Source organism: Micromonospora sp. NBC_01412 (assembly GCF_045040215.1).
GTDB lineage: Bacteria > Actinomycetota > Actinomycetes > Mycobacteriales > Micromonosporaceae > Micromonospora > Micromonospora rubida.
In genome coordinates this window covers 2,006,612-2,916,296 of sequence record NZ_CP109528.1, presented here as the reverse complement: position 1 = coordinate 2,916,296, position 909,685 = coordinate 2,006,612, and the positions used below count along the sequence as shown (strand labels likewise).

Below are 909,685 nucleotides of genomic sequence, written 5' to 3'. Positions count from 1 at the left end.
CCGTCGCCGTCGAGGCCCTGGTGACCCTTACCCCCGTCGAGCAGAGCAAGAAGATCGCGAACCTGGCCAACCTGCGCCCCGAATCCACGATCGACCCCGCCATCCGGGACCGGGCGATCGAGGCCGCAGCCGGCAACCCCCGCCTGCTCGACTGGCTCAACCGGATCGTCGACGATCCCAACCTCGACATCGACGGCCTGCTCACCGCCATCGAGAACGAAACCGACCGGTTCCGCCGCGAGACCGTCCTGGCCGACAATCTGCTCGACTCCCAGCCCCTCGAACTCCGCCGCATGCTCGCCAGAATCAACGTCGTCGAACTACCCGTACCTACCGCCACCGTCCACGCCCTGCACCAACACCCCGACGCCGCCCGGCACATCCAGCGGGCCGTTCAACTGGGCCTGCTCGAAGAGGGCACCGACCCCGAAACCCGCCAGCCCCGCTACTACGTCTCCAACGTCCTGCACCCCCTCGTCCGCCCCCTGATCACCAACGACGAACACACCGAGGCATGCGCTGCCGCCGCACAGTCCCTCCACCGACTCTGGGTCCTCGACCCCACCGCCCCCGATGGCCACTGACCCCCTGACCCTCGTCCGGTGGGTCGAGGTGCATCGGCTCGCTGTCGCCGGCCGGCAGGCGGCGATCGCCCGGGACACCGGTGCCCGGGTGTGCCGGGTGTGGCTGCGTACCTCCCGGTTCGCCGCCGTCGAGGCCATGGCCACCGCGACCCTGACCCTGGGCCCGGACGCCAGCGCCCTCTACGACCGTGGCTGGGCACGGTCGTCGACCGGCCAGCCCCGGCCGGCGCTGGAGGACTACCAGCAGGCCCTGACCATGTACCAGCAGGCCGGCGACCACGGCAACGAAGCCGCCACCCTCAACAACATCGGCCACGTGCACGGCAGGTTGGGGGACCGGCGGCGGGCTCTCGGCTTCTACGACCAGGCGCTGCCCATTCTGCGGGAGGTCGGCGGCCGGGCCGGCGAAGCCACCACCCTCAACAACATCGGGTCCGTGCACGTCGGGTTGGGGGACCGGCGGCGGGCTCTCGACTTCTACCACCGGGCGCTGCCCATTCTGCGGGAGGTCGGCGGCCGGGCCGGCGAAGCTGTCACCCTCAACAACATCGGGTCCGTGCACGTCGGGTTGGGGGACCGGCGGCGGGCTCTCGACTTCTACCGCCAGGCGCTGCCCATCGTGCGGGAGGTCGGCGACCGGGCCGGCGAAGCCACCACCCTCAACAACATCGGGGGTGTGCACGTCGGGTTGGGGGACCGGCGGCGGGCTCTCGACTTCTACCGCCAGGCGCTCCCCATCCGGCGGGAGGTCGGCGACCGGGCCGGCGAAGCCATCACCCGGTACAACATCGCGATGGCCCATCGGGCGGGCGGTGACCTCGACCAGGCGATCCAGGAACTCGAACACGTCGTCGACCTGGACCGCCAGGTCGACCACCCCGGCCTCGACGCCGACACCGCCGTCCTCGAACAACTCCGCCGACAACGCGCGGAAGAGCACGGATCCGAACCGCCCGCGGGGTCGTGATGACGGCTGTCAGCGCATGGAGGCGCGGGCCGAGAAGGCGATGCTGGCCAGCAGGAAGCCGCCGTTGACGATTGTGAACGCCACGATCACCCAGAGGACGAGGGCCGGGGCGAACGCCAGCACCAGGCCGGCCACGAAGATCACCGCGCCGTAGTCGCGGATCAGCTTCACCAGGCGTACCGGCAGCGAGGTCGAGGTGACCATGCTGGCCGCGTTCGGGCCGGACTGCATCACCGAGGTCACCAGGTTGACCATCCAGGTGCCCGCGAAGACGGCGACCAGCCAGCTCGGCGTCTCCGGGTGCTGCGCCACTGCGGTGGCGGACAGGGCGGCCACCAGGGCGATCTGGGCGGCCACGTCGCAGAGCACGTCCACCCGGGCCCCGGCCGCGCTGCCCTGCCCCGTCACCCGGGCGAGCTGCCCGTCGGCGCAGTCCAGGGCGTACGCGACCTGCCAGCCGACCAGCGCGGCCAACCCGACCACCCAGGCCGGGACGTCACCGGCGGCGACCCGGCCGGCGAGGGCCACCACGGTCACCGACGTGGCCAGGCCGAGCACCAGGTTGGCGATGGACACCGCGGTCGGGCGAATCCCGAGACGCTGGGCGACCAGCGCGAACACCGCGCCCAGCCACTGGCTGATCGACTCACTGAACAGGCCACCCCCCCGGTTGACCCGGTGGAAGTCGGCTACGGAGGGGCGGGACGGCTCAGCCAAGGTCGCGGATTGCACCGGCGTAGTCTGCCAGCCGCTCCCGCGTCTCGGAAGGCGACATCGCCAGGTGCTCCAGGATCGTGTACCGGTCCGGCCGGGTCCGCGGCGCGAACTGCACCGCCTCCACGAACTGGTCGTCGCTGAGCCCCACGTCAGCGGGGAGCCGGGGCAGGCCGTGCCGGGCCAGGCAGGCCGACATCTCCCGGAACCGGCGCAGGTCTCCCCGCAGCCAGGTGCAGAACAGTGCCCCGAGCCCGGCCAGCTCGCCGTGCGAGGCGGTACCGGGGAAGAGCACGTCCACCGCGTGCATGATCTCGTGGCAGCCGCCGCTGGCCGGGCGGCTGCTGCCGCAGACCGCCATCGCCAGTCCGCTGGAGATCAGCGCCTCGGCGAGGACGATGACGAACGCGTCGTCGGTCATGTCGCCGGGGTGGGCGAGCACGGCCTCGGCGCCCATCCGGGCCAGCGAGGCGGCCAGGCCGTCGACCGGCTCCCCCCGGACCTGGCGGGCCAGTTCCCAATCGGCCAGCGCGCTGATGTTGCTCACCACGTCACCGATGCCCGCCCGGTTGTGCCGCTCCGGGCCGGCCTCCACGAAGTCCAGGTCGACGATGACCGCGATCGGGATGTGCACCCCGTATGAGCCCTTGATCCCATCGCTGACGAGGCTGGCCACCGGGGAGGCGATGCCGTCGTTGGCCAGGCTCGTCGCCACGGTCACCATCGGCAGGCCGCGCCGGGTGGCCGCGTACTTCGCCACGTCGATGGTCTTGCCGCCGCCGATGCCGACCACGGCGTCGTACGAGCGGGCGCGCAGCTTGCCGCCCAGGTCGTCGGCGGCGTCCAGGGTGCCCCCGGTGACGGTGAACACGTCCGCCGAGCGCAGCGACGGCCGGATCAGCTCGGCGATCTGCGTGCCCTGGCCTGGGCCGACCACCACCGCCACGTCGCCGCCGGAGGAGATCCGGCCGTCGGCCAGGATCGCGGCCAGGTCCGCCACCGCCCCCCGCCGCACGTCGATGTGCAGCGGGGTGAGCACCGTGCGGGCTAGCAGCGGCACGCGATCTCCCACGCCCGGGCCAGGTCGTCGTGGTTATCGACCTCGACCCAGGAGACGTCGCCGATCGGCGCCGCCCGCACCTCCCCGCCCCGGTCGGCGAACTCCTGGTAGCCGTCCTCGTAGTAGAGGTTCGGGTCCCGCCGCCAGGTCGTCTCCAAGGCGTCGGCGAGGGCGTCGGCCACCTGCGGCTCGATCAGCGTCGCGCCGATGTACTCCCCGTACGCCTCGCCCGGGTCCATCAGCTTGGTGATCCGGGTGAGCTGACCGGCAGCGTCGAAGGTGGTCTTCATCTCCTCCTCGGCCAGCGGCTTGATGGTGTCCACCGCGAGCAGGATGCCCGGGCCGCGCTCGGCCAGCAGGGTCTTCTCCACGCTCACCGGGTGCACGGTGTCGCCGTTGACCAGCAGGACGCCCCGGGCGAAGTGCTCCCGGGCCAGCCAGAGCGAGTACGCGTTGTTCCACTCCTCGGCCTTGTCGTTGTGCACGAGGGCGATCGTGACGCCGTGGCGCTTCTCCAGCTCCGCCTGGCGGGAGACGACCGCTTCCGCGGCGTACCCGACGACGATCACCACCTCGGTCAGCCCCACCTCGGCGAGGTTGCGCAGCGCGATGTCCAGGATGGTGGTCTCACCGTCCACCGGCACCAGCGCCTTGGGCAGGGTGTCGGTGTACGGGCGCAGTCGACGCCCCGCACCGGCTGCGAGAACCATCCCGATCATGCAACCGCCTCCCTCGTACGACTCCAGGTCACCGGTGGAGGATAGCGCCGGGACGGATCACGCCCGCCGTCAACCGGGGGTTCACCCCGGCAGCGCGGCCAGGTCCGCGAGCACGGCCAGCCGCTCCTCGGCGGTCAGCACCACGTACGGGCCCGCCGCCCGCCGGTCCGTCTCCTGCTCGATGGCCAGCCGTTCCGGGCCGGCCGTCAGCTCGGTGACGCTGAGCGCGGAGTGCCCGGCAGCCGTCCACGCCGCCTCGTGCGCGTCGGCCCGGTGGTAGCGCAGCGTGCCCAGCCGGTTGAGCAGCAGCACCCCCGGCGGGGCGCCGTCCGGCTCGTGCGGGGGCGCCACCACGGCGAACGCGTCGCCGGCTGAGCCCGGCTCCTCCTCGGCGGCCACCATCGCGTACGTGAGCAGCCGGCCGAGCGCCTCGATCAGCCGGACCACCCGGTCGTCGTGCCCGGCCCACAGTTCCTCGGTCACCTCGGCGTGCACCTGGTAGATCTCGGCGAGGAAGGCCTGCCCGCGTTCCGTCGCGGAGAAGCAGCCGTCGGGACGTCGGTGCAGCATGCCGTAGGCGACCTGCTTGTCCAGCGCCCGCTGGCAGGACCCCGGGTCCCGGTACCTGGTCACCGCGGCGAAGCCCGCCGGGTCGACGGTCCCGCCCGGCGCGGCCAGCCGGGTGCGGAACTCGACCAGGAAGCCGGTGGCCGCCGGCCCGCCGTACCTCTGGCTCAGCTCCTCGCCGCCCCCGTCGCGGCCGGCGAGGATGCCGGCGACGAAGACCCGGTCGACCGCCGGGGCGACCAGCCCGGCGAACCGGTGCGGCGCGAGCTCGACGTCCTCGCTCACAGACCGATCGAGTGCAGGGCCGCGAAGGCGTCCTCGGCGATCCGCCGGATCAGCCCGTCGTTGGCGTCGCGGCGCTCGTCCAGCAGGGCGACGTCCCGCTCGGCCAGCCAGCGGAACTCCGTGTGCTTGCCCACCTCCAACCGGGGGCGGCCCAGGTCGCCGTCGATCCGGACCAGGAAGTCGCTCTCGATCCGGTCCAGCCCGTCGGCGCCGGTCCAGCGGTACTCGCCGACCGGGCCGAGGACGTGCGACACGGTCCAGCCGGTCTCCTCGGTGACCTCCCGGCGCAGCGCGTCCTCGACCCCCTCGCCCGGTTCCAGGTGGCCGCCGACGATGTCCCAGGTGCCGGGGAACAGGACCCGCTGCGGGGACCGGCGCTGGATGAAGAGGCGGCCGTCGTCGTCGACGATCAGGGCGCCGGCGCAGCGGAGAGGCTCGGTGGACACCCGTCGACAGTAGCGAGCCGAGGCCGGGTAGGGCGATGCCTGGTGACCAGGGACGCCACCGGCGGGAACGCCGACGGCCCGGCCCCCGCGCGGGGGCCGGGCCGTCGGGCGCGGGTCAGCGGCTCTGCGTGAGCGTCCGCTTGACCGCAATCCGCTTCGTCGGCAGCGGGTTCGGGCTGTCGGGGCCGGTGAAGACCGCCGCGGCCCGCCAGTCGACCCTGTCGACCAGGGGGCCGCTGCGCGTCGTCCAGCCACCCGTCGGCGCCCCGTTGACCCAGCCGGCCGACGAGAGGTTGCCGGTGGTGCGGCTGACCAGGTAGATGCTGGATCCGGAGACGAACATCCCACCGGCGTCGGCGAAGCCGGTCGCGCCGGCCACGGTGAACTTGTCCGCGCCCACGGTGCCGCTGTCCGGGCTGAACCAGCGCCAGAACAGGCCGCTCTGGCCGGTCAGCGTGTAGTAGAGCCGGCCGTTGGTGTAGAACGCGCCGGTCACGTTCGGGAGCTCCGGGTAGAAGTTCACAGTGTTGCCGGCGTACGTCTGGCCCTCCGGCCCGGAGTCGGTCACCACCTTGTCCCACAGCGGGTCGTGGTACGGGTCGACCAGCTTGGGAGTGCCGAAGGTGGTGCCGTCGAAGGTGCGCCGCCACAGCGCGCCGTTCACCCCGTAGAACAGGGTGCCGCCGACCCAGAACGCCCCCCGGACCGCCGACCACGCGGTGCCGTCGGGGCTGGGGACCGTCGCGGAGAGGCTCACCCCGCGGAGGCCGTCGTAGGCCCGGGTGCGCATCGTGTTCGTCGCGCCGGGCCCGGCGAAGTAGACGTTGCCTGTCAGGGTGGTGGTGGCGGTGGAGTGTGGGGCCGCGCCGCCCGTGAGCGGGAAGAACGCGATCCGCTCCCGGCGGTACTGGAAGTTGCCGATCCACTCCTGGTCGGAGCCCAGCCACAGGCCCTGCGGGGTGACCAGCAGCTCGGCCACGCCGTAGCCGCGCGGGTGCCGGCCCGGGTTCCAGGCCAGCGGCAGGCCGCTGAGCGGGTCGAGCGCGGCGATGCTGGGCCGGGCGACGGCACCCGGGAACGCCGAGTTGGTGGCGGAGGTGTTGTTCACCCAGCGGAAGTGGCCGCCGACGTAGACCGCCTGCTCGGTGATGCCGACGGAGAGGAAGGTGTCGCCGCCGCTGTAGTTGACCCAGGTCGGCTGGACGGCCGTGCCGGTGGAGGAGGTCTCCCACCGGGCGACCGCGTCGCAGAGCGTCCCGCTGTACGGGCTGCCGGTGGTGGCGACGACGAAGTACCGGCCGTCCGGCGAGAAGCTGACATCCCGAACGTACGAGTCGAACGCCTTCGCGTTGCAGCGCGGCTCGTAGCGGTTGGTGTTCCAGCCCGAGACCGTCGCCGTGGAGGCGCCGAGGGCGAGCCGGACCACCTGGTCGTGCAGCACCCCGTTGGCCTTCTTGAAGTTGCCGATCACCACGAGCTGGGAGCCGTCGGGCGAGACTGTCAGCTTCTCGGCCCCGACGCCCGCGCTCGCCCCACTAACCCCGTCGTAGTTGTGGTGCTCGGTCAGCGTGGCGGTCAGGTAGTCGTCCACGGCGCCGGTGGTGGCGTTGAGCGAGACGAGGCCCCCACGCGGCTTGGTGGCGGCGGTGGTGAAGATGCCACCCACCAGCAGCCGGTTGCCGACCTTGGCGACGTCGTTGACCAGGCCGTTGAACGCCAGGTTGGGGAAGCTCGCGACCGGGCTGCCGTCGGACAGGTTGACCAGGGCGAGCTTGCGGCGGTTCGTCCCGTTGACGGTGTTGAACTTGCCGGCGAGGTAGACCGTGCCGGCGGTGGGGCCGGCGAGGACGTCCAGCACCTCGTCGTCGACCACCGGGGCGAACGCGGTGTCCACGTTGCCGGTGGCCTTGTCGAAGGCCAGCACGAACTTGCGCGCGATCTTCACGTCCGAGCCGCGGTTCTCCACCCCGGTGAAAGAGCCGCCGACGACGACCTTGCTCCCGGCGTCGTGGATGGCGAAGACGGTGCCGTCCACGATGTCGGGCGTTGGGCCGGACGGGACCGCGCCCACCACGGTGGCGTGGCCGGCGCCGGCGGGCGCGGGGTTGGCGACGAGGGCACCGGTGACGGTGAGTGCGGCGGCGGTCAGGACCGCGAGTGGTCTGCGACTGAGCGCGGGAATACGAGCCACGGGCAACTCCGAATGAACGGCGGAGATAAGGATGCGGATGCCTCCACCCGACCGGCCCGGCCGGTCGGTGATCCTGGTGATCCCCGATCGGGGAGGCGACGACCGGGAACACAAAGTCTCAGCACACGATGGCGCATGCGACGCGTGGCGTCTACCCCGGGGTGCCCGTTGTGTCCGTTACCGGATCGATCGGCCTTCGCTGACCGGGCCGGTCGCACGGGGAGGCGAGGTCACCGGGTACGTGGACCGTGCGCCGGGACCGGCGGGGGCGGTGCGGCGAACCACGGGTCGGCGGTCAGCTCCTGGAACGCGGCCAGCCCCTCCGGGTCCTCGTTGAACGTGCTGTCGTACACGGGCTTCGTGTTCTGCTTCGCGGCGAAGTAGACCACCGCCTTGATCTGCGGGTGCTGCTTGACGTAGCCACGGGCCTCACGCAGCCAGGCGGCCCGCTGGCCGGGCCCGCCCGGGTACGTCACCCCGAACTCGCCGATCATCACCGGCCGGGGGTGCTGGGCGGCGAACGCCATGAAGGTGTCCATCTGCTCGGCGAAGCCGTCGAACTCCTTGCCCGGGTACACGTCGGTGCAGAGCCAGTCGACCTGGTCGTCGCCCGGGTAGTACGCCGCCGCGTTGCGCTTGTCGTCGACGAACCCCTGCACGTGCGGGCACCAGACGAAGGCGGCGTTGGTGGCCCCCACCTCCGTGAAGATTCCCCGGATCCGCTTCCAGGCGGCGACGTAGTCCTCCGGGGAGTGCACGCTCTGGGTCAGGTTGGGGCGGTCCATCTCCCACCGCCAGCGCAGCAGCAGCGGCACCCCGAACTGCTTGATCTTCTCGGCCCGCTGCCGGATCAGCTGGTCGTACACCCCGTCCCGGATGGACCGGGTGTCGGCGCCGGACCAGGAGATCATCTGGAGCTTTCCGGCCGCCTGGAACGCGTGCTCGGTGGGACCGGGGAAGTCGTCCTCCCAGTCGTGGAACATGTGCGCCAGGACGACCTTGCCGCGGGTCTGGTCCGCGAACGCGGTCAGCGCCTCGACCCGGCCCTCCGGGGTCTGCCAGTCCGGCTTCACCCAGGCGCCCAGCCAGGCGCCCTCCCCGGGCAGTTCGGGGCCGCGCCCGGTGGTGCGCAGGCCGTCCGCCGCGCGAGGGCTCGCGGCCGGCGCGGTGCCGGTCGGCCCGGCCGGCGGCGGCACGAAGTCCGGAGCCGCCTCGGAGCACGCCGACACGGCCAGCGCCGACCCGAGCAGGAGTACCACCGCCGTCTGGAACCGCTTCATCGCTGCCGAACCTTCCCCGTGCTGAGGCCACCGGCGCTCCGGTGGTGGACGTTTGGTGGACGGGCCCGCGGCCGGGACCTCAGCGCCGCCGACCCCGGCGTAGCGCCCGCAGCGCGTCGAGCTGGAGCACCCGGCGCAGCCGCCACACCCCGGCGGCGTACCCGGCGGCGCCGAGCACCGCCAGCACGGCCAGCGTGACCGGCCCGGCGTCGACCACCGTGCGGGCCAGCAGCGCCGGCACGCCGAAGCAGGCCACTGCCAGCCCGGCGGCGGCGAGCGTGCCCCGGCCGAACGGGTGCAGCCGGTACGCGTGGTGCAACTGGACCAGCGGCACCAGGTTGGTGATCAGGATGGACGCCGACCAGGCGACCGCCGCCCCCATGATGCCGAAGCGTGGGATGAGCAGCACGTTGAGCACCACGTTGACGACCGTGCCGGCCAGCGCGTTGTAGAACGTCCAGGACGTCCGGCCGGCCATGTTGAGCACCGTGTCGACCATGCCGCAGCCGGTGGCCACCAGCATGCTCAGCGCCAGGAACACGGTCACCCGCTGGCCGGCCGCGTACCCGTCGCCGAACAGGTGCAGCATCGGCTCGGCGAAGACCGCGAAGAGCAGGTACGCCGGCCAGGCCAGCAGCACCAGCCACCCCGTGGCGGCCTGGTAGAGCCGGCCGGCGGCGGCCCGGTCGTCACGGACCAGGTGCTCGGCCAGCCGGTGCTGCACGGCGGTGGACAGCGCCTGCCCGGAGAGCTGCCCGAGGGCCAGGAACCGGGTGGCCGCCGTGTAGAGCGCCGCCTCCGGCAGCCCGCGCAGCGCGCCGAGCAGCACGATGTCGAGCCGCTGCACCGCCATCTGGGCCAGCCCGCTCAGCGCCCGGGGGCCGCTGTAGCGCCAGTACGGCCAGAACTCGTCGCGCAGCGACACCGGCGGGGCCTGCGCGCCCCGCTCGGCCCGCCGGACCAGCCGGGCCAGCCACACGGTGCCGAGCAGCGCGGCGGGCAGGTAGGGCAAAGCCCAGGCCAGCGGCAGGGCGGTGGTGGCGGAGAGGCCGAACAGGGCGACGAGGCCCACCCCGACCAGTTGCAGCCCGGTCCGGCCGAGCCGCTCGACCAGCAGCAACGGGCGCATCTTGCCGAACCCCCGGCAGGCGGCCAGCGCGAAGTCGCAGAGCGCGGCCACCGGCACGAAGACCAGCAGCAACCGCAGCGCCCGTACCGCCCCGGGCACCGGCTCGTCGAAGGTCAGCGCCACGATCCGCGGGGCGGCCCACCAGCCGGCCAGCGCGATCAGCGTGCCGAACAGCACCACCGGCAGCAGCCCGACCAGCACCGACGCGCGGATGCGCTCCGGCTGACCGAGGGTGCGGTAGCGGCTGAGGAAGTAGACCGAGCCGACGCCGGTGCCCAGCCGGGCCGCCGCGTACGCGATCATGAAGGCGCTGGTGGCGGCGAAGAAGAGGCCCGCGTCCGCCATGGACCAGGCCCGGGTGACGACGATGTTCAGGCCGAATCCGGCGACCGCCGCGACGGCCACCCCGAGCAGGTTCGCCACCCCGTGCCGGGCCGCCCCGCCCAGCTCGCCGGCCGGGGGCCGGGTCGGCGCTACCGTCGCCACGACGGCACGCGTCCCCACCAGGCACTCAACCGCTCGTCGTACGGGGCGAAGTGCTCCTCCAGCCGGGCCCGCAGCGCCGGGTCCATGGGCGAGCGGGACCGGGCGTTGTGCTTGCCGAACGAGATCTCCGCCCAGTGCGGCAGGCCGAGGAAGTCGCAGACCGCGTCGAACGCCGGCCGGGCGTCGGCGAAGAAGTCGTCCGCGTCGACCACGTGCAGCCGGTCCCGGCCGAAGATCGACTCCAGTCGTTCGAGCTGCTCGACGTAGCGCCCCCGGGTCAGGTAGGCGTTGTGCTGGTAGTGGTTGCTGTGCGCGGTCGGGTCGGCGAGCAGCCGCTCCCGCTCCCCGGCGATCCGCTCCTCCTCCAACTCCAGGGCGCGCTCGAAGCCCTCCGACTCGAAGCCCCGCGCCGCCTCGTGCGAGTGCGCCGAGTACGCCCGCTCCACCGGGTCGCGCAGCAGCACCAGCAGCCGCACGTCCGGCAGGTCCCGCGCGATCCGCTCGCCGGCCAGCGGGTGGAACATGTAGTACGGGCTCGACTCGCCGGTCACCCCGCGCACCCCGGCCCGCTCCCGGACCGCCTCGGCCTGGCGCACCGTCGGGAAGTGCCCCAGGTACCAGTCCATCCCCCGGTCGTAGCCGGTGTCGAAGTAGTGCACGCCCTTGTGGTAGTTCGCCGGCAGCACCGCCGGGTGCTGCGAGAGGGTCTTGAACAGCGACGTCGTGCCGCACCTCTGGGCGCCCACGATGAGGAAGTCGGGGGCGAGCCTCGACCCGGCGGTCCACCGGCCGTACGTCCGGCTCACCGACCGCACCGCGCGCCGCGCCTGTGCCTTTACCAGCGTCACTTCGCCACTCCTCCCGCGCCCGGCCGACCGGCCAGATGATCCTCCACCGCCGGCAACAGCCAGGCGGCCACGTGTCCCAGCCGGGCGCCCGCCTCGGCCTGCCGGTCGCGCAGGTACCGCGCGGCCAGCTCGACCAGGTAGAGCACCGCGACCAGATCGGCCACCCCGGCCGGCTGCCCGAACTCCGCCAGCGCCCCGGCCGCGTCGGCGATCAGCCGCCCGGCCGCCGCGCGTGGCTCCACGCCGGCCCGGGTGATCGCCGTCTGCACCCGACGGTGCAGGGCGTCGAAGCCGACCGGCACGTCGTCGGCGAACCGCTCCCAGTCCCAGACCAGCACCCGGCCGTCGGCCAGGGCCGCGCTGTTGCCGCCGTTCCAGTCGCCGTGCCAGGCGCCGAGGTCGAGCACCGGGTCGGCGCGGCGGACCTCGGCCAGCACGGCGCTCAGCCGGGCAGCCTCCGGCCGGTCGCCGAGCGCCGCCAGCTCGCCGACGAGCCGCCGGGCATGGGCGCTGTCGGCGTACGACCGGCGGTTGACGCCGGCGCAGCGGCTCACCGCGACCATGGCGGCCCGCTCCGCCTCGGCGGCCCGAGCGGGGGCGGCCCGGGGCAGGCCCACCGGCAGGGCGCTCTGCACCAGCAGGGCGTGCCCGCCCCAGGTGCCGTGGTGCAGCACCTCGGCCACCGCGATTCCGGGCAGGTCGAGCGTCGCCAGCCGGCTTAGCGCCGCCGCCTCGGCGTCGACCAGGGCCCGGGTGAGCGGGTCGACGCCGAGCTTGGCGTACCCGATCGGGTCGCCGGCGGCGTCGAGGAGCTGGACCACCGGCTTGCGGTTGGCCCGGGCCGGACCGATGTGGATGCTCAGCAGCGCCGGCCGGCCCAGCACGGCGGCGAGGTGCGCGTCGAGCGCGTCGGCGGCGGCGTCGACCACCAGCCGGTCCCGGAACGCGAGCCGGCCCAGCCCGGTGCGGAACGCCGCAGCCAGCACCGCGCGGCGCAGCCGGGCCTTCGCCCCCTGCGCCTCGGTGGAGTGCCGGACCGCGCCCGCCGCCGCCCGCCGGGAGCCGGCCGGTACCAGCAGCCGGGGTCGCGCGGCCGACGGCACCACCGCGAACCCGGCCCGGCCGCCGCGCCGCAGCGCCGGTCTGGCCGGCGCCGGCCAGACCACGCCGGCCAGCTCAGGCAGGTACGCGCCGCGCGCGTCCGCGCCCGGGGGTGGGGTGAGCATCAGTGGGACCGCCGTTCCGGCCACGCGCGCGGGCCAGTTGTCTCCAGTGCGGCGAGCCGGGCCTCGCGGCGCAGTTCGCGCAGGTGCAGGTCGTTGCGGGCGAGCAGCGCCACGCTGATCAGCCCGTACGCCAGGGTGGTGTTCAGCGAGCCGTAGAGGAACTGGAAGAACAGCATCAGGATCAGCACCAGGCTGCCGGCGATGCCGATCGGGGTGTGGTCGTGCCGGAACCGCCACAGGCACCAGAGGAAGAACGCGCTGTAGCAGAACGCGCCCACCCACCCCTGGCCGGTCAGCAGGTTCCACAGCTGTCCGTTGCTGCCCAGCTCCCGGTTGCCGCACTGCTTGCAGTCGGCCGACTTGCCGATCGCGATGGACCGGTTGCTGCCGATCAGCGCCCGGTTGCCGCCGTAGCCGAGCACCGGCGAGTGGTTCGCCGCCACCACCGCCCCGTTGGACAGGGTGGACCGGATGTCGTCGCTGTGCCCGTTGGCCATTCGCTCGTTGAGCAGGGTGCCCAACGGCGAGGCGAGCACCGCCACCCCGACCAGGCCGGTGGCCAGCGCCAACCCGACCAGGACGACGATCCGGCCGCGCAGCGCCATCCGCACCGCCACGTACACCGCGCCGACCACCAGGCCGATCCACAGCCCCCGGTTGAGCGAGTAGACGATCGGGAAGATGGCGGCGGCCACCACCAGATACCCGGTGAGCCTGCGCGGCCCCCGGCCGAGGACCACCCAGCCGACGATGAACCAGATCAGCAGGATGGCCATGTTCTCGCCCCAGGTGTTGGTGTACTCGAAGGGGGCGGCCGGGCGGGGCGAACTGGCTTCCCCGGCGAGCACCTCCTGCACCTGGGCGACCTCGACGTGCATCAGCCGGTTGACGAACGGTTCCTTGGCGATGGCGGCGGGGAGGATGTAGTTCAGCGGCGCGACGAACTTGAGCTGGGGAAACAGTGCGCCTACGTACCCACCGATGACGGTGATCACGGCCATGAAGCCGAACAGCTTCACCAGCCGCTTGCGAGGCAGCTCGCGCTCGCTGAGGTTGAGCACGTACAGCATCGTCACGGTCAGCGCGGTGTAGTTCATCACCCGGATGCCCCAGCCGATGTACCGGCCGGACCCGCTCGGGGCGAGCGTGTCGGGCGCGGTGATGCCGAGCATCAGCCCGGACAGCACCACCCAGGCCAGTAGGATCAGCCAGATCCCGAAGCCCGGCGGCACCTTGACGTTGCCGCGCCGGTAGAGCTGGAAGGCCATCGGGACGGCCAGGATGGCGAAGATGAACGAGGGCAGGCCGAGGGCCCACCACAGCGGGTAGAGCACGAAGAGTGCGGTCACCGGCCAGGAGGCGGGCAGCCGCAGCGACCAGCGGCGGGTCGTGCCGACCGGCGGGCTATCCGGCGGGTCGGCCGGACGGCGTCCGGCCCGTGCCGGCTCCGGCCCGGAGGTGGGCCGGAGCGGGGCGGCCGTGGTCATGTCACGCTGACCTTGGCGGTCTTCGGGGCGTAGATCACCCAGGCCGGGCCGGGCTGCGGGCGGACCTGGTAGCCGGCCGTGTCGGTGACGTTGCAGACCATCTTCTGCCCGGGCTTGCTCCACTGCGCCTTCGCGCTGGACGGCCCGGACACCACTACCGCGGCCCCGGACCCGTACACGTTCGCCCCGGGCAGCGAGCGGGGGCTGGGCTTGCGGACGTCGATGGTGCGGTACTCCATCGTCAGCACGACCACCGCGGCGACGCTCACCGTGGCCTTGCCGACCCGGCCGCGCCACGACGAGCTGGCCGCGTCGTACGCCCAGGTCTGGGCGGGGTGGCCGGGCGCGGTGACGGTCAGCCGGCCGGCTGGGGTGACGTCCTGGCTGGCCAGCGGGGTCCCCGGGGCGGCGTGGTCGAAGACGCGGGTCGGCGCGGCGCCGCCCTTCGGGGCCGCCTGCCGCAGCGCGGCGACGGACGCCTGGCCGGACGGGAACGCGGCCGAGCGTTGCGCCGGGGTCACCCCCGGCAGGTCCGCCGCCTCGAACTGGCGGAGGAACCCGGTGGGCCCGCCGGCGTAGCCGACGAACGGGTGCAGCACGCCGACCGTGCGGATGTCCACCGGCCGGATCTCGGCGACCGGCCCCACCCGGGCGGCGTCCCGGGACTGGTAGACCGCGGTCAGGTGCAGGCTCTCCGACTCGGCGAACTCCTGGTAGACCAGGTCGGCCTCGGCCAGCCCGGCCGGGCTGGTGCCGGCGGTCACCCGCAGCGGCACCACCACGGCCTGGCGGGCGGCCGTCGCCGCCGCGACCGGCTTTCCGGACAGCGGCGCGGCCGGCAGGCTCGGGGTGGGGCTGGGCCGGGGCGCCGGGGAACCCGGGTCCACCACGTTCGTCGCGCCGGGCGCCTGCTCCTCGGCGCAGCCGGCGACGAGCACGGCGACGAGCACGGCCGCGAGTGTCGTGCCCAGCGCTCGCCGGCGGTTCACTCCCGGTCCTCGGCCATCGAGTACCGGCCGGGGTCGGGGCCGTCGTTGTCCCGGGCGGAGCGGTAGACGGTGGACTTGCCCGTCGGCTTCTGCTGGTTCACCGGCCCGGGCGGAGAAGCCTGCATCGGCGGCGGGACCGGGGCCGGCTTGGACACGCCGGTCGGGGCGGGGGCCGGCTTTGCGGCGGTGTCCCGGGCGCCCGCGCCGGCGCGGGGCAGGATCATCGTGGACTCAAGGTTCGGCATGCCCGGCCGACCCCGCCCGGCGGGCGTCGGCCGCGGGCGGGGCGACGGCGGGCCCTCCCGGCGGGCCGGCGGGGCCGGCCGCACCGCTGGGCCCCGGTCGGCCAGCCGGGGGGTCAGCACCGCGCCGAGGACCGGCGCGTCGACCTGCTCGAACTGCCGCATCGCGGCGGTGATCTCGCTGCTGCGGGTCTGCCCGCCCTCGACCACCAGGATCACGCCGTCCACGTGCCGGGCCAGTGCCTGCGCCTCGACCGCCGCCGTCGGCTGGGCCGTCTCGATCAGCACGTGGTCGAAGCGGGCGGCCAGCTCGGCGAGGATCTCCAGCATGGTGGCGACGGGCAGCTCCACCTCGGTGTCGAGGTTGCCCGGGAACAGCACCCGGAGCTGGTTCAGGCCGGGGGCCGGGGTCAGCGCGGTGAGCGCCGAGACGTCGTGGCGCAGCACGTCGGCGAGGGTGTGCCGGGGCTGGATCCCGCCGAGCATCCCGGCCAGCGGGGAGTCCGGCTTGGTGGTGACCACCGCGACCTGGGCCCCGGTGCGGGCGTACGCCGCGGCGAGGTTGCCGACGACGAAGCCGGCGGCCGGGCCGGGGGAGGTGTCGGTGAGCAGCAGCAGACGGCCCCGCCCGGGCCGGGATTCGGGCATGGTGGACTGCAGCACGTTGCGCAGCCGGCCGAGTTCCCGGGAGACCTCGTGGGCCGCCGGCAGGACGGTCAGCCCGGTCGGACGGGGAGGCAGCTCCAGCAGCATCGGCAGGCCGAGCCGGTCGGCCACGTCCCGGCCGCGCCGGACCCGGGTGTCCAGCCGGTCCAGCACCAGGGCGACCACGATGCCGAAGAGCAGCCCGGCGCCGAGACCGCTGGCCAGGTTGAGGGTGGTGTTCGGGGAGCTGGGTTTCCGGGGCAGCGCCGCGTCGGAGATGATCTCGCCGGGGTCGAGCGCGATGCTCAGCAGCGGGCTCAGCCGGCTGTTGAGGCTGGCGAGCTGGTTGGTCAGCACGTTCCGGTCGGCCTCGGCGCGGGCCCGCTCGGCCGAGTTGGACGGCGTCCCGGCGATCTTCCCGGCGACCGCGGCGAGCTGCTTGTTGGTCTCGGTGATCTGCTGTTTGAGCGCGGTCGTCTCGTTCTCCAGCGACCGGGTGGCGGTGGCCAGCCGCAGGTCCAGGTACGCCTGGGCGAAGGCGTGTGACCCGGCCTGCGCCGCCTCGGGGCTCTGCGCCTCGTACACGATCTGGAGCACCTGGCTGTTCGGCGGCACGGTTACCGACAGTGAGCGGACCAGGTCCTCCGGCGGGATGGTCGTCTTCAGCAGCGCCCGGGCCCGTTCGGCCACCACCAGGGAGCGGACCACCTGGGCCTCGGTGTCCAGGTTGACCTTGGCGCCCGGGTTGGCGTCCTGGCCGACCTGGCGGACCAGCAGCGACGTCGTCGAGACGTACGTGCGGGTCTGCACCTGGCTGACCAGCATGCCGGCGCCCGCGCCCAGCAGCGCGGCCACCACGAGGATCCACCACCGGCGGCGCAGCCACTCGAGGTAGGTCATCAGCGTGGGGCCGTCTGAGTCGCGCAGATCGGTGTGGTGAGGCGAGGGCATCGGGCTGTGTCGCTTCCTTTGGACCGGGACCGGCCAGTCGGCCGTGGCGGGCGGCACCACGGCGGAACCATGAGTCTCCCTGATCCGGCCGGTGAGGGGAAGCCGACGAAGGTGCGCTTCTCAGCGGCCGGGTGCGGGAGGCAGGATAGGCGGGTGCGGTTTTGCTACCACATCCAGAGCCACAGGTCCCCCGAGCAGATGAACCGGCTGGTCCATGCCGTGAAACGGTACAGCCCGGACAGCGTGGTGCACATCAGCCACGACGTCAACGGCCCACCGCTCGACCTCACCGAGCTGCGCTCGCTGCCCGACGTCGTCGTGCAGACGCACGAGGGCGGCTACGGTGATTTCAGTCATGTGGACCGCTACATGGCTGCCGTGGACTGGCTGAACGACGAGGGGGTGCGGGTCGACTGGCTGGTGAACATCACCGGTCAGGACTACCCCCTGCGACCGCTCGGCGAGTGCGAGGCGGAGCTGGTCGACTCGGGCGCGGACGGGTTCATGGAGTACTGGGACGCGTTCGGCCCGGACAGCCACTGGCCGAGCAGCCGGGTCCGGTCCCGTTACCACTTCCAGCACCGCCGGCTGCTCCCGCTCACCCCCCGGGGCAAGAAGCTGCTCCGCCCGATCCAGGCGGTCAACCGGATGCAGCCGCTGGTCCGGGTGCACGTGTCGTACGGGCTGGCGGTGGGCCGCCGGGCCCGCACCCCGTTCGGGCCCGACCTGCGCCTGCACGGCGGGTCGGCGTTCGCCTCGCTGAGCTGGCCCGTGGTGGCGTACCTGCGGGAGTACTTCGACCGGCGGCCGGACGTGGTGTCGTACTTCCGACGCTGCCTCTCCCCGGTGGAGGCCGTCTTCCAGACCATCGTGTGCAGCCCTGGGCGGTTCAACCTGGTGTCGGACTGTAAGCGGTACTTCGACTTCCGGGGCAGCACCTTCAACCACCCGAAGTCGCTGACCGCCGAGGACCTGCCCCGGGCGCTGGCCAGCGGGGCGCACTTCGCCCGCAAGTTCGACTACGAGCGCGCCCCGGAGCTGCTGGACACCCTGGACGCCCACCTGGCCGCCGCCCGCCCCTGAGCCGACCGCCGCTCGTCGACCCCCCGGCCCCGTGCGGGGTCGACGGCAGTCGGGGCGGGGTGCGGCGGGCGGGTCAGCGGTAGTCGTAGCGGCGGCGCAGCGGCCAGGTCAGCGCGCCGACCAGCCGGCGGTGACCCGGGGCGTACTCCCGGCGCCACTTCTCGTCCAGCGCCAGGGTGATCGGGCCGCTGCGCATCCGGATCCGGCCACCGGCGACCGCATGCGATCCGGCCTGCTCGAACTCGTTGTCCCGCAGGAACTCCAGCGGGTCCACGACGCCGGTCACGTCGGCCGTGAGCGCGGCGATCCGGCCCAGCTCGGCGCGCGGGTCGCGGACCAGGTCCTCGTACCGGACGGTCACCCGGGGAACGCCGCGCCGGGCCAGCGCGGCCACCATCGCGTTCACGGTGACCCAGCGCCGGGCGGTCAGCCGGGCCGACCGCTGGTTCATCCGGCCCTTGGCCGAGGTGCCCTCGGGCAGCTCGACCACCTGGCTCCAGGAGTACGCCACCCCGCGCGGGTCGCGCAGCACGTGCACCAGCCGCAGGTCGATCTGCGGGGCCCGGGCCAGGATGTACGCCAGCGAGGGGCGCTTGGTCGAGTCGACCACCACCTTCGCCCCGGACACCTCGGCCACCGCCCGGTAGAGCTTCGTCAGCAGCTCGGTGTAGCGGTCCAGGTCCCGCTGGAACGCCGGGGACATCCGGGAGTTCACGATCAGCGGCAGCTTGCCGGTGGCGTCGACCCGGCGTTGCAACGCCCGCACGTCGGCCACGTCGACCTGGGTCCACCCGCCGTACGCCCGCCGGCCGACCTCGCCCCAGAACGGGCAGGCGTCGAAGTGCTCCCCGCAGGCGCAGCGGAAGTTCCGCTCGACGCCGGACTGCCACAGGTAGAACAGCTCGCCGACGTCGCAGTGCCCGACGAACTGGCCGAGCATCAGGTCGAGCAGGGTCGAGCCACTGCGCGGCATCCCGCAGACGTACAGAACGGTGACCGGCTCGGGGACCGCCCGCGTGCCGCCGCCCCGCGCCGCCTCGGCCGTGTCGGTCATCCGCCATCCTCTCGCCCGGGTTGCTGTCAGCAGGCAGTCTAGGCACGGGACGGCGGAGTGAGGCACTGGCGGAAGGGCCGTAGCCAACCATCCGACAGGTCCGATGATGGTGAGAGCCACTTATGTTTCCGGTCGGGTGGCCGATACATTGTTGCGGCGCCGCGCCGTCCGGTCGACCGCCCCTGTTGGGCGTGTCCCGGGGTGCGGCCGGGGCCGTGGGAGGCGGGTGACGTGGAGTCTGGTGAAGTCATGCTCGTCGGATCCAGCGGCGGGCACCTCGCCCAGCTGGTGGCGCTGCAACCGTGGTACCGCGACCGGGCCCACTCCTGGGTCACGTTCGACACCCCGGACGCCCGGTCGCTGCTCGACGGCGAGGACGTGGTCTGGGCACACCACCCGACCACCCGCAACGTGAAGAACCTGGCCCGCAACATGTGGCTCGCCGTCCGGGTGTTCCGCGGGCGGGACGTCGCCGCGGTGGTCACCACCGGCGCCGGGGTCGCCGTGCCGTTCGTGGTGGTGGCCCGGCTGCGCCGCATCCCCACCGTCTACATCGAGGTGTACGACCGGATCGACACCGCGACGCTGTCGGCCCGGCTGTGCCGGCCGTTCCTCTCCGCGATGCTCGTGCAGTGGGAGGAGCAGCGCCGGCTCTACCCGAAGGCGACCGTGGTGGGGAACCTGCTGTGAGCTCGCCGATCCCCCGCCAGCGCACCAACTCCCCGGCCCGGCGCACCGTGCTGGCCATGGTCGGCACCGACGTGCACCGGTTCGACCGGCTGGTCGAGTGGCTGGAGCGCTGGCACGCCGGCCGCGACGCCCTCGCCCCCGAGGTCCGCCTCGTCGTCCAGCACGGGCGCAGCCGCGCGCCCCGGCTGGCCGACGCGGCCCCGTTCTTGGCCCATGACGAGCTCCAGCGGGCGATGACCGAGGCCGACCTGGTGGTCTGCCACGGCGGGCCGGCCACCATCACCGAGGCACGCCGGCACGGGCACCTGCCGATCGTGGTGCCCCGGGACCCGACCCGGGACGAGCACGTCGACGACCACCAGCAGCTCTTCTCCCGCCGACTCGGCGCGGCCGGGATGGTCCGGCTGGCCGAGTCCGAGGCCGACCTGGTCGCGGCCCTGGACCGGGGGGTGGCCGACCCGAGAACGTACGCGCTGTCGGCCGACCCGGGCCGGCCCGATCCCCGGGTCGCCGCCGCCACGGCGGTGGGTCGGATCGTCGAGGATCTGGTCCGGACCAGCCGGGAGCCGGGGCGGCGCAGGTGGTGGCGGTGAGCGCCCGGGTGCTGTTCGTCGGCGGCCTCGGCCGCAGCGGCTCCACGCTGCTGGAGCTGATCCTCGCCCAGCACCCCGACGTCTGCGCCGTCGGCGAGGTGGTCCACCTGTGGGAGCGGGCCCTCGGCGGCGACGAGCGGTGCGGCTGCGGGGAGCGGTTCACCGCCTGCGACTTCTGGCAACGGGTCGGCGAGCACGCGTTCGGTGGCTGGTCGGCCGTCGACCGCGACGACGTGCTCAGGCTCAAGGCCACCGTCGACCGGACCCGGCACATCCCCCGGCTGGCCAGGGGCGACCTGCCCGCCGCCGAGCTGGCACAGGTGCGCCGCTACGCCGACCTCTACACCCGGATCTACGCCGCCGCGATGGCGGTGACCGGGGCGCAGCTCGTGGTGGACTCCAGCAAGCACGCCTCGACGGCGTTCGCGCTGCGCTGGGCCGACGACCTCGACCTGCGGGTGTTGCACCTGGTCCGGGACAGCCGGGCGGTGGCGTACTCGTGGGCGAAGCAGGTGCGCCGGCCCGAGGTGGTGGACTCCGAGGCGTACATGCCGACCTTCTCGCCGTTCACGGTGAGCAAGCTGTGGACGGCGCAGAACGCCGCGTTCCACCTGCTCGCCACCCGGGCGCCGGTGATCCGGCTGCGCTACGAGGACTTCACCGCCGACCCGCGCGGCACCGTCGCCCGGGTCCGCCGCTTCGCCGGCCTGGCGGACACCCCGGACGCGCTGCGGGTGCTCGACCCGACGCCCACGCCGCTGGTCCGGGCGCACAGCATCGCCGGCAACCCGCTGCGGTTCAACGCGGGGCCGCTGCGGGTCCGTCAGGACGATGCCTGGCGCACGGCCCTGCCCTCGCGCAGCCGGGCGGTGGTGAGCGTCGCGACGCTGCCGCTGCGGCTGCGGTACGGATACGTCGGCCTCGGCCGCCCGGGCTCCACGGAGGCACCATGACCGAGTCGTTGAACGCACACCCGTCGGTGACTGCGGTGGTCCCCACCCGGGACCGCCCCGAGCTGCTGCGCAAGGCCCTCGACGCGATCCTCGGCCAGGACCACCCGGGCCCGGTCGACGTGGTGGTCGTCTACGACCAGTCCGAGCCGGACCGCTCGCTGGCCGACGACCCCCGGGTCACGGTGCTGGTCAACGAGCGCACCCCGGGCCTGGCCGGCGCCCGTAACACCGGCATCCTGGCCGCCACGGGCGACCTGGTGGCGTTCTGTGACGACGACGACGAGTGGCTGGCCGGCAAGCTCGCCGCGCAGGTGGCCGCGCTGTGCGCCGCCCCGGACGGGGCGTTCGTGAGCTGTGGCATCCGGGTCGACTACGACGGCCGTCCCCCGGTCGACCGGGTGCTCTCGGTGGACCGGGTGCCGCTGGCCGCCCTGCTGCGGGACCGGCACACCGAGCTGCACCCGTCGACGTTCCTGATCCGCCGGGACGCGCTGCTCGACGGGATCGGGCTGGTCGACGAGGAGATCCCGGGCAGCTACGCGGAGGACTACGAGTTCCTGCTCCGGGCCGCCCGGCATGCCCCGCTGGTGAACGTCGTCGAGCCGTACGTGACGGTGCGATGGCACAAGCAGTCGTACTTCGCCCAGCGCTGGGAGACCATCGCCACGGCGTTGCAGTGGCTGCTCGGCCGGTACCCGGAGTTCGCCACCGTGCCGGCCGGCGAGGCCAGGGTCAGCGGGCAGATCGCCTTCGCCCAGGCGGCGATGGGCAACCGGGGCGAGGCGGTCCGCTGGGCCCGGCGAACGCTGTCCCGAAACCCCCGGGAGCCGCGCGCGTACCTGGCCCTCGCCGTGGCCAGCCGGGCCGTCGACCCCGACCGCGTCCTGCGTACGCTGCACAAACGCGGCCGGGGGATCTGAGCGTCAGGAGGCGGCGCACCAGGCCCGCCACGCGTCCCGGCTCGGCGTGTCGGTGAGCCGGAAGTCGCCGCCGGCGACCTGGTAGTCGTAGTAGGCCACCCACAGCGGGCGCTGGTCGTCGAGGTACCGGCTCATCGCCCGGATCCAGCCGGCCCGCCCGGTGCCGCTGTCCCCGGAGATCCGGACGCTGCCGGTCTCGGCGAGCCCCCACGGCTTTCCCAGCGCCTTCGACTTGGCGATCATCGGGGTGAAGACCTGCGCCGGGTCGGTGTACCGGTTGAACTTGCCGCCGCTGTTGTAGCAGTCCCAGCCGAGCACGTCGATCGCGTCGCCGCCCGGCCAGTAGTCCTCGAAGGTGCGGTGCGAGCTCGGGTTGAGCGTCCAGCACATCAGGATCAGGGTGGCCCGCAGCCGGGCGTTGCCGGCCCGGTCGGCGAGGCCGGCGAGCCGCTGCCACGCGGCCCGGTACTGCGCGGCGGTGTACGAGCCCCGGGCGATGTCGTCCTCCGGCTCGTGGAAGTACGACCAGTAGACGTCCAGGTTGTGGGGGACGGAGCGGAACCAGGCGGCGAGCCGGGAGTCGTGCCGGCCGGCGGCCACCTCGCCGGGCGGTGCCTTGAAGGAGACCACCACGGTCCGGTCGGCGGCGTCGGCGCGGCTGCCGGACCAGGCCGGCGGCAGGCCGGGGTAGAAGACCCGGACCATGCGCAGCGGGCCGTAGCTGCGGTCGGACCGGGCCAGCCCGGCGGCGAAGCTCTCCCCGCTCTGAAGGTGGATGCTCGCCCCCGGGAGGGTGTTCCGGCCGCCCGGGAACCCGCCGGACTCCGTCCCGCCGCTGACGCCCGGGCTCGGCGAGGCGGCTCTCGGGCTGCTGCCGAAGCCCTCGTTCCCGCCCGGCGTCGGCCGGGCGCCGGGGGCGGCCGGGCCGAGGCCGGCGCCCTCGGACGCGGCGTCGGTGACCGTCGGGGCCGGCCGCCCGGGCAGGTCCCCGTTGGTGGCCAGGGCGACCGTGGTGCCCAGCGCCACCGCGCCGGCGGCCACCGGGAGCAGCAGCCACCGGCTGAGCCGGCGGCGCGGGCCGCCGGGTTCGGTCGGGGCAGCGGGCAGGACGGGTGCGGTGGTGGGGCCGGGGCTCATGACCCTCCTCGGGTCGGCGGTGTCGATGGGACCGGGCGGGGGCACCACGACCGCGCCCGCCGGGCGGCGGCGGTTCCGCCGGTCAAAGGTGACGGTCGATGGCCGCCAGCAGGGACTCGGCGTGTTCCGGGCGGCAGACCAGCAGGTCGGGCAGGCGCGGGTCGTCCCGGTTGTAGCGCAGCGGCGAGCCGTCGATCCGGGACGTGTGCATGCCGGCACCCAGGGCGACCGCGACCGGGGCCGCCGAGTCCCACTCGTACTGGCCCCCGGCGTGCACGTACGCGTCGACCTCGCCGGTCACTACCGCGCAGACCTTCACCCCGGCCGAGCCCATCGGCACCGCCCGGGCGCCGATGCCCTCGACCAGTTCGCCCACGAACGCGGGCGGCCGGCTGCGGCTCACCGCGATCCGCAGCGGCCCGGCCACGGCGGCCACGGCGGGCTCGGCGGTGCCCAGGACCAGCGGCGTGCCGTCCGGCGCGGTACGGGCCGGCATGCCGACCGCGCCGGCCACCAGCGCGCCGTCCGGGCCGGCCGAGCGCTGCCAGAGCGCCACGTGCACCGCCCAGTCGTCGCGCCCGGACTCGGAGAACTCGCGGGTGCCGTCGAGCGGGTCGATGATCCACACCCGGTCCGCCTCCAGCCGTGCGGGACGGGCCCCGGCGGCCGGGTCGCCCGCCCAGGCGCGCCGGCTGTCGGCCTGCTCCTCGGAGAGCACCGCATCGGCGGGCCGCCACCGGGCCAGGGCGGTCGACATCAGGTCGTGGGAGACCTTGTCGCCGGCGTCCTTGAGCGCCGCCGGGTCGGCGAAGCCCTGCTCCGCGCGCAGCGCGGTCAGCGCCCTGCCGGCCGCGCCGGCCAGCCACTGTGCGAAGGCCTGGTCGTCGAGCCGACCCGTACCGTCCTCGGTCACGTGAATCTCACCACTCCTCCGGTGCCGGTGCCGGTGCCGTCCGTCGGCACCGCGCGGACGCCCATCCTTCGGCGGTCGCGGGGACGCGGCCAGGGACCGGTCCGATAATCGACACCTGAGTGTCGCGCACCTCCGGCCGCTTCCGCGTCGGCCGTTCCGCCGTCCGTCCGTTGCCCGCATGTTGAACTTGGCGTGTATGCCGGTCGGACCGCCGGGGCCAGGCCCTAGGCTCGTCCGCATGACCGCCGAGCAGCTGATCTCCTTCGCCCGTGGGGCTCCCTCGCTGGACATCGTCGATGTCGAGGGGCTCAAGGCCGCCGCCGTCCGCGCCTTTGACGCCGACCCTGCCGGGGTCACGGCCTACGGCACCTCCGTCGGCTACCCGCCCCTGCGGAAGTGGATCGCCGAGAAGCACGGCGTCGAGGCCGACCAGGTGCTGGTGACCAACGGTTCGCTCCAGGCCGACGCGTTCCTGTTCGACCACCTGGTCCGCCCCGGCGACGCGGTGGTGGTCGAGCGCCCGACGTACGACCGGACGCTGCTCAACCTCCAGCGGATGGGCGGCGAGATCCACGGCGTGACGATCCAGCCGGACGGCCTGGACATCGCCGAGCTGCGCAAGCTGCTGGAGTCCGGGGTCCGCCCGAAGCTCGCGCACGTCATCCCGAACTACCAGAACCCGGCCGGGGTCACCCTGTCGCTGGAGAAGCGGCGGGAGCTGCTCGACCTGGCGGCCGAGCACGGCTTCATCATCTTCGAGGACGACCCGTACGCCGACATCCGGTTCCGGGGCGAGCCGCTGCCGTCGATGCTCTCGATGGACACCCGGGGCGTGGTGGTGCACGCCTCCAGCTTCACCAAGACGGTCTGCCCGGGGGTGCGGGTCGGCTACCTGATCGGGGCGGCGGACCTGATCGCCGACATCGCGAAGAAGGCGACCAGCCTCTACATCTCGCCCGGCATGGTGTCCGAGGCGATCGTGCACCAGTTCTGCGTCTCCGGCGACATCACCCGCTCGATCGAGACGGTCAGCACCGCGCTGGGCGAGCGGGCCGGGGTGCTCGCCGAGTCGCTGCGCCGGCACCTTCCCGAGGCGCGGTTCGTGGAGCCGGACGGCGGTTACTTCCTCTGGGTGGAGCTGCCGGAGGACGTGCTGGTGGACCGGCTCGCCCCGGCGGCGGCCGAGCGGGGCGTGGCGGTGGTCAAGGGTAGCGACTTCGTGCTCGACGGCGGGCAGCACGCGCTGCGGCTGGCGTTCTCGGCGGTCACTGCGGATCAGATCGACGAGGGTGTTCGTCGTCTCGCGGAGGCGGTGGCGGCCGTCCGAGGCTGACCTTCTGTCAAATTCCTGACAGAAGGGCGGTGCTGGCCGGGTCGGGTCTCCCGCCCGGCCGGTTCGCGGCCCACAATGCTGCGAGCACCACTCACGTCGCCCGGCCGACCTGCCCCGATGCGGGCCTCGGCCACCCGACCGGTGGTGCGCGCAGCACAACCCCCGCCCCCAAGGGCGCCGGGTGGGCCGTGCCGTCCCTCACCCCCCTGACGCGGCACGGCCCGCCCCGGCGCCGTCCCCACTCCGCGCGCCCGGGGACAGCCGCCCGACTCCGCGCCCGGGGCACCTGGCGGCCACCCGCTGAGGCGGCGGCCGACGCCGGCCGGTCCGCGCCGGGCGCGGGCGTACCCTGCAACCCGCGACGGCATGCGGCTGCCGCGACAGCGTGGGGAGGGGGTCGCCATGTCAGACCGGGCGGAGCGGAGCCGGGCCACGTCGCCGGACGGCGGGCGGGCGATCAAGCCACGGGCCTGGGCCCCGGTGCGGGCGATGACCCGGATCCTCAACGCCGACGACAGCCAGCGAGCCCCCGAGCCGGTCGGGCCGGGGCGCAGCGCGGTGATGGACTGCGGGCTCTACGTCGACGGCAGGCGGCAGCCCGGTGAGCGGCACTACGCGGAGGCGCTGGCCACGGCCCGCCGCGAGCGCGGGTTCGTCTGGGTCGGCCTGCACGAGCCCGACCTGGCCGAGATGTCCGCGATCGCCGATACCTTCGGCCTGCACGAGCTGGCCGTCGAGGACGCGGTCAAGGCCCAGCAGCGGCCCAAGCTCGAACGCTTCGGCGAGGTCACCTTCCTGGTGCTGCGCACCGCCCGGTACTGCGAGCACGACGAGCTGACCGAGAACTCGGAGGTCGTCGAGACCGGGCAGGTGATGCTGTTCATCGGCCCGAACTTCGTGATCAGCGTCCGACACGGGGACGCCTGCCGGCTCGCTCCGGTCCGCGCCGACCTGGAGGCCAGGCACGAGCTGCTGGAGCACGGCCCCTGGGCCGTCGCGTACGCGATCACCGACCGGGTGGTCGACCTCTACCTGGAGGTGGCCGACCGGTTGGAGGACGACCTGGACGTGCTGGAGGCCGACGTCTTCGACCGGCAGAGCAGCGGCCGGATCCAGCGGATCTACCAGATGAAGCGGGAGCTGGTCGAGTTCAAGCGGGCGGTGGCGCCGCTGCAACGGCCGTTGATGACCCTCACCGCCCAGGTCAACCGGGAGGTCCCGCAGGAGGTGCGGCGCTACTTCCGGGACGTGCAGGACCACCTGAGCCGCACCGTCGAACAGGTCAACTCGTACGACGACCTGCTCAACTCGATCCTCCAGGCGCGGCTGGCCCAGGTCACGGTCGACCAGAACAACGACATGCGCAAGATCGCTGCGTGGGCCGGCATCGCCGCGGTCTGGACCGCGATCGCCGGCATCTACGGCATGAACTTCGCGAACATGCCGGAGCTGAAGATGACGTACGGCTACCCGGTCGTGCTCGCGCTGATGCTGGTCGTCTCGCTGGCCCTGTACCGCTGGTTCCGCCGCAACGGCTGGCTCTGAGCCGACGCCCGACGCCCGTCCCCCGACGCCCGTCGACACCGCCCGGCGCCCGTCACCCGAGGCCCGTAGACACCGCCCGACGCCCGTCGACACCACCCGTCACCCGGCCCGGCCTGCCGGCCTGGCCCGGCTGCGTGGCCAGGCGTCCGGAGGGCCCGGAACGCCCGAGGCGCGGGACGACGGGGTCGTCTCCGCGCCGCGGGCGATGGCACGAGGGTCAGCGACGGCCGCCGGACCGCGCGGTGTTCTCCTTGCCGAGGGCCGTGGTGAGGTCGTCGGCCGGCCGGCCGGAGACGTCCCGGGCGCCCTCGGCGACCGAGGGCACCTTGTCGTTCGGGTGGATCACCGGCTGGGTGCCGAGGGTGCTGGTGGAGGCGCTGTCGCCGCCGGCCACCGCCGAGCTGCCGGACATGGTGGACGAGTCGGTCACCTTCGCGCCGTTCGCCGAGGGGGTCTCCACGACCAGGGTGTCCACCTCGTCGCGCGCCGGCTCCAGGGTGCGGGCCGGGGCGTACTCGGTCCACTCCTGCTGCTCCCGGCGGCGGCGCATGGCCATCGCGCCGGCCAGGCCGGCGACGGTGCCGGCGGCCAGCAGGCCGGCCATCATCCCGCGCGACGACTTCTTCTGCTTCTTCCGCGTGACCTTCAGGTTCTTCGCCTTGACCTTCTTGCTCAGCGCGGCCTGCCGCCCGGCGGCGGCCTTCTTGCCGGCGACGGCCTTGCCGGCGGCCTCGGCCTGCGCGTTGCGGACGGCCAGGGCCAGCGGCGCGAGGGCCGCGACCGTCGACGCGACACCGCTCGACGCCCGGTCCCGCACCACCAGGGCGGTCGGCGCGACTGCGCCCCGGGCAGCCTGGACCCGCGGGCCGACCGTGGCGCCGGCACCCTTCGCGGCGTGAGTGGCGGCCTGCCTCAGGTGACCGATGCCCTGGTTCAGCTCGACCTTGGCCAGCTGCCCCTGGGTCTTGCGTCGCCCGATTCCAAACACGGTCCCACCTCCTGGGAGTTGTTCCTTCGTCATCCTCCACCTTCGGATGCCTCCGCACTGCCAGATCGGGCACATGGGAGGATCCGCATGGAACTGACCAACGAGTGAGGAGTACCCGTGGCCGACGCTCTCTACGCCACCTTGCACACCAACGCTGGCCCGATCCGGCTGGAGCTCTTCCCCAATCACGCTCCGAAGACGGTCCGCAACTTCGTGGACCTGGCCGAGGGCAACAAGGAATACACCGACCCGCGTACGGGTCAGCCGGGCAGCGGGCCGTACTACGACGGCACGATCTCGCACCGGGTGATCAGCGGCTTCATGATCCAGATGGGCGACCCGACCGGCACCGGTCGTGGTGGCCCGGGCTACAAGTTCGGTGACGAGTTTCACCCCGAGCTGAGCTTCGACCGGCCCTACCTGCTCGCCATGGCGAACGCCGGACCGGGCACCAACGGCTCGCAGTTCTTCATCACCGTCGCGCCGACCTCGCACCTGACCCACCGGCACACCATCTTCGGCCAGGTGGCCGACGAGGCGTCGGTGAAGGTCGTCGACTCGATCGCCAGCACCCCGACCGGCCCGAGTGACCGCCCGCTCTCCGACGTGGTCATCGAGCGGGTCGAGATCGAGCGCCCCCCGGCCTGACCGGGACGCGATGTACCTTTGCTCGCATGACTGAGCGCCCCGCCGGCACCGGGAGGCAGCGGCCGTGAGTGAGTCCCCACCGACCACCCCGGTCTGTTACCGGCACCCCGGCCGGGAGACGTACGTCCGGTGCACCCGCTGTGACCGGCCGATCTGCCCGGACTGCATGCGGGACGCCTCGGTCGGGCACCAGTGCCCCGAGTGCGTGGGCGAGGGACGCCGTAGCGTGCGGCCGACGCGTACCGCCTTCGGCGGCGGTACCGTCGGCCGCTACGGCTACGTCACGAAGATTCTGATCGCGCTGAACGTGCTGCTCATGGTCCTGTCCATCGCCTCCGACCGGGGCGGGGACGCGGTGGCGGGCGGCTCCGGCTTCGGCGGCCTGATGGGCGGCAGCACGCCGCTGACCGACTGGGGCTCGGTGCTCGGCCAGGCCCTCTTCGCCGACGGCAGCGTGCACGGGATCGCCCAGGGCGAGTGGTACCGGCTGGTCACCGCGATGTTCCTGCACTACGGCGTGATCCACCTGCTGCTGAACATGTGGGCGCTGTGGGTGCTCGGCCGGTCGCTGGAGGCCAACCTCGGGCCGCTGCGCTTCCTCTCCCTCTACCTGGTCGCCGGGCTCGGCGGGAACGTGGCCGCCTACCTGTTCAGCGCCGAGAACACCACCACGGCCGGGGCGTCCACCGCGGTCTTCGGCCTGTTCGCCGCGTTGATCGTGATCGAACGCCGGATGGGTCGGGACATCTCCTCGGTGCTCCCGGTCCTGGTGATCAACCTGGTCTTCACCCTGACCGTGCCGGGCATCTCCATCCCCGGCCACCTCGGTGGGCTGGTGACCGGCGGGGTGATGGCCCTGCTGCTGGCGTACGCGCCCCGGTCCCGGCGCGGGCTGTTCCAGGCCGTCGGCGCCGGGCTGTTGCTGGTGGCGCTGATCGGGCTCGCGGTCGTCCGCACGGCGATGCTCACGGGCTGACCCCCGACGCGGCCTGGCCCGAAGCGTGGCGTCAGGGGGTTTCGCGGTGGGCGGCGCGCAGCGCCTCGGCCACCTCGTCGGGCGGGGCGTCCAGGTCGTACCGGCCGAACAGGTGCAGCGAGTCGCCCGCGTCGATCTCCAGGATCTCGGCGGACAGCCCCATCCGGGATCGACGGTCCACGGTGATGGCCTCGACGGCGTCCCAGGGGAGCCGGCGCCGGCCGGCGAGGCCCCGGACCACCGTGATCCCCGCCGGGTCGACGGCGAGCCGCACCGGCACCAGCAGGTCGCGCGCCGCCCACCCAGCCAGCCCGACGGCGCCCGCCGCGGCCAGCACCAGCCGCATCCGGTCGCCCTCGGCGAAGAGCAGCCCGAGCCCGACCAGCGCGGCCGCGCCGATCAGCTTGACCACCGGCACCAAGGCCGGCACCCGCCACTGCCGCTGCACCGCCGACGACTCCGGGCTCCGCTCTGGCCGCATGCGTACAGCATGCCCTGCCGGGACCGCTTCGACCTGCCCCCACCGGCCGCAACGGGGGACGGCCGGCCGGGACAGGACGTAGTATCGAGGCCCGCCAAGTTACCGGGGAGTAAACATGAGTGACGCGGTCATCGTCGGTGCGGTACGGACCCCGGTCGGGCGGCGCAAGGGCAGCCTGGCCGCCGTGCATCCGGTCGACCTCTCGGCCCATGTGCTGCGCGCCCTGGCCGAGCGCACCGGGATCGACCCCGAGCTGGTCGACGACGTCGTCTGGGGCTGCGTGTCCCAGGTCGGCGAGCAGTCGTGGAACGTCGCCCGCAACGGCGTGCTCGCCGCCGGCTGGCCGGAGTCGGTGCCCGGCACCACGCTGGACCGGCAGTGCGGGTCCAGCCAGCAGGCCCTGCACTTCGCCGCCGCCGCCGTCGCGTCCGGCCAGGCCGAGCTGGTGGTGGCCGGCGGCGTCGAGTCGATGACCCGGGTGCCGATGGGCTCCAGCGTCGGCGACGCCGCACCGTTCAGCGACCAGATCCGCGACCGCTACCGGGGGGTCGAGGGCTTCGCCGAAGACTCCCCGCTGCCGTTCAACCAGGGCGTCGGCGCCGAGCTGATCGCCGCCCGCTGGCGCTTCTCCCGCGCCCAACTCGACGAGTTCGCCCTGGCCAGCCACGAGAAGGCCGCCGCCGCCCAGGACGCCGGGGCGTTCGATCCCGAGCTGGCACCGGTGGCCCTGCCCGACGGCGGCAGGTTCGCCGCCGACGAGGGCATCCGCCGGGACACCACGCTGGCGAAGCTCGGCGAGCTGAAGACCCCGTTCCGGTCCGACGGCGTGGTCACCGCCGGTTCGGCGTCCCAGATCTCCGACGGCGCTGCCGCGCTCGCCGTCACCACCTCCGAGTGGGCCGGTCGGCACGGCCTGCGCCCGTTGGCCCGGGTGCACACCGCCGTGGTCGCCGCCGACGACCCGGTCGTCATGCTCACCGCCCCCATCCCGGCCACCGCGAAGGCGCTGCGTCGCGCGGGGCTGGGCATCGAGGAGATCGGCGTGTACGAGGTGAACGAGGCGTTCGCCCCGGTCCCGCTGGCCTGGCTGGCCGAGACGGAGGCGGACCCGGAGCGGTTGAACCCGCGCGGGGGCGCGATCGCCCTGGGCCATCCGCTCGGCGCCTCCGGGGCCCGGATCATGACCACGATGCTTCAGCACATGCGGGACAACGGCATCCGCTACGGCCTGCAGACCATGTGCGAGGGCGGCGGCATGGCCAACGCCACCATCGTCGAGTTGCTCTGACCGTCCCCGCCGGTCGAAGGTTCCCCGCCCACCGGGCCTCCCGGTCGGCACCGGGCGGGGAGCCTTCCGTCCCGTCCCGGCTGGGCGGCGGGAAAATTCCTCGCCCCGCGCCGGCGCGGCCCCTAGTCTGCCCACCGTGACCGCCTCTCCGACGCAGCCCGCCGACTGGTCCGACCAGCGGTGGCAGGACCTGGCCCACGCCTGGGTTGCCGACCACCTCGGCAGGGCCGGCCGCCGGATCACCGGCCCGGTCCAGGCCCGGCTCCGGCCCTGGTCGCTGGTCTGGCGGCTGCCCACCGACGCCGGCCCGTACTGGTTCAAGGCCAACAACGCCGGCACCCGCTTCGAGGCGGGACTGCTCGGCGCGCTGGCCCGGATCTCCCCGGGGCGCGTCCCCGAGCCGGTGGCGGTGGACGCCGAGCGGGGCTGGACGCTGCTGCCCGACGGCGGGGAGACCCTGCGGGACGCGCTGGCCCGGGACCGCGACCCGGCCGCCTGGGAACCCGTCCTGACCGGGTACGCCGCGCTTCAGCGCGCGACCGTGCCGCGGGCCGGTGAACTGCTGGCCCTCGGCGTGCCGGACCACCGCCCGGAGGCGATGCCGGGCCTGCTCGCCGGGCTGCTCGACGACCGCGATGCGATGCGCGTCGGTGCCCCGGACGGCCTGACCCCGCAGACGCACGAGCGGCTGCGGGCGTTCGTGCCGGAGTTCGAGGCGCGCTGCCGCCGGCTCGCCTCGTTCGGCGTACCGGCCGTCGTGCAGCACGACGACCTGCACGACGGCAACATCTTCGCGGCCGACCACCGCGTCTTCGACTGGGGCGACGCCTCGCTGGCCCATCCCTTCGGCACCCTCCTGGTGACGCTGAACTCGGTCGCGGGCACCTTCGAGCTGCCGGCCGGCGACCCGGTGCTGGCCCGGCTGCGGGACGCGTACCTCGACGCCTGGACCGACCGGCACGACCGGGCCGACCTGCGGGCGGCGGCGGCCCTCGCGGTCACCGTGGCCAAGGTCAGCCGGTCGCTGTCCTGGCGGCGGGCCCTGTCCACCCCGGACCCGGCCCGCGCCGAATACGCCGAGGCGGTCCCCGGCTGGCTCGCCGAGCTGTTCGAGCCCGACATGCTGTAGCCGGGACCGGTCGGACAGGCTGCGGCGGGGAGTGTGGCACCCGTCATGGCGGCGCCGGTGCGCCCCGGGCGAGGCTGCCCGCATGGACACGGCACGGTGGTACCGGGCGTTCGGCGAGCGCGAGGCCCGGGGCGAGTCCCCCACGTACGAGCGGCTGGCCCTCGCCGTCGCCGCTGACCCCGGGCTGATCGCCCTCCTCGACGGCCTACCCGAACCGAAGCGGCAGCCCAACCTGCTCTTCGGTGCCGTACGCCACCTCGGTGGCCCGGTCGACGACCCGGCGGCGTTCCGGCGCTGGACGGCCGACCACTGGGCCGAGGTGGCAGCGACCGTGCGGGCCCGGCGGACCCAGACCAACGAGGCCGCCCGGTGCGCCGTGCTGCTGCCGCTGCTGGCCCGGCTGCCGCAGCCCCTGGCCCTGTTGGAGGTCGGCGCGTCCGCCGGCCTCTGCCTGTACCCCGATGCCTACCGGTACCGCTACGTCCGCCCCGGGGCGGAGGACCACCTGGTCGGCCCGGACGCGAGCCCGGTACGGCTCACCTGCGCGGTGACGGGTGACGTCGCGCTGCCCGAACGGGTGCCGGAGGTGGTGTGGCGGGCCGGGCTCGACCTGAACCCGCTGGACGTCACCGACCCGGACGACCTGGGCTGGCTCACCGCCCTGGTCTGGCCCGAGCAGCACGGGCGGCGGGACCGGCTGACCGCCGCCGCCCGGGTCGCCCGCGCCGACCCGCCCCTGCTGCGGCGGGGGGACCTGCTCGCGGACCTGCCGGCGCTGGCCGCCGCCGCGCCGCCGGAGGCCACCCTCGTGGTGTTCCACAGCGCCGTCCTGGCGTACGTGCCGCCCGTGGCCCGCACCGGGTTCACCCGGACCGTCGCCGGGCTGCCCGGGCACTGGATCGCCAACGAGGCGGCCGGGGTGCTGCCGGCGCCCGCCGGCACCGCCGCGCCGCCGCCCGCCGACGCCACCCGCTTCCTGCTCTCCCTCGACGGCCGTCCGGTCGCCTGGGCCGGTCCGCACGGGCAGTCCCTGCATGGGCTCACCGGCTGAGCCGCCGTCCGAACTCGACAAAGTCGTCGGGGGCCCGGAACAATCGGGGTGCCGACGCTGCGCGAGGACCGTTCGGGTCCGCCCGCCGGCTCGTTTTCTGCACGGGGAAAGATCGGGGACACGTGACGAACAGCTTCTCTGCGCCCGCGTTCGGGCGCGGCGTCCGGCGGGCCCTGGCCGCCACGGCCGCCACGGTTCTCGGCGCGGGCATCGCCCTCGCCGGGGTCACCGGCCCGGCCGCCGCGGCGGGCTACACCGGCCCGCACCCGGGCGCGTTCACCGGCCAGGGCTTCGACACCTGCGCCGCGCCGTCGAGCGCCACCATGAAGGCGTGGCTCGCCTCGCCGTACCGGGCGCTCGGGATCTACATCGGCGGGGTCAACCGGGGCTGCGCGCAGGCCAACCTGACGAAGGCGTGGGTGACCACCCAGGCGGCGGCGGGCTGGCGGTTCTTCCCGCTGTACGTCGGTCTCCAGGCGCCGTGCTCGACGTACAGCCGGACCATCGACCCGGCGCAGGCGGCGGCCCAGGGCCGCGCGGCGGCGGACGACGCGGCGACCCGGGCCGGTGACCTCGGGCTGGCCCGGGACAGCACCGTCTTCTACGACATGGAGACGTACCCGACCGGCGACGCGGCGTGCACGGCGGCGGTCAACGCCTTCGTCAGCGCCTGGACCATGCGGCTGCACGACCACGGCTACCTCTCCGGCCTCTACGGCAAGATGACCACCGGCGCCGTGACCGACCAGGTCGACGCCTACCGGCAGCCGACCCACGCCAGCCCGGACTACCTGGACTTCGCCCGCTGGGACGGCGTGGCCACGGTGACGGATCCGGGCCTGCCGGAGTCGCACTGGGCGCCGAAGCGGCGGATGAAGCAGTACCAGGGCGACCACCATGAGACCTGGGGCGGGGTCACCCTCAACATCGACAGTGACTACCTCGATCTGGCCCCGCTGCCGAGCACCGGCTTCGCCGACTTCACCGGCAACGGCTGGGCGGACGTGGCGTACCGGGAGCCGTCCACCACCCAGCTGCACGTCTACGGCGGCAACGGCACCACGCTCCGGGGCCGGGTGACCATCAGCGCCGGCTGGAACGGGCTGGACGCGATCGTGCGGGCCGGGAACTTCGACCGGGCCGGCGGTGAGGACCTCCTCGCGCGCGAGAAGTCGACCGGATACCTGTGGCTCTACCCGGGGACCGGGTCCGGCATCACCACCCGGATCAGGGTGGGCTCGGGCTGGAACGCCTTCAAGGAGATCACCCCGGTCGGGGACCTCGACGGCGACGGCAACCAGGACATCGTGGCGGTCCAGACGGCCACCGGCGCGCTCTATTTCTACCCGGGCCGGGGCGGCACGTTCGGCGCCCGGGTCCTGCTCGCTGCCGACGGCTGGAACGAGGTGGACGAGCTGGCCGGCGGGGCGGACCTCACCGGCGACGGCCGGCCGGACCTGCTCGCCCGGGAGATCAGCACCGGCGATCTCCGGCTCTACCCGGGCGCGGGGGCCGGCCTCGGCGCGCCCCTGACGGCCGGCTCCGGCTGGGGTGGCATGCGGGACCTGGTGCAGACCGGAGACTTCGACCGGGACGGCCGGCCGGACCTCGTCGCCGTGGAGACCTCGACGGGCAACCTGCTCCGCTATGTCTGGGACGGCACGGCCTGGTTGCCGCCGATCCGCCTCGGCTCCGGCTTCGGGGCCATGCAGCCGCTGCTCTGAGCGGCGGCCGGTCGGGTGCCGCCGCCGGTGCCCGACCGGCCACCCGGGCCCGCCGATTCCGCACAGCCGGTGCGACGCCGGCGGGTGGTAGTTCCGCAAGCCGGCCGTGACCCATATCACGGCGCTGCCTGCCGTCGTTGGGAAGGGCATGGACGTCTTCTCCCGAACGTTCCTGCCCGCCGCCGCCGACACCGGGCTGGCGGCGCAGACCGTCAGCCGGCACATGCCGATCTTCCGCCGCTGCGTCGGCGAGGGCGACGCCACCATCCTGGTGACCCGGTGCAGCGGGCCGCGACGCCCGGTCGACGAGTACCTCCTGCTGTTGACCCACCGGCGCCTCGTCGTCATCCGGCAGACCAGGGTGCTGCACCGCCTGTGCCTGCACCTCAACGCCGAACTGCGCGAGCTGAGCGACGTCACGTGGAGCCCGGACCCCCGGCTGCCCGCGGTCGAGCTGGCCGCCACCGCCATCGACGGCGTCCGGGAGCGGTTCGTCATCCGGCCCCAGCACCCGAGGCAGGTGTGGCAGCTCGACACCGTGCTGCACCACGCGTTCCGGACCCGGCTCCGGACGGCCCGGGAGCGGATCGTGGCCACCATCGGCGACGCCCCGGCCGCCGCCCGTCCCACCGCGTTGCGGCCCGTGGTGGCCCGCTGAGCGGTTCCTTGCCCGATGCGAACACGGCCCGGGGCGCCCCGGGCGTCGAGGTTCGGCAATCATGGGCCGGTGACCGTCGACCCGACCCGCCGCATGCGGAGCTGCTGACCTCCGCAGCTGCCCGGGACGGCGCCACCGCCCACCTCGCCCTGATCAGATAGGCGGGAGGGCGTAACCGACGTAGCCCCGCCAGGTGAGCGCCCAGCCGGTCGGCACGAGCTTCACGCAGGCCGCCCGGCTGCCGGTGCAGACGATCGCGTCCGTCGAGGCGGGTGCGGCCGGCGGGCGGTCCGGCAGCACCGACTCCAGCGCCACCAGCTCGGGCGGGCGGCCGTCGGCGTCGCGCAGCAGCAGCCACCACGGGTATTCCCAGTTGTCGTTCTGCTGCACCAGCCCGATCCGCCGGGCACCGGACGCCCGCACCGCGTCGGCGGCCACCCGGAACTCGTCCGCCCACTGCGGCCGGCGCAGGAAGCGGGCGTCCCACTCGGAGGTGGTGAAGACCGATCCGGCGCCGACCAGCCGGCGCGGGAAGCCGTACGACAGGGCGAGCACCCCGGCCAGCGCGGAGGTGGCCAGCACCGTGGCCGCCAGGCCGGCGGCCACCGACCGTCGGCCCGGCGCGAGCCGGCGGCGGAACAGCGCGTCCAGCCACAGGCCGGCCAGCGGGGCCGCGAGGATCAGGGCGTACAGCAGCAGCCGGTTCCCCCACGGCTGCCATTTGATCATCGCCGTGTGCAGCAGGACGGCGGCGACCACCACGACGGCGTACGCCCGCAGCGCCCCGGCCGTGCCCGGGGCGACCCGGGCCGGCCGGGCCAGCGCCAGCACCGCCCCGACCAGGGCGAGCGCGCCGGCCAGCGGGAACGCCACCCGGTCCTCGTCCGGGTACCAGGCCGGCACCGGGAAGACCTCCCGGCCGAAGGTGATGGCCCGGTCCTGCGGGTCCACCCCGATCGCGCGGGCCCCCTCCATGATCGCTTCGGCCGTGCCGGCGCGGACCGGGGCGAGCGGCGTGTCCAGCGCGGTGTGCCCGATGCGCAGCGCGTTCACCAGGACAGACGCCGGGTCGTGCCGCTCCATCGGGATCGACTCGCGCAGCCGGGGCGGGCCCAGCGGGTGACCGAACTCCGCCTGCACCCGGGCCAGGAACGGCCCGACCACGGCCAGGGCGACCAGCAGCACCAGCAGTGATCCGGCCGCAGTCCGGGCCACCCCGGCCGCCCGGGACGGTCCCGCCCGGGTACCCGTGACGCCGCCGCGCGGCGGCGTCACGGTCGTGGCCGCCGGGTGGCCTCCGCCCTCGACCGCCCCCGCACCGCCGGCCGCACCGACCCCGACCAGCACCGGTCGGCCCAGGGCGCCGCCGGCCGCCCGCCCCGGGTCGCCCCGGTACGCCAGCCGGAGCTGGCCGATGCCCCAGAGCAGCAGCAGCGGGCCGACCCCGATCAGCCCGCTGGTCTTCGTCACCGCAGTCAGCCCGGTCGCCGCGCCGAGCAGCAGCAGCGTGCCGGCCCCGGCCCGCCGGCGCAGCCCGTCCACCGCCAGGGTCGCCACGCAGGCCACCCAGGCGGCGCAGACCAGGTCGGTCTGGGTGCTGGTCGCCTGGAGCGCCACCATGGGGGTGGTGGCCAGCACGAACGCGGTGAGTAGCTGGGCCCGTCGGCCCCCGCCGAGCTGGGCGGCGATCCGGGCGGCGGCCAGCAGGCAGCCCACCCCGGCGGCCCACTGGACCAGGTTGTGCAGCGCGTCGCCGCCGGTGAACAGCCGCAGGTGCAGCAGCAGGTACTCCGCGCCGGGCGGGATTGTCACCTGCCGGTGGATCGCGGTGGGCCAGAACTCCAGGCCACGCTGGGCCACCCAGTGCTCCACCTTGGGCAGGTGGTAGGTCTGCGAGTCGAAGTTGTTGGGCGCGGCCAGCAGCGCGATCAGCAGCTCCACCAGGACCAGCCCGCCGACCGTGCCGGCCAGCAGCCGCTCGCCCCGCCCCGCCGTACGCCACCGGCCGGCCAGCCGGGCGAGGCCGGCGCGGGCGGCGGCGGCCGGGTCCCCCGACGCGCCGTCGCGGCGGCGTCGCCAGACTGCGGCCCCGGCGGCGGCGGTGAGGAAGATCAGCCAGGCGACCGCGAAGGCGGGCAGGGTCAGCAGGCGCAGCGCCCCGAGCAGCTCCACCGCCAGCACCGCGAACGCGCCGGTGACCACGGCGGCCCGGACCGCTGCCAGGCGCAACGGGGCGATCGCGTCGGTCCCGCGGGGCCGCAGCGCCACGGTGAGCGACAGGACGGCGGCGAATGGGGCCGCCACGAGCAGGGAGCCGGCTGCCGACATGGCGCGAAGTAAACACCATCTGGCTGGGTGTGCCGCGCTCGACGCCCGGCGGTGGTGCACCCCGTCGCGCTGACCTGCCAGGCTAGGCTGGGGCCGACGTGTCGCCGCCACCGTGGAGATTCCCGTGAAGCTCTCGATCCTGATGCCGGTCTACAACGAGGAAGAACGCGTCGCGGATGCCCTCAAGCAGGCGTTGGCGGTCGACTACCCGTGCGAGATCGAGATGGTCGTGGTCGACGACGGCAGCCGCGACGGCACCGGCGAGATCCTCGGCCGGGCCGACGACGCTCGGCTGCGGGTGATCACCCACCAGCGCAACGCTGGCAAGGGCGCGGCCATCAAGACGGCGGTCGACAATGCCGACGGCGAGTACATGGTCATCCTTGACGCCGACCTGGAGTACGACCCGCAGGACATCCCCAAGCTGCTCGACCCGGTGCTCGACGGCCGCGCCACGGTGGTCTACGGCAACCGCACCTTCGGCAGCCACAGCGCGTACAGCTTCTGGTACGTGATGGGCAACAAGGGCGTCACCATGGCGGCCAACGTGCTGTTCAACTCGTACATCGGCGACCTGGAGACCTGCTTCAAGCTGATGCCGGTCGCCCTCTACCGATCCCTCGACGTCCGCTCCCGGGGCTTCGGCATGGAGGCCGAGGTGACCGGCAAGCTGCTGCGCCGGCGCATCCGCCCGTACGAGGTGCCGATCAGCTACCGGGCGCGGGGCCGCGAGGAGGGCAAGAAGATCACCTGGAAGGACGGCGTCGAGGCGATCTGGATCCTCGGCCGGGAGCGCACCCGCCGCCGTCCCGTCGACACCCCGCGGCGCTGACCCGGGTCAGCGCCCCGCTTCGAGGAAGGCGCTGACCGACCGGCGCAGGCCCGCCGCGTCCAGCCCGTGCCAGCGGGTGTGGTCGGCTGCGGAGCCGTACCGCCGCAGCTCCTCCCGGCCCACGCCGAGCGACAGCAGCCGGTGCGGCCGGTCCGCCAGGGCGTCACCGACCAGCCGGGCGGACGTCCCGGCCAGGTAGGGCTCCACCAGGATCACCTCGGCCCCCGCCAGGGCCCGCAGCCCGGCCGAGTCGAACGGTCGCGGCCGGTGGGTGTACGCCACCGTCACCCCCAGATCGGCGACCGCCGTCACCGCCGCGTCCAGCGCCGGCCCGACCGCCACCAGCAGCGGTGCGCCCGGCCCCGCGTCCCGCACCACGGCGAGCGAACCGTCCGTGCCGCGCGGCCGGTCGTTGCCCAGCGTCGACAGCCGCAGGTACGCCGGACCGTCGCCGGCCACCGCAGCGCGCAGCAGGGCGGGCACCTCGCCGGCGTGCCCCGGCACGTGCACGGTCCAGCCGGCCAGGGTGTCGATCAACGCGACGTCGGCCGGGGACCAGTGGGTCTGCCCGGCGGCGGCCCGGTCGTACGACGCGCCGATGCCGACCAGCACAGCGCTCACGCCCTGGTGGTCCAGGTCCAGCTTGATCTGCTCGTACGCCCGATCGACGAGGAACGGGGCGTAGCTGTGCACGATCGGCCGCAGCCCGGTCAGCGCGAGCCCGCCGGCCACCCCCATCATCAGCTGCTCCCGGATGCCCACGTTGAGCACCCGGTCGGGGTGCCGCCCGGCGGCCGGGGCGAAGGACGCGGCCGAGATGTCGGCGAGCACCAGCGCGGTGCGCGGCTGCTCGGCCAGCAGTGCCGTGGTCGTGTCGACGAAGGCGTCCCGCATCATCATGGTCACTCTCCTTCCCGGACGACCGCGACGACCACGTGCGGCCGGTTCCCGTCCTGCCCGGTGAGTGCGTCGTGCAGGGCGTCGTGGTCGCGCCCGTCCACGGTCGCGGCGGTCCACCCGTTGACGGTGAACCGGGCCGCGATCCCGCCGCGCCAGCCATGGCTGGCCGAGTCGTTGTCGATCACCACGGCGGTCAGGTTCGCCAGCCGGACCGCGCCCGCGTACGCGATCGCCTCGTGGTTGGACCCCTCGTCCAGTTCGGCGTCGCCGAGCAGGACGTACACCCGGGGGGTCGCGAGGCCCTGGGCCCGCAGCCCTAGCGCGGTGCCCACGCCCAGGCCGAGGCCGTGGCCGAGCGAGCCGGAGCCGATCTCCACCCCGGGGACCAGCAGCCGGTCCGGGTGTTCGCCGAGCAGGCTGTCCGGGCCGCCCTGGTCGTCGAGCCAGTCGACGGGCACGAAGCCCTTCGCGGCCAGCACGGCGTAGTAGCCGGCGACGGCGTGCCCCTTGGAGAGCAGGAACCGGTCCCGGTCCGGGTCGTCGACGGTCTCCGGGGTGATCCGCAGTACCCGGTCGTAGAGCACCCGGAGGACGTCGAGGGTCGAGTAGACGTTCGGGCCGAACTCCCGACCTGCGCGGACCCGCTCCAGCAGGGACCCCAGCGGTGCGGGTGGGTCGCCTTCGGGGGCCCGCGTGGTGGCGCTCATGATGGTCATGCCGATAGCCTGCAAGTTGAAGTCCCCTTCAACTCAAGGCGACGTGATGCAGGAATCACTGACCATCGGCCAGCTTGCCACGCGCAGCGGCGTCGCGCAGTCGGCGCTTCGCTACTACGAGCGCCTCGGCCTGATCCGGGCCGACCGCACCAGCGGCAACCAGCGGAGGTACGCCCGCACCGAGCTGCGCCGGGTGGCGTTCGTCCGGATCTCCCAGCAGGTCGGCATCTCGCTGGAGGAGATCCGCGACGCGCTGGACTCGCTGCCCGCCTCCCGCACCCCGACGGCCGCCGACTGGACGGAGCTGTCGACCGCGTGGCGGGCCCGGCTCAGCGAGAAGATCCGGCTGATGACCAAGCTCCGCGACGACCTGGACGCCTGCATCGGCTGCGGCTGCCTGTCGTTGCAGCGCTGCACCCTCTCCAACCTGGAGGACAAGCTGTCGGGCGAGGGCCCCGGCGCCCGGCTCATGCTGCCCCCCGCCGAGCAGGCCCCGCCCGCCGGGTGAGAAGCCGGGGTCACCCGATGGTGAGCAGCACCTTGCCGACGTGGTTGTTGGACTCGACCAGCCGGTGCGCCTCGGCCGCCTCGGGCATCGGCAGCCGCCGGTCGACGACCGGGCGGACCGCCCCGGCGGCCACCAGCGGCCAGACCTGATCCCGCACGCCCGCGACGATCGCCGCCTTCTCCGCCAGCGGCCGGGACCGCAGCGCGGTGGCCGCCACCGAAGCCCGCTTCGCCAAGAGCGCGCCCAGGTCCAGCTCCGCCTTCCGGCCGCCCTGCATGCCGATCACCACGAGCCGGCCGCCGGTGGCCAGCGCGGCCACGTTCCGGGCCAGGTAGGAAGCGCCCATGATGTCGAGGATGACGTCCGCGCCCCGGCCGTCGGTGACCCGCCGGACCTCCTCGACGAAGTCCTGCTCCCGGTAGTCGATCGCGTGCGTGGCGCCCAGCTCGCGCAGCCGCTCGTGCTTGGCAGCCCGGGCGGTCACCACGACCGTCGCGCCGAGCGCCGTGCCGAGTTGGACGGCAAAGGTGCCGATCCCGCTGCCCCCGCCATGCACCAGCAACGTCTCGCCCTTCGCCAGCCCGGCGAGCCGGACCACGTTCGACCAGACCGTGCAGGCCACCTCCGGCAGCGCCGCCGCCTCGACCAGGTCGACGCCGGCCGGCACCGGCAGGAGCTGCCCGGCGGGCACGGCCACCCGCTCGGCGTACCCGCCGCCGGCCAGCAGCGCGCAGACCTCCTGGCCGACCGCCCACCCGGTGACGTCCGGGCCGATCGCGCCGACAACCCCCGAGCATTCCAACCCGGGGTACGCGGGCGCGCCCGGCGGCGGCGGGTAGTGCCCCTGCCGTTGCAGCAGGTCGGCCCGGTTTACCGCGCTGGCCCGCACGTGCACGACCACCTCGCCGGGGCCGGGCTCCGGATCGGGCACCTCCGCCCAGACGAGTGCGTCGGGTCCGCCGGGCTCCGGGATCGTCATCGCATGCATGGTCCAGTCTTACCCGATCCTGCTCTCCGCCCACGTCCGGACCGGATCTCGTCCACCGTCTCCTGCGGGGCCTGCTTCGGGGTGACCTGGCCGGAGCCCGGTCCGGGACGGGTCGGTGCGGGCGTCGAGGTCGGTCTGGATGTCGTCGTCGGTCCGTTTCGTCGACGATCCTCCGGCGGGAGAGGTCGCCGCGCGGGGCACCGGGCGGGGGAGCCGGCGGGCCGGCAGTGGGGCCACTGTGGACCCGGCGGCGGCCATGATTCGCTGGTCAGCACGATGACGGTGGTGTCCCGCGTCCGGTCGCCGGTTCAGCCACGGTGGGACAGCGGCTCACCCGCCGGCCGGCTTCTGGCAGACTAGGCAGCGGTCGCGTCCTGCGGGGCGCGGTCCGGGAGGGTTCGCCTAGTGGCCGATGGCGCTGGTCTTGAAAACCGGTAAGGCAGCGATGTCTTCGTGGGTTCGAATCCCACACCCTCCGCCCGATGTTGGGCACTTTTGCCCAGCTCAGCCCCGGCTTTGCAGCCGGGGCTGAGTGCTGATGGGGGCTGGTGGGGGACTATCGAACAACCCCACGCAAACGCCGGCCAGGGGCGCGTCGACTGCTGGTGGGGCAGTCTCACTGGTTGCCGGGCATGTCGCCGACGCGATCTAGGCTCGGCGCGACGAATGCTGGCAGCCGAAGGAGAGTGACCGTGCTCGACAACGAGACGCAGAGGTTCATGCGCGAGGTCACCGGCCTTGCTCCTGAGACGTTGGCCCGGGTATTCGATCGTGCCCTCGATCTGTGGCAACAGGGCGGGCGCGACGCCAGCAGAGCAGCCAAGGTTTCCGCGTCCCAGAACTCCGAGATCCGTAGGACCGTGCTTGCGAGCTTCCGGCCGCGTATGGAGGAACTCGATGCCCACCAGCCTGGGCTGTGGTCGAGCGCGATCAGCGGCACGGTGATCGCGGCGCGCGGCGTGCTGAAGCGCGACCGCTTGACGGCCGAGCAGTACCAGGTGCTGATGGAACCGTTTGCGTCCGCGGGCATGGTCACGCCGGAGCGTCCGAGGCATGAGAGCCGGGAGTCGGATGACACCGCCGCCTCGGCCGAGGACCGGCCGGGCCGTCCTCAGGACTTGACGGACGACCACGTGGCCGTCGCCGAGCGGATGCGGGCCTGTGGTCTTTCCACCGGGTCCGACTACTGGTTGTACGTCGCTGGCGAGCCGGCATCGGCCACGACGACGCCGGTCGAAGCAGGGGAGCATCGCCACCTTCCCCAGTAGGGCTGGTTCCCCGGCCGGCCACCTATCCGTAGGTCCTTCCGCGCCGATCCGACGTGCCGGTGGTCGATTGGCGGGGCATGGCGGGGTAAGAAGGTGCGCAGGAAATCCACGCTCACCGGAAGGACCGTCCCTGATGTCCCTGGAACGACCGATCGCCCCGGACCCGTACGAGCTGCTGCCGACCGTTGCGTCGTTCACCCTGACCAGTGACGACGTGCACAACGGCGAGCCGATGGACGCCCGGCACGCCCACGGCAGCGTCGGCGGGGGGAACGTCTCGCCGCAGCTCGCCTGGTCGGACTTTCCCGCCGAGGCGAAGAGCTTCGTGGTCACCTGCTTCGACCCGGACGCGCCGACCGGCAGCGGCTTCTGGCACTGGGTGCTGGTCGACCTTCCCGGCTCGGTGACCGAGCTGCCCCGGGGCGTCGACGAGGCCGCCCTGGGCGACGCGTTCAGCGTCCGCAGCGACTACGGCGCGGCCGGTTTCGGCGGCGCGGCCCCGCCGGCCGGAGACCGCCCGCACCGGTACGTGTTCGCCGTGCACGCCGTCGATGTCGAGCGCCTCGACGTGGGCCCGGACGCCACCCCCGCGTACGTGGGCTTCAACCTCGCCTTCCACACCCTGGCCCGGGCGGTCATCCGCCCCACGTACCAGGTCAAGGACTGAGCCACCCGACCCGCGATCTTGCACTTGCGGCCTGCGTCTCGTGGCACATGCCCGGATTGCCCGGGCCGAAGGTGCAAGATCGCGGGGTCGGTGGGGTGGGGGGTTAGGAGGGGACGCGGGCTACGGCGAAGACGGACTGGCCGAACGGGGGGCGGACCAGTTGCTCCGCCGCCTTGGTGGCGGGGAGGACGAGGGTGTCGTAGACCTTCACCATCGGGCCCTCCTTCGGCATCAGCCGGAAGACCTTGGTCGCCATGAAGTAGCCGATCAGGCCGAGCGCGTTCGCGTAGTGGATCTTCTCCACGGTCAGGCCGGCCTCGGTCATCGCGGCGGCCAGGGTCTTCTTCGTGTACCGGCGGACGTGGCCGGTGGCGATGTCGGCGGGGCCCATCGCGAACTGGAACGCCGGCACGATGATCACCACGGCGCCGCCCGGCCGGACCAGGTCGCGCATGCTGGCCAGCGCGCCCACGTGGTCCTCGATGTGCTCCAGCACGTTGTACGACACGACGGCGCTGTGGTCCCCGCGCTCGGAGTGCGGCAGCAGCATCTGCCGGACCTCGATGTTCGGCTGCGCGGCGAGACGCTCCTTCAGGGCGACCAGCCGGTCCGGGTCGGCCTCGGTGGCGGTGAACCGGGGGAAGTGGTCCGCCCACGCCAGGGCGTAGTCGCCCAGCCCGCTGCCGATCTCGATCGGGTTGTCACCGAGGTGCGGGACGGCCAGTTCGACGAACCACCTGCGGTGGTTGACCGCCGTCGCGAGGCCTTCGAGCACCTCGGACTGGACACGCTGATCCCCAGTGATTTCTGCCATGCGTCGATTCCTCACGGTGTGACTCGACCTGCCCCGGGACCGACAGAGTGAACCATCCGAAGCGGACGGTGGGGAAATCGGGGCACCGTGGTGGCCGAATTGCGGTCGGGGGTGGGCACGAGATCGGCGGTCGGCGAACCCGGCACATAGTACGCCAGTCCCCAGAAACATGTCACGTCAGTGCCATACCCTGACTACTCTATGAATTGTCATGACTACTCCTCAATCGGACCGCCCCGACGGCGAGCCCGGGGGCGGCGAGGCCGAACCCCCGGTGTCGGACGTGTCAGATAAGGGGGTGGGCAGGGGCGCGGCGTCCAGGCGGGGGCGCTGGACGGACGTCCTCGCCGTGCTCAGCTTCGCGCTGATCGCACTCTGGGTGACCATCCGGTTCTGGGTGAACCCAGCGCACGGGGTCCGGGACAACCGATCCGACCAGGCGCTCTTCGAGTGGATGATGGCGCACGGCGCGCGGGTGTTGACCGATTTCGCATACCCGTTCGGCTCGGACCAGATGAATGTGCCGGACAGCGTCAATCTCATGGCCAACACGTCCGTATTATCCATTTCCTTGCCAATGACGCCGGTCACCGTCCTGTTCGGGCCGCGTACCGCTTTTCTGGTGTTCCTCACCGGCGGCATGATCGCCACCGCGACCGCCTGGTACTTCGTCCTCTCCCGGGTGCTGGTCGGCTCCCGGGGCCCGGCCTGGCTCGGGGCCGGGTTCTGCGCGTTCGCCCCGGCGATGGTCTCGCACGCCAACGCCCACCCCAACATCGTCAGCCAGTTCGTGGTGCCCCTGATCGTCTGGCGCACCCTGCGGCTGCCCGACGGCGGCCGGTGGCTGCGCAACGGCGTGCTGCTCGGGCTGGTGATCGTCTGGCAGGCCTTCATCAACCTGGAGATCCTGCTGATGACCGCCATCGGGCTCGGCGTGGTGGTCGTCGCGCTGGCCCTGGGCCGGCCCGAGCTGCGCCGGCGGGCCCGGCCGTTCCTCGCCGGGCTGGCGGTCGCCGCCGCCCTGGCCGTGGTGCTGCTGGCGTACCCGCTGTACGTGCAGTTCTTCGGCCCCGGCGCGTACGAGGGCCTGTCCGAGCTGATCCGCGGCTACCGCACCGACCTGGCCTCGTTCACCGCGTTCGGCCGGGAGTCGATCGCCGGTGACCCGAAGGCCAACCTCAGGCTGGTCAAGAACCCCACCGAGGAGAACGGCTTCTTCGGCTGGCCGCTGGTCGTCCTGGTCGGCGCCCTGGTGTGGTGGCTGCGGCGCAGCCCTGTGGTGCTCGGCCTCGCCGCGGTCGGCCTGCTCTTCGCAGTGCTCTCCCTCGGCCGGGAGATCCAGTTCGAGGGCCGGGCGACCGGGATCGCCGGGCCCTGGGCGGCCCTGGAGAACCTGCCGATCCTGCACTCGGTGGTGCCCACCCGGTGGGCGCTGGCGACCGTCCCGGTCGTCGGGGTGCTGCTCGCGCTCGGTGCGGAACGGGCCCGCCGGCTGGCCCGGGAGCACCCGGCCGCCCGCCCGCAGATCCGCTTCGCCACCGCCACCATGCTGACCATGGCGCTGCTTCCCGCGTTCCCCACCCCGTTGCCCTCGGTACGCCTCGACCCGGTGCCCGAGTTCGTCACCTCCGGCGCCTGGCGTCCGTACGTGGCCGGCGGGCGCAGCGTGGTGACCCTGCCGCTGCCGGACACCGACTACCCCGATCCGCTGCGCTGGTCGGCGGCGACCCGCCTGGACCTGCCGCTGGCCCGGGGCTACTTCCTCGGGCCGGACACCCGGCCCCGGGCGCCGGAGGGGCGGATCGCCCTGTTCACCGCCCCGCCGCGCCCCACCAGCAGCTTCTTCATCACCATCCGGCGCACCGGCCAGGTCCCGCCGGTCACCGCGCCGACCCGGGCGTCCGCGCTGGAGGACCTGCGGTACTGGCGGGCCGGGGTGGTGCTGCTCGGCCCGCACGAGCACGCCGACGCGCTGCGCCAGGGGATGACCGAGCTGACCGGCATCCGTCCCACGTACACCGGCGGGGTCTGGGTCTGGGACGTCCGCCCGCTGACGGACTGAGCCCGCCGTCGACGGGTTCAGTCCGTCAGCGGAGGCAGCAGCCCTGGCAGACCTTCGGCCTGGGCAGGGTGAAGGCCAGGCAGCAGGTGCGGCGCTGGACCGTCGGCTCGCCGGTCGGGCCGGGCACCAGCTCGACCAGATCCGCCAGGTCGAGGGCGTGCAGCAGGGTCTCGACGTGCCGGGTCGCGGGGCCGGGCAGCACGTCGGCGGCCTGCAGCACGCCGTGCGCGATGCCGGAGGCGACGGAGCCGAGCAGCGTACGGGTGCCGATGCGGACCTCCGCCTGGATGGCGGCGACCAGCGGGGCGAGGTGGGCGTCGAGCAGCGAGGCGCGGAGCACGGCCAGCAGCGCGGCCTCGTCGGCGACGACCCGGACCTCCGGCAGCCCCGCCAGGGCCAGCGGATCGCCGGGGAGCACCGCGACGGTGGTGGACCGGCGCAGCCCGAGGGTGACCAGCGGGCGGTGGTCCTCGAAGTGGATCAGCACGTCGGCCGGGTCGAGCAGCGGCACCCGGCGGGCCGCCGCCCAGCCGAGCACGGCCGGCAGGGCGGTCCAGTAGCTGTACGCCTTCCAGGCCAGCGCGGCGCAGGCGTGCGGGGTGCCGCCCCAGCGCAGGGTGGCGGCGTGCAGCAGCTCGGGCAGCCGGGTCCCGTCGACCAGGGTGGTGGCCGGGGCCCAGCCGAACCGGTCGTCGGTCACCAGCAGGCCCGGCGCGAGCCCGGGCAGGTCGTCGGTGCCGAACATGGCGCGCAGGGTCGCGGTCACCGGGGCGAGGGGCGTCGCGGTCTCCCGCGTGGGCATCACCGCTGTCACCGCATCTCCCCCTGACCGACGCTCCGAGCCGTCAACTAAGGCTAGCCTAACCAACACCTCGGGGGTAGGGGAAGCCTCGACCGGCGGCGGCCGGGAGGCGTCCGTCACCCCGGCGGGCTCCCTGCCACGGGGGCGTGTCGGGGAACTACCCGGCCAGGAGCGGGGGAAACGCCGGTCGGGCGGGGCGGGCCAGGCCGCGGAAGCATTGACGTTCATGCGTGAGTTGTCAAGCCGAATGTCGACAAGGTGCCACTCCTGTGCGCATTCACGTACAGAAAGTGAAACTGATACTCCCCTGCGTTGAGGAAGCTGATGACGACCTCTCCCATCGAGCGGGCCGCTGGCTCGTTCGCGGCCGAACTCGCCCGGCAGCGGACCGAGCGGGGGCTGTCCAAGAAGCAACTGGCCACCCTGATGGGCTTCGACCCGTCCTACGTCAGCCACGTCGAGGGGCGCCGGCACCGGCCGACCGAGGACTTCGCCCGCCGGGCCGAGGCCGTCCTGGAGGCCAGCGGCGCGATCTGGCAGCGCTTCCGGGAGTACGACGAGCTGCGGCACGGCCGCCCCACCCCGCGGCACCGGGACCACCCCGCCCCCGGCCAGTGGATGCCCCCCGGAACCGGGCTGATCGTGGAGCGCGAGCTGGCCACCCTCACCCACACCGACGAGGGCTACCGGTGCGTCATCCGCCGGGAGCTCTACAACGCCGGCACCGAACCGGTGACCCGCTACCTGGTCCGGGTCGCCGTCGACCGGTACCCCAACGACCCCGGCCGGTCGAACCGGCACCACCGGGAACACCCGCTCACCTTCGCCGAGCTGCAACTGCTGTCGTACCGGTACGACGGCGGGGAGCCCGAGCCGATGCACTGGCGGGCCAAGCACGACCGGGACGCGTCCAAGGAGATCTGGCTGCTCTTCGAGAACGACGAGGGCCGCTTCCCGCTCTACCCCGGCGACCGGGTCACCATCGAGTACGCGTACCGCGTGGGCCGGGAGAAGTGGGGCCCCTGGTTCCAACGCGCCGTACGCCTGCCGACCCGGTACCTGGCGGTCCGGCTCGACCTGCCCACGGACCTTGATCCCCAGGTCTGGGGGGTGGAAACCACGCTCTCGTCCGAGGAAGGGCCGCTGCGCCGCCCGATCAGCCGGCACGAGCTCGGCGGCCGGGCGATCTTCGACTGGGCCACCGAGGACCCGCCGCTCAACGCCCGGTACCGGTTGCAGTGGCGGTTCCGCAGCCGCCCGCCCGAGTCCGACCCCGGCGGACCGGCCGGCGGCGGCCAGATCCGGGCCAGCGACCGGATGCAACGGCTCGGCATCGTGCAGCGCGGCGCGGACCTGCTGCGCCAGCCCAGCCGCCAGTTCGGCCTGCCGGCCGACGAGGCGACCGCCCGCGACGTGATCGACCGGCTCCGCTCGGCGTTGGTCCGTCTCGACGAGCTGCACCCGTTCAGCAAGGGCGTCGGCATCGCCGCCCCCCAACTCGGCCTCGCCTGGGCAGCCGCCGTGGTCCGCCCGCCCGACCGGGGCGCCGAGCCCGTGATCCTGCTCAACCCCCGGGTGGTCGACGCGTCCCCGGACACCGACGAGCAGTACGAGGGCTGCCTCTCCTTCTTCGACCACCGAGGGCTGGTGCCCCGGCCGCTGCGGATCGACGTGGAACACGCGCACTACGACGGCAGCCGGATCATCACCTCGTTCGAGTTCGCCATGGCCCGGCTCGTGGCGCACGAGATCGACCACCTCGAGGGCCGGCTGTACGTCGACCGGATGACGCCCGGCGTGCCGCTGGTGCCGGTGGAGGAGTACCGCGAGACCGGCAACCCCTGGCGGTACTGAGAGACGCGCAAGGGGGCGGACCGGGTCGCGTGCCCCAGGGGGCGGAGGCACGCGACCCGGTCCTTTTCGGGGGGAGGAAAGTCTTCGTCCGGGTGGCCCGGAGTATTCGACGGCGGGCGCATCCGGTGGCCCGGCGCACTTGGCGGACGCGTACGTCGCCGCGCTACAGCTCGCCGAAGGTGTCGTACCGGATGTTCGGCGGCGGCACGTCGTCCCCGGCGAGCGCCCGCAGGGTCGCCCGGACCATCCGGGCCGAGCCCGAGACGTAGCAGTCGTGGGCGGTCCACGGGCCGTACCGGGCCACCACCTCCGAGATGTCGCCCCGCTCCCCGTCGAAGTCCGGCTCCGCACTGCACGCCGGGGTGACCGAGAGCCAGGGGTGGGTGGCCACCAGCTCCCGCAGCCCGTCCAGCGCGTACAGGTCGTCGACGTGCCGGGCGCCGTAGAAGACATGCACCCAGCGGGTCCGGTTCCAGCCGGTCAGCTCCTCGACCAGCGCCTTGACCGGGGCCAACCCGACCCCGCCGGCGACGCACAGAATGTCCCGTTCCGAGGAGCGGTCCAGGGTCATCGACCCCATCGGCGCGGCGACGCGGAGCAGGTCCCCCGGCCTCGTACGGCGCACCAGCGCCCCGGACACCCAGCCCGCCCCCGGCGGCGTCCGGACGTGGAACTCCAGGACGTTGTCGTCGTTCGGGGCATTCGCCACCGAGTACGTCCGCCACACCCGGGGCAGGTGCCGGGGGACCTCGACGCTGACGTACTGGCCGGCCCGCCAGGGCAGCGGATGCTGGAGGGCGCGGACGGTCAGCACCGCCGTGTCCGCGCCGTGCCGCTCGTGGGTCAGCACCTCGGCGTGCCAGTACGGCGGGTTCTCGTCCGCCGCCGCCCCGGACAGCATCTTCTCGACGATCGCCGCGTACGCGTCCCGCCACGCCTGGTCGTACTCCAGGTTCCAGCCGTCCCCGGCGGTGCTGCGCAGCGCGTCCAGCAGGGCCACGCCCATCGTCTCGTAGTGCCCTGATTCGACGTGGTACTTCCGGTGGTCCCGGCCCAGCGAGCGCAGGTACTCGTCGAAGCTCTCCGGGTCGTCCACCACCTGGGTCGCCGTGACGATCGCGTCCAGGATGCGGTCGCCCTGGCCGGTCATCGCCGCCGGGAAGAGCGGGCGCAGCGCGGGGTCGAGGAGGAAGAGCCGGGCGTAGAAATGACCGCTCAACCGGCCCCGGTCCTCCTCGACCAGGGTCCAGCTCTCCTTCAGCAGCTGCGCGACGTTGTCCAAGACGCTCCTCCTCCTGACGGCGGATCGGGCCCTCATAGAATGTCCACGGAGCGTGCATACCGGTCGCACAGAATGTGCGATCTCCTCATACCGCCCACGGCCGTGTCCCGCCGGCCGTCCGAGTCGGGCACAGTGGTGCGGTGACCGTTGAGCTCAACCGGCCGGCGTCCCGCCGGGTCCTCGGCACGGAGACGCTGCTGGTGCTCGGGCTCTCGCTCGGGCAGTCGGCGGTCTACGCGCTCGTGTCGATCATCGCGAAGCTGACCGCCGACGGGCCGCTGTCGAAGCAGACCGCCGCGCTGAACACCTCCCAGTCGGCCCGCCCCTGGCTCGACCTGACGTACCAGCTCCTCGGCATCGTCTTCGCGCTGCTGCCGGTGCTGCTGGCCGTACACCTGCTGGCGCGCGACCCCGGCGACCCCGGCCGTACCCTCGGGGTGGACCTGCGCCGGCCCGGCTCCGACCTGGCCCGGGGCGCGGGCCTCGCGGCGCTCATCGGCCTGCCCGGCCTGGTGTTGTTCTGGGCCGCCGCGCAGCTCGGCGTCAACGCCACCCTCGTCCCGGCCGGCCTGCCGGAGGTCTGGTGGGCGGTCCCGGTGCTGATCCTCGCCGCCGTGCAGAACGCCGTGCTGGAGGAGGTGATCGTGGTCGGCTACCTGGTCACCCGGCTGCGCCAGCTCCGGTGGCGGCTCGGCGCGGTGATCGCCGCGAGCGCCGTCCTGCGCGGCTCCTACCACCTTTACCAGGGCTTCGGCGCGTTCCTCGGCAACGCCGTGATGGGCGTCGTGTTCTCCTACTTCTACCTGCGCACCAAGCGGGTGCTGCCGCTGATCATCGCGCACACCCTGCTCGACGTGGTCGCCTTCGTCGGCTACGCGCTCCTGCCGAGCTCCTGGTTCGACTGGCTCTGACGGCCGCCCCGCAACCCGCCGCCCCGCAACCGGACGCCGCGCGACGGGGTGGGGCCGTGGGCGCTGCCGTCAGCGGGCGCGCGGTGGCCGGTAGGCGGCGACCGCCCGGGCGGCCAGCCGCTCGGCGGCGGCCGAGTCGCCGATCGCGGCGGCCAGCACCGCCGCTCCCGGCACCAGCCGGGACGCCACCCGCAGCCCCAGCCACCCCCCGGCCTGCGCGGCCAGCGGGGCGGCCAACCGCCAGGCAGCCTCCGCAACCCGGGGCCACGGCTGCTCGACCGGGTCGGTCGCCGCCTCCGCCGCCGCCAACGCCAACGCCACCCGGGCGCTCTCCGCGTCCGGATGCACCCGGGTCAGCACCAGCAGCTCCACCGCCCGTTCCGGGTCGGCCGGATCCCGGCCGTACGCCGCCGCCAGGTGCAGCACCAGGCCGGACTGCGCCCAGAGCACCGCCGCCAGCTCCGCGACCGGCGCGAACAGGCCTGCGAGCGCCGCCGTCGCCCCGCCCGCGGCAGCCAGCCGGACGAACCGCCGGGTCGCGAGCCGAGCCAGCCCGTCCGGCGTCGCGTCGGGGTAGACGTCCCGGAGCGACGCCGCCCAGTCGCGCGCCCCCGGCCCCAGCGCCCGCACCGCCGCCAGGGCCAACAGTTCCGGAGCGAAGCCCGGGTGGTCGAGCACCCGCACGGCCGCCGCCCGCAAGCCACCCACGTCGGTACGCGCCGACGCCGTCCCTGGCGCCCGGCCAGCAGTCCCGGCGCCGGCCTCGATGCCTGCGGTCTCCGGACCAGCTATCGCGGGCGCAACCGTCTCGGGGGTGCCCGCCTTCGGGATGACCCCCACGGGGGTCACCGCCTCCGGGGTCACCGCCTCCGGGGTCACCGCCTCCGGGGTCACCGCCTCCGGGGTCACCGCCTCCGGGGTCACCGCCTCCGGGGTCACCGCCTCCGGGGTCACCGCCTCCGGGGTCACCGCCTCCGGGGTGGCCGGCTTCGCTGGGGTGGTGGCCTTTCTCCGGGCGGCGCCGGCCCTCTTCGGCGTGGCGGTCCTGCCGGCCGTGGTCGGGGTCGCGTCATCCTCGGCCGGGGTCGCCTTGGCCGCAGTTGCCTTCCGAGCGGGGGTCTTTCGAGCGGGGGTCTTCCGGGTGGCCCGCGCCCCGAGGGCCGAGCCGGCGGCGGTGACGACCGTCTCCGGAGCCTCGAGAGGGGCGGTGCGCGGTTCGGCCGGTTCGGCCGGTTTCGGCTCGGCCGCTGAGGGCGGCGGGTCGTCGGTGCCGCTGTGTGCCTGATCACCTTGGCTGGCCGTACCCGTTGGCGGCTGAGGCGGCTCGGCCGCCCCGGTGGCCGGGATTGGCCGGGCCGCGGCGGACCTGGGGGCCGGCAGCGGCAGAGCCGACCGGTCGGGATCTGGTGGTTGGAAGAGCACGGTGGGGGCCGCCGCCCGGGCCCGGCGTGGCTGTGACCTCGTCACGTCCGGAGGCGGGGCGTCGGCGGAGGCCGCAGCGGGATCGGGAGGGACGGGCGGCGTGAAGGCCGCGCGCGGAGGACGGCGTCGGCGCGCGCCCTCACCAGGCTCGCGGCGGGGCTGGTCGCTTGGCGGCTGCTCCTCCATGTCGATGGATCGTAGCCCTGATCCGGGTGCCGCACAGCAGGGAAACGCCTGGATGGGAAGCGGTCGACCATCGAGGCCCGGGCGGCCCTCCCAGGTGCCGCCGCCCCGGCTCCGGTAGTCGCTTTGCTCCGGACGGGTGTGGGCCTGTATTCTCGGGCGCGGTGGTCTGCTGGCCACCGAGGAGACTTCGCCTAGTCTGGTCTATGGCGCCGCACTGCTAATGCGGTTGGGGTCTTAAAGCCCCTCCCGGGTTCGAATCCCGGAGTCTCCGCGCGAAAGCCGGTGTGTAGACTGGTCGAGCAGCAGGCGCCCGTAGCTCAACGGATAGAGCATCTGACTACGGATCAGAAGGTTAGGGGTTCGAATCCCTTCGGGCGCACAAGATCAAACAACGTCTGACCTACGGAAACGCGGTCAGGCGTTTTTTGTTGATCGTCCCGGATGGACGGTGGGTGTCACGGGGGTGTCGTCACTTTCTGTAATCTTGGGTGGGTCGCACAGGCTTTGAACTGGTCTTTCGTGGTGGTGTCACCGCTGCTTGGCGGGCGGTGCGCTTGTTTTTTGGGCGGGTGTTGGGGCGGTTGCTCTGGCCCCGCTTCCTGATCTTTTCGCGGGTGCGGCGGGCTGCGGCGAGGACCAGTCGGGCGGTGGCTTCGGCGCACTTGCGCTGGGCGTATGGCAGGACGCTGGTGTAGGTGTCGGCGGTGGTGACGATGCTCGCGTGACCGAGTTGGTCTTGCACGGTTTTGAGGTCGGCGCCGGCTTCGTGGGCGAGGGACGCCGCGCCGTGGCGGAGGTCGTGCAGGCGGATCGGTGGGATGTCGGCTCGCTTGACGAGTCGGTTGAAGTGCCGGGTGGCGTACTGGGGGTGCAGCGGCCTGCCGTCGGGGCGGATGAACACGTAGCCGCTGTCGTAGCAGGCTCTGCCTGCCGCCTCGAGGGCGGCCTGTTGCTGACGCTGGCGGCGCAGGTGCTCGCGGAGCACGGCCACGGTGTGTTTGTCGAGGGCGACGGCGCGCGTGCTGGCGGCTGTTTTGGGTTCGCCCTCGATGACCTGGTAGCCGACGGTGGTGCGGCTGCGGAAGATGAACAGCACGCCGTTGTCGAGGTCGATGTCGGCCCAGCGCAGGCCGCATGCCTCGCCGCGGCGCAGGCCGCGTAGGGCGATGAGCCACCACAGGGCGAAGAGCCGGTCGGTGGTGACCGCGTCGAGGAACGCGGCGAGATGGGGCGCGGTCCAGACGGCGACCGCGGGCCGTCGACCGGTTGCCCTCCACTCTGCGACGCGCGCCGGTGTCCAGACCTGGGCGTGCGGCTTGCGGTAGGACGGAAGTTCGAGGTGCCGGATCGGGTTCGCGTCGAGGAGGCCCTCGCGCACGGCGAGGTTGAGCGCCGCGCGAAGGGTGGTCCGCAGGTGCTGCAGGCATGAGGGCGACTGTGGCTGGCCGCGTCCGTTGGTGGTCCGTGCGATGTCGTCGAAGCCGCTGCGGATTCTGCGGATGTTGAGATCGGCCAGGGTGATCCTGCCCATGTGCGGGATGAGGAACTGTTCGACGTCGCGGGCGTACTGGGCCCTGGTGGTGTCCTTGATCTTGGTGCGGGTGGACAGCCAGTACCGCAGCCACCGCTCCAGGGTCCATCCCTGCGCGGTGCGTTCCTCGCCGGTCTGGGTCAGCCACTCGTTCCGTGCCTGGGTGGCGGCGGCCTTGGATCGGAAGCCGCCTCGGCGGGCCCGTGCCGGCCTACCGAACGCGTCGGTCGCGGAGCAGGCGAAGTACCAGGTGCCGTGGCCGCGTTCCAGCAGGCGCGTGCAGTTGTTTTCGAGCCGCTTCTTTGTCCCATTGTGCCGGCAGCCACACCGCTTGTAGGTTTTTCCCAGACCAGCCATAGTTACTCCCCATTTCGCATGTCAAGGGAATTTCGTGATAACTGGTCACATTCTTTGCTGTTGCACTGGGGGGTAGACGGACTGCGGGTCCGTCGCACTGGTCGACATCGATTCGACGCCGGAGGGCGTGCCCGGCCGCTCGTCAACGCCTTCTACGTGCCAGCTGCGACGTCGACAGCGAGGGCGACGAGGGCCGTGAACGCCTGGAGGACGCCGAAGGCCAACGCCCACAACGCGATCCGGGCTTCGACCGTCATGCGCCTGCTGGGCGTCTCGGTCACCGCCGGTGAGGCGACACTGTGAGCAGCTGCTGGTGCCGGGGAGATCGGTAGCGGCGCGAACGACGGTGGCACGATGTGCAAACGATAGAACCACGGATCCAGCCAGCTAGCCGCACCCAGGTGACGAACCCACGCCACCATCTTCTGTCGCTTGTGTTGCCGACAGCCCACGAGAATCTTGCCGTCCCTCGCGCACGGCTTCCTGGTGGTCTTGGTCAGGACAAGGCACTTGGCGTCGATCCTGAAGCCGAAGTAGTAGCAGACGTACAGCAAGGCAACTGCCGACAAGAACAGGAAGCCGCCCACGTTCTCCCAGAACGTGGGCTGCGCGACGGGCTCCGGATTCGCTGCCACGAGAAGCACGACTGTGCAATCTACAGCAGGCAACCAACCAACCTCGGAACGTGAGCGCCCCTGCGGGCGATCGGAGACAGCTGCCACCCGCCGTTCGGCACGCCCGCGCCGCACCTCGCGCTGCAACGACCACCAGGGACCCCGGGCGGCATGGCGACGACGATGCCCGCCCGTCGCCACGCCGCCCGGAATCTCACCGATGCCAGCGGGATTCGTGCGTCCGCCTGGGCCGCCGACCTGCCGCCGGCCGAAGCTCGGTGGCTCTCGTGGCAGAGGACGGCTTCCACCGAGGGCGGCAGGCAGACGCCGTCGTCACCGGTCGCGCCTCGGCGGGGCGCTCCTGCGGTGGCTTCGGGTTGTGGCTGAGCTGGCGCTGGATTTCTCCGCCAGGCTTGCCAGCGTCAAGGACCAGACGCGCCGTGGCTTCCGCGGCCTCGCGCTGAGACTCGGGCAGAACACTGGTGTAGATGTCGGCAGTCAGCTGGATGCTGGCGTGCCCGAGCTGGTCCTGCACCGCCTTGAGATCGGCGCCGGCTTCCCGTGCCAGGGTCGCGGAGCCGTGTCGCAGGTCGTGCAACCGGATCGGCGGCAGCCCCGCCCGGTTGACCAGCAGCCGTAACCGCTGAGTGGGATAGCCCGGATGGATCGGCATCCCGTCGGGGCCGGTGAACACGTAACCGCTGTCGTGCCACACCTTCCCGATCGTGGCCCGCGCGCTGCGCCGCTGGGTTTGCCGGTCGCGGTGCTGGCGCAACACCCGCACGGTGTGCTGGTCCAAGGCCACGCTCCGGCGACTTGACGCCGATTTCGGTGGGCCCTCGTGCACGTCGTAGCCGGCGGTGGTGCGCTGCCGCACCACTGACAGTTGCCCCGTGTGCAGGTCGACTTCGCTCCAGCGCAGGCCGGCGGCCTCCCCTCGGCGCAGGCCGCGCAGGGCGATCAGCCACCACAGGGCGAACAGGCCGTCGTCGCGGACGTAGTCGAGGAAGGCGGCCAGCTGCACTGGTGTCCACACGGCGATGGTGGGCCGTTCACCGGTGGCCTTCCACTCGGCGACGCGGGCCTCGGTCCACACCTGGGCCTGTGGGCGGGGGCGCGCGGGTAGTTCCAGGTGGCGGGCCGGGTTATGGGTGAGCAGACCCTCGCGGACGGCGCCGGTCAGCGCCGCCCGCAACGTGGTGTGGACGTGCTGCAAGGTGCACGCGCTCTGCAGTTGCCCCGACCGGTTACGGGTGGCCGCGATCTGCGCGAACGCCGAGGTGAGCTGCCGTGGGTTCAGGTCACCGAGGATCAGCTGGCCGATGTGCGGGATCAGGAACCGCTCGACGTCGTGGGTGTAGTTCATTCGCGTCGTCGGCCGGATCCGGGTCCTGGTCGACAACCAGTACCGCAACCAACGGGCGACCGTCCAGCACCGACCGGCCTGCTCCTCACGCGACAACGCCAGCAACTCGTCGCGCGACTTGCGCGCCGCCGCCTCCGACGGGTAACCACCCCGACGGATCCGCTCTGCCCGTCCAAGCAGGTTGCGGGTTGAGCAGTGGAAGTACCAACTGCCGTGCCCGCGCTGCGCCAACAGCGGACAGGACGCGCCCCGCCGCCGGCCCGTCTCCGGGTCCACACATCGACACCGCTTCACGATGACACCGTGACCGTTCATGATCCCCCCTTGGCCTGGTAGGCACTCATCGTCACCAGGCCCGAGAGCGAACCGGCCCGCCTTTGTGTTATTTACTCACCATTTGGCCGGTAAGGGTGGTATAGGGTTTTAGCGGCTTGGATTCCCGACATGGTCATGTCTTGGCAAGCCAGTTGAGTGTCGACCTTTAGGACACGTGGGTGATGTCGTCGGAGCGACCAGGCGGGCACACTGCGTGCATGTCGATTTCGTCGACGCCGACTTCCACCTCGTGGGTGCCGTCGATGCCGTCGTGTTCGATCTCTTTGACGGTCAGGGTGGCCCGGCCCCCGATGGACCGGAGGCGGATCCACCGGCTCTCGTCGCCGGCGGCGATGTCATAGACGTTGCGGCGCAGCAGAGTGGTGTCGCGGACCTGCCGTCCTCCGCAAGATTGGATGAGTTCGGCGACCTTGACGGGCTCGATGTCGAGAACCTTTGCTTCGTACTCGGCTGGCACCGTCTTTCCTCTCGTCGGGCGAGGTATCTGGCTACGCGGCAGACAACTGACGGTACTCCGCGTCGCGGAGAGCGATGATCTCTCGACACAGGTCACTTCGAACGAACTCCTCGAGTGGCGGGCAGAGGTCCATCCGCTGGATACAGACGCCGACCTGGTACCCGCCGGCTCTGTCCCGATACAGCCGTATCCCGTAGTAGCCCTCCTGGCAGTCGGTGCCGTTATTGAAGCGGCAGCCGACACAGGTCTGGGACAGGCGGACCGGCCGGATCTGCTTGAACCACACCACTCGTCCGTCGGGCAGTTGATACGCGGTTCGCTGACCGGATGCACCAGCCGTCACGTGGCGGGTGATCGGCACCGCGTTCAACTGAGGTGATCTCGTGTGTCCTGAACGCAAGGAGGAGCCGGTGTAGGTCGGGTTCTTGATGTGGTGCTGCGTGGGAGATGAAGGTTTGGCCCTTCGGAGCCACCCTGCGGAGGGAGGCTCCAAACCGCCTCATGCTGCGTTGGTTGATGACCGTCGTGGTGAGCGATGAGGAAAAGGCGTCGTTGAGGCGTCAGGTGGGGACCGGGAAGGCGAGCGCGAGCGAATCGTTGCTGACGTGTCGAAATCTCAACAGGTGACATCAGAACCGGGGCGTGAGATCAGTTCCGGGATGAGTCTGGCGGGTGTTCCGCTTATTGGCCAGGCGGTGTCCGGCATGTAGACGGCGCGAGTCCGGTCTGCGGCTTCCATGTGGAACAGGAGAAGGCGTGCCTCGACACTGCTTGCCCGGGTATGGGTAGGTGATAGGGAGTATCTCGAAGCGGGAAGACCGTGAGGGAGTGAGTACCGTCGCGGGGCGCGCTGGCGGACCGGTTCGTAGTAGCGGTGAAGGTTCTGTAACGGGACTGGAGCGAAGGGGCCGGGTTGTTCGTGGCTGTGTTCGTTCGATCAACCGGGCGGGAGCCCGGGAGGAGTCGCGTGGACGAGTTGAAAGCATCGGGTAAGTCGTTCGATATTTCGAAGCGGGCTGTCTGGCAGGCGTGGGAGAAAGTCAAAGCGAACAAGGGTGCACCGGGTGTGGACGGGCAGTCGATCGCGGAGTTCGAGTCTGACCTCAAGGGCAACCTTTACAAGGTCTGGAATCGGATGTCGTCTGGGTCGTACTTCCCGCCGCCGGTGCGCGCGGTGGAGATCGCGAAGGCGCACGGAACGGGCACCAGGATTCTGGGGGTGCCCACTGTGGCCGATCGGGTCGCGCAGACGGTGGTAGCCGGGCAACTGGAGGGCAAGGTCGATTCGATCTTCCACCCGGACTCCTACGGCTATCGCCCGAAGCGCTCCGCTCTTGACGCGGTGGCCGCGTGTCGCCGGCGATGCTGGCAGACGAACTGGGTGATCGATCTGGATATCGCCAAGTTCTTCGACAGCGTGCCGTGGGACTTGATGGTCAAAGCGGTCGAGGCGAACACCGAACTGTCGTGGGTGCTGCTGTATGTGAAGCGGTGGCTGTGCGCGCCGTTGCAGCTGCCCGACGGGTCGTTGCAGATCCGGGAGCGTGGGACTCCACAAGGTTCCGCGGTCTCGCCTGTGCTCGCCAATCTGTTTCTGCACTACGCGTTCGATGCGTGGATGGTCCGGGAGTTCCCCGGCGTCGCCTTCGAGCGGTACGTGGATGACGCGGTGGTGCACTGCGCCAGCGAGGTCCAAGCCCGGCAAGTTCTGGCTGCCCTCGTGAAACGGATGGCAGAGGTAGGGCTGGAGCTGCATCCGGACAAGACCAGGATTGTGTACTGCAAGGACAGTAATCGGCGTGGTTCGTACGAGCACACCGCGTTCACGTTCCTCGGGTACAGGTTCAGGCCGCGTGGGGTGCGCACGAAGACTGGGAAGATGTTCACCGGCTTCAACCCGGCGATCAGCAAGGACGCTTTGACTAGGATCGGTGGCCAGGTGCGGTCCTGGGGACTGCACCGGCGCACCAACGTCTCCGAAGCGGACCTCGCCGAGCGGATCAATCCGATCGTGCGGGGTTGGATGAACTACTACGGCGCGTTCTACCGATCGGCGCTGTATCCCCTCCTGGCGCGTATCAACGCCTACTTGATGCGGTGGCTGCGCAAGAAGTTCAAACGACTGCGAGGACGCAAAAGGGCTCACGAGGCATGGACCAGAGCCGTCACCACGAGGCCGAAGTTCTTCGCTCACTGGGCCTGGGTACCTGGCGTCCCCGCCGTCTGGTGACCAGGACAACAAGAGCCGTATGAACCGAGAGGTTCACGTACGGATCTGTGAGAGCCGGAGGGTGAAACTCCCTCCGGCTACTCGCCAGCGACTTGCGGGTAGGTCGGTATTCGAAGTGGGTCAAGTGTAGAGCGGCGGCGATGATGTCACCGATCCCGCGGGGGCCGCTGGTGGTGTGATGCAACGTTTTCCAGCGTCCGCGGAGGATGGCGAAGCGCCAGCGCAGGCCGCGTAGCAGTCGGTTGGTGGTGCGGTTGGCCAGGGCGAGCCGCTGGCCGTCGGTGGTTGCTCGGGTTAGCGGGCAGGCCGGGCCCGATCAGGCGAAGTGACCGTGTGATCGGCCCGGCCTGCGCCTGCCCCGACTTCAGGCGGACCGCAGAGCGCCGGTTGGCGACATGCGGGCGGCGCGCAGTGCCGGGTACAGGCCGGCCACCGCGCCGACGACCACGGCGGTGGCGGGGCCCGCTGCGGCGGCGTACAGGGGGATGGTGGCGGGCCAGCCCTGGACGGTGGCGTAGACCAAGACCGCACATGCCCCGGTGGCGACTCCAGCGAGGCCGCCGGCGAAGCCCAGCAGGACGGCTTCAATGAGGAACTGGGCGGCGATCTGGCCGCGTCGGGCACCCAACGCGCGGCGTAGGCCGATTTCGCTTCGGCGCTCCATCACTCCGACCACCATGGTGTTGGCGATACCGACGCCGCCGACGAGAAGCGCGACCCCAGCGAGGGTGAGGACGAGCCCGGTGAGCGTGTTCTGGGTCTCGGCGCGTGCTTTCAGGAGGTCGGAGGGGCGGCTGACGGCAACGGTGGAGGGCTGGGCCGGATTGGCGGTGGCACCGGCCACGGCCTGGACACTGTTGACCCGCTCCGGAAAGACGCGCAGGTAGATGTCGGCGGCGGTGTCGTCGGAGCCGAGGCGCGTGACCGCCTGGGGCCAACCGACCAGGGCGGCCACGTCGAGGTCGGGGACGAGTTCGCTGGGTTTCAGGATGCCCGACACGGCGTACCACTGGCCGCCGAGCCACACCCGGCGGCCGGGCTGGTCCACGCCGAGGCGCCTCGCGGCCTGGTCGCCGAGGACGGTCACCGGGAGGTTCTCACTGGCGTTGTCGAGCCACCGTCCGGTGCGCAGCTCGAGGTGCAGTGTGTCGAGGAGGTTGAGACGCGCGCCGAGGATGGAGAGGGCGCTGGTCCGTCCTTCGGGCATGAGGTCGTTGCGGTAGACATGAGCGTTGGTCTTCGTCGTGGCGGTGACCTGTTGGACGGGGGCGATGTTCGCAAGCATCTTCTCGGCCGTCTGCGGCAGCGGGACTTCCTTCGTGTCGGCGCCCTTGCCGGGGCTCACGGTGAGGATGTTGCTTCCGAGTCGGTCCAGCCGCTCCAGCAGGTGGGCTTGGTTGGAGGCCGAGATGCCGGTGACGGCGACGACGGCGGCGATACCGAGCGCGATACCGAGCGCGGACAGCGCGGAACGCAGCCGGCGGGTACGAGGGCCGAGCAGACCCGTACGCAGCAGGTCCGCGGGACGCAGGCGGGCCGGGCGCAGATAATCAGGGCGCGGGGATGTCCGGCGAACATGTGGACTCATCGGAAGTCCCCCGTGGCCGCAGTGCTCATCGGTGTCGCGACGACCGGCGCCAAGGGGCCGGGCGGTACCGGCTCGTCGGGCTCGTGGCCTGCGGCGTTCCTCCCCCGCTCTGCGGCGGAGTCGTCGAAGGCGATCCGGCCGTCCTGGATGCCGACGCGGCGCGGGAATGAGCCGGCGAGGTCACGGTCGTGGGTGATGACGACAACCGTGGTGCCGTCCGCGTTCAGGCTCCGCAACAGGTCGATGATCGCGGCACCGGAGGCGCTGTCGAGTGCGCCGGTCGGCTCGTCCGCCAGGAGCAGGGAGGGGCGTCCGACCAGGGCGCGCGCGATGGCGACGCGCTGCTGCTCCCCACCGGACAGTTCGCCTGGCCGATGGTCGAGTCGATGACCGAGGCCGACCTCGCAGAGCGTGTCCCGGGCCAGCGCGCGGCGACGGCTGGCGCTGACACCGCTGTAGAGCAGCCCGGTAGCCACGTTCTCGACCGTGCTCAGCCCGGGCAGGAGGAAGAACTGCTGGAAGACGAAGCCGATCCGGTACGCCCGCAGTGCCGCGATCGCCGGTTCGGACAACGCGGACAGGTCGTGCCCCTCGAAGAGGAGCTGCCCCGAGGTGGGCCGGTCCAGGGAGCCGATGAGCGCGAGTAGCGTGGACTTACCTGAGCCGGACGGCCCGACGATGGCGACGAGTTCGCCGTACTCGACCCTGAGATCGATGCCGTGCAGGATGCGCAGGGCCGGGGAACCCGGATACTCCTTGACCACATTCCGTAGGTCAAGCAGGGCGGTGCCGCGTGTCTGGGGCTGGGTCATTCCGGGATCACCACCGTGTCACCCTCGCGGATGTCGCCGGTGACCTGGACCTTGGCGTTGGCGATCAGGCCGAGTTCAACCCGTACGAGCCGCGTGGTGCCGTCGGTGACAACCTCGACCCCGTAGCCCCCGCCGTCGAGGGCAAGCAGGGCGGTGACCGGCACGACCAGGGCGTCGTCGACGGTGGTGCCGATGAGGGTGACGGTGACCGAGGACTGTCCGGCCGTGCGCGCCGCGTCCTGGTCGGCGAGGGTGATGGTGACGGTGGGCTTGTCCTGGATACCTTCGTCCCCGCCGTTCCCGCCCGAGCCGGGTGTCATGGAGCGGACCTTGCCCGGGATCTCCGCTCCGCCGTTCAGCCGGATGGTGACCTGCCTACCAGGCCCGAACTGCGAGAGCTGATCTTCGCCCGGCTGCACGATCGCGACCAGTGCGGTCCCGCTCACTTTGACCACCGTATTGACCGCGGCGGCTGAGCCGAGCTTCCCGGGGACCTCCTGGACCCGTACGGTGCGTTGCGGGAGCATCACGACCCGACCGAGCGGCACGCGGCCTGTCTGGGTCAAGCCCGTCGCCTTCTGCCAGCGCTTGACTGCGGTGGCGGTCGCGGCCGTGAACTTCTCATCCACGGTCAACCCCAGGCCCTTCGCGTAGCCGAGGACCACGAGGTTGCGCTCGAGTTGCTTGACATCGGGCCCGTTGCTCACCCCGGCCGCCAACTCGCGCCACAGCGGTCGGCCACCGGTGAACATCACCACCGATTCACCATCGGTTTCGTACAGCTTCCCGCCCGCGTTGATGGTGTCGCCTGGCGCGGGAAGCCAGGTGATCATTCCCTGCCCCTGGGCGATGACATCGGTCGGGGCGTCGTAGGAGAGTCTTCCCGAGATCTTCATCCCGGAGGAGAGAGAGGTGCGCTCCACCTTCGTGGTGGTGTCCCGGGGGCCGGACTGCACCGCATCATGGTCCGTGTTCCAGGGCCGGGTGACGGCGAGCGAGGTGCCGGCGGCCACCACGACCGCGGCCATGGTCAGGAGCGCGGCGCGCTTGCGCCGCCGCGGCGGCTTGCGGCCGGTGCCGGCCGCCGGTTCCGTCGTGTCCGTCGCGTCCGTCGTGTCCGTCTTGGGGGCGGCGGATGGAGTACGGGGGGAGGCCGTCATGCTCACTGTCCGTCCAGCTGGGTCGTGTAGCCGGGCGAGTACGGTTCGGCCAGCTTCCCGCACAGCTCGAAGGCCTTGTCCCACCGATCGAGCTCGTTGACCTGCTCCGCGGTCCTGATGACGAGGACCCCGGTCGTGGGGTCGGGGTCCGGTGTGTTGGGGAAGCCGTTCTCGCGGGCACACTTGACGAACGCGCGGATCTTCTCGATGTACTCCCGCTGGTCCTCGGCCCGCGTCTGCTGGTACCCGGGGACCTTGGCGTTACAGGCCTTCTCCGCCTGCCCGTACGCGTCGGAGCCGGGATCGCCGCCGGCACCGGGTTGTTGCACCCCGGCGGCGGGAAAGGAGACTTTCCCGTCTTCGGTGACCTCGATGCCGGTCTGTCCCTCGTCCCGCATGCATTTCGCCCACGCCTCGACGGTTGCCCGCCGGTCCTCGGGAGGGGTCGACGAGTCGCCGTTGTCCCCGGCCACCCTCGGCGCGGAATCGCCTGAAGAGCAGCCGACTCCCACAGCGAGTACCGCTGCGGTCGCCAGCACCACCCTGGCCACACGAGTCGCTCCGTAACGCATGGTTTGCCCTCCTTGCTGTCGTGTTGGGAAAGCGTTGCGCGGCATCTGCGATGAGATCCCGAATCATTGCTACGCGGGCGTCGGTTGGGCGGCGGTGATCGAACTCCTAACCCGCGCCTAACCCTGCGAAGGCATGCTGGAAGGGCGCACTCGACACGAGGTGCGTTGGGCACATGACACGGAGGCGGAAGCGGTCGATGCGGGTGCTGGTGATCGAGGACGAGGTGGAACTGGCCGACATGCTCGGGGAAGGGCTGCGCGCTGAGGGAATGCGGGTGGACACCGTGTACGACGGAGCCCACGCACTGGAAATGGCCGCCCGGAACTCGTACGACGTCCTCGTCCTCGACCGCGACCTGCCGCACGTCAGCGGCGATGCCGTATGCCGTTCCCTGCGGTCAGTCCATTACCCGGCCCGAATCCTGATGCTCACCGCTGCGGGGGCGTTGTCCGATCTCGTGGACGGTCTCGCGCTCGGCGCCGACGACTACCTCGCCAAGCCCTTCGCCTACCTCGAACTCGTCGCCCGACTCAGAGCCTTGGCGCGCCGCGGTCCCGGCACCGCTCCGACGATCCTGGAACGGCGGGGGGTCCGGCTGGATCCGGTACGACGCTTGGCCGAACGCGATGGACGGCTGCTGCGCCTCACGCCGAAGGAACTCTCAGTCTTGGAGGTCCTGCTGGCCGCAGACGGCGGTCTGGTCAGCCCACGCACCCTGCGAGAAGAGGTGTGGGACCCGCACCTGGATCCGGCGACCACGACCGTGAAGGTCACGGTCCACCAGCTGCGCCGAAAGCTCGGTGACCCCCCGCTCATCGAGACCGTGCCCGGCTTCGGATATCGCCTGTGAGCCGCCGCGCAGAGGATGCCGCTCGCGGAGCGGGCAACCGGGTCCTCGGCGGCATGACCATGCGCACCCGACTGACGCTGCTCAACGCAGCCGTGTTCGCCCTCCTCGGCAGCACACTTCTCGTCATCAACTGGATTAGCGTCCGTGACCTGCTCCACACCCACCGGGACGTAGCCGTCCCCACCATGCCGGCCGTGCCTATGGCCGCACCGCCGTCGGACTCCGTCCAGATACCCGCCGCCGTGACGACGCCGGCCGAGCGGTTCGATGCCTTCGAGCGGGCATTCCTGACCGACCTGCTGGTGCGCTCGGTCGTCGTCCTGGTGGTCCTGACCGCCCTCGCGGCGCTGTTGGCCTGGTGGACATCCCGCCGCTCGCTGCGCCGCGTCGGCGAGGTCACAAACGCCGCCCGCCGGATCAACGACGGCAACCTGCACGATCGACTCGCTCTGACCGGTCCCCGGGACGAGATCAAAGAACTTGGCGACACCTTCGACGCGATGCTCGACCGGCTCGATCGCAGCTTCGCCGACCAACGCCGCTTTACTGCGCACGCCTCACACGAACTGCGCACCCCGCTCACCCTCCAACGCACCGCGCTGGAGATCCCGCTCGCCCAGGGCCGGGTGCCGGCCGACCTTGCGCCCGCCATCCGTCGCGCCCTCGAAGCCACCGCACGCAGCGAACGCCTCATCGCCTCCCTCCTCGCCCTGGCACGGGGTGAAAGCGGCATGGCTCATCCCCGACCGGTCGATCTGGCAGACGCCGCCCGCCGCGCCTTCACCGATGTCCGCGTCGAAGCCGAAGCGGAAGACGTGACAATCGAGACCGACCTGCACGCCGCTCCCGCCGAAGGCGACCCGGTCCTGCTCGACCAACTCGTACTCAACCTGCTGACCAACGCAGTCCGGCACAACCTGCCCGGCGGCCGCGTGCACCTGACGACCGGCATGACCGGCGACAACACAGCGGTAATCACCGTCACCAACACCGGACCGCCAGTCGACCCCGCTGACCTTCCCACCCTGTTCGAGCCGTTCCAGCGCCGTGCAGCCGGGCCCCAGTCCAGCCAAAGGCCCGGTGCCCAAGGCGCGGGGCTGGGTCTGACCGTCGTGCGGGCCATCACCGACACCCACCACGCGACCCTCAACGCGTCCCCGAATCCCGGCGGCGGTCTGACCGTCCGCGTCCGCGTCCCACCTGCTCAACAGGGGACTGCGTGCACCCCGTCGGCCTTGGCCCGTTCCACCAGTGCTGCGCGAACTCCAACTCCACCGCTGTCGGCTGCGGAAGCTGAGCAGCGGTCGTCTTCTTGTCTGCCATGACGTGGTCCTTTCCGGACAGGATCGACGTCCTGTCCAACGGACCACACCCTGTAGGGGCTCAAAACCCTGGTACCTGTGGTGAGCTGCTGTTTCTTGAGGATCTACGCGGCTCGTTCGTACTCGTTGATAAGCCTGCCGAGGATCGGTGTTCGCCGTGTCCGGCGCCGTTTGGCAAGGTCGATGACGGTGGCCGGTGGGCGTGGCGGTGACAGGTTCAGGGCCCGGTGCGGCCGTGCCTGGTTGTAGTGCCTGATGTGCTCGGCGAGGACATGGCGAAGATGACGTTGTCCGATGATGAGCATCCGGTCGGTGAGCTCGCTTCGTAGTGTCCTCACCCACCGCTCGGCGTAGGCGTTGGCCCGCGGGCACTGCGGCGGAGTCTTGATTACTTCGATGCCGGCGGCGGTGAAGACCGCGTCGAAGATGCTGGTGAACTGGCCGGCGCGGTCGCGGATGAGGAACTGAACTGGTCCGCGTGCTCGCCGAGGTCCATCAGGAGGTTGCGGGCTGCCTGCGCGGTCCAGGCCCCGTCGGGGTTGGTGGTGACACCGAGTACGTGGACGTAGCGGGTGCCGACCTCGATCACGAAGAACACGTACACGCGCCTGAGCGTGACCGCGCAGTCGACATGCAGGAAGTCACAGGCCAGTGTCCCTGCCTGGGTACGCAGGAACTGCCGCCACGTGGTCTGCGATCGTTGCGGCGCTGGTGGGATGCGCCGTCCGTGCAGCAGCCGCTGGATAGTGGCGCGGCTGACGCGATGCCCGAGCTTACGCAACTCGCCCTGGATCCGGACGTAGCCCCAGGAAGGGTTCTCGGTCGCGAGCCGTCCGATCAGATCGGCGAGTTCGCCGTCCACGCGGGGTCGGCCGCCGCGGTTGGGGTAGGTCCACTTCCGGACGACCAGCCGACGGTGCCAGCTGAGCACCGTCGCCGGGTCACCAGCCGCAACGCTTGCAACTGCTTGGGCAGCAGCCGGATCAACGCGGCGAAGACGGCACGGTCGGGCCAGGACAAGGTGGTTTCCTGCACTGCCGTCACAGGATCGCCACTTCGTGGCGCAGAACGAGGATCTCGGTGTTCTTCGTAGCCGTGGTTCGAGTGATCAGCACGAGCCAGCCGAGTAGCCGGCAGAAGATCAGGTACAGCAGGCGAGGCGACACGGTGCACCATCATCTCGCAACCTGGCCTGCCGCGTCGCTACTGATCAACGGCACACGGGAAGTAGAGAGCCCCTACAGGGCAAAGTTAGCGATAGCGGATCACCGGCGATGGTGGCGGTGTGGTTCGCATGGTGGTACCTCCGGCCCACTTATCTCGCCTCTGACCAGGCTTTTTGCTTCGGCAAGTTCAGCGGGCACAAGTCCGGCACAGATTAGTCTTGATCTTGAACCAGGTTGGTATCCCTGCTCCCACGTTGTGCCGCCGAGTTCAGAACCAACGCCCCACCAGCGTGGGTCGAGCGAGCCCATGCTTGGGGTCCATTAGGGTGTGGAGCGTCCGCCCTCCTGAAGGTACGGGACAGACACCAGAAGCCGAAGGGGAGAACACCGTGACGAAGTTTGGCCGGTTCGGCAAACTTGCCCTCCTGAGCACCGTGACCAGCATTGCGCTGGCCATCGGCGCTGCCGCGCCGGCTCACGCTGCCTGGTCGACGTTTGCCGGCCAGCCTGGCTCCGCTGTCGTGCAGGCGTGCAAGACGGCGGTTGAAAGCGGGTACGGCCCGTTGTGGGAGATCACTCTGGTGGCGGCGACCACGCCCGGCCGTACTGCGGCAGCCCGGTTCGAGGTATGGCGCGGCAGCAGCCTCGTCTCGCGCGTGGACCTCGCTGCCAGGGACGGCGCGTGGGACGTCAAGACGACCTGGGCGTCGCGCATCCTCGGCGACACGTACACCGGGGTGGCAGGCACGGGCCTCACCAGTGGTGAAGGCTCCGGCGGAGCGATCGGCGGATCGTTCTCGACCATCGCGGGCTGCTGATCGGAGCGGTACGGACCATGCCCGGCCTGGTACGTCCCGCGAGGGGAGGTGCCAGGCCGGACGACTTTGTCCTTGGTGACGTGCTCGATGGTGGCCAGTACGTACGATCGCCGATCTTGTTGTCCGCATCCGATGATCGGGAATCCGTCGGTCAGGCGGCCCGCCTGGCTACCGGCGCCGCCGTTACGACCGGCCCCTGAGCTGCTGGAATGCGGTTCGGGTTCTGCCGCATCCGGTCCACCAACAGCTCCTGAGCTGGGCAAGCGCGAAAGCAAATGTGGCGGTGCCCGAACCGCGCTCGGCCATGACCGAGCCAATTGCGGTCGCAGTGCGCCGTTGCCCAGAAAGATTCGCGGCTGCCTGCCAGGGTTCGACCCTGGCCGCGTAACCAGATACCTGAGTATCAGAGTCAGACCTACCGGGCAAGTTCGCTCTTCGCCAGACCGCCGCGCGGTCCCTCGGCGGATCCGGCTTCCCAGCGCGGCGATGGGTGGCCGTCGCACCCGCCCTGATCGGGTCTGTCGGGGTGATCGGGGGTGCTCCGTGGGTGCTCGGACGTCGGGGAACTGGCCCGGACGGACTGGACTGAGCCGGATTTTCGACTCTGCTGTTGAATGGAAAACATATTGATGAAGGTCGTCCTAATGTCGTACCTGCTATAGCGCATTCGGATCGGGTTGGACGGGGCTGGACTGGCCCGGACAAGTTGCTTTATGCATTGAAGCATGTGACTACGGATCAGAAGGTTAGGGGTTCGAGTCCCTTCGGGCGCACAAGATCAAAAGGGGTCTGACCTGCCGGAATGGCAGTCAGGCCCCTTTGCTTGTCCGTCCCTTGTGGTCGGTTGGGTGCTCGGTGGGTGCTCGTGCGACGAGCATCTCCCACGTCCCGCCCTTTCCGGTGGGGTCCGCGTGGATCCGTACGCGGGTTGGCTGGTCACCTCCGGCACTCGCGCTAGCCGGCCAGCATGACCTCGTTGAGCGGAGCGGCCCGATCGGCGCGGTGTAGGAGCCGGGGCATGCGGGCCGCACTCGCGAGAGCGGCCTCGGCTGCCACGCGGGCCCAGCCGCACCACGGTGTGCTGCGAAGGCAAGAGCCTGTAGCTCGCGGCCGGCTGGCGAGGAAATACGCGGTTGCGTTATCTGCGGCAGAAGCAGACTGCGCACGATTGCGTGCGGGGTCCGTCGACGCTCCGGCTACCCGCCGATGCCGGGGAGGTGTGCGTTGATCGCTCTGACCTGGTCGGCGATTTCAGGTATCTCGATGACCTCTGCGCCCGCCGTCTGTAGGAGTTCAACGCCGTGGCAGGTGACGAAGAGGGGTGGCTCGCGGAGGGCGAGGACGACTCGGGTGATCCCGGCGGCGATGATCAGCTCCGCGCAGGGGCGTGGATGGGACTTCCGGCTGTGGGCCTGGAACGCCACCGCTACCCGGGCCGGGTGAGCATCGGTGGCCTGCTCATCCGCCGCAACCGCAGCACCGGCGAGCTGGCCTTGTACCTGTTGGTCACCCCGCCCAATGCCGCTGCGCACCCTCGTGACTGTCGCCGGCTCCCGCTGGTACATCGAGGAGCTGTTCCAGACAGGTAGAGGCCAGATTGGCCTGGACCACTACCAGGTCCGCGGCTGGACCGGCTGGCACCGCCACGTCACCCTGGCATGCTCGCCCTGGCCGTCCTCGCCGCCCAACGCCGACCTGAAGATCATCGCGTTGACCGTCGCCGAGATCCGCCAACTCCTTAAACGCTCTCGTCCCCACCCAACCACTCCCACCAACACACACTCTGTACTGGTCGATCTGGCGACGAACATCCCAAGCCCGAGCCCGACGATCCCACTGCCAGCGCAGACAGGCGACGTGACGTTGGAGTATCAGTTTCCCTGATGGATCGAGTACGTCACACCGCCCGCACCGATGTACACGTCGACGTACTGCTCGCCGGCGCAGGCCGGCACCCGGACCCCCGCGAGCAGCACCTGGCCGGGTCCGGGGTCGGCCGCCCGCATCTGGGCGGCGGCGATGACCCGCCCGAACTCCTCGTACGCGACATTCTCGTCCTCGCAGCCCCCGACCACGTAGAGCTCGACTGGGGCGTTCCTCGTCTCCTGGCTGACCGCGGCCAGGCTCGTCAGTAGCTGGTCGATGGCGTCTTTGGCCTCCTGGAGGCTGCCCATCTCATTGGCGCTCAGGTGGCTGCAACCGACCCGCCAGCGACCGCCGTCGACGGACGCGCGGGCCAGCACGGCGACGCATGGGCTGACCCCGCCGGTGCCGGCAAGAGCAGTCGCGCCGATAGCGGCGGTCGGGCCGGTTCCCATGTCGGCCTCGGCTTCCGCGTGTAGCGCGGCGGTGTCTGCAGCGGCGATCCGGCCGTTGTGTGGTAGTGCGTCTACGGCGCGCGCGAGCGCTGACCGGTGGATCGCGTCGAACGTGGCTTGGTCGTTGTCGTCCAACTGGTATTCGTCGCCGGTGGGGACGACGGTCGGGCTGGTTTGCGCATTCTGAGCCGGGACCATCCGGAAGATCTCGCAGTCGAACGGCTGGATGAGCTCGTCGTTCTCGATCTCGTCCAGGTCGGTCAGCCACATCCACGACGTGGCGGCGAAGCGGTGGTTCGTCTCCTGGAGCATGAGGTCACGGCCCTTCAGTAGTCGATTGCGGGTAGACGCGTCGCCTGCTGCCCGGCGTCGGGTCCGCCTTGGCCATCGGGGCCTCGATGGAAGCCACGGGTGGCGCGACAGCTGTCAAGGGCCCTGGGATGCCCAGCTCCTCTACCACCCGGATCCGCTTTGCTGGTATCGCTTCCATGGTCTGGAAGTTGTTCGGGTCGCCGCTGTTGTCCTGGCGCCACTGGTCGTTGCCGTCGACGGCCTTCTTCGGCATGTCGAAGGCGAGGACGAGTCCGCCCTCGCCGGCGACGTCGCGCAGGGTCGGCTCGTTGCGTTTCCTCCCCATGGCCCATTCGGTGTGCTGCCGGGCGTAGGACAGCGCCATGTCGAAGTCGAGGGTGACGGTGTTCCAGCCCTGGTCCTTGCTCTCCCTGGCAATGTCGTGTTTCTCCCAGCGCTTGCAGCCGATGGCGCTGCCGGCTTTACTCGGCGTCAGGCCCGTGACCTGGATGCCGTCGCCGTAGAAGTTGCATCGGTTGGTGCCGTGGTAGAACCGGTACACGTCCCCGGGCGGCGGGACCTGGGGCGGGTTCGCCAACCGCCACAGCCGTCGCTGCCGCCCGTTGTACGTCTGAAGTGCCTCCGCATCGCGCGTGTTCACGCCGAGTTGTTCGAATGCCGTGGCCAACCGGTACAGGATCAGCTTGTCGGCGACGGTGGCGAGCTCTGGCGTGGCGTACTTCGTGGACAGGACGATGGTGTTGGTGGCCGGCAGGTAGTCGCTGCCGACGGGCCTGTCGAGAAGTGCCACGGTCAGCGGCATGCCGTGCGCGGTGTCGAGGGCCCCCACCACATCGGCGACCACCTGCTCGGCCGCGCACCAGTGCGCCAGACGCGCGGTCAGTGCCTGATGCGGGTGCGGGGCTGGTAGTTGGGCCGGTGCGGGGCCAGCGGTGGTGGTGTCCCATGGCGGGCGGATTGGCTCGTCGCGGTAGACCGGCACTGGCGTGGGGGTAAAGGGTTGGACGGGTGCCAGTGGGGGTCTCGAGGTCTGCGCGGGGGATGGCTCGTTCGGCTGCACTCCGTGACGCTATGCATGGCTGTTGCGATGCGTCAGCGGGAAGTCGCGAATCAGACGTGCGAGAGGACGTTCGGCTCACCGCCCCCGCGTCCGGCAGACTCGGGGTTCGTTGCCGACGCGTCGCAGCCCGGTCCCGACGGACGCCAGCTGGCGGGTGAGGCGAATGGCTTCGGCGGACAGGTCGACCCGTCCGGAATAGCCCTCGTTGACGATCAGATGCAGCACGCGCAGGACACGCGCCACCACCTCGTCCTCCAGGACAACCCGCCACCCAGCGGGTTCTCCGATCTGGCACGCGGGCACCGCACGATCCTCGGTTGTCCTCACAAACCATCGATGATCACGCGGTGGCCGTCCTCATGCCCGCTGCCGCTGCCCTAGCGATGAGCGGAGATTTACCAGTTCCGGAACGTTCCGGGGCCGGGCGGCCTCCCGGAAACCGCCGGCGATCGGCCAGGCGTGCAAGATCGTGCTCGATCCCGGAAAGCGTGGCCTCCTACCCGCAACGAGGCCACAGTTTCCCTGATCGAGCATGGTCTTGTTCCCTGATCCAGCGCGATCGTGTGTGCTCGTACGGACCCAGACCACGTCAAGGGGCTCGCTAGAGGCCCGCCTGTGCAGGGAGCAAGCTTGAACGTCCGGAGCGGGCGGGCTCGGCGACCCCCACCCCGCTCTCACCTCGCCCCGTCAGGGACGGGCTCTCCATGATCGTCTGCTGATTATGGAGAACTCGCCCGGCGTGTCGTCTCACATATCAGCAGACGATCAAGGTGCGACGCCCACAGCACCCCGCCAGGGCTTCTTCTCAACGACGTAGGTCCCGCGCTACGGCACGGTCATCACCAGGCCGGCCGCGCGTACGAAGGAGCGCCACAGCCTGTCTCACGGTTCCCCGGCAGACCCCCGTACTCTCCGCGTAGCTGTGTCTCGCTCGGGATGGGCCCAAGGGGCACCAACTTCCCGTCCTCAATCTGCTTGGCGATCAAGTCAGCAGGTTGCACATACGTCGGTACCGGCGACAGCGGATCAAGCATGTCCTCAATCCTCACCTGACGTCTTAGAACGTCCGTTACGAGGCACATCGCGGTAGGTCGGGGTACGAGACTCGGGGCGATGCGGTCGTCCGGCGCGAACTCTTCGTCTAGCCGGCCGGACTCCGGAAGCTCTCCGATCCCGCCGAGAGGAGCCGTCCGGCCGCCCCTCGGGGGCGTAGGGAGCCCTCTGGGAAGGGGTCGGTAGCCGCGAGAGGGGTGTAGGGACGTAAGGGATCTTTATGGCTTTGATCGTGCGCAGCATGTTTCCAGGGCTGATCGCTGCCCCCATGTCGGTATCCAGACCTCGGCGCCGGGTGCCTCTGCTCGTCTGGAGTCGAGGTGGTCGCGAAGTTTGGTGAGCGCGGGATGCGGGTTGTCGTCGCGCCAGATCAGTGACATGGGGTAGATCGGTGCCGGGTCGCGTACCGGTATGCGCCGCAGGTCGTAGCTGTCCGGCCACAGGTATCGCGTGCGTTCGCCGGCCAACGTCGCCAGTTCCGCGGAGTCGGCGATCTCGGCCAGCAGTGCCTCGTTTCCGAAGGCCGGCCCGACCGTGTCGATGGTGAGGCCGAACGCGGCCGCGAGTTCGTCGTAGTAGTCGGCCCATTCGGTACCGGGGGCCATGCCGGGCATCCAGATGCGGTGTTCGGCGAGTTGTGTGAGCGTGACGGCGCCGGCGTTGGCGAGCGCATGGCGTGGCCCAACGAGGATCTCGTGGTGCTCGTCGATCACGCGGGCGGTCCTGATCGCGCCAGGCAGTTGATGCGCGGGGACGGTGACGGCGTGGAAGGTGGCGTCGACCGCCCCCGCCTCGACGGCGGCGGTCGCGGCATGAACGTCGGCTTCGAGGGTCACGACATCCAGCTCGATCCGCGGATGCGTACGGTGGAAGTCCTGCAGCAGCACCGCCGGCGCGGTCCGTCGAGTGTGGACATCGACGCGGAGCGCGCGCCGACCGGGGCGCACAGAGGCGTCGGCGCGCGCTTCCACCCGGAGCAGCTCCCGGGCGTGGGGCAGGAAGGCCTGACCGTCGATCGTGAGTTGGACGCCGCGAGCTGTGCGGGTGAACAGCCGTACCTTCAAGTCCCTCTCCAGCGCGGCGATGCGCTTGGACACGGCCTGCTGGGTGATCGACAGCGCGGCGGCGGCGTCCTGGAACTGGCCGGCATCCGCGGCGGCGACGAAGGTACGGACGGCGTCGAGATCCACGGAGCAGACCCTACCCGCACAACATTTGGTTGTGGCTCACCGTCGGCGTAGTTGTTTGATCCGTCGTCGCATGCCTTGGTTTGATCGCAGCGGTCAACGGCGAGTTGTTCGATGCGGAAGGTGTGGGGCGTGGCGGCGAGACGATCCCTGGGTCGGCAGTTCGGATGGTTGTGGGCGGCGTACGCGGTCAGCGCCTATGGGTCCGGGTTCGGGTTCGGTGCGTTGCCGCTGATCGCCGTGCTGGTGTTGGATGCCAGCCCCGCTCAGGTGTCCGCGTTGTCCGCGGTGGGGCCGGCAGTGGGCGCGCTGATCGCGCTACCGCTCGGGCCGTGGGTGGAGTTTCGTCGCAAGCGGCCGGTGATGATCGCGATGGACCTGGCCCGGTTCGCGGTCATGATGACGATCCCCATCGCGTACGCCTTCGGCCTGCTCAGCTTCGTCCAGTTGCTGGTCGTCTCGGTCGTGGTCGCCGCAGCCAAGATCGCCTTCAACGCGGCCTGCGGCGCCTACCTCAGGGAGCTCGTCCGGCCGGATGACCTGCTCGTGGCCAACGCGAGGTTCGAGTCGACGACGTGGAGTTCCATCGCAGTCGGGCCGCCACTGGGCGGGGCGGCGATCGGCCTGTTCGGGCCGGTTACCACCGTGATGGCCGACGCGCTCAGCTACCTGTTCTCCGCGCTGGCGGTCACCGCTGTTCGCGGCCGAGAAGAACCCCCGCAGCGCACCGACAAGCGCCGGGTCCGGGCCAGCGAGTTGCTCGACGGCTGGCGACACCTCCTGGCACATCCCGGCCTACGGGCGCTCTACGTCAACCAGCTGCTCGTCGGCGGACTGATCATGGCCACCGAGCCGCTGTTGGCCGTGCTCATGCTCCGCGAGCTCGGATTCCCGCCCTGGCAGTACGGCCTCGCCTTCGCCGCCCCCTGCGTCGGCGGACTCATCGGCTCACGCCTTGCCCCTCGTGTCGTGGCCCGGTACGGCCAACACCGCATCCTCCGTACCGTCGGCACACTGCGCGCGATCTGGCTGATCGGCCTCGCCTTCGTCCAGCCCGGCGCCGCCGGCCTGGCGACGGTGATCGCGGTCGAACTCGCGATCATCATCAGCATGAGCCTGTACAACCCGGTGCTCGCCACCTACCGGCTGGAACACACCCCCAAAGACCGCATCGCCCGCACCCTGTCGGCCTGGTCGATCAGCAGCAGCGCTTCCATCGCCATCCTCAGCGCGCTCGGCGGACTGCTCGCCAGCGCCACCAGCCCACGCACGGCTATCACGATCGCGGGACTGCTGATCCTCGCCAGCCCGCTGCTGCTGCCCCGCCGCCAGCATTCCGCACCTGTACCCGACCTTGAGCTGGCAACAACCCGCGCCCAACCACAGGCAGCGGTTCCCGTGAAGCCGATTAAGGAGGCCATCAACAACTGACAGACGCAAAGCCATCCGACAACAGCGCGAACTGGCCCCGAGCCACCCGTGAGACACCGCGGCCGAGCCGCCGATGCAGAAAGCCACAATTCATGACTGTCACCGCATTTGACCCGTCCAGCGCGCTGGTCATCATCGACCTTCAGAACGCCATCGTCAGCGCCCCCACCGTCCCCTACACCGGCCCACAGGTAGTGGCCCGGGCGGTCGAGCTGGCCCGCGCCTTCCACGAACACAGCGCCCCGGTCGTCCTGGTCCGGGTCACGGCCCGTGCGGACGGATCGGATGCCGCACCAGGCCGCAACGAGATCCCACCCCGGCCCGCCTCCTTGCCCGAAGATTGGGATGTCATCGTCGACGACATGGTCGGCCACCCCGACGACATCACCGTGGCCAAGCGCTCCTGGGGTGCCTTTTACGGAACCGATCTCGACCTGCAACTACGCCGCCGCGGCGTCACACAGATCGTGCTGGCCGGGCTCACCACCAGCATCGGCGTGGAGTCCACCGCCCGCGCCGCCTACGAACACGGCTACCACGTCACACTCGCGACGGACGCCATGGCCGACCTGGACCTGGAGGCCCACCGCAACAGCATTCAACGGATCTTCCCTCTTCTCGGCCAGACCGGTTCCACCACCGAGATCGTTGAAATGCTTGCCAAGACCCGCAACTGACTGGGCTCCGCCTTCCCCGAGACCCGCTGATCGGGCATCGGGCACGTTGCCGGTATTCGGCTGGTTGGACGTCACCGGACAGCGCACGACACACTCTTGAGATGCCACAGTGGACTCGCTAGATTCGGTCCTCAGCCACGATCAGGGACCGGCTCCGAGATTCGGGAGAGTGACTCCATCGCACACATCGATCTAGGGGTGGATGAGGCCGAGTTCCCAGGCATCCGTGGGCCGCTGCGCTTCCGGCGGGAGACCGGCCAACCGTTGCTTGAGCTGGTCGAGGTGCTGCTGCGCGGGCCGCATCCGCTCACCCCCGGGGAACGGGAACTGATCGCCGCGTACGTCTCCGGCCGCAACGAGTGCACCTACTGCTGCTCGGCGCACTCGGCGTACGCGGCGGCGCAACTCGACGAGGGCATGACCCTGGTCGACCAGGTGCGCGCTGACCTGGACAACGCCCCGATCTCCGCGAAACTGCGCGCCCTGCTGCACATCGCCGGGGCCGTGCAGGTCAGTGGACGCGAGGTCACCCCCGAACTGGTCGCGACCGCCCGTGCCGAGGGCGCCACGGACCTGGAGATCCACGACACGGTGCTCATCGCGGCGGCCTTCTGCATGTTCAACCGGTACGTCGACGGCCTCGGCACGCAACCGGCGGGCGACCCCGGGTGGTACGCGCAGGCGTCCGAGCGCATCGTCAACACCGGCTACCGGCAGGTCGTCTGACGACGATCCGGCCGGCGCCACCGGACCGAACCCCGTCCGCCCGACGAGCAAACCCGGAGCATCAGGTCATGGCACATATCGACCTCGGCCAGGACGAGCAGGTCTACCTGGGCATCCACGGCCTGATCCGTTACCGGCCGGAGACCGGCCGCCCCCTGCTGGCGCTGAACGAGGTGCTGCTGCGCGGGCCGCATCCGCTCACCCCCGGGGAACGGGAACTGATCGCCGCGTACGTCTCCGGCCGTAACGAGTGCCGGTTCTGCCAGGGCGCGCACTCGGCGTTCGCCGCCGTGCAACTCGACGAGGGCATGACCCTGGTCGACCAGGTTCACGCCGACCTGGACAACGCCCCGATCTCCGCGAAACTGCGCGCCCTGCTGCACATCGCCGGGGCCGTGCAGGTCAGTGGACGCAGCGTCACCCCCGAACTGGTCGAGGCCGCACGCACCGAGGGCGCCACGGACCTGGAGATCCACGACACGGTCCTGATCGCGGCGGCGTACTGCATGTTCAACCGGTACGTCGACGGCCTCGGCACGCTCGTACCCGACGACCAGGAGTGGTATCTGGGGCCGGCCGGACGGGTCGCCACCCAGGGTTATCTGCCGGTGCTGGACCGCTGACCCGTACCGGTCACCCGAGCTTTCACCCGCTAGCCGAATTGGGAGCGTGACGCCATGGCACACATCGACCTGGGCGTGGACGAGAAAGAGTTTCCCGGGGTCCGGGGCCCGATGAAGTACCGGCCGGTGACCGGCAAGCCGATGATGGAACTGGCCGAGACCCTGCTGCGCGGGCCGCTCAGCCTGTCGACGGCCGACCGCGAGCTGATCGCCGCGTACGTCTCCGGCCGCAACGAGTGCACCTACTGCTGCTCGGCGCACTCCGCGCTCGCCGCCGCCCTGCTCGACGAGGGCATGCCCCTGGTCGACCAGGTACGCGCCGACCTGGACAACGCGCCGGTCAGTGCCAAGCTGCGCGCCCTGCTGCACATCGCCGGGGCCGTGCAGGTCAGCGGACGCGAGGTCACCCCCGAACTGGTCGCGACCGCCCGTGCTGAGGGCGCCACCGACGAGGAGCTCCACGACACGGTGCTGATCGCGGCGGCCTTCTGCATGGTCAACCGGTACGTCGACGGCCTCGGCACGTTCACCCCGAGTGATCCGAGCTACTACGAGGAGACGGCCCGGCGGGTCGTCAGCGTCGGCTACCGCAACACGGTCTCAACCTGATCTTCAACCCGTGCGCTGCTACGAGCAGTGATACTCAGGCCACGCTTGACGGTTTTTCCCGACGTCGTGGCGGGGTGCGGGTCGGCGGTTCCGTGAGCCGGGTGGACAAGTGGCGGGCGAGCCCCGGTCGATCGTTGGTGGATCGACCGGGGCTCGTCGTGTGAAGCCGGATCAGGTGAGGTCGAACCGGTCGAGTTCCATGACCTTGGTCCAGGCTGCGACGAAGTCGGCCACGAACTTGTCGCGCGCGTCCTGGCTGGCGTAGACCTCCGCGACGGCCCGTAGCTGGGAGTTGGAGCCGAAGATGAGGTCGACCGCGGTGGCGGTCCACTTCACCTCATCGGTGGCCAGGTCGCGGATCTCGTACACGTGCTCGTCGGACTCCGACGCCTTCCACCGGGTGCCCGGGGAGAGCAGGTTGGCGAAGAAGTCGTTGGTGAGCACGCCGGGCCGGTCGGTGAGTACGCCGTGCTGGGTGCCGCCGGAGTTGGCCCCGAGGGAGCGCAGGCCGCCGACGAGGACGGTCATCTCGGGCGCCGTCAGGTTGAGCATGTAGGCGCGGTCGAGCAGCAGCACCTCCGGCTGGGTCTTCTCGCCGGCACGCAGGTAGTTGCGGAACCCGTCGGCCCGCGGCTCGAGGAGCCGGAGGGAGTCGACGTCGGTCTGCTCCGCAGTGGCGTCGGTGCGGCCCGGGTGGAACGGCACGGTCACCTCGACGCCGGCGTCGCGCGCCGCCTTCTCGACAGCGGCCGAGCCGGCCAGCACGATCAGGTCCGCGAGCGAGATCTTCGCGCCGCCGGCGGAGTTGAACTCCCGCTGGATGCCCTCGAGGGTCTCCAGCACCGCCGCGAGCTGCTCGGGCTGGTTGACCTCCCAGCCGCGCTGCGGCTCGAGGCGGATCCGCGCGCCGTTGGCGCCGCCGCGCTTGTCGGTGGACCGGAAACTGGCGGCGGAGGCCCAGGCGGTGGAGACCAGCTGGGCGGTCGTCAGGCCGGACTCCAGGACCTTCGCCTTGAGGGCGGCGACGTCGGCGTCACCCACGAGCTCGTGGTCGACGGCCGGCACCGGGTCCTGCCACAGCTGGGGCTCGGCGACCCAGGGCCCGAGGAAGCGGCTGACCGGACCCATGTCGCGGTGCAGCAGCTTGTACCAGGCCTTGGCGAACGCCAGCGCGAACTCGTCGGGGTTCTCCAGGAAACGGCGCGAGATCTTCTCGTACGCCGGGTCGACGCGCAGCGACAGGTCAGTCGTGAGCATCGTCGGCTTGTGCTTCTTCGACGGGTCGTGGGCGTCCGGGATGATCGCCTCGGCATCCTTGGCGACCCACTGCTTCGCGCCGCCGGGGCTCGTGGTGAGCTCCCACTCGTAGCCGAAGAGGATCTCGAAGAAGCGGTTGCTCCACTGCGTCGGCACGTCGGTCCACGTCACCTCGAGACCGCTGGTGATCGTGTCCCCGCCCTTGCCGCTGCCGTGGGTGCTCAGCCAGCCCAGGCCCTGCGTCTCCAGCGGGGCGCCCTCGGGCTCGGGGCCCACGTGGTCGTCGGCGATGCCGGCGCCGTGGGTCTTGCCGAAGGTGTGGCCACCGGCGATGAGGGCGACGGTCTCCTCGTCGTTCATCGCCATCCGGGCGAAGGTCTCGCGGATGAAGTGCGCAGCCGCGAGCGGGTCCGCGTTGCCGCGGGGGCCCTCCGGGTTGACGTAGATGAGGCCCATCTCGGTCGCCCCGACGCCGGCCGCCATCTCCTTCTCGGAGGCGTAGCGCTCGTCGCCGAGCCAGGTGTCCTCCGGGCCCCAGAAGATCTCCTCGGGCTCCCAGACGTCCTGCCGGCCGAAGCCGAAGCCGAAGGTCTTGAAGCCCATCGACTCCAGGGCGACGTTGCCGGCGAGCACGAGCAGGTCGGCCCAGGAGATCTTCTGGCCGTACTTCTGCTTGACCGGCCACAGCAGCCGGCGGGCCTTGTCGAGGTTGGCGTTGTCCGGCCAGCTGTTGAGCGGGGCGAACCGCTGACCACCGTCGCCGGCGCCACCGCGACCGTCCTCGATGCGGTAGGTGCCCGCGGCGTGCCAGCTCATCCGGATCATCAGGCCGCCGTAGTGGCCGAAGTCGGCCGGCCACCAGTCCTGCGAGGTGGTCAGGACCTTGGTGATGTCCCGCTTGAGGGCCTCGACGTCGAGCTTGGCGAACTCCTTGGCGTAGCTGAAGTTCTCCCCCAGCGGGTTGCCCTTGGACGAATGGGCGTGCAACACCGAGAGGTCGAGCTGGTTGGGCCACCAGTCCCGGTTGGTGCGCGGACGACCTCCGGTCTTCGGCGTCGGCGAGTCGATCGCCGGGTTCTCGCTCTCGCTGCCGTGTGCGGTCACCGAGTCGTGCGCGACCGGGCAGCCAGCCGCCGCCATCTTGTCCACGCCCTGCGCGCTGGCGGGGGCGTTGTCCTGAGTATCGCTCATCTGTTTCCTTCCGAACCGGCGGATCACTGGGAGGTGCGTTCGGTCGCACATCCGGGGCAGGTGCCCCAGTAGACGACCTCCGCCTCGTCGACCACGAAGCCGTGGTCGTCGGAGGCGGTGAGACAGGGAGCATCGCCGACAGCGCAGTCGACGTCGGCGATCGCACCGCAGGAGCGGCACACGACATGGTGGTGGTTGTCCCCCACCCGGGACTCGTACCGGGCGGTCGCACCGGCAGGCCGGATGCGCCGCACCAGACCGGCGTCGGTGAGCGCCCGCAGCACGTCGTACACCGCCTGGTGGGAGACCGTGGGCTGATCCGCTCGTACCAGCTCGATCACCGTGTCGGTGTCGACATGCGGATGGTCACGCAGCACCGCGAGCACCGCCAACCGAGGCCGGGTCACGCGCAACGAGACCGCCCGTAACTGGGTCTCGAAGTCGGGCGTCACACGACGAACATAGCCTATTTTTCTGGAACGAATCCATTTTGGCTTCGATTCGGCCTACGCGTCTTCGACACAGACCCGGCCGCCCAACCTGGATCTTCCATGGTGGCCGCGCCCGATACGCCTCCGGCGTGTTCGACACCCTGGACGCCGGACTCGCCTGGGCGGCCCAGCACCAGGTGACCGGGATCCTGGCCGAGTACGGCCTTGTTGCAAGATACTGGCAATAGCCAAGATTCGGCAGCATCATCGGAGGGAACCCTGATGGCGGTCTACACCCTGCCCGACATGCCCTACGACTACGGCGCACTGGAGCCGGCCATGTCCGGGCAGATCCTGGAGTTGCACCACGACAAGCACCACGCCGCGTACGTCAAGGGCGCCAACGATGGCCTTGAGCAGCTCGCCGAGGCCCGCGCCAAGGGCGACTTCGGCACGCTGGTCGGCCTGGAGAAGACCTTCGCGTTCAACCTGTCCGGGCACGTGCTGCACACCATCTTCTGGAACAACCTGTCCCCCGAGGGCGGCGACCGCCCCGACGGTGAGCTCGCCGCCGCGATCGACGAGCACTTCGGCTCGTTCGACGCCTTCGCCGGGCAGCTCTCCGCCGCGACGAAGAGCGTGCAGGGCTCCGGCTGGGGCGTCCTCGCCTGGGAACCGCTCGGCCAGCGGCTGATCGTCGAGCAGGTCTACGACCATCACGGCAACGTCGGCCAGGGAACCACCCCGCTGCTGGTCTTCGACGCCTGGGAGCACGCCTACTACCTGCAGTACAAGAACGTGCGCCCCGACTACGTGGACCGGCTGTGGAACGTGGTGAACTGGGCCGACGTGATTGCCCGGTTCGACGCCGCCCGCGCCGCCGCCCCGAAGATCTGACCGCGTGACCGCACCGACCCCCGCCGGGGCGGAACTGCTCCAACGCGCCGCCGGGGTCATCGCCGCCAAACACCGAGGCGACCTCGCCGGCGCCGAGGCGCTCCTCGCCGCCTTCCCCAGTGAGCAGGCCCGCACCCTCGGCTTCTATCTGCTCGCCGACCTCGCGCTCGGCCTGGTCAGGGCCAGCAGCGGGCAGTCGATGGACGACCTGGTGCGGGAGTTGTCCCTGCTGGTCGCGGCCACGGCGGGCCAGCCACCACCGGCCGGGCACTGAGGGCAGGGTTCTCGCAGCCGGACACACCGGCTGCGAGGGCCCCGCTCCCGGCTGACGCGGCGACGGCAAGATTCGTACCCCCGCCTGCCCGCGACGGATCCACGCGGACGCCGCGTCCACCGCGGGGCTTCTACGACGCTGCCGCTCACCGCCCGGTCACTGCCGGAGGTGACCCGCGCATCCTTTTCGGCGCCAGTTGTTGTGCTTGTCGCCCGGCCTGCGTTCTGGCTGGGTTGGGCAGGGGCCGCCGGGGGAGGCTGGGGTGACGGTGTGCCCCCGATGGGTTACGGTCCGAGGTGGTCGCGGGTTGGAGTCTGGCCGAGGAGGCAGCTCATGCAGCGAGTCGAGTGCGGCCTGCTCGCGATCATGGGGTCCGGTGAGACGAGCCCGACCATGGTCAGCGTCCACCGGGCGGTCGTCGACCGGCTGCCGTCGGACCGGCCGAACGCGGTGCTCCTCGAGACGCCGTACGGCTTTCAGGAGAATGTCGCCGACATCTCCGCCCGCGCACAGAACTACTTCCACCACAGCGTCGGGCTCCGGGTGTCGGTGGCGCCGGGCATGCGCGGCCGGGCATCTGCCGGGACGGACGCCGACCGGGGTCTGGCGATGGTGCAGACCTCGGACTGGATCTTCTCCGGTCCGGGCAGCCCTTCCTACGCCCTCGACCACTGGCATCGACAGCCCCTCGCCGCCGCGCTGGTCGAACGGATCCGGCATCCGCGCGGCGCGGTCGTGTTCGCCTCGGCCGCCGCCGCCACGATGGGGTGTCTCGCCGTGCCGGTCTACGAGATCTACAAGGTCGGCGCCGCACCGCACTGGCGCGAAGGACTGAACCTGCTCGCCTGCCTTGACCTGCAGGTGGTGGTGATCCCGCACTACGACAACACCGAGGGCGGCACCCACGACACCCGCTACTCCTACCTGGGAGAGCACCGGCTGACCATCCTCGAACGGGAACTGCCGGCCGACGCCGCGATTCTCGGCGTGGACGAGCACACCGCGGTGATCGTCGACCTGCTCAGCGGCAGCGTGGAGATCACTGGCCGAGGCGGCCTGACCGTACGCCGCGCCGGCCGCAGCCGCGTCCTGCCCGCCGGCGTCACGCTGAGCCTGGCCGAGCTACGCGCGTTGACACGCAGCGACCGGCTTGCATCGACGAGGGTCGACGGTATTCCCATTCAACCGTCACGAGTGGCTCAAGCGGCAACCCTGCCGGAGGTGACCCTGCACTGCGAGCGGCGCTTCGAGATGGCCCGGCTCGCCGGAGCAGCCGACGATATGGTGCAAGCCGTCCTGGACCTCGAGGAGACGATCGGCGTTTGGGCCGCGGACACCGAGGAGGACGAGGGCACCAGCCAGGCCCGCGCGGTGCTCCGAAGCCTCATCGTGCGGCTCGGACACGCCGCCGCGACAGGTCTCCGAGACCCCCACGACCTGCTCCGCCCCCTGGTGGAACCGCTGCTCGGCCTACGCGAGCGGCTCCGCACCGAACAGGCCTACCAGGCTGCGGACGACATCCGAGCGGCCCTGACAGCCGCCGGAGTGATCATCAACGACACCCGGGCAGGCACGCAATGGACCGTGGCAGCGTCCGCCGACGCCTCCGCCACCTGAGCATTCCGCCCCGATCATCGGGGTGAACAGCCAGGGATCATCTGAGGTCCGCAGGACCGTCTCCCTAAGCTGATCACGTGCCATCCTCACCACTTGCCGCCGTCGCACCGACGGCGCTGCCGCTCCCGAGCGTCGTCGTCGAGGTGCTCCTGATCAGTGCCGACCAGGATGGCCTGCGCTTCCGGCCCCTCTCCGCCCCGCTGCGAGACGAACCCCCCGATGTCGTTGCGCGGTCGTTGGCCGCACTGCCGCCGGGGGGCCTTGACGGGCTCCTGCACTCCACGTCGTGGCGTTTCGTCGACGGTCGCCTGACCGTCACCTACGTGGCACTACCCGATCCCTGTCCAGGCGCCGCCACGACACCGGTCGCACCCACACCAGTGCTCGGGTCCGAGGACTCCCTCGCCCCCACTCCCGCCGAGATCCGACCCGTGGACGTCGCCGTGCACGCCTGCCGTCACCTCGCCTTCCTGCGGCATACCGATCCCACCGTCGCAGCCGTTGCCGCCGCCGCACCCATGACCTGGGCGCTGATCACCGAGTTCACGCCCGCCGTGGCGGGCATGCTCACCTCCGACGCAACCCCGGTGCCCGCCCGTACTGGTTGAGCGACATGGCATCCGTAACGGCACCCGGCCCAAGGCCGTGTTGACCGATACCAGCAGGCCGGTGCGGATCGATGTCCCCCAACGGGACCGTGCCGGCACGGTCGAGCCCCAGATCGTGCGTAAGAGACAGCGTCGGCTGGTGCGGTCTGACTCCCACCCGACGCGGAGGCCGACACCGTTCGCGTCGGCTGATGGATGCATCTCAAATTAGGCTGTCGCGGTGACGGCCAGCCACGGATTCATTGACCTTGACGTGCCCGGCGATGAGCCAGGAATCTCGGACGGGGGCAGGCCCGCTGGGCCGCGCGTCGGGCGGAAGGCAGCTTCGTACCTGATCGCTGTCTTCGTGCTCGGCGTGGTGATCGGTGGTGCCGCCGGCGCCGAGTTGCGGGCCTCCCGTGACGAACGGGCCAGGGCGGGCACGGTCTCGCTGGTGGCCATGCCGGGCTCGTTCGGCAGCGCGTCGGGCTCGGACGACGGTAGGACCGTGCTGCCGAACGCGCAACTGGTGCTGGTCAACGCCGGCCCGGCTCCGATCACGGTGCGGGTGGAAGGGGCACAGCGGCCAGGGGCCCTGGTACGCGACACAGGCCAGTCCCGGCTGATGCGCCCGGGTGGAACAGCCTGGATCGACGTGGAGGTCACGTTCGACTGCATGACCGCGTTCGCACCGGAGCCGCTGCCCGTCAGCTTCTCCGTGGAGACCGCCGACCACCGGGTCCGGCGGACGAGCTACCCCATCGCGCTTCGGGGCAGCCCGTGGCAGCAGGTATGCGAGCGTCCACTTGTACGCGCCGATGAGCGAGCGGGGAGTTAAGAGCCGTCGTGGCCCTTTAAGACTGTAAGCCTCCGCAGCTGCCGCTGGCTCTCGGAGGTAGTCCCGAGGCTAGGGCTTCTTCTCAGCGACGAACGTCCCGCGTCCGGTGAATGTCACGACCATCCCTCGATCACGCAGCAGCCGGATCGCCGCGCGGACCGTTCCGCGGCTGACGCCGTACTCCTGCTGCAAGGTTGACTCGCTCGGTAGCGGCTGGCGCGGCTTCAGCTTCCCCTCCTCGATCTGCTTGGCGAGGAGGTCTGCGAGCTGGACGTAGAACGCCACCGGGGACATCTCGTCAACCATGGGCAGGACCTTATGGACGCACAGCCTGGGCAGGAGGTCGGGTACGGGCATCCCGTCCTAGACAGGGTGTACAGGCTAGGCAGGCAGGACGGGTTGGACTACCCTCGGTACGCGTCTGTAAACCAGCAGCCCAGGGAGTAGTGCTGTGTCCAGGTTCAAGTGGTTCCAACGTCCTGACCAGCCCGTTGACAACGTGAACGGGGAGCCGACCCCGCAGCAGGGCGAGCCTCAGCCGCCCCCCGAGCCGCTGACGGACGCCGTTCGCTCCCGCCGGGCCGCCAAGTGCCACAACCAGGTGAAGGCCCGTCATGCACATTGAGCGGCGGCCAGAGCCACCCTTCTCCGTCGTCATGGCCGGCTACGTGATCGACTTTCATCACCGCAACGTGTGCACCAAGTGCGGCGACGACGGGTGTCCACGAATCGTGGATGCTCGCAAGACGTTGGAGGCCTGGCGGGACAGGAGGCTTCATCGTGAGGGCCGGTGACGTCCTGCACGTCACCCGGGCGGCCAGCCCGCAGTTCGTCACCCCGATCTTCTTCCGCCTCATCCGCGTCATGAGCCTGCCGACGTACCACGGGTGGTCATGGCTGGAGGGCTACCAGTTGGACGAGCGGGGCGATGCGGTCGCCCGGCGCGAACTCTTCGTGCAGCCTGCCGGACTCCGGAAGCTCTCCGCCCCCTCCCCTCGGAAGGCTCGACAGCCCCTCTCCCGTGGGCGTAGGGAGCCGGGGGCCTCCGGGCGGAGCTGACTCCCGCCGGGTCTCAGCGGCGTCGGGCCGCCACGACCTCGCGGGCGTTGTGCTGGCCCCGCCGTCGGTTCTGCCAGACGGTGACGCCGACCGCCACCATGGCGGCCAGGCCGAGCGCGATCCACAGCAGCGGGTTGGTCCGCACCGCGCCGGGAAGCTGCTGGGCGAGGACGAAGACGCCCATCACCACGACGAACGAGCCGAACGCCTTGCGCAGCACGTCCTCGGGAACCCGGCCGGCGAGCCGGCCGCCGAGCAGACTGCCGACGACGGCCGCGGCGGTCACCGCGGCGGCCAGGCCCCAGTTGATGCTGACGCTGGACAGGTAGCCGGCCAGGCCGGCGAAGGACTTCATCGCGATGACGACCAGCGAGGTGCCGACGGCGACGGGCATCGGCAGGCCGCCGAGCAGGGCGAGGGCGGGGACCACCAGGAAGCCGCCGCCGGCGCCGACCAGGCCGGTGACCAGGCCGACCACGACACCGTCGAGGACGACCCGCCCGACGGGAAGCTCGTGCGGCACGGGCCGGCCCTCGGCGCTGCGCCGGCTGCGGATCATCGCGACGGCGGTGGCGAGCATCATCAGTGCGAACCCGGTGAGCAGCACCCCGGCCGGGATGAACTCGGCCAGGCGGCCGCCTGCGTACGCGCCGGCCATGCCGGCCACGCCGAAGATCAGCCCGGTACGCCACCGGACGCGCCGGGCCCGCGCGTGCGGCAACACACCGACCGCGCTGGTGACGCCGACGACGAGCAGCGAGGTGGCGATGGCCTCCTTGGCCGGCAGGTCGGCGACGTAGACCAGCAGCGGCACGGCGAGGATCGAGCCGCCACCGCCGAGCAGGCCGAGGCTGATCCCGACCAGCACGGCCAGCCCGACGGTCAGCGCGAGGCCGCCGGTCATGCCCGCCGCCCGGTGGTCGGCCCCCCACGGAGCTGGCCGACGATGGTGTCCAGGTCGCAGCTGGCACCCCGGTTGTATGGGAGCTTGCCGAGCAGCATGCCCATCGCACAGGTGTTGGTCACGGCGGCGAAGGTGAGGCCGGCGCCGATGAACCCGGCGACCCACTTCAGCTGCGGCACGAACACCGAGCCGAGGACGCTGGCCAGGACGATGGACCCGGCGACCAGGCGGACCTGGCGCTCCAGGTCCCACCGGGGCTTGCCCTGGGCGATCGGGGCGTTGGCAGCCTGCCAGGCCATGATGCCGCCGTTGAGCACCTTCAGGTTGGGCAGACCGACCCCGGCGAGGGCCTGTTCGGCCTGGGCGGCGCGGACCCCGGAGCGGCAGATCAGCACCACGTCCTCGTCGAGGTGGCGGCGCAGCTCCTCGCGGTGCTCCTTGAGCAGGTCCAGCGGCACGTTATAGGAACCGGGGATGTGCGAGGTCTCGTACTCGCCGGGGGTGCGCACGTCCAGCAGCCGGGGCGCCCGCCCGGCGGCGATCAGCTCGCGCAAGGTCGCCGCGTCGAGCGTCGAGGGGGTGGTCGGGGTCGTGGTCACGTTCTTCCTCCATTGAAGTCGCTTCGGTACGAGCGCGGACCGCTGGTCGGACCCGCGTGGTCATGGGGGCGTCCTCGTGCCGCGCCGGCATCGGCCGACCCGGCACGAGGGCGGCGATCATCAGGCGGTGGCGGCCATCCGCACGCCGGCCTGCTCGGCGTGGCCGAACATGTCGTCGATCAGGACGACTTCGCGGCCGGCGTTGGCCAGCAGCGACGCGGCGGCGGTGGCGCGGTAGCCGGAGCCGCAGTGCACCCACACGGTGCCGGCCGGCACGTCGGTGAGTCGCTTGGGCAGGTCGGGCAGCGGCACGTGCACCGCGCCGTCGATGTGGCCGGCCTTCCACTCGTTGGTCATCCGGACGTCGAGGACGACCTGCGGGGTGGGCAGGGCCTCGGGGGTGCTCCCGGCCTGCGCGGCAGCGAGGGCCGGAAAGTCGGCGACGGTCAGCTTCCGCAGGTCGGCCGGGCCGGTCGCCCACTGGTCGGGGGCTCCGGTGGCCCTGGCGGCCGGCCGGTCGATGCCGATGCGAACCAGTTCCCGCTGGGCGTCGGCGACCTGCCCCGGCGTCTCCGCCAGCAAGACGATCGGCACCCCCCAGTCGATCAGCCAGCCGAGCCACGTCGACATGGGCCCGTCCAGGCCGAGGCTGACCGTGCCGGCCAGGTGGGAGGCGGCGTACGCCTTGCGGTGGCGCAGGTCGACCACCCACTCCCCGGCGGTGATCCGCTCCCGCAACTGCGCGGCGTCGGCCCGGGTCACCGGGCTGAGGTCGACCGGGGCGGGCCCGGCGGCGTTGACCACGCCCATGTGGGCGTAGTACGCGGGGTAGGCGTCCAGCCCGGCGAGAGTCTCGGTGACGAACTGGTCGGCGGCCAGCCGCAGCACCGTGTTGGCCTGCTTCTCCCGGCCGATGGTCGATTCCGGGGCGTCGGCCTGGCTGGCCGAGCAGAAGCTGCCGAAGCCGTGGGTGGGCCACACCTGGGCGCCGTCGGGAAGCAGGTCGGCCAACTTCCGCGCCGAGTCGTGCTGGTGGCGGGCCAGGGTGTGGGCGTGCTGCTGGCCGAGCAGGTCGCTACGCCCGGTCGTGCCGAACAGCAGCGACCCGCCGGTGAACACCCCCACCGGCGACCAGCCACCGTCCCGGGCCTCGTCCAGCACGTAGGACAGGTGGTGGAAGGTGTGCCCGGGCGTGCCGACGACTCGCAGCCGCAGCAGGTCGGACACGGCCACCTCATCGCCGTCGGTGACGGGCATGCGGTCGAAGCCCACCTCGTCGTGGGCGGAGACCAGGTACTCCGCGCCGGTCAGCCGGGCCAGTTGCAGGCCACCGGAGACGTAGTCGTTGTGGATGTGCGTCTCCACCACGTGAGTGATCCGCACACCCTTCTCACCCGCGAGATACACGATCCGGTCGATGTCCCGCTGCGGGTCCACCACCACTGCCACCCGGCCGTCCGTCGCCAGGTAGCTGCGGTCCCCGAGGGACGAGGTCGCGATGACCGACACCTGCACCGTCATCCGTCTACTCCTTCACGCCATCCCGTATACCCCGGGGGGTATACGGGGAACAGTCGTCACCCTTGGTCGAACTCGAACACTCACTTACCCGCCCCGGCGAGGAACAAGCCGCCGGGGCGCATCAGCCCTGAAGGATCACGCCAAGGCCAGGAACAGCTTCTCCAGTTCCTCTTCGGTCATCTCCGGCTGCTCGCCGCGATCGCGGGCACCGGAGCAGTGCCGCATGCCGGAGGCGATGATCTTGTAGCCAGCCCGGTCGATCGCCTTCGACACCGCGGCGAGCTGAGTCAGCGCCTCGCGGCAGTCCTGGCCGCTCTCCATCATCTCGATGACCGCGTTGAGCTGCCCTCGTGCTCGCTTCAGGCGGGTCAGCGCCTCCCCGGTCATCTCGGGACGCAACTTCATCTCATCTACCTCCACTTCCACCGTAACACCTACCCCGGGGGGTATGCCGGTGGCTCCGCGGACGCTTCCGGTGTCCTGCGTCGAAGCCGTGCTGGCCACGCCACCCACCTTCCACGATTGCCGCCTACGACCATGAGAACATACCCCCAGGGGTATCCATTCCCCGCCGGAGTGGAGCCCTGCGAGATGTTGACCTAACCACCGACCGGCGGATCGCAGTCCGCCGCGCGGCCCGGTGCGGCGCGGCAAGCACCGCCGGGTCGGGCGGGGTCAGCTTTCCGACTCATCGATGGCCGGCACGGACTCCCGGCCGGTACGGAACCGGCGGTCGCCGGCGGCAGACCCGGCGGATCACCGCCGCCCATCGACCCGGATCGACCCGGAACGCGCCTACCCTGCCGGAACTCGGCACATCCCGGCCCGGTCGACCGGGCACCGACGATTTCCCGCCCCGTGACCAATCGACGGGGGCCGGTTCGACATCCCGGAAAAGCGGGCGCACGTCAGTTCCTGGACAGCGCGCGGGGCTTCCTGTGCGGCGCCATCACTCGCTAGGGTTCGGGAGCCGCAAGCGCCTGCCCGCCGGTCGCGCCGCGGTATTCCCACGTCATCCCGCATCCCACAACCCGAACGGAGTGGTATGGGGTCGGCACTGCTTGTCCCAATTCACCTCGATGCACTGTATCTCACCGGAGATCTCGCGGTCACCGAGGGCGCGGCCGATTTCTCAAAACTGCCCTATTTCGACGGAACCCGCGACATCAATCCCGAGGTCGCCTACCTGAGCGAATCGATTGTCGCAACGCCGTTCCATGACCAGAACCTCATTCTCAAGGCCGGCGTGCATCTGCACTGGGCGCTGCCGGATGCGTTGACGAAGGGGGGGCACACGGCGGACGGCACCGCCTTCCCTGCCGTGCCGACCCACTGGCTGGTAACCCGCAGCAGGCTCGCCACCAGCGGAGACAGCGTGGTCGAGCGGCGCTGGGTGGTCGAGAGCGACTACCTGTATCCAGCCGGTGAGGGAGCACTGTCGGGCGCCATAGCCTTCCCCGTGCCTGCTTATCTGGACGATTCCACAATCCATCCGTTCCGGTTCCTCGGGCGGTCCATGCCGCTGGCTCAGTGGCTCGATCCCGACCGCGATGCCGGGCGGGTGCCGGAACATCTCGACAAGCTGACCGCAGCCGGATACGGCCATCCCGCCTTTGCCGCCGTCTATCCGAACTGCCACAGCGTGTTCGGTTTTCACGATCCCGATCCCGGGCCGCTCGGCCCGGATTTGCAGTATGACGTGATCGGCTGGTATCGGGCGTCGGGTAACGACTGCATCGGGCAACTGGTCCGCCAACTCGCCACCGAACTCGAACTGGCCTCGCCGGCTTCGGTCACGCCCGGTCCGCTGCTCGAGAGATTGGCCGAGGAATACGGCTGGACCCCCCGGGTCACCGTCACCAAGGAACAATTGCGCGCAATATCCACGGATCCCGATCCACTCTGGCGGGAGCTGCTGGCCCGGGACTGGCTGGCCCCGGTGGACAACCAGACGGCGCTGGCCACGATCACCAGCTGGCGTGCCGGGCAGCTGCTGAGCACGCCGTTCCAGGATGTGGCGGAGCGGGTCGGGCAACTGCTGGACCACGCCGCCGCCACCGCACTCGGCAACACCCCGCCCGAGCGGGTCGCCTGTCACGCCCGGCTGCGGTTCGCCCCGACCAGCACCACCGACGCTCCCGGCCTGATCCTGGCGGTCGGCAACAGCGGTGCCGAGGCGCTCGCCGCGTACCTGGCGGACGCGGACGCGGCCGGGCCGGACCAGGCCGCCGCCGTCGAGCGGCAGCTCGCCGCAGTGCTGGAGCTGACCGGGGCGCAGCAGCGAGGGCTGGACACCAACGCGAAGCTCGCCGAGGCGTACCACGAGCGGACCTTCCGGCCGGTCGACGGCGAGTCCCGCTGGACGGTCAGCTCGCAGCTCGCGGCCGGCACCGCCGACGCCACGGCCGAGCAGGATCTCGCCGACCTGCCGCCGGACATCTCCGCCGCACTCGCCGAGCTGAACCACCTCCAGGACACGTACGACCGGACCCGGCAGCGGATCGAGTCGACCCGCGGCCAGATCTTCTCCGACTGGTACAAGTACCTGCTGTGCAGCTACCCGCCGCACGACGAGGTGGACGACTATCCGGACGCCGACACGGTCCGGGCGCTGATCGAGTCGGACCTCGCGACGCTGGACGAGCAGGTGGTCGCCGCCGCCCGGCTCGACCAGCAGCGGCACCAGGCCGCCGAACAGATCCGCCGGAGCCTGGCCGAGCGGGCCACCGGCACGGACCGGGCCGGCTACACGCTGCGCCAGGTGGCCGGCCCGCGCTACTACCAGCCCGCCGAGCCGGTGGTGCTGCTGGCCGGGGACGCGGTGCGCCCCTCCACCCGCTACGGCCAGGACCACCGGTTGCGGCCGGACGACATGCTCGACACCCGGCTGCTGCCCGAGGTGGACTTCGCCGAACCGGAGGCGCTCTGGCAGGCCGTCGACGCGGTGTGGCGGGATCTCGCCGGCGCGGTGGCCGCCGGGCGGGAGACGGTCGGCTTCGCGCTCTGGCGGCGGCAGCCCTGGCATCCGGTGCTGCTGGACTGGGAGGTGCAGTTCTTCCCCCGGGCCGAGCAGGTCAACCGCGACGGCGCGTACGACCCGGACTACATCAACACCAACTACCAGCTGGACGGCGACTCGGTCGAGCTGGCCCTGCGCGACGACCGGCAGCACCTCGCGGTCGGCGCCCGGTTTTACCACGGCAGCAGCATTCTCACCTCGTTCGCCGCCGAGCAGATGCGCACGGTCATCGGCCGGTACCTGGTCGACCTGGTGCTGCACCGCGATCACGAGCAGTTCTTCGCCGCGGTGCGGATCGCCGAGGAGGACCGGACCGCCGACTTCCTGCTCCAGGACATCGACCAGGTGGTCACCTGGTACGCCCAGCGGTATCGCCCGGACGGGCCGGACGACCCGGTCGCCAACGTGGTGGCCGCGTACCGGCGGCTCGGCCCCGACTTCGCCGCGCTGTCGCAGGCGTTGAGCGGGTTCAACGAGGCGCTGCTGGCCCGCCGGCAGACCATGCAGCTACCGGTCGCCGACCCGCTGGCCTTCGCCGACGACGCGGACTTCACCCGCCGGGTACGGGCAGCGGTGCGGCACGGCAACCACAGCGCGCCGATGCCGATGGACGACTTCAACCCGATCCGGGCCGGCGCGCTACAGATCAGCCGGCTGCGCCTGGTGGACAGCTTCGGGCAGGTACGCGACCTCACCTGGGACCGGCTGGTCCGGCCGGAGCCGCTGGCCGAGCCGGCCAACACCACCTGGATCGGCCTGCCGCCCCGGCTGGTCCAGCCGGCCCGGCTGAACCTGCGTTGGCTGGCCGCGGACGCCGACCACGTGGAGGCCGGCGCGCACGCGGTCAGCAGCCCGATCTGCGGCTGGATCCTGCCCAACCATCTCGACGACAGCCTGATGTTCTACGACCGGAGCGGCGTGGCCCTGGGGCAGGTGGACCAGTCCGCGAGTTGGGAGCCGGCGCCGGGCGCGACCGCCCCGGTGAGTTCCGCCCAGGTCCACGACCAGGCCTTCGCCGGAATGAACCCGCACCTGCGCCGGGTCGCCGCCCAGCTCACCCGGGCGCCGGGTGCGCCGGACACCGGGCAGGCCGGCTTCCTGGCGACGTTCCTGGAAGTGATCGAGTCGGCGTTGGACACCGTCGCGCCGGAGAACGCCGCCCAGCAGCAGGGCCTTGGGTTGCTGTTCGGTCGCCCGGTCGCGGTGGTCCGGGCGAAGGTGAACCTGGAGCTGTGCGGGCTGCCGGCGGTCAGCCAGAGCTGGCCCTCCTTCGACCAGGACCTGCGCCGGGGCACCCGGGACTCGCAGGGTTTCACCGGGGTCCGGTTTCCGGTCCGAATCGGCGCCCGGGACCAGTTCGACGACGGCCTGCTGGGCTTCTGGAAGGAGACCGGGGACGGGTACGCCGACAACACGTTCTACGCCGCGCTGGCCGAGCCGTCCGACCACGCCCGGATCGTGCCGTACGACAGCCCGGCCGCCCTGGTCGGGCAGGCGATCGACGACCCGCCCGAGGAGCTGACCCTGCTGGTCGATCCCCGGGGCAAGGTGCACGCGAGCAGCGGCGTACTGCCCACCAAGGTGATCGACATCCCGCCGGACCAGTTCACCGCCGCGCTGGCCGCGATCGAGGTCACCTTCCTGACCGCGCCGCTGATCACCCCGCGTGACCAGGTCCGGATCTCGCTCGCCGAGGAGCCGGGGTACCGCTGGTCCTGGCTGGCGCCGGAGCCGGCGTCGAACGGGCCGGTGTGGGTCGAGACCGAGGCCGACGCCACCATCACCCGGGCCGCCTTCCTGGCCCACTTCCCCACCGCGGCGGCGTTGTGGACCCAACTGCTCGACCCGCGGACCCGGTGGCTGGTGCCGGCCGGCGCGGGCGGTGCCACCGTGCTGGCGCCGGCGCGGCGCAAGAGCGTCACCCTGCCTGGTGACTTCGCCGGCCTGGAGCAGTGGGCCGACGCGGTGCTCGGCATCGACCCGGCGACCGGTTCGGCGCCGGCCGCCCCGGTCACCCCGGCCCGGCTCAGCGCGGCGCTGCCGGCGGCGGCGGACGTCTGGGCTCACCTGGTCCGGCCGGAGACCGGTTGGCTGACGCCGCTGGACGGCGAACCGATCCGGGCCAGGATCGTGCCGGCCGACCAGCGACCGGGCGTCGTGGTGGGCGCCCCGGCCGAGGACCGGGCCGCGCCGCCGGACCTGGACGGACCGTTCGCCGGGCTTGCCGCCCGGATCGGGCTGATCTTCGACCTGTACCAGTCGGGCATCGCCGCGATGCGCGCCGACGCCCTGTTCACCGGCCCCCAGGAGATCCGGGAAGGCTGGCTCACCCTCCGCCCAGCGCGGGCGCGCAGCGACGATGCGAGGACACGATGACCGCTCTGGACCGCGGGCTGGCCCTGCACCTGACCCTCACCCAGGACGACAGGCGCACGGTCGTCGACAGCTCCGGCAACGGCAACAACGGTACGGCCCGGGGCAGGGCGCAGCCGGTGGACGATCCGACCCTGGGCCGGTGCTACCAGTTCAACGGGACCACCGACTACGTGGAGATCCCGCCGTTGGGTCGCACCGACACGGTGACCATCCAGCTGTGGGTCCGCGCCGACGTGCTGGACCGGACCCGCACGGTGCTCGCCTGCGCCGACTGGCCGACCGGCAACCTCCTGATCGAGTTCGTCAACACCAGGTTGAAGGTGAACCTGACCGGAGGCGAGCCGGGGGACCAGATCTTCGGGTACGCGTTCACGGCGAACCGCTGGTACCACCTGGCGGTCAGCTACAGCCGCCGGGACCAGCGGATCTCCCTGTACGTCGACGGCAAGCTCACCGAGACCCGGCAGTACGGGAAAACGGCCGAGGTGAACCTGACGGGCGCGTGGGTCGGCGGCCGGAACGCCGGCACCTACTTCCAGGGCCGGATCGGTTCGCTGCGGATCTACCGGCGGGCGCTGACCGAGGACCAGATCCGCCAGATCATGCAGATCGACCTGGCGAAGCTCGTACTGCACCTGCCGCTGGACGAACTGCGCGACAACGCGGCAGTGGACGCCGCCGGCTCCACCCTCGCCGCCCGAGCGACCGGCACGCCCTCGACCGTGCTCGACGAGTTCTTCGGACGTTCCCTGCGGTTCGACGGAACGAACGAGATGCTGACCATGCCCGACGCCGAGGCGTTGCGGCTCGGCGCGTACACCGTCTCGATCTGGCTCAAGCCGGACGGCCCGCCCCCCACGCTCTGGCAGGGCATCGTCGGCAAGCCCGGCCGCAACTTCAACATCTGGCTGAACAGCGCCGGTCACATCCACCACCGGTTCAATGCCGGCGGCAACTGGAACACCGGCGCCCCGGACACCCCGCCGGGCAGCATCGCCTGGAACGCGTGGAACCACGTCGCGATCACCAACGACGGTACGACCGCGACCACGTACATCAACGGGGTGCTCGCCGCGACCGGACCGACCGGTGGCGCCCCGGTGGTCAACAACGCCCCGCTGCTGCTCGCCGGCGACCTCGACGGTGCGGCGTCCGGCCACCGGTTCAAGGGCAACCTGGCCCACCTGCGGATCTTCCGGGCGGCGCTGCCCGCCGAGGCGATCCAGCGCGGCATGGCCGTGGACCAGGCCGCCGTCACCTCGGTGCGGCGCAGCCACCCGCTCGTCTTCGACCTGCTCGACGGCGACGACGAGACGGTACTGCCGATCGACAGCGACCCGACCGGCCACCAGCTCTTCCTGGAGATCACCAACAGTGCCGACCAGCCGGTCCTGCTGGATCCGATCACCACCGCACCGACCGCGACCAACCACCACCTCGCGCTGCGGTTCCGGGCCGGTACGCTGGCCGCGCCCTGCCTCGATCCGGCCAAGCCGCAACAACTGGTCCGGGTCGCCGCCGACGGGTGGCAGATCAGCAAGCCGGTGTCCGAGGACCAGACCGTGGTCTTCTACCTGGCCAGCACCAGGGGACGCACCCTGGAGCAGGGCCGGACCTGGCACCTCACCCTCGAACACGCGATCGCGGACGTGGCCGGCGGCACCCGCGCCACCCGGGTGGAGTTGCACTACCGGCAGTTGCGGTACGCCGGCCAGACCACCGCGCTGGAGGGCCACCGCCGGCGGATTCTGAAGATCATCAACCGGCTCGGCAAGCCGGAGATCCCGCTGCACGCCGGCTTCACCGGCGGCAACTCCGTGCTCAACGACAGCCGCTCCGAGTCGATGCTGGTGCTGCACGTGGCCAACCTTGCCGCCGACGGGCCGATCCCGCTCGCCCCGCGCGACACCAGCCAGAACCCGACCCGGCTGCGCATCTCCTTCGACCACGAGCCGACCACCCGGGCCACCCTGGACCGGCCGTGGGCGCTGGGCACCGGAAGCGACCTGAAGGACGTCGACATCCCGGCGAACGCCGCGGTACGCACGGGCTGGCAGGTGGAACGGACCTCGGTCGAGGGCGAGGCGACCGAGCTGGTCCTGACCCCGATCGGCAAGACCAGCCTGGGCCTGCGGGAGATCGTGGAGATTCCGCTGGCCCGGATCCGCTCCTCCCTGCCGTCCGGGCCGGCCAACCTCTACCTGCGCTACGAGAACGTTCCCGGCTACCAGGACGGCCAGTTCATCTGCCCGGTGGTCAAGGGCCCGCTGGTGGCCAACGGGTCGTACGTCGGCGTGGGCACCAGCAGCCCGGCCGCCCCGCTGCACGTACAGGAGGCGACCGGCACCGGGCACGGCCCGAACAGCGGCTCGTTGCTGATCGACCACGACAACGGCGGCGGCGCCAGCAGCATCGTGTTCCGCAGCCGGGTCAACCGGGGCAGCGACTACGGCTTCATCCAGTACCAGGACGCCGCGGCGACCGGCGGTGCCGGCGAGAGCGCCCGGCTGATCGTCGGGACCAGCAACGACCCGGACGACCACGTGATCCTGCAACCGGCCGGCAACGTCGGGGTCGGCGCCCCGAACCCGAAGGCCAAGCTGCACGTCGACGGCGACTACTACGGGCGGGGCCACCTCCACCTGTACGCCTACGAGGGCGACGGCCGTGACGGTACGGCGTTCGTGCAGGCCCGGGACGACTCGGGCCGGACGTCGCTGGGCCTGCGCCTGCGCACCCAGACCCAGGGCAGGATCGTCGACGCGATCCACCTGAACCCGGACGGCAACGTGGCGCTCGGGCACGCCGACCCACGATCCCGGCTGACCGTGCACGGCTCGACGAACATCAGCGCGGACGGCGCACCGGTCGGCCTGATGACGATGCTGTTCAACGGCCGGATGAACGACGGCGAGAGCCGCACCCACCAGCTCTACAACCTGACCAACCACTGCACGTCGTGGCTGGAGCTGACCGTGCTGATACACGACACCAACTCGAACACCCACCGGCTGCTGACCCGGGTCGAGTACGTCGCGTACCGGGAGTGGACCGAGGCTCCGAAGGTCGAGATGCTGGCCCAGCCGTACCGCAAGACCGGCGCGCGGAGCATCTACAACGCCGGCGTCGCCGTCGTCGGCAACGACATCCAGGCCCAGGTCAGCCAGAGCGGCTTTGCCACCAACAGCGTCTACAAGGTGCTCGCCCGCTACCTGATCGGCAAGTCGTGAGCCGCGTGGGACACCGGAGGGAGTGGCACCGATGACCTGGAGCCTGGAGATCCACCACATCGATCTGATCGGATCGGGCGACTCGACCCTGATCGTCGCCCGCAACGACGGCGCCGGCGGGCACGCCGCGCAGATCCGGACCGTGCTGATCGACGGCGGCCGGCTCGGCCACGCCGGGCGGATAGACGCCTACCTGACCGCCGCCGTGCCCGAGTTCGCCAACGGCACCGATGATCTCGACGTGATGGTGGTGACCCACTACGACGCGGACCACATGGGCGGTGTCAGGGGGCTGCTGGCGCGGCGCAACACGCAGCTCTACGACAACGTGCTCATCTTCGACCAGGGCGAGCCGGCCAACGCCGACGAGGATCCCTACCTGCTCTATGTCAACGCGATCGCGAGGCAGGCGGGCCGTACCCGGGTGACCCGCAACGTGGCCAGCGACACGACACCGGTGCACAAGCAGCGTGCGGCGCAGTGGTTGTTCGCCGGGCCGGTGCCCGGCGTGCGGACCCCACCGGTCATGTTCGGCGGGGGCGTGCCGGTCCCGTTGGGGGGGAACGCGGCGATCGCGCCGCCACCAGCGCTGGTCGCGCCGGGCGGAGCCGTGATCGCTCCGTTCACCCTCGCGAACTGGTGGCACCCGTACTGGCTGGTCGGCCGGGAGATCCTCTGGACCGACGCGGCCGGCGAGCCGCTCAACTCGCCCACGCCGGGCGCGCCGCCACCGACCGTCACCTGCCTTGCGGCGAACCGGTTCGTCCGCAACGGCGCCGCGACCGCCACCTACCGCAGCGGCGGCATGCTCACCCCGCCCGAGCAGGCCAAGAACGAGAAGAGCCTCGCCTTCGAGGTGCGGTTCGGCAACTTCCGGTACTACATCGGCGGGGACATCGAGTCGATGCAGGAGCAGAACGTCTCGGCGTACCTCAACCCGGCGGACTCGGTTGCCCAGCGGGTGCACATCGTCAAGGCCAGCCATCACGGGGCCAACACCGCGACCAGCCGCGCCTTCGTGGACCGGATGCGACCGGAGGTCGTGATGATCTCCTGCGGCACCAGGAACCAGTTCTCCCACCCGGCCGACCGGACCGTCGGCATCCTGGAGGGGTACGCCGGGGCCACCCCGGCGCCGCCGGCACCGGCGCCGCCCGGACGGGCGGTGCCGAGCTACCTGACCGGCTACCAGGTCCCGGGCACGCTGCTGGTGCCGCCGCAGTCACGCGGCGGGCCGACCTCGCACACCGCAGGCAGACCGGCCCCGCCCGTCCGGGGCAACCTCCGGGTCGACGTCTCCCAGGTGCAGGCCGACCGGGACGCCCGAGGGCTGTGGGCCGTCACGTTGGCGGAGACGATCATCGCCACGGCGAACGCGACCGGGCTCGCCGTGCCTGCGCCGCTGGTGCCCAACGCGATACACCGGCTGGTCGCCACCGGCCCGCGCGCCGCCCTGGTCACCACCGTCATCACCGGTGTGCTCGGTGGGCTCGGCGCCGCAGGCGCCGCCGCCCCGGCCGTGGCCGCCGGTACCGCCGCCGCCACGCTGGCCGGCGGCATGGCCGCGGTCCTTCCGGCGGTCTACGCCGCGGCCACCGGTGCCGGCGCCGCTGCGGCCCCCGCCGCGGTCGCCGCTGCGGCCGGCGGGCTCGTCTGCGACCTGGCGCTGGCCGCCGCGGCGATGGCGCCGGCCCTGGCCCAGACCGCCACCCAGGCGGCGGCGACCCTGGCCGGCGTCGCGGGCGGGCCCGCCGCCGCCGCCGGTGCCGCCGCCAACGTGGCGGTGGTCGCGGCGGCGCCGGGCGGCGGCCGGTTCACGGTCACCTTCTACGACCGCAATGCGATGGGCGGGCCCGGCCAACGAGTCATCACCCACCACTGAGGGGCTACAGATGGACATCACCAGCCTTTCGCTGGCCGAGCTGAAGACCCGGCTCGAATCCCAGGTCGACCAGGGCAAGCTGCCCCTCGCGCCGGACCTGCTGGGTGATCCGACGCTGGCCGGCTTCCTGGCCGGCCTGCCCGGTGGGCGGGCCGTGCTCACCGGGCCCCGGTTCGACCTGGCGGACACGGCCTGGCCGCAGCGCCTGACGGTCACCGGCCAGGTCGGTACCGCCTGGCCGGTGAGCGCCTTCGCCACCGACGCCTTCCACGCCGGCCCGTTCGTACTGACCGTCACCCGTGCCGCCGCCGACCGCCCGGCACAGGTCGGCGTCACCGTCGACGCCATCCTGCGGGTCGGCGCGCTGGCGCTGCCCGTCACCGGCTCGCTCACCCCGGACGGCGCGCTCGCCAGTACGCTCCGACCCGGCGACCACCCGCCGCAGGATCTCGCCGACCTGCTCACCCTGATCAGCGGGTCGGCCGGCACCACCGGCCTGCCACCGGGCACCCCGTTCGCCACCGGCCTCACGATCAACGACCTCGAACTGCGCACCCGGCTCGGCGAGGCCCCGCTGACCTCGCTCGTGCTGACCCTGGACAGCACGGTCGACTGGCCGGTGGTCGCCAACCGGTTCGTGTTGCGGTCCATCGGGGTGACCCTGGTCGCCACCCACGCCGCCGTCCCGAACAGCTTCTCCCAGGTCGGGTTCGGCGCATCGCTGCACGCCACCCTGCTCATCGGCCGCGACTTCACGGTCACCCTGGGCTTCGGCTCCGGCGGCCCGTGGGAACTCGACATCGTCCCGGCCGACGGCGCCCTGCCGAGCCTGGCCGACCTCGCCGGGCTGATCGGCGGCCAGAGCCTGCAGGATTCGGTCCGCACCGGTCTGGCCGCGGTCGGCCTCGGCGAGATCGGCATCGACGGGGTCCGGATCGGCTTCGACCCGCACGCCGGGGCCCTGCGGCACATCGCGGTCGCCGGTCACCTCGTGCTGGCCGGGGTCCGGTTCGACCTGACCGCCCAGCTACCCGGATTCCAGTTCGGGGGGCACCTCGGCGACGACGAGACGATCGAGCTCAAGCGGCTGTTCGAGCACTTCTTCGGCACCGCCGAAGGATTCCCGGACGTGGTGGTCACCGAGCTCGGCCTCACCGCGTATCCGCAGGAGGGCTCGTACGAGCTGGAGCTGGCCGTGGAGGACGACGAGTTCGTCCTCGGGCCGGTCGCCTTCCAGCAGCTCAGCGCCACCATAGCCAAGGACGCCAGCGGGTACACCGGGTCGATCAGAGCCGGCCTCACGCTCGGCGGCGCGCAACTGCTGATCGAGGCGAGCCGGCCGGACAGCGGTGGCGTCTGGGTCTTCACCGGCACCACCGGGCCGGGGCAGCAGCTTCGGGTATCGGACCTGCACACCGACCTGGACACCACATTCGACGCCTTCACCCTGCCCGCCGCCGTGCGGGACCTGCTGATCGACGAGCTGCTGATCCGCTTCGACACCCGGGGCAACTTCACCTTCACCTGTCACACCCGGTTCCCGGTCAGCGACACCGGCAACCTCAACCTGACCCTGATCATCGACGTGGCCACCCGGGACGGCGGTCCGTCGGAGATCCGGTCCCAGGCCACGGTGGTGATCGGGGAGCTGCACTTCGAGGTCGACTTCGCCCGCACCGAGGGCGCGCTGTACCTGCTGGCCGCGTACACCGCACAGCCGAAACGGACCGCCCAGAAGATCACCACCCTGCTCGCGCCGGTACTCGACGCCTGTCCGGCACTCGCCCCGCTGATACCGGAGAGCCTGGAGATCGAGCTGAAGGACGCGTTCGTCTTTCTGGACCAGGCCCGCCCGGCGACCGACGGCAGCCCCGCCCGGCCGGGCAGGGCGCTGTTCGGCCTGGACCTCGGCGCCTCGCTCGACCTCGCGCAACTGCCGCTGGTCGGCCGCGAACTGCCCGACGGCCAACGGGCCGGAGTGGACGACCTTCAGATCATCGTCGCCGCCACGGCGTTCACCGCCGCCGACGTGGCCGCGGTCAACGCCCTGCTACCGGCCGGGATCACCCGGCTGCCCGCCACCACCGGCGACGGGTCGACCCTGCCCGCCGGGATCACCGTCGGCGCGAAGCTCAGCCTCGGCGGCGACCCGTACCCACTCGTCCTGCCGGTGTCCCCGGCACCGGGCGGCAACCCGCCGGCCGCCCCGCCCGCCCCGGTCGGCGGCCAGCCCGTGGTCACCGCCGGCAACACGCAGTGGCTCACCCTGCAGCGCACCTTCGGGCCGCTGCACCTCAACCGGGTGGGTTTCCAGTACGAACGCCAGAAGCTCTGGTTCCTGCTCGACGCGAGCATCTCCCTGGGCGGCCTGACCTTCGCCCTGGACGGGTTGGCGGTCGGCTCGCCGCTGAACGACTTCGCGCCCGAGTTCGACCTGCACGGGATCGGCCTGGACTACCGCAACGGCCCGCTCGCGGTCAGCGCCGGCCTGCTCCGCGTCCCGCTCACCGGTGCCGACGGCCAGCCGTACGACGAGTACGAGGGCTCGGCCCTGCTGACCGTTCGCGAGCTGACCGTCTCCGCGCTGGGCGCGTACGCCTACGTCGGCGGATACCCCTCGCTGTTCGTGTACGCCTTCCTGGACTACCCGATCGGCGGCCCGGCGTTCTTCCAGGTCACCGGAATCGCCGCCGGATTCGGCTACAACCGCCGGCTACGCGTCCCGGCGATCGACCAGATCGCCCAGTTCCCGCTGGTCAGCAAGGTGATGTCGGACAGCTCCGGCCCGACGCCGGCTGCCGACCCGATCACCGAGTTGAGCACCCTGCGCCCGTACCTCACCCCGTCCGAGGGCGACCAGTTCCTCGCGGTCGGGATCAGGTTCACCTCGTTCAAGCAGATCGACTCGTTCGCGCTGCTGACCCTCATGTTCGGCCAGCGCTTCGAGATCGACATCCTCGGCCTGTCGACCATGAAGGTGCCAGCCGCGCCGGACGTACCGCCGATCGCCGAGATCCAGATGGCGGTCAAGGCCAGCTTCATCCCGGACGAGGGCTTTCTCGGCGTGGCCGCACAGCTCACCTCGGCCTCGTACCTGTTCTCCCGCGACTGCCATCTCAGCGGCGGCTTCGCCTTCTACAGCTGGTTCAGCGGCCCCCACGGCGGCGACTTCGTGGTGACCGTCGGCGGCTACCGCCCCGGCTTCGTCCCACCGGCCCACTATCCGGTGGTGCCCCGGCTGGGCTTCAACTGGCAGATCGACAGTGAGGTGTCGGTCAAGGGGGACGCCTACTTCGCGCTCACCCCGTCGGTGCTGATGGCCGGCGGGCACCTGGCGGCAACCTGGAACAGCGGCAACCTCAGCGCGTGGTTCACCGCCGGGGTCGACTTCCTGATCGGCTGGCAGCCGTACCACTACGAGGCGAGCCTGTACGTCGGCATCGGGGTGCGGTACACGTACCACTTCTTCGGCACCCACACCCTCTCCGTCGACGTCGGCGCCGACCTCTCCATCTGGGGGCCGGAGTTCTCCGGCCGGGCCCGGGTGCACCTGTCCATCATCAGCTTCGAGGTCTCGTTCGGCGCCGGCGCCAACCAACGCCCGGCGCCGATCGACTGGCCGGCGTTCCAGGCCGCGTTCCTGCCCGCCGACTCCGCCGAGCAGGCGATCTGCACCCTCGCGGTGCGGGACGGGCTGGTCCGCGCCGGGGACGGAGACGTCGACTGGGTGCTCAGCCCGCGCAATTTCACCCTGGTCACCGATTCCGTGGTGCCGGCCAAGACGCACGACGTCGGGGCCGGTCGGATCGACAACGCCGTACCGGCCGCCACCTTCGGGATCGCGCCGATGGACGTACCCGCGGCCCAGTTCGGCTCGACCCACGCCGTCACCATCACCCGGGACGGCATCGACGTGACGAACCTGTTCGCCTTCGACCCCGTACCGAAGCGGGTTCCCCGCGCGCTGTGGGGTGAGTCGGTCGACGCCCGGACCGACGCCGACCCGCTGATCGCGGACAGCCTCGCCGGCTTCGCGATCACGCCGATCGCCCCGGTGCTGCCCGCCGTGGACCCGCCGCAGAGCGTCCCGGACAGCCAGGCCGGGTACAGCACGGAACAGATCGGTCAAGCCTTCGACTGGGTGGACGAAAAGGTCTTCCGACCCGCCACGGAACAGGGCCGGGACGCCGTCGAGCGCGCGCTCGGCACCACCGGACGCGACACCCTGCTGGCCGATCTCGGCATCGACGAGGAGATCACGGTCGGCGGCCGTACCGCCGCTGCGTTCCTCGTCGCGCCGCTGGTCGGCAATCTGATCGGGCAGTGAAGGGAAACGGCATGACCAACGAGACCCTCTTCGTCTCCACCCACCGGCCCGCGCCGCAACTGCGCGACGGCACCTACACGGTGACGGTCCGGCAGGACCTGACCATCCGTGGCCAGGCCAAAGGGTTGCGGGCCGTCAGCAAGCGGTTCGTCGTCGCGGGCGACCACCGGGCCCTGGCCCCGGAGGACGTGGTGGCGGTCTTCCCGCCGGAGGGCAGCCTGGGCGACCACGCGAATGTGCTGCCGCACGTGCTGCTGGGCCGGGGCACGCTGCCCTGGGAACAGACCGGCGGCGGCGACACCTCCGACCTGCCCTGGCTGACGCTGCTGCTTTTCGACGAGGACGACCAGGTCGACACGGCGGTGCTCACCCTGGCCGAGATCGCCGGGCTGCCCGAGTTCGGCGACGAACCGCCGATGGTCGGGCAGCGCGACGACGACCGCGCGGTGGTGCTCGGTGTGCCGCGCGACCGGCTGGCGGAACTGATCCCGACCGCCGCCGAACTGTCCCTGCTCACCCACGTGCGGCAGAAGGTGGTGGCCGGCCGCGCCGACGGTGCCGAGTTGGCGGCGGTGCTGAGCGCCCGGTTGCCGAGGGCGGGGCGGACCAGCACCGCGCATCTCGTGTCGGTGGCCGGGCGTTACCGCGACGGCGCGTTCGGCCTCGGCACCGGCGACGTGGTCCACCTGATCTCCTTGAAGAGCTGGCGGTTCGCCTGCGTCCAGGACGGCCCCGGCTTCGCCGGCATCGCCGAGTCGCTGGACCGCACCCCGGCCACGGTGAGCCTGCCCGCCCTCGGGCGGCCCTCCGTCGACCCGTACCTCACCCGGGGATTCGTCCCGCTCCCGCACCACCTGCGCCAGGCCGACCGCACCGTCTCCTGGTACCACGGGCCGCTCAGCCCGCAGCGCGCCGCCGACCCCGGCCCGACCGGCCTGCTGCCGGTCCGGGCCGCCGACGCGCTGCTGCGGGTCGACCGGGACAACGGCATGATCGACGTTTCGTACGCCTCGGCGTGGCAGCTCGGACGGCTGCTCGCGCTGCGCAGCAAGCGGTTCTCGACCGCGTACGGGAACTGGCGGCAGGCCCGGCGGCGGGCGCACCACGTCGGCGGGCAGGTCACCCCGGTGCCCGTGCTGCGCGCCGTCGGCACCGCCGACCCGACCCCGCCCGAGGTCGTCGGCACCTGGCTCGCCGGCCTCAACCGCCTCACCGACGTGCCGTTCAACTACCTGGTACCCGATGAGCGGATGCTGCCGGCGGAGTCGCTGCGCTTCTTCCACCTCGACCCGTGGTGGATCAGGTGCCTGCTCGACGGCGCGCTCAGCCTCGGCCGGGTCACCGAGGGGGACGTCGCCTACGACCGGGAACACCTCGCCGACCTGGGCGCTCAGCGCTATCCGGTGGTCAGCGGCTTCCTGATCCGCTCCGCATTGGTCTCCGGCTTTCCCGGCATGCTGATCGACGGGTACGACGTGCCGGTGCCGGAGAACGGCGACCTGACCGGCCTGACCCCGATGACCGCGTTGCCTGCCCGGCGGTTGAGCGAGAACGTGCTGCTCTGCCTGTTCGCGGGGGACGCCAGCACGCTGCACCTGCACCTGCGACCGGAGACCCTGCACTTCGGCGTCGACCACGACCCGAACGCCCCGACCGGCTGGCGCAAGCTGCTGCGCGACGACGCGGGCAAGCTGAAGAAGGGACGTGGTGTCCCGGTGCGGTGGCGCCAGATCACCCTCGCCGGGACCGCCCGGCCGGTCGAGCAGGTGGTGGACGTGGCGGCGCTGGCCGGCGACATCGGTAGCCCGATGACCCCGGCCCGGTTCGCCAAGGAGATGATCGAGGGCGTGCCGAGCATGCTGTTCCGCCGCTCCTGAATGGCACGGCTCCACCGCATGGCCTGCTGACGGCGGTGGCGGTCGACGGCGGGGCGCTCGGCACCGCCGGCCGGCGCTCAGGGCCGGGCCAGCAGCTCGCCGTGCAGGATCGAGAGCCAGCCGTCCGGCTCGGCGGCCCAGGCCCGCCAGCCGGCCGCGATCCGCGCCAGCGCTTCCGGGGCGACTCCCGCGGCGAGGGCCTGGTGCCCCAGCGCCGAGTCGACCACCCGCTCCGCCCACAGGCCACCCCACCAGGCCCGGTCCTCCGGGGTCGCGAAACACCACGTGCTCGACGTCGCCGTGACGTCGGTCAGCCCGGCGGCGTGCGCCCAGGAGAGCAGCCGGCGCCCGGCGTCCGGCTCGCCACCGTTGGCCCGGGCCAGCCGTTGGTAGAGCGCCAGCCACTCGTCGAGTTCGGGTCGGCGCGGATGCCAGGTGAACGCCCCGTAGTCGCTGTCGCGTACCGCGATGTGCCCGCCCGGCCGGCAGACCCGGCGCAGCTCGCGCAGCGCCCGGACCGGATCACCGACGTGCTGCAGCACCTGGTGGGCGTGCACGATGTCGAAGGAGTCGTCCGGGAAGGGGAGCGCGTGCACGTCGCCGACCGCGAAGTCGACGTTTCCCTGCCGCCGGGCCCCGATCTCGGCCTGGGCCAGTTCCAGTGCCCCGGTGGTGATCTCGACGGCGGTGACCCGCCCGGTCCCGTCCGGGGCTGCCACCAGGGCCGCCAGGTCGGCGGTGATGGTGCCCGGCCCGCAGCCGACATCCAGCACGGTCAGCCCGGGCCGCAGGACCGGCAGGAGATGGCCGGCCGAGTTGGCGGCGGTGCGCCAGCGGTGTGAGCGCAGCACCGACTCGTGGTGTCCGTGGGTGTAGACGGCGGAGTCCATGTCCCACATTTTAGTAGCAATTTCCTGACAGGTGGTAGGTGCCTCGGTGCGGCATCGTTGCCGCCGGACCGGCCGCGGACCGCAACCGGATCACAACCGCCGGCTGGTTCACTCCACGGCACCGGCGGGGGGATCGCCGGGGGAAGAAAGTTGGAGGCTGAATTGTCCGAGAAGCTGCGCAGGATCGCGCTCGGTGCCGGCATGTCACTGACGGTGGGTGTGGCACACCTGCTCTGGGCCGTGGCCCCGGCCCACGCCTCGGGTGGCACGGTCCAGGTGAGCGGATCGACGGTGTCCTACGTCGCCCCGACGGGTGTCGCCAACGACGTGACGGCGGAGTCGGTCAGCGGCGGGGTCGCGGTCACCGACACCGGGTCGCCGGTGGTGCCGGGCGCCGGCTGCGTGTCGGTCACCAGCAACCGGGTGACCTGCCAGGTGACCGGGGCGGTGACCGTCGCGATCTGGACCGGGGACCTGGCCGACGAGGTGCACGTCACGGCCGCCGTGATGTTCGCCAAGATCAACCTGGGGGCCGGCGACGACCTGGTCGACCTGCAGGGGGTACGCGGCACGGCGGTCTACGGCATGGACGGCGACGACGTCGTGTACGGCAGTGAAGCCGGCGACACCATCGACGGCGGCAGTGGCGACGACCGGCTCTACGGCCTCGGCAACGCCGACATCCTGTTCGGCGGAGCGGGGGCCGACCTGATGTCCGGCGGCACCGGCACCGACACCGTCACCTACGCCGACCACACGATGTCGGTCAGCGCCGACGCGGACGGCGTGGCCGGGGACGACGGCGCGGCGCTGGAGGGTGACACCATTCGCGCCGACGTCGAGAAGATCGTCGGCGGCGGCGGTGCCGACCTGCTCGTCGGCACCGGTGGGTCGGACGTCCTGGTCGGTGGTGCGGGGGACGACACGCTCGTCGGCGGCGGTGGGGACGACCTCATCCTCGGCGAGGCCGGGGCCGACACGGTCTTCGGCGACCAGTCGCCCCGCGTGCTCGGCGGCCCGGTCGGGCGGGACGTCTGCGAACTCGGTCCGGATGGCGGCACCGCCTCCGGCTGCGAGGTCGTCCGCTGACCGGGGGAGCGGCCCTCGGCTGATCGCCCGGCGCCGCGGGCGACGTCGGACGGATTCCGGACGGCCGCTTTGCGTACGGCATCCCGTCGTGCTCTCCTCCTCCCCGGGGGAGGGGGCGCGATGGCCGCAGAGGTTGGGCCGACGGTGGTGGCGGAGGTCCGGTTGCTCGGGCCGCTGGAGGTGACCACGGGTGCCGGTGGCCGGGTCGGGCTGGGTGGGCCCCGGCAGCGGACCCTGCTCGGGCTGCTGGCCCTGCGCGCCCCGGACGTCGTCTCCCGGGCCCAGTTGATCGACGGCATCTGGGGCGAGGAACCGCCCGCCTCGGCGACCAAGACGCTGCACGCCCACGTGGCCTACCTGCGCCGGGCACTGACCGCCGCCGGCCTGCCCGAGCTGATCACCACCCGACCACCCGGGTACGCCCTGGCCGCAGGCGAGACCGACGCGCGGCGCTTCGAGGCACTGGCCCGACGGGGCAACCGGGCCCTGCGCTCCGGTGCGGTCGCCGAGGCGGCCGAACTGCTCCGGGCCGGCCTGCGGTTGTGGCGGGGCGACGTCCTGGCCGACTGCCCGATCGGCGAGTGGGCCCGGGCCGAGGCGGCCACCCTGCACGAGGCCCGGTGGAACGCCGTGGAGGATCTCTGTGCCGCTGAGCTGGCGCTCGGCGAGCACGCCCGGGTCGCCGCCGAGCTGGAGACCCTGGTCGCCCGGGAACCCCTGCGGGAGCGGCTCTGGGAACTGTTGATGACCGCGCTGCACCTGGCCGGTCGACGGGCCGACGCGCTGGCCGCGTACCGGCGGGCCCGGGGTGTCCTGGTGGCGCAGCTCGGCATCGAGCCGGGCCGGCGGCTACGGGAGGTGGAGGCGGCCGTCCTGGCCGGGGAGAGCGTCGCGCCCGTCGGGCCGGCCGCCGACCGACCGGCTGGCGGCCGACCGGCCCCCGACCGACCGGCCGGCGGCGGCGCGGGCCGGGCGGCGGTGGATCCGGCACCGGATCCGGCACCCGACGAAGCCGCCCCGGCCGGCTGGCCGACCGTCGCCGGCCCGTCGCTGCCGACACCACTGACCCGACTGATCGGCCGCCGGGCCGAGGTGGCCGAGATCGGCGCGCTCCTCACCGACCACCGGCTGGTCACCCTCACCGGTATCGGGGGGTGCGGCAAGACCCGGTTGGCCCTCGCGGTAGCCGCGGAACTCAGCGCCGGGGACGACCCGGTGGTCCGGTTCGTGGAACTCGCCGGGCTCGTCGACCCGGACCGGCTGGCGGGCACCGTGGGCAACGCCCTCGGCCTGCCGGACCAGGGTGATCCGTCGCCCGTCGACGCGATGGCGCGGCAGCTACGCCGGGCCCGGCTGCTGCTGGTGCTCGACAACTGTGAGCACCTCGCCACCGCCTGCGCGGCGCTGGTCGGCACCCTGCTGAGCCGCTGCCCGGAGCTGCGGGTGCTGGCGACCAGCCGGGAGACCCTCGGCCTGCCGGGGGAGCGGGCGTTCCCGGTGGCTCCGCTGGCGGTACCGACCGGCCCGTTCACCGGAGACCTCGCCGAGGCCCGCCGCTACGACGCCGTCCGGCTCTTTCTCGACCGGGCGGCCGTGCCGGTCGTACGCGACCTGCGGGACGCCGACGCCGCCGCGCTGGTGGCGGTCTGCGCCGGGCTCGACGGGTTGCCACTGGCGATCGAGCTGGCCGCCACCCGCACGTCGGTGCTCACCCCCCGGGAGATCGCCGACCGGCTACGTGAACCCGGGCTGCTCCGCACCGGCCCGAGTGGTGCCGGCCGGCCGTCCGCCCTCGACGCCGCCATGGCCTGGAGCTACCACCTGCTCAGCCCGGCCCGGCAACGGTGGTTCCGCCGGCTCGCGGTGTTCCGGGGCGGCGGCACCCTCGACGCGGTCGAGGCGGTGGCGCCCGGGCCGGCCGAGGAGGCCATCGACGTGCTCGGTGACCTGGTCGCCAGGTCGCTGGTGGTGACCGACCGGCACCGGGGCCGGGCCCGCTACCGGCTGCTGGAGACGATCCGGCACTACGCCGCCGAGCGGCTCGCCGAATCCGCCGTGGAGTCCGCCGAGGCGTACCGGTGCCATGCCGTGCACTACCGGCGGCTGGCCGAGGAGGTTGACCGGCAACTGCACGGCCCGGAACTGGAGGCACTACTGGACCGGCTCGCGGTGGAGCACGACAACCTGGTCGCCGCGCAGGAGTGGCACCGGCGGCACGGCTCCCGCTCCGAACAGCTCCGGCTCGCCGCCGGCCTGGGGCGGTACTGCCACCTGCGCGGCCGGTACCGGGAGGGCCGGCGGTGGCTCGCCGACGCGCTCACCGACACCGACGACGCGCCCGTGCCCGAGCTGGCCAGGGCCTGCCTCTCCGCGGCGTACCTGGCCCTCTTCGAATGCGACTACGTCGCCGCCACCGGGCACGGTGAGCGGGCGCTGGAGGTGCACCGGCAGCTCGCCGACGACAGCGGGTCCGCCCGGGCGTTGAGCCTGCTCGGCTCGGTCGACCGGGAACAGGGCCGGCTGGACCGGTCGCTCGCCCGGTACGCCGAGGCGCTGACCGTCCACCGGGCCGTCGACAACCGGCGCGGAATCGCGGACACGTTGCTGATGACCGGCTTCACCGCCTGGCTCGGCGCCGACCTGGACCGGGCCGAACCGCTCATCGAGGCGGCCCTGGCGGAGTTCCACCAACTCGCTGATCCCGAGGGGATCGCGTCCGCCCGGGTCCACTTGGCCGCCGTGGCGTATCACCGGGGCCAGGACGCCCGCGCCCGCTGGCTGGCCGAGGACGCGTTGTGCCGGTTCCGGGAGTTCGACTTCCAGGAGGGCATCGCCTGGGCACTGAACATCGTCGGCCTGGTCGAGGCCCGCGACGGCGACCGGCGGCGGGCGGCCGAACTGCTCCGGGGCAGCCTGGAGCTGCACTGTGCGGTCGGTGACCGATGGCGCGGCGCCAGCCTGCTGGAGTCGCTCGCCGCCGTCCTCGCCGCCGACGACCGGCATCCGGCGGCGGTCGAGTTGCTCGGCGCGGCCGGCGCCATCCGTGCCGCGATCGGGGCGCCGGTGCCGGCGCAGGAACACGCCGCACACGCGGCCACCCTCGACCGGGTCCACCTGGCGCTGACCGAGCGGGCCTTCTACGCCGCCTGGGCGCGTGGCGAGTCGTACCGGCTGGAGGAGCTGCCGCCCCGCCTCCGCGAGCTGGTGCCCACCGGGCGGCAACCCGTGCCCAGCGGCTGACGGACCGGGCCCCGGCGGCTGGCCGGGGCCCGGTCGGGCGTGCTCGGTCAGTTGCTGACCCAGGAGAGGTAGACGTCGCCGTCGCAGGTGTAGGAACCGACGTTCTTGACCGTCCAGTAGATCTCGAGCTCGCGGGTGTTGTCGGCGTTCCAGTTCTGCTTGCGCCACTGCCGGGTGACCTCGAGCTGGCAGCTCTGCGTCACGGTGGTGGCGACCGGCCGGACGTCCACGTTGTAGTACCGGGTGGTGGGCGTGTTGTTCCACCCTCCGGAGGTGCTCGAACCCGGCGCCAGCGCGGTCACGTCAGCGATCTTGTAGGCACCCGCGGAGCCGACCTCGGCGTCGGCGCCGGCCACGGCGGGCGCCGGACCCGCCGCCGCGCTGAGCGCCGCCACCGCTGCGGCGGCCCCCAGCATCGCCCCGATCCGGCGGGCCTTCGTGGTCTTCGACATGTCGCTCTCCTTTTCACCGGTCCCGGGAACTTCCCGTCGGGGACTGACCCATTTCTAGGCACTGGCGGCTGTGGACCGGTTGTGATCGGGTTGCGGTCGTCCGGTCTCTCTGGACTGGCGCCCCTCGGTCACAGTGTCAGTGTGAGTGAGCGGTTACAGGTGAGTCGGGCGGTGCGGGGCTTCCCCCGTAGGCCGCCCCTGCGGCAGATGCTGGCGGTGGGGCTGCTCGTCGTCGCGGTCGTGCTCCTCGCACCAGGGTGGTGGGGTCAGGTCGCGTTCTCGGCTGCCCGGTGGGTCGGCCGGTTCTGGCCGGTGGTGGTCCTGGTGCTGCTGGCCGCCGTGCTGTTGGCCGGCGGCCGACGCCGGAAGATCAGGATGGCGGTCGGAAGGCGACCTCGTACCCCCGCCATGCCCTTCCTCGTGCACGTCGTGCTGCTGCTCGTGGTGGCGGCAGCGGTCGCGGGGGTCGTCGGTGTGCTGCTGTGGCGAGTTCTTGGACAGCCCGCTGTCGGCACCGCTCCCGGCCGGCAGCCGACACCCGTGGCGCCAACGGCGACGACGTGGAGTGCGCAGGAGGCGCTCGACGCGGTGAAAATCGTACTGACCGTGGTGGGTGGCGTCGGAGCGGTGGTGGCGCTGACCGCGAGCTATCGGCGGCAGCGCCTGAGCGAAGTAGAGGCCTACCGCGAGGACACGAAGGTCATGCTCGATCGCTTCTGCAAGTCGGCTGAACTGCTGGGGTCGCCCGAGAGTGCTGTCCGCACCGCGAGCGTCTACGCCTTCGCGGCCTTGGCCAACGACGCACCCGAGGCCCGCCAGGGCTGCATTGACGTGCTCTGTGCCTACCTTCGGCAGCCCTACCGTTCTCGATCGGAGGGCGACCGCTTCGGCGCTACCTCCCAGGACCAGGCCGGGCAGGCACACGCCACGACCGACCGGGCCGACGCCGGCGGCGACCCGAGGCAGGAACGCTCGGTCCGGCTCACCATCATCCGGCTCATCCGCGACAACCTTCACCTGCCCGACGACGACCCCCGAACCTGGCGGGGCCACGATTTCAACTTCTCCGGGGCGGTCCTGGACGGAGCGGACTTCAGCGGGGCGACCTTCAACGGCGCCGGTGCCGTCACGTTCGCCGACGCCACGATCACCGGCCCGATCTCGTTCGACGGTGCCACGTTCGCCAGCGGAACCGTCTCGTTCGACGGTGCCCGGTTCGCCGGGGGCGGCATCTCCCTCACCGGCGCCAACTTCAATGGGGGTGTGGTCGATCTGTCGAGGATCGACGAGGGGCAGCCGCCACCGGCGTCGGAACTGTGGCCGGCGCGGCATCCGGTACCCGTCGGGCTACGACTTCCTCCATCTGCACTGCGCGGGCAACCCGCACTCCACCCTCACCACACTCCGCCGGCACCTGGCGGAATCACGGCCGGCCACTCCGGCTGAGATCCGGGTGCAGAGCTGGGCCGGTCTCCGCGCCTGAGCCGGACGGCACGCGCTCCGGCTGCGGCGGGTTCCCTGCCCCCACCGGTCAGGTCGCGGCCGGCGACGGCCCGGCAGGGTTGCCGAGTAGCTGCATGATGCCGGTCATGTCGAGGACCCGGCGGACCTGTCCGGCGGCGTTGACCAGGACGAGGTCCACGCCCATGCCGGCCGCGTGGTGGTGTGCGTTGACCAGGGTGCTGAGCACGATGGAGTCGATGAAGGTCACCCGCTCCAGGTCCACCTCGACCGCCCCGGCCTGGGCGATCGTCTCGTGCAGCAGACCGTCGAGTCGATTGGCTCCCGACATGTCGATCTCACCGAACAGCGCCAGGACGGTGCGGCGGGTGCTGGCGTCGACGCGCCAGTGCCAGGTCGGTTCCGGGGGCATCGTCACCGCTCTTCACCTACGGTCGATCGGGTGGGGAGCCGCGCCGTCACCGAGGCGCTGGTTCCCTGGCCGGCGTTGACGATCATCAGTCCCTCGGTGAGCTGCTGGGCCAGCCACAGGCCCCGGTGGCCGACCTCCCCCGGCGCCGGTAGGGCGACGGCCATCTCATCCAGGCCGGGCCCGTGATCGCTGACTTCGCAGGTGAGCATGTCGCGATGCTGCGACAGTCGCACCTCGCCGCTGCCCCCGCCGTGGCGCACCGCGTTGGTGACCAACTCGTGTACCGCCAAGACGAAGTCCTCCAACCCGTGGTCCACCAGACCTGCCGAGCGGGCCGCAGCGGCGACCGCGTGTCGCAACTCGGTCACCTTCGCAGCGGTGATCGATTCCGACAATAACGTCACTTCGCCGCCGATACGAGAGGCGTCCGATCCCGTACCGGCGTCGTCCGTCCCGCCGCTGCCCATGGTCGGACGCTACACGCGCCGCCGACCAGCCGCTTTCGGGTACGGCGGCCGGCCGCTCGAATGGTGGTGCCTGACCAGTCGGGCCTGGCCGCCGCCCATGCCTGACGGCCGGTGTGCCGGGAGGCGAAGCGGGCAGGAGCACCGCCGCCAGGGCCGAGGCGGGGGACGACGGGTTCGTTCTGACGGCCCACCGGCTCGGTCGCCGACTCACCGACAGCGGTACGCCGACGACCTCACGCGAAGGTGAAGCGGTCAGTCGTGTTGCCGCGTCCCACGACGCTGCTGGTTCTCGTTCTGCCGTAGGGCTTCCTCGAGTTGGTCTTCGAGGATGATGATCCGGCAGGCGGCCTCCAGGGCGGTGCCCTGGTCGACCATCTCCCGGGCCCGGGCGGCCAGGCGCAGCTGATAGCGGGAGTACCGACGGTGTCCGCCGCCGGAGCGGTGTGGGTCGATCAGTTTCGCCTCGTCCAAGCGACGCAGGAAGTCCTGAGAGGTGCCGAGCATCTCCGCGGCCCGACCAATGGTGTAGGCGGGGTAGTCCTCGTCGCCGAACATGTCATCGGGGTTTTGCCCCATGTCACCTCCACGTCGAGGGCCCCGGCGCTCGCGCGCCGGGGCCCAGGGTTACGGGTCAGAACACCATCTGCCGACATGACCGTCGGCTCGTCGTATCCGCACCAGCCGCAAGTGAGGGCTTTGGGTGCGGGGATCGCATAAGCGTGACCGGAGACCACCTCTCTTCGATGGAAACTGCGGTGTCCGCCCGGCCTGGGTTGACGGCCGGCGGCGGGCGATCCAACGGCGTTCGGCCCTCCCTTTCCTCTGTTTCCTCTTTCCCTTGCTGACGTACGGTCCGCCGGTGTCGGGGCCCACGCGACTTCATGGCCCCGTGCAGGTGCGGCGAACATCAACTGGAGCCCTGAGACTGCCTGGCCCCACCTGCGGTGCCCCGTCGCACAGTCACGTCAGGGCTGGCGTGCTTCTACTGCCGTTCGCGAGGAACGGTGAAACCGCTCCCGTTCCTCGCCGCCCGTCGTGGCCTCACGGCCGGGCGGTCCGTCTGCGTCTTTAGTGGTTCTCTGCTCTCGACGGGAGTAAGAGTATCCAGCACCACCGAGGATGTCTAGTTGATTCGACATAGATTTTCTGCCTGGCCGTCGGCAGGCTCGACGGCCGGACGGGGGTGCCAGGACGGAACATGGCGCTACGGGCCTCGGCGAGAAAGTCCTTGACTGATTCCAGAAAGCTGGCCAGATTCCTTGCCGTGGCGCGCGGAAGCAGTTCGGCCCGGCCGGTGAGCCGATCGATCCCGAGGGCTGCAACACGTCCGCCAAGTACCTGCTCGACCAGCTCGGCTGGTGGGCCACGACCCTGCGCGAGGGGCGTGAGCGTCGACCGTACGTTTCGTGATCCGGCGGGCGGGCGCCGTCAGTCGGTGGGGACGTCGTCCCGACCGGTGCCGACCGCCTCGATCAGTCGTCGCGGACCCGGCCCGTCCGCCCCGAGCCGGTCCATCGGATTGATCACCGGGCAGCGGTCCAGCGACATGCACCCGCAGCCGACGCAGTCCGCGAAGTCGTCGCGCAGCTGTTGCAGCTGGCGCAGCCGGGCGTCGAGGTCCGACTGCCAGCACTCGGTCATCCGCCTCCAGTCCTGCCGGGTGGGGGTGCGGCCGTCAGGCAGCAGCGCCAGCACCTCCGCGACCTTCGCCAGCGGCACTCCGACGCGCTGGGCGATGCGGACCAGCGCGACCCGACGCAGGGCGTCGCGGGGGTAGCGCCGCTGGTTCCCGGTGGTGCGCCGGCTGCTGATCAGGCCCTGGCGCTCGTAGAAGTGCAGGGCCGAGACGCTCACCCCACTGCGGGAGGCGAGCTGTCCGACGGTGAGTTCGGGCTGGTCGGGGCGGTGGCCGGTCATCGTGCTGCTCCCTGCCGTCGAGCCAGGTGTCGGGACCGGCCTTCGGGCCGAGGCCAGCCCTCGGAGGGCTTCAGGACGACCACCGGGATGTCCCGGGTGGTCTCGGTGGCGTACTCGTCGTACTTGGGAAGATCTTCGCCATCAGCTCCCACAGGCGCGGTCGCTCCTCGGGCAGGGGACTGTTGCGCACCCGTCGGCGTCCGGCTCGGTCGACGGGACCGCCGATCCGGCCCGGCTCGCGTCCGTCATCGCCGCGAACAACACCTCCTCCGTCTGCTCGCCGAGCATCGGTGGGGCGCCCTCGATCCGGAGGACCGGCACACCGGTGATTCCGGCCTCCCGCACGAGACGCAGCGCGCCGCGAACCTCCTCCGTGCCGGAGTCGCCGGCGGTGACGCCGACCTCGGCGGCCAGCCTGGCCAGCGTCCCGGCGTCGCCGATGTTCAGCCCGTCGGTGAAGTGCGCGCGGAAAAGCCGCTCCACCATCGCCTCTCCCCGGCCCTGGTGGGCGGCCTGGACGACGAGCAGGTGCGCCCCGAACGTCCCGGTGGCGATGGCCCGGTCGTAGTGGAGGGCCAGGCCGTCCTTCGCCGCCTCGGTGACGAGGTGACCCAACTGCCGCACCGTCATCTCGCCGAATCTCCGGGTGAGCGCCTCGATCAGTGGCATCCCCTCGGTGGGCGCGCCGGGCGCCAATTCGAAGGGGGCGAAGCGGACCTCCACCTCGCCCCCGCTGGCCCGGAACCGCTCGGCGGCCCGGGCCAGCCGGTTGTACCCGATGTAGGAGTGCACGCAGATGAGGTCCAACACCATGTCCACCCGGACCTTGGCATCCCCGATCGTCATGCGCTCAGTCTCCGACCTCAACAGCGGTAGAGGTCAATCCGGTGAGCCGAGCCGGGCCGCCCGCGGCAACGCCGGAATCAGCACGGCCGCGACCGCGATGTGCAGCAGGGCCAGCGTGAGCTGGTTGGCGGTGCTGAAGCCGGGCATCTGCCAGGGCATGGTCACGAGGAGGACGATGGTGGCGACGACGGTCCAGATGAGGGCCCCGCGACGCTTGGTGATCTTCTCCAGCACCGCGAGCGAGGCCCAGCTGGCGAGGCCGGCGAAGAGCGACGCGAAGATCACCGGACCGAGGGCCAGGTCGATCTTCTGTCCGAACCCGTACTGCTCGGGCACGGACACGTCGGTGCCGAGGACCGGCACGGCGACGACCCAGACCAGGGCCGCCGCCACCACGCCCGCCAGCACGACGAGGGCGCGGTGGCGGATCCGCCTGCCGCTCTGCGGCGGGGGACCCGACATCCACGGGTACGCCGATCTCGCACCGCGTCGCGGGAAACCGCCCGGCGGCTGTCGGGCCGGCGCCGGCACCCGACCCCTGACCTGCGGCGCGACGCATCCCGGTACCGCCGGCGCTTCCGCCGATGCCCAGGTCCCGCTGGCATACTCGCCAGCCATGGTGCTGTCACGTGGCTGGGCCCTCTTCCTTGTCGGGGTCGGCGTTTGGACCTGGGTGATCTGGCCCCGGTTCGGCGTCGCCATCTGGAACGACCCGCGCTCCTGGGCGGGCGGGACGGTGGGTGAGGGGACACCGACCGGCTTCCTGTGGGTGCACGCACTGCTGATCGCGGCGTCACTGGCGATCGGCACCACCGTGGGCGTCCTGGGCATACGGGGCTGGCTAGCGGCCCGTCGCCGGACCAACCGTCCGTGAGCTGCCCGTATTCTTGATCGCAGATGGTGTGACGCGGGCCGCTAACCCCGGATTTGACGATCAAACCCCAGACGCGTAACTTTCTCTCTGTCAGCGCGGAACGGACGAAACAGGGCGAAAAACCTGGAGGCCGGAGCGCAGGACAGGCAACCGGCACTGAGGGATCACGGTCCCTGGAGCCAGCCGGGCGGGGCCACCGAATTTGCCGCGAGGCGGATTTGGAGCGGCGGAACCGACCGGGTAAGGTTGACGACCGGCAGGGAACCGGGCGAGCTCGCGGGAGACCGCGACGGCCGGCCTGCCAAATCCGATGATCACGACAGCGGTTCGCCGCTGCATGCGAACATCGGGGCGATACCCGTACGAAGCACGACAGACCGGGATACACGGTTTGACACGGCAGAGACGGTGAGGTAACGTAGTAAAAGTGCCCGCCGCGAGAGCGGCGGGTGCGGGTACGGATTGAATGCCCCGGACGGGGCCCTCCTGGTGGGGGTGCTCGGATGGTGTGTGGTTGTTCTTTGAGAACTCAACAGGGTGCTTGATAAGCCAGTGCCAATTATGATTTATACCCCGTACTGGTCGGACTTTAGGGTTTCGGCTGGTTGGGATTCCTTTGGCAACACTTTTTGTTGTCGGGACAGTTTTTCAACAAGTTTTTGTTGGAGAGTTTGATCCTGGCTCAGGACGAACGCTGGCGGCGTGCTTAACACATGCAAGTCGAGCGGAAAGGCCCTTCGGGGTACTCGAGCGGCGAACGGGTGAGTAACACGTGAGCAACCTGCCCTAGGCTTTGGGATAACCCTCGGAAACGGGGGCTAATACCGAATATGACTGCTGGCCGCATGGCTGGTGGTGTAAAGTTTTTCGGCCTGGGATGGGCTCGCGGCCTATCAGCTTGTTGGTGGGGTAATGGCCTACCAAGGCGACGACGGGTAGCCGGCCTGAGAGGGCGACCGGCCACACTGGGACTGAGACACGGCCCAGACTCCTACGGGAGGCAGCAGTGGGGAATATTGCACAATGGGCGGAAGCCTGATGCAGCGACGCCGCGTGAGGGATGACGGCCTTCGGGTTGTAAACCTCTTTCAGCAGGGACGAAGCGAAAGTGACGGTACCTGCAGAAGAAGCACCGGCCAACTACGTGCCAGCAGCCGCGGTAAGACGTAGGGTGCGAGCGTTGTCCGGAATTATTGGGCGTAAAGAGCTCGTAGGCGGCTTGTCGCGTCGACTGTGAAAACCCGCAGCTCAACTGCGGGCCTGCAGTCGATACGGGCAGGCTAGAGTTCGGTAGGGGAGACTGGAATTCCTGGTGTAGCGGTGAAATGCGCAGATATCAGGAGGAACACCGATGGCGAAGGCAGGTCTCTGGGCCGATACTGACGCTGAGGAGCGAAAGCGTGGGGAGCGAACAGGATTAGATACCCTGGTAGTCCACGCTGTAAACGTTGGGCGCTAGGTGTGGGGGACCTCTCCGGTTTCCTGTGCCGCAGCTAACGCATTAAGCGCCCCGCCTGGGGAGTACGGCCGCAAGGCTAAAACTCAAAGGAATTGACGGGGGCCCGCACAAGCGGCGGAGCATGCGGATTAATTCGATGCAACGCGAAGAACCTTACCTGGGTTTGACATGGCCGCAAAACTCGCAGAGATGTGAGGTCCTTCGGGGGCGGTCACAGGTGGTGCATGGCTGTCGTCAGCTCGTGTCGTGAGATGTTGGGTTAAGTCCCGCAACGAGCGCAACCCTCGTTCGATGTTGCCAGCGCGTTATGGCGGGGACTCATCGAAGACTGCCGGGGTCAACTCGGAGGAAGGTGGGGATGACGTCAAGTCATCATGCCCCTTATGTCCAGGGCTTCACGCATGCTACAATGGCCGGTACAATGGGCTGCGATACCGTAAGGTGGAGCGAATCCCAAAAAGCCGGTCTCAGTTCGGATCGGGGTCTGCAACTCGACCCCGTGAAGTCGGAGTCGCTAGTAATCGCAGATCAGCAACGCTGCGGTGAATACGTTCCCGGGCCTTGTACACACCGCCCGTCACGTCACGAAAGTCGGCAACACCCGAAGCCGGTGGCCCAACCCCTTGTGGGAGGGAGCCGTCGAAGGTGGGGCTGGCGATTGGGACGAAGTCGTAACAAGGTAGCCGTACCGGAAGGTGCGGCTGGATCACCTCCTTTCTAAGGAGCACCATCCGTCGAAAGGCGGTATGGAGCCCGCGACCTGCGTATGTCGGGTTGGGGTGCTCAGATGGCGGAGACACTGGTGAGTTTTGCCCTGGCAACGGCCGGGGGACCTAGTACAGCTGCCCTTTTGGGGTGGTGGGAATGGTTCCTTCTGGTGCGGCTGGGGGAGGGCGGAGAGCACCCTGTTGGGTCCTGAAGGAACAACCGTTGTGGTTGTTTTCTTCGGAGCCATTGCCTCGCCTGTGGGTGGGGGTTGGTTGCCAGGCATGGCCTGGTCTCGCATACCGTCGGCGGTTGTCGGGTTTGGTGTGGGGCTGTGGGTTGTGGGTTGGTCGTTTGTTGAGAATTGCACAGTGGACGCGAGCATCTTTGTGGTCAAGTTGTCAAGGGCGAACGGTGGATGCCTTGGCACCAGGAGCCGATGAAGGACGTGGGAGGCCGCGATAGGCCTGGGGGAGCTGTCAACCAAGCTGTGATCCCAGGGTGTCCGAATGGGGAAACCTGGCATCAGTCATGTGATGTCACCCGCACCTGAATACATAGGGTGTGTGGAGGGAACGCGGGGAAGTGAAACATCTCAGTACCCGTAGGAAGAGAAAACAAGAGTGATTCCGTGAGTAGTGGCGAGCGAAAGCGGATCTAGGCTAAACCGGCTGCGTGTGATACCTGTCAGGGGTTGCGTGGTTGGGGTTGTGGGACCTTGCTGAATGAGCTGACACTTGTTCGAGAAGTTATAAAACCAGTTGCTAGCCGAACAGTCTGGAATGGCTGACCGTAGGCGGTGAGAGTCCGGTAGGTGAAAGTGGCTGGTCTTCTGTGGGTGTTCCCGAGTAGCGGCGGACCCCTGTAATCTGCCGTGAATCTGCCAGGACCACCTGGTAAGCCTAAATACTTCCTGGTGACCGATAGCGGACAAGTACCGTGAGGGAATGGTGAAAAGTACCCCGGGAGGGGAGTGAAATAGTACCTGAAACCGTTCGCCTACAATCCGTCGGAGCCTTGCGGGGTGACGGCGTGCCTTTTGAAGAATGAGCCTGCGAGTTAGTGGCATGTGGCGAGGTTAACCCGTGTGGGGGAGCCGTAGCGAAAGCGAGTCTGAATAGGGCGATTCAGTCGCGTGTCCTAGACCCGAAGCGGAGTGATCTAGCCATGGGCAGGCTGAAGCGCGGGTAAGACCGCGTGGAGGGCCGAACCCACCAACGTTGAAAAGTTGGGGGATGACCTGTGGTTAGGGGTGAAAGGCCAATCAAACTCCGTGATAGCTGGTTCTCCCCGAAATGCATTTAGGTGCAGCGTCGCGTGTTTCTTGCCGGAGGTAGAGCACTGGATGGTCTAGGGGGCCCACAAGCTTACCGAAATCAGCCAAACTCCGAATGCCGGTAAGTGAGAGCGCGGCAGTGAGACTGCGGGGGATAAGCTTCGTAGTCGAGAGGGAAACAGCCCAGATCACCAGCTAAGGCCCCTAAGCGTGTGCTAAGTGGAAAAGGATGTGGGGTCGCATAGACAACCAGGAGGTTGGCTTAGAAGCAGCCACCCTTTAAAGAGTGCGTAATAGCTCACTGGTCAAGTGGTTCCGCGCCGACAATGTAGCGGGGCTCAAGCACACCGCCGAAGCTGTGGCATTCATATTTTATCCTCGCTTGGACTTGATTCCTTGTGCAGGTGTGTGGATGGGTAGGGGAGCGTCGTGCCGGGGGTGAAGCAGCGGGGTGACCCAGTTGTGGACGCGGCACGAGTGAGAATGCAGGCATGAGTAGCGAAAGAAGGGTGAGAAACCCTTCCGCCGGATGACCAAGGGTTCCAGGGCCAGGCTAATCCGCCCTGGGTGAGTCGGGACCTAAGGCGAGGCCGAGAGGCGTAGTCGATGGACAACGGGTTGATATTCCCGTACCCGCGAAAGAACGCCCATGATGAACCTTGTTGTGCTAACCATGTGATCTTGGGGCGGTCTTCGGACTTAACTGGGTGAGTGTGGGAACCTGGCGGGTAGTAGTCAAGCGATGGGGTGACGCAGGAAGGTAGCTGAGCCCGGCCGGTGGTTGTGCCGGGGTAAGCGTGTAGGCCGTACCGTAGGCAAATCCGCGGTGCATTAAGGCTGAGACGTGATGCCGAGCCGATTCAGGTGAAGTCAGTGATCCTATGCTGCCGAGAAAAGCCTCTAGCGAGTTCTTAGCGGCCCGTACCCCAAACCGACACAGGTGGTCAGGTAGAGAATACCGAGGCGATCGGGCGAACTGTGGTTAAGGAACTCGGCAAATTGCCCCCGTAACTTAGGGAGAAGGGGGGCCGGAGACGTGAAGCCCCTTGCGGGTGGAGCGTTGTATGGCCGCAGAGAGCAGGGGGAAGCGACTGTTTACTAAAAACACAGGTCCATGCGAAGAAGTAATTCGATGTATATGGACTGACGCCTGCCCGGTGCTGGAACGTTAAGGGGACCTGTTAGCTCTTCGGGGCGAAGCGGAGAACTTAAGCGCCAGTAAACGGCGGTGGTAACTATAACCATCCTAAGGTAGCGAAATTCCTTGTCGGGTAAGTTCCGACCTGCACGAATGGCGTAACGACTTCCCCACTGTCTCAACCACAGGCCCGGCGAAATTGCATTACGAGTAAAGATGCTCGTTACGCGCGGCAGGACGGAAAGACCCCGGGACCTTTACTATAGCTTGACATTGGTATCCGAATTAGCTTGTGTAGGATAGGTGGGAGCCGGTGAAGTCCATACGCCAGTATGGGTGGAGGCAATCTTGAAATACCACTCTGGTTGATTTGGGTTTCTAACTTCGGGCCGTTATCCGGTTCAGGGACAGTGTCTGGTGGGTAGTTTAACTGGGGCGGTTGCCTCCTAAAAGGTAACGGAGGCGCCCAAAGGTTCCCTCAGCCTGGTTGGCAATCAGGTGTTGAGTGCAAGTACACAAGGGAGCTTGACTGTGAGACTGACAGGTCGAGCAGGGACGAAAGTCGGGACTAGTGATCCGGCACTTGCGAGTGGAAGCGGTGTCGCTCAACGGATAAAAGGTACCCCGGGGATAACAGGCTGATCTTCCCCAAGAGTCCATATCGACGGGATGGTTTGGCACCTCGATGTCGGCTCGTCGCATCCTGGGGCTGTAGCAGGTCCCAAGGGTTGGGCTGTTCGCCCATTAAAGCGGTACGCGAGCTGGGTTTAGAACGTCGTGAGACAGTTCGGTCCCTATCCGCCGTGCGCGTAGGATACTTGAGAAGGGCTGTCCCTAGTACGAGAGGACCGGGACGGACGAACCTCTGGTGTGCCAGTTGTCCCGCCAGGGGCACGGCTGGTTAGCTACGTTCGGAAGGGATAACCGCTGAAAGCATCTAAGCGGGAAGCCTGCTTCAAGATGAGGTATCCCACCCACTTTTGTGGGGTAAGGCCCCCAGCTAGACTACTGGGTTGATAGGCCGGAAATGTAAGCTCGGTAACGGGTTGAGTTGACCGGTACTAATAGGCCGAGGACTTGACTACTAAGCTGCTACGCGTCCACTGTGCAACTCTCGACAAATGAACAACAGACCAGTTGCTGGTGTTGTTTGATATGTCGATAGAGTTACGGCGGTCATGGCGGAGGGGAAACGCCCGGTTACATTCCGAACCCGGAAGCTAAGCCCTCCAGCGCCGATGGTACTGCACTCGGGAGGGTGTGGGAGAGTAGGACACCGCCGGACATCTTTCGGTCAGGGCCACCCCTTCGGGGGTGGCCCTGACGCGTTTCCGTGACCATTTCCGTGAACGCCTCCCGCCGGTGCCACCGGGATCGGTAGCGTCGTGAGGGACCCGCCGACGCGGCGTTCCCCGCGACCGTGGCCGGAAAACCGTACGTGGCGTATGCCTCCAGCACTCTTGGGACGCGCGGGTCGGGGTACCTGCCCACAGTTCGACCGGATCTGACCGCCGACAGGCGGAGGCAGGAGTGGTCATGAAGATCGGAATTATCGGATCGGGGCACATCGGTGGCACCCTCACCCGTCGGCTGCGCGCCCTGGGTCACGACGTGACGGTGGCCAACTCGCGCGGGCCGGCGTCCCTCACCGAGCTTGCCGAGGAGACCGGCGCGACTGCGGGGACCGTGGAGCAGGCCGTCGACCATGCCGACCTGGTGGTGATCGCGATTCCGCTGCTGGCGCTGCCGGCGCTGCCCGCGGAACTCTTCGAGGGCAAGGTCGTCGTCGACGCTGACAACTACTACCCGCAGCGGGACGGGGACATCGCCGAGTTGCTGGACCGCAGCCTCAGCTCCAGCCGGTGGACCGCCGAGCACCTCAAGGGCGCCCGGGTGGTGAAGGCGTTCAACAACATCCAGGCCCAGCACCTGCTGGAGAACGGTCGCCCTGCCGGTTCGGCCGACCGGATCGCCCTGCCGGTGGCCGGCGACGAGGCCGACGCCGACGCCAAGCGGATCGTGATGGAACTGGTCGACGCCCTGGGCTTCGACCCGGTCGACGCCGGCACCCTCGACGAGAGCTGGCGGCAGCAGCCGGACACCCCCGTCTACGGCACGGACCTCGACGCGGCCGGCGTACGCCAGGGGCTGGCCGCAGCACGGCCCTGAGCGACCGCCGGGGCGCTTTGCGCGTACCCGATGAAAGATGCCCCGCCGGCGATGCCGGCGGGGCATTCGTGTGCCGGGGTCCGACGGGCGTTCAGCCGCCGCAGATGTAGCGGGGCTCGGCCAGGTACCGCCAGGTGAACTTCTCCCGCTTGAGCACCTTGCCGTCCTTCTTGATGATCCGGAAGGCATCCTGGGTGAAGCCGTCGATGCCGTTGCTGGGGATGCACGACGGGCCGGCTTCCAGGTGGATCGTCTTCGGGCTGGTGATGCCCCGGCGGGGGCCGTACTCGGTCTTGACGCTGTCGTAGATCTTCGTGCTCCAGATCGACACGGTCACCGAGCTGGCGGTGTGCGAGGTGTCGATGAGGACGCCGTGCGTGGTGTTGTTGCGGAACTTGAAGTCGAGGTTCGGCCAGAAGATCGTCGACTCGATGACCGCCGGGTACCGGCTGAACCAGTACGAGTGCGGCTTGTGCTCGACGTCCTCCAGCCCGGCGTAGTAGGTCGCGTTGAACAGGGTGGTGGTGAACTGGGAGACGCCGCCGCCCACGCCGGGAACGAGCTTGCCGTCGAGGATCACCGGAGCGTCCTGGTACCCCTGGTCGTAGCCGCGCTCGCCGGTGTGGCCGTTGAGCGAGAACGTCTCGCCGGGCAGCACGACCGTGCCGTCGACCTCCTTCGCGACCTGGACGATGTTCTGGCTGCGGGGCGAGGAGAGGCCGCCGGTGAAGTGGGTGGTGAAGCGGGACACCCGCTCCTTGATGCCGAGGCCGGCGAGCTTCGCCGTGGTGACCTCCGGCTGGGTCTCCTTGAGCTGGCCGGTGACGGTGCGGTCGTCGGTGCGGGGCAGCACGGCGAGCAGGTCCCGGCTGAGTGCGGTCGCGTCGAGCTGCTGGCCGGGCCGGCCGTCGACCGGCGTCGGCTTGCCGCCGGTGACGGTCATCCGGGCGTCGCGGGGTTCCACCTCGATGGCGCCCAGCTTGTCGCCGAGGGCGGAGCGTAGCCGCTTCACATCGATGCGGGGGGTGAGCTTCCCGCTGTCGTCGGCGGTGAAGCGCAGGCTCCAGGCGATGGCGGCGGGGGGGATGGTGACCGAGCCCTTGGGCGTGCGGAGCGTCACCGGGGCGGCGACGGCGGGGCGGGCCAGTTCGGCGACGAGCCGGCTGACCTCCTCATCCGTCGTCGCCGGCTGGGTCTCCACCAGCGGCACGGTCACCGGCTGGCCGGTGAGCCAACCGTCCCGGACCGCCTGGGCCGAGCGCTGCGGGTCGAGCGCGCGGCCGGGTTTCGGGCGGACCGGCTTCGGGGTCGTGCCGGTGAAGATGATCGCCGGAACAGTCCACTCGTGGATCTGGTCGCCGGCGGCCTTGCGCAGGGCGGCGTCGAGCCGGGCGGCGTCGACGGTCACCACCGGCGCGACGGTGCGGGAGCCGACGAGGCGGCTCACCGGGTGGGCCTGTGTCCTCGCTGCCGCGTCGACGGTGGCCTCGACGTCCATCGTGAGCCCGACGTCGGCGGGCTTGACCTCGACGGTCCGTTCCCCGATGGTCACCCGCAGCGGGGCGGTGAGAGTGCCGGCCCGGCCCAGCTCCGTGTGCAGGTCCCGGATCGCGTCGGTGCGGCTGCGCCCGCCGAGCTCGGTGCCGAGGACACTGGTGCCGCGGGGGACGTCGCCGGCGTAGGCGTACACGCCGACGCCGGCCACGGCGCCCAGGACCACCGTGGTGACGCCGGCGGCGAGCAGGATCCGCAGTCGCCGGGACAGGGGGCCCGGGCTGCCGCCGGGGGCTGCCGCCGCAGTGGGCTCCGGCTCGTCGTCCGGCCACCTCACCGCGGTCACCTTGACGGTCGGCCGGTCGTCGGCGGGCGGTCGTGTTTCGCCGTACAGAGTCACAGCAACCTCGATCGGTACGTACCACGTGGGGTGTCCCCCACCCGGAAGACACCTACGGTAGCCAACGGCCGGGCGGAGCGGCAGACTGCGCCCCGACCACATTCGGGCAGCGTGTCGACGCCCACCGGACCGGGTGTGCGTCGCCGCCCCGGTGCCGGTTCGTTCCGGACCAGGCGGCCGTGGCAGGGTGGGCGGGTGCCGACGGACGAGCGGGTGCTGGCGTACGGGGGCGGATGGCTCGACCGGGCGGCCGCGCTGCGCGGGGACCCGGAGTGGGTCTCGGCGCGACTGGCGGAGCCGGAGAGCGTGCTGCTGCCGCTGTGGCGGGAGCGCTGCCTCGTCTCGGCCGACGACACGCCGGTGCGGTTGAGCGGGCCGGCCGCGGCGGAGCTGCGCAGGGTCGCCGATGAGGTGGTCTTTCTCGGGCTGGACGGCGGCGTGCCGCGGACCGGCGGGCCAGTGGCGGTGTTCGCGGCCGATCTGTCAAGCCGACCGGAGCCCGAGGCGGTACGCCTCTCCGGTGCCGCAGCGGCAATGGATGTGCGGACGCTGGTGGGCCGGCTGGGGCCGGCCGAGGCGGCCGTCCAGGCGTACGCGCGCGGGCTGCTGCACTGGCACCGCCGGCAGCGGCACTGCGGTAGCTGCGGGGCGGTCACGACGCCCCGCGAGGGCGGGCACGTGCGGGCCTGCGGCGGGGCGGACTGCGGGAGGTCGTTCTTCCCCCGGATCGAGCCGGCGGTCATCGTGCTGGTCGAGGCGCCCGGCCCGCCCGCGCGCTGCCTGCTGGCCCGGCACGGCGGGGCGCCGGAGGGGGCGTTCTCGACGTTGGCCGGCTTCGTGGAGGTGGGCGAAAGCCTGGAGGACGCGGTGCGGCGGGAGATGGCGGAGGAGGCCGGGGTGACCGTCGCCGGCCTGTCGTACCAGGGGTCGCAGGCGTGGCCGTTCCCGGCCGGTCTGATGGTCGGCTTCCGGGCCGTCGCCGCCGCCGAGGAGATCCGTGTGGACGGCGTCGAGCTGCTGGAGGCGCGCTGGTTCACCCGGGACGAGCTGCGGGAGCGGATGGCCACCGGCCGCCCGTTGGGCCGGGTCGACGCGATCGACCACCGGCTGCTCCACGACTGGCTCGCCGAGGGGGTCTGACACCCGCCGTCCCGTCGGGCGGCGTCGGCCGTGAGGGCGATCTGTGGATCACTCGCAGCGACTTTTCAGCCCCTCGTTACCAAAAAGTTACCGCCGGGTATCGCGACTACCCCACGTGAGGCACGGGGCGCACCCTGCTGCGCTCTGTCCGGTTTGTTCGGGTGGATTCCCCGGCGGGCGTTGACTCATGGTGATCGATGGCGATCGTTATGCCACGAAGCGGTTACCGGTCAGTAGCAAGGGGCTTGTGAGCCGGCTTTCTTCGCGGGAGCATCCAAACCGCAGCCCGCGCCGTCCCGCCGGGTACGGCGGACCGCGGCACCACCACACCGCAGCTTCCCCTCCCGAGCCGCCACCGCGCTCGGTGAGCTCCGTCCCAGGAGGACCCGTGAAGGAATCGGAAGACCGTCTGGCGCAGGGCGGCACCCGTTGGCGGCGCTTCGCCGCAATGATGGTGCCCGCGACCGCTGTCGCCGGCGCCATCGTCTTCGGCATGGCCAACGGCGCGATCGCGGCGTCGTTCGCCGTCTCCGGCCAGACCTTCAAGGTCGGGGCCTCGAAGCTGGAGGGCGACGGCTTCAAGCAGTACGGCGGGTTCGTCAAGGAGAAGGACGGCACGGTCCACCCGGTGGCCGTCTCCGAGATCGCCAACGCCGAGCTCTACGACCTCTGCCAGTCGGTGAAGGTGCCTGAGATGCCGATCGTGCTCACCATCAACGCCGGGGGCGGCGGCAAGCCGGCCACCGCCGAAGGGCTGCTGATCGACATGGACTCCCTCGGCGGCGACGCCGAGTTCAAGAACATCAAGATCGGCCGGGACGCCACCGACCTGAACTCCGGGGCCACCCCCAAGTCCTTCGGGCAGAGCGCCGACCACGTCACGATCATCGGTCTCGAGCAGGTGGCCCGGTCCACCAGCGCCGCGATCTTCACCCTCAACGGGCTGAAGCTGAAGGTCAACATGGGCGAGGGCGCCAAGGAGTGCTTCTGAGCCACCCCCGAGGCCCGTGGAGGGCATCCTCCACGGGCCTCGGCCTTGCTCCGTGATCCGTGAGCACTGTCAGGAGGAGCACGTGACGACCGCCAACCCGCAGCACACCCAGCCGGGCAGACTCAGCCAGGCGTGGCGCGGCTTCCGCCGCTGGCGACGGAGCCGACCCTTCTGGGGCGGACTGTTCACCGCGCTGGCCGGGGTGGAGATCTTCTCCACCACCCAGATGAGCCTCAGCGGCCTCACCTTCCAGACGGGGCCGACCGGCTTCCTGTCCTGGCTGATCCCGGTCATCCTGGTGGCCTGCGGGATGCTGATGTGGTTCACCCCGCAGCAGCGGATGTTCTACGCGATCGTCGGCGCGGTCACCGCCGTCTTCTCGCTCATCGGGGTCAACCTCGGAGGCTTCTTCGTCGGCCTGCTGTTCGGCATGGTCGGCAGCGCCCTCGGCTTCGCCTGGGTGCCGTCCCGCCGGCCGACCGCCGCCCCCGCCACTGCCCCCGCCACTGCCGAGCCGGAGCCGGCCGCCCGGCCGGACGACGGTGAGCTCGTCGACGAGCCGGCGCTCGTCGACGAGCTGATGCCCCGGTCGGAGCCGGGCGAGGACGTTACCGGCCCGCTCACCGACACCCTGCCCCGGCCCCGCAACCCCCTGCGTGAGCCGTCGCCCGCCGACCGGGACCACGACAGCACCGAGGTGCTCCCGGCGGTCGGGCCGGACGGCCGGCCGCAGGCCGGCCCGTACCCGAAGCTGCTCGCGGTCACCCTGGTGCTGCTCAGCGGCTCGGCCGCCGGGGCGCTCGCGCTGCGCGACCAGAGCCCCGTGCAGGCCGCGCCGGCCGTGCTCTGCCCCACCCCGTCACGCCCGAGCATGAGCCCGACCGCTGTGAGACCGTCACCGTCCCGCCCTGCCGGCGAGAGCCCCAGCTCCACCCCGAGCCCGAGCCCCAGCTCGGGGAAGACGTCGGGCGGCAACCTGATCACCGACATCATCGACGGCATCGGCGACCTGCTCACCGGCGGCGACGACGCGCCGGCGGCCGGCGGGACAGGGGACGCCGCCGGGGCGACGGAGGGCCCGGGGGCGCCGCCGGGGGCCACCCCCACGGCGACCGCCACCCCGACCCGCAGGCCGGCCAAGCCCACCCCGGACGCCTCGCCCGGCACCGGCAAGCCCGGGCCGAACGGCCCCGGGTGCGCCACCCCGAAGCCCACCGAGCCGGGCGAGGTCGAGGCCGGCAAACCGCTGCCCCGGATCGCCGCCGAACCCGGCCAGCCCCGGGTCGCGGCGGAACCGTCGAAGCTCACCGGCTCCGAGGTCACCATGACCGGGCTGCGGTTCGAGGGGATCGTCGAGCTGGACACCGGCGCGGGCAAGCTCAGGGCGCTCAAGTTCAGCATGGACAAGGCCGTCACCGACGACTTCCTGCTCCAGGCCGGCGGCCCGGGCGGGAAGACCACGCGGTACGCCACCGACCGGCTGACCGTCCAGGGCGACGTGGCCTTCTACGCCACCCGGTTCGTCGGGCGACTGCTCGGCATCAAGATCACCCTCAGCCCGGATCTGCCGTTCCCGGACGGCATTCCGATCACCTCGCCGATTCCGATTACCTTCACCGACCCGGTCATCGACCTGGCGTACGTCGACAGCGACGTCCTGACCGCGAAGCCGGAACTCAAGCTGACCCTGGCCTGACGCGCCCACACCGCCCGGGGAGCAGCGCCCACACCGGCCGGGGACCAGCGCCCACACCGGCCGGGGACCAGCGCCCACACCGGCCGGGGACCAGCGCCCACACCGCCCGGGGACCAGCGCCCACACCGGCCGGGACCGTGCGGCGGCCGGGAGCCGGGGGTCCGCCCCGGCTCCCGGCCGCCGTCGTCGCCTCAGATCCGGGCCAGCGCCCGGCGTAGCGGGTCGAGCCCCAGCGCCCCGAGGTCCAGCGCCTGCCGGTGGAACTCCCGGAGGTCGAAGTCGGCGCCCTTGCGGGCCTTCGCGTCCTCCCGGGCCTGGAGCCAGATCCGCTCGCCCACCTTGTACGAGGGGGCCTGCCCCGGCCAGCCAAGGTAGCGGTTCAGTTCGAAGCGCAGGTTCTCGTCCGGCACCCGGCAGTGCGCCCGCATGAACTCCCAGCCCAGCGCCGGGGTCCACCGCTCACCGGGGTGGAAGCCGAACGGGTTGTCCTTCGGGATCTCCAGCTCCAGGTGCATGCCGATGTCGACGATCACCCGGGCGGCCCGGAGCGCCTGCCCGTCGAGCATGCCGAGCTTGTCGCCCGGATCATCCAGGTAGCCCAGCTCGTCCATCAGCCGCTCCGAGTAGAGCGCCCAGCCCTCGCCGTGCCCAGAGACCCAACAGAGCAACCGCTGCCAGCGGTTGAGCAGGTCGGTCCGCACGGCGGTCTGCCCGATCTGGAGATGGTGGCCCGGGACGCCCTCGTGGTAGACCGTGGTCACCTCGCGCCAGGTGGAGAAGTCGGTGATCCCCTGCGGCACCGCCCACCACATCCGCCCGGGACGGGAGAAGTCCTCGCTCGGGCCGGTGTAGTAGATCGCCCCGTCGCTGGTCGGGGCGAGGCAGCACTCGATGCGGCGGACCTGCTCCGGGATGTCGAAGTGGGTGCCGTGCAGCTCGCTGACCGCCTTGTCGGCCAGGGCCTGCATCCAGTCCCGGAACGCCTCCTTGCCCTGGATCGTGCGGGCCGGGTCGGCGTCCAAAGCGGCCACCGCCTCGTCGACGGTCGCGCCCGGACCGACGATCCGGCCGGCCACCGCCCGCATCTCGGACTCCAGCCGGGCCAGCTCGGCGAAGCCCCAGGCGTACGTCTCGTCGAGGTCGACCTTCGCGCCGAGGAAGTACTGCGAGGCCAGCTCGTACCGTTCCCGGCCGGCGGCCTGCTTGTCCCGCCCGACCGGGGCCAGCTCGTCGCGGAGGAACTGGCCGAACCCGGCGGTGGCCGCGGTGGCCGCCGCCGCGCCCCGGCGCAGCTCCGCGCCGAGCGTGCCGTCCGCGCCGAGCCGCTCGACCAGGCCGTGGAAGAAGTTGTCGCCGTCCGGATCCGTCCAGACATCGCACTGCTTCGCGACCTCGACGAGCTGGGTCTTCGAGCTGACCCGCCCGGAGGAGGCCGCCTCACGCAGCGTCGTCTTGTAGCCCTCAAGGGCGCCGGCGAACCGGTTGAGCCGGGCGGCGATGTCGGCCTGCGCGTCGGCGCTCCCAGTCGGCATCAGGTCGAACACCATGCGGAGTTCGTGCAGGCCGCTGGCGATGACGTTGACCTCGCTGGTCGTCTCGCCCGCGTCGTACCGGGCGAGGTCCAGGCCGAGGCGCTCCTGCATGGCCTCCTTGGCCGTCCGCTCCGACTCCGACTCCGGCTCGGTGACGTCGAGGTCGGCGAGGGTGCGCCGGGCCAACTCGGCCCGGGCCGCGTAGCCCTCCGGCGACAGGTCGTCCAGTTGATCGTCATATCCGGCGATGCCGACGTAGGTTGCACCGGTCGGGCTCAGCGGCGCCCAGTCCGCGACGTACCGGTCGGCGAGGTCATCGATTCGTCCCACGGCTGCGACCCTACGCGACCATGCCGCCGCCCTGTCGACCTGTTTGGCGTGTTCAGGGCAGCAGCTCGGCCGGGTCGAAATCGATCGGGAACGGCGCGTCGGCCCGGAGCCGTTCCCCGCTGACCGCCCGCGCGAGGGTGTCGTAGCCGCCGAACTTGCCGAGGGTGAACAGCTCGACCGCCGCGTGCCGCAGCCGGCGGGAGATCTCGACCCGCATGAAGTACGGCACCCGACCCTCGGCGCACCGGCGCGGCTTGTCGACGAAGTCCTGCCGGCGGCTGCCCGGCGAGACGAACTCGACGGCCATCGTGCACAGATGGACCGGGACCCACCGGTCCTCCTCGTCGGTCTTCGGCAGGTCGTGCAGCACCGTGACGTCCGGCTGGATCCAGCGCTGCGGCGCGAAGGTCAGGTTCACCTGGCCGTAGACGTAGAAGCCGGCAGCCTCGGCGGTGGGCCCGAGGATGCGGATCAACTTGCCCTCGCCGTAACTGTTCGTGCCGACCTCAGCGGGCGTCATGACCAACCTTCCGTCGATGCACTCGTACCGTGCATCGGGCAGCTCCGGCAGCGGGAGGTAACGCTCTGCGAGCTGGGTCGTCCAGATCCCGTCGAGGTCGACGAGCGGGTCGAAACGCATCGGCATCGCCATCGGGGGCACCTCCTCGGCTGGTCAACGCACCACCACTCTAGGTGGTTTCTGTGGCGCGGGACACGGTGGCCGAAAAGCGCGGGACTTCGTCGTACCGCTCCGGCAGAGTGTCAGGGGTGACACCGGACATCACCCCTGACAGGCCGGCGCTGCGCAGCTGGCTGCCGGGCTTCCTCGCGCTCGCCGCGATCTGGGGCTCCAGCTTCCTGTTCATCAAGATCGGCGTCCGGGAGCTGCACCCGCTGCACCTCACCCTCTACCGGGTCGCCGCCGGGGCGCTGACCCTGCTCGTCCTGCTCCCGCTGCTGCGCGACCGGCTGCCCCGGGAGCCCCGGGTGTGGGCCCACCTCTTCGTGGCCGCGGCCCTCGGCGTGGCCATGCCGTTCACCCTCTTCGGGTACGGCGAGCAGCGGGTCGAGTCGATGCTCGCCGGGATCTGGAACGCCGCCACGCCGTTGATCGTGCTGCCGATGGCGGTGCTGGTGTTCCGCACCGAGCGGTTGACCTCGCGCAGCGCGGTCGGGCTGGGGCTGGGCTTCACCGGGGTGCTGGTGGTGCTGGGCGTCTGGGAGGGCGTCGGCGGGGCGCACTTCACCGGCCAGCTCATGTGCTTCGGCGCGGCGGCCTGCTACGGCGTCGCCATTCCGTACCAGAAGCGGTTCATCGCGGGCAGCTCCCACTCCGGGGTGTCGCTGTCGGCGGCCCAGCTTCTGCTGGCGACCGCCCAGCTCGCCGTGGTGGGGCCGCTGGTGGCGGGGGCACCGCCGGTGCCCACCGGCCTCTCGGCCGAGGTGCTCGCCAGCGTGCTCGCGTTGGGCGCGCTCGGCACCGGGCTCGCCTTCGTGATCAACATGCGCAACATCCGGGTCGCCGGGGCGACCACCGCCTCCACGGTGACCTACCTGATTCCGATCTTCGCGGTGCTGATCGGGGCGCTGGCGCTCGACGAGCGGCTGAGCTGGCACCAGCCGGTCGGCGCGCTGGTGGTGCTGGCCGGGGTCGCGGTGACGCAGGGACTGCTCGGCCGGCGCAGGCAGCCGGCGGTGGCCACCGGCCCGGCGGCGGTCGAGAAGACGGCCACTTCCGCGGTCGACGGGGGCGGCCCGCCCATGCCGGCGACCGGGCCCGCCGTCGGCTGATCAGCGCCGGGCCCACCCCACCAGGCGGTCCGCCGGCCAGGTGTTGACCACCCGGTCGGCGGGGACACCGCACAGCGCCGCCCGCTCGCAGCCGAACCGCTGCCAGTCGAGCTGTCCCGGGGCGTGGGCGTCGGTGTTGATCGCGAACCGGCAGCCGGCCTCCAGGGCCCGGCGGATCAGCCGCTTCGGCGGGTCCTGCCGCTCGGGGCGGGAGTTGATCTCGACGGCGACGTCGTGCTCGGCGCAGGCGGCGAACACGGCGTCCGCGTCGAAGTCGCTCTCGGCCCGGGTACGCGGCCGGTGCGCCCGGTCGCCCGGCCCCTTCACCCCGGCCGGGCGGGAGGAGACCATCCGGCCGGTGCAGTGGCCGAGGATGTCCAGGTGCGGGTCGGCGATCGCGGCCAGCATCCGCCGGGTCATCCTGCCCCGCTCGTCGCCCAGCCCGCTGTGCACCGAGCCGACCACCACGTCGAGGCGGGCCAGCAGCTCCTCGTCCTGGTCCAGCGAGCCGTCGGCGAGGATGTCCACCTCGATCCCGGTGAGGATGCGGAACCCCTCGGGCAGCGCCGCGTTGACCGCCGCCACGTGGTCGAGCTGCTTGCGCAGCCGGTCCGCGGTCAGCCCACGGGCCACCTTCAGGCGGGGCGAATGGTCGGTCAGCACGACGTACTCGTGGCCCAGCTCGACCGCCGCGAGCGCCATCTCCTCGATCGGCGAGCCGCCGTCGGACCAGTCGGAGTGGGTGTGGCAGTCGCCGCGTAGCGCCGTGCGCAGCGCGGTAGCTGCGGCGTCCAGGTCGGTGCCCTCCGTGGCGACCAGCCGGCGCAGGTAGACCGGCTCCTCGCCGGCCAGCGACTCGGCGACGCAGCGGGCGGTGACGTCGCCGACCCCGGCCAGGTCGGTGAGCGTCCCGGCGCGGGCCCGCTCGGCGACCCCGTTCGCCGGCAGCGCGGCCAGGGCCTTCGCCGCCGACCGGAACGCCCGGACCCGGTACGTCGCCTCGTTGGCCCGTTCCAGCAGGAAAGCGATCCGGCGGAGGTCGGCGACGGGGTCCCGGGCGGTCATGCCCTGCAACCTACGCGCCCGCGCCGCCGGTCGGGGGCGACCGGCGGCGCGGGGGTGGTGGTGCGTCGGATCAGGAGTACGGCAGTCTCACGACCGACTGGTTGCCGAGGCCGAGGGTGGTGGGGTTGTTGCCGATCGCCGACCAGACCTCCACCCTGACCGTGCCGCCCGTCAGGGCGCCGAGCGTCCCGCTGCTGGAGGCCAGCCCGGCGGCCTGGGTGTAGTGCTCGTACCCGGTGACCGGGTCGGTGGCGAAGTAGCGGTACGTCTCCACCCGCTCCCAGCTCCCGTTGCCGGTCAGGTCGTAGGAGATCCGCACCTGCACCCCGTTGCCGACCGCGGCGCCGGCGTCGAGGAACAGGTCGAACGACGTCTGCCCGCCGGCGTACCCGAGGTTGAGGCCGGTCGCGGTGAACACCCGGGCGTTGGTCGGGGTGCCGTCGTGGTTGCCGTTCGCCGCCGCCACCGTCGTGGTGGCCGCGCCTCCGGCCGCCCCGAGGCCGCCGTCGGTGAGCAGGTACCGCGTCGGCGAGCCGGACGGCGGCGGGGTGGTGGTGGGGCTCGGCGACGGGCTGGTGGGGGTGGGAGTCGGGGTGGTGGGGGTGGGAGTCGGGGTGGGGCTCGGCGACGGGCCCGGGCCGCCGCCGGTCGCGTTGCCACCGCTCCAGGTGTACGCCCCGGTGGTGGCCGTCTTTCCGGCCGCCACGGCGAGCGTGGTCCCGTCGGAGAACCGAACGGTGATCGGCGCGGCGGTGATGTTCGACGCCACGTACGTCCGCGCCCCGTTGCGGGTGAAGACGGCGCTCAGCGGGTGGTTCGCGCTGACCGTGGTGTCGACGGTGCCGAGCGCGGCGAGGTTGCGGATCCAGTGGAAGGTGTGCGCGCGGCTCTCACCCTCCTCCGGCGTGTAACCGGGGTTCGCCCGCAGACTCGACAGCGCTGCGTTGCCGTCGCCGAGCGCCTGGAACTGCCAGAGGATGTCCTGCCACACGGTTGGCTGCCCGCCGTTGTTGCGGACCATTTCCGCCCAGTTGGTGCGCACGTACGCCGGGTCGTAGCCGAGGTAGAGGTGGCCGCCGGTGACCGGCAGCAGGTTGATGCCCTGGATCATTTCCGGCTCGGCGCTGAACCAGGTCGAGTACGCCCCGCCGTCGCCCCACACCATGCCGACCGTGGAGTGCCCGAAGGCGGCCGGGAAGTTCTCGTTGGCGTGGTCGAACCAGTACTCCTGGATCGTCGCGGCCTGGGTGGTGTAGAGGAAGATGCCGGCGTCGCGGACGGCGGTGTCGCCGGTGGCCTGGCCCCACTGGATCAGGGCGTTGGCGAAGTTCATCCCCTCCGACGAGGACTCCTGGTTGTTGCCGGCGCCGAACGAGCCGTGCCCGGAGGCCCAGTCGTGGCCGGCGTAGATGTCGAAGTCCCGCAGGTACGGGAACCGGGTGTCGTTGCGGTCGTAGTTGTCGGCGTCCCGGATGAGCAGGTCCACCATGCCGCCGTAGCGGGCGTCGGTAGCCCACTGCGGGTCGAACTTGGCCAGCGTGGCCGACGCGGCGATGAAGTAGCCGTAGTGGAAGTGGTGGTCGTTGAGCTCCTGGTCGGACCCGTACGACGCCGGGTAGCCGATCAGGGTGCCCCAGTTCTGGTCGTAGTAGAAGACCTTCGCGGCCTTGCCGGGCGAGGCGGTGAACCAGTCGGTGAGGGTGGCCCGGATGGCGTTCAGCGCGCTGTCCCGGGTGGCGGTGTCGCCGACCAGGTCGGCCACCTCGGCGATCCGGGCGGCCCGGCCGAGGCCCTTGCCGGTCCAGTACGTGTCGCCGCCGCGCTGGTCCATCGGGTTGCCCCGGACGGCGGCGAGCTGGTCGCGCAGCGTGGTCAGGTCGGCGCCGGAGCCGTCGCCGACGGCGGGCAGCTCGGGCAGCACCCCCTGGAAGGTCATCGCGGTGCGGAACTGGCTGACGCCGGTGAGCACCTTCATCCGGCCCCGCGCCGACGGGTAGCTCTGGGCGATCGGGGTGGACCCGGTCAGCGCCTTCCACTGGTGCGGGTAGAGGCTCACCACGGTCTGGGTGGCGGTGCCCTCCCGGGCCGTGGTGGTGAACGCGAAAGTGGTGGTCATCCGGCTGCTCGCCTGGTCGTAGGCGTACGAGACCCGGGTGCCGGTGACGTGGGCGTGCGCGTACCGGCCGTAGGAGGCGGCCAGGTCGGCGCGCTCCTGCGCGGTGCTGCTCGCGGTGGTGGGCAGCAGGGCGAGGGAGAAGTAGCCCTTGCCGGCCAGCGTGGACGAGATCCGGCCGCCGCTGACCGTCCAGCTCGCGCCGGTCGGGGCGTATCCGACGTAGTCGTGGCCGGCGACGGTGAAGCCGATGGTGGCGCCGCTGTTCGACCAGACGGTCGGGGTGCTGTTGGCGCTGACCACCGCGTCGCCGCCGGTGGTCTGGAAGTACGCGAACGGCAGCCCGTGGCCGATGGTGGCGCGCATGGTCCGGGCCCCGTCGCTCCAGTAGGGGGTGACGGTCCAGTCGGTCCAGTTGGCGACCTTCACGGTCGGCGCGGCCAGCCCGGCCACCCCGACGCGGACGTCCTGCACGTACGGGTAGTGGAACTCGCCGACGCCGGTGGCGGTGCCGCTGATCGCCGGGGTGGAGTTGGCGGAGAAGCCCAGCCCGTCGGTGAACGTGTCGTAGGAGAGCGGATGGGCGTGCAGCGGCTCGCTGTAGGCGCAGTCGGTGCGCTTGAACAGCAGCGACGACCACCAGTCGTTGGTGGGCACGGCCCCGGCGGGGGCGTCGGCGGTGACGTACTGCCGGGGGTTGGTGGAGAGCTGTCCGCACCCGGAGGGCAGCGGGCCGACGGGGGTGGTGGTGTAGCTGCCCGCGCCGACCGGGGCGGCCTCGGCGGGGGCGGTGTTGGCGGCGACGGCGAGGCCGCCGGCGACGAGGGCGAGGACGGTGGTCGAGGCGAGGGCCCAGAGGCGGTGGCGGTGTGGTGCGGGAGGTGTCACGGGTGCCTCCATCGCGCGGGGACGCCGGACCGGCCGGCGGCGGCGTTTGGTGGTAATCGGGAGGTTCGTTCTCTGTGAGAGCGCTCTCTCACGACGCGACGTTAACCGCTTGCCGAGACATGCGTCAATGTGTCCGACCGGTTAAGCCGTGATGTCGCGATTGGCCGAGGGGGTGAGCCCGCTCCCGGCGGGTGGCCCGTCCGGGCCGGTCAGCCGCCCCCGCCGCCGGCCGTCGGGGCCTTCGGGCAGCCGTGCTTCCGCCGCCACGAGCCCACCTCGGCGGCCGGCTCCCGGTTGCCGTCCCGCCGCCACGAGTCGAGGTAGCGGGCCGGCCAGACCACCCCGCGCCGGATCCACCAGTCGCCCCGGCCCGTGCAGGCAGGCGAGATGCCGAAGTGCACGTGGCAGACGTTGTTCGCGTTGCCCGTCCGGCCCACCCTGCCGACCTGCTGGCCGGCCCGCACCCGGGTCCCCGCGTCGATCCCGGCGGAGATCGCGCTGAGGTGCGAGCCGTAGTAGCGCACCCCGTCGTCGCCCAGCAGCGACACCGACAGCCCCCCGTTGTACGGCCCCAGCGGCCCTCGCCGGTCGAACCGGTCCACCCGGCTCACCTCGAGGATCGTCCCGTCGGTCACCGCCACCACCGGCTCGCCGCAGTCGGCGAAGATGTCCGTCCCCGGGTACGCGGAGTGGGTCGGGTGGTAGTCGACGTTGCCGGCGCGTACCGGGAAGACGTGCCGCAGGCCGGCCCGGGTCGGCGAGGCCGAGGCCGACGGCCGGGCGGACGTCGGCGCTGGCGCTGGCACGGCCGTCGGCGCGGCCGGCTGGTCGGCGGTGGCCGGGGCGGTCCCGACCCACCCGCCGCTGCTCGGCGCGGCGGACGGCGGCGCCGAGCAGCCGGCGGCCAGCACCGGCGCGAGCAGCAGCAGAACCGGGTACGCCGCACGCGCACGGCGCCGGCGCGAGAAGCACGAGGACATCCGATCATCCTGACAGAACGGTTACGGTTGGGTCGGTACGGTCCGGGGCGCCGCCGGCACCCGTCCCGTGTGCTGGCCGGACCGCCCGGGCTGGCCGACCGCCCGGTGCGGGAGCGCCGGCTCGGAAGGAGTGACGGTGACGACGTGGCAGCCCACCCTCCCGGCCCACCCGGAACCGGGGCGTCCCGGTTCGCGTACCCCCTCGGGGCTCTTCCCCTCCGGGCCGCCGACCCGGCCGACCTGGCGCGAACCCCACCCCGTCACCGGGGCGGGCGTCGCCTCCGGCGGCGCGCTCGCCGCCGCCTGGCTGGTGCTGTTCGGCCTGCTCGGCCGCGACGTCCCCGGATACGCCTGGTGGACCGTCCTCGCCGGCGGGCTAGCCTGGCTGGCCGCCCTGGCGCTCGTCCGGCTCGGCGACCGGGGGGTGGCCACCGGGGTCGCCATCGTCACCGCCGGCGGCTGGAGCGTCGCCGCAGCGGTGGTCGCCGTGCGCTGGGCGACCGTCGGCGACTGGCCCCTGTGGTGAGACCTCGGCGGGCGGCGACGCGAGGACGGTGACACCGGAGTCCCCACCGCACCGCCCGGCACGCCGGTGACAGGTACCCGCCGCCGGGGCGGCCGGGGGTCGGTCGAGCACCGACGGTCGCGGCCCGGCTGCGCACGGAAGCCCCGTCTTGACGTACCCGCTCAGACGGCGCACCCTCGGCGGTATGGCCTGGACCACCTCCCGCCTCGACCCCGAGCGGAGCCGCCGCCGTCTACAGATCCTCGCCGAGCTGGCGGGGGCCCGAGCGGTACGCAGGCAGGACCGGCCGCAGCGCGCCCGCACCGAGCAGTTGCGGCAGCTGATCGCCACCCGGCGTCGCGTCGCCGGCTGAACGGGCCCACACCACACTTTCCACGGGATTGACCGGCCCTTCGGGGCGTTGACCGGTCGCCTGCCGACCCGACCGGTTAACGTGCACGCGTAACGAGTCGGCGAGTTGTGCCGAAGCTATTTGGGGGGACCGTGTCGTACTTCGCTGCCGCCGTGGTGCGCGACGAGGGCGGCTGGACGGCCGCCGAGGTGAACCTGCGCGGCGCCACCGACGTCGACGAGGTCGCCGACCGGCTGCGCGACGTCGAGCCGGACGCCGATCTGTCGCTGCTCTTCGTCGAGGCCGACGATGCCTACCTGGTCGTCCTGCGCCTCGACGAGGCCGAGGACCTGCGGGTCTTCGGCTCCGACTCCGCGTACGCGGAGGAGTCCCGGCTCGGCGCCCTGCTGGTCGGGGACCTCAAGGGGTCGGTCACCGGCTTCGACGACACCGAGGAGCCCCGGTCGAGCGCGACCGGCGACGACGACAACGAACAGCCGGCGGTCGACCCGGAGGCCGACCCGGTCGGCGACGCGGACCTCTTGGCCGACCTCGGCATCTCCGCGCAGCGGCTGCTGGCCCTCTGCGCGCACGAGGGGATGTTGCCGGCCGACGTCACCGCCGAGGTGTGTCAGATCCTCGGGTGCGTGGACGACGTCGAGGAACTGCGTGGCGTCTGATCCGCCGCCCTCCACCGCCGGGGCCGGGCTGGCCGGTGGCGGGTCGGCGGCGGCGGGTGCCGCCGAGCCGGCCGATGCGACCGACCCGGCGCTGGGACCCGTGCGACCGGGCCAGCCGACCCCGGGCGCGGTCGCACGGGTCGGCCCGGGCGCGGACGAGGGATTGGCGGAGCTGGACGGGCCCGGCCGCCGACAGCGACACGAGCTGTGGATGCGCCGGGCGCTCCAGGTCGCCGTGACCGGCCCGGAATCGCCCGTCACCGGCCCGGAATCGCCCGTCACCGGTCCGGCGGCGGACGACGTGCCGGTGGGCGCCGTGGTCTACGGCCCGGACGGGACTGAGCTGGCCGCCGGGCGCAACGAGCGGGAGCTGACCGGGGACCCGACCGCGCACGCGGAGGTGCTGGCGCTGCGCCGGGCCGCCGAGCGCCTGGGCCGCTGGCGGCTCGACGACTGCACCCTGGTGGTGACCCTCGAACCGTGCACGATGTGCGCCGGTGCGATCGTGCTGGCCCGGATCCCGACCGTGGTCTTCGGGGCGTGGGAGCCCAAGACCGGGGCGGCCGGCTCGCTCTGGGACGTGCTGCGTGACCGCCGGCTCAACCACCGCCCCGAGGTGTACGGGGGAGTGCTGGAGGCCGAGAACTCCGCCGTCCTGCGGGCCTTCTTCCGCTGAGCGTCGCCCCGCCCAGCCCAGCCGCGCCCCGGCCCGCCCGGCCCCGGCCGCCGCGCCTGCCGTGCCGCGCGGCGCTGGCCGTCCAGGATCGCGCTCGATCCAGGAAATAGTGGTGTCCGGAGCTGCGGGAGGCCACTGTTTCCCGGATCGAGCGCGATCTTGATGAGTGGGATGGTCAGGCGATGATGGTGTCCAGGCCGATCTCGACCATCTGGGAGAAGGTCTGCTCGCGCTCCTCCGCGGTGGTCTTCTCGCCGGTCTTGATGTGGTCGCTGACCGTGAGGATGGTCAGCGCCCGGGCCTTGAACCGGGCGGCGATCGTGTAGAGCGCCGCGGACTCCATCTCCACGGCCAGCACGCCGTAGTCGGCGAGTGTGTCGTACAGGTCGGGGCGGTCGGTGTAGAAGGCGTCCGCCGCCAGGATCGGGCCCACCCGCATGGCGACGCCGCGCCGCTCGGCCACCTCGACCGACGTACGCAGCAGCCCGAAGTCGGCGACCGGGGCGTAGTCGATCAGCCCGTCGAAGCGCATCCGGTTCATGTTCGAGTCGGTGGACGAGCCGATCGCCGCCACCACGTCCCGCAGCCGGAGGTCCTCGGCGAGCGCCCCGCAGGAGCCGACCCGGATCAGGGACTTCACGCCGTAGTCGTTGACCAGTTCGTGGGCGTAGATGGAGGCCGACGGCATGCCCATGCCGGAGCCTTGGACGGAGACCTCCACGCCGTTCCAGCGGCCGGTGAAGCCCAGCATGCCCCGAACCGTCGAGTAGCACCTGGCGTCCTCGAGGTAGGTCTCCGCGATCCACTTGGCCCGCAGCGGGTCACCCGGCATCAGGACCCGTTCGGCGATCTCTCCCGGCTTCGCGCCGATGTGCGTACTCATGGCAAAGATCCTGCCAGGCCGGCGCGGGCGATACCGGTTCGGCGTCCGGACCCGGCGTCCTGTACCCTTCTCGGCGGTGGCGTGTCCGAGTGGCCTAAGGAGCACGCCTCGAAAGCGTGTGAGGGTTAACGCCCTCCGAGGGTTCAAATCCCTCCGCCACCGCCATGTAGCAGGGCAAACGCCCGGCGGCTCCACTCGGAGCCGCCGGGCGTTTCGCTGCCCGCTTTGGGACTTCGTGTCGGCCGTCTCCTTGCGGTCGGCTTGCGCTCGGGGCAGTAGCCGCCGAGCTCTATCGGGTGGACTCGCGGTTGAACAGCTTCTTCGACCAGAGGTAGCCGCCGAGGGTGATGACGACGCACCAGCCGATGGCGATGACGGCACTGTTCCCGATCGGGGTGCCCATCAGGAGACCGCGGATGGTTTCGATGAGCGGGGTGAACGGCTGGTACTCGGCGAACCAGCGCAGTGCGGTGGGCATCGAGTCGGTCGGGACGAACCCGCTGCCGAGGAACGGAAGCAGGACCAGCGGCATGCCGACGTTGCTCGACGACTCGACGGTCTTGCTGGCCAGACCGAATGCGACCGACAGCCAGATGAAGGCGAAGGCCATCATCACCAGGACGCCGGTGAGGGCGAGCCAGTCGCCGAGACCTGCCGACGGCCGGAAGCCGATGAGCAGTGCGACGCCGATGACCGCCGCGATGCTGAGCATCGTCTGGACGAGGCTGCCGACGACGTGTCCGGTCAGGACGGAGATGCGGGCGATGGCCATGGTGCGGAACCGGTCGACGATGCCCTCGGTCATGTCCATGGCGACCGAGATGGTGGTGCCCTGAACCGCGGCGGTGATCGTCATCAGGATGATCGCGGGGGTGACGTAGTTGACGTACTCCGCCCGTCCGCCGGAGGGGCCGCCGAGCCCGGCGCCGAGTGTGCCGCCGAGGACGTAGACGAACAGCAGCAGGAAGACGATCGGCATGCCGATGAGCGTCACCGTCATGGACGGATAGCGCACCATTCGCTTGAGGTTGCGGCGCAGCATCGTCGCCGAGTCGGTCAGTGCGTACGACACAGTGCTCATCGCGTGGCCACCTTCTCGTTCTTGGGGTTGCCGGTGAGGGCGAGGAAGACGTCGTCGAGGTCGGGGGTGTGCATGCTCAGCGAGTCGACCTCGACCGCGTTCTCGTCAAGCCGGTCGAGCAGGGCCTTCAGCGCACGGAGGCTGCCGTCGTGCGGCACCCGCAGGGCGAGCGCGTCGCTGTCGCGGGACGCCTGGCCCACGGCGCGCGCGGCGGACTCGAGGTCGGGGAGGCCGGCGAACCGCAGCAGGATGTGGCCGCCGGGGATACGGCGCTTGAGTTCGTCTGCGGTGCCTTCGGCGACGATCTTGCCGTGGTCCAGTACCGCGATCCGGTCGGCGAGTTCGTCGGCCTCCTCCAGGTACTGCGTGGTGAGGAAGATGGTGACGCCACCCGCGACCAACTCCCGCACGATCTGCCACATGCCACGGCGGCTGCGCGGGTCCAGCCCGGTGGTCGGCTCGTCGAGGAAGATCACCTGGGGTGTGCCGACCAGGGTCATCGCGAGGTCAAGCCGTCTGCGCATGCCGCCGGAATAGGTCGCGGCCGGCTTCTTGGCCGCGTCGGCCAGGTCGAACTGGTCGAGCAGTTCGGCGGCCCTGCGCCTGCCTGCCGCCCGGCCCAGGTGGTGCAGGTCGGCCATCATGGTCAGGTTCTCCTGGCCGGTCAGCAGGTTGTCGACTGCGGAGAACTGACCGGTGACGCCGATCGCGGCGCGGACCGCGTCGGGCTCGGCGGCCAGGTCGTGGCCCGCGATTCGCGCGCTGCCCCCGTCGGCGCGGATCAGCGTGGACAAGATCTTGACCGTGGTGGTCTTGCCCGCTCCGTTCGCGCCGAGCAGCGAGAAGACGGTGCCCCGTGGGACGTTCAGGTCGATTCCGTCGAGCACGACGTGGTCGCCGAACGACCTGCGCAGTCCGGTCGCCGTGATCGCCGACTGGGATGGCGTGATCATGGGAGATCCCCTTCGAGAGGTCTGGTCAGGAACGGCGGACGGTGATGTCGCCGAAGGAGGTGTGCGCACGGACTTCGACGGTCTGCTCGGACTTCTCCGGTCCTTGACCGATGTCCTCCAGCGCGTTGTGCACTCGCCCGTGCCCGGTTTTCAGGTCGAGCCAGGCGGCGGTGCCCGTGGCGACACCGACCTCCAGGTCACCGGCCGCCGTGTGCAGCGTGACCGAGCCGCGCGTGACCTCGCCGATGCGAATGGTTCCGTTGGAGGTCTTGGCTTCCACTCCGGCATCGGCCCGGTCGACGGAGATGTCGCCGTTGGCCGCACGTACACGCAGTTCGCCGGTGACGGTGCCGATGTCGGTGTTGCCGTTGGAGTTCTTGATGACCGCGGCTCCGCCGATCCCGCCGATCTGAACCCGTCCGGTGCCGGTGGCGACTTCGGCGTCGCCGGCGATCGTGTCGACGGTGATGTGGCCACCGGAGGTGTCCAGGCGAAGCTGGCCGGTCCGGTCGAGTCGGAAGTGCCCGACGGACGTCTTGAACCGGCAATCCCCCAGCACGCCGGTGCTGTGGAAGTCCCCGACCGACACGTCACCGTGCACCGCCGAGCCGGTGGGAAGTTCGACGAGCACGGCGACCGACCTGGTCTTCTTGGAGAAGTCGAACGGACGGTTCTTCGGCCCGCGCACGGTCAGCTCTCCGTTGGCGTACTCGACGCGGGTCTGCTGCGCGGCCTTCACGTCGGAGTCGTCGGACTCGTCGCTCGGCCGTACCTCGACGACGGTGTCGGTGCGGTCGCTCGCGATGAGCCGCACGTTGCCGACGGAGATTTCGATCGTGACGGAAATCGATTCCGGAGTGGCGAAAACAGGCATGGCTGTCCCCTCAGGATGAGTCAGAAGGACATCCCCGCTGGTGGGGGACGTGAAAGGAAACCGAGGTGCGGCTCGGCTAACGCGCCCAGCCGGTGTAGCGCTGCGCACTGGGCTTGCCGCGCCGGTCGGAGCCGTGATCGCGCTCCGACGCTCGCAGCGCGGTCGAGGCGGCACGCACCAGCCACGCGTTGACCGACCGGCCCTCCTTGCCCGCCGCTTCCTCGACCGCGACCTTGAGCTGTTCCGGGAGGCGGACGTTGATGCGCGCCGTGACACCGTCCTCGAAGCCCATCGCGGCATCGTCGGCCGGCACCGCACCCCGCTGGGTGGTGTCTTCCGGTGGCTGCTCCACCTGATGGGGTGTCACGACGAATTCCGGGTCACGGCCACGCAGGCGAACCTGGACCGAACCGGGAGCCAGCTCCCTGGTGATCTCGTCGGCGGCGGCCGACAGTGCTTCGAGCAGGGCGAGCCGGATCGCCGGCTCCATCGTCACGGTCAACCGCTCGATCAACGCGGTGTCGTTGTCACCACCGGTCTCCGCCGCCGTCAGCAGCTCACGACCGAGAGAGGCCACGTACGGGTTCAGGTCCATGGCACCACTATGGCACACAGTGGTGCCATAGGCAACCGTTCTGGCTCAGAGTGGCTCAGAGTGGCTCAGGGCGGCAGCGCCGCGTCGATCGTTTCAGCCGTCCTTGAGGGCGATGCTGTCGACGTGTGGCGGCCGGCGCGGTCTCAGCTTTCCCGCAGTCACCTGGTCCGCGAAGAACTCCAGCAACTCCCGGTGCACGAAGATGTACCCGTCTCCGACGTCACGCAGGAAGAGACACTGCACCGCGTAGTCGAGGAACGGCCGTAGCGGTCGGGGCAGGGCATCCTCCCGGGCGAGACGCCGACGGACCAGCCACTGCTCCACGATCGGCCCGACCGCGACGGACGCCAGCAGATACAGCGCCGCCGCCGTCCCGACGAGCAGGCCGTACCGGAAGCCGTCGGCACCGGTCCGCGGCCAGGCGACGAGCAACCCGGCCTGGGTGCCGGCGATCACGCCGAGGGCCGGTGTCGCGCGGAGGGCGAAGCGGAGCCGCTGGCGCAGCGCGGGGCTCGGAACCTCGCGGCGTGGGGCGCCCCCGGGCGGGCCCACGAGGTAGAGGTGGAACGCCACGGTGTTGCCGACGCTCATGGCGAGCAGCGCGGCAAGCGCGAAACCGATCCAGTACGCCAGGCCGGTGAGCAGGCCCGCCCAGCCGCCGGAGAGGCCGAAGACCGCCCCGACCGCGAGCGTGCCGGCGACGACCGATCCGCCGACGGCCGACTTGAACAGGACCTCCGCGAACTCCTCGGCCGTGTCGGTCAGCCAGTTGACCTGGATCGAACGCCGGCCCTCGGGCCGTCGTCCCCACCGCGCGATCAGGGTGAGGTCGTCGTACTCGCCGAACGCGAGGCCGAGCGCCGTCAGGACGGCGGCCACCGGGCCGGCGGCGACGCCGAGCCGGCCGGCCAGCGCCGCGCCGCAGAGAGCGACCACCAGCCCGACGGCGATGCTGATCGCGGTCCGGCTGTACAGGTCGGCGTCCCTGCGCGGCCAGGTCGGTGACCAGTCCGGGGCCACCAGGTCCAGGACGAAGATGGACTGCTGGCGCGCCCGCATCCGGTCACCGAGCAGGGAGAGGTACCGCGTGGCCTGCTCGGGCCGGTAGCCGGGGTGCGGCCGGTGCCGCAGCATGGTCTCGGCGTACCGGGCGAAGAGCCGGTTCCGGCGGCTGCCGGTGCCGGTCTCCGGGCCGGGACCGTCGGCGTAGGCCAGCGCCATGATGCTGAGCAGCAGCGGCGACCCGGTGAACTCCCACAGCTCCTCGTCCGCCGCGAGGGCGGCCCGCAGGCCGGCGAGGGCGGGCCCGGCCCGGTCCAGGTGTCGCTCGATCTGCGGCCGGGTCAGCGGCTCGATCGTCACGGTGCCGTAGACGGGCAGGTTGGTCCGGAGCCTCTGGTACTCCGCCGCACGGCAGCAGAGGGCGATCGGGGTGAGGGGCTGCTGGGCGTGGAACGCGGCGATCGCCGCCACGCATTCGTCGCGGCGTGCCTCGACCACCTCGTCGAGGCCGTCGAGCAGGGGCAGGATCTCGCCGGCCGCGACCCAGGCCGCGGCCTGGGCCGACGGTATCCCGTACCGCTCGGTGAGCTGTTCGGCGAGCCACTGGGCGAGGGGCTGGCGGCGCGTCGCCCACGACGAGAGGTTCAGGACCACCGGGACGGGCGCGTCCCGGTCCGTCTCGGCCCCGTCGAGCAGCTCCCGCGTGAGTTCGAGCAGCGTGGTCGTCTTGCCGGCGCCGGGCGCCCCGAGGATCACCATGGCCCGGTCGAGCCGCTCGAAGAGCGCGGCGACCGACGTCCGGTCATCGAGGACGCCGGTGAAGCCGTCCCGGTGACTGGCCCGCAGCGTCCACGGATACCGGCGATCTTCGGCGGACGCCGTGATGCCCAGTTGGAGCCGCGCCTCCACGTGCAGCGAGCGGTCCAGCACGCTCGTGATCCAGTAGCGGCGTACCCGGTCGAGCAGCACCCGACGGGCCCGCGCCGCGCTCGCGCCGCCGACCGGACCGGGTTCGCGGGCCCGGCGGACCTCGACCACCGTCAGCGCCGTGGCCACGAAGGCGAGCAACGGCCAGGCGAGCCACAGGTACGGGGACCAGCGGTCGGGCAGCACCCCCGTGGCGACGTTGGTGACGACCCCCAGCAGGGTCACGCAGACCACCGTGAGGACGACCGTGGTTACCCGACGCATGCGTCGTCTCTACCGTCCACCGCCGTGGCGCACAACCCGTGATCGGGTACGCCCTCACGCCGGGTGGCGGTCGCCCAGGTCAGCAGGGGCCGTGGCCCTCGGCGAAGAGGCGGCGGGCCCAGTCGGCGTACCCCGCGATGATCTTTCGGACCGTGCGGCCGTCGTGCAGGAAGAGGTACGCGCGGTCGCCGCGGCGGGCCAGCAGGCCGTCGAACCGGTACGTCCCGTGTGGAGCGTCCAGCCGGCTGACCCGCGCGTAGCGGGCCCCGACCTGGTCGACCGGGGTGCCGACGGTGACGCCCTCCGGGGTGCGGACCGGGTCGTCGAGCCAGAGCAGCACCAGCCGCTCGTTGACGAAGACCGGGCTGGTCTCCTCGTGGCCGGCGAGCGTCGGCCCACACGCGTCGACCTCGACGCGGAGCATGCCGCGCCGGATCAGGTCCGCCTCGGTGTCGCCGAACTCGACGTTGTGCAGCCCGCGCAGGTCGACGACCTCTGCGGGGCCGGCCGGGCGGCCGGCGCCGGGCGGCGGGTCGGGCGGGCGAAGGTCGCCGACGGCGTCGACCGGCCCCTGTGGACGTACGCCGCTGCCGGCGATCGAGGCAGCCGCCAGTAGTGTCGCAATGAAAACGAATTGTCGCAATCTCATGGAATCCCCCAGTCCCCAACGGGACCGGGGCGCTCAGGTTGCTGCCGATCGGCGGATTCCCTGAATTCCCATTCCTCGGCCAGCTCGTCCCAGTAGTCGGCAGTCAGTCCGCGCCGGCCGTGGATCAGCCAGCCGTCGGTGTTCCGCTCCAGGTGCAGGCCCAGCTCGGCGAACGGGTCGATCCATCGGCCCGGCTCCGCGCCGAGGCGGACCAGCGCCGCATTCAACGGCCACCGCTCGCGCGGGGAGTCCAGCACGTCGTCGAAGTACGGCCCCCAGCTCACCGCGCCGGCCAGCCAGACCACCGACGCCTGGCGGCCGACCCCGCCGGAGAACTCGGCCTCCAGGTACGCCACCGGCCCGAGCCGCGACCACCCGGCGAAGAGTGCGGCCAGGGCCGGCGAGAGCACCAGCTCGAACGGCAGGTCGGGACCGGGCTCGCCCACGACGAAGTCCGGCAGCGCCCCGGTCAGCTCCTCGACGAACTGCGGGGTGATCGGCAGCAGCGCGAAGTCCTGGCGCAGCGCGGCGAGCACCGCGTGGTCCAGGTCGGCGGTCTGCTCGCGGAGCAACTCGACGTCGGCGACGACAGCGCTGAGCTGGTAACTCATAGTCCCTCCGTCGCGGGTTCCCGCACGAAACTGGGCGCTCGTCACGGTCGCGACAGCAGGTCTTCCCGCGTTCGCGCCCCAGGGTGTGGGCCCCCATCTGATCGTCTTCCCGTTGCTGTCTGACGCCGAGGCCGGTTTGAAGCTGTGCGGGGCGGAACATTTCATGGCCGTCCCCATGGCCCAGCCAGACGAGTCATGAAGGGCTGTCCCGATGAGCGCCACCTTAGCTATGAGTCACGGGGTCGGTGTCCTGGGTGTCGGCTACGAGGGCCGCTCCTTCGATGAGTTCGTGGCCGGCCTCGTAGACGTTGGCGTCACGCGTCTCGTCGATGTCCGGATGACGCCGATCTCCCGGAAGCGAGGCTTCAGTAAGTCGGCCCTCAGCCAGGCGCTCGCCACACAAGGCATCGTGTACGAGCACCGCCGCGAACTTGGCAACCCGAAGGAGAACCGCCCTGGATTCGGCGGCACCCGGGAGGAGTTGGAGTCGGCGCGTGCGGTGTACGCCTTTCGACATCGCGGTTCCTGCCGCAGGGTCTGCGACCTTCCGCCACACCGTAGCCACAGCGCTGGGAGACGCCCGAAGGGCCGGCCCCGTCGGAGCCAGCCCTTCGTGCCGCTCTTCCGAGCGGAGACTTCGAGATTCGCCGCCGCGCCATGCGGAGGCGGGCGGCGTCGAACTTGTTCCGGTGTCGACGCGGCCCGCCGGCTCAGTACTGGGGGCCGCCGCCCTGCGGCCCGGCGATGCGCAGGCCGTAGCGCAAGGGCCAGACGCGTTCGGTGCGCATGGTTGAGCCGTTCCACGACGCGGACTGCGGGATGAGCCCGCCGACGGAGCCCCGGAACGTGGTGATCGACCCGGACGCGTAGCCAGGGATGTCGCCGGCCACCTCCTCCCCGTACGACGCCACGACGGCGTCCAGCCCGCCGACGCCGTCGAGGTTCAGCAGCGCGACGGAGGCGCCGAACTTGTCCCCGCGCTCGGACGAGTCCGGGACGACCGCGTGGTTCTGGTCGAACTCCTGGGCGCCGCTCCCGGTCAGCCCGCCGGTGGCACCCAGGAGCAGGGTGACGACGCCGGCCTCGGCCGTCGAGCCGACGGCCTCGCCGGGCGTGCCGACCAGCACGTCCGCCCTGCCGTCACCGGTCACGTCGCCGGTCGCGAGGGTCGCGCCGAAGCGGTCATCGTTCTCGGGGTCACCCGGTACGCCGGCGGTGCGCTGCGTGATGACCCGTACGGCACTGCCGGACAGGCCGGCGGAGCGGCCCGTGAAGACCGCGATGAGCCCACCATTGAGGTGCGGGGTCTGGGCGCCGGGCGCCCCGGCGATCACCTCGCCCAGCCCGTCGCCGTCCACGTCGCCGATCGCCAGTGCCTCACCCAGGTACCACGCGATGGTGTCGCTCTGGCCCGTCGACCCGTACACCGCCGCTCCGGTCACCGACGTGGCACCAGTGGACGACACCCCGGCCGCCGAGCCCCACATCAGGGTGACCATGCCGCTGCCGTCCCAGGACACGCCGTCGTTCTCGTGCGGAGCACCGATGACCAGGTCGGCGTACCGGTCGCTGTTGACCTTTCCGATCGCGAGCGTGAAGCCGAAGTGGTCGTTGCGCTCGGCCGCGCCGGGCACCGCGGCCTGGTCCTGGTGAAGTTGCTGGGCGCCGGTGGCCGTGAGGCCCCCCGATCCGCCGAGCAGGACGGTGACCGTGCCGGCCTCCGCCGCGGCCCCGATCGACTTCCCGAACGCGCCGACCGCGAGATCGTCGCGGCCGTCCCCGTTGATGTCGCCCGCCGCGAGCGCCGCCCCGAACCGGTCGTAGTTCGCCGGGTCTCCCGGGACGCCCGGCGAACTCTGGCTGAAGTGGGTCGCCGAGTCGACGACCAGGCCCGTCCGGCTGCCCGGGACGACCCAGACGCCGCCGGCGTGGGTCGTGTTACCAGGAACCACCTCGTCCGAGTCGCCGACAGCCAGGTCGTCGTAGCCGTCGCCGTTGAAGTCACCCGCCACGAGCGCGACGCCGAAGCAGCTGCAGCCGCCGTCCGACGACAGGACACCCATGAGGTAGTCGACCTGCGGCGCGGACGAGTAGCGCACCGTCACCACACCGGTCGGGTAGTGGGGGAGGTTGAACTCGAAGGGGTCGCCGCCGGCCGCGACGTCGTCGACGCCGTCGCCGTCGAAGTCAGATCGGGTGATACCGGTGGGCTTCACCCGGATGCCTATCCTCTTCACCGGGCCGCCCGCCTTCTTCACCCGGTGGTGTTGCAGTGCGACGCCCTCCCGACTGACGGTCCCGACGTCCTCCGCCGCCTGAGCGGGGACGCTTGCTGTCAGCCCGGCCAGAACCGCCAGAACCGAGACGCTCGCAATTCTCCGACGCACCAGAACCCCCGTTCGCTGTGGACGCCCGACACCCTAGAAGGTCGGATCGACAGCCGTAACCAGATGAACGGTCACATCGCGCGACGGCCGGGCGGCACCGTCGACCGAACGGCCGGCCCGTCATCTCAGCCGTTGCGGACAAGCGTGTCCGCACCCACCCGTTTGCGGCCCTGCCGGATGTTGCCCTCGGCGAGGTACGCGCGTCACGCCCGGGTCGCGCTCGTACAGGGGAACCTCGTCCGCCAGTCGGCCATTGTCGGTTCTGCGGCGAGCGCGACCACCACCACTGCGCGGACCGATTGTATATTGACCGTGATAGGGAATCGTCCCTGCTCACACCGAAGGACACGAGTGAAACGCCGACTTCTGCATGCGCTGACGGCCATAACTGTCATTGTTGCCGGCACGGGCGTGGTGGCCACGCCAGCCTCGGCTAGCGACGCGTGGGGCATTGTCTGCAACCTCAGGGAGAACACCTGGCTCCGCGCCGCACCCCAGAGTGGCTTCGTGCTGCGGACCCTGACGGCCGGGCGCGGATTCCGCTGGCACGGTCAGGTCTGGGCCATCGACGCCGACTCCTGGCTCTACGGCCACGGCGCAGAGGATCCGTCACTGGACGGCTGGGTCCCGGCCCGCAACACCACCTGCTGAACCCATAGCTGACCGGGATGGCCGCAGTCGTCTGCGGCCATCCCGGTACCCACTCTCGCCGGCCAGCACCGGCACGACCGTCCACCCCCAGCGGTGGCATCGATCAGAAGCTGGACGGGGCTGGTCATGGCAGACGGCGGCTATCTCGGCAATTCCGAGGTAATCATCCGTACCGTGAGGCCCGCGAGCTGCCCGACCGGCAGGCCGGCCTGGACGCGCGGCGCTCGGAAGGTGCGTGCCTAGGTCGAGCGTGCCCTAGCCAGGCTCAAGTGCTTCCCGACACAGACAACGCTGGGCCGATCCGGTGAAGGGATCGGCCCAGCGTTCGTGCTGCTCAGAAGAGCGGAGGATACGAGATTCGAACTCGTGAGGGTGTAAACCCAACACGCTTTCCAAGTCTGTTGCTGACTGTTCGCAGAGAGCCGTATCCGTACCGAGCAGGGGCGCTGGCATCGGACGGGACGTAGCCGGATGACCTTGAACGTGGCCGAACGAGACGACAACTGAGACGGCTCATGATTCACAGATACTTTCGAGGTCTGCGACCGCCTGTCCGGCCCCGTCTGACCTAGGCCGTCACCAGCCGGTCGCTTAGCTGCCGGGACCCTAGCGGAGAGTGCCGTATCGCGATGAACGAGACCATGACGGAGACCGCCCACCCGCCGCGCTTCCAAGCCCCGTTCTCCCTCGTCAGCAAGGTCGCGGTCATAAAGAGCGATACACGGCCCGGTTTGTCAGTGTGCGCTGTCGTACGTCAGTATCCGTACCTATTGTCACTCAGTACGTCACGCAGACCCGACGGCTGGCATGACGGTCTCTTGCTTGCAAGTTCTGAACCCGCCGGCGGGACGAACGACGCGGTAGCTGCGGCGGCCCTGCGCCAGCAGCACCCCGGCCACCCCGGTGGTCGCCGGCCGCGTTGGAGGAATTGATGCCTACTCAGAGCCTCGAACCCGGGTAGGATTACCACAGCCCCGGTCATCCAGGTTAGGTCCCCCTATGGCGAACCCCATCCCCGAATGGCTTGAACACCAAGCCGATCGGACCTGTGCCCGACAGCGAGCGCAGGTAGAAACCGGCAAGCTTATTGTTACTTTCTCTGCCGCCGTAGCAGCAACCATTGTCGCAACTGCATTGCAGGTCGGGAAAATTTCCGCCTGGGATCGCATTGCCGCGGTGCTTCTAGGTGCGACGTTTTTAGTCGCAATAGTGGCCATATTATTTGACCGCCTATCGGAAGTAGATCATTTAACGATCATGCAAATCGGACAAATTCATGGGTGGCCCGCAACGAAACTCCTTGGTGAACTGCGCGCAGCGTCCGTAACCGCAGCGTTCGCCAATGAAGATGTGGTGCGAGCGATGCGGGTTGCAGTCATGGTGCAAGTCGCAGTCTCCTTCACGACAGGTGCAGCCGCCGTTATTTCACTGCTAGCACAGGAATAGGGGCGCCATGGTCGGAGATCATTCGTTGAAGACCGTAGGCTGGGGGCCTTGGCCAGTTCCTGGAGAGCGACGACGCCGACGCCGGGCAGCGGAGCGGGCCAGAGAGGTTCTCAAGATTGCATCGGAAGTCGAGGCGAGACCTGTACGAGAAGAAAAGGGCGATGCACCCCCGGCTTCAAGCTCAGACCGACTGCCATCCCCAACTCCGTTGAGTAGCAAGCATAGGTTTCAACTGACCGGCCAAGCTTCCAGCAAATGCGAAATTGGCATAATTGCTGGCGACATCCTTGCCGTAAATAACGTAGACATTTGGGTGAACGGCGAAAACACGGATATGGAAATGGCTCGGGTTACCGAGGACTCCATATCCGCGATCGTTCGCTATTGGGGCGCAAAGAGGACGGCAGCAGGCCGAGTGGCTTCTGATCTAATAGCGGACTCGCTGGCTTCCGAAGTCGGAGGCAATGTGCCCGTAACCCCAGGTCGAGCTTTCGTAACCAAGGCTGGCGAATTGACGCAAAGCCATAATGTTAAGCACATAATTCACGTCGCTGCAGTGCAAGGGGAGCCCGGGGCGGGATTCCGTCGGGTGCAAAATATCGGTCTATGCGTAACGAACGCTTTAGCTGCAGCCGACGGGATTGCGCAAACAAACCGAGGCGTTGAGTCGATACTTTTTCCATTACTAGGAACCGGCATGGGAGGTGCTAACCTCAAACCGACCACCAAAGCGCTGGTCGGAGCAGCAATCAACTACCTCGACGCAGTACCCGAAACAGCTTTGCGAGTTATCTACTTCCTGGCTTATAGCGACGCCGAGCATGAAACCCTTACCGACGCCTTCCACGCCACTCACCGCCTTGCGCCGACCAATGCCACAGACACTGCTGAATCGGATCTGGGAAAATGACGAGGCAATCAAGACTCGGCCTTAAGGCTCCCAGCGCTTGCCTGGCCAGGATTGGCTAGCGCCAACGCGGTCTCGGCTGCCAAATCAACAAGAAGGCGGCGAACCTCGACCGCCTGCCGCCAATCTCGATCGTCCCACACCTCGCCACTGAGATCATCTCCTGCATACAGGAGTTGGCCGAACTGAATGCTGCGAAACTCTGCAACGGCAAGCAGCGCAGAAGCCTCCATCTCCACAGTCAAGCATCCCTCGGCACGACGGCGAGCCACTCGCCTCGGTGTTTCGCGAAACAAGCCGTCCGTAGTCCAAGTGCGTCCGGCGATAGTAGGGATGCCCCGCCGGTTTACGACGGCCGTTAAGGCGGCAACCACGTCGGGGCTAGCAACTACTTCCCGCGCTGGAGGTAAATAGTGGTACGAGGTTCCCTCATCGCGCACTGCTGCGGTAACAACGATGGCATGGTGCCCCATCCGCAGGTCCTGCCGCATGGCACCAGCCCCACCGCACGCAATGATGGTCCTGCATCCGGCAGCAATGACACGCTCCATCGAATTGCTTGCGAGCGGCGCGCCAAGGCCAGGATAGAATAATCCTAACCGTTTTCCACGGTACTCAATTTCCCACAGCGGTTCTCGACTCGGCAATTCCAAAACTCTATGCCCCTGGCTGGTCATTTCCTCAATCGTTTCAGGAAAAAAGCATGCTATGGCTGCCGCAGGGGCATCAACCTTAGGCTGAGTCTTGGCGGGGTCAATAAAGGCGGATCTATCCGAGTCGAACTCTAGCAGTGGAACGTTACCGCTGGCCGGATTCACTGTCATATTATGCCAGATTACTTCTCTTTGTGGTCGACGGTTCGTCGGCTTCAGCCGTTTTGTTCACATCTTTATGGCCGGTGGTTGCAATGATTCTTAATCCAGACGTGGCCGTAACGGCGTTCACCGACGAGAGATAAAGATTAACCAAACTGTCAACTCCAGCAAGTCTGAGCGTCACCTTGACGCAATTGCGCATTCTTTCCGCGTACCGTTCAGGCTTGTGAGCCTACCCGCTGAACACGGCGACGCCGTCGCCATCCCGTAAGGCCGCTGCCACCGCTCCTTGTCCCCAGGCTCTACGTCGCGTAGACGACCGTCGCGTCATCGCTCCGCTTGTTACGCGGCCAACGCGCGCCCTGCGGGTCGGCACCCTCCAACGTCCGTACCTGGCGAATTAGCTCGGCGGGTCCGTGTGCGCTGAGGTTGTCGAGTACCGCCGGCCAGTCGAGAGCGCCGAAGAGATCCACGATCCGTGCCGCACCATCGGTGAGCACGGCCAGGCGCTGCACCTCGTCGAGCGGGACGCTGCCCACGATGGCGTGGTCGGCAGCGGATGGGATGGCGGTGGCGACCCAGAACCCACCGGGTTGGTTGCGCGCGGCCAGCTCGGCGTGCTTCATCCGCAGCAACGCCGCCTGCTTCTCCGGAGACCCGATCAGGTGCCGGTCTACCTCGTCCCGTTCGGGACGCGCGGTGCTGTCGACCCGGGTATCGGTGACGACAGCTGCCCCCCCGGCCTGCTGGTCGATGATGACGCTGATGTCACCGAGTACGAGGTATTCCCAGGAGCTGCCGTTGATCCGGAGAATCGAAACCGCTGCCGATGGCGTACCCGGGTGGTTTAGGTCGCATTCCTTGTGCATCTCGGCAACCTGCTCGATGGCAGTCTTCAGGGCTTCCTTAAGAGGCGTTTCCAGGTCAGCAGCCAGCGTGCCGGCGACCGATCCCAGCTTTGCGGCGTACCAGGAAACACCGTGCCGGCATCCGGTGTCTGTCCGGGCCGTCGCGCCGTCGAGGACGACAATCAGGCGAGGTGAAGCACTGAACCAGTCTTCATTGGCCTTGCTGGTATCACCAGGATCGGAAGCACTCAACACCCGCATTATCCCACACCCTCATTCCGAAACACCGGGGTCACCGCTTCAGTGGAGAGAATTTCATGCGTCTTCGGATCGTACTTGCATGCGATAGCCACCGAGAAGCGACGCGTCTTCACTTCCCGATACAGAGTGTCAAGATTATCTTCCAAATACCGGCCAGCACCCTTCGTGCCCAGCGCATGAATGCCGGCCAGATACAGGAACGATCCCCGACCGTCCGGGCGAGGAAGCCTGCCGACGTAGGCGTAGTCGCAAGGTTCGCCCTCATTAGCAGGCGAACGGTATTCCTCGCCGGTCACATGGTTGACCAGATACCAGCCGCCGTCATCGTTGCGGAATCCAAGGTTCGGGTCCGACTCCAACACCTGACCAACGAAGGGCAGAATCCGGGGGCTACCGCAGACAATCAGATTGGTTCGGTTTAGCTTGATCATCCCTGGCGGAGGAACCACCTCGTACTCCGCTTTGAGGCTCAGGGACCGCGCCAGTCCGGATAGCCGTTCGTAGGTGGCAAGCATTTCCGCCGAGACCACATGGCCCGGATTCTCTTTGCCAGCCTCATACTTACCGGCGACAGCAACCGTAACCGTGCCGCTTCCCAGGAATGCGCGCTCCGGTCGCGGTCCCGACGACAGTAGTTGACCCACGCGCGCACGGGTCATGCCAATCGCTTCGGCGATCTGCGTCTGCGTCATCCCACTGGACAACATCTCATCGAGTGCGCCGCGCCGGAGATGCGACAGCTCGGCGATCGCCGCTTGGTGCTCCTCAATGAGGCTGCTGGCCTGACGGGCGCGTCCCCCAGGGTCCGCCACCTCGGCCAGTGCCGCTAGCTGCGCTTCCACGGGTCTCCTTCCAGCCCTTCCCCCGGGTCGCTCACCCGGCGGCGTGCCACGCCCGGATTTTACGCCCGGAGGGGCTTGACCGACGCAAGGGGGGTTGCATACGCTCTGCACTCACCACCCCGCAAGCCCCCTTGACAGGGCAAGCGGGCTAGACAAAGGCCCTGCCGGTTGATCCCTGGTGCTGCAACACCATGGCCGGCAGGGCCACACCGAGCACTCCGAGAGGAAGCAACACGATGCCTACCAAGGCTAGCTTCAGCACGCCTGGAATGCCCTATCTGAGTAGGTCCAGGGACCTCACCGAACAGCCGATGTCGACCGAAGCAACCGGACCGACTGCGGCCGACATGGCGGAGATCGAGCGGGAGTTGCCGCTGATCGAAGCCGAAGTTCTCCTGCTGGACGCGCAGATCATCGTGTTGACCAGTGATGCCGGACCGACCGAGCTGGACTGGCAGCGGGTGCGGCGTGCGCAGCGTCGGGTGTTGCGTGAGGCGCGGGCGTTCCTGGCTGTGCAGGCCGCGTCGGGTCGGTTGGTGGCGTGATGACCGCCCGTAAGAGCCACCGCGCGGTGATGGCCGAACTGCTGTTGCTCGCGGCCCCGACCAGCATCCGCGTTCACCACGACGACGACGGCTCCATCTCCATCACGTTCGCCGCGATCGCGGAACTGCGCGCCTGGCTCGACGGGGCCGGCCTGAACGCCCCGGACCTCCTCACCGCCGAGCGAGAGCACACCGACAACGACGGTCGCCCGGTCCGGTCCATGCACGCCTACCCGACGTGGCACGGCTGGGAGATCTACGCCGACGCCACCGAGGCCATCGACGTGGCGCCGCTGGACCCGGAGACGGTCACCGCGCTTACCGGCCTGGTGGCCTGATGCGCGCCGGCTGCTGCATCTGCGACCCGGTGGCCTGCGCCGACGACGACACCGGTGAGCACTGCAACGACCGCTCGTGCGGGTCCTGCCTGCACGGCTGTCCCGCACCGCACGGCCATTGCTGCACCGCCCCCACCGACACCGAGGCGAACCGGTGAGCCCGCGCGAGCCGAAGCGGACCCGCCGGCCGTGGTCGACCAGCCCCGACGTGTTCACCTCCACCGGCCGTGCCGGCTTCACCGGCGACGCCAAGAGCGGCCGGACGTGGGGCGTCAGGGAACACCGCCCCTACACCCTCCCCCGACCCGCTACCCGAAAGGACAACACCCGATGACCGCCCCGACCCTGAACGGCACCCGCTACCCGCAGTCCGTCGATGAGCTGTTGCCTGCCGCGCGGCAGCTCTTCGTACACCTCGGCGGCCCGCCGTCGCGGAACCGGCTGATGCGGGAGTACCGCGTCGGTGCGCCGAAGGCCGACGAACTGCGGGCGCGCCTCATCGCAGAGGCGGAAGGGGCTCGGGAGCGATTCGCCGTCGAGTTGAGCGGCGACCCGTGGGACTACGCCGAGCCGATCGGCCCGGACCCGGCACCGGCACCGGCGATGGACCGGGGCGAGGCGCTGGGCACGGTGATGCTGGTCCGGGGTGCGGTGCCGCCGCCCCCGGGCACGTCCTGGACGGACCCGGTCGTACCCGAGTACGCCCCGCCGGCCGACCCGACCCCGACCAGTCCGGTGGAGATCACGCCTGCCGAGCCGGTCGAGCAGGTCACGACGGTCGGTCACCCGGGTACGCCCACCCTGACCGCGCCAGCCCGCCGGGCGGTCGCCTGGCCGGTGGTGCTGCTGGCCCTGCCCGCGTTCGTGGCCATCTGGTCCGGGTGGGTCGGACTCGGCGGACTCACCGGGTTCGGCATCGTGCACCCGCTACCGGGCATCTGGGACAGCTTCTCCATCAACTCGGCGATCACCCTGCCGATCGGGGTGGAGACGTACGGCGCTTACGCGCTCTACGTGTGGCTGTCCGGGCGGGTACCCGCCCCGGCGCTGCGGTTCGCCAAGTGGTCCGCCCTCGGCTCCCTGCTGGTCGGCTCGCTCGGCCAGGTCGCCTACCACCTCCTGGAAGCGGCCGGCATCACCTCGGCCCCGTGGTGGATCACCACCGCCGTGGCCTGTCTCCCGGTCGCCGTGCTCGGCATGGGCGCCGCTCTGGCGCACCTCGTCCGCGCCCACGACTAGTGCTCTGACCATGAACGTTCACGGTGTTGGGGTCAGGCTGCGCGGGTGGCGGGTTGGCCCCAGCGTCGTTGGCGTTCGCTGCGGATGCGGGCGCGTTCGCGGCGTTGGGCGGCTAGGACGTCGGGGTGGCGGGCGTTGGCGTTGCGCCAGCGCAGGTAGGCATGCAGCCGCCGGGTCAGCGTGGGGTGGTTGGGGTGGTTCGAGCCGGCGATGACGAAGGTGCGTAGCGGCCCGAACTGGGCCTCGATCGGGTTGGCCCAGGAGGCGTAGGTCGGGGTGAAACAGAGTTCGACCTTGTTCCGGGCCGCCCACGCCCGGATCTTTCGGCCCTTGTGCGCGGACAGGTTGTCGAGAATGACGTAGATCGGTGCCCCGTCCGGACGCGCGGCCCGGATTGACTTCAAGGCGGCGAGGGTGTTCCCGGCGCTCTTGCGGCGACGGACGACGCCCCAGAGTTGGTCGTCACCGACGGAGTAGCAGCCGTGGAACTGTCGGACGCCGTGCAGCTTGTGGTAGTTCGCGGGCAACCGGTGTGGGTGCCCGGCCGGCGCCCAGCCCGTGCCAGCCTGCGGACGGATCACCAAGGGCCCGAACTCGTCGAAGGCGAACACCCGCTGCGGGAGGTGGTTGCTCACGTGCTCGATCCGGGCGAGCTTGGCGTCCCGGTCAGGGTCGGTGGACTCCTTCCACGTCTTGGTCCGCTGGAAGGTGATCCGGTGTCGGTGCAGGATCTGCCGCAGCCGTTCCCGGCCCACCCCGACCCGTCGAGTGGAGTGAACGCGCAGGTGGTCGACGAGCTTGCGGATGCTCCAGCGGGTGAACGGCCGCCCCAGTTTCTCGGGGCGGGTGTTGGCCGTCTCGACGATGAGCTGTTCTTCGTCAGGACTGATCTGGCGGGGACGGCCACCCGCCCACTGAGGGTCCAGGCTGGCCATCCCCATCTCGTTGAAGCGGTGGATGACCTGCCGGATCGTGTCCTCGTCGGCTTGGACGAGGCGAGCGATCGCCGGCACCGTGTTCCCGCCGGCCGAGGCGAGCACGACCATCGCCCGCCGTAACCGGATCGGCGAGCCGGTACCTCTACGAGTGATCCTCAGCAGCTGCTGACCCTCCTGGTCACTGAGCCGCCGAACGCGAACAGGTTCTGCCACCGCCACAGCCTGACCGTCACGACGCCGCCCAGCCGACAGGCCAGACGGCGTGTCATCAACACCGTGAACGTTCATGGTCAGAGCACTAGCTACGCCCGGCGGCGCGGCCTCTCGGCCTAGGAACCGTGCCGCGCCGCCGGCCCTCCCCGACCAACCAACTGATCAGACGGAGGAACACCCATCATGAACCCCCGAGACGACGACGACCGTTTCGACTGGCGGGCCGCCGAGCGTGATGTGACCGGAGATGCCCCCGACACCAACGTGGTCGACCTGGACGCCGCCCGCGCCGCCCGCACCACCGACCCCGACGACGACGGCGGGCCGGCGCTGGTCGACTCGCCGGCCGCGCAACGGTCCCCGCGGTTCACCCTCGACGGCGTCCGCGCCGGTCAGCGCCGCCCGATCTTGCCCGCCTGGCTGCGCTCCCGCGCCGAGCTGGCCGACGTGATGCGGTGGGCGGTGGGGCACCTCGTTCACACCGCCGCCTATCACTCGCTGCGGCTGCCGAAGTACGCCGGCAAGCTCGCCTTGCGTGCCCCGGTCGGCGCGGTCCGGCTCGTGTCGGGGGCGGTCCGGTGGTTGTTCGACTGGGAAGGCGAGACGCTGCGCCAGTCGACTTCCCAGACCCGCGACGGTGACCTGTACCTGAAGCTGTCTCGGCAGCGTGACCGGCGTGTGCGGTGGCGCGGCATCGTCACCGTCTTCACCCTCGCGGTGACCCTGGCCGGTGGTGTCGCCGTGGCCCTGGCCCCGTCCTGGGCGCGGTGGGCGGTGCTCGCCCTGCTGGTCACCTTGTGCGGGATGTTCGGTCAGCCGGCCGATAAGCCGTTGCTCGACACCGCCGTGGTCATCCCCCGGATCGCCCGGCTGACCTCGGATGTGGTGGTGCGCGCCCTGGCCGTGCTCGGCATCGCCGGCATCACCCAGGCCATCGCCAAGCAAGGCACCCGGGCCATCGCGTTCACCGCGCCGATCACCCGCGACGGCCCCGGATGGCGGGCCGACATCGACCTGCCGCCCGGCGTGACTGCCGGGGACGTGATCGAGCGGCGGGACCGGCTCGCCGCCGGCCTCACCCGCCCCCTGGGCTGTGTGTGGCCGGAGGGACAGCCCGAGGTACACCCCGGCCGGCTGCTGCTGTGGGTCGGCGATCAGGACATGGCCGCCACCCCACCCAAGCCGTGGCCGCTGCTCAAGAGCACGGGCGGGTTCGACCTGGGGCGTCCGGTGCCGTTCGGCACCGACCCGCGCGGCCGGATCATCTCCTTCGAACTCCCGTACACCAACCTGCTGATCGGGTCGATTCCCGGCTACGGCAAGACCGCCGCCACCCAAGTCCCGATGCTCGCCGCCGCTCTCGACCCGTACGCGGAACTGTGGTGCTTCGACTTCAAGGGCACCGGCGGCTTGGACCCCCTGGAAAAGGTGTCTGCGCGGTATGCGTCCGGGCAGGACGACGACACCGCCGAAGAAGGGCTGATCGCCCTGCGGGAGCTGCGCAAGGAATGCCAGCGCCGCGCCGCCGTCATCAAGGGCCTACCCAAGGCGGTGTGCCCGGACAACAAGGTCACCCCCGAACTGGCCCGCCGCAAGAAGCTCGGCCTTCACTGGCTGGTCGTCGCCCTAGACGAAGTGCAGGAACTGTTCTCGCACCCCGAGTTCGGCAAGGAAGCCGGCGAACTGGCCGAGAAAATCATCAAGCTCGGCCGCGCCCTGGGCGTCATCCTCGTCGTCGCCACCCAACGGCCCGACGCGAAGAGCCTGCCGACCGGGGTCAGCGCGAACGCCGGTACCCGGTTCTGCCTGCGCGTCATGGGCCAGATCGAGAACGACATGATCCTCGGCACCTCGGCGTACAAGAACGGCATCCGGGCCACCATGTTCGCCAAGAAGGACAAGGGCGTCGGCTACCTCGTCGGCGCCGCCGACGACGCCCAAATCGTCCGCACCTTCTACGTCGACGGCCCCACCGCAGAAAAGATCACCGACCGGGCACGCGCCCTACGCGAGCAGGCCGGCACCCTCACCGGGCACGCGGTCGGGCAGGCCGCGCCGACCCCGGCCGCCCGCCGGGACACCCTGCTCGACGACATCCTCACCGTCGTCCCCGCGACCGAAGGCAAGGTGTGGGCCGAGACGCTGACCGAGCGCCTGGCCGACCTGAACCCCGACGCCTACGCCGACCTGACCCGCGACCAACTCACCGCGGCGCTCAAGCCGTACGGGATCACCACGGGGCAGGTGTGGGGCACCGACCCGACCACCGGCAAGGGCGCCAACCGGCGCGGCATCGACCGAGCCGACATCACCGGGGCGGTCGCGGAGCGTAACAAGCGGCGGGGAGACAAAGCCGCCTAACCCGGACGGCGTGTGGCTGCTAGGTCTAGCGGCACCCCCCGCTAGACCTAGCACCCCCGCTAGCAACCGATCCCAATCCTGATCAGCGCCCTAACAACTAGCGGCGTCGACCCTTTGCACCCTGAAACCGGCCTGTGGAGGCAATCCGTGGTCCCCATCGCCCTGCTCGCTAGCCTCGCCGCCATCATCTACGCAGCGTCATACCTCGCTCTATGCGCGGTGTCCCCCTGGGGGCGCTGCCGACGCTGCCAGGGCCGCCGCTCCCACCGCACCGCCATCGGCACTCGCCGCGACTGCCCCCGCTGCGACGGCACCGGCATCCGCGTCCGCACCGGCCGCCGGCTACTCGACTACATCCGTACCGAGTACCAGGCCGGTAACCGATGACCCGCCGCGCCGCCGGCCACACCGGGTGGTGTGGACGCGACCACCGCTGCAACCTCGGCGAACACCGCTCCGAAGAGATCGTGGTCGACCTCGCGGGGCGCGGCCGGGCCGTGCTGGTCCGCGTTCGTACCGCCGCCGGGCGGGAGCACGCCGAGGTGCGCGTCAGGGTCGCCCTCGCCCCCGGCGAGGTGGCCGCCCGCCGCCAGTTGGCCGGGCTGCTCGGCGACCTGCGCCACGCCGTCACCCGCGCCGCTCTCGCGGCCCGGCCGCGACCCGGTAGGGCCGCCTGATGGCCCGGCCGCGACACGACGGGCCGTCAATGCGCGACCCGCAGCTCACCGGGCTGGAGGTGTGGTTGTCCGGCACCCCGGCCGAGCTGGACGCCGCCGTCGGCGTCCTGGCCGCCGCCGGCCACGTCGCCTGGCGCAGCGTCCGCCGGCCGATGACCGGTGCCAACGCCGGCCGCCACCGGCTCTATCTGCGCCTAGCCGTCACCGTCGCCGCGCAGCCCCAACCGGCCACCGACACCAGCGCCGCCCGGGGCGCGCTGATCGACCTCGACACCGCCCGCGCCAGCCGCCGGCCCGCCTGAACAGGAGACACCCATGCCAGACCTGCTCGCCGCCGCGCTCGCCCACGCCGAACGTGGCTGGCACGTCTTCCCGCTGCGCCCCGACGCCCGCACCGGCGATGAGGACGAGGCCAAGCGGCCCGCTTTCCCGTCCCGCTGCACCGCCGAGCGGTGCGACCGTACCGACCGGCGTTGCCGGGCTGTCGGCCGTCACGTCGGGTGGGAGGAACGCGCCACGACCGACCCGCAGCGCATCCGCCGGGCGTGGTCGACCCGCCCCTACGGCGTCGGCATCGCGTGCGGCCCCTCCGGGTTGGTCGTAATCGACCTGGACGTGCCCAAGAACGCCGACGACACCGCGCCGCCGCGCTGGTCGGGCGCGGCCTGCGGCCTGGACGTGCTCGCCGCCCTGGCCGAGCAGCACGGCCGCGCCATCGACGCGACGTACACCGTGACCACCGGCCGGGGCGGAAGCCACCTCTACTACCAGCACCCGACCACCGGCCCCGAGCTGCGCAACACCACCAGCGACCGGGGCCGAGGGCTCGGATGGAAGGTCGACACCCGCGCGCACGGCGGCTACGTCGTCGCCGCCGGCAGCACGGTTGCCGGCCGGGCGTACGAAATGGCGTTGGACTGCGACCCCGCCCCGCTGCCCGACTGGCTCGCCGCCCTGCTCGCCCCCGTCCCGCGACCGGCGTACCGGCCCGCCGCGGTGGCGTTGCCGGCCGACCGGCGCGGCCCCTACGTCGCCGCCGCGATCCGCCGGCAGGTCGCCCACCTGGCCGCCGCTGTCGACGGGCAGCGCAACCACGCCCTGTTCGCCTCGGCGGTTGCCCTCGGGCAGCTCGCCGCCGGGGGCGCGCTCACCGAAGCGGACGTGACCGCCGTCCTGGAACCGGCCGCGCTGTCGATCGGCCTGCGACCGGGCGAGATCGCCCGCACCATCACATCCGGCCTACGCGTGGGCGCCCGCAACCCGCGCACCCTGGCCAACGCCGGGAGGGCCGCATGAGCACCCGCCTACAGATCGGCTCCGGCCCCGAGACCATTCGCGTCCTCAAGGCCGCGCTCGTTGATGGGCTGTTGCCCGACACCTACGTTTCCGCCGGCTCTCTCGTGCACATGGAAGCCGTCTCCGGCGGCCTGCCGACCGCCGCTGACGAAGACTCCCCGCTGCCGATCAGCGCGAGCAACCTCAACCCCGCCGGCTTGGCCGGGCTGCTCGCCGAACACGCCTACGTCTACCGGGTCAAGACCCGCAAGAGCGACACCGGCAACCCGGAGATGTTCGAAGACGAGGTGACCCCGCCCCGCGACATCCTGTCGTCGGTGCTGGCCGGCAAGACCTGGCCGGGCGTGCCACCGCTGCGCGGGATTATCGGCGCTCCGGTGCTGCGACGCGACGGCACCCTGCTCCAACAACCCGGCTACGACCCGGCGACCGGCCTCTACCTGGCCTCCAAGGTCGCGCTTCCGCCCGTGCCCGACCAGCCGACCCCCGAGCAGGTCGATGACGCGCGTACGTTCCTGCTCGGCCGGTTCCTGCGTGACTTCCCCTGGGCGTCCGCCGCCGACCGGGCCAACTACGTTGCCCTGCTCGCCACGCCGATCCTGCGGCACTTCACCCGATCCCTTACGCCGTTCGCGCTCATCGACGCCACCATGCCGTCATCCGGCAAGACCATCCTCACCGCCGGCCCCGGCATGCTCTACGGGCAGCGCGTCATGACCTGGGCCTACTCCGACGAAGAACTGCGGAAATCCATCACGGCCGTGCTCGCAGAGCAGGTCGGCGTGGTCATCTGGGACAACCTCGCCGAGGGAACCGTCATCGACTCCCCGGTGCTCGCCCAGCTCGTCACCTCCGGCGTGTGGTCCGACCGGCAGCTAGGCGCGTCGCGCAACGTCGCCACCGTCAACGACCGGCTGTGGATGGCCACCGGCAACAACCTCCAGGTCGGCGGAGACATGGCGAGCCGTACCGTGCGCGTGCACCTCGACCCAGACATGCCCCGCCCCGAACTGCGCGACCAACGAGGGTTCGGCATCCCCCACCTCGACCAGTGGATCACCGACCCGGCCAACCAACTCACCGTCCTGTGGCACCTGCTCGTGCTGGTCCTCGACTGGACACGGCAGGGAGCACCCCGCGTCGGCGGGTTGTCGATGCGGCAGTTCACCCCGTGGGCACAAGCCCTCGGCGGATTCCTCCACCACCACGGCATCGACGGATTCCTCACCAACGCCGCCGACATCCGTGAGATCGATGAAGACGAAACGCGCTGGCGCGCGTTCCTCACCTGCTGGCACGACCGCCACGGCGGCCGGGCGATGACCGCCGCCGACCTACGCCGCGACGCCGAACCGATGCAACTCGGCAACGACATCAACGACCCGTGGGACGGCCAATTCATCACCACCCACAACGGCCGCCTACCCAACCCGCTGCAACTCGGCCGACTCCTCACCGGCCAGGCCGGACGCTGGCGCGGCGAACACGTCATCCGCGCTGGCAAGAACGACCGAGGCGACCGGTCCGTGTTCCGGGTCGAACACCACCAGGAATGAAACCCGCTGAACCATCTCCGCATCTCCGCAACGCCGCACCAACCCACCACCACCAGCGGAAACACCCTGCGGAGATCAAAACCTTGAGGATCATCAATCTCCGCATCTCCGCAACCGCTGCGGAGATCACACCTCCTCTGCGGAGATGAACCCTCGGCAGAACTCCGCATCTCCGCAAGCATTTGCCCAGCTCACAGCCATGTTTGCGGAGATGCGGAGATGCGGAGATGGTTCAGCGGTCTCGCGCAGCGACGCACTAACCACCCGCCGCCGACCCGTGTAGACGGCCCGTTGAGACCCCTGAGCCGATCCGGCGTATCGCTTCATCGACCTGCCCGAGATCTTGGCTTTCGGGGGCTCTCGGCGGGCCCCGCTAGCGGCCTTCATCGATTCTCCTGCTCCAACCAGCAATTGCCCCTCGCCCGCTGAGAACGCCCGCCACCGGCGTTCTCAGCCCAACGGAACTACGGGGAGAAGCCGTGCCCACGCCAGAAAACCGTGTCGTTCTGACCATCGAAGAAGCCGCCCAACGACTCGGCATCGGCCGCACCACCATGTACGCCCTCATCAAAACCGGACAGATTCGCACCGTCACCATCGGCCGCCTCCGCCGAGTTCCCACCTTTTGCCTGGACGAGTACGTGCGCAACCTGCTCGCCGAACCGACGCCCCTCAACCACGCCGCCTGACGGAAGGAGTCAGCAATGGGACGCAAGCCAAACGGTGCATCGAGCATCTACAAGGGCGGCGACGGCTACTGGCACGGTCGCGTCACGGTCGGTGTGAAGGACAACGGCAAGCCGGACCGGCGGCATGTCCAGGCGAAGACCGAGGCCGAGGTGATCCGTAAGGTTCGCACGCTCGAACGGGAGCGGGACAACGGCACGGTTCGGAAGCCGGGGCAGCGCTGGACCGTTGAAAAGTGGCTTACGCACTGGGTGGAGAACATCGCCGGCCCGGTGGTCCGTACGAACACCCTCGACGGGTATCGGGTGGCCGTCCGCCGGCACCTGATTCCCGGTGTGGGCGCCCACCGCCTCGACCGCCTGGAACCGGAGCACCTGGAGAAGCTTTACGTCTGGATGATGGCCAACGGCAGCGCGGCCGGCACTGCTCACCAGGCGCACCGAACCATCCGCACGGCGCTCGGCGAGGCGGTTCGCCGTGGGCATCTCGCTCGGAACCCCGCCGCGCTGGCCAAGCCGCCCCGTCTCCCGGATACGGAGGTTCAGCCGTACTCAGTGCCGGAGGTACAAGCGATTCTCCGCGCGGCAGCATCGCGAAGGAACAGCGCCCGATGGGCGGTGGCGCTCGCCCTCGGGCTGCGGCAGGGCGAGGCGCTCGGCCTGAAATGGCCGGACGTGGATCTGAACAACGAGACGCTGACCGTGCGCCGCGCACTTCTCCGGCCGAAGTGGCGGCACGGCTGCGAGGGGAAGTGCGAGCAGAAGTTGCCCGGCCAATGCTCCGAGCGGGTGAATGAACGTCCGGTGGCGGCGGACACTAAGTCGCGCGCCGGCCGTCGCTCCATCGGCCTACCGCATGCGCTGGTTGAGCTACTTCGGCAGCACCGGAAAAAACAGGAAGTCGAGCGCGAGACCGCCGCGCAGCTCTGGCGCGACGAGGGGTGGGTGTTCGCCTCGCCGACCGGCGAGACGATCCACCAGGCGACGGACTACGACGAATGGAAGCGGCTGCTCAAACTCGCCGGAGTACGGGACGGCCGGTTGCACGACGCGCGGCACACCGCCGCCACCGTGCTCCTGGTCCTCGGCGTCTCCGGCCGCGCGGTGATGGGCATTATGGGCTGGTCCAACTCGGCGATGGCCGTCCGGTACCAGCACATGACGGATCAGGTGCGCCGGGACATCGCACAGCAACTGGGCGGGCTGCTCTGGGGAGAGACTGAAAAATAGTTTTGACGGGGTCGAATTCGGTCGACCCCGTCACCCCAAGCCCCTGCTAGCCCTGTTCTGTGGTTGGCGTTACTGGACTACTTCGTGCGTAATCCTGGCCGATCTTGGCTTCTCTTGCGCGCTGCATTTGCTGGGCGTCCGCCAGGGTATAGATAGGGCCGCTCTTCGTTCGTGCGACGGGAGGTGGAAACCACACCTGGCGCGATAATTGCTGCGCTCGTTGTCTAGACACTCCTAGCTGAACGGCGATCTCGGCGAGAGTTATGAGTTCTGGGACATGCTCCGGCGTGCCCTCTTGATGAACCGAAACTGAGATCGGGTCGATGGTTGCTTCTGCCGCCTTCTGAATCCACTCCACCGTCCGAGCGGCCTTAGATAGTGCGGAAGATGCTGTCATGCCCCGTATCGTCTGCGTGGCCACGAGGGTTGCGCCAGTCCGACGATTGATGACCTTCCAGTCCAACGCTAGGCGCTCGTTCTGCGCTCTGGATGCCTTGACTGCCGTAGCGGTTTTGGCGAAGACAATCCGAGCCGTCCAGTCTCTCATGGCGATTCACCAGCTTCCCGGCTGTTTGCGTGCATCGTTTCCCTCGGCGAGCCAGTAGCAAAGAAATCCGTGCATTGCGGGCAGGCTGGCGAGAGCGAGAAGTGAATCGTCGGTGCGTCGGTGAACTAAATACGCCGTGGCGGTGACTGTGACTGCTATGACGAAATGTCGAACGGTTATCCGGCGTCGCAGACTCAGGTTCGCGTTGTTCCCGGGGTCTTCCGGCTGCAGCTCAAAGTCGCTAAGCTTCATCGCAGCTCCTTGCTTCTTGGAGGGTAGGGAGCATGGCGGCGCCCGAGAGACAAGCTCGGGCGCCGTTCCCATTGTAGGAATCTCCTCGCTTTGTCGTCGCACAAGAAGTGCGACTTAGGGAGATAGGCCCTTCCGGCTTGAGGGAATGGAGGGTCGACTCTTGTCAGTGACAAGGAAACCGTTGTCACTGACAACCCCTTCGCCGGGGTCGTTTGAGCCCTTGGTTGGCTAAGCCGCCGTGAGGCTCGGTCGAGTGTTCACTGGTGGCCGGGGTTCATGCGCGGCTGTGAGATGGCCGGAGGCTGCGAGCGGATCGCTGTGCCTGTCGGCTCGGTGGGGCAAGCATGGGTACTGAGACGACAACTGAGACGGGGCGGGCCCGGAACGCCGCGAGGGCCGGCCCCGGTGGGGTCGACCCTCGCGTTGGTGCTGCTCAGCGGCGGAGGATACGAGATTCGAACTCGTGAGGGTGTAAACCCAACACGCTTTCCAAGCGTGCGCCCTAGGCCTCTAGGCGAATCCTCCGTGAGACAGGATACAGGTCCGTCGCGGCCCGGCCACCCCACCACCCCCCGAAGATCGACCGGCGGTCGGGTAGGGTGGGTCTCACCTCCCGTGCGGCGGTATCTCGTGAACCTCCCCAGGGCCGGAAGGCAGCAAGGATAAGCGAGCTCTGCCGGGTGCACGGGAGGCCTTTTTGTCTCCGGGCGCCGGTACCGTACCCCGAGGTCAGGGTCACGGGGTGGTGGGTGGTCACGCGTGCCCGACCGGCGCAGAATGGCTCGGTCGAGAGGAGGCGGGACGGGTGGCACTGGCGCTCTACCGCAAGTACCGGCCGCGCACCTTCGCCGAGGTCATCGGGCAGGAGCACGTCACCGAGCCGCTGTCGCAGGCGCTGCGCAGCGGGCGGCTCAACCACGCGTACCTCTTCTCCGGCCCGCGCGGCTGCGGCAAGACCTCCAGCGCGCGCATCCTGGCCCGCTCGCTGAACTGTGAGCAGGGTCCCACCCCGGAGCCGTGCGGGCAGTGTGAGTCCTGCCGCTCGCTGGCCACCGACGGCGGCTCCATCGACGTGCTGGAGATCGACGCGGCCAGCCACGGCGGCGTCGACGACGCCCGGGAGCTGCGCGAGAAGGCGTTCTTCGCGCCGGCCCACAGCCGGTTCAAGATCTACGTCATCGACGAGGCGCACATGGTCTCGTCGGCCGGCTTCAACGCCCTGCTCAAGCTGGTCGAGGAGCCCCCGGAGTACGTCAAGTTCATCTTCGCCACCACCGAGCCGGAGAAGGTCCTCGGCACGATCAAGTCGCGGACCCACCACTACCCGTTCCGGCTGATCCCGCCGAAGGTGCTCCGGCCGTACCTGGAGCAGCTCTGCGAGGCCGAGGGGGCCACCGTCGACCCGGCGGTCTTCCCCCTGGTCGTGCGTGCCGGCGGCGGCAGCGCCCGGGACAGCCTCTCCGTGCTCGACCAGCTCATCGCCGGCGCGGGTCCGGAGGGGGTCAGCTACGCCCGGGCCGCCGCGCTGCTCGGCGTCACCGACTCGGCGCTGATCGACGAGATGTGCGACGCCCTGGCCGCCGGGGACGGCGCGACCGCGTACGCGACCGTGGACCGGGTGGCCGAGGCCGGGCACGACCCGCGCCGGTTCGCCTCGGACCTGCTGGAGCGGCTGCGCGACCTGATCGTGCTCCAGCAGGTGCCGGACGCCGCCACCAAGGGCCTGATCGACGGGCCGGCCGACCATGTCGAGCGGATGACCGCCCAGGCCCAGCGGCTCGGCCCGGCCACCCTGTCCCGGTGCGCCGACATCGTGCACAACGGCCTGGTCGACATGCGCGGCACCACCGCGCCCCGGCTGCTGCTGGAGCTGATCTGCGCCCGGATGCTGCTGCCGGGCGCGGACGACTCGACCGGTGCCCTGCTCCAGCGCCTGGAGCGGATGGAACGCCGGCTCACCCTCGGCGGCACCGAGCCGCCGCCGGCCGCCGCCGGCCCCGCGCCGATCGCCCCCACCGCCGCGGTACGCCCCGAGCCGGCCGCCCCGCCTGCGGCTGCCGCCCCGACCGCGCCGGCGGCGGCGTCCGCCGCCCCGGCGGGTGACCCGCCTCCGCCCGCCGCTCCCGTGCCGGCGGCTCCGGCCGCCCCGGTCGCGCCTCGGCGGGAGGTCCCGCCGGAGGCGGTCATGCCCGACCCGGGCACCCCGGCCCCGCCCCGCCCCGGCGCGGCGGCCCCGGGGGCGCTGGACGCGGTGGCGGTGCGCCGGGCGTGGCCGGATGTCGTCGGCAAGGTGGGCCGCAAGAGCAAGAAGGTGGCGGCCTGGGCCAGGGAAGCCACCGTCCGGGAGGTCGACAACCAGGTAATCGTCCTGACGTTCCGCTACCCGTTCCACGCGCAGGCGCTTTCGAACGAGCCGGATCTGTTGGTCGAAGCGCTCTACGAGGAGTTCGGCGGGCGTTGGCAGCTCCGCTGCGAGGTCTCCGGCGAGCGGGGCGGTGGCGGCCCCCGGGCGGCGGCTCCCACGCCCGCCCGGCCCACCACGCCGGCCGCCAGCGCCGCTGTCGCCCCTCCGACGTCCGGCCCGCCGGACGGCCGGGCCGGCGCGGCTCCGGCCACGTCGGCCGGTGGGGACGAGGGGTGGCCCGAACCGGCCCGCCCCGGAGGGGCCGCGCCGGCCGTGAACGCGACGCAGGAGGACGACTGGCCGGAGGCGGCCCGCCCGGGCGGGACCGACCCCGCCGGGCAACCCGCCGACGACGCGGGGGCGACCGCCCCGCCCCGGACCCCCGCTGCCCCGACCCGTGAGCCCGCCCCCGCAGCCCCTGCGCGGGGCGCGGGCCCGGCAGCGGCGGCCCCGCCGGTCAACGGCGCCGCCGGCAACGGTGGCGGTGCGGGCGGCGCGCCGGTCAGCAGCGCCATCGCCGCCGCGCGGGCGGCGGCGGCCGGCCGTGGCCCGCGTACCCAGAACGGGGCCCGACGGTCTGCGGACGCCGACTGGGCCGGCGAGCCGCCCTACGATCCCGACTATGACGGGCCGGTGCGCGGCGGCGGACGACCGGGATCGGCGCCGGCCACCCCGACCCATGAGGGCTTCGACCCGGGCGACGAGCCGCTCGACGAGGTGATCGACGAGCGGACCGCCCGGCAGTCCAGCGAGGAGCAGGCGGTGCAGCTGCTCCGGGAGGCGTTCGGCGCCGAGAAGATCGACGAGGTGGACGCCCGCTGACGCGGGTGTCGCCCGTACCGGAGGACGGGCCACGCCCCGACTAGGCTGGGCGCGGCCGAGCAGACGAGTGCGAGAAGGAGCCATCCGTGCGCCCAGGTGGACAGCCGAACATGCAGCAGATGCTGAAGCAGGCGCAGAAGATGCAGCAGCAGATCGCCAAGGCCCAGGCCGAGCTGGCCGAGGCCGAGCTGACCGGCACCGCCGGTGGCGGCCTGGTCACCGCGACCGTCTCCGGCTCCGGCGACATCAAGAGCATCAAGATCGACCCGAAGGCGGTCGACCCGGAGGACGTGGAGACGCTGGAGGACCTGGTGGTCGCCGCGCTGCACAACGCCGCCGAGGCGGCCCGGGTGCTGACCGAGCAGAAGATGGGCCCGGTCGCGGGCGGCGCGGGCGGCCTCGGCCTCCCCGGTTTCTGAGCCGGCGACCAGATGTACGAAGGTGCCATCCAGGACCTGATCGACGAGTTGGGGCGGCTGCCGGGCGTCGGCCCGAAGAGCGCCCAGCGGATCGCCTTCCACGTCCTGTCGGCGGACCCGGCCGACGTCAACCGGCTGGCCGGCGCGCTGCGCAAGGTCAAGGATCTGGTGCGGTTCTGCACCACCTGCTACAACGTCGCCGAGTCCGAGCAGTGCCGGATCTGCCGGGACCCGCGCCGCACCGACGAGGTGCTCTGCGTGGTCGAGGAGCCGAAGGACGTGGTGGCGGTCGAGCGGACCGGCGAGTTCCGGGGCCGCTACCACGTGCTCGGCGGGGCGATCAACCCGCTGGAGGGGATCGGCCCGGACAACCTGCGCATCCGGGAACTGCTGACCCGGCTGAGTGGCGGCGCGGTGCGCGAGCTGATCCTCGCCACCGACCCGAACACCGAGGGCGAGGCGACGGCGACGTACCTGGCGCTGATGGTCAAGCCGATGGGCATCGCGGTGACCCGGCTCGCCAGCGGCCTGCCGGTCGGCGGCGACTTGGAGTACGCCGACGAGATCACCCTCGGCCGAGCCTTCGAGGGCCGCCGCGCCGTCTGACCCGTACCCGGCGTGCCGACGGCCGACACTGGGGAACCGGTGCCGGCCGTCGGTCCTTCCGGCGTCCCGATCCACTGTGGGGCATCTGACATGTGGTCGGACCAGGGCGACGGCCGATGTAACAAATTCGCATCTATGAAACAGTGCAAATCGCTCCTTTGGTGGCGGTCCGCTGGGTCGGCGCGTGCGAGCCGTACCGGTTAAGACACGATCCGGTACCAACCGGTTCCTCGGCGGTTTCCCGGCGGTCCGAACGGCGGCTAAGGTCACGGCCATCGGTGACCCCTGTCACCACGTTGTCCGTACCCCCAAGGACGAGGTGAAGCACCCATGCGTGCACCCAGCCCGAAGGTCGCAATTGCGGCCGTCGCGGTCGCGGCCCTCGCGGTAGCAGGCTGCGCCGAGAGCGACCGCGATGACAGTTCCGGCGGTAGCAAGAAGGACACTCTGGTCTTCGGCGTGGCCGGCGACCCGAAGGTCCTCGACCCCAGCTTCGCCAGCGACGGCGAGTCGCTGCGCGTAGCGCGTCAGGTCTTCGAGACCCTGGTCCGGCCGGAGGAGGGTGGCACCAAGGTCACCCCAGGGCTGGCCGAGTCGTGGACCCCGGACGCAGCCGGCACCACCTGGACGTTCAAGCTCCGCACGGGCGTGAAGTTCCACGACGGCGCCGACTTCAACGCCGAGGCCGTGTGCGTCAACTTCAACCGCTGGTACAACGCCAAGGGCCTCATGCAGAGCCCGGACGTGACCGCGTACTGGCAGGACGTCATGGGCGGGTTCGCCAAGAACGAGAACGCCGACCTGCCGCCGAGCCTGTTCAAGTCGTGCACCGCCAAGGACGCCACCACGGTCGACCTGGCGTTCACCCGGGTCTCCAGCAAGATCCCGGCCGCGCTGATGCTGCCCTCGTTCTCCATCCACAGCCCGAAGGCGCTGGAGCAGTACGACGCCAGCAACGTGGGTGGCACCGCTGAGGACATCAAGTACCCGTCGTACGCGATGGAGCACCCGACCGGCACCGGCCCGTTCAAGTTCAAGGCCTGGGACGTCGCCAACAAGACGCTCACCATCGAGCGCAACGACGACTACTACGGCAACAAGGCCAAGCTGAAGACCCTGATCTACAAGACCATCTCGGACGAGAACGCGCGCAAGCAGGCGCTGCGCTCCGGCGACATCCAGGGCTACGACCTGGTCGGCCCGGCCGACGTCGAGCCGCTGAGGTCCGAGGGCTTCAACATGCTCACCCGCCCGGCGTTCAACGTCCTCTACCTGGCGATCAACCAGAAGGGGAACCCGAAGCTCGCCGACGTCAAGGTTCGCCAGGCGATCGCGTACGCGCTCAACCGCCAGGCGCTGGTCGACTCGAAGCTGCCCCCGGGCGCCAAGGTCGGCGTGAACTTCATGCCGGACACCGTCGAGGGCTTCAACGGCGACGTGACCAAGTACGACTACAACCCGGAGAAGGCCAAGCAGTTGCTGGCCGAGGCCGGCGCGTCGAACCTGAGCCTGCGGTTCCACTACCCGACCGAGGTCACCCGGCCGTACATGCCGAACCCGAAGGACATCTTCGAGCTGCTGTCGGCGGACCTCAAGGCGGTCGGCATCAAGGTCGAGGCCATCCCGCTCAAGTGGAGCCCGGACTACCTGAACGCCACCACCTCGGGCAACAAGCACGACATCCACTTCCTCGGCTGGACCGGTGACTACGGCGACGCCTACAACTTCATCGGCACCTTCTTCGACCGGCCGAAGGACGAGTGGGGCTTCACCGACAAGGCCCTCTTCGACCAGTTCAAGGACGCGGACACCACCGCCGACCAGGCGGCCCGGGTGGAGAAGTACAAGGCCCTGAACAAGGCCATCATGGATCGCCTGCCGGGCGTGCCGATCTCGCACTCGCCGCCGGCGATCGTGTTCGGCAAGGACGTGACCGGGATCAAGGCGAGCCCGCTCACCGACGAGCGGTTCGCTACCGCCGAGTTCAAGTCCTGATCTGACGCAACGAACGCGGGCGGGCGCTGTCACCACAGCGCCCGCCCGCACCCCTCCGCATCCCCTTCCGAGGCCGCCGTGTTCCGGTTCATCGTCAGACGCCTGCTTCAGCTCATACCGACGCTGATCGGGCTCTCCCTCCTGCTGTTCATCTGGCTGCGCCGGCTGCCGGGCGGCCCCGAGACCGCCATCCTGGGTGAGCGCGGCACGCCGGAGATGCGCGCGGCCATCCGCCGCAACTTCGGTCTCGACGAGCCGATCCTGATCCAGTACGGCCGGTTCGTCCGGCGGCTGATCAAGCTGGACCTGGGCACCTCGACCTCCACCAAGCGGCCGGTCGTCACCGAGTTCATCGAGCGCTTCCCCGGCACCGTCGAGCTGACCGTGATGGCCATGGTGATCGCGATCGGGATCGGCATCCCGCTGGGCTACCTGGCCGCCCGCCGTCGGGGCCGGATGCTCGACCACCTCTCGGTCGGCGGGTCGCTGATCGGCATCTGCATCCCGGTCTTCTTCCTGGCGTACGTGCTGAAGGCGATCTTCTCGGAGAACCTCGGCTGGTTCCCGTCCAGCGGCCGGCAGGATCCGACCCTCGGGGCGACCCGGATCACCAACTTCTTCGTCTTCGACGGGCTGATGACCCGGGAGTGGGACGCCGCCGCCGACGCAATCTGGCACCTGGTGCTGCCGGGCCTCGCGCTGGCCAGCATCCCCCTGGCGATCATCGTCCGGATCACCCGGGCCAGCGTGCTGGAGGTGCTCAACGAGGACTTCGTCCGCACCGCCGAGGCCAAGGGCCTGACCGAGAACACGGTCCGCCGCCGGCACGTGCTGCGCAACGCCATGCTGCCCGTGGTCACCTCGATCGGCCTGCTCACCGGTGGCCTGCTCTCCGGCGCGGTGCTGACCGAGACCGTCTTCGCCTTCAGCGGCATCGGGGCGTTCGTCGCCGAGGCGATCAGCCAGCGCGACTATCCCGTGCTGATGGGCTTCATCCTGATCATCGCGGTGGTGTACGTGCTGGTGAACCTCCTGGTGGACCTTTCATACAGCGTGATCGACCCGAGGGTGAGGGTGCGATGACGACGATCAGCGGTAAGAAGCGCGAGAAGATCGACCGGCTCGCCGAGCTGGCCGCCCGGGACGACGAGCGGGGCGTGAGCCTCTGGCAGGAGGCTTTCCGCCGGCTGCGGCGCAACCCGGCCGCCATCGTCGGCGCGGTGATCCTGGGCCTGTTCCTGCTGGTCGCCATCGTCGGGCCGTTCCTGGTCCCGCATCCGGCGGACGCCCAGCTCTGGAAGGGCGAGATCCGGGACAACATCGGCTACTTCCCGGGCCCCCGGGCGGAGAACTGGTTCGGCGTCGACCACATCGGCCGCGACGAGTTCAGCCGGATGATCGTCGGTGCCCGGCAGACCCTGCTGGTCGGCATCATCTCCACGCTGATCGGCCTGGCCGTCGGGTCGCTGATCGGCGGCGTCGCCGGCGCCGCGGCCGGCCTCGGCGGCAAGTGGGGCCGGGCCCTCGACAACGCCCTCATGCGCTTCGTCGACATGCTGCTGGCCATGCCGAGCCTGCTGCTCGCGATCAGCATCGCCGCGCTGCTCGGCTCCAGCCTGACCACTGTGATGATCGCGGTCGGCGTGGTCTCCGTGCCGGTCTTCGCCCGGCTGCTGCGCGGCTCGATGATCTCCCAGTCCAACAGCGACTACGTGCTGGCCGCGACGTCGCTGGGCGTGAAGAAGCCGAAGATCGCGCTGACCCACGTGGTGCCGAACTCGCTCGCCCCGGTGATCGTCCAGGCGACGCTGACCCTGGCCACCGCGATCATCGAAGCCGCCGCGCTGTCCTTCCTCGGCCTCGGCAACAACGACGCGTCCATCCCGGAGTGGGGCGTGATGCTCGCCGACGCGCAGCGCTACCTCGACGCCGCGCCCCGGCTGGCCGTCCTGCCCGCCCTCGCCATCATCGTCACCGCGCTCGGTTTCACCCTGCTCGGCGAGGCGATGCGCGAGGCCCTCGACCCGAAGCTGCGGAAGTAGGCCGGTATGCGCGAAGCGCGAGGAGTGAGCTTGCGAGCCCCGCAGTCGCGAGCAGGAGGCCGGTTCATGCGCGAAGCGCGAGGACTGATCCTGCGATCCCGGCAGTCGCGAACGGAAGGTCGGTAATGGCACTGCTCCAGGTGGACGACCTCTCCGTCACCTTCGCCCGACGCGGTCAGCGCACCGTGCACGCCGTCGACGGGGTGTCCTTCGCGGTCGACGCCGGCGAGGTGGTCGGCCTGGTCGGCGAGTCCGGCTGCGGCAAGAGCGTCACCTCGTTGGCCATCATGGGGCTGCTGCCCAAGCAGCCCGGCCTGCGGGTCGGCGGCAAGGCGGTCTTCGACGGCACGGACCTGCTCCAGCTCGACGACCGGTCCCGCCGGGACATCCGGGGCCGGGACGTCGCGATGATCTTCCAGGACCCGCTCTCCTCGCTGAACCCGGTGATCCCGATCGGGTTGCAGGTGACCGAGGTGCTGACCCGGCACCGGGGGATGAGGGGGGAGGCGGCCAAGAAGGAAGCCGCCGACCTGCTCGACCGGGTCGGTATCCCCGACCCGCGCCGCCGGCTCAAGGAGTACCCGCACCAGCTCTCCGGCGGCATGCGGCAGCGCGCCCTGATCGCCATGGCGGTGGCCTGCCAGCCCCGGCTGCTGATCGCCGACGAGCCGACCACCGCGCTGGACGTCACCATCCAGGCACAGATCCTGGAGCTGCTCAAGGACCTGGTCCGGGACTCCGGCACCGCGCTCGTGATGATCACCCACGACCTGGGGGTGGTCGCCGGCATGTGCGACACGATCAACGTGCTGTACGGCGGCCGGGTGGTGGAGACGGCCCGCCGACGCCCGCTGTTCCGCGAGCCGCGGCACCCGTACACGGTGGGTCTGCTCGGCTCGGTGCCGCGCCTGGACGCGGGGCGCGGCGAGCGGCTGAATCCGATCCCCGGCTCGGTCCGGGACCTGTTGGCCTGGCCGGACGGCTGCGCCTTCGCCCCGCGCTGCGCCCGCCGCATCGACGAGTGCGTGGGGGAGCCGCCGGAGCTGGTGCTCGCCCACGACGGCCGAAGCTACCGGTGCGTCAACCCGGCCCCGGTCCCGGGCACCGTGCCCCCGGGCGTCACCAGCGGGCGGGCCGCGACGGCCCCGGCCACGAGCGCCCCGGCGGCCGGTGCCGCCGCCCCCACGGCGGCCGACGACGCGACCGCGGGCCCGGTGCCCGCCCCGCGCGAAAAGGAGAAGCCGTGACCGAGGAAGCCGTGACCGAGAGCGACATCCTCGTCGAGGTCCGCGACCTGAAGGTGCACTTCCCGATCAAGCGGGGAATCCTCCTCGACCGGGTGGTCGGCCACGTCAAGGCGGTCGACGGGGTCGACCTGAGCATCCCGCGCGGGAAGACGTACGGGCTGGTCGGCGAGTCCGGTTGCGGCAAGTCCACGCTCGGCCGGGCCCTGCTCCAGCTCACCCCGCCCACCGCCGGCGAGGTCCGGTTCGACGGCGTCGAGCTGACCACGCTCCCGGCCGGGAAGCTGCGCACCATGCGCCGCCGGATGCAGATGATCTTCCAGGACCCGATGTCGAGCCTGGACCCCCGGCAGAACGTCGAGTCGATCCTGGTCGAGGGGTTGCAGACCCACGGCATCGGGACCGACCGGGACGACCGGCGGCGGATCATCGGCGAGACCCTCGACGCGGTGGGGCTGCCCCGCTGGGCGCTGTCCCGGTACCCGCACGAGTTCTCCGGCGGTCAGCGGCAGCGCATCGGCATCGCCCGGGCCCTGGTGCTCGGCCCCGAGCTGATCGTCGCCGACGAGCCGGTCTCCGCCCTGGACGTCTCCATCCAGGCCCAGGTGGTGAACCTGCTCGACGAGCTCCAAGACAACCTCGGCCTGACCTACCTGTTCATCGCCCACGACCTTGCCGTGGTCAAGCACATCTCCGACGTGGTCGGCGTGATGTACCTGGGCGCGCTGGTCGAGGAGGCGCCGAGCGACCGGCTGTACAGCGAGCCGCTGCACCCGTACACCCGGGCGCTGATGTCGGCCGTGCCGGTGCCGGACCCGGACGTGGAGGACCGGCGGGAGCGCATCCTGCTCGCCGGGGACCTACCGTCGCCGGCCAACCCGCCGGCGGGCTGCCGGTTCCACACCCGCTGCCCGTGGGCCCAGCCCACCCGCTGTGCCGAGGAGCGGCCGGCGCTGCGGGACATCGGCGGCAGCCGGGTCGCCTGTCACTTCGCGGAGCGGATCGCCAGCGGCGAGCTGCGCTCGCACAAGGTGAGCGTGCAGATCGTCCGGCCCGAGGGCGAGGGCGAGGCCCCGGCCGTCGTCTCCGCCCCCACCGAGCCCGGCTCGTACGTGTGAGCGAGGGGCCCTTGTCGGCGCGGCTCGCGTCGCAGGGGCCCCGGGCAGGTCAGCCCTCCGGGCGGTTGAGCAGGCCGACCGCGATCGTGTGCACCGCGTCCAGCCCGGCCGGGTCGGCCAGCGGGGCCTTCCCGCCGGTCACGACGTACCACTCGTCGGCCTCCCGGTACTGCACGCGGAGGACGACCTGGCCATCGGCGTACTCCGTGCGCAGGGTCAGCTCGCCGGTCACCACGCCGGCCTCGTCGGTCATCACGCCGCCGGGGCCGGGGACGACGTCGGCAGTGCGGCTCTGCGCCCCGCCGCCGGCCGGAGCACCCGTGGGCGGGGCCGCCGCAGCGCTGGTGGCCCCCGCGTCGGCGGACATGCCGGCGCCCGAGACGTCGGCCGGGCCCGCCGGGGCACCGTCCGCGATCATCCCGGCCGTGGTGGCACCCTTGCTCGTCCCGGTCCCGGTCCCGGTCCCGGTCACGGCTTGCTCGCCCATGTGCAGCCCCCCAGCATGTCGGTCAGGGCGGCCTTCTCGGCACTGGTCACCGTCAGCCGCCAGTGGTGCTTCACCGTCACCCAGTTCTCGGCGTACTTGCACCAGTACGAGCGGTTCGCCGGTTTCCACTGGGACGGGTCCTGGTCACCCTTTGCCCGGTTCGAGGAGGCGGAAACCGCGAAGAGCTGCGGTCTCGTGAGATCGTTCGCGAAGTCGCCCCGCTTGGCGTCGTCCCACTCGTCCGCCCCCGAGCGCCACGCGTTGGCCAGCGGCACGGTGTGGTCGATGTCCACGTCGGAGGGGTTGGTGAAGACCCGGCCGTCGTACACGCTCTCCCAGTGGCCGCCGACCACGTTGCAGCCGGAGAGCCGGATGTCCTCACCGTCGCGCTTGAGGACGCTGTCCCGCACGTCGCAGTTCTTCCCGGTGTTCCGCCAGTGCGGGAAGTGGTCGCGGCTGTAGCCCTTCATCGAGCCGGCGCTGGCGACGGTCAGCTGGCCCAGCTGCTCACTGACGTTGCTGCCGCTGCCGCTGGGCGGGGCTTCGGGCTCGTCGACGGGCGAGCAGCCGGCGGCCACGAGGGCGAGCGCCGCGGCGAGCGCGGCCACCCCGGCCACACGACGTCCTGATCTGGTACGCACAGACGACACCTCTCCAGCTTGCGGGCTCCCGGCGATTGCGCACAGTACCCCGGCACCGTTTCCATGAATCGTGGCGTCCGGCAAATCGACCGGAGGAGGATGAATACCCGTGACCGAGTCAACACCCGCGCCCGCGCTCCGGATGGGCACCCCCGCCGCCCGGGGGACGCTGCTCGCCGCGATCCTCGCCTCAGGCATGGTCTTCCTGGACAGCACCGTGGTCAACGTGGCCCTGCCCCGCCTCGGCGCGGAACTCGGCGCCACGGTGGCCGGTCTCCAGTGGACCGTCAACGGGTATTTGCTCATGCTGGCCGCGTTCGTGCTGCTCGGCGGGGCGCTCGGTGACCGGTTCGGGCGGCGGCGGGTGTTCCTGATCGGGGTGGCCTGGTTCGCCGTCGCCTCGGCGCTGTGCGGCCTGGCCCAGGACACCGGCTGGCTGGTCGCGGCCCGGTTCCTCCAGGGCGCCGGGGGCGCGCTGCTCACCCCCGGCTCGCTGTCGGTCATCCAGTCCAGCTTCCACCCCGACGACCGGGGCCGGGCGATCGGGGCCTGGTCCGGGCTGGCCGGGGTCTCCACCGCGCTCGGCCCGCTCGTCGGGGGCTGGCTGATCGACGCTCTCTCCTGGCGGTGGATCTTCTTCATCAACCTGCCGCTGGCCGTGCCGGTGGTGCTGGCCGCGCTGCGCTGGGTGCCGGAGAGCCGCGACGAGGACGCCTCGCGTACCGGGACCGGGCGGCGGCGGTTCGACGTGGCCGGCGCCCTGCTCGGCGCGCTCGGCCTGGCCGGCGTCACGTACGCACTGATCGACGCGCCGGCCCGGGGCGGTTCGCTGCCGGTGTTGGCGTCGGCGCTGGTCGGGGTGCTCGCCGCCGTCGCGTTCGTGCTGGTGGAACGGCGCCGGGGCGACACCGCCATGCTGCCCGTCGGGCTGTTCGGCAGCCGGCTCTTCTCGGTGCTGAACGTCTTCACGGTGGTGGTGTACGCGGCGCTGGGCGGGTTCACCTTCTTCCTCGCCGTGTACCTGCAGAACGTGGTGGGCTGGTCGGCGCTGCTCACCGGCCTGGCCACCGTCCCCATGACGGTCCTGCTGCTGGTCGGCTCGTCCCGTGCCGGGGCGCTGTCGGCCCGGATCGGTCCCCGGCTGCCGCTGACCGTGGGCCCGGTGGTGGCCGCGATCGGCCTGCTGCTGCTGCGCGGGGTGCGGCCGGGCGCGTCGTACTGGACGGACGTGCTGCCCGGGGTGACCCTCTTCGGCCTGGGCCTGACCCTGGTGGTGGCACCGCTGACCGCCTCGGTGCTGGCCGCCGTGGCGGACCGGTTCGCAGGGGTGGCCAGCGGGTTCAACAACGCGGCGTCCCGGGCCGGCGGCCTGTTGGCGGTGGCCGCGCTGCCGCTGCTGGTCGGCCTCAGCGGCACCGGGTACGAGCAGAAGGCGGCGCTGACCGACGCGTTCCGGGGCGCGATGGCCTGGTGCGCCGGGCTGCTGCTGGTCGGGGCGGCGCTGGCCGGGCTGCTGATCCATCGCCCGTCCCGCGAGGCGCCAGGCTCGCAGCCGTGTCCGTCGCTGCCCGCCTCGACCCCACCCGACAGCCGGTAGGCGGCGCCCGGCGGGTGCCGGGCGCCGCCGGGCGGCTCAGGCGTGGGCGCGGTTGACGGCGCTGGTGACCGCCTTCACGGAGGCGGTGACGATGTTCGCGTCCACCCCGACGCCCCACACGGTGCGGCCGTCGACCTCGCACTCGACGTACGCGGCGGCCTGCGCGTCCCCGCCGGAGGACAGCGCGTGCTCGTGGTAGTCGAGCACCCGCACCGCCACGCCCACCGACCCGAGCGCGTTGACGTACGCGTCGATCGGGCCGTTGCCGACGGCGGTCAGCGACCGGACCTGTCCGCCGACGCCCACCCGGGCCTCGATCTCGACCTTGCCGTCGGCGGTGCCGATGGCGTAGCCGGCCAGGGTGACGGTCGGGTCGGACTGGTGGTCGAGCAGGTAGTGGCCCGCGAAGATCTCCCACATGGTGCCCGGGTCGACCTCGCCGCCGTCGTGATCGGTGACCTGCTGGACCACGCCGGAGAACTCGATCTGGAGCCGGCGCGGCAGGTCGAGCTGGTGCTCGGATTTCATGATGTACGCGACGCCGCCCTTGCCGGACTGCGAGTTGACCCGGATGACCGCCTCGTAGGTGCGGCCCAGGTCCTTCGGGTCGATCGGCAGGTACGGCACCGCCCAGGTGTGCTGGTCGACCGGCACACCGGCCGCCGCCGCGTCGGCGTGCAGGGCGTCGAAGCCCTTCTTGATCGCGTCCTGGTGGGAGCCGGAGAACGCGGTGTAGACCAGGTCGCCCGCGTACGGGTGGCGCTCGTGCACAGGGAGCTGGTTGCAGTACTCCACGGCTCGCTTGACCTCGTCGATGTTCGAGAAGTCGATCATCGGGTCGATGCCCTGGGAGAACAGGTTGAGCCCCAGCGTCACCAGGTCGACGTTGCCGGTGCGCTCGCCGTTGCCGAACAGGCAGCCCTCGATCCGGTCGGCGCCGGCCAGCAGGCCCAGCTCGGCGGCGGCCACGCCGGTGCCCCGGTCGTTGTGCGGGTGCAGGCTCAGCACCAGGCTGTCCCGCCGGGGCAGGCGCCGGTGCATCCACTCGATCGAGTCGGCGTACGCGTTCGGGGTGGCCATCTCGACGGTCGCCGGCAGGTTGATGATCAGCTTCCGGTCCGGCGTCGGGTCGATCGCGTCGATCACCGCCGAGCAGACCTCCAGCGCGTACTCCAGCTCGGTGCCCGTGTACGACTCCGGAGAGTACTCGTAGTAGATGTCCGTGTCCGGGGTGTGGATCTCCGCGTACTTCTGGCAGAGCCGCGCGCCGGTGGTGGCGATGTCGGTGATGCCGTCCCGGTCCAGCCCGAAGACCACCCGGCGCTGGAGGGTGGAGGTCGAGTTGTAGAAGTGCACGATCGCCCGCTTCGCGCCGCGCAGCGACTCGAAGGTCCGCTCGATCAGGTGCTCCCGGCACTGGGTGAGCACCTGGATGGTCACGTCGTCGGGGATCAGGTCCTGCTCGATGAGCTGCCGCACGAAGTCGAAGTCGGTCTGACTGGCCGACGGGAAGCCGACCTCGATCTCCTTGTAACCCATCTGCACCAGGAGCTGGAACATCCGGCGCTTGCGCTCCGGGGACATCGGGTCGATCAGCGCCTGGTTGCCGTCGCGCAGGTCGACGGCGCACCAGCGGGGCGCGGCCTCGACGTGCCGGGACGGCCAGGCGCGGTCCGGCAGGTCGATCCGGAACTCCTGGTGGTACGGCTGGTACCGGTGGTACGGCATCCGGCTGGGACGCTGTTGGGCGATCGGATCGGTGTCAGCGCCGGTGGTGCCGGTGGGTTGAGCCATGACGGAGTGCTCCCCTGAACATGTGGCGTCAGCAATCGGAAGGTCGGCGACGATGCCGGGTCGGCGCGAGGCGCCGATGAAAAGCTCGAATGTGCTGGACGGCGCGGTTCGACTCCGCGACGAGGTGCCGGCCGGTCAGGCCTCGTCGCGGCGACCAAGGAGAAGGTGCGCCTGCCACATGACAGAGTGACCCTACGTGATGAGGTGGGGGGTGGGAAGGTCGGTCCGGAGTTTGAGATCGACGTCGCAGCCACCGGCCGGCCGAGCCGGTTCGGCCTGTGTCGCCCGGTCCGCGCCGTCCGGTCCGCGCCGTCCGATTCGAGCCGGCGGGTCCGCGCCGGCCGGGTCAGCGCAGCAGCAGCTCGGCCAGCGGGCGGCGGCGGCGCAGGCCAATTTCCTGCCGGCGCAGCTCCTCGGGCAGGCCGAACGGGTCGCCGAGCCGGCCGACCGCCGCCACCACCAGGGGGCGGATTCCGGCCGGCAGCTCCAGGTCGGCGGCGAGCCCGGTGGCGTCGAAGGCGGCCAGTTGGCGTACGTACAGCCCGAGCGCGGTGGCCTGCACGGTGAGGTGCGCCACCGCCTGCCCCAGGTCGTACGCGGCCCGGCCGGCGGGACCGGGCACCGTCGGCCCGCGACCGCCGCCGACCCCGGCGGAGCGGTCGGCCCCTCCGGCCCTCTCCACGCCGTCGGCCCCTCCGACCGGGTCGGCAGGGTCGGCCGTCAGGTGGGCGCCGAGCAGCAGGGCGGCGGCGTGTCGGGCCCACCGTTGCTCGGCCGCCGGCAGGCTGACCAGGATCCGCTTGTACGTCTCGTCGTCGCGGTGCCCGAGGGCGAACCGCCACGGCTGGCGATTGCCGGCGGAGGGGGCCCAGCGGGCCGCCTCCAGCAGCGAGGCGGCCTCGGCGGGGGGCAGCGTGGCGGTCGGGTCGAACGCCCGAGGGCTCCAGCGGAAGGCGAGCAGCGGGGTGAGGTCGGCCATCGGGCAAGCGTCCCGTATCGGGCATTTTGCCCCGGGTTGGGGGTGGGAAAGTGTGGTCAGAACCACCCGTAACGGGACGCCGGGTCAGGGCGTTTCCGTGGACCGGGGCGTCGGCTCGTCCCCGCTCGGCGCCGCGATGCCGAGTGGCTCGCCGTCGGTCACCGGCCCGGCGAGCTGCACGGTCGCCGGGGCGGGCGCGGCCGGACCGGCCAGGACGAGGGTGCCGGTCACGGTCCGCACGGCGGTCGGCGTGCCGTCCGGGGCGTAGCAGTAGATCCCGATGTCCAGCGGGGCGTTCAGCGAGGCCGAGGTCGAGTCGACCGAGTAGCAGGCCCCGGTCGCTCCCGCCGGTGGCCTGGCCGGGGAGACCGCCAGCGGGGCCCGCCGGTCGGTGAGCACCTCCAGCCAGTCGGTGAACGGGTGCTGCACCCGGGGGTCCAGCCGGCCCGGAACGGCGTCGTCCGGGTCGCCGAGGCGTACGCAGCTCGCCGGCTCGGGGCGGCCGGCCGACGGCAGGCCGCACTGGAAGAGCCCGTCGGCGGTGCCGGCGAACGAGACGTCCGCAGTGCCGCCCAGCGCCCCACCCGGGACGTCGACCCGCCAGGTGCCGTCGCTCGCGCTGGTCACCGCGATCGTGCGATCGGGGCCGTCGCCGGTGAGCGTGTACCGGGCGGTGAAGTGCCGGTCCTGGGCCGCCGCGGCCAGGGCGGCCAGCTCGTCGCGGGCGGAGTCGATCGCGGCGGGCGCGGGCTCGCTCGACGGCGTCGAGGTCGTCGCGGCGGGCGGGTCGCCGACGCAGGCGGCGAGCAGGGCCGGCAGGGTGAGCGTGAGGACGCCGGTCAGGCGCCGGGCCACGCGGAGGTGGGCATGCACCGGGTCATTCTGCGGTGCGCCGCCCCCGCCGGGGGACCCGTGCGACGCCGACCCGGCCGGCGTGTCGCGTACCCCTTGCCGACCTGGTGGGACGGCGGCCGGGCCGGCCCGCGCGGGCCGGATGGTGGGATCACCTGACCCGGCCGCGCGGGGCGCCGGATACCCTGATGTGGTCTGACGCGCGTCGCCGACCGGTTTTCCGGCGGCGTCGGCACGGTCAGTGACGCTGGGAGGGAGTACACCGTCGTGGCACTCGTGGTGCAGAAGTACGGCGGGTCCTCCGTCGGGAACGCCGAGCGGATCAAGCGGGTGGCCGAGCGGATCGTCGCCGCCCGCAAGGCCGGCGACGACGTGGTCGTGGTCGTCTCCGCGATGGGTGACACCACCGACGAGCTGCTCGACCTGGCCAACCAGGTCAGCCCGCTGCCGCCGGGCCGCGAGCTGGACATGCTGCTCACCGCCGGGGAGCGGATCTCCATGGCGCTGCTCGCCATGGCCATCCACAACCTGGGGTACGAGGCCCGCTCGTTCACCGGCTCGCAGGCCGGCGTGATCACCACCTCGGTGCACGGCCGGGCGCGGATCATCGACGTCACCCCGGGGCGGCTCAAGGGCGCGCTCGACGAGGGCTCGGTCGTCATCGTGGCCGGCTTCCAGGGCGTCTCGCAGGACACCAAGGACGTCACCACGCTGGGCCGGGGCGGCTCGGACACCACCGCCGTGGCGCTCGCCGCCGCGCTGCACGCCGACGTCTGCGAGATCTACACCGACGTCGACGGCGTGTTCACCGCCGACCCGCGGATCGTGCCCAACGCCCGGCACATCCGCGACATCACCTACGAGGAGATGTTGGAGCTGGCCGCCTGCGGCGCCAAGGTGCTGCACCTACGCAGCGTCGAGTACGCCCGGCGCGCGGGGTTGCCGATCCACGTCCGTTCGTCATACTCGACCAACACCGGCACCATGGTCACCGGATCGATGGAGGACCTTCCCGTGGAACAGGCACTGATCACCGGGGTCGCCCACGACCGCAGCGAGGCGAAGATCACCATCGTCGGGGTGCCGGACGAGCCGGGCGCCGCCGCGCGGATCTTCGACACCGTTGCCGGCGCCGAGATCAACATCGACATGATCGTGCAGAACGTCTCCACCGAGGGCACCGGCCGCACGGACATCTCGTTCACCCTGCCGAAGACCGACGGCCCGACCGCCATGGCCGCGCTCAGCAAGATCCAGGAGCAGGTCAAGTTCAAGGGCCTGCTCTACGACGACCACGTTGGCAAGGTCTCGCTGATCGGCGCGGGGATGCGGTCGCACCCGGGCGTGGCGGCCGGCTTCTTCGCTGCCCTCGGCACCGCCGGCGTCAACATCGAGATGATCTCCACCTCCGAGATCCGGGTCTCCGTGGTCTGCCGGGACACCGACCTCGACAAGGCCGTCCGGGCCATCCACGACGCCTTCGAGCTGGGCGGCGACTCCGAGGCCGTCGTGTACGCGGGGACCGGGCGGTAGCGGCGATGCCGTCGCTGCCCACCCTTGCCGTGGTCGGGGCGACCGGTGCCGTCGGAACCGTGATGTGCGAGCTGCTGTCGTCCCGACGCAACGTCTGGGGCGAGATCCGGCTGCTCGCCTCCGAGCGGTCGGTGGGGCGGCAGGTGCGCTGCCGGGGCGAGGAGCTGACCGTCGGCGCGCTCACCCCGGAGGCGTTCGACGGCGTCGACGTGGCGATGTTCGACGTGCCGGACGACGTCTCCGCGCAGTGGGCGCCGGTCGCGGTCAGCCGTGGCGCGGTGGCGGTGGACAACTCCGGGGCGTTCCGGATGGACCGGGACGTCCCGCTGGTGGTCCCCGAGATCAACCCCGAGCAGGTACGCAACCGGCCGAAGGGCATCATCGCCAACGCCAACTGCACCACCCTCGCCATGATCGTCGCGATCGCCCCGCTGCACCACGAGTACGGCCTGCGCGAGCTGGTGCTCGCCTCGTACCAGGCGGTCTCCGGGGCGGGGCAGGCCGGGGTGGACGCCCTGCACCTCCAGCTTGGCAAGATCGCCGGGGACCGCGCGCTCGGCTCCCGGCCGGGTGACGTGCGCCAGGCCGTCGGCGACGAGATAGGGCCGTTCCCGGCCCCGGTGGCGCTCAACGTGGTGCCCTGGGCCGGCTCGCTCGCCGACGGCGGCTGGTCGTCCGAGGAGCTGAAGATGCGCAACGAGTCGCGCAAGATCCTCGGGCTGCCCGACCTGAAGGTCTCCGCGACCTGCGTCCGGGTGCCGGTGGTGACCGGCCACTCGGTGGCCGTGCACGCCGTCTTCGCCACCGAGGTGGACGCCGAGGGCGCCCGCGAGGCGCTACGCAACGCCCCCGGCGTGATCCTGGTCGACGACCCGGCCACCGGGGAGTTCCCGATGCCGATCGACGCCGTCGGCACCGACCCGTCCTGGGTCGGCCGCATCCGCCGCGCCGTCGACGACCCGCGCGCCCTCGACCTCTTCGTGACGGGCGACAACCTCCGTAAGGGCGCTGCCCTCAACACGGCCCAGATCGCCGAACTCCTGGCCAAGGAACTAACCCCCCACCCCTGACCCCTCCGCTCCGCACACCCGCACTTTCAGAGAAAGAGTGCCTCTGCGGCGGCGGATGGCCACGCATTCACTGAAAGTGCGGGGGTGGGGGTGGGTTAGGTGGTGGATAGGTGGACGGCGTCGCGACCCTGGCGCTTGACCGCGTAGAGGGCCTGGTCGGCGCGGCGGAGGGTCTGCTCGGGCGACTCGCCGGGGTGGGGCAGGGCGACGCCGACGCTGATCGTGCGACCGGTGCCCCGGGCCGCCTCGGCCAGCCGCTCGGCGATCCGGACCGCCTCCTCGGGGCGGCTCACCTCGATCACCGCGACGAACTCGTCCCCACCGATCCGGTACAACTCGTCGCCCTGGCGCAGCGCCGCCTCCAGCGCCCGGGCCAGCCCGACCAGCAAGCGGTCGCCGGCCTGGTGGCCGTACGTGTCGTTGACCGCCTTGAAACCGTCCACGTCGATCGCCAGCAGGGCCGTACGCCCCGGCGTGGCGCGGGCGATCCGCTGCCCGAACGGCCCGGTGTGCCGCAGCCCGGTGAGCGGGTCGGAGCTGGCCTGCTCGCGCAGCCGGGCCAGGGTGCGTAGCCGGTCCAGGCAGGTCCACGCCTGCCCGGCGAGCAACTCCATCAGGTTGACGGTGGTGGGGTCGGGCCGCAGTAGCCGCTCGTCGGCGACCAGCAGCACCCCGCCGGAGTCCGGGGGGCCGACCGGCACCGCCACCAGGGTGCGCACCCCGGCGTCGGCGAGCGGGCGGTACTCCGCCGTGGGCGGGTGCCCCGGCTCCCCGAGGGTGTAGCCGGAGCCGTGCCGGTGGGCCCGGGCGATCATGCGGTGCAGTGCCGGGGCGCCCGCCTCGGTCAGCTCGGCCCGGACGCGGGACTCCAACTCGCCGGTCTCGCCGGTCGGGGCGCCCAGCCGGGGGCCGGCCCTGCCGGCCAGCAGCAGCACCGCCGCGGAGAGGGTGGAGACCTCCCGGGCCGCGCAGATCGCCTCGGTCATCAGGTCCCACTCGGTGGGGGCGGTGGTCAGCGCGACGGCGTGTCGCAGCAGCTTCTCGCTGCGGCTCTCGGCCGGCGGGCCGCCCAGCGCCGTGATCCGCGCGCCGAGCCGGCCGGCGACACGCTCGGCGGTCTGCCGCCACAGGTCCAGCTCGACCGGCCCGGTCCACTGGAGGTCGAGCACCCCGATCGGGCGGCCCGCCGGGTCGAGCACCGGTACGCAGATCTCGGCGGTCACGCCGGGGTGGGCCGGTAGGTAGTCGGGGTCGGCGGCGACGTCGGGGACGGTGGCGCCGATGCCGGAGGCGTACACCCGGCTCACGATGCCGGCTTCCGGCGGGACGGTCGAGAAGACCTGCCAGGCGCCGGTGGCCGCGACACAGCGGAGCCGGTCCGGCGCGGGGAGCAGGACGGAGATGGTGGCCGGCGCGTACCGGGCGAGCGCGGTGACGGTCCACCGGCACGCCTCGACGGCGGTCGACGCCATCGGCAGGCGGACCGTGACGTCCCGGACGAGCCGGTGGTGATCTACGCGCACGTGGTTCCAGACAGGGGAGGGGCGGCTGTCCGATCAAGCGTACTCACCGCAGCTCAGGGGCGGTCTACCAAGATCAAAGCCCGTCGTACACATGTGCTATCCACAGGGTGTGGACAGGGCCTGTGGACCCGGGTGGCCGGCGTTAGCCTGTACCTGTCGGTCGACGTGGAGGACGCGATGCTCATCGCCCAGCCCAGTGACACCCACCTGACCGGGGCGTGCTGACGGCCGTGGACAGCCTGCTCTGGTATGTCGCGTACGGGTCCAACATGCACGCCGACCGGCTGAACTGGTACCTGGGCGGGGGCCGTCCCCCGGGCGGGCTGCGGACGTACCCGGGCTGCCGGGACTGCCGGCCGCCGCGCCGGCAGGCGGCGGTGCTGGTGCCCGGCGGGATCTACTTCGCCGGGGAGTCCCGGGCCTGGACCGGCGGGATGGCCTTCTACGACCCGGAGCTGCCCGGGGTGGCTGCGGCCCGGGCGTGGCTGCTCACCGCAGGGCAGTTCGCCGACCTCGCCGCGCAGGAGATGTACCGGGAACCCGGTGCCGACCTCGACCTGATCGAGGTCGCCGTCGCGCAGGGGCGGGCGACCCTCGGCCCCGGCCGGTACGAGACGCTGGTCCGCACCGGTGTTCGGGACGGCGTGCCGATGCTGACCTTCACGGCACCGGGGCGGGCGGCGGACGTCGAGTGGAACGCGCCCGCGCCGGTGTACCTCGCGATGCTCGCCGGGGGCCTACGCGAGGCGCACGGCTGGGACGCGCCGCGGATCGCCGGCTACCTGGCGGACCGGCCCGGGGTGACCGGCCGGTGGGAGCGTCCCGCCGTCGAGTCGTTGGTCTCCGGGGCACTCGGCGGGTGATGTGCGCCGCCGTTCGCGTCGGGTCCGGGCGCTGTTCGCGCAGGCCGGGGTGCCGTTCGGCCGTGATCGGTCGACCTGCGGCCGTTAGTTGGCGGCGAGGCTGTCGATCCGTCCATAGTGGCCGGACGAGTCGTTAGCCTCGGTGTACGTTCCACGCCGGTGCCGCCAAGGGCCGGCCGTCAACATGTGGGGGACCGAGTTCACCAGCGACTTCCGGCTCGCCTCCGGCGCCAGCGTTTACCTCCACACCGGCAGGGGCACAAGCACCTCGACCCACCGCTACTGGGGGTCGGGCGCGTACATCTGGAACAACACCGGTGACACCGCGTACGTACGGAACTCCGCCGGCACCCTGATCGACTCCTGCTCGTGGGGGAGCAGCGGCAGCTACACCAACTGCTGACCGCGGGGGCCGGACCCATCCGGTCGGTGCGGTGGTCGGCTCTCGTGAGGGGGGAGCCGACCGCCGCACCGTCGTCTCAGCCGAGCGGGCCGCGGCGCAGCTAAGGCGTCCCCCATCCGCCCGTCACCACCCGCCCGTCACGTCGGGACCGTCCCGTCGAGCGGCTCCGCGCGACCTGGGCGTTGGCGTGAGCGTGGGTCAGGCGGTCGGCAGGGGGGTTCGCGGTGGCGCGGTGGCCGGTGGGCGACCGTCCTGGGCGGGGGTGAGCAGTCCGCGCAGGGACAGCGCGAGCAGCGACGCCGCCAGGCAGCCGCCGACCACGATGGCCACCCAGATCCGTCCGTCCGCCGCGCCGATGAGCGGGCCGGCGGTCACCGGACCGATCACCCCGCTGACCCCGAAGATCATCGAGCTCATCGCGTTGTACCGGCCACGCAGCTCGTCGGTGGCCAGCGCGTTGGTGAGCGCCGGCATCACCGGCGAGAGCATCGTCTCGCCGAAACCGAAGATCGTCGCGCAGGCCACCACGCCGAGCGCGGCGACCAGCGCGTTGCCGGGCCCGATCTGGCCGGCCGCGCCGAGGACCAGCCAGGCGCCCGCGAAGACCGCCCCGACCAGGGCCAGCCCGCCCGTCCGGCTACGCCCCTCCATCCGGCGGAGCATCAGCAGTTGGGACAGCACGATCATGACGGTGTTGCCGGCCAGGGCCCAGGCCACCACCCGTGGGGTCACCTCGGCCACCCGGACGGCGTACGCGGTGAAGCCGACCTCGAGCTGGGCGTACCCGCAGGTGGTGAGGACGAGCCCGAAGATCACCAGCCGGCGGAACGGGCGGTTCCGCAGCACGGCCAGGTAGCCCCCGGCCGACACCACACGCCCGCCCGGCCCGGTGCCGGTGATCCGGTGGCCGACCCTCGGCAGGCTCAGCAGGATCAGCGCCGGTATCAGGTAGCTCAGCGCGTCGAGCAGGTAGACCAGTTGGAAGGTCACCGGGCGGGTGACGTCCACGACGGCCCCGGAGATCAGCCCGCCGACCCCGACGCCGAGGTTGAGCAGGGCGAAGTTCAGGCCGTACACCCGTTGTTGCTCGTCGGGGTCGGTCAGCGAGGCGAGGATGGTGTTCTGCCCCGGCCAGATCGCGGAGCTGCCGATCGCGATCAGCGTGATCACCGCGAACGCCGACGCGGTCCCGGAGACCAGGGCCAGCGAGCCCGTGCCCACCGCCGAGACCAGCAGGCACGGCAGCACCACCCGGCGTGCGCCGAACCGGTCGATCAGCGTCCCGCCCAGCGGGGACAGCGCCAGGGTGACCACGCCGTACCAGCCGATGACCAGGCCGGCGCGCGGGTCGGAGAAGCCGCGCACGTCGGTCAGGTAGATGAACAGGAACGGCAGGGTGAGGCCGCGACCAATCGACGAGAGCAGGGTGCCGACGAGGATCCGCCGAGCTTCCGGGCGACGGGGCAGAGCGCGGCGCAGCATGTCGGGGATTCTGGGCGGACGTGCGACAGGCCGCGAGCCGTTTTCCGGCGCGTACGCGCTCGGCGGAAGCCGGTGGTGACGTGGCCCACAGCTGTCCCGCGGGCGGCGGCCGGGGCTCCCGCCGGACCGGGTCGACGACGCCGGTGGGTCGGTCTGCGATCCTGGTCGGGATGACGACGACCTGGCGACACCTGCCCGCACCGGCCCGCGAGATCGCCGTGGCGGCCACCGAGGCCGTAACCGCGGCCCGGGGGCGCGACCGGGACGCGTACGACGAGGCGGTCGACCGGCTCGCGGGGGCGGACCGGTCCGGCCTGGTGCTGGGCGCGGTGGTCCGGCTGCTGCTGGAGGAGACCCACCCCGACGGGCTGGACGGCGACGACATCCGGCAGGTGCTGGAGGCCTGCGTGCGGGGCGCGGCGAGCTGGCAGCCGGACGTCGACCCGCACGTGGTGCTGGTGCTGCTGGCCGGCGCCCTCGGCGTGTACGACCCGGACGACGACGCCACCCGGCCCGAACCGGCCGCGCTGGCCCGGCACGCCCCGCTGCTCTTGGCCGACCTGCTGGCCGGGACCGACCGGCCGCTCGACGGCTGGCTGACCGCCGCGTTCGCCGAGATCCGGCGCACCGAGCTGCACGACTGAGCCGCGGAGGGGCCCGGCGATCGCGCCGGGCCCCTCCGCGTCGCGGGCGGTCAGGGGGTGGTGGCCGCCACCTCGAACGAGTACCAGTTCGGGTAGTCACTCCAGGTGCCGTCGGCCTTGACGGCGTGGACGATCAGCGTCACGTAACCCGCCTCGGTCGGCGTCCAGCTGATCGTGGCCCGGCCGTCCCCACCGGCGGGGGCCTCGGCGACCTCGCCGCCGTTGAACGAGTACCGGTACCCGGCCACGTCCGTCCAGCCGGGCGGCGGGGAGAACGTGAACGTGCCCGGCACCCCCACGCCGCCGACGGCGTGTCCGTCCTCGGGGGAGTAGTAGACGTCCGACTTCACCCCCGGCCAGGGCAGGAAGTAGGTGAACCACTCTACCGCCGGCGACACGAAGCCGTTGGCGCTGTGGCTGCGCACGGAGACGCGGTGCCCGTCGGGGTTGTTGGCGGTGAACAGGAAGTACGCCGTGCCGTCCTCCTCGGCCTGCCGGGTGTCCGGCTCGCCCCCGTCCAGGGTGATCTCGTACTCGATGACGCCCGTCATGCCGTTGGCCGGGACGAGTTTGAGCAGGACATCCTGCCCCCACTCCGGCTGCCCGCCCTCGACTCGCACCTCCGGCTCGCTCGCGGGCACGAAGGTCATGTACTCGATGCTCCCGGAGCGGTTGCCGGCCAGGTCGATCGACCGGACGGTGAGCCGCTGCGGCCCGGATCCGACCGGGCTGAGGGTCACCGTGGCCGAGCCACCTGGGGCGTCCGCCCTGACGGAGTTCGGCCGGCTGAACGGGGCCGGGCACTCGAGTTGCCCGGCGTCGCCGCTCCCCGCGCACGCAGGGACGCCGAGGCCGTTCCAGCTGTACTCGAAGCCCGCCACGTCCTTGTTCCCGTTGCCGGAGAACGTGAACGTCGCCGGCACGCCCACCGGGGCCGATTCACCCGAGCTGCTCGGCGGATAGTTCGCCGAGCTGACCGTCGGGGTCGTGGGCGCGGTCCCGTCGTAGGTGAAGAAGCACTTCTTCGACCAGGTCGAGAAGTCGGTGCCGTCACCGGCGCGGGCCTGCCAGCCGTACGACTTCCCGTCGACCAGGGTTCCCGCCGGCAGGTTGACCGTGCTGACCCGGCCGGGCATGCCGGAATCCGCGGTGAACACGGTCCGCGCGGTCGCGTCGTTCTTGGGCCAGACGGCGTACTCCGTCACCAGGCTCGGTTGGTCCCACTCGTCCGGGTCGGCGCCCAGGGCCTGGAGCACGTTGGCGAGTCCGCCCCGCCGGGGGTACGGCTTCAACTGGGTGCAGGGGACACCGCCGTTGTAGAGGTGGCTGCTGTCGATCGTCGGCAGCGAGTTGTAATCCACCGACGAGCGCACGCCGTAAGACCAGCTGAGCGTCCGGCCGTAGGCCGGGTCGTTCTCGAACTGCTCCGGCACCCGGATCTCGAAGGTCACCCGACGCTGCTTGTGTGCCATCGCGTCCTGCACGGCGGCCCCCACGTCGAAGGTCAGGGATCCCTTCGGGCAGAAGTTCGGGGTGAGCACCTCGTCGAGCTTGGTCAGCGGCGCGGGCCGGCGGTTCCAGGTGGGCGTGGTGCCAACCGGCTTGGTACGCCAGATCTCGACGGCCCGCTTGGTGCAGTCCGCCGCGCTGAACTCCGTGACGAAGACCTTCCCGCCGTAGATCTTCCTGCCCTCGAACTGCGAGAGGTCGAAGGTGGCGTAGACCCGGGAGGTGTGGCTCACGCCGTTCTCGTCGAGCCGGGTGCCGAGCGGCAGGTTGACCTGCTCGGCCAGGTTGTACGCCTTGGCCGGCGTCGCTGAGTCGGTCCAGCCGACCTGCACCGACGGGGGCGCTTCGATGTGCGGTGCCGCTGCGGCGGCGCCGCCGGTGGTGATGACGGCGAGGCCGGTGACGCCGAGCGTCAACGCGACCAGGCCGGCGAGGCCACGATGTGGCCAGGATCCGGTCACAGTAGATGTCCCTCCCCGTGTGCTGCGCCCGGAGCATCCGCCCGGGACAGTTACCGGCATCTAACCGTCGCGCTTCGCCACGAGGCATCAACCGTTCAGGCGGTGGTCTGCGGACCGCAGGTGCGAATCCGTGCGCTGTCGCCGGAGACATCGGTGGTGGTCAGGCCGCCACCGTGGGTCGATCATGAACGGTGATCGGATCCGGGCACCGGCGGTGGGGAGAGGGAAAGCCGGCGCGGGGCGGCGGCGGGCGCGCCGGCGACAGAGATGTCGACGGCAGACGTGCCGGCGGCGGGCGTGCCCCGATCGGTGGCGGCTACCGTCGGAGCCAGCCGCCTGATCCGAGGGGATACGAATGCTTCTTCGTGACGTCGACGCCGGTGACGTCGACGCGTACCGCCGGATGCGCTGCGATCCGGTGATGATGGCCGACCTCGGCGGGCCGATGCCACCGGAGTCCGTGCCGGGCCAGCTCCGGCACGACATCGACCTGGTGGCGCGGGGTGCCGGGCTGATCAGGATGATCGTGCCCGACCCGGCCGAACCGGCGACGGTGGCCGGCACGGTGACCCTCGTGCGGCACGAGATCGACGGCGAGCCCGGAGGCGAGATCGGCTGGATGGTGCTGCCGGAGCACCAGGGTCGGGGAGTGGCCAAGCGGGCGGTCCGGCTGCTGCTCGACGAGGTCCGCGACGACGGGCGCTGGTCGCGGGTGCACGCCTTTCCCGGGGTCGGCAACGGGCCCTCGAACGGCATCTGCCGGTCGCTCGGTTTCGTTCTCCTCGGGGAACGCGAGACTCCGTTCCGGGGCCGGGTCTTCCGTACCAGGCACTGGGCGATCGACCTCTGAGCAGGTGATCGGTCCCGGTCAGGGCGATGCCGCCCGGCGGGTTCGCGGAGCGTTCACCTGGGAGTCCTGGTTGTGGGAATACCGCGTCTGTCTATATACATGACGGACGATAGTTCGCCGACCGGACGGAGCACCATGAACCGTACGCTGCGCGTGGCCGCGACCACCCTCGCCACCACCCTCGCCGCCACCGTCGGACTGGCCAACCCCGCCTGGGCCGCCAGCTACTCCGCCCCACTGCGGACCGCGGTCGCGGCCCTGCCGGTGGCCACCGAGGTACGCACCGGCTACAGCCGGGACCTCTTCCCGCACTGGATCGACGCCGACGGGGACCGCTGCAACACCCGCAACGAGGTGCTGCTCGCCGAGGCCGTCACCGCGCCGACGATCACCGGCACCTGCACCCTCTCCGGCGGGCGCTGGTACTCCTACTACGACAACGCCTACTGGACGGCGACGGGGGACGTCGACATCGACCACATGGTCCCGCTCGCCGAGGCCTGGGACTCCGGCGCCCGCAACTGGTCCACCAGCCGCCGCCAGGCGTACGCCAACGACCTGGGCGACTCCCGCCCGTTGATCGCCGTGACCGACAACGTCAACCAGTCCAAGGGCGACCAGGACCCGGCCACCTGGATGCCGTCGTACAGCTCCGCCCGGTGCCGCTACGTCAACGAGTGGGTGGCCACCAAGACCCGCTGGCGGCTCACCGTCGACACGGCCGAGAAGAACGCCCTGACCAGCCTGGCCAACTCCTGCTCCAACGTCACCATCTCGGTCACGTACGCGTACTGACCCGTCATGTCGCCGACCAGTCAGCCACGGCTTCACCGGCAGACTGGTCGGGTGGGCGAAAGCTGCCGGCGGTGGCCCGGAACCTGTTGCGGCTGCGGAATGCCTTGACCTTGCTACCTCTGGTCGGGGTGGCCGGATTCGAACCGACGACCTCCTCGTCCCGAACTGGCGGCGAGCGGGTCGGATCGGGTGTCGTCCGAGGTCATTCGGCCTGCTGCGGCTCGTCTCGCTCGGGTGCGGCACAGGGCGATCTCGTACGTCGACAGGGCCTCCCCAATCCGCTCGACCCCTCGGCCCGCTCGGTCACCGCGGCGGGTTGCGCGTCCCGGCCGCGTGCAACACCGCCGTATCGATGCGCAGGACGACGGCGATGTCCTGGAGCATGGACACCTTGTCGAGGGACCGGACACCCCGCTCGACCTTGTCCACCCAGCTCTTGGACTTGCCGAGCCGGTCGGCGAACACCTGCTGGGACAGCTTCCGTCGCCCCCGCCAGTACGCCACCCGCCGACCGACCGGCAGGAGGTCACTGCTGTCCCGTCGAGCAGCCGGCCCACATACGCCAAGTGCTTCCGCACCATCGGAAGCAGGTCCACCGGCCGGGTGGTCGCGTACGCGCTGGCCAGGTCGTCGACGCTCGCCTCGATCCGGATAAGCGTCTCGGCGCTCACATCGCTGACACGCACCCGAGCAAGCAGATCGTCGGCTTCAGCGTCATGGTCGACAGGCTGACCAACGAGCCGTGCGAGCGCACCGCCAGCCTGAAGAACCTCATCAAGATGCCGGGCCGTTTCGGGCGTCGGAGCCTTGGCACCGGTCTCCAGATCATACAGGTGACTCTTCCCCCTAGAGCGGTTTGCGGCGCCCGCAGGTGATGGGCCGGCCTTGTCACCCGGTCGCGCCCGTCCGCAACACTCAACGCATGTCTCCTCTGGAATGGCGCCTCACGCTCTACCTCCTCGCAACGTTGCTTTTCAACGGCATACCGATCGCAGCTCTCCTCCTGGAGGTCGGCTGGAGCGCGGCGTTCCTGCCACTTATGGGTACCATCTGCGCAATTCAATACGGACGCAGTCTGCCTCGAAGAGGTGGGACGCCGTGAGATATCACCCTGCGATACCTGTGCTGTAGGAACGGTCCTCCGGTGTCCACGCTCGTCCGCTGGCATCCGCTCCGATCGTCACTCAGTTAGTCACTCAGGTCCTGCCACTCGCGCTGTTGCCGAGTACGTGCCGTCACTCGCCGCAATCAGACCGTCGTACGAATGGGGCCAACCGCTCCCCCTCCTTGAGGTCCTCCCGCCAGTAGCGGTAGACGAGACCTGTCACGATCCCGACAGAGGCCGCCGCAACAACACAGGGGACGACCCCGCCACCGCCCTCGGCGTCAACGTCAAACGCCACAACCACAGGCGGCTCTTCACCGACGTAGCGGCGTACGGTCTCACGCTCGCCAGACGTGGGCTCCCGAAACCGGGGATCAGAAAAGCGGGTCGGGCAGGCCCCTCGCAGACCTCGAAAGCGTGTGAGGGTTTACGCCCTCCGAGGGTTCAAATCCCTTCGCCACCGCTCGTGAACAGCGAGAACGCCCGGTCGATCCGCAAGGATCGGCCGGGCTTCCGCGTTCCACAGGGCCTGTGCGAGTGGGGCCGGCCCCGCAGGGCCGGCCCCACCTCGACTCAGGTGACGGGGGCGCTGGCGTCCTGGTGGGTGAGCCGGTACGCGGCGTCGACCGCGTCCGTCTCCAGCAGCACGGTGACCGGGCCCTCGGGAAGGGTGCAGGTGATCGTCCGCCCGACGGCGTATCCGGTCGGACCGCAGTATCGGGTTCCGCTGCTGTCGAGAACCGACAGGCGTGCGTCCCCGTCGCCTGAGGTCCTCGTCCAGGTGAAGGTCTCCCGGGCGGCGTGCTGGTCGGCCGGGACCGAGTAGCAGACCACGAAGCGTCCCGCGCCGGTGGTGGCCGTCGCCCCCGCCGCGTCCCGCGACAGCGCGGGGCAGGCCGGCGGGCCGCCGACCCGGGTGAAGGCCAGCGAGTACGTGCCGGTGGGGCTGCCGGAAGGGCTGCTCAGCACCGCGTAGAACGGGGCTTCGCCGGCCAGTTCGCAGCTGTACTGGACCAGGGAGGAGTAGTCGCACAGGTATGCGCCGGTGGCATCAACGACCGCGACCTCCGGCCGCCCCGCGCCGGTGGCGTCGCCGGGCAGCGACTGGACGACCCGGGAGCCGGCCGGGCTGGCCAGCTGGAGGCAGTCGTGCTCTCCGGCGGCCAGGAACGCCCCCTGGTGCGGTGCGTCGAGCCAGCCGGCGTCCGAGACGGCCGGGCAGCCCGAGGGGGTCCAGGGCAGAAGCGCCACGGCGTACGGAACGTCGGTGTCGATCACCTGGCTGGTCCCGTTGCCACCCAGCACCAGCGTGTACCTGCCGGCGGCGGGGATCTCACAGCGGCCGCTGCCGCAGACGCCTAGGCCCGCCTGGTCGTACACCCGGCCGTACATCTCATGGTTGGTGGCCGAGACTGCCTTGACCCGGTAGGCGCCGGCGGTCGGGATGTCCAGGGTGCGGCAGCGGATGCCGTCCGGGGCCCCGGACGGCGCCGTGCCGTACGCCCCGGGCGCGACGGTCGGGCAGCCCTCCGCCTCGGACAGGCGGCGCACCTGCATCCTGTACGTCAGGTCCTGGCTGCCGGTGTCCCAGTTCCACAGGAACGAGACGACCCGGTAGGTGCCGGTGGCGGGCAGCACGCACCCGTCGTGCTCCGACCATTCGGTGCACAACCGGGCGCCGGTGTCGTCGACCAACCACGCCCAGGCCTCGTTGTAGACGACCGGGGTGGTGTAGAGAAGGATCCGATCGCCGGCCTCGCCGTCGAACGGCTGGCAGTTGGTCTGCACCGGCGAGGTCTGGTGCACCAGCAGCGCCGGCTGGTCCCACGAGGTGCCGGTCGCCGCGGCGCACCCGTCGGCGCGGTGCAGTGCGGTCAGGGCGACCTCGTAGTCGACCCCGGTGCGGGAGTCGTTCTGATTCCGGACCAGCAGGGTGTAGGACCCGGCTGCGGGCAGGGCGCAGTAGCGCTGTGAGGAGTACTCGTCGCAGATCAGCTGGCCGGCGGCGTCGTACATCGTCCACCACAGGTACTGGTCCTGGAACCGGTTGAACCGGACCAGGATCGCCCCGGCCTCGTTGGCGGTGAGCGAGTGGCAGCCCACCTCGTCGTACTGGGGCAGGGAGCCCTGACCGACCGCCGCGCCGGGGTCGCCGAACGGGGCCAGCGGCACGGCCGGGCAGCCGGCCGCCTGCGAGATGCGCGGCATCCTGAGCCTGTAGGCCGTCTCGTTCCCGTAGGTCTCCTGGAGGAAGAGCCGGTAGGGTCCCGGCTGGCTTAGCGTGCACTCGGTGAGGTATCGGACCGGGCAACCCGCCGGCTCGTACTGGCCGTCCAGGATGCTGCCCTGCACGTCACCCGCGCCGCCCGGATCCGCTAGGAGCAGCTTGCTGCCGACGGGCTGGTTGAACTGGTAGCAGCGGGCGGCCAGTCCGGCCGGCAGGGTGCCACTGACACCCGCCGAGGCGAACGAGAAGAAGGACTCCGGCAGGGTGGCACACGTTGACGGCTTCCGCATCGACTCCGCGGAGAGGGTGTAGGACCCCTCCCCGGTGCCGTAGTCGGTCGTCACCCTGAGGGTGTAGGTGCCGGCTGGGCCGAGTCGGCACTCGTTGAGGTAGGAGCCGACGTAGCAGAGGACCTCGCCGATCCCGTTGGTCACCCGGGCGCCGACACCGGTGCCCGACACCTTGTTGAGCCGGATGTACAGGGTGTCCGAGGCGACGGTGGTGGTTACCGTCCAGACGTTCTCGGCCCCGCCCACGATGGACGGGCAGGTGCGCACCGCACCGAAGGTCAGCTTGCCGGTGCAGCGGGCGACCCTGCCGGGCAGCTTCTTCGGGGTCCGCGGGACGGCGGCGGTCCGCGTCGGGCGCTGCTTCCGCGTCGCCCCGGTTGCCGCGCTGCTGGCCGGGGCGGAGGGCGCCGGTGCGGCCGAGGCGGACGGTGCGGACGGGGCGGACGGGGCGGACGGTGCGGACGGTGCGGACGGGGCGGACGGTGCGGACGCGGCGGACGGTGCGGACGCGGCGGACGGTGCGGACGGGGCGGTGGCCGGCCCGGGGCTCGGATCCGCCGCGAGCGCGGCGGACGGCCCCACCAGGACGGTGGACACCACCATGGCGGCCGCCGCGACCAGCGCGAGCGGCGGGAAGACTCGGTTGGCCCGGTGTGGCGGGCGGGTGGACAGGGTTCTTCTCACATCAACTCCCCGTGACGTGCCGTGCCCATGCACGGCGGGGAGATGGTTCCACGGTGGTCAATTCCTGGCAATCGGCATTCTGTCCGACGTCGCGTTTTGTCAGCAGGGGCCGTGGCCCTCGGCGAAGAGGCGGCGGGCCCAGTCGGCGTACCCCGCGATGATCTTTCGGACCGTGCGGCCGTCGTGCAGGAAGAGGTACGCGCGGTCGCTGCGGCGGGCCCGGAGTGGATCTTCCCGTTCACGGGGTTGCAACCGCCCAGTTCCGCAGGCTGGTCCGGCTGGTCGCCGATCGGGTGTTGCTGGTCGTGACCTACTGGCGGACGAACCTGACGATGAGGCAGATCGGCCCGCTGTTCGGGGTGTCGCACTCCGCCGCCCACCGGGTCATCGACACCCTCGCACGTCTGCTCGCCCTGACTCCAGTGCGTTGCGTGTGCGACAGTGGTTCATGCCGTTGAGCACGTATCACCTCAGAACTTCGATCGCCGTGTCCGACATACAACGGGCGGTCGCGTTCTACGAAGGCCAACTGGGCCTACAGGCGCTGCAGTCGGGCCCCAGCGCTAACATCGCCGATGGCAGCCGCGTCTATGGTTCTGGCGGCGTGGCGGCACTGAACGTGTACCAGTCGGTTACTGCTGGAAAGAGCCCGGCGACACTGGCGACATGGTACGTCGACGACATCGACCAGATCGTTGACGAACTCGTCTCGTCCGGCGTCGAGTTCATCCGATACGACCAGTTCGAACATGACGCCAAGGGAATCACCGCTCGAGCCGGCGGTGGACGTATCGCGTGGTTCCAGGATCCGGACGGCAACACCTTCGCCCTCGAATCCGACGTCTGACGGCCGGGCGTCCACCCTCTCCTGACCGGCTGGGGCCCGACGCCGATACCCACCAAGCCGGTACGGTGACCAGACCCTGCGCTGCGGTTCCCGTCAAGGGTGTCCCCTCCTCGCATCGGCTGGCAGTTGCAGCGGGTCGGCGGTCAGTTGCTGCACCGCGAGACCAAGACGCAGACCTCGGACACCACGCTCCCACTGCCGGACATCTGCGCGGCGACGCTCGACCTTCGCCAGCAGGCGAGGAAGAACGACCGCGATCAGGCGGGCATCGCCTGGCAGGGCTCGCGACTGCTGTTCACCACCCGCTACGGAACCCCCGTGGAGCCGCGCAACTTCAACCGCTCCTGGGACGCCCGCTGCGCCCGAGCCGGAGTCCGCAAGATCACCGTGCACGACGCCCGGCGTACCTGCGCGACCCTGCTCGTCGACCTGAACGTGCACCCGCGCGTCATCATGCAGGTGCTCCGGCACGCCGAGGTGTCGGTGACGATGGAGATCTACTCCCAGGCGTCCTCGGACGCCACTCGGGACGCGCTCAAGCGGCTGGGCGAGAGCCTGCGATAGCCGCTGCTGTACTCAACTGCTGTACGGAAACACTAGAGGGCACATCCATCGATCGAATGTGCCCTCTGACCTCTGTCGGGGTGGCCGGATTCGAACCGACGACCTCTTCGTCCCGAACGAAGCGCGCTACCAAGCTGCGCCACACCCCGAGGCGTGCGGACAAATACTAGCCCACCCGGTGCGATGGTCAAACTCGGTACCCCCTTCGCAGCTCGCCACCCCGACGCCCTCGGGCTGTCCCGGGGTCGATGTCGCAGCCGACTCAGCTCCAAAGGCGCGCGACCAGCCCTGCCGCCCCGTCGGGCCCGCGGCACAGGGCGGCGGATGCGCCCCGGCGAACCCGTCGCCCGAGCCTGACCGCCCGCCGGGGGTCGGGGGGCGTGCCCCGGGCCGGCCGGCGGTAGCGCACGCGGACAGCGCCAAAGCGGCGCAGGTCACACCCGGACCGGCCGACCCGAACCAGTCGACCCGAGCCGGGCCGAGCGAGCCGAGCCGAGCCGAATCGGGCTGAGCTGGGCCGAGCCGAACCGGGCCGAGCCGAACCGGGCCGGGCCGTGGGTCAGCGCGGGATCAGGGTGAGGATGCTCGCCTCCGGGCGGCAGGCGAACCGGACCGGGGCGGTCGGGTGGGTGCCCAGGCCGGCGGAGACGTGCAGCCAGGAGTCGGAGCCGGGCCAGCGGTGCAGGCCCTTCGCCATCGACCGGGGCAGCCCGCAGTTGGTCACCAGCGCCCCGTAGCCGGGCACGCAGACCTGGCCGCCGTGGGTGTGGCCGGCGAGCAGCAGGCCGAAGCCGTCCTCGGCCATCCGGTCGAGCACGGCCGGCTCGGGGGAGTGGGCCAGGGCGATCGACAGGTCCGCCGAGGCGGAGACGGGGCCGGCGACGGCGGGGTAGTCGTCCCGCGCCACGTGCGGGTCGTCGACCCCGACCAGCTCGATCAGCCGGCCGCCCGCCTTGAGCGTCGTCCGGGCGTTGTTCAGGTCCGCCCAGCCGGCCCCGGTGAGGACGTCGCGCAGTTCCTCGTACGGCAGCTCGACGCCCTCGGTGTACTCCCGGTCGGGAAGGAGGTAGCTGAACGGGTTCTTCAGCACCGGCCCGGTGTAGTCGTTCGAGCCGAAGACGAACGCGCCGGGCAGGTCCAGCAGCGGGTGCAGGGCACGCAGCACGCCGGGCACCGCGCCCGGGTCGGCCATGTTGTCCCCGGTGACCACGACCAGGTCCGGGTCCAGCGCCGCGAGCGACGCCACCCACTCCTGCTTGCGTCGCTGCTCCGGCATCATGTGCAGGTCCGACAGGTGCAGCACCCGCAGCGGTTCGGTGTCGGCCGGCAGCACCGGCACGTCGAACCGACGCAGGGTGAACATGTTGCGCTCGACGAGTGACGCGTACGCCAGGGTTGCCGCTCCGGCGGCGGCGGTCCCGAGGGCGAGCCGGAATAGTGTGCGCTTTCGCATGCCAACCAGGGTAGTTTCACCGTTCATGAGCACGCTGAAGGACCGCCTCACCGCCGACATGCGCGCCGCACTCAAGGCCCGCGACGAGCTGACCACCTCCACCCTGCGGATGGCGCTGGCCGCCGTCGGCACGGCCGAGGTCGCCGGCAAGGCCAAGCGCGAGCTCACCGACGACGAGGTGCTCGCGGTGCTGACCAAGGAGGCGAAGAAGCGGCGGGAGGCAGCCACCGCCTTCGCCGACGCCGGTCGCGCCGAGCAGGCCGCGAAGGAGACCGCCGAGGGCGAGGTGCTGGACGGCTACCTGCCCAAGCAGCTCTCCGACGACGAGCTGGCCGAGCTGGTCGCGGGGGCGCTCGCCGCCGGCGGGTTCAGCGGGAAAGCGCAGATGGGCCTGGCCATGAAGGCGGCCCAAGCCGCGGTGGCCGGACGGGCCGAGGGGGGCCGGGTGGCCGCCGAGGTACGCGGACAGCTGGGCCTCTGACGCCGGGCGGGATGGCCGACCGGACGCACCCGCGAGCCCGGCTGCGTCGACGCCTGGCGCGCCTTGCCGTCGCAGGCGTCGTCGCGCTGCTTCTCGTCAGTGCCCCGTGGGCGTGGACGCAGATCGCCGCACGCGGCCACCTGTACGCGGAGTCCGGCGCGCCGGTTGCGGACGTCGTCATCGTCCTGGGCACTGAGGTGGCGGCGGACCGCAGCCAACCGGGGGACCGGCTCGCCGGCCGACTGGAAACCGCTGCGGCGCTCGTGCACGACCGGCGTGCCCGGGTGATCCTCGTGTCCGGGGACGGCGGCGGCGCGTCTGGCGACGAGCCAACCGTGATGACGTCGTACCTGACGGGGCTCGGCGTCGATCCGCGGCGCGTGGTGGCTGACCCGTTCGGCCTGGACACGTACGACAGCTGCGCCCGGGCCCGTGAGGTGTACGGGGTCACTCGGGCCCTGATCGTGACGCAGTCGTACCACCTGTCGCGGGCAGTGACGCTGTGCCGACGCCTCGGCCTCGACGTCGACGGGGTGGCCGCCCGCTGTGCCGGCTGCGCTGCCACTCTGCTCGCCGAGAAGGCGATTCGCGACTACTTCGCCAGCGGGAAGGCGGCGTGGGACGCTGTACGGCGCAGGCCGCCAGCGGTCCGCTCGCCCGCAGACCCTGCTGTCCAGGACGCGCTACGGGGTAGCTGAGCCCGTCCGGGTCGCACTGGTCGGGACTGCCGTGGTTGCGCTTCTGCTGTGTGCTGTCCCGGTTGCGGTGATCCAGTTCATGGTCAGTGACGGAACGGAACGGGCGGGCACCCCCGAAGGGGTGCCCGCCCGTTCCGTCGTGGCCTAGGGCCGGTGGGTCAGCCAGGGCGACCCGGGCGGCCACCCTGGCCGGGCCCGTTGCCGGTGCCGTCGTTGTTCGGCGGGGTGACCGGTTTGCTGCTGCCGCTGCTGACCTCGATGGTCACCACTCCGCCCTTGATGGTGCGGCCGTTCGGGCTGGTGCCGGCGGCCTTGCCGGCCGCGCAGCTCGACGCCACCCGGCTGGAGGAGACCACCACGTCGAAGCCGGCGCCCTTGAGCCGGTTCTTGGCGGTTTCGAGGTCCTGACACTTCACGTCGGGGATCGAGCGCTGGTCACCCTCCATGATCTTGCCGCTGGGCGGGGTGAACTCGATGCCCTTCTTGCCCTTCATGGCGTCGCGCAGCGTCTCGAACACCGGCGGGTTGATGCCCGTCGGTTCGTTGTGACCCATCTTCTGGTTGGTCTGCGGCCAGTCCGGGTCGGCCTGGATGCCGGCGACCGCGTACTGCTTGGTCATCGCGACCAGGGAGGACGTCTTCTCCGAGTCGGTGGTGCCGGACTTGCCGGCCACCGGCTTGCCGACGATGCCACGCACGTTCGGCGCGGTCGCGCCGGTGCACTTGGAGGTCGACGAGCGGTCGCCGACCGGGCAGCGGGCCGCGTCCACGGCGGCCCGGGCGACCTCGGTGCTGATCCGCTGCTCACAGCGCGGGTTGGCGATGTCCAGCTTCTTGCCGTCCGGGCCCTTGATCTCCTGCACCGGGATCGGCTCGCAGTACTTGCCGTCGGCGGCCAGGGTCGCGTACGCGTTGGCCAGGTCCAGCGGCGTGGTGGCCGAGACGCCCAGGGTGAACGCGCCCCACTGGTGCGCGGCCTCCTTGTTGTTGGCGAAGTTGGCGTCCTCGGCCGAGCGGAACTGGATGCCCATCTTCTGCGCCGCCTTGATCACGTTCTCCGAGCCGACCTGCTGCTGGAGCGGGACGAAGAAGGTGTTCACCGATCGGCCGAACGCGCTCCACATGTTGTGCACGCCGGCCATCGACTCCACGGAGTTGGTGGGGCAGTAGAAGTGTGTGCCCGGGCAGGCCGCGTTGCTGCTGCTGTCGATGATGTATTCGGACTTGAACTGCTTCGGCGAGTTGATCGTGTAGCTGAGCGGGATGCCCTTCTCCAGGGCGGCGACGATCGTGAAGATCTTGAACGTCGAGCCGGCCTGGTATCCCTTGATGTCGCCACCGCCGGTGAGCAGCGGGTTCACCGTGTTGGGGTAGTTGCCCCGGATCTTCTTCTTGGCCTTCGCCGGGTCGCTGTTGATCTTGTTCTGCGGCTTCTTCGGGTCGTCGATCTTGAAGTTCCGGTTCACCGCGAGCGCCCGGACCCGCCCGGTGCCCGGCTCGATCACCGAGACCATCCGGGCCGCCTTGCTGTTGACCCCGAGGCCCTTGCGGACCGCCTTGTCGGCGCCGTTCTGCGCCTGCGCGTCGAGGCTGGTGACGATCGTGTAGCCGCCGCTCTTGAGCCGCCGCTCCCGGTCGTACGAGGTCGAGCCGAACGTCTCCTGCTGCATCCACCAGCGGTAGAAGTAGTCGCAGAAGAAGCCCCACTCCTTCTTGGTGGTGGCGACGCAGCCGTTCGGGGTCTTCTTGTCCTTGACCACCATCTTGGTGGCCTTGGCGGCCTCGCCCTCCTCCTTGGTGATGGCGCCGATGTCGACCATGTTCCCGATGATGTAGTCGCGTCGGGCGAGGGCCAGCGGGTATCCGGCCTTGGTGGTCGGGTCGTTGGTGGTCGGAGCCTTCACCATGCCGGCCAGCATGGCCGCCTCTTCGATCTTGAGCTTGCTCGGCGGCTTGCCGAAGTAGACCTGGCTGGCGGCGTAGACCCCGTACGCGCCGTTGCCGAAGGAGGCGAGGTTCAGGTAGCGGGTGAGGATCTCGTCCTTGGAGAACTCCTTGTCGACCTGGAGGGCCAGCCGCATCTCGCGCAGCTTGCGGGCGCTGGTGTCCTCGGTCGCGGCGACCACGTCGGCCGGGTGGGTGGCCGAGTACGCGATGGCCAGCCGGACGTACTGCATCGTCAGGGTCGACGCGCCCTGCTGGGAGTTGGCGCCGGACTGGTTGTTGACGAACGCGCGGGCGATGCCGTTGAGGTCGACGCCGTTGTGCTTGTAGAACTCGTGGTCCTCGGCGGCGATGATCGCCTTCTGCATGAACGGCGAGATGTCGGCGAGTTTCACGTCGCGCCGGTTCTCGTCGTACATGGTCGCCAGCGGTGTCTTGCCGTCGGAGGCGAGCAGGTAGCTGATCTGCGGGGCCCGGCCCACCGTCAGCTCCTTGGGCAGGGCTCCGAAGGTCTCCGCGCCGGCCTTGGCGGCCAGCCCGGACATCGCCACCGCGGGGAAGGCCGCCGCCGCGACCACCACGCCGGCCAGCAGGCCACAGATGAGTAGCGATGCGGCGTTGGTCAGCACATTGTGGTCACGTTTCCGCATCCAGGTCACCTCGACAGAGTACGCGAGTAGGGAATGAGGGGCGCTGGGGCGTCTTTCTCCCATTTCCTGCGCGCGCCGACCTCGTTGTGCTAAACGCACGAACCCTGGTGTGAGGTTGCGTGGATCCGGCGACGAGTCTTCACCGATCGGAGGAGCGACGCGGCGTTTTCACGTACTCCGGCCGGGTAGACGGGGGCCGAAGGCCCGGGAAGCCGGGAGTGTCCGTAATGATGGTTTTTGCCGACAACGTTGCGTAATCAGTCGACTACGGAGCATGATGATGGCGGTGACCGAGCCACGTGCCGTCCGCGCCGCCCGGGGGGTCGGGCGGACGGCAGGGGATTCGACGGCTGGTCGCGCGACGTCGGTAGGTACTGCAAGGGGGGACGTGTACACATGGGCATGATCACTGACTGGCCGTCGCTGGCGGCGTGTCAGAACGGGGACCCGGACGCACTGTTCGTACAGGGCGCTGAACAGAACGTGGCGAAGCGGATCTGCCGGAGCTGCCCAGTTCGGTACGAGTGCCTGGCCGACGCGCTCGACAACCGGATCGAGTTCGGGGTGTGGGGTGGCATGACCGAGCGGGAACGCCGGGCCCTGCTGCGCCGGCACCCCCAGGTCGCGAGCTGGCGGAAGATGTTCGAGGCGGCCATGAAGAAGAACGCCAAGGACAAGTCCGGCAAGGACAATCCCGGCAAGGACAATCCCGGCAAGGACAAGGTCCTGGTCACGGCCGGTTGACGCCGGTCACGGCCGGCTGATCGCCGCGCCGATCGTCCGCAGCCCGTCGATGTCGTGCACGTCGGCGGGCTGCGCCGTCACCGACACCGCCGGCACCTGCGGGAACGCCTCGCTGAACCGGGCCGCCACCTGCTTCTCGCGGTGCGCCTGCTGGGCCAGCGCGGCGTGGGCCCGCAACACGTCGACGGCCCCGGAGTGCCCCCCGGCCTCGGCCAGCCGGTCGGCGGCGGCCAGGCTGGTCGCCGCGTCCAGGGAGTCGACCGCCGACCGGTGCACCCGGTTGAGCACCAGGCCGGCCAGCGGCATCCGCTCCTCGCCCAGCCGCCCGGCGAAGTACGCCGCTTCCCGGACCGCGTCCGGCTCCGGGGTCGCGACCAGCAGGAACGCCGTCTCCCGCGCCTGCAGGATCCGGTACGTCTGCTCGGCCCGCTGCCGGAAGCCGCCGAACATCGAGTCCAGCGCGGCCACGAAGCCGGACAGGTCGGTGAGCAGTTGGGCGCCGAGCACCTTCTGCACCACCTTCGAGAACATGCCGAAGCTCGCGGTGACGAGGCTGAACATGCTCCGCCCCCCGCTGCGGGCCGGCGCCAGCAGCAGCCGCAGCATCCGCCCGTCGAGGAAGCGGGACAGCCGGGCCGGCGCGTCCAGGAAGTCCAGCGCCGAGCGGGACGGCGGGGTGTCCACCACGATCAGGTCCCACTCGCCCCGGGCGTGCAGCTGGCCGAGCTTCTCCATCGCCATGTACTCCTGCGTGCCGGCGAACGTGGAGCTCATGGCCTGGTAGAAGGGGTTGGCGAAGATATCCGCCGCCTTCGCCGGGTCGGTGTGCTGGAGCACCACGTCGTCGAAGGTCCGCTTCATGTCGAGCATCATGGCGTGCAGCTCGCCCCCGCTGGCCTCGACGTCGATGCCCTTGACCTGGCGGGGCGTGTTGTCCAGCTCGGTCAGGCCGAGCGACTGGGCCAGCCGGCGGGCCGGGTCGATGGTGAGCACCACCGTACGCCGTCCGTGCTGCTCGGCGGCCCGCAGCGCGAGCGCGGCGGCGGTAGTCGTCTTGCCCACCCCGCCCGCCCCGCAGCACACCACGATCCGCACGCCGGGGTCGGCGAGGATCTGGTCGACGTCCAGCTGCGGCGCCGCGTCTTCGGAAGGCACCAATCGAGCGTATCGGGCTCCGGGGAATCTCCGCGCCGTGCCGGCTGCAGTGTGCGTCACTCCGCCCGGACGAGCGCCCGGGCCAGCGTCTCGAGGCCCGCCCGGTCGACCCCGTCGGGCAGCAGCGGCAGCTCGGTCAGGGGGAGCCCCAGCTCGACCAGTTCGGCGCGGAGCGAGTCCTCCAGCTCCCGGCGGATCAGCTGGTCGCGTGCCTCGGCGGCGAGCCCGGCGACGGTGTTCCGGTCGGCCGGCAGCCCGGCGGCGACCAGCCCGCGCTTCAGCTCCGCCGCGCTCACCGCCCGGCCCGCGGGGCGCGGCGGCCGGGCCGCGTTGACGACCACCCGGCCCACCGGGAAGCCGAGCTGGGTCAGCTCGGCGATCGCGTCGACGGTCTCCTGGACCGGCATCTCCTCCAGGAGCGTCACCACGTGCACCGCGGTCATCGGGGAGCGCAGCAGCGCGGCGACCCCCTCGCTCTGGGTCTTGATCGGGCCGACCTTGGCCAGCCGGGCCGTCTCCGCCGTCACGTTGAGGAACCGGCCGATCCGCCCGGTCGGCGGCGCGTCCAGCACCACCGCGTCGTACGCCCGGCGCTGGCCGACGGTGCGGGTGGTGGCCTCCTTGACCTTGCCGGTCAGCAGCACGTCGCGCAGGCCGGGGGCGATGGTGGTGGCGAAGTCGATCGCGCCGAACTTGCGCAGCGCCCGGCCGGCGGCGCCGAGCTTGTAGAACATGTCGAGGTACTCCAGCAGGGCCTCTTCGGCGTCCACCGTCAGGGCCCACACCTCGCCGCCGCCGGGGGCGTCGGTCAGGCGTCGCTCGGCGTACGGCAGCGGGTCGACGCCGAAGAGCTGGGCGATGCCCTGCCGCCCCTCGACCTCCACCAGCAGGGTGCGCCGGCCCTCGGTGGCCAGCGCCATGGCCAGCGCCGCCGCCACGCTGGTCTTTCCGGTGCCGCCCTTGCCGGTCACCACGTGGAGGCGCGCCGGCCACTCGGCACCGGTCGGATCGGCCCGCCCTTCAGCTGCTCGCACCCGTCGAGCCTATCCACCCGGCGGCCCGGGTGACGGCGGCCGGCCCCGGCGCTCCGGGGCCGGCCGCCGCCGAGCGGTCAGGCGATCTCGCAGACCCACCAGCCGGTCTTCTGTACGACCGTGAAGCGGAGATCCTGGTCGGCGACCTTCTCGTCGGACGTGGTCATGGTGACCTTGGTGCTGACCGTGGCCCGGTCGCCGGTCCGGTTGTCCACCTTCGGGCTGGGCCAGGAGAACCGGGGGCTCTTGTGCTGCTCGACGTACCCGCGCACCTCCGCCACCTTCGCGGCGATCTTCTTCTCGTCCCGTGACGCGGCGCAGACGTGGCTGGCGGCCTTCTTCGCGTCCCGCTCGCGGTAGACGGCGGTGAGGAAGGCGTCCACCGCCTCGGCCGGCTCCTTCGCGCCCTCGCCGCTCTCGACGTTGCGCAGGGTGAGGAACGCGGCGGTTCCCCCGCCGCCGCACAGCAGCAGCGCCAGGGCGGCCACGATCGAGACGATCAGCACGACGCGCCGCTTCTTCGGCGCTACCGGGGCCGGGGCGGGGTACGGCGGGTAGCCCGGTGGGGGCGGCGCGATCGCGCCCGACGCGGGGCTTCCCGGGCCGCCGGGCGCGGTGAACTGGGCCGGACCGCCGAACTGGGCCGGACCGCCGAACTGGGCCGGACCGCCGAACTGGCCGGGTGTGGTGCCGGGCGGGACCTGGCCAGGCAGGAACTGCTGGGGCGGGACCTGGCCGGGCGGGTACTGGCCGGGCGTGGCCTGCTGAGGCGGGGCCTGCTGAGGCGGGGCCTGGTCAGGTGGGGCCTGCTGGGGTGGAGCCTGGTCAGGTGGGGCCTGGCCGGGCGGGCCGGGGACGCGGTCGCCGGAGGGCGGACCGCTCGGCGTGCCGGTGGCGCCGCCGTCGGGCGGTTGGGTCATGTCGATCCCCCGGGGTGCGGCCCGTCGGCGTCGCGCAGACGCGAGGGCTGGTCGAACGAAGGTGGACGGGCCGTGCACGTCCGTCCGACGGAAGGGTAGCGGTGAACGGCGCGGCGGGTGGGTCCCCGGGCCGGACGGGTCGATGGGGCGATCCGCCGATCATGCAGTGCCGATCCCCGCCATCCGGTACCGGACCCTCGATCTGTCGCATATGTGACTTGAGGTGATCGGGCATGCGCGTCTCGTTGTTCCTGTCGGGAATCGGTCCTACGTTCGTGCCGGCGCGGGGGACGGATCGGTGGATGGTCCGAGCCAAATGGTTACGACTTGATCAGGCGCGAGGCCCGGAGGCAGTACATGCGCGACACCGAGAACATCTCCCGAGCCCAGTTCCCGTCCTGCGGCAGCGCCCGGCGGGGCGGGTCCGGTCCCGCGGGCGAGGAGGGGCCGGTCACGGGCCTGCCGTTCAACGAGCGGTCCTACCGTCGGCTCACCGACCCGGGGGAGATGCTGCGGACCCTGAGCCTCCCGGCCGAGCGCTCCCGGGACGAGGAGGAGACCGGGTACGTCATCCACCTGCCGATCCGGGTGGCCGACCTGGCGTCGGCGGCCGCGCTGGCCGGCAAGGTCGCGATCTCGCTGGGCTTCCTGCCCGAGCTGGACGCCGGCGAGACCACGGTGTCCACCGCCGACGACCAGAACAACCGGCACCGGGTCTTCTGCGACCTCCTGCTGCCCGACCGGTCCCGCTGCCCCCAGCGTTACGACCACGAGGAGCCCTGCGGCGAGCCGCCGACCGCCCCGGAGCAGCGTCCCGCGCCGCCCGGCGGCGCCGGATCGTAGGCTGGGGCGGAAACGTCACCGCCTGATAGGGAGCCCTGCTCAGATGCAGAAGTGGGAATACGCGACCGTGCCGCTGCTGGTCCACGCGACCAAGCAGATCCTCGACAACTGGGGTGAGGACGGTTGGGAACTCGTGTCCGTGGTCCCCGGCCCCAACCCGGAGCAGCTCGTCGCGTACCTCAAGCGCCCGAGGGCGTGAGCGGCGTGGGTAACGGACCACACGCGAAGCTCGCCGAGCTCGGGCTGGAGCTGCCCGAGGTGGTGCCCCCGGTGGCCAGCTACGTGCCGGCCGTCCAGTCCGGGCAGCACGTCTACGTCTCGGGGCAGCTCCCCATGGCGCAGGGCAAGCTGCTGGCCACCGGGAAGGTGGGCGCCGGGGTCTCCGCCGAGCAGGCCAAGGACCTGGCGCAGCGGTGCGCCCTGAACGCCCTCGCCGCCGTCGACGCGCTGGTCGGCCTAGAGAACGTCGTCAAGATTGTCAAGGTGGCCGGGTTCGTGGCGAGCGCCCCGGGCTTCACCGGCCAGCCGGGCGTGATCAACGGCGCGTCCGACCTGTTCGGCGCGGTCTTCGGCGAGGCCGGCCGGCACGCCCGCTCCGCGGTGGGCGTCGCCGAACTCCCCCTCGACGCCCCCGTCGAGGTCGAGCTGATCGTCGAGGTCGCCTGATCCCCGCCCTCCCCACGATCAGGCACCCGGGGCCCCGGCCAAAGCCGTGAACGGGCACAAATCCCAGGCCGTAGGTGCAGGATCGTGGGGAGCGGCGGGCGGGGTCGTACGATCGCTGACATGACGGGGCACATCACGGCGGCCGTGGGGGCGCTGGCGGGCGAGCTGCCCAGGTGGGTGACGCTGCTGCGCGCGCCGAACCCGGGGCCGATGACCCTCGACGGCACCAACACCTGGGTGCTGCGGTCCGGCCCCGGCGAGCCGGCCGTGGTGGTCGATCCCGGGCCGGCCGACGACGGGCACCTGAGCGCGATCGCGGCGCACGGCCCGATCGCCACCGTGCTGATCACCCACGGCCACCCGGACCACACCGAGGGCTCGCCCCGGCTGCGCGAGCTGCTCGGCGGCGTGCCCGTGCGAGCCGTCGACCCGGCGCACAGCCATGGCGGGCCGCCGCTCACCCCGGGCGGCGACCTCGACCAGGCTGGCCTGGTCATCCGGCCGCTCCCCGCGCCGGGCCACACCGCCGACTCGATCTGCTTCCTCGTGGAGCACGACGGCGAGCGGGTGGTGCTCACCGGCGACACCATCCTGGGCCGGGGCACCACCGTCGTGGCCCACCCGGACGGGCACCTCGGGGACTACCTGGCCAGCCTGGAGCTGCTGTCGACGTACCGGGGGGTGCCGGCGCTGCCGGGGCACGGCCCGGCGCTGGCCGACTGCGGGGTCGCGGCCGAGTTCTACCTCGCCCACCGCCGCGCCCGGCTCGACCAGGTCCGGCAGGCGGTCGACGAGGGTGCCAGCAGCGCGCCCGAGGTGGTGGCGCGGGTGTACGCCGACGTGGACCGCTCCCTGTGGTGGGCGGCCGAGTGGTCGGTCCGGGCCCAGCTGGAGTACCTGGGGGTCACCCCGGACGGGGTGGAGCGGCCGTGACCTGCCCGGTCTGCGGCACGCTGGCCGTCCCGGGGGCGCGGTTCTGCCACAACTGCGGGGTCGCCCTGCCGGCCGCCGCCGCCCTGCCGACCGCCGAGCGGCGGGTGGTCACCGTGCTCTTCGGCGACCTGTCCGACTTCACCTCCTGGTCGGAGGACCTGGACCCGGAACGGGTCGGCGCGGTCACCGACCGGGTGCTCGCCGCCCTCGCCGGGGCGGTGAAGACCTTCGGCGGGCACGTCGACAAGCTGACCGGCGACGGGATCATGGCGGTCTTCGGCGCCCCGGTCGCCCACGAGGACGACGCCGAGCGGGCCGTCCGCGCCGCCCTGTCCATGCAGCGGGCCGTGCGCCGGGTGCTCGACGACGAGCGGGGCGGCGGTGCGCCGCTCGGCCTGCGGGTCGGGCTGAACACCGGCGACGTGATCGCCGGCATCCAGGCGGCGATCGAGTACACGGTCATCGGCGACACGGTGAACACCGCCGCCCGACTGGCCGACGCCGCAGCCGTGGGCGCGGTCTACGCGGGCGCCCGCACCTCCGCCGCGACCCGGCACGTGGCGTCCTGGCGGACGCTGCGCCCGCTGCGGCTCAAGGGCAAGCGCGAGCCGGTCGAGGCGTACGAGCTGCTCGGCCTGCTCGACGCGCCGGGCACCCGGTCCGGCCTCGGCGACGAGGCGCCGTTCGTCGGCCGGGAGACCGAGGTCGGCCGGGTGGCCGGCCGGCTCGCCGAGGTGATCGACCGGGGCGAGCCCCGGGTGCTGCTGATGACCGCCGAGGCGGGGATCGGCAAGTCCCGGTTCTCCGCCGAGGTGGAACGCCTCGCCGCCGGCTACGACGTCGGCCCCGGCCGGTACGCCGCGCACACCGGCGCCCGGGTGTTCTCGGTGCGTTGCGCCGCGTTCGGCGAGCGCCGCCGGCTGGCGCCCCTGGCCGACCTGGTCCGGGCCGCCGTCGGCCTGCCCAACGACCAGGCCACCGCGCTGACCCGGCCGGCCGTGGAGGAGCGGCTGCGCCGGCTCGGCCACCGCCTCGGCCGGCTCCGCGACGACGTCGCCCCGGTCGCCGTCGACCAGTTCCTGGCCCTGCTCGGGTACGCCGACCTACCCGCCGGCAGCCCGACCGACCAGGGCGAGTGGGGTTCCGCCCAGCCGCCCGCCGACGCGGACGCCGTGCCCAACGCGGTGGCCGACCTGCTCAGCGCCCTGGCCGCCGAGGCGCCCCTGGTGGTGATCGTCGACGACCTGCACGACGCCACCGCCGAGACCATCCGGGCGCTCGGGCTGACCCTGTCCCGGATCACCGGCCCGGTGCTGGTGCTCCTGCTCGGCCGCCCCGAGCTGGTGCGTACCGCCGGGGCGCTGACCCGGGTGGCGGACGCCGAGGTCCACGCGCTGCCCCCGCTGCGTGGCGCCGACGCGGCCCGGCTGCTCACCAGCTACCTCGGCGGCGGGAAGCTGCCGCAGCCCGACGCCGACCGGCTGCTCATCACGGCCCAGGGCAACCCGTTCTACCTCGCCGAGCTGGTCACCCTGCTGATGGAGCGGGGCGCGCTGACCGCCGTGGCCGACCGGTCCGCCCCCGCCAACGCCGGCTGGCGGCTCGCGCCCGGCTCGCTCGGCAGCCGGCTGCTCTCCCGGGACCTGGCCGCCGTGCTCGCCGCCCGGATCGACGCGTTGCCGCCGGACGCCCGGTCGGTGCTGCGGGACGCCGCCGTGGTCGGCGACACCGTGCCGGCGGGCGCCCTGGAGGCGCTGCGCGAGCAGCGCGCCGGGCGGGCGGGCCGGCCGGCCGCCGTGGTCGCCCTGGAACTCGACCGGGCCGTCGAGGAGCTGCTGCAACGCCGGATGCTGCACCGGACCCGGACCGGGTTCGCCTTCGCCACGCCGTTGATGCGGGAGGCCGCGTACACCGGGGTGAGCAAAGCCGAGCTGGCCGAGCGGCACGCCGCGCTGGCCCGCTGGGCGGTGCCCGGCGGGCCCGGCCGGCCGGCCGGGCCCGCCGGGTTCACCGACGACGCCCGGGACGCGTTCGTCGCCGAGCACGTGGAACGGGCGGCCGTGCTCGCCGACGCGGTGAAGCTGCGTCCGGACTCGCCGGCGCGCACCGTCGCCCCGCTCGGGGTGGCCGCGCTGGGCCGGGCCGCCCGCCGCTCGTTGCAGGCCGGGGAGCCGTCCGCCGCCGTCGAGTACGCCGAGCGCGCCGCCGAGATGGCCCGGGACGGGGTGCCGGCGGCCGACCGGGTGGCGCACGCCCGCGCCCTGCTCCAGGTCGGCCGGGCGGCCGACGCGCTCGCCTACGCGGAGAAGATCGCCGCCAACGCCGGGGACGACGCCGGCACCCGGACCAGCGCCCTGCTGCTCGCCGGGCAGGCCCACCAGACCCTCGGCGACCAGGCCCGGGCGGTGGACTGCTGGCAGGAGGCGTTGCAGGTGGCCACCGCCGGCGAGCTGACGACCCTGCGCGCCTCGGCGATGCGCCGGCTCGGCATGGCCGACTTCGTGGCCGGCCGGCTGGGGCAGGCGAGCAGCCGGCTCGCGGCGTCGTACCAGGTCAGCCTGACCGCGCAGGACCGGCGGGGACAGGCCTGGTCGTTGCAGAACCTGGCCTGGGTGACCACCACCCGGGGCGACTTCGCCGGCACCGACGCGGTGCTCGGCCGGGCCGCCCGGCTCTTCGCCGAGCTGAAGGACCCGTACGGGCGGGCCTGGCTGCGCGGCACCACGGCGTTCGCCCGGCTGCTCGCCGGCCGGCTGGGGGAGGCGTGCCGGCTCGCGCGGGTCTTCCTCCCGTTCGGCGAGCGGGTCGGTGAGGCGTGGGCGGTGGGCACGCTGCGCGCGGTCGAGGCGTTCGCCGGCGCGGAACTGGGCGAGATCGCCGAGGCCGACCGGGCGGCCCGCCAGGCGTACCGGGACTTCGCCGAGGTCTCCGACGACTGGGGGCAGGGCTTCGCCCTGGTGGCGCGCGGGGTGGTCGCCCGAGGGCTGGGCGAGCCGGAGCATGCCGCGGACCTGCTCAGCGACGCGATGTCGTACGCCGAACGGACCTCGCACCCGCTGCTCACCGGGATGGCCGGCACGCTGCGCGGCTTCGTGGCGCTGGACCTGGGTGACTGCGACACCGCCGAGCGCTTGGCGCGCGCGGTGCTGACCGCCGTCGAGCCGCACAACCCGCAGGCGCCCGCCCAGGTGGGCCCCCGGGTGCTGCTGGCCACGGCCCGGCTGGCCGCCGGCGACTCCGCCACCGCCGTGGGGCTGCTCGCCCCGGTGGCCACCGCCTCCACGAACGCGCCGTCGCTGCTGTTCTCCCGTCGTCAGACCATGGCCCGGTACGCTTCCGCGCTGCTCGCCCACGGCCAGCACGAGCAGGCCCTGGACTGGGCCCACCGGGCGGTCGCCGTCCCGGCGGAGGACGTGCGCAGCCAGGTGGTCGCGGCGAGCGTGCTGGCCGAGGCGCTGGCTGTGTGCGGCCGGCCCGTCGAGGCGCTGGCCAGCGCCGAGGAGGCCGTCCGGCTGGCGTACGCGACGGAGCAGCGCGGCGAGCGGCTGGCGGCGAACGCGCTGCGGGTGCGCCTGCGGGGGTGAGCGAGGTGCCGGTCCGGTGCGTTCGGTGTTGCGTCCCGAACGGCGGCCGGTGGGCGAGTCGGTTAGTCTGCCGGTTCCGCCGATGCGACGGCGGGTGACACCGGTTACGGTGTCATTTCCGGATGGCGGTCCACTGTGGCGACCGTGTCGGGCCCTGGGGAGGACGTGATGAGGCTGCCACGCTCCAGTGCCGGCTGGACGATCGCGGTCTTCGGCGTCCTGGCGCTGCTGATGGGCGCGCTCGGGCTGCTCTGGCCGGAGGCCCAGCTGCGGATGCTCGGCTTCGAGGTGCCGCAGAGCCGGGCCGCCGGTGACTACACGGGCACCTTCCTGACCGCGTCCTCCATGGCGTCGTTCAACATGGGGGTCTACTACCTGCTGGCGACCGCCACCGAGTGGCGGCCCTTCTACCGGTTCACGGTCTTCTTCCGGTTGGTCACCTTCACCGTGTTCACCATCGCGGTGCTGGCCGACGTCGCGCCGGGCCGGTTCTTCACGGTGGCGCTCTGGGAAGGGCTGGGCGCGGTAGCCACCGCCGTGGCCCTGCGCTGGGACGCCCGCCGGCCGGCCGCGACACCGGCGGCTACGCACGGTGACCGGTCGGTCATCGTGGACGGTGTCGTCCCGCCCACCGGCGCGGACCGCTGAGCGGCCGAGCCATTGGGTACTTTCGAACAGTGACCGACACCCCGCCCGGCGCCCTGCGGCTGCCCATCGTGCCCGGTCTGACCGATTTGGAGGCATTTGCCCGGGGTGGCTATGCCACCGTCTACCGGGCCACCCAGATCTCCGTGGGCCGCGAGGTTGCGGTCAAGGTGGAGAACCGCACCCTGGACAACGACCGGGACCAGGCCCGGTTCCTGCGCGAGGCGCGGGCGGCCGGGAAGATGTCTTCGCACCCGCACGTGGTGGACCTGTTCGACGTCGGGGTCACCGTCGACCGGCACCCCTACCTGATCATGGAGCTGTGCGACGGGTCGTACGCCGAGCGGATGCGCACCTCGCCGCTGGGCCCGGCGGAGACCCGCGACCTCGGTGTGAAGATCGCCGACGCGCTGGCCCACTCGCACGCCAACGGGGTGCTGCACCGCGACGTCAAGCCCGCGAACATCCTGCACTCCCACTTCAACCCGGCGGTGCTGGCCGACTTCGGGCTCGCCGTGCTGGCCGAGGTGCGTGACGCGTCGGTCACCCTGGAGGTGCTCACCCCCGCGTACGCGCCGCCGGAGATGTTCAACCACAGCCCGCCGTCGCCTGCGGTCGACGTGTACGCCCTCTGCGCCACCCTCTACGCCGTGATGCACGGTCGCCCGCCCCGCTGGCAGTCCGAGCGCAACCCCAGCCTGGTCACCGTGCTGGAGATGTTCCACCAGCCGATCCCCGGGCTGCCCGGTGCGCCGGAGGAACTGCTCGACGTGCTCCGGGCGGGCATGGCGAACGACCCGGGCGCCCGCCCGTCCGCGGTGGAGCTGCGCGGCCTGCTCGCCGCCCTGCCGCTGGACCCGGTCAGCGCGCCGGTCAGCGGGGCCCCCGTGTCCGGCGGCCCGTCCGGCCCGACGGCCGGCACCACCACCGGCAGCCCGTCCACCTCGGGCGGCCTGTACGGGACCGGCCAGCCGGCCCGCCCCGCCCCGCGTCCCCCCGTCGACGACGACCACCCCACCGTGCCGACGACATCCGGCCGGCGCTGGCGGCGACGCTGGTTCCTCGGCGGGGCCGGGGCGCTCGCGCTGGCCGCGTCGGCCAGCGCCGGAGCCTGGGTGGCCGGCGGCACCCCGGCCGCCCCGACGCCCACGCCGGTCGCCAGCGCGGTCGCCACGTCGGCGATCGCCCCGTGGGGCGTGCTGCCGGGCTGCGTGCCGGGTTCGCCGGGGACCGGCGGGCTGCCGACGGGCGCGCGGTGCGTCGCCGAGCTGGAGTGCTTCGGGCCGGTGCGGGTGCGCGGCACCCGGGCCGAGGCCCCCCGGCTGCCCTGCGACGGCCGGCACACCTGGGAGACCTACGCCGCCGGCGAGCTGCCCGCCACCCTGGTCGACGCGGGACACGCCCAGGTCAGCGCCGACCCGGCGGTGCGGCGGGTCTGCAACCCGGTGACGTTCCGGCTGACCAGCGGCATCGCGTACACCAGCGGCTGGCACCTGGAGGTGCTGCCGCCGGAGGGGGCGGGCGCCGACCGCACGTACCGCTGCCTGGCCGGGCGCGGCGTCGACGGGCTCGACGAGCCGACCCTCACCGGTCGCTGACCCCGCCCGGGTGCCGGCGGCGTTCCTGGACCGCCCGGAGCGCGCTCCGGCTGTCCAGGGCCTCCAGCGTGTCCGCGTCGACGCCGCCCAGGCCGGCGATCCCCGGCGTCGGCCACTCCGCCGGCCCGTCGCCCGTGCGCCCGTGGGCCTCCTCGCGGCGCTGCCGCGCCTCGGTCACCAACACCCCGGCGACCATCACCAGCAGGACGCAGAGCAGGGCGAGCACCACCGCCAGGATGCTGCGCGGACGCCACCAGGCCAGTGTCACCAGCAGGGCGAGCGCCGCAACCGACGCGGCGACCGCCCCGGCGAGCGCGTCGGGCCGAGGAAATCGGGTCACCCGTCAAGGATGGCGGAGCCGGCGCGCGTGTCAACCGTCCCCGGCGCCCCACCCGAGCCGGTCCGCGGCTCCGCCGGCGCCGGCCTGGTTCCGGGGAGCCGGCTGACCCGCGGGCCCACCGAAGGGGAACAAGAAGCGTCGACCCCGAATGATCCGTTACATCAGTCGGGGAAATGACCCTTTCTTGGGCCTTTTGTGGGCGGTGCTCCTGGGCCCGGGTCCTTAGAGTGACGCAGGTCGAGGTTTCCCCTCGACGCGTCCTGTTCCCCACCGGAAGGCAACCGCATGCCACGGAGAACCCGGTCCCTGGCCGCAGCAGGAATCGCCGGTATCGTCCTCGCCGGAATGGCGTTCGCGCCCGCCTCGGCGGCACCGGAGACCACCGGCTGGGGTCGTCCGGCCACGTCGGACCGGACCGACCCGGTCGAGGCCCGGCGGGTCGACCGCGTGCCCACCCCGAAGCTCGACTGGTACGCCTGCTACGACTACGCCGAGTGCGCCACCGTCGACCTGCCGCGCGACTACGACGCCCCGACCGGCGCCACCACCGAGGTGGCGGTGCTGCGGGTCAAGGCCCGCGACCAGCAGCGCCGGATCGGCAGCCTCTTCGTCAACCCGGGTGGCCCCGGCGGCTCCGGGACGGACATCGCGCTCGCCGCGCCGTACTTCCTCGGCGACGACCTGCTGGACCGGTTCGACATCGTCGGCGTCGACCCGCGCGGCGTCGCGGCCAGCCAGAACGTCCGGTGCTTCCCGTCGGTCAAGGAGCAGACCAAGGCGTACGCCGGGCTGAACGTGGCCTTCCCGTGGACGAAGGCCGAGGAGAAGGCGTACGTCGCCGCGTCGAAGGCGGTCGGCAAGGGCTGCTCCACCACCGGCAAGCCGCTGACGGGGGCGATGTCCACCGCCGAGGTCGCCCGGGACATGGACGTGCTGCGGCGGGCGGTCGGCGACCCGAAGCTGACCTACCTCGGCTTCAGCTACGGCACCGCCCTGGGCCAGTACTACGCCAACATGTTCCCCGACCGGGTCCGCGCCCTGGTCGTCGACGGCGTGCTCAACCCGAACGCGTGGATCGGCCAGGGCAAGGCGCGCAACCAGCTCCAGGAGACCCGGCTGCGCAGCGCCGACGGCGCGTACGCGGCGCTGCACGAGATCCTGGTGCGCTGCGACAGGGCCGGGACGGCGGCCTGCCCGCTCGCGGCCGGCGACCCGGTCGCCTCGTTCGAGCTGGTGGCGAAGCGGCTGCGCAAGAAGCCGGTGGTGATCGACGACCCGGACACCGGGGAGATGTACACCGTCGGCTACGCCGACTTCGTCGGTGCCGCGCTGAGCGCGCTCTACGCCCCGTCCGGCTACGACGACATCGTCGGGATCACCGCGGACCTGCTGGTCCTCACCGACCCGGCCGCCGCCACGGCCGCCCGCCGCGTTGAGGCCCGGACGGCGATCGCCCGGCGCGCCGGCACCGCCGGCCAGCAGGTGCGCCGCGGGTACGACTTCCCGTACAACAACGGCCTGGAGACGTTCCTCGGGGTGGACTGCACCGACGCGTACCACCCGAAGGACGCCGGTGCCTGGCCGGCGCTGGCCGCCAAGGAGGACAAGCGGGCCCCGTACTTCGGCCGGCTCTGGGCCTGGGGCACCGCGCCGTGCGCCCGCAACACCTGGACCGTGCGCGACGAGGACGCCTACACCGGCCCGTTCACCAGGCGGACCAGCGCCCCGGTGCTGGTCGTCGGCAACTACTGGGACCCGGCGACCAACTACCAGGGCGCGGTCGGCTCGGCGGCGCTGCTGCCGAACAGCCGCCTGCTCAGCAGCGACAGCTGGGGGCACACCGCGTACGGCACGTCGGCGTGCGCGACCGGCGCGATCGACGCGTACCTGGTCAGGGGGACCCTGCCGGCCAAGGGCAAGGTCTGCGTCGGTGACATCCAGCCGTTCGTGGAACTGCCCGAGGCCGCAGCGGCCGAGCGGGCCCCGGCGTCCAAGAGCGACCTGGCCCGCCGGGCCGCCCCGGCTCGTGGCGAGCCGAAGCGGCTGCCGCCGGTGGTCGCCCCACTGCCGGCGGTCGGCTCGCTGACCGTCCGCTGAGGACAACCGGGGGTACGGCGGCGATCGGGCGCGGCCGTACCCCCGGCCCTGGCCGTGTGGATGACCACGCGGATGGACGTGAGCGGCTACCCTCGGTGTCCCGCAGATGCGCCGGTCAGCGAGGTCGCCGATGAAAATGTTCTTCACCCGGTCCCGGGTCCGCTCCGTCGCCACCACCCTGGCGGTCGCGCTGACCCTGACCCTCGCCGCTGCCGCCGGTTGCGACAGCCGGCAGGAGCCGCAGATCCCGTCCGTGAAGGAGACGCTGAGCAAAACGCACATCTACGGCCAGCCGACGCTGAAGATCGGCGTCTCCACCACCGGCCCGCTGATGGGCGAGCTGCACGGCGGCACCTACAGCGGGTTCGACGTCGAGATCGCCCGGTACATCGCCGCCCAGCTCGGCTACGAGGGCGACAAGCGGATCGAGTGGGTGCCGGTGGCCACGGAGGACCGCATTCCCGCCCTCCAGGGCGGGGCGGTCGACCTGGTGGTCGCCACCTTCTCGATGACCGAGGAGCGCGAGAAGCTGGTCAGCTTCGCCGGGCCGTACCTGGTGACCACCCAGGAGGCGATGGTTCCGACCCGGCTGAAGGACAAGATTCGCACCATCGAGGACCTGCGCGACCCCCGCTACAAGGTCTGCACCAGCGGCGGCTCGACCACCGAGGCCGAGCTGGGAAGGCACCAGATCAGGGTGTTCGTGGTCAAGGAGGTCGGCGACTGCGTCGAGGGCATCCTCCAGGGGCGCTACGACGCGGTCAGCTCGGACGAGACCATCCTCGCCGGCTTCCTCTCCAAGCACCCGAAAGACTTCACGATCATCGACATGCCCTTCGGCACCAGCGAGCAGATCGGCGTCGGGGTGCCGATCAGCGACCCGGCGCTGCGCGACCTCGTCGCGTTCTTCCTCGACAAGAGCTACCAGCAGGGGCGGAAGGGGCTGAGCAGCCCCTGGCTCACCGCGTACCACCAGACCCTCGGGCCGTGGCTGCGGGTGCCCAAGGTCCAGCCCCCGCCGCTGAAGGTGCCGGAGCTGGTGGACTTCGACGACAAGGCGCCCCGGTAGTGACCGCCCCACCCGTCACCGGCGGCGACGTGGACGCCGGAACGCCGACGCCCCGGCCCGCCGAGGCGCGGCACCTGGACGAGCGCCGGGCCCGGGCCAGCCAGTCCTTCTGGACGGCAGTGGTGGCCGTGCCCGCCGTCTTCTCGGTGCTCCGGCTCGGCGTGGAGGCCGGCGGGGAGCTCCAGACCACCCTGCTACTGGTCGCCAACGTCGGGCCGGTCAACCTGCTCGCCGGCTTCCTCACCACGGCCGCCCGGCTGCTCTCCACCGGCCTGGTCGCGGTGTTCGCCCTCGGCGCGGTCCTCGGGGTGAGCGTGGACCGGCTGCCCGGGTACCGCCGCCCGCTCTTCGCCCGCTGGGCGGACATCACCCCGGCCTGGTTCGTGGTGGCCAGCTACCTGCTCGCCCTGATCACCTGGCCGCTGCTCTACCTGCCGCTGCTGCTGCCCGCGTTCGCCGCCGCGTTCCAACTCCGCCCGGAGCGGCTGCACGACCTGCCCGCAGCCCGGGTGCTCATTGTCTCGGCCCTGCTCGGCGGCTACCTGGTCCTCCTGACGCCGGCCCTGCTGGACGCCTGGCAGCAGCGGGAACTGCTCGTCATGGCGCTGTTCGTCGTCCCGCCGGTGCTCGCGCTCGGCATCGCCGGGCCGCTGCCGGGGGCGGTGATCCGGCCGCTGGCCTCGGCCACCGAGGCTGCCGTGCTGGCCATGCTGGTGTGGGCGGCACTACCGGTGATCAGCACGCCGGTGCTGCCGCTGACCGTCACCACCGTCCAGGCCGGGACCGGCCCGACGGAGGACGTGCGCGGCCACGTGGTCGTCGTCGACGACGTGAACATGGTGCTGCTCCAGGAACAGGGCGGCGTGCGGTACGTGCCGATCGACCAGGTGAAGGCGCAGGTGCTCTGCCCGAGCGAGGAGGAACTGCCCCGGCACCGGCTGCGGGTGCACGACTTTCACGTGGAGGACTCGCTGCTGGAGGGGCTGGGACGCCGGGTCCGCCCGCAGCACCGCATCGACGCCGCCTGCCGCGCGACGGGCTGACTCTTCCGACCTCGGGCGCGTTTCGGTCAGCGTCCGGGGACGGCGGGCGGCAGCATGCCCTCCTCAAGCAGGCTCGCCCTGACCAGACGGGCGTGCTCGGCGGCGTCGGCCAGTTCGGTGGCGACCTCCGGGTCGGCCGAGGCGCCGGTGGCGGCCCGCAGCACGTCGACCGGCGTCGGGCCGGCCAGCCAACGTCGCATCGACTCCTCCGCCCCGTCGCGCAGGGAGCTGCCGTACGCCCAGTCGCTGATGACGTCGGCGAGGTGCCGGGCGGCGGCCTCCCCCGGGACGCCCGCGAACTCGGCCAGGTACGGCCCGATGTCGACCCCCAGCTCCGCGACCGCATCCAGCAGGTCCTGCGCGGGGGTGACGGACGGGTACCCGTCAAGGGTCCGGTGCCACCAGACGCGGACGAAGTGTTCGACCGCGTCCCGCTCCGCGGCCGGCCAGGCCTGCCACCGGTCGCTGATCCGGCGGGTCACGCGGTCCGGCCAGAGCCAGTGCTCCATCTCGCCGGTCGCGTACGCCTCCAGCAGCCGGGGCAGCAGGTGCGGCAACTCCGTCTCGTCCCCCCAGGTGCCCGGGTTCATCAGGTAGGTGCCGAGTTGGTCCGGGGCCAGCTCCCTCAGCGGCGTACGCGCGAAGAGCGCCACGTCGGCCGGGTCCACGCAGTGCTCGCAGGCGGTCATGTCGGCCGGCATCGAATGGTGGGCGAAGGCGGCGTACAACCGCTCCACGGCCCGCTCGAACCCGGCATCATCTAGCACGACCCCAGTATCCCGACCCGGTCAACGCGAATCTTGGAGCGAAACGGCCCCTCCAGGGGCCGCTTCCTTCCAAGATCTCGATTGTCCAGATCTTGACGGCTGTCGGCGGTGCTGGGTTACTTGCGGTGGGCGTGGCACGATTTCGCAGGTGACCAGCAGACCCACCGCCGCGCAGCACCTGCTCGACCTCGCGCGGCTGCGCCGCGTTCGCGACCGGATCGACCGGGAGTACGCGCAGCCGCTGGACGTCGAGGCGCTCGCCCGTGGCGCGCACATCTCGGCCGGGCACCTCAGCCGCGAGTTCCGGCTCGCCTACGGTGAGTCGCCGTACAGCTATCTGATGACGCGGCGCATCGAGCGCGCGATGGCGCTGCTGCGCCGCGGCGACCTCAGCGTCACCGAGGTCTGCTTCGCGGTCGGCTGCGCGTCGCTGGGCACCTTCAGCACCCGCTTCACCGAACTGGTCGGCGTGCCGCCCAGCGTCTACCGGCGCCAGGCGGCGAGTGGGACGGCGGGGATGCCGTCGTGCGTGGCGAAACAGGTGACCAGACCGATCAGGAATCGGGAAGCGCCGGCCCTCGAGCCGCACCTAGCGTGACTGCCATGGACATCACCATTCACACGAGCTTCCTGCCGCACGACGACCCCGACGCCTCCCTGGCCTTCTACCGCGACACCCTCGGCTTCGAGGTCCGCAACGACGTCGGAAGCGGCAAGATGCGCTGGATCACGGTGGGCCCCGCCGGCCAGCCCGGCACGTCCATCCTCCTGGCCCCGCCGGCCGCCGACCCCGGCATCACCGACGACGAGCGCCGCATCATCGCCGAGATGATGGCCAAGGGCACGTACGGCTGGATCCTGCTGGCCACCCCCGACCTCGACGGCACCTTCGAGAAGCTGCAGGCCAGCGACGCCGAGGTCGTCCAGGAGCCGACCGAGCAGCCGTACGGCACCCGCGACTGCGCCTTCCGCGATCCGGCGGGCAACCTGATCCGTATCCAGGAACGCCGGTAACCGTCCGTCGACCACAGTCCCGACCTGCGTGGACGGCACAGTGAAGGAGTCCGCACCAGACGCCGGTGGCCGCCAGCCTGGCGGCCACCAACGTTCTGCTCGGGCTCCTTCGGCGGCTCCGGTCAGCCGTTCTTGCTGACCGGAGCGCTACCCACCACGTACCTGGTGCCGACCTCGACGCTGTTGGGGATCTCGCGGCTGGTCTGCGAGTCGCAGTTGACGATGTTCCAGTGCAGGTGAGGGCCGGTGACGTTGCCGGTTGCCCCGGATGTTCCGATCCGCTGCCCCTGCGCTACGCGGTCGCCGTTATTGATGATGGTGGCACTCAGGTGTGCGTACTGTGAGCATCGGTTGTTGCCGTGGTCGACGAGTGCCATGATCCCGCCGCTGCCCGCCCAGCCCTCGAAGCGGATGGTGCCTGCGGCGGACGCGAGGATCGGCACGCCAACCGGCATGCCGAAGTCGATGGCGTGCCGGTTGTAGGCATCGTTGTGGGAGAAGCTGCTGCCCGCCGCCTGAGTGATCGTGTAGGCACGTCCGGCGGGGAACGGCAGCTTGAACTGGGCGGAGCTCCCGCAGAGCGGGACGACGGGCCCGTTCGATCCGGTCTCCAGGAATGCGTCGGTGACCCACCCGCCGCCCGAGAGCTGGTCCCAGATGTTGGTGACACCGCCGATGCCCTCGACGGCATCCCCTCGGACGTAGCAGGTGATGGTGACGACGGCGCCGTTGGCGAGGCTGCCGGTCACCGCCCCGCTCAACGCTGGGGCATTACGGATGTTCAGCGGCAGCCCACTGGGCACAGACACCCTGACCTGGGCGGCGGCGTGTGCCGGTACGGCGGACAGCGCTATGGCCAGACAGGAAACCATGGCAGTGACCAGGATCTGCGTTAAGCGGCGCAGGGGACTCACCTCCGACGAGCCCGCCGAGGCGGGCAATCGACGATCATCGACCTGGGTGATGGTATAGATCGGTACAGTTCAGGTCGAGGGGGCGAGGGTCACTCCGGCCTGGGGAATCGTCAGCCCTCCAAACGGGTCGGTGGGTCGACCTCCTTAGTGGAGTGGCGGGGTTTTGGCCGACGACTACGGTGGGCTCCTGCCCAGCGGCGGATGGTGAGGAGACGATCGCGTGCCAGAGCTGCCCGATCTGCCTGAGCTGCCCTTCGGCCTGCAGTACGCTGCGGTCGGGCTCTTCCTGCTCGCCATGGTCGCCGGCTTGGCGCAGCAGTTCTTCTCGGACTGGGCACAGCGGGCACTGACCCGGGTGTGGCGGCGGCTTTCGGGTCGGCGCCGTGGTATCCGGCGGGACGACTGGCGTCGCTATCGGGCCTGGGCCCTGCGCACGTACAGCAGCGTGGAGCTGGGTTTCCTGCAAAACGTGTCGGTCGCCTTGGACGAGGTCTACGTGCCGCTGCAGTACGAGCAGGACGGCCGGCGGATCGACATCCAGCGAGACCTACGCACCGGGCTCCGTACCCTCGTCCTCGGCGCGGCCGGGGCGGGAAAGTCGATGCTGCTGCGCCACTCGATGCTCCGCTGGGCCGCGGGACCGGAGGGGTCCGACCGGGTCCCGGTGCTGGTCGAGCTGACGCGGTACAACCGACAGGACCGGTCCATCCAGCAGCTCGTCGTGGACGCGCTCAACCGTCCCGACGACGAGCCTCCCGGCCGGGGCCGCCGGGGCCGCAAGCCCGCTCCGCCGCTGGTGCCCGATGCGGAAGAGGTCACCCCGCTCGCCCTCGCCCACGGTCGGCTCTGCGTCTTCCTCGACGGGCTCGACGAGGTGGTCACCGACCGGCGGGCCGACGTCGCCGGAGACATCAAGGAGTTCGCCGAGCGCTACCCGACCTGCCAGATCGTCGTCACCTGCCGGGACGCCGTGTACGACGGCGACCTGCGGCCGACGTTCGACCGGGAGATCCGGGTGGCGGGGTTCGACGACGCGGGCATCCGGCATTTCCTGCGACTGTGGTTCACGCGGCACCGCAGGCTCTCCGGTGACGAGGCGCCGACCGACCCCCGGCAGGCGGTGGAGCAGCTGATGGCGGACCTGCGCGGCAGCCCCACCGTCATGCGGCTCGCCCGCAGCCCGCTGATGCTGACCATGATCGCCACCCTGTACGAGGCCGATCCCGGCGCTGGACCGATGATGCCCAACTCTCGGGCCGAGTTCTACGAGCAGGCGGTCGACCACCTGCTCCGGCGCGACCGTGACCTCGGCCGCCACCGCAGCCTTGCCCGCTACAAGGCCGGCCACAAGCTGATGGCGCTGCGCGCCGTCGCGCTGGCCGCCCAGGGGGCGACCTCCGGGCAGGCGGACCAGCGGGTGATCTCCGAGGAGGAGATCTACGCGGCGCTCAGCCGCGTCCTGCCCCGGTTCCGGCTGGACGGCAAGGAGCTGCCGCACCTGGTCGACGAGATCATCGAGCGCAGCGGGCTGCTGCTGCGCACCGACGACAACAATCTGCTCTACGAGTTCGCCCACCTCACCCTGCAGGAGTACCTGGCGGCGGTGGAACTGGCCGACGACCCCGAACGGCTGCTCACCCTCTATGCGGAGAACCCGAAGCGCTGGCGGGAGACCGTCAAGCTGTGGTGCGCCGGCGCCAACCGGGACGCCTCCGGCCTGGTGCGGCGGATTCTCGGCGGGAACGAGCGGGATCAGCTCCTCGCCCTGGAGTGCGTGGCCGAGGCCCGGCAGATCGACGAGCTTCTGGCCGGCTACATCGTGGACGGCTTCCTGTCGCACCTCGGCGAGTCCCGCACGGACAAACATCTCGTGCTGGCCGCCCTGGGTGCGGTGGCGGGCAACGCTGGGCCCGTCGGCCAGCGCCTGTTCGACCAGCTCCGGGCTGCTGCGGCGGCTGGCGGGCCGATCGGCGAGGACGCTGCGGTTGCCCTGGCCGAGTCACGCCGCCGGGAGGCGATCGAGGCACTCAGCGAGCTCGCGGAGGACTCTCCAGCGGCCCGGGCGGCCCTTCGGTCCACCGGCGAACTCGCCATCCCTGTCCTGTTGGATCGGGCGCAGGCCGGCTCGCTGGTCGCCGTGGACGACCTCGCGGCGATCGGGACTCCGGCCGCCGCGGTGGCGATCGCCGAGCAGCTGTGGGGCGCCGAGCCGATCGCCGTGCGGGCCGCGTGGCGGTTGGCAGCGCTGATCGGTGCTCCGGACGTCGAGAGCGAACTGTGCCACTTCAACCCCGGCCCGTTCGTGCGCGACGGGGACCGGCAATGGTACGACTGGCTGTGGGCGCCCTTCACCGCCGGCGCCACCGATCCGATGGCCCGGACGATGGGACGGGTGGGCTGGCTGATCGACCAGTCGACGGCGGCGGACGTGCCCCCGGACATTGATGGAGTGGACGTCCGGTTGGCACTGGGCATCGGTGCCAAGCCGAGCCCCTTCAAGGCCGGGAAGGTGCCTGCGGAGGTGAGTGAGGCTCTGGTCGCCGCCGCCCGCCGGCTCGGGCACCGACGGCGCATCGCCGCAGCGGACCTCACCGCCGCCGACGTGGAGCAACTGCTCGAGCTGATCCACGGATCGGAACCGGAGCTGGCTCGTCGGCTCGCCCTGACGGTGCTCGACCTGCGCGCGAGTGACTCGCGCAACGCGCTGCTGAGGCAGCTTCCGGGGCCCGTACTGGTCGGCCTCGCCGCCCGACTCTGGCTCTCGACGAGCCTCGGTGCCGAGGCCCGCGACTGGCGGACGTTGCACGAACGGCCCGAGGCCCCGACCGTGCTCACGGTGTGTCGCAAGACCGCAGTCACCATCGGAGTGCTGCTCGGCGTCGCCGTCGTCGGCATCGGGGTGGCCCGTTCGGTGGCCACGCTGACCGGATCGTGGGTATGGGGACCGCTCTGGCTCGCCCTGGTGGTCGTGCTGTCCTTGGGGGCCTTCATGCTCGGCCTCGTCGCCATGTTCGCGTACAGCAGCGCTGATGACCCTCCCGTCCTCGGCATCCTCGGCGTCCTCGGTGCGATCGTGTTCCTCGCGACGAGCCCGTTCATCGGCGTACCCACCCTCGCCGGATGGATCGGAGCCTTCTCCACCGCGTTCTCGCTCGGCGCGGTGGCCACCGCGATCGCGGTCCTGACCACCTGGACCAGCCGGCGGGAACGGGCGCTGCGCAACCCCTACCGGGCGTTGCTCCAGCGGCACGATGCCGCTGCGGAGGGCCTGCTCGACTCCCCGGCCGGCTGAGACGGTTGGCTGACGGAGGCGGCCGATGCCGTGCTCGGTGCCCCACTCGGTGTCTACGGATCAGGCGCACCGCGACGTCTGACAGGGCGTGCGGAAAATGTGCGGAGCTCCGACATGCTGGGAAACCCGGCCGCCGGCTCGCGGCGGCTCGGGCCGCACCATAACCGAGGGAGTCTCATGCTTCTGCGTCGTATCGCCGGGCTACTCGTCACGGGCGGCCTCGCCGCCGCCGCGATCCTCATCCCGACCACACCGGCGGTCGCGGCCGTGACCTCCGGCGCGGTCTTCAACAACCCCACAGTGGCCAGCCAGCAGTACGCCATCGTCGAACACGTCCAGCGGCTGATCCAGGGCGCCGCTCCCGGGTCCACGATCCGGGTGGCGATGTTCCACTTCTCGCTGACCCGGGTGTCGACCGACCTAGCGGCCGCGTACGACCGGGGGGTGAACGTGCGGGTCGTGGTCGACAGCCAGTCCCGCGCCTACTCGGCGGTGACCGGCCTGATCGGCAAGCTCGGCACGACCCGGACCAACGACTCCTGGGTGACCGTCTGCACCACCGACCGGGCCTGCATCGGCAACCTCAACACGCCGATCATGCACAACAAGTTCTTCCTGTTCTCCGACACCCTCGGGTCGACGAACGTCCTGGTGCAGAGCTCGGCCAACCTGACCAACGACAACGCCGAGCGCTACTGGAACAACGCGGTGACGCTCGTCGGCAACACCGCCGTCTACAACTCCTACGTCGCCTATCACGGGGATCTGGCGGCCCAGGTTAAGAACAACGACTACTACCGGACCGTCTCCAGCGGCAACGCCAAGTCGTACTTCTTCCCCCGCGCCGGCACCACCCAGGACACCGACACGATCTACAACATGCTCAACGAGAACATCACCTGCGAGGGCAACACCTCGACGGGCACCGAGACCGGGCGGACGATCATCCGGATCGGGATGTGGCACTTCAGCCGCAACCCGATCGCGACCAAGCTGCGTGAGCTGGCCGACAAGAAGTGCTGGGTGGACATCGTCTACACCGAGTCCGACGTCGACGTGCCCAACATCCTGTCCGGGCACAGCCGGATCAAGCTGTACCGCATCAGCGGCGACTACATCGTGCACTCGAAGTACCTGCTCATCGAGGGAACGTACGACGGGCAGAAGGACACCAAGTGGGTGATGACCGGTAGCCACAACTACTCCAACGCCGCGCTCCGCGAGAACGACGAGGCGCTGCTACGGGTCCAGTCGGCGACCATCCACGACCAGTACCGGTCGAACTTCTGGGCGCTGCGGGCCGCCGCCGTGCCGGTCAGCTGAAGCCTGGAGTGCCCGCCGGTGACATCCGGGGTCGTCACGGGCGGTCGGATGGAGGTGGCCGTTTCAGGTTCCGGGCGGCACGGCACGGGTGATGCGGCCGCCGAGCTGGCGTAGGTGGTCGACCAGCGCGACTGGCTCGTGGACGGTGAAGTCGCAGCCGAGCAGGGCCAGCCGGACGGCGAGCCAGTCGATGGTGTCCTGCGGGCTGTGCCAGCGGCACGATGCGTCGTCGATAGGCCGCAGTTCGCCGGCGTAGTCGCCCAGTTGGGCCGCGGCCTGGCCGGCCGGCAGGGCGAGCGTCACCACCGCCCGGAAGACCGGTGCCAGGTCGTAGAGCTGGCTGGTGACGAACGCGGCCAGATCATCGGCCGGTGGGTCGCGCGGCGGCACCCGCGTCCCGGTGGTCTGGGCCTTGTCGATGCGGTCGATGCGAAACGTCCGCCAGTCGTTGCGCTCGTTGTCGTAGGCGAGCAGATACCAGCGACGGCCAACCACGACCAGCCGGTGTGGTTCGACGTGCCGCCGGCTGACGACGCCGTCGTGGTTGCGGTAGTCGAACCGGACTCGTTCGTTGGTCGAGCCCGCGGCGGCGAGGACTGTCAACTGCGTGGGGTCGACCAGCGAGGCCGAAGCTGCGGGCGTCGGCAGGGCGGCCGCGGTGAGGGCGCTGACACGGCGGCCCAGCCGGGGCGGAAGCACCTGCTGCAGCTTGGCCAGAGCCCGCAGCGACGCCTCGGCGATGCCGGCGACCGGCTGCCGGGCCGCCGTGCGCAGGCCGACGGCGATGGCCACGGCCTCCTCATCATCGAGCAGCAGTGGCGGCATCGCCTTGCCCGCCACGAGTCGGTACCCGCCCTGCGCGCCCATGGTGGCCTGGACCGGGTAGCCGAGCTCACGCAGTCGGTCGACGTCCCGGCGCACGGTGCGTGGGGCGACCTGGAGTCGTTCGGCGAGTTCGCTGCCCGGCCATTCCCGGGGCGTCTGGAGCAGGGACAGCAGTCGCAGCAGGCGGGCCGACGTGTCTTTCACGTTCCCATGGTGCCTCCTCATGTAGGACCGGAGCTGGCCTACATGAGCTCTAGCCTGGTTCCCGGCGGTACACAGACCGTGCGCCAGAACGAGGAGATGAGCGATGAAGGTTGTCCCCGACGGCTACCACACCGTCACCCCGTGGATGATCTCTCCGGGGAACACGGCCCAGTTGATCGACTTCGTCGTCAGTGTCTTCGACGCCACCGAGTTGGCTCGAATGGACGTGGGCGGGGTGATCGGCCACGCCGAGGTCCGCGTCGGAGACTCGGTCGTGATGATGTTCGACAAGCCGGACTGGCCGCAGACGCCGGCCTTCCTGCGCCTCTACGTCGCCGACGACGCCGAGGTGCTACGCCGGGCGGTCGAACGCGGCGCGACCGTTGTCACCGAGCCCACCGAGCTGTTCTGGGGCGATCGGGTCAGCCGTTTCCGCGACCCGTTCGGCAACCTGTGGTGGCTCCACCAGCGGGTGGCGGAGCCAACCGAGGAAGAGATGAATCGCGGGCTCAACGACCCCGAGTTCGTCAAGGCGATGGAGTACGTCCAAGGTGCCGAGTTCTTCCTCAACCGCTGAGGCCTTCAGGCACCCGGAGCGCGGTGGCGAAGCAGGTGAGCAGACCGGTCAGGAATCAAGAAGCGTTGGCCGTCGTGCCGCCCCTAGCGTGATGGCCATGGACATCACCATTCACACGAGCTTCCTTCCGCACGACGACCCCGAGGCGTCCCTGGTCTTCTACCGTGATGTCCTCGGTTTCGAGGTACGCAGTGACGTGGGCAGCGGCAAGATGCGGTGGATCACGGTCGGGCCGGTGGGTCAGCCGGACACGCGCATCCTCCTGGCGCCACCGCTGGCCGACCCGGGTGTCACCGACGAGGAGCGTCGGGTGATCCGGGAGATGATGGCGAAGGGCACGTACGGCTGGATCATCTTGGCGACCCCCGACCTCGACGGTGTCTTCGAGAAGGTGCAGGCCGGTGACGTCGAGGTCGTCCAGGAGCCGGTCGAGCAGCCGTACGGGATTCGTGACTGCGCCTTCCGCGACCCGGCGGGCAACATGGTCCGCATCCAGGAAGTGCGCTAGCCCGACCGCGACCGCGACCGCGACCGCGAGCCGCACCGGCGGCACCGTGTAGCCGCCGGTGCAGGGGCGGACGCCTCACCCGGCGAGACGCGCCGGTTGAACACTGTAAGTAATGGCGGTCGGTGAGGCCCGAGTTGCTACCTTCCGTGACAGCTGGCCGCGCCCTTCGGTACCCCCCTCGCCCGCTTTGCTCTGCTGCCCTCCCGGCAACACCAGCTGCGAGCAGGAGAATCTCCGAATCAACCCAGAGTGACGTCTGTGCGCTGGTTTCACATCGAGTGACTGTTGCCTCCGCCGCAGCAGAGCAAAGGGGTCGAGGAGGGGGTGGACTGTGCCCGGCTTCGATAACCCTTGGTGACTATCTGCGGGATTGTTGGGCTCGCCAGCACCCGCGGCAACGTCTGCCAAGTTCTGAGCCTGCTCGTATGCAATGGAGATTTCGTTGCGCTGGAACAAGTGGATTCGACAGCTCCACCGGTGGGTGTCCATCGCCTTCACGGTGACCGTGGTCATCGGCTTCGTCGCGGCGAGCGGGGCACTGCCCGAATGGGTGTTCTACCTGCCGCTGCTTCCGCTCGCTCTGCTGCTCTTCACCGGCCTGTACATGTTCGTGCTCCCGTACGCCGCCAAGCGGCGCGGCGGGCGAGGCGCGGTGTCGAGGCCAGCCGCGTTGTGACGTCCCGGCCGCCGACGTCGAGTGGCGGCTCGGGATGTCCTGCCCCTGTGTGCTCCTGAGGCAGAACGGGGACCGGTCGGTTCACGGCTGGGCCGGCCGGTCAGTGGCAGAGCACCGTCACGTGGCCGATTCCGCCCAGGTCCGTGACAGTAAGGACCGGGAGGGGTCGGTGCTGTCTTTCGCATCCGGCCAGTGAGCCGGCTTCATCCAAGACATCAAGGGCGGCAATTTTGACGCCCTGAGCAACGTTGCCGGGTGAGGGACCGTCAGTGACGCACCCGGCCGCCGCAAAACGTCTATTGGCTGGCCGTCTTGGCCTACTCCGTCAGCTCCGGCCGATGCAGAGGCTGCCGGACCAGACCGCCTTGAACGTTAACCAGTTGCAGGTAGCTGCACCTGCTGAAAGCGGGACTCCACGGCATTATGGTCCTCCCGCGAGGGATTTCCTATTCTCGTATTCCAACTGATGTCCGCCCCGTCATCTGTAGCAAAAGCAAAGCCGACAGGGAGGTAGGGATGAAGCCGAGGGCCCATAGGGTGATAAGGCCGGCGCGAGGAGCAGTATCCGCAATCCCGCTGCCGTAGATGTACCAGCCCACCCAAGTCAATGCCAGCACGCTCGCCCCAGGGAAAGTGAGTAGGAGGGGTAGCGTCGATCCCAGTATGCTCGGACCTTTTCGGTCTTTTCGCAGCCACTGCTCCCATCGCAGCCCACCTGGCACCTGCTTGCTTAGTTCTTCTGTGATGTACCTAGCCGCCGTCACCGTTCCAAAGTGATATGAAGCAAGGCGCCCGCAAAGTAGGTAAGAGGTGAATGGCACGAGAAGTAAGAGTGCTGTCAGACTCTGTCGGGAGATCGAAAACCCAAATATCGCCGCGGTAATCGTCAATTGCAGTGATAGTGTTTGGTGCTGAGTCTGCACTCTTACTTGAATCTCCTCCCGTAGGGCCAAAAATTCTGCGAGTGGTCCATCCCATTCGGTTCCAGTGCCTCTGCCCCGCGTTCGTGAGTTCATGCGGTAATCGTAGATATCAATGTCTAGGGGGAATTGCTCCACTCTGCACCTGGTGGCCCAAATGCGATGTTTACAACTCTCCCCGAATCATGCATTGGCGCAAAGCCCGGTCCGGTCTACGGACCGGGCGAGGACCGCAGTCATGACTCTCACCGCCAATACGTGGCTGTTCGGCCGGTTCGCGTTGGGCGTCACGTGCTGAGCCACGAAGGTCAGGATCATCTCCCGGCTCACCGGCGCGATCTGCCCAGCGTGTCGGAGATGACGGCGGGCCTGAGCAGGTGACTAAGCCCTTCCGACCTTCCCTCGCGGACGGTGGTGGCCGTTGGTCGAGGGTTGAGTGCAGGCGCCGTGACCGGGCTGAAGGGCCTACTGTGTATGGCTCGCCTGATCGATCTGCTTGTGTCATCATCTTCGATGAATCGGCGACGATCAGTTCGATGGGGGAGACGCATGCGGTTGATGAGGCTCTGTGTCGGCGTGCTCGGCGCGTTCGTCCTCGCCCTCACCTCGGCGGCCCCGGCCTCGGCGGCCACCACGGCAACACACGACCTCTGGGTCTGGAACGTCGCGGGCTGGACCATGCATCGGGCCTCGACCACCGACGGCCTCATTCCGGCCCTGACCGGCTCGATCCGCACCCGGGGCGCCGACTTCGTCGGCCTCAACGAGCTCTGCTACCAGCAGTACCAGGCGATCGTCGCCGACCTGAGGGCCTCCGGCTGGCCGCAGGACTCCGCCAACTTCGCCCGCTTCGAGTCGTCCCGCGACACGGTCTGCAACGGGCAGGCGTTCGGCAATGCCATTTTCAGCAAGGCGCCGCTCGGTTCGGCGAACCGCTACACGTTGCCATCGGATGGCAGTGCCGAGCGGCGGACCCTGCTCTGCGCCCCGCTGTCCGCCCGCCCGCACCTGCGGTTCTGCACCACGCACATCACGCCGTCGAACACGGTCATCAACGGCACGGTGATCAACGTGCAGCAACTGAACTCGGTGCGTAGCCGGCTGGATGCCTTCGCGGCGAACGGTGACACGGTGCTCATTGCCGGGGATTTCAACGCCCAGCCCCACTACGGCCGGCTGGACAACTGGTACGCGCCAAGTCTCAACGTGGCCAACAACGCCGGCAACACCGGCTTCTACCGTGAGTTGGACGACCTGGACTCCCGCTGCGTCGGCTACGGCGAGACCACCGTCGCGGACGGCAGTACCGGCGGGCCGTGCGGCCTCGGCAACAAGATCGACTTGATCTTCGTACGGGAGAACCGGCTCGCGGGCAGCTACACCGCCGACTCGCTGGCCATCCCGACCACCTGCACGATCGGCGCCTGCTCGGATCACCGTGTGGTGACTGGCACGGTGACGGTCAGCATCAACTGAGCATCCTCGCCCCGCCCGCGCCTACCCGGCTGTGTCCATGGCGAGCGCGGCGGAGAGGCTGAGCATGGCCGCGTCCCTGCTGACCTGGGCACACTAGGCTCGCGCAACGGATCTGCGCGGTCCCGGGCGGTGTGCCGGGAGTGGCTGCGTTTGGACGATCAAGCCCGCCGGCTGTACGAAGATCGACCGTTGCGTCACCGCGTCGCCCTTGGCGTTGAGTTGGTAGCCGTCGAGCCAGATCCAGTGGTCGTAGGTGATCCAGTCCTTGTGTACCCGGATCAGCCGGAAGAAGATCGGCTGAACGAACTGCGGGCTCGCCACCCGGGTCACGTGGAAGACCGTCCCGGCGCGGAAGTCGATCACGTCAGCCACCCGAGGAAGCGGCGACGGAGCGTCCCCGCCGGGGCCCAGCTCATGTCCTGGCTGGCGGCCACGTAGTACGAGCCCATGTAGAGCGTCAGGGCGGCCGGCGAGGCCGCGTACTCCTGGAGCAGTTCGTGTCGGCGGGTGGCGCAGGGCCAGGGGGCGGCGCAGCCGCCGCAGAGCCAGATGGGCAGGACGGGACCGTGTTCGGTCACTGGCCCTCACCTGGCCAGTGGCCCCGGTTGATCGGGATCTTGTGTCTATGCCGGCAGGGCAACTCGTTCCCGCACTTGCAGACGTACCGCCACCTGATCCACGACCACACCGGCTTGTGCCGGCGAGCCAGGGTCTGAGCAACGGCTATCAGGTACTGGTCAAAGCTGACACGTCTAGGCATGACCGCTCCTCGCTCGCACGCCGTGGGCTGCGCACCCATTTTGCGCGCGCAGATACGTGGGGTCAATAACGTTGCGCCATGTTGCGCCTACGGCGTGTGTCTGGTGCGCGCGAGGAGGACGGGCGCAGAATGTCGACCATGGAGAGCCCGACCTTCGTGCGGTTCCAGCTCGGCGCACAGCTCAAGCGAGTACGGGAAGAAGCGGACGTAACTGCCGAGCAAGCCGCCGAGGTCATCGAAGTCTCGCCAAGCACCTTGCGCCGGATCGAGCAGGGTCGGGTGGGCTTGAAGGGTCCGGCCTTGAACGCCTTGCTGGACCGGTACGGCGTCGCCGACGCCGAGTTGCGTGAGACGTTGCTGTCGATGGCGCGCACCGGCAAGCAGCGCGGCTGGTGGGCGAAGTATGGCGACCTGCCGAACTCGTACCGCCAGTACATCGGGCTGGAATCCGCAGCGTCCGAGATCCAGAACTTCGAGACGCTGGTAGTTCCCGGCCTACTGCAGACCGCCGACTACGCCCGCGCGATCACCACCGCCGACGCATCTCAGCCGACCCCGCAGGCTGTGGAGGATCGGGTGACCGTGCGGATGAAGCGACAGAAGCTGCTGACCGAGGAACAGCTACGCCTGGTCGCGGTCATCGACGAGGCAGTCCTACGCCGGCAGATCGGTGGAGCCGACATCATGGGCGGTCAGCTCTCCGCCCTGCTCGACGCGCAGAAGCGTTGGAACGTCACCATCCAGGTCATCCCGTTCCGCGAGGGTGCCTACGCCTCGATGGTGTCCAGCTTCCACATCCTCAGCTTCGCGGAAGGTCCGGGTGTGGTGTACATCGAGGGTTTGACCGGCGACCTCTACGCTGAAGGTGAGGACGTGCAGCGCTGCACTCGCGTGTTCAACTCCCTTCGGGCGGCAGCGCTGTCACCTACAGCGTCAACCTCGATGATCAAGCAGATCCGTGACAAGGAGACGCCATGAGGGCGCTTGACAGCCAGTGGCGTACCAGTAGCCGTAGCGGTGGCAACGGCGCGTGCGTGGAGGCGCGATACGTGATCAATGCTGCTCAGGTCCGCGACAGCAAGGACCGGCAGGGGCCGGTGCTGTTCTTCGCGGCCGACCAGTGGACCGGTTTTCTCCAGGGCATCAAGGCCGGGATGTTCGACGCCTGAGAGAAGTTCCGTAGCGACGGATGAATAACTGTGCTCGCTGTGTGCGAATTAGTCGCATGCTCGCGGTCAATTGCGGCTTACTGCTCAATACGACTTGTCCTGGCCGAGCACGTGCTGGGCGACGAAGTTGAGGATCATCTCCCGGCTCACCGGGGCGATTCGCCCAGCCCGCACCGCCCCCAACAGCGTCGCCACCCCGTACTCCGTGGTCATCCCCGCCCCGCCCAACGCCTGCACCGCCGTGTCCACGGCGAGCGCGGCGGCCTCCCCGGCCGCGTACTTGGCCATGTTGCCGGCCACCCCGGCCTCCAGGTCCCGCCCCGCGTCGTACAGCGTGGCCGCCTTGTGGATCATCAGCCGGGCCAGTTCCACCTGCACCGCCGCGTGCGCGAGCGGGTGCGCCACCCCCTGGTGGGAGCCGATGCTCCGGCCGCCCCAGACCTTTCGCGTAGCCGTGTATTCGCTGGCCCGCTCGATGGCGTACCTGCCGGTGCCGACGCCCATCGCGGCGACCGTGATCCGCTCCGGGTTCAGGCCGGCGAACAGCGCGGGCAGGCCGGCGTCCAGCGAGCCGCCGACCAGGGCGTCGGCGGGCAGCCGCACGTCGTCGAGGTAGAGCAGGAACTGGTTCTCCGGGGAGATGATCTCCATGTCCAGCTTGGAGCGGGTCAGCCCGGCCGCGTCGGTCGGCACCACGAACAGCGCGGGCTTGAGCTTTCCGGTGGACGAGTCCTCGGTGCGGGCCACCACCAGCACGTACTGCGCCTCGTCGACGCCCGAGATGTAGCACTTGCGGCCCGAGAGCAGCCAGTCGTCGCCGTCGCGGCGGGCCACCGTGCCGAGGCGGTGGAAGTTCGACCCGGCCTCCGGCTCGGTGATCGCGAAGACCACCTTGAGGGTGCCGTCGGCCATGCCGGGCAGGAAGCGCTCGCGCTGCTCCTCGGTGCCGTGCTTGGTGATGATCGTGGCGACGATGGCGGGGGAGACCACGAGCAGCAGCAGGGGGCAGCCGGCGGCGGCCAGCTCCTCGCAGACGATGGCCAGCTCGGTGATGCCGCCGCCTCCGCCGCCGTACTCGGTGGGGATGTTGACGCCGAGGTAGCCGAGCCGGCCGGCCTCGTCCCACAGCTCGGTGGTGTGCTCACCGGCCTTCGCCTTCTCGACGAAGTAGCCGTGGCCGTACTTGCGGCCCAGCGCCCGGACGGCGTCGCGGAGCTGGTCCTGCTCGGGGGTGAGGTCGAAGTTCATCGGGGGGCCTCCTCGGGGTTGACCACGGCCAGGACTGCCCCCGTGTCGACCTGGCCGCCGGCCGGTACCGGCAGCTCGGCCACCACGCCGTCGGTCGGGGCGAGCACGGGGTGTTCCAGCTTCATCGCCTCCAGGGTCAGCAGCAGGTCACCGGCGGCGACCCGCTGACCGACCTCGACGTGCACCCGGGCCACCGCGCCGGGCAGCGGCGCGAGCAGCGACCCGGCGGCCAGCTCCACGGTGGGCAGCGGGAAGCGCGGCAGCTCGGCCAGGCTCGCCGCCCCGTCCGGGCCGTCCACGAAGACCGCCGACCCCACCCGGTGTACGCGGAAAGCCCGCCGCACCCCGTCGACGTCGAGTGTCACCCGGTCGGGGGTGGCCCCGACGAGGGTGACGGCCGGCGTGTTGTCGCCGGAGTCGTCCCCGGTCATCGGATGGGTCGACCACTCGGCGAGCGTGCCCGCGCGGTCCAGCCGGTACCGGACCTCGATCTCCCCGTGCTGGCCGGCGTAGCGGGTGACCTGCGGGAAGGCTGGCACGTTGCGCCAGCCCGAGGGGAGCCCGGCGAGCACGGTGGCCGTCGACCGGCGGGCCGCCGCCGAGGCGAGCGCGGCGGCGAGGGCCGCGAGGGGCACCCCGTTGGGCGGCAACAGGGGGGCGAACACCTCGTCGTGCCGGTCCAGGAAGCCGGTGTCGACCTCGGCGGCGCGGAACTCCGGGCTGCGCAGCACCCGTACCAGCAGGTCCCGGTTGGTGGTCACCCCGTGCAGCTCGGCCCTGGCCAGCGCGCCGGCCAGCAGCCGGGCCGCCTCCGCGCGGGTCGGGGCCCAGGCGACCAGCTTGGCCAGCATCGAGTCGTAGTGCACGCCGACCGTCGAGCCGTCGACCACGCCCGAGTCGAGGCGCAGTCCACGGGTCGGGGCGAACTCGCCCACCACGCCGGGAACCGCGAAGCGGTGCAGGGTGCCGGTGGCGGGCCGGAAGCCCTGGCCCGGGTCCTCGGCGCACAGCCGTACCTCGATCGCGTGGCCGGTGACGGGCGGGGTGGCCGTCAGCGGCAGCGGGTCGCCCTCGGCGACCAGCAGTTGCAGCCGGACCAGGTCCAGCCCCGTGACCGCCTCGGTGACCGGGTGCTCCACCTGGAGTCGGGTGTTCATCTCCAGGAAGAAGAACTCCCCGTCGGGCGCGAGCAGGAACTCGACCGTCCCCGCGCCGACGTAGCCGACCGCCCGGCCGGCCGCGACCGCCGCGGCGTGCAGCCGCTCCCGTACCCCGTCGGGCAGGACCGCCGGGGCCTCCTCGACGATCTTCTGGTGCCGGCGCTGGATCGAACAGTCCCGCTCGCCGAGGGCCAGCACCGTGCCGTGGGTGTCGCCGAAGACCTGCACCTCGACGTGCCGGCCCCGCTCGACGTACCGCTCGACGAAGACCGTGCCGTCGCCGAACGCCCCGGCCGCCTCACGCCGCGCGGAGGCCACCGCCTCGGCCAGGCCGGCGGCCTCCCGGACGATCCGCATGCCCCGGCCGCCGCCCCCGGCGGACGCCTTCACCAGCACCGGGAAGTCGGTGATCTCGTCGGCGTCGGTCCAGGTGGGCAGCATCGGCACGCCCGCGTCGGCCAGCAGAGCCTTCGCCGCCATCTTGTCGCCCATCGCGGCGATCGCCTTGGCCGGCGGGCCCACCCAGGTCAGCCCCGCGTCGGTCACCGCCGCCGCGAACTCGGCGTTCTCGGCGAGGAAGCCGTAGCCCGGGTGCACGGCGTCCGCGCCGGCCTTCCGGGCCGCGTCGAGGATCAGGTCGATCCGCAGGTACGTCTCGGCGGGCGTGTTCCCCGGCAGGCGTACGGCCTGGTCGGCTTCGGCGACGAACGGCGCGTCCGCGTCGGCGTCGGAGTGCACGGCCACCGTCTCGACGCCCAGGATCCGGCAGGTGGCGAGGACCCGCCGGGCGATCTCGCCCCGGTTGGCCACGAGCAGTCGGGTGATCATGAGTGGCAGCCCCCTACATCCGGAAGACGCCGAAGCCGTCGGCGCCCCTCACCGGTCCGTTGTGGATCGCCGACAGGCAGAGCCCGAGGACGGTACGGGTGTCCCGGGGGTCGATCACCCCGTCGTCGTAGAGCCGGCCGGAGAGGAAGAGCGCCCCGGACTGGGACTCGATCTGCTGCTCGACCATCATCCGCATCGCGGCGTCGGAGTCCTCGTCGTACTCGCTTCCCCGGGCGGCGGCGGCCTGCCGGGCCACGATCGACAGCACCCCGGCCAACTGCGCCGGCCCCATCACCGCCGACTTGGCGTTCGGCCAGGTGAACAGGAACCGTGGCTCGTACGCCCGCCCGCACATGCCGTAGTTGCCGGCCCCGTACGACGCGCCCAGGTTGACCGTCAGGTGGGGGACCTTTGAGTTCGACACCGCGTTGATCATCAGGGCGCCGTGCTTGATGATGCCGCGCTGCTCGTACTCCGTGCCGACCATGTAGCCGGTGGTGTTCTGGAGGAAGACCAGCGGGGTGTCGGAGGCGTTGGCGAGCTGAATGAACTGGGCGGCCTTCTGCGCCTCCTCGCTGAACAGCACGCCCCGGGCGTTGGCCAGCACGCCGACCGGGTACCCGTGCAGCTCGCCCCAGCCGGTCACCAGGGCCGTCCCGTACGCGGGCTTGAACTCGTCGAACTCGCTGCCGTCCAGCACCCGGGCCAGCACCTCGCGCGGGTCGAACGGCACCTTCAGGTCGGCGCTGGCGATGCCGAGCAGCTCCTCCGGGTCGTACTTCGGCGGCTGCGGGACCGGGTTGCGCGGCGGCGGGCCCTGCTTGCGCCAGTTGAGCCGGCGGACGGACTGCCGGGCCAGCCGGATGCCGTCCCGCTCGTCCTCGGCCAGGAAGTCGGCCAGGCCGGACATCGTGGCGTGCATCGCCGCGCCGCCGAGGGACTCGTCGTCGGTGACCTCGCCGGTGGCCATCTTCACCAGGGGCGGCCCGGCCAGGTAGACCTGCGACCGGTCCCGGATCATGATCACGTGGTCGGACATGCCCGGCACGTACGCGCCGCCGGCCGTGGCGTTGCCGAAGACCACGCTGACCGTGGGGATCCGCTCGGCCGAGAGCCGGGTCAGGTCGCGGAACACCCGGCCACCCGGGATGAAGATCTCCGCCTGGGTGGGCAGGTCCGCCCCGGCGCTCTCCACCAAATTGATCATCGGTAGCCGGTTGGTGAGGGCGATCTCGCCGGCCCGCCGGGTCTTCGCGAGCGACCACGGGTTCACCGCGCCGCCCCGTACCGTCGGGTCGTTGGCGACGACCAGGCACTCCACGCCCTCGACCACCCCGATGCCGGTGACCACGCTGGCCCCGACCGGGAAGTCCGTCCCGTACGCGGCGACCGTCGACAACTCCAGGAACGGGCTGTCCGGATCGAGCAGCAGCTCGATCCGCTCCCGGGGGAGCAGCTTGCCCCGCCTGTGGTGCCGGGTCACGTACTTCTCGCCGCCGCCCGCGCGGGCCCGGTCGAGGGCCGCGTCCAGCTCGGCGAGGCGTTCCAGCAGCGCCTCCCGGTTGGCGGAGCAGACCGGCGAGGACGGGTCGAGCGCGCTGTCCAGTGTGGTCACAGGCCCATGCCCTTCGCGATGATCTCGTTCATGATCTCGGTGGTGCCACCGCCGATGCCGAGAATGCGGGCGTCCCGGTAGTGCCGCTCCACCTCGGCGTCGCGCAGGTAGCCGTACCCGCCGTGCAGTTGCAGCGAGGCGTCGACGACGAAATCGCAGGCGGCCACCGCGACGTTCTTCGCCATCGCCACCTCGGTCACCACCGGCTCCCCAACCGCGACCCGCTCGGCCACGTCGTGCACGTACGCGCGGGCTGCCTCGGCGCGGGTGTGCATCTCGGCCAGCCGGTGCCGGATCAACTGCCGGCTGGCCAGCGGCCGGCCGAACGTGGACCGGTCCCGGCACCAGCCCACGGCCAGGTCGACGCAGCGCTGCGCGGTCGCGTACGCCTGGGTGGCCAGCGACAGCCGCTCGGCGGCGAAGTGCTGCACGATCGCCAGGAAGCCGGTGTCCTCCTCGCCGATCCGGTTGGCCACCGGCACCCGCACGTCGGCGAACGCCAGCTCGGCGGTGTCCGAGCAGTGCCAGCCGAGCTTCTCCAGCCGCCGGCCGACGGTGAACCCGGGCGTGTCCTTGTCGATCACCAGCAGGGTGAGCTCCCCGCTGCCGGGGAAGCCGGTGCAGACCGCCGTGGTCACGAAGTCCGCCCGTACCCCGCTGGTGATGTAGGTCTTCGACCCGTTCACCACGTAGTGATCGCCGTCGCGGCGGGCATGGGTGCGGATCGCGGCGACGTCCGACCCGCCGTCCGGCTCGGTGATGGCCAGCGCGCCGATCATCGCCCCGTCGAGCGTGGGCCGGACGTACCGGTCGACCAGGTGCTCGTTCCCGGCCGCGACGATGTGCGGTAGCGCGATGCCGTGCGTGAACAGCGCCGCGACCAGCCCGGACGAGCCGCCCGACCGGATGATCTCCTCGGTCACGACGATCGAGTCGAGCAGGTCGCCGCCGCTGCCCCCGACGGACTGGGGGAACCCGATGCCGAGCAGGCCGAGCCGCGCGGCGGTGGCGTGCAGCTCCCGGGGCACCTCGCCGGCCCGCTCCCAGCCGTCCAGGTGCGGCAGCACCTCCCGCGTGACGAACGCCCTGGTCAGCTCGCGCAGCTGCCGCCGCTCCGGGGTGTCCACGATCGTCACGGGGTCACCTCCCCGGCCGGCCCGGCGTTGTCGGCTGGCGGCTCGGCGCTCCCGGGCGGCCCGGTGGACAGGCCCGCCGGCAGGTCGACCACGCGGGCGCGGAGCAGCTCGCCGAGCGCCTTGGCCTGCGGGTCGAACCGGGTGGACGCGGCCACCCCCTGCCCCAGCAGCCCCCGGAGCACGAAGTTGACCGCCCGCAGGTTCGGCAGCTCGTACCGCTCGACGGTCAGCGCGGCCGTCTCCGGCAGCAGCTCGGCCAGCCGCTCGACCGTCAGCCAGCCGCGCAGCCACGCCCAGGTCGCGTCGGTGCGGGCCCAGACGCCGAGGTTCGCGTCGCCGCCCTTGTCGCCCGAGCGCGCCCCCACCAGCTCGCCCAGCGCCCCTCGGCGGGTGGGGCGGGCGACAGGCCCGTCTGCCGGCGGAGGCTGCGGTACGGACGAGGCCGGCGCACGGGTGGTCGGCGGGGGAGCGATCGGGATCCGCTCGCCGGACGGGAGGACGGCGACGTGCTCGACTTCGCCCTGCGGCACCACGTCGGCGGTGAACACCCCGTACGGGGTGGCGTCGCCGGGCAGCGTGGTCAGCGTGCAGCCCGGATAGGAGGCCAGTGCCAGTTCCACCGCCGCGGCCGAGAACGCCCGCCCGGCCCGCCCCTTGTCGCCGTCGCGCAGGTGTACGTGCAGCAGCGCGCTCGCCGCCTCCGTGTCACCCACGTCCGGGTGGTCGGTGCGGGCCAGGACGAACTCCAGCCCGTCCGTGCCGACGGCCGCCTCGACCTGCCCCCGCACCAGGGCGGCCTTGGCCGGGATGTCCAGCCCGCACAGGACGAACGTCATCGAGTTGCGGAACCCGCCGAGGTTGTTCACCCCGACCTTGAGGGTGTCCGGCGGAGGGGCGCCCCGGACCCCGGTGACCCGGACCCGGTCCGGCCCGTCCGCGTTCAGCTCGACGGTGTCCAGCCGGGTCACCACGTCCGGGCCCAGGTAGTCCGGGCCGCCCACCTCGTACAGGAGCTGGGCGGTGACCGTCTCCACGGTGACCGCGCCGCCCGTGCCGGGGTGCTTGGTGAGCACCGACGAGCCGTCCGGGTGGATCTCCGCGATCGGGAAGCCGGGGCGGTGACCGCCGTCCGGCAGCTCGGTGAAGAAGCTGAAGTTGCCCCCGGTGACCTGCGCCCCGCACTCGATCAGGTGCCCGGCCACGGTCGCCCCGGCCAGCGCGTCGAGATCGTCGCGCCCCCAACAGAACCGGGCGATCGCCGGCCCGACCACCAGGGACGCGTCGGTGACCCGGCCGGTGACCACCACGTCCGCCCCGGCGTCGAGGCAGGCGGCGATCCCGAACGCGCCCAGGTACGCGTTCGCGGTGAGCGCGTCCGGCCGGGCGAGGGCGTCGCCCTCGACGTACCCGATCCTGGCGGTGAGGCCGAGCCGGTCGGCGAGCGACCCGATCGCGGCGGCCAGCCCGGCGGGGTTCAACCCGCCGGCGTTGGTCACGATCCGCACCCCGCGCTCCAACGCGGTGCCGAGGCAGTCCTCCAACTGGCGCAGGAACGTCTTCGCGTACCCGAGGCCGGGGTCGCGCAGCCGGTCCCGACCGAGGATCAGCATGGTCAGCTCGGCCAGGTAGTCGCCGGTCAGCACGTCCAGCTCGCCGCCGTCGAGCATCTCCCGCCAGGCGGTGGACCGGTCGCCGTAGAAGCCGGACGCGTTGCCGACCCGCAGCGGCGCGGTCACGCCGTAGCCCCGGCCGGCCGGCCCCGCTCGCCCTGCTCGGCTTGGTCGGCCTGCTCGGCTTGGTCGGCCTGGTCGGTCCGCTCGGCCAGTGGCTCGCGGCCGGAGCCCGGCGGCCCGGCGAACGCCTGCGCCACGTCGAGCCACTCGTCGGCGACCGGTCCGGCGGCGACCAGGGCCAGGTCGGCGCGGTGCCGGCGCTGGGTGACCAGCAGGCAGAAGTCGCGCGCCGGCCCGGTGACCCGGTCGGCGGCGTCCGCCGGGCCGTGGGCCCACGTGCCGCCGCCCGGCGCGGCGAGTTCCAGGCGCACCGGCGCCGTCGGCACCGCCCGGCCGTGGGCCGCGAAGCCGTGCCCGAGGGTACGGAAGCCGAGGTGCGCGACGTGCCGGAGTCGGCCGGTCGGGGCGCGGGTGATGCCGAGCGCGTCGGCCACGTCCTCGCCGTGCGCCCAGGTCTCCATGATGCGGGCGGTGGCCATCGAGGTGGCCGACATCCGGGTGCCGTACCAGGGCAGTTTCTCCCCGGCCGGGACGGCGGCGAGGGCCTCGGCCAGCGCGGCGCGGCCCGCCCGCCAGCGGGCCAGCAGCTCGGCCGGCGGGGCGAGGAACTGCTCCGCGCCGTCGTCGACCAGCCGGGTCAGGTCGGGGGCCGAAGCCACCGACGCGAAGAACGCGTCCGGGTCGGTGGCGGCGAGCAGGGCGACGTGGTCGGTCCAGGCCAGGTGGGCGATCTGGTGGGCGACCGTCCAGCCGGGCGCCGGGGTGGGTCGCGCCCAGCCGTCCGGGGACAGGGGGCCGACCAGGGCGTCCAGCTCCCCGGACTCGCCGGTCAGGTCGGTGAGCAGGTCCGTGAGCAGGTCCGTGCGGTCGACCATGGGACCTCCAGGGCTGGTCGGGCGGGCCTCGGCGGCCCGGTCAGGGCGTGAGCAGGGCGGCGAGCTGGCGTTTCCAGGTGCTGAGCAGGGCGGCGCGGCGGGTCGAGTCGTCGGTGAGCAGGTTGGCCACCCCGAGCCCGCGCAGCAGGTCGAGGGTGGCCTGCACGGCCTCCCGGACGCCGGGACGGCGCTCGTCGACGCCGAGCAGGGAGACCGTCAGCCGGTGCATCTCCCGGCCCACCTGCGTCTCCAGCGGGACCAGAGCGCCGCGCAGCTCGGCGTCGGTGCGGGCGGCGACCCACAGTTCGAGCGCGGCGACGAAGAGCGGCCCGGTGAACGCTGCGCCGAGCAGGTCGATCACCCGGTCGAGCCGCTGTGGCCCGGCGGGCAGCGCCTCGGCCTCGATGCGCAGCTCCTCGGCCCGACGCTCGGCGAGGTGCGTGACGGCGGCGGTGACCAGGGCGGCCTTCGTGGGGTAGTGGTGCAGCTGGGCGCCCCGGGAGACGCCGGCCCGGGCCGCCACCACGGTGGTGGTCGTGCCCGACCAGCCGTGCTCGACGAGGCAGTCGACGGTCGCCTCCAGCAGCCGGGCCTGGGTTGCGCGGCTGCGTTCCTGCTGAGGGACACGGGTCGATGCGGCGGTCACGGGGACAGCGTGCCGGTGAAGAAACAAACAGTCAAGACTGACTTTTTTGCGCGGGGAAGATGGGCGGTGCCCAACGGCCTCGGCGTGGGTGGGTGGCGCCCTCCGCGCCGGTGCGACGGGGGCGTGGGGTAGGCCTCCCGCCGGCTGCGACACGGTGCGTGGGTGCCCTCCGCGCGGTGGCTGTGCGGTGGTCCCTCCGCGCGGTGCGCGGTGGCTGTGCGTGGTCTGGTCGCGGTGTGCGTGGTGAGTGTTCTCTGCGCGGGGAGTGCGTGCGCCGTTCTCCTGCGGTGGGTGTCCTTCGCGCGCCCTTTGGAGCTGATGTCGTAAACGACTCGCCCGGGGCGATGTCGTAGACGACTCAGCTCCAAAGCGTCCTGCCGAGGGGGCCCGACCCCAGCAGGGTGCCCGGCGGCCTGCTCGCCGCCTTCGCCGACCTTGCTCGCCGTCTCCATCTGCCGGTTGGGCCGGGTGGGGCAGCCGAGCCGGCCGGCGGGGTCAGCGGCCGTCGCGGGGGCCGAAAACGGCGAGCGCGTCCGCGTCGCTGTGCCGGGAGCGCAGGTACTCGTCGGCCCACGCGGCGGCGTCCGGGAAGCCCGACTCCGCCGCGACCCGGGCGCACGCGGCGTCGACGTCGAACGCCGTCCGCCGTAGCTGCACCCCGGGCCCGAGCAGCGCCCAGTCCGCGCCGGGGCCGCCGTACGGCATGCCGACGCTGCCCGGGTTGACCACCAGGCGGCGGTCGACCAGTCGGGCGAACGGCATGTGGGTGTGCCCGCAGACCACGGCCCGGACCCCGGCCGGGACGCCGGCCAGGACCTCCGCCCAGCGGGCCATCCGGGAGTCGACGAGGACGGCCTCCTCGTCGTCGCGGGGCGTGGCGTGGCAGAACAGCACCTCGCCCAGCCCGGCGACCGACAGGGTCACCGTCGGCGGGAGCGCGGCCAGCCGGGCCACCTGGTCGTCGCGGAGCTGCCCCGCGGCCCAGTTCGACACCTCGATCGCGGACGGCTTCCCGGCCCGCGCCTCGACCAGTTCCCGGTCGGCGTTGCCGCCCACCCAGCAGGCCCGGTCGCCCAGCCCGCTGAGCAGGTCCAGCACCTCGACGGGCTGGGGGCCGGCGGCGATGTCGCCGGTGAGCACGATCAGGTCGGCGGCGGCGACGTCCGGCTCTGCCAGCACGGCCTCCAGCGGAGGTAGCGCGCCGTGGACGTCGGACAGGACGGCGATACGTTCCAGCATCGTCTCACCGTCCCGCCCGCCGGCCGCGTCGTCCAGCGTTTCTGCTCTGGACAGACGGGACGGGCCGGCCGGTCCAGTCCGTCCCGGCCCGGACCTTCGCCCAGCGGGCGCACCGGGAGCGTGGCCCCGGTGCGCCGAAAGATTCAGCAGTGCTGCGTTGGGCGGACCGCGCGGGGAGCTGTCAGACCCGCGCGCGGCGGGCCAGGCGCTCCGGGTCCAGGATGATGATGCTCTTGCCGTCCAGCCGCAGCCAGCCGCGCGAGGCGAAGTCGGCGAGCGCCTTGTTGACGGTCTCCCGGGAGGCGCCGACGAGCTGGGCGATCTCCTCCTGGGTCAGGTCGTGGGTCACCCGCAGCACGCCGCCGTCGCGGGTGCCGAACCGGCCGGCCATCTGGAGCAGGTTCTTCGCGACCCGCCCCGGCACGTCGGTGAAGATCAGGTCGGCCAGCGAGTCGTTCGTCCGGCGCAGCCGGCGGGCCAGCACCCGCAGCAGCTGCTCGGCGATCTCGGGCCGGTTGTTCAGCCACGGACGCAGGGCCTGCTTGCGCAGCCGCACCATCCGGGTGTCGGTCACCGCGGTGGCCGTGGCCGTCCGGGGACCCGGGTCGAAGAGCGACAGCTCGCCGACCATGTCCGACGGGCCCATCACGGCGATCAGGTTCTGCCGGCCGTCGGCGGCACGCCGCCCAACCTTGATCTTGCCGGACAGGAGGATGTAGAGACTGTCGCCGGGCTCGCCCTCGTTGAACACGACCTCGCCCTTGCGGACCTCGATCGTCTCCATCTCCTTGGCGAGCGCCTCGGCAGCCTCCGGGTCGACTCCCTGAAAAATTCCGCTGCGGGCCAGTACTTCGTCCATCGCGCACCTCCGCCTACGCGTGCCGTCCGTCGGCCGGGTCCGCCGTCCGCTGATCCCTCGCGCTCGGCCAGTCTAGGCGCACGTGAGCGGCAATCAGAGGTGCACCCCTGGAATCTTGATCGTTGGATGTAACCTGCCCGGCCTGATCAACCACTATGATCGCCGGTTCGGCGGCCCCCGGCCGCCCTCGACGCGCCTGGGACGTAGGGTCTGCGGCGTGCTGACCGAGCCGACCCTGACCAGCCGCCACGAGGACGGGCGGGACATACCGCTGCTCGTCTGGCGCGCCGACCGGCCGCTGCTCGCGGTCAGCTCCGCGCCGCTCGGCGGCGGGATAGGGGTACGGAACTGGGTGGTCAACGCGACCGTGCCGATGTCTTACCACCGGGACGACCCGGCCGAGCACCTGGCCGAGCTGGCCGGCCAGCTCGGCCTGGACGGGCCCGGCGTCGGGCTGCTGACCGGGGTCGACGTCGCCGACGTGGTCGCCAGGACCGACACCGGGGTGCGGGTCTGGGCCACGGTCGGGCTGGGCACCCCGCTCCAGGCCGCCGAGTCCGCTCCGGTCGAGTCCGCTTCGGTCGAGCCCGCCGAGTCCGGGACGCGGGTCGGCACCGTCAACATCGTGATCCAGATGCCCGCCCGGCTCGGCGATGCCGCACTGGTCAACGCGGTGGCCACCGCGACCGAGGCGAAGGTGCAGGCGATCCGGGAGCTGGGGCTGGCGGCCACCGGCACCCCGACGGACGCGGTCACCGTGCTCTGCCCGGTCGATGGGGCCCCGGCCGCGTACGGCGGGCCCCGCTCAACCTGGGGGGCGCCGCTGGCCCGGGCCGTGCACGCAGCCGTGCTCGCCGGCGGGCCGGGTCTCGTGGTCCCGTGGTCGCAACGACACTCGGCCTGAAGTTCGACCGATCGGCCATCGTCAGCGCGTTGTCCGGCCGGTAGGGTCGCGGGCGATGTATGCTGCCGCCCCCTCCGGAATCCGCTCGGGCCGACGGGCCACGCTCGCCCTCGGCGTGCTGCTCACCGCGCTGCTCGCCGCCGGCTGCGCGCAACCCGGCGACGAGCCGGTCTGGCAACCCGGGACCGAGGGCGGCCGGACCGGCGCGGCCGGTGCCCCGACCACGACCCCGTCCGCCACGCCGAAGGGCGAGGCGAAGAGCGTCTCGCTCTCCGCCACCGGCGACATCATCATGGGCAACGCGCCGAACCGGCTCCCGCCGGGCGGCGGGAAGGGGTTCTTCGACTCGGTCAAGGACGCTCTCGCCGCCGACCTGGTGATGGGCAACCTGGAGGAGCCGCTGACGGTGGACACCGGCACCGGCAAGTGCGGGGCCAACTCGACCCGGTGCTTCCAGTTCCGCGCCCCGCCGGAGTACGCCGCCCACCTGCGCGACGCCGGGTTCGAGCTGCTCAACCAGGCCAACAACCACGGGTACGACTACGGCCCCAAGGGCTACCAGAACACCCAGCGGGCGTTGGAGAAGTACGACCTGGCGCACACCGGCGCGCCCGACCAGATCACCGTGGTCGAGGTCGAGGGCGTCAAGATCGCCGTGGCCGGCTTCTCGTCGTACGTCTGGTCCAACAGCCTGGTCGACATCGACGCCGCCCGCGCGGTGGTCAAGAAGGCCGCCACCATGGCCGACCTGGTCGTGGTGCAGGTGCACATGGGCGGCGAGGGGGCCGACAAGACCCGGGTCCGGCCGGGCACCGAGATGTTCCTCGGCGAGAACCGGGGCGACCCGGTGAAGTTCTCGCACGCCATGGTCGACGCCGGAGCGGACCTGATCGTCGGCCACGGCCCGCACGTGCTGCGCGGCATGGAGTTCTACCAGGGCCGGCTGATCGCCTACAGCCTCGGCAACTTTGCCGGCGGCGGCAACTCGCTGAGCAACAGCGGCCGGCTGGGCTGGGGCGGGGTGCTCAAGGTGTCGCTCAAGCCGGACGGAAGCTTCGCCGGCGGATCGTTCACCTCGACGTACATGAACTCGATCGGCAAGCCGACCATGGACCCGGACGACCGGGGCCTCGGCCTGGTCAAGCAGCTCAGCGGCACGGACTTCCCGCAGACCGGCGCGCGGTTCGACGACAAGGGCCGGATCACCGAGGGGTGACCGGGCCGCACCCGCCGCAGGGGTGACGCGCCGCCCGTGTGCGCACGACGAACCGTCACCGGGTCGACGTAGGCTTTCCGTCGTGACCACCAGTCCCCCCGGAGCCACCGAGACCGAACTCGGCCGCACGCGCCGCGCCCGGAAGATCGGCCGGGTGCTGACCGAGACCCACCCCGACGCGCACTGCGAGCTGGACCACGCCAACCCGCTGGAGCTGGCCGTCGCCACGATCCTGTCCGCGCAGTGCACGGACAAGAAGGTCAACGAGGTCACCCCGAAGCTGTTCGGTCGATATCCGACGGCAGCCGACTATGCCGGCGCCGACCGGGCGGAGCTGGAGGAGCTGATCCGGCCCACCGGCTTCTACCGGAACAAGACCGACTCGCTGATCAAGCTGGGCCGGGCCCTCGTCGAGCGGTACGACGGCCGGGTGCCGGGGAAGCTCGCCGACCTGGTCACGCTGCCCGGGATCGGCCGCAAGACCGCCAACGTCATCCTCGGCAACGCCTTCGACGTCCCCGGCATCACCGTCGACACCCACTTCCAGCGGCTGGTGCACCGCTGGCGGCTGACCGACGAGACCGACCCCGTCAAGATCGAGCACGCGATCGGCGCGATGTACCCGAAGCGCGACTGGACGATGCTGTCGCACCGGATCATCTTCCACGGCCGGCGGGTCTGTCATGCCCGCAAGCCGGCCTGCGGGGCCTGCACCCTGGCGAAGCTCTGCCCGTCGTACGGCACGGGGCCGACCGAGCCGGCCCCGGCCGCGAAGCTGCTCAAGGGTCCCCGGGCGCGGGACCTGGCCGCCGCCGCAGGCGTCGACCCCGAGCTGGTGCCGCAACAGGCGGTCGTGGCGGAGGCGCCGTGACGCGTCGCCTCGCCGCTCTCCTCCTGCCGCTGGCCCTGCTCGCCGCCGGCTGCACGGCCTCGGCCGGCGACCCGGCGCCGCCCGGGCCCCGGAAGAACACCCGGCCGTCACCGTTCGCCGCCTGCGAGGCCCTGACCGCGCCGCCGGCCGCGGCCACCCCGACGCCGACCGCTTCCGGGTCCGCGCCGGCCCCGGCCGCCCCGACGCCGACTGCTTCCGGGGCCGCGCCGGCCGGTGGGTCGGTGCTGCCCGAGTTGACGCTGCCCTGCTTCACCGGCGGCGACCAGGTCGCGCTGCGGGACGTCCGGGGGCCGGCCGTGATCAACCTGTGGGCGTCCTGGTGCGGGCCCTGCCGCAAGGAGCTGCCCGCCTTCCAGCGGCTCAGCGAGCGCTCGGCCGGCCGGCTCCAGGTGGTCGGGGTGAACGCCCGGGACAGCCGGGACGCCGCCCAGTCGATCGGCGAGGACTTCGGCATCCGCTTCCCGGTCCTGTTCGACCAGGGCGACAGCCTGAGCCGAGGGCTCAACCGCAACGCCATCCCGCTGACCGTGTTCGTCGACGCCGACGGCCGGGTCCGGCACGTCGACGTCTCCGGGGCGCTGGACGACGCCCGCCTGGCCGAGCTGGTCCGCCGACACCTCGGGCTGGAGGTGCCCGCGTGACCCGGCAGCCCCCACCCTGGATCGACCCGCTGCTGGCCCGGCTCGGCACCGCGCGGGCCGAGGACTTCACCCGGATCGCCACCCCGAGCAACGGCGGTCGGGAGAGCGCGGTGCTGGTGCTGCTGGCCGAGGAGCCGGAGGCCGGCCCGGACGTGTTGGTCCTCCAGCGCGCCGCGACCTTGCGCAACCACGCCGGGCAGCCGGCCTTCCCCGGCGGGGCGGCCGACCCGACCGACGCCGACTCCGCCGCCACCGCGCTGCGCGAGGCCAACGAGGAGGTCGACCTCGACCCGGCCAGCGTCACCGTGCTGGCCGAGCTGCCGAAGCTGTGGATCCCGGTCAGCGACTTCGTGGTGACCCCGGTGCTCGGCTGGTGGCACCGGCCGCACCCGGTGCACCCCCGGGAACCGGCCGAGGTCGCGCACGTCGCCCGGCTGCCGGTCGCCGAACTCGTCGACCCGGCCAACCGCATGCGGGTACGCCACCCGAGCGGCTGGATCGGCCCGGCCTTCTCGGTGCGCGGCATGCTGGTCTGGGGCTTCACCGCCGGGGTGCTCGCCACCCTGCTGGAGATGGGCGGCTGGGCCCGGCCCTGGCCGCGCGACCGGGTCGTGGACCTGCCGCCCACCGGTGCCGCCCCGGCGCCGTCGGCCGGCACCGACTCCGTCGACGAGATGGCCGGCCCGCTCACCTGACCGTCACGTTCCGCGAGCGGCGGTCCGCCGCCGAGCCCGCTGCCCGTACCCTTGGGGCGTGTCCGCCGTGGATCTCGTCCTGCTACTGCTCATGCTCGTGTTCGCGATCAGCGGATACCGTCAGGGCTTCGTCATCGGGGTGCTGTCGTTCTCCGGCTTCTTCGTGGGCGCCCTGGTCGGCCTCCAGGCCGGCCCGCTGCTGGCCCGCCAGTTCGCGGACAACGGCGCCCGCGTACTGATCTCCCTCGTCGCGGTCTTCGGGCTGGCAGTGGTGGGCCAGGCGCTGGCTGGTTGGGTCGGCTCCCACCTACGCCAGACGATCACCAGCGACGTCGGCAGGCGGGCCGACGACATCGGCGGGGCGCTCGTCTCGCTCGTCGCCGTCATGCTGGTGGCCTGGCTGGTGGCCGTGCCGCTGGGCTCGTCGTCGCTGCCCTGGCTCGCCTCCTCGGTGCGCAACAGCGCGTTGCTCACCGTGGTCGACCGGGTGCTGCCGGACAAGGCGCAGGAGCTGTCCAACGCGCTGCGGGACACGGTCGACACGAACGGCTTCCCGGACGTCTTCGGTGACCTCGCGCCCACCCGGGCCCGGCAGGTCGACCCGCCCGACCCGGCGCTCGCCGGTTCCGAGGTGGTCGCCAACGGCCGGCGCTCGGTGGTCAAGGTGCTGGGCTCCGCGCCGAGCTGCTCCCGCCGCATCGAGGGCTCCGGCTTCGTGTACGCCGACGACCGGGTGATGACCAACGCGCACGTGGTGGCCGGCACCCGGTCGGTGGCCGTGGAGCTGGACGGCAACCGGTACGACGGGGAGGTCGTCGTCTACGACCCCGACCGGGATCTGGCCGTGCTGCGGGTGCCGTCCCTGCCCGGCCCGTCCCTGCGCTTCGCCGCAGGCAACGCGGGCAGCGGGGCGGACGCGGTCGTGCTGGGCTTCCCGCTGGACGGGCCGTACAACGCCCAGTCGGCCCGGGTGCGGGACGTCGACCGGATCACCGGGCCGGACATCTACTCCTCGGGCGACGTCACCCGGGAGATCTACACGATCCGGGCGCTGGTCCGCTCCGGCAACTCCGGCGGCCCGCTGCTCTCCTCGAACGGCCTGGTGCTCGGGGTCATCTTCGCGGCGGCTGCGGACGACCCGAACACCGGCTTCGCGGTGACTGCGGCCGAGGCCCGCCCGGTGGCGCTGGCCGGCGCCGAGCGCACCCGCGCCGTCGGCACCGGCGACTGCACCTGACGCGGCCAGCGGCCAGCGGCCAGCGGCCCCGGTCAGGCGGCGGGGACCTCGGCCCTCCGGCCGGCGGCGGGCAGCTTCTCCCGGCCCCACCGCACCCCGCGGTCCAGCACCGCCCGGGCCATGATCAGCACACAGATGCCGCCGTTGAGGAACGACGCCACCACGTCGCTCGGGTGGTGCATGCCCCGGTACAGCCGGGTCAGCGCGACGCCGACGGGCACCAGCACCAGCAGCGTCCACCAGGCGACCTTCGCCGGGGTGCTACGCGCCCGCAGGGCCAGCAGCACCGCGATGCCGACGTAGAGCGCCGCCGCGGCCGAGGTGTGCCCGGACGGGAAGCTGGAGGTGGGCGGGGAGGCGTCCATGTGCTCGACCGCCGGCCGGCGGCGGTCGATGGCCATCGTGGTCAGCAGGAAGATCAGGGCCTGCGCGCTGACCGCCGCGCACAGGAAGACCGGTTCCCGCCAGCGGTGCAGCACCAGCCGCAGGACCACCGCCACGATCACGGTGACCAGCACGATGGCCTGGGTGCTGGCCAGCGTGCTGAACACCAGCGAGACGCTGTTCCAGCCCTCCGTGCGGTCGGCGGCCAGTTCGCGGTTGACCGCGTCCTCGACGGTGAACGGCCAGGTGCGCTCGAACACCCGGGTGACGAGCACCCCGAGCAGCACCATGACGGAGAGCAGCAGGCCCACTGGGAGCAGCACCCGCTTGAGACTCTGGACCAGCACATCGGACATGGCCCCGCCAGTACCCGACCGGGCCGGCCGCTACGCCTGCCCGCCGCCCGGCCCCGGCAGGCCCGCCCCGTCGGCCAGTTCGGGTTCGACGCCCTCAGTCACCGGGTGCGACGGGCCGCGGCCCGTGTGGGCCCGCCAGGTGCGGAAGGCGGCCGTCGTGGCGGACACCGTCGCAGCGCCCAGCAGCCAGCCGCCGACCACGTCGCTGGTCCAGTGCACGCCCAGCGCCACCCGGCTCACCCCGGTCAGGCCGGCGACCACGACGGCGGCGGTCCACAGCGCCCACCGGGCGGCGGGACGCCCCCGGGCGTACGGGAGGAAGATCAGCAGTAGCACCCCGACTGCCAGGGTGGCGTTCAGCGCGTGCCCGGAGGGGAACGAGTAGCCGGCGGCCCGGGCCACCGGGTCGAGCAGGCCCGGCCGGTCCCGGCCGACCAGCAGCTTGAGCAGCGCGTTGAGCAGCCCGCCCACGGCCATCGTGGTGACCGCCCACCAGGCCAGCCGTGGGGCGCGCCGGGTGAACAGCCACACCACCACGGCGAGCACGGCGACCCGCAGTGGGCCGGGACCGAAGGCGTGGGTCCACACGGTCATGAATCCCACCCAGCCGGGATGGTCGACGGCGTACCCGTGCAGGGCGTGGGTCACCGCGGCGTCCAGCCGGTGCAGCGGTGCCCAGGAACCCAGCACCAGCAGGGCGAGCAGGGCGAACGGCACCAGGACCAGGAAGGCCGCGGTGGCGGCGAGGGTGAGCCGCAGCCCCAGCGACCGGTCCTGGTCGAGGCGGCGGGCCCGCCACGACGGGGACGTCGACCCGGGGGTGTGCTGACCGGACGTGCTCATGCCGCATCCCTACCCGGCCGGGCGCCGGATCAGGCCGATCGGCGCCGATGGAATCCGACGGCGGCGATCGGTCAGCGGACCGACCGGCGGAGGCGACGGGCCACCAGCACGGCCCCGGCGGCCAGGGCGGCGCAGACGGCGACGCTCGTCCAGAGCCGTTCCGGGTCGGAGCCGTCCGACCCGCCGGCCGGCCGGGCCGTCCAGTGGGTCTGCTGGCGGGTCGTGGTGAAGCCGAGCGGGTCCGCGCCGGCTCCGGCGACCGGCTCCTCCTCCGTGGTGCCGGGCGCCGGGCCGAAGCCCACCACGCCGGGGGAGGAGTGGTCGTCGAGCGGGTTGCGCCCCACCGACGGCACGTCGACGGTTAGCGCGGCGACCGGGTCGACCATGCCGTACCCGAAGCGGTCGTCGCGGCCGGCGGGCCCGATGTCCCGCGCGGTGCTGATCAGGCGGTTCACCACCTCGCCGGCGGACATCTGCGGCCAGTGGGACCGGATCAGGGCGGCGGTGGCGGCAACGAGCGGGGTCGCGAAGCTGGTGCCCTGCACCCGCCAGTACCCGCCCGGCCGGGCCCCGACCAGGCCGGTGGCCGGCGCGGTGAGGATCGTGGCGGGGCCGGTGATCGAGCCGGACCAGAGGTTGTCGCTGGCGCGTTCCAGGCCGGCGACGGCGATCACGCCCGGCTCCCGGGCCGGGTACCAGACCTTGGTGTCGGAGGACGCGGCCAGGTTGCCGGTGCAGGCGACCACCACCACGTCCCGGGCGAACGCGTAGTCCAGCGCCGCGGCCAGGGCGGGGCTGTCGCCGCTGCCGCCGAGGGACAGGTTGATCACCCGGGCGCCGTTGTCCACGGCCCAACGGACCCCCTTGGCGACGATCAGCGCGTCGTCGTACCGGTTCTCGTCGTCGAGGACCCGCACCGGGAGGATCTTCGCGTCGGGGGCCAGCCCGACGGCGCCGCGCTTGTCGTCGTCGCGCCCGGCGATCAGGCCGGCCACCGTCGTGCCGTGCCCGACCGGGTCCGGGCCGTCGTCGGTGTCGCCGTCGTCGACCAGGTCGATGCCGGGCAGCACCTGACCGGCCAGGTCCGGGTGCGAACCGTCCACCCCGGAGTCGATCACCGCCACGGTGACGCCGCGCCCGGTCGAGGTGCGCCAGGCGATCGACGCCCGCAGCTCGTCGAGCTGCCACTGCTCGTCGCGGACCTGGTCGGCCCGGGCCGGCGTGTCCACCGGCGACACCCGCCAGGGTGCCGCCCCGGCCTGCGGGACGGCGAGCGGCGCGAGCGCGGCGGGGCGGGCCGGCGCGGCGTGGCTGCCAGGCGCGGCGAGCGCCGACGGCGGAACCGGACCGATGAGCGACACCGCGAGCGCCGACGCGCCGAGCAGCGCGTGGCGGGTGAGCCGTCGCGCCGTCGTCGAACAGCCCTGCCGATCCCCAGTCACATTCCCAGCCATTCATCGCGGCGGACACATGCTGTTCGGAGATTACCGGTTTTCCCCTCCGACACACGCCGATCCCGCAACAGGTCACCGGAGCGCCGCCGGCCCGGGGCGGTGCTGGGGTTCACTGCGGAGGGAGATGGGCCAGCTGGACCAGGCGTACGCCCTCCCGCCGGGTCACCAGCCGGGCCCGTCCGGGCGGGAGCGGGCCGGGCCGGACCTGGCCGACCAGCGGCCCCTCGTCCGGGCTGCCGGCCATCACCAGGCCGGGGGCGGACAGCTCGCGCAGCCGCTGGAGGAACTGGTCGTAGCCGCGGGTCGCGCCGCCCGCGCGGCGGGCCAGCACCAGGTGCAGGCCGATGTCCCGGGCCTGCGACAGGTACTCCTCCAGCGCCCGCAGCGGGTTGACCGGCCCGCTGGCCACCAGGTCGTAGTCGTCGACCAGCACGAACAGCTCCGGCCCCGACCACCACGACCGCTCCCGCAGCTGCGCCGGGGTGATGTCCGCGCCGGGCAGCCGGCCCTGCATGTACCCGGCGGCCGCCTCGACCAGGTCGGCGGTGCGGGCGGCGTCGGTGCCGTAGCCGATCCGGTGCTCCGTCTCGATGGCGCCGAGCAGGCTGCGCCGGTAGTCCACCAGGATCACCCGGGCCTGGTCGGGGGTGAACCGGCCCACGATGGTGGAGGCCAGCGCCCGCAGGAACGACGACTTGCCGCACTCGGCGTCCCCGAAGACCAACAGGTGCGGTTCGGTGGCGAAGTCGAGCACCACCGGGCGCAGGTCCGCCTCGGCGATCCCGACCGGCAGCGCCAGCCCGGTCGTGCCGGCCAGGTCCAGCTCCGCGTACGGCAGCACCGGCGGGAGCAGCCGGACCCGGGGCGCGACCGGCCCGGTCCACGCCCCGGCGACCGCCTTCACCAGCGTGGCGGTCTCCCCGTCCGGCCCGGCCAGCCGGGGCAGCGCGGTGAGGAAGTGCAGGCCCTCACCGGTGATGCCCCGGCCGGGCGTCTTCTCCGGCACGCCCGCCGCAGCCGCACGCCGGACCAGCAGCGAGTCCGACGGGTCGCCGAGCCGCAGCTCCAGCCGGGAGCCGAACAGGTCCCGGACGGCGGGGCGGAAGTCAGTCCAGCGCAGCGAACTGGCCACCACGTGCAACCCGTACGACAGGCCCCGGGTGGCCAGCTCGGTGACCATGGGCTCCAGGTCGTCGTACTCGGCGCGCAGGGCACCCCAGCCGTCCACCACCAGGAACACGTCGCCGAACGGGTCGGTCGTCGGCTGGCCGGCGGTGGCGAGGGCGGCCCGCCGCTGCCGGTACGCCGCCATCGACTCCACCCCCAGCGCGGCGAAGCGGCGCTCCCGGTCGGCCAGCAGGGTGGCCATCTCACCGACGGTGCGCCGCACGGCGGTCGGGTCGGTCCGGCCGGACACCCCGCCGACGTGCGGCAGGTCGCGCAGCGCGGCCAGGCCCCCGCCGCCGAAGTCCAGGCAGTACACCTGCGCCTCGGCGGGCGTGTGGGTCAGCGCCAGCGCGCAGACCAGCGTGCGTAGCAGGCCCGACTTGCCGCTCTGCGGGCCGCCGACCACGCCGACGTGCCCGGCCGAGCCGCCGAGGGCCAGCCAGAGCAGGTCCCGACGCTGCTCGAACGGCTTGTCGACGACGGCCACCGGAACCTGGAGCGCGCCGTGCAGCTCCGGGTTGGCGGAGCCCAGCCCGCGCCCCGGGTCGGCGCCGACCGGCCCGAGCAACTCGTCGAGGGTGGGCGCGTCGCCCAGCGGCGGCAGCCACACCTGGTGGGCCGGCGGGCCCTGCCCGGCCAGCCGCCCCACCAGCACGTCGAGCAGGCTCGCGGCGCCGGTGTCCGCCTCGGCGGCGACCGTCGGGGCGGGGGCGGCCGGCTCCGACACCGGCACCGCGTGGGTGGAGAAGGCGAGCAGGCGGGGCACGCTGGCCGCGCCGCGCCCCGCCGCGCCGTCGCGGCGGCGCAGCGCCCCGGAAACGTACGCGGCCTTGAAGCGCATCAGTGGCTCGGTGCCGAAGCGCAGGTAGCCGTGCCCCGGCGAGCGGGGCAGCTCGTGCGCGTCGGGCACCCCGAGGACCGTCCGAGACTCCAGCGCCGAGAAGGTGCGCAATCCGATCCGGTACGACAGGTGGGTGTCCAGGCCGCGCAGCCGCCCCTCCTCCAGCCGCTGGCTGGCCAGCAGCAGGTGCACCCCAAGGGACCGGCCCAGCCGGCCGATCTGCACGAACAGGTCGATGAAGTCCGGCTTGGCCGAGAGCAGCTCGGAGAACTCGTCGCAGATCAGCAGCAGGGACGGCAGCGGGGCCAGCGGGTTGCCGGCGGCCCGGGCCCGCTCGTAGTCGCGCAGGCTGGCGAAGTTCCCGGCCCGGCGCAGCAGCTCCTGGCGGCGGACCAGCTCCCCGTTGATGGCGTCGACCATCCGGTCCACCAGCGGCAGCGCGTCGGCCAGGTTGGTGATCACCGCGGCGGTGTGCGGCAGCCGGTCGAACGAGGCGAAGGTGGCCCCGCCCTTGAAGTCGACCAGGACGAAGTTGAGCTGCTCGGAGCTGTGCGTGGCGGCCAGCCCGAGGACCAGGGTGCGCAGCAGCTCGGACTTGCCGGAGCCGGTGGCCCCGATCAGCAGCCCGTGCGGGCCCATCCCGTCCTGGGCGGACTCCTTGAGGTCCAGCTCGATCGCCCCGCCGTCGGTGCCCACCCCGATCGGCACCCGAAGCCGGTCCCGGGCCGACCGGGGCCCCCAGCCCTGCTCGGCGCTGAAGCCCGCCGGGTCGCCGATGCCGAGCAGCTCGGGCAGGCCCAGCTCGGCGTTGACCGGGGCGTCCGGCCCGCGTACGGCGGTGGCCAGCCGCAGCGGGGCCAGCCGGCGGGCGACCGCCTCCGCCTCGGCGGGCGCCAGCCGGTCGGCGGTGCCCACCTCGGCGTGCCCCTCGACGGAGTGCGAGTGCAGCCGGCCGCCGCGCAGGTCGAGCAGGAGGGCGTACCGGTCGAGCAGGCGCGGCGGCGGGGTGTCCAGGTCGACGACGGTGACGGCGTCGATGCCGCCGTCGCCGACCAGTTCGGTGGCGCCGGTGAGGTCGCCGCCGTCGAGCACCACCACGACGTGCGGGCCGTCGGTGGCCGGGCCGGCCGGGCTGAACCGGGATCGGCTGGCCAGCGCGTCGTCGAGGAGCCGTTCCAGGTCGGGGGCGGAGCTGGTGACGAGGCGGACCGGGCCGACGGCGTCGACGCGGGTGGGGTGGTGGGCGTGCGGCAGCCACTTCACCCACTCCCAGAGGGCCCGCCGCTCCGGACCGGCGCAGACCGCGACGAGCAGCTCGTCCGGGGCGTGGAAGACCGCGAGCTGGGTGAGCAGGGCCCGGGCGAGGGCCTGGGCGTCGGGCGAACCGGTGCCGGGCAGCACGTGCCCGTCGGTGCCCCGGGCGGCCGACTCGCCCCGGACGTAGACCCGGGCGAAGCTGCGCAGCGACAGCGCCACCGGCAGGTCCGGCACCACCGAGTACGCGTCGAGAAAACGGCGCAGCGCGCCGGCCGTCATCGGCTCCAGCTCCTCCAGCGGCCGGGTGACCGGCGGGACCAGCGGGGTGGCCAGGGTCTGCGGGCCGAGGCCCACCCGGACCACGGCGAAGTCCGGGTCGGCCGGCCGGCGCTCCCAGACCCGGTGGCTGTCCACGGTCGACCAGAGCCGGCCCGGGTCGGGGTGCCGGTAGTGCAGGCCGGCCCGCTGCTGCCCGGCGGTCCGCCTGACCCGCCGGCGCAGCGCGGTGAGGTGCCGCAGGTACTCCCGCCGGGCGGCCATCATCTCCGACTTCTTCGGGGTGCCGGAGGCGCTGCCCCACGAGGTCGCCAGCATCGCCACGGAGGACAGCCCGAACATCCCCCCGACCACGTACGAGTAGGCCCCGCCGCCCCGGCCGAACATCATCGCCATCGCGACCGTCCCGCCCAGCATGGGCAGCACCATCAGCCCCTGCTGCCAGCGGCTGCCGGTGACGGCGGGGATCTCCGGCGGCGCCTCGACGGGCAGCTCGCCGACCGGGATCTCCGGCGCGGGACGCCGGGGCGGTCGCTTGATGACGACAGTGGACACTCGCCCTCCCCAGAACGCTCGGTGACCCGAGCCTGGCTCATGGTAGGTAAAGTCCTTCCGTCCGCGCAGCCGCCGCCCCCTCGATATGGAGATGCGCCGATGACATCCGGGTTGGCCCGTGTCACGATCAGCGCCCCCCAGCGCCGGGTCGACGTCGCCCTGCCGGAGCAGGTCCCCCTCGTCGAGCTGCTGCCCGAGGTGCTCCGGCACGCCGGCGAGGGGCTGGCCGACGACGGGGAGCGGCACGGAGGCTGGGTGCTGCGTCGCGCCGACGGAGCGGTGCTGCTCACCGCCCAGGCGCTGCTGCCCCAGGGGGTCCGCGACGGCGAGGTGCTGCACCTGGTGCCGGCCCGCGCCGAGTGGCCCGAGCTGGAGTACGACGACGTGGTCGAGGCGATCGTCGACGGGGCCCGTCGCCGGGGTGCGGCCTGGTCGCCGGCCGCCACCCGGGCCGCCACCCTGGCCGGGGCGGCCGTCCCGCTCGCCGTCGGGCTACTCGCGGTGCTCGCCGCCGGGCCCGGGCACCGGGCCGGCTGGCCGGTCGCGGTCGCGGTGGCGCTGCTGCTCACCGTCGCCGGCACGGTCGCCTCCCGGGCGTACGGCGACGGCGCCACCGGCGCCACGCTGGGCGGCTACGCCCTGCCGTACGCCGCCGTGGCCGGCGCCCTCGCGGTCAGCACCGGCGACCCGGTCGGCGCGTTCCCGCCGCTGCGCTGGCTGGGTGCCCCCGAGTTGCTGGCCGGCGCGGTGGCGCTGCTGCTGGTGGCGATGTTCGGCCTGCTCGGGGTGGCCAGCCGGGCCCGGGTCTTCGTGGCCGGCGCGACCGCCGGGGCGGCCGGCGCGCTCGTCGCGCTCGGCGGGCTGGCGCTGCCGGCCGAGGCCGCCGCGGCGGTGCTGGTCTGCGTCCTGGTCTTCGCGCTGGGCGGGCTGCCGCTGCTGGCCATCCGGCTGGGCAGGATGCCGCTGCCGCCGATCACCCTGCCCGGCGACGGGAGCCCCGGCGCCGAGGCCGCCCGGGACCTGCCGGACCGGGCCCGGGTGTACGCCGCCGTGGCCCGGACCGAGGAGATGCTGACCGGGATGCTGCTCGGGCACGCCGTGCTGGCCGCCGGGGCGGTGGCGGTGCTCGCCGTGACGGGTGGGACGGCCGGCCGGCTACTGGTGGCGGTCGCGTCCGTCGTGCTGCTGCTGCGCTCCCGGCTCTTCGTGGCGCTGCGCCACCGGGTGCCCCCGGTGGCCGCCGGGCTGGCCGGGGCCGCCCTGCTCGGCGGGGTGCTCGCCGTGGGCTCCGGTCCGGCCGGGAGGCTGCTGCTGGCCGCCGGCGGGCTGGTCGTGGCCCTGGTCGCCGTGGCCGCCGGCACCACGTACGCCCGGCGGCCCGTGTCGCCGTACGTCGGTCGGCTGGCCGACCTGACCGACACCGCGCTGGTGGTCTCCGTGGTGCCGGTGGCCTGCGCAGTGCTCGACCTGTACGAACGGGCCCGGGGGCTGCTCGGCTGAGCGGCCCCCGGGCCCGTCGACGTCTGTCGGAGGTCAGTGCGTGGACTCGCCGCGCTCCTCGGCCTCCTTGGCACGCCGGTACGAGTTGTGGACCTCGGCCTCGGCCTCGACCCGGCCGACCCAGGTCGCGCCCTCGACCGACTTGCCGGGCTCCAGGTCCTTGTACACCTCGAAGAAGTGCTGGATCTCCAGCCGGTCGAACTCGCCCAGGTGGTGGATGTCGCGCAGGTGCTCCTGACGCGGATCCTCGTAGGGCACGCAGAGGACCTTGTCGTCCCCGCCCTTCTCGTCGGTCATCCGGAACATGCCGATGGTGCGGCAGCGGATCAGGCAGCCGGGGAAGGTCGGCTCGGGGACCAGCACGAGCGCGTCCAGCGGGTCGCCGTCCTCGCCCAGGGTGCCCTCGATGAACCCGTAGTCCGCCGGGTACTGGGTGGACGTGAAGAGGGTGCGGTCCAGCCTGATCCGGCCGGTCGCGTGGTCCACCTCGTACTTGTTGCGGTGACCCTTGGGGATCTCAACCGTGACGTCGAAATCCATCTCCCACGCTCCCTCGTCTGCCCACGCTGGCTAACGGAAACCAGCTGCGCCGCTCCCCAGGCAGGTGAATGCCCACCCGCCTGCTCCGGCCGCCGCATAGTCTTCGGACCGAAGTAGTGTCACCCAAGCTGTTTTCCACGTGGGAGGAGGGGGCCGTGGGGAGGGAAGATTCACACTACCGTCCGGAGGGGGTTGACGGGCGGAAGGGCGGACATCCGCGCGCCGGGGGCGCGACCGGGCGGGTCCCGGTGCCCGAGGCGCACCTGCCCCGTACCCCCGTGCCGCCCCCCGCCGACGGCATCGACCCCGATGCCACGGCCCGGCTCACCAGGCCCGGGGAGTGGCCCCCACCGCCCGTGTGGCGGCCCCCGGACCGGGCGCCCGCGGCCGACCGGTTGCCGGCTTCGGCCGGCCAGGCGGCCGGCTTTGCCGCCCCCACGCCGCAACCGGCAGCGGGAGGCGGTGCCGGCGAGCCGCCGGCCGGGCCGGCCCCGGAGTACGGCCAGCCGCCGGCCCGCCGCCGACGCCTCCCGCTGGCCGTGCTGGCCACGGTGCTGCTGCTCGCCCTGGTCGGGGCCGGGCTGGCGGTGCTCCGGCCCGGTCCGGTCGCCGGCTGGCTCGGCGCGGACCGGCCCACCCCGCAGGCGACCGCCGAGGCCGCCGAGCCGGAGCCGGTCCCGGTGCTCGCCGGCCCGGACGGTAACGCCCCCGAGCCCACCCCGGACGGGGTGCGCGCCGCCCTCGAACCGCTGCTGCGGGCCCCCGAACTGGGCAGCCGGGTCAACGTGTCGGTGGCCGACGTGACGACCGGCCGGTCGCTCTACTCGCGGGGCGGCGACGCCGGCACCGTCCCAGCCTCGGTGACCAAGCTGGCCACCGCCGTCACCGTGCTGGAGGCCCGCGGGCCCGACCACCGCATCCCCACCCGGGCCGTGGCCGGCGCGAACCCGGGCGAGGTGGTCCTCGTCGGCGGCGGCGACCCGACCCTCGCGGTGGACGGCGACGGCTTCTACCCCGACGCGGCCCGCCTCGACGACCTGGCCAAGCAGGTCAAGCAGGCGCTCGGCGGCACCGCGCCGACCCGGGTCACCGTCGATTCCTCGCTCTTCCCCGGCCCGGTGTACGGCCCCGGCTGGGACTCGGACATTCCCACCGGCGGGTTCGGCGCGGCGATCAGCGCGCTGATGACCGACGGCGCGCGCCGGGATCCGCAGACCGCGAAGAAGAACTTCGACGCCGGCCACGGCTGGGCGGAGCGGGTCCCGCAGCCGGACCTGGTGGCCGGTCGTGCCTTCGCCAGGCTGCTCGGGCTGACCGGCGCCGCCGCCGAGGTGAAGCGGGACACCGCCCCGTCCGCCGGCGCGGCCCCGTCCGCCGCTGCCCCCGCGCCCGGCGCCGAACTGGGCAAGGTCGAGTCGTTGCCGATGATCCGGCTGGTCGACCTGATGATCACCGACAGTGACAACGTGATCGCCGAGGCGATGGCCCGGCAGGTCGCGCTGGCCCGCGACCAGCCGGCGTCCTTCGTCGGTGGGGCGGCGGCGATGGACATCGTGATCGGCGAGCTGGGCCTGCCGGCCGGCGAGATCACCCTCGCCGACGGCAGCGGGCTGTCCCGGAGCAACCGGATCAGCCCCTCCCTGCTGACCGACCTGATCTCGCTCGCCGGCAACGGCACCCACCCGGAGCTGGCCGCCATCTTCGGCGGCCTGCCGGTCGCCGCCTGGTCGGGCACCCTCGGCGGGCGGTACCAGGTGCCGGCCACGGCGGCCGGGGCCGGCGTGGTCCGGGCCAAGACCGGGACGCTGACCCGGGTGCACGCCATCGCCGGGCTGGTCACCACCGCCGACGGCCGGCTGCTCACGTTCGCCGTGCTCACCGACCAGACGCCGCCCGACTCGCTCGACGACACCCGGCGTGCCCTCGACCGGATCACCTCCGCGCTGGCCCGCTGCGGCTGCCGCTGAACCGGCCCGGACCCTTTTGCGGGGTCATGTCCTGTCATCGGCGAAAGGTGGGGGTGTTCCGGCGCGGGTACGGTGGGTGCATGGCGCAGTTCGTGGACTGGGATCTGGCCGCCGCGACCGCGGGGGCGTTGAGCAAGTCGGGGCCCCGGGTGGCGTACGCCGAGGCCGCTGAGGTGGTCTCCGAGCTGCGGCGACTGACCGACGAGGCGGCCGGGCACGTGGCCGACTACACCGGGCTCCGCTCGCAGGTGGCGCACCCACCGGTGCGCGTGGTGGACCGGCGGGACTGGGCGGCGACCAACATCGCCGGCCTGCGCGAGGTGATCACCCCGCTGGTCGGCCGGCTCTCCGGCGACAAGCAACCCGGTCCGCTCACCGAGGCGATCGGCTCCCGGGTCACCGGGGTCCAGGCCGGCACCGTGCTGGCGTACCTGTCGGGCCGGGTCCTCGGCCAGTACGAGGTCTTCTCCGGCGACCCCGGCCAGCTGCTGCTGGTCGCGCCGAACATCGTCGAGGTGGAGCGGAAGCTGGGGGCCGACCCGCGTGACTTCCGGCTCTGGGTGTGCCTGCACGAGGTGACCCACCGCACCCAGTTCACGTCGGTGCCCTGGATGCGGGCGTACTTCCTCGGCGAGGTGCAGGCGTTCGTGGACGCCTCGCAGGGCGGCGAGCACCTGGTCGAGCGGCTGCGCCGGGGGGTGGCCACCCTCTCCGACGCGGTCAAGGACCCGGAGAGCCGGGCCAGCGTGCTGGACATTGTGCAGACCCCCGCCCAGCGGGCCGTACTCGACCGGCTCACCGCGCTGATGACCCTGCTCGAGGGGCACGCCGAGTTCGTGATGGACGGCGTCGGCCCACAGGTCATCCCCAGCGTCGAGCGGATCCGGGCCGGGTTCAACCGGCGCCGGGAGTCGGGCAACCCGCTGGAGAAGGCGATCCGCCGGCTGCTCGGCGTCGACGTCAAGATGCGCCAGTACGCCGAGGGCCGCAAGTTCGTCCACGGCGTCGTCGACCGGGTCGGCATGGACGGCTTCAACAAGATCTTCGGCTCCCCGCTGACCCTGCCCCGGCTGGATGAGCTCGGCGACCCGGACGCCTGGGTCGCCCGGGTGCACGGGCCGGCCGGCGCCACCCCGACCGTCGGCTGACCGTACGCCGATGGCCGCGCTCGCCCCGTCGGTTGCCGCTGTCCGGCTCGCGGTCCGCCGCGCGCTGACCGGGCTGGCCGGGGACGGGCCGGTGCTGGTCGCCTGCTCGGGCGGGGCCGACTCGCTCGCCCTGGCCGCCGCCACGGCGTTCGTCGCGCCCCGGCTTGGCCGGCGGGCCGGGCTCGTCACCGTCGACCACGCCCTCCAGGCCGGCTCAGACCGGCGGGCCGCCGCTGTGGCGACCTGGGCCGCCGGTGCCGGGTTCACGCCGGCCGAGGCGGTACGGGTCGACGTCGCCGGCCGTCCCGGCGGGCCGGAGGCGGCCGCCCGTCAGGCCCGCTACCAGGCGCTGGTCGAGGCGGCCCGGCGGCACGGGGCGGCGGCGCTGCTCACCGGGCACACCCGCGACGACCAGGCGGAGACGGTGCTGCTCGCGCTGGCCCGGGGCTCCGGCCCGCGAGGGCTGGCCGGGATGCCGCCCCGACGGGACCTGTCCGGGGTGCCGCTGCTGCGTCCCCTGCTCGACGTGACCCGGGAGCAGACCCGCAAGGCGTGCGCCGCCCTCGGGCTGTCCCCGTGGGAGGACCCGCACAACACCGACCCCTCGTACGCCCGGTCCCGGGTCCGGGCCGACGTGCTGCCCGCGCTGGTCCGGGCGCTCGGCCCCGCCGTGCTGGACAACCTCGCCCGGACTGCCCGCCTGGTGGCCGCCGACACCGCCGCCCTCGACGCCCTGGCCGCCGCCGCCCTGGCCCCGCCTGACCCTGCGGTTCTGGCCGATCCGGCCGCCACCGCCCTGCCCCCGCCTGACCCTGCGGTTCTGGCCGATCCGGCCGCCGCCGCCCTGCCCCCGCCTGACCCTGCGGTTCTGGCCGATCCGGCCGCCACCGCCGGCGGGGCGGGGGGGCCGACGCCGGCGGATGTGCGGGTGCCCGGGGGCGGGTTGTCGGTCGAGGCGCTGGCCGGGCTCGCCCCGGCGGTCCGGACCCGGGTGTTGCACGCCTGGGCCCGGGAACTCGGCGCGGCGCCCGCCGCGCTGTCCCACCGGCACGTCGCCGCGCTGGACGCACTGGTCACCGACTGGCGGGGACAGGGCGCGACCCATCTGCCCGGCGGCATCCGGGTGGTCCGCCGCGCCGGCCGGCTCACCGCCGCCGGCCCGATCGCCTGACGGTTCACCGCCGCCGGCCCGGATCCGGCCGGTGGCCGGTGGCAAGCGGTCAGCCGGTCGTGGCGCGGTCGCGGAAGGTGGCCCGGTAGGCGTGCGGGGTGGTGTCCAGCCGGCGGGTGAAGTGGTGGCGCAGGGTCGCCGCGTCGCCGAAGCCGGCCCGGCCGGCCACGCCTTCGACGCTCAGGCCGGTCTCCTCCAGCAGCCGCCGGGCCAGCAGCACCCGCTGGTTGGTCAGCCAGTCGTGGGGTGTGGTGCCGGTCTCGGCGCGGAACCGGCGGGCGAAGGTGCGCGGGGTCATCCCGGCCCGGGTGGCCAGCCCGTCGACGGTGACGGGGCGGTCCAGGTGGCCCATCAGCCACTCCAGCACGGGTTCCAGGGTGGGTGCCTCGGAGGCCTTCGGGATGGGTGCCTCGACGTACTGGGACTGGCCGCCGTCGCGGTGCGGCGGGACGACCATCCGGCGGGCCAGCCGGGTGGCGGTGGCCGAGCCGTGCTCCTGGCGTACCAGGTGGAGGCAGGCGTCGATGCCGGCGGCCGTGCCGGCGCTGGTGAGCAGCCGGCCGTCGGCCACGTAGAGCGAGTTGCACCGGACCCGGGCCCGGGGGTGGCGGCGCTGCAACTCGTCGACGTACCGCCAGTGGGTGGTGCACTCCCGGTCGTCGAGCAGCCCGGCCTCACCGAGCACGAACGCCCCGGAGCAGACGCTCAACACGTGCGCTCCGCGCGCGTCGGCCCGGCGCAGCGCGTCCAGTACGGCGGGGGACGCGTCGGTGCCGCCGTTGCGCCCGGGCACCGCGACCAGGTCGGCGTCCTCGATGGGTCCGAGGTCGGCGTGCGGGGTGAGGTGGAACCCGACGGAGGTACGCACCTGGGCGCCGTCGGACGTGCAGACGGTGAACCGGTAACCGGGGAAGCCGTCGGCGGTCCGGTCGGTGCCGAAGACCTCGGCGAGCACCCCCAACTCGAACGGGGCCACCCCGTCGAGCGCGAGGACGGCGACGGATCGGAGCATGTGACGAGGGTAACCGTACGGGTGGCAGGAAATCGAGGTCGGGTGGCATAACTGCCACTGTCCGGTGGGTGGGCAGGCGCGCAGACTGGTTCCAGTCCGGTGCGCACCGGCGGCGAAAACATCCGAAAACCCCGCGAAAGCGAGCGCCGCCATGGCCTTCCTGCCGTTCCTGCTCTTCCTGCTCCTCCTCGTCGTTGCGTCGACCTTCGGCCTCGTCGCCGACAGCCGGGACTCGGCCGACTGGAAGCCCACCGACGAGGGTCGCCGGTGGCGATCCAGTATCTGCTGACCCGGTTCGCGCCGGATGTGGAGAAAATCCCGGCGGGACCGCGTCGAAAGGGGCGGCCCCGCCGACGGAGGGCATCCGGCGTACGGCAGGCTAGGAGTCATGGCTGACGGCTCCTGGTACGACGCCGACATCGACCACGTGATCATTTCCGAGGCGCAGATCCGCGAGAAGACGGCGGAGCTGGCCAAGCAGGTCTCGGCTGACTACGCGGGCGTCGACGGACTCCTGCTCGTCTGCGTGCTCAAGGGCGCGGTCATGTTCATGGCCGACTTCGCCCGGGCGCTGGGCCGGCACGGTCCCCCCGCCGAGCTGGACTTCATGGCCATCTCGTCGTACGGCCAGGGCACCACCTCCTCCGGCGTGGTCCGGATCCTGAAGGATCTGGACCGCGACATCGCCGGACGGCACGTGGTGGTCATCGAGGACATCGTCGACTCCGGGCTCACCCTTTCCTGGTTGCTGCGCTACCTGGAGTCGCGTTCGGCGGCCAGCGTCGAGGTCGTCGCCCTGTTCCGCAAGCCGGACGCGGTCAAGGTCCCGGTGCCGGTGAAGTACGTCGGGTTCGACATTCCGACCGAGTTCGTCGTCGGCTACGGCCTCGACTTCGGGGAGCGGTACCGCGAGCTGCCCTACGTCGGTGTGCTCAAGCCCGAGGTCTACGCCCGGGCGTGAGGCCCGTTCGTACCGGCACCCGTCAAGCGGACGTTCAGCGCGCTCTCAGCTGATCGGTCTACGGTAGGGGTCGGTGGTGTGGAGTTGCCCTCTACACCCGGTCCTTCGACCCGCGTGACCGGGCGGTCGGGTGGCCGGGTGCAGAACTCCCGCCACGCCGGCTGAAACCCGGTTCGCCTTACGCGTAACTGCTGGGCTCGCAAGCTCACATGTCGCGCGCACGGTGTACCGTCGAGTGACCGTGGTGCGGCAGTTGGCGCGCCCCGGGGTCGAGGCCGGCCCGCACGGCGGCTCCGGCCGCCGCCTCGGCGGCGACAAGCCATTCAGACGGTCAGGACGTCGATCAGGAGGATGCGGGCGCCTCGGCGCTCGACGACAGCATGGAACGTACGCGTTTCTTCCGCCGACCGGTGGTCTGGATCATCCTGGTCATCCTCGGCGCCGTTGTGCTCAGTCAGCTGTTCACCGCTGGTCCCAGCTACCACCGCGTGGACACTTCCGTTGCGCTCGACCAGCTGCATACCGCCAAGATCAAGAAGGCGGTGTTCCAGGACAAGGAGCAGACGCTCCAACTCGACCTGGAGAGCAAGACCAAGTTCGGTGAGACCAACACCGACCGGATCGAGGCCCAGTTCCCGTACGAGGTGGGCGGCCAGGTCTGGAACGAGGTCCTCGACGCCAAGGCGGCCAACCGGATCACCGGACCGGCCGACACCAAGGTGTCGTCCGACAGCGTCTGGGTGAGCCTCCTGGTCAACCTGCTCCCCATCGCGTTGCTCGTGCTCCTGCTGCTGTTCTTCATGTCGCAGATGCAGGGCGGCGGCTCCCGGGTGCTCAACTTCGGCAAGTCCAAGGCGAAGATGATCACCAAGGACACCCCGAAGACGACCTTCGCGGACGTCGCGGGCGCCGATGAGGCAGTCGAGGAACTGCACGAGATCAAGGACTTCCTGCAGAACCCGGCGAAGTACCAGGCACTGGGCGCCAAGATCCCGAAGGGCGTGCTGCTCTTCGGGCCGCCCGGCACCGGTAAGACGCTGCTGGCCCGCGCCGTCGCCGGCGAGGCCGGGGTGCCGTTCTACTCGATCTCCGGCTCGGACTTCGTGGAGATGTTCGTCGGCGTCGGCGCCAGCCGGGTCCGTGACCTCTTCGAGCAGGCCAAGGCGAACGCCCCGGCGATCGTCTTCGTCGACGAGATCGACGCCGTCGGTCGCCACCGCGGCGCCGGCATGGGCGGCGGTCACGACGAGCGCGAGCAGACGCTCAACCAGCTGCTCGTCGAGATGGACGGCTTCGACACCAAGGGCGGGGTCATCCTGATCGCCGCCACCAACCGGCCGGACATCCTCGACCCGGCGCTGCTGCGCCCGGGCCGCTTCGACCGGCAGATCCCGGTGGACGCCCCCGACATGGAGGGCCGCAAGGCGATCCTGCGGGTGCACGCCAAGGGCAAGCCGTTCGCCCCCGACGTCGATCTCGACGCGGTGGCCCGGCGGACCCCCGGCTTCAGCGGTGCCGACCTGGCCAACGTGATCAACGAGTCCGCGTTGCTCACCGCCCGCAAGGACCAGCGGGCGATCAGCAACGACTCCCTGGAGGAGTCGATCGACCGGGTGATCGCCGGTCCGCAGCGTCGGACCCGGGTGATGGGCGACCAGGAGAAGAAGATCACCGCGTACCACGAGGCCGGGCACGCGCTGGTCGCCTGGGCGCTGCCGCACGCCGCGCCGGTGCACAAGGTGACGATCCTGTCCCGTGGCCGCTCGCTGGGCCACACCCTGGTGCTGCCGACCGAGGACAAGTACACCCAGACCCGCGCCGAGATGGTCGACACCCTGGCGTACGCGCTGGGCGGCCGGGCCGCCGAGGAACTGGTGTTCCACGAGCCGACCACCGGCGCCGGCAACGACATCGAGAAGGCCACCGGGTTGGCCCGCGCGATGATCACCCAGTACGGCATGAGCTCCAAGCTCGGCGCGATCAAGTACGGCACCAGCGGGGACGAGCCGTTCCTCGGCCGCAACATGGGCCACGAACGGGACTACTCCGACACGGTGGCCGCCGAGATCGACAACGAGATGCGGGCGCTGATCGAACTGGCCCACGACGAGGCCTGGGAGATCCTGGTGGAATACCGGGACGTCCTGGACAGCATCGTGCTCGAGCTGATCGAGAAGGAGACCCTCTCCACGGCCGACATGGCCCGGATCGCCGGCCGGGTGGTGAAGCGCCCGCCGATGGCTCCGTACAACGGCTTCGGCAAGCGTCAGCCCTCCACCGAGCCCCCGGTGCTCACCCCGAGCGAGAAGGACGCGCTCAAGGCGCAGGCCCAGGCGGACGGCGCGTCCGTCGGCGGCGGCACGCCCAGCTCGAACAACTCGAACAACTCGGACGGTACGCACTGAGTACCGACCCGAAGGTCGGTCCCGAGGCCCTCATCCAGGGAGCCTCGTCGACCGAGCCCGACACCGACGGGCTGGACTACCTCGCCGCGCGCCTGGTCAACGGTAAGTTGACCGGGCGCCCGGTCGAGGAGGCCGTCGACCTGCCCCGGATCGAGAAGGCGGTACGCGAGATCCTGATCGCGGTCGGGGAGGACCCCGACCGCGACGGGCTCGTCATGACCCCGGCCCGGGTCGCCCGCGCGTACGCCGAGCTCTTCGCCGGCCTGCGGGTCGACCCGGCGCAGGTGCTCAGCACCACCTTCGAGGCCAACCACGAGGAGTTGGTGCTCGTCCGGGACATCGACATGATGAGCCTGTGCGAGCACCACCTGCTCCCGTTCCGGGGCAGCGCCCACATCGGCTACATCCCCGGAACGGACGGCCGGATCACCGGCTTGTCCAAGCTGGCCCGGCTGGTCGAGGTCTTTGCCCGCCGCCCCCAGGTGCAGGAGCGGCTCACCTCGCAGATCGCCGACCTGCTGATGAGCAAGCTGGCTCCGCGCGGCGTCGTGGTGGTGCTCGAGTGCGAGCACATGTGCATGGCGATGCGCGGCATCCAGAAGTCCGGCGCGAAGACCATCACCTCGGCGGTGCGCGGCACGCTCCAACACGACGCGAAGTCCCGGGCCGAGGCGATGGCGCTGATCATCCACCGCTGACCGCGGGGATTCCCCAAACGGGCGCCGACAGGGTCGCGCCCTGTTCGACCCGCCGGGTGGGTCAGCCGGCCAGCATCGCCAGAACGAGCCCCGCCGTGGTCGACACCGCCGGGACGAGGCACACCAGGGCACCCCACCGGGGGGTCCGGTCCAACCGGCCATCGGTCGCCGGGTCCGGCACCGTATCCGGGCTCGACGTCCGGCGGGCGGCTTCCCCGGCCGCCGAGGGACCGGGCGCACCGTCGAACAGCCGGCCGACGGCGAGCCAGCCGGCGACGAAGGCAGCCGCCGGCATCGGCACCCCGCAGACCAGGGCGGCCACGCTCGCTGGGCCGGTGCCGGTGGCCAGGTAGAGCGCCACCTGGAGCAGTGGTACGACCAGCGCCAACGGCCCGTACACCAGCAGGTTGCGGACCTGCGGCGGCCAGGCCGCCGGGCGGAGCGGGCTGCGCGCGGCCAGCACGCCGTCCGCCGCGTCCGCCCAGCCCCGGGCCGCCCGCAGCGCGCCCAGCACCGCCGTCGGCCCGGCCACCATGCTCCGGGCCGCCTCCGTCAGCTCGGGCGGCGACGGCATCAGCACCATCGGGGGTACGCCCAGTTCCCGCAGCCGGGACCGCTGCGGGGCGAGTCGCTCGCGTACCGTGGTCAGCTCCTCCCGGGCAGCCCGGACCGCGCGGGCCTGCTCCGTTGCGGCGGTCGCCGCGCTCCGGCGCACACCGTCGAGCTGCCGGGCCGCGGCGACGTACTCCGTCCAGGCGGTGGTGCCGTCGGCGGGGCGGGGCGGCGCGGGATCGGCACCGGATCGCTGCCTGACCGGGGTGGCAGCCGTCGCCGCATCGGCGATGCCGGTCGGCTCCCGGCTCATGCGCTCTCCCCGGTCCCTGCGGCGTCGGCCCGGCTGCCGGCCCCGGCCCTGCCTGTGGCCTCGGCCGCGTCCCCGCCTCCGGCTTCGTTCGCGACGTCGGTTCCGCTCTCGGCCTTGTTCGCGGGGTCGGTGCCGTCCTCGGGGTCGGTTCCGTTCGTGGCGTCGGTCCCGCTTCCGGCCTTGTTCGCGGCGTCGGTTCCGTCCTCGGAGTCGGTTCGGGTCGCGGCGTCGGGCCCGTTCCCGGGGTCGGTTCGGGTCGCGGCGTCGGGCCCGTTCCCGGGGGCGGGTCCCGCCGAGGGCTCGGCGAACGGCACCAGGAGGACGCCCGGCTCGTCCGGGCCGTCCCAGAGCACGGCCCGGTTCGTGCGGGGACGCCACTGCACCGGGTGGCCGAACACCGCCGCGAGCTGTGTCCCCGGTACACCCACCGCCACGACGGCAGCGAGTTTGTCGACCTCCTCCCCGGCCTGGATGACCGCCGTGAACGGCGGCACCGTGCGCCACCAGCCGAGCAGGTGCCGACCGGCCGGGGGGCCCTCCCGTAGCAGGGCTCGCAGCCGGTCCGGCGGCAGCTCCTGCGGGGCGGGTCCGTCGAGACCGAAGACCACCAGGTAGCCCGGCTCGTCGACATCCAGCGCGGCGAGCAGGCCCGGCAGGCCGACCCGGTCCACCCGGTGCTGGCCGGCGAGGTCGGTGGCGAGCGCGTCGGCCACCGGCACCGCATCGGCGCAGAGCGTGGCCACGACGAACCGTCCCGTACCGGGCCGGTGGTGCGCGGCGACGCTGCGGGCCGCGGTCGCGAGCAGCGTGACGGCCTCCACCCCTGGGCCAAGGACTGCGATGTTGCGGCCGGCGGCCGGGCCGATCGGCACCGCCACAGTCGACCGGGACAGGTCCACCGCACGGCCGAGCAGGGCAGCCGGACCGCGGGCCCGGCCCGCGAAGGCAGCCCGGTAGCGGGGATCGTTGCGCAACAGCGGACGCGCCCAGCCGGCGAAGACGACCGGGGGCGCGGACCGCTCCGCCCGGGCCTCCCAGAGCCGGTGCCGCAGCTCCGCGATACTCTCCGGGGCCTCGTGCGGGTCGGGGAACCGGACCAGCCGTTCGTGCCCCCGGGTCGCGCCCCGGGGCCCGCCGAGCCCGCCCGCCGTGTTCACCACCGCACTGCCCACCGGCAGGCCGGCGGCGGCGTCGTTGCTCGGCTCCAGCACCGGGCCGCCGCCGGCCAGCGCCACCCGCACCGGAAACTGCCCGAGCATCGAGTCGCGGGTCGTCTGCCCACCGGCGATCCCGAGGTCGCCCTCCCCGGCCAGGACCAGGTGGACGCCGTACGCCCGGCCCGAGCGCGCCAGGGCGTCCAACCGGGCTGTCGCCTCGGCGGCCAGCCGGTCCCGGTCCGCGAGGAGCAGCGGGAGGTTGTCGATCACACACACCACCCGGGGCAGGGGCTGGTGCTCCCGCAGGGCGGTGAACCGCTGTCCGCCGGCGCGCTGCCCGGCCTCCTCCCGCCGCCGGGCTTCCCCGGTCAGCTCACCGAGGAGGTCCAGCACGTACTCCCGGTCGGCGGCCATCCCCGCCGTACGGACCTGGGGCACCCAGGACCGGTCCCGCTCGGTCTGGAGAAACTCCGCGAACGACTCACCCTCGCCGAGGTCGGCCAGGTGCAGGACCAACTCGTCCGGGCCGTACCGGGCGGAGAGACCGAGCAGTACGTTGGTGAGGAAGGCGGCGCGGCCTGCGGCGGACCGGCCGCTGACCAGCCAGTGCGGGGTCAGCTCGGTGAAGCCGACGGTCACCGGCCGACCGCCGGCGTCCCCGACCGTGGTGGCGATCCCCTCCGCCGAACTGGCCACACACAGTGGCTCGTCCGGGTCGGGGAGCAGGTTCGCCAGGCTGAGCCGGGAGCCGGCCTCCACCTCCTCGGCGAGCCGTCGGCAGACCTCGTCAACCAGTGCCGGGGGTGGATCCTCGTCGACGAAGACAGGCGAGTTGAGCCCTCCCGGCGTCTCCCCGCCCGGGCCGGCGAACGAGGTGTCGGGAGGGTCGCCCAACAGTGAGTACGCGTTGCGCACGGACAACGGTGTGGCCTGCGGCAGGGGGGCGCGGCTCGCGTACGGGCCAGCTGGGGGCCACCCCGCCACGACAAGGTGCAGCCCGGCGGCGCGTCCCTGCTCGGCCAGCGCCTCGATTCGCCCCAGGTCGGTCGGCCCGGTCAGCTCGGGTAACGCGGCGACGACCAGCAGCAGCGTGCGGTCGTGGCGGCGCGGCCGGCCGGTGCCCGGAGCCACCCACTGTTCCGCCTCGGTGAGTACCGCCCGCAGCCCGGCGACGTCCACCGCAGGCGGGGGCAGTAGCCCGGCGTCCGCGAGCGCCGCGAAAGGCGCGAAGGTGTCGGGCGGCGCTGCGGACTGCCCCGCGCCCGCACTGGTGCGGACCGTGTCGTTGGTACGGATCGCGTCGACGGCGCGGACCAGCAGGCAGCCGGCGGGCGTCGCGGCGAGCAGCCGAAGCAGGATCGCCCGGAGTAGCCCGGCCACCCGCGGGTCACGAGCGTCGGTGTCGATCGCCAAGTGCCCGATGCCGAGCAGCGGCACCAGCGCGGGGAAGCGCGCGTCTTCCAGCGGGGCGGCGGTGCCGACCCGGACGAAAACCGGTGGCCCCTCGCCCGAGGGAGTCTCCGCGGCGACCGTCTCCAGTGGTTCCCCCGCCCAGCCCGGCGCCAGCAGGGTCGCCGCGCTGCGGAGCCGGTCCGCGAGCTCGTACTGCCGGCGCTGGTCGGCCGGCGCGGGCCGGGTCTCGTCCAGGATGCTGGACGCCGCGGAGGCCGTCGCCTCCGCCCTCCGGTGCAGGGCAGCGGCGCGGTTTGTGCGTGTCCTCGGACCGGCCACCGCGTCCACCCCTCTTCCCGAGGTTGGCAACCCCTCCCCGCGCAGTGACCGTATCCCAGGTCGCCAGCCCTCTCCGGGATGCGCCACGGCGGTGCGCCCACGTGCCGAGTGATTACCGGCACGGCACCTCCCCTTGGTGGTGTGGGGCGGTTTCTCGCGCCGAGAGCAGCGGTCTTCTCATCCCGGCACGGCCATGCCCCCGTCCTCGGCGATCGGCGATCGGCGCGCGGCGGCCCGGGCCAGTCGTGTCCCCGGTCATGATCGGTGGCGTCTGGGGCATTGGGTACGAGGCGTCCAGCCGATAGCCTCAAGGGGTGGAATCAGTGCAGCCCTCCGCCGGTTCCCAGGTCTCCCGCGTACCGGCGCAACGGACCCCGCCGGAGCAACTGGCACCCCCGTCCGGGGCGCCGGCACCGGCCCGTCCGCCACGTCGGTTGCGCACCATCCTCACCGTGGTCGCCGGGGTGGCCAGTCTGCTTATGCTCGGGGGCGTGGCGACCGCCTTCGTCCTGTACGAACGCGCCACCACCCCGGACCGCAGCGCCCCCGACGTGGTGGTCGTCAGTTATCTTCAGGCCCTGCTGGTCGGGCGTGACCAGAACCGAGCGACACTCTTTACCTGTGGTGACCGGATGCCTGCGATCGAGGCATTTCGAGACCAGATCCTCGCCAAGGAAAAGGAGCTGGATGTCTCAATATCGGTGAACATTGAGAATGTTTCAGTCGCTCGAGGTGGTTCGTCGAACGCGATCGTAGACGCGGTGATTAGGAGAACCGCCCAGGTGGATGGGGTGCAGCAGAGCCTCACCGACAACTGGCGCTTCGAGTTGTTCGAGCAGGAAGGATGGCGCGTCTGCACCGCGCAACCCAGCTGACGGTTATTCGATCCACAGTAGGTGGACCGGGACCTCCAGGGTCGTCGGAGGCTGCCCCCGCCAGGCCCAGCGGTACCACTCCAACTCCGGAGTGACTCGTACGCAGATGTCTCCGTCCGTGCCCGAGTAGGTCTCGGTCACCGCACGCAGGTCTCGTTGCTCGCCGGTGTCCGTGGCATGCACGACTCGTCGCCCGGCGACGGCGCCGGCATCGAACACCGGGGTCGGCGCGCGGTGGGTCGGCGCGTCCAGGGACACCAGGTGGGCACCGGATTCCTGGGGTGCTCCGCCGCTCGGTCGGGTCCCGACGGCCTCCACCCAGACCCGCTCGACCGGCACGAGCGGGGCAAATACCTCGACCTGCTCGGACTCGGCGCGATACCACTCCTGTTCCGGGATGACCGGCACGTAGGTGCGACTGTTCTGCACCACCCGCTCGTCGGCGCGCAGGTCACCGCGCCAACCGAGACCCGGTAGTCCGATCAGGACCCGCTGGCCGCGCAGTTCGACCCGGACGGTCGCGGGCACGATCTCGATCGGCCGGGGCGGCAGAGGGGCCCAGTCGGGTTGGTCGGCGAAGGGGTCGGGGAATGGCCCGGTCATGCGTCCCGGGGCCTCACGCCTTGCCGTTCAGCGGCGCGCCCCGGTCCCGCATGAACGACACCGGGTTGACGGCGCCCCGGCTGGAGCGATCCCCGTCGAGGTGTACCTCAAAGTGCAGGTGTGGCCCGGAGGAGTTGCCGCTGGTGCCGACCTCCCCGATCACCTCGCCGGCCTTCACGAGCTGACCGGGAACTACCCGGGGCTTGACGATCATGTGGCAGTACCGGGTGACGTAACCGCCGGCGTGCAGCATGTCGACGAACCAGCCGCACCCGCCCTTGCCCGGCCAGCCGTCCACGTCGCAGCTCCTGCGTCCGCCATGGTCGGGGTCGCAGCGGGCGACCAGGACTCGACCCGTGGCGGCGGCGCGGATCAGGGTGTGCTTCGGCGCGCCGATGTCCACGCCGTTGTGGCTGGGACGACTCGCCGTCCGGAACCCGGACCCGACGCCACCGGGGATCGGCGCGGTCCAGCCCGAGGCGGCGATCTGGCCTCGGGTGGCCGCGTTGCAGATGTTCTGCTTCGCCACCTGCACCGTGCGGGCCGCACCCCCGGCGAGCGCGTCCACGATCTTGCTGGCCAGCTCCTCGTGCTTGGCGTAGGCATCCGGGAAGGCGCTGACCTGCACCCGCTGGGCGGCTCGGGTCAGCGGCATCTGCTCCCAGTTGGGGACCTTCACCAGCTTCTCGTAGAACTTCCGGGACGTGTAGGCCGGGTCCTGTAACTGTTCCGGTGAGCCCCAGCCCTGGCTGGGGCGTTGCTGGAAGAGGCCCACCGAGTCGTGGTCGTTGCGGCTGCCGAGGTGGGGGAGGCTGCGCAGACCGGACTCCTGCATGGCGGTGGCGACCGCGACGACCCACCCGCGGGGCGGAACCTTCATGTCGGAGCCGACCTTGATGATGACAGCGGCGTTGCGGATCTGGCTGTCGCCGTACTGGGCGAAGCGCGGCATCTTTCCTGAGACGTTGACCTGATGGGTCCGCCCGCAGCCGGACCGGGTCTCGGGGGAGAGATCGTCCCCACCGCCGCTCAGCTCTGTGAGGAAGAACGCCGCAGTGCCGCCGGTGCAGCAGAGCAGCGTGAAGACTGCGGTCAGCGCGGCGGCCAGGGCGCCGACGCGCAGTTGCTGGCGGCGCGGAGTCCCGCCTTCCATGTGATCGCTCATGTCCGCTCCCAGTCCACGGCGTCGACCAGCCACTGCCCGTCCGGGGCCACGAGTTCCAGCCGTAGGCGCCCCGAGTCGAGCGGTATCAATACCTCCACGAAGTGCTCCGTCCGCGGTCGGAGGCTCGGTTCTCCGGTTGTCCGCTCCGCCGGGACCCCCGTCGGGTCGGCGCCGGCAAGTTCCTCGGTCAGTTCCGGCGTGGAGAACTGGCGCAGGCTGGCGTGCCACTCCTCGGCGCCGACGCGGCCACCGCCGAGCCAGGCGGTGGTGAACCTGTCCGCGATCTGCTCGGGCGGCGGTGCGCCGGGACGGGTCACCGGTGACGGGGGCGTGGTGCTCCCGACTACACCGTCGTCACCGGTGGTCGGGTCGACGGTGGTGATCGGCTCACTCGGTTGACTCAGGCCCGCCTGGGGGTCCCCCAGACCGGAGACCAACCTGGCCGCTCCGAGCACGCCGACCACGAGGACGCCGATGGCCAGCGCGATGCCCAGCCGGGACCGCAGCGCCTTCGTGAACAGGAATTCGATCGCCCGTCGCACCGCCCTCACCGTGCCTCGGTGCGGATCCGTGGCGCGGTGGGCCGCGGTGTCGCGGGCTCGGCGGAGCCGGGACGGTAGATGACGAAGGACGGGTTCTCCTCGGGCACGTCCGGCTCGGTCCAGGCCGCCGGCTGGCGACGCCGGGGCTGAGGGGCGGCGGGACGCGCTTCGCTCCGCTGCTCCGGCACGGTGGCCTCGTCCTGTTGCCGCTCGTTCTGGGTGCTGCTGACGGTGGTGGGGACCTTGGCGTGGCTCGGATCCTCGTGCCGGGCCTCCGGCCGGAGGCTGCGCTGCTCCAGCCCCACGCCTCGCCGCCGGGCCAGGGCCGGCTCGGCGGTGCCGCCCGGCTCGGCCACGTCCAGCCGTGCGGCGGTGCGCATGTCCCGGAAGAACCGACGATGCCACGAGCCGGCCGAGCTGACGGCCTCGCTGCTGTCCTTGCCGCCCAACTGGGTGATCCGCCGATAGGGCCGCAGCAGCAGCCAGCCGACCACGCCGCAGAGCCAGACCAGCACAACTTGGAGCCAGCCCGGTAGGGTGGCCGTGCTCATGATCAGATCCACTGCGAAGAGGTAGATGGCGGCCCCGGTGCCGAAGATGGCGATGTTGAACACCGCAGCGACGACGGCGTTGGCTAGCCGCCGCAGCCCGGCGCTGGCCGGACGCATCAGGCCGACGGTGCCTAGGATCGGGGCTGCGATTACCGCCCACCGGAAGATCAGGAAGCCCAGTAGGACCAGGAGCGAGGCGGTGAGATCGAACATCGCGAAGAGCAGTGCGGCGAGCACCGCGATGAAGCCGGAACCGACCCGGTCCATGTCCCGGATGCCCTGAAGATACTCGTACGCCTCAGGGTCTTCGTTCCTGATCTGCTCGGCAACCTTCATCCACTGTTGCTTTTTGGCCTCGATCGTGGCGGATCTAGTGGCAGGGTTGGCGCGGATGGACTGGGCTTCCCCCCATGTCAGAGATCTTGCGTCATAAAGTGCTGGTCCATACTTTTTGGCCGTTTCGCTGTCAGCCGATCCCAGGACGCCGCGGAGCCAATTGCGGTACAACATGGTTTCAGTGGCGGTGTCGCTGGCGCGAATGGCCGGGGGCCGAAGGTCTTTACACCGCTCAGGTGAATCGATGCAGCGGCCTGGTGCCGGATCCTTTGCCTGGGGGCCGACAGCGTCGTGTACTACGCCAAGAGTGGTAATCAGCGTCCCGTCTGCCAAGTTGGCAGACTTGACTGGCCATGCGGCCAATGCGGTGACCGCAACCATTACCAGTAGAGCCCAACCCGCTGTCGTCATCGCGTTGCTCATGTCCGATTGGCGGGATCTCCAGAGGAGGTAAAGACCTACCACACAAAGCGTGATGATGCCGAATACGCTGAACACCTTCTGGTAGACGGCCTTAGTGGCTTGGTCTACGAGCGGATCAGCCCACCCCCACATGGACCGAGGATCCCAAGCCCTTTCTCGCGCGGCGTTTGATGCGCCGATGATCGCAGTAGCGATCATAAATTCGCCATTGGCGACGGTAGTGGTGAACTTGTAGTCCGGGTGAAGGACGGTGGAGGCACAGCCGCCTGGTATGTCGTAGGTGGTGTAGCCATAGCCGCCGTATCCATAGAGGCTGTACTGGCCAGTGACGCCACCCGGCGCCTCTTTGGGAGGTGCGCTGGCAAACCAGCCAGCCAGACCGGAGTCTGGTGCGCTGGGCGTCGGCGCTTCCAGGCACTGCGCGCGATCGGCCGCGACATCGGTCAGCTTGCCGACGCAGGTGCGGAAGTCGGCCTGCCACTCCTGGGTGGTGCACAGATCCGCGCGGGCCTGGGCCGTCGGCGGGGCGGCGTACGCCGGGTCGCCGCCCACCACCGGCCAGGCGACGGTGGCCCCGGCGAGTACGCCGAGCGCGAGCAGGAACGCCGCTAGCCGGGCCCGCACCCTCGCCATGTCACGCCTCCAGGTCCGGGAGATTGGTCGGCAGCTGCCCGGCCGTCGCGGCGACTGCGGCGGGGGTGGTGTCCAGGTGGTCCAGCAGCCCGTCGACGTACGACACGTCCACCCGGACCTTCTGCACCCGTCCGTCGACGTCGCGCATGACGAACTCGCGGAAGCCGAGCCGGGCTGACGACGTGGCATCCGCAGTCGACAGCGAGGCCAGGGTGGCCTCGTACCCGTCGTTGACCGGGACGCGGAGCAGCCGCAGCGCCTCGGAGGCGATCTCGGCGTCCTCGGCGATCCGGCCGACGAAGACGGTGGAGACGAGGTTCTGCACGTCGAGGCCGAGGATGTCCCGCGGGTTCTGCGAGGCGACCAGGGCGGCGAGGTTCCACTTGCGGGAGTCGCGGGCGAGTCGGACCAGGAAGGACCGGCCGGAGCGCCAGCCCTCCATGAAGTGCGCCTCGTCCAGGCCGACCAGTTTCCGGGACGACATCGAACCGCCGTAGCAGCGGCGCACCGCCAACCGGTGGGCGGTGTGCAGCATGGGCAGCGCGAGGGCCTCCTCGGCCGACCAGTACTCCCGTTCGATCTTGAGGTCGGGCAGCCGCAGCCCGGCCATGGTGATCACAGTGAGCGCCGCGTCGGCGCCGAGCAGCCCTTCCGGCGGGCGGCCGAAGAAGAGCATGGCCAGCGGCATCTCGGCGGTGTCCAGCAGCAGGTTTGCCAATTCCTTGCCGGCGTCGTCGTCGAGCTGACCCAGACAGGCGACCACGTCGTCCAGGGTGGACGTTTCCTCTGCCGGCACCTGGCGCACGGCGTGCCGGAACAGGGTGGCGGTGGACGCCTCCCGGGCCACCTGCGGCGGCACCAGCATCATGCAGATGTCCTGTACCAGCATGCGGCGCTCGGCGCGGGCGTTGGAGATCGCGATCTCGAACTCCCGGTCGCCGGTCGCGCCGGCGCTGAACTCGCTGCGCAGCGGTGTCGGGATGAGCGCGTACGGGGCCAGCGTCCCCTGCTCGGAGCCGGTCAGGTTGAGCACCCGTGAGTACGGCCGCAGCTCCGGCATGTTGCAGAGCCGGGCCAGCGGCCCGGAAGGGTCGAGCAGGGTCACCTGCACCCCGCGCCGGGCGGCGAGGTAGCCCAGCGCGCCGAGCAGCGTCGACTTGCCACCGCCCGGCTCGGCGACGAAGACCGCGAGCCCGGAGCGTTCCCGCACCTCCATCGGGAAGTGCAGGTCGAGGAAGACCGGCCGGCGGCAGGTGCCTGCGGTCCGCCCGATGAGGTCACCGCGCCGGTCGCCCACCGTCGACGCGGCCTGGGGCAGCGCGGCGGCGAGCAGGTTGACCGGCATCCGGCGGACGTAGCCGGTGTTGGCGATCGGCTCGCCGGGGATGAACTCCCGGGCCAGCCAGTCCTGGTTCTTCGGGTGTTGCAGCGAGACGCGCAGCTCGCGGGAGTAGAGCTGGATCAGCCGGCGGGCCCGTTCCAGGCACTCCTCCCTGGTCCGGCCGCCGACCGCGATCCGGTGCCAGCCGTGCGCCCGGGCCGAGTCGACCGGCAGGCCGGTGGTCATCTCGTCGCCGATCACCAGCGCCCGCTTGGCGAGTCGTTCCAGCTCGGGTGGGGCGTCGATGCCGTGTTCGGCGTAGTCGAGCTGCTGGGAGCGGATCATCCGCAGCCGGTGCTCAAGGTTTCGGAACGAGTCACCGGAGCCGAGGATGTCGACCCGGGTGGAGATCTCCATCGGCCAGGGCAGCCGTTCGTGGAAGTGCAGCCAGGGCTCGTGCCGCTCGGGGATCTCCAGCGGCTCCATCCGGCCGACCGCGAGCACGGCCACGTGCCGCTCCTCGCCGGTCATCCGGTTGACCAGCTTCACCGTCGACCCGTACGGGGTGCGGTAGCGCTCGACCTGCTCGGTGAGGGCGAGCAGGTCGCCGCGTTCCCACTGGCCGTTGGTGATCGGGGAGAGGGTGCCGGGTGGGGCCATGCACAGCGCGACCGAGCGGTAGAGCAGCCACTCCAGCTCCTGGGCGGTCACCCGCCGCCCACGCATGCCGAACGCGCCCAGCACCTCGTCGAACTGCTCGATGGTGCGGCCGAGCTTGCGGCGCTCGCCGTCGGCAACACCCCGGCCGAAGGTGCGCAGCAGTCGCTCGGTGAGCGAGTCGCCGAGGGAGCGCCGGGCGAAGGTGACGCCGAGGTACGTCTGCCCCTCGGCGTGGTTGACCGAGAGCAGGTGCCGTTGGGCCGCCACCAGGTGGTCGCCCCAGCCGGCGGTGCCCGGCACGTCGGGCAGCGGGGTCGCGGTGTGCGCGTCGATGGTGCGGGCCCACTCGTCGGCCGGGAAGGGGCGGGTGGTGCGGCGCAGGTGCAGCCGGAATCCGGCGAGCCCGGCGTACTGCTCGGAGATCGCGGCGAGCAGCGCCTCCCGTTCGGCGTCAGGCCGGAACGCCCAGCGCACCTCGGGCAGCCAGTACCAGGCGGTGACGGTGTTGGGGGTGAACGTCAGGTGGCCGGCGATCTCTGTGATGGCCAGCTCGACCGACGGGTCCCGGTCCCCGAACTTGATCTTCGGTGCCCGGACCGGCTTGGCCTGCCTGGTCGGTTTCGCGGCCTTGTCGGGCCGGGAAGGCTTGCCCGGCCGGTCGCGCCGGTCGACCGTGCGCTGGCGGGGCGGCGTGGCCTCCAGGCCGGCCGGTGCCGGCTCGGACGCGTGGCGGGTCGCCCGCTCCGGTTCCCGGTGCGGCTCGGCCCGGTGCGGGGGCCGCTCCGGCTCCCGGACGGCGGGCGGCGCGACGTCGCGCCAGCCGTACGTCTCGTCGTCGGGGCCGGTGACCTGGGTGACCGGGGGCGGGGGCAGATCGGGCCTTGCGGCGGGACGGACCGCCGGGAGGCGGTCCGCCGGCTGCTGAGGGACCCGGGCCCGGCTCGGCGCCGGTGCGGGGGTGCGCTCGACCGGCGAGGGGGGCCGCTCGACGGGGGCCGGCTGCACCTCCGCGCGGGCGGGCGGCGGCACGGTGGCCGGCTGCTGGTGGGGGATCGCGGGAAGGTCCCGGCCGGTCGGTCGGGCCGGGGCAGGCAGCGCGGGCCGGGACGTCCCCGGGTGTGCGCCGCCGAACAGGTCGAGGAACGGGGAGTCGATGTCCGCGTTCTCGGCGACCATCGGCGCGGGCGGCTCTGGTGCGGCCGGGCGGCCGGGCGCGGGACGCGGTGCCTGGAAGACCCCGACCCGGCCGTGACCGGGCGTGGTGGCGAGCGCCGGGTCGAGGGCGACCTCGTCCAGCTCCTCGCCCGCAGGGTAGTTGAACGAGCGCGCACGGTTACCCTGCGGCACGGTGTGACGTCCTGCCGGGGAACCCGGCGTGGAAGAGCGGCTCATGCCACCGCCTCACCCGAGTGCCGCGACCGCCCGATCGGTGTACGCCCGGTCATGCAAGTTCCTCCCGGATCCTGATCCGGCTCGCCACCATGCGCGGGTCGCGCTGCTCGACGGCCGACTCCCGGGTGCTTCGCCAGTCGGTCAGCGCGGTACGGATCACCATGCGCGCGGGCCGGTCCGGGTCGACGTACCGGAAGATGAACGAGGTGCTCACGATGGCGAGGGCGATCTCCCAGGCCGGGAAGAGCTCGACCCGCAGCGTGAACAGCCAGTGGATGAACATGTAGAGGGGTACGAGCAGCATGAACACGCCGTATTGGGCGTACGGCAGGTGCACGGGCAGGGTGTAGCCGGGCGGCCCGAGGTAGACCAGGCGGGCCCGGTAGATGTCGTCGTCGGTGCGTAGCCGCATCTGCCCGCGCCTATTCGAAGATCAGGTCGATCAGGTAGTCACCGATGAAGAAGAGTGTCGCCGCCCCGGCGATGAAGGCCAGCCCGACGATCGCGATGGCGGAGCTGGTCAGCACCTTGGAGATCTCGCCGCGGCTGGCCCGGCCGATGAAGATGACGCCGAGCACGGCCAGCAGGATCGGAGCGATCTTGCTGGCGAAGAAGGTGACGATGTTGTTGGTGTCGATGCCCTTGGGCGCCGGCTCGGCGAGTGGAGTCGACGCCAGGGTGTGGAGCGCGTGGCTGACGGCGGACGTCGTCGTCTCCATGAGCTCGATGGCGATCACTGGAACCTCCCCATGTCGCGGCCGGCGGAGCCGCGGCGGTGCAGTAGGCAAGCCTGGCGGGATGGTGCTCACTGGGCGCAGCGTCGGCGACTCTGCGTCCGTTGCCCACCACGGAGGGTGGTGAGCTTTGGGGGGATTTTTCCCGCTTTGGCCCTCCCTCCAAGCTTCGCCGTCTCGCTGCTGGGCAATTCCAAAGGGTACGGGCCGCCCCCCTTTGCGACAAGCCGCGAAGAGTCGACCCGGAAAGACCCGGACGTCCGATCGTACACCTGTTCCAATGCGCATGTCAGGGCCGTTCGCGCTGCGACGGACCGGGCCGCCGGGAGCTGCCGGAACGACCGGTACCGTGCAGTCGTGACCGATCTGGTGCGGGCGCAGGCCCCGGTGGTGATGGGTGTCCTCAACGTCACGCCCGACTCGTTCTCCGACGGCGGCCGGTACGCCGATTTCACCGCCGCCGTCGCACACGGCGTGCGACTCGTAGCGGACGGCGCGCACCTGGTGGACATCGGGGGCGAGTCGACCCGCCCCGGTGCGGACCGGGTGGACGCGGAGACGGAGGCGGCCAGAGTGCTGCCGGTGATCCGGGAGCTCGCCGCCGCCGGCGTCGTGGTCAGCATCGACACCAGCCGTGCCCGGGTCGCCGAGGCCGCCCTCGCGGCCGGGGCCGCGGTGGTCAACGACGTCTCCGGCGGCCTGGCGGACCCGGACATGGCCCGGGTGGTCCGCGACGCCGGCTGCCCCTGGGTGCTGATGCACTGGCGGGGGCACTCCCGGGGGATGCGCGAGCTGGCCCGCTACACCGACGTGGTGACCGACGTCCGGGCCGAGCTGGCCCAGCGGGTCGACGCCGCGCTGACCGCCGGGGTCCCGGCCGACCGGATCGTCGTCGACCCGGGCCTCGGCTTCGCCAAGACCGCCGAACACAACTGGCAGCTCACCGCCCGCCTGCCCGAGCTGCTGGCGCTCGGCTTCCCGCTGCTGTTCGGGGCCAGCCGCAAGTCGTACCTGGGCCAGCTGCTCGCCGACGCCGACGGCGTCCCCCGGCCGACCGCCGGGCGGGAGGCGGCCACCGTCGCCACCAGCCTGCTAGCGGTGGCGGCGGGCGCCTGGGGGGTACGCGTGCACGACGTGCTCGGCACCGTCGACGCGCTGGCCGTCTGGCGGGCCGGAGGCCGTCCGCGCCTCGTGACCGACCGGGCCGGCGGGGAACGGGCCGGCGGGAAGCTGGCCGGCGGGGAACGGGCCGGCGGGGAACGGGCCGGCGGGAAGCTGGCCGGCGGAATCCAGACGGAGGGGGACCGGTGACTGACCGGATCACGCTGACCGGCCTGCGGGCGCACGGGCGGCACGGCGTCTACGACTTCGAGCGCGAGCGGGGGCAGGACTTCGTCGTCGACGCCGTCCTCGAACTGGACCTCGCGCCGGCCGCCCGCTCCGACGACGTGACCGACACGGTGCACTACGGCGAGCTGGCCGACCGGCTGGTCGCGGTGCTCACGGGGGAGCCGGTCAACCTGATCGAGACGCTCGCCGACCGGCTCCTCGGGATCTGCCTGGCCGACCCCCGGGTGGTCCGGGCGACGGTGACCGTGCACAAGCCCGAGGCCCCGGTCCCGCACGCCTTCACCGACGTCGCGGTGACCATGACCCGCACCCGTCCCGGCCCGCCGGCCCACACGCCCAGCGGCGGCCCGGCGTCGACCACCGGCGGCCCGGTGCCGGCGCGGTCACAGTCGGGTCCGCAACCGCAACCGCAACCGCAACCAGAACCGGCCGGGAACGGGGATGCGGCGTGACCCGCGCCCTGCTCTCCCTCGGCAGCAACCTCGGCGACCGGCTGGCCCACCTGCGCTCGGCCGTGGACACCCTCGGCGAGGCGGTGCTGTTGGTCTCCGGCGTCTACGAGACCCCACCTTGGGGCGACACGGACCAGCCGGCGTACCTCAACGCGGTGGCGCTGGTCGAGGACCCGGCCGCAGACCCGCGGGACTGGCTGGCGCGGGCCCGGGCCGCCGAGCGGCGGGCCGGCCGCGAGCGCGACCCGCAGCGCCGGTTCGGCCCGCGCACGCTGGACGTCGACGTGGTCGCGGTGTGGGACGACGCGGGCGAGCCGGTGCGCAGCGACGACCCCGAGCTGACGCTGCCGCACCCCAGGGCCCACCTGCGGGCGTTTGTGCTGCGGCCGTGGATCGACATCCAGCCGTACGGGCGGCTGCCCGGGCACGGTTGGCTGACCGATCTGCTGAACGCCGAACCGGTGGCCGGTGACGCCCTGGAACTGAGCCCCCGGCCGGATCTGGCGTTAGAGTCGTCGACATGAGCCAGTGGAGCCGGCCGGCATGACCCAGGCGCAGTCCCCGCCGCCGCGCGGGACGGATCCCGAACGGTCCAGGATGGGCCCCACCCGGATCTCCACCCTGGTCGTCGCCGGCCTGGCCGCCACAGCGGTGGCCTGGCTGGCGATCAGCGGTTTCTACTACGAGGGATTCCCCCGCCTGCCGTGGCTGCCCGTCGTCACGCTGGCCGCGCTGGCGGTGCTGGAGGCGTACGCGGCGGCCAACACCCGGGGCCGGCTCCAGCGGAAGGCGGGCCGTGACCCGGTCAACCCGCTGCTGGTGGCCCGGTTCGTGGTGCTGGCCAAGGCGTCCGCGCTGGCCGGGGCGATCTTCGCCGGCTGGTGCGCCGGGCTGACCGGGTGGCTCTTCGTGGAGCGCACCCAGGCCGCCACCGAGGACCGCCCGGCGGCCGGGGCGGGGCTGCTCGCCTCGCTCGCGCTGGTGGCCGCCGCGCTCTGGCTGGAGCGGGCCTGCCGGGTGCCGGAGCAGCCGGAGGACGAGCGCGACACCGACGACCGGGAGAACCGCCCGGGCCGACGCTGAGCGCGGGGGTTACGCCCGGCCCGGCGCGCAGGTACCGTGCCTGGCGACCGGTGAGCAACGGCCGCCCCGGTCCGCCCGCGTCGGACCCTGCGGCCGTGACCTGGGGAGGGCACGCGTCATGGGGTACGACGATCCGGTGCAGCCCTCGTCGGGCGTGCCCGCGGCGGTGCTGGAGAACGTCTTCGACGACCCGACGCACGGCGAGCCGGGGCGGGACCGGGTCGCCGTGCACGTCACCTGGGAGCTGGTGCTGGCCGCCGGCCTGGCCGTGCTGACCTGGCTGCTGTGGCGGGACGACCCGGCCGCGCTGCGCGACGACGGCCTGCGGGTCCTGCTGGTCGACGTGGTGGCGGTGGGGCTGCTCGTCCTGTCCGCCGGCCTGAGCCTGCGGACGGCGGCGGTGAACCTGGCGGTCGGCCCGGTCGCGGTCGCCGCCGCGCTGCACTTCGCCGAGCAGGGCGACCAGGGGGTCGAGGTCGCGGTGGGCCACGCCGCGGCGGTGGCCGCCGTCGGCGGACTGCTGGTGGGGCTGGCCGTGGTCGTGCTGCACGTGCCGGGCTGGGCGGCGAGCCTGGCCGGTGCGGCCGGCGTGGTGGTCTACATCGAGCGGCGGGCCGCGCCGGTCCTCGTGCAGGGCGGGTACGACCCCCGCGACAGCGCGTTCTACCTCTTCGCCGGCTTCGCCGCGGTGGCGGTGCTCGGCGGCCTGTTCGGGGCGATCCGTCCGGTGCGCCGGCTGGTCGGGCGGTTCCGGGCGGTGGCGGACCCGGCCCGCCGCCGGGGCGGGACGGCCGGTGCCGTCGTCGTGGTCTCGTTCGTCCTGTCCACCGTCCTCGCCATGCTGGCCGGCATCCTGATCGCCGGCAACGGCGCCGGGCCGGTCGTCCCGACCGAGGGACTGGGCTGGACGGTGCTCGCCGTGGGCACCGCGCTGCTCGGCGGCACCAGCGCGTACGGCCGGCGCGGCGGGATCTTCGGGACCCTGCTCGCGGTGAGCCTGATCACCGTCCTGCTGGCCTGGTCCGGGGCCCGGGGCTGGCAGGTCAGCCGGTGGACGGTGGGCGGGGCCGCGCTCGGCGTCGGCCTGGTGGTGACCCGGCTCGTCGAGGCGTACGGGCGACCCCGGTCGGTGGGTGCCGACGCGGAGGCCCGTCCGGGCGGCGACGGCGCCATCAGCTCCGGCTGGTCGGTGCCCCGGCCGGCGCCGGTCGAGGACTGGCCGCCCGCCCTGCCCACCCGGTCCGACGACACGCCCGCGGACCCCTGGGACGCGTCCCGTTGGGACACCCGCCCTCCACGCTGGGACGGCGGCGACCGCTGACACCCCGCCCGTACACCGTCGACGGACGTCCCGGCCGTACGGCGGCCACCGACGGACGGCCGTACGTGTCGACGGACGCACGGCCCGCACGGTGGCCGCCGACGGACGGCCCGCGCCGCGTCCGCCGCGCCCCCGGTGATCTCGGCGGTTAGGCTCGGCGGCATGACCGAGACACCTTCCACCGGTACCGGCGGGCACACGTTCGAGGAGCTGGACGCGCTCTCCACCGAGGAGCTTCGGGAGCGGGCGTTCGCGCTGGCCCGGGGGCGTCGCGACGTCGGATTCTTTTGGTCGGTGCTGCGCCACCTGCCCAACGCCGACGAGGCCGCCGTGCTGGACGGCGCGCCGAACTCGGTCGGCCCGACCGTCGACGAGGCGTCCGCGCTGTGGCGGGAGCTGACCGGGCACGGCTACGAGGAGGCGGCTCCGCTGCTGCGGGCCAAGTTCATCGACTATCTGATGAAGCGCTAGTCAGGCCGACCATGGTGGTCCGCAGGTTTGCCCGTCGGGGCGCACCGGGAACTGGTCGCGCCATGCCCCCCACCAACCGCTCCGGCGCGGTCAGCAGGTACGGGACCGCGGCCGGCACCGGCACCCTCGCGGTGCTGGTGCTCGTCGGGGTCTGCGGCAGCCCGTTGTACGTCGGGTGGGCGGAGGACAACACTGATCCGAACGGGGCGGGCGGTTGGTTCATGCGGCTGCTCGCCTGGCCGGCCTGGCGCCTCAGCTCCGACGACCCGGGGCAGGGGGTGCTCGCCACCGATCTGCGGGCCATCCTGCTGGTGATCCTGGCGGCGGCCCTGCTCTACCTGCTCCCGGCCTCGCAGGTGGCCCGGGTGCAGGGGTCGTTCAGCCAGTTCTTCTCCGGCTGGGGGGCGTACGTGCTGGCCGCCGGCCTGGCCGCGCTGGTCAGCACGCTGCTCGGGCCGGACCCGTCGCTGCTCGCCGCACTCCAGTCCGCCGGCACCGGCGCCACCTACGGCTTCCTCTCCGGCTGGATCATCGGCACCGCCAGCCTGGGCGGCCGGGCCTGACCCGGCCGCCCGGCGCGGTCAGCGTCCCGCGCCCAGCGCGCTTTCCCGGGTGAGCACCCCGGCCGGCCGGCCGTCAACGGTCACCAGCACCCGGTCCGCTCCGGCGGTGAGCATCACGGCCAGCGCGTCGTACGCCGACGAACCCAGCACCACCTCGGGCAGCCCGGCGGGGTCGACCGGTGCCGGGTCCAGCGCGTCCCGGGTGACCGGGGTTACGGCGAGCGCCCGGATGCCCCGGTCCTCGCCGACGAACTCCCGGACGAACGGGGAGGCGGGCGCCCCGAGCAGGGCCGCCGGGGTGTCGTACTGCTCCAGCCGGCCGCCCTGGGAGAGCACCGCGATCCGGTCGCCGAGCCGGACCGCCTCGTCCAGGTCGTGGGTGACCAGCACGATGGTCTTACGAACCTCCGCCTGGAGCCGGAGGAACTCCTCCTGCAACCGGGTCCGCACGATCGGGTCGACGGCCGAGAACGGCTCGTCCATCAGCAGCACCACCGGGTCGGCTGCCAGCGCCCGGGCCACCCCGACCCGCTGCCGCTGGCCGCCCGACAGCTCATGCGGGTAGCGGCGACCGAACTGCCCCGGGTCCAGCCCGACCAGCTCCAGCAGTTCCTCGGACCGGCGGCGGACCTGGTCCCGGGCCCAGCCGAGCAGCCGGGGGACGGTGCCGACGTTCGCCAGGACCGTCTGGTGCGGGAAGAGGCCGACGTTCTGGATCACGTAACCGATCCGGCGGCGCAGCTCGACCGGGTCGACCCGGGTCACGTCCTCGTCGCCGAGCAGGATCCGACCGCCGGTCGGCTCGATCAGCCGGTTGACCATGCGGAGCACGGTCGACTTGCCGCAGCCGGACGGGCCGATCAGCACCACCAGCTCCCCGGCCCTGACCTCCAGGCTCAGCTCGCGGACCGCCTCGGTGCCGTCCGGGTAGCGCTTACGGATGCCCTCCAGGCTGATCGACGCGGCCCTCTGGCCGGCGTCACCGGTGGTTGCCGGGGTAACGTCCACGCATGTCCTTCCGCCTGAGCTACCGGGCCGACCCGGGTAACCCGTGGTTCTCCTGGCAGTACGTGCGGGACAACTCTGACACGATCGTCGCCGCGCTGCGTGACCACGCCTCGCTGACCGTGCGGGCGGTGCTGATCGCCGCGCTGGTGGCCCTGCCGCTCGCCGTGGCGGCCCACCGGTTCCGCCCGCTCGCCGGCCCGATTCTCGCATTCACCGGCGTGCTCTACACGATCCCGTCCCTGGCGCTGTTCGCCTTCCTCGCTCCGTACCTGGGGATCGGGGCGGTGACCGTGCTCAGCGTGGTGGTGCTGTACGCGCTGCTGGTCATCGTCCGCAACGCCGTCGCCGGGCTGAGCCAGGTCCCGCCCGAGGTCCGCGAGGCCGCCGAGGGCATGGGGTACGGCCGGTGGGGCCGGCTGCTGAGGATCGAGCTGCCGCTGGCCCTGCCCGGCATCCTCACCGGTCTGCGGCTGGCCACCGTGTCGACCGTGGCGCTGGTGACCGTCGGGGTGGTGGTCGGCCGGGGCGGGCTGGGGCAGCTCATCTTCGCCGGCTTCCAGAACAACTTCTACAAGGCCCAGATCATGACCGGTACGCTGCTCTGCGTCCTGCTGGCCCTGGTGCTGGACCTGGTCCTCGCCGGGATCGGCCGGGCGGTCACCCCCTGGCTGCGCGGGGCGCGATGAGCGGCCACTGGACGGGCCCGGCGAGCAGCCATCACACGCCCCCGGCGGGCACCCGGGGGCGGGGGCCGATGAACGACTGCGGGAGGGTGACCCGGTGAGCAACCCGGTCGGCCAGGCTGTGCTCTGGCTCAACGACCCGCTGAACTGGACCAACCCGGGCGGCGTCCTGGACCGGCTCGGCGAGCACCTGAGCATCTCGGCGGCGGCCGTGCTGCTCGGCTGCCTGGTGGCCTGGCCCGTCGGGCTCTGGCTCGGGCACACCGGGCGGGGCGGCGGGCTGGTCGTGCTCGTCTCCAACGTCACCCTCGCCGTGCCGACCCTGGCCCTGTTGACCATCCTGCCGCTGACCTTCCTCGGCTTCGGCCGACCGTCGGTGGTGGTCGCGCTGGCCGTGTTCGCGGTGCCGCCGCTGCTGGCCAACGCGTACACCGGGGTGCGCCAGGTCGACCCGGAGGCCCGGGACGCGGCGCGCGGAATGGGGCTGTCCGGCGGGCAGGTGCTGCGCCGGGTGGAGCTGCCGCTGGCGGTGCCGTACCTCGCGGCCGGCTTCCGGACCGCGACGGTGCAGGTGTTGGCGACGGCCGCGCTGGCGTCGTTCGTCAACGGCGGCGGGCTCGGCCAGATCATCCGGGCCGGTTTCGGCCTGGACATCGCCGCCGGGGGTGGGCAGATCATCGCCGGGGGCCTGCTGGTGGCCGGGCTGGCGGTGCTGGCCGAACTGGTGCTGGCGCTGGTCGAGCGGGTGGTCACCCCGCGCCCGCTGCGCCCGGCCCGGCGTCGGGCCAACCGCCGCGCCGCGGACGCCGTCGCCGGCACCTGAGGGCCGTCCGCCCGCCGTTCGTACGCCTCCGGTGTGACGATCCGGTGACAAAGCGGGCCTCGGGTTGGCGGGGCCGGCCGACAGGATGTTGGGTGAGAGATCGCGGGCGATGACAAGAGGGTTCGCCCGTCGGACACGCGGCCGGCCCGAACGGGCCGCGCCGGGACACGGAAGGCGGGCTTGATGCGCGCACGTACACGCCTGGCAATCGGCGCGATCGGCGTCCTCGCGGTCGGGTTTCTCACCGGCTGCGGCGGCGCCGGGTCCTCCGGGACCGAGGCGCCCGAGCAGGGCGCGTCGGGGGCCGGGTGCGCCCCGGTTGCTGGTGAGCAGCTGGTCGTTCTGACCGACGACAAGAAGCTCCAGAACAGCGACAACATCCTTCCGGCGATCAACGCGAAGGTGGCCAAGCCGCAGCTGGTCGCGGCGCTCGACAAGGTCTCCGCGGCGCTGGACACCCCGAAGCTGATCGGCCTCAACAAGGCCGTCGTCGTCGACCGCAAGACCTCCAAGGTCGCGGCGGAGGAGTTCGCCGCGGCGAACAACCTCACGCAGGGGCTGGAGAAGGGGTCGGGCGGCACGATCGTGGTGGGCGCCGGCAACTTCAGCGAGAGCGAGACCCTCGCCGAGTTGTACCGGATCACCCTCACCGCCGCCGGCTACCAGGTCAAGGTGCAGCAGATCGGCAACCGGGAGCTCTACGAGCCGGCCCTGGAGAAGGGCGAGATCCAGGTCGTCCCGGAGTACGCGGCGACCATGGCCGAGTTCCTGAACACCAAGGCCAACGGCAAGGACGCCCCGGCGGTCTCCTCGCCCGAGCTGGAGAAGACCGTGGCCGCCCTCAAGGCCGGCGGTGACAAGGCCGGGCTCGCCTTCGGCGCGCCGTCCGCCGCGCAGGACCAGAACGCGTTCGCCGTCACCAAGGCCTTCGCCGACAAGTACGGGGTCACCACCCTCTCCGAACTGGCCGCCAAGTGCTCCGGCAGCGCCACCGTGCTGGCCGGCCCGCCGGAGTGCCCGCAGCGTCCGCTGTGCCAGGCCGGCCTGGTCAAGGTCTACGACTTCAAGGCCGGCTCCTTCAGCTCGCTGGACGCGGCCGGTCCGCAGACCAAGAACGCCTTGACGACGGGGAACGCCAGCGTCGGTCTGGTCCTCTCCTCCGACGGGGCCCTCGCGGTCAGCTGAACCACCACCGGTCGTCGGCGGCCCCGCGCCGCCGGCGACCGGTGCCCGTCAGGGCGTCCACCCCGTTCCCAGCCGCTGGAACTCTCGGTAGGCTGCACACCCATGCCCGACCCGGTTGCCGTCACCGACAGGCGTGAATCCCGTCTGCTGCCCGTGCTCTTCTGGACCGGCGTGGCGTTCGCCCCGGTCGCGGCGCTGATCCTGCTGGTCGCCGACGGCAACGGGCCGCTGCGGTTCGCCGCCGTGCTCGCCATCACAGCCGTGGTGCTGATCGGTCTCTCGATCGCCCTGCGCACGGACGGCGACGGCAGCCGGGCCGAGATCGAGGCCCTCCACGACGAGATCGAGGAGCTGCGCCGCGAGTTGCGCGGCGAGATGGTCGGCGCCGCGCAGCGCGGCAACCAGGCGCTCGACGCGTCCCAGCGGGCCCAGGACCAGGTCGCGGCGCTGCGTCGCCGGCTCGACGCCGTGGCGACGGCCGCCGCCCCCGAGCCGTCCGTCGAAAAGCCGGCCGGCGCGGGCCGCGCCCGGGTCCCGCTCGCCGAGGTGTACGACGACGCGCACCGGCACCGGGAAATCGACGAAGCCCCTGCCGGGCGGGTCCGGGTGCCCGGGACGGCCCACGACGACGAGCCGCCCGTCCACCGGCCCCGGCCGACCCCGCGTTACGGGGCCGAGCGGCCAGCCCAGCCCGGCGGCCCCGGCCCGGCGCCCCGACGGGCCGTGCCCGACACCCGCTCGTCCGGGCCGGTCGCCCCCGAGCCCGCTCCCCGCCCGGTCGGCATGGTCCGGCACACCGAGACCGTGCACGTCACCACCCGACACACCGTCGTCGACGGCCCGGAATCGGGCATGGGCCTGTACGGCGCCGGTCCCGCCGGCCGGTGGCCGCCCACGCCGCAGGAGCCCGGCCGGCCCGACGACGCCGGCCGGGCAGGTCAGTACGGCGATGCCGGCCGTGCGGGCCGGTACGACCACGCCGACGGGTCCGGTCACCGTGACGGGTACGACCAAGCCGACGGGCCGGGCTGGGGAGGCCACGTCGACGAGCCCGGTCGGGGAGGCGGGGCCGGTCGGGGAGGCGAGCCCGGTCGGGGAGGCCGGGCCGACGAGTCCGGGGGAATACGGGCGGGCGTGCCCGACGGGGCCCGGCACGCCGACCGGGGCTCGTGGGCCGCGCCGGGCTGGTCCGCCGAGGCCGGGCGTGCCCGCCCGTACCCGCCCGAGCCGGCGATCGAGGGACCCGGCCAGCGGTCGGAACTGCGGGCCGGGGAACGCTGGGCGGAGGTGCACGACGACGAGCGTGGCCGGGAGGTCCGAGTCGGTGAGCGGCGAGCCGCGGCACACACGGATGCCGCCGGCAGCGGATACCGGGTCGAGGACCACTGGGCGTCGGTCCGGCGGAGCGAGCCCCGCCCCGGGCGAGGCCAGGGCGAGCGGCGGTGGGACGAGGATCTCGGCGGGCGACGGCCGGACCCGGACCCCGGGGGGCGACGGCCGGACCCGGACCGGACCGGTCCCTGGCCGGACGCAGACCGCCGCGACGCCCCGCCGGCCGGGCAGTGGCGCGCGGGGGAGCCCGGCCCGGACCGGACCGGCCGGCACCAGCACGCCGACGAGGAGTGGTACGGCCACCCGCCCCGCGACGACACGCCCCGCGCCGGTGGCACCCGCGCGGCGGACCGCCGGCCCTGACCGCCGGCCGACCGGCCGGTGCCGGCCCCGGCGGAGCGCCGCGTGCGGCCCCGGCTACTTGTCGATGTCGCCCACCACGAAGAACATCGAACCGAGGATGGCGATCAGGTCCGGCACCAGGCAGCCGGGCAGCAGCGTGGCCAGCGCCTGCACGTTCGCGTACGACGCGGTGCGTAGCTTCAGCCGCCACGGCGTCTTCTCGCCCCTCGACACAAGGTAGTAGCCGTTGATGCCGAGCGGGTTCTCCGTCCACGCGTAGGTGTGCCCCTCCGGGGCCTTCACCACCTTCGGGAGCCGGGTGTTCACCGGCCCGGTGAGCCGGTCCACCCGGTCCAGGCACTGCTCGGCGAGGTCGAGTGAGGCGTACACCTGGTCGAGCAGCACCTCGAACCGGGCGTGGCAGTCCCCGGCGGTCTTGGTGACCACCGGCACGTCGAGCTGGTCGTACGCCAGGTACGGCTCGTCGCGACGCAGGTCCAGGTCCAGCCCGGAGGCCCGGGCGACCGGCCCGGACGCGCCGAACGCGGCGGCGTCGGCGGCCGACAGCACCCCCACCCCGACCGTGCGGGCCAGGAAGATCTCGTTGCGCCGGATCAGGTTGTCCAGGTCCGGCATCCGGCGGCGCACCTCGCCGATCGCCGCCCGGGCCCGGCCGGTCCAACCGGCTGGGACCTCCTCCTTCAGCCCGCCGACCCGGTTGAACATGTAGTGGATCCGGCCGCCGGAGACCTCCTCCATCACCGCCTGGATGGTCTCCCGTTCCCGGAACGCGTAGAAGACCGGGGTGATCGCGCCGATCTCCAGCGGGTACGAGCCGAGGAACATCAGGTGGTTGAGCACCCGGTTCAGCTCGGCCAGCGCCATCCGCAGCCAGGTGGCCCGCTCGGGTACCTCCATGCCCATCAGCCGTTCGACGGCCAGCACCACGCCCAGCTCGTTGGAGAACGCCGACAGCCAGTCGTGCCGGTTGGCCAGCACGATGATCTGGCGGTAGTCGCGCACCTCGAACAGCTTCTCCGCGCCCCGGTGCATGTACCCGACGATCGGCTCGGCGGCGACCACCCGTTCCCCGTCGAGGACCAGCTTCAGCCGCAGCACCCCGTGCGTGGACGGGTGCTGCGGGCCGATGTTGAGCACCATGTCGGTGCCGAGCTGCTCTCCGCCGGCCCCGGTGCCGACGGTCAGCTCGCGCAGGTCACCGGTGTCCGTGGTCATGCCCGTCATCGTGCCATGAGCGGATGGATGGTGACGCCGACCGGTTGGAGCAGCCACCGGTGTCCGCCGAGCCCGGCCGGGTCGGTCAGTTCGGCGACCGCCGACGCGGCGGCGAGCGCCCGCACGTACCGGGCCGGGTCGGTGGCGGCCAGGCTCAGCGGCGGTCGCCCGCCGTCGGCCCCGAGCGCCCGCAGCGCCTCCCGCTGGCCCACCAGCGTGTACGCCCCGCCGCCCGCCGCCGCCCCGGCCGCGCCGGCCGAGTCCATCGCCACGTGCGCCGTGACGTCGCAGGACCCGTCGGGCACGGGCGGCACCTGCCGCCCGCCCCGGTACCCGGCCAACGTCCCGCCAACCGGCCGGCCCCCACGAAGGTGCCCATAATCAACGGCCAACGCCACCCCCCGCTCAACCCGCCGAACGGCCGCACCCCAAGCCTCATCCCGCACCCGCCCAACCTCCACCCGCCCAACCCCCACAGCCCCCTCAACCCCCTCCCACCTCTCAGCGCCGTTGATCAAGAGGTTTGCGTCTGAATCCGGGCCCTTCCCGGACGTAAACTTCTTGATCAACGGGGCTGGGGACGGGGCTGAGGGTGGGGTGGGCCACCAGTGGGCTATCCAGGCGGTGTCCTCTGGGGTTAGAGGTTCGCCGGGGGTTTCCTTGCCCGTCTTGGGGTCTACCAGGAGGTAGCGCCAGCAGTTTCCGGTGGGCATGGCCAGGTCCAGTGGGACGTTGTCGAGCCATTCGGTGGCAACCAGCAGGCCGGTGATCCGGTCCGGGATCTCGTCCACCCAGTCGATCTCCGCCGGAAGGCCGTCGGGGCGGGGTGCCTTCTCGACGGCGGTGAGGCGTACCCGATGGGCCAGTGGGACCGGTGACGGTCGCGAGGGCGACGGGCGGGTGGCGGCCGGGGTGGTTTCCCCGGAACCCCCCACCGCGGACCCGGTGGCCTCGTCACCGGCCTCCGACGCCTCGGACCCGGCGAGCCCCGCCAGGGCGAGCAGCAACTCGCCACGTCCGGCGCCCACGTCCACCACGTGGAACGGGGTGGGGAATCCGAGGTCGGCGTCGAGCCGCGAGACGAGCCGGAAGAGCGCCGACGCGAACGCCTGGGACGCGTGCACGCTGGTCCGGAAGTGGCCCGCCGGGCCGGGGCCGGACACGAAGAAGCCCCCAGGTCCGTACAGCGCTTGGCTCATCGCGTCCCGCCAGCGGACCGGCATCAGGTCATTCCGTGTTCGGGAGCCGTCACCGTGCCGACCCTACGGTCTGTGGCCACGAGGCGATTCGTGATCCCCGCGCCCGGCGGTCGTACCACTGCTGGCCGGTGCCGCCGATCCGCCGTCGGGCCCGCCGCGCGACGCCGTGCCGGGCGGACGCCCAGCGGTGAAGGTTTTCACACCTTGTTGTTGCGGGTCCGTGGCCGCGGCGCATACTTGCGATCGACCGGTACCCCCTTTTAGAGGACTGGATCGTTGCCATGAGCGCACCGCTGCGCCCGCGTCCGGCAGCCCCCTCCCGGGCCGCCGTACCCGCGGGCGGCGCCCCTGCCGGCGCCCCGCTCGTCTTTCCCCGCGTGCTCACCGTCGGCGTGATCGGCGCAGGCCGGGTCGGCGCCGTACTGGGCGCCGCGCTCGCCGCCGCCGGACACCGGGTGGTCGCCGCCTCCGGCGTCTCCGGGGCGGCCAAGGCCCGGATCGCCCTGCTGCTCCCCGATGCCCGCAACCGCTCCGCCACCTCCGTGGCCCGGGCCGCCACCGACCTGCTGCTGATCGCCGTCCCCGACGACACGTTGGCCGGGGTGGTGGCTGGGCTCGCCGAGACCGGCGCGCTGCATCCCGGCCAGGTGGTCGCGCACACCTCCGGCGCGCACGGGCTGGGCGTGCTCGCCCCGGCCGCCGCCGTCGGGGCCCTGCCGCTGGCCCTGCACCCGGCGATGACCTTCACCGGTACGCCCGACGACCTCGGCCAACTCGCCGGCATCTCGTACGGGGTGACCGCCCCGGCCGAGCTGCGTCCGCTCGCCGCCCGGCTGGCCGCCGACCTCGGCGGGGTGCCGGAGTGGGTGGCGGAGGCCGACCGGCCGCTGTACCACGCGGCGCTGGCGCACGGGGCGAACCACCTGGTCACCTTGGTCAACGAGGCGGCCGACCGGCTGCGCGACGCCGGGGTGAGCCAGCCGGAGAAGGTGCTCGCCCCGCTGCTGCGGGCGGCGCTGGAGAACGCGCTGCGGCTCGGCGACGACGCGCTGACCGGCCCGGTGTCCCGGGGCGACGCCGGCACCGTACGCCGGCACCTGGAGCGGCTGGCCGCGACCGCGCCCGAGTCGGTGGCCCCGTACCTGGCCCTGGCCCGCCGGACGGCGGACCGGGCCATCGCGGCGGGCCGCCTGCGCCCGGCGGACGCCGAGTCGCTGCTCGACGTGCTCAGCGGGACCCATCGGGAGGTGGTGGCGTGAGCGTGAGGAGTGAGCCCGTCTTGCGAGCCCCGCAGTCGCGAACCGAGGTGGTGGAGCAGTGACGGAGTTGGTGCGGACCCGCGAGGAGCTGGCGAAGGCGTGCGCCGCGCTGACCGGCACGGTCGGGGTGGTGATGACCATGGGCGCGCTGCACTCCGGGCACGAGACGCTGCTGCGGGCCGCCCGGGAACGGGCCGACCACGTGCTGGTGACGATCTTCGTCAACCCGCTCCAGTTCGGCCCGAACGAGGACTTCGACCGGTACCCGCGCACCCTGGCGACGGACCTGGAGGCCTGCCGGCGGGCCGGAGCGGACCTGGTCTTCGCGCCGGACCGGGAGGAGATGTATCCGGACGGTGAGCCCCGGGTCCGGGTGAACCCGGGCCTGCTCGGCGAGGACCTGGAAGGGCTGAGCCGGCCGGGCTTCTTCCACGGGGTGCTCACCGTGGTGCTCAAGCTGTTCCAGCTCACCCGGCCCGACCTGGCGTTCTTCGGCGAGAAGGACTACCAGCAGCTCACCCTGGTCCGGCGGATGGCCCGGGACTTCGACGTGCCGGTCGAGGTGGTCGGCGTGCCGACCGTCCGGGAGCCGGACGGCCTGGCCCTGTCGAGCCGCAACCGCTACCTCTCGGCGCAGGAGCGGGAGGCGGCGCTGAGCTTGTCGGCCGCGCTGAGGGCCGGCGTGGACGCCGCCGACCGGGGACTGGACGCCGGCGCGGTGCTGGCCGAGGCCCACCGGGCGTTCGGCTCCGGCGCGGCCGGGGCCCGGCTCGACTACCTGGTGCTGACCGACCCGGACCTGGAACCCGGGCCGGTCGCCGGTCCGGCCCGGCTGCTGGTCGCGGCCTGGGTCGGCGCCACCCGGCTCATCGACAACGCGGCGATCCGGCTCGCCCCCCGCTCCTGACCTCTCCGCGCGCGAAAGGCACCCCGATGTTCCGCACCATGCTCAAGTCGAAGATCCACCGCGCCACGGTGACGCAGGCCGACCTGCACTACGTGGGCTCGGTGACGGTGGACCAGGACCTGCTCGACGCGGCCGACCTGCTCCCGGGCGAGCAGGTGGCGATCGTGGACGTCACCAACGGGGCCCGGCTGGAGACGTACGTGATCCCCGGCGAGCGGGGCAGCGGCGTGATCGGCATCAACGGTGCCGCCGCGCACCTGGTGCACCCCGGCGATCTGGTCATCCTGATCTCGTACGGGCAGCTGGACGACGCCGAGGCGCGGACGTACCGGCCCCGGGTGGTGCATGTGGACGCCGACAACCGGGTGGTCGAGCTGGGCGGCGACCCGGCCGCGGTGGCGCCGGGCACCGCCGGCGACCCGGTCCCGAGCCCGCTCGCCGTCGTCGGCTGACCGGACGGTCGGCTCGGCCGTCTGCGAACTTCGGCCCGTACGCGGTCTGTCACCGATGGTCATCTGTGGTTACTCTGGGGTCGCCGTCGTGAGCTGGTGGCTGGGGAGGCCCGATGCGCCGTGCGATGACGACCCTGTGCGCGGCAATGGCCGTGGCGGTCGTGCTGGTCGGCTGTGGTGCCTCCACGGGGCTCGACGGCGACCTCACCGACGACTGGGCGGCCCTCGCCCCGGCCGGGCCGTTCACCCCGGCCGCGGGGGTGTGCCAGTTCGCCGACTTCACCGAGGCGGTCACCCTGGCGGCGTACGCGCCGGTGGACTGCGCCGCCGCCCACCGGGTGGAGACCGTGCACGTGGGCGCGTTCCCGGCGGAGCGGGCCGCCCCGCCGGCCGGGGGGTCGACGGAGCTGCGCGGCGCGTTCGCCGACTGCGACACGAAGGCCACCGGGTACGTGGGCGACGACTGGCGGGCCGGCCGGCTCCGGCTGGCCGTGGCGCTGCCGTCGAAGCCCGGCTGGGCGTCCGGCGCCCGCTGGTACCGCTGCGACCTGACCGAGGTGAGCACCGCCGAGGTGGGGGCCGTGCCGGTCACCCGCACCGGGAGCCTGCGCGACGGGCTGAAGGTGGCGTCGCCGTTGCGGCTGGGCTGCCAGCGCACCGGGTCCGCCGGGAGGCGGGGGGCGCAGGTGCTGACGCCGGTCGGGTGTGCCACCCGGCACGACGCCGAGTTCGTCGGGGTGTGGAAGGCGCCGGACCGGCCGTACCCGACCAGGGACGCCGACTGGGCCCCCTTCTACACCGGCTGCCGCTCGGCGCTCGCCCGCTACGTCGGGGTGCCGGACGACGATGACCTGCGTTACCGCAGCGGCGTGGTGATCCGCCCGCCCGGAGCGGGCCGGTGGGGGGTCGGCGACCGGGGCGTCCGCTGCTACCTGTGGCTCAGCGACCGCTCGGTTACCGCCTCGCTCAAGGGGGCCGGCCCGGCGGGGGTCCCGGTCCGGACGAAGTAGCGGCGCCGGGCGCTGTAGCCGAACGCTCGTCGTGCCCCCGCCGCCCGGGGCGAGGAACCTTCGGGTTGACTGTGCTCATGGACGTACCGACCGTCGACCTGCCCGCCCTGCCGTCGCTGCTGGCCGCGCCCGCACCGGGATGGGTGGAGACCACCGACGTGGTCGTGATCGGTTCCGGGGTGGCGGGGCTCACCGCCGCGCTGCACCTGCGCGAGGCCGGCCTGCACGTCACCGTGGTCACCAAGGTCAACATCGACGACGGCTCGACCCGCTGGGCGCAGGGCGGCATCGCCGCCGTGCTCGACCCGGCGGACACCCCGGCGGCGCACGCGTCGGACACCGAGCTGGCCGGCGTCGGGCTGTGCGACCCGGCGGCCGTGCGGGTGCTGGTGGCGGAGGGGCCGACCCGGCTGCGGGAGCTGATGCGCATCGGCGCGGAGTTCGACCGCCATCCGGACGGCTCGCTCATGCTCACCCGCGAGGGCGGGCACCGGGCGGACCGGATCGTGCACGCCGGCGGGGACGCCACCGGCGCGGAGGTGCAGCGGGCCCTGCACGCGGCGGTCCGCCGCGACCCGTGGATCCGGCTGTTCGAGCACGCCCTGGTGCTGGACCTGTTGCGCGCCCCCGGTGACGGGCCCGGCGGCCTCGGCCCGGCCTGCGGGATCACCCTGCACGTGCTCGGCGAGGGCAGCGAGGAGGGCGTCGGGGCGATCCTGGCCCGGGCCGTGGTGCTGGCAACCGGCGGGATGGGGCAGATCTTCTCGGCCACCACCAACCCGGCGGTCTCCACCGGCGACGGGGTGGCCCTCGCCCTGCGGGCCGGTGCGACGGTCACCGACGTGGAGTTCGTCCAGTTCCACCCGACCGCGCTGATCACCCCGGCCGGTGCCGGGGTGCCTGGGGCCGGCCGGGCTCAGCAGCCGCTGGTCTCCGAGGCGCTGCGCGGCGAGGGCGCGCACCTGGTCGACGGCGACGGCAAGCGGTTCATGGTCGGCCAGCACGAACTGGCCGAGCTGGCGCCCCGGGACGTGGTGGCCAAGGGAATCCACCGGGTGCTGCTGGCCACCGGCGCCGACCACGTGTACCTCGACGCCCGGCACCTCGGCGGGGACTTCCTCGCCGGGCGTTTCCCCACCATCGTCGCCTCCTGCCTGGCCATCGGGGTGGACCCGGCCACCGACCTGATCCCGGTCGCCCCGGCCGCCCACTACGCGTCGGGCGGCGTCCGCACCGACCTGCGCGGTCGCACCTCCATCCCCGGCCTGTACGCCTGCGGCGAGGTGGCCTGCACCGGGGTGCACGGCGCGAACCGGCTGGCCAGCAACTCGCTGCTGGAGGGGCTGGTCTTCTCCCGCCGGATCGCCGAGGACATCGCCGTCGGCCTGCCCGACCAGGCCCAGCCGGCGGCCACCGGAGCGTGGGTCGGCGGGGGCGGCTGGGTGCTGCCCGCCGACGGGACGCCGGCCCTGCAACGGACGATGACCCGGGGTGCCGGAGTGCTGCGCTCGGCGCGGACGCTCGCGGGCACGGCCGGGGACCTCGGCGAGCTGGGCGCCGGTCGGGGCGTGCCCCGCACCGCCGACTGGGAGGCGACGAACCTGATCACCGTGGCGTCGGCCCTGGTCGCCGCCGCGTACGCCCGCCAGGAGACCCGGGGCTGCCACTGGCGGGAGGACTTCCCGACGGCGGACGAGCGGTGGCTGGGCCACCTGACCGGCGCGATCGGGTCGCAGGGCCGGTTGACGTCCCGGTGGGAGGGGACACGGTGAGTGAGTCCACGCAGTCGCGAACCGAGGGAGTTCCAGTGAGGGAGACGACGGAGCAGGCGCTGCGGGCCGGCGGGCTCGACCCGGCTGAGGTGCGGCGGGTGATCGTCACCGCGTTCACCGAGGATCTGGGTCCGGACTTCCTGGACGTCACCAGCGTCGCCACCATCCCGGCGACCCAGATGGACACCGCCGACCTGGTTGCCCGCGCCGACGGGGTGGTGGCCGGGCTGGCGGTCGCGGCGGCCGTGTTCGAGGTGGTCGGCGAGGTGACCGGGGCCGACGGTGGCGCAGGTGCCGTCGAGGTGTCGCTGGTGGCCCACGACGGCCGGCGGGTGGCCCGCGGCGATGTGCTGGCCACCGTGACCGGGCCCACCCGGCTGCTGCTCACCGCCGAGCGGACGGCGCTAAACCTGCTCTGCCGGCTGTCCGGGGTGGCCACCCACACCCGGGCCTGGGCGGACGCGCTGACCGGCAGCAAGGCGATGGTGCTGGACACCCGCAAGACCACCTCGGGCCTGCGGGCGCTGGAGAAGTACGCGGTGCGGGCCGGCGGCGGTACGAACAAGCGGATGGGCCTGTACGACGTCGCGATGATCAAGGACAACCACAAGTTCGCGGCCGGCGGTGTCGCGGCGGCCTACCGCCGGGTCCGGGCGGCCTTCCCGGATGTGCCGGTGCAGGTGGAGGTGGACACCCTCGCCGAGGCGCTGGAGGCGGTCGAGGCCGGCGCGGACTTTCTGCTGCTGGACAACATGACCCCGGCAACGCTGACCGAGGTGGTGGCCGCGGTGGGCGACCGGGCCGAGCTGGAGGCGACCGGCGGGCTGACCCTCGACGTGGCCGCGCGGTACGCGGCGACCGGGGTGGACTACCTGTCGGTGGGCGCGCTGACCCACTCCTCGCCGATCCTGGACGTCGCGCTGGACCTGCGGACGGAGTGAGCCGGGCCAGTGCGCCGCCACGGGCGTGCCGGCCGCCCGCGGGCGGCCGGCACGTGTCGTCCGGCGAGCCCGGCGTCTAGGCTGCGTGCGTGCTGCTCTGCATCGACATCGGAAACACCAACACCGTGCTGGCGACCTTCGACGGCGACAAGCTGGTGCACTCCTGGCGGGTCAAGACCGACGCCCGCTCGACGGCGGACGAGCTCGGGCTGATGTTCCGGGGGCTGCTGGCCGGTGACGCCGTGGAGATCACCGGGGTGGCAGCCTGCTCGACGGTGCCGGCCGCGCTGCGCTCGCTGCGCAACATGCTGGCCCGGTACTACGCCGACCTGCCGAGCGTGATCGTCGAGCCGGGGGTACGCACCGGCGTGCAACTGGCGATCGACAACCCCAAGGAGGTCGGCTCGGACCGGGTGGTGAACACGCTCGCCGCGTACACCCTCTTCGGCGGGCCGTCGATCGTGGTGGACTTCGGCACCACCACCAACTTCGACGTGATCAGCGGGCGGGGGGAATTCCTCGGCGGCGCGTTCGCCCCGGGCATCGAGATCTCTTTCGACGCGCTCGCGGCCCGCGCCGCCCAGTTGCGCAAGGTGGAGGCGACCAGGCCCCGGTCGGTGATCGGCAAGAACACCGTCGAGTGTCTCCAGTCCGGCCTGTACTTCGGCTTCGCCGGCCAGGTCGACCGGATCGTCGAGCGGATGGTCGAGGAATTGGGCGAGGTGAAGGCGGTGATCGCCACCGGCGGGCTGGCCTCGGTGGTGATCGGCGAGTGCCGGACCATCACCCACCACGAGCCGATGATCACCCTGATCGGGCTGCGGATGGTCTACGAGCGCAACGTCTGACCGGCCCGCTGCCGGTCAGCGGCGGCGGGCGCGGAAGACCAGCGTCCGGTACGGCAGCGCGAAGCGTTCCCGGCCGGCCAGGTCGGGGTGGGTGGCGGCGAGCTCGGAGGCGGGGCGTCGGACCCGTCGAGCGCCCAGCGCGCCGCCTCCTGCGGATAGCGGGGACGGCTGCGGCCGCCCCGAAAGAGAGGGCCTGAGTGGGGTCGGTCATGGCGGGCAGGTTATCCCGTAACGACCGCCGGGGCGCTTGAGTACGCTCGGGGCCTGACCCCGCCGGAATCTCCCTACTGAGGAAGCGTGCCGTGATCGAGCAGAACGCCGTGCCAGTCGACCCCGCCGATGACCTTCCCGAGCAGATGAAGGTCCGCCGGGAGAAGCGGGACCGGATGCTCGCCGAGGGCGTCGAGCCGTACCCCGTCGGATACCCCCGGACCAGCACGCTGGCGGAGATCCGCGAGAAGTACGCCGACCTGCCCACCGACACCGCCACCGGCGACCGGGCCTCGGTCACCGGACGGGTGATCTTCATCCGGAACACCGGCAAGCTGTGCTTCGCCACCCTGCGCGACGGCGACGGCACCGAACTCCAGGCGATGCTCTCCCTGGACCGGGTCGGCGCGGCGCGGATGGAGGACTGGAAGCGCCTGGTCGACCTGGGTGACCACGTCGGGGTGAGCGGCGAGGTGATCACCAGCCGTCGGGGTGAGCTGTCGGTGCTGGTCGAGCAGTGGGCGGTCACCGCCAAGGCGCTGCGCCCCCTGCCGGTGGCGCACAAGCCGCTCAGCGAGGAGGCCCGGGTCCGCCAGCGGTACGTCGACCTGGTCGTCCGCCCCCAGGCGCGGCAGATGGTGCGGACCAGGGCCGCCGCGGTGCGCAGCCTGCGTGACTCGCTGCACCGACAGGACTTCATCGAGGTGGAAACCCCGATGCTCCAGTTGCTGCACGGCGGGGCCGCCGCCCGGCCATTCGTGACCCACAGCAATGCGTTGAACACTGATCTGTATCTCCGAATCGCGCCGGAACTGTTTCTCAAGCGGGCCGTCGTCGGCGGCGTCGACCGGGTCTTCGAGATCAACCGCAACTTCCGTAATGAGGGTGTCGACTCCTCGCACTCGCCGGAGTTCGCGATGCTCGAGGCGTACCAGGCGTACGGCGACTACGACACCATGGCCACGCTCACCCGCAATCTGGTGCAGCAGGCGGCGATCGCGGTCGCCGGGTCGACCGTGGTGACACACGCGGATGGTCAGGAGTTCGATCTGGGCGGCGAGTGGCGTTCGGTGACGCTCTTCGGGGCGCTTTCCGGGGCGCTCGGCGAAGAGGTCACGGTCCGCACCGAGCGGGCCAGCCTGGTCGAGTACGCCGACAAGGTCGGCCTGGCCGTCGACCCGAAGTGGGGGCCGGGGAAGCTGGCCGAGGAGCTCTTCGAGGAACTGGTCGTGCCGGGGCTGCGGGCACCCACCTTCGTCCGGGACTACCCGGAGGAGACCAGCCCGTTGACCCGGGCGCACCGCGGCGAGCCGGGCCTGGCCGAGAAGTGGGACCTGTACGTCCTCGGGTTCGAGTTGGGCACGGCGTACTCGGAGCTGGTCGACCCGGTGGTGCAGCGGGAGCGGCTGGTGGCCCAGGCGCAGCTCGCCGCCCGGGGCGACGACGAGGCGATGCGGCTGGACGAGGATTTTCTCCGGGCCATGGAGTACGGAATGCCGCCGGCCGGGGGTATGGGAATGGGAATCGACCGGCTGCTGATGGCGCTCACCGGCCTGGGAATTCGGGAAACCATCCTCTTCCCGTTGGCCCGGCCCGAGTAGGGGTTCCCGGGCCCCGGCCGGGGTCGGATACCGCGTCCTATTGACGTGACAAGTGGCGGGCGGGTTATTGTGCTGTCAGTTTGCAGGAAAACCCTGCTCGAAAGGAATGTGGGACGTGGCCAAGCAGATCATTCACAAGCTGGTCGATGACCTGGACGGCGGGGACGCTGACGAGACAGTCAAGTTCGCGCTCGACGGTGTTCAGTACGAGATCGACCTCTCCAAGGCGAACGCCGTGAAATTGCGTGACGTTTTCGCGCGGTACGTCGGTGCCGGCACGAAGGTGGGCCGGGGCGGCGTGGTGGTCGGCGGCCGGGCCGCGCGCGGCCGGGGTGGTGCCACCGCCGACCGCGAGCAGAACAAGGCGATCCGGGAGTGGGCCAAGGGGAAGGGCAAGGACATCTCCGACCGGGGGCGCATCCCCCAGGAGATCGTCGACGAGTTCCACGCCACGCGCTGAGCGAGGACGTCGCGGGGTCACCGCCTAGGCGTCGAAGGGCGTGCCGGGGGATCTCGGGGGCAGACCCGACACGGGGGACGCGGGCGACACCGACGCCGGACCGGAGCATGTCTCCGGCCCGGCGTCGCCGTTCCCGCGCCCTGGCGTCCTGACGTCTCGCTCCTGGTGCCTCGGCGCCCGGACGCCCCGGTGTGCCGGGGTGGGAAGAGCCGGGCCGGTCCGGGCGTTGTCCACAGCCGGTGGAGAATCTGTCCACAGCCTGTGGACGACCGCCCGTCGGGGCGACCGGAGCGGCCGCGGGGCCCGGGAGGGCCTGCGGAGGCCGCGGAAGCCGGTCCGACCGGTGGTCCGAATTTCGCTCTGCGCGTACAGCCGGGGACACCGGAACAGCGCCTGAGCGCGGACGGTTGTCAAAAACGACGCGTACCGACCTCCCGCCGAGGACACACGACCTCAGCGGAGTCGGTCGGCGGCGATAGAGTAAGGAGGCACGGACGCCCATCCCGGACGTCCGCGCACCGGCCCCGCCGAGATCTGACCATCAAGGCGCACGGCACGTGAGGAGCACGAGGGCATGTTCGAGCGGTTCACCGACCGAGCGCGACGGGTTGTCGTCCTGGCCCAAGAAGAGGCCCGGATGCTCAACCACAACTACATCGGTACGGAGCACATCCTGCTGGGCCTGATCCACGAGGGCGAGGGTGTCGCGGCAAAGGCTCTGGAGAGCCTCGGCATCTCCCTTGAGGGCGTCCGCCAGCAGGTCGAGGAGATCATCGGCCAGGGCCAGCAGGCGCCGAGCGGGCACATCCCGTTCACGCCTCGGGCGAAGAAGGTGCTGGAGCTGTCGCTGCGCGAGGCGCTGCAGCTCGGCCACAACTACATCGGCACCGAGCACATCCTGCTCGGCCTGATCCGCGAGGGCGAGGGCGTCGCCGCCCAGGTCCTCGTGAAGCTCGGCGCCGACCTGAACCGGGTCCGCCAGCAGGTCATCCAGCTGCTCTCCGGCTACCAGGGCAAGGAGCCGGCCGCCGCCGGGGCCGCCCCGGGCGAGGCCGCGCCGTCGACCAGCCTGGTGCTGGACCAGTTCGGCCGGAACCTGACCCAGGCCGCCCGCGAGGGCAAGCTCGACCCGGTCATCGGGCGCGAGAAGGAGATCGAGCGGGTCATGCAGGTGCTGTCCCGCCGCACCAAGAACAACCCGGTCCTGATCGGTGAGCCCGGCGTCGGCAAGACCGCCGTGGTGGAGGGCCTGGCCCAGAAGATCATCAAGGGCGAGGTGCCCGAGACGCTGAAGGACAAGCAGCTCTACACCCTCGACCTCGGCGCGCTGGTCGCCGGCTCCCGCTACCGCGGTGACTTCGAGGAGCGCCTGAAGAAGGTCCTCAAGGAGATCCGCACCCGCGGCGACATCATCCTGTTCATCGACGAGATCCACACTCTCGTCGGAGCGGGCGCGGCCGAGGGCGCGATCGACGCGGCGAGCATCCTGAAGCCGATGCTGGCCCGGGGTGAGCTGCAAACCATCGGCGCGACCACCCTGGACGAGTACCGCAAGCACCTGGAGAAGGACGCCGCCCTGGAGCGGCGGTTCCAGCCCATCCAGGTGGGTGAGCCGTCGCTGGCCCACACCATCGAGATCCTCAAGGGCCTGCGCGACCGCTACGAGGCGCACCACCGCGTGTCGATCACCGACGCCGCCCTGGTGGCCGCCGCGACCCTGGCCGACCGCTACATCTCCGACCGCTTCCTGCCGGACAAGGCGATCGACCTGATCGACGAGGCCGGTGCCCGGATGCGGATCCGCCGGATGACCGCGCCGCCAGACCTGCGGGACTTCGATGAGCGGATCGCCCAGGTCCGCCGCGACAAGGAGTCCGCGATCGACGCGCAGGACTTCGAGCGGGCGGCCCAGCTCCGCGACAAGGAGAAGCAGCTCCTCGGTCAGAAGGCGCAGCGGGAGAAGGAGTGGAAGGCCGGTGACCTGGACGTCGTCAGCGAGGTCGACGACGAGCAGATCGCCGAGGTCCTCGGCAACTGGACCGGCATCCCGGTCTACAAGCTGACCGAGGAGGAGACCTCCCGCCTGCTGCGCATGGAGGACGAGCTGCACAAGCGCGTCATCGGCCAGGAGGACGCGGTCAGGGCGGTCTCGAAGGCGATCCGGCGGACCCGGGCCGGCCTGAAGGACCCGAAGCGGCCGTCCGGCTCGTTCATCTTCGCCGGTCCGTCCGGCGTCGGTAAGACCGAGCTGTCCAAGGCGCTCGCCGAGTTCCTGTTCGGCAGCGAGGACGCCCTGATCCAGCTGGACATGTCCGAGTTCCACGACCGGTACACGGTGTCCCGGCTCGTCGGTGCCCCTCCCGGCTACGTCGGCTACGACGAGGGCGGGCAGCTGACCGAGAAGGTGCGCCGCAGGCCGTTCTCGGTGGTCCTGTTCGACGAGATCGAGAAGGCCCACCCGGACGTCTTCAACACCCTGCTCCAGATCCTGGAGGACGGGCGTCTGACGGACGGTCAGGGCCGGATCGTGGACTTCAAGAACACGGTCATCATCCTGACCACCAACCTGGGCACCCGTGACGTGGCCAAGGCGGTGTCGATGGGCTTCCAGGCGTCGGAGGACTCCGAGTCCAACTACGACCGGATGAAGCAGAAGGTCAACGACGAGCTCAAGCAGCACTTCCGGCCCGAGTTCCTGAACCGGATCGACGACACCATCGTCTTCCACCAGCTGCGGCAGCAGGAGATCCTGTCGATCGTCGACATCATGATCGCCCGCATCGAGAGCCAGATGCGCAACAAGGACATGGGCCTGGAGCTGACCGACAACGCCAAGAAGTACCTGGCGCTCAAGGGCTTCGACCCGGTGCTCGGGGCGCGTCCGCTGCGTCGGACGATCCAGCGTGACATCGAGGACAACCTGTCCGAGCGGATCCTGTTCAACGAGCTGACCCCGGGTCAGATCGTGGTCGTGGACTGCGAGGGCGACCCGAACGACATCGACAAGTCCAGTCTCGTCTTCCGGGGCACCGACCGGCCGGCCGCCGTGCCGGACGCCGTCCCGGCCGACCTCGGCGGTACCGCCGCCGCGGGCGCGGACGAGTAGACGACAGCGCTGGGATAGGCGACAGCGCAAGAGGGCGACGGCCCCGGTCGGCGAGAGCCACCGGGGCCGTCGCCTTTCGTCGCGCCGTCCACACACCGACGGGACGTCCGGGGGGCGGATGACCGGCTGTGTGGAGGTCGCGGACGACCTGTCGGGCAAGGTCCCCACCCCGATGGGACCGTCCGGGGGGCGGAGGCCCGGGCCGCGTCCGGGGGCGGTGGGTCAGCCGCCCGTGGGCAGCGCCGGGGCCGTGGGGCCGTCGCCGGCCAGGCGGAACTCCGCCCCGCCGACCGGCTCCACCAGGCCGTCGGTGACCAGCCCGGCCAGCGCCCGGGAGCGCTGCACGTCGTCGGTCCAGACCTGGTCCAGCCGCTGGCGCGGTACCGGGCCGGTGGCCTCCCGCAGCACCGCCAGCAGCAGTCCGCGTACCTGCCGGTCGGTGCCGGCGTACCGCTGGGGCCGGCGGGTCGGGCCGGCCGGGGCCGCCTGACCGGACGCCCGCCAGGCGCATACGGACTTCACCGGGCATCCCGGGCAGCGGGGCGAGCGGGCGGTGCAGACCACCGCCCCCAGCTCCATGAACGCGGCGCTGGCCAGCGCGGCGGCGGCCGGATCCGAAGGCAGCAGCTCCTCGGTGGCCACCAGGTCGGCGGGGCGGGTGGCCGGGCCGGCGTCCGGCTCCCCGGCGATCGCCCGGCAGACCACCCGGCGCACGTTGGTGTCCACCACCGGGTGCCGCTGACCGTACGCGAACGCGGCCACCGCGCGGGCCGTGTAGGTGCCCACTCCGGGCAGCGCCAGCAGCTGGTCCAGTCGGTCCGGCACCGCGCCGCCGTGCCGCTGGACGATCGCCACCGCACAGTCGCGCAGCCGTACCGCCCGGCGGGGATAGCCGAGCCGCCCCCACATCCGGATCGCCTCGGCGGGCGTGTCGGCGGCGAGCGCGGCGGGGGTCGGCCAGCGGGTCAACCACGCGTGGAAGGCCGGCAGCACCCGCACCACCGGTGTCTGCTGGAGCATGACCTCGCTGACCAGGATCGCCCATGCGCCCACACCGGGCACCCGCCACGGCAGGTCGCGGGCGTTCTGCTCGTACCACCGGCTGACCAGGGTGGCGAAAGTGGGTTCGGACATCGCGTCGCCGATCATGTCATGGGCGATCTTCCCGCAGGTTGGGCGGGCCGGGCGGGGCGGCACGGGGGACAGGACCGGATCGGGCAGAATGCCCGGATGAACGAGCTCGCGATCACCGTCATCGGCCGGGACCGGCCCGGCATCGTGGCCGACGTCGCCGAGGTGCTCGCCCGGCTCGGCGCGAACCTCACCGACTCCACCATGACCCGGCTGCGGGGTCACTTCGCGATGACCCTGATCTGTGTCGGCCCGGCCGCCGCCGACGTCGAGGCCGGGCTGGCCCCGCTCGCCGCCGACGGTCAGCTCCTGGCCACCGTACGGGCGGTCACCCCCGACGGCGCGACGCCGCCAGCGGGCGAGCCGTACGTGCTTTCGGTGCACGGCGCGGACCGGATGGGCATCGTCGCGGCGATGACCCGGGTGCTGACCGACGCGGGCGGCAACGTCACCGACCTGAGCACCCGGCTGACCGGCTCGCTGTACGTGGTGGTGGCCGAGGTCGAGCTGCCGCCGGGGTCCTCCGACGAGGTGGCCGGCCGGCTGGCCCGTAGGGCCGCGGAGTTGGGCGTCGGGGTCAGCCTCCGTCCGGCGGACTCGGACCTGCTGTGACCGCGGAGTACGTCGGTCTCGGCGGCTGGACACCCGAGGCGTTGGCGGTGCCCGGCGAAGTGCGTGCGGTGGTCTCGGCCCCGGACCCGGTGCTCAGCAGGCCCGGGCCGGAGGTGGACCCGACCTCCGACGAGTCGGTCCGCCTCGCCGCCGACCTGGTCGCCACGATGCGCGTCTCGCCGGGCTGCGTGGGCCTCGCCGCGCCCCAGGTCGGCGTGGGCGCCCAGATGTTCGCGGTCGACATCACCGGGCACCCGAAGGCGGTGACCGTGCACGGAACCTTCGTGCTGTGCAACGCCCGGGTGGTGGAGGCGAGCCGGTGGAAGGCGGGCCGGGAGGGCTGCATGTCGGTGCCCGACCTGACGGGCGACGTCAAGCGGGCCAGCCGGCTGGTCGTCGAGGGGGTGCTCCCGGGCACCGGCGCGGCGGTGCGGCTGGTCACCGACGGGTTCGAGGCGCGGGCGTTGCAGCACGAGATCGATCACTGCGCCGGCCTGCTCTTCCTCGACCGGGTGGCCGGTGCGCACGCGATCTACCAGCGCAAGGTGTACCTGTGAGCCTGGCCGGGCGGGGCCCGGGCCGGGAGCCGGCCCGCCCGGCGTCGGGGGCGGGCCTGGGTCGGGCGGCTGTCGTGAGTGGAGAGCCGTGCCGGTGAGCGGTGGGTCGTCCGGCGCGTCGCGCCGGACGAGGGTGGGGCACGCCGTTACGGTGGAGGCATCATGCGTCTGACGGTCGGCCCCCTGCCATCCGCCGTGTACTGGCGGCGTCGAGCCGTCGTGGTCGGAGCGGGGCTTCTTTTCCTGATTGTCCTGCTCTATTCCTGCAACAAGGCGGGCAACACCGGCACCACTCCGCAGGCGAAGGTGACCCCGACGCCGACTGTGGCCCCGGCAGCCGGCGACCCGTCCGCGGCCCCGGACCCGAGCGGCTCGGTGCTGTCCCCGCAGACCGGCACCCCGCCCGGCGGCTCGGACGACTCCGGCAGCGACTCCGGCGCCTCGGGCGATCCGGGACTTCCGGCCGGTCCGACCGGGAACGACGCTCCGGCAGCCCCGGGCGCCGACGCCGGGACGTGCACCGACGCGGAGATCTCGGTGACTCCGGCGGCGGTGCCGTCGTCGGCGCAGCGGGGCACCGTGGTCAGCCTCCAGCTCAAGATCAAGAACAAGTCGAACCGCACCTGCAGCCGGGACGTCGGCGCGGACTTCCAGGAGCTGTACGTGAAGTCCGGCGCGGAGAAGGTCTGGTCCTCCGACACCTGCGGCAACGTGAAGGGCTCGGACGTGCAGTCGTTCACCCCGGGCTTCGAGCGGTCGTACCAGGTGGATTGGAACGGCAAGGACACCAGCCGCTGCAAGGACGGGCTGGCCAATGGCCCGTTCCCGCTGGCCGGGAGTTACCAGGTCTTCGGGCGGCTGGACACGAAGCTGAGCGAGCCGGTGAAGCTGACCGTCACCGGCTGAGCCGGACAATCCGCCGCGCGGGGCCGGTCGGGCCGTATGGTGCGGGCCCCGTGCCGGGCCGTACGGTGCGGGTCGTGCGGGTCGGGCCACACGGTCGGCCAGGCGGGACCGGCGGTGCGGGGCGTGTCAGACGTAGCGTTCCAGGATGGACGCCTCGGCGAGCCGGGACAGCCCCTCCCGGACGCCCCGGGCCCGGGCGTCACCGACGCCCTCGACGGCCTGTAGGTCCTCCACGGTGGCACCGAGCAGCCGCTGGAGGCTGCCGAAGTGCAGCACCAGCCGGTCGACGATCGCCACCGGCAGGCGGGGGACCTTCGCCAGCAGCCGGAAGCCGCGCGGGCTGACCGCCGCGTCCAGCGCGTCGGAGGCCGCCGGGTAGCCGATCGCCTTGGCCACCGCGACCAGGTCGATCAGCTCGGTGGCACCCAGCAGGTCCAGCTCGACCAGCGCCTCGTCCAGCGTGCGGGGCTTGCGGCCGGTGGGCAGGTAGTCCCGGATGACCAGGGTGCGGTCGGCGTCCACGCCGGCCATCAGCTCGTCGAGCTGGAGGGCGAGCAGCCGGCCGTCGGTGCCCAGCTCCACCACGTACCCGGCGATCTCGTCGGCGATCCGGCGGACCATCTCCAGCCGCTGCACCACCGCCACCGCGTCCCGGACGGTGACCAGGTCCTCGATCTCCAGGGCGGACAGGGTGCCGGAGACCTCGTCGAGGCGCAGTTTGTAGCGCTCAAGCGTGGCCAGGGCCTGGTTGGCCCGGGACAGGATGGCCGCCGAGTCGTCCAGCACGTGCCGCTGGCCGTTGACGTAGAGGCTGATGATCCGCATCGACTGGCTGACCGAGATGACCGGGTAGCCGGTCTGCCGGGCCACCCGCTCGGCGGTGCGGTGCCGGGTGCCGGACTCCTCGGTGGGGATCGACGGGTCCGGCATCAGGTGCACGGCCGCCCGGACGATCCGGGTGCCGTCGCTGGACAGCACCACCGCGCCGTCCATCTTGCACAGCTCGCGGACCCGGGTCGCCGAGAACTCCACGTCCAGCGGGAAGCCGCCGGTGCACAGCCCTTCGACCACCTTGTCGTAGCCGAGGACGATCAGCGCGCCTGTCCGGCCGCGCAGGATCCGCTCCAGGCCGTCACGCAGTGCGGTGCCGGGCGCCATGAGCGCCAGATTGGCCCGTAGCGGGTCGCCGCTCGCGCCGCCGCCGCTCCCGGTCACGCTGACGCTGATCGGACGGGCGGGCGAGCCCACGGCACCGGTGCGGGCGTGGGGTGTCGCGCCGGCGGTTTTGCTGGCATCGCGGTCGATCGGCACCCGCACAGTCTACGGACTGGCGTGCGGTGGGTGCTGTCGTGGTTACTGTGATGTGTCACGGTGCTCCCCGACGGCCACGCCGGGTGGCCTGCCGTCCTTGTCCGGTATCGCACGGGCGGTCCCGCGCGGCGGCCACCGTCGGTCACTCCGCGGATGCGCGGGCGGCACACTGGAGCGCCGAGCGCACGTCGGTGACCTCCATCACCCGCATGTTCTCCGGGCCCGCCCCGACGCTCTCCGGGCCGCACCCGGTCGGGACGAGCGCCACCCGGAACCCGAGCCGGGCCGCCTCGGCCAGCCGGCGCGCCACCGCGCCGACCCGGCGGACCTCTCCGGTCAGCCCGACCTCGCCGATCGCCACCAGATGCGGGTTGATGGCCAGGTTGAGCCCACCGGAGGCCACGGCGAGGGCGACCGCGAGGTCGGCCGCCGGCTCCACCACCCGGATGCCGCCGACGGTGGCCGCGAAGACCTCCTTGTCGTGCAGGGTCAGCCGCTCGGCGCGGCGCTGGAGCACCGCCAGCACCATCGCCAGCCGGGCCCCGTCCAGCCCGGACACCGTGCGTCGGGGCGAGCCCGCGACCGTCGCGCCGATCAGCGCCTGGACCTCGGTGACCAGCGCCCGCCGCCCCTCCATCGCCACCGTGACGCAGGTGCCCGGCGTCGGCTCCGAGTAGCGGGTCAGGAACAGCCCGGACGGGTCGGCGAGGCTGCTGATCCCGCCCTCGTGCATCTCGAAGCAGCCGACCTCGTCGGCGGCGCCGAACCGGTTCTTCACGCCGCGCACCATCCGCAGCGAGGAGTGCTTGTCGCCCTCGAAGTGCAGCACCACATCGACCAGGTGCTCCAGCACCCGGGGGCCGGCCACCTGGCCGTCCTTCGTGACGTGACCGACCAGCACGGTGGCGAGGCCGCGCTCCTTGGCCACCGCGACCAGGGCGGCGGTGACCGCCCGCACCTGGGTCACCCCGCCGGGCACCCCCTCGGTGCCGGGGGTGGAGATGGTCTGCACCGAGTCGAGCACGAGCAGCCCCGGCTTCACCGCGTCCAGGTGGCCGAGGACCGCGCCCAGGTCGCTCTCGGCGGCCAGCCAGAGCTGGTCGTGCAGGGCGCCCATCCGCTCGGCGCGCAGCCGCACCTGGCTGACCGACTCCTCGCCGCTGACCACGAGCGACGGGCTGCCGGCGGTGGCCGCCCACTGCTGGGCCACGTCGAGCAGCAGCGTGGACTTGCCCACGCCCGGCTCGCCGGCGAGCAGCACCACCGCGCCGGGCACCAGGCCGCCGCCGAGCACCCGGTCCAGCTCGCTGACCCCGGTCGGCCGGGCCCTGGCGGGGGCGGCGCTGATGGTGGCGATGGGACGGGCCGGCTCGGCCGGCATCCGGGAGCTGACCACCCGGCCGGAGACGGTCGGACCGGTCACGGTGCACTCGACCACCGCGCCCCACTCGCCGCACTCCGGGCAGCGCCCCACCCACTTCGGGGGCTGGTGCCCGCAGGCGTCGCACTCGTAGGCCGGACGGGGCTCGCGGGCGGCCCGGCCCGCGCGCGGGGTCGCTCGGGAGGGTGTCGATCGGGGCGTCGTCACACCGGAACGCTAGTCCCCCCGTACGACGAAGCACCGCCGACGTGGCGGGTGCCACGCCGGCGGTGCCGTCGACGGTCGGTGGTGCGGGGCGTCAGCCGCCGTGGCCCGCGCCGGCCTCGGTGCCGCCCTCCTCGCCGTGCGAGCCCTCGCGCTCGACGATCTGGGAGGGCTGCGGGAGCGGGGTCAGCGGGATGCCGATCGGGGCCGGGGTGCTGATGGTCGTGCCGTTGCCGAAGTCGAAGGTCAGGCTGACCTGCTGCCCGACGAGCTGGGCCTTGTTCAGGCCGACGAGCTGGAGGGACCGGCCGCCCTGCACGTTGAGCTGGATGTAGCTGAGGGCCGGGATCTCGATCCGGGCCGGCTCGCCGGCGGGGGCCGAGGGGCTGGCCGAGGCGGACGGGCTCTCCGAAGCGCCCTCGGACGGGGACGGCGAGCCGCCCTCCGACGGGCTGGCCGACCCGGACGGGCTGGCGCTGCCCGACGGCGACGCGCTGCCCGAAGGCGACGCGCTCTCCGACGGCGACGCGCTGGCTGACGCGGACGGGCTGGCCGACCCGGACGCGCCGCCGGTGATCACGACCTCCCGCGCGCTGTCCGTGGTGACGGTCACCGTCACCGGGCTCTGCGTGTCGTTGTAGATCACCGCGTTGACGGCGGCGTTCCCGCCGGACTGGTAGCTCCCGCTGCCCGGGTATTCGACGTACAGGCCGCGTACCTTGTAGGCGTTGTCCGGAGTCTGGACGTTGACGCCCTGGACCGACGGGGTCTTGTTGGCGGTCTCGGCCACCTGGCCGGCACCGCAACCGGTCGCCAGCAGGCCGGTCGCCGCCGCCACGCCGGACAGCAGCAGGGCCGCCCGCCGGGAACCCCTGATCGAGCGCGTCACGTCGGTCCTCCTCGTCACGATCCCCACCCGGCCGTCACCGGGCACGGTGGCCATACCCGCGCAGACCGGCTTCAGGGTAGTTGGGGTTGATCGGGAGCCGCACGCCGACCCGGCACCACCACCTTCCCGAGGGCGCTCAGACCACCCGGCCGTTCGCCACGAGCAGCACCACGTCGATCAGCGCCACCAGCATCACCGCCCGGAAAGCGGCCACGCCCCGGCGGGCGCCGCGGCCGGCGTACCAGGTCAGGGGCGGCACCAGTGCGGCGGTCGCGACGGCCGACAGCCCGGCCCACGACGGCGGCCCGGGCGGCCCGACGACCAGGGTGACGGTCGCCGCGAGCAGCAGCCCGGCGGCGGCCACCCGGCTGCCGGCCGCGCCGAGCCGGTGCGGCAGCCCGCGCACCCCGGTCCGGGCGTCGTCGGCCAGGTCCGGCAGCACGTTGGCGAAGTGCGCCCCGGCCCCGAGCAGGGCGGCGGCGGCCACCAGCCAGGCCGGCGGGGCGGGCGCGCCGGGCAGGGCCAGCACCACGAAGGCGGGCAGCGCCCCGAAGGAGACCGCGTACGGCAGCACCGAGACCCGGGTCGATTTCAACGGCCAGTTGTAGGACAGCGCGGAGACCAGGGCCACGGCCGCCCAGACCGCCGCCGTCCGGTTGGTCGCCGCCGCCAACAGGACCGTGGCGAGGGCCGCCGCCCCCGCTGCCAGGCCGACCGCCCGCGCGCTGACCGCGCCGCTCGCGACCGGTTTGTCGGTACGCCCCACCGCGGCGTCCCGGTCGGCGTCCAGGCGGTCGTTGGACCAGCCGACCGCGAGCTGGCTGGCGAGCACCGTCAGCACCACTGTGGCGACCCCTGCCGGGCGGTGCCCCACCCCCTGGGCGAGCAGCCCGGCGACCACGGTCACCGCCACGGCGGGCTCGGGGTGACTCGCCCTGACCAGCCCTAACACCGTCGTCGACATAAGGGAAGTCTGGTCGTTACCGTCCAGTCGTGCCACGCTCGGTGCCATGCGCGACGGTTCGTCCCGGGTGTCCGACCGCCCCCGCCTGCTGCCCCCGAACGATCCACGACAGTACGACGACCTGGCCGACGAATGGTGGCGTCCCGACGGGACGTTCGCCATGCTGCACTGGCTGGCCCGGGCCCGGGCGGCCCTCGTTCCGCCCGCCGCCCGGCCCAACGCCCTCCTGGTCGACCTGGGCTGCGGCGCCGGTCTGCTCGCCCCGCACCTGGCCGGCAGGGGCTACCGGCACGTCGGGGTCGACCTCACCCGCTCGGCCCTGGCCCAGGCTGCGCAGCACGGGGTGACCCCCGTCAACGGCGACGCCACCGCCGTGCCGCTGGCCGACGGCTGCGCCGACGTGGTGGCCGCCGGCGAGCTGCTGGAGCACGTGCCCGACTGGCGGCGGGCGGTGGCCGAGGCGTGCCGGCTGCTCCGTCCGGGAGGGCTGCTGGTTCTGGACACCCTCAACGACACCGCGCTGAGCCGGCTGATCGCGGTCGAGATCGGCGAGCGGCTGCCGACGGTGCCCCGGGGCATCCACGATCCACGGTTGTTCGTGGACCACCGGGAGTTGGTCGCCGAGTGCGCCCGGCACGGCGTCGACCTGCGAGTCCGGGGCGTCCGCCCGGGGCTGGTCGGGACGCTGGCCTGGCTGCTGCGCCGGATCCGGTCCGGTGGTCGTCCACAGCCGACGCCGGCCGGGCGGGCGCCACGAATCAGGCCGACCTGGTCTACTGCGGTGCTGTACCAGGGGTGGGGGGTCCGGCGCGGGTAGCCGGGTCGGCACCGGCTGGGGACGCCGGGAAGGGGCCACACGAGGGTGCGCGCCACGAGCGCCCCGCCCGCGACCCGGGCGGCGTCCCGGACCGTGGCGGCCCGTCCCCTCGTTTGGTGAGCGTGAGTACGGCGGTCCCGTGGTCGTGGATGGAGGCGACGCGGGGACGACATGGGGGTTCGCGGACGAGAGGTGGGGAACGTGGCCGTACCGGTGATCGCGGGCATGGGGACGGCGCAGCCGCCAGGTGCCAGCCAGGACGAGCTCTGGGAGAGCTTCTTCTCGAAGCACTTCGCCGGCCGGACCCGGGCGCTGGCAGAGCGGATCTTCGCCAACTCCGGGGTGAAACGGCGGCAGGCGGCGGTCAACCCGCTGCTGGAGGACGTGTCGGACTGGTCGACCGAGCGCCGGCTGCGCCGCTACCAGGTCGAGGCGTTGCCGCTGGGCAAGGAGGCGGTCGGCCGGGCGCTCACGGCAGCAGGCCTGGACGCCCGTGACGTCGGCCTGTTCGTCGTCTGTTCGTGCACCGGGTACGCCACCCCAGGGCTGGACATCCTGCTCGCCCGGGACCTGGGCATGGCTCCGGACACCCAGCGCATGTTCGTCGGGCACATGGGCTGCTACGCCGCCCTGCCGGGGCTCGGCGCGGCCGGCGACTTCGTCACCGCGCGGCAGCGCCCCGCGCTGCTGCTCTGCGCCGAGCTGACCAGCCTGCACATCCAGCCGGCCACGGCCCGGCTGGACACCCAGCAGATCGTCTCCCACGCGCTCTTCTCGGACGCCGCCGTCGCCGCCGTGGTCATCCCCGGGGGCCGGGGGTACGCGCTGCGCGAGGTCACCTCGGTCACCGACACCTCCACGGCCGACCACATGACGTGGGAGGTCACCGACACCGGCTTCCGGATGGGACTGTCGCCGCAGGTGCCGCAGGTGCTCTCGACCCACGTCCGGGGGCTGGTCGACGGCCTGCTGGCCCGGCACGGCACCCAGCTCACCGAGGTGGACGGCTGGGCGGTGCACCCGGGCGGCCCGCGCATCCTCGACGTGGTGGAACGCGAGCTGGCGCTGCCGCCGCAGGCGCTGGCCGCGTCCCGGGCGACGCTGGAGGAGCACGGCAACTGCTCGTCGCCGACGGTGCTGCTGATCCTCGACCGGCTGCTGCGGGGGGCACAGCCGCCCGACCGGGTGCTGATCCTCGCCTTCGGCCCGGGCCTGACCCTCTACGCGGCCCTCCTCGACCGCGCCGCCTGACCGGGCCCGCCTGGAGGGCCTCGGCCGGGTCTCGCGGGCGGCGGGACCGGTGCCGGATGGCTAGGCTCGACCGCGTGGTGGGCGGCGACGTGGTTGACCGGCTCCGGGGCGGAGGGCTCGCCGCGCTGGCCGCCCTCGTCGTGGCCGCCAGCGCCGGATGGTGGCAGGCCGTGGCCCCGGCGGTCGGTCCGGCCGGCGGCCCCGCCGCGGCGTCCGGGGCCGACGAGCGGCGCGGTCCCGGTGACGGGTCCCGGCGCGTCCGGTCCGGGGCGGCGTCCGGAGAGCTGGACGGGATGCCCCTGAACGAGGCGCCGCTGGCCTTCACCGTCGATTCCGCCACGGGCCGGGTGACCTCCGGCGGCCCTCGCCGGGGTGTCATCGTCGACGGGGCGACCGGGCGGGTGATCGAGCGGTACGACGCGGGCACCGGCCACGGCGAGGATCCCGACGGCGGGCTCGGCGGGTTGATCGGGACGGTCTGGCAGGCCCGGCTTACGCTGCACCCCGGCCAGTCCCCGCAGCGACGGGTCGTCATGGCCGCCACGCGAACGCACCTGGTCCGGTACCGGTGCGTCGGTCCGGGGCAGCTCCTGCTGGTGACCGTCCGCTCCGGGCACCGCGACAGCCGCCGGGCGACCTGCGACGGTTCGTTCGCCACGGCGTGGCTGAGCCGCGGGAACGGCCCGATCCGGATCGAGCTGGCCGCCGTCGCCCGGGGAATCGCCCCGATCGTGGTCGACGCCCGGGTGGCGGCCCTGGCGTTCTGACCAGCCGGCGGGGTCAGGGGCCGAGGCGGGCCAGGTCAGCGCGGTAGTCGTCGGCGGAGCGCAGGTCCGGGACCACCCGGACCGGGTTGCCGGTGCGGCCGACCAGCAGCGCGGTGGCGCTGCCGGGGCGGGGCGGCACGTGCAGGAACTCGCGCAGCCCGCCACCCGGATCGGCGAGTGGACGCACGGTCGCGCCGGCGGGCACCGGAGTGGGACGCAGCGCGCGGGTGTCGTGGACGGTGACCACGGTGACCCCTGGCGGCGCGAGCTCGGCGGCCTCGGCCACCCGGTCGGGGCAGGGGCAGGCGTCCACCAGGATGATCAGCGCGGGGAGCAGCGCGCGTAACGACACGATCGAGTCGTCGGCGTCGACCAGTTCCAGGGCCGGCAGTACGCGACCGGTCAGGTCGGTCGCCGTCGGGTACGGCACGACGGTGGGGTGGTCGCCGGAGCGGGGCGTGCGGGGCCAGGTGACGGCGAACAGCCCGGCGGCGGTGGTGAGCAACGCCACCAGCAGCACCAGCAGCGGCAGGCCGAGCGGTGGCCGGCCGTCCCTCGGGACGGCCAGGCCGAGCAGCCGCCGCCACCGGTTCCGGCGGGCCCGCGGGCGCAGCTCGAGCCGGACCTGCGCAGCCTCCTCGGCCAGCGCGGACGCGTCGTCCGGCACCACCACCCGGCCCCACTCCGGGGGCAGGCCGGGAAGTCCTTCGGCGGGGCCGTGACCATCTGCGTCGGGCATGCCCATCGGACCCCCTCGAACCGGTTCGGTGCGCGGACAGCGGTTCGCCTCAAGGGTCCCGCACCGGCCCCTCCTCCCGCTACATCTGGGCGGGGCTGGTGCGGCCGGGCTACCATGGAAAGAGCGCATCGCCCAGAAATCCACGCTCCGCCCACCTCCCACCGGGGGGTCACATGTTGGTCACGGAGCGTGTTCAGACCATCGGTTTGGCCGCCTGTCAAGCTGAAGAAAGACCTCTCACAGGGCCCCTGAGCTGCGCCAACGGTCAGGACAGCGGTGGGACATCGGTGCCTGAGCGTGTTACCCTAGACACAGCGAAAGGGGTTTCGAACCTATGGTTTTCAGTGTCGGCGAGACCGTTGTTTACCCCCACCACGGGGCCGCACTCATCGAGGCAATCGAGACTCGGGTCATCAAGGGCGAGCCCAGGGAGTATCTCGTCCTGCGGGTCGCGCAGGGTGACCTGACGGTTCGGGTGCCCGCTGAGAACGCCGAGATCGTGGGCGTGCGTGAGGTGGTCGGCGAAGAGGGCCTCGGCAAGGTCTTCGACGTCCTCCGGGCTCCGCACACCGAGGAGCCGACCAACTGGTCGCGGCGTTACAAGGCGAATCTGGAAAAGCTTGCCTCCGGCAACCCGCTGAAGGTGGCCGAGGTTGTCCGCGACCTGTGGCGTCGGGAGCGGGAGCGGGGCCTGTCCGCGGGCGAGAAGCGCATGCTCGCCAAGGCCCGCGACATTCTCGTCGGCGAGGTCGCGCTGGCCGAGAAGAGCACCAAGGACGAGGCGGAGACGTTGCTCGACAAGGTGCTGACCGAGGGCTAGTCCGCACAGCATCGTCGTACCCACCCCGCAGCGAAGAAACCCGAGGACCGCGACGTGACCGCGCAGCTCAATCCGCGCGGTGACGTCGCGGTCCTCGTGCCTGCGGCCGGTGCCGGCGTACGGCTCGGCCCGGGCGCCCCCAAGGCCCTGCGCCTGCTCGCCGGGGAGCCGCTGCTCGTGCACGCGGTACGCCGGATCGCCGCCGCCGGGTCCGTGCACACCATCGTGGTGGCCGCCCCGGCCGGGGAGGTCGAGGCGGTCCGTCGGCTCCTCGCCCCGGTCGCCCCGGTGCTGGTCGTCCCCGGCGGGGCGGAACGGCAGGCGTCGGTGGCCGCCGCGCTCGCGGCCGTCCCCGCCGGCCCGGGGATCGTGCTGGTGCACGATGCGGCCCGTGCCCTGACCCCGCCCGAGCTGGTCGAGTCGGTGGCCGGGGCGGTCCGCTCCGGGCACGACGCGGTGATCCCCGTCCTCCCCGTGGTCGACACGATCAAGGAGGTCGGCACCGGCGAGGTGGTCCTCGGCACCGTGGACCGGTCCGCCCTGCGGGCCGTGCAGACGCCGCAGGGGTTCCGCCGGTCGGTGCTGTCCGCCGCCCACGCGGCGGCCGGCGACCCGCTCACCGACGACGCCGGCCTCGTGGAGAATCAGGGCATCCCAGTGGTGTGCGTCCCCGGCTCCGAGTACGCCCTCAAGGTCACCCGCCCGTTCGACCTGGCGCTCGCCGAGCACCTGCTGGCCGCAGGCGCGTGACGCGTACCCTCGGCGCATGATCGTTCCTCGGGTGGCCGTCGGCACCGACGTGCACGCGTTCGAGGCCGGCCGGCCCTGCTGGGTGGCCGGCCTGCACTGGCCCGACCAGGACGGCCTGGCCGGTCACTCCGACGCCGACGTGGCCGCGCATGCGGCCTGCAACGCGCTGCTGTCCGCCGCCGGGCTGGGCGACCTCGGGTCGAACTTCGGGGTGGCCGAGCCGGAGTGGGCGGGCGCGTCGGGGGTGGCGTTGCTGACCGAGAGCGCCCGCCGGGTCCGGGCGGCCGGTTTCCAGATCGGCAACGTGTCGGTGCAGGTGATCGGCAACCGGCCGAAGATCGGACCGCGCCGGGCCGAGGCCGAGGCGGTGCTGTCCGGGGCGGTCGGCGCCCCCGTCACCGTCTCCGCAGCCACCACCGACGGGCTGGGCTTCACCGGGCGCGGCGAGGGGCTGACCGGGATCGCGGTCGCCCTGGTCCACCAGGCCCCTGCCGCGTAGGTCCGCGATGTCCAGCGACGCCACCGCCGAGGGGTACCTCCAGCGCGCCCAGCTCCTGGCCGACCTCGGGCGCTACGACGAGGCGACCGGCGAGGTCGGCTTCGCGCTGGCCCTGGAGCCGGCGAACGCCACCGCGCTGACCACCCTCGGCCGCGTGCACCTAGCCGCCGGGCGGCCCGCCGAGGCGCGCGCCGCCGCCGACGCCGCCCTGGCCGTCGCCCCGGACGCGGTCGACCCGCTGGTGGTGCGCGGGCTGGCGCTGGCCGACCTGGGCGAGTACGCCGAGTCGGCGAGCACCGCCGACCGGCTCCTCGCCGTCGGCCCCGCCGACGCGTACGCCCAGCGCAGCGCCGCCGCCCTCCTCTCCGGCGCGCGCAACGGGCAGCCGGCGCTCAACGCCGCCTGGCGCGGGGTGGAGCTGGCCCCGGAGGAGGCCCAGGCGCACCTGGTGCTCGGCCTGGTGGCCGCCCGGCTGCGGCTCTACGACCTGGCCGAACGGGGGTACCGGGAGGCGCTGCGGCTCGACCCGGAGCTGGCTGGGGCCGCCGCCGAGCCCGGGGTGGTCCGGCTGGAGCGGCGCCGGTATGCCGAGGCGCTGGCGGAGCTGGCCGAGGCCGTGCCGGTCGGCCCGGCCCCGCCCGACCCGCGCCGGGCCGTCTCCGACGACCTGCGTCGCCTGGTGTTGTACGGGGCGGGCTGGTCACTGGCCGGCACCGTGCTGGTGGCGGTCGCGGCGGCCGGCGGGTCCGGCCCGTCCCGGTTCCTCGCGGTGCTGGTCGCGCTGGGTGGGGTGCTGGTGGGCTGGCGGCTCGCTGCCCGGGTGCCGGGGTTGACCCGCACCGTCCTGCCCGACCTGTTCCGCTCCGACCGGGCGCTGGCCCTGGCCGTGTACGCGGTGGCTGTCGCGCCGGTGCTGCTCGTGCTCTACGCGGTGGTCGGCACGCCCTGGCCGCTGGTGCTCACGATTGCCGTCACCGCCGTGGCCGAGCTGGCCGTGTTCTCCCGCACCGTGCGCTGAGGCCGTGGCCGGCGGGCCAGCCTCACCACCGCCTGTCGGCGCGGCCGTGGCCGGCGGGCTGGCGTCCCCCGCAGCCTGTCGGCGCGGATCCAGCACAGAGTCGACGCCCGGATCTCGCTGCGGGCCAGCCCTGGACAATTACAGTTAACAAACCTAATAATTAGCCACCCGTCGATACGTCTCCGGCGGGGCGATCCCCTACCGGGAGGACCGGATGAAGCGCAGTCCCCGAACACCGCTCCTGGCCGTCCTGGCGGCCCTCGCCACCGCCGCCGCGGCGACCCTGACCCTCGCAGCCCCGGCCCTGGCCGCCGGCCCGACGGCTGCCTTCACCAAGACCTCCGACTGGGGAACCGGCTGGGAGGGCCGCTTCACCATCACCAACGGCGGCCCGGGCACCATCACCGGCTGGCAGGTCGCCTTCACGCTGCCGACCGGCACGACGCTCGGCTCGTACTGGGACGCCACGGTGAGTAGCGCAGGCCAGCGGCACACCTTCACGAACCGGTCCTGGAACGGCAACGTCGCCCCCGGCGCCTCGGTGTCGTTCGGCTTCCTGGCCACCGGGGCGGGATCCCCCACCGACTGCACCCTCAACGGGGCCCCGTGCGGCGGCGGCACGCCCACCTCCCCACCCACCACGGCGCCCCCGACCACCGCGCCCCCGACGACCCCACCGCCGACCACCCCACCGCCGACCACGCCACCGCCGACCACCCCGCCGGTCGGCGGGCTGCCCAAGCACGCACTGATCGGCTACCTGCACGCCAGCTTCGGCAACGGCGCGGGTTATCTGCGGATGGCCGACGTGCCCGCCGACTGGGACGTCATCAACCTCGCCTTCGGCGAACCCACCTCGGTCACCTCCGGCGACATCCGCTTCCAGCTCTGCCCTGTCGCCGAGTGCCCCGGCGTCGAGACCGAGGCGGAGTTCACCGCGGCGATCCGGGCCAAGCAGCAGCAGGGCAGGAAGGTGCTGCTCTCGATCGGCGGCCAGAACGGGCAGGTGCAGCTCACCACCACCGCCGCCCGGGACACCTTCGTCCGGTCGGTGTCCGCGATCATCGACCGGTACGGCCTCAACGGCCTGGACATCGACTTCGAGGGCCACTCCCTCTACCTCAACACCGGGGACACCGACTTCCGCAACCCAACCACCCCGGTCGTGGTCAACCTGATCTCGGCGATCCGCTCCCTCAAGCAGCGCTACGGGGCGGGATTCGTGCTCACCATGGCCCCGGAGACGTTCTTCGTGCAGCTCGGCTACCAGTTCTACGGGTCAGGGCCGTGGGGTGGACAGGACCCCCGAGCCGGGTCGTACCTGCCGGTGATCCACGCGCTGCGCGACGACCTCACCGTCCTGCACGTGCAGGACTACAACTCCGGCCCCATCGTGGGGCTGGACAACCAGTACCACATCATGGGAAGCGCTGACTTCCACATCGCGATGACCGACATGCTGCTCACCGGGTTCCCGGTGGCCGGGAACGCCAACGCCGTCTTCCCCGCCCTGCGCGAGGACCAGGTCGCCTTCGGCGCACCCTCCTCGACCAGCGCGGGCAACGGGTACCTCGCCCCCGCAGGCGTGCAACAGGCGGTGACCTGCCTGGTCAAGGGCCAGAACTGCGGCAGCTACGCCCCGCGCAGCGGAACCAACCCCGCCTTCCGGGGACTGATGACCTGGTCGATCAACTGGGACCGGTACTACTCCTGGGAGTTCCGGCTCAGCCACGGCCCGTTCCTCAAGGTGCTGCCCTGACCCGCAGCCCGAAGAGGTTGCCCTGACCCGAAGTTCGAAGAGGTCCACTGACCCGTCGCCGGTCGCCGCCCGTAGTGGTGGCGGCCGGCGGTGGACCGGTGGCGGACCGGGCCCGTGGCACGACCCCACCGCCGCGCCCGTCGCGACGTCCCTGGCCCGGCAGAACCTCGCCGCAGCGGGTCCTAGCCGCGACGCGCCCAGGTCCAGGCGTAGCCCGGGTCCTCGCACTCGGTCGCGGCGTCGCACAGGTCGAGGGGGCGGAACGTGTCGACCATGACGGCCAGCTCGTCGAAGAAGTCGGCGCCGATCGACCGCTCGGCGGCACCCGGCTGGGGGCCGTGGGTGAAGCCGGACGGGTGCAGCGAGATCGAGCCCTGCTCGACGCCGGATCCGCGCCGGGCCTCGTAGTTGCCGCCGGTGTAGAAGAGCATCTCGTCGGAGTCGACGTTGTGGTGGTTGTACGGGACCGGGATGGCGTCGGGGTGGTAGTCCACCTTGCGCGGCACGAAGGAGCAGATCACGAAGTTCGGGCCCTGGAACGTCTGGTGCACGGGCGGCGGCTGGTGGATCCGGCCGGTGATCGGCTCGAAGTCGTGGATGGAGAACGCCCACGGGTAGAGGTGCCCGTCCCAGCCGACCACGTCGAACGGGTGGTTGGCGTAGACGTACCGGGTCCACCCGGCGCGGTGCCGGACCAGCACTTCGACGTCGGTCCCGTCGACCTGCAACGGCGCGTCCGGCCCCCGGACGTCCCGCTCGCAGTACGGCGAGTGCTCCAGGAACTGGCCCCGCACCGACAGGTAGCGTTTGGGCGGGCCGATGTGCCCGGCGGCCTCGACGGCCAGCAGCCGGACGGGCTGGTCGCCGGTCGGCACGAGGCGGTGGATGGTCGAGGTGGGGATGACGACGTAGTCACCGGCCACCGCGTCCAGCACGCCGAACGGCGACTCCACCCGCAGTGTGCCGGCCTCGACGTACAGGCACTCGTCGCCGGTGGCGTTGCGGTAGAGCGGGGACGGCCGGTCGGCGAGCACGTACGCGATCCGGACGTCGTCGTTGGCGAGCAGGTACCGCCGGCCGAGCACCGGGTCGGCCCCGGAGCCGTCGAGTTTGTGGGTGCGCAGGTGGCGGGGCTTGAGCGGCAGGTTCGGCGCGCGGGTTACGGCCGGCGGGGCGTACTCCTCGGCGGCGAGGATCGCGGTCGGGGCGTACCGGTGGTAGAGCAGGGACGAGTCGGAGGAGAAGCCCTCCTGGCCCACCAGTTCCTCCGCGTAGAGGGTGCCGTCGGGCTGCCGGAACTGGGTGTGCCGCTTCCGGGGCACCTCGCCGACGCTGCGGTAGTACGGCATGTCGCCTCCCGATTCGTCCCGTTCACCGGCCGTTGGCGTCCGATAATCGGACGCTGTTGTCCGTTCCTTGTAGCGTCCCGTAAGTTCTTGTGTCGTGTCAACGCAGGTGCCCCGCCTCTTCGCCGGACTCGTCGACGACGCCGCCGTCTTCCCGCCCGGCAGCGCGACGCTGCCCGACGCGGTCTCCGCCCACCGCGGGCACCGCGACTCCTGGTACGCCGGCATGGTCGGCCCGCTGCTCGTCCCCGCCTCGGCCGTCACCGCCGGCGAGCTGACCCCGCTGGTCGACCCCGCCGGGGGCCTCGTCGTCGGGCTGATCGGCGACACCGGCGTCGAAGGGCTGCCCGCCGCGCTGTCGTTCCTGGCACCGGCCGGCGTCACCGCCCGCCAGGTCGAGGTGGCGGTCGCCAGGCGGGGCGAGGACCCGCAGCCGGGCCTGGCCGCGCTGCTGGAGCTGATCGGGCGGCGGGACGGCGTCGACGCCTACGCCGAGATCCCGCTGGCGTTCGGGCTGATGGGGGCGCTGGACACGGTCGCCGCCGCCCGCGCCGACGGAGTGCCGGTCGCGGCCAAGTTCCGCACCGGCGGGCTGGCCGCCGAGCTGTTCCCGACCCCGGTCGAGCTGGCCGCCGTCATCTGCGCCTGCCGGGACCGGGAGCTGCCGTTCAAGCTGACCGCCGGGCTGCACCACGCCGTGCGGCACCGGGACCCGGAGACCGGCTTCACCCACCACGGCTTCGGCAATGTGCTCGCCGCGACCCTCGCCGCCGCCGACGGGGCGGAGGTGGCCGAGGTGGCCGTCCTGCTCGCCGCGACCGACCCGGTGCCGCTGGTCGAGCGGGCCCGCACCGGGCGGGACGGCGACCGGCCGCTGTGGGTGGGCTTCGGCTCGTGCAGCATCGAGGAACCACTGACCGATCTGATCCGGCTGGGGCTGGTGAACGGGGGGTACGAAGCATGACCTGGGTGACGGGGGCCGAAGGCTCGGCGTACGGGGTGCGCAACCTGCCGTACGGGGTGTTCCGGTGGGGCGGGGACGACCCCCGGGTCGGCGTTCGCATCGGGGACTACGTGCTCGACCTGGCCGGCGCCGAGGCAGCCGGGCTGGTACTGGCCGCCGGCGCGTTGGGCCGGCCCAGCCTCAACGCGTTCCTGGCGCTGGGTCGTCCGCAGTGGACGGCGGTGCGGCAGCGGGTGACCGAGCTGCTCACCGACGAGGCCCACCGGGTGGCGGTGGAGCCGCTGCTCGTCCCGCTCGCCGAAGCCGAGCTGCTGCTGCCGTTCGAGGTGGCCGACTACGTCGACTTCTACTCCTCCGAGCACCATGCCGGGAACGTCGGGCAGATCTTCCGCCCCGGCCAGCCGCCCCTGCTGCCGAACTGGAAGCACCTGCCGGTCGGCTACCACGGCCGGGCCGGCACGGTGGTGGTCTCCGGCACGCCGATCGTCCGCCCCGCCGGGCAGCGGGCCACCCCGCAGGGCCCGGTCTGCGGCCCGTCCGTGCGCCTCGACATCGAGGCCGAGGTCGGCTTCGTCGTCGGCGTGCCGACCGCGCTCGGTGACCGGGTCGCGGCGGCCGACTTCGCCGACCACGTCTTCGGGGTGGTGCTGGTCAACGACTGGTCCGCCCGGGACATCCAGGCCTGGGAGTACCAGCCGCTCGGCCCGTTCCTCGGCAAGTCCTTCGCCACCTCCGTGTCGGCCTGGGTGACCCCGCTGGACGCGCTGGCCGACGCGTTCGTGCCCGCGCCGGACCAGGACCCGCCGGTGGCGGAGTACCTGCGCGACGTGCCGCATGTCGGGCTGGACCTGCGGCTGGCGGTGGAGTGGAACGGCGAGCGGGTCAGCGAGCCACCCTTCGCCACGATGTACTGGACCCCCGCCCAGCAGCTCGCCCACCTCACCGTCAACGGCGCGTCCCTGCGCACCGGCGACCTGTACGCCTCCGGCACCGTGTCCGGTCCCGAGCGGGGGCAGGTCGGCTCGTTCTTGGAGCTGACCTGGGGCGGTGCCGAGCCGGTCAAGGTCGGTGGCGAGACCCGGACCTTCCTGGAGGACGGCGACACCGTCACCCTCACCGCCACCGCGCCCGGCCCGGACGGCACCACCGTCGCCCTCGGCGAGGTCACCGGGACCATCCGCCCGGCCCGCTGACCGGGAGACGATCCGCCCCGACGCGCCACCGGAACGCCGCTTCGACGCACTACCGAACCCCGATCGCACCCGCTGTGCGATCGGGGTTCGGCGCATCCGCGTTAGGCGTCGGGGTCGTCCGTCGCGGCGGCCCCCAGCCGGCGGCGCAGTGCAGCGGCGCCGGCCGTCGTGGACGTCCCAGCGGACAGGAGGTAACGAGCATGACCGATCTCGCGGGCGCCGTCTGGCGCACCAGCAGCCGCTCCAACGACCAGGGATTGTGCGTGGAGGTGGCGGACAATCTGGTCGACACCGTCGGCGTGGTCGCGGTACGCGACTCGAAGAACCCGGCCGGGCCGGCGCTGGCAGTGAGCCCGCCGGGCTGGACCGCCTTCGTCGACGCCATCCGGGTCGGGCGGTTCCGGGACTGATCACCATCCCCGGGGAGGGGCTCGGTCCCGCCTCGCCCCGGGATGGCCACCAGCGGCGGAATTCCCGCCGCTGGGCCCCCGCCGCACGCTCACCCCCCGTACCGTGGAGGACACGGGAGGTGTCATGTCGACGGTCACGGTCACCCAGTTCATCCAGGCACCCGCCGTCGACCTGTGGCGGCTCCTGGTCGACCTGCCGGCCCGCGCGGACTGGCTCTGCACGGTCGGCCGGGTCGAGCTGCTCACCCCGGGCCAGCTCGCCCCGGGCACGGCCTGGCGGGAGATCCGCACCCGGCCGGACGGCGGCGGGCAGGCTGAGGAGTTCGTCGTGCTGGAGGCCGCGCCGCCCCGCCGGCTGGTGCTGACCTCGTCCGGCATCGGCGTGACCTACCGGACCACCTGGACGCTGCATACCGTGCGGCGCCGTCGGCGGGCCTGCACCGCCGTCACCGTGCGCCAGGAGGCGGTGTCCACCGTCCCGTACGGTCGCGTCCTGGCCCTGCTCCTCGGTGGCCTGGCCGCCCGGGCAGTCGAGGGCGCCTTCCGCCGGGACCTCGCCGACCTCGCCCGCGCCGTCGATCCGGCGGCCGCCGCGGAGGCGGCCTGACCGGGTCGGCGGCGGCCCTCCTGGGTAGGGTGCCGGGCGGAGGTGCGGCATGGGGTTCGCGAGGGGGCGGCGGCGGGTCGCGATGGCGGTCGCGGCGCTGGTCGGCGCCGGGGCGGTCGCGGTGGTCGTGTATCGGGTGCTCGCGCCCGCCGAGGTCGACACGCCCGCCCGGGCCAGCTACCCGGCGGCGGTGACCCCGGCGGTCGGGGTGGTGGGCCGGCTTCCGGTGGCCCCGCTGATCGTGGACGGCCGGCTCCGCGTCTACGCCACCACCCGTCAGGTGTACGCCGACCAGCCGGCCGACAGCCGGTACCGGGTCACCCCGTACTGGTCGTACCGGCGCTGGCCGGCCGAGGTCAGCGGGGTGGTGGCGGAGGGGACCACCGTGGTCAGCCGGTGGTCGGACGGGAAGCTGGTGGCGCTGGACGCGCGTACCGGTCGGGTGGCCTGGGAGGCCGACGGCCCCGCGCCCACCGAGGGCTGGACCGCCCGCCGCGCCGGGGCCGGGGCGGTCTGGGACCCGCCGGGGCTCTTCCTCGCCCGGGCCGCAGACGGCCGGCCGGTGCTGGTGGTCTCCGGGGCGGACGGGGTGCGCGGCATCGCGCTCGCCGACGGCCGGCAGCTCTGGTCGGCGGACGTGGACGGCGGGTGCCGCGCCGACGTGGCCACCACGGCGGCCGGGCAGTTCGTCGCCGTGGACCGCTGCGCCGGGCCGACCACCGTCGAGTTCCGCGACGTGGCCACCGGGGCGCAGACCACCCGTTGGGCGCCCCCCGGGGCGACCGCCGAGCTGGCCGTCACTCCGGTCGGCTGCGTGAGCCACCGCTCCCGGTGCCGGGGCCTGCGGACCACCGGCCCGGCCGACGGGGCGGGGCGGGGCTGGCTGGTCGGTGCCGGTTCGCCCGTGGCCGCCCCGGCCCTGGACCCGACGGGGTCGGAGCTGGACGGTGAGCGGGTCGTCGCGGCGGCCGACGGGGCGGTGACCGGGCGGGCCGTCCGGACCGGCGAGGAGATGTGGCGCCGGGCCGACCTGGGGCCGGCCCGGATCATCGCCGCCCAGCCCGGCCGGGTGCACCTGCTCACCGAGGCGAACGACCTGGTCACCCTGGACCCGAGCACGGGCGCGGAGCGCTCCCGATTCCCGTTGGACGTGGGCCGGGACGGCATCGGCTGGGTGCCCGGGCTGGCGTACGCGGGGGGCGGCTACGTGGCGATGGAGCGGCTCCGCGAGCCGGTCGACCCGGACGCCGACGACCAGCGCTACTTCCTGACGTCCGAGCCGGTGGTGCTCGCCGCCACCTGAGCGGTCGACTGGTTCCCCGACGGGCAGGGGCCGGTCGACGCGAGGCGCGGACCGGGCCCCGGCCGTCACGACAGGGCGGACTCGGCCACCGCGAGGAAGGCGTCGTTCTCCGCCGGGGTGCCGATGGTGACCCGGACGCCGTCGCCCGGGAACGGCCGGACGATCACCCCACGCGCCTCGCAGGCCCGGCCGAATTCCACCGCCCGGTCGCCCAGCGGCAGCCAGACGAAGTTCGCCTGGCTCGACGGCACGTCCGGGACGAACTTGCGCAGCGCCTCGGTGACCCGGTCCCGCTCGGCGACGACCAGCGCGCAGCGTCGCTGCACCTCGTCGGCCTGGGCCAGCGCGGCGAGCGCACCGGCCTGGGCGGCCATGCTCGTGGAGAACGGGGTGACCACCTTGCGCACGGCGGCGGCCACCTCGGGGGCGGCGACGAGGAAGCCGATCCGCAGGCCCGCCAGCCCCCACGCCTTCGACAGGGTGCGCAGCACCACCACGTTCGGCCGGTCCAGGTAGGTCAGGCCGTCCGGCACCTCGGGGTCGGTGACGAACTCCCGGTACGCCTCGTCGATGACCACCAGCACGTCGTCGCCGACCGAGTCGAGGAACCGGTCCAGCTCCGGCCCGCGCGCCGCCGTGCCGGTCGGGTTGTTCGGGTTGCAGACCAGCACCATCCGGGTCCGGTCGGTCACCGCCGCGGCCATCGCCGTCAGGTCGTGCCCGTGCCCGGCGTCGTTGGGCACCCGCACGCTGGTCGCACCGCTGGTCGCCGCGATGATCGGGTACGCCTCGAACGAGCGCCACGAGTACAGCAACTCGTCGCCGGGCAGGCAGGTGGCCCGGACCAGGTGCTCGGCCAGCGCCACCGATCCGCAGCCGGTGGCGATCCGGTCGGCGTCCACCCCGTACCGCTCGGCGAGCGCCGCACGGAGCGCCACCACGCCCATGTCCGGGTACCGGTGCGAGCCGGCGACCGCCTCGGCGACCGCCTCCACCACGCCGGGCAGCGGGCCGTACGGCACCTCGTTGCTGGCCAGCTTGATCGCCTCGGCCAGGCCCAGCTCGCGGGCAAGGTCGGCGGGGCTCCGGCCGGGCACGTAGTTCGGCAGCGCGTCGAGGTCGGCGCGGGTCAGCCGCAGCGGCGGCTGGTGGCGTCCGGTGTCGGTCATGGGGTGTCTCCCGGAGGGTTGGCGGGATCTTTCGGGGCGGCGGTGCCGCTGCCGGCACGGGGGACGCGGGGGACCTGGACCACCACGGTCCGTGCGCGCTTGTCGTGCAGCGCCTGGCGCAGCGGATGGTCGAACAGCGGCGACAGCGCGTCGACGAGCTGGAACAGCAGGCCGAGGCCGCAGCAGTACCAGAGCAGGGTGGGCGGGCCCAGCGTGCTCCACCGGCGCAGCGCCCGGCCGAAGCCGAGCGGCTGGTCGGCCTCGACCGGCACGGCCCGTACGCCCATCACCCGCTTGCCGAGGGTCTGTCTGTTGCCGGCCATCGCCGGCACCTCGTAGGCGAACCAGAGCGCGGTGGCGATCAGCAGGATGGCGACCTGGAGCCCGCCGGTGTGCTCGCCGAGCGGGGGCAGCCCCTCGGTGGACGAGTCGCCGGCCATGGCCCGGCGCAGCGCCTCCCGGAAGTACGGGGTGACGTCCTTGACGTACCGGTAGACGAACCAGCCGTTGACGACCACGTTGAGCAGGAACACGACGCCGAAGTCGATCAGCCGGGCCATCAGCCGGGCGCCGAAGGAGGCCAGCGGCAGCCCGTGCGGGCGGGGCGCGGGCGGGTGTCCGGGCCAGTTCGGGTACGGCCAACCGGGCGGCGGCCCCTGCGGGTGCCCGTACCCGGGTGGTGGGCCCTGCCCGTGTCCCGGGCCCTGCCGCGGGCCGCCGCCCGGTCCCTGCTGCGGGCCGGGTCCCGGCCAGCCGGGGAACGGGCCGGGACCGGACGGCCCCGGGGCACCGGGCGACCCGGGCTGCTGCCCCGGGGCCGTTGCCTGCTGGCCGGGCGGCGCGGCGGGGCTGACCGGGGGCGGGGGCTCGACCGGGGGTGGGCCCTCCGGTGGGGTGGCGTCGACCGGGATCGGCGCACCGATCCAGCCCTCACCGTCCCAGTACCGCCTGGTCTCGCGGTCTGCGGGGTCGACGTACCAGCCTGGTTGCACGCTCACGGAGCAACCTTAACGACGACCGTCCGGGCGAACTTGTCGTGGAGGCACTGCTGCCAGGGCTTGTCCCACAGCTGCCAGAGCCCGTCGACGTAGCTGAGCCCGGGCACGAACATGCTTCCGACGAACTGCACCAGGTACCGCCGGCCGGCCGTGCCACGGTCCAGCGTCCCGTTCGGGTCGAGCGGGACGACCCGGATCTTCATCACCTTCTTGCCCAGCGTCTGCCCGGTCCTGCGCAGGTACTCGACGTGATAGAGCCAGTAGAGCCCGAGCATCAGGACGAACAGCCCCAGCTCGGCCAGGAACAGCGGCAGCATGAAGTCGGTCCAGAGGGCGCTCGGGTCGGGCTCGACGAGCGTGCCGTCCGGGTTGGTCCGGGTGAGCTCGCCGAACATCTTGAACCAGATGAACAGAAAAACCGGCAGGAACAGCACCATGGCGACCAGCCCGGCGACGGCGCTGTCGATCAGGTAGGCCAGCAGGCGGTCGCCGAAGCTGGCCAGCGGCTGCCCGTTGGGGGCGACCGGCACCGGCGCGAACCCGGGACGCGGCGGCGGGGCCCAGCCGGGCGGCGGAGCGTACCCGGGCGGGCCGGTCCAGCCGGGCGACGGCGGCGGGCCGGCGAAGGCGCCCGGCGGGGCGTAGCCGGTGGGGCCGGGCTGCGCCGGTACGGCGTACCTCAGCGGGGCCGGGGCGGGGGGCGGCGCGACGCCACCGGCGGCGGGCGGCTGCCCACCGGCCGGCGGCGTCGGGTACGGCGGAGGCTGGGTCACGCTGGACAGTGTCGCAGGTGGCCTACAGGTTTCCCCGCTTCTCCTGCTCCCGCTCGATGGCCTCGAACAGGGCCTTGAAGTTGCCCTTGCCGAAGCCCAGCGAGCCGTGCCGCTCGATCAGCTCGAAGAAGACCGTCGGGCGGTCCTGCACCGGCTTGGTGAAGATCTGGAGCAGGTAGCCGTCCTCGTCCCGGTCGACCAGGATCTTGCGGGCCTTCAGCTCCTCGATCGGCACCCGGACGTTGCCGATCCGGGCGCGCAGCTCCGGGTCCTCGTAGTACGAGTCCGGGGTGTCCAGGAACTCGACGCCGGCCGTGCGCATCGCGTCGACGCTGGCCAGGATGTCGTTGGTGGCCACGGCGATGTGCTGGGCACCGGGCCCCTGGTAGAACTCCAGGTACTCGTCGATCTGCGACTTCTTGCGGGCCACGGCCGGCTCGTTGAGCGGGAACTTCACCTTCCGGGTGCCGTTCGCCACGACCTTGCTCATCAGGGCCGAGTAGTCGGTGGCGATGTCGTCGCCGATGAACTCCGCCATGTTGGAGAAGCCCATCACCCGCTTGTAGAACTCCACCCACTCGTCCATCCGGCCCAGCTCCACGTTGCCGACCACGTGGTCGACGGCCTGGAAGAAGCGCTTCGGCTGGAGGCCGGCGTCGATCATCGGCTGCCGGTCCACGATCGGGGCCCGGGCCACGAAGCCGGGCAGGAACGGGCCGGTGTACCGGGACCGGTCGACCAGGGTGTGCCGGGTGTCGCCGTACGCGGCGATGGCCGCCATCCGCACGGTGCCGTGTTCGTCGGAGACGTCGTGCGGCTCGATCAGGCCGGTCGCGCCCTGCGCGGTGGCGTGCGCGTACGCGGCGTCGACGTCCGGCACCTCCAGCGCGATGTCGCTGACGCCGTCGCTGTGCTTCGTCACGTGGTCCGCGCCGGCCGCGTCCGGGCGCACCGCGCCGGTCAGCACGAACCGGGCCGAGCCGCTGGTCAGCACGTACTCGGCGTGGTCCCGGTAGCCCTGCTCCGGCCCCCGGTACGCCACGCAGGTCATGCCGAACGCGGTCGAGTAGTAGTGCGCGGCCTGCTTGGCGTTGCCGACCAGGAAGTGCACGTGGTCGAGCCCCCGGACCGGGAACGGGTCGCGGCTGATGTCGTGGTCGACTGCGCCGACCAGCACGTCGACGTCGAAGTCCTCGGTCGACTGGGGTCGGTCGATCGCCTGGGTCATGGTGACCTCCCTTGCGTACCGGCCGGCCTGGTGGGCCGCCGTCGGTGGGTTGTGTGGCGAGGATCGCCGGATTGCGGGTGGTTGGGCAACAGTTGGCCTAATCCCTGGTCAGGTTGCGCATTCGGTATGGTCTTCACCCGTGACCGCCGTACAGGATGTCCAGCTCGACGAGCTGGACGCGCGACTCATCGGGCTGCTCGCCGAGGAGCCCCGGATCGGGGTGCTGGAGTGCTCCCGGCGGCTCGGGGTGGCCCGGGGCACCGCCCAGGCCCGGCTCGACAAGCTCGTCGACCGGGGCGTGATCGGCGGCTTCGGGCCGGACGTCTCCCCGGCCGCGATCGGCTTCGGGGTGACCAGCTTCGTCACCCTGGAGATCAGCCAGCGGCTCGGGCACGACGCGGTCACCGCGCACCTCGCGGCGATCCCCGAGGTGCTGGAGGCGCACACCATCACCGGCTCCAGCGACCTGCTCTGCCGGATCGTCGCCCGGTCCAACGCCGACCTCCAGCGGGTGATCGACCAGATCGTCTCGTACGAGGGCATCCGCCGGGCGTCGACGATCATCGCGCTCGCCCAGCAGATCCCGTACCGGGTGCTTCCCCTCGTCCGCTCCGCGGCCCGGGAGGGAAGGCCGCCCTCCTAACGCCTCCGGTGGAGCACGGGCCCCCTATTAACACGTCGGCCACGCAGAAAGCACCGCGACACGGGCGCGCGGGTATTCGGCCCGGCGGTGATCGTCGCTACCGTGTCCGGTGTGGCGAAGGTGGGCGGCCTCAGGTTGCGTGGCTGGCTGCTGCTCGCCCTCGTCACGGTGGTCGTCCTCGCCGCCGCCGGGGTGTGGAACCCGTGGCCGGGGGTGTGGGACTGGGTCGACCGCAGCGAGCCGATCTCCGAGCCCGACGTGGTCTGGCAGCAGCGGATCGGCGGGACCCCGAAGAGCGTCACGATCGCCGGCGGTGCCGTCGTCGTCGAGCAGCGTACCCGGGTCGAGGCGCGCAGCCTCGCCACCGGCGTCCAGCTCTGGGAGCGCAAGGCCGACTGGTCCGCGGTGGCCGGCGGCGACCGCGACCCGGTCGTCGCCGTGGGCAAGCTCCTGGTCAAGGGGTACGAGCTGCTCGACCCGATCACCGGGGCGACCCGCCGCCGCGACGACGACGCGGTGGCCGTGTGGACGTACCGGAACCTGCTGCTCGACGCCCGGTGCGCCGAGGCGACCGACTGCACGCTGAGCGCCTGGGACCCGCGCGGCACCGCGCCCCTGTGGACGGCGTTCCTGCCCGGCGTCAGCACCGGCCTCTTCGCCGACAACCCGGGCCTGCTCGGCACCCGCCGGCTGACCACCACCCGGGTCGACGACGGGGTGGCCGGCCCGGAGGCGGTGCCCCCGCTGCTCGGCTTCCCGGTCGACGGCCGGGTGCACGTCGTGGACACCGCCACCGGGCGGGTGCTCCAGGACGTCGAGCCAGGCCGGGACGAGCGGCTCGCGGTGGTCGGCGGCCGGATGCTGCGGATCCGGGCGGTCTCGCAGGACGGGGCGTGCGCGTTCACCCTCACCGCCCACGACCCGACCACCGGCCGGGAGGTGTGGCGGCGCACCGGGATCAACCTGCGCACCGCCGACAGCGCCGGCTGCGCCCAGCGGGAGGACCCGCAGGGCGCGCGGAACGTGCTGATCGGCGTCGCCCCGAACGGCCGGGAGGCCGTCATCGACGGGTACGACGGCCGGCTGCTCCAGGTCAACGGCGAGGGGGAGAAGCTGATCGCGGTCGACGACCGGTACGCGCTGGTCCGCACCGCCGACAAGCGGTCGATCGTCGCCCGGGAGTTGGGCGGGGACCGGACCCGGTGGACCCGGGCGGCCGGCGGCAGGAGTGGTGGGACGCTCACCCCGTACGCGGCGGTGCTCGCCGAGGAGAAGCCGAACCGGCTGATCGCGCTGGACCCGCGTACCGGAAAGGAGCTGGTGGTGCTGCGGACCTCGGCGAACGCCCTGGCCGTCGGCCCGGCCGGCATGGTCATCGGCGAGGGCCGGGAGATCGGGTACGTCCGCTTCGGTGCGGGCGGGGCGGCGCCCGCCCGGCCATCCGGCGACGGTGGCGTCCCCGGCCCGGGTGACCCCGGCGGGGGCCCCGGCGACAGTGGCGATTGCGGGCCGAAGCGGGAACTCTGCCCCGAACGGGACGACAAGGACGGCTGAGCGCGACGGGTGAGAGCGGCGTCCCAGGACCGACCCGTCGGGTGTCATCGATCGACCGGTCTGCCCTAGGCTTTCCGCTCATGAGCAGTGCCGCGTTCTCCTACGCTCCCTTGCTGCCGACCGGGCCCGACCAGACCGAGTACCGACTGGTCACCGACGAGGGCGTCGACGTCGTCCACGGTCCGGGCGGGCGTCGGTTCCTGACCGTGGAGCCGGCCGCGCTGACCGCGCTGACCGCCGAGGCGATGCACGACATCGCCCACTACCTCCGCCCCGCGCACCTGGCCCAGCTCCGGTCGATCATCGACGACCCGGCGGCCTCACCGAACGACCGGTTCGTGGCGCTGGACCTGCTGCGTAACGCGAACATCGCCGCCGGCGGTGTGCTGCCGATGTGCCAGGACACCGGCACGGCCATCGTGATGGGCAAGCGCGGCCGGCACGTGCTGACCGACGGCGGCGACGCCGAGGCGATCTCCCGGGGCGTGTACCAGGCGTACACGAAGCTGAACCTGCGCTACTCGCAGCTCGCCCCGCTGACCATGTGGGACGAGCGGAACACCGGCAGCAACCTGCCCGCGCAGGTGGAGATCTACGCCGAGGACCCGGACGGCCATCCGGACGCGTACAAGTTCCTGTTCATGGCCAAGGGCGGCGGCTCGGCCAACAAGTCGTACCTCTACCAGGAGACCAAGGCGCTGTTGAATCCGACGCGGATGATGCAGTTCCTGGAGGAGAAGCTGCGGCTGATCGGCACCTCGGCCTGCCCGCCGTACCACCTGGCCGTCGTCATCGGCGGCACCAGCGCCGAGTACGCCCTCAAGACCGCCAAGTACGCCTCGGCGAAGTACCTCGACGCGCTGCCCACCTCCGGCTCGATGACCGCGCACGGCTTCCGGGACCTGGAACTGGAGGCCGAGGTGCTGGAGCTGACCCGCAACTTCGGCATCGGCGCGCAGTTCGGCGGCCGGTACTTCTGCCACGACGTGCGGGTGGTCCGGCTGCCCCGGCACGGCGCGTCCTGCCCGGTGGCGATCGCCGTGTCCTGCTCGGCGGACCGGCAGGCGGTCGCCAAGATCACCCCGTCGGGCGTGTGGCTGGAGCGCCTGGAGACCGACCCGGCGCGGTACCTGCCCGACGTCACCGACGAGACGCTCGACGCGTCCGAGGTGGTCCAGGTCGACCTGAACCGGCCGATGGACGACATCCGCGCCGAGCTGTCCAAGTACCCGGTGAAGACCCGGCTGTCGCTGACCGGCCCGCTGGTCGTCGCCCGGGACATCGCACACGCGAAGATCGCCGAGCGGCTGGACGCGGGCGAGGCGATGCCGCAGTACCTGCGCGACCACGCCGTCTACTACGCGGGCCCGGCCAAGACCCCCGAGGGGTACGCCTCCGGCTCGTTCGGCCCGACCACCGCCGGCCGGATGGACGCGTACGTGGAGAAGTTCCAGGCCGCCGGGGGCTCGATGGTGATGCTGGCCAAGGGCAACCGGTCCGCCCAGGTGACCCGCTCCTGCCAGCAGCACGGCGGCTTCTACCTCGGTTCGATCGGCGGCCCGGCGGCCCGGCTCGCCCAGGACTGCATCCGCCACGTCGAGGTGCTCGAATACGCCGAGCTGGGCATGGAAGCGGTCTGGAAGATCGAGGTGGAGAACTTCCCGGCCTTCGTCGTCGTCGACGACAAGGGCAACGACTTCTTCGCCGAGGTCACCAAGCCGGTGCTCACCGTCGGCCGCCGCTGACGTCCGCTACGGGCTGGGCCGGGCGATCATCTGCGGCCCGGCGGCGGCCGGGGCAGGATGGTGGGCGTGACGACTCCAGAGGCAGCGGGTTACCGGATCGAACGCGACTCGATGGGCGAGGTGGAGGTGCCCGCCGAGGCGCTGTGGCGGGCGCAGACCCAGCGCGCGGTGCAGAACTTCCCGATCTCCGGGCGGGGAATCGAGCCGGCCCAGATCAAGGCCCTGGCGCAGATCAAGGGCGCGGCTGCCGAGGTGAACGGCGAGCTGGGCGTGATCGACGCCGACGTGGCCGCCGCGATCGCCGCTGCCGCCGCGCACGTGGCCGACGGCGGGTACGACGACCAGTTCCCGATCGACGTGTTCCAGACCGGCTCGGGCACCTCGTCGAACATGAACACCAACGAGGTCATCGCCACCCTGGCCGGCCGCGAGCTGGGCCGGGACGTGCACCCGAACGACGACGTGAACGCGTCCCAGTCCAGCAACGACGTCTTCCCGTCCTCGATCCACCTGGCCGCCACCCAGTTCGTCGTGGAGGATCTGGTGCCGGCGCTGACCCACCTCGCCGAGGCGCTGGAGGCCAAGTCGGCCGAGTTCGAGACCGTGGTCAAGGCCGGCCGCACCCACCTGATGGACGCCACGCCGGTCACCCTGGGCCAGGAGTTCGGCGGGTACGCCGCCCAGGTCCGCTACGGCGTCGAACGGCTGGAGGGTGCGCTGCCCCGGCTGGCCGAGCTGCCGCTCGGTGGCACCGCCGTTGGCACCGGGATCAACACCCCGCTCGGCTTCGCCGCGGCGGTGATCGCCAAGCTGCGCGAGTCCACCGGCCTGCCGCTGACCGAGGCCCGCAACCACTTCGAGGCGCAGGGCGCCCGGGACGCGCTGGTGGAGACGTCCGGGCAGCTCCGCACCATCGCGATCGGCCTATACAAGATCGCCAACGACATCCGCTGGATGGGCTCGGGTCCCCGGGCCGGCCTGCGCGAGCTGCGCATCCCGGACCTCCAGCCCGGCTCCTCGATCATGCCGGGGAAGGTGAACCCGGTGGTCGCCGAGGCCGTCCGGCAGGTCTGCGCCCAGGTGGTCGGCAACGACGCCACGGTCGGCTTCGCCGGCTCCCAGGGCGACTTCGAGCTGAACGTCATGCTGCCGGTGATGGCCCGCAACCTGCTGGAGTCGATCCGGCTGATCGCCGCGTCGAGCCGCCTGCTCGCCGACCGCTGCGTGGCCGGCCTGGTCGCGAACGCCGACATCTGCCTGGCGTACGCCGAGGGCTCGCCGTCGATCGTCACCCCCCTGAACCGTCACCTCGGGTACGACGAGGCCGCCTCGATCGCCAAGGAGGCGCTGGCCAAGGAGATGTCCATCCGGGACGTGGTGATCGCCCGGGGGCACGTGGCCGACGGCAAGCTCACCGCGGACCAGCTCGACGAGGCCCTCGACCTGCTCCGGATGACCCACCCCTGACCGGGCAGGCCGGGGTGCGACCCGCTGGTCGCGCGAGGGTCGGGGCATGGATCGGCCTCCCTGTGGAGCTGAGTCGTCTGCGTCATCACCCCGGCGGTGGTGACTGCCCGTCTGGGGCAGGGCGGTCCCGGCGGACGCCCGGGCCGGGGGGACGAGTCCAGTTGATCGTCCACCCTCTACAGTCGGTGCTCGGGTGGAACGGACGGGACGTCCCGGTCGGGCAACTGCTCCGCGCGGTGCCGGGGGAGACGTCTGATGAGGGCGCCGCTGCTTTCGGAAGGGTCTCCGACGGCCGCGGGAGCCGTTTCCGCGCTGGGCCTCCCGCAGGTGGCGGAGCATCGGAGGAGATCATCAGTGTGGAGGGCGGTTGTCGGTGACCGATGAACAGACGACGACGGCGGCCTTCCTGGTCGCGGAGCTGCGCCGGGCGCGGATGCGTCGGGGCTGGAGCAAGGACCCGACAGGGCCGGTGCTGACCGTCGACCCGGCCTCGTGGCTGGCCTTCGTTGTGGCGTCGTCGCGGTGACCGGACAGGCGGTGCTCGATCCGGAGATCCTGGAGAGGCTCGAACGGGAACGGATCGTCTGGCTGTGCACGGTGCGGCCGGACGGTTCGCCGCACGTCACGCCGGTCTGGTTCCTGTACCGGGACGGCGAGTGGTGGATCTGGACGCAGGAGCGGAACCGGAAGACCCGTAACATCGTTGCCGATCCCCGGGTGTCGCTGGCGCTGCCGGACGGCGTGTACCCGGTGGTGGCGGAGGGCGTGGTCACCATCCTGCGTTCGTCCTTCCCGGAGTGGGCCGTCGACGGGTTCCGCCGCAAGTACGACTGGGACGTCGCCGCCCCGGCCGGGCCCGCCGGGGACAACGTCCTGCTCCGCATCGCCGTCTCCCGTTGGCTGATGACGGACACTTCCTCCTGACCACGCTTCTCGGTCGCCCGCCGGCTGCGCCGGTCGGCGTGGGGCGAGGGCTGGCCACCGGGAGGCCGCCGGGGACGGGGACGCCCCGGTCGTCGAGGCCGGGTAGCGGCGCGACGTGGGTCAGGGGCGGGCGGCGGCCCTGCGGGCCCGGTAGGCGGTGACCGCGGCGCGGTTTCCGCAGCCCGCGTCGCAGTACCGCCGGGAACGGTTCTTCGACAGGTCGACCAGCACGTTGTCGCAGTCCGGGTGGTCGCATACGCGCAGCCGGCCAAGCTCGCTGCTGCGTACCAGGTCGGCCAGGGCCATCGCGGCCTCGACCGCCATCCGGGTGGCCAGCGGCGCGTCCAGGGGCACGGCGTGCAGGTGGTACGGCTCGTCGTCGTGCCGGACGAACTGCGGCAGCGCCCCGGCCTCGCGCAGCAGCCCGTTGACGATGGCGACGATCTCGTCGGTGTCGGCATGCCAGATCCGGCGCAGCCGGGGGCGCAGGTCCCGGACGGACCGTAGCTCCGCCTCGGTGTGCTCGTGCCGGCCGCTCCAGCCGTGCTCGGCGAAGAACGCGTCCAGGGCCGCCACGTCGGGTAGCGCCTCGCCCTGGTCGCCGACGGTGTTGACCAACGCGGCGGCGGCGATCAGCCCGCACTCAGTGTCATGGGCGAAAAGCAACTTGACTCCTGTCAGGTGACCCGCCTAGCGTCATCAGTGTAAGCCTACTTCACTCATGACGTACTAAGGAATTCGATGCGTCCACGACCCGCCGCCGGCACCGGTCTCGGCCTGGTGCTGCTGTCGGCCGTCACGTTCGCCACCTCGGGCACCTTCGCCCGGTCGCTGATCGAGGCCGGGTGGTCCGCGGAGGCCGCGGTGGTCGCCCGGGTCGGCATCGCCGCCGCCGTCCTCGCGGTGCCAGGGGTGCTGGCCGTGCGCGGCCGTTGGGGCGTGCTGCGGCGCAACCTCGCCCCGGTCGGCGTCTTCGGGCTCCTCGGCGTCGCGCTCGCCCAGGCGTGCTTCTTCAACGCCGTCCGCTACCTCCCGGTCGGCGTGGCGCTGCTGCTGGAGTACCTGGGCATCATCCTCGTGGTCGGCTGGATGTGGCTGGTCCACGGGCAGCGTCCGCGCCGGCTGACCGTGGCCGGGGCGGTCGCCGCGCTGGCCGGCCTCGTCGGCGTCCTCGACGTGACCGGCACCGGCAGCCTCGACCCGGTCGGCGTGCTCTGGGGGCTGGGCGCGGCGGTCGGGCTCGCCGGGTACTTCGTGATCGCCGGCCGCCTCGACGACGGCCTGCCGTCCGTGACGATGGCCAGCGCCGGCATGGCCGTCGCCGCGGCGGTCCTGCTCCTGCTGGGCCTGGCCGGGGTGCTGCCGCTGCGGGCCACCTTCGGCGAGGTGACCTTCGCGGGACAACGCACCAGCTGGCTGGTCCCCATCGCCGGCCTGTCGCTGGTCGCCGCAGTGGTCGCGTACCTGGCCGGGATCGCTGGGACCCGGATCCTCGGGGCCCGGCTCTCCTCGTTCGTCGGGCTGACAGAGGTGATGTTCGCGGTGCTCATCGCCTGGCTGGTGCTGGGCGAGCTGCCGACCGTCGCGCAGCTGTTCGGGGGTGCCCTGATCGTCGCCGGAGTCGCCCTGGTCCGCCTCGACGAGCTACGCGGGTCGCCCGTCGACGACCGGCCGGGCGGCCGTCCCGTCGAGCCCGCGCTCGCCGCCGAGGGCTGACGCCCCCACGGTCGCGCCGGCGGGTGGAAGGCTGGCCGGATGCTGACCCATGTCGTGTTCGACGCCGACGAGACCCTGATCGACCTGCGCCCGGCGGTCACCGGCGGGCTGGTGGCCGTACTGGAGGAGATGCGGAGGCTGACCCCGGCGGCGGCCGGGATCAGCCTCGCGGACCTGGAGTCCGACTGGCACGTGGTGTTCGGTGCGACGAGCGCCGACCCCATCGTGGAGATCCGGCGGGCCGCGCTGGCCCGGTCGCTCGCCCGGGCCGGCCTCGCCGCACACCTGGACGACGTCGCGGCGATCTTCTTCGCCCGGCGCTTCGCGTTGACCAGCCCCTTCCCGGACGTGCTGCCGGCGCTCGCCGCCCTGCGCGGCCGGTACACCCTGGGCTACGCCACCAACGGCAACAGCCGCGCCGAACGCTGCGGCCTCACCGGCGAGTTCGCCTTCGAGTTGTACGCGCACGAGAACGGCCTGCCGAAGAAGCCCGCCCCCGAGTTCTACACCGCAGTGGTCGAGGCGGCCGGGGTGCCGCCGGAGCGGATCGTGTACGTGGGCGACTCGCCCAGCCACGACGTGCTCGGGGCCCAGCGGGCCGGGCTGCGGGCGGTCTGGCTCAACCGCCTCGGCCTGCCCCGCCCGCCCGGCGTGCCGGCCGACGCCGAGGTCCCCACCCTGGCCGACCTGCCGGACGCGGTCGACCGGCTCTGCGCCGGCCGCGAGATGAGCGAGGCCTAGCTCCTCCCACGCCGGGGCGCCCCGCCGGCGCCGCGATGACAGCGAGCCGACGAAAGCCTGATTGCCGTGTAATACGGACTCCCATCTGGCGGAACGCCCATTGGTGCTATGGGATGACTGCCACGTCCCTCAACGAGAGGATCTGATGTGGTGAGCAAGCGCTTCACTGCCGGTGCCGTCGCAACCGCAACGGCGTTGGCACTCACGGTGACCGGCGTGGTGGGCACGGCGAACGCCGAGCCGACCGCGACCCGGGAGTTCACCGTCGTCGCGGAGGCCGGCGTCTCCGCCGACGCGGCGATCGCCGCCATTACCGCCGCGGGCGGCACCGTGGTTTCCCGCACCGACGAGGTCGGTCTGTTCCAGGTCACCAGCGACCGTACCGACTTCGCCAGCCGGGCGACCGCGAACGCGGCCCTGCTCGGCGCGGCCGAGCGGAAGGCGATCGGCCGCAAGCCCAAGCTCGACCGGGTCGAGCAGGAGCACCTCCTCGCCAAGGCCCAGGCCAAGGCCCAGACCAAGGCCAAGGGTGCCGTCGCCAAGCGGGGCAAGAAGATGGACCCGCTGGACGAGAAGCTCTGGGGGCTGGAGATGATCCGGGCCGACGAGGCCCGCAAGGTGGAGCCGGGCGACCGCCGGGTAACCGTCGGCATCCTGGACACCGGTGTCGACGCCAGCAACCCCGACCTGGCGCCGAACTTCAGCTGGTCCCTGTCGCGCAACTTCGCCCCGGACATCCCCGAGGTCGACGGGGAGTGCGAGGTGGCGAGCTGCCTCGACCCGGTCGGCACCGACGACGGTGGCCACGGCACCCACGTGGCCGGCACCATCGGCGCCGCCGCGAACGGATTCGGTCTCTCCGGCGTCGCCCCGAACGTCACCCTGGTAGAGCTGAAGGGCGGCCAGGACTCCGGCTACTTCTTCCTCGACCCGGTCGTCAACGCCCTGGTGCACGCGGGCAACGTCGGCCTCGACGTGGTGAACATGTCGTTCTACGTCGACCCGTGGCTCTACAACTGCACCGCGAACCCGGCCGACTCGCCGCAGGCGCAGACCGAGCAGCGGGCGACCATCGAGGCCATGAAGCGGGCGCTCGAATTCGCCCACCGCAAGGGCGTCACCCTGGTCGGCTCGCTGGGCAACAACCACGAGGACCTGGGCGCACCACGCACCGACATCTCCAGCCCGGACTACGGCGCCGACCCGTACGACCGTCCGATCGACAACGCCACCTGCTGGGACCTCCCGGTGGAGGGCCCACACGTGATCGGCGTGTCGGCGGTCGGCCCCTCCGGCAAGAAGGCCGACTACTCGAACTACGGCACCGAGCAGATCTCGGTCGCCGCGCCGGGTGGCTGGTTCCGCGACGGCTTCGGCACGGACACCTACCGCCTCGACGCCAACATGATCCTCTCCACGTACCCGAAGCACGTGCTCCAGGAGGAGGGGTCGGTCGACGAGAACGGCAACATCGTCGAGGGCTTCGAGGAGTCGGTGTTCAAGCAGTGCAAGGCCAACGGCGACTGCGGGTACTACACCTACCTTCAGGGCACCTCGATGGCGTCGCCGCACGTCAGTGGCGTCGCCGCGCTGATCGTCAGCAAGTTCGGCAAGAAGACCCGGGATGGTCTGGGCATGGACCCGGCCAAGGTCGAGCGGCAGCTCTACCGCACCGCTGCGGAGCGTGCCTGCCCGGAGCCGCGCCTGCAGACGTACACCAACGAGGGCCGGGACGCCGAGTTCAACGCCTACTGCGCGGGTGACTCGAAGTTCAACGGCTTCTACGGCCACGGGATCATCGACGCGTACGCGGCGGTGAAGACCCGCAGGTGACCATCGGTTCCACCGGGAGGGGCCCGGGCGATCACGGTCGCCCGGGCCCCTCGTCGTCCCGGGGCTCAACGCCGCCAGCCCCGGGCGGCCAGGGCGGCGTGGACCTCCCGCGTCAACGCGGGGAAGTCGTGCCGGAGGCGGCGGCCCGGCGCGTGTAACACGATCCATCCCGCGCAGACGAGCTGGTTGAGCCGCCAGCGGTCGCGGTGCAACTGCTCGGCGTTGGCCTGCGAGTTGCCGTCGTACTCGACCGCGACGCGGAACTCCGGCCAGGCCAGGCCCGGATGCAGGACGAGCCCCGAGGCCAGTCGGACCGGGTGCCGGGCGACCGGGCGGGGCAGCCCGGCGAGCACCAGCCGGACCCGCAACTCGGACTCCGGCGGTGACTGCGCCCCGGGATCGGCCAGGCCGAAAACCCACCTCGCCCGCCGGCCCCCGGGCCGGTCCGCGTTGCGGACCCCGATCGCGGTCAAGGAGTCCCGGTTGGTCAGGCCCATGCGGAGCAGGCTGTCGACGATCCCGACGGCCCGGAGGGGCTCCAGCCAGACGGCGGTCTCCCAGGCCGCCGTCGCAGGATCGGTGCGGGGGAGCGCCCACGCCGCCGCCGCGACCGCGATCGGCGCCGCACCGGCGACGGTCGGGTCCTCCGGACGCCCCGCGGCGCCGGCGACACCCGTGGTGCCCGCGACGCCCGCCACATCCACAACATCCACAACATCCACAACACCCGCGACACCCACGGCGCCTTGGCCGATCTGCGGCCCGGTGCGAGCGGCGTCGCGCGGTGGTGGCGCCGAGCGGGTGGTGTCGCATGGCTGCGGCGGCGTGCGGGTGGTGTCGCATGGCTGCGGTCCCGTGCGGGTGGTGTCGCGCGGCTGTGGCGTCGAGCGGGAGGCGTCGCGTGGCTGTGGTGCCGTGCGGATGGCACCCGGGGCGGGTGATGGTGCCGCCCCGATCGCGGCCGGGCTGCGGGTCGGCAGCGAGGAGTGGGCGGACAGCGGAACGTGCGGGGACAGCGGAACGTCGGGGGACAGTGGGGCAGGTGCGGGCAGCGGGTCAGGGGCGGGCAGTGGGACGGGAGTGAGCAGTGCGGTGGCGGCCGGTGGCGAGGTGGAGGGGCGCAGGTCGGTCAGGTGCACCCGGAGCCCTCGCTGGCTGCGCAGCCCCGCCGTGCGAGGGCTGGCCACGTGCACCTCGTCGGAGAACTCGGCGGCGTGCTCGACGCCGTACAGCAGCGCCGCCGACGGGCCGGCGAGCGCCGAGCCGGGGGGCAGTTGCAGGGACGCCGCCCGGCAGGCCAGCGTGTGGTCAAGGTCGAGGCGGGAGTCGGCGTAGATGTCGCGGCGCAGGTTGACCCAGGCCGAACTGCGTAGCTTGTGTGCGGTGACGAGGCCCAGCCGGATCGCCTCGGAGGCACGGAAGACCTGCCAGGCGAGGGCGGACGGGCGATCAGGGTGTCGGGGCATGCGCCCAGGCTCCCGGCAGCCGCCGCGCCTGGATACCCCTGTGGACAACGCTCCGCCCGGCTGATCCGTCCCCCTGTGGACAACCAGCCGGACGCCCTCCGCCTGTGCTATTGGCCGCCTCCCGGACGCGGCGGGGCTCGGCGGCCGGGCTCAGGGGGCGAGGGCGGTGGCGACGGCGACGGCCGCCGCGAGCACCTGCTCGCCGACCACCTTCGGGTCCAGCGGGGCCAGCGCGACCACCCCGACGCTCGCCTCGAGGCCCGGCACGCCGAGCACCGGCGCGGCCACCCCGTACGCGCCGGGCTGCAACTCGCCGCTGGTGCTCACCGGGTAGGTGGAGCCCGACCGGCCGGCGAGGATGGCCCGACCGGCCGCCCCCCGCTCCAGCGGGTGCCGCGTCCCCGTCCGGTACGCCACGTGCAACGACGTCCAGCTCGGCTCCACCACCGCCAGCGCGACCCCCTCGCCACCCTCGACCATGGTGAGGTGGGCGGTCGCGCCGGCCTGCTCGGCGAGCCGGCGCAGGGCGGGCAGCGCGCCCTCTGCGAGCAGCGGCTGGGCCCGACGGGCCAGGTGCAGCACACCCGCGCCGAGGCGCAGCCGGCCGTCGCCGTCCCGCCGTACCATGCCGTGCCCGCTCAGCGCGCCGACCAGCCGGTAGACGGCCGCCCGGCCGATGCTCAGCAGGTTCGCCGCCTCGGTGACGGTCAGCCCGCCCGGGGCGTCGGCGACCAGGTGCAGCAGTCGCAGCCCTCGGTCCAGTGTCTGGGCCGTCTCGCCCCCGCGCGCCCCGTCGCCGGGCCGGGCCGTCGTGCTGTCCTGCCGTGCCGCCTCATCCACGAGAGGCAGCGTACGACCCGGCACCGGGCGACCCGGGAATGCGTGGACGGCTACCCTTGTGAGGTGACGCTACGCCTGTATGACACCGCCACCCGATCGGTGCGGGACTTCGTCCCGTGGGAAGCCGGCAAGGTGGGGGTCTACCTGTGTGGTCTCACCCTCCAGGCCCCCCCGCACATCGGTCACCTTCGCTCCGGCGTCAACTACGACGTGCTGCGCCGGTGGCTGCTGGCGAAGGGGTTCGAGGTCCGGTTCATCCGCAACCTGACCGACATCGACGACAAGATCCTGGGCAAGGCAGTCGAGCAGGGCCGGCCGTTCTGGTCGATCGCGTACGCCAACGAGCGGGCGCTGACCGGCGCGTACCAGGCGCTGAACGTGCTGCCGCCGACGTACGAGCCGCGGGCCACCGGGCACGTCCCGGAGATGCACGAGCTGATCGCGAAGCTGATCGACACCGGGCACGCCTACCCGGCCACCGACGGCTCCGGCGACGTCTACTTCGACGTGGCCTCCTGGCCGGCCTACGGCGCGCTCTCGGGCCAGTTGCCCGACGCGATGCAGGCCGCCGACGATGCCCCGGAGCGGGGCAAGCGTGATCCGCGCGACTTCGCGCTGTGGAAGGGCGCGAAGCCCGACGAACCGGCCGACGCGTACTGGCCCTCGCCGTGGGGCCGGGGGCGGCCCGGCTGGCACATCGAGTGCTCGGCGATGTGCTGGCGCTACCTGGGCGCCGAGTTCGACATCCACGGCGGCGGGCTCGACCTGACCTTCCCGCACCACGAGAACGAGATCGCCCAGTCGCAGGCCGCCGGCCTGCCGTTCGCCCGCTACTGGGTGCACCACGGGCTGCTCAGCATCGGCGGCGCGAAGATGGGCAAGTCGGCCGGCAACGCCCTCGACCTGGCGTACGTCGCCTCGCTCGGGGTGCGCCCGATCGAGCTGCGTTACTACTACGCGGTCGCGCACTACCGTTCGTTGATCGACTACACCGAGGACTCGCTGCGCGAGTGGGCGACCGGCTTCCGGCGGATCGAGGGGTTCGTCCAGCGGGCCGCCGAGCGGGTCGGCCCGGGTGGGTTCGGGGAACTGCCGGCCGCCTTCGTCGCCGCGATGGACGACGACCTGAACACCTCGGCCGCGTTCGCGGTGCTCCAGGAGGTGATCCGGGACGGCAACAGCGCGCTGGCCGCGGGCGACGATGTGACCGTCCGCACGGCGCTCGGCTCCGCGCGGGCGATGCTGGATATCCTCGGTATCGACCCCCTGGACGAGGCCTGGACGGGTGGCGGTCGCGTGGATGACCTGCGCGACGTGATGGACTCGCTGGTCGCGCTGGCCCTGGAGCAGCGCGCGCAGGCCCGCAGCCGCAAGGACTGGGCCGCCGCGGACGCCGTCCGTGACCAGCTCAAGCAGGCCGGCGTGATGATCGAGGACACCCCCCAGGGCCCCCGTTGGACTATTGGAGAGCAGGACTGATGGCCGGCAACTCGCAGCGCCGTGGCCGGCGACTGACGTCGAAGGCAGGCGCCCCGAAGGGCTCCGGAGGCAAGAACAAGGACTCCCTCGCGGGCCGGGGCAGGACCCTGCCCGCCGACGAGCGCCCCTGGCACAAGGGGTACTCGGGCACCGAGAAACTGCCGCAGCGCACCGCCTGGAAGCAGGACAAGGAGCTCCGGGCGGCGTCCGAGGAGGGGCGTGCCCCGAAGATCGGCAAGCCGGGCACCAAGGACACCACCTGGGGCAGGGGCGGCGGTCGGGGCGTTCCGATCGGCCGGGGCGGCGGCGCCGCCGGCCGGGGCGGCAAGCCGGCCGGCCGCACCGGCCCCCGGGTCGCGCCGGGCCGCAAGTCCAACCCGGCGAAGGACAGCCCTGAGCTGCTGGTCGGGCGGAACCCGGTGCTGGAGGCGCTGCGCACCCAGGTGCCGGCCACCGCGCTCTACGTCGCCCAGGGCATCGAGAGCGACGACCGGATCAACGAGATCATCCGCACCGCCGCCGACCGGGGCATCGCCAACCTGGAGATCAGCCGCGCCGAGCTGGACCGGATGACCGGCGGCGTGCTGCACCAGGGCGTCGGCCTCCAGGTGCCGCCGTTCGCGTACGAGTCCTTCGACGACATGGTCGCCGCGTCGCTGGAGCAGACCGCCCCGCTGCTGGTGGCGCTGGACGGCGTCACCGACCCGCGCAACCTCGGCGCGGTGATCCGGTCCGCCGCCGCGTTCGGCGCGCAGGGTGTCTTCGTACCGGAGCGGCGGGCGGCCGGGATCACCGCGACCGCCTGGCGGACCAGCGCCGGAGCGGCGGCGCGGGTGCCCGTCGCCCAGGTCACCAACCTGACCCGGTCGCTCAAGGCCTGTCGGGACGCCGGCTTCATGGTCGTCGGCCTCGACGCCGACGGCGAGACCGACCTGTACAGCCTGGAGGTCGCCGTCGGGCCGCTGGTCGTGGTGGTCGGCTCGGAGGGGCGCGGGCTGTCCCGGCTGGTCGGCGAGACCTGCGACCTGACCGTGAGCATCCCGATGATCTCCGAGGTGGAGTCGCTCAACGCCAGCGTCGCCGCCGCGGTGACCCTCGCCGAGGTGTCCCGCCGCCGGGCCGCCGAGGGCTGATCCCGCAGACACGGAAAGGGGCGGTCCGCCGAGATGGCGGGCCGCCCCTTTCGCCTGTCCGGGGCCTACAACTGCCGGCTCCAGGCGAAGATGACCAACGCTCCGAACAGCGCGACCAGCACGGTGGCCGGAACGAGCCAGGGAGCCCGTCGTGCGCCGTGCAGGGCCAGCGTCAGCCGGTGGTGAACGGCGGCGATGCCGGCCAGGGCGGCCAGCCCGGCCAGGGCGAACGGGATGCCGATCAAAAAGTGCGCGAGCCAGGCGCCGGCCAGGGTAGGGCCGCCCCAGGAGTTGTCGAACGGACCGGGCTCGACGAAGCCGTACAGGGCACCGCGCGCCACGATGAGCAGGATGGCCCCGAGCGGCACCAGCGCGGCGGTACCCAGCAGCAGGCTCAGCAGGGCGTGGTTGACGACGGCCACCGGCCCCGGCCGGCGTGTCGGGTCCGCGCCGGGCGTGCCCAGCAGGCGGGTGCACAGGACGTCCCACCACCCCGCGACCGACCGCCCCTGACCGAGCAGCCCGGCCGGCAGCGCGACCAGCGCGACCGGGAGCAGCGCCGCACAGTAGATCAGGCTCCGGATCGTCGACCGGACGACCCGGTGCGCCCGGCGGGGTCGGGACGGACGGGCCCGGGGCAGGGTGTCGACCGTGGTCGGCATGGTGTCCTCGATTCTCCGCAGGTCGCGTCGAACCTATGCCGCGCCGGCACGCCGGCACCTCGGTGATCACCCGGATACCGGCCCGGAGACGACAATGGGGGCACCCACCGATCGGCGGGCACCCCCATCGCGTCGTACGTCAGATCCGCTTGCCGGTGGCGGCGTTGAAGACGTGGGTACGGCCGGTCCGCGGCTTCACGAACACGGTGTCGCCCATGTTCGGCATGGTGCGCCGGTCGGTGCGGACCACGAAGCGCTCGTTGTGGCCCTCCATCGCGGCGTGGCCATAGACGTTGGCGTCCGAGCCGAGGTCCTCGACCAGCTCGACCACGACCGGCATGCCGCCCTCGGTCGGGCTCACCATGTCGCAGTCCTCCGGGCGGAAGCCCACGGTCACCTTGCTGTCGCCGCCCTCGGCGCGGGCCGCCTCGATCTGCTCGCGGGTCAGCGGGATGTTCAGCTCCGCGAACGCGGCGCCCTGCTCGTTCAGCGGGACGGTCTTGATGTTCATCGCCGGGGAGCCCATGAAGCCGGCGACGAACACATTGGCCGGGGTGTCGTAGAGCGCCCGGGGGGTGTCCACCTGCTGGAGGACGCCGTCGAGCATGACGGCCACCCGGTGGCCCATGGTCATGGCCTCGACCTGGTCGTGGGTGACGTAGACCGTGGTGATGCCGAGCTTCGCCTGCAGCGACGCGATCTGGGTACGGGTCTGCACCCGGAGCTTGGCGTCGAGGTTCGACAGCGGCTCGTCCATGAGGAAGACCTGCGGCTCGCGGACGATCGCCCGGCCCATCGCGACCCGCTGGCGCTGACCGCCGGAGAGGGCCTTCGGCTTGCGGCCGAGGAACTCCTCCAACTGGAGCAGCCCCGCCGCCTCCTTGACCCGCCGGTCGATCTCGGCCTTGGGGGTCTTGCGCAGCTTCAGCGCGAACGCCATGTTCTCGTACACCGACATGTGCGGGTAGAGGGCGTAGTTCTGGAAGACCATCGCGATGTCGCGGGACTTCGGCGGGAGGTGGGTGACGTCGCGCTGGTCGATGTAGATCGCGCCGTCGTCGACGTCCTCCAGGCCGGCGAGCATGCGCAGGCTGGTGGACTTGCCACAACCGGAGGGGCCGACGAGGACGAGGAACTCGCCGTCGCCGATTTCGAGGTCGAGCTGATTCACTGCGGGACGCTCAGTGCCCGCGTAGATCCGGGACGCCTTCGCGTAAGTGACCGTGGCCATGCTGGAGCGCTTCCTCTCACCGGCAGGAACGTGCCGGACGATCCGAGTGAAGGAGCAGCCGGGCGCCCTGTGGCGCCGGCCATCCGGGCGACGCTCCGGGCAGCGGGGGCCGCCGGAACTGTCATCCGTGTCACTGCACCGTAAACGGGTTTCCGCAGCCTGCCAAGACGAGAAGCATGGGGTGGGACGGACGGCATTCACATTCCGGGCAGTCGGGCACAGGCAGGCATCAATCTCCGCGTGGTTCCGCCCGCCCGCTGGCGGATGACAGCCGACAGGGTCGGCAAATCGGCGTTTTCCGTGCTGGGAGGGCCTGCCGAGGGACAACTCCCGAGGTCTGTCGCTTATGCTGGCCACGCAAGACCTGCCCCTGTAGCTCAGCTGGCCAGAGCACTCGCCTTGTAAGCGAGATGTCGCCGGTTCGATCCCGGCCGGGGGCTCCAATTTCACAAGGCGTTCGGTGGCACTCGCCGCCGTTGCTCGCCGGAGTGACGGCAGCGCTGACAGTAGCCGGGTTTGTGGCGGCCGGGCGAACGAGGGCTGAGGTTGGTCGACCCCATCGGGGCGCGCCACTACCTCTGCCAATCACGTAGCGCGCACTTCAACCGAGCGTTCTCTTCCCGCGCACGTACTCACCGGCGGTCGGCGATGCTTACCGCCGTACGTGCCGGTGGTGTGCGGTCCGGACCCCGGACCAGGGCCGGCGGCCGGGTCGCCCGCTGGAGGCCCGCCTTCTGGACGTAGATCTCTCGGCGGTCCAGGGCGTTGCCGGCCTGGTCGAGCAGGTACCCGGTCAGCCAGATCCAGCCGTGGTAGGTCGGCTGGTCGGGGACTTTGATGACCCGGAAGATCAGTGCCCGGTCGCCGCCGAACTGCGCCGACGCCTGCCGGTTGATTTACAGCATGTCTCCCGGCTTCGGAATCATGAACGCCTGCCTTTCGCGTGTCAGGTGGATGGCACCGGGGCGGGCGGGTTCACGACCACGGCCGTACCGGGGTTCCACCGGCACCCGCCCCGGGCCCTCTCAGGACGCGGAGATCCCGCTGCGCCGTAGTGGGAGGGCACCCTCGCCGACCCGACAGCCACGTGCATTAACTGTTTGCACGCGGGCAATTGCGGTGGGTGAGCTGTCCATGTAGGAAAAGCGTGCACGGGGCCTGAGGGACCGATCGAGGACCCGTAGCTACACCTCTGGCGGACATCGAGCGGACACCACGAGGACCTTCATCGCCGGAAGGACCTCGCCGGGGTGAGCGTGGAGAAAGCCCATCAGGAAGGCGTCGACGGATGGCACGAGAGCGCCGCGAACCTCGCACGATGCTGGAGTACCTGATCCAGCGGAGCGACCGCACGTACGAGGAACTGGCCGACGAGTTCTCCCGGATGGACCCACGGGCGGCGATCAGCGCCCGGCGTCTGGGGCGGCTGGCACTTCACCCACACCCCGGCCAACGCCCTCCCTCGATAGGGCGCCATCGGCAGCATGGACCCGATCACCATCCCCGGCCGCGTCATCACCCATCGGCTTCGCGCGGCTCGGCCTCACCGGCCACCAGGCCGCCAAACTCGGGTACGCCATCGGCGCCGACCACTGGGGCCGCGGCGACCCGACCACCGAGGAGGCCGTTGCGAGCTGGCGGACGCTGTCCGCCCGGTAGTCGTGGAATGGCGCCCCAGCCGACCCGGCCCCGAACAGCCAATTTACGCAGCTGTGGAACGCCTCCGCCGGTCGATCGCCCCCACCACGTAGAAGCCCGTCACCCGCTCCCTGTGATCCGACAACTGACGTGCGACACAACTCCTCGGCGCGGCGGGTGCGGGTCCGGCCCGTAGCAGCGGGTGAAGGGGATAAATGGCTTGCACAGGCGCCGGGCTGAGAGTTTGACTGCTCGCCATGCCTTTCCCCTCACCGATCTTCGTTGCGGGTACGGGTCGTTCGGGAACGTCACGGATCGCCGACATCATCGGCGAACATCCGCTGATCCATCGGATTCCCATGGAGACCCGGTTTCTCATCGACCCGGGTGGCCTGCGGGACCTGGCCGACGCGCTCACCGATCGATACGACCCCACCGTCGGTGAGGACGCCCTGCACCGGTTGAGCGACTTTCTCACCGTACGAGTGCCCGGCCGGCGCGACGATCGCGGCAAAACCGTTCCCGAGCTGGTCGGCGAGCGGCGCTACCGGGACGCGGTGCAACAGCTCTGGCCGCAGTTGATCGCGTACACATACGACGAACCTGCGCCCGCGGAAGGCTTCGGGAACGCCGACCGGCCTGCCGGGCCGTTCGAGCCGCTGAGCCGCCGGCGGGTACTTCCCAGGTATTTCAGTGACCGGGGCGAACTGCTCGGAATCTTGCGGGGCCTGATCGACACCATGTTCGGCGGAGCAGCCGCCGACGCGGGCAAGCCGACCTGGTGCGAGAAGACACCGTTCAACCTGCTGTGCATGGAGTTCCTCTGGGAACTGGTCCCCGAAGCGACCATCGTGCACATCAAGCGTCACCCGGTCTCAGTGCTCGCATCCCACCTGGCCCAGCCATGGGCACCGCCCACCGTCGACGGCGCGCTCGCCTACCTCAAGCCGGTCTACCACCGATGGCTCACCTGGAAGAACACGGTCGACCTGACGGGCAGGCGATACATCGAGGTGAAAGCAGAAGATCTCGCAGCCGACTGGCCCGGGCAGCGCCGCGCCCTGTTCGGACGGCTCGACGTCGACGACTTCGCCACCCCTTCAACGTTTCAGTCGCACAAGCTGACGAACCGCAACGACCAATTCGACGACGAAACCCGCGAGTTCATCGAAGAAGCACTCGGCAAGGTCATCCCGGCCATGGGATATGAGTGACGGCTCTGGCTCTCCACCTTGACGACGCCGCGTCGCGCCCCTCGAACGCCCGGTAAACGCTGCTTCAGCCGAACCGCATCGCAGACCGCTCGTTCCTAACTTTCCGGCCGTCTTTTGAGCCCGCGCTTATGGGCAGTGGCCCGAGCCATCGACCGGGCCGTTGACGAGCGCGCCAGCGGGTCGATCCTTCGCAACACCCTTGGCGGACGGATGGACCGGCACGCCGCCGCCCGCCGGCTCAAGCACCTGGCCCAAGCCGCAGGGATCCGGATGCCGAGGACGCATCCCCACATGCTGCGGCACACGTTCGTGACGACGATGCTTGACGCTGGCGTCAGCCTGCGCGACGTGCAGGTCGCCGCCCGCCATGCGACCCGCGAACCACCATGCGCTACGACCGGGCCCGCAAGAACCTCGACCGGCACCCCAACTACATCCTGGCCGCGTACCTGGCCTCCGGGACGTAGCCAGCGCTCGCGGCTTTGCCGATGCAAGTGCGTCCGCGTATCGGTGGCCAAGAATGTCAGCCGACATGTCAGGGCGCGAGCATCCGATTCCTGACGTGCGACATGATGAGGCAGCTACTTTGTGATCAAGATTGCGGCAGGTGTCCAGTCCGATGAATGCCGCGCCTTCGCCGTCCCCGGCTGGGGTAACAGCGATCAGGCAAACGGGTGCGGGTCGAAGCTGATGCCGCCCCGTTCGCCCATCCGGAGCACTCGGTGGCCGTAGCGCGGGGGTCTGCGCACGTACAGGGTGTAGCGCGACGCCTGGAACCGTAAGTCCATGTCGCGCCCCTCCAGGTGCCAGCAGTTCTCCTCCACGCGCCAGTTGGGCTCCTGACGCAGGTTCCTCAGCTCCAGCGGCATGCACAGGGAGCGCAGGCTGCCGACGATGTCCCAGACGTTGTCGAAGATCAGCGTGGCCGGCGCTACCCAGTATTCAATGCCCCGCACGGATCCCGACTCGACCCGGCGCACGATGTAGTCGAGGTCGAGATGCAGATGCAGAGCCGACGGCGCGGTGGGGTCGAGGTCGGCCAGCTCCCGGTACCCCTCCGGGGTCAGGTCGTCCCAGGGTGGATCCTCGTAGTCGGTGACGGCGAGCGCGTGAATTTGGCAGTGTTCCCACGACGTCTCCACCAGTTCCTGATCCGTCAAGGTGGCCTTCCGGAGGCCGGACTCAGGGTGCACAGCTGTCTCCATTGAATGATTATCGCCAAGCGCGTCGACAGTGCCAGATGTCAATCGTGGTTGGTACCCACGGCTCGAACGATTCGTCGTCCAGCGCCGAGCAGTCCGCCTGGATGTCACGCCAGCTCGGCGCAGATCGAGCCAGCCGTCACTAGCGCGGTACCGCATCGCGCGAACTGGCTCTGGCCGAGATCACGTGCGCGCATCTGCCGCGAAGCGCGCTCATGCCGACATGTATGCCGTCGGCGCGGCGCTGGAGCGTGCCAAATCCTCGCGAATTACGGTTCGAGAGCCGACCACGCCAGGTACTCCGCCCAGAACTCTGCGCTTGCCGACATCTCCCAGCCGTCGTATTCGTACCTTTTGCCGACATTGCCCTCGCCGAACTCCTGCAGTACATAGTCGACCAGGTCCGGCGCCCAGCAGATGATGTCGGCCCCGTACACGGACAACACCGGATGCCCGTAGGTCCCCCGACCGGCGGGCAAGTACCGACCGCCAAAGATCGGAACCAACCAGGGAACTGCGGCGAGGTGGTCCGCCGCAGCGTCTTCGGCATCGGGCACGCCGTCCGGGCGAGCGCCCCAACTCGAAGCCCAGTAGCCCTTGAACCTGACCGCCTCCAACACGCCCTTCCCCGGCAGCGCGAGCCATTGCCGCAAGCCGTCCGGATTGCCGTAGCGCCAGTCCGGCCAGCCGCCGCCCGCAGGCAGCCCCGCCGTAAGGAACGAGCGGTGATCATCAGCGAACTCGAACCCGAACTGTTCCTCGACCCGGGCCAACTCCTCACCGGTCAGGCCCGGGCCGATCCGGACCGAGCCCAGCCTCGCCAACCGCCGCGCGGCCTTCCTGCCCCAACGCATCCCCGGCGTCTCGACCACGAACACAGACTATCGACAATATCGCCGCCGGACCTCAGGCGGTAACGCACGCACATGCCGCGATCAGCGCGTTGAGGTAGCGCAGATCAGTTGGCGGATGTGTGTCGCGCATCAGTCGATGGAGGACACACCCGCTCGGCACCACATTGCCGAAGCAATCTCTGTAAGGATCAAGGGGCCGCGCAAGCGCGGTCCGCCCGCCGCACTCGGCCTGCTGGTGGCCTCCGGCTGGCATCGGCCGGCGCGGCGGGCAGTTTTCAGGCTCCGGTGGTCACGTCCGAGGTTCGATGATCGCGGCTTCGATACGTAACCCGATCCCTGCGGCGACGAGGAAACCCGCGAGGATGTGCGGCTCGGCCGTACCGGCGTCGGTCGACAGGGTGATTGCCGAGACCAGGAGGCCGGCGACGAGGGCCACATTTCCGAGCGCGCGAGCCGTCGATGCGCGCCTCGAAGGGGGGTTCACCTGGCGGACCGTACCGAAGGTCTGGCGTCGGCGCTGTCGGAACTTGTACCCGATCAGCGGTGGGACGATCGCGGGGGTGGTCGGCCAGTTCGGAGGCCGGGGCGATCGGCTGCCGCGCCGCTTCGTGGCTTGCCACCGGGTACGAGGACCAGGTCGCGGAATGCCGGCGTCACGCCAAGCCGTCCCCGGCCCGAGGGGCCAGGGGCGGGAAGCCGTACGACGCCGGACAGCCGCGCTGGGGGTGTTGCCGAAAGCTAGGAGACGTCGAAGAGCCGGAGGCCGTCGTACTCGGCGAAGTCGGCGTAGTCCTTGCCGTTGAAGGTCGCGAGCGGCAGCCGGTCGACCAGGCAGCAGGCCGCGATCCATGAGTCATTCGTCGGCCGGGGCCGTCCGCGATGCTGCGCCCGCGCCTGGAGTTGCCCCCAGGTTGTCGCCACCGCCTCGTCGAAGGGCAGCAGCACGAGTGTCCAGGACGACGAGGCTCACGCGGCGCCAGCCCGCCGGGAGGCGTAGAGGTCGGCGAGGAAGTCATCCAGATCGTCGTCCGACTCGAACAGCCCGGGCCGGGCCAGGTCGTCGACGGAGGCGACTGGCCGGATGCCCTGACGCCGCGCCAGCTCCTCAGCCGGTACGTGCTCAGCAGTCGGCCACTCGGGCATCTGCTCGGCGCTACTCGACGTCACAGCTCACCTCCGGCGTCTCGGACCGTCGTCGATTCTCGCACCTCTGACGTCGAGACGCCCGCACGTCACCACCAACCGTCAGGCGTCTCCGCCCGCCGTGCAGAGTACGTGCAATGATCTTGATCAGTGGGCGAGGTTGCCCCAGAAGCCCAGGTCACGACCATGCTCGTCGGCGCGCCGCAGTCGCCTTCCTAAACCGTGTGCCCGTACAGATGGGCAGCCGCGCTGCAGACTGCCCTGCGGGCCTCCGGCCTTCCTCGGGCGACCGCAGCGCGTCATCCGAAGGTGAGCGGATCGTCAGCGAACGCCGTACCGCGTGGCGACTCTCGATCATGCTCGACGGTGCGACCGATACGTCTGACCACGCGATACGGCACTTGATCACACTCGCTGCTACGTCAGCCCAGCGAGGAGCCCCGGTCCGGGCGCACGGCCATTGCCGGACCGGCCCGCATACTCTGCACAGAGCTTGTAAGCGAGATGTCGCCGGTTCGGTCCCGGCCGAGGGCTCCACCCGTTTCGCGGTGTCTCGCAGGACGGGATTCCGGCCTTCGTGCCGGCGTCGCCGGCCCCCGCTCAGGTCGGACGGAGGTGGGATGAGCCGCGCGGTGGAGGAGTCCAACCGGGCCATGCTCCGCGCCCGGGACGCCATGGACCGGTCGTACGCCGAGCTGCTCGACATCCCCGCCCTGGCCCGGATCGCGCACGTCTCCGAGGCGCACTTCATCCGCACCTTCCGCGCCACCTTCGGCGAGACCCCGCACCGGTACCTGCAACGGCGTCGGGTCGAGCGGGCCATGTACCTGCTCGCCCAGACCGACCGGGACGTCACGGAGGTCTGCTTCGCGGTGGGGTTCAACAGCCTCGGCACCTTCAGCCGGACGTTCCGCCAGATCGTCGGCGAGTCGCCGACGGAGTACCGCCGGCGCAGGGTGCCGACGGACGTGCCCGCGTGCTTCGCCAAGGCCTGGATGCGACCCAGCAGTTTTGGATAAGCAGCAGGTCGGGGCGGTCGAATAGCGTTCTCGGCATGACGATGAACGCGATCAGCCGCTCCCAGATCTACGTGCTCGACCAGGACGAGGCCCTCGACTTCTACGTCGGCAAGCTCGGCATGGAGGTCAACACCGACCAGGACCTCGGCTTCATGCGCTGGCTGACGGTCAACCTGCCCGGCGACCCGGAGCGGGAGATTCTGCTGGAGACGCCCGGCTCGCCGGCCCTGGACCCGGCCACGGCCGAGCAGGTCCGGGAGCTGCTCACCAAGGGGGCGCTGGGCGGCTACCTCTTCATGACCACCGACGACGCGCACAAGACGTACGAGGACCTGGTGGCCAAGGGCGTGGAGATCACCGACGAGCCGACCGAGCGCCCGTACGGCATCGACTTCGGCGTCCGGGACCCGTTCGGCAACAAGATCCGCATCGGCCAGATGTTCCCGCGCGGCTGAGCGGGACGGGTGGCGCGGGTGGGGCGGGAGGCGCGGGTTAGCATCGCGCCTCCCGAGCGCGCGAGGTGACGATGGCGAGCCGCCTGCTCTTCCTGGCCCGGCACGGCGAGCAGGACCTGCCCGCCGGCGCTACGGACGACCCGCCGGAGGTGGGGCTCTCCGCCCGGGGACGGCGGCAGGCGGCGCTGCTCGGCGAGCGGCTGGCCGGCGTGCCGTTCGCCGCCGTCCACCACGGGCCGCTGCCCCGGGCCGCGCAGACCGCCGGCCTGGTCGCCCGGTCGCTGCCCGGGATCCCGGTGTACGCGACGGAGCTGGCCGGCGACCACCTGCCGCACGACACCGACCCGGCCGGCCTGCCTCCGGCGTACGCGAGGCTCCTGGCCGGGTTCTCCGCGAGCGAGCGGGTCGACGGGCCGCGACTGACGGCGGCGGCGGTCGAGCGGTTCGCCGTGGTGCCGACGGCGGGGGACGACCGGCTGCTGGTCGTCACGCACAGTTTCCTGATCGCCTGGCTGGTCCGGCACGCGCTGGACGCCCCGCCCGGGCGCTGGCTGGGGTTGAACCACCACAACGCGGGGCTGACCGTGATCCGCTACTCCGACGGCGGCCCGCCGAATCTGATCGCCGTCAACGACGTGGCCCACCTGCCGCCCGAGCTGCGCGGCACCGGGCTGCCCCCGGACTACCGGTTCTGACGCCCGCCCGGGTGGTGCCCGCTTCGACGAAGCGCTCCTCCGGGCGGCGGCGGGTCAGCCGGCGGCGGTGAGCACGAGCGCGACCAGCGCCGACGCAGCCTGCGGCGGCGTGCCCGCGACCGGGCAGTCGGTCCAGTCGACCGTGGCGGTGCCGACCGTGAGCCGGTATTCGTAGGCGTCGGAGCAGCGGCCGACGGCGTCGGCGGTGCCACCCTCGGTGAGCCGGGGCTCGGCGGCGAGCAGCCGCAGCCGGTCGAGGTCCGCGGCCGTGAGTCGGCCGGTGCGCCGGGTTCCGGCGCGGTCGACCGCCGTCCATCGGCCGTCGGGTTCGACGGTGACCGTGTCGTTCCCCCCGGCGATGCCGCCCGAGCGTCGCACGACCACCCGGGCGGCCGGGGCCGGGGACGCCTCGGCCGGGGTGCTGGCACCGGGGGTTCCGGCGGTGGTGCCCGGCGCGGCGGTCGTCTCGGGGGAGGCGGTCGTGGCGGGCGGCGAGACGGAGACGGACGGCGTCGGCGCGGGGGCGCCGGGGTCGCCGGCGGAGCACCCGCTCGCCACCGCCAGTAGCGCGGCGAGCATGGCGACGCGGAGGGGAGTCGGGCTCATGCCCGTCGGACGTGTCCGGACTCCGCCCGGTTCCGTCACCTTGCCATCCTCATCCGTTCGGTCAGTGTTGGGGTCCGGAAGTGGTCGCCCCCTTCCCCTTTCGTCGAGAGATCACTATATCTACATGCGTGACTACCCCCGTCACACATTCCTTGCCAGGAGGGCACGTGAAGAAAACCCTCGCCGCCGCCAGCGCAGCGTTGCTTACCGGCGGCCTGCTCACCTGCGTCGCCACCACGGCGCAAGCGGCAGCCCCCACCCCGGACCCGTCGGCAGTCCGTGCCGACTCGGTCCTCCGCAGTAACCCCGGCGCCGTCCAGGGCGCCAGCGGAGAGGCATACCAGGCAGTCCGGACCAAGGTGGACGCCGACGGCGCTTCGCACACCCGCTACTCCCGGACCTACCAGGGCCTGCGGGTCTACGGCGGTGACTTCGTCATCCACGCCAAGGCGAACGGCGAGTACGCCGGGGCCTCGGTGGGCCTCGCGGCCCCGCTGACCCTCGGCGCCAGCCCGAAGGTCACCTCGGCCAAGGCCAAGGAGGCCGCGCGCAAGGAGTTCTCGGGCTCGCTCACCGCCGTGGGCGCCCCGGAGCTCTTTGTCGACGCCAGCTCCGGCAAGGGCCGGCTCGCCTGGGAGACCGTCGCCTCCGGCTGGAAGGCCGACAAGCAGACCCCCTCGAAGCTGCACGTCGTCACCGACGCGGTAACCGGCAAGGTGATCGGCTCGTACGACGAGATCGAGTCCGTCACCGGCAGCGGCACGGGCATCTACACCGGCGCGGTCAGCGTCGACACCACGCTCTCCGGCAGCACGTACCAGATGATCGACCCGGTGCGCGGCAACGGCCGTACCTGTGACATGAACAACGGCACGTCGACCTGCACCACGTTCACCGACGCCGACAACGTCTGGGGCACCGGCGCCAACACCAACCGGCAGTCCGCCGGCGTCGACGCCCACTTCGGCGCCGCGATGACGTTCGACTACTTCAAGAACGTGCACGGCCGCAACGGCATCTTCGGCAACGGCGCCGGCGTGCCGAGCCGGGTGCACTACGGCAACGCCTACGTCAACGCCTTCTGGGACGGCGCCCAGATGACCTACGGCGACGGCAGCGGCAACTCCCGCCCGCTGGTCTCCCTCGACGTGGCCGGCCACGAGATGAGCCACGGCGTCACCGAGGCCGTCGCCGGCCTGGTGTACTCCGGCGAGTCCGGTGGCCTCAACGAGTCCACCAGCGACATCTTCGGCAACATGGTCGAGTTCTACGCCAACGCGCCGAGCGACCCGGGTGACTACCAGGTCGGCGAGAAGATCAACATCAACGGGAACAACACCCCGCTGCGCTACATGTACAACCCGACGCTGGACGGCTCGTCCGACTCGTGCTGGTCGACCAGCACCAAGAACAAGGACGTGCACTACTCCTCCGGCGTGGGCAACCACTTCTTCTTCAACCTGGCCGAGGGCACCGGCTCCACCGCGTACGGCACCTCGCCGGTCTGCGGCTCCGCCCCGGCGGTGACCGGCATCGGCCGGGCCAAGGCCGAGAAGATCTGGTTCCGGGCGCTCGACGTGTACTTCACCTCCAACACGTCGTACGTCAACACCACCACCCCGGCGAACACCTCCCGCGCGTACACCCTCCGCGCGGCGACCGACCTGTACGGCAACTGCTCCACGGAGTACAAGGCCGTCCAGGCGGCGTGGACCGCGGTGAACGTGGCCGGCAACGACGTGCCCTGCTCGTCGACCGGTAACGACTTCTCCGTCACGCTGTCGCCGACCTCCGGTTCGGTCGCTGCGGGCGGCTCCGTCGCCACCACCGTGGCCACCGCCACCACCAGCGGCACCGCGCAGACCGTGACGTTCTCCGCGGCCGGCCTGCCGACCGGCGCGACCGCGTCGTTCAGCCCGGCCTCGGTGACCTCGGGTGCCTCGTCGACCCTCACCATCGCCACCACGTCCGGCACCCCGGCCGGCACGTACAACGTCACGGTCACCGGCACCGGCACGCTGCCCCACAGCGCCACCTACACGCTGACCGTCACCGGCACCGGCGGCGGCTGCACCGGCGCGGGCCAGAAGCTCGGCAACCCCGGCTTCGAGTCCGGCAACACGGTGTGGACGGCGAGCTCCGGCGTCATCGCTCAGCACGGCACCTCCCAGCCCGCGCGCACCGGCACCTACAGCGCCTGGCTGAACGGGCGCGCCACCACCAACACCGAGACGCTCTCCCAGTCGGTGAGCGTGCCGGCGGGCTGCACCTCGTACAACTTCAGCTTCTGGCTGCACATCGACACGGCCGAGACCACCACCGGCACCCAGTACGACAAGCTTTCGGTGCAGGTGCTCAACTCGTCCGGGACGGTGCTGGCGACCCTGGCCACCTACTCGAACCTGAACAAGGCCGCCGGGTACAGCCAGAAGTCGTTCTCGCTGGCCTCGTACGCCGGCCAGACCGTCACCCTGAAGTTCACCGGCACGGAGGACTTCTCGCTCCAGACCTCCTTCGTCATCGACGACACCGCGCTCAACGTCGCCTGACGTAGCCGTACCCCGGCGGGCCCGGCGGCCACCCCACACGGGTGGTCGTCGGGCCCGCCTCGTTATGGTCGCCGTACCGGCCCGACGCTCCCGCGCCGCGGACCGGGGCCGGCGAGGCGAGGGAGTTGGTGGGGTGTCGGACGCGGAGTTGACCGTCAGGACGGCCGGGCCGGTGGCCACGATCGTGATCTCCAACCCGGGGCGGCGCAACGCGATGACCGCCGCGATGTGGCGGCAACTGCCGGTGCTGTTGGACCGGCTGGAGGCGGACGAACGGGTCCGCGCGCTGGTGCTCACCGGCGCGGCCGGGACCTTCTGCGCCGGGGCCGACCTGGGCGACCTCGACGAGCTGCTGGACGCCGGGGACGCCAGCATCGCCGTGGCCGCCGAGGAACGGCTCGCCGCCTTCGCCCGGCCGACCGTGGCCGTGATCGAGGGCGCCTGCGTCGGGGGCGGGTGCCAGCTCGCGGTCGCCTGCGACCTGCGCCTCGCCGCCGCAGACGCCCGGTTCGGCGTGCCGCCGGCCCGGCTGGGCCTGGTCTACCCCGCGCCCACCACCCGGCGGCTGGCCCGGCTGGTCGGCCCGTCCGCCGCGAAGCACCTGCTCTTCACCGCCGAGCTGATCGGCGCCGAGCGGGCCCTGCGGATCGGCCTGGTGGACGAGGTGCTGCCGCCGGACGAGCTCGCCGCCCGGGTCGCCGCGGTCACCGCCACGATCGCCGAGCGCTCGCGGCTCACCGTTGCCGCCGCGAAGGAGATCGTCGACGGGCGGGCCGATGAGGAGCGGATCGCCTGGTGGCACGGGCAGGTCCAGGCCAGCGGGGAGGCTCGCGAGGGGGTGGCGGCGGCCAACGAGCGCCGGCCACCCCGGTTCGGCTGGACCCCGCCCGCCGCCGACTGACCCGGGGCGACCGCCCGGGGCCGGCGGGCGCCGCGCCGGGGCGTACCCCTGACGCGGCCCCCCGTTCCCGCCGGCCGGTCCGTCACCGCCCGGCGAGGAGCTGCCCGGTCCGCCGGGCCGGTTGACCTTGCATGATCACGGTAGGTCGGCAGGGGTGAGGCCGGCAACGTATTTCGATCCGCCGGCGACCTCGCCGGGCCCGCGCTGGCGGCGGGACCTGGCGGTGGCGCGGGCGGCGGCCAGCGGCCGGGTCACCCGGTCGGCCATCCGGACGGTCAGCTCGCCTTCCAGCAGCGGCCGGTTCACCTCCCCGGCCACCGCGAGGGCCGGCCCGGAGACCGTCCGCCAGATCGCGGTCAGCCCGGCGCCCAGGCCGACCAGGGCGACGGCGGCCCGGGTGGTGGGGGAGCCGGCCGCCGCGGCGGCGCTCACCCCGACCACGGCGAGGAGCACCACCAGCAGCGGGGCCAGTACCGGCCAGAAGATGCCCCGGGCCGCCCGCGCCACCAGCTTCCGGTCCCGGATGATCACGTTTCGCGCGACGACCGCGTAGTCCTCCTCGTCGAGCAGGTCCCGGGGGTGCAGCCCGCCGGTCAGCACGCTGCGCCACAGGTCGCCCTGGTTGCGCAGCTCGCGGGCCAGCTCGGCGAGGCCGGCCTCGGCCGGGTCGCCGACCCCGGCCCGGGTGACGGCGTCGGCCCACGCCCGCAACGACCGGCGCACCACCGCAGCCGAGTACGGCGGCAGCACGCTGGCCAGCTCGTCGAGCCAGCGGCTGATCTCGACCTGTCGGCCGGCGAAGCGCCACGGCACCTGGTCGGCGTCGCCGCGCCGGACGGTGTCGGCCAGCGACCTGCCGAGCCGGTAGGCCAGCCCGACCCGGTGGTTGGTCGCCATCGCCCAGCGCAGCACGTCCACGTTGAGGTCGTCGAGGGCCAGCAGCAGCGCCCCCGCCCCGGCCGACAGGGCGGCCCGGGTGTCCCCGGTGGACGGGGTGCCGCCGCCCGGGGCGACCACGGGCGGCGCGGCGGTGCCGCCGCCGGTCAGCCCGGCGATCTGGGCGAGCGCCACGTCGACCCCGTCCAGGTACATCCGCAGCCGACGCCGGCCGGACATCTCGGTGAGGTTGGTCAGCTTCGCCGGCGGCTGCGCCGGCCGCCCGTCCGTCGACAGGTCGGCCGTCCGCGCGTGGTGGTACGCGTCCGCCAGCCACCAGCCCAGCCGTAGCGCCGTCACGATGCAGGCCCGCTCGTCGCGCAGCAGCCCGTACGCGTCGTCGTACCGGCCGCCGCCCGCCTCGTCGCCGGGCGGCCCGCCGGCCGCGTCGCGCCGGTGCACCGTGGACACCCTCTCGACCTCCCGTGCCGGCGACGCCGGTGGACGTCAGTCGAGGATAGATCAGATTCGTGGCAGCTTGTGGTGAATCAGGGCCTTTGCGGTCCTGGCCGGGCGAGCAGGCCGCGCGGGCGAACCGAGCGGACCGGCTCGGCAGCCGCCCCCTCGGCCCGCAGGATGTGGTTCGCCGCGATGATCCCGGTCGCCGCCGACCGCTCCATCAGCGCGCTCGGGAAGTCGGTCCGGATGCCGTCGCCGGCCAGGTAGAGCCCGTCGGCGCCGGTGCGCACCCCCGGCCGCCACGCGTGACTGCCCGGGGTGAACGCCGGGGCCCGCGCCTCCACCCGGGCGCGCAACTCGCGCACCCGCAGCCGGGCCGCCTCCGGCCAGAGCGCGGCCAGCTCGACCCGCATCCGCTCGGCCAGCTCCTCGGCCGGCACACCCCCGTCGCAGGCGTACGCGTGCAGCTCCACCACCGAGCCGCCGGTGCGCTCCGCCCAGCGGCGCGACTCGTCCTCCAGCCGGTGGTACAGGGTCACCGAGTCCAGCGTGGGCTGCCGGGACACGCCACTGAACACCGCCCGCCCCCCGTCGACGTCCCCGCCGCACCAGTACCGCGCCACCGCGTACGGCGGGCCGGGGGTGCCGAACGCGGGCATGGCCGCCACCAGCTCCGGGGCGGCCCCGGTGAGCACCGGCGAGGCGCCCACCAGCAGGGCCAGCGCCGGCGGGTCGACGGCCAGCACCACGTGCCCGGCCCGGTACGCCGTGCCGTCTGCGGCGGTCACCCGCCACCCGTCCGGGCCCCGGTCCAGCCGGGTCGCGGCGACCCCCGTGACGATCCGTCCGCCGTGCTTCTCCACGTGCCGGGTCAGCGGCTGCCAGATCGCGGTGGCGTAGTCCGCGTCCGGGCTGTCGAAGGTCAACCCCTCAGGGTTGCCGAGCAGGTAGAAGTGGAACTGGGCGATCATCTCGGCGGCCGACATCTCCGCCTCGTGGTTGAAGAACGAGTGGGAGAAGACCTCGAACAGCATCGCCCGGGCCCGGTCCGGCAGCCGCAGCGAGGTGAGCAGGTCGTCGGCGGTGGCACCGTCGAACTCGGCGTACGTGCGCACCGGGTCGTAGGTGAGCAGCGGCAGCGCGGCGTCCCGGTCCATCCCCCGCAGGTCGGCCAGGCGCAGGCTCGGACTGCGCAGCAGCAGGGCGAGCAGGTTCGCGGGTGGGGCCGGCGGCAGCCTCCCGAACTCCTCCGTCGGCCACTCGGCGCTCAGGACCGGGTACCCGGGGACCGGCCTGAGGAACGCCAGCGTCGGGTCGATCCGGCGCAGGATCGACCGCCAGTTGTAGTACTGCCGGAAGAACGCGTGGAAGCCGTGCTCGTTCACCTGGATGCCGTCGGTCAGCGGCTCCGGCCACGCGCCCAACCGGCCACCGAGGGCCGGCGCGGCCTCCAGCACGGTCACCCGCACCCCGCGCTCGGCGAGCACCACCGCCGCCGACATGCCGGCGACCCCGCCGCCGACCACCACGGCCTCGACCGGGCGCGGCACGCGCGAGGCGGCACCGCCGCCAGGGTCCACCACGTGTTCCCGTACGCCGATGAAGCGGCCCATCACCCGCGACAGCGCCATGCGACTCAGTCTGCCCGAGGGGGCGGGGGAGGGTCCCCTTCCGACGCGGGGCGGCCCGCATGGGTCTTCAGTTCACGCCGGGCGGCAGTGCGGCTCGCGGTCGGAGGCGGGCCAGACGTACTCCAGGTCGGGCCCGACATCGTCGAAGAACAGGCGGTAGTGCTCCGGGTCCTTGCGCAGCAGCGAGGAACGGTGGCTGCGGTGCAGGTCGTCGCGGCCCAGCCAGGGAGGAAGCTCCCCGGACTGAGCCAGCACCCCCTGGGTGCGCACGGTGGCGACGCCGCAGGCGGCGGCGAGGTCGGTGGCCAGCGTCGCCGCGCAGGTGTCGGCCCGGCCCGGCTCGCACCACACCGCGCAGACGTCCAGGCCGTAGCGGACCAGCGCCTCCTCGTACCCGGCCCACATCTTCACCGCCGGGTGGTTGCGCCAGCCGTACCCCGGCCGGGTCAGCCCCCGCAGAACCTGGATGGCCTCCACCCGCTGCTTGCCCAGCCGCCTCTGATCCAGCGTCCGGGCGCTGGCCAGGAAGTCCGGGTACGGCAGGAACGTCTGCATGCCGCTGCTCTACCCGTCCCGGGCCGCGACATTCGTTCATGATCGTGTGGGGCTGCGCGGTAACCCGCCGGCTGACTACGATTCGGCACATGGCGGAGCCCCTGCGTGACCGCGCGCGTCGCGCGACCGGGTGGCGGCTGCGGATGAACGGGGAGAACCGCCCGCACTACGTCGTCTGCGGGTCGGACCCGCTGGCGTACTGGGTGGTGCGGGCGCTGCTCGCCACCGAGCTGGACACCGGCCGGCTCCGGATCACCCTCGTGGTGCCCGAGCGACGCCGCTCCGAGGGCCCCGACGGCCGGGACGTCGACGGCATCCAGGTCGTCCGGGCGGACCGGCTCGACGAGGCGACGTTCCGCCGGGCCGGGCTGGCCGGCGCGGACGGGCTGGCCCTGCTGCACCAGGACGACGTCGGCAACATGCACGCCGCGCTCTGCGCCCAGGAGGTGGAGCCCCGGCTGCGGCTGGTGGTGCGGATGTTCAACACCAGCCTGGCCAACGGGGTGCGGCAGCTCTTCCCCGACTCGGCGGTGCTCTCCGACGCGTCGATGGCCGCCCCCGCGTTCGTGGCCGCCGCGCTCGGCGAGGTCGCCCCGACCCACTTCCGACACGGCGGGCGCACCCTCTACGTGGCCCGCCGCGCCGACGTCCGCCCGCAGGACGTGGTGTGCGGGGTGGCCGACACCGGCGACCCCGCCCGGGCCCGGGTGCTGCCCGCCGACGAGGCGACCGCCGACGTGGTGCTCGCCGAGGCGACCGGCCAGCCGCCCGGCACCGAGCTGGCCGCCCGCCGGCTGGTCCGCGCCCGACGCCGCCGCCAGCCGGTCGCGGTGCTGCTCCGCGCGGTCCGCAGCTTCGCCACCCGCAAGATCGGCATCGCGGTGCTGGTGCTGCTCGCGGTCATCGCCGCGCTGGGCTGGCTCAACTCCCGCGCGGCCGGGGTCAGCTGGGCCGACGCGCTCTACCTCACCCTGGTCACCACGCTCACCGGCGAGGACCCGGACGTCGCGAAGCCCGTCGCCGCGCAGGTCATGCAGGTGGTGCTCAACCTGGCCGGGCTCGCGCTGATCCCGCTGATCACCGCCGTGGTGGTCGACGGGATCGTCAACGCCCGGCTGGCCCTGCACGCCGGGCGGAACCAGCCCCACCGGTCCGGGCACGTCGTGGTCGTCGGGCTGGGCAACATCGGCACCCGGGTGATGGCCCAGCTGAACGACTTCGGCATCGAGGTGGTGGCCATCGACCGGACCCCGGACGCGCGGGGCGCCTCGTTGGCCCACCGGCTCGGGGTGCCCGTGTTGATCGGCGACGCGGCGCGGGAGGAGACGCTGCGGTCCGCCTCCGTGGAGACCTGCCAGGCCCTCGTCGTGGCCTCCACCGACGACGGGGTCAACCTGCGGGCAGCGCTGAACGGCCGAGGGCTCAACCCGGACCTGAGGGTGGTGCTGCGGCTGTTCGACGGCGACTTCGCCGAGCGCATCCAGAAGGCGTTCGGGATCGGCATCTCGCGCAGCGTGTCGTACCTGGCCGCGCCCTCGTTCGCCGCCGCCCTGCTGGACCGGGCGGTGATCGCCACCATCCCGGTGGGCCGGCACGCGCTGCTGGTCACCGAGGTGCCGGTGGCCGCCGGGTCGCCGCTGGACGGCCGCCCGCTCTCCGCCGTGGCCCACCCCGGCGAAGTACGCCTGCTCGCGCACGCCCGCGCCGGGCTGAAGGCGGACTGGGCGGCCGATCCCCGGCTGGTGATCACCGCCGGCGACCGGCTGACCGTGGTGGCCCGCCGGGCCGGGCTGACCGCCCTGCTCCGCGAGACCACCCCGCCCCCGCCGGACGACCCGCCGGCCGCCCCGGGCGGCCCGCCTGTGCCCCGGTCCGGTGGGGACTGACCAGCCGTCCCGGCCGGCCCGTCCCGGCCGTCAGTGGCGCAGGGCGTACCAGGCGCCGCCGAGGGCGAGCACGCCGAACCCGGCGAGGACGCTGGTCAGGGGCAGGCTGACCGCGAGCACCACGCAGCCGACCAGCCCCAGCGCGGCGAGCAGTTGCACGGGCAGCCGCCGGGCCCGATCCCGGCCCAGGGTGAGCGCCGAGGCGTTGGCGATCGCGTAGTACACCAGCACCGTGGCGCTGGAGAAGCCGATCGCCCCATGCACGTCGCCCACGGAGACGACCAGGATCACCACGGCGGCCACCGCCAGCTCCGCCCGGTGCGGCACCCGGTGCGCGGGGTGCACGGCGGCCAGGCCGGGCGGGACGTCCCGGCGGCGGGCCATCGCCAGCAGCGTCCGGCCCACCCCGGCGAGCAGGGAGAGCAGCACGCCGGTCACCGCGACGGTCGCCCCGGCCCGGACCGCCCAGGCCAGGCCGGGCAGCCCGGCGGCGGTCACCACGTCGACCAGGGGCGCGGCGGAGGCGGCCAGCCGGTCGGGGCCGAGCACGCCGAGCGCCACCACCGCCAGCACCAGGTAGATCGCCAGCACCACGCCGAGCGCCAGCGGCACCGCCCGGGGGATGGTCAGCCCCGGGTCGCGCACCTCCTCGCCGAGGGTGGCGATCCGGGCGTACCCGGCGAAGGCGAAGAACAGCAGCCCGGCGGCGGCCAGCACGCCGTGCACGCCGAAGCTGCCGGGACCACCGGGGCCGCCGATCCGGTCCGGGGCGAAGCCGCCGCCGAGCAGGCCGGTCGCCGCGACCAGGGCCAGCACGGCGAGCACGACGCCGACCAGGACCTTCGTGGCCGTCGCGGTCTTCCCGATGCCGCGCAGGTTCACCGCGGTAACCGCGACCACGGCGGCGGCGGCGACGAGCCGGGCCTGCCCCGGCCAGAGGTACGCCCCGATGGTCAGCGCCATCGCCGCGCAGCTCGCGGTCTTGCCGACCACGAATCCCCAGCCGGCCAGGAAGCCGGCGAACGGGCCGAGCCGCTCCCGCCCGTAGACGTACGTGCCGCCGGACTCGGGGTAGCGGGCCGCCAGCCGGGCCGAGCTGGTCGCGTTGCAGAACGCCACGAACCCGGCGATGGCCAGCGCCACCAGCAGGCCGGCGCCGCCGGCCGTCGCCGCGGCCGGGGCGAAGACCACGAAGACGCCCGCGCCGAGCATCGACCCCAACCCGATGACCACCGCATCGCGTACGCCCAGCCGCCGCGCCAGCCGCTCCACGCCCCGGAGCCTAGGGGGCCGAGGTGAACAGCGCGGGCCGGTTCCAGGCGCCCAGTCGTCCGGGCAGCGGCACGTCGTCCCACGGCACCCGGCGCAGCAGCCGGTCGAGGAGCAGCCCGAGCAGCAGCCCGGCGACCGAGTCGGTCAGCCAGTGCCAGCCCAGGTACGTGGTGGTGCAGAGCACGACCACCGGCGGCACCGCTCGGACGACGGCGACCAGCGACGGCGGGACGGTCCGGCCGAAGGTGGCCAGCAGCGGCGCCAGCAACAGGGCGATGACGCCGTACCAGACGATCGCGTTGGCGACGTGCCCCGACGGGTAGGACTGGGCGAACCGCACCGGCAGGTCGTGCTGGAACAGTGGCAGGGTCGCCTCGGCGGGCAGGAAGGGCTCCTTGACGCTGGCGCTCGGGGCGGGCCGCGCGGTCCACACCTTCAGGGGACCGATGGTGAGGTACGTGAGCACGAAGGCGAGCACCGGCGGCAGCACCGGCCGCACCGACCGCACCCGGACGGCCAGCAGCACCCCCATGCCCAGCGCGATCAGGGTCAGCGGGCTGCCCTGGCCCAGGTAGTTGAACACGACCGCGACCCAGTACGCCGCCGTGGGCCGGTGCGCCTCGGCCCAGTCGGCCACCGCCCGGTCGACGCCGAACAGCCGGTCGGCGGCGAGCACCGCCGTCAGGCCGACCAGGGCGGCGACCAGCAGCGCGTCCCACCACCAGCCCGCCGGCCGTACGGGCCTGAGCTGGACATTCCGCCGTACCGTCTGGGTTTCCCGCACGCGACCACGCTACCGGCCCGCCGCCCGGCGGCTGTGGGGCGAGCCACGAAGGGAGGCGCTCGGCCGGGTTACCCTGCATGCTTGTCAGCGTGCGGATCACCTCTGCCCTTGTGGACCCGGCGTTGCTCGACCTCCCCTGGTCGACCCCGCTGGAGGAGTGGCCTGCCGAGCACCTGGTGGCGCTGCCGCAGGGCATCTCTCGGCACATCGTCCGGTTCGTCCGGTTCGGCGGGTACGTCTACGCCGTCAAGGAGACCGGCGAGCGGGTCGCCGAGAGGGAGTACGACCTGCTCCGGGCGCTGGAACGGATCGACTTCCCGTCGGTCGAGGCGGTGGCCATCGTCGCCGACCGGCAGACCGACGCCGGGGAGCCGCTGGACCCGGTGCTGATCACCCGGCACCTCCAGTTCTCGCTGCCGTACCGGGCGTTGTTCTCGCACACCCTGCGCCCGGAGACGATGGGCCGGTTGCTCGACGCGCTGGCCGCCCTGATCGTCAGGATGCACCTGACCGGCTTCTTCTGGGGCGACTGCTCGCTGTCCAACACCCTGTTCCGCAGGGACGCCGGCGCGTTCGCCGCCTACCTCGTCGACGCCGAGACCGGAGCGCTGCACAACACCCTGTCCAACGGCCAGCGGGGCGAGGACCTGGAGATCGCCCAGGTCAACATCTTCGGCGAGGCGCTCGACCTCCAGGCCGCCGGGCTGCTGCACGAGTCCATCGACCCCGAGGTGGTCTGCGAGGAGGTCGTGCAGCGCTACGAGCGGCTCTGGCACGAGATCACCTACGAGCAGCAGATCGAGCGGGAGGCCCGGCACGACATCGAGGGCCGGATCCGCCGCCTCAACGAGTTGGGCTTCGACGTGGCCGAGGTGGCCCTGTCCACCATCGCCGACGGGCGGTACCTGATCCGGCCGAAGGTGGTCGACGCGGGCTACCACACCCGCCGGCTGCTGCGGCTGACCGGCCTGGACGCCGAGGAGAACCAGGCCCGCAAGCTCCTCAACGACCTGGACGCGTACCGGGCGGAGAGCGACCTGACCGACGAGCAGCAGGCCGCCCACCGTTGGCTGACCGAGGTGTTCGAGCCGGTGGTCCGGGCGGTGCCGGCGAACCTGCGGCGCAAGCTGGAGCCGCAGGAGCTGTTCGCGCAGATCATCGAGCACAAGTGGCTGCTGTCCGAGCGGGCCGGCCGGGACGTCGGCATGGGCCCGGCGGTGCAGTCGTTCCTGTCCGACGTGCTGGTGCACCGCCCGGACGAGCAGGCCGTCCTCGGCGTCGAGGTCGATGCCCTCGGTGCCGGTGCCGGTGCCGGTGTCGGTGCCGGTGCCAGGGTCGGGGTCGGGGTCGAGGTCGACACGCTCGGGGTCGAGGACGACACGCTCGGCTGACCGACCGGCGGCTGTCGGGGGCGCCTGCCGCGGGTGGGCACCGCGCCGGGCGGGCAATGCCTCCGGTCGGCCCTTTGGAGCTGATGTCGTTGATGGATCAGCCTGCTCGGGCACCATCACCCCCGCCGCCGCCCGCTCATCAAGGGCGTGAGGCCGCTGCCCGCGCCCTGATGTCGTGAACGACTCAGCTCCAAAGGGTGCGCGGTGCCCCTGCTCGACCGGCGGTCTCGCGCCGGCCGGCCCTAGCTCCGTGGGGTGGTGTTGAGCCGGGTCACTCCACCCAGGAGCCGCCGCGCATCACCCGGACCACGTTCAGGTCGTCGTCGAGGACGACCAGGTCGGCGCGGAGGCCGACCTGGAGCGCGCCGACCCGGTCGCCGAGGCCGATGGCCCGGGCCGGGGTGGTGGCCACCATCCGGCAGGCGTCCGCCATCGGGATGCCGGCGTGCACGGCGTGCCGCAGGGCCGCGTCCATGGTGAGGGTGCTGCCGGCGATCGCGCCGTCCCGGCTCAGCCGGGCCACCCCGTCGGCCACGGTGACGGCCTGGCCGCCCAGCTCGTACTCGCCGTCGGGCATGCCGGCGGCGGCCATCGCGTCGGTGATCAGGGCGGCCCGCTCAGGGCCGGCCGTCGAGGTGGCGAAGGCGAGCATCCCGTCGTGCAGGTGTACCCCGTCGGCGACCAGCTCGCAGACCACGTTCGGGGCGTCGAGCAGGGCCACCACCGGGCCCGGCTCGCGGTGGTGCACCGGGCGCATGCCGTTGAACAGGTGAGTGCCGACGCTCGCGCCGGCCGCCACCGCGGCCCGGGTCTGGTCGTACGTGGCGTCGGTGTGGCCGACCGCGGCGACCACCCGGTGGGCGGTGAGCAGCTTGATCGCCTCCAGCGCGCCGTCCCGCTCGGGGGCCAGGGTGACCATCCGGACCGCGCCGCCGCCCAGCTCGACCAGTGCGGCCAGCTCCTCGGTGGACGGGTCGCGCAGGAACTCCGGGTTCTGCGCGCCGCACCGGGCCGAGGAGAGGTACGGCCCCTCGAAGTGGACGCCGGCCAGCACCCCCTCGTCGACGAGCGGCCGGAACGCGGCGGTGGCGTCCCGCATCAGCTCGTACGGTGAGCTGACCAGGCTGGCCAGCAGCGTGGTGGTGCCGTGTCCCAGATGGAAGGCCGCCGCCTGCCGGGCGGAGTCGGCGTCGCCGGTGGTGAACGTGTGCCCGCCCCCGCCGTGGGTGTGCATGTCCACGAAGCCCGGCACGATCCAGTGCCCGTCGCGCGCGGACGGATACTCGGCGACGGCGGTGATCCGGTCGCCGTCCAGCTCCACGCAGCCCTGCCGGACCACGCCGGTCGGGGTCACCACCTTGCCGTTCACCCGAAGCGCCATCACTTCTCCAGATTGTCGAGGGCGAGCAGGGCGGCGCCGAGGCAGCCGGCCTCGTCGCCGAGGGCCGCCGCGACGAGACGCGGCTCCCGGTGGAAGGTCATCCGCTCGTGCAGCGCCGCGCGCAGCGGGTCGAACAGGAGGGGCCCGGCCTGGGCCAGGCCGCCGCCCACCACGACGGTCTCCACGTCGAACAGGGACTGGCCGGTGGCCAGGCCGTCGGCCAGCGCCTCGACGGCCTCCGCCCAGACCCGGGTCGCCGCCGGCTCGCCGGCGGCGGCCCGGTCGGCCACCTCGGCGGCGGTCGCGGTGACGCCGGCCAGCTCGGCGTACCGGCGGGCGATCGCCGAGGCCGAGGCGACCGCCTCCAGGCAGCCGCGCCGGCCGCAGCCGCAGCGCGGGCCGCCGGGACGGACCAGGATGTGGCCGATCTCCCCGGCGGCGCCGTGCGCGCCGGTGGCGGCCGACCCGTCGACCACGTGGGCGGCGGCGATGCCGGTGCCGATCGCCACGAACAGCACATGCCCGGTGCCCCGGCCCGCGCCGAGCCGGGCCTCGGCCAGGCCACCGGCGCGCACGTCGTGGCCGAGCGCCGTGGGCAGCCCGAGCCTCGCCTCCGCCAGGTCCCGCAGCGGTACGTCCCGGAAGCCGACGTTCGCCGACCACACCGCCACCCCGGCGGCCTCGTCGACGACGCCGGGGACGGCGACGCCGAGCGCGACCGGCTCGAACCCGTCGGCCCGAGCCTTGCCGGCGAGCCCCTCGGCGATGTCCAGGATGGTGTCGACCACCGCGTCGGGGCCCCGGCCCGCGTCGGTGGGGTGGCGCTCGGCGCGCACGGTGCCGCCGTTCGGGCCGACCAGGGCGCACTTCATCCCCGTGCCGCCCACGTCCAGCGCGACGACGACGTCGGCTGGGCTCACGTGAGCACCACGGAGCGGCTCAGGTGCCGGGGCGCGTCCGGGTCGAGTCCGCGGCTGGTGGCCAGGGCGACGGCGAATCGTTGGGCGAGGATCAGGTCGGCCATCGGGTCGACCGGGGTGCGTCCGGCCGCCCAGCTCGTGAGCACGGTGTGGCAGCCGTGGGTGCGGCTGTGCACGAAGGCGGCCCCGGTGGCGGCGACGTCCTCGGCCAGCCCCTCGGGGATGTCGCCGAACGCCCAAACCAGCCGGCCCGGGGCGGCGATCGAGATCGGGCCGTGCCGGTAGTCCATGGCCGGGTACGCCTCGGCCCAGAAGGTGGCCGTCTCGCGGCACTTCAGCGCGGCCTCCTGGGCCAGGCCGACCGTCCAGCCGCGGCCGAGGAAGGTGACCTGCTCGATCCGGGCCGGGTCGATCGGCAGCGGGGCCCGGACGGTGACCTCGGCGTCGGCGGAGAGCGCGGAGAGGTTCTCGCCGAGGTGGGCGCGGAGCAGGGCCAGCGCGGTGGTCGCGAACCGGGTCTGCACGACCGAGCGCTCGTCGGCGAACGGCATGGTGACGGCGGCGGAGGCGAACTCGACGGCCGGGGAGCCGGGGTCGCCGACGATGACGGTGGTGGGGAGTTGGCCGCGCAGCGCGGCGAGCAACTCCAGCACCTCCGTGGTGGTGCCGGACCGGGTGATGGCGATCAGCCGGTCGTAGCGGCGGCCGGCCGGGAACTCGGACGCCTGGAAGGCATCGGTCTCGCCGTGGCCGGCGGCCTCGCGCAGCCCGGCGTACGCCATCGCCATGAACCACGACGTGCCGCAGCCGACGACGGCGACCCGCTCCCCGGGGCGCGGCAGGTGCTCGGCGACCGTGGGGGTCAGCAGCGCTGCCTCCCGCCAACAGTCGGGCTGACTCGCGATCTCCGCGTGGACGAACGCCATGAGAACTCCTCGCCGGGAGGCCGTGCGCAATACGGCGCAATATGGCCGTCTTTCGCGCGTCATTCTGCGCGAGACATCGCGACCCTGGCAACCGGCTGCCCGATCGCGCAGAGCGGAGTTTTGCGCCTACGTAGTTTCGCGCACTACTGTGCACGCAATCAATCACCCTTCGTGCAGAGTCAGTGGAGGCCCCCGCAGTGGACCGGTATGCCCGATGGAACGCGCTGCTGGAGATGCTCACTGACAACGGCCGGGTGAGCGTCGAGGACGCCGCAGGGCGGCTGGACGTCTCCCAGGCCACCATCCGGCGTGACTTCGACCAGCTCGCCCAGCAGCAGATGATCACCCGGACCCGGGGTGGCGCGGTGGCCAACGGCGTCTCCTACGACCTGCCGTTGCGCTACAAGACCGCCAAGCACTCGGCCGAGAAGCAGCGGATCGGCGCCGCCGCCGCCGCGCTGGTCACCCCGGGCACCGTGGTCGGCCTCAACGGCGGCACCACCAGCACGGAGGTGGCCCGGGCGCTGGCCGTCCGGCCGGATCTGAACACCAACGCCGAGGGCGCCCAGCTCACCGTGGTCACCAACGCGCTCAACATCGCCAACGAGCTGCTGGTCCGGTCCCGGATGAAGGTGGTGGTGGCCGGCGGGGTGGTCCGGCCCAAGTCGTTCGAGCTGGTCGGCCCGCTGGGCGGGGCGCTGCTGCGCGAGGTCACCCTGGACGTGGCCCTGCTCGGTGTGGACGCGATCGACCCGCAGCTCGGCGCCGCAGCCCACCACGAGGGCGAGGCGGCGATGAACAACCTGATGGTGGCCCGGGCGAAGCGGGTGGTGATCATCGCGGACTCGTCCAAGCTGGGCGGTCACGCGTTCGCCCGGATCTGCCCGGTCGACCGGGTGGAGACGCTGGTGACCGACTCCGGCGCGGATCCCGGGGTGGTCGACGCGTTCCGGGCGGCAGGCGTGCACGTGGTCTGCGCCTGATCGGCCGACACGCCGACCCACATACCGGGTATTGCCGGCCGGTGCATACCGCGTATGGTGTGCGTCGTCACTGCAGCTATCGGGGGAGGCGCAGCTTTGCCGGCTGTCCTGGAAATAGAAGGTCTACGCAAGACGTACAAGAGCCGACGCCGGGGCGTGCGACATGCCCTGGACGGCTTCGACATGATGGTCGAGCAGGGCCAGGTGCACGGGTTCCTCGGCCCCAACGGGTCGGGGAAGACCACCACCCTGCGTACCCTGCTGGGCCTGATCCGGCCCAACGGCGGCCGGATGGCGATCCTCGGCCAGGAGGTGCCGGCCGCGCTACCCGCCGTGGCCGGTCAGGTCGGCGCGATCGTGGAGAGCCCGCAGTTCTTCCCGCACTTCACCGCCCGCGACACGCTGTCGCTGCTCGCCGGGGCCGGCGAGGTGCCGCAGAACCGGGTCGACGAGGTGCTGGAGCTGGTCGGCCTGCGGGACCGGGCCGGCGAGCGGGTCAAGACGTACTCGCTGGGCATGAAGCAGCGGCTCGCGGTCGCCTCGGCCCTGCTCAAGAACCCGAAGCTGCTCATCCTGGACGAGCCGGCCAACGGCCTCGACCCGGGCGGCATCCGGGAGATGCGCAGCCTGACCCGTGACCTCGCCGCCTCCGGGATGACCGTGCTGCTCTCCAGCCACATCCTCGGCGAGATCCAGCTCATCTGCGACTCGGTCACCATCATCTCGCTCGGCCGGCGGGTCGCGTTCGGCCCGGTCGACGAGGTGCTCGCCGAGCACTCCGGCGGCGCGGTGCGGGTCCGCCTGGAGGCGGCCACCGACCTGCCGAGGGCGGCGGACGCGCTGACCCGGGCGGGCGTGGCGGTGACCGCCCAGCCCGACCACCTGATGCTCGCCGGGGTCGACAAGCCGGCCATGGTGAGCCGGCTGCTCGCCGAGCAGGGCCTCTACGTCAGCGAGTTGGCGCCCGTCACGGTCGACCTGGAGAGCGTCTTCCTGGAGCTGACCGCGACCGCCCCCGTGCCGGGGCAGCACCGCCAGGTCGACGAGTCCACGAAGGTCGGTGGCGCGGGCCAGCCCGGCGTCGCCGGAGGAGGTTGGGGCGCATGAGCCTCTATCGCACTGAGCTGCGCCGGCTGGGCAAGCGGCGCTTCACCCGCTGGGCGGCGCTGCTCGGCCTGCTGGTCCTCGGGGCGGTGCTCGTCGGGGTCTTCTTCACCAACCAGAAGATCGGTCCCGACCAGCAGGCCGCCGCGCAGCGCCAGGCCGAGCAGCAGTACCAGGAGCAGGCGCGCTGGGCTGAGCAGGAACGGGCGGCCTGCGAGCGGGCCAAGGCGTCCGGTGAGGACCAGTCGGAGGGCCGGTACCCGCCGGACTGCGCGATGATCGAGGGGCCGCCGCGGGAGAGCATCCAGGCGGAGTGGTTCCTGCCGTCGACGTTCGACTTCAAGTCGAGCTTCGAGGGGACCATCGTCACGTTCACCGCGATCCTGGCGGTGATCGGATTCGTGGTCGGCGCCTCCTTCGTCGGCGCCGAGTGGAGCTCCGGCGGGATGATGAACCTGCTGCTCTGGCGGCCCCGGCGGCTCACCGTGCTGATGACCAAGCTGGCGGCGCTGCTGACCGGGCTGGTCGCCCTGACCGTGGCCGCCGCGGTGGTCTGGACCGCCGGGTTCTGGCTCGTCGGTTCGCTGCGCGGCAGCACCGCGAAGATGACCTCCGGGGTGTGGCAGTCGTTCGCGCTGACCGGGCTGCGCGGGCTGGTGCTGATCGTGGTCGCGGCGACCATCGGGTTCGCGCTCGCCTCGCTCGGCCGGCACACCGCGATGGCCCTCGGCGGGGCGATCGGGCTCACCGTGGTCGGCCAGTTCGGCGTCGGCATCCTGTTGGCGATGGCCGGGACCCGGTTCATCGAGGCGTGGCTGCTGCCGACGTACGCGATGGCCTGGTTGCAGAAGAAGGTGACCCTGGAGGACTACCAGGCCTGCAACGCCACCTACTACGGGGAGTGCAAGCCGGACACCCTCGACCTGACCTGGCAGCACGCCTCGGTCCTGCTCACAGTCGGGCTGGTGGCCGCCCTCGGCGCGGCGCTGGTCACCATGCGTCGCCGCGACATCGCCTGACCTGCGGCGCGTCCGGCACACCGGCCGGCCCGGGCCGCACCGCTCGTCCGATGCGGCCCGGGTCGGCCCTGGTTAGGCTGGGGGTCCCGCCGGTCGGCACGCCGCTGCCGGCCCCTCGCCCGCCCGCGTGAGGAGCGCCATGCCGCCTGCCGACGCCTCCCCGGCCGCCACCGACCGGCCCGAGCCGTCGGGCGCCAACGTCCGGAAGGGCACCGGCGTCCGGGAGGGCGTGACCGTTCCCCCGCCTCGCTCCGCGCCCGAGTCGACCACCCCGGCTACCCCGGGGTCCCCGCTGCCCGGCGGGCCGGCCGGCCCCGCGGCTCCGGGCCCTGCGATTCCCGGCCCCGCGACCCCCGGCCACGACACCTCGGGCCGCGACGCCCCCGGTCACGACGCCCCCGAACCGGTGACCGTAGCCCTGGCGGAGTCCGCCGACGGGGCCGACGACGCGGATACGGCCGGCCCGGTCGCGGCCACCACCGCCGCCGGCCTGGCCGAGCGGGAGCTGCGCATCCTCGCCTTCGAGCAGCAGTGGTGGCGGCACGCCGGAGCCAAGGAACAGGCGATCCGGGACGCCTTCGGCGTCTCCGCGACGCGCTACTACCAGCTGCTCAACGGGCTGCTGGACAACCCGGCCGCGTTGGCCGCCGAGCCGCTGCTGGTCGGCCGGCTGCGCCGGCTGCGCTCCTCGCGGGCCCGCAACCGGCGGCGCTGACCGCATCCGTGCCGCCGGTGACCGGCCCGTATCGCGCTGTCGCGGCGACAGGGCATCGCTCGCGCTTTGCCCCCGGGCATTCCTACGGCCCGCCCCCGGGCCTGTCCTACGCCGCCCCGCCCCCGGGCAGGTCCCGCGCCCCGTCCCGGGCATGTCCCGCGCGACGCGGGGTAGCCGGGCCGGTGACGGAGGGAGCGCAGCGATGGCGGCGGTAGACGGGGGCACACCGCGTGGCGGCGCCCGGCCCGATGTGGCGGCGACGACACAGACGGCGTCCGCGCCGGGGACCAGGGCCGGGTCGGCCGGCCCGATGATGCGGGTACGGTCGGCGTCCGCCCCGGCGCCCGGCCGGGCGGTCAACGAGGATCTGGTCTTCCGGTTCGGCCCGCTGGTCGGGGTGCTGGACGGCGCGACCGTGCCGGACGGCTTCGACACCGGCTGCCGGCACGGGCCCGCCTGGTACGTCCGGCACCTCGCCGCCCGGATCGGGCTGGCAGTCGCGGCCCGACCGGCGGCCACGCTGATGAGCAGCCTCGCGGCGGCGATCCTCGCGGTCCGGGCGGATCACGGCGGCGGGTGCGACCTGGACCACCCCGGCACGCCCTCGTCCACGGTCTGCCTGCTCCGGGAGAGCGGCGGCGAGGTGGACTGGCTGGTGCTCTGCGACAGCCCGCTGGTGCTCGACGTCGGCGACCGGGTCGACGTGGTCGGCGACGACCGGCTGGAGACCGCGATGGCCGACCTGCGCCGGATGGTGGACACCCTGTCCGCCGACGGCGACCGGGCCGCCTGGTTCCGGCGGGCCGTCGGACTGCAACGGGGCCGGATGAACCGCACGCACGGCTACTGGGTCGCCGCCGCCGACCCCGACGCCGCGTACCACGCGGTCACCGGCACGGCCTCGCTGCACGGGCCCCACGCGGTACGCCGGGCGGTCCTGCTCACCGACGGTGCCTCCAGCGCGGTCGAGCAGTTCGGGCTGTTCGACTGGGCAGGGCTGGTGGACCTGGTGACCGCCGAGGGGCCGGGCGCGCTGATCGACCGGGTCCGGTCCGCGGAGCGCGACCTGCCGGAGCGGCTGCGCCGGCACAAGCGCACCGACGACGCCTCGGTCGTCCTCTGCGAGTTCGGTTAGGTGTGACGCCGGTCGCAGCCACGGTCCGACCGGCTCATACCCGCCGTCGCGGCGGTGGCGCCGGCCGGAAGGGTGGACTCGGACGGGCTCCGGCCGGCAGACTGCGGCACGTGGCAGGTGTGGTCCGGTTGGAGCCGGTGGACGAGCGGAACCTGGAGCCGTTGCTCTCGGTGGCGGTCGCCGAGGCCGAGCCGGACGACGTGATGCCCCCGGTCGACGCGCCGGCCGGCTGGTCGCATGCACGCCGGGAGGCGTTCCGCGACTACTACCGCACGGGCTTCGCGGGGTTCGACGGCCCGGCCCGCACCCGGATGTACGCCGTCCTCGTGGGCGGCGAGGTGATGGGGATGATCCGGATGACCCGCTGCCCGGCGCCCGGCACGGTCGAGACCGGCCTCTGGCTCGGCCGGTCCGCCCGGGGGCAGGGCGTGGGCGTCGCCGCCCTGCGCGAGTTGCTCAACCTCGCGGCGGCGGCCGGGATGCGTACCGTCGTGGCGAAGACCACCCGGAAGAACGCCGGGGCACTCTCGGTGCTGGGCAGGTGCGGCGCTGCCCTGGTCGAGGACGGCGACACGGTGCGCGCCGAGATCTCCCTCGACGCCACCCCGCCCGCCCTCTGATCCGCCCGCCCCGCAGGACCTGCGGATCTCCGGGGTCGCGGAGGGTCACCGCCGTCCGCCGACCAGGTCGCCTGGCCGGCGGTCGGCATCGGTCAGCGCGCCGCCCGGGCCTCCGCGTACGCCGCCAGCCAGGCGACCTGGTCGGGGTCCAGGGACGGGCGGACCCGCCGTCGCGCGGACTCGACGTGCCCGGCGGTGACCGTCGACGCGGTCAGCGACTCCCGCATCGCGGCGAGCGCGGCCTCCCGGACCAGCGCCGCGCAGTCGGCCGCCGAGAAGCCGTCCAGCCCGTCGGCGAGCGCGGCGAGGTCGACGTCGTCAGCCAGCGGGACGTTGCGGGCGGCGGCGCGCAGGATCTCCGCCCGGCCCGCCCCGTCGGGCGGGGGCACGTACACCAGCCGCTCCAGCCGTCCGGGTCGCAGCAGGGCCGGGTCCACCAGGTCGGGGCGGTTGGTCGCGCCGACCACCACCACGTTGCGCAGCGACTCCACCCCGTCCATCTCGGTGAGCAGGGCGGCGACCACCCGGTCGGTGGTGCCCCCGTCGCTGGCCTGCCCGCGCACCGGGGCGAGCGCGTCCACCTCGTCGAGGAACACCAGCGTCGGGGCCGCCTCCCGGGCCCGGCGGAACAGCTCCCGGACCGCCCGCTCGCTCTCGCCGACCCACTTCGACAGCAGCTCCGCGCCCTTCACCGAGAGGACGTTTGCCCGGCCCGACCCGGCCAGCGCCGTGACCAGGTACGTCTTGCCGCAGCCGGGCGGCCCGTAGAGCAGCACCCCGCGCGGCGGCTGCACCCCGAGCCGGGCGAAGGTGTCCGGGTAGGTCAGCGGCCAGAGCACCGACTCGGTCAGCGTCTCCTTGACCTCGACCATGTCCCCCACGTCGTCGAGGGTGACGTCGGCCAGCTCCAGGGTGGACCCGGCCATCGTGGTCGGCCGGACCACCTCCAGGGCGGCGGTGAAGTCGGTCATCGCCACCGTCGGCGTCTCGGCCGACTTCTGCCGCAGCGCCGCCCGTACCCCGGCCTCCCGGACGAGTGCGGCCAGGTCGGCGGCGACGAATCCCGGGGTACGCCCGGCGACCTCGTCGAGCCGGACGTCCCCGGCCAGCGGCACCTGCCGGGTCAGCACGGTGAGTTGCTCCCGGCGCAGTGCCTGGTCGGGCAGGGGCACGGTGATTCGCAGCGAGAGCAGGTCCGGCGCGCGCAGTGCGGGGTCGACCGCCTCGGGGCGGCTGGTCGTGCAGACCACCGCCGTCCCAGCCCGGACGGTCTCGGCGAGCAGCTGCCGGAAGACGGTGGACAGCGGGCCGGGGTTCTCGGCCGGGGCGAGCGCCTCGACGTCGGTGACCAGCAGCACGGCCGGGGCGTTCCCGCGTACCTCGTCGGCGGTGGCGCGCAGCCGACGCGCCGCCGCGTCGTTGGTGAGCGCCGCCAGCTCGGGGGCCCAGAGCGGGCGGACGGTCGCGCCCACCCGGGCGGCGACGGCCCGGACCAGCGCGGACTTGCCCGACCCGGCCGGCCCGGCGATCAGTACCCCGAGCGACACGGTGGTGCTCAGCCGGCCCAGCACCTCCCGGTGGTGGAACCCGAGGTCGAGCAGCTCGGTCAACTCCTCGGCCTGGGCCCGCAGCCCGGGCAACTCGTCCACGCCGGGCGCGTCCTCGACCCCGCCCGCGTCGTCGGCCCGGTCGGCCGGCTCGTCGTTCCCGGCGGCCCGGTCGGCCGAGGCGTCCCCACCTGCGGCCCGGTCGGCCGCACCGTCCGGCCCGGTGTCGGGTCCGCGCGCCGCGCCGCCGGGCCTGGCCGCGCCGGTCCGGCCGCCGGTCCGGGTGGTCTGGCCGTGCTCCCAGCCGACCACCGTGTCCATGGTGACCAGCGCCCCGAAGTCCGGCTCGGCGGCGGTCACGGTGAGCAGGGTGCTGGTCCAGGCGTACCCGACGGTGTTGGAGAGGCTGCGCCGGGCGGCCTCGACGAGGGTGCGCACGGAGGCGTCCGGCAACACGTCCTGGGGCAGCAGGGAGACGTCGTCCCCGGCGGTCACCACCTTGCCGAGCAGGGCGAGCCGCAGCATCTCCGGGGAGACGGCGGCGACCACCTGGACCGGCCCGGCCAGGGTCACCCGGCCGGCGGGGACCACCGGCGCCCGGCTCACCGTCACCTGCCCGCCGTCGCGGATGCCGAGGTTGCCCAGCAGCAGATCGTCGGCGTAGAGCAGGACGGTGCTCGCGGCCGGCCCGGCCGGGGCGACGATGCCGGCGGTCACCCGCCGCCCGGCCAGCCGGACCGGGTCGCCGGGCCGCAGCGCCAGTGCGGTCAGCACCTCCGGGTGCAGCCGGACGACGCCGCGCCGGGCGTCCAGCGCGGCGGGGCGCAGGCTGGCGGTGAGGGTCAGGTCGGGTGCGGCCACCGCCCGAGGGTAGCCGCCGGGGAAAGGAAGACCCGCACAAGCGCCTCGATGCCGGATCGGGACGCCCCACGTCGTCGCCCGTCGGTGTCGCCCCACGTCGTCGCCCGTCGGCGTTGCCCGGCGGTGTCGCCTGTCGGCGTCGGCCGGTGGGGCGGGCGGTGGGTCAGGGCGGGGGTCAGGGGCGGTCGCCGGGGTCGCTGGGGTCGCCGAGCAGGGACGGGTCGCGCCGGATCAGCTCCGCCAGCCGGGCCGACGGGTCCGCCGTGAGCCGGTCCGGTCCGGGCGTCCACGCCGGCACGGTTTTGACCGACAGCGGCCAGACCGGCGGCGGTACGGTGGCCGCCTCCGCGCCGACCGTCACCCGCCCGCCCGACCAGCCGACCCGCAGCGGGTACGCCTGCCCGTCGTGCTCCACCCGGACGGTGACCGTCACGCCGGGGTGCGCCGCCACCACCCGGGCGACCGCCTCGGCGACCTCCGCCACCGGGTCCCGCCCGGCGGACGCGTCCATCCTGCCGCCGGCAGACCCCACCGTGCCGCCGGCAGTCCCTGCTCCGCCGCCCGTAGTGCCGCCCGTAGTGCCGGTCGTAGTGCCGCCCGTAGTGCCGCCCGTAGTGCCGGTCGTAGTGCCGGTAGTAGGGCCGGCCGGCAGGGCGCGGAGGGCCCATGCCCGGGCCGGGGGGCAGGCCAGCCGGTCCGTGTCCCCGCCCGCCCGGTCCGGTGGGGCGCCGCTCGCCGCCCCGCTTGAGTCGACGTCACCGCCCCCCGGGACGGGGTCGCTCGCCGGCCGGCCCGGGACGGCTGCGTCGCCCGGCCGGCCCGGCCCGGCGTCGCCTCCCGGGGGCACCCCGAGGGTGTCGTCGGCGGCGGACGGGGCTGCCGCCTCCCGGCCGGGCTCATCGGCGGGCTCGGCGCCCCGCCGCCGGAGCGCCTCCTCGCGCCGGGCCATCCGGGCGAGTGTCTCGTCCAGGCCACCTCTCATGTCGCCACCCCTTCCGGTGAATCGGACCCCGAGGCAGGGCTCGTTCAGTCCCGTGCCTCCCGGGTGGCCCGGTCCAGCGTCCGGTCCAGGACGACCAGCAGGGCGTCCCGCACCGAGAGCCGGTCCCGGGCGTCGAACCGGATCAGGGGCACCTGGTCGCCGATGGCCAGGGCCCACCGGACCGAGGCGAGGTCCAGGGCCAGCTGGCCGTCGAAGGCGTTCACCCCGACGACGAACGGCAACCCGGCCCGCTCGAAGAAGTCGATCGCCGGATAGCAGTCGTCCAGCCGGGTGCTGTCCACCACGACCAGCGCGCCCAGCGCTCCCCGGGCCAGGTCGTCCCACATGAATCCGAACCGGGCCTGGCCGGGGGTGCCGAAGAGGTAGAGCTTGAGGCTGCGGTCGATCGTCACGCAGCCGAAGTCCATCGCCACCGTGGTGGTGGTCTTGCCGGACCGCCCGCCCGGGTCGTCGACGCCGATCCCGACGCTGGTCATCTCCGCCTCGGTGGTCAGCGGCGTGATCTCGGAGATGGCCCCGACCGTGGTGGTCTTACCGACCCCGAACCCGCCGGCAATGAGGATCTTGACCGGGATCGGTGGGGCGACCCGGCCGGGACTGCGGTCCGGCGCGGCGTGCTGCGGCCCGGCCGGCGGCCGGTACGGCGGCGGTGGGGCCATCGGCGGCGGAGCTGTCGGCAGTGGGGCCGTCGGCGGCGGGGCCGGCGGGGTGGCACGCCCGGTGGCCGGTGCGGTGCCCACCGGAGTGCCGTAGCGGGTGGTGGCGCTGTTGGCGGCGAGCCCGCCGAGCGGGGCCGCCGGCCATTCAGGAGATCGCACGGAGTCCATCAATCACTCGCAGGATGATGTCGGGGTCAAGGGCGTCCTCGGCCGTGCCGACGTGCACGTCGAGGTGGCCGGCGCCCCGCAGGTCGCCGACCAGGACCCGGGTGACGCCGAAGTGCATGCGGGTCCGGGCCGAAATCTCGGCGACCGAGATCGGCTCGCCGCAGAGCGCGATGATCGCCTGGAGTTCCGGGGCGAGCCGGGACGCGGGCGCGGCGATCCACCCTCCGGCCTCGGCCCGGGCGGTCACCTGGGTCTCCAGCCCGATCGCCGGGTCCGCCCCGGCCACCCGGCCGGCGGTCAGCACGAACGGGCGCGGACCGGCCGGCCGCTCCGGCTCCGGCTCGGCCGGCGCGTCGGGGACGCCGCCCGGCCTGCCGTCGCCGCCCGGGGACGACGCCCGCAGGTAGGGCCGGATCCGGACCACGGGTTCCGGATCCGGCCCGTTGCCGGGGGCGTCCGAACTCATTGCTGGACGGCGTTCTTCAGCTCGACGATCAGTCGCGGGGTGAGGGCGCCGCCGGCCCGCCCGGCGAAGAGAGTCATCTCGTACGCCACGGTGCCGAGGTTCGCCGACCGGTCGGCGACCACCCCGAGCACGGATCCGCTGCTGATCGCGCTGATCAACAGGTAGCCCTCCGTCATGTCGACGATCACCCGGTTCAACCCACCGAGGGCGTACCAGCTGGCCGCGCCGCCGGCGAGGCTCGTCATGCCGGAGACCACGGCGGCGAGGCGTTCGGCGTTCGACCGGTCCTTGATCGCCGACATGGCCATCAGCAGTCCGTCGGAGGAGACCGCGATCGCCTCCATCACCCCGGCGGTGCCGGAGGTGAACGAGTCCAGCAGCCAGTTGAACGTCCGGGCCTCTGGGCTGAGGTCCCCGGCGCCGGAGTGGTTCTGGTGCTCGACGTTGTCGTGCAGGAACGGGCTGGTCACCGTGTTGATCCCTCTTCATAGCAACGGGCTGGACGGACTTCGCGCAGAGCACGGGCGACGCCCGCCTCGAACTGGTTGATCAGGTCCCGCACCTCGGCCGGGTCGCCGGGGTCGGTGACCGGCAGGGGCCGGGGCGGCGAGACGGTCAGGTTGGCGCCGGGGACCCGCCGGCTCAGCCGGTGCGGGGTCGGCGGCGCGTCAGCCTCGGCCGGGTCGCCGGTCGGGCCCCGCAGTCCCGCCCGGCGTACCCCGGCCTCGAACTCCTCGACCAGGGCGCGGGCAGCGGCCGGGTCGGCGGCGGACGCGTCCACCGGGCCGGCCACCGGCCCGGTGCGGGGCAGGCTCGCCCCGGGGATGCGCTGCCGGATGCCCGAGCCGCCGCGCAGCGCGCCCGCCACCGATCCACCCGACCCGGCGACCGGCGGGGCCGACCCGACGCCCGCCCCCGCCCGGGGCGTCGGCCCGGCCGGCGGGGCGGTCCGGTCGCCGGGCCCGCCGAGCAGCGGCCCGCCGAGCAGCGGCCCGGCGGGGAAGGACGTGCCCCGGGTCCGCACGGGCAGCGGCGGCACATCGGCGGGGCCGGCCCCGCCGACCGCCGCGCCGTCATGGGGCGGCCGGGCCGCGCCGGAGGCCGCCGGGGGAGCGGCGGCACCGGACGCGACCGGCGTGACGTCGGCGGTCGGCGGGGTGATCACGGGTGGCGGCGGGCCGGCGGCGAGAGCTCCGGTCGGGCCCGGCCCGGCGGCCCGGATGGGCACGCCGGCGCCGAAGGCGTTCCAGGGTTCGCCGGACTCCATGGACCGGGTGGCCCGGCTGAGCAGCCCGGGGTCGAACCCGGTCGGTGCCGTCGGGTCGAGCAGGTCGGCCTCGACCGTCGGGTGGGGCGACGCGGCGACGGCGGCCAGGGCCCGCCCGGGGCCGATCGGCCCCGGCCGGGCGGGGATGGTCCGCCGGTCCCGGTCCGGCACCGACGCCCGGGCCACGTTGGCCCCCGCCCGGGCGGCGGGCGGGACGACCAGCAGCACCGCCGGGATCTCCAGCCGGGCGGTGACCCCGCCGCCGACGGTCGGGACGAGGTCCACGGTCCACCCGTGCCGGCGGGCCAGCCGGCCCACCACGAACAGGCCGAGCACCTCGGTCGGGGCGAGGTCGAGCCGCTCCCGGTGGGTGAACCGGGCGTTCGCCTCGGCCAGCCGCTCCTCGGTCATCCCGATGCCCCGGTCCACCACCGACAGCCGGACCCCGCCCTCGGTCGGCGCGGCGGCGACCGTCACCCGGGTGTGCGGCGGGGAGAAGACGGTGGCGTTCTCCATCAGCTCCGCAGCCGCCAGCACCAGGTCGCCGACGATCGCCGGCGCCGCGGACACGCCGGGCGGGACCTGCACGTCGACCCGGGTGTAGTCCTCGATCTCGCCGAGGGCGAGGCGTACCGCGTCGGCCAGCGGCACCGGGGCGACGTGCCCGTCGGCGTCGGTCGACCCGGAGAGCACGACGAGGCTGCCGGCGTTGCGGCGCAGCCGGCTGGAGACGTGGTCGAGGCGGTACAGGTGCTCCAGCCGGGTCGGGTCGGTCTCCTGCCGTTCCAGCTGGTCGATGAGCGCGAGCTGCCGGCCCACCAGGTTCTGCGTGCGGCGTCCCACATGCCCGAACATCTGCGCCACGTTGCGCCGCCCGGCGACCTGCCGCTCCACCAGCCGCGCCGCGGTGGCCTGCACCCGCTCGAACGCGCGGGCCAGGTCGCCGACCTCGTCCTGCCCCCGGACGTCGACCGGGTCGAGGCGGATCGGCGGGACGCTCTCGCTCTCGTCGTCGGCGATCCGGACCAGCTCGGCCTCGGCGGCCCGGGCGACCCGATCGGCGCTGTGGGTGAGCCGGGTCAGCGGGCGGGCCACCGTCCGGGCCACCGCCACGCTGAGCAGCACCACGACCAGCAGGATGGCGAACGCCACGTCGCCGACCAGCCAGGCGGCGATGAGCGCCCGCCGCTGTTCGGCCCGTACCTGCGTGGTGACGTCCGCGATGATCTTCTTCTCGACGAACTGGCCGAGGGTGATCAGCGAGCGGACCGACGGGAAGAGCGTGTCCAGCGGGATCATGGAGATCGCGGCGACGGGATCCCGCGCGCTGTGGGCGAGGAACGCCGGGCTGGTCCGGGCGGCCACCGCCGCGTCGTCGAGCCGGGCGAGCTCGCGCTGCTCCGGGGTGATCAGGCTGCGGAACCGCTCGTTGTTCACGTTGAGCCTGGCCATGCAGGCGAGGTAGCTGGCGGAGACCTCCGGGCCGCCGGCGGCGCGGACCAGGACGATCAGGGTGGCGCACGCCCCGATCGACTCGTCGGTGCGCAGCAGCGAGTCCAGGGCCAGCACCTGCTGGCCGATCGTGGTGGTCGTGTCGACCTGCCAGGGCAGCCGCAGCGAGTCGATCAGCGTCATGGAGACCGGGCCGAAGGTCTCCATGACCTGCGCCGGGGTGGCCCGGCCGGCCAGCACGGCGGTACGCAGGTCGGCCAGCCGCCGCACCCCGTCCAGGGCGGTGGCGACCGGGGCGGGGAGCTGGTCGCCGAGTTCGGCGCGCAGGTCGGCGACCAGGTCGTCCACGGTGGCCGACGACTGGATCAGCTCGGTGCGGGTGACCCGGCCGAGCAACAGCCCGACCGAGAGCAGGCGCTCCTGCTGGATGCCCTGCACCAGGGTGCCGACCCGGCTGGCCATCCGGACGCTCTCGGCGGTGTCCGCGGCCCGCCCGGCGGTGGCGATCCGGTCGAGCACCACCGGCACGGCGAGCCCGACCATGCTGAGCAGCGGAATGATCACCAGCAGGGCGAGCTTGCCCCGGATGCGGAGCCTACCGAGCAGCATCGAAGGGCCCCCACCGTTCGGTGCCGGCGGGGCCCCGCCCGGCCGGCTGGAGCGTCCGGGGCTCGGCCGGGGCGAGCGTGCCGAGCGGGGCAAGCCCTCGGGGCTCGCCCGGCAGTTCCCAGCCGGTGCCGCCGGGTGCCGCGCCGGAGTCCTCGTCGGCCCGGTGCTCCCCGACGGCCCGACGGTACGCGGCGAGCAGCACCGCCCCGAGCGCGGCGACCAGCAGGACGGCCACCCCGGCAGCCGTCCCGGCCAGCCACCGCTCCCGGTCGAGCCGGTCGATCCGTTCCCGCAGCAGCACGTCCAGCTCGTCGAGGATGACCGGCTGGAGCTGCCTGGCGGCGCTCTGCGCGTTGTTCCGGGCGGCGGTGAGCTCGGTCGGCCCGCCCGCCCCCGGGGCGCCCCCGGCCTGGGGCGGGTCGGTCGGGGCGGAGAGCGCGGCGAGCCGCTCGACGGCCCGCTGGTAACTGTCGAGCGGGGCGAGCACGTTGGCGCCGAGTTTGGTGCTCTCCGTGCTGTCGACCGCCGCGCGCAGGTCGGCGACCAGGTCGGTGGCGGGAGTGAGGGCGGCCACCCGCAGGCCGGCCAGCTCGGGCCCGGTGCGGAGCTGCTCGGCGGCCGGGCGGCGGGCGGCGAGGGTGGCCAGGTCGGCGAGGCGGCCGGCGGTCACGAGGGCCTCGGGCAGCTCCTCGCTGACGGCGTCCTGGAGGAAGAACGAGTCCGACTGCGGGTCCCGCATCAGCCCGGATCCCTCCCGCACCTTGCGGTGCAGGGCCAGCAGCAGGTCGGTGACCTCGCCGTACGCGACGAAGGCCGCCTCCGGGTCGGTCAGCGCCCGGTCGGGCAGTGCCTCCAGCTTGGCCCGCAGCCCGGTCCACCGGTCGTGGGTGCGTAGCTGGTCGCCGATGCGGGTGTCCACCGAGGCGGCGTCCTCCACCGCCCGGGTCAGCGCCTCGCGGGACGCGGTCCGCCCGGCGACGGCGGCGGACTGGGCGTCGACCAGGGCCAGGGTGACGGGGCCGAGGGCCCGCAGGTACTCCACGCCCATCCGCTCGCGGACCGCCAGCCCCCGGTCGTCCTCGGTGAGCCGCCGCTGCTGGGCGAAGAGGAACACCACCGGCGCGAGCAGCGCCACGACGAGCAGCAGCGGCAGCACGCGACCCGCGAGGGCGGGCCGCCGGGGGACCCGCTCCGGGGGGACGGTCATGGGTGGCTCCTCCGGCGACGGCGGTGGTGGACGGGCAGGTGTCGGGGGTCGCCGATGCAGTCCCGCTCACCGGACCGGAAAACTAACCGACCAGGCAGGGCATGCAGAGCCGCCGGGCGGTCAGTTTTGCGTCACTTCGAGCGACATCACGCCGTGTGCGCATCGGTTGCACTCCTGGTGTCGATAGCTCGGTTGACATAGATGGATCGGATGTGATTTTGGGAGGAACATCGGAATTCACGTGATCCGAATTCAACTCACTGGGCCGCGCCGGACCCTGCGCGGTCGATCCGATCCGGCAGCCGATCGGCCTCACCGGACGGACGTACGGAGGATCTCAGCCAACGGTCAGGAACGGCCCCGTACCGTTGTGCCCCATGAGATCGCCGTTGCGGGCCGCGCCGGTCCGACGGGCCCTGGGCACCCGCCGCCGCCGGATCGTCGCCGGGTCGGTGGCGGCCGTGCTGGTGGCCGCCGTCGTGGTGTGGGTGACCCGGTCCGACGAGGCCGGCTTCCGCACCGAGTCCGCCCTGGTCACCGTCCGGTCCGGGCCGGCCGGCGACGAGCCGGTGGACCTGGACACCACGTTCTACCTGCCGGACGACGCGTCGGCCGGCCGCAAGGTGCCCGCGGTGCTGCTCGCGCACGGCTTCGGCGGCACCAAGGAGTCGGTCCGGTCCGACGCCGAGGACCTTGCCGCCCAGGGGTACGCGGTGCTCGCCTGGACCGCCCGGGGCTTCGGCCGTAGCGGCGGCCAGATCCACCTGGACAGCCCCGACCACGAGGTGCGGGACGGCGAGCGGCTGCTGGACTGGCTGGCCGCCCGCCCGGAGGTGCGCACCGACGCCCCCGGTGACCCCCGGGTCGGCGTGGTCGGCGGCTCGTACGGCGGCGGCCTGGCCCTGCTGCTGGCCGCCCAGGACCAGCGGGTCGACGCGATCGTCCCCATGATCACCTGGAACGACCTGTCCCGCGCGTTCCTGCCCGAGAGCACCGGCAAGGACGCCACCTCCGGCGTGTTCAAGAAGGGCTGGGCCGGGATCTTCTTCGGCGGCGGTGGCAACGCCGGCTCCGGCCCCGCAGGGCTCTCCGGCACCTCGGCCGCCGAGCCGGAGGGCGCCCCCGCCTCGGCCGGGCCGCCCAGCCCGGCACCGGGCTCGGGGCCGGGCACCGGCTCCGGGCGCACCCCGGCGGGCGCGGCCGACCCGGCCTGCGGCCGGTTCGCCGCCGACGTCTGCGCCGCGTACCTGCGGATCGCCACCACCGGGCAGGCCGAACAGGCCGACGTGGACCTGCTGCGCCGGTCCAGCCCGGCCGGCGTGCTGGAGAAGATCAAGGCGCCGACCCTGCTGGTGCAGGGCGAGGCGGACAGCCTCTTCCCGCTCGCCGAGGCGGACGCCAACGCCCGCGGCATCGCCGCCGCCGGCACCCCGGTCCGGGTCGCCTGGTACACCGGCGGCCACGACGGCGGCGCGGGGCCGCGCAACGACTCCGACCGGGTGAAGTACCTGACCCTCCAGTGGCTGGACCACTACGTCAGGGGCGAGGGCGGGGCACCCGGCGACGACTTCACGTACTCGCGGATCGCCGGCTTCGACGCCCTCGACCGCGGCCTGGTCGCCACCGGCTTCCGTACCGCCGACTACCCCGGCCTGGCCGGCGACGGGCGCCGCGAGGTCGCGGTGACCGGCCCGGCCCAGCCCGTCGCCAACCCGCCGAACGGCAACCCGGCGGCCATCTCGTCGGTGCCGTTCGCCGGCGCGCTCGGCTCGCTGCTGGACGGGGTGGCCGGCGACGTACCCGGCCAGCACGCCCGGTTCGAGTCGGAGCCGCTGGCCGAGGCGGTGGACGTGGCCGGCTCGCCGACCCTCTCGATCCGGGCGGCGTCGCCCACCGGGGAGGCGGTGCTGTTCGTCAAGCTCTACGACGTCGACCCCGACGGCGCGGCGACCCTGCCGAACGGGCTGGTCGCCCCGGTCCGGCTGACCGGGCTGCCGGCGGAGGTCGGGGCCGCGACGCCGGTCACCGTGACGCTCCCGGCGATCGTCCGCCGGATCGAGGCCGGGCACCGGCTGCGGATCACGGTGGCCACCACCGACCAGGCGTACACCACGCCGGCCGAGCCGACCGTCTACACCGTGGCGGCCGGCGACGGCCCGGTCGTGCTGCCCACCGTGGCCGGCGAGCCGATCCCCACCACGGCGGTCGTCTGGCGCTGGGTGCTCGCCGGGCTGCTGGCCGCGATCGCCGTCGGGCTCGTCGCGGTCGTCCTGCTGGCCCGCCGCCGGCACCGCCGCCAGGACAGCTCGGTCCACCCCGAGTACGCGGGCGTCCCGCTGGCCGTCCGGCAACTCCGCAAGGAGTACGCGGACGGCTTCGTCGCCGTGTCGAACGTCGACTTCGAGGTGCACCCCGGCCAGGTCGTCGGCCTGCTCGGGCCCAACGGCGCGGGCAAGACCACCACGCTGCGGGTGCTGATGGGGCTGACCCAGCCGACCGCCGGGGAGATCTACGTCTTCGGCCGCAGGCTGGTCCCCGGCTCGCCGGTGCTGTCCCGGATCGGGTCGCTGGTCGAGGGCCCCGGCTTCCTGCCGCACCTGTCCGGCCTGGACAACCTCAAGGCGTACTGGCGGGCCACCGGCCGGCCCTGGGCGGACGCGCACTTCGACGAGGCGCTGGAGATCGCCGGGCTCGGCGACTCGGTGCACCGCAAGACCCGCAAGTACAGCCACGGCATGCGGCAGCGGCTGGCCATCGCCCAGGCCATGCTCGGCCTGCCCGAGCTGCTGGTGCTCGACGAGCCGACGGACGGCCTGGACCCGCCGCAGATCGCCGAGATGCGCCGGGTGCTCCAGCGCTACGCCACCGACGGGCGGGCGGTGCTGGTCTCCAGCCACCTGCTCGCCGAGGTGGAGCAGACCTGCACCCACGCGGTGGTGGTCAACAAGGGGCGGATCGTGGCGTCCGGCCCGGTCGAGGACATCGTCGGCGAGTCGCCGAGCGTGTTGATCGACGTCAGCGACCCGGCCGCCGCGCGCGACGTGCTGGGCCGGCTGGACGGGGTCACGGTGCTGCCGGACTCCGACGGGAACCTGGTGGTGGACACCAACGGCACCGCCCGCAGCGAGGTGGTGGCGGAGCTGGTCCGGGCCGGGATCGGGGTGGACCGGGTGGTGCCGCGCCGCCGCCTGGAGGACGCGTTCCTCGCCCTGGTGGGCGAGAACTCTCGGGGAAGTGGGGACCGGTGATGACGCAGTCGTCCTCCACGGTGGGCGCGGCGGCGGGCTACCGCCCCTCGGCCACCCTGCCGTTCGCGGCGGAGTTCCGCCGGCAGGCGTCCCGGCGGCGTACCCAGCTCGCGCTCGGGTTCATGGTGCTGCTGCCGTTGATCATCCTGATCGCGTTCCAGTTCGACTCCGGCGAGGACGACCGCAACGGCGGGGGCGAGTTCGCCAGCCTGTCCGACCTGGCCACCTCGGGCGGGCTGAACTTCACCCTCTTCGCGCTGCTGGTCTCGGCGTCGTTCCTGCTGGTCGTGGTGGTGGCGCTGTTCTGCGGCGACACGGTGGCCAGCGAGGCGAGCTGGGGCAGCCTGCGCTACCTGCTGGCCGTCCCGGTGCCCCGGGCCCGGTTGCTCGCGGTGAAGCTGCTGGTCGCGCTCGCGTACTCGGGGCTGGCCCTGCTGCTGCTCGCCGGCACCGCCCTGCTCGCCGGCACCCTCCGGTACGGCTGGGAGCCGCTGAGCAGCCAGGTGTCGGCCCAGTTGGAGCCGGGGGAGGGGCTGCTGCGGCTGCTGGCCGTGCTCGGCTACCTGGCGGTCGTCCTGCTGGCGGTGGCCGGGCTGGCGTTCCTGCTCTCGGTCGTCACGGACGCGGCGCTCGGCGCGGTCGGCGGTGCGGTGCTGCTCTGGATCCTGTCCAGCATCCTGGACCAGATCACCGCGCTCGGCGGGATCCGGGCGTTCCTGCCCACCCACTACGCCAACGCCTGGCTGGGGCTGCTGTCGACGCCGGTGCAGACCGACGACGTGGTGCGCGGCTGCATCTCGGCGATCGCCTACGCCACCCTGTTCTGGTCGCTGGCCTTCTGGCGCTTCACCCGCAAGGACATCACGAGCTGACGGCCGGCAGCGGGCCGATTGCCGGCCACGAGTCGGCGCAGCACCTTGATCGTTTGATGATTAATGAGACGACACGCCGGGTGTCTTCTCCAATCTCAGCAAACGTTCATGGAGAGTGCTGGCCCGCCAGGCACGTTGCGCTCAAGCAGGATTCGCCGGGTCCGGCTCGCACGGGCCGTCGTGGTCGGGCGGGCGTGGGCAGCGGTCGGAACCCTCGATGCGGGCGTCGCACCAGACGCGGGTACGCGCGAACTGGCGAGGTGCCGCCGTCGCACCTCGATGATCATAAAAACCAACCCGCCGGCGCTCGGTAAATCGCGATTCTTGGACAGTTCTCGTCCACGGTGGACGAGAACTGTCCAAGAATCGGGTGCGGTACCGGTGGTGCGACATCGTGGAGCCCCACCGACGGGCGGGCCGTGTGTCGAAGATGGGGATCGGTGGCGCCACATCGCAGTGGACGACGTTGGCCGCTGGACGGTCCGAAGGTAGCGAGGCCCGGCCGAGGGGTGTCCGGCCGAGGGAGCGACGCCCGGTCCGGCGGCTGACGCCTGTGCCCAGGTCGGCGCAGCGCAGGAGGTCGTCTCCATGCCGACCTGCGCCGGGGTGGTCAGGAGTTCACAGAATCTGCCGGATCCACCGCGCTCAACCGCTTGTAGAAGTGGTGCTTCGCGGTTCCGTCCGGCATGTCCGGCGTACGCCCGACTTCCTGGTAGCCGTGCCGTCGGTAGAAGCCGGGCGCCTGGAAGGACATGGTCGCGACGACGGCCCGGTCACAGCCGCGCCGTCGGATCTCGTCCTCGGCGGCGATCAACAGGCGGCTGCCCAAGCCTTGGCCTCGCTGTTCCGATTCCAGCCACAGTGAGGTGATGCCGCCGCAGCCGCCCCAGGTCCACCCGGTGATTCCGCCGAGGAGGACACCACTGTCGTCGGTGAGCCGGATGGAGAACGGCGTTTCGTCGTCCGAGGCGTTGTGTCTCAGTGGTTTGCGCGTTCGATGCTTCGACGGACGAGGCCGCGGATGCCGGGGAGCGTGATCGCCCGGATGGTCAGGTCGCTCATCCATACGTGGAACCGGCTGGGTGGCGCGTACTGGAGCATTCCCCGGCGGGCGAGTGCCTGTCGTTTGGTGGCTTCGGGGCGCAGCCCTGCCTCCCACTCGGCCAGGGCCGCCGGGATGTCGTCGTGCCGCTGCAGGGCGGTGCCGAGTTGGTCGGCTCCGGCCAGTGCGAGGGCCGCGCCGTGTCCGGCGAAGAGCGTGACGCACCATGCCGCGTCTCCGAGTAGCACGACCCGGCCGGTGCTCCAGTTCGGCATGACGACCTGGCTGACGGCGTCGAAGTAGGCGCTGGTCGGGTCCTTGCCGAGATGGCGGATCGCATCAGTTACGCCACCGTCCAGATCCCCGAACGCCGCGCCGAGCGAGTCCACCGGTCCGCGCCTGAGATCGGCGGCCGGGTCTTCGCATCGGTACGTGAAGAACGCCGATGATCGTTCCGGGCCCAGGTTGACGATTGCCGCTGTGCGACGCGGGCCGATGAACGTGGTGGCGGACGATTCGGGCACCCCGGGCACCGGGTGGGTCAGGGGGAAGGCGGCCACGAGGTACGGGAGGTCGACCTGGAAGCCGGAGCCAAACACGGCGGTACGGGTGGCGGAGTGCACTCCGTCGGCACCGACCAACAGGTCGGCGTGCTGGGTGGTGCCATCGCTCAGCGCCACCCGCACGTGGTCGGTGTCCTGGTCGATGGACGTGACGGTGGTGCCGAAGCGGATGTCGGCACGGTCGCGCACCGCTTCGTAGAGCCTGGACTCCAGGTCACCGCGAAACACCGTCATGGCCCGTTTGTCGAGGGCTGCCTCGGCGATGGTGGCCGGCACGGTGAACTTGGGTCGTCCGTCGGCGCGGACCAGCACGGTGGTGAACAGTCCCAGGTCGTGGGCGGACAGCGCGGGGAGCAGGCCGAGGCGTTCGGCGGCGTCGTAGCCCGGCCCGATCAGGTTCACCATGTAGCCGCTGCTGCGGCGGGCCGGGGCGCGTTCCACCACGACGGTGTGCCACCCGTCCTGTCCGAGCCGTAGGGCGGTGGCCAGCCCGGCTATGCCCGCACCCACGATCACCGCATGTTTCATCCAGCACCCCGAAACCAAGAATGAGCATCTGTTCAAACGAGTATGAGCGACTGCTCATCCTGGCGCAACGGCGGCGGGTGGCACCGCCTAGACTCAAGACATGCCGCGCGGAGTAGCCATCCCAGGGCTCAGACAGCAACTCTTCGCTGCCGTCGAGCGGTTGATCGCGCAAGACGGGCTGAGCCGGCTCACCGGCCGGGCTGTGACGCGCGAGGCCGGCGTCGCGACCGGGCTGCTCTACGCACACTTCGCGAACTTCGATGACTTCCTGACCGGATACGCGATCGACCGGGCCTTCCACATCTCCGGCGCGGTGGCCGACCTGCCGGAACGCGCCGGATCGGGCACGGTCGCCGGGAATCTGCACCAAGCCGTCCTGACGACGCCGCTGGGCACGCTGACGGCGTTGACCCGGCTGACAGCCTTCCGGCCCGAGCTGGCGGCCAACGTCGAAGCCACGCTGGGCAGCGGGATCTCCGGGTTGCAGGGGATCGAGCGTGCGATCGCCGGCTACCTGGCCGCCGAGCAGAGACTCGGGCGCGTACCCGCAGGTGCCGACACTGAGGCACTGGCATTGGCGGTGGTCGGCGTGCTGCACCACGTCGCACTCACCGGCCAGACCGACTCAACGACGGACAACCGAATCCAGCGGGCAATCGACGCACTCACCGACGGCTGCCCAGCCGCAGCCCTCTCCTGAGGAGAGGGCTGCGGGGCATTCCGGGGTGCCCATGCTCCCCAGCCGACCGGGGCCTGTTCTTTCCTGGTGGCAGAACTGGCCGAAATGGGGTCTGCTATTCCTGTGCCACGGCCCGTCGTCGCTGCCGGCGGGGCGGTGTCCGGAGTGCGAGGACATCGCCCCGCTGGCAGCGCGATCCGCTATGGCTTGTACGGCGCGTCGGTGTGGCTGACCTCGGTGAACGTGGTTCCGGAGAGCTGGTAGTACGAGGTGCGCCGGATGTCCAGCTCGGCCATGCTGCGGTCGGCGGAGCGGGTCAGCCAGACGACCTTCGCCTTGCCGCCCGACACGGTGATCGAGACGACCGGGGTCCGGTCGTCCAGCTCGGCCAGGCTGCGGTAGACCGGCTCACCGTCGGCGTTGCGCCACACCACCAGCGTGTGGAAGGTGCCGCTGCCCCCGCTGTTCAGGGTGACCGCGCCGACCGCGTCCGCCGCGCCGTCGCCGTCGAGGTCGCCGATCCCGCAGGGCTTCTGAAGGGTGACGGTGGCACCGTCCTCGCCGGACCAGACGCCCTCGGACAGCGGGAGGTAGTCGGCGTACCCCTGGTAGGGGACCTTGGTGCTGCCGACGTGGGCACCGGCGAGCTGCTTGCAGGTCAGCGCGGGCACCTTCTTCGGCGCGGGCTTCGGCGGCGCGGCGGTGGTGCTGGCGACAGTCGGTTCCGGCGGTGCGGCGGGGCCCGTCGTCGCCGGGGCCGGCTCCGGGCCGTCCTCCGCCGGGGCGGCCGGGTCGTCGGCGGCCGGGGCGGAGGTCGTACCCGCCGAGGAGGTCGACCCCCCGGGGTCGCAACCCGCGGTCAACAGGCAGGCCAGGGCGAGGATCGCGAGGCTGGGCAGGGTCCGGCGCATCGGCCAGTTCCTCTCTCGGGGGGTGGGCTTCCCGCACCGTAGCGGCCCCGCGCCACCCGGGTGATCAAGGCCTCGGCCGGGGCCCGTCGACGCAGGGGCCCGACCGGCGGGGCCACCCGGTCAGCCCCCGCAGACCCGCCAGTCGCCACCCTCCTTGACCAGGTTGATGACCCTGTTCCGGTCCGCGATCTTGATGGTCACCTCGGCGCTGGTGTCGCCGTTGGTGGTGGTGTGCACCTGGGTGTCGGTGACCTTGTACCCGTCCAGGGGTGGCTCGGCCTGCCGGGCCCGGGTGAACTCCGCCTCGGTCTGCCGGCCGCGCAGGCGCTCGCAGAGCCGGGCGTACGCGGCCGGGTAGTTGCCCGCCTCCACGTCGTCCAGGTACACGGTCGCGGCGTCCCGGGCCGGGGTGATGGTGCCCTGCACGGTGCGGAACAGCCAGAAGCCACCGCCGGCCGCGCCGGCGCAGCAGAGCAGTGCCACCACGGCGACCACGATGATCACGGTTCGGGTCGTCCGGCTGAGTCCGCGGGACTTCGGGGGTGGCGGTGGCCCGGGCATGCCGGGCATCGGGGGGTACGTCACGCGGTGAGCGTAGAAACCCCAGGCCACCCCGCACGCGGACCCCCCATTGCATCGACTGGGGCCGAATTTCCGAGCGGTGGTCACACCGACGCCGACGGTGACGGTGTGACTGATCTGCGTCCGCGAAATGGCCCACACGCTGAGAACCTCGGGTGGCGGCGCGGGGGATCCGCCGTAGACTCGTGCCCACAACTGAATACCTCATCCAGAGGGGCAGAGGGATACGGCCCGACGAAGCCCCGGCAACCACCCGCGCGCTCGACGACGAGCGGTGCGGACAGGTGCCAATTCCGTCCCCGCCGCAAGGTGCGATGCGGGGAAAGATGAGAGGACCTCCTCGATATGACGTCGACCCTCGCCGCGTCCGGCATCGACACCACCGCCAGCCCCGCCCGCGCCCTGGTCTGCCGGGCCTGCACCGCGCGCTACCCGCTCGCCGCGCAGCACGCCTGCTACGAGTGTTTCGGCCCCCTTGAGGTGGACTACGACACCGCCGCCCTGGCCCGGGTGACCCGCGAGCAGATCGAGGCCGGCCCGCAGAACATCTGGCGGTACGCCGCCCTCCTCCCGGCCGGCCAGGACCCGGCGACCCGGGTGACCGTCGACCCGGGGCTGACTCCGCTGGTCGCCGCGCCCAACCTCGCCGCCGAGCTGGGCATCACCGCCCCGCTCTGGGTCAAGGACGACAGCGCGAATCCCACCCACTCGTTCAAGGACCGGGTGGTCTCGGTGGCCCTCACCGCCGCCCGGGCGCTCGGCTTCACCCGGTTCGCCTGCGCCTCGACCGGCAACCTGGCCAACTCCGTCGCCGCGCACGCGGCCCGCGCCGGGGTCCCGTCGGTCGTGTTCATCCCCAGCGACCTGGAGGCGGGCAAGGTGGTCACCACCGCCGTCTACGGGGGCGAGCTGGTCGCCGTCGACGGCTCGTACGACGACGTGAACCGGCTCTGCGGCGAGCTGGTGGAGACCGACGAGTTCGAGGACACGGCGTTCGTCAACGTCAACGTCCGCCCGTACTACGCCGAGGGCTCCAAGACCCTCGGGTACGAGGTGGCCGAGCAGCTCGGCTGGCGCATCCCGGCCCAGGTGGTCATCCCGATGGCCAGCGGCGAGCTGCTCACCAAGATCGACAAGGCGTTCAGCGAGCTGGTCGAGATCGGCCTCGTCGAGGCCCCGGCCGGCGGCTGGAAGGTCTTCGGCGCACAGTCCGCCGGCTGCAACCCGATCGCCGCCGCCCTGCACGCCGACACCGACGTCATCACCCCGGTCAGGCCGACCGGCATCGCCAAATCGCTCAACATCGGCGACCCGGCCGCCGGCCTGTACGCGCTGGAGGCCGTCCGACGCACCGACGGCTGGATGGAGTACGCCGACGACGACGAGATCCGCGACGGCATCCGGCTGCTGGCCCGGACCACCGGGGTCTTCGCCGAGACGGCCGGCGGGGTGACCGTGGCCGTGCTGCGCAAGCTGGTCGAGTCCGGCCGGCTCGACCCGGCGGCGGAGACTGTGGTGTTCAACACCGGCGAGGGGCTGAAGACCATCGACGCCATCGCCGGCCAGGTCGGCCCGACCCACCGGATCAGGCCCTCGCTGCGCGCCGCCCGGGACGCCGGCCTGCTCGGCTGACTGTTCCATCGACCCTGGTGCGGCATGCGGCCCTTCCCCTGGCCTGCCCCGGAAGCGCCGCATGCCGCACCCCACCGCTCCGGACCCGACCGTCCGGTGGACGGGTTGATCCACCGGACGGGGGATGAGGCGGATCCACCGGGTAACGGACTTTTTGCCGTGGGTGAGAGAAACCCACCGCCGGGGACTTGACGGCAGGAACCGGACGGCGCAAGATGCTCGGTGCGGGAGGGCGTTTCGCCGAAGACTTTCAGTTCTTGCGACCCAACGCCGAAGGCGTTGTGCGATCGTCCCTCCCGACCACGTCCGATCGGGCCAGCGATTAATTCGCTGGCCCGATCGTCTTTCCCGGGTCACCCTCAGCCCATGGGCATCACGATCACGCCGGTCGACCCGGCCGACCAGGGCGCCGTCGACGCGGCGTACCGGATCAGGGCGGCGGCCGAGGCTGCGGACGTCCCCGACTTCCCGCCGCTGTGCCGGCGGCGGTTCGAGGCCGGGCTCCGCCACCCGATGCCGGGCGTGATGCCGGTCTGGGCGCTCGCCCGCCGCGACGGCGTGCCGGCCGGCTACCTCGGCCTGATCCTGCGGCAGCTCGACAACACCGACAACGCCACCGTGGACCTGTTCGTGGACCCCGAGCACCGCCGGCACGGGGTCGGCCGGGCGCTGCACGAGCACGGCCTGCGGGTGCTGCGCGAGCGGGGGCGCAAGCGGGTGGCCGGGATGGCCGTCTCGGCCCTGCCCGACGGGCCGGGCCGCGACGGGGCCGGCGGAGCGTTCGCCGCTGCGGTGGGCGGGCGACCGGTGCTCGCCCAGGTCCGCCGCCGGCTCGACGCCGCCCGGCTCGATCCGGCCGCGCTCGACGCGCTGCTCGCCGACGCCCGGCCCGCCGCCGGCTACCGCATCGTCCGCTGGCGGGGGCCCGCCCCCGAGGAGTACGTCGCCGACGTGGCCTACCTCGAAGGCCGGCTGATGACCGACGCCCCACTGGGGGACCTGGAGTGGGAGCCGGAGCGGATCGACGTCGAGCGGATGCGGGGCATGGAACGGGCGCTCGACGTCCGGGGCCGCCGCTGCTACCACCATGGGGCGGTGCACGTGGCCTCCGGCCGGCTGGTCGCCTGGACGCTGCTCGACGTCGGCCCCAGCGCGTCGTGGCACGCGTTCCAGCAGATCACCATCGTCGACCCGGCACACCGGGGGCACCGGCTCGGGCTGCTGGCGAAGGCGGAGAACCTGCGGTACGCCCTCGCCCACGAGCCGGAGCTGCGCTTCGTGGACACCTTCAACGCGGCTGCCAACGGGCACATGATCGCCATCAACGAGCGGCTCGGCTTCCGTCCCGTCGACGCCTGGACCGACTGGCAGCTCACCCTCTGACCGGCCCGCCGGTGCGACGCCCGGCTGTTCAGCGCCGCGCCGGCCCGGGCGGCGGCGTCCTCGACGAGCCGACCACCGGCCTGCACCTCGCCGACGTCCCGGCACGCCGACGGCGGTCGCCGGCCCCTACTGTCCGGTTCGCGGCTGGGGCATGATGGCTGGCATGACGGAGACCCCGCATCCCCTGCACGACAGGCACGCCGACACCCTCAACCGTGCGCTGACCGCGATCGCGGAGCGTGGGTACTGGTCCGCCTACCCGGAATCACCCAGCCCCCGGTTGTACGGCGAGACCGCCGCCGCCGACGGCAAGGCGGCCTTCGAGGCGTACCTGAACGGCGACTTCCCGCTCGACCAGCCGGGCGCCGGCGACCGGGTGGCCACCGAGGCGAGCCCGTTCGGGCTGGAGCTGAACGTCCGTTACCCGCATGCCGGCGCCGACGAGCTGGTCGCCGCAGCCTCCGCCGCGCTGCCGGCCTGGCGCGACGCCGGCCCGCAGGCCCGGGCGGGGGTCTGCCTGGAGATCCTCGACCGGTTGCACAAGCACGTCTTCGAGCTGGCCAACGCGGTGCAGTTCACCAGCGGACAGGCGTTCGTGATGGCCTTCCAGGCCGGCGGGACGCACGCGCTGGACCGGGCGCTGGAGGCGATCGCCTACGCGTACGCGGAGATGACCCGGCACCCGGGGACGGCCGGCTGGGAGAAGCCCGCCGGCAAGGGCGACCCGCTGCGGATGACCAAGACGTTCCACGTGGTGCCGCGCGGGGTGGCCCTGGTCATCGGCTGCAACACCTTCCCGACCTGGAACTCGTACCCGGGGCTGTTCGCCTCGCTGGTCACCGGCAACCCGGTGGTGGTCAAGCCGCACCCGCGCGCGGTGTTGCCGCTGGCCATCACCGTGCGCTACGCCCGGGAGGTGCTCGCCGAGGCCGGCTTCGACCCCGACCTGGTGCTGCTCGCCCCCGAGGCCCCCGGCGAGAAGCTCGCCTCGACGCTCGCCCTGCACCCGGCCGTGAAGATCGTCGACTTCACCGGCTCCACCGAGTACGGCGACTGGCTGGAGGCCAACGCCCGGCAGGCGACGGTCTACACCGAGAAGGCCGGCCTGAACACGGTGGTGATCGACTCCACCGACGACTTCGCCGGGATGTGCCGCAACCTGGGCTTCACGCTGACCCTCTACAGCGGCCAGATGTGCACCACCTCGCAGAACCTGCTGATCCCGTCCGACGGGATCGACACCGACCAGGGGCACAAGAGCTTCGACGAGGTGGCCGCCGGGATCGCCGCGGCGGTCGGCAAGATCACCGCCGACCCGGCCCGGGGCGTCGAGCTGACCGGGGCGATTGTCAACGACGGGGTGCTTGAGCGCCTCGACGAGGTCACCAAAGTCGGCGAGGCCGTGCTGGAGTCGCGGGTCGTCGAGCACCCGTCCTACCCCGGCGCGGTGGTCCGCACCCCGACGATCGTGAAGCTGGCGGCCGGCGACACCGGGACGTACTCGCGGGAGTGGTTCGGGCCGATCTCGTTCGTCATCGCGACCGACTCCACCGCGCACGGCCTGGAGATCCTGCGCTCCACGGTGGGGGAGAAGGGGGCGCTGACCGCGGCCGTCTACTCCACCGACGAGGCGGTGCTGGACACCGCCGAGGCGGCTGCGGTCGACACCGGGGTGCACCTGTCGTGCAACCTGACCGGCGGCGTCTTCGTGAACCAGTCGGCGGCGTTCTCCGACTTCCATGGCAGCGGCGCCAACCCGGCCGCCAACGCGGCCCTGACCGACGGCGCGTACGTGTCGAACCGGTTCCGCATCGTGCAGAGCCGCCGCCCCGCCTGACGGGGCGGGAAGGGGCCCTCTCGGCGCGCGGGGCGCCGGGCTGGGCCCCTGGGCGCCCACACCCCTCGGGTCGGGGTGTTCAGGCCGGGCGGCGCATCTGGAGCTCGCGCAGGGCGGGAACGCTCGGGTGGGGGACCCGGACGCCCGTGTCGACGAAGCCCAGCTTCTGATACGCCCGGTAGGCGCGGTCGTTGCCGACCACCACCTCCAGCATCAGCTCCGGCCGGCCGCACTCGCGGGACCAGCCGGCCACCGCGTCGACCAGTTCCGCGAGCAGGCCGGTGCCCCGCCGCTGCGGCGTGACGTAGACGGCGTACACCACGGTCAGGCCCGGCTCGTCCGGGGCGACCGTGCCGCCGGCGTGCCCCAGGAACCGTCCGGCGGGACCGCCGGGGCGGTCGGTGCCAGGGTCGGCGACGAACTGTGCGGTGTGCCGGCCGACGGCGACCGAGGCGATCCGGGCCGCGTAGTCGGCGTGCGGGCGGGCGGCGGCGTCCGCCAGGGTCTCCAGGAAGGCCAGCGGGGCGTCGGCGAGCATCTCCAGCCGCAGCGCGCGCATCCGGGCCGCGTCCCTCGGGGTCACCCGGCGGACGACGGCCGCCTGCGTGGCCGGAGCGACCGTCCCGTCCGGTGCGAGGCGCCCGGCGACCGACGGGCTGGAACCTGCTGTCATCCCGCATGCCTACCCCAGTGACGCCCGCCTATGTATCTCCGGGTGGAGGTCGGTCCGATATTGCCTGATTTGCGGTCGTGCGCCTCAGTGACGGCTCGTGTACCGTGCGATTTTGGTCACTGAATTCGGGGTCGTCGTCGACCCCGGAGCCGGTGGTCCGGGGCCGCCGGTTCGTGCCGGCGTCCAGCCGGGTTGGCAGGCCGCGCGACGTGAGGAAGTGCACCGTGGCACAGGGCACCGTGAAGTGGTTCAACGCCGAAAAGGGCTACGGCTTCATCGCCGTCGACGGGGGGCAGGACGTCTTCGTCCACTTCTCCGCGATCGAGATGGACGGCTACAAGGCGCTGGACGACGGACAGCGGGTGGAGTTCGAGATCGCCCAGGGGCAGAAGGGCCCACAGGCCGAGCGGGTCCGCGTAGTCGCCTGACCCTCCGACCAGGTCCGGGGCCCGCGGCTGGGCGGGCCCGGGCCGACCCGCCCGCGACCACGGCGACCGGGCACCCAGCCGGACGCGTCAGCCGGATGCGGTGGCCCCGGGCGGTACAGCGACGCGGGGCTGGGTCTCGACGCGGGGCGGGTTCTCCGGTGCGCAGGTGTGCTGCGCCGCGCAGACGGCTGCCCACCCCGCCCGGCGCCCAGTCGAGCCCCGCCGACGTCCCTGCCGATGCCCGCCCTGCTGCTGGCGGCCCGCCCCGTACCTCGATCCCCGGCCGTACCCCGCCAGCCCGCGCAAATTCAGAGAATCTGTGGCCTTTCGGCGCTCCATGACCACACGTTCTCTGAATTTGCGCCGATCGGGGGCGGGGGTCCGGCCCGTATCTCGGTTCCCGGCCGCACCTGGCCGCACCTGGCCCCGCCGCCCGGTGCGCCCCGCCGGGCCCGCAGCCCGACGGCTGCCTCGAGTTCCCCTGCCTGTCTGCCTGCCGGTCCGTGACGGTCGCGGAGCCGGTTCGGCGCGGCCGTCACGGACCCGAGCGGCAGGTGTGCGGTGGCCCGGTGACCGCCGTCCGGCAGGCGGGTGAACTTGGCCGATCCGGCGGGCGGACCGTGCTGGTCAGGGCGCGCGGGCCGGGCCCGGACGCGGCATCGTGCTTGCACTCGGCAAGGCAGAGTGCTAAACAGGTCATTGGCACTCGCATACCGTGAGTGCCAATGGTCGGGACGGTGGGGCCACGGGCTCCCGGCGGGCAACCGTCGGGTGGCACATGGCCGGTCGTCGCGGGCTATCCGGCCCGGCCGAGGAGACGTCGTCGTCGCCAGGTGGCGACGTCCCAAGGTGCGTACACCAGGCGGCCCATCCGGGACACACACTCGGGTGGCCCGTGAGTGTCCAGGAGGACAACGCCGTATGGCCAAGATGATCGCGTTCGACGAAGAGGCCCGCCGTGGCCTCGAGCGGGGCATGAACCAGCTCGCCGACGCCGTGAAGGTGACCCTCGGCCCCAAGGGCCGCAACGTGGTGCTCGAGAAGAAGTGGGGTGCCCCCACCATCACCAACGATGGTGTGAGCATCGCCAAGGAGATCGAGCTCGAGGACCCGTACGAGAAGATCGGCGCTGAGCTGGTCAAGGAGGTCGCGAAGAAGACCGACGACGTTGCCGGTGACGGCACGACGACGGCGACCGTCCTGGCCCAGGCCCTGGTCCGTGAGGGCCTGCGCAACGTGGCCGCCGGCGCCAACCCGATGGCCCTGAAGCGGGGCATCGAGGCCGCTGTGGCCAGCGTCTCGGAGGAGCTGTCCAAGCTCGCCAAGGACGTCGAGACCAAGGAGCAGATCGCCTCCACCGCCTCCATCTCCGCCGGTGACAGCACCGTCGGCGAGATCATCGCCGAGGCGATGGACAAGGTCGGCAAGGAAGGCGTCATCACCGTCGAGGAGAGCAACACCTTCGGCCTGGAGCTTGAGCTCACCGAGGGCATGCGCTTCGACAAGGGCTACATCTCCGCGTACTTCATGACCGACCCGGAGCGTATGGAGGCCGTCTTCGACGACCCGTACCTCCTGATCGTCAACAGCAAGATCTCCTCGGTGAAGGACCTGCTCCCGATCCTGGAGAAGGTCATGCAGTCGGGCAAGTCGCTGCTGATCATCGCCGAGGACATCGAGGGCGAGGCCCTGGCCACCCTCGTGGTCAACAAGGTCCGTGGCACCTTCAAGTCGGTCGCCGTCAAGGCGCCGGGCTTCGGTGACCGCCGCAAGGCCATGCTGGCCGACATCGCCATCCTCACCGGTGGCCAGGTCATCAGCGAGGAGGTCGGCCTCAAGCTGGACGCCGTCAACCTCGACATGCTGGGCCGCGCCCGCAAGGTCGTGGTGACCAAGGACGAGACCACCATCGTCGACGGTGCCGGCGACGCCGACCAGATCCAGGGCCGGGTCAACCAGATCCGGGCCGAGATCGACAAGAGCGACTCCGACTACGACCGCGAGAAGCTGCAGGAGCGCCTGGCCAAGCTGGCCGGCGGCGTCGCGGTGATCAAGGTCGGCGCGGCCACCGAGGTCGAGCTCAAGGAGCGCAAGCACCGCATCGAGGACGCCGTTCGCAACGCGAAGGCGGCCGTCGAGGAGGGCATCGTCCCGGGTGGTGGCGTCGCGCTGGTGCAGGCCGGCAAGACCGCGTTCGACAAGCTGGACCTCGTCGGCGACGAGGCGACCGGCGCGAACATCGTCAAGGTCGCGCTGGACGCCCCGCTGCGGCAGATCGCCGTCAACGCCGGCCTCGAGGGCGGCGTCGTGGTGGAGAAGGTCCGTAACCTGAGCCCGGGTCACGGCCTCAACGCCGCCAACGGCGAGTACGTGGACCTGCTGGCCGCGGGCATCATCGACCCGGCCAAGGTCACCCGGTCGGCGCTGCAGAACGCCGCCTCCATCGCGGCGCTCTTCCTCACCACCGAGGTCGTCGTCGCGGACAAGCCGGAGAAGACCCCGGCTGCCCCGGCTGGCCCGGGTGGCGGGGACATGGACTTCTGAGTCCAGCTCCACCGAACGCCGAAGGGGCGGGCCGCTGAAACGGCCCGCCCCTTCCGTCGTCTGCCGGCCCGCTTGTCACGTCGGCAGGGGCCGCTGGTTGCGTCGCTTCCGGGTCCGGTCGTACGGCGGGTGGATCCGGATCGGCTCGTCCACCAGGACCACGGGCTCCTCGGCCGGGGGCGCGTCGTCCTCCGTCATCTCCGCGAGCTGCTCGGCGTCGCCGTAGTCCAGCCGGTCGAACGGCAGCTGCCCCGGGATCTCCTCGACCGGCACCCAGGTGGCCGGCTGCGTGTCGTCGGTCTGCTCGTCGTCCGTGGTCATGACCGCCTCCTCTACCCAGACGGTAGGGGCCGTCGATGGCCGACGCGGCCGAACGGCGCTATACAGGCCCATGCCCGTTTCGTGCCCGGCCTGCCGGGCACGCAGCGCCCGGCTCGTCGCGCACCCAGCGCCCGGCCTGCCACACGTCGGCGCTCCGACCTGCTACGCCAGCCGGCGTCCCGTGGACCGGCCCGGGCGTCCCGCTCATCCGGCGGCCGGCAGCGCCTTTCGGTGCAGGAAGAAGACGCGCTCGATCCGGGCCCCCGCGCTGCCCGAGTAGAAGGACACCGGGCCCACCCAGCCGATCTGGGCGGATTCCACCCCCTCGGCCCGCTGGTCGCGCAGGCACCGACGCAGCAGCGCCCCACCGATCCCCGTGCTCTCCGCCTCCGGGGCGGTGCCCATGGGGCCGAACCAGCTCGGCCGGGACGAGCCCCAGGCGGCGAAGCCGAGAACCGTGCCGGCCCGTTCCGCCAGGTGCGCCCCGGCGCCGGGACGCCCCAGCGAACCGGCCAGCTCGCCGTCCCACGCGCCGCCGAAGGTGGACCGGGCGAACGCGGCCAGCGCCGGCAGGTCCGCCGGCTCCGCGCGCCGCACCGTGACGCCCCGCTCGGCCAGCCGCCGCTCCGCCGGCTCCGTCGTCCGCAGCGCGGGCGATTCGTCGTACGACAGGTCGGCCGTCATGTTCCACGCCGTGCGGTCCTGGGCGTAGCCGAGCGCCAGCGCGGCGCAGACCGCCGGGGTGTACCGCACGTCGATCCCCGGCCAGGCGTAGTACGGCGGGTTGCCGGCCAGCAGCACCTCGGTCGCGCCCCGTCCGGCGAGGAAGCGCTCGGCCCGGGTCAGCAGGGCCCGCCCGACGCCCCGGCGGCGCCGCTCGGGGGCCACCGCCACCAGGTCGACGTGCCCGACCGGGGGCTCCCCGCCGGAGAGCGAGGCGATCAGCACGCCGACCAGCTCCGTCCCGTGGTACGCGCCCAGCCCCAGCACCGTCCGGTCCGCCCCGGCGCGGGTGTGCAGGGTGTCCACCACGGCCGCCGCCTCGGCCGCGTCCTCCGGCAGGTCCAGCGAGCGCCGGCACAGGTCCACCACGGCGGGCAGCGCATCCGGGGTCAACTCGGCCAGGGTGGTCTCCACGTCCATGGTCGCCGACCCTAGATCACCGACCGCCCCACCGCACCTGCCGGCGTCCTGTCGCCCCGGGTGGCGGGGCGAGGGGCACTGCGAGGGGCGCCTCCCGTGTGTGGGCGTCGACGAGGGTCATCCGCCGCGGGCGGTGCGGACGGCCGCGTAGGCGTCGACGAGGCCGGCGCCGGTGATGTTCGCGTCGCCGCCGCAGGCGTCCGCCGGGTTGCGGGAGCGGTACGTCGCGCGGGCCGGGGTGGCGGTGTCCCGCAGGATCCGCCGGGTCCGGTCCAGGTCGCCCACCAGGGCCGGATTCGCCGACCACATCAGCGCCACCACCCCGGCCACCTGGGGCGTGGCCATCGAGGTGCCGTCCAGCGTGGCGTACGTGCTGCCTGGCATCGCGGAGAGCACCCCCACGCCCGGGGCGACCAGGTCGGGCTTGCTCGTGCCGGGCACCGGCCCCCGGCTGGAGAAGGAGGCGACCTTCCGGGCCCGGTCCACCGCCCCGACCGTGAGCACGTCCGGGTACGGCGCCGGGGGGTCCTCGATCGACCCGCAGCGCGGCCCCGTGTTGCCGGCCGCCGCGACGACGAAGATGCCGGCCGCGTCCAGGGCCGCCGTCGCCGGCCGCAGCGCCGCCGGGTCGCAGCCCTCGATCGGCGGGCAGCCCCACGAGTTCGTCAGCACCTGGGGGGCCCGCTCGGGCCGCCCGTCGGTGAACGGGTCGCCGCCGGTCGGGAACGGGGCCAGCATGAACTGGAGGCAGTCGAGGTAGCGGGCCGGGCTGCCGAGGTTGCGGTCCAGGTTCACGCAGCCGACCCAGCTGGCCCCCGGGGCCACCCCGATGCCGCCGCGCCCCACCGCGCTGCCCGTCGTGTGCGTGCCATGCCCGCCCTGGTCGGTCGGCGCCGTCGTGTGGTCCCACGGGTCGTACCAGGAGTCGTCGCCGCCCCGGAAGCCGGCGGCCAGCGCCGGGTGGCGGCCGTCCACGCCGGAGTCGGAGCTGCCCACCACCACGCCGGCGCCGGTCACCCCCAGCCCGGACCAGACCCGGTCCGCGCCGATCAGGGACACGTTCCAGGCCGGCCCGGCCGGCGCCGGCGCGTCGCCCCGGCTGGTCGGCGCGGCGGCCGGCAGCGGACGCAGCCGCTGGCTGACCAGCACTCGGGCCACCTCCGGCCGGCCGGACAGCCAGGCCCGCACGGCCGGGCCGCCGTCCACCTCGATCGCGTTGACCAGGTAGTACGGAGTCGGGCCGAGCCGCAGCCGGGCCAGGTCGCGGCGCAGGTCGGGCTGGGTGCGCTCGGCCGTGGCGACGAGCCGCCGGTAGACCTCCCCGGCCCGGGCGTCCCGGCCCGCCCGCCCCGGTGCGCCGGCCGGGATCCCGCTCAGGTCGGCCTGCTCGCGCAGCACCACCAGCAGCCGCTCGCCGTGCAGGCCGGGCCGGCCGGGCCCGAGGTACACCGCCGCCGCCCCGGCGAGCAGGACCACGGCCGTCGCCGCCGCCACCGGCCGGCTGGGCGTCCGGCCGCGCGGCCGGGCCAGCAGCAAGCCGTACGCGACGGACAGCACCGCGGCCACCGCGAGCCCGGCGGCGGCGGTGGCCGCCACCCAGTACGGCACGTCGCGAGTGGCCGCCAGGACGAGGGTGATCTCCTCCGGGTCGGCGAAGGCCAGCGGCCCGAACACGCCGAGCCCGACGAGCCAGCGCGCCGGGCCGGGCCCGGTGGGCCCGCCCGCGCGGACGGCGGGGGCCTGGAGGGCGGCCAGCACGAAGCCCAGCGGCGGCAGGGCCAGCAGGGCGGGCAGTTGCGCCCCGGACTGCCCGGCCCCGGCGGCGACGAGCAGCAGCGTCACCCCGGCGACCAGGCCGCCGACCAGCACCAGCCGGGCCGGCCGGGGCGGACGGCCGACCGCGAAGTGCGCCCAGAAGCGGGCGTCGAGCAGCGCCCCGGCGAGGACGCCGACCGCCGCGGCGGCGACCGCCGCGAGGACGGTCTCCAGCAGCCCCCCGAGCGCCCCGAACCACGCCCAGGGCAACACGGTCGCCACCCCGGCGGCCACCGCCAGCAGCGTCACCGTCCCGTCCCCGCCGGTGGCCGGCGGCGTCGGGCCGGGCCGTCCTGACGTGCCCGGTTCACCGACCGTCCCGGCACCCGGGGACGCCTGGGCGCGGCCCCGGGCGAGCCGGCCGACCACGGCGGCGAGCAGGCCGGCCGCCGGGGCCAGCGCGGCGAGGTACGCCTCGTGGTGCACCGGCGGCAGGGCACGCAGCAGGGTGAGCGCGCCAGCCGCCAGCAGCCCGGCGAGCCAGGCCCGGCCGGTGGCCCGGACCGCCCCGGACCGGGGCAGCAGCGTGAGCAGCAGCGCCGGCACGCCGGCCAGCAGGACAGTGACGCCGGCCACCACCGGCCAGAGCCAGACCGCCCGGTCCAGCCCGCTGGCCAGCAGGACCTGGTCGGTCAGCCAGCCGGCCAGCTCGGCGGGGACGGTGACCGCGACCGTCCAGCAGCCGACCAGCACCGCGGCCACCACGGGCCACGGGCCGGGGCGGGACGGCGGCGGCGGGCCCGGCACGGCCGGAGGGAAGGGCTGACCTGCGAACGGTGGGGGACCGACCTCCATGCCCAGACAGTACGGTGTGATCACGACATGCCGCCGGACCGCCGGGGCGGCTACCGTGGACGGGTGCGTGACCCCAACGTCTCCCGAATCGTCGCCGGTCAGCTCTCCCCGGCCCGCCGCGCCACCGACCTGCGCCGGCTGCGCGCCGAGCGGTTCGACGTCCTGGTCATCGGTGGTGGTGTCACCGGGGCCGGTGCGGCGCTGGACGCCGCCTCCCGAGGGCTGAAGGTGGCCCTGGTGGAGGCGCGGGACTACGCGGCCGGCACCTCCAGCCGGTCCAGCAAGCTGATCCACGGCGGCCTGCGCTACCTGGAGCAGTTGGAGTTCCACCTGGTCCACGAGGCGCTCACCGAGCGGGGGCTGCTCGCCACCCGGCTCGCCCCGCACCTGGTCCGGCCGGTGCCGATCCTGATCCCGCTGCCCGCCGGCCGGGGCGCACGGGACGTGCCGGCCCGCACCTTCCGCCGGTCCTACTACGGCCTCGGGGTGGCCGCGTACGACGCGTTCGCCGGGCTCTTCGGGGGCGGCCGGGGGATGCCGCTGCACCGGCACCTGACCCGGGAGGGGGCGCGGCGGATCTTCCCGAGCCTGCGCGCCGACGCCCTGGCCGGGGCGATCCGCTACTACGACGGGCAGGTCGACGACGCCCGGCTGGTGGTCACCCTGGCCCGCACCGCGGCCAGCCTCGGCGCGACCGTGGTCAGCAGCACCCGCGCGGTCGGCCTGATCCGGCAGGCCCGCGAGGTGACCGGCGTCCGGGTCCGTGACCTGGAGGCCCCACCCGGCTCGCCCGACGCCGAGTTCGAGGTGCACGCCCGCACGGTGATCGCCGCCACCGGCGTGTGGAGCGACGACATGTCCCGGATGCTCAACGACGTCGGGCTGCGCCCCGGCTTCCGGGTCCGGGCGTCCAAGGGGGTGCACCTCGTGGTGCCCCGCTCGGCGATCACCGGCGAGGCGGGGCTGATCCTGCGTACCGCCACCAGCGTCCTGTTCGTGATCCCCTGGGGTGGGCACTGGATCATCGGCACCACCGACACGGACTGGCAGCTGGACCGGTCCCACCCGGCCGCCTCGGCCCGCGACATCGCGTACCTGCTGGACCAGGTCAACACGGTGCTGGAGCGGCCGCTCACCACCGCCGACATCGAGGGCGTCTACGCCGGGCTGCGCCCGTTGCTGTCCGGCGAGGCCGACTCCACCTCCAAGCTGTCCCGGGAACACGCCGTGATCGAGCCGATGCTCGGGCTGCTGCTGGTCGCGGGGGGAAAGTACACGACGTACCGGGTGATGGCCTCCGACGTGGTGGACCGCGCGGCCCGCCGGCTCGGCGGGGTTCGCCCGTCGCGCACCGCCGACCTGCCGCTGCTCGGCGCCGACGGGTACGCCGCGATGTGGCGGGACCGGGCCGACCTGGCCCGCCGGCACGGGGTGCCGGTCGGGGTGGTCGAGCATCTGCTGGAGCGGTACGGCACCCTGACCCTCGACCTGCTCGCCCTGGTCGACGCCGATCCGCTGCTGGCGTCCCCGCTGGCCGGGGCCCCGGAATATCTCGCGGCCGAGGTGACGTACGCGGCCCGCGCCGAGGGGGCGCTGCACCTGGAGGACGTGCTGACCCGGCGTACCCGGATCTCCTTCGAGACCACCCACCGCGGCCTGGAGTCCGCCGAGCACGCCGCGGAGCTGATGGGCGCGGTGCTGGGCTGGGACGCCGCGACCCAGGCGCGCGAGGTCGAGCACTACCGGGCGCGGGTGGAGGCGGAGCGGCAGTCCCAGCTGATGCCGGACGACGCGACCGCCGACGCGGCCCGGCTCGGCGCCCCGGACGTGCGGGGCTTCGCGGCGGACCGGGGCGCCGACGGCGACCCCGTCGAGCTTCCGTCGTCCCCCCGGTGACCGACCTCCTGCCGCAGGCCGGGCTCAGAGCACCTTGCCGGGGTTGAACAGCCCCTCCGGGTCCAGCGCCGCCTTGATCGCCTGGTGCACCCGGACGCCCACCGGGCCGATCTCCCGGGCCAGCCAGTCCCGCTTGAGCAGCCCCACCCCGTGCTCGCCGGTGCAGGTGCCGCCCAGCTCCAGGCCGAGCCGCATGATCTCGTCGAAGGCCCGCCGGCCCCGGTCCAGGCTGGCCGGGTCGGCGCGGTCGACCACGATGTTCGGGTGCATGTTGCCGTCGCCGGCGTGTCCCACCACGCCGATCGGCACGTCGCACTCCTCGGCGATCCGGGCCACCCCGTCCAGCAGCGCGGCGAGCGAACCCCGGGGGACGGCCACGTCGTCGATGATCAGCCCCCCGTTCCCGCCCGGGTACGCGTCGGCCGCGAACTTCTCCATCGCCGGGTGGGCCAGCCGGCGGGCCTGGAGCAGCGCCGCCGCCTCCGCCGCGTCGGTGGCCGCGTACACCTCGTCGGCCCCGGCGGCCTCGCACACCTCGGCGATCCGGGCCAGGTCCTCGGCGGCCCGCGACCCGGTGTCCACGGCGGCGAGCAGCAGCGCCTGCGCGTCGGTGCGCAGCCCCATCGGCTGGTACGCCTCGATCGCCGCCAGGTGGGTCCGGTCGAGGAGTTCCAGCAGGCTCGGGGTGAGCCCCTTCGCGGCGATCTCCGCCACCGCCACGCCGGCCTCCGCCGTGGAGTTGTAGACGGCGACGAGGGTGAGCGACGCCTCCGGGGCGGGCCGCAGCGCGACGGTCACCTCGGTGATCACCCCGAGGGTGCCCTCCGAGCCGACGAAGAGCCGGGTCAGGTCGTACCCGGCGACGCCCTTGGCGGTGCGCCGACCGGTGCGCAGCACCTCGCCGGAGGCGAGCACCACCTCAAGGCCGAGCACGTACTCGGTGGTCACGCCGTACTTGACGCAGCACATGCCGCCCGCGTTGGTGGAGACGTTGCCGCCGATGGTCGACGACTCCCACGAGCCGGGGTCCGGCGGGTAGTACAGCCCTTCCCGCCGCACCGCCCCGGCCAGCGTCGCGTTCACCACGCCGGGCTGGGCCACCGCGATCCGGCCCACCGGGTCGATCTCCAGGATCCGGTCCATCGCCACGGTGCTCAGCAGGATCGCGCCGTCCACCGCGTTCGCCGCGCCGGCCAGCCCGGTCCGCGCCCCCTGCGGCACCACCGGTACGCCGTACCGGGCCGCCGCCCGGACCACGCCGACCACCTCGTCGGTGCCGTGCGGGCGGACCACCACCAGCGGCGTCCCGGAGGCGCACAGGTCGGCCTCGTCCCGCTCGTGCATCCGGAGCAGGTCCGGGTCGGTCAGGACGGCATCGTCGCCGAGCACGGCGCGCAGGTCGGCGAGGAGGGGTGAGGCAACCATGCAGCAGAGGCTAACCTCCGGCTAGTTTGGCCACCATGCTGTACCTTGACCGGCCCGCCTGGCCGGCGCGCGGGCGACTCTGGTCGCATCTGATCAGCGACGTCTCGCCCGCCGAGCTGCACGCCTTCGCCGAGACGCTCGGCGCGCCCCGCCGCGCGTTCGACCGCGACCACTACGACATCCCCGCCGAGCGGTACGCCATGGCGGTGCACCTCGGAGCCCGGGTGGTCCCCAGCCGCGAACTGGTCCGCCTCCTGCGCGCGTCCGGCCTCCGCCGCCCCAAACACCTGACCCACCCCACCCCCTAACCCCACCCCACTCCCCCCACCGCCCCACCCCCGCTCGCCCCACCCCGCCCTGCCGTCCCGCCCCCCGCCCCGCCCCCCGTCCTGCCCCGCGATCTTGCACTTGCGGCCCCTGTCTTGCGGCATTTGATGGCATACGTCCGGGCCACAACTGCAAGATCGCGTGGGCGTGGGCGTGGGCGTGGGCGTGGGTGCGGCGGGGCGCGGACGGGGCCGGGGCGCGGGCGCGGGGGCGGGGGCGGGGGCGGGGGCGGGAACGGGGGTGGGGTGGGGTGGGTCAGCAGAGGGTGGTGAGTTCGCGGCGGAGGTTGGCGCGGGCCGGGTGTTCCCAGCGGGCGGCAAGGACGGGCAGCCGGTAGAGGGTGGGCAGGGCCAGCAGGCCGTCGAGCACCCAGGCCCGCCCGACCCGGAACGCCGGCTCCGGCACGTGCGCGTACTCCCGGCGGACGGCGGCGGCGTACCGGTCGTACTCGTCGGGCGGACCGGCCAGCACGGCCAGGTCGGCGTCGCAGAGCAGCGCGCCGTCGCGGTCCCCGGCCATGACCGCATGCCCGGCGGTGAGCAGCACCAGCCGGCGGACCTCCGCCACCGCCCCGGCCGGCACCCCGACCCCGGTCAGCAGCGCGTCGGCGAGGTCGGCGCTGGCCCGCTCGTTGCCGTCCCCGTCGGCGCGCGGGTCGTAGACCGCGTCGTGGCACCAGGCGGCGAGCCGGACCAGGTCGGGGTCGTCGGCCAGCTCGGCGTGCGCGTCGACGACATCGAGGACGGCGGTCAGGTGCCGGACGGTGTGGTAGTGCCGGTGTGGTTCCCGCCAGCGGGCCAGCAGGCCCGCCCCGGCGTCGGTCAGCGCCGATGAGTCCCCGGCCCCGGCGCCCCGGGCCGCCGCCCGCCATCGACCGATCAGTTCCGCCGCGCTCCGGAGGCCGTCCGAGTCCGTCATTCGACCGAGTCTGCCGGAGTGGGCGAGGATTCACCGCCCTCACGGCGGGTAGTCCCCGCCATGGCCGTGGCCCGGGATCTCCGATCGTCGCTGCTACGGCGTGCCGGCCTGCACGACGGCGTGGCCGACATCGACTCGGCGCGGGTCACGGCGGCGATGGAGGAGCTGCGCCGTCGCAGCAGAGCCACCCTGCACGATCGGCTGCACCGGGTCCGGATGGCGCTGGGGCTGGCCGTGCAGGCCGGGCTGGCCGCCACGCTGGCCTGGGTCGTCTCCCACCACCTGCTGGGCAACCCGCAGCCGGTCTTCGCGCCGATCTCGGCGGTCGGCGCCCTGGCCGCGTCGGTCGGCCAGCGGCTGCGCCGGACCATCGAGCTGATCGTCGGGGTGGGGGTCGGGGTGTTCCTCGGTGACCTGCTGATCTACCTCGTCGGCACCGGGGGCTGGCAGCTCGGGCTGGTGGTGACGGCGTCCATCGTGCTGACCCTCTTCTTCGGCGGGAGCGTGTCGGTCGTCATCCAGGCCGCCGCCACCGCCGTGCTGATCGTCACGCTCAGCCCATCCACCGAGGACCTGGAGATACCGCGCTTCATCGACGCCTTCATCGGTGGCGGGATCGCGCTGGTGGTGACGGCGGTCCTGTTTCCGCTGAACCCGCTGCGGGTTCTCAACCGGGCCGCCCGGCCCGCGCTGGACCTGCTCGCCGGCCAGCTCGACGCCACCGCCGAGGCGCTGCGCAAACGGGACCGGAACAGCGCCCAGCGGGCCCTGGAACGGCTCCGTGAGAACAAGGAGGAGCTGAGCACCCTCATCGAGGCGATCGAGGGCGCGAAGGAGACCAGCATCCTCTCCCCGGCCCGTTGGCGCCGGCGCAGCGAGTTGACCCACTACGCCGAGGCGGCCGACCCGATCGACCGCGCGATGCGCAACACCGGGACCCTGATCCGGCGTTCCGTGACGATGATCGAGGACGAGGAGCCGGTGCCGGAGCCGATGCCGGACGCGGTGGCCCACCTCGCCGAGGCCGTCCGGCTGCTCTGCCACGAGTTCGCCGTCGGGGCGGAACCGGAGAAGGCCCGGGAGCGGTCCCTGCGCGCGGTCAGCGAGGCCGGCCGGGCGTACGCGCAGGGGGTCGGGTTCTCCGGCAGTGTGGTGATCGCGCAGGTGCGCACCACCGCCAGCGACCTGCTGGTCACCTCCGGCATCGACCAGGAGGAGGCCAACCGGCTGGTCCGGCAGTCCTTCGGCGAGCAGGAGAAGTCGAGCGTCTGCCCGGCCGAGAGCACCCCCGCCCCGAAGCCGCCCACGGCCCCGCCGCTGGGCTGAGGCGCGCTCAGCCCAGCTCGGCGAGGGCGGTGAGCAGGCTCTCGACGTGCTCCGGCGTGCTGCCCAGGCCGATGCTGGCCCGCAGAGCGGTCGGCGGCAGGTCCGGGTGCCCACTGCGCGCGGCGGCCTCGTTGAGCAGCCGACGGGCCAGCGGGTGGGCGCAGAACAGCCCGTCGCGGACCCCGATGCCGTGCCGGGCGGCCAGCTCCGCGGCGACCTCGGTCGAGTCCCGGCCGGCCAGCACGAACGAGGCGATGCCCACCCGGGGGGCGTCCGGGCCGAAGGCGCGCAGCTCCACCACGTGCGGCAGGGCGGCCAGCCCGTCCCTCAGCCGGGCCAGCAGCGCCTGCTCGCGGGCGTGCAGCGCGACCCGGTCCGCCCCGTCCAGCGCCGCGCACACCGAGGCGAGGGCGACCGCGCCGAGCAGGTTGGGGGTGCCGGCCTCGTGCCGGGCCGGGCCGGTGGCCCAGCGCACGTCGTGGGTGGCGGCCCCGACGTGACTGGTGGCGCCCCCGCCGGCCAGGTACGGCGGGGCCGCGTCCAGCCAGTCGCCCCGGCCGAGCAACACCCCCGCCCCGAACGGCGCGTACAGCTTGTGCCCGGAGACGGCCAGGTAGTCCACGTCCAGCGCGGCCACGTCGACCGGGGCGTGCGGGGCGAGTTGGGCGGCGTCCACCGCGATCCGGGCGCCGTGCCGGCGGGCCACCCAAGCCAGCTCGGCCACCGGCCAGCGTTCCCCGGTCACGTTGCTCGCCCCGGTCACCGCCACCAGCACCGGCGGGCGGGCGGTGGCGCCCCGGCGCAGCTCGGTCAGCGCCGCGTCCAGCGCCCGGATCGCCTCGGCGGGGCCGGCCGGCACCGGCAGCCGCACCGAGGCGCGCGGCCAGGGCAGCAGGTTGGCGTGGTGCTCCCCGGCGAACGTCACCACCGTGGTCCCGGCGGGCAGGGTCCGGGCCAGCAGGTTCAGCGCGTCGGTGGTGTTGCGGGTGAACACCACGTGGTCGCCGGCGCGGGCGCCGAAGAAGTCGCCGACCGTCTGCCGGGCCCGCTCGTACGCCAGCGTGCAGCGCCGCGACAGCGCGCCGGCGCCGCGATGCACGCTGGCGTACCAGGGGAGCAGCTCGGCCACCGCGTCGGCCGCGGCCCGCGCGCACGGCGCGCTGGCCGCGTAGTCCAGGTTGATCTGGCCCGGCACGCCGAGCACGTCGAGCGGCCGCGACGACGCCGGCACGGTCCACGCGGGCGGCGGCGTGAGCGAGGGTACGAGGGTGACGGTCATGGCCCGACCTCCGGGTCCGGGGACCCCAGGTGACACCACCGGGACGGGGTCCGCGCTTGCCCAGCGCCGGACGGGGCTGGGCCCGGTCATCACCCGGGGCACCCCACCGCGAACTCGACGAGGGTTGCCGGCCAGCAAGCCGGGGCTTGACGCTGGCGCTCGTGACCTGACGACAGGATAACGGTCGACCGATGCGGCCGGAACGGTCGGCGGGGGATGACTACGCTGATGTAATGGCCGACACCCCGCCCGGCGGCGCCGCGTCGCCGTGGACCCCGCACGATCTCCCTCCACAGCCCGGTGGGGCCGCCCTCCGGATGCCGCAGCGCCGGCCGAGCTGGCTGCGGATCCTGGTGGTGGTCCTGGTGGTGGCCGTGGCGGTGCTGTTGATCGCGGCGTGCGCGGTCTACATGCTCTACACGCTCGGCTCCAACCTGGGGCCGCAGGCGCTGCTGATCGGCGTGATCGCCGCGATCCTGCCGGTGCCGGTGCTGGTTTCCTGCTTCCTGTGGCTGGACCGGTACGAGCCGGAGCCGTTGCAGTATCTGATCTTCTGCTTCGCCTGGGGCGCGTTCGTCTCCACGGCCGCCTCGCTGACCGTCAACGAGTTCTTCTCCGTCCGGTTCGCCGACTGGGGGCTGCCCGACGCGTTGACCGCAGTGCTGGTCGCCCCGTTCATCGAGGAGCTGACCAAGGCGCTCGGCCCGATCCTGCTGCTGATCTTCCGCCGCCGGGAATGGTCCGGCATCACCGACGGCCTGGTCTACTGCGGGCTGTCGGCGGTCGGCTTCGCCATGGTGGAGAACATCCTCTACCTGGGCGGTTACGGCTACGCCTCCGGCGTCGAGGAGTACGGTCCGGCGACCGGGGCGCAGCAGGTCATCGCGATCTTCATCGTCCGGATCCTGCTGTTCGGCTTCGCCCACCCGCTGTTCACCTCGATGACCGGCGTGGGCCTCGGCATCGCCGCCCGGACCGCCGACCGTCGGGTGCGCTTCCTCGCCCCGGTCGCGGGCCTGCTGCTGGCGATGATGCTGCACGGCACCTGGAATTTGCTGCCGTCGCTGGCCCAGGCCACTGGGCAGGCGATGGTCGCCCTGTACGGCTACCTCGGGGTGATGGTGCCGATCTTCTTCGGCATGGTCGGGTTGGCGGTCTGGCTGCGTGGCTGGGAGGGGCGGCTGACCGAGCGCACCCTGCCCGACTACGTGCGGGCCGGGTGGCTGACCCCGCCGGAGGTGGCGGCGCTGGGCAGCCTGGGCCGGCGGCACGCCGCCCGGACCTGGGCCCGGCGGGTGGCCGGCGACCCGGGGCTCAAGGCGATGCGCGGGTACCAGTTCTCCGCCACCAGGCTGGCGCTGCTGCGCGACGGGATGCACCGAGGGCTCGATCGCAGGCCCGCCGACCGGGAACGGACCGCGTGGGAGGAACGGGAACTGCTGGGCGCGATCACCGCGTACCGGTCCTTCTTCGTCGGCCGGGACCCGCAGGTGCCGGTCGGGAGCTGGGACGGTCACCGCTACCACCTGCGGTTCCCCGACGGGTCGCAGCGGCCGGTCGACGCCCCGGACGAGCCGGTGGTGCCGATCCCGGTGGTGCTCGCCCCGCCGCCGCCCCCGGCCCACCCGGGGCCTTACGGCCCGCCCGGCTGGTACGGCCCCCGCCCGGCCGCCCCCTGGCCGCCGGGCACCGCCTGACGGGGGTGGGCCGACCGGTCAGGTCATCACGCCGGTGAGGAAGTCACCGATGCCCACGGCCATCGCCATCAGGCCCGCCCCGATCGCCTTGCACATCTGCGCCGCGCTGTCCGGCCGGAACGCCACGAAGTAGATCAGGAACGCGACGCTTCCCCAGAGGAACACCTTCTTCACGAATACCGGCACGATCCCTCCCCAGGGCGCTGGACGTGCCTGGCTTCCCGTCGTCGGCAGCCGCAAACGACGCGCCGCCGACCGGGGGTGGACGACGGCGAGAAGCCGGGACGGACCCGGGGAGGAGTGCGGAAGGGTCTACCGGGGGCGTTACAGGTAAAGGCCGGTGGAGCCGTTCGCCTCCGACTCGATCCGCTCGGCGGCGACGGCGTGGACGTCCCGCTCGCGCAGCAGGACGTATCCCCGGCCGTGCAGCTCGACCTCGGAGCGGTCGTCGGGGTCGAAGAGCACCCGGTCGCCGGAGACGATCGAGCGGACGTGCGGCCCCACGCCCACGGCGGTCGCCCAGGCCAGTCGCTTGCCCACAGCGGCGGTCGCCGGGATCACGATGCCGGCGGTGGAACGGCGCTCACCCTCGCTGCCGTCCACCTTCACCAGCACGCGGTCGTGCAGCAGACGGATCGGCAGGCCGGAGTCGAGGTTCTGGTCGACGGTCACGCCGGAACGGTACCGCGTCCGGCCGAGCCGTCCCGCTGGTGGTTACGCGGATGCGGGCCGGGGCAATGTGTGGCGGAACCGCCCTAGGCTGGGGCGACGGACGTATCCTGTCCCCCCTGTCCTGCGGGCAGGTCGATTCTGATGCGGGAGGTGCGCTTGAGCCGCTTCGAGCGGGTACGCGGACGGCTCCGCCGCGCGTACGAGTCGGGCCGGGAGTCGGTGCGGCGGGCCCGCGCCGACCCGACCGGCCGGGCCGGCGGGCCGGCGGGCATCGCGGCGACGGCCGGCGTCGACTCTTCCGGCGAGGCCGGGGTGGCTTCCCCCACTTCGCCGGGCCCGGCCGCCCCGCCGTCGGCGACGGTGGTCGGGGCTGAGCCGCCCGCCGCGTTGCACAACTCCACCGCCAGCCGCGACGACGCCGACGTGCCGCACGGCCTGCGGATCGCCGCCGCCTGGTCGTGGCGGCTGATCGTCATCGGTGTGGTGTTCTGGGCGCTGCTGAAGATCGTCGCCACCATCAGCATCGTGATCATCCCGCTGGCCATCGCGATGCTGCTCTCGGCGCTGCTCGCGCCGGCCGTCGGCTGGCTGCTGCGGGCGCGGCTGCCCCGCTCGCTGGCCACGGCGGTGGTGCTGGTCGGCGGCCTGGCCGCCGTCATCGGCACGCTGACGCTGGTGGTGAACGAGTTCATCAAGGGCGTGCCGGAGCTGAGCAAGAAGTCGTCCGAGGGCGTCCGGCAGATCCAGGACTGGCTCAAGACCGGCCCGCTGCACCTGTCCGACAGCCAGCTCACCCGGTACATCGACGAGGCGCAGGCCTGGATCAACAACAACACCGAGAAGTTCACCAGCGGGGCCGTCTCCACCGCGGCGACCCTGGCCGAGGTGCTGACCGGCATAGTGCTGGTGCTCTTCGCCACCTTCTTCTTCCTGCGCGACGGCAGCCGGATCTGGCGCTTCCTGGTCCGGCTGCTGCCGGTGGCCGCCCGGTGGAAGGTCGACGACGCCGGCCGGGCGTCCTGGGAGACCCTGGGCGCCTACGTCCGGGCCACCGTGCTGGTCGCGTTCATCGACGCCGTGGGCATCGGTGCCTTCCTGGTCGCCTTCGACATCCCGTTCGCGTTCCCGCTGGCCGCGCTGGTCTTCCTCGGGGCGTTCATCCCGATCGTCGGGGCGGCGCTCTCCGGCGTCGTCGCGGTGCTGGTCGCGCTGGTCGACAGCGGCCCGGTCACCGCGTTGATCATCCTGGGCGTGGTGGTCGGTGTGCAGCAGGTCGAGGGCCACATCCTCCAGCCGCTGATCATGGGCCGGGCGGTGGCCATCCACCCGCTCGGGGTGATCATCGGCATCGCGGCGGGCGTGGTGCTCGCCGGGATCACCGGGGCGCTGGTCTCGGTGCCGCTGATCGCGGTGCTCAACACGGCGGTCCGCCGGCTCGCCGCGCGTACCGTGCCGGACACCCCGCCGGACGCAGTGGTGGTCGCCGCGAAGGCGCCCTGACCGTCCCGTCGAGCCACCGGGCCCGTCCCCGCCGCCACGCGGGGATGGGCCCGTCTCTCGTCGGGCCGTGCGTCAGGGCCGGCTGGGCGCCTGCGTCAGGGCCGGCCGAGGCGTTCCAGAGCGCCCCGGGCGACCTCCGGGCGGGTGGTGTACCAGAACGGAGGCAGGGAGCGGCGCAGGAACGGGCCGTAGCCGCGAGCCGTCTCCAGCCGCGAGTCGAGCACCGCGACCACGCCCCGGTCCCCGGTGGCCCGGATCAGCCGGCCCACCCCCTGGGCCAGCCGGACGGCGGCGATCGGCACGCTCACCGCGGCGAAGCCGGAGCCGCCGCCCGCGTCCACGGCGGCGGCGCGGGCCGCCGCGAGCGGCTCGTCCGGGCGGGGGAAGGGCAGCCGGTCGATCACCACGAGCTGGCAGGCGTCGCCCGGCACGTCCACGCCCTGCCACAGCGACATCACCCCGAACAGGCAGCTCGACCGCTCCTCGCGGAACCTCCGGACCAGCAGCGGCAGCGACTCCTCGCCCTGGAGCAGCACCGGCAGGTCGGTCCGCGCCCGCAGCAACTCCGCCGCCTGCTGCGCGGCCCGCCGCGAGGAGAAGAGCCCGAGGGTACGCCCACCCAGCGCGCCGACCAGCGCCAGCAGCTCCTCGCCGGCCGCCTCGGGCAGCCCGGAGACGCTGGGGCGGGGCAGGTGTGCGGCGACGTACAGGATGCCCTGCCGGGCGTAGTCGAAGGGCGAGCCGACGTCGAGCGACCGCCAGCCCGGCCCCTCGGTGGCCGGGACGGTGCCGGTGGTGGGCCGGCTGCCCGGCGCGGCGGCGACCGGGGCGGCACCGGGCGGGGCGTCACCGCGGGCCGTGGCGACGGCCAGCGCGGCGGCGGCCGGGGACGGTGGGGTGGGCGGCGGCGCGTCCAACCCCAGCGCCCGGGCCACCGTGTCGAACCGGCCGCCCAGCGCCAGGGTCGCCGAGGTGGCGACGACGGTGCGCTCGTCGTAGAGGTGGGTGGCAAGGGTGCCGGCGACCGAGAGCGGGGCCACCACCAGCGCCCGGCGGCTGCCGTTGTCCGACTTCTCCACCCAGGCCACGTCGTGCTCGGCCTCCTCCAGCAGCCGCTGGGTGGTGGCGGACAGCTCGTCCAGCACCGCCTTGGCCTGCTGCTTGCGCACCGGGTCCGGGTCGTCGGACTTGACCTCGCCGATCGTGTCCAGGGCGGCCCGGGTGGCCGCGTCGAGCAGCGTGCACGCCTCGCGCAGCGGCCCCGGCAGCCCGGCGGTGAGCCGGCCCGCCGGCACCTCGGCCAGCCCGGCGGCGAGGGCGCCGCCGGCCTCGGCGAGCCGCTCGGCGACCTCCGGGCGCAGCAGCGGGCGGGCCCGCCGGACGGACCGTTCGATCAGCTCCGGCACCAGCTCGGCCTGGGCGGCGGAGGAGACCCGGTCGGCCAGCTCGTGCGCCTCGTCCACGATGAGCAGCTTGTGCGGTGGCACGATGTGCCGCCCGGCGAGCATGTCGACGGCGAGCAGGCTGTGGTTGGTGACCACCACGTCGGCCTCGCGGGCCCGGGCCCGGGACGCCTCGGCGAAACACTCCGCGCCGAACGGGCAGCGCGATGCCCCGACGCACTCCCGGGCCGGCATGGACACCAGCCGCCACGCCTGGTCGTCGACGCCCGGGTCCAGCTCGTCGCGGTCGCCGGTGTCGGTCTCCAGTGCCCAGTCCCGCAGCCGCTGGACCTGCTTGCCCATCCGGCCGGCCTCGCCGAGCCACTTCCCGCCCCCGCCGCCGGCCCGGGGCTCCACGGCGTCGAAGAGGGTGTCCGTCGGCTCGTCCTCGGTCGAGTTGTCCAGCCGGGCCAGGCAGAGGTAGTGGTGCCGCCCCTTGAGTACCGCGAAGGTGGGCCGGCGGCCGAGCAGCGGCTCCACCGCGTCGGCGAGCCGGGGCATGTCGTGCTCGACGAGCTGGGACTGCAACGCCAGGGTCGCGGTGGAGACCACCACCGGGCCGTCCACGGTCAGCGCCGGGGCCAGGTATGCCAGCGACTTGCCGGTGCCGGTGCCGGCCTGCACGAGCAGGTGCTCGCGGGAGGTCACGCACTCCTCGATCGCGGTGGCCATCTCCTGCTGGCCGGGGCGGGCCGCCCCGCCGGGGACCGCGCCGACCGCCGCGGCGAGCAACTCCCCGGCGCTCGCCCGCTTCCCGCGCCGCCGGGACGCGCTGCGGGGGAGGGCGGAACCGGGAGCGATGCGCGGCGGAGTCACCGTGCGACGGTACCCGCCGCCGCCGACGCCGGGCGCGCCCCGCCCCGCGTGGCGGGGTCACCCTACGGAATCCCACGGGTCGCATCCCGTTATTTCTCCCGCGCGACTGATGGGCGGTATCGACTAGGGTGCGACTCATGCCGAGCGACGTGGTCCGCGTGATCTACCGCAAGTACGACGGCAGCGCCCACCGCGACTACCCGGCCCGTCGGCTGGCCGAGGACGACCTGGGCGTCTGGCTCGGAGTGCCGGCCGGCACCGAGTCGGTCTACCACGGCCGGCCCTCGGTGGAGCGGATCCCCTTCGTGCTGCTGGTGCCGCGGCACGCCTGGTGGACAGGGATGTTCAACCCGCCGCCGCGGACCAGCGAGGTCTACTGCGACATCACCACCCCAGCCCGCTGGGAGGGCGACGACACCGTCCACCTGGTCGATCTCGACCTGGACGTGGTGCGCCGCCGGGGCACCGGGCTGGTCGAGCTGCGCGACGAGGACGAGTTCGCCGAGCACCGGGAGCGCTTCGGCTACCCGGTCGACCTGGTCGCCGAGGCCGAGGCCGCGTCCCGCCGGCTGCTGGTCGCGCTCGGCGACGGCAGCGAGCCGTTCGCGGCGGCGTACCGGAAGTGGCTGGCCCTGGTGGTCTGAGCCCGCCCGCCGGCCGGGGCGTCACCAGCGCGGCGGCCAGTCGGCCTCCGCCCCGATGTCGGGCAGCCGGGTCAGCTTGTCCGGGTTCAGCTGGTTGAAGATGCCGGTGATCCGACCGTCGTGCACGGCGAACGCGGTGACCAGGCGCAGCGTCCGGCCGCTGCTGTGCGGGGTCTCGAACTGCAACCCGAGTGACCCGTCCACGAGCACCGGCCGGGCCCGCACCCGGCCGCCGTAGCGGCCGGCCTGGCCGAACAGGCCCAGGGTGAAGCGGCCCACCGCGTCGGCGCCGGTGACCGGCCGGAGGGCGGCCGGGAAGTGCCCGCCGCCGTCGCCGATCAGCACCACGTCCGGGGCGAGCACCCGGACCAGCTCGGCCAGCTCGCCCGACTGGGTCGCCGCGACGAAGGCGGCGACCACCCGCCGCTGCTCGGCCGGGTCGGCGGTGTGCCGGGGCGCGTCCGACGCGCCGACCGCCCGCCGGGCCCGGGAGGCGAGCTGCCGGGCGGCCACCGCCGTGCCGCCGAGCACCCCGGCGATCTCGTCGAACGGCACCGCGAACACGTCGTGCAGCACGAGGGCGATCCGCTGCTCGGGGCTGAGCCGTTCCAGCACCACGAGCAGGGCGGTGCCGAGCTGGTCGGCGCGGACCGCCCGTTCGGCCGGGTCGGGGGCGAACCCGTCCGGGCCCGGCCCGGGATCATACGGGTCCACCAGCGGCTCGGGCAGCCACTGCCCCGGGTACGTCTCCCGGCGCACCCGGGCCGAGCGGAGCACGTCGAGACAGATCCGCCCGCAGGTGGTGGTCAGCCAGGCCCCCAGGTTCCCCACCTTCGCCCGCTGCGCCGGATCACCGAGCGCACCGGAGCAGCGCAACCAGGTCTCCTGGACCGCGTCCTCAGCCTCGCTCCGGCCGCCCAGCATTCGGTACGCCACGGCCGTCAGCCGCCCCCGCTCCGCCTCGAACTCCGCAACCAGCTCTCCCACGGCTCCCACCTCCCCATCCCACAATTCTCCCCAAGCCCTCGACGCCCCACCCACCCCAAACGTGACCCCACCCCTCGGGCGCTCGCCGGGCGGGAGGGAGCGGGGTGGGCGATGATCCGGGGATGGACGCGTTCGGTGGAGTGGAGGTCGTGGCGCCGGAGGGCGGCACGGTGCGGGAGTTGCTGCGGGTGGGCGGCGGCGCGGTGGACCTGGGGGCGGTCGATCCCCGGTCGACGCCGGGGCTGCCCGCGGCGGCGGGGCGCGGCGGCGCTCGCAAGGAGTGGGCGCGGCAGCAGGTGGCGTTGGTCGGCGTGGGGCTGGGGCGACAGCAGGAGATGCTGTTCGCCGCCGCCAAGGGCGCGGCCGGCCCGGATGCCCCGGCGAGCGCCCCGACGACCGCTGACGCGGGCCTGGAACGGGGTCGCCCCGGGCGGGTGCTGCTGGTGCTCCAGGCCATGGACTGCGGCGGCAAGGACGGCACGATCAAGCGGGTGGCCGGCGCGATGAATCCGCTCGGGCTGCACATCCGCTCGTTCGGCCCGCCCACGGCCGCCGAGCGGCGGCACGACTTCCTGTGGCGGGTCCGGCGTGCCGTGCCGCCGCCCGGGTACGTCGGGATCTTCAACCGCTCGCACTACGAGGACGTGCTGATCGCCCGGGTGGAGTCGCTGGTGCCGGAGGCCACCTGGCGGGCCCGGTACGACAAGATCAACACCTTCGAGCGGGAGCTGGCGGACACCGGGGTGGCCCTGGTGAAGGTGATGCTGCACATCTCGTACGCCGAGCAGGGGGAACGGCTGTCGGAGCGGCTGAGCGATCCGGCCAAGCACTGGAAGTACAACCCGAGCGACCTGGACTCCCGGGCCCGCTGGGACGACTACCAGGCCGCGTACGCCGAGGCCCTGGAGCGGTGCGGCACGGATGCCGCGCCCTGGTACGTGGTGCCCGCCGATCGGAAGTGGTACCGCGACTGGGCGGTGGCCCACCTGCTGCGGGAGACGTTCGGCGACCTGGATCTGGGGTATCCGCCGGCGGACTTCGACGTGGCGGCGGAGCGTAGGCGGTTGTCCTGCGATTGACCGGTCAAGGTGAACGGCAGGTGAACGACCAGTAAATGGCGGCTTGCCGGGGGTGGGCCGAGGAATTCGTGGTTCTGCCGTTTCCTAGCATTCCCACTGCAGGCACCCTCCGGGGCGTCCGCCGCCCTTCCACCGACACGACGAGGTCCAGGCTGTGAAGTTTTCCTTCCGCCCCACCGAGGGCGCCTTCTACGAGCTCTTCACCAGGGCCGCGCAGAACTTGGTGCGGGGCACTGCGCTGTTGAACGAGCTGGCCCTGCCCGGCGTGGACGTGCAGTCGGTGAGCGAGCGGCTCACCGAGGTCGAGCACGACAGCGACCAGATCACCCACGACCTGTACAAGAAGATCAACTCTACCTTCATCACCCCGTTCGACCGCGAGGACATCTACCGCCTGGGCTCGCTGCTCGACGACGTGATGGACCATCTGGAGGCCGTGGGCAACCTGCTCTACCTCTACGGCCTGACCAAGCTGCCGTCGCTCCCGCGTGAGCTGCACGATCTGGTCAACGTGCTAGACCAGCAGGCCAAGCTGACCGCCGAGGCGATGCCCCGGCTGAAGTCGATGAAGGATCTTGAGGACTACTGGATCGAGTGCAACCGGCTGGAGAACGACGGCGACCAGGTGTACCGGATGCTGCTGGTCCGCCTCTTCTCCGGCGAGTATGACGCCCTGACGGTGCTCAAGATGAAGGAGGTCGCCGACGAGTTGGAGGCGGCCTGCGACGCCTTCGAGCACGTGGCGAACACCGTCGAGACCATCGCGGTCAAGGAGTCCTGATCCTGTGAGTCCCGAACTCATCGCCGTGCTGGCGGTGATCGCGGTGGCCCTGCTGTTCGACTACACCAACGGCTTCCACGACGCCGCGAACGCGATCGCGACCAGCATCTCCACCCGCGCCCTCACACCCAGGATCGCGCTCGCCCTCGCCGCGGTCGGCAACTTCGTCGGCGCGCACTTCGGCGCGGGCGTCGCCAAGACCGTGGGCGAGGGCCTGGTCACCCTGCCCACCGGCATCGAGAGCCTGGGGGTCGTCTTCGCCGGGGTGCTCGGCGCGATCGCCTGGAACCTGATCACCTGGTACTTCGGCCTGCCGTCGTCGTCCTCGCACGCGCTGTTCGGCGGCCTCGTCGGGGCGACCCTGCTGGCCACCGGCGGCGTGGTGCAGTGGAGCACCATCGGCGAGAAGGTCATCCTGCCGATGGTGCTCTCGCCGATCATCGGCCTGACCCTGGGCTACCTGCTGATGCTGGCGATCCTCTGGGCCTTCCGCAACGGTCACCCGGGCAAGCTCAACCGGGGCTTCCGCTGGGCGCAGACCGCCTCGGCGGCGGCCATGTCCGTCGGCCACGGCATGCAGGACGCCGCGAAGACCATGGGCATCGTGGTCCTCGCCCTCTACACCGGCGGCTTCCAGAGCGACACGAGCCACATCCCGGGCTGGGTGTTCTGGACCTCGGCGACCATGCTCGCGGCCGGCACGTACACCGGCGGCGCGCGGATCATCCGGACCCTGGGCCGCAAGATCATCGACCTAGGCCCGCCGGAGGGCTTCGCGGCCGAGACGGTGGCCAGCGCGGTGCTCTACTTCAACGCCCTGGTGCTCAAGGCCCCGATCTCCACCACCCACACGATCACCTCGGCGATCATGGGTGTGGGCGCCACCAAGCGGCTCTCCGCCGTGCGCTGGAACGTCGCCGGCAACATCGTGATCGCCTGGATCATCACGTTCCCGGCCGCGGCGCTGATCGCCTGCGTCACGTACCTGCTGGTCCGCCCGCTCTTCGGCTGACAGCCGGGTTCGGAGGGGCTCCCCGCGTCGACGTGGGGAGCCCCTCCGCCTCACTTGTAGCGCACGCCGACCTGTTCCCGGACGGCGTCCAGCAGGGCCATCACCTCAAGGGTGGTCGAGTGCGGGACCAGCGGGCTCTCGGTCAGCCCTGCGGCGAGGCAGCGCTGCACCTCGGCGGCCTCGTACTGGTAGCCGCCGCCGGTCAGGTCGGCGGGGATCGTCTCCGGGTCGGCCCCGGCCCGGTGCAGGGTCGCCGACGGCGGCCGGAAGAACGGGGCGGGCAGGTCGATCCGGCCGGCGGTGCCGGTGATCGAGGCGACCATCGGGGTGGCCCCGATCATGCCGCAGCTCAGCGTCGCCACCGCCCCCGCGTCGTACCCGAACACCATGCCGGTGTTCTCGTCGACCCCCTCGGGGCCGAGCTTCGCCCAGGCCCGGACGTGCTGCGGGACGCCGAGCAGCAGGTGGGCCAGGCTGACCGGGTAGACGCCCAGGTCGAGCAGGGCCCCGCCGCCGAGCGCGCGGGCCCGCATCCGGTGCTCCGGCGCGAACGGCCCGGCCGCCCCGAAGTCCGCCTGCACGCCGGTGACCCGCCCGACCGCCCCCTCGGCGATCAGTTCGACCACCCGCAGGATCAGCGGGTTCGTCCGCATCCACATGGCCTCCATGAGGAAGACCCCTCGGGCACGGGCCGCCTCGACCAGTTCGGTGCTGTCCGCCAGGTCGAGGGTGAACGGCTTCTCCACCAGCACCGCCCGGCCGGCGGCCAGGCAGGTCATGGTCGCCTCGTGGTGCGCGACGTGCGGCGTGGCCACGTAGATCGCGTCCACCTCGTCGTCGGCGGCCAGCTCCGCCCAGGAGCCGTACGCCCGCTCCGCGCCGTGCTTGTCGGCGAACCGCCGCGCGCCCTCCGGCGTCCGCGAGCCGACCGCCACCAGCTCGGCTCCGGGCACCAGCCGGAGGTCCTCGGCGAAGCGGCCGGCGATGTGGCCGGTGGCCAGAATCCCCCAACGTGTCATGCGGCCACGCTAGCCGGGGCCGGTGCGGGCCCCGACGTCCGCCGAACCGGCCCATCCACCCTGCGGGACTACGCTCGGCGCATGACGATCGACAGCGACGGTTTCGCCGCCCCGCCGGCCCTGGTCGAGCACGCCCGCCGCTTCCGCGCCGAGGGCGGCCCGCCGGCGCGGCCCCGGGTCTCGGCCACCGTGCTGCTGCTCCGCCCGGCCGGCGCCGACTTCGAGGTGTACGTCATCCGCCGCGTCGCCGCGATGGTCTTCGGCGGCGTGTACGCCTTCCCCGGCGGCGGGGTGGACCCGTCGGACTCCCAGGCCCACCTCGACTGGGCCGGGCCCGAGCCGGCGGCGTGGGCCGGGCGGCTGGGCGTCGAGCCGGACGCCGCCCAGGCTGTGGTGTGCGCCGCCGCCCGGGAGGTCTTCGAGGAGTCCGGGGTGCTGCTGGCCGGCCCGGACGCCGCGACTGTGGTGGGCGACGTCAGCGGCGACGACTGGGAGGCCGCGCGGCAGGACCTGGAGGCGCGTCGAAGGGGCTTCGCCGACCTGCTGGCCGGCCGAGGGCTCACCCTCCGGTCGGACCTGCTGCTGCCGTGGAGCCGGTGGATCACCCCGGAGTTCGAGCCGCGCCGCTTCGACACGTACTTCTTCGTGGCCCTGCTGCCGCAGGGGCAACGGACCCGGGACGTCTCCGGGGAGGCCGACCACACGATGTGGGTACGCCCGGCGGACGCCCTGGCCCGGGCGGAGGCCGGCGAGCTGACCATGCTGCCGCCGACCCTGGTCACCCTGGCCCAGGTGGCCGCGGCCGGCGACCTCGCCGGGGTGGCCCGCGCGTCCGCGACCCGGGACGCCGCCACCCCGATCACCCCCCGCCTGGACCTCCCGGAGGACGGCGAGCCTCGATTCGTGCTCGGCTGAGCGCCTTGACCTGAAGGCGGCTTCAACTCCTAGCGTGGGCGTGTCGGGTCCGCCAACGGGGGAAATAGGAGTCCACAGTGGACGTCAAGGAGTACAGCCGGGAGGAGCTCGCCGCCCAGCCCATCGGCTGGTGGAGCGGGGAGACCTGCCGTCGGGTGGTGGGGGGACTGCGGGCGGAGTTGGCCGTCGAGCAGCTCACCCAGCCGCACTGGTGGACGCTCAACCACGTGGCCGGTGCCCCCGGCAGCTGGAGCCGGGCGGCGCTCGTCGAGCGGTTGACGCCGTACGACGACCTTGACACGGACTTCGGCGGCGTCTTCGACAACCTGATCGGGCGCGGCTGGATGACCGAGGAAGCCGGAACGTTCACGCTCACCGAGGCGGGCGAGGCCGGCCGGCTGCGGGCCCGCGACCGCACATCCCGGTTCCACGCGCGGGTGCACGCCGGCATCACCCCCGACGAGTACGCCGCCGCGATCGACGTCATGCGCCGGGTGGTCGCCAACCTCGGCGGCAACGGCAACCTGCCCTGACGGCCCCGCCGGAGGACGGGCGCTTTGGGGGCGGCTTCACGAGAAGCAAGCGAGTTGGCGACCTGCGCTGGGGTGCCTGATGGTCGCTTTGGGCAGCTGGGTCGAAAGCGAGGGGCGGGATGATCTCGGCGTCCTGGCTGATCTCACGTTCGGGGCCTTGGCACCGACGAACCCTTAACACGTTCGCGGCCTGCTCAGGCAAGCGTTCTTCCACGTCGACCGCGACCTGCTGGACACCCTCACGCACCCGATGGCGTCGGCCACCAGCCAGGGCGATTGCGAAGTCGGGCGGGAGCGCTTCGATCAGGAGGTCTGGGGGGTCCTGGCGTGGGTGCCGCTCCACGGCGGGTGTGTCTCCCGGTGCCTATGGAGCTGAGTCGAATACGACATCAGCCATGCTCGCCGTGCTCGGCGACCGTAAGCGACGATCCGACGGGGCGGTGGGTGACGCGACGGCGGTGGCCCGACCGGCGGTGATGACGTGGACGACTCAGCTCCATAGGCACCGCCCCACGGCATCGACCGCCCCGCCCGCAGCTCCGCCCCGGGCCACGGGCCCCGGGCCGACCGGCACCGCACCCGCGACAACGCAATGACCCTGGGCCATCAGTGCGGCCGACGACGTGGGAAGCGGCAGGGGCGGCGCGTAGCCGCCACCGTCGGGTAGCGCAGGCGTCGGAGCCAAGTGGTTGGCTCACAGTCAGCCGAAGCGGCCGGTGATGTAGTCCTCGGTCTTCTTTCGGCTCGGGTTGCTGAAGATCTTCTGGGTGTTGTCGTACTCGATGAGGCGGCCCGGGTCGCCGGTCTTCTCGATGGAGAAGAAGGCCGTGCGGTCGGAGACGCGGGCGGCCTGCTGCATGTTGTGCGTGACGATGATGATGGTGAACTTGTCCTTGAGCTGGAACATCAGGTCCTCGATGGCCAGCGTGGAGATCGGGTCCAGCGCCGAGCAGGGCTCGTCCATCAGCACCACCTGCGGCTCGACCGCGATCGTCCGGGCGATGCAGAGCCGCTGCTGCTGACCGCCGGACAGGCCCGCGCCCGGCTTGCCGAGGCGGTCCTTCACCTCGTCCCACAGGTTCGCCGAGCGCAGCGCCCGCTCGGCCGCCTCGTCCAGGACGGACTTCTTGCGTAGCCCGTTGAGCCGCAGGCCGGCCACCACGTTCTCGAAGATGCTCATGGTGGGGAACGGGTTCGGCCGCTGGAAGACCATGCCGATCATCCGGCGCACGGCGGTGACGTCCACGTCGCGGTCGTAGATGTTCTGCCCGTCGATCGTCAGGTCGCCCTCGACCCGGGCCCCCGGCAGCACCTCGTGCATCCGGTTGATCGACCGCAGGAACGTCGACTTGCCGCAGCCGGACGGCCCGATCAGGGCGGTCACCGTCTTCGGCTCGACGGTCAGGTTGATGTCCTCGATCGCCTTGAAGGCGCCGTAGTAGGCGGTGACGTTCGAGGCGTCGATGCGCTTGGCCATGGTGGTGGTACCTCCGGGGTTCATCGGCCGAGCCGGTTCCGGCGGGCCAGCAGCTTCGCCGCGACCGTCAGGATCAGCACGAGGGCGACCAGGGTCAGTGCGGCGGTCCAGGCCCGTGCCGGGGCGTACCGCGACGCGTCGCCGGCCTGCTGGTAGACGAAGAGGGCCAGCGACGACTGGTTGTTCTCGAACGGGTTGAAGTTGATTGCCGCGCCACCGCCGGCGACGAGCAGCACCGGCGCGGTCTCGCCGGCCGCCCGCGCGACGGCGAGCATGACGCCGGTGACGATGCCGGGCAGCGCGGTCGGCAGCACGACCCGCAGGATGGTCTTCCACTTCGGCACGCCGAGGGCGTACGCCCCCTCGCGCAGCGGCGCGGGGACGAGCCGCAGCATCTCCTCGGTGGAGCGGACCACGGTGGGCAGCATCAGCACGCTCAACGCGAGCGCGGCGGCGAAGCCGGAGAAGCCCGGCCGCCCGTCGTTGAACACCGGCGAGACGACCAGCACCCAGAACGCCAGCACGAACAGGCCGGAGACGATGGACGGGATGCCGGTCATCACGTCGACGAAGAACCGGATCAGGAAGGCGAACCGGCCGCGGCCGTACTCGACGATGTAGATGGCGCACAGGATGCCGAGCGGGACGGTGATCAGCGCGGCGATGCCGACCTGCTCCAGCGTCCCGACGATCGCGTGGTACGCGCCGCCGTTCGGGTCCCGGGCCCCGATGTTGTTCATCGAGGTGCCGAAGAAGTCGCCGTCGAGGCGCTCGACGCCCTTGCTGACCAGCGTCCAGACCACCGAGGCCAGGGGCAGGACGGCCAGTACGAACGCGGAGTGGATCAGCGCGCTCCAGATGCGGTTGCGGGCCGACCGCCGCCCCTCGACGGCGTTGCTGGCGGCGAAGAGGCCGGCCAGGTGGAGCAGCGCGGCGAGGACCACGACGAGGACCGGGCCGCCGATGCCGGCGCCGTACACGATCGCGGCGGCGACCACGACGGCCGCCAGGGCGATCGCCGGGGCGGCGTACCGGGGCAGTCGCTTTGCCCGGAGGCTGGGCGGCTGGGCCGGGGGCCGGGTGCGGTGGTTGGCGACGGTGGTGGTCATGCGGCCGACTCCGTGAACTCCCGGCGGCGGTGGACGATCGCCCGCGCGGTGATGTTGACGATCAACGTGATGGTGAACAGCACCAGGCCGGAGGCGATCAGCGCGCCCCGTCCGGTGTCGTTCGCCTCGCCGAACGCGTTGGCGATGTTCGCGGCGATGGTGTTACCGCCGTTCTCGATGAGGTTGAACGAGATGCCGAAGGTGATGCCGAGGGTCATCGCCAGGGCGATGGTCTCGCCGAGCGCCCGGCCCAGGCCGAGCATCACCGCGGCGATGATGCCGGGGCGGCCGTACGGCAGGACGGCGGTGCGGATCATCTCCCAGCGGGTCGCGCCGAGCGCGAGCGCCGCCTCCTCGTTCGCGGTCGGGGTCTGGAGGAACACCTCGCGGGAGAGCGAGGTGATGATCGGCAGCACCATGATCGCCAGCACCAGCGAGCCGAGCATGATCGACTTACCGAACGGGCCGTCGCCGCCGAAGATCGGGATCCAGCCGAAGTACTGGTTCAGCCAGGCGGAGAAGTCCCGGACCGGGGCGACGAAGACGTCCCGCCCCCAGAGCCCGAAGACCACGCTCGGCACGGCGGCGAGCAGGTCGATCAGGAAGCCGAGGGCGGTGCCGAGCCGGCGCGGGGCGTAGTGGGAGAGGAAGAGCGCGATGCCCAGCGCCACCGGTACCGCGATGAGCAGGGCCAGCGCGGAGCTGAGCACCGTGCCGAAGGCGAGCGTGCCGATGCCGAACCTCGGGGCGGTGTCGTTCGGCGACCAGCCCTCGTACGTCCAGAAGTTCGCGGTGTCGGCGCGCAGGGCCGGCACCGCCTTGGCGATCAGGAAGCCCGCGATGGCGGCGATGATCACCAGGACGGTGGTGCCGGCGGCCAGGGTCAGACCGCGGAACGCGCGCTCCGCGCCGAAGGCCCGCGCCCGGGGCAGGCCACCGCCGCCGCCGAGGCCGTCCCCTCCCGGGGTACGGGTGCTGACTGGTGACTCGGCCACACGCGCCGAGGCGCCGGCGGGCCGCTCCTGGCCTGAGGCCACGCGGGTCCCGCCGGTGCCGGCGTCGGCCGAGCGGGAAGGGGTTTCACCCATCTGCTCGCTCGCTTCGAGTTGAGGGAGGTGGTGTCGTGGCGTGGGTCAGGAGAGGTTCTTGACCGCGGCCTCGACCTTGGTCCGGACCGAGTCCGGCAGCGGGGCGTAGCCCAGCTCGGTCAGCTCGGCCTGGCCCTCGGCGCTGGCAGCGTGGCCCAGCAGGCCCTTGACCAGCGGCAGCTTGTCGGCCGCGAGGCCCTTGCCGCAGACGATCTCGTACGTCACCAGGACGATCGGGTACGCCCCGGCCTCCTTGGTGTTGTAGTCGACCGACATCTTGAGGTCGTCGCCCTGGCCCTCGATCTTGGCCCCGGCGATGGTCTTGCCCGCGTTCTCGGCGGTCAGCTCGGCGAACTCGCCCGCGCCGTTGCCGACCTTCGCCATCTTCAGGCCGGCGTTCTCGGCGAAGGACCACTCCATGTAGCCGATCGAGCCGTCGGCGCCCTTGACCGAGCTGGCCACGCCGTCCGAGCCCTTGGCGCCGGTGCCGCCCGGGGCCTTCCACGCCTTGGCGTTCTCGAAGGTCCAGTCCGCACTCGCGGTCTTGGCCAGGAACTTGGTGAAGTTGTCGGTGGTGCCGGACTCGTCCGAGCGGTGCACCGTCTGGATGGTGGTCGGCGGCAGCTTGGCGTCCGGGTTGTCGGCCTTGATGGCCGGGTCGTCCCACCTGGTCACCTTGCCGGCGAAGATCTTCGCCAGGGTCGCCGGCTTGAGCTGGAGGTTGTCCACGCCGCTGACGTTGTAGGCGACGGCCACCGGGCCGATCACCATCGGCAGGTGGACGGCCTTGCCGCCGACGCACTTGGCGTCGGCCTGCGGCTGCTCCTCCGGCTTGAGGGCCGAGTCGGAGCCGGCGAAGTCGGCGGTGCCGGCGATCAACGCCTGGATGCCGGCGCCCGAGCCGGACGGCTCGTAGTTGATCGTGCTGCCGGCGCACTTCTGCTGGTAAGCCTTGATCCACTCGGCCATGGCGTTCTTCTGGGCCGAGGAGCCCTGCGCGTTCAGGGTGCCGGTGGCGCAGTCGGCCGCGGCGGCCGACCCGGAGGCCGAGGCGCCGCCGGCGGGCTCGTTGTTGTCCGAGCCGCATGCACTGAGACCGAGCACCGCAGTGAGAGCGAGGCAGGCGATAGTGCCGTGCCGCTGGAGCTTCACCTGAGAGGTTCCCTTCACGTCTGGACGGGCCGCTCCGGATGGGGGCCCGGGGCCGGCGTGACCGGCTGACCTGAAAGCTAGGAGCGCCAGGTAGCCGGATCGCCCGTCAGAAGTGAACGAGGGGTGAACAGGTGCGGCCGGACAGATGGCCGTGGACTGAGGACGGGCTGTCCAATTAATGAACGCATGGCTCGGAATCACTATTAATACGATATTTCCGGGCAGCCGTTATCGCGTCGAGGTTTCCGCGTGACCTCACCGTGACGTCGACGTCGCGGGTTGGCGGCCTCAGCCGAGGTGGTAGTTGACGTGGCCGCACCAGCGGGCGAAGCCGGCCCGCTCGTACAGCGCGACCGCCGCGGTGTTCGACTCGTCGACGAAGAGCATCACCCGGTCCAGCCCTCGCTGGTCCCGCAGGTACGCCAGCCCTGCCGCGGTCAGCGCCCGCCCCAGGCCGCCGCCGTGCGCCGCCGGGTCGACCCCGAGCACGTAGACCTCGCCGATTCGGGCCGACCCGGGCCGCTCGTGCACCTTGGTCCAGTGGAAGCCGAGCAGCCGCCCCGTGGCGGACTCGACGGCAAGCAGGAAACCGGCCGGGTCGAACCACGGCTCGGTGAGGCGTACCCGCAGGTCGGATGCCGTCCATCGACCCTGCTCGGGGTGGCTGGCGAAGGCCCGGGCGTTGAGCGCGAGCCAGGCGTCGTCGTCCGTCCCGGGGGCGAACGCGCGCAGGACCACCCCGTCGGGCAGGCGCGGCTCGGCCGGCAGGTCGGCCAGCGGGCGACGTAGCTGCCAGAGCACCCGGGCCCGGATGAGGCCGAGGTCGACGGCCAGGGCGGCGGCGGACGGGTGGTCGCCGTGCGCCCAGGCCCGCACCGGCCCGGTGGCCGCGTCGAGCACCGCCCGGGCCAGCGCCCGGCCGGTGCCCCGCCGCCGGTGGGCGGGGTGGACGGCCAGCTCCACGCCGATGCCGGCCGCCGGGTCGGTGGTGTCCAGGTGGGCGTAGCCGGCCAGCGTCCCGTCCGGCGCGCGGGCGGCGAGGTGAACGGCCGGGGCCTGCGGGTCGCGCATCCGCAGCAGCGTGTGCTCGTCGAACGGGTCGGCCCCGTCGGCGTCCCCGGCCGCCCGGGCCAGGGCCAGCACGTCGGCCGCCTCGGCCGCTGTCAGCGCCTCGCTGCGGGTCACCCGGTCGGTCGTCGGCTCGGCGCTGCTCATCCCGTAACCGTAACTGGTGCGGCCCGGGCCACGGGCGGGCTGCCGTGGAGCTTCCGCAAGGGGTGCCGCCTGCCGCCGGGTTGGTCGCTCAGGTGGTACCGGTGGGGATGGGCAGGGCCGCCAGCCGGAACCGGCCGGCCAGGTCCGGCAGGATGCTGTGCAGCGCGTCCACGGTGCCCTGCCGGTCGCCACCCGCGTCGTGCAGCAGCACGACCGCGCCAGGCCGCGCGTCGGCCGAGACCACGGCGGCGACCTTCGCGGCCCCCGGCGCCTTCCAGTCCGACGGGTCGACGGTCCAGTGCAGCGGGATCATGCCGATCTCCTCGGCCGCCGACACCACCGGGTACGTCCACGCGCCGCCGGGCTGACGGAAGTAGCCGATCGGGGCGTCGGGCACGGCCTCCCGGATCGCCGCGTTGGTGCGCAGCAGGTCGGCGCGGATCACGTCCGGCGACCGCTTGCCGAGCAGCACGTCGTGCTGCCAGGAGTGGTTGCAGAGGGTATGCCCGTCGGCCACGATCGCCTGGATCAGGTCGGGGTGGTTCCAGGCGTTCTCGCCGACCACGCAGAAGGTGGCCTTGACGCCGTACTCCCGCAGCAGCGCCAGGACCTGCGGGGTGTACTGCGGGTCGGGCCCGTCGTCGAAGGTGAGCGCCACCTCCGCCGAGCCCGTGCCGGCCCGGGCGCCGAACAGGCCGTCGCCCGCTGTCTCCGGCGGTTGCCCGGTGGCGCCGTCCTGGCGGCCGGCGGTGGGCCGCCCGGTGGTGGGGGAGGCGGTGGGGGAGGCGGGGGCGGTCCCCGGCGGCTGGTCGGCGTACGGCGGTTCGTCCGCGTTCGTCGCGACTCCCGTGGGGTGGGGCCTCGGCTCGGGGGCCATGTTCTGCCCGAGCGCGTACGCGGAGCCGAGCAGCGCGGCCACCACGACCGCGGCGAGCCCGACGAAGCGCCCCCCACCAGCTGCGGGGGCCATCAGCCGATACCGCCGCTCGGGTGCCGGGACCGGCCTCTCTTCGCCCCCGTGGTCATCGCACGCACCATCGCCCCTTTCGCCGTCAACCCGGCAATCAGAATAATACTGACGAGTCGCGCAAATAGGGCAAACAGGGAACAGTGCGGCTGGCGGGAACCGCTGGGCTGGGCCGGGCTCGTGTCTCAGACCGGGATCGGGGCGTGCTCGGACTCGGGCAGCGACCGCGACGGCGGCACGACGAACTTGTAGCCGACCTGGCGGACCGTGCCGATCATCGACTCGTACTCCGAGCCGAGCTTGGCCCGCAGCCGCCGCACGTGCACGTCCACCGTCCGGGTGCCGCCGAAGTAGTCGTAGCCCCAGACCTCGCGCAGGAGCTGGTCCCGGGTGAACACCCGGCCCGGGTGCTGGGCCAGGAACTTCAGCAGCTCGAACTCCTTGTACGTCAGGTCGAGCGGCCGGCCCTTGAGCTTCGCGGCGTAGGTGTCCGGGTCGATGGTCAGCTCGCCGGCCCGGATCGAGCCGCAGGCCCCGGCGGTGGCGTTGCTCAGTCGACCGACCGCCAGCCGCAGCCGGGCCTCGACCTCGGCCGGCCCGGCGCCGGCCAGGATGACGTCGTCGACGCCCCAGTCGGCGTTCAGCGCGATCAGCCCGGCCTCGGTGACCACCGCGACCAGCGGCACGCCGAGCCCGGTGGCGTGCAGCATCCGGCAGGTGGCCCGGGCCTCGCTCAGCTCCGACCGGGCGTCCACCAGCACGGCGTCCGGGCTGGGGCCGGCGACCAGGGTGCGGACGTCGCGTGGCGCGGTGCGCACCGAGTGCGGCAGCAGGTCGAGCGCCGGCAGCACCATTGATGGTTCGCCTGCGCGTGCGGTCACCATCAGCAGGATCTCCACACGATCACCTCCGTCCCGGCGGCCCTGTGGCCGCGCGCGACCAGCGGAACCCCTGCGTGGGGGTGGCGCTGAGAACTTGCGTGGGTCCCGGCGTCGCTGACGGGCGGGTATCGGCTTGAGCGTAACCGATCGCCCTGCCTGCGCTTCCGCGCCGTTTCCTCTTTGTCTGCCTTGCCCATGATCGTGCCGCAGGTTTTAACGTTGCCGAAACCGTGGCCACCACGGTGACACCCGGGTCTGGCACGATCGGGACGTGTATCCCCCGACCTCCTCCGAGGCCGGCCGGGACCCGTGGGTCGACGACGACGTCCCACCAGGGCCGGCCGGTCGTGCGCACCCACCGGTCCCGCGCATCGGCCCGGACGTCGACGACGACGGTCCCCCGGCCAGGCGGGGTCGCCCCCGCAGGCTGCGCCGCAGCGGCGACCCGGGCCGGCGGCCCGACGACGAGGCCGTCGACGACGTCGACGAGGAGGAGTTCGAGCCGGTCGAGGTGCGCCGGCCGCTCTCGCTCACCGTCGCCGGGTTCGCCGCGCTGCTCGGCGTCGGCCTGGTGCTCGGCGCGCAGACCGCCGGGCCCGGGCACCGGTTGCCGTTCGCGTTCATCATCTTCGGCGTGCAGCTGATCTTCGTCCTGGCCTGGACGATGGCCATGCGCCCACCCGCGCTGCTGCTGGTCGCCCTGGTCAGCGCGGTGGTGGCCGCCGCTGCCGACACCGCTGCCGTGCAGTCCGACATCGCCGGCCTCGCCCCGCTCGGATACCTGGCGGCCGGCGGCTTCCTGCTCGGCGTGCTCGGGCAGCTCGTCCGCCGGGTCGACCGGGTTCGGGTCACCGACTCGCTCGGCACCACCCTGCTGATCGTGGTCGGCGTGGTCGCCTTCGCCACGCTCATCGTGCTCAGCCGGATCCCGGCCGGCACCCAGGCGATCACCGTCTGCCTCACCGCCACCGGCGTGGCGCTGACCGTCGCCCGGATCACCGACGCGGTGCTGCCCTGGCCCCGGCTCGCGCCGCAGGTGCCCCGGGGCGCGGCGGGCGTGGTGGCCGGCGCGATGGCCGGCACCCTGGCCAGCGCCGTCCTGGGCAGCTACCTGGTCAGCTTCACCCCGACCAGCGGTGCGGTGATCGGGCTGGTCACCGCCGCCACCGCCGTGCTGGCCGACCTCGCCGTCGGGTACGCCGAGGCGGGCCGGCTGATGGCCGGCGAGCCGCCGACGATGTGGGTCGCCCGGCACATGCAGGGCCCGCTCGGCGGCTTCGCCCTGGCCGCCCCGGCGGCGTACGCGATGTGCGTGCTGTTTCTGTGAGCGACCGGCCGGCGGCGCCCGCCCGCCGGCCGGGCTCGGCCAACGGTTGAGGGTTTCCCCGCCCGGGTACTGTGCGTGCGCCGCAGGGCGGCAGCAGCCGTAGGCGGCAGAACCGGAGCGTCGGCGTCCCACCGGGCGTCGGCCAGGACAGAAGGAGGCGGCGTGGCGGAGGCCTACCCGGCGTACGAGGAGCGCCCCCGGCGACGTGGGCGCAAGGTGCTCATCACGCTCCTGGTCCTGCTGGTGATCCTGGCCGGGCTGCTGGTGGCCGCCGACCGGATCGCCGCCGGGGTCGCCGAACGGGCCATCGCCGACCAGGTCAGCCAGGAGGTCGCCAAGCAGGACGCGCAGTCCTCGGCGCCCGAGGTCGAGGTGGGCGGCTTCCCCTTCCTCACCCAGGTGCTCGACGGCAGGTACGAGCGGATCACCATCAAGCTGCGCGACGTGCAGGGCTCGGTGCGGGGTGACGCGGTCAGCCTGCCGACGCTGGACGTCGACGCCCGCAACGTGCGGGCCTCCCTGGACACCCTGCGCACCCGGCAGGGCGACGTGGTCGCCGAGACCGTCGACGGCACCGGCACCATCACGTACGACAGCCTTGCCAAGCTCCTCGACCGGCCCGGCCTGACCCTCGGCGAGCGGGACGGCAAGCTCGCCGTCACCGCCCCGGTCGACATCCTCGGGCAGAAGCTGACCGTCACCGGCACCGCCGAGGTGACCGTCGGCAAGGAGGGGAAGGTGTCGCTGAGCTTCAACGACCTCGACGCCGAGGGGCTGCCGAACATCCCGCTGGCCCGCACCCTGCTCAACAACTACGCCAAGGGCATCTCGATCGACGTACCCCTGCCCGAGCTGCCCTTCCAGCTCGTCGTGCGCGAGGTCAAGCCGCTGCCCGGCGGGCTTGCGGTGACCGCCGCCGCGAAGAACGTCCCGATCAACTCGGCCGGCTGAACCGCCCGGGGTCTCGGCCGGGACGGTGTCGCCCGGCCGGGACGGCCGTCCCGGATGCTGGTCGGACCGGTGGCACTCCCCGGGACGGCTGGTAGCCTCCCTGTTCATGGGGATGCACCTCACCAAACGGCGCGCGATCGACCTGTGTCGCGTGGCCACCTGCCTGTGTCGCCCCGTCATCTGACGGCGGGGCTGTCCTCGGCCGCCTGACGGCGGCCACCGGCCACAGGGTCTGCGTACCCTCCGGTTTCCCCCTTTTCGCCCGGCAGCGGCGCCGTCGCACGAACCCGTGATCCCGTCCTTCCCACTGGGTCCCGCGCGTGGTGCGACAGTCACCTATTTGATCCCTCGCGCAGGCTCACCATCCATCCTCACCAGGGAGTGATCTGATGAGTCGCGACACCGCACTCGTTTCGGCCGAATGGGCCGAGAAGAACATCGACGCCCCGGGCGTCGTCTTCGTCGAGGTCGACGAGGACACCTCGGCCTACGACACCGGCCACATCGCCGGCGCGATCAAGCTGGACTGGAAGACCGACCTCCAGGACCAGGTCCGCCGGGACTTCGTCAACAAGAGCCAGTTCGAGGCGCTGCTCTCCGAGCGCGGCGTCGGCAACGACGACGTCGTCGTCCTGTACGGCGGCAACAACAACTGGTTCGCCGCGTACGCGTACTGGTACTTCAAGCTCTACGGCCACGGCGACGTCAAGCTGCTCGACGGCGGTCGCAAGAAGTGGGAGCTGGACGCCCGCCCGCTGGTCACCGACGCGGTGACCCGGCCGAAGACCGAGTACGTCGCGCAGGAGCCGGACAACACGATCCGCGCCTTCCGCGACGAGGTCATCGACGCGATCGGCACCAAGAACCTGGTCGACGTGCGCAGCCCCGACGAGTTCGCCGGCCGGCTGCTCGCCCCCGCCCACCTGCCGCAGGAGCAGGCCCAGCGCGCCGGGCACATCCCCACCGCGATCAGCGTGCCGTGGTCCAAGGCCGCCAAGGAGGATGGCACCTTCAAGTCCGACGACGAGCTGCGCAAGATCTACGCCGCGGCCGGGCTCGACGACGGCAAGGAGACCATCGCCTACTGCCGGATCGGCGAGCGCTCCTCGCACAGCTGGTTCGTGCTCCAGGAGCTGCTCGGCCACCCCAACGTGAAGAACTACGACGGTTCCTGGACCGAGTACGGCTCGCTGGTCGGCGTGCCGGTCGCGCTCGGCGACGAGCCCGGGGAGGCCTGAGCCATGACCGCTCCCACCGCTGCCGGGTGCGCCGCGCCCGACCAGGCCGCCCCGCTGCCGGCCGGCCTGGACCTGGAGAAGGAAACCGTCATCACCGGCGTCGTCCGGTCCGAGGCGGGCGAGGCCGTCCCGGGCGCGTACGTCCGGTTGCTCGACTCCACCGGCGAGTTCACCGCCGAGGTGGTCACCTCCCCGGCAGGCCAGTTCCGCTTCTTCGCCGCGCCCGGCACCTGGACGCTGCGGGCGCTCTCCCGGCACGGCAACGGCGACGTCGCCGTCACCGCCGCGCGCGGGATCAACGAGGTCGCCGTCACGGTCGCCTGAGTGTGTGTGGGAAGGCCCCCTGCTGTTGCTTCGTGCGCGGCAGGGGGCCTTATCGACACCTGAGGTTGTGGGTGCAGCCGTCCGGGTGGCCGGGCCGTAGCAGGCAGCGCCGCCGGTGTGGCAGCCGTCGGTCACAGAACACCTGCTGCTGCCCGCTGAGGTTGCCCTCGGCGGAGACGGTGGTCTCGCCGACCTGCACCTGCGGCAGGAACCCCAACGAGCGGGTCAGCGCGCGAGCCAGGACGTGCGCGGCGGCCAGGTCGGCCGCCAGCACCGTCAGGTGTACGACGAACCGCTCGGCCTCGCTCACCGGTACGCCCGTTGGGCGAACGGGTACGCCCGTGGGGTGAACCAGGACTGCCAGTCCCGCAACGTCTGCTTGATGCGGGCGTTCTCGTCCCGGGTGCGGTCCAGTTCGGCGGTCTGCGCGGCGAGGTCATCGGCGACCCGGTGCAGGAAGGCGCTCACCTCGCCGGGGTCCAGGCCCCGGCGGACCAGCGTGAACTGCCGCTCCCGGATCCGCCCGGCGCACAGGGGCCGGTACGCCGCCGAGCGGTAGTGCCGGCCGGTGTTGCCCGCGCCGACCGGGCGTACCTGTTCGGGTTGTCGGTGCCGGGCGGCTGTGGCTGCTGGACGGGTGTCGCGGCGGAGACGTCGGAACGGATTGCGCACGGTCGGTCCACCTTCCCGAGGTGCCCCTGTCAGGGGCGGTGTGGGAGTCGGGGCGGGCCGTCATTCCGTGCGCGGCCCGCCCCGACGGGGGAGTGAGCTCTGCCCGTTGCCACGCGAGGAGCGCTCGCCGACGAACTTAGTTGAAGAACTTGAGAGAGTCAACGACTGGTTGCGGCCGAGTGTCGGGGCGTGATCGAATCGGGGTGCCACGCGAGGAGTGCCATGCCTGCGACCCCGGATTACATCCGGATCTCCGACGAGATAGCCGCCGACGTCAGGTCGGGGAAGTACCAGCCGGGTGACAAGCTGCCCTCGATCAGCGAACTGTGCCGGCTGTTCGGCGTCAGCCCTTCCACCTTGACCCTCGTCAACGTTCGCCTCGAAGCACTCGGCGTGATCCATCGCCACCAGGGCAAGGGAATCTTCGTCACCGATCCGGAAACGTGGATGCGCAAGCCCTGATCGTGCTTCTTGCTGGCTGGGTGGCGGAAGTTCGTGCATGCCTGGCCAGGATCTACAGGAATCCTGGAGCTACCGGCAGATCGATCATCCCTACGGAACGCGGCGCTGCGCCTATCAGCCGCTCATGCCTGCTGCGCAGGCGTACGGGTGTGAGATGCCTGAGCACGCGCCCGCCCCCTCCTGGCCTTGACACTGTGGGTCCCTGGGCCGGCCCGGGACCGTGGCCGGGGTGGAGCTGTGGGCGTGGCGGTCGATGCCATGGGGCGGCCCTTTGGAGCTGAGTCGTCCACGTCATCAACGCCGGTCGGGCCATCGCCGACGCGCTACCCTCACCGCCCGGTCGGGTCGTCGCTCGCGGTCGCTGATCACGGCGAGCGTGGGTGATGTCGTATCCGACTCAGCTCCATAGGCGCCGGAAGGCACACCCGCCATGGAGCGGCACCCACGCCAGGAACCCACAGACTCCCTGATCAAAGCGCCCCCGCTCGACTTCGCAACCGCCCTGGGCCCAGGCCCCGGCAGACCAGCGTGAACTGCCGCTCCCGGGTTCGTTCGGCCCCGATACCTGGATGCGGAAGCCTGAACCCCGCTTCCTCGGGGCGGCGTCGAAGACGCGACGGGAACTTTCAAGCACCCAGACCGTGATCCGTGCCCACCGGTGCCGGCGGGGGTGGCGACACCGCGTGACACGATGGCCCGGTGAGTGGTGCTGCACAGGCGGGATACGCCCCGCCGACCGGTCCCCGAGAGCCAACGCCCGCCCGCCGTCGGTCCCACTGGCTGCTGGCCGTGACCGTGGCCTGGGCGGTGCTGCTGGGCGTACTCACCTGGGTGTCGGTCCGCGACGACGGGCCGACCGTCCGCGAGCAGCGCACCCTGGCCCAGGCCGGGCCGGTGGTCGATCGCGCGGTGGGCGAGCTGGTCGCGGCGGCTGCCGGGGACCGGGCCGTCGCGCTCGTACCGGACCGGATCGAGCGGGGCTGTGTGGTGACGCCCCTGCTCGACGGCGCGACGCTGGAGCGCGCGGTGGAGGTCGTCGCGCCCGGCGCGGACCCGCGCGCCGTGCTCACCGAGATCGCCGACCGGCTACCGGCCGCCTGGCGGGCCGGGGTCCGAGTGACCGGCGACGGCCCGCGGTTGCGTGCCGACGCGGGGGAGTTCGTGCTGGTGGATGGGCGTCCGGCCGGTGACGGCCGGGTCCGGCTGAGCGTCCGCACCGGGTGCCGCCCGGTGGGCGACGGCTACCGCGCCCCCACCGCCCAGGGCGGCCCGGAGGTGGCCGCCCTCGCCGCCGCGCTGCGGGCACTCGGCACCCCGGCCACGCCGGCTCCCGTGCTGGTCGCCGCGCCGTGTCCCGGAGGTGGGGGGCCGGCCCGCACCGCCCGCGTCACCCTCGACCCAGCCCCGGCCGAGCCGGCCCGCGCGCTCGCCCCGGTCGCCGCCGGCGCCGTCCTGTTCGACGCCACCGAGGGGTACGCCTACCGACAGGGCCCGGTCACCGTGGCCCTGGCCGGCACCGAGCTCACCGCCAGCACCGGCTGCGGGGGCTGACCAACCGGCCGGCGCGTCAGTGGACCGGCCCTCAGTAGACGAGCGCCTGCGCCCCTTCGGCCATCGCCTCCTCGACGAAGACCGCCGCCCCGGCGATGCGTACGCCCGGCAGCACGTCGTCCGGGCCGATGTCCCGGCGGGCCGCACACTGCGTGCAGGCCGTCACCTTGCCGGTGGTCATGATCACGTGCAGCAGCTCGGCCAGCGGCGCGGAGTGCGGCAGCTCGAACTCCTGCGCCCGGCCGGGCAGCGCGAACCAGGTGGACTCCCCGGTCAGCCAGAGTGAGACGTCCACCCCGGAGGCCGCAGCGGTGGCGGCGACGGTGAAGGCCTGTGCGCACCGCTCCGGCGCGTCGGCGCCGGCGGTGACCTTGACGACGAGAGTGCGGGCCATGGCGCCAGCATAGGATGGCCCGGATGGTTACCGAGATCGGGTTCGTCAGCCTGCTGGTCGCCGGCCTGGGCGCACTCGCCGGTGGCCTGGTCTACCTTGCCGTACGCATGTCGAGAGGACGTTGGTGAGCGCGAGGAGTGAGCCGGGTCTGCGAGCCCCGCAGTCGCGAACGGAGTTGAGCCGGTGAGTGACGAGAATCCTCTGCAGCCGCCGTGGTTGAACGCGCCCCCGGTCGACGCGTACCCGTACGAGGAGAGCCACGACCTGCGGGTGGGTCCGAAGCTGCACCCGACGCTGGACGGACTGCTGCCGTACGTCGGGGTGTGGCGGGGCCGGGGTCGGGGCGGGTACCCGACGATTGAGGACTTCGACTACGCCCAGGAGATCCGGATCAGCCACGACGGCCGGCCGTTCCTGTCCTACGAGTCGCGGGCCTGGATCCTCGACGAGGAGAGCCGGCCGGTGCGCCCCGGCGGGCGTGAGGTGGGCTGGTGGCGTCCGGTGCTCGACGGCGACGGCCGGGCCACCGACGAGCTGGAGGCCCTGATGTCCGTGCCGACGGGCGTGATGGAGCTGCACATCGGCAAGCGCAAGGGCACCCAGTTGGAGTTCGTCACCGACGCCGTGGTCCGCACCTCCACCGCCAAGGAGGTCACGGCCGGGCACCGGCTCTTCGGCATCGTCGAGGGCGCCCTGCTGTACGCCCAGGACATGGCCGCCGTCGGCCACCCCCTGACCCCCCACCTCTCCGCCCGCCTCCTCCGCACAGCCGGCTAACCCCCACCCCACCCCACCCCGCCCCCTCCACGGAGAGCGGGTTGATCAAGAAGTTTGCGTCACGTTGGAGCGTCCCCGTGACGCAAACTTCTTGATCAACGTGGGCGGGGCAGGGCGGGGTGGGGGCGGGCGCGGGGGTGGGGTGGGGGGTGGGGGCGAACTATAGTCGGGTGGTGCCCGAATCCTCCCTTGCGGAAGTGCTCCGTGCTCGTGGGCTGCGGCTGACGGCGCAGCGGCAGTTGATCCTCCAAGCGGTGCTGGACCTCGGGCACGCCACACCGGAGCAGGTGCACGGTGCGGTCCGCAAGGTGGCCGCCGGCGTCAACATCACCACCATCTACCGGACGCTGGAGCTGCTGGAACGCCTCGGTCTGGTGACCCACACCCACCTGTCGCACGGCTCGCCCACCTACCACACGGCCGGTGAACACCAGCACGTCCACCTGGTCTGCCGGGAGTGTGGCGCGATCGACGAGATCGACCGGGAGCTGCTCCGGCCGCTCGCCGACCGGCTGGCCGGCGAGCGGGGGTTCCGGGTGGACATCGGGCACGTGGCGCTCTTCGGCGTCTGCGGTCGCTGTGAGGACGGGGAGCGAAAATGATCGACATCGCGGGCGCGGTCGTGGCGGAGGCCATCGACGAACAGACGCGGGACCAGCCGGATCCGGCGCACCGGGCGGCCGGGGTGCGCGGGGTCGCCGCCCACTACGGCGACCCGATGCGGGAGCAGCGCACCCTCGACACCGCCGTGGGCCTGGTCGACCGGTCACACCGGGGGATCGTCGCCGTGCCCGGCGAGGAGCGGATCGGCTGGCTGCACACCCTCACCACCCAGCACCTGGCGACGCTGAAGGCCGGCGAGGGCACGGAGCTGCTGGTGCTCTCCCCGCACGGCCACGTCGAGCAGCACGCCATGGTCGCCGAGGACGGCGAGACCACCTGGCTGGACACCGAGCCGGGCGCCACGGGCGGTCTGCTGACGTACCTGGAGCGGATGCGGTTCTTCAGCAAGGTCGAGCCGCGTGACGCCACCGCGGAGCATGCCCTGCTCTCCCTGGTCGGCCCGGAGGCGGCCGGCGCGCTCGGCACGCTGGGCGTGACCGGGCTGGCCGAGCCCGACGCCGTCGGGGTGCCGGGTCCGAAGTTCCGATCCGGCGAGATGCCGCCCCGGCCCACCGTCCGGTACGCCGTCGCGCCGCTGCCGATCGGCGGGTGGGCCCGTCGGGGCCCGCTCGGCGTGGACCTGCTGGTGCCGCGGGTGGCCATGGACCAGGTGGTCGCCGAGCTGCGCGGGGCCGGGGTGCCGGTGGTCGGGCTGTGGGCGTACGAGGCGATCCGGGTGGCCGCCCGGCGGGCCCGGGTCGGGGTGGACACCGACCACCGGACCATTCCGGCCGACGTGGATCTGATCGCCCCGGCCGTCCACCTGGACAAGGGCTGCTACCGGGGCCAGGAGACCGTCGCCCGGGTGCACAACATGGGGCGGCCGCCGCGTCGGCTCGTACTGCTGCACCTGGACGGGGTGACCACCGACCTGCTGCCGGCCGCCGGCACCCCGGTGACCCTGGACGGCCGGGCGGTCGGTTTCGTCGGCACCGCCGTGCACCACCACGAGCTGGGCCAGGTCGCACTGGCGGTGGTCAAGCGCAACGTCGGGGACGACGCCCGCCTCCTGGTCGGCGAGACGGCCGCCGCGATCGACCCCTCCTGAACTGGCGTTCAGTCCGACGGTCGACCTGCCCGGGCGGGCCGTCTAGGATCGCCGACATGACGACAGGGACGTTGATCACGGTTGCCCCCACCGGCGCGGAGTCGGCCAAGGCCGAGGTCCCGGCGCTGCCGGTGACCCTCGACGAGTTGCTGCTGACCGCGAAGGAGTGCGAGGCACTCGGTGCCGCCGTGATCCACGTCCACATCCGCGACGACGACGCGCGGCCCACCCTCGACGGGGGGCGGCTGCGGGAGACGGTGGCCGCGCTGCGGGAGAGCACCGACCTGGTCGTGCAGCTCTCCTCCGGCGGGGCGGTGACCGACCCCGAGGCCGCCCGGCTGGCCGTGCTGGACGCCGGGCCGGACATGGCCTCCTGCACCATGGGCACGCTCAACTTCGGCGACGACATCTTCCTCAACCGCTGGGAGTTCATCGTCGACCTGCACACCCGGATGCAGGAGCGCGGCATCGTCCCGGAGTACGAGATCTTCGACCTCGGCCACCTGACCGCCCTGCAGCGCCTGCTCGGCAAGTACGGCCTGCCGCACGGCGGGCACGTGCACGTCGACTTCGTGATGGGGGTGCCGGGCGGCATGCCGGGCACCACGCAGGCGCTGGTCGCCGCCCACCAGGCACTGCGCGACCTGCCGGAGGGGGCCACGTTCTCGGCCACCGGCGTCGGCCGCAGCAGCATCCCGGTGATGCTGGCCTCGCTGTCGGCCGGCGGGCACCTGCGGGTGGGCATGGAGGACACCGTCACGTACGCCAAGGGGCAGCCGGTCGAGTCGAACATGCAGCTCGTCGCGCGGGCGGTCGGCTTCGCCCAGCTCGCCCAGCGCCCGCCGCTGACCACGGCGGCGGCCCGCGACCTGCTCGGCATCCGCCGGTAAGTCCCGCTTCGGCCCGCGCCCCTGTCGTCGGGCGGGCAACCGTCCTGATCACCCTCGTTCCGGCCACCGCCGTCCCGTCGGTACCGTCCACGTTGTGAGAATGACGTACGAGGGCGGCGTGCCGCTCGTCGAGGTGGTCCGGTCGGGCTTCGTGGAGGGGCTGCACCGCGGCTCGGTGGCGGTGCTCGACGCGGCCGGGGCGCCGGTGGCCGGCGCCGGGGACGTCACCTCCCCGATCTTCCCCCGCTCGGCGAGCAAGCCGATGCAGGCGATCGGCATGCTCCGCGCCGGGCTGCCGCTGAGCGATCCGGCCGACGTGGCGCTGGTGTCGGCCAGCCACGCGGGGGAGGAGTTCCACGTGACCCGGGTGGGCGCGCTGCTGGCCGCCGCCGGGCTGGACGAGTCCGCCCTCGGCTGCCCACCCGACCTGCCGATGGGCGAGCTGGCCCGGGAGGCCGTGCTGCGGGCCGGCGGCGGGCCCACCCGGGCCCGGATGAACTGCTCCGGCAAGCACACCGGCATGGTGCTCACCTGCCTGGCCGCAGGCTGGCCCCGGGAGGGCTACTGGCGGCCGGAGCATCCGTTGCAGCAGCGGCTGCGGGCGGCCGTCGAGGAGTTCACCGGGGAGCGGGCGGCGGCCGTCGGGGTGGACGGCTGCGGGGCCCCGGTGCTCGCCGTCTCGCTGACCGGGCTGGCCCGGGCGTTCCTGCGGCTGGTCACCGCCGAGCCCGGCTCGGCGGCGCGGACGGTCGCGGACGCCATGCGGGCGTACCCGGAGGTCGTGGGCGGCACCTGGGCGGAGGACAGCCGGCTGATGCGCGGCCTGCCCGGCGCGCTCGTCAAGATCGGCGCGGAGGGGGTGATCGCCGCCGCGCTGCCCGGCGTCGGCGCGGTCGCCGTGAAGATCGACGACGGGGCGGCGCGGGCCCGGATGCCGGTCCTGGTCTCCGCGCTGCGCCGGCTGGGCGCCAGGGCGCCGGTCCTCGACGAGTACGCCGAGCTGCCGCTGCTCGGCGGCGGCCTCCCGGTCGGGGCGGTCCGCCCGCTCTGGTGACCGGGGGGTGCCCTCGCCGGGCGGCGACGAGGGACCCCTTCCTCACTCCAGGAGGTGGATTCTCAGCTGAGGAAGTCGAGCAGGGCGGGGTTGACGGCGTCCGGGCGCTCCAGGGGGAGCAGGTGGCCGGCGTCCGGTACGTCCGGCAGCCGGACCGCGTCGGGCACCTCGGCGGCGATCCGGTCGGCGAGTCGGCGGATGTCCGGCACGTCGGCCGCCCCGGCGGCCACCAGCACCGGTACGCGCAGCTCGCCGAGCCGCTCGATCGCTGGTGGGTCCAGCTCGGCCACATCCACGGCGCTCAACGCCAGCTCGGCGGTGAGCGCCCGCCGGTCCATCTCCTCGGCGAACCGGATCAGCGCCGGGTCGACGTCCTCCGGGCGGCGGCCCGGGCCGACCACCCAGAACCGCACCTCACCGGCAGCGCTGGCCGCGAAGTCCTCGGGGTCGGTCTCGCCGACGAGGTCGTCCCAGAGGTCGTTGGCCTCCTCGGACCACTCGTGGCCGCCGATGGCCGTGCCGAGGAGGGCGAGCGCGCGGACCCGTCCCGGGTGCGCGAGGGCGGTGTCGACCGCCACCGCTCCGCCGAACGAGCAGCCCACCAGCGCGGCCCGGGGCAGGTCCAGCGCGTCCAGCAGCCCGACGACGTCGTCATGGTGGGCGAACGGGTCGGGAGGCAGTTCGGAGTCGCCGTAGCCGCGCAGGTCCACGGTGATCACCCGGTGCCGCGCGGCGAGGGCGGGCACCTGGTCCCGCCACATCCGCCGGTCGGCGATGCCGGCGTGCAGCAGCACGACGGGGGACCCGCTGCCGGTGTCGTCGTATGCGAGGTTCGCGCCGTTGATCTCGATCTTCGTCACGACGGGAAAAGGTACGGACCGGACAGGTGGCGCGCAAACCGGTTCTGAGACGTCGCTAACTCTGGCTAGCATTTTGCTTGCAGGAGCTAGCAGTGCCGGTTAGCGTGGGGTCATGGCCAGCTCCAAGGACCTACCCGATGTCGGCGGGTTCATCCGTGACCTGCGACGCAACGCGAAGATCTCGTTGCGGCAGCTCGCCGAGCAGGCGGGCGTCAGCAACCCGTACCTCAGCCAGATCGAGCGCGGCCTGCGCAGGCCCAGCGCGGAGGTGCTCCAGCAGCTCGCCAGCGCGCTGCGGGTCTCCACCCCCGCGATGTACCTGCGCGCCGGCCTGCTCGACGACAAGGAGGGGCAGGGCGTGCTCGCCGCCATCGCGGTCGATCCCGACCTGACCATGGCGCAGAAGCAGTCCCTCACCCAGATCTACGAGACGTTCCGCCGGGAGAACGCCCGGCTCGCCGAGGCGACCGCCGCTGCCGGCGCCCCGGCACCGGCCGCCGCGCCGCAGGCGCCCGCCACGCTGGCCCCGGCCGCCGCATCGCAGGCTCCCGCCACGCTGGCCCCGGCCGCCGCATCGCAGGCTCCCGCCACGCTGGCCCCGGCCGCGACCGGGCCCACCACGCCGGACGGCACCCCGACCGAGGCGGTCCTGGAGTCGGTCGCCGTCACCGAGGCGGGCTCGGCGCCCGCCCCGCCCAGCAACAGCCCCGCGAGGAAGGCCGCCCAGCAGGCGGCCGACAAGACCGCCGCCGCGGTCGACGAGGACAAGACCGCCGCCGCGGTCGAGGAGGAGAAGTCATGACCCAGCCGAAGAGCACCCGCATCCCCGCCCCGCTATACGCCGCCGCCGGCGCCGGTGACCTGGCGATCGAGCAGCTGCGCAAGCTGCCGACGGTCGTCACCGACCTGGGCGTCAAGGTCGTCGCCGGCCTCGGTGGCAAGGCCGTCGTGACCGGCTTCGAGCTGCGCCAGAGGGCCACCGAGACGCTGCGCACCGCCAACCAGACCGCCACCGAGCTGCGCGGGAAGGGCGTCCAGGCCGAGCTGAACCGGCTGCGCGAGGCCGCCGACCTGAACCGCCTGCGCGAGGCGGCCGACGTCAACCGGCTGCGCGAGGCCACCGACCTCGACCGGATCCGCGAGCTGGCCACCCGCAACGCCGCCGTCGTCGTCGCCGGCGCGCAGGCCGCCCAGGTGCGGGCCCTGGCCGCGTACGGCGAGCTGGTCGCCCGCGGCGAGCGGGTGGTCGGCGCCGGGGTGCTGGAGGCAGCCGACACGGTCAACGCCGACATCGAGGCGACCGAGGCGGAGCTGACCGTGACCCCGACGGCCACCCCGATCGCCACCCCGACGGCCACCGAGGCCCCGGCGGCGGCGCAGGCCGAGGTCCCGACCCCGGCCGACTTGGCCGAGGTCGTGGAGGCCAAGCCGGCCGCCGCGAAGACCCCGCGTACCCGGGCCACCAAGGCGACCGCGGCCAAGGCGACCGGCAAGACGGCTCCGGAGGCCACCACCGACACCCCGTCGGCCAAGCTGCCGAAGACCACCCGGCGCACCCGCCCGGCTGCCGAGTAGCCCAACCCGCCGACCCGTGCGGCACGACCCCGGATGCGTCCTGACGGACGGATCCGGGGTCGTCGGCATAAGCTTGCCGGCATGGCCAACGCCGCGCCGATCTTCGCCTTCGACGTCCAGTACTGGATCACCATGCTGCTGCTGGTGTTCGCCCTCGTCATCGAGGGGGTGGCACTGGTGCACGCGATCACCCAGCGAGGCGAGGGCTTCGCCGCAATCGGCACCCTGCCCAAGGGCGGGTGGATCGCCATTCTCGCGGTCTGCCTGGTGCTCACCCTGCTGACCAACAACGTGCTCAACATCTTCGGCCTGATCGGCATCGCCGCCGCCCTGATCTACCTGCTCGACGTCCGGACCGGGCTGCGCGACCTGCACGACGGCCGGGGGTCGTCCTGGTGAGAGGGTTCCGCTGGCCACCGCCGCCGGACGGCGGGCCACGGACCTGGGGTCCGGGCCCCGGCGCCCCGCGTACCGGCCGGCCCGCCCTGCCCGAGCCGGAGACCGAGCTGGTCACCACCCCGCACGGGGTCCGGCTCGAACAACTCGTCACCGGCGTCGGCGTCCCGGCCACCGTGTTCGCGCACGGGCTGGGCAACGGCATCGCCACCACCCGCCCGTTCGGCAGCGGGGTCACCGGCCGCAAGGTCTTCTTCCAGTTCCGGGGGCACGGCCGCTCCGACGCGCCGCCCGGCCCGTGGAGCTACCTGGATCTCGCCCGTGACCTGCGAGCCGTCGCCGACCTCGGCGGGGCCACCCGGGCGTTCGGGGCCAGCCTCGGCGCGGGCGCGCTCTGCCGGCTGCTGGCCGAGAGCCCGGAGCGCTTCGAGCGGCTGGTCTTCTTCCTCCCGGCCGCGCTCGACCGGCCGCGGGGCCAGGTCGCCCGGGACCGGATCGCCGACCTGGTCGACGCGGTCGGGAGCGGCGACGCCTCGGCCGTCGCCGACGTCGTCGCGGTGGAGCTGCCGCCCGCCGTGCGCAACACGCCGGCCGGGTGGGCGTACCTGCGGCAGCGGTTGGACCAGCTCCTGCGCGACGGCCTCGCGGCGGGCCTGGCCGGGCTGCCCGACCAGGCTCCGCTCGACGACCGGGCGGAGCTGGCGGCGGTGGACGCCCCGGCCCTGGTGCTCGCCTGCATGGGCGACGAACTGCATCCGGTCGAGGTCGCCGAGCAGCTCGCCGCCGCCCTGCCCCGGGCCACCCTGCACGTGTACGACCGCCCGGGCGTGCTCTGGTCGGAACGCGCCGACCTGCGGGAACGGATCTCCACGTTCCTCAATGGGTGACGGCGCCTGTCACGGGTGCCACCCGGCAGGGCCTCCGCGTCGGCCGGTGAGGTCCCGGCGGGTTCGCCCCGGCCGGTGAGGGCCAGGCAGGTTCGCGTTGGGGCGACCGGTCAGCGGCGGTCAGCGACCGGACAGCTCCGGCGGCAGGTGGGCGGCCCGCACGTCGAGCAGCCACCGCTCGACCGTGGCCTCGTCGGGCCGGTCCGGCAGCGGGGTACGCACCGTGTCGAAGTCCCGTTCCGCCTCGGCGAGCAGGGCCCGCGCCTCGTCCAGCTCGCCGCCGGCCACCCGCTCGCCGAACGCCCGGAACCGCTCCGGGTCGGCCAGCCGGATCTCCAGGACGCCGCTGGCGTGCAGCAGCCGGCCCTGGTGCAGCAGCCGGGCCAGGTGCCGGGCGTGCTTGGCCGTCCGCCGCCGGGTGTCGGCCGAGAACGTCCCGTCGCCTCGCGAGGCCAGCTTGCGGAACTGCTGGGTGGCGTACCCCAGGTAGGCGTCGCGGACCCGGGGCGCGCTCAGGAACGCCGAGCGGATGGCGACCAGCCGGTCGCCCAGCTCCGTGCGGGTCTCGTAGCAGTCGTCGGGCAGCCACATCAGCTCGGTGGCGGTCGGGTTGCCGCTCAGCGCCAGCCGGGCGTACTTGCCGGCCTCGTGCAGGGTGACGTCCGGGCCGGTGGTGACCATCGACTCGCGGGGCGGGCGCAGCCCGTGGAAGGCGACCGTCGGCGCGGCGTACACCCCGATCCGGTCGACGTCGGACCCGGGCCCGGCCAGCCCGTACGCGACCGAGCCGACGATGCCGGAGAGCAGCAGGTGCATGCCGTCGAGCATGACGCAGGACACCCGTTCGCGAAACCGGACTTCGGCTGTCAGCTATCGAGGTCAGGGCCGACCGCATGACGGCCCGGTCACTGTGTCCCGCCGCCCGGCCCGCCGTACAGCGCGGCGAGCCGGGCGGCGGCGTCGGCCACCCGCTCCCGCAGCTCGGGCGGGTCGAGCACCTCCACCTCCGGCCCGAGCCGCAGCAGCAACTCGTACGCCACCTCGACGGACTCGACGGGCAGCCGGGTGACCACCCAGCCCTGTCCGTCGGGCTCGCCGGCGGCGCGGGTCGCCTCGGCGTACCCGAAGGGGGCCTCCGGGGCCCGGCGGAGCGCGCGCAGGCCGGCGGGGCTGAGCCGGACGCCGACCTCGGCCCGCTGCATGCTCCGCAGGAATGCCTCGGCCTGATCCTGCCAGTGGCCGCCCAGGTCGAAGCCCTCGTCCCGGTCGAACGTCTCCTCGGCCGTCAGCACGTCGACCACCCGGTCCACCCGGTACGTCCGGGTGGCGTCGCCGACCCGGGCGACCAAATACCAGACCCCGCTCTTGAGCACCAGCCCATACGGCTCCACCCGCCGGACGACCTCCCGCTCGCCGCGCCGGTAGCGCAGCTCGACGACCCGGTCCCGCCACACCGCCCGGGCCAGCTCGGCCAGCCACGGCGGCGGCGTCGAGTCCCGGAACCAGCCCGGCACGTCGAGGTGGAACCGCTGCCCGACGCGGGCCGGCGCGTCACGCAGCGCGGGCGGTAGCGCGGCCAGCACCTTCAGCTCGGCGGAGGCGACCGCGTCGGCCAGCCCCAGGTCCCCGGCCGGGCCGGGCAGCCCGGCCAGGAAGAGCGCCTCCGCCTCGTCGCGGGTGAGCCCGGTCAGCCGGGTCCGGTACCCGCCGAGCAGCCGGTACCCGCCGGCCCGCCCCCGGTCGGCGTAGACCGGCACCCCGGCGGCGGAGAGCGCCAGCACGTCCCGGTAGACGGTCCGCTCGGAGACCTCCAGCTCCCGGGCCAGCTCGGCGGCCGTCATCGTCTCCCGGGACTGGAGCAACAGCACCAACGAGATCAACCGAGAGGCCCGCACCCACCCATTGTGTCGGGACGGGACGACGAGCCGGATGCGCCGGTCGCCGTTAGGCTCAGCGGTCGTGAACGTACCCCGCAACATCACCGCGCCGGTGACCGGCGCCGTCGGTCGATTCTTCTCCGGGGCCGGGCTGCTCCTGCGTGGCCTCGGCCTCTGCCTCCGCAGCCCCCGCCTGATGCTGCTCGGCATCGTCCCGGCGCTGCTCTCCGGGGCGCTGTTCGTGGGAGCGTTCGCCACCCTGGTGTACTTCGTGGACGACCTGGCCGCGCTGGTCACGCCGTTCGCCGACGACTGGTCCACCACCGCCCGCGGCCTGGTCCGGGTGGTCGCCGGGCTGGCCTTCCTCGGGGTCGGTGGGCTGCTCGGGGTGCTCGCCTTCACCGCCGTCACCCTCGTCATCGGCGACCCGTTCTACGAGAAGATCTCCGAGCGGGTGGAGGAGCGGTACGGCGGCACCCCCGGTGCGGTGGAGGTGCCGTTCTGGGTGTCGCTGCGCCGCAGCGTCGCGGACTCGCTGCGGTTGGTCGCGATCTCCGCGCTGGTCGGCATCCCGCTCTTCGCGGCCGGGTTCATCCCGGTGGTCGGCCAGACGGTCGTGCCGGTGATCGGGGCGGCGGTGGGCGGCTGGCTCCTCGCCCTGGAGCTGACCGGGGCGCCGTTCTCCCGGCGCGGCATGCGGCTGCCGGACCGCCGGGCCCGGCTGAAGGTCGACCGGCCCACCACCCTCGGCTTCGGGGTGGCCGTCTTCGTCTGCTTCCTGATCCCGCTCGGCGCGGTGCTGGTGATGCCGGCGGCGGTGGCCGGCGCGGCCCTGCTCACCCGCCGCTCCCTCGGCCAGTCCGTCGAGGAGGGCTGACGTGGAGATCGTTCTGGTCGAGGGGGACATCACCGCGCAGCGGGTCGACGTGATCGTCAACGCGGCCAACTCGTCGTTGCTCGGCGGCGGGGGCGTGGACGGTGCGATCCATCGGCGTGGCGGCCCGGCCATCCTGGCCGAGTGTCGGGCGCTGCGCGCGTCGCGGTACGGCCGGGGCCTGCCGACCGGCCAGGCGGTCGCCACCACCGCCGGTGAGCTGCCGGCCCGCTGGGTCGTGCACACGGTCGGGCCGGTCTTCTCGGCCACCGAGGACCGGTCGGCGCTGCTGCGGGACTGCTACGCCAACAGCCTTGCCGTGGCCGACGGGTTGGGCGCGGCCACGGTGGCGTTCCCGTTGATCTCGGCCGGCGTCTACGGCTGGCCGGTGGAGGACGCCGTACGCCGGGCTCTCGCCGTGCTCCGCGCGGCGGTCCCCGCGCACGTCAGCGAGGCCCGCCTGGTCCTCTTCGGGGCCGAGACGTATGCGGTGGCCCGGCGGCTCGCCTCCTCCTGACCGGCCGGGCATCTCGGACAAATATCATAAAACCGGACGCGGGCGGCCTGAGGCCCCTACCTTGATAGGTGCAAAAGGTGCAAAGCCGTCAGGAGTGCGTCGCGTGGAAGGTGCCCGGCTCAGGTCCGCCGTCTGGGTGACCACGGCCTGCCTGCTGGTGCTCGGCGCGGCCGACCTGGCCCGGGCCAGGTCGCGGGAGGCGGTACCCGCCGGTGGCGAGCGCCCCGTGCCACTCCCGCCCGGCCCCCGGACCACGATCGGGCTGGACCCCGCCGACGGGTCCACCGTCGCGGCCACCCGGGAGTCGGCCTGCACGCCGGGGCTGGGCGGCGGCCCCTACCCCGACGAGGACGTCTGGGTGTTCGGGCTGCCGGCCGGTGCGGTCGCGGCCCGGTTCATCGCGGTGACGCCCGCGTTCGCCACCGGAGACCAGGAGCGGGTCGTTCCCGCCGTCCCGGCCGAGGGCGGCGCGATCGTCGACGACCATGGCGCCAGTCTGGCGTGGCTCCGCCTGCCGGCCGGATGGACGCTGGTGGGCGGGACGGCGACGATCGCCGGGGACGCCGACCGCTTTGTGCTCGCCCGCGTCTGCGCGGCCAGTCGGCCGTCGCCCCCGGGATCGCCCTGAGGAGCGTCGCCCGGTCGGGCGACGCGGATCGTCATCGGGTCTCTCCCCGGACTGCGGCGACGGCCTCCACCTCGACGAGCTGGTCGGTGTAGCCGAGCACGGCCACCCCGAGCAGGGTGCTCGGCGGATCGTGGTCGCCGAACGCGTCCCGGACCACCTCCCACGCGGCCACCAGGTCGGCCTGCCGGGGCGACGCGACGTACACGGTGGTCTTGACGACGTCGGCGAGGCGGGCCCCGGCGGCGGCGAGCGCGACCTCCAGGTTGGCCATCACCTGCCGGGCCTGCGCCGCCGGGTCGCCCGGCGCGACCGTACGGCCCTCGGCGTCGAGCGGGCAGGCCCCGGCGGTGAACACCAGCCGGGCCGGCGGGTCGACGGTGGCCGCGTACGCGTACTCGGCGACGTCGGACAGCTCGGGTACGCGCACCAGCGCCACGGCATCGCTCATCCGCGCGACGCTAGTGCGCCCGCCGGCCCCGCCGCCACGGCATTACCGAGCACCGCAGTCACGCGGAGGCGCGAACGACCAGCTCGGTGGGGAGGACGAGAGCCGGCGCGACGTCCTCGCCGGCCGCCATCCGCAGCAGTTGGCGGGCCGCCTCCCGGCCCAGCTCCAGTATCGGCTGCCGCACCGTGGTCAGCGGCGGGTCGGTGTACGCGGCGGTCTCGATGTCATCGAAGCCGATCATCGCGACGTCGTCGGGCACCCGCCGTCCCGCCTCGCGGAGCGTCCGCATGGCGGCGTGCGCCATCAGGTCCGACGCGGCGAAGACCGCGTCCAGGTCGGGGTGGGCGTCCAGGAGTTGGCGCATGGCCGCCGCCCCCGACTCGCGGGTGAAGTCGCCGAACGCCACCCGCTCGGGCAGCCCGGCCGCGGCGACCGCCTCCCGGTACCCGGTGAGCCGCTCCACCCCGGCGAACATGTCCTGCGGCCCGGCGATGGTGGCGATCCGCCGCCGCCCCGAGTCGAGCAGGTGCCGCACCGCCCGGGTCACCCCGCCGACGTGGTCGACGTCGACGTACGGCACCCCGACGTCGCCGACCAGCCGGCCGCTGCACACCACCGGGATGCCGAGCCGGGCCAGCTTCGCCGGCAGCGGGTCGGCGCCGTGCAGCGAGGCGAAGACGACCCCGTCGACGTGCCGCCCGGTGGTGTACCGCTCCACCCGGGCGTGCCCGGCCGGCGAGCCGGCCAGCATCAGCACGAGCTGCTTGTCGGCGGCCTCCAGCTCCTGGGCGACCCCCCGGATGATGCTCGGGAACACCTGGTCGTCGGAGAACACCCGGGTCGCCTCCTCGGGCAGGACCAGGGCGACCGAGTCGGTCCGCTGGGTGACCAGGCTGCGGGCGGCCAGGTTCGGCACGTACCCCAGCTCGGCCACCGCCAGGCGGACCGCCTCCCGGATCGGCTCGGCGACGGTCGTGGAACCGTTCACCACCCGCGAGACGGTCGCCCGGGACACGCCGGCCCGCCGGGCCACCGCCTCCAGGGTCGGCCGCTGGACCGTCGTCATCCCCGTGCTCACCACCTCGTCACAGCCCGTTCCGGGAGATCACCCCCTGGTACCACCCGGCGCTGGCCTTCGGTGTGCGCCGCTGGGTCAGGTAGTCGACGTGGACGATCCCGAACCGCTTGCGGTAGCCCTCGGCCCACTCGAAGTTGTCCAACAACGACCATACGAGATAGCCGCGGAGGTCCACTCCCCGGCCAATGGCTTCGTGTGCCGCCCGAAGGTGCCCGTCCAGGTAGGCGATCCGGTCGGCGTCGGCCACCCGCCCGGCTTCGCCCGGCCCCGCCTCGCCGCCCCGGTCCGGGAACGCCCCGCCGTTCTCCGTGATCATCAGCGGCAGGCCCGGGTAGTCGGCGGCGAGCCGCTCCAGCAGGCGGGTGAGCCCGGCCGGCTCGATCATCCAGCCCATCTCGGTCAGCGGCCCGGTCGCCGGCAGGAACTCCACCGCCCGCTCGGTCCCCGGGTACGCCCCGTCGCCGGCGCCGTCCGGCCGGCCGGCCACGTACGTCGGGGCGTAGTAGTTGACTCCGAGCAGGTCGATGGGGGCGGCGATCAGCTTCTCGTCCCCGTCCCGGATGAAGGTCGGCTCCACCATCCGGGAGACGTGCTCCAGCACGTCGGCCGGGTAACCGGCGCCGGTCAGCGGGTCCAGGAAGATCCGGTTCTGCAACCCGTCGACCAGCCGGACCGCAGCGGCGTCCGCCGCGCTGTTCGGGTCCGCCGGCTGCACGTCCGCCGCGTTCAGCGTGATCCCGACGACCTCCGCGCCGGCCGCGCGCAGCGCCCGGGCCGCCAGGCCGTGCCCGAGCAGCAGGTGGTGCACGGCGGCGAAGGCCACGCCCGCGTCCCGCACGCCGGGGGCGTGCACCCCGTTGCCGTACCCGAGGTAGGCCGAGCACCACGGCTCGTTGAGCGTGGTCCAGGTGCGGACCCGGTCGCCGAGCCGGCCGTGCACCGCCGCCGCGTACGTGGCGAAGTGCTCGGCGGTCTCCCGGTTGGCCCAGCCGCCCCGGTCCTCCAGGGACTGCGGCAGGTCCCAGTGGTAGAGCGTGATGATCGGGTCGATGCCCCGGTCCAGCAGCGCGTCGGTCAGCCGGTCGTAGAAGTCCAGGCCGCGCGGGTTCACCGGGCCGGTGCCGTCGGGCTGGATCCGCGGCCAGGCGACCGAGAACCGGTACGCCTTCAGCCCCAGCTCCGCCATGAGGGCCACGTCGTCGGCGTACCGGTGGTAATGGTCGCAGGCGATGTCGCCGGTGTGGCCGGCGAAGACCTTGCCCGGCGTACGGCTGAAGGTGTCCCAGATGGACGGGCCCCGGCCGTCGTCGCGGGCCGCGCCCTCGATCTGGTACGCCGCGGTGGCCGCACCCCAGACGAAGTTCTCGGGGAATCGGAGTTCACTCACGCCTTGACCGCACCTTCCATGATCCCGCCGACAGCGCCCGGTCGGGCTCTTTGGGTCTTCCGGGGACAGCGTACGGCCAGAGGGAGTCGTTCCAGGGGGCCCGACCGATACGAGAGAGCGCTCTCACAAGAGCCTCGCGTCTCCCTCACCGGATGTCAAGAAAGCGCTCTCAGGGCCGGCGGCGGCGCAGCGCGAACAGGGGCCCTCCGGGTCGGGGGCCCCTGTCGTGTCGACGCGGTCCGGCTGGGCGCTACGGCCCTGGTGGGCAACGGTCCGGCTGGGCGCTACGGCCTCAGCCGGTGCGGAGGCCGTCGAGCAGCGCCCGGTCCCCGGCCACGCCGAGGGTTTCGAAGCTGACCCGGCCCATCAGGGCCAGCAGCAGGTCGCTGGCGGTCCCGGTGACCTCGGCCCGGGCGTGGTGCTCGTCGTGGTCGAGGATGGTGTCGGTGTCCAGCAGCGCCACGCCCTCGCCGCGCAGCCGCAGGTACCAGTCCTGGCCGGCGTCGGGCGCGGAGAGGTGCACGACCCCGTGCCACTGGCCGGTCGCGGTCCGCCTGCCGGCGGGCAGCCAGGTGTCCAGCACCTCGCTCACCCCGTCGGCCGCGAGCTTGGCCTCGATCGGCTCGCCGGAGGCGATGGCGAGCTGCGCGTCCCACCGGTGCACCGCGGTCTCGAGGGCCATCCGGCGGGGCCAGAAGCCCGCCTTCTTCGGCTGCGGCGCCCAGTTCCACGCCGGCGCCTCCGGGTCCAGCCCGTCGAAGGCCACCATCAGCCGGTCGTACCCGTGCTGCCAGAACTGGAACGGGTTCATCCCGGCGGGCAACTCGCCCGGCTCGGGGCGATCCGGGCGGGCGGTGCCGCCGGAGGTGACGACGATGTGCACCCAGCGGTAGACGTCGCCGAGGTGCAGGGCCAGTTCGTTGATCGTCCAGCCAGGGCAGGAGAGCACGGGTGTCTCGGGAGGCGCTTCCGCGACGGCGGCGGCGAACGCGGGGCCCTCCGCCCGGAGCGCGCCGATCCAGAAGTCCTTCGTGCCGTGCAGTCTGCTCATCAGGATCCTCCCGGGCGACCGGGCCACCAGTGGGTGCCGCGGCGTCCCCTCAGCCTAGGGTGAAAGGCGTGTCAGACGTTAGTGCCCAGCCGGCCACCGAAACCCACGCCGCCGACCCGACGTCGTTGGCGAAATACACCACCCTGCGCCTCGGTGGCGCGGCGGAACGGGTCGAGATCGCTGCCAGCGCCGAGGAGATCGTACAAAAGGTGCAGGAGGCGCGCCTACGGGACGACCAGGTGCTGATCCTCGCCGGGGGCAGCAACGTGGTGATCGGCGACGCCGGCTTCCCCGGCACCGTCGTGCTGGTGCGCTCCCGGGGGCTGCGGGTGGTCGCCGAGGACGCCGACACCGTCACCGTACGGGTGGAGGCCGGCGAGCCGTGGGACGACCTGGTCGCCGCGACCGTGGCCAGCGGCTGGTCCGGGCTGGAGTGCCTGTCCGGCATCCCGGGCTCCGCCGGCGCCACCCCGATCCAGAACGTCGGCGCGTACGGCCAGGAGGTCGCCGAGACGATCACCGGCGTCCAGGTGTACGACCGCGCCGACGGCACCGTGGGCCGGGTCGAGGCGGCCGACTGCGGCTTCGCGTACCGGTCGAGCATCTTCAAGTACAGCGAGCGCTGGGTGGTGCTCTCGGTCGACTTCCGGCTCGCCCGGTCCCCGCTGTCCGGCCCGGTCCGCTACGCCGAACTGGCCCGGGCGCTCGGCGTCGAGGTCGGCGACCGGGTGCCCCTGGCCGACGCGCGGGCGATCGTGCTGCGGCTGCGGGCCGGCAAGGGCATGGTGCTCGACGCCGGCGACCCGGACACCTGGTCGGTCGGCTCGTTCTTCACCAACCCGGTGCTGGACCGGGAGGGCTACGAGCTGCTCCGCGAGCGCGCCGCCGACCTCGGCGAGCCGCCGCACTGGCCCGGGGCCGGCGACACGGTCAAGGTCAGCGCGGCCTGGCTGATCGACCGGGCCGGGTTCGCCAAGGGCCACCCCGGCCCGGAGGGGGTGGCCATCTCCGGCAAGCACACCCTCGCCCTCACCAACCGAGCCGGCACCGCCAGCACGGCGGCCCTGATCGCCCTGGCCCGCGACATCCGCGACGGCGTCCACGCCCGCTTCGCGGTGAGCCTCCACCCCGAGCCGGTCCTCATCAACTGCGCCCTCTGACCCACCGTCAGACGGGGGCGACGGCGGGCCAGGGAACGGTCAGCTCGCCGAGGCGCCAGCGGCGGGGCCGGTACTCGATCGGCCAGCCCGAGGCGCGGGTCGCCGCGACCGTGCGCAGCCAGCGCTGGCGGGGGCCGAAGGGGGCGTACGGGGCGGCGGCCCGCCAGGCGTCGTCCAGGTCGCGGAGCAGGGCGTGGATGGGTTCGCCCGGCACGTTGCGGTGGATCAGCGCCTTCGGCAGCCGCTCAGCCAGCTCGGCGGGGCTGCCCAGCGTGGTGAGCTTGGCGGCCAGGGTGAGCGTGCGCGGGCCGGCGGCGTCGACCAGCACCCAGCCGCCGAGCCGGCCCAGCTCGTCGCAGGTGCCCTCGACCAGCGCCCCGCCCGGGGCCAGCCGGTCGGTGACCGTCCGCCAGGCGTCGGCGACCTCGCCCTCGTCGTACTGGCGGAGCACGTTGAACGCCCGGACCAGGACGGGCCGCAGCCCGGCCAGCTCGAACCCACCCCGGGCGAAGGTGAGCCCCGGCGGGTCGGCGGCGGGCCGGGCGGCGGCGACGCGTACCGGATCGATCTCCAGCCCGACCACCCGCACGTCGGCGCGGACCCCGGCGGCCAGCCGGGCGCGCAGCTCCACGGCGGTGACCGGCGTGGCGCCGTAGCCGAGGTCGACCACCAGCGGGTCCGGCGCCGCCCGGAGCCGGTCGCCGCAGGTCTCGACGATCCAGTTGTCCACCCGGCGCAGCCGGTTGGGGTTCGTCGTGCCCCGGGTGACCACGCCCTGGGGTCGCATCAGCGCCGCCCCCGTCCGCGGGACCGGATCACTCCGGGTGCCTCACTGGTTCGCCCGATGCACCTTGTGCTGGGCGGCCTGGGCCAGCGGGCGGACCACCAGCCGGTCGATGTTCACGTGCTGCGGGCGGGTCGCGCACCAGGCGATGCAGTCGGCGACGTCCTCGGCGACCAGCGGCTCGGCCACCCCGGCGTAGGCCGCCTCCGCCCGCCCGGCGTCGCCGCCGAAGCGGACCAGCCCGAACTCGTCGGTCCGCACCATCCCCGGATCGATCTCGATGATCCGGACCGGCCGGCCGCACAGCTCCAGCCGCAGCGTGCCGGCGATCGCCGTCTGCGCGTGCTTCGCGGCGGAGTAGCCGCCCCCGCCCTCGTACACGACGAAACCGGCGGTGGAGGAGACGACCACGATGGTGCCGGCGCCGGACGCCTCCAGCGCCGGCAGCAGCGCCTGGGTGACCCGCAGGGTGCCGAGCACGTTCACGTCGTACATCCACTGCCAGTCGTCCACCGAGCCGGACTCCACCGGGTCCAGCCCGCGTGCGCCCCCGGCATTGTTGACCAGCAGGGTGACCGGGCCGGGGGCCGCCGCGGCGGCCTCGGCCAGGCCGGCGACCGACTCCTGCGAGGTGACGTCGCACTCCACTGCGGTGGCCGCCCCGCCGGAAGCCTCGATCCCGGCGACCAGTTCGGCCAGCCGGTCGGTGCGGCGGGCGGCGGCGAGCACGTGGAATCCCTCGGTGGCCAGCCGGCGGGCGGTGGCCGCGCCGATCCCGCTGGACGCCCCGGTGACGATTGCGACAGAGGTCATCCGGCCATTCTCGCCCGCTCGGGCGGGCCCTGTGCCGCCGGGTGGGCGCGCGGTGCCGATGAGGTCCGTCACGCCCGGGGGCAGACGCGACGCATTTCCGATGTCCGATGGGGAAGATGACACCCGGCGCGCGGGTTGACCGAGAAGCGCCGGTCGTGCGGGACGGCATCAACCGTGACAGAGGGAGCGGACGTGGCGGAATTGCACACCGGTGTCGGTCGTCAGCGAGGTGCCCGGCCGTGGCCACGGCCACGGCGCATCGCCACCCTGTCGGTGCACACCTCACCCCTGCACCAGCCCGGGACGGGCGACGCGGGCGGGATGAACGTGTACATCCTGGAGGTCGCCCGGCGGTTGGCCGAGGCCGGCGTCGAGGTGGAGATCTTCACCCGGGCCACCTCCGGGGACCTGCCGCCGGTGGTGGAGATGGCACCCGGCGTGCACGTGCGGCACGTCACCGCCGGCCCCCTCGAAGGGCTGACCAAGGAGGAGCTGCCCGGCCAGCTCTGCGCGTTCACGGCCGGGGTGCTGCGGGCCGAGGCAGCCCGCCCGCCGGGCCACTACGACCTCATCCACTCCCACTACTGGCTCTCCGGGCAGGTCGGCTGGCTGGCCAAGGAGCGCTGGGGGGTGCCGCTGGTGCACACCGCGCACACCCTGGCCAAGGTGAAGAACGCGCAGCTCGCGGCTGGCGACCGGCCGGAGCCGAAGGCCCGGGTGATCGGCGAGGACCAGGTGGTCGCCGAGGCCGACCGGCTGGTCGCCAACACCGAGGTCGAGGCCCGCGACCTGCTCCACCGGTATGCCGCCGACCCGGCCCGGGTCGCCGTGGTCGAGCCCGGCGTCGACCTGGAGCGGTTCCGCCCGGCCGCCGGGGACCGGCACGCCGCGATGCTCGCCGCCCGCCGCCGGCTGGGGCTGCCCGCCGAGGGGTACGTGGTGGCCTTCGTCGGTCGGATCCAGCCGCTGAAGGCCCCCGACGTGCTGATCCGGGCCGCCGCCGCGCTGCGTGAGCGCGATCCGCTGCTCGCCGACGAGTTGACCGTGGTGATCGTCGGCGGCCCCAGCGGCAGCGGGTTGGACCGGCCGACCGCCCTGATCGAGCTGGCCGGCTCGCTCGGGATCGCCGACCGGCTGCGCTTCCTGCCGCCGTGCACGGGCGACGACCTGCCGGCCGTGTACCGGGCCGCCGACCTGGTCGCGGTGCCGTCGTACAACGAGTCGTTCGGGCTGGTCGCCCTGGAGGCCCAGGCGTGCGGCACGCCGGTGCTGGCCGCCGCCGTGGGCGGCCTGGTCACCGCCGTCCGGGACCAGGTCAGCGGGGTGCTGATCGACGGCCACGACCCGGTCGACTGGGCCCGTGAGCTGGCCCGCCTGTTGCCCGACCGGGTGCGCCGGGCCACCCTTGGCCTGGGCGCCGAGCGGCACGCCCGCAACTTCTCCTGGGACCGGACGGTCTCCCACCTGCTCAACGTGTACGGCGAGACGATCGCCGAGCAGCGCGGCCGGCTGGCCGCCCAACTCGCCGGCGACCCCGCCCTGAGCTGCTCGTGGTGAGACGGGGGGCAGGGCAGCCGGTCCACGCGGCCCCCGGTGCCACCCTTCGCCGGCGGCGACCGTCCGGTGGGCGGGGCGGGGCGGCCGTAGAGTGGGGCGGATGAGCAGCGCGAAGAGCGAAGTCGCCGCCCTGATCGAGTCGGTGTGCGCGGAGCGGGAGCTGGTCGCCGAGTCCACCGGCGAGGCGTCGTACGCGGTCACCCTGCCCGGCACCCACAAGCTCAAGACGGTCTGCAACCTCATCGTCGGCGAGCACGCGCTGCGGATCGAGGCGTTCGTGATGCGCCAGCCGGACGAGCGGCGCGAGGAGCTGTGGGCGTGGCTGCTGCAGCGCAACGCCCGGATGTACGGGGTGTCCTTCTCCATCGACGCGGCCGGCGACGTCTACCTGACCGGCCGGGTCAACCTCGGAGGGCTCGACGAGGCCGAGCTGGACCGGCTGCTCGGCGCGGTGCTGACGTACGCCGACGAGTCCTTCGACACGATGCTGGAGATCGGCTTCGGCGCCGCCATCCGGCGGGAGTGGGAGTGGCGGGTCAAGCGCGGCGAGTCGACCGCCAACCTGGCCGCGTTCGCGCATCTCTTCGAGCCGTCGTCGGCGGCGCGGGTGCCGGCGGGGGGTTCGGAGCCGTCCTGAGGGGTATGCCGCACCGCGCGGTGCGGCACTGGGACCGACCGCGCGCCGAGGACGGACTGTCGAGGAGCGTGAGCATCCCATGGCTCAGCGAAACAGCTCAGGTCGCGGCGGGACTGCGACCAGGACGAAGCAGCAGGCGGGCAACCAGACCCCGAACACTCCGGGGATCTCCGAGTCGGAGATCTCCCGGATGCGGGTAGACGACATCCGTGGCCAGTTGCGTCGCCGCGGCGTCTCCGGGATCTCCGCCCTGCGCAAACCGGAACTGGTGAAGACCCTGACCCGGACGCTGCGCGCCGAGGTCCGCTCCGGCGGCGCGGCGCGGGGCAGCACCGGGCCGGCGGGCCGGGCCCGCGGCACGAAAGCCGCGGCCGGCGCGCGCAAGGCGACCGGGGGTGCCCGCAAGGCGGCCCCGGCCCGGGCGAAAGCAGCCCCGGCCCGGAAGGCAGCCCCGGCACGGGCGAAGGCCACGGGGTCGAGGGCTGCTCCGGCGCGGGCGAAGGCCACGGGGTCGAGGGCTGCTCCGGCCCGGGCGAAGGCCACGGGACCGCGGGCCAAGGCGGCCCCGGCCCGGGCGAAGGCCACGGGGTCGCGGGCGAAGGCGGCCCCGGCCCGCAAGGCAGCTCCGGTAAGGGCCAAGGCGGCTTCCGCCCCGGCCCGGAAGGTGGCCCCGGCCCGCGGGACGACCACGGCGGCCGGCACTCGGCAGGCGCCGGCTCCGGCTCCGGCTCGCCAGGGTGCCGCGAACCGGCAGCGATCGGCCGTCCGGACCGGGGGTTCGACGTCCCGATCGGTGCGGTCCTCGCAGCCCATCACGTCGCTCCAGGACCGGCCGGAGCGCCCGGGGCGCAGCCTGGTCACCACCGACCACGACGTGATCCGGCGCTGGGCGCGGGAGCGCGGCGCGCGGCCGGCCACGATCGCCGGGACCGAGCGGGAGGGTCGGGCGGGGGTGCTGACGTTCAACATGCCGGGCTACCGGGAGAGCAGCCGGATGCGCGAGATCACCTGGGACGAGTGGTTCAACACGTTCGACGTACGCAGGCTGAACCTCATCTACCAGGAGCAGTTGCGCGACGGCCGGCAGAGCAACTTCTTCCGCACGGAGTCGCCCGATCGGGCGGACGCCTGAGGGTTTGCGGGAATGCCCAGCGGGTAGACGCTGTTGGCTCAAGCGAGGCCGAGAGTGCGGGTCCCGGTTCCGGACGACGGTGCTGTGACCGGTGAGACACCCGATCTGGGTTGAATCCGCAATCTGGGCGAACTAGCTTTATTGCACCGCGCCACGCTCGGAAACGTTCGGGGGAGCGGCGGATCGATCAGATCCGTGCACGGGCGAGGCGCAGGGGAACGGATGGGTCACACCGTTGGGGGACGGTGCCATCCGGGGGATCCGGCGGCGCGAGCGGGCGACGCTTACGGGGGTGAGTGTCGCCCGCCGCCGCCGGGCACGTTGCGAGCGTCCACCACGACCCAAGGTCGAGGTGGACGCTTTGCGCGTTCCAGAGGCCCGCCCGCCCGGCCCGCCCCCTCGCCCCGGTGATCAAGAGGTTTACGTCTGCGGGGCGTCGGATCCTGACGTAAACCTCTTGATCACCGGGGCGAGGCAGGGGTTGGTGTTCGGTTCGGGAGCGGGTGTTCGGGTTGTCGCAGGGTGGCCACGCGGCGTTCCCTAGGTGGGCCGGCCAGGAGGTGGCCCCCGGCGGCCAGCAGGCCCAGCGCGCCGACGATCAGCCAGTGCCGGTCGCCGAGGTACTGGAGGCTGAGCCCGCCCAGGGCCGGCGCGACGAACGACGCCGCCGGGAAGGCCAGATAGAACACCGACTGGTATCGGGCGCGCAGCTCGGGCGGGGCGAGGTCGGCGTTGATCTGTGCGTTCGGCGGGGCGGCGAGCATCGAGCCGACCGTCCAGACCACCGCGGCGGCCAGGTACGCCGGCAGCGTCCCGGCGAAGGCCAGGGCGCCGAAGCCGAGGGCGAGCAGCGTGGTCGACGCGGCGAGGACGACACCCTTTCGGTGCCGGTCGACCAGCCGGGGCACGAAGAGCTGTCCGAGCACGATCAGGGTGCCGCCGAGCGCCACCACCGTCCCGTACGCCGACGGCCCCAGCCCGTCCGCGCGCATCGCCAGCGGCATGATCGTCGAGGTCTGCATGGTGAGCACGGCCAGCACGAAGGTGAGCCCGACGAAGACCAGGAACGTCCGGTCGGTGAGCGCGGTGTGCAGCCCGGGCCGGCGCGGCCTCCGGGCGCCTCCCGTCCGGGCGGTCCGGTGGCCGTCCGGGGACTGCGCTGACCGGGTGCGACTGAGGGTCTCGGGGACCTTCCACCCGATCACGACGGCGGCGGTCAGGGTGGCCGCCGCGTCGACCAGGAACAGCGCCAGGAAGCTCGCCTCGGCGAGCAGGCCGGCCAGCAGCGAGGCCACGGCCATGCCCAGGTTGAACGCCCAGAACTGGAGGTTGAACGCGCGGGAGCGGCGGTGCTCCGGCACCACGTCGACGATCGCGGCGACGAAGGCCGGGCTGGGCATGGAGTGCACCACCCCGACCAGGGCGGCGAGCGCGGCGATGGCGGCCAGGTGCCGGCTGAAGGCCAGCCCGACCATCAGCCCGGCGGTGGCCAGGTGCGCGGCGAGCAGGGTGGCCCGCCGCCCCCACCGGTCGGCCAGCACCCCGCCGAGCAGTACGCCGACCGCGCCGCCGGCCCCGTAGGCCCCGACCACCGCGCCGGCCAGCGCGGTGCTCGCCCCGCGCGCCTCGGCCAGGTACAGCGGCAGGAAGAGCATGGCGAACGCGCCGGCCCGGTTGATCAGCAGACCCGCCCAGAGGTACCAGAACGTGGCGGGGAGACCGCCCGCGGAGTCATGCCACCAGCGCCGCAGGGGATGCACCCGACCTCCCGGTAAAGCTTGTTGACACTTCCGGCGTCGACGGTAGGAAAGTCGGGGCGGAGTGCGCCAGCGTGTCCCTGGTCACCGGGTCGGGGCGGCCCGGCGGTCCCGGTCGGGCTCCGGGGCGTACCCGTCGGTGGCGGAACCGACCGGCTCGGTGGGCACGGTGGCCGCGGCCTCGGCCGCCTGTGGCGCCGGGGGCCGGACGACGGTGACCGGCTCGGCCGGCGCGGCCGGCGGGCGCAGCGCGACGGCCCGCCGCTCCCGGGCCGGGCCGGAGACCAGGTGGGCGACCGCCATCACCACGCCGATCGCCGCGCAGCCCAGCCAGAGCGCGCCGTTGCCGGCCTGCTGCCGGACCAGGCCGCCGAGCAGCGGGGCGGTGGCCCCGGCGAGCTGCCAGGACAGCGAGAACACCCCCTGGTACCGGCCGCGCAGGTCGGCGGGGGAGAGTTCGGCGATCAGGGTGGAGTTGGACGGCGAGTTGAGCATCTCGCCGACGGTCCAGACCAGCACGGTCAGCGCGTAGAACCAGGCGATGTCCGCGAACGCGGTGAGCCCGAAGCCGACCCCCATCACCACGGAGGCCAGGGCGAGCACGTGCGAGCGGCTGCGCCCCCGGATCAGCCGGGGGACGAAGAGCTGCCCGGCCACGATCAGCACCCCGTTGAGCGCGATCACGGTGCCGTAGGTGGACGGGCTCAGGCCGTCGTCGCCCATGGCGATCGGCAGCATCGAGATGTGCTGGAGGAAGACCAGCGCGCCGAGCAGGTTGAGCGCGACGAAGCCCAGGTACACCCGGTCGGTGAGGATGGTGCGCAGCGCGCCCCGGGGGCGGGCCGCCCCGGCGGCGAGCGCGACCGCGACGGCCGGGACCCGGGTCTCCCGCACCTTGACGAAGATGATCACGGCGGTGGTCAGGGTGGTGACCGCGTCGATCACGAACAGCAGCAGGTAGCTGGCCTCGGCGGCGAGCCCGGCGAGGATCGCGGCGCTGGCGAAGCCGAGGTTGATCGCCCAGTAGTTGAGCGAGAACGCGCGCAGCCGGTCCCGCTCCGGGACGACGTCGATCATCATGGCGCCGAACGCCGGCCGGGCCGCCTCGGCGAACAGGCCGAGCAGCAACGCGCCGATGGCGACCGCCCAGAGTTCCCGGGCGAAGCCGAGGGCGAGCATCATGCTCGCCGCGCCGAGGTGGGAGGTGAGCAGCGTCGGTCGCCGGCCCCACCGGTCGGCGAGCATCCCGCCCAGCGTGGTGCCGACCGCGCCGCCGACGCCCCAGAGGCTGAGCACCAGGCCGGCCGCGAGCTCGTCGAAGCCGCGCTCCTGGGTGAGGTAGATGGCCAGGAAGATCAGGACGAACGAGCCGAGCCGGTTGACCAGCGTGCCGGTCCACAGGTACCAGAAGGTTCTCGGCAGCCCACCGGTGGTGTCCCGGAACCAACCCCGCATCGTCCGCACGCCCGCGCCCCCGTCTCGGTAATGACCGATATATCTTAAGCGCCTTACAACCTAGCCCCGGCCATGATCGCCGGTCATCAGCTTTTCCACGTGGTGGTCGTCACCGCCGGTCCCCGCGTGTCCGCCGGAGGCGTACGGCAGGATGATCGGCATGACTGCGAGCGAAGGGCCCACCATCGGGACGCTGGTCCTGCTGCGGCACGGCGAGAGCGACTGGAACGCGAAGAACCTCTTCACCGGCTGGGTCGACGTCGACCTGACCGCCAAGGGTGAGGTCGAGGCGCGGCGCGGCGGCGAGCTGATGCGCGAGCACGGCCTGCTGCCGGACGTGGTGCACACCAGCGTGATGCGCCGGGCGATCCGCACCGCCGAGCTGGCGCTGAACGCCGCCGACCGGCACTGGATCGCGGTGCGCCGGTCGTGGCGGCTCAACGAGCGGCACTACGGCGCGTTGCAGGGCAAGGACAAGAAGCAGACCCTGGACGAGTACGGCGAGGAGCAGTTCATGCTCTGGCGCCGGTCGTACGACACCCCGCCGCCGCCGATCGCCGACGACGACGAGTGGTCGCAGGTCGGCGACCCCCGGTACGCGCTGCTGCCGACCGAGCTGATGCCGCGCACCGAGTGCCTCAAGGACGTCGTCGAGCGGATGCTGCCGTACTGGTACGACTCGATCGTGCCGGACATCCTGGCCGGCCGGACGGTGCTGGTGGCCGCGCACGGCAACTCGCTGCGCGCCCTGGTCAAGCACCTCGACCAGATCAGTGACTCCGCGATCGCCAAGCTGAACATCCCGACCGGCATCCCGCTGCGCTACGACCTGGACCCGCAGCTGCGCCCGCTCACCCTGGGCGGGACGTACCTCGACCCCAGCGCCGCCAAGGCCGCCGCCGCCGCGGTAGCCAACCAGGGCCGCTGACGACGCTGGAAGGGCCCCTGCCGACGCCTCGCGCGCGGCACGGGGCCCCTTCCGACCCGGCTCACCCGGCCGACCCGGCTCACCCGGCTCGCTGGGCCGACTCGGCCCACCCGGCTCACTCGGCCGACGCGGCGGGCTCCCCGGTGATCAGGTAGACGACGTGCTCGCCGGCGTTGACCGCGTGGTCGGCGAACCGCTCGTAGAAGCGGCCCAGCAGGGTGGCGTCGATCGCCGTCTCCACCCCGTACGGCCAGTCGTCGCCGAGCAGCACCGCGAACAGGCTCTTGTGCAGGTCGTCCATCGTGTCGTCGTCGCGGTCCAGCTCGGCGGCGAGGTCGGCGTCGGGCTTGGCCAGCACCTTGCCGATCTTCTCGGCCATCCGGTCGGCGATCGACGCCATGTCGGTGAAGACCGTCCGCAGCTCCGCCGGGACCGCCGGGGACGGGTGCCGGCGCAGCGCGGTCTTCGCCACGTGGTCGGCCAGGTCGCCCATCCGCTCCAGGTCGGCGGCGACGTGCAGGGCGGTGATCATGGCCCGCAGGTCGGAGGCGACGGGCGCCTGCCGGGCGAGCAGGTTGCAGACCCGCTCCTCGACGTGCCGGTAGAGGTCGTCGATCTCGGCGTCCCGCTCGATCACGGTCTCGGCCGCCTGACGGTCGGCGGCGAGCAGGGCGCGGGTGGCCTGGCGCATGGCGGCGCGGATGGCCTCCGCCATGTCCACCAGCAACTGGCTGACGATCTGGAGGTCGGCCCGGAACTCGTCGCGCATCATCACGTCCTGTGTTCGGTGGTCGCCGGCCCGGTCGGCCGGGCGTCGGCGCAGGGGTTGAGCAGGTGCGCGACCACCGTAGGTCGGGGGAGATGCCTGGAGGTGAACGCCGGTGAACGGCACGGGACCGAGGAGTGAACATTGCCGGACGCGAGAGCCTTTCATCCCGTTTGTGGCGATCCCCCGGTGAACAATGACCCTACGATCGCCGGGTGGAATGGGCGGTGACGACGGCGGTGGTCGTGGCGCTGGTGGCCGGGCTGGCCATCGGGGCGCTGCTGCCCCGGCTCGTGGGGGCGTGGCGCCGCCGCGGCCCGGCCGCCGGGAGCAGCGGGTTCGGCCGCCTGCTCCGGACCAGGGGGAGGCCCGGGATGGGCGACGAGCAGCAGGCCGGCCTCTCCAGCCTCGGCCGCCGGACGGTGGACTCGCTGCGCGCCGGCGTCGTGGTGCTCGACACCGACGACGTGCCGGTCCTGGTCAACCCGGCGGCCCGGGCGATGGGGCTGCTGCGCACCGGGGCCACCCCCGGCACGATCGCCGCCCACCCGCTGATCCGTACGCTGGCCGGGCAGGTGCGCCGCACGGGCGCGCGGCGTGAGATCGAGCTGGACCTGCCGCGCGGCCGCGACAACGCCGGCCCGGGCCCGCTCGGCGTGCACCTGCGGGCGATGGCGATCGGCGGCGGGCACGTGGCGGTCGAGGCGGCCGACGTCACCGAGTCACACCGGCTGGCCCGGGTCCGCCGGGACTTCGTGGCCAACGTCAGCCACGAGCTGAAGACCCCGATCGGGGCCCTGCAACTGCTCGCCGAGGCGCTGCTGGACGCCACCGAGCCGGCCGGCTCGGTGGCCCTCGACCTCCCCGAGGACCTGGTCGCCGCCCGCCGGTTCGCCGAGCGCATCCAGCACGAGTCGACCCGGCTGGGCCGGCTGGTGCAGGAACTGCTGGAGCTGACCCGGCTCCAGGGGGCCGAGCCGCAGCCCGCGCCCGAGCCGGTCGCGGTGGACTGGGTGGTCGCCGAGGTGCTCGACCGCACCCGCACCAGCGCCGCCGCCCGCCGCGTCGAGGTGGCCACCGAGGGTGAGCGCGGGTTGATCGTGTACGGCAGCGACTCCCAGATCGCCACCGCAGTGGCCAACCTGGTCGAGAACGCCATCAACTACTCGGGCGAGGACACCACGGTCCGGGTCACCGCCCGGGCCGACGGCCGACACGTCGCGATCTCCGTCGCCGACCAGGGGATCGGGATCGCGCCGACCGACGTCGAGCGGGTCTTCGAACGGTTCTACCGCGCCGACCAGGCCCGGTCCCGGGCCACCGGCGGCACCGGGCTGGGCCTGGCCATCGTCAAACACATCGTCAGTAACCATGGCGGCCGGGTCGAGGTGTCGAGCACTCTAGGGGGTGGGTCGACGTTCACCCTCCGGCTGCCCGCCCGTCCACCGGACGACATCCTGCCGACAACGCCGTCCGGTGGGATCGAGGCCGGCCCGGCCGAGCTCCGGCAGGCATGACCGCGATGAAAGGACAAACCCGTTGAGCCGCGTTCTGGTGGTCGAGGACGAGGAGTCGTTCTCCGACGCCCTGTCGTACATGCTCCGCAAGGAAGGCTTCGAGGTCTCGGTCGCGGCCACCGGCCCGGCTGCCCTCACCGAGTTCGACCGGACCGGCGCCGACATCGTGCTGCTCGACCTGATGCTGCCCGAGATGTCCGGCACCGAGGTGTGCCGGCAGCTCCGCCAGCGCTCGCACGTGCCGATCATCATGGTCACCGCGCGGGACAGCGAGATCGACAAGGTGGTCGGCCTGGAGATCGGGGCCGACGACTACGTCACGAAGCCGTACTCGCCCCGGGAGCTGGTCGCCCGTATCCGGGCGGTGCTGCGCCGGCAGAGCCAGGAGGCGACCGATTCGGGCACGCCGACCCTGGCCGCCGGCCCGGTGCGGATGGACATCGAGCGGCACGTGGTCACCGTGGACGGGGGCAGCGTTCAGCTCCCGCTCAAGGAGTTCGAGCTGCTGGAGCTGCTGCTGCGCAACGCCGGCCGGGTGCTGACCCGGGGGCAGCTCATCGACCGGGTCTGGGGGGCCGACTACGTCGGCGACACCAAGACCCTGGACGTCCACGTGAAGCGGCTGCGCTCGAAGATCGAGCCGGAGCCGTCCGCGCCGCGGTTCATCGTCACCGTCCGCGGCCTGGGCTACAAGTTCGAGCCGTGACCGGGCCGGGCCCCGCACCGCAGGGCCCCGGCGTGCGGGGTGGCGGCCCGGCCGGCTGACCGCCGCGGGGCCTCAGCCGCTGGCCGGGTGCGGGGCGACCTGGCCCTGGCGCAGCCGGGCCGTGCACAGCTCGGCGAGCTTCGCGTACGCGGGCGCGCCGATCAGCGCGGTCAGCTCCGGGCCGTACGAGACATACATCGACTCGGTGCCGACGTGCGCGTCCGCCGACGAGGTGCACCACCAGTCCAGGTCGTGCCCGCCCGCGCCCCAGCCCCGGCGGTCGAACTCGGTCAGGGTGGAGATCAGCACCTTGGTGTTGTCCGGGCGCTTGTGCCACTCCTGGTCCCGGCGGACGGGGAGCTGCCAGCAGACGTCCGGCTTGTACTCCAGCGGGTGCACCCCGTCGCGCAGCGCCTGGGCGTGCAGCGCGCAGCCGCCGCCGGCCGGGAAGTCGGCGTCGTTGAGGAACACGCACGGGGCTTCGACGTCGCGGGTGGCGGTGCGCCGGGCCGGGTTCTTGCCGTCGATGGTGTCGTCGGAGGTCCAGTTCTTGAATCCGCGCCGGAAGTGCTGCCAGGTCACCGGGGTGAGCCGCTTGACCGCCGCGCGGACCCGCTTCTCGTCGTCCGAGTCGGTGAAGAACGCGCCGTGCGAGCAGCAGCCGTCGGCGGCCCGGCCGGCGACGATGCCGTGACAGCCCTTGCCGAACACACACGTCCAGCGGGACAGCAGCCAGGTCAGGTCGGCGCGGACCACGTGCGTGGCGTCGGCCGGGTCGACGAACTCGATCCACTCCCGGGGGAAGTCCAACCCGACCTCCCGGCTGCGCGGGTCGTCGGGGTCGTCGACCAGGACCCGGATCTCGATCTGGCTCGTCACCCGGCCCAGCGTACGCCCGGTCTCCCGGTCCCACCGGCGAGCCGACGATCCGGTCAGGCCCTACTGTCTTCAGCATGCGACTGGGTGTCCTCGACGTCGGTTCCAACACCGTGCACCTGCTGGTGGTCGACGCCCACCACGGCGCACACCCGTGGCCGGCGCACTCGGAGAAGGTGGTGCTCCGGCTGGCCGAGCAGATCGGGCCGGACGGCGCGCTGACCGAGGAGGGCGCCGACGGGCTGGTCAAGGCGGTCGGGGTGGCCCGCACGGCGGCGGCCGGGCTGGGCGCCGTCGACCTGATCGCGTTCGCCACCTCCGCCGTGCGCGAGGCCACCAACGCGCAGGAGGTGCTGGCCCGGGTGCGCGACGAGACCGGCGTACGGCTGGAGGTGCTCTCCGGCGCGGACGAGGCGCGGATGACGTTCCTCGCGGTGCGGCGGTGGTTCGGCTGGTCGGCCGGGCGGCTGCTGGCGCTGGACATCGGCGGCGGCTCGCTGGAGATCGCCGCCGGCATCGACGAGTACCCGGACGTCGCGGTGTCCCTCCCGCTCGGCGCGGGCCGGCTGACCCGCGACCGGCTCCGGGTCGACCCCGACAGCGCGGCCCCGCCGTCCGCCGAGGCCGTGGAGGAACTCCGGGAGTACGTCGACGGGCTGCTCGACCCGGTGGCGGAGAAGATGGCCGAGACCGGCTGGGAACGCCCCGTGGCCACCTCGAAGACGTTCCGCATGCTGGCCCGGCTGGCCGGGGCGGCCCCGTCCGGTGCCGGGCTGCGGGCCCGGCGCAGCCTGACCCGGGACGGCCTGCGGCAGGTGCTCGGCTTCGTCCGGCACATCCCGCCGCGCCACCTGTCCGAGCTGGAGGGGGTGAGCGTCGGGCGGGCGCACCAGTTGCTGGCCGGGGCGGTGGTGGCCGAGGCGGTGATGCGCCGGCTCGATGTGCGGTCGCTGGACATCTGCCCGTGGGCGCTGCGCGAGGGGGTCATCCTGCGCCGGCTGGATCAGCTCACGCCGATGTGAGCATCCGGGGCGTTACGGGGCGGTTTGCGGCCGCTCGTCACGATGCCGCAACCGGACCGGGCTACCCTGGCTGGTGTGACTTCCCGCGTGCCGGTGCTCCTGTCCACTTCCTCGGTCTTCCCTGAGCGGACCGCGGCGGCGTTCCAGTTGGCCGCGGCGCTCGGCTACGACGGCGTCGAGGTGATGGTCTGGACCGACGCCGTGAGCCAGGACGCCGGGGCGCTGCGCGGCCTGGCCGAGCACTACGGGGTGCCGGTGCTCTCCGTGCACGCCCCCTGCCTGCTGGTCACCCAGCGGGTGTGGAGCCCCGACCCGTGGGAGCGGCTGCGCCGGGCCGCCGAGCTGGCCGAGACGCTGGAGGCGCCGACCGTCGTGGTACACCCGCCCTTCACCTGGCAGCGGGACTACGCCCGGAACTTCGCCGACGGGCTGGCGACGATCGCCGACCGGTTCGACGGCCTGCGCATCGGGGTGGAGAACATGTACCCGGTGCGGATGGCCGGCCGGCAGTTCGTCCCGTACGTGCCGGGCTGGGACCCGACCGAGACCGGCTACCCGTCGTACACGCTCGACCTGTCGCACTGCGCCGCGTCGCACACCGACTCGCTGGAGATGGCCGACCGGATGGGCGACGCCCTGGCCCACGTGCACCTCGGCGACGGCACCGGCGAGGGGCGCGACGAGCACCTGGTCCCGGGGCGCGGCACGCAGCCCTGCGCCGAGCTGCTCCGGTCGCTCGCCGGGCGCGGCTTCACCGGCTCGGTCGCCGTGGAGGTCACCACCCGGGGCGCGAAGAGCCGCGCGGTCCGCGAGGCCGACCTGCGCGAGGCCCTGGAGTTCGCCCGCGCCCACCTCACCGCACCGTCCCCGGTCGACGCCTGACCCGCCCCCGGTGCGGCAGGCACCCAGCGGCCCTCGGCGCGCTGCCCTGGGCCGACCGGCCCGAGGAGGCTCTCCGAGCCGCCGGCAGGCCGGTCAGCTCACCGGGGTGAGGGACTCGTCGGCCGGCGCGGCGACCTGCTCGCCGATCGCCGCGCGCTTGCGGGCCCGGTGCGCGGCCACGTGCGAGCGGGTCGCGCAGCGCTCCGAGCAGAACCGCCGGCAGCAGTTCGACGAGGTGTCCAGGTAGACGTTGCCGCAGCGCTCGTCGGCGCAGACCCCGAACCGGGCGCTGCCGTACTCGCAGAGCCAGACCGACAGCCCCCACGCGGCGCCGGCCAGGTACTCCGCGCTCACCGACGCGCCCCGGCTGGTCACGTGCATGTGCCAGTCGCTGGAGTCGTGGCCGGAGATGCGCGGCTGAACCGGGTACGCCTCCAGCAGCGCGTTCAGCTCGGCCACCGCCTGGACGTCCCGCCCGGAGGTGCCGTAGTCGAAGATGTCGCGCAGGCGCTTCTGGGCCCGCCGGAAGATCGCGAGGTCCCGCTCCGCGACCTCGTCACGCATCCACGCGTTGTCGTCAGGAAAGATGGCCCGCAGGTCGTCGAGGTCGTCCAGCCGGGCGTTGACGAGGTCAACCCCGGTCCGGGCGTACGCGTCGAAGTTCACGCCTTCAACCGTAGACGACTCAGGGGAGTCGCGGTGTATCGATGTAGTGCGGCAGGAACCGGGCGTAGCCGTCGGTGATCAGACTCCGGCTCTCCCGCACCCCCGCGCCGGCCGGCTGCCCGTCGACGATCCAGCTGCCCAGCACCACGTGGTTGCCGGCGAACTCCGGCAGGGCCCGGAACTCCTGGTAGCAGAAACCCTCATCGCCGTAGATGCCCGGATTGGTGATCTCCTCGCCGCCGGTGACGATCCGCACCGAGCCGCCCTCCCGGCCGAGCAGCGGCTTGGCCACGTACTCGGTCATGCCGCGCGGCGAGTCCAGGTACGCCGGCAGCAGGTACTCGTGGCCGGGGTACAGCTCCCACAGCACGGCGAGCAGCGCCTTGTTGGACAGCAGCAGCTTCCACGCCGGCTCGATCCAGGTGGTCGGGGTGCCCGGGTCCAGCGCCAGCGGGCCGTACGGCTCGGCGAGCATCCACTCCCAGGGGTAGAGCTTGAAGCAGGTGGTGACCGGCCGGCCGGCGGCGTCGACGAAGCGCCGGCCGTCCCAGCCGACGTCCTGGATCGGCAGCAGCTCCGCCGCGAGCCCGGCCTGCCGGGCCGTCTCGGCCAGGTACCCGGCGGTGATCTGGTCCTCGCCGGACTCCTCCTCGTTCGACCAGGCCACGTGCACCTGCTTGTCGTGCAGGTCGGCGCCGAACCTCGCCCAGGCGGCGACGAGCCGCTCGTGCAGGCTGTTCCACTGGTCCGCCTCGGGGTGGGTCTGCTCCAGCCAGTACCACTGGACGATGCTCGCCTCGACCAGCGAGGTCGGGGTGTCGGCGTTGTACTCCAGCAGCTTCGGCGGCCAGGTGCCGTCGTAGCAGAGGTCGAAGCGGCCGTAGAGGCTCGGCGGCGCCTCGCGCAGCGACCGGGCCACCGCCTCGGCCGCCCAGGCCGGGATGCCCAGCTCGGCGTACCGGTTGCGGGCCACGATGTGCTCGGCCGCGGCGACGGACATCCGGTGCAGCTCAGCGGTCGCCTCCTCCAGCCGGAGCACCTCCGCCAGGCCGAAGACGTACGCCGCGGTCTCGTCCCAGTACGACATGATCCCGCCGTCGGGCAGCTCGGTGTCGATGTAGACCAGGCCCTGCGAGCGGACGGTGGCGTCCCAGTCCGGGCGGGGGGTGACCGCCTCGCGCCGCACGTCAGCCCCCGCAGGAGGCGAGGTGGGTGCCGAACCCGCCACGCTCCGGCACAGCCGCCGTCACCGGCCCCGGATCGGTGCGGGTGGCGGTGGCGGCGGCCGGCACGTTCATCGCCAGCGCCACGGTCGTCCCGCCACCGACCGGCCCGAGTGCGCAGTCGTCATCGTCGTCGTCGGAGGACATGTTGCAGCCGGAGAGGGTGAGCGCGAGGGCGGTCAGCGCGCCGAGCTGCACGGTGGCCGACCGGAGCCGGCGTCGGGGACGTTCTTCCACGTGGATCGTTGTAGCCGATCCGCGCCACCTCGGCAGCCCCGGGGACGGGATCGACGTGCGGTGCCCGCCCCCCAGCGCGGGGACACGCCCGGGCGTTACCCTCGGCTCATGCTCCGTTCCGTCATCCTCGCCGCCTCCCGGTCATCCCAGGTCGAGCGGCTCGTCGCGACGGCCCCGTTCACCCGGGACGTCGTCCGTCGTTTCGTCGCCGGCTCCGGCACCGACGACGCGTTGCGCGCGACCCGCGAACTCGTCGCGGACGGCCTCGCGGTCACCCTCGACAACCTCGGCGAGGACACCGTCACCGGAGAGCAGGCCACCGCCACCAGGGACGAGTACCTGAGGCTGCTGAGGCTGCTCTCCGCCGCCGGGCTCACCCCGGCCGCCGAGGTCAGCGTGAAGCTCTCGGCGCTCGGCCAGATGTTCGACGAGCAGCTCGCGTACGACAACGCGCGGGCGATCTGCGCGGCGGCGGACGCGGCGGGCACCACGGTCACCCTCGACATGGAGGACCACACCACCACCGACTCGACCCTGGACGTGCTGGCCAGGCTGCGCAAGAGCTTCCCGTCGACCGGCGCGGTGCTCCAGGCGTACCTGCGCCGGACCGAGTCGGACTGCCGGGAGCTGGCGTCGGTCGGGTCCCGGGTGCGGCTGTGCAAGGGGGCGTACCAGGAGCCGGAATCGGTGGCGTACCAGTCCGCCCGCGAGGTCGACAAGTCGTACGTGCGGTGCATGAACATCCTGATGTCCGGCGACGGGTACCCGATGCTGGCCACCCACGACCCGCGCCTGATCGCCATCGGCGAGGACCGGGCCCGCTGGTTCGACCGGGGGGCCGACCGCTTCGAGTTCCAGATGCTCTACGGCATCCGGCCGGAGGAGCAGGCCCGGCTGGTCGGCGAGGGTTACCAGGTCCGCACCTACCTGCCGTACGGCACCGACTGGTACGGCTACCTGATGCGCCGGCTCGCCGAGCGCCCCGCCAACCTGGCCTTCTTCGGCCGGGCCCTCGTCTCGAAGAAGTAGCCCCGCCGCCGGACGGCCGGGGCGGCGCTCGCCCGAACGGCCCGGAGGTCGTAACCTTCGCCGGGTGACCGACGGGCTGGACGGGTGGGACGAACCGAGGCGACGCCGGCCCGGGCCGCTCTGGGCAGCACTCGGCGTGGTCCTCCTGCTGCTCGCCTGCGGTCTCCCGGTCGTGGTGCTGGTCGGCGTCCTGCCCGAGGCCAACGGACGGCCGACGGTCGGCCGGCTCGGCGCGTCCGCCGAGGACCCCGCCACCCAAGCGGCACGGCAGCTCGGCGAGCGGATCGCCGCCCAGCTCGACCGCCAGGCCACCGCACTGCTCGGCGGCGACCAGGCCGGGTTCCTCGCCGTCGCCGAGCCGGCCGCCCGCCCCGCCCTCACCCGCCGGTACGCCGCCCTGCGGGCGCTGCGGGTCACCGTCTGGCGGCCCGAGCAGACCGGCCTGCCGACCACGGTCCCCGGCTGGCCGGACGAGTGGCGGATCGTCGTCCGCTTCCAGTACTGCCTCGTGGTGCCCGGCTGCCGGCCGAGTCCCGTGCTGATCGGCACCCGGTGGCGCGAAGTCGCCGGGGCACCCCGGCTGGTCGCCGTGGAGGAGTCCCGATCCGTCGAGACCGGCACCCGGCCGTGGGAGGTCAGCGAGCTGGTGGTCGCGGTCGGTCCGCGTACCGTCGTGGCCACCACCCCGGCACTGCGCGGGAAGCTGCCCGGCCTGCTCCGCCAGGCCGAGGCGGCGGCCCGGGTCGCCGACGGGTACGCCGTCGCGGGCGCGCCGCCCGACCGGTACCGGATCTTCTATGCCGGCCGCGCCGAGTGGTTGAGCTGGTACGGCGGCGGCCGGCCGCAGTGGACCGGCGGGTACGCCGTCGCGGTCGGCGGCGGGCACTACGAGGTGGTGCTCAACGCCGACGGACTCTCCGCCACCGGCGCTGACGACCTGCTCCGGCACGAGCTGACCCACGCCGCGTCACTGCCCGAGCGCGGATACCCGGGCACGTCCACCTGGTGGCTGGTGGAGGGGATCGCCGAGTACGCGGGTGTCGGCGGAACGCCGGTCGGCCGGTACGAGGGGCTGGCCAAGGTGCGCGAGATGCTCGCACCGGGCGGCGGCTGGAACGGCCGGCTGGACGACCTGGCCCCGGCCGGCGACGCCCCCGCCCAGCGGGTCGGCGGCAGCTACGGCGTCGGCTACCTGGCCGTGCGGCACCTCGTCGACCGGTTCGGCGAGCAGCGGCTCCTGGAATTCTTCAGGGCGGTGGTGCACGACCGGCGGACGCTGGAGAAGGCGTCCGTAGAGGCGTTCGGCGAGCTCTGGGCGGGGCTGCACGACGAGTGTGTCGCCTACGCCCGTTCGGTGGCCGGCTGACCGGGCCTGGCCTGGTCGCGGCTCAACGACTCCTCCGGGTCCGGCGCCGGTGGGATCGCGCCACCGGCCGACAGCAGTCTCTCCGCCAGCGCGCGACAGCGCCTCCCGAGCTCCGGGGGGTCGAGCACTGTGAAGTCGTGCCCCAGCAGGAGCACGTGCATGAGCACGAAGTCGAGGCTGCCGGCGCCACTGAGCACCTCGCAGAGCTCGCTCCCTCGCCGTCGTACTACGGCCGCCGACGCCGGAATCTGCGCGCGCACCGTGTCGGCCGACGCGTGCACGAGAAAGCGCGCCCGGTGCGGATAGGCCCGGCTCGCCACACCCTCCTGCACGTACGTCGCCGCATCGGGTGCCGCGCGCGGGCGGAAGCGCCAGGTCCGTGCCGACACCTCGGTCATCCGGTCGACGCGGAAGCTGCGCCAGTCGTCGCGGTCGAGGTCGTAGGCGAGGAGGTACCAGCGCCGGTCGGAGGCGACCAGGCGGTAGGGCTCGACCCGACGCCGCACCTCGCTCCCGGACGGGTAGTCGAAGCCGGCCTCGACCCCGTCGCGGCAGGCTCTGGCCAGCGTCATGAGCACCTCGGGGTCGACCGGCGGGTGGCCGCCGCCGAAGGACTCCACCGAGCCGGAGAGCGCACGCACCTCGTGCCGCAGCCGGCGGGGCAGCACCCGGTCGAGCTTGGTCAGCGCCCGGAGTGCGGCGTCGCCGGCGCCCGCGACCCCGCCACCCGCGCCGGCGAGCAGCGAGACCGCGGTGGCGATCGCCTCCTCGTCGTCGAGAAGCAGCGGCGGCAGCTCCTGTCCCGGGCCGAGCTGGTAGCCGCCGCCGACACCCTGGCTGGCATGCACCGGATAGCCGAGCGTGCGCAGCCGACCGACATCACGCCGTACTGTGCGCGGCGTGACCCCGAGCCGGTCGGCGAGCTCGGGGCCGGTCCAGACCTGGCGCTGCTGCAACAGCCCGAGCAGGGTGAGCACCCGCTCCGTCGTACCCCGCTCGTCACCGCGCGCCACGCCCATGTCGCCCACTCTGCCAGGAATAGCGGACCGAACCTGTCCGCCAGGGGTGTCAGGGTGGCTCCATGGACGCAGACGCATTCGACTGGAACCGGACGCTGCGCGAGCAGTGGGAGTTCCACTGGAACCATCAGCTCCGAGCCCGGCTCGACGGCCTCACCGACGACGAGTACTTCTGGTCGCCCGTGCCGGACGCCTGGAGCGTGCGACCGCGCGGCAGCTCGACGGCGCCCGTGCAGGGCGGTGCCGGGGACTTCACGATCGACTACGCCTTCCCCGAGCCGGTCCCTGCGGCCGTCACCACGATCGCCTGGCGGCTCGGTCACGTCATCGTCGGCGTGCTCGCCACGCGCAACGCAGCGCACTTCGGCGCGCTGGCTGTGTCGTACGAGACCTGGGAGTACGCCGGCAGCGCGGCCACCGCGCTCGACCAGCTCGAGGCCCAACTCGACGTCTGGCTGGCCGGGGTGCGCGACCTCGGGGAGGCCGGGCTCCGGGTGCCGGTCGGCGCGAAGGAGCCCTTCCCCGAGGCGCCCATGGCCGATCTGGTGCTGCACATCCATCGCGAGCTGATCCACCACCTGTCCGAGGTCTGCCTGCTGCGCGACCTCTACCCGCATTCGGAACCCGCTGTGAAGGGAGCAACCCGATGAGCCGCCACATCCAGGTCACCTTCGACGCCCACGACCCGCGGGCGCTGTCGTTCTTCTGGCGCGAACTACTGGGCTATGTCCATCCCGGCCCGCCCGGAGTCGACCTGCCCGAGGACGCCGACCCGCTGGCCGCGTGGGACGACTTCCTCGCGCGGATCGGCGTGCCGGAGGAGCAGCGCAACACGAGGTCGGCGATCGAGGATCCGGACGGGCACGGCCCACGGCTCTTCTTCCAGCAGGTGCCGGAGGACAAGGTCGCCAAGAATCGCGTCCACCTCGACGTCCGGGTGGCTCCCGGCCTGCGGGGAGAGGAGCGGATGGCGGCGCTGGAGGTCGAGTGCGACCGGCTCGCCGCGCTGGGAGCGACGCGGGTACGTCGTTACGAGCCCGATCCCCCGATGGGCACCGGCTTCATCGTGATGACCGACCCCGAAGGCAACGAGTTCTGCCTGGACTGACGCAGCTCAGCCGTGGTCCACGGGAGCCGCGGCCGGTCCCGCGGCCGAGGTGTGGCCGGCGGCGGCGAGGCGCTCCAGCCCTCATGATCGACCGCTGTCGGGGCCGCCGGGTGGGCCTGAGACACTATGCGCGCTCCCAGCGCGGAGCCCTGGTCCGCGTCCGGAAGCGGGCCAGGGCACCCGTCCGGTGGCTCCGGTGGCGCCGCCGGAGCCACCGGACGCCTTCCGCGCCCGACAGGCGCCCGCAGGTGGGCGCAGACGCCCCGCAGACGGCCGCAGGTGGGCACAGCACCGTGTCAGTGACGTCGAGGTCTCCGGGGGCGGGGATGCCCCCAGGTCACTGACATCGAGTCGATCATGGGGCTGGATGGGACGGCGGGTTCGTCCGGGCGGAAAACGCCAGGTGGCCGGCCGGGAAACGGCCATTCGGCATGATCAGTTGCGGGAAGGGATCGCGCCGGTCACAGCCGTCCCGCTACCGTACTGGTAACACGCGCGTAGCCCGTCCTGGCGGGAGCATCCCGTCCGGTGGCACGCGCCGGGCATGGGATGGGTCGGTGAGCCATGGCCGGGTCGCAGTCCGACGGTCGGCTGTCGGAGGTCAAGTTCCTCACCGTCGCCGAGGTGGCGACGGTGATGCGGGTGTCCAAGATGACGGTCTACCGTCTCGTGCACAGCGGTGAGCTGACCGCCGTGCGGGTCGGCCGGTCGTTCCGGGTGCCCGAGCACGCGGTGCACGAGTACCTGCGGGGCGCCTTCCAGGAGACCGCCTGATCCGTCCCCGGCCACCCGGCCGGATGCGACGTAACGGGCATCGACGGGGGCGCGTTGGCCCTGTTGACGCTCTCCGGCTACCCTGGACCGGACCGTGACCTGTCACCGGTGCGCCCCACCGCCCGCCAGTCGGTCCGGTCCGTTGTCCGCAAGCGGTCGTCGACGCCACTGCGTGGTGTCATCCGGTCCGCCCCGCACGTTGCAATCGAAAGGCTGTCGTCGTATGGGCTCGGTGGTCAAGAAGCGCCGCAAGCGCATGGCTAAGAAGAAGCACCGCAAGCTGCTGCGCAAGACCCGCGTCCAGCGTCGCCGTCTCGGCAAGTGACCCGGGCCGGGCCCCGGCCCGGCATCGACGTCGCTTGCCAACTGTCGACCCTCGGAGGCTCAGGTGATCAGGCCGCGGTTGTCCCGGCTCGATCTCCCCTGCCGAGGTAGGTGCACGACATGACCCCCGGTGGCACCCCAGGTGCCCCGGGGGTGGTTGTCGTCACCGGTACCGGTCGTTACCTCGGTGCCCACGTCGCGGCCCGCCTCGCCGCCGACCCGCGGATCGAGCGGGTGATCGGCGTCGACCCGGCCGCCCCGAACCCGGAGCTGGCCGGCCTGCTCGGCGGCGTCGAGCTGATCCGGATCGACCTCGGCTCCCTCGGCGGCCTCCTCGCCGACCTCGACGTCGACGCCGTCGTGCACCTCGCCCTCGTCACGGCCCCCGACGCGCAGCAGGGCGGGCGGTCGGCGATGAAGGAGCAGAACGTCATCGGCACCATGCAGCTCCTCGCCGCCTGCCAGCGGGCGCCCCGGCTGCGCAAGCTCGTGGTCCGCTCGTCGACCGCCGCGTACGGGGCGTCGTTCCGTGACCCGGCGGTCTTCACCGAGGAGACCGAGCCGCGCGAGGTGCCGCGCGGCGGTTTCGGCCGCGACATCCTCGACATCGAGGGGTACGTCCGCGGCTTCCGCCGCCGCCGTTCCGACGTCACCGCCACCGTGCTGCGGTTCGCGCCGTTCATCGGCTCCACCGCCGATACCACGCTGACCCGGTACTTCTCCCAGCCGTTCGTGCCCACGGTGTTCGGGCGGGACCCCCGGCTGCAGTTCGTGCACTTCGACGACGCGCTGGAGGTGCTGCACCGGTCGGTCGCCGAGGACCACCCGGGGACGTACAACGTGGCCGGGCCGGGTGTGCTCGCCCTGTCCCAGGCGATCCGGCGGGCCGGCCGGGTGGGCGTCCCGGTGTTCGAACCGGGCCTGTCCGGGGCCGCCGCGCTGGCCCGCAACCTCGGCTTCGGCCGGTACGGCCTGGACCAGGTCGACCTCTTCGTGCACGGCCGGGTGGTCGACACCTCCGCGCTGGAGCGCGAGTACGGCTTCACGCCCCGGTCAACCGTCGCCGCGTTCGACGACTTCATCCGCGCCCACCAGGGCGGGGTGGTGGTCTCCCGCAAGCAGCTCGCCGCCGCCGAACGGGCCGTCCTCGACGGCATCCGCCAGGTGCGCGCGGCCGTACGGGAGCAGCCGTGAGCAGGCCGGGCGAGCAGGGCGGGCGTGCCGGGGCCAACGGCCGGTACGACGTACCGCTGGTCGTGGCCGGCCCGGACGGGAAGCCGGCGCGGCGCAACGGCCGTCACTCGACCCCGGACGCGCCCCCGGCCTCGGACGCGGCCCCGGCCGCAGACGCCGCCCCGACGGGTGAGCCGGCGGCTTCCGTCCCACGGGAGCCGGCGGTACCGGACGGGCCCGGCGACGTGTGGGACCGGCGGGTCGCGTCCGGGCTGGCGTTCCTGCGGCGCCGGTTCTCCGGCGACTACCCGGTGGACGAGTTCGGCTTCGACCCGGACCTGACGGAGTCCGTCTTCCACCCGCTGCTGCGGATGCTCTACCGGGACTGGTTCCGCACCGAGGTCACCGGCCTGGAGCACGTGCCGGCGGACGGGGCCGGCCTGGTGGTCGGCAACCACTCCGGCACGGTGGCGCTGGACGCGCTGATCCTCTCGGCAGCCCTGCACGACCAGCACCCGGCCCGCCGCTACCTGCGGCTGCTCGGCGCCGACCTGGTCTTCCGGATGCCAGTGCTCTCCGCGGTCGCCCGCAAGACCGGCGGGACGGTCGCCTGCAACCCGGACGCCGAGCGGCTGCTCGGCTCCGGCGAGCTGGTGGGCGTCTTCCCCGAGGGTTTCAAGGGCGTCGGCAAGCTCTACTCCGACCGGTACAAGCTGCAACGCTTCGGTCGGGGCGGATTCGTCTCGGCGGCGCTGCGCACCGGCACCCCGATCGTGCCGGTGGCCATCGTGGGCGGCGAGGAGATCTACCCGATGCTCGCCGACATCAAGCCCCTCGCGCGGCTGCTCAAGCTGCCGTACTTCCCGGTCACGCCGACGTTCCCCTGGCTCGGCCCGCTGGGGATGGTGCCGCTGCCGAGCAAGTGGCTGATCGAGTTCTGCCCGCCGATCCCGACCGCCCATCTCACCGAGTCCGCCGACGACCCGCTGGTCGTATTCAACCTCGCCGACCAGGTCCGGGAGACCATCCAGCAGACCCTGCACACCCTCCTGGAACGCCGCCCCGACCCCTTCGGCCCCTAACCCCCACCCCACCCCCACCCCCACCCCCACCCAAGGCGTTGATCAAGAGGTTTGCGTCAGGAATCCTTCGTGGGATGACGCAAACCTCTTGATCAACGTGTGCCGGCGGGGTGGGGGCAGGGGGGTTGGGGTTGGGGTGGTCAGTGGGGGTGGCGGCGGCGGTGTAGGGCCAGGCCGGCGCTTACTGCGCCGGCCAGCAGCCCGGCCGCTGCCGTCGACGGCAGGGCGATCCTGAACGCCCGCCGGCCGGTGCGGAAGTCCCGCACCTCCCAGCCCTGCTGGCGGGCCTGCCGCAGCAGGGTGCCGTCCGGATTGATCGCCACCGCCCGGCCGACGGTGGAGAGCATCGGCAGGTCGTTGGCGGAGTCGCTGTAGGCGGAGCAGCGGGACAGGTCTAGCCCTTCGACCTCGGCGAGCTGGGCCACCGCCTCGGCCTTGGCCGGGCCGTGCATCAGGTCGCCGACCAGCCGGCCGGTGTACGCGCCGTCGACCACCTCGGCCACCGTGCCGATCGCCCCCGTCAGGCCCAGCCGGGCCGCGATCACCCGGCCGATCTCGACGGGCGCGGCGCTGACCAGCCAGACCCGCTCGCCGGAGTCGAGGTGCCGCTGCGCGAGGCGGCGGGTGCCGGCCCAGATCCGGGGGGCCATCAGCTCGTCGAAGATCTCCTCGGCGAGTCGTTCCACGTCGTCTACCCGCCTGCCCTCGACGAAGGCCAGCGCGGCCTCCTTGGCCTGCGACATGTCCCCGGCGTGCTCGGTGGCGAGCACCCGGAACCGCAGCTGCTGCCAGGCGAATCGGGCCAGGTCGCCGGTGGTGAAGTACTTCCGGGCGGCAAGCCCGCGGGCGAACCAGTAGATCGACGCGCCCTGCATCATCGTGTTGTCCACGTCGAAGAACGCGGCGGCACCCGGGTCGGGGGCGACCGGGGTGGCCGGCGCGCCCTCGGCCTCCGCCCAGCCGGCCGTGTGCCCGTGGCGGTCGGTGCTGACCGTCATCTTGCGGGTACGGGCCACGCGACCTCCCTCGCTCGACGACCCCGATCAGTGCCTTCCGCGAGCGTAGCCGGACCGGGTGGCCGCCCGGACCGTCGAGCGGGAACTGTGGCGCACACTGCTCGCCCGCTGGTGAGAGGCCCTGCCGGCACCTCGCGCCGGGCGGGGGCCGGGGGAGCCCCTAGGCCGCGAGCCGCCAACCGCGAGCCGCCACGCGGCAGGGCCGGAGTGGGTGGGTCAGCGGTCGCCGGGGCAGGCCGCGGGGGTCGGGCCGAGCGCGTCGCTGCCGGCCGGGGCTGGCAGCTCGCAGTCGATGGCCGCGCGCAGGGCGTCGGAGCGCTTCCGGATCGCGTCGAGCAGGGCGAGCGACCGGCGGACCCGGTCTCGCTCCGCCCGGCTGGCCCCGTCGAGCAGGTCGCCGACCGCCCGACGCTGCCCGGCGACGAAGGTGTTCACCGCGTCCAGGCCAGCCGGGTCGGTGCGCTGCGCGGCGGCGCTGGTCAGCAGCCGTACGCCCTGGCGGCTGTCCGAGTCCATGTCGTCGAGGACGGCCTCGAACCCGAGCCGGTCCCCGCGCAGCGCGGCGGCCTCGTCGAGCCGGGTGCGGGCGAAGTCGAGGAAGAGCTGGCCCCGGCTGAGGTCCGAGCTGGCCAGCGCGAGCTGGGCCCGTTCCGTGGAGCGCTTCATGCCGTACAGGGCGTCGCCGGGTACCGCGTTCTCGCTGGCGGCGGAGATGCCGGAGACGGCGATGGCACCGGCGGCCACCCCGACCAGGATGGCGGCCCGGGCGCGGGCCCGGCGGGCGGTCACGGCGGGCAGGAAGGAGCTGCGCTGCCCGGCGCCGACGGCACCCCGGTGGCCGGCCGGCCCCGCCTCGGTCGACCCGGTCGCCGTGGCGCCAGTGCCCTCCCGCTCGGCCGTGGCGACGAGCATCGCCCGCAGCCCGGTGCGGAAGCCGGTGTCGATCTCGACGGTCGGGGGATCGGCGCTGAACTGTCGGCTGACCGCGACGAGCGCGGCGAGCTGGTCGTCGGCCCGGGACCTGACGTGGTGACGTCGGCCGCCGTTGGCTTCGTCGAGAAGCTGCGCGAAGCGCTCGGCGCGCCGGCGGGAGAAGAGGTAACTGTCCACCGCAGGCACCTCCTCTCGCTGGTCACGGCCGGTCGGCCGCTGTCCTCACCAGCGACCGGCGGCAGCGCGCGCCGACGAACGAAAGGCCGTGGCCGGCCGCGCTGTCCGGACCGTGGGGCCCGGGGATGCCGGGGCAACCACCGGTCGCACCCGGAGAAACGCTCCGCGCCGGGCACGGGTTACGGGGCCGGCGGGAGCGAAACCACGAAGAGTGATGGCCGTCACGCTGTGGTGACCGTCGATCCATCGTTCGGGGGCGGGTGAGCAGGGCAGCCTTCGCTGCCGGGGGCGTCGACCGGAGGCCCCGCGTGCCGCGGCGGCCGGGTCAGGGCCGACCGGGTCGCGGCCCGCCTCGGCGGTCGGATCAGGGCTGGAAGCCGTCCGGCAGGAGCCGGGCCAGGGCCCGGACCGCGCGGTACTGCAACGCCTTGATCGCGCCCTCGTTCTTGCCCATCGCCCGGGCGGTCTCCGCGACCGAGAAACCCTGGAGGAACCGCAGCACGATGCACTCCTGCTGCTCCGGGTTGAGCTGCTTCACGGCGGTGAGCAGCGCGACGTTGGTGATGTGCTCGACGACGGCGGCCTCCGGGCTGCCCTCCGGCCCACGGTCCTCCCGGTCGGCGTCCAGCACGTCGCCAGTGGTGACCTCCAGCCGGTACCGCCCGGACTTGAAGTGGTCGGCGACCAGGTTCCGGGCGATGGTGACGAGCCACGCGCCGAGGTCCCGGCCCTGCCAGGTGAAGCTGCCGATCCGCTTGAGGGCGCGCAGGAACGTGTCGGAGGTGAGGTCCTCGGCGAGCTGTCGGTTGCCCACCCGGAAGTAGACGAAGCGGAAGACCGTGTCCACGTACCGGTCGTAGATCAGCCCGAACGCCTCGGCCTCGCCGGCCTGGGCGCGCTCGATCAGCGTCCAGACCTCGGTGGCCGGGTCGGACGGGTCGGGCCGGCTCGGGTAGCCGGTCGACGTGCCGCCAGGCCCGGTGGGCGGGCCGGCGGGCACCGCCGGCAGCACCGCGGTCTCGGTCGTCGCCGGGTCGGTCGTCGTCGGCGTGTCGCCGGTGCGCCGGCCCTGGGCCGGCATGGTCGGCCTGGCCGGCGAGGCGACCCGGCCGCCGTTGCCCCCGGGCGCGGCCGGGCGAGGTGGGGCCTCGTTGTGGTGCGAGCGGTTGGGCAGGCGTCTGGACGCCCCGTCGCCGCGCACGGGCTGGCTCCACATGTCGTCCGAGCCGCGCGACACGCCCAGCCGTTCGTTGAGGGCGGCGTGGGCCGCTGCGGCCAGCCCGCCTGGTCGCTCTGCGTAGCTAAAACTGGTCACCGTGCCTCCCCGGTCCGGTCTCGAACCGGCCGCTGGCACGCCGCCGCGCGGGCGGGGCCACGGTGGCCGGGCAGAGTCCTTCCGGGATGTGCCGACAGGCGGCAGATCCCCTTGAGGTGCGGTTCCAATGCGCTCACAGGCACGGGGGCCTCCTCGGGCTGAGGGGTGTCGACTCACGGCAAATGGGGTGAGCCGACCCGAGTGATGATAGGGCCAACGTCACCCGCGCGTGGCAAGTCCGTTACACAGAGCGGAAGTATTTCCGGCCCCGTCGCACCGATGGCGGACCGGTTGTCCGTCGCGCGTGTTTGACTTTCTCCCGGGGAGCTGGTCCGGAGTGGAACCCCAGGTCACCGGGCTGATGCCGGCCCCTCCGGTGAGCCGTCGGCCAGCGTGCGACCGGGCCGGTGGGACGGTGCCGGCGGAGGCCCGGACGCGGCGTCGGGCCCGGCTCGGGCGTGGCCGGTGAGCCGAGGCTGTGCCAGACTCTGCCACCGTGCAGGACGTAGCCGACGACCCCACGCCGAACCTCGTCGACCGGCTCCGCCGGGCGGCGGCCGACCACGGCGACCGTCCCGCGTTGCGCTGGCGGGACATCACCCTGACCTGGTCGCAACTGGACGCCTCGGTGACCGCGGTCGCGCACGCCCTGGCCGCCCCCGGCCGCCCGACCGTGCCGGCGCCCCGCTCACCCTCCGTGTCGGCCGATGTTCCACCGTCCCCCGGCGGCCCCGGGCCTACGCAGGCGGATCCCGCCCCGTGCGGTCCGGCCGCCGGTGCCGGCCGACCGGCCCGGGTCGCCCTCGCCCTGCCCAACACGCCCGACTTCGTGGTCGGCTACCTGGCCGCCCTGCGTGCCGGCCTGGTCGCGGTGCCGCTCAACCCCGGCCTCACCGGCCCGGAACTGCGGCACGCGCTGGCCGACTCGGGCGCGGCCGTACTCATCTGCACCGAGCGGGTGCGCGACCTGGTCGCCGGCCTCGCCGCCGAGCTGCCCGCACTCGCCGCCGTGCACACCTCCCCGCCGGTCGGTGCCGGGCAGCCCGGGATCGGCTTCCCCCGGCGGGGCGGTGACGACCTCGCCGTGCTGCTCTACACCTCGGGCACCGAGGGGCGGCCGAAGGGCGCGATGCTGCCGCACCGGGCGCTCGCGGCCAACCAGGCGCAGGTGGCCCGGATCGACCCGCCGGCGGTCGGGCCCGACGACACCGTGCTGCTGGCCCTGCCGCTGTTCCACGCGTACGGGCTCAACACGGGGCTGGGCGCGGTCGTCCACCATGGCGCGACCGGGGTGCTGGTCGACGACCCCGCCCCGGCCGCCGCGCTCGCCGAGATCGCCCGGCACCGGATCAGCGTGCTGGTCGGCGTACCGTCGATGTTCCTCGGCTGGTCCACGGCGGACCGCGACGCGGCGACGGCGGCCATGGCCGCCGTCCGGGTCGCGGTGTGCGGCGCGGCGCCGCTGGAGCCGGCCGTCGCGGCGCGGTTCACCGAGGTCACCGGCCGCGCGCTCCACGTCGGGTACGGCCTGACCGAGACCGCCCCGGTGCTCACCTCGACGCTGGTCGGCGGAGCGCCGAAGGCCGGCTCGATCGGCCGCCCGCTGCCCGGCGTCGAGCTGCGCCTGGTTGCCCCGGACGGGACCGACCTGTGGCGCGACGGGGTGGCAGAGCCGGACGACGACGATGCGGACGAGCCGGACTTGGCGGTCACGTCGCCCGGCACCGACCCGGGACAGATCGTGGTGCGCGGGGCGAACCTGTTCGCCGGGTACTGGCCGGACGGCCGGGGCGGCCCGGACGCCGACGGCTGGTGGGCCACCGGCGACATCGCGTACGCCGACGCCGACGGCGACCTGTACCTGGTCGACCGGCTCGGCGAGCTGATCATCGTCAATGGCTTCAACGTCTACCCGCACGAGGTGGAGGCGGTGCTCGCCGAGCATCCGGGGGTGGCCGAGTCGGCGGTACTGGGTGTGCCGCACCCGCGGACCGGGGAGACTGTCCGGGCGTACGTGGTGCCGGCGTCGGGTCGCCCGGTGACCGGGGAGGAGCTGCTCGCCCACTGCGCCCGTAACCTGGCCCGGTTCAAGTGCCCGACCGCCGTCGAGTTCGTCGACGCGCTGCCGTACTCGGCGATCGGCAAGGTGCGCAAGACCCAGCTCAGGCCGTCGCCGTCCCCGGCGGCGCCGGCCGACACCCGCACGGAGGTTCCCGATGTCCAGTGACGCCCGGCTCGCCCTGATCACCCGCCCCGGCTGCCACCTCTGCGAGGACGCCAAGGCGGCGCTCGACCGGGTGGTGGCGGTCACGGGGGACCGGTGGATCGAGCGGGACGTGACCGGCGACGTGGAGCTGGAGCGCGAGTACGGCGACCGGCTGCCGGTGGTGCTGCTCGACGGCAAGGAGCACGGCTACTGGCGGGTGGAGGAGGAGCGGCTGCTGCGGGACCTGACCACCCCCCAGCTCTGAAGCCCACGCCCCCGGTCCCCGCCCCGCCCTTCCCCGCGCGCCGGGGCGGGTCCTATCGTGCTGGGATGACCCCTGCGCGTCCCCATCTGGTGTGGGACTGGAACGGCACCCTGCTCAACGACCTCGACCTGGTGGTGGCGGCCACCAACGCCGTCTTCTCCAGCGTGGGCGGCCCGACGGTCAGCGCGGACGAACATCGGGTGCGGTTCCGCCGCCCGATCGCCGACTACTACGCCGAGGTGCTCGGCCGGGCCGTCGACGACGCGGCGTTCGGCGAGCTGGACCGGATCTTCCACGACGCGTACCGCAGCGGGCTGACCACCTGCGCGCTCGCCGACGACGCGGCGGTGGCGATGGCGGCCTGGCCGGGCGGCCAGTCGCTGCTGTCGATGTGGTTCCACGACGAGCTGGTGCCCGCGGTGCACACCCACGGGCTGACCGACCGGTTCGCCCGGGTGGACGGGCTGCGCGCCACGGTCGGCGGGGACCGCAAGGCCGAGTCGCTGGAGCGACACCTGACCGAGCTGGGGGTGGACGGCCGCGACGTGGTGCTGATCGGGGACTCGATCGACGACGCCGACGCCGCCGAGTCGGTCGGCGGCCGGGCCGTGCTCTACACGGGTGGGTTCACCGACCAGGCCCGGCTGCGCGCGTCCGGGCACCCGGTGGCCGACACCCTCACCGAGGCGGTCACCCTCGCCGCCACCCTCCGATGACCGGGGCCGGTCAGGTGCGCAGGTAGGTCAGCACGGCCAGGACGCGGCGGTGCTGGGTGGTGTCCGGGGGCAGGTCCAGCTTGGTGAAGATGTTGCGGACGTGCTTCTCCACCGCCCCGTCGGTGACCACCAGGGCGCGGGCGATGGCCGTGTTGGAGTGCCCCTCGGCCATCAGGGCCAGCACCTCGCGCTCGCGGGGGGTCAGCTCGCGCAGCGGGTCGTCGCGCCGACGGCGGACCAGCAGCTGGCCCACCACCTCCGGGTCGAGCACGGTGCCGCCGGCGGCCACCCGGGCCAGCGCGTCCATGAACTCGTCGATGTCGGCCACCCGGTCCTTGAGCAGGTAGCCCACCCCGCCGCCGCCGGCCCCGCCGGTGGTGGCCAGCAGGTCGTCGGCGTACGACACCTCGACGTACTGGGAGAGCACCAGGACCGGCGTACGCGGGACCAGCCGGCGGGCCTCCACGGCGGCGCGCAGCCCCTCGTCGGTGTGCGACGGCGGCATCCGCACGTCGACGATCGACACGTCCGGCCGGTGGGTCACCACCGCCTCGACCAGCGCGTCGCCGTCGCCGACGGCGGCCACCACCTCGTGCCCCTGTTCGGTGAGCAGCCGCACCAGCCCCTCCCGGAGCAGTACGGCGTCGTCCGCGATCACCACCCGCATGATGCTGATGTCTACCACGTCCGGGTCGGCGACCGGGCCGTCGACGCTCACAGCGGCAGTTCCGCCCGGATCTCGGTCGGGCCGCCGGCCGGGCTGACGACGTCCAGCCGGCCGCCGGCCGCTCGCACCCGGTCGGCGATCCCGGCCAGGCCGTGCCCCTTGGCCAGGTGCGCCCCGCCGTGGCCGTCGTCGGTCACGCCGACGGCCAGCCGGCGCTCGTGCCAGGTCACCGCGACCGCGCACTCCGTCGCCCCGCTGTGCTTGGCGACGTTGGTGAGCGCCTCGGCGACCACGAAGTAGGCGGTGCTCTCCACGGCCGGGTCGAGCCGTCCGCCGGGAACCTCCAGCCGGGGGTCGATCCGCAGCTCGACCGGGACCAGCCCGCGCCCGGCCAGGGCCGCCAGGGCGCTGGGCAGCCCTCGGTCGACCAGGATCGGCGGGGCGATGCCCCGGGACAGGGCGCGCAGCTCGGCGAGGGTGTCGCGGGTCTGGGTGACCGCCTCGTCGATGGTCCGGCCGGCCGCCTCCGGGTCGGTGGCGAGCTGCTGGCGGGCCCGGCTCAGGTCCATCGCCAGCCGGACGAGGCGTTGCTGCGGGCCGTCGTGGATGTCCCGCTCCAGCCGGCGCAGCGCGGCGGCCTCGGCGGAGACGGCGGCCCGCTTCTGCTCCTCCAACACGGTGATCCGGTTGCGCATCTCGGCCACCCCGGTGAGCAGGGCGCGGGCGAAGCCGGCCTGGAGCCGCGCGCAGCCCCGGACCACCATCGGCAGGGTGATCAGGAAGAACACCCCGATCGCGGTGTTCAGCCCGATCCGGGCGGCGGGCGAGTCGCCCAGGCCGAGGAGTTGGTTGAGGCCCTGGTCGCCGGGGCCGTGCGGCAGCGCCCAGTCGTACGCCCAGTAGAGGCAGCCGAGCAGGGTGCCGGCCCACCAGGTGACGGTCACCACGAAGGTGACAACGGACACGATCAGCTTGAGGATGCCGTGGGCCAGGTCGAGCCAGGACTGGGCGTCCCGGATCGGTATGAAGATCCGCCGCCAGGCGCCCGCGCCGGGCTCGGGCTGCCGGTAGTCCGGCCGGATCCGGGCCTGGCCGAGCACGGCGGGCAGCCGCAACCGCTCGATGTCGGCCAGCCCGCGGGCGAGGTACAGGGTGCCGGCGAGGACCGGAAGGCCGATCACGGTCACCACCAGCCCCAGGCCGAGCGCCAGCCCCACCACCAACACCACGAAGCTGGCCAGCGCCAGGGGCAGGCCGAGCAGCACGTAGTTGGAGTCGTGCAGGAGTTGGCGGGGGACGCTGTGCGAGGTGGTGGGTGGGTCGGCGGTGGTAACGGCGGTCATGGTTCGAGGCTAGGCAGCCGGACCGTCCGGCCCCATCCCGTCGTCCGGCCTCTCAGCCGTAGGGCCAGCCCTACCAGGCGCCGCCCGGCCGGCGCGCGATTAGTGAGGGAAGTCGGGATTGAGTAATAATCGGCGCGGCGGCGTGGCGCCACCGGATCGATCTTGTGGAACGGAGGGGCAGGTGGAGGCGGGTGACGGGTCTTCAAGATCGCGATTTGTGCGTGTCTTCACAAGCGCCTACTCTGTAGTTCCGACGCGTCCTGCTAGCACAGCCGGCAATCTCGGTCGCCAGCGGGAGTCCCGATACGGCCGGCCTCTTGAGCTGGCCGAGGATCGCACCGCACGGAGTCTCATGAGTCAGCAGCACCGTCACCCTGGCGCGCCCGGCCGCGCCGGTGCCGTACCGGCGCTTCCGGACCTGCCCGAGGCGACCGTCGCGCGGCTTCCCGAATACCTCCGCGCCCTGCACAACCTCGCCGAGTCCGGTCACGAGACCGTCTCCAGCGAGGGCCTGGCGGCCTCGGTCGGGGTCAATTCCGCCAAGCTCCGCAAGGACCTGTCCCACCTCGGCTCGTACGGCACCCGGGGGGTGGGCTACGACGTCGCCCTGCTGGTCGAGCAGATCGAGTTCGTGCTCGGGCTCACCCAACGGCGGGCCGTCGCCCTGGTCGGGGTGGGTAATCTCGGTCACGCTCTGGCCGGCTACGCAGGCTTCGCCAGCCGCGGCTTCCGGATCGCCGCGCTGCTCGACGCGGACGCGTCCCTGGTCGGCGAGGTGATCAACGGGCTGGTCGTGCGGCACGTCGACGAGCTGCCCGCCATCGTCGCCGAGGAGTCCATCGCGATCGGCGTGATCGCCACCCCGGTGCCCGCCGCCCAGGCGGTCGCCGACCAGCTCGTGGCCGTTGGCGTGACGAGCATCCTCAACTTCGCGCCGTGCGTACTCTCGGTGCCGGAGGGGGTCGACGTGCGCAAGGTCGACCTCGCCATCGAGCTCCAGATCCTGTCCTTCCACGAGCACCGCAAGGCATCCCTGACCGCGCTGCCCGCCACCGGCGGCTCCGCCCTCACAGCCCTGCCCGGCGGGCTCGCGGCCACCGATCCCCAGGAGGCGATCGGCACGTGAAACTGCTCGTTGTCGGCGCGTCCTACCGCACCGCTCCCGTCGCCACCCTGGAGCAGTTGGCGGTCGCCCCCGCCGACCTCACCCGAACACTGGACCTCCTGGTCGCCCAGCCGTACGTGAGCGAGGCGGTGCTGGTCTCCACCTGCAACCGGGTGGAGGTCTACGCCGCCGTGTCCGGTTTCCACGGCGGGCTCGGCGACATCTGCGCCGTCCTCGCCGAGCAGGCCGGCGCCCCGGCCAGCAGCCTGGCCACTCACCTCTACGTGCACTACGACGCCGTCGCCGTGGACCACGTCTTCCGGGTCGCCGCCGGGCTGGACTCGATGGTGGTCGGCGAGGCGCAGATCCTCGGCCAGCTCCGTGACGCGTATCACTGGGCGACCGGCGCCGAATCGGCAGGCCGGCTGCTGCACGAGCTGATGCAGCAGGCCCTGCGGGTGGGTAAGCGGGCGCACGCCGAGACCGGGATCGACCGGGCCGGCCAGAGCGTCGTGAGCGCCGCGCTCGGCCTGGCCGCCGCGCAGCTCGACGGCGAACTGGCCGGGCGCCCGGCCCTGGTGGTCGGGGCCGGCGCGATGGGCGCGCTGGGCGTGGCGAGCCTGTCCCGGCTCGGCGCGGGCCCGCTCACCGTGACCAACCGGGGGGCCGATCGGGCCATGCGGCTGGCCGAGTCGTACGGGGCCAGCGCGGCGCCCATGGCCGAGCTGACCGACGTGCTCTCCACAGTGGACATCGTAGTGGCCGCCACGGCGGCGACCGAACCGGTCCTCACCCGCGACGTGGTCAGCCGGGCGCTCGCCGACCGCGACCCCGACCGGGGGGCGCTCGTGCTGCTCGACCTCGCCGTCCCGCGCGACGTGGAGGCCGGCGTGGCCGCCCTGCCCGGCGTCGAGGTGATCGACATCGACCGGATGGCGGCGATCCTCGCCGACGGGCCGGCCGCCGCCGACGCAGCGGCCGTCGAGCGGATCGTGGCGGGCGAGGTCGAGTCCTTCCTCACCTGGCTGCGTGGCACCGACGTCGCCCCGACCGTGGCCGCGTTGCGCGGCCGGGCCGAGGACGTGGTGACCGTCGAGCTGCGCCGGCTGGCCCAGCGTCGCCCCGACCTCAGCGACGACCAGCGCGCCGAGGTGGCCCGGACGGTGCACCGGGTGGTGCAGCGGCTGCTGCACCAGCCCACGGTGAAGGTCCGCCAGCTCGCCGCCGAACCCGGCGGCGACCAGTACGCCGCGCTGCTGCGCGAGCTGTTCGACCTCCAGGTCCCGCAGACCTCCCCGGTCGACACCGTCCCCGACGTGGTCGACACCGACACCACCCCGTATCCCGGAGGCGACAGATGACCGCCCCTTTGCGCCTCGGCACCCGGGGCAGCGCGCTGGCGATGGCCCAGTCCGGCCACGTCGCGACGGCGCTCACCGAAGCGACCGGCCGAAAGGTGGAGCTGGTCGAGGTGGTCACCGCTGGCGACCGCTCGGCCGCCCCCGTGCACCGGCTCGGCGTCGGCGTGTTCGTCTCCGCGCTGCGTGACGCCCTGGCCGCCCGGACCATCGACTTCGCGGTGCACTCCTACAAGGACCTGCCCACCGCGCCGGCCCCCGGGCTGCACATCGCGGCCGTGCCGGCCCGGCAGGACCCGCGCGACGCGCTGGTCGCCACAGGCGGGCGCACCCTCGCCGAGCTGCCGCCCGGCGCGGTGATCGGCACCGGCGCGCTACGCCGCATCGCCCAGCTGCACGCGCTCGGGCTCCAGCTTGAGGTCACCTCGATCCGCGGCAACGTGGACACCCGCCTGGCGCGGGTCCTCGGCCCGGACGCCGACCTCGACGCGGTCGTCCTCGCCCGGGCGGGGCTGGCCCGGCTTGACCGGGCCAGCGTGATCACCGAAACGCTCGACCCGATGCTCATGCTGCCCGCGCCCGCCCAGGGCGCGCTGGCCGTGGAGTGCCGGGTCGACGCCCTGGACCTGGTCGAGCTGCTCGCTGTGCTCGACCACGCACCGTCCCGGGCCGCAGTCACCGCGGAACGGGCACTGCTGGCCACCCTGGAGGCCGGGTGCAGCGCACCCGTGGCCGCCTATGCGGAACTCGCCGAAGGTGACGTCGGCGAGGAGATCTACCTGCGCGGGGCGGTGATCAGCCCGGACGGTTCCCGAGACCTCCGGCTGTCCCGCACCGGAACGCCCGCCGACGCGGCGGAGATCGGCAAGGCACTCGCCGCCGAACTCCTCGACCTCGGCGCCGACTCGATCCTCGGCCTAGATGGACACGCCGGCCCGAGGACCCAGCAATTTGGGAGCACAGAATGACCCGCACCCGTAAGCCCGTCGGCCGCATCGCGTTCGTCGGGGCTGGTCCCGGCGACCCGGGCCTGCTGACCCGCCGGGCGTACGACGCCCTGGTGGACGCCGACCAGGTGGTGTACGACCGGGGAGTCCCCGAGTCGCTGCTCGACGCCGTCCGTGCCCAGGCCAGGCCCGACGCCCAGTTCACCCCGGCGGAGGGTGTGCCGGGAGACGTGGCGAAGGTGCTGATCTCGGCCGCCCGCTCCGGACAGAACGCGGTGCACCTGGTCGCCGGTGACCCGTTCGGCCACGACTCGGTGGTCAAGGAGGTGCAGGCGGTCGCGCGTACCGCCGCGCACTTCGAGGTGGTCCCGGGCGTCGGCCAGGCGGAGGGTGTCGCCACGTACGCGGGCGTGCCGCTGCCGGGCGTCCGCACCGCCGCCGACGTCGAGGACGTCACCACGCTGGACTTCGACGCGCTGGCCGCGGCCGTCGGCCGGGGCTCGCTCGCGCTCGCCGTGGACGCCGGCGACCTGGCCGCGGTCCGTGACGGCCTGCTCGCCGCCGGGATCGACGGCACCACCGGCGTCGGGGTGACCGGCGACGGCACCGGGGACACCCAGTACACGACCACGTCGACCGTCGACTCGTTCGTCGCGGCGGCGCTCGGCTTTACCGGCCGGGTGGTGCTCACCGTCGGCGAGGGCGTCGGCCAGCGGGACAAGTTGAGCTGGTGGGAGAACCGGCCGCTGTACGGCTGGAAGGTGCTCGTCCCCCGGACCAAGGAGCAGGCCGGCGCGATGAGTGCCAGGCTGCGCGCGTACGGGGCGATCCCGTGCGAGGTGCCGACGATCGCGGTCGAGCCGCCGCGCACCCCGGCCCAGATGGAGCGGGCGGTCAAGGGCCTGGTCGACGGCCGGTACGCCTGGGTGATCTTCACCTCGGTGAACGCCGTCCGGGCGGTCTGGGAGAAGTTCGCCGAGCACGGGCTGGACGCCCGGCACTTCGGCGGCGTCAAGATCGCCTGTATCGGCGAGGCCACCGCTGACGCGGTCCGCGCGTTCGGCATCCAGCCGGAGCTGGTCCCCGCCGGGGAGCAGTCCTCCGAAGGGCTGCTGGCCGAGTTCTCGCCGCACGACGAGATCCTCGACCCGGTGGGCCGGGTGCTGCTGCCGCGCGCCGACATCGCCACCGAGACGCTCGCCGCCGGGCTCACCGAGCGCGGCTGGGAGGTCGACGACGTGACCGCGTACCGGACGGTCCGGGCCGCCCCGCCGCCCGCCGAGATCCGGGACGCGATCAAGTCGGGCGGGTTCGACGCGGTGCTGTTCACCTCGTCCTCCACCGTCCGGAACCTGGTCGGCATCGCCGGGAAGCCGCACGCGCGTACCGTTGTTGCCGTCATCGGGCCCAAGACTGCGGAGACCGCGACGGAGTTCGGCCTGCGGGTCGACGTCCAGCCGCCGCACGCCTCGGTGCCCGACCTGGTGGAGGCGCTCGCCGCCTACGCCGTCGAGCTGCGCGAGAAGCTCGCCGCCATGCCGGCCAAGCAGCGTCGTGGCTCGAAGGTGCAGGGGCCGACCGCCCTGAGGTTCCGCTAGTCGCTAGGGAGGCCCCTCATGCCGTACCCCGAGATCCGGCCCCGCCGGCTGCGCCGCACCGCAGCCGTGCGGCGGCTGGTCTCCGAGACCCGCGTCGACCCGGCCGAGCTGGTCGTGCCGATGTTCGTCAAGGAGGGGCTGACCGAGCCGCGGCAGATCGCTTCGCTGCCGGGGGTGCTCCAGCACTCCCGGGACTCGCTGCGCAAGGCGGCGGCCGAGGCGGTCCAGGCCGGCGTGGGCGGGATCATGTTGTTCGGGGTGCCGGTGCCGGTGTCGCGTGACGAGCGCGGCTCGGGCGGCGTCGACCCGGCGGGCATCCTCAACGTCGCCATCCGGGACGTGGTCGCCGAGGTGGGCGACACGACCGTGGTGATGAGCGACCTGTGCCTGGACGAGTTCACCTCGCACGGGCACTGCGGGCTGCTCACCGGAGACGGCGCGGTGGACAACGACGCGACCCTCGCCGCGTACGCCGAGATGGCGGTGGCCCAGGCCGACGCCGGGGTCGGCATGGTCGGGACGTCCGGGATGATGGACGGCCAGGTCGGCGTGGTCCGCCGGGCCCTGGACGCCGCCGGGCACACCGACGTCGCCGTGCTCGCGTACGCGGCGAAGTACGCCTCCGCGTTCTACGGCCCGTTCCGGGACGCGGTGGAGTCGGCCCTCGACGGCGACCGACGCACCTACCAGCAGGACCCGGCGAACCTGCGGGAGTCCCTGCGCGAGGTCGCGCTGGACGTCGCCGAGGGCGCGGACCTGGTGATGGTCAAGCCGGCCCTGCCCTACCTCGACGTGGTGGCGGCGGTCCGGGCCGCCGTGGACGTCCCGGTGGCCGCCTACCAGGTCTCCGGCGAGTACGCGATGGTCGAGGCCGCCGCCGCGAACGGCTGGATCGACCGGGAGCGGGTGATGCTGGAGACGCTCACCTCGATCCGTCGGGCCGGCGCGCAGATCATCCTCACCTACTGGGCGGTCGAGGCCGCCGGGCTGCTCCGCCAGGGCTACTGACCCCACCGGCCCTCGCCTGATCGCCGCAGGTGCCGAGCGGGCCTTGCAGTTTCCCAAACCCGCTACTGGGCGTTACCTAACTCATCTCCACCCCGTCCCCTCCTTGGCTTCTTTGCTCTGCCGCAGCGGAGGCAACAGTCACTCAGTGTCCATGCTCGCGCACCGAGGCCCTCGCGGTCGATTCGACATTGATCCTGCTCGCGGCTGGTGTTGCCTGGAGAGCAGCAGAGCAAAGTCTGGGCAGGGGATGTCGGAGGACCGGGTTGCCGTAACGCGGAGTAGTTTGCCGACCCGGCTGGCTTTCGTTACCCAGCGTGCCGAGAGTTGGCCTCGCAACGCGGAGGCGGCGTGTTGGGTGAGGGCAAGTTATCCACAGGTTTGTCCACAGGGGTTGTCGACCGCCTGTCAGGGTCGGCAGGCTCCCGGTATGGCTTCCGCGCTTGATCCACCACCAACCGGTCCGACGGTCGGGCCGTTCCCCATCGCCGGGCTGGTGCGCAAGGCCCGGCGCATCGCCGGCCTGGGGCAGCGTCAGATGGCGCGCTTCGCGAAGGTGGCGCCGTCGACCGTGGGCCGGGTGGAGACCGGTGCCATGACGCCCAGCCTCGCGGTGCTGGAGCGACTCTTTGGCGCGGCCGGCCTCTACCTCGCCGTCGTCGACCAGGACGGCCGGGTGATCCAGCCGATGGCGGACTGGGACGACACCCGCGACGGTGCGGGGCGACGCTACCCGTCCCACCTGGACACCATCCTCGACCCTGAGCCGGGCGACTGGTGGGCCGACATCTACGGCCTGGCCCGGCCACCAGAGACGTTCCACCGCTGTCCAACGGACCGCGAGGCGCGTCGGCGGCGTAGCCAGTGGGAGGTGAGGGTGGCGCAGTACCGCAACGTGCCACCGCCGAAGGACATGCGGGAGCGGTACTGAGACGGCCCTCGCCCGGGTGACAGGACCGAGACGGCCCCCGCCCGGGCGGGCACCCGGGCGAGGGCCGTCGTCGGCCGGAGCAGGGTCAGTCGTCGTTGGCGATGGTGCCTACGGCGAGCGGGTCGGCCAGGCGCAGGCCCGGAATCCCGGCCACCAGCAGGTTCACCTTCTCGTCGGCCTCCCGCTTCCGGTCACCACGCACGGTCACCGTGAAGGTCAGCGAGGTCTGCCCGGCCGCGAGGGTCTTGCAGCCGACGTACGGGTCGTAGTCCGACCCGGCCTGCGCCGTGGTGCCGAACGTGGCGGCGCAGACCAGCACGGGCTGGGACAGCGGCCGGGACACGGTGACGGTGAACGTCATCGGGCGGGTGCCCTTGTGGCCCTCGACCACCATCGCGTCGCCGACGCTCAGCGACGCCCGGGACCGGAACCGGGCCACCTGCGGGTCGTGGTCGCTGGAACCGCGCGACCCGTCCCCGGTGAACTCCGCCGGCCAGTCGGCGTTGATGTGCGCCGCCCGTACCTGGACCAGGTCGTCGCGCAGCGCGTCGTTGACGAACAGGTGGTCCAGCGTCTGCGCCTGCCCCTCGAAGCTGTACGAGTACGCGGACGACGGCACGTCGGCGACCAGGTCGTCCCAGAGGCTGTGCAGCCCCGCGTCGTACAGCGAGGCGAGCTGGTCCGACGGGGTCGGGTCCGCCCCGGTGGCGATCGGGTCGTCCGGGCGGGGGAAGACGTTCAGGTCGCCGCCGTAGACCACCCGGGAGTTCCGGTCCGAATTGTGGATCGCGGTGACGAGCGCGGCCCCGTACGCGGCCTGCTCGGCGCGCTGCCCGACCCGGCTGTCCGGCCCGGACGAGAAGTGGTTGCTCAGCGCCCACAGGTGGTACCCCTCGGCGCCGCCAGGGGTCGCCCGGACCAGGAACTTACCGAGCTGCGGGGCCCGGGTGTAGACGTTGTTGCCGTCCTTGCCGGTCGAGGTGTCGGTGTCGGCCGGCAGCACCGCGTTGAGCGCCTTCGGGTTCTGCACGTCCGCGTTGGACGGCAGCCCCGCCGACCGGTACGGCACCACCGGGGCGGAGCCGAGCAGCGGGTCCGCGGCGGTCGCCGCCGCCAGCGACAGCCGGTCGGTGCGGTACAGGAACCCGGCGGTGATGCCCCGGGCGTCCGCGCCGGTCCGGTCGTACGCCGCGGCGTACGCCGGGCCGCCGGCGGCGGCGATGGTCAGCGCCAGGTCCTGGAGGGTGTCCGGGGCGCCGTCGGCGTTGTCGGTGTCCCCGCAGACCAGCTCCGTGCCGGAGACGGAGCAGATGTCCTGGTCCTCGGCCTCCTGCACCAGGATCAGGTCCGGCGCGTGCAGGTCGGTGCGGATCTGGTCGGCGAGCGCCGTCAGGTGCTCCCGGTAGTCGGCCTCGCTGGCCGGCACGTAGTCGAACGGCGGGCTGACCCCGGTGCAGCCCGAGTTGCCGGTGAAGTCGCAGCCGTCGAACGGGTCGTCCCGGTGGTCGTACAGGTTCTCCACGTTGTACGTCGCGATCGCGATCTCCTGCGACTGGTCGGCCGGCTTCGGCGGGTTGTTCCGCGACGGGTCGGCCCCGGGGGTGAAGACGGCGCTCTCGACCTGGACGCCGTACTTCTCGAACGAGTAGTAGATCGCGCCGTACGCGTCCTCGCTGAGGGTGTCGAAGGTCCTCGACGGCGGCAGGATCGCGGTGCTGTCCCCGGCGGTGCCCTTGACGCCCATGCTGCCCAGCATGATCCGCTGGCCGTTGCCGTCGTCGAAGCGCCGGGTCGGGTCGTTGTCCAGCGGGTGCGCGTCCCGGAACACCCGGCGGGCATACTGGTCGGCGCGGTCCAGCAGCGGGTCGTCCCGGTCGACCACCCAGGTCTCGGCGTCGGCCGTGGACGCGAAGACGTTCCGGCCGCTCACCGCGCCGCTGCCGGCGCGGACCCGCAGCCGGGCACCCTCGTGCCGCTCCCAGAACCGCTGCGCGGCGGCCATGTCGGCCGGGGGCACCGCGTCGTCGACCGCGACGACGGCGTTGACGTCCAGCCCCGAGGCGACCCTGCGGACCAGGGAGGCCCCGGAGAGCTGGGTGAAGTTGAAGTACTCCGACACCCGGGCCCGGAGCACCACCTCGTCGCCGACGGTCGGCACGTAGCCGCCGAGCAGCGAGGTGAACGAGCCCATGAAGACGAAGATGCCGTCCGAGGACGCCGGGTCGGAGTCGGTGGCGTCGGCGCGGCTCTGCAGGAAGAAGCCGCGCTGCTCGGCGCCGGCCGAGGTGCGGGCCAGGGTGAGCTGGGTGATCACGCCCCGGACGTCGTGCAGGATGCTGCTGGTGCCGTTGCCGGAGGCCGGCGCGAGCGGCGACCGGTCGGCCGGGCCGGACTCGGCGTCGGTGGTCGGGCCCTGCACCTCGCCGACGGTCAGCTCCCGGGTCACGGTCACGGCCAGCGCGCAGGTGGCGGTGCCGCCGTCGGCGTCGGTGGCGGTCAGGGTCACCGAGTACGCCCCGGCGGCCAGGTCGGCGCTGGTGGCGACGGTGGCACGGGCGGTGCCGCCGATGGCGTCGGCCGGGGTGAACCCGGTCCGGGTGATCGAGCCGGTGGCCGGGGCCGGGCTGACCGAGGTGACCGCCAGGTCGACGATCGTGTCGTCGGGGTCGGTGGCGGTGACCTCGCGACTGGCGGCGGTGCCGGCCGCCGTGGTCAGCGCGCCGCCGCAGGTGACGGTGGCGGGCTGGTCGATCGGGCCGCCGCCGTCGACGGTGTGGGAGCCGAGCCCGTCGAAGGTGTCGGTGGCGAAGCCGGCCCACTGGGCGGCCGGGTCGAACGCGTCCGACGGGTCGGTGTCGCCGGAGGTCACCGTGGGCCGCCGGCGCAGCGTGTCGTCGGCGGTGCTGGTGAGGCCGCTGCCCCACTCGGTGCCCGGGTCGACGCCGACCTGGCCGATCGAGTCGACCACGGCGTCGCCCCTGCGCAGCACGATCGCGTCGTCGCCGTTGAACAGGCTCGCGGTGGTGGTCTGGTCCGCCTGGGCGAGGATTGCGGGGGCGGCGGAGGCGGCGGCGAACACGAACGTGTCGCCCTGGGCCACGGTGCCGGTCAGCGCCAGGGTGGTCGCCGTGGTGCTGCCGTTGAAGTGGAGCTGGAGCCGGTAGCCGCCGGCGGTTAGGTCGACAGGGGCGCCGGTGCCGTTGTACAGCTCGATCGCCTTGTTGTTCGACGAGCCTTCGACGTACTCGGAGATGAACAGGTCGGTGGGTGCGGCGCTGGCCGCGGGGGGTGCGATGCCGATGACCGGGATGGTGACGGCAGCGGCGGTCGCTAGCGCGGCGTATCTGCGGCGCGGGCGCATGGGGCCTCCACGATGGGTGGACGGGAACCAACGCACGTTAAGGCGCGGCGCTGTCCGCCGTCCATCCCCCGAGGGCGCATTGGTGAATACCCGACCCACGCCCTTCCGCACCGGGTAGCCGAGTCAGCGGGCCGGGTCGAGTCGGTGCACCAGTTCGGCCACGTCCACGCTGTACTCGCACCACTCCCGGTCGGAGCGGTACCCCAACTCGGCATTGACCTTGAGCATTGCCTCGTTGGCCTGCGCGTTCCAGGTCTGTACCTCGGCCAGCGTCGGCTCGGCCGAGCGCAGCTCCAGCAGCATCCGCGCCTTGATCGCCCGGTCGATGCCGTAGCCCCGGTGGTCCTGCACCACGATCGTGTCGTACTGGTCGGCGCGGGTCGGGTGCTGCGCCGGCACCACCACCTCGGTCAGCCCGGCCACCTCGCCGGTGCGCTCGTGGATGGCGAGCACGATGTACGGCTTCATTCCTCGCCGGTGCAGCGTGTCCAGGCTGTCCCGCAGCCGCTGCGGGTCGTACGAGCTGGGGCGCAGTTCGCCGTCGTCCACGTCGCGCACCTCGGCCTTGGCCCGCGCGTACGCGTCGATCAGGTCGTCGGGCGGGCCGCCGGGGCAGAACTCCACCCGGTACCCCGCGCTGACGGCGGTGGCCATCTCGGCCAGCGCCGTCCAGCCCACTGCGGACAGGTCCAGCACGCTGCGGGTCTCCACGTACTCCCGGGAGAAACCGAGCGCCTCGTAGAACGCCACCGCCGGGGTTTCGCCGACCACCTCGACCCCGATCGACCGGAAGCCCTCCTGGTAGACCCGGCGGGCGGCCAGCCGGACCAGGTCCCGGCCCAGGCCGGTGCGGCGCGTCGTCGGGTGTACCAGCACCTCCAGCACGCCGATGTCGCCGAGCAGCAGCACGTGGACGTGGCCGAGCATCGCGCCGGGCCCGCCCCCGGCGGTCGGCTCGGCCTGGGCCACCCAGGAGATCCGCCGCTCGCCGGGCATCACCTCGGAGAGGTATTCCCGCAGGGAACTCTCCCGCCAGGGCGGATCCTGCGGGAGATCGGCCGCCAGAACCGCGTTCAGCGTGTCCAGCAGCGACGCGATCTCGGCGGACGACGCGGTCCGGGGATCCCACTCGCGCACCATCACCCGTCTAGCTTGCCGCTAACGGCAGCGTGACGGAAGTGTCCAGTTCGCCAATGTATGCGGATGATCACGTCATGTGCGACTGGCCAACCCGTACTCGTTGGCCTTGTCGAAGACGTCCTGGGCGTACCGGCGTACGTCGTTGTACGACAGGATGGACCCCCACCAGTCACCCGGGACGGTCAGGTTCCGGCCACCCTTGCACAGGTAGTTGCCGGCGGCCAGGGCGGCGTCGTCGATGTCGTGCGGGTCCTTGCGGCCGTCGTTGTCCGCGTCCGCGCCGATCTCCTGCCAGGTGGTCGGGATGAACTGCATCGGCCCGATCGCCCGGTCGTAGACGGTGTCCCGGTCGTAGAGCCCCCGGTCGGTGTCCAGGATCTTCGACCGGCCGCCGTTGCCGTCGAGCGGGTCGCCGATGATCTCCGGGAGCGCCCGCCCGTCCGGGCCGAGGCTGGCACCGTTGGCCTGGCCGTGCCGCGACTCGACGTACCCGATGGCGGCGAGGGTGGTCCAGCTCAGCCGGCAGCCGGGGTTGCTCTGCGAGAGGACCAGTTCGGCATAGCCGTACGCCTGCACGGCCACTGGCGCGATGCCGGCCTTCGCCCCGGTCTGTTGCGCCCACGCGGCGAGCGCGTCGGCGGGCCGGCCGGTCACCACCGGCCCGCCCGGCAGGTCACCCGGACCCGGGGTCGCGCCGGGCAGGGCCGTAGCGCCGGGCGGCAGCGCGGTGCCGGGGGCGCCGGGCACCATTCCGCCCGGGGGCGCCGCCGTGCCGCCCCCCGGTGTGCTGGCGGTCGCGTCGACCGCGACCGGACGGGACTTCGGCGCGGTCGCCGGCACCAGGAGCGCGCCGGCCGCGGCGGTCGCCCCGACCAGGGCGAGCAGGAACAGCCCGGGCAGGGTGAGCCGGCCGCTCGGGCGCCGGGACCAGGACCGGGTGGCCCGGGCGGCGGCGACCGCCGCCTGCCGGGGCGGAGGCATGCGTACGGCGTGGGCGAACGGCACCCGCCGCCGGGGCCTCCTCGCCCGCCCGTCTCCGGCCGCGGCTGTTGCCTCAGCCTTTTCGTCCCCGTCGGCCTTGGCGGTCCCGTCGGTCCCGGTGGCCTTCTGGTCCCCGTCGGCCTTGTCGGTCCCGTCGGACTTCTGGGCCGCGTCGGTCTGGTGGGTTCCGGCCGTCTTCTCGGGCGCGTCGGCCTTTTCGGTCCCGGTGGCCTTCCCGTCGGCGTCGGCCTTCTCGGTGGTGTCGGCCTTCGCGGTGCTGTCGGTCTCCTCTGCGGGGCCGGACGTTCTTCCCGTCGGGTCGGCGGCATCGGTCGTTGCTGCCGTGGTGGCGGCCGTCGCCAGGGGACCGGGCTCCGGCTTCTCCGCCGGGCCGGTGGGGTCGGTCTGTCCAGCCGTGGTCGTGGCCGTCGCCGTCGTGTCGGCTTCCGGACCGGTCACCGCTGCGGCGTCGGCCTGGCCGGCGTCGTTCTGGCCGGCGTCGGCCTGGGTGGCGACCGCCGGCCCCGAAGCGTCGGCGGGCCGGGGGGCGTCGGGCCGGGCGTCGGGCCGGGAGTCGGCGGGCCGGGGGGCGGCGTCGGCGGGTGCCGTCGACCGCAGCCAGGGCCGACGGGGGCGCGGCAGCCAGCCGCCCGCCGGGCGCCCGCCCGGGTCCTCGGGCGGCGCGGCCGGCCGTAGGGGTCGAACCGTCGATCTGTCCTCGCCGTCCACCACCCGTCGAGTATCACCCATGTCCCGCGTCCCGTCAGGACCGGTCGTACTCTTGTGCCATGCCCCGGTACGAGTTCCGCTGCCGCGCCTGCGCCGACACCTTCGAGATCAACCGTCCGATGGCGCGGGCCGGTGAGCCTGCGTCCTGCCCACAGGGGCACGAGGACACGGTCAAGCTGCTCTCCGCGGTGGCCGTGACCGGTCGGGGCGGCGCCGGCACGTCCGCGCCGGCCCCCTCCGGTGGTGGCTGCTGCGGCGGGGGCTGCGGCTGCTGATCCCGTCCGCTCCGGCCGGCGTTCCGCCCGCCGCCACCGTCGGCGCGGCGCCGACGCTCGTCGTTCCCCTCGCGCGGGAGTACCGCCCGACCTGCCGGTTGCGGCCATCGATGGCACCTTGGGTCTGACTCGGCCCGGCCGTTCTCACGATGCGTGACGGCGCGGACATGGGGCAGCATGAACCCGTCGTCACCGGGGGCGGAGGTTCGACGTATGTCGCCAGGGAACCACCTCCCGAGCGGTTGGGTGACCTTCGTGTTCACCGACATCGAGGGTTCGACACGACTGGCCCAGCTGCTCGGCCCGGAGTACCGCCCGGTGCTGCGGGAACACCGCCGCCTGCTGCGCCACACCCTGGCGGGCACCGACGGCGCGGAGCTGCTGACCGAGGGCGACTCGTTCTTCATCGCGTTCTCCGACGCCGGCGCGGCGCTCACCGCCTGCCTCACCGCACAGCGCGCGCTGGCCACCCACGACTGGCCGGCGCCCGAGGCCGCGCCCCGGGTCCGGATGGGCCTGCACACGGGCTGGGCCGAGCCGTGCGACGGCGAGTACGCCAGCCCCGAGGTGCACCGGGCCGCCCGGGTCGCCGCCGCCGCGCACGGCGGCCAGGTGCTCTGCTCAGGGTCCACCGCCCGGTACGCCGCCCCGCTGCCGGCGGGCGCGTCCCTCATCGACCTGGGGCTGCACCGGCTGCGCGGCTTCGACGACCGGGAACGACTGTTCCAGCTCGTCGCGCCCGGCCTGGAGCGGCAGTTCCCCCGGCCGCGTACCGCCGACGCGGTGGCGCACAACCTGCCGAGCCAGGTCACCTCGTTCGTCGGCCGCAAGCCCGAACGGGCCGAGCTGCGCCGCCTGGTCGAGCGGCACCGGCTGGTCACGGTGCTCGGCGCGGGCGGGGCGGGAAAGACCCGGCTCGCCGTCGAGCTGGCCACCGGGATGGTGGAGGACCACCCGGACGGGGTGTGGTTCGTCGACATCGCCGCGGTGACCGACCCCGGGCTGGTGGCGTTCGCGGTCGCCGCCGTGCTCGGGCTGCGTCCGGAGCCCGGCCGCCCGATGGTGGACACCCTCGTCGAGTACGCCGCCTCCCGCCGGATGCTGATCCTGCTCGACACCTGCGACGCCCAGCCGTCCGCCTCGGCCGAGCTGATCTCCCGGCTGCTCGCCGGAGGGGGCGGGACCCGGGTGCTCGCCACCAGTCGCGAGTCGTTCGGCCTGCCCGGCGAGGTGGTGTGGCGGATCCCCCCGCTGTCCGTGGAGCCCCGGCCCGACGGCGCGGAGAGCGACGCGGTGGCGATGCTGCTGGACCGCACGATGGCGGCCCGGGGCGGACGGCAGCCGGCCCCGGCCGAGGCTGCGGACCTGCGGCGGGTGGTGCAACGACTGGACGGTCTCCCGCTCGCCATCGAGCTGGCCGCCGCCCGGCTGCGGGTGCTCTCCGTGGGGCAGCTCGCCGAGCGCCTGGACGACGTGCTGGGCACCCTGGACGCCGGCCGGGACGACCTCGGCCCGCCCCCGCCCGAGCACGGCTGGACGGGCAACCAGCAGGACACCGTCGACCTGGTGGCGGCGTCCCGGGGCAAGGCGCCGCCCACCCCGGCCGTCCGCGCGATGCGGCGCTCGGCCGGCGAGCGGCACCTCACCATGCAGGCCACCGTCACCTGGTCGTACCGGACGCTCGGGCCCCGGTCGGCCCGGCTGCTGCGCTGGCTCGCGGTCTTCGCCGGGCCGGTGGACCTGTCGACCGTGGAGTGGCTGCTCGACGACGACCCGCTCGACCCGCTGTCGGTGCTTGTCGACAAGTCGATGATCCAGGCCGAGCCGCACGCCCCGGGAGGCACCTACCGGATGCTCGACCCGATCCGGGCGTACGCGGCGCGTCGGCTGGTGCAGGCAGGGGAGGAGCGGGCCGCCCGGGACCGGCACCTCGCGTGGTTGACGCACGCGCTGCGGCGGGCGCACCTCGGCCCCGACGGCCGGCCGGTCACCCTCTCCCTGTACGCCCTGGACCCGCTCGCCGGTGAGCTGCGGGCCGCCCTGCGCTGGTGCGCCACCGGCGGCAGCGCCCGGGCAGGGCTGCGTCTGGCCGGTGGGCTGGACCAGTGGTGGCGGGAACGTGGGCTGGCCCGGGAAGGGCGGCTCTGGCTGTTCCGGCTGTACGGCCGGATGGCCGAGACCGGGGAGGTCGTCCCGGAGGACGAGCTGGCGGCGGCGTACCACATGCACTCGCTGCATGCCGGTGCGGACGGCGAGTTCACCGAGGAGCTGCGCTACTCCCAGCGGGCCGAGGCGGCGGCCCGGCAGGCCGGCGACGCAGGCCTGCTGGCCCGGGTGCTGGCCGGGCGGGCCGGGCCGCTGATCGACATGGGACAGTTCGCCGAGGCCGAGCGGGTCTGCCGGGAGGTCATCGACTGGGCGCACGAGCGGGACGTCGTCCCCGACGCGCTGCTCGCCGTGTTCAGCCTCGCCGAGCTGCTCTGGCGGCGCGGCGCCCTGGCGGAGGCGGCGGAACTGCTCGGCGCGGCCCGTCCGGTCGAGGCGGCCCGCCCGGCCTACCGGGGACGCCGGTCGGTCGACATGCTGCTCGGCATGGTGGCGCTGGCCCGGCGTGACCTGGTCGCGGCGCACGAGCACCTGCTGGTCGCGCTGCGGTCCCGGATGACCCACGGCTTCCACCGTCGGGCCTGCGACACCCTGAACGCGATCGCGGTGCGGTGCGCCGCCGGAGGCGACCCGCTGACCGCCGCCCGGCTCTTCGGCGCGGCCCAGGCGATTCGGGCGAGCATGCGGTCGACGCCCGGCATCTGTGGCCCGTACTGGCTGGAGCAGCAGGCCGGGCTGCGCCGGACGCTGGGCGACGCGGCCTTCGACGACGCGTACGGCGAGGGCGGTGAGCTGGGGCTGGCGGAGGTGGCGGCGCTGGCGCTGGCGGTGGAGCACCCCGACCTGGGCGCGGACTCGACCCGGTTCCGGAGCACCGGCCCGGTCGGCCCGCGCCAACTCGGCTCCCGGACCGGACCGCCGCTCGGTGGGCCACCCGGAACTCGCCTGACCCGAGCCGCCCGCCCGCCGGCAGCCGGCGACATCAGTTGAGACAGGCGAATGCCCCGGGTCGCTGGAGGCGGCCCGGGGCATTCCCTCCTGCTGTCAGCGCACGAAGCGCGGTGGGCTGACGAAACTCTCGTTGTACAGCCGGTCCAGCGCGGTCACGTGGTACGTGTACCGCTGGCCGGCCTCGGCGGTGGTGTCCACCCAGGACTGCACCGCGCCGGGGGTGGCCCGGACCGTGCCGACCAGGTGGGACGCGTCGGCGAAGCCGCACTTCCCGACCAGGCCGTTCCCGTCGAACCGGTAGATGGCGTACGAGGCCGTCTTACCGAGCGGGCCCACGCCGTCGGCCAGCTGCCGCCAGCTCAGCCGCACGCCGTCGTCCTGCGGCTGAGCGCCGGTCACCACCGGGGGCAGCAGCGGCTTGGCCGGCAGGTGCGGCATCGCCGGCACCAGGGCCGGGCGGGAGTAGTGCTCGGCGGCGTAGATGTCGGTCGCGCCGAGCCGGTTCGCCCTCACCTGTACGGCGGAGAAGTGCGAGTTGCCGAGCACCTCCGGGTACGACCGGTTGAGCATCAGGTGGTCCGACAACTCGCGCGGGTTCATCCAGAACGACCCGTACGCCGGCTCGCCGCTCTTGTAGTCGGCCTGGCCGATGTAGAGCTGCACGCGGGTGCCGCGCACCGTCTCGGCCCACCACGGCACCAGCCGGGCGTAGTCGGCGGCCGGGTACTGGCCGATGTACCAGTAGAGCTGCGGCACGATGTAGTCGATCCACTCCTCCTTCACCCACTTACGGCTGTCGGCGGAGATGATGTCGTACGACTGGCTGCCGGTCGTGTCCGAGCCGAGCGGGTCCACCGACTTGTTCCGCCAGATGCCGAACGGGCTGACCCCGAACTTCACCCACGACTTCGCCGCCTTGATCTTGGCGTTCATCTCCTGGACCAGCAGGTTGATGTTGTCGCGCCGCCACTCGGCCCGATCGGTGAAGCCCCGGTTGAACTCGGCGAACGCCGCGTCGTCCGGCACCTGGTGGGTGCCGCTCGGGTACGGGTAGAAGTAGTCGTCGAAGTGCACGCCGTCGATGTCGTACCGCGTGACGGCGTCCATCATCGCGGTCTGGACGAACTCGCGGACCTCGGGAACACCGGGGTTGTAGTAGAGCCGGCTGCCGGCGACCCCGGCCGGCGGGTACGCGAAGGTCCAGTCCGGGTGCTGCCGGGCCGGGTGGTTCGGGGCGAGCTGCGAGATGTCCGCACCCGCGCCGCCGGGAGCCGGCATGGAGATCCGATACGGGTTGAACCAGGCGTGGAACTCCAGGTTGCGCTTGTGCGACTCGGCGACGAGGAAGGCCAGCGGGTCCCAGCCCGGGTCCTGCCCGCGCACCCCGGTCAGGTACTCCGACCAGGGCTCGTGCGGCGAGGGCCAGAGCGCGTCAGCGGTGGGCCGGACCTGCACCACCACCGCGTTGTGGTTCAGCTTCTTCGCCAGGTCGAGCAGGCCCAGGTACTCCGCCTGCTGGGCGGCGACCCGGTCCGGGGCGGTCTGGGACGCCTTGCTCGGCCAGTCGATGTTGACCACCGACGAGATCCACATAGCCCGGAACTGTCGCTTCGGGGTGGCCGGGTCGGTGGTGCAGGAGGTGGTGGTGGCGGCGTCGTTCGCGTCGGTCCCCGCCGCACTGGCGGCCGTGGGGGAGACGGCGACGAGCGCCCCGAGCAGGGCTACGGCCAGCCCGGCGGCTCTGAGCCGAGTTGCCTTCATCCGGTGCGTCCCTTCGTTGGGGCTCGGCGTGACGGGGTCGGGTGGCGACGGACCCCGCGCGGCCGACCCCGGCCGTTGCGCGTGGCACGCACCCTCGGCAACATTCGCCGATGGAAATCTGTCGCTGGTAGGAAATTTTCACACCGGGTGGGGGTGGCGCAAGCCCTCCGGCCAGATCCGGCCAACCGGCCACACGATCCCCCCAGCCGTGCCCCCACCCACCCGCCGCACCGTGACCTCACCGACACCGACGGTCGGCCTTCACGACCCACCCCACCCACCCACCCGGCCCCGGACCGGGCCCCGGGACCCGGCCCCGGCCCCGGCCCCGGCCCCGGCCCTGGACCCGGTTGATCAAGAGGTTTACGTCAGGACCCGGCCCAGATCTGACGTAAACCTCTTGATCACCGGGGGCGAGGCGAGGCGGGGCGGGGCGAGGCGAGGCGGGGCGGGTGGGTCGTGAAGTCCGACCGTCGGTGTCGGTGAGGGCTGGGTGAGGGTGGGGGTGGGGTGGGGTGGGGTGGGGTCAGGTGAAGAAGCGGGAGAGGTGGGGGGTGGTTGGTGGGGTGGCGTCCGGGGGGAGGGGGGTGAGGTCGGCGAAGATGCTGGCACCGTCGCAGCCCGCGTGCAGGGGGTACCAGCGCGGGGTGCCCGGTGGACGCTGGAGGCAGATGCCCTTGAACGTCTGCACGTCGAGCAGCCGGACGTGGGTCGGGTCGGCCACCGCGTTCACATGTCCCCACCAGGGGCTCATCACGTGCAGCACGCCGCCCGGCCGGAGCACCCGGTGACACTCGTCTACCAGGGGTAGGAAGTCGATAAGGTGCTCCAGGATGTGCACCGCGAAGAGCACGTCCACCGAGTCGTCGGCCAGTGGCAGCGAGCCGGACAGGTCGGCCACCGCGTCCACCCCCGGGGCGGGGAAGAGGTCCAGCCCCAGGTTGCCCGGGTACTGCTTGGTGCCGCCGCAGCCCAGGTCGACCACGACCGGGTCCCGGCCGGCCACCCTGACCCGGCCCCAGACCCCGAACACCCCGGCGAGCCGGCCGACCAGGTCCCGGACCAGCCGTAGCTGCGCCGCGTCGTCGACCTCGCCGGTCAGGTGGGCCACGCCCCGGTCGAAGCGCACCCGCACCGCGAGGTCACGTAGCCGGTTGTCGTGGGACGCCTGATCCGCCCACGCCTCGGCGAGGAAGTCGTCGACCGCCCGCAGCCGTTCGGCCGAGGGCGGGGTCAGGGCCAGCGCGACCATGGGCCACCTCCGCCGGCCGCGTTACCCGGATCCGCCAGGGCTATGCCCGCCGGGGCGGACCAATCCGGGCGGGTCGGCCGGGGCAGACCAATCCGGGCGGGTCGGCCCGGGAAGCGGCGGACCGATCCGGCAGGTCAGCCGGAGACGCGGCAGGTCAGCCGGAGACGTAGCGGGTCAGCCGGGAAGGCGGCGGGTCAGCCGGCGACGCGGCGGGTCAGCCGGGGAGGCGGCGGGCTGGGCGGCCGGGGCCCCGGACGCGCTGCCGGGGCGACGGGGCGGTCGCCTTGGGCCGCTTGAGGTGGTACCGGTGCAGCTCGCTGCTGCCCGGCATGGACGGGTCCTCGCTCATCGCCACCAACTCCCAGCCCTGGTCGCCGGCCCGGTTCAGATGGGCCAGCGACGTGTCGCCGTACGGGGTGACGTCGACCATCGAGCCGTCCGGGCCGTACCAGATGAAGACGATCTCCCAGCCGGTGTCGGTGCTGGCAGCCTGGCGACGGCGGACCAACAGCGCGTACTCCCACTTGAGCATGGGGTCATTGTCACCCCGGGACCGCCGGTCGGCACGCCGTCAGTCCTCGGCGATCCGTCCCGCGTCCACCCGCACCCGGCGGTTGACGGCCACCGCGTCGAGCATCCGCCGGTCGTGGGTGACCAGCAGCAGCGTCCCCGGGTACTCGGCCAGCGCCGACTCCAACTGCTCGATGGCCGCCAGGTCGAGGTGGTTGGTCGGCTCGTCGAGCACCAGCAGGTTCACCCCGCGCCCCTGGAGCAGCGCCAGCGCCGCCCGGGTCCGCTCGCCGGGCGACAGCGACGCCGCCGGCCGCAGCACGTGCTCCGACCGCAGGCCGAACTTGGCCAGCAGCGTCCGCGCGTCCGCCGGCGCCAGCTCCGGTACGGCCAGCTGGAACGCGTCCAGCAGGGGCTGGCCGCCGAGGAACAGCCCCCGGGCCTGGTCGACCTCGCCGACCACCACTCCGGGGCCCAGCGCGGCGTGCCCGGCGTCCAGCGGGAGCCGGCCCAGCAGCGCGCCGAGCAGGGTGGTCTTGCCGGACCCGTTCGCCCCGGTGATCGCCATCCGGTCGGCCCAGTCGACCTGGAGGGTCACCGGGCCGAGGGTGAAGTCTCCCCGGCGTACCACGGCGTCGCGGAGCGAGGCCACGACGGCGCCGGCGCGGGGCGCGGCGGCGATCTCCATCCGCAGCTCCCACTCCCTGCGCGGCTCCTCGACCACGTCGAGCCGCTCGATCAGCCGCGCGGTCTGCTTGGCCTTCGCCGCCTGCTTCTCGCTCGCCTCGGAGCGGAACTTGCGGCCGATCTTGTCGTTGTCGGTGGCCTTGCGCCGGGCGTTCTTCACGCCCTTCTCCATCCAGGAGCGCTGGGTGCGGGCGCGGGCCTCCAGCCCGGCCCGGGTGTCGGCGTACTCGTCGTACTCGTCGCGGGCGTGCCGGCGGGCCACCTCGCGTTCCTCCAGGTACGCCGCGTAGCCGCCGCCGTAGTGCCGGACCTGCTGCTGGTGCAGGTCCAGCTCCAGCACCCGGGTCACCGTCCGGGTGAGGAACTCCCGGTCGTGGCTGACCAGCACCGTGCCGGCGCGCAGCCCGGTGACGAACCGCTCCAGCCGGTCCAGCCCGGCCAGGTCGAGGTCGTTGGTGGGCTCGTCGAGCAGGAAGATGTCGTATCGGCTGAGCAGCAGCGAGGCCAGCCCGGCCCGGGCGGCCTGCCCGCCGGAGAGGGCGGTCATCGGGTGGTCCAGGTCGACGGCGAGGCCCAGCTCGGCGGCCACCTGCTCGGCCCGCTCCTCCAGGTCCGCCCCGCCGAGGCCCAGCCAGCGCTCCAGCGCCTCGGCGTACGTGTCGTCGGCCCCCGCCGCCCCGGTGGTCAGTGCCTCGGCTGCCGCGTCCAGAGCCGCCTGCGCGGCCGTCACCCCGGTCCGCCGGGCCAGGAAGTCCCGTACCGTCTCACCCGGCCGGCGCTCCGGCTCCTGCGGCAGGTGCCCGACCGCCGCGGTGGGCGGGCTGAGCGTGACGCTCCCGGCCTCGACCGGCAACAGCCCGGCGAGGGTACGCAGCAGCGTCGACTTGCCCGCCCCGTTCACCCCCACCAGGCCGATCACGTCGCCCGGGGCGACCACCAGGTCCAGTTCGGCGAAGAGCAGCCGCTCCCCGTGCCCGGAGGCGAGATTCTTGACCACCATCGTCGCGCTCATGAGAAAGCGAGCCTATCGGTCGCGCCCACCGGCGTTCGGCGGCCGGTCCGACGGTCGGTTCCGTCACCCGGCACACGCGCCCGCAGCACGCGGGGCAGACTCACCGGCGTGGCGACGACTCTGGCGATCGACTGTGGGGGCGGCGGGATCAAGGCGTCGGTGCTCGACGGGGCGGGGACGATGAGAGCCCGGCCGCTGCGGGTGCCCACCCCGTACCCCCTGCCGCCCGCGCTGTTCGTGAAGACCCTGCTGGACCTCGGCGGCCGGCTGCCCACGGCGGACCGGGTGACCGTCGGGATGCCCGGCATGCTCCGGCACGGGGTGGTGGTGGCCACCCCGCACTACGTGACCCGCTCCGGACCTCGCAGCCGGGTCGACCCCGACCTGCTGACCGAGTGGTCCGGTTTCGACGCGCGCACGGCGCTCGCCGACGCCTTCGGGGTGCCCGCCCTGGTGCTCAACGACGCGGAGGTGCATGGCGCCGGGGTGGTCGCCGGCACCGGCCTGGAGCTGGTGCTGACCCTCGGCACCGGGCTGGGCAGTGCCGTCTTCGACGGCGGCGTGCTCGCCCCGCACCTGGAGCTGTCCCACGCCCCGGTGCGCTGGGGCACCACCTACGACACGTACGTGGGGGAGCCGGAGCGCCGCCGCCTCGGCGACGCGTTCTGGTCCCGCCGGATCCGGCAGGTGGTGGACGGGTTGCGCCCGGTGTTCCACTGGGACCGGCTCTACCTGGGCGGGGGCAACTCGCGGCTGATCCGACCGGAGCAGCTCGCCCGGATGGGCGAGGACGTGGTCGTGGTGCCGAACACCGCCGGCATCGTCGGCGGCGTCCGCGCCTGGGACCTGCACAGGGGAAGGACGCCGGCCTGACGGGCCTCGTCGACCCGGTCCGGCGGGTTTCGCCGCAGGAACACTCGCGTTCGGCGCGGTGTTGTGCCAGCGTCGGATCAGTGGCGGCGCGAGACGAGGAGGTGGGTCATGGATCTTCTGGCGGAGTACCGGCGGGCGACCATGTTCTTCGAAATGGGTGACGCGTCCGGAGCGGTCCGGCTGCTGGAGCCGATCGTCGAGGCCGAGCCCGGTAACTCCTCGGTACGGCAGCTGCTGGCCCGGGCGTACTTCCAGACCGCCCAGCTCCACCGCGCCGAGGAGCAGCTGCGCGAGCTGGTCGACCGGGACCCCAGCGACCACTACGCGCACCACGTGCTCGGCCGGACGCTGGAGCGGATGAACCGCCCGGCGGACGCGCTGCGGCACCTGCGTATCGCCGCCGCGATGCACTCGACGAACACCGACTACACGACTGCGCTGCGCCGGGTGGAGAGCCGGGTCAGCGGCGGTCGCTGACCGCGTCGGCGAGGGGGAGGGTGGGACTCACCCTTCCCCCGGGCGGGTCTCCGTCTCGTCCAGGCCAGAAGCCGCTCGAACGGGCCGGATCTGGCGTACCGAGGACATCGCGGCCTGGGTCCGCGAGCACCGGCCGAACCTGGACGACGAAGCCTGAGGACTCCACGGCGGGGCCTTCGTGCGGACCTGGTCGTAGCATGGGGCTGCCATGGGAGCTGCGCAGGTGGAGGCGAAATGAAGCTCAAGCTGGACCTGCATGAGATCTTCAACAAGGGCCAGGACATCGACCGTGCGCTGCGCGGGATCATGGACGAGGCGGTGGCGAAGAAGGCCACCCTCGTCGAGATCATCCCCGGCAAGGGCTCCGGCCAGCTCAAGAAGCGGGTGCTGCGGTTCCTCGACCAGAAGGACGTCAAGCAGCTCTACCACCGCGTGGAGAAGGACTCGAAGAACTTCGGCCGCCTCTTCATCCACTTCCGCTGGAAGTAAGCGACGGGTAGGGGATCCGCCAGTTCTTGAAGTGTCCGATGACGAGGGCGTACCATTTTGCCGCTCCCGCAATGCATTCGATGGCCGATTTCTGTCATATCCGCGACAGTGTGCACATCCTCACGTCGCCACTCCGCGCCAATTTGACATATATGCGATCACAACGCGATCTAATTGACGAAACCAAGAATCTTCACACCTAAAACAATTTAGTCCGGATTGGCCTCAAGTTTCTCCATCCGCATAACGGTGAAATCCTCGATGGTCAAGTCGAACGACGTGGCTAGCCTCTCTAATTGCCAAGATCCACCCGAGAGGCAGGTACGGATGTCCTGGAAGTTACTACGTGGGCTCGTCGTGTCCACGACGTTCGCCGTGGCGGCGAGCATGGCTATGGCCGCTCCGAGCACGGCGGCGCTGACACCACCCGGCATCGATGCGCTGCTGTCGGTCGATGGGGCGGTCGGCCACGTCGGCGAGTTCAGTCCGGAGGTGGCCCGTTTGGTCAAGGGCGCCGGCATCGCCGCCAAGGAGCGGGCCCTGGCCTCGTACTGGACACCGGAGCGGATGCGTTCGGCCCGCCCTGCGGAAAAGACGATCTCCGCCACGATGGTCAAGGAACTGACAGCGTCCAGTCGGGCCGGTCGACCGCAAGGCGAGCCGTTCACTGTCCCCCCGGCCGAGCCGACGGTCGCGCCCACGCCCATCGGTCCGGCTGCCGGGCCGGCGACCAGCAGCGCGGCGACCGACATGACAATCAGTTCGACCCAGCCCCTCTACCCGATCGGGCATCCGGTGGCCCGCACCAGCGGCAAGGTGTTCTTCACGATGCGGGCAAAGGACTATGTCTGCTCGGCCGGCGTGGTCAACGCTACGGGTAAATCACTGGTCTGGACCGCTGGGCACTGTGTGATCACGTTGGACGCGAACGGAAAGAGGCACTGGGCCAGCAACTTCACGTTCGTGCCGAACTATCAAGACGGAAGCGCCCCCTACGGCCACTGGCCCGCGCTCATCCAGTATGCCGACAGCAACTGGGTATTCAACAGCGCTTGGAAAGACGACGTCGGCGCTGTCCTCATGTCGCGCAACTCGCTCGGCCAACGAATCCAGGACGTCGTGGGTGGCATGGGCATCACCTTCGGCCAGCCCATCCAGTACACCTGGGCTTTCGGCTACCCGGCGGGATCACCGTTCAACGGGCAGACCCTGTGGAAGACGAACGGCCCCGCCTATGACGACGGAGCCAGCATCATCTACATGGAAAACAACATGACAGGTGGCTCGTCCGGCGGCTACTGGCTTATCCAGTTCAACGGCAACACCGGTCTGATCAACGGGCACAACAGCTTTGGTTTGGACGCCATACCGGATCGCATGTACTCGCCGTACTACGGCCTGGCCACCAAGAACTTCTACCTGTCGGTCGAGTCGTTGACCGTCTGAGCAGCGGAGTAGGCAGCGATCCGGCAAGCGGGTGCCAGGTCGGGACCAACCCGGCCTGGCACCGAGCGGGCGAGGAGCACCGAGCGGGTCGCCGAGGAGCGCGGCCGGGGAGGGCGGACGGCCGCCCTCCCCGGCGACTCGGTCACAGCGGGTACGTGCGGGCCACCGCGAGCATCTCCGAGCTGTGCGAGCCGACCACCCCGACGCCCGGCGGGCGGGGCCGGAACCCGGGTACGCCGTCCAGGCCGTCGCTGGCGTCCATGGCCCGCAGCGTCGTCGGCCGGGAGCCGGCCGCGAGCACCAGCGTGATCTCGATCCCCTCCGCCGGTGGGGCGTGGAAGACGATCCCGAAGCCCCACTGCGCGCCGTCGGCGGGCCGGCCGCCGTCGATCCGCCGTCCGTTCACGGTCGCTGACTCGACCACGGTCGCGCCGTCGACGTGCAGGGTGGCGAGCCGGACCGGCCGCTGCGGGGTGAGCCGCACCCGCAGGGTGCGCTGCTCGCCGGAGCCCGAGCCCGAGCCCGAGCCGGAGCCCGAGCCGCTGTCGGCGAGGACCTCCAGCTTCGGCGCGGGCACGTTCGCCGCCTGGGCCGGACCGCCCCGCAGTTCGGCGTCACCCAGCCCGGGGAAGTCGCCGACCTCGGTCACCCCGTCGACGTACCCGTCGGTCCACGGCTGGGGGGCGGTCTCGCGGCTGAGCCAGCGGGCCTGTCCGGTGCCGGCGTCCAGGGCGTACATCAGGTGGGTGGGCACGGGGTGCGCGGCGTCGAACCGGTCGACGGAGAGCCCGACCCCGGCGAACACCGCCGCCGCGAGCCCGGCGGCGACGGCCGGCAGCGCGCCCGCCCGGCGGGCCCGGGCCGCGACCATGCCGCGCTGCCCGCCGGCCTCCGGGTGCAGCAGGTCCACCACCGGCAGCGCGGCGAGCCCGAGCAGCACCGCGAACAGGGCCGCGACGCCGCCCATCGCCATGCCGAGCGCCGGGAAGAGCAGCACCACGATCGGCAGCAGGATCACCACGGCGACCGCGCCGGCCAGGGTCACCGCGGCCACCGGCCAGGGGCCGTCGATCCGGGTGCCCAGCGCGACCAGCCCGGCCGCCACGCCGGCCAGGGCCGGCAGGGTCGTCAGGTACGCCCCGCCGGGCACCAGCAGCGCGAGCACCACGCCGAGCACCGCCAGCCAGCCCAGCCCGCCGATCGCCAGGGCGGCCGGGCCGACCCGGCGGCGGGTCAGCGCGTACCAGGCGACCAGGATCGCGGCGGCGAGCGCCACCACCGCGAGCCGGTACCAGGTCGGCCGGTACGGGTCGAGCAGCTCGGCGTAGCCGGGCCGCACGGCGGTGATCCCCGCCCAGAGCAGCTGCGCGGCCAGCGGGGCGGCGACGATCGGCACCAGCGCCAGCCCGAACCCGGCGGCCAGCCGCCCGTACGTGGTCCGGCCCCGCCGGCGGGCCAGCCAGCCGAGTGCGGCCACGGCGACCAGCGCCGCCAGCGCCAGCGGCAGCACCAGCCAGCTGGGGTAGCGGACCAGGCCGCCGGGGACCGGGAAGTACGTGGCGTCGTGCCCGGAGCGCAGGGCCGTCAGGTCGATGCGGCCGAACTCGCGGGCCAGCCCGAGCGCGTTGTCGCCGTGCTGCTGGAGGCTGGCCCGGTCCATCGCGGCCGGGGTGTCCAGCGGGGTGTGGTAGATCGCCCCGCCGTCGATGTACGCCGAGTTCAGCCCGACGAACCCGGCCCGGTCGAGGAACGCGGTGAAGTCGGTGTCGTTGGGCAGCGCCCGGTAGATCTCCACCGCGAACGAGGTGCCGATGGGGTGCGGGGCGGCCCGGCCGAAGACGTCCACCAGCTTCGCGTTGTCCCGGGACGTCTCGAACATGATCACCGGGCCGGTGGAGCCGCGCGCCTCCAGGTTGAGCACCACCCCGCCGTCGGCGGCGAGCGGGTGGTCCGCCGCGAACGCGGACGCCCCGCACAGGCACGCCTCCTCGGCGTCGGTGAGCACGAAGACCACGTCGTTGCGGGGGCGGGGACCGGCGGTCAGCGCCCGGGCCACCTCCAGGATCGTGGAGGTGCCGGCCGCGTCGTCGTTGCCGCCCGGCCCGGACTGCACCGAGTCGTAGTGGGCGACCAGGAACACCTTCCCGGTCGGGTCGGTGCCGGGCAGCCGGGCGACGACGTTGCGGACCCGGGCCAGGGTCGCCCCGGCGGCGGCCCCGCTGAGCTGGCCGGCCTCCTCGGCGACGGTGTCCTGCACCGTGGTCTCCAGGCCGAGGCCGCGCAGCACCGTCTCCACGTGCGCGCGGACCTGGTCGTTGGCCGGGCTGCCGGCCGGGTGCGGCCGGGCCGCGATGGCCTGCACGTTCTGGTACGCCCGCTCGGCGCTGAACGCGTCGGCCGGGGCGTCGGCGGGGGCCGGGTCGGGGGTGTCGAGGTCGTACGCGACGGTGCCGCCGACCGCGAGCAGGGCGGCGAGCGCGGCCAGGGCGGCGAGCGACCGGCGGCGGGGCCGGGTCAGCGCCCGGTCGGCGGCGCGGGTTGGGGGCGGTGCGCCCACGGGATCTCCTCGGGGGTGGGGCCAGGGTGGGCACCATCCTGCACCGCCGGAGCCTGCGGCGGGACTGCCCGTCGGGTCACTTGTTCCCCCTGCCACCCGGTTCGTGACGGACGGCATGCCGCCCGTGCCGAGCCCGTCGTGTTGTGTGCGACCGTTGTCTAATACAGGATCAGCAGGGCACTCGGAAGGAGCCCGACATCACCAGCGATCTTCCGCGCCTCGCGGCGGTGACCCGGCCGTACCGGGGGTCCGGCTCTGCCGGTCCCTCCGTTGTGCCGTACCCGCACGGTGGCCTCGGTCGGCACCCAAACCTGCCGCCCGGCGAGCGGCTACGGGTGCTGCTGGTCGAGGACGACGAGGGCGACGCCTTCCTGGTCGGCGAGCTGCTCGCCGAGACCAACTCGATGATCGAGCTGTCGGTCGCCAGCAGCCTGAGCGAGGCCCGGCAGCGGGTGATGGGCGTGGACTGCGTCCTGCTCGACCTCGGCCTGCCCGACGCCCAGGGGCTGGACGGGCTGCGCCAGGTGCTGGACATGTCCAGCGGTGCCGCGGTGTGCGTGCTGACCGGCCGCTCCGACGAGCACCTGGGCATCGTCGCGGTCGCCGAGGGCGCGCAGGACTACCTGGTCAAGGGCCAGGTCGACGGCGTGCTGCTGACCCGGGCGCTGCGCTACGCCGTGGAACGCAAGCGGGCCGACGAGAACGCCCGGCGGCTGCGCGAGGTGGAGCTGCGCCAGGCCGAGTCGGCCCGGCTGGAGCGGGGCCTGCTGCCCCAGCCGCTGATGTCGACCGACCAGGTCGCGGTGCACACCTTCTACCGCCCCGGCCGGCACGCGGCGCTGATCGGCGGCGACTTCTACGACGTGGTGCAGACCCGGCCGGACCGGGTCGACTTCATCGTCGGCGACGTCTGCGGGCACGGGGTGGACGAGGCGGCCCTCGGGGTGGAGCTCCGGGTCGCGTGGCGGGCACTGGTGCTGGCCGGGGTGCCCGACGACGAGGTGCTGCCCGCCCTGGAACAGGTGCTGATGAGTGAGCGCCGGCTCCAGGAAATCTTCGCCACGGTGGCCACCGCCCGGCTCGACCTGGCCCGCAACGCCGCCACGGTGCGGCTCGCGGGGCATCCTCCGCCGCTGCTGCTGTCCGGGGGTAAGGTCGCGCCGGTGCCGGCGCCGGGCGGCCTGCTGCTGGGCGTCCGACCGCGCCGGCCCATAGCCTTCGACCTGGAGTTCGACACCGATGACTGGTCCCTGCTGATGTACACCGACGGCCTGATCGAGGGCCGGGTGGGCGACGGCGACGAACGGCTCGACGTCGCCGGCCTGGCCACCCTGCTCGGCGAGCCGGACAATCTCGCCGTGCCGCTGGCCGAGCTGCCGGCCTGGCTGGTGGGGCGGGCGGAGCAGATCAACGGGGGGCCGCTCGCGGACGACGTCGCCATGCTCCTGCTGACCCGGGGCGGTGGCCGGTGACGGCGCGGCAGCCGAGCTGGACCCTGCGCCGCCGGGTCGTCGCGCTGCTCGCCGTGGTCGGCGTGCTGCTGGGCGTCTCGGTCGCGGTGGAGATCGCGGTGGCGGCGAAGAACCGGGCGCACATCCACACGCTGCTGGACCGCACCGGCCCGCTGCGCATCCAGTCGCAGGAACTGCTGAACGTGCTGGTCGACCAGGAGACCTCGGTGCGCGGCTACGCCGTCACCGGCGACCGCGAGGACCTCGAACCGTACGTCCAGGGTGCCGAGCGGGAGCAGCAGCTCTACCGGTCGATGGAGCCCTTGATCGATGTCCACCCGGCGCTTGCCCGGGAGCTCGGGACGGTCAAGGCCCAGGCCGCCGACTGGCGGCGGACGATCGCCGAGCCGGTGGTCGTCGCCACCGAGCGGGACGGCACGGCGGCCGGGCAGGCGTTGATTACCGACCAGGCCCGGCAGCGCTTCGACGCGATCCGGGCCTCCGTGGCCGAGCTCCAGCAGGGCATCCTCGACCAGCGGGAGAAGGGCGCGGACGACATCTACCGCACCAGCTCCACCCTGGTGGTGTTGCTGATCGCGGCGGCGCTGGTGGTGGTCGTGGCCGGCGCGGTGCTGCTGATCTCGCTGAACCGGATGGTGGTCCGGCCGCTGACCAGCCTCGCCGAGCAGGTCCGGGAGGTGGCCGAGGGTGACTACCAGCACCACATCGCCGGGTCGGGCCCCCCCGAGTTCCAGCAGCTCGCCGCCGACGTGGACGCGATGCGCCAGAAGATCGCCAAGGACCTGGCGGAGGTGCGCGAGGCCCGGGAGAGCATCGAGTGGGTCAACAGCCAGCTCCAGAAGCAGGCCGAGGAGCTGGTCCGCTCCAACCGGGACCTGGAGCAGTTCGCGTACGTCGCCTCGCACGACCTGCAGGAGCCGCTACGCAAGGTGGCCAGCTTCTGCCAGCTCCTCCAGCGCCGGTACGCGGGGCAGCTCGACGAGCGGGCCGACCAGTACATCGCGTTCGCCGTGGACGGCGCGCAGCGGATGCAGCGCCTGATCAACGACCTGCTGGCGTTCTCCCGGATCGGCCGGCTCACCACCGGCTTCACCGAGGTCGACCTGAACAAGGTGATGGGCGACGTGGCCGGGCAGACCGAGTCCGCCCGGCAGTACGCCGACGCCGAGCTGACCTGGGGCGAGCTGCCCACGATCCGCGGTGAGGAGCCGCTGCTGACCAACCTGCTGGCCAACCTGGTCAGCAACTCGATCAAGTTCCGCCGCCCGGACGTGCCGCCGAAGGTGCACGTCTCCGCGCGGCTGGTCGACGACGAGTGGGAGATCCGCTGCCAGGACAACGGCATCGGGATCGAGCCGGAGTTCGCCGACAAGATCTTCGTGATCTTCCAGCGGCTGCACTCCAAGGACGCGTACCCGGGCACCGGCATCGGCCTGGCGATCGTCAAGAAGATCGTCGAGTACCACGGTGGCCGGGTCTGGGTGGACACCGACACCGCCGAGGGCACCGCGATCCGGTTCACCCTGCCGGCCCTGCCCGAGGACGTGGAGGCGGCGCGGGCGGCCGAGCAGCAGGCCGCCGAGGCCCCGGCCGACGAGGCGTCGGACGCCGTGGAGTCGGCCGCCGCCGTGGAGTCGGCCGCCGCCGTGGAGTCGGCCGCCGCCGTGGAGTCGGCCGCCGCCGTGGAGCCGGCCGTCGAGGGCGTGGCCGGGGTGGAGCCGCCCTGCCAGGGCGGGTCACGGGTGGAGAGGGCCGACGAGGCCTCGCAGAGCGACAGCACGGGTGGCGTTAAGGAGACGGTGACATGACCGCACCGGCGGACGGCAAGAGCCCGATCGAGGTCCTGCTGGTCGAGGACGACCCGGGTGACGTGTTGATGACCCAGGAGGCGTTCGAGGAGCACAAGCTGCGCAACCGGCTGACCGTCGTCTCCGACGGCGACGAGGCGCTGGCCTACCTGCGGCGGGAGGGTCAGTTCGCGGACGCCGTCGCGCCGGACCTGATCCTGCTCGACCTCAACCTGCCCCGCCGCGACGGCCGGGAGGTGCTGGAGGAGATCAAGCAGGACGAGAAGCTCTGCCGCATCCCGGTGGTGGTGCTGACCACGTCCCAGGCCGACGAGGACATCCTGCGCAGCTACCAGTTGCACGCGAACGCGTACGTCACCAAGCCGGTGGACTTCGAGCGGTTCATCTCGGTGGTCCGGCAGATCGACGAGTTCTTCGTCAGCGTGGTGAAGTTGCCGCCGCGTGGCTGACACCCTGCTGGACGACGTCGCGGAGCTGCTGCACCGGGCCGCGGCGGACGTAGTGCTGCCACTGTTCGGAAAGCTGGACGTCGCCGACGTCGCCGAGAAGGCACCCGGCGAGCTGGTCACCGTCGCCGACCAGCGGGCAGAGGAGCTGATCAGCGCCGGGCTGCGCAGGCTGCGCCCCGGCTCGCTGGTGGTCGGCGAGGAGGCCGCAGCCGAGGACCCGGGCCTGCTGGATCACCTGCGCGACGACGGGGACGTCTGGCTGGTCGACCCGATCGACGGCACCTCGAACTTCGCCGCCGGGAAGCGGCCGTTCGCCCTGATGGTGGCGCTGCTGACCGATGGGATGCCGGTCGCCTCGTGGGTGCTCGACCCGCTGGCGGAGACGCTGGCCGTCGCCCGGGCGGGCGAGGGGACCCTCGTGAACGGCGGCCCGGTGCGCACCGCCGAGGAGGTGCCGCCGCTCGGTAGCCTGCGCGGTACCGCGATGACCCGGTTCCTGCCGCCGGAGGCCCGGCGGCGCGCCGAGGCCGGCGGGGAACGAATCGGCGAGCTGCTGCCCGGCCAGCACTGCGCCGGCCGGGAATATCTCGACCTGCTCGTCGGCTCCCAGCAGTTCGTGCTCTTCTGGCGCACCCTGCCCTGGGACCACGCCCCGGGGGTGCTGCTGGTCCGCCAGGCAGGCGGGGTGGCCCGCCGGTTCGACGGCAGCGAGTACCACCCGGCCGAAGAGGGCCAGGGCCTGCTGGTCGCCGCGAACGATCAGGTCTGGGCCGAGGCCCTCGACGCCCTCGACCTGGCCTGACCGGCCCGCTTCGCGACGGGTCGGCGACCCTGCTGGCCTGCCCGACCGGGCGGCGATCCGGCCGGTCCGACCGACCCGCTTCGCGACGGGTCGGCAACCCTGCGTCAGCATCGACATTTGGTGATATCGCGGGCCTGGCAGCGGGCCGCCGGTCCGGTATCCTGACCGGCGGTCTCCGCCCAGCAGGCCGCCACCCGGCGCCGGTGGAGGACGCCGCCGCGCCGAGGACGACCGGGGCCGGCGGTCGAGGGAAGGGACGCTGCCCGTGCCCAGTACCAGCCTCATCCGGCGTCGCGGCACCGGGCCGCTGACCGTGCTGCCCGGCCGTCGCGGCCGGCGGCCGCTGACAGTGCTGCTGGTCGCCGTCGCGCTGCTGCTCGGCGTCGGCGCGGTGCCCGCCTCGGCCGAGCCGAACGAGGGCGGGACGAAGCAGCTACGCGAGGCGCTGGAGGCCGCCGCCAAGGGGCACATCGAGGCCAAGGCGAAGCTGGACAACTCCAAGCGCCGGCAGCAGTTGCTGACGGGCCAGCTCAAAATCGTCGAGACCCGGCTGGTGGAGCTGAACGCGCAGGTCAGCGAGGTGGCCGTGCAGTCGTACCGGCTGGGGCGGGTGAGCGCTCCGGCGCTGCTGCTGCAGAGCGCGTCGCCGGAGTCGTTCCTGCGCCGCGCCGCCGAGCTGGACGTGATGGCCCAGCGGGACAGCCGCCGGCTGCGCGACCTGGCCCAGGGCCGGGACGAGGCGACCCGCGCCAAGATCGGCATCGACACCGAGGTCCGCGAGCAGCTGAAGCAGCTCGCCGCGCTCGCGAAAAAGAAGCGGGAGGCCGAGAAGGCGCTGGCAACGGTCAGCTCCGGCAGCGGCGCCGGGTTCAGCGGCGGCTCCTCCTCGGCCAAGCCGGCCCCGCGCAACTCCGACGGGTCCTGGCCCTCGGAGTCCTGCTCGGTCAACGACCCGACCACCTCCGGCTGCATCACCCCGCGCACCCTGCACGCCATGCAACAGGCCAAGGCCGCCGGCTACAAGCGGTACGTCTCCTGCTTCCGCAGCGGCGGCGGCGGCGAGCACCCCAAGGGGCGGGCCTGCGACTTCTCCGCAGCCACCAGCGGCTTCAAGGACGAGACGGCCAGCGGCGGCGACAAGGCGTACGGCGACAGCCTGGCCAACTACTACAAGAACAACGCCAGCCGGCTCGGGGTGCTCTACGTGATCTGGTACCGGCAGATCTGGATGCCGAACACCGGGTGGCGGGCGTACAGCGGCAGCGGCAGCCCCGCCGCCGACCACACGAACCATGTTCATCTCTCGATGTACTGACCCGGACTGCCCGGTCCGCTGCGTACCATCGCGACGGTGAGCAGCTCATCCTCCGACGTCGCGGTGGAGCCGGCGCGGCCCGCGCCGCCCGCCGGCCGCGCCCTGCCCAACGGTCTCGCCGCGTTCCTGGTCTTCCTCTCCAGCGGCGCGGTGCTGGTGCTGGAGACCGTCTCGCTGCGCCTGGTCGGCCCGTACGTGGGGGTCACCCTCCAGGTCACCAGCTCCGTCATCGGCATCGCGCTGGCCGCGATCGCGTACGGGGCGTGGACCGGCGGCTGGCTGGCCGACCGGCGGGACCCGCGCACCCTGATCGCCCCGGCGCTGGTGCTCGCCGGCATCGCCACCGCGATCACCCTCCCGGTCGTCCGGTACGCCGGCGAGCTGCTGCGCGGCGGGGCGGCCAGCGCCGTCCTGCTGCTCACCGCGCTCGCCGTGTTCGTGCCGGCGGCGCTGCTCTCGGCGGTCACCCCGCTGGTGGTCAAGCTCCAGCTCGCCGACCTGCGGCGCACCGGTCAGGTGGTCGGCCGGCTCTCCGGCATCGGCACGCTCGGCGGCATCACGGCCACCCTGTCGACCGGGTTCGTGCTGGTGGCCGCGCTGCCCAGCACCGCGATCGTGCTCGCCCTGGCGGTGCTGCTCGGCGTAACCGGGCTGGGCCTGGGGGCGTACCTGCACCGGCGGGGGCGTGCCGGGCTGCCCGGTCCCGGCCGGGCGAAGGTCGCGGCGGCGGTGCTGGGGCTGGTCGGGGCGGGGCTGACCACGGTCGCCCCGAACCCGTGCGACGTGGAGACGGCGTACCACTGCGCGTCGGTGGAGACCGACCCGGATCGCCCGTCCGGGCGGACGCTGCTGCTCAACTCCGCCCAGCACTCGTACGTCGACCTGGCCGACCCGACCTACCTGAAGTACGCGTACACGCAGTGGATCGGCGCGGCGGCCGACGTGGCCGCGCCGGCCGGGCAGCGGCTGGACGCCCTGCACCTGGGCGGCGGTGGCTTCACCGTGCCGCGCTACCTGACCGCCACCCGGCCCGGCACCGGCAACCTGGTCTTCGAGATCGACGGCGAACTGGTCGAGCTGGACCGCGAGAAGCTCGGCGTGCGCGCCGGCCCCGACCTGCGCACCGAGATCGGCGACGCGCGGATGCTGGTCGGCCGGGAGGCCACCGACAGCCGCGACCTGGTGGTCGGCGACGCCTTCGGGCACCTCGTGGTGCCCTGGCACCTGGCCACCCGGGAGATGGCCGACGAGGTCAACCGGGTGCTGCGCCCGGGCGGGATCTACGTGCAGAACGTCATCGACTACCCGCCCGGCCGGTTCGTCCGCAGCGAGCTGGCCACCGTCGCCGCCGTGTTCCGGCACGTCGCCCTGGTCGCCCCGCCCGACGCGGTCGCCGGGCTGGTGGGGTCCAACTTCCTCATCGTCGCCTCCGACGCGCCGCTGCCGCTGGCCCCGTTGCAACAGCGGGTGTCCGGGCTGCCCGAGGTGGCGGGCGTGCTCTCCGGCGAGGTGCTGGACGCCTTCGTCGGCGACGCGCTGGTGCTCACGGACGACTACGCCCCGGTGGACCAACTGCTCGCGACCGCCTGATCGGGTGATTGGTCGACCGATTCTGACCGTCGAGGGTTAGGAATGCCCAGGTCGGGCAAAAGCTCCGACCATGGGTGGAGCGGTCCGTAACGGCGCACAGCTGCTCGGTGAGCGGTACCGGCTGATCGAGCAGCTCGGCGCGGGCGGCATGTCCGTCGTGTGGCGAGGGTACGACGAGGTGCTGGGGCGGCAGGTGGCGGTGAAGGTGCTCGCCTCCCGGCTGGCCAGTGACCGGGCGTTCCGGCACCGGATCCGGATCGAGGCGCAGGCCGCCGCGCGGCTCTGCCACCCCAACATCACGGGAGTGTACGACTACGGCGAGTCCGAGCAGGTCGGGCTGACCGTGCCGTACGTCGTCATGGAGCTGATCGACGGCGGCCCGCTGAGCGCCCGGCTCGGCCGCGCCGGGACGCTGCCCTGGCGGGAGGCGGTGACGATCGGCGCGGAGGTCTCCTCGGCGCTGGCCACCGCGCACGCCCGGGGCGTGGTGCATCGGGACGTGACCCCGGGCAACGTCATGCTCACCTCGACCGGGGTGAAGGTGGTCGACTTCGGCATCTCGGCGCTGACCGGGGAGAGCGAGAAGGGGCCGGACGGCACCCTGCTCGGCACCCCCGCGTACCTGGCGCCGGAGCGGCTGGACAACGGCCAGGTCTCCCCGGCCACCGACGTGTACGCCGTCGGCCTGCTGCTGTACCGGATGCTCACCGGCCGGCTGCCCTGGCAGGCGAGCACCACCACCCAGATGCTCCGCGCGCACATGTACGCCGAACCGGAGCCGATGCCGGCGGTGCCGGGGCTGCCCGACGAGGTGGCCGAGCTGGTGCGCCGCTGTCTGGCCAAGAGCCCCGCGGACCGCCCGGCCACCGCCGAGGTGGCCCGTACGCTCGCCGAGGCCGCCGGGATGCTGGCCGCGGTGCCGGTGTCGCCGGCCCCCGGGTCGGCCGGCGGGACGCAGCTCGACCCGGCCGTGCTGGCCAACGCCGGCACCACGATCCTGCCCTGGTCGACCGACACCGACGCGCTGCCGTTCTCCGGGCGTACCCGCAGCCGCCGGGCCGCCACCCGTCGGCGCAGGGTCGAGGCGGGGGTGGCGGCGGCGGGCCTGGTCGCGGTGACCGCGACGATGTGGGGGGTGACCTCCCGCAGCCCGGCCAGCGGCGGCGTGGACCAGCCCACCGAGGCCCGGATGGGGCTGACCGGGCCGCCCCCCTGCGCCGTCGACTACGCGCTGCGCAAGGACTCCGGCAAGGACTTCTCGGCCGAGCTGACCCTGACCAACAGCGGCGACCGCGAGCTGCGGGACTGGACGATGAGCTTCACCTTCCCCGGCCAGCAGACGGTGACGAAGGCCGACCCGGCCGTCCGGCAGCAGGGCCGCACCGTCGAGGTCCGGCCTGCCGCGACGCAGGCGGCGCTGGCCCCCGGCGCGGCCCGCAAGGTCGCCCTCGCCGGCCGGTACACGGGGACGAATCCGCTGCCGGTGGAGTTCCGCCTCGGCGATGCGGCCTGCCGGGTGCAGGTCTCCGGGGTGGCCGGGTCGGTGCCGGCCACCGCGCCGGCCACCAAGGCCCCGGCGAAGCCCACCAAGAAGAAGGCGACGGTCGCGAAGGCCGGCTCCGGGTCTTCGGGCACCTCGGGCGGGAGCGGCTCCGGCGGCGGGTCCAAGGCGAAGGCCGAGAAGCCCGCGAAGCCCGGCAAGGCCAAGGGGGCTGACAAGGGAAAAGGACAGTGACCGCGGGGAAGGGGGCCGGAAAGGGCAAGGTCAAGGGCACGTGACCGGTCAGGTCAGCGAGGCGAAGCGCTGCACCTGGGCGATGCTCCCCTCCACGACCAGCACGCTGCCTGCGGTGAGCACGGTGGCGGGGTCCGCGTACCGGAACCGCTCACCGGGCAGCTTCGCGCCGACCACCATCACCCCGTAGCGGTCCGCCGGGGCCAGCTCGCGCAGGGACCGCCCGACCAGCGTGTCCGGCACCCGGACCTTGGCGATGGCGAAGTCGTCGCCGAACTCGATGAAGTCCAGCATCTTGCTGACGATGAGGTGCGCCACCCGCTCACCGGTCTCCGCCTCCGGGAAGATCACATGATGGGCGCCGACCGAGGCGAGGATCTTGGCATGCTTGTCCGAGGTCGCCCGGGCCCAGATCTGCGGTACGCCCAGCTCGGTCAGCGCGAGGACGGTCAGCACGCTGGCCTCCACCGAGGCGCCGATCGCCACCACCACCCGCCGGAAGCCGGTCACCCCGAGCTGGCGCAGCGCCCCCTCCTCGGTGGCGTCCGCCTGCACCACCCGGTCCAGGTACTGGGACCACCTCTGCACCTGGCCGGCGCCGCGGTCGATGGCGAGCACATCGTGGTCGAGCTGGGTCAGCGACGTGGCCAGGTGGCAGCCGAACCGCCCGAGACCGATCACCGCGACACCTCTCTCGTCCCTGTTCCTAACCGACAATGGGTTGCTCCTCCGGGTAGCGGTACAGGCGCCGTCGGGTGTTCAACGCGATCGCGGACCCGAGGGTGAGCGGGCCGACCCGGCCGACATACATCAGCAGGGTCAGGACGAGCTGCCCCGGGTCGGCGACGGTCGATGAGACGCCCGTGGACAGGCCGGTGGTGCTGAACGCCGACGTTGTCTCCAGCAGCGCCCGGTGGTAGGGCAGTCCCTCGGTCAGGAGCAGCAGGACGACCGTGCCGCCGACCACGAGCGCGACGCTGAGCAGCGCCACGGTCAGCGCCTGCCGCAGGCTCGCCGTGGCCACCCGGCGGCGGCCCACCGTGACGTCCGGCTCGCCGCGCAGCTCGGCCCAGATGGCGAAGCCGAGCAGGAAGAACGTGGATACCTTGATCCCGCCGGCGGTGCTGGCGCTGCCGCCGCCGATGAACATCAGAGCGATCAGCAGCGGAACGCTCTCCTCGTCCAGCGCCGCGATGTCGAGGGTGGCGAACCCGCCGGTGCGGAGCACCGCGTCCTGGGTGAAGACGGCCAGCACCTTGCCGGGGATGTCGTACGTGCCGATGGTGCGCGGGTCGGACCATTCGGCGGCCAGCAGGCCGACGAAGCCGACCGCCAGCAGCGCCGCGCTGCCCCAGACGGTGAGCTTGGTGGCGATCGCCCAGTGGCTCGGGCGGCGCCACTCCCGGGTCGCCTCGAACAGCGCGGGGAAGCCCAGCCCGCCGACGATCGTGCCGAACGCGATCGGCAGGCAGATCCACGGGTCCCGGGCGAAACCGATCAGGCTGTCGGAGAAGAGCGCGAACCCGCCGTTGTTGAACCCCTGCACGGCGTGGAAGAGGCCGTACCAGAGCGCCCGGCCGGGCGGGTAGTCATAGCCGAGCCAGAACCGGCCGGCGAGGACGGCGGTCATCACCGCCTCGCAGGCGCCGACGGTGGCGGCGATGCGCAGCAGCAGCCGGCGTACGTCGCCGACGCCGAACTCCGCGGTCTCGGCCTGCACGAGCAGCCGGTTGCGCAGCCCGAGCTGCCGGGCGACCACCAGGATCACCAGGGTCGCGCCGGTCAGGATGCCGAGCCCGCCGACCTGGGTCAGCACGGTGATCATCACCAACCCGAACCCGTTCCAGTAGTCCGGGGTGTCGACCACGGTCAGGCCGGTGACGGAGACCGCCGAGGCGGAGGTGAAGAGCGCAGTGGTGAACGGGGTGTGCCGGTGCTCGCTGGTCGCGGCCGGCAGCATCAGCAGGACGGTGCCGAGCATGATCATCGCCAGGAACCCGAACGGCACCAGCCGGACGGGATGACGGAAAAACCGGCGCACCAGCCAATCTTCCGTTCCGCGCCGGCCGCCGGTGCCGAAACGGCCACCTGCCGGCCGATCACGCCAGTGGGTGCGTCACGACAGTGGGTTCGGCGGGTACGGACGGCGCGGGCAGGCGCGGCGCCGGTCGCCACCGCCGCCTGTGGAGCTGATGTCGTAAATGAATCGGGCGTGCTTCGCCACCGTCCGGACATCATCAGCGTTGGTCAGTAAAGAGAACGCCTTCCACCAGGAGGAGAGACATGAGCCGGCGGGATCGGCCGATCCGGTCGCCCAGCGCTGGCCGGGACCGGCCGACACGATCGCCGAACGCCGGCTGGTACCGGCCGGAGGTGACCCGACCGTTGACCGCCGGGCAGGTCCGGGACCGGCGGTTCGCCACGGTGCGGCGCGGCCTGGACCCGGTGGAGGTGCACGCATTCCTCGCCCAGGTGGCCGGGGAATTGGCCGCAGCTCACCGCGAGTTGGCCCGTACGGCCGAGGAGAACGTCCGGATCAAGCGGGCGCTGCGCAGTTGGCACTCGCGCTTCGCGCCGCCGGCCGGTTCCGGCCCGCGTCGGGACGGTGGCCGGTGGTGAGCCGTGAGCGGTTCGTGGTGCACCTGCCGGTGCTCGCCACCGACCTCGACGCCGCCCGCGCGATCACCCGGGCGCTCGCCTTCCTGGCCGACGTGGACCGGGCGGAGACGACGGTGTCGGAGGAGGACGCCCAGCACGTACGCCACCGGGTCTTCTGCGACCGGCTGCTCGACGGCCGCCGGCGCTGCCCGCTGCGGGCCCACCACGACGGCGAGTGCCGCCCGCCTAGCGCCGCCGGACGGTGACCCCCGGGCGGGCCGGGCGCCGCCGGGCGCCGCCGGGCGCCGCCCGCGCCGGTGATCAAGAACTTTGCGTCAGGTTCGGCCCGGATCGTGACCGAAACCTCTTGATCAACGCGACGGGGCGGGGCGGGGCGGGGCGGGGGGAGGCAGAGGGGGTGGGGCGGGGTGGCGCTGGTAGACATGTCGGATGGGTCAGGATCGGGCGGCGGTACGGGAACGGGCCGAGGCGGTGCTGCGCCGGCTGGCCGGGGAGCACGCCCGGCTGCGGGAAGATCAGTGGCGGGCCATCGAGGCGCTGGTCGTCGACCGGCGCCGGGTGCTCTGCGTGCAGCGCACCGGGTGGGGGAAGTCGGCGGTCTACTTCGTGGCGACCGCGCTGCTGCGGGAGCACGGTGAGCACGGGCCGACGGTGATCGTGTCGCCGCTGCTGGCGCTCATGCGCAACCAGGTGGAGGCGGCAGCCCGCGCCGGCATCCGGGCCCGCACCATCAACTCGGCGAACCTGGACGAGTGGGACCAGATCACCGCCGAGATCCACGACGGCACGGTCGACGTCCTGCTGATCAGCCCCGAGCGGCTCAACAACCCGGACTTCCGGGACACCGTGCTGCCGAGGCTGGCCGCCACCACCGGCCTGTTGGTGGTCGACGAGGCGCACTGCGTCTCCGACTGGGGGCACGACTTCCGCCCCGACTACCGGCGGCTGCGTACGTTCCTCGGCAACCTGCCCGAGCACACGCCCGTGCTCGCCACCACGGCCACCGCCAACGCCCGGGTCACCGCCGACGTCGCCGAGCAGCTCGGCACCGAGCTGACCACTTCGGCCGCCGAACGCCCGGACGTGCTGGTGCTGCGCGGCACCCTGGACCGGGAGTCGCTGCGGCTGGGCGTGCTGGACCTGCCCAGCCCGGCGCACCGGATCGGCTGGCTCGCCGACCACCTGGACCGGCTCCCCGGGTCGGGGATCATCTACACGCTGACCGTGGCGGCGGCCGGCGAGACGGCGGAGTTCCTCCGCTCGCGGGGATACCCGGTGGCCTCGTACACGGGGCAGACCGAGGACGCCGACCGGCGGGCCGCCGAGCAGGACCTGCTGGACAACAAGATCAAGGCGCTCGTCGCCACGAGCGCGCTGGGCATGGGCTTCGACAAGCCCGACCTCGGCTTCGTGGTGCACCTCGGCGCCCCGCCGTCGCCGATCGCCTACTACCAGCAGGTCGGCCGCGCCGGCCGAGCCGTCGAGCACGCCGAGGTGCTGCTGCTGCCCGGCGCCGAGGACGCCGCCATCTGGCGGTACTTCGCCTCGCTCGCGTTCCCGCCGGAGGAGCAGGTCCGGGCCGTGCTGGCAGCCCTGCACACCGACCGCCCGTTGTCCACGCAGGCCCTGGAGCCGGTCGTCGACCTGCGTCGGGCCCGGCTGGAGCTGATGCTCAAGGTGCTCGACGTGGACGGCGCGGTGCGCCGGGTGCGCGGCGGCTGGCTCGCCACCGGGGAGCCCTGGGCCTACGACGAGGCCCGGTTGCGTCGCGTCGCCCAGGCCCGCACCGCCGAGCAGCAGGCCATGCGCGAGTACGCGACCACACCCGGCTGCCGGATGCGGTACCTGCGCGAGTGCCTGGACGACGTCGGGGCGGGCGACTGCGGCCGGTGCGACCGGTGCGCGGGGCCGCTGTTCACGCCCGAGGTGTCCGGGCCGGCGCAGGGCGCCGCGCAGGCGTACCTCGGGCGGCCCGGGGTGGAGATCCCGCCGAAGAAGCTTTGGCCGACCGGGCTGGACGCGGTGGGCGTACCGCTGAAGGGCCGGATCTCCCCGGCGGAGCAGGCGCTGCCGGGGCGGGCCGTGGGGCGACTGTCCGACCTGGGCTGGGGCGGTCGGCTGCGCGAGCTGGTCGGCCCCGGCGCGGCGGACGGGCCGGTCCCCGACGACGTGGCCGGCGCGGTGGTCGAGATCCTGAAGGCGTGGGCGCACGGCGACGACCCGTGGCCGCGCCGCCCGGTCGGCGTGGTCGCGGTCGGCTCCCGGCGGCGGTCCGTGCTGGTCGGCTCGCTCGCCGAGCGGATCGCCGCGGTGGGCCGGCTGCCGCTGCTCGGCCAGGTGGTCCCCGCCGGGCCCGCCGGCCCGGACGGGCCGCGCGGCAACAGCGCCCAGCGGGTACGCGCCCTGCACGACGCCTTCGCCGTGCCGGACGAGTTGGCCGGCGTACTCGCCGGGCTGGACGGCCCGGTGCTGCTCGTCGACGACCTGGTGGATACGGGCTGGACCCTGACCATGGTGACCCGGCTGCTGCGCCGGGCCGGCGCGCCCGACGTGCTCCCGCTCGCCCTGGCCGTCGCCGGCTGACGGCCGCTCGACCCCTGGCCGCCGCCGGCCGGCGCTGCTCGGTTCCTGGCCGGCACCGGCTGACGGCTGCTCGGTTCCTGGCCGTCGCCGGCCGGCGGCCCTCGGGCGGGGATGTGGCGGAGGCGGCTGGGTTCCCGTGTCGGGAGGTGGCCAGGGCGGCGACCCGGATGCGGTCGGGACGGAAAGTTCCCAGGCAGGGCGGATTGCGACCGGTGCCACGCTGCGGGGTTGTTGGCCGGCCGGTGGGGAACCCGGCGGTACCGTGGGCCCCATGACCGACCAGCGACCCGGCCCGGCTGAGGTGCCCGCGTCGCCGTCCTCCCCGCCCGGGGGCGGCGTGCCGGAGGCTGCCGGGGTGCTGGTGGACCGGGGCACACTGCGGCTCGCGCTGGTGGTGGGCGGGCTGATCCTCGCGGTGCTGCTCGGCTTCGGCCTCGGGCGGCTCAACCCGGCGCCCGCCGACGCGACCGGGCGGACCTCGGCCGCCGCCACGGACCACACCGACGCGCCCGGCACCGGGGCACACGAGCACGGCACCGGCACCGGCACCGACATCGACGGAGCGACCGAGGTCGGCGGCCTCGCGGTCGGCTCCGGTGGCTGGACCCTGACGCCGCTGTCCACCGGCCTCGCCGCCGGGCGGCCGGGCGAGTTCCGGTTCCAGGTCCGGGACGTCCAGGGCCGGCCGGCGGCCCGGTTCGCGGTCGTGCACGACAAGCCGATGCACCTGATCGTGGTACGCCGGGACCTCAGCGGCTACCAGCACCTGCACCCGACGATGGGCGCCGACGGCACCTGGTCGGTCCCGCTGACCCTGCCGCAGGCCGGGACGTGGCGGGCGTACGCGGACTTCACTCTCGTCACCGCCGCCGGTGGGCAGAGCGCCCGCACCCTCGGCGTCGACATCGCCGTCCCCGGCGACCAGACGCCCCGGCCGCTGCCGGAGCCGACCCGCACCGCCACCGTGGACGGGTTCACGGTGAGCTGGTCCGGCGAGCCCCGGATCGGCGCGACCCAGCCGCTCCGGTTCGCGGTCCGCGCCGGTGACGCCACCCCGACGCTGGAGCGCTACCTGGGCGCGTACGGGCATCTGGTGGCCCTGCGCGAGGGGGACCTGGGCTACCTGCACGTGCACCCGGAGCCGGGGCCGGCCGCGGACGGGGTCACCTTCCAGCTGGCCGTGCCGGGGCCGGGGCGTTACCGCCTGTACTTCGACTTCCAGGTGGCCGGCGAGGTGCGGACGGCCGAGTTCACCCTCACGGCGCCCTGACCGTCGGCGTCACCCCGGCAGCCGGCACGACCGACTGGCCGCCTTCGCGGTGCCGATCAGCCGGCACGACCGACTGGCCGCCTTCGCGGTGCCGATCAGCCGGCGCGGCGGACGGGGCGGCGGGCCAGGTATCGCAGCAGGTCGCGGATGTGGTGCTTCTCCTCGGCCGGCACGGCCGGGTCGGCAAGCCGCTGGAGGATGACCCGCACGTCGGCCTCGACCGGCCCCTCGTCGCCGCGCCGGCGTGGGGCGGGGCCCGCGTCGGGCAGGCCGAGGGCCCGGAAGGCCGCCGTCACGGGCAGGTCGAGGGCCGCACAGAAGCCGCGTACCTTCGCCAGCTCGGGATAGTCGTGCCAGTCGCCGGCCAGCCAGCGGAAGACGGTGGAACGGCCGACCCCGGTGTGCCCCGCGAGGTCGCTGACGGTCCAGCCGCGCTCTTCCCGAGCGTCGTCGATGGCCCGCCGCACGAATCGTGCGAAGGCCATCTGCGGCGAAACCTCTGACGCGGCCATCGCTGCGGGGTCTTCCTTCCCGGCTGGAGCACCGGACGGTGCCCTTCGAGCGTAGTACTCCCGATGAGGGAAGCAAGCCATCGCCCGCCCCTTGATCGTCGTCCGCACCGCCACCCCCGGATGACCTGCGAAGATCGCTCACGTTTTCTTGGTGGACGTGCCAGGGCCGGTTCTCGGCGGTCGGGATCGTGCCTGTCGGTGCTTGCCGGACGTCAACTAAGCTCGATGCTCGTCCACCTACCGGCCGCGGTCGCCCGTCCCCCATCGGCCGCGTCGATGAGGAGCAGCATGGCCGATCCGAGCCGTCCCCCGCCGTACCGTCCGGGCACGGTCAGCCTCTTCTTCGTGGCCAAGGCGGGCGTCTTCGCCGCGGGCTTCTGGATCTGGCTCCTGGTCCTCGTGCTCGGCACCGGCCAGGCCGACGGAGCCCACGTCCTGGCCGCCGCAGGCGCGGTCACCACGACGCTCGTCGGCGTGGTGCTCGGGGCCCGGATGGCCCTGCAACGCAACGCGGCCGTGCGGCACGCCGAACTCAAGCGGCTGCTGGTCGACATCTCCTGGAACGCGTTCGCCGCCGCCGGCAACGCCGAGACCCCGGGCAAGGTGGTGCCCTTCCCGACGGTGTCGGCCGACGGCGAGCGCTTCGGTCGAGGAACGGGCGACCGGGTGTCGGCGTTCGACCGCAGCTCCACCAACGAACGGGCGTCGGACCGGGACCGGGGCGGCAACGGCGAACGTCACCGCTGACGGGCCGTCGGCGCCCCGGCGGGGTCAGCCCTCCCGGGTGGCGAGCAGCGTCTCCAGGCGCGGGGTGACCTGCCACTGGTCGAGCAGGGCTCGGTACTCCGCCCGCTGCTCGGGGCCGGGCGCGGTGCCGACCCGGCGGGCCCGGATCAACAGGTTGCGGGGGGTGTGTCGGGAGTCGACGAACTCCACCACCTCGGTCCGGTACCCGTGCAGCCGCAACAACGCGGCCCGCAGCGAGTCGGTCAGCACGTCCGCGAAGCGCTCGCGCAGGATTCCCTGCCGGGTCAGCAGCTCGTACGGGGGCGGGGCCGGCCGGGCGCGTAGCTGGGCGGCGAGGTCGTGGTGGCAGCACGGCGCGGCGAGCACCCACCGGGCGTCCCACCGCACGGCGCGGGCCAGCGCCTCGTCGGTGGCGGTGTCGCAGGCGTGCAGCGCCAGCACCAGGTCGGGCGCGGGCTCGACGGCGGCGTCGGCGATCGTGCCGGCCACGAAGCTCACCCGGTCGGCCCAGCCCAGCCGTTCGGCCAGCTCGGTGTTGCGCCGCCGCTGGTCCTCCCGCACGTCGACGCCGACCAGCCGCACGTCCAGCCCCCGCTGGGAGAGGTAGCGGTACGCGGCGAAGGTCAGGTACGCGTTGCCGCACCCCAGGTCGACCACCCGCAGCGGGCCCGTGAGGTCGTCCGGCAGGGTGGCGGCCAGCGCCCGCAGGAACGCGTCCACCTGTCGACGCTTCGCCGCCGAGCCGCCGATCTCGGCGAAGATCTCGTCGCCCGGGTCGAGCAGCCACTCCTTGGCCCGGTCATGGCCGCCCGGCTCCGGCGCGGGACGCGCGGCGGCGACCCGGTGCACCTGCGCCTCACCGGACTTGGTCACCCGGAGCTGGAGCGTCACGTCGGCGGTCTCCACGTGCCAGTTGCCGAACGGCTCGGCCAGCAGGGCGTCCACCGCCGCGCCGGCCTCCGTGCCGGGCGCGACATTGCGGGTGTACGGGCGGGCCCCGTCGGAGGTGGCGATCTGCAACCGGGGGCCGGCCTTGAGGGCGACCGGGCGCAGCTCGGCGCGGACCATCGAGGGGCGGTGCCCGCGACGGCGGCCGGCGGCGACCGCCCGGGTCAGCGCGGGGTCGAGCAGCAGCGCCCGGACCTCGGTCAGGGCGGCGTCCAGCGGTTCGGGCATCTTCCCATCTTCCTCGTCGCCCGAGCGGTCCTGTCGGGCGGCCGGTCCTGTCGGGCGGCCGGTCCCGTCGAAGGGCGGGCGGGCCGGCCGGAACGGGACATCCCCCGCGCCGGGCGGGCCGGGGCGGGGGATGTCGACGTCTGGGACGTGGGTCAGTCGGCGGTCGCCTCGGCGGGCGTACCCGCGCCGGAGCCACCCCGACGGCGCCGTCGGCGGCGCGGCTTGCCCGGCTCCCCGTCGGCGGCTGCTGCGGCTGCGGCCGGCTCGGTGCCGGTCGGCTCGGCACCGGTCGGCTCGGCGGAAATCACCGCGGTCGGCTCGCCGGCCACCACCTCGCCGACCCGGCGGCGACGCCGGCGGCGCGCGGTCCGGGCACCCTCCTCGGCGGCCTGGTCGACCGGGACCTCGGCGGCGTCCGGCACGGCGGCCGGGCCGGAGCGGCCCTGGCGGCGCTCGCCACGACCGCGACCCTCGTCGCGCCCGCGTGCCTCGTCGCGACCGCGACCCTCGCCGCGTCGGGGCCCTCGGCCGCCAGCGGCGCTCTCACCGCGCCGGGGCCGGCCGCCGAGGTCCTCCTCGACCTCGGCCGACAGCCCGGCCCGGGTCCGCTCCGCCGTCGGCAGGGTGCCGGTGACGTCGGGGGAGATGTCCAGGTCGGTGTAGAGGTGCGGCGAGGTGTGGTACGTCTCCGGCGGCTCCGGCATGTCCAGCCCGAGCGTCTTGTCGATGATCCGCCAGCGGGGCATGTCGTCCCAGTCGACGAAGGTCACCGCGACGCCGGTGGCGCCGGCCCGTCCGGTACGACCGATCCGGTGGGTGTAGGTGTCCTGGTCTTCGGGGCAGTCGTAGTTGATGACGTGGGTGACGCCGCTGACGTCCAGCCCTCGGGCGGCCACGTCGGTCGCGACCAGGATGTCGATCTTGCCGGCCCGGAACGCGCGCAGCGCCCGCTCCCGGGCACCCTGACCCAGGTCGCCGTGCACGGCGGCCACGGCGAAGCCGCGGAAGTCGAGGTCCTCGGCGACCCGGTCGGCGGCCCGCTTGGTGCGGGTGAAGATCATGGTGAGGCTGCGCCCCTCCGCCTGGAGGATCCGGGCGACGATCTCGACCTTGTTCATCGAGTGGGTGCGGTAGACCAGCTGCTCGGTCTGCGGCGACGGCCCGGTCTCGGCGGTGTGCCCGGCGTGGATCGTCATCGGGCGGCGCAGGAAGCGCCGGGACAGGGTGACGATCGGGTCCGGCATGGTGGCCGAGAAGAGCATCGTCTGCCGGTCCTCCGGCAGCATCGCGAGGATCTTCTCGACATCGTCGAGGAAGCCCAGGTCGAGCATGCGGTCGGCCTCGTCGAGGACCAGCGCGCGCACCCGGTCGAGCCGCAGGTGCTTCTGCTTCTGCAGGTCCATCAGGCGGCCGGGGGTGCCGACCAGGATCTCCACGCCCTTGCGCAGGGCGTCGATCTGCGGCTCGTACGCCACCCCGCCGTAGATCGGCAGCACCCGGACGCCCCGGGTCCGGCCGGCGGCGGCGAGGTCCTTTGCGACCTGGATGCCCAGCTCGCGGGTGGGAACGACGACCAGCGCCTGCGGCACGCCGTCGCTGCCCTCGGCGGGGGCGAAGACCCGCTCCAGCAGCGGCACGCCGAAGCCGAGGGTCTTGCCGGTGCCCGTCGGTGCCTGGCCGATCATGTCGGTGCCACGCAGCGCGATCGGGATCGCGTACTCCTGGATGGCGAAGGCGCGGGTGATGCCGGCCGCGGCCAGCGCCTCGACGGTCTCCGGCCGGGCGCCGAGCTCGGCGAACGTGGGGGCCTCCGGGCGGACCGGGGCGGTCGGGGCCAGCTCGTGGCCGCCTGTGAGATCGAGAATCTGCTCGCTCATATGGATTTGGGGGTGCCCTCTCGTGGTGCGCCCCTCATGTCCTCAGGGCGCGGTCGGTAGTTGCGCGGGCCACACGGTCGGGGGCGGAATCGCCGAGCCGGACCGGGCCGCACGCGCGCCGATGGGCAGTACTTCGGGTCGACCGGACCTCGGTCAGATCGGGTGCGCCCAGCGGCAACTGCCCAATACTACCTGAGCCGCCACTGTGTCGTCCCTGCTCAGGGGTGTGGCCCGACATTCGGGGGTGCCAAGTGTGACTTGGGACACAGATCGTCGTTCGCCCGTCCGGTCAGCCGGGGCGATTTCGGGCGTCACGCAGCTCCGGAAGGGGCGGTAGCGAGCCGAAGGACTGGCTGGAGGCGGTGACCGAGGCGTACGTGGGCAACCCGGTCAGCGACGACCTCTTCCGGGGGGCGCTGCCACCACCGGACCGCACGACGGCGTCCGTGGCGGGCGGTGCACGGTGCCGCACCCCGCCACGGACGCCGGACGGATCAGCGGACGGTGAAGCCGACCGACCGCGGCGACGCCTCGGCGATCTCGACGTAGGCCACCTTGCCGATCGGCACGATGACCCGCCGGCCCTTCTCGTCGGTCAGGGAGAGCGTCCCCTCGCTCTTGGCCATGGCGTCGGTCACGATCTGCTCGATCTCGGCCGGCGACTGCGCGCTCTCCAGAACCAGCTCGCGCGGCGCGTACTGCACGCCGATCTTGACCTCCACGGTGCCTCCTCAACTGGGGCGAAAAAGCCGCCGTGGGAAGGCTATCCGATCTCGCAGCCGGATGTTCAGGCTGACTCACCCTGCAGCGGGAAGCTGGCGATGCCCCGCCAGGAAAGCGCGGCCACGAGCGCCTCGGCCTCAGCCTTGGGCACCTGCCGGCCATCGGCGAGCCAGAACTGCGCCGCCGTCTCCGCCGCGCCGACCAGCCCCGAGGCGAGCAGTTCGGCGTGCGCTCGACTGACGCCGGTGTCGGAGATGATCGTGTCGGTTATCGCCGCGATGCAACCCTGTTCCACCCGTTCCACCCGTTGCCGCACGGCCGGGTCGTTGCGCAGGTCGGACTCGAAGACCAGACGGAACGCCTCGCTCTCGTGGTCGACGAAGTCGAAGTAGGCCCGCACCGACGCGCTGACCCGCTCCTTGTTGTCGTTGGTGCCACGCATGGCGTCGTGCACCTTGGCCACGATCGCGTCGCAGTGTGTGTCCAGCAGCGCCAGGTAGAGGTCCATCTTGCCTGGGAAGTGCTGGTAGAGCACCGGCTTCGAGACCCCCGCCCGCTCGGCGATGTCGTCCATCGCGGCGGCGTGGTAACCCTGCGCGACGAACACCTCCTGCGCCGCCGCGAGCAGCTGCTTGCGCCGAGCCGAGCGGGGCAGGCGCGTGGGCCGGCCGGTGGTCTGGGCGTCGTTCCCCACAGCCGTCATGGGAACCTCCGAAACTGTTCGTACGAGCTGGCACTTATCGCCCGAACCGGTCGGGGCTCGTGAACCCCTCGCGGAATTGGCCCGCTGCTGTAACTTATCGCCACTGTCACCACACGGTAGCCTCAGCGGGGGCGACCAAGGAGCGCGCGGTGACTGAAACAGGGCAACCCGGTGCCGCCACCCCGGGAGAGCACGGCGACGGGACGGGTCAGCAGGATGACCTGGCCCGTTCCGCCAGCGGATGGGCGCCCCCGGTGGCCGGTTGGTCCACCGGCGGCGACGGGTCGCGGGAGTCGTCGATCCCTTGGCGCCGGTCCGAGCCCGTCTCCGGCTGGGGTGCCTCGTCACCGCGTTACGGCGATCTTCCGGCACCGCTGCCCGGCCTGCCCCCCGAGCCCGGGCCGCCGGCCCGGGTCAACGGCCACCCCCCGCACGTCAACGGGGTGACCCACGCCGGGGAGGAGCCGCCGGTGGGCCGCCAGGCGCCGGTCAGCGCGCCGCCCCTGGGAGGGGAGCCCGGCCGGGACGGCGACGGCGGGCGGTTGGCCGTCCCCGCGCAGCGTCCCGCCCCGGCGCTGGAACGGTCGGCCGGCCCGCAGCACGAGGGTGAGGCGGACGCCGCAGCTCGGCACGCCTCCGAGGAGGCTCCGGCGGCCCGCGCCGGCCGCTGGTCGGACGGGAGCGTCCCGTCGTCCGCGCCGCCCGCCGTGCAGGTGCCGCCGCCCGGCACGGCCGCCTCCGGCTTCGAGGTGCCATCCGGGCTGCACGCCCCCATCCCCGACCGCTCCGTCCCCGAGCCGAGCGCGTCCGTCGGAGCGCCGTCCGACTGGGCCGACCGTCCGTCCGACTGGGCCGACCGCTTCCCGCCCGACGTCGACCCGCAGGCAGACCCACGTGGCTACCCACAGGCAGACCCGTCCGGCGCCGACCGGGTGACCCGCACGTCCGGGGCGGCGCAGAGCGGTCGTCCGGCGGCCGAGCAGGGGCCCGGGCCCGCCGCCGATCCGCCCGGCGGGGGCGGCCCGCCCGCCACCGACCACCCCGCCCGGTCGCCCGCCACCGACCGTGCCGGCTATCTGCCGACCGCCGCCGACCGTCCGGGTGCCGGCGACCGCCGAGTCCCGGACGATCGCCTGGGTGTCGACGATCACCCGACTCAGGACGACCACCCGGGTGTCGACGACCGCCGAGCCGCGTGGGAGCGAGCCGCCGAGCGCGCGACGACCCCCGAGCCGGGTTTCGCCGGCCCCGACTGGAACCGGCCGAGCTGGGGCGGCAGCTGGGCGCCGCCGTGGTCCCGCGAACAGGGCGGTGGCCCCGGTCGCCGGTCCCGCGAGGAGGAGGATCCGGCCGCCCGCCGCACCAGTGCGGAGGAGGACGCCGCCGGTCGTCGGTCCCGTGGGGACGAGGAGGACGCGGCCGCCCGCCGGTCCCGCGAGGAGGAGAGCCAACCGCCCGGTCGCCGGTCCCGTGAGGACCGGGCCGTCGACTGGGCCCCGGACCCGAGCCGTGGTTACCAGCCCGAGCCGGGCCGTCCCCACACCACGGAGCCGGGCCGTCCCCACACCACGGAGCCGGGCCGTCCCTACGCGGCCGAGTCCGGTCGTCCCTACGCGGCCGAGTCGGCCCGGCCGTACGAGCCGGCGCGGGCCGAACCCGCCCGGCCCTACCAGCCGTCGCGTCCCGAGGCCGGCCCGTCGTACGAGTTCCCCCGGCCTGAGCCGCATCCCGGGTACGAGCCGGCTGCCCGGCCGGCACCTGACCAGGTCGAGCGCCCCGCCTGGGCCGGGGGGCGTCCCACCTCCGCCCCACCCGCCCAACCCGCCCCGCCCGGGCCGTCCGGGGCGCCTGTCCCACCGGCGCCGTCCGCCCCACCCGGGCAGTCCGCGTCCGGTCACGACGCTGCGGCCACCGCGGCCGTCGATTCCGCCGAGTTGCGCGCAGCCAGGCCGTTCCGGCTACGTCCCGTCCTCGATGACACCATGCCCGCCGAGGTCGCCGGCCAACCGCCGGTCCCCGGCCAACCGCCGGCCCCCACCAGCGCCGGTCCCGCCGCCGTGCCCGCCACGAGCGCGATCGGACGGCTCATCCGGACCCCACCCGCGCCCGTCCCGACGAGCGCATCCCCGTACGCGGCCCGCCGATCCGCACCCGACCCGGGATCCCCGGCCAACCCGGTCGACGATGACCGGCAGCCGGACCGCACCTCGGCGGTGTTGCCGCAGCGCGTCCCCGCCGAGCCGGACGTGCCCGTCGTGCCGGAGCTGCCAGCCGTGGAGCCACCCGCCGAAACCCCGGAACTCGCCCGCATCGCCACCCATCTACGCAGGGACGACGAGCCCGCGCCGCCGCAGGAACGGCCCGAGGGGTTCGACGTCAACGCGATTCTCGACGCCGTCCGGGGGGTCGCCGGGGTGCGGGACGCTGCGCTGCGCCGTACCCCGGCCGGGGCGCACAGCCTCCGCCTCGACCTCGCCGACGGCGCGGACCCGGCCGAGGTGAGCCGGCACGTCGCCCGCCTGCTCCAGGAGCGGATGGGGTTGGCCGCCGCGCCGCAGAACGTCCCCGGGATCCCCAACACCCCGCCGCCCCCGCCGGTGCGGCGCCGCTCGGCGGACCCGCTGCCCGACGCCCGGGTCCCCGACGCCCGGGGCCCCGGGCCGCGAGTGACCGAGGGCCGCGCGCCGGCCGAGGCCCCGCCGTACCGGGTCGACCGCCGACCCGAGCCGGCGGGTGAGCCGCCGCGCCGACGCCGTCAGCCGACCGGGCATCGTGGCCGGGCCGTCGTGGAGGAGCCGGGCCAGGTGGCGACGGCCGGCGCCGCGACCGGTAGCCCGGCGACGCTCGGCGCCTCGTACTCGGGCGGGCAGATGACCACGACGGAGACCGCGCCGTCGCGACCGCTGGACACCGGTGGCGTGCCGGGCCCCAGGGTGGTGATCGACCACGTCCAGGTCAGCACGTTCGGCCTCGACGCCACCGTCGAGGTCCGGCTCTTCGCCGGCGCGGAGAGCGCGGCGGGGCACGCCACCGGGCCCGCCGTGGACGGCTACGTGTTGCGGCTCTGCGCGGTCGCCGCCGCGGCGGCGGTCGACACGCTGCTGCGCGGCGAGGAGCAGGACACCGATCAGGGGCGGTGTTTCGTCGAGCACGCGGCGGTGGTGCCGTTCGGCAACTGCGAGGTGGCCACGGTCGTGGTGCTGCTGGTCTGCGACGGCTGGGTCGAGCAGCTCGCCGGGTCGGCGCTGGTCGCCGGCGATCCGCGGCAGGCCGTGGTCCGGGCGACCCTGGCGGCGGTCAACCGGCGGCTCGAGGCGCTGCTGGCCTGACCGGTCGCGCGGCTGCTGGCCTGACCGGTCGCGCGGCTGCCGGCCGGGCTCGACCCAGGTGCGGCGGCGCGAAGGTTGGGGCGCGGCACACACCCCGGGCCCGCTGCCGCCCGGTGCCGGGCCGGGCAGAATTGAGCCATGAAACGTGCCACCCTCGGGCCGGACCACCTCCTACCCGGGCACGAGGACCCGCCGCCGTGGCCAGGCCGGGAGGTACGCCTCGACGGCTCGGTCACCTACGTTCGGGACACCCCGGCCACCGCCCCTGGCGCGGAGCCGGCCCTCTACGTGCACGGCCTCGGCGGTTCGTCGCAGAACTGGACCGACCTGGCCGGGCTCCTCGCCGACCGCCTTGACGGCCAGGCCGTCGACCTGCCCGGGTTCGGGCTCAGCGAGCCGGGGCGCCGGTACACGATCCCCGCCTTCGCCGACCGGCTGGTCCGCCTGATCGAGCACGCCGGCCGGGGGCCGGTGCACCTGCTCGGCAACTCGCTGGGCGGGGCGATCTCGGTGCGGGTCGCGGCGCTGCGCCCCGATCTGGTGCGCACGCTGACGCTGGTCTCCCCGGCGCTGCCCTTCCTCGACTTCCGCCGGTCGTTGCAGGGGCGGATGCTGCCGGTGCTGGCCCTCCCCCGGGGGGAACGCCTCGTCGGCTGGCAGTTGGCCCGGGTGGCCCCCGAGGTGATGGAGCAGCAGATGATGGAGTCCTCCGTGGCCGACCTGACCCGGATCAGCGAGCAGCGTCGGCGGGAGGCGCTGGAGGAGATCCGGGCGCGCTACCACGCCGAGCACCACGCCGCCGCGTACGTGCGCACCTTCCGGGGACTGGTGTCCAGCTTCCTGCGCTCGTACCTGCGAGGGGCGGAGTCGCTGTGGCGGATGGCCGCGGCGGTGCCCACGCCGACGCTGGTGATCGGCGGCTCCCAGGACCGGCTGGTCGACGTGCGGGTGGCACCGCAGGCCGCCCGGGTGATCCCGGACAGCCGGCTGCTGATGCTCGACGGGGTGGGGCACGTGGCCCAGATGGAGGTGCCCCGCACGGTGGCCCGGGCGGTGCTCGGGCTCCTCGCCGAAACGGAGGACGCCGGGGCCCGCCGCGACATGGCAGGCTGACCGGGATGCCCCGATTCCTCTCCCGCCGCGCTCCTCGTACGAGCCTCCCGGCGGCTCCCCTCGCGCGCCCCGCCGGTCGCCGGTGGCGGACGGTCCTTTCGCTGGTCGCGCTCGCCGTGTGCGTGCTGGCCGGGCTGGTCGGGCAGCCGTCGGCCGGCCAGGTGCAGCGGTCGGCGGCCGGGGTGGCGGGGGCGGCCATGGACCAGTCCGCGCAGCCCTCGACGACCGCCCCGGCCGGCCCCTCCGCCCCGACCGATCCCTCAGGCCCGGCCGGCGCGTTCGGCCTGTTCGGCCCGGCCGTCGCGTCTTCCGGGCCGGTGTCCCCCCACCCGACCGCGCCGGCCTCCGGCGGTTCGGCGTCGCCGGTGCTGCGGCTGCCCGGCCCGGTGCCGTCGGCCGGCCGGGGCGGGTTCCGGTACGACGACCGGGCCGGCGAGGTGCTCGGCACGTCCGGCCGGCTGCGCCGCTACCGGGTGGCGGTGGAGCCGGAGACGGGCGAGGACGCGTCGGCGTTCGGCACGGCGGTGCAGGAGGCGCTGGCCGGGCCGGGGAGCTGGGTGGACGGCGGCCGGCTGCGGTTGCAGCGGGTGCCGGGCGGGGCCCCGCACGACTTCACGGTCCACCTGGCCACGGCGCGCACCGCGGGCCGGATGTGCGCGGCCGGCGGCGTCGACATCCGGGTGGGCGGCCGGCCGTACACCTCCTGCCGGGCGCCGGGAAAGGTGATCATCAACCTGGACCGGTGGCGGAACTCGGTGCCGCACTTCGTGTCGGCCGGCGTGCCGTTGTCGGTCTACCGGACGTACGTGGTGAACCACGAGGTCGGACACGAGCTCGGGTACCACCACGAGCGCTGCCCGAAGCCGGGCCGGCCCGCGCCGGTGATGATGCAGCAGACCCTCTTCCTGCGGGGGTGCGTGGCCAACCCGCAGCCGTACCTGGACGGCCGCCGGTACTCCGGCCCACCGCTCTGACCCGGGAGGCTGGCGACCGGGCGGCGCGAGCCGGCTTCCGGAGCGACGCGTGAGCCGGGCGACGTGAGGGCATTTCGCGGTAGCTGCGGTAAATGCCCGGAAATGACCGGCTGGTCTGGCAGGCTGGTGGCGTGACTTCGGCGTCCCCTTCCGGGCCGTCCCGCCCCGCCCGTCCGTGTCCTGACCTGGCCGGGTGGCGGGCGGGGCGGCTCCGCCCGCGTACGCTGCTCGCCGGCCTCGGTGGCCTCGCCGGGCTGGTGGCGCTCGTCGGGGCGGCGGCCCTGGTCCTCGGCGGCGGTCCTGCGGCCGGCCCCGCCGGCACCGGCGGAAGGTGGGTCCTGCCCGGCGGCGGCGCGGGGGACCAGGGCGTTCCGGCGGGCCCGGCCGCGTCGGCCGGCTGGCCGAGCAGCGGCCCCGGCCGGTTCGTCCCGGCGGCGGGCCAGACCCCGGTCCGGGGCGCGGCCGGCCCGGTGCGCCGCTATCAGGTGCTCGTCGAGCAGGGCACCGGCCAGGACGCGGACGCGTTCGCGGCCACCGTCGACGAGGTGCTCGGCGACCCGCGGAGCTGGATCGCCTCCGGGGAACTGCGGGTGCAGCGGGTGGCCGAGGCCGCCGACGCCGACTTCACCGTCTACCTGGCCACCCCGGTCACCTCCGAGCGGATGTGCGCGCTCGGCGGGTTGAGCACCGAGCGGTACACCTCCTGCCGGCTCCCCGGCCAGGTGATCATCAACCTGGCCCGCTGGATGGAGGCGGTCCCGGACTACGGCGCGCCGCTGGCGGTCTACCGCAGCTACGTGGTCAACCACGAGGTCGGGCACGAGTTCGGCGAGCTGCACGAGGCCTGCCCCGGGCCCGGCCAGGCCGCGCCGGTGATGCAGCAGCAGACGTACGGCCTGGATGGCTGCGTCGCCAACGCCTGGCCCTACCTCGACGGGGACCGGTACGCCGGGGAGCCGATCCCGGGCGTCTGAGATATTCCCGCTCCCGCATTTCGGGCGACGTGGCCCTGCTCATGGCCGAAGCCGCCGCGGCGAGCAACAATGGCGCGGTTGCCACCGCCGATCCCGGGGAGTCCACCGTGCCGTTGCCCCCGCTCGTCGAGCCCGCCGCCGAGCTGACCGTTGACGAGATCCGTCGCTACTCCCGCCACCTGATCATCCCCGACGTCGGGGTCGAGGGGCAGAAGCGACTGAAGAACGCCCGGGTGCTCTGTGTGGGCGCCGGCGGCCTTGGCTCGCCGGCCCTGATGTACCTGGCCGCCGCAGGCGTCGGGACGCTCGGCATCATCGACTTCGACACCGTCGACGAGTCGAACCTCCAGCGGCAGATCATCCACGGCGTCTCCGACATCGGCCGGTCCAAGGCCGAGTCCGCCGCCGCGTCGATCCGCGAGATCAACCCGCTGGTCGACGTGGAGATCCACAACACCGCGCTGGACCGGGACAACGTCCGCGAGATCTTCTCCAGCTACGACCTGATCGTCGACGGCACCGACAACTTCGCCACCCGGTACCTGGTCAACGACGCGGCGGTGCTGCTCGGCAAGCCGTACGTCTGGGGGTCGATCTACCGGTTCGACGGCCAGGCGTCGGTGTTCTGGGCCGAGCACGGCCCCTGCTACCGCTGCCTCTACCCGGAGCCCCCGCCGCCCGGCATGGTCCCCTCCTGCGCTGAGGGCGGCGTGCTCGGCGTGCTCTGCGCGTCGATCGGCTCGATCCAGGTCAACGAGGCGATCAAGCTGCTCGCCGGGATCGGGGAGCCGCTGGTCGGCCGGCTGATGGTCTACGACGCCCTGGAGATGGAGTACCGCAAGATCAAGGTCCGGAAGGACCCGAACTGCGTGCTCTGTGGCGAGAACCCGACGGTCACCGACCTGCTGGAGGACTACGAGGACTTCTGCGGCGGGGTCTCCGAGGAGGCCCAGGAGGCCGTCGTCGACGCGACCATCACCGCGGCCGAGCTCAAGGAGTGGCAGGACGCAGGCAAGGACTTCTTCCTGGTCGACGTCCGCGAGCCCGCCGAGTACGAGATCGTCCGGATCCCCGGCTCGACGCTGATCCCCAAGGGCGAGATCATCTCCGGCGAGGCGCTGGCGAGGCTGCCGCAGGACAAGCAGATCGTGCTGCACTGCAAGTCCGGCGTCCGGTCCGCCGAGGCGCTCGCCGCGCTCAAGGCGGCCGGCTTCGGCGACGCGGTGCACGTCCAGGGTGGCGTGCTGTCCTGGATCAAGCAGATCGATCCCTCGCTCCCCGCGTACTGAGCCTGGCGTAGGTGCCCCTTCCCGACGGAAGGGGCACCTACCCGTTCCTGTCGCTAGGCCGACCGTCCGAGGCGTGATCGCGTTTACGCCGGTAGCGTGGCTGCCGTGGTCGACTTGGAAGCCGCGATCGGCTTCGTGGTGGCGCACGGCGACGCGGTGGACCGCGCCCGGCTGTCCTGGCTGCGCGCCGGGGCCGCACCGTCGCCGGAGCTGCTCGACATCGCCGAGGTCGGCCAGACCCCCGACGGCGGCTGGCCGGCGGTCTGGGGCGGCGACGTAGCCTCGGTCGACGCCACCTGTTTCCGCCTCGCCGAGCTGGACGACCTGGGCGCCCTCGGTCGTCCCGCCGCCCGCCGGGCACTGGACTGGCTGGCGTCCCGGCAGCAGGCCGACGGCTGCTGGGAGGAGGCTCCCGCGCTGGCGGAGGCCTCCCCGGCGTGGGCCCGGCCGGGCGACCCCGAGGCCCGCCTCTATCTGACCGCCACCGCCGCCTTCTGGCTGACCGTGGCCGGCCTGGACGCCCGCGCCGCCGGGCCGCTGGACCGCCGGGTCGGTGGCGGGTACGCCGGGGTGGTGCACACCGCCGCCCAGGCGCTCGGCGCCGAGCTGAAGCCGGACGGCACCTGGCCGTCGTACCTGGCCGTCGGCTGGCTCAGCGCGGCGGTGTTCCACCGGCAGGAGATGTTCTACGAGTCGGCCCGGATCCAGGTGGTGCTCGCCGACCGGATGCCGGGGATCTCCCCGGCCGACGCCGCCTGGCTGGCCGCCGCGCTGCGCCGGGTCGGCGTCGAGGAGCAGCACTGGACTCTGGTCGCGGCGCGGCGCCGGCTGGCCGGGACCCAGCGCAGCGACGGCGGCTGGGAGAGCGACGACGGCCACCACTTCGACGTGCACACCACCCTCGCGGCCATCCGTGCCTGCCGCTGACCCGCCCGCCGCCCACGGCGGGAGCTTCCGGCGGTTCGTCGGCCGGTACGGCGGCCTGCTCATGTTCCTGGTGTTCGCGGTGCTCGCCGTCGTCCTGCTGGTGGTTTGGCGAACCTGGGACGTGGAGCTGCTGGAGTACGCCTGGTTCCAGCTACTGGTCTTCCTGGTGGTCGCCGCTCCGCTGGTGGCGCTGCGGTTCTGGGGCGAGGGCGCGCTGCCGCCGGCCGGGGGTACGGCGGGCCGGCGACGCCCCCGCGGTCAGCGCGAAAAGCCCCGCCGGTCGGGTCGCCGTCGCCGTCGCCGTCGCTGACCGGGCCCGCGCACCGCGCCTACCCCCGCAGGTGGCCGTCGCCCGTCACGACGTACTTGGTGCTGGTCAGCTCGGGCAGGCCCATCGGGCCCCGGGCGTGCAGCTTCTGCGTCGAGATGCCGATCTCCGCGCCGAAGCCGAACTCGCCGCCGTCGGTGAACCGGGTCGAGGCGTTCACCATCACCGCCGCCGCGTCCACCCGGGCCACGAACTCCCGGGCCGCCGACTGGGAGTCGGTGACGATGGCCTCGGTGTGGCCGCTGCCGTACCGGCGGATGTGCGCGACCGCCGCGTCGAGCGAGTCGACGACGGCGACCGAGATGTCGGCCGACAGGTACTCGGTGGCGTAGTCCTCGTCGGTGGCTGGCACCACCGCGTCGGAGTGCGCGGCGACCTCGGGGGAGCCGTGCACGGTGACCCCGGCCTCGGCGAACGCGGCCAGCACCGCCGGCAGGAACGCGTCCGCGATCCCGGCGTGCACCAGCAGCGACTCGGCGGTGTTGCAGGTGGACAGGCGCTGGGTTTTGGCGTTGAGGGTGATCGCGACGGCCTTGGCCAGGTCAGCGGCGGCGTCGACGTACACGTGGCAGTTGCCCACCCCGGTCTCGATCACCGGCACGGTCGACTCCTCGACGACGGTGCGGATCAGCGACGCGCCCCCGCGCGGGATCAGCACGTCGACCAGGCCCCGGGCGCGCATCAGCTCCTTGACCGAGTCGCGGCTGGAGGCGTCGAGCAGCTGCACCGCGTCCGCGGGGAGGCCCGCGTCGGCGACGGCGTCGCGGAGCACCGCGACCAGGGCGGCGTTGGAGTTCGCCGCCGAGGAGGAGCCGCGCAGCAGCGCCGCGTTGCCGGACTTCAGGCAGATCCCGGCGGCGTCCACGGTCACGTTCGGGCGGGCCTCGTAGATGATGCCGACCACCCCGAACGGCACCCGGACCTGCCGCAGCTCCAGGCCGTTGGGCAGGGTCGAGCCGCGGACCACCTCGCCCACCGGGTCGGGCAGCGCGGCCATCTCGCGCAGCGCGTCGGCGATGCCCGCCACCCGGCCCGCGTCGAGGGCGAGCCGGTCCAGCACGGCCGCGCTCAGCCCGGCCGCACGCCCGGCCGCCAGGTCCGCCGCGTTCGCGGTCAGGATCTCGGGGGTACGCGCCACCAGCGCGTCGGCCATCGCGACCAGCGCGCCGTCCTTGACGGTACGGGTGGCGACGGCCAGCGCCTCCGCCGCGTCCCGGGCCCGCCGGGCCTGCTCGTCGACGCTCATCACGTACTCCTCACGGTGTGGGGGAAAGGCCCCTGCCTACAGCAGTACCAGGTCGTCGCGGTGGACGACCTCACGTTCGTACGCCGGGCCGAGGGCCGCGGCGAGTTCGCCGGTGGACCGGCCGAGCAGGCCGGGCAGCTCGACGGCGTCGTAGTTGACCAGTCCCCGGGCGACCGGTGCGCCCCCGGCGTCGACCAGGTCGACCGGGTCGCCCGCGGTGAACGTTCCGTCGACGGCGGTGATCCCGGCGGGCAGCAGCGACTTGCGCCGGCCCACCACGGCCGCGACCGCTCCCTCGTCGAGGTGCAGCCGGCCGCGCGGGGTGGTGGCGTGGGCCAGCCAGAACAGCCGGGCGGTGGGGCGCCGCCGCCCGGCGTGGAACAGGGTGCCGACCTCCTCGCCGGCCAGCGCCCCGGCGGCCAGCGGCGCGGCGGTGAGCACCACGGGGATGCCGAAGCCGGTGGCGATCCGGGCCGCCTCGACCTTGGTGACCATGCCGCCGGTGCCGACCCCGGCCCGGCCGGCCCCGCCGACCTGCACGCCGGCCAGGTCCCGCTCGTCGCGGACCTCGGTGATCCGGGTCGACTCGGGCCGGGACGGGTCGCCGGTCCACAGCGCGTCGACGTCGGAGAGGAGCACCAGCAGCTCGGCGTGGACCAGCGCGGCGACCAGGGCGGCCAGCCGGTCGTTGTCGCCGAACCGGATCTCCTCGGTGGCCACCGTGTCGTTCTCGTTGACGATCGGCACGGCCCGCAGGTCGAGCAGCTTGCGCAGGGTCCGGTACGCGTTGCGGTAGTGCGCCCGCCGGGTCACGTCGTCGACGGTGAGCAGCACCTGCCCGACGGTCAGGTCGTGCCGGGCGAAGCCGGCCGCGTACCGGCCGATCAGCAGGCCCTGGCCGACGCTGGCCGCGGCCTGCTGGGTGGCCAGGTCGCGCGGGCGCCGGGTGAGGCCGAGCGGGGCGAGCCCGGCGGCGATCGCGCCGGAGGAGACCAGCACCACCTCGCGGCCGGCGGTGGCGAGCGCGGCGAGGGTGTCGACCAGCGCGTCGACCCGGGCGTCGTCGAGGCCGCCGGACGCCGTGGTCAGCGAGGACGAACCGATCTTGACGACGATCCGCCGGGCCGAGGTGACTGGTTCGCGCACCCGCCCATTCTGCGCGGTCGGTCCCGCCGCCACCGCCGCGGTTCCCATACTCTGGCCGGTCGGGACGGGTTGAGGAGTGGCGGACGTGACACCTGAGGAGTACGTCGAGGCGGTGCTGGACCTCGTCGAGCGGATCCCGGCGGGCCGGGTGATGTCGTACGGCGCGGTCGCCGACGCGCTCGCCGAGCGCTCGGGGCGGGCGTCGGCGCGGCTGGTCGGGTCGATCATGGCCCGGCACGGGGGCGGGGTGCCGTGGCATCGGGTGGTGAACTCCGCCGGCCGCCTGCCGCCCGGCCACGAGGTCGAGGCGCGGGCCCGGCTGCGCGCCGAGGGCGCCCCGCTGCGTCCCTCCGGGGTGGACATGGCGGCGAGCTGGTCGCCGGAAGAGGGGATGTGACCCCGGCCATAACGTGAGTAACATTCGGCGTCATGACGCTGTCGCCGGCCGGACCCGGCACGCCGCCCGGGGAGCCGACCCGCCGGGTGAACGGCGGGCTGCCCCGCCGGGTGCACGTCGGCTATGCGCTCGGCTCCCTGGCGACCGGGGCCTTCGGCACGGTGCCAGGGCTGCTGCTCCTGCCGTACCTGACCGACACCCTGGGCGTCGCCGCCGGGGCGGCGGCCCTGCTGGTGCTCCTGCCGAAGGCGTGGGACGTGCTGGTCAACCCGGTCGTCGGCCGGATCTCCGACCGGACCAGGTCGCGCTGGGGGGCCCGCCGGCCGTACCTGCTGCTCGGCGGGCTCGCCCTCGCCGTGCTGTTCGCCGCGATCTTCGCCGCCCCGTTCGGGTCGGGCCCGGCCGCCGCCGGGTACGTCGCCGTCGCGTTCCTGGCCACCGCGACGGCGTTCGCCTTCTTCCAGGTCCCGTACGTGGCGATGCCGGCCGAACTGACCGACGACCACGCGGAACGTACCCGGCTGATGAGCTGGCGGATCGCGGTGCTGGCGGTGGCCATCCTGGTCTCCGGCGCGGTCGCCCCGGCCGTGGTGACCGCCGGTGGCGACGGCGTCCCCGGGCACCGCTGGATGGGCCTGTTCGTCGCCGCGCTGATCGTGCTCGGCGCGGTCGGGGCGTTCCTCGGCACCCGGGGCGCGCCCACCGGCACGGTCGGCGAGAGCGAGCCGACCCTGCGCGCCCAGCTCGCCGTCGCCGGGCGGAACCGGCCGTTCCGGGCGCTGCTGGTCTGCTTCGTGATCCAGTCGGCCGGGGTGGCCACCATCCTGGCCGGGGTCAGCTACTTCGCCGGCCAGGTGCTGCGCGACCCGGACACCGGCCCGACCGTGCTGTTCGCCTGCTTCGTCGGGCCGGCGCTGCTGGTGATGCCGCTGTGGACCCGGGTCGGCGCCCGGGTCGGCAAGCGGGCCGCCCTGATCGCCGCGTCGGTGCTGCTCGCGGCCGGCGCGATCGCGCTGGTCGCCGCGCCGGTGCTGCCGGCCGTCGCGGTCTACCTGGTGGTCGCGGTGATCGGCGTCGGCTACGCCGGCCAGCAGGTCTTCGCGCTGGCCATGCTGCCCGACTGCATCGCGTACGACACCGCCCGCACCGGCCGTCGGCAGGCCGGCGTGTTCACCGGCCTGTGGACGGCGGGGGAGACCTTCGGTCTCGCCCTCGGCCCGGGCGTCTACGGCCTGGTCCTCCACCTCAGCGGCTACGTCTCGTCCGACACCGGCGCGGCGGCGGCCCAGTCCGACACCGCCCGCCTCGGCGTCCTGCTCGGCTTCACGATCCTGCCGGCCCTCCTGGTGGCCCCGCCCCTGCTCCTCCTGCGCCACTACACCCTCACCCCGGCCGACCTGACCACCGCCGCCCCCACGCACCGCTCCGCCGATCATGGAGTTGTGCTGGGGGAGAAAAGCCGCTGACCGCCACGAGAAGGGCACCACCACCTGATGATCGACGACCAGGACACCGGCCGGGCGCTGCCGGAGCGCGGGGTGCCGGCCGAGCGGGTGCTCCGGGAGATCCGGGGGCTGCGCGAGGGGGACCGGCCGACGCACGGGGGGCGGCTGTTCGCGTACGTGTACGACCCCGCCGTGCCGGGGCTGGACGAGCTGGCCGCCGCCGCCCACGCCGGGAGCGCACACGTCAACGGGCTCGACCCGACCGCCTTCCCGTCCCTGCTGGCGATGGAGAACGCGCTGGTCGGGGCGGCGGCCTGGCTGCTCGGCGGCGGCCCCGGCACGACCGCCCCGGACGTCGTCGGCAGCGTCACCAGCGGCGGCACCGAGTCGCTGATCCTCGCCGTGAAGGCCGCCCGGGACGCCCGCCCCGACGTCGCCGAACCCCGGATCGCGGTGCCGGTGACCGCGCACGCGGCGTTCGCCAAGGCGGCCCACTACCTGCGGATGGCCCTCGACCCGGTACCCGTCGACCCGGACACGCTGCGCCCGTCGGCCGCCGACGTGGCCGCCGCGATCCGCCCCGACACCGTGCTGGTGGTCTGCTCCGCCCCCTCGTACGCGCACGGCGTGATCGACCCGGTCGCCGACATCGCGGCGGTGGCGGAGGCTGCCGGGGTGCGCTGCCACGTCGACGCCTGCTTCGGCGGCTGGACCCTGCCCTGGCTGCGCCGGCTCGGCGCCCCGGTGCCGCCGTTCGACTTCGCCGTCGACGGGGTCACCTCGATCTCGGTCGACCTGCACAAGTACGCGTACGCCCCGAAGGGCGTCTCGGTGTTGCTGCACCGCGAACCGGGGCTGCGCGCCCCGCAGTACTTCGCGTACGCCGACTGGCCCGGGTACACCATGATCAACCCGGTGATCGCCTCCACCCGCTCCGGCGGGCCGATCGCCGCCGCGTACGCCACCCTGCGCCACCTCGGCGAGGACGGCTACCTGCGGCTGGCCGGAGCCACCCGGGACGCGGTGGCCGGGCTCGCCGACGCCGTGCGGGGCGTCGACGGGTTGCGGCTGATGGCCGAGCCCGAGTCGACGGTGGTCTGCTTCACCTCCGTCGACCCGGGGCTGGACCTGTTCGTGCTGGTCGACGAGCTGACCGTGCGCGGCTGGCACACCCAGCCCCAGCTCACGTACGGCGAGCTGCCGGCCAGCGTGCACCTCACGGTGACCGCCTCGGTGGCCCCCCGGGTGGCGGAGTTCGGCCCGGACCTGGCCGACGCGGTGGCGGCGGCCCGGGCCGCCGGGCCGGTCGAGCTGCCCCCCGAGCTGACCGCGCTCGCCGCGACCCTGACCCCGGACGCCCTGACCCCGGAGCTGGTCGCCGGCCTGGCCGCCGGCCTCGGCCTCGGCGGCCCGGTCTCCGGCGGTCCGGTCTCCGGCGGTCCGGTCTCCGGCGGTCCGGCTTCCGGCGGTCCGGCCGACGGCGGGGCGGGCGCGGGCGGGGCGGTTCCGGACCGGACGGCCACGGTCAACGCCCTGCTGAACGCCGCCCCGCCGGCCCTGCGGGAACGCCTGCTGGTCGAGTTCGTCGGGCTGCTGCAACGCCCGACGTACTGAGGCATCTCCCCGGTCGAGCCGCACCGGCCCACCCGGTCCCTTCGTGACGGTAGGGGCGACCGGCCCCGCCCCGGTCACCCCGCAAGCCGGGGCCCGCCGCCACCGTCCCGGCCAGCAGGACGACCGCTGCGGCGACGGCCGGAGCGGCGGTGCGGTTGCGCAACCGCCGGTACGCCCGGCGGCGCGGCACGTCCGGGTCGGGTGCGGCGACCCGACGCATGCCGGCGGAGCGCAGCTCGGCGAAGGCACCCACCAGCCGGTCGGTTTCCTGGGGCCAAGGATCCATCTCAGTCCACCGTCCTTCGGGTGGGGCCGTCGGCGGCCACGGCGGAGCCGTTGCCCCGTCGAGTGGGCTCCCCGCCGTCGAGGCCGCCCCGTCGTGCCGGCTCGACGTCGCCGAGGTGGGCGGCCAGTGCGGTCCGGGCGCGGTGCAGCCAGGACTTGACCGTGCCCGGAGCCACCCCGCAGTCCTCGGCGATCTCGTTGACGGTCAGATCTGCCAGGTAGAACAGCACCACCGCCCGCCGGTGGTCGGTCGGGAGCGTGGCGAGGGCGGCGGTCAGCGCGACCCGGTCCGGGCCAGGGCCGTCCACCACCTTCGGCCGCTGGCGCTGGGTGAACATCCGGGCCAGGCGGAGCCGGCGCCACCGGCTGATCGCCGTGTTCCACGCCACCCGCCGGACCCACCCGACGGGGTCCGTCGTAGTGGGCGATCCGGTCCTGGCGGGGCCACGCCCGGCTGAACGCCTCCTGTACCAGGTCCTGTGCCTCGCCCATGTCGCCGACGAACGCGTACAGCTGCACCACCAGCGGCTGGAAGTGGTGGCGATAGACCTCGTCGAAACCCGGAGCAGCACTGTCTGCCACCACGGCCCTTACCTCGATCGTCGGTCGCTCCGGGGTTGCAGGCACCGCCGGGGCGGGAGGGGTGCGCGGCCGTGGGGAGACCCGCGGTCGCGCGTCTGTCGAGGTCATCGGGTCGGCGGTGTTACGGGGAAGACACCGCCAACCCCGCCGAACGGTTGCAGCGCAGACCCGTCGCCTACCTGACAGCCCTCGGCCACCCGCGAGGCGGTCCACGGCCGCCCGCTGGCTTGTTCGCCCGCTGGCTTGTTCGCGCGTCGGCTCGTTCGCGGCCCGGGGCGGCGGAGCGACCGGTCGGCCGGGGTGGCGGCTGTGGTTGACTGGCGCGGGGAGAGAGGGGGCCGGTCGTGCAGCTGCCGGGAGTGCTGGGAGAGCCGATCCGGTTCGTGCTGAACTGGGGCCGTCGCTACTCGCTCTGGGTGTTCAACTTCGGCCTGGCCTGCTGCGCGATCGAGTTCATCGCCACCAGCATGGGCCGGCACGACTTCATGAGGCTCGGGGTGATCCCGTTCGCCCACGGCCCGCGCCAGGCCGACCTGATGGTGGTCTCCGGCACGGTCACCGACAAGATGGCCCCGGCGATCAAGCGGCTCTACGACCAGATGCCCGAGCCGAAGTACGTCATCTCGTTCGGCGCCTGCTCCAACTGCGGCGGCCCGTACTGGGACTCGTACTCGGTGACCAAGGGCGTCGACCAGCTCATCCCGGTCGACGTCTACGTGCCCGGCTGCCCGCCGCGCCCGGAGGCGCTGCTGCACGCCATCCTGCGCCTCCAGGAGAAGATCGCCGCCGAGCAGTCCGGCCTCGGCGGAGTCGCCCGCCCCGACCCGCTCGCCTCCCCGGCTGACGCACCCGTGCCACCGGCCAGCGCGCACCCGCCACGCCCGGTGGAGTCGCTGACCGCCCCGCCGGTCCGTCCCCCAGCCGACTAGGGCCTGTATCGACATCCACCGTCGTGGGTGTGAGTGCGATAGCTGCGGCTCGATCGACAAATTGCGGCGAAGGCCCTGACCATGGTGCAGGCCCTGGCCGATGTGGGTGGGCGTGTGAGGTGGGACAGCGGGCCAGCCGTCCAAGCGGCCGGGGTGCCAGGCGGGTAATGGCACCTCGTCCCTTTGCTCTGCTGCCGCCACCGCAACACCAGCACCGCCGCGCAGCACCAGCATCGCCGCAGCACCAGCATCGCGCAGCCGCTTCGCGTCGGGGCCCGGCACGAGGGGTCGGCAGAACCGTCACGCTCCGCGAGCGTTGCACAGGGGGCAGCAGAGCAAAGGGGGCGCTAGCGGTGTTGCCCGCCGGTCGGCGACGACGTCGGCGTCGGCGTTCCCGCCCCCGCCCCCGCCCCCGGGGGTGGGACTTCACGATCGTCTGCTGATTTTGGAGAACTCGCCCGGCGTGTCGCCTCACAAATCAGCAAACGATCACGCCGCGACAGGCTGCCGTGCACCCCCACGCCACCGCGCACATCGTCGCCATCAACGGGTTGGCTGCAACGATGACTTCGCCGCAGGTCCTTAACCCCACCCACCCCATCCCAACCCATTCTGCGCGATCTTGCAGTTATGGCCCGGACAAATGGGGTGGAAGACCCTCGGTGGGGGCGCTAAGTGCAAGATCGACGCATCAGGAGTGGGAACGACGGCGAGGGGAGGGAGGGGAGCGCGTTAGGGCTCCTCGTCCACCAGGCGTCGGGTGCGCCCGGCGTACGCCCGGACCTCGGCGGAATCCCAGATGCGTCCGACGGAACGGGGGCCACTGGTGACGGCCCGCGCGATCAGGGCGGGTGATCTGCTGCACCTGACCCGCGACGCGAGCCCGCAGTCGTCCGCCCGATCGTCGTGCGGGTGATTCGGGAACTGGCAGACCGGCACACGTACCACGGCTGGACCTGGGTCGAGGCGTACGAGCTGGACGCCCGCAGCGAGGCGGTCTTCCGAGCCGTCCCACCTGGCGCTGCCGGGCGTGCGGCATCGTCTGGCCCTGCTCCCCGTCGAAGCTGCGCCTCCTCGCCGAGTACAGGGGGAATCGCGTCGGCCTGCTGATCCACCTCGCCGCCCTTCAGGTGGAGGCCGCCGCGGAACTGGCTGAGGTCGTCCCGCCCGCCAGGCTGGCCGAACGCTTCACCGGCTGGGCCGGCCGCCCTGGGTAGGCAGCCCGGTGGCGGACAAGGGCTAGCCTGCGGTCCATGACCCAGTCTGCGGACCAGCGTTCCGCCTTCATCGTCGACGTGCTCACCGAGGAGTTCGGCGCGTCGATGGCGCTCGACCCGGCGGCGTTCCGCCGCAAGTTCCGCAAGATGGCCGCCTCACCGTTCGCCTTCTACCGGGGCAGCGCCTCGCTCTTCTACGCGGACCAGCGCGGCGACTTCGCCGACGACGCGTTCCTGGACGAGCGCACCAGCCGGGTGTGGATCCACGGGGACCTGCACGCGGAGAACTTCGGCACCTACATGAACGCCTCCGGGCAGCTCGTGTTCAACGTCAACGACTTCGACGAGGCGTACGTCGGGCCGTTCTCCTGGGACCTGAGGCGCCTCGCCGCCAGCGTGGCCCTGCTCGGGTACGCCAAGGCGCTCTCCGACCGTGCGATCAGCGACCTGGTCACCGGCTTCGCCCGGTCGTACCTGACCGAGCTGGGGGCGATCGCCGCCGGCGGGGACGACGCGATCGGCTCGATCACCCTGGACAACGCCGACGGGGTGCTGCGCCGGGTGCTCCAGCAGGCCCGGCTCAACACCCGGGTGGACCTGCTGGCCGCGCAGACCACCGTCGACAACTACGATCGCCGGTTCTCCCTCGGCGACGGGGTCTTCGAGATCGACGACGACACCCGGGCCAAGGTCTGCGCCGCCTTCCAGGACTACCTGGGCACCCTGCCCGAGTCCTCGGCCCGGCTGCGCCCGGTCTCCGCCCACATCAAGGACGTCGTGCTGCGTAAGGGGGTGGGCATCGGCTCGGCCGGGCTGCCGTCGTACAACCTGCTGCTGGAGGGGCACACCCAGGCGCTGGAGAACGACGTGGTCATCTACATGAAGCAGGCCCAGGTGCCCGCGGTGGCCCGGCACATCGAAGATGAGCGGGTGCGCGGCTACTTCCGGCACCAGGGGCACCGTACGGCCGAGTCGCAGCGGGCGCTCCAGGCGCACGCCGACCCGTGGCTGGGCTTCACCGAGCTGGACGGGGCCGGGCAGCTCGTCGCCGAGGTCTCCCCGTACGCGGCCGACCTGGACTGGGCGGACGTCAACGAGCCGGAGGAGCTGGCCGGGGTGCTGGCCGACCTGGGCCGGGCGGTTGCCCGGATGCACTCGGTGGCCGACGACGAGTCCAGCCACGACCTGGTCGACTACTCCACCGAGGAGGCGATCGTCGCCGCGGTGGACGCCGACCCCGACGGGTTCGTCACCGGGCTGGTCGAGTTCTCGCACGCGTACGGGCTGCGGGCCCGCGAGGACCACCAGCTCTTCGTCGACCTGTTCCGCAACGGCCGCCTGCCCGGCATCTGACGGCAGTGCCGCCCCGTCTGCCCCGGTCGGTTGCCTGGAGCCTGTTCGCGATTGCCCTGTCCAGCTTCGTGGTGGGCGTCGGCTGGGAGACGTTCGCCGGCGACAACATGCAGAACCACCCCTACCTGGTCAACGTCCTGTCCGGCATGACGGGCTTCTCCAGCAGCGCCCTGGTGGTGACCCTCGGCGTCAGCCGTTTCCTCCGGCGGGAGTACGTGCGGCGGTGGTCGCCGGTGATGGGCGACGCCGTCGGACGGGTCTCCGAGGACGTGACCGACGTGCACAGGTGGTTCCTGCTGGAGGGGGCGGTGCTGCCGCGCCAGCCCTGGCGCCGGGGTGGTCCGCTGCTCGACGACGAGCTGTACTTCAGGACCCTGCGACTGGTCAACGAGCACGGGGTGCCGGAAGCGGTCTCCCGGGAGCAGTTGGACGTCCTGCTCCGCCTGCTGGACCGGCTGATCACCCGCTCCGTGCCGGCCTTCGAGAAGGCCTTCGACGTGGTGGCGGAACCGGACCTGGACCGGGTCGTCGGCGAGTTGCGGCGGATCGCCGAGGTGCTGTCGGACGGGGTGGAGGGGAACGTGCTCCAGGGCGCCCTGCTGGAGGTGCTGCTCGGCACGGGTGAGCTGTTGAAGGCGCTCGCCGCGGGTGAGAACTACCGGCTGCACAAGGCGTCCGTGCTGCGTCGCCGAGGTTCCGCCCGGCCGCGGTGACCCCGTGCCCCGGGCGGGATCACCCGCTCAGGCGGTGAAGTCGAGCACCACCTTGATGTCGTCGGGGGTGGAGGTGTACGCCTCGGCGTACGCCTCCACCGGCACCCGCCGGGTGATCAGCGAATTCAGCCAGGCCGGGTCGGCCCGGGCGAGGGCCTCGGCGGCCAGGTCCCAGTGGCGGCGGTTGGCGTTCACCGAGCCGAACACCACGTGGTTCTCCAGCACCAGTTCCCGGTTGAGCGCCCCGGCGTCGAATTCGATGCGCCGGCCGCCGCTGGACACCCCGGTCAGGCAGATGATCCCGGTCGGCCCGGCCTTGCACATCGCGTCCAGCACGACCACCGGCGCGCCGGTGCACTCAACGATCACGTCCGGATCGAAGTCGAGCTGCGCCACCGACTCCGTGTGGTACGTCGCGCCGAGCGCCCTGACCAGGTCCGGCTTCGGCCCGGTGGTGGCCCGTTCGAGCACGTGTACGGAGAACCCGCGCTGGGTGGCCAACAGCGCCGCCAGCAGGCCGATCGGCCCGGCCCCCGTGACCAGCACCGTCTGCGGCTGCCACTCGGCGCGGGCGCCGATCCGTTCGATGTGGTCCCACGCCTTCGCCACCACCGAGGTCGGTTCCAGCAGCACCCCGACCGGGGCCAGGGCGGGGTCCAGGCCGACGGCGAACCTCGGCTGTACCCGCCACCGGTCCCGGGCGAAGCCGGGCAGCGCCTTGATCCCGTGCTCGGTGTACTCGCCGTTTCGGCACATGTCCCACTCGCCGACCGCACAGTTGGGGCAGGGCACCGGATCGGGGTGCCGGACGATGCCGGCCACCAGGTCGCCGGGTTGCAGCGTGCCGCTCGGGTCCTCCAGCACCCGGCCCAGCGACTCGTGCCCGAGCACCAGGGTCGACGCGCCGGGCTGGGCCTCGCCGTAGTCCCCGGCGACGATCTCGTGGTCGGTGCCGCAGATCCCCACCGCGAGCGCCTCGACCAGGATCGCGCCCTCCTCGGCGGGCGGCTCGGGATGGTCGTGCACCAGGCGCAGTGAGTTCGGGACCCCGGGGGTGACAGTCACGGCGCGCACGACCTCATCTTTCCCCGCCGGGCCGGCCGCCGCCGGGCAAAGCGGCGATCCGGCCGGCCGCCGCCGGGCAAAGCGGCGATCCGGCCGGCCGCCGCCGGGCAAAGCGGCGATCCGGCCGGCCGCCGCCGGGCAAAGCGGCGATCCGGCCGGCCGCCGCCGGGCAAAGCGGCGATCCGGTCCGCCGCCGCCGGGCAAAGCGGCCATCCGGTCCACCGCACGAGGACCCGTGTGGCCCGCGGCGGGGGCGGCCCGCCGCGGGTGGCCGGCGTCGGCCATAGGATCAGCGGCATGACTCCGGAAGAGGTCGGCCGGCGGCTGGTGGCGCTGCTCGCCCCCGTCGAGGCCACCGCGTCGGTCTCCGGCGGCCAGGCGTACGCCCGGGCCACCGTGGACGTACCCCCGGCAAGCTGGCGGGACGCGCTGGCCGCCGCCCGGGACGACGCGGACCTGGCCTGCGACTTCTTCGACTGGCTCTCCGCCGTCGACCAGGTCGCCGACGGCTGCGAGGTGGTGTCCCACCTCTGGTCGACCGGCCACCGGCACGGCCTGCTGCTGCGCACCAGGGTCCCGTGGGACGAGCCACGGGTGGCCTCGGTCGTCGACCTCTACCCGGGCGCGGCCTGGCACGAGCGGGAGACGTACGAGATGTTCGGCGTCGACTTCCCCGGGCACGGCGAGCTGAGGCCGCTGCTGCTGCCGCCGGAGTTCGAGGGGCACCCGCTGCGCAAGGAGTTCGTGCTCGCCTCCCGGGTGGCGAAGCCCTGGCCGGGCGCGAAGGAGCCCGGCGAGTCCGGGGCCGGCGGTGGTCGGCGCCCGATCCGCCCGCCGGGCGTACCGGCTCCGGGGGAGTGGGGGACGACGCCGACGCCCGCCGGCGCGGCCGGGGTCGGCGAGGGGCCGCGCGGCGGCACGCCCGCCCGACCGGCCCGGGAACGCCCGGCCCGCCCTGCCCCGGCCGAGCGCCCCGCCGCCCCCGCCCCGGCCGAGCCACCGGCCCACCCCGGTTCGGGACCGGGTTCGGGTTCGGCGGGCGACGACGCCGGCGGGAACGGAGGTACGGCCTGATGCCCGACTGGTTGGAGGCCGTCCTGCGGGTGGTCGGCGTGCTGGCGGCCTTCCTCGTCCTGCCGCTGGTTGTCGGGCAGACCGAGCACAAGGTGATGGCGCACATGCAGGGCCGGCTCGGCCCGATGTACGCGGGCGGCTTCCACGGCTGGGCCCAGCTCGTCGCCGACGGGGTCAAGTTCGTGCAGAAGGAGGACGTCACCCCGCGCGAGGCGGACCGGGCGGTGTTCCGGCTGGCCCCGGTGGTGGCCCTGGTGCCGTACCTGCTCGCCCTGCTGGTGATCCCGCTCGGCCCCGGTGACCTGGTCGGGCAGCCGCTGGACATCGGCCTGTTCTTCGTGCTGGCCGTGGTCGGGGTGGGCGTGCTGGCGGTGCTGATGTCGGCGTGGGCGTCGGCCAACAAGTACAGCCTGCTGGGCGGGCTGCGCGGGGCGGCCCAGCTGCTCGGCTACGAGCTGCCGCTGGTGCTGGCCGCCGCGTCGGTGGCCATGGCGGCGGGCACGCTGAGCCTGTCCGGGATCGTCGAGGCGTGGCGGCCCTGGTGGCTGCTCTGGCAGGCGCCCGCGATGATCGTCTTCTTCGTCGCCGGGCTGGCTGAGATCCGGCGGCCCCCGTTCGACATGCCGATCGCCGACTCCGAGCTGGTCTTCGGGTACATGACGGAGTACACCGGCCTGCGCTTCGCGTTCTTCCTGCTCGCCGAGTACGTCGGCATCGTGGTGATCGCCGCGCTGACCACCGTGCTCTTCCTCGGCGGCTGGCGGGGCCCGTTCGCCGACGAGCACCTCGGCTGGCTGTGGACGCTGCTCAAGGTCTTCGCCGTCGCGTTCGTGATCATCTGGCTCCGGGTGGCGTACCCCCGGCTGCGCGAGGACCAGCTCCAGCGCCTCTGCTGGCTGGTCCTGGTCCCCGCCTCCCTGGCCCAACTCGTCCTGACGGCCGCCATCCGCATCACCCTCTAACCCACCCCCCACCCCCACCCCCTCCCCACCCACCCCCTCTCTCCCGCGATCTTGCAGTTGCGGCCCCGGCACAAGGTGCGAAAGGTGCATCACGGGGGCCCAAAGTGCAAGATCGCGGGGGAGGAGGGGCGGGGGAGCGGGGCGGGGGAGCGGGGTGGGGTCAGGGGAGGGGGGTGTGGGTTGGGTCGACCTGCTCGGTGGGTGGTGGGGGTGGGGGCGGGGTGCCGTTGCCGAAGGGGCGGCCACCGAGCTGCTCGCGGCCGTGCGGGGTGAGCCAGTTGGCCAGGTCGGGGCCGAGCGGAACGATCCCGGTCGGGTTGATGTCCCGGTGCACCTCGTAGTAGTGCCGCTTGATGTGGTCGAAGTCGATCGTGTCGCCGAACCCGGGGGTCTGGAACAGGTCCCGGGCGTACGCCCACAGCACCGGCATCTCGGCGAGCTTCTGCCGGTTGCACTTGAAGTGGCCGTGGTAGACCGGGTCGAACCGGACCAGCGTGGTGAACAGCCGCACGTCCGCCTCGGTGATCGTGTCCCCGACCAGGTACCGCTGCCCGGCCAGCCGCTCGGCCAGCCAGTCCAGCCGGTCGAACAGCCGGTGGTACGCCTTCTCGTACGCCTTCTGGCTGCCGGCGAAGCCGCACCGGTACACGCCGTTGTTGACGTCGGCGAAGACCACCGCGTTGACCTCGTCGATCTCGTCGCGCAGCCGCTCCGGGTACAGCTCCGGCGCGCCCTCGCGGTGGTACGCCGTCCACTCGGTCGACAGGTCCAGGCTCATCCGGGCGTAGTCGTTGGTGACCACCTGCCCGGTCGGCACGTCCACGATCGCCGGCACGGTGATGCCCCGCTCGTACCCGGGGAACCGGGTGAAGTACGCGTCGGCCAGCCGCTCGATGCCGAGCACCGGGTCCCGCCCGCCCGGGTCCAGGTCGAACGTCCAGCTCCGGGCGTCGTGGGTCGGCCCGGCCACGGCCATCGAGATGGCGTCCTCCAGGCCCAGCAGCCGGCGCACGATGATCAGCCGGTTGGCCCAGGGGCAGGCGCGGCTGACCGCCAGCCGGTACCGGCCCGGCTCGACCGGCCAGCCGTCCCGCCCGTCGGTGGTGATCCGGGTGGCGATGTACCGCTGGTCGCGGGTGAACTCCCTGCCGGGCTCGACGTACTTCCCGCCGGTCGTCGCCTCTGCCTCGTTGCCCTCGTTGCCCACGTCGCCTCCTGGTGCCCGCCGGTCGTCTCCGTCCGTCCCATCTTGGCCGATTTCCGGCCTGAGGGCGGGGTCCGGGTCCGGGTGGCCCCCGGACGCGGACCCGCGTGCCCCGGGGCCGCCGGTCCATGGTGGCTAGGCTGCCCGGGTGAACGATGTGGAGGCGGCGGCCCGACGCTTCATCGCCGACGTGTGGAACGGCCGGCGCGAGGAGTCCGCGTACGAGCTGGTCGCGGCGGAGTGCCCGGGGCTGGGCGGGACCGGCCCGGAGGCCGCGCTGGCCTGGCACCGGGAGCGGCGGGCGGCCTTCCCGGACCTGCGCTACAAGACCGTGGACGTGGTGGCGTCCGAGGAGCGGGTGGCCGTGCACTGGCGGGCCGCCGGCACCCAGGCCGGCGCGTTCGGGCCGGTGCCACCCACCGGCCAGGTGGTCAGCTTCTCGGGGGCGTCGTTCCTGCGCTTCGACCCGGCGGGGCGGATCGCCGACGTGTGGCACTGCACCGAGCTGTTCCAGCTACTCCAGCAGCTCGGCGTCGAGGTGCTCCCGCCGGTCACAGGTGCCGGGGCGTGATCCGGCCGACCGGCAGGTTGACCGGGAACGGCTCGCCGGTGTCCACGACCTTCGTCCAGCGCCCGGTCTCGGTGTAGACCTCGTCCACCGGGTCGATCCTGTGCGTGTGGACGACCAACCCGTCGTCCTCCACCTCGATCCGCCAGAAGTACGGGATGCCGGCCTGCGCGTAGAGGGCGGGCTTGAGCACCCGGTCGATGGAGAGGGTGCTGGGGGAGACGATCTCGACCGCGAGCACGACCTCGTGCGCCTCGTACCGCGACGGCTGGCGCCGCGCCGCGACCGACGTGGTGACCAGCACGTCCGGGATGAAGGAGCGGGTGCGGTTGATGCGCACCTCGACGCCCTGGGTGACGTCGTACTCGTCGGGGCAGTCTTCTTCGAGCGCGACCATGAGCCGGCCGGCGATGGTCTGGTGCACGCGGGTGGGGGAGGGGGACACGAGGAGCACTCCATCGAGCAGTTCGCGGCGGCGACCGTCCTCGGGCAGCGCGGCGAGGTCGTCGGTCGTCCACCCGCCCTCGGGCGGCTGGTCGCTCTGCAGCGCGGCGGTCATGGGAAAGGTCCTTCCCGGTGCGTCGTTCTCCCCGCGGTCACCGTACCGCCGCAATGCGCCGGGTGGTGGTCGCGCGCGCCGGGGGCACAGGGCAGGATGGGCGGCATGAGCGAGCGGAGCGAGCGGGTCGGCCAGCTCGGCGGGAGGGCGCCGCACGGCGTCGGCGGGCGAAGCGGGGTGGCGGCGTGAGCGAGCGGAGCGTGCCCGGCGAGGGGCTGGCGAAGGGGCTGGCCGTCACGCTGAAGACGATGACCCGCCGCTCGACCACCCAGCAGTACCCGGACGTGGCCCCCGAGCTGCCGCCCCGGTCCCGGGGGGTGATCGCCCTGCTGGCGGAGAACTGCACCGTCTGCATGCTCTGCGCCCGCGAGTGCCCGGACTGGTGCATCTACATCGACTCGCACAAGGAGGAGGTGGCGGTGCCGGGCGCCGCCCGTCCCCGCCAGCGCAACGTGCTCGACAAGTTCGACATCGACTTCTCGCTCTGCATGTACTGCGGCATCTGCGTCGAGGTCTGCCCGTTCGACGCGCTCTACTGGTCGCCGGAGTTCGAGTACGCCGAGTACGACATCAAGAACCTGCTGCACGACAAGGACCACCTCGGCGAGTGGATGGGCACCGTCCCACCGCCGCCCGCGCACGACCGCAACGGCGAGCCGGCGAAGGAGGAGGCCACCGCCGCGCGCAAGGCCGCCGTCCCGGCCGCCCCCGCCGCCCGTCCGGCCCCCACGCGGGTACGCCCCGAGCCCGCCGCCCCCGAACCGGGTGCGGTCGGACCGGGTGCTCCCGAGCCGGGTGCTCCCGAGCCGGGTGGCGCCTCGTGACCGGTGTGGACGTGCTGCTGCTCGCCCTCGGCGCGGTGGCGGTCGGCGCGGGGGTGCTCGTGGTGACCACCCGGCACCTGGTCCGGGCCGGGCTCTACCTGGTGGTCTGCCTGGGCGCCCTGGCCGGCCTCTACCTGGTGCTCACCGCCGAGCTGGTGGCCTGGGTGCAGGTGCTGATCTACGTGGGCGCCGTGGTGGTGCTGCTGCTGTTCGCGGTGATGCTGACCCGCGCCCCGATCGGCGCCTCCGACGACCTGGACCGACCAGGCTGGCCGGCCGCCCTGATCGGCGGCGGCGCCGGCCTCGGGCTGGCCGCCCTGCTGGTCGACGCGTTCCGCTGGACGCGGGTCGACCTGCCCGAGCCGGGCACCGCCGAGCGCCTCGGCGAGCAGATGTTCGGCTCCTGGGTGCTGCCGTTCGAGGTGCTCTCCGTGCTGCTGCTGGCCGCCCTGGTCGGCGCGATCGTGCTCTCCCGCCCCGACATCGGCCGCCCCGCGGCCGACCGGCCGGCGCCGGCGGCGGGGGGCCGCCGGTGAGACCGGTCATCCCGTACGTCACCGCCGCCCTGCTGTTCGGCCTGGGCGTGTACGGCGTGCTGCGCCGCCGCAACGCGGTGCTGGTGCTGATGGCGGTGGAGCTGATGCTCAACGCGGTCAACCTGGTCCTGGTCACCGCCGACACCACGGTCCGGGCGCAGCTCCCGCACGCCGGCCAGGTCTTCGCCCTCTTCGTGATCGTCCTGGCCGCCGCCGAGATCGGAGTGGGGCTGGCGATCGTGCTCCAGCTCTACCGCATGCGGGCCAGCGTCGCCGTCGACGAGGTGCCGCTGGCCGAGCCGCCGCCGACCGTGCCGCCGTCCGGGGCGGGCGCGGCGGCGACCCCGGGCGCGTCGGCCGGCGAGGTGACCCGGTGACCGGCCTGCTCGGCGCGCTGCTGCCGGCCGTACCCCTGGTGGCGGGCCTGGTCGGGCTGCTGCTGCCGCCCTCGCCGCGCGGCGCGACCACCGGGGAGGACCCGGCCCGGCGGGCGGCGATCGGCCTCGGCGTGGCCGGGGCGGCCGGGGCGCTGCTGATCGCGGTCGTCCTGCTGGTCCGCGTCGGCCAGCCGGTGCAGACCTCGACCACCTGGGTCGACCTGGGCGGGCTGCGGGTCACCCTCGGGGTCCGGCTCGACGGCGCCGCCGCCCTGGTCGCGGTCGCCGTCGCGGCGGTGGCCCTCGCGGTGCAGGTCTACTCCGTCGGCTACCTGAAACGGGGCCCGCACGACGACGTCGAGGTCGACCACCGCTACCCGCCGTACGCGGCGCAGATCAGCCTCTTCACCGCCGCGATGCTGCTGGTGGTGGTAGCCGGTGACCTGATCATGCTGCTGGTCGGCTGGGAGGTGATGGGCCTCTGCTCCTACCTGCTCATCGCCCACGACCGCCGGCTGCCCGAGGCGCCGGCCGCCGCGATGAAGGCGTTCCTGGTCACCCGGGTGGGCGACGTCGGCTTCCTGCTCGGCATCGCGCTGCTCGGCGTCTCGGCGGGCAGCTTCCGGATCGCCGACGTGCTCGCCCACGACCACTCCGCCGGCATGCTGACCACCGCCTGCCTGCTGCTGCTCGCCGGGGTGGCCGGCAAGAGCGCCCAGTTCCCGCTGCACACCTGGCTGCCCGACGCGATGGCCGGCCCGACCCCGGTCTCCGCGCTGATCCACGCCGCCACCATGGTCGCGGCCGGCGTGTACGCGGTCACCCGGCTCTACCCGCTGTTCGAGCGGGCCCCGGCCGCGCTCGCCGTGCTCGGGGTGATGGCCGCGGTCACCCTCCTGCTCGGCGCGCTCGCCGCCACCGCCCAGGACGACCTCAAGCGGGTGCTGGCCTGGTCCACGGTCTCCCAGATCGGGTACATGACCGGGGCGCTCGCCGTCGGCTCACCCACCGCCGCGCTGTTCCACCTGCTCAGCCACGCCGCGTTCAAGGCGCTGCTGTTCCTCGCCGCCGGGGCGGTGATCCACGCCGTCGGCACCACCCTGATGTCCCGGATGGGCGGCCTGCGCGCCACCATGCCGGTGACCTTCTGGTGCACGGCGATCGGCCTCGGCGCGCTGGCCGGCGTCCCCCCGCTGTCCGGCTTCTGGAGCAAGGACGGCGTGCTCGCCGTCGCCGAGGCCGCCGCGCTGGACGGGGCCGGCCCGGCCCCCGCCTGGGTGGGCTGGCTGGTCTGGCTGGCCGGGCTGGCCGGCGTCGCGGTCACCGCCTGGTATGCCACCCGACTGCTGCTGCGTGCGTTCCTCGGTGAGACCCGGATGCCGCTGGTCCACCCGCACGACCCGCCCGCAGTGATGCGCTGGCCGGTGCTGCTGCTCGCCGTCCCGGCCGCCCTGCTCGGGCTGGCCGCGTTCCTGCCCCCGTTCACCGACCGGCTCGCCGTCGGCGAGGGGGAGCTGGTGCATCTCGGCCCGGCCCTGCTGCTGCCGCTGGCCCTGCTGGCCCTCGGCGCGGGGCTGGCCTGGGCCGGCTGGCGGCGGGACCGGACCGCCGACCCGGCCCGCGCGCTGGGCCCGCTGGGGCCGCTGTTCGCCGCCGGCTTCCGGCTCGACGACGTCCAGCGCGCCCTCGTCGTACGCCCGGTGACCGCCCTGGCCCGGGCCGCCCGCGCGGGCGACGAACTGGTGATCGACGGCGCGGTGGAGGGCACCGCCCGGGGCGCACGCGACCTCGGCGGGGCACTGGCCGGGCTGCACCGCGCCGCGCTGCCCCGGGCGGTGGCGGGGGTGCTGGCCGGCGCGCTGCTGATCGGGCTGGCCGCCGTGCTGATCGGAGGGGCCGCATGACGCTCGGACAGGTCCTGCTCGTCGCGGCGCTGGCCGTGCCTGCGGTCGGCGCGGCCGTGGTCGCCGCCGTCCCCGGGGACCGGGCGGCCCGCCTGGTCGGCACGGCGGCGGCCGGGCTGACCCTGGCGGTCACGGTGGCGCTGGTCGCCGGCGACCAGCTCTGGACCGGCTACGGGCCGCCCCCGGCCGTGCGCCCCTGGCACCAGCTCGACCTGTCCTGGGTGCCCGGCCTCGACCTGCGCTTCCACCTGGGCGTGGACGGCATCTCGTACCCCTTGGTGGTGCTGACCGCGCTGCTCACCCTGCTCTGCTGCGCGTACACGGTGTGGAAGGTGCCCGACGGCGGCGGCAGCGGCCGGGCCCTCGTGGCGCTGCTGCTGGTGGTCGAGGTCGGCATCCTCGGCACCTTCCTCGCCCTCGACCTGGTGTTGTTCTTCTGCTTCTTCGAGGTCGTCCTGCTCCCCATGTACGCGATCATCGCCGGCTGGGGCGGCCCGGACCGGCGGCGGGCGGCCCGCAAGTTCGCCCTCTACACGCTGCTCGGCTCGGTGCTGCTGCTGGTCGGCGTGTACGTCGTGGTGGCCGCCGCCGGCACCGCCGACCTGGTCGCGCTGACCGGCGGGGCCGGGCTTCCCCGGGGCACCCAGCTCGCCGCGTTCACCCTGTTCGGGCTGGCATTCGCGGTGAAGAGCCCGCTCTGGCCGCTGCACTCCTGGCTGCCCGACGCGCACACTCAGGCGCCCACCGTCGGCAGCGTCGTGCTCGCCGGGGTGCTGCTCAAGATGGGCACGTACGGGCTGGTGCGGGTCGCCGTCGGGGTAGCCCCCGAGGGGGCCCGCTGGGCGGCCCCGGTGCTCGGGGTGCTCGCCGTCGCGGCGATCCTGATCGGCTCCCTGGTCTGCCTCGCGCAGAGCGACCTGAAGCGGCTGATCGCGTACTCCAGCGTCGGGCACATGGGGTTCGTGCTGCTCGGGGTGGCCACCCTGACCGCCACCGGCATCCAGGCCGCGCTGATCGGCAACATCGCGCACGGGGTGATCACCGGACTGCTCTTCTTCCTGGCCGGGGCGGTCAAGGACCGGTCGGGCACCGGGGCCCTCGCGGAGCTGTCCGGGCTGCGGGAGACCGCGCCCCGGCTCGCCGGGCTGCTCGGCTTCGCCGCTGTCGCCTCGCTGGGCCTGCCGGGCCTGGCCGGGTTCTGGGGCGAGGCGTTCGCCGTGGTCGCCGCGATCCAGCGGGGCGGGGTGTTCTGGACCGTCCTGGGCGTGCTGGCGGCGGTCGGCGGCGCGCTGACCGCCGCGTACCTGCTGCGGCTGCTGCGCCGGGTCACCCACGGCCGACCCAGCCCCGCGGTCGGCCGGGTCGCCCCCGGCCTCGCCGCCGCCGAACTGACCGCGTGGGCCCCGCTGGTGCTGCTCGCCCTCGCCGTCGGCCTGGCTCCCGCCCTGATCCTCGGTGTCGCCGCCGACCCGGTGGCCGCCCTGGTGGCGGTGCTCCCATGACCCCTGCAGCGGAAGTCGTGAACGAGAGCGGGCTCGGATGAGTGTGGTGCAGAGCGTGGACAGCGTGGCGCTGCTCCCGGCGTACCTCGCGGCCGGCACGGCCGTCCTGGTGCTGCTGACCGACCTGCTGGTGGCGCGGGCTGCCGCGACGGTGGCGGTGGCCGCCGCCGGGTCGGTCGCCACCGCGCTCGGCTGCGCCGTCGTCGGGGCGGGCGGCGAGCGCTCGACGTTCTGCGTCGGCGCCGACTGCTCGTACGTCTTCGGTGGCCGGGCCGCCCTGGTCGGGGCGCTGTTCGCCCTGCTCACCCTCGGGGTTCTGGCGCTGTCCGGGCCGCTGCTGCGGGCCGGCCGGTCCCCGGTGGGCGAGTACTGCTTCCTCCTCGCCTGCTCGATGACCGGCGGCGTGGTGCTCGGCGCGGCCGGTGACCTGATCACCCTGGTCGTGGCGCTGGAGACGCTGACCCTGCCGCTGTACGTGCTCGTCGGCCTGCGCCGGGGGAGTCTTGCCAGCGCCGAGGCGGCGGTGACGTTCTTCGTGGTGAGCGTGGTCGCCACCACCCTCACCCTGCTCGGCGCGGCCCTGCTCTACGCGGTCACCGGCGGCCTGCACCTGGGCCGGGTCGGCGCGCTGTTCGCCGAGCACCCCGACCTGCTGGACGTGCCGCTGACCACGGCTGCCGTGGCGCTGGTGCTGCTCGGGCTGGCGTTCAAGGTGGCCGCCGTGCCGTTCCACGCCTGGGCTCCGGCCACCTACGACGGCGCGCCGCTGCCCGTGGCGGCGTACCTGTCGACCGCCTCGAAGCTCGGCGGGGTGGTGGCCCTGCTCGCGGTGGTCCAGCGGGCCCTGCCGGCGGAGGTGACCGGTCCGGTGCTCGCCGGACTCGCCGTGCTCACCATGACCGTGGGCAACCTGGTGGCGCTGCGTCAGCGCCGTGCGGTCCGGCTGCTCGCCTGGTCGTCGGTGGCCCAGGCCGGCTACATTCTCGCCCCGCTCGGCGCGCTCGCGCTGGCCACCGGCCGCACCGCCGACGCCCGTGCCGCCGCGTACGCCGCCGCCGTCGCGTACGCGGTCTTCTTCGTGGTGCTGGAGCTGGCCGCGTTCGCGGCGCTGGTGGCGCTGCGGCCGGCCGACGCCGACGGCGGCACCCTCGTCGAGCTGCGCGGCGCGGCCCGGCGGCGGCCCTGGGTGGGGGCCGCGTTCGCGCTGGCCCTGGTCGGGCTGGCCGGTCTCCCGCCGGGGCTGGCCGGCCTCTTCGCGAAGGTGACGGTGGTCCGGGCCCTGCTGGACGGGGGCGCGGCCTGGCTGGCTCTGGTCGTGGCGGTGAACGCGGTGATCGGCCTCGCCTACTACCTCCGCGTCGCCGCCCTGCTGTACGCCCCGTCGGCCGACGCCACGCCCGTCCCCGCCCGCCCGGCCGGAACGGTCGCCGTCGCGCTCGCCGCCGCCACCGGCGTCGCGCTGGTCGTCGGCTTCGCCCCGCAGCTCGTGCTGGACCTCGCGGCCCGCTGACCCTGCGTAGATCGCTCCCCGGGCGTGGCCTGATCGGGCAGCTCCTGACCTGGGGCTCAGTCGCCGCTCAGGTTTTTCAGGTAACTCACAGTCATTAGGCGGATGGTTGGTGGGTACCGGATTTGTTGGACCGGTCAGCGGGTCCCGCGTGATCCGCGCACCGAAGGAGCGATCGTGCATCACAACCGTCTGAAGACCGCAGCGCTGCTCGGCCTGTTGACCTCGCTGATCCTCGCGGTCGGCTACTGGTTCGGCGGGAGCGGCGGGCTCGTCATCGCCGTCGTCATCTCGTTGGTGATGAACGGCGTGACCTACTTCTACTCCGACAAGCTCGCGTTGCGCTCGATGCGGGCGCAACCGGTCAGCGAGGCGCAGTTCCCCGAGCTGTACCGGATGGTCCGCGAGCTGGCCACCGAGGCCCGGCAGCCGATGCCCCGCCTGTACGTCAGCCCCACCTCGCAGCCCAACGCGTTCGCCACGGGCCGAAACCCGGCCAACGCGGCGGTCTGCGTCACCCAGGGCATCACCGAGGTGCTTGACTACCGCGAACTGCGCGGGGTGATCGGGCACGAGTTGTCACACGTCTACAACCGGGACATTCTCATCTCCAGCGTGGCGGCCGGTCTGGCCGGCATCATCACCATGCTGGCCAACCTGGCGTGGTTCATCCCGCTCGGCTCCTCCGACGACGAGGACCGCCCCAACCCGGCCGTGCTGCTGCTCACCCTGATCCTCGGCCCGATCGCGGCCACCGTGATCCAGCTGGCGATCAGCCGCAGCCGGGAGTTCCAGGCCGACGCGTCCGGCGCCCGGCTCACCGGGGACCCGCTGGCCCTGGCCAGCGCCCTGAAGAAGATCCACATGGGCACCCAGGCCCGCCCGCTGCCGGCGCAGGGGCAGCTCACCAGCACCGCCCACCTGATGATCGACAACCCGTTCAAGCGGGGCGGTGGCATCGCCGCGCTCTTCTCCACCCACCCCCGGATGGAGGAGCGGGTCGCCCGGCTGGAGCAGATGGCCGCCAGCGCCGGCCCGGTGCAGTTCCAGCGCTGACGCCCGTACCACCCGATCCGTCCGTGCCCGGTCTCACCGGGCCCGGGCGGATCGTCGTGTACGCGACGAGACGCGGGCCATACCCGGTTCACTCCCGGCAGCTGCGGCGTTAGGGTCGCAACGTCTTCCGCTCATTACATCCCTGGAGGTTTCCCGTGGCCGGACTGCGCCAGTACCTGGGCGTCTGGCGGATCCCCGGCGCGCCGATGCTGCTCGTCCTCGGCGTCATCGGCCGGCTCGGGATCGGCATGACGCCGCTGGCGCTGCTGCTCGTCGTGGAACAGGTGACCGGGCGGTACTCCCTCGCCGCGGTCGCCGGCGGCATCTACGCCCTCTCCAGCGCCGCGCTGAGCCCGATCGCCGGCCGGGTCGCCGACCGGGTCGGCCCGACGCCGGTACTGCTGGCCACCGCCGTCGCCCACCCCCTCGCGCTGTCCGGCCTGCTCATGGCGAGCCGCTCCGACGCCGGCAACCTGGCCCTGATCTACGTGGCCTCCGGGGTCGCCGGTGCCACGTACCCGCCGCTGACCGCCGCGATCCGGGGCGCCTGGAACGACCTGACCGGCCCCACCTCCGGCCGGTACCACCTGCGCAACACCGCCCTGGCCGCGGAGACCACGCTCTTCGAGGTGGTCTTCGTACTCGGCCCGCTGCTGGTGGCCGCGTTCGTCCTGTTCGCCGACGCGACGGCCGCCCTGGTCGGCGCGGCGGTGGTCACCCTGGCCGGCACCACCGCAGTGGCGCTCGGCCGGGTGATGCGCGGCTGGCGCCCGCACCCGCACGAGCACCAGGCCAAGGGGCTCGGCCCGCTGCGGGTCGGCGGCTTCCCCGCACTGCTGCTCTGCGTCGCCAGCCTCGGCATCGCGTTCGGCGCCGCCGGGGTGATCGTGCCGGCCTTCGCCGGGAGCCAGCCGACCGACGACCCGGAGAGCCTGGCCGGGCTGCTGCTCGCCGTCTGGGGGATCGGCAGCGCGGCCGGCGGATTCTGGTTCGGCGTCCGTAAGCCGGCGGCGAACATGACCCGCCAGTTCGCCTGGCTGCTCGCCACCGTCGCCGGCAGTTTCGCCGTGTTCGCGGTGATGCCCGGGCCGCTGCCGCTGGGCGTCGCCCTGATCATCGGCGGGGCCACCATCGCGCCCGCGTTGACCCTGGAGAACACCCTGGTCGGGCGGATCGCCCCCGCCGGCATGCTGAACGAGGCGTACACCTGGGTGGTCACCATGTCGGTGGCGGCCAGCGCCGCCGGCGGCGCGGTGGCCGGGCTGATCGTCGACCACAGCGGCGGCGTGTCCTGGGCGTTCCTCTTCGCCGGGGCTGCGGTCGCCGTCGGGGCCACGGTCGCCGCGCTCCCCGCCGGCCCGATCGCCCGGGCCGAGGCCACGGCGGTACGCGTCGAGCAGACCCTCGCCGCCTGACCCGCCCTGCCTCGATCCCCCCAGGACACACTCCGGGCACCGCATGCGGTGCCCGGAGTGCGAGTGCCTGACTGTCGTACCGATCAGACCTGGACGCCCACCCTGCGGCGGATCCGGCTGGCCCCGACCAGGAGCGCACCGGCGGCCAGCAGGCCGCCACCCAGGGAGAGGACACCGGCGGAGCTGTCACCGGTGACCGGCAGCTCCTTGCCGTCTTTATCGTCCTTATCGCCCTTGTCGTTCTTGTCGTCCTTGCCGTGGTCGTCGTCCTTGCCGTGCTGGTTGTCCTTGCCGTGCTCGTCGTCCTTGCCGTCGTGCCGGTGGTCGAACTTGCCATCCCGGATGCAGACGGTGACGGTCACGGGGTCGGAGACCACGATCTTGCGGTAGAACTTACCGATGGCGCGGGCCGTGTTGACCACCTTTCCGGCCTTGACGTCGGCCGAGGTCACAACATGCGGCTTGACGGCGTGGCAGTCGGTGCTCGTGCCCGGTGCCAGCGTGGTGCTGTTGCAGACCACCCGACCGGCCTTCCGGTCGTGGACGGCTACGTCGGTGATGGCGACCGTGCCGGTGTTGGCCACCCGGTAGGTGTAGAAGATCTTGTCGCCCTTGGCCGCGAAGCCGTCGTTCTCACACTTGTTGCGGCAGTCCGACTCGACCCGAGCCTTCTTGTCGATCGACAGGCTGATCTGCTTCGGCGGGACCCGCTCGGTGGTCACGGTGAACGTCGCGTAGTCGGACAGCACCTTCTGCCGGTGGAACAACCCGGAAGCCTGCGCGGTGTTGACGATCTTGCCCTTGGTCACGTCGGTCTTCGTGACGGTGTACGTGCCGGTGCAGGTGGTGCTCGCCCCCGGCGCGAGTGACGTGTCCTCGCAGGTGATGCCGGTGACCGTGTCGTCGGTGACGGTGATGTCGGTGACGGTGATCGGGTAGGTCATGCCCGTGTTCTGGTTCGTCACCGTGTAGGTGTAGGTGACCTTGTCACCGGCCTGTACGTCGGTGGCCGGGGTTGCGGTCTTGGTCAGCCCCAACTTCAGGTCCGCCGGTCGCCTCGCCCCGCAGGTGCTGATGAGCTCGAAGGAGCGTGCGCTTCCGGAGACCAGCACCGCGCTGGCGCCGGTGAGCGTCCCGCCGGCCGGGAGTCGGATCCACGCCTTGCTGGTGCCCATATCATTGACGATCTTGCTGTTGGGGGCGGTGGGGATCGTCCTCGTGACAGTGCCGCTCGGCGTACTGAACGTCGCCGTGACCGACTGGAAGGCGCCGCTGGTGTGCGGGTTGCCCGGCAGGTTGAAAACCCACGCGTCCTCGTTCGGGAAGGGCCCACCGCCGAGCTTGGGGTCGCAGTTCTGGGTGAACTGGGCTGCCGTCGTCGGCACGTTGCCCGGGCTGATGTTGATCGGCGGTGCCGCAACGGCCGGCGAGCCGGCCGCGAGCAGCAGGCCGCCGGCCAGCAGCGTGAAGGCGGCCAGTCGTACGCGGATGCCGGCTCGTGTGCGCGGCGAAGAGGTCTTGCTCATGTGTTCCCCCGTGTCGTGGACTGTTGACAAGGGGGGCAACGAGTAGTAAAAGATGCGCGTCACGCAGGGGAAGGTGAAATCCCCCGCTAGATGGAAAAGGTGCGCTTCTGCCACCAAACGGCCTCGGCTACCCCATCCCAGGGCCGAGGGTGCGTGTCATGGGCGAGCTGCAGACCAGCCGATTACCGGCAATCTCGGCTTCCCGACGACACGTAGAGCGCCCGATGTCGGCCACGGCCAGGGCCAGCACTCCACCCCGACGAAGGCCGCAGCCCGGGCCCAGGTCAACGGCGGCCAGGCAGTGCGCCGGCAGGCCCGAGCGGATCGCGAGCACCTGCTCACGCGACCACGGCCACTTCCAACTGACCTTGCGAGGATGGTTGGCCGTGAGCGCAGAGGCCTGGAGCTTGTACGACGGCAGAGTTGAGCGAGCAAGGCGCTCGTGGTCGCAGACCAAGTCGGCACTACCTGTAGGTGCGCGACTCCGGGCGTGCGTGCTCGCGACGAAGCCGTTCGGCGTCTTCGTCGAAATCGACGGTCAGCCCGATGCGCTGGGCCTGGTGGAGATGACTGCGTTCCGGCGCGGCGGCGAGCTTCCGGCTGTTGGCGTCTACCTGGATGCGGTCGTCGTCGACCATGCCGCCCATAACTGGCAGGTGAGGCTACGGCAGCCGGAGTGACTACCTGGGTGGCGATCGGGGTGTACGGGGCCGGCGGCAGCGTCAGACCAAGGGCGGACCAGGAAGGGACCCCTGCCCCGTTCCTGGGGGGCCAAGGCGCCGATAGCCGCCAGCGCGGCAGCTACATACAGTCACCGGCCCGCTCGGCCCGGAACCGCCCAGGTTGCACGATCTCGGTCCATGATCGCCGATCTACCATTCCCCGGTGAACCGTCTCTTCGCCGCGAGCATGTTGGGTGTCGCGCTCCTTCTTGCCGCCTGCACAGATGAGAAGCCGGCCGACAGCCGACCCGCCCCAGACGACGCCACCCGCCGTGCTTGCATCTCCGTGGCGTATGTAGTGGAGAGGAACAACGTCTTCTTCGCTCTGAATCTCTCCGTCGGAAGGGACACCAGCGCCGCGACCGACTCCGAAGTCAGTGCTGGCGGCCGGGAACTTCTGGAGGCTGCGCAGGAGGCCGGCGAGTTGGATGTGGGCAGCCACGGCAAGGCAGACATGACACAAGCCGAGGCACGGATCGCCGTCGCCCAGCAGAAGTTGATGACGACGTGCCGTGAACTTCTGGGAGATCCACCCTGGTCGTGACCGCCGGTCGCCAGGTGTCGCTGTGCGGGGTGGGTAGCTCCTCGGAAAGCCGGAGCCACGGTGGGTGGGCGGACAGGCCGTCGGCGCCAGACAACGATGACGAACGAGACCATCGGCGACGACGTCTGCCAGGCCACAGTGGGTGAGCCAGCCCCCCGCCAGCCGGGATGGCTCCGGCTTACCTGTAGTTGGTGAACTGAAGGGCGACGCCGAAATCATCACCCTTGAGCAGGGCGATGATGGCCTGGAGGTCGTCCTTCTTCTTGCCGGTGACCCGGAGTTGGTCGCCCTGGATCTGCGCCTGGACGCCCTTGGGGCCCTCGTCCCGGATCTTCTTGCTGATCGCCTTGGCCTTGTCCGACTCGATGCCCTGGATCACCTTCGCGTCGATCTTGAAGATCTTGCCGGAAGGCCGCGGGTCGCCGGCGTCGAGGGACTTCAGCGAGATGTTCCGCTTGACCAGTTTTTCCTTGAAGACGTCCAGGGCCGCCCGGACCCGTTCCTCGGTCTCCGCATGGAGGCTGATCGCCTCCTCGCCCGACCAGGAGATCTCCGCGCCGGTGCCCCGGAAGTCGAACCGCGTAGCCAGCTCCTTCTCCGCTTGGCGGAGGGCGTTGTCGACCTCCTGCCGGTCGACCTTGCTCACGATGTCGAACGACGGATTCGCTGCCATGCTCATGCTCCTGCTGTCCGGGTGGTCAGTGCTCGTACGCGTCGCCCGCCGACCAGCGGCACGACCCCCTGACGGTACCCGGTTGCGCCGGACCGGGGAGTAACCGCTATCCTTGGCTCCGCTGCCGCGCGAGGCGCGGTGGTGACGCCCTGGCGGGTTGCCCGAGCGGCCAATGGGAGCGGACTGTAAATCCGTCGCGAAAGCTTCGAAGGTTCGAATCCTTCACCCGCCACCAGGTGCGAAAAGAAGCCCCTGACCAGCGCGAACGCTGGTCAGGGGCTTCTGTCGTGAGTCCCGCTCAGTCCCGCTCTAGCCCGTTCGATCTCGCTGGCTGTGTCACATGCGTGTCACCGAGATCATCAGGGATGGAAGCCGCCGGGCGGGTTGTGCCAGCGGCGGGGGCGGGTAGGCCGAGCGCCATCTCTACTCGGCGGCGGGCGGCTTCCTCCTGGCCGTAGACGCACTTCGCGTAGACCCGCATGAGGACGTGGACGCTGTGCCCGGCCCACTCGGCGACCTGGGTAGCCGGTACTCCGGCATTGAGCCAGAGCGATACGGCGGCGTGCCGAAGGTCGTACGGTCGCCGGGCCAGCGTGGAGCGCTGCTGTGCCGGCGTGAGCACTTTTGCCCGCGCGTTGCGCCATGCCTTCCCGTAGGTGTTGTTCGGGATCGGTTGGCCGGCGGTGGGCACGTACCGGCCACCGGGGCCGCGCCGGGTGACGAACAGCTTCCCGTTCGATCCGGGCGGGTACTCCTTGACGTGACGGTTGAGCAGCCGCGCGAGCGGCGGCGGCACCGGCACATCCCGCGTGGCCGACTTCGCCCGGTGCTTCAGTCCGCGATCCTCGGCCGTGTTGTTCCCGTCGCCCCAGTCCCGGCCCACAGCCACCGTCGAGCCGGTTAGGTGCAGCACGCCCCACCCGTCAGGCTGGGCGGGCCGTTCGTATTCGTCTTCGCGCAGGTGAAGCACCTCTTCGGGGCGTAAGGCGGCGTAGTACATGCATCCGAAGAAGGCTTCCAGCTCGGGAACGGCCCGCCCAACCTCGGCGAGTAGCGTTCGCGCCTGGTCGGGGTTGACCACCGCTCCCCGGTCGATCTCGTCGGCCATTTTCGGCGCGGTCCAGCTCACCAGGGTCATCGGGTGCGTGTCGAGTAGCCGTAGCTCGACGGCGTACTTGAGAGCGCCGGAGAAGACGGCCCGTTTGCGGGCGATCGTGCTGGGCGACGCGGGTGCGCCATCCATGCGCAGGGCAAGCGTGTCGAGCGCCTTCCGCACTAAGGCGGCGTCGGTGAGCGCTGCCAGATCGACGGTGTTGGCTTTGAGCCAGCGCACGGCGGCAGCCAGGTGGGCGGGTGGCTCCCCAGCGTCGCGGCGAGCCTTGTTGAACACCCACCCATAGAGCGCGGCCCGTAGCGCCTTGTCGCTGGGCACGCCCCGGTCAGTCGACAGCAGGGCCGGCGTGACGGTGGCCAGCGTCTCGGCGATGCCCTTGCGGTGCTTCGCCGATGCGCGCGGCCACTTCATGTCGACGTACGTCACGGCGTGCTCGTACCACGACCGGGCGTTGAGCGCGCGCGCCATCGGCTCGGGTAGGCCGCTGGCCTCATCGAACGCAACGCCTTCCCGCTGAGACACCACCAGCTTTGACCGGAAGCTCTCGGCCAGCGCGCGGGTGGCGAACGTGTCGCGAAACGGCCTGCCGGCCACCTTCCAGCGCACGCCGTAGGAGAAACCCTTGGTGAGCTGGCGTTTCTGGATGCTGTAGACCCGCACGTCGTAGGTGCTCATGCTGCCTCTTCATGATCGTTGAGCCAGTTGTCCAGGTCGCGGCGGCGGACGTACAGGCTGCCGTTCGGGTACTTGATCGTTCGGGGTGCGCGCCCGGTGGCCTTCCAGTTGAAGAAGGTCGACCGGGGCACGCGCAGTTCGTCCAGGACTTCGGCGAGGGTGAGCAGGTTGCCGGTCGGGATGCGGCGGACAGCGGTCATGGGCGGGTGTCCTCCCTCGGGGTGGCGTGGAGGTAGATGCGCTGGAACAGGGGGGACCGGCGGTCGGGGTAGGGCCGGCTGATCTGCTGGATGTGCAGCACTCGGGCGATGGCGTTGAGTGCTGCGGCTGTTTCAGCGGGGGTGCCGTGCAGCCTGATTCGCATCGTGGGTGCCTTCCGGGCGGCGCGGGTCGCTTGTGGAAAGTCGGGATGGCAGTGCGGCAAAACGGTGTAGAGCAGCCCGCTAAGAGCGCCGTAGGCGCAAGATTCGGGCAGGGTTGGTGTAAGGCGTAGGGACGATCCGGCTGTGTCGCTCTCAGCGGGCCACTTCGCGGGTGTCGGTGGCCGGGCCGGCGGCGCGGGAGGGGCCGGGAAGCGTTGACACGTTGACAATCGGCCGGCGCAGCCAAGTTCCCGCAGGTGATGACCGGTGCCGGGGTGTCAACGCCCCCCGTTGACAGGCGTTGACACTCGTTGACAGCGGGCGGGCCAGCGACGGCGTGGGCACTCCCGGGTGATTGCTCGCCAGGTGAGGACTTGCTTGACTCGTCACATGACGACGCGCTGGGTCCTATTTGCTGTCGGCGTTGGACTTTTCGTCGCTGGACTGGCGGTGTTCATTACGGCGATCTGGGTCGACGGGTGGGCCGGCGTGTATTTCCTCGGCTTCCCGCTCGCGATTGCCGGTGGCATGATCACCGGGAAGGCCCTCCGGATCGGGATGCCGGGCGCGGCCTGAGTGACCGTTGGGGTGTCAACGCCTGTCAACGGCTGTCAACGGGGCCCGTTGACAGCCTCGCGGGTGTCCTGAGCTGCGGAAATGTCGTCGTCGGGGGCGGTTGTCAGCGTGTCAACGCTTTCGGGCACCTCGGCTACGGCGCGGGGGTGTAGTTCGTAGCGGCCGTCCGGGCCGTGGCGGACCCATCCGAGGGCGGCCAGTTCGGCGAGTACCGTCGACACCTCGTCCGACTTGGGTAGCCGGCGGGAGACGCGGCGGTGTAGCTCCCGGCGGGTGAAGGTGGTCATGCCCTTGGTGGTGAGCACGCCGAGGACGTGCCGGGCGTTCTCGATCGCGGCGTCACTGCCGATGGTGGTGAGCGCGGCCCGGTAGTGCGCGGCGAAGAACTCGGCGAGCCGGACGGCGTCGGTCATGCGGTCGGCGTCGATGGGGCGGCGCCAGGCGTCGGCGGGGTGGTGGGCGACGTGTAGTAGCCCGGCCAGTCGCAGTGTCGCGCCGGAGAGTTTGTTGCCCCATTCGCGCATGTCGTAGAGGGTGCCGCCTGGCCGTAGCTCAATTTCGACCTGCTCGGCGGCGGCCCGCCGGACGCGGCTGGCGTCGTCGGTGAGGGTGACCACGGCCGGGTCGGTCCAGTCGGCGAGGGCGGCGGCCAGGTCGTGTACCCGGTGGGTGTAGCCGGCGGTGACCTGCTCGGGCACCGGGTCTGTGTCCACGGACCGATATCCGGCCAGTGACCGGGGCAGGGCGAACAGGAACCGGGCGGGTAGGCCGCGCCCGGCGAGGTCGGCGTTTCCGCCGAACTTGCGCAGCACGGTCGGTTGCGCCATCACGCACACGGTCAGCGCCGGCTTGTCCACGCTGGCGCCCTCGCGGGTCTGCCGCTCATTGCTCATCGGCTGCCCCGCGTGGCCCTTCAAGTACGGGTCAAGGTTCGGGGCACCGGAGTACCGGCCGGCGAGGGTGTCGAAGATGCCGCCCTCATCGCTGATGATCGCCATCCGCCCACCGTTGGCGGCCATCAGGCCGATCAACGCTTCGGGGGTGGCGTCGTCCACGATCAGTTTCGGCAGGGTGGGAACGGTGATGGCCTCGGCGGCGATGGCGGCGGCGACCGCCTCGGCGGACGCCTCATCGCGCTTGCCGGGGTCGGTGGCCTTGGCTGCCTGGGTCTTGGCGTGCTCGGCCTGCCGGTCGGCGATGTCCCGCAGAGCGGCGGCCTCGGCGATGCGGGGGCGCATCGCGTCGCCGAGCGTCGACTGTGCGGCGAACAACGGCGCGGTCATCGCCCGATGCACCGGGCTCTTGCGCTCGCCGGGGCCGGCGATGACAGCGGCGAACACGTTCACCGGCTCCCGCCACCCGGCGACCGGCTCCACCTCCAGGCGGCCACCGGCGCACGCGGAGAGCACGGCGACGGCGAGGGTGCCGGCCATGGCCGGATCGGTCTGGGTGAACCGGGCCAGGCCGGTGACCATGTCGCCGAGCCAGCGCGGGAACACGTCGGCGGGGAACGGCGGCGGTGCGGTGTTGGGGCCGGTCAAGGGCACTGGAACATCCCACAGCGGGCCGCCCGCGGTCGGCTGCCCGGTGGTGTCGGCCGGGTCGGTGACGAGGTGGAGACGGGCGGCGGTCATGCGGCCACCTTTCGGGGACGGTGGGAGCCGGCGGCCAGGCCGGATCGGATGGTGCGGTACACCTCGGAGGTGGGCAGCCCGGCCGTCACGCCCGCTTGTTCCAGCACGCTTTGCACGTCGTCGGCGGTCAGCGCGCCGCCGGCCACGAGTTGGCCGAGGGCGATGGCGGCGATGTGGAGCGACCGGTTGCGCTCGCCTGGCGCGGCGCCGGTCACCCGTTGGACCTCGTGGGTGATGGCCGCCCTCACGTACGCCCCGGTGCGGTCGGTGGGCAGGTCCACCAGCACCGGCCGTTGCGGTGGCAGCGGGGCCGGGGCGAGGAGCCCGGCGAGCCATTCGGGCAGCGGGGCCGGGTCGGTGTCCAGGTCGACGCCATAGGGGCGGCCGGCGACGGTGGAGCTGGCGGCGACGACGTAGCCGCCGTTGGCGCGGGTGTCGACCATCGGGCCGAGGGTGCCGGCGGTGTTGCGCAGCGCCGGCCCGTCGTCGGGGTGCCGGTAGTAGAGGTGGGTGCCGCCCCGCCCGGTGCGGACGGTGTAGGTCGGCTCGATGCCGGCGGCGTGCGCGGCGGCCAGGTCGGCGAGCACGGCCAGGCCGTCACGCCCGCCCGCCTCGGCGGGGTTCTTCGGGGTGTCCAGGTCGACCACGACCAGGCGGGACGGCCCGCACGCGAGGCCGATGCCGTAGGGGCGGGCCGACCACGCTCGGCGGATGCGGTCGGGGTCGCAGGTGGCGCGGGGTTCCCATCCGAGGTGCCGGCCGGCGGTACGGCAGCGCGGGTCGCGGCCGGTGCAGTCGTCGGCGGTGTGGTCGGGGAACGCGGGCCGCTTGTCGTCGGGGCGCAGCGGGAAGACGTGCCAGCCTCGTTCGGCGTGAGCGAGCGCGGCGGTGAGCAGGTCGGGCATGGGTGTCTCCTGTTCAGGCGGGCCGGCGGGTGGCGCGGGCGGTGTCAAGGTCGATCAGCGCCCCGCCACGGCCGGTGGGGGCCGGGTCGGGCCGGCGGGCCGGGGTATCGGTGGTGGTGGTGAGGGCCAGGCGCAGGAACACCCGGTGCCGGCCGGCGTCGGTGCCGGTGAGCGGGTGCCGGTCGCTGACCTGGGCGACGTAGGCGACGGCGGTCAGCGCCGCAATGGCGGCGTCGAGTTCGGTCGGGGTGCCGGTCAACCACGCCTCCACTACGCGGCCCGGCGGGGTGCGGGCCGTGCGGCGAGGGCGGCGCGGGTGACGACGTGGCGCAGGTCGGCGAGCAGGCCGGCGAGTTGCCGGCGGGCGGCTGGCTCGGCGGGGGCCAGGGCGACCCGTAGCCGAATCTCGGCGTGGTCGCGGCCGGCGGTGGTGCGTACCCGTACCAACACCGCCCGGCCGTGGCCGGGCAGGTCGACCACGATCTCTGCGGAGCGGTGTTCGCCGAGGTTGCAGCGGTGGTCGCGTCCGCACCAGTCGGTGTGTCCGTCTCGTCCGTTGCGGCGGTGCATTACTTCGCCGCCTTGTACTCGTCCTTGATGTGGTTGATGGCGTGCCGGCCGAGGCGTAGCCGGAGGCCGGTGCCGGCGCAGCGGCGGCACTCCCGCCGGATGCGGATGAGCGGGGAGCGTTTGCGGCCGGTGCCGTGGCAGGTGCGGCACCGGCCGAACGGGTCGATCACACACAACGCCAGGTAACCGAGCGTGACCAGTGTGAGGGTGAGGCAGGGGACGGCGGCTAGCAGGTCGCGGGGGGTCATTTCAGCCTCCAGAGCCGGTTTCAGGGTGTGTTCGGGGAAGGCCGCTAGATTCCTAGCGTCCTGATCAAGGTTCGGATGGCGTCCTAGGGGCGGTCCTAGGTCTAGGAACCCGTCGGTCCTAGACCTAGGACCGACGTCCGGTTAGCTCGCGTCCCGCTTCCGGTTACGCTCCGCAATTGCGGCGATGATCGTGGCGCGTTCGAATCCGCCCCGGTTGGCGCCCTTGCCGGTGTCCGGGTCGGTGCCCCACGTCTGCCCGACCTTCACCCCGAACGGCTTGAGCGCGACGGTGACCCGCTCCCCGTCCCACCCCGCGTAGACCTCGGGCCGCAGCTCGACCAGCCGGGCGGCCACGGTGCGGCACCACACCTTGGCCTCACCAGCGGGCACCACGGCGGCGATGTCGTCGAGCAGGTGGAACGACAACGCCGGGGCTTTGGCGGGTTGCTCGCCGAGGGCGTGCCCGGTGATCCGCCCGGCGGCCTCGCGGGCGGTGCGGGCGCGGGCGGCGATCCGCTCGGCCATCGGCCCGTCGATGTTGACGGTGGTGGTGATCCGGGCGTCTGCTCCCTCACCGACGAAGTAGCCGGTGCCCTTGTCCGTCCAGGCGAACATGGTCGCCCGGACGCCCTGCTTGTACTGCGACGTGCCGAGCACCATGTCGTTCTCGGTCTGCCCCATGACCTTGAGACAGAACCGGGTGGACGCGTTCGCCGAGATGCCCGTCGGCAAGCTCTTGGCGTCCGGCCGCTGCGTGGCGAACACCGGGATGATCCCGAGCGCCGGCCCACGCTTCACCAGGTCGGTGCTGATCGCTTCCAGTTCCTTGCCGAACTCCGGGTGCTCGAACCACTTCTGACACTCATCCACCCCGACGACCAGGGGGTGCAGGCCGAGCACCTTTTTCGACGCCAGTTCCGGGGTGACCTTGTTCTCCGGGCACAGGTCCCGGGGCAGCTCACGGATCACCTTCGCCCTGCGGCGCAGCTCCTCGCGCAGCTCCCGCATCGACGCCACCGCGTACTCGATGTCCTCGTCTTCCTCACCGGCGCGGTAGCGGTGCGCGACCTGCTCCAACGCCGACAGGTCACCGGTGCCCTTGAGGTCGTAGGCGTGGATCTCCGCACGCGGATCGAGCGCGGCGATCAGCAGCACCTCCCGCAACGCGAACGTCTTACCCATACGCGGGATCGACCCGATGACCATCGCCATGAACATCAACGTCAGGTCAACCCACCGGCCACGCGGGTCGGTGCCGAACGGCTGCGGCCGGAACAGGTCCACGCTGCCGGCCTTGAGCAGCGGCCACGTCGGCTTCTTGGCCTTGGACATGTCCTGGTCACCGACCCAGAGCACGAGCCGGCCGGGGTGCACCTCGGGCTGTCCCTCGGGCCACACGCACCCGAGCGGGCGGGACAGGCCAGCGGCCAGCTTTTCCCGCTTCTCGATGACCTCAGTCGAGGTGACACCGTTGGGCAACTCCACGTCGGCGCGCCAGCCGGGGCCGTCGCGGGTGATCGGGGAGGGGAACCAGTCCCTGCCCCGGTCACCCTTGGAAAGGGCCTGGTTGATGCCGGTGATGCTGAGGTTGCCCAGCGCGCGCACCACCACATCCGAGGTCAGTTTCTGCACCCGGGGCACGACCACGGCGGTGTCGAGTAGCGGCTTGTCCGCCGGCCGCCCGAGCACCCCCAACGCGACCAGCAGACCCGCGACGGTGGAGTAACGGGCACCGGCCGGGGCCAGGGCGTAAGCGATGCCCAACGCGGGCAGCACCCCGAGGACCACCGCGGCAGTGACGAACCCCCGCCACCGGACGCGCTGGTCACGCAACCGCGACACCTTCAAATACAACTCGGCGTCGCCCTTGTCGGCCACCGACTGCCGGACGTGCTCGCCTTGCAGGTCGAACAGCCACCGACCCCAGCCAGTCAGCACCCGACCCGCACCGCGCGGCGCCCGCCACGCCAACTTCCCGGCGTACTTCGGCACCCGCGTCAGGTGATACGCCCCAGCGTGGAACAGATGCCCAACCGTCCACCGGGCGGCGTCGCGCAGCTCAGCACGCGACCGCAGCCACGCCGGAACAATCGGCCGGCGCTTCCCGGCCTGCAACCCCGCCACCGTGAAACGCGGCGAACGCTGCGCGGCCGGCGAGTCGACCAACCGCCGGCCGGCGGGCTCATCGGCCAGGTCACTTCCGTCACCGTTAGGGGTGACGGACGCGCCCCGGCGGGACCGGGCGGCGTCCAGGTCGACCACCTCGGCATCCTCGGCGGCGGCGGGGGTGTCGTTCGGATCGGTTTCGGCGGCCTGCCAGTCGAATCGGTCATCGTTTCGGGGGGACGTCATGATGGGGGTCTCCAACAGGTCTGAAGGGATCGGTGGGGGCCGGCGGCGCGGCACGGTTCCTAGGCCATGGGTCGCGCCGCCGGGCAGGGCTACTTGTCAGTTGCGCCGCAGCAGCGGCACGGGGGCGGTCAGATCTCCCACATGGCTCCGCACTGGGTGCAGACCATGTACTTCTTGCCGTCCGCGTAGGTGTAGTGGAAGGCGGGGTGTGCGCAGCTCGCCATGTCGGTCCTCTCGGGTCGTGCCGTCCAGTCGGTCTGGCGGCCTCCGCGTGGGCATCCGGTGATGGGCGGATGCCCCACGGGGGCGGTCAGACCGCGCAGAACAGGGCGGCGACGAACAGCCAGCCGATGTGCCAGGACTGATCGAGGGCGTAGGCCCCGGTACCGAGGGACGGGTTGTCGTCGTGGCCGGGGCGGGGCGTGCCGAGGGCGTAGAAGCGGGCCGAGCCGAGGGCGGCGGCGATGCGCTTGAGCGGGGTCCGCCGATCGGCGATGTAGTGCGTGACCGCCGAAATGGCCAGCCCGACGGCGACGCCGGAGGGGTCGAGGCGCAGGCCGGTGCCGGCGATCAGGAACACCAGGGCCAGGCCGGCGGTGGCGGTGTAGGTGGTGACGTGGGCGGCGCAGGCGATACGGCCTGCCCAACCGGGGCGGCCCTTGCAGTCGGCCTGGTGCTGGGTCTGGACCCAGTGGTCGGCGACCTGGTGGGCAACGTAGAGGGCGACGAACACGGCAGCGAACGCGGCGGCGCGGGTGCCGGTGGGGTCTGGGAACATGGGTGTCTCTCCTGAGGTCTGTTGGGCTGAGGGGTGAGGCCGGCGGCACGGCATCGGTTTCTGAGGCCAGGGGCCGTGCCGCCGGGCACAGCTAGTCGTGGGCGCGGACGAGGTGTGCCAGGGCGGCGCCCATGCCGAGTACGGCGACTGGCAGGACGGATACGGCGGTGGTGATCCACCAGGGGGCACCCGTGGCGGGGGCGACCAGCAGGTGATAGGCGACCTGGCCGAGCGCGCCGACCAGCAGGGACGCGATGGCGGACCACTTGGCGAACCGAAGCGCCCGGGGCGGCACCCGCCCGGACAGCCACACGTACAGCGCATACGCCCCGTACGTCTCGACCCCGATCGGGAGGGTGATTGCGGTGTTGAGGCTGAATCCGTCCGCGATACCGGGCAGCGGGTGGACCACCCCGAACCCGGTGAGTCCGCCGAGCCCGACCCACCCGGACCAGATCGCGACGAACGCGGGCAGGGCGAGCAGCACCACCGGCCAGGCCACGGCTGAGCGGACCGGCGCGGCCGGCGTGTGGTCGGGGGTGGTCGGGCTGGGCGTGTCCGGGTGACTGACCGGCGTGACCTGCTCGACCTGCTCGGCGGGCGTGATCTTCACCGGGGCGGCCGGGGTCGGGTCGAGCACCGGCACGAACTCGGGCACGTCCGGAGCCGGGGCGGGGTCCGGGCCGATCGGCTCGGGGTAGTCCAGCCGGGGCGCGGCCGGGCCATTGGTGTCCGCCTCGGGGGTCAGCAGCGAGCCGCGCAGGATCAGAGCCTTGCGCAGCGTCTCGGCACGGTCGCGGCTGTCGTGTTCGGCCTTGAGGCGGGCGAGGATGTCGTCAGCCTTGGCCGCGCCGATGCGGAACTCCCGCATGAGCCGGTTGCGGGAGGGGATCTGCTGGCCGTCGGGCAGGTCCAGGGCGCGGGCGGCCGGAAGCAGCATGTCGACCGGCTGCGGGAACTTCGTGCCGTTGATGGTCGGGGCGGTCATGACTGATGTCCTCCATCGGAGCAGGTCAGGCACTCGCCGAGCGAGCGCGGGATGTAGTAGGGCTGCACCTTCCGGCAGGTCGGGCAGGTGCGGCGGGCGGTCAGCGCGGCGCGAACCGCGCGGAGCTGGGCGGGGGTGGCGGTGCGCTTCGGCCGGGCCAGGTCGACCCGGTACAGGAAGGCGGCGCGGGTACCGCCGACACCGCGCCAGAGCACCTGCGCGGCGACCGGCTGCCCGGCGGGGCGCAGGCCGGCGGCGCGCAGTTGGCGGCGGGTGGCGTAGCCGGCCGGGGCGCCCCGCCACCAGTAGGTGGGGATGCCGTACCGGGTCCCGTCCGGGTCCCAGTAGGCGGCCCGGATACGTGACATCAGGCCGCGCGGTACGGGTCGGCGAGGGTGCCGGCGGCCAGCTCGGCGGCGGCGCGGGTGACACGAGCCTCGGCCCGGCGCAGCCGCCGCCAGTCCAGGTCGGTCGGGCCGCCCTTGTCCTCGGCGTAGATCAGGGTGATTTCGGCGTCGAGCACGTCCAGTTCAGCGGCGATCAGCGGCCACTCCGTGTCGATCGCGGCCAGGTCGGCGGCGGTCGGCTCGGCGGTGACGGGGGCGAGGTGCTTCCTCACGGGGAACCTCCAGGGGAGTCGATGAAGTGGGGGAAAGCCTCGGGGTGCGACCGGACCGGCCGCACCCCGGGACAGACAGGACCAGGAGGCAGAAGCAACCGCGCGCCAGATCCGGCCCGCTCGCCCCGCTCGCCCGGGATCTACCGGGGTCGGCCACCGTGTGGCTCAAGGCGGGGATGCCGCAGACGGATCTACGCGGCGCTTCTGCTGTGAAGTTCTCAATGAACGACCACACGACCGGCCCGTGAGCGCGCAGCGCAAAGCGCGCCACCTTCCCCGGCTTCCGCTCGGCTTGTCGTTCCTGGCTAGCCAGGTTCGACGGGATGAACGTAGGTCGGCTTGGCTAGTCAGGTCAAGGGGGCGCGGCGAACTTTCTCAACTTGGCTAGTCAGCGCTACCGTGGGCAGGTGAGCGAGAACCTTGACTTCCTCGGTCAGCTAGATCCCGACGACCCCAAACAGGCCTCGCAGCAGATCGCGAACAAGCTGCGGGCGGCCATCCTCACGCGCCGACTCACGCCCGGCGAGAAGCTGCCGTCGCAGCCCGAGCTAGCCACCCGCTACGGCGTCGCACGAGAGACGGTCAAGCGAGCCTTGGACCTGCTCCGGGCAGAGCGGCTGATCGTGTCCCGGCAGGGCAGCGGCGCGTTTGTTCGCGCGCAGACACAGCGGGCAGTCGAGCTGCGTCCGCACATTGAAGCCTCGTTCGACCGACCTCACGTCACCATCGACTTCGCCGGGTTCTCTGGCGAGACGCTGCGCGACGCGCTCGCCGAAGCGCTCGACAAAGTGCGCGTCGGTCGGCTCGCGCCGGAGACGATCGCCGTGCGGGTCCTGATCTCCGACATGACTGCGCCGATGGCGCTGCCGGCACGGGCCGAGACGCAGGCCGACGACCCAGCAGTACGCGAACGCGCGGCGCGAATCACCCGCCGGGCGGCGGACGGCATCATCGATCAGGTCACCGAGCTGGGCGACCTCGGCCTCATCCGGTCGACCACCGTCGAAGTGCGGATGCACCGGGCGTCCCCGCTGTTCAAGCTCTACATCCTGAACAGCGAAGAGGTCTTCTACGGCTTCTACCCGGTAGTTGAGCGCACCGTCTCGATCAAGGGTGAGCCGATGGCGATTTACGACCTGATGGGCAAGGACGTGCCGCTGTTCCACTACGCGGTGACCGACGACGACACCTCGCACGGCACGCAGTTCGTGGAGGCTTCCCGCCAGTGGTTCGACTCGGTGTGGTCGACCATCGCCTACCGGTACGACGGATGAGCGCCGACCTTGGCCGGCTGCTCGCCGGGGTCGGCGCGGTGCTGCTCGACTTCGATGGGCCGGTGTGCAGCATTTTCGCCGGCTATCCAGCCCCGCAGGTTGCCGCAGAACTGGTCGACGTGCTGAGGCGGCAAGGTGTCGACGTGCCGCCCGACCTCGCCAGCGAACCGGACCCGCTTGAGGTGCTGCGCCGTACCGGCGCGGCCGGCGACCACGGCATCACGCGGGCGGTGGAGGATGCGCTCTGTGCTGCCGAGTGTCGGGCCGTCGAGACTGCCGAGCCAACGCCGTACGGCCGGGAGGTAATCGTGGCTGCCCGGCAAGCCGGGATGCCGGTGGCGGCGGTCAGCAACAACTCGGCCGGCGCAGTGAGCGCCTACCTGGCCGCGCACCGGCTCGCCGGGTACGTCTTGCCGGTGGTCGGTCGGGCGTACGCCGACCCGGACCGGATGAAGCCCAACCCCGAACCGATTCTGCAAGCTGTCCTCGCCCTCGGTGAGACGCCGGGCCGTTGCGTGCTCATTGGCGATTCAGTGTCGGACATCGAGGGGGCGCGTGCGGCAGGCGTCAGGGTGGTCGCCTATGCGAACCGCCCGAACAAGGCCGATCTCTTCCGTGGCGCGGCTGCTGATGCGGTAATCAGCAGCATGGGCGAACTGGCTCGCGTCCTACTGGAACCCGGCGGAGTGGCCGGGATGCGGTAGAAGGGATGGCGTGGAGATTCCCGTAGTCCAGCCCTCATCGCTGCCCGAGCCCAGTGTTGGGGTGGTGCGTCCGACTTCGCCCTCAGAAAGTCCAGTGCCGGCGCTGCACCTGTGGGGTATCCGCCAAGCGATTGGTCTGGCGGTGGCGGCCGCCATCCTCTTGGTTGTGACCATGGTGGTGTTTGCGCTCTGGTACGCGGGGTGGCCAGGCATTGAGCGGGCTTCTGTCGTCACGCCAGGCACTTTGTTCGATCTTCTGAAACTAGTTTTTGCTGTGGTGGCAGGAATTGGTGGAGTCGCGGCTCTGGTTGTTGCTTATCGCCGGCAGCGAGTGGCAGAGCACACCAGTCAGTTGGCCGAGTTTTCTCATGAGCTTGCTCATGCTGCCGACCAAAGGGCCGAGATAGCGAAGGCGCTCGCCCAAGTAGCGGATGATCGAGCGCAAGTTGAAGCTGAGCGAAATGGTGTAAGGCTCTTCAATGAGCGATTCGCCAAAGCGTCCGAGCAATTGGGATCCGATAAGGCGGCAGTGCGCCTGGCCGGAGTCTACGCCATGGCTGGCCTAGCTGACGATTGGAAAAACGGGAGACAGACATGCATCGAAGTTCTTTGTGCTTACTTGAGGATGCCCTACGCACCGCCCCCGGATATTGAAGGTAACGATCGCAGCGGGAACGTTGGCGAGTGGCGTGGGGAGAACCTGGCCGCACGTCAAGAGCGCGAAGTCCGCCATACGGTCATTCGCCTGATCGGTGATCGTCTTAAAAGGTCGTTGGGTGATGAAACGTCGTGGTGCGCCTACGACTTCGACTTTACTGGCGCGGTGTTTGATGGAGGTAGCCTGGCGAACGCCACCTTTAGTGGCGGGCGAGTCCTATTTATTGGCGCAACGTTTACGTCTGGGGCCTTGCTGCTTGAAGGTGTCAACTTCGACCATGCGTATGCCTGCTTCAACGATGCTGTTTTCAACAGTGGTGTGGTCTCGTTCATCGGAGCTACCTTTGACGGTGGGCAGTTGGCATTTATAGGTGCTGTCTTCAACGGCTCGATAGTCGACTTTACTAACGCCACCTTTAGTGAAGCGAACGTGAACTTCCAAGACGCGACTTTCAGTGGCGGAAAAGTTGATTTCACGAGCGCCGCCTTTAACGGTGGCAAGCTGTCGTGTCAAGCGGCGAAGTTCAACAATGGGGAACTCGGCTTCTATCGAGCTACCTTCGATGGGCTTGAGGCGACTTTCTTGGCTTCAGTTATTCGTGGAGGCGTTGTTTCATTCGTCGGTTGCCGACATGAATTAGGTGAACTCTACTTCGGGGGAGTGCGAGTTATTGGCGGGACTGTCGATTTTTCAGGTGCTGAGCTTAGGGGTGGAACCGTCGACGTAGACGGATCAATATTGGAGGGTGGCTCCATGCTCTTCGACCAGGTGCTTCTTATTCGAGGTGGGATCTACTTCGGTGGGGGGTCGAGGTTGACCGGCACGATGCTGTCCTTCCGTGCTGCCTACTTCGAGGGTGGAGAGGTTTGGTTCACCGCTGTCCATGTCGATGTGCCACCCGTGTTCGACGGCTGGGCCGATGCTGCGCCCACAGGTCTGCGCCTTCCGTAGTGCCGCCCTGTGTCACATCCGTGTCGCGCACTGAGGTACTGAGGGCATTAGTGCTGGTCAGAGGCTCGGGCTTGGCGCTCTGTAAATCCGTCGCGAAAGCTTCAGAGGTTCGAATCCTCTACCCGCCACCAGGAGCACCAACGGCCCCTGACCAGCAGGAATGCTGATCAGGGGCCGTTGTCGTTCGTCTGGCCGAGTCCGGCTGCGTCCAACCGTTGACGACTGGTTGTGGGCAAATGGTGGGCGGGTCGATCTTGTCTCTGAGGGCTCCTCTGGGGCTGTGACTGCTGGCGTTGGTGGCAGCTTGCCTGGCTGGCGTGGGCCGTGGGCGGAGCGACCGGCTGAGGGCTCTGCACTGGCGTATCGCTGGCGGCGGGAGGTAGGCCGGGGGCAAGCCAGTCCCGGGGTTGGACTGGCGCGGCAGCCGGAAGCCCCGACCCTCGACCATGCCGACCCGTCCGGCTTCCGTACCGCCTGGCCGTGGTCGTGCTGCTCTCTGGATCCGCGGGTTCGGGGGCGGCGGTCCGGCGGCAGTCGGTGGCTCTCCGCCCCGGCGCCGGAGGCGGCCGGGGCGGCTTGCCGCCGGCCGGGTTACCGCCCCGCGTCGCGCGGAGCGCGGCGCCTTGATCCAGAACAGAGGAAATCGGCAACAACACCTACTCAGCGCACCTACTCGCCCGTCATGGGTCGGCCTTGGGCGCCACGGTTTATGCGGCCCGGGACTCGAACCCTGAACCCCTCCGGCAGTCTGTGGATTATCGCAGATCGGGCGGATCGGCGTCCTGACCTGGGTGGCGCTTCCTGTTGCCTTACACCGGTCAACAGCTTTTCTCGGCGTCAGTTGTGCCCGGCTTGTGCCCGATGATCTCATCGGTGCATCGCTCGCCGTCGAGGTGCAGTCAACAGGATTGCAAAGTCGCGACGGCCGACCGTGCTGTGGCGATCACAGGCTGCCAGCACCGCCCGGACCTGCTCATGTCCAGCCGCCCGCGGCCGGGCCAGGTTGCGGGGCCGACCACGTCCGGCCGGGACCGCCCCGGCCAAGCCGACCGGAACATGCCCGGCAACGTGCAGGAACCGCAGCAACGACCGCAACGCGGGCAGCGTCACCGTGTCCACCGCCGTACTACGCCGCCGCGTATTCCAGTCCCGCACGAAATCGATGACCTGCCCGGCCGACAGCCGCGGCAGCACACCCTCCAGCGGTCCGGGCAGCCAGGTCAAGAACATCCGAGCGCACCGCAGGTAGTGCCTCACCGTGCCCGCGGCCAGCCCGCGTTCGTCCTCCAAGTACCGCTGGTACTCACCTATCAGCACGTCCACCGGTTCCACCGCAGCCGTCACCGCAGGCGGCGGAACCGTCCCCAACCGGCGCAAATACGTCAGCAGCGGCGTCAACGCCCGCTCACCCACCCCGGCCCGAACGCCGGCCGACCGACGCTCTCGCAGGAACTCCCGCACGACCTCCCTGGTCAACTCACCCGTGGCCAGCCCACGGGCGACCAGCCAGCCACTCAGATCCGCCAACCGGCGCGCATGGTCAACGATCGTGTCCGGCGAGAACCCCTGCTCCGCCAGATCCTCGCGCAGGCCGTCGGCGAACGGCGCGAGCGGCCCCTGCACCACGATCCGTCGGCGACGCCGGGCAACATCATTCAGGTCCATGGTCTTCTCCTGTCTATCGATGGACCCCATCGACCAGACACGAGAAACCCTCGACCCCGACGGACAACCGCTGCGTAATGCCGCGCAACAACCAGGCAATCAGCGCCATGACCAGCACCGACCAGGAACAATGCGGCATAACCGCCGGCTCGGCATAAGGCATGTAATGCCGAATTCGGCATTACATGCCCTTCTTTAGGAAGCCGGTCTCGTCAGTGACCAGCACCGCGTCGGGGTGGCCGAGCTGTTCGACCAGCCAGGCCCGAACGTCATCACGGACGGCGTCGGCGTCCCACACCGCTGTGCGCAGCAGACGCTGCATCGCCTGCGGATCGCAGTGGCCAGCCCGCTCGGCAAGTGACCAGCAGGTCTTGCGTTCGGCCTCCGACAGCAGCCCTTCCACGAATTGCCCGGCCGTCCGGCGTGACTCCGCTCGCATGAACCGGCCAGCGACACGCGTCACCGCCTCGTCCAGGATGACCCGCCACCCGGCGGGGTCTACGCTGCGGCACACGGCCACCGCACGATCTTCGGTTGTCCTCACAAACCATCGATGATCAACGCGGTGGCCGTCCTCATGCCCACGCCACGCCCAACGCCGAAGCCAAGTGACGCTGGAGTATTAACCAGGTCCTCGTGAACCAGGGGGAGAGAGGACCCCCCGTTGAGGGTCTTGAAGACCTACGACTTGGCGCACGATTGATGCCTGGTCATGGCTGAACGACCGGGCCGCCGGCATCGCGGCCGGGCTCCGGGGGTACGACGATCAGCACCGCACCAGTTTCGGGCCGATCGCCGTCGACCTGGCGCGGGTGGTGGTGGCAGCGCAGCGAGGTGACGCCACCGAGGCGGTGCAGCGGCACGCGGCGGTGATCCGGCGGAAGGTGTGGTGGCGGCTGCCGGTCGAGTATCGGGGCGCGTACCTGATTGATGCCGCGCGGGCGTACCTCTCGCTGGGTGACCTGCGCGGTGCCGCGCGGGCGCTGGTGGACGCCGACAGCATCGCGCCGGCGGAGGTCCGGTGCCGGCCGGTGGCGCGTACCGTGATCGCCGAGGTCGCCCCGGGGCACCCGGCGCCGGCCGGCGTGGCGCGCCTGGCCACGCTGGTCGGCCTCACCCGCTGACCGGCCGGCCTTCAACCCGACGCGCGCCACCGACCCCGACGTCGGCTCACCTTCACTGGCATCGAACAACGGCCGATCGCAGCGAAGCCCGGATACGGCCATGCGTAAGCCCCGATCGTGCGGGTCGCGGCGCGCCCTCACATCGTCGCCAGAACCTGTCGGCCGTTGGCGAGTCGGGCGCTCTTGGCCTGCTCGTAGCGTTCGATGTCGGCGGAGTGGCTCGCGATCGTGCGCCGCTGGTGCTCCACCATCGCCGCCTGCCAGATCGTCACGAGACCCGTGCTGTCCTTGCAGGCGACGTCGGCCACCGCGGTCCGGCGCTCCACGTCGCTGGGACGGTCGGTGCTCCACCGCGGATCGTCGTTGGCCTGCCAGGGGTCGGCGTAGACGAACCCCTTGCCGGCCATGCACGTCGACCAGGCCCGGAACCCGGCCTGAACGCGCGGGTCCTGCTCTGCCTGATGGCCGGCCTGCAGCGCCATGTCGTACAGGAGCGTCTCGCCGACGGATGGCCCGCCCTCGGCCAGGCGCCGGTTCGCCTCGCCGAGACAGCCGCCCTCAGGGATCCGGCCGCCGGCCGGCACCGGTCCGCCGGCGTCGAACCGGGTGCCGGTAAGCGCCGCCGCCGTCTCCTTTGGGAGCGGTGGATCCTTGTCTTCAGCCGGGTCACCGCCGGATGCGGCGTGGTAGCCGAGGCGCTGTGCCTGGCCGTGCTCCACCAGTCCGTACAACCCGTCCCGCGCGGCAGCCGGGTCGGTGCGCTGCTGTTCCGGCGGCCGGTAGGAGATGCCGAGCCTGCGCATGCAGGCCACGACCAGCTTCGCCTCGGCCCACTGGAGAAGCAGGTCCTCGTCTCCAGACGGAAACAGGCGGTCCAACGGAAGGCTCATGGTCGCCACCGGCGATGGCTCGGCGGGCCGCTGCGCGGGCCCGCTCGGGTCACAAGCGGCACCGGCACCGAGGGCCAGGCAGGCCAGCACGAGGGCCGCGAATTGCCTGCGGATCATGGGCATGAAGACCTCGCTCAGGATGGAGGGGCCCGCGATGCCGCCTACCTCACGGCCGACGCGAGCCCCTCGACGCGGTCCTATGGGCGGCAACGCGTTTGCGGTTGGCCGGCCCAGACGAAGCAGAACGAGCTGAATCGGTCGTTCCAGTTGTTCCCGTTCTGGTCCCGGTCCAGCGTGAGGTTCAGGGCCTCGTCCGACTGACCGCTGTTGGCCTTCTGACGCCAGAAGTAGAGGCCCCGGAAGTTCTCGTGCTCGAAGAGGCGGACGGGATTCACCGGATCGTAGTTGCGCAGCGAGCTGACGTTGTCCTGCAGCGAGCAGTCCGAAGTACAGGCAGCCACGAACGTCCATTGCCGAAAGTCCGCGGTGGTCGCGGCGGTGTCGTAGCGACCGCCGCGGAGGTCGTTGTTCTGCCACATGCACAGTTCGCCGCTCTCGCACACGCCGTTGCGCGACGTCGACGCCTGGGCCGGGCCGGCCACGGCCAGGAGCCCGCTGGCCGCCAGCGCCAACGCACCGAAGAACGCCAGGATTTGTCGCTTCATGAGTCTCCCTTAGCTGTGGGATCTTTGTGCCGGAGCTGAGTGATGAGGTGTTGGTGACACCGGTGTAGATGAGGTCAGTCAACCCTGGTGCAAAGGTTCAGCCGAAACTATTCGAACCAGTTCGAATCGGCCCCACATCATTGGATTTACGGCCCGGCGGTGTCTGCCAGCGTGGTGCCTCGCGTTGTGCGTTGGTACAGAACGTGGCGGCCGTCCCGATGCCTGCTGACGAGCCGGGCGCGGTGCAACGCACCGAGGTGGTAGGAGACCGTGCTGGCCGCCACGCCGTGCCGCGTCGCCAACTCTGCGGTCGAGCGGGCGACCTCGAGGTCCGTGAGCAGTGCGGCGCGCACGGCACCGACCACCTCGGTGAGTCCCCCGGGACCACGGCAGCGGCGGTTCCCGACCCGGCTGGGCGGGTAGTAGATGGTGGCGGGCATCGCATCGTCGATCTGGAACATGAGAGTTGGCCATGTCAGAACGGTGGCCGCGAGCACGAGGTCGTGGTCGGTGAGGTCGACCACGCGGTCATGAGGTGTGTCGATGATCAGCGAATCGCTGGTCCAGTTGACCCGTGGATGGAGCCGGCCGAGTACCTGGCCGATGCCGTTCCCGGCGATGGCCATGGATCGTGCGCCGATGTCGTTGTCAATGACTGTCTGAAGCGCTGGCCAGTCGTCGTGCAACGTCTCCCGCCAGAAGTGTGCGACACCGGCGGCGAGCCGCTGCTGCAGTCGCCCGGCTTCGGCGAGTCGTCGGATACGGTGAGGCAGCGGTCGGCCGCGATGTGACTCCGCGGTGGACAACACCTGGGTGTCAACGGCGTCCTGCGCGGCCGATTCGATCTCGGCGAGCTGGGCGTCCACGATCTCGTGCCACGAACCGAGCCGCGGTTTCGGCGTCAGGAGATCGGGGATGTAGCCGGCTCCCTGAGGTGACAGCAGATCGGCGACCAACGACACGTCGGGATGCCGCAGAGCTCCTCGTGCGACCGGGCCCGGATCACCGAACACCGCGTGCCGGCGGGTGTTCGCGGCGAGGGCCAGCCACGCCATGGCCTCCATGGCCGGTGAAGCCGACCATCGGGTCCTGGCAAGCGTCCGCACGCCGAGTCGCAGAGTGATCATTCGACACTTTACCTGGTCCTCAGTGGATTCAAGCTCTCTCGAGTCGTTTCATCACAGCATGGAAGCGGCGCGGCATGGGGTCTGGTGGACGTGGACACTGTTCGCACCGGCGAAGGTCCGGTGACCCGTACCGTGATCGTCGAGGTCGCCCGGGGGCACCCGGAGCCGGCCGATGATCGGTCGGCGGGGCCGGTCCCGGCGGGGCGGTCCCCGCCGAGAACGGCCCGACCCGCGCGTTGTCAGCGCTCGAACCGGCTACAGGTACGGGCGGGTGATGATCTCGATGGCGTGCCCCGCCGGGTCGAAGAAAGTAGAACCCGCGCCCGCCGTGCTCGGTGTTGGTCTCCCCGGGGCGCTTCATCTGCGGGTCGGCCCAGTAGGTGATGCCTCGCTCCTCGATACGCGCCAGGCACCGCGCGAACAGCTCGTCGTCGACGAGGAACGCGTAGTGCTGCATCTGGATGTCCACCGGCGGCTCGGCGAACTGGAGCAGCACACCTTCGTCGAGCAGGACGTTGGCGAACGGCCCCCACGATGGTGCCTCCGGCAGCTCGAACAGCTCCCGGTAGAACGCGGCCGATGCGCTCTTGTCCTTCGTGGCGATGATCGTGTGGTTGAACGTGACTGCCATGCGTACCGTCTTGCCGGTAGATCCGAAGACCCGACCAGATGCCCGCGGCGTCCACCAGCCGCACCGATGACAAAGCCCCGAAGGCACCGACGCCCCGGACTCCGCGCGAGACACACGTACGTCGTGTTGATCTCGGCGTGGCGGCTGAAGTAGCCACAACCTCCGGGGGGTAGGCCCATCTGGGGCGCGACGGAATGCTAACACGGTGGGTGTGCTCGTCGAGTTGATCACCGCCGCCACGCCGGTCAGCGCGCGCGTTCCGTGAAGCGCGGTCATTTGAAGAACCTGATGCCGAATCCGGTGTTCTTCGGCGGATCGCGACGAGTGGGTCGACCCAGGGCCAACGTTCGTGGTCGAGAATCTAGAGTCGGTGGGATGTGGATCCGGATCGACGGCACCGACCTTCCGGGGCGGCGCGCCGGTGCGGAGGCCGACGCACTGCGGCTCGGCAACGTGCACGTCGGGGGCCAGCGCAAGGCCGAGGTGGTCGATCAGGTAGCGGCCGACGCGGCTAAGGCGACGTGGAGCTTCGAGGTGTCCAGCCGGGAGATTGACGGGATGCTGGATGTCGGCGGACCGTGGGTGCATGGGCGCCCCGGAGCGCGGTTCCTGTATCTGAGCTGGGGCGCGGTGACCGATGACGGCTTCGCGATGTTCAGGCGGGCGAAGCTGATGTTCGCTGATGTTCCGACCGAGCTGCTCCGCGCCGCACACGAGGGCGGCGGGATCCTGGTCGGCCGGCTCGGTCTGACTGATGCCGCCGGCGGGCCGCTGTGCGCTCGGGTCCGCCCTCCCGCCATCGCCTGGACGGTGGAGTGATCGCCGGAGAGTGACCCTGGCCCGGGGCAGATCGAACGCATCTCCCGGTACGACTTCCCCGGTGCGGAAGCGGAGTGGTCTTTCGCCGGTCCACCGTGGCTGCGCGAACGCGCGTTCCACCGTGGTTGCCGATGACGCCAAGGTGTTGGGATCCGCCGTGATGATTGGCTATTCGGCGACCCTGCCCTGGCAGTTCGCGGCCGACCTATCCCGGTCAGCCGGCAGGACCGGCAGCGCTGGGACTTCACCTTCGTGCCCAACACCGACGGACCGATCCTGCCGTGCGCGCCGGTGTGGCGCAGCGCCGGCCACACCGCGCTGGTCCGCGCCTTCGTCCAAGCCGCCCGGGACGCCACATAAATAGCGGTCGAGGGCCGAACAGCCGTCGAACGGCATGGCATCCGCACCGGACTGCGGCATAACCGCCGGCTCGGCATAAGGCGTGTAATGCCGAATTCGGCATTACTTGCCCTTCTTCAGGTCACCGGTGTCATCGAGGATCAGCACCCCGGCCGGGTCGCCGAAGGCATTCACCACGTAGTCGCGTACGTCGTCACGGACCGCGTCGGCGTCCCACACCGCCTCGCCCAGCAGCCGCTGCATCGCGTGCGGCGCGTCCCCGGCCTGCTCCGCCAACTGCCAACACGACCGCGTGTCCACATCCGACAGCAAGCCGAGCAGGAACGAGCGGGCCTGCCGACGCGGCTCCACCCGAGAGAACCGGCCCGCGATCCACGCGAACCCGGTGTCGAACTCCGCCAACCATCTGCTGCCATCCCGTCTGCCGTCGACCCGCCCTCGTGGGGAGCGGGCCGCCGCCCGGCCCGCCACATCAAGCGGGCCTTGACACAGGTTCGGGCGCTGGCGGGTCGGGCGGCGGTCTGCTCGGCTTGCCCGGTCGATGGCATCAGGCGGGATGGCTCCTTCCGCAACCACCCACGGACCGTGACCCGCCGGCGCAGCCCCGGCCATCCTGGAGCCGGAGCGCCCCCGCCGGAGGCGCAGTAACCGCAACCCCGCGACCGCCGCCAGCTCGCCGACGCGGCCGGCGTGCCCTCCCCTACACCGCGCGGGCTCGCGGCCGCGCGGCCCGGCCGGCTGCCGGCCCACCACACCACAAGCCAACGGCCTGTCGTTCTGCGGCGGCCCTCCGAGCTTCCCGCTGTCCGCGCCAGACGCCGGGCGTCAGGCGTGACAGCCGCGGAGCGACAGCGGCAGCGGCCGTCACGCGCCCGGGCTGCGGCGCGTGCGGCCCGTTCAGGGCCGCCTTGAGGATGTATCGAAGGTGCGGACGTATCTACTGGTTCGATTGAAGTAGTCGGTAGGTTCTGACGACTGTTCCGACGGCGCCATTTGATCGGGTGACCCTCTGTTGTTCGATCAGGGTCGTGCCCACATCGACAGCGAAGAGGGCTGCAAGCTCCGGGTCCGCGGGGATCTGGCGTTTTTGTGTTTCCGGTTCGGACCCCTGGTCTAGCCCGCTCTCGTGCCGCCGGGGATTCGCGTAGGTGCCGCGGCCGTGTTCGGTAGCGACCAAGTCCGCTTCCCGCAAGACCGCTATGGCTTGGCGAATTGTGCCGCGACTCGCCCGGAACTCGGCGGTGAGCGTGCTCTCGGTCGGTAGGAGAGCGCCCGGCGGGATGATGCCGCTCTCGATGCGTTCCCTCAGCTCGTCGGCGATGACGCGGTAGCGGGGCTGTCCGTAGTGCGGGGTGGGCACCTGCTCACCGTACCTGGCACTTGTCTTACCAAGTGCCGACCAAGTGGCCCGTTTCGACGTCTAGACAACTCATCCACTTGTAGATACGTTTCCTTATGTGCGGCCAGGGTGACGGCACGTATCAGGGGTGGTGTCGCACCTGCCCTGGTCGTGCCTGACGTGCGGCGTCCTGTCAGACCGGTTGCGGTAGCCGCGCGGACAAGTTGGCTCGGCGATATCCGACGCGTCTGCGTCGGACGGTGCGTCGTGCCTTCATCCGGGCCGGTGGCCGGCTGGATCCCCCGTGGTCGGCCACCGGTCCCCGTCTACTTGTGGAGGTACGATGCCCGGCTCCCATCGTCGACGCCGCTGGTTCTCGTCCTGGTGGTCTCGGAAGTGGCTGCCGACCCGAACCGCCGGCTGCAGGTCTCCATCGGCTCCACCGGCGGTGTCCGTTCCGGCTCCGCCATGGTGGTCGGTGGGGCCGACGCGGGAGTTGCCCGCGTTGCGGTACGCGCCGCTGATGACGCTGGCGCAGACGTACCGGGGCAACGGCGGGCGGTGGCCGCGATGACGCGTACGAGCAGGCCGGCCGGCGCCATGAGTCACCCGGACTGGTGTGCCCCGGACCGCTGCGGCCACCTGGTGCCGCCGCTGATGACGCACATGGCCCGTCGCCATCGTGGTCCGATGTACCGGTTCGGTGACGCTCGAAAGAGCGGCATGGTTGTCACGTACCTCATCGGCGCCGACACCCGGGCGCCCCTTATCGCGGTGCACGCGACCTGCCGGGCCGGCAACGCCTGGGCGGAGCTGTCGCTGACGCAGGCCGCCCAACTGGTCGAGCGGCTCCGCGGTCTGCTGGACCAGGCCGCTGGCGAAGCTGGAGGCGACGATGATTGAGCGCGAGGTCCAGGCCGAGAACGGGCGAGCGGCGTCGACCATGCCTGGCACATGCCCGCAGTGGTGCCGGGGGTGCGGGCCGAACGATCCGATGCATCGGGGCTTTCTCGCCGCCATCGGGCGGGAGCGGACCGGCTGGATCAGTGTCCAACTGCTGCTCGACCGCTTTGCGCGGCGCGACCTGGCGGTGAAGCTCGACGCCACCCGGAACGGTGCCGCCCAATCGGTCCTGCTCACCCGGATCCAGTTGGACCGGCTCATCTACGAACTGACCTACGCGCGACTGGCGATGATGACCAAAGGTCAATCTCTGGAGGGGTGCGATGGGCACCACTGACCGACGGCTCGCCAGGCGGACCCCCTCGCCGAGCAGGCAGCAACCAACGCGGCCTGCGGTAGCGGTCCCTCCGGTTCCCGAGCGGCCCGCCGGCGGGACCACCTGGCAGACGTTGGAACGTCTAGGGGGTACGGTGACCGGTGTGCATGGCCGGGACTGGCGCCCTCGCTACCTGCAACTCGCGGAAGAGTTGCGGGCGAAAATCATGAGCGGTGAGCTGGCGCCGGGCACCCTCATGCCGAGCGAGACCGAGTTGGCCGAGTCGTCCGGCCTGTCCCGCACCAGCGTCCGCAATGCCATCCGGCAGCTTCGTGAATGGGGCTTGGTCCGGGCGGAGCAGGGGCGTGGCACCTACGTGAGGGCACCCCGCCAGCGCGTACGGCGTCGCAACACCGAGCGGTACCAGTGGGAAAAGGATCGCGTCCTGCTCGACGAGGCCGAGCGGTTGAAGACCGGCGCCACCGAACACGACACCGGCCTGACGGTCGATGACCTCAAGTTCCACGCCGAGTACTCCCGCGTGGATGCGGACGACGAGATGGCGACGGCCCTGCACGTCGAGCCGGGTACGCCGCTGCTGCGCCGGGTCTACTGGACGTCCTCGAAGCACGAGAACGCGCCGCTGACAGTGTCGTACTCCTACCTGCCGTACGACTTGGTGGCCGCGAACCCGGACTTGCTCGACGAGGGCAAGGAGCCGTGGCCGGGCGGCACGCAGCATCAGCTCTACACGCTGGGCATCGAGTTGGACCGGATCGACGATGAGGTCCGCGCGCGCCCGCCGTCGCCGGATGAAGCCGAGCTACTGGACATCGACCCGGGCGTCTCCGTGCTCACCGTGCGGAAGACCTCGTTCGACACCAATGGGCGGGTCGTCGAGGTTGCCGACGTGGTGATGCCGGGTGACCGCACCGAGCTTGTCTACTCCCACAAACTCCAGCGGTGGAAAACTTGACGCAGATCGTCTCGGTCATCACTCCGGTCCACGCGCCCAGCATCGAGTACCTTGCTGGCGCCTATGAGTCGTTGAACCAGCAGGAGATGCCTGACGGCTGGGACTGGCAATGGCTCGTCCAGGAAGATGGACAGACCGGCGCGCTCGTTGACGCGCTGTCGGGGGAACCTCGGATCAGTCTCGGCGCCGGTCGCCCCGGCGGTCCTGGTGTCGCCCGTACTCTCGCCCTGTCGCGCGCCGAAGGCAATCTGATCAAAGTCCTGGACGCGGACGACCAACTGACCCCCGGCGCCCTGGCCCGAGACATCGCCGCGTTTGCCGCCCACCCGCAAATCGGCTGGACGACCTCGCGGGTACTCGACCTGCTCCCCGACGGGTCAACCGTGGGGTGGGACAAAGACCCGCCGGAAGGCGTGGTGCCCCGCGGCTCGGTCCTGCCCTTTTGGAAGGCCAACGACTACCGGGCACCCGTTCATCCGGCGACCCTCTGTGTACGCCGGGAGCTGCTCTTCGCCTTGGGCGGCTGGATGGCCCTACCCGCCTCCGAAGACACCGGACTGCTCCTGGCAGCCAGCGCAGTCAGCGAAGGCTACTTCACACGAGAGCACGGCCTGCTCTACCGGAAGTGGCCCGGCCAGGTGACCAGCCAGGCTGCACACCGAGAACCTGCGGAGTATCAGGGACGGATGAAGATCATCGAGGCCAGAGCCAACGCCCTGGCCTCGATGCTGCCCAACGGGCTGCCACTGGCGGCTACGGCGTAGCCTCGTGCCCCGGCATGCCGTCGGTACGCCGCCGCTGCTTCATCTCCGCCTCGTAGATGTGCCGCCGCCCGCCGGCCAGCGTTTCCCGTGCATCCCGCTCGATCTCCTGGAACGTGGCGTAGTAGCCGTCGTCGAACTCCTCCACGATCTGGAACGTCCACCGCCCGGGTAGCAGGTTCCGCCCCAACAGTTCGTGCTCGACCCGGTCGGCCACCTCGTCGTGCCCGGCCTCGCGGAGCAGCTTCACCACCCGATCGAGGGTGAGATCCGCGCCGCCGACGAGCTGGTGCGCCGAGTACAGGTGACCTCGGACCCGGTGGATCGTCTCCAGCGCCTTGCTCAACTCGCCGAGCGCCTCGACGGTCGTGTCATCGACCCCCGCTGGCCGGGAGTGCTCCTCGTCCACTGATGCGTCATGACCTGGCATAGCGCCCGACTTACCCCAAGGCGGGGCTTGGTACCCGGTGAAGAGCGTCCGGACCCCGGGGAAACGCGCCGGGGCAAGGTCCACACGCGCTCTCGCTCGCGGGATTCATCGAAGACCCCCACCAAGCTTGGTGACTTGTCTGCCAAGTGCTGCCTACCTTGTAATCCCAACTTGGCAGACATGCCAACAACTTGGAGGTTGAGCGATGGCTCTGCGTGGCGGTACGAGGTTCGCCGTGCGTTGTGAGGACGTGTTCCCGGCGGGGTGCGCGTTGGTGCCCGAGTCCCTGGGTGAGGTGGAGGACTACGACGAGAAGACCGGTCGGCGGTCGCCGGCGAAGGACAAGCTGACCGGCCAGCGGGTGTGGCAGGTCCGGGTGATGGACCTTGACCCCGAGCTGGGGAAGCGGTCGCGGGAGACGACGGTGAAGATCTCGGCTGACTACCAGCCGGTTCCGCCGACGGGCACCCCGTTCGAGGCGGTGGAGTTCGAGGGCATGACGGTCACGCCGTACGTGTCGAACAACGGCCGGATGGCGTACTCGCTGCGGGCGACCGGGATGCGCGCCCCGGCGGGCGTAGCCAACAAGGCGGCGGCGTAGCCGCATCAGGTGGGGGCGGGGCTGTCAGGTCTTGGCGGACGGCAGCCCCGCCCTCTGTCTCTTCCCCCTGCTCTGACGAGAGAGGTAGTGACGTGTCCAAGCGTAGACGTTCGCCTGCCCCGGCCCAGCCTCGGTGCAACGTATGTCAGTCCCGATTCGACCCGGCGACCGGCGCCGACGGCCGGTGTGACGGCTGCGTCGGTCAGCTGGTCCTTCCGTTCCCTCCGGTCCGGGACTCCTCGGGCCGGTTCGTGTCGCTGCGGGGTGCGCGATGATGCGCCGGCCGCGCGGCGAGGTGCTCATGACAACCGCCGGGGATCTGATGGTGATCCGGCCCAAGCGGATCACGCTGCCGCGGTGGTTGGTCGTCCTCGCCCTGGTGCTGCGCTGGCTGGCCCGGGGCTGCTGGTGGTGCCTGCGCCACCCGGTCACCGTCGCCCTGGCCGTGCTCGCCGTCGTCCTCTACGCCGACCACGGCTGGCCGGGCCTGGTCGTGCCACTCGTCCTGGCGTCGGCGGTGTCGGCCGTGTGGCGGTGGCGCCACGAGGCGTCCTGGTGGCGGTGGTGCGCCGGGCCGCTGCTCGGCCGGTTCCGGCAGGTCTTCGTGTACCGGCGGGCGTGGCACGAGGCGATGACCCTGTGCGGCCTCGCCGAGACGTACGACCATCGTCCCGTCCTGCCCGAACTGCTACGCGTGCGCTCGGATCAGGCCCTCGACGTGCTGACCATCCGCATGGTCCGGGGACAGACCCCGACCGACTTCCAGAAGGTCACGGCGAACCTCGCGTACGCCTTCGGCCGGCGGCACGCCCGCGTCTACTCCGAGCGGCCCGACGACCCGCCGACCCGTACCGGCTACTGGGCCTTGCTGCTCGGCCTGGTCGACCGGATCCGGTTCCGCGACCGGCCGACCATGGTCTACCTGGTGCTCGTCCGCACCGATGCCCTGCGGCCGGTCGTGGCACCGTTCGACGCCCCGCCCGTCCCCGACCTCACCGCCCTGCCCCTGGCGCGGCGGGAAGACCTGGGCACCTGGTCCCTGCACCTGCTCGCCACTCACGTTCTCATCGGCGGGGCTACCCGGTCCGGTAAGGGCTCGGTGCTCTGGTCGCTGGTGCGCTCGCTGGCCGGCGGCATCACCTCCGGCCTGGTCCAGCTCTGGGTGATCGACCCCAAGGGCGGGATGGAGTTTGCCATGGGCCGGCCGATGTTCGCCCGGTTCGCCTGCAAGTCGTTCGAGGCCATGGCCGACCTCCTCGACGAGGCCGTGACGGTCATGCGGGAACGTCAGGCCCGGCTCGCCGGAACGGTCCGCGTCCACACCCCGACCGAGGCTGACCCCCTGGTCGTGGTCGTCATCGACGAGATGGCCGCGCTCACCGCGTACCTGCAAGACATCGACCTGCGCAAGCGCATCGCCGGCCCGCTCGGGCTGCTGCTGTCGCAGGGTGCCGGCGTCGGCGTCCTGGTGGTGGCCGCGTTGCAGGACCCGCGCAAGGAGGTGCTGCCGTTCCGGGACCTGTTCCCGACCCGCATCGCGCTCGGGCTGACTGAGGCGTCTCAGGTCGACATGGTCCTCGGCGACGGCGCCCGCAACCGGGGTGCCCTCGCCGACCAGATGCCCCGATGGGCCAAGGGCGTGGGCTACGTGATCCTCGACGGCACCCCGGAACCCATGCGGGTCCGCTTCTCGTACGTCACCGACGACCACATCCGCGACCTCGCCCAGCAGTACCCGGCCCCGGCCGACGCGGCGGACATCCTCGCCCAGGTCGGCCGCGAGTCGACCCCGGAACCGGTCCGCCGGCCACTGCCCCGGCCGCATCGCGGGCCACTGCTGCCCGACGCGCTGCGCGACATCCTCGACGCCGACGGGGGCGAGCCGCGGTGACCACCCCGACCTTCTACCGGCTCCGCGCCCCCGCCACCGACGGAACGAGCAGCACGGCTGTCTCAGTGCGCGTCGACCCCGACCGGCCTGACCCGTACCCGGTCTATCTCGCCGTCGGCGGTGGCCGGCGCCGCATGTCCCTGACCCCCGACGAGGCGTGGGCGCTGTGGCGCTGCCTCTCCGAAGCCGTCGCCGCCCTCGGCACCCCGCCCGACTACATCCGCACCGACATCCGACCGGCCCGGAGGTAACCACCATGAACCCCCTCACCCGCCTCATCAACCGGCTCCGGCGTCCGCTGCGCATCCGCCTCGTCGGCCCCGCCGACCAGGCCGCCGCCGCCCTGCACGGCCTGGCGCACATGGTCAACCGCCGACCCGACATGGCTGACCGGCGCATCCGCATCGACCTGACCATCCGCGAGAAGCCGTTGCAGGAGTGGCGATGACCGAGCGCACCGAATCAGCCGTACGCCTGGTGATCCTGCTCGCCATCGGCATGATGGCCGGCGCCGCTGCCTTCACCCACGTCCACGACCTGTCCGTAGCCCACGGCCAACCGAACTGGATCGGCTGGGCCAACGCCGTCGCCGTCGAACTGATGGCCATCTACCTCGGCCTGGAACTCCGCGCCCGCCGCCGTGCACGTCGCCCGGTCGGCCTGGTCGCCTCGCTCCTCGTCGCGTTCCCGCTGCTGTCGCTCGCCGCCCAGGTCGCCGAAGCGGAACCCTCGGTGTGGGGCTGGACCGTCGCGGCCGTGCCCTCCCTGGCGTTCCTCGCCCTGGTGAAGGTCGTCCTGTCCAACACTCCCGCCGTGCCGTCGGCGGCTCCCGAACCGGACCAACCCCCGACCGACCGGCACGAGGTGCCCGAACAGGCCATCACCCACCACCCCGAACCCGAGCGTCCGGCTGACCCCGTGCCGCCGGCGGTCCCGGCTCCGGCTGTCGTCCCCGCCCCGGCGGTGGTGCTGCCTCCGCGTGGCGTCATCCACTCGAACCGGCCGCACGTCGTCGGGATCATCCGATGACCGCTCCGACCCTGCCCGGCCTCGAACCCGCCCCGACCCCGGCTGCTGCTCCTCGGCCGGGGTCGCGGGCGGCCCGCATGGCGCTCCCTCGCTCGGTCGACGTACTCAAGGAGATCGCCGCCGAGTACGGCGTCTGCGTCCGCCCGCTCGCCATGCGCCGCACGGATCTCGACACCGGCCTGACCGAGGTCATCGACCTGCCCTGCGGCGCCACCCGGGAGGACAAGTGCGCGCCGTGCGCCAAGAAGAACCGCCGGCTGCGGCAGGCACAGATCCGCGAGGGCTGGCACCGCGATGACGAGCCGCTACCCGGCCCGGAACCTGCGACCGAGGCGCAGAAGTCGCTGATTCTGTTCCGGGCACACCTGGAGTTCTCCCGCGACGAGGCGGTACGAGCGAGCCAGTGGGACCAGGTCGCCGACCTCGACGAGGCCATCCGCGAGATCGAGGAAGCCATCGCTGCCGAGGGTCTGCGCGGTCGCGTCGGACCTCCCCACGCGGGCGTCAACGAGGACCAGGGCGACGAGGACACCGGCCGCCGGCGCAAGCGTTCCACGAAGCGGCGCCAGGATGCCCCCGAGCTGCCCCGGCGCAAGGTCGAGCGGCGCACCGTGGGCAAGACCTACACCGCCTCGGACGGCTCCACCTACCGGCCGTCGATGTGGCTCACGCTCACCCTCGACTCGTACGGCCCGGTCCGCCCCGACGGCACCCCGGTCAACCCCGACCGGTACGACTACCGCCGCGCGGCCTGGGACGCAGTCCACTTCCCCCGGCTCCTGGACCGTTTCTGGCAGAACCTGCGCCGCTGCGAGGGCTGGAACGTCCAGTACGCCGGCTGCGTCGAGCCGCAACGCCGACTCGCCCCACACGCGCACTTCGCCATCCGGGGCACCATCCCCCGCGACACCCTGCGCACCGTGGCGGCGGCCACCTACCACCAGGTCTGGTGGCCGAGCGTGGACGTCCAGCGGTACACCGCCGACCGACCCCCGGTCTGGGACGCAGACGCCTCCGCATGGGTCGACCCGGACACCCGCCACCCGCTGACCACCTGGACGGAAGCCCTCGACGCCCTCGACGACAACCCGGACGCCGAACCGGTGCACGTCGCCCGCTTCGGCGCCCAGGTCGACGCGCGCGGCGTCATGCCCGGCACCGCCGACGCCGAGCGAACCATCCGGTACGTCACGAAGTACATCACCAAGCACACCGGTGACTGCCACAAAGCGACCACCGACCGGCAGCGCAAGCACCTCGACCGGCTCTGGCACGCACTGCGGCTCACCCCGTGCACCGACCGGTGCGCCAACTGGCTGCTCTACGGCGTCCAGCCGAAGAAGGCACACGCCAGGCTCAAACCGGGCCGGTGCAAGGGCAAGGTCCACCAGCGGGACACCCTCGGCATCGGCGGCCGGCGCATCCTCGTCTCTCGCGACTGGTCCGGCAGGACCCTCGCCGACCACAAGCACGACGCCCGCGCCTGGGTCCGCGCACTGCTCGGCACGACCACCGACGGCGCCCAGCTCGTCGACGACCAGGGCGACACACCCGAGCGGGTCCGGCACGCCTGGGAACTCGCCCGACCCGACGACCCCGACGTGGGACCGCTGACCCACCGGCTCATGCGGTCGATCAGCGAACGCGCCCGCTGGCGCTCCGAACTACTCGCCGCCAAGGACCGGGCCGCCCAGGGACCGCCCGACCTTTCGGCAACTCAGCACAACGCACCGCAGCACCACGGGGAGGGATCACGTTGAACGAGGAGCTGTTGACCGTGCCGGAAGTGCTCGCCGAGCTGCGCGTACCGCGCTCGACCTGGTTCTACTGGCGGCAGACCGGCAAGGGACCACGGGTCATCAAGCTCCCGAACGGGCAACTGCGGGTCCGCCGGTCGGCGCTGGGCCGATGGCTCGGTGACCTGGAGCAGGACGCCGCGTGAAGAGCTACGAGGTCCAGATCTGGGAGATCGGCAAGCGCGCCGACCGGAAGGCTCGGCCCTGGCGGGTCCGCTGGGCGGTGAGCAACCAGCGCTTCGAGGACATGTTCCGTACCAAGGCCCTGGCGCTGTTTCTGAGAACTAGTTCTGGCCCCACTGCGGCAACTTCTTCTGGCTCCACCGTTGATCATCTGGCAACTTGTTCTGGCCCCACCTGGGCCGGTTCTGGGATCGTCGGGTGGGTGGGCCGGCTGCGCGGATTCCAACTTCTTCTGGCCCCATCCGGGGGTCGTCAGGCCGTGGTGACGGCCGGTGGATTCCAACTTGTTTTGGCCCCACCTGGACCGGCCGGGCGTCGTCAGGGTCGCCGGGGCGAGGCCGTAGCATCGTCGGCGAACCGGGCCGGCCCGGTCTGCGCCCCCGACAGGTGCGGATCGGCGGGCCCGGCTTCTTTGTGTCCGGAAACGCGGACCGGGGGCAACGCCGTGTGGCGTCGCCCCCGGTTGGCATGGTCCGGTCGGGCTAGTGCCGCGTCAGGCAACGTTTGCGACGTTCGTCGTTTACCCTGAGCCGGCGATAGGGTGGCGTGGCACCGTGCATCGAAGTCGAGCGTTATGGGCGCCGTCCGGTTGCGAACCTGAACGCCCCGAGCGCCGAATCGGTCGCGCGCTCGGTCTGCGGTCTGGTTCGCATCACGAGGTGTTGAGTAGGTGCGATCGGGGCGCCGATGAGAAATGGCGCCGGCAGTCGTCTAAATATGGACCGGTGAACGCGGGGCGCGCATCAAGGGAGAGCAACGAGATGAGACCACTTCGATACTCGATCAACGTCACGCTCGATGGCTGCTGCCATCACGAGGCAGGGCTCCCGCCGGACGAGGAGTCGATGCGCCACTGGACCGCTGAGATGGAACGAGCCGATGCCCTGCTGTTCGGCCGGGTGACCTACGAGATGATGGAGTCGGCGTGGCGGAAGCCGGCCACGGGCACGTGGCCTGACTGGATGAATGAGTGGCAGATCCCGTTCGCCGAGACCATCGACCGGGCGAAGAAGTACGTCGTGTCGAGCACGCTGAGCGGGGTCGATTGGAATGCCGAGCTGGTGCGAGGCGACTTGGGGCAAGCGGTTCAGCGGCTCAAGCAGGAGCCAGGCGAGGGCCTGTGGGTGGGCGGCGTGACGCTCCCCCTGGCGTTGGCAGATCTGGGACTGATCGACGAGTACGAGTTCCTTGTGCAGCCGGTCCTTGCCGGACACGGGCCGACGTTGCTCGCCGGTCTGCGCGAGCGCATCCAGCTCGAGCTCGTGGACCGCCATGCGTTCCGGTCGGGGGCGATCGCCCTGCGATACCGACCCACGCGAGTTCCGGCTTGACGTGATTTGTCCTGGCACGTTGGCCGCTGCCTCGCGACGGAACGACGGCTCGGGTCGCGTTGCCCCGCGCTGGCCGTGCCCCCGAACGCGCGGACATATCGACAGGGGACATCGCCCCGAGGTGCCGGTAGCGGACAGGGCAAACGTTGCCTGACGTGGCACTAGCTGCTGCGGCGGTTCTTCTTGGCCGTGAGCAGCCGATACGAGTCGCTGCCGGTCTCGATGATGTGAGCGTTGTAGGTGAGCCGGTCGACGATCGCAGTGCAGAGTCGCGGGTCGGTGAAGGTCTTGCGCCACTCGGAGAATGGAGCGTTCGAGGCGACCGCGATGGCGCGGCGTTCCTCGCGGTCGGTGAAGATCTGGAACAGCAGCTTCGCGCCGGCCTTGTCCAGGTCGAGGTAGCCGAACTCGTCCAGGCAGAGCAGGTCGCAGCGTCCGTAACGGGCGATGACCTTGGTCAGTTGCCGGTCGTCGGCGGCCTCGGCCAGTTCGTTGACCAGGTTCGCCGCGGTGGTGTAGCGGACCTTCATGCCGGCCTCGGCGATCGCGGTGCCGATGCCGATGAGCAGGTGCGATTTGCCGGTGCCGGAGTCACCGATGAGGCAGAGCGGCTGCCCGGCGACGACCCAGGCCGGATGGCAGAGGGTGTTGACCTGCTCGGCGGAGATGTTCGGGTTGGCCTGGTAGTCGAAGTCCTCGATGCGTTTGGGGCGGGAGAAGTTCGCCTCGCGGACCAGGCGCAGCTTGCGGCGTTCGTCGCGATGAGCGACCTCGCCGCCGAGCAGGTCGGCCAGGAACTGCTTGTAGGTCGACCGCTCGCGCAGGGCGTGCTCGACGGCCTCGTCGTAGCCGTCGCGGATAGTCGGCAGGTGCAGGGTGCGGGCGGCCTGCTCGATCGCGGCGTCGACGGGGTCCATGCCCGGGGCGATGAAGCGTTCCCTGACAGCACGAGTCTGCGCCGGCGCGGGCGGCCGGGCCGCGTCCGTGGAGGGTGCGGGTGGCCTGGCTGCGGCGGTGCCGGTGGCGGGACTCATGCGGTGCCTTTCGAGGTTCGGTATGTCAGCAGCTGGTCATAGACGGCCACTGAGGGCGGGGGCGGGTGTCTTCCGGGATAGGGGTGCGCCGGGTGGGCAACGTGATCACGGTGGCCCCGCCGACATCGAGGTCACCGCCGTCGTCGGGCGCGGGGTTGAGGTCCGCCTCGGCCACGTCTTCGTCGGTGAGCAGCACCTCGGGCTCGACCGCCCGGTCGGCCTTGCGGGCCTCGATGGCGACCAGTTCGGGGCTGCTGGAGCCGGCCTGAAGGGCTGCGGTGATCCCGGCCAGGACCGCCTCGTGTGACATCCGCCGGTGCAGCAGCAACACCTCGATCAGCGCCCGGCTGCCCGCGGCGTCGCCGTGCGCGGTGCGCGCGGCGGCCCAGAACGCGTCGTGGGTGGCGGTGAACGTCCCCGCCTCACGGGCTTGCGCCAACCCCGTCGAGCCGGCCAGAGCGCCGGGGCGGACGAGCAGGACCTCCAGGTAGTGATCCAACTCGTCGCGGTAGTGGTAGCGGCGCGTCAGCCTAGGGTGCCGGGCCACGATCCGGTTGCGGTCGAAGACCAGCAGCTCGTTGGCGCGCAGGCTCACCCGGACCTGCCGGCCGATGAACCGCGCCGGGACCGAGTAGTAGCTCTGCCGCACCACGATGCGCGAGTCGCGGCGGACCGTGGGCGTGAGGGTGATGCCGCAGTCGAACTCGTCGTCGGGCAGCGGCGCGAGCAGGTCCTGCTCGGTGGCGAAGTCGAACCCGATGCTCGTCGGGCGGCCGTGCACGTGCCGGTTGTCCTCTGCCTTGTCGATCGCGGCGATGCGTTCGTTGAGCTCGTCGAGGGTTTCGACCTCGGGTACCGGGACGAGGTGGGTGCGCCGGAACCGGCCGCCTTCGTGTTCAACGCCGCCCTTCTCGTGGGCGCCTTCCTGGCCGGGCATGCAGTAGAACGCGTCGAAGCCGTAGTGCGAGCGGAACGTCGTCCACATCTGCGACTCGACGCGGGTGCGCCCGAAGCAGACCCGGTTGACCGCCGGCTTGAGGTTGTCGTATCGGATGTGTCGGGTCGGGACACCGCCGAAAACCTGGAACGCCTCGACGTGGCCCTGCATGAACGCCTCCTGGCTCTCCGAGACGTAGACGCGGTGCACCGCCTTACCCGAATACGACAGCCGCAGCGTGAACAGGTGGCACTGCACCGGCTCGCCCGCCAGGCGCACCCACACGTCGGCGAAGTCGACCTCGGCCTCCGCGCCCGGCTCGTGGACCTGCGGGACCGTGCCTTCCAGATGGACCCGGCCCTCGCGGGCCTCGGCCAGGATCTGCGGGCGGCGCTGGTTGACGTAGTTGCAGATCGTGGAGTAGCTGGCCAGGTTGAAGTCGTACTCGACCTGCAACCGGTCGTAAATCCGCTGCATCGTGTGGCGCTGCTTGCGTGGGGCGCTCAGGTCCTCGCGCAGCATCGCGTCGATCCAGCCCATCGCCGGCTCCAGAATCAACACCCTGGTCTTGGCCGGTTTCTTGCGAGGTGGCGGCGCGGCCGCCTCCAACGCCGCCCGCACAGTGCGGCGGTGCACCCCGTACCGGCGCGCGAGTTCGCGCATGGAGACTTCCGGCTCCAACCGGCGATCTCGACGAATCCGTTCGAACAACTCGACACGCGACAACACCAACGGCCTCCCGACAAAACCGACGGTGCAGAGTCCCCCCCGCCGATCGACGCCCGGCATTCCCGCCGCCCCGGCGTGTCGCATCAGGACAGTCAGCCAGTGGTGGGGCCAAAACAAGTTGTCCAACCCCGTTCGGTCCTTACCCACACATCGACGACCGTGTGGAGCCAAAACAAGTTGCCAGACCACCACCCAGACGCCGGGTGGCACCAGATCAACTTGCCCCAGTGGGGCCAAAACTACCTGCCGGAATCATGGCGCACTCGTTCCGCGCCGAGCTGGTCCAGGCGGCGAACGCGGGGGAGCCCTTCGACCCGGCCACCGGCCGCCCGGTCTCCGACGCGAGAACCAAGAACCCCACCACCTGGTACGCGCACAGCCGCGCGTACGTCGAGATGAAGTGGCCCCGGGCGGCGGCCAAGACCCGGCGGTCGATCGTCGAGGCGCTGACCTCGATCACGGTGACCCTGACCCGGCCGGCGAAGCGGGGCCGACCGGATGACGCCCTGCTGCGTGAGGCGCTGTACCTCTACGGCCTCAACCCGCGCCGCTGGTCCGACGAGATCCCGGCCGACCACGCGGCGGCCCTCGCCTGGCTGGAAACCGCGTCGCTGCTGGTGGTCGAGCTGGATTCGCCCGCGATGGTCCGCCGGCTTCTCGACAGCCTCTGCGTACGCCTCGACGGCAAGCCGGCGGCGGCCTCGACCGTCCAGCGCAAGCGGGCCACCTTCTACAACGCCCTCGGGTACGCCGTCGAGCTGGAGCTGATCGCCTCCAACCCGGTCGACCGCGTCCAGTGGACCGCCCCCGAAGTCGCCCAGTCCATCGACCGGCGCGTGGTGGCGAACCCGGCCCAGGTCGCCACGCTGCTGGAGGCGGTGAAATCTCTCGGCAAACGGGCCGACAAGGTGACGGCTTTCTTCGGCTGCCTCTACTACGCGGGCATGCGGCCCTCGGAAGCGGCGGACCTGCGGCGAGAGGACTGCGACCTACCCGGGCACTGCCTCGGCTGCGGGACAGACTTCGACGACCTGGCGGCGGTCAAGCCTTCGGGATCGTGTGACCACGAGAAGGTCGAACATCGTTGGGGCCGCCTGGTGCTCGCCGGCACCTCGCCACGCGCCGGGTCGCACTGGACCGATGACGGCGGCTCCCACGAGCGGCGCGGCCTCAAGCACCGGGGCCGGCAAGAGACCCGGACCGTCCCGATCCCGCCCCGGCTCGTCGAGCTGCTCTGCGCACACGTCGACAACCACGGGGTCGGTCCGGACGGTCGGTTCTTCCGGGGCCTACACGGCGGGCCGCTCTCCGAGTCGGTCTACGACCGGTGGTGGAAACTCGCCCGCGAGAAGGCGCTGACCGAATCGCAGGCCGCCTCGCCGCTCGCCCGCCGTCCCTACGACCTGCGGCATGCGGCGGCGTCGCTCTGGCTGAATGCCGGCGTCCCGCCGACCGAGGTCGCCCGGCGCCTGGGCCACGGCGTCGCCGTCCTGCTCCGCGTCTACGCCAACTGCATCGACGGCGGAGACGACACCATGAACGACAAGATCGGCGATGCGCTCGGATGAACGTCTGTGGTTCAGCTGCTCTCGGCTGCGTTGCCTACCAAGCGCCGAGCTTCGCCGATGACTTCCGCGTCGATGTCCGCGGTCGCGGTGCTGGTGTACGGCTGCCCGTCGTGGACGGCGTCTGCGTATTCGTAGGCGTTGTCCAGGGCGATCAGCTCGTCTGCCAGGGGAGTGCCATCCCAGCTGATGAATTTGTATGCCCATTCTGTGAGATCGCGAGGCGTGATGGTCTGTGCGAGCAATCGTCGGGCCATGATCCGGACGGCTTCCTCTTCGCCCTCTCGGCTGCCCTCGCGGTAGTAGGTCAGGGAAAGCTCCACGAGTGCACCTTCGAGCCAACGGCGCAACTCCTCATTCTCGCTGCCTCGGGCTGGCGAGACGCCTGCCAGGATTCGAAGGGTTGGACTGTCTACGCCTGCAACGAGGCAGTCACAGGCTGCCTGGATTACGTCGGCCGCCGTACTCGGTCCGACGCTCCAGAGGATGGCGGCGTCTTGGAGGCGGGTGAGGGCATCCTCGCTGTGCATCGGTACATGGTCCGCTGCCGAGCCGGCGCTGTCTCCGAGATATCCGCCTGCCGAATGGATGTGCCCGGCGGTCCGCCGACCGAGGTCGCCCGGCGCCTGGGCCACGGCGTTGCCGTCCTGCTCCGCATCTACGCCAACTGCATCGACGGGGGAGACGACACCATGAACGACAAGATCGGCGACGCCCTCGGATGAGGGCCCGAGTACAGAGGAGGCTTTGTCGTCCGTGCGTCGCCGACCCAAGGTGCCTTGACCAATTGCGGGACACTCGTAACCATGTGGCAACTGACGGTGGCTGGCTGGGCGCTGAGAGGCGTGGGTCAAGGGGGCGGTACACATTGAAGGCTGATCTCGCCATCAGGCGGGTGCCGCCCACGCCTCGTCCGTCAGGCCCGCGGACCGCTCAAGCGCGTTCATCCCGCAGTCGTGCGGCGTTGGTGGCGCTCATGCTCCTAGCCTTGGCGCTCGCTGGCTGCGATCCAGAAACCAAGGGCAAGGTTCGCTACAAGCCTCCGCTGCTGCCGGTAGCGCTGACGCTCGGGCCCGATGGCGTGGCTGTCGAGGGCGAAACGAGCTTCGTTACTCCCATCGGCGAGTTCTCGATCGGCGCCGAGTACTCCCTCCCGCCGCGAGACGGAAGCACGATCTATGTCCTGCTTCGCGACCGCAAGAAGGGCAAGACCGGGTTCGACAAGGTGTTCAGGGTCCAAGCTGGCCGTGAGCAGCTCACGGTGGTCGTGAACGGGACGACCACGATCCAGGTGAAGGACGGGCAAGTCCTGATCGACATCACCGACGGCGCGGTGAAGAAGATCCAGTTCAAGCGAGTGGATCAAGCCACGGTGAAGGAGGGCGGCGATTCGTTCTGGGCCAAGACCGGCGCGAAGTGGGATCAGGGCTGGGAGTCTTCGATCTACAAACCCTTCGTGTTGACGCGCTGGGCCTATGACGATTCCACCATCGACAAGTGGTGTGGTCTGGGGTTCGTCTGGTTCCTGCTGCGTCTGGCGCTCACGCTTGTGCTGCTGCTCGTAGACCTGGTGTTGAGCTCGATCTTCTTGATCGCGCAGATCGCCTACCTGATCTTCGGCGCCACGGGTCGGAACGTCGTCTGGGGGATCGCCATCCTGGTGGTGATCATTACGGGATTCCGCTGGCTGTTTGTGTGACTTGGACGTTGTGGGCGTGGGCAGATGGTGGGCGGCTGACCAGCCGTCACCTCTCTGGAGGATAGAAACAGCAGCTCAACGGGGGTGACCGAAGCAAGATCGCGGACGCCCTGTAAATCCGTCGCGAAAGCTTCGAAGGTTCGAATCCTTCACCCGCCACCAGGTGCAAGAACGGCCCTGTGACCAGCGGAAACGCTGACCACGGGGCCGTTCTCGTTGATCTAGCCGAGTCCAGTGCGGTCTAGCCGTCTACGAGCCTCCACGGGAACATGGCGGGAACGCTGATCATGGTCGGGCGTCCGTCCGTGGACTCGGGTGAGCTTGATCAAGTTAGCTCAAGATCACTAGGGTGCTCGGCGTGAAGCGGGAAGCACCCTCGAAGCGCTGGCCCTGGGTTCTTCTGTCCTTCGTCGTTCTGGCGTGCACGGGTGCGCTGGCCGTTCCTGCGGCGTGGGCGGTGAGAGCCCAGGTGGAGGCGGAACGGGGGGAGCAGGCCCCGGATGCTGCGGTAGCCGTCTATCTGCTGCGGCTGAGTAGCGGGGATGATGGCGGGCTTCGTCGAGTGCTTGCCGCCGACCGCCGCGATGATCTGGTAGGCCAGTGGCGCGCGTACCGGGTAGAGATGTCAAGATCGGCAAACCCGCCGAGCAAGCTGGAATCAGGTCCGTTGCAGGTCGACCACGTCCGAGGTGGTGTCGTCCTGGTCGTCACTGAGGTTCATGCGGTCTGGTGGCAAGATCGGGTGTCGCTGGTGGGTAGTCGGCACCCTTGGCGCTTCGAGGTCCGAAAAGACTACGGCGGGTGGCGGGTCTGGACGGTTGAGGCTCCGGCTTGGTGCGGTGGCTACATCCGTACTAGTCACTGCTGAGCGGACGCCAACCCCCGACCGTCCGGCGTCTGTTTAGTGGGCCTTGACGAACGTGCCCTTCCCGGGCACCACGTAGACCAGGCCCTCGGCGACCAACACCCGAACCGTGTGCAGGATGGTGCCGCGGGCCAGGCCGTATTCCTGCTGGAGTCGGGCCACGCTCGGGATTGGCCGGTTGGGCAGCAGGTCTCCGCGCTCGATCTGCTCGCGCAGGATCGCGGCCAACTGCTGGTAGACCGGCACCGGTCCTTCGGGGTCGATCACGTCTCGACGGTATGCGGGCAGGGACGGCACTGGTCAGTCTTGGTAGACCATGGACCACCATGAACCGGTTGGGATATGGTGCGGCTATCCCGCTGTGCTGGTCGTAGAGGACCCGAACTCGCCCTGGCACGGCGGTACCCCTGCCTCGGCCGGGCTCCTTCGAACCGGCCGGGGCAGGGCCACCGCAGGGAGGAAGATCGTGTCTCCTGACGCACGGGCCATGGCCCACCTTCGGTCCCCGACGCCGGGTGAAGAGCTGCTGATCAGCCGAGAGGCGTCGGTGCAGTTCGCGAGACAGCCGGCCTTCATCTTTCGAGTGATCTCGGTGTGCCCGAAACCCAACTACCCGGGCTGGGTGTGGGTCACCGGCTACCAACTCGACGGCCAGGGCCACGCCGTCGCTAAGCGAGAGATCTACGTACGACTGGCGGGTCTCCAGCGCGTCCGCCGCTCTGATGGGTACCCGGGGTCGGACTCGGCTCTCGTGTCACGGCCCGGCACCCGGCGGACACCGCCACAGCAGCGCTCTTGACCTGACCGGGACCGGCTACGCAGTCGGCTCCTGGCCGATCACCCCGACCACGGCGGCCCTCGCCCCTTCCCAGGTGCAGGGTTTGACCTGACCTGGACTTCGGTGGGAGCTGGCGCGGGGGGTCGCCTCCTCGGCAACCGCGGGCACCGCCCCCATGCTCGGGGCTTGCCGGATCTCCACTACACGTCATCCTCGGAGCCAGACTCCGGCGGCGTCCGTTCTAGGAGTAGGTAGGACAGCCCGGGCTCGTTATATAGATGCCAATTGATAGACGAACTGTCCCGCGCCTTCCGCCGGATGGGCTTGCCGGCCGCGTCAATCCACTATGGGAAGTTCAACTTCAGCTGATCCCGGCCGCGGGCATCCGTGCGATAGCGTGTGGCCCCATGGGATTCGTGGACCTGGTCTTGGCCGTCGTGGCCGCCGCGTCCAACCTGGCCGTCGCCGCCGTGCTGCTCGCCAGGAGCCGTGGCGGCACGGCGGTGCCCCGGATCTTCGGCCGTCCGCAGCCCTTGCCGCGCCTGCGGGCCGCGATGCACGCCTGCCTGGGGCTGGGGCTGGGCGTGGGCTGGCTCGTCAAGGACGTCTTTCCGCCCCGCTCCACGGGCGATACGGTGCTGTTCAGCGTGATAATGATTCTGCTGGTGGCTGGCCTCGTGACCGCCCTGCTCTACGTCTTCCAGTACGCGCGGCTCATCCGTAAGAAGGCCGCCCGCTAGTGCGGTGGCCGCTAGGGCGGGGCGATTGCTGCCGCGCTGCTACGGCCTGCCACCGGGTAGCGAGGCTCTGATCGAAGTGCCATTAGCTAGCGCCGGGGTACCCCGATGGGCTTGTCCGATCGGCCGCCCTCGCGGTAGCTGTCGCGGTCGGCGTTCGGGAGCTGCGCGCACTCCGGCATCTCGGGTGCCCCGCCTCCGGCGGCTGCGGCTGTCACCCGCTCCTCTTGGTACGCCGTGCGCCGGGGCGTGACCGGCCGGAGGCCGCACGCGCGCCCCGGCGCGGGCACGGCGGCGGGCCGCAGGCCCGCCCTTGATGTCGCCGCCGGAAGATGGACCAGGCGATGACGTCGGCGATGCGTCGGGCGGGTTCGGGTCAGGGCCGTTTAGTCAAGGTATTCCAGGGACTTGACGGGGCCGTGACTAAGGGACGTCTCGTAACTCGGTGTCGGGTCCATGGTGGATCATGTCGTGGTGCAGGTGATCACAGCAGTCCGCCCGGAGTGGATCTTCCCGTTCACCGGGCTGCAGCCCGCCCAGTTTTGCAGGCTGGTCAGGCTGGTCGCCGAACGCGGCGGGGACGCGATCGTTGACGGGCGGCCGGGACGGCAGTGGTCACTCGACCTCGCCGACCGGGTGCTACTGGTCGCGACCTACTGGCGCACCAACCTGACCATGCGACAGATCGGACCACTGTTCGGGGTGTCGCACTCCGCCGCCCATCGGGTCATCGACACCCTCGGCCCCCTGCTCGCCCTGGCCCCGGTACGCCGACGTCGGGTCGACCAGATCGCGATCGTCGACGGCACCCTGATCCCGACCCGGGACCACCGGCTGGCCGCACAGAGCAAGAACTACCGCTACAGCACGAACCTGCAGGTCGCCATCGACGCCCACACCCGCCTCGTCGTCGCCCTCGGCGACCCGCAGCCGGGCAACCGCAACGACACCATCGTCTACCGCACCAGCGGCATCGACCAGAAACTGGCCGGACGGCCGGTCATGGCCGACGGCGCCTACCGCGGCAACCCCGAGGTGATCATCCCGTACCGCAAACCCGCCGACGGCAGTGAACTACCCGGCTGGAAGGCCGACCTGAACAAGCAACACCGCAGGGTCCGGGCGCAGGTCGAACACGCCCTGGCCCGCATGAAGACCTTCAAGATCCTGCGCGACTACCGGCGTGCCGCCCACACATTGACCTACACCGCTTCCGGCATCGCCCACCTCCACAACATCATCCTGCTCGGGTGACGCCGCCACCGTTGACCGGCAACGCCTTCACCGAGTTACGAGACATCCTTTAGGCGGCCACGTTGAGAAAGAACTTTTCGTGATCGCCACCCGGGGCGCCGAACTGGCAGTTGACTACCCCACCGCCACCGTTGGTGGAGGCCGTCACCCCGAAGCCGACCAGGCGCAGAAACGAATTCGGAAACAACGTCGACTCGAAGGAGAACGAGCCACCTGCCTGCGGGAGAAGCTTGAACGTCTCGTGGGTACCCACGTGGACCTGGCAGTTGACGGTCCCACCGCCCGGCCCCCCGGGGATCTGCGGCAACTCGGCGGCGTCCATGCGCAGATACACGTTCGAAAAGGTCGCCGACGCGAAGGCGAACGAGCCGTCGGCCTGCGGGAGAACCTTGAACTTCTCGTAGGGTCCCGCGCCAAATTGACAGTTGACGATCCCACTGCCAGACCCGTTCCAGGTCGTCACCCCGGTGCCGTCCATGCGCAGATACACGTTCGGAAAGGTCGTCGACAGGATCGTGATCGGTGCTTTTCCGGGCGCCGCGAGGTCCGCCACTGACAACGGCATGAGAGGTCCTCTCCTTCTTCGGGAATTCTCACTCACGATAGTCGGATCGTCACGGAGAGATAAACCTTGGCGTTTGGCGAAGGGCGAACGTAACGACGATGGTGGACGGATGCGACAATACCGAAATGCAACACCATGCCGGGATTCTCCCGAGCGGCGAGGACTGGCGGTGCCGGTTGGCCAAAGCCGAGAGCGAGCGCGATCAGCGTCGCGTCTTTTCCACCAGTAGTTCTGGTCACGCCGAATCCGCCAACTAATTAGTGCGGTTGGCGCTGACGCTCGACCGCTGTTGACCTGTGGGCGAGTCGATGCCGAGCAACGGTCGGCTACAATAAACGGCAAACCCGCTCGGCCTGGGAACCGGATAGGGCTAATGCTGGTCCATCTTCCGGCGGCGACATCAAGCCGCCGCCAAGACCAGCTACTACCAAAGACAGAAACTCACAGAGCCCTAAAACGGATCTCCTGCTGGAGTATTAGCCGTGCTGGCGGGTGACGGGCGTTGCGTTATGAGTGATCTATAAGCCGCTCGATGGCATTAGCCGCTTCACTGACTGACACAGCCTCGGTGTCGATCCGCATGTCTGCGACCGGCAGGCGAAGTGTTTGCTTGACAGCCGCAAAGCGTTGGTCTTCGTCCCCGGTGCCGCGCGACCGGATGCGGCTGGCGAGTATAGCTGGCCGGGCGTATAGCTCGATTACAGTCCAGTTCGCCTCGGTGCCGTCGGCTATAGCTTCAATCGCCTCGATCTGGCCAAGGTGCACGACTGGCACTCGGCCTGACTCCCATAGCTGCTCAAGCCCGAAGCGATCAACGAAGTAGGTTGCGCCGTATCGAGTGTTCTCCCACAAGATCGCCCCCGGTTCATGCCGTAACTTATCTGCTTGATCTGGGCTGATCGTCCGATAGCCGGCCGTCCTCCCGGGCCCACACTTTAGCCGCTTGAAGTGCACGAATCGCGGGTATCGGCCGACTATTTCAGCGGTGATTGTGTCTTTTCCGGTTGCGGGAGCGCCGTAGAGGATTACACCTTGCCTCACAGTGCAACCACCTTGCCGAGCAGCTCTTTCGCTTGCTCCTGAAGCGGCCTCGCGCCAGCGGAGTTATCGACTCGGGCATGCGGCACCTTCGGCGCGAACGCGAGGTCAAGTAGACCGACGTACTCGTTCCATGCCGAGTGGATGTGCCCGATGGCCGGCCCAGCTCCCATTGGGCGAGAATGTTCGAGTGATCTTCACCGCGGTGTTCGCCTTCGTGGTGCTGTCGGTGTTGGGCCTGGCCGCAGCTCTCGCGGTGGTGTACCTGGCGGCCTGGCTCGGGCGGTCGGTGAGACGTGGGGTCGCCTCTCTTCCGCGCGGGATGAAGTCACTGCTGGTCGAGCCGCCGGCGGGAGCGGCCTTCAGCGACTCTCGGGACGTGTGGCCCATGCCGGAGGAGGACTGAGAGACTGCGATGTCGTGAAGCTCAGCTGACCGGGGGTCCAAGTGACGGAGTTGAAGACCCTCAACGGACGCTCGGTCCCGCGGCGTCAGGCGCTGCCACCGGTGCTAGCGGGCGTGGCCCTGGGAGTGACAGCGTTCAGTGTCGACCTTGCGCCGGAAGCCGTGGGCAGGTTCCTCGTGCCGGCCGTCAGCTCAGGATTCGCCTGGGGTGTGGTGGCCCTCGCCGTTAGCTACTTCGCTGCGACCTTCAGATCTGCTCTCGTCGCCGGGGTCGGCACACTCGTTCTGGCAACCCTGATCTACTACGGCCTCGTCGTCTCGCTGAGTCGGCGGTGGTACCACGGATCCAGCAGTTCGGGTCCGGAGGGGGCGGTGTCACTCGACGGACTCATCTCCGTCGCGCGTGCGTCGGCTTTCTGGCTGGTCGGCGCGTTGTTCGGCGGATTGGTCCTGGGCTGCCTCGCGAACGTCGTCAGGGTCGGCTCGGCCCGTAACGCCAGTGTTGCTCTCGGCGTCGCGTTCGGGTTACTCACCGGGGAAGCCGCCTACGCAATCTTTCACGTCCTGTTCATCTGGGTCGGTCCCGTGGATTCCTTCGTCTGGGCCCGGGTCGGGTCGGCGGCGGTGCAGTTCCTTCTTGCTGCGGCGGCCGCGCTCGTGGCGTTTCGGCGTCGCCGACAGTTGGTTTCATTGTGGGTCTTGCTGATGACCGCCACGGTGTCGACCGTGGCGAACGTCGCGATCTGGCATCTCATCGAGGTGGTTCGGACGACGCTGTAGCGCGCAAAGTGATGGACACAATCGACCGTCCGGGGCAGCGGGTCCGCTTGGGGCGATGACCGGCGTGTTGTCCACTGCGGCTGGACCTATGCGGTCCGGGGGAGCAGGCCGATCAGCAGGTCGCCCAGGTCCTCGGCGATGGCGTGCCACTTGTCCCACGTCAGGTGGCCGCTGAGTTCGAGGTTGGTGACGCCGTGCGCGGTGGTGACCAGCAGTGCACCGTACTGCTGCGCCTGTGCCGGGCCCACCACCCCGGCGACGATCTCGACGAACAGGTCGTGGGCGCGCTGGGCCGTGTGTACCGCCGCTGTCGGGTCGGCCGCCGGAGTGGCGAACATCAGCCGGTACAGGTGAGGGTGGGACCGGCCGGTCTCGACCGGGGACACCAGGCGCGACGCGGTGCGTGTTCCGCCGGCAAGCCGGCGGCGGCGAGCTCCGCCAGCGGGTCGCCGACGTCGTGCGCCGCAACCTCCGACCGCACTACCCGCCGACGATGCCCTCATGAGGTGAGCCACCCAGTCATGGGCGAAGCCTCGCCCAAACACACGTGATCTTGCAGTTGTGGCTCCGACGAATGGGGCGTAAAGCCACGAATCAAGGGCCCCAGGTGCAAGATCGCGGAGCTGGAGGGCGGGCGTGGGTTGGGAGGGCGGGTCAGCCGTTCTTGACCTGGGCGAGCTGCACGAGGAGTTGGACCACGTCGTACGCCTCGGCGACGTCCCGGCCCGTGAAGGTGACAGTCCGCGCGCCGGCGGCGCGCTCGACGCCCGGGATCAGCGTCGCCATGTCGACGGCGGAAGGGCTGTACAGATCCACCTCCAGTGCCACCGGACCGCTGATCGACAGGGGCGGCACCTGCGCCCGTCGCCCCATCGCGGTGGCCGCACCGTGCCGGAGCCGGTCGCGCGCGACCGCCGGATGCAGCACCTCGGCGGTGAGCTGGCCCAGCGCCCGCTTCACCGGGACGGTCGACGCGTCGGGCACCAGCTCCAGCAGTTCGGCACAGGCGGCTTCATCGCCGCTGAGCAGCACGACCGGGGCGCCGTGCTGACCGGCCAGGGCGACGTTGAGACCGATCTCGCCGACCTCCCGCCCGTTGAGCCGCACCCCGAGGACGGCGTCGCTGATCGTGTGGGCGAGCACGGCGGGGCCGGTGCCGGCCCGGGCGTGGTAGCCGACGAACAGCACGGCATCGACGTCGTCGGCGAGCCCCGCCAGCATGCCCCGCGGGCGGGGTCTGCCGCGGATCAGCCGCACCCGCCGGTCGAGATCCTCTAGCAGGAGGTTGCGGAAGGGGCCGTGCGCGTCGACCACCACGACCTCCGCCGACGGCTCCGCCTCCAGCACCCCGGCGACGACGGCGTTGACGTCGGCCGTCATCAGCGCTCGGCCACGCTCGTAGTCGTACCGGTCGGGGTTGGTCTCCGTGGGATGGACGATGCCGGAGATGCCCTCCATGTCGGCCGAGATCAATGCCTTCGCCATCGGCCCACCCTAACGCGATCCGCCGTCCCGCTCGGGCTCCGCAGGTCGGGCGGACGAGGGAGGATGGGCCGATGGTGGGAGCATCGGCCGCGCCGGTGGTGAGCACGGACCGGCTCGTGTTGCGGGCGGTCCGGCCCGCCGACCTGGCGGTCCTCGAACGAATGTGGCGTGACCCGCTGATGCGGCGTCACCTCGGCGGTCCGCTGCCTGACGACGTGGTGGCGAAGCGGCGAGCCGGCGGCGGGATCGGCGGGTTCATGGTGACGCTGCGCTTCGGTGAGGTCGTCGGCTGGTGTCATCTCGGCCGGTACCGCACGGGCGAGCTCGAACTGTCGTACGTCTTCCTGTCGGAGTGGTGGGGGTGGGGGTACGCCCGGGAGGCGTGCGCGGCGGCCGTCGGCCTGGCCTTCGAGCGGTTCCCGGACGACGCCCGGCTGATCGCGGTCACCCAGGAGACGAACGACCGGTCGGTGCGCCTGCTCGAGGCTCTGGGCATGACCCGAGTCGACGCGTTCGAGGAGTTCGGTGCGCGTCAGGTCAGGTACGCGGTCGACCGGCCGGGGTGAGCGTGGGAGGGCTGCCCGGGTGGCCGGGGCGAGCGCGTCGATGGCCCGTCGGCGCCTTGAAAGGGTCGGACCGCCGTGCCGGGGTGGGGAACGGCCGGGTGGGGGTCCGGAAAATGAAGGTCCCTTTCGATATTTGCTCCAGTGTGGTGTGCTGCCCCGGAGTAAAACGCCACGCGACTTTAGACGCACTCAATGAGTTTCCGTGATTGGCGCACTTGGTCCGAGTGTTCGCCAAATGAAGCAAGACGTGGAACCCGGGAACGCGGGGGTATCACCCCGCCAGGCAGGGCGTCCTGCCGATCGGTCGGACTTGCTGCCGTCCAGGCGGAGCCAGGGCACCGAGGGCTTTGTTGCCCTCAGTGCGTGTGGCACCATCATGGAATCTTCACGCCCCCCGTGCTGCCCGTTTCGTGACAGAGGAGCCCCACAGATGCCTACTCAAAAGCTGGGTCGGCTGCTCGGCATGACCCTGATGCTCTTCGCGCTCGCCTCCGGCGCCGCCTCGGTTGCCTCCGTCGCCGGTGACCCGGCCGCCGGTGACCGGGCGACCCTCGAGTTCGAGTGGAACTAGGTTCTTCGCGGTTCGTTTGACACCCGCCGTCGCCCGGGTCACCGGGCGACGGCGGCAGCGACCGGGCATCGGCGCGGAGTTCACTCTCGGTGATGACAAGGGAGCAGGATGACGAGCCGTGCGACAGCCGTGCGACGACGCGGGACTGACCTCGCCTGGTTGATAACCGGGCCGCTGGCGTTCCTGGCTGTCATCTGCTGCCTGCTGATCGCGCTGGTCGAGCGGGAGCCGTACGGCGAGTGGGGCCTGGGCCTGCTGCTGCTCACCGCACTGTTCGCAGCCCACCTGCCGGTTCTGAGCTTCGTCGTCCGGCGACAGACGTTCTCGGCCACGATCACCGAGATCCCGCTGGTCCTGGCGCTGTACTACCTTCCGCCGCTGACCCTGGTGCTGGTTGCCACCCTCGCTGCGTTGATCGCCCAGCTCCGGCGCCGACTCGGCCCGGCCAGGTTCGCCTTCAACGTCGCCCGCTCCGCCGCGGCGACCTCGCTCGCCGCGCTGGTCCTGCTGGCGCTCCCCCCGATCAGGGGCGTGGGGCCCGGCACCTGGGGCATCCTCTTCGCGGCGGTCAGCACCATCACCCTGGTCACCCTCGCCGCCGTGGTCGGCGTGATCACCCTGCTCCAGGGCTCGCAGGCCGGGCTCGAGGTGGTCCGCACGTCCACCGTGCCGCTGCTGGTCGCCGGCGTGAACGCCACCGTCGGCCTGATCATCCTGCTCGCGTTGACCGCCACCTACTGGTCGCTGCTGGTGCTCGGGGCGCTCGCGGTGCTGGCGGCCGTGGTCTATCGGGCCTACGCCCACTTTCTCCGCCAGCACCGCACCCTCGCCGACATCTACGAGCTGACCCGGGCCATGACCGGCAGCGGCCAGGACGGCACGCTGCCGGACGCGCTGCTCGGCCGGGTCCGCGCCCTCATGCAGGCCGAGTACGCCACCCTGTGGCTGCCCGCCCAGGGCCGGCACCCGGAGGTGCTGCTGACCGCCCGGGTCGACGGGCGCGGCCTGCTCGACTTCTCCAAGATCCCGGGGGCGGTCCGGGAGCGGGTCGTGCAGCAGCGGCAGACCGCGGCGCTCGGCGCCCGACTCGGCGGCGACCGGGAGCAGTTGGAGATGCTGCGGACCGCGCCCGCGAAGGACGCGATCATCGTGCCGCTGCGCTCGGGGGAGGCGGTGATCGGCACCCTGGAGGTGGTCAACCGGCTCAGCAGCCTCGGTCACTTCACCCCGGCCGACGTGCCCGTGATCGAGACGGTGGCCGCGCACGCGGCGGTGGCCCTGGAGAACTCCCGGCTGGTCGACCGGCTGCGACACGACGCGTACCACGACACGCTGACGAAGCTGCCCAACCGGCGGAGGATCAGCGGCGCGCTCGACGAGGCCGTGAAGATCCGGGCCCCGGGCGAGGTGGTCGCTGCGCTGCTGTTCGACGTGGACGGGTTGCGTCAGGTCAACGAGTCGCTCGGCCACGCCGCCGGGGACCAGGTCCTCGCCGAGGTCGCCGTCCGGCTGCGCGCCTCCGCGCCGTCGTCGGCCCTGGTCGGTCGGGCCGGCGGCGACGAGTTCCTGGTGACGTTGCGGCTGGAGAACGCCGAGGCGGCGCTGGAACTGGCCGCGCGGCTGCGTGAGGAGATCCGCGCCGAGATGGTCTTCGACGCGTTCACCCTCGACGTGGACACCGCAGTCGGGGTGGCCGTGCACCCCGATCACGGCAGCGACGCGGCGACCCTGCTGCAGCGGGTCGACCTCGCCGCGTCGGCGGCGAAGTCCATGCCCGGCAGCATCCAGCTGTTCACCCCGGCCCTGGAGTCCCGGTCGCTGCGCCGGCTCGGCCTCGCCGGCGACCTGCGCAAGGCCCTCGACGACGGCGCGCTGGAGGTCTACTTCCAGCCCAAGGTGACGCTGCGGGACCGGCGGCTGGTCGGGGTGGAGTGCCTGGCCCGCTGGGAGCACCCCGCGCACGGCGAGGTCGCCCCGGAGGACTTCGTGGCGGTGGCCGAGCACACCGGCCAGCTCGGCCGGCTCACCGAGGTGGTGCTGCGGGAGGGGCTGCGGCGCAGCCGGGACTGGACGCACACCGAGCAGCCGCTCGCCGTCGCGGTCAACCTCTCCGCCCGTACGCTCACCGACCGGCACTTCCCCGATCAGGTGCGCGAGCTGCTGGCCGAGTACGACGTCCCACCGCAGCGGCTCACCTTCGAGATCCGCGAGGCCGGGGTGCTGGACGGCACCGACCGCCCGATCCCGACCCTGTGCCGGTTGCGCGACCTCGGCGTCCGCCTGTCGGTGGACGACTTCGGCACCGGGTCGTCCTCGCTGGCCTACCTGCGCCGGCTGCCGGTGCACGAGGTGAAGGTCGACCGGTCGTTCGTGCAGGGCATGGCGACGGACCCGGGCGACCTGGCCATCGTCAACGCGGTGGTGACCCTCTCCCAGCAGTTCGGCCTGGCGGTGGTGGCCGAGGGCGTGGAGAGCGAGCTGACCCTGGAGTTACTCCAGGACATCGGCTGCGAGATCGGCCAGGGCTTCCTGTTCAGCCGCCCGCTGCCGTACGAGCGGCTGGAGGCGTGGTTCGGGGCCCAGTTGGAGTCCGAGGCGCTCGTCGGCCCGGACGTCCGCCGGCTGCGCGTCGTCCCCTGACGGGTCCGGCCCGAAGGCCGCTGACCTGGGCGGACGTTTACCCTTCCGACGGCGGGGGGATCCGATTTCACCTCCGGGGCGGGGCCGTGTACTCTTACTTCTGCGCGGCCACCGGGTGATCGTGCAAGCCCCCTTAGCTCAGTCGGCAGAGCGTCTCCATGGTAAGGAGAAGGTCTACGGTTCGATTCCGTAAGGGGGCTCAAAGGGTCCGGCTGGACCCGCCGCGGCGGTGTAGCTCAGATGGCAGAGCAAGCGGCTCATAATCGCTGTGTCGCCGGTTCAATTCCGGCCACCGCTACTCTCGTCCCTCGGGTTCGTTCCCGGTGGTCGTTGGGATGGGCGCCACAGGCGCCCACTTTGCATGTCTGCGCTTCCAGCACATAGGCTGAGGCGTTGTAGTTGTTGACCGTTAGCGAGGAAGGCACTCCGCCGTGGCGAAGGCTACCGATGTCCGGCCGAAGATCACTTTGGCGTGTGTGGAGTGCAAGGAGCGCAACTACATCACGCGCAAGAACCGCCGCAACGACCCGGACCGCATCGAGCTGAAGAAGTTCTGCCCCCGGGACGGCCGGCACACGGCTCACCGCGAGACCCGCTGACCCGTCGCTGGCGCGAGCCGGCCGCACGACACCCGATCGCCGATCCGGAACGGATGCGCGGCTTCTGCCGCACGTCCGCCCCCGGGTCGGCTTTCGTGCTTCCCGTGTAGGTTCTCGGGCATGCCCTTGGACCAGTCCTTCGTCGGCCGGACCTATCCGCCGACCGCCCCCTACCAGGTGGGCCGAGAGAAGATCCGCGAGTTCGCCACGGCGATCGGCGCCACCGACCCCGCGTACCACGACCCCGAGGCCGCCCAGGCGCTCGGTCACCCGGATGTGGTCGCCCCGCCGACCTTCCCCGTGGTGCTGACGATGGCCGCCAGCCGGCAGATCATCGACGACCCGGCGATCGGCATCGACTACAGCAGGGTGGTCCACGGCGACCAGCGGTTCGCCTACACCCGCCCGGTGGTGGCCGGTGACGAACTGGTCTGCGCGAACACGATCGAGGACATCAGCAGCCGGGGCGGGCACGACTTCCTGACCACCCGCACCGACGTCACCACCGCCGCCGGCGACCCCGTGGTCGCCGTCTGGTCCAAGCTCGTCGTACGCGGGGAGGCCTGACGTGGAACTGCCCACCAAGACCTTCCGGGTCACCAGGGCCGACCTGGTCCGCTACGCGGGCGCCTCGGGCGACTTCAACCCGATCCACTGGAGCGACCGGTTCGCCACCGGCGTCGGCCTGCCCGGGGTGATCGCGCACGGGATGTTCACCATGGCTCTGGTCGGCCGGGCGGTGACCGAGTGGGCCGGCGCGCCCGACGCGGTGGTCGACTACGGGGTCCGGTTCACCCGCCCGGTGGTCGTTCCGGACGATGACGACGGCATCGAGGTCGAGGTGACCGCCAAGGTCAAGGACACCACCGAAGAGGGCCTGACCAGGCTCGACATCACCGTGAAGTGCCGCGGCGAAAAGGTGCTCTCGCAGGCCCGGGCGGTGATCCGGACGCCCCACTGAGGGGGGTCCGCCACGCGAGGAGGCGGACCAGTTGGGAAAGTGGCCTCGCTACCCGTACACTGGTCCGCCGTGGGGCAAGTGACCCCGCCCGGTGCTGCACGACCGGGTCGGGCGAGCGTTGCCACACAGGGGTGTAGCTCAATTGGCAGAGCAGCGGTCTCCAAAACCGCAGGCTGCAGGTTCAAGTCCTGTCACCCCTGCGCCTCAGGCCTGACCGTTCCCGTGGGTCGCGCCGCCAACCGGCGGTGTCCGGCCCGTGGTGGTGGCATCGGCGGGGTGGTTCCGAGGCATCGGGCCCGTCCGTCGATCCGCCGGCCGCGGCCCGTCGCGGGACGGTTGGTCCGGCCGGCGTGACCAGCGCCGCGCACGCCGCACCGGCGTGCGACCCGATTCCCGCGACGGAGGGCGAAGTGGCCGAGAACAAGCGGCACAGCGAAGACGCCGGCGACGACGATCGTCTGAACGACGATGTCGTTGACGACGTGGCCGCCGACGACGCCACCGACGCGGACGAGCCGGTCTCCCGTGGCGGCACGGCGACCCGGGCGCGAGCCAAGGCTGAGTCGGCCGACGAGAGGAAGACCCGCAAGGACACCGAGCGGGTGGGGTTGTTCGCCCGCATCGCGCGGTTCTTCCGCGAGGTCGTGGCCGAGCTGCGTAAGGTCATCTGGCCTACCCGCAAGGAGCTGCTGACCTACACCGCCGTGGTCGTCACCTTCGTCGCGGTGATGCTGACGATCGTGGCAGGCTTGGACTACGCCTTCGCGAAGGGCGTGCTGTGGGTCTTCGGCAACCCCAGCTGACCGGCTGACTCAAGCCGATAGTGACGGAAGTGAGCGAGCGTGCCTGAGTACGACGAGACCGCCGAGACCACGGACGAGCAGTCCGCGGTGGCGACGGCGGCCAACGATGAGTCGGTCGAGGCCGCCAGCGAGCCGGACTTTCCGACCACCGAGCCCGCCCCGGAAGAGGACTTCGACCCGGTCGCGGAGCTGCGTCAGAAGCTGCGCTACGCGCCGGGCGACTGGTACGTGGTGCACTCGTACGCCGGCTACGAGAACAAGGTCAAGACCAACCTCGAGACCCGGATCACCTCCCTCGACATGGAGGACTACATCTACCAGGTCGAGGTGCCGACCCGGGAAGAGGTCGAGGTCAAGAACGGCAAGCGGTCCCAGATCCAGGCCAAGGTGTTCCCCGGCTACATCCTGGTCCGGATGGAGCTGACCGCGGAGTCCTACTCCTGCGTGCGCAACACCCCCGGGGTCACCGGGTTCGTGGGGGCGACCGACCGGGCCGACCGGCCGGCGCCGCTGAGCCTCGACGAGGTGCTCAAGTGGCTCGCCCCCGCGGTCGAGACCGGGCAGAAGAAGGCCAAGCCCGAGATCAGGGTGCTGGACTTCGAGGTGGGCGACTCGGTCACCGTCACCGACGGCGCGTTCGCCTCGCTGCCGGCGACGATCAGCGAGATCAACGCCGACCAGCAGAAGCTCAAGGTGCTGGTGTCGATCTTCGGCCGGGAGACCCCGGTCGAGCTGAACTTCAACCAGGTCACCAAGATCTGACGTTCCCGGTCGCCGGCGGTGGGGCAACAGCCCGCCGCCGGCGTATCCGTTCCGCCCCCTCCGCCGGACCTCGGCGTAGGGGGCGGCGGAGCATTGCGCTACTCTAGAACGTCGGCCGTCGCATCGCGCTGACCGTGCGCGCCCCCGGCCGGCACCTTTCCCAGTTCCAAGCCCCAGGAAGAGACATGCCTCCGAAGAAGAAGAAGCTCGTCAAGACGTTCACGCTTCAGCTGAAGGCGGGCCAGGCCACGCCGGCGCCGCCGGTCGGCCCCGCGCTCGGCCAGCACGGCGTGAACATCATGGAGTTCTGCAAGACCTACAACGCGCAGACCGAGTCCCAGCGGGGCGACATCGTCCCCGCCGAGATCAGCGTGTACGAGGACCGCACCTTCAGCTTCGTGCTGAAGACCCCGCCCGCCGCCCGGCTGCTGATCAAGGCCGCCGGCGTCGAGAAGGGTTCCGGCGTGCCGCAGAGCGAGAAGGTCGGCTCCGTCACCCGGGCCCAGCTGCGCGAGATCGCCGAGAAGAAGATGTCGGACCTCAACGCCAACGACATCGACCAGGCTCAGAAGATCATCGCCGGCACCGCCCGGTCGATGGGCATCACCGTCTCCGACTGACCTCGGTCACCGCTTCCCCGTCAATTCGTGGGAGGGCGCGCGGTCACCGCGGCCCGCCATAGACCACAGGAGTAGCAAGAAATGCAGCGCAGCAAGACCTACCGCAAGGCCGCCGAGGTCATCGACCGGTCGAAGCTCTACACCCCGGCCGAGGCTGTCAAGATCGCCAAGGACACCACCAACGCCAAGTTCGACGCCACGGTCGAGGTCGCCATGCGCCTCGGCGTCGACCCCCGCAAGGCGGATCAGATGGTCCGTGGCGTGGTCAACCTGCCGCACGGCACCGGCAAGACCGCCCGCGTGATCGTCTTCGCCTCCGGCGCGAAGGCCGAGGAGGCCGCGGCCGCCGGTGCGGACGAGGTGGGCACCGACGAGCTCGTCGCCCGGATCCAGGGTGGTTGGCTCGACTTCGACGCGGCGATCGCCACCCCGGACCAGATGGCCAAGATCGGCCGGATCGCGCGGATCCTGGGCCCGCGCGGCCTCATGCCGAACCCGAAGACCGGCACGGTGACCATGGACGTCACCAAGGCCGTCGCGGACATCAAGGGCGGCAAGATCACCTTCCGGGTGGACAAGCACTCCAACCTCCACCTGATCATCGGCAAGGCCTCGTTCTCCGAGTCCCAGCTGGTCGACAACTACGCCGCCGTCCTCGACGAGGTGCTGCGGGCCAAGCCGTCGTCGTCGAAGGGCAAGTACCTCAAGAAGGTCACCCTCACCACCACGATGGGCCCGGGCGTTCCGGTCGACCCGAACCTGGTCAAGAACCTCCAGGAGGGCACGACCGAGGCCTGAGCACCGCTGCCTCGACGGGGCCCCGCCACGACTCGTGGCGGGGCCCTTTCCGTCTCACTGGTGTGGCAGGCTCGCGGCATGCGGTGGGAGGACGTGTGGCTGCGGTACCACCGGCGCGGCCCGTGGGTGTTGCGGGAGACCAGCCTGCGGCTCGACCCGGGCGAGGCAGCCGTGGTGCTCGGCCGCAACGGCGTAGGCAAGTCCACTCTGCTCCAGTTGGCGGCCGGGGTGCTCAGGCCGACCCGGGGCCGGGTCGTCGACCGCCCGCAGCACGTCGGCTGGGTGCCGGAGCGATTCCCCGTCGACCAGCCGTTCACCGTGAGGCGTTACCTGACCGGGATGGCCCGGGTGGCCGGACTGGGCGGGGGCGAGGCGGACCTGGCGGTCGACCGGTGGACCGAGCGGCTGGGCCTGACGCGGTTCCGCGATGTACGCCTTCCCGAGCTGTCCAAGGGCACGGCTCAGAAGGTGGGCCTGGCCCAGGCGATGCTGCGCCGGCCCGATCTGCTCATCCTCGACGAGCCGTGGGAAGGCCTCGACGCCGCCGCCCGGGAACTGGTCCCCGGGCTGATCGGCGAGGTGCTTACGGCCGGCGGGTCGGTGTTGGTCAGCGACCATCGGGGCGAGACGGCACGGCTGCCGGGCGCGGCCCGCTGGGCCGTCGCCGACAGCACCGTCACCGCGCAGGCGTCGGCCGACACGCCGGCCGACGCGCTCGTCGTGGTCGAGGTCGCGGTGCCGGCCGCGCGGGTGGCCGGCACCGTCGCCCGGTTGCGCGCCGACGGCCACCACGTCCTACGGGTACGCTCCGACGCCGCCCCGCCCGCCGCCCCCGCCGGGGAGCTGGCCGCCCTCGTCGCCGGAGAACTGGTCGCACCGGTTGCCGGGGAGCCGGCCACCCTCGTCGCCGGTGACGCGCCCGGCTCCGCCGCCAGAGAGCCGGGCGCTGCCGCCGTGGGGGAGCCGGCGGCTCCCGTGACCGGCGCGCCCGCCGCACTCGTCGCGCCTCCGGTCGGCGGTCCGCCGGGCCCTGCCGCCGGGGCGGGCGGGAGCGTGCGGGCCTCCGGGCCGGCAGGGCGGGCGAGCCGGTGAGCGCGCTGGTCCGGATGAGGCTGGCCGGCTTCCTGCGTACCGGACGGGCGATCGCGCCCCTGCTGGCCGGCCTGCTCGCCCTCGGCGTCCTCTACGGCGGCGGGCGGGCCCAGCCGGGCGAGGCGTACGGCGTCTCGGCGGTGGTGCTGTTCCCGGTGCTGGCCTGGCAGACCAAGATCCTGCTCGACGTCGAGCCGGACGTGCAGCGCCGGCTGGCACTGGTGCTCGCCGGGGCGGCCCGGGAGCGGGCCGCCGGGCTGCTCGCGGCGGTCGTGGCCGGGCTCGGCACGGTCGCCGCCGGGCTGGTCTACCCGTGGCTGGTGGGCGGGGTGACCAGCCAGGTGACGCCGGGCGGCCGGTCGCTGGCCGCCGGTGTCGCCCTCGGCGTCTGGGCGCACCTGCTCGCCCTGCCGGCAGCCGTGGCGCTCGGCGCGCTGGCCAGCCGGGCCGTCACGGGCAGCGCCGGGTACAGCGTCGCGGTGCTGGCGCTCGGCGTGGTCGGAACGCTGGTCCTGGGTCTCTCCGACTCGGTGATCCCGTGGTTGGCGCCGCCGGTGATGTCCACCGCCCGGGCCGCCGCCGCCGGACCGTCCGGCGCCACCCTGGCCCTGCTCAGCGGGTGGGGGGTCGCCTGGAGCGCGACGGCCCTGGCCATGTACGCCTGGCGCCGGCGGGTCCGCGTCTGATCGCGACCGCCCGGGGTGCCGCGCGTTGGGTCCTCCCGGGCCGCTGGGGGCCCGGTGCCCGGTGCACGGGTCGATCACCGGCGGGGGAGTGACGGGGCGCACCCGGGGGCGATTTGGTGGTCACGGGGCGTGTCGCGTAACCTTCGGGGCGAAGTAACACCCAGAGACCGCTGGTCACCGTGCTTCGGCACGGTCGAAGGTCCCGCTTTGACGGGCGACCCGCGCAGGGCGGCAAGCGAAACTTGGCCGTGTTCCCGTGGTCCGCCGACTGCGGTGCGACCGGCCGGCCCTCGCCCCGTGCGCCCTGCGCCGGGGCGTTTCTCGTTGTCGCGGCCCTCCGGTATCGCGGAAGCCTGCCGGCTTCCCGGTGGACCAGCCTGGAGCAACGAGAGAGGAGGGACATGGCGGACAAGCCGATCCGGGCCGACAAGGCCACGGCCGTCGTCGAGCTGACCGAGAACTTCCGCAACGCGGGCGCTACGGTGCTGACCGAGTACCGTGGTCTGACGGTTTCCCAGCTCACCCAGCTGCGGCGCTCGCTCGGCAAGGAGACCACCTACACGGTCGCGAAGAACACGCTGGCGAAGCGTGCCGCGACCGACGCGGGCATCTCCGGGCTCGACGAGCTGTTCACCGGTCCTACCGCGCTGACTTTCGTTTCGGGCGACGTCGTCGAGGCGGCGAAGGGGCTTCGCGACTTCGCGAAGGCCAACCCGAAGCTTGTCATCAAGGGCGGCGTCTTCGAGGGCAAGGCCATTTCCGCGGCCGAGGTCACGAAGCTTGCCGACCTGGAGTCCCGCGAGGTGCTGCTGGCCAAGCTGGCCGGCGCGATGAAGGGCAACCTGAGCAAGGCCGCGGCCCTGTTCCAGGCCCCGCTGTCGAAGACCGCCCGTCTGGCGGCAGCCCTGCAGGACAAGCGCGAGAAGGAGGGCGCCGAGGCGGCCTGAGGCCCCGCGGCGCACCCACGTTCTTAGTCAAACATTAGGAAAGGACGCCAGATATGGCGAAGCTCAGCACCGACGAGCTGCTTGACGCGTTCAAGGAGATGACGCTGATCGAGCTCTCCGAGTTCGTGAAGCAGTTCGAGACGACCTTCGAGGTCACCGCCGCGGCTCCGGTCGCCGTCGCCGCCGGGGGCGCTGCCCCGACCGCCGCCGAGGCCGAGCCGGAGAAGGACGAGTTCGACGTCGTTCTCGAGGCCGACGGTGGCAAGAAGATCCAGGTCATCAAGGTCGTGCGTGAGCTGACCGGCCTGGGCCTCAAGGAGGCCAAGGACGCGGTCGAGTCCGCGCCGAAGGCCATCCTGGAGAAGGTCAACAAGGAGACCGCCGAGAAGGCCAAGGCCAAGCTCGAGGGCGAAGGCGCCAAGGTCACCCTCAAGTAATTGGGCTGACCGGGCGCGCGCCCGGCTCAAGGTTCACGTGAGCCGGGGCACACTCCGACACGGCGGGCGACGATCCAAATTTTGGATCGTCGCCCGCCGTGTTCGTGCTGGGACCGCCAGCAACGTTCTGAGCAGGGCGCGGGCGCCCGGCGCCCGGCGGTACGGCCGGAGCGGAGGTCGCCCGTCGGTGGGAAACACGTGTCGCCAGCGAGACCGGCCCTTGACGCGGCCCCGGGCCGCCAGGCACGCTGACACCTGCAAGACCTTCCGCGCTTGCAACGGCCACCTCTTGGGTATTGGCAGCGGCGGCACCACCGGCCGCCGCGCCCGAGCGGAGCCGTAGGTCCGCCGCGTTCAGAGCGGCCCGGTCGTCCCTCTTTCGGGGGATGCCGAGGCGCGTTCCGCGACGACCTGCGGGCTGGGCTGGACAGCGGTTAGCCTCTCGGCTACACTGCTAGTTTGCGCTGCCTTCCGACTTGACCCCTGCGCAGGAATGTCCGATTGCGGGTATTTCTGGTGGGGATATTGGAGTGCACGCGTACCAGCCGTTCTGCAGCACCGGTCCTCGGAAGGACGCATCTTGGCAGCTTCCCGCCCTGCGAAGACCAGTCGTACGTCGAGCGCTTTCGCTCCCCGCCGAGTCTCTTTCGGCAGGATCACCGAACACCTCGAGGTCCCCAACCTCCTCGCCATCCAGAACGAGTCCTTCGACTGGCTCGTCGGCAACGAGGGTTGGCAGGGCCGGTCGGCGGACGACCCGCACGCACGCTCGGGTCTCGCGGAAATCCTCGAAGAGATCAGTCCCATTGAGGACTTCTCCGGCACCATGTCGCTCTCCTTCTCGGCACCGCGCTTCGATGAGGTCAAGGCCTCGATCGAGGAGTGCAAGGAGAAGGACCTGACCTACTGCGCCCCGCTGTTCGTGACCGCGGAGTTCACCAACAACACCACCGGCGAGATCAAGAGCCAGACGGTGTTCATGGGTGACTTCCCGATGATGACGCCGAAGGGCACCTTCATCATCAACGGCACCGAGCGCGTCGTGGTCAGCCAGCTCGTCCGCTCGCCGGGCGTGTACTTCTCGAAAGAGCCGGACAAGACCTCCGACCGCGACCTCTCCAGCGTCAAGGTCATCCCGAGTCGGGGTGCCTGGCTGGAGTTCGACATCGACAAGCGCGACACGGTCGGCGTCCGCATCGACCGCAAGCGCCGGCAGGCCGTCACGGTCCTGCTCAAGGCCATCGGTTGGTCCGCCGAGCGGATCCGCGAGAAGTTCGGCTGGTCCGAGCTGCTGATGACCACGCTCGAGAAGGACCACATCGCCGGCGCCGACGAGGCGTTGCTCGACATCTACCGGAAGCTCCGCCCTGGCGAGCCGCCGACCCGTGAGAACGCCCAGACCCTGCTCGACAACCTCTTCTTCAACCCGAAGCGGTACGACGTCGCCAAGGTCGGTCGGTACAAGTTCAACAAGAAGCTCGAAGTGGGCGTGCCGATCACCACCGGCACCCTGACCGAGGACGACATCGTCGCCACCGTGGAGTACCTGTGCCGGCTGCACGCCGGCGAGGACGGCTACGAGGCCGATGACATCGACCACTTCGGCAACCGGCGCCTGCGCACCGTGGGCGAGCTGATCCAGAACCAGGTCCGGGTCGGCCTGTCCCGGATGGAGCGGGTCGTCCGCGAGCGGATGACCACCCAGGACGTCGAGGCGATCACGCCGCAGACCCTGATCAACATCCGCCCCGTCGTGGCGGCGATCAAGGAGTTCTTCGGCACGTCGCAGCTGTCCCAGTTCATGGACCAGACCAACCCGCTGGCGGGCCTGACCCACCGGCGCCGGCTGAGCGCGCTCGGCCCGGGTGGTCTGTCCCGGGAGCGGGCCGGCTTCGAGGTCCGCGACGTGCACCCGTCCCACTACGGCCGGATGTGCCCGATCGAGACGCCGGAAGGCCCAAACATCGGCCTGATCGGCGCGCTCTCCACCTTCGCCCGGGTCAACCCGTTCGGCTTCATCGAGACGCCGTACCGGAAGGTCGTCGAGGGTCGGGTCACCGACCAGATCGACTACCTGACCGCGGACGAGGAGGACCGGTTCGTCAAGGCGCAGGCCAACGCGCGGCTGAAGGCCGACGGCACGTTCGCCGAGGACCGGGTCCTGTGTCGCCGTAAGGGTGGCGAGACCGAGGACGTGATTCCCGCCGCCGTCGACTACATGGACGTGTCGCCGCGGCAGATGACCTCGGTCGCGACCGCGATGATCCCGTTCCTCGAGCACGACGACGCCAACCGGGCACTGATGGGCGCGAACATGCAGCGCCAGGCGGTGCCGCTGGTCAAGGCCGAGTCGCCGTTGGTCGGCACCGGCATGGAGTACCGCGCCGCCGTCGACGCCGGTGACGTGGTCGTGGCCGAGTTCGGCGGTGTCATCGAGGACCTCTGCGCCGACTACATCACCATCCACCAGGACGACGGCCACCGCCGGACGTACCTGCTGCACAAGTTCCGCCGCTCCAACGCCGGCTCCTGCGTCAACCAGAAGCCGGTCGTCTTCGAGGGCGACCGCGTCGAGGCCGGTCAGGTCATCGCCGACGGTCCGTGCACCGACGAGGGCGAGATGGCGCTCGGGCGCAACCTGCTGGTGGCGTTCATGTGCTGGGAGGGCCACAACTACGAGGACGCGATCATCCTGTCGCAGCGCCTCGTGCAGCAGGACGTGCTCACCTCGATCCACATCGAGGAGCACGAGGTCGACGCCCGGGACACCAAGCTCGGCCCGGAGGAGATCACCCGCGACATCCCGAACGTCAGCGAGGAAATGCTCGCCGACCTCGACGAGCGCGGGATCATCCGGATCGGCGCCGAGGTCGTCCCCGGTGACATCCTGGTCGGCAAGGTCACGCCCAAGGGCGAGACCGAGCTGACCCCGGAGGAGCGGCTGCTCCGCGCGATCTTCGGCGAGAAGGCGCGCGAGGTCCGGGACACCTCGCTGAAGGTGCCGCACGGTGAGACCGGCACGGTCATCGGCGTGCGTACCTTCTCCCGGGAGGACGGCGACGAGCTGCCCCCGGGCGTCAACGAGCTGGTCCGGGTCTACGTCGCCCAGAAGCGGAAGATCCAGGACGGCGACAAGCTCGCCGGCCGGCACGGCAACAAGGGCGTCATCTCGAAGATCCTGCCGATCGAGGACATGCCGTTCCTGGAGGACGGCACCCCGGTCGACATCGTGCTGAACCCGCTGGGTGTTCCGTCCCGCATGAACATCGGCCAGGTGCTGGAGACGCACCTCGGCTGGGTGGCCAAGACGGGTTGGAGCGTGGACGGCGACGACACCGACTGGAAGCGCCAGCTGCGCTCCATCGAGGCGCACGAGTCCGGGCCGGACACCAACGTGGCCACGCCGGTCTTCGACGGCGCCCGCGAGGAGGAGATCTCCGGCCTGCTCTCGTCGACCCTGCCCAACCGGGACGGCAAGCAGCTGATCGGCTCCACCGGCAAGGCGCAGCTGTTCGACGGCCGTTCGGGCGAGCCGCTGCCGGACCCGATCGCGGTCGGCTACATCTACATCCTGAAGCTCAACCACCTGGTCGACGACAAGATCCACGCCCGGTCGACCGGCCCGTACTCGATGATCACGCAGCAGCCGCTGGGTGGTAAGGCGCAGTTCGGTGGCCAGCGCTTCGGTGAGATGGAGTGCTGGGCGATGCAGGCGTACGGCGCCGCGTACGCCCTGCAGGAGCTGCTCACGATCAAGTCCGACGACGTCCTGGGCCGGGTCAAGGTCTACGAGGCGATCGTCAAGGGCGAGAACATCCCAGAGCCGGGCATTCCGGAGTCGTTCAAGGTGTTGCTCAAGGAGCTGCAGTCGCTGTGCCTCAACGTGGAGGTGCTCTCCAGCGACGGTGTGGCCCTGGAGATGCGCGAGACCGACGACGAGGTGTTCCGGGCCGCGGAGGAGCTGGGCATCGACCTGTCCCGGCGCGAGCCGAGCTCGGTCGAAGAGGTCTGAGGTGAGCGGTCGGGAGCTGGCTCGCCGGCTCCCGACCGACCCCACCCAATAGCTAAGCAGTACAGACGACGACATAGGGGACATAGTGCTCGACGTCAACTTCTTCGACGAGCTGCGCATCGGTCTCGCCACCGCCGACGACATCCGTCAGTGGTCGCACGGCGAGGTCAAGAAGCCTGAGACGATCAACTACCGCACCCTCAAGCCGGAAAAGGACGGGCTCTTCTGCGAGAAGATCTTCGGCCCGCAGCGGGACTGGGAGTGCTACTGCGGTAAGTACAAGCGGGTCCGGTTCAAGGGCATCATCTGCGAGCGCTGCGGCGTCGAGGTGACCCGCTCCAAGGTCCGCCGGGAGCGGATGGGTCACATCGAGCTGGCCGCTCCGGTGACCCACATCTGGTACTTCAAGGGCGTGCCGAGCCGGCTGGGCTACCTGCTGGACCTTGCCCCGAAGGACCTCGAAAAGATCATCTACTTCGCCTCGTACGTGATCACGAGCGTAGATGCCGAGTCGCGTCACCGCGACCTCTCGACCATCGAGAACGAGATCCTGGCCGAGAAGCGACAGGCCGAGAACAGCCGCGACTCGGAGATCGAGAAGCGGGCCGCCAAGCTCGAGGCCGACCTGGCCGAGCTGGAGGCCGAGGGCGCGAAGGCGGACGTCCGGCGCAAGGTCAAGGAGGGCGGAGAGCGCGAGATGCGCCAGATCCGCGACCGGGCCCAGCGCGAGATCGACCGCCTGGACGAGGTGCTCGACACCTTCCGCAAGCTGGACTCGAAGCAGCTGGTCACCGACGAGCTGCTCTACCGCGAGCTGCGCGACCGGTTCGGCGAGTACTTCACCGGTGCGATGGGCGCCGAGGCCATCAAGGCGCTGGTCCAGAACATGGACCTCGCCACCGAGGCCGAGAGCCTGCGCGAGACCATCCGCTCCGGCAAGGGCCAGCGGAAGATCCGGGCGCTCAAGCGGCTCAAGGTCGTCGCGGCGTTCCTGAACACCCGCAACTCGCCGCTCGGCATGGTGCTGGACTGCGTCCCGGTCATTCCGCCGGACCTGCGCCCGATGGTGCAGCTCGACGGTGGCCGCTTCGCGACCTCCGACCTGAACGACCTGTACCGCCGCGTGATCAACCGGAACAACCGCCTCAAGCGGCTGATCGACCTCGGCGCGCCCGAGATCATCGTCAACAACGAGAAGCGGATGCTCCAGGAGGCCGTCGACGCGCTGTTCGACAACGGCCGCCGCGGCCGGCCGGTCACCGGCCCAGGCAACCGCCCGCTCAAGTCGCTGTCCGACATGCTCAAGGGCAAGCAGGGCCGGTTCCGGCAGAACCTGCTCGGCAAGCGCGTCGACTACTCCGGCCGTTCGGTCATCGTGGTCGGCCCGAAGCTGAAGCTGCACCAGTGTGGGCTGCCCAAGCAGATGGCGCTGGAGCTGTTCAAGCCGTTCGTGATGAAGCGACTGGTGGACCTCAACCACGCGCAGAACATCAAGTCCGCCAAGCGGATGGTCGAGCGGCAGCGGCCGGTCGTGTGGGACGTGCTGGAAGAGGTCATCGGCGAGCACCCGGTGCTGCTGAACCGCGCGCCGACCCTGCACCGACTGGGCATCCAGGCCTTCGAGCCGCAGCTCGTCGAGGGCAAGGCGATCCAGATCCACCCGCTGGTCTGCACCGCGTTCAACGCCGACTTCGACGGTGACCAGATGGCGGTGCACGTGCCGCTGTCCGCCGAGGCTCAGGCCGAGGCGCGGATCCTGATGCTGTCGTCGAACAACATCCTCAAGCCGGCCGACGGCAAGCCGGTCACCATGCCCACCCAGGACATGGTCATCGGCCTCTACCACCTCACCCACCTCAGGGCCGGTGAGAAGGGCGAGGGCCGGCCGTTCAGCTCGGACGCCGAGGCCCGGATGGCCTTCGACGCCAGCGAGCTGCACCTGCAGGCGCCGGTGAGGATCCGCCTGCGCGGGCTGGTCGGGGTCGACAACGGCGCCGGAGCCGAGCAGTGGGTCGCGCCGGAGGGCTGGGTCGAGGGTGACGCGCTCACCGTCGAGACCACCCTGGGCCGGGTGCTGTTCAACGAGACGCTGCCGCAGGGCTACCGCTTCGTGAACTACGAGATCCGCAAGGGGCAGCTCTCCGCGATCGTCAACGACCTGGCCGAGCGCTTCCCGAAGGTGGCGCTGGCCGCCACCCTGGACGGCCTCAAGGAGGCCGGTTTCCACTGGGCCACCTGGTCCGGCGTGACGATCGGCATGGAGGACGTCATCGCTCCGCCGCGCAAGCGGGAGATCCTGGAGAAGTACGAGAAGGAAGCCGACCGGATCGACAAGCAGTACCAGCGGGGTCTGATGACCGCCGAGGAGCGTCGCGGCGAGCTCATCGAGATCTGGACCAAGGCGACCAACGAGGTCGCCAAGGAGATGGACACCGCGCTGCCGCAGGAGAACCCGCTGTGGAAGATGATCCACTCGGGTGCCCGCGGTAACCTGCTCCAGCTCCGTCAGATCGCCGCGATCCGTGGTCTGGTGGCCAACCCGAAGGGCGAGATCATCCCCCGGCCGATCAAGGCCAGCTACCGGGAGGGTCTGTCCGTGCTGGAGTACTTCATCTCCACGCACGGTGCCCGTAAGGGTCTCGCCGACACCGCGCTGCGGACCGCCGACTCGGGTTACCTGACCCGTCGTCTGGTGGACGTGTCGCAGGACGTCATCATCCGCGAGGAGGACTGCGGCACCGACCGGGCCATCCCGATGCAGATCGGCGAGCGGCGCGACGGCAAGCTGTACGTCCACGAGCACGCCGAGACCAGCGTGCACGCCCGGACCCTGGCGGACGACATCAAGGGGCCGGACGGCAACGTCGTCGCCGAGCGCGGCCAGGACATCAACTCCATCGGGGTCGACCGGATCGTCGCCGCCGGGGTGGAGACGGTGCGGGTGCGCAGCGTGCTCACCTGCGAGTCGAAGCTGGGCGTCTGCGGTGCGTGCTACGGCCGCTCGCTGCCGACCGGCAAGACCGTGGACGTCGGCGAGGCGGTCGGCATCATCGCCGCCCAGTCGATCGGTGAGCCCGGTACGCAGCTGACGATGCGTACGTTCCACACCGGTGGTGTCGCGGGTGAGGACATCACCCAGGGTCTGCCCCGTGTCCAGGAGATCTTCGAGGCCCGGGTCCCGAAGGGCAAGGCGCCGATCGCCGACACCCCGGGCCGGATCCGGATCGAGGACGGCGAGCGGTCGCGGAAGATCATCGTTGTGCCGGACGACGGCAGCGAGGAGATCGTCTACGACAAGATCTCCAAGCGGGTCCGTCTGCGGGCCCACGACGGCGACCACGTCGAGGTCGGCGAGAAGCTCACCGAGGGCACCATCGACCCGCACGAGCTGCTGCGCATCCTCGGCCCGCGCGCGGTCCAGGTCCACCTGACCCAGGAGGTCCAGCAGGTCTACCGCTCGCAGGGTGTGCTCATCCACGACAAGCACATCGAGATCATCATCCGCCAGATGTTGAAGCGGGTGACGGTCATCGACTCCGGCTCGACCGAGTTCCTGCCGGGCGTGCTGGTCGACCGGGCGCTGTTCGAGTCGGAGAACCGCCGGCTCGTCTCCGAGGGCGGCGAGCCCGCCGCCGGTCGCCCGGTGCTGATGGGTATCACCAAGGCCTCGCTGGCCACGGACTCCTGGCTGTCGGCGGCCTCCTTCCAGGAGACCACCCGGGTGCTGACCGACGCGGCGATCAACTCGCGCAGCGACTCGCTGGTCGGCCTCAAGGAGAACGTGATCATCGGTAAGCTCATCCCGGCCGGTACGGGCATCAGCAAGTACCGCAACGTCCGGGTCGAGCCGACCGAGGAGGCCAAGGCCAAGGTCTACTCGATGACCGGCTACCCGGAGAGCGACTACGGCTTCGGGCCGGCCAGCGGGCAGGCTGTGCCGCTGGACGACTTCGACTTCGGGTCGTACCGCTAAGCAGTAGGAACGACGAGGCCCCCGGCAGCCGCCGGGGGCCTCGTCGCATCTCGAACCGAGGATCGATTGAAAGAGATCTCCCGGCTGTCGTGCCGTGCTGGGCCTCGTCTCACCGGCGGGTGGTTCCAGTGGGGGAAGAGGGCGGCCGGGCCGGGGTCGCCGACCGGGCCGGAGGGGCATGATGGTGGGCATGACGACCGCACCCGGGCAGGTGCCCGTCGCGCAGCAGGGGCCGCGTCATCCGCTCGACCCTGACCCGGTCCGGTCCAGCAAGGCCCGCGCGGTCTTCGCCCTCGGCCTGATGGGCGCGCTCACCGGGCTCTTCGTCGGTGGGGTGGTGCCGGCCACGCTCGCCCTCGTGCTGGCCCGTCAGGCTCGCCGGGAGGCGTACGCCTCAGGGGGTTTCCTCACCGGCGGCGTTTGGCTGCGGAGGGGGGAGCGGCTGGCCTGGACGGGGTTGGTTCTGGTCGCGACGACCGTCGTGGTGGCGGTGGTGATCGGGCTGGTCCGGCTGGCCGGGCAGCCGTTCGGGCACGACTACGCGCCGAACGTGGACTGACCGTCCCGGGGGATGCGTCCCCGCCCACCCACGAGGGCTGGGGCGGCGGCGGTAGCCTGACCGGTGTCCGTCGCGCGGCGGTGGACACCGACCGGCGACAGGAGGCCCTCGTGACGGAACCGGCGCGGCCCTCGGGCGATCCGGCGGAGCGACCCGCCGCGCCCTCGGACCCGACCGGGCCTCCCGCTTCGTCGGGGGAGAGCCTGTGGGTCAGGCCGGCTGCCGACGCGGACACCGGGCCCCACATCGCCCCGGAGGTCGCCTCCGTGGAGTACGCGCCCCCGCCGGTCTCCCCGCCCCCGTCGGCCGGGAGCGCGGGTTTTCCTCAGGGCCCGTTCCCGCCGGCCGGTCCCGTGCCGCACCCGGGCACCGGGTCGCCCGCCGGCTGGTCGTCGCCGGCCGGCGGTGAGCGACCGGCCGGTCCGCCCGGCGGTGAGCGACCTGCCGGCCCGTACCCGGCGCAGGCGCCCTGGTCCGGGCAGCCGGCCGGGGCTTACCCCGCGGCGGGACCGGTGGGGTATCCGGGCCAGCAGGCGGGTGTCGGCTGGGGTGGGCCGGGCACCGGCTGGGGTGGGCCGGGCACCGGCTGGGGTGGGCCGGGCACCGGCTGGGGGCGGGTGCCCCCGCCGCCGCGGGAGGCCCCCCGGCCGCCGAAGCGGGTCGACCGGGTGCCGGGCACCCCGTTCGGTGTGGTGCACCTCGACGTCCCCCCGGTCACCTCCGGGCTCGCGGTCGGCTCGTTGGTGGCCGGGATCGTCTCGGCCCTGGTCTCGGTCCTGGTGATCTGCCTGGGGGCGACCGCGGGCTCACAGGGGGCCTGGGCCGCCGGCGTGTTCACGTTCCTCGGGGTGCTGGCCGGGGCGGCGGCCGTGGTGGCCGGTCTGCTCGGCACGCGACAGATCCGGCGACCCGCGCCGCCGCCTGCGGTGCGGTTCACCGGCCGGGGCCTGGCCCTGGCCGGGATCAGTTGCGGCGCGGCGGGCCTGGTGCTCAGCCTGCTCGGTCTGGGCCTGGCGCTGCTTCTCGGCCTCGGCTGAGCCGGCCCGCCGGGCCCGGTGATCGACAACGTCAGGCGGCCGGCCAGAGGTGCCCGGGCAGGCCGAGCCACCGACGGCGGGCGCGGACGGCGCGGGCGGGGGCGACCGGGGCGTATCCGGTGGAAGCCGTTACACTCGTTTCCGCAGGTGCCCGTCGCGGATGGGCAGGCACGACGGTTCGGCCGGCAGGGCGGTGACGCTGATCCGGGCCCCTCCGTTTTGACCTGCGCGGCTGTGATAGGTACTCTTTCCCCTTGTGCCCGGGCCTGCCCGGGCAACTCGTGCGTGCGCTGGACCCGGGCGACCTGGTGATCATGCGGCGACACGACAGAGCCAAAGATCCGGCGCGGGTGATCGCGTGCCGGTGACAGACGATCCGGTGCGCGCGCGAGCGACAGCACCGGGACCGTGAGCTGGGCGACACGCCCGACCGCGGGTGCCGGGACCTCCGCAAGGTGGCCCTGGCCGGAATGTAGGAGAGCCTTCCCATCAGGGTTGGTTACGAGTAGACGGCGCGGCCGCCGGATGGCGGCCGAAGGGAGCGGAGAAACCCGGTGCCCACGATTCAGCAGCTGGTCCGAAAGGGCCGCCAGGCCAAGACGACCAAGACCAAGACCCCGGCGCTGAAGGGTTCCCCTCAGCGGCGCGGCGTGTGCACCCGCGTGTACACCACCACCCCCAAGAAGCCGAACTCGGCGCTCCGCAAGGTCGCTCGTGTCAAGCTCAGCAGCCAGATCGAGGTGACCGCCTACATCCCGGGCGTGGGTCACAACCTGCAGGAGCACTCGATCGTGCTCGTCCGCGGCGGCCGGGTGAAGGACCTCCCCGGCGTGCGTTACAAGATCGTTCGCGGTTCGCTGGACACCCAGGGTGTCCGCAACCGCAAGCAGGCGCGCAGCCGTTACGGCGCGAAGAAGGAGAAGAGCTGAGATGCCGCGTAAGGGACCCGCTCCGCGGAAGCCGCTGGTCGCTGACCCGGTGTACAACTCGCCGTTGGTCACCCAGTTGGTGAACAAGATCCTCATGCGCGGTAAGCGTCAGCTCGCCGAGCGTATCGTGTACGCCGCCCTGGAGGGCTGCCGCGAGAAGTCCGGCACCGACCCGGTCGTCACCCTCAAGCGGGCGATGGACAACGTCAAGCCGACCCTCGAGGTGCGCAGCCGCCGTGTCGGTGGCGCCACCTACCAGGTGCCGGTCGAGGTCCGCCCGACCCGCGCGACCACCCTCGGCCTGCGCTGGCTGGTGACGTACTCCAAGGCCCGGCGCGAGAAGACCATGATCGAGCGGCTCATGAACGAACTGCTGGACGCGAGCAACGGTCTGGGTGCCGCCGTGAAGCGGCGCGAGGACACGCACAAGATGGCCGAGTCGAACAAGGCCTTCGCGCACTACCGCTGGTAACACCCTGGTTCCGGCGCCCTCGCGGCGCCGGAACCGCCACCAGTTGTGTCGAGACGACGATAAGTAGGGATTGAAGTGGCCGCCGCAGACGCGCTCGCCAACGTACGCAACATCGGCATCATGGCTCACATCGATGCCGGTAAGACCACCACCACCGAGCGGATCCTCTTCTACACCGGTATCACGTACAAGATCGGTGAGGTTCACGAGGGCGCTGCCGTCATGGACTGGATGGAGCAGGAGCAGGAGCGTGGTATCACCATCACCTCCGCTGCTACCAAGTGTGAGTGGAAGGGCCACACGATCCAGATCATCGACACGCCCGGTCACGTCGACTTCACGGTCGAGGTCGAGCGGTCGCTGCGGGTGCTGGACGGTGCGGTCGCGGTCTACGACGGTGTGGCCGGCGTGGAGCCGCAGACGGAGAACGTCTGGCGTCAGGCCGACAAGTACGACGTCCCGCGGATGTGCTTCGTCAACAAGCTCGACCGGACCGGCGCGGACTTCTTCCGCTGCGTGCAGATGATGATCGACCGGCTCAACGCCACCCCGCTGGTGCTCCAGATCCCGATCGGCGCCGAGAGCGACTTCATCGGCGTCGTCGACCTGATCGGCATGCGCGCCCTCACCTGGCGCGGGGAGACCCAGAAGGGTGAGGACTACGCGATCGAGGAGATCCCGGCCGACCTCGCCGACTCCGCCGCGGAGTGGCGCGAGAAGCTGATCGAGACCCTGGCCGACGTCGACGACGCGGTGATGGAGAAGTACCTGGAGGGCGAGGAGATCTCCGTCGAGGAGATCAAGGCCGCGATCCGCCGCGCCACCATCGGTGGCAAGGCCAACCCGGTGCTCACCGGTACCGCCTTCAAGAACAAGGGCATCCAGCCCATGCTCGACGCGGTCGTGGACTTCCTGCCGTCGCCGCTGGACGTTCCGGCGATCGAGGGCACGGCGACCGACGGCGAGACGCCGCTGCACCGGAAGCCGTCGAAGTCGGAGCCGTTCGCCGGCCTCGCCTTCAAGATCCAGACCGACAAGCACCTTGGCAAGCTCACCTACGTCCGGGTCTACTCCGGCGTGATCGAGACCGGCAACCAGGTGGTCAACTCCACCAAGGACCGCAAGGAGCGGATCGGCAAGATCTACCAGATGCACGCCAACAAGCGGGAAGAGCGCGGCTCGGCCCAGGCTGGCGACATCATCGCGGTGCAGGGTCTGAAGCAGACCACCACCGGTGACACGCTGTGCGACCCGGCGAACCCGGTCATCCTGGAGTCGATGACCTTCCCGGAGCCGGTCATCGAGGTCGCCATCGAGCCGAAGACCAAGGCCGACCAGGAGAAGCTCAGCACCGCCATCCAGCGCCTGGCGGAGGAGGACCCGACCTTCCGCGTCAAGCTGGACGAGGAGACCGGTCAGACGGTCATCTCCGGCATGGGCGAGCTGCACCTGGACATCCTGGTCGACCGGATGCGCCGCGAGTTCAACGTCGAGGCGAACATCGGCAAGCCGCAGGTGGCGTACCGCGAGACCATCCGCCGCAAGGTGGATAAGATCGAGTACACCCACAAGAAGCAGACCGGTGGTTCCGGCCAGTACGCCCGGGTCATCGTCAGCGTGGAGCCGCTGCCGTTGGACAACGACTCCCCGACGTACGAGTTCGCCAACGGCGTCACCGGTGGCCGTATCCCCCGGGAGTTCATCCCGTCGGTGGACGCGGGCGCCCAGGACGCGCTGCAGTACGGCATCCTGGCCGGCTTCCCGCTGGTCGGCGTCAAGCTGACGCTGCTGGACGGCCAGTACCACGAGGTCGACTCCTCGGAAATGGCGTTCAAGATCGCCGGCTCGATGGTGATGAAGGAGGCGGCCCGCAAGGCCGACCCCGCACTGCTCGAGCCGATGATGGCCGTTGAGGTCACCACTCCTGAGGAGAACATGGGTGACGTCATCGGCGACCTCAACTCCCGCCGTGGCATCATCCAGGCGATGGAGGAGCGCAGCGGCGCCCGCATCGTGAAGGCCCTGGTGCCGTTGTCGGAGATGTTCGGCTACGTCGGCGACCTGCGGTCGAAGACCCAGGGCCGGGCTAGCTACAGCATGCAGTTCGACTCCTACGCCGAGGTTCCGCAGAGCGTGGCGAAGGAGATCATCGCCAAGGCTACGGGTGAGTGACGCTCACCTGAGCTGACCGGATGATCCGGGGCTGGCCGCGGGAGGTATCCCCGCCTGCGGCCACCTCGGTCGGGCCGCGTGAGACCGGGCCTGTAGGCTTCATCGCCGCAGAACCCACCAAAGCTATCCGGCCGCGAGGCCGGAAAGGCTGTCGACAGAGTCCTAAGCGCCGACCTGGCGCGCCGGGCGAACGAACCAAGAAGTCCACAGGAGGACACCAGTGGCGAAGGCTAAGTTCGAGCGGACTAAGCCGCACGTCAACATCGGCACCATTGGTCACATCGACCACGGTAAGACGACGCTGACGGCGGCCATCACCAAGGTCCTGCACGACCAGTACCCCGACCTGAACCCCTACACGCCGTTCGACCAGATCGACAAGGCGCCGGAGGAGAAGGCCCGCGGCATCACGATCTCGATCGCGCACGTCGAGTACCAGACCGAGTCTCGGCACTACGCGCACGTCGACTGCCCCGGGCACGCCGACTACATCAAGAACATGATCACCGGTGCCGCGCAGATGGACGGCGCGATCCTGGTGGTCGCGGCGACCGACGGCCCGATGCCGCAGACCCGCGAGCACGTGCTGCTGGCCCGTCAGGTCGGTGTGCCGTACATCGTCGTGGCGCTCAACAAGAGCGACATGGTCGACGACGAGGAGCTCCTGGAGCTCGTCGAGCTCGAGGTCCGCGAGCTGCTCTCCTCGCAGGAGTACCCGGGTGACGACCTGCCGGTCGTCCAGGTCTCCGCGCTGAAGGCGCTCGAGGGCGACCCGGTCTGGACCGAGAAGCTGCTCGAGCTGATGAACGCGGTCGACACCGCGATTCCGCAGCCGGAGCGCGAGACCGAGAAGCCGTTCCTCATGCCCGTCGAGGACGTGTTCACGATCACCGGTCGCGGCACCGTCGTCACCGGTCGTGTCGAGCGTGGCGTGCTGCTCCCGAACGAGGACGTCGAGGTTGTCGGCATCCGCGAGAAGGGCTTCAAGACCAAGGTCACCGCGATCGAGATGTTCCGGAAGACCCTGGACGACGCCCGCGCGGGCGAGAACGTCGGCCTCCTGCTGCGTGGCACCAAGCGCGAGGACGTCGAGCGCGGCATGGTCGTCGTGAAGCCGGGCACCACGACCCCGCACACGGACTTCGAGGCGACCGTCTACATCCTCTCGAAGGAAGAGGGCGGGCGGCACACCCCGTTCTTCCAGAACTACCGTCCGCAGTTCTACTTCCGGACCACGGACGTCACCGGCGTCGTCACGCTGCCCGAGGGCACCGAGATGGTCATGCCGGGCGACAACACCACGATGACCGTGAAGCTGATCCAGCCCATCGCGATGGAGGACAACCTCAAGTTCGCGATCCGGGAGGGTGGCCGTACGGTCGGCGCGGGTCGCGTCACCAAGATCGTCAAGTGAGCTGGGTAACCCCGATTAGCGTTGCCACCGGTAGTGCGGCATACTAGTCAGGTTGCGTAACGACAGTTCATCGCCCGCGTCCGGCGTCTGCTGGACCTCCGGGTCGTTGAACAGTCGCGCGTAGGGTGGTTGGCCTGTCCCTGGCGGCCAACCACCCTCGCACGGCGCCCGAGTCGCGGTGACGCGATCGGCGCCATGACCCACCGCGCGGTCAGCAGAGCTCCGGAGTCCCGGGGCGGAGCCTGGTCCGAGGGCGCGACACGCCCGACCGCGGGGGTCGGCGGAAGTGGGCCTGTGCCAGCCGGTGCAGGTGCCCGCGACACAGCGGCATCGAGAGAAGGAACAGAAGCCACCATGGCGGGACAGAAGATCCGCATCCGGCTCAAGGCCTATGACCACGAGGTCGTCGACTCCTCGGCGCGGAAGATCGTCGAGACGGTGACGCGTACCGGGGCGCAGGTCGCTGGCCCGGTGCCGCTGCCCACGGAGATCAACCGTTTCTGCGTCATCCGCTCGCCGCACAAGTACAAGGACTCGCGCGAGCACTTCGAGATGCGCACGCACAAGCGGCTGATCGACATCATCGACCCGACTCCGAAGACGGTCGACTCGCTCATGCGCCTCGACCTGCCGGCTGGCGTCGACATCGAGATCAAGCTGTAGGGACCGGACAAATGGACAGGCAAGTCAAGGGGATCCTGGGCGCAAAGCTCGGCATGACCCAGGTCTGGGACAACAACCGTGTTGTCCCGGTGACCGTGGTTCAGGCCGGCCCGTGCGTCATCAGCCAGGTTCGTAGCGCCGAGAAGGACGGTTACTCCGCAGTCCAGCTCGCCTACGGCACGATCGACCCGCGCAAGGTGAAGAAGCCGGTCAGCGGGCACTACGCGAAGGCGGACGTGGCGCCGCGCCGACACATCGTCGAGCTGCGCACCGCGGACGCCGCGGACTACTCGCTGGGCCAGGAGGTCACGGTCGAGCAGTTCCCGGTCGGCGTCAGCATCGACGTCACAGGCAGGACCAAGGGCAAGGGCTACGCCGGCCCGATGAAGCGGCACGGCTTCCACGGTCTGCGCGCCAGCCACGGTGTCGAGCGTAAGCACCGCTCGCCCGGCTCGATCGGCGCCTGCGCCACCCCGGGTCGCGTCTTCAAGGGCACCCGGATGGCCGGCCGGATGGGTGGCGTGCGCTACACCGTCCAGAACCTGACCGTCCAGGCGGTCGACACCGAGAACAACCTCCTGCTCGTCCGTGGGGCCATTCCCGGTCCCAAGGGCGCGCTGGTCCTGGTCCGCAACGCGGCCAAGACCAAGGTGAAGAAGGGCGGTGTGGCCAAGTGACCACCGTTGACGTCCTCAACGTCGAAGGCGCCAAGAGCAGCTCCGTCGAGCTGCCGGCCGACATCTTCGACGTCCAGGCCAACCTCGCGCTGATGCACCAGGTCGTGGTGGCCCAGCTCGCGGCAGCCCGGCAGGGCACGCACAAGGCCAAGACCCGCGGCGAGGTCGCCGGCGGCGGCAAGAAGCCGTACAAGCAGAAGGGCACCGGTCGGGCCCGTCAGGGCTCGATCCGCGCTCCGCAGTTCGCCGGCGGTGGCGTGGTCCACGGCCCGGTGCCGCGTGACTACAGCCAGCGGACCCCGAAGAAGATGAAGGCCGCCGCCCTGCGTGGCGCTCTCTCCGACCGGGCCCGCGCTGGCCAGGTGCACGTCGTCGAGGCATTCGTCTCGGGCGAGAAGCCGTCGACCAAGGCCGCCCTGGCCACGCTGGTCAAGCTGACCGAGGCCAACCGGGTCCTGGTCGTGCTGAGCAGCAGCACCGACGAGCTGAACTGGGTGTCGCTGCGCAATGAGCCGCGGGTGCACCTGATCGAGGCCGGCCAGCTCAACACGTACGACGTGCTGGTGGCCGACGACGTGGTCTTCACCAAGGACGCCCTGGACGAGTTCCTGGGTGTTCCCGCCGAGACCACCGAGGAGGGTGGCAAGTGAGCACGATCGCCGATCCGCGGGACATCATCGTCGCGCCGGTCGTCTCGGAGAAGAGCTACAGCGAGCTGAACCGGAACTGGTACACCTTCCTGGTGCGCCCGGACGCCAACAAGACTGAGATCAAGATCGCTATCCAGCAGATCTTCAACGTCCGCGTCCTGACGGTCAACACGCTCAACCGCGAGGGTAAGCGCAAGCGCACGAAGACCGGTTTCGGTCAGCGCAAGGCCACCAAGCGGGCGATCGTGAAGCTGGCTGACGGTGACCGTATCGAGGCCTTCGGCGGCCCGGTCAGCTGAGGGGTGTAGACAATGGCTATCCGTAAATACAAGCCGACGACGCCGGGCCGGCGTGGCTCGAGCGTCGCCGACTTCGCCGAGATCACCCGGTCGAAGCCCGAGAAGTCGCTGCTGGCGCCGCTGCCGAAAAAGGGCGGGCGTAACGTCCACGGCCGGATCACCACCCGGCACCACGGTGGCGGCCACAAGCGCCAGTACCGTCTGATCGACTTCAAGCGGGTCGACAAGGACGGCGTTCCGGCGAAGGTCGCGCACATCGAGTACGACCCGAACCGCACCGCGCGCATCGCGCTGCTGCACTACGCCGACGGCGAGAAGCGCTACATCCTCGCGCCGAAGGACCTGAAGCAGGGCGACGCGGTCGAGTCCGGCCCGGGTGCCGACATCAAGCCGGGTAACAACCTGCCGCTGCGTAACATCCCGGTCGGTACCACCATCCACAACGTGGAGCTGCGTCCGGGCGGCGGCGCCAAGCTGGCCCGCTCGGCCGGCGTCGGCGTCCAGCTGCTCGGCCGGGAGGGCGTGTACGCCACCCTGCGTCTGCCGTCCGGTGAGATCCGGCGGGTCGACGTGCGGTGTCGCGCCAGCGTCGGCGAGATCGGCAACGCCGACCAGTCGAACATCAACTGGGGCAAGGCCGGCCGGATGCGGTGGAAGGGCCGACGCCCGACCGTCCGAGGTGTCGCCATGAACCCGGTCGACCACCCGCACGGTGGCGGTGAGGGTAAGACCTCAGGTGGCCGTCACCCGGTCAACCCGCAGGGTAAGCCCGAGGGCCGCACCCGTCGCAAGGGCCAGCCGAGTGACCGGCTGATCGTTCGCCGCCGCTACGCCACGCGTAAGCGCGGCTGAGGGAGATAAGACATGCCTCGTAGCCTGAAGAAGGGCCCGTTCGTCGACGACCACCTGCTCAAGAAGGTGGAGACGCAGAACGACAAGGGCACGAAGAACGTCATCAAGACCTGGTCGCGGCGCTCGACGATCATCCCCGAGATGCTCGGCCACACGATCGCTGTGCATGACGGACGCAAGCACGTCCCGGTGTTCGTTACCGAGGCGATGGTCGGGCACAAGCTCGGCGAGTTCGCGCTGACCCGCACGTTCAAGGGTCACGAGAAGGACGACCGGAAGAGCCGCCGGCGCTGACGCCGCGGGCATACGGATAGAGGAACAAGGGGTTACAGCGATGCCAGGAAAGGGCGACGCTCCGGTGCTTCCGGGCGCGCGGGCGATTGCGCGGCACGTGCGCATCTCGCCAATGAAGGCGCGCCGGGTGGTCAACCTCGTCCGCGGCCTGCCCGCGAAGGAGGCGCTCACGGTGCTGCAGTTCGCGCCGCAGGCTGCGAGCGAGCAGGTGTACAAGGTGCTCGCGAGCGCGATCGCGAACGCGGAGAACAATGAGCGGCTGGACCCCGACGCGCTGCTCGTCAGCGAGGCATTCGTCGACGAGGGCCCGACGATGAAGCGGTTCCGGCCGCGGGCGCAGGGCCGGGCGTACCGGATCCGCAAGCGGACCTGCCACATCACTGTGGCGGTCGAGGCGGTCGCGCCGGCTGCGCCGAAGAAGTCCGCGGCGAAGAAGGTCGCCCCGGCGAAGCAGGCTGAGGCCGCTGAGACGGAGAGCAAGACGGAGGGCGCCGAGTAATGGGTCAGAAGGTTCACCCCACTGGGTTCCGGCTCGGCATCTCGACCGACTGGAAGTCCCGCTGGTTCGCGGACAAGCTCTACAAGGACTACATCGGCGAAGATGTCAAGATTCGCCGGATGATGTCCAAGGGCCTCGAGCGCGCCGGCATCTCCAAGGTCGACATCGAGCGCACCCGGGACCGGGTCCGCGTCGACATCCACACCGCCCGGCCGGGCATTGTCATCGGCCGGAAGGGTGCGGAGGCCGACCGGATCCGCGGCGAGCTGGAGAAGCTCACCAGCAAGCAGGTGCAGCTGAACATCATCGAGGTGAAGAACCCCGAGTCGGACGCGCAGCTGGTTGCCCAGGGCGTCGCCGAGCAGCTCTCCAGCCGGGTCAGCTTCCGTCGGGCGATGCGCAAGGCGATGCAGTCGGCGATGAAGAACCCGGTGTGCAAGGGCATCCGGGTCCAGGTCTCGGGTCGCCTCGGCGGCGCCGAGATGAGCCGGACCGAGTTCTACCGCGAGGGTCGCGTCCCGCTGCACACGCTGCGGGCCAACATCGAGTACGGCTTCTTCGAGGCCCGTACCACCTTCGGCCGCATCGGCGTGAAGGTCTGGATCTACAAGGGCGACGCGGTGCCGGGTCGGGAGACCCCGGCCGAGGCGCCGTCGCGCCCGCGTCGTGAACGTGCCGACCGCCCCGAGCGTCCGCGCCGTGGTCGGTCCGGTTCGTCCGGCACGACGGCCGGTGGCACCGAGGCCGGCCGGGCTGCCGCGACCACCATCGCGCAGCAGGCTGAGACGCCGAGCGGCGAGCCGATCGACAGCGCTGCTGTCGCCTCGGTCGCTTCGACTCCGGCAGAAACGCAGCAGGAGGGCTGACAGATGCTGATGCCGCGCAAGCCCCCGAAGGGCTTCCGCAAGCCGCACCACCCGGACCGCAGTGGCGCGTCCAAGGGTGGCAACCGCGTGGTGTTCGGCGAGTTCGGGATCCAGGCTCTCGAGCCGGCGTACGTGACGAACCGGCAGATCGAGTCGGCGCGTATCGCGATGACCCGCCACATCAAGCGTGGCGGTAAGGTCTGGATCTCGATCTTCCCGGACCAGGCCCTGACCAAGAAGCCGGCCGAGACCCGGATGGGTTCCGGTAAGGGCTCGCCCGAGTGGTGGGTCGCCAACGTCAAGCCGGGGCGGATCCTCTTCGAGATGTCGTTCCCCAACGAGCAGACCGCGCGAGAAGCGATGCGTCGCGCGATCCACAAGCTCCCGATGAAGTGCCGAATTGTTACGCGCGAAGTGGGTGAATCCTGATGGCAGCGGGCGTTAAGGCCTCCGAGCTGCGTGAGCACTCCGACGAGGAGCTGGTCACGAAGCTGCGCGAGGCCAAGGCGGAGCTGTTCAACCTCCGCGTGCAGGGCGCAACCGGGCAGCTGGACAACAACCGGCGGTTGCAGGTCATCCGTCGGGAGATCGCCCGGATCTACACGATCATGCGTGAGCGCGAGTTGGGTCTCTCCGCCGCGCCGACTGAGGTGACTGCATCATGAGCGAGAACACCACCACCGCCGAAGCGCGGGCCCGCCGCAAGGTGCGTGAGGGCCTCGTGGTCAGCGACAAGATGGACAAGACCGTCGTGGTCGAGGTCGAGGACCGGGTCAGGCACGCGCTGTACGGCAAGATCATGCGCCGTACCCGCAAGCTGAAGGTGCACGACGAGCAGAACGCCGCCGGCATCGGCGACCGGGTTCTGATCATGGAAACCCGGCCGCTGTCCGCCACGAAGCGTTGGCGGATCGTGGAGATCCAGGAAAAGGCCAAGTAGCGAAGGCTCGATCTCGCCCGGCTTCAGTCGGGCGCGGGTTCCGCCAGGCTCCGGCTGCGGCAATGCGGCCGGAGAACCGGCAGACATAGGAGATAGACGTGATTCAGCAGGAGTCGCGACTGCGCGTCGCCGACAACACGGGTGCCCGGGAGATCCTGTGCATCCGGGTTCTCGGGGGCTCCGGTCGGCGCTACGCGAGCATCGGCGACGTCATCGTGGCCACGGTCAAGGACGCGATCCCGGGTGCCGGTGTGAAGAAGGGCGACGTCGTCAAGGCCGTCATCGTCCGCACCGCCAAGGAGCGGCGGCGGCCGGACGGCTCGTACATCCGCTTCGACGAGAACGCCGCCGTCATCATCAAGGACGGTGGGGACCCGCGTGGTACCCGTATCTTCGGCCCGGTGGGCCGGGAGCTGCGGGACAAGCGGTTCATGAAGATTATTTCCCTCGCGCCGGAGGTGTTGTGACCGTGAAGGTCAAGAAGGGCGACACGGTCGTCGTCATCGCCGGCAAGGACAAGGGTGCCAAGGGCAAGGTCATCGCGTCCTACCCACGGCAGGACAAGATCCTGGTCGAGGGCGTGAACCGGGTCAAGAAGCACACCCGTATCAGCACCACCCAGCGTGGCGCCAAGACCGGTGGCATCGTCACCCAGGAAGCCCCGATCCACGTCTCCAACGTGCAGGTCCTGGATTCCGAGGGGAACCCGACCCGCGTCGGGTACCGCTTCGACGACAACGGCCAGAAGGTCCGAATCGCGCGCAGCACCGGTAAGGACCTGTGATGACCACGGCTACCGAAACCAAGACCATGCCGCGCCTCAAGGAGCGGTACCGCAACGAGATCGTGGCCAAGCTGCAGGAGCAGCACAGCTTCGGCAACCCCATGCAGGTGCCGCGGCTGGTCAAGATCGTCGTCAACATGGGTGTCGGCGAGGCCGCCCGGGACGCCAAGCTGATCGACGGCGCCGTCCGGGACCTGGCCACCATCACCGGCCAGAAGCCGCAGGTGCGGCGGGCGACCAAGTCCATCGCGCAGTTCAAGCTCCGCGAGGGCATGCCGATCGGCGCGAAGGTCACCCTGCGCGGCGACCGGATGTGGGAGTTCCTGGACCGTCTGCTGTCCATCGCCCTGCCCCGTATCCGCGACTTCCGCGGTCTGGACGGGCGCAAGCTCGACGGGCACGGCAACTACACGTTCGGTCTGACCGAGCAGTCGGTGTTCCACGAGATCGACCAGGACAAGATCGATCGCCAGCGGGGCATGGACATCACGGTGGTCACGACCGCCACGACCGACGACGAGGGCCGGGCGCTGCTCAAGCTCCTGGGCTTCCCGTTCAAGGAGAACTGAGATGGCCAAGAAGGCGCTGATCCTCAAGGCGGCCGCGAAGCCGAAGTTCTCGGTTCGCGCGTACACCCGCTGCCAGCGGTGCGGGCGTCCCAAGGCGGTCTACCGCAAGTTCGGTCTCTGCCGGATCTGCATCCGGGAGATGGCCCACCGCGGTGAACTGCCGGGCGTGTCCAAGGCTTCCTGGTAAGGGTGACCGCGCCCCGGCTGCCGGCCGGGGCCCCTTGCACCGATCATGTATTGCTCTTCGCCGTAGGCCCGGGGCTCACCGCCCCGGGAACCCCGGCGAGAAAGGCTGACGAAATCCATGACGATGACCGACCCGATCGCAGACATGCTCACGCGTCTGCGTAACGCCAACCAGGCGTACCACGACCGGGTGACGATGCCCTACTCCAAGATCAAGGCGAACATCGCCGAGGTCCTGAAGACCGAGGGTTACATCGCCACCTGGTCGGTCGAGGAGCCCGAGGAGGGCGCCGTCGGCAAGCGACTGGTCGTCGAGCTGAAGTACGGCCAGAGCCGCGAGCGGAGCCTGGCCGGCATCAAGCGCGTGTCCAAGCCCGGTCTCCGGGTGTACGCCAAGTCGGACGGGCTCCCGCGGGTGCTCGGCGGGCTGGGCGTGGCGATCATTTCGACGTCCCAGGGGCTGCTCACCGACCGGCAGGCCCGCAAGCGGAGCGTTGGCGGGGAAGTCCTCGCCTTCGTCTGGTAACGGGAGACAGGTAGAAATGTCGCGTATTGGACGTAAGTCGATCCCGGTGCCTGCCGGCGTCGACATCACGATCGACGGCCAGACCGTCAAGGTCAAGGGCCCGAAGGGCGAGCTGTCGCACACGCTCGCCGAGCCCATCACGGCGGAGCGCGCCGAGGACGGCCAGTTGCACGTCAACCGGCCGAATGACGAGCGCAAGGCCAAGGAGCTGCACGGCCTGAGCCGTACGCTGGTCGCCAACATGATCGTCGGCGTGACCGAGGGCTACCGTAAGAGCCTGGAGATCGCCGGCACCGGTTACCGGGTCACGGCCAAGGGCAAGGACCTGGAGTTCGCGCTCGGGTTCTCGCACCCGGTGCTGGTCCCCGCGCCGGACGGCATCACCTTCACGGTGGAGAAGCCGACCGTGTTCCACGTGGCCGGCATCGACAAGCAGCAGGTCGGCGAGATCGCCGCCAACATCCGGAAGATCCGCCCGCCGGAGCCCTACAAGGGCAAGGGCGTCAAGTACCAGGGCGAGGTCATCCGCCGCAAGGCTGGAAAGGCAGGTAAGAAGTGAGCGCCACGCTGCTCAAGCGCCGCCGCGGCGTTGCCGCCAAGCGCGCCGTCGGCCGTGCGCGTCGGCACTTCCGGGTCCGCAAGAACGTCAGCGGCACCACCGAGCGTCCCCGTCTGGTCGTCACCCGGTCGCTGCGCCACGTCGTGGCCCAGATCGTGGACGACACCAAGGGTCACACCCTGGCGTCGGCCTCGACCCTGGACGCCTCGCTGCGCGGCACCGAGGGCGACAAGAGCGCCCTGGCCGGCAAGGTCGGCACTCTGCTCGCCGAGCGGGCCAAGGCTGCCGGCATCTCGAAGGTCGTCTTCGACCGCGGTGGCAACCGGTACGCGGGGCGGGTCGCCGCGCTTGCCGATGCCGCCCGCGAAGCCGGGCTCGAGTTCTAGAAACCCCGTCACGAGAGAGAAGGAAGGCTGCTGATGCCAGGTCAACAGCGCCGTGGCGGCGGGTCCGGTGGCAACGAGGGTGGTCGCCGCGACAACCGCCGTGAGGGCGGCCGCGGAAACGCGCCCGTCGAGAAGACCCCGCACCTCGAGCGGGTCGTCGCGATCAACCGCGTCGCCAAGGTCGTGAAGGGTGGTCGTCGTTTCAGCTTCACCGCCCTGGTGATCGTGGGCGACGGCGACGGCACCGTCGGCGTGGGTTACGGAAAGGCCAAGGAGGTGCCTGCGGCGATCGCCAAGGGCGTCGAGGAGGCCAAGAAGCACTTCTTCAAGGTGCCGCGGATCGGTAAGTCGATCCCGCACCCGATCACGGGTGAGGCCGCCGCCGGCGTGGTGCTGCTCAAGCCGGCCTCGGCCGGTACGGGCGTCATCGCCGGTGGGCCGGTGCGTGCCGTGCTGGAGTGCGCCGGCATCCACGACGTGCTCTCCAAGAGCCTCGGGTCGTCGAACCCGATCAACATCGTGCACGCCACGGTGGCCGCGCTGAAGGGGCTCGAGTCCCCGGAGGCCGTCGCGGCCCGTCGTGGCCTGCCGGTCGAGGACGTCGCGCCGGCCGCCATGCTGGCGTCGCGAGCGGGGGTGGCATCCTGATGGCTCGCCTGAAGGTCACCCAGCTCCGGTCCGTGATCGGGACCAAGCACAACCAGCGTGAGTCGCTGCGTTCGCTCGGTCTCAAGCGGATCAACGACGTGGTGGTCAAGGAGGACCGGCCGGAGATCCGGGGCATGATCTTCGCGGTCAACCACCTCGTGAAGGTCGAGGAGGTCGAGTAATGACGATCAAGGTCCACCACCTGCGCCCGGCGCCCGGTGCCAAGACCGCGAAGACCCGTGTGGGTCGCGGTGAGGGCTCCAAGGGCAAGACCGCCGGTCGCGGCACGAAGGGCTCCAAGGCCCGCAAGAACATCTCGGCAGCGTTCGAGGGTGGGCAGATGCCCATCCACATGCGCCTTCCGAAGATGAAGGGCTTCAAGAACAAGTTCAAGGTGGTCTTCCAGGTGGTCAACCTGGACAGGCTCGCCGAGCTGTTCCCGAACGGCGGCCAGGTCGGCCCGCTGGAGCTGGTTGAGGCCGGCGCGGTCCGCAAGGGCCAGCCGGTCAAGGTCCTCGGCACCGGCGACCTGAGCGGCGTGTCCATCCAGGTGTCGGCGCACGCGTTCAGCGCGTCGGCCAAGGAGAAGATCACCGCTGCCGGTGGCTCCGTCACCGAGCTGTAGGGCAGAAACCCTGGCGCCCGCTCAGTTGTCTGTGACTGGGCGGGCGCCACGGTCTACCCCGAACGTGTGCACCGGGTAATATCGGATTCGGTTTATGTAGCCGGGCACACCTGCCCAGACAGGGATCGGGCTGTTAGAGTCCCATCCCAGCTATGGATATCGGGCACTCGCCCGGCACCCACCCCGACCCGCCAGGGACCATCACCGGCGGCCCGCCTCGCGCAGGAGGAAGAAAGTTGCTGTCCGCCTTTCTCAGTGCGTTCCGTACGCCTGACCTGCGCAAGAAGCTGCTGTTTACGGTAGGCATCATCGCGGTCTACCGGCTGGGCGCGACCCTGCCCAGCCCAGGTGTCTCGTACGGCAACGTGCAGAAGTGTCTCGACACCCTCCAGGGCAGCTCGACGGGCGTGCTGAACCTGCTCGACCTCTTCTCCGGCGGGGCGCTGCTCCAGCTCTCGGTCTTCGCGCTGGGCATTATGCCCTACATCACAGCGTCGATCATCCTGCAGCTGCTCACCGTGGTCATCCCGCGGTTGGAGCAGCTCCGCAAGGAGGGCCAGGCCGGCCAGGCGAAGATCACCCAGTACACCCGCTACCTCACCCTCGGCCTGGGCATCCTCCAGTCGTCGGCGTTCGTGGCGCTGGCCCGCTCCGGGCAGCTCTTCCAGAACCGGTGCGACCAGTTCCCGATCGTCCCCGAGGGCACCGGCATCCCGAACTGGCTGACGCTGTCCATCCTGGTCATGACGATGACCGCCGGCACGGGCATGGTGATGTGGCTCGGCGAGCTGATCACCGACCGGGGCGTCGGCAACGGCATGTCGGTGCTGATCTTCACCTCCATCGCGGCCCGCCTCCCCAGTGAGGGCTGGAAGATCAAGACTCAGCAGGGCTGGGGCAAGTTCTTCCTGGTGCTCGCGCTGGTCCTGGTGGTCATCACCGCCGTCACCTTCATCGAGCAGGCACAGCGCCGGATCCCGGTGCAGTACGCCAAGCGGATGATCGGCCGGCGGATGTACGGCGGCACCTCGACCTACATCCCGCTGAAGGTCAACCAGGCGGGTGTCATCCCGGTCATCTTCGCCTCGTCGCTGCTCTACCTGCCACAGCTGGCGCTCCAGTTCTTCGACCAGAACAACCCGGGCAAGACCCAGGCCTGGATCCAGAACAACGTGGTCGACCCGTCGAAGCCGCTGTACATCGTGACCTACTTCCTGTTGATCATCTTCTTCACGTACTTCTACGTGTCGATCACGTTCAACCCGACCGAGGTCGCGGACAACATGAAGAAGTACGGCGGCTTCGTGCCGGGCATCCGCCCCGGCAAGCCGACCGCCGACTACCTCGACTTCATCCTCAGCCGGATCACCCTGCCGGGCGCGCTCTACCTGGGGATCGTGGCGGTCCTGCCGAACTTCTTCTTCATCTGGCTGAACAGCCAGCAGTTCCAGAACTTCCCGTTCGGCGGCACCGCTGTGCTCATCATGGTCGGCGTCGGTCTGGAGACCGTGAAGCAGATCGAGAGCCAACTCATGCAGCGGAACTACGAAGGGTTCCTGCGGTAGATGCGACTCGTTCTGGTTGGCCCGCCGGGCGCGGGCAAGGGCACACAGGCGGAGTTCATCGCCGCGCACCTCTCGGTGCCGAAGATCTCGACCGGTGACATCTTCCGGGCGAACGTCTCCCAGGGCACGCCCCTGGGCATCGAGGCCAAGCGGTACATGGACGCCGGCAAGCTGGTCCCGGACGAGGTGACCATCAACATGGTCCGGGACCGGCTCGCCGAGCCGGACGCCAGCGAGGGCTTCCTGCTCGACGGCTTCCCGCGCACCACGCCGCAGGCCGCCGCGCTGGACAAGCTGCTCGCCGACCTCGGCACCGCGCTGGATCTGGTGCTGGAGCTGGTCGTCGACGACGACGAGGTGATCCGGCGGCTCTCCGGCCGGCGTACCTGCCGGGGCTGCGGGAAGATCTGGCACGTCGAGTTCGACGCGACGACCCGGGACGACATCTGCGACCGCTGCGGCGCGGAGCTGTTCCAGCGCGACGACGACAAGCCGGAGACCATCGCCGCCCGGCTGCGGGAGTACGCCGAGAAGACCGCGCCGCTGGTGGACTACTACGGCGCCCAGGGCAAGCTCGTGGGCATCGACGCCACCGGCCCGGTGGAGGACGTCACCGTCCGCGCCATCGACGCCCTCCGCTCGTACGGCGGCTGACGACCGCCGGGGCTCCGGCGGCTAGAGTGCGAACAGCGGGGTACGTTCGACGTGCCCCGCTGCTCCGCGCGACGAAAGGTAACGGCTCCATGCGTCGTCCCCAGCTGGACATCCAGCTGAAGACCCCCGACCAGATCGAGATGATGCGCGCCGCCGGGCTGGTGGTCGCCGAGGCGCTGCGTCGGATGCGGGAGGCGGTCGCCCCCGGGGTCAGCACCGCCGACCTGGACGCGATCGCCGAGTCGACGATCCGGGAGGCCGGCGCGGTTCCCTCGTTCAAGGGCTACCACGGCTTCCCCGCCTCGATCTGCTCGTCGGTCAACGAGCAGGTGGTGCACGCCATCCCGTCGCCCACCCAGGTGCTCCGCGAGGGCGATCTGATCTCGATCGACTGCGGCGCGGTGCTGAACGGCTGGCACGGCGACGCGGCGATCACCGTCGGCGTGGGTGAGGTCGACCCGGCGCTGCTGAAGATGGCTGCGGTGGCCGAGGACTCGATGTGGGCCGGGATCGCCGCCGCGGCGCGGGGGGCGGCCAGCGGCAAGGGCCGGCTGACCGACATCTCGCACGCGGTGGAGAACGCGGTCCGCAGGGGCGGCCGGTACGGCATCGTCGACGGGTACGGCGGGCACGGCATCGGCACCGAGATGCACCAGGACCCGCATGTGCTCAACCACGGCCGGCCCGGCAAGGGCCCCCGGCTGGTGCCGGGCATGGCGCTGGCCATCGAGCCGATGATCACCAAGGGCTCGCCGCGCACGGCCGAGCTGGCGGACGGCTGGACGGTCGTCACCCGGGACGGCTCGATGGCGGTGCACGTCGAGCATTCGATGGCGCTGCTGCCCGACGGGGTGTGGGTGCTGACCGCGTTCGACGGGGGCCGGGGGCGCCTCGGCGACCTGGTCACCTCCCGCCAGCCCGCGGACTCGCCGACCCGCTAGCCCCCGGCGGGTTCCGCTGGTCGTCTGCCTGTCCGGCCCTCCGACCCGCTGGGCTCCCACCGCCCCGCCTGAGGCCCGCGCTGTGGCCCCGAGGCGCCTTGGACGCTGGCATGCGGCACCGGCCGGCTCCAGCCCGGCGCTGGCCCGGCTTAAGCCCGACGCGAGGAGCCGGTGGTGGCGGGACGGTGGCATGCTTGCCGGCATGGAGGGACGCGACGGGATGCGGGCCGCCGACGCGGACCGGCAGTTAGTGGCGGACCGGCTGCGGGTGGCCGTCGACGAGGGCCGGCTCGACCTGCACGAGTACGACGAGCGGTTGCAGCGGGCGTACGCCTCGCGCACGTACGGCGAACTGGACGCGCTGGTGACCGATCTGCCGGCGCCGGCCGCCCCGGCAGCGTCGGAGCTCGCAACGGTGCCCGCCGCAGTCCCGCCGGCCGCAGTCCCGCCGGCCGCAGTCCCGTCGGCGGTGGAACGCACCCAGTCGTCGGTTACCGCCCGGTGGCTGGCCGAGGTCTGGCTTCCGTACCTGCGGGTGGTCGCGATCGTGGTGGCAGTTTGGGCGGCGACCTCGATCCTCGCCACCGACCTCCTCTACTTCTGGCCCGCCTGGGTGGCCGGGCCGTGGGGGGCGGCGCTCCTGGTGCGCACGGTCGCCGGCCTCACCGCCGGGGAGCCGCGGCGGTGGGCGGCGGACCAGGATCGGCGGCGTGAACACCGGCTCGCGAAGCGGGCGCGCAAGCGGGAGCGGAAGCTGGCTGCCGCCGCCGAGGAGCACGAGCAGCGGGCGCTGCCGGCCGCAGATGAGCGGCAGCGTCCGGACCGGGTCCCGTCGGCCGCAGATGAGCGTCGGGGGCCGACGGGGGAGTTGCCGGCCGACGATCGGGAACGCCGGCGGGGCGAGGCCGACGCCGAGGTCTGAATGGCCGGTTCTGTCCGGTCCGGCGCACCGATTCCAGCCCGGTTTGGCGACGGCCTGCAAGCGAGCGTAGACTTTCTGATCGGCGCACAGCGTCCACTCCGGCATGCCCATCCTGCGCTTCGGTGGGAGTCGGAGCCGCGGCTGGCTCGGGTCCCGTTCAGTGGTTCGGGGCCCGTGTAAGACGTTGTGGGCCGTCCGGAGCAACCGACGTCAGGACAGCGGAGTACATGCCGAAAAAAGACGGAGCCATCGAGATCGAGGGTCGGGTCATCGAGCCCCTGCCGAACGCCATGTTCCGGGTGGAGCTGGCGAACGGTCACAAGGTGCTGGCTCACATCAGCGGCAAGATGCGGCAGCACTACATCCGCATCCTGCCGGAGGACCGGGTCGTCGTCGAACTCTCGCCGTACGACCTGACCCGCGGGCGCATCGTCTACCGCTACAAGTAAGCGACCTGACGGCGGCCGGGTAGTCCCCGTGTCCGTCTTCGACGTCCGGCGTCGCGTTGTCGCGCGTCTCCGGGCCAGATGGGAAGTAAGGCAACCGTGAAGGTCAAGCCGAGCGTCAAGAGGATCTGCAACAAGTGCCGGGTGATCCGTCGGCACGGCCGGGTCATGGTCATCTGTAGCGACCCGCGCCACAAGCAGCGCCAGGGCTGAACTAGTCCGACCGACCGTGACCACTACTCACGGCCGATCGAACCGGTCCGGGCCGCAGGTCCAGCCAACACATCATCATCTCGTCCCAGCCACGAGTGGTGCGCGTAGCGCGTACCCCTGCGTGGTTGACCCCCGGTCGGAGGCCGGGGCCCGCTCGGGCAGCGGTCGATCCTCCCAGCGCCACGGCGCCGGGCCGACCGGAGTGGGGTGGGGCGGGTGCAGACCTCCGCAGAACACCACAAGGAGTACGCCCGCACATGGCACGTCTAGCCGGCGTGGATCTCCCCCGCGAAAAGCGGATGGAGATCGCGCTCACTTACATCTTCGGCGTGGGTCGTACCCGCGCCCTGGAGACGCTCGCCGCCACCGGCATCTCGCCGGACAAGCGCGCTCGGGACCTCACGGACGAGGAGCTGGTCCAGCTCCGGAACCACATCGAGGGCAATTACAAGGTTGAAGGCGACCTGCGCCGCGAGGTCGCCGCTGACATCCGCCGCAAGGTCGAGATCGGCTGCTACGCCGGCATCCGGCACCGCCGGGGTCTGCCCGTGCGTGGCCAGCGGACCAAGACCAATGCGCGGACCCGCAAGGGCCCGAAGCGGACCGTCGCCGGCAAGAAGAAGCCCGGCAAGAAGTAACTAGGAGCGCACAGACTTATGCCACCGAAGGCTCGTGCCGGAGCCGCTGTCAAGAAGGTCCGGCGCAAGGAACGCAAGAACGTCGCCCACGGGCAGGCGCACATCAAGAGCACCTTCAACAACACCATCGTGTCCATCACGGACCCGACCGGTGCGGTCATCTCCTGGGCCTCCGCCGGCCAGGTCGGTTTCAAGGGCTCGCGCAAGTCGACTCCGTTCGCCGCACAGCTGGCCGCCGAGGCCGCCGCGCGTCGGGCGATGGAGCACGGCATGCGCAAGGTCGACGTGTTCGTCAAGGGCCCCGGCTCCGGCCGGGAGACCGCGATCCGTTCGCTGCAGGCCGTCGGGCTGGAGGTCGGCCAGATCGCCGACGTCACCCCGCAGCCGCACAACGGATGCCGTCAGCCGAAGCGTCGCCGGGTCTGAGAGGTAGAGAGAGATGGCTCGTTACACCGGTGCTGACTGCCGCCGTTGCCGGCGGGAGAAGATGAAGCTGTTCCTCAAGGGCAGCAAGTGCGATGGCCCGAAGTGCCCGTTCGAGTCCCGGCCGTTCCCGCCCGGGCAGCACGGCCGCGGCCGCACGAAGGAGACGGAGTACCTGCTCCAGCTCCGCGAGAAGCAGAAGGCCCGCCGTGTCTACGGCGTGCTGGAGAAGCAGTTCCGCGGTTACTACGAGGAGGCCGTGGGCAAGCAGGCCAAGACCGGCGAGGTCCTCCTGCAGATCCTCGAGTCGCGGCTGGACAACGTCGTTTACCGGGCCGGCTACGCGCACTCGCGTGACATGGCCCGTCAGCTGGTCAAGCACGGCCACTTCACGGTGAACGGCAAGAAGGTCGACATCCCGTCGTTCCGGGTGAAGGAGCACGACATCATCGAGGTTCGGGCCAAGAGCAAGGAGCTCACCCCGTTCATCGTGGCGCAGGCTCAGGCCGGCTCGAGGACGGTCCCGGCATGGCTGGAGGCCATCCCGAGCCAGATGAAGGTTCTCGTGCACTCGCTCCCGGCCCGCCAGGTGATCGACACCCAGGTCCAGGAGCAGCTGATCGTCGAGCTCTACTCCAAGTAGTCGGGCTCGTTGCGGTGGTCCGTCCTGCGGGGCGGACCACCGGAACAGTTTGTGTCGCGGACGTCAAATAGCGGGCGTCCCGGAAGAGAAGAGAAGACATGCTCATCAGCCAGCGACCGTCTCTGTCCGAAGAGTCGATCAACGAGACCCGGTCCCGGTTCACCATCGAGCCGCTGGAGCCGGGCTTCGGCTACACCCTGGGCAACTCGCTGCGGCGTACGCTGCTGTCGTCCATCCCGGGTGCGGCGATTACCTCCATCAAGATCGACGGCGTGCTGCACGAGTTCACCACGATCCCCGGTGTCAAAGAGGACGTGGTCGAGCTCGTCATGAACATCAAGGAGCTGTGCGTCAGCTCCGAGCACGACGAGCCGGTCAGCATGTACCTGCGCAAGCAGGGCCCGGGCGACGTGACGGCGGGCGACATCCAGCCCCCGGCCGGCGTCTCGGTGCACAACCCGGACCTGAAGCTCGCCACCCTCAACGGCAAGGGCCGGCTCGACATGGAGCTGACCGTCGAGCGGGGTCGCGGCTACGTGACCGCGGCGCAGAACAAGCAGTCCGGCGCGGAGATCGGCCGGATCCCGGTCGACTCGATCTACTCGCCGGTGCTGAAGGTTACGTACCGCGTCGAGGCGACCCGGGTCGAGCAGCGGACCGACTTCGACCGGTTGATCATCGACGTCGAGACCAAGCCGTCGATGGGCCCGCGCACCGCGCTGGCCTCCGCCGGTTCGACGCTGGTGGAGCTCTTCGGGCTGGCCCGGGAGCTGGACGAGACCGCCGAGGGCATCGACATCGGGCCGTCCCCGCAGGACGCGCAGCTGGCGGCGGACCTGGCCCTGCCGATCGAGGAGTTGGACCTCACCGTCCGCTCCTACAACTGCCTCAAGCGCGAGGGCATCAACTCCGTCGGTGAGCTCATCGGGCGCACCGAGGCAGACCTCCTCGACATCCGCAACTTCGGCCAGAAGTCGATCGACGAGGTCAAGATGAAGCTGGCCGGGATGGGTCTGGGGCTGAAGGATTCGGCCCCGAACTTCGACCCGGCGAACGTCGTGGACGCCTTCGGTGAGGCCGACTACGACACCGACGACTACCGCGAGACCGAGCAGCTCTAGTCCCCGCTGCCGCCACACCTGAGGAGCACCAAGCATGCCCACGCCCACCAAGGGCCCCCGCCTCGGCGGCAGCCCCGCGCACGAGCGGCTGATGCTGGCCAACCTGGCCACTGCGCTGTTCCAGCACGGCAAGATCAAGACCACCGAGACGAAGGCCCGGCGGCTGCGTCCGCTGGCCGAGCAGCTCATTACCAAGGCCAAGCGGGGCGACCTCGCCGCGCGGCGGCGGGTGCTGGGCGTCGTCAAGGACAAGGACGTGGTCTACTCCCTGTTCGACCAGATCGCGCCCCGGTACGCCAACCGCAACGGTGGCTACACCCGGATCGTGAAGACCGGCCCGCGCAAGGGTGACAACGCTCCGATGGTGGTCATCGAGCTGGTCGAGGAGTTGCAGGTCGCCGAGCCGAAGGCGAACAAGAAGACCGCCGCTCGCAAGGCCGCGCAGCAGGACAAGGTCGAGGCGCTCGCCCCCGCGGAGGAGACCCCGCAGGCGAAGTCCGACGACCAGGACGCCGAGGCGCCGGTGTCGGCGTCCGGCGACACCGACACCGCCCGCGAGGACAGCGACGAGGCCACCGAGAACAAGGCCTGATCAACGGCACCTTCGGGCCCGGCACCCCCACGGGGATGCCGGGCCCGACCCATGAGGAGGTACGCGAGGTGGACGAGCGGACCCGGCTGCGGCTGGACGTCTCGTACGACGGCACGGACTTCTCCGGCTGGGCGGCCCAGCCGACCCGGCGGACGGTGGCCGGCGTGCTCGTGCAGACCCTGGACCTGGTCCTCGGGGCGGGCGTGGCGGCCGGGCTGACCGTGGCCGGGCGGACGGACGCCGGGGTGCACGCCACCGGCCAGGTCTGCCACCTCGATCTGCCCGCCGCCGTGTGGCGCGAGTGGGCGGGCTCGCTGCTGCGCCGGCTGGCCCGGCTGCTTCCCACCGACGTGCGGGTGCGGGCGATGACCGAGGTGCCGGCCGACTTCGACGCCCGCTTCTCGGCGACCTTCCGCCGCTACGAGTACCGGGTGACCGACGCGCGGTTCGGGGCCGAGCCACTGCGCCGGCACGAGGTGCTGGCCTGGCCGAGGCCACTCGACCCGGGCCTGCTCAACGCAGCCGCGGCGGGGCTGGTGGGGGAGCACGACTTCGCCGCGTACTGCCGGCGGAAGGAGAACGCCACCACGCTGCGGGAGGTGACCCGGCTGGACTGGCGGCGCGACCCGGACGGGATCCTGGTCGCCACCGTCCAGGCCGACGCGTTCTGCCAGGCGATGGTCCGCAGCCTGGTCGGGGCGATGCTGGTCGCCGGGGACGGCCGGCGACCGGTGGACTGGCCGGGCGGCCTGCTGACCCGGCGGGAACGGTCCAGCGAGGTGACGGTGGCCCCGGCGTACGGGCTGACCCTGGTCGCCGTCGGCTACCCCGACGACCCGGCCGAGTACGCCCACCGCTCCGACCTCACCCGCCAGCTCCGCGTCTCCACACAGGCCTGAGCCGCGGGTTCCCCGGGCGGCCGGTCAGTCGGTTCCGCCGGGGGCGGCCGTGGCCTGGCCGGTCGAGCCGCCGGTCGCGCGACGCTCCAGCACCTTCTTGTCCAGGTGTAGCTCGATCAGGTCGTACAGGACCTCGCGGACCTTCGGGTCGCCGGCCTTCACGGGCTTGCCGTCGGCCCGGACCACCAGGCAGTACGCGAGGTAGTGGCCGCGTACCTGCCAGCCGACCCGGGAGGGCGCGTCGGTGAGCGCCTCGGTCCCGTCGCCGGCCGGCATGCCGCGGAACCGGCCCTCCCGCCCGTCGAGCAACTCCCGTAGGCGGTCCCGGACGCGCTGGGCGGTGGCCACATCGGTCAGGTTGAACAGCCCTGCGGTGAGCAGGTGCTCCTCGTCGGGGGAGCGCAGGGTGGCCCGGACCACCTGGTTGCAGCCGAGCTGGACGAGCAGGTCGGCGACCTCGCCGGTGGCGGCGGTCGGGCAACTGGCGCTCGACTGGGTCTTGAGCACCGCGTACGGCTCCTCGCCGTCGCCGATGGTCAGTTTCCGGCCGGAAAAGACCTCCTTGGCGGTCAGCGGTGCCCGGTCGGTGTCCCGGGAGTCGATGTCCTGCCGTTCGGTGTGCGACGGCGACGGGGCGGCGGCGGCCGGCAGGCTCGGGGTGCCCTGCGGTTGCGAGGTCCCGTCGGGCAGCAGGGCGGCGCCAGCCAGTCCGCAGAGGGCGAGGAGCACCAGGACCGCCGCGCCGCCGACCAGCACCTGCCAGAGCCGGCCGCCACTTCGGCCGGGTTCCTGGGCCCGCCGGTTGCGGGGGAGGTCCAGCGGCTGGGTGGTGGCGGCAGCCCGGGTGGCCGGCGGGGAGAACGGGGGTGCGCCGCGGGACGGGGCCGGGCCCGGCGGCGGGGCGGGCGGCGGGGCGGGCGGCGCGGGGCGGGCGGCCCGGGGCAGGGACGGCGTCGGGAAGCGGGACGGGGAGGGGCCGGTATGGGCGGGGCCGGCGTCGCCGATCGTCGACAGCTCCGAGCCGGGCCGAGGGCGTCCCTCGAATGCGTCCTCATCGGATTCGTACCGATACACCATGCCGCCCAGACTAGGGCCTATTGTCCCTTTAGGGGGTAATAACGGGATATCGCGGTGCCGGGTCGTTGCCGCCGCCCACCGCGCCATCGGCGGTCCGACCGACGGTGCGAGAATGCCGGACGTGACCGGCGACCACTACTTCAGCGCTGAACCCGGAACCGACGCCCGCCCCCGGGAGGTTGAGTTCACCGCCGCCGAGCGCGACTACACCCTGACCTCGGCCGGTGGGGTCTTCTCCGCCGCCCGCCTCGACCCGGGCACGGCGGTGCTGCTGCGCAAGGCGGAACTGCCGACGCCGGACGTCGCCGGCCCCCTGCTCGACCTCGGCTGCGGCTTCGGCCCGATCACCTGCGTGCTGGCCGACAGCGCCCCGGCGGCCACCGTCTGGGCGATCGACGTCAACGAACGGGCCCGGGCGCTCACCACCGCCAACGCCGAGCGGGTCGGCGCCGCGGACCGGGTCCGGGTCGTCGCCCCGGACGACGTGCCGCCCGAGTTGACCTTCGCCCAGCTCTGGTCCAACCCGCCCATCCGGATCGGCAAGGAAGGCCTGCACGAGCTGCTGCTGCGCTGGCTGCCCCGGCTCGCCCCGGACGGCGTGGCCTGGCTGGTGGTCGCCCGCCACCTCGGCGGCGACTCCCTGCACCGCTGGCTGGTCGACCAGGGCTGGCAGGTGTGGCGGCACGCCAGCCAGAAGGGCTTCCGGGTGCTGCGGGTCACCCGGTAATCGAGTGTCGCCCGGCCGCCCGCTCGGGCAGGATGCCGACGTGGGATACGTGGACGTGGCAATGGTCGGGCACATCCTGCCCGACGGCCGGGAACTCTTCACCGATGTGTCGTTCCGGGTCGGCGAGGGTGCCAAGGTCGCCCTCGTCGGGCCGAACGGGGCCGGCAAGACGACCCTGCTGCGGATGGTCGCCGGCGACCTGCCGGTGCGGACCGGTGCCGTCTCCCGCTCCGGGGGCCTCGGCGTGATGCGCCAGTTCATCGGGATGATCGGCGACGACTCCACCCTCGCCGACCTGGCCCTGTCGCTCGCCCCGCCCGCGCTGCGCGACGCCGGCCGCCGGCTCGCCGAGACCGAGACGGCCATGCGCGCGGCCGAGACCCGCGGCAAGTTCAGCACCGCCGCGGGCAGGGCCCAGCTCGCGTACGCGGACGCGCTCGCCGCCTGGGGCGAGACCGGCGGGTACGACGCCGAGGTGCTGTTCGACACCGTCACCACCATCGTGCTCGACCTGCCCTGGGACGCTGCCCGGGACCGTCCGGTGCGGACCCTCTCCGGCGGCCAGCAGAAGCGCTTCGCCCTCGAACTGCTGCTACGCGGCACCGACGAGGTGCTGCTGCTCGACGAGCCCGACAACTTTCTCGACGTGCCCGGCAAGCGGTGGCTGGAGGACCGGCTGCGCGAGTCGCCGAAGTCGGTGCTCTACGTCTCGCACGACCGGGAGTTGCTGGCCCGCACCGCCGGCCGGGTGGTCGCCGTGGAGGGCGGCAGCGCCTGGGTGCACCCGGGCGGCTTCGCGAGCTGGCACGAGGCCAGGGTGGCCCGGCACGCCCGCCTCGACGAGCTGCGCCGCCGCTGGGACGAGGAACACCAGAAGCTGCGCGAGCTGATGCTGATGTACAAGCAGAAGGCGGCGTACAACGACGGGCTGGCCTCGCGGTACCAGGCCGCGCAGACCCGGCTGCGCAAGTTCGAGGAGGCCGGGCCGCCGCCCGTACCCCCGAAGGACCAGGACATCCGGATGAAGCTGACCGGCGGGCGGACCGGCAAGCGCGCGGTGGTCGCCGAGCAGCTCGAGCTGGACGGCCTGACCTACCCCTTCGACCTGGAGATCTGGTACGGCGACCGGGTCGCGGTCCTCGGCGCGAACGGCACCGGCAAGTCGCACTTCCTGCGGCTGCTGGCCCGGGGCGGCACCGACCCGGAGCCCGCCAACGGCCCGGTCGACGGGGCCGCCGCGCTCGCCCCGGTGGCGCACGGCGGGACGGTCCGGCTCGGCGCCCGGGTCCGCCCCGGCCACTTCTCCCAGACCCACGACCGCCCCGAGCTGGTGGACCGCACGCTCGTCGACATCCTCTGGCGCGGCGACGAGCACCGGGCCGGGATGGACCGGCACGCCGCGATGGCGGCACTGAGCCGGTACGAGCTGGCCGGGCAGGGCGACCAGCGGTTCGGCACCCTCTCCGGCGGCCAGCAGGCCCGCTTTCTGGTGCTGCTGCTGGAGCTGTCCGGGGCGACGCTGCTGCTGCTCGACGAGCCCACCGACAACCTCGACCTGGCCAGCGCGGAGGCGCTGGAGGCGGGCCTGACCGCGTTCGCCGGGACGGTCGTCGCGGTGACCCACGACCGGTGGTTCACCCGTTCCTTCGACCGGTTCGTGCTGTTCCGCAGTGACGGCGAGGTGGTGCAGACGCCGGAGCCGGTCTGGGACGTCGGGTGATCGGCGACGAGCTGGTCGACCGGCTCTGTGGGGTGGACGGGGTGGTCGCGGTGGCTCTCGGCGGCAGCCGGGCCCGGGGCGAACACCGGCCCGACTCCGACTGGGACGTGGGCCTCTACTACCGGGGTGGCCTGGACGTGCCGGCGCTGCGCGCCGTCGCCGCCTCGGTGGCCGAGGAGGAAGTGGAACTGACCGCGCCGGGCGGCTGGGGGCCGTGGGTGGACGGCGGCGGATGGCTGCGCGTCGGCGGGGTGGCGGTGGACTGGATCTACCGCGACCTCGACCGGGTGGGCCGGGTCTGGGCCGACTGCCGGGCTGGCCGGTACACCGTCGGGGTGCAGGCCGGTCATCCGCTGGGCTTCTACTCGCACGCCTACGCCGGCGAGGTGGCGCTGTGCCGGGTGCTCGGCGACCCGACCGGGGAGCTGACCGCGCTGCGGGCGGAGACCGGGTGCTACCCGCCGGCGCTGGCCACCGCCCTGCTTGCCGGCGGCTGGGAGGCCGGGTTCCTGCTCGACGCAGCCACCAAGGGCGCGGCGGCGGGGGACGGCGGCTACGTGGCCGGCTGCCTGTTTCGGGCGGTCGGCGTGGTCGTCCAGGCGCTGCACGGCCGGGCCGGGCGGTGGCTGGTGAACGAGAAGGGCATGATCGCCTCGGCCGGCCGGCTGCCGGACGTCCCGGTGGACTTCGTCCGCCGGGCGCAGGCTCTGCTCGGCGCGGTCGGCCGCACCCCGGCCGAGTTGGCCGCCACCGTCGCCGACGCGCACCGGCTGGTCGCCGAGGCGCTCCGCTGATCCGGGCCGTGCCGGTGGCCCCGCCGGGGCGGGCATAGGGTGGATCACGTGACTGAGATGACCTATCGACGGCTGGGCGACTCCGGGCTCGTGGTGTCCGTGGTCGGTGTCGGCTGCAACAACTTCGGCCGCAAGCTGGACCTCGACGGCACCCGGGCGGTGGTCGACGCCGCCCTGGACGCCGGCATCAACCTCTTCGACACCGCCGACATCTACGGCGATGAGCCGGGCGACTCCGAGGAGTTGCTCGGCCAGGCGCTCAAGGGCCGCCGGGACGACGTGGTGGTGGCCACCAAGTTCGGCATGGACATGCAGGGGCGCAACGGCCCGGACCACGGCGCCCGGGGTGCCCGGCGGTACATCGCCCGGGCGGTGGAGGCGTCGCTGCGCCGGCTCGGCACCGACCACATCGACCTGTACCAGATGCACGAGCCGGACCCGGGCACCCCGATCGACGAGACCCTCGCCGCCCTGGACGACCTGGTCCGCGCCGGCAAGGTGCGCTACCTCGGCAACTCCAACTTTGCCGGCTGGCAGATCGCCGACGCCGACTGGGTCGCCTCGTCCAGCGGGCGGGCCCGGTTCATCAGCGCGCAGAACCACTACTCGCTGCTGGAGCGGGGCGTCGAGGCCGAGGTCATCGGAGCCTGCGAGCGGTTCGGCCTGGGCATGCTGCCGTTCTTCCCGCTGGCCAACGGGCTGCTCACCGGCAAGTACAAGCGCGGCGAGGCGGCACCCGCCGGCAGCCGGCTCTCCGGTGGCGGCCGGTACGCCGAGCGCCTGGCCGGCGCGCGGTGGGACGTCATCGAGGCGCTGGAGGCGTACGCCGCCGAGCGAGGGCTGTCCCTGCTCCAGGTGGCCATCGGCGGGCTGGCCGCCCGGCCGGCGGTGACCTCGGTGATCGCCGGTGCGACCACGCCCGAGCAGGTGCGGGCCAACGCAGAGGCCGGCGTCTGGCAGCCCACCGACGCGGACCTCGACGCCCTCGACGCGATCCTCTGAGCCGCGACCGGCCCAGGTCACCCCTGGGCCGGCGGGCCCGGGTCACCTCCGGGTCACCTCCGGGTCGGTGACGTGGCAGCGCCTGGTGGGCGAGACCCCGCCGCGACGGCGTTCCGTCGTCGATCCTCGCCGTCAGTCCCGGTGGTGGCGGCCGGGGGAACGTAGCGACCGCTGCCCGGCGTTCTCCGGCCCGCCGTCCTGGTCCGGCGTGGGACGGGCCAGGCCGGTGACCCAGTCGACGTACTCCTCGTCCTGAGCCGGCAGCGGCTGCTGCTCCCGGCGGTCGTCCCGCTCGGCCGTGGGCGCCACGTCGTCGGGGGTCCGGGCGCGGTTGCGCCGGAACAGGGCGCGCCGCAGGCGGGACCGGCCGGTGGCGGGGTCCTCGATCGCGTCTCCGGCCGCCACCGGGGTCGCGGCGCCCGGCTCGCTGTCGTCCGGCCTGGTGTCGTCCAACCCGGTGTCGTCCGGCCCGGGGTCGGTCCGTCCGCCGTCGGTCCGGTCCAGTTCGCTCGGTCCGGGTTCAGCCGGCCGGGGGTCGTGAGGCTGCGGCCCGACCCCGCCGTGGCCGACGGCCGCTGTGGGGCCGGCCCGCCGGACGGTGTTGGCGAAAGCGTCCCAGCTCGTCACCCGGCCCAGGTCGGGCAGAGGCCGCCGGGGCCGGGGCCGCGGGTCGGGGCCGGCGGGGGCCGGCTGGCTGTCCGGTTCGGCCGGGGGCGACCAGTCGCGCGTGGCGTCGCTCGTCCAGGTCGGCTCCGGCGGGGTGGGCTGCACCACGTCGTCGAATGAGGGCGCCTCGAAGAACGTGGGCCCGGCTCGCCGCAGGGCGGGGGTGGCCGCCGGACCGGCGGTTCCCGAGCCGTCGGGGGCGCCGTCGGCGACCTCCTCCGCCCCCGGAGTGCTCCCGGGGCTGGCCGGACCCGTCGGGTCAGCGGCGGTTCCCTTGTCCCGAGGGCTGCCGGGGCGGGCCTTGCCCGTCGCGTCGGCGGTGACGGCCGCGCCGGAGCGGCTCGCGCCCACACTGCCGGCGGCGCTCCGACCCGTCAAGGCTGTCGGGTCGGGGGCGCCGGTCGGGTCGGGGGCGCCGGTCGGGTCGGGGGCGCCGGTCGGCGGGGGTGTCTCGGCGGCCGGCACCGGTGCGGTGCCGCCCCTCGGTTTCCGGGCCCGCTTCGGCCGGGGCATCGGCGCGACCGTAACCCCGGAGTCATCGCCGCCGGGTCGGGAGGCGTCGGGGGCGGGAGACGCCTCGGCGGGGAGGGCGTCGGCGACGGGAGAGGCGTCGGGGGTGCGGGGCGCGTCGGGGATGCGGGAGACGGCGGGCCCGTCGGCGGGGGCGTGTACATCGGTGGTGCGGGAGACGGCGGGTCCGTCGGCGGGGGCGTGCACATCGGTGGTGCGGGGCATGGCGCCCTGGGCGGAGGGTGTCGTGCCGGCGGCCGTTGGCCATTCCCAGTGCGCCGGGGTGCTCCCGGCCGGCGTGCCCGTCGCGGGGCGGCCGTCCGGCAGTGGATCGCCGACGGTCGCGGGGACCCGACGGGCCGAGGCGGTGTCCGAGGCGGTGTCCGAGGCGGGCGGGCCGACGGGGTCGGCGCCGTCCGCGTCGCCGGTCACCGGCACGGCCGGGCCGGCCGGCAGCGGCCGGAGGATGTCCGTGGGCTCGATCGCCGGGTCGCCGACGGCCTCGCCCGGCGTCGCGGGCTGGTCGGCCGGCTGGTCGGCCGGCTGGCCGGAGGTGACGAGCGGCCAGCGGGCCAGGGTCGCGGCGGCGGAGCCGAGCACGCCGGTGGCGACCGCGATCAGGGCGCCGTGGTAGGGGGCGAGCTGGTACCGGTCGACGGAGTCCCCCGGGCCGGCGGCCAGGTAGGCGAAGGCGACCAGCACGGGGCCCGCCGCGCCGGACGCGCCACCGATCAGCGGCGGGTGGCCCCGCCAGCGGGCCAGCGCGCCCGAGGCCGCGCCGGCGACCAGGGCCACCAGCGGCAGCAGCACCATGGCCAGCCGCTGTGCCGCGGCGGCGTCGAGCCAGCCCGGCTCGAACACCCCCAGCCGTACGGTCGGCAGCGGGCCGGTGCCGACCAGGGCCGGCAGGGACGAGATCAGGGCGACCAGCCACACCGCGCCGGCCACCATCGTCAGGTTCCAGCCCAGCGGCGGGCGGAGCAGCACGGCGAGCGCCGCCCCGGCACCGGCCACCGCACCGAGGACGGCGCAGATGCCGACCGCCCAGACCGGGTCGACGCCGCTCAGTTCGGTGGCGCGGGCCGGCTGCATGCACAGCGGGGCGACGACGGTCGCGCCCAGCGCCGCCGCGCCGGCCATCCCGAGCTGCCCCGTCGTGGTGGCCGCGACGGGTTCGGCACGGGCGATACGTTCGGCCACCACGGCCCCGACCACGGCGGCGACCGTCGCGAACCAGCTCACCCAGACCAGCTGGGCCGGCCACCGGTTGACGGTGGCGTCGGTGAAGTCGCCGGCGAGCCGGACGATGCCGAACCCGTACGCGACGCCGAGCTGACCGGCCCCGGCCAGCACGCTCACCCCGAGCGCGGTGAGCAGCAGCTTGCCCCACGTCCGAAAGGCCATGTCGGGCACGTTACGGCCCGGTGCCCCCGATCGCCACCTTGGCGCAGCGCGGCGCGGCGACGCGCCCGACCTGCGACTACTCCAGCTCGACCAGCCGGGCCAGGTACGTCGTGTCTCCGACAGTGGGTGAGGGCGTGGACGGCCCCGGTGCCGTGCTGGACCACCCCGCCGGCCGGCTCGTCGGCGCCGGGCGTCGTCCACCCGGTCGGGTCCCGCCGATCATGCCGGTCCGCCTAGAGTTGCGGGAGCACCTCGGCGGCGATGAGTTCCAGGTGGTCCAGGTCGGCGAGGTCGATCAGTCGCAGGTGCACCCGGGTGGTCCCGACCGCGGCGAACTCGCCGATCCGGTCGACGAGCTGGGCGGGGGAGCCGATCACCGGGTCCTCCGGCGGCAGGGCGCTGCTGCGGCGCAGCGGCGCAGCCCGCTCCCGCACCTCGGCGTCGGTGCGCCCGATGGCCACCACGATCCCGGCGGAGAGCACCAGCGGCGCCCGCCCCGAGTCCGTACGGCCGTGGCGGTCGCACGCCTCGACCACCCGGTCGTACGCGGCGGCCGTCTCGGCGACGCTCTTGAACGGCATGTTGAACTCGTCGGCGTACCGGGCGGCCAGCTCCGGGGTGCGCTTGGGACCGCGCCCGCCGATGATCACCGGAGGGCCGGGCTGCTGCACCGGCTTGGGCAGGGCGGGCGCGTCGACCAGCCGGTAGTGGTCGCCGAAGAAGCTGTAGGTCTCGCCGACCGGGGTGCGCCACAGGCCGGTGATCACTTCGAGCTGCTCGTCGAGCCGGTCGAAACGCTCCCCGACGGCGGGGAACGGGATGCCGTACGAGGCGTGCTCCTGCTCGTACCAGCCGGCGCCGATGCCCAGCTCCACCCGGCCGCCGCTCATCTGGTCGACCTGGGCGACCATCACCGCGAGCGGCCCGGGTAGCCGGAAGGTGGCCGAGGTGACCAGGGTGCCGAGCCGGATCCGGGAGGTCTCCCGGGCCAGCGCGGCGAGGGTGAGCCAGGCGTCGGTGGGACCGGGTAGCCCGGGGTCGGCGCCCATGGCCTGGTAGTGGTCGGCCCGCAGGAAGCCCTCGAAGCCGCCCGCCTCGATCGTCCGGGCGAAGCGGAGCTGGTCGTCGTAGCTGGCGCCTCGGTGCGGCTCGGTGAAGACGGCCACCCGCACGGTCAGCGGTCCTCCGTGCCGGCCCAGGCCGGGGACTGTCGGTGGGTGCCGGGGTCGAGTGGCGCCGGAGCCGGCCCGGCCGGGGCGTCACGTTCCATCAGCAGTTCGTGCAGCTCGGCGCTGACCCGGGCCACGTCGGCCAGGTGGGCGTTGCGGCCGAGGGTGCGGGGACGCGGGATGTCCACCTCGACCACCGAGCGGATCCGGCCGGGGCGAGGGCTCAGCACGACCACCCGGTCGGCGAGCAGCACCGCCTCGTCGATCGAATGGGTGACGAAGACGATGGTGGCTCCGCTGGTCATGTGCACCCGCTGGAGCTCGCCGGAGAGCTCTTCGCGGGTGAGCGCGTCGAGGGCGGAGAAGGGCTCGTCCATCAGCATCACCCGGGGGTCGCCGATGAGCGACCGGCACAGCGACACCCGCTGCTGCATGCCGCCGGACAGCTCGTGCGGCAGCCGCTTCTCGAACCCGGCCAGCCCGGCGAGTTCGAGCAGCTCCCGGGCGCGGGCGCGGTGCCTGGCCCGCTTCCAGCCGAAGATCTCCACCGGCAGCAGGACGTTGTCCAGCACCGAGCGCCACGGCAGCAGGGCGGGCCGTTGGAACAGCATGGCGATGTCCCGGCGGGGGCGGGCGATCGGCGTACCGGCGACGGTGATCTGCCCGGCGGTGACCGGCAGCAGCCCGGCGATCATGCGCAGCAGGGTGGACTTGCCGCAGCCCGAGCGGCCGAGCACGGCGACGAACTCGCCGTCGGCCACGTCGAGGTCGATGCCCCGCAGCGCCTCGACCCGGCCGGAGCGGCCGTCGAAGGTGCGGGACACGCCGGACAGTCGGATCATCGCCGGTGTCCTCCCTGAGTAAGCGGTCAGGAGCGCAGCTAGGGTAGCCCGCCGCGCCGCAGTCTGGGGGGTCCGGGGTGGACGTCAGTTCGTTTCCGTTCCGCAACCGACACTCCTGGCTACACCGGCAGGTCCCTTGCGTAGTCTGTGCCGGCGAGAAGTCCCCTCACGACGGTGGCGTCGGCTCCCCCCTCTGTCGACGCCGTCCCTCTCGACAACCCCTCCGGAGGCGCATCGCCCCTGGTCGGAAAGGACATGGTGCACAGATGAAAAGGCTGACCCGCACGGTCGCCGCGGCCGCTCTGGCAACCGCCCTCACCCTGGTGTCCGCATGCAGCAGCGACTCGGACTCGTCCGGCGCCAAGGGCGGCGACGGCAAGGCGCTGGAGAAAGTGACGTACCTCACCTCTTTCGGCAATTTCGGCCGTGACTCCTACGCCTGGGTGGCGAAGGAGAAGGGCTTCTTCAAGGAGGCCGGTTTCGACGTCGAGGTCAAGCCCGGTCAGGGTACCGGTGCCGTGATCCAGACCATCGTCGGCGGCAAGGCCGACTTCGGTCCCATCGACCTCACTGGTGGTCTGCTCCAGCTCGGCAACGGCCAGGCCAAGGACTTCGTCGCCGTGGCCGCCATCCAGCAGCGCACGATGGCGGGCATCGCGACCGTCGAGGGCGCGGGCATCGCCTCGCCGAAGGACCTGGAGGGCAAGAAGCTCGCAGACACCCCCGGCTCCGTGGTCCGCAACCTCTTCCCGACGTACGCCCGGCTGGCCGGCGTGGACGCCAGCAAGGTGACCTGGGTCAACGGCGACGCACAGACCCTCATGGGCACGCTCGCCGCCGGCCAGGTCGACGGCATCGGCCAGTTCGTCGTCGGTCAGCCGACCATCGAGGCGGTGACCAAGAAGAAGGCCGTCATGCTGCCGTACAGCAACGTGATGCAGGACCTCTACGGCAACGTGCTGATCACCTCCAGCAGGATCGCCAAGGAGAAGCCGGACATGGTCAAGCGGTTCTCCGCCGCCCTGATGAAGGGCCTGGAGTACGCGCTGACCAACCCGCAGGAGGCGGCCGACATCCTGAAGAAGAACGTCGACGCCAGCAACCCCGCGGCCGCCGCTGCGGAGCTCCAGCTCATGGCCGGGTACGTCCGGTCCAGCAACTCGGGCACCCAGATCGGCACGCTGGACAGCGGGCGGGTCGCCAAGAGCATCGCGATCCTCCAGGGCGCGGGCTCGCTCAAGCAGAACCTCACCCCCGACCAGATCATCGACTTCGACCTCGCGCCGAAGGCCTGACCGGTCCGACCGTCCTAGGGGGTACGCCCCGCCGGCCTCCGGCGGGGCGTACCCCCGTTCCATCCCCGGCCACCGTGCCGGTAGGAGAGGAGGAGAAGATGACCGACCTCCGGTCACCGGAGCCGGCGGTCGCGCACCGGCCCGTCGCTCCCGTCCCCACCCCCACACCTGGTCACTCCGGACTCAATGCCGGGGTGCGGTTCGGACTCAACGGGGCCCTGCTGCCCGCCTCGGGCCTGCTGATCGCGTTCGCGGTGTGGTGGGTCACCGCCCGGCTGGAGCTGATGCACCCCGCCGCGCTGCCCACCCCCGGCTCGGTGCTGTCGGCGTTCACCGACAAGCCGGGCAAGATGCTCGAACACACCGTCGCCACGCTGCTGGAGATCCTGATCGGCTTCGCGCTCTCCGCCGTGGCCGGGGTCCTGTTGGGGCTCTCGCTGGCCGCCTCGCGAACGGTTGAACGGATGTTCACCCCGCTGCTCGTCGCGGTCAACGCGGTCCCGAAGATCACCCTCGGGCCGCTGCTCGTGGTGGCGCTCGGCTGGGGTCAGAAGCCGATCCTGACCATGGTCTTCCTGCTGTGCTTCTTCCCGATCGTGCTGTCCACGGCGACCGGCCTGACCACCACCCCGGCGGACCTCGCCGAGCTGGTCCGCTCCTGGAACGCGTCCTGGTGGCAGGCGTTCCGCAAGGTGCGGTTCCCGGCCGCGCTGCCGCAGATCTTCGTCGGCCTGAAGGTGGCCATGCCGCTGGCCGCGATCGGCGCGGTGATCGGCGAGTTCCAGGCCGGGGAGGGCGGGCTCGGATACGTCATCACCCAGTATGCCGGCATGGGCGACACGGCCACCGCGTGGGCGGCCATCATGCTGGTGGCGCTGATCAGCATCCTGCTCTACTCGGCGCTGGTCTTCCTGGAGCGCCTGGCCCTGCCGTGGGTCCGGGAGACCACCTCGACCAGGTGAGCCCGGTCGGCCGGCTGGTTCGCCCAGCCGGCCGACCGGGCCGCCGTGACCGGCGCGGGCTCCGGCCCGCGCCGGTCACGGCGAACCTTTCGTCAGCCGGCGAGCCGCCAGCGGCCACCCCGGGCGACCAGGGTGGTCAGGGCCTGCGGCATCAGACCGGAGTGGTTGTCCGGGGTCATCCGGATCGGGCCCGACAGGCCGTCCAGCTGGGACGTCTCGAGCACGTCGCGCAGGCCGTCCCGGCCGTCCCGGCCGGTCCTGCCGGGCTCGCCGCCGGCCCGCAGCTCGGCATCGGCGATGAGCTGCACGGCGTCCGCGGCGAACGAGGAAAACCCGTTGTAGCCGCCGAACCGCGCCGTGTAGTTCTGGAACCACTGGCGGCGGGCCGCCTTGGCGGGGGTGGTGGCGATGACGTCGTCGATCACCATGGTCTGGGTGAAGATCAGGGTTGCCTGCTCGGTCGGCCCGGCCGACGCGCCGAGGAAGAGGTCCCCGGCAGCCACCGCGTCGAAGAAGAGCGCGCCCTTGAACTTGGCCTGCTGGGCGGCGGTGGCGGCGAGCATCGCCTGCTCCGGCGGGGTCCACACGACCAGCGCCCCTGGCTTGCGGTCGGTCAGCGCGCTGACCGGCTGGTTGACGTCGGTTTCGGTGGCCTTGATCCCCTGGTCGCTGACCAGCCGGATGTCGGCCTTGGCGAACTCACTGCGCAGGGCGGCGAGCCCTTCCCGGCCGTAGCTGTCCTCGCTGTTGAGCACCGCGGCCTTCTTGATGCTGCGTCGGCTCAGCTCACTGGTGAGGGCGGCGGCGCTGTCCACCGCGTTCGGGGCCAGCTTGAACACGTACCGGCGGTCGGCCACCGGGCTGGCGACGGCGCTGGACGGGGCGAGCACGACGGTCGGGAGCTTCTTCTCGTTGATCGTGCGGACGGCGCCGACGGCGCACTCGTTGCAGCCGCCCATGATGAGCGCGCTGACCTGCGGATCGTTGCTGAAGTCGTCCACGTTGCGTAGCGACTCGCTCGCGTCGGAGCGGTTGTCCTTCACCTTGAGTTTGATCTTCCGGGCGCCCAGGGCGCCCGAGGCGTTCAACTGCTCGACCTTCAGATCCAGGGCGCGCTGGTACGCCTTGCCGACCGGGGCCGCGGAGCCGGACAGCTCCAGGTCCACGGCGATCACGATGGGGCTCGTGTCCTGTTCCGCCGTGCCGAACTGGCAGCCGGTGAGCGTGGTGGCCAGGACGGCCGAGGCGAGCGCCGTGATGGTCACGGAGCGGATGGTGATCAACTCAGTCCTCCAGGTGCGGCGCGGGCGGCTGCCCGGTCACCGCCGCTTGTTCCGTCCTCAGTGGAGAAACGGGATTGGTCTGCCGTACGGTGTGCGCGAAGCCTGCAAAACCTTGCCAATGCCGGGCCCTGTGGTCAAGCGCGGATGCGCCGAAGCGTTTCGGGACTACCGTCCCACATGCTGGGGTAACCCAATCTTTGCAAACGCTTACTTTGCATAAGCACGTGACCACCTTGGAGTTACATGCCCTGATCAGGGGCTTGAGAAAATGAAGGTATTAGTTGATCGGATCACGCGATGAGTGCCGTGCGACCGTTTCCTACCTCACCGCGGCTTCCCAAACACGATCATCTCTGATGAAATCGCGGCCGTGCCGCGCGCGGCGCTGTCCGCTGCACCGGCCACGGGTCGGCGGTTCAGGCGTGGAAGATACGACGGAGGCGATGTCGTGAGCACCGGACCTACGACCCTGCCCGAGAGCGGCGAGTCGGACGAGCGGAGTCGACGTCGTCGACTGCCGCGCCTACGCGACGCCCGGATCCGCTCGAAGCTGGCGCTGATCCTGGTGGTGCCGGTCGCGGCGGTGATCGCGCTCGCCACCGTTCGGCTGATCTCGACCGGTGAGGGCGCGCTCGAGGCGACCCGGCTGCGGTCGCTGACCGAGCTGTCGATCGACGTCTCCGCACTCACCCAGGACTTGCACAAGGAACGGATGGCCGCGGCCAGCTACCTGGCCACGCCGGGGCAGCGACCCGACGCGTACAACCTGCGGGTGCGCAGCACGGACGCCCGGATCGAGGAGTACAACGCCGAGCGCGGGCGGGTCGGCGACGTCCCGGCTGCGGTGCGGGACCGGCTCAAGGTCATCGAGGACCACCTGACGACGCTGAACAGCACCCGGCAGGAGGTCCTCGACCGTCAGCAGATGGCGGTGGCCGAGGCCGCGCTGCGCTACGGGGTCATCCTCACCGACCTGGTCTCCTACGGCGACACGCTGGCCCAGCTCCCCGGTCAGGAGAGCCTTGCGGACACCCGCCGGGCGGTGGCCGCGTTCGCCCACGCCAAGGCGGCGGTCGCTGAGGAGGAGGCGGTCACCTACACCGCGCTCACCGCCGGCAGCCTCGACGAGGAGCAGTTCTCCTCGTTCGTGGCCACCCTGACCAGCCAGCAGGAGGCCCTGCTCTCCTTCTCGCTGGCCGCCGACCCGACCCAGCGGGCCCTCGTCGACAGCACAGTCTCCGGTGACGCGGTGACGCTCGCCGACCGGGTGGCCGCCGACCTGACCCGGTCGGTCGGGCAGGCCCCGCTGGTCTCCGCTGCCGATGCCACCGCCTCCATCGGCGCGGTCAACGACCTGATGCGGTGGGCCGAGATCCGGCTCCAGGACCGCCTGCTCGCCCAGACCGAGGAAGCCCGCTCGAACGTCATCCAGCAGGCGGTCATCGAGTCGGTGCTGGTGCTGCTGACCCTGATCGTCGCCGTCACGCTGGCCGTGGTGCTGGCCCGGTCGCTCAACCACTCGCTGCGCCGGCTGCGCGAGGGCGCCCTGTCGGTGGCCAACCACGACCTGCCCGACGCGGTCGCCCGGCTGCAGAACATCGGCAACGTCGGCGACGGCGGCGTGGAGGAGATCGTCCGGCAGGTCCGCGACCCGATCAAGCTCAACACCCGCGACGAGGTCGGCCAGGTCGCGCTGGCGTTCAACGTCGTCCACCGGGAGGCGGTCCGGGTGGCCGCCGAGCAGGCCGCGCTGCGGACCAGCGTCTCGGCGATGTTCCTCAACCTGGCCCGGCGCAGTCAGACCCTGGTCGACCGGATGATCGGCGAGCTGGACGCGATCGAGCGTGGCGAGGAGGACCCGAAGCGCCTCGCTCAGCTCTTCGAACTCGACCACCTGGCCACCCGAATGCGCCGCAACGACGAGAACCTGCTGGTGCTCGCCGGTGCGGACTCGGCGGTGCCGCGCCGCGACGACGCCCTGCTGATCGACGTCCTGCGGGCCTCCCAGTCCGAGGTCGAGCAGTACAACCGCATCGAGTTCGGCACCGTCGACACCGACATCTCGGTGGCCGCGCACGCCGTCAACGACGTCGTGCGCCTGGTCGCCGAGCTGCTCGACAACGCCACCCGCTTCTCGCCACCGAACACGGTGGTGGTCGCCGACGGCCGGCGGATCCGCGACTACGTGCTGATCCAGGTCGAAGACCGGGGCCTCGGGCTCACCGACGAGCAGCTCGACTCGCTCAACCGCCGGCTCGCCGGCCCGTCCACGGTCGACGTGGCCGCGTTCCGGCTGATGGGTCTGGCCGTGGTGAGCCGCCTTGCGTCCCGGTACGGCATCCGGGTGGAGCTGCGGCGCAACGTGGAGGGCGGCACCGTCGCCCAGGTGACGTTGCCCAGCTCGACCGTGGTGCTGCCGTCGCTGCGTGGCCGCGAGCCGGCCCCGGCGCCGCTGACCCCGCCGCGCCAGCCCGCCCAGATCGAGCAGACGCCGCTCACCCCGATGGGCCTCGACTCGCCGCTCACCGGTGCCGGCCGCACCGCCACGCTGAACGACCAGTGGCGGACCTCGGCCCCGACGCCGGCCCGTTGGCAGGTGCCCGGCGACTCCCGGGATGCCGCACCGGCCATGCCGTTCGGCACGCCGGCCACGCCGTTCGGCACGCCGGCCGTCGCCCAGCCGGCGGCTCCGGCCATCGCGCCGGCACCCCTGGGGCAGCCGCCCGCCCCGACGCAGCCGGCGTTCACGCCCGGCGGCGGGTTCTCGGTGGGCAGCCCGACCGTGGCGTTCCCGACGATCGATCCGCTGCCCCGGCGGACACCCGGCGGGGAGGCCGCCCAGCCGGCAACCCCCACCGCCGCGGCCCCCGCCACGCCGGTACTGCCCGGTGGTCCGGTCGCCGGGACGACGCCGACCGTTCCCGTCGTGTCGGCAGCCCCGGCCACCCCGGTGGTCGCCCGTCCGGCCCAGCCGGCCGAGGCGCCGATCTTCCGGGAGATGGAGGCGGTCTGGTTCCGGTCGCACGGCGACGACGTGACCGCGATCTTCCAGCGGCCCAAGTTCGACGAGGAGCCGCCTCCGGCCAAGGTTCCCGCCGCGCCCCGGCCACCGCTGCCCACCCGTACGCCGGGGGCCACCCCAGCGGACGGTACGGCCACGGCGCCACCGCCGCCGGCGTACACCCCGCCGGTGGCCCCGCCCGCGGCGCCGGCCGCGACCGGGCCGGTGGCAGCCACCCCGCCGGCGATCGATCCCGAGGCCTGGCGGACAGCCGCCGACGATGGCTGGTCGCGGGCCAGCCAGGCGGCCGAACCGACCGCGTCCGGGACCACCCGCTCCGGCCTTCCGAAGCGGGTCCCGCAGGCGCAGCTCGTTCCCGGCGGGATCGAACAGAAGAGCAGCCGGGACCGCAGCCGGCGCACCCCCGACGAAGTTCGCGGCCTGCTGTCGGCATACCACCGCGGTGTGCAGCGCGGACGGACGGTCGGCGCGGACCAGAACAGCACCCCGACCAAGGAGACGAGCCGATGAACAGGCCAGCGGCCATGCAGGACATGGGTTGGCTGCTCACCAACTTCGCCGACAGCGTGGCGGGCATCGCCCACGTGGTGGCGGTGTCCGCGGACGGGCTGCTGCTGGCCTCGTCGCGGGACCTCCCCACGGACCGGGCCGACCAGCTCGCGGCGATCACCTCCGGTGTGGTGAGCCTTACCGAGGGCGCGGCCCGCATGTTCAGCGCCGGCGGGGTGCTCCAGACAGTCATCGAGATGGACAGCGGTTACCTGTTCCTCATGTCGATCAGCGACGGCTCGTCGATGGCCGTGCTCGCCGCCCGCAGCTGCGACGTCGGCCAGGTCGGGTACGAGATGGCACTGCTGGTCGAACGGGTGGGCGCCGCACTGGTGCCGCTGCGGCGGGACGCGGTGCGCTCTTAAAGCGCCGGGGCGACACGGATGGACTGACTGGGTGTCGAGGGACGGCACCCACCGGAGGAGGTGATCGCGGATGGACCAACGACGGGAAGACCCGCGCGGCGCGTTGGTGCGTCCGTACGCGGTCACCCGTGGCCGTACCGAGCCGCGGCAGGACATCGCGCTGGAGGCGGTGCTGACGGCCAGCCCCACGGCGGTCGCCGAGTCCCGGTTCGCCGGCCACGACAAGCACCGGATCGCCACGATCTGCGAGGGCCGGCCCCAGTCGCTGGCCGAGGTCGCCGCGTACACCCGGATGCCGCTGGGCGTCGCCCGGGTGATCATCGCCGACATGGTGGCCGAGGGCCTGCTGACGCTACACACTGCCGCTCCGCCCGAAGGGTACGAGGAGCGGATGGAAATTCTTGGAAGGGTGCTAAGTGGACTTCGCAGGCTATGACCCCGCCGGGGCACGCCGCAACCGCGGGATCACCTCCGCGAAGATCGTGGTTGCGGGCGGCTTCGGCGTGGGCAAGACGACCCTGGTCGGCGCGGTCTCGGAGATCACTCCGCTGACCACCGAGGCAGTGATGACCGCGGCCGGCGTCGGGATCGACGACCCGTCGAAGGTGCCGGGGAAGCAGACCACCACGGTCGCCATGGACTTCGGCCGAATCACCATGGCCGAGGACCTGATCCTCTATCTCTTCGGCACACCCGGCCAGACCCGGTTCTGGTTCATGTGGGACGAGATCATCAAAGGCGCGGTGGGCGCGGCGGTGCTGGTCGACACCCGCCGGATCACCGACGCGTTCGCCCCGCTGGACTACTTCGAGAACCGCCGCCTGCCCTACGTGGTGGCGCTGAACCGGTTCGACAACGCGCCGCAGTACGAGCTGGAGGAGGTCCGCGAGGCCCTCGCCATCTCGCCCCACGTGCCGCTGATAATGACCGACGCCCGGCACCGGGATTCGGTGAAGCAGGTGCTGGTCACGGTCGTCGAGCACGCGATGCTGCGCCTCCAGGCCGAGCACGGTCGCGGCTACCCGACCCCGGTCGGCTGACATACGTCGGCGGTGGCCCGGATCGTCAGGGCCGCCGCCGACGTGGTCGTCCCCGGTCGGCTGACGGTGGTCGTCCCCGGTCGGGTGCCGGCGTGGTCGGCCACGGCCAGGCTATCGGCGTGGTCGTTGGCCAGGGCCCGGCTGCCGGCCACGCGTCCCGGGGCGCGCTGGGTCACCTGCGGCGAGGGTCAGTCCACCCGGAGCCGGTAGCCGCGCTTGATCACCGTCTGCACCACCCGGGGGGCGCGCAGGCCGGCCCGGAGGCGGGCCACCGCCATCTCCACCGCGTGCTCGTCCGCGCCGCGCGGCAGCGTCCGCAGCAGGGCGGTACGGGAGAGCACCCGCCCCGGTGACGTGGCCAGCGCCCGCAGCACCGCCATCGGGGCGGGGGCCAGCGGACGCAGCTCCTCGTCGATCACAGCCGCGTGCCCGCGCAGGGTCAGCAGGTGCCCGTCCGCCCTGATGGTGACCGTGCGCCGGGGCAGCTCGTCCACGATTGTCCGCACCAGCGCGCCGAGCCGGGCGCGGCTCGGCGCGCTGACCGGCACCCCGCGGCGGACCAGGGGCTCGGCGGTGACCGCGCCGACGCAACTGGCCAGCACGTCGCCCCGCAGCGCCTCCAGCACCGTCTCGGTACGGTCCCCGGCGGCGTGCAGCAGCGCCTCGGCGGCCGGGGCGGAGGTGAAGGTGACCGCGTCGACCAGCCGCCCGGCGACCAGGTCGATCAGCCGGTGCAGCGGCGCCGGGTCGGTCGGCGGGGCCCACCGGTAGACCGGCACCTCGATGACCGTGGCACCGGCCTCCTCCAGCGCGGTGGTGTACTCGGGCTGCCGATCGCCGTGCAACTGCATGCCGACCACCTGCCCGGCCACCCCGCGCCGGACCAGGTGCTCGACGACCTCCTCGCAGCTCTCCGAGTCCGGTGACCACCGGTCGCGCAGGCCTGCGGCGCGGATCGCATTCCGCGCCTCCGGCCCTCGGGCCACCACGTACGCCCGCGACAGCACGCCACGTAGCGGCTCGCTCAGCCCCCAGCCCTCGGCCGCCTCCAGCCAGCCGCGCATTCCGATGCCGGTGTTGGCCATCAGCACGTCCGGCGGGTGGTTCAGGCAGGCGCGGGTCGCCTCGCGCAGCTCGGTGTCGTCGGTCAGCGGCACGATCCGCAGGGCCGGCGCGATCACGACCCGCGCCCCGTGCCGTCGCAGCAGCGCGGCCAACTCGTCGCGCTGACTGTCGGCGGTCACCCCGATGGTGAAGCCGGCCAGTTCGTGGGGCATCACCCCTCCCGTCTCAGCCGCGCCTCGACCAGGCCGTCACGGCACCGCACGTCGTGCCGGGGAACGGACGCCCCGGCCAGGGGGAGGCGGGCGCCGGTGCGCAGTGCGTACACCTGTCTGTGTGGGGGTGGGGCGACGGTGGGCGTCCTGTTCCGGCTGGCCACGGTCCTCCGGGGCGGCACGTACACCCCGGCCTTGTCCCAGCCCGCCGGGCGCAGCTCGCCGGTGGCCGTGTCGCGTACCGGTGGGGTGGTCAGCCGGCCGGGGTGGTCCAGCAGCTCGGCGGCGGCCCAGCCCCTCTGGCAGAGCCTGCCCTCGCCCCGGCCGGCGGTCTCGCGCTGGAGGTCGCAGTACGGGCAGTGCGCCGCCGCCTCCCGGGCTCGGTTCTCCGGTCGAGTCGTCGGCCGTTCACCGTCTGTCATGTCGGGAAAGCGTGCCGCCGGGCAGTTTCGGCTCCGGGTCCCGTTTGTTTCGGTCCTGTCAAGACCGCCTCACACGCCCCCGGCGGTCACCCCGGACTCCGACTTCTGATCCGCCCGGACCCTCCCGGAGCCGACCGACCGTCCCGGTCCCGCGCACTTTCAGGGAAAGTGTGGCCTCGGAGCGTGAGGAGGCAACGCTTTCCCCGAAACTGCGCGAGGTCGGGGGCGTGGGTGCGGGGTGCGAGCGGGCGTGGGGCGGGCGTGGGCGGATTGGGGACTTGTGGTGGTTTGGTGGGTTCGGCGGTGGGTGGTAGGTGGGATGACCGGCGGTCATACCGAGAGGTAGTCTGGGCGGCATGACTGCCAAGGTGACGTTGTCGTTCTCCGACGAGACGATCGAGGATGCGCGTCGGTTCGCCAAGCGGGAGGGGCTGTCGCTCTCCGCCTGGATGGACCAGGCCGCCCGCGAGAAGGCGCTGCGTGAGGTCTTCACCGCGCACGCCGCCGCCGTCGGTCGCGCCGGGCTGGATCTGGAGGCGGCGGCCCTGGCAGATGCCCGCGAGGTGGGGATGGTCGACGACGCGCTGTTCGGGGGGCGTCCGCGTGCTGCGTAGGGGAGAGGTCTGGCGCATCGAGGGCGCCCGGGAGCGGCTCGGTCTGGTGATCAGTTCCGACGTCTACAACTCCACCGACGTGCCGATCGTGATCGTGGCCGAGGTGGTCGAGACGGTGCTGCTGCGCGACTCCCCGCTGGCCGTGCCGATGGGCGGGTACGTGGTGATGCCCGACCGGCTCTCCTCGCCGATGAAGAAGTGGTTCACCGAGTGCGTGGAGGTGGCCGACACCGATACGATGCTCCGGGTCGGGCGTGCACTGCGCATACTCCAGGAAATCTGACCGGAACTCTGCGCGCCGCGCATGTGACAGAGATCATGATGGCGGTGCGTGGAGGGCGGGAACGACCCCCGTTTTGACCTGCGGAGGTACCCCCGAGTATCGTTGCCTGCTGTTGTACGACATCCAGAGGCGTGCCGCATCAGGTACGCTTGGTCGTTCGTGCGCGCCTGGTCAACTCGGCGCGCGACCCCAGACCGACGACGAGACAAGGTAGACCTGTGCGTACGTACAGCCCGAAGCCGGGTGAGATCGAGCGTCAGTGGCACGTTATCGACGCCTCTGATGTCGTGCTGGGCCGCCTGGCGACCCACGCCGCCACGCTGCTGCGTGGTAAGCACAAGCCGACTTTCGCGCCGCACGTCGACACGGGCGACTTCGTCGTCATCGTGAACGCGGGCAAGGTCGCGCTGACCGGCAACAAGCGTCAGACCAAGGTTGCCTACCGCCACTCGGGTTACCCGGGCGGCCTGAAGCAGATCGGCTACGAGGAGTTGCTCAGCAAGCGTCCCGAGCGGGCCGTCGAGCTGGCCGTGAAGGGGATGCTCCCGCACAACAAGCTCGGCCGTCAGCTGATCCACAAGCTGAAGGTCTACGCCGGTGCCGAGCACCCGCACGGCGCGCAGCAGCCGGCGCCGTTCGAGATCAAGCAGATCGCGCAGTGAGCGCGGGCGAAGGAAGCAGCATGACCGACATCACCGAGACCGAGGTCGCCCCCGAGGCCACCGAGGCGCCGGCGCCCGTCGCCCGCGCCCCCCGTGGCGACCGGCCGATCCAGACCGTCGGCCGGCGCAAGCAGGCCATCGTCCGGGTGCGCATCGTCCCGGGCACCGGCAAGATCACCTGCAACGGCCGTGACCTCGAGGCGTACTTCCCGAGCAAGGTGCACCAGCAGCTGATCAAGGACCCGCTGGTGACCGCCGAGAAGCCCGAGGCCTTCGACGTCATCGCCAACCTGCGTGGCGGCGGCACCACCGGCCAGGCCGGTGCGCTCCGGCTGGGCATCGCCCGGGCGCTGATCGTCAACGAGCCGGACGACCGCCCGGCTCTGAAGAAGGCCGGCTTCCTGACCCGTGACGCCCGGGTCAAGGAGAGCAAGAAGTACGGCCTCAAGAAGGCCCGTAAGGCTCCTCAGTACTCGAAGCGCTGATCATCAGCGGCACGTTGTACTTCTGACGGACGGCCGGGTCCACCTCCCCTCGACGGGAGGTGGCCCGGCCGTTTCGCTTTCCTGTTGTGCACCATTTCCTCGGAGGTTGGCGGGTATGGGCCGGTTGTTCGGCACGGACGGCGTACGCGGGCGGGCGAACGCGGATCTCACTCCCGAGCTGGCGCTCGCGGTGGCGGTGGCCGCCGCCCACACACTCGCCGAGACGGACCGGAGCCATCCGCCGCTCGCGGTGGTCGGTCGGGACACCCGGGCCAGCGGCGAGATGCTGGAGGCCGCCGTGGTGGCCGGGCTCACCAGTGCAGGTGCCAACGTGGTCCGGGTCGGCGTGCTGCCTACCCCGGCCGTGGCGTTCCTCACCGCCGAGACCAAGGCCGACCTGGGCGTGATGCTCTCCGCGTCGCACAACCCGATGCCGGACAACGGCATCAAGCTGTTCGCCGCCGGTGGGCACAAGCTGCCCGACGAGATCGAGGAGCGGATCGAGGCGGCCGTCGAGGCGAACGCGGCCACCGCGTGGGACCGGCCGACCGGCGCCGGGGTGGGGCGGGTGCACGACCTGCTCGACGGCGCCGACCACTACGTCCAGCACCTGACCGGCACCGTGCCGCACCCCCTCGACGGGATCAAGGTCGTGGTCGACTGCGCCAACGGCGCCGCGGCCGACGTCGCGCCCGTGGCGTACCGGGAGGCCGGCGCCGAGGTGATCGCCATCCACGCCGAGCCGGACGGCCTGAACATCAACGACGACTGCGGCTCCAACCACATCGACGCCCTGCGTGAGGCCGTGGTCGAGCACGGCGCGCACCTGGGCATCGCCCACGACGGCGACGCCGACCGGTGCCTCGCGGTCACCGCCGACGGGGTCGAGGTCGACGGCGACCAGGTGATGGCGATCCTCGCCCTGGCCATGCGGGACGCCGGCACGCTCACCGGGGACACCCTGGTCGCCACCGTGATGAGCAACCTCGGCCTGCGGCTGGCCATGTCCGCGCAGGGCATCCGGCTGGTCGAGACCAAGGTCGGCGACCGGTACGTCCTGGAGGAGCTGCGCGCCTCCGACCTCGCCCTCGGCGGCGAGCAGAGCGGGCACATCGTCATGCCGGCCTACGCCACCACCGGCGACGGCGTGCTCACCGGGCTGCACCTGATGGCCCGGATGGCAGCCACCGGGAAGTCCCTCGCGGAGCTGGCCGCCGTGGTGACCAAGCTGCCGCAGGTGCTGATCAACGTGCCGGTCGGGGACCGTTCGGTGGGCGCCGCCGCGCCGGCCGTCCGGGCCGAGGTGGAGCGGGCCGAGGCGGAGCTGGGCGAGACCGGCCGGGTGCTGCTGCGCCCCTCGGGCACCGAGCCCCTGGTGCGGGTCATGGTCGAGGCCGCCACCGAGCAGACCGCCCGCGAGGTCGCCGAGCGCATCGCCGAACGGGTCCGCGTGGCGAGCCCCACCCCCTGACCCCCACTGCCCCACCACCCCCGCCTCCGCCCCGCGCTGTAGATCTCGGAGGGAAACGGCCCCTCCGGGGGCCACATTCTTCCAAGATCTGCAGCGCGGCCAGCGTCAGGTCGCCGCCAGCCGGCGGAGCTGGCCGGCGTACGCGTCGGTCACCCGCCGACCCCCATCCGGCGCAGCCGGGCGACCGCCTCGGTGAGCACCTCGGGCCGTTTGCAGAAGGCGAACCGGACCAGCCGCCGGCCCGCCTCGGCGTCGTCGTAGAACACCTGGGTCGGCACGGCCACCACCCCGCAGCGCTCCGGCAGCGCCCGGCAGAAATCCACCCCGTCCCGCCCGCCGAGCCCGGTGATGTCGGCGGTGACGAAGTACGTCCCCTCCGGGGTGAGCACGTCGAAGCCGGCGTCGGCCAGCCCGGCGACGAGCTGGTCCCGGCGGGCCCGCATGCCGGCCGCGAAGTCGGCGAAGTACCCGTCCGGCAGGGCGAGGGCCACCGCCACCGCCGGCTGCAACGGGGCGGCGTTGACGAAGGTGAGGAACTGCTTGACCCGCAGCACCGCCGACACCAGCGGGGCGGGGCCGCTGACCCAGCCGACCTTCCAGCCGGTGCAGGAGAACGTCTTGCCGGCCGAGGAGATCCGCAGGGTGCGCTCGCGCATCCCGGGCAGGGTGGCCAGCGGCACGTGGGGCGCGGCGGCGTCGCCGAAGACCAGGTGCTCGTACACCTCGTCGGTCACCGCGTACGCGTCGTGCTCGCGGCACAGCGCGGCCACCAGGGCCAGCTCGTCGGGGGTGAAGACCTTGCCGGTCGGGTTGTGCGGCGAGTTCAGCAGCACCAGCCGGGTCCGCGGCCCGAACGCGGCGCGCAGGGCGTCCGGATCGAAGGCGTACCGGCCGTCCGGTCCCGGACGCAGGGTCACCGGCCGCCGGACCGCGCCGGCGAGAGCGATCGAGGCCGCGTACGAGTCGTAGTACGGCTCGAAGCAGACCACCTCGTCGCCCGGCTCGCAGAGGGCGAGGATGCTCGCGGCGATCGCCTCGGTTGCTCCGGCGGTGATCACGATCTCGCCGTCCGGGTCGTACTCCAGGCCCCAGAACCGGCGCTGGTGGCCGGCTACGGCGGCGCGCAGCGCGGGGATGCCCGGACCGGGCGGGTACTGGTTCTGCCCGCCGCGCAGCGCCTCGGCGGCGGCGGCGAGCATCTCCGGCGGGCCGTCGGTGTCCGGGAACCCCTGGCCCAGGTTGACCGCGCCGGTGCGCACGGCCAGGGCGGACATCTCGGCGAAGATGGTCGTCCCGAACGGCCGCATCCGGGCCACCAGCGGGTCGACGTCGGTGGGCGTCGTCACCCGCGTCAGCCTACGGGCCGCGCCCGGCCACGCCCACCCTCAACCGGTCGAGCAGGTGGTGCGCCAGACTGCCGTGGTCGTGTCGGTCACCGGTGGGCCCGCCCCGGTGACCGACAGCCGGCAGGTGAGCGGTTCGTTCTCGCCGTAGGGCCGGGTGGCCTCCACCATGACCCGGCTCTGCCCGTTGGTCCTGATGGTGGTCCGCCAGGGCAGCTTCGCGCTGTCGACATGGATCAGGTCGCTGTCGGCGTCGAAGTACGCGACGTCGGCCCGGCCGCCCCCGGTGACCTCGTAAACCACCGTCGCCGGAGCCGGGCCGGCGGTCGGCCGGGTCACCGGCTTCTTCGACGGGTCGGCGGGGAAGGTGGGCGGGTCGACCGGCTCGTCCTCGTCGTCGTCGTCGTACCAGGGGTCGCCTGCTGTCGTCTCGTCGTCGTCGTACCAGGGGTCGCCTGCTGTCGTCCCGTCCTCCGCTGCGATGGTGACGAGCCCGCCCAGGCCGACGCAGCAGCACAGCCCGAGCACCATGACGGCCACCAGCCCGATCACGAGCGCGATCACCTTCGCGTCGCCGCCCGAGCGGGTGGGCGGCTGCCCCGGGTATGCGAACGGCGGTGGATAGCCGGCCGGGGGCCAACCGGCCTGCGCGGGGTTTCCCCCGGCGGGCCAGCCGGGCTGGGTGGGGCCGGGCTGGGTGGGAGGCCACCCCGCCGGGACGTACCCCGACCGGGGCTGCCCGCCGGGGAGAGATCCGCCCGCCGCCGACGCCTCCGCGGTGGCGGCGGGCGGGAGACCCGCGTCGCTCGCCGCCGACGGGTCCCACGGCATCGGCGCCGCCCACGGCTTCGGTGGGGCGAGCGGGCCGAGGGGTGCCCACGGTGCGGCGCCCGGTGTCGAGGGCACCGGGGCCGGGGGGAGGCCCGGGACGGAGGAGGGTGCCTGGTCCGGCGCGGGCGTCGGAGGGCCGGCGGGGTCGGTGCCGGGGGACTGGCTCGGCTCGGGGGTCGACGACGCCTCGGACATCGGAGGGCTCCGGGGAAGGGACGCGGACGTTGCCGCGGAGGGAGCGGGTATGCCGGGGACCGTTACCGAGACCGGCTCCCCGCGAGGAGGCCCTCAATGTACGCGTCCGGTCCGCCCGGCGGGCCCCTGCTGGTGGGTGCCGTCCGGCCGGAACAGAGGGCCCAGGGGCAGGGAGGTTCGTCCCCGAGACCGCCACGCCTCGCCCGTTCGCTCAAATTCAGTGCTTGTTTACCCGGCTTCTGCGCACGTGCGATGAGCGAAGCTGGGTTAGGCTGCGGACCATGTGTGGAATCGTGGGTTACGCCGGCGCGCGCCCGGCGCTCGGCATCGTGCTCGACGGCTTGCGCCGCCTGGAGTACCGCGGCTACGACTCGGCCGGCGTGGCCGTCGTGTGCGATGCCGAGCTGCTGACCGAGAAGAAGGCGGGCAAGCTGGCCAACCTGGAGAAGCTGCTGGCCGAGCGCGCCGCCGTCGACCCCGAGGGCTGCGCCGCCAGCCCGATCGGCATCGGCGACGGCACCACCGGCATCGGCCACACCCGCTGGGCCACCCACGGCGGCCCCACCGACCGCAACGCCCACCCGCACGTCGCCCCCGACGGCCGGGTCGCCGTGATCCACAACGGCATCATCGAGAACTTCGCCAAGCTCCGCACCGAGCTGGAGGACGCCGGCGTCCAGTTCAGCAGCGACACCGACACCGAGTGCGCCGCCCACCTGCTCTCCGCCGCGCTGGCCGAGTTGCGCGCCGCCGGCGAGCCGGACGGCCCGGGGCTGCTCGTCGCCGCGATGCGTGTGGTCTGCCAGCGCCTCGAAGGGGCGTTCACCCTGCTGGCCGTCGATGCCGCCGTGCCCGGCGCGGTGGTCGGCGCCCGGCGCAACTCCCCCCTGGTGGTGGGCCGGGGCGACGGGGAGAACTACCTCGCCAGCGACGTCGCCGCGTTCATCGAGCACACCCGCGACGCGATCGAGCTGGGCCAGGACCAGATCGTCCTGATCACCCCCGACTCCGTCGAGATCACCGACTTCGCCGGCCATCCGGCCACCGGCAAGGACTTCCATGTCGACTGGGACTCCTCGGCCGCGGAGAAGGGCGGCTACGACTGGTTCATGCTCAAGGAGATCGAGGAGCAGCCGCAGGCCGTCGCCGACACCCTGCTCGGCCGGCTCACCGCCAGCGGCGAGATCATGCTCGACGAGGTCCGCCTCAGCGACCAGGACCTGCGCGACGTGGACAAGATCTTCATCGTCGCCTGCGGGACCGCCTACCACTCCGGCCTGGTCGCCAAGTACGCCATCGAGCACTGGACCCGGATTCCCTGCGAGGTGGAGCTGGCCAGCGAGTTCCGCTATCGCGACCCGGTCCTCGACCGGTCCACGCTGATCGTGGTGATCTCGCAGTCCGGCGAGACCATGGACACGCTGATGGCGCTGCGGCACGCCAAGGAGCAGAAGGCCCGGGTGCTGGCCATCTGCAACACCAACGGCTCGACCATCCCACGCGAGTCCGACGCCGTCCTCTACACCCACGGCGGGCCGGAGATCGCCGTCGCCTCCACCAAGGCGTTCCTCACCCAGCTCGTGGCCTGCTACCTGATCGGGCTGCACCTGGCCCAGGTGCGCGGGATCAAGTTCGCCGACGAGGTGGCCGCCGTGGTGGACCAGCTCCACCAGATGCCCGCCAAGCTGCGTGAGCTGCTGGACCGGATCGAGCCGGTGCGCGAGCTGGCCCGGGAGATCCGCAACGAGCCCACGGTGCTCTTCATCGGTCGGCACGTCGGCTACCCCGTGGCCCTGGAGGGTGCGCTCAAGCTCAAGGAGCTGGCGTACATGCACGCCGAGGGGTTCGCCGCCGGAGAGCTCAAGCACGGCCCGATCGCCCTGATCGACCAGGGCACCCCGGTGATCTGCATCGTGCCGTCGCCGGTCGGCCGGGGCATGCTGCACGACAAGGTCGTCTCCAACATCCAGGAGGTCCGCGCCCGGGGCGCCCGGACGATCGTGATCGCCGAGGAGGGCGACGAGGCCGTGGTGCGCTACGCCGACCACCTGATCCGCGTGCCCCGCACGCCGACGCTGCTCGCCCCGCTGGTGACCACCGTGCCGTTGCAGGTGCTCGCGGCGGAGATCGCCGCCGCCCGGGGCCACGACGTCGACCAGCCCCGCAACCTGGCCAAGTCCGTCACCGTCGAGTAACCGCCCGCCGGGATCGGCCCCCTCCGCCCGCCGGAGGCAGGGGGCCGCTGCGGGTCCCGGGGCACACATCGTCGCTGTCACCGGCCCAGGACGACGCGGGCCATGCCGTCCAGGGCGGGATTGCCCTGGTCCCAGTAGCCGGTGTGGCCGTACCGGCCGCTGGGGAAGGTGCGGCCGCCGAAGCCCGGGTCGGCCGGGTCGTGCCCGAACCACAGCGCGTGGTCCTCCCGGGCGGTCAGCACCGCCGCCAGCGGGCTGAGCCCGCGCAGCACGCGGCGGGGCAGCTCGTCGGGGGCAGGTGCCAGCCGGATCGCGTCGTCCGGCGCGGTGCTCGCCCAGACCTCGCCCGAGGGCAGGCGCAGCCCGTCGGCCCGGTCCACGCCCACCCCGGGGGAGCCCACGAACACCAGCGCGTCGGCGGCGAGACCGTGATCCCGGGCGGCGGTGCCGACGACCAGTGAGCCGTAGCTGTGCCCGAGCACCGTCTGCCGGGCCGGCGGGCCGTCGTGGGTGGCCCGCAGGCCCTCCTGGAACCGGTGCAGCGCCGGGCCTGCGTCCCGCGCCTGGCCGGGCAGGACAGCCTCGTGCAGGAAGTCCGGCGCGTCGTAGTCCAGCCAGAGCACCGCCGCCGTCGCCCCCGTCGGGTCCAGCGCCGCGCACCGGGCCTGCACCCGGCCCGCCCGGCCCAGCTCCCCGGTGGCGTCGGCGAGGCCGGCGGTCATCCCCGGGACGTACGTCAGCACGCGGTCGGCCCGGTCGGGGTCGCCCAGCGCCACGATCGCCCGGCCCTCGCCGCCCGGGTCGAGCCCCAGCAGGTACGCGCGCGGCTGCCCGCCGCCGGCCAGCCGGGCGGTCAGCGCGTCCAGGCCGGCCAGGGTCGCCCCCACCCGCGCCAGCCCGGCAGTCTCCACCGGCCCGTGCGGCCACCGGGCCACCAGCCGCCGCCGCTCGGCCAGCAGCACCTCCCGCCACCGGCCGACCAGCAGCCGGTTCGCCTGGTCCCGCGCCGCCGCCGGCACCCCGTCGAGCCGGCCGACCAGCTCCGGCTCCCGGGCCACCAACCAGCGGCGCTGCGCCGGGGTGAGCCCGGCCCACCAGGCCCGGACGGTCGACGGGTCGGCGCCGGGCGTCGGCCGCCAGGGCGGGGGCGGGGCCACCCAGCCCGCCCGGGCCGCCGCGGCCAGCTCGTCGAGCCGGCCGGTAGCCTCCCGGTCGGCCGCGTCGGCCAGCGCGAGGGCGGTGGTCACGGCGGCGGCCACCCGCGCCACCGGCGGGCCCGGGGCACCCGGCCGGGCGCCCGAAGGGTCCACACTCACCCGCCCCCGCCGGTCGATGCTTACTCCACCGGCCTCGGCCAGGGCGGCCGCCTCGGCCAGCCCGGCCCTGGCCCGGCGCAGCCGCCCGGCCAGCTCGGCGAGCACCTGGTCGGTCTCGATCAGCGCCGGCGCGAGGGCGGCCAGGTCGGCCCGGAAGGCGGCGATCCGCCCGCCGGCAGCCCCGGCGGCGGCGCCCGTCCACCCGGCGCGCAGCGCCCCGGCAGCCCCGGCCAGCTCGGCCGACCGCCGGTCGACCAGCCCGGTCAGCCCCCGCCAGGCGGTCCCGGCCGCCGCCCAGCCGACCGGGTCGGCCGCCCACAGCCGGGCGTAGCCCTCGCCCCCGGCGGGGGCACCCACCGCCCCGCCCACCGCCCCGCCCACCGCGCCGGCGTGCCCCGCCGACGCGTTCACCGACGCGCTCACCGGGGCAGGACCGTCAGCCGGCGGGCCGCCCGCTCGTCGGCCGTCTCGTAGCCTTCGGCGGCGGTGGACAACGCCTGCCCGGCGGCGGCCACCCGCGCGCCGAGGCCGCCGCACCAGACATGCACCGCCGACTCCAGGGCGGCCAGGGCGGGCGCCGACCGCCACCCGGGCGCCCGCACCACCAGGCCGGGCACCCCGGCCAGCCCGTGCCCCAGCCGGTACGCGTCGGCGTCGAGCGCCCGGGCCACCTCCCGCAGCAGCTCGGGGCGGACGGTGAACGGCTCCTCGCGCATCGGTGCACTCCTCCGGCTCGGTGCCGTCGACGGGCGACGGGGACTCCTCGATCGCGAAAGGCGACGGGCGAGGCCGCCACCGCGACGGACGATGGCGACGACGTTAGGTGGCCCCGGTGCCGGCCGGCACGCCCTGTGGACAACGGGCTCTGGCCCGTACCCCCGGGTTGTCCACAGGTGTTGCCCACAGCCGGACCCATGGCTAATCTGCGGCGTCCTCCGCCAGTAGGGTGAGGCGGTGATCGTCGCTGTCGGTATCGACGTCGTCCTGGTCGAGCGGTTCGCCAAGGCGCTGGCGCGGACGCCGTTGCTCGCCGACCGGCTGTTCACCGAGGCCGAGCGATGCACCGCCGCCAGCGACCCGCGAACCCGGGACCGGCACGGGCGGTACGGACGGGACGGGGTGGCATGAAACCGGTGTGGCGGGTCGCGGACGTACGGGCGGCGGAGGCCGGGCTGATGGCCACCCTTCCCACCGGGACGCTGATGCAGCGGGCCGCAGCGGGGCTGGCCCGCCGCTGCGCGATGCTGCTCGCCGACCGGGGCGGGGTGTACGGCGCCCGGGTGCTGCTGCTGGTCGGCACCGGCGACAACGGCGGCGACGCCCTGTACGCCGGGCAGCGGCTGGCCCGCCGGGGTGCCGCCGTCTCTGCCCTGCTGCTCACCCCCGGGCGGGCGCACGCCGAAGGGCTGGCCGCGCTGCGCGTCGCCGGGGGCCGGCTGGTGGACCGCCCGCCTGCGCAGGTGGACCTGGTGCTGGACGGGATCGTCGGGATCGGCGGCACCGGCGGGCTGCGCGAGGCGGCCGACCGGCTCGCCGCCGAGCTGCCCGGGCTGCGCGGCCGGGACGGCGTGCGGGCCGCCGTGGTCGCCGTGGACGTGCCGAGCGGGGTCGCCGTCGACACCGGTCACGTGCCCGCGGCAGCCTCCGGCCGGCCGAACGCGGTCCGCGCCGACGTGACGGTGGCGTTCGGCGCGCTGAAGCCGGCGCTGGTGGTCGGCCCGGCCGTGGCGCTGGCCGGCCAGGTCGAGCTGGTCGACATCGGGCTGGGGCCCTGGCTGCGCGGCACCCCCGCGCTGCGGGTCACCGAATGGTCCGACGTCGAGCAGTGGTGGCCGGAGCTGGGCCCGACCTCGGAGAAGTACACCCGGGGGGTGGTCGGCCTGGCGACGGGCTCGGCGGCGTACCCGGGAGCGGCGGTGCTCTCCGTCGGCGGCGCGCTCGCCGGGCCGACCGGCCTGGTCCGGTACGCCGGGAGCGCCCGCGACGACGTGCTGCGCCAGCATCCCTCGGTGATCGCCAGCGGGCGGGTCGCCGACGCCGGCCGGGTGCAGGCGTGGGTCTGCGGTTCCGGCCTCGGCACCGGCGAGGAGGCGGCGGCCGAGCTGCGCGCGGTGCTCGCCGCCCCGGTGCCCGTGGTGCTCGACGCCGACGCGTTGACCCTGCTGGTCGACGGGTCGATGGCGGACCGGCTGCGCAAGCGGGACGCCCCGATCGTGGTCACCCCGCACGACCGGGAGTTCCGCCGGCTCTGCGGCGAGGAGCCCGGGGCGGACCGGGCCGCAGCAGCGCTGCGGCTGGCCGCCTGGATGAACGCGGTGGTGCTGCTCAAGGGGGACCGCACGATCGTCGCTACCCCCGACGGCCGGGCGTACGTCAACCCGACCGGCACTTCCGCGCTGGCCACCGGGGGCACAGGCGACGTGCTCGCTGGGCTGCTCGGTTCACTGCTGGCCGCCGGGTTGGCCCCGGAGCGGGCGGCCGCCGCGGCGGCGTACCTGCACGGGCTGGCCGGCCGGGAGGCGGCCCGCGGCGGGCCGGTGACCGCGCCCGACGTGGCCGCCGCCCTCCGCCCGGTCGTCGCCCGGCTGCCCTGACCTCGGGCCCGCCGCGCCGTTCGTGGCGGCTCCGGCCCGGGTTGATCATGTCAGTAAGTAGGGTGGGGGCATGTGGCAGTCCGAGGTGCGGGTTGATCTTGACGCGATCCGGGAGAATGTGACCCGGCTGCGGGCCGGGACCAGTGGCGAGCTGATGGCGGTGGTCAAGGCCGATGGGTACGGCCACGGCATGCTCCCCTCGGCCCGCGCGGCGCTCGACGCGGGGGCCGACTGGCTCGGCGTCTGCACCCTGGACGAGGCGCTGACCCTGCGCCGGGCCGGGGTGACCGCGCCCGTGCTGGCCTGGCTGCTCGCCCCGGGCCTGCCGCTGCACGAGGGCGTCGCCGTCGGGGTGGACCTGGCCGCCGCGAGCCTGCCCCAGCTCGACGAGATGATCGAGGCGAGCCGGCGGGCGGGCCGCCCGGCCCGGCTGCACCTGAAGATCGACACCGGTCTGGCGCGCGGCGGCGCCACCGTTGCCGACTGGCCGGCGCTGCTGGAGGCCGCCGCGAAGGCCCAGGCCGACGGCCTGGTCGAGGTGGTCGGCGTGTGGAGCCACTTCGTGTACGCGGACCTGCCCGGCCACCCCACCACCGATCGTCAGCTCTCGGTCTTCCACGAAGGGCTGGACATGGTCGAGCGGGCCGGGCTGCGCCCGCGCTACCGGCACCTGGCCAACTCCGCCGCCACCCTGACCCGCCCCGACACCCACTTCGACCTGGTCCGGCCGGGGATCGCGATCTACGGGCTCTCCCCGGTGGCCGGCGAGCGGTTCGGGCTGCGCCCGGCGATGACCGCCCGGGCCCGGGTCATGCTCACCAAGCGGGTCCCGGCCGGCAGCGGCGTCTCGTACGGCCACACCTACCTCACCGAGGACGACGCCAACCTGGCCGTGGTGCCGCTCGGCTACGCCGACGGGGTGCCCCGGCACGCCTCGAACGCCGGCCCGGTGCAGCTCGCCGGCAAACGGCGGTCGGTCTCCGGCCGGGTCTGCATGGACCAGTTCGTGGTCGACTGCGGCGACGACCCGGTGGCCGCCGGCGACGTGGTGACCCTCTTCGGCCCCGGCGCCGACGGCGAGCCGACCGCCGACGACTGGGCCGACGCGGCCGGCACCATCAACTACGAGATCGTCACCCGGTTCGGCGGGGTCCGGGTGCCCCGCGTGTACGACGGCGAGCGGCCGTGATCGGGGTGGCGGCGTGAGCAGGTTCCGCATCCCCCGGCCGCGCACCGCCGCCGGCCGGGTCGCCGGCGTGCTCGGGGCCGCAGTCGGCGTCGCCGCCGCCGGGCTCGCGGCGGGCGTGGTGAGCGAACGCGCCCTGGTCCGCCGGCTCAAGACCGACCCCACTGACCCGTACGCCGACGAGGTCTTCGGCGCGCAGCCGTACGACGAGGCGTTCCGGCTGGAGCTGGCCGACGGCACCGACATCCACGTCGAGGTGGTCGAGCCGACCCGTCCCGTGGCCGGGCACCCGACGGTGGTGCTGGTGCACGGCTTCTGCCTGGACATGGGCACCTTCCACTTCCAGCGCAAGATGCTCACCGAGCGCGGCGACCACCGGATCGTCGCGTACGACCAGCCGGGCCACGGCCGGTCGGGGCGGCTGGAGACCGGCGAGTACGACCTCGCCGCGCTCGGCCGCACGCTGCGCCGGGTGATCGACCGGACCACCCCGGAGGGGCCACTGGTGCTGGTCGGCCACTCGATGGGCGGGATGACCATCATGGCGTTCGCCGAGCTGTACCCGGAGCTGTTCGGCGACCGGGTGGTCGGCACGGTGCTGATGGCCACCTCCGGCGGGCTGCTGGCCGAGACGAGGCTGGTGGCCCCTGCCCTGCTCGGGCGGGTCAGCTCGCCGGTGCTCTACGTGATGAACAACGCCACCCGGTACGGCGGCACGGCCATCGACAAGGCCCGCAAGTCGGCCTCGAACATCGCCTGGCTGCTCACCCGCCAGTACGGCTTCGGCACCCCGAAGCCGAGCCCGGCCCTGGTGTCGTACGTCGAGGAGATGAACTCGCGCACCTCCGCCGACACGGTCACCCGCTACCTACGTACCCTGGCCACCCACTCCCGGTTCCCGGCGCTGGCCGCGCTGGGCGGCACCCCGGTGCTGGTGGTGGTCGGCGACAAGGACATGATCACGCCCGTGACGCACTCGGAGGAGATCGTCCGGCGGCTGCCGCACGCCGAGTTTGTCAAGATCCACGACAGCGGGCACGTGGTGATGCTGGAGCACGCCGACGAGGTCGACGCCGCCCTGGAACACTTCCTGGCGGCACTGTGAGCGCCGCCGGTGGTGGCCGTGCCGCCGGGCGTGCTCGTGCCGTCTGGGGTGGCGCGGTGAGGGTCGTCGCGTCGTCTGGGGTGGCGCGGTGAGCGTCGTCGTCACGTTGTCGACGGTCGAGGACACCCACGCGTTCGGCCGGCGGCTCGCCGGGGTGCTGCGCGCCGGCGACCTGCTGCTGCTCACCGGCCCGCTCGGCGCCGGCAAGACCGCGCTGACCCAGGGCATCGGGGCGGGCCTCGGGGTACGGGGCAACATCACCTCGCCGACCTTCGTGATCGCCCGGGTGCACCGCCCCGACCCGGCGCGCGGTGGCGTGGTGGCGCTGGTGCACGCGGACGCGTACCGGCTCGGGGACGCCGCAGATCCGCGCGCGGAGATCGACGACCTCGACCTGGACGCCTCGGTCGACGACTCGGTCACCGTGGTCGAGTGGGGGGAGGGGTTGGTCGAGCAGCTCGTCGATGCCCACCTGCGGGTCCGCATCGACCGACGCGACGACGACACCCGGACCATCGAGCTTGACCCGGTCGGCGGCGACTGGCCCGCCCGGCTCACCACCCTTCCCTGACCCGCCCCGCCCCCGCCCGCCCCGCCCCCGCCCGCCCCGCCCCCGCCCGCCCCGCCCCCGCCCCCGCCCCCAAGATCGTGCAGTTTCCCGGAAAGAGTGGCTATCGTCCGTCGTGAGGCCACTCTTTCCGGGAAACTGCTCCCGCTGCCCGTCGACGGGCAGCGACGGGAGCCCGTACTCCCGTGCCGGGGTGTCGGACGGGGCTGGTAGGAAGGGGGCCGACCGACTGCGAAAGGTTGCCGATGCCCGACGACGCCCCCGCCCTCGACCTGCTCGCGCTGCTGCCCGACGAGTGGCGCGCCGTGCTCACCCCCCATCTCGACCAGGCCCGCACCGCTGCGCTGGCCGAGTTCGTCGCCGGGGAGTACGCCACCCAGACCGTGTTCCCGCCGGTCGAGGACCTGTTCTCCGCCTACCGGCTGTGCGGGCCGCAGGAGTGTCGGGTGCTGATCCTGGGGCAGGACCCGTACCACAAGGCCGGGCAGGCGCACGGGCTGAGCTTCAGCGTCCGTGAGGGGGTGTCGGTCCCACCGTCGCTGCGCAACGTCTTCAAGGAGTTGGGCGAGGACCTGGGCGTGGCGAAGCCGCGCGGCGGCAACCTCGACGGCTGGGCGGCGCAGGGCGTGCTGTTGCTGAACTCGGTGCTGACCGTTCGGCAGGCCACCCCCGGCTCGCACGCCAACAAGGGGTGGGAGGAGTTCACCGACGCCACCATCCGGGCGCTGGACGCCCTCGACCAGCGGGTGGTCTTCCTGCTCTGGGGCGGGTACGCCCGCAAGAAGGCCGCCCTGGTCACCAACCCGCAGCACGTGGTGCTGGAGGCCGGCCACCCCAGCCCGATGAACCCGCGCGGCTTCCTGGGCAGCCGCCCGTTCAGCGCGACCAACAAGGCCCTCGCCGACGCCGGCCTGCCGACCATCGACTGGGAGCGGTCCGCCAGCTGATCCGGCCCGCACCACGCTGAACCGAACCGTGCTGAATCGCGCCGGACCGTGCCGGATCGTTCGCCGTACGGTGCCGGACCGTGCCGGACCGTGCCGGACCGTTCGCCGTACGGTGCCGGATCGGTCGTCCATTGCGACGGCGACCGATCCGGCTACGCGTGGGCCAGATCCGTGCCGGTCCAGGTCTGTCCCGGTCCCGATCCGCCTCCGGATCGGCCCGATCCGCCCCCCAAACCGTCCCGGTCCGTCCCGGCGCCGGTTGTGTCGAGCCGTTCCTCCGGCGTCATCGCCGTCGGGTCCCGAACCGGTCTGCTGCCGAGCCGCCGTGGCCCTCGGCCGCTCAACTGGCCGCCTCCAACGAGGGCACGTGTGAAGTGAGGCGGCGATCACTGTCCGCTGTAGGCTTCCCGGGACCCGGTGACTCCGCGATCGGAGGCGTCCCATGGCGACGACGGCGACCATCAGCCCGCAGCAGTGGCAGAGGGCCAGGGAGGCGCTGGAGCAGGCCACCGCTCGGTTTGTCCGGCTGGTCGAGACGGTCGACCGGCCGGACACCATGGTGACCGCGCACTGGTCAGTGGCGGACACTGTCGCCCACCTGGTCTCGGTCGCCTGGTGGTACGCGACCAAACTCGCCCCCGACCATCCACCATTGCCGATCCCCGGCCTCGGCGCCCAGCTCCCGACCGTCACCGTGGACACCATCGCTGACGTCAACGACCTGATACTGCGGCACCTGACCGACCGGTCACCCCGGCCGCTGCTGGATCGGTTCCAGGCCGACGTGGACAAGATCCTCCGGATCACCGCCGATCGCCGCCCGGACGAGCTGCTCAGCTGGTTCGGTGATGCCCGCGCGCCCCTCGCCGGTCTTTTCGCCCATCTGGTCAACGAGCTGCTCGTGCACGGCTGGGACATCGCCCGCGCGACCGGCCGGCCGTGGAAGATGCCCGGCTCGGAGGCCGTGCTCTTCTTCGAGGTCTTCCTGGTCAACGTGCTCCGCGCCGGCTACGGACACCTGCTCGACAACGATGAGGCGCCCCGGGAACGTCCGATCACCGTCGAGTTCCGGTCCGCGTACTGCACCGACATCACCCTCGTCCTGCACCGGGGTGCGGTGACAGTCGCCGCCCCGGGCACCCCGCCGGACGTCCGGGTCCGGTTCGACCCGGCGGCGCTCAACCTGATGCTGTTCGGCCGGGTCAGCCGGGTCCGTACGGTGCTCGCCGGCAAGCTCGCCCTCCGGGGCCCCCGCCCCTGGCTCCTCTTCCCATTCCTCCGAGTCCTACGAGCCCCAAGCTAACCCCACCCCCCACCGCCCCCGCCCCACCGCCCCCCGTCGCGTCTCCTGCCGCGGTGATCAAGAGGTTTGCGTCAAATTCGCGCCCGGAGCTGACGCAAACCTCTTGATCACCGCGCCGAGGGGCGGCGCCGAGGGGCGGTGGGGGGTGGTGGGGGGTTGGTGGGGGGACGCGGCGGGGCGGTTAGGGTGGCGTTCGTGCTCGTACTGGTGCTGGACTCCTCGACCCCTGCGGTGACCGCAGCGCTGGTGGAGGTCACGGCCGACGGCGTGGCGGCGCGGGCGCAGCGCCGCACCGTCGACGCCCGCGCGCATGGCGAGCTGCTCGCGCCGCAGGTCGACGCGGTCCTCGCCGAGTTCGGCGCCCGCCCGGCCGACCTGGCCGCGATCGTGGTGGGGCTGGGCCCCGGCCCGTTCACCGGGCTGCGGGTGGGGCTGGTCACCGCCGCCACCATGGCCCAGGTGCTCGGCGTTCCCGCGTACGGCGTCTGTTCGCTCGATGGGATCGGCCACCCGGCGGCGGCCGGCGAGCCGGTCCTGGCGGCCAGCGACGCCCGCCGCCGGGAGGTCTACTGGGCGGTGTACGACGGCGCGGGCCAGCGGATCGCCGGCCCGGACGTGGACACCCCGGCGGTGGCCGCGCGGCGAGCCCGCGACCTCGGTGTCACCGCCGCAGTCGGTGACGGCGCGCACCGGTACGCCGAGGTGTTCGACCTGCCGCTGCGGGCCGAGCCCCGCTACCCGGATCCGACCGTGCTGGCCACGCTGGCGGCCGAGCGGATCCGCTCCGGTGCCCCCGGCGACCCGCTCACCCCGCTGTACCTGCGCCGCCCCGACGCCGTGGCGGCCACCGCCCGCAAACCGGCCCTGCCGTGAGCGCGAGGAGTGAGCTGGGTTCGCGAGCCCCGCAGGCGCGTGCCGAGGTGGCGCCGTGAGCGCGAGGAGTGAGCCGGGTTTGCGAGCCCCGCAGTCGCGTGCCGAGGTGGCGCCGTGAACCCCGCCGGGGTGCGGCTGGGACCGTTCCGCTGGTGGCACATCGACGAGGTGCTGCCGATCGAGGCGGACCTGTTCGGCGCCGAGCAGTGGTCGCCGGCGATGTTCTGGAACGAGCTGGCCAGCGGCCACTTCTACCTCGTCGCCACCGACGACGATGGCTCCCTGCTCGGCTACGCCGGGTTGGCCGTGGCGGCTCCGGACGAGGCGTGGGTGCAGAACATCGCCGTCCGCCGGGGAGCCCAGCGGCGCGGCGTGGGCCGGGCCCTGTTGGAGGCGCTGCTCGCCGAGGCCGCCCGCCGGAGCGCCCGCAGCACGCTGCTGGAGGTCGCGGCCGACAACGCCCCAGCCCAGCGGCTCTACGCGACGTACGGCTTCGAGCCGATCGGGGTGCGCCGCGGCTACTACCAACCGAGCAACACCGACGCGCTGGTCATGCGGCGCGAGCAGGACTGAGGAGACATGGCTGACGAACCGCTGATCCTCGGCATCGAGACCTCCTGCGACGAGACCGGGGTCGGCATCGTACGCGGGCACACCCTGCTCGCCGACGCGCTGGCCTCCAGCGTCGAGGAGCACGCCCGGTTCGGCGGCGTGGTGCCCGAGGTGGCCAGTCGGGCCCACCTGGAGGCCATCGTGCCGACCATGGACCGGGCACTCAGGGAGGCGGGGGTGACCATCGCCGATATCGACGCCATCGCGGTGACCTCCGGCCCGGGGCTGGCCGGCGCGCTGCTGGTCGGCGTCGCCGCCGCCAAGGGGTACGCGCTGGCGGCCGAGAAGCCGGTGTACGGAGTCAACCACCTCGCCGCGCACGTCGCCGTGGACACCCTCGAACACGGGCCGCTGCCCGAGCCGGCGATCGCCCTGCTGGTCTCCGGCGGGCACTCGTCCCTGCTGCTCGTCGACGACCTGGCCCGGGGGGTCACCCCGCTCGGGGCGACGATCGACGACGCCGCCGGGGAGGCGTTCGACAAGGTGGCCCGGCTGCTCGGCCTGCCGTTCCCCGGCGGGCCGTACATCGACCGGGAGGCCCGGGCCGGCGACGCCGCCGCCATCGGCTTCCCGCGCGGGCTCACCGCCGCGAAGGACCTCGCCAAGCACGAGTACGACTTCTCCTTCTCCGGCCTGAAGACGGCGGTGGCCCGCTGGGTCGAGGCCCGGCAGCGGGCCGGCGAGCCGGTGCCGGTGGCCGACGTGGCCGCGTCGTTCCAGGAGGCGGTCTGCGACGTGCTCACCACGAAGGCGCTGGCCGCCTGCCGGGCCCACGGGATCGATACGCTGGTGATCGGCGGGGGAGTGGCGGCGAACTCCCGGCTGCGGGTGCTCGCGGAGGACCGGGCTGCCAAGCTGGGCATCCGGGTGCGGGTGCCCCGGCCGAACCTGTGCACCGACAACGGGGCGATGGTGGCCGCGCTCGGCTCGCACCTGGTCGCCGCCGGGGTCGCGCCGAGCCGGCTCGACCTGCCGGCCGACTCGGCCCTGCCGCTGACCACGGTGAGCGTGTGACGGCTCGACGTGACGGCGAGGGGAGCGACGACGTGATCGTACGGATGTGGGAGGCGCGGGCGGAGGCCTACGGCTTCGCCGACCTGATCACCTGGGTCTGCGACACCGCGCTGCCCGAGTTCGAGCACGACCCGCTGCACCTGTCCAGCGAGGTGTTCAGCTCGACCGACCACCGGGTGGTGGTGATCTCGAAGTGGCGCAGCAGCCCTCGGCCGCTGCCCGACCCGCCCGCGACGCTGGTCGCCCGCCCGCCGCACTCGTGGGACTTCACCCAGGTCGACCGCTGACCCCGGTCAGCCCCCCGGTCAGCCCCCCGGTCAGGACAAGCCCGGAACGCAACCCCGCCGCCCTGGCCGGCCCACCCGCGCCTGGGCGAGCCTGAGCAGCGGTAATGCGGTGGCGCGATCGGTGTTCCACCGCCTAGCGTCGGCGGGTCATGCGCTTCGAACCGGCCGGCGATCCCGGCGTACCCGACGACCGCTCGGCGACCCGCTACCTGGTGTGGCTGGCCGGTCGGCAACCGCTGCTCTTCTTCGCCGCCATCGGCCTCGGCGTGGTCTGGATGGTCGCCCAGGCCCTGATGCCGGCCACCGTCGGCCGGGCCGTGGACGCCGGCCTCACCCACCGCGACCAGGGCGCCCTGCTCACCTGGGGGCTGGCCCTGCTCGGGCTCGGCGTGCTCCAGGCCGGCGCGGGCGTGCTGCGGCACCGGTGCGCGTTGCACAACTGGCTGGGCGGCGCGTACCGGACGGTGCAGGTCACCGTCGGCGCGGCGAACCGGCTGGGGGCCGCGCTGCCCCGCCGGGTCGCGGGGGGCGAGGTGGTCAGCATCGGTACGGCCGACATCGGCCAGATCGGCCACGCGATCGACATCACCGCCCGGGGCACCGGATCGCTGGTCGCCATCGCCATGGTGGCGGTGATCCTGCTCTCCGCGTCGGTGCCGCTCGGCCTCGTCGTGGTGCTCGGGGTGCCGCTGCTGATGGCCGTGGTGGGGCTGCTCATCCGGCCGCTGCACCGCCGGCAGCAGGCGTACCGGGATTCGGAGGGGGCGCTGACCGCCCGGGCCGGCGACATCGTCTCCGGGCTGCGGGTGGTGCGCGGCGTCGGCGGCGAGCAGGTGCTGTCGGCCCGGTACGGGGCCAGGTCCCAGGCGTTGCGCGCCGACGGGCTGCGGGTGGCCCGGGTGGAGTCGCTGCTGGAGGCGACCCAGATCCTGCTGCCCGGCGCGTTCCTGGTGCTGGTCACCTGGCTGGGCGCCCGGTTCGCGCTGCGCGGCGAGATCACCGCCGGCCAGCTCGTCGCCTTCTACGGCTACACCGCGTTCCTGGTCAGCCCGCTGCGTAACCTCACCGAGGCGGTGGACCGGCTGACCCGGGGGCACGTTGCGGCCCGCCGGGTGGTCCGGCTGCTCCGGCTCACCCCCGAGCTGGTCGACCCCGCCCGTCCGGCGACCCTGCCAGCCGGCCCCGGCGAGCTGGTGGACGCCGAGTCGGGGCTGGTCGTGCCGGCCGGCCGGCTCACCGCGCTGGCCGCCGCCGCACCGGAGGACGCCGCCGCGATCGCCGACCGGCTCGGCCGGTACGTCGACGCGGAGGTGACGCTGCACGGCGTACCGCTGCGGGAGGTGGCGCTGGCGGCGGTGCGCGAGCGGATCCTGGTGGCCGACAATGACGCGCACCTGTTCACCGGCCCGCTGCGGGCGGAGCTGGACCCGCACGACGTGGCCGACCCGGCGACGATCCTCGCGGCGCTGGACGCGGCGAGCGCGACCGACATCGTCGACGCCCTGCCCGACGGGCTGGACGGCCGGGTCGCCGAGCGGGGCCGGGAGTTCTCCGGCGGTCAGCAGCAGCGGCTGCGGCTGGCCCGGGCGCTGGTCGCCGACCCGGAGACGCTGGTGCTGGTCGAGCCGACGAGCGCGGTGGACGCGCACACCGAGGCGCGGATCGCCGCGCGGCTCGGTCCGGCCCGGCGGGGCCGGACCACCCTGGTCTGCACCACCAGCCCGCTGGTGCTGGGCGGCGTCGAGCATGTGGTCTTCGTGGAGGACGGCAAGGTGGTGGCCGAGGGGCCGCACGAGGAACTGCTGCGCACCGAGCCGCGTTACGCGGCCACGGTGAGCCGGGGGGAGAGCTGATGACCACCGCGCTGCCGGTCGCCGACGCCGGCCAGGTCCGCCGGTACGCCCGAGCCCTGGTCCGCCGACACCCCCGCGCCCTGGCCGTCGCGCTCGGCCTGCACACGCTGGCCGCGGCGGCCGGGCTGGTCGCGCCGCGGCTTCTCGGTGACCTGGTGGAGGGCATCTCCCAGGGCACCTCGACCGTCACGGTGGACCGGATCGCGCTGGCCATCGGCGGTTTCGTGGTGGCCCAGTCGGTGCTGGTGCGGTTCGCCCACCTGGCGTCGGCCCGGCTCGGCGAGGGGGTGCTCGCCGAGCTGCGCGAGGAGTTCGTCGACCGGCTGCTCGCCCTGCCGCTGTCCACGGTGGAGCGGGCCGGCACCGGCGACCTGCTCACCCGGGCGTCCCGGGACGTCTCCGCGCTGTCCAGGACGGTTCGGTTCGCGGTGCCGGAGACCCTGATCGCGCTGGTCACCGTCGTGTTCGTCGTCGTCGCGCTGTTGCTCACCGGGCCGCTGCTCGTGCTGCCGAGCCTGCTCTCGGTGCCGATCCTGTGGGCCGGCACCCGGTGGTACCTGCGCCGCGCCCCGGACGGCTACCTGCGGGAGAACGCCGCGTACTCCGACATCACCGACGGGATCAGCGAGACTGTCGAGGGGGCGCGGACCACGGAGGCGCTGCGCCAGCAGACCCGCCGCGGCGCCCGCACCGCCGCCGACATCCGCCGGTCGTACGCGGCCGAGCGGTACACCCTCGGGCTGCGCACCGTCTTCTTCCCGATCGCCGAGCTCGGGTACGTGGTGCCGGTGGTCGCCACCCTGGTCGTCGGCGGCTGGTTCTACCTGAAGGGCTGGGTCAGCCTCGGCCAGGTCACCGCGGCCACCCTCTACGCCCAGCAGCTCGTGGACCCGGTCAACCGGCTGCTCTCCTGGCTGGACGAGTTGCAGGTGGGCGGCGCCTCGATGGCCCGGCTGCTCGGGGTGGCCGCCGACGACGACGCGGGCCCGACTTCGGCCGTCGGGTCCCCGCAGCCATCGGCGGGCGGCGGCTCGGCGGCTCCCCGGCTCGCCGCCCGCGACGTCCGCTATGCCTACCGCGAGGGCCGGGACGTGCTGCACGGCGTGACCCTGGTGCCCGAGCCGGGGGAGAAGCTGGCCATGGTCGGGCCGTCCGGGGCGGGCAAGTCCACCCTGGGCCGGCTGCTGGCCGGGGTGCACGCCCCGCGCACCGGGTCGGTGACCGTGGACGGCCGGCCGCTGGACGGGCTGCCCCTGGCGGAGCTGCGCACCCATGTCGCGCTGGTCACCCAGGAGCACCATGTCTTCATCGGCACCCTGGCCGACAACGTGGCGATGGTCCGGCCCGACGCCGATCCGGCCCGGGTCCGGTCGGCGCTGGCGGCGGTGGACGCCCTGGACTGGGCGGACGCGCTGCCGCAGGGGCTCGACACGGTGGTCGGCGCGGGCGGGCACCCGCTCTCCCCGGCGCAGGCCCAGCAGCTCGCGCTGGCCCGGCTGGTGCTGGCCGACCCGCACACCCTGGTCCTGGACGAGGCGACCTCGCTGATCGACCCCCGGGCCGCCCGGCACCTGGAGCGCTCGCTGGCCGCCGTGCTGGCGGGCCGGACGGTGATCGCCATCGCGCACCGGCTCTTCTCCGCGCACGACGCCGACCGGGTGGCCGTGGTGGAGGACGGCCGGATCATCGAGCTTGGCTCGCACGACGAGCTGGTCGCGGCCGGCGGCTCCTACGCGGCCCTCTGGCGCTCCTGGCACGGCTGAGCCGGGGGGCCAGTGGCCGGGTCAGCGGGTGAGGGCCATCAGCAGGCCGAGCAGGACCAGGGTGGCGACGGCGACGGCGAAGACGACCAGCAGGTCCCGCCGGCCGTGCTCGGCGGCCGGCCCGGCGGGGGTCGGCTCGACCGGCAGGTCCCGGGTCACCGCGGCCAGGTCGTTGAGGGTACGGGCGGACCAGACCACCCCGACCCGCTCGGAGAACTCGTCCAGGCTGAGCCGGCCCGCCGAGGTGTGCCGTTGCAGCTCGGCGACCACCCGGTGCCGGTCGTCGTCGGAGGCGCGCAGCTCGACGTCCACGGAGGACAGGGTACGCAGCCGCCGCCGTCGGGTCCGCCCCGCCGAGAGGTGGCCGTCAGGCGGCGTCGAGCGGGTCGGCCAGCAACCGCTCGAAGGCCAGCTCGGCCGCGCCGATCAGGGCGGCGTCGTCGCCCAGCTTCGGCGTACGGAGCCGGACGTGTTCGAGGCAGGCCGACAGGCCGATCGAGTTGAGCCGGCTGCGTATCTGGGCCGCCGCCGCGAGGTACAGGTCCCGCATCGTCCCCCCGAAGATCACCATCTCGGGGTTGAAGATGTTGACCAGGTTGCCGACGCCGAAGCCGAGCCAGTCGCCGATCTGCCGGACCGCCGCCTGGGCCCGCGCGTCGCCGCGGTCGGCGGCGTCGAAGACCGCGAGCACCGCCTCCCTACCGTGGGCCTCCGGCCGTCCCGCGGCGCGCAGGAGGGCGTACTCGCCGATCTCGGATTCCCAGCAGCCGTGCGATCCGCACGCGCAGCGGACGCCGTCCCGGTTGACGACCATGTGGCCCACCTCGCCGCCGTAGCCGCCGTGCCCGGTCAGCCGGCGGCCGCCCGCGATGATGCCGGCGCCCACTCCCACGTCGCCGTACAGGTAGATGACGTTGTTGCAGCCGGCGGCGGCGCCGCGGGTGTACTCGGCGAAGGCGCAGACGTCGGCCACGTTGCCCACCGTGGGCGTCGTGCCGGTGCCGAGCTCGGCGGCCAGGGCGTCCGCGATCGGCTCGTCCACCCAGCCGGTGTGCGGTCCCAGGCGGACCATGCCGTCGTCGCGGCGGACCATGCCGCAGACCGCGATGCCCGCACCGATACAGATCGTTCCGGGCAGCACCTCCTGCTGCATCCTCTTGAGCTCCCCGGCCAGCATCGGCGCGGTCTCCGCAGCCATCAGGCCGCGCGGACGCTCCAGCGTGCGGCGGTCGAGCACGACGCCGCCGAGCCCGATCCGGGCGATCCGCAGCCGGTCCACCTCGATGCTGAACGCCCAGGCGTAGACCCGGGCCGACTCGGGCCGGACGACCAGCGACGGTCGTCCCGCCCGCCGGGTCTCCCTCGGCGTCTCCTCGCTGACCAGGCCCGCGTTGACGAGGTCGGTGGTGAGCGCGCCGATGGTGCTGCGGTTGAGCCCCAACGCGGTGGTGAGCGTGGCGCGCGACGTCGCCCCGTGGACGTGGACGTAGCGCAGCAGCGCACCGAGATTCTGCCGGCGAATCTCCTCCTGGCTCGGGCCCGCTCGCATCGGCTGTTCAGCGGTTCCCGGTGGCGACGGCACGGCGGCGGGAGAGCGCGTCGACGCCGGCGGCCAGCAGCAGCACCAGCCCGGTGAACAGGTACTTCACTCCGGAGCTCGCGTTCATCAGGCCCATGCCGTTGTCGATCACCGCGACCACCGCGCCGCCGAGCACCGCGTCCACCACGCGGCCCTTGCCGCCGAAGAGGCTGGTGCCGCCGATCACGGCCGCGCCGACGGCGTACAGCAGCACGTCGCTGCCGCCGGTGTTGGCGTCCACGGAGCTGAACCGGCTGGCGGCCACGACGCCGCCGACCGCCGCCATGGACGAGCAGACCACGAAGACCGAGATGCGGATGCGGTCGATGCTGATGCCGGCGCGGCGGGCGGCCTCCCGGTTGCCGCCGACCGCGTACACGTGCCGCCCGTAGGCGGTGCGGGACAGGACGAAGGTCAGCGCGACGAGCAGCACGGCGATCAATGGTACGACCACCGGCATCCCCCGGTTCGAGCTGATCAGGCTGTTGAGGCTGCGTTCGAGGTTGAGCACGTAAACGGTGCCGCCGACGCCGACGGCGAGCGTGCCGATACGGACCAGCACCACCGACAGGGGGTCCGTGACGAGCCCGCGGACGGAGCGGTTGCGGTACCGCAGCAGTTGCGAGGCGGCGTACCCGGTGACCGCCGTGGCGGCCAGCAGCCAGCCGACCAGCGGCGGAAGGTTGTTGTTCTCGATGGCGACGATGGGTTCGGCCTGGACCGGGACGCTCGTGCCGCCCTTGATCAGCATCAGCATGACGCCCTGGAAGGCGAGGAAGCCCGCCAGCGTGACCACGAAGGACGGGATGCCGACCTTCGTCACGAGGAAGCCGAGCGCCAGCCCGATCAGCGCGCCCGTGCCGAGGGCGGCGAGGGTGGCCACGTACCACGGGTAGCCCTGGATGGTCAGCAGGTTGGCCAGCACCGCCGCGCAGACCCCGCTGGCGAAGCCGGCGGACAGGTCGATCTCGCCCAGCAGCAGGACGAACACCAGGCCCATCGCGATCAGTACGACGGCCGCGCCCTGGGTGAACAGGTTGGCGAAGTTGCCGGCGGTGAGGAAGTTGGGCCGCAGGACCGAGAAGAACGCGCAGAGCACGACCAGGCCCAGGATGGCCGGCAGGGCACCCATGTCGCCCCCGCGCAGGCGGGCCAGGTAGCTCTGGACGTGGCCGCCGAGGGTGGGCTGCCCGACGGCGGCCACCGGTTCGGTGTGGACCGTCTTCGTCCGGGTGGTCATGTCGCAGCTCCCGCGGCTCTGGTGCTGGAGTAACCGTTGCTGGTCTCGGTGGCGGTGCCGAGCCTCCCACTACGCCCCGAGGTGATCAGCTCGACCACCTGGGCATGTGTGACGTCGGTCGTCCTGATCTGGGCGACCATCTGGCCGAGGTAGAGCGTCGCGATCCGGTCCGACACCGCGAAGACGTCGTTCATGTTGTGCGAGATGAGGACGACGGCCAGCCCGTTGTCGGCCAGCCGCCGGACCAGTTCGAGCACCTGGGCGGTCTGGGCCAGGCCGAGCGCCGCCGTCGGCTCGTCGAGGATGACCAGCCTGCTGTTCCAGAGCACCGCCTTGGTGATCGCCACCGTCTGGCGCTGGCCGCCGGAGAGGCTGGAGACGTGCTGCCGCAGCGAGCTGATCGTCTTCACCGATAGCGAGGCGAGGGTCCGGGCCGCCTCTTCCTCCATGGCTGGCTCGTCGAGCACCAGGCCCGAGCGCCGTTCCCGGCCGAGGAACATGTTCTGCACGATGTCGAGGTTGTCGCAGAGGGCGAGGTCCTGGTAGACGACCTCGATGCCCAGGGCGGCGGCGTCCCGGGGGCCGTTGATGGTCACCGGCCGGCCCTCGAAGAAGTACTCGCCGGCATCGGTGCCGTGGATGCCGCTGATGCACTTGACCAGCGTCGACTTTCCGGCGCCGTTGTCGCCGACGAGGGCGGTCACCTCGCCCGGATGGACCGAGAAGGCGACGTCGTGAAGGACCTGTACGGGGCCGAAGCTCTTGTCGACTCCGCGCAGTTCCAACAGGGGGGTCCCGGACACGGTGGTCTCCTTCGCGTAGGTGTCCGACTGTCGGATGCCCACCGGACGGGCCGTCCGACACGACGTAGGTGTCCGACGGCCGGGCACGAGGGTGTCACATCCGGCCCGGGCCGGGCTCGACCGGCTCAGCTCAAGCCGATCGACGCGCAGAGCGCGGCGTACTTCTCGGTGCAGACGGCGTCCCTGTCGATGAATCCGTCCGCGATGACGTTCTTCACCGTCTCCCTGGTTACCGGCTGGACCGCCAGCAGCACGGCAGGGACGTCCCGGTTGCCCGTGGTGTCCCGGAAGCTCTGGTCGGTCTTCCTCTTCTCGCCCCTGGCCAGCGCGATGGCCAGCGTGGCCGCGGCCTCGGCCTCCGCCTTGATCGGCTTGTACACGGTCATGCACTGGTCCCCGGCCAGGATGTGCTGCAGGGCCTGCGCGTCGGCGTCCTGGCCGGTGACCGGGACCCTGCCGTTGAGCTTGTTCTTCGTCAGCACGGCGATGACCGCGTTGGCCAGTCCGTCGTTGGCGGCGATCACGCCGTCGATCTTGCCACCGGTCTGGGTCAGCATCTGCTCGAAGATGGTGCCGCCGGTGGTGTTGTTCCACTCGGGCACCGACTGGTCCGGGCCCTTGACGTATTCCTGCGCGTCGTATCTCGGCTTGAGGACGGAGTCGTAGCCCTCCTTGAGCTGGGCCGCGTTGTTGTCGGTAGGCGCGCCGTTCAGCTCGACCACCACCGGCTTCCGCCCGCCCTTCTCGGCCAGGCACCTGACCAGGCCCTCGCCCTGGAGCCTGCCCACGGAGACGTTGTCGAAGCTGACGTAGTACTGCGCGGAGCCGCCCAGGGTGGGCCGGTCATAGTCGATCGTGGCGACACCCCGCTGGGTGGCCTTGTCCAGGACGGCCTTGCCGGTGCCCGAGTCGAGATTGGTGATCATCAGGGCGGTGACCCCGTTGGTGATCATCTGCTCGGCGATGGTGACGAAGCGTGCCTTGTCGTTATGGGCGTTCTGGATGTCGTACTCCACCCCGGCGTCCTCGAAGGCGGCCGCCAGGTACTTGCGGTCCGCGGCCTCCCAGCGGTTCGACGAGGCGCTGTCCGGCAGGATCACGCCGATTTTCGGCTTCGGCCGGCTGGCGGTGTCGTCGGATTCGCCGCCGCAGGCGGTGAGGTTTCCGGCGGTCAGCATGCCGACCGCGGCGATGGTGAGGATCCCTCTGCGCATGTGCACGGGTCCTTTCGAGGGGGACGGAACTCGAGGGTGCCTGGTGGTGACGTGCGCGCGACAGGGCCTGGTGGTGGTTGCTGACGGCGGCCTTTGTTGTCCCCGGCAACCTATTGTTTCGCGGATCTTTCGCACAAGGCCGCGGAGGTCAAGAGTTCATCACGGACGGTAACGATTCGGGAACGCGCTCGGCACGCTCCGTCATTGGGGCGGCCGGGGTGGGTCGCCGCCGTGGAAGGTGCACGAAAATTCATAAGTACCCATCGATGGAATATTGACCACGTGCAATTCGGTGCGTAAGACTGTTGCCACTTGCGGTGACTGTCCATGATGGACGCTGCTGCCGGTGCCGGCACGGGACGCCGGTCAGCGAACGGGGGTCACCACATGTCGATGAACTGCGCCCTGAACACGTTCCCGCCGTCATGACGACGGCCACCCTTGCCGTGGGCGTCGTCGCCTGCGCCACCGCCGCCGTCCACCTCTGCGCCGGGCTCGGCAAGCTCGTCGCCCCCGAGCACGCCCGCGAGGCGGTCGCGGGGCTGCTGCGGCTGGCCGACCCGGTGGCGCGACGGGTCGTCCGCCTGCTGGCCCTGGCGGAGACGTTCGTCGCGGTCGCCCTGCTCGTCCCGGCCCTGCGCCCGACCGGCGCCGGGCTCGCCGGCGTTCTCGGCCTGGCCTTCGCCGGGGCGGGTCTGCTCGGCCGGGCCCGGGGCCTGCGCGCGCCGTGCGGCTGCTTCGGTCGGCCGGAGAGCCGCCCGCTGGGGGCCGGCTCCGTGCTCAGCGGGCTCGCGCTCGTCGCCGCCGCGATCATCGTCCTGCGGTACGGGCCGGGCGGCATCCCGCGCCCCGACCTGCTGCCGGTCGGCACCGCCGGCCTCGCGGTGGCCATCGTCGTCTGGACCTGGCGGGACATGGTCCGCGACCTGATCCGCGCCCGGCCCACCCCGGCCGCCCACGACTGAGGAGTGCATCGATGGGTTACGTGTTCGGTTTCGCCCTCCTGGTCCTGGCCGGGGCCGTGGTGGTGCTCTTCGCGATGCTCGGCCAGCTCTCGACCCGGTCGGGCGGCGGGGCCGCCGCCGGGACCAGCGGGGTACGCCTGCTGGAGGAGGCCCGGATCGGCACCACTCCGTCCACCTGGCCGGCCGGCCTGTCCGGGGCCGGCGAGGGGCCGCTGCGGATCGTCCTCGTGTTGAGCACAGCCTGCTCCAGTTGCCGAAAGGTCGCCGACCAACTCGTCGGCGGGTCCGACGTGGCTGACGTCGCGGTGGTCGTCTCCACCGGCGACGCCGTCGTCGGCGCGGAGTTCGTGGCGGCCAACGGACTGGCCCGGCTTCCCCACCACGTCGACGAGGGCGGTGACTGGGTGCGGGGGGAGTTCGGCATCGCCATCAGCCCGGCGGCGCTCGTCTTCCGCGACGGGATGCTCATCTCCGCACTGGCGTTCACCGATTTCACCCTGTTGCGGGCCACCGTGTCCCCCACCCGGCAGCGGGTCTGAGCGACAGGCGCCCCGCCGCGCAACCGACCGTCCGCACGTCGAGAAGGAGCGTCGCCATGATCCTCTGGGTCGTTCTCGGCATAACAGGAGCCATGCTGCAGGCTCTCAGCCCTTGAGGCGTGTCCATGGCCGGGGTCGCCGGTCCCATGTTGCGTCGGAACCCGTTCGAGGGCGTCCGGTTCCTGGTCGGCCTCGCGGTCGGCGGGGTGATCGCCGGCGTGCTCCTCGCGATTCCGGTGTTTCTCGTGGGCATGCTGCTCCAGCAGGTGCTGCCCGAACCGCTGCGGCTGGCGCTGTTGGCTGCTGTCGCCGTCTGGCTCGGCGTCGCCGATCTCCGTGACCGTACGCCGCACATCTGGCGGCAGGTGCCCCAGCGGCTGGTCCGCACGCTCCCCGGCGGGACGCTCGGCGTGGTCTGGGGCATCGACCTGGGGCTGCTCTTCACCACGCAGAAGACCGTGTCCCTGATCTGGCTCGCGCTGGCGGCCGTCCTGCTGGTCGATCCGGCCTCGGCGCCGCTCCTCCTCCTCTGCGTCGTGCTCGTCGCGAGCCTGCTGGTCTCGCTCTGGAGCATGTCCAAGCACGCCGACCTACCGGAAAGGAGGAGCCGGAAATGGGTGGTAAGGGCGAGACGGGCCTCGGGCGTGACGATCCTGGCCGTGGCGCTGTCCCTGGTCGTGGCCGTGGTCCAGGCATGACGCCGCTGCTGGAGCCGGACCCGGCCAAGGGGCAGGTGGTGGTCACGCGGTTCACCTGCCACACCCTGCCCAAGGTCCTGCTCATCCTGCTGATGCACCTGCGGCTCAAGCGGCACGTCCGTCGGCAGGCCACCGGCTACCTCGGCATCAAGGTGCTGGTGGACTGGCGGCACCGGGTGGTGCTGAGCATCTCGCTGTGGCGGGACCTGGACAGCGTCTACTCGATGGGCGGGGTCTCGCGACACGTCGGGGCCTCCCGGGCGCCGGGCAGGTTCGGCATCACCACCACCTGCGGCGTCTTCTGCTACGCCGGCGGATGGACCCGGGTCATGTTCGGCGGAGCGGCCAAGGCCGAGTCGCCGCTGCACCCAGCCACCCCAGTCGTCGATCCGGCGACGCGACGGACCGCCGCCACGACGGGATGAAGGAAGGGCCGGAATGAGCTACCTGACCATGTTCGTGACCGTGCTGCTCGCGGGAGCGATCGTTCTTCTCTTCGCCCTGGCCGGCGAGCTGTACGCGCGGACCGGCGGCCTGGAAGGCTCGCCGGCCTCCCCGGCCGGCGGCACCGGGGTCCGGCCGCTCGAACAGGCCCGGTTCGGCGAGCGCCCGAGCGGCTGGCCCGGCCAGTTGGCCGGCTTCGGCAGCGGCGGCCCACGCGTGGTGCTGGTCCTCAGCACGCGATGCGTGAGCTGCGAGGACGTGGCCGCGCAGCTCGCCGGCCAGCCCGACCCCGACAACCTCGGCGTCATCGTGACGACGGCCCACCGAGACGAAGCAATGGAGTTCATCGACCGCCACGGAATCGACGGCCTGCCCCACCACATAGACGAAGGCGGCGACTGGGTCGCCACTCAATTCGGCGTCAAAATCAGCCCTTCCGCTCTGGTCATAAAAGAGGGGCGGCTGGTTTCCGCATTGTTGTTCAGCGATGTCGCGGCAGTCCGTGCCGCGGTACAGGCAGCTAAGGAGGCTGTATGAGCGACGACGAACGCGAGGCACCCCGGTCCCGCGGCGGCGGGTCCCGGCGGGGGTTCCTCGCCAAGCTGGGCGCGGTGGGCCTGGTCACCTCGGGCGCCGTCTTCGCCCGGTCAACCCCGGCGATGGCGGCCAACTACCAGTGCTGCAACCTGGTCTTCGTCCCGCCGAACGTCACTTTCAGCAACTGCAGCGCGGCCACGAACTACACCTGGTCGTGCACCACCTCCGGCGGCTTCCTCTGGTGCCAGTGCTGCGAGAAGAAGTCCGGCGGCACCACCGTGGGGTCGGCCGCCTCCTGCCAGTACGGCTGACGGGCCCCGGCCTCGCCCGTCGCGGCCGGGCCGTCGCACCCATCGGAAACCCCGTAAGGCGCTACCTCTGAGAGGAAAGGGGTCCTGCAGTGAAACTACCCATCGACCGCGGCCTCGTCGTCGTCAGCGACGAGGCCGACGGCACGCAGACCATCCACATCTGCGCGGACATCCGCAACGGTGAGCCCGTCGACGTCTTCGCCTCGCACAACAGGGCCGACCGGGTTCGCGTCCAGGAGGGCGTCACGTTGACCCGACGCGGTCAGCGCAGCTTCTCCACCCAGATCCTCGAGGTCTTCGACGAGGAGGGCGTGGTCAACATCCAGCGGGTCAGCACCCGCGGCTGACCAGGCGGCCGCCGGGTGGGCCGACACCGGCCACCCGGCGGTTCCCGTTTCCGCGTCGGGCCGTCCGCCCCGCTGCCGGTGGCACGGGCCGGCGGTTCCCCCGCCGGGCGCGGGCGGCCGACGCGACCGGTGCCGTCCCGGCGGCTGCCGTGGTGTCCGCCCGGCCTCGCCGTCGTGGGCGTCGCTCACCCGGCGGCGAGAGCGGCGGTCGTCGCGTCGGTGAGGGCGACCAGATCGGCCGGGGCCAGCTCAAGCTGGAGGCCGCGCCGGCCGGCCGAGACGTAGACGGTCTCGTGGGTGAGGGCGGAGGCGTCCAACACGGTGGGCAGGCGCTTACGCTGGCCGATCGGGCTGATCCCGCCGCGCACGTAGCCGGTGGCCCGCTCGGCGACCGCGCGGTCCGCCATCGTCGCCCGCTTGCCGCCGAGCGCGGCGGCAAGCGCCTTGAGGTCCAGCTCGCCGGTCACCGGCACCACCGCCACCGCGAGCGCGCCGTCGACCTCGGCGACCAGCGACTTGAACACCCGCTCCGGGGGCACGCCCAGGGCCGCCGCGACGAGCGCCCCGTAGTTCGGCGCGTCCGGCGAGACGTCGTACGGATGGGTGCTGTGCCGGATCTTCCGCCTGTTCAGCAGCGCCGTCGCCGGAGTGCCCTGTCCCGCCATGCCCGACAAGCTAACCCGGCGTCGCCCGGCGGGCCACCGAAAACTGCCGAACGGCGAGCCACGGAAACGGCTGACCGGCGGGTCGCCGAAATCGTCTGAGCGCCGCCGCATCCGGAATCGGCCGATTGGCGCGGCGGCATGCCCGGCTCGCACCCCGCCCGCCCGCCGCCGGGTGCGGCGGCGGGTCAGCCAACCGGTCGGCACAGCAGCACGGTGGGTGCGCCGGCGACCCGGGTCAGCACCAGGCTCGCCGCCTCCGAGCCGGCCAGCCGCAGGTCCCGCCGCAGCTTCTCCGGCTCCAGCGCCGAGCCGCGCTTGAGGATCTCGACCCGGCCCACCCGGCGCTCGCGCAGCAGGGCGCGCAGCCGCTTCAGCGAGAACGGCAGCACGTCGGTGACCTCCAGGCAGCGGGCGAACGGCGTCGCGCCCGGCGCGTCGGCGTACAGGTAGGCGATGCTCGGGTCGGCCAGCGTGGCGTCGATGGCGTCGGCCAGCTCCGCGACCAGGTGGGCGCGGACCACCGCCGGGTCGGGGTCGTGGACGTACCGGCGGACCGGGCCGACCGTGGCCTCGACCGTGCCGGAGCCGGTGAGCTGGTGGTGGACGACCGGAGCGGCGGCGGCGGGAGCGGTGGGCGACGGCTCCCGCAGCAGGGTGGCGGCGGTGGGGGACGGCTCCCGCAGCAGGGTGGCGCGGCGGGGGACCTCGGCGAGCCGGCCGCACCACAGGGCGGCCTCGACCAGGTCGCCGGCCACGCTCACCCACTCCGCCTCGGCGCCGGCCGGGATCAGCGCGTGGTCGAGGCCGGGGGCCACCTTGACCACGGTGTGCGGCACCCGCTCGGCCAGGCCGGTGACGAAGTCCCACGGCGGCGAGTACGCGTTCGGGTCGAAGATCCGGCGCCCGGTGCCGGCCCTGCGCCGCGCCGGGTCGCAGAAGACCGCGTCGACCCGGCCCACGTCGAACGCCGTGGCGTCGCCGCACTCCACGGTGAACGCGTCGGCCAGCCCGGCGGCCTCGGCGTTCGCGGCGGCCATCGCGGCGGTCACCGGGTCGGCCTCCACCCCGTACACCCGGATGCCGGCGCGGGCGGCGGCGAGCGCGTCGGCCCCGAGGCCGCAGCCCAGGTCGGCGAGGGTGCGCACCCCGGCCGCGCGCAGCCGGTCGGCCCGCCGGTCGGCGACCACCCGGCGGGTGGCCTGCTCCAGGCCGGGGCGGGTGAGGAACATGCCGGTGACCTCCGGCCCGAACTTGCCGACCGCCCGGCGGCGCAGCTCCGCCTGGGTCAGCGCCGCCGCCGCGAGCCCGGCCGGGATGCCGGCCGAGCGGAGCGCGCCCGCCGCGGCCAGCGGGTCGCCGCCGGCCCTCTCGGTCGCCGCGTCAAGCGCGGCCGACCCCTCGGGGGTACGCAGGGCGGCGAACTGGTCGAGATCCACCCGCCCATTGTCCCGGCTCCGGCCGGGCTGTTCGGCTGCGGGCCGTCAAGGGCCCGTCCGGCGGCCGGACGGTGGTGTCAGCGGGCGGGAGCGGCGGCGACGAAGGCCCGCCAGTTCGCCGGGGCGAAGGCGAGCGCCGGCCCGGCCGGGTCCTTGCTGTCCCGGACGGCGACCACGCCGGGCAGGTTGTCGGCGACCTCGACGCCGGCGCCGACGGTCAGCAGGTGCTCCAGTTACTCGCGCGTGGCGGCCCGGTCGCCGACCTGCCGGCGCAGCACCTGCTCCTCCAGCACCGCGACGAACTGGGGCTGCCGGCCGCCGGTCAGCACCGCCTGCCGGGCCAGCGACGGCGCTCACCTGCGACGACGAGTAGTTGATCAGCTTGCCCAGCTCCTCCTGGCTGAGCCCGCGCGCCTTGCGGGCCCGGCGCAGCTGTTCGCGCAGGAACGTCAACGTCGGTATCCGGGACACTCTTCTCCCCTTTTGCTCGGCGTCCGGCAGAGGCTCCGGACGGTAGGGGGTTGGTCACGGTGTGGCGAGGTGGTGTCGACGTGTCGCGGCTACGAGTGGCGGAACTGTGGCGACACGACGGGCGACGTGCTGGCACTCTCCTTGACGGAGTGCTAGCCACGGCCTAACCTGCGATTAGCACTCTCCCATCGAGGGTGCCAGCTTCCGGGCCCGTGCCCGGGCGCTGAACGCCAGGCGGACCGGCACCCGCGACGACGGCCCCGCCCGGTGGCATGTGGCAGATTGACGCTGGTCGGCCCCGTCGGCCAGCAACGAAACCAATACCCCAGGAGGGTATGCCCGTGACTACCGCGACCAAGGTTGCGATCAAGCCGCTCGAGGACCGGATCCTGGTCCAGGCGAACGAGGCTGAGACCACCACGGCGTCGGGCATCGTGATCCCCGACACCGCCAAGGAGAAGCCGCAGGAGGGCACTGTCCTCGCTGTCGGCCCGGGCCGGATCGACGACAAGGGCAACCGGATCCCGGTTGACGTCGCCGTCGGCGACACCGTCCTCTACTCGAAGTACGGCGGCACCGAGGTCAAGTACGCCGGCGAGGAGTACCTGGTGCTCTCCGCCCGCGACGTCCTCGCGGTCATCGAGAAGTAGACAAACCGATCAGTGTCACTGCCCCGGTCCGGTTCGCCGGGCCGGGGCAGTGACGCTTCGAAGGGACATTAATGGCGAAGATCCTTAGCTTCTCGGATGACGCCCGGCACCTGCTGGAGCACGGTGTCAACGCCCTCGCGGACGCGGTCAAGGTCACTCTCGGCCCGCGCGGGCGCAACGTCGTCCTGGACAAGAAGTTCGGTGCGCCCACGATCACCAACGATGGCGTGACCATCGCCAAGGAGATCGAGCTCACCAACCCGTACGAGAACCTCGGCGCGCAGCTGGTCAAGGAGGTGGCGACCAAGACCAACGACGTCGCCGGCGACGGGACCACCACCGCGACCGTGCTGGCCCAGGCGATGGTCCGCGAGGGCCTGCGCAACGTGACCGCCGGCACCAACCCGGCCGGCATCAAGCGTGGCATCGACGCGGCCGCCAACAAGATCTCCGAGGCCCTGCTCGAACGGGCCGTCGAGGTCGCCAGCAAGGAGTCGATCGCGCACGTGGCGACGATCTCCGCGCAGGACGCCACGATCGGTGAGCTGATCGCCGAGGCGATGGAGCGGGTCGGCCGCGACGGCGTCATCACCGTCGAGGAGGGTTCCACCCTCGCCACCGAGCTAGACGTGACCGAGGGTCTCCAGTTCGACAAGGGCTTCATCTCGCCGAACTTCGTCACTGACCTGGAGGAGCAGGAGGCGGTCCTGGAGGACCCGTACATCCTGATCACCACGCAGAAGATCTCGGCGATCGAGGAGCTGCTGCCGCTGCTGGAGAAGGTCCTCCAGAACAGCAAGCCGCTGCTGATCATCGCCGAGGACGTCGAGGGCCAGGCCCTGTCCACCCTGGTGGTCAACTCGATCCGCAAGACCCTCAAGGTCTGCGCGGTGAAGGCCCCCGGCTTCGGCGACCGCCGCAAGGCGATGCTCCAGGACATGGCGATCCTCACCGGCGCCGAGCTGGTCGCCCCGGAGCTGGGCTACAAGCTGGACCAGGTCGGCCTGGAGGTGCTCGGCACCGCCCGGCGCGTCGTGGTCGACAAGGAGAACACCACCGTCGTCGACGGTGGCGGGCAGTCCAGCGAGGTCGCCGACCGGGTCGCCCAGATCCGCAAGGAGATCGAGGCCTCGGACTCCGAGTGGGACCGGGAGAAGCTGGCGGAGCGGCTGGCGAAGCTCTCCGGCGGCATCGCGGTCATCAAGGTGGGCGCGGCGACCGAGGTCGAGATGAAGGAGCGCAAGCACCGCATCGAGGACGCCATCGCCGCGACCAAGGCCGCCGTCGAGGAGGGCACGGTGCCCGGTGGTGGCGCCGCCCTGGCGCAGATCCGTTCGGTGCTCGACGACGACCTCGGCCTGACCGGCGAGGAGAAGGTCGGCGTGTCGATCGTGCGCAAGTCGCTGGTCGAGCCGCTGCGCTGGATCGCGCAGAACGCCGGCCACGACGGCTACGTCGTGGTGCAGAAGGTCGCCGGCCAGGAGTGGGGCAACGGCCTCAACGCCGCCACTGGCGAGTACGTCGACCTGGTGAAGGCCGGCATCATCGACCCGGTGAAGGTGACCCGCAGCGCGGTCTCCAACGCCGCCTCGATCGCCGGCCTGCTCCTCACCACCGAGAGCCTGGTGGTGGAGAAGCCGGAGAAGGCCGAGCCGGCCGCCGGCGGGGGCCACGGCCACGGCCACGGCCACCAGCACGGCCCGGGCTTCTGACCGACGCCGTACGACACCGCTCAGGGCACGCCGTCACCCCGACGGCGTGCCCTGACGCCTTTCCCGCTCCCTGACGCCCTTCTCGCCTTCCCTGAGCTCTGGCCGGCGGGCGCGGGCCAGACACGCCCGGCGGCCGAACACCCCGGGGCGGGCGTGTCGGGAAGGCCCGTCACCCGATGGTGGGGCCGCTGACCCCACCCTCAACACTCCAAAACCCCCACCCCACCCACCCCACCCACCCCTCCCGCACAGCCCGTGCGCGGTGATCAAGAGGTTTGTGTCAGGTTCGGGGCCCCATCTGACACAAACCTCTTGATCACCGTCGCCTGGCGGCGGGCGCCGGGCGGCGGGCGGCGGGTCGAGGTGCGCGGCTTCCGGCGACGTCGGGCCTGGGCGGGACGTGACACGATGCCGCGCCCCCGGGCGGTCGGGGCGCGGCATCGGCGTGCGGTGGGCGCGGTCGTCAGGCGACGCTGCGCTGGGCCGGCATCGTGGACTTGTGTGGGCGGCCGAGGCGGGCCTCCAGGCGGGCCACGTCGACGCGGCTGTGCCGGCGGTCGGCGAGGTCCTCCCAGCCGACCGCGAGCAGCCGCAGCCGCTCCGCCTCGCTGAAGCCGCCCCAGACGCCGTACGGCTCACGGACGGACAGCGCGTGCGCGGCGCACTCGGCGCGCACGGGGCAGGCCCGGCAGACCGTTTTGGCGCCGGACTCGCGGCGCAGGCGGGAGGAGCCGCGCTCCCCGTCCGGGTGGAAGAACTGGGCGCTGTCGCGGCCCCGGCAGGCACCGAGCCGCTGCCAGTCCCAGAGGTCGACGATGGGTCCGGGCAGCCTGCGTACGTTCGACATCAGCACCCCTCCTCCCGCGGCACCGCGGAGACTCTCAGTTGACCGGATGTCCGGGCGGCGGCCGCGCTGGCGCACCGATTTCCGGCTCGGGCTTCCGGTACCCCGGCTCGCGCCGGCTCACACTTCTGTGATCGAAAACCTCGGACATTGCGCGGCATATGCCCCATCTGTCGGAAAAGTTCGGAGGATTGCTGGGAACACCCACCCCACCCCACCCCGCCGTGGTCTGCTTCGGGTCGGAGAGGAGACCACAGTGCGTACTGTTCTCGTGTGCGTTCGGACACCGCTCGCCGCACAGCAACTGAACTCCGCGGCGGCCCGGCTCGGACTGTCCGCCGCCGTCCGTACCGCCGTCTCCGATCCCGAGGTGATGTTGCGGCTGGCGGAGGGCCCGCCCGACGTGGTGCTCGCCGACACGGCGCTCACCCGGCCGGACAGCGCCGGCTTCGTGCGTCGGGTGCTGGCCCGCGCCCCGCAGGCCGCGGTGCTGCTGCTCGGGGCCGAGGAGTCCGACGCGGCCGCGGCCAGCATGGGCGCCGGGGCCCGAGGGCTGATCCAGGGCACCGACCACGACCTGACCAGCGCGGTGGCCAAGGCCCTGCTGCTGCTCTCCGCGCCGGGCCGGGCGAACCGGCACCGGGTGGCCGACCCGGCCCGGGACGCCGCTGCCGTCGGCGGCCAGAAGCGCCCCGCGCCGGCCGGCCGCGCCCCGAACAACCCCGGCTCGGCCTGGCCGGCGGCCCAGGAGGGGCCGGGCGGCGTGCCGTCGGTGGTGCCCGTGCAGCGGGGCGACGACGAGCCGGAGCCCGCCGGCGGCGAGACCGAGGAGCCGGCGAACCCCCGGCGGGCCGCCCCGGCCCGGGGCGCCCGGGGGGCGGTCGGCCTGACCGAGCGGGAGCTCCAGGTGCTGCTCGGGATGGCCGAGGGCAAGAGCAACGCCGAGATCGGCCGGGAGCTGTTCGTCTCGGAGGACACCGTCAAGACGCACGCCCGCCGGCTGTTCCGCAAGCTCGGCGCCCGCGACCGCGCGCACGCGGTGGCCGCCGGCTTCCGCGCCGGCCTGGTCGCCTGAGAGCGCCGCCGGGTTCCCGGCCCGATCGGGCCGGTCTCGCGGACCACGCCCGGTGCGAGCCGGCCCGGCCTGACGCCGCGCTGTCCGGACGGGCACCGCCAGCCGCTACCCGCACACCAGCAACGTGCAGGACCCGCAGGTCAGGTCAGTTGCCCGGCTCGGTGTCGTCCTCGGTGCCCTCGGTCAGGGTGTCGTGCACGCCGTCGGCGTAGCCGCGCGCGTAGTCCCAGGTGACGTAGTGGTCCGGGTCCGGGTCGTAGGCCGGCTCGTGCACCCGGGGCCGGCCGGAGCTGAGCAGGTGGCGCAGGTTGCCCCGGAGCAGGTCCCAGTCGAAGTAGTGCGGCTCCCGGCAGTCCTCGCACTCGATCACCAGCCCGCGCACCCCGACAGGCGCCAGCAGGGCCTGATAGATCTCCAGGTCGGCGAGGTCCTCAAGCACGTCCTGCCGCTCGACCTCGGTCAGCGGGTCGAGTGCGGCGTCGCCGTCCGGGTCGTGCAGCTCCGCCGCCGGATCGGCCGGGTCGCCGTTGAACGGGTCGATGGGCTCGTCGTGCACCCCCTCACCGTAGCCCCCGCGACCACGTGCCGCCCGCCCCCGTCCGCCCGGTCACCCCGCGTCGGGGCTGACGGGGGGGCGCCGTCACGCAGCGTCGACGACCAGGCCGGCTCCGGCGGGGTCGGCCCGGGCCGATGGGTACGATGGCACCGACGCGCCGTCACCCGGCGTGCGCCGGATGTCCGCGCGCGCCGCCTCGCTGAAGCCCGCCCGACCAGCTCAGGAGAGCAATCGTGGACAATTCGCCCAGCACTGATCTTCCGGCCGGCGCCGACCGCGGCGAGCTGGGCGGCCACCTGCCGGAGCTGCCCGCCGGCTCGGCCCGCGTGGTCCCGCTCGGCCTCACCTTCGACGACGTGCTGCTTCAGCCCGGCGAGTCGGACGTGGTGCCCAGCCGGGTCAACACCCGCACCCGGCTGACCCGCAACGTCGAGCTGGCCGTCCCGCTGCTGTCCAGCGCGATGGACACGGTCACCGAGGCGCGGATGGCGATCGCGATGGCCCGCCAGGGCGGCATCGGCGTGCTGCACCGCAACCTCTCCCTGGAGGACCAGGCGCTCCAGGTCGACCTGGTCAAGCGCTCCGAGTCCGGCATGATCACCAACCCGGTGACGGCCAGCCCGCAGGACACCCTGCGCGACGTGGACGCGCTCTGCGGCCGGTACCGGATCTCCGGGGTGCCCGTGGTCGACGGCGACGGCCAGCTCGTCGGCATCGTCACCAACCGGGACATGCGCTTCGTCACCGAGCCGGCCACCCCGGTCCACGAGATCATGACCCGGACGCCGCTGGTCACCGCGCCCGTCGGGGTGCGCAAGGACGAGGCGCTGGCGCTGCTGCGCCAGCACAAGGTCGAGAAGCTGCCGATCGTCGACGACTCGGGCCGGCTGCGCGGGCTGATCACCGTCAAGGACTTCACCAAGAGCGAGCAGTACCCGAACGCCACCAAGGACGACGCCGGCCGGCTCCGGGTGGCCGCCGCCGTCGGCGTGGGCGAGGACGCCTACAAGCGGGCCCGCGCCCTGGTCGACGCGGGCGTGGACGTGCTGATCGTGGACACCGCGCACGGTCACCAGCGGGCGGTGCTGGACATGGTGCGCCAGCTCAAGAAGGACGTCAGGATCGACATCGTCGGCGGCAACGTGGCCACGTACGCCGGGGCGAAGGCCCTGGTCGACGCCGGCGCCGACGGCGTGAAGGTCGGGGTGGGCCCGGGCGCGATCTGCACCACCCGGATCGTCGCCGGGGTCGGCGTCCCGCAGATCACCGCGATCATGGAGGCGTCCCGGGCGGCTCGCCCGGCCGGCGTCCCGGTGATCGGCGACGGTGGCATCCAGTACTCCGGGGACATCGCCAAGGCACTGGTGGCCGGCGCCGACACGGTGATGCTCGGCAGCCTGCTGGCCGGCTGCGAGGAGAGCCCTGGCGAGCTGATCTTCATCAACGGCAAGCAGTACAAGGCGTACCGGGGGATGGGCTCGCTCGGCGCGATGCAGTCCCGGGGCCAGGCCAAGTCCTACAGCAAGGACCGCTACTTCCAGCAGGACGTGCTCGCCGAGGACAAGCTGGTCCCGGAGGGCGTGGAGGGCCAGGTGCCCTACCGGGGCCTGCTCTCCGCCGTCGCCCACCAGCTCATCGGCGGGCTGCGCGCCGCGATGGGGTACGTCGGCGCGGAGAGCATCCCCGAGCTGCACCGGCGCGGCCAGCTCATCCGGATCACCGCGGCCGGGCTCAAGGAGAGCCACCCGCACGACATCCAGATGACCGCCGAGGCGCCGAACTACCACTCCCGCTGACCACCACCCCCCGAGACACCTGGAGCCCCCATGCGTGACGTGGTCGAGATCGGCCTGGGCAAGACCGCGCAGCGCGGTTACCACCTGGACGACATCGCCATCGTGCCGAGCCGCCGCACCCGGGACGTCGACGACGTCTCCACCGCCTGGCAGCTCGACGCGTACCAGTTCGGCATCCCGTGCGTGGGGCACCCCTCGGACGCGACGATGAGCCCGCAGTCGGCCGTGCGGCTCGGCCAGCTCGGCGGGCTCGGCGTGCTCAACGTCGAGGGCCTGTGGACCCGGTACGAGAACCCGACCAAGATCCTTGAGGAGCTGGCCGCGCTGGGCGAGGACGCCCGCGCCACCAAGCGGCTCCAGGAGGTGTACGCCGAGCCGATCCGCCCGGACCTGATCGCCGAGCGGGTCCGCGAGCTGCGGGCCGGCGGCGGCACCGTGGCGGTCCGGGTCTCCCCGCAGCACACCCTGGCGCTGGCCCCGGTGATCCTCGACGCGGGCGTGGACATCCTGGTCATCCAGGGCACCCTCGTGTCGGCCGAGCATGTCTCCACCACCGACGAGCCGCTGAACCTCAAGGAGTTCATCGCCGACCTCGACCTCCCGGTCATCGTCGGCGGCTGCACCGACTACAAGACCGCGCTGCACCTGATGCGTACCGGCGCGGCCGGGGTGATCGTCGGCATCGGCGGCGACGAGTGGTCGACCACCGAGTCGGTGCTCGGCATCCGGGTGCCGATGGCCACCGCGATCGCCGACGCCGCCGCGGCCCGGCGCGACTACCTGGACGAGACCGGCGGCCGGTACGTGCACCTGATCGCCGACGGGGACATCCAGACCTCCGGCGACATCGCCAAGGCGCTGGGCTGCGGCGCGGACGCGGTGATGCTCGGCGAGCCGCTGTCGCTGTGCGAGGAGGCCCCGGCCGGCGGCGCGTGGTGGCACTCGGCGGCCAGCCACCCGTCGCTGCCGCGCGGGGCGTTCGAGGTGGCCGGCGAGCCGCTCGGCTCGATGGAGCAGCTCCTGTCCGGCCCGGCCGACGAGCCGGACGGCCAGCTCAACCTGTTCGGCGGCCTACGCCGCGCGATGGCCAAGTGCGGCTACCGCGACCTCAAGGAATTCCAAAAGGTAGGCCTCGTCCTAGACCGCTAACCCACCCCCCACCCGCCCCCGCACCCGCCCGCATTTTCACGGAAAGAGTGGTCATTCCGGCCGGGATGGCCACTCTTTCCGTGAAAGAGGGCGGGGTGGTGGGGTGGGGTGTTGTTTGTTGGTTATGGGGCGGGGTGGGGGGTGGCTCGTTAGGGTTTCTGTGGAGTAGGGCGAGGTGAGGGATGCTCCGAGGAGGGCGGCTGTCGGTTTGGGGAGGGCCCTGGCCGGGGGTCCACACCGGGGGGTCGGGTCGGGGGCTGTTGGTCGGCTGCCTCGTCGTGGTCGCCCTCGCCGCCTGCACCGGGGCGCCGCCGGACCCCGACCGCCCCCGCCCCGGCCCGGTCGACGTCGGCGACCCGTACGTCCCGGGCCACGGCAACGGCGGCTACGACGTGGCCGCGTACCGGCTGCGGGTCCGCTACGACCCCGCCGACGACCGGCTCACCGGCCACGCCACGGTCACCGCCACGGCGACCGCCGCCCTGTCCCGGTTCAACCTGGACCTCGCCGGCCTGACCGTGTCCACGGTCCGCGTCGACGGGACGCCCGCCCGGCACGCCCGGGACGGGCGCGAGCTGGTGGTCACCCCGGCGCACGGCTTGGCGAGGGGCGCCCGGTTCGCCGTCGACGTGGAGTACGCCGGGGTGCCCGCGCCGGTCGAGAGCGAGCTGGGCGTCGGCGGCTTCCTGGCGACCCCGGACGGCGCGGTGGCCCTCGGCCAGCCTGACTCGGCGGCCACCTGGTTCCCGGTCAACGACCACCCGTCCGACAAGGCCACCTACGACGTCGAGGTGACCGTGCCGGACGGGGTCGCCGCGCTGAGCAACGGGGTGCCCGCGGGGCGTGGCAGCAGCGGCGGCTGGACCACCTGGCACTGGGCCGAGCGGGCGCCGATGGCCAGTTACCTGTGCACGTTGGTGATCGGCGACTACCGGGTGACCACGGGCACCCACGCCGGCAGGCCGATGGTCACCGCCGTCGCGGCGGGCCTGCCGGCGGACGGACCGGCCGCCGCCTCGATCGCCCGCACCGGGGAGATCGCCGACTTCCTGGCCGACCGCTTCGGGCCGTACCCGTTCGACTCGTACGGCGGGGTCGCGCTCGCCGACGGGCGGATCTCGTACGCGCTGGAGACCCAGTCCCGCCCGGTCTACGGGCCGGGGTTCTTCCGCGCCGGTGGCCCGAACACCGAGGTGGTCGCCCACGAGCTGGCCCACCAGTGGTTCGGCGACAGCGTCTCGCTGGACCGGTGGGGCGACATCTGGCTCAACGAGGGCTTCGCGACGTACGGGGAGTGGCTCTGGACGGAGCACGGCGGCGGCCGGACCGCGCAGCGCGCCTTCGAGCTGCGTCACGCCGCGACCGACTGGTCGCGGCCGTCGGTGGACCCGGGCCGGGCGGACATGTTCGGCACCGCCGTCTACCAGCGTGGCGCGCTCGTGGTGCACGCGCTGCGGCGCACCGTCGGCGACGAGGTGTTCTTCCGGATCCTGCGCACCTGGACCGCCGAGCGGCGCGGCGGCAACGCCACCACCGCGGACTTCGTCGCCCTCGCCGAGCGGGTCTCCGGCCGGCGGCTCGGCGCGTTCTTCGATGCCTGGCTCGTCGGCGGCACCGCTCCCGCCCTGCCCTGATCCCGCCCGGCTCTGATCCCACCCGGCGTGACCGCACCGTTGCCGGCGCTCGGTAGGCTGCCGCGGGCGGAGCGGCCGGCCAGGGTCGGGCGGTCCGGGGGACCTCCGCCGGGAGGGACGACGTGATGACGCTGAGCCTGCGGGGCCTGCGCCCCGGCACCGGGCTGCTGCTGGCCGTTGCGCTCGGGCTGGCCGCCTGCTCCTCGGCCGCCTGCTCCTCGACGCCGACCGAGCCGTCCGCGCCGGAGGCCGCCACGTCGCCGACCTCGGCCCGGCAGTTCAGGCCCGGCGCGGCCGGGGCGGGCGACGACTACTTCCCCCGGTACGGCAACGCCGGGTACGACGTGACCCGGTACACCGTTCGGGTGCGTTACGACCCGGCGAAGGACCGGCTGACCGGCACCACGGTCGTGCAGGCCACGGCCATCGCCGACCTGTCCTCGTTCAACCTGGACCTGGCCGGGCTGACCGTGCGGAAGGTGACCGTGGACGGCGTCCCCGCCCGGCACGCCCGCACCGGCGACGAACTGGTGGTGACCCCCGCCGCCGGGCTGACCTCCGGCAACGGCTTCACCGCCGAGATCGGCTACGACGGCGAGCCGAAGCTGCTGCGCAACGAGGCCCTCGGCGAGGGCGGGTTCCGGGCCACCTCCGACGGCGCGGTGGCCCTCGGCCAGCCCGAGTCGGCGAGCAACTGGTACCCGGTCAACGACCACCCCTCCGACAAGGCCGCGTACGACTTCGAGATCACCGTGCCGGAGGGGCTGACCGCGGTCAGCAACGGGGTGCCGCTGGGGAAGACCACCCGGGCCGGCTGGACCACCTGGAAGTGGGCCGAGCGCTCGCCCATGGCCAGCTACCTGAGCACCCTGGCGATCGGCGAGTTCCGGGTGACCCGCGCCGAGCACAAGGGCCGGCCGGTGTTCAGCGCGGTCACCACGAAGCTGCCGGAGGGCGCCGCGGACGCGTCGATCGCCCGCACCGTCGAGGTGGCCGACTACCTGGAGGGCGTCTTCGGGCCGTACCCGTTCGGCGCGTACGGCGGGGTGGTCGTCTCCGAGCCGGGCATCGGGTACGCGCTGGAGACGCAGAGCCGGCCGGTCTACTCGGCCAACTTCTTCCGCCAGGGCGAGAACACCGGGGTGGTCGCGCACGAGCTGGCCCACCAGTGGTTCGGCAACAGCGTGGCGCTGGCGAGGTGGCAGGACATCTGGCTCAACGAGGGGCTCGCCACGTACGCGGAGTGGCTGTGGGCGGAGCACCGCGGCGGGCGGACGGCGCGGCAGTCGTTCGACGCGGCGTACCTCGGCGCGTCTGGTCAGGTCTGGCGGATCCCGCCGGGGAAGCCGGGAGCGACGAACCTGTTCAGCGAGTCGGTGTACCAGCGCGGGGCGATGACCGTGCACGCGCTGCGCGCCGCCGTCGGCGACCGGGCGTTCTTCGAGCTGCTGAAGACCTGGGCGGCGGACAAGCGCGACAGCAACGCCACCACCGCGGAGTTCGTGGCCCTCGCCGAGCAGGTCTCCGGCAAGCAGCTCGACGCGCTCTTCGACGCGTGGCTCTACGGCACCGAGCGGCCGGCGAAGCCGGGGGCGACCCGCTGACCCGTCCCGTCCGCGCGGCGGCCCGGTGGACCGGCCGCCCCGGAGTCGGTCACTTCTTCACCACCAGCTCGGGGTGGGCGGCCAGGTACTGCTCGGCCCGGCCCTCGTCCAGCGCGGTGAGGAACTCCCGGCCGACCGGCTTGAGCTGCTCGCCGCGGTAGGCGCTGCCCTTGCCGACCCCCTCGCCGGGCAGGCCGACCAGGACGAGCCGGTCGGCGGGCAGCCCGCCGAGGGCGTACGCGAGGTCGACGATCCTCGGCCCGCCCGCGTAGATCAGGGTGTCGCCGAGCGCGCCGACCACCTGCTCGACCCGGTCCGGCTGCCGGGACAGGCCCTCGTTCTGGATCTTCGTCACCAGCGCCCGGACGAGCTGCTGCTGGTGGCGCTGCCGGGCGTAGTCCCCGCCGTCCAGGCCGTAGCGCTGCCGGGCGTAGTCCAGCGCCTGCCAGCCGTTCAGGTGCCGCTCACCCTTCTCGTACACCATCTGCGGGCCGACGTAGCCGCCGCCGCCCGGCGCGGGGTCGCGGTGCCGGCCGTTGGGCTGCCGGTGCAGCGAGACGGTGCGCTGGTCGATGTAGACGTCGATGCCGCCGACGGCGTTCACCAGCTTCTCGAAGCCCTGGAAGGTGACCACCGCCCCGGCGTCGAAGCGCAGCCCGGTGTACCCGCTGACGGTGCTGCGCAGCAGCTCGTACCCCTGGGCGGCGCTCGGCTCCTTCGGCTTGCCGGGCACCCGGCTGCCGTAGCTCATCGCGTGGGTGAGCTTGGTCTTCCCGCCCTTGTACCCGGCCTTCGGAAAGGCGGGGATGTCGACCAGCAGGTCGCGGGGGAGCGAGAAGACGTACGCCCGGTCCAGTTCCTTCGTCACGTGCGCCACCAGCACGGCGTCGCCATGCGGCTCCCAGCCGGGCACGCTGACCCGGGTGTCCACGCCGACCATGAGCAGGTTCAGCGGCCCGGTCACGTCTTGCCCCGGCGGCGGGGTGGGGCTCGGCGCGGCCTCCGACGGCGTGGGCGCGGCGGCGACCCGCCCCGCCCCGCGCTCGGGCTGCCGGTCGGCGACCAGCCGGACGGCCACCGTCGCGCCACCCGCCACCAGGACCAGTGCCGCGAGGACCGCCAGCCCCAGCCGCCATCGCCGGCGTCCGGTTCCCGCCTGTCCGGCCATGTCACACCCCCGTTCGTACAACGCTCCGACCGAGTCGCCGGGTTGCGGCCGCTGAGCGACGGATCGCCGGCGGCGGGGTGCATGATGCCGCGAAAACGGGCCCTGGCGCGATAGCTACCCGTCGGTAATGATGCCTCCATGCGGTACGACGTGCTCGTCATCGGGTCCGGCTTCGGCGGCAGCGTCACCGCGCTCCGGCTGGCCGAGAAGGGTTACTCGGTCGGCGTGCTGGAGGCCGGGCGGCGCTTCGCCGACGACGAGTTCCCGGAGACCTCGTGGCGGCTGCGCCGGTTCCTCTGGGCCCCGCGCCTCGGCTGCTACGGCCTGCAACGGATCACCCTGCTCCGGTCCGCCGGTCGTGGGGCCGGCGGCGGGGTGCTGGTGCTGTCCGGGGCCGGGGTGGGCGGCGGCTCGCTGGTCTACGCGAACACCCTCTACGAGCCGCTCGACGCGTTCTACGCCGACCCGCAGTGGCGGGACGTCACCGACTGGCGTGCCGAGCTGGCCCGCCACTACGACCAGGCGAAGCGGATGCTCGGGGTCACCACCTACCCGGTGCAGACCCGGGCGGACCGGGCGATGCGGGCGGTGGCCGACCGGATGGGCGTCGGCCACACCTACCACCCCACCCCCGTCGGGGTGCACATCGGCCGGCCGGGGGAGCGGGTCGCCGACCCGTACTTCGGCGGGGCCGGCCCGGAGCGCACCGGCTGCACGCACTGCGGGGCGTGCATGACCGGCTGCCGGCACGGGGCGAAGAACACCCTGGTCAAGAACTACCTGTGGCTGGCCGAACGGCTCGGCGCGCGGGTGCATCCGCTGACCACGGTCACCGCCGTCCGCCCGGCCGACGGCGGTGGCTACCGGGTGGAGACCGTCCGCACCGGGGCCTGGCTGCGCCGGCGCCGCCAGGTGTTCCACGCCGACCAGGTGGTCCTCGCCGCCGGGTCGCTCGGCACCCAGCGGCTGCTGCACGAGATGAAGGCCACCGGGGCGTTGCCCGCCCTGTCGCCGCGCCTCGGCGAGCTGACCCGGACGAACTCCGAGGCGATCCTCGGCGCGTCGGTGCCGCCCGCGCGGGCCCGCGCCGAGGGGCTGGACTTCACCGAGGGGGTGGCGATCACCAGCTCGTTCCACCCCGACCCGCAGACCCACATCGAGCCGGTCCGCTACGGGCGCGGCTCGAACGCGATGGGGCTGCTCCAGTCGCTGCTGGTCGACGGCGGCCCGCACCGGGTCCGTCGCTGGGTGGCCACCCTGCTGCGGCAGCCCGGGACCGCAGCCCGGATGCTCACCGTTCGCAACTGGTCGGAGCGGACCGTCATCGCGCTGGTCATGCAGTCCGCCGACAACTCACTGACCACCCGCTGGCGGCGGGGCCTGTTCGGCCGGCGGCTGGCCGCCGTCGCGGGACACGGCGAGCCCAGCCCGACCTGGATCCCGGCCGGCAACGCCGCCGCCCGGCTGCTCGCCGAGGAGATCGGCGGCACGCCCGGCGGGGCGCTCACCGAGCCGTTCAACATCCCGATGACCGCGCACATCCTCGGCGGGGCGGTGATCGGCGTCACCCCGGCCGACGGGGTGATCGACCCGTACCACCGGGTGCACGGCCATCCCGGGCTGCACGTGGTGGACGGCGCGGCCGTTTCGGCGAACCTCGGGGTGAACCCCTCGCTGACCATCACGGCCCAGGCGGAACGGGCGATGTCCCTCTGGCCCAACAAGGGCGAGGCCGACCCGCGCCCGCCGCTGGGGGAGCCGTACCTGCGTCTCGACCCGGTGCCGCCGGCCCACCCGGCCGTCCCGGCGGACGCCCCCGGCGCCCTGCGGGCGTGATCGGCGGGGCGCATTCCTGGAGGCGGTCCCCGCCGTCCGCCGCCCGGGCGTGGTACGCCACGCGGGAAAGGCCGGCCGCTGCGCGGGGCGGGTGTGACTGTCGGTAGGCTTCCTGCACATGAGCACGCCTCGTCCCGTCCTTGTGGTGGACTTCGGAGCCCAGTACGCCCAGCTCATCGCGCGCCGGGTGCGTGAGGCGCGGGTCTATTCCGAGATCGTGCCGCACTCGATGCCGGTGGCCGAGATGCTGGCGAAGAACCCGGCCGCGATCATCCTGTCCGGCGGCCCGGCCAGCGTCTACGCCCCCGACGCCCCGCAGATCGACGCCGGGATGTTCAACGCCGGAGTCCCGGTGTTCGGCATCTGCTACGGCTTCCAGGCGATGGCCCAGGCGCTCGGCGGCACCGTGGCGCGCACCGGCAACCGGGAGTACGGCGGCACCCCGCTGCGCCCCCGCCTCCTCGAACCCGGTGTGCTGCTCCGCGACCTGCCGGCCGACCTGCCGGTCTGGATGAGCCACGGCGACTGCGTCACTGAGGCCCCGGCCGGCTTCACGGTCACCGCCGAGTCGGCGGGCGCCCCGGTCGCCGCGTTCGAGGACCTCACCGGCCGCCGGGCCGGGGTGCAGTTCCACCCGGAGGTCGGGCACACCGCGCACGGCCAGGAGATGCTCACCCGGTTCCTGTACGACATCGCCGGCATCGAGCCCACCTGGACCCCCGCGAACATCATCGACGAGCAGGTCGCCCGGATCCGCGCGCAGGTGGGCGACAAGGAGGTCATCTGCGCCCTGTCCGGCGGGGTGGACTCGGCGGTCGCCGCGGCGTTGGTGCACAAGGCCGTCGGTGACCAGCTCACCTGCGTCTTCGTCGACCATGGCCTGTTGCGGGCCGGCGAGGCCGAGCAGGTGGAGAAGGACTACGTCGCCGCCACCGGCATCAGGCTCAAGGTGGTCGACGCGCAGGAGAGGTTCCTCGGCGCGCTGGCCGGGGTGACCGACCCGGAGCAGAAGCGGAAGATCATCGGCCGGGAGTTCATCCGGGTCTTCGAGGCCGCCGCCCGGGAGATCGCCTCGCACGGCGACGTCGAGTTCCTGGTCCAGGGCACCCTCTACCCGGACGTGGTGGAGTCCGGCGGCGGCACCGGCACCGCCAACATCAAGAGCCACCACAACGTCGGCGGCCTCCCGGAGGACCTGAAGTTCGCCCTGGTCGAGCCGCTGCGCACGCTGTTCAAGGACGAGGTCCGGGCGCTCGGCCTGGAGCTGGGCCTGCCCGAGGCGATGGTCTGGCGGCACCCGTTCCCGGGTCCCGGCCTGGCCATCCGGATCATCGGCGCGGTCGACCGGGAGCGGCTCGACCTGCTGCGCGAGGCCGACCTGATCGCCCGCGAGGAGCTGACCGCCGCCGGCCTGGACCGGGGCGTCTGGCAGTTCCCGGTGGTGCTGCTGGCCGACGTGCGCAGCGTCGGCGTGCAGGGTGACGGGCGCAGCTACGGGCATCCCGTGGTGCTGCGCCCGGTCTCCAGCGAGGACGCGATGACCGCCGACTGGTCCCGGCTGCCCTACGAGGTGGTCGCCAGGATCTCCACCCGGATCACCAACGAGGTGGCCGAGGTGAACCGGGTGGTCCTGGACGTCACCAGCAAGCCGCCGGGCACCATCGAGTGGGAGTGACGCCGGCTTAGCCGGCCGCCGGGGGCACCGGCCCGTCCGGTGCCCCGCCCGCCCCAGTCGAGGTCGTCGGGGCCGACGGCCAGGTCGGCTGCGGGCCGTACCCCGGGGCGGGCGACGTGCCGGGCGTCGCGGGGCCCGCCGGGTGCGGCCAGGCCGCGGCGTCGGCCGGCTCCTCCGGCATCAGGAACCACATGATCGGGTACGTCAGCGCGGCGAGCCCGGCGGTGAGCACGGTCGCGACGGCGAACGCCACCCGGACGAGGGTGGGGTCGACGGCGAAGTAGCGGCCGAGGCCGCTGGCCACCCCGGCCACCATCCGGTCGGTGACGGGGCGGCGGAGCTGCTTGTACGGGGCCTGGTGCGGCGGCGTCGAGGTCATGCCCCCACGGTCCGCGCCGGGCGGCGCGGCGACCTCGGTGACGGCCCGGATCGTTACCCTGACCGGCCCCTGATGATCCAGTCATCAGTCAGGAATCTGACTCTTTTCGATGCGGGTAACGCCGGCCGAGGAGAATCTCCCCCCGTGACCACCATGCTGGAGCCGCTCCGCAGGATCGCGGCATACGCAGTTTGTGCTGATTCAGTCGGCCGAGTGTTGCTGGTCCGCGCATCGGAGCGCTCCGGCACCCCCGGAACGTGGTCGCTCCCCGGCGGGGCGGTCGACCACGGGGAGGACCCGAACCACACCGTCGTCCGGGAGACCGCCGCCGAGACCGGGCTCTCGGTGGCCGTCGCCGGGCTGGACGACGTGCTCGCGGACATGCGGGCACTGTCCGAGCGGGGCATCACCATCCACACCGACCGGCTGATCTACCAGGTCTCGGTGCGGGGCGGCACGCTGGCCGACCGGGTCGACCGGCCCACCGACCTGGCCCGCTGGTTCACCCTCGCCGAGGCCCGCGAGCTGCCGCTGCGCGCGTTCACCGCGCGCGCCCTCGGCCTGCCCTCCTCCTCGGCCGACGTGGTGCCCGACGAGCCGCCGGAGTTCCCCTCCTTCTACGCGGTCCCGGGCCCGGACGGGCTGCACCGGGCCCAGCGCTTCGCCGCGTACGCGGTGGCGACCGACCCCGAGGGCCGGGTGCTGCTCACCCGGGTCTCCGACGGGTACCCGGGCGCCGGCTGCTGGCACCTGCCCGGCGGCGGCACCGACTACGGCGAGCAGCCGGGCGCGGCGCTGATCCGGGAACTGGTCGAGGAGACCGGCCAGCGGGGTCGCCTCGTCGAGCTGCTCGGCGTGGCCAGCCACCGTGACGCCGCCTCGCTCGGCCCCGAGGGCTACCCGATCGACTGGCACGGCGTGCGCGCCTTCTACCGGGTGATGGTCGACCAGCCCGCCCCGCCCACCGTGACCGACGTCGGCGGCTCCACCTGCGAGGCCCGCTGGTTCGCCCGCGAGGAGCTCGGCGCACTGCCCACCGATCGGCTCACCGAGGTCACGGCCGAGGCAGTCCAGGCCGCCCGGCTCACCTGACCGCCCCGTCCCCTCCCCCGGGCCGCCCCCGCGTGGGCCCGGTCGCTCGTCGGGTTGTCGCCGCGACACACCGTGGCGGCAGGCGATAGCTTCATGATCGGCCGGGTACGCGATCCGGGCGGACGGGGAGGGACGCATGGAGCAGCGACGGCGGGTCGGGGTGTACGGGATCTGTCGGGACCCGGACGGGCGGGTGCTGCTCGTGCGGGGGTCCGACCGGGCCGACTTCCCGGGGGTGTGGCAGCTTCCCGGGGGTGGCCTGGAGCACGGGGAACACCCCGAGGCCGGCGTGCTGCGGGAGTTCGCCGAGGAGTCCGGCCTCTCCGTCGAGGTGACCGGCCTGCTCGCCGCCGTTGCGGACGTCACACCGCTGCCCGGGGCGGGCGTCACACTGCATACCGACCGGATCGTCTTCGCCGTGCGTCCGGGCGGGGGTGCGCTCCGGGACGAGGCCGACGGCACCACCGACCTGGTGCGCTGGTCGAGCCCCGAGGAGGCGGCCGGGCTGCCGCTGATGCCGTTCACCGCCGAGGCGCTCGGCCTGCCGGTCACCCCGCTGCGGCGGGCCGCGCCCGGCACCGCGCCGCTCCCGCCGCCGGCGGCCGACCGGCACCAGCGCTTCGCGGCGTACGGCCTGGTCACCGACCCGGCCGGTCGGGTGCTGCTCACCATGATCGCGGACGGTTACCCGGGTGCCGGGTGGTGGCACCTGCCCGGCGGCGGCACCGACCACGGCGAGCAGCCGGCCGGCGGGCTGCTCCGCGAACTGGTCGAGGAGGCCGGTCAGCTCGGCCGGGTGGTGGAGCTGCTGATGGTGCACAACCTGCACAATCCCGCCGCGTTGGGGCCGGAGGGCCGGCCGCTGGACTGGCACGGGGTGCGGGTGGTCTACCGGGTGCTGGTCGACGAGCCGACCGAGGCGCGGGTCACCGAGCTGGCCGGGGGGTCGACGTCCGCCGCGGCCTGGTTCCCGCCCGACCGGCTCGAAGGGCTGCGCATGACCGAGGTGGCGGCCCTGGCAACCGGACATCGAGTCGCATAGCGCCCGCCCGGCGGGCCGCCATCGACCGGCTCCGGTAGTCTGTGTGGCGGGGTTGATGTAAGGAACGGGCGATGAAGCCCGAGACAGGAATAACGAGGCGGTTCGCGTGGTTTGACCGAGATGACAAGGGTCGCCGGCAGCTATCGCCAAGTCCTACTCCCCTGTGCAATGGTGTACTCCGCTTGAAGGCTGCCGGGCCAGCGGTCCGGCACGAGACAGCCGGACGCCCGCCCCCGTGGTGGCCAGCCGATCCGGTGATGGAGGAAACGTGCCGAGAGCCCCCTGGCGCCGGCGTCGTACGACTGACAGTCCGCGTCCCGCAGGGCGTCGCTGGGCGGGCCCGTTGCGCCGCAGCAGCACATTCGCCCGCCAGGTGCTGCTGGTCCGGGTGGGTCGCCGCGACGGCGCCGCCGCCGTCGGCGCCGACCTGGCCTCGCCCGAGCACCGCTACCTCGATCGGCAGCGCCGCCGGTACGGCCTCGACCGGTACGAGCGCGCCGAGGTCCAGGCGATCGTGCCGGTGAGCCCGGCCCTCGCCCCCAGCACCCCGGTCGACGACGCGGCGTCGATGTCGATCCCGCTGCTGCCGGGCGAGCGGACGACGGCCCGCCGGGCCAAGTTCGCGCTGGTCAACGCCTGCACCCTGGCCAGCCTGGTGCTCGGGATCAACGCCATCTTCGTGGCCATGCAGGGTGAGGTGCGCCTCGCTGCGCTCCTCCTCATCGCCTGCGTCGTGTTCGACGGGCTCGACGGCGCGCTCGCCCGCAAGCTCGGGGTGGCCAGCCCGTTCGGCGCCCAGATGGACTCGCTGGCCGACATGTGCTCGTTCGGCCTCGCCGCCCCGGTGGTGGTCTACGCCTCGCTGGTCGGTGAGGCCCCGCCCGCCGCCGCCGCGGTGGCCGCCGCGCTCGTCGTCGCCTGCGCGGCGATCCGGCTCGCCCGGTTCAACGTCTCGCCGAAGGACGGCCGCTTCTTCTGCGGCGTGCCGACCACGATGGCGGCGGCCGTGCTCGCCCTGACCGTCGCCATCGGGCTGCCGCTGCCCGGCCTGGTGCAGATCGCGGGGGTGGCGCTGCTGGCCTTCGCGATGGTCTCCAGCTTCCCCTACGCGAAGCTGGCCCGGCTGGTCAAGCTGCCGCCGTGGCTCTGGCTGGCCCCGGCGATCGGCGCGCTGGTCGACGTCCGGCTGACCTTCGCCCTGGTCGTGGTGGGCTACCTGGTCAGCGGCCCGCTGCTCTGGCTGCACCAGCGCCGCACCGCCTGACCGACGATCCACCCGAAAGGGGCGCCGCTGTCCGCGGCGCCCCTTTCGTCGTCAGCGCCAGCGGGCGATGACCGTGGACCCGCCGATGACCCTGTCGCCCGGCCCGACCAGCGGGTCGGCCGCGTCGGCCGGCAGGTAGACGTCGGTCCGCGAGCCGAACCGGATCAGGCCGAACCTTTCGCCCCTGGCCAGCAGCGACCCGATCGGTGCGCGCTGCACGATCCGCCGGGCGATCAGCCCGGTGCGCTGCGCGACGACCACCGTGCCGTGCTCGGTGTCCAGCACCGTGTACGCCGCCACGTTGTGCTCGGCGTCCGGCTTCATCGCGTTGACGAAGCCGCCGTCGGCGACGAAGTAGTCGACCACCTTGCCGGCCACCGGTGACCGGTTGACGTGCACGTCCAGCACCGAGAGGAAGACTGCGACCCGCAGCCACTCGCCGTCGCCGAAGCGCTCGTCGTGCAGCCGCTGCACCGAGAGCACCTTCCCGTCGGCGGCCGCCACGACGGCCGACGGGTCCTCGGGGACGTCCCGCTCCGGGTCCCGGAAGAACGCGGCAACCGGGGCGGCGGCCAGCGCCGGCAGCAGCCACAGCTTCGACTTCGGCCGGACGGCCCGGGTCAGCGCGGCGAGCCCGAGGACGATCCCGGCCGCAGCCACGCCGTTGGAGTCGATGTGCATGCTCCGGGTCAGCGGGACGCTGGACGGCCGGTGGGCCGGGGCGAGCCGGGCCGCGACGGCCACGACGGCCGGGGTGAGGCGGAGCCGGTGCACCCGTACCGGCGGGGAGTTGCGCAGCACCAGGTCCGTCCCGGCGCCGTGCAGCACGCCCTGCCGCTCCAGCTCGGCGGCGGCACCGGCGGTGCGCCCCGGGGCGGCGGGCACGGCGAGGCTGAGCACCGCGCCGTCGGCGAGGTACTTGGCCAGGCCGTCGATGGTCGTGCGGGCCTCCTCGGCGGTGCCGGTGAGCGGCTCGGCGGCGATCACCACCTCGGCGGCGTCGGCCTCGGCGAGGGAGTCCGCCACCCGAACCCGGTCGGCGACCCAGCGGCCCTGGGCCGTCACGTGCTCGCGCAGCGCGGCGGGCGTGGCCGTCGCGGACGGCACCACGGTGAGGGAGTCGCCAGGCAGCAGGGCGTCGATCGCCGCGGCCAGCACCGCGGACTCCGGGGCCGCGCCGACCAGCAGGGCGGCCTTCGGGTCGTTGCGCCGGGCGAGCTCGGTGACGAGGGTACGGGCGGCGCGCTCGCCGATGCGGACCGGACCGGGCCGGCCGGAGGTTCGCACGGCGGGGGACTGGGTCATGTCGGACTGGCTCCTGACGAGGTAGAGACGGAATCGCGGCGGGACCGCCACGGCGACCCGGTCGGGTCGGCCGCAGAACGGGCCGGCGACCTGCCGGAGCGGCTGCGGACGGGGCCGCGGCCAGTGCCGGCCGGCGGAGGCGAGCTCTCCACCGGCCAGCATATGCGCCCGGCGCGGGCGACCGCACCGCCGTGGTCAGCCGTCCGCCCCCTGCGGCCCGCGGCGCGGCGCGTCCGGGTCGGACGGGTCGGACGTCGGCCCCGCGACGGTCGGGTCGGCCGTCAACCGGGGCAGCGGCTCGGTGACCTGCTCGGTGGCCGGGCCGGGTGGTGGCCCGCCTGCGGGGTCGGCGTCCAGCGGGTCCGCCGGCGACCAGCGGGGCGTCCCGCCGCCGCTGACCGGCCAGTCCTCGACCGCACTTGGCCGTTCGTCGGTGACGGCCGCGGTGGACCACTCGTCGGCCGGGGCCGGCCCGGCCTCGGTGAGCGGCCGTTCGGGGCCTGGCCGGTCGCCGAAGCCGGCGTCCACGGCGTCCGCCGATGTCGGCCGTTCGGCGTCGCGCCGGTCACCGGAGCCCGCGTCCACGGTGTCCGCCGGTGCCGGCCGTTCGGCGTCGCGCCGGTCGCCCCGGCCAGAGCGCAGCGCGCCGATCAGGCCCAGCGCGCCGATCAGGATCAGCCCGCCGGCCAGGAACCAGCCGACCGGCGGGAGGTCCAGGCCGAGCAGCTGGGCGAGCAGCCACCACCCGGCCAGGGCGACAAAGACCAGGCCGAAGCCCAGCGACACGACATCGGTGCGGTGGGCCTTCACCGGGTCACCTCCAGGTTGCCGGCGTTGATGTGGACGTACAGGCGCAGCTTGCCGCCCCCGGCGCCGTCCGCGCCGAGGTCGGTGCTTTCCCGGATCCGGCCGTCCAGCCCTCCGGAGCGTTTTCCGAAGACCGTGGCGTCCCCGGCGTTGACCTCGGCGATCGTGGTGACGTCGACGTTCGCCGGCACCACCACGGTCGCCTTCCCGAATTGGATCGAGACGGTGACCTGGGTGTCCTGCTTGTCGAAGTCGATCCCGCGCAGGTCGAGCACGGCGTCGCCGAACCTGTTCTCGTACCGGTTGGCCAGGTCACGCCGGTCGGTGGGGGCCCAGGTGACGTCCCCGTCGATGCCCCGGACCCGGTCGTAGGACTCGGCCACGGTCGCGACGCCGAGCGCCGCCGCGGTGACCAGCCCGAGTGCGATCAGCCAGCGGGCCCGGCCGAACCAGGCGCCGACGAGCAGGCCGAGCCCGACCGTCGCCAGGGCCGCCGCGAAGTACGCCGCCGCCCCCACGTGGATCACGTCCAGCAGGTCGAGCACGGCGACCACCCCGAGCGCCAGGAAGACCAGCGAGAAGGTCACGGCGCCCAGCGGGGAGCGTTCCCGGGGCTGCTTCGGGGGCTTGACCGGGCGGGGCGGCGGGGGAGCCTGCTGCGGGCCCTTGGCGTACGGGCCGTGCGGGGCGAACGGCGGCCGGTAGCCGGCCGGCGGGTAGCCGGTCGTGGGCATGCCGACCGGGGGGAGGGAGCCAGCCGGCGTGCCCGCCGGCGGCCAGGCGGGGAGCCCGGCGGTCGGCCCCGCCGGGGCGGCCGTCCACGCGGCGGCGGGCTGCCCGGGCGCAGGCGTCCCGGACCACTGCCCTGCGAACGGCCCCCCGGACGGCTGGCCGGGAACCGGGGGCCCGACCGGCGGCAGCCCGGGGCCGGCGGGCGGGGTGAAGAGGCCGGGCGCGGGCCACGCGACCGGCGGCACCGGGCCCGGCGGGGTGGCGGCCGGTGCGCCGGGCACCGGGCCCTGGCCGGCCGGGGCGCCCCGGGCGAACGTTCCGCGCTCGCGGTTGAGCAGCAGCGCGCCGCCGACCAGGATGGCCGCGCCGAGCAGTACCGCCCGGAACGCGTCGGTGACGATGTACCCGAAGCTCACCGCCACCAGGATGCTCAGCACGATCACGGTGAGCGGGGACATGCTGGACCGGCCCCGGCCCAGCATGGACTCGACCGGGGAAGCGGTGTCGCCCTCGCCCGGGATGATCAGCCAGGCCGTGACGTACACCAGGATGCCGATGCCGCCGAAGAAGCCGAGCACGGCCAACAGCACCCGCCACAGCACGGGGTCGGTGTTGGTGGCCCGGCCGATCGCCACGCAGACGCCGGCCAGGTAGCGGCCCTCGCGGGGCCGGACCAGCCCGTACCGGGAGGTGAAGCCGGCACCCTCGGGCGGCGGGGGCGGGGTCGCGTACCCCCCGGGGGGTGGTGGTGGCGGGGCGCCCGGCCCGGGGCGGTGGGGCCCGGGGGTCTCCCCGGCCGGCGGCGACCAGGCCGGGCCGCCGCCGGCGGTCGGCGGCAGCCAGCCGCCCGGCGCGGACGCCCTCGGGTCGGCGGTGCCGGCAGTGCCCGGTCCCGCCGGGGTTCCGGTCGCGGCGACCCCCGGTGTCGCGGGTGAACCGGTCGCCCCCGGCTCCCCCGGTCCGGCGGGCGCCGGCGGCCCGAAGACGGTCGGTTCGGTCCAGCTGGCGGGCGTGGTGGGAGCCGGATCCGCCGGTGGCGGCCCTTCCGGCTGTGCCGCCCCGGGACGGGGTGGCGGGGCAGCTTCCTCGGTCATGCTTCGATCCTGCTGCCCCGACCGGCCGGGGGCCTCAGGACCCGACCCTGACCACACCCTGAGATCCGACCGGCCGAGATGTCGGGGGCGTCCCCGTGGCCCGTTGGGGTCCCCGCGTGTGACGATCGAGACCGGCACGCCGGTCCGGCGCCGCCCCGTCGCACCCTGAACAGGGAGTATCCGATCAGCACCGTGATCCAGCCGCCCCGGCTCTACCGGGCGCCCGAGCACCGGATGGCCGCCGGTGTCGCCGCAGGCATCGCCGACCATCTCGGCATCTCGGTGGTGCGGGTGCGGATCGCCTTCACGGTGCTGCTCGGCCTCAGCGGGCTCGGGGTGCTGCTCTACGCCGCCTTCTGGGCGGTCGTCCCGCTGCGGCCGGGGGACACCGCCGTCCCGCCCCGGCGGGACATCGGGCAGTTGCTGCCGTTCGTGGCGATCGGGCTCGGGGTGCTGCTGGTGCAGGTGATGCTCTTCGACTCGGTCGGCGCGGCGGGCACCGCCGGTTGGCTGGTCGCGATCATCGCCGTGGGCGCCGGGGTGATCTGGCACCAGGCCGCGCCGGAGCGCCGCCGGCAGTGGGGCGAGTCGATGCCGGTGCCCTGGCTGGGCGCGGTGGTGGAGGAGAGCGACCGGCGGGCCTTCGTGCTGCGGTTCATCGGCGGCGGGGTGCTGGTCGCGGTGGGCATCATCGGCGTCGTGGCGGTCTACTCGCCGGTGCAGAACTTCGACGCGGTGCTCAACGGCGTTATCTTCGCGCTGGTCGGGCTGGCCGGCGTGGGGGTGGTGGCGGCCCCGGTGCTCTGGCGGACGTACAACCAGCTCCGCTCGGAGCGCGAGGGGCGCATCCGTGAGCAGGAACGGGCAGAACTGGCCGCCATGGTGCACGACCAGGTGCTGCACACCCTCGCGCTGATCCAGCGCAACGCCGCCGACGTGACGGCCGTGCAGCGGCTGGCGCGCGGCCAGGAGCGTTCGCTGCGCAACTGGCTGTACAAGCCGACCGCCTCGCCCACGGAACGGTTCGCGGCGGCCCTGGAGCAGGCCGCGGCCGAGGTCGAGGACACCTTCGCGATCACCGTGGAGGCGGTGGTGGTGGGTGACCGGGACACCGACGAGCGGGTCGGTGCGCTGGTCGCGGCGGCCCGGGAGGCGCTGGTGAACGCGGCCCGGCACGCCGGGGTGCGGACCGTCTCGCTGTACGCGGAGGTGGAGCCGGACCAGGTGAGCGCCTTCGTTCGGGATCGGGGCAAGGGCTTCGACCCGGATACCGTGGGGGACCACCGGCACGGGGTCCGGGGGTCGATCATCGGACGGATGAGGCGGCACGGCGGCCGGGCGGAGATCCGCTCCGAGCCGGGCGAGGGAACCGAGGTCCGGTTGATCCTGCCGATCCCCCGCGACCAGTCCACGACGGAGAGGGACAAATGACCATGGCCGAGCACGAGCCGGTCGAGGGGACGCAGGGCCGCCCCGAGCGGCTGCGCGTCTTCCTCGTCGACGACCACGCCATGTTCCGCGCGGGGGTCCGCGCCGAGCTGGGCGCCCACGTCGAGGTGGTGGGCGAGGCCAGCACGGTGGCCGAGGCGGTCGCCCGGATCGCCGCCACCGGTCCCGACGTGGTGCTGCTGGACGTGCATATGCCCGACGGCGGCGGCCGGGCGGTGCTGGAGGCGATGCGCCGGACCCACCCGCAGGTGCGTTTCCTGGCGCTGAGCGTCTCCGACGCGGCGGAGGACGTGATCGGCCTCATCCGGGCCGGCGCCCGGGGCTACGTCACCAAGACCATCTCCCCGGACGAGCTGGCCGCGGCGGTGCGCCGGGTGGCCGACGGCGACGCCGTGTTCAGCCCTCGGCTGGCCGGGTTCGTGCTGGACGCCTTCGCCGCCCGGCCGGACGCCCCGGTGGCCGACCCGGAGCTGGACCAGCTCACCAACCGGGAGCGCGAGGTGCTCCGGCTGCTCGCCCGGGGGTACGCGTACAAGGAGATCGCCAAGGAGCTCTACATCTCGATCAAGACGGTCGAGACGCACGTGTCGAACGTGCTGCGCAAGCTCCAGATGTCCAACCGGTACGAGCTGTCCCGCTGGGCGGCGGACCGCCGCCTGGTCTGACGCCGGCCGCCGGTCCGGCCCGGTCACTCCGTCCGCAGGACGGTGAACGCCTCCGCCAGCCGGCCCGGCGGCAGCCCGGCGTTGTCCGCGACCGTGGTGAGCCGGTCCCGGACCCAGGTCTCCACGTCCAGGTGGGCGGTCTGCGAGTGGTGTGCGCGCATCGCGGCGACCTTGCGGTCGTACCGGTCGGTGACGTCGACCACGTGGTCCGGGCCGGGGCCGCCGGCGTACCAGACCTCGCGGACCACCCACGGCGGCAGCCCGCTGGCCAGCAGCTCGGGGTGTGCGAACCGGTTGCGCGCGTCCGGGTAGATCGCGCAGGTGGTGGCCTCGCCGACGGCCAGGTGGTCGGGGTGGCTCGGGCCGGCCAACTGCTCCCAGCGGCGCAGCGGGGAACTGGTCAGCACCCGGTCGGGTCGGAACCGGCGGATCGCCGCGGTGATGTCCCGGCGCAGCGCGGTCGTGGGGGCGAGGGCGCCGTCGACGTACCCGTCGAGGAACTCGACCCGGCGCACCCCGACGGCCGCGGCGGCGGCGCGCTGCTCCTCCTCGCGCAGCCGGGGCACCTCCGCGCGGGGCATGTCGTCGAACCCGCCGGCGTCACCCCGGGTGACAATGAGGTAGGCCACCTCCGTCCCCTCGTCCACCCAGCCGGCTATGGTGCCCGCACAGCCGAAGTCGACATCGTCCGGATGGGCAAATACGGCCAGCGCACGGTGGATGCTGACGAGCGCCGGGGCGGAGGCGGGGAAGCTCACAGCGTTGAGCCTACGCGGCGACCCGAGCGAGGGGGGCTGGCAGCGTTTTGCCTGGTCAGAGCGATGCTGTCGGGTCGAATCGTGATCTTTTCTCAAGTATCGGCAACGCTGCGACCAACTAACGGCTTGATAACGGCACCTTCACGTAACGGGCCGGTAGGTGTCACAGTTGCAGCACCTCACCCCCGGTGTAAGGCACCCATGCACGGTTCTGCGACCACGAAGCCGCTGAGCAGTCACGGTTCGTGGCCGTCCAGCCCTGCGCGGAGCCGAGCCCCGGTGCGGTGTGGTGGCCCGGCGATCGGTACATCAGGGGTGTCCCGATTTTTCTGCGGTAAACCGGTGGTCAATGGTTGCGGTTGCCGGCGGTGTCACCCCCATACGTGCGTGAAACTCACGACGGAACAGGCTAGAAAGAGGAGGCCCCTCGGAATGAGAGTCTCGAAGCGGGCGAGTGGCGCGATCGCGTTGGGCGCGGCTTTCGCGCTCGTCGCGACCGGCTGCTCCAGCAGCAGCGACGACGGCGGCGACGCCGGCAACAGCGCGGACGGTGCCATCACGATCGACGGCACCGAGCCGGAGAACCCGCTGGTCCCGGCGAACACCACCGAGACCGGTGGCGGCAAGATCATCGACTGGATGTGGACCGGCCTGGTCGAGTACCCCAACGACGGTGGCGCCCCGCGGAACGCCCTGGCCGAGTCGATCGAGACGGCCGACTCCAAGGTCTACAAGATCAAGATCAAGCAGGACACGAAGTTCCACGACGGCACCGCCGTCAAGGCCAAGAACTTCGTGGACGCCTGGAACTGGGGTGCCCACTCGCCGAACGGCGCGCAGAACTCCAGCTTCTTCGCGGACATCCAGGGCTTCGAGGACGTCAACACCGCCGACCCGGATGGCGCGGACGGCCCGCAGAAGGCCCCGGAGCCGAAGGCCAAGGAGATGTCCGGCCTGAAGGTCGTCGACGACTGGAACTTCGAGGTCACGCTCGCCGCGCCGACCGCCGTGTTCCCGACCAAGCTCGGCTACAGCACCTTCATGCCGCTGCCGGACGCGTTCTTCGCGGGCAAGGCGGAGGACTTCGGCAAGAAGCCGATCGGCAACGGCCCGGTCAAGTTCGTGTCCTGGGAGAACAACGTCTCCATCAAGCTGACTCGTTTCGACGACTACCAGCTGCGCGACAAGATGAAGATCAAGGACGTCAACCTCAAGATCTCCCAGGACGACAACGCCGTCTACAGCGACCTGGTCTCCAACAACATCGACTTCCAGCAGCAGGTTCCGGTCGCCGCCCTCGCGGGTGACAAGTGGAAGCAGGACCTGGGCGAGCGGGCTGTCTCGTCGGTTGCCCCGGTCACCGGCATCATCGCCTTCCCGATCTACGACAAGCGCTTCACCAACCCGAAGCTGCGTCGCGCCGTCTCCCTGTCGATCAACCGGCAGGAGATCACCGACAAGATCTTCTTCGGTAACCGCAAGCCGGCCGACAGCTGGGCCAACCCGCTGGCCCCCGGTGCGGCGCCGGGCAACTGCACCGCCTGCCAGTTCCAGGTCGACGAGGCCAAGAAGCTGCTCGCCGAGGCCGGTGGCTTCAGCGGCGAGATGGTCTTCTACTACAACGCGGACGCCAGCCACAAGGAGTGGATGGAGGCCGTCGCGCAGCAGGTCAAGACCAACCTCGGCATCAACGCCCGCGCCGAGGGCGTGCCGACCTTCGCGGTGTTCCGCCAGAACATCAACGCCCACAAGATGAAGGGCCCGTACCGCGCCGGCTGGCAGCAGGACTACCCGGACGTCGAGAACTGGGTCAACCCGCTCTACGTCACCGGTGGCTCCTCTAACGACGGCCTGTACAGCAACAAGCAGGTCGACGCCCTCGCCAAGGAGGCCGGTGCGGCTCCGAGCCTGGACGCCTCGCACGCCAAGTTCGCCGAGGCCGTCAAGCTGATCGACGCTGACGCCCCGTCGATCCCGGTCTACTTCTCGGGCCAGCAGTCCGGTCACTCGGAGAAGATCAAGAAGATGGAACTGACCAACGTCGGCGAACTCGACATCACCACGGTCGAGCTCTGATCCGTTCGGTCTGACCCCGGGTCGGGCTCACCTACCGGTGGGCCCGGCCCGGAGCCGTTCCGCGAGGGGTGTACAACATCCCTCGCCACGTTGACGCCATCCGTGTCGGCCCCCTCGCCCGACGCGCCCCCTGTCAGGAGGACCACCCCATGGGCCGTTATCTGTTGAGACGGCTACTGCAACTCGTCCCGGTCTTCATTGGTACGACTTTCCTGATCTACTGGCTCGTCTGGTCGGTGCCGGGCGACCCGTTCGCCGGCAAGTGCGGCGACCGCCGGTGTCCGGACACGTACATCAACTTCATGACCGAGAAGTACCAGCTCGACCAGTCGATCTGGGTGCAGTACGCCACCTACATGAAGAACCTGTTCCAGGGGGACTTCGGCGTCACGTACAACAACCGCGCCGTCGGCGACATCATCGCCACCGCGTACCCGAACACCCTGAAGCTCGCCGTGGTGGCCCTGGCGATCGAGGCGATCATCGGCCTGTCCGCCGGTGTCCTGACCGGCCTGCGGCGCAACGGCTTCCTCGACAACCTGGTCCTCGTCTCCACCCTCTTCCTGATCGCGCTGCCGGTGTTCGTCATCGGCTTCATCCTGCAGTGGCTGCTCGGCGTGAAGTGGGGCATCGTCGACCCGACCGTCTCCAGCGAGATGCGGTTTTCGGAGCTGCTCCTACCGGGCTTCGTCCTAGGCAGCGCGTCCATGGCGTACGTCGCCCGGGTGGCACGCACGAGCATCGCGGAGAACCGCCGTGCCGACTACGTCCGCACCGCCATCGCCAAGGGCCTGCCGATGCGCCGGGTCGTCGGCGTGCACCTGTTGCGCAACTCGCTGATCCCGGTTGTCACCCTCCTCGGCACCGACCTCGGCGCGCTGATGGGCGGCGCCATCGTCACGGAGGGCATCTTCGGCATCAACGGCATCGGCCGCGCCGTCCTCCGGGCGATCGTCACCAAGGAGAGCGCTACCGTTGTCTCCATCGTGGTGGTCCTCGTGCTGGTCTACCTCCTGATGAACCTGCTGGTGGACCTGCTCTACGCCGCCCTGGACCCGAGGATCCGCTATGAGTGAGCAGCGTGTCGAACGGATTTTGAACGCAGCGTGCCGTGACCACCGTCCCGGCACCCAGCGCAGCGAGGTGGCGGCATGAGTGACCCCAGCACCGCATCGATCGTTTCGACCCCGCCGGCGACCATGCCCACCGAGGCCGGGTCCGGCGCTCCCGTCGACGCCGGCCTGCCGGAGAACGCCCGCCGGGAGAAGCCCCGCGGCCTGCTCGGCGACGCCTGGAGCGACCTGCGCCGCAAGCCGCTGTTCTGGATCGCGGCGACGTTCATCCTGATCTTCATCCTGATGGCGGCCTTCCCGTCGCTGTTCACCTCCGGCGACGCGGTCAACGGCGCGCTGTCCCGCAGCCAGGTGAAGCCGTCGGGCGACGCCTGGTTCGGTTACGACATTCAGGGCCGGGACGTCTACGCCCGGGTCATCTACGGCGCCCGCGCCTCGATCATCGTGGCCCTGGTCTCCACCATCGGCACGCTGCTGATCGGCGGCACGATCGGCATGCTCGCCGGCTACCTCGGCGGCTGGGTGGACGCCCTGCTCTCCCGCTTCGGCGACATCTTCTTCGGCCTGCCCTTCGTGCTCGGCGCGATCGTCATCCTGACCACCTTCAACGGGGCGGGGTCGAGCAACAACGAGTGGTACATCATGGCCCTGGTCATCATGTCCCTGGTCGTGCTGAGCTGGCCGGTCGTGATGCGGCTGATGCGCTCCTCGGTGCTGGCCACCAAGGAGGCCGACTACATCATGGCGGCCCGGGCGCTGGGAGCCGGCACCGGCCGGATCATCATCAAGCACCTGCTGCCGAACTGCCTGGCCCCGCTGCTGGTCTACGGCACCATTCTGGTCGGGTCGTTCATCGGCGCGGAGGCGACGCTGTCCTTCCTGGGCATCGGCCTGAAGAGCCCGGTGGTCTCGTGGGGCATCATGATCAGCGAAGCGCAGAACTACATCCGGGTCTCGCCCTTCCTGCTCTTCTTCCCCTCCGCGTTCCTCGTCACCGCCGTCCTCAGCTTTGTGATGCTCGGTGAGGCGGTCCGCGAGGCCCTCGATCCGAAACTGCGCTAGGGGAGATTGAGTTGTCCGACATTCTCGTGACCGAGCAGTCCCAGCCGGGCGCCGACGGATCCGGCCGCCCCTCCGGCCGCCTCCTGGAGGTCGAGGACCTGCGGGTGGAGTTCCGCACCCGGGACGGCGTCGCCAAGGTCATCAACGGGGTCACCTACCACGTCGACGCGGGGGAGACCCTCGCCGTGCTCGGCGAGTCCGGCTCCGGCAAGAGCGTCACCGCCCAGGCCGTCATGGGCATCCTCGACACGCCGCCCGGGTTCGTCACCGGGGGCGAGGTGCGCTTCCACGGCAAGGACATGCTCACCATGTCCGCCGAGCAGCGCCGCCGCATCCGCGGCGAGGGCATCGCGATGATCTTCCAGGATGCGCTCTCCGCGCTGAACCCGGTCTTCACCATCGGGTTCCAGATCGCCGAGCAGTTCCGGATCCGGCGGGGCCTCGGCCGCGCCGAGGCCAAGAAGCGTGCCATCGAAATGCTCGACCAGGTCAAGATCCCGAACGCAAAGGGCCGGTTCAGCAACTATCCGCACCAGTTCTCCGGCGGCATGCGGCAGCGCGCGATGATCGCGATGTCGCTGGCGCTCGACCCGGAGGTGCTGATCGCGGACGAGCCGACCACCGCGCTCGACGTGACCGTGCAGGCCCAGATCATGGACCTGCTCGCCGAGCTTCAGCGCGAGCGGCAGATGGGCCTGATCCTGATCACCCACGACCTCGGCGTGGTCGCCGACGTCGCGGACCGGATCGCCGTCATGTACGCCGGGCGGATCGTCGAGGAAGCCGATGTCTTCGAGCTGTACGCCAAGCCGGCGCATCCGTACACCCTCGGCCTGATCGACTCGATCCCGCGGATGGACGAGCGGGGGCAGCAGCTTCGCACCATCAAGGGCCTGCCGCCGAACCTGATGAACATCCCGCCGGGCTGCCCGTTCAACCCGCGCTGCCCCATGGCGCAGCCGGTCTGCCGGGAGAAGGTGCCCCCGCTGCTGCAGATCGCCGGCAGCCGGGCCAGCGCCTGTCACTTCGCCGAGGAGCTGGTTAACCGTGACTGAGAACATCCTCGAGGTCCGTGACCTGGTTAAGCACTACCCCGTCACCCAGGGCATCGTCTTCAAGAAGACCATCGGTCAGGTCAAGGCCGTCGACGGGGTCTCGTTCGAGCTGAGGTCCGGCGAGACGCTCGGCGTGGTCGGCGAGTCCGGCTGCGGCAAGTCGACGCTGGCCCGGGTCCTGATGAACCTGGAGCGGCCGACCGCCGGCAGCGTGCTCTACAAGGGGCAGGACATCTCCAAGCTGTCCGGCGGGGCGCTGCGCCGGCTGCGCCGGCAGATCCAGCTGGTCATGCAGGACCCGTACACCTCGCTGAACCCGCGAATGACGGTCGGCGACCTGGTCGGTGAGCCGTTCGAGATCCACCCCGAGGTGGCCCCGAAGGGCAGCCGGCGGCAGAAGGTCAAGGAGCTGCTCGACCTGGTCGGGTTGAACCCGGAGCACATCCACCGGTACCCGCACCAGTTCTCCGGCGGCCAGCGCCAGCGCATCGGCATCGCCCGGGCGCTCGCCCTGCGCCCGGAGATCATCGTCTGCGACGAGCCGGTGTCGGCCCTGGACGTCTCCATCCAGGCCCAGGTGATGAACCTGCTGGAGAAGCTCCAGAACGAGTTCGGCCTGTCGTACGTCTTCATCGCCCACGACCTGTCGGTGGTCCGGCACCTGTCGGACCGGGTCGCGGTGATGTACCTCGGCAAGATCGTGGAGATCGGCACCGAGGACGAGATCTACGAGCGGCCGACCCACCCGTACACCCAGGCGCTGCTGTCGGCGGTGCCGGTGCCGGACCCGACCCTGCGGGACCAGAAGGCGATCATCCGGCTCACCGGTGACGTCCCCTCGCCGGTCAGCCCGCCCTCGGGCTGCCGGTTCCGCACCCGGTGCTGGAAGGCGCAGGACGTCTGCGCCGAGCAGGTCCCGCTGCTGGAGATCCGTTCCGGCTCGGACCACGCGAGCGCCTGCCACTTCGCGGAGAAGCGCGAGATCGTCGCCACCCACGAGGCGTGAGCCTCCCGGGCTGACCGCCCACCGACCGCCTGCCGGCGTCCACCGACGCCGGCGGGCGGTCGCGCTTTTCCGCCCCGCCCCACCCCGCCGCGCCGGGTGGGGCCGCGGGTACGGCCCCTACAGCGGGCCGCGGCCGGCGCGGAGCAGCAGCAGGGCGAGCTGGGTCCCGTCGGCGCCGAGGGCCTGGCGGAACCGCTCCAGGATCTCCCGTTCCCGGCTGAGCACCAGCCGGGTGCCGCCGGAGGCCATCCGGGTAGCCCCGACCTCCTGGGACAGGGCGGCCCGCTCCTGCCACAGCTCGATCACGGTGCGGTCGATCTCGTCGATCCGCTCCCGGATGCCGACGATCCGCGCCGCCGCCGCCGAGTCGTCGGTCCCGGTCCGGGGCGTCCCGCCGGCCGTCGACGCCGGCTCCGTCCTGCCGTCGCCGGCCGGCCCGCCGGCCTCGTGCTCGTCGCCCGGCCGGGACTGTGCCACGCTGCCGCTCTGCTCCACCACGTCTGTCATCATCGCCGTACCCCTCGGACGTCGGGCCCGGTGCCCGGATCCCGGGACGGAAAAGCCCCGGGCTCTCCAGAGCCCGGGGCTTTTCGTAGGTCTGATCTGATCAGGCGCGACCCACGGCTGCCGGACTCCCGGTGCCGTAGTAAAAGTAGAAGCGCTGACCGAACACGTCGTTGAGTATGCCCACCCGCCGGCCCGATCCGCAAGGATTCGCGCCGGGTCCACGGGGAATCGCGGTGCGGGGCCCCTTCTCCGGGCCGGCGTCAGCGGGGAGAAGGGGCCTCTGCGCGCACTCAGCCGAGGCGGGTGATCCGATCGGCGGGGCCCGGCCCCACCGGGGCGCCCGCGCCCACGTACGACACCAGGGCGTCGACGTCGAAGCCGGGGGCGGTGGTGCGGCCGGCGCCGCCAGCCAGCTCGGTGAAGCCGTCGCCGCCGTTGGCCAGGAAATCGTTCGTGGTGACCCGGTAGCTGGCCGCCGGGTCGACCGGGGTCCCGTTCAGCGCCAGGGCGCTCACCCGGGAGCCCGCCGGGGCGGTGCTGTCGTACGAGTAGGTCAGCCCGGCCGAGACCTGGAGGATCCGCTGGGCGGTCTGCCCGTTGAAGCCGGGGAACTGCTGCTCCAGCACGTTCTTGAGCTGGGCCCCGGTGAACGTCTGGGTGACCACCAGGTTGTTGAACGGCTGGACGCTGAACGCCTCGCCGTAGGTCACCTCACCCGGCGCCTCGCCGCCGGCCGACGCCCCGTACGACAGGGATGCCCGGACTCCGCCCGGGTTCATCAGGGCGATCTGCGCCCCGTCGCCGGCCGTGTACGCGAGTTGCGCGTCGGCGATCACGTCGCCGAGCGGGCTCTCGCCGTTGGGCCGGACGTCCCGGACGATGTCCGCGCTGATCCTCCCGACCACCCGGTTGGCGATCGGGGCGACCGCCGTGCGGTACTTGTCGGACAGCGCCTTCGCGCCCGCGTCGACCAGCTCGGGGTTGCGGGCGAACACGCCGGGGCCGCTCTGCTGCCAGGTGCCGTCGGCGTTGCGGATGCCGTTCTCGACGACCACGTTGCGGGCGGAGATCCCGGTGAACCGGCCGGAGCGGCGGTCCAGCGAGTAGTCCACGTCGGTGACGAGCTGGCCGTTGGTGCCGGCGCTGGTGACCACGCTCTGCTGGCCGGCCGAGTTCGGCAGCGAGCAGGAGTAGAAGCGGTGGGTGTGGCCGGAGACGACCAGGCCGAACTCCGGCCGCAGGCCGCGCACGATGTCCACGATCGGGCCGGAGAAGTTGGCGCAGTCGGAGACGCCCGGGGCGCTCGGCGGCGGGGACTGCGCGCCGCCCTCGTGCACCAGCAGCACCATCGCCTTGACGCCGAAGAGCTTGAGCAGCCCGCCCCACTTGTTGGCGGTCTCCACCTCGTCCTTGAAGGTGACCGAGGTGATGCCGGCGGGGTTGACGATGCCCGGGGTGCCCTCCAGGGTGACCCCGACGAAGCCGACCGGCACGCCGCCGACGAACTTCACGTCGACCGGGGGCAGGATCGGCAGGCCGGTCTTCTTGCTGACCGTGTTGGCCGCGAGGTAGGTGAACTTCGCGCCGGCGAAGCCGTCGCCGTCCTGGCAGCCGTCGACCGGGTGGCAGCCGCCCTTGTTGAGCCGGATCAGCTCGTTGACGCCCTCGTCGAACTCGTGGTTGCCGACCGAGCTGACCTGGAGGCCGATCTCGTCCATCAGCTCGATCGTCGGCTCGTCGTGGAACGCGGCGCTGACCAGCGGAGAGGCGCCGACCAGGTCGCCGGCGCCGACGGTGGTGCTGGTCCGCCCCTCGGCCTTCGCCTCGGCGCGGAGCCTCTTCAGCCAGGTGGCGAGGTACTCGACGCCGCCGGCCGGGGTGCCGTTGACGGTGGCGCCGCTGCCGCCGGGCGGGTCGATGGCGCCGTGGAAGTCGTTGTAGCTGAGGAAGTTGCCCTTGACCTCGCCGCCGAGCGGCTTGGCGTAGGAGACCGAGACCGGGGCGAGGGCCGCCCAGGGGTCGGCGACCGGGGCCGGCGCGGGCCGAGTGGCGGCCGGCAGCGTGGCGACGACGGCCAGTGCGAGGGCCGGCGCGGCGAGGTGACGCAGCACCGCCCGACCGCGCGAGCGCGGTTGACTCATGGTTTTTCTCCCAAATCGTGTACGGGGGAGGATCCGGGGTTTCCCGGCCATCGTCGTTTATCAGGGACGGCCGCGCCAGAGCCGGTCGGGTGACGGGTTGGTCTCTTCGGGCTGCGCGCCGGGCCACGGGGGTGGCGGCGGGCGGGGCGGTGAGTCGGGAAGTGTCCGGCGGGCGGCATAGAATCGCCCTGCGATGCAGCCTCTCTTCGACATCCCCGCGTCCCCGTCCGTGCCCGAGCCCGCGTCGGCCCCGCCGCGCCGCCCCGGGCCGCCGGCCCGGCTCGATCCGCAGCAGCTGGTGGAGGACCTGAACGGGCCCCAGCGTGACGCCGTCACCCACGCCGGCTCGCCGTTGCTGATCGTGGCCGGCGCAGGCTCGGGCAAGACCCGGGTGCTCACCCACCGGATCGCGTACCTGCTCGCCGCCCGGGACGTGCACCCCGGCGAGATCATCGCGATCACCTTCACCAACAAGGCCGCCGGCGAGATGAAGGAGCGGGTGACCCACCTGGTCGGCCCGCGCGCCCGGCTGATGTGGGTGTCGACGTTCCACTCGGCCTGCGTGCGGATCCTGCGGGCCGAGCACGAGCACGCCGGCCTGAAGTCGACCTTTTCGATCTACGACGCCGACGACTCCCGCCGGCTGATGCAGCTCGTCGCCCGCGAGCTGGACCTCGACCCGAAGCGCTACCCGGCGCGTGGGCTGGCCGCCCAGGTCTCCAACCTGAAGAACGAGCTGGTCGACCCGGAGGAGTTCGCCGGGCGGGCCAACGGCCCCAACGAGCGGGCGCTCGCCGAGGCGTACACGCTCTACCAGCGGCGGCTGCGCGAGGCGCACGCGCTGGACTTCGACGACCTGATCATGACCACGGTGCACCTGTTCCAGTCGCACCCGCACGTCGCGGAGAGCTACCGCCGCCGGTTCCGGCACGTCCTGGTCGACGAGTACCAGGACACCAACCACGCCCAGTACACCCTGATCAAGGAGCTGGTCTCCGGCACCGAGGGGATCGAGCCGGCCGAGCTGTGCGTAGTCGGCGACGCCGACCAGTCGATCTACGCGTTCCGGGGCGCGACGATCCGCAACATCCTGGAGTTCGAGCGGGACTTCACCGATGCCCGGACGATCCTGCTGGAGCAGAACTACCGCTCCACCCAGACCATCCTGAACGCCGCCAACGCGGTGATCGACCGGAACACCTCCCGCAAGCCCAAGCGGCTGTGGAGCGACGCGGGCGCGGGCGAGCAGATCGTCGGGTACGTCGCCGACACCGAGCACGCCGAGGCGGACTGGGTGAGCCGGGAGGTCGACCGGCTGGTCGACGACGGTGCCGCCCGCCCCGGCGACGTGGCGGTCTTCTACCGCACCAACGCCCAGTCCCGGGTCTTCGAGGAGGTGTTCATCCGGATCGGCCTGCCCTACAAGGTGGTCGGCGGGGTGCGCTTCTACGAGCGCAAGGAGGTCCGCGACGCGCTGGCCTACCTGCGCGCGGTGGTCAACGACGACGACACGGTCAGCCTGCGCCGCGTCCTGAACACCCCCCGCCGGGGCATCGGCGACCGCGCGGAGGCGTGCGTCGAGGCGCTCTCCGGCCGGGACCGGGTCTCCTTCGGCGCGGCACTGCGCCGGGCCAAGGACGCCCCGGGCATCTCCACCCGGGCGGCCAACGGCATCGGCGACTTCATCGCGCTGCTGGACGGGGCGCGGGAGCTGGCCGAGACCGGCACCCCGGAGGAGGTGCTGGAGGCGCTGCTCACCCGCTCGGGTTACCTCACCGAGCTGGAGGAGAGCCTCGACCCGCAGGACGCCGGCCGGGTGGACAACCTCCAGGAGCTGGTCAGCGTCGCCCGGGAGTACACCGAGCGGATCGAGGCGCTGGGCGCCGAGGGGGAGCGGGCCACCCTGGCGGGCTTCCTGGAGCAGGTCGCGCTGGTCGCCGACGCCGACCAGATCCCCTCCGACGACCCGGACCACCAGGGCGTGGTCACCCTGATGACCCTGCACACCGCCAAGGGCCTGGAGTTCCCGGTGGTGTTCCTCACCGGGCTGGAGGACGGCGTCTTCCCGCACCTGCGCTCGCTGGGCGACACCCGGGAGCTGGAGGAGGAACGCCGGCTGGCGTACGTGGGCATCACCCGGGCCCGGCAGCGGCTCTACCTGTCCCGCGCGGTGACCCGCTCGGCGTGGGGGCAGCCGGCCTACAACCCGCCCTCCCGGTTCCTGGAGGAGTTGCCGCCGGAGCTGGTCCGCTGGGAGCGCACCGAGGGGACGTACACCTCGTGGGCCGGGGGTGGCGGCGGCGTCGGCGGTCGCGCGGACCGCCCCGGCGGCTTCGCCGGGGGGACGCCCAAGGCGGCCCAGCTGGCCAAGCGGCTCGGCGTGGACGGCAGTCGGCTGACCACGGCCAGCGAGCTGCCCCAGGGGCCCAAGGTGGCGGCCGGGGACCGGGTCAACCACCAGCGGTACGGCCTGGGCCGGGTGCTCGCCGTGGAGGGGCACGGCCCCGGGGCGCGGGCGCAGATCGACTTCGGCGACCAGACGATGTGGCTGGTGTTGCGGCACGCCCCGGTCGACAAGCTCTGACCCGCCCGGCGGCCCGCCCGGCGCGTTGCCGGACGGGCCGTGCTGCCGTGCTGCCGGGCGGGGCCGCCGGACCGGGCCGTGCTGCCGGGCGGGGCCGCCCGGCGGGCTGTCAGCAGGCCACGTCGATGCCCCGGGCGCGCAGGAACGGCGCGGGGTCGATCTGGTTCCACATCTGGCCCTGGTGCACCTCGAAGTGCAGGTGCGGGCCGGTGGAGTCGCCGGTGGAGCCCTCGTAGCCGATGACCTGTCCCGCCTTGACCTTCGCGCCCTCGCTGACGGCGGTGCGGCTCTGGTGGGCGTAGTGGGTCAGGTAGCCGTTGCCGTGGTCGACGAAGACGGAGATGCCGTACCCGTCGCCGACATCACTGGCCTTGACCACGGTGCCCGCTGCGGCGGCGTGGATCGGGGTGCCCGCAGGCAGGGCGAAGTCGATGCCGGCGTGCAGAGTGCCCCACCGTTGGCCATAACAAGAGGTGATCTGGGCGCCCGCCATCGGGATGACCCAGGCCGACGCGGGCTTGCTGGTCTTCTTCGGCGTGGGCCTCGGCGTGGGCTTCGTGGTGACCTGCTTCGTCGGGCTGGCACTGGGGCTGGCGCTCGACGGGCTCGGCGCCGGGGTGGTGGGACTGGCGGACGGGGTGACCGGGTCGGCCGACTCGCGGACGGAGCGGTCGGCCCGGTCGGCGGCCTCGGCGCGGGCCTGTGCGTCGATCGCCACGGCGGCCGGGGTCGGCGAGCCCTCGCCGCGCGTGGTGGCGACGGCGACACCGGCGAGGCCGAGCCCGACCAGGGCCGCCGCGCCGATCACCAGGGCCCGCCCGCCGCGCCGGGGGCGCAGTCGGTGGCGGGTCGGCGCGTCGGGGGTGCTCTCGTTGCGGATGTTCTCTTCCTGCACGGCGGGGACCTTCACGTCTTCGAGGGGCAGGGACCTCGAAATCCTGGTGTTTGCGCTGTTGGCCGGTGGGTAGGGGGCGGGGTTCCGCCGGCCCGCCAGCAGCCGACTCCCGCCCGTTCCGTCCCGCCCCCGACCGCTTCATCCCGATAAGTGATCATGGTTGGTGTGTCGCCGGCCACATCTTGCGATGTGGCGTAGCAGACATTCGGCCGGCGGGACAACGAAAAAACCGCCCGGATCGACTGATCCGGGCGGTCAACGGGCGATGCTCAGCGTCAGGACGTGGTCACGTCGCTGTAAAATGCCTCGACTTGCATCTTGATGTCCACTCCGCGGTCCTGGAGCCACGGCACCGGGTCCCGGGGATCCCCGTTGACATGGATCTCCAGGTGCAGGTGCGCGCCGTAGGAGTGGCCGGTGTTGCCGACCAGGCCGAGCTGGTCCCCGGCCTTGACCTGCTGGCCCTCCTTGACGGTCACCGCGGAGGAGTGACCGTAGATGGCCTCGCTGCCGTCGGTGTGCTTGACGATGACCGTGTAGCCGTAGCCGCCGAACCAGCCGGCCTTGGTGACGGCGCCAGCGTGGATGGCGACGTAGGGAGTGCCCTCCGGAGCGACCAGGTCGACGCCGGTGTGCAGCTTGCCCCCGTGCATGCCGTAGGGCGCGTTGAAGTCGTAGCCCTGCAGGGGCAGGAGCCAGACGTCCTGCTCGGTGGAGGCCTTCGTCTCCGCCCGACTGTCCCGGGAGGCCCGGTCGTCGGAGTCGGCGCGGGCTGCGACGTCCTGGCTGGTGATGGACGCCTGCTTGAGCTCGTCAAGGACAGACGGGCTGACGCTCTTGGCGTCCGGCAGCGCGGCCGCGCCGAGCGCGACCATGCCCGCACCGACGAACGCGGTGGTGACGACGGCTGCGTAGCGGCTGCGCGGGGGGGTGGGTACGCGGCGGCGACCGCGATATCGATCGGGCTCAGACGACAGGCGCTGGCGCACGCACACCCTCCGTTGTCGGGGTTCCGAAGCGGTCGGCCGGCGCCCCGTGAAGCGGTGGTGAACGTCGGCTGGCCGCGTCGTCACCCGTCGGTGGACCTGATGACAACCGTGGTCACGTTAGCCAACCACCACGCCGGTCACAAGCCAGACCGGGTAATTGGCGTGTCGATCTGTCCGTTTGCGTCCGTTATTGTCAGGACTCGTCACGGTGGGCGTATGCCCTCGTCGCTGCCCGTTCGTCGCGCAGGGTGACGTCGCACACCGGATGTCCGAACCCCGCCCGAAACCCCTACGCTTTTCGTGGTGTGGACGCCCGGATTCCCCGGTCTCGGCCGGTCGGGTTACCGTTCGTTCAGGTGACAGTCGTAGCGCCTCGAAAGGTGTCCGCTGATGAGCTCTCGTATCCGGGTCGTCGTCGCGAAGCCGGGCCTCGACGGCCACGACCGCGGGGCCAAGGTGGTCGCCCGTGCCCTGCGGGACGCTGGCATGGAGGTCATCTACACCGGCCTGCACCAGACCCCGGAGCAGATCGTGGAGACCGCCATCCAGGAGGACGCCGACGCCGTCGGGCTCTCCGTGCTGTCCGGGGCGCACATGACGCTGTTCCGGCGGGTCATCGAGCTGCTCGGTGAGCGGGACGCGCGCGACATCGTCGTCTTCGGCGGCGGCATCATCCCGGACGCCGACCTCCCCGAGTTGGAGCGGCTCGGCGTCGCGAAGGTGTTCACCCCGGGTGCGACCACCCGGTCGATCGTGGAGTGGGTCCGGGCCAACGTCGCCCAGTCGGTCGCCTGACCCGGCGGTCGCCACCCTCCCCCAGACACGGGGGAGGGGCCGGACGCACCCCTCACACGTCCGGCCCCTCTATGCACGATGCCCCGCCGCCACCCCTCGACCGACAGGGCATCGGCCGTCTCCCGCCGTCGCGCTGACCAGCAGCGTTCCGACATCTGACTCAACGAGGCCCTGGCCAGGGGGTTACGCCGCCCGCCGAACATCGTCGACAGGAATCCCACGGCCGGCCCACCCCGCCCGCCGGCCCCGCCGGCCAACGGGACGATCGACCCGCCGACCCGCCGACCCGCCGGCTGGTGGCCGGTGGCCGGTGGCCAACGGGACGCCCCAAGCCGCCACCGGATCGCTCCAGACAGCTCGGTCCTTTCACGGATGATCCGGTTCTTTCGGGCAGTCGGGCTCTTTCGGGCGGCTTCGGCCCATCGGGACCGCGGGCCCGCCGGGACCGCCTGGGCCCACCGGCGACCGCGCGGGGCTGCCCGGATCCGGGGCGCACGGGGCCCACTGGGCTGGTTGTGGATTAGGGCACACCGTGCACCCGCTCGGTTGCCGGCCGTGCCGACCTCGCTAGGCTGCGCCCAATGGCCTGTTTCAACTGATGACAGGCATCAAACTGTTTTCACACGCTGGTGGCGGCGCGACGGCGCGCCGCGGAGACGGGACGGGACGCGCAATCGTGGACCTGTACGAGTACCAGGGGCGGGACCTGTTCGAGCGGCACGGCTTGCCCGTGCTCGCCGGCGGCGTCGCCAACACCCCGGAGGAGGCCCGCGCGATCGCCGAACGCCTCGGCGGTCGCGTGGTCGTCAAGGCGCAGGTGAAGGTCGGCGGCCGCGGAAAGGCCGGCGGCGTCAAGCTGGCCGAGGGCGCGGATGAGACGGTGGCCCGTGCCACCGACATCCTCGGCATGGACATCAAGGGTCACACGGTCCACAAGGTCATGATCACCGTGACCGCGGACGTGGCCGAGGAGTACTACTTCTCGTACCTGCTCGACCGGGCGAACCGCACCTTCCTCTGCATCGCCAGCGTCGCCGGCGGAATGGACATCGAGCAGGTCGCCGCCGAGACCCCGGACAAGGTCGTCAAGGCTCCGATCGACGCCGTCAAGGGCGTCGACGAGGCCAAGGCCCGCGAGATCGTCACCGCCGCCAACTTCCCCGCCGACGTCGCTGACCAGGTCGTCGACGTCGCCGTCGGGCTGTGGCAGGCGTTCGTCGCCGAGGACGCCACGCTGGTCGAGGTGAACCCGCTGGCGACGACGAGCGACGGCAAGCTGCTGCTGCTCGACGCCAAGGTGACCCTGGACGAGAACGCCGGGTTCCGGCACCCCGACCACGAGGCCCTGGTCGACCAGGCCGCGGTGGACCCGCTGGAGCAGGCCGCCAAGGAGAAGGACCTCAACTACGTCAAGCTCGACGGCGAGGTCGGGATCATCGGCAACGGCGCGGGCCTGGTCATGTCGACCCTCGACGTGGTCGCCTACGCGGGCGAGCGGCACGGCGGCGTCAAGCCGGCCAACTTCCTCGACATCGGCGGCGGCGCCAGCGCCGCGGTGATGGCGAACGGGCTGGAGATCGTCCTGTCCGACCCGTCGGTGCGCAGCGTGTTCGTCAACGTCTTCGGCGGCATCACCGCCTGCGACGAGGTCGCCAACGGCATCGTGCAGGCGCTGGCCCTGTTGGAGCAGCGCGGCGAGAAGGTCACCAAGCCGCTCGTGGTCCGCCTCGACGGCAACAACGCCGAGGCCGGTCGGGCGATCCTCGACAGCGCGAACAACCCGCTCGTGCAGCGGGTCGACACCATGGATGGCGCGGCCGAGCGGGCCGCCGAGCTGGCGGCTGCGGGGGTCTGATCATGGCTATCTGGCTGACCAAGAACTCGAAGGTCATCGTGCAGGGGATGACCGGTTCCGAGGGTTCCAAGCACACCCGGCGGATGCTTGCCGCCGGCACCGACGTCGTCGGCGGCACCAACCCGCGCAAGGCGGGCCAGACCGTGGACTTCGACGGCACGGCGCTGCCGGTCTTCGCGACCGTCGCCGACGCCATGGCCCAGACCGGTGCCGACGTCACGGTGATCTTCGTCCCGCCGCAGTTCACCAAGGCCGCCGTGATCGAGGCGATCGACGCCGAGATCCCGCTGGCCGTGGTGATCACCGAGGGCGTACCGGTGCACGACACCGCCGCGTTCTGGGCGTACAACGTGGCCAAGGGGGAGCGGACCCGGATCATCGGGCCGAACTGCCCGGGCATCGCCTCGCCGGGCGCCTCCAACGCCGGCATCATCCCGGCCGACATCACCGGCACCGGCCGGATCGGCCTGGTCAGCAAGAGCGGCACGCTGACCTACCAGATGATGTACGAGCTGCGCGACATCGGCTTCTCGACCTGCGTCGGCATCGGCGGCGACCCGATCATCGGGACCACCCACATCGACGCCCTGGCCGCGTTCGAGGCCGACCCGGAGACCGACGCGATCGTGATGATCGGCGAGATCGGCGGCGACGCCGAGGAACGGGCCGCCGACTTCATCAAGGCGAACGTGACCAAGCCGGTGGTCGGCTACATCGCCGGCTTCACCGCCCCGCCCGGCAAGACCATGGGCCACGCCGGCGCGATCATCTCCGGCTCGGCGGGCACCGCCGAGGCGAAGAAGGAGGCGCTGGAGGCCGTCGGCGTGAAGGTCGGCAAGACCCCGACCGAGACCGCCAAGCTGATGCGGGAGATCATGTCCGCCGGCTGAGCAGCCTGAGCCGCGCAGAGGGGGTCGACCGGGCGGTCGGCCCCCTCGCGTCGTAGAGATCAGTCATTGTTCCAGAACGGGTAGTTGCCGTTCGCCCGCAGGATCACGCTGCCGATGATGTTGATCACGCCGAACGCGATGGCGAGGTAGCCCAGCACCGGCGACTGGCCGTACCGTTTGGCGTCCCGGACAGACAGGTACCCAAAGACGATGCCGAGGACGCCGCAGCAGATCAGGCCCAGGACGATGCCGAGCACGCCCCACAGCGTGGTGCGGTCCCGGCCGGCGGCCGGTGGCGGCGGTGGCGGCGGATACGGAGCGTTCACGGCTACCTCCGAGTGGTCTGGTCGGCCTGCTCCAGCCGGCCGACCGCAGGCCGGCACCCGGAAGAGGCCGCGACAGGAGAAGTTCGCGTCTGGGCCGAGGCTAGACCGGATTACGGGCGACAAGTCGGTAGATCACGAACTTGCGGCCGGTCGGGCGCGGTATCGGACTGCCCGCGACGGCGCGGCATGCCAGAGTAGACGCGATGTCCTCCGTCACCCCTGATCAGCCCCGCCGTCCGGCCACCGGGGTGGGCGCCGACGATCGGCCCGCCGGCCGCCCACCGGGTCCCCGGGTGCCCGCGCCCCGGGCCGGGGAGGCCCCCCGCAACCGGGCCCCGCTCGCGGTCGCCGCCGGGGTCGCCGCCACCTGGGCCGCGCTCACGTCGTACCTGCCGGTTGCGCTGGTGCTCGGGCTCGCCCAGCTCAGCGAGGACGCCGGCTCCGTCGCCGGGGCGCTGCGCGCCGGCCTGGGCGGCTGGCTGCTCGGCCACGGGGTCCCGCTGGCCACCGACGCCGGCCCGGTCGGCCTCGCCCCGGTGGCGCTCACGGTGCTGGCGGTCTGGCGGCTGTTCCGGGCCGGCGTGCACACCAGCCGGGCGATCGGGGCCCGGGGCGGGCGCTCGCCGCGCCAGGCGCTCACCGCCGCCGGCGCGGTCGGCGTCGGGTACGCGTTGCTGGGCACCCTCGCCGCGGTGCTGGCCGGCGTCGGCGGGCCGGCGGTGTCCCCGATCCGCGCCGGCGGGACCTTCGCGATCTTCGGCGCGCTCGCGGCCCTGGCCGGGGCGGCCCGCACCACCGGCGTGGCCGGCCTGCTCGTCGAGCGGGTGCCCGCCCTGGTGCGGGACGGGGTGCGCACCGGTCTGGTCGCCGGGCTGCTGCTGCTGGGGGCGGGGGCGGGAGTAGCCGGATTGGCGATCGCCACCGGCGGCGGGGACGCGGCGGACATGATCGGGGCGTACCGCACGGGGGTGGCCGGGCAGGCCGGGATCACCCTGGTCAGCCTCGCCTACGCGCCGAATGCCACGGTCTGGTCCGCCAGCTACCTGCTCGGCCCCGGGTTCGCCGTCGGCGCCGACACCGTCGTACGCACGAGCGAGGTTTCGCTCGGCGCGCTGCCGGCCCTACCGTTGTTGGCCGGCCTGCCCAGCGGGCCGGTGGACGGATTCGGGGCGGCCCTGCTCGCGATCCCGGTCCTGGCCGGCATGGCCGCCGGCTGCCTGCTCGCCCGCCGGCTGCGGCGGGCCGCCGGGCAGCGGACGCAGCTGGCCTGGTCCGCCCTGCTGGTACCGGCGGCCCTTGCCGGCCCGGTCGCGGGGCTGCTGCTCGGGGTGCTCGCGGGGGCCTCCGGCGGGCCGCTCGGCGGGGGGCGGCTGGCCGAGATCGGCCCGGTCCCGTGGCAGGTGGCCGGGACGGCCACGGCGGTGGTCGCGGCCGGCGCCCTGCTCGGCGCCGCCGCCACCCGCTCCCTGTCGAAGGGCCGGACCCCTTCCTGACGCTCCGGTGGAGCGGGTGGCGACGGCGACGCGGTGGCGACGGCGCGGCGCCGGGACGCGCCGAGGGGCGCCCCGGAAACTGTCCGGAGCGCCCCTCGGTGGTACCGCCGACTCAGGAGGTCGGCAGGTTGACGTTCGCCACGATGCTGAGGATGAACAGCACGATGCCGAGCCCGACACCCACCGCACCGCAGATCAGACCGGTCTTGGCCTGGCCGTCGTTGCTGGCCAGGCCCTGGTTCGCCTTCTGCCGGCCGAGGTAGCCGGTGACCACCGCGGCGATGCCGACCGGGACGCCCAGGTACAGGCAGCAGACCAGCGGGATCGACGCGATGCCGAGGATCATCGACACCAGGCCGAGGGTGTTCTGCTGGCCCTGCGCCTGCGGGTAGCCGGCGTTCGGGTAGCCCGGCGCGGCTCCGTAGGGCTGCTGGGCGTACGGGTCCTGCCCGTAGGGCTGGCCCGGGGCGGGCTGGCCGTAGGGCTGGCCCGACGTCGGCTGCTGGCCGTACGGCTGACCGGCGGCCGGCTGCTGGCCGTACGGCGCCTGCGGCTGCTGGCCGTACGGGTCCTGCCCGTACGGCTGCCCCGATGTGGGCTGCTGCCCGTACGGCGCCTGCGGGGGCTGCTGGGCGTACGGGTCGTTGTACTGCGGCTGGTTCGGGTCGTTGGGCTGCTGGCCGTACGGGTCCTGACCGGGCTGCATTCGCTGGTGCTCCTTGCCTGAGGCTGCTGTCAGTAGCTGGTGGTGCTGGTATCCGCACCCATGATCGCCCCAATACCGCCCAGTGCGCAGCACACGATGAAGATCACGTACCAGGCGATGCCGACGATCAGGGCCCACTTGGACCACTTCTTCGACTCGGCGGCCGCCGCCTGCGCCCCCGCGTAGTCGCCCTGCTGGATCAGCGGGTTGACCTTCGACGCGTTGATGATCGCCGGGATGGCCAACGGCCAGAAGAGGAAGATGGCCACGATGGACATCGTCATGTTGTTATTGATCTGTTGCGGTTGGGGGGATGTGTAGTTGGGCTGCATCGCGGCCTACTCCTCTGAGTCCATCGACACAACGGGCGTGTCGGTCACTGACGGGTGCGGGACCAGGCTTGCGCCGGGCACCGAGCGACCGGCAGCGTACAGGGTGGGGGCGACAGCGGCGGTCACCAAATTCTCGTTGTCGGGATCCGGATCGCCCGCGCCGACGGTCGATCCGGCCTGCCCGCCCACACGAGAGCCGCCCCGACCTGCCCGATAGGGTGGCGGCGTGACCGAGCCCGCGCCCGTCGCCCGCATCGTCGTCCTCGTCTCCGGCTCCGGCAGTAATCTCCAGGCGTTGCTTGACGCCGCCGTCGACCCGGCCTACGGGGCCAGGGTGGTCGCCGTAGGCGCGGACCGGGACGGCATCGCCGGCCTGGACCGGGCCGCCGCCGCCGGGGTGCCGACCTTCGTCGAGCGGGTCTCCGACCACCCGACCCGGGCGGACTGGGACGCCGCGCTCACCGCGCAGGTCGCCGCGCACCGCCCCGACCTGGTGGTCTCCGCCGGCTTCCTCAAGCTGGTCGGCCCCGACTTCCTCGCCGCGTTCGGCGACCGCTACCTCAACACGCACAACACCCTGCTGCCGGCGTTTCCCGGCATCCACGGCCCCCGGGACGCCCTCGCCTACGGCGTGAAGATCACCGGGGCCACCCTCTTCTTCGTCGACGCCGGGATGGACACCGGCCCGATCGTCGCCCAGGTCGCCGTACCGGTGCTCGACGACGACGACGAGGATGCGCTCACCGAGCGCATCAAGTCCGCCGAGCGCCGGCAGCTCGTCGAGCAGGTCGGTCGGCTGGTCCGCGAAGGCTGGACGATCACCGGAAGAAAGGTCACCTTTCCGTGAGTGCCACTGAGGACGAGCGCCGCCCGATCCGGCGGGCGCTGGTCAGCGTCTACGACAAGAAGGGCCTGGTCGAGCTGGCCCGGGCCCTGCACGCGGCCGGCGTGGAGCTCGTCTCGACCGGCAGCACCGCGTCGACCATCGCCGACGCCGGGGTGCCGGTGACCCCGGTCGAGTCGGTGACCGGCTTCCCCGAGATCCTCGACGGCCGGGTGAAGACCCTGCACCCGGCGATCCACGGCGGCCTCCTGGCCGACCTGCGCAAGGACTCGCACGCCGCCCAGCTCGACGAGCACGGCATCGCCGGGATCGACCTGCTGGTGTCCAACCTCTACCCGTTCCAGGCCACGGTCGCCTCCGGCGCGGGCGTCGAGGAGTGCGTGGAGCAGATCGACATCGGCGGCCCGGCGATGGTCCGCGCCGCAGCCAAGAACCACGCCTCGGTGGCCGTGGTCACCGACCCGGCCGGGTACCCGGCCGTGCTGGCGGCCATCGGCGAGGGCGGGTTCACCCTGGCCCAGCGCCGGGCGCTGGCGGCCCGCGCTTTCGCCGCCATCGCCGAGTACGACGTGGCCGTGGCCGAGTGGTGCGCCGTCACCCTGGCCCCGGACGCCGGGGGGTGGCCGGAGTTCGCCGGGCTGGCGCTGCGCCGCGGGCCGGTGCTGCGCTACGGCGAGAACCCGCACCAGGCCGCCGCGCTCTACGCCGACCCGAGCAGCCCGGCGGGCCTGGCCCAGGCCGAGCAGCTGCACGGCAAGGAGATGTCGTACAACAACTACGTCGACGCCGACGCCGCGTGGCGGGCGGCGAACGACTTCGCCGACCAGCCGGCCGTGGCGATCATCAAGCACGCCAACCCGTGCGGGATCGCGGTCGGCGGTGACGTCGCCGAGGCGCACCGCCGGGCGCACGCCTGCGACCCGGTGTCGGCGTACGGCGGGGTGATCGCGGTCAACCGGCCAGTCTCCGTGGAGCTGGCCCGGCAGGTCGCCGACATCTTCACCGAGGTGCTGGTCGCGCCGGAGTTCGAGCCCGGCGCGGCGGAGGTCCTCCAGGGCAAGAAGAACATCCGGCTGCTGCGCGCCCCGGCGTACGCCCCGCTGCCGGCGGAGTGGCGGCAGGTCACCGGCGGCATCCTGGTCCAGCTGGCCGACCGGATCGACGCCGACGGCGACGACCCGGCCAACTGGCGGCTCGCCACCGGCGAGGCGGCCGACGAGGCGACGCTGCGCGACCTGGCGTTCGCCTGGCGGGCGGTGCGCGCCGTGAAGAGCAACGCGATCCTGCTGGCCAAGGACGGCGCGACCGTCGGGGTCGGCATGGGTCAGGTCAACCGGGTCGACTCGGCAAAGCTTGCGGTCACCCGGGCCGGCGTCGAGCGGGCCGGGGGCTCGGTCGCCGCCTCGGACGCGTTCTTCCCCTTCGCCGACGGCGCGAAGATCCTCATCGAGGCCGGGGTGAAGGCGATCGTCCAGCCGGGCGGCTCGATCCGCGACGAGGAGGTGATCGCCGCCTGCAAGGAGGCCGGCGTCACCATGTACCTGACGGCCACCCGCCACTTCTTCCACTGATCACCTGACCCGCCGCCGCCCGGCGGCGGCGGGTCAGATGGTGGTGGGCCGGAGTTCGGCGAAGTGGCAGGCCGACGGGTGGGGGTCGGCCGCGCGGGGGACCGGGTGGGGTTCCTCGCGGGCGCAGACCTCCTGGGCCTTCCAGCAGCGGGTGCGGAAGCGGCAGCCGCTCGGCGGATCCGCCGGGCTGGGCACGTCGCCGGTGAGCCGGATCATGGTCCGGTCGTTGCGGGCGCCCGGGTCGGGCACCGGCACCGCCGACAGCAGCGCCTGGGTGTACGGGTGGGTGGCCCGCTCGTAGATCTCGTCCTCGGTGCCGATCTCGACGATCTTGCCGAGGTACATCACGGCGACCCGGTCGGCGATGTGCCGCACCACGGACAGGTCGTGGGCGATGAAGACGTAGGACAGGCCGAACTCGTCCTGGAGCTGTTCCAGCAGGTTGATGACCTGGGCCTGGATGGAGACGTCCAGGGCCGACACCGGCTCGTCGCAGACGATGATCTCCGGGCGCAGGGCGAGTGCCCGGGCGATGCCGATGCGCTGGCGCTGGCCGCCGGAGAACTGGTGCGGGTACCGGTTGATGTGCTCCGGGTTCAACCCGACCACGTCCAGCAGCTCCTGCACCCGCTTGCGCTTGCTGCCCTTCGGCGCGGCGTCCGGGTGGATGTCGAACGGCTCCCCGATGATGGCGCCGACCGTCATCCGCGGGTTCAACGACGTGTACGGGTCCTGCATCACCATCTGCATGTTGCGTCGCAGCCGGCGCAGCTCCGCCCCGGAGGACCGGAACAGGTCCCTACCCTCCAGCGTGGCCCGGCCGGAGGTGGGCGTCTCCAGCCGCATCAGCAGCCGGGCCAGGGTGGACTTGCCGCAGCCGGACTCGCCGACCACGCCGAGCGTCTCGCCCCGGCGCAGCTCGAAGCTGACCCCGTCGACGGCGCGCACCGCGCCGACCTGGCGCTGGAACAGCACCCCCTGGTTGATCGGGAAGTGCTTGACCAGGTTGTCGACGGCGAGGATGGTCTCGCCCCGCACCTTGGCCGGGCTAGCGGGCGCTGTCATCACGGACCTCCTGCGCGAAGTGGCACGCGCTGGTCCGGCCGTCGCCGAGGACCAGGTCGTTCGGCACCACGTCGACGCAGACCTGCTGCACGTACGGGCACCGGGGGTGGAAGGGGCAGCCGGAGGGGATCCGCATCAGGTTCGGCGGCAGCCCTCTGATCGTCGACAGGGCCTGGCCGCGCACGTCCAGGCGCGGGATCGACTCCAGCAACCCCTTCGTGTACGGGTGGGCCGGCGCCCGGTACAGCGAGTGGACGTCGGCGTGCTCGATGATCCGGCCCGCGTACATGACGGCGATCCGGTCCGCGACGCCGGCCACCACGCCGAGGTCGTGGGTGATCAGGATCATCGCCATGTCCAGGTCCCGGCGCAGGTCGGCGAGCAGGTCCATGATCTGGGCCTGCACGGTGACGTCCAGCGCGGTGGTCGGCTCGTCGGCGATCAGCACCTTCGGGTTGAGCGCCAGCGCCATCGCGATCATGACACGCTGCCGCATCCCGCCGGAGAACTGGTGCGGGTAGTCGCCGAGCCGGCTGGCCGCGGCGGGGATCCGCACCAGGTCCATCAGCTCGATGGTCCGGGCCTTGGTCGCGGCCCGGGACATCCCCTCCCGGTGGCGCAGCGTCTCGCCGATCTGCCAGCCGACGGGGAAGACCGGGTTCAGCGCGGACAGGGCGTCCTGGAAGATGATCGCGATCTCCTTGCCGCGCACCTGGCGACGCTGTTCCTCCGACTGGCGGAGCAGGTCCCGGCCCCGGTAGAGGATCTGCCCGGAGCGGATGTGCGCCGGGGGAGTGTCCAGGATGCCCATGATCGCCTGCGCGGTGACGGACTTGCCGGACCCGGACTCGCCGAGCACGGCCAGGGTCTCGCCGGCGTCCAGGTGGTACGAGACACCGTTGATCACCCGGGCCACCCCCTCGCCGGTACGGAACTCGACGTGCAGGTCCCGGACCTCCAGGAGGTGGCCGCCCTCGGGCGTCGGGGAGGCCGGCACGGGCCGGACGGCGGACTGGCTCATGGGAATCTCACCGCAGCTTCGGGTCGAAGGCGTCACGGATCGCGTCGCCGAGCATGATGAAGGCCAGCACGGTCAGCGCGAGGAAGGTCGAGGGCACCACCAGCGGGATGGCGGACTCCCGCATGTGCACCCGGCCGGCGTCGATGTCGATGCCCCAGGAGATGGTCGGTGCCTTGAGGCCGATGCCGAGGAAGCTCAGCGTCGCCTCGGCGGAGATGAACGAGCCGAGCGCGATGGTGAGCACCACGACCGCCGGGGCGAGCGCGTTCGGCAGGATGTGCCGCCACATGATCCGGCCGTTGCCGGCCCCGAGCATCCGGGCGGCGGCGACGTAGTCCTGCTCCTTGGCGGTGATCACCGAGGAGCGGATGACCCGGGCCGCCGTGGTCCAGCCGAGCACCGCCAGCACGAAGATCACCGCGAACAGCCGGACGTTGTCGCTGCTGGAGCTCACCCGCTTGAGCAACACGATCGCGGCGAGCAGCAGCGGGATGCCGAGCACGATGTCGACCACCCGGGAGAGCACCGCGTCGATCCACCGGCCGAAGTACCCGGCGACCATCCCGACGACCAGCGCGATCAGCCCGGTGAACAGCGCCGAGAGTGTGCCGACCAGCAGCGACGCGCGGGCGCCGTACACCGCTCGGGCGTACGTGTCGCAGCCCTGGAAGTCGTACCCGAAGATGGCCCCGCCGGACGGCCCGGCGTGCTGGCGGGAGAGCACGCAGTCGCGCGGGTCGTTGGCGGTGAACAGCGCCGGGACGACCGCCATCGCGGCGACCAGGACGACCAGGAACAGGCTGATCCAGAAGATCGGTTTGCGGCGCAGGTCGCGCCAGGCGTCGCCCGCCAGGCTGCGCGGCTTCCGGGGCACGCCGACCTGGTTGGGCGCCCCGGGCTCGCCCGACGGCCCTCGTCGCGCGGCCTGGTTCTCGGTGGCCGCCACGGTCTCGAAGTCACTCATGCCGCCACCTCGCTGCGCTCGGCGTCGGCATGAGTCCCAGACGCTGCGCCGACGATTCGTTCGCTGCGCTCACTCATAGCGGATCCTCGGATCGAGTACGGCGTACAGGACGTCCACCACCAGGTTGGAGACGAGGTAGACCACGACGAGCACGCTGACGATGCCCACCACCAGCGGGCCGTCCTCGGTGCGGATGCCGCGGAACAGGTTGAACCCGACGCCCGGGATGTTGAACACGCCCTCGGTGATGATCGCGCCGCTCATCAGGTTGCCCAGCTCGACCCCGAGGAAGGTGATCACTGGGATGAGCGAGTTGCGCAGCACGTGCACGCTCACGATCCGCCGCTTGACCAGGCCCTTCGATCGGGCGGTGCGGACGTAGTCGGCGCGCAGGTTCTCCGCGACCGAGGTCCGGGTCAGCCGCAGCGCGGTGGCCAGCGACAGCGAGCCGAGCACGATGCCGGGCAGCAGCAGCGCGTACAGGTCGGGGTCGGCGCCGGCGGTGGGCGGGAAGAGCTGCCACTTGACGCCGAGGAGGTACTGGGCGAGCGGGGCCAGCACGATCGTGGGGATGCCGAGCACCAGCAGGGTGAGCACCAGCGTCGCGTTGTCGAAGATGCTGCCCCGCCGGATGCCGGCGATCACCCCGGCGGTGACCCCGATGACGATCGTCACCGCCATGGCGATCAGGGCGAGCTTGACGGTGACCGGCCAGGCTGCGGCGAGGATGTCGCCGATCTGCCGGCCGGTCAGCGACTCCCCCAGGTCGCCCTGGAGCAGGTTCTTCAGGTAGTCGAAGTAGCGGTAGAAGAAGCCGCCGACGCCCGTGGCGTCGAGGTGGTACTTCTCCGTCAGGTATGCCCGCTGGGCGGCGGTGACCGGGCGTTCCCCCGCGAGCGCCTGGATCGGGTCGCCCTGACCGGCGAACATCAGCGCGTAGACGATCAGCGTGGTCCCGAAGAAGGCGAGAACCATCTGGAGCAGTCGCCGCAGAATGAAGCGGAGCATACTGAGCAGTCTTCCTGAAAAGGGGCAAAGCGGTGGCGGGTCGGGTCACCTCGCGGTGACCCGACCCGTCTTCCGGGGGAGCTACTTGATGGCTTCGATCTTCAGCAGGTTGATCCGGTCGAAGAGGTCCATCTCCACGTTCTTGACCTTGGTCGAGTGGCCGAAGTTGTTCTGGCCGTACCGGAGCGGGATCACCGGCATGTCCTCGGCCAGCAGGTCCTCCGCGGCCTGGTACTTCTCGACCGCCTCCTCCTCGCTCGGGGCCTTGGCGCCCTCGGCGAGCAGCTTGTCGAACTCGGGGTTGCTGTAGCCGTAGTAGTTCGACGAGCCGTTGGTGCTGTACAGCGGGCCCAGGTAGTTCTCCATGGACGGGTAGTCCATGACCCAGCCCATCCGGAACAGCCCGACCGGCTGCTTGGCCTTGACCTTGGTCAGCAGGTCCGCGAACTTCGGCTCGGCGGTGCCCACGCAATCCACGCCCAGGTTGGCCTTGAGCTGGTTGCAGGTCGCGTCGACCCAGTCCTTGTGGCCACCGTCGCCGTTGTACGACAGTTGGATCTTCTTCGGGCCGCCCGCGGCCTCGTACATGGCCTTGGCCTTGGCCGGGTCGAACTCGCCGGCGGCGCCGATGGTGTTCTCCCGGTAGCCCGCGACGACCGGCGAGACGAACGAGCGGGCCGGCTGCTGCGAGTCCTTGAAGATCGACTTGGTGATCTCGTCCCGGTCGATCGCCATGGAGATCGCCTTGCGCACGTCGGGGTCGCTGAACTCCTTCTGGAAGGTCGGGAAGGCCAGCACCTGGAGCGTCGAGGCGGAGCTCTGCTGGAACCGGTCGCCGAGGTCGGTGCCGGCGGTCGACAGGTTCTCGGTCGGGATCGTCTTGATCACGTCGAGGTTGTCCGACAGCACGTCCGCATACGCGGCGGTCGGCTGCTGGTAGATCCGGAACTCGACGCCGGCAACCTTCGGCTGCTGGCCGGGGAAGGCGTCGTACTTCTCCACCTCGACCTTGGCGTCGTGCTGCCACGAGCCCTTCATCCGGAACGGGCCCTGGCCGATCGGGGCCTGCTCGTACCCCTCGGCGAGCACGCCGGGGGCGGAGAACGCCGCCTTCGGCAGCGGGTAGAAAGCGGTGTAGCCGAGCATGGTCCGGAACTCGCTGTACGGCTGGGACAGCGTCACGGTGAAGGTCAGGTCGTCGACCTTCTCCAGGCCGGTCAGTGTCTTCGCCTTCGGCTGCTCGCCCTGAAGGTCGTCGTAGCCGGCGATCTTCTCGAAGAAGTAGCTGGAGTTCTGCCCGTTGGGGGCGTACGCGCCGTGGTTCCAGGCGTCGATGTAGTTCTCGGCCGTGACCTTCTCGCCGTTGTGGAAGGTGTAGCCGTCCTTGAGCTTGACCGTCCAGACCGTGTTGTCCGACGACGTCACGGACTCGGCAGCCACCTCGTACGGCTTGTTCGCCTCGTCATAGTCGACGAGCGGGCTGAACAGGGCGCTGAGCACCTGCGCGCCGCTGGTCTCGTTGGTGCTGGTCGGCACCAGGTGCTGCGGCTCGGCGATCTCGATCCGCACGGCCGTGTTGGGGTCACTCTCGCCGGATCCGCCGTCGCCGCCCGAGCCGCAGGCCACCAGGCCCAGGGTCACCGCGAGCGGGAGGGCAGTCCAGGCGGCAAGCCTACGAACACGCATTCGGTCTCCTCGTCTCCTCACGCTGCGCGGTCAGGCCCGACGCTGGGGTAACGCTGCGCAACGTTCGGCAACGGTAGGTCACGGGGGGGACGGTCGGCAACGGAGCCGTTGCGAACCGGTGACGAAGCGGGGTCTCCGGCCTTGCCGGCGGCCGGCCACTCTGCTACACCCCCCCGGAGAAATGGGCTGCCAGCAGCCTTTGGGGGCGCGGTTCGGGCCGAGGTGATGCCACTACGCGACGTGCGTCCCGTTGACCGCCGACCATCCGGCTTGTGGTGCAGACGAACCGGCAGTCCGGTCCGGCCGGTGACCCGATCCACAGAACGTTACAATCAGTGACTATGCCCACGTGGGGCTCATCGTCACGGGCTGTGGTGGTCCCCGCCCCTCGGTCGGGCCGGCAGCCCGTCGGTGGCGGGCGCACGGGTCGCCGGATCGGCGTGCCCGGGGCGTGAGACGATCTGGACGTGACGGCGACGATCCTGGACGGCAAGGCGACTGCGGCGGAGATCAAGGACGAGCTGCGGACGCGGGCCAAGGCGCTGGCGGAACGGGGCATCATCCCGGGACTGGGCACCGTCCTGGTCGGGGTGGACCCCGGTTCCCAGGCGTACGTCAACGGCAAGCACCGCGACTGTGCCGAGGTGGGCATCGCCTCGATCCGTCGCGAGCTGCCCGCCGACGCGACCCAGCAGCAGGTCGACGACGTGCTGGCCGAGCTGAACGCCGACCCGGCCTGCCACGGGTACATCGTCCAGCTCCCGCTGCCGGGCCACCTCGACACCCAGCGCGCGCTGGAGATGATCGACCCGGACAAGGACGCCGACGGGCTGCACCCGGTCAACCTCGGCCGGCTGGTCCTCGGCTACCCCGGCCCGCTGCCCTGCACCCCGCGCGGCATCGTCGAGCTGCTCCGCCGGCACGACGTGGCGCTGCGCGGCGCCAACGTCGCCGTCGTCGGCCGGGGCAACACCGTGGGCCGCCCGCTCGGCCTGCTGCTCACCCGGCGCAGCGAGAACGCCACGGTGACCCTGTGCCACACCGGCACCCTCGACCTGGCCTCGCACACCCGGGCGGCGGACGTCGTCATCGTCGCGGCCGGGGTGCCGGGGCTGCTCACCGCGGACATGGTCACCCCCGGCGCGACGGTGGTCGACGTCGGCATCACCCGGGTGATCGGCGCGGACGGCAAGGGCCGCTACACCGGCGACGTCGCCCCCGAGGTCGCCGAGGTGGCCGGGAAGCTGGTCCCGATGCCCGGCGGCGTCGGCCCGATGACCCGCGCCATGCTGCTCACCAACGTCGTCGAGCGCGCCGAGGGCAACTGAGCCACTCGTCTCCTCCGTGGCCGCCGTCCGGGCCTGCGGCGGTGGCCTCGACCATCCTGCCCAAAGGCCGCCGGTTATGCCCCGATCGGTGCCAGGATGACTGATACGGTCCGGGAATCCGACGGGTATCAGGGAGTGGGACGACCATGGGTAAGAAGGTCACTGTCGTCGGGGCCGGCTTCTACGGCTCCACCACCGCGCAGCGCCTGGCCGAGTACGACGTCTTCGAGACCGTGGTGATCACCGACATCGTGGAGGGCAAGCCGGCCGGCCTCGCCCTGGACCTCAACCAGTCGCGCCCCGTCGAGGGCTTCGAGACCACGGTCGTCGGCGTCACCACCGGCCCGGACGGCGAGGGGTACGAGGCCATCGCGGGCTCGGACGTCGTGGTGGTCACCGCCGGCCTGCCGCGCAAGCCGGGCATGAGCCGGATGGACCTGCTGGAGACCAACGCCAAGATCGTCCGCCAGGTCGCCGAGAACGTGGCCCGGCACGCCCCGGACGCCGTGGTCATCGTCGTGTCCAACCCGCTGGACGAGATGACCGCGCTGGCCCAGCTCGCCACCGGATTCCCGAAGAACCGGGTGCTCGGTCAGGCCGGCATGCTCGACTCCGCCCGGTTCACCAACTTCGTGGCCGAGGCCCTGTCCGTGCCGGTGCGGTCGGTGAAGACCCTGACCCTCGGCTCGCACGGCGACACCATGGTGCCGGTCCCGTCGATGAGCACCGTCGACGGCAGGCCGCTGCGCGAGGCGATGCCGGCCGAACAGATCGAGGAACTGGTCGTCAAGACCCGCAACGGCGGCGCCGAGGTGGTCGCGCTGCTGAAGACCGGCTCGGCGTACTACGCCCCGTCGGCCGCCGCCGCCCGGATGGCCAGGGCCGTCGCGGAGGACTCCGGCGAGGTGATGCCGGTCTGCGCCTGGGTCGACGGCGAGTACGGCATCTCCGGCGTCTACCTCGGCGTCGAGGCCGAGATCGGCGCCGAGGGCGTCCGGCGAATCATCGAGACCAACCTGGACCCCGACGAACTGTCCAGCCTCAAGTCCGCCGCCGAAGCCGTCCGCACCAAACAATCCGACATAACCCACATGTAACCCACCCCGGCCCTCTCTCTCCCCGTTGATCAAGAGGTTTGTGTCACGCCAAGCCCGGATCCTGACGCAAACTTCTTGATCAACGGGGAAAGGTCGGTAGGGCGGTCAGGAGGGCGGGGGTGGGGCCACGAAGGGGTGGCCCAGGTGTGGGGTGGCCAGGGTGGTTGGGGGGTGTGGAGGGTAAGCGAGCAGGGCTTGCAGCAGGGTTGTGCGGGTGTCGCGCGCCGTTGCGGGCTGGTCGTCGTGGGCGTACGCCAGGTCGGGGTCGACGAGCTGGACCGCGTGCACCAGCAGGTCGCCGGTGACCAGTAGCCGCTCGTCGCCTGCGTCCACCAGCACCGACTGGTGACCGGGGGTGTGCCCCGGCGTGCTCAGCACGCGTACCCCCGGGGTCAGCGGGGTGTCGCCGTCGAGGACCCGGAGCTGGCCGGCGGCGCGCAACGGCGCGATCAGCCCGGCGCCCAGCTCCGGATTGACCGACCCCAGGGCGTCCAGCTCGGCGCGTTGTACCAGGTAGTCGGCGTTGCCGAACCAAGGTGTGCCGGCCGTGCCGGTGACCGCCCAGCCGACGTGATCGGTGTGCAGATGGGTCAGCACCACCGTGCGGACGTCGGCGGGGTCGATGCCGGCGGCGGCCAGCTCGGCCGGTAGCCGCCCGGGTACCGGGGCCCAGCTGGCGGCGGGGGAACCGGCCGGGCCGATGCCGGCGTCGACCAGGGTGACCGGGCCGTCCCCGGCGCGCAGGGCGAAGCAGCGGAACTGCAGCCACCACCGCCCGTCGTCGGTGACCGCGGCCGGGTCTCGCTCGTCGGCCGCGCGCCAGTGCTCGGCCGTGGCGTCCGGGAACGCCTCCTCGCGGGGCTGGAAGAAGGGGCCCTCCCCGTCGGCCAGCGCGGTGACCGTGATAGACCCGATGGTGCGGCGCGTCGGCATCCGGTGATGGTGCCAGCGATCTCCCGTGCCGTGCACCCCGTTTCCGCCGGCCCACCGAGGCCGACTGGGGACTGCCGGCCAGTTTCCAGTACGCTCGTACTGCTTGAGCACGTGTCCCCTGAGAGGAGCGCCGGCCGATGGCGAAGATCAAGGTAAACAACCCGGTCGTGGAGATCGACGGCGACGAGATGACCCGGATCATCTGGAAGCAGATCCGGGAGCAGCTGATCCTGCCCTACCTCGACGTCGACCTGCACTACTACGACCTCTCGATCCAGCACCGCGACGAGACCGACGACCAGGTCACCGTCGACGCCGCCAACGCCATCAAGGAGCACGGCGTCGGCGTCAAGTGCGCCACCATCACCCCGGACGAGGCCCGGGTGGAGGAGTTCGGCCTGAAGAAGATGTGGCGGTCGCCGAACGGCACCATCCGCAACATCCTCGGCGGCGTCGTCTTCCGCGAGCCGATCATCATGTCCAACGTGCCGCGGCTGGTCCCGGGCTGGACCAAGCCGATCATCATCGGCCGGCACGCCCACGGTGACCAGTACAAGGCCACCGACTTCGTCGTCCCCGGCCCGGGCACGGTGACCATCACCTACACCCCGGCCGACGGCTCCGCGCCGGTGGAGATGGAGGTCGCCAAGTTCCCCGGCGGCGGCATCGCCATGGGTATGTACAACTACGACGAGTCGATCCGGGACTTCGCCCGCGCCTCGTTCCGGTACGGCCTGGACCGCAACTACCCGGTCTACCTGTCGACCAAGAACACCATCCTCAAGGCGTACGACGGGCGCTTCAAGGACATCTTCGCCGAGGTGTTCGAGAGCGAGTTCAAGGCGGAGTTCGCGGCCGCCGGCATCACCTACGAGCACCGGCTGATCGACGACATGGTCGCCGCCGCCCTCAAGTGGGAGGGCGGCTACGTCTGGGCCTGCAAGAACTACGACGGTGACGTGCAGTCCGACACCGTCGCGCAGGGCTTCGGCTCGCTCGGCCTGATGACCTCGGTGCTGCTCTCCCCGGACGGCCGCACCGTCGAGGCGGAGGCCGCGCACGGCACCGTCACCCGGCACTACCGGCAGTACCAGAAGGGCGAGAAGACCTCGACCAACCCGATCGCCTCCATCTACGCCTGGACCCGGGGCCTGGCCCACCGGGGCAAGCTGGACGGCACCCCGGCGGTCACCGAGTTCGCCAACACCCTGGAGCAGGTCATCGTCGACACCGTCGAGGGCGGCCAGATGACCAAGGACCTCTCGCTGCTCATCTCGCGGGACGCCCCGTGGCTGACCACCGACGAGTTCATGAACGCGCTGGACGAGAACCTGGCGCGTCGGCTCGCCGCCTGACCTCCCGTACACCCCCTGCGCGGGGGATGCGTCACCGACCGAGCCCGCCGGCCCCGTGCCGGCGGGCTCCGTCGTGTCCGGGCTCCGTGGTGTCCGGGCTCCGTCGTGTCCGGGCTCCTTGGTGTCCGGGCTGTGGCCTTGCTGTGCGCCTGCCGTCACCGAGGGTCAGGTGGCTCGTTGAGCCTGGTGGACGTGGTGCCAGTCGCGTCCAGGAAGGTTGACCGCGGGTCGCCTCGCGGCGCGAGTGCCGATCAGCCAGCCTTCCCGGCTGTCGCACACAGCCAGCCGTCCCTTCCCTGCGGGGGGCCCGTCCCGGGCCCCCCGCGCCCTGTACGCGCCCTGCACTCCGATCCCCGATCCCTGCGCCCCGCGTCCGGCCCGCGCGCCCCGTACCTCGGCCCGGATCTCCGGTCAGGCGGCGCGGAGCAGTTCGGCGGCGCGTTCCGGGGCGATGTCGTTGATGAACACCCCCATGCCGGACTCCGAGCCGGCCAGGTACTTCAGCTTGTCCCCGGCACGCCGGATGCTGAACAGCTCAAGGTGCAGGTGCCCCAGCTCGCGGTCGACCCGTACCGGGGCCTGGTGCCAGGCGGCGATGTAGGGCATCGGCAGGTCGAACAGCCTGTCGAAGCGGCGCAGCACGTCCAGGTACAGCGGGCCGAAGGCGTCCCGCTCCTCGTCCGTCAGGGCGGGGATGTCCGGCACCGGCCGGTGCGGGGCGACGTGCACCTCGAACGGCCATCTGGCCGCCGCCGGCACGTACGCCGTCCAGTGCTCGTTGCTCGCGACCACGCGCGTTCCGGCGGCGCGCTCGGCGGCGAGGACGTCGGCGTAGAGGTTGCCGCCGCCGGTGCGCCCGGCGTGTCGACGGGCCGCGCCGAGCATCGCCCGGGTGCGCGGCGTGACGAACGGGTACGCGTAGATCTGGCCGTGCGGGTGGTTCAGGGTCACCCCGATCTCCACGCCCCGGTTCTCGAAGCAGAACACCTGCTCCACCCCGGGCAGCTCGGCCAGCGCCACCGTGCGGTCGGCGAGGGCGTCCAGCACGGTGCGGACCCGGCGTGGCGGTAGGCCGGCGAACGATGCGTTGTGGTCGTCGGTGAAGCACACCACCTCGCACCGCCCCTGACCGGGCCGGACCGGGGTGAACGGGGTGATCTCGGCGGGCTCCTCGGCGATCCGCTGGCTCAGCGACGGGAACCGGTTCTCGAACACGGCGACGTCGTAGTCCGGCGCCGGGATCTCACTGAGCCGGTCGCCCCGGGACGGGCAGAGCGGGCACTGGTCGGCCGGGGGCAGGAAGGTGCGGGTCTGCCGGTGCACGGCGACGGCCACCCACTCGTCGGTCAGCGGGTCGTACCGGAGCTGGGACGCGGGCGGGGGCGGCGGCAGCTCCCGCCGGTCCGGCTGGTCGCGGACCGCGTCGTCCCGCTCGTCGAAGTAGATCAGCTCCCGGCCGTCGGCCAGCTCGATCGTCGTACGCTTCACTCCGCCGTTTCCTCTTCCCCGTCGGCGCGGCCGACGTCAGGTGGACTGGAGACGTTGCTCCACCCACCCGATCTCGGTCAGGTGATGCATCACCGCGTGCACCGCCTCGTCGATCGACAGGTCGGTGGTGTCGACCACCACGTCGGCGTCCGCCGGCACCTCGTACGGGTCGTCGATGCCGGTCATCCCGGTGAGCAGGCCGGCCCGGGCCCGGGCGTACAGGCCCTTGCGGTCGCGCTGTTCGCAAACCTCGATCGGGGTCGCCACGTGCACCAGCACGAAGCCGGCCCCGGCGGCGTGGGCCATCTCCCGGGCGGTCGCCCGCGCCGCCGCGTACGGGGCGATCGGGCAGCAGATGCCGACGCCACGGTGCCGGGCGACCTCGGCGGCCACCCAGCCGATCCGCCGGACGTTGAGGTCCCGGTCCGCCTTGCTGAAGGTCAGCCCGGCGGAGAGTTCCCGGCGTACCACGTCGCCGTCGAGCAGAGTCACCGTCCGGTCCCCACCCTCGCGCAGCACGTCCGTCAGGCCCCGGGCGATGGTCGACTTGCCGGAGCCGGAGAAGCCGGTCAGGAACACCACGAGCCCTCGGTGCCGCCGGGCCGGGCGGGCCCGGGCGAGTTCCTTGGCCACCGCCGGCGGGGTGTGCCACTCCGGCAGCGGGAAACCCCGGTCGAGCAGGTCGTCGATCTCCGCCTGGCTGAGCGCCAGCCGCCGGTTGCGCGGCGGGATGTCCTCCCGCCAGCGCCACTGCCCGTCCCGGTTGTCGTAGGCCAGCTCGCGGGGGACCAGCACCCGCAGGCCGGCGCCGGAGAGCATCTCGCCGGTGGAGAGCAGGTGGGTCACCCCGTACGCGGCGGCCACCCGGGCCTGGAGCAACGCGTCGCCGATCTCGTCGCGGCGGCGGGACAGCGGCACCGCGACCAGGGTCGCCGGGGGCATCCGGTCCCGGCCGGCGAAGACCGCCCGGACCAGCGCCTCGGAGGGCAGCCCGTTGGTTGTTCCCTCGCCGACCGGAATCATCACCAGCAGGTGCGCCCCCAGGGTGCGGGCCGCGTGGGCGATCTGGGCGAGCTGCGGGCGGTGCAGGGGCCGGTTGGCGAGGACGCCGAGCACCCGGCCCGGGGGCAGCAACGCCCGGATCTCCTCCGGGCTGCGGCGCAGCCGCTGGAACGGGCCGTGGCCGCCGTCGCCGAGCCGCCGTACCGGGCCGCCGATTCCGGCGACGCCGTCCCGGGCCGGCCAGACGTCGGTGACCTCCAGCGCGGCGACCGGGGCACCCTCACCGTCGGTCAGCACCAGCGCCCGGCGCTGCGGGTCGGCCGGGTCCAGGCCGTCGGCGAGCGCCGCGGGCACCTGGAGGGTCACCGGAACCTGCCAGGGCGTGCCGTCGGCGAGCCGGCCCCGCCGGCCGACGCCGGCCAGGTCGGCCCTGGTCATGAAGCCGGCGAGCGGCGCGTACGCCCCGGTCAGCAGCAACTCCAGATCGGCCAGTTCCCCGGGCCGCGGCGTGTACGCCGGAGCGTCCCGCAGCACCTCTTCGGGCAGCACCCACCCGTTACTCATCGCACCCCCCACTACTGGCCGGCACACAGTTTCTCAGTCGACCGGCGATCGGTCGAGAGCGCCATTCCCCCTACCGCGGGTGGAGTTGCCGGGACCGGCCGGACGGCGGCCCGCAGCGAGGGCCCGGGGTGTCGTTGGTCACGGGCGGTGCGAGGCGGGCGGGGCGGCGTTCTCCGCTGCCGTTCACCTGCGGTCCAAAGCTCATCCACAGCTTGTTCATACGCCGTTTCCATGACCGATCGCTTTCCTGGCTTCCAGCGTTCCGCCACCCCGAGGAACCCGACCGGAGGAAGCGTGTCCATGCGTCTACGGTTCAACCGCCGAGCCCGTCCCCCAGACCCGGCTGCTGACCATCGAGGCGACCCGACACCGGATCCCGGCCCTTCGACGGCCGGCCCGGACCATGCGGGTCACGCCCTGCGGGCGCCGAGCAAGCTGCACGCGTTCAACCGGTACGAGATCAAGTACCTGGTCGCGACGACGAAGGTGCCGGCGCTCCGGCGCGAGCTGGCCGGCCGGCTCGCCCTGGACAGCCACGGCGGCGACGGCGGGTACGGGGTGTGGAGCGTCTACTACGACACCACCGACCTGCGGTTCTACTGGGAGAAGATCGAGGGGCTGCGGTTCCGCCGCAAACTGCGGGTACGCCACTACGGCGACCGCTCCACCGTCGACGACGACACCACCGTGTACGTCGAGATCAAGCAGCGGGTCAACCGGGTCACCCAGAAGCGCCGGGTCGCCCTGCCGTACCGGCTGGCCCGGCGGCTCTGCGACGAGCGGGTGGCGGTCGAGCACGACCTCGCCCAGGGGGCGTTCGTCGAGGAGGTGCTCGAACTCGTCGCCGGCCTCGACCTGCGTCCGGTGGCGATGACCGGCTACCAGCGCGAGGCGTTCGTCGGGCAGGACGCCGACCTCGGGCTGCGGGTCACCCTCGACCACCGGATCCGGGGCCGGGACCGCGACTTCCACCTCGGGGCCGAGGCCGAGAACCGGCTCATCGTCCTGGCCGGGCTGTCGGTCGTCGAGATCAAGGCCAACGAGCGGGTCCCGTACTGGCTCACCGACCTCGCCGCCCGCGCGGAGCTTCAGGTGGTGCGGGTCTCCAAGTACTGCCAGAGCGTCGAGGCGTTCGACCGGGCGCCGCGTTCGGTCTTCCACGTCCAGGACGACGACCCCGCCGCCGGCCTGGCGGCGGCCACCCCCACGAGAAGTGAGGCCTGAGCACCGATGGACATCACCTTCCAGGACCTGTCCGGCACGTTCAGCGTCGGCGACATCGCCATCGTGCTGTCGCTGTCGTTCCTGCTGAGCGCCATGATCGGCTGGATCTACCGGGCCACCCACCGCAACGTGTCGTACAGCCAGTCGTACGTACAGACGTTGATCATCCTCGGCATGCTGATCTCGCTGATCATGCTGGTGGTGGGCTCCAACATCGCGCGGGCGTTCGCCCTGGTCGGGGCGCTGTCGGTGGTGCGGTTCCGCAACGCGATCAAGGAGACCCGGGACGTCGGGTTCATCTTCCTGGTGATGGGCGTCGGCATGGCCTGCGGCACCCGGTTCTACACCCTGGCCATCGCCGCCGCCGTCGCGATCAGCCTGATCATCGTGGTGATGTACCGGTTCAACTGGTTCGCCCTGAACGTGCAGCGCCAGGTGGTCAAGGTCCAGGTCCCGGCCGGCGGCAACCACACCTCCGACATCCAGGACGTGCTGGTCCGCTACACCACGGAGTTCGAGCTGGTCAGCCTGGAGACGATCCGGGCCGGCGCGCTTACCGAGCTGATGTACACGGTCCGGCTCAAGAAGGGCAGCGAGCCGGGTGAGCTGATCTCGGCGCTCGGCGAGCGGACCTCCGGCCAGCGGGTGACGGTGCTGACCGGCTACGACCAGACGGACCTGTGATGTCCGAGCCGCTGCGCACCCGGTCTCTGCTGCCCCGCAACCTGCGGCGACGCCTACCGGTGCGGGTGCGGCAGAACTGGAAGCTGCTGACCACCTGCGTGGCGTTCGTCGCCGTTCTCACCCTGGTGCTGGGCACGGAGCGGATCCACCCGTACGTCACCAGCGCCAGCGACACCGGGGCGAACGCGGTGACCGTGGACCTCGCCGGCACGACGGACCTCTTCGACGCGACCGCCGCCCACTCGATCCGGCTCACCTTCCGGGACGCGGACTACGAGCGGATGCTCGACACCTACTGGAAGGAGGGGGAGAAGGACTACGTCGAGGCGGACCTGACCGTCGACGGCACCACGGTCCCCAGCGTCGGTATCCGGCTCAAGGGCAACTCGACGCTGAGCGGGCTGACCTGGAAGGGCGAGAGCAAGCCGCGACAGGGCGGCGACGCTGCCCCCGGCGGGGGTGCCGCCCCCGGCGGGGGTGCCGCCCCCGGCGGCGGCCGACGTCCGGCCCCCGGCGCCGGCCAGCAGCAGGGCCAGGGCCAGCAGCAGGGCCAGGGCCAACAGCAGGGTCAGGGCCAGGGCCAGGGTGGGTTTCCCGGTGGGGGGATGGCCCGGACCTCCCTGAAGGCCGAGGAGCCGGAGACGCTGCCCTGGCTGATCAGCTTCGACGAGTTCGTCGACGGCCGCCGGTACCAGGGGCACCGCGAGGTGGCCGTCCGGGTTTCCGGGATGGGCGGCGGCTCCACCGTGCTGAACGAGGCGCTGTCGCTGTCCCTGCTCGACGGCGTCGGCGAGGCGGCCCAGCGGTACGCGTACTCCTCGTTCACGGTGAACGGCCGGCCGACCACGGCGCGGCTGCTGGTCGAGCACCCCGACGAGCACTTCGCCGACCAGATGGACGGCACCGGGGTGCTCTACAAGTCCCTGGCCAGCAGCAGCTTCACCGACCAGGGCGACGACCAGATCGACTACCAGGACGACTTCAAGCAGATCACCATGCAGGGCAGCCAGGACCTGCAACCCGTGATCAACCTGATCAAGTGGGTGAACTCGGCGAGCGACGAGGAGTTCGACGCGCACCTAGCCGACCGGGTCGACGTGGAGTCGTTCGCCCGCTACGTCGCACTCCAGAACCTGCTGCTCAACTTCGACGACATGGCCGGGCCGGGGAAGAACTACTACCTCTGGTACGACCTGGAGACGAAGAAGTTCAGCGTGATCAGCTGGGACCACAACCTCACCTTCAGTGGCGACGCCGCCCAGGGACCGCACGACAGCAACAGCCGCGGCATGCGGGGCGGGATGCAGGCGCCCGATGGCGCGCAGGCTCCTGAGGGGGCTGAGCCTCCGGGTGGGGCTGGGCTCCCCGGTGGCGCCCAGCCGCCGGGCGGCGCAGACGCGGGGCGGGAGGGCGGAGCCGCCGAGGGCGGCCGGCCCGGCGGCATGATGTCGGGCCACAAGCTCAAGGATCGCTTCCTGGCCAGCGAGGCGTTCAAGGGCGTCTACGAGGACGCGTACCGCACGCTCTACCAGCAGGTGTACGCCGACGGGCGGGCCACCGGGTCGCTCGACGCGATCACCACGGTCCTCAAGACGGTGGACGGGGCCGACGCGACGGCCGTGGACGCCGACGCGGACCGGCTGCGCACCCTCGTGAAGCAGCGGACGGAGAGCCTCCGGGACAACGAGGTGATCACCGGCGGCTGAACCCGACGAGGGCGGGGTCTGGCGGGCACCACGCCGGCCCCGCCCTCGTCGTGACCGGGCCGCCCCGGCCGCCCCCTCCGTACCCGGGCGGCCCCGTCTCCGTCCGTCGGCATTCCCCGGGGCGGTCGGAATGGTAGGACTGGTCGGAATGGTAGGGCTGGCCGGATGGACCGGCAGGGCCCGCTGAGGCAGGCTGGGGGCCATGGTGGCGGACACGGGCCGGGCGACGCCCCGGCGGTACCCGAAGAGCACCCGGCACTGGGCGACCAGCCTGGCGATCGCCGGGACGGCTGCGGCGGCGACCACCACGGTGGCCCAGTCGATCGGCGACTACCACTGGTGGGCCGGCTTCGTCCTGGTCCCCGGGGCGCTGACCGCCGCGGGTGGCGGGGTGCTGCTGGCCCGTGGCGGCGGGCGGGCGTTCGTCGGGTACGTCGTGGCCTGCGTCGGCCTGCTGATCTTCACGGTCGGGGCGCTGCTGATGACCGGCACGACCAGCCGGGGCTGGCCGGCCCTGGTCACGCTGCCCTGCCTGGCGGTCGCCGGAACCTACCTGTGGCGGTCCGCCGACCCGCTGGCCCGGGGGCTGCACCGGACGGTCGCCCTGCTCGCCCTGGCCGGCGCCCTGGTCGGGGTGACCCTGTTCCTCATCCGCGCCCGGCTCGTGGACCCGGGGCAGACCCACTGGTGGGGCGGGTTCGTGCTGCTCGCCGGGGTGGTGGTCTGCGGCAACGCCGTCGAGCTGGCCCGGCACCGGATGCCGTACCGGCTCCAGGCGGTCACCCTGCTGGTCGGGCCGGCCGTGGTCGCCGCCCTGCTCGGCGTCCGCATGCTGCGCGGCTGGTGAGGCCCAGCCGCGGCTCAGAAGGCGCAGGCGACGACCAGTTCCGGGGTGCGGTCCGGCAGCAGGTCGAGCTTGCCGATCCGGCCGGCGGCCCGCAGGTCGTCGGCGACCAGCGTCAGCCGGTCGAGCAGGGCGGCCGGGCCGAGCGCCTCGGCCAGCGGCACCTCCGCCCGCATCGACAGCTTCCGCTCGGACTTGGCCCGGCGCACCTGACTCAGGGCGTCCCCGGCCAGCCGTAGCAGCTCCGGGTCGCCGTCGCCCTGGATCGCCCGCCCGACCTCGTGCGTCGTCGGCCAGGTGGCGCGGTGCACCGACCCGTACCGCCACCAGGACCAGACCTCCTCGGTGGCGAACGGCAGCACCGGCGCGAACAGCCGCAACTGCGCAGACAGGGCGGTCGCCAGCGCCGCGCGGGCCGAGTCGGCCCCCGGCCCGGTGCCGTAGGCGCGCTCCTTCACCAGCTCGATGTAGTCGTCGCAGAACCGCCAGAAGAACGCCTCCGCCGCCTGGAGGGCGGCCGTGTGGTCGTACCCGTCGAAGGCGGCCGTCGCGGTGGCGACCACGCCGGACAGCTCGGCGAGCATGGCGGTGTCCAGCGGCTCGGTCGCCGGGGCGCGCAGCGCGTCGGCCGCGCCCAGCCCGAGGGCGAACCTCGACGCGTTGAGCAGCTTGGTGGCCAGCCGCCGGCCCACCTTGATCTGCGCCGGGTCGAAGGCCAGGTCCATCCCGGGCCGGCCGCTGGCCGCCCAGTACCGGACCGCATCGGAGCCGTACTGCTCCAGCAGCGCCAGCGGGGTGACCACGTGCCCCTTGGACTTGGACATCTTCTTCCGGTCCGGGTCGAGGATCCAGCCGGAGAGCACCGTGTCCCGCCAGGGCAGCACGCCGTGCTCCAGGTGCGACCGGACGATCGTGGAGAACAGCCAGGTGCGGATGATCTCCTGCCCCTGCGGGCGCAGGTCCATCGGGAAGACCTGCCGGAACAGCCCCGGGTCGGTCTCCCAGCCGCCCACGATCTGCGGGGTCAGTGACGAGGTGGCCCAGGTGTCCAGCACGTCCGGGTCGCCGACGAAACCACCGGGCTGGCCGCGCCGGGACTCGTCGTACCCGGGCGGCGGCTCGCTGGACGGGTCGACCGGCAGCGTCGACTCGTCGGGTGTGAGAGGGTGGGAAAGGTCCGGCTCGCCAGTGTCGTCGAGCCGGTACCACACCGGCACCGGCACGCCGAAGAAGCGCTGCCGGCTGACCAGCCAGTCACCGGTCAGGCCGCCCACCCAGTGGTCGTAGCGGTGCTTCATGTGCTCCGGCACCCAGCGCAGCTCCCCGCCCCGGGCCAGCAGCTCCGCGCGCAGGCCGGTGTCCCGCCCGCCGTTGCGCAGGTACCACTGCCGGGTGGACACGATCTCCAACGGCCGGTCGCCCCGCTCGTAGAACTTCACCGGGTGCGTGATCGGGCGCGGCTCGCCGACCAGGTCGCCCGCGTCGGCCAGCAGCCCCACCAGCGTCCGCCGGGCGCCGTTCACGGTCTGCCCGGCCAGCGCCGCGTACGGCTCCGCCGGCACGCCGGCCGGCGGCTCCGGCAGCAGCCGCCCGTCCCGGCCGACCACCACCCGGGTGTCGAGCGCCAGCTCCCGCCACCAGGTCACGTCGGTCAGGTCGCCGAACGTGCAGACCATCGCGATGCCCGTGCCCTTCGCCGGGTCCGCCAGCGGGTGCGCGCGCACCGGCACCTCGACCCCGAAGACGGGGGTACGCACCGACGAGCCGACCAGGTCCCGGTACCGCTCGTCGTCGGGGTGGCAGACCAGCGCCACGCAGGCCGGCAGCAGCTCCGGCCGGGTGGTGTCGATCAGCACCTCCCGCCCGCCCGGCCCGGCGAACCGCAGCCGGTGGTACGCCCCCGGCCGCTCCCGGTCCTCCAGCTCCGCCTGCGCCACGGCGGTGGCGAACCCGACGTCCCACAGCGTCGGCGCCTCCGCCTGGTACGCCTCGCCCCGGGCCAGGTTGCGCAGGAACGCCCGCTGCGACGTCGCCCGGGCCGCCCGCCCGATCGTGGTGTACGTCAGCGACCAGTCCACCGACAGCCCGAGCCGCCGCCACAGCGCCTCGAACACCTGCTCGTCGGCGGCGGTCAGCGTCCCGCACAGCTCGACGAAGTTGCGCCGGGAGATCGGCGTCGGGTCCTTGCGGGCCGCGTCGTCGACCGGGGCGGCCGGCGGCTGCCAGTCCGGGTCGTACGGCAGCGTCGGGTCGCAGCGCACCCCGTACACGTTCTGCACCCGGCGCTCGGTGGGCAGGCCGTTGTCGTCCCAGCCCATCGGGTAGAACACCGTCCGGCCACGCATCCGCTGGAAGCGGGCCACCGTGTCGGTGTGCGTGTACGAGAAGACGTGCCCCATGTGCAGCTCGCCCGATACGGTCGGCGGCGGGGTGTCGATGGAGAACACGTCCGCCCTACGGCCATTCCGGTTCGGCGCGTCCGACACCGCGCCACGCTCCGGAACAGTCGCCTCGGAACGGTCGAACGCGTACGTGCCGTCCTCCTGCCAGCGGTGGGCCCAGGTCTCCTCGAGCCCGTCCAACGTGGGCCGCTCGGGGACGCCGGCGCGGGCCGTCCTCGCCGTATCAGTCATCCGTCGATCCTAGGCAGCACCGATCGGGCCGGCCACGGCTTATCCGCCTCGGCTCCGGTCGCCTGTCACCGGCGGGACAGCGGCCGGGCGGGACGTGTGACAGCATCGCCGCGTCCGGGACGCGGGGGAGGCCATCCATGGGCGAGATGACGGGAGCGCGCCCGGTCGGGCGCGACTGGACGACGCTGGTCGACGCGGCGGCGGCGCTCGCCGTCGGGGCGGTCTTCGCGGCGCGAGAGCTGCCGCTGGTCGCCCAGTCCGGCTTCACCGAGCTCGTCCGGGACGGTCAGCCACTGCGCCCCGCCGCGTTCGCCTGCGTGGCGGTGGCCGTGGCGGTGGCCCTGGCGGCGCTGCTGCCGGCGCTGCCCGGCTGGCCGGTCGCCGCCGGTGGGCTGGCGCTGACCTTCCTGACCGATCTCGCGGTTGAGGGCGGCGTGCACCTGCTGCCCACCTCGACGCCGTCGCCGGGGCTGGTGCTGGCCGCCATCGCCGGCGCCGCGGGGATGGGGCTGGCGCTGGGCGCCGCCCTGCTGGCCGTCGGGCAGGCGGCCCGGCCGGGCCGTCGACTCGTCGCCGCGGGCCTGGCCGCGGGCCTGGTGCTGCACCCGGTGGGCAACGCGCTGTCGTACGCCGTGCTGCCCACCACCGAGTCCGACAGGGTCCGGCCGGACGCGCAGCTCTGGCTCCCCATCGCGCTCACCGTCGCAGCCGCGGCGGTCGCCTGGCGGCGGGCTCGCCCGGGACGGCCCGCGCGGACCGGCCGGTTCCGTCCCGGCCCGCTGCTGGTCGTCGGGGCCGCCGCAGTGCTCACCCTGGTCGGGCTGACCCTGCGCTGGTGGATCGTGCGGCAGTTCCAGCTCAGCCCCGACGGGCTGGCCGGGCCGCGCCGGGAGCGGGCCGTCGAGGCGTTCGGCCAGGCCTCCACCGTCGTGCTCGCCGTCGTCGTCGCGCTGGTCCTGCTCTGGTACGCGTATCGGGTCGGCCGGGCGGTCGGGGCGCGGTGGGTGGTGCTCTGCGCCGCAGCCGGGCCGATCGCCCTGTACGGGGTTCCACTGAGCTTCACCGCCGCGCCGGGACGGGCGTTCCTGGTCACGGCGGTTGGCGTCGCGGCGCTGGCGGCCGGCGCGGCGCTGGCCCGGCACGCGGCCCGGCTGCTGCCGTGGGACGCGCTCGGCCTGCTGGTGGCCGCCGTCGCGTTGCCGCTCGCCGCCCCGGTGGTCCGCGCCGAGATGCCCTCGGCGGACACCGTCCGGCCGCTGCTGACCGTCCTCGGGCTCGGCCTCGCGCTCGGCTTCGGCCTCGCCTTCGCCGCCACCGCGTCCACCGGTTCCGCCCCGACCGCCCCTGGTTTCGTTCCGACCACGCCTGACCCGACCCCTCCCACCCCACCCGCCGCGCCGTCGGTCACCCGGCCGGACATCGGGGGGCGGGTCGCGCTGCTGGTGCTGGGGCCCGCCGCGCTGGTGCTCTCCGGGCAGGCCCTCGCGCCGGTCGTGGCGCGGTCCCAGTTCGACGGCCCCTACCAGGGCCCGTCGCTCACCGTCCCGGTCTTCGCCGGGGTGGCCGCCCTGCTGCTGGCGCTGTTGTTCGGGTTTGACCGCGCGGTGGACCGGCTCCGCCAGGACCTGCGAGCCGAGGCGGCGTCCCCCGGCAGGCCCTGACGGCACCCCGTCGTCGACGCCCCCCTCGCGCGGGCCGGCCGCTCAGCGGTCGACCCGCCACGCGGCGTCGGGCGGCGGGCCGCCCTCGGCGACGATGTGCCGGACGATCCGCAGCGCCTCCTCCAGCGGCACGGTGTCCTCGTCGGGATACTCGTCGTCCTGCCCGTTGCCCAGGACGAAGCCGTCGCTCCAGCCGTCCGCCCCGGGGTCGGTCGCGTGCGCGCCCGGGTCGCCCGGCCCGTCGAGCAGCATCACCATCGCCCGCTCGCTGTTGCTCACCACCGCCAGCGAGCGCCCCGACGAGCTGCTCAGCCACGATTCGAGCCGGCCGGCGGTGACCCGCTCGCCGAGCTGTCGGACCGCGTCGTCGGCCGTCACCGGCGCCGTCCCACCGTGGAACGCCCAGGTCTCCACCATGGCCCGATCCTCCCAGCCGGCCGACCGGGCCGGCCGCCCGAGCCGTCCGACCGAGCCAGCCGGCCGGGCCGGGAAGCGACCGCGATCCCACTCCGGACCGATCACCCCACCCGACCTCCGCGGCGGACGACGAAGCGCCCGCCCGACCCGGGCGGGCGCTTCGTGTCGCGGCGGGCGGTCTCCGGTCAGCGCTTGATCGGGCCGAAGATCGGGCCGGTGATGGCCAGCCGGAGCCCGAGGCGGCCGTTGGTGCGGGCGTTGGCCCGGTCGAGGATGGTCGAGACCGGGGCGTAGCTGTTGTGCTCGTCGGCGTTGGCGCACCGCCCCTGGCCGGGGTCGCCGTTGGACAGGATGCCCAGCGCCCTGCCGTCGGACTCGGTGAACAGCGGGCCGCCACTGTCCCCGGGCCGGGCGCAGATCCGCACGTCGATGCCGCCACCGGACTTGCCGGTGATCTCCCCGCACCGGGTGCCGGGCAGGTAGCCCAACCCGGCGCCGGAGTCGACGTAGGGCTCGCCGGCCTTCGGGGTGTAGGCGGAGCCCGTCGCGCAGACCACCCAGCCGGTCTGGATGTCGCTCCACGGCACGTACCCGGTGATCGCCACGTCCCGGCTGGTCGTGCAGCGCGGGTTGTCGGCGACGCACCAGTAGTTGACCAGGCTCGGCCGGCTGGTCGCCGTGGTCGGATACGCCCACCGCTGCAGCGCCCCCGCCTGGTACGGCATGACCGCGTAGTCGTTCGGGTAGGCGTTCTCGGCCAGCCCGGTGTTGCCGGACTCGATCGTGACCGGGATCTTCGGCCCGAGGAACTGGTGCCAGGCGTCGTCGCGCCGGGTGTGCCTGCCGCCGACCACGCAGTGCCCGGCGGTCAGCACGTAGGCCGCCCCGCTCCGGTCCCGCACGTTGAAGCCGCTGGTGCAGCCGCCGACGGTGCCGTCGTCGCGCGGGACGTCCAGCCGGATGCCGCCGCGCATCGGCGCCCGGGTGCAGTCGCGCGGGTCGCACGCCTTCGGCACCGAGACCCGCGCCACCCGGGCGCGGGACCGGGCGGACACCCCGGCGTCGGCCAGCGCCGCCGGCAGTCGCCGGTCGCCTGCGGCGACCCGGCCACCGGTGAGCACCACGACCTCGTTGGCCGCCTGGTCCACCACGACGTCGGTGCCGACGGCCGCGCCCAGCGCCTTGGCGACCCGGGCCGCCGAGGCGCCGAGCTGCCGCAGCGAGTGCCGCACCGGAACCACCCGGACGTGGGCCGCGTCCGGCACGGGGGCCACGGCGGCCCGTACCGACTCGGGCCGGGTGGCGGCGACGGTGAGCACCCCGCCGGCCGACTGGTCGAGCCACATCCCGCCGTACTCGCCCGGAAAGCGGTCGGCGAGCGTCGTGGCCAGCGGCGGGGCGAGCTCCTGGAGGGCGAGCCGCCGGGCCGCCTCGGTCGCGGAGATCCCGTACCGGTCGCTCAGGTAGGCGACGGACGCCGGCGCGGCGGCGGCCACCTCGGCGGCCGGTCGACCGGCCGGCAGCCGGCCCGACCGCCCGGCTCCGGCCGACGAGGCTGTGGGCGTGGCGGCGCCGCCGGGCGCGGCACCGAGGCCACTGTCGGCGGCCGGATCGGCGGGAGCGTCGGCCCCTCCGCCGGCCGGGTGGTCGGCAGCGGCGGCCGCCACCGGCCTCGTCGCCGCGCCGTCGGCCGGTGTCAGCCCGTAGGCGGTCGTCCCGACCGCGCAGGCGGCGGCGACCCCAAAAATGATCATGCGTCGTGTACGCACCCCGTGTCCTCCCCGTGTGGTCGGCGGTGCCCGATCAGTTTGTGATTCTAGGCACCTCCCATCGGCCAGGGCTGTCCCGTGCGGGCCGGGCGGCATATCCCGCGCTCAGATCAGCGACTCGCGCCACTGCCGGTGCAGCGCCGCGTACCGACCGTCGGTGCCGGCCAGCCGATCCGGCGGACCGTCCTCCACGACCCGGCCGCCGTCGAGGACCAGCACCCGGTCGGCGGTCTCCACCGTGGACAGCCGGTGCGCGATCACCAGCGCCGTCCGGTCGCGCAGCACGGTGGCGAGCGCCCGCTGCACCAGCCGCTCCGTGGGTACGTCGAGCGACGACGTCGCCTCGTCCAGGACCAGCACCCGGGGGTCGGCGAGGAACGCCCGGGCGAACGCCACGAGCTGGCGTTGCCCGGCCGAGAGCCGGCCACCGCGCCGACGCACCTGCGTGTCGTACCCGTCGGGCAGGGCGGCGATGAAGTCGTGCGCGCCGATCGCCCGGGCCGCGTCCCGCACCGCCGCGTCGTCCGCGCCCGGCCGGCCGAACCGGATGTTCTCCGCCACCGAGCCGGTGAACAGGTGGTTCTCCTGGGTGACCAGCACGACCGCCCGGCGCAGCTCGGCGTCGGCCAGGTCCCGCAGGTCGACCCCGTCCAGGTGGGCCGTGCCGGCGTCCGGGTCGTGGAAGCGGGCCAGCAGCTTGGCGATCGTCGACTTGCCCGCGCCCGTCGGGCCGACCAGCGCGACGGTCTGCCCGGCCGGCACGGTCAGGTCCAGGCCGGTCAGGATCGGCGCGTCGGCCCGGTACCCGAACGAGACCGACCGGAACTCCACCGCCCCCCGCCCCGGGCCGTCGGGCAGCGGCGTCGGGCGGGCCGGCTCGGCCACCGCCGGCCGCTCGTCGAGCACCCCGGCCAGCTTCTCCAGCGCCGCCGTCGCCGACTGGAGCGAGTTGTAGAACTGGCTCAGCTCCTGCATCGGCTCGAAGAACCGGCGCAGGTACAGCAGGAACGCGGCGAGCACCCCCACCTCCATCCCGCCGCCGAGCACCCGGGTCCCGCCGTAGCCGAGCACGACCGCCACGGTCACGTTGCCGATCACCTTGATCCCCGGCGAGTACGTGGCGATCAGCCGGAACGCGTGCAGGCTGGTCCGCCGGTAGTCGTCGTTGACGGCGGCGAAGATCCGCTGGTTGCGCGGCTCCCGCCGGTACGCCTGCACCGCGCGGATGCCGCGCAGCGACTCCACGAAGTGGACGATCAGCAGCGCCACCGCCTCCCGGGTCCGCCGGTACGCCCCGGCCGACGCGCGGGCGAACCAGCGGGACAGCCAGAACAGGAACGGGAACGCCAGCAGGGTCACCGCGGCCAGCGGCGCGTCCAGCCAGAGCAGGATGCCGGCCACGGACAGGATGGACAGGGCGGCGAGGACGAGGCTGTCCACGCCGCCGTCGACCAGTTCGGCGATGGAGTCCAGGTCGCTGGTCAGCCGGGAGATCATCCGGCCCGAGGTGTAGCGCTCGTGGAAGCCGACGGACAGCCGCAGGAAGTGGCCGTACACCCGCTGCCGCAGCTCCAGCAGGACGGCCTGTCCGATCCGGGTGGAGAGGGCCAGGAAGCCGCGCCGGGCCGCGTACTCGGTCAGCGCGGCGGCGGCGAAGGCCCCGGCGATCGCGACGAGCGGCCCGCTGTCCCCGGCCCGCAGCGGAGCGATCGCCCGGTCGATGCCGAGCATCACCAGGTACGGCCCGGACATGGCGGCGGCGTTCTGCGCCAGCAGCAGCCCGACGGCCGTCCCGAGCCGGCGCCGGTGCGGGCGCAGCAGGTCCCGCAGCAGCGCCCGGCTGCGGGTGCGCAGCCGGGCGAGCGCCTCGGGCGTCGCCTCCTCCGCCCGGCTGCGGTCCGCCTCCGGGTCGGTGGCCCGCCCCCGCCACCGGTCCAGGTCCGGCGCGGCCCGTGCCTGCCGGTCCGCCGCGCTCCGGCCCCGTCGGCCGGTCGCGCCCGGCGGGCTGCCCGGCCCGTCGGCGGGCTCGTCCTCGGGGTGGCGGACCGTGGCATCGGCGGCGGTCACGACAGCACCAGTCCCCGCTCGTCCGGGCCGGTGGCCGACGTGGTCGGGCCGGGGCCGGTGGCCGACGTGGTCGGGCCGGTGTAGGGCGCGGTCGGCGTGGTCGGGGTGGTCGGGGCGCCGGAGGGGGCGGTCGGGGCGCCGGAGTTCGCGGCCGGGGCGGCGGAGAGGACCGCCCGGTACGCCGGAACCTCGGCCAGCAGCCGCGAGTGGGTGCCGATCGCCGTGATCCGGCCCCGCTCCAGCAGCGCGACCCGGTCGGCCAGCGCCACGGTCGACGGCCGGTGCACCACGAGCAGCGCGGTGGTGTCCCGCAGCACCCGCCGCAGCGCCGTCTCCACCAGTGCCTCGGTGTGCACGTCGAGGGCGGACAGCGGGTCGTCGAGCACCAGCAGCGCGGGCCGACCGAGCACCGCCCGGGCCAGCGCCAGCCGCTGCCGCTGCCCGCCGGAGAGGGTGAGCCCCTGCTCACCGACCCGGGTGGCCAGTCCCCACGGCAGCTCGTACACGAAGTCGGCCTGGGCCAGCGCGAGCGCCGCCCGGACGTCGTCCTCGTCGGCGTCCGGGCGGCCCAGGGTGAGGTTCTCCCACACCGACATGGAGAACAGCGTCGGCTCCTCGAAGGCCACCCCCACCAGCCGGCGCAGCGAGGCCAGCCGCAGCTCGCGCAGGTCGTGGCCGTCCAGGGTGATCCGCCCGCCGGTCACCTCGTGCAGCCGGGGGACCAGGGAGAGCAGGGTGCTCTTGCCGGTGCCGGTCGCGCCGACCAGGGCCAGGGTCTCGCCCGGCTCGACGGTCAGGTCGATCTCCCGCAGCACCGGAGCGGGGGTGCCCGGGTAGCGGAACGACACCCGGTCGAAGACCAGCCGGCCGTGGACCGCCGGCCGGGCCAGCGTGACCGCGCCCGGCGCGTCCACGATGGAGGGCCGGGTGTCCAGCACCTCCTGGATGCGGTCGGCGGCGGTCGCCGCCTCCTGGCCGTTGGCGATGATCCAGCCGAGCGACTGCACCGGCCAGATCAGCATCAGTTGCAGGCTGACGAAGGCGACCAACTCGCCGATGGTGAGCACACCCCGGGCGGCGGCGATCGCCCCGGCGACCAGCACCACGCCGAGGGTCAGGTTCGGCACCAGGTCGAACAGCGCGGAGGTGCGGGCCAGCAGCCGCCCCTTGGCCACCCCGGTGTCGTGCAGCGCCCGGGCGCTGGCCGCGAACCGGCTGGCCAGCTCGGGCCCCCGGCCGTACGCCTTCATGGTGCGTAGCCCCTGCGCGGTCTCCTCGACCAGCGTGGCCACGTCGCCCTGCTGGTCCTGCATCCGGCGCGACGCGCCGTGGTAGTACCGCCCGAACCGACGGCTGATCAGGAACAGCGGTGCGGCGCTGGCCGCGACCAGCGCCCCCAGCGCGGGGTGCAGACGGATCAGCAGCACCACCACGGCGGCGTACGTCACCAGGTTGAGCACCAGGAACAGCAGGCCGAAGGAGAGGAACCGGCGGATCACCGACAGGTCGCTGGTGACCCGCGAGAGCAACTGGCCGGTCTGCCACCGGTCGTGGAAGCCGGGCGGCAGCCGTTGCAGGTGGGCGTAGACGTCGGCGCGGATCGCCGCCTCCATGCCCACCGACGACGAGGACTGCGTCCACCGGCGGATGAAGATCAGCAGCGCCTCGGCCAGGCCGAGCAGCAGGGCCAGACCACCGAGCCGGACCAGGCCGGCCGGGTCGTGCCGGGCGATCGGGCCGTCGACCACCCGCTGCACCACGAGCGGCACGGCGAGGCTCGCGCCGGTGCCGGCCAGCGCCGCCGCCAGCAGCCAGCAGAACTGGGCGGCGTACGGGCGCAGGTAGGGGCGGAACCGCCAGAGGTTGCGCAGCGGGCGAGCGCGGTCGGCCGGTTGGGCCGGGTCGCCGTCGCTCTCGGCAGGCACTAACCGACGGTAGCGTCAAACGGGACTGTCGCCGCTGTCAGCTTTCAGCACGTCCGATCCTCGGTGAGCCAGCCGGGCGGGCCCGGTGTGCTTACCGCCCGGCGGATGCCCCGTGTCAGCCAGCCGGGCGGGCCCGGCGCGCTCACCGCCCGGCGGATGCCTCGTGGGCGAGCAGCCACCGCTTCACGTCCAGCCCCCAGCGGTAGCCGCCGAGGCCGCCGTCGGTGCGCAGCACCCGGTGACACGGGACGAACAGGGCGGCGGCGTTGCGCGCGCAGGCAGCCGCCGCGGCGCGGACCGCCGCCGGCCGACCGGCCAGCCCGGCGTACCCGGTGTAGGTGACCGGGCGGCCGGGCCCGACCTCGCGCAGCACCCGCCACGCGTGCGCCATGAACGCGCCGCCGGTGTGCTGCTCAACCGGCACCGTGTCGATCGCGGTAAGTTCCCCGGCCAGGTACGCGGCGACGGCTGCGGTGACCGGGCCGAGCTCGGCCCGCTGTCGGACCGGCCCGCGCAGGCCGGAGTGCATCAGCGGCAGCAGCGTCTCCGGTTCGGGGGTGAAGCCGGCGGACCGGACCGCGCCGTCGGGGCCGGTCAGGATGCTCAGCGGACCGATTGGCGTGTCCATGACCGTGCCGTCGAGGGTGACGTTCATGCTGCTCTCCAGAGTCTGATCATCGCGTACGAGCGCCAGGGTCGCCAGCGTTCCGCGTACGCGTCGAGGGTCTTCGGGTTGTCGGGGAGGCCGAGTGCGGCGGCACCGCGCCGCACGGCCAAGTCGGTGTGGAGCAGGACGTCGGGGTCGCCGAGGGCACGCATGGAAACGTAGCCGGCCGTCCACGGGCCGATCCCGGGCACCTTGAGCAGCCGCCGCACGGCCTCTTCCCGGTCCCCGCCCGGATCGAGGTCCAGCTCCCCGTCGACGATGGCCCGCGCCGCCGCCCGGATCGTCTCCCGCCGCCCCACCGGCATCCGGAACCCACTGTCGGCGATCCCCAACACCTCCTCCGCCGCAGGAAACCCCCACCCCACCAGCCCCCCACCCGGCTCCCCCGGTTGATCAAGAAGTTTGTGTCCCGGAGGAGCGGGTTCGGCGACGTAAACCTCTTGATCACCCGGCACAGGGGGTGGGGGGAGGAGGTGGGTGAGGGTGGTTCGGGCCGAGGTGACCGAGACCTGTTGGCCGACGATCGCGCGGACGAGCATCTCGAAGCCGTCGACGGCGCGCGGGACGCGGATCCCGGGCTCCGCCGCCACCAGCGGGGCGAGGGCGGGGTCGGCGGCGAGCGTGCCGTCCACGGCGGCCGGGTCGGCGTCGAGGTCGAGCAGCCGTCGGCAGCGGGCCACCGCCGGCGCCAGGTCGCGCATGTCGGCCAGCCGCAGCGTGGCCGCCACGTGCCCGGCCACCGGGGTCAGCTCCACCTCCGCGCCGCCGTGCGGCAGCCGCAACCTCCGACGGTACGTCCCGTCGCGTACCTCCTCCACCCCGGGCAGGGCCCGCAGCGCGAGGAAGTCCAGCAGCGCCGCCGCGTGCAACGGCGGCCGGTACGCCAGCCGCAGCGCGATCGTGCCCGGCCCGCCGGCCACCGGTGCCCGTCCCTGGGCGTCGCGCAGTTCCGACGGGGCGGCGGCGTAGACCTCGCGGACCGTGTCGTTGAACTGCCGGACGCTGCCGAACCCGGCCGCGAACGCGACCTCGGCCATCCCGAGCCCGGTCGTCTCGATCAGGATCCGGGCGGTCTGCGCGCGCTGTGCCCGGGCCAGCGCCAATGGCCCGGCGCCCAGCTCGGCGCACAGCATCCGGTGCAGGTGACGTTCGGTGTAGCCGAGCCGAGTGGCCAGCCCCGGCACGCCGTCCCGGTCGACCACCCCGTCGGCGATCAGCCGCATGGCCCGCCCCACCACGTCCGCCCGGACGTCCCACTGGGGCGAGCCCGGGGCGGCGTCCGGGCGGCAGCGGCGGCAGGCCCGCAGCCCGGCCCCCTGTGCGGCGGCGGCCGACGGGAAGAACCGGACGTTGTGCCGCTTGGGCGTCATTGCCGGGCAGGACGGCCGGCAGTAGATCCCGGTCGACGTCACGCCGGTGTAGAACCAGCCGTCGAATCGCTGGTCACGGCTGTCGACCGCCCGGTAGCACCGCTCGAAGTCCAATTCCACGTCACCGATAGTGCCCCGCCGTCCGGCCCTCCGGCTCGCGGAAATCGGACCTGGCCGTGGGGGTGGGCGGGGGCCTCTCGCGGCATCGCTCCACCTCAGCCGGCCATCCCGGCCGGGAACGGATATCCGGGCCGAAAGTGTCGGTAGGTGCCGGTACGGTCCCCGCCACCAACTCAAGAAGGGTGTGGCGATGGCGAGCGTGGCCGGGCGAGGTGTCCGCTGATGAGATCGGGGCGGGCGCGGCTCGACCACACGGTGGTCCAGGGCTTCTACGACCGGATGCGGGCGGTCGCCCCAGCGGCGTACGGCGCGATGGAGCGGGACCGGGCCGGTGACCGGGGGCGGGCGTTCCGGGACACGGCCTGTGGCCGGCTCGCCGCGTCGCTCGACGCCGCGGGCCTGCGTGCCCTCGGCATGTGGGCGCACCACTGGTGCATGCGCTTCTACGACGACGACACGCGGGTGGGGCTGCGCCTGGTCCGGGAGATCGCCGGCCGCTCCGGGTTGGGCTGGACGGTCGACGAGGTGCGTTGGATGCTCGGCGAGTCCACCGCGGCCGGCCCGTCCGCCGCGTACCGGTTCACGCTGCCGGCCGCGGCGGTCCGCGAGCTGCCGCAGCCGGCCCGCGGTGAGTTCACGACCCACGAGCTGTCCGGGGCCACCGGCCGTGAGCTGCCCACCGGGGAGCGCCCCGAGGCCGGGCGGGGTGTGGCCGGGTCCGGGCGGGAGGCCGTCGGGCCGGGCGCGGGGGAGCGGCGCCTGCTGGCCGGCTGACCCGGCACGGCCCACCGCGAGCGGGCCGGTGAGCGGGGCGGCGAGCGGGCCGGCGAGCGGCGTCGGGTGTCGCGGTCCGGGCGTAGCTGAGGGCTGAGTCGAGCGAACCGCGCGAGTGCGAGATGGGGCACAATGCCGGGGTTACCGAGCCCTCGAACCCGTACCGACCGTAGGACCCCGAGGAGAGGATCGCCGTGTCCGCCAGCGAGCCGACCATCGTCGCCACCAGCATGGGCTTCTTCAGCCGCCGTCGCGGCCCGAACGACCTGCGCCCCGGGCCGGTGTTCGAGCTGGCCGCCGAGCTGGCCCAGGCCGGCCCCGAGCCGCGGCTGTGCTATCTCGGCCAGGCCGTCGGAGACCGGGACGCCTCGATCGCCGCCGTCCACGCGGCGTTCGCCGGCACCCGGTTCCGGGCGTCGCATCTGGCGCTGTTCCCCATGCCGAACGTCGACGACGTCCGGGCCCACCTGCTTGCCCAGGACGTGATCTGGGTCGGCGGCGGCAGCGTCGCCAACCTGTGCGCGGTGTGGCGGGTGCACGGCCTCGACGAGATCCTGCACGAGTGCTGGCAGGCCGGGGTGGTGCTGGCCGGGGTCTCGGCCGGCTCGATCTGCTGGCACCTCGGCGGCGCCACCGACAGCTTCGGCCCCCGGCTGCGCGGCTTCACCGACGGCCTGGGCTGGCTGCCGTACGGCAACGGGGTGCACTACGACAGCGAGGACCAGCGGCGACCGCTGATGCACGCGCTGGTCGCCGACGGCACGCTCCCGACCAGCCACTGCACCGAGGACGGGGTCGGGCTGGTCTACCGGGGTACCCGGCTGGTCGAGGCGGTCGCCGACCGCGAGGGCGTCGCGGCGTACGAGGTCGCGCGGTCCGGGGACGGCGGCGTCCGGGAGACCCGGATCGAGCCGCGTCTGCTGAGCTGACCGTCGACGGTCGGTGCCGGCCGCGTAGACTGGCCGTCCGTGAGCCTCACCATCGGGATCGTCGGCCTGCCCAACGTCGGCAAGAGCACCCTGTTCAACGCGCTGACCAAGAACGACGTGCTCGCGGCGAACTATCCGTTCGCCACGATCGAGCCAAACGTCGGCGTCGTCGGGCTGCCGGACGAGCGGCTGAACAAGCTGGCCGAGATCTTCTCCTCGCAGAAGGTGCTGCCGGCGCCGGTGTCGTTCGTCGACATCGCCGGCCTGGTCCGGGGTGCCTCGAAGGGGCAGGGCCGGGGCAACGCGTTCCTGGCGAACATCCGTGACGCGTCCGCGATCTGCCAGGTGGTGCGGGCCTTCTCCGACCCGAACGTGGTGCACGTCGACGGCAAGGTCTCCCCGGCCGACGACATCGAGACGATCAACACCGAGCTGATCCTGGCCGACCTCCAGACCCTGGAGAAGGCGCTGCCCCGGCTGGAGAAGGAGGCCAAGCTCCGCAAGGACCGGGCCGCCGCCGTGGCCGCGGCGCAGCAGGCGGTCCAGGTCCTCGACGGCGGCACCACGCTGTACGCGGGCGCCGCCGCCGCGAAGATCGAGCTGGAGCACCTCCGCGAGCTGCACCTGCTCACCACCAAGCCCTTCCTGTACGTCTTCAACGTCGACGAGGCCGAGCTGGCCAACGCCGAGTTCCTCGACGAGCTGCGTGCCCTGGTCGCCCCGGCCGAGGCCGTCTTCATGGACGCCAAGATCGAGTCAGAGCTGGTGGACCTGCCCGAGGAGGAGGCCCGCGAGCTGCTGGAGTCGATCGGGCAGTCCGAGCCCGGCCTCAACCAGCTCGTCCGGATCGGCTTCCGCACGCTCGGGCTCCAGACGTACCTGACGGCGGGGCCCAAGGAGGCGCGGGCCTGGACCGTCCCGGTCGGGGCGACCGCGCCGGAGGCCGCAGGGGTGATCCACTCCGACTTCCAGCGCGGCTTCATCAAGGCCGAGGTGGTCTCCTACGGCGACCTGGTCACGGCCGGATCGATGGCGGCGGCGAAGGCGGCCGGCAAGGTCCGCATCGAGGGCAAGGAGTACGTCATGCAGGACGGCGACGTCGTGGAGTTCCGCTTCAACGTCTGAATCCGGGCCTGTGCGCCATCGCTTGATCGACAGGTCAGGCCGTGCGCTGCATGATGGCGTGATGCGAACACGGCTGCTCTTCGTCCGGCACGGCGAGTCGGTGCACCGCGTCGAGGGTGTCGTAGGTGGCCCACACGGCTGCCGGGGACTGACCGACGCGGGCCATCACCAGGCACACCGGCTGGCCGGCCGGCTCCGCGATGAACTCGCCGCCGCCGGCCCCGTGGCCGTCTACTCCTCCGTGCTGCGCCGGGCGGTCGAGACCGCGTGGCCCATTGCCGGGGCGCTGGGCGTCAGCCCGGTGGCGGACTGCGGACTGTGCGCCTGGCACACCCCGCCGTACGCCGACGGGTTGTCGGCGACCCGGTTCCAGACCGACCACGCGACGGCGGGCGGTGGGGTGTTCCGGCCGTTCGAGGAGGGCAACGAGACCTGGGCGGAGCTGGTCGTGAGGGTCAGTCGCGCGATCATGGACATCGCGCACCGGCACCGGGGCGGCACCGTCGTGCTGGTCGGGCACACCGAGACGGTCGAGGGCTCCTTCCACGCCCTCGCCGCCCAGCCGATGTTCAGGGCGTTCGACGTGGCGGTGGCCATGGCTTCGATCACCGAGTGGACCACCGACGACGATCCCACCGGCTGGCCGCCGGCCCGATGGACCCTGCGCCGCTTCAGCGACGTCTCCTGACGCCCGGGGGCGGCGCCGCCCGCCCCACCCACCCGCCGATTCGCGATGTTGGACAGTTGTCGTCGCGGGGCGACGGTAAGCGTCCAAGGTCTCCGACAGGAGGCGGCAGGAGGCGACAGGGGCGGCAGGAGGCGACAGGGGCGGCTGGGGGCGGCGGGGCGTGGTTGGGTGTCGGCGTGGAGCTTGAGTTAGACGGTGGCGGGGTGCGGTTGGCGGCCACGCTGGACCTGCCGGTCGGCCCGGTCCGGGGCGGGCTGGTGGTGCTGCACGGGGCCGAGGCCGGGCACCGGTCGTACTTCTGCTACGAGCACCTGGCCAGGCTGCTGCCCGGCGCGGGGATCGCGGTGCTGCGCTTCGACCGCCGGCCCCGGGTGGACGGCCATGACGTTCCCCTGGCCGACCAGGCCGCCGACGCGGCAGCGGCCATCGGTGTCCTGCGCCGGCAGGTCGGCGACGTGCCAGTCGGGCTGTGGGGGCTGAGCCAGGGCGCGTGGTCGGCGCCGCTGACCGCCGCGCTCCGTCCGGACCTGGTCGCCTTCCTCGTGCTCGTCTCCTCCAGCGGGGTCAGCCCCGCCGCCCAGATGCGCTACGGCACCGCCGAGCAGCTCCGCCTGCACGGCTACGGCGACGTCGACCTGACCGAGCTGGGCCGGGTGCGGGCCACGACGGAGGCGTACCACCGGGGCGACCTCGGCCGGGCCACGGCGCAGGCCGCCATCGACCGGGCCGCCGAGCGCCCCTGGTTCCCGCTGGTCTACCTGCCGCGCGAGCTGCCCGACGAGCCGGGCACTTGGCGGGACATGGACTTCGACCCGGTTCCGGTGTTCGCCCGGGTGACCTGCCCGGTGCTGCTGTTCTACGGCGCGACCGACGCCTGGGTCCCGATCGACGACAGCATCGCCGCCTGGCGGCGGGCCACCGCCGGGGCCGCCACCCCGCCAACCGTCTGCCGGCTGGGCGGCTGCGACCACTATCCCACTCTGGACGAAGGCGAGGACCTCGACAGCATCAGCCCGCAGTACGCCGCCACGATGCTGAGCTGGCTCGACGCCCACATGGTCGGCCCCGACCCGACCCGACGCGCGTAGGCTGAGGAGGGGAGAGGGGACCGCCGTGATACCGACTCTGATCCTGTTCGGCCTGGTGTTCGGTCGTTGGTGGCGGGCGGCCCTCGCGGTGGCGGCCCTGGGCTGGCCGCTTCTGCTCGTCGCGACCGGCGTGCTGGGCGTCGAGCCGGCACTGGCCGGCGCATCCGGGTTGGCGGTCCTGAATGCGGCCGTCGGTGTGGTGGTCCACCAGTCTGTGCTCTGGCTCGTCCGGAACCACCGACGGGCCCCGGCCGCCCCTCCGGGCACGTGAGACCGGCAGCGTCACGCCCGTCGGGCCACCGGGGCCGGGGCGTCACGCGTTCCGCAGCGCGTCCTCGACACCGGTCTCCTGGCGGCCGAGGTGGGCCGGGTCGCGACCGGACAGCAGGTCCACCGCCGCCTTCACGCAGGCGCCGTACTCGCGGGTGGAGCTGATCCGCCACGTCCGGTCGTACTCGCGGGCGGTCTCGTCGCCCACGCCGCTGGCGTCGACGCCGAGCCGCCGGCACACCGCCACGGCGCGGGGCAGGTGGAAGGACTGGGTCACCACCGTCGCCCGCTCCACCCCGAAGATCCGCTTCGCGCGGGCGCACGAGTCGTACGTGTCGAAGCCGGCGTAGTCCAGCACCACCTTCTCCGCCGGCACGCCATGGTCGAGCAGCCAGCGCCGCATCGCGGTCGGCTCGTCGTAGTCCGGGTTCATGTTGTCGCCGGAGAGCAGGATGGCGCGTACCTTGCCGGCGGCGAGCAGCCGCCGCGCGATCTCCAGGCGGGCGGTGAGGAACGGCGAGGGGGTCCCGTCGGGGTGGACCTTGGTGCCCAGCACCAGGGCGACCGGCGCGTCGGGGACGTCCTGCTCGGCGAAGATGTGCCCCTCCGCGCCGCCGCGGATCCACTGCACACTGGCCACGGTGCCACCGGTCAGGAGCGCCGCGCCGACGACGGCCGCGACGACGGCGTGGCGCAACCAGCGCGTACGCCTGCCGTCGGCCGGGCGCAACCTTCGGACCAGAGTGGAGAGTCGACCCCGCATGGGGCGAGTATCCCAGGGCCGCCCAACAACTGATCTTGCCCGCCGCCTCTGGGCGGGCGGGCCGCTGGCCCTCAATTGACCGGCAGGCCGGGGAACAGCACTGGTCCAACCCGTGGTGGTGGCGTCGGTGCCGCCGGCGGGTCAGGACGGTGGGCGGGTCAGCTCGACCTCGTCGCCGGGCAGGACCTCCACGTCACCCTCCGGGCCGCGCACCTCAAGGACCGGCACGCCCTCGTCGAGCTGCATGGCCCGGCGCTCGTCCGCGCTGGGCACCCGCGCGATCACGGACGCCCCCGGCGGCAACTCCACCCGCCGTCGCTCTGGTGCCGTACGGACGTAGCTGCCGTGTCCGCGCACCGTGACGACGAGTCCCTCGGAGCGCAGCAGCGAGATCGCCATCCGGACCGCCTCGCGGCCGATCCCGTACTCCTGGGTCAGCCGCGCCTCGCTCGGCAGTGCGGAACCGGGTGTCAGCTCGCCGGATTCGATCCGCTGCCGCAGAAGTTCGGCGAGCTGCACATAGACCGGCGTGTGCGAGCGCGGATCGATAGTCATGGCAAAGAGCCTTGTTCCCCTATGGCCCAGACTGGTTGTGCCCCTGTGCCCCGGGGCATATAGTCGCAGCTACGCTCAGTGCTCGACGGGGAACGTTCGGATGGTCCCCCGGTTGGTTGGACCTGTCTTGGCGGAGGGGTGGTTCATGGTGCGCGGGTTTTTCAGGTGGTCCGGCGGGCCCGGGCGGGCGTCGTGGAGGCGCGGGGCGTCGCCCTGCCCGCGCTCCTTGGCGTCCGTGTCGCTGCTGCCCTGGCAGGTGCGGACGCAGCGGTTCCGGTCGGCCCGGTTCGGCCGACGTGGCCTGGACCCGGGGGAGGTGCAGGCGTTCATGGACCGGCTGGCCACCGAGCTGGCCGTCCACTACGACGCGCTGCGGACGGCCCGGCTGGAGACGGCGCGGCTCGGCTGCGAGTTGCGGCGGCTGCGGGCCGAGCAGGCTCGCCGACCCAATGCGGGCCGGCACTGATGGCGGCCCGGGGGCGGTTCGTCATCCACCTGCCCGTCCTCGCCCCGGACCTGGTCGGCGCGGTGCGGCTCGCCCGCGTGGTGGCGCGCTGGGCGGGCGTGCTCTCCTCGGCGGACCCGGGGGAGACCACCGTGTCGGCCGAGGACGAGCAGGGCGTACGGCATCGGGTCTTCTGCGACCTGCGCCTGCCGGGCGGCCGGCGCTGCCTGCTCCGGGCCGACCACGACGGCCCCTGCACCCGCCGGCCGAGCCGCTGACCCTCGCCGGGATGCACGCAGCGCGGCGGCCGGAATCGGCGCGAGCGGGCCGGGTCGCCGTGGCGGGATTTGCCCGAGCGGTACGGGCCGTGGAAGACGCCGACCGGCCGGTAGGGTCGTCCGCGTGGATCTGGACGACACCGCCGCCCGGCTCGGGGTACCCGTCGAGGACGTCGACCGCATGCACCGGCTCGCCGGCGACCGGCCGTCGGCTCCGCTGCCCGCCAAGGCCGATGCGCCCGCGATTCTCGACCGGCTCGCGGTGCGGCCGGACGACGCCGCCGAGATCATGGCGGGCTGGCCCGACCCCGGCTCCCCACTGTGGACTCCGGAGCTGCGCTGGCTGCTCGACCGCTCGATCGCCCTGGTCCGCGCCGATCTCGGGGGCCACGGCTGGCTGTCGCCCGGTCCGGCGCTGCCGCGCGAACGGGGTCCCGCCTGGCGGCACCTATACGTGTACGCGTACCTGGCCCTGGTCGACGTCGTCACGGGGTACCACCGCGACCACGGCATCACCGATGCCGTGTCGTGGGTGACCCTCGCGGACCTGGGCCGCAACCTCGCGATCGACCGGCGGATGCACCGCGAGGGCTGGCCGGTCATGCAGAGCTGGCTGACGCTGCACGCGCGCGGCGGCATCTACGAGCTGGGCCGGCTGCAGCACCAGCGCGGCGGCACCGCCATCGACCTGCACATCCCCGAGTCTGGGCCGATGACCCCGGAGGCGGTCGCGGCGTCGCTCGACGCGGCCCGCGTGTTCTTTCCGCGCCACTTTCCCGACGAGCGCTACACGGCGTTCTCCTGCGGCTCGTGGCTGCTCGACCCGCAGCTGCTGGAGTACCTGCCCGGGGACTCCAACATCGTCCGGTTCCAGCAGAGGTTCGAGCTGGAGCCCTACGAGGAGCCGGAAGGGTTGGACGCCGACGTCGAGGTGCTGCGGTTCGTGTTCCGCACCCTGACCACGCCGCTCGACCGGCTGCCGCGCCGCACCGTGCTCCAGCGCGCGATCGTCGACCACCTGAAGGCCGGCCGCCACTGGCACATCCGCCGTGGCCGCTTCCCGATCTAGCCACGCCCCTAGGGGGTCTGCCCGCGCCGCCACACCTCGCCCTGGACGCCGTGCCGCTCGGCCGCGTACCGCTCCTGGGTGCTGGCCGCCTCGCGGGCCGCCGCCGAGTCCTCCGGGGCGGACTGCCGCCGCCGGTCCCGCCAGGCGACCACGACGAACGCGGCCACGGCCAGCGCCAGGGCCGACCCGAAGATAACCAGCACTGTCGTCACGTCCCCGACGGTAGGGCACTCGGGCGAGGGCCGGCGACCCGTGCGCGGCCTGACGGTGGCCGGGGCGTCGCGCTCGGTAGCGGTGGGGAATGGGTGAGGCGTAGTGTCATCGACACCTTTCGCAGCCGAGGTTAGGACGCGCGATGCCAGTTCCGCAGCGGACGGGCAGGGCCCGACGGGCCCTCTGCCAGCTCAGGCTGCACCTACCGTCCGACTTCGCCGACTCCGACGACCCGTGCCGCCACGAGCGGCGGTGCCGGCACTGCGGGCAGATCTTCTCCGCCAAGGTGATACACACGTACGGCCGAGCCCACGGCGGGGCGGAGCCCTGCGAGCAGGTTTCCGACTGCATCCGGTGCGGGCACGAGTCGAGGTGGCGCCAGCACAACCGGACTCGTTCCGTGCTGGTGGCCGACCTGCCGGCACCTCAGCGACGGTTTCATTCTCCCGAGCCCTGCGACTACGCCCAGGTCTGCGAGGTCTGTGACGAGGTCACCCAGGTTCGGACGGAGCACGACTGGGACCGGGATGAGTGGGGCGGCAGGTGTCGCGTGTGCCGGGAACTGTGGCTCACTGACGAGGCTTAGAGCGACCGTCGACAGGGAGCGCTTGAGGCGTTCGGCAAGGTGAGGATTTCGGCTCCGTCGCTGGTGATAGCGATCGTGTGCTCACTGTGTGCTGTCCGGCAGCCTGTCGCGCTTCGGAGCGTCCACCCGTCGGCGTCGGTGACGAGTTGAGCGGTGTCCGCCATGATCCAAGGCTCCAGTGCCAGCAGCAGCCCAGGGCGCAGTTTGTATCCACGGCCGGGCCGCCCGGTGTTCGAGATGTGCGGGTCCTGGTGCATCGTTGATCCGACGCCATGACCTCCGAACTCGGTGCTCACCTGATAGCCCGCCTCGCGGAGGACCGAGCCGATGGCATGGGAGATGTCGCCGACTCGAGCCCCAGGGCCGGCAGCTGCTATCCCTGCGTGCAGCGCGCGCTCGGTCGCGCTGATCATCGCGACGCTCTCCGGGGGCCTTGAGTTGCCAACGATGAAGCTGATGGCAGAGTCGGCAACGACTCCGCCCTTGGAGACGGCGAGGTCGAGTGACAGCAGATCGCCGTCGGCAAGCGTGTAGTCGTACGGCAGTCCGTGGAGCACGGCGTCGTTGACGGACGTGCAGATGTAGTGGCCGAACGGCCCGCGTCCGAAGGATGGCTCGTAGTCGACGTAACAGGACAGCGCTCCGGCCTCGACGATCATGGCCTCGGCCCACCGGTTGATGTCCTGCAGGTTGGTGCCGACTGCGCTGCGGCTCTTCAGCGTCTGCAAAATGTCAGCGACCAGGGCGCCTACCTCCCTTGCGCGGGGCAGTTCGGTGGGGTTCAGGATCTCGATCATGCGGTGCCTTCCTCACGCAACCCATAACTATCCCGGCCATAGTATCCCGGTACTAGAATCGGACCCATGGTCAGGTTGCCGCTCACACCCGCAGAGGTCGAGCGCGGACAGCGCCTCGGCGCCCTGTTGCGTCGCGCCAGGGGAGAACGCTCGATGCTCATGACCGCGCTCGACGCACGCGTCTCACCGGAGACCCTCCGGAAGATCGAGTCGGGCCGGGTGGCGACCCCTGCCTTCCCGACCATCGCCGCGATCGCCGACGTCCTCGGCCTCTCCCTCGATGCGGTGTGGGCCGAGATCAACCAGCCCGAACGTGATGTTGAGCCGACCAGCTCTGCTCACCACGCACGTGAGCGGTTGGCCTCGTAAGTCGCAATCCCGCAGACAGCTAGGGCGACGTCAACAGGTCTGCTGACCCGCACCGGTGCTCACCGCCGGCGAGGGTCAGGAGATGTAGTGCAGGATCACGTTGTGCACGTGGTGGCTCTTCTCCGAGCCCCGGAACTCGACCTCGTACGTGTGCGTGCCGACGTGGATCGCGATCGCTCCGGTGGAGAAGAACGACCCGCCCCACGACTTGTTGCTCACCACACTCACGCTGGTGATCTTCGAGTACGGGATGCTGGTGATCGCGTACCGCTTGCCGACGAAGGACCGGTCCTGGATGATCACGCGCCGGTCGGTGAGGCCGATGAACCCGGTGCCGGTGCCGACGGCGTCGTAGACGGAGATGATCTGCTCACCGTCGAGGAGGCCGCTCTGGATCTGCTGGAACTGCTCCTTGCGGTCGTACGTCGCGTTCGCCATGGGTCCACGGTAGGTCGGCCGCGCCAACGCCCCCGCGCGCGAGGTCACTCGCCCGTGACGGCCCGGTACACGTCCTCGATGCGGGCGGCCAGCAGGACCTCGCCCTCGGTGAGCGGCTCGCCGTCGCCGTGCCCGACCCGGATCTGGGTCCGGCCGTCCCGGCGGCTGATCTCGGGGCGCAGGTGCAGGGCGTCGGCGACCACCTTCACCCGTTCGGTGAGCGCGGCGTGCTGGGTGTCGTCCATCACCAGCGTGCGCCGAATCTGCTCGCCCTCCCGGGTCCACCCGGTCAACAGGGTCAGTGCGTCGCTCAGGTAGTCGTGTTTCGTGCGCCCCCTGAACAGCACGCGCATCACTGCACCTCCCAGGCGTCGTTGCCGGCTTGTGGCCAAATCGTCGCCGTCCCGTGTCTGTGCCGGTGCCTCAAGTCTGTCGTCCGACCGAGGGTGTGTCCACGCCCACACTTCCTACTTCTACTGGCCTGGCGGACGGTCACGGTACCCAAACCGCCGATTGATCTGGCACCCTGGACGCCCGTGCAGACCGAACGGGCCAGCGAGGACGGACAGACCGAACGACCGGAACCGAAGGTGATCGTCGGCGCGGCGATCATCGAGGACGGGCGGGTGCTCGCCTGCGCCCGGTCCGCCCCACCCGAGTTCGCCGGGATGTGGGAGTTCCCGGGCGGCAAGGTGGAGCCGGGGGAGAGCGAGACAGCCGCACTGGTCCGCGAGTGCGCCGAGGAACTGGCCGTACGCGTGGCGGTCGGCGACCGGGTCGGCCGCAACGTGCGGATGGCCCACGGTCGCTCCGTGCTCAAGGTGTACGCCGCCCGCCTGCTGCACGGCGACCGACCGCAGGCCCTCGAACACTCCGCCCTGCGCTGGCTGTCCGCCCACGAACTCGACACGGTCACCTGGCTCCCCGCCGACGCCCCGATCGTCGCCGCCCTACGCCCGCTGCTCGCCGCCGACTGACCGGCCGAAGCGGACGTACGGGCGAAATGCGGACGGGGGCCGCCGGCGCGTGCCGCGGCCCCCGTCTTCGTCGCAGTGCTCAGTGCTCAGTGCCTGTCCTGCTCCGGGTGGGCGAAGTTCAGGTGCTCCGGGGGCAGCGGGAACGTCACGTCGTCGCCGAACGGCGACGGCGCGGCGGCCCGGTCGAAGGTGAGCTCCGTCAGCGGGAGCCTGCCGTTGTCGTCCACCGCTGGGGCGGTCGGCCTCGGCACCTCGCGGTGCCAGTTGACGCCGGCCTGGGCCTCGGCCTCGGCTGCCGGGTCGTGCGAGTCGCCCGCGTGCGAGTGCACCCCGCCATGCGCGGCGTGGGAGTGCACCGCGTCGCCGTGCTTCGCGCTGGTCACGAAGGTCTGAGGCACTTGACCCCTCCGAAAGATCTTGTTACCGAGCCACACAAGGGGATCGTACCTGCGGTCGACGACCCGCTCCTTCATGGGGATGATCCCGTTGTCCGTGATCTTGATGTGCTCGGGGCAGACCTCGGTGCAGCACTTGGTGATGTTGCAGAAGCCGAGCCCCTGCTCCGCCTGTGTGTACTCCCTGCGGTCGGTCCGCGTGTCGAGCGGGTGCATGTCCAGCTCGGCGGCCCGGATGAAGTACCGGGGGCCGGCGAAGGCGTGCTTGTTCTCGTCGTGGTCCCGGATCACGTGGCAGGTGTTCTGGCACAGGAAGCACTCGATGCACTTGCGGAACTCCTGCGAGCGCTCGACGTCCACCTGCTGCATCCGGTAGTCGCCCGGGGCCACCCCGGCCGGCGGTGCGAACGCCGGGGTCTCCCGCGCCTTCTCGTAGTTGAACGAGACGTCGGTGACCAGGTCCCGGATGATCGGGAAGGTGCGCAGCGGGGTGACCGTGACGGTCTCGTTCTCCTCGAAGGTCGACATCCGGGTCATGCAGCCCAGCTTGGGCATCCCGTTGATTTCCATGGAGCAGGAGCCGCACTTGCCGGCCTTGCAGTTCCACCGGCAGGCCAGGTCCGGCGCGTCGGTGGCCTGGAGCCGGTGGATGATGTCGAGGACCACCTCGCCCTCGTTGACCTCGACCTGGTAGTCCTGAAGGTCGCCGCCGCTCTCGTCGCCGCGCCAGACCCTGAAGTGACGCTTGATGCCCATCAGTTCCCCGCCTCCTCGGCGTCGGCGTCCGAGACGAGGGCGTCGAAGTCGGCCAGCTCCTCGTCGGTCAGGTACTTGGCCAGTTCCGCGCGGTCGAAGAGGCCGATCAGCTCCGGCCGCATCTTCGGCAGCGGCTTGTGGGTCAGCCGCACGGCGTCGCCGTTCAGCGAGCAGACCAGGTTCACCCGCCGCCACATCGGGTCCATCGCCGGGAAGTCCTCCCGGGTATGCCCGCCGCGCGACTCCTGCCGCTCCAGCGCCGCCTTCGCGGTGCACTCCGAGACCACCAGCATGTTGCGCAGGTCCAGCGCCAGGTGCCAGCCCGGGTTGTACCGCCGGCCGCCCATCGCGCTGACCTTCGCCACCCGCTCGCGCAGCTCGGCCAGTCGGCCCAACGCGTCGGCCAGCTCGCCCTCGCGCCGGATGATTCCGACCAGATCCCCCATCACCACCTGGAGGTCCTGCTGGAGCTGGTAGGGGCTCTCCCCGGTGTCGCGCTGCAACGGCGCGAGCGCCGTCTCCACAGCGGCCTCCACCGCGCCGATCGCCACCTTCGGGCGCACGGTCAGCTGATCGGTGTACGACGCGGCGTGGCCGCCCGCCCGTTTGCCGAAGACCAGCAGGTCGGACAGCGAGTTGCCGCCGAGGCGGTTCGACCCGTGCATGCCGCCGGAGACCTCACCCGCGGCGAACAGCCCGCGCACGCTGCCGAACGCGGCCCCGGAGTCCGGGTCCACCTCGACGCCGCCCATCACGTAGTGGCAGGTCGGGCCGACCTCCATCGGCTCCTTGGTGATGTCGACGTCGGCCAGCTCCTTGAACTGGTGGTACATCGACGGCAGGCGGCGGCGGATCTCCTCGGCCGAACGCCGGGAGGCGATGTCCAGGTAGACGCCGCCGGCCGGCGTACCCCGACCGGCCTTGACCTCGCTGTTGATCGCCCGGGCGACCTCGTCGCGGGGCAGCAGCTCCGGCGGGCGCCGGTTGTTGTCCGGGTCGGTGTACCAGCGGTCCGCCTCCTCCTCGGTCTCCGCGTACTGCTTGCGGAAGACGTCGGGGACGTAGTCGAACATGAACCGCTTGCCGTCGGAGTTCTTCAGCACGCCGCCGTCGCCGCGCACCGACTCGGTGACCAGGATGCCCTTCACCGAGGGCGGCCAGACCATGCCGGTCGGGTGGAACTGGAGGAACTCCATGTTGATCAGCGTCGCCCCGGCGCGCAGCGCCAGCGCGTGCCCGTCCCCGGTGTACTCCCAGGAGTTCGAGGTGACCTTGTACGACCGGCCGACGCCGCCGGTGGCCAGCACCACCGCCGGGGCCTCGAACAGGATGAACTCGCCGGACTCCCGGTAGTAGCCGAACGCCCCGGCGACCTTCTCGCCGTCGAGCAGCAGCTCGGTGATGGTGGTCTCGTCGAACACCTTGATCCGGGCGTCGTACGAGCCCAGTTCAGCCTTGTCCTCCTGCTGGAGGGAGACGATCTTCTGCTGGAGGGTGCGGATCAGCTCCAGGCCGGTCCGGTCGCCGACGTGCGCCAGCCGCGGGTACTCGTGGCCGCCGAAGTTGCGCTGGGAGATCTTCCCGTCCTTGGTGCGGTCGAAGAGCGCCCCGTACGTCTCCAGCTCCCAGATCCGCTGCGGCGACTCCTTCGCGTGCAGCTCGGCCATCCGGAAGTTGTTGAGGAACTTGCCGCCGCGCATGGTGTCGCGGAAGTGCACCTGCCAGTTGTCCCGGCTGTTCACGTTGCCCATGGCGGCGGCGGCGCCGCCCTCGGCCATCACCGTGTGCGCCTTGCCGAACAGCGACTTCGAGATGATCGCGGTCTTCTTGCCGGCGAGCCGGGCCTCGATCGCCGCGCGCAGGCCGGCGCCGCCGGCCCCGATCACGACGACGTCGTAGTGGTGTCGTTCGATGCGATTAGTGGTGGTCATGTCAGGCCCTCTAGTTGATGAACCGCAGGTCGTTGAACCAGCCGGCCGCGACCGCCATGACGTAGAAGTCGGTCAGCGCCAGGGTGCCGAGGGTGATCCAGGCGAGCTGCATGTGCCGAACGTTCAGCCAGGACACGCCGGTCCAGGCCTTGTACCGCACCGGGTGCTTGGAGAAGTGCTTGAGCCGCCCGCCGATGATGTGCCGGCAGGAGTGGCAGGAGATCGTGTACGCCCACAGCATGATCACGTTGACCAGCAGGACGATGTTGCCCAGCCCGAAGCCGAAGCCCTCCGGCGAGTGGAAGGCCAGGATCGCGTCCCAGGTGTTGATCAGCGAGATGACCGCGGCGGCGTAGAAGAAGTAGCGGTGCAGGTTCTGGCCGAGCAGCGGGAACCGGGTCTCGCCGGAGTAGGTCTGGTGCCCGTCCGGGACCGCGCAGGCCGGCGGCGACAGCCAGAACGACCGGTAGTACGCCTTGCGGTAGTAGTAGCAGGTGAGCCGGAACAGCAGCAGGAACGGCAGGGTCAGCGCCGCGTCCGGGATGATCCACCAGCCGGGCAGGAAGCGCCCGAAGTGCGAGGCCCCCTCGACGCACCGTTCGGTGACGCAGGGGGAGTAGAACGGGGTCAGGTAGTGGTATTGCTCCACCCAGTACCACTTGTGCATGAAGACCCGGACCGTCGCGTACGCGATCCAGGCGCTGAGCCCGACGACGGTGATCAGTGGGGCGAGCCACCAGCGGTCGGTCCGCAACGTCTTCGCCGCTATGGCGGCGCGTGCTCGCGCTCCCCGCGGCCTCGTTGCCGTTGATGTCATTCGAGTCGTCTCCCTGACGGGGCCCTGACGGGCGGCATCATGTTCCGGCCGGCACGCGGACCGGCGAACCTCGTACCCGCTGCCACGTCACGCGCAAGCCAACGACCACACCGGTGTGCCGGCGCAGCTAAGTGACACACGTTACGCCGATCTCCGCTGGCCGTCCGCGCAAGGGAGCGTCCCGGGTGTCCGGCCCCCCGAAAACCCCTCGCAACACGTTCGATTTCCGGTTGCCAGGAACCACAACGCGCTGGCCGGCCGGGGGATTGGCCGGTGGCGGCGTGGGGCTCAGCCGGCGTTGGCGTGGGGTTCAGCCGGAGGCACCGCCGGTGAAGTTCCAGGCGGCCAGCCGCAGGGCGGGGGCATCCCACCAGACGCCGTCGACCCGGTCCGGCTGCCGGACCGGGCGGCGGCCGATCCCGAGCACCGCGCCGGGCCCCAGCGCCCGGGGGTACGACTCGGTGAAGCGGAAGTCCCGCACCGCCCGGACCGGCACGCCGCCCTCCACCAGCCAGACCCCGTTGCGGGTCAGCCCGGTGATCACCAGGCTCTTGGTGTCGAGCACCCGGGTGTACCAGAAGTCGCTGACCAGCAGGCCACGTTCCATCCCGGCGACCAGGGCGGCGGTCTCGGCGTCGAGCACCGGCCCGACCGGCGTCTCCGCCCCGCCCACCGCCCCGCCGCCGGCGCTGGCCGCTGTGGCACCCGCCACAGTGGTGCCTGCGCCCCGGGTGGCCCCGGCGGCGGCCACCCCGTCGGTGCCGGTGCCGGTGAGTCGCAGGTTGCCGGGCGTCGGGCCGAAGGTGGCCGCCCCCGGCTCCGCGTGCCCGGTGGAACCCGTGCCGGCCTGCGCGCCGCTGCGCCGGTCGTGCGCCACGGCGACCGTGGTGCCCGCGTCCACCAGGGTCAGCGCCCGCCGGCCGGTGCCCTCGGCGTCGAACGGCAGCCCGGAGCCGCCAAGCGGGTCGTCGACGAGCGTCACCGCCGGGTCGAACTGGGCGACGCCCGGCTCGGCGAACGACTGCCGCTCGGCGAACCGCTTGCCGTTGAAGCCCCACACGGCGAAGTTGTGCAGCAGGTCGGCCACGGCGGCCGGCTCCAGCACCACCTCGTACCGGCCTGGCGGCAGCTCGACCGGGTCCACGGCGGCCCGGGCCTTCGCGGCGGCCCGGAGCCCCAGCGCCGCCCCGTCGAGGTCGGCGAGCCGGTCCGCGCAGAGCCGGGCCACCCCGTCCGCCGCGCCGGCCCGGGCGATGCCGTCCATCGCCGCCTCGGCCGCGCTGCCCTGCGCCGAGTGGCCGGCCGAGTTGGCGAACGCCGCCGCCCGGTACGCGGTGCGGCAGTAACCGGCGGCCTCCAGCCCGCCGACGGCGGCCACGAACGCGCGCACCCGCTCGGCCCGCTCGTCGGGCTCGGCGAACGCGGTGGCCTCGTCCCACGCCGGGACGGCCGGCACCGACGCCGGTGGGGTCAGCCCCGGCCAGGCCGGGTCGGGTGGGCAGAGCCGGGCCGCGGTCAAGGTCCGCTCGACCAGGGCGGCCAGCCCGTCCGGGGTGACCACGCTGCCGCTGCCGGCGGCTGTACGCCCGTCGGCGTGCAGCCGCAGCCGCACCCCGACGCCCGACTCGGCCACGTTCTGATGGATGAAGGAGTTGGCGAACCGGGTCAGCGCCAGCTCGGACCGGGTGACCACCACCTCGGCCCCGGCCCCCGGCCCGCCCAGCCGGCGGACCAGCTCGACCACCCGGCCGGCTAGGTCGAGCGCGTGCCGCTCGGCGTCGTGACTCATGCGACCACCTCGCTTCGCTCGACGGCCGCCTGAGGCCTCACCGCACTGCGCCCGACGATTCGCTCGCTCCGCTCGCTCATGCGTGGACCCCCACTCGGACGTTGCGGAACCGGGCCGGCGCGGACGGGTGGCCGGTGTGGCCGGTCTGGCCGGGTTGGCCCTTGCCGCAGTTCGGCGTGCCCCACGCGACGGTCTCCGAGGAGAGCATGTCCATCGAGCGCCAGAACAGCGGCCCGATGCCGGTGTAGGTGGGGTTGCGCAGCATCCGCCCCCGCCGGCCCCGCTTCACCTCCCAACCGATCTCGCAGCCGAACTGGAAGTTGAGCCGCTTGTCGTCGATGGACCAGGAGCGGTTGACGTCCATCAGGACGCCGTCGTCGGTGGCCGCGACGATCTCGTCGAGGGTGTGCGGGCCGGGCTCCAGGCCCACGTTGGTCATCCGCACCATCGGCAGCCGGGCCCAGCCGTCTGCCCGTACGCTGCCGCCGTGGTCCAGGCCGGCGACGGCGGCCGAGTCCCGGCCGGCGAGCACCCCGACCCACCGGCCCTCGCGCACCGCGTCCCGCCGCACCGCCGGTGAGCCCTCGTCGTCGAAGCCGAAGCTGCCCAGCGCGCCGGGGATGGTCGGGTCGATGGTGACGTTCATCAGCTCGGAGCCGTAGCGCAGCGAGCCGAGCCGGGCCAGGTCCAGCCAGGACGTGCCGGCGAAGGCGGCCTCCCAGCCGAGGATGCGGTCCAGCTCGATGGCGTGCCCGACCGACTCGTGGATCTGCAACGCGAGCTGCTCGCCGCCGAGGATCAGGTCGGTCTCGCCGGCCGGGCACTGCGGGGCGGTGAGCAGCGCCCGGCTCTCCTCGGCGATCCGGGCGGCGTGCGCGGCCAGGTCGAGCGAGGTGACCAGCTCCCAACCGGTGGTGCCGTACTGGCCCCGGTAGCTCGGATACGACCGGCGCTGGGTCTCGCCGTCGCCGATCGAGGTGGCCGAGATGCCGCCGCCACACTCGCGGATGCGCTGATCGATGCGGTGCCCCTCGCTGGAGACGAACCACTTCGTGGTGTCCCAGACCTGGTAGAGCCCCTCGGCCACGTCCGCGCCGTGGGCGGCCATCGTGGCGGTCGCGCCGACGAGCAGGTCGCCCTTGTCGGACAGGGCCACCCCGAGCGGGTCCACCTCGCACCGCGAGGACCAGCTCGCGACGGCCGGCTCGGCCGGCACCAGGTCGATCGGCGGGCCGGGGACCCGCGCGCTCGCGGCGGCGATCCGCGCGGCGCGCCGGCCGGCGTCGCGGGCCGCCGCGTCGGACAGGTCGGGCACGGCGTGGAAGCCCCAGCTCGACCCGACCAGCGCCCGGACGCCGAGCCCGAGGCTCTCGTCCTGGGTCAGCTCCTCGACGTCGCCGTTGCGGGCGGACATCGACTCGTATCGGCGGTGCATCACCCGGGCGTCGGCGTACCGGGCCCCCGCGTCCAGGGCGGCCTGCACGGCCGCGGACGCCGCGTCGAATCCGGTCATGGCCCGACCCTAGGTGACGGGACCGACATCCGTCAGGGGACGAGATCCTCCGGCCGGACCGTCGCCTGGACGGGCTCGGTCAGCTCCAGCACCTCGCCCCGTTTGACCGCCGAGTGCTCCACGTAGTGGGCGTGCCGACGGTGGTACAGGCGCAGCGCGCCGCTGTCCTGCTCGACCAGCAGGTACCAGTCGATGCCGGCGGCGGCGTAGTAGTGCATCTTGAGCACCTTGTCGGTGGCCGCGTTGCTCGGCGAGATGATCTCGCAGACCAGCCGGACCTCGTGCGCCTCTACGTTGGGATCGTCGAGGTCGACCGGGTTCGTGACGACGAGATCGGGAATGGGGACCCGTCCGGGCCTGAGTCGGACGTTCACCGCCTCCAGCAGTTCCAGCCCGACGGCCTCGGCGGCCGGTTCGAGGATGTTGCCCAGCTTGCGTGAGATCCGTTGGTGCCGGGGGGTGGGGGCTGGGGTCACGTGGAGGCTCCCGTCGAAGAGTTCGACCCGCTGGGACGTCTCGCCGAGGGAGAGGTACTCCTCCTCGGTCCACGGGCCGTCGTGGTCGAACACCGCCGCGGTCATGGTCACCTCCACCTCGATCCGGCACGGATCGTCTCCCGGTTGCCGCCACCATGGTCGCACCCGAGGTGCGACCGGGGGGTGCGCATCGCGTCGATGTCCTGGTGAGGGGTGTCGGAGGTAGATGCCGAGTCGTTACGCTGACCCCCGCTGACAGCTCCCGTTTTGTAGCTTACTTTCAGCCTCAGTGAACTGTTGTAGGTTCTCTTCGTCACTGAGGGAGGTGGTCGTGGACAAGTCAGCACCGGCGCCGTCCGGGCAACCGGGCGACCGCCCCGGAGTGCCGGAGCAGCGCGGCGACGGCCCGTACCTGAGGGTGAGCGACCTGCGGGTGCGGTTCGCCACCTCCGACGGCACGGTCCGCGCGGTGGATGGGGTCTCCTTCGCCGTCGAGCGCGGGCGAACCCTCGGCATCGTCGGCGAGTCCGGCTCGGGCAAGAGCGTCACCTCGCTGGCGATCCTCGGCCTGCACGACCCGAAGCGCGCCACCATCACCGGCGGGATCTCCGTCGGCGGCCGGCAGCTCATCGGGCTGCCGGAGGAGGACGTGCGCCAGCTGCGCGGCCGGGACATGGCGATGATCTTCCAGGATCCGCTGTCCGCGCTGCACCCGTACTACACCGTGGGGAAGCAGATCGCCGAGGCGTTCCGGGTGCACCACCCGGGGGCCGGCAGGCGGGAGGCCCGGCGGCGGGCCGTGGACATGCTCGGCCGGGTCGGCATCCCGCAGCCGGCGAAGCGGTACGACCAGTACCCGCACGAGTTCTCCGGCGGCATGAGGCAGCGGGCGATGATCGCCATGGCCCTGGTCAACGACCCGGACCTGCTGATCGCCGACGAGCCGACCACCGCGCTCGACGTCACCGTGCAGGCGCAGATCCTCGACCTGCTCGCCGACCTCCAGGCCGAGTTCCACTCCGCGATCATCCTGATCACCCACGACCTCGGCGTGGTCAGCCAGGTCGCCGACGAGGTGCTGGTGATGTACGGCGGACGGGCCGTCGAGCACGGCGCCGTGGAGCAGGTGCTCCGGCGCCCGCAGCACCCGTACACCTGGGGTCTGCTCTCCAGCGTGCCGTCGCTGCACGGCGACTCGGACGCGGACCTGGTACCCATCCCGGGCAACCCGCCCAGCCTGATCAACCTCCCGTCGGGCTGTGCCTTCCACCCCCGCTGCCGGTACGCCGACCGCAACGGCGACCGCTCCCGCACCGAGGTCCCGACGCTGGGCCCGACCGGCGAGGCGGGTCACCTGGTCGCCTGCCACCTGCCCGCGCGCGAGCGCACCCGGCTGTACCGCGAGGATGTCGCACATGTGGGGGTGGCCCAATGAGTGAGCCGTTACTGCGGGTCAGTGGGCTGACCAAGCACTTCCCAGTGCGCGACGGGTTCCGGAGCACCGGTCTCGTCCAGGCGGTCGACGGCCTGGACTTCGAGGTGCGCCCCGGCGAGACGCTGGGCCTGGTGGGGGAGTCCGGCTGCGGCAAGACCACCACCGGCCGGATGCTGGTGCGGCTGCTGGAGCCGACCGCTGGGAAGATCGAGTTCGCCGGGCGGGACATCACCCACGCGGGGCGGCGCGAGCTGCGCCCGCTGCGGCAGGACCTCCAGATCATCTTCCAGGACCCGTACGCCTCGCTGAACCCCCGGCACACCGTTGGCCGGATCGTGGCGATGCCGTTGCAGGTCAACAAGATCAACCCGCCGGGCGGGGTGAAGAAGCGGGTGCAGGAGCTGCTGGAGCTGGTCGGGCTCAACCCCGAGCACTACAACCGCTACCCGCACGAGTTCTCCGGCGGGCAGCGGCAGCGCATCGGCATCGCCCGGGCGCTGGCCCTGCGACCGAAGCTGATCGTCGCCGACGAGCCGGTCTCCGCCCTGGACGTCTCGATCCAGGCGCAGGTGGTCAACCTGCTGCGGGACCTGCAACGGGACCTCGGGCTGGCGTTCGTCTTCATCGCCCACGACCTGGCCGTGGTACGGCACTTCTGCCAGCGGGTCGCCGTGATGTACCTGGGCCGGATCGTCGAGATCGGCGACCGGGCGGACATCTACGAGCGCCCGCAGCACCCGTACACCCGGGCCCTGCTGTCGGCGATCCCGGACGTGACGACGCTCGGGCCGGGCGGCCGGATCCGGCTGACCGGCGACGTGCCGACCCCGCTGAACCCGCCGTCGGGCTGCCGGTTCCGCACCCGCTGCTGGAAGGCGCAGGACGTCTGCGCCACCGAGGAGCCGGCCCTGGAGCCCCGGGACGGCGGCGCCCAGTCGACGGCCTGCCACTTCCCGGAGTCCGAGCGGGCCGACGTGAGTGGTGCGGAGGTGACGAGGTGAGCCTGTCCCCGGTCGAGGGTGTGGCGCTGGCGGAGATCGAGTCCACCGGCGACGGCGACGCTCCGAAGGCGAAGGGCTTCGTCGGCCGGTCGCCCGGCCAGCTCGCCTGGGTCCGGCTGCGGCAGGACCGGACGGCCATGATCAGCGCCGCGATGCTGGTCTTCTTCGTGCTGCTCGCGCTCGCCGTGCCGCTGATCCAGGCGCTGTACGGGGTGGGCCCGCGCGAGCAGTTCCAGGACCGGCTCGACGGCTTCGGCATGCCACTGGGCTACGCCGGGGGCGTCACCGGCGAGCACTGGTTCGGGCTGGAGCCGGGCCTGGGCCGGGACATCTTCATCCGGATGGTGCACGGCCTGCGGACGTCGCTGTTCATCGCGTTCGCCGCCGCCGTGATCACCGCCGCGTTCGGCATCCTGCTGGGCACCCTCGCCGGCTACCTGGGCGGCTGGATCGACGCGGTGATCAACTGGATCACCGACCTGACCCTGGCCATGCCGTTCCTGATCGTCGCGCTGGCCCTGACCCCGACCATCGCGCTGCGCTTCTACGGCCAGCGCGAGGCGGTGCCGCCCACGTTCCAGATCGGCGTGCTGATCGCCATCTTCGCCCTGTTCGGCTGGACCAGCACCGCCCGGCTGGTCCGGGGGCAGGTCATCGCGCTGCGCGAGCGGGAGTTCGTGGAGGCGGCCCGGGCCAGCGGCGCCGGGCTGGGACACATGCTCTTCCGCCAGCTCCTGCCGAACATCTGGGCGCCGATCCTGGTGTCGTTCTCCCTCGCGGTGCCCTCGTACATCACCAGCGAGGCGGCGCTGTCGTTCATCGGCGTCGGCCTCACCGACGAGACGCCGAGCTTCGGCCGGATGATCTACCTAAGCCTGGACTACCTCCAGACCGACCCGGTGTACGTCTTCTTTCCCGGCATCACGATCTTCGCGCTGGTGCTCGCCTTCAACCTCTTCGGGGACGCGCTGCGCGACGCGCTCGACCCGAAGTCGTCCCGGTAGGGGTTTCCTATGGCGCGATTCCTGGTCAAGCGGCTGCTTTCGGCCGCGCTCACCCTGTTCGCGGTGAGCGTGTTCAGCTTCCTGATGTTCTTCGCCCTGCCCCGGGACCCGGTCAGCGGCATGTGCCCGAAGAACTGCAACCCGGAGCGACTGGAGCGGGTCCGCCAGGAGCTGGGCCTGCGCGATCCGCTGATCAGCCAGTACGCCGGCTACATGAAGGGCATCGTCACCGGTCGGGACCTAGGCAGCGCCCAGGGCGGCCGGTGCGACGCCCCCTGCCTGGGTTGGTCGTACGTCACCAACGAGGCGGTCAGCGACACCATGGCCCGGGTGCTGCCGGTGACCCTGAGCATCGTGATCCCGGCGGCGATCCTCTGGCTGCTGCTCGGCGTCGGCCTCGGCATGGTCTCGGCGCTGCGGCGGGGCACCTGGCTGGACCGGGTGGCCATCGGCTTCTCGCTGACCGGCGCGTCGTTGCAGCTCTACTTCGTCGGCGCGGTGCTGCTGCTGGTCTTCGTCTACAACCTGCGGCTGCTACCGGTGCCGAGCTACACATCGCTGTTCGACAGTCCGGTGAAGTGGGCCAGCGGGCTGATGCTCGCCTGGGTCGCGCTGGCCTTCCTCTACTCCGCCATCTACGCCCGGCTGTCCCGGGCACAGATGCTGGAGACGCTCTCCGAGGACTACGTCCGCACCGCGCGGGCCAAGGGACTGACCAAACCCAAGGTGTACGGGCGGCACGCGCTGCGCGCGGCGATCACCCCGGTGGTGACCATCGCGGGGCTGGACGTCGGCGGGGCGCTGGGCGGCACCGTGATCACCGAGACCACCTTCGGCATCCAGGGGCTGGGGCGTACCGCGGTGGACGCGGTCCGCGCCGGGGACCTGCCCACCATCATGGCGACCGTGCTCATCGCCGCGGTCTTCGTGGTGCTGGCGAACGTCCTGGTGGACCTGCTCTACGCCGCGATCGACCCCCGGGTGCGGCTGCGCTGACCGTCGCCCGGCCGCCGTCTCCGACGGTGACGAGATTTATCGAAAACCGTTACACAATCCGGAGTTTTTCTTCTTTACGATCCTCGGGACGTCGGCGTTTCCGCCCGGCGGCACCGGGTGGAGGGGATAGCAGATGAGACCACGCGCAGCGGTCGCCGCAGGCGGCGCCATCGCACTGGTGGTGACGTTGGGGGCGTGCTCGGAGAACACGGGCGAGGACACCAAGGTGGACAACACCCGGCAGCAGACCGGGGTCATCGCCACCGACCCGAAGGACTCGCAGGGCCCGGCGGCCGAGGTGTCCGGGGCGCAGAAGGGCGGCACCTTCACCATCATCCGGGAGACCCCGATCTCCCACCTGGACCCGCAGCGGACGTACTCGTTCGCGGGCCTGATGGCCAACCCGCTCTTCTCCCGCTACCTGACCACCTGGAAGGACGACGGCAAGGGCGGCCTGGTCCTGGTCGGCGACCTGGCCGAGACCCCGGGCACCAACGTCAACTCCGACTGCAAGGTCTGGGAGTTCAAGATCAAGGACGGGGTGAAGTTCGAGGACGGCAGCCCGATCACCTCAAAGGAGATCGCGTACGGCATCGCCCGGTCCTTCAACCCGGACCTCGCCGGCGGCCCGACCTACGTCCAGGAGTGGCTGGCCGACAGCCCGGAGTTCGACACCAAGTGGGACTTCAAGAAGAACGCGACCTCGCTGCCGCCGGGGCTGACCACCCCGGACCCGAAGACCCTGCGCTTCGAGTTCGCCAGGGCCCGCTGCGACCTGCCGTTCGCGGTGTCGCTGCCGACCAGCGCGCCGCTGAAGGCCGACAAGGACACCGGGGTCAACCTGGACCAGCGGCCGTTCTCCTCGGGCCCGTACAAGGTCGCCAAGAACCAGGCCGGCGTGCAGCTCACCCTGGACCGTAACCCCCACTGGGACGCCAACACCGACCCGGTGCGTCACCAGTACCCGGACCAGTTCGTGTGGAGCTTCGGCCCGACCGCCGACGCCGCCAACAACCGGGTGATCGCGGACAACGGCGCCGACCAGAGCGCGGTCGCCTTCAACTACGTGCCGTCCTCGCTGGTCGCCAAGGTGGCCCAGGACGCGGCGCTGAAGTCGCGGACGATCCTCTCCCCGACGCCGAGCGCCAACCAGCTCGTGATCAACAACCAGCGGGTCAAGGACCTCAAGATCCGCCAGGCGCTGAACTACGCCATCGACCGGGACGGCCTGATCAAGGCGGTCGGCGGGCAGACCGTGGCCCAGCCGATGACCACGCTGATGCCGTCGTCCACCATCGGCTACGAGGCGTTCGACGCGTACCCGGCCGGGGCCAACGGCAACGTCGACAAGGCCAAGGAGCTGCTCGGCGGCCAGACCCCGGAGCTGGTCCTCGGCGTGGCCGACAACACGGGCGAGCAGAAGATCGCGATCCAGCTCAAGGGCAACCTGGAGCGGGCCGGCTTCAAGATCACCGTTCGGAACATCCCGGACGACGCGAAGCTCGACGAGGTCAAGAAGAAGAACAACCCCTGGGACCTGTACATCGGTAACTGGGCGGCGGACTGGCCCAGCGGCGCGTCGATCCTGCCGGTGCTCTACGACGGCCGCTCCATCAAGGCCGAGGGCAACAGCAACAGCGCGTTCTTCAACGACCCGACGATCAACGCCGAGTTCGACCGGATCCTCGCCCTGGAGCCGACCAAGCAGGGGCCGGAGTGGGCCAAGCTCGACCAGAAGATCATGAAGGAGCATGCGCCGGTGGTGCCGCTCTACGTCGACGTGGCCTACCTCGTGCACGGCTCCAAGGCCGGCGGGGTCTTCATCTCCAGCGTCTTCGGGTACCCGTCCTTCGTGAACGCGCACGTCAAGAAGTAGTGCCGAGTCACGGCCGGGCCCCAGCCCGGTAGGCGAAGGGCTCCCGCTCGACAGCGTCGTCGAGCGGGAGCCCTTCGCGTCACCCCAGGTGGGTGCGGAGGAAGTCGAGTTCCAGGCGGAGCAGACGCTCCGACAGGCCGCCCGCGGCCATGTGGGTGGCCCCGGGCAGCGGCAGCACCGAGTGCGGCCGGCCCGCGCCGAGCAGCGCCGCCGACAGCCGCAGCGTGTGCGCCGCCACCACGTTGTCGTCGACCAGGCCGTGCACCAGCAGCAGCGGCCGGGCGGGCTCGCCGGACACCGGCCGCTCGGCGGCCAGCTCCAGCAGCGAGTGGTGCGCGTAGACGTCCATTCCGTCCTCCGGCATCCCCAGGTAGCGCTCGCTGTACGCGGTGTCGTACAGCGCCCAGTCGGTGACCGGGGCGCCGACGATCCCGCACCGGAACAGCTCCGGGTGGCGCAGCACCGCCAGCCCGGCCAGCCAGCCGCCGAACGACCAGCCCCGCACGCCGACCCGCCCCAGGTCCAGGTCGGGGTGCTTGCCGGCGAGCGCGGTCAGCGCGTCGATCTGGTCGGTCAGCACCACGTCGGCGACCCGCCGGTGCACCGCCTTCTCGAACGACGGGGCCACCCCGGGGGTGCCCCGGTTGTCGACCGTCACCACCGCGAAGCCGGAGTCGGCCCACCACTGCCGCTCCAGCCAGGCCGACCGGGCCGCCACCACCTCCTGGTGTCCCGGGCCGCCGTAGACGTCCAGCAGCACCGGCAGCCGGGTGCCCTTGACGTGGTCGGTCGGGTAGAGCACCGCGCTCGGCAGCCGCCGGTCGGTCACCCGCACCATCGTCGGCCGGGGCGCGTACGGCGGGGTGGCGGCCAGCGAGCGGAGCTGCGCCACCTCCCGGTCGCCGCGCCACACCGACCAGGTGGTCCCCGGCCGGTCCAGCGACGCGGTGCCGACCACCAGCGTGTCCCCGCCCACCGCGGCGGTGTGCCAGCCGGGGGTGCCGCTCATCCGGCGGGCGTCCACCCCGCCGCCGATCAGCGTCCGGACCCGGTACAGGTGCCGCTGGCTCGGCTCGCCCTCACTCGCCTCGACCAGCAGGTCGGCCGGGCCGTTGCCGGCGGGGAGCCGGCCCACCACCCGGCGCACGTACAGCGAGGGCGGGGTGAGCAGGGTGCCGTCGGCGAACAGGCAGCGGGCGTCGTACCCGTCGTGGGCCAGCTCGCCGCCGACCAGCACCCGGCCGTCCGGCAGGTGCACCGGGGTGCCGGGGATCGGCTCCACCCAGCGGGGATCGGCCAGCTCCGCGTGCACCTGGGTCTCCCCGGTGCGCGGGTCCACCGCGAGCACCAGGCCGTGCTGCTGGGAGCGGCGTAGCACGGTGATCAGCGGGTTGCCGTCGGCCCAGTCGACCGACGTCAGGTACGGGTAGGTCTCCCGGTCCCAGTGCACGTCGACCCAGCCGCCGTCGAGGTCGAGCAGGTGCAGGCTGACCTCGGCGTTCGGCCCGCCGGCCTGCGGGTACGCGACGGTGGTCGGCGGGCTCGCCGGGTCCGCCGGGTCGTGCAGGTGCCAGCGGGGCAGCCGGGACTCGTCGACCCGGGCGGCCAGCACGCCACGCCCGTCCGGCGCCCACCAGTAGCCCCGGAACCGGCGGAACTCCTCGGCCGCCACGTGCTCGGCCAGCCCCCAGGTGACCCCGGCGTCCTCGCCGGCCAGCAGGGTGTCGGTGCCGTCGGCCGACACCACCCGCAGCTCGCCCCGGCGTACCCCGTCGGCGGCGTCGGTGACGTACGCCAGCCGTTCGCCGGTCGGGTCCGGGCGCGGGTCGATGACCGGGCCGACGGTGACCACCTCGACCACGTCCCCGTGCACCAGGTCGGCCCGGAACAGCCGGCCGGCCAGCGCGAACACCGCCACCCGGCCCGCCCCGTCCAGGGCGTACGAGCCGATGCCGGCGGCGCTGAGCCGCAGCCGCTCGCGCAGCGCCCGCTCCCCGGGGGAGAGGGCCGCCGGGTCGGTGTCGGCGCCGAGCAGCGTCGCCGGGTCGGCGACCAGCCGCTCCTCGCCGCTGGCCGGGTCGAGCAGCCAGAGCGCGTCGGCGGGATCCTCCGGACCGGCCGAGCGCAGGAAGATCACCCGGGCGCCGTCGTCGGCCACGGAGACGGCGCGCGGTGCCCCGTGACAGAACCGGCGGGTACGGGCGGCCAGCTCCGGAAAGTCCACACGTCGGATCGTAGAGCGGGGCCGGCGATGATGTGGCCGACCTGCGTGGACGCGTCGGGAACGGCGGGGAATCCACCGCCGGTTAGAGTGACCGTCGTGACGACGCTGCCCGACCACCGCCTCCTGCTGGTCCACGCGCACCCCGACGACGAGTCCATCGGCACCGGCTCGACGATGGCCCACTACGCCGCCACCGGCGCTCACGTCACGCTGGTGACCTGCACCCTCGGCGAGGAGGGTGAGATCCACGTGCCGGAGCTGGCCCAGCTCGCCGCCGCCGAGGCCGACCAGCTCGGCGGCTTCCGGATCGGCGAGCTGGCCGCCGCCTGCGCCGCGCTCGGCGTCGCCGACCATCGCTTCCTCGGCGGCGCGGGCCGTTACCGCGACTCCGGGATGATGGGCCTGGCCACCAACGAGCACCCCCGGGCGTTCTGGCAGGCCGACCTCGACACCGCCGCCGGGCACCTGGTGGAGATCATGCGGGAGGTACGCCCGCAGGTGCTGATCACGTACGACCCGAACGGCTTCTACGGCCACCCCGACCACATCCAGGCGCACCGGGTGGCGATGCGGGCGGTGGAGCTGGCCGCCGTGGAGGGGATCGCCCCGGCCAAGGTCTACTGGACGGCCATGCCGCGCAGCGTGCTGGAGGCCGGCCTGAGCCACTTCACCGAGTCGTCGGACAACCCCTTCGGCGGCATCGAGAGCATCGAGGACCTGCCCTTCGGCACCCCCGACCCGGAGATCGCCGCCCGGATCGACGCCACCGAGCACCACGCCGCCAAGGAGGCGGCGATGCGGGCGCACGGCACCCAGATCCCGGCCACCTCCTGGCTCTACTCGATCGCCGGCAACTTCGGCGCGGAGTTCATGGGGGTGGAGTACTTCACCCTGGCGGTGGGGGAGAAGGGGCCGGGCTCCGGCCCGTACGGCTGGGAGGACGACCTCTTCGCCGGGATCGGCCTCGACGACGACGGGTCCGGCCGGGCCCCGGTCTCGGCGGCCGGCGTCCGGTGACCCTGCCCGCCGCGCCGATGTCGGTCGTCCCGCCGCAGGCCCCCGCCCCGACCCCGCCGGGCCGGGCGTGGCGGCTGCTCGACGTCGCCCTGCGGGTCGTCGGCGGCCTGGTGGCCGTGATCGGCGCGGTGGCGACCGGCCTGCTGGAGCTGCTCCTGTCGACCGCCCGGGTCGGCGGGCAGCTGATCGGGGTGTCCGTGCTGGTGGCCGTCGCCGCCAACATCGCGCTGGGCTGGTTCGCGTACGCGGCGGTCGGCCGCCGGTGGGCGGTGGTCCTGCCGGCGACGCCGTGGTTCGTGCTGATGGGCGCGGCGGCCATCCGGACCAGCGAGGGGGACCTGCTCCTCGCCGGGGACAACTGGGTCGGGCTCGCGATGATCGTGGTGGGGGCGATGACCTTCGCGGTGATGGGGTTCCGGCAGGTCCTGGCCCCGCCGCCGATCCGCCGTGTCGGGTGATGACGGCGCTCAGCTTCCGGTGGTAGACATTCCTGCCAGGAGGCCCGCCGTCGCGGCGGGCGGTGCGGCGGGAGGCGTGCGATGAAGGATCGGTGGCGGTCGGCGTGGGTGCTCGCGGCGGCGCTGTTCGTGGTCAACGTGATCGCCCGGGTGGTCATCAAGCTCGGTCTCGACGGCGACGACGCGGCGGCCGACCGGGTCTCGCTGGCGATGTTCCTGGTGATCGGGGCGATCCTCGCGGTGCTGGCGTTCCGCTGGGGGCAGGACCGTCCGGTGGCCCGCTGGGCCGGCGACGTGGCCGCCGCCGTGGGGATCGCGGTGCTGCTGACCGTCCTGGTCGGGCCGCTGCTGGTCGGGCAGAACCCGTTCGGCGGCGACGTGGGCACCCTGCTGGCCCAGGCCGGGCTCTACCTGTCGGCCGCAGCCGCCGGCGTGCTCGTCGGCTTCCTGACCCTCACCGCGCTGGGCCGCGACCACCGCTCCCGGATGCTCAAGCGGTACGCCGAGATCAAGGCGGCGAAGCCGCACCGCCCGGTCCGCCGCTGATCGCCCGCCTCCGGCGGCCCCTCAAGCCTACCTCCGCCGGCCCGCTCGGGCCCGGTGCCGGTCCGGTCAGGGGGCGACGCGGGTGAGGTAGGTGTGGTGGGTGGTGAAGCCCAGCGAGCGGTAGAGGGCCACCGCCGGGGCGTTGCTCTGCTCCACCTGGAGGAAGGCGTCGGTGGCGCCCAGGGCCGCGCCCCAGTCGGCCAGGGTGCGGATGATCCGGGTGGCCAGGCCCTGCCGGTGGGCGTGCGGGAGCACCTCGATCAGGGTCAGGCCGAGCAGCCGTCGCGCGCCGGTGACCGTGCCGCGGCCGACGGCGAGCAGTTCGTCGTCGGCGTACACCTGGGCGAAGCGGACCTGGTCCACGGCGGTGAGCACGTGCCGGGCGGCGTCCGGAAGGCCGCCCTTGCGCCCGGCGGCGACGGCGAGCCAGTCGTCGGACGGCGCGGCGGTCAGCTCGACCGGCGGCACTCCGGGGCGGTCCGCCCGCAGTGTGGCCAGCGGCACGGTCTGCACCAGCACCGGCGGCCGGGCGCCCCAGCCCCGCGCGTCCAGTTCGGCGCCGACCGGCGCGGCGAGCGGCAGCGGCGTGTTGACCATGGCGGGCTGCCCGAGGTCGGCGTACCAGCGCTCGACGGCGTTCAGCGCGGCCGGCAGCGGCCGGTCCGGGTCGCCGACCGGCAGGGCCGAGTTCGCCCGGCCGGTCCAGCCCTCGGCGCTGCGCAGCAGCCAGTCGCCGAGCCGGTCCCGGGTCGGGGCCGGCCACGCCGCGTCGGCGGCCAGCTCCAGCGCCACCACCGCGGCGGCCGTCGGCCGGCGGGCCGGCGGCACCCGCTTGGCCCGGTGCACCTCGCCCACCGGAACCTGGAGCCGGCCCTGCGCGGTGGTCAGGGTGAGATGGGTCTCGGTCAGCTCGACCAGCTCGCCGAGGGCGTCTGAGAAGAGCGGCCGGCCTTCGCGAATCCCCACAATCCGGCGAACAACAATCCGATGTCCCACATCCTGCTGTCGGAGCACGATCGACCCCCTCCCCGGCGAGATACTAGGCTCTAACCGTCGCGGGTGATCGCGGCGTGTCTTGCGGAGGAGAAGACCGGTGACCTACATCATCGCCGAGCCCTGCGTGGATGTGCTCGACAAGGCATGTATCGAGGAATGCCCGGTCGACTGCATCTACGAGGGCAACCGGATGCTCTACATCCACCCCGACGAGTGCGTCGACTGCGGTGCCTGTGAGCCGGTGTGCCCGGTCGAGGCGATTTTCTACGAGGACGACGTCCCGGAGCAGTGGAAGGACTACACCGGGGCGAACTACGAGTTCTTCGAGGACCTGGGCTCGCCCGGCGGCGCCTCGAAGATCGGCAAGGTGGAGAAGGACGCGACCTTCGTCGCGGGCCAGCCACCGCGCGGAGAAGACCACTGACCCGGTCCGCGCCGGTCTCGTCGCGGCTGCCCGAGTACACGTGGGACGCCCTGGGCGCCGCGGCCGCAGTGGCCGCGGCGCACCCGGGCGGCCTGATCAACCTCTCGATGGGCACGCCGGTCGACCCGGTGCCCCCGGTGATCCGGCAGGCTTTGGCCGACGCGTCCGACGCACCCGGCTACCCGCTGACCGCCGGCACGCCCGCCCTGCGGGCCGCCATGGCGGCCTGGGTGGCCCGGGTCTGCGGTGCGGGCGTCGACGGCCTCGGGGTGCTGCCCACCATCGGCTCCAAGGAGCTGGTGGCGTGGCTGCCCACCCTGCTCGGCATCGGCCCCGGTGACGTGGTCGTGGTGCCGTCGGTCTGCTACCCGACGTACGAGGACGGGGCGCGGCTCGCCGGCGCCATCACCGTGCGCACCGACTCGCTGACCGCGCTCGGCCCCGACCCCCGGGTCCGGCTGGTCTGGGTGAACTCGCCGGGCAACCCGACCGGCCGGGTGCTGCCCGCCAACCACCTGCGCAAGGTGGTCGACTGGGCCCGCGAGCGGGGCGCCGTGGTGGCCAGCGACGAGTGCTACCTGCCGCTGGGCTGGTCGGCCGCCGCCGAGCCGGTGTCGGTGCTCGCGCCCGAGGTCTGCGGCGGGTCGTACGACGGGCTGCTGGCGGTGCACTCGCTGTCCAAGCGCTCCAACCTGGCCGGGTACCGGGCGGGCCTCGTCGCCGGCGACCCCGCCCTGGTCGCCGAGCTGCTCAGGGTGCGCAAGCATGCTGGCATGATCGTGCCCGCCCCGGTGCAGGCGGCGATGATCGCCGCGCTCGGTGACCAGGAACACGCCGACGCCCAGCGGGAGCGCTACCGGGCCCGGCGGGAGCGGCTGCTGGCCGCGTTCACCGGTGCCGGGTTCACGGTCGAGCACTCCGAGGCCGGGCTCTACCTGTGGATGACCCGGGGTGAGGACTGCTGGGCGACGGTGGACTGGCTGGCCCGCCGGGGCATCCTGGTCGCGGCCGGCGTCTTCTACGGCCCGAGCGGCGCGCAGCACATCCGGGCGGCGCTGACCGAGTCCGACGAGCACATCGCGGCGGTCGCCGAGCGGCTCGCCCAGCCCTGACCGCCCAGCCGCGGCGCCGCGTGCCAGAGGGCAGGGGTCCACAGGGGACGGGCCGCGCGGTAATCTGCGCCCGATCCTCGGACAGTGGTTCGGCTCCTCCCGGCGCATGAAGGTGGGCACACCGTGCGGTATCTCCACGTGCTGCTGCGGGACCGCAACATCGACGGGGTGCGGCAGGCGTCGCTGGCCGTCACGGCGATGGTCTTCAGCGTGCTCAACGTCGTCGTGCTCCAGGCCCTGGACCTCAAGGACGCGGGGACGCGGCTGGCGGCGGTGCTGGTGTCGGCGTTCAGCCTCGCCCTGATCGGCGGCGTCGTGCAGCGGCTGTTCCTGCTGGCCTGGGCGTACCCGGTGCTCGGTGAGTGGGTCTACCGGTCGTCCTCCGGCACGTGGGGCCTGGCCCGGATCGGCCTGCGCGGCGGCGAGCTGACCTACACCGTCCAGCTCTACCGCACCGAGGAGGACCTCCAGGCGGCGGTACGCCGTGAGCCCGGCTTCGTCTCCCGCTGCCTGGCCACGGTCACCTCCGTCGGGGTGACCTACGACAGGGGGCAGGTCGAGCTGATCTACAAGATCCCCGACGCGCACGAGGACTACGCCGCCCGCAGCGGCATGCTCACCCTCGCCCCGCTCGGCGGGCAGGCGATGAAGGGTTGGTGGAAGAGCGATATCCTCGGTGCGGAACCGAGTCGGGGCGAACTCGACATGTACCGACCGAAACGCCGAGGTGCGTGATGGTGGACAGGCCGGGTGACATCCCCCGGGTCGCGGTGGTGGGCACGGGCCTCATCGGCGGCTCGGTCCTGCTCCGCCTGCACGGGCGCGGGATCGACGTCACGGGCTGGGACCCGGACGTGGACACCCGGGTGCAGGGGCGCGCGCGGAGTGTCCCGTTCCCCGAGGAGCTGGCTGACGCCGTCCGGGGCCGGGATGTGGTGTTCCTCTGCGGCCCGCTGTCCAGCCTGCCGGAGACGCTGCTCACCGTCAGCAAGCTCACCGGCCCCGACTGCGTGGTCACCGACGTCGGCAGCACCAAGGGCAGGATCGCCGGGTTCGCGGCGGCGCACGGGCTGACCGACCGGTTCGTCCCGGGCCACCCGATGGCCGGGACCGAGCGCGCCGGGCTGACCGCCGCCGTCCCCGACCTCTTCGACGGCGCGGCCTGGGTGCTCTGCCCCACGGCGGAGGGCATCGAGCGGTTCCGTGGCCTCGCCGCCCTGATCATCGACGTCCTCGGGGCGCGGATCGTGCCGATGGCGCCGGACGCCCACGACGCTGCGGCGGCGCTGGCCTCGCACATCCCGCACCTGCTGGCCGGCAGTCTGGCCGGGGCGGTGGCTGGCAGCGACCTGCGGGACGCCGCGCTGGGGCTGGCCGCCGGCAGCTTCCGGGACGTCACCCGGGTCGCCGGGACCCCGGCCACCCGGACGGCGGACATGCTGCTGAGCAACCGCGACCAGGTCCTCGCGCAGCTGGGCCGGGTGACCGGGTTTCTCGACCAGCTCGCCGCCGCACTGCGCGCGGAGGACACGACCGCCCTGGTGGGGCACTACCGGCGGGCCCGCGGGCTGCGGCTGGCTCTGCTCGACCGGGAGCTGCGCGCCGCCCCGCAGGGCTTCGCGCTCGCCGGGGGCGTCGACGACGAGCTGGCGTACCTGCTGTCGCTCGGATCGGCGGGCGGGTACCTGACCACCTGCGTGGTGGCGGACGGGCGGGTCACCTACACCGGCCACCTGCCGACCGCCGCCGCCTGATCCCGCACCGACCCGGCCCTCCTGTGCCGCCGGGCGTCGATGCGGCGACCCGCTGTCGAACTGTCGACCTACGCATTACGAGTGCGTCGCTCCAGCCGACTTCCTCTAGGGTGAGGGCATGGTGGACGGACCAATCGTGGCGGTACGCGGCGAGGTGTACCGGGAAGTCGCTCCCGAGCTGGCCCGGTTCACGGTGACCGCGACGGCGCGGGACCGGGAGCGGGAGGCCGTCCTGGCCCGGCTGGCCGAGCGGGCCGCCGCCGTGCGGGTGCTGCTCGACGCCGCCGAGCCGGCCGTGGACCGCCGGGAGACCGGCGACCTGCGGGTCTGGCCGGAGACGAAGCGCTCCGGCGAGCGGGTGGTGGCCTGGCACGGCAGCGTCGCCACGACCGTCACCGTCACCGACTTCACCGCACTGGGCGAGCTGATGCTCCGCCTGGCCGATCAGGACCAGGTCGAGGTCGCCGGCCCGTGGTGGTCGCTGCGGCCGGACAGCCCGGCGTACCGGGAGGCGCGGCACGCCGCAATCGCCGACGCGCTGGCCCGCGCCCGGGAGTACGCCGAGGCGCTGGGCTCCCGGGTGACCGCGCTGCTGGAGCTGGCCGACAACGGGCTGGCCCCGCAGCCGATGATGACCCGCGCCGCGTTCAAGTCCGGCGGGCCGGCGGACGCCCCGCCGGAGCTGGAACTGGACCCGCAGCCGCAGAGCGTGCACGCGGCGGTGGAGGCCCGGTTCACGATCACCGAGCCGGTCCTCGACTGATGCCGGCCGCCCGGGTCCTTTCCCTCGGAGAGCTGGTGGCCCGCGCCCGGGATCTGGCCGGGGCCGGGCCCCGTCAGCTCCTCGGCATCGCCGGAGCGCCGGGGGCGGGCAAGTCCACCCTGGCCGAGCGGGTCGTCGCCGAGGTGGGCCAGGCTGCCCGGCTGGTGCCGATGGACGGGTTCCACCTGGCCCAGGCGGAGCTGCGCCGGCTCGGCCGGGACGCACGCAAGGGCGCGATGGACACCTTCGACGTCGGTGGGTACGTCGCGCTGCTGCGCCGGTTGCACCGGCTGGAGCCGATCTCGGTCTGGGCCCCGCAGTTTCGCCGGGACCTGGAGGAGCCGGTCGCCGGGGCGGTCGAGGTGCCGCCCGAGGTGCGGCTGGTGGTGACCGAGGGCAACTACCTGCTGCTGCCCGAGGACCCGTGGGACGAGGTGCGGTCCCTGCTGCACGAGGTGTGGTTCCTCGACCTGGACGCCGAGCTGCGGCACCGCCGGCTGACCGTCCGGCACGAGTCGTACGGGAGGTCGCCGGAGCAGGCGCGGGCCTGGGCGCTGGGCAGCGACGAGGCCAACGCGGCCCTGGTGGCCGACACCGCCGGCCGTGCCGACCTGGTGGTCCGGCTGGCCGACCCGCCCGCCTGAACGACGGGGCCGGCGGCGGTGCCTGAGGGGGGCGTGCCGCACCGCGAGCCGTGGCCCGGTCGACGGGTCAGGCGATCTCGCGTACGACCCGGGCGGGGTTGCCCACCGCGACGACGTTCGCCGGCAGATCTCGGGTCACCACGGCGCCCGCACCGACCACGGTGTTGTCGCCGATGCTCACCCCGGCCAGCACGATCACCCCACCACCGAGCCAGACGTTGTCCCCGATCGTGATCGGCTGCGCAGCCTCCCACTTCTCCCGGCGGGGCTCCGGGTCGACCGGGTGGGTGGCCGTCAGGAGTTGCACGTTCGGTCCCATCTGGACGTCCGCGCCGACGGTGATCCGGGCGACGTCGAGGAAGACCGCGTTGAAGTTGACGAACCCGCGCGGCCCGAGGTGGCTGTTCCAGCCGTAGTCGCAGTGGAACGGCGGGCGGACCCAGGTGCCCTCGCCGACCGAGCCGAGCAGCTCGCGCAGCGCGGCCAGCCGGCCCTCGGGGTCGGCCGCCGAGCTGCGGTTGAACGCCTCGTTGAGGCGGGCGGCCCGGTCCAGGTCGGCCAGGATCTCCGGGTCCTCGGCGCGGTACAACTCGCCGGCGAGCATGCGGTCCTTCATGGAGGTCATCGGCCGATCATCCCCCGGCCGGGCCTCCACTTAGTGTCAAGTTTGTCACTTTCCTGTCTTCTCTTCCGCATACCGAGTATGCAATTCTCTTCTGTACCTGTGCGACCCCTGTCAGTGATGACGCCTCACAAGGAGGAATCCGTTGCATCGAACAGGAAGAAAACCGGCCGGCCTGGCGCTGGCCCTGGGTCTGGTGCTCGCCGCGCCGCTGACCACCCCGGCCGGGGCCGCCCCGGCCACGTCCCCCGCCTCCGCCACCCCCGCCCCCGCCGGGACCGAGCCGGCCGGCCGGACCGCCGGACGCCTGGCCACCACGGTCACGCTGGTCACCGGCGACCGGGTCACCGTCGCGGCCTCCGGCGCGGTGTCCGTCCGGCCCGGAGCCGGCCGCGACGACCTGCGCTTCCTGGTCCAGCGGGACCGGGGCCACGTCACCGTGCTGCCCCAGGACGCGCTGCCACTGCTCCGGTCGGGAAAGGTGGACCGGCGGCTCTTCGACGTCACCGGGCTGGTCGAGGCCGGCTACGACGACGCCCGCCGGGACAGCCTGCCGCTGCTGGTCTCGTACCGCTCGGGTGAGGCCCGCCGGGCCGTCGCCGGCATCGCCGGCACCCGGGTGACCCGCGACCTGCCCGCGATCGGCGGCGCGGCGGTGACGGCCGAGAAGGCCCGCGCCGGCGCGGTGTGGGGCGCGATGACCTCCGGCCGGGCGTCCGCCCGGGTCGACACGGCGGAGGGTGTCGACCGGCTCTGGCTGGACGGCCGGCGCAAGGTGACCCTGGACCACAGCGTGCCCCAGATCGGCGCGCCCGCCGCCCACGCGGCCGGGCTCACCGGCAGGGGCGTCACCGTCGCGGTGCTGGACACCGGCGTCGACCCCGACCACCCCGACTTCGCCGGCCGGATCGCCGAGTCGCGCAACTTCAGCGAGGCACCCGAGCCGGGCGACACGGTCGGCCACGGCACCCACGTCGCCTCGATCATCGCGGGCAGCGGCGCCGCCTCCGGCGGGAAGTACCGGGGGGTGGCCCCGGACGCCACGCTGCTCTCCGGCAAGGTCTGCGAGAGCTTCGGCTGCACCGACTCGGCGATCCTCGCCGGCATGCAGTGGGCGGCGGCGGAGAAGCACGCCACCGTGGTCAACCTGAGCCTCGGCGGAATGGACACCCCCGAGGTGGATCCGCTGGAGCAGGCGGTGCAGACCCTCACCGCGCAGACCGGCACCCTCTTCGTCATCGCCGCCGGCAACGACGGCTCCGACGGCTCGGTCGGCTCCCCGGCCAGCGCGGACGCCGCCCTGGCGGTCGGCGCGGTCGACCGGGACGACGAACTGGCCAACTTCTCCAGCCGGGGGCCCAGGGTCGGCGACGACGGCCTCAAACCGGACATCACCGCCCCCGGCGTGGAGATCGTCGCGGCTCGGGCCGCCGGCAGCGACCTCGGCGAGCCGGTCGGCGAGAAGTACATGACCCTCTCCGGCACCTCGATGGCCACCCCGCACGTCGCCGGCTCGGTGGCGCTGCTCGCCCAGCGGCACCCCGACTGGCGGGCCGGCGCGCTCAAGGCGACCCTGATGGCCTCGGCCAAGCCGCATCCCGGGCAGACCGCGTACCAGCAGGGCGCGGGCCGGGTCGATGTGGCCCGGTCGATCGGCCAGCAGGTCACCAGCGACCCGGCGAGCGTGTCCTTCGGCCGCGCCGAGTGGCCGCACGGCGACGACCCCACGATCGCCCGGACGGTGACCTGGCACAACTCCGGGACCGCCCCGGTCACCCTCGACCTGACGGTCGAGGCCACCGGGCCCGGTGGCGACCCCGCCCCGGCCGGCCTGTTCCAGCTCGGCGCGTCCCGGGTCACCGTGCCGGCCGGCGGCCAGGCGCAGGCCACCGTCACCGCCGACACCCGGGTGCAGGGCGCGGACGGCTACTACACCGGCCGGGTCGTCGCCCGATCCGGCGCGACCGTGGCGGTCACCCCGATCGCCGTGCACCGCGAGGTGGAGAGCTACGAGGTCACCATCAGCCACGTCGGCCGGGACGGCAGGCCCGCCACCGAGTACGGCACCTACCTGGTCGACCTGGGAACCTTCGAGTTCCCCACGGACGTCTACGACGCCGACGGCACGGCGACCGTGCGCGTCCCGAAGGGGCGGTACGGGCTGGCCAGCTACCTGTACGCCACCGACGCGAACGGCGAGCCCACCGGGGCCACCATGCTCGCCCGGCCCGAGCTGGTCGTCGACCGGGCGCTCCGGCTCACCCTCGACGCCCGCGCCGCCAAACCGGTGCTGAACACGGTGCCGCAGCGCGGCGCGACCCCGCGGCTGGTGGACGTCAGCGCGGTCTTCTTCGCAGAAGACGAGAGTATCTACTCGTTCGGCCTGTGGAGCAACGGCTTCGAGGGCCTGACCAGCGGGCAGATCGGCCCGGCCAGTACTCCCGAGCGGTTCGTCGCCACGATCGGCAGCCAGTGGGCCGACGGGGAGGCGGCCAGCAGCCCCTACCTGTACGCGCTGCTGGAGGCGTTCCCCGGCCGGATGCCGACCGGCTTCGTCAAGCACTACCGCAGCCGGGACCTGGCCACCGTCGTGCACACCTTCCGGGACGCCTACCCGGGGCTGGAGGCCGAGCGGATGGTCATGGGCGAGCTGGAGTACAACACGGGCGGATCCGCCCTGGTCCTGCGCACCGCGACGCCCGGCCGCCGGGTCGAGCACTACAGCACCAACCACGTGCGGTGGGAGAGCGAGCTGGGCTTCGGCACCCGCAGCCCCGAGGGCTGGCTGGACACCCAGGCGGTGCTGCTCACGCGGCCCACCGCGTACCGGGGCGGCCGGACGTACCACGAGACCTGGGGCGTCGCCCCGTTCGCGCCGTCCTTCCCGACGCGACGCTGGGAGCACGAGGGGATCACCCGCACGGGCGACACCGTCGTGGTCGACCTGCCCGTGCACAGCGACGCGGCCGGACACCCCGGCGGGTCGCTCAACGACCCTCAGTGGACCAGGCTGTACCGCGAGGGCAAGCTGGTCGGGGAGAGCGAATACCCGGGGTACGGGGAGTTCGAGGTGCCGGCGGGCGCGGCGAACTACCGGCTGGAGACCTCGGCGAAGCGCGGCTTCACCGACCTGAGCACGGAGGTCACCAGCGCGTGGACGTTCCGCTCGAAGCATGTCCCGGGTGACGACTTCGCGGCGCTGCCGGCGATGGCGGTGCGCTTCACCCCGGCGCTGCGTGCCGACAACAGCGCCCCCGCCGGGCGGTCCTTCACCCTTCCGGTGCGGGTCGAGCGGCAGGACGGCGCCCCGGCGGCGAAGGTGGCGTCGCTGACCGTCGACGCCTCCTACGACGGCGGGAAGACCTGGCGCAAGGCGGAGTTGCGCCGCCAGGGCTCCGGCTGGGCGGCCACGGTGACGCACCCGGCCGGCGCCGGCCACGTCTCGCTGCGGGCCACCGCGAAGGACACCGGCGGCAACACGGTGACGACGCGGATCATCCAGGCGTACCGGCTGCGCTGAACCGGCGTCCGGGCCCGGCGGCACGTCCCGCCGGGCCCGGACCCGTGCCGTCCTCCGTCGGCGGTGCCGTCGCCCGGCCTCGATGATCCGGTGGCCGGGCCGCGCGGCACCGCCGACGGCCGTCAGTCGTTGGCGTGCAGGGCGGCGTTCAGCGCGATGCCCCGGCCGGTGCGGGGGCGGGCCTCCAGCGCGCCGGTGACCGAGTTGCGCCAGAACAGCAGGCCGTCGACGCCGGACAGGTCGCGGGCCTTGACCACCCGGCCGTCCGGGAGGGCGATCTTCGAGGCGGCGGTGATGTAGCAGCCCGCCTCGACCACGCAGTCGTCGCCGAGGGAGATGCCGACGCCGGCGTTCGCGCCGATCAGGCTGCGCGCGCCGATACTGATCTTCTCGGTGCCGCCACCGGACAGGGTGCCCATGATCGAAGCGCCGCCGCCGATGTCGGAGCCGTCGCCGACCAGCACGCCCTGCACGATGCGCCCCTCGACCATCGAGGTGCCGAGCGTGCCGGCGTTGAAGTTGACGAAGCCCTCGTGCATCACGGTGGTGCCGGCGGCGAGGTGGGCGCCGAGCCGGACCCGGTCCGCGTCGGCGATCCGTACCCCGGACGGGACCACGTAGTCGGTCATCCGGGGGAACTTGTCCACCCCGTACACGGCCAGGTGGCGGCCGGCGGCCCGCTCGATCACCCGCAGCTCGTCCACCCGCTCCGGCGGGCACGGCCCGGCCGACGTCCAGGCCACGTTCGCCAGCTTGCCGAAGATGCCGTCGAGGTTCAGCTCGTTGGGCCGCACCAGGCAGTGGGAGAGCAGGTGCAACCGCAGGTACGCGTCGGCGGCAGCCTTGATCGGCTCGTCCAGCGCCCCGATCACCGTGACCACCTGGGCCGTACGCAGGCCGGGCAGCGCCCGCTCGCCGACCGCCCCCGGCGGCAGGTCGAGCACGTCCGCCTCGTCCTCGCCGGAGACCAGCGGAAGCTCGCCGAGCCCCAGCTTGCCCGTCGGGTACCAGGTGTCGAGCACCTGCTCGTCAGCGGTGATGGTGGCCAGGCCGATACCCCACGCAGGCTGTGCAGTCGTCACGACTGTGAAGGTACCGTGCGAACCATGGAGAACCCGCTGACCCCTGAGGTCCTCGCCGATCCGGTGGCGTTGACCCGCGTCCTGGTCGACATCGAGTCCGTCTCTCTCGACGAGAAGGCGATCGCCGACTGCGTCGAGGAGGTGTTGCGTGCCGTGCCGCACCTGACCACGTTCCGGCACGGCAACACCATCATGGCGCGTACCGACCTGGGGAGGGCATCCCGGGTGGTGCTCGCGGGGCACCTGGACACCGTCCCGCTGAACAACAACTTCCCGTCGACCATGCGCGGCGACCTGATGTACGGCTGCGGCACCTCGGACATGAAGTCCGGGGTGGCGTTCGCGCTGCACCTGGCGGTGACCCTGCCCGAGCCGAAGTACGACGTGACGTACTTCTTCTACGAGGCCGAGGAGATCGAGTCGAAGTACAACGGGCTCTTCCTGGTCGCCGAGGCGTACCCGGAGTGGCTCCAGGCGGACTTCGCGCTGCTGCTGGAGCCGACGCACGGGATCGTGGAGGCCGGCTGCCAGGGCACCATGCGTGCGGTGGTGACCACCAGCGGCGTCCGGGCCCACTCGGCGCGCTCCTGGCACGGGGTGAACGCCATCCACGCCGCCGGCGAGGTGCTGCGCCGCCTGTCCGAGTACGAGGCGCGGCGGGTCACCATCGACGGCTGCGACTACCGCGAGGGCATGAACGCGGTCCGGGTCGGCGGAGGGGTCGCCGGCAACGTGGTGCCGGACCACTGCGAGATCGAGGTGAACTACCGGTTCGCGCCGGACCGGACGCCGGCCGAGGCCGAGGCGCACCTGCGTGAGGTGTTCGCGGGCTTCGAGCTGCGGGTGACCGACATGGCGGCCGGGGCGGCGCCCGGGCTGGAGGCGGCCCCGGCGAAGGAGTTCCTGGCGGCGGTCGGCGCCGCGCCGATCGGCAAGCTGGGCTGGACGGACGTGGCCCGGTTCGCCGCGATGGGCATCCCGGCGCTGAACTTCGGCCCGGGGGATCCCAACCTGGCCCACCACCCGGACGAGCACGTCGAAATCAGCAAGATCCGCGACGGGGCGGCCACCCTGCACCGCTGGCTCACCCCCGCCTGAGCCCGCCGCACCCGCCCCGACCGCCCCGACCCGTTGGGGCGGGGCGTGGTCTGGCCGGGGGCATGGTCTGGCTGGGGGTCCGCCCCACCCGGATCAGGGTGGGACGGACCCCCGGCCGGCAGCCGTACGGTCGGTCAGGCGGTCGGGGACAGGGACGACTCGGGGCGGGTGTCGGTCGGGTCGCCGGTGAGGTCGGCGGTGGTGGCTTCCATCTGCCGGGCGCGGCGGCGCTCGGCCACCACGTCCCGGATCCGTCGCTGCATCTGCCGACGGATCCGGATCATCTCGTTGTTGCTGATCACGCTGGCTCCTCCCCCGAAGGCGCGCGCCGGGGCATACCCGGTATGTGAATAGTAAGACGTACGTGCGACCGAATTAGTTGCCCTGGTCGTGGAAAATCTGTCCGCCCCGCCGCTGCCCGCCCGCCACCTGGTTCGGGTGCCACCTCCGGTGGGTGCCCTCCACTACGGTTGCTCCCATGAGCGACAGCAACGGACGAGGCTCGGGCCGCGAGCGGGGGCGGGAACGGCACCGGGGTGCCGTCACGCTGCGTCGTCAGGCCATCCCGACGAGCACCGCCGACCAGCGGCTGCTGGACTCCCGGGGGCGCGGCGACTGGAAGACCAAGGACGCCTGGCGGGCCCTGCGCATCCTGTCGGAGTTCGTGGAGGGCTTCGACACCCTGGCCGACCTGCCGCCGGCGGTCAGCGTCTTCGGTTCGGCCCGGAGCAAGCCGGACAGCCCGGAGTGTCGGATGGCCGAGGAACTGGGCGCCGCCCTGGCCCGGGCCGGGTACGCGGTGATCACCGGCGGCGGGCCCGGCGTGATGGAGGCGGCCAACCGGGGCGCCAGCGAAGCCGGCGGGCTCTCCGTCGGGCTCGGCATCGAACTGCCGTTCGAGCAGGGCCTCAACGACTGGGTCGACCTGGCCATCGACTTCCGGTACTTCTTCGCCCGCAAGACCATGTTCGTCAAGTACGCCCAGGCGTTCGTGGTGCTGCCCGGCGGCTTCGGCACCATGGACGAGCTGTTCGAGGCGCTGACCCTGGTGCAGACCGGCAAGGTCACCCGGTTCCCGGTGGTGCTGATGGGGACGGACTACTGGCGAGGCCTGCTCGACTGGCTGCGCGACACGATGGCGGTCGAGGGCAAGATCGGGCCGATCGACCTGGAGCTGATCTGCCTCACCGACGACGTCGACGCGGCGGTCCGGCACATCGTGGAGGCCGAGGCCGCGCTCTCCGTCGAGCAGGAGGCGGTACGCGAGGAGGCCGTCGCGCAGAACGCGGCGGACCAGCAGGCCGCCGCCGAACAGAGCCGGGAGGGCTGAGTCGGTGGCGGCGATCTGCGTGTTCTGCGCGTCGTCCCGTACCCTCGACCGGCGCTGGCTCGACCTGGCCGCCGAGACGGGCGCGGAGATCGCCCGGCGCGGCCACACGCTGGTCAGCGGCGGCGGCTGCGTCGGGATGATGGGTGCGGTGGCGGACGGGGCCCGGTCCGCAGGCGGGACCACCCTGGGGGTGATCCCGCAGTCCCTCGTCGATCTGGAGGTGGCCGACCTAGCCTCGGACGAACTGCTGGTCACCGGCAGCATGGCCGACCGCAAGACCCTCATGATCGAAAAGTCGGACGCGTTCCTCACCCTGCCCGGTGGGCTGGGCACCCTGGACGAGCTGTTCGAGGTCTGGACCACGGCCACCCTCGCCCTGCACACCAAGCCGATGGTGCTGGTCGACGTGGACGGCTTCTACCGCCCCCTGATCGACTGGCTGGCCGGCCTCGCCGACCGCAACTTCCTCAAGCCGGCGGGCCTGGGCCTCCTCACGGTCGTCGACACCATCCCTGCAGCCCTGGACGCCCTAACCCCCCACCTCACCTGACCCCCACCCTGCCCCCGCCCCCGCCCCCGCCCCACCCCACCCCACCCCCTGCCTCGCCCCACCCCGGTGATCAAGAGCTTTGCGTCGGGATCTGACGCGCTGCTGACGCAAACTTCTTGATCACCGGGCCGGGGCCGGGCCGGGGTGGGGCCGGGCCGGGGTGGGGGAGGCAGGGGGTGGGGGTGGGGTGGGGTGTCGTAGGGGCGTGGTGGGATGGGGGGATGCAGGCGTACCGGCTGGTGCGTCGGCCTGCCGAGGCGGCCCGGGGGGACCGCCGGTCGGGTGGGGCGGCGCGGGGGGACGGTCGGCCCGAGGGGGCGACCGGGCGGGAGCATCGGGCCGGGGGGCCGGGCGGCGATGATGCGCAGGCCGGTGAGGGCCGCGGGGGCGATGGCACGTACGTCGACCAGCCTACCGGCGGTCTGACGTGCGCCGAGGAGTCGCCTGCGGCACCGGCCGAGGGGACGGAGCCTTCCGAAGGAACTGGGCAGGCCGAAAGGACTGAGCGGGCCGAGGAAGCTGAGTGGGGCGACGGGGCTGAGTGGAGCGCTGGGGCTGAGCGGGGCCGGGGGTGGCGGGACGACTCGCTCCAGGTCGAGGTCGTGGCGCACACCGGCGGGCCGATGCTCGTCGTCGGCGGGCCGGGTACGGGGAAGACCAGCACGCTGGTCGAGGCGGTCGCCGCGCGGGTGGCCGAGGGTGTCGACCCCGAGCGGGTCCTGGTGCTCACCTTCGGCCGTCGGCAGGCCACCGACCTGCGCCGCCGGATCGAGGCCCGGGTGGCCGGCGACGGGCACCGGGTGCTGCGCGAGCCGTTGGTGCGCACCTTCCCGGCGTACGCGTACGGGCTGCTGCGCCGGGCCGCCACCGAGCGGGGGGAGCCGTCCCCGCGGCTGCTCACCGGCCCCGAGCAGGATCTGATCATCCGGGAGCTGCTCGACGTGGTCGGCGAGGAGCCCGACGACGATCCGGTCGGCTGGCCGGAGGACCTGCGCCCCGCCCTGCGTACCCGGGCGTTCGCGGCCCAGCTCCGCGACCTGCTGATGCGGGCCGCGGAGCGCGGGGTCGGCCCGGTGGAGCTGGCCCGGCTGGGGGAGAGGCTGGGCCGCGCGGACTGGCCGGCCGCCGCCCGCTTCCTCCGCGAGTACGTCGCCGTGCTCGCCCTGCGTGACGTCAGCAACCGCGGCTCGATCGCGTACGACCCGGCGGAGCTGGTCCGGGCCGCCACCGGGCTGCTGCTCGATGACCCGGAGCTGATGGAGGCCGAACGCCGCCGCCTCGCCCACGTGTACGTCGACGAACTGGCCGACACCGACCCGGCCCAGCTCGACCTGCTCGCCGCGGTGGCCGGCGGGGGAAAGTCCCTCGTCGCCTTCGCCGATCCGGACTCCGCCACGTACGCCTTCCGGGGCACGGACCCGGCCGGGGTGAGCGCCTTCCCGCACCGGTTCCGCACCGTCTCCGGCGCGCCGGCCGCGCAGGTCGTGCTGCACACGTCGTACCGGGCCGGTGCGGGGCTGCTCACCGCCACGCGGCGGCTCACCGGCCGGCTGCGCGGCCCGGCGGCCCACCGCCGGTTGCATCCGCTGCCGGCGGCCCCGGCCGGCTCGGTCGAGGTGCGTACCTTCCGTTCGGCCACCAGCGAGGCCGCCTGGTTGGCCCAGGCCCTGCGCGCGGCGCACCTGCTCGGCGGCGTGCCCTGGTCGGCGATGGCGGTGCTGGTCCGCTCGACCGCCCGGCAGCTTCCGGTGCTGCGCCGGGCGCTGCACACCGCCGGGGTGCCGACCGTGGTGCACGGCGAGGACCTGCCGCTGCACCTGCAACCGGCGGTGGCCCCGCTGCTGCTCCTGCTGCGCTGCGCGCTGGAGCCGGAGCGGCTGGACGAGGAGGCGGCGGTGGCGCTGCTGCACTCGCCGCTGGGCGGGGCCGACCCGCTGGCCGAGCGGCGGCTGCGCCAGGGGCTGCGCGCCCTAGCCCTGGCCGGTGGGGACCGCCGCCCCTCCGGCGAGCTAATCGTCGACGCGCTGCGTGACCCGGAGGAGCTGGCGGCCATCGACCGGCACTGGGCGGAGCCGGCGCAGGCGGTGGCTGGCCTGCTCGCCATCGCCCGGGAGGCGGCCGAGCGGCCCGGGGCGACCGCCGAGGACGTGCTCTGGGCGGTGTGGGACGCCAGCGGCCTGGCCGAGCGCTGGGCCGGGGCGATCACCCGGGGGCAGGCGGCGACCGGCGAGCACGAGACCGCACGGCGCTGGCGGGCCGAGGCCGCCGACCGGGACCTGGACGCCGTGCTGGTGCTCTTCGACGCGGCGGCCCGGTTCGCCGACCGGCTGCCCGGCGCCCGTACCGAGGTCTTCCTCGACCACGTGCTCGGCCAGGACCTGCCGGCGGACACCCTGGCCGCGACGGCCGACCGGGGCGAGGCCGTCCGGCTGCTCACCGCGCACGCCGCCAAAGGGCTGGAGTGGGACCTGGTGGCGATCGTCGGGGTGCAGGAGGGCGTCTGGCCGGACCTGCGGCTGCGTGGCAGCCTGCTCGGCTCCGAGCGGTTGGTCGACGTGCTCGCCGGCCGTGACCAGGGCGACGGCGGGCGGGCGGTCCTGATCGGGCAGACGTCCGCCCTGCTGGACGAGGAGCGCCGGCTCTTCCACGTGGCCGTGACCCGGGCCCGTCGCCGGCTGCTGGTCAGCGCGGTCGCCTCGGCCGCGGTCGGCGGCGACGACCACGAGGAACAGCCCAGCCGGTTCCTGTACGAGCTGGACCCGACCGAGCCGCCCGGCCCGGACGACGGCGGCCCGGTCCCCGCCGAGCCGACCGGTGGCCCCGGTGGAGGCCCGGCGGACGGTCCCGGTGACGGCCCGACCGGCGACGCCGGGCCGGCCGACCCGAGGCCTGGTGACCCGAGGCCTGGTGACCCGGAGCCTGGTGACCCGAGGCCTGGTGACCCGGAGCCTGGTGACCCGGAGCCTGGTGACCCGAAGGCTGGTGACCCGGAGGGCGGCGAGCCGAGGGCCGGTGGAGAGCATCGTCCGGTCAGCCTGCCGGTGGCCGGGCCGCCCCGGGCGCTGACCCTGCCGGCGCTGGTCGCGGAGCTGCGTACCGCCGTGGCCGACCCGGCGGCGCCGCACCACCGGCGGCGCGCGGCGGCGGCCGAGCTGGCCCGCCTGTCCGCCGCCGGGGTGCCCGGCGCGCACCCCGACGACTGGTGGGGGCTGCGCGGCCTCTCCGACGACCGGCCGCTGGTCGACGAGGGGCAGCCGGTGAAGGTCACCCCGTCGGCGATGGAGAGCGCCCTGCGGTGCAGCCTGCGCTGGCTGCTGGAGCGGCACGGTGGCAGCGGGCCGGCCAGTGCCGCGCAGGGGGTGGGCAACCTGGTGCACGCCGCCGCGATGCTCGCCGAGGACGCCAGCGCGGACCGTTCAGCCCTGCTGGAGTACGTGGCCGCCCGGTTCGACGCGATCGAGCTGGCCGCCCGGTGGATGGTCGGCCCGGAGCGGGAGCGGGCCGAGGCCATGGTGGACAAGCTGCTGCGCTGGCTGGCCGGCAATCCGCGCCGGCTGCTCGCCATCGAGCACGAGTTCGCGGTCCGGCTCGACGACCCGCACCGGCCGGTCGAGTTGACCGGCCGGGTGGACCGGCTGGAGGTGGACGACGCCGGCAGGCTGGTGGTGGTCGACCTGAAGACCGGCAAGTCCACCGCCGTCACCGAGCACGAGATCGGCGAGCATCCGCAGCTCGGGGCGTACCAGGCGGCGGTGGAGTCGGGGGCGTTCCCGGAGTTCGGCGACGAGTCCGGGGGCGCGGCCCTGGTGCAGCTCGGCACCGGCGCGAAGGACGCCAAGGAGCAGAGCCAGCCGGCGGCGGGGCAGGGGCCGGAGGCGGGCTGGGCGACCGCGCTGGTGCGGCGCACCGCCGATACGATGGCCGCCGCCACCTTCGCGGCGGTCGCCAACTCGAAGTGCCGGGTCTGCCCGGTGCGCACGAGCTGCCCGGTGTCCGGGCAGGGACGCCAGGTCGTCGAGCCGCCGACCCCCCGCCGCCCGGAGCTGACGTGAGCGTGAGGAGTGAGCTTGCGAGCCTCGCAGTCGCGAACTGAGATGTCACCCGTGAGCGCGAGGAGTGAGCTTGCGAGCCCCGCAGCCGCGAACTGAGATGGTGCCGTGACCCAGCCCGCCCTGTTCAGCGCCGCGACCCCGGCGCCCCGGACGGCCGACTCCGGCCCCCGGTACACGCCGGTCGAGCTGGCGAAGCTGCTCCGGCTGCCCGCGCCCACCCGGGAGCAGGCGGCGATCATCGCCGCGCCGGTCGAACCGCTGCTGGTGGTCGCGGGCGCCGGATCCGGCAAGACCGAGACGATGGCCGCCCGGGTGGTCTGGCTGGTCGCCAACGCGTACGTCCGGCCGGAGCAGATCCTCGGGCTGACCTTCACCCGCAAGGCGGCCGGCGAGCTGGGCCACCGGGTGCGTACGCGGCTCGACCAGCTCGTGCGCCGGGTCGGGCGGCGGGGCCGGGACCCGCTCGACGACCCGTTCGCGGGCGAGCCGACCGTGTCCACCTACCACTCGTACGCCGGGCGGATCGTCACCGAGCACGGGCTGCGCGCCGGGTACGAGCCGTCGACCCGGCTGCTCACCGAGGCGTCCCGCTGGCAGCTCGTCGACCTGCTGGTGCGCAACTACGACGGCGACATGACCAGCGTCGACCGGATGCCCAGCACCATCACCGACGCCGTGCTGGCCCTGGCCGGCGAGCTGGACGAGCACCTGGTCGCCCCGGACGCCCTGGCCGCCTGGACCGGCCGGTTCTTCGCCGACGTGCAGTCCCGCCCCGGCCGGGTCTACGCCGACGTGCGGAAGTCCCTCGCCCTCCAGCAGACCCGGCTGAAGCTGCTGCCGCTGGTCCGCGCGTACGCCCGGCGTAAGGAGGACTTCGAGGCGATGGACTTCGCCGACCAGCTCGCCCGGGCGGCCCGGGTGGCCCGGGACCACCCGGCCGTCGGCGCGATCGAGCGGGACCGTTACCGGGTGGTGCTGCTCGACGAGTACCAGGACACCAGCCACGCGCAGGTGGTGCTGCTCAACGCGCTGTTCGGCGGCGGCCATTCGGTGACCGCCGTCGGCGATCCCTGCCAGTCCATCTACGGCTGGCGTGGCGCCAGCGCCGGCACCCTGGACCGCTTCCCCGCCGAGTTCGCCCGCCGCGACGGGGCGCCGGCCGCAGTGCTCGGCCTCACCACGAGCTGGCGCAACCGGCCGGAGATCCTCGGCGTGGCGAACGCCCTGGCCACCCCGCTGCGGGCGGCCGGTGCCCGGGTGTCCGAGCTGCGCGCCGCGCTGAGCGTCGCCGACCCGATCCCGCACCGCACGCCGGGTGGCCTGGCCGCCGGCACCGTGCACTGCGCGCTCCTGCCGACGTACGCGGACGAGGCGGACTGGATCGCCGACAGCGTGCTGGCCGCCTGGCGCGGGGCGGCCCGGATGCCGGGGGCGCTGCCCGAGCACATCCCGGTGCCGCAGCGGCCCTCCACCGCCGTGCTGGTCCGGCTGCGCAGCCAGATCCCGGCGCTCTCGACCGCGCTGCGGGCCCGGGGGCTGCCGGTGGAGGTGGTGGGCCTGGGCGGCCTGCTGGACACCCCCGAGGTGCGGGACGTGGTGTGCACCCTGCGGGTGCTCGCCGACCCGACCGACGGGGCGGCGTTGCTGCGGCTGCTCACCGGTGCGCGCTGGCGGATCGGTCCGCGTGACCTGGTGGCCCTGCACCGCCGGGCCCGGGCGATCGCCGCCGGCCGCCGCCGGCCCGCCGCCGACGAGGAGCCGGAGATCGCCGCCGACCTGCTCGACGAGGCCACGCTGGTGGAGGCGCTGGCGGACCTGGGGCCCGCCCAGGCGTACTCGGTCCAGGGCTATGCCCGGCTGCGCGCGTACGGCGAGGAGCTGGCCCTGCTCCGCTACCGGCTGGACCAGACGCTGCCGGAGCTGATCGCGGACGTCGAGCGGACCATCGGCCTGGACGTGGAGGTGGCGGTCCGGGCCGGTCGGGACGGCACCGGCGACGCCGGCCTCGCCCGGGGCCACCTGGACGCCCTCGGCGACGTGGCGGCCCGGTTCAGCGGGGAGTCCCCGGCGGCGACCCTGTCGGGGTTCCTGGCCTACCTCACCGCGGCCGAGGACGAGGAGCGTGGCCTCGCCCCGGGCGAGGTGGAGGTGGTCTCCGGCGCGGTGCAGATCCTCACCGCGCACGCCGCGAAGGGCCTGGAGTGGGACGTGGTCGTGGTCGCCGGCCTGAGCCGGGGCGGCTGGCCGGGGCCGGTGCGCAACTCCGATCACTGGCTCGGCGGGCTGGGCGTGCTGCCCTTCCCGCTGCGCGGGGACGCCGACGGGCTGCCGGAGCTGGGCCTGGCCGAGGCGGCCGACCAGCGCGCGGTGGCCCGGGCGCTGGCCGACTTCGTCGACGACTGGCGGGCGCACGACGAGCGGGAGGAGCGCCGGCTGGCGTACGTGGCGGTGACCCGCCCCCGGCGGCTGCTGCTCTGCTCCGGCTACTGGTGGGGCGAGGGGACGAAGCGCCCGCGCGGGCCGTCGGTGTTCCTGCGTGAGGTGCACGACGTGTGCCTGGACGGCGACGCCGGACACCTGGTCGACCGGTGGGCCCCCGAGCCGGCCGGTGACGCCACCAACCCCACCACCGAGGTGGTGCTGCGCGCCGAGTGGCCGGCCGACCCGCTGGGCGGGCGTCGCCCGGCGCTGGCCGAGGCCGCCGCGCTGGTTCGCCGCTTTCTCGCCGAGGATCCCCCGGCCTCAGCCGCCGAGGTGGCCGAGGTGGCTGAGGCCGCTGAGGTGGCTGGGGTGGCCGGGGTGGCCGAGGCCGAGGATCCGGAGGTGGCCCGCTGGCGGCGGGAGGCCGACCTGCTGCTCGCCGAGCGGGCCGAGTTGGCAGCCGGGGCGGGGGCGGTCGAGGTGGCCCTGCCCGGCCAGCTCTCGGTCACCCAGCTCGTGGCGCTGCGCCGCGACCCGGAGGAGCTCGCCCGCGCCCTGCGCCGCCCGATGCCCAGCGAGCCGAACCCGTACGCCCGGCGGGGCACCGCGTTCCACACCTGGCTGGAGCGGCGCTTCGGCGCGGACCGGCTGCTCGACGTCGACGAGCTGCCGGGCGCGGCCGACGCCGACGCGGCGCCCGATGAGGCGCTGGCCGAGCTTCAGGCGCGCTTCCTGGCCGGGGGGTGGGCCGATCGGGTGCCGGCGGAGGTGGAAGTGCCGTTCGCCACAGTTATCGCCGGGGTGGTGGTGCGCGGCCGGATGGACGCGGTCTTCGCCCGGCCCGGCGGCGGGTACGACGTGGTCGACTGGAAGACCGGGCGGCAGCCCGTCGGCGAGGAGGCCGAGGCGGCGGCGGTGCAGCTCGCCGTCTACCGGCTGGCCTGGGCGGAGCTGGCCCGGGTGCCGGTCGACCGGGTCGGCGCGGCCTTCCACTACGTGCGGGACGGGGCGACGGTCCGCCCGGCGGACCTGCTCGACGCCGACGGGCTCACCGCGTTGATCGCGGGCGTGCCCGAGGCGCCGCCCGCCGTCCGCCGCCCCGGGCGATGAGAATTTTTGGCCGTGGGGCTCCGGTGGGCCGAATCCGTGGTACGGTATCCGGGTTGCAGTTTTGGTTACCAGAGACTCTGTGTGCGCCTGGCGGATTGTGGCCCCAGGCGCTCTTTGTTGTGTCCGGGGCTCTCCGGGCGGGGCGACCAGAAGCGACAAGTGGTCCGCGCACAAGGGCGCGGTTCACTCCTCCCTCTTCGGCCCGCAACAAGTGCGGATCCGAACGTTCCGTCAAGGAGACAGAACACATGGCAATTGGCACCGTTAAGTGGTTCAACGCTGACAAGGGTTTCGGCTTCATCACCCCGGACGGCGGCGGCGCTGACGTCTTCGCCCACTTCTCGGCGATCCAGTCCTCCGGCTACCGGAGCCTGGACGAGAACCAGCGGGTCGAGTTCGAGATCACCCAGGGCCAGAAGGGCCCGCAGGCGGAGAACATCCGCCCGGTCTGATCCGTCGGCAGCACTGTTCCTCGGAACAGGCACGACTGTTCATCTGAACAGGCACCACCGTTCTTCGGAACACCCCATCGCGCCTCAGGCGCGGTGTCGCGGCCGGTCCGCCTCGTGCGGGCCGGCCGCACCCCACCTTCGGTTCGTGCTTGTGACCACCGCGGCCCAGCCGCCGGTGCAGCGCCACTCCGGCGCCTCCTCGACACGTGCCGCGTCGAGGAAGGCTCTCGCATGACCACCGTCATCCCCTCGTTCTCCACCACCGGCCTCGCGCCGGAGCTGCTCGCCGAGCTGACCGCGCAGGGCATCACCGAGCCGTTCCCGATCCAGACGGCGACGCTGCCGGACTCGCTTGCCGGTCGGGACGTCCTCGGCCGGGGCCGCACCGGCTCGGGCAAGACGCTCGCGTTCGGGCTGCCGCTGGTGCACCGCACCATCGGCCGCCGGGCCCGCCCGGGGCGTCCGCTCGCCCTGGTGCTCGTGCCGACCCGGGAACTGGCCCAGCAGGTGACCACCGCGCTGGCCCCGTACGCCCGGGCGGTCGGCCTGCGCATCACCACCGTGGTCGGCGGCCTGTCGCTGCAGCGGCAGGCGGACGCGCTGCGCGCCGGCGCCGAGGTGGTCGTGGCCACCCCCGGCCGGCTGCACGACCTGATCAACCGTGGGGACGCCCGGCTCGACCAGGTCGCCGTGACCGTGCTCGACGAGGCCGACCAGATGGCCGACATGGGCTTCCTGCCGCAGGTCACCAAGCTGCTGGAGCAGGTGGCCGGCGACGGCCAGCGGATGCTCTTCTCCGCCACCCTGGACGGCGGCGTGGACAAGCTGGTCCGCCGCTTCCTCACCAACCCGGTCTCGCACTCCGTCGACCCGGGCACCGCCACGGTGACCGAGATGACGCACCACGTGTTGCACGTCGACGCTGAGGACAAGCCGGCCGCCCTGACCCAGATCGCGGCCCGGGAGGGCCGCACCATCCTGTTCATGGGCACCAAGCACCGCGCCGACCGGCTGGCCCGCCAGCTGCTGTCCAAGGGGGTGCGCGCGGCGGCGCTGCACGGCGGCAAGTCCCAGCCGCAGCGCACCCGGATCCTGGAGCAGTTCCGCACCGGCCAGGTGACCGCGCTGGTCGCCACCGACGTGGCGGCCCGGGGCATCCACGTGGACGGCCTCGACATGGTGGTCAACGTCGACCCGCCGACCGAGGCGAAGGACTACCTGCACCGGGGCGGGCGTACCGCACGGGCCGGCGAGTCGGGCACCGTGGTCACCCTGGTCCTGCCCGAGCAGCGCCGCGAGGTGTCCCGGTTGATGGCGACCGCCGGAATCCGGCCGCAGGCCACCCAGGTCCGGATGGGCGACGAGGCGCTGGCCCGGGTCACCGGGGCCCGGGAACCGTCGGGTGTGCCGGTGACCATCGCCGTCCCGGCTCCGGAGCGGTCCGCCTCGGGCGGTGGCCGGGGCCCGCGCTCTCCCCGCGCCGCCGGTCAGTCGCACGCCGCCGGGACCGCCGCGACCGGGGGCGCGTCGCGCGCCGCCCGCCCGTCCGAGGACGGGGCTGGCGCCGACGGCCGGCGTGCCGGGCACCGCGCCTCGGGTCGGTCGCGCCGGCCGCGTCGTCCCCGTACGGCCTGAGCGGCTCCTCCGCGGTCACCGACCGATGCCTGAGCCGTCCCGCGTCTGAGTTGCCCCGCGCCTGAGTCGGGAATCAGGCAGGGTGGGGTCCGATCGGTGACTGTTCGGCGGCCTCGGTGTGGTCGATGCTAGCCGTGGGGGAAACGCGGGTCGGCGGGGTCGGCCCCACTGGGGGAGGGGTTGACCATGGCGTGCAACGCCGAGTCGGGGGCGCTGCGGGAGCTGACGGTGGTGCTGGCGGTCGCGGGGGCGGGGCTGGCGCTCGCCACGGTCGCGGCGTTCTCGCCGTGGCATCCCACCCGCGGCGGCCGGACACCGGCGGGGGTGGTGGGGCTGCACGTTCCGGGGGGAACGGGCAGCGACCTCACCGCCTCCGTCGTCCAGACGACCGACGAGTCCGCCGGCTGAGCCCGCACGGCCCGGCCGGCGGACGTGCCGGGTCAACCGGGGCCGGTCAGGGGCCGCCGACGGGCCGGGCCCCCAGGGCGTCCGGCCTGTCCCGGCTCGGCCTTTCGTCGCGGCCCTCCCGGGTGAGCAGGTCGGCCAGGGTGGTCCGGTCCACCACCAGGGCGATGGCCCCGTCCACCGCCAGCCACACATCGCGCAGCCCGGTGGCCACCCCGTGGTAGCCGGAGTGCCCGGCCGGCAGGCCCCGTACCGAGGTGAGCGACCCGCCGACCGCGCGGAGCACGTCCCCGACGCTGATCTCGGCTGCCGGGCGGGCCAGGGCGTATCCGCCCTCGGTGCCCCGGTGGCTGTACAGCAGCCCGGCCCGGCGCAGGTCGAGCAGGATGCCCTGGAGGAAACTCAGCGGGATGGCCTGGCTCTCGGCCAGGGCCGCCGCCTTGACCAGCTCGCCGCCCGGCTCGGGGGAGACGCCCCGGGCGTCGGCCCGCCGGTCGCCGCCGGTCGAGGCGGCGGCGACGGCGAGCATGGCCCGGAGCGCGTAGTCGCTGCGCGCGGAGACGTACACGTCACTGCCCGGCCTGGTCCAGTACGCCCCAGCGGCGGCGGATCGCCCGGTCGGCCGCCCCGAACGCGGCGTCGACCACCAGGCCGACGACCAGGATCACGATCATCGTGGAGAGCAGCCAGGGCGCGTCGGACAGCTCCCGCGAGTAGGTGAGCTGCGCGCCGAGCGAGGTCTGCGAGATGCCCACCACGATCAGCTCGCCGGCCATCAGGCTGCGCCAGGAGAAGGCCCAGCCCTGCTTGAGCCCGGCGACGATGGCGGGCAGGGCGGCCGGGGCGATCACGTACCGGTAGAGGTTCAGCCCTCGCGCGCCGAGGTTGCGCCCGGCGCGCAGCAGCAGCGGCGGGACGTAGTCCACGCCGCTGATCACCCCGTTGGCGATCGACGGGGCCGCGCCGAGCACCACGACGAAGAAGATGGCCTTCTCGCTCAGCTCGAACAGCAGGATCGCCAGCGGGAACCAGGCGATCGACGGCATGGTCTGCAACGCGGTGATCATCGAGCCGATGGCCGCCCGCAGCACCCGGGACCGGGCCACGGCGAGCCCCAACAGCAGGCCGACCCCGACGGAGAAGATGTAGCCGAGGGCCGCCCGGCGCAGGGTGGTGGCCATCCCCTCCCAGAGCTGCGGACCGCTGACCTGCCGGAGCAGCTCCTGCCCGACGGTGGCCGGACCGGGCAGCGAGTACGGTGGCCAGAACCCGGCCCACACCACGGCCTGCCAGGCGCCGATGGCGATGGCGAGCGCCGCCACTTTCGGCCAGGTGGACGCCCAGATCGTCGCGGCCCGGGTCGTCGTCGTCTTCTGCCGGCCGGCGATCTCCAGCGCGTCGAGCCCGGAGATCTCCGCGTCGGCGCGCGGGGTGCCGGCGATCGTGTCACTGGCCATGGCGGCCCACCTCCGTACGGAGCTTGTCGGTGACCTCGGCGGCGATGGACGCGATCTCCGGGGAGTCGATGCGTCGCGGCCGGGGCACGTCGACCCGGGTGGAGTAGATGATCCGGCCGGGCCGGCTGGAGAGCAGGATGATCCGGTCGGCGAGCCGCGCGGCCTCCCGGACGTTGTGGGTCACGAAGAGCACGGTGAGCTTGCGCTCGGTCCAGATCCGCTCCAACTCGTCGTGCAGGAGGTCCCGGGTCATCGCGTCGAGCGCGCCGAACGGCTCGTCCATCAGCAGCACCGGCGTGTCCAGCGCGAGGGTGCGGGCCAGCGCCACCCGCTGCCGCATGCCGCCGGACAGCTCGTGCGGGCGCTTGCGGGCGAAGTCGGCCAGGTGCACCGTGCGCAGCAGTTCGGCGACCCGCTCCCGGCGCGCGGACCGGGGCATGCCGCGCAGCTTCAGCGGCACCTCCACATTGCCCTCGACGGTGAGCCAGGGGAACAGGGCGGACTCCTGGAACATCAGCCCCGGGTTGACCCCGTCGCCGAGCTCGATCCGCCCGCCGCTGATCCGGTCCAGGCCGGCGACCAGGTTGAGCAGGGTGCTCTTGCCGCAGCCGGAGGCGCCGACGAGGCAGACGAATTCGCCGGGCGCTACGTCGAGGGAGACTCCGTCCAGGGCGAGGACGGCGCTCTCGCCGTGCCCGTACACCTTGGTGACGCCGTGCAGCGCGACCGATCCGGTCGCGCTGCATGGCGTCGTCGTGGTCGACGTCATGGTTGGGTGACCTCGGGCTTGCCCTGGGCCTTGAGCACCTCGTTGAGGTACTTCAGGTCGTAGAGGCCGTCCAGGCTGACCGGCTGGGTCAGCTCGACGGCGACCGCGTGGTCCAGGCCGGTCTTCAGCGACGAGGCGATCGGGTCGTTGGTGAACTCCAACGTCGGCCACGCCTGCTTGATCAGCTTCACGTCCAGCGGCTTGCCGGCGATCTTTCCGATGTGGTCTGAGATTGCCTGCTGCGACTCGTCGGGCCTGGTGTTGACGAACTCGTTCGCCGCGACCTGACCCTCGACCAGCTTCTTCACCACGTCGGGGTGGGCCTTGAGGAACTTGGTGGAGACGATCAGGTTGGTGATCACGAACTTCCTGTCCGGCCACAGGTCGCGCTCGTCGAGCAGCACCTTGCCGCCGGCGTTGACCAGCCGGGAGACGAACGGCTCGGGCACCCACGCGCCGTCGATCGCGCCGCTGTTGAACGTCTCCACGGTCTGGGCGTTCTCCTGCGGGACCACCTTGACGTCGCCGCCGCCCTCCTTGGTGGCGGTCAGGCCCTTCTCCTTGAGCCAGTAGCGCAGCGCGACGTCCTGGGTGTTGCCGAGCTGCGGGGTGGCGATCTTCTTGCCGCGCAACTGCTCGACCGAGGTGATCCCGGGCTTGACCACCAGGGCGACGCCGCCGGACGCGGCGCCGGAGATGACCCGGACCGCCTCGCCCTTGGACTTGGAGAAGGCGTTCACCGTCGGGTTCGGCCCGATGTACGTCGCGTCGAGCGCGCCGGAGAAGACCGCCTCGATGGCGGCCGGGCCGGCGTTGAAGGTCTTGGTGTCCAGCTTGACGTCGCCGCCGAGCTTCTCGGCGAAGATGCCCTTCTCCACTCCGACCACGGCCGAGGCGTGGGTGATGTTGGGGAAGTAGCCCAGCCGCAAAGTCACCGGGCCGGAGCCGCCCCCGGCTGCGCCGTCGTCCTCGCCGCACGCGGCGGTGGCGCCCAGGGTCGCCGCGCCCACCACGGTGAGGGTGGCCAGGGAGAGCATCCGACGGAAGGGGAGCCGTCTCATCGTCAGTCCAATCCGAAGTATTCCTACTTAGTTGGTAGGAAGACTGGGGCAGCGCTCGGGCGGCGTCAAGACCCGTCCACATCGCGGGATTCACGCTCGAAGTTATTCCCGGTTTTCCTACCTTCTTGGTAGGTTCTCCGGCGTCCCTCGGCCAGGTGGCGGGGGCGGCGGAGAGGCGGTCTGCATGACCTTCCACTGGTTCCTTCCCACCTCCGGCGACGGGCACCAGGTCGGCGCCGCCACCGTCGCGGCCGGCGCGGCGCGGCACGACCGGGCGGCCACCGTCGGCTACCTGACCGAGGTGGCCCGGACCGCCGAGGCGGCCGGCTTCGCCGCGCTGCTCACCCCTGTCGGGTCCGGCTGCCCCGACCCGTGGATCGTCTGCGCGGCCGTCGCCCAGCACACCGAACGGATCGGCATGCTGGTCGCCGTACGGGCCGGGTTCGCGCTGCCCACCCTGATCGCCCAGCAGGCCGAGGCGTTCCAGTCGATGTCCGGCGGGCGCCTCGCGCTCAACGTCGTCACCGGCGGCGACCCGGCCGAGCAGCGGGCGTACGGCGACTTCCTGGACCACGACGCCCGCTACGCGCGGACCGGCGAGTTCGTCGAGGTGCTCCGCCGGGCCTGGCGCGGGAGCCCGTTCGACTTCGCCGGCGAGCACTACCAGGTCGCCGGCGGCGGGCTGACCGCCCCGCTCGCCGACCCGCCCCCGGTCTACTTCGGCGGCGCGTCCCCGGCCGCCGAGGCGGTGGCCGCCCGGCAGGCCGACACGTACCTGATGTGGGGCGAGCCGCCCGCCGCGATCGCCACCCGGGTGGACCGCGTCCGCGTCCGGGCCGCCGAGGAGGGGCGGACCCTGCGCACCGGGATCCGGCTGCACGTCATCGCCCGCCCGACCGCCGCGCAGGCGTGGGCGGAGGCGGACCGCCTGCTGGCCGGGATGAGCCCGGAGCGGATCGCCGCCGCGCAGGCGCGGTACCGCCGGATGGACTCGGTCGGTCAGGCCCGGATGGCCGCCCTGCACGCCGGGAGCGCCGACGGGCTCACCGTCGCGCCGAACCTCTGGGCCGGGGTGGCCTGGTCCGCGAGGGCGCCGGCACCGCGCTCGTCGGCAGCTACGCCGAGGTCGCGGCCCGGATCGACGAGTACGCCGCACACGGCGTCGACGAGTTCGTCCTCTCCGGATGGCCGCACCGGGAGGAGGCGGAACGGGTCGGCGCGGAGGTGCTGCCCCGGGTGGCGGCCTCCCTCGCCGTGATCCCGGCCCCGGTGGGCTGAGCCGGCCTGCGGTAGGTCGCCGCCGTCGGAGGCGCCGACGCGCTAGGGTCGGTCCCGTGGCGGCGCGGAGATCGAGAATTCCAGCGACGAAGTATCCGGTCGAGCGGTTCACCCTCGGCAACGGCCTGCGGGTGGTGCTCACCCCCGACCGCAGCGCCCCGGTGATCGGGGTGGCGGTGGTCTACGACGTCGGCATCCGGTCCGAGCCCGAGGGGCGTACCGGCTTCGCCCACCTCTTCGAGCACCTGATGTTCCAGGGCTCGGAGAACCTGGAGAAGCTGGCCCACTTCCGGCACGTGCAGGGGGCGGGTGGCACCTTCAACGGCTCCACCCATCACGACTACACCGACTACTACGAGACCCTGCCGAGCAACGCCCTGGAACGGGCGCTGTTCCTGGAGGCCGACCGGATGCGCGGCCCCCGGCTGACCGAGGAGAACCTGCGCAACCAGGTCGACGTGGTCAAGGAGGAGATCCGGGTCAACGTGCTCAACCGCCCGTACGGCGGGTTCCCGTGGCTGACCCTGCCGCCGGTCATGTTCGACACCTTCCCGAACGCGCACGACGGCTACGGCTCCTTCGACGACCTGGAGTCGGCCACTGTCGCCGACGCGGCGGACTTCTTCCGCCACTACTACGCCAGCGGCAACGCAGTGCTCGCGGTCAGCGGGGACGTCGACGTGGCCGAGGCCACCACGCTGATCGAGCGGCACTTCGGCGACGTGCCGGCCCGGCCCGCCCCGCAGCGCCCCGACTTCGACGAGCCCGACCTGACCGCCGAGCGGCGTTCGTCGTACACCGACGCGCTGGCCCCGCTGCCCGCGGTGGCCGCCGCCTGGCGGGTGCCCGACCCGATCACCGACTTCACCGGCTACCTGCCGTACGTGGTGCTCGCCGAGGTGCTCACCGACGGCGACGCGTCCCGGCTGGTCGAGCGGCTGGTCCAGCGGGACCGCACGGTGACCAGCCTCGGCGGGTACGTCGGCTTCATGGGCGACCCGTTCGACGTGCGCGACCCCACCGCGCTGCTGCTCCAGGCGCACCTGCCACCGGGCGGCGACGTGGACAAGGTGCTGCGCACCTTCGACGAGGAGCTGGACCGGCTAGCCACCGACGGTCCCACCGACGGTGAGCTGGCCCGCACCCAGGCCCGGATGGCCACCCACCTGCTGCGCGACACCGACGCGGTGCTCGGCCGGGCGCTGCGGATGGCGGTGCTGGAGCAGCAGCGCGGCGAGCCGGGCCTGCTCAACGAGCTGCCCCGACTGGTCGGCGAGGTCACCGACGAGCAGGTCCAGGCCGCCGCCGCCACCCTGCGGCCGGAGCGCCGTGCGTCCGTCGAGGTCATCGCAGGAGGTGCCCGGTGAGCGCGAGGAGCGAGCCGGGTTTGCGAGCCCCGCAGTCGCGAACGAAGGAGGGCCAGGTGACGGGAACCGTCCAGGCCGGGGCGCGGACGCTGCCGCCGCTCGGCCCGAACCGCAGGCTCAAGGTGCCCAGGCAGGCCGAGCGTCGGCTCGGCAACGGCCTGACCGTCATCGCGGTGCGCCGGCCTGCCGTCCCCCTGGTCGAGCTGCGGCTGTCGATGCCGGCCGGCCGGACCCCCCTGGCCCGGGGCGCGGTGCTCGCGCAGACGATGCTCTCCGGCACAGCGTCGATGACCAGCGTGCAGATCGCCGCCGAACTCCAGGCGGTCGGCGGCGGGCTCTCCGCCGGCATCGACCCGGACCGGCTGATGCTCTCCGGCGCCGGCCTGGTCACCGGGCTGGACCGGATGCTGGAGATCCTCGCCGACGTGCTGACCGGGGCGACGTACCCGGGCGAGGAGGTCGGCACCGAGCGGGACCGGCTGGTCGACCGGATCCAGGTGGCCCAGAGCCAGCCGGCCCACCTGGCCCGCAACGCCCTGCTCCGGCGGGTCTACGGCAAGCACCCGTACGCCGTGCAGACTCCCGAGCCGGAGCAGGTGCACGCGGTCCGGCCGGCGGCGCTGCGCCGGCTGCACGCCGAGCGGGTGCACCCGGCCGACGCGGTGCTGGTGCTGGTCGGCGACGTGCAGCCGGAGCGGGCGCTGGACGCCGCAGACAAGGCCCTGTCGGGCTGGAGCGGCGCCGGGCACGACGGCGAGCTGCCGCCCGCCCCGCCGCTGGAGCCCGGCCCGCTGCTGCTGGTCGACCGGCCCGGCTCGGTGCAGTCCTCGCTGCGCATCGCCCTGCCGGCGGTGCCCCGCACCCACCCCGACCACGCCGCGCTGCAACTGGCCAACCTGCTCTTCGGCGGCTACTTCTCCTCCCGCTGGGTGGAGAACATCCGCGAGGACAAGGGCTACACGTACGGCCCGCACTCGCTGGTCGAGCACTCGGTGGCCGGGTCGGTGCTGATCGCCGCCGCCGAGGTGGCCACCGAGGTCACCGGCCCGGCGTTGCTGGAGACGACGTACGAGTTGGGCCGGCTGGCCTCCCTGCCGCCGAAGCCGGACGAGCTGGAGCAGGCCCGCCAGTACGCCCTCGGCACCCTCCAGCTCGGCATGTCCACCCAGGCCGGGCTGGCGTCGCTGACCAGCGTGTTCGCGGCCAACGGGCTGCGCCTGGACTTCCTCGCCGAGCACGCCGCCCGGCTGGCCAAGGCCACCGTCGCCGACGTGGCCGAGGCGGCCCAGCGCTACCTGGCCCCGGCGCGGGCGGTCACCGTGGTGCTCGGCGACGCCGAGCGGATCGCCCCCGCCCTGTCCGCGCTCGCCCCGGTGCACACCGAGCCGGCCCGGCCGTGACCGCCGGGCGAGGGCTGGTCCGGGGCGCCGGCACGACCGGGGAGACCACCCCGCCGCTGGCCCGGTCCACCCTCGACCGGGCCGCGCACCGGCGGGCCGATCCGGTGTGGCTGGCCGAGGCCTGGGAGCAGGCCCGGGTGCTGGTGCTCGACTCGGCCAGCGACGGGCGGGCCCTGGTCCGGGCCGACACATCCCCGCCGGAGCTGGTGCTGCTCGGCTCCGGCGAGCTGCCCGAGGTGCCCCGCTCGGTCCCGATGTTCCTGGGCGTCGAGCCGGACGGGGTGCCGGTGTTCGCCGTGGACAGCCCGCTGCCCGAGCTGCCGGGCACCAGGGCGGCGCACCTGCGCGACATCGGCCATCTGCTGCTCGACCGGGACGCCGGCATCTTCACCACCGCGCTGGCGCTGACCAACTGGCACGTCCGGCACGGCTACTCCTCGGCCACCGGCCACCCCACCCGGGTCGACGAGGCCGGCTGGTCCCGGACCGACCCGGACGGCGACCGGGCCTGGCCGCGCACCGACCCGGCGATGATCGTCCTGGTGCACGACGGGGTCGACGGGCTTCAGGGGCGCTGCCTGCTCGGCAGTAACGCCGCCTGGGCGGGCATCCCGGGCGGGCGCCGGTACTCCTGCCTCGCCGGGTACGTCGAGCCGGGCGAGTCGGCCGAGGCCGCCGTGCTGCGCGAGGTCGGCGAGGAGGTCGGCGTCGCGGTCGAGGAGATCGTGTACGTGGGCAGCCAGTCCTGGCCGTTCCCCGGTTCGCTGATGCTCGGCTTCCTCGCCCTGGCCGACCCGGAGCACCCCGTACACCTGGACCCGGCCGAGATCACGCACGCCCGCTGGTTCACCCGGCGGGAGATCGGCGCGGCGCTGGCCGGGCGGCCGGTGGGCGTGGGCGGCGGCGACCGGCTGGCGCTACCCCCGCCGTCGTCGATCGCGCTCTTCCTGATCCACCGCTGGCTCGACGGCCACTGCTGACCACCCCGACCCGCCATCCCGGCCCGCCGGCCCTTTCGGTTCGGTGACCCGCCCTGGAACGTGGGCTTGTCCTGCCGCTGGCCCTTTCGGTTCGGTGACCCGCCATGGAACGCGGCCCGCCCAGGTCGCCGGCCGACCCGCCTCGGGCCGGAGCCGGACACGGTCCCGGCCCGTGACCGCCGTTGCCGCGACGGTCCCGGGCCGGGAACACGGGCCGCCCTGGTCGGGTGAGGCGAGGAAACGGCGGGGGAGCCGGTCCGACCACGACGGACGTCGGGTGGGTCAGCCGCCGGAGTCGAGCCGCCGGCGGCGGGGAGCGGAGTCGCCGAGGGGGAGCACCTTTACCCGTTGCCTGCCGTAGCGGACCGCGCCCACCGTCGACAGGGCCCGGGCCAGCATCAGGGCGGCGTCCCGGTTCTCGGCGTGCACCACCTGGCGGCGCGGCTCCGGGCTGGTCGTCTCGTCCCGGACCCGGCCCCCGCCGGCCCAGGCCGCGGCGATGTCGATGTCGGCGGCGGCGCGGATGTCGGTGCGAACGATCAGGAACCGCATGGGTAACTCCGATGCGACCGTGACGGGCGGTATTCCGTGGAAGTTCCACGTCACTCTGTCGACATGTTACGCCCGGACGGGGTCACAGCAAGTGAAACCCGCCGATCGGTCCGCAGGGTCGCCCGATCGGGTGAACCCTGCTCAGCGGGGGTGGAAAGCCGGATACGCGTCGGGGCCGCCGGCGCACCGCCGACGGCCCCGCCCGGTCACCGGATCAGGTCAGATCGAACTGCCCGTCCTTTGTCCCGGCGATGAACCCCCGCCAGCCGGCGCGGTCGAACAGCAGTACCGGGCCGCCGCGGTCCTTGCTGTCGCGAAGGGCGACCGCGGCCGGGCCCACGCTCAGCGGGGCCACCTCGACGCAGTTCGATGTCTGGCTGCGGGTGCTGGTCCGCCACGGGACGTCGGTCAGCTGCCGGGCGAGTGCGGACGGCGTGTTGCGGATGTCGTTCATGGTCTGCTCCTGACTGGAACTGCTCCGACGGGACGAGTGGCGCCGCACGCCCGGACGGGGCGGGTCCCGCGGTGGGTCACCGCTCCGTCAGGCGTCCGGAGTGTCGGCGGCGCTGGGCCGGCGCCGTTGCCGGCCCGTGGCCGCCCGCGGACGGGCCCACCGCCTCGGCCAGCCGCCCCGAAGCCTCGAAGAGCCAGGTGATGGTGTCCGATTCGGAGAGCGCGGCCGAGCGCAACCACTCGAAGACCACTTTATAGCGATTCAGGGCTTTTGCCTCGGTAGACATGGCGTTGGTGAAGCCACCTTCGATGGCCAGCGTCTCCGGGTCGAGCGGGTCGGCGAACAGGTAGATCGAGAACGCGGTCGGCGGGAGGTACCAGTCGCCGATCGGGGTGTCCCTCGGCAGCACGTGCAGGGTGACGTGCGGCAGCATGGCCAGCTCGCAGAGCTGCCGGAGCTGCTCCCACAGCACGTCCGGCGGGCCGGCCCGCCGGCCCAGCGCCGCCTCCTCCAGCACCGCCGTGTAGTGCGGCGCGTCGGTGCGGTCCAGCAGCGACTGGCGGGCCAACCGGGCGGCCACCTCGGTCTCCGGGGCCTCGCCGGTCTCCGGGGCCCCCGCGCCGGACTCGACCTGCTGGGCCGAGACGATCCGCAGTCGGGCGTACCCCTGGGTCTGCAACAGACCCGGGACCAGCACGGGGTTGTACTCCCGGATCTCGGTGCAGCCCGCCTCCAGCTCGGCGAAGATGCGCTGCTGCTGGGTCATCACCGGGTACTTCTTCAGCCAGCCCCGCATGTCGCCGGCCTGCTGGGCGATGCCCAGCAGCTCCGCGCGCGACTCGCCTTCGGCGCCGTAGAGGTCCAGCAGGACGCGGACGTCGTCGGGGTCGGGACGGCTGCGGCCGTTCTCCAGGCGGGACAGCTTGGACGCGGAGGCCCAGCCGATTCGCGCGATGACCTGGTCCCCGGTGAGGCCGACGGCCTCGCGCAGCTGGCGCAGCTCATTGCCCAACCTGCGGCGACGCATGATCGGGCTGGGTCCGGCTGGAGGCACGGTGTCCTCTTCTCCGTCGACCGCCGCAGACGCGACGGTAACTGTATGAAATTCGCCCCCCACGGTCAGTATGGACGGGCGCGACCGAAGTCGGACGCCCCGACGGGGCGTGTCTCGCAGAAAGAGGACCGCTGACCTGGTGCGAGCGATCCCGACGACGTCGCCGTCGACCCCCGTGGCCCCCGGCCACCCTCCGAGAGGAAACCCGATGCGCACCGTCCTGCGCCGACCCGAGTTCCGCCTGCTCTTCGGCGGGTTGCTGGCCAGCATGGCCGCCGAGTCGATCCTGCTGCTCGCCCTCGCCATCTGGGTGAAGGACCTGACCGGCTCCGACGGGCTGGCCGGGGCGACGATCTTCGCGATCATCGCGCCGATGGTGCTCGCGCCGCTGGTCGGCTGGGCGGTCGACCGGTACCCCCGGCGGCCCTTCTTCATCGTCGCGAACCTCGCCACCGCCGCCCTGCTCACCCCGCTGTTCACCGTCTCCGAGAGCGCCGACGTCCGGATCATCTACGTGGTGGCGGCCCTGTACGGGTTGTCGTACCTGACGCTGAGCGCGCTGCTCAGCGGCCTGATCCAGCAACTGGTCCCCGTCGAGCTGCTCGCCGACGCCAACGGCTTGCTGCAGACCGTGCGCCAGGGGCTGCGGCTGATCGGGCCGCTCGCCGGGGCCGCGCTCTACGCCGCCGTCGGCGGCTGGCTGCTGACCGCGCTGGCGATGACCGGGTTCGTCGCGGCCGCCGCCGTGGTCGCCCTGCTCCGGGTGCCCGAGACACCGTCGGCCGGCGGCGAGCTGCGGTGGTCGGCCGAGCTGGGGGCCGGGCTGCGTCACCTGGCCGGCGAGCCGGCGCTGCGCCGGGCGCTGCTCGGCTACGGCCTCGGCTCGCTGGTGATGGGCTTCACCGAATCACTGATCTTCGCGTACGTCGACCACGGGCTGCGCCGCGACGCCGCGTTCGTCGGCGTGCTGGTCACCGTGCAGGGCGTCGGCGGGCTGGTCGGTGGCCTGTTCTCCGCCGCCATGGTGCGCCGTGCGGGCGAGGTGGGCACGCTGGCCGCCGGGGTGACCCTGTTCGGTCCGGCCGCGTTGGCCCTGGCGTACCCGACCCTCTGGCTGGGCTGCGCGGCGCTGCTGCTGGCCGGGGCCGCGCTTCCGCTGATCACGGTGGGACTGAACACGCTCATCCAACGGCGTACCCCGGCGGGTTTGCTCGGCCGGGTCGCGGCGGCGTCGGAAGCCCTGGTCAGCGGCCCTCAGGCGGTCTCCATCGGCACCGGCGCGCTGCTCGTCGGCGTGTTCGACTACCGGCTGCTGTTCGCGCTGGTAGGCCTGACCACCACGGCCGCCGGCGTCTTCCTGTGGCGAGGCCGCCGCCTCTCCACCCCCACCCCCGCCCCGATGGTCCACATCCCGCTTCAACGCCGCCCGCCCGCCCCAGCCACCCCCACCCCCACCCCCCGCCCCACTCCCTAACCCCACCCCCCGCAAATACACGGAAAGAGTGGCCATTCCGGGCGGAATGGCCACTCTTTCCGTGAAAGTGCGCGCGCCCCACTCTGAGGGGCGGGTGGGGTGGTCAGCCGGGTAGGGCGGCCAGGTGCTGCTTGACCTGGGTGATGGACGGGTTGGTGAGGGCGCTGCCGTCGGCGAAGTGCAGCGTCGGGACGGTCTGGTTACCGCCGTTGACCTTCATCACGAACTCGGCAGCCTTCGTGTCCTGCTCGATGTCGACCACCTGGTACGCGATGCCCTCCCGGTCGAGCTGCGACTTGAGTCGGTGACAGTAGCCGCACCACGGGGTCGAGTACATCGTCAACATGATCGGGTGTCCTCCAAGGTCCGTTCCGCCAGTCCGGTCAGGCCAGGCTAACCGCTGCAACATCAGAGGGAGCTGAGATGATTCCTCGCTGTGGGGGTTCACTCAGCGTCGGAACTGGTGCTCGCCGGGCTGGACCCGGAGCAGCGCGCCGCGGTGACCGCCCCCGCCGGGCCGGTCTGCGTCCTGGCCGGCGCCGGCACCGGCAAGACCCGGGCGGTCACCTCGCGCATCGCCCACCGGGCGCTGACCGGCGAGGTGTCCCCCCGGCACGTGCTCGCGGTCACCTTCACCGCCCGCGCCGCCGCCGAGATGCGGGCCCGGCTCACCGCCCTCGGGGCGCAGGGCGTGCAGGCGCGCACCTTCCACGCCGCCGCGCTGCGCCAGGTGCGCTACTTCGCCCCCCGGCTGCTGGCGGGCCGGGCGATGCCCGAGCTGCTGGACAGCAAGGCCCGGGTGGTCACGCTCGCCGCCGCCCGGGTCGGCCTGCGGACCGACCGGGCCGCCGCCCGGGACCTGGCCGGCGAGATCGAGTGGGCCAAGTCGTCCCTGGTCGAGCCGGGGGAGTACGTCGTCGCGGCGGCCAAGGCGCTGCGTGACACGCCGCACGAGCCGGCGAAGGTGGCCGAGGTGTTCGCCGCGTACGAGAGGCTCAAGCGGTCCAACGGGGTGATCGACTTCGAGGACATGCTGCGCGCTGCCGTGTGGGGCATCGAGGAGCACCCGGACGTGGCCGAGCAGGTCCGCGGCCAGTACCGGCACTTCGTGGTCGACGAGTACCAGGACGTCAACCCGTTGCAGCAGCGGCTGCTGGAGGCGTGGCTGGGCGGCCGGGACGACGTGACCGTGGTCGGCGACGCCAGCCAGACGATCTACTCGTTCACCGGGGCCACCTCGGCGTACCTGGTCGACTTCCCCCGCCGACACCGGGGCGCCACCGTGGTCCGGCTGGTCCGGGACTACCGCTCCACCCCGCAGGTGGTCGGGCTGGCCAACGCCGTCATCTCCCAGGCCCGGGGCACCGAGGCCCGGCTGCGGTTGGAGCTGCTCGGGCAGCGCCCGACCGGCCCCGAACCGGAGCTGCGGATCTTCACCGACGAGCCGGCCGAGGCCGCCGCCGTGGCGACCCGCTGCCGGGCACTGGTCGACGCCGGCACCCCGGCCCGGGAGATCGCCGTGCTGTTCCGCACCAACGCCCAGTCCGAGGCGTACGAGAAGGCGCTCACCGAGGCCGAGGTGCCGTACGTGGTGCAGGGCGCCGAGCGGTTCTTCGAGCGGGTCGAGGTGCGCCAGGCGATGGTGGCGCTGCGGGCCGCGACCCGCTCGATCCCCGGCGAGACCCCGTTGCGGGTCGCCGTCGTGGAGGGCCTTTCGGCGGTCGGCTGGGCCCCGGACGCCGCCCCGGCCGGCGGCGCGGCCCGGGAACGCTGGGAGGCGCTGGCCGCCTTGGTCCAGCTCGCCGAGGAGCACGCGGCCAGCCCGCCGGTGCTGCCGATCGGTGAGGCCGCCGCCGTGGAGCGCCCGGTGACGCTGGCCGACTTCAACGACGAGTTGGCCCGCCGGGCCGCCCAGCAGCACGTGCCGACGGTGGAGGGGGTGACCCTGTCGTCCCTGCACTCGGCCAAGGGCCTGGAGTGGGACGCGGTCTTCCTGGTCGGGCTCTCCGAGGGCACCCTGCCCACCACGTACGCCCGCACCGCCGAGCAGGTCGAGGAGGAGCGCCGGCTGCTCTACGTCGGGATCACCCGGGCCCGGGAGTGGCTCTGGCTGTCGTACGCGGTGGCCCGCTCGCCCGGTGGGCGGGCCCGGCGGCCGTCGCGGTTCCTGCCCCAGCTCGACCGCTCCGGCGGCGGGACCGAGCGGGCTGGGACCGAGCGGGCCGGGGCCGAGCGGGCCGGGGCCGGTGCGGCCAAGCGGGCCGAGCGTCGCCGTCCCCAGATGGTCTCCTGCCGGATCTGCGGCGCGACCCTGCTCTCCGGCCCGGACCGCAAGCTCGGCCGCTGCCCGACCTGCCCGTCCGACATCGACCAGGACCTGTACGAGCGGCTGCACGACTGGCGGGCCCGGGTGGCCGGGGCGCAGAAGGTCCCGGCGTACGTGGTGTTCACCGACGCCACCCTCGTCGCGCTGGCGGAACGGCGACCCGGCCGGCCCGAGGAGCTGATCGCGATCGCCGGCATCGGCCCCCGCAAAATCGGCCTGTACGGCGAGCTGGTGCTGGCCCTCGTGGGGGGCGCGGCGGTCGACGATGTCTGCCCTGAGAAAACTTTCGAAATCGAGCCGTAAATTCGTTTGCCCTCGCCCCCGGGCGAGGAATAGCCTCAGGACACACCTCGCGAGCAGCGCCATTCCGGCTGCTCAGGGGGTGGAGGCCAGTCGACTTCGAGGAACGTGAGGGAGGTGTCACCAATGGAGATCTTCACCTATGAGCGCCCAGCGGGGATGCCCGCTGCCGTTGCTCCGCTGTCGACTGTCCGGGCGGCCCTCGCCGCTCGGCCGTCGGCTCCGCAGGCGCACCAGGTCCGGGTTCAGGCCGAGCTGAATCTGACCGTCGCGCCGCCGACCGGAGTCGAGGGGGCCAGTGGCTCCACGGGCATGGACATCGATGGCGTCAAGAAGCGCACGGATGTCCGCGGCGTTCCACCTCGAGGTAGACCGGTCTGATCATCAGACTCCGGCTCACCTCGAGGCCGCGGAACCCGCTACTGGGATCCGCGGCCTCAGTTTTTTCCTGCCGAAGTACGTCGGAAGTCCGATCCACAAGATCGAAGTGAGAGAGAGGTGACCGGGAGATGAGTCTGGCGTTGGCCCCCGTCGACGTGAGCGTCGAAGTGGAGGCGAACCTGTCCTGCCGGAAGTTCGACCCCGACCTGTGGTTCTCCGACTCGCCCACCGAGCTTGAGCTGGCCAAGTCGCTCTGCGGGGACTGCCCGCTGCGCGTCGAGTGCCTCGCCGGGGCGATGGAGCGGGCCGAGCCCTGGGGTGTCTGGGGTGGCGAGATCTTCGAGCGTGGCGCGGTCGTCCCGCGCAAGCGGCCCCGGGGCCGCCCGCGCAAGGAGGACGTCGCCCGTGACGCCGCGCTGAAGGTCGAGGCCGAGGCGCGCCTGGCAGCCGGTGGGCTGTCCACGTCGCGCAACACCCTCCGGCTTGCTGCCTGACACACCCGATCCGCACCATCCCCGCCGGTCCACACCGGCACGAGAGAGACACGAGAGAGAGCTGATCCCCATGATGCACCTGCCCATCGGAGCCGTCGAGATGCAACTACTCCACGAAGCGTTGTCCCGGGCCCGAATGCCCCGGCCTCAGGCCGGTCGCACCACCACGAGCACTGAGGCAACCCGATCCGCCCGTACCGTCGCGATCAGCAGCCACAGCCGATCGGCTCGCGACCTGGGCGTTCTGTAACCGAACACGACACACGCGGGGGCGTGTCGGCCGACCGGCCGACACGCCCCCGCGTCGTGGACCGGCCCGATCCGCGCCGCCGGCATCTGCCCGCGATCCGGGCGGCCGGTTTCGGCCGCTCGTCCGTGCGGCCGGTTCAGGCCACCGGGGCGAAGCCCGGCAGCCAGCGCTCCAGGATCGACCGGTACGGCGCCTTGGCATCGAGTTGGCAGAGCACCCCGATCGAGCCGAGCGTCACCCGGTGGATCAGCAGGTACGACGGGGGGAGGTTGAGCTGCCGGCTGAGCTGGTACGCCGGTGAGCGAGGGCTGGCCAGGCGGGTCGCCTCGGCCCGCAGCCAGGCCCGGGTGAACCGGAACTCCTCCTCCGCGACCGGGGTCAGCATGGGCCGGATGAAGTCCAGCACGGCCTGGGCGTCGATCGGCTCGGTGGGGCTGACGAAGCCCTCCTCGCGTAGCCCCTCGACGACTCCGTCGGCCTCGCCGCGCAGGGCCAGCCCGGCGAGCCGGCCGATCGGCTCGGGCGTGCCCTCCGGCATCCGGGCCACCGCCCCGAAGTCGATCACGCCGAGCCGACCGTCCGGCAGCAGCCGGAAGTTGCCCGGGTGCGGGTCGGCGTGCAGCAGGCCGGCCCGGGCCGGCGCGGAAAGGTGCAGGATGGCCATCAGCCGGCCGGCCTCGTCGCGCTGCTCCTCCGTGCCCGCCCGGATGATCTCGGCCAGCGGGGTGCCCTCGATCCACTCGGTGACTAGAACCCGGGGGGTGGCCGCGAGCACCGCCGGGATGAAGATCTCCTTGTCGTCCGCGTACGCGGCGGCGAAGGCACGCTGCGACTCGGCCTCCAGCTCGTAATCCAGCTCCTCGGTGATCCGCTCGCGCAGCTCGACCAGCAGCGGCTTGACGTCCAGCCCGGGCTGGATCGCCCGGAACATCCCGCCGAGACGGGAGAGCTGCTTGAGGTCGGTGAGCAGCGCGTCGCCGGCCCCCGGGTACTGGATCTTGACGGCCGCGTCGCGGGACGCCCCGCCGTCCGGGTCCCGCCACACGGCCCGGTGCACCTGCCCGATGCTGGCCGCGGCGGCCGGGGTGTCGTCGAACTTGTCGAAGTGCTCCCGCCAGGCCGGACCGAGCTGCTCGGCGAGCACCTTGTGCACGGTGGCCGCGGGCAGCGGCGGCGCCGCCTCCTGGAGCTTGGTGAGGGCCTGCCGGTAGGGGGCGGCGACCTCCTCGGGCAGGGCCGCCTCGAACACCGACAGCGCCTGGCCGAACTTCATCGCCCCGCCCTTGAGCTGCCCGAGGACGCTGAACAGCTGCTCGGCCGTGCGCTGCTGGATCTCGGCGGAGATCACGTCGGAAGCCAGCCCGGTGACGCGCTTACCCATGCCGAGGACGGTCCGGCCGGCGAAGCCGAGCGGCAGAGCGGCGAGCTTGGCGGTCCGGGACATGGCCCGGCGCGGGATGTCGGTCACTCGGCCATTGTGACCGACTCGGCGGCCTCGCGGCTGCTCCGTGGCCGGGCCGGGCCGCCCGACCCCCGGATCGGTGGCCGCCGCGCCGCCCGTCCGTGCCCTCCGTGCCCGCCCGCTGGCCCGCAGGCCGACCGGCCCCGAGGGAGCCGTCGCGGCCTGTCAGCGGCCCCGTCCGGCGCAGCGGCAGGACGGGTGGGGCGGCCAGGTGCGTCGGCGCAGCCGGCCGGGGCTGGTCACCTCCACGGCGCAGCCCAGGGTCTCCGGGGTGCCGCCGTCGAGGTGGGCCAGCGCCTCGGCGACGGCGTACCCGACTGCGGCGAGCAGGGTGGCCGTGCCGCAGGACTGGTCCGAGGCGTCGGCGGCGAGCTGGGCCGCGAGCGCCGGCCAGCCCGGGTCCCGCTCGGTGCGGTACAGGTCGACGCAGCGTAGGCAGGGCCCAGCGGGTGGCCGGACGAGCGGACCGATCGTCGGCACCCCCTCGCGCAGGGTGAGCAGCAGGTGCGGCTGGCGACGCTGGGCGAACCCGGCCGCGAGCAGGGCGGCCGGTCGGTCGACGCCGAGCTGGAGCACGAGGTCGGGCCGGCTGCGGTGCAGTGGGCGGGTGGCGGTGCCGGGGGCGGCCCGGTCCACCGCGGCGCGTACCGCCGGGGCGAGCGGGTGCCCCAGGTCGGTGGCGGGCAGCCCGGTGCCGACCAGGTCGGCCGGGCGCACCGACCCGGCGAGGTTCGCGTGTACGTGTCCCACCCCGGCCTGGGCGAGCGCGACGGCGACGGGAGCGCCGAGCCGGCCACTGCCGGTCACCAGCACCCGTGCGGCCCGGCGTCGCCGCAGCACCTGGGCCGGCGTGCCGGGCAGGGCGGGCGCGGCCAGGGCCAGCGCCCCGGCCTCCGCAGCGAGGCGGTGCCGCGCCGGGCCGGCGAGGTCGCGGGGGAGCAGCGTGTGCGCGGGTACGACCAGCCCGGCGTCGCGTAGCGCGTCGAGCAGCCCGCGCGCCTCGTCCGGCGGCACGTCGACGCCGGCGGCGTGCGCCAGGACGAGCCGTTCGCTGCGGGTGCCGTCGAGCAGGTCGAGCACCCGAACGGCGCGGGGGTTGGCCACCTCGACGAGGACGGCACGCCCCGATCCCAGCCCGAGCTGGAGGGTGTGCCGGTCCCGCCACAGGCGGGTCAGGCCGGGAAGCAGAACGGGCCGGGGCAGCGTGGGACGGTCCATGACGACGAATCGTCACCGAGTCCCTGCTTTCCGTCGATCGTTGTCCACAGGTGCGCACCGCCCCGCCCGGGGTTCTCCACAGAAAAGGCTGGGTTATCCACAACCGGCCGGTAACCGTGTCGGTCAGCCGACACCCGGGCGGGCACCGAAACGGTACGGGGGAGGGCGACCGCGGTCGCCCTCCCCCGTTACCGGACCCTTACGGGTCAGACCTTCGCCTTGCCCAGGATGCGGTTCACTGTTGTGCCGCACACCGGACACTTGCCCTTGGCCATGTTCATCCCGGTCTTCGAGACCTCGACGTGCCCCTCGAAGTCCCGCTTCTCCTTGCACTTGACGCAGTAACCGTTGTAGGTCTGGGCCTGGTCGGCCACGGGTGCCCTCCTCGTCTCGTCCGCCGGTCAATCCGGTTCCGGCGGTTGCCCGGCGGCGGGCCACGCGGGGCGCCGACGCTGGGTCTTTCTCCGCGGCCACCCTCGTGACCGCTGGTCCGCGGACCCTACCCAGGTGCGGGCGGTTCCATGTCAGCTGTGCTTCGACACTGTGAGCAAGTCGACGTCGAGAGTGTGCATGCCGAATTAGGTCGGATAAGTCAGTTTGGCGGGGACACGCCGGGTGAAAGCACCCAGATGCCCCACTAGGTGGCCCCGGGGAGGCGGTCGGGGCGATGATCACCTACGGTGGGAGGCGAGCCTTCGGGCCGCCCGGCACGGTCTTTCGACCGTGACGGAGCGTCTTCGTGACGGTCTGCAAGGTTTTTTTTCGGGACTCCTGGTCATCAACCAGGACTTTCCGGGCGCGTGTCGTGGTGTTGACTCTTGCGGACCCCTGGTCAGTACCCATTAGCTTTCCTTCGTGACAGCAAAACGAGGCTGCGCGGCCCACTGATGGCAGGGGCGCGGAAGCCGGTCGTCGAAGTACGGCGCAGCCAGCGCCGGCGACGCACGGTGTCCGCCTACCGCGACGGTGAACGGGTCGTGGTGCTCATCCCCGACCAGTTCTCCCGGGCCGAGGAGTCCGAGTGGGTCGACCGGATGCTGGCCCGGCTGGAGGCCCGGGAGGGGCGCCTCGCCCGCTCCGACGACGAGTTGTTCGACCGCGCCACCCGGTTGCGCAGCCTCTATCTCGTCGAGTACGGCGACCGGGCGCTGCCGTCGAGCGTTCGCTGGGTGACCAACCAGAACGGCCGCTGGGGCTCCTGCACCCCCGCCGACCGGACCATCCGCATCTCGCACCGGATCCAGGACATGCCCGACTGGGTGATCGACTACGTCCTGCTGCACGAGCTGGCCCACCTCATCGTGCCCAGCCACAACGCCCGGTTCTGGGCGCTGGTCGGGCGCTATCCCAAGGCCGAGCGCGCCCGTGGGTACCTGGAGGGCGTCGCCGCCGCCGGCGGCCCGCTGACCGACTGACCGGCCGCCGGCTCCGGTTGACCGCTGACCGCCTGCCGTCGCCTCCGGCGGCCCTCTGGTCGACCGACCGCCGCCGGCTCCGGTTGCCCGCTTCGATCGGCTCGATGTCGATGATCCGGGATGACCGGGCGTCGAAACCGCGCCGGGTCGGTGAGCCGCGACCCGGCACCGGGCGCGCGGTGGTGCGGCCGACGGCCTAGGGTCGGGGCGTGGCCCGACGTGTGGTGGTGGCGTTGCTCGGACCGGTGGCGTGGGCGCCGCCGGGGATCGATCCGGCGGTCTGGCGTGCCGCGCTCGCCGAGGACGTCGTGGACCTGCTCGCCACGCTCCAGGAGGTGGAGACCGTGATCGCGGCCATCTCGCAGGACCGTTCGCTGGCTGAGGCCGTCGTCTGGCCGGGGATGGCCGTGCTCGAGGTGCCCGAGGCCACCGGCACCGCCGTCCTGGCCGCGCTGACCGGTTACGACCAGGCGGCCGTCGTCGCCGCCGACGCCCCGGACCTGCCCGGCCTGACCGTCGGCAAGCTGCTCCGCCCGCTGACCACCCGGTCGGTGGCGGTGGCCCCCGCCGAGGGGGCCGGCCCCGGCCTGCTCGGCGTCGCGTCCCGGCTGCCCGTGCCGGGATGGCTGCCGGAGATCGACCTGGACACCGCGCTCCCGGCGGACGTGCGGCGGGCCGCCCCGCAACCCGGGGACGTGGCCGTCACCGCCGCCTGGCGGCGGATGCGCGGCCCCGCCGACCTGGCCACCCTCGACCCCGCCGTCGAGGGCTGGGAGACGACCCGCGCACTGCTCTCCGGCCGCCGCTGACGCCATCAGCCGACCTCCCCGCCCACAGCGGCTCGCGCGAAGGACGGGCGAGGGCCGCCGGCGCGGTGCGCCGACGGCCCTCGGGTGCGCTCGGGAGAGCGGGGGTCAGGACTCTTCGGCGTCGTCCCCGGTGCCCTCGGGGCGCGGACGGGGGGAGCCCGGGGCCTGCTCCTCCGGGCCGCCCGGCGCGCTGAAGTCGAAGTTGGCCAGCTCGTCGTCGAGGTCGAGCCGGGTCGTGGCGAACGCCACCGGGTCGGCGAAGTCGTCGTCGGAGGGGAGCAGGTCCGGGTGACCCCAGACGGCGTCCCGGCCGGAGATGCCCCGGTGCTCGGTCAGCGCCGCCCACAGGGTCGCCGCCTCGCGCAGCCGGCGCGGGCGCAGCTCCAGCCCGACCAGCGCCGCGAACGTCTGCTCGGCCGGCCCGCCGGCCGCCCGCCGCCGCCGGAACGCCTCGCCGAGGCGGACGACGTTGGGCAGCCGCTCGCCGGCGGCGGCGTCGACCACGTGGCAGACCCAGCCCTCCACCAGGGCGAGCGCGGTCTCCAGCCGGGCCAGCGACGCCTTCTGCGCCGGGGTGTCCTCCGGGGTGAAGATGCCCTCCAGGGCGATCGCCTGCATGGACTCGGGGTCGGTCGGGTCGACCCGGCCCATGGCCTCCTCGATCGCCTCCCGGTTGACCCGGATGCCCGACGCGTACGTCTCGACGGCGTTGAACACGTGCCCGCGCAGCCACGGCACGTGCTCGAAGAGCCGCTGGTGGGCCGCCTCGCGCAGGGCGACGTAGAGGCGTACCTCGTCCTCGGGCAGCTCCAGGCCCTGTCCGTACGCCCGGATGTTGGCCGGGATCAGCGCGGCGGTGCCGGCCGGGCCGAGCGGGAGCCCGATGTCGCCGGCGGAGAGCACCTCTGCGGCGAGCGAGCCGAGGGCCTGCCCGAGCTGCCCGCCGAACAGCGCGCCGCCGAGGGTGGCCATCATCGACTGCATCGGGCCGAGCTGGGTCCGCGCCTCCGGCGGCACCAGGTCGCCCATCGCGCCGACCATCCGGCTGGCCACCGGGTCGCAGAGCTTGCGCCAGACGTCCAGGGTCTTGTAGATCCACTCGTTGCGGTTCCACGCCAGCGAGGTGCGGATGCCCGTCGGCCAGGCGGTGACCGGCTCAAGCCAGAGGTCGGCGAGGCGCAGCGCCTCCTCGACCGAGTGCCGCTCGTGCGGCGAGACCGCCGGGTCGCCCGCCGCGGCGAGCTGGCTGGCGGCCACCTGCCGGGCCAGGTCCCAGTTGACCGGCCCGCTGCCCGGCGCGGAGAGCAGGTGCTGCAACTGCGACATGAACTGCTGCATCTGCGCGGGATCGTTGGGGTCTGGTGGTTGACCACCCGGGAGCGCGAAACCGAACGGAATATCAGGCACGACGTCTACGGTACGCGGGCTGCGCCCCTGGTAGCCGCCACCGGCGTTGCGCTGAGGGCGAAGTCGTCGTCACCGTCCGGGTCCCCGCCGGACCGGTCGGTACGCTCTGCGCCATGAGACGTCGCGGCGTGACCGTCCTCCTGGGCGCCCTGCTGACCACCCTGCTGAGCTTCGGTGTGCTCAACGCGCCCATCCCGTACGTGGTGCTCGGCCCCGGGCCGACGGTGAACACGCTGGGCACCTCGGACGGCAAGGAGGTCATCCAGGTGTCCGGGCGGGCGACGTCCACCTCCGCCGGCCAGCTCCGGCTGACCACGGTCGGCGTGCAGCCCACCGTCCGGCTGCGCTCGGCGCTGTCCGGCTGGTTCTCCAAGGACGAGGCAGTGGTGCCGCGCGAGCTGGTCTACCCGCCGGGGGAGAGCCAGCAGGAGGTGGAGCAGCGCAACGAGGAGGACTTCCGCAACTCCCAGACCAGCGCCGAGACGGCTGCCCTGCGGGAGCTGGGGTACCCGGTCCAGGTGCGGGTGAAGACCGTGACGGCGGACGGCCCGTCGGCCGGGGCGCTGCGTGTCGGCGACGTCGTCACCTCGGTCGGCGGCACGCCGGTGACCAGCGCCGGCCGGCTCACCGAGCTGATCCGGGCCAAGCCGGCGGGCACCGCGCTGACCATCGGCTACACCCGCGACGGCGCCGCCGCCACGGCGCAGGTCACCAGCCGGGAGCAGGACGGCCGGCCGCGCATCGGGATCGAGATCGACCAGCAGCAGCCGCACCCGTTCACCCTCTCCATCGACCTGAACGACATCGGCGGCCCGAGCGCCGGCCTGATGTTCGCCCTGGGGATCGTGGACAAACTGGAGCCGGCCGACCTGACCGGCGGGAAGATCATCGCCGGCACCGGCACGATCGACGACGAGGGGCGGATCGGCCCGATCGGCGGGATCGCCCAGAAGCTGGTCGGCGCGAAGCAGGCCGGGGCCAAGGTGTTCCTGGTGCCGGAGGCCAACTGCGCCGAGGCGGTCCGCAACCCGCAGCCCGGTCTGCCGTTGCTCAAGGTGGGCACCCTCGACGATGCGCTGACGGCCCTGACGGCGCTGCGTGAGGGCGGTGAGCCGACCCGCTGCTGACCGACCCGCCGCCGCCCGCCGTGACCTTGGGCCGCCGCTTTCAGGAACACCCCGTACGCTGGGTGCCTGGTCGGAGCCGATCACATCGAGCGTGCGGAGCCAAGAGTGGTCATGCGTAGCAGCCCCCTGCCGAGGATGAGCCGACGCGGACGCGTCACGATCGGGGTGCTGATCGGGGTGTTCGTGCTCTTCACCCTTCTGGGCTGGGGGGTGCAGGCCTGGACCGACTGGCTGTGGTTCGACGAGGTCCGCTACACCCAGGTGTTCACCGGGGTGCTCACCACCCGGGTGCTGCTCTTCCTCGTCGTCGGCCTCGCCATGGCGCTGATCGTCGGCGGCAACCTGTGGCTGGCCCACCGGCTGCGGCCCCGGCTGCGCCCGCACTCGCTGGAACAGGCCACTCTGGAGCGGTACCGGATGGTGCTCGGCCCCCGGCTCGGCCTGTGGATCAGCCTGGTCGCCGTGGTGGTCGGGCTCTTCGCCGGGCTTTCGGCGCAGAGCCGGTGGAGCCAGTGGCTGCTGTTCCGCAACGGCGGTGACTTCGGCGTCAAGGACCCGGAGTTCGGCATCGACATCGGCTTCTATGTCTTCCAGCTGCCGTTCTGGCGCTACGTGCTCGGCGTCGGCTTCACCGCCGTCGTGCTCGCCCTGCTCGGCGCGCTGGCCGTGCACTACATCTTCGGCGGCGTGCGGTTGCAGGGCGTCGGGGACCGGATGACCAACGCCGCGCGGGCCCACCTGAGCACACTCGTGGCGGTCTTCGTCCTGCTCAAGGCCGTCGCGTACGTGTTGGACCGGCGCTCCATGCTGCTGGAGTACAACGAGGGGGCGAAGCTCTACGGCGCCGGGTACGCCGACATCAACGCCCTGCTGCCGGCCAAGGAGATCCTCGCCTACATCTCGGTCGTGGTGGCCATCGCGATCATCGTGTTCTCCAACGCGGTGATGCGGAACCTGGTCTGGCCGGGCATCTCGCTGGCCCTGCTCGGCGTCTCCGCGGTCGCCATCGGCGGCATCTACCCCTGGGCGGTGCAGACCTTCGAGGTCAAGCCGAGCGCCAAGGACAAGGAGGCCCCGTACATCGAGCGTGCCATCGGGGCCACCCGGTCGGCGTTCGGGCTGGCGGACACGAAGACCTCGCCGTACGCGGCGAGCAACCTCGTGCCACCGGGGAGCCTGGCCACCGACACCTCCGTGGTGCCGAACGTGCGGCTGCTCGACCCGCAGCTCGTCTCCGAGACGTACACCCAGCTCCAGCAGGTCCGGGGCTTCTACGACTTCGGCCCCAAGCTGGACATCGACCGGTACGCCGTGTCCGGCAAGACCTCCGACTTCGTGGTCGGGGTCCGGGAGGTCAACTACAACGAGCTGACCGACCAGCAGAACACCTGGATCAACCGGCACACCGTCTACACCCACGGCTACGGCCTGGTCGCCGCGCCGGCCAACCAGGTGGTCTGCGGCGGGCAGCCGTACTTCGTCTCGGGCTTCCTGGGCGAGAAGACCCAGGAGGCGTGCTCCTCGCAGGTCGAGCAGATCCCGGCCAGCCAGCCGCGCATCTACTACGGCGAGCGGATGGGCCCGGACGACTACGCGATCGTCGGGCAGGCGAACCCGGAGCGGAACGCGGAGTTCGACCGGCCGACCCAGACCGGCGGCGAGCAGTACTACACCTACACCGGTGAGGGTGGCGTCGAGATCGGCTCGTTCACCCGCCGGCTGCTGTACGCGATCAAGCAGCAGGAGTCGAACTTCCTGCTCTCCGAGGCGGTCAACGAGAACTCGAAGCTGCTCTACGTGCGTAACCCCCGGGACCGGGTGGAGAAGGTCGCGCCGTTCCTCACCCTCGACGGTGACCCGTACCCGGCGGTGGTCGGTGGCCGGGTGCAGTGGATCGTCGACGGCTACACCACGGCCGCGACCTACCCGTACGCCGAGCGGGTGAACCTCCAGGCCGAGACGACCGACGAGCTGACCGGCCGGGGCACGTTCCAGCTCGCCCGGGAGAACGTCAACTACATCCGCAACTCGGTCAAGGCCACGGTCGACGCGTACGACGGCACGGTCCGGCTGTACGAGTTCGATCAGACGGACCCGGTGTTGAAGGCGTGGAACAAGGCGTTCGGCGGGGACCTGGTGCTGCCCAACGACAAGATCCCGGCCGAGCTGCGGGAGCACTTCCGCTACCCGGCCGACCTGTTCAAGGTGCAGCGCAACCTGCTGACCAAGTTCCACGTCACCGCCCCGGGCGACTTCTACTCGGCGCAGGACTTCTGGCAGGTGCCGAACGTGCCGGACAACCCGGACGGCGGGCAGAAGCAGCCGCCGTTCTACCTGTGGACCCAGTTCCCCGGCCAGGACGCGCCGCGCTTCCAGCTCACCTCGGCGGTCACCCCGAACGGCCGGCAGAACCTCGCCGCGCTGATCTCCGGCTCGTACGCGGACGGCAAGCCGCAGCTGGAGGTGCTGGAGCTGCCGGACCAGACCCGGATCTCCGGCCCGGTGCAGGTGCACCAGCAGATGACCAACAACGCCAACATCCGGCAGCAGCTCAACCTGCTCTCCTCGAACCAGGCCCAGGTGCAGTACGGCAACCTGCTCTCGCTGCCGTTCGGCAACGGGATGCTCTACGTCGAGCCGGTGTACGTGAAGAGCAACCAGCAGGACGCGTACCCGCTGCTGCAGAAGGTGCTGCTGTCGTACGGCGACGGGGGTTCGTACGTGGTGCTGGCCAACAACATCACCGATGGCATCAAGCAGCTCGTCGAGCAGGGCAAGGAGGCCGCCCAGGGTGCCACCCCGCCGTCCGGCGGCACGCCGCCGCCCAGCGGCGGGACCAACGCGCCGCCGCTGACCGGCGAGCTGGCCGCTGCCGCGGGCAAGGTGCAGGCGGCCATCGCCGAGGTCAAGGCCGCGCAGACGTCCGGTGACTTCGAGCGGTACGGCCGGGCGCTCAAGGCCCTGGACGACGCGATGACCGCGTTCCAGCAGGCGCAGCAGGCGGCCACGCCGGCCTCGCCGGCGCCGGGCGCCTCGCCGAGTGGCAGTCCTGCCCCGTCGCCCTCGGCGGGCGGCTGACCTGCGGAAAGCCGCCCGGGTGGGGCCGTTTTGCGGTCCGCCCGGGCGGTGCGCTAAGGTTAACCAGTCGACGCGGGGTGGAGCAGCTCGGTAGCTCGCTGGGCTCATAACCCAGAGGTCGCAGGTTCAAATCCTGTCCCCGCTACAAATGAATGTGCAAGTCAAAGCCCGGCCCCCAGATTGTGGGGGCCGGGCTTTTGATCTCCTTCCGGGCATGGTCCGGGCAGACGGAACATGGTCTTTGGGTAGATCGGGCGTCTGGTAGCAGCGGGCTCACTGCCCGCCGCGTCACCGGGTCAGGCCGTGGGCGCGACGGTGACGAGGAGCTTGCCGCGTACGTGCGTGTGCACCAGGTCGGCGTACGCGCGGGGTGCCTGTGTCAGGGCGTACCGCCGGCTGATGGTGGAGGTCAGCGTCCCGTCCAGAGCGTATGCGGCGAGCCGGCCCAGGTCGCCGGGGCGGGCGGTGCTGTAGGCCGTCTTCACGGTCAGATCGGCACCGTCGAACGCCGACGGGTCAGGGCTCGGGAAGGCCGCGTTGAGCAGTTGACCTCCGGGTCGGAGCACGCGGCTCGCCTCGATCAGTGCGGGCCCTGGGAGCGCGAGGTTGATCAGGGTGTCGATGCCACGGGGGTGGCGCCGCAGTGTCTCGGTGATGGTGTCGACGCTGCGGTAATCGATCACGTCGGCGGCGCCCAGGTCGCGCACGTACTGCTCATCGTCGGGAATTGCCGTGGCGATCACCTCAAGTCCTGCGGCTACGAGCAGCGGGACCACCACGCCACCGACCCCGCCCGCCGCGCCCGTGACCAGTGCCCGGCCGCCGCTCGTGAGCGGGGTCTGCCCGTCGGCCGGGTCGAAGCCGCCGGCGCGCAGCAGCGACAGCGCGGTCAGCCCGGCGATCGGCAGGGTGGCGGCCTGCTCCGCGTCGAGATTCTCCGGGCGTCGGGCGATGGCCGGCGTGTCCGCCTCGAACACCGCGTACTCCGCCATGGTGCCGGTGGTCAGGGACGGCGGAGTGGATAGCATCGTGGCCATCTCTCCCGTCGCACGCGGCAGCCCGACCCCGAACACCTCCTCGCCAACCGCGAACCGGGCAACGTCCGGACCGACCTCGGTGACCGTGCCGGCGAAATCGCTGCCGAGCACGTACGGGAACTCCAGCGGGGTCAGGCGGTGCAGCACTCCGCTGAGGGTCCGCAGATCGGCGGGGTTGAGCCCGGCCGCGCGTATCCGTACCTGGAACTGGCCGGGTCCCGGCCGGGGAACGGGAATCTCCTCGACCGCCAGCACCTCGGGGCCGCCGTATTCCCGGGCAACCACTGCCTTCATCGTCAGCCTCCATGCATCCAGCAACCTGACCACAGGGTCATATTGTCTCGACCGTAGCAGAGAAGGTGACCGCACGGTCAAGTTGAGTTAGGCTGGGTAGGTGCCCCGCGCCGATGCCACTCGCAACCGACAGTCATTGCTGGACGCCGCCTCGGCGGAACTCGCCGCGCACGGCTTGGAGGTTTCCATCGCCCGGATCGCTGCCCGGGCCGGCGTGGCGAAGGGAACGGTCTTCAACCACTTCCCCACGAAGGAAGACCTGGTCGCGGAGATCTTCGGCGACCGCGTCGCCGGTCTGGTTGCGCTCGGGGAGCAGCTACGGGAAGAAGCCGACCCGGAGTCCGCGCTGCTGCGGTTCATGGCCGCCGGCATCGAGCTACAGGCCAACGACCGCTCGTTCTGCGAGGCAGCCACCGCGATCTCACGGGCCGACCCCAGGGTGCGCGCCGCGAGCGAGCGCATGGCGCAGGTTGCCGAGGCGTTGACCGGGCGGGCCCGCGATGCCGGCGCGATCCGAGCGGACGTCACCGGCCACGACATCGTGCTGCTCTTCAACGCCGCCGTCCAGGCCGCGGCACCGCTCGGCGACACGGTGCCCGGCCTGTGGCGGCGCTACCTGTATCTGATCTTCGACGGGCTACGCCCGGAGTGCGCGCGCGAGATTCCGGTCGCTGCCCCCACGACCGGCGACTTCACCACCGCCGCCCGCAACGCCCTCCGGCCTGCCCCAGCCCAAGGCCCGGAGCAGGGCTGACCATGCTTCGCCTCAGCGGCAGGGCGTCTGACGACCCAACTCGGGGGGCCCGCTGATCTCCGTTCCGGGGATGCGCTAGTCTTTAGAAGTCGACGCGGGGTGGAGCAGCTCGGTAGCTCGCTGGGCTCATAACCCAGAGGTCGCAGGTTCAAATCCTGTCCCCGCTACGAACCGAAATGGCCCGGAGGAAACTCCGGGCCATTTTGCATGTCCCGTCCCGCTAACCGTGGCCGGGCTCGGCGTACCGCCCCTGTCCAGGTCTTCGGTTCATGTCCGCGACCGGGCTCTCCTCGCCCGGCGGCGATCCGCCCGGGAGCACGCCGGTGAACTCCCGTCCGTCCGGGGTGCCGCTGTTGCGCCGCTCGGCGATGATGAGGGGCATGTCTTCGTGGAACAAGTGGTGGGGCCGGCTGAGCACGGTCCTCGGCGCGGTTGTGTTGTCGGTCTTCGTCCCGGTCGCGGCCTGGGCGTCCACCGGTCCCGGCGAGCTGGTGGTCGAGGCCGCCAAGCGGCGCCGGGGCGGCGGCGTCGGCTTCCTGGGGCTGCTCTGCTGCCTCGTCGTCGTCGGCGGGATCGTCGTACTGGTACTGCTGCTGATGCGCAACCGGCGCAACCGGCCGCCGCGCTGACCGGTCCGCGCTGACCGGGTGATGCCGACCCGCCGCGCCGGGTACGTCGGGCCGACCCGCCGCGCCGGGGGCGGCGGGTCGGGTCATTCGGCCAGCGCGGCGTTCGCCTGGGCGATGAACCGGGACGTCGCCGTGCGCATGCCGGACCGGCCGGAGAGGACCCCTTCGGCCGTGGCGACGAGCAGGGCCCGCACCCGGGCGTGACCCCTCGGGGGCGGGCTGGGCGCGGGGCCGAGGGCGTCGGCGAGGGCGTCGGCGAGGGTGGCGGCCCGCTGCTGGCCTGCGTCGGTGACGCTCTCCTTGACGTACCGGCGGTTGGCGAGGTTCGGGTTGACCCCCCGCTCCTGACCCAGGGCCAGGGCCGCCCCCATGTTCGTGGTGAGGAAGTTGATCACTTCCGCCACCACGTCGGGTCGCCGCGTGCCGCGGAACGCCGCCCAGTACATCGACGCCCGCGCCCACTGCGCGGCCGGCGGGCCGGGGAACGCGGCCAGTGCCAGCTCGTCGTCGGTGTAGCGCTGAAGCTCGGGGAGCTGGTGGGCCCACGCGAACGAGGCGGCCGTGTGCCCGGTCACCACCAACTGCCGGTTCGTCTCGCCGCTGTCGGCCTGGTCGACCAGGGCGGCGCTCGGGGTGGCCCGGCGGGTCCGGGCGGCCTGCCACAGCTCGAACCAGTCGACCAGGTCGCTCGCGTTGAAGCCGAGCTGCCGACCCTGGTACAGCTCGCCGCCCCGGGACCGCAGCCAGAGCCAGAGCGCCCGGTGGTCCCCGGACGGGTCCATCGTGCCGGCCACCCGGCCGTCGGCGGCCCGGGTGACCCGCTCCGCCCAGTCGACGTACTCCTGCCAGGACATCCCGGTGCGGGGCTCCGGGACTTTCAGTCGGCGCAGCAGGGCGCGGTTGTAGACCACGGCGGCGCTGGTCTGGGCCGCCGCGACGCCCACGGTGCGGCCGTCGACCTCGCCGTAGCGGACCAGGCCCGGGGGGAGCCCGCGCAGGTCGAGCCGGTTGTCGGCGGCGTACCCGCCGAGGTCGAGCAGGATGTCCCGCCGGGCGTACTCGGTGAGGACGGTGTCGTCGACCTGGATCAGGTCGGGCACGTTCCCGCCGGCCGCCTGGGTGGCCAGCCGGTCGTAGTAGCCGTCGAAGCCCTGCCAGGTGACCCGGAAGCTGACCCGGGGGTTGCGCGCGGAGTAGAGCCGCAGCGCCTTCTCGGTCAGCTCGGCCCGCTTCGTGCTGCCGTACCAGAAGACGGAGAGCTCGATCAGCCCGTCGTCGACGGGTGTCTCCTCCGCGCCCCCGCACCCGGCCAGGCCGACCGTCGCGAGCGGTGCCCCGAACAGCGCCCCCAGCAGTCGCCTGCGGCCCGGGTCGGCGCCGGCGTGGGGGAGCGGGGGGCTGGCGGTGGGCACGGGGATTCTCCTGGTCGTCTGGCGGGCGGTCGGACCATTTACACAGCCGGCGCGGGCGGGTGTCAACGGCCTTCCGGCCGGGATCGGGCCGAGGCGACCCGGAGATCGACCGGCCTCGTCGGGCGGCTCGTCGGCCCGCCCCTCCCGGCACCCCGATCCCGGGCCGGCCCGCCGTGGCCGGTGGGCCCTCCCGGTGGCCGGCCCGGGCGTTTCTGAGGGCCGTGGTGTACTAGGTCGCGTGGAACTTCTGCACTCGGGCAAGGTCCGGGACGTCTACGCCGACGGCGACGACCTGATCCTGGTCGCCTCGGACCGGATCTCGATCTACGACGTGGTGCTGCCGACCCCCGTACCGGACAAGGGCCGGTTGCTGACCGCGCTGTCGCTGTGGTGGTTCGAGCAGCTCGCCGACCTGGTGCCGAACCACGTCGTCTCCGCCACCGACGTGCCGGCGGAGTTCGCCGGCCGGGCGATCCGCTGCCGGCGGCTGGAGATGGTCCCGGTCGAGTGCGTCGCCCGGGGATACCTGACCGGCGGCGGCCTGACCGAGTACGAGCGCACCGGCGCGGTCTCCGGCGTCGAGCTGCCCCGCGGGCTGGTCGAGGCGTCGATCCTGCCCGAGCCGATCTTCACCCCGTCGACGAAGGCGCCCAAGGGCGAGCACGACGAGCCGATCACCTACCAGCAGGTGGCGGACAAGGTCGGCGCGGAGACCGCCGGGCGGCTGCGGCAGATCACCATCGACGTCTACTGCCGTGGTGCCGAGCTTGCCGCCGAGCGGGGCATCCTGGTCGCCGACACCAAGATCGAGCTGGGCTGGGCGGCGGACGGCACGCTGGTCCTCGGTGACGAGGTGCTCACCTCCGACTCGTCCCGGTTCTGGCCGGCCGAGTCGTACCAGCCGGGCCGGGCGCAGTTCTCCTACGACAAGCAGTACGTCCGGGACTGGGCGACCGGCGGCGGCTGGGACAGGCAGCCGCCGGCCCCCGAGGTGCCCGCCGAGGTGATCGAGGCGACCAGGGCCCGCTACGTCGAGGTCTACGAGAGGCTCACCGGCAACACCTGGGCCTGACCCCGACCCGTAACCGCGTTTCGCCGCTTGGCGCTCCTTCGTCCAGCTGATCAAGGCCGCGTGATCCGGATTCCTTGATCCTTTGTCGTTCAGCGACACGACACGCCGGGCAACGTGTCGCTCAACGACAGACGATCTTGATACGAGGCGAGACCGGGTTCGTGCATGCAGCACTTCGGGCGTCCCGTGGCCTTTCCCGGGTGGAGGTGCCATGCAGCCGACATTCGAGGAGTTCGTAACCGCGCGCGGGGGATCGCTGCTGCGGTTCGCGCTGATGCTCACCGGTGACCGGCACCAGGCCGAGGACCTCGTCCAGTCCGTCCTGGCCAAGGCGTACGTCCGGTGGGACCGGGTGGCCGGGATGAGCCAGCCCGAGGCGTACCTGAAACGGGTGCTGGTCAACGAGAACCTGCGCTGGTGGCGGCGGCGCTCGTCGCGAGAGGTCCCGGTCGCCGCGCCCGACGACGGCCCGGCGGGTCCGGACGCTGTCGGGTCGCACGCCGCACGGGAAGCTGCCTGGGCGCTGCTGGGCCGGCTGCCCCGACGCCAGCGGGCGGTGCTGGCGTTGCGGTACTACGAGGATCTCTCCGACACGCAGATCGCCGAGGTTCTCGGCTGCACCCCGGGCACGGTGCGCTCCCAGGCTGCCCGGGCCCTCGCCACGCTCCGGGCCGTGGTGCCCGCGATGGATCGGGAGGCATTGCCATGAGCCGGTACGACGTGGAGACGCTGGTCCGGGACGCGTTCCGCAGCCGAGAGCACGAGACGGAGGACGCGCAGCCGGGCCTGGTCGGCGCGGTCCGTGCCCGGGTGGCACGCCGCCGCCGGGCCCGGGTCGTCGCGGCCGGGGCGGGCGTGCTGGCCGTGCTCACCGCCGCCGGGGGGACCGCGTCGGTGCTGACCGACCGGCCACCCGCCGTCGACGTGTCGGCGCAGGACCGGGCGGCGACCGCCGACTGGCGCTGGGAGAGCTCCCTCGGCGCGGAGATCCGGGTGCCGGCGGGCTGGACGGTGAACAACTTCGGCTGCCTGATGACCGGCGAGCCGAGCGTGGTCCGGGGGCAGCATGCGCAGTTCGCCTGCTGGACCACCGAGCCCGTCGACAAGGAGATCGCCGTCATCGGCGAGCGGCCGGTCGGCCAGCCCGGTGGCGACGGGCTGGCGGGGCGCGAGGTCACCGTCGACGGGGTGCGGGCCGTCCGAGCGGAGGGGCGGCTGCCCGACGGTCGGTACGCCGGCACTGTGACCGTGTCCGCCCGGGAGGTCGCCGTGACGGTGCGGACCCGGGACGAGGCCACCACCCGGCGGATCCTGGACAGCCTCCGGCTGGTGGCGACCGATCACGCCGGCTGCGCCGCCCGCCGCCCGGCGGTCGACGCCGCGCCCGCCGTGACCGGGGGGCCGTCGGGCCCGGTGGCGCAGCCCGCGAAAACTGCGGTGAAGGCACCGTTCTTGCCGCCCGACCCGGCCTCGATCGGGATCTGCTCCTACGGCTCGTCGTTCCCCAGCCGGCTCGACCGGCTTCAGGCCTCGGCACGGCTGACCGGATCGGACGCCGCCGCGCTCGCCGCCGGGCTCAACGCCGCCCGCCCCGGCGGCAACCCGGACGTCACGGGCTCCTCCTGCCCCCGGCCGGAGCCGGTCGACTACGACGCGCTGCTCCTGGTGCGCCACGGGGGCGCGGAGACCCGGGTGCGGGTCACCTGGAGCGGGTGCGCGGGGCGCGGGCTGGACAACGGCGCGAGCCGGGCGGAGCTGACCATGTCGCTGCTGGCCAGCATCATGGGCCCTGTGCACACCGGCTACCAGTTGTCCCGGGATCTGCCTGACTAGCCCGACCCTCCCCGGCCGCCAGGATGCTCGGCGGTACGAACGCCGTAACCCGTGGCACCGAGCCTGAGCCGGTCAGGAGATGGCTCAGTCTTCCCAGTCGAGGGTGCGCTGGACGGCCTTGCGCCACTGGCGCAGCTCCCGCTCGCGGTGCTCGGGGTCCATCGTGGAGGTCCACTGGGCGTCGGAGCGCCACTGGGCGCGCAGGGTGGCCAGGTCCGGCCAGAAGCCGACGGCGAGCCCGGCCGCGTACGCGGCGCCGAGGCAGGTGGTCTCGGTGATCCGGGAGCGGACCACCGGCACGTCCAGCACGTCGGCGAGGAACTGCATCAGCAGGCCGTTGGCCGTCATCCCGCCGTCCACCCGCAGCCGGCGCAGCGCCACGTCCGAGTCGGCGTTCATCGCGTCGACCACCTCGCGGGTCTGCCAGGCGGACGCCTCCAGCACCGCCCGGGCCAGGTGCCCCTTGGTGATGTAGCCGGTCAGCCCGGCGATCACCCCGCGCGCGTCGCTGCGCCAGTGCGGGGCGAACAGCCCGGAGAACGCCGGCACCACGTAGCAGCCGCCGTTGTCGTCGACCGTGCGGGCCAGGTCCTCCACCTCCGCGGCGGTGGCGATCAGCCCGAGGTTGTCCCGCAGCCACTGCACCAGCGAGCCCGTGACCGCGATCGCCCCCTCCAGGGCGTACGCGGCCGGCTGGCCGTCGATCCGGTACGCCACCGTGGTCAGCAGGCCGTGCGTCGAGGTGACCGGGCTGGCCCCGGTGTTCAGCAGCAGGAAGCTGCCGGTGCCGTACGTGCACTTCGCCTCGCCCGGCTGGAAGCAGGTCTGCCCGAACAGGGCGGCCTGCTGGTCGCCGAGGGCGCTGGCCACCGGCACCCCGGCGAGCAGCCCGTCGGCGGTGCCGTACACCTCGGACGAGGAGCGGATCTCCGGCAGCATCGCCGCCGGCACGCCGAGCGCGTCGAGCAGCTCCGGGTCCCAGTCGAGGGTCTCCAGGCCCATCAGCATGGTCCGGCTCGCGTTGGTCACATCGGTGACGTGCCGGCCGGTCAGCTTCCAGATCAGCCAGCTGTCCATGGTGCCGAACAGCACCTCGCCCCGCTCGGCGCGCTCGCGCAGCCCGTCGACGTGGTCGAGCAGCCAGCGCAGCTTCGGGCCGGCGAAGTAGGTGGCCAGGGTGAGCCCGGTGCGGGCGCGCAGCCGCTCCTCGCCGTACGCGTCGGCCAGCGCGCGTAGCTGCGGCCCGGTGCGGGTGTCCTGCCAGACCACGGCGTGCGCAACCGGGCGGCCGGTGGCCCGGTCCCAGACCACGGTGGTCTCCCGCTGGTTGGTGATGCCGACCGCCGCCAGCCCCTCCGGGCCGGTGCCGGCGGCGTCCAGCGCCTCCCGCACCACGAGCTGGACGTTGTCCCAGATCTCCTCGGCGTCGTGCTCGACCCAGCCGGGCCGGGGGAAGATCTGCCGGTGCTCGCGCTGGGCCACGGCGACGATCTCCCCGGCCCGGTCGAACACGATGCACCGCGACGAGGTGGTGCCCTGGTCGATGGCGGCGACGTACTCTGCGGTCACGGCAGCACCGTACCCGGCCGGCCCCGCGTCCGCCGGCCGCCGACGACCGTACGATTGGTCAACGTGCGCGACATCGCCGTTTTCAGTGGAACAGCCCATCCCGACCTCGCCGCCGAGATCTGCGCCCACCTCGGGGTGCCGCTGCACCCCGTGCGGGTGTCCCGGTTCGCCAACGACTGCCTGGAGGTGCAGTTGCAGGCGAACTGCCGGGAGCGGGACGTCTTCCTGATCCAGCCGCTGGTGCCGCCGGTGCAGGAGAACCTGGTCGAGCTGCTGCTCATGATCGACGCGGCCCGGGGGGCGTCGGCCGGCCGGATCACGGTGGTGCTGCCGCACTACGCGTACGCCCGGTCGGACAAGAAGGACGGGCCGCGCATCTCGATCGGCGGCCGGCTGGTCGCGGACCTGCTCACCTCGGCCGGCGCGAACCGGGTGCTGGCGATGACCCTGCACTCGCCGCAGGTGCACGGGTTCTTCAGCGTCCCGGTGGACCACCTGCACGCGCTGCGCGAGCTGGCCGGCCACTTCCAGCGGTACGACCTGAGCAACACCGTGGTGGTCTCACCCGACCTGGGCAACGCCAAGGAAGCCGCCGCCTTCGCCCGGATGCTCGGCACCCCGGTCGCGGCCGGCGCGAAGCAGCGGTTCAGCGACGACCTGGTCAAGATCAGTACGGTGATCGGTGAGGTGGCCGACCGGGACGTGATCGTGCTCGACGACGAGATCGCCAAGGGCAGCACGGTGATCGAGCTGATGTCCCACCTGCGCGAGCTGAAGGTCCGCTCGATCCGGCTGGCCTGCACCCACGGCCTCTTCTCCAGCGGCGCGCTGGACCGGCTCAGCGAGCAGGACGGGGTGCTGGAGATCGTCTGCACGAACACGGTGCCGATCCCGGCGGAGAAGCGGGTGCCCAAGCTGGAGGTGCTCTCGGTCGCGCCGGCGCTGGCCGAGGCGATGCGCCGGATTCACAACGGCGAGTCGGTCAGCGCCCTCTTCGGCTGAGCCGGCGCGGCGGGCCGGGCCGCCCCGACGCGGCCCCGGCGTCCGTCCGTCCCGGCACCCGTCCGTCCCGGCGGCGTGCCGGCGTCGGGTCAGCCCCCGGCGCGCTGGCGGGCGCCGAGGGTGGCGCTGATCCGGACCGTGGTGCCGGCCGTGCCGGTCTCCACCTCCATGGCGTCGCTCAGCTCCCGGGCAAGCCAGAGGCCCCAGCCGCCGGCGGTGTCGGGCGCGGGGCGGTCGCGGTCGTCGAGCCGCCGGGCGCTGATTCCCCGCCCGTGGTCGGCGACCTCGCACACCAGCCGCCCCGGGTGGCGCCACATCCGCAGCCAGCCCTGCCCGCCGCCGTGGCGTACGGCGTTGGTGATCAGCTCGTTGACCGCCAGCACGAAGTCGTCGAGGCGCTGCCCGTCCAGGCCTGCTGCGTGCGCGCAGGAGGTGACCGAGTGACGCAGCTCGGTCACCTGTGCCTGCTCGAAGGCCTCGGCGATCAGGGGGGAAGTGTCGATGGGCACAACCGTACGCGGTGCGGGCAGTTCTACGTTCGTCATGACCCCGTCCGGGGGGTGGGTCGCGGACCTGATTTGCGGCTTTTCCACCGTACGCCAGAATTGGTGGTCGCGCATCCGCCACCCCTGCGGGCCCCGTGCCGGGTTGTGGCATCGTGACGGGCGTGCCGTCGCCGCCCGGTGGATTCGAGGTCCCGCTCTGGCGGGCCGTAGCGGTGTTCCGGTTCGCGGCCCTGGCGTACGTCGGTCTGCTGGCCCTGCGCGACGCCGACCGGTACGCCCATCCGGTGCCGGCCGGGGTGGTCCTGCTCGTGATGCTCGGCTGGACGGTGACCACCGCGTACGGCTACGCCCGCCTGGCCCGGCGGCGCTGGCCGCTGCTGGTGGCCGACCTCGCGGTCGTGCTCGGGGTACTGCTGGTCAGCCCGTGGGTGCAGGGGCGGGCGGCCCTCGCCACCGGCGCGCCCAGCCTCGCGGTGGTCTGGCTGGCCGGGCCGGTGCTCGCCTGGGCGGTCTCCGGCGGCCGGCGCCGGGGCACGGTCGCCGCGCTGCTGGTCGGCGGGGTCGACCTGGCGACCCGGGACCGGATCGGCCAGTCCACTCTCACCGGGGTGATCCTCCTGCTGCTGGCCGGCGTGGTGGTCGGCCACGTGGCCCGGCTCGCGGTGACGGCCGAGCAGCGGCTGCACCGGGCGGTGGAGCTGGAGGCGGCCACCCGGGAACGGGAGCGACTGGCCCGGGACATCCACGACTCGGTGCTCCAGGTGCTCGCGCTGGTGCAGCGGCGCGGCGCCCACCTCGACGGGGAGGCCGGCGAGCTGGCCCGGCTGGCCGGGGAGCAGGAGGCCGCCCTGCGTGCCCTGATCGGGCGGGCGGGTGCCGTCACGCCGGCCGGGGACGGGAACATCCGCGACCTGCGGGCCATGCTCGACCGGTACGCCTCGGCGACGGTCGCGGTCTCCGCGCCGGCCACCCCGGTGCCGCTGACCGGGTGGGTGGCCGCCGAGCTGGTGGCAGCCGTCGGCGCGGCGCTGGACAACGTGACCCGGCACGCCGGCGGGCGGGCCTGGGTGCTGATCGAGGACGAGGGGGAGAAGGTGACCGTCTCGGTACGCGACGAGGGGCCGGGGATTCCGGCGGGCCGGCTGGCCGAGGCCGCGGCGCAGGGGCGGCTGGGAGTGGCGCAGTCCATCCGGGGACGGGTCGCCGACCTGGGCGGCGAGGTGCGGATCATCTCGACCACCGGCGCGGGGACCGAGATCGAGCTGAGCGTGCCGAGGAGCGGGCTATGAGCACCGGCGTCCGGGTGATGGTGGTCGACGACCACCCGATGTGGCGTGAGGGGGTGGCCCGCGACCTCACCGAGGCCGGGCACCTGGTGGTCGCGACCAGCGGGGAGGGGCGGCAGGCCGTCCGGGTGGCCGCCGCGGCCCGGCCCGACGTGGTCGTGCTCGACCTGCAACTGCCGGACGTCTCCGGCGTCGAGGTGATCCGCGGCCTGCGCGCCGTGCTGCCCGAGGTGCGGGTGCTGATGCTGTCGGCCAGCGGCGAGCCGCAGAGCGTCCTGGACGCGGTGAAGGCCGGTGCCACCGGCTACCTGGTCAAGTCGGCCGCCCCGGCCGAGTTCCTGGACGCGGTGCGCCGGACGGCGGCCGGCGAACCGGTCTTCACGCCGGGCCTGGCGGGGCTGGTGCTGGGGGAGTACCGGCGGCTGGCGGTCGGCCCCGCGACCCCGGACGCCGCCGCGCCCCGGCTGACCGACCGGGAGACCGAGGTGCTGCGGCTGGTCGCCAAGGGGATGTCGTACAAGCAGATCGCCGAGCGGCTCCAGCTCTCCCACCGGACGGTGCAGAACCACGTGCAGAACACGCTCGGCAAGCTCCAGCTCCACAACCGCGTCGAGCTGACCCGCTACGCCATCGAGCGAGGGCTGGACGACTGACGGCCCGGGTGCCCGGTCCCGGACGTCCACGTCGCCTCGCGGATGTTCTGGCTCGTGGGTGTTCTAGTGCGAGTCGGGCGGGCGCGTCTCGTGGACCGCGAGTTCCTCGGCCGTCGCCCCGCCGCCGGCCGACCCGGCGTCGTACGCGATGTTGTCGGGCTCCCGATCGGTGTGCGTCCCCTCGTCCGGTTCCACCAGCCGGCCGACCTCGGGGGCGGGGGCGCCGAGTTGGCCGTGGTCGTACAGGGAGACGGGGGAGTGCGGGTCCGAGGTGGGGCCCGGGTTGAGCACGTCGGCGTCGAGCTGCGCCTGGGCGGCCTGCTCCTCGCTGTCCGCCTCGGCCGCGATGCCCGGGTCGACCGGGGCCGCCAGCGGGTCGTCGGCGGGGCGCTCATAGCTCTCCCGCTGGAGCTTGTAATCCAGTGACTCGCCGTCGAGTTGCTCCTCGGCGGTGGTGCCGAACCGGTCCACCGCCACCGGCGTGCGGTCCCCGGGAAGCTGGGCCGGCTCCGGGCCGTCCGCCTCCCGGCCGGTCAGGACGTCGTCGTTGGCCGTCGAGTCGTCGTCGGCGGTGTCGGGCAGGCCCTCGGCCTCGGGATCGGAAACGGGGGTCGGGTAATCGTCGTCGCGCATGGCTGATCACTACCCGTTGCCCACCGCCAGTAACCGACGCCCCGCCCGCTCTCGCCCGCGAACCCGTCCCGCCCCTGAATCGCATTGCCCGACGAAAGCCGTGAAACGGGATAAATCAGGCTAGGTGGGTTGATGATCACAGGGGGAGAGGGGTGGGGTGGAGGACGGCCCAGACGAGCTTGCCGTCGGGCAGGAGAGTGCTGCCCCAGCGCTGGGCCACGGTGTCGATCAGCAGCAGGCCCCGGCCGCCCGCCGTGTCCACCGGGGCGAGCCCGCGGTACGCCGGCTGCCGCCGGGAGCGGTCGCGTACGCCGATGTGCAGCGTGCCGCCGTGGGGCGCCAACCGGACGGTCATCCCGGTGCGGGCATGCGCGACCACGTTGTTGACCATCTCGGTCGCCGCGATGCAGCCCGCCTCGGCCAGGGCGCCGATCCCCCACCGGGCGCAGCGGTCGGTCACCAGCATCCGGACCTGCCGCGCGGCGCCGACGACCGGGGCCAGTTCCGTGGTGGTCGCCGCGGTCATCGGGGCGCGGGCCAGCGCCGCCAGCGCCTCGTCGAGGGTCGAGCACACCGCCAGCCCGTCGCCGGCCGTCGTCTCGGTGGGGTCGAGGACCAGCACGCCCGCCGCCGGCCAGTCGGCGATCTCGCGGCGCACCTCGGCGAAGACCCGCCGGGCGGCGGGATCGGCCACCCGCAGCCGGGACAGGTCGACCACCACCGGGCCGGGCCGCTCGCAGAGCCGCAGGAGCAGCGCGTCGCGTACGGCGCCGGCGGCGGCCGAATCGAGCACGCCGGACAACCGGAGCAAGCCGGACGACTCGTCCGTCTCCACCAGGCAGCGCACGTCGGTCGGCATGACCGCCCCATTCTGCACGTCGGTGGTGTCGCGCGCATCCGGTCGGT

General features: G+C 72.5%; 840 protein-coding genes, 13 tRNA genes, 3 rRNA genes, 1 other RNA gene, 25 pseudogenes and 2 riboswitches (2 of these 884 cut by a window edge). Of the genes and pseudogenes, 526 read left to right on the top strand and 356 right to left on the bottom strand.

The window, feature by feature from the left end:
* Positions 1-584 carry the 3' portion of a CHAT domain-containing protein gene (locus OG617_RS13320; RefSeq protein ID WP_405101740.1) on the top strand. It extends 1,675 nt beyond the left edge of the window, so the window shows 584 of its 2,259 coding nt (coding positions 1,676-2,259); the start codon falls outside the window, past its left edge; its stop codon occupies positions 582-584.
* Entirely contained in the window at positions 574-1,551 is a 978-nt protein-coding gene (locus OG617_RS13315; protein ID WP_405101738.1) for a tetratricopeptide repeat protein, read from the top strand. Before OG617_RS13320 ends, OG617_RS13315 begins: the two co-directional genes overlap by 11 nt.
* A 9-nt stretch (positions 1,552-1,560) precedes the next feature.
* On the opposite strand, the gene OG617_RS13310 is transcribed toward OG617_RS13315, so the two are convergent.
* The 13 genes from OG617_RS13310 to OG617_RS13250 all read right to left on the bottom strand — a co-directional run bounded on the left by OG617_RS13310 (position 1,561) and on the right by OG617_RS13250 (position 16,765).
* Complete coding sequence (locus OG617_RS13310) at positions 1,561-2,283, bottom strand: CDP-alcohol phosphatidyltransferase family protein (protein ID WP_405101736.1); 723 nt, start codon at positions 2,281-2,283, stop codon at positions 1,561-1,563.
* A complete protein-coding gene (locus OG617_RS13305; RefSeq protein WP_405101734.1) occupies positions 2,261-3,325 on the bottom strand; it encodes an iron-containing alcohol dehydrogenase family protein in 1,065 nt (354 codons plus the stop codon). Before OG617_RS13305 ends, OG617_RS13310 begins: the two co-directional genes overlap by 23 nt.
* On the bottom strand, positions 3,313-4,044 hold the full coding sequence (locus OG617_RS13300; RefSeq protein WP_405101732.1) for a sugar phosphate nucleotidyltransferase: 732 nt from the start codon (positions 4,042-4,044) through the stop codon (positions 3,313-3,315). The genes OG617_RS13305 and OG617_RS13300 overlap by 13 nt, the downstream gene beginning before the upstream one ends.
* A gap of 81 nt (positions 4,045-4,125) precedes the next feature.
* Entirely contained in the window at positions 4,126-4,896 is a 771-nt protein-coding gene (locus OG617_RS13295) for a hypothetical protein (RefSeq protein ID WP_405101730.1), read from the bottom strand.
* A complete protein-coding gene (locus OG617_RS13290; protein WP_405101728.1) occupies positions 4,893-5,342 on the bottom strand; it encodes an NUDIX hydrolase in 450 nt (149 codons plus the stop codon). Before OG617_RS13290 ends, OG617_RS13295 begins: the two co-directional genes overlap by 4 nt.
* A gap of 115 nt (positions 5,343-5,457) precedes the next feature.
* A complete protein-coding gene (locus OG617_RS13285; RefSeq protein WP_405101726.1) occupies positions 5,458-7,533 on the bottom strand; it encodes a hypothetical protein in 2,076 nt (691 codons plus the stop codon).
* A gap of 230 nt (positions 7,534-7,763) precedes the next feature.
* The gene (locus OG617_RS13280) at positions 7,764-8,813 is read right to left on the bottom strand and encodes a glycoside hydrolase family 26 protein (protein ID WP_405101724.1); all 1,050 of its coding nucleotides are present in this window, start codon (positions 8,811-8,813) and stop codon (positions 7,764-7,766) included.
* A 79-nt stretch (positions 8,814-8,892) separates the two neighbouring features.
* Positions 8,893-10,428, bottom strand: a complete 1,536-nt coding sequence (locus tag OG617_RS13275) for a lipopolysaccharide biosynthesis protein (RefSeq protein WP_405101722.1) — start codon at positions 10,426-10,428, stop codon at positions 8,893-8,895.
* Complete coding sequence (locus tag OG617_RS13270; RefSeq protein WP_405101720.1) at positions 10,416-11,276, bottom strand: sulfotransferase; 861 nt, start codon at positions 11,274-11,276, stop codon at positions 10,416-10,418. The genes OG617_RS13275 and OG617_RS13270 overlap by 13 nt, the downstream gene beginning before the upstream one ends.
* Positions 11,273-12,502: a hypothetical protein gene (locus OG617_RS13265; RefSeq protein WP_405101718.1), complete on the bottom strand. Its 1,230-nt coding sequence runs from the start codon at positions 12,500-12,502 to the stop codon at positions 11,273-11,275. The genes OG617_RS13270 and OG617_RS13265 overlap by 4 nt, the downstream gene beginning before the upstream one ends.
* A complete protein-coding gene (locus tag OG617_RS13260; protein ID WP_405101716.1) occupies positions 12,502-13,989 on the bottom strand; it encodes an O-antigen ligase family protein in 1,488 nt (495 codons plus the stop codon). The genes OG617_RS13265 and OG617_RS13260 overlap by 1 nt, the downstream gene beginning before the upstream one ends.
* Positions 13,986-14,978: a DUF3048 domain-containing protein gene (locus OG617_RS13255; RefSeq protein ID WP_405101714.1), complete on the bottom strand. Its 993-nt coding sequence runs from the start codon at positions 14,976-14,978 to the stop codon at positions 13,986-13,988. The genes OG617_RS13260 and OG617_RS13255 overlap by 4 nt, the downstream gene beginning before the upstream one ends.
* A complete protein-coding gene (locus OG617_RS13250) occupies positions 14,975-16,765 on the bottom strand; it encodes a lipopolysaccharide biosynthesis protein (protein WP_405101712.1) in 1,791 nt (596 codons plus the stop codon). The genes OG617_RS13255 and OG617_RS13250 overlap by 4 nt, the downstream gene beginning before the upstream one ends.
* Before the next feature lie 270 nt (positions 16,766-17,035).
* Here OG617_RS13250 and OG617_RS13245 point away from each other — a divergent pair, with 270 nt between their 5' ends.
* Entirely contained in the window at positions 17,036-17,899 is an 864-nt protein-coding gene (locus OG617_RS13245; protein ID WP_405101710.1) for a hypothetical protein, read from the top strand.
* 73 nt (positions 17,900-17,972) lie between these two features.
* Here the strand turns inward: OG617_RS13245 and OG617_RS13240 are convergent, their stop codons facing one another.
* Positions 17,973-18,953, bottom strand: a complete 981-nt coding sequence (locus OG617_RS13240) for a sulfotransferase (protein WP_405101708.1) — start codon at positions 18,951-18,953, stop codon at positions 17,973-17,975.
* A gap of 249 nt (positions 18,954-19,202) precedes the next feature.
* Here OG617_RS13240 and OG617_RS13235 point away from each other — a divergent pair, with 249 nt between their 5' ends.
* The 4 genes from OG617_RS13235 to OG617_RS13220 are packed head-to-tail and all read left to right on the top strand — an operon-like array spanning position 19,203 to position 22,109.
* On the top strand, positions 19,203-19,643 hold the full coding sequence (locus tag OG617_RS13235; RefSeq protein ID WP_387022801.1) for a UDP-N-acetylglucosamine--LPS N-acetylglucosamine transferase: 441 nt from the start codon (positions 19,203-19,205) through the stop codon (positions 19,641-19,643).
* 56 nt (positions 19,644-19,699) lie between these two features.
* Positions 19,700-20,236 carry a glycosyltransferase gene (locus OG617_RS13230; protein ID WP_405103670.1) on the top strand — a complete coding sequence of 179 codons (537 nt, stop codon included), beginning with the start codon at positions 19,700-19,702 and terminating at the stop codon, positions 20,234-20,236.
* Positions 20,224-21,189: a sulfotransferase family protein gene (locus OG617_RS13225; protein WP_405101706.1), complete on the top strand. Its 966-nt coding sequence runs from the start codon at positions 20,224-20,226 to the stop codon at positions 21,187-21,189. Before OG617_RS13230 ends, OG617_RS13225 begins: the two co-directional genes overlap by 13 nt.
* Positions 21,186-22,109 carry a glycosyltransferase family 2 protein gene (locus OG617_RS13220; RefSeq protein WP_405101704.1) on the top strand — a complete coding sequence of 308 codons (924 nt, stop codon included), beginning with the start codon at positions 21,186-21,188 and terminating at the stop codon, positions 22,107-22,109. The genes OG617_RS13225 and OG617_RS13220 overlap by 4 nt, the downstream gene beginning before the upstream one ends.
* Before the next feature lie 3 nt (positions 22,110-22,112).
* Here the strand turns inward: OG617_RS13220 and OG617_RS13215 are convergent, their stop codons facing one another.
* Positions 22,113-23,246 carry a hypothetical protein gene (locus OG617_RS13215; protein ID WP_405101702.1) on the bottom strand — a complete coding sequence of 378 codons (1,134 nt, stop codon included), beginning with the start codon at positions 23,244-23,246 and terminating at the stop codon, positions 22,113-22,115.
* A gap of 82 nt (positions 23,247-23,328) precedes the next feature.
* Positions 23,329-24,159, bottom strand: coding sequence for a 3'(2'),5'-bisphosphate nucleotidase CysQ (locus OG617_RS13210; RefSeq protein WP_405101700.1), 831 nt, complete (start codon positions 24,157-24,159; stop codon positions 23,329-23,331).
* A gap of 238 nt (positions 24,160-24,397) precedes the next feature.
* Between OG617_RS13210 and OG617_RS13205 the strand changes: the two genes are divergently transcribed.
* Together OG617_RS13205 and corA are read left to right on the top strand one after the other, a co-directional pair.
* A complete protein-coding gene (locus OG617_RS13205; RefSeq protein ID WP_405101698.1) occupies positions 24,398-25,492 on the top strand; it encodes a PLP-dependent aminotransferase family protein in 1,095 nt (364 codons plus the stop codon).
* A 402-nt stretch (positions 25,493-25,894) separates the two neighbouring features.
* The gene (corA, locus tag OG617_RS13200) at positions 25,895-27,037 is read left to right on the top strand and encodes a magnesium/cobalt transporter CorA (protein WP_405101696.1); all 1,143 of its coding nucleotides are present in this window, start codon (positions 25,895-25,897) and stop codon (positions 27,035-27,037) included.
* Between the two features lie 217 nt (positions 27,038-27,254).
* On the opposite strand, the gene OG617_RS13195 is transcribed toward corA, so the two are convergent.
* Positions 27,255-28,058, bottom strand: coding sequence for a hypothetical protein (locus OG617_RS13195; RefSeq protein WP_405101694.1), 804 nt, complete (start codon positions 28,056-28,058; stop codon positions 27,255-27,257).
* An 84-nt stretch (positions 28,059-28,142) separates the two neighbouring features.
* Between OG617_RS13195 and OG617_RS13190 the strand changes: the two genes are divergently transcribed.
* Positions 28,143-28,673, top strand: coding sequence for a peptidylprolyl isomerase (locus tag OG617_RS13190; RefSeq protein WP_396676792.1), 531 nt, complete (start codon positions 28,143-28,145; stop codon positions 28,671-28,673).
* A gap of 64 nt (positions 28,674-28,737) precedes the next feature.
* Positions 28,738-29,649 (top strand): rhomboid family intramembrane serine protease, encoded by a 912-nt coding sequence (locus OG617_RS13185; RefSeq protein WP_405101691.1) that lies wholly within the window; start codon positions 28,738-28,740, stop codon positions 29,647-29,649.
* Positions 29,650-29,680: 31 nt separating this feature from the next.
* Here the strand turns inward: OG617_RS13185 and OG617_RS13180 are convergent, their stop codons facing one another.
* Positions 29,681-30,130 (bottom strand): PH domain-containing protein, encoded by a 450-nt coding sequence (locus tag OG617_RS13180; RefSeq protein ID WP_405101689.1) that lies wholly within the window; start codon positions 30,128-30,130, stop codon positions 29,681-29,683.
* A 115-nt stretch (positions 30,131-30,245) separates the two neighbouring features.
* Here OG617_RS13180 and OG617_RS13175 point away from each other — a divergent pair, with 115 nt between their 5' ends.
* From OG617_RS13175 to OG617_RS13155, 5 genes are all read left to right on the top strand, one after another.
* On the top strand, positions 30,246-31,418 hold the full coding sequence (locus OG617_RS13175) for a thiolase family protein (RefSeq protein ID WP_405101687.1): 1,173 nt from the start codon (positions 30,246-30,248) through the stop codon (positions 31,416-31,418).
* 136 nt (positions 31,419-31,554) lie between these two features.
* On the top strand, positions 31,555-32,547 hold the full coding sequence (locus tag OG617_RS13170; protein WP_405101685.1) for an aminoglycoside phosphotransferase family protein: 993 nt from the start codon (positions 31,555-31,557) through the stop codon (positions 32,545-32,547).
* Between the two features lie 82 nt (positions 32,548-32,629).
* Positions 32,630-33,598, top strand: a complete 969-nt coding sequence (locus OG617_RS13165) for a DUF2332 domain-containing protein (protein ID WP_405101683.1) — start codon at positions 32,630-32,632, stop codon at positions 33,596-33,598.
* 122 nt (positions 33,599-33,720) lie between these two features.
* The gene (locus OG617_RS13160) at positions 33,721-35,322 is read left to right on the top strand and encodes a glycoside hydrolase domain-containing protein (protein ID WP_405101681.1); all 1,602 of its coding nucleotides are present in this window, start codon (positions 33,721-33,723) and stop codon (positions 35,320-35,322) included.
* Positions 35,323-35,470: 148 nt separating this feature from the next.
* Positions 35,471-35,980, top strand: coding sequence for a hypothetical protein (locus tag OG617_RS13155; protein WP_405101679.1), 510 nt, complete (start codon positions 35,471-35,473; stop codon positions 35,978-35,980).
* 153 nt (positions 35,981-36,133) lie between these two features.
* Here OG617_RS13155 and OG617_RS13150 read toward each other — a convergent pair whose 3' ends face one another.
* Positions 36,134-38,308, bottom strand: a complete 2,175-nt coding sequence (locus OG617_RS13150; RefSeq protein WP_405101677.1) for a hypothetical protein — start codon at positions 38,306-38,308, stop codon at positions 36,134-36,136.
* Between the two features lie 124 nt (positions 38,309-38,432).
* Between OG617_RS13150 and OG617_RS13145 the strand changes: the two genes are divergently transcribed.
* Positions 38,433-39,140 carry a glycosyltransferase family 2 protein gene (locus tag OG617_RS13145; protein WP_405101675.1) on the top strand — a complete coding sequence of 236 codons (708 nt, stop codon included), beginning with the start codon at positions 38,433-38,435 and terminating at the stop codon, positions 39,138-39,140.
* 6 nt (positions 39,141-39,146) lie between these two features.
* Here OG617_RS13145 and OG617_RS13140 read toward each other — a convergent pair whose 3' ends face one another.
* Together OG617_RS13140 and OG617_RS13135 are read right to left on the bottom strand one after the other, a co-directional pair.
* Complete coding sequence (locus tag OG617_RS13140) at positions 39,147-40,034, bottom strand: transketolase family protein (RefSeq protein ID WP_405103668.1); 888 nt, start codon at positions 40,032-40,034, stop codon at positions 39,147-39,149.
* Between the two features lie 8 nt (positions 40,035-40,042).
* Positions 40,043-40,756 carry a transketolase gene (locus OG617_RS13135; RefSeq protein WP_405101673.1) on the bottom strand — a complete coding sequence of 238 codons (714 nt, stop codon included), beginning with the start codon at positions 40,754-40,756 and terminating at the stop codon, positions 40,043-40,045.
* A gap of 46 nt (positions 40,757-40,802) precedes the next feature.
* On the opposite strand from OG617_RS13135, the gene soxR (OG617_RS13130) reads away from it, so the two are divergent.
* A complete protein-coding gene (gene soxR, locus OG617_RS13130; protein WP_405101671.1) occupies positions 40,803-41,264 on the top strand; it encodes a redox-sensitive transcriptional activator SoxR in 462 nt (153 codons plus the stop codon).
* A 10-nt stretch (positions 41,265-41,274) separates the two neighbouring features.
* On the opposite strand, the gene OG617_RS13125 is transcribed toward soxR (OG617_RS13130), so the two are convergent.
* The gene (locus OG617_RS13125; protein WP_405101669.1) at positions 41,275-42,252 is read right to left on the bottom strand and encodes an NAD(P)H-quinone oxidoreductase; all 978 of its coding nucleotides are present in this window, start codon (positions 42,250-42,252) and stop codon (positions 41,275-41,277) included.
* 391 nt (positions 42,253-42,643) lie between these two features.
* Here OG617_RS13125 and OG617_RS13120 point away from each other — a divergent pair.
* The 3 genes from OG617_RS13120 (at position 42,644) to OG617_RS13110 (ending at position 44,187) form a co-directional block, all read left to right on the top strand.
* Positions 42,644-42,730: transfer RNA gene (locus tag OG617_RS13120), tRNA-Ser, on the top strand.
* A 214-nt stretch (positions 42,731-42,944) separates the two neighbouring features.
* Positions 42,945-43,520, top strand: a complete 576-nt coding sequence (locus tag OG617_RS13115; protein ID WP_405101667.1) for a hypothetical protein — start codon at positions 42,945-42,947, stop codon at positions 43,518-43,520.
* Positions 43,521-43,653: 133 nt separating this feature from the next.
* On the top strand, positions 43,654-44,187 hold the full coding sequence (locus OG617_RS13110) for a YbhB/YbcL family Raf kinase inhibitor-like protein (RefSeq protein ID WP_405101665.1): 534 nt from the start codon (positions 43,654-43,656) through the stop codon (positions 44,185-44,187).
* Between the two features lie 103 nt (positions 44,188-44,290).
* Here the strand turns inward: OG617_RS13110 and OG617_RS13105 are convergent, their stop codons facing one another.
* Entirely contained in the window at positions 44,291-45,001 is a 711-nt protein-coding gene (locus OG617_RS13105; protein WP_405101663.1) for a class I SAM-dependent methyltransferase, read from the bottom strand.
* Positions 45,002-45,212: 211 nt separating this feature from the next.
* Between OG617_RS13105 and OG617_RS13100 the strand changes: the two genes are divergently transcribed.
* Positions 45,213-47,063, top strand: a complete 1,851-nt coding sequence (locus OG617_RS13100) for a hypothetical protein (protein ID WP_405101661.1) — start codon at positions 45,213-45,215, stop codon at positions 47,061-47,063.
* Positions 47,064-47,088: 25 nt separating this feature from the next.
* Here OG617_RS13100 and OG617_RS13095 read toward each other — a convergent pair whose 3' ends face one another.
* Positions 47,089-47,865, bottom strand: a complete 777-nt coding sequence (locus OG617_RS13095) for an IucA/IucC family C-terminal-domain containing protein (RefSeq protein WP_405103666.1) — start codon at positions 47,863-47,865, stop codon at positions 47,089-47,091.
* A 324-nt stretch (positions 47,866-48,189) separates the two neighbouring features.
* On the opposite strand from OG617_RS13095, the gene OG617_RS13090 reads away from it, so the two are divergent.
* Complete coding sequence (locus OG617_RS13090; RefSeq protein ID WP_405101659.1) at positions 48,190-49,719, top strand: peptide deformylase; 1,530 nt, start codon at positions 48,190-48,192, stop codon at positions 49,717-49,719.
* A 163-nt stretch (positions 49,720-49,882) separates the two neighbouring features.
* Here the strand turns inward: OG617_RS13090 and OG617_RS13085 are convergent, their stop codons facing one another.
* Entirely contained in the window at positions 49,883-51,001 is a 1,119-nt protein-coding gene (locus OG617_RS13085; protein ID WP_405101657.1) for a globin domain-containing protein, read from the bottom strand.
* Between the two features lie 140 nt (positions 51,002-51,141).
* Here OG617_RS13085 and OG617_RS13080 point away from each other — a divergent pair, with 140 nt between their 5' ends.
* Positions 51,142-51,912: a CPBP family intramembrane glutamic endopeptidase gene (locus tag OG617_RS13080; protein ID WP_405101655.1), complete on the top strand. Its 771-nt coding sequence runs from the start codon at positions 51,142-51,144 to the stop codon at positions 51,910-51,912.
* Between the two features lie 69 nt (positions 51,913-51,981).
* Here OG617_RS13080 and OG617_RS13075 read toward each other — a convergent pair whose 3' ends face one another.
* Positions 51,982-52,881 carry a hypothetical protein gene (locus tag OG617_RS13075; protein WP_405101653.1) on the bottom strand — a complete coding sequence of 300 codons (900 nt, stop codon included), beginning with the start codon at positions 52,879-52,881 and terminating at the stop codon, positions 51,982-51,984.
* An 819-nt stretch (positions 52,882-53,700) separates the two neighbouring features.
* Here OG617_RS13075 and OG617_RS13070 point away from each other — a divergent pair.
* Positions 53,701-53,791: transfer RNA gene (locus tag OG617_RS13070), tRNA-Ser, on the top strand.
* A 35-nt stretch (positions 53,792-53,826) separates the two neighbouring features.
* Positions 53,827-53,899 (top strand) — tRNA-Arg (locus OG617_RS13065).
* Between the two features lie 90 nt (positions 53,900-53,989).
* On the opposite strand, the gene OG617_RS13060 is transcribed toward OG617_RS13065, so the two are convergent.
* The 5 genes from OG617_RS13060 to OG617_RS13040 form a co-directional block, all read right to left on the bottom strand.
* Entirely contained in the window at positions 53,990-55,408 is a 1,419-nt protein-coding gene (locus tag OG617_RS13060) for a tyrosine-type recombinase/integrase (protein WP_405101651.1), read from the bottom strand.
* 152 nt (positions 55,409-55,560) lie between these two features.
* Entirely contained in the window at positions 55,561-56,052 is a 492-nt protein-coding gene (locus OG617_RS13055; protein WP_405101649.1) for a hypothetical protein, read from the bottom strand.
* 184 nt (positions 56,053-56,236) lie between these two features.
* Positions 56,237-57,703, bottom strand: a complete 1,467-nt coding sequence (locus OG617_RS13050) for a tyrosine-type recombinase/integrase (RefSeq protein WP_405101647.1) — start codon at positions 57,701-57,703, stop codon at positions 56,237-56,239.
* Positions 57,704-57,869: 166 nt separating this feature from the next.
* On the bottom strand, positions 57,870-58,181 hold the full coding sequence (locus OG617_RS13045; RefSeq protein ID WP_405101645.1) for a hypothetical protein: 312 nt from the start codon (positions 58,179-58,181) through the stop codon (positions 57,870-57,872).
* A gap of 31 nt (positions 58,182-58,212) precedes the next feature.
* The gene (locus OG617_RS13040) at positions 58,213-58,542 is read right to left on the bottom strand and encodes a hypothetical protein (RefSeq protein WP_405101643.1); all 330 of its coding nucleotides are present in this window, start codon (positions 58,540-58,542) and stop codon (positions 58,213-58,215) included.
* A gap of 606 nt (positions 58,543-59,148) precedes the next feature.
* Between OG617_RS13040 and ltrA the strand changes: the two genes are divergently transcribed.
* The gene (ltrA, locus tag OG617_RS13035) at positions 59,149-60,411 is read left to right on the top strand and encodes a group II intron reverse transcriptase/maturase (protein WP_405101641.1); all 1,263 of its coding nucleotides are present in this window, start codon (positions 59,149-59,151) and stop codon (positions 60,409-60,411) included.
* Between the two features lie 364 nt (positions 60,412-60,775).
* Here ltrA and OG617_RS13030 read toward each other — a convergent pair whose 3' ends face one another.
* The 4 genes from OG617_RS13030 to OG617_RS13015 are packed head-to-tail and all read right to left on the bottom strand — an operon-like array spanning position 60,776 to position 64,369.
* The gene (locus OG617_RS13030; RefSeq protein WP_405101639.1) at positions 60,776-61,999 is read right to left on the bottom strand and encodes an ABC transporter permease; all 1,224 of its coding nucleotides are present in this window, start codon (positions 61,997-61,999) and stop codon (positions 60,776-60,778) included.
* Entirely contained in the window at positions 61,996-62,811 is an 816-nt protein-coding gene (locus OG617_RS13025; protein WP_405101637.1) for an ABC transporter ATP-binding protein, read from the bottom strand. The genes OG617_RS13030 and OG617_RS13025 overlap by 4 nt, the downstream gene beginning before the upstream one ends.
* Positions 62,808-63,971, bottom strand: a complete 1,164-nt coding sequence (locus OG617_RS13020; protein WP_405101635.1) for a peptidoglycan-binding protein — start codon at positions 63,969-63,971, stop codon at positions 62,808-62,810. The genes OG617_RS13025 and OG617_RS13020 overlap by 4 nt, the downstream gene beginning before the upstream one ends.
* A 2-nt stretch (positions 63,972-63,973) precedes the next feature.
* Positions 63,974-64,369, bottom strand: coding sequence for a hypothetical protein (locus OG617_RS13015; RefSeq protein WP_405101633.1), 396 nt, complete (start codon positions 64,367-64,369; stop codon positions 63,974-63,976).
* A 371-nt stretch (positions 64,370-64,740) separates the two neighbouring features.
* Here OG617_RS13015 and OG617_RS13010 point away from each other — a divergent pair, with 371 nt between their 5' ends.
* Together OG617_RS13010 and OG617_RS13005 are read left to right on the top strand one after the other, a co-directional pair.
* Positions 64,741-65,394, top strand: coding sequence for a response regulator transcription factor (locus tag OG617_RS13010; RefSeq protein ID WP_405101631.1), 654 nt, complete (start codon positions 64,741-64,743; stop codon positions 65,392-65,394).
* 53 nt (positions 65,395-65,447) lie between these two features.
* On the top strand, positions 65,448-66,719 hold the full coding sequence (locus OG617_RS13005; protein WP_405101629.1) for a sensor histidine kinase: 1,272 nt from the start codon (positions 65,448-65,450) through the stop codon (positions 66,717-66,719).
* A gap of 101 nt (positions 66,720-66,820) precedes the next feature.
* On the opposite strand, the gene OG617_RS13000 is transcribed toward OG617_RS13005, so the two are convergent.
* The 3 genes from OG617_RS13000 to OG617_RS12990 form a co-directional block, all read right to left on the bottom strand.
* Positions 66,821-67,105, bottom strand: a complete 285-nt coding sequence (locus OG617_RS13000) for an integrase core domain-containing protein (RefSeq protein WP_405103664.1) — start codon at positions 67,103-67,105, stop codon at positions 66,821-66,823.
* Positions 67,105-67,578: an IS3 family transposase gene (locus OG617_RS12995; protein WP_405101627.1), complete on the bottom strand. Its 474-nt coding sequence runs from the start codon at positions 67,576-67,578 to the stop codon at positions 67,105-67,107. The genes OG617_RS13000 and OG617_RS12995 overlap by 1 nt, the downstream gene beginning before the upstream one ends.
* A gap of 178 nt (positions 67,579-67,756) precedes the next feature.
* The gene (locus tag OG617_RS12990) at positions 67,757-67,882 is read right to left on the bottom strand and encodes a hypothetical protein (RefSeq protein ID WP_405101625.1); all 126 of its coding nucleotides are present in this window, start codon (positions 67,880-67,882) and stop codon (positions 67,757-67,759) included.
* A 389-nt stretch (positions 67,883-68,271) separates the two neighbouring features.
* Here OG617_RS12990 and OG617_RS12985 point away from each other — a divergent pair, with 389 nt between their 5' ends.
* Positions 68,272-68,700: a hypothetical protein gene (locus OG617_RS12985; RefSeq protein WP_405101623.1), complete on the top strand. Its 429-nt coding sequence runs from the start codon at positions 68,272-68,274 to the stop codon at positions 68,698-68,700.
* A 1,196-nt stretch (positions 68,701-69,896) separates the two neighbouring features.
* Here OG617_RS12985 and OG617_RS12980 read toward each other — a convergent pair.
* A complete protein-coding gene (locus OG617_RS12980) occupies positions 69,897-70,232 on the bottom strand; it encodes a hypothetical protein (protein ID WP_405101621.1) in 336 nt (111 codons plus the stop codon).
* Position 70,233: 1 nt separating this feature from the next.
* Between OG617_RS12980 and OG617_RS12975 the strand changes: the two are divergent.
* Positions 70,234-70,359, top strand: a pseudogene (locus OG617_RS12975) (IS701 family transposase); the annotation flags it as partial.
* Positions 70,360-70,571: 212 nt separating this feature from the next.
* Here OG617_RS12975 and OG617_RS12970 read toward each other — a convergent pair.
* The 4 genes from OG617_RS12970 to OG617_RS12955 form a co-directional block, all read right to left on the bottom strand.
* The gene (locus OG617_RS12970; RefSeq protein ID WP_405101619.1) at positions 70,572-71,288 is read right to left on the bottom strand and encodes a hypothetical protein; all 717 of its coding nucleotides are present in this window, start codon (positions 71,286-71,288) and stop codon (positions 70,572-70,574) included.
* A 46-nt stretch (positions 71,289-71,334) separates the two neighbouring features.
* A complete protein-coding gene (locus tag OG617_RS12965; protein WP_405101617.1) occupies positions 71,335-72,390 on the bottom strand; it encodes a hypothetical protein in 1,056 nt (351 codons plus the stop codon).
* Positions 72,391-72,465: 75 nt separating this feature from the next.
* On the bottom strand, positions 72,466-72,633 hold the full coding sequence (locus tag OG617_RS12960) for a hypothetical protein (RefSeq protein WP_405104139.1): 168 nt from the start codon (positions 72,631-72,633) through the stop codon (positions 72,466-72,468).
* A gap of 1,028 nt (positions 72,634-73,661) precedes the next feature.
* Positions 73,662-74,633: a LysR family transcriptional regulator gene (locus OG617_RS12955; RefSeq protein WP_405101615.1), complete on the bottom strand. Its 972-nt coding sequence runs from the start codon at positions 74,631-74,633 to the stop codon at positions 73,662-73,664.
* A gap of 129 nt (positions 74,634-74,762) precedes the next feature.
* Here OG617_RS12955 and OG617_RS12950 point away from each other — a divergent pair, with 129 nt between their 5' ends.
* From OG617_RS12950 to OG617_RS12930, 5 genes are all read left to right on the top strand, one after another.
* The gene (locus OG617_RS12950) at positions 74,763-76,061 is read left to right on the top strand and encodes an MFS transporter (RefSeq protein ID WP_405101613.1); all 1,299 of its coding nucleotides are present in this window, start codon (positions 74,763-74,765) and stop codon (positions 76,059-76,061) included.
* 92 nt (positions 76,062-76,153) lie between these two features.
* On the top strand, positions 76,154-76,738 hold the full coding sequence (locus tag OG617_RS12945) for an isochorismatase family protein (protein ID WP_405101611.1): 585 nt from the start codon (positions 76,154-76,156) through the stop codon (positions 76,736-76,738).
* A 177-nt stretch (positions 76,739-76,915) separates the two neighbouring features.
* Positions 76,916-77,464 (top strand): carboxymuconolactone decarboxylase family protein, encoded by a 549-nt coding sequence (locus tag OG617_RS12940; protein ID WP_405103662.1) that lies wholly within the window; start codon positions 76,916-76,918, stop codon positions 77,462-77,464.
* Between the two features lie 68 nt (positions 77,465-77,532).
* A complete protein-coding gene (locus tag OG617_RS12935) occupies positions 77,533-78,087 on the top strand; it encodes a carboxymuconolactone decarboxylase family protein (protein WP_405101609.1) in 555 nt (184 codons plus the stop codon).
* Positions 78,088-78,141: 54 nt separating this feature from the next.
* Positions 78,142-78,696, top strand: a complete 555-nt coding sequence (locus tag OG617_RS12930) for a carboxymuconolactone decarboxylase family protein (RefSeq protein WP_405101607.1) — start codon at positions 78,142-78,144, stop codon at positions 78,694-78,696.
* 171 nt (positions 78,697-78,867) lie between these two features.
* Here the strand turns inward: OG617_RS12930 and katG are convergent, their stop codons facing one another.
* Together katG and OG617_RS12920 are read right to left on the bottom strand one after the other, a co-directional pair.
* Positions 78,868-81,144 carry a catalase/peroxidase HPI gene (gene katG / locus OG617_RS12925; protein WP_405101605.1) on the bottom strand — a complete coding sequence of 759 codons (2,277 nt, stop codon included), beginning with the start codon at positions 81,142-81,144 and terminating at the stop codon, positions 78,868-78,870.
* 23 nt (positions 81,145-81,167) lie between these two features.
* The gene (locus OG617_RS12920; RefSeq protein ID WP_405101603.1) at positions 81,168-81,596 is read right to left on the bottom strand and encodes a Fur family transcriptional regulator; all 429 of its coding nucleotides are present in this window, start codon (positions 81,594-81,596) and stop codon (positions 81,168-81,170) included.
* Positions 81,597-81,857: 261 nt separating this feature from the next.
* Between OG617_RS12920 and OG617_RS12915 the strand changes: the two genes are divergently transcribed.
* From OG617_RS12915 to OG617_RS12890, 6 genes and pseudogenes are all read left to right on the top strand, one after another.
* Entirely contained in the window at positions 81,858-82,472 is a 615-nt protein-coding gene (locus OG617_RS12915; RefSeq protein ID WP_396685599.1) for a superoxide dismutase, read from the top strand.
* A 4-nt stretch (positions 82,473-82,476) separates the two neighbouring features.
* Positions 82,477-82,746 (top strand): superoxide dismutase, encoded by a 270-nt coding sequence (locus OG617_RS12910; protein ID WP_405101601.1) that lies wholly within the window; start codon positions 82,477-82,479, stop codon positions 82,744-82,746.
* Between the two features lie 333 nt (positions 82,747-83,079).
* Positions 83,080-84,363, top strand: coding sequence for a hypothetical protein (locus OG617_RS12905; protein WP_405101598.1), 1,284 nt, complete (start codon positions 83,080-83,082; stop codon positions 84,361-84,363).
* Positions 84,364-84,440: 77 nt separating this feature from the next.
* Entirely contained in the window at positions 84,441-84,971 is a 531-nt protein-coding gene (locus tag OG617_RS12900) for a hypothetical protein (RefSeq protein WP_405101596.1), read from the top strand.
* Positions 84,972-84,981: 10 nt separating this feature from the next.
* Positions 84,982-85,110 (top strand): annotated as a pseudogene (locus tag OG617_RS12895) (transposase); the annotation flags it as partial.
* Between the two features lie 207 nt (positions 85,111-85,317).
* Entirely contained in the window at positions 85,318-85,788 is a 471-nt protein-coding gene (locus OG617_RS12890; protein ID WP_405101593.1) for a hypothetical protein, read from the top strand.
* Between the two features lie 69 nt (positions 85,789-85,857).
* Here OG617_RS12890 and OG617_RS12885 read toward each other — a convergent pair whose 3' ends face one another.
* Positions 85,858-86,094: a GntR family transcriptional regulator gene (locus OG617_RS12885; RefSeq protein WP_405101591.1), complete on the bottom strand. Its 237-nt coding sequence runs from the start codon at positions 86,092-86,094 to the stop codon at positions 85,858-85,860.
* 474 nt (positions 86,095-86,568) lie between these two features.
* Here OG617_RS12885 and OG617_RS12880 point away from each other — a divergent pair, with 474 nt between their 5' ends.
* On the top strand, positions 86,569-86,847 hold the full coding sequence (locus OG617_RS12880; RefSeq protein WP_405101589.1) for a hypothetical protein: 279 nt from the start codon (positions 86,569-86,571) through the stop codon (positions 86,845-86,847).
* Positions 86,848-86,860: 13 nt separating this feature from the next.
* Here OG617_RS12880 and OG617_RS12875 read toward each other — a convergent pair whose 3' ends face one another.
* From OG617_RS12875 to OG617_RS12860, 4 genes are all read right to left on the bottom strand, one after another.
* Positions 86,861-87,751 (bottom strand): sulfite exporter TauE/SafE family protein, encoded by an 891-nt coding sequence (locus OG617_RS12875; protein ID WP_405101587.1) that lies wholly within the window; start codon positions 87,749-87,751, stop codon positions 86,861-86,863.
* Positions 87,748-88,350 carry a rhodanese-like domain-containing protein gene (locus tag OG617_RS12870; protein ID WP_405101585.1) on the bottom strand — a complete coding sequence of 201 codons (603 nt, stop codon included), beginning with the start codon at positions 88,348-88,350 and terminating at the stop codon, positions 87,748-87,750. Before OG617_RS12870 ends, OG617_RS12875 begins: the two co-directional genes overlap by 4 nt.
* 120 nt (positions 88,351-88,470) lie before the next feature.
* On the bottom strand, positions 88,471-89,871 hold the full coding sequence (locus OG617_RS12865; RefSeq protein ID WP_405101583.1) for a rhodanese-like domain-containing protein: 1,401 nt from the start codon (positions 89,869-89,871) through the stop codon (positions 88,471-88,473).
* 135 nt (positions 89,872-90,006) lie between these two features.
* Positions 90,007-90,276, bottom strand: a complete 270-nt coding sequence (locus OG617_RS12860; protein ID WP_091089764.1) for a metal-sensitive transcriptional regulator — start codon at positions 90,274-90,276, stop codon at positions 90,007-90,009.
* A gap of 841 nt (positions 90,277-91,117) precedes the next feature.
* On the opposite strand from OG617_RS12860, the gene OG617_RS12855 reads away from it, so the two are divergent.
* The 5 genes from OG617_RS12855 to OG617_RS12835 are packed head-to-tail and all read left to right on the top strand — an operon-like array spanning position 91,118 to position 106,582.
* Entirely contained in the window at positions 91,118-95,266 is a 4,149-nt protein-coding gene (locus OG617_RS12855) for a hypothetical protein (protein ID WP_405101580.1), read from the top strand.
* A complete protein-coding gene (locus tag OG617_RS12850; RefSeq protein WP_405101578.1) occupies positions 95,263-98,496 on the top strand; it encodes a LamG domain-containing protein in 3,234 nt (1,077 codons plus the stop codon). Before OG617_RS12855 ends, OG617_RS12850 begins: the two co-directional genes overlap by 4 nt.
* 31 nt (positions 98,497-98,527) lie before the next feature.
* Complete coding sequence (locus OG617_RS12845; protein ID WP_405101576.1) at positions 98,528-100,378, top strand: ComEC/Rec2 family competence protein; 1,851 nt, start codon at positions 98,528-98,530, stop codon at positions 100,376-100,378.
* Positions 100,379-100,388: 10 nt separating this feature from the next.
* Entirely contained in the window at positions 100,389-104,705 is a 4,317-nt protein-coding gene (locus OG617_RS12840; protein ID WP_405101574.1) for a DUF6603 domain-containing protein, read from the top strand.
* Positions 104,706-104,716: 11 nt separating this feature from the next.
* The gene (locus OG617_RS12835; protein ID WP_405101572.1) at positions 104,717-106,582 is read left to right on the top strand and encodes a hypothetical protein; all 1,866 of its coding nucleotides are present in this window, start codon (positions 104,717-104,719) and stop codon (positions 106,580-106,582) included.
* A 77-nt stretch (positions 106,583-106,659) separates the two neighbouring features.
* On the opposite strand, the gene OG617_RS12830 is transcribed toward OG617_RS12835, so the two are convergent.
* Complete coding sequence (locus OG617_RS12830) at positions 106,660-107,472, bottom strand: class I SAM-dependent methyltransferase (protein WP_405101570.1); 813 nt, start codon at positions 107,470-107,472, stop codon at positions 106,660-106,662.
* A 162-nt stretch (positions 107,473-107,634) separates the two neighbouring features.
* Here OG617_RS12830 and OG617_RS12825 point away from each other — a divergent pair, with 162 nt between their 5' ends.
* Together OG617_RS12825 and OG617_RS12820 are read left to right on the top strand one after the other, a co-directional pair.
* Positions 107,635-108,561, top strand: a complete 927-nt coding sequence (locus OG617_RS12825) for a calcium-binding protein (protein WP_405101568.1) — start codon at positions 107,635-107,637, stop codon at positions 108,559-108,561.
* A gap of 120 nt (positions 108,562-108,681) precedes the next feature.
* Positions 108,682-111,801, top strand: a complete 3,120-nt coding sequence (locus tag OG617_RS12820) for an AfsR/SARP family transcriptional regulator (protein WP_405101566.1) — start codon at positions 108,682-108,684, stop codon at positions 111,799-111,801.
* A gap of 47 nt (positions 111,802-111,848) precedes the next feature.
* Here the strand turns inward: OG617_RS12820 and OG617_RS12815 are convergent, their stop codons facing one another.
* Positions 111,849-112,253, bottom strand: a complete 405-nt coding sequence (locus OG617_RS12815; RefSeq protein WP_405101564.1) for a hypothetical protein — start codon at positions 112,251-112,253, stop codon at positions 111,849-111,851.
* Positions 112,254-112,577: 324 nt separating this feature from the next.
* Here OG617_RS12815 and OG617_RS12810 point away from each other — a divergent pair, with 324 nt between their 5' ends.
* Complete coding sequence (locus tag OG617_RS12810) at positions 112,578-113,699, top strand: pentapeptide repeat-containing protein (RefSeq protein WP_405101562.1); 1,122 nt, start codon at positions 112,578-112,580, stop codon at positions 113,697-113,699.
* An 85-nt stretch (positions 113,700-113,784) separates the two neighbouring features.
* Here OG617_RS12810 and OG617_RS12805 read toward each other — a convergent pair whose 3' ends face one another.
* The 6 genes from OG617_RS12805 to OG617_RS12780 all read right to left on the bottom strand — a co-directional run bounded on the left by OG617_RS12805 (position 113,785) and on the right by OG617_RS12780 (position 117,818).
* Positions 113,785-114,126, bottom strand: a complete 342-nt coding sequence (locus OG617_RS12805; RefSeq protein WP_405103660.1) for an STAS domain-containing protein — start codon at positions 114,124-114,126, stop codon at positions 113,785-113,787.
* 2 nt (positions 114,127-114,128) lie between these two features.
* Entirely contained in the window at positions 114,129-114,593 is a 465-nt protein-coding gene (locus OG617_RS12800) for an ATP-binding protein (protein ID WP_405101560.1), read from the bottom strand.
* A gap of 252 nt (positions 114,594-114,845) precedes the next feature.
* Positions 114,846-115,169: a MerR family transcriptional regulator gene (locus OG617_RS12795; protein WP_405101558.1), complete on the bottom strand. Its 324-nt coding sequence runs from the start codon at positions 115,167-115,169 to the stop codon at positions 114,846-114,848.
* Positions 115,170-116,021: 852 nt separating this feature from the next.
* A complete protein-coding gene (gene soxR / locus OG617_RS12790; RefSeq protein ID WP_405101556.1) occupies positions 116,022-116,510 on the bottom strand; it encodes a redox-sensitive transcriptional activator SoxR in 489 nt (162 codons plus the stop codon).
* 141 nt (positions 116,511-116,651) lie between these two features.
* A complete protein-coding gene (locus OG617_RS12785) occupies positions 116,652-117,356 on the bottom strand; it encodes a DsbA family protein (RefSeq protein ID WP_405101554.1) in 705 nt (234 codons plus the stop codon).
* Between the two features lie 33 nt (positions 117,357-117,389).
* A complete protein-coding gene (locus OG617_RS12780) occupies positions 117,390-117,818 on the bottom strand; it encodes a DUF6069 family protein (protein ID WP_405101552.1) in 429 nt (142 codons plus the stop codon).
* Positions 117,819-117,972: 154 nt separating this feature from the next.
* On the opposite strand from OG617_RS12780, the gene OG617_RS12775 reads away from it, so the two are divergent.
* From OG617_RS12775 to OG617_RS12755, 5 genes are all read left to right on the top strand, one after another.
* Complete coding sequence (locus OG617_RS12775) at positions 117,973-118,230, top strand: SCO4848 family membrane protein (RefSeq protein ID WP_405101550.1); 258 nt, start codon at positions 117,973-117,975, stop codon at positions 118,228-118,230.
* Positions 118,231-118,889: 659 nt separating this feature from the next.
* Positions 118,890-120,406: ribosomal RNA gene (locus OG617_RS12770) — 16S ribosomal RNA — on the top strand.
* Positions 120,407-120,785: 379 nt separating this feature from the next.
* Positions 120,786-123,893: ribosomal RNA gene (locus OG617_RS12765) — 23S ribosomal RNA — on the top strand.
* Positions 123,894-123,976: 83 nt separating this feature from the next.
* Positions 123,977-124,093, top strand: a 5S ribosomal RNA gene (rrf, locus tag OG617_RS12760).
* The 16S, 23S and 5S rRNA genes sit together here, the layout of an rRNA operon.
* Positions 124,094-124,344: 251 nt before the next feature.
* Positions 124,345-124,977: an NADPH-dependent F420 reductase gene (locus OG617_RS12755; protein WP_405101548.1), complete on the top strand. Its 633-nt coding sequence runs from the start codon at positions 124,345-124,347 to the stop codon at positions 124,975-124,977.
* A 91-nt stretch (positions 124,978-125,068) separates the two neighbouring features.
* On the opposite strand, the gene OG617_RS12750 is transcribed toward OG617_RS12755, so the two are convergent.
* The gene (locus tag OG617_RS12750; protein ID WP_405101546.1) at positions 125,069-126,871 is read right to left on the bottom strand and encodes a VanW family protein; all 1,803 of its coding nucleotides are present in this window, start codon (positions 126,869-126,871) and stop codon (positions 125,069-125,071) included.
* 195 nt (positions 126,872-127,066) lie between these two features.
* On the opposite strand from OG617_RS12750, the gene nudC (OG617_RS12745) reads away from it, so the two are divergent.
* The 3 genes from nudC (OG617_RS12745) (at position 127,067) to OG617_RS12735 (ending at position 130,698) form a co-directional block, all read left to right on the top strand.
* The gene (nudC, locus tag OG617_RS12745; RefSeq protein WP_405101544.1) at positions 127,067-128,011 is read left to right on the top strand and encodes an NAD(+) diphosphatase; all 945 of its coding nucleotides are present in this window, start codon (positions 127,067-127,069) and stop codon (positions 128,009-128,011) included.
* Positions 128,012-128,459: 448 nt separating this feature from the next.
* Entirely contained in the window at positions 128,460-129,002 is a 543-nt protein-coding gene (locus OG617_RS12740; RefSeq protein WP_405103658.1) for a DUF6230 family protein, read from the top strand.
* A gap of 82 nt (positions 129,003-129,084) precedes the next feature.
* Positions 129,085-130,698: a DUF6114 domain-containing protein gene (locus tag OG617_RS12735; RefSeq protein ID WP_405101542.1), complete on the top strand. Its 1,614-nt coding sequence runs from the start codon at positions 129,085-129,087 to the stop codon at positions 130,696-130,698.
* Positions 130,699-130,889: 191 nt separating this feature from the next.
* Here OG617_RS12735 and OG617_RS12730 read toward each other — a convergent pair whose 3' ends face one another.
* Both OG617_RS12730 and OG617_RS12725 read right to left on the bottom strand, forming a co-directional pair.
* Positions 130,890-132,560, bottom strand: coding sequence for a DUF885 domain-containing protein (locus OG617_RS12730; RefSeq protein ID WP_405101540.1), 1,671 nt, complete (start codon positions 132,558-132,560; stop codon positions 130,890-130,892).
* A 52-nt stretch (positions 132,561-132,612) separates the two neighbouring features.
* Complete coding sequence (locus OG617_RS12725) at positions 132,613-133,212, bottom strand: Uma2 family endonuclease (RefSeq protein WP_405101538.1); 600 nt, start codon at positions 133,210-133,212, stop codon at positions 132,613-132,615.
* A 116-nt stretch (positions 133,213-133,328) separates the two neighbouring features.
* Here OG617_RS12725 and OG617_RS12720 point away from each other — a divergent pair, with 116 nt between their 5' ends.
* Positions 133,329-134,351 carry a DMT family transporter gene (locus OG617_RS12720; RefSeq protein WP_405101536.1) on the top strand — a complete coding sequence of 341 codons (1,023 nt, stop codon included), beginning with the start codon at positions 133,329-133,331 and terminating at the stop codon, positions 134,349-134,351.
* On the opposite strand, the gene OG617_RS12715 is transcribed toward OG617_RS12720, so the two are convergent.
* From OG617_RS12715 to OG617_RS12705, 3 genes are all read right to left on the bottom strand, one after another.
* Positions 134,352-135,416 carry a PHP domain-containing protein gene (locus OG617_RS12715; RefSeq protein WP_405101534.1) on the bottom strand — a complete coding sequence of 355 codons (1,065 nt, stop codon included), beginning with the start codon at positions 135,414-135,416 and terminating at the stop codon, positions 134,352-134,354. It abuts the gene before it with no gap.
* Between the two features lie 70 nt (positions 135,417-135,486).
* On the bottom strand, positions 135,487-138,417 hold the full coding sequence (locus tag OG617_RS12710; RefSeq protein ID WP_405101532.1) for a glycosyl hydrolase: 2,931 nt from the start codon (positions 138,415-138,417) through the stop codon (positions 135,487-135,489).
* Positions 138,418-138,626: 209 nt separating this feature from the next.
* Positions 138,627-139,397: a M23 family metallopeptidase gene (locus tag OG617_RS12705; protein ID WP_405101530.1), complete on the bottom strand. Its 771-nt coding sequence runs from the start codon at positions 139,395-139,397 to the stop codon at positions 138,627-138,629.
* A 136-nt stretch (positions 139,398-139,533) separates the two neighbouring features.
* Between OG617_RS12705 and OG617_RS12700 the strand changes: the two genes are divergently transcribed.
* The 4 genes from OG617_RS12700 to OG617_RS12685 all read left to right on the top strand — a co-directional run bounded on the left by OG617_RS12700 (position 139,534) and on the right by OG617_RS12685 (position 141,610).
* Positions 139,534-139,923: a hypothetical protein gene (locus OG617_RS12700; RefSeq protein WP_405101528.1), complete on the top strand. Its 390-nt coding sequence runs from the start codon at positions 139,534-139,536 to the stop codon at positions 139,921-139,923.
* 184 nt (positions 139,924-140,107) lie between these two features.
* Complete coding sequence (locus OG617_RS12695; protein WP_405101526.1) at positions 140,108-140,275, top strand: hypothetical protein; 168 nt, start codon at positions 140,108-140,110, stop codon at positions 140,273-140,275.
* A gap of 131 nt (positions 140,276-140,406) precedes the next feature.
* On the top strand, positions 140,407-140,934 hold the full coding sequence (locus OG617_RS12690) for a tRNA adenosine deaminase-associated protein (RefSeq protein ID WP_405101524.1): 528 nt from the start codon (positions 140,407-140,409) through the stop codon (positions 140,932-140,934).
* A 211-nt stretch (positions 140,935-141,145) separates the two neighbouring features.
* Positions 141,146-141,610: a nucleoside deaminase gene (locus tag OG617_RS12685; RefSeq protein ID WP_405103656.1), complete on the top strand. Its 465-nt coding sequence runs from the start codon at positions 141,146-141,148 to the stop codon at positions 141,608-141,610.
* A gap of 175 nt (positions 141,611-141,785) precedes the next feature.
* On the opposite strand, the gene deoD is transcribed toward OG617_RS12685, so the two are convergent.
* The gene (gene deoD, locus OG617_RS12680) at positions 141,786-142,493 is read right to left on the bottom strand and encodes a purine-nucleoside phosphorylase (RefSeq protein ID WP_405101522.1); all 708 of its coding nucleotides are present in this window, start codon (positions 142,491-142,493) and stop codon (positions 141,786-141,788) included.
* A gap of 75 nt (positions 142,494-142,568) precedes the next feature.
* On the opposite strand from deoD, the gene OG617_RS12675 reads away from it, so the two are divergent.
* Positions 142,569-142,658 (top strand) — tRNA-Ser (locus OG617_RS12675).
* Between the two features lie 124 nt (positions 142,659-142,782).
* Here the strand turns inward: OG617_RS12675 and OG617_RS12670 are convergent.
* The 7 genes from OG617_RS12670 to OG617_RS12640 all read right to left on the bottom strand — a co-directional run bounded on the left by OG617_RS12670 (position 142,783) and on the right by OG617_RS12640 (position 149,449).
* Positions 142,783-143,574, bottom strand: a complete 792-nt coding sequence (locus tag OG617_RS12670) for an ABC transporter permease (protein WP_405101520.1) — start codon at positions 143,572-143,574, stop codon at positions 142,783-142,785.
* Positions 143,571-144,527, bottom strand: coding sequence for an ATP-binding cassette domain-containing protein (locus OG617_RS12665; protein ID WP_405101518.1), 957 nt, complete (start codon positions 144,525-144,527; stop codon positions 143,571-143,573). The genes OG617_RS12670 and OG617_RS12665 overlap by 4 nt, the downstream gene beginning before the upstream one ends.
* A 25-nt stretch (positions 144,528-144,552) precedes the next feature.
* A complete protein-coding gene (locus tag OG617_RS12660) occupies positions 144,553-145,509 on the bottom strand; it encodes a DUF4097 family beta strand repeat-containing protein (protein ID WP_405101516.1) in 957 nt (318 codons plus the stop codon).
* The gene (locus OG617_RS12655) at positions 145,478-145,996 is read right to left on the bottom strand and encodes a hypothetical protein (protein WP_405101514.1); all 519 of its coding nucleotides are present in this window, start codon (positions 145,994-145,996) and stop codon (positions 145,478-145,480) included. The genes OG617_RS12660 and OG617_RS12655 overlap by 32 nt, the downstream gene beginning before the upstream one ends.
* A 93-nt stretch (positions 145,997-146,089) precedes the next feature.
* Complete coding sequence (locus OG617_RS12650; protein WP_405101512.1) at positions 146,090-148,189, bottom strand: NACHT domain-containing protein; 2,100 nt, start codon at positions 148,187-148,189, stop codon at positions 146,090-146,092.
* Positions 148,190-148,268: 79 nt separating this feature from the next.
* On the bottom strand, positions 148,269-148,802 hold the full coding sequence (locus OG617_RS12645) for a hypothetical protein (protein ID WP_405103654.1): 534 nt from the start codon (positions 148,800-148,802) through the stop codon (positions 148,269-148,271).
* 32 nt (positions 148,803-148,834) lie between these two features.
* The gene (locus OG617_RS12640) at positions 148,835-149,449 is read right to left on the bottom strand and encodes a hypothetical protein (RefSeq protein WP_405101510.1); all 615 of its coding nucleotides are present in this window, start codon (positions 149,447-149,449) and stop codon (positions 148,835-148,837) included.
* 211 nt (positions 149,450-149,660) lie between these two features.
* Between OG617_RS12640 and OG617_RS12635 the strand changes: the two genes are divergently transcribed.
* On the top strand, positions 149,661-150,272 hold the full coding sequence (locus OG617_RS12635; protein ID WP_405101508.1) for a DUF488 family protein: 612 nt from the start codon (positions 149,661-149,663) through the stop codon (positions 150,270-150,272).
* On the opposite strand, the gene OG617_RS12630 is transcribed toward OG617_RS12635, so the two are convergent.
* Complete coding sequence (locus OG617_RS12630; protein ID WP_405101506.1) at positions 150,160-151,665, bottom strand: hypothetical protein; 1,506 nt, start codon at positions 151,663-151,665, stop codon at positions 150,160-150,162. The genes OG617_RS12635 and OG617_RS12630 overlap by 113 nt on opposite strands.
* A gap of 678 nt (positions 151,666-152,343) precedes the next feature.
* Here OG617_RS12630 and OG617_RS12625 point away from each other — a divergent pair.
* The 3 genes from OG617_RS12625 (at position 152,344) to OG617_RS12615 (ending at position 154,843) form a co-directional block, all read left to right on the top strand.
* Positions 152,344-152,487, top strand: a complete 144-nt coding sequence (locus OG617_RS12625; RefSeq protein WP_405101504.1) for a hypothetical protein — start codon at positions 152,344-152,346, stop codon at positions 152,485-152,487.
* A gap of 999 nt (positions 152,488-153,486) precedes the next feature.
* The gene (locus OG617_RS12620; RefSeq protein WP_405101502.1) at positions 153,487-153,933 is read left to right on the top strand and encodes a hypothetical protein; all 447 of its coding nucleotides are present in this window, start codon (positions 153,487-153,489) and stop codon (positions 153,931-153,933) included.
* Between the two features lie 208 nt (positions 153,934-154,141).
* Positions 154,142-154,843 (top strand): macro domain-containing protein, encoded by a 702-nt coding sequence (locus tag OG617_RS12615; RefSeq protein ID WP_405101500.1) that lies wholly within the window; start codon positions 154,142-154,144, stop codon positions 154,841-154,843.
* A gap of 8 nt (positions 154,844-154,851) precedes the next feature.
* Here the strand turns inward: OG617_RS12615 and OG617_RS12610 are convergent, their stop codons facing one another.
* The 3 genes from OG617_RS12610 to OG617_RS12600 all read right to left on the bottom strand — a co-directional run bounded on the left by OG617_RS12610 (position 154,852) and on the right by OG617_RS12600 (position 157,606).
* Positions 154,852-155,664 carry a nucleoside phosphorylase gene (locus OG617_RS12610; RefSeq protein WP_405101498.1) on the bottom strand — a complete coding sequence of 271 codons (813 nt, stop codon included), beginning with the start codon at positions 155,662-155,664 and terminating at the stop codon, positions 154,852-154,854.
* 293 nt (positions 155,665-155,957) lie between these two features.
* On the bottom strand, positions 155,958-156,764 hold the full coding sequence (locus OG617_RS12605) for a protein phosphatase 2C domain-containing protein (RefSeq protein ID WP_405101496.1): 807 nt from the start codon (positions 156,762-156,764) through the stop codon (positions 155,958-155,960).
* Positions 156,764-157,606: a sigma-70 family RNA polymerase sigma factor gene (locus tag OG617_RS12600; RefSeq protein WP_405101494.1), complete on the bottom strand. Its 843-nt coding sequence runs from the start codon at positions 157,604-157,606 to the stop codon at positions 156,764-156,766. Before OG617_RS12600 ends, OG617_RS12605 begins: the two co-directional genes overlap by 1 nt.
* Before the next feature lie 311 nt (positions 157,607-157,917).
* On the opposite strand from OG617_RS12600, the gene OG617_RS12595 reads away from it, so the two are divergent.
* Genes OG617_RS12595 through OG617_RS12575 form a run of 5 tightly spaced genes read left to right on the top strand, consistent with a single transcriptional unit; the run spans position 157,918 to position 159,728 of the window.
* Positions 157,918-158,151 carry a DUF6284 family protein gene (locus tag OG617_RS12595; RefSeq protein ID WP_405101492.1) on the top strand — a complete coding sequence of 78 codons (234 nt, stop codon included), beginning with the start codon at positions 157,918-157,920 and terminating at the stop codon, positions 158,149-158,151.
* Positions 158,151-158,489 (top strand): hypothetical protein, encoded by a 339-nt coding sequence (locus tag OG617_RS12590; RefSeq protein ID WP_405101490.1) that lies wholly within the window; start codon positions 158,151-158,153, stop codon positions 158,487-158,489. Before OG617_RS12595 ends, OG617_RS12590 begins: the two co-directional genes overlap by 1 nt.
* Complete coding sequence (locus OG617_RS12585; protein ID WP_405101488.1) at positions 158,489-158,647, top strand: hypothetical protein; 159 nt, start codon at positions 158,489-158,491, stop codon at positions 158,645-158,647. The genes OG617_RS12590 and OG617_RS12585 overlap by 1 nt, the downstream gene beginning before the upstream one ends.
* On the top strand, positions 158,644-158,823 hold the full coding sequence (locus OG617_RS12580) for a hypothetical protein (RefSeq protein ID WP_405101486.1): 180 nt from the start codon (positions 158,644-158,646) through the stop codon (positions 158,821-158,823). Before OG617_RS12585 ends, OG617_RS12580 begins: the two co-directional genes overlap by 4 nt.
* Complete coding sequence (locus OG617_RS12575; protein WP_405101484.1) at positions 158,820-159,728, top strand: ABC transporter permease; 909 nt, start codon at positions 158,820-158,822, stop codon at positions 159,726-159,728. Before OG617_RS12580 ends, OG617_RS12575 begins: the two co-directional genes overlap by 4 nt.
* Positions 159,729-159,760: 32 nt before the next feature.
* Here OG617_RS12575 and OG617_RS12570 read toward each other — a convergent pair whose 3' ends face one another.
* Complete coding sequence (locus OG617_RS12570) at positions 159,761-160,879, bottom strand: IS630 family transposase (protein WP_405095183.1); 1,119 nt, start codon at positions 160,877-160,879, stop codon at positions 159,761-159,763.
* 183 nt (positions 160,880-161,062) lie between these two features.
* Here OG617_RS12570 and OG617_RS12565 point away from each other — a divergent pair, with 183 nt between their 5' ends.
* From OG617_RS12565 to OG617_RS12530, 8 genes are all read left to right on the top strand, one after another.
* Complete coding sequence (locus OG617_RS12565) at positions 161,063-163,240, top strand: cell division protein FtsK (RefSeq protein ID WP_405101482.1); 2,178 nt, start codon at positions 161,063-161,065, stop codon at positions 163,238-163,240.
* A 147-nt stretch (positions 163,241-163,387) separates the two neighbouring features.
* Complete coding sequence (locus tag OG617_RS12560; RefSeq protein WP_405101480.1) at positions 163,388-163,627, top strand: hypothetical protein; 240 nt, start codon at positions 163,388-163,390, stop codon at positions 163,625-163,627.
* Positions 163,624-163,917, top strand: coding sequence for a hypothetical protein (locus OG617_RS12555; protein ID WP_405101478.1), 294 nt, complete (start codon positions 163,624-163,626; stop codon positions 163,915-163,917). Before OG617_RS12560 ends, OG617_RS12555 begins: the two co-directional genes overlap by 4 nt.
* Entirely contained in the window at positions 163,917-164,219 is a 303-nt protein-coding gene (locus tag OG617_RS12550; RefSeq protein ID WP_405101476.1) for a hypothetical protein, read from the top strand. Before OG617_RS12555 ends, OG617_RS12550 begins: the two co-directional genes overlap by 1 nt.
* A 13-nt stretch (positions 164,220-164,232) precedes the next feature.
* Complete coding sequence (locus OG617_RS12545; protein ID WP_405101474.1) at positions 164,233-165,213, top strand: bifunctional DNA primase/polymerase; 981 nt, start codon at positions 164,233-164,235, stop codon at positions 165,211-165,213.
* On the top strand, positions 165,210-166,769 hold the full coding sequence (locus OG617_RS12540) for a hypothetical protein (RefSeq protein ID WP_405101472.1): 1,560 nt from the start codon (positions 165,210-165,212) through the stop codon (positions 166,767-166,769). Before OG617_RS12545 ends, OG617_RS12540 begins: the two co-directional genes overlap by 4 nt.
* Positions 166,770-167,248: 479 nt before the next feature.
* Positions 167,249-167,458, top strand: coding sequence for a helix-turn-helix domain-containing protein (locus OG617_RS12535; RefSeq protein ID WP_405101470.1), 210 nt, complete (start codon positions 167,249-167,251; stop codon positions 167,456-167,458).
* A 15-nt stretch (positions 167,459-167,473) separates the two neighbouring features.
* Positions 167,474-168,685, top strand: coding sequence for a tyrosine-type recombinase/integrase (locus OG617_RS12530; protein ID WP_405101468.1), 1,212 nt, complete (start codon positions 167,474-167,476; stop codon positions 168,683-168,685).
* A gap of 553 nt (positions 168,686-169,238) precedes the next feature.
* Here OG617_RS12530 and OG617_RS12525 read toward each other — a convergent pair.
* Both OG617_RS12525 and OG617_RS12520 read right to left on the bottom strand, forming a co-directional pair.
* Entirely contained in the window at positions 169,239-169,484 is a 246-nt protein-coding gene (locus tag OG617_RS12525) for a hypothetical protein (RefSeq protein ID WP_405101466.1), read from the bottom strand.
* 440 nt (positions 169,485-169,924) lie between these two features.
* Positions 169,925-170,009, bottom strand: a tRNA-Ser gene (locus tag OG617_RS12520).
* 82 nt (positions 170,010-170,091) lie between these two features.
* On the opposite strand from OG617_RS12520, the gene ffs reads away from it, so the two are divergent.
* The 9 genes from ffs (at position 170,092) to OG617_RS12475 (ending at position 180,134) form a co-directional block, all read left to right on the top strand.
* Positions 170,092-170,181: signal recognition particle sRNA small type (gene ffs / locus OG617_RS12515), an RNA gene on the top strand.
* 108 nt (positions 170,182-170,289) lie between these two features.
* The gene (locus OG617_RS12510; protein WP_405101464.1) at positions 170,290-172,710 is read left to right on the top strand and encodes a DNA polymerase III subunit gamma and tau; all 2,421 of its coding nucleotides are present in this window, start codon (positions 170,290-170,292) and stop codon (positions 172,708-172,710) included.
* A 110-nt stretch (positions 172,711-172,820) separates the two neighbouring features.
* The gene (locus tag OG617_RS12505) at positions 172,821-173,129 is read left to right on the top strand and encodes a YbaB/EbfC family nucleoid-associated protein (protein ID WP_201754419.1); all 309 of its coding nucleotides are present in this window, start codon (positions 172,821-172,823) and stop codon (positions 173,127-173,129) included.
* Positions 173,130-173,141: 12 nt separating this feature from the next.
* Positions 173,142-173,735, top strand: coding sequence for a recombination mediator RecR (gene recR, locus OG617_RS12500; RefSeq protein WP_350881190.1), 594 nt, complete (start codon positions 173,142-173,144; stop codon positions 173,733-173,735).
* Positions 173,736-174,065: 330 nt separating this feature from the next.
* Positions 174,066-175,730, top strand: coding sequence for an ABC transporter substrate-binding protein (locus OG617_RS12495; RefSeq protein WP_405101461.1), 1,665 nt, complete (start codon positions 174,066-174,068; stop codon positions 175,728-175,730).
* Between the two features lie 78 nt (positions 175,731-175,808).
* Positions 175,809-176,813 (top strand): ABC transporter permease, encoded by a 1,005-nt coding sequence (locus OG617_RS12490; RefSeq protein WP_405101459.1) that lies wholly within the window; start codon positions 175,809-175,811, stop codon positions 176,811-176,813.
* Positions 176,810-177,772 carry an ABC transporter permease gene (locus OG617_RS12485; protein ID WP_405101457.1) on the top strand — a complete coding sequence of 321 codons (963 nt, stop codon included), beginning with the start codon at positions 176,810-176,812 and terminating at the stop codon, positions 177,770-177,772. The genes OG617_RS12490 and OG617_RS12485 overlap by 4 nt, the downstream gene beginning before the upstream one ends.
* A 125-nt stretch (positions 177,773-177,897) precedes the next feature.
* Complete coding sequence (locus tag OG617_RS12480) at positions 177,898-179,019, top strand: ABC transporter ATP-binding protein (protein ID WP_405101455.1); 1,122 nt, start codon at positions 177,898-177,900, stop codon at positions 179,017-179,019.
* An 11-nt stretch (positions 179,020-179,030) separates the two neighbouring features.
* On the top strand, positions 179,031-180,134 hold the full coding sequence (locus tag OG617_RS12475; protein WP_405103651.1) for an ABC transporter ATP-binding protein: 1,104 nt from the start codon (positions 179,031-179,033) through the stop codon (positions 180,132-180,134).
* Positions 180,135-180,183: 49 nt separating this feature from the next.
* Here the strand turns inward: OG617_RS12475 and OG617_RS12470 are convergent, their stop codons facing one another.
* Positions 180,184-180,621 (bottom strand): hypothetical protein, encoded by a 438-nt coding sequence (locus OG617_RS12470; RefSeq protein ID WP_405101453.1) that lies wholly within the window; start codon positions 180,619-180,621, stop codon positions 180,184-180,186.
* Complete coding sequence (locus tag OG617_RS12465; RefSeq protein ID WP_405101451.1) at positions 180,603-181,262, bottom strand: HNH endonuclease family protein; 660 nt, start codon at positions 181,260-181,262, stop codon at positions 180,603-180,605. Before OG617_RS12465 ends, OG617_RS12470 begins: the two co-directional genes overlap by 19 nt.
* Before the next feature lie 142 nt (positions 181,263-181,404).
* Between OG617_RS12465 and OG617_RS12460 the strand changes: the two genes are divergently transcribed.
* Positions 181,405-182,859, top strand: a complete 1,455-nt coding sequence (locus OG617_RS12460; RefSeq protein WP_405103649.1) for an MFS transporter — start codon at positions 181,405-181,407, stop codon at positions 182,857-182,859.
* 36 nt (positions 182,860-182,895) lie between these two features.
* On the opposite strand, the gene leuA is transcribed toward OG617_RS12460, so the two are convergent.
* The 3 genes from leuA to OG617_RS12445 all read right to left on the bottom strand — a co-directional run bounded on the left by leuA (position 182,896) and on the right by OG617_RS12445 (position 186,505).
* The gene (gene leuA, locus OG617_RS12455; RefSeq protein WP_405101449.1) at positions 182,896-184,653 is read right to left on the bottom strand and encodes a 2-isopropylmalate synthase; all 1,758 of its coding nucleotides are present in this window, start codon (positions 184,651-184,653) and stop codon (positions 182,896-182,898) included.
* 346 nt (positions 184,654-184,999) lie between these two features.
* Positions 185,000-185,632, bottom strand: coding sequence for a nitroreductase family protein (locus OG617_RS12450; RefSeq protein ID WP_405101447.1), 633 nt, complete (start codon positions 185,630-185,632; stop codon positions 185,000-185,002).
* An 84-nt stretch (positions 185,633-185,716) separates the two neighbouring features.
* The gene (locus tag OG617_RS12445) at positions 185,717-186,505 is read right to left on the bottom strand and encodes a hypothetical protein (protein WP_405101445.1); all 789 of its coding nucleotides are present in this window, start codon (positions 186,503-186,505) and stop codon (positions 185,717-185,719) included.
* A 246-nt stretch (positions 186,506-186,751) separates the two neighbouring features.
* Here OG617_RS12445 and OG617_RS12440 point away from each other — a divergent pair, with 246 nt between their 5' ends.
* Entirely contained in the window at positions 186,752-188,017 is a 1,266-nt protein-coding gene (locus tag OG617_RS12440) for an aspartate kinase (protein ID WP_396682414.1), read from the top strand.
* Between the two features lie 5 nt (positions 188,018-188,022).
* Complete coding sequence (locus OG617_RS12435) at positions 188,023-189,087, top strand: aspartate-semialdehyde dehydrogenase (protein WP_405101442.1); 1,065 nt, start codon at positions 188,023-188,025, stop codon at positions 189,085-189,087.
* 95 nt (positions 189,088-189,182) lie between these two features.
* Here the strand turns inward: OG617_RS12435 and OG617_RS12430 are convergent, their stop codons facing one another.
* Entirely contained in the window at positions 189,183-190,559 is a 1,377-nt protein-coding gene (locus OG617_RS12430; RefSeq protein ID WP_405103647.1) for a diguanylate cyclase, read from the bottom strand.
* Positions 190,560-190,840: 281 nt separating this feature from the next.
* On the opposite strand from OG617_RS12430, the gene OG617_RS12425 reads away from it, so the two are divergent.
* Together OG617_RS12425 and OG617_RS12420 are read left to right on the top strand one after the other, a co-directional pair.
* Positions 190,841-191,473, top strand: coding sequence for a histone deacetylase (locus tag OG617_RS12425; RefSeq protein ID WP_405101440.1), 633 nt, complete (start codon positions 190,841-190,843; stop codon positions 191,471-191,473).
* Positions 191,474-191,657: 184 nt separating this feature from the next.
* On the top strand, positions 191,658-191,876 hold the full coding sequence (locus tag OG617_RS12420) for a lamin tail domain-containing protein (protein ID WP_405101438.1): 219 nt from the start codon (positions 191,658-191,660) through the stop codon (positions 191,874-191,876).
* Positions 191,877-192,074: 198 nt separating this feature from the next.
* Here OG617_RS12420 and OG617_RS12415 read toward each other — a convergent pair whose 3' ends face one another.
* Positions 192,075-193,358, bottom strand: a complete 1,284-nt coding sequence (locus OG617_RS12415) for an MFS transporter (protein WP_405101436.1) — start codon at positions 193,356-193,358, stop codon at positions 192,075-192,077.
* 170 nt (positions 193,359-193,528) lie between these two features.
* Between OG617_RS12415 and OG617_RS12410 the strand changes: the two genes are divergently transcribed.
* The gene (locus OG617_RS12410) at positions 193,529-194,002 is read left to right on the top strand and encodes a hypothetical protein (protein ID WP_405101434.1); all 474 of its coding nucleotides are present in this window, start codon (positions 193,529-193,531) and stop codon (positions 194,000-194,002) included.
* Positions 194,003-194,052: 50 nt separating this feature from the next.
* On the opposite strand, the gene OG617_RS12405 is transcribed toward OG617_RS12410, so the two are convergent.
* Positions 194,053-195,972, bottom strand: a complete 1,920-nt coding sequence (locus OG617_RS12405; RefSeq protein ID WP_405101432.1) for a hypothetical protein — start codon at positions 195,970-195,972, stop codon at positions 194,053-194,055.
* 355 nt (positions 195,973-196,327) lie between these two features.
* Here OG617_RS12405 and OG617_RS12400 point away from each other — a divergent pair, with 355 nt between their 5' ends.
* Positions 196,328-196,822, top strand: coding sequence for a GNAT family N-acetyltransferase (locus OG617_RS12400; protein ID WP_405101430.1), 495 nt, complete (start codon positions 196,328-196,330; stop codon positions 196,820-196,822).
* 135 nt (positions 196,823-196,957) lie between these two features.
* On the top strand, positions 196,958-197,617 hold the full coding sequence (locus tag OG617_RS12395; protein WP_405101428.1) for an HNH endonuclease family protein: 660 nt from the start codon (positions 196,958-196,960) through the stop codon (positions 197,615-197,617).
* 336 nt (positions 197,618-197,953) lie between these two features.
* Here the strand turns inward: OG617_RS12395 and OG617_RS12390 are convergent.
* From OG617_RS12390 to OG617_RS12375, 4 genes and pseudogenes are all read right to left on the bottom strand, one after another.
* A pseudogene (locus tag OG617_RS12390) lies at positions 197,954-198,139 on the bottom strand (helix-turn-helix domain-containing protein); the annotation flags it as partial.
* Positions 198,118-198,450, bottom strand: a pseudogene (locus OG617_RS12385) (transcriptional regulator); the annotation flags it as partial. The pseudogenes OG617_RS12385 and OG617_RS12390, both read right to left, overlap by 22 nt.
* 845 nt (positions 198,451-199,295) lie before the next feature.
* A complete protein-coding gene (locus tag OG617_RS12380) occupies positions 199,296-201,923 on the bottom strand; it encodes a hypothetical protein (protein WP_405101426.1) in 2,628 nt (875 codons plus the stop codon).
* Positions 201,924-202,022: 99 nt separating this feature from the next.
* Positions 202,023-202,175 carry a hypothetical protein gene (locus tag OG617_RS12375; protein ID WP_405104138.1) on the bottom strand — a complete coding sequence of 51 codons (153 nt, stop codon included), beginning with the start codon at positions 202,173-202,175 and terminating at the stop codon, positions 202,023-202,025.
* Here OG617_RS12375 and OG617_RS12370 point away from each other — a divergent pair.
* From OG617_RS12370 to OG617_RS12360, 3 genes and pseudogenes are all read left to right on the top strand, one after another.
* Positions 202,107-202,345, top strand: a pseudogene (locus OG617_RS12370) (transposase family protein); the annotation flags it as partial. The gene OG617_RS12375 and the pseudogene OG617_RS12370 overlap by 69 nt on opposite strands.
* Before the next feature lie 26 nt (positions 202,346-202,371).
* Complete coding sequence (locus tag OG617_RS12365; RefSeq protein ID WP_405101424.1) at positions 202,372-202,770, top strand: VOC family protein; 399 nt, start codon at positions 202,372-202,374, stop codon at positions 202,768-202,770.
* Positions 202,771-202,884: 114 nt separating this feature from the next.
* A pseudogene (locus tag OG617_RS12360) lies at positions 202,885-203,334 on the top strand (tyrosine-type recombinase/integrase); the annotation flags it as partial.
* Positions 203,335-203,409: 75 nt separating this feature from the next.
* Here OG617_RS12360 and OG617_RS12355 read toward each other — a convergent pair.
* Together OG617_RS12355 and OG617_RS12350 are read right to left on the bottom strand one after the other, a co-directional pair.
* Positions 203,410-203,483 (bottom strand) — tRNA-Pro (locus OG617_RS12355).
* 410 nt (positions 203,484-203,893) lie between these two features.
* Positions 203,894-204,787, bottom strand: coding sequence for a metallophosphoesterase (locus OG617_RS12350; RefSeq protein ID WP_405101422.1), 894 nt, complete (start codon positions 204,785-204,787; stop codon positions 203,894-203,896).
* A gap of 25 nt (positions 204,788-204,812) precedes the next feature.
* Here OG617_RS12350 and OG617_RS12345 point away from each other — a divergent pair, with 25 nt between their 5' ends.
* Both OG617_RS12345 and OG617_RS12340 read left to right on the top strand, forming a co-directional pair.
* Complete coding sequence (locus OG617_RS12345; protein WP_405101420.1) at positions 204,813-205,268, top strand: GatB/YqeY domain-containing protein; 456 nt, start codon at positions 204,813-204,815, stop codon at positions 205,266-205,268.
* 11 nt (positions 205,269-205,279) lie between these two features.
* On the top strand, positions 205,280-205,966 hold the full coding sequence (locus OG617_RS12340) for a vancomycin high temperature exclusion protein (RefSeq protein WP_405101418.1): 687 nt from the start codon (positions 205,280-205,282) through the stop codon (positions 205,964-205,966).
* 158 nt (positions 205,967-206,124) lie between these two features.
* Here the strand turns inward: OG617_RS12340 and OG617_RS12335 are convergent, their stop codons facing one another.
* Positions 206,125-208,560 (bottom strand): transglycosylase domain-containing protein, encoded by a 2,436-nt coding sequence (locus OG617_RS12335; RefSeq protein WP_405101416.1) that lies wholly within the window; start codon positions 208,558-208,560, stop codon positions 206,125-206,127.
* A gap of 396 nt (positions 208,561-208,956) precedes the next feature.
* Here OG617_RS12335 and OG617_RS12330 point away from each other — a divergent pair, with 396 nt between their 5' ends.
* On the top strand, positions 208,957-209,304 hold the full coding sequence (locus OG617_RS12330) for a WhiB family transcriptional regulator (protein WP_405101414.1): 348 nt from the start codon (positions 208,957-208,959) through the stop codon (positions 209,302-209,304).
* 6 nt (positions 209,305-209,310) lie between these two features.
* Here OG617_RS12330 and OG617_RS12325 read toward each other — a convergent pair whose 3' ends face one another.
* The 3 genes from OG617_RS12325 to OG617_RS12315 all read right to left on the bottom strand — a co-directional run bounded on the left by OG617_RS12325 (position 209,311) and on the right by OG617_RS12315 (position 212,206).
* Positions 209,311-210,462: an ArsA family ATPase gene (locus OG617_RS12325; RefSeq protein ID WP_405101412.1), complete on the bottom strand. Its 1,152-nt coding sequence runs from the start codon at positions 210,460-210,462 to the stop codon at positions 209,311-209,313.
* A 53-nt stretch (positions 210,463-210,515) separates the two neighbouring features.
* On the bottom strand, positions 210,516-211,493 hold the full coding sequence (locus OG617_RS12320; RefSeq protein WP_405101410.1) for an ArsA-related P-loop ATPase: 978 nt from the start codon (positions 211,491-211,493) through the stop codon (positions 210,516-210,518).
* A gap of 77 nt (positions 211,494-211,570) precedes the next feature.
* Complete coding sequence (locus tag OG617_RS12315) at positions 211,571-212,206, bottom strand: hypothetical protein (protein ID WP_405103645.1); 636 nt, start codon at positions 212,204-212,206, stop codon at positions 211,571-211,573.
* 564 nt (positions 212,207-212,770) lie between these two features.
* Here OG617_RS12315 and OG617_RS12310 point away from each other — a divergent pair.
* The 7 genes from OG617_RS12310 to OG617_RS12280 all read left to right on the top strand — a co-directional run bounded on the left by OG617_RS12310 (position 212,771) and on the right by OG617_RS12280 (position 220,682).
* Positions 212,771-213,256 carry a hypothetical protein gene (locus OG617_RS12310; RefSeq protein WP_405101408.1) on the top strand — a complete coding sequence of 162 codons (486 nt, stop codon included), beginning with the start codon at positions 212,771-212,773 and terminating at the stop codon, positions 213,254-213,256.
* A gap of 43 nt (positions 213,257-213,299) precedes the next feature.
* Positions 213,300-213,455, top strand: coding sequence for a DUF4177 domain-containing protein (locus tag OG617_RS12305; protein WP_146604112.1), 156 nt, complete (start codon positions 213,300-213,302; stop codon positions 213,453-213,455).
* Between the two features lie 5 nt (positions 213,456-213,460).
* Complete coding sequence (locus OG617_RS12300; RefSeq protein WP_161686611.1) at positions 213,461-213,922, top strand: RidA family protein; 462 nt, start codon at positions 213,461-213,463, stop codon at positions 213,920-213,922.
* Between the two features lie 120 nt (positions 213,923-214,042).
* A complete protein-coding gene (locus OG617_RS12295; protein ID WP_405101405.1) occupies positions 214,043-214,855 on the top strand; it encodes an MBL fold metallo-hydrolase in 813 nt (270 codons plus the stop codon).
* Positions 214,852-218,439, top strand: a complete 3,588-nt coding sequence (locus tag OG617_RS12290; protein ID WP_405101403.1) for an adenylate/guanylate cyclase domain-containing protein — start codon at positions 214,852-214,854, stop codon at positions 218,437-218,439. Before OG617_RS12295 ends, OG617_RS12290 begins: the two co-directional genes overlap by 4 nt.
* A gap of 168 nt (positions 218,440-218,607) precedes the next feature.
* Entirely contained in the window at positions 218,608-219,087 is a 480-nt protein-coding gene (locus OG617_RS12285; RefSeq protein WP_405101401.1) for a hypothetical protein, read from the top strand.
* 29 nt (positions 219,088-219,116) lie between these two features.
* Positions 219,117-220,682, top strand: coding sequence for a serine/threonine-protein kinase (locus tag OG617_RS12280; RefSeq protein WP_405101399.1), 1,566 nt, complete (start codon positions 219,117-219,119; stop codon positions 220,680-220,682).
* Here the strand turns inward: OG617_RS12280 and OG617_RS12275 are convergent.
* Complete coding sequence (locus OG617_RS12275) at positions 220,669-221,022, bottom strand: hypothetical protein (protein WP_405101397.1); 354 nt, start codon at positions 221,020-221,022, stop codon at positions 220,669-220,671. The genes OG617_RS12280 and OG617_RS12275 overlap by 14 nt on opposite strands.
* 285 nt (positions 221,023-221,307) lie before the next feature.
* On the opposite strand from OG617_RS12275, the gene OG617_RS12270 reads away from it, so the two are divergent.
* The 3 genes from OG617_RS12270 to OG617_RS12260 all read left to right on the top strand — a co-directional run bounded on the left by OG617_RS12270 (position 221,308) and on the right by OG617_RS12260 (position 225,231).
* The gene (locus OG617_RS12270) at positions 221,308-223,119 is read left to right on the top strand and encodes an alpha/beta hydrolase (protein WP_405101395.1); all 1,812 of its coding nucleotides are present in this window, start codon (positions 221,308-221,310) and stop codon (positions 223,117-223,119) included.
* 130 nt (positions 223,120-223,249) lie between these two features.
* Complete coding sequence (locus OG617_RS12265; protein WP_405101393.1) at positions 223,250-224,188, top strand: transporter substrate-binding domain-containing protein; 939 nt, start codon at positions 223,250-223,252, stop codon at positions 224,186-224,188.
* Positions 224,188-225,231, top strand: a complete 1,044-nt coding sequence (locus OG617_RS12260; protein ID WP_405101391.1) for a hypothetical protein — start codon at positions 224,188-224,190, stop codon at positions 225,229-225,231. Before OG617_RS12265 ends, OG617_RS12260 begins: the two co-directional genes overlap by 1 nt.
* A 26-nt stretch (positions 225,232-225,257) precedes the next feature.
* On the opposite strand, the gene OG617_RS12255 is transcribed toward OG617_RS12260, so the two are convergent.
* On the bottom strand, positions 225,258-225,998 hold the full coding sequence (locus OG617_RS12255; RefSeq protein WP_405101389.1) for a hypothetical protein: 741 nt from the start codon (positions 225,996-225,998) through the stop codon (positions 225,258-225,260).
* Between the two features lie 148 nt (positions 225,999-226,146).
* On the opposite strand from OG617_RS12255, the gene OG617_RS12250 reads away from it, so the two are divergent.
* A complete protein-coding gene (locus OG617_RS12250) occupies positions 226,147-226,596 on the top strand; it encodes a helix-turn-helix transcriptional regulator (RefSeq protein WP_405101387.1) in 450 nt (149 codons plus the stop codon).
* 5 nt (positions 226,597-226,601) lie between these two features.
* A complete protein-coding gene (locus tag OG617_RS12245; RefSeq protein WP_405101385.1) occupies positions 226,602-227,012 on the top strand; it encodes a VOC family protein in 411 nt (136 codons plus the stop codon).
* A 122-nt stretch (positions 227,013-227,134) separates the two neighbouring features.
* Here the strand turns inward: OG617_RS12245 and OG617_RS12240 are convergent, their stop codons facing one another.
* Complete coding sequence (locus tag OG617_RS12240; protein ID WP_405101383.1) at positions 227,135-227,953, bottom strand: peptidoglycan DD-metalloendopeptidase family protein; 819 nt, start codon at positions 227,951-227,953, stop codon at positions 227,135-227,137.
* A 193-nt stretch (positions 227,954-228,146) separates the two neighbouring features.
* Here OG617_RS12240 and OG617_RS12235 point away from each other — a divergent pair, with 193 nt between their 5' ends.
* Complete coding sequence (locus OG617_RS12235) at positions 228,147-231,218, top strand: NACHT domain-containing protein (protein ID WP_405101381.1); 3,072 nt, start codon at positions 228,147-228,149, stop codon at positions 231,216-231,218.
* Between the two features lie 177 nt (positions 231,219-231,395).
* Positions 231,396-232,541, top strand: coding sequence for a phospholipase D-like domain-containing protein (locus OG617_RS12230; RefSeq protein WP_405101379.1), 1,146 nt, complete (start codon positions 231,396-231,398; stop codon positions 232,539-232,541).
* A 63-nt stretch (positions 232,542-232,604) separates the two neighbouring features.
* Here OG617_RS12230 and OG617_RS12225 read toward each other — a convergent pair whose 3' ends face one another.
* Positions 232,605-233,570 (bottom strand): helix-turn-helix transcriptional regulator, encoded by a 966-nt coding sequence (locus tag OG617_RS12225; protein ID WP_405101377.1) that lies wholly within the window; start codon positions 233,568-233,570, stop codon positions 232,605-232,607.
* Positions 233,571-233,673: 103 nt separating this feature from the next.
* On the opposite strand from OG617_RS12225, the gene OG617_RS12220 reads away from it, so the two are divergent.
* The 4 genes from OG617_RS12220 (at position 233,674) to OG617_RS12205 (ending at position 237,727) form a co-directional block, all read left to right on the top strand.
* Positions 233,674-234,147 carry a VOC family protein gene (locus OG617_RS12220; protein WP_405101375.1) on the top strand — a complete coding sequence of 158 codons (474 nt, stop codon included), beginning with the start codon at positions 233,674-233,676 and terminating at the stop codon, positions 234,145-234,147.
* Between the two features lie 97 nt (positions 234,148-234,244).
* The gene (locus OG617_RS12215) at positions 234,245-234,655 is read left to right on the top strand and encodes a VOC family protein (RefSeq protein ID WP_405101373.1); all 411 of its coding nucleotides are present in this window, start codon (positions 234,245-234,247) and stop codon (positions 234,653-234,655) included.
* Positions 234,656-235,097: 442 nt separating this feature from the next.
* Entirely contained in the window at positions 235,098-235,331 is a 234-nt protein-coding gene (locus OG617_RS12210; RefSeq protein WP_405101371.1) for a hypothetical protein, read from the top strand.
* Between the two features lie 1,469 nt (positions 235,332-236,800).
* The gene (locus OG617_RS12205; protein ID WP_405101369.1) at positions 236,801-237,727 is read left to right on the top strand and encodes an endonuclease/exonuclease/phosphatase family protein; all 927 of its coding nucleotides are present in this window, start codon (positions 236,801-236,803) and stop codon (positions 237,725-237,727) included.
* Between the two features lie 93 nt (positions 237,728-237,820).
* Here the strand turns inward: OG617_RS12205 and OG617_RS12200 are convergent, their stop codons facing one another.
* Positions 237,821-238,090, bottom strand: a complete 270-nt coding sequence (locus tag OG617_RS12200) for a hypothetical protein (protein WP_405103643.1) — start codon at positions 238,088-238,090, stop codon at positions 237,821-237,823.
* Positions 238,087-238,305 (bottom strand): hypothetical protein, encoded by a 219-nt coding sequence (locus tag OG617_RS12195; RefSeq protein ID WP_405101367.1) that lies wholly within the window; start codon positions 238,303-238,305, stop codon positions 238,087-238,089. The genes OG617_RS12200 and OG617_RS12195 overlap by 4 nt, the downstream gene beginning before the upstream one ends.
* 320 nt (positions 238,306-238,625) lie before the next feature.
* Between OG617_RS12195 and OG617_RS12190 the strand changes: the two genes are divergently transcribed.
* Positions 238,626-239,465 carry a helix-turn-helix domain-containing protein gene (locus OG617_RS12190; RefSeq protein WP_405101365.1) on the top strand — a complete coding sequence of 280 codons (840 nt, stop codon included), beginning with the start codon at positions 238,626-238,628 and terminating at the stop codon, positions 239,463-239,465.
* Positions 239,462-239,656 carry a DUF397 domain-containing protein gene (locus tag OG617_RS12185; RefSeq protein WP_405101363.1) on the top strand — a complete coding sequence of 65 codons (195 nt, stop codon included), beginning with the start codon at positions 239,462-239,464 and terminating at the stop codon, positions 239,654-239,656. The genes OG617_RS12190 and OG617_RS12185 overlap by 4 nt, the downstream gene beginning before the upstream one ends.
* 84 nt (positions 239,657-239,740) lie before the next feature.
* On the opposite strand, the gene OG617_RS12180 is transcribed toward OG617_RS12185, so the two are convergent.
* From OG617_RS12180 to OG617_RS12140, 9 genes and pseudogenes are all read right to left on the bottom strand, one after another.
* The gene (locus OG617_RS12180) at positions 239,741-240,904 is read right to left on the bottom strand and encodes an acyl-CoA dehydrogenase family protein (RefSeq protein ID WP_405101361.1); all 1,164 of its coding nucleotides are present in this window, start codon (positions 240,902-240,904) and stop codon (positions 239,741-239,743) included.
* Entirely contained in the window at positions 240,901-242,892 is a 1,992-nt protein-coding gene (locus tag OG617_RS12175; RefSeq protein WP_405101359.1) for a biotin carboxylase N-terminal domain-containing protein, read from the bottom strand. Before OG617_RS12175 ends, OG617_RS12180 begins: the two co-directional genes overlap by 4 nt.
* 13 nt (positions 242,893-242,905) lie before the next feature.
* Positions 242,906-244,507 (bottom strand): acyl-CoA carboxylase subunit beta, encoded by a 1,602-nt coding sequence (locus tag OG617_RS12170; protein ID WP_405101357.1) that lies wholly within the window; start codon positions 244,505-244,507, stop codon positions 242,906-242,908.
* On the bottom strand, positions 244,504-245,643 hold the full coding sequence (locus tag OG617_RS12165; RefSeq protein ID WP_405101355.1) for an acyl-CoA dehydrogenase family protein: 1,140 nt from the start codon (positions 245,641-245,643) through the stop codon (positions 244,504-244,506). Before OG617_RS12165 ends, OG617_RS12170 begins: the two co-directional genes overlap by 4 nt.
* Positions 245,640-247,379, bottom strand: coding sequence for an acyclic terpene utilization AtuA family protein (locus OG617_RS12160; protein WP_405101353.1), 1,740 nt, complete (start codon positions 247,377-247,379; stop codon positions 245,640-245,642). The genes OG617_RS12165 and OG617_RS12160 overlap by 4 nt, the downstream gene beginning before the upstream one ends.
* Before the next feature lie 74 nt (positions 247,380-247,453).
* Positions 247,454-248,251: pseudogene (locus OG617_RS12155) on the bottom strand (TIGR03084 family metal-binding protein); the annotation flags it as partial.
* Between the two features lie 40 nt (positions 248,252-248,291).
* Positions 248,292-248,897 (bottom strand): TetR/AcrR family transcriptional regulator, encoded by a 606-nt coding sequence (locus tag OG617_RS12150; protein ID WP_405101351.1) that lies wholly within the window; start codon positions 248,895-248,897, stop codon positions 248,292-248,294.
* Positions 248,898-249,392: 495 nt separating this feature from the next.
* Positions 249,393-250,136: a metallophosphoesterase family protein gene (locus OG617_RS12145; protein WP_405101349.1), complete on the bottom strand. Its 744-nt coding sequence runs from the start codon at positions 250,134-250,136 to the stop codon at positions 249,393-249,395.
* Positions 250,137-250,317: 181 nt separating this feature from the next.
* Positions 250,318-250,995: a Crp/Fnr family transcriptional regulator gene (locus OG617_RS12140; protein WP_161686535.1), complete on the bottom strand. Its 678-nt coding sequence runs from the start codon at positions 250,993-250,995 to the stop codon at positions 250,318-250,320.
* Between the two features lie 217 nt (positions 250,996-251,212).
* On the opposite strand from OG617_RS12140, the gene OG617_RS12135 reads away from it, so the two are divergent.
* From OG617_RS12135 to OG617_RS12110, 6 genes are all read left to right on the top strand, one after another.
* The gene (locus OG617_RS12135) at positions 251,213-251,899 is read left to right on the top strand and encodes an adenosylcobinamide amidohydrolase (protein ID WP_405101347.1); all 687 of its coding nucleotides are present in this window, start codon (positions 251,213-251,215) and stop codon (positions 251,897-251,899) included.
* Between the two features lie 55 nt (positions 251,900-251,954).
* A complete protein-coding gene (locus tag OG617_RS12130) occupies positions 251,955-253,115 on the top strand; it encodes a CapA family protein (RefSeq protein ID WP_405101345.1) in 1,161 nt (386 codons plus the stop codon).
* Positions 253,116-253,197: 82 nt separating this feature from the next.
* Positions 253,198-253,986: an endonuclease III gene (gene nth, locus OG617_RS12125; protein WP_405101343.1), complete on the top strand. Its 789-nt coding sequence runs from the start codon at positions 253,198-253,200 to the stop codon at positions 253,984-253,986.
* Positions 253,983-254,648, top strand: coding sequence for a TlpA family protein disulfide reductase (locus OG617_RS12120; RefSeq protein ID WP_405101341.1), 666 nt, complete (start codon positions 253,983-253,985; stop codon positions 254,646-254,648). Before nth ends, OG617_RS12120 begins: the two co-directional genes overlap by 4 nt.
* Entirely contained in the window at positions 254,645-255,343 is a 699-nt protein-coding gene (locus OG617_RS12115; RefSeq protein ID WP_405101339.1) for an NUDIX hydrolase, read from the top strand. Before OG617_RS12120 ends, OG617_RS12115 begins: the two co-directional genes overlap by 4 nt.
* Positions 255,344-255,401: 58 nt before the next feature.
* Positions 255,402-256,580 carry a MarP family serine protease gene (locus OG617_RS12110; RefSeq protein WP_405101337.1) on the top strand — a complete coding sequence of 393 codons (1,179 nt, stop codon included), beginning with the start codon at positions 255,402-255,404 and terminating at the stop codon, positions 256,578-256,580.
* A 32-nt stretch (positions 256,581-256,612) separates the two neighbouring features.
* On the opposite strand, the gene OG617_RS12105 is transcribed toward OG617_RS12110, so the two are convergent.
* From OG617_RS12105 to eccCa, 4 genes are all read right to left on the bottom strand, one after another.
* Positions 256,613-257,320, bottom strand: a complete 708-nt coding sequence (locus tag OG617_RS12105) for a phosphatase PAP2 family protein (protein WP_405101335.1) — start codon at positions 257,318-257,320, stop codon at positions 256,613-256,615.
* Between the two features lie 30 nt (positions 257,321-257,350).
* A complete protein-coding gene (locus tag OG617_RS12100) occupies positions 257,351-258,163 on the bottom strand; it encodes a phosphatase PAP2 family protein (RefSeq protein WP_405101333.1) in 813 nt (270 codons plus the stop codon).
* A gap of 71 nt (positions 258,164-258,234) precedes the next feature.
* Positions 258,235-259,617, bottom strand: a complete 1,383-nt coding sequence (mycP, locus tag OG617_RS12095; RefSeq protein WP_405101331.1) for a type VII secretion-associated serine protease mycosin — start codon at positions 259,615-259,617, stop codon at positions 258,235-258,237.
* Between the two features lie 109 nt (positions 259,618-259,726).
* Positions 259,727-263,713: a type VII secretion protein EccCa gene (eccCa, locus tag OG617_RS12090; protein WP_405101329.1), complete on the bottom strand. Its 3,987-nt coding sequence runs from the start codon at positions 263,711-263,713 to the stop codon at positions 259,727-259,729.
* A gap of 99 nt (positions 263,714-263,812) precedes the next feature.
* Here eccCa and eccD point away from each other — a divergent pair, with 99 nt between their 5' ends.
* Positions 263,813-265,213: a type VII secretion integral membrane protein EccD gene (eccD, locus tag OG617_RS12085; RefSeq protein WP_405101327.1), complete on the top strand. Its 1,401-nt coding sequence runs from the start codon at positions 263,813-263,815 to the stop codon at positions 265,211-265,213.
* Between the two features lie 33 nt (positions 265,214-265,246).
* On the opposite strand, the gene OG617_RS12080 is transcribed toward eccD, so the two are convergent.
* Positions 265,247-265,753, bottom strand: coding sequence for an inorganic diphosphatase (locus tag OG617_RS12080; RefSeq protein ID WP_396682528.1), 507 nt, complete (start codon positions 265,751-265,753; stop codon positions 265,247-265,249).
* 539 nt (positions 265,754-266,292) lie between these two features.
* Between OG617_RS12080 and dacB the strand changes: the two genes are divergently transcribed.
* The 3 genes from dacB to tilS all read left to right on the top strand — a co-directional run bounded on the left by dacB (position 266,293) and on the right by tilS (position 270,039).
* Complete coding sequence (dacB, locus tag OG617_RS12075; RefSeq protein WP_405103641.1) at positions 266,293-267,720, top strand: D-alanyl-D-alanine carboxypeptidase/D-alanyl-D-alanine-endopeptidase; 1,428 nt, start codon at positions 266,293-266,295, stop codon at positions 267,718-267,720.
* An 80-nt stretch (positions 267,721-267,800) separates the two neighbouring features.
* Entirely contained in the window at positions 267,801-268,868 is a 1,068-nt protein-coding gene (locus OG617_RS12070) for a zinc-dependent metalloprotease (protein WP_396682530.1), read from the top strand.
* Positions 268,869-268,878: 10 nt separating this feature from the next.
* Positions 268,879-270,039, top strand: a complete 1,161-nt coding sequence (gene tilS, locus OG617_RS12065; RefSeq protein ID WP_405101325.1) for a tRNA lysidine(34) synthetase TilS — start codon at positions 268,879-268,881, stop codon at positions 270,037-270,039.
* Positions 270,040-270,088: 49 nt separating this feature from the next.
* On the opposite strand, the gene OG617_RS12060 is transcribed toward tilS, so the two are convergent.
* Entirely contained in the window at positions 270,089-271,051 is a 963-nt protein-coding gene (locus OG617_RS12060; RefSeq protein ID WP_405101323.1) for a GlxA family transcriptional regulator, read from the bottom strand.
* 151 nt (positions 271,052-271,202) lie between these two features.
* Here OG617_RS12060 and OG617_RS12055 point away from each other — a divergent pair, with 151 nt between their 5' ends.
* The 4 genes from OG617_RS12055 (at position 271,203) to folE (ending at position 275,115) form a co-directional block, all read left to right on the top strand.
* Positions 271,203-271,340, top strand: a complete 138-nt coding sequence (locus OG617_RS12055) for a hypothetical protein (protein WP_405101321.1) — start codon at positions 271,203-271,205, stop codon at positions 271,338-271,340.
* Positions 271,341-271,439: 99 nt separating this feature from the next.
* Entirely contained in the window at positions 271,440-272,012 is a 573-nt protein-coding gene (gene hpt, locus OG617_RS12050; protein ID WP_350881361.1) for a hypoxanthine phosphoribosyltransferase, read from the top strand.
* A 380-nt stretch (positions 272,013-272,392) separates the two neighbouring features.
* Positions 272,393-274,417: an ATP-dependent zinc metalloprotease FtsH gene (gene ftsH, locus OG617_RS12045; RefSeq protein ID WP_405101318.1), complete on the top strand. Its 2,025-nt coding sequence runs from the start codon at positions 272,393-272,395 to the stop codon at positions 274,415-274,417.
* Positions 274,418-274,449: 32 nt separating this feature from the next.
* Entirely contained in the window at positions 274,450-275,115 is a 666-nt protein-coding gene (folE, locus tag OG617_RS12040) for a GTP cyclohydrolase I FolE (protein ID WP_405103639.1), read from the top strand.
* A 61-nt stretch (positions 275,116-275,176) separates the two neighbouring features.
* Here folE and OG617_RS12035 read toward each other — a convergent pair whose 3' ends face one another.
* Together OG617_RS12035 and OG617_RS12030 are read right to left on the bottom strand one after the other, a co-directional pair.
* Positions 275,177-275,980: a hypothetical protein gene (locus OG617_RS12035; RefSeq protein ID WP_405101316.1), complete on the bottom strand. Its 804-nt coding sequence runs from the start codon at positions 275,978-275,980 to the stop codon at positions 275,177-275,179.
* Positions 275,981-276,270: 290 nt separating this feature from the next.
* Positions 276,271-278,877: pseudogene (locus tag OG617_RS12030) on the bottom strand (FtsK/SpoIIIE domain-containing protein); the annotation flags it as partial.
* A 314-nt stretch (positions 278,878-279,191) separates the two neighbouring features.
* Here OG617_RS12030 and OG617_RS12025 point away from each other — a divergent pair.
* Positions 279,192-279,743, top strand: a complete 552-nt coding sequence (locus tag OG617_RS12025; protein ID WP_405103637.1) for a hypothetical protein — start codon at positions 279,192-279,194, stop codon at positions 279,741-279,743.
* A 3-nt stretch (positions 279,744-279,746) separates the two neighbouring features.
* On the opposite strand, the gene OG617_RS12020 is transcribed toward OG617_RS12025, so the two are convergent.
* From OG617_RS12020 to OG617_RS11990, 7 genes are read right to left on the bottom strand one after another with little or no spacing between them, the layout of a single operon-like run.
* Positions 279,747-280,346 (bottom strand): hypothetical protein, encoded by a 600-nt coding sequence (locus tag OG617_RS12020; RefSeq protein WP_405101314.1) that lies wholly within the window; start codon positions 280,344-280,346, stop codon positions 279,747-279,749.
* Positions 280,347-280,359: 13 nt separating this feature from the next.
* On the bottom strand, positions 280,360-281,511 hold the full coding sequence (locus OG617_RS12015; RefSeq protein ID WP_405101312.1) for a peptidoglycan DD-metalloendopeptidase family protein: 1,152 nt from the start codon (positions 281,509-281,511) through the stop codon (positions 280,360-280,362).
* Positions 281,508-282,062: a hypothetical protein gene (locus OG617_RS12010; RefSeq protein WP_405101310.1), complete on the bottom strand. Its 555-nt coding sequence runs from the start codon at positions 282,060-282,062 to the stop codon at positions 281,508-281,510. The genes OG617_RS12015 and OG617_RS12010 overlap by 4 nt, the downstream gene beginning before the upstream one ends.
* On the bottom strand, positions 282,059-283,996 hold the full coding sequence (locus tag OG617_RS12005; RefSeq protein WP_405101308.1) for an MFS transporter: 1,938 nt from the start codon (positions 283,994-283,996) through the stop codon (positions 282,059-282,061). The genes OG617_RS12010 and OG617_RS12005 overlap by 4 nt, the downstream gene beginning before the upstream one ends.
* 1 nt (position 283,997) lies before the next feature.
* Positions 283,998-287,369: an ATP-binding protein gene (locus OG617_RS12000; protein WP_405101306.1), complete on the bottom strand. Its 3,372-nt coding sequence runs from the start codon at positions 287,367-287,369 to the stop codon at positions 283,998-284,000.
* A gap of 49 nt (positions 287,370-287,418) precedes the next feature.
* The gene (locus OG617_RS11995; RefSeq protein ID WP_405101304.1) at positions 287,419-287,781 is read right to left on the bottom strand and encodes a hypothetical protein; all 363 of its coding nucleotides are present in this window, start codon (positions 287,779-287,781) and stop codon (positions 287,419-287,421) included.
* 10 nt (positions 287,782-287,791) lie between these two features.
* Positions 287,792-288,106, bottom strand: a complete 315-nt coding sequence (locus tag OG617_RS11990; protein ID WP_350881380.1) for a hypothetical protein — start codon at positions 288,104-288,106, stop codon at positions 287,792-287,794.
* Between the two features lie 354 nt (positions 288,107-288,460).
* Between OG617_RS11990 and folP the strand changes: the two genes are divergently transcribed.
* From folP to OG617_RS11955, 7 genes and pseudogenes are all read left to right on the top strand, one after another.
* Positions 288,461-289,414, top strand: coding sequence for a dihydropteroate synthase (folP, locus tag OG617_RS11985; RefSeq protein ID WP_405101302.1), 954 nt, complete (start codon positions 288,461-288,463; stop codon positions 289,412-289,414).
* Positions 289,411-289,764, top strand: a pseudogene (folB, locus tag OG617_RS11980) (dihydroneopterin aldolase); the annotation flags it as partial. The gene folP and the pseudogene folB, both read left to right, overlap by 4 nt.
* A gap of 137 nt (positions 289,765-289,901) precedes the next feature.
* Complete coding sequence (gene folK, locus OG617_RS11975; RefSeq protein ID WP_405101300.1) at positions 289,902-290,429, top strand: 2-amino-4-hydroxy-6-hydroxymethyldihydropteridine diphosphokinase; 528 nt, start codon at positions 289,902-289,904, stop codon at positions 290,427-290,429.
* A 19-nt stretch (positions 290,430-290,448) separates the two neighbouring features.
* The gene (locus OG617_RS11970; RefSeq protein WP_405101298.1) at positions 290,449-290,988 is read left to right on the top strand and encodes a DUF3180 domain-containing protein; all 540 of its coding nucleotides are present in this window, start codon (positions 290,449-290,451) and stop codon (positions 290,986-290,988) included.
* Between the two features lie 118 nt (positions 290,989-291,106).
* Positions 291,107-292,309 carry an ABC transporter permease gene (locus OG617_RS11965; RefSeq protein WP_405101296.1) on the top strand — a complete coding sequence of 401 codons (1,203 nt, stop codon included), beginning with the start codon at positions 291,107-291,109 and terminating at the stop codon, positions 292,307-292,309.
* Between the two features lie 162 nt (positions 292,310-292,471).
* Positions 292,472-292,780: a hypothetical protein gene (locus OG617_RS11960; RefSeq protein ID WP_405101294.1), complete on the top strand. Its 309-nt coding sequence runs from the start codon at positions 292,472-292,474 to the stop codon at positions 292,778-292,780.
* 62 nt (positions 292,781-292,842) lie between these two features.
* The gene (locus tag OG617_RS11955; RefSeq protein ID WP_405101292.1) at positions 292,843-293,343 is read left to right on the top strand and encodes a hypothetical protein; all 501 of its coding nucleotides are present in this window, start codon (positions 292,843-292,845) and stop codon (positions 293,341-293,343) included.
* Between the two features lie 18 nt (positions 293,344-293,361).
* On the opposite strand, the gene OG617_RS11950 is transcribed toward OG617_RS11955, so the two are convergent.
* Positions 293,362-294,351, bottom strand: coding sequence for an ABC transporter ATP-binding protein (locus tag OG617_RS11950; protein WP_405101290.1), 990 nt, complete (start codon positions 294,349-294,351; stop codon positions 293,362-293,364).
* A gap of 2 nt (positions 294,352-294,353) precedes the next feature.
* Between OG617_RS11950 and OG617_RS11945 the strand changes: the two genes are divergently transcribed.
* The 4 genes from OG617_RS11945 (at position 294,354) to OG617_RS11930 (ending at position 298,737) form a co-directional block, all read left to right on the top strand.
* A complete protein-coding gene (locus tag OG617_RS11945; RefSeq protein ID WP_405101288.1) occupies positions 294,354-295,037 on the top strand; it encodes an ABC transporter permease in 684 nt (227 codons plus the stop codon).
* A 94-nt stretch (positions 295,038-295,131) separates the two neighbouring features.
* Positions 295,132-295,857 (top strand): ABC transporter permease, encoded by a 726-nt coding sequence (locus OG617_RS11940; RefSeq protein WP_396682573.1) that lies wholly within the window; start codon positions 295,132-295,134, stop codon positions 295,855-295,857.
* Positions 295,858-296,040: 183 nt separating this feature from the next.
* Positions 296,041-297,042, top strand: a complete 1,002-nt coding sequence (locus OG617_RS11935; RefSeq protein ID WP_405101285.1) for a glycine betaine ABC transporter substrate-binding protein — start codon at positions 296,041-296,043, stop codon at positions 297,040-297,042.
* 102 nt (positions 297,043-297,144) lie between these two features.
* Positions 297,145-298,737, top strand: coding sequence for a hypothetical protein (locus tag OG617_RS11930; protein WP_405101283.1), 1,593 nt, complete (start codon positions 297,145-297,147; stop codon positions 298,735-298,737).
* 54 nt (positions 298,738-298,791) lie between these two features.
* Here the strand turns inward: OG617_RS11930 and OG617_RS11925 are convergent, their stop codons facing one another.
* A complete protein-coding gene (locus tag OG617_RS11925) occupies positions 298,792-299,961 on the bottom strand; it encodes an NADH-quinone oxidoreductase subunit D (RefSeq protein WP_405101281.1) in 1,170 nt (389 codons plus the stop codon).
* On the bottom strand, positions 299,958-301,175 hold the full coding sequence (locus tag OG617_RS11920) for an SAM-dependent methyltransferase (protein ID WP_405101279.1): 1,218 nt from the start codon (positions 301,173-301,175) through the stop codon (positions 299,958-299,960). The genes OG617_RS11925 and OG617_RS11920 overlap by 4 nt, the downstream gene beginning before the upstream one ends.
* Before the next feature lie 257 nt (positions 301,176-301,432).
* Between OG617_RS11920 and OG617_RS11915 the strand changes: the two genes are divergently transcribed.
* The 10 genes from OG617_RS11915 to OG617_RS11870 all read left to right on the top strand — a co-directional run bounded on the left by OG617_RS11915 (position 301,433) and on the right by OG617_RS11870 (position 313,717).
* Positions 301,433-302,410 (top strand): Rossmann-like and DUF2520 domain-containing protein, encoded by a 978-nt coding sequence (locus tag OG617_RS11915; protein WP_405101276.1) that lies wholly within the window; start codon positions 301,433-301,435, stop codon positions 302,408-302,410.
* Positions 302,411-302,468: 58 nt separating this feature from the next.
* The gene (gene panC / locus OG617_RS11910; RefSeq protein WP_396685087.1) at positions 302,469-303,317 is read left to right on the top strand and encodes a pantoate--beta-alanine ligase; all 849 of its coding nucleotides are present in this window, start codon (positions 302,469-302,471) and stop codon (positions 303,315-303,317) included.
* A gap of 26 nt (positions 303,318-303,343) precedes the next feature.
* A complete protein-coding gene (gene panD, locus OG617_RS11905; protein WP_161686461.1) occupies positions 303,344-303,769 on the top strand; it encodes an aspartate 1-decarboxylase in 426 nt (141 codons plus the stop codon).
* Between the two features lie 113 nt (positions 303,770-303,882).
* Positions 303,883-304,779 carry a septum formation family protein gene (locus OG617_RS11900; RefSeq protein WP_405101273.1) on the top strand — a complete coding sequence of 299 codons (897 nt, stop codon included), beginning with the start codon at positions 303,883-303,885 and terminating at the stop codon, positions 304,777-304,779.
* Between the two features lie 77 nt (positions 304,780-304,856).
* A complete protein-coding gene (locus OG617_RS11895; RefSeq protein ID WP_405101271.1) occupies positions 304,857-306,551 on the top strand; it encodes an L-aspartate oxidase in 1,695 nt (564 codons plus the stop codon).
* Between the two features lie 35 nt (positions 306,552-306,586).
* Positions 306,587-307,492 (top strand): carboxylating nicotinate-nucleotide diphosphorylase, encoded by a 906-nt coding sequence (gene nadC, locus OG617_RS11890; RefSeq protein WP_405101269.1) that lies wholly within the window; start codon positions 306,587-306,589, stop codon positions 307,490-307,492.
* Between the two features lie 89 nt (positions 307,493-307,581).
* The gene (locus OG617_RS11885; RefSeq protein ID WP_350881422.1) at positions 307,582-308,340 is read left to right on the top strand and encodes a type III pantothenate kinase; all 759 of its coding nucleotides are present in this window, start codon (positions 307,582-307,584) and stop codon (positions 308,338-308,340) included.
* 302 nt (positions 308,341-308,642) lie between these two features.
* Complete coding sequence (lysS, locus tag OG617_RS11880; protein WP_405101267.1) at positions 308,643-310,151, top strand: lysine--tRNA ligase; 1,509 nt, start codon at positions 308,643-308,645, stop codon at positions 310,149-310,151.
* 115 nt (positions 310,152-310,266) lie between these two features.
* Positions 310,267-310,611, top strand: a complete 345-nt coding sequence (locus OG617_RS11875) for an Lsr2 family protein (protein WP_396685098.1) — start codon at positions 310,267-310,269, stop codon at positions 310,609-310,611.
* A gap of 574 nt (positions 310,612-311,185) precedes the next feature.
* Positions 311,186-313,717, top strand: coding sequence for an ATP-dependent Clp protease ATP-binding subunit (locus tag OG617_RS11870; protein ID WP_396685100.1), 2,532 nt, complete (start codon positions 311,186-311,188; stop codon positions 313,715-313,717).
* Between the two features lie 222 nt (positions 313,718-313,939).
* Here OG617_RS11870 and OG617_RS11865 read toward each other — a convergent pair whose 3' ends face one another.
* A complete protein-coding gene (locus tag OG617_RS11865; RefSeq protein WP_405101265.1) occupies positions 313,940-314,851 on the bottom strand; it encodes an A/G-specific adenine glycosylase in 912 nt (303 codons plus the stop codon).
* Between the two features lie 96 nt (positions 314,852-314,947).
* On the opposite strand from OG617_RS11865, the gene OG617_RS11860 reads away from it, so the two are divergent.
* The 3 genes from OG617_RS11860 (at position 314,948) to OG617_RS11850 (ending at position 316,923) form a co-directional block, all read left to right on the top strand.
* Positions 314,948-315,460, top strand: coding sequence for a glycine cleavage system protein R (locus OG617_RS11860; RefSeq protein WP_161686443.1), 513 nt, complete (start codon positions 314,948-314,950; stop codon positions 315,458-315,460).
* The gene (locus tag OG617_RS11855) at positions 315,457-316,017 is read left to right on the top strand and encodes a peptide deformylase (RefSeq protein WP_405101262.1); all 561 of its coding nucleotides are present in this window, start codon (positions 315,457-315,459) and stop codon (positions 316,015-316,017) included. Before OG617_RS11860 ends, OG617_RS11855 begins: the two co-directional genes overlap by 4 nt.
* 162 nt (positions 316,018-316,179) lie before the next feature.
* Positions 316,180-316,923 carry a hypothetical protein gene (locus OG617_RS11850; protein WP_405101260.1) on the top strand — a complete coding sequence of 248 codons (744 nt, stop codon included), beginning with the start codon at positions 316,180-316,182 and terminating at the stop codon, positions 316,921-316,923.
* A 126-nt stretch (positions 316,924-317,049) separates the two neighbouring features.
* On the opposite strand, the gene disA is transcribed toward OG617_RS11850, so the two are convergent.
* The 4 genes from disA to OG617_RS11830 form a co-directional block, all read right to left on the bottom strand.
* Complete coding sequence (gene disA, locus OG617_RS11845) at positions 317,050-318,234, bottom strand: DNA integrity scanning diadenylate cyclase DisA (protein ID WP_396685107.1); 1,185 nt, start codon at positions 318,232-318,234, stop codon at positions 317,050-317,052.
* 142 nt (positions 318,235-318,376) lie between these two features.
* Positions 318,377-319,822, bottom strand: a complete 1,446-nt coding sequence (gene radA, locus OG617_RS11840) for a DNA repair protein RadA (protein WP_396685109.1) — start codon at positions 319,820-319,822, stop codon at positions 318,377-318,379.
* Between the two features lie 91 nt (positions 319,823-319,913).
* Positions 319,914-320,708 carry a hypothetical protein gene (locus OG617_RS11835; protein ID WP_405101257.1) on the bottom strand — a complete coding sequence of 265 codons (795 nt, stop codon included), beginning with the start codon at positions 320,706-320,708 and terminating at the stop codon, positions 319,914-319,916.
* Between the two features lie 136 nt (positions 320,709-320,844).
* Positions 320,845-321,672, bottom strand: a complete 828-nt coding sequence (locus OG617_RS11830; RefSeq protein WP_405101255.1) for a UbiA family prenyltransferase — start codon at positions 321,670-321,672, stop codon at positions 320,845-320,847.
* 46 nt (positions 321,673-321,718) lie between these two features.
* Here OG617_RS11830 and OG617_RS11825 point away from each other — a divergent pair, with 46 nt between their 5' ends.
* The 3 genes from OG617_RS11825 to OG617_RS11815 all read left to right on the top strand — a co-directional run bounded on the left by OG617_RS11825 (position 321,719) and on the right by OG617_RS11815 (position 324,507).
* Positions 321,719-322,489, top strand: coding sequence for a methyltransferase domain-containing protein (locus OG617_RS11825; protein ID WP_405101253.1), 771 nt, complete (start codon positions 321,719-321,721; stop codon positions 322,487-322,489).
* Positions 322,490-322,690: 201 nt separating this feature from the next.
* On the top strand, positions 322,691-323,740 hold the full coding sequence (locus OG617_RS11820; protein ID WP_405101251.1) for a type III polyketide synthase: 1,050 nt from the start codon (positions 322,691-322,693) through the stop codon (positions 323,738-323,740).
* 56 nt (positions 323,741-323,796) lie between these two features.
* Positions 323,797-324,507, top strand: a complete 711-nt coding sequence (locus tag OG617_RS11815; RefSeq protein ID WP_405101249.1) for a hypothetical protein — start codon at positions 323,797-323,799, stop codon at positions 324,505-324,507.
* Between the two features lie 13 nt (positions 324,508-324,520).
* On the opposite strand, the gene OG617_RS11810 is transcribed toward OG617_RS11815, so the two are convergent.
* Entirely contained in the window at positions 324,521-325,252 is a 732-nt protein-coding gene (locus OG617_RS11810) for a hypothetical protein (protein WP_405101247.1), read from the bottom strand.
* A 328-nt stretch (positions 325,253-325,580) separates the two neighbouring features.
* On the opposite strand from OG617_RS11810, the gene OG617_RS11805 reads away from it, so the two are divergent.
* The 5 genes from OG617_RS11805 (at position 325,581) to OG617_RS11785 (ending at position 330,092) form a co-directional block, all read left to right on the top strand.
* Positions 325,581-326,066 carry a CarD family transcriptional regulator gene (locus OG617_RS11805; protein WP_161686422.1) on the top strand — a complete coding sequence of 162 codons (486 nt, stop codon included), beginning with the start codon at positions 325,581-325,583 and terminating at the stop codon, positions 326,064-326,066.
* A 54-nt stretch (positions 326,067-326,120) separates the two neighbouring features.
* Positions 326,121-326,816, top strand: coding sequence for a 2-C-methyl-D-erythritol 4-phosphate cytidylyltransferase (gene ispD / locus OG617_RS11800; RefSeq protein ID WP_405101245.1), 696 nt, complete (start codon positions 326,121-326,123; stop codon positions 326,814-326,816).
* Positions 326,817-326,832: 16 nt separating this feature from the next.
* Positions 326,833-327,315 carry a 2-C-methyl-D-erythritol 2,4-cyclodiphosphate synthase gene (ispF, locus tag OG617_RS11795; RefSeq protein ID WP_405101243.1) on the top strand — a complete coding sequence of 161 codons (483 nt, stop codon included), beginning with the start codon at positions 326,833-326,835 and terminating at the stop codon, positions 327,313-327,315.
* Positions 327,316-327,322: 7 nt separating this feature from the next.
* Entirely contained in the window at positions 327,323-328,333 is a 1,011-nt protein-coding gene (locus tag OG617_RS11790) for a tetratricopeptide repeat protein (RefSeq protein ID WP_405101241.1), read from the top strand.
* Between the two features lie 214 nt (positions 328,334-328,547).
* Entirely contained in the window at positions 328,548-330,092 is a 1,545-nt protein-coding gene (locus tag OG617_RS11785) for a chitinase (protein WP_405101239.1), read from the top strand.
* Between the two features lie 182 nt (positions 330,093-330,274).
* On the opposite strand, the gene OG617_RS11780 is transcribed toward OG617_RS11785, so the two are convergent.
* Positions 330,275-331,441, bottom strand: coding sequence for a homogentisate 1,2-dioxygenase (locus OG617_RS11780; protein ID WP_405101237.1), 1,167 nt, complete (start codon positions 331,439-331,441; stop codon positions 330,275-330,277).
* Between the two features lie 94 nt (positions 331,442-331,535).
* Here OG617_RS11780 and OG617_RS11775 point away from each other — a divergent pair, with 94 nt between their 5' ends.
* The 5 genes from OG617_RS11775 (at position 331,536) to OG617_RS11755 (ending at position 335,915) form a co-directional block, all read left to right on the top strand.
* Entirely contained in the window at positions 331,536-332,402 is an 867-nt protein-coding gene (locus OG617_RS11775) for a hypothetical protein (RefSeq protein ID WP_405101235.1), read from the top strand.
* Positions 332,399-333,595, top strand: coding sequence for a fumarylacetoacetase (gene fahA / locus OG617_RS11770; RefSeq protein ID WP_405101233.1), 1,197 nt, complete (start codon positions 332,399-332,401; stop codon positions 333,593-333,595). Before OG617_RS11775 ends, fahA begins: the two co-directional genes overlap by 4 nt.
* A gap of 200 nt (positions 333,596-333,795) precedes the next feature.
* Positions 333,796-334,005, top strand: coding sequence for a DUF397 domain-containing protein (locus OG617_RS11765; RefSeq protein ID WP_405101231.1), 210 nt, complete (start codon positions 333,796-333,798; stop codon positions 334,003-334,005).
* A 124-nt stretch (positions 334,006-334,129) separates the two neighbouring features.
* Positions 334,130-334,612 carry an SRPBCC domain-containing protein gene (locus OG617_RS11760; protein ID WP_405101229.1) on the top strand — a complete coding sequence of 161 codons (483 nt, stop codon included), beginning with the start codon at positions 334,130-334,132 and terminating at the stop codon, positions 334,610-334,612.
* 49 nt (positions 334,613-334,661) lie between these two features.
* On the top strand, positions 334,662-335,915 hold the full coding sequence (locus OG617_RS11755; protein ID WP_405101227.1) for a pyrrolo-quinoline quinone: 1,254 nt from the start codon (positions 334,662-334,664) through the stop codon (positions 335,913-335,915).
* 65 nt (positions 335,916-335,980) lie between these two features.
* Here OG617_RS11755 and hisC read toward each other — a convergent pair whose 3' ends face one another.
* From hisC to hppD, 4 genes are read right to left on the bottom strand one after another with little or no spacing between them, the layout of a single operon-like run.
* Positions 335,981-337,084, bottom strand: a complete 1,104-nt coding sequence (gene hisC / locus OG617_RS11750) for a histidinol-phosphate transaminase (RefSeq protein WP_405101225.1) — start codon at positions 337,082-337,084, stop codon at positions 335,981-335,983.
* Positions 337,081-338,082: an RDD family protein gene (locus tag OG617_RS11745; RefSeq protein ID WP_405101223.1), complete on the bottom strand. Its 1,002-nt coding sequence runs from the start codon at positions 338,080-338,082 to the stop codon at positions 337,081-337,083. The genes hisC and OG617_RS11745 overlap by 4 nt, the downstream gene beginning before the upstream one ends.
* On the bottom strand, positions 338,079-338,855 hold the full coding sequence (locus tag OG617_RS11740; RefSeq protein ID WP_405101221.1) for an RDD family protein: 777 nt from the start codon (positions 338,853-338,855) through the stop codon (positions 338,079-338,081). Before OG617_RS11740 ends, OG617_RS11745 begins: the two co-directional genes overlap by 4 nt.
* A 22-nt stretch (positions 338,856-338,877) precedes the next feature.
* Positions 338,878-340,083 (bottom strand): 4-hydroxyphenylpyruvate dioxygenase, encoded by a 1,206-nt coding sequence (hppD, locus tag OG617_RS11735; RefSeq protein WP_405101219.1) that lies wholly within the window; start codon positions 340,081-340,083, stop codon positions 338,878-338,880.
* Between the two features lie 139 nt (positions 340,084-340,222).
* Between hppD and OG617_RS11730 the strand changes: the two genes are divergently transcribed.
* The 6 genes from OG617_RS11730 to OG617_RS11705 all read left to right on the top strand — a co-directional run bounded on the left by OG617_RS11730 (position 340,223) and on the right by OG617_RS11705 (position 346,416).
* Positions 340,223-340,726, top strand: coding sequence for an Lrp/AsnC family transcriptional regulator (locus tag OG617_RS11730; protein WP_396685150.1), 504 nt, complete (start codon positions 340,223-340,225; stop codon positions 340,724-340,726).
* A 111-nt stretch (positions 340,727-340,837) separates the two neighbouring features.
* Positions 340,838-342,280, top strand: coding sequence for a PQQ-binding-like beta-propeller repeat protein (locus OG617_RS11725; RefSeq protein WP_405101216.1), 1,443 nt, complete (start codon positions 340,838-340,840; stop codon positions 342,278-342,280).
* Between the two features lie 80 nt (positions 342,281-342,360).
* Positions 342,361-344,025: a fumarate hydratase gene (locus tag OG617_RS11720; RefSeq protein ID WP_405101214.1), complete on the top strand. Its 1,665-nt coding sequence runs from the start codon at positions 342,361-342,363 to the stop codon at positions 344,023-344,025.
* Positions 344,026-344,082: 57 nt separating this feature from the next.
* Positions 344,083-345,492: a class II fumarate hydratase gene (locus OG617_RS11715; RefSeq protein ID WP_405101211.1), complete on the top strand. Its 1,410-nt coding sequence runs from the start codon at positions 344,083-344,085 to the stop codon at positions 345,490-345,492.
* Between the two features lie 373 nt (positions 345,493-345,865).
* Entirely contained in the window at positions 345,866-346,018 is a 153-nt protein-coding gene (locus tag OG617_RS11710) for a DUF397 domain-containing protein (RefSeq protein WP_405101209.1), read from the top strand.
* On the top strand, positions 346,015-346,416 hold the full coding sequence (locus OG617_RS11705) for a pyridoxamine 5'-phosphate oxidase family protein (protein ID WP_405101207.1): 402 nt from the start codon (positions 346,015-346,017) through the stop codon (positions 346,414-346,416). The genes OG617_RS11710 and OG617_RS11705 overlap by 4 nt, the downstream gene beginning before the upstream one ends.
* Before the next feature lie 120 nt (positions 346,417-346,536).
* Here OG617_RS11705 and OG617_RS11700 read toward each other — a convergent pair whose 3' ends face one another.
* Entirely contained in the window at positions 346,537-347,082 is a 546-nt protein-coding gene (locus tag OG617_RS11700; protein WP_405101205.1) for a CGNR zinc finger domain-containing protein, read from the bottom strand.
* 75 nt (positions 347,083-347,157) lie between these two features.
* Between OG617_RS11700 and OG617_RS11695 the strand changes: the two genes are divergently transcribed.
* The 3 genes from OG617_RS11695 (at position 347,158) to OG617_RS11685 (ending at position 350,706) form a co-directional block, all read left to right on the top strand.
* Positions 347,158-348,132: an EamA family transporter gene (locus OG617_RS11695; protein ID WP_405101203.1), complete on the top strand. Its 975-nt coding sequence runs from the start codon at positions 347,158-347,160 to the stop codon at positions 348,130-348,132.
* 39 nt (positions 348,133-348,171) lie between these two features.
* The gene (locus OG617_RS11690) at positions 348,172-348,873 is read left to right on the top strand and encodes an HAD family hydrolase (RefSeq protein WP_405101201.1); all 702 of its coding nucleotides are present in this window, start codon (positions 348,172-348,174) and stop codon (positions 348,871-348,873) included.
* A 150-nt stretch (positions 348,874-349,023) separates the two neighbouring features.
* A complete protein-coding gene (locus tag OG617_RS11685) occupies positions 349,024-350,706 on the top strand; it encodes a S8 family serine peptidase (RefSeq protein WP_405101199.1) in 1,683 nt (560 codons plus the stop codon).
* 65 nt (positions 350,707-350,771) lie between these two features.
* Here OG617_RS11685 and OG617_RS11680 read toward each other — a convergent pair whose 3' ends face one another.
* Together OG617_RS11680 and OG617_RS11675 are read right to left on the bottom strand one after the other, a co-directional pair.
* Positions 350,772-352,172, bottom strand: coding sequence for a hypothetical protein (locus OG617_RS11680; RefSeq protein WP_405101197.1), 1,401 nt, complete (start codon positions 352,170-352,172; stop codon positions 350,772-350,774).
* Positions 352,173-352,322: 150 nt separating this feature from the next.
* Positions 352,323-353,012: an IclR family transcriptional regulator gene (locus tag OG617_RS11675; RefSeq protein ID WP_405101195.1), complete on the bottom strand. Its 690-nt coding sequence runs from the start codon at positions 353,010-353,012 to the stop codon at positions 352,323-352,325.
* 63 nt (positions 353,013-353,075) lie between these two features.
* On the opposite strand from OG617_RS11675, the gene cysS reads away from it, so the two are divergent.
* Together cysS and rlmB are read left to right on the top strand one after the other, a co-directional pair.
* Positions 353,076-354,491 carry a cysteine--tRNA ligase gene (cysS, locus tag OG617_RS11670; RefSeq protein WP_405101193.1) on the top strand — a complete coding sequence of 472 codons (1,416 nt, stop codon included), beginning with the start codon at positions 353,076-353,078 and terminating at the stop codon, positions 354,489-354,491.
* Entirely contained in the window at positions 354,491-355,624 is a 1,134-nt protein-coding gene (rlmB, locus tag OG617_RS11665; protein ID WP_405101191.1) for a 23S rRNA (guanosine(2251)-2'-O)-methyltransferase RlmB, read from the top strand. The genes cysS and rlmB overlap by 1 nt, the downstream gene beginning before the upstream one ends.
* Positions 355,625-355,689: 65 nt before the next feature.
* On the opposite strand, the gene OG617_RS11660 is transcribed toward rlmB, so the two are convergent.
* Together OG617_RS11660 and OG617_RS11655 are read right to left on the bottom strand one after the other, a co-directional pair.
* Positions 355,690-356,286: a hypothetical protein gene (locus OG617_RS11660; RefSeq protein ID WP_405101189.1), complete on the bottom strand. Its 597-nt coding sequence runs from the start codon at positions 356,284-356,286 to the stop codon at positions 355,690-355,692.
* A 139-nt stretch (positions 356,287-356,425) separates the two neighbouring features.
* Complete coding sequence (locus OG617_RS11655) at positions 356,426-357,517, bottom strand: ABC transporter ATP-binding protein (RefSeq protein WP_396685183.1); 1,092 nt, start codon at positions 357,515-357,517, stop codon at positions 356,426-356,428.
* A 366-nt stretch (positions 357,518-357,883) separates the two neighbouring features.
* On the opposite strand from OG617_RS11655, the gene OG617_RS11650 reads away from it, so the two are divergent.
* The 3 genes from OG617_RS11650 to OG617_RS11640 all read left to right on the top strand — a co-directional run bounded on the left by OG617_RS11650 (position 357,884) and on the right by OG617_RS11640 (position 360,930).
* Positions 357,884-357,960, top strand: a tRNA-Thr gene (locus tag OG617_RS11650).
* Positions 357,961-359,412: 1,452 nt separating this feature from the next.
* The gene (locus OG617_RS11645) at positions 359,413-360,369 is read left to right on the top strand and encodes a sulfotransferase family protein (RefSeq protein WP_405101187.1); all 957 of its coding nucleotides are present in this window, start codon (positions 359,413-359,415) and stop codon (positions 360,367-360,369) included.
* Between the two features lie 135 nt (positions 360,370-360,504).
* Positions 360,505-360,930 (top strand): tyrosine-type recombinase/integrase, encoded by a 426-nt coding sequence (locus OG617_RS11640; protein WP_405101185.1) that lies wholly within the window; start codon positions 360,505-360,507, stop codon positions 360,928-360,930.
* A gap of 101 nt (positions 360,931-361,031) precedes the next feature.
* Here the strand turns inward: OG617_RS11640 and OG617_RS11635 are convergent, their stop codons facing one another.
* The 5 genes from OG617_RS11635 to OG617_RS11615 form a co-directional block, all read right to left on the bottom strand.
* Positions 361,032-361,574: a hypothetical protein gene (locus OG617_RS11635; RefSeq protein WP_405101183.1), complete on the bottom strand. Its 543-nt coding sequence runs from the start codon at positions 361,572-361,574 to the stop codon at positions 361,032-361,034.
* A gap of 266 nt (positions 361,575-361,840) precedes the next feature.
* Positions 361,841-362,443: an SMI1/KNR4 family protein gene (locus OG617_RS11630; protein ID WP_405101181.1), complete on the bottom strand. Its 603-nt coding sequence runs from the start codon at positions 362,441-362,443 to the stop codon at positions 361,841-361,843.
* Positions 362,444-362,714: 271 nt separating this feature from the next.
* Entirely contained in the window at positions 362,715-362,861 is a 147-nt protein-coding gene (locus OG617_RS11625; RefSeq protein WP_405101179.1) for a hypothetical protein, read from the bottom strand.
* A gap of 302 nt (positions 362,862-363,163) precedes the next feature.
* Positions 363,164-363,370: a PIN domain-containing protein gene (locus OG617_RS11620; RefSeq protein ID WP_393423113.1), complete on the bottom strand. Its 207-nt coding sequence runs from the start codon at positions 363,368-363,370 to the stop codon at positions 363,164-363,166.
* Between the two features lie 21 nt (positions 363,371-363,391).
* Positions 363,392-363,592: a hypothetical protein gene (locus OG617_RS11615; protein ID WP_405101177.1), complete on the bottom strand. Its 201-nt coding sequence runs from the start codon at positions 363,590-363,592 to the stop codon at positions 363,392-363,394.
* A 596-nt stretch (positions 363,593-364,188) separates the two neighbouring features.
* On the opposite strand from OG617_RS11615, the gene OG617_RS11610 reads away from it, so the two are divergent.
* The 3 genes from OG617_RS11610 (at position 364,189) to OG617_RS11600 (ending at position 365,737) form a co-directional block, all read left to right on the top strand.
* The gene (locus OG617_RS11610; RefSeq protein ID WP_405101175.1) at positions 364,189-364,587 is read left to right on the top strand and encodes a helix-turn-helix domain-containing protein; all 399 of its coding nucleotides are present in this window, start codon (positions 364,189-364,191) and stop codon (positions 364,585-364,587) included.
* A gap of 35 nt (positions 364,588-364,622) precedes the next feature.
* Positions 364,623-365,042, top strand: a complete 420-nt coding sequence (locus tag OG617_RS11605) for a VOC family protein (protein WP_396670538.1) — start codon at positions 364,623-364,625, stop codon at positions 365,040-365,042.
* 71 nt (positions 365,043-365,113) lie between these two features.
* The gene (locus tag OG617_RS11600; RefSeq protein WP_405101173.1) at positions 365,114-365,737 is read left to right on the top strand and encodes a histidine phosphatase family protein; all 624 of its coding nucleotides are present in this window, start codon (positions 365,114-365,116) and stop codon (positions 365,735-365,737) included.
* A gap of 54 nt (positions 365,738-365,791) precedes the next feature.
* Here OG617_RS11600 and OG617_RS11595 read toward each other — a convergent pair whose 3' ends face one another.
* On the bottom strand, positions 365,792-366,343 hold the full coding sequence (locus tag OG617_RS11595; protein WP_405101171.1) for a hypothetical protein: 552 nt from the start codon (positions 366,341-366,343) through the stop codon (positions 365,792-365,794).
* Positions 366,344-366,510: 167 nt separating this feature from the next.
* Here OG617_RS11595 and OG617_RS11590 point away from each other — a divergent pair, with 167 nt between their 5' ends.
* Together OG617_RS11590 and OG617_RS11585 are read left to right on the top strand one after the other, a co-directional pair.
* Positions 366,511-368,892, top strand: coding sequence for a M4 family metallopeptidase (locus tag OG617_RS11590; RefSeq protein WP_405101169.1), 2,382 nt, complete (start codon positions 366,511-366,513; stop codon positions 368,890-368,892).
* Positions 368,893-369,025: 133 nt separating this feature from the next.
* Positions 369,026-369,793 (top strand): enoyl-CoA hydratase/isomerase family protein, encoded by a 768-nt coding sequence (locus OG617_RS11585; protein ID WP_405101167.1) that lies wholly within the window; start codon positions 369,026-369,028, stop codon positions 369,791-369,793.
* Positions 369,794-369,928: 135 nt separating this feature from the next.
* Here OG617_RS11585 and OG617_RS11580 read toward each other — a convergent pair whose 3' ends face one another.
* The 3 genes from OG617_RS11580 to OG617_RS11570 all read right to left on the bottom strand — a co-directional run bounded on the left by OG617_RS11580 (position 369,929) and on the right by OG617_RS11570 (position 373,314).
* Entirely contained in the window at positions 369,929-371,140 is a 1,212-nt protein-coding gene (locus OG617_RS11580) for a hypothetical protein (RefSeq protein WP_405101165.1), read from the bottom strand.
* A gap of 77 nt (positions 371,141-371,217) precedes the next feature.
* Positions 371,218-372,759, bottom strand: a complete 1,542-nt coding sequence (locus OG617_RS11575) for an FAD-dependent oxidoreductase (protein ID WP_405101163.1) — start codon at positions 372,757-372,759, stop codon at positions 371,218-371,220.
* Between the two features lie 72 nt (positions 372,760-372,831).
* The gene (locus tag OG617_RS11570; RefSeq protein ID WP_405101161.1) at positions 372,832-373,314 is read right to left on the bottom strand and encodes an MSMEG_6728 family protein; all 483 of its coding nucleotides are present in this window, start codon (positions 373,312-373,314) and stop codon (positions 372,832-372,834) included.
* Positions 373,315-373,403: 89 nt separating this feature from the next.
* Here OG617_RS11570 and OG617_RS11565 point away from each other — a divergent pair, with 89 nt between their 5' ends.
* Entirely contained in the window at positions 373,404-375,200 is a 1,797-nt protein-coding gene (locus OG617_RS11565) for an NAD-binding protein (protein WP_405101159.1), read from the top strand.
* A 30-nt stretch (positions 375,201-375,230) separates the two neighbouring features.
* Here OG617_RS11565 and OG617_RS11560 read toward each other — a convergent pair whose 3' ends face one another.
* Both OG617_RS11560 and OG617_RS11555 read right to left on the bottom strand, forming a co-directional pair.
* Entirely contained in the window at positions 375,231-376,472 is a 1,242-nt protein-coding gene (locus OG617_RS11560) for an APC family permease (RefSeq protein ID WP_405101157.1), read from the bottom strand.
* Positions 376,473-376,482: 10 nt separating this feature from the next.
* Complete coding sequence (locus OG617_RS11555; RefSeq protein WP_405101155.1) at positions 376,483-377,256, bottom strand: phosphatase PAP2 family protein; 774 nt, start codon at positions 377,254-377,256, stop codon at positions 376,483-376,485.
* 77 nt (positions 377,257-377,333) lie between these two features.
* Between OG617_RS11555 and OG617_RS11550 the strand changes: the two are divergent.
* Positions 377,334-378,542 (top strand): annotated as a pseudogene (locus OG617_RS11550) (DUF4032 domain-containing protein); the annotation flags it as partial.
* A gap of 376 nt (positions 378,543-378,918) precedes the next feature.
* Here OG617_RS11550 and nagA read toward each other — a convergent pair.
* The 3 genes from nagA to OG617_RS11535 are packed head-to-tail and all read right to left on the bottom strand — an operon-like array spanning position 378,919 to position 381,874.
* The gene (gene nagA / locus OG617_RS11545) at positions 378,919-380,028 is read right to left on the bottom strand and encodes an N-acetylglucosamine-6-phosphate deacetylase (RefSeq protein WP_405101153.1); all 1,110 of its coding nucleotides are present in this window, start codon (positions 380,026-380,028) and stop codon (positions 378,919-378,921) included.
* On the bottom strand, positions 380,028-380,948 hold the full coding sequence (locus OG617_RS11540; protein WP_405101151.1) for an ROK family protein: 921 nt from the start codon (positions 380,946-380,948) through the stop codon (positions 380,028-380,030). The genes nagA and OG617_RS11540 overlap by 1 nt, the downstream gene beginning before the upstream one ends.
* Positions 380,945-381,874 carry an SIS domain-containing protein gene (locus OG617_RS11535; protein WP_405101149.1) on the bottom strand — a complete coding sequence of 310 codons (930 nt, stop codon included), beginning with the start codon at positions 381,872-381,874 and terminating at the stop codon, positions 380,945-380,947. The genes OG617_RS11540 and OG617_RS11535 overlap by 4 nt, the downstream gene beginning before the upstream one ends.
* A 197-nt stretch (positions 381,875-382,071) precedes the next feature.
* Here OG617_RS11535 and OG617_RS11530 point away from each other — a divergent pair, with 197 nt between their 5' ends.
* From OG617_RS11530 to OG617_RS11505, 6 genes are all read left to right on the top strand, one after another.
* Positions 382,072-382,857, top strand: a complete 786-nt coding sequence (locus OG617_RS11530; RefSeq protein WP_396677654.1) for a DeoR/GlpR family DNA-binding transcription regulator — start codon at positions 382,072-382,074, stop codon at positions 382,855-382,857.
* Positions 382,858-383,013: 156 nt separating this feature from the next.
* Positions 383,014-383,964: an ATP-binding cassette domain-containing protein gene (locus OG617_RS11525; protein ID WP_405103634.1), complete on the top strand. Its 951-nt coding sequence runs from the start codon at positions 383,014-383,016 to the stop codon at positions 383,962-383,964.
* Positions 383,961-384,980 carry an ABC transporter permease subunit gene (locus tag OG617_RS11520; RefSeq protein ID WP_405101147.1) on the top strand — a complete coding sequence of 340 codons (1,020 nt, stop codon included), beginning with the start codon at positions 383,961-383,963 and terminating at the stop codon, positions 384,978-384,980. The genes OG617_RS11525 and OG617_RS11520 overlap by 4 nt, the downstream gene beginning before the upstream one ends.
* A 139-nt stretch (positions 384,981-385,119) precedes the next feature.
* On the top strand, positions 385,120-385,695 hold the full coding sequence (locus OG617_RS11515) for a DUF3263 domain-containing protein (RefSeq protein ID WP_405101145.1): 576 nt from the start codon (positions 385,120-385,122) through the stop codon (positions 385,693-385,695).
* A gap of 202 nt (positions 385,696-385,897) precedes the next feature.
* Complete coding sequence (locus OG617_RS11510; RefSeq protein ID WP_405101143.1) at positions 385,898-386,830, top strand: hypothetical protein; 933 nt, start codon at positions 385,898-385,900, stop codon at positions 386,828-386,830.
* A gap of 110 nt (positions 386,831-386,940) precedes the next feature.
* Positions 386,941-387,450 (top strand): GNAT family N-acetyltransferase, encoded by a 510-nt coding sequence (locus OG617_RS11505; protein ID WP_405101141.1) that lies wholly within the window; start codon positions 386,941-386,943, stop codon positions 387,448-387,450.
* A 92-nt stretch (positions 387,451-387,542) separates the two neighbouring features.
* Here OG617_RS11505 and OG617_RS11500 read toward each other — a convergent pair whose 3' ends face one another.
* The 7 genes from OG617_RS11500 to OG617_RS11470 all read right to left on the bottom strand — a co-directional run bounded on the left by OG617_RS11500 (position 387,543) and on the right by OG617_RS11470 (position 396,689).
* A complete protein-coding gene (locus OG617_RS11500; protein ID WP_405101139.1) occupies positions 387,543-389,858 on the bottom strand; it encodes an AAA family ATPase in 2,316 nt (771 codons plus the stop codon).
* A gap of 175 nt (positions 389,859-390,033) precedes the next feature.
* Positions 390,034-390,840: a hypothetical protein gene (locus tag OG617_RS11495; protein WP_405101137.1), complete on the bottom strand. Its 807-nt coding sequence runs from the start codon at positions 390,838-390,840 to the stop codon at positions 390,034-390,036.
* A 44-nt stretch (positions 390,841-390,884) separates the two neighbouring features.
* A complete protein-coding gene (locus OG617_RS11490; RefSeq protein WP_405101135.1) occupies positions 390,885-391,688 on the bottom strand; it encodes a GTP-binding protein in 804 nt (267 codons plus the stop codon).
* Positions 391,666-392,154: a DUF742 domain-containing protein gene (locus tag OG617_RS11485; protein ID WP_405101133.1), complete on the bottom strand. Its 489-nt coding sequence runs from the start codon at positions 392,152-392,154 to the stop codon at positions 391,666-391,668. The genes OG617_RS11490 and OG617_RS11485 overlap by 23 nt, the downstream gene beginning before the upstream one ends.
* A complete protein-coding gene (locus tag OG617_RS11480; RefSeq protein ID WP_405101131.1) occupies positions 392,151-392,624 on the bottom strand; it encodes a roadblock/LC7 domain-containing protein in 474 nt (157 codons plus the stop codon). The genes OG617_RS11485 and OG617_RS11480 overlap by 4 nt, the downstream gene beginning before the upstream one ends.
* Complete coding sequence (locus tag OG617_RS11475; protein WP_405101129.1) at positions 392,621-395,482, bottom strand: nitrate- and nitrite sensing domain-containing protein; 2,862 nt, start codon at positions 395,480-395,482, stop codon at positions 392,621-392,623. Before OG617_RS11475 ends, OG617_RS11480 begins: the two co-directional genes overlap by 4 nt.
* On the bottom strand, positions 395,469-396,689 hold the full coding sequence (locus OG617_RS11470) for a hypothetical protein (protein WP_405101127.1): 1,221 nt from the start codon (positions 396,687-396,689) through the stop codon (positions 395,469-395,471). Before OG617_RS11470 ends, OG617_RS11475 begins: the two co-directional genes overlap by 14 nt.
* A gap of 377 nt (positions 396,690-397,066) precedes the next feature.
* Between OG617_RS11470 and OG617_RS11465 the strand changes: the two genes are divergently transcribed.
* Both OG617_RS11465 and OG617_RS11460 read left to right on the top strand, forming a co-directional pair.
* Positions 397,067-399,937: an alpha/beta fold hydrolase gene (locus OG617_RS11465; protein WP_405101125.1), complete on the top strand. Its 2,871-nt coding sequence runs from the start codon at positions 397,067-397,069 to the stop codon at positions 399,935-399,937.
* A complete protein-coding gene (locus OG617_RS11460; RefSeq protein WP_405101123.1) occupies positions 399,937-400,809 on the top strand; it encodes an ABC transporter permease in 873 nt (290 codons plus the stop codon). Before OG617_RS11465 ends, OG617_RS11460 begins: the two co-directional genes overlap by 1 nt.
* Before the next feature lie 610 nt (positions 400,810-401,419).
* On the opposite strand, the gene OG617_RS11455 is transcribed toward OG617_RS11460, so the two are convergent.
* Both OG617_RS11455 and OG617_RS11450 read right to left on the bottom strand, forming a co-directional pair.
* Positions 401,420-401,875, bottom strand: a complete 456-nt coding sequence (locus OG617_RS11455; RefSeq protein WP_405101121.1) for a GNAT family N-acetyltransferase — start codon at positions 401,873-401,875, stop codon at positions 401,420-401,422.
* Positions 401,788-402,942 carry an FAD-dependent oxidoreductase gene (locus tag OG617_RS11450; protein WP_405101119.1) on the bottom strand — a complete coding sequence of 385 codons (1,155 nt, stop codon included), beginning with the start codon at positions 402,940-402,942 and terminating at the stop codon, positions 401,788-401,790. The genes OG617_RS11455 and OG617_RS11450 overlap by 88 nt, the downstream gene beginning before the upstream one ends.
* A 100-nt stretch (positions 402,943-403,042) precedes the next feature.
* On the opposite strand from OG617_RS11450, the gene OG617_RS11445 reads away from it, so the two are divergent.
* Positions 403,043-403,642: a TetR/AcrR family transcriptional regulator gene (locus OG617_RS11445; RefSeq protein WP_405101117.1), complete on the top strand. Its 600-nt coding sequence runs from the start codon at positions 403,043-403,045 to the stop codon at positions 403,640-403,642.
* A gap of 179 nt (positions 403,643-403,821) precedes the next feature.
* On the opposite strand, the gene OG617_RS11440 is transcribed toward OG617_RS11445, so the two are convergent.
* Complete coding sequence (locus tag OG617_RS11440; protein WP_405101115.1) at positions 403,822-404,532, bottom strand: hypothetical protein; 711 nt, start codon at positions 404,530-404,532, stop codon at positions 403,822-403,824.
* A 120-nt stretch (positions 404,533-404,652) separates the two neighbouring features.
* Positions 404,653-405,117 carry a hypothetical protein gene (locus OG617_RS11435; RefSeq protein WP_405101113.1) on the bottom strand — a complete coding sequence of 155 codons (465 nt, stop codon included), beginning with the start codon at positions 405,115-405,117 and terminating at the stop codon, positions 404,653-404,655.
* Between the two features lie 198 nt (positions 405,118-405,315).
* A riboswitch (SAM riboswitch) is annotated at positions 405,316-405,447 on the top strand.
* Positions 405,448-405,459: 12 nt separating this feature from the next.
* Here OG617_RS11435 and thrC point away from each other — a divergent pair.
* The 3 genes from thrC to paaN all read left to right on the top strand — a co-directional run bounded on the left by thrC (position 405,460) and on the right by paaN (position 409,966).
* Positions 405,460-406,746, top strand: coding sequence for a threonine synthase (thrC, locus tag OG617_RS11430; protein ID WP_405101112.1), 1,287 nt, complete (start codon positions 405,460-405,462; stop codon positions 406,744-406,746).
* 366 nt (positions 406,747-407,112) lie between these two features.
* Entirely contained in the window at positions 407,113-408,129 is a 1,017-nt protein-coding gene (locus OG617_RS11425; RefSeq protein WP_405101111.1) for a GNAT family N-acetyltransferase, read from the top strand.
* Between the two features lie 163 nt (positions 408,130-408,292).
* On the top strand, positions 408,293-409,966 hold the full coding sequence (gene paaN, locus OG617_RS11420) for a phenylacetic acid degradation protein PaaN (protein WP_405101109.1): 1,674 nt from the start codon (positions 408,293-408,295) through the stop codon (positions 409,964-409,966).
* Between the two features lie 79 nt (positions 409,967-410,045).
* On the opposite strand, the gene OG617_RS11415 is transcribed toward paaN, so the two are convergent.
* Positions 410,046-410,525: a GNAT family N-acetyltransferase gene (locus tag OG617_RS11415; protein ID WP_405103632.1), complete on the bottom strand. Its 480-nt coding sequence runs from the start codon at positions 410,523-410,525 to the stop codon at positions 410,046-410,048.
* Between the two features lie 338 nt (positions 410,526-410,863).
* On the opposite strand from OG617_RS11415, the gene OG617_RS11410 reads away from it, so the two are divergent.
* Both OG617_RS11410 and groL (OG617_RS11405) read left to right on the top strand, forming a co-directional pair.
* On the top strand, positions 410,864-411,067 hold the full coding sequence (locus OG617_RS11410) for a cold-shock protein (RefSeq protein ID WP_007073263.1): 204 nt from the start codon (positions 410,864-410,866) through the stop codon (positions 411,065-411,067).
* A 921-nt stretch (positions 411,068-411,988) separates the two neighbouring features.
* Positions 411,989-413,611 (top strand): chaperonin GroEL, encoded by a 1,623-nt coding sequence (groL, locus tag OG617_RS11405; RefSeq protein ID WP_396677518.1) that lies wholly within the window; start codon positions 411,989-411,991, stop codon positions 413,609-413,611.
* A 75-nt stretch (positions 413,612-413,686) separates the two neighbouring features.
* On the opposite strand, the gene OG617_RS11400 is transcribed toward groL (OG617_RS11405), so the two are convergent.
* The 3 genes from OG617_RS11400 to OG617_RS11390 form a co-directional block, all read right to left on the bottom strand.
* Positions 413,687-413,932 carry a hypothetical protein gene (locus OG617_RS11400; RefSeq protein WP_405101106.1) on the bottom strand — a complete coding sequence of 82 codons (246 nt, stop codon included), beginning with the start codon at positions 413,930-413,932 and terminating at the stop codon, positions 413,687-413,689.
* 204 nt (positions 413,933-414,136) lie between these two features.
* Complete coding sequence (locus tag OG617_RS11395; RefSeq protein ID WP_405101104.1) at positions 414,137-415,075, bottom strand: GNAT family N-acetyltransferase; 939 nt, start codon at positions 415,073-415,075, stop codon at positions 414,137-414,139.
* 117 nt (positions 415,076-415,192) lie between these two features.
* Complete coding sequence (locus OG617_RS11390) at positions 415,193-417,685, bottom strand: S8 family serine peptidase (protein ID WP_405101102.1); 2,493 nt, start codon at positions 417,683-417,685, stop codon at positions 415,193-415,195.
* 27 nt (positions 417,686-417,712) lie between these two features.
* Between OG617_RS11390 and OG617_RS11385 the strand changes: the two genes are divergently transcribed.
* Entirely contained in the window at positions 417,713-419,581 is a 1,869-nt protein-coding gene (locus tag OG617_RS11385; protein WP_405101100.1) for a glycerol-3-phosphate dehydrogenase/oxidase, read from the top strand.
* Between the two features lie 24 nt (positions 419,582-419,605).
* Here OG617_RS11385 and OG617_RS11380 read toward each other — a convergent pair whose 3' ends face one another.
* Complete coding sequence (locus OG617_RS11380; RefSeq protein WP_405101098.1) at positions 419,606-421,006, bottom strand: FAD-binding oxidoreductase; 1,401 nt, start codon at positions 421,004-421,006, stop codon at positions 419,606-419,608.
* Positions 421,007-421,041: 35 nt separating this feature from the next.
* On the opposite strand from OG617_RS11380, the gene OG617_RS11375 reads away from it, so the two are divergent.
* Positions 421,042-421,314 (top strand): DUF4031 domain-containing protein, encoded by a 273-nt coding sequence (locus OG617_RS11375; protein WP_405101096.1) that lies wholly within the window; start codon positions 421,042-421,044, stop codon positions 421,312-421,314.
* 274 nt (positions 421,315-421,588) lie between these two features.
* On the opposite strand, the gene OG617_RS11370 is transcribed toward OG617_RS11375, so the two are convergent.
* On the bottom strand, positions 421,589-422,251 hold the full coding sequence (locus OG617_RS11370; RefSeq protein WP_405101094.1) for a metal-dependent phosphohydrolase: 663 nt from the start codon (positions 422,249-422,251) through the stop codon (positions 421,589-421,591).
* Positions 422,252-422,317: 66 nt separating this feature from the next.
* Here OG617_RS11370 and OG617_RS11365 point away from each other — a divergent pair, with 66 nt between their 5' ends.
* Entirely contained in the window at positions 422,318-423,577 is a 1,260-nt protein-coding gene (locus OG617_RS11365) for an FUSC family protein (protein ID WP_405103630.1), read from the top strand.
* Between the two features lie 7 nt (positions 423,578-423,584).
* Here OG617_RS11365 and OG617_RS11360 read toward each other — a convergent pair whose 3' ends face one another.
* Positions 423,585-424,856 carry an aminotransferase class V-fold PLP-dependent enzyme gene (locus tag OG617_RS11360; RefSeq protein ID WP_405101092.1) on the bottom strand — a complete coding sequence of 424 codons (1,272 nt, stop codon included), beginning with the start codon at positions 424,854-424,856 and terminating at the stop codon, positions 423,585-423,587.
* 47 nt (positions 424,857-424,903) lie between these two features.
* Positions 424,904-425,023, bottom strand: a riboswitch (SAM riboswitch).
* A 24-nt stretch (positions 425,024-425,047) separates the two neighbouring features.
* Between OG617_RS11360 and OG617_RS11355 the strand changes: the two genes are divergently transcribed.
* A complete protein-coding gene (locus OG617_RS11355; protein ID WP_405101090.1) occupies positions 425,048-426,553 on the top strand; it encodes a PrsW family intramembrane metalloprotease in 1,506 nt (501 codons plus the stop codon).
* Between the two features lie 18 nt (positions 426,554-426,571).
* Here the strand turns inward: OG617_RS11355 and OG617_RS11350 are convergent, their stop codons facing one another.
* Complete coding sequence (locus tag OG617_RS11350; protein WP_405101088.1) at positions 426,572-426,739, bottom strand: hypothetical protein; 168 nt, start codon at positions 426,737-426,739, stop codon at positions 426,572-426,574.
* Between the two features lie 138 nt (positions 426,740-426,877).
* Positions 426,878-427,225, bottom strand: a complete 348-nt coding sequence (locus OG617_RS11345) for a GroES family chaperonin (protein WP_396677497.1) — start codon at positions 427,223-427,225, stop codon at positions 426,878-426,880.
* Positions 427,226-427,366: 141 nt separating this feature from the next.
* Between OG617_RS11345 and OG617_RS11340 the strand changes: the two genes are divergently transcribed.
* Positions 427,367-428,725 carry an AI-2E family transporter gene (locus OG617_RS11340; protein WP_405101085.1) on the top strand — a complete coding sequence of 453 codons (1,359 nt, stop codon included), beginning with the start codon at positions 427,367-427,369 and terminating at the stop codon, positions 428,723-428,725.
* Between the two features lie 95 nt (positions 428,726-428,820).
* Here the strand turns inward: OG617_RS11340 and OG617_RS11335 are convergent.
* Positions 428,821-429,507: pseudogene (locus tag OG617_RS11335) on the bottom strand (ATP-dependent DNA helicase); the annotation flags it as partial.
* 123 nt (positions 429,508-429,630) lie between these two features.
* A pseudogene (locus OG617_RS11330) lies at positions 429,631-430,983 on the bottom strand (ATP-dependent DNA helicase); the annotation flags it as partial.
* Between the two features lie 137 nt (positions 430,984-431,120).
* Here OG617_RS11330 and OG617_RS11325 point away from each other — a divergent pair.
* Positions 431,121-431,627: a DUF402 domain-containing protein gene (locus tag OG617_RS11325; protein WP_405101083.1), complete on the top strand. Its 507-nt coding sequence runs from the start codon at positions 431,121-431,123 to the stop codon at positions 431,625-431,627.
* A gap of 21 nt (positions 431,628-431,648) precedes the next feature.
* Here the strand turns inward: OG617_RS11325 and sigJ are convergent, their stop codons facing one another.
* Positions 431,649-432,614, bottom strand: coding sequence for an RNA polymerase sigma factor SigJ (gene sigJ, locus OG617_RS11320; RefSeq protein WP_405101081.1), 966 nt, complete (start codon positions 432,612-432,614; stop codon positions 431,649-431,651).
* A 122-nt stretch (positions 432,615-432,736) separates the two neighbouring features.
* Here sigJ and OG617_RS11315 point away from each other — a divergent pair, with 122 nt between their 5' ends.
* The 3 genes from OG617_RS11315 to OG617_RS11305 all read left to right on the top strand — a co-directional run bounded on the left by OG617_RS11315 (position 432,737) and on the right by OG617_RS11305 (position 435,486).
* Complete coding sequence (locus OG617_RS11315) at positions 432,737-433,693, top strand: PPK2 family polyphosphate kinase (RefSeq protein WP_405103628.1); 957 nt, start codon at positions 432,737-432,739, stop codon at positions 433,691-433,693.
* A gap of 154 nt (positions 433,694-433,847) precedes the next feature.
* The gene (locus OG617_RS11310) at positions 433,848-434,474 is read left to right on the top strand and encodes a DUF47 domain-containing protein (protein ID WP_161686268.1); all 627 of its coding nucleotides are present in this window, start codon (positions 433,848-433,850) and stop codon (positions 434,472-434,474) included.
* A gap of 4 nt (positions 434,475-434,478) precedes the next feature.
* A complete protein-coding gene (locus OG617_RS11305) occupies positions 434,479-435,486 on the top strand; it encodes an anion permease (RefSeq protein WP_405101079.1) in 1,008 nt (335 codons plus the stop codon).
* 50 nt (positions 435,487-435,536) lie between these two features.
* Here the strand turns inward: OG617_RS11305 and OG617_RS11300 are convergent, their stop codons facing one another.
* Positions 435,537-436,505 carry a Gfo/Idh/MocA family protein gene (locus OG617_RS11300; RefSeq protein ID WP_405101077.1) on the bottom strand — a complete coding sequence of 323 codons (969 nt, stop codon included), beginning with the start codon at positions 436,503-436,505 and terminating at the stop codon, positions 435,537-435,539.
* Between the two features lie 81 nt (positions 436,506-436,586).
* Between OG617_RS11300 and OG617_RS11295 the strand changes: the two genes are divergently transcribed.
* Both OG617_RS11295 and OG617_RS11290 read left to right on the top strand, forming a co-directional pair.
* Complete coding sequence (locus OG617_RS11295) at positions 436,587-437,420, top strand: NUDIX hydrolase (RefSeq protein ID WP_405101075.1); 834 nt, start codon at positions 436,587-436,589, stop codon at positions 437,418-437,420.
* A gap of 77 nt (positions 437,421-437,497) precedes the next feature.
* Complete coding sequence (locus OG617_RS11290) at positions 437,498-437,953, top strand: MarR family transcriptional regulator (protein ID WP_405101073.1); 456 nt, start codon at positions 437,498-437,500, stop codon at positions 437,951-437,953.
* Positions 437,954-438,653: 700 nt separating this feature from the next.
* On the opposite strand, the gene pstB is transcribed toward OG617_RS11290, so the two are convergent.
* The 7 genes from pstB to OG617_RS11255 form a co-directional block, all read right to left on the bottom strand.
* Entirely contained in the window at positions 438,654-439,430 is a 777-nt protein-coding gene (gene pstB / locus OG617_RS11285; protein ID WP_396677481.1) for a phosphate ABC transporter ATP-binding protein PstB, read from the bottom strand.
* 20 nt (positions 439,431-439,450) lie between these two features.
* Positions 439,451-440,539 (bottom strand): phosphate ABC transporter permease PstA, encoded by a 1,089-nt coding sequence (pstA, locus tag OG617_RS11280; protein ID WP_405101070.1) that lies wholly within the window; start codon positions 440,537-440,539, stop codon positions 439,451-439,453.
* Positions 440,536-441,627: a phosphate ABC transporter permease subunit PstC gene (gene pstC / locus OG617_RS11275; protein ID WP_405101068.1), complete on the bottom strand. Its 1,092-nt coding sequence runs from the start codon at positions 441,625-441,627 to the stop codon at positions 440,536-440,538. The genes pstA and pstC overlap by 4 nt, the downstream gene beginning before the upstream one ends.
* A gap of 45 nt (positions 441,628-441,672) precedes the next feature.
* Entirely contained in the window at positions 441,673-442,779 is a 1,107-nt protein-coding gene (pstS, locus tag OG617_RS11270) for a phosphate ABC transporter substrate-binding protein PstS (RefSeq protein ID WP_405103626.1), read from the bottom strand.
* 288 nt (positions 442,780-443,067) lie between these two features.
* Positions 443,068-443,994, bottom strand: a complete 927-nt coding sequence (gene mshD, locus OG617_RS11265) for a mycothiol synthase (protein ID WP_405101066.1) — start codon at positions 443,992-443,994, stop codon at positions 443,068-443,070.
* 88 nt (positions 443,995-444,082) lie between these two features.
* Positions 444,083-444,964, bottom strand: a complete 882-nt coding sequence (locus OG617_RS11260) for a polysaccharide deacetylase family protein (protein WP_405101064.1) — start codon at positions 444,962-444,964, stop codon at positions 444,083-444,085.
* Positions 444,965-445,146: 182 nt separating this feature from the next.
* Positions 445,147-445,845, bottom strand: a complete 699-nt coding sequence (locus OG617_RS11255) for a winged-helix domain-containing protein (protein ID WP_396677640.1) — start codon at positions 445,843-445,845, stop codon at positions 445,147-445,149.
* 268 nt (positions 445,846-446,113) lie between these two features.
* On the opposite strand from OG617_RS11255, the gene OG617_RS11250 reads away from it, so the two are divergent.
* The 5 genes from OG617_RS11250 (at position 446,114) to OG617_RS11230 (ending at position 449,682) form a co-directional block, all read left to right on the top strand.
* A complete protein-coding gene (locus tag OG617_RS11250) occupies positions 446,114-447,169 on the top strand; it encodes a hypothetical protein (protein ID WP_405101062.1) in 1,056 nt (351 codons plus the stop codon).
* A 162-nt stretch (positions 447,170-447,331) separates the two neighbouring features.
* Positions 447,332-448,120, top strand: coding sequence for a DUF2993 domain-containing protein (locus OG617_RS11245; protein ID WP_405101060.1), 789 nt, complete (start codon positions 447,332-447,334; stop codon positions 448,118-448,120).
* A 106-nt stretch (positions 448,121-448,226) separates the two neighbouring features.
* Positions 448,227-448,304 carry an Ms5788A family Cys-rich leader peptide gene (locus tag OG617_RS11240; RefSeq protein WP_350888370.1) on the top strand — a complete coding sequence of 26 codons (78 nt, stop codon included), beginning with the start codon at positions 448,227-448,229 and terminating at the stop codon, positions 448,302-448,304.
* Between the two features lie 205 nt (positions 448,305-448,509).
* Entirely contained in the window at positions 448,510-449,358 is an 849-nt protein-coding gene (locus OG617_RS11235; protein ID WP_405101058.1) for a sulfurtransferase, read from the top strand.
* Between the two features lie 3 nt (positions 449,359-449,361).
* Complete coding sequence (locus tag OG617_RS11230; RefSeq protein WP_405101056.1) at positions 449,362-449,682, top strand: DUF1416 domain-containing protein; 321 nt, start codon at positions 449,362-449,364, stop codon at positions 449,680-449,682.
* Positions 449,683-449,731: 49 nt separating this feature from the next.
* Here OG617_RS11230 and OG617_RS11225 read toward each other — a convergent pair whose 3' ends face one another.
* A complete protein-coding gene (locus tag OG617_RS11225) occupies positions 449,732-449,992 on the bottom strand; it encodes a hypothetical protein (RefSeq protein ID WP_405101054.1) in 261 nt (86 codons plus the stop codon).
* Positions 449,989-450,354, bottom strand: coding sequence for a DivIVA domain-containing protein (locus OG617_RS11220; protein ID WP_405101052.1), 366 nt, complete (start codon positions 450,352-450,354; stop codon positions 449,989-449,991). Before OG617_RS11220 ends, OG617_RS11225 begins: the two co-directional genes overlap by 4 nt.
* Positions 450,355-450,576: 222 nt before the next feature.
* On the opposite strand from OG617_RS11220, the gene OG617_RS11215 reads away from it, so the two are divergent.
* Positions 450,577-450,816, top strand: coding sequence for a winged helix-turn-helix domain-containing protein (locus OG617_RS11215; RefSeq protein WP_405101050.1), 240 nt, complete (start codon positions 450,577-450,579; stop codon positions 450,814-450,816).
* Positions 450,817-451,515: 699 nt separating this feature from the next.
* Entirely contained in the window at positions 451,516-452,367 is an 852-nt protein-coding gene (locus OG617_RS11210) for a hypothetical protein (protein ID WP_405101048.1), read from the top strand.
* A gap of 31 nt (positions 452,368-452,398) precedes the next feature.
* Here the strand turns inward: OG617_RS11210 and OG617_RS11205 are convergent, their stop codons facing one another.
* Positions 452,399-452,761 (bottom strand): DsrE family protein, encoded by a 363-nt coding sequence (locus OG617_RS11205; protein ID WP_350888332.1) that lies wholly within the window; start codon positions 452,759-452,761, stop codon positions 452,399-452,401.
* Positions 452,762-452,784: 23 nt separating this feature from the next.
* Here OG617_RS11205 and mtfM point away from each other — a divergent pair, with 23 nt between their 5' ends.
* The 6 genes from mtfM (at position 452,785) to OG617_RS11175 (ending at position 457,193) form a co-directional block, all read left to right on the top strand.
* A complete protein-coding gene (gene mtfM, locus OG617_RS11200; protein ID WP_036376929.1) occupies positions 452,785-452,889 on the top strand; it encodes a small membrane protein MtfM in 105 nt (34 codons plus the stop codon).
* 55 nt (positions 452,890-452,944) lie between these two features.
* Complete coding sequence (locus tag OG617_RS11195; RefSeq protein WP_405101045.1) at positions 452,945-453,538, top strand: FABP family protein; 594 nt, start codon at positions 452,945-452,947, stop codon at positions 453,536-453,538.
* 170 nt (positions 453,539-453,708) lie between these two features.
* On the top strand, positions 453,709-454,140 hold the full coding sequence (locus tag OG617_RS11190) for a Fur family transcriptional regulator (protein WP_405101043.1): 432 nt from the start codon (positions 453,709-453,711) through the stop codon (positions 454,138-454,140).
* Positions 454,137-455,249 carry a YgfZ/GcvT domain-containing protein gene (locus tag OG617_RS11185; RefSeq protein ID WP_405101041.1) on the top strand — a complete coding sequence of 371 codons (1,113 nt, stop codon included), beginning with the start codon at positions 454,137-454,139 and terminating at the stop codon, positions 455,247-455,249. The genes OG617_RS11190 and OG617_RS11185 overlap by 4 nt, the downstream gene beginning before the upstream one ends.
* A 56-nt stretch (positions 455,250-455,305) precedes the next feature.
* Positions 455,306-456,139, top strand: a complete 834-nt coding sequence (locus OG617_RS11180; protein WP_405101039.1) for a 3-keto-5-aminohexanoate cleavage protein — start codon at positions 455,306-455,308, stop codon at positions 456,137-456,139.
* A gap of 94 nt (positions 456,140-456,233) precedes the next feature.
* Positions 456,234-457,193, top strand: coding sequence for an asparaginase (locus tag OG617_RS11175; protein ID WP_405101037.1), 960 nt, complete (start codon positions 456,234-456,236; stop codon positions 457,191-457,193).
* Positions 457,194-457,255: 62 nt separating this feature from the next.
* On the opposite strand, the gene OG617_RS11170 is transcribed toward OG617_RS11175, so the two are convergent.
* Positions 457,256-458,053 (bottom strand): alpha/beta fold hydrolase, encoded by a 798-nt coding sequence (locus tag OG617_RS11170; RefSeq protein WP_405101035.1) that lies wholly within the window; start codon positions 458,051-458,053, stop codon positions 457,256-457,258.
* A 112-nt stretch (positions 458,054-458,165) separates the two neighbouring features.
* On the opposite strand from OG617_RS11170, the gene OG617_RS11165 reads away from it, so the two are divergent.
* From OG617_RS11165 to OG617_RS11150, 4 genes are all read left to right on the top strand, one after another.
* Complete coding sequence (locus OG617_RS11165; RefSeq protein ID WP_405101033.1) at positions 458,166-458,855, top strand: helix-turn-helix domain-containing protein; 690 nt, start codon at positions 458,166-458,168, stop codon at positions 458,853-458,855.
* Entirely contained in the window at positions 458,852-459,628 is a 777-nt protein-coding gene (locus tag OG617_RS11160; protein ID WP_405101031.1) for a hypothetical protein, read from the top strand. The genes OG617_RS11165 and OG617_RS11160 overlap by 4 nt, the downstream gene beginning before the upstream one ends.
* A gap of 81 nt (positions 459,629-459,709) precedes the next feature.
* The gene (locus OG617_RS11155) at positions 459,710-460,027 is read left to right on the top strand and encodes a DUF2516 family protein (protein WP_405101029.1); all 318 of its coding nucleotides are present in this window, start codon (positions 459,710-459,712) and stop codon (positions 460,025-460,027) included.
* Positions 460,024-460,911, top strand: a complete 888-nt coding sequence (locus OG617_RS11150; RefSeq protein ID WP_405101027.1) for an alpha/beta fold hydrolase — start codon at positions 460,024-460,026, stop codon at positions 460,909-460,911. The genes OG617_RS11155 and OG617_RS11150 overlap by 4 nt, the downstream gene beginning before the upstream one ends.
* Positions 460,912-461,031: 120 nt before the next feature.
* Here the strand turns inward: OG617_RS11150 and OG617_RS11145 are convergent, their stop codons facing one another.
* Positions 461,032-461,727 (bottom strand): DNA polymerase beta superfamily protein, encoded by a 696-nt coding sequence (locus OG617_RS11145; RefSeq protein WP_405103623.1) that lies wholly within the window; start codon positions 461,725-461,727, stop codon positions 461,032-461,034.
* 89 nt (positions 461,728-461,816) lie between these two features.
* Positions 461,817-462,806 carry a helix-turn-helix transcriptional regulator gene (locus tag OG617_RS11140; protein WP_405101025.1) on the bottom strand — a complete coding sequence of 330 codons (990 nt, stop codon included), beginning with the start codon at positions 462,804-462,806 and terminating at the stop codon, positions 461,817-461,819.
* Between the two features lie 34 nt (positions 462,807-462,840).
* Between OG617_RS11140 and OG617_RS11135 the strand changes: the two genes are divergently transcribed.
* From OG617_RS11135 to OG617_RS11125, 3 genes are all read left to right on the top strand, one after another.
* Entirely contained in the window at positions 462,841-463,665 is an 825-nt protein-coding gene (locus OG617_RS11135) for an EI24 domain-containing protein (RefSeq protein WP_405101023.1), read from the top strand.
* Position 463,666: 1 nt separating this feature from the next.
* Positions 463,667-464,179 (top strand): O-acetyl-ADP-ribose deacetylase, encoded by a 513-nt coding sequence (locus OG617_RS11130; RefSeq protein WP_405101021.1) that lies wholly within the window; start codon positions 463,667-463,669, stop codon positions 464,177-464,179.
* A 103-nt stretch (positions 464,180-464,282) separates the two neighbouring features.
* Positions 464,283-464,807, top strand: a complete 525-nt coding sequence (locus OG617_RS11125; protein ID WP_405101019.1) for a hypothetical protein — start codon at positions 464,283-464,285, stop codon at positions 464,805-464,807.
* 31 nt (positions 464,808-464,838) lie between these two features.
* Here OG617_RS11125 and OG617_RS11120 read toward each other — a convergent pair whose 3' ends face one another.
* The 4 genes from OG617_RS11120 to OG617_RS11105 all read right to left on the bottom strand — a co-directional run bounded on the left by OG617_RS11120 (position 464,839) and on the right by OG617_RS11105 (position 468,771).
* Positions 464,839-465,255 carry a RidA family protein gene (locus OG617_RS11120; RefSeq protein ID WP_405101017.1) on the bottom strand — a complete coding sequence of 139 codons (417 nt, stop codon included), beginning with the start codon at positions 465,253-465,255 and terminating at the stop codon, positions 464,839-464,841.
* Between the two features lie 58 nt (positions 465,256-465,313).
* Positions 465,314-466,321 carry a LacI family DNA-binding transcriptional regulator gene (locus OG617_RS11115; protein ID WP_405101015.1) on the bottom strand — a complete coding sequence of 336 codons (1,008 nt, stop codon included), beginning with the start codon at positions 466,319-466,321 and terminating at the stop codon, positions 465,314-465,316.
* A gap of 19 nt (positions 466,322-466,340) precedes the next feature.
* Complete coding sequence (locus OG617_RS11110) at positions 466,341-467,720, bottom strand: GH1 family beta-glucosidase (protein WP_405101013.1); 1,380 nt, start codon at positions 467,718-467,720, stop codon at positions 466,341-466,343.
* A 292-nt stretch (positions 467,721-468,012) separates the two neighbouring features.
* The gene (locus OG617_RS11105; protein WP_405101011.1) at positions 468,013-468,771 is read right to left on the bottom strand and encodes a maleylpyruvate isomerase family mycothiol-dependent enzyme; all 759 of its coding nucleotides are present in this window, start codon (positions 468,769-468,771) and stop codon (positions 468,013-468,015) included.
* Between the two features lie 68 nt (positions 468,772-468,839).
* Here OG617_RS11105 and OG617_RS11100 point away from each other — a divergent pair, with 68 nt between their 5' ends.
* A complete protein-coding gene (locus tag OG617_RS11100; protein ID WP_405101009.1) occupies positions 468,840-469,931 on the top strand; it encodes a UDP-N-acetylmuramate dehydrogenase in 1,092 nt (363 codons plus the stop codon).
* 7 nt (positions 469,932-469,938) lie between these two features.
* On the opposite strand, the gene OG617_RS11095 is transcribed toward OG617_RS11100, so the two are convergent.
* Together OG617_RS11095 and OG617_RS11090 are read right to left on the bottom strand one after the other, a co-directional pair.
* Complete coding sequence (locus OG617_RS11095; RefSeq protein ID WP_405101007.1) at positions 469,939-470,718, bottom strand: class I SAM-dependent methyltransferase; 780 nt, start codon at positions 470,716-470,718, stop codon at positions 469,939-469,941.
* A gap of 42 nt (positions 470,719-470,760) precedes the next feature.
* The gene (locus OG617_RS11090) at positions 470,761-471,528 is read right to left on the bottom strand and encodes an SDR family oxidoreductase (RefSeq protein WP_405101005.1); all 768 of its coding nucleotides are present in this window, start codon (positions 471,526-471,528) and stop codon (positions 470,761-470,763) included.
* Between the two features lie 192 nt (positions 471,529-471,720).
* Between OG617_RS11090 and mshA the strand changes: the two genes are divergently transcribed.
* The 3 genes from mshA to OG617_RS11075 all read left to right on the top strand — a co-directional run bounded on the left by mshA (position 471,721) and on the right by OG617_RS11075 (position 474,854).
* Entirely contained in the window at positions 471,721-473,085 is a 1,365-nt protein-coding gene (mshA, locus tag OG617_RS11085) for a D-inositol-3-phosphate glycosyltransferase (RefSeq protein WP_405101003.1), read from the top strand.
* A 100-nt stretch (positions 473,086-473,185) separates the two neighbouring features.
* Positions 473,186-473,722 (top strand): YbjN domain-containing protein, encoded by a 537-nt coding sequence (locus OG617_RS11080; RefSeq protein WP_405101001.1) that lies wholly within the window; start codon positions 473,186-473,188, stop codon positions 473,720-473,722.
* A 190-nt stretch (positions 473,723-473,912) separates the two neighbouring features.
* Positions 473,913-474,854 (top strand): hypothetical protein, encoded by a 942-nt coding sequence (locus OG617_RS11075; protein WP_405103621.1) that lies wholly within the window; start codon positions 473,913-473,915, stop codon positions 474,852-474,854.
* A 461-nt stretch (positions 474,855-475,315) separates the two neighbouring features.
* On the opposite strand, the gene OG617_RS11070 is transcribed toward OG617_RS11075, so the two are convergent.
* On the bottom strand, positions 475,316-476,614 hold the full coding sequence (locus tag OG617_RS11070; RefSeq protein ID WP_405100999.1) for an MFS transporter: 1,299 nt from the start codon (positions 476,612-476,614) through the stop codon (positions 475,316-475,318).
* Positions 476,615-476,695: 81 nt separating this feature from the next.
* A complete protein-coding gene (locus OG617_RS11065; RefSeq protein ID WP_405100997.1) occupies positions 476,696-478,075 on the bottom strand; it encodes an MDR family MFS transporter in 1,380 nt (459 codons plus the stop codon).
* A gap of 151 nt (positions 478,076-478,226) precedes the next feature.
* On the opposite strand from OG617_RS11065, the gene OG617_RS11060 reads away from it, so the two are divergent.
* Positions 478,227-478,994: a phosphoglyceromutase gene (locus OG617_RS11060; protein WP_405100995.1), complete on the top strand. Its 768-nt coding sequence runs from the start codon at positions 478,227-478,229 to the stop codon at positions 478,992-478,994.
* A gap of 115 nt (positions 478,995-479,109) precedes the next feature.
* On the opposite strand, the gene phoU is transcribed toward OG617_RS11060, so the two are convergent.
* Positions 479,110-479,763, bottom strand: a complete 654-nt coding sequence (phoU, locus tag OG617_RS11055) for a phosphate signaling complex protein PhoU (protein ID WP_405100993.1) — start codon at positions 479,761-479,763, stop codon at positions 479,110-479,112.
* Between the two features lie 212 nt (positions 479,764-479,975).
* Here phoU and OG617_RS11050 point away from each other — a divergent pair, with 212 nt between their 5' ends.
* Complete coding sequence (locus tag OG617_RS11050) at positions 479,976-481,277, top strand: ATP-binding protein (protein WP_405100991.1); 1,302 nt, start codon at positions 479,976-479,978, stop codon at positions 481,275-481,277.
* Positions 481,278-481,299: 22 nt separating this feature from the next.
* Positions 481,300-481,983, top strand: a complete 684-nt coding sequence (locus OG617_RS11045; RefSeq protein WP_396677394.1) for a response regulator — start codon at positions 481,300-481,302, stop codon at positions 481,981-481,983.
* A gap of 72 nt (positions 481,984-482,055) precedes the next feature.
* On the opposite strand, the gene OG617_RS11040 is transcribed toward OG617_RS11045, so the two are convergent.
* Positions 482,056-482,862 carry a hypothetical protein gene (locus OG617_RS11040; protein WP_405100989.1) on the bottom strand — a complete coding sequence of 269 codons (807 nt, stop codon included), beginning with the start codon at positions 482,860-482,862 and terminating at the stop codon, positions 482,056-482,058.
* Between the two features lie 74 nt (positions 482,863-482,936).
* On the opposite strand from OG617_RS11040, the gene OG617_RS11035 reads away from it, so the two are divergent.
* On the top strand, positions 482,937-483,881 hold the full coding sequence (locus tag OG617_RS11035) for a Ppx/GppA phosphatase family protein (RefSeq protein WP_405100987.1): 945 nt from the start codon (positions 482,937-482,939) through the stop codon (positions 483,879-483,881).
* A gap of 75 nt (positions 483,882-483,956) precedes the next feature.
* Positions 483,957-484,763, top strand: a complete 807-nt coding sequence (locus tag OG617_RS11030) for a sugar phosphate isomerase/epimerase family protein (RefSeq protein ID WP_405100985.1) — start codon at positions 483,957-483,959, stop codon at positions 484,761-484,763.
* Positions 484,764-484,856: 93 nt separating this feature from the next.
* On the opposite strand, the gene OG617_RS11025 is transcribed toward OG617_RS11030, so the two are convergent.
* The 3 genes from OG617_RS11025 to OG617_RS11015 are packed head-to-tail and all read right to left on the bottom strand — an operon-like array spanning position 484,857 to position 486,889.
* Positions 484,857-485,429, bottom strand: a complete 573-nt coding sequence (locus tag OG617_RS11025; RefSeq protein WP_405100983.1) for a CGNR zinc finger domain-containing protein — start codon at positions 485,427-485,429, stop codon at positions 484,857-484,859.
* 19 nt (positions 485,430-485,448) lie between these two features.
* Entirely contained in the window at positions 485,449-486,615 is a 1,167-nt protein-coding gene (locus OG617_RS11020; RefSeq protein WP_405100981.1) for a glutathionylspermidine synthase family protein, read from the bottom strand.
* 1 nt (position 486,616) lies between these two features.
* Entirely contained in the window at positions 486,617-486,889 is a 273-nt protein-coding gene (locus OG617_RS11015; protein ID WP_405100979.1) for a hypothetical protein, read from the bottom strand.
* Between the two features lie 108 nt (positions 486,890-486,997).
* Between OG617_RS11015 and OG617_RS11010 the strand changes: the two genes are divergently transcribed.
* Positions 486,998-487,918 (top strand): proline dehydrogenase family protein, encoded by a 921-nt coding sequence (locus tag OG617_RS11010; RefSeq protein ID WP_405100977.1) that lies wholly within the window; start codon positions 486,998-487,000, stop codon positions 487,916-487,918.
* Positions 487,919-487,982: 64 nt separating this feature from the next.
* Positions 487,983-489,284: a hypothetical protein gene (locus OG617_RS11005; RefSeq protein WP_405100975.1), complete on the top strand. Its 1,302-nt coding sequence runs from the start codon at positions 487,983-487,985 to the stop codon at positions 489,282-489,284.
* Here the strand turns inward: OG617_RS11005 and OG617_RS11000 are convergent.
* Positions 489,260-490,303, bottom strand: coding sequence for a helix-turn-helix transcriptional regulator (locus OG617_RS11000; RefSeq protein WP_405100973.1), 1,044 nt, complete (start codon positions 490,301-490,303; stop codon positions 489,260-489,262). The two genes, OG617_RS11005 and OG617_RS11000, sit on opposite strands and share 25 nt — an antisense overlap.
* A gap of 62 nt (positions 490,304-490,365) precedes the next feature.
* Between OG617_RS11000 and OG617_RS10995 the strand changes: the two genes are divergently transcribed.
* The 6 genes from OG617_RS10995 to OG617_RS10970 all read left to right on the top strand — a co-directional run bounded on the left by OG617_RS10995 (position 490,366) and on the right by OG617_RS10970 (position 494,764).
* Positions 490,366-490,953 carry a DinB family protein gene (locus tag OG617_RS10995; protein WP_405100971.1) on the top strand — a complete coding sequence of 196 codons (588 nt, stop codon included), beginning with the start codon at positions 490,366-490,368 and terminating at the stop codon, positions 490,951-490,953.
* Positions 490,950-491,411 (top strand): VOC family protein, encoded by a 462-nt coding sequence (locus OG617_RS10990; RefSeq protein ID WP_405100969.1) that lies wholly within the window; start codon positions 490,950-490,952, stop codon positions 491,409-491,411. Before OG617_RS10995 ends, OG617_RS10990 begins: the two co-directional genes overlap by 4 nt.
* A 564-nt stretch (positions 491,412-491,975) precedes the next feature.
* Positions 491,976-492,185 carry a helix-turn-helix domain-containing protein gene (locus OG617_RS10985; protein ID WP_007465625.1) on the top strand — a complete coding sequence of 70 codons (210 nt, stop codon included), beginning with the start codon at positions 491,976-491,978 and terminating at the stop codon, positions 492,183-492,185.
* A gap of 223 nt (positions 492,186-492,408) precedes the next feature.
* The gene (locus tag OG617_RS10980; protein ID WP_007465623.1) at positions 492,409-492,510 is read left to right on the top strand and encodes a 30S ribosomal protein bS22; all 102 of its coding nucleotides are present in this window, start codon (positions 492,409-492,411) and stop codon (positions 492,508-492,510) included.
* A 119-nt stretch (positions 492,511-492,629) separates the two neighbouring features.
* Positions 492,630-493,703 (top strand): NAD-dependent epimerase/dehydratase family protein, encoded by a 1,074-nt coding sequence (locus tag OG617_RS10975; RefSeq protein WP_405100967.1) that lies wholly within the window; start codon positions 492,630-492,632, stop codon positions 493,701-493,703.
* 224 nt (positions 493,704-493,927) lie between these two features.
* Positions 493,928-494,764 (top strand): lysophospholipid acyltransferase family protein, encoded by an 837-nt coding sequence (locus OG617_RS10970; protein WP_405103619.1) that lies wholly within the window; start codon positions 493,928-493,930, stop codon positions 494,762-494,764.
* A 140-nt stretch (positions 494,765-494,904) separates the two neighbouring features.
* Here the strand turns inward: OG617_RS10970 and OG617_RS10965 are convergent, their stop codons facing one another.
* From OG617_RS10965 to OG617_RS10955, 3 genes are all read right to left on the bottom strand, one after another.
* Positions 494,905-495,780 carry an HAD family hydrolase gene (locus tag OG617_RS10965; RefSeq protein ID WP_405100965.1) on the bottom strand — a complete coding sequence of 292 codons (876 nt, stop codon included), beginning with the start codon at positions 495,778-495,780 and terminating at the stop codon, positions 494,905-494,907.
* Between the two features lie 216 nt (positions 495,781-495,996).
* Positions 495,997-496,890 carry a DUF5667 domain-containing protein gene (locus OG617_RS10960; protein WP_405100963.1) on the bottom strand — a complete coding sequence of 298 codons (894 nt, stop codon included), beginning with the start codon at positions 496,888-496,890 and terminating at the stop codon, positions 495,997-495,999.
* A gap of 364 nt (positions 496,891-497,254) precedes the next feature.
* Positions 497,255-498,205, bottom strand: a complete 951-nt coding sequence (locus OG617_RS10955) for an ECF subfamily RNA polymerase sigma factor, BldN family (protein ID WP_405100961.1) — start codon at positions 498,203-498,205, stop codon at positions 497,255-497,257.
* 496 nt (positions 498,206-498,701) lie between these two features.
* Here OG617_RS10955 and OG617_RS10950 point away from each other — a divergent pair, with 496 nt between their 5' ends.
* The 3 genes from OG617_RS10950 (at position 498,702) to OG617_RS10940 (ending at position 501,392) form a co-directional block, all read left to right on the top strand.
* A complete protein-coding gene (locus OG617_RS10950; RefSeq protein WP_405100959.1) occupies positions 498,702-500,432 on the top strand; it encodes an AMP-binding protein in 1,731 nt (576 codons plus the stop codon).
* Positions 500,422-500,676 carry a glutaredoxin family protein gene (locus OG617_RS10945; RefSeq protein WP_117664979.1) on the top strand — a complete coding sequence of 85 codons (255 nt, stop codon included), beginning with the start codon at positions 500,422-500,424 and terminating at the stop codon, positions 500,674-500,676. The genes OG617_RS10950 and OG617_RS10945 overlap by 11 nt, the downstream gene beginning before the upstream one ends.
* 65 nt (positions 500,677-500,741) lie before the next feature.
* Positions 500,742-501,392 (top strand): HAD family hydrolase, encoded by a 651-nt coding sequence (locus tag OG617_RS10940; RefSeq protein ID WP_405100957.1) that lies wholly within the window; start codon positions 500,742-500,744, stop codon positions 501,390-501,392.
* A 10-nt stretch (positions 501,393-501,402) separates the two neighbouring features.
* Here the strand turns inward: OG617_RS10940 and OG617_RS10935 are convergent, their stop codons facing one another.
* Together OG617_RS10935 and OG617_RS10930 are read right to left on the bottom strand one after the other, a co-directional pair.
* Positions 501,403-502,059: a response regulator gene (locus OG617_RS10935; protein WP_396677634.1), complete on the bottom strand. Its 657-nt coding sequence runs from the start codon at positions 502,057-502,059 to the stop codon at positions 501,403-501,405.
* Positions 502,060-502,106: 47 nt separating this feature from the next.
* Positions 502,107-503,402, bottom strand: a complete 1,296-nt coding sequence (locus OG617_RS10930; protein WP_405100955.1) for a sensor histidine kinase — start codon at positions 503,400-503,402, stop codon at positions 502,107-502,109.
* Positions 503,403-503,754: 352 nt separating this feature from the next.
* Between OG617_RS10930 and OG617_RS10925 the strand changes: the two genes are divergently transcribed.
* From OG617_RS10925 to OG617_RS10900, 6 genes are all read left to right on the top strand, one after another.
* On the top strand, positions 503,755-504,528 hold the full coding sequence (locus OG617_RS10925; RefSeq protein WP_396677358.1) for a redox-sensing transcriptional repressor Rex: 774 nt from the start codon (positions 503,755-503,757) through the stop codon (positions 504,526-504,528).
* The gene (locus OG617_RS10920; RefSeq protein WP_405100953.1) at positions 504,525-505,868 is read left to right on the top strand and encodes a glutamyl-tRNA reductase; all 1,344 of its coding nucleotides are present in this window, start codon (positions 504,525-504,527) and stop codon (positions 505,866-505,868) included. The genes OG617_RS10925 and OG617_RS10920 overlap by 4 nt, the downstream gene beginning before the upstream one ends.
* On the top strand, positions 505,865-506,833 hold the full coding sequence (gene hemC, locus OG617_RS10915) for a hydroxymethylbilane synthase (protein WP_405100951.1): 969 nt from the start codon (positions 505,865-505,867) through the stop codon (positions 506,831-506,833). Before OG617_RS10920 ends, hemC begins: the two co-directional genes overlap by 4 nt.
* Entirely contained in the window at positions 506,830-508,410 is a 1,581-nt protein-coding gene (locus OG617_RS10910) for a uroporphyrinogen-III synthase (RefSeq protein WP_396677352.1), read from the top strand. The genes hemC and OG617_RS10910 overlap by 4 nt, the downstream gene beginning before the upstream one ends.
* 18 nt (positions 508,411-508,428) lie before the next feature.
* A complete protein-coding gene (gene hemB / locus OG617_RS10905) occupies positions 508,429-509,418 on the top strand; it encodes a porphobilinogen synthase (protein ID WP_405100948.1) in 990 nt (329 codons plus the stop codon).
* A 427-nt stretch (positions 509,419-509,845) separates the two neighbouring features.
* A complete protein-coding gene (locus OG617_RS10900; RefSeq protein ID WP_405100946.1) occupies positions 509,846-510,346 on the top strand; it encodes a multiprotein-bridging factor 1 family protein in 501 nt (166 codons plus the stop codon).
* Positions 510,347-510,431: 85 nt separating this feature from the next.
* Here the strand turns inward: OG617_RS10900 and OG617_RS10895 are convergent, their stop codons facing one another.
* The 3 genes from OG617_RS10895 to OG617_RS10885 form a co-directional block, all read right to left on the bottom strand.
* The gene (locus tag OG617_RS10895; protein WP_405100944.1) at positions 510,432-513,707 is read right to left on the bottom strand and encodes a lamin tail domain-containing protein; all 3,276 of its coding nucleotides are present in this window, start codon (positions 513,705-513,707) and stop codon (positions 510,432-510,434) included.
* A 123-nt stretch (positions 513,708-513,830) separates the two neighbouring features.
* Positions 513,831-514,847, bottom strand: coding sequence for a GNAT family N-acetyltransferase (locus tag OG617_RS10890; protein WP_405103616.1), 1,017 nt, complete (start codon positions 514,845-514,847; stop codon positions 513,831-513,833).
* Between the two features lie 72 nt (positions 514,848-514,919).
* Positions 514,920-516,578 (bottom strand): lytic transglycosylase domain-containing protein, encoded by a 1,659-nt coding sequence (locus tag OG617_RS10885; RefSeq protein ID WP_405100942.1) that lies wholly within the window; start codon positions 516,576-516,578, stop codon positions 514,920-514,922.
* A 38-nt stretch (positions 516,579-516,616) separates the two neighbouring features.
* On the opposite strand from OG617_RS10885, the gene OG617_RS10880 reads away from it, so the two are divergent.
* Entirely contained in the window at positions 516,617-516,832 is a 216-nt protein-coding gene (locus tag OG617_RS10880; protein ID WP_405100940.1) for a zinc ribbon domain-containing protein, read from the top strand.
* Between the two features lie 213 nt (positions 516,833-517,045).
* The gene (locus OG617_RS10875) at positions 517,046-519,928 is read left to right on the top strand and encodes an ATP-binding protein (protein ID WP_405100938.1); all 2,883 of its coding nucleotides are present in this window, start codon (positions 517,046-517,048) and stop codon (positions 519,926-519,928) included.
* A 54-nt stretch (positions 519,929-519,982) separates the two neighbouring features.
* Here OG617_RS10875 and OG617_RS10870 read toward each other — a convergent pair whose 3' ends face one another.
* The 4 genes from OG617_RS10870 to OG617_RS10855 form a co-directional block, all read right to left on the bottom strand.
* Positions 519,983-521,650 carry a glycoside hydrolase family 10 protein gene (locus OG617_RS10870; RefSeq protein WP_405100936.1) on the bottom strand — a complete coding sequence of 556 codons (1,668 nt, stop codon included), beginning with the start codon at positions 521,648-521,650 and terminating at the stop codon, positions 519,983-519,985.
* Between the two features lie 526 nt (positions 521,651-522,176).
* The gene (locus OG617_RS10865; RefSeq protein ID WP_405100934.1) at positions 522,177-522,902 is read right to left on the bottom strand and encodes a methyltransferase domain-containing protein; all 726 of its coding nucleotides are present in this window, start codon (positions 522,900-522,902) and stop codon (positions 522,177-522,179) included.
* Positions 522,903-523,116: 214 nt separating this feature from the next.
* Positions 523,117-523,434, bottom strand: coding sequence for a hypothetical protein (locus OG617_RS10860; protein ID WP_405100932.1), 318 nt, complete (start codon positions 523,432-523,434; stop codon positions 523,117-523,119).
* A 39-nt stretch (positions 523,435-523,473) separates the two neighbouring features.
* Complete coding sequence (locus tag OG617_RS10855; protein WP_405100930.1) at positions 523,474-525,111, bottom strand: ABC-F family ATP-binding cassette domain-containing protein; 1,638 nt, start codon at positions 525,109-525,111, stop codon at positions 523,474-523,476.
* A 108-nt stretch (positions 525,112-525,219) separates the two neighbouring features.
* Here OG617_RS10855 and OG617_RS10850 point away from each other — a divergent pair, with 108 nt between their 5' ends.
* The 4 genes from OG617_RS10850 (at position 525,220) to OG617_RS10835 (ending at position 528,396) form a co-directional block, all read left to right on the top strand.
* Positions 525,220-525,984, top strand: a complete 765-nt coding sequence (locus tag OG617_RS10850; RefSeq protein WP_405100928.1) for an ROK family protein — start codon at positions 525,220-525,222, stop codon at positions 525,982-525,984.
* 108 nt (positions 525,985-526,092) lie between these two features.
* Positions 526,093-526,461 carry a tetratricopeptide repeat protein gene (locus tag OG617_RS10845; protein ID WP_405100926.1) on the top strand — a complete coding sequence of 123 codons (369 nt, stop codon included), beginning with the start codon at positions 526,093-526,095 and terminating at the stop codon, positions 526,459-526,461.
* Between the two features lie 234 nt (positions 526,462-526,695).
* A complete protein-coding gene (locus OG617_RS10840; RefSeq protein WP_320069257.1) occupies positions 526,696-526,950 on the top strand; it encodes a Smr/MutS family protein in 255 nt (84 codons plus the stop codon).
* A 357-nt stretch (positions 526,951-527,307) separates the two neighbouring features.
* Positions 527,308-528,396: a hypothetical protein gene (locus tag OG617_RS10835; protein WP_405100923.1), complete on the top strand. Its 1,089-nt coding sequence runs from the start codon at positions 527,308-527,310 to the stop codon at positions 528,394-528,396.
* Between the two features lie 142 nt (positions 528,397-528,538).
* Here the strand turns inward: OG617_RS10835 and OG617_RS10830 are convergent, their stop codons facing one another.
* Positions 528,539-530,953: a M28 family peptidase gene (locus tag OG617_RS10830; RefSeq protein ID WP_405100921.1), complete on the bottom strand. Its 2,415-nt coding sequence runs from the start codon at positions 530,951-530,953 to the stop codon at positions 528,539-528,541.
* A 272-nt stretch (positions 530,954-531,225) separates the two neighbouring features.
* Here OG617_RS10830 and OG617_RS10825 point away from each other — a divergent pair, with 272 nt between their 5' ends.
* The 7 genes from OG617_RS10825 (at position 531,226) to OG617_RS10795 (ending at position 540,124) form a co-directional block, all read left to right on the top strand.
* Complete coding sequence (locus OG617_RS10825) at positions 531,226-532,425, top strand: PP2C family protein-serine/threonine phosphatase (protein ID WP_405100919.1); 1,200 nt, start codon at positions 531,226-531,228, stop codon at positions 532,423-532,425.
* Complete coding sequence (locus tag OG617_RS10820) at positions 532,422-534,233, top strand: ATP-binding protein (RefSeq protein ID WP_405100917.1); 1,812 nt, start codon at positions 532,422-532,424, stop codon at positions 534,231-534,233. Before OG617_RS10825 ends, OG617_RS10820 begins: the two co-directional genes overlap by 4 nt.
* Positions 534,230-534,682: a response regulator gene (locus OG617_RS10815; protein ID WP_405100915.1), complete on the top strand. Its 453-nt coding sequence runs from the start codon at positions 534,230-534,232 to the stop codon at positions 534,680-534,682. The genes OG617_RS10820 and OG617_RS10815 overlap by 4 nt, the downstream gene beginning before the upstream one ends.
* Entirely contained in the window at positions 534,675-535,484 is an 810-nt protein-coding gene (locus OG617_RS10810) for an inositol monophosphatase family protein (RefSeq protein ID WP_405100913.1), read from the top strand. The genes OG617_RS10815 and OG617_RS10810 overlap by 8 nt, the downstream gene beginning before the upstream one ends.
* Before the next feature lie 352 nt (positions 535,485-535,836).
* The gene (locus OG617_RS10805; protein ID WP_405103614.1) at positions 535,837-536,799 is read left to right on the top strand and encodes a coiled-coil domain-containing protein; all 963 of its coding nucleotides are present in this window, start codon (positions 535,837-535,839) and stop codon (positions 536,797-536,799) included.
* Positions 536,800-536,835: 36 nt separating this feature from the next.
* Positions 536,836-538,389 (top strand): fused MFS/spermidine synthase, encoded by a 1,554-nt coding sequence (locus OG617_RS10800; protein ID WP_405100911.1) that lies wholly within the window; start codon positions 536,836-536,838, stop codon positions 538,387-538,389.
* Between the two features lie 70 nt (positions 538,390-538,459).
* The gene (locus tag OG617_RS10795) at positions 538,460-540,124 is read left to right on the top strand and encodes a protein kinase domain-containing protein (RefSeq protein ID WP_405100909.1); all 1,665 of its coding nucleotides are present in this window, start codon (positions 538,460-538,462) and stop codon (positions 540,122-540,124) included.
* A gap of 48 nt (positions 540,125-540,172) precedes the next feature.
* Here the strand turns inward: OG617_RS10795 and OG617_RS10790 are convergent, their stop codons facing one another.
* Positions 540,173-540,802, bottom strand: a complete 630-nt coding sequence (locus OG617_RS10790) for a potassium channel family protein (protein WP_405103612.1) — start codon at positions 540,800-540,802, stop codon at positions 540,173-540,175.
* A gap of 28 nt (positions 540,803-540,830) precedes the next feature.
* Positions 540,831-542,111, bottom strand: coding sequence for a TrkH family potassium uptake protein (locus tag OG617_RS10785; protein ID WP_405103610.1), 1,281 nt, complete (start codon positions 542,109-542,111; stop codon positions 540,831-540,833).
* Positions 542,112-542,407: 296 nt separating this feature from the next.
* Between OG617_RS10785 and OG617_RS10780 the strand changes: the two genes are divergently transcribed.
* The 4 genes from OG617_RS10780 (at position 542,408) to OG617_RS10765 (ending at position 546,596) form a co-directional block, all read left to right on the top strand.
* The gene (locus OG617_RS10780) at positions 542,408-542,743 is read left to right on the top strand and encodes a DivIVA domain-containing protein (RefSeq protein WP_405100907.1); all 336 of its coding nucleotides are present in this window, start codon (positions 542,408-542,410) and stop codon (positions 542,741-542,743) included.
* The gene (locus OG617_RS10775; protein WP_405100905.1) at positions 542,740-542,988 is read left to right on the top strand and encodes a hypothetical protein; all 249 of its coding nucleotides are present in this window, start codon (positions 542,740-542,742) and stop codon (positions 542,986-542,988) included. Before OG617_RS10780 ends, OG617_RS10775 begins: the two co-directional genes overlap by 4 nt.
* 184 nt (positions 542,989-543,172) lie before the next feature.
* Complete coding sequence (locus OG617_RS10770) at positions 543,173-545,326, top strand: DEAD/DEAH box helicase (RefSeq protein WP_405100903.1); 2,154 nt, start codon at positions 543,173-543,175, stop codon at positions 545,324-545,326.
* 271 nt (positions 545,327-545,597) lie between these two features.
* Entirely contained in the window at positions 545,598-546,596 is a 999-nt protein-coding gene (locus OG617_RS10765; RefSeq protein WP_405100901.1) for a hypothetical protein, read from the top strand.
* Between the two features lie 95 nt (positions 546,597-546,691).
* On the opposite strand, the gene OG617_RS10760 is transcribed toward OG617_RS10765, so the two are convergent.
* The gene (locus OG617_RS10760) at positions 546,692-547,108 is read right to left on the bottom strand and encodes a helix-turn-helix transcriptional regulator (protein ID WP_405100899.1); all 417 of its coding nucleotides are present in this window, start codon (positions 547,106-547,108) and stop codon (positions 546,692-546,694) included.
* A gap of 288 nt (positions 547,109-547,396) precedes the next feature.
* On the opposite strand from OG617_RS10760, the gene OG617_RS10755 reads away from it, so the two are divergent.
* Positions 547,397-547,855 (top strand): hypothetical protein, encoded by a 459-nt coding sequence (locus OG617_RS10755; protein ID WP_405100897.1) that lies wholly within the window; start codon positions 547,397-547,399, stop codon positions 547,853-547,855.
* Between the two features lie 24 nt (positions 547,856-547,879).
* Here OG617_RS10755 and OG617_RS10750 read toward each other — a convergent pair whose 3' ends face one another.
* The 4 genes from OG617_RS10750 to OG617_RS10735 form a co-directional block, all read right to left on the bottom strand.
* Positions 547,880-549,031, bottom strand: coding sequence for a class I SAM-dependent methyltransferase (locus OG617_RS10750; protein WP_405100895.1), 1,152 nt, complete (start codon positions 549,029-549,031; stop codon positions 547,880-547,882).
* 152 nt (positions 549,032-549,183) lie between these two features.
* Positions 549,184-550,908: a DEAD/DEAH box helicase gene (locus OG617_RS10745; protein ID WP_405100893.1), complete on the bottom strand. Its 1,725-nt coding sequence runs from the start codon at positions 550,906-550,908 to the stop codon at positions 549,184-549,186.
* A 494-nt stretch (positions 550,909-551,402) separates the two neighbouring features.
* The gene (locus tag OG617_RS10740) at positions 551,403-551,630 is read right to left on the bottom strand and encodes a DUF3107 domain-containing protein (protein WP_387014848.1); all 228 of its coding nucleotides are present in this window, start codon (positions 551,628-551,630) and stop codon (positions 551,403-551,405) included.
* Between the two features lie 65 nt (positions 551,631-551,695).
* Positions 551,696-552,334, bottom strand: coding sequence for a TetR/AcrR family transcriptional regulator (locus OG617_RS10735; protein ID WP_405100891.1), 639 nt, complete (start codon positions 552,332-552,334; stop codon positions 551,696-551,698).
* 1,694 nt (positions 552,335-554,028) lie between these two features.
* Between OG617_RS10735 and OG617_RS10730 the strand changes: the two are divergent.
* The 7 genes and pseudogenes from OG617_RS10730 to OG617_RS10700 all read left to right on the top strand — a co-directional run.
* Positions 554,029-555,663: pseudogene (locus OG617_RS10730) on the top strand (hypothetical protein); the annotation flags it as partial.
* Between the two features lie 138 nt (positions 555,664-555,801).
* Positions 555,802-556,776, top strand: coding sequence for an alpha/beta fold hydrolase (locus OG617_RS10725; RefSeq protein ID WP_405100889.1), 975 nt, complete (start codon positions 555,802-555,804; stop codon positions 556,774-556,776).
* A 5-nt stretch (positions 556,777-556,781) separates the two neighbouring features.
* Positions 556,782-557,750, top strand: coding sequence for a DUF3152 domain-containing protein (locus OG617_RS10720; RefSeq protein ID WP_405100887.1), 969 nt, complete (start codon positions 556,782-556,784; stop codon positions 557,748-557,750).
* A gap of 131 nt (positions 557,751-557,881) precedes the next feature.
* Entirely contained in the window at positions 557,882-558,724 is an 843-nt protein-coding gene (locus OG617_RS10715) for a DUF3152 domain-containing protein (RefSeq protein ID WP_405100885.1), read from the top strand.
* Between the two features lies 1 nt (position 558,725).
* Positions 558,726-560,013, top strand: a pseudogene (gene moeZ, locus OG617_RS10710) (adenylyltransferase/sulfurtransferase MoeZ).
* Between the two features lie 105 nt (positions 560,014-560,118).
* Positions 560,119-560,940 carry a prenyltransferase/squalene oxidase repeat-containing protein gene (locus tag OG617_RS10705; RefSeq protein WP_405100883.1) on the top strand — a complete coding sequence of 274 codons (822 nt, stop codon included), beginning with the start codon at positions 560,119-560,121 and terminating at the stop codon, positions 560,938-560,940.
* Positions 560,927-561,250: a hypothetical protein gene (locus tag OG617_RS10700; RefSeq protein WP_405100881.1), complete on the top strand. Its 324-nt coding sequence runs from the start codon at positions 560,927-560,929 to the stop codon at positions 561,248-561,250. The genes OG617_RS10705 and OG617_RS10700 overlap by 14 nt, the downstream gene beginning before the upstream one ends.
* A gap of 19 nt (positions 561,251-561,269) precedes the next feature.
* On the opposite strand, the pseudogene OG617_RS10695 reads toward OG617_RS10700, so the two are convergent.
* Both OG617_RS10695 and proB read right to left on the bottom strand, forming a co-directional pair.
* Positions 561,270-562,523 (bottom strand): annotated as a pseudogene (locus tag OG617_RS10695) (glutamate-5-semialdehyde dehydrogenase); the annotation flags it as partial.
* 27 nt (positions 562,524-562,550) lie between these two features.
* On the bottom strand, positions 562,551-563,660 hold the full coding sequence (gene proB / locus OG617_RS10690; protein WP_405100879.1) for a glutamate 5-kinase: 1,110 nt from the start codon (positions 563,658-563,660) through the stop codon (positions 562,551-562,553).
* Between the two features lie 85 nt (positions 563,661-563,745).
* Here proB and OG617_RS10685 point away from each other — a divergent pair, with 85 nt between their 5' ends.
* Genes OG617_RS10685 through OG617_RS10675 form a run of 3 tightly spaced genes read left to right on the top strand, consistent with a single transcriptional unit; the run spans position 563,746 to position 567,116 of the window.
* Positions 563,746-564,057, top strand: coding sequence for an MGMT family protein (locus tag OG617_RS10685; protein WP_396677281.1), 312 nt, complete (start codon positions 563,746-563,748; stop codon positions 564,055-564,057).
* Between the two features lie 32 nt (positions 564,058-564,089).
* Complete coding sequence (locus OG617_RS10680; protein WP_405100877.1) at positions 564,090-565,523, top strand: MFS transporter; 1,434 nt, start codon at positions 564,090-564,092, stop codon at positions 565,521-565,523.
* A 27-nt stretch (positions 565,524-565,550) separates the two neighbouring features.
* A complete protein-coding gene (locus OG617_RS10675; RefSeq protein ID WP_405100875.1) occupies positions 565,551-567,116 on the top strand; it encodes a pyridoxal phosphate-dependent decarboxylase family protein in 1,566 nt (521 codons plus the stop codon).
* 287 nt (positions 567,117-567,403) lie between these two features.
* Here the strand turns inward: OG617_RS10675 and OG617_RS10670 are convergent.
* Positions 567,404-568,091, bottom strand: a pseudogene (locus tag OG617_RS10670) (SigE family RNA polymerase sigma factor).
* A gap of 236 nt (positions 568,092-568,327) precedes the next feature.
* Here OG617_RS10670 and OG617_RS10665 point away from each other — a divergent pair.
* The 3 genes from OG617_RS10665 to OG617_RS10655 all read left to right on the top strand — a co-directional run bounded on the left by OG617_RS10665 (position 568,328) and on the right by OG617_RS10655 (position 572,195).
* The gene (locus OG617_RS10665) at positions 568,328-568,912 is read left to right on the top strand and encodes an NADH-quinone oxidoreductase subunit B (protein WP_405100873.1); all 585 of its coding nucleotides are present in this window, start codon (positions 568,328-568,330) and stop codon (positions 568,910-568,912) included.
* Between the two features lie 1,253 nt (positions 568,913-570,165).
* Complete coding sequence (locus tag OG617_RS10660) at positions 570,166-571,482, top strand: DUF2252 domain-containing protein (RefSeq protein ID WP_405100871.1); 1,317 nt, start codon at positions 570,166-570,168, stop codon at positions 571,480-571,482.
* A gap of 5 nt (positions 571,483-571,487) precedes the next feature.
* Positions 571,488-572,195 (top strand): hypothetical protein, encoded by a 708-nt coding sequence (locus OG617_RS10655; protein ID WP_405100869.1) that lies wholly within the window; start codon positions 571,488-571,490, stop codon positions 572,193-572,195.
* 27 nt (positions 572,196-572,222) lie between these two features.
* On the opposite strand, the gene OG617_RS10650 is transcribed toward OG617_RS10655, so the two are convergent.
* Positions 572,223-573,269 carry a glucose 1-dehydrogenase gene (locus tag OG617_RS10650; RefSeq protein ID WP_405100867.1) on the bottom strand — a complete coding sequence of 349 codons (1,047 nt, stop codon included), beginning with the start codon at positions 573,267-573,269 and terminating at the stop codon, positions 572,223-572,225.
* 288 nt (positions 573,270-573,557) lie between these two features.
* Here OG617_RS10650 and OG617_RS10645 point away from each other — a divergent pair, with 288 nt between their 5' ends.
* Both OG617_RS10645 and OG617_RS10640 read left to right on the top strand, forming a co-directional pair.
* Positions 573,558-574,334 (top strand): NADH-quinone oxidoreductase subunit C, encoded by a 777-nt coding sequence (locus tag OG617_RS10645; protein ID WP_405100865.1) that lies wholly within the window; start codon positions 573,558-573,560, stop codon positions 574,332-574,334.
* Complete coding sequence (locus OG617_RS10640; protein ID WP_405100863.1) at positions 574,334-575,296, top strand: NADH-quinone oxidoreductase subunit H; 963 nt, start codon at positions 574,334-574,336, stop codon at positions 575,294-575,296. The genes OG617_RS10645 and OG617_RS10640 overlap by 1 nt, the downstream gene beginning before the upstream one ends.
* Positions 575,297-575,456: 160 nt before the next feature.
* Here OG617_RS10640 and OG617_RS10635 read toward each other — a convergent pair whose 3' ends face one another.
* Positions 575,457-576,503, bottom strand: a complete 1,047-nt coding sequence (locus OG617_RS10635) for a glutathione S-transferase family protein (protein WP_405100861.1) — start codon at positions 576,501-576,503, stop codon at positions 575,457-575,459.
* A gap of 145 nt (positions 576,504-576,648) precedes the next feature.
* On the opposite strand from OG617_RS10635, the gene OG617_RS10630 reads away from it, so the two are divergent.
* On the top strand, positions 576,649-577,071 hold the full coding sequence (locus OG617_RS10630; RefSeq protein WP_396670363.1) for an ester cyclase: 423 nt from the start codon (positions 576,649-576,651) through the stop codon (positions 577,069-577,071).
* Here the strand turns inward: OG617_RS10630 and OG617_RS10625 are convergent.
* Positions 577,052-577,627 carry a Uma2 family endonuclease gene (locus OG617_RS10625; RefSeq protein WP_405100859.1) on the bottom strand — a complete coding sequence of 192 codons (576 nt, stop codon included), beginning with the start codon at positions 577,625-577,627 and terminating at the stop codon, positions 577,052-577,054. The two genes, OG617_RS10630 and OG617_RS10625, sit on opposite strands and share 20 nt — an antisense overlap.
* 185 nt (positions 577,628-577,812) lie before the next feature.
* On the opposite strand from OG617_RS10625, the gene OG617_RS10620 reads away from it, so the two are divergent.
* From OG617_RS10620 to OG617_RS10585, 8 genes are all read left to right on the top strand, one after another.
* Positions 577,813-578,451 (top strand): NuoI/complex I 23 kDa subunit family protein, encoded by a 639-nt coding sequence (locus OG617_RS10620; RefSeq protein ID WP_405100857.1) that lies wholly within the window; start codon positions 577,813-577,815, stop codon positions 578,449-578,451.
* A complete protein-coding gene (locus OG617_RS10615; RefSeq protein ID WP_405100855.1) occupies positions 578,448-578,987 on the top strand; it encodes an NADH-quinone oxidoreductase subunit J in 540 nt (179 codons plus the stop codon). Before OG617_RS10620 ends, OG617_RS10615 begins: the two co-directional genes overlap by 4 nt.
* Entirely contained in the window at positions 578,984-579,364 is a 381-nt protein-coding gene (nuoK, locus tag OG617_RS10610) for an NADH-quinone oxidoreductase subunit NuoK (protein WP_405100853.1), read from the top strand. The genes OG617_RS10615 and nuoK overlap by 4 nt, the downstream gene beginning before the upstream one ends.
* Positions 579,361-581,268: an NADH-quinone oxidoreductase subunit L gene (locus tag OG617_RS10605; RefSeq protein ID WP_405100851.1), complete on the top strand. Its 1,908-nt coding sequence runs from the start codon at positions 579,361-579,363 to the stop codon at positions 581,266-581,268. The genes nuoK and OG617_RS10605 overlap by 4 nt, the downstream gene beginning before the upstream one ends.
* On the top strand, positions 581,265-582,770 hold the full coding sequence (locus OG617_RS10600; protein ID WP_405100849.1) for a NuoM family protein: 1,506 nt from the start codon (positions 581,265-581,267) through the stop codon (positions 582,768-582,770). Before OG617_RS10605 ends, OG617_RS10600 begins: the two co-directional genes overlap by 4 nt.
* Positions 582,771-582,807: 37 nt before the next feature.
* Entirely contained in the window at positions 582,808-584,280 is a 1,473-nt protein-coding gene (locus OG617_RS10595) for an NADH-quinone oxidoreductase subunit N (RefSeq protein WP_405100847.1), read from the top strand.
* Positions 584,281-584,454: 174 nt separating this feature from the next.
* The gene (gene htpX / locus OG617_RS10590; protein WP_405100845.1) at positions 584,455-585,333 is read left to right on the top strand and encodes a zinc metalloprotease HtpX; all 879 of its coding nucleotides are present in this window, start codon (positions 584,455-584,457) and stop codon (positions 585,331-585,333) included.
* Positions 585,334-585,488: 155 nt separating this feature from the next.
* Positions 585,489-586,748 carry an MFS transporter gene (locus tag OG617_RS10585; RefSeq protein ID WP_396677242.1) on the top strand — a complete coding sequence of 420 codons (1,260 nt, stop codon included), beginning with the start codon at positions 585,489-585,491 and terminating at the stop codon, positions 586,746-586,748.
* 83 nt (positions 586,749-586,831) lie between these two features.
* Here the strand turns inward: OG617_RS10585 and OG617_RS10580 are convergent, their stop codons facing one another.
* The gene (locus tag OG617_RS10580; RefSeq protein ID WP_405100842.1) at positions 586,832-588,274 is read right to left on the bottom strand and encodes an LPXTG cell wall anchor domain-containing protein; all 1,443 of its coding nucleotides are present in this window, start codon (positions 588,272-588,274) and stop codon (positions 586,832-586,834) included.
* A 494-nt stretch (positions 588,275-588,768) separates the two neighbouring features.
* Between OG617_RS10580 and OG617_RS10575 the strand changes: the two genes are divergently transcribed.
* Both OG617_RS10575 and OG617_RS10570 read left to right on the top strand, forming a co-directional pair.
* Positions 588,769-588,954: a hypothetical protein gene (locus OG617_RS10575; protein WP_405100840.1), complete on the top strand. Its 186-nt coding sequence runs from the start codon at positions 588,769-588,771 to the stop codon at positions 588,952-588,954.
* Positions 588,955-589,159: 205 nt separating this feature from the next.
* On the top strand, positions 589,160-589,540 hold the full coding sequence (locus tag OG617_RS10570) for a hypothetical protein (RefSeq protein WP_405100838.1): 381 nt from the start codon (positions 589,160-589,162) through the stop codon (positions 589,538-589,540).
* Positions 589,541-589,718: 178 nt separating this feature from the next.
* Here the strand turns inward: OG617_RS10570 and OG617_RS10565 are convergent, their stop codons facing one another.
* Complete coding sequence (locus OG617_RS10565; RefSeq protein WP_405100836.1) at positions 589,719-590,213, bottom strand: YajQ family cyclic di-GMP-binding protein; 495 nt, start codon at positions 590,211-590,213, stop codon at positions 589,719-589,721.
* Positions 590,214-590,364: 151 nt separating this feature from the next.
* On the opposite strand from OG617_RS10565, the gene OG617_RS10560 reads away from it, so the two are divergent.
* A tRNA-Tyr gene (locus OG617_RS10560) sits at positions 590,365-590,448 on the top strand.
* 63 nt (positions 590,449-590,511) lie between these two features.
* Here the strand turns inward: OG617_RS10560 and OG617_RS10555 are convergent.
* Genes OG617_RS10555 through OG617_RS10545 form a run of 3 tightly spaced genes read right to left on the bottom strand, consistent with a single transcriptional unit; the run spans position 590,512 to position 592,366 of the window.
* A complete protein-coding gene (locus OG617_RS10555) occupies positions 590,512-592,002 on the bottom strand; it encodes a tyrosine-type recombinase/integrase (protein WP_405100834.1) in 1,491 nt (496 codons plus the stop codon).
* Entirely contained in the window at positions 591,999-592,202 is a 204-nt protein-coding gene (locus OG617_RS10550) for a helix-turn-helix transcriptional regulator (protein WP_405100832.1), read from the bottom strand. Before OG617_RS10550 ends, OG617_RS10555 begins: the two co-directional genes overlap by 4 nt.
* A complete protein-coding gene (locus tag OG617_RS10545) occupies positions 592,199-592,366 on the bottom strand; it encodes a hypothetical protein (protein ID WP_405100830.1) in 168 nt (55 codons plus the stop codon). The genes OG617_RS10550 and OG617_RS10545 overlap by 4 nt, the downstream gene beginning before the upstream one ends.
* 388 nt (positions 592,367-592,754) lie before the next feature.
* On the opposite strand from OG617_RS10545, the gene OG617_RS10540 reads away from it, so the two are divergent.
* Positions 592,755-592,940: a hypothetical protein gene (locus OG617_RS10540; RefSeq protein WP_405100828.1), complete on the top strand. Its 186-nt coding sequence runs from the start codon at positions 592,755-592,757 to the stop codon at positions 592,938-592,940.
* Between the two features lie 35 nt (positions 592,941-592,975).
* Here OG617_RS10540 and OG617_RS10535 read toward each other — a convergent pair whose 3' ends face one another.
* From OG617_RS10535 to OG617_RS10490, 10 genes are all read right to left on the bottom strand, one after another.
* A complete protein-coding gene (locus OG617_RS10535) occupies positions 592,976-594,574 on the bottom strand; it encodes a YfjI family protein (RefSeq protein ID WP_405100826.1) in 1,599 nt (532 codons plus the stop codon).
* Positions 594,571-595,479 (bottom strand): bifunctional DNA primase/polymerase, encoded by a 909-nt coding sequence (locus tag OG617_RS10530; protein WP_405100824.1) that lies wholly within the window; start codon positions 595,477-595,479, stop codon positions 594,571-594,573. The genes OG617_RS10535 and OG617_RS10530 overlap by 4 nt, the downstream gene beginning before the upstream one ends.
* A 13-nt stretch (positions 595,480-595,492) precedes the next feature.
* On the bottom strand, positions 595,493-595,738 hold the full coding sequence (locus OG617_RS10525; protein ID WP_405100822.1) for a hypothetical protein: 246 nt from the start codon (positions 595,736-595,738) through the stop codon (positions 595,493-595,495).
* Between the two features lie 11 nt (positions 595,739-595,749).
* Positions 595,750-596,049 carry a hypothetical protein gene (locus OG617_RS10520; RefSeq protein ID WP_405100820.1) on the bottom strand — a complete coding sequence of 100 codons (300 nt, stop codon included), beginning with the start codon at positions 596,047-596,049 and terminating at the stop codon, positions 595,750-595,752.
* Positions 596,049-596,297: a hypothetical protein gene (locus OG617_RS10515; RefSeq protein WP_405100817.1), complete on the bottom strand. Its 249-nt coding sequence runs from the start codon at positions 596,295-596,297 to the stop codon at positions 596,049-596,051. The genes OG617_RS10520 and OG617_RS10515 overlap by 1 nt, the downstream gene beginning before the upstream one ends.
* 141 nt (positions 596,298-596,438) lie before the next feature.
* Positions 596,439-598,649 carry a cell division protein FtsK gene (locus tag OG617_RS10510; protein ID WP_405100815.1) on the bottom strand — a complete coding sequence of 737 codons (2,211 nt, stop codon included), beginning with the start codon at positions 598,647-598,649 and terminating at the stop codon, positions 596,439-596,441.
* A gap of 310 nt (positions 598,650-598,959) precedes the next feature.
* On the bottom strand, positions 598,960-599,427 hold the full coding sequence (locus tag OG617_RS10505) for a DUF3307 domain-containing protein (RefSeq protein WP_405100813.1): 468 nt from the start codon (positions 599,425-599,427) through the stop codon (positions 598,960-598,962).
* Positions 599,428-599,518: 91 nt separating this feature from the next.
* The gene (locus tag OG617_RS10500) at positions 599,519-600,415 is read right to left on the bottom strand and encodes an ABC transporter permease (RefSeq protein WP_405100811.1); all 897 of its coding nucleotides are present in this window, start codon (positions 600,413-600,415) and stop codon (positions 599,519-599,521) included.
* Positions 600,412-600,783, bottom strand: a complete 372-nt coding sequence (locus tag OG617_RS10495) for an RRQRL motif-containing zinc-binding protein (protein WP_405100809.1) — start codon at positions 600,781-600,783, stop codon at positions 600,412-600,414. Before OG617_RS10495 ends, OG617_RS10500 begins: the two co-directional genes overlap by 4 nt.
* Positions 600,783-601,034, bottom strand: a complete 252-nt coding sequence (locus OG617_RS10490) for a DUF6284 family protein (protein WP_405100807.1) — start codon at positions 601,032-601,034, stop codon at positions 600,783-600,785. The genes OG617_RS10495 and OG617_RS10490 overlap by 1 nt, the downstream gene beginning before the upstream one ends.
* A 407-nt stretch (positions 601,035-601,441) precedes the next feature.
* Here OG617_RS10490 and OG617_RS10485 point away from each other — a divergent pair, with 407 nt between their 5' ends.
* The 3 genes from OG617_RS10485 (at position 601,442) to OG617_RS10475 (ending at position 604,621) form a co-directional block, all read left to right on the top strand.
* A complete protein-coding gene (locus OG617_RS10485) occupies positions 601,442-602,308 on the top strand; it encodes a GntR family transcriptional regulator (RefSeq protein ID WP_405100805.1) in 867 nt (288 codons plus the stop codon).
* Positions 602,305-603,012: an HAD family hydrolase gene (locus tag OG617_RS10480; RefSeq protein ID WP_405100803.1), complete on the top strand. Its 708-nt coding sequence runs from the start codon at positions 602,305-602,307 to the stop codon at positions 603,010-603,012. Before OG617_RS10485 ends, OG617_RS10480 begins: the two co-directional genes overlap by 4 nt.
* Positions 603,013-603,106: 94 nt before the next feature.
* A complete protein-coding gene (locus OG617_RS10475; protein WP_405100801.1) occupies positions 603,107-604,621 on the top strand; it encodes a pentapeptide repeat-containing protein in 1,515 nt (504 codons plus the stop codon).
* An 867-nt stretch (positions 604,622-605,488) separates the two neighbouring features.
* On the opposite strand, the gene OG617_RS10470 is transcribed toward OG617_RS10475, so the two are convergent.
* Both OG617_RS10470 and OG617_RS10465 read right to left on the bottom strand, forming a co-directional pair.
* On the bottom strand, positions 605,489-606,286 hold the full coding sequence (locus tag OG617_RS10470) for a site-specific integrase (RefSeq protein WP_405100799.1): 798 nt from the start codon (positions 606,284-606,286) through the stop codon (positions 605,489-605,491).
* Between the two features lie 181 nt (positions 606,287-606,467).
* Positions 606,468-606,806: a transposase gene (locus OG617_RS10465; protein ID WP_405100797.1), complete on the bottom strand. Its 339-nt coding sequence runs from the start codon at positions 606,804-606,806 to the stop codon at positions 606,468-606,470.
* A gap of 298 nt (positions 606,807-607,104) precedes the next feature.
* On the opposite strand from OG617_RS10465, the gene OG617_RS10460 reads away from it, so the two are divergent.
* Positions 607,105-607,410: a hypothetical protein gene (locus tag OG617_RS10460; protein WP_405100795.1), complete on the top strand. Its 306-nt coding sequence runs from the start codon at positions 607,105-607,107 to the stop codon at positions 607,408-607,410.
* A 137-nt stretch (positions 607,411-607,547) separates the two neighbouring features.
* On the opposite strand, the gene OG617_RS10455 is transcribed toward OG617_RS10460, so the two are convergent.
* The 4 genes from OG617_RS10455 to OG617_RS10440 all read right to left on the bottom strand — a co-directional run bounded on the left by OG617_RS10455 (position 607,548) and on the right by OG617_RS10440 (position 610,723).
* The gene (locus OG617_RS10455) at positions 607,548-608,423 is read right to left on the bottom strand and encodes a hypothetical protein (protein ID WP_405100793.1); all 876 of its coding nucleotides are present in this window, start codon (positions 608,421-608,423) and stop codon (positions 607,548-607,550) included.
* A 74-nt stretch (positions 608,424-608,497) separates the two neighbouring features.
* Positions 608,498-608,965 carry a peptidase inhibitor family I36 protein gene (locus tag OG617_RS10450; protein ID WP_405100791.1) on the bottom strand — a complete coding sequence of 156 codons (468 nt, stop codon included), beginning with the start codon at positions 608,963-608,965 and terminating at the stop codon, positions 608,498-608,500.
* Positions 608,966-609,111: 146 nt separating this feature from the next.
* Positions 609,112-610,092, bottom strand: coding sequence for an ArsR/SmtB family transcription factor (locus OG617_RS10445; protein WP_405100789.1), 981 nt, complete (start codon positions 610,090-610,092; stop codon positions 609,112-609,114).
* A gap of 28 nt (positions 610,093-610,120) precedes the next feature.
* Positions 610,121-610,723, bottom strand: a complete 603-nt coding sequence (locus tag OG617_RS10440) for a VOC family protein (protein WP_405100787.1) — start codon at positions 610,721-610,723, stop codon at positions 610,121-610,123.
* Positions 610,724-610,999: 276 nt separating this feature from the next.
* On the opposite strand from OG617_RS10440, the gene OG617_RS10435 reads away from it, so the two are divergent.
* Positions 611,000-611,542, top strand: coding sequence for a DUF5990 family protein (locus tag OG617_RS10435; RefSeq protein WP_405100785.1), 543 nt, complete (start codon positions 611,000-611,002; stop codon positions 611,540-611,542).
* Positions 611,543-612,004: 462 nt separating this feature from the next.
* Here the strand turns inward: OG617_RS10435 and OG617_RS10430 are convergent, their stop codons facing one another.
* Positions 612,005-612,304 (bottom strand): transposase, encoded by a 300-nt coding sequence (locus OG617_RS10430; protein WP_405100783.1) that lies wholly within the window; start codon positions 612,302-612,304, stop codon positions 612,005-612,007.
* Between the two features lie 535 nt (positions 612,305-612,839).
* Entirely contained in the window at positions 612,840-613,262 is a 423-nt protein-coding gene (locus OG617_RS10425) for a GntR family transcriptional regulator (protein ID WP_405100781.1), read from the bottom strand.
* A gap of 702 nt (positions 613,263-613,964) precedes the next feature.
* Here OG617_RS10425 and OG617_RS10420 point away from each other — a divergent pair.
* The 4 genes from OG617_RS10420 (at position 613,965) to OG617_RS10405 (ending at position 616,200) form a co-directional block, all read left to right on the top strand.
* Entirely contained in the window at positions 613,965-614,144 is a 180-nt protein-coding gene (locus OG617_RS10420; RefSeq protein WP_405100779.1) for a hypothetical protein, read from the top strand.
* Positions 614,137-614,481 (top strand): hypothetical protein, encoded by a 345-nt coding sequence (locus OG617_RS10415; RefSeq protein WP_405100777.1) that lies wholly within the window; start codon positions 614,137-614,139, stop codon positions 614,479-614,481. The genes OG617_RS10420 and OG617_RS10415 overlap by 8 nt, the downstream gene beginning before the upstream one ends.
* A 133-nt stretch (positions 614,482-614,614) precedes the next feature.
* Entirely contained in the window at positions 614,615-615,436 is an 822-nt protein-coding gene (locus tag OG617_RS10410) for a GntR family transcriptional regulator (protein ID WP_405100774.1), read from the top strand.
* On the top strand, positions 615,424-616,200 hold the full coding sequence (locus OG617_RS10405) for a glycosyltransferase family 2 protein (protein ID WP_405100772.1): 777 nt from the start codon (positions 615,424-615,426) through the stop codon (positions 616,198-616,200). The genes OG617_RS10410 and OG617_RS10405 overlap by 13 nt, the downstream gene beginning before the upstream one ends.
* Here the strand turns inward: OG617_RS10405 and OG617_RS10400 are convergent.
* Positions 616,190-616,627, bottom strand: coding sequence for a hypothetical protein (locus OG617_RS10400; RefSeq protein ID WP_405100770.1), 438 nt, complete (start codon positions 616,625-616,627; stop codon positions 616,190-616,192). The genes OG617_RS10405 and OG617_RS10400 overlap by 11 nt on opposite strands.
* Before the next feature lie 205 nt (positions 616,628-616,832).
* Here OG617_RS10400 and OG617_RS10395 point away from each other — a divergent pair, with 205 nt between their 5' ends.
* The 8 genes from OG617_RS10395 (at position 616,833) to OG617_RS10360 (ending at position 623,458) form a co-directional block, all read left to right on the top strand.
* Complete coding sequence (locus tag OG617_RS10395) at positions 616,833-617,228, top strand: transcriptional regulator (protein ID WP_405100768.1); 396 nt, start codon at positions 616,833-616,835, stop codon at positions 617,226-617,228.
* Between the two features lie 274 nt (positions 617,229-617,502).
* Positions 617,503-619,119 carry an FtsK/SpoIIIE domain-containing protein gene (locus tag OG617_RS10390; RefSeq protein WP_405100766.1) on the top strand — a complete coding sequence of 539 codons (1,617 nt, stop codon included), beginning with the start codon at positions 617,503-617,505 and terminating at the stop codon, positions 619,117-619,119.
* Positions 619,116-619,370, top strand: coding sequence for a hypothetical protein (locus OG617_RS10385; RefSeq protein ID WP_405100764.1), 255 nt, complete (start codon positions 619,116-619,118; stop codon positions 619,368-619,370). Before OG617_RS10390 ends, OG617_RS10385 begins: the two co-directional genes overlap by 4 nt.
* A gap of 5 nt (positions 619,371-619,375) precedes the next feature.
* Positions 619,376-619,567: a hypothetical protein gene (locus OG617_RS10380; RefSeq protein WP_405100762.1), complete on the top strand. Its 192-nt coding sequence runs from the start codon at positions 619,376-619,378 to the stop codon at positions 619,565-619,567.
* On the top strand, positions 619,564-620,148 hold the full coding sequence (locus tag OG617_RS10375; RefSeq protein WP_405100760.1) for a DUF2637 domain-containing protein: 585 nt from the start codon (positions 619,564-619,566) through the stop codon (positions 620,146-620,148). The genes OG617_RS10380 and OG617_RS10375 overlap by 4 nt, the downstream gene beginning before the upstream one ends.
* Positions 620,145-621,908, top strand: a complete 1,764-nt coding sequence (locus OG617_RS10370) for a replication initiator (RefSeq protein WP_405100758.1) — start codon at positions 620,145-620,147, stop codon at positions 621,906-621,908. The genes OG617_RS10375 and OG617_RS10370 overlap by 4 nt, the downstream gene beginning before the upstream one ends.
* Positions 621,905-622,090 carry an AlpA family transcriptional regulator gene (locus OG617_RS10365; protein WP_030329852.1) on the top strand — a complete coding sequence of 62 codons (186 nt, stop codon included), beginning with the start codon at positions 621,905-621,907 and terminating at the stop codon, positions 622,088-622,090. Before OG617_RS10370 ends, OG617_RS10365 begins: the two co-directional genes overlap by 4 nt.
* A gap of 798 nt (positions 622,091-622,888) precedes the next feature.
* Positions 622,889-623,458: a dihydrofolate reductase family protein gene (locus OG617_RS10360; protein WP_405100755.1), complete on the top strand. Its 570-nt coding sequence runs from the start codon at positions 622,889-622,891 to the stop codon at positions 623,456-623,458.
* A gap of 161 nt (positions 623,459-623,619) precedes the next feature.
* Here OG617_RS10360 and istB read toward each other — a convergent pair whose 3' ends face one another.
* Together istB and istA are read right to left on the bottom strand one after the other, a co-directional pair.
* Entirely contained in the window at positions 623,620-624,492 is an 873-nt protein-coding gene (istB, locus tag OG617_RS10355) for an IS21-like element helper ATPase IstB (protein WP_405100753.1), read from the bottom strand.
* Positions 624,489-626,158: pseudogene (istA, locus tag OG617_RS10350) on the bottom strand (IS21 family transposase). The gene istB and the pseudogene istA overlap by 4 nt, the downstream one beginning before the upstream one ends.
* A 254-nt stretch (positions 626,159-626,412) precedes the next feature.
* On the opposite strand from istA, the gene OG617_RS10345 reads away from it, so the two are divergent.
* The gene (locus tag OG617_RS10345; protein WP_405100751.1) at positions 626,413-627,726 is read left to right on the top strand and encodes a tyrosine-type recombinase/integrase; all 1,314 of its coding nucleotides are present in this window, start codon (positions 626,413-626,415) and stop codon (positions 627,724-627,726) included.
* A gap of 11 nt (positions 627,727-627,737) precedes the next feature.
* Here the strand turns inward: OG617_RS10345 and OG617_RS10340 are convergent, their stop codons facing one another.
* Positions 627,738-628,046: a hypothetical protein gene (locus OG617_RS10340; RefSeq protein ID WP_405100749.1), complete on the bottom strand. Its 309-nt coding sequence runs from the start codon at positions 628,044-628,046 to the stop codon at positions 627,738-627,740.
* Between the two features lie 261 nt (positions 628,047-628,307).
* Here OG617_RS10340 and OG617_RS10335 point away from each other — a divergent pair, with 261 nt between their 5' ends.
* The 3 genes from OG617_RS10335 to OG617_RS10325 all read left to right on the top strand — a co-directional run bounded on the left by OG617_RS10335 (position 628,308) and on the right by OG617_RS10325 (position 630,290).
* On the top strand, positions 628,308-628,448 hold the full coding sequence (locus OG617_RS10335; protein ID WP_405100747.1) for a hypothetical protein: 141 nt from the start codon (positions 628,308-628,310) through the stop codon (positions 628,446-628,448).
* Positions 628,449-628,711: 263 nt separating this feature from the next.
* Complete coding sequence (locus tag OG617_RS10330; protein WP_405100745.1) at positions 628,712-629,422, top strand: hypothetical protein; 711 nt, start codon at positions 628,712-628,714, stop codon at positions 629,420-629,422.
* 358 nt (positions 629,423-629,780) lie between these two features.
* Complete coding sequence (locus OG617_RS10325) at positions 629,781-630,290, top strand: hypothetical protein (RefSeq protein ID WP_405100743.1); 510 nt, start codon at positions 629,781-629,783, stop codon at positions 630,288-630,290.
* A 33-nt stretch (positions 630,291-630,323) separates the two neighbouring features.
* Here the strand turns inward: OG617_RS10325 and OG617_RS10320 are convergent, their stop codons facing one another.
* Positions 630,324-630,554, bottom strand: a complete 231-nt coding sequence (locus OG617_RS10320) for a GntR family transcriptional regulator (protein ID WP_405100741.1) — start codon at positions 630,552-630,554, stop codon at positions 630,324-630,326.
* A 220-nt stretch (positions 630,555-630,774) separates the two neighbouring features.
* Between OG617_RS10320 and OG617_RS10315 the strand changes: the two are divergent.
* The 3 genes and pseudogenes from OG617_RS10315 to OG617_RS10305 all read left to right on the top strand — a co-directional run.
* Positions 630,775-631,026, top strand: a pseudogene (locus tag OG617_RS10315) (hypothetical protein); the annotation flags it as partial.
* A 446-nt stretch (positions 631,027-631,472) separates the two neighbouring features.
* A complete protein-coding gene (locus tag OG617_RS10310; protein ID WP_405100739.1) occupies positions 631,473-631,805 on the top strand; it encodes a hypothetical protein in 333 nt (110 codons plus the stop codon).
* A 471-nt stretch (positions 631,806-632,276) separates the two neighbouring features.
* Complete coding sequence (locus OG617_RS10305) at positions 632,277-633,056, top strand: transposase family protein (RefSeq protein WP_405103608.1); 780 nt, start codon at positions 632,277-632,279, stop codon at positions 633,054-633,056.
* Between the two features lie 49 nt (positions 633,057-633,105).
* On the opposite strand, the gene OG617_RS10300 is transcribed toward OG617_RS10305, so the two are convergent.
* Positions 633,106-633,621: a fascin domain-containing protein gene (locus OG617_RS10300; RefSeq protein WP_405100737.1), complete on the bottom strand. Its 516-nt coding sequence runs from the start codon at positions 633,619-633,621 to the stop codon at positions 633,106-633,108.
* A gap of 1,228 nt (positions 633,622-634,849) precedes the next feature.
* Here OG617_RS10300 and OG617_RS10295 point away from each other — a divergent pair.
* Both OG617_RS10295 and OG617_RS10290 read left to right on the top strand, forming a co-directional pair.
* Positions 634,850-635,065 (top strand): hypothetical protein, encoded by a 216-nt coding sequence (locus tag OG617_RS10295; RefSeq protein ID WP_405100735.1) that lies wholly within the window; start codon positions 634,850-634,852, stop codon positions 635,063-635,065.
* 41 nt (positions 635,066-635,106) lie between these two features.
* On the top strand, positions 635,107-635,844 hold the full coding sequence (locus OG617_RS10290) for a hypothetical protein (RefSeq protein WP_405100733.1): 738 nt from the start codon (positions 635,107-635,109) through the stop codon (positions 635,842-635,844).
* 86 nt (positions 635,845-635,930) lie between these two features.
* Here the strand turns inward: OG617_RS10290 and OG617_RS10285 are convergent, their stop codons facing one another.
* Positions 635,931-636,230: a TetR-like C-terminal domain-containing protein gene (locus OG617_RS10285; protein ID WP_405100731.1), complete on the bottom strand. Its 300-nt coding sequence runs from the start codon at positions 636,228-636,230 to the stop codon at positions 635,931-635,933.
* Positions 636,231-636,498: 268 nt separating this feature from the next.
* On the bottom strand, positions 636,499-637,329 hold the full coding sequence (locus OG617_RS10280) for a M55 family metallopeptidase (RefSeq protein ID WP_396677192.1): 831 nt from the start codon (positions 637,327-637,329) through the stop codon (positions 636,499-636,501).
* Positions 637,330-637,400: 71 nt separating this feature from the next.
* Here OG617_RS10280 and OG617_RS10275 point away from each other — a divergent pair, with 71 nt between their 5' ends.
* From OG617_RS10275 to truA, 58 genes are all read left to right on the top strand, one after another.
* Positions 637,401-637,895, top strand: coding sequence for a GNAT family N-acetyltransferase (locus tag OG617_RS10275; protein ID WP_405100728.1), 495 nt, complete (start codon positions 637,401-637,403; stop codon positions 637,893-637,895).
* A gap of 430 nt (positions 637,896-638,325) precedes the next feature.
* A complete protein-coding gene (locus OG617_RS10270) occupies positions 638,326-638,466 on the top strand; it encodes a hypothetical protein (protein ID WP_396677187.1) in 141 nt (46 codons plus the stop codon).
* Between the two features lie 108 nt (positions 638,467-638,574).
* Entirely contained in the window at positions 638,575-641,106 is a 2,532-nt protein-coding gene (locus OG617_RS10265; RefSeq protein WP_405100726.1) for a putative bifunctional diguanylate cyclase/phosphodiesterase, read from the top strand.
* A 127-nt stretch (positions 641,107-641,233) separates the two neighbouring features.
* Positions 641,234-641,306 (top strand) — tRNA-Thr (locus tag OG617_RS10260).
* Positions 641,307-641,331: 25 nt separating this feature from the next.
* A tRNA-Met gene (locus OG617_RS10255) sits at positions 641,332-641,404 on the top strand.
* A gap of 133 nt (positions 641,405-641,537) precedes the next feature.
* On the top strand, positions 641,538-641,705 hold the full coding sequence (gene rpmG, locus OG617_RS10250) for a 50S ribosomal protein L33 (RefSeq protein WP_092378713.1): 168 nt from the start codon (positions 641,538-641,540) through the stop codon (positions 641,703-641,705).
* A gap of 120 nt (positions 641,706-641,825) precedes the next feature.
* Positions 641,826-642,272, top strand: coding sequence for a MaoC family dehydratase N-terminal domain-containing protein (locus OG617_RS10245; RefSeq protein WP_405100723.1), 447 nt, complete (start codon positions 641,826-641,828; stop codon positions 642,270-642,272).
* A gap of 1 nt (position 642,273) precedes the next feature.
* Positions 642,274-642,666 carry a MaoC family dehydratase gene (locus OG617_RS10240; RefSeq protein WP_405100721.1) on the top strand — a complete coding sequence of 131 codons (393 nt, stop codon included), beginning with the start codon at positions 642,274-642,276 and terminating at the stop codon, positions 642,664-642,666.
* 127 nt (positions 642,667-642,793) lie between these two features.
* Positions 642,794-642,866: transfer RNA gene (locus OG617_RS10235), tRNA-Trp, on the top strand.
* 210 nt (positions 642,867-643,076) lie between these two features.
* The gene (gene secE / locus OG617_RS10230; protein ID WP_161685944.1) at positions 643,077-643,469 is read left to right on the top strand and encodes a preprotein translocase subunit SecE; all 393 of its coding nucleotides are present in this window, start codon (positions 643,077-643,079) and stop codon (positions 643,467-643,469) included.
* A gap of 39 nt (positions 643,470-643,508) precedes the next feature.
* Positions 643,509-644,231 carry a transcription termination/antitermination protein NusG gene (gene nusG, locus OG617_RS10225; protein ID WP_396677176.1) on the top strand — a complete coding sequence of 241 codons (723 nt, stop codon included), beginning with the start codon at positions 643,509-643,511 and terminating at the stop codon, positions 644,229-644,231.
* 185 nt (positions 644,232-644,416) lie between these two features.
* Positions 644,417-644,851 (top strand): 50S ribosomal protein L11, encoded by a 435-nt coding sequence (gene rplK / locus OG617_RS10220; protein ID WP_396677174.1) that lies wholly within the window; start codon positions 644,417-644,419, stop codon positions 644,849-644,851.
* Between the two features lie 81 nt (positions 644,852-644,932).
* The gene (gene rplA, locus OG617_RS10215) at positions 644,933-645,649 is read left to right on the top strand and encodes a 50S ribosomal protein L1 (protein ID WP_396677172.1); all 717 of its coding nucleotides are present in this window, start codon (positions 644,933-644,935) and stop codon (positions 645,647-645,649) included.
* A gap of 78 nt (positions 645,650-645,727) precedes the next feature.
* The gene (locus tag OG617_RS10210; RefSeq protein ID WP_405100718.1) at positions 645,728-646,741 is read left to right on the top strand and encodes an ATP-binding cassette domain-containing protein; all 1,014 of its coding nucleotides are present in this window, start codon (positions 645,728-645,730) and stop codon (positions 646,739-646,741) included.
* Positions 646,738-647,427 (top strand): hypothetical protein, encoded by a 690-nt coding sequence (locus OG617_RS10205; RefSeq protein ID WP_405100716.1) that lies wholly within the window; start codon positions 646,738-646,740, stop codon positions 647,425-647,427. The genes OG617_RS10210 and OG617_RS10205 overlap by 4 nt, the downstream gene beginning before the upstream one ends.
* Positions 647,428-647,828: 401 nt before the next feature.
* Positions 647,829-648,374: a 50S ribosomal protein L10 gene (gene rplJ, locus OG617_RS10200; RefSeq protein WP_117665089.1), complete on the top strand. Its 546-nt coding sequence runs from the start codon at positions 647,829-647,831 to the stop codon at positions 648,372-648,374.
* Between the two features lie 53 nt (positions 648,375-648,427).
* A complete protein-coding gene (rplL, locus tag OG617_RS10195; RefSeq protein ID WP_396677166.1) occupies positions 648,428-648,811 on the top strand; it encodes a 50S ribosomal protein L7/L12 in 384 nt (127 codons plus the stop codon).
* 580 nt (positions 648,812-649,391) lie between these two features.
* Positions 649,392-652,823, top strand: a complete 3,432-nt coding sequence (locus OG617_RS10190; RefSeq protein WP_405100713.1) for a DNA-directed RNA polymerase subunit beta — start codon at positions 649,392-649,394, stop codon at positions 652,821-652,823.
* Between the two features lie 85 nt (positions 652,824-652,908).
* Complete coding sequence (locus OG617_RS10185) at positions 652,909-656,796, top strand: DNA-directed RNA polymerase subunit beta' (RefSeq protein WP_405100711.1); 3,888 nt, start codon at positions 652,909-652,911, stop codon at positions 656,794-656,796.
* Positions 656,797-656,986: 190 nt separating this feature from the next.
* Positions 656,987-657,355, top strand: a complete 369-nt coding sequence (locus OG617_RS10180) for a hypothetical protein (RefSeq protein WP_161685925.1) — start codon at positions 656,987-656,989, stop codon at positions 657,353-657,355.
* Positions 657,356-658,023: 668 nt separating this feature from the next.
* Positions 658,024-658,392 carry a hypothetical protein gene (locus OG617_RS10175; RefSeq protein ID WP_405103606.1) on the top strand — a complete coding sequence of 123 codons (369 nt, stop codon included), beginning with the start codon at positions 658,024-658,026 and terminating at the stop codon, positions 658,390-658,392.
* A gap of 554 nt (positions 658,393-658,946) precedes the next feature.
* Positions 658,947-659,321, top strand: coding sequence for a 30S ribosomal protein S12 (gene rpsL, locus OG617_RS10170; protein ID WP_007465318.1), 375 nt, complete (start codon positions 658,947-658,949; stop codon positions 659,319-659,321).
* A 1-nt stretch (position 659,322) separates the two neighbouring features.
* A complete protein-coding gene (gene rpsG, locus OG617_RS10165) occupies positions 659,323-659,793 on the top strand; it encodes a 30S ribosomal protein S7 (protein WP_320066534.1) in 471 nt (156 codons plus the stop codon).
* 75 nt (positions 659,794-659,868) lie between these two features.
* Positions 659,869-661,965 (top strand): elongation factor G, encoded by a 2,097-nt coding sequence (gene fusA / locus OG617_RS10160; RefSeq protein WP_405100709.1) that lies wholly within the window; start codon positions 659,869-659,871, stop codon positions 661,963-661,965.
* A 220-nt stretch (positions 661,966-662,185) separates the two neighbouring features.
* On the top strand, positions 662,186-663,379 hold the full coding sequence (gene tuf / locus OG617_RS10155) for an elongation factor Tu (RefSeq protein ID WP_405100707.1): 1,194 nt from the start codon (positions 662,186-662,188) through the stop codon (positions 663,377-663,379).
* 354 nt (positions 663,380-663,733) lie between these two features.
* A complete protein-coding gene (gene rpsJ, locus OG617_RS10150) occupies positions 663,734-664,042 on the top strand; it encodes a 30S ribosomal protein S10 (protein WP_007073037.1) in 309 nt (102 codons plus the stop codon).
* Positions 664,043-664,053: 11 nt separating this feature from the next.
* On the top strand, positions 664,054-664,719 hold the full coding sequence (gene rplC, locus OG617_RS10145) for a 50S ribosomal protein L3 (protein ID WP_405100705.1): 666 nt from the start codon (positions 664,054-664,056) through the stop codon (positions 664,717-664,719).
* Positions 664,716-665,369 (top strand): 50S ribosomal protein L4, encoded by a 654-nt coding sequence (gene rplD, locus OG617_RS10140; RefSeq protein ID WP_405100703.1) that lies wholly within the window; start codon positions 664,716-664,718, stop codon positions 665,367-665,369. Before rplC ends, rplD begins: the two co-directional genes overlap by 4 nt.
* Entirely contained in the window at positions 665,366-665,668 is a 303-nt protein-coding gene (rplW, locus tag OG617_RS10135; protein WP_161685913.1) for a 50S ribosomal protein L23, read from the top strand. The genes rplD and rplW overlap by 4 nt, the downstream gene beginning before the upstream one ends.
* Before the next feature lie 12 nt (positions 665,669-665,680).
* On the top strand, positions 665,681-666,520 hold the full coding sequence (rplB, locus tag OG617_RS10130; RefSeq protein WP_405100701.1) for a 50S ribosomal protein L2: 840 nt from the start codon (positions 665,681-665,683) through the stop codon (positions 666,518-666,520).
* Between the two features lie 12 nt (positions 666,521-666,532).
* Positions 666,533-666,814, top strand: a complete 282-nt coding sequence (gene rpsS / locus OG617_RS10125) for a 30S ribosomal protein S19 (RefSeq protein ID WP_161685909.1) — start codon at positions 666,533-666,535, stop codon at positions 666,812-666,814.
* 40 nt (positions 666,815-666,854) lie between these two features.
* Positions 666,855-667,313 carry a 50S ribosomal protein L22 gene (gene rplV, locus OG617_RS10120; RefSeq protein WP_161685907.1) on the top strand — a complete coding sequence of 153 codons (459 nt, stop codon included), beginning with the start codon at positions 666,855-666,857 and terminating at the stop codon, positions 667,311-667,313.
* Positions 667,313-668,179: a 30S ribosomal protein S3 gene (rpsC, locus tag OG617_RS10115; RefSeq protein ID WP_350881970.1), complete on the top strand. Its 867-nt coding sequence runs from the start codon at positions 667,313-667,315 to the stop codon at positions 668,177-668,179. Before rplV ends, rpsC begins: the two co-directional genes overlap by 1 nt.
* A 3-nt stretch (positions 668,180-668,182) precedes the next feature.
* Positions 668,183-668,608: a 50S ribosomal protein L16 gene (rplP, locus tag OG617_RS10110; protein ID WP_161685903.1), complete on the top strand. Its 426-nt coding sequence runs from the start codon at positions 668,183-668,185 to the stop codon at positions 668,606-668,608.
* Positions 668,608-668,844, top strand: coding sequence for a 50S ribosomal protein L29 (gene rpmC / locus OG617_RS10105; protein ID WP_320066523.1), 237 nt, complete (start codon positions 668,608-668,610; stop codon positions 668,842-668,844). Before rplP ends, rpmC begins: the two co-directional genes overlap by 1 nt.
* Positions 668,841-669,119: a 30S ribosomal protein S17 gene (rpsQ, locus tag OG617_RS10100; RefSeq protein ID WP_396677146.1), complete on the top strand. Its 279-nt coding sequence runs from the start codon at positions 668,841-668,843 to the stop codon at positions 669,117-669,119. The genes rpmC and rpsQ overlap by 4 nt, the downstream gene beginning before the upstream one ends.
* A 98-nt stretch (positions 669,120-669,217) precedes the next feature.
* Complete coding sequence (gene rplN / locus OG617_RS10095) at positions 669,218-669,586, top strand: 50S ribosomal protein L14 (protein ID WP_023358185.1); 369 nt, start codon at positions 669,218-669,220, stop codon at positions 669,584-669,586.
* Positions 669,583-669,903, top strand: coding sequence for a 50S ribosomal protein L24 (gene rplX / locus OG617_RS10090; RefSeq protein WP_161685897.1), 321 nt, complete (start codon positions 669,583-669,585; stop codon positions 669,901-669,903). The genes rplN and rplX overlap by 4 nt, the downstream gene beginning before the upstream one ends.
* Entirely contained in the window at positions 669,903-670,472 is a 570-nt protein-coding gene (gene rplE / locus OG617_RS10085) for a 50S ribosomal protein L5 (RefSeq protein ID WP_117665105.1), read from the top strand. The genes rplX and rplE overlap by 1 nt, the downstream gene beginning before the upstream one ends.
* A 1-nt stretch (position 670,473) precedes the next feature.
* Complete coding sequence (locus OG617_RS10080; RefSeq protein WP_161685895.1) at positions 670,474-670,659, top strand: type Z 30S ribosomal protein S14; 186 nt, start codon at positions 670,474-670,476, stop codon at positions 670,657-670,659.
* Between the two features lie 117 nt (positions 670,660-670,776).
* A complete protein-coding gene (rpsH, locus tag OG617_RS10075) occupies positions 670,777-671,184 on the top strand; it encodes a 30S ribosomal protein S8 (protein ID WP_161685893.1) in 408 nt (135 codons plus the stop codon).
* 16 nt (positions 671,185-671,200) lie between these two features.
* On the top strand, positions 671,201-671,743 hold the full coding sequence (gene rplF, locus OG617_RS10070; protein WP_396677142.1) for a 50S ribosomal protein L6: 543 nt from the start codon (positions 671,201-671,203) through the stop codon (positions 671,741-671,743).
* Entirely contained in the window at positions 671,740-672,129 is a 390-nt protein-coding gene (gene rplR, locus OG617_RS10065; RefSeq protein WP_161685888.1) for a 50S ribosomal protein L18, read from the top strand. Before rplF ends, rplR begins: the two co-directional genes overlap by 4 nt.
* A gap of 33 nt (positions 672,130-672,162) precedes the next feature.
* On the top strand, positions 672,163-672,777 hold the full coding sequence (rpsE, locus tag OG617_RS10060) for a 30S ribosomal protein S5 (RefSeq protein WP_161685886.1): 615 nt from the start codon (positions 672,163-672,165) through the stop codon (positions 672,775-672,777).
* Entirely contained in the window at positions 672,777-672,959 is a 183-nt protein-coding gene (gene rpmD, locus OG617_RS10055) for a 50S ribosomal protein L30 (RefSeq protein ID WP_161685884.1), read from the top strand. The genes rpsE and rpmD overlap by 1 nt, the downstream gene beginning before the upstream one ends.
* The gene (gene rplO, locus OG617_RS10050; RefSeq protein ID WP_350881959.1) at positions 672,959-673,402 is read left to right on the top strand and encodes a 50S ribosomal protein L15; all 444 of its coding nucleotides are present in this window, start codon (positions 672,959-672,961) and stop codon (positions 673,400-673,402) included. Before rpmD ends, rplO begins: the two co-directional genes overlap by 1 nt.
* A 236-nt stretch (positions 673,403-673,638) precedes the next feature.
* Positions 673,639-674,967, top strand: coding sequence for a preprotein translocase subunit SecY (secY, locus tag OG617_RS10045; RefSeq protein WP_405100693.1), 1,329 nt, complete (start codon positions 673,639-673,641; stop codon positions 674,965-674,967).
* Positions 674,968-675,621, top strand: a complete 654-nt coding sequence (locus OG617_RS10040; protein ID WP_396670334.1) for an adenylate kinase — start codon at positions 674,968-674,970, stop codon at positions 675,619-675,621.
* 89 nt (positions 675,622-675,710) lie between these two features.
* On the top strand, positions 675,711-676,562 hold the full coding sequence (map, locus tag OG617_RS10035) for a type I methionyl aminopeptidase (protein WP_405100690.1): 852 nt from the start codon (positions 675,711-675,713) through the stop codon (positions 676,560-676,562).
* A 202-nt stretch (positions 676,563-676,764) separates the two neighbouring features.
* Entirely contained in the window at positions 676,765-677,484 is a 720-nt protein-coding gene (locus OG617_RS10030) for a DUF1707 domain-containing protein (RefSeq protein ID WP_405100688.1), read from the top strand.
* Between the two features lie 227 nt (positions 677,485-677,711).
* Complete coding sequence (infA, locus tag OG617_RS10025) at positions 677,712-677,933, top strand: translation initiation factor IF-1 (RefSeq protein WP_007073013.1); 222 nt, start codon at positions 677,712-677,714, stop codon at positions 677,931-677,933.
* Between the two features lie 96 nt (positions 677,934-678,029).
* A complete protein-coding gene (gene rpmJ / locus OG617_RS10020; protein ID WP_043965539.1) occupies positions 678,030-678,143 on the top strand; it encodes a 50S ribosomal protein L36 in 114 nt (37 codons plus the stop codon).
* 257 nt (positions 678,144-678,400) lie between these two features.
* Positions 678,401-678,781, top strand: coding sequence for a 30S ribosomal protein S13 (rpsM, locus tag OG617_RS10015; RefSeq protein WP_089012515.1), 381 nt, complete (start codon positions 678,401-678,403; stop codon positions 678,779-678,781).
* An 18-nt stretch (positions 678,782-678,799) separates the two neighbouring features.
* The gene (gene rpsK / locus OG617_RS10010; protein ID WP_161685873.1) at positions 678,800-679,207 is read left to right on the top strand and encodes a 30S ribosomal protein S11; all 408 of its coding nucleotides are present in this window, start codon (positions 678,800-678,802) and stop codon (positions 679,205-679,207) included.
* 13 nt (positions 679,208-679,220) lie between these two features.
* Positions 679,221-679,847, top strand: coding sequence for a 30S ribosomal protein S4 (gene rpsD, locus OG617_RS10005; RefSeq protein ID WP_405100685.1), 627 nt, complete (start codon positions 679,221-679,223; stop codon positions 679,845-679,847).
* A gap of 98 nt (positions 679,848-679,945) precedes the next feature.
* Positions 679,946-680,968 (top strand): DNA-directed RNA polymerase subunit alpha, encoded by a 1,023-nt coding sequence (locus OG617_RS10000; RefSeq protein WP_161685869.1) that lies wholly within the window; start codon positions 679,946-679,948, stop codon positions 680,966-680,968.
* Between the two features lie 34 nt (positions 680,969-681,002).
* On the top strand, positions 681,003-681,560 hold the full coding sequence (rplQ, locus tag OG617_RS09995) for a 50S ribosomal protein L17 (protein WP_161685867.1): 558 nt from the start codon (positions 681,003-681,005) through the stop codon (positions 681,558-681,560).
* Positions 681,561-681,628: 68 nt separating this feature from the next.
* Positions 681,629-682,459: a tRNA pseudouridine(38-40) synthase TruA gene (gene truA, locus OG617_RS09990; RefSeq protein WP_405103604.1), complete on the top strand. Its 831-nt coding sequence runs from the start codon at positions 681,629-681,631 to the stop codon at positions 682,457-682,459.
* A 24-nt stretch (positions 682,460-682,483) separates the two neighbouring features.
* Here the strand turns inward: truA and OG617_RS09985 are convergent, their stop codons facing one another.
* Positions 682,484-683,536 (bottom strand): hypothetical protein, encoded by a 1,053-nt coding sequence (locus OG617_RS09985; RefSeq protein ID WP_405100682.1) that lies wholly within the window; start codon positions 683,534-683,536, stop codon positions 682,484-682,486.
* 121 nt (positions 683,537-683,657) lie between these two features.
* Between OG617_RS09985 and OG617_RS09980 the strand changes: the two genes are divergently transcribed.
* From OG617_RS09980 to OG617_RS09965, 4 genes are read left to right on the top strand one after another with little or no spacing between them, the layout of a single operon-like run.
* Complete coding sequence (locus OG617_RS09980; protein WP_396677621.1) at positions 683,658-684,263, top strand: class I SAM-dependent methyltransferase; 606 nt, start codon at positions 683,658-683,660, stop codon at positions 684,261-684,263.
* Positions 684,264-684,303: 40 nt separating this feature from the next.
* On the top strand, positions 684,304-685,983 hold the full coding sequence (locus tag OG617_RS09975) for an ABC-F family ATP-binding cassette domain-containing protein (RefSeq protein ID WP_396677130.1): 1,680 nt from the start codon (positions 684,304-684,306) through the stop codon (positions 685,981-685,983).
* On the top strand, positions 685,980-686,777 hold the full coding sequence (locus OG617_RS09970; RefSeq protein WP_405100680.1) for a nucleotidyltransferase domain-containing protein: 798 nt from the start codon (positions 685,980-685,982) through the stop codon (positions 686,775-686,777). Before OG617_RS09975 ends, OG617_RS09970 begins: the two co-directional genes overlap by 4 nt.
* A 39-nt stretch (positions 686,778-686,816) precedes the next feature.
* Positions 686,817-687,779, top strand: coding sequence for an aldo/keto reductase (locus OG617_RS09965; protein ID WP_405100678.1), 963 nt, complete (start codon positions 686,817-686,819; stop codon positions 687,777-687,779).
* Between the two features lie 132 nt (positions 687,780-687,911).
* Here the strand turns inward: OG617_RS09965 and OG617_RS09960 are convergent, their stop codons facing one another.
* From OG617_RS09960 to OG617_RS09950, 3 genes are all read right to left on the bottom strand, one after another.
* Positions 687,912-690,359: a hypothetical protein gene (locus OG617_RS09960; RefSeq protein ID WP_405100676.1), complete on the bottom strand. Its 2,448-nt coding sequence runs from the start codon at positions 690,357-690,359 to the stop codon at positions 687,912-687,914.
* Between the two features lie 233 nt (positions 690,360-690,592).
* Positions 690,593-691,531 (bottom strand): LLM class F420-dependent oxidoreductase, encoded by a 939-nt coding sequence (locus OG617_RS09955; protein WP_405100674.1) that lies wholly within the window; start codon positions 691,529-691,531, stop codon positions 690,593-690,595.
* A gap of 2 nt (positions 691,532-691,533) precedes the next feature.
* Positions 691,534-692,370, bottom strand: a complete 837-nt coding sequence (locus OG617_RS09950; RefSeq protein WP_405100672.1) for an ABC transporter ATP-binding protein — start codon at positions 692,368-692,370, stop codon at positions 691,534-691,536.
* Positions 692,371-692,636: 266 nt separating this feature from the next.
* Here OG617_RS09950 and OG617_RS09945 point away from each other — a divergent pair, with 266 nt between their 5' ends.
* Together OG617_RS09945 and OG617_RS09940 are read left to right on the top strand one after the other, a co-directional pair.
* The gene (locus tag OG617_RS09945; RefSeq protein WP_405100670.1) at positions 692,637-693,665 is read left to right on the top strand and encodes an ABC transporter substrate-binding protein; all 1,029 of its coding nucleotides are present in this window, start codon (positions 692,637-692,639) and stop codon (positions 693,663-693,665) included.
* Positions 693,666-693,763: 98 nt separating this feature from the next.
* Complete coding sequence (locus tag OG617_RS09940) at positions 693,764-694,627, top strand: ABC transporter permease (protein WP_405100668.1); 864 nt, start codon at positions 693,764-693,766, stop codon at positions 694,625-694,627.
* 92 nt (positions 694,628-694,719) lie between these two features.
* Here the strand turns inward: OG617_RS09940 and OG617_RS09935 are convergent, their stop codons facing one another.
* Positions 694,720-695,910, bottom strand: a complete 1,191-nt coding sequence (locus OG617_RS09935) for an ABC transporter substrate-binding protein (RefSeq protein WP_405100666.1) — start codon at positions 695,908-695,910, stop codon at positions 694,720-694,722.
* Between the two features lie 448 nt (positions 695,911-696,358).
* Here OG617_RS09935 and OG617_RS09930 point away from each other — a divergent pair, with 448 nt between their 5' ends.
* The 4 genes from OG617_RS09930 (at position 696,359) to OG617_RS09915 (ending at position 700,886) form a co-directional block, all read left to right on the top strand.
* Positions 696,359-699,442: a nitrate- and nitrite sensing domain-containing protein gene (locus OG617_RS09930; protein WP_405100664.1), complete on the top strand. Its 3,084-nt coding sequence runs from the start codon at positions 696,359-696,361 to the stop codon at positions 699,440-699,442.
* Entirely contained in the window at positions 699,439-699,846 is a 408-nt protein-coding gene (locus OG617_RS09925; RefSeq protein WP_161685846.1) for a roadblock/LC7 domain-containing protein, read from the top strand. The genes OG617_RS09930 and OG617_RS09925 overlap by 4 nt, the downstream gene beginning before the upstream one ends.
* A gap of 70 nt (positions 699,847-699,916) precedes the next feature.
* Entirely contained in the window at positions 699,917-700,282 is a 366-nt protein-coding gene (locus OG617_RS09920) for a DUF742 domain-containing protein (RefSeq protein WP_117665135.1), read from the top strand.
* A complete protein-coding gene (locus OG617_RS09915; RefSeq protein ID WP_161685844.1) occupies positions 700,263-700,886 on the top strand; it encodes an ATP/GTP-binding protein in 624 nt (207 codons plus the stop codon). Before OG617_RS09920 ends, OG617_RS09915 begins: the two co-directional genes overlap by 20 nt.
* Here OG617_RS09915 and OG617_RS09910 read toward each other — a convergent pair.
* From OG617_RS09910 to OG617_RS09900, 3 genes and pseudogenes are all read right to left on the bottom strand, one after another.
* Entirely contained in the window at positions 700,865-701,062 is a 198-nt protein-coding gene (locus OG617_RS09910) for a hypothetical protein (protein ID WP_405100661.1), read from the bottom strand. The two genes, OG617_RS09915 and OG617_RS09910, sit on opposite strands and share 22 nt — an antisense overlap.
* Positions 701,063-701,074: 12 nt before the next feature.
* Positions 701,075-702,163 carry a uroporphyrinogen-III synthase gene (locus OG617_RS09905; RefSeq protein WP_405100659.1) on the bottom strand — a complete coding sequence of 363 codons (1,089 nt, stop codon included), beginning with the start codon at positions 702,161-702,163 and terminating at the stop codon, positions 701,075-701,077.
* A 191-nt stretch (positions 702,164-702,354) separates the two neighbouring features.
* Positions 702,355-702,585, bottom strand: a pseudogene (locus OG617_RS09900) (nitrite reductase); the annotation flags it as partial.
* Between the two features lie 356 nt (positions 702,586-702,941).
* Between OG617_RS09900 and OG617_RS09895 the strand changes: the two are divergent.
* The 5 genes from OG617_RS09895 (at position 702,942) to glmM (ending at position 706,100) form a co-directional block, all read left to right on the top strand.
* Positions 702,942-703,199, top strand: coding sequence for a DUF6364 family protein (locus tag OG617_RS09895; protein ID WP_396677106.1), 258 nt, complete (start codon positions 702,942-702,944; stop codon positions 703,197-703,199).
* A complete protein-coding gene (locus tag OG617_RS09890) occupies positions 703,138-703,482 on the top strand; it encodes a hypothetical protein (protein ID WP_405100657.1) in 345 nt (114 codons plus the stop codon). The genes OG617_RS09895 and OG617_RS09890 overlap by 62 nt, the downstream gene beginning before the upstream one ends.
* Before the next feature lie 218 nt (positions 703,483-703,700).
* A complete protein-coding gene (gene rplM / locus OG617_RS09885; protein WP_405100655.1) occupies positions 703,701-704,144 on the top strand; it encodes a 50S ribosomal protein L13 in 444 nt (147 codons plus the stop codon).
* 20 nt (positions 704,145-704,164) lie between these two features.
* On the top strand, positions 704,165-704,629 hold the full coding sequence (rpsI, locus tag OG617_RS09880; RefSeq protein WP_396677100.1) for a 30S ribosomal protein S9: 465 nt from the start codon (positions 704,165-704,167) through the stop codon (positions 704,627-704,629).
* A 115-nt stretch (positions 704,630-704,744) separates the two neighbouring features.
* Positions 704,745-706,100 (top strand): phosphoglucosamine mutase, encoded by a 1,356-nt coding sequence (glmM, locus tag OG617_RS09875; RefSeq protein WP_405100652.1) that lies wholly within the window; start codon positions 704,745-704,747, stop codon positions 706,098-706,100.
* A gap of 149 nt (positions 706,101-706,249) precedes the next feature.
* Here the strand turns inward: glmM and OG617_RS09870 are convergent, their stop codons facing one another.
* Positions 706,250-707,446: a pyridoxal phosphate-dependent aminotransferase gene (locus OG617_RS09870; RefSeq protein ID WP_405100650.1), complete on the bottom strand. Its 1,197-nt coding sequence runs from the start codon at positions 707,444-707,446 to the stop codon at positions 706,250-706,252.
* A gap of 39 nt (positions 707,447-707,485) precedes the next feature.
* Positions 707,486-708,469 (bottom strand): MmpS family transport accessory protein, encoded by a 984-nt coding sequence (locus tag OG617_RS09865; protein ID WP_405100648.1) that lies wholly within the window; start codon positions 708,467-708,469, stop codon positions 707,486-707,488.
* A gap of 281 nt (positions 708,470-708,750) precedes the next feature.
* On the opposite strand from OG617_RS09865, the gene glmS reads away from it, so the two are divergent.
* Complete coding sequence (gene glmS / locus OG617_RS09860; RefSeq protein ID WP_405100646.1) at positions 708,751-710,664, top strand: glutamine--fructose-6-phosphate transaminase (isomerizing); 1,914 nt, start codon at positions 708,751-708,753, stop codon at positions 710,662-710,664.
* A 77-nt stretch (positions 710,665-710,741) separates the two neighbouring features.
* On the opposite strand, the gene OG617_RS09855 is transcribed toward glmS, so the two are convergent.
* Positions 710,742-712,403 (bottom strand): alpha/beta hydrolase, encoded by a 1,662-nt coding sequence (locus tag OG617_RS09855; protein WP_405100644.1) that lies wholly within the window; start codon positions 712,401-712,403, stop codon positions 710,742-710,744.
* Positions 712,400-712,696, bottom strand: a complete 297-nt coding sequence (locus OG617_RS09850; protein WP_405100642.1) for a hypothetical protein — start codon at positions 712,694-712,696, stop codon at positions 712,400-712,402. The genes OG617_RS09855 and OG617_RS09850 overlap by 4 nt, the downstream gene beginning before the upstream one ends.
* Before the next feature lie 238 nt (positions 712,697-712,934).
* On the opposite strand from OG617_RS09850, the pseudogene OG617_RS09845 reads away from it, so the two are divergent.
* The 13 genes and pseudogenes from OG617_RS09845 to OG617_RS09785 form a co-directional block, all read left to right on the top strand.
* Positions 712,935-713,066 (top strand): annotated as a pseudogene (locus OG617_RS09845) (holo-ACP synthase); the annotation flags it as partial.
* Between the two features lie 38 nt (positions 713,067-713,104).
* Entirely contained in the window at positions 713,105-714,574 is a 1,470-nt protein-coding gene (locus OG617_RS09840) for an NAD(P)H-hydrate dehydratase (protein ID WP_405100640.1), read from the top strand.
* Between the two features lie 70 nt (positions 714,575-714,644).
* Positions 714,645-715,763, top strand: coding sequence for an alanine racemase (gene alr / locus OG617_RS09835; RefSeq protein ID WP_405100638.1), 1,119 nt, complete (start codon positions 714,645-714,647; stop codon positions 715,761-715,763).
* Positions 715,764-715,776: 13 nt separating this feature from the next.
* On the top strand, positions 715,777-716,865 hold the full coding sequence (locus tag OG617_RS09830) for an alpha/beta fold hydrolase (protein ID WP_405100636.1): 1,089 nt from the start codon (positions 715,777-715,779) through the stop codon (positions 716,863-716,865).
* Between the two features lie 88 nt (positions 716,866-716,953).
* Entirely contained in the window at positions 716,954-717,436 is a 483-nt protein-coding gene (gene tsaE, locus OG617_RS09825) for a tRNA (adenosine(37)-N6)-threonylcarbamoyltransferase complex ATPase subunit type 1 TsaE (RefSeq protein ID WP_405100634.1), read from the top strand.
* 242 nt (positions 717,437-717,678) lie between these two features.
* Entirely contained in the window at positions 717,679-718,380 is a 702-nt protein-coding gene (gene ung, locus OG617_RS09820; protein WP_405100632.1) for a uracil-DNA glycosylase, read from the top strand.
* A gap of 442 nt (positions 718,381-718,822) precedes the next feature.
* A complete protein-coding gene (locus OG617_RS09815) occupies positions 718,823-719,683 on the top strand; it encodes a maleylpyruvate isomerase family mycothiol-dependent enzyme (protein WP_405100630.1) in 861 nt (286 codons plus the stop codon).
* 195 nt (positions 719,684-719,878) lie between these two features.
* The gene (gene tsaB, locus OG617_RS09810) at positions 719,879-720,556 is read left to right on the top strand and encodes a tRNA (adenosine(37)-N6)-threonylcarbamoyltransferase complex dimerization subunit type 1 TsaB (protein WP_405100628.1); all 678 of its coding nucleotides are present in this window, start codon (positions 719,879-719,881) and stop codon (positions 720,554-720,556) included.
* Positions 720,557-720,685: 129 nt separating this feature from the next.
* On the top strand, positions 720,686-721,129 hold the full coding sequence (gene rimI, locus OG617_RS09805) for a ribosomal protein S18-alanine N-acetyltransferase (RefSeq protein WP_405103601.1): 444 nt from the start codon (positions 720,686-720,688) through the stop codon (positions 721,127-721,129).
* Positions 721,130-721,135: 6 nt separating this feature from the next.
* Complete coding sequence (gene tsaD / locus OG617_RS09800; RefSeq protein ID WP_161685808.1) at positions 721,136-722,182, top strand: tRNA (adenosine(37)-N6)-threonylcarbamoyltransferase complex transferase subunit TsaD; 1,047 nt, start codon at positions 721,136-721,138, stop codon at positions 722,180-722,182.
* A 32-nt stretch (positions 722,183-722,214) separates the two neighbouring features.
* Positions 722,215-722,469: a hypothetical protein gene (locus OG617_RS09795; RefSeq protein WP_117665155.1), complete on the top strand. Its 255-nt coding sequence runs from the start codon at positions 722,215-722,217 to the stop codon at positions 722,467-722,469.
* A 149-nt stretch (positions 722,470-722,618) separates the two neighbouring features.
* On the top strand, positions 722,619-724,322 hold the full coding sequence (locus tag OG617_RS09790; RefSeq protein ID WP_405100625.1) for an ABC transporter ATP-binding protein: 1,704 nt from the start codon (positions 722,619-722,621) through the stop codon (positions 724,320-724,322).
* On the top strand, positions 724,322-726,085 hold the full coding sequence (locus tag OG617_RS09785) for an ABC transporter ATP-binding protein (RefSeq protein ID WP_405100623.1): 1,764 nt from the start codon (positions 724,322-724,324) through the stop codon (positions 726,083-726,085). The genes OG617_RS09790 and OG617_RS09785 overlap by 1 nt, the downstream gene beginning before the upstream one ends.
* Positions 726,086-726,106: 21 nt before the next feature.
* On the opposite strand, the gene OG617_RS09780 is transcribed toward OG617_RS09785, so the two are convergent.
* From OG617_RS09780 to OG617_RS09760, 5 genes are all read right to left on the bottom strand, one after another.
* Positions 726,107-726,397: a DUF1707 domain-containing protein gene (locus tag OG617_RS09780; RefSeq protein ID WP_405100621.1), complete on the bottom strand. Its 291-nt coding sequence runs from the start codon at positions 726,395-726,397 to the stop codon at positions 726,107-726,109.
* A 55-nt stretch (positions 726,398-726,452) separates the two neighbouring features.
* Entirely contained in the window at positions 726,453-727,634 is a 1,182-nt protein-coding gene (locus tag OG617_RS09775; protein WP_405100619.1) for an ROK family protein, read from the bottom strand.
* Between the two features lie 7 nt (positions 727,635-727,641).
* Entirely contained in the window at positions 727,642-728,904 is a 1,263-nt protein-coding gene (locus tag OG617_RS09770; protein WP_405100617.1) for a sugar ABC transporter permease, read from the bottom strand.
* On the bottom strand, positions 728,901-729,707 hold the full coding sequence (locus OG617_RS09765; RefSeq protein WP_405100615.1) for an ATP-binding cassette domain-containing protein: 807 nt from the start codon (positions 729,705-729,707) through the stop codon (positions 728,901-728,903). Before OG617_RS09765 ends, OG617_RS09770 begins: the two co-directional genes overlap by 4 nt.
* 125 nt (positions 729,708-729,832) lie before the next feature.
* The gene (locus OG617_RS09760; RefSeq protein ID WP_405100613.1) at positions 729,833-730,921 is read right to left on the bottom strand and encodes a sugar ABC transporter substrate-binding protein; all 1,089 of its coding nucleotides are present in this window, start codon (positions 730,919-730,921) and stop codon (positions 729,833-729,835) included.
* Between the two features lie 425 nt (positions 730,922-731,346).
* Here OG617_RS09760 and OG617_RS09755 point away from each other — a divergent pair, with 425 nt between their 5' ends.
* The 7 genes from OG617_RS09755 (at position 731,347) to OG617_RS09725 (ending at position 734,762) form a co-directional block, all read left to right on the top strand.
* Positions 731,347-731,886 (top strand): MauE/DoxX family redox-associated membrane protein, encoded by a 540-nt coding sequence (locus OG617_RS09755; protein WP_405100611.1) that lies wholly within the window; start codon positions 731,347-731,349, stop codon positions 731,884-731,886.
* Positions 731,887-731,897: 11 nt separating this feature from the next.
* On the top strand, positions 731,898-732,425 hold the full coding sequence (locus OG617_RS09750) for a hypothetical protein (RefSeq protein WP_161685784.1): 528 nt from the start codon (positions 731,898-731,900) through the stop codon (positions 732,423-732,425).
* A 146-nt stretch (positions 732,426-732,571) separates the two neighbouring features.
* Positions 732,572-733,123 carry a hypothetical protein gene (locus tag OG617_RS09745; protein WP_405100609.1) on the top strand — a complete coding sequence of 184 codons (552 nt, stop codon included), beginning with the start codon at positions 732,572-732,574 and terminating at the stop codon, positions 733,121-733,123.
* A complete protein-coding gene (locus tag OG617_RS09740) occupies positions 733,120-733,548 on the top strand; it encodes a hypothetical protein (RefSeq protein ID WP_405100607.1) in 429 nt (142 codons plus the stop codon). Before OG617_RS09745 ends, OG617_RS09740 begins: the two co-directional genes overlap by 4 nt.
* A 13-nt stretch (positions 733,549-733,561) precedes the next feature.
* Positions 733,562-734,104 (top strand): hypothetical protein, encoded by a 543-nt coding sequence (locus OG617_RS09735; RefSeq protein ID WP_405100605.1) that lies wholly within the window; start codon positions 733,562-733,564, stop codon positions 734,102-734,104.
* Positions 734,101-734,415 (top strand): hypothetical protein, encoded by a 315-nt coding sequence (locus OG617_RS09730; RefSeq protein ID WP_161685777.1) that lies wholly within the window; start codon positions 734,101-734,103, stop codon positions 734,413-734,415. Before OG617_RS09735 ends, OG617_RS09730 begins: the two co-directional genes overlap by 4 nt.
* Before the next feature lie 89 nt (positions 734,416-734,504).
* Positions 734,505-734,762: a hypothetical protein gene (locus tag OG617_RS09725; RefSeq protein WP_161685775.1), complete on the top strand. Its 258-nt coding sequence runs from the start codon at positions 734,505-734,507 to the stop codon at positions 734,760-734,762.
* Between the two features lie 185 nt (positions 734,763-734,947).
* Here the strand turns inward: OG617_RS09725 and ybaK are convergent, their stop codons facing one another.
* From ybaK to OG617_RS09700, 5 genes and pseudogenes are all read right to left on the bottom strand, one after another.
* On the bottom strand, positions 734,948-735,427 hold the full coding sequence (gene ybaK, locus OG617_RS09720) for a Cys-tRNA(Pro) deacylase (protein WP_396677044.1): 480 nt from the start codon (positions 735,425-735,427) through the stop codon (positions 734,948-734,950).
* A 185-nt stretch (positions 735,428-735,612) separates the two neighbouring features.
* Positions 735,613-736,863 carry a THUMP-like domain-containing protein gene (locus OG617_RS09715; protein ID WP_405100602.1) on the bottom strand — a complete coding sequence of 417 codons (1,251 nt, stop codon included), beginning with the start codon at positions 736,861-736,863 and terminating at the stop codon, positions 735,613-735,615.
* 77 nt (positions 736,864-736,940) lie between these two features.
* Entirely contained in the window at positions 736,941-737,096 is a 156-nt protein-coding gene (locus OG617_RS09710) for a DUF397 domain-containing protein (protein WP_405103599.1), read from the bottom strand.
* Positions 737,097-737,207, bottom strand: a complete 111-nt coding sequence (locus tag OG617_RS09705) for a Scr1 family TA system antitoxin-like transcriptional regulator (RefSeq protein WP_405103597.1) — start codon at positions 737,205-737,207, stop codon at positions 737,097-737,099.
* Between the two features lie 16 nt (positions 737,208-737,223).
* Positions 737,224-737,334 (bottom strand): annotated as a pseudogene (locus tag OG617_RS09700) (helix-turn-helix domain-containing protein); the annotation flags it as partial.
* A gap of 335 nt (positions 737,335-737,669) precedes the next feature.
* Here OG617_RS09700 and groES point away from each other — a divergent pair.
* Both groES and groL (OG617_RS09690) read left to right on the top strand, forming a co-directional pair.
* On the top strand, positions 737,670-737,984 hold the full coding sequence (groES, locus tag OG617_RS09695) for a co-chaperone GroES (protein WP_161685767.1): 315 nt from the start codon (positions 737,670-737,672) through the stop codon (positions 737,982-737,984).
* 71 nt (positions 737,985-738,055) lie between these two features.
* Positions 738,056-739,696 (top strand): chaperonin GroEL, encoded by a 1,641-nt coding sequence (gene groL / locus OG617_RS09690; RefSeq protein ID WP_405100600.1) that lies wholly within the window; start codon positions 738,056-738,058, stop codon positions 739,694-739,696.
* A gap of 463 nt (positions 739,697-740,159) precedes the next feature.
* Here the strand turns inward: groL (OG617_RS09690) and OG617_RS09685 are convergent, their stop codons facing one another.
* Positions 740,160-740,543: a WhiB family transcriptional regulator gene (locus tag OG617_RS09685; RefSeq protein ID WP_405100598.1), complete on the bottom strand. Its 384-nt coding sequence runs from the start codon at positions 740,541-740,543 to the stop codon at positions 740,160-740,162.
* 253 nt (positions 740,544-740,796) lie between these two features.
* On the opposite strand from OG617_RS09685, the gene OG617_RS09680 reads away from it, so the two are divergent.
* Entirely contained in the window at positions 740,797-741,615 is an 819-nt protein-coding gene (locus tag OG617_RS09680; protein ID WP_405100596.1) for a response regulator transcription factor, read from the top strand.
* A 145-nt stretch (positions 741,616-741,760) separates the two neighbouring features.
* On the opposite strand, the gene OG617_RS09675 is transcribed toward OG617_RS09680, so the two are convergent.
* Complete coding sequence (locus OG617_RS09675; RefSeq protein WP_387015152.1) at positions 741,761-742,171, bottom strand: DUF5319 domain-containing protein; 411 nt, start codon at positions 742,169-742,171, stop codon at positions 741,761-741,763.
* 233 nt (positions 742,172-742,404) lie between these two features.
* Here OG617_RS09675 and guaB point away from each other — a divergent pair, with 233 nt between their 5' ends.
* The 4 genes from guaB (at position 742,405) to OG617_RS09655 (ending at position 748,354) form a co-directional block, all read left to right on the top strand.
* Positions 742,405-743,967: an IMP dehydrogenase gene (gene guaB, locus OG617_RS09670; RefSeq protein WP_405100594.1), complete on the top strand. Its 1,563-nt coding sequence runs from the start codon at positions 742,405-742,407 to the stop codon at positions 743,965-743,967.
* 30 nt (positions 743,968-743,997) lie between these two features.
* Positions 743,998-745,116, top strand: coding sequence for a GuaB3 family IMP dehydrogenase-related protein (locus OG617_RS09665; protein WP_405100592.1), 1,119 nt, complete (start codon positions 743,998-744,000; stop codon positions 745,114-745,116).
* 278 nt (positions 745,117-745,394) lie between these two features.
* The gene (locus OG617_RS09660) at positions 745,395-746,750 is read left to right on the top strand and encodes a M1 family metallopeptidase (RefSeq protein WP_405100590.1); all 1,356 of its coding nucleotides are present in this window, start codon (positions 745,395-745,397) and stop codon (positions 746,748-746,750) included.
* A gap of 125 nt (positions 746,751-746,875) precedes the next feature.
* Complete coding sequence (locus OG617_RS09655; protein WP_405100588.1) at positions 746,876-748,354, top strand: M1 family metallopeptidase; 1,479 nt, start codon at positions 746,876-746,878, stop codon at positions 748,352-748,354.
* A 49-nt stretch (positions 748,355-748,403) separates the two neighbouring features.
* Here OG617_RS09655 and OG617_RS09650 read toward each other — a convergent pair whose 3' ends face one another.
* The gene (locus OG617_RS09650; RefSeq protein WP_405100586.1) at positions 748,404-749,522 is read right to left on the bottom strand and encodes an LCP family protein; all 1,119 of its coding nucleotides are present in this window, start codon (positions 749,520-749,522) and stop codon (positions 748,404-748,406) included.
* A 138-nt stretch (positions 749,523-749,660) separates the two neighbouring features.
* On the opposite strand from OG617_RS09650, the gene OG617_RS09645 reads away from it, so the two are divergent.
* Together OG617_RS09645 and guaA are read left to right on the top strand one after the other, a co-directional pair.
* The gene (locus tag OG617_RS09645) at positions 749,661-751,358 is read left to right on the top strand and encodes an FAD-dependent oxidoreductase (protein ID WP_405100584.1); all 1,698 of its coding nucleotides are present in this window, start codon (positions 749,661-749,663) and stop codon (positions 751,356-751,358) included.
* Between the two features lie 118 nt (positions 751,359-751,476).
* On the top strand, positions 751,477-753,033 hold the full coding sequence (gene guaA, locus OG617_RS09640; protein WP_405100582.1) for a glutamine-hydrolyzing GMP synthase: 1,557 nt from the start codon (positions 751,477-751,479) through the stop codon (positions 753,031-753,033).
* Between the two features lie 7 nt (positions 753,034-753,040).
* On the opposite strand, the gene OG617_RS09635 is transcribed toward guaA, so the two are convergent.
* Positions 753,041-753,412 (bottom strand): PspC domain-containing protein, encoded by a 372-nt coding sequence (locus tag OG617_RS09635; protein WP_405100580.1) that lies wholly within the window; start codon positions 753,410-753,412, stop codon positions 753,041-753,043.
* A 144-nt stretch (positions 753,413-753,556) separates the two neighbouring features.
* Here OG617_RS09635 and OG617_RS09630 point away from each other — a divergent pair, with 144 nt between their 5' ends.
* The 3 genes from OG617_RS09630 (at position 753,557) to OG617_RS09620 (ending at position 756,810) form a co-directional block, all read left to right on the top strand.
* Positions 753,557-754,504, top strand: coding sequence for an NUDIX domain-containing protein (locus OG617_RS09630; RefSeq protein ID WP_405100578.1), 948 nt, complete (start codon positions 753,557-753,559; stop codon positions 754,502-754,504).
* Between the two features lie 136 nt (positions 754,505-754,640).
* Entirely contained in the window at positions 754,641-755,546 is a 906-nt protein-coding gene (locus OG617_RS09625) for an NUDIX hydrolase (protein WP_405100576.1), read from the top strand.
* Between the two features lie 343 nt (positions 755,547-755,889).
* A complete protein-coding gene (locus OG617_RS09620) occupies positions 755,890-756,810 on the top strand; it encodes a CDP-alcohol phosphatidyltransferase family protein (RefSeq protein ID WP_405100574.1) in 921 nt (306 codons plus the stop codon).
* Between the two features lie 51 nt (positions 756,811-756,861).
* On the opposite strand, the gene OG617_RS09615 is transcribed toward OG617_RS09620, so the two are convergent.
* The 3 genes and pseudogenes from OG617_RS09615 to OG617_RS09605 all read right to left on the bottom strand — a co-directional run bounded on the left by OG617_RS09615 (position 756,862) and on the right by OG617_RS09605 (position 760,748).
* A complete protein-coding gene (locus OG617_RS09615; protein WP_405100572.1) occupies positions 756,862-758,115 on the bottom strand; it encodes a phosphatidylserine decarboxylase in 1,254 nt (417 codons plus the stop codon).
* 627 nt (positions 758,116-758,742) lie between these two features.
* Positions 758,743-758,925, bottom strand: a pseudogene (locus OG617_RS09610) (hypothetical protein); the annotation flags it as partial.
* Positions 758,922-760,748 carry a PspC domain-containing protein gene (locus OG617_RS09605; protein WP_405100570.1) on the bottom strand — a complete coding sequence of 609 codons (1,827 nt, stop codon included), beginning with the start codon at positions 760,746-760,748 and terminating at the stop codon, positions 758,922-758,924. The gene OG617_RS09605 and the pseudogene OG617_RS09610, both read right to left, overlap by 4 nt.
* 192 nt (positions 760,749-760,940) lie before the next feature.
* Between OG617_RS09605 and OG617_RS09600 the strand changes: the two genes are divergently transcribed.
* Positions 760,941-762,179 (top strand): PspC domain-containing protein, encoded by a 1,239-nt coding sequence (locus OG617_RS09600; RefSeq protein ID WP_405100568.1) that lies wholly within the window; start codon positions 760,941-760,943, stop codon positions 762,177-762,179.
* A 2-nt stretch (positions 762,180-762,181) separates the two neighbouring features.
* Positions 762,182-762,862 carry a response regulator gene (locus OG617_RS09595; RefSeq protein ID WP_396677613.1) on the top strand — a complete coding sequence of 227 codons (681 nt, stop codon included), beginning with the start codon at positions 762,182-762,184 and terminating at the stop codon, positions 762,860-762,862.
* A 23-nt stretch (positions 762,863-762,885) separates the two neighbouring features.
* On the opposite strand, the gene OG617_RS09590 is transcribed toward OG617_RS09595, so the two are convergent.
* A complete protein-coding gene (locus OG617_RS09590) occupies positions 762,886-763,620 on the bottom strand; it encodes a PIG-L deacetylase family protein (protein WP_405100566.1) in 735 nt (244 codons plus the stop codon).
* Positions 763,621-764,052: 432 nt separating this feature from the next.
* Here OG617_RS09590 and OG617_RS09585 point away from each other — a divergent pair, with 432 nt between their 5' ends.
* The 5 genes from OG617_RS09585 to OG617_RS09565 all read left to right on the top strand — a co-directional run bounded on the left by OG617_RS09585 (position 764,053) and on the right by OG617_RS09565 (position 769,892).
* Positions 764,053-765,696 (top strand): ABC transporter substrate-binding protein, encoded by a 1,644-nt coding sequence (locus tag OG617_RS09585; RefSeq protein WP_405100564.1) that lies wholly within the window; start codon positions 764,053-764,055, stop codon positions 765,694-765,696.
* A 149-nt stretch (positions 765,697-765,845) separates the two neighbouring features.
* Positions 765,846-766,772, top strand: coding sequence for an ABC transporter permease (locus tag OG617_RS09580; protein ID WP_405100562.1), 927 nt, complete (start codon positions 765,846-765,848; stop codon positions 766,770-766,772).
* Between the two features lie 75 nt (positions 766,773-766,847).
* Positions 766,848-767,831 carry an ABC transporter permease gene (locus OG617_RS09575; RefSeq protein ID WP_405100560.1) on the top strand — a complete coding sequence of 328 codons (984 nt, stop codon included), beginning with the start codon at positions 766,848-766,850 and terminating at the stop codon, positions 767,829-767,831.
* A 26-nt stretch (positions 767,832-767,857) separates the two neighbouring features.
* Positions 767,858-768,886 carry an ABC transporter ATP-binding protein gene (locus tag OG617_RS09570; RefSeq protein ID WP_405103594.1) on the top strand — a complete coding sequence of 343 codons (1,029 nt, stop codon included), beginning with the start codon at positions 767,858-767,860 and terminating at the stop codon, positions 768,884-768,886.
* A complete protein-coding gene (locus OG617_RS09565; RefSeq protein ID WP_405100558.1) occupies positions 768,879-769,892 on the top strand; it encodes an ABC transporter ATP-binding protein in 1,014 nt (337 codons plus the stop codon). The genes OG617_RS09570 and OG617_RS09565 overlap by 8 nt, the downstream gene beginning before the upstream one ends.
* Positions 769,893-770,009: 117 nt before the next feature.
* On the opposite strand, the gene OG617_RS09560 is transcribed toward OG617_RS09565, so the two are convergent.
* Complete coding sequence (locus tag OG617_RS09560) at positions 770,010-770,402, bottom strand: chorismate mutase (RefSeq protein ID WP_405100556.1); 393 nt, start codon at positions 770,400-770,402, stop codon at positions 770,010-770,012.
* 287 nt (positions 770,403-770,689) lie between these two features.
* Entirely contained in the window at positions 770,690-772,540 is a 1,851-nt protein-coding gene (locus OG617_RS09555; protein WP_405100554.1) for a bifunctional metallophosphatase/5'-nucleotidase, read from the bottom strand.
* Between the two features lie 193 nt (positions 772,541-772,733).
* On the opposite strand from OG617_RS09555, the gene pcrA reads away from it, so the two are divergent.
* The gene (pcrA, locus tag OG617_RS09550) at positions 772,734-775,124 is read left to right on the top strand and encodes a DNA helicase PcrA (RefSeq protein WP_405100552.1); all 2,391 of its coding nucleotides are present in this window, start codon (positions 772,734-772,736) and stop codon (positions 775,122-775,124) included.
* Positions 775,125-775,233: 109 nt separating this feature from the next.
* Here the strand turns inward: pcrA and OG617_RS09545 are convergent, their stop codons facing one another.
* Both OG617_RS09545 and OG617_RS09540 read right to left on the bottom strand, forming a co-directional pair.
* Positions 775,234-776,019 carry a M23 family metallopeptidase gene (locus tag OG617_RS09545; protein WP_405100550.1) on the bottom strand — a complete coding sequence of 262 codons (786 nt, stop codon included), beginning with the start codon at positions 776,017-776,019 and terminating at the stop codon, positions 775,234-775,236.
* A 275-nt stretch (positions 776,020-776,294) separates the two neighbouring features.
* Entirely contained in the window at positions 776,295-777,008 is a 714-nt protein-coding gene (locus OG617_RS09540) for a M23 family metallopeptidase (protein ID WP_405100548.1), read from the bottom strand.
* 390 nt (positions 777,009-777,398) lie between these two features.
* Between OG617_RS09540 and OG617_RS09535 the strand changes: the two genes are divergently transcribed.
* The 3 genes from OG617_RS09535 to sucD all read left to right on the top strand — a co-directional run bounded on the left by OG617_RS09535 (position 777,399) and on the right by sucD (position 780,548).
* Entirely contained in the window at positions 777,399-777,803 is a 405-nt protein-coding gene (locus tag OG617_RS09535; protein ID WP_396676997.1) for a cobalamin B12-binding domain-containing protein, read from the top strand.
* A gap of 676 nt (positions 777,804-778,479) precedes the next feature.
* Positions 778,480-779,658, top strand: coding sequence for an ADP-forming succinate--CoA ligase subunit beta (sucC, locus tag OG617_RS09530; protein WP_405100546.1), 1,179 nt, complete (start codon positions 778,480-778,482; stop codon positions 779,656-779,658).
* 2 nt (positions 779,659-779,660) lie between these two features.
* The gene (sucD, locus tag OG617_RS09525) at positions 779,661-780,548 is read left to right on the top strand and encodes a succinate--CoA ligase subunit alpha (protein WP_405100544.1); all 888 of its coding nucleotides are present in this window, start codon (positions 779,661-779,663) and stop codon (positions 780,546-780,548) included.
* A gap of 59 nt (positions 780,549-780,607) precedes the next feature.
* On the opposite strand, the gene OG617_RS09520 is transcribed toward sucD, so the two are convergent.
* Positions 780,608-780,874: a DUF4190 domain-containing protein gene (locus tag OG617_RS09520; RefSeq protein ID WP_405100542.1), complete on the bottom strand. Its 267-nt coding sequence runs from the start codon at positions 780,872-780,874 to the stop codon at positions 780,608-780,610.
* A gap of 203 nt (positions 780,875-781,077) precedes the next feature.
* On the opposite strand from OG617_RS09520, the gene OG617_RS09515 reads away from it, so the two are divergent.
* Positions 781,078-782,367 carry a DUF6350 family protein gene (locus OG617_RS09515; RefSeq protein ID WP_405100540.1) on the top strand — a complete coding sequence of 430 codons (1,290 nt, stop codon included), beginning with the start codon at positions 781,078-781,080 and terminating at the stop codon, positions 782,365-782,367.
* 112 nt (positions 782,368-782,479) lie between these two features.
* On the opposite strand, the gene OG617_RS09510 is transcribed toward OG617_RS09515, so the two are convergent.
* Together OG617_RS09510 and OG617_RS09505 are read right to left on the bottom strand one after the other, a co-directional pair.
* Positions 782,480-783,073, bottom strand: a complete 594-nt coding sequence (locus tag OG617_RS09510) for a DUF4190 domain-containing protein (protein ID WP_405100538.1) — start codon at positions 783,071-783,073, stop codon at positions 782,480-782,482.
* Between the two features lie 29 nt (positions 783,074-783,102).
* Complete coding sequence (locus OG617_RS09505) at positions 783,103-783,357, bottom strand: CD225/dispanin family protein (protein WP_405100536.1); 255 nt, start codon at positions 783,355-783,357, stop codon at positions 783,103-783,105.
* A gap of 274 nt (positions 783,358-783,631) precedes the next feature.
* Here OG617_RS09505 and purN point away from each other — a divergent pair, with 274 nt between their 5' ends.
* Positions 783,632-784,252, top strand: a complete 621-nt coding sequence (gene purN, locus OG617_RS09500) for a phosphoribosylglycinamide formyltransferase (RefSeq protein ID WP_405100534.1) — start codon at positions 783,632-783,634, stop codon at positions 784,250-784,252.
* Positions 784,249-785,820, top strand: coding sequence for a bifunctional phosphoribosylaminoimidazolecarboxamide formyltransferase/IMP cyclohydrolase (purH, locus tag OG617_RS09495; RefSeq protein WP_405100532.1), 1,572 nt, complete (start codon positions 784,249-784,251; stop codon positions 785,818-785,820). The genes purN and purH overlap by 4 nt, the downstream gene beginning before the upstream one ends.
* A gap of 33 nt (positions 785,821-785,853) precedes the next feature.
* On the opposite strand, the gene OG617_RS09490 is transcribed toward purH, so the two are convergent.
* The 5 genes from OG617_RS09490 to OG617_RS09470 all read right to left on the bottom strand — a co-directional run bounded on the left by OG617_RS09490 (position 785,854) and on the right by OG617_RS09470 (position 791,564).
* Entirely contained in the window at positions 785,854-786,885 is a 1,032-nt protein-coding gene (locus OG617_RS09490) for an ABC transporter ATP-binding protein (protein ID WP_405100530.1), read from the bottom strand.
* The gene (locus tag OG617_RS09485) at positions 786,869-787,906 is read right to left on the bottom strand and encodes an ABC transporter ATP-binding protein (protein ID WP_405100528.1); all 1,038 of its coding nucleotides are present in this window, start codon (positions 787,904-787,906) and stop codon (positions 786,869-786,871) included. Before OG617_RS09485 ends, OG617_RS09490 begins: the two co-directional genes overlap by 17 nt.
* Positions 787,907-787,913: 7 nt before the next feature.
* The gene (locus OG617_RS09480) at positions 787,914-788,870 is read right to left on the bottom strand and encodes an ABC transporter permease (protein ID WP_405100526.1); all 957 of its coding nucleotides are present in this window, start codon (positions 788,868-788,870) and stop codon (positions 787,914-787,916) included.
* A gap of 69 nt (positions 788,871-788,939) precedes the next feature.
* On the bottom strand, positions 788,940-789,878 hold the full coding sequence (locus tag OG617_RS09475) for an ABC transporter permease (RefSeq protein WP_396676985.1): 939 nt from the start codon (positions 789,876-789,878) through the stop codon (positions 788,940-788,942).
* An 81-nt stretch (positions 789,879-789,959) separates the two neighbouring features.
* Positions 789,960-791,564 (bottom strand): ABC transporter substrate-binding protein, encoded by a 1,605-nt coding sequence (locus OG617_RS09470; RefSeq protein ID WP_405100524.1) that lies wholly within the window; start codon positions 791,562-791,564, stop codon positions 789,960-789,962.
* A gap of 467 nt (positions 791,565-792,031) precedes the next feature.
* On the opposite strand from OG617_RS09470, the gene OG617_RS09465 reads away from it, so the two are divergent.
* Both OG617_RS09465 and mdh read left to right on the top strand, forming a co-directional pair.
* Entirely contained in the window at positions 792,032-792,892 is an 861-nt protein-coding gene (locus OG617_RS09465; protein ID WP_396676983.1) for a bifunctional methylenetetrahydrofolate dehydrogenase/methenyltetrahydrofolate cyclohydrolase, read from the top strand.
* A 146-nt stretch (positions 792,893-793,038) separates the two neighbouring features.
* Entirely contained in the window at positions 793,039-793,989 is a 951-nt protein-coding gene (mdh, locus tag OG617_RS09460; RefSeq protein WP_405100522.1) for a malate dehydrogenase, read from the top strand.
* A gap of 105 nt (positions 793,990-794,094) precedes the next feature.
* Here mdh and OG617_RS09455 read toward each other — a convergent pair whose 3' ends face one another.
* Positions 794,095-794,922, bottom strand: coding sequence for an MBL fold metallo-hydrolase (locus tag OG617_RS09455; RefSeq protein WP_405100520.1), 828 nt, complete (start codon positions 794,920-794,922; stop codon positions 794,095-794,097).
* 137 nt (positions 794,923-795,059) lie between these two features.
* On the opposite strand from OG617_RS09455, the gene OG617_RS09450 reads away from it, so the two are divergent.
* Positions 795,060-796,277 carry an NADP-dependent isocitrate dehydrogenase gene (locus tag OG617_RS09450; protein ID WP_405100517.1) on the top strand — a complete coding sequence of 406 codons (1,218 nt, stop codon included), beginning with the start codon at positions 795,060-795,062 and terminating at the stop codon, positions 796,275-796,277.
* Between the two features lie 411 nt (positions 796,278-796,688).
* Here OG617_RS09450 and galT read toward each other — a convergent pair whose 3' ends face one another.
* Positions 796,689-797,765, bottom strand: a complete 1,077-nt coding sequence (gene galT, locus OG617_RS09445; protein WP_405100515.1) for a galactose-1-phosphate uridylyltransferase — start codon at positions 797,763-797,765, stop codon at positions 796,689-796,691.
* Positions 797,766-797,801: 36 nt separating this feature from the next.
* Entirely contained in the window at positions 797,802-799,331 is a 1,530-nt protein-coding gene (gene cysC / locus OG617_RS09440) for an adenylyl-sulfate kinase (RefSeq protein ID WP_405100513.1), read from the bottom strand.
* Between the two features lie 300 nt (positions 799,332-799,631).
* Between cysC and OG617_RS09435 the strand changes: the two genes are divergently transcribed.
* The 4 genes from OG617_RS09435 to OG617_RS09420 all read left to right on the top strand — a co-directional run bounded on the left by OG617_RS09435 (position 799,632) and on the right by OG617_RS09420 (position 803,792).
* Positions 799,632-800,555, top strand: coding sequence for a polyphosphate polymerase domain-containing protein (locus OG617_RS09435; protein WP_405100511.1), 924 nt, complete (start codon positions 799,632-799,634; stop codon positions 800,553-800,555).
* A gap of 6 nt (positions 800,556-800,561) precedes the next feature.
* Entirely contained in the window at positions 800,562-801,239 is a 678-nt protein-coding gene (locus OG617_RS09430) for a DUF4956 domain-containing protein (protein ID WP_396676976.1), read from the top strand.
* Positions 801,239-802,945 carry a CotH kinase family protein gene (locus OG617_RS09425; RefSeq protein WP_405100509.1) on the top strand — a complete coding sequence of 569 codons (1,707 nt, stop codon included), beginning with the start codon at positions 801,239-801,241 and terminating at the stop codon, positions 802,943-802,945. The genes OG617_RS09430 and OG617_RS09425 overlap by 1 nt, the downstream gene beginning before the upstream one ends.
* A gap of 202 nt (positions 802,946-803,147) precedes the next feature.
* The gene (locus OG617_RS09420) at positions 803,148-803,792 is read left to right on the top strand and encodes a hypothetical protein (RefSeq protein ID WP_405100507.1); all 645 of its coding nucleotides are present in this window, start codon (positions 803,148-803,150) and stop codon (positions 803,790-803,792) included.
* Positions 803,793-803,806: 14 nt separating this feature from the next.
* Here OG617_RS09420 and valS read toward each other — a convergent pair whose 3' ends face one another.
* Positions 803,807-806,422, bottom strand: coding sequence for a valine--tRNA ligase (gene valS, locus OG617_RS09415; RefSeq protein WP_405100505.1), 2,616 nt, complete (start codon positions 806,420-806,422; stop codon positions 803,807-803,809).
* Positions 806,423-806,559: 137 nt separating this feature from the next.
* Here valS and OG617_RS09410 point away from each other — a divergent pair, with 137 nt between their 5' ends.
* Positions 806,560-808,083, top strand: a complete 1,524-nt coding sequence (locus OG617_RS09410; protein WP_405100503.1) for a hypothetical protein — start codon at positions 806,560-806,562, stop codon at positions 808,081-808,083.
* A gap of 42 nt (positions 808,084-808,125) precedes the next feature.
* Here OG617_RS09410 and OG617_RS09405 read toward each other — a convergent pair whose 3' ends face one another.
* The 6 genes and pseudogenes from OG617_RS09405 to OG617_RS09380 all read right to left on the bottom strand — a co-directional run bounded on the left by OG617_RS09405 (position 808,126) and on the right by OG617_RS09380 (position 816,418).
* On the bottom strand, positions 808,126-808,500 hold the full coding sequence (locus OG617_RS09405) for a hypothetical protein (protein ID WP_405100501.1): 375 nt from the start codon (positions 808,498-808,500) through the stop codon (positions 808,126-808,128).
* Positions 808,501-808,685: 185 nt separating this feature from the next.
* On the bottom strand, positions 808,686-810,269 hold the full coding sequence (locus OG617_RS09400) for a S1 family peptidase (RefSeq protein WP_405100499.1): 1,584 nt from the start codon (positions 810,267-810,269) through the stop codon (positions 808,686-808,688).
* 105 nt (positions 810,270-810,374) lie between these two features.
* A complete protein-coding gene (locus OG617_RS09395) occupies positions 810,375-812,336 on the bottom strand; it encodes an ABC transporter ATP-binding protein (protein WP_405100497.1) in 1,962 nt (653 codons plus the stop codon).
* Positions 812,337-812,440: 104 nt separating this feature from the next.
* Positions 812,441-814,261, bottom strand: a pseudogene (locus tag OG617_RS09390) (ABC transporter ATP-binding protein); the annotation flags it as partial.
* Between the two features lie 142 nt (positions 814,262-814,403).
* Positions 814,404-814,916, bottom strand: a complete 513-nt coding sequence (locus tag OG617_RS09385; protein WP_405100495.1) for a methylated-DNA--[protein]-cysteine S-methyltransferase — start codon at positions 814,914-814,916, stop codon at positions 814,404-814,406.
* Complete coding sequence (locus OG617_RS09380) at positions 814,913-816,418, bottom strand: DNA-3-methyladenine glycosylase 2 family protein (RefSeq protein ID WP_405100493.1); 1,506 nt, start codon at positions 816,416-816,418, stop codon at positions 814,913-814,915. The genes OG617_RS09385 and OG617_RS09380 overlap by 4 nt, the downstream gene beginning before the upstream one ends.
* A 222-nt stretch (positions 816,419-816,640) precedes the next feature.
* Here OG617_RS09380 and OG617_RS09375 point away from each other — a divergent pair.
* The 6 genes and pseudogenes from OG617_RS09375 to OG617_RS09350 all read left to right on the top strand — a co-directional run.
* Positions 816,641-817,033: pseudogene (locus OG617_RS09375) on the top strand (hypothetical protein); the annotation flags it as partial.
* A 353-nt stretch (positions 817,034-817,386) separates the two neighbouring features.
* The gene (locus tag OG617_RS09370) at positions 817,387-818,121 is read left to right on the top strand and encodes a Type 1 glutamine amidotransferase-like domain-containing protein (RefSeq protein ID WP_405100491.1); all 735 of its coding nucleotides are present in this window, start codon (positions 817,387-817,389) and stop codon (positions 818,119-818,121) included.
* Between the two features lie 39 nt (positions 818,122-818,160).
* Positions 818,161-819,246 (top strand): redox-regulated ATPase YchF, encoded by a 1,086-nt coding sequence (ychF, locus tag OG617_RS09365; protein WP_405100489.1) that lies wholly within the window; start codon positions 818,161-818,163, stop codon positions 819,244-819,246.
* A gap of 61 nt (positions 819,247-819,307) precedes the next feature.
* Positions 819,308-819,934 carry a histidine phosphatase family protein gene (locus tag OG617_RS09360; RefSeq protein ID WP_405100487.1) on the top strand — a complete coding sequence of 209 codons (627 nt, stop codon included), beginning with the start codon at positions 819,308-819,310 and terminating at the stop codon, positions 819,932-819,934.
* A 176-nt stretch (positions 819,935-820,110) separates the two neighbouring features.
* Positions 820,111-821,022 (top strand): alpha/beta hydrolase, encoded by a 912-nt coding sequence (locus tag OG617_RS09355; protein ID WP_405100485.1) that lies wholly within the window; start codon positions 820,111-820,113, stop codon positions 821,020-821,022.
* Positions 821,023-821,047: 25 nt separating this feature from the next.
* On the top strand, positions 821,048-821,293 hold the full coding sequence (locus OG617_RS09350) for a hypothetical protein (RefSeq protein WP_405100483.1): 246 nt from the start codon (positions 821,048-821,050) through the stop codon (positions 821,291-821,293).
* A gap of 42 nt (positions 821,294-821,335) precedes the next feature.
* On the opposite strand, the gene OG617_RS09345 is transcribed toward OG617_RS09350, so the two are convergent.
* Together OG617_RS09345 and OG617_RS09340 are read right to left on the bottom strand one after the other, a co-directional pair.
* Positions 821,336-822,055 carry a vancomycin high temperature exclusion protein gene (locus tag OG617_RS09345; RefSeq protein WP_405100481.1) on the bottom strand — a complete coding sequence of 240 codons (720 nt, stop codon included), beginning with the start codon at positions 822,053-822,055 and terminating at the stop codon, positions 821,336-821,338.
* Between the two features lie 141 nt (positions 822,056-822,196).
* Complete coding sequence (locus OG617_RS09340) at positions 822,197-822,610, bottom strand: GntR family transcriptional regulator (RefSeq protein WP_405100479.1); 414 nt, start codon at positions 822,608-822,610, stop codon at positions 822,197-822,199.
* Between the two features lie 235 nt (positions 822,611-822,845).
* Between OG617_RS09340 and OG617_RS09335 the strand changes: the two genes are divergently transcribed.
* From OG617_RS09335 to OG617_RS09320, 4 genes and pseudogenes are all read left to right on the top strand, one after another.
* A complete protein-coding gene (locus OG617_RS09335; RefSeq protein WP_405100477.1) occupies positions 822,846-823,076 on the top strand; it encodes a DivIVA domain-containing protein in 231 nt (76 codons plus the stop codon).
* Entirely contained in the window at positions 823,076-823,333 is a 258-nt protein-coding gene (locus OG617_RS09330) for a hypothetical protein (protein ID WP_405100475.1), read from the top strand. Before OG617_RS09335 ends, OG617_RS09330 begins: the two co-directional genes overlap by 1 nt.
* Positions 823,334-823,432: pseudogene (locus OG617_RS09325) on the top strand (IS5/IS1182 family transposase); the annotation flags it as partial.
* A gap of 25 nt (positions 823,433-823,457) precedes the next feature.
* Positions 823,458-824,402 (top strand): acyltransferase domain-containing protein, encoded by a 945-nt coding sequence (locus OG617_RS09320; protein ID WP_405100473.1) that lies wholly within the window; start codon positions 823,458-823,460, stop codon positions 824,400-824,402.
* Positions 824,403-824,410: 8 nt separating this feature from the next.
* Here the strand turns inward: OG617_RS09320 and OG617_RS09315 are convergent, their stop codons facing one another.
* Together OG617_RS09315 and map (OG617_RS09310) are read right to left on the bottom strand one after the other, a co-directional pair.
* Positions 824,411-824,614: a hypothetical protein gene (locus tag OG617_RS09315; RefSeq protein ID WP_405100471.1), complete on the bottom strand. Its 204-nt coding sequence runs from the start codon at positions 824,612-824,614 to the stop codon at positions 824,411-824,413.
* A gap of 583 nt (positions 824,615-825,197) precedes the next feature.
* Positions 825,198-825,998: a type I methionyl aminopeptidase gene (gene map, locus OG617_RS09310; protein WP_405100469.1), complete on the bottom strand. Its 801-nt coding sequence runs from the start codon at positions 825,996-825,998 to the stop codon at positions 825,198-825,200.
* A 66-nt stretch (positions 825,999-826,064) separates the two neighbouring features.
* On the opposite strand from map (OG617_RS09310), the gene OG617_RS09305 reads away from it, so the two are divergent.
* Positions 826,065-826,367 carry a helix-turn-helix domain-containing protein gene (locus tag OG617_RS09305; protein ID WP_405100467.1) on the top strand — a complete coding sequence of 101 codons (303 nt, stop codon included), beginning with the start codon at positions 826,065-826,067 and terminating at the stop codon, positions 826,365-826,367.
* 75 nt (positions 826,368-826,442) lie between these two features.
* Here OG617_RS09305 and OG617_RS09300 read toward each other — a convergent pair whose 3' ends face one another.
* Both OG617_RS09300 and OG617_RS09295 read right to left on the bottom strand, forming a co-directional pair.
* Entirely contained in the window at positions 826,443-826,805 is a 363-nt protein-coding gene (locus OG617_RS09300) for a PH domain-containing protein (RefSeq protein ID WP_396676954.1), read from the bottom strand.
* Positions 826,806-826,849: 44 nt separating this feature from the next.
* Entirely contained in the window at positions 826,850-827,158 is a 309-nt protein-coding gene (locus OG617_RS09295; RefSeq protein WP_405100464.1) for a 4a-hydroxytetrahydrobiopterin dehydratase, read from the bottom strand.
* 183 nt (positions 827,159-827,341) lie between these two features.
* On the opposite strand from OG617_RS09295, the gene OG617_RS09290 reads away from it, so the two are divergent.
* Positions 827,342-827,782, top strand: a complete 441-nt coding sequence (locus tag OG617_RS09290; RefSeq protein ID WP_405100462.1) for a (deoxy)nucleoside triphosphate pyrophosphohydrolase — start codon at positions 827,342-827,344, stop codon at positions 827,780-827,782.
* An 86-nt stretch (positions 827,783-827,868) separates the two neighbouring features.
* On the opposite strand, the gene OG617_RS09285 is transcribed toward OG617_RS09290, so the two are convergent.
* The 6 genes from OG617_RS09285 to OG617_RS09260 form a co-directional block, all read right to left on the bottom strand.
* Positions 827,869-828,933, bottom strand: coding sequence for a succinate dehydrogenase/fumarate reductase iron-sulfur subunit (locus OG617_RS09285; RefSeq protein WP_405100460.1), 1,065 nt, complete (start codon positions 828,931-828,933; stop codon positions 827,869-827,871).
* Positions 828,933-830,864, bottom strand: a complete 1,932-nt coding sequence (locus OG617_RS09280) for a fumarate reductase/succinate dehydrogenase flavoprotein subunit (RefSeq protein WP_405100458.1) — start codon at positions 830,862-830,864, stop codon at positions 828,933-828,935. Before OG617_RS09280 ends, OG617_RS09285 begins: the two co-directional genes overlap by 1 nt.
* Before the next feature lie 10 nt (positions 830,865-830,874).
* Positions 830,875-831,681, bottom strand: a complete 807-nt coding sequence (locus OG617_RS09275; protein WP_405100456.1) for a hypothetical protein — start codon at positions 831,679-831,681, stop codon at positions 830,875-830,877.
* A 310-nt stretch (positions 831,682-831,991) separates the two neighbouring features.
* Positions 831,992-833,470, bottom strand: coding sequence for a TldD/PmbA family protein (locus OG617_RS09270; protein WP_405100455.1), 1,479 nt, complete (start codon positions 833,468-833,470; stop codon positions 831,992-831,994).
* Positions 833,471-833,546: 76 nt separating this feature from the next.
* Positions 833,547-834,983: a TldD/PmbA family protein gene (locus OG617_RS09265; RefSeq protein ID WP_405100453.1), complete on the bottom strand. Its 1,437-nt coding sequence runs from the start codon at positions 834,981-834,983 to the stop codon at positions 833,547-833,549.
* Between the two features lie 32 nt (positions 834,984-835,015).
* Positions 835,016-835,564, bottom strand: coding sequence for a Uma2 family endonuclease (locus OG617_RS09260; protein ID WP_396676947.1), 549 nt, complete (start codon positions 835,562-835,564; stop codon positions 835,016-835,018).
* A gap of 226 nt (positions 835,565-835,790) precedes the next feature.
* On the opposite strand from OG617_RS09260, the gene OG617_RS09255 reads away from it, so the two are divergent.
* From OG617_RS09255 to OG617_RS09235, 5 genes are all read left to right on the top strand, one after another.
* Positions 835,791-836,894, top strand: coding sequence for an ABC transporter ATP-binding protein (locus tag OG617_RS09255; protein WP_405100450.1), 1,104 nt, complete (start codon positions 835,791-835,793; stop codon positions 836,892-836,894).
* Positions 836,891-837,895 carry an ABC transporter ATP-binding protein gene (locus tag OG617_RS09250; protein ID WP_405100448.1) on the top strand — a complete coding sequence of 335 codons (1,005 nt, stop codon included), beginning with the start codon at positions 836,891-836,893 and terminating at the stop codon, positions 837,893-837,895. The genes OG617_RS09255 and OG617_RS09250 overlap by 4 nt, the downstream gene beginning before the upstream one ends.
* Entirely contained in the window at positions 837,892-838,899 is a 1,008-nt protein-coding gene (locus tag OG617_RS09245; RefSeq protein ID WP_405100446.1) for an ABC transporter permease, read from the top strand. The genes OG617_RS09250 and OG617_RS09245 overlap by 4 nt, the downstream gene beginning before the upstream one ends.
* A gap of 9 nt (positions 838,900-838,908) precedes the next feature.
* Positions 838,909-839,895 (top strand): ABC transporter permease, encoded by a 987-nt coding sequence (locus tag OG617_RS09240; protein WP_405100444.1) that lies wholly within the window; start codon positions 838,909-838,911, stop codon positions 839,893-839,895.
* A gap of 133 nt (positions 839,896-840,028) precedes the next feature.
* Positions 840,029-841,771 (top strand): ABC transporter substrate-binding protein, encoded by a 1,743-nt coding sequence (locus OG617_RS09235; RefSeq protein WP_405100442.1) that lies wholly within the window; start codon positions 840,029-840,031, stop codon positions 841,769-841,771.
* Between the two features lie 79 nt (positions 841,772-841,850).
* Here OG617_RS09235 and OG617_RS09230 read toward each other — a convergent pair whose 3' ends face one another.
* Complete coding sequence (locus OG617_RS09230; RefSeq protein ID WP_405100440.1) at positions 841,851-843,995, bottom strand: prolyl oligopeptidase family serine peptidase; 2,145 nt, start codon at positions 843,993-843,995, stop codon at positions 841,851-841,853.
* A gap of 87 nt (positions 843,996-844,082) precedes the next feature.
* Here OG617_RS09230 and mshB point away from each other — a divergent pair, with 87 nt between their 5' ends.
* The 3 genes from mshB (at position 844,083) to OG617_RS09215 (ending at position 846,016) form a co-directional block, all read left to right on the top strand.
* Positions 844,083-845,012 (top strand): N-acetyl-1-D-myo-inositol-2-amino-2-deoxy-alpha-D-glucopyranoside deacetylase, encoded by a 930-nt coding sequence (mshB, locus tag OG617_RS09225; RefSeq protein WP_405100438.1) that lies wholly within the window; start codon positions 844,083-844,085, stop codon positions 845,010-845,012.
* Between the two features lie 17 nt (positions 845,013-845,029).
* Complete coding sequence (locus OG617_RS09220) at positions 845,030-845,470, top strand: hypothetical protein (protein ID WP_405100436.1); 441 nt, start codon at positions 845,030-845,032, stop codon at positions 845,468-845,470.
* A gap of 81 nt (positions 845,471-845,551) precedes the next feature.
* Complete coding sequence (locus OG617_RS09215) at positions 845,552-846,016, top strand: hypothetical protein (protein ID WP_405100434.1); 465 nt, start codon at positions 845,552-845,554, stop codon at positions 846,014-846,016.
* Between the two features lie 66 nt (positions 846,017-846,082).
* Here the strand turns inward: OG617_RS09215 and OG617_RS09210 are convergent, their stop codons facing one another.
* A complete protein-coding gene (locus OG617_RS09210; RefSeq protein WP_405100432.1) occupies positions 846,083-847,030 on the bottom strand; it encodes a GNAT family N-acetyltransferase in 948 nt (315 codons plus the stop codon).
* A 79-nt stretch (positions 847,031-847,109) separates the two neighbouring features.
* On the opposite strand from OG617_RS09210, the gene fdxA reads away from it, so the two are divergent.
* The 6 genes from fdxA (at position 847,110) to OG617_RS09180 (ending at position 851,709) form a co-directional block, all read left to right on the top strand.
* Positions 847,110-847,436, top strand: coding sequence for a ferredoxin (gene fdxA, locus OG617_RS09205; RefSeq protein ID WP_396676937.1), 327 nt, complete (start codon positions 847,110-847,112; stop codon positions 847,434-847,436).
* Complete coding sequence (dapC, locus tag OG617_RS09200) at positions 847,433-848,548, top strand: succinyldiaminopimelate transaminase (RefSeq protein ID WP_405103592.1); 1,116 nt, start codon at positions 847,433-847,435, stop codon at positions 848,546-848,548. The genes fdxA and dapC overlap by 4 nt, the downstream gene beginning before the upstream one ends.
* A gap of 123 nt (positions 848,549-848,671) precedes the next feature.
* A complete protein-coding gene (locus OG617_RS09195; RefSeq protein WP_405100430.1) occupies positions 848,672-849,283 on the top strand; it encodes a hypothetical protein in 612 nt (203 codons plus the stop codon).
* Positions 849,283-850,302, top strand: coding sequence for a prephenate dehydrogenase (locus tag OG617_RS09190; protein ID WP_405100428.1), 1,020 nt, complete (start codon positions 849,283-849,285; stop codon positions 850,300-850,302). Before OG617_RS09195 ends, OG617_RS09190 begins: the two co-directional genes overlap by 1 nt.
* Before the next feature lie 118 nt (positions 850,303-850,420).
* Positions 850,421-851,065 carry an SIMPL domain-containing protein gene (locus OG617_RS09185; RefSeq protein WP_396676935.1) on the top strand — a complete coding sequence of 215 codons (645 nt, stop codon included), beginning with the start codon at positions 850,421-850,423 and terminating at the stop codon, positions 851,063-851,065.
* Entirely contained in the window at positions 851,065-851,709 is a 645-nt protein-coding gene (locus OG617_RS09180; protein WP_405100425.1) for a nucleoside/nucleotide kinase family protein, read from the top strand. The genes OG617_RS09185 and OG617_RS09180 overlap by 1 nt, the downstream gene beginning before the upstream one ends.
* Before the next feature lie 67 nt (positions 851,710-851,776).
* On the opposite strand, the gene OG617_RS09175 is transcribed toward OG617_RS09180, so the two are convergent.
* Positions 851,777-852,334 (bottom strand): sugar O-acetyltransferase, encoded by a 558-nt coding sequence (locus tag OG617_RS09175; protein WP_405100423.1) that lies wholly within the window; start codon positions 852,332-852,334, stop codon positions 851,777-851,779.
* Positions 852,335-852,476: 142 nt separating this feature from the next.
* Between OG617_RS09175 and OG617_RS09170 the strand changes: the two genes are divergently transcribed.
* Positions 852,477-855,851 (top strand): S8 family serine peptidase, encoded by a 3,375-nt coding sequence (locus OG617_RS09170; RefSeq protein ID WP_405100421.1) that lies wholly within the window; start codon positions 852,477-852,479, stop codon positions 855,849-855,851.
* A gap of 122 nt (positions 855,852-855,973) precedes the next feature.
* Here OG617_RS09170 and dapD read toward each other — a convergent pair whose 3' ends face one another.
* A complete protein-coding gene (gene dapD, locus OG617_RS09165) occupies positions 855,974-856,933 on the bottom strand; it encodes a 2,3,4,5-tetrahydropyridine-2,6-dicarboxylate N-succinyltransferase (protein WP_405100419.1) in 960 nt (319 codons plus the stop codon).
* A gap of 24 nt (positions 856,934-856,957) precedes the next feature.
* Here dapD and dapE point away from each other — a divergent pair, with 24 nt between their 5' ends.
* The gene (dapE, locus tag OG617_RS09160; protein ID WP_405100417.1) at positions 856,958-858,031 is read left to right on the top strand and encodes a succinyl-diaminopimelate desuccinylase; all 1,074 of its coding nucleotides are present in this window, start codon (positions 856,958-856,960) and stop codon (positions 858,029-858,031) included.
* 134 nt (positions 858,032-858,165) lie between these two features.
* Here dapE and OG617_RS09155 read toward each other — a convergent pair whose 3' ends face one another.
* A complete protein-coding gene (locus OG617_RS09155) occupies positions 858,166-858,333 on the bottom strand; it encodes a hypothetical protein (RefSeq protein ID WP_405100415.1) in 168 nt (55 codons plus the stop codon).
* Between the two features lie 176 nt (positions 858,334-858,509).
* On the opposite strand from OG617_RS09155, the gene OG617_RS09150 reads away from it, so the two are divergent.
* The 7 genes from OG617_RS09150 to OG617_RS09120 all read left to right on the top strand — a co-directional run bounded on the left by OG617_RS09150 (position 858,510) and on the right by OG617_RS09120 (position 869,989).
* Positions 858,510-859,361: a TIGR00730 family Rossman fold protein gene (locus tag OG617_RS09150; protein ID WP_405100413.1), complete on the top strand. Its 852-nt coding sequence runs from the start codon at positions 858,510-858,512 to the stop codon at positions 859,359-859,361.
* Between the two features lie 4 nt (positions 859,362-859,365).
* Positions 859,366-859,911: a TIGR00730 family Rossman fold protein gene (locus OG617_RS09145; RefSeq protein ID WP_405100411.1), complete on the top strand. Its 546-nt coding sequence runs from the start codon at positions 859,366-859,368 to the stop codon at positions 859,909-859,911.
* A gap of 623 nt (positions 859,912-860,534) precedes the next feature.
* Positions 860,535-863,963, top strand: a complete 3,429-nt coding sequence (locus tag OG617_RS09140; RefSeq protein ID WP_405103590.1) for an ATP-dependent helicase — start codon at positions 860,535-860,537, stop codon at positions 863,961-863,963.
* A gap of 105 nt (positions 863,964-864,068) precedes the next feature.
* Positions 864,069-867,494 (top strand): ATP-dependent helicase, encoded by a 3,426-nt coding sequence (locus OG617_RS09135; RefSeq protein WP_405100409.1) that lies wholly within the window; start codon positions 864,069-864,071, stop codon positions 867,492-867,494.
* A 248-nt stretch (positions 867,495-867,742) separates the two neighbouring features.
* Positions 867,743-867,946, top strand: coding sequence for a cold-shock protein (locus OG617_RS09130; protein ID WP_320066368.1), 204 nt, complete (start codon positions 867,743-867,745; stop codon positions 867,944-867,946).
* A gap of 231 nt (positions 867,947-868,177) precedes the next feature.
* Entirely contained in the window at positions 868,178-869,581 is a 1,404-nt protein-coding gene (locus OG617_RS09125; RefSeq protein ID WP_405100406.1) for a DEAD/DEAH box helicase, read from the top strand.
* A 186-nt stretch (positions 869,582-869,767) separates the two neighbouring features.
* The gene (locus OG617_RS09120) at positions 869,768-869,989 is read left to right on the top strand and encodes a hypothetical protein (protein WP_396676923.1); all 222 of its coding nucleotides are present in this window, start codon (positions 869,768-869,770) and stop codon (positions 869,987-869,989) included.
* 46 nt (positions 869,990-870,035) lie between these two features.
* Here the strand turns inward: OG617_RS09120 and OG617_RS09115 are convergent, their stop codons facing one another.
* From OG617_RS09115 to OG617_RS09100, 4 genes are read right to left on the bottom strand one after another with little or no spacing between them, the layout of a single operon-like run.
* The gene (locus OG617_RS09115; protein ID WP_405100404.1) at positions 870,036-870,554 is read right to left on the bottom strand and encodes an RrF2 family transcriptional regulator; all 519 of its coding nucleotides are present in this window, start codon (positions 870,552-870,554) and stop codon (positions 870,036-870,038) included.
* A 1-nt stretch (position 870,555) separates the two neighbouring features.
* Positions 870,556-871,443 (bottom strand): ABC transporter permease, encoded by an 888-nt coding sequence (locus OG617_RS09110; protein ID WP_405100402.1) that lies wholly within the window; start codon positions 871,441-871,443, stop codon positions 870,556-870,558.
* The gene (locus OG617_RS09105) at positions 871,433-872,212 is read right to left on the bottom strand and encodes an ABC transporter ATP-binding protein (protein WP_405100400.1); all 780 of its coding nucleotides are present in this window, start codon (positions 872,210-872,212) and stop codon (positions 871,433-871,435) included. The genes OG617_RS09110 and OG617_RS09105 overlap by 11 nt, the downstream gene beginning before the upstream one ends.
* Positions 872,209-873,273, bottom strand: a complete 1,065-nt coding sequence (locus OG617_RS09100) for an ABC transporter substrate-binding protein (RefSeq protein ID WP_405100398.1) — start codon at positions 873,271-873,273, stop codon at positions 872,209-872,211. Before OG617_RS09100 ends, OG617_RS09105 begins: the two co-directional genes overlap by 4 nt.
* A gap of 184 nt (positions 873,274-873,457) precedes the next feature.
* Between OG617_RS09100 and OG617_RS09095 the strand changes: the two genes are divergently transcribed.
* The 4 genes from OG617_RS09095 (at position 873,458) to nudC (OG617_RS09080) (ending at position 878,298) form a co-directional block, all read left to right on the top strand.
* The gene (locus tag OG617_RS09095; RefSeq protein ID WP_405100396.1) at positions 873,458-874,531 is read left to right on the top strand and encodes an LLM class flavin-dependent oxidoreductase; all 1,074 of its coding nucleotides are present in this window, start codon (positions 873,458-873,460) and stop codon (positions 874,529-874,531) included.
* A gap of 76 nt (positions 874,532-874,607) precedes the next feature.
* A complete protein-coding gene (locus tag OG617_RS09090) occupies positions 874,608-875,918 on the top strand; it encodes a M16 family metallopeptidase (RefSeq protein ID WP_405100394.1) in 1,311 nt (436 codons plus the stop codon).
* Between the two features lie 56 nt (positions 875,919-875,974).
* A complete protein-coding gene (locus tag OG617_RS09085; RefSeq protein WP_405100392.1) occupies positions 875,975-877,318 on the top strand; it encodes a M16 family metallopeptidase in 1,344 nt (447 codons plus the stop codon).
* Between the two features lie 14 nt (positions 877,319-877,332).
* The gene (gene nudC, locus OG617_RS09080) at positions 877,333-878,298 is read left to right on the top strand and encodes an NAD(+) diphosphatase (protein WP_405103588.1); all 966 of its coding nucleotides are present in this window, start codon (positions 877,333-877,335) and stop codon (positions 878,296-878,298) included.
* 282 nt (positions 878,299-878,580) lie between these two features.
* On the opposite strand, the gene OG617_RS09075 is transcribed toward nudC (OG617_RS09080), so the two are convergent.
* The 3 genes from OG617_RS09075 to OG617_RS09065 all read right to left on the bottom strand — a co-directional run bounded on the left by OG617_RS09075 (position 878,581) and on the right by OG617_RS09065 (position 880,358).
* Entirely contained in the window at positions 878,581-878,850 is a 270-nt protein-coding gene (locus tag OG617_RS09075) for a hypothetical protein (protein WP_396676917.1), read from the bottom strand.
* Between the two features lie 214 nt (positions 878,851-879,064).
* Positions 879,065-879,304: a DUF397 domain-containing protein gene (locus OG617_RS09070; protein ID WP_405100389.1), complete on the bottom strand. Its 240-nt coding sequence runs from the start codon at positions 879,302-879,304 to the stop codon at positions 879,065-879,067.
* Between the two features lie 76 nt (positions 879,305-879,380).
* A complete protein-coding gene (locus OG617_RS09065) occupies positions 879,381-880,358 on the bottom strand; it encodes a helix-turn-helix domain-containing protein (RefSeq protein WP_405100387.1) in 978 nt (325 codons plus the stop codon).
* Between the two features lie 208 nt (positions 880,359-880,566).
* Here OG617_RS09065 and OG617_RS09060 point away from each other — a divergent pair, with 208 nt between their 5' ends.
* A complete protein-coding gene (locus OG617_RS09060) occupies positions 880,567-881,832 on the top strand; it encodes an MFS transporter (protein ID WP_405100385.1) in 1,266 nt (421 codons plus the stop codon).
* A 103-nt stretch (positions 881,833-881,935) separates the two neighbouring features.
* On the opposite strand, the gene OG617_RS09055 is transcribed toward OG617_RS09060, so the two are convergent.
* Entirely contained in the window at positions 881,936-882,178 is a 243-nt protein-coding gene (locus OG617_RS09055) for a mycoredoxin (protein ID WP_161685495.1), read from the bottom strand.
* Positions 882,179-882,268: 90 nt separating this feature from the next.
* Here OG617_RS09055 and OG617_RS09050 point away from each other — a divergent pair, with 90 nt between their 5' ends.
* From OG617_RS09050 to OG617_RS09040, 3 genes are all read left to right on the top strand, one after another.
* Positions 882,269-884,461 carry an ATP-dependent DNA helicase UvrD2 gene (locus OG617_RS09050; RefSeq protein WP_405100383.1) on the top strand — a complete coding sequence of 731 codons (2,193 nt, stop codon included), beginning with the start codon at positions 882,269-882,271 and terminating at the stop codon, positions 884,459-884,461.
* 123 nt (positions 884,462-884,584) lie between these two features.
* Positions 884,585-884,839: a hypothetical protein gene (locus tag OG617_RS09045; RefSeq protein ID WP_396676911.1), complete on the top strand. Its 255-nt coding sequence runs from the start codon at positions 884,585-884,587 to the stop codon at positions 884,837-884,839.
* A 128-nt stretch (positions 884,840-884,967) separates the two neighbouring features.
* Positions 884,968-885,333, top strand: coding sequence for a WhiB family transcriptional regulator (locus tag OG617_RS09040; RefSeq protein WP_405100381.1), 366 nt, complete (start codon positions 884,968-884,970; stop codon positions 885,331-885,333).
* A gap of 386 nt (positions 885,334-885,719) precedes the next feature.
* Here the strand turns inward: OG617_RS09040 and OG617_RS09035 are convergent, their stop codons facing one another.
* From OG617_RS09035 to OG617_RS09025, 3 genes are all read right to left on the bottom strand, one after another.
* Positions 885,720-887,051, bottom strand: coding sequence for an ABC1 kinase family protein (locus tag OG617_RS09035; RefSeq protein ID WP_405100379.1), 1,332 nt, complete (start codon positions 887,049-887,051; stop codon positions 885,720-885,722).
* A 159-nt stretch (positions 887,052-887,210) separates the two neighbouring features.
* Positions 887,211-888,263 carry a hypothetical protein gene (locus OG617_RS09030; protein WP_405100377.1) on the bottom strand — a complete coding sequence of 351 codons (1,053 nt, stop codon included), beginning with the start codon at positions 888,261-888,263 and terminating at the stop codon, positions 887,211-887,213.
* Positions 888,264-888,469: 206 nt separating this feature from the next.
* Positions 888,470-888,637, bottom strand: coding sequence for a DUF5679 domain-containing protein (locus OG617_RS09025; RefSeq protein WP_007464795.1), 168 nt, complete (start codon positions 888,635-888,637; stop codon positions 888,470-888,472).
* A 513-nt stretch (positions 888,638-889,150) separates the two neighbouring features.
* Here OG617_RS09025 and OG617_RS09020 point away from each other — a divergent pair.
* Both OG617_RS09020 and OG617_RS09015 read left to right on the top strand, forming a co-directional pair.
* Positions 889,151-889,678, top strand: coding sequence for a M48 family metallopeptidase (locus OG617_RS09020; protein ID WP_396676907.1), 528 nt, complete (start codon positions 889,151-889,153; stop codon positions 889,676-889,678).
* Positions 889,679-889,887: 209 nt separating this feature from the next.
* Positions 889,888-890,487: a hypothetical protein gene (locus OG617_RS09015; RefSeq protein WP_405100374.1), complete on the top strand. Its 600-nt coding sequence runs from the start codon at positions 889,888-889,890 to the stop codon at positions 890,485-890,487.
* A 105-nt stretch (positions 890,488-890,592) separates the two neighbouring features.
* On the opposite strand, the gene OG617_RS09010 is transcribed toward OG617_RS09015, so the two are convergent.
* A complete protein-coding gene (locus OG617_RS09010) occupies positions 890,593-891,825 on the bottom strand; it encodes a zinc-dependent metalloprotease (RefSeq protein WP_405100372.1) in 1,233 nt (410 codons plus the stop codon).
* Positions 891,826-892,007: 182 nt separating this feature from the next.
* Between OG617_RS09010 and OG617_RS09005 the strand changes: the two genes are divergently transcribed.
* The 3 genes from OG617_RS09005 (at position 892,008) to OG617_RS08995 (ending at position 896,244) form a co-directional block, all read left to right on the top strand.
* Positions 892,008-893,021: a PDZ domain-containing protein gene (locus OG617_RS09005; protein ID WP_405100370.1), complete on the top strand. Its 1,014-nt coding sequence runs from the start codon at positions 892,008-892,010 to the stop codon at positions 893,019-893,021.
* 111 nt (positions 893,022-893,132) lie between these two features.
* Entirely contained in the window at positions 893,133-896,099 is a 2,967-nt protein-coding gene (locus tag OG617_RS09000; RefSeq protein WP_405100368.1) for a UPF0182 family protein, read from the top strand.
* A gap of 71 nt (positions 896,100-896,170) precedes the next feature.
* Positions 896,171-896,244 (top strand) — tRNA-Met (locus OG617_RS08995).
* 151 nt (positions 896,245-896,395) lie between these two features.
* Here the strand turns inward: OG617_RS08995 and OG617_RS08990 are convergent.
* Positions 896,396-897,430, bottom strand: a complete 1,035-nt coding sequence (locus OG617_RS08990; protein ID WP_405100366.1) for an NADP-dependent oxidoreductase — start codon at positions 897,428-897,430, stop codon at positions 896,396-896,398.
* Between the two features lie 100 nt (positions 897,431-897,530).
* On the opposite strand from OG617_RS08990, the gene OG617_RS08985 reads away from it, so the two are divergent.
* Together OG617_RS08985 and OG617_RS08980 are read left to right on the top strand one after the other, a co-directional pair.
* Entirely contained in the window at positions 897,531-898,184 is a 654-nt protein-coding gene (locus OG617_RS08985) for a TetR/AcrR family transcriptional regulator (RefSeq protein WP_405100364.1), read from the top strand.
* 93 nt (positions 898,185-898,277) lie between these two features.
* A tRNA-Met gene (locus OG617_RS08980) sits at positions 898,278-898,351 on the top strand.
* A gap of 53 nt (positions 898,352-898,404) precedes the next feature.
* On the opposite strand, the gene OG617_RS08975 is transcribed toward OG617_RS08980, so the two are convergent.
* Positions 898,405-898,566 (bottom strand): hypothetical protein, encoded by a 162-nt coding sequence (locus tag OG617_RS08975; protein ID WP_405100362.1) that lies wholly within the window; start codon positions 898,564-898,566, stop codon positions 898,405-898,407.
* Between OG617_RS08975 and OG617_RS08970 the strand changes: the two genes are divergently transcribed.
* Positions 898,565-898,813: a hypothetical protein gene (locus OG617_RS08970; RefSeq protein WP_405100360.1), complete on the top strand. Its 249-nt coding sequence runs from the start codon at positions 898,565-898,567 to the stop codon at positions 898,811-898,813. The genes OG617_RS08975 and OG617_RS08970 overlap by 2 nt on opposite strands.
* 83 nt (positions 898,814-898,896) lie before the next feature.
* Here the strand turns inward: OG617_RS08970 and OG617_RS08965 are convergent, their stop codons facing one another.
* Entirely contained in the window at positions 898,897-900,225 is a 1,329-nt protein-coding gene (locus OG617_RS08965; RefSeq protein WP_405100358.1) for an ABC transporter substrate-binding protein, read from the bottom strand.
* Between the two features lie 238 nt (positions 900,226-900,463).
* Here OG617_RS08965 and OG617_RS08960 point away from each other — a divergent pair, with 238 nt between their 5' ends.
* The 3 genes from OG617_RS08960 (at position 900,464) to OG617_RS08950 (ending at position 903,130) form a co-directional block, all read left to right on the top strand.
* The gene (locus OG617_RS08960) at positions 900,464-901,297 is read left to right on the top strand and encodes a phosphoribosylaminoimidazolesuccinocarboxamide synthase (RefSeq protein WP_405100356.1); all 834 of its coding nucleotides are present in this window, start codon (positions 900,464-900,466) and stop codon (positions 901,295-901,297) included.
* Between the two features lie 211 nt (positions 901,298-901,508).
* Positions 901,509-902,006 (top strand): SigE family RNA polymerase sigma factor, encoded by a 498-nt coding sequence (locus OG617_RS08955; RefSeq protein WP_405100354.1) that lies wholly within the window; start codon positions 901,509-901,511, stop codon positions 902,004-902,006.
* Entirely contained in the window at positions 902,003-903,130 is a 1,128-nt protein-coding gene (locus OG617_RS08950) for a hypothetical protein (RefSeq protein ID WP_405100352.1), read from the top strand. The genes OG617_RS08955 and OG617_RS08950 overlap by 4 nt, the downstream gene beginning before the upstream one ends.
* Before the next feature lie 84 nt (positions 903,131-903,214).
* Here the strand turns inward: OG617_RS08950 and glpK are convergent, their stop codons facing one another.
* Complete coding sequence (gene glpK, locus OG617_RS08945; RefSeq protein WP_405100350.1) at positions 903,215-904,699, bottom strand: glycerol kinase GlpK; 1,485 nt, start codon at positions 904,697-904,699, stop codon at positions 903,215-903,217.
* Positions 904,700-904,762: 63 nt separating this feature from the next.
* On the opposite strand from glpK, the gene OG617_RS08940 reads away from it, so the two are divergent.
* Positions 904,763-905,701 carry a ribose-phosphate diphosphokinase gene (locus tag OG617_RS08940; RefSeq protein WP_396676899.1) on the top strand — a complete coding sequence of 313 codons (939 nt, stop codon included), beginning with the start codon at positions 904,763-904,765 and terminating at the stop codon, positions 905,699-905,701.
* 89 nt (positions 905,702-905,790) lie between these two features.
* Here the strand turns inward: OG617_RS08940 and OG617_RS08935 are convergent, their stop codons facing one another.
* A complete protein-coding gene (locus OG617_RS08935; protein ID WP_405100347.1) occupies positions 905,791-906,246 on the bottom strand; it encodes an ATP-binding protein in 456 nt (151 codons plus the stop codon).
* 122 nt (positions 906,247-906,368) lie between these two features.
* Between OG617_RS08935 and macS the strand changes: the two genes are divergently transcribed.
* Together macS and OG617_RS08925 are read left to right on the top strand one after the other, a co-directional pair.
* Entirely contained in the window at positions 906,369-907,496 is a 1,128-nt protein-coding gene (gene macS, locus OG617_RS08930) for a MacS family sensor histidine kinase (RefSeq protein ID WP_405100345.1), read from the top strand.
* Positions 907,493-908,146 (top strand): response regulator, encoded by a 654-nt coding sequence (locus OG617_RS08925; protein ID WP_405100343.1) that lies wholly within the window; start codon positions 907,493-907,495, stop codon positions 908,144-908,146. Before macS ends, OG617_RS08925 begins: the two co-directional genes overlap by 4 nt.
* Positions 908,147-908,209: 63 nt before the next feature.
* Here the strand turns inward: OG617_RS08925 and OG617_RS08920 are convergent, their stop codons facing one another.
* On the bottom strand, positions 908,210-908,779 hold the full coding sequence (locus OG617_RS08920; protein ID WP_405100341.1) for a DUF5709 domain-containing protein: 570 nt from the start codon (positions 908,777-908,779) through the stop codon (positions 908,210-908,212).
* Positions 908,780-908,915: 136 nt separating this feature from the next.
* On the bottom strand, positions 908,916-909,685 hold the 3' portion of the coding sequence (locus OG617_RS08915; RefSeq protein WP_405100339.1) for an ATP-binding protein. It continues 13 nt past the right edge of the window; only the last 770 of its 783 coding nucleotides appear in the window; the start codon falls outside the window, past its right edge; its stop codon occupies positions 908,916-908,918.

Excerpts from the sequence above, each read along its gene's own strand:
- OG617_RS13315 (WP_405101738.1), top strand. The coding sequence starts at position 574 with ATGGCCACTGACCCCCTGACCCTCGTCCGGTGGGTCGAGGTGCATCGG.
- OG617_RS13300 (WP_405101732.1), bottom strand. The coding sequence starts at position 4,044 with ATGATCGGGATGGTTCTCGCAGCCGGTGCGGGGCGTCGACTGCGCCCG.
- OG617_RS13280 (WP_405101724.1), bottom strand. The coding sequence starts at position 8,813 with ATGAAGCGGTTCCAGACGGCGGTGGTACTCCTGCTCGGGTCGGCGCTG.
- OG617_RS13265 (WP_405101718.1), bottom strand. The coding sequence starts at position 12,502 with ATGCTCACCCCACCCCCGGGCGCGGACGCGCGCGGCGCGTACCTGCCT.
- OG617_RS13260 (WP_405101716.1), bottom strand. The coding sequence starts at position 13,989 with ATGACCACGGCCGCCCCGCTCCGGCCCACCTCCGGGCCGGAGCCGGCA.
- OG617_RS13250 (WP_405101712.1), bottom strand. The coding sequence starts at position 16,765 with ATGACCTACCTCGAGTGGCTGCGCCGCCGGTGGTGGATCCTCGTGGTG.
- OG617_RS13240 (WP_405101708.1), bottom strand. The coding sequence starts at position 18,953 with ATGACCGACACGGCCGAGGCGGCGCGGGGCGGCGGCACGCGGGCGGTC.
- OG617_RS13235 (WP_387022801.1), top strand. The coding sequence starts at position 19,203 with ATGCTCGTCGGATCCAGCGGCGGGCACCTCGCCCAGCTGGTGGCGCTG.
- OG617_RS13230 (WP_405103670.1), top strand. The coding sequence starts at position 19,700 with ATGGTCGGCACCGACGTGCACCGGTTCGACCGGCTGGTCGAGTGGCTG.
- OG617_RS13220 (WP_405101704.1), top strand. The coding sequence starts at position 21,186 with ATGACCGAGTCGTTGAACGCACACCCGTCGGTGACTGCGGTGGTCCCC.
- OG617_RS13215 (WP_405101702.1), bottom strand. The coding sequence starts at position 23,246 with ATGAGCCCCGGCCCCACCACCGCACCCGTCCTGCCCGCTGCCCCGACC.
- OG617_RS13205 (WP_405101698.1), top strand. The coding sequence starts at position 24,398 with ATGACCGCCGAGCAGCTGATCTCCTTCGCCCGTGGGGCTCCCTCGCTG.
- corA (WP_405101696.1), top strand. The coding sequence starts at position 25,895 with ATGTCAGACCGGGCGGAGCGGAGCCGGGCCACGTCGCCGGACGGCGGG.
- OG617_RS13195 (WP_405101694.1), bottom strand. The coding sequence starts at position 28,058 with ATGACGAAGGAACAACTCCCAGGAGGTGGGACCGTGTTTGGAATCGGG.
- OG617_RS13180 (WP_405101689.1), bottom strand. The coding sequence starts at position 30,130 with ATGCGGCCAGAGCGGAGCCCGGAGTCGTCGGCGGTGCAGCGGCAGTGG.
- OG617_RS13175 (WP_405101687.1), top strand. The coding sequence starts at position 30,246 with ATGAGTGACGCGGTCATCGTCGGTGCGGTACGGACCCCGGTCGGGCGG.
- OG617_RS13165 (WP_405101683.1), top strand. The coding sequence starts at position 32,630 with ATGGACACGGCACGGTGGTACCGGGCGTTCGGCGAGCGCGAGGCCCGG.
- OG617_RS13155 (WP_405101679.1), top strand. The coding sequence starts at position 35,471 with ATGGACGTCTTCTCCCGAACGTTCCTGCCCGCCGCCGCCGACACCGGG.
- OG617_RS13150 (WP_405101677.1), bottom strand. The coding sequence starts at position 38,308 with ATGTCGGCAGCCGGCTCCCTGCTCGTGGCGGCCCCATTCGCCGCCGTC.
- OG617_RS13140 (WP_405103668.1), bottom strand. The coding sequence starts at position 40,034 with ATGCGGGACGCCTTCGTCGACACGACCACGGCACTGCTGGCCGAGCAG.
- OG617_RS13135 (WP_405101673.1), bottom strand. The coding sequence starts at position 40,756 with ATGACCATCATGAGCGCCACCACGCGGGCCCCCGAAGGCGACCCACCC.
- soxR (WP_405101671.1), top strand. The coding sequence starts at position 40,803 with ATGCAGGAATCACTGACCATCGGCCAGCTTGCCACGCGCAGCGGCGTC.
- OG617_RS13125 (WP_405101669.1), bottom strand. The coding sequence starts at position 42,252 with ATGCATGCGATGACGATCCCGGAGCCCGGCGGACCCGACGCACTCGTC.
- OG617_RS13110 (WP_405101665.1), top strand. The coding sequence starts at position 43,654 with ATGTCCCTGGAACGACCGATCGCCCCGGACCCGTACGAGCTGCTGCCG.
- OG617_RS13105 (WP_405101663.1), bottom strand. The coding sequence starts at position 45,001 with ATGGCAGAAATCACTGGGGATCAGCGTGTCCAGTCCGAGGTGCTCGAA.
- OG617_RS13100 (WP_405101661.1), top strand. The coding sequence starts at position 45,213 with ATGACTACTCCTCAATCGGACCGCCCCGACGGCGAGCCCGGGGGCGGC.
- OG617_RS13095 (WP_405103666.1), bottom strand. The coding sequence starts at position 47,865 with ATGCCCACGCGGGAGACCGCGACGCCCCTCGCCCCGGTGACCGCGACC.
- OG617_RS13090 (WP_405101659.1), top strand. The coding sequence starts at position 48,190 with ATGACGACCTCTCCCATCGAGCGGGCCGCTGGCTCGTTCGCGGCCGAA.
- OG617_RS13060 (WP_405101651.1), bottom strand. The coding sequence starts at position 55,408 with ATGGCTGGTCTGGGAAAAACCTACAAGCGGTGTGGCTGCCGGCACAAT.
- OG617_RS13050 (WP_405101647.1), bottom strand. The coding sequence starts at position 57,703 with ATGAACGGTCACGGTGTCATCGTGAAGCGGTGTCGATGTGTGGACCCG.
- OG617_RS13030 (WP_405101639.1), bottom strand. The coding sequence starts at position 61,999 with ATGAGTCCACATGTTCGCCGGACATCCCCGCGCCCTGATTATCTGCGC.
- OG617_RS13025 (WP_405101637.1), bottom strand. The coding sequence starts at position 62,811 with ATGACCCAGCCCCAGACACGCGGCACCGCCCTGCTTGACCTACGGAAT.
- OG617_RS13020 (WP_405101635.1), bottom strand. The coding sequence starts at position 63,971 with ATGACGGCCTCCCCCCGTACTCCATCCGCCGCCCCCAAGACGGACACG.
- OG617_RS13015 (WP_405101633.1), bottom strand. The coding sequence starts at position 64,369 with ATGCGGGACGAGGGACAGACCGGCATCGAGGTCACCGAAGACGGGAAA.
- OG617_RS13010 (WP_405101631.1), top strand. The coding sequence starts at position 64,741 with ATGCGGGTGCTGGTGATCGAGGACGAGGTGGAACTGGCCGACATGCTC.
- OG617_RS13005 (WP_405101629.1), top strand. The coding sequence starts at position 65,448 with ATGACCATGCGCACCCGACTGACGCTGCTCAACGCAGCCGTGTTCGCC.
- OG617_RS12970 (WP_405101619.1), bottom strand. The coding sequence starts at position 71,288 with ATGTGGCTGACCGACCTGGACGAGATCGAGAACGACGAGCTCATCCAG.
- OG617_RS12945 (WP_405101611.1), top strand. The coding sequence starts at position 76,154 with ATGACTGTCACCGCATTTGACCCGTCCAGCGCGCTGGTCATCATCGAC.
- OG617_RS12935 (WP_405101609.1), top strand. The coding sequence starts at position 77,533 with ATGGCACATATCGACCTCGGCCAGGACGAGCAGGTCTACCTGGGCATC.
- OG617_RS12930 (WP_405101607.1), top strand. The coding sequence starts at position 78,142 with ATGGCACACATCGACCTGGGCGTGGACGAGAAAGAGTTTCCCGGGGTC.
- katG (WP_405101605.1), bottom strand. The coding sequence starts at position 81,144 with ATGAGCGATACTCAGGACAACGCCCCCGCCAGCGCGCAGGGCGTGGAC.
- OG617_RS12915 (WP_396685599.1), top strand. The coding sequence starts at position 81,858 with ATGGCGGTCTACACCCTGCCCGACATGCCCTACGACTACGGCGCACTG.
- OG617_RS12905 (WP_405101598.1), top strand. The coding sequence starts at position 83,080 with ATGCAGCGAGTCGAGTGCGGCCTGCTCGCGATCATGGGGTCCGGTGAG.
- OG617_RS12885 (WP_405101591.1), bottom strand. The coding sequence starts at position 86,094 with ATGGTTGACGAGATGTCCCCGGTGGCGTTCTACGTCCAGCTCGCAGAC.
- OG617_RS12875 (WP_405101587.1), bottom strand. The coding sequence starts at position 87,751 with ATGACCGGCGGCCTCGCGCTGACCGTCGGGCTGGCCGTGCTGGTCGGG.
- OG617_RS12865 (WP_405101583.1), bottom strand. The coding sequence starts at position 89,871 with ATGACGGTGCAGGTGTCGGTCATCGCGACCTCGTCCCTCGGGGACCGC.
- OG617_RS12860 (WP_091089764.1), bottom strand. The coding sequence starts at position 90,276 with ATGAAGTTGCGTCCCGAGATGACCGGGGAGGCGCTGACCCGCCTGAAG.
- OG617_RS12850 (WP_405101578.1), top strand. The coding sequence starts at position 95,263 with ATGACCGCTCTGGACCGCGGGCTGGCCCTGCACCTGACCCTCACCCAG.
- OG617_RS12845 (WP_405101576.1), top strand. The coding sequence starts at position 98,528 with ATGACCTGGAGCCTGGAGATCCACCACATCGATCTGATCGGATCGGGC.
- OG617_RS12840 (WP_405101574.1), top strand. The coding sequence starts at position 100,389 with ATGGACATCACCAGCCTTTCGCTGGCCGAGCTGAAGACCCGGCTCGAA.
- OG617_RS12835 (WP_405101572.1), top strand. The coding sequence starts at position 104,717 with ATGACCAACGAGACCCTCTTCGTCTCCACCCACCGGCCCGCGCCGCAA.
- OG617_RS12830 (WP_405101570.1), bottom strand. The coding sequence starts at position 107,472 with ATGGACTCCGCCGTCTACACCCACGGACACCACGAGTCGGTGCTGCGC.
- OG617_RS12820 (WP_405101566.1), top strand. The coding sequence starts at position 108,682 with ATGGCCGCAGAGGTTGGGCCGACGGTGGTGGCGGAGGTCCGGTTGCTC.
- OG617_RS12815 (WP_405101564.1), bottom strand. The coding sequence starts at position 112,253 with ATGTCGAAGACCACGAAGGCCCGCCGGATCGGGGCGATGCTGGGGGCC.
- OG617_RS12805 (WP_405103660.1), bottom strand. The coding sequence starts at position 114,126 with ATGCCCCCGGAACCGACCTGGCACTGGCGCGTCGACGCCAGCACCCGC.
- OG617_RS12800 (WP_405101560.1), bottom strand. The coding sequence starts at position 114,593 with ATGGGCAGCGGCGGGACGGACGACGCCGGTACGGGATCGGACGCCTCT.
- OG617_RS12795 (WP_405101558.1), bottom strand. The coding sequence starts at position 115,169 with ATGGGGCAAAACCCCGATGACATGTTCGGCGACGAGGACTACCCCGCC.
- soxR (WP_405101556.1), bottom strand. The coding sequence starts at position 116,510 with ATGACCGGCCACCGCCCCGACCAGCCCGAACTCACCGTCGGACAGCTC.
- OG617_RS12785 (WP_405101554.1), bottom strand. The coding sequence starts at position 117,356 with ATGACGATCGGGGATGCCAAGGTCCGGGTGGACATGGTGTTGGACCTC.
- OG617_RS12780 (WP_405101552.1), bottom strand. The coding sequence starts at position 117,818 with ATGTCGGGTCCCCCGCCGCAGAGCGGCAGGCGGATCCGCCACCGCGCC.
- OG617_RS12775 (WP_405101550.1), top strand. The coding sequence starts at position 117,973 with ATGGTGCTGTCACGTGGCTGGGCCCTCTTCCTTGTCGGGGTCGGCGTT.
- OG617_RS12755 (WP_405101548.1), top strand. The coding sequence starts at position 124,345 with ATGAAGATCGGAATTATCGGATCGGGGCACATCGGTGGCACCCTCACC.
- OG617_RS12740 (WP_405103658.1), top strand. The coding sequence starts at position 128,460 with ATGATGGTGCCCGCGACCGCTGTCGCCGGCGCCATCGTCTTCGGCATG.
- OG617_RS12725 (WP_405101538.1), bottom strand. The coding sequence starts at position 133,212 with ATGGCGATGCCGATGCGTTTCGACCCGCTCGTCGACCTCGACGGGATC.
- OG617_RS12715 (WP_405101534.1), bottom strand. The coding sequence starts at position 135,416 with ATGACCGCCCGGGACCCCGTCGCCGACCTCCGCCGGATCGCTTTCCTG.
- OG617_RS12705 (WP_405101530.1), bottom strand. The coding sequence starts at position 139,397 with ATGTCCTCGTGCTTCTCGCGCCGGCGCCGTGCGCGTGCGGCGTACCCG.
- OG617_RS12695 (WP_405101526.1), top strand. The coding sequence starts at position 140,108 with ATGGCCTGGACCACCTCCCGCCTCGACCCCGAGCGGAGCCGCCGCCGT.
- OG617_RS12685 (WP_405103656.1), top strand. The coding sequence starts at position 141,146 with ATGCGCCGGGCGCTCCAGGTCGCCGTGACCGGCCCGGAATCGCCCGTC.
- deoD (WP_405101522.1), bottom strand. The coding sequence starts at position 142,493 with ATGAGTACGCACATCGGCGCGAAGCCGGGAGAGATCGCCGAACGGGTC.
- OG617_RS12670 (WP_405101520.1), bottom strand. The coding sequence starts at position 143,574 with ATGAGCACTGTGTCGTACGCACTGACCGACTCGGCGACGATGCTGCGC.
- OG617_RS12665 (WP_405101518.1), bottom strand. The coding sequence starts at position 144,527 with ATGATCACGCCATCCCAGTCGGCGATCACGGCGACCGGACTGCGCAGG.
- OG617_RS12655 (WP_405101514.1), bottom strand. The coding sequence starts at position 145,996 with ATGGACCTGAACCCGTACGTGGCCTCTCTCGGTCGTGAGCTGCTGACG.
- OG617_RS12650 (WP_405101512.1), bottom strand. The coding sequence starts at position 148,189 with ATGCGTCGGGTAACCACGGTCGTCCTCACGGTGGTCTGCGTGACCCTG.
- OG617_RS12640 (WP_405101510.1), bottom strand. The coding sequence starts at position 149,449 with ATGAGTTACCAGCTCAGCGCTGTCGTCGCCGACGTCGAGTTGCTCCGC.
- OG617_RS12635 (WP_405101508.1), top strand. The coding sequence starts at position 149,661 with ATGAGCGCCACCTTAGCTATGAGTCACGGGGTCGGTGTCCTGGGTGTC.
- OG617_RS12620 (WP_405101502.1), top strand. The coding sequence starts at position 153,487 with ATGGCGAACCCCATCCCCGAATGGCTTGAACACCAAGCCGATCGGACC.
- OG617_RS12610 (WP_405101498.1), bottom strand. The coding sequence starts at position 155,664 with ATGACAGTGAATCCGGCCAGCGGTAACGTTCCACTGCTAGAGTTCGAC.
- OG617_RS12605 (WP_405101496.1), bottom strand. The coding sequence starts at position 156,764 with ATGCGGGTGTTGAGTGCTTCCGATCCTGGTGATACCAGCAAGGCCAAT.
- OG617_RS12595 (WP_405101492.1), top strand. The coding sequence starts at position 157,918 with ATGTCGACCGAAGCAACCGGACCGACTGCGGCCGACATGGCGGAGATC.
- OG617_RS12590 (WP_405101490.1), top strand. The coding sequence starts at position 158,151 with ATGACCGCCCGTAAGAGCCACCGCGCGGTGATGGCCGAACTGCTGTTG.
- OG617_RS12585 (WP_405101488.1), top strand. The coding sequence starts at position 158,489 with ATGCGCGCCGGCTGCTGCATCTGCGACCCGGTGGCCTGCGCCGACGAC.
- OG617_RS12575 (WP_405101484.1), top strand. The coding sequence starts at position 158,820 with ATGACCGCCCCGACCCTGAACGGCACCCGCTACCCGCAGTCCGTCGAT.
- OG617_RS12565 (WP_405101482.1), top strand. The coding sequence starts at position 161,063 with ATGAACCCCCGAGACGACGACGACCGTTTCGACTGGCGGGCCGCCGAG.
- OG617_RS12555 (WP_405101478.1), top strand. The coding sequence starts at position 163,624 with ATGACCCGCCGCGCCGCCGGCCACACCGGGTGGTGTGGACGCGACCAC.
- OG617_RS12550 (WP_405101476.1), top strand. The coding sequence starts at position 163,917 with ATGGCCCGGCCGCGACACGACGGGCCGTCAATGCGCGACCCGCAGCTC.
- OG617_RS12545 (WP_405101474.1), top strand. The coding sequence starts at position 164,233 with ATGCCAGACCTGCTCGCCGCCGCGCTCGCCCACGCCGAACGTGGCTGG.
- OG617_RS12540 (WP_405101472.1), top strand. The coding sequence starts at position 165,210 with ATGAGCACCCGCCTACAGATCGGCTCCGGCCCCGAGACCATTCGCGTC.
- OG617_RS12530 (WP_405101468.1), top strand. The coding sequence starts at position 167,474 with ATGGGACGCAAGCCAAACGGTGCATCGAGCATCTACAAGGGCGGCGAC.
- OG617_RS12525 (WP_405101466.1), bottom strand. The coding sequence starts at position 169,484 with ATGAAGCTTAGCGACTTTGAGCTGCAGCCGGAAGACCCCGGGAACAAC.
- OG617_RS12505 (WP_201754419.1), top strand. The coding sequence starts at position 172,821 with ATGCAGCAGATGCTGAAGCAGGCGCAGAAGATGCAGCAGCAGATCGCC.
- recR (WP_350881190.1), top strand. The coding sequence starts at position 173,142 with ATGTACGAAGGTGCCATCCAGGACCTGATCGACGAGTTGGGGCGGCTG.
- OG617_RS12495 (WP_405101461.1), top strand. The coding sequence starts at position 174,066 with ATGCGTGCACCCAGCCCGAAGGTCGCAATTGCGGCCGTCGCGGTCGCG.
- OG617_RS12485 (WP_405101457.1), top strand. The coding sequence starts at position 176,810 with ATGACGACGATCAGCGGTAAGAAGCGCGAGAAGATCGACCGGCTCGCC.
- OG617_RS12480 (WP_405101455.1), top strand. The coding sequence starts at position 177,898 with ATGGCACTGCTCCAGGTGGACGACCTCTCCGTCACCTTCGCCCGACGC.
- OG617_RS12470 (WP_405101453.1), bottom strand. The coding sequence starts at position 180,621 with ATGGGCGAGCAAGCCGTGACCGGGACCGGGACCGGGACCGGGACGAGC.
- OG617_RS12460 (WP_405103649.1), top strand. The coding sequence starts at position 181,405 with ATGGGCACCCCCGCCGCCCGGGGGACGCTGCTCGCCGCGATCCTCGCC.
- leuA (WP_405101449.1), bottom strand. The coding sequence starts at position 184,653 with ATGGCTCAACCCACCGGCACCACCGGCGCTGACACCGATCCGATCGCC.
- OG617_RS12450 (WP_405101447.1), bottom strand. The coding sequence starts at position 185,632 with ATGGCCGACCTCACCCCGCTGCTCGCCTTCCGCTGGAGCCCTCGGGCG.
- OG617_RS12435 (WP_405101442.1), top strand. The coding sequence starts at position 188,023 with ATGCCGTCGCTGCCCACCCTTGCCGTGGTCGGGGCGACCGGTGCCGTC.
- OG617_RS12430 (WP_405103647.1), bottom strand. The coding sequence starts at position 190,559 with ATGGCGTCGACCGCCGTCGAGGCGTGCCGGTGGACCGTCACCGCGCTC.
- OG617_RS12420 (WP_405101438.1), top strand. The coding sequence starts at position 191,658 with ATGTGGGGGACCGAGTTCACCAGCGACTTCCGGCTCGCCTCCGGCGCC.
- OG617_RS12415 (WP_405101436.1), bottom strand. The coding sequence starts at position 193,358 with ATGCTGCGCCGCGCTCTGCCCCGTCGCCCGGAAGCTCGGCGGATCCTC.
- OG617_RS12410 (WP_405101434.1), top strand. The coding sequence starts at position 193,529 with ATGACGACGACCTGGCGACACCTGCCCGCACCGGCCCGCGAGATCGCC.
- OG617_RS12400 (WP_405101430.1), top strand. The coding sequence starts at position 196,328 with ATGCTTCTTCGTGACGTCGACGCCGGTGACGTCGACGCGTACCGCCGG.
- OG617_RS12395 (WP_405101428.1), top strand. The coding sequence starts at position 196,958 with ATGAACCGTACGCTGCGCGTGGCCGCGACCACCCTCGCCACCACCCTC.
- OG617_RS12365 (WP_405101424.1), top strand. The coding sequence starts at position 202,372 with ATGCCGTTGAGCACGTATCACCTCAGAACTTCGATCGCCGTGTCCGAC.
- OG617_RS12350 (WP_405101422.1), bottom strand. The coding sequence starts at position 204,787 with ATGCGAAAGCGCACACTATTCCGGCTCGCCCTCGGGACCGCCGCCGCC.
- OG617_RS12345 (WP_405101420.1), top strand. The coding sequence starts at position 204,813 with ATGAGCACGCTGAAGGACCGCCTCACCGCCGACATGCGCGCCGCACTC.
- OG617_RS12340 (WP_405101418.1), top strand. The coding sequence starts at position 205,280 with ATGGCCGACCGGACGCACCCGCGAGCCCGGCTGCGTCGACGCCTGGCG.
- OG617_RS12335 (WP_405101416.1), bottom strand. The coding sequence starts at position 208,560 with ATGCGGAAACGTGACCACAATGTGCTGACCAACGCCGCATCGCTACTC.
- OG617_RS12330 (WP_405101414.1), top strand. The coding sequence starts at position 208,957 with ATGGGCATGATCACTGACTGGCCGTCGCTGGCGGCGTGTCAGAACGGG.
- OG617_RS12310 (WP_405101408.1), top strand. The coding sequence starts at position 212,771 with ATGCGCGACACCGAGAACATCTCCCGAGCCCAGTTCCCGTCCTGCGGC.
- OG617_RS12305 (WP_146604112.1), top strand. The coding sequence starts at position 213,300 with ATGCAGAAGTGGGAATACGCGACCGTGCCGCTGCTGGTCCACGCGACC.
- OG617_RS12295 (WP_405101405.1), top strand. The coding sequence starts at position 214,043 with ATGACGGGGCACATCACGGCGGCCGTGGGGGCGCTGGCGGGCGAGCTG.
- OG617_RS12285 (WP_405101401.1), top strand. The coding sequence starts at position 218,608 with ATGAGGCTGCCACGCTCCAGTGCCGGCTGGACGATCGCGGTCTTCGGC.
- OG617_RS12270 (WP_405101395.1), top strand. The coding sequence starts at position 221,308 with ATGCCACGGAGAACCCGGTCCCTGGCCGCAGCAGGAATCGCCGGTATC.
- OG617_RS12265 (WP_405101393.1), top strand. The coding sequence starts at position 223,250 with ATGAAAATGTTCTTCACCCGGTCCCGGGTCCGCTCCGTCGCCACCACC.
- OG617_RS12245 (WP_405101385.1), top strand. The coding sequence starts at position 226,602 with ATGGACATCACCATTCACACGAGCTTCCTGCCGCACGACGACCCCGAC.
- OG617_RS12230 (WP_405101379.1), top strand. The coding sequence starts at position 231,396 with ATGCTTCTGCGTCGTATCGCCGGGCTACTCGTCACGGGCGGCCTCGCC.
- OG617_RS12220 (WP_405101375.1), top strand. The coding sequence starts at position 233,674 with ATGAAGGTTGTCCCCGACGGCTACCACACCGTCACCCCGTGGATGATC.
- OG617_RS12215 (WP_405101373.1), top strand. The coding sequence starts at position 234,245 with ATGGACATCACCATTCACACGAGCTTCCTTCCGCACGACGACCCCGAG.
- OG617_RS12205 (WP_405101369.1), top strand. The coding sequence starts at position 236,801 with ATGCGGTTGATGAGGCTCTGTGTCGGCGTGCTCGGCGCGTTCGTCCTC.
- OG617_RS12190 (WP_405101365.1), top strand. The coding sequence starts at position 238,626 with ATGGAGAGCCCGACCTTCGTGCGGTTCCAGCTCGGCGCACAGCTCAAG.
- OG617_RS12185 (WP_405101363.1), top strand. The coding sequence starts at position 239,462 with ATGAGGGCGCTTGACAGCCAGTGGCGTACCAGTAGCCGTAGCGGTGGC.
- OG617_RS12180 (WP_405101361.1), bottom strand. The coding sequence starts at position 240,904 with ATGAACTTCGACCTCACCCCCGAGCAGGACCAGCTCCGCGACGCCGTC.
- OG617_RS12175 (WP_405101359.1), bottom strand. The coding sequence starts at position 242,892 with ATGATCACCCGACTGCTCGTGGCCAACCGGGGCGAGATCGCCCGGCGG.
- OG617_RS12145 (WP_405101349.1), bottom strand. The coding sequence starts at position 250,136 with ATGCTGGAACGTATCGCCGTCCTGTCCGACGTCCACGGCGCGCTACCT.
- OG617_RS12140 (WP_161686535.1), bottom strand. The coding sequence starts at position 250,995 with ATGGACGAAGTACTGGCCCGCAGCGGAATTTTTCAGGGAGTCGACCCG.
- OG617_RS12130 (WP_405101345.1), top strand. The coding sequence starts at position 251,955 with ATGTATGCTGCCGCCCCCTCCGGAATCCGCTCGGGCCGACGGGCCACG.
- OG617_RS12105 (WP_405101335.1), bottom strand. The coding sequence starts at position 257,320 with ATGTCCGATGTGCTGGTCCAGAGTCTCAAGCGGGTGCTGCTCCCAGTG.
- OG617_RS12100 (WP_405101333.1), bottom strand. The coding sequence starts at position 258,163 with ATGAGCACGTCCGGTCAGCACACCCCCGGGTCGACGTCCCCGTCGTGG.
- mycP (WP_405101331.1), bottom strand. The coding sequence starts at position 259,617 with ATGGCTGGGAATGTGACTGGGGATCGGCAGGGCTGTTCGACGACGGCG.
- eccD (WP_405101327.1), top strand. The coding sequence starts at position 263,813 with ATGACATCCGGGTTGGCCCGTGTCACGATCAGCGCCCCCCAGCGCCGG.
- OG617_RS12080 (WP_396682528.1), bottom strand. The coding sequence starts at position 265,753 with ATGGATTTCGACGTCACGGTTGAGATCCCCAAGGGTCACCGCAACAAG.
- OG617_RS12070 (WP_396682530.1), top strand. The coding sequence starts at position 267,801 with ATGGCGCAGTTCGTGGACTGGGATCTGGCCGCCGCGACCGCGGGGGCG.
- tilS (WP_405101325.1), top strand. The coding sequence starts at position 268,879 with ATGGCCGCGCTCGCCCCGTCGGTTGCCGCTGTCCGGCTCGCGGTCCGC.
- OG617_RS12060 (WP_405101323.1), bottom strand. The coding sequence starts at position 271,051 with ATGCTCCGATCCGTCGCCGTCCTCGCGCTCGACGGGGTGGCCCCGTTC.
- OG617_RS12055 (WP_405101321.1), top strand. The coding sequence starts at position 271,203 with ATGGCCTTCCTGCCGTTCCTGCTCTTCCTGCTCCTCCTCGTCGTTGCG.
- hpt (WP_350881361.1), top strand. The coding sequence starts at position 271,440 with ATGGCTGACGGCTCCTGGTACGACGCCGACATCGACCACGTGATCATT.
- ftsH (WP_405101318.1), top strand. The coding sequence starts at position 272,393 with ATGGAACGTACGCGTTTCTTCCGCCGACCGGTGGTCTGGATCATCCTG.
- OG617_RS12035 (WP_405101316.1), bottom strand. The coding sequence starts at position 275,980 with ATGAGCCGGGAGCCGACCGGCATCGCCGATGCGGCGACGGCTGCCACC.
- OG617_RS12020 (WP_405101314.1), bottom strand. The coding sequence starts at position 280,346 with ATGACCGGGCCATTCCCCGACCCCTTCGCCGACCAACCCGACTGGGCC.
- OG617_RS12015 (WP_405101312.1), bottom strand. The coding sequence starts at position 281,511 with ATGAGCGATCACATGGAAGGCGGGACTCCGCGCCGCCAGCAACTGCGC.
- OG617_RS12005 (WP_405101308.1), bottom strand. The coding sequence starts at position 283,996 with ATGGCGAGGGTGCGGGCCCGGCTAGCGGCGTTCCTGCTCGCGCTCGGC.
- OG617_RS12000 (WP_405101306.1), bottom strand. The coding sequence starts at position 287,369 with ATGAGCCGCTCTTCCACGCCGGGTTCCCCGGCAGGACGTCACACCGTG.
- OG617_RS11995 (WP_405101304.1), bottom strand. The coding sequence starts at position 287,781 with ATGCGGCTACGCACCGACGACGACATCTACCGGGCCCGCCTGGTCTAC.
- OG617_RS11970 (WP_405101298.1), top strand. The coding sequence starts at position 290,449 with ATGACCCAGGCGCAGTCCCCGCCGCCGCGCGGGACGGATCCCGAACGG.
- OG617_RS11965 (WP_405101296.1), top strand. The coding sequence starts at position 291,107 with ATGGGGTACGACGATCCGGTGCAGCCCTCGTCGGGCGTGCCCGCGGCG.
- OG617_RS11960 (WP_405101294.1), top strand. The coding sequence starts at position 292,472 with ATGACCGAGACACCTTCCACCGGTACCGGCGGGCACACGTTCGAGGAG.
- OG617_RS11955 (WP_405101292.1), top strand. The coding sequence starts at position 292,843 with ATGCCCCCCACCAACCGCTCCGGCGCGGTCAGCAGGTACGGGACCGCG.
- OG617_RS11945 (WP_405101288.1), top strand. The coding sequence starts at position 294,354 with ATGTCCTTCCGCCTGAGCTACCGGGCCGACCCGGGTAACCCGTGGTTC.
- OG617_RS11935 (WP_405101285.1), top strand. The coding sequence starts at position 296,041 with ATGCGCGCACGTACACGCCTGGCAATCGGCGCGATCGGCGTCCTCGCG.
- OG617_RS11930 (WP_405101283.1), top strand. The coding sequence starts at position 297,145 with ATGCCCGACCCGGTTGCCGTCACCGACAGGCGTGAATCCCGTCTGCTG.
- OG617_RS11925 (WP_405101281.1), bottom strand. The coding sequence starts at position 299,961 with ATGACGGGCATGACCACGGACACCGGTGACCTGCGCGAGCTGACCGTC.
- OG617_RS11920 (WP_405101279.1), bottom strand. The coding sequence starts at position 301,175 with ATGCCGGTCCGCTGGCGGGACGCGATGAGCCAAGCGCTGTACGGACCT.
- OG617_RS11915 (WP_405101276.1), top strand. The coding sequence starts at position 301,433 with ATGAGCGCACCGCTGCGCCCGCGTCCGGCAGCCCCCTCCCGGGCCGCC.
- panD (WP_161686461.1), top strand. The coding sequence starts at position 303,344 with ATGTTCCGCACCATGCTCAAGTCGAAGATCCACCGCGCCACGGTGACG.
- OG617_RS11900 (WP_405101273.1), top strand. The coding sequence starts at position 303,883 with ATGCGCCGTGCGATGACGACCCTGTGCGCGGCAATGGCCGTGGCGGTC.
- OG617_RS11895 (WP_405101271.1), top strand. The coding sequence starts at position 304,857 with ATGGACGTACCGACCGTCGACCTGCCCGCCCTGCCGTCGCTGCTGGCC.
- OG617_RS11870 (WP_396685100.1), top strand. The coding sequence starts at position 311,186 with ATGTTCGAGCGGTTCACCGACCGAGCGCGACGGGTTGTCGTCCTGGCC.
- OG617_RS11865 (WP_405101265.1), bottom strand. The coding sequence starts at position 314,851 with ATGTCCGAACCCACTTTCGCCACCCTGGTCAGCCGGTGGTACGAGCAG.
- OG617_RS11860 (WP_161686443.1), top strand. The coding sequence starts at position 314,948 with ATGAACGAGCTCGCGATCACCGTCATCGGCCGGGACCGGCCCGGCATC.
- OG617_RS11850 (WP_405101260.1), top strand. The coding sequence starts at position 316,180 with ATGCGTCTGACGGTCGGCCCCCTGCCATCCGCCGTGTACTGGCGGCGT.
- OG617_RS11830 (WP_405101255.1), bottom strand. The coding sequence starts at position 321,672 with ATGTCGACGACGGTGTTAGGGCTGGTCAGGGCGAGTCACCCCGAGCCC.
- OG617_RS11825 (WP_405101253.1), top strand. The coding sequence starts at position 321,719 with ATGCGCGACGGTTCGTCCCGGGTGTCCGACCGCCCCCGCCTGCTGCCC.
- OG617_RS11815 (WP_405101249.1), top strand. The coding sequence starts at position 323,797 with ATGGCTAGGCTCGACCGCGTGGTGGGCGGCGACGTGGTTGACCGGCTC.
- OG617_RS11810 (WP_405101247.1), bottom strand. The coding sequence starts at position 325,252 with ATGGGCATGCCCGACGCAGATGGTCACGGCCCCGCCGAAGGACTTCCC.
- OG617_RS11805 (WP_161686422.1), top strand. The coding sequence starts at position 325,581 with ATGGTTTTCAGTGTCGGCGAGACCGTTGTTTACCCCCACCACGGGGCC.
- ispF (WP_405101243.1), top strand. The coding sequence starts at position 326,833 with ATGATCGTTCCTCGGGTGGCCGTCGGCACCGACGTGCACGCGTTCGAG.
- OG617_RS11790 (WP_405101241.1), top strand. The coding sequence starts at position 327,323 with ATGTCCAGCGACGCCACCGCCGAGGGGTACCTCCAGCGCGCCCAGCTC.
- OG617_RS11785 (WP_405101239.1), top strand. The coding sequence starts at position 328,548 with ATGAAGCGCAGTCCCCGAACACCGCTCCTGGCCGTCCTGGCGGCCCTC.
- OG617_RS11780 (WP_405101237.1), bottom strand. The coding sequence starts at position 331,441 with ATGCCGTACTACCGCAGCGTCGGCGAGGTGCCCCGGAAGCGGCACACC.
- fahA (WP_405101233.1), top strand. The coding sequence starts at position 332,399 with ATGACCTGGGTGACGGGGGCCGAAGGCTCGGCGTACGGGGTGCGCAAC.
- OG617_RS11765 (WP_405101231.1), top strand. The coding sequence starts at position 333,796 with ATGACCGATCTCGCGGGCGCCGTCTGGCGCACCAGCAGCCGCTCCAAC.
- OG617_RS11760 (WP_405101229.1), top strand. The coding sequence starts at position 334,130 with ATGTCGACGGTCACGGTCACCCAGTTCATCCAGGCACCCGCCGTCGAC.
- OG617_RS11755 (WP_405101227.1), top strand. The coding sequence starts at position 334,662 with ATGGGGTTCGCGAGGGGGCGGCGGCGGGTCGCGATGGCGGTCGCGGCG.
- hisC (WP_405101225.1), bottom strand. The coding sequence starts at position 337,084 with ATGACCGACACCGGACGCCACCAGCCGCCGCTGCGGCTGACCCGCGCC.
- hppD (WP_405101219.1), bottom strand. The coding sequence starts at position 340,083 with ATGACCCAGGCGATCGACCGACCCCAGTCGACCGAGGACTTCGACGTC.
- OG617_RS11720 (WP_405101214.1), top strand. The coding sequence starts at position 342,361 with ATGAGCAGTGCCGCGTTCTCCTACGCTCCCTTGCTGCCGACCGGGCCC.
- OG617_RS11715 (WP_405101211.1), top strand. The coding sequence starts at position 344,083 with ATGGTGGGCGTGACGACTCCAGAGGCAGCGGGTTACCGGATCGAACGC.
- OG617_RS11695 (WP_405101203.1), top strand. The coding sequence starts at position 347,158 with ATGCGTCCACGACCCGCCGCCGGCACCGGTCTCGGCCTGGTGCTGCTG.
- OG617_RS11690 (WP_405101201.1), top strand. The coding sequence starts at position 348,172 with ATGCTGACCCATGTCGTGTTCGACGCCGACGAGACCCTGATCGACCTG.
- OG617_RS11680 (WP_405101197.1), bottom strand. The coding sequence starts at position 352,172 with ATGCCCCGACACCCTGATCGCCCGTCCGCCCTCGCCTGGCAGGTCTTC.
- rlmB (WP_405101191.1), top strand. The coding sequence starts at position 354,491 with ATGGCCGGCAACTCGCAGCGCCGTGGCCGGCGACTGACGTCGAAGGCA.
- OG617_RS11660 (WP_405101189.1), bottom strand. The coding sequence starts at position 356,286 with ATGCCGACCACGGTCGACACCCTGCCCCGGGCCCGTCCGTCCCGACCC.
- OG617_RS11655 (WP_396685183.1), bottom strand. The coding sequence starts at position 357,517 with ATGGCCACGGTCACTTACGCGAAGGCGTCCCGGATCTACGCGGGCACT.
- OG617_RS11645 (WP_405101187.1), top strand. The coding sequence starts at position 359,413 with ATGCCTTTCCCCTCACCGATCTTCGTTGCGGGTACGGGTCGTTCGGGA.
- OG617_RS11635 (WP_405101183.1), bottom strand. The coding sequence starts at position 361,574 with ATGGAGACAGCTGTGCACCCTGAGTCCGGCCTCCGGAAGGCCACCTTG.
- OG617_RS11610 (WP_405101175.1), top strand. The coding sequence starts at position 364,189 with ATGAGCCGCGCGGTGGAGGAGTCCAACCGGGCCATGCTCCGCGCCCGG.
- OG617_RS11605 (WP_396670538.1), top strand. The coding sequence starts at position 364,623 with ATGACGATGAACGCGATCAGCCGCTCCCAGATCTACGTGCTCGACCAG.
- OG617_RS11600 (WP_405101173.1), top strand. The coding sequence starts at position 365,114 with ATGGCGAGCCGCCTGCTCTTCCTGGCCCGGCACGGCGAGCAGGACCTG.
- OG617_RS11595 (WP_405101171.1), bottom strand. The coding sequence starts at position 366,343 with ATGAGCCCGACTCCCCTCCGCGTCGCCATGCTCGCCGCGCTACTGGCG.
- OG617_RS11575 (WP_405101163.1), bottom strand. The coding sequence starts at position 372,759 with ATGGCGCTGTCGCGGGTGATGGGCCGCTTCATCGGCGTACGGGAACAC.
- OG617_RS11570 (WP_405101161.1), bottom strand. The coding sequence starts at position 373,314 with ATGCAGACGTTCCTGCCGTACCCGGACTTCCTGGCCAGCGCCCGGACG.
- OG617_RS11565 (WP_405101159.1), top strand. The coding sequence starts at position 373,404 with ATGGCGGAGCCCCTGCGTGACCGCGCGCGTCGCGCGACCGGGTGGCGG.
- nagA (WP_405101153.1), bottom strand. The coding sequence starts at position 380,028 with ATGGCGCTTCGGGTGAACGGCAAGGTGGTGACCCCGACCGGCGTGGTC.
- OG617_RS11535 (WP_405101149.1), bottom strand. The coding sequence starts at position 381,874 with ATGGCGTTCGTCCACGCGGAGATCGCGAGTCAGCCCGACTGTTGGCGG.
- OG617_RS11520 (WP_405101147.1), top strand. The coding sequence starts at position 383,961 with ATGAGCCTCTATCGCACTGAGCTGCGCCGGCTGGGCAAGCGGCGCTTC.
- OG617_RS11515 (WP_405101145.1), top strand. The coding sequence starts at position 385,120 with ATGCCGCCTGCCGACGCCTCCCCGGCCGCCACCGACCGGCCCGAGCCG.
- OG617_RS11510 (WP_405101143.1), top strand. The coding sequence starts at position 385,898 with ATGGCGGCGGTAGACGGGGGCACACCGCGTGGCGGCGCCCGGCCCGAT.
- OG617_RS11495 (WP_405101137.1), bottom strand. The coding sequence starts at position 390,840 with ATGAGAGGTGGCCTGGACGAGACACTCGCCCGGATGGCCCGGCGCGAG.
- OG617_RS11490 (WP_405101135.1), bottom strand. The coding sequence starts at position 391,688 with ATGGACTCCGTGCGATCTCCTGAATGGCCGGCGGCCCCGCTCGGCGGG.
- OG617_RS11485 (WP_405101133.1), bottom strand. The coding sequence starts at position 392,154 with ATGAGTTCGGACGCCCCCGGCAACGGGCCGGATCCGGAACCCGTGGTC.
- OG617_RS11475 (WP_405101129.1), bottom strand. The coding sequence starts at position 395,482 with ATGCTGCTCGGTAGGCTCCGCATCCGGGGCAAGCTCGCCCTGCTGGTG.
- OG617_RS11470 (WP_405101127.1), bottom strand. The coding sequence starts at position 396,689 with ATGACCGTCCCCCCGGAGCGGGTCCCCCGGCGGCCCGCCCTCGCGGGT.
- OG617_RS11465 (WP_405101125.1), top strand. The coding sequence starts at position 397,067 with ATGAGATCGCCGTTGCGGGCCGCGCCGGTCCGACGGGCCCTGGGCACC.
- OG617_RS11460 (WP_405101123.1), top strand. The coding sequence starts at position 399,937 with ATGACGCAGTCGTCCTCCACGGTGGGCGCGGCGGCGGGCTACCGCCCC.
- OG617_RS11455 (WP_405101121.1), bottom strand. The coding sequence starts at position 401,875 with ATGGATGAGCGACCTGACCATCCGGGCGATCACGCTCCCCGGCATCCG.
- OG617_RS11450 (WP_405101119.1), bottom strand. The coding sequence starts at position 402,942 with ATGAAACATGCGGTGATCGTGGGTGCGGGCATAGCCGGGCTGGCCACC.
- OG617_RS11445 (WP_405101117.1), top strand. The coding sequence starts at position 403,043 with ATGCCGCGCGGAGTAGCCATCCCAGGGCTCAGACAGCAACTCTTCGCT.
- OG617_RS11440 (WP_405101115.1), bottom strand. The coding sequence starts at position 404,532 with ATGCGCCGGACCCTGCCCAGCCTCGCGATCCTCGCCCTGGCCTGCCTG.
- thrC (WP_405101112.1), top strand. The coding sequence starts at position 405,460 with ATGACGTCGACCCTCGCCGCGTCCGGCATCGACACCACCGCCAGCCCC.
- OG617_RS11425 (WP_405101111.1), top strand. The coding sequence starts at position 407,113 with ATGGGCATCACGATCACGCCGGTCGACCCGGCCGACCAGGGCGCCGTC.
- paaN (WP_405101109.1), top strand. The coding sequence starts at position 408,293 with ATGACGGAGACCCCGCATCCCCTGCACGACAGGCACGCCGACACCCTC.
- OG617_RS11415 (WP_405103632.1), bottom strand. The coding sequence starts at position 410,525 with ATGCGCGCGCTGCGGCTGGAGATGCTCGCCGACGCCCCGCTGGCCTTC.
- groL (WP_396677518.1), top strand. The coding sequence starts at position 411,989 with ATGGCCAAGATGATCGCGTTCGACGAAGAGGCCCGCCGTGGCCTCGAG.
- OG617_RS11400 (WP_405101106.1), bottom strand. The coding sequence starts at position 413,932 with ATGACCACGGACGACGAGCAGACCGACGACACGCAGCCGGCCACCTGG.
- OG617_RS11395 (WP_405101104.1), bottom strand. The coding sequence starts at position 415,075 with ATGGACGTGGAGACCACCCTGGCCGAGTTGACCCCGGATGCGCTGCCC.
- OG617_RS11390 (WP_405101102.1), bottom strand. The coding sequence starts at position 417,685 with ATGGAGGTCGGTCCCCCACCGTTCGCAGGTCAGCCCTTCCCTCCGGCC.
- OG617_RS11385 (WP_405101100.1), top strand. The coding sequence starts at position 417,713 with ATGCCGCCGGACCGCCGGGGCGGCTACCGTGGACGGGTGCGTGACCCC.
- OG617_RS11380 (WP_405101098.1), bottom strand. The coding sequence starts at position 421,006 with ATGGTTGCCTCACCCCTCCTCGCCGACCTGCGCGCCGTGCTCGGCGAC.
- OG617_RS11375 (WP_405101096.1), top strand. The coding sequence starts at position 421,042 with ATGCTGTACCTTGACCGGCCCGCCTGGCCGGCGCGCGGGCGACTCTGG.
- OG617_RS11370 (WP_405101094.1), bottom strand. The coding sequence starts at position 422,251 with ATGACGGACTCGGACGGCCTCCGGAGCGCGGCGGAACTGATCGGTCGA.
- OG617_RS11360 (WP_405101092.1), bottom strand. The coding sequence starts at position 424,856 with ATGACCGTCACCCTCGTACCCTCGCTCACGCCGCCGCCCGCGTGGACC.
- OG617_RS11355 (WP_405101090.1), top strand. The coding sequence starts at position 425,048 with ATGCGGCCGGAACGGTCGGCGGGGGATGACTACGCTGATGTAATGGCC.
- OG617_RS11340 (WP_405101085.1), top strand. The coding sequence starts at position 427,367 with ATGCGGGAGGTGCGCTTGAGCCGCTTCGAGCGGGTACGCGGACGGCTC.
- OG617_RS11325 (WP_405101083.1), top strand. The coding sequence starts at position 431,121 with ATGCCGAGCGACGTGGTCCGCGTGATCTACCGCAAGTACGACGGCAGC.
- OG617_RS11315 (WP_405103628.1), top strand. The coding sequence starts at position 432,737 with ATGGACGCGTTCGGTGGAGTGGAGGTCGTGGCGCCGGAGGGCGGCACG.
- OG617_RS11300 (WP_405101077.1), bottom strand. The coding sequence starts at position 436,505 with ATGACACGTTGGGGGATTCTGGCCACCGGCCACATCGCCGGCCGCTTC.
- OG617_RS11295 (WP_405101075.1), top strand. The coding sequence starts at position 436,587 with ATGACGATCGACAGCGACGGTTTCGCCGCCCCGCCGGCCCTGGTCGAG.
- pstB (WP_396677481.1), bottom strand. The coding sequence starts at position 439,430 with ATGGCCAAGCGCATCGACGCCTCGAACGTCACCGCCTACTACGGCGCC.
- pstA (WP_405101070.1), bottom strand. The coding sequence starts at position 440,539 with ATGACCACCACCGTCGCCAACCACCGCACCCGGCCCCCGGCCCAGCCG.
- pstC (WP_405101068.1), bottom strand. The coding sequence starts at position 441,627 with ATGGGTGAAACCCCTTCCCGCTCGGCCGACGCCGGCACCGGCGGGACC.
- mshD (WP_405101066.1), bottom strand. The coding sequence starts at position 443,994 with ATGAGCAGCGCCGAGCCGACGACCGACCGGGTGACCCGCAGCGAGGCG.
- OG617_RS11260 (WP_405101064.1), bottom strand. The coding sequence starts at position 444,964 with ATGGCCCCCGCAGCTGGTGGGGGGCGCTTCGTCGGGCTCGCCGCGGTC.
- OG617_RS11255 (WP_396677640.1), bottom strand. The coding sequence starts at position 445,845 with ATGGTGACCGCACGCGCAGGCGAACCATCAATGGTGCTGCCGGCGCTC.
- OG617_RS11240 (WP_350888370.1), top strand. The coding sequence starts at position 448,227 with ATGGGGATGCACCTCACCAAACGGCGCGCGATCGACCTGTGTCGCGTG.
- OG617_RS11235 (WP_405101058.1), top strand. The coding sequence starts at position 448,510 with ATGAGTCGCGACACCGCACTCGTTTCGGCCGAATGGGCCGAGAAGAAC.
- OG617_RS11230 (WP_405101056.1), top strand. The coding sequence starts at position 449,362 with ATGACCGCTCCCACCGCTGCCGGGTGCGCCGCGCCCGACCAGGCCGCC.
- OG617_RS11215 (WP_405101050.1), top strand. The coding sequence starts at position 450,577 with ATGCCTGCGACCCCGGATTACATCCGGATCTCCGACGAGATAGCCGCC.
- OG617_RS11205 (WP_350888332.1), bottom strand. The coding sequence starts at position 452,761 with ATGGCCCGCACTCTCGTCGTCAAGGTCACCGCCGGCGCCGACGCGCCG.
- mtfM (WP_036376929.1), top strand. The coding sequence starts at position 452,785 with ATGGTTACCGAGATCGGGTTCGTCAGCCTGCTGGTCGCCGGCCTGGGC.
- OG617_RS11185 (WP_405101041.1), top strand. The coding sequence starts at position 454,137 with ATGATCGACATCGCGGGCGCGGTCGTGGCGGAGGCCATCGACGAACAG.
- OG617_RS11180 (WP_405101039.1), top strand. The coding sequence starts at position 455,306 with ATGACGACAGGGACGTTGATCACGGTTGCCCCCACCGGCGCGGAGTCG.
- OG617_RS11165 (WP_405101033.1), top strand. The coding sequence starts at position 458,166 with ATGGCCAGCTCCAAGGACCTACCCGATGTCGGCGGGTTCATCCGTGAC.
- OG617_RS11160 (WP_405101031.1), top strand. The coding sequence starts at position 458,852 with ATGACCCAGCCGAAGAGCACCCGCATCCCCGCCCCGCTATACGCCGCC.
- OG617_RS11155 (WP_405101029.1), top strand. The coding sequence starts at position 459,710 with ATGGCCAACGCCGCGCCGATCTTCGCCTTCGACGTCCAGTACTGGATC.
- OG617_RS11145 (WP_405103623.1), bottom strand. The coding sequence starts at position 461,727 with ATGCACCTGCTGCTCTCCGGCATCGTCGGCTCGGTCGCGTACGGGCTG.
- OG617_RS11135 (WP_405101023.1), top strand. The coding sequence starts at position 462,841 with ATGCGCCGGTCGCCGTTAGGCTCAGCGGTCGTGAACGTACCCCGCAAC.
- OG617_RS11120 (WP_405101017.1), bottom strand. The coding sequence starts at position 465,255 with ATGAGCGATGCCGTGGCGCTGGTGCGCGTACCCGAGCTGTCCGACGTC.
- OG617_RS11115 (WP_405101015.1), bottom strand. The coding sequence starts at position 466,321 with ATGACGACGGTCCAGCGGCCGACCCTGGAGGCGGTGGCCCGGCGGGCC.
- OG617_RS11105 (WP_405101011.1), bottom strand. The coding sequence starts at position 468,771 with ATGAGCAGACTGCACGGCACGAAGGACTTCTGGATCGGCGCGCTCCGG.
- OG617_RS11095 (WP_405101007.1), bottom strand. The coding sequence starts at position 470,718 with ATGCGACCCCAGGGCGTGGTCACCCGGGGCACGACGAACCCCAACCGG.
- OG617_RS11090 (WP_405101005.1), bottom strand. The coding sequence starts at position 471,528 with ATGACCTCTGTCGCAATCGTCACCGGGGCGTCCAGCGGGATCGGCGCG.
- OG617_RS11080 (WP_405101001.1), top strand. The coding sequence starts at position 473,186 with ATGAGCAGCGCGAAGAGCGAAGTCGCCGCCCTGATCGAGTCGGTGTGC.
- OG617_RS11075 (WP_405103621.1), top strand. The coding sequence starts at position 473,913 with ATGCGGGTAGACGACATCCGTGGCCAGTTGCGTCGCCGCGGCGTCTCC.
- OG617_RS11060 (WP_405100995.1), top strand. The coding sequence starts at position 478,227 with ATGACTGCGAGCGAAGGGCCCACCATCGGGACGCTGGTCCTGCTGCGG.
- phoU (WP_405100993.1), bottom strand. The coding sequence starts at position 479,763 with ATGCGCGACGAGTTCCGGGCCGACCTCCAGATCGTCAGCCAGTTGCTG.
- OG617_RS11035 (WP_405100987.1), top strand. The coding sequence starts at position 482,937 with ATGCGACTGGGTGTCCTCGACGTCGGTTCCAACACCGTGCACCTGCTG.
- OG617_RS11010 (WP_405100977.1), top strand. The coding sequence starts at position 486,998 with ATGCTCCGTTCCGTCATCCTCGCCGCCTCCCGGTCATCCCAGGTCGAG.
- OG617_RS11000 (WP_405100973.1), bottom strand. The coding sequence starts at position 490,303 with ATGGGCGTGGCGCGCGGTGACGAGCGGGGTACGACGGAGCGGGTGCTC.
- OG617_RS10995 (WP_405100971.1), top strand. The coding sequence starts at position 490,366 with ATGGACGCAGACGCATTCGACTGGAACCGGACGCTGCGCGAGCAGTGG.
- OG617_RS10990 (WP_405100969.1), top strand. The coding sequence starts at position 490,950 with ATGAGCCGCCACATCCAGGTCACCTTCGACGCCCACGACCCGCGGGCG.
- OG617_RS10985 (WP_007465625.1), top strand. The coding sequence starts at position 491,976 with ATGGCCGGGTCGCAGTCCGACGGTCGGCTGTCGGAGGTCAAGTTCCTC.
- OG617_RS10980 (WP_007465623.1), top strand. The coding sequence starts at position 492,409 with ATGGGCTCGGTGGTCAAGAAGCGCCGCAAGCGCATGGCTAAGAAGAAG.
- OG617_RS10975 (WP_405100967.1), top strand. The coding sequence starts at position 492,630 with ATGACCCCCGGTGGCACCCCAGGTGCCCCGGGGGTGGTTGTCGTCACC.
- OG617_RS10945 (WP_117664979.1), top strand. The coding sequence starts at position 500,422 with ATGTCCAGTGACGCCCGGCTCGCCCTGATCACCCGCCCCGGCTGCCAC.
- OG617_RS10940 (WP_405100957.1), top strand. The coding sequence starts at position 500,742 with ATGACCCCTGCGCGTCCCCATCTGGTGTGGGACTGGAACGGCACCCTG.
- OG617_RS10935 (WP_396677634.1), bottom strand. The coding sequence starts at position 502,059 with ATGCGGGTGGTGATCGCGGACGACGCCGTACTGCTCCGGGAGGGGCTG.
- OG617_RS10930 (WP_405100955.1), bottom strand. The coding sequence starts at position 503,402 with ATGACCGCCGTTACCACCGCCGACCCACCCACCACCTCGCACAGCGTC.
- OG617_RS10925 (WP_396677358.1), top strand. The coding sequence starts at position 503,755 with ATGAGTCAGCAGCACCGTCACCCTGGCGCGCCCGGCCGCGCCGGTGCC.
- hemC (WP_405100951.1), top strand. The coding sequence starts at position 505,865 with ATGACCGCCCCTTTGCGCCTCGGCACCCGGGGCAGCGCGCTGGCGATG.
- OG617_RS10910 (WP_396677352.1), top strand. The coding sequence starts at position 506,830 with ATGACCCGCACCCGTAAGCCCGTCGGCCGCATCGCGTTCGTCGGGGCT.
- hemB (WP_405100948.1), top strand. The coding sequence starts at position 508,429 with ATGCCGTACCCCGAGATCCGGCCCCGCCGGCTGCGCCGCACCGCAGCC.
- OG617_RS10900 (WP_405100946.1), top strand. The coding sequence starts at position 509,846 with ATGGCTTCCGCGCTTGATCCACCACCAACCGGTCCGACGGTCGGGCCG.
- OG617_RS10895 (WP_405100944.1), bottom strand. The coding sequence starts at position 513,707 with ATGCGCCCGCGCCGCAGATACGCCGCGCTAGCGACCGCCGCTGCCGTC.
- OG617_RS10890 (WP_405103616.1), bottom strand. The coding sequence starts at position 514,847 with ATGGTGCGCGAGTGGGATCCCCGGACCGCGTCGTCCGCCGAGATCGCG.
- OG617_RS10885 (WP_405100942.1), bottom strand. The coding sequence starts at position 516,578 with ATGGGTGATACTCGACGGGTGGTGGACGGCGAGGACAGATCGACGGTT.
- OG617_RS10880 (WP_405100940.1), top strand. The coding sequence starts at position 516,617 with ATGCCCCGGTACGAGTTCCGCTGCCGCGCCTGCGCCGACACCTTCGAG.
- OG617_RS10875 (WP_405100938.1), top strand. The coding sequence starts at position 517,046 with ATGTCGCCAGGGAACCACCTCCCGAGCGGTTGGGTGACCTTCGTGTTC.
- OG617_RS10870 (WP_405100936.1), bottom strand. The coding sequence starts at position 521,650 with ATGAAGGCAACTCGGCTCAGAGCCGCCGGGCTGGCCGTAGCCCTGCTC.
- OG617_RS10865 (WP_405100934.1), bottom strand. The coding sequence starts at position 522,902 with ATGGTCGCGCTGGCCCTGACCCCGCCCTCGGCCGAACGGCTGCGGGCG.
- OG617_RS10860 (WP_405100932.1), bottom strand. The coding sequence starts at position 523,434 with ATGCTCAAGTGGGAGTACGCGCTGTTGGTCCGCCGTCGCCAGGCTGCC.
- OG617_RS10855 (WP_405100930.1), bottom strand. The coding sequence starts at position 525,111 with ATGAGCGCGACGATGGTGGTCAAGAATCTCGCCTCCGGGCACGGGGAG.
- OG617_RS10845 (WP_405100926.1), top strand. The coding sequence starts at position 526,093 with ATGGATCTTCTGGCGGAGTACCGGCGGGCGACCATGTTCTTCGAAATG.
- OG617_RS10840 (WP_320069257.1), top strand. The coding sequence starts at position 526,696 with ATGAAGCTCAAGCTGGACCTGCATGAGATCTTCAACAAGGGCCAGGAC.
- OG617_RS10815 (WP_405100915.1), top strand. The coding sequence starts at position 534,230 with ATGACCGCACCGGCGGACGGCAAGAGCCCGATCGAGGTCCTGCTGGTC.
- OG617_RS10795 (WP_405100909.1), top strand. The coding sequence starts at position 538,460 with ATGGGTGGAGCGGTCCGTAACGGCGCACAGCTGCTCGGTGAGCGGTAC.
- OG617_RS10785 (WP_405103610.1), bottom strand. The coding sequence starts at position 542,111 with ATGATCATGCTCGGCACCGTCCTGCTGATGCTGCCGGCCGCGACCAGC.
- OG617_RS10780 (WP_405100907.1), top strand. The coding sequence starts at position 542,408 with ATGAGCCGGCGGGATCGGCCGATCCGGTCGCCCAGCGCTGGCCGGGAC.
- OG617_RS10770 (WP_405100903.1), top strand. The coding sequence starts at position 543,173 with ATGGGTCAGGATCGGGCGGCGGTACGGGAACGGGCCGAGGCGGTGCTG.
- OG617_RS10765 (WP_405100901.1), top strand. The coding sequence starts at position 545,598 with ATGACCGACCAGCGACCCGGCCCGGCTGAGGTGCCCGCGTCGCCGTCC.
- OG617_RS10760 (WP_405100899.1), bottom strand. The coding sequence starts at position 547,108 with ATGGCCGCGTCAGAGGTTTCGCCGCAGATGGCCTTCGCACGATTCGTG.
- OG617_RS10755 (WP_405100897.1), top strand. The coding sequence starts at position 547,397 with ATGGCCGATCCGAGCCGTCCCCCGCCGTACCGTCCGGGCACGGTCAGC.
- OG617_RS10750 (WP_405100895.1), bottom strand. The coding sequence starts at position 549,031 with ATGCCCGAACCGCTGGACGCCGCCCTGACCGAGGTCCGGGCGCTGCTG.
- OG617_RS10745 (WP_405100893.1), bottom strand. The coding sequence starts at position 550,908 with ATGAGCGAGCAGATTCTCGATCTCACAGGCGGCCACGAGCTGGCCCCG.
- OG617_RS10735 (WP_405100891.1), bottom strand. The coding sequence starts at position 552,334 with ATGACGGCTGTGGGGAACGACGCCCAGACCACCGGCCGGCCCACGCGC.
- OG617_RS10725 (WP_405100889.1), top strand. The coding sequence starts at position 555,802 with ATGAAACGTGCCACCCTCGGGCCGGACCACCTCCTACCCGGGCACGAG.
- OG617_RS10720 (WP_405100887.1), top strand. The coding sequence starts at position 556,782 with ATGCCCCGATTCCTCTCCCGCCGCGCTCCTCGTACGAGCCTCCCGGCG.
- OG617_RS10680 (WP_405100877.1), top strand. The coding sequence starts at position 564,090 with ATGACGCTGTCGCCGGCCGGACCCGGCACGCCGCCCGGGGAGCCGACC.
- OG617_RS10675 (WP_405100875.1), top strand. The coding sequence starts at position 565,551 with ATGATCGACGACCAGGACACCGGCCGGGCGCTGCCGGAGCGCGGGGTG.
- OG617_RS10660 (WP_405100871.1), top strand. The coding sequence starts at position 570,166 with ATGACCCAGTCTGCGGACCAGCGTTCCGCCTTCATCGTCGACGTGCTC.
- OG617_RS10645 (WP_405100865.1), top strand. The coding sequence starts at position 573,558 with ATGACTCCGGAAGAGGTCGGCCGGCGGCTGGTGGCGCTGCTCGCCCCC.
- OG617_RS10640 (WP_405100863.1), top strand. The coding sequence starts at position 574,334 with ATGCCCGACTGGTTGGAGGCCGTCCTGCGGGTGGTCGGCGTGCTGGCG.
- OG617_RS10625 (WP_405100859.1), bottom strand. The coding sequence starts at position 577,627 with ATGACCGCCGCGCTGCAGAGCGACCAGCCGCCCGAGGGCGGGTGGACG.
- OG617_RS10600 (WP_405100849.1), top strand. The coding sequence starts at position 581,265 with ATGACGCTCGGACAGGTCCTGCTCGTCGCGGCGCTGGCCGTGCCTGCG.
- OG617_RS10595 (WP_405100847.1), top strand. The coding sequence starts at position 582,808 with ATGAGTGTGGTGCAGAGCGTGGACAGCGTGGCGCTGCTCCCGGCGTAC.
- OG617_RS10580 (WP_405100842.1), bottom strand. The coding sequence starts at position 588,274 with ATGAGCAAGACCTCTTCGCCGCGCACACGAGCCGGCATCCGCGTACGA.
- OG617_RS10565 (WP_405100836.1), bottom strand. The coding sequence starts at position 590,213 with ATGGCAGCGAATCCGTCGTTCGACATCGTGAGCAAGGTCGACCGGCAG.
- OG617_RS10555 (WP_405100834.1), bottom strand. The coding sequence starts at position 592,002 with ATGAGCACCTACGACGTGCGGGTCTACAGCATCCAGAAACGCCAGCTC.
- OG617_RS10550 (WP_405100832.1), bottom strand. The coding sequence starts at position 592,202 with ATGACCGCTGTCCGCCGCATCCCGACCGGCAACCTGCTCACCCTCGCC.
- OG617_RS10545 (WP_405100830.1), bottom strand. The coding sequence starts at position 592,366 with ATGCGAATCAGGCTGCACGGCACCCCCGCTGAAACAGCCGCAGCACTC.
- OG617_RS10540 (WP_405100828.1), top strand. The coding sequence starts at position 592,755 with ATGACGACGCGCTGGGTCCTATTTGCTGTCGGCGTTGGACTTTTCGTC.
- OG617_RS10535 (WP_405100826.1), bottom strand. The coding sequence starts at position 594,574 with ATGACCGCCGCCCGTCTCCACCTCGTCACCGACCCGGCCGACACCACC.
- OG617_RS10530 (WP_405100824.1), bottom strand. The coding sequence starts at position 595,479 with ATGCCCGACCTGCTCACCGCCGCGCTCGCTCACGCCGAACGAGGCTGG.
- OG617_RS10520 (WP_405100820.1), bottom strand. The coding sequence starts at position 596,049 with ATGCACCGCCGCAACGGACGAGACGGACACACCGACTGGTGCGGACGC.
- OG617_RS10515 (WP_405100817.1), bottom strand. The coding sequence starts at position 596,297 with ATGACCCCCCGCGACCTGCTAGCCGCCGTCCCCTGCCTCACCCTCACA.
- OG617_RS10510 (WP_405100815.1), bottom strand. The coding sequence starts at position 598,649 with ATGACGTCCCCCCGAAACGATGACCGATTCGACTGGCAGGCCGCCGAA.
- OG617_RS10505 (WP_405100813.1), bottom strand. The coding sequence starts at position 599,427 with ATGTTCCCAGACCCCACCGGCACCCGCGCCGCCGCGTTCGCTGCCGTG.
- OG617_RS10500 (WP_405100811.1), bottom strand. The coding sequence starts at position 600,415 with ATGACCGCCCCGACCATCAACGGCACGAAGTTCCCGCAGCCGGTCGAC.
- OG617_RS10495 (WP_405100809.1), bottom strand. The coding sequence starts at position 600,783 with ATGTCACGTATCCGGGCCGCCTACTGGGACCCGGACGGGACCCGGTAC.
- OG617_RS10480 (WP_405100803.1), top strand. The coding sequence starts at position 602,305 with ATGAGCGCCGACCTTGGCCGGCTGCTCGCCGGGGTCGGCGCGGTGCTG.
- OG617_RS10470 (WP_405100799.1), bottom strand. The coding sequence starts at position 606,286 with ATGGACCTGAATGATGTTGCCCGGCGTCGCCGACGGATCGTGGTGCAG.
- OG617_RS10455 (WP_405100793.1), bottom strand. The coding sequence starts at position 608,423 with ATGCCCATGATCCGCAGGCAATTCGCGGCCCTCGTGCTGGCCTGCCTG.
- OG617_RS10450 (WP_405100791.1), bottom strand. The coding sequence starts at position 608,965 with ATGAAGCGACAAATCCTGGCGTTCTTCGGTGCGTTGGCGCTGGCGGCC.
- OG617_RS10445 (WP_405100789.1), bottom strand. The coding sequence starts at position 610,092 with ATGATCACTCTGCGACTCGGCGTGCGGACGCTTGCCAGGACCCGATGG.
- OG617_RS10440 (WP_405100787.1), bottom strand. The coding sequence starts at position 610,723 with ATGGCAGTCACGTTCAACCACACGATCATCGCCACGAAGGACAAGAGC.
- OG617_RS10420 (WP_405100779.1), top strand. The coding sequence starts at position 613,965 with ATGGTTGTCACGTACCTCATCGGCGCCGACACCCGGGCGCCCCTTATC.
- OG617_RS10415 (WP_405100777.1), top strand. The coding sequence starts at position 614,137 with ATGATTGAGCGCGAGGTCCAGGCCGAGAACGGGCGAGCGGCGTCGACC.
- OG617_RS10400 (WP_405100770.1), bottom strand. The coding sequence starts at position 616,627 with ATGCCAGGTCATGACGCATCAGTGGACGAGGAGCACTCCCGGCCAGCG.
- OG617_RS10395 (WP_405100768.1), top strand. The coding sequence starts at position 616,833 with ATGGCTCTGCGTGGCGGTACGAGGTTCGCCGTGCGTTGTGAGGACGTG.
- OG617_RS10390 (WP_405100766.1), top strand. The coding sequence starts at position 617,503 with ATGCGCCGGCCGCGCGGCGAGGTGCTCATGACAACCGCCGGGGATCTG.
- OG617_RS10380 (WP_405100762.1), top strand. The coding sequence starts at position 619,376 with ATGAACCCCCTCACCCGCCTCATCAACCGGCTCCGGCGTCCGCTGCGC.
- OG617_RS10375 (WP_405100760.1), top strand. The coding sequence starts at position 619,564 with ATGACCGAGCGCACCGAATCAGCCGTACGCCTGGTGATCCTGCTCGCC.
- OG617_RS10370 (WP_405100758.1), top strand. The coding sequence starts at position 620,145 with ATGACCGCTCCGACCCTGCCCGGCCTCGAACCCGCCCCGACCCCGGCT.
- OG617_RS10360 (WP_405100755.1), top strand. The coding sequence starts at position 622,889 with ATGAGACCACTTCGATACTCGATCAACGTCACGCTCGATGGCTGCTGC.
- istB (WP_405100753.1), bottom strand. The coding sequence starts at position 624,492 with ATGAGTCCCGCCACCGGCACCGCCGCAGCCAGGCCACCCGCACCCTCC.
- OG617_RS10345 (WP_405100751.1), top strand. The coding sequence starts at position 626,413 with ATGGCGCACTCGTTCCGCGCCGAGCTGGTCCAGGCGGCGAACGCGGGG.
- OG617_RS10335 (WP_405100747.1), top strand. The coding sequence starts at position 628,308 with ATGGATGTGCCCGGCGGTCCGCCGACCGAGGTCGCCCGGCGCCTGGGC.
- OG617_RS10310 (WP_405100739.1), top strand. The coding sequence starts at position 631,473 with ATGGGATTCGTGGACCTGGTCTTGGCCGTCGTGGCCGCCGCGTCCAAC.
- OG617_RS10300 (WP_405100737.1), bottom strand. The coding sequence starts at position 633,621 with ATGCCGTTGTCAGTGGCGGACCTCGCGGCGCCCGGAAAAGCACCGATC.
- OG617_RS10280 (WP_396677192.1), bottom strand. The coding sequence starts at position 637,329 with ATGGCGAAGGCATTGATCTCGGCCGACATGGAGGGCATCTCCGGCATC.
- OG617_RS10275 (WP_405100728.1), top strand. The coding sequence starts at position 637,401 with ATGGTGGGAGCATCGGCCGCGCCGGTGGTGAGCACGGACCGGCTCGTG.
- OG617_RS10270 (WP_396677187.1), top strand. The coding sequence starts at position 638,326 with ATGCCTACTCAAAAGCTGGGTCGGCTGCTCGGCATGACCCTGATGCTC.
- OG617_RS10265 (WP_405100726.1), top strand. The coding sequence starts at position 638,575 with ATGACGAGCCGTGCGACAGCCGTGCGACGACGCGGGACTGACCTCGCC.
- OG617_RS10245 (WP_405100723.1), top strand. The coding sequence starts at position 641,826 with ATGCCCTTGGACCAGTCCTTCGTCGGCCGGACCTATCCGCCGACCGCC.
- rplK (WP_396677174.1), top strand. The coding sequence starts at position 644,417 with ATGCCTCCGAAGAAGAAGAAGCTCGTCAAGACGTTCACGCTTCAGCTG.
- rplA (WP_396677172.1), top strand. The coding sequence starts at position 644,933 with ATGCAGCGCAGCAAGACCTACCGCAAGGCCGCCGAGGTCATCGACCGG.
- OG617_RS10210 (WP_405100718.1), top strand. The coding sequence starts at position 645,728 with ATGCGGTGGGAGGACGTGTGGCTGCGGTACCACCGGCGCGGCCCGTGG.
- rplJ (WP_117665089.1), top strand. The coding sequence starts at position 647,829 with ATGGCGGACAAGCCGATCCGGGCCGACAAGGCCACGGCCGTCGTCGAG.
- rplL (WP_396677166.1), top strand. The coding sequence starts at position 648,428 with ATGGCGAAGCTCAGCACCGACGAGCTGCTTGACGCGTTCAAGGAGATG.
- OG617_RS10180 (WP_161685925.1), top strand. The coding sequence starts at position 656,987 with ATGACGACCGCACCCGGGCAGGTGCCCGTCGCGCAGCAGGGGCCGCGT.
- rpsG (WP_320066534.1), top strand. The coding sequence starts at position 659,323 with ATGCCGCGTAAGGGACCCGCTCCGCGGAAGCCGCTGGTCGCTGACCCG.
- rpsJ (WP_007073037.1), top strand. The coding sequence starts at position 663,734 with ATGGCGGGACAGAAGATCCGCATCCGGCTCAAGGCCTATGACCACGAG.
- rplC (WP_405100705.1), top strand. The coding sequence starts at position 664,054 with ATGGACAGGCAAGTCAAGGGGATCCTGGGCGCAAAGCTCGGCATGACC.
- rplB (WP_405100701.1), top strand. The coding sequence starts at position 665,681 with ATGGCTATCCGTAAATACAAGCCGACGACGCCGGGCCGGCGTGGCTCG.
- rpsS (WP_161685909.1), top strand. The coding sequence starts at position 666,533 with ATGCCTCGTAGCCTGAAGAAGGGCCCGTTCGTCGACGACCACCTGCTC.
- rplV (WP_161685907.1), top strand. The coding sequence starts at position 666,855 with ATGCCAGGAAAGGGCGACGCTCCGGTGCTTCCGGGCGCGCGGGCGATT.
- rpsC (WP_350881970.1), top strand. The coding sequence starts at position 667,313 with ATGGGTCAGAAGGTTCACCCCACTGGGTTCCGGCTCGGCATCTCGACC.
- rplP (WP_161685903.1), top strand. The coding sequence starts at position 668,183 with ATGCTGATGCCGCGCAAGCCCCCGAAGGGCTTCCGCAAGCCGCACCAC.
- rpmC (WP_320066523.1), top strand. The coding sequence starts at position 668,608 with ATGGCAGCGGGCGTTAAGGCCTCCGAGCTGCGTGAGCACTCCGACGAG.
- rpsQ (WP_396677146.1), top strand. The coding sequence starts at position 668,841 with ATGAGCGAGAACACCACCACCGCCGAAGCGCGGGCCCGCCGCAAGGTG.
- rplE (WP_117665105.1), top strand. The coding sequence starts at position 669,903 with ATGACCACGGCTACCGAAACCAAGACCATGCCGCGCCTCAAGGAGCGG.
- OG617_RS10080 (WP_161685895.1), top strand. The coding sequence starts at position 670,474 with ATGGCCAAGAAGGCGCTGATCCTCAAGGCGGCCGCGAAGCCGAAGTTC.
- rpsH (WP_161685893.1), top strand. The coding sequence starts at position 670,777 with ATGACGATGACCGACCCGATCGCAGACATGCTCACGCGTCTGCGTAAC.
- rplF (WP_396677142.1), top strand. The coding sequence starts at position 671,201 with ATGTCGCGTATTGGACGTAAGTCGATCCCGGTGCCTGCCGGCGTCGAC.
- rpsE (WP_161685886.1), top strand. The coding sequence starts at position 672,163 with ATGCCAGGTCAACAGCGCCGTGGCGGCGGGTCCGGTGGCAACGAGGGT.
- rpmD (WP_161685884.1), top strand. The coding sequence starts at position 672,777 with ATGGCTCGCCTGAAGGTCACCCAGCTCCGGTCCGTGATCGGGACCAAG.
- rplO (WP_350881959.1), top strand. The coding sequence starts at position 672,959 with ATGACGATCAAGGTCCACCACCTGCGCCCGGCGCCCGGTGCCAAGACC.
- OG617_RS10040 (WP_396670334.1), top strand. The coding sequence starts at position 674,968 with ATGCGACTCGTTCTGGTTGGCCCGCCGGGCGCGGGCAAGGGCACACAG.
- map (WP_405100690.1), top strand. The coding sequence starts at position 675,711 with ATGCGTCGTCCCCAGCTGGACATCCAGCTGAAGACCCCCGACCAGATC.
- OG617_RS10030 (WP_405100688.1), top strand. The coding sequence starts at position 676,765 with ATGGAGGGACGCGACGGGATGCGGGCCGCCGACGCGGACCGGCAGTTA.
- infA (WP_007073013.1), top strand. The coding sequence starts at position 677,712 with ATGCCGAAAAAAGACGGAGCCATCGAGATCGAGGGTCGGGTCATCGAG.
- rpsM (WP_089012515.1), top strand. The coding sequence starts at position 678,401 with ATGGCACGTCTAGCCGGCGTGGATCTCCCCCGCGAAAAGCGGATGGAG.
- rpsK (WP_161685873.1), top strand. The coding sequence starts at position 678,800 with ATGCCACCGAAGGCTCGTGCCGGAGCCGCTGTCAAGAAGGTCCGGCGC.
- rpsD (WP_405100685.1), top strand. The coding sequence starts at position 679,221 with ATGGCTCGTTACACCGGTGCTGACTGCCGCCGTTGCCGGCGGGAGAAG.
- OG617_RS10000 (WP_161685869.1), top strand. The coding sequence starts at position 679,946 with ATGCTCATCAGCCAGCGACCGTCTCTGTCCGAAGAGTCGATCAACGAG.
- rplQ (WP_161685867.1), top strand. The coding sequence starts at position 681,003 with ATGCCCACGCCCACCAAGGGCCCCCGCCTCGGCGGCAGCCCCGCGCAC.
- OG617_RS09985 (WP_405100682.1), bottom strand. The coding sequence starts at position 683,536 with ATGGTGTATCGGTACGAATCCGATGAGGACGCATTCGAGGGACGCCCT.
- OG617_RS09960 (WP_405100676.1), bottom strand. The coding sequence starts at position 690,359 with ATGGCCTTTCGGACGTGGGGCAAGCTGCTGCTCACCGCGCTCGGGGTG.
- OG617_RS09950 (WP_405100672.1), bottom strand. The coding sequence starts at position 692,370 with ATGATCCGACTGTCCGGCGTGTCCCGCACCTTCGACGGCCGCTCCGGC.
- OG617_RS09945 (WP_405100670.1), top strand. The coding sequence starts at position 692,637 with ATGAAAAGGCTGACCCGCACGGTCGCCGCGGCCGCTCTGGCAACCGCC.
- OG617_RS09940 (WP_405100668.1), top strand. The coding sequence starts at position 693,764 with ATGACCGACCTCCGGTCACCGGAGCCGGCGGTCGCGCACCGGCCCGTC.
- OG617_RS09925 (WP_161685846.1), top strand. The coding sequence starts at position 699,439 with ATGAACAGGCCAGCGGCCATGCAGGACATGGGTTGGCTGCTCACCAAC.
- OG617_RS09920 (WP_117665135.1), top strand. The coding sequence starts at position 699,917 with ATGGACCAACGACGGGAAGACCCGCGCGGCGCGTTGGTGCGTCCGTAC.
- OG617_RS09905 (WP_405100659.1), bottom strand. The coding sequence starts at position 702,163 with ATGCCCCACGAACTGGCCGGCTTCACCATCGGGGTGACCGCCGACAGT.
- OG617_RS09895 (WP_396677106.1), top strand. The coding sequence starts at position 702,942 with ATGACTGCCAAGGTGACGTTGTCGTTCTCCGACGAGACGATCGAGGAT.
- OG617_RS09890 (WP_405100657.1), top strand. The coding sequence starts at position 703,138 with ATGCCCGCGAGGTGGGGATGGTCGACGACGCGCTGTTCGGGGGGCGTC.
- rpsI (WP_396677100.1), top strand. The coding sequence starts at position 704,165 with ATGACCGACATCACCGAGACCGAGGTCGCCCCCGAGGCCACCGAGGCG.
- glmM (WP_405100652.1), top strand. The coding sequence starts at position 704,745 with ATGGGCCGGTTGTTCGGCACGGACGGCGTACGCGGGCGGGCGAACGCG.
- OG617_RS09865 (WP_405100648.1), bottom strand. The coding sequence starts at position 708,469 with ATGTCCGAGGCGTCGTCGACCCCCGAGCCGAGCCAGTCCCCCGGCACC.
- glmS (WP_405100646.1), top strand. The coding sequence starts at position 708,751 with ATGTGTGGAATCGTGGGTTACGCCGGCGCGCGCCCGGCGCTCGGCATC.
- OG617_RS09850 (WP_405100642.1), bottom strand. The coding sequence starts at position 712,696 with ATGCGCGAGGAGCCGTTCACCGTCCGCCCCGAGCTGCTGCGGGAGGTG.
- OG617_RS09840 (WP_405100640.1), top strand. The coding sequence starts at position 713,105 with ATGAAACCGGTGTGGCGGGTCGCGGACGTACGGGCGGCGGAGGCCGGG.
- alr (WP_405100638.1), top strand. The coding sequence starts at position 714,645 with ATGTGGCAGTCCGAGGTGCGGGTTGATCTTGACGCGATCCGGGAGAAT.
- ung (WP_405100632.1), top strand. The coding sequence starts at position 717,679 with ATGCCCGACGACGCCCCCGCCCTCGACCTGCTCGCGCTGCTGCCCGAC.
- OG617_RS09815 (WP_405100630.1), top strand. The coding sequence starts at position 718,823 with ATGGCGACGACGGCGACCATCAGCCCGCAGCAGTGGCAGAGGGCCAGG.
- tsaD (WP_161685808.1), top strand. The coding sequence starts at position 721,136 with ATGGCTGACGAACCGCTGATCCTCGGCATCGAGACCTCCTGCGACGAG.
- OG617_RS09790 (WP_405100625.1), top strand. The coding sequence starts at position 722,619 with ATGCGCTTCGAACCGGCCGGCGATCCCGGCGTACCCGACGACCGCTCG.
- OG617_RS09785 (WP_405100623.1), top strand. The coding sequence starts at position 724,322 with ATGACCACCGCGCTGCCGGTCGCCGACGCCGGCCAGGTCCGCCGGTAC.
- OG617_RS09775 (WP_405100619.1), bottom strand. The coding sequence starts at position 727,634 with ATGCGAGCGGGCCCGAGCCAGGAGGAGATTCGCCGGCAGAATCTCGGT.
- OG617_RS09770 (WP_405100617.1), bottom strand. The coding sequence starts at position 728,904 with ATGACCACCCGGACGAAGACGGTCCACACCGAACCGGTGGCCGCCGTC.
- OG617_RS09760 (WP_405100613.1), bottom strand. The coding sequence starts at position 730,921 with ATGCGCAGAGGGATCCTCACCATCGCCGCGGTCGGCATGCTGACCGCC.
- OG617_RS09755 (WP_405100611.1), top strand. The coding sequence starts at position 731,347 with ATGACGACGGCCACCCTTGCCGTGGGCGTCGTCGCCTGCGCCACCGCC.
- OG617_RS09750 (WP_161685784.1), top strand. The coding sequence starts at position 731,898 with ATGGGTTACGTGTTCGGTTTCGCCCTCCTGGTCCTGGCCGGGGCCGTG.
- OG617_RS09745 (WP_405100609.1), top strand. The coding sequence starts at position 732,572 with ATGTTGCGTCGGAACCCGTTCGAGGGCGTCCGGTTCCTGGTCGGCCTC.
- OG617_RS09740 (WP_405100607.1), top strand. The coding sequence starts at position 733,120 with ATGACGCCGCTGCTGGAGCCGGACCCGGCCAAGGGGCAGGTGGTGGTC.
- OG617_RS09735 (WP_405100605.1), top strand. The coding sequence starts at position 733,562 with ATGAGCTACCTGACCATGTTCGTGACCGTGCTGCTCGCGGGAGCGATC.
- OG617_RS09730 (WP_161685777.1), top strand. The coding sequence starts at position 734,101 with ATGAGCGACGACGAACGCGAGGCACCCCGGTCCCGCGGCGGCGGGTCC.
- ybaK (WP_396677044.1), bottom strand. The coding sequence starts at position 735,427 with ATGGCGGGACAGGGCACTCCGGCGACGGCGCTGCTGAACAGGCGGAAG.
- groES (WP_161685767.1), top strand. The coding sequence starts at position 737,670 with ATGCCCGTGACTACCGCGACCAAGGTTGCGATCAAGCCGCTCGAGGAC.
- groL (WP_405100600.1), top strand. The coding sequence starts at position 738,056 with ATGGCGAAGATCCTTAGCTTCTCGGATGACGCCCGGCACCTGCTGGAG.
- OG617_RS09685 (WP_405100598.1), bottom strand. The coding sequence starts at position 740,543 with ATGTCGAACGTACGCAGGCTGCCCGGACCCATCGTCGACCTCTGGGAC.
- OG617_RS09665 (WP_405100592.1), top strand. The coding sequence starts at position 743,998 with ATGCGTGACGTGGTCGAGATCGGCCTGGGCAAGACCGCGCAGCGCGGT.
- OG617_RS09655 (WP_405100588.1), top strand. The coding sequence starts at position 746,876 with ATGACGCTGAGCCTGCGGGGCCTGCGCCCCGGCACCGGGCTGCTGCTG.
- OG617_RS09650 (WP_405100586.1), bottom strand. The coding sequence starts at position 749,522 with ATGGCCGGACAGGCGGGAACCGGACGCCGGCGATGGCGGCTGGGGCTG.
- OG617_RS09645 (WP_405100584.1), top strand. The coding sequence starts at position 749,661 with ATGCGGTACGACGTGCTCGTCATCGGGTCCGGCTTCGGCGGCAGCGTC.
- guaA (WP_405100582.1), top strand. The coding sequence starts at position 751,477 with ATGAGCACGCCTCGTCCCGTCCTTGTGGTGGACTTCGGAGCCCAGTAC.
- OG617_RS09635 (WP_405100580.1), bottom strand. The coding sequence starts at position 753,412 with ATGACCTCGACGCCGCCGCACCAGGCCCCGTACAAGCAGCTCCGCCGC.
- OG617_RS09625 (WP_405100576.1), top strand. The coding sequence starts at position 754,641 with ATGGAGCAGCGACGGCGGGTCGGGGTGTACGGGATCTGTCGGGACCCG.
- OG617_RS09615 (WP_405100572.1), bottom strand. The coding sequence starts at position 758,115 with ATGACCCAGTCCCCCGCCGTGCGAACCTCCGGCCGGCCCGGTCCGGTC.
- OG617_RS09605 (WP_405100570.1), bottom strand. The coding sequence starts at position 760,748 with ATGACCGAGGAAGCTGCCCCGCCACCCCGTCCCGGGGCGGCACAGCCG.
- OG617_RS09595 (WP_396677613.1), top strand. The coding sequence starts at position 762,182 with ATGGCCGAGCACGAGCCGGTCGAGGGGACGCAGGGCCGCCCCGAGCGG.
- OG617_RS09585 (WP_405100564.1), top strand. The coding sequence starts at position 764,053 with ATGAGAGTCTCGAAGCGGGCGAGTGGCGCGATCGCGTTGGGCGCGGCT.
- OG617_RS09580 (WP_405100562.1), top strand. The coding sequence starts at position 765,846 with ATGGGCCGTTATCTGTTGAGACGGCTACTGCAACTCGTCCCGGTCTTC.
- OG617_RS09575 (WP_405100560.1), top strand. The coding sequence starts at position 766,848 with ATGAGTGACCCCAGCACCGCATCGATCGTTTCGACCCCGCCGGCGACC.
- OG617_RS09560 (WP_405100556.1), bottom strand. The coding sequence starts at position 770,402 with ATGATGACAGACGTGGTGGAGCAGAGCGGCAGCGTGGCACAGTCCCGG.
- OG617_RS09555 (WP_405100554.1), bottom strand. The coding sequence starts at position 772,540 with ATGAGTCAACCGCGCTCGCGCGGTCGGGCGGTGCTGCGTCACCTCGCC.
- pcrA (WP_405100552.1), top strand. The coding sequence starts at position 772,734 with ATGCAGCCTCTCTTCGACATCCCCGCGTCCCCGTCCGTGCCCGAGCCC.
- OG617_RS09535 (WP_396676997.1), top strand. The coding sequence starts at position 777,399 with ATGAGCTCTCGTATCCGGGTCGTCGTCGCGAAGCCGGGCCTCGACGGC.
- sucD (WP_405100544.1), top strand. The coding sequence starts at position 779,661 with ATGGCTATCTGGCTGACCAAGAACTCGAAGGTCATCGTGCAGGGGATG.
- OG617_RS09515 (WP_405100540.1), top strand. The coding sequence starts at position 781,078 with ATGTCCTCCGTCACCCCTGATCAGCCCCGCCGTCCGGCCACCGGGGTG.
- OG617_RS09510 (WP_405100538.1), bottom strand. The coding sequence starts at position 783,073 with ATGCAGCCCGGTCAGGACCCGTACGGCCAGCAGCCCAACGACCCGAAC.
- OG617_RS09505 (WP_405100536.1), bottom strand. The coding sequence starts at position 783,357 with ATGACGATGTCCATCGTGGCCATCTTCCTCTTCTGGCCGTTGGCCATC.
- OG617_RS09490 (WP_405100530.1), bottom strand. The coding sequence starts at position 786,885 with ATGACAGCGCCCGCTAGCCCGGCCAAGGTGCGGGGCGAGACCATCCTC.
- OG617_RS09485 (WP_405100528.1), bottom strand. The coding sequence starts at position 787,906 with ATGAGCCAGTCCGCCGTCCGGCCCGTGCCGGCCTCCCCGACGCCCGAG.
- OG617_RS09480 (WP_405100526.1), bottom strand. The coding sequence starts at position 788,870 with ATGAGTGACTTCGAGACCGTGGCGGCCACCGAGAACCAGGCCGCGCGA.
- OG617_RS09475 (WP_396676985.1), bottom strand. The coding sequence starts at position 789,878 with ATGCTCCGCTTCATTCTGCGGCGACTGCTCCAGATGGTTCTCGCCTTC.
- OG617_RS09470 (WP_405100524.1), bottom strand. The coding sequence starts at position 791,564 with ATGCGTGTTCGTAGGCTTGCCGCCTGGACTGCCCTCCCGCTCGCGGTG.
- mdh (WP_405100522.1), top strand. The coding sequence starts at position 793,039 with ATGGGTAAGAAGGTCACTGTCGTCGGGGCCGGCTTCTACGGCTCCACC.
- OG617_RS09455 (WP_405100520.1), bottom strand. The coding sequence starts at position 794,922 with ATGCCGACGCGCCGCACCATCGGGTCTATCACGGTCACCGCGCTGGCC.
- OG617_RS09450 (WP_405100517.1), top strand. The coding sequence starts at position 795,060 with ATGGCGAAGATCAAGGTAAACAACCCGGTCGTGGAGATCGACGGCGAC.
- cysC (WP_405100513.1), bottom strand. The coding sequence starts at position 799,331 with ATGAGTAACGGGTGGGTGCTGCCCGAAGAGGTGCTGCGGGACGCTCCG.
- OG617_RS09435 (WP_405100511.1), top strand. The coding sequence starts at position 799,632 with ATGCGTCTACGGTTCAACCGCCGAGCCCGTCCCCCAGACCCGGCTGCT.
- OG617_RS09430 (WP_396676976.1), top strand. The coding sequence starts at position 800,562 with ATGGACATCACCTTCCAGGACCTGTCCGGCACGTTCAGCGTCGGCGAC.
- OG617_RS09425 (WP_405100509.1), top strand. The coding sequence starts at position 801,239 with ATGTCCGAGCCGCTGCGCACCCGGTCTCTGCTGCCCCGCAACCTGCGG.
- OG617_RS09420 (WP_405100507.1), top strand. The coding sequence starts at position 803,148 with ATGGTGGCGGACACGGGCCGGGCGACGCCCCGGCGGTACCCGAAGAGC.
- valS (WP_405100505.1), bottom strand. The coding sequence starts at position 806,422 with ATGACTGATACGGCGAGGACGGCCCGCGCCGGCGTCCCCGAGCGGCCC.
- OG617_RS09410 (WP_405100503.1), top strand. The coding sequence starts at position 806,560 with ATGGGCGAGATGACGGGAGCGCGCCCGGTCGGGCGCGACTGGACGACG.
- OG617_RS09405 (WP_405100501.1), bottom strand. The coding sequence starts at position 808,500 with ATGGTGGAGACCTGGGCGTTCCACGGTGGGACGGCGCCGGTGACGGCC.
- OG617_RS09385 (WP_405100495.1), bottom strand. The coding sequence starts at position 814,916 with ATGAACGTCACCCTCGACGGCACGGTCATGGACACGCCAATCGGTCCG.
- OG617_RS09360 (WP_405100487.1), top strand. The coding sequence starts at position 819,308 with ATGCGAACACGGCTGCTCTTCGTCCGGCACGGCGAGTCGGTGCACCGC.
- OG617_RS09345 (WP_405100481.1), bottom strand. The coding sequence starts at position 822,055 with ATGCGGGGTCGACTCTCCACTCTGGTCCGAAGGTTGCGCCCGGCCGAC.
- OG617_RS09340 (WP_405100479.1), bottom strand. The coding sequence starts at position 822,610 with ATGACTATCGATCCGCGCTCGCACACGCCGGTCTATGTGCAGCTCGCC.
- OG617_RS09330 (WP_405100475.1), top strand. The coding sequence starts at position 823,076 with ATGGCGGCCCGGGGGCGGTTCGTCATCCACCTGCCCGTCCTCGCCCCG.
- map (WP_405100469.1), bottom strand. The coding sequence starts at position 825,998 with ATGATCGAGATCCTGAACCCCACCGAACTGCCCCGCGCAAGGGAGGTA.
- OG617_RS09305 (WP_405100467.1), top strand. The coding sequence starts at position 826,065 with ATGGTCAGGTTGCCGCTCACACCCGCAGAGGTCGAGCGCGGACAGCGC.
- OG617_RS09300 (WP_396676954.1), bottom strand. The coding sequence starts at position 826,805 with ATGGCGAACGCGACGTACGACCGCAAGGAGCAGTTCCAGCAGATCCAG.
- OG617_RS09295 (WP_405100464.1), bottom strand. The coding sequence starts at position 827,158 with ATGCGCGTGCTGTTCAGGGGGCGCACGAAACACGACTACCTGAGCGAC.
- OG617_RS09285 (WP_405100460.1), bottom strand. The coding sequence starts at position 828,933 with ATGGGCATCAAGCGTCACTTCAGGGTCTGGCGCGGCGACGAGAGCGGC.
- OG617_RS09280 (WP_405100458.1), bottom strand. The coding sequence starts at position 830,864 with ATGACCACCACTAATCGCATCGAACGACACCACTACGACGTCGTCGTG.
- OG617_RS09275 (WP_405100456.1), bottom strand. The coding sequence starts at position 831,681 with ATGACATCAACGGCAACGAGGCCGCGGGGAGCGCGAGCACGCGCCGCC.
- OG617_RS09270 (WP_405100455.1), bottom strand. The coding sequence starts at position 833,470 with ATGAGTCACGACGCCGAGCGGCACGCGCTCGACCTAGCCGGCCGGGTG.
- OG617_RS09265 (WP_405100453.1), bottom strand. The coding sequence starts at position 834,983 with ATGACCGGATTCGACGCGGCGTCCGCGGCCGTGCAGGCCGCCCTGGAC.
- OG617_RS09260 (WP_396676947.1), bottom strand. The coding sequence starts at position 835,564 with ATGACCGCGGCGGTGTTCGACCACGACGGCCCGTGGACCGAGGAGGAG.
- OG617_RS09250 (WP_405100448.1), top strand. The coding sequence starts at position 836,891 with ATGAGTGAGCCGTTACTGCGGGTCAGTGGGCTGACCAAGCACTTCCCA.
- OG617_RS09240 (WP_405100444.1), top strand. The coding sequence starts at position 838,909 with ATGGCGCGATTCCTGGTCAAGCGGCTGCTTTCGGCCGCGCTCACCCTG.
- OG617_RS09235 (WP_405100442.1), top strand. The coding sequence starts at position 840,029 with ATGAGACCACGCGCAGCGGTCGCCGCAGGCGGCGCCATCGCACTGGTG.
- OG617_RS09220 (WP_405100436.1), top strand. The coding sequence starts at position 845,030 with ATGTCGGTCGTCCCGCCGCAGGCCCCCGCCCCGACCCCGCCGGGCCGG.
- OG617_RS09215 (WP_405100434.1), top strand. The coding sequence starts at position 845,552 with ATGAAGGATCGGTGGCGGTCGGCGTGGGTGCTCGCGGCGGCGCTGTTC.
- OG617_RS09190 (WP_405100428.1), top strand. The coding sequence starts at position 849,283 with ATGGTGGACAGGCCGGGTGACATCCCCCGGGTCGCGGTGGTGGGCACG.
- OG617_RS09185 (WP_396676935.1), top strand. The coding sequence starts at position 850,421 with ATGGTGGACGGACCAATCGTGGCGGTACGCGGCGAGGTGTACCGGGAA.
- OG617_RS09180 (WP_405100425.1), top strand. The coding sequence starts at position 851,065 with ATGCCGGCCGCCCGGGTCCTTTCCCTCGGAGAGCTGGTGGCCCGCGCC.
- OG617_RS09175 (WP_405100423.1), bottom strand. The coding sequence starts at position 852,334 with ATGACCTCCATGAAGGACCGCATGCTCGCCGGCGAGTTGTACCGCGCC.
- dapE (WP_405100417.1), top strand. The coding sequence starts at position 856,958 with ATGGAGAACCCGCTGACCCCTGAGGTCCTCGCCGATCCGGTGGCGTTG.
- OG617_RS09150 (WP_405100413.1), top strand. The coding sequence starts at position 858,510 with ATGAGCGACAGCAACGGACGAGGCTCGGGCCGCGAGCGGGGGCGGGAA.
- OG617_RS09140 (WP_405103590.1), top strand. The coding sequence starts at position 860,535 with ATGCTCGTCGTCGGCGGGCCGGGTACGGGGAAGACCAGCACGCTGGTC.
- OG617_RS09130 (WP_320066368.1), top strand. The coding sequence starts at position 867,743 with ATGGCAATTGGCACCGTTAAGTGGTTCAACGCTGACAAGGGTTTCGGC.
- OG617_RS09125 (WP_405100406.1), top strand. The coding sequence starts at position 868,178 with ATGACCACCGTCATCCCCTCGTTCTCCACCACCGGCCTCGCGCCGGAG.
- OG617_RS09120 (WP_396676923.1), top strand. The coding sequence starts at position 869,768 with ATGGCGTGCAACGCCGAGTCGGGGGCGCTGCGGGAGCTGACGGTGGTG.
- OG617_RS09110 (WP_405100402.1), bottom strand. The coding sequence starts at position 871,443 with ATGGCCAGTGACACGATCGCCGGCACCCCGCGCGCCGACGCGGAGATC.
- OG617_RS09105 (WP_405100400.1), bottom strand. The coding sequence starts at position 872,212 with ATGACGTCGACCACGACGACGCCATGCAGCGCGACCGGATCGGTCGCG.
- OG617_RS09100 (WP_405100398.1), bottom strand. The coding sequence starts at position 873,273 with ATGAGACGGCTCCCCTTCCGTCGGATGCTCTCCCTGGCCACCCTCACC.
- OG617_RS09095 (WP_405100396.1), top strand. The coding sequence starts at position 873,458 with ATGACCTTCCACTGGTTCCTTCCCACCTCCGGCGACGGGCACCAGGTC.
- OG617_RS09075 (WP_396676917.1), bottom strand. The coding sequence starts at position 878,850 with ATGCGGTTCCTGATCGTTCGCACCGACATCCGCGCCGCCGCCGACATC.
- OG617_RS09070 (WP_405100389.1), bottom strand. The coding sequence starts at position 879,304 with ATGAACGACATCCGCAACACGCCGTCCGCACTCGCCCGGCAGCTGACC.
- OG617_RS09060 (WP_405100385.1), top strand. The coding sequence starts at position 880,567 with ATGCGCACCGTCCTGCGCCGACCCGAGTTCCGCCTGCTCTTCGGCGGG.
- OG617_RS09055 (WP_161685495.1), bottom strand. The coding sequence starts at position 882,178 with ATGTTGACGATGTACTCGACCCCGTGGTGCGGCTACTGTCACCGACTC.
- OG617_RS09045 (WP_396676911.1), top strand. The coding sequence starts at position 884,585 with ATGGAGATCTTCACCTATGAGCGCCCAGCGGGGATGCCCGCTGCCGTT.
- OG617_RS09040 (WP_405100381.1), top strand. The coding sequence starts at position 884,968 with ATGAGTCTGGCGTTGGCCCCCGTCGACGTGAGCGTCGAAGTGGAGGCG.
- OG617_RS09030 (WP_405100377.1), bottom strand. The coding sequence starts at position 888,263 with ATGGACCGTCCCACGCTGCCCCGGCCCGTTCTGCTTCCCGGCCTGACC.
- OG617_RS09020 (WP_396676907.1), top strand. The coding sequence starts at position 889,151 with ATGGCAGGGGCGCGGAAGCCGGTCGTCGAAGTACGGCGCAGCCAGCGC.
- OG617_RS09010 (WP_405100372.1), bottom strand. The coding sequence starts at position 891,825 with ATGCAGCAGTTCATGTCGCAGTTGCAGCACCTGCTCTCCGCGCCGGGC.
- OG617_RS09005 (WP_405100370.1), top strand. The coding sequence starts at position 892,008 with ATGAGACGTCGCGGCGTGACCGTCCTCCTGGGCGCCCTGCTGACCACC.
- OG617_RS09000 (WP_405100368.1), top strand. The coding sequence starts at position 893,133 with ATGCGTAGCAGCCCCCTGCCGAGGATGAGCCGACGCGGACGCGTCACG.
- OG617_RS08990 (WP_405100366.1), bottom strand. The coding sequence starts at position 897,430 with ATGAAGGCAGTGGTTGCCCGGGAATACGGCGGCCCCGAGGTGCTGGCG.
- OG617_RS08970 (WP_405100360.1), top strand. The coding sequence starts at position 898,565 with ATGTCTTCGTGGAACAAGTGGTGGGGCCGGCTGAGCACGGTCCTCGGC.
- OG617_RS08975 (WP_405100362.1), bottom strand. The coding sequence starts at position 898,566 with ATGCCCCTCATCATCGCCGAGCGGCGCAACAGCGGCACCCCGGACGGA.
- OG617_RS08955 (WP_405100354.1), top strand. The coding sequence starts at position 901,509 with ATGCAGCCGACATTCGAGGAGTTCGTAACCGCGCGCGGGGGATCGCTG.
- OG617_RS08950 (WP_405100352.1), top strand. The coding sequence starts at position 902,003 with ATGAGCCGGTACGACGTGGAGACGCTGGTCCGGGACGCGTTCCGCAGC.
- OG617_RS08935 (WP_405100347.1), bottom strand. The coding sequence starts at position 906,246 with ATGACGAACGTAGAACTGCCCGCACCGCGTACGGTTGTGCCCATCGAC.
- OG617_RS08925 (WP_405100343.1), top strand. The coding sequence starts at position 907,493 with ATGAGCACCGGCGTCCGGGTGATGGTGGTCGACGACCACCCGATGTGG.
- OG617_RS08920 (WP_405100341.1), bottom strand. The coding sequence starts at position 908,779 with ATGCGCGACGACGATTACCCGACCCCCGTTTCCGATCCCGAGGCCGAG.